Raw genomic sequence first — 922,746 nt, 5'->3', positions numbered from 1 at the left:
TAGATATTGTTTTAATAATAAAACTGTATTTTTCATTATTGGAACATGTCTTGTTTTTTCTCCCTTTCCAGTTAGAGTGATAATTGAAGGTGATTCAAGGCGAATATCTCTAATCTTAAGATTACATAGTTCACTAACCCTCGCTCCTGTATCATATAATACGGTCAATATTACAAGTTCTTTTCTTTCAGATAGAATTGAAGGGTTGGGAAGTGCTAATAAGGATTTCATTTCTTCTGGTGTTAAATATCCAACTACTGTTTTAGGGGTCCTTTTTTGTGGAATAGCAAGTATCTTCTGGCATAAAAATAGATGCTCGGGTACTTCAATTTGTAAATACCCGAAAAATGAATTTATGGCTGTCCTTCTATGGTTTCTTGAAGTAATACTGCAGCCTCTAGATTTTTCAAGCCAGTCATAATATTCTTTTAGGACTTCTGGTGATATTTTTGAAAGTGTTAATCTTTCAGGTACAATGTTTTTTTCTTCTTTGCAAAAGATTAGGAATAACTTAAATGCATCCCGATAACTTTTGATAGTATTGATGCTAGTGTAAAATAACTATAGGAAAAAATAAAGAGAATAGAACTCCATATGGTATGATTAATCTACGACAAAAAACCAATACATATGGAGGGGTCTATTCTCATGAACATTATACAACAATCCGTGGAATTAATCACCAAGAGTTATTACAACAATTTAGAGAAAGCCTTAACTGGAGATATCGACCTTGGAGCCTTGGTGTTATCAACAGAAGAAACAGTAATGGAGATAGGCAGGAACATAGTAAAGGAAGTACTGGAAACACTGGACAAAGAAATAAGAGAAAGTGAAGCAAGAAAGAAAGACTGGTATATAGAGCGTATAAAAGAAGAGCGAACACTAAACACACTGCTTGGAGAAATCTCCTATCAAAGGACCTACTATACTCATAAAGAGACAGGAGAGTACTCATTTTTAAGCGACAATCAGTTGGGAATTCGTCCACATGAGAGGATGGATAAAAGCCTAAAGGCAAGACTGGTAAAGAACGCAACAACAATGTCATATCAGAAGTCAATAGATCAGCTATCCCGCAGTGGTGTAAGATCGAGGATGAGTGTATTAAATGCAATTCGTGAAATGGAAACAGTACCAAATGAAGCAGTAGAGATCAAAAAGAAGGAAACGCCAGAGATAATATACATAGAAGCGGATGAAGATCATATATCGATGCAAAAAGGACCATCATCAATATCAAGAATAGCATACGTACACGAAGGCAGAGAACAGGTCAGTAAAGGAAGGCATAGGTTAAAAAACACCCGATATTTTACAGATACCAGCTCAAATCATGAAGACATGTGGCTAGATATAGCAACATATCTAGAGAATACATATGAGATGGAGAAAGTAAAAAAGATCTATCTGTCAGGCGATGGGGCATCCTGGATAAAATCAGGGTCAGCTTGGATAAATGGTTCCAAATACGTATTAGACAAATTTCATTTATCAAAAGCAATCAAGAAAGCAACATCAGACAAACCAGTTATGTCAGAGCCACTATGGAACTACATAAATCAAGGAATGAAGAAAGATACAAGTAATTTAATGGATATAATAGCACAAGCAGCAGAGACAGAGCAAAAGAGGAAAGAAGTAGAAGAAATCAAGCGATACATATTGAATAATTGGGCAGGCATACAGAGGCAGAAAGAAAAGGAGTACATAGGATGCAGTGCAGAAGGGCATGTAAGCCACATACTGTCTAGCAGGATGAGTTCAAGACCAATGGGATGGTCAAAGCAAGGTATGCGTCAAATGAGCAGTATGCTGGTATTTAATAGCAATGGTGGGGACTTCTCCGAATATATAAAAAAGAAAAATGATAGAGAACTTAAAGACACTAGGATTATGAAGCTAGATAAAAGAGTAGTAAAGAAAGCAGTAAACTCAATTGGAGGCACGATCCAAAACATAAGCTTACTTCCATTGGGTAAGAAGTCAGGGACATCAGTAATATTAAAAAGCCTAAGGGGAATAATATAGTGAATCAAATACCTATGGGTATGTACTTTATTTTTTTCCTACAGTAAGTTGACACTATCAGTATTGATACTTGCATTTCTTTGGCCAGACATATATGTTGTTAGAAAGTTGGTTAGATGGTAAGAAAAATCAGAAGCCTTCATATTCTGCACCTCCATAAGATGGTATAATATCCGGATAAGTCTTCTCTAAAGTCTCCCCTATCATTGGATATATTTCAGCTGTAATCTTTAGATAATAGGCTGTGTACCTAAATAATGTATGACCCATATATGCCTTTAAATAAGGATAACAAGTATTTAGATCCCTTCCTTCCAGTACCCAATTTCTAAGGCAATGAACAGCAAAAGTATGCCTAAAATCATGGATTCGTATTTGATGGTTTTTACCACCATGGGAAATTTCTGCATTTCTTAAAAATCTACGAAAGTTACCATAAATATTCATATATTTAATAGGATCATCTGTTTTAGAGGGGAAAAAGTATTTATGATGCTTGTTGCAATGGACTAATTCATAATATTTTTTAATTCTTTCATGAATATCCTTTGACAGGGGAACAAGTCTTTCACCATCATTTTTTGAATCCATAATCTTTAGTATACCACTTTCTAAATCAACATTATCAGTTAATAAATTAGTTGCTTCCGAAACTCTAAGACCACAGGAATATAATAATCTGAAAAATACTGGCATTATTAAATGTCTGTTTGGATTTTGGGGAGTAATATGACAATTATCTGTAACATTAAAGAACCTAATAAGTTCCTCTCTACTGTATATATGGGGTGTATATCCTTTCTCTGGAGGCAAAGTTTTAGTTGGAAATATATAGGCCTTTTCACCCTTGTCACACTGGTATTTTGCCAGATGGCTTATAGGGGTCATATTTAATCGTAAGGTTTTGGGAGTTAGATGTTTATCAACACCTAGCTTATACCATGCCATTACTATATCCTTAGATAAAATATCTTTGTTTTTAAAGTTCTCATAGCAGAAATTATCAAATGATTTTAAAACTATTGAGGGACTATAGTATATATTACCTAGCCCATGTTTCAATTTGATAAAAGCCTCAATATCACTTGCAAATCCACTTATAAATGTGAAGTCATTAAAATTTGCCATCTTGACCTACCTCCAAATTACTAACTTCAAGAGAGCAATCTCTAAGTCGGTTGATATCTACATTTAGATATACTGATGTAGAATCCAATGAAGCATGACCTAATATCCCAGATATATCACTTAAAGATATACTTTCTTCCATAAGAGTAGTTGCCAGGGAATGTCTAAGAGAATGCATACCATTTCTTTTTTTTGCACTTATAGGGAGTTTTGCTCTTATCATATACTTTTCTATGGTCTTAAAAAGATGGTTCCTTTCAGAAAGTTCAGTATAGGGTGGTAGATGTCTTAAAAACAAATAAGGGTTATCTACCTGTGGTCTGGCATTTTGAACATAATCGATAATTGCCCAGCCCACATCTCTTAAAAGGGGTAGTGTAAGAGGTTCGCCGGTTTTTGATTGAATAATAACTATTTGATTTTCCCTCCAGTGTAAATTTTCAAATTTCAATTTTTTGACATCACTACTTCTGAGCCCAAGCCTAGCTACAAGTAAAATCATAGCATAATCTCTTTTTTCATTTGGATTATTTTGATCTATTGCATTTAATAATTGTTCTACTTCATTTTTTGTCCAAAAAGATGGTAACTTTTGATGATAGGTTCCTCTTACACTACCAATATATTTTGATAAATCCTCATTTGTAAAACCCTCTAAATATAGGTATCGTAAAAATAGTCTTACTGAACCTGTCTTGTGTTTAATGGTGGCTTTTTTAAATTCTGCTAGAGTTTCAATGTATTTAAACATTATCTCTGCTGACCACATGTCCATGTCTAAGTATTCATTATCTTCTAAAAACCTCATAAAACCTACAATGTTGCTTAGATATCCTTCAATAGTACGACTAGAATACTCTCCTTCTAGCAGATATTTACCATAAGAATTTAAAATTTCAATATATTGAGGATTAGTCAATTTTGTTAAGGGGGTATAGCATCTTAATGGGATTTCACCGTATTTGTTATAATGATCTAAAATTAAAATCGCTCTTTTAATAAAATTTGTACTGCGTTTCTTAAGGCCCTCTTTACTGATTCTAATTTCAAGATACTCCATTGCAAGCTCGGGACTAAATTCATAAATATTTTGACTTTCAAAATATTTAATCATGCCATTCCAGAAGTATCTGAAATTGTCCCTTGTTAATTTACTGTAACCTGAATCCTCAAGTTCACCTAGAACTTCACCAGTTAATTCATCTAATTTCTTTTTCATAAAAACCTCCAAAATATTTAGTAGCTTTAAAAAGCCCTAGCTATATTTTAAAGGAAATAGATCTATTTACGAAAATAGGCTCTGTAAACTAAATATGAAAGATTAGCACAATGTTTTCATAGAATAGCTCGAAATTGCTTCGGATTTCGCCAGGAAGATGGTAAAGGATCATCCTAGTCCTGGTCAAGGGTAAAATGAACACGCTTACGCGCGCCCTTGACCATTCCAAGGCCGCTCCTTTAAGAGACAATTAGGCGAAATCACATATGAATCAAGCTATGAGAAAATACTTTTTCTTCTGCTTCTTAGTTAATTTTAGTCCAGCAACCTGAGCAGGTGTAAGTCCATCAAGGGATGAATGTGGTCTTACAAAGTTGTAGAAGAAGACAAACATGCTGATCAGATTATTGGCAGAGTCAAAAGATTTAAATCCTTGCTTAGTCTTGTACCAAGCCTTGAACTGATGATGAAAAGACTCAATAAGATTGTTGGAGATATCATCCTTAAAGCTTTCAACTCTAATATGTTTAACATAAGACCCAAGCACAGACTTAGCAGGTACCTTGTAAGCGCTGTAACGGTCACTGACAATGGAAGAAACCTTGCCTAGATGCTTAACAGCATTAAAAATAGTAAAGGCTTGAGCAGAGTCTCTATGAGGTGAAAGGTGAAATCCAAGAACAAATCGAGTTTCAGAATCAACAACAAACCAAATGTAGTACTTTTTACCAGAGATTTTAACCACAGTCTCATCAGCGTGCCATTCATCAGAATCAAAATTCATCATAGGAATAAGCTCCAAAGCAAGATTATTAAACATAGGAGCGAACTTCTTAGACCAATCGCTGATAGTAGTATGAGAAACTGAGATATTGTGCATTATACGAAGAATCAAAGAGATATTCCTGAAAGAATTCTTACCAAGGTAAAACATGGAAAGAGCCGAAATAATGATGTGAACAGGATATCTCATACGCTTAAAGTCGTTTTTACCAGCAAAAGTAGAAGCCGAAGAAGGTAAGATAGCAGCGGGTTTAACGACAAAGAAAGAGTGGTTGCATTTTTTATCACAGCACCTGAAATTGGAATAATGCTCGTGATCATGGTGAAGGAAAGTAGCCTTAGAGCACAAGGGACAGCTCGGATACTTACGAGAGGATCTCGAAGCAGGGTTATCAGGTGCAAATTGATGGTTACAATTACGGCAGAGATATTTTTGAAAGCCGAGAATATCTTTACCGTAACGATAGAAGGAATGATTATTGTTGCACTTTGGACAACTGATTGATACAATTTTTTGCATGAGGACTTCATCCTTTCTGGGAGGTATTTGTTTTCGGCAAAAAACATTGTACCACAGAGAGTTTGGGGTCCTCAATTTTCATTTAAGTTTACAAATCGCGAAAATAATATGGGAGGTAGTTTATGATAAATTTGTGCATTTACAGCATTTCCATAACTCTTGGTCCCATATTATTTCTAGGGACATAGCCATCAATATGTGACATGTCACATATCCATCAATATGTGACATGTCACATATCTCCAAATATGCACTAACAGAAATCTTAGTATGTGCCGAATGTGGACATCCATATCGTAGACAGACATGGTCAAAATACGGGCAGAAAAGTGCAGTATGGAGATGTGAAAATAGGCTAAAGAATGGAACAAAGGCATCTTGCAAGCACTCACCTACCTTAAAAGAAGAACCACTACATAATGCTATTATGACAGCCATTAATAATGTAGTAGAAAACAATGGAGATTTTATAGGAGCCTTCAGAGAAAATGTCATTAGAGTCATAGGAGGATACTCGACAAAAGACATACCTACAGAATATGATGAGCAGATCGAATCTTTTCAAAAGGAGATGTTAGCCTTAATCGAAGAAAACGCAAAACAAGGAGCTGTAGCAGAAGATTTTGATAATGAGTACAAAAGAATATCAGAGAAGATAAACGAGCTTAAACAGGCGAAATTAAAGCTCGTAGGGGAGAAGAAACAGGCTGAGAACTATAAACAGAAACTAACGGAAATGGACACCACCCTAATGACTGTAAGACCACAGGTAAGAGAGTTTGATGAGGACTTAGTCAGAAGATTAATAAACACCATCAAAGTGAATAAGGGAGAGAGACTGGAGATACAGTTTGAATCAGGCATAGTGATGGAGCAGATGGTAGATTTATACTTTGATTTATTTTAAGAGAAATGAGAACTATGTCTAGAATTTATACATATGGTATGCAACTAGAGAAGATGTAGATAAGAAGATATTAAAATAAGATATAACATAGGTAGGGTTATTTATAGTTTAAAATTTATTAATCAGATTCTCAATCAGATTTTGATAGAGAAATTTAAAAGAAAATAATAATTTCAAACAATCATATTGACAATTATCGATATTGTTGTTAAAATAATTTTAGAATATCGATAACATTCAATGTCATCGAAACATATAGATATACAAAGGAGGTAATTTCATGATTCAGTCATATGCAGAATATATTCCAGTATTTAAAGCAATATCGGATGAGACTCGTTTAAGGATAATTGACATGCTATCTTGTGGAGAAATGTGTGCCTGTGATATTTTAGAAGGCTTAAGTATATCACAATCCACACTTAGCTATCATATGAAGACCCTTACAGATAGTGGACTTGTGAATGCAGAGCGTGACGGAGCATGGATGAGATACACGCTTAATAAAGTGAGAGCAGATGAAGCTTTTAGTTTTATCACATCCATAGTTAGTGAAAAGGAAGACTGTATTTGCAAGAGATGTAAAAGTAATGATTCAAATAATTAATTTTAGGAGGAGATTGTAATGAAAAAAATGGTTATATTTGATCCAGCTATGTGCTGTTCAACAGGGGTTTGTGGACCATCTGTTGATAAAAATCTGTTAAGGGTGTCTACAGTCTTGAATCGATTAGAGAAAAAAGGTGTTACTATAGAAAGGCATAATCTTTCTAGTAATCCTCAAATATTTATAGACAATAAGGTAGTAAATAAATTATTAGTAGATGAAGGTACGGATATACTTCCTATTACGATGGTAGATGGAGAAGTTGTAAAGGTGAAAGAATATCCTACCAATGAAGAATTTGTATCGCTTCTTGAGATACCTAAAGAATATATTATGTCTGAGTTAAGAGCAAAGAAAGAAAATAATAGCTGTTGTGGTGGTAGTGGTTGTTGCTAAAAGGAGGGCATTATGTATAAAAATTTTGATTTAAAGGATATTAATCTAACCAAATATTTATTTTTTACAGGCAAAGGTGGAGTAGGAAAAACATCTACTGCTTGCGCTATAGCTGTTGCGTTGGCAGATAGGGAAAAAAAGATAATGCTTGTAAGTACTGACCCAGCTTCAAATCTTCAAGATGTATTTGATACAGAATTAAATAATAAGGGAATAAAAATAAAGGATGTCCCTAATCTTACAGTTGCAAATTTTGAACCAGAAGCTGCAGCTGCTGAATATAAAGAAAGTGTCATAGCACCATATAGAGGAAAGCTTCCTGATGCTGTTATACAAAATATGGAGGAACAACTATCAGGTTCATGTACTGTTGAAATTGCAGCATTTAATGAGTTTTCAGGCTTTATAACTGATAAGAAGGCAGCAGACGAATATGAACATATTATTTTTGATACAGCACCTACAGGACATACTTTAAGAATGTTACAACTACCATCAGCGTGGACTAACTTCATAAGTGAAAGTACCCATGGTGCATCCTGTTTAGGTCAGCTTTCAGGCCTAGAGGATAAAAAGGAAATATATAAAAATGCGGTAGAAAATTTAGCAGACGGACAAAAGACTACTTTAATCTTAATATCTCGTCCAGTATCATCAGCGTTAATAGAGGCTGAAAGAGCGTCTATTGAACTTCAAGACATTGGTGTAAAAAATCAGCTTTTAGTAGTTAATGGTGTTCTACAAAGTCATGATGATGATTTATCTAATGAAATCTATAATAAACAGCAAGAAACATTAAGTAATACTCCAGAAGGATTAAAAAATCTAAAAACCTTTGAAATTCCTTTAAGACCTTATAATATTACAGGAATAGAGAATGTTAGATCCTTTTTTAGTAGTGGGGATATTAAAAATATAGATGAAAAACTAGACATTAAAGACACTGTAAACTTAAGCAAAGTAGTAGATGATCTTTACAATTCAGATAAAAAAGTAATATTTACAATGGGTAAGGGTGGAGTTGGTAAGACTACTATTGCTGCCACAATAGCTATGGAGCTAGCTAAAAGAGGGAAAAAGGTGCATCTTACCACTACTGACCCTGCGGCTCATTTAAAGTTTGTCATAGATGAAAGCTTTGGAATTACCATAAGTAATATAGATGAAAAGAAGGAATTAGAAAAATATCGAGATGAAGTATTAAGTAAAGCCAGAGAATCAAATGCCTCTGAAGATGATATTGCTTATATAGAAGAGGATTTGAGAAGTCCTTGTACTCAGGAAATTGCAGTTTTTAGAGCCTTTGCTGAGATAGTAGAGCGCTCTAAGGATGAAGTAGTTGTAATTGACACTGCACCTACAGGTCATACTCTATTGTTGCTTGAATCAACACAAAGCTACAATAAGGAAATAGAACGAACACAGGGAGATGTACCAGAATCAGTGAAAGAGCTGTTGCCTAAGCTTAAGGATGATAAATTAACTGAAGTTTTAATAATTACATTGCCTGAAGCTACTCCTTATTATGAAGCAAAAAGACTTCAGGAGGATTTAGAAAGAGCTGGCATATTCAGTAAATGGTGGATAATAAACTCCAGCTTCTATGCTACAAGTACAACAAATGTAATATTAAAGGCCAAAGCAGCTAATGAGGTTGAATGGATAAATAAAATATCTGAGGTAGCAGGAGGAAATGCATCTTTGATTAAATGGACATCTGAGGATTTAAAAGGTGAAAAATTAAGTACATTATTAAATTAAATAGTCACGATTTTTTTAATGTAAATTATAGAAAGATATAAATAAAATAAGGGAGGTCTTTGGCCTCCCTAAAGAAAGGTGTCATTCTATCAACTTTTGCAAGTTGGGCAATCAAACCATTTCTTATGTTTGGATTGGCAACACTATTTTTCCAATATATATTTAAATCTTTAATACCAGCAGATTTAGCTAGTGATTTTGTAATAGGAGCAGTATTATTAGGAACAGCACCATGTACTGCTATGGTATTTGTTTGGAGTACTCTAACTAAAGGAGATCCTGCACAAACTTTGGTTCAGGTTTCAGTAAATGATTTGCTTATTTTGGTTTTATTTATTCCATTAGTACAACTACTTCTTGGTTTTAGTAATATAGTGCTCCCATTAGATATACTTATAATGTCAATAGTGCTATTTATTGTAGTTCCATTGGCAGGAGGTTTTCTTTCAAGAACACTTATAATAAAGAATAAGGGAGAAGAATATTTTAATGAAAAATTTGTAACTAAGTTTGATGGTGTAACTACTGTAGGTTTACTGTTGACCCTTATAATTATTTTTATTTTCCAAGGTGATATTCTTATAGAAAAACCACTTTACGTACTTTTAATAGCTGTTCCGCTTGTTCTTCAGAATACTATCTCATTTACTTTGACATATTTAGCGAGCAAAGCAATTAAACTGCCTCATGATATTGCTGCACCAGCATCACTAATTGCTGCTTCTGACTTTTTTGAATTATCGGTAGCCGTTGCAATAGCACTTTTTGGTGTAGATTCACCAGTAGTCCTTGCAGCTACTGTTGGGGTTCTTACAGAAGTACCAATTATGTTATTACTTGTTAAAATTGTTAATAAGACGAAACATTGGTTCCCTACTGCTAGTTATGAAGGATAAGGACATTAAAATATACACTATAGATTTTATAAATAATTGAAATAAACGGAGGCGAAATAATGAGAAAGAAAGTAGCATTTATCTGTGTACACAATTCCTGTCGTTCACAAATGGCAGAGGGATGGGCTAGGAAATTAGGAAGTGATGTATTAGAAGTTTATTCAGCTGGTACAGAAAAATATCCTGAGGTGAAACCTTTGGCTGTTCAAGTTATGGAAGAGGTTGGAGTTGATATGAGTGAACATACCCCGAAATTATTAACCGATATACCAACAGAAGTAGATATATTAATTACCATGGGTTGTAATGTTGTTTGCCCATTCATTCCAAATAGTCATAATGAAGACTGGGGGTTAGATGATCCATCAGGTGGCCCAATTGAAGACTATAGAGCGACAAGAGATTTGATTAAGAAAAAAGTAGAAGATTTGATAAATATAGTGAAAAAAGAAGAGTAGTATAATGTTATTTGTTAAGTAAATTTATCAAATTAAGCGAGGTGTTTCCAATGAAAGATAAGGACAGAATAAGGGAACTTATTAGCAAAAGTTATGCTGAGGTTGCAACGAAACAATCACAAGGAAATTGCTGCTCTGGTGGGTGTTGTGGTAATAGTTCATCACTTGATATTTTAGATACATCTGAGAAGATAGGTTATACATCAGAGGATATTTCAAATGTACCGATTGAATCAAATATGGGATTAGGTTGTGGTAATCCAATAGCTATAGCCTTGCTAAAAAAGGGAGAAGTGGTCCTTGATCTAGGTAGTGGAGGTGGATTTGATTGCTTTCTTGCGAGTAGACAGGTCGGAGAAACAGGATTTGTTATAGGTGTAGACATGACTCCTGATATGATTATGTTAGCAAGGAAAAATGCACGAGAGAACGGATACAACAATGTAGAATTCAGATTGGGAGAGATTGAGCACTTACCAGTAGCAGATGAGTCTGTTGATGTAATAATATCTAATTGTGTAATTAATTTATCTCTTGATAAAGAAATGGTATTTAAGGAATCATATAGAGTTCTTAAGGATGGTGGAAGATTATCTATTTCAGACGTTGTTGCTACTGCAGAATTACCTGAAGAAATAAGAAAAGATTTAACGATGATGACAGGTTGCATTGCTGGAGCTGAATATGTTGATAATATAAGGACAATGATTCATCAGGCAGGTTTTAGTAACATAAAACTTGTACCTAAAGATAATGGTAAAGAGATAGTTAAGTCATGGGTTCCAGATAGAAATATTGAGGACTATGTTACATCTTTTATAATAGAAGCAACTAAATAAACTAATCCAATTAGAAGAACTAAAAAGATTAGGAATAATATAAGACATTAAATTGTAATGAACAAAGCCCTCAAGTAAATAATTATTTGAGGGCTTTGTTGCTTACAATTTTGATACAAAAAGTATTGAATATCTTAGAAAGAATCAGGTATCAAATAATCAAGATACTTCTTGCTAAGATGTAGCAAGCAATGTATATTAGATATGAAAACCTTAAAGAATTCATGGAAGAAATGGTGGAAAATCAGAAAGATACCTCTCCGCCAAGGGGGTACCAGATGCTTACGACATCATTATTGTACTCTCAAGGCACGTAGAGGTTGTAGCCAATTTGATAAGTAAATAAGCAGCGGGGACGGTTCTTTTTGCTTTTTGCGATTAAAAGGCTCAAATAGTTCATTTAGTTTGTGAACTATTTGAGCCTTTATTATTGTTTGATTTATAATAACATGAAGCGGCGATTGATAAGTCAAGCTACTTCATAAGCTCCTGATAATTTATCTTAGTGATACTCTTTCCATAAATAATAAACCCAGGCTCAATATTGGTCCTGAAATAGGACATTGTAAAGTGAAGATGAGGACCAGTGGAAAAGCCTGTTGACCCAACTGTTCCAATAAACTGACCTCTTTTTACTAAATCTCCCTGAGCTACATTCATGCTTTCTAAATGGAAGTATACACTGAACAACCCTTCTCCATGATCTATAACAATACTATTTCCAGTTAAAATCAAAGGCATAGCAAGAGTAACCTTTCCACTGTTTGTTGCTGTTATTTTTGTGTTCAATGGTGCTGCGATATCTATGCCAGCATGTCTGTAGGATGTAGGTGCTCCGTTTACCGTGCGAGTTTCACCAAATTCAGTAGTTACCCTCCCTTTGACTGGCAGTATAAATGGCTCTGTATAATATTTTACAGGAGAAGAAATATCTCTTGAAGGATTAAAGTACTTTCTGTATTCAACATTTGCTTCTTCAGTTCTGGTACTTGCTTCAATATTTGGATCCACTTTCAGATGTTGAACTCTAAAATCCCGTGAAACAACCTCAACGTATATTGTGGATGTTTTTCCGGTTACTGAATCATTTAATTTCAGACTGTAAACCCCAGGCTTTGTATTGTAGTTGGTTGGAACATATCCTCTTAGGACATCCTTATCCTCATACCACACAAAGTCTGGATACAGGCTCTGGATTAATGAAACTCTATTAGCATTGTCAGCATGGTACGCAGTTAATCTTAGCAGATCCCCTTGTTGCAGCTTAGTCTTTGACAGAACGACATTAACTGGCAACTCGTTATCTTTAATGATTCCTTGCTTTAATAGCAGCCTATATGATACTACGGCGGCTTGTGCTCTGGTTGCATTTTTATTTGGACCAAACGTCCCATCAGGATATCCTGAAATATAGTCCAGTGCAACTGCTGTAATAGCATTCTCTCTATAGATAGGTGTTACTTTGTTTATATCTGTTAATCTTGAACCTGCTGCATTTATCGAGGCAGTATCAATACTGCCTCCTGATTTCAGATATGCATTGACTACGATGCTTGCCATTTCTTCTCTAGAAATAAACTTTTCCAAATTTGCTTCATTAGCAATCCCATATTCATTAGACCTTATAAAACCACTTTTTATAGCAGCCTCGATGTAAGGCTGTCCCCAGTATTCTCCAGGAGTCCTGTCTCTAACGCTTAAACCTTGTGAATTTACTATGATCGAAATAAATTCGATCCTTTTAATATTTTCCTCAGGCTTAAAGCTCCCATCTGGATATCCTGAAATTGCATTGAAATCTGAAACTAACTCAATGTATGATTTTGCCCAGTGATTATCAAGATCATTGAAAGATGAAGCATATGAGGGCACATTGAAAGAATTAACTATGCTTAAGATTAGAGCAAATGATAACATTACGCTTATTATTCTATTTCTTGGGTTATTAATCATTTATTGTCCTCCCTTCGTGCTTATGGCAGAAGCTATTAAGCAGTTATAGACATTATATATTATCAGCCGACCATTTTCACTAAACATACGAAAGTTATTCAGATTATGGGTAAATAAAAAGTGGATACAGCATAAATTTGAAAGTTAAAAGTAATATTGATTAAATGGCCAAGGAGCTCCCATGGGAGTTAAAAAGCTTCACTTAGAAATAATTGAAGAGCATGGTTCACTTTTCATTTTAAAAATCAGCGACTCATGTACTGACACGAGGATTAGCTTCGATACTCAGCTTAGGACCATGGAATTTTTGAATAAGGATGGGTTAGCAGATTTTTTGCGTGCAAATGAGTATCAGATCAGAAGTCTATTGTACAACAAACGAAGCGAAAGCTACTACAAGGGTTTTACACTTGACTTCTCAATCATTGACGGTAAGGATATGGAAGCATTTAATGACAGGAGTAATATAATAGTAAAATTGGATGAAGACGTATTTGTTGTACCTGAAAGTGAAAAGTCACTCATTACTGAGGTATATACAGACGCAAGCTTTGATGAAAGGCTTCAGGAGGGAGCATTTTGCGTACTTAGGAAGGCAGTGGATGGCAGCTATGAGTCTAAAGTGGGTAAATGTTTGGGCAAGGACTCGAATTCAGTCGAGCTTGAGGCGGTAGTGAGAGCCCTGGAAATATTTCCTGAAGACATTAGAATAATCACAGATTCTCAATACGTCAGAAAAGGAATAACCGAGTGGATAATACATTGGAAACTGAACGATTGGCACACCGCTAATGGAACTAAAGCCAAGAATATCGAGCAGTGGCTTCATCTTGAGAGGCTTTGCCAGGGACGGCGTGTCGAATTTGGTTATGTGAAGGCTCATAGTGATCATTTTGAGAATGAATACTGCGATATGATGGCAAGGATAAAAAGGGAGTCCAGGAAGGAGGAGTAGAGATGAGTTTTATTTTTCAAATCGTAGAAACAGAAAAGCAGCCGGCATTAGTAGTCAAAAAGACTGTTTCAGTGAAAGAAATGCCACAGGCAGTGGGAGCAGCGTATGGGATGATAGTAAATTATATTCTAGGTAGGGGTATAGAGCCGTTGGGGCCAGCTTTTATTGCCTATTACAACATGGACATGGAGCATCTTGAAGTAGAAATTGGCTTCCCCACAATGGAGGTGATCCAAGGCTCGGGGGAAGTAGTAGCTGTAATGATTCCGGCTGGTAAAAAGGCAGTTGGGTATCACAAAGGAGCTTATGGCGAAATAGCTCCAGTGTATGATAAGCTCGCTGCCTGGGCGGTAGATAAAGGTCATATACCATCAGGTATTGCATATGAACATTACTTCAACTCACCTGGTGAGATTCCTGAAAGTGAACTCTTGACGAGAGTTGAATTCTTACTTAAATAGAGTAGCATCAATATAATTTCCTCTTTTCGATGACAAATCCGCAAATAGGGTATCTATAATATTGAAATGGAGGGGAGTATATGACTGAAAAGGAATTAATAGATAAGCTTAAGGAAAGATTCGAATCCAATCCTGAAAGGCATAAAGAGGTCAAATGGGAAGTGGTTTTGAAAAGGTTTGATGCCGATCCAATGAAGCTTAAAGCTTTGATGGAGATGGAAATAACAGGAGGAGAACCCGATATTGTAGGTTTAGATCCTTCCAATGGAGAGATAATATTCATGGACTGTTCTCCCGAAACTCCATCGGGAAGGAGGAATTGCTGCTACGACCTTGAGGGGCAGCAAAAGAGAGAAAAAAAAGGTATCAACCCTGAAGGAAATGCAGTCTCGATGGCTGAAAGAATGGGTATCCAACTAATGACTGAAGAGGAATATTACAGTTTTCAGGAAATTTTTTCCTTTGATTTAAAAACATCCAGCTGGTTAAAAACACCGGAGCCAATAAGGAAGCTGGGAGGAGCTATCTTCGGTGACAAGAGGTTTGGCAGAACATTTATTTACCATAATGGCGCAGAGTCATTCTACTCCGCAAGAGGCTTTCGAGGTACACTGAGAATTTAGATATGATAAAAGGTATAAATAAGAAATACAACGATCCAGGCTCGTGCTATACGAGCTTGTTTTTTTGTAATACAAAGTTTTCAACATTTATCATTTAAAATAATGCTATAATCTTAATATGATTTATTTTAAGCTTCAAACTATGGAGGAAAAAATGAGCAATCGCGAGAATATATTGGAGATTTTAAGGAAAGCTAAATCAACTTCTTCAATCTCCCCGGACTTGGCTATAGAGATGAGCAAAGAGGCTTATCAAATGTCAAAGGAAGGCGGATTTAAAAGAGAGGAAGGATTTTCACTGCTCGGAGCTGCCTTTGGGTACAGGGTAAAATCAGATGTTGGAAATCTACTTGACATGAGTCTAGCTGCAAGGCAGATATTTGAGGAGATAGATGACCAAGAAGGTCTTATGAAATCCTTAAACCTTGCTGGGGTCGCTTACTTTTACAGCTCATTGTATGAGGAAGCAATGAGGAACTTTCTGAAAGCATTGGATTATTCAAACATAGTTAAGGATCCTTTCCTCGAGAGCAGCATTCTGAATAATATTGCTGAGGTTTATCGGGAGTCTCTCTCATATAATAAAGCTATAGAGTTCTATGAGAAAGCTGAAGAAATAAGCAGAGAAAATGGCTTAGAGCTTAACAGAGCTGTTATACTAGGCAATATCGGCGAGATCCATTTAAAGGAAAACAAACCTCAGGAAGCATTGGCTTACTTTGAATCAAGCAAGAACATACTTTCTGGTATGAACGACCCGATTAGCCTGGCTGAAATAGAAAGTCGCATAGGTCAGGTTTACCAGGCTATGGGAGGTAGATCTGAGGCTGAGGAGCAGTACAAGAAGTCCCTCGCTATGCTGGAGGCCTTGGAAAATAAATACTATTCGATAGATATACTTGCAAATCTTGCATCTCTTTGCGCAGAAGTAAGCTTGGATGAAGCGATGGATTTGCTTACCACTGCAGTCAATTATGCTGAGGAGATAGATGCGAAGAAGAAAATAAGTTCAGTTTACAGGCAAATAGCCTCTATCAACGAGGATTACGGCAATTATAGAGTTGCTCTGGATCACTTCAAATTATACTGCTCGTACAGCGAGAAACAACATAACTTGGCACTTGGTAATCGTTTGGAGATCCTGAATGTTGAACTTAAACATACAACGGATTTTGAACAATTGAGCAAGCTTAAAAACAGATTTGAACATGAACTTAAGCTGCAGAAGAAGGAAATAGAGAGAATGAACGAAATGAACCGCAGCTTAGAGAAAAAGATTTCCGAGGACGAGCTCACAGGAATTCTAAATAGAAGAGCAATAAACAAGAAGCTTCATGAGATTACTGAGACGGCTAAGAATGAAGACTTCTACTTAACGGTATACATGCTTGATATTGATAATTTCAAGATGTATAACGACTATTGGGGTCACTCTGACGGCGATAAATGTTTGATATCAATTGCCAAATGTATAAGCTCGATTGCATGGTCAAGATCGGATGTTTTTGGCCGCTACGGCGGTGAGGAATTTGTATACATTGCCAGGACAAGCGATTATGATGCCGCATTCAGGCTTGGTGAAGAGATAAGACAAGAGGTAGAGAAGCTGGGGTTACATTATGGCAATGGCCCTAGTAAGACACCAACTACTATTAGTATCGGTGGAGTCATTGGATATGGTGAAGAGATTTCCAGTGTATCCAGACTTCTGCAAATGGCAGACGATCAGTTATATATCTCGAAGAGAAGCGGTAAAAATAGAGTCAGGTTAGTAAATCTTAACGAAAAAACGGAGGCTTTGTAAAATTAAATGGCAAAAGAAAACACTTCACAAACCAGGATCGAGCTCATTTTATTCTTTATCCTAATTTCTTTAGCATCCTTAGGAAATGGACTAAGTGATAGCATCTATTCAAACTATTTCAAGGAAGTATATGGAGTAACAGCATTTCAAAGAGGTCTTATTGAATTTCCAAGAGAACTCCCTGGGATCCTCTGCACTGTAGTTATTGGAATGCTAGGGTTCATGGGAGATATAAGAGTTGCATTTATCGCTCAGGTGTTGTCCTTAATCGGAGTCACTATGCTCGGCCTTTTGACCCCATCATTTGGTATAATGCTAATATTCTTATTCATTAACTCCATGGGTATGCACCTTTTTATGCCGCTGCAGGATGCAATAGGCATGTCGTTGGCAGAGCATGACAGGATCGGAAGAAGAATGGGGCAATATTCCAGTGTCAGGGCAGCATTCAGTCTTGTAGCAGCCCTGATGGTGTTCTTTGGTTTCAGGACAGGGTTTTTCTCCTTTCAGGAGCCTGTAAAAATAGTATTCCTTATTTCAGGCGTGCTTTTCACAGCAGCAGCAGTAATTACTGCAATAATGTCCCGAAGAGTAAATATTGAGATCAAATCTAAAAAGAGGCGAAAACTGGTTTTCAGAAAGCAATATAAATACTTCTATTTTCTTACTGTTCTTAAAGGTGTTCAGAAGCAGATAGCGTATGTTTACGGTACCTGGATAATAGTCGACCTTTTGATGAAGAAGGCTGATACAATAGCGCTCCTAACGATAGCATTTACATTTGTGTCAATATTCTTTCTAAACAAGCTGGGACAATGGATGGACAGGTTTGGGATAAAAAGTATGATGTATTTTGACGCACTAACCTTCATAGTTGTATATCTAGTCTACGGTGGGATGGTATGGGGGATTGAAACCGGGGCTTTGCAGAGCCAGGGCTGGGCAGTCTGGACCATATACTTATTATACATAGCTGACAGATTGTCGATGCAGATTGGTATGGTCAATTCGATTTACCTTAGATCTATCGCAGTAGATAAAGAAGAGATAACATCGACTTTGTCCATGGGAGTCAGTCTTGACCATATTATTTCTATAATAGCTGCAATGATTGGAGGTTACATTTGGACTAAATGGGGAAGTCATTGGGTCTTTTTCCTTGCTGCAATGTTCTCAGTAGGCAATCTATATATTGCAGCAAAGGTCCAACCTGAGGAGGAGGCCGCAGCTGCGGAGCTTTTAAGGTCTGAAGCATGAATTGATATTTTTTCTTCAATTTGAGGATCGTAATAGTTTCAATATGATTCTAGGGGTATAAAGGCAGTATAGAATAGTATTGGAGCAGGCCATAAGCTGCACATATACAAACTACATAATACGGCTCACTCCAGGGTTGGTTTCATGAAAGGAGTGGTGACACATGTCGGAGCTAAACAAGAAATATGAGATTATCTTCAAGGACAAGAAACAGGAAACTTCTGACATTTTTTCCTTTGTTTTCACAAAGCCGAAAGACTTCAGTTGGGTACCTGGTCAGCATGGTATATTTCGATTTCACGACTATGACTTTAAATCAGATAAGGGCTATAGGATTTTTAGCTTCACATCAATACCTGATGATGATATATTGATGTTCACGTCCTGTACATACGACAGACCTGGTTCAGAGTTTAAGGAGCATCTCTTAAGGCTTGGAGAAGGTGACATTATGACCGTTGAGGATCCTCAAGGCAGGTTTATAGTCGATGATTATGAGAAACCTATTTGTATTCTTTCTAGAGGTATTGGGATCACACCTGTGCGAGCGATCCTGAGAAAATTGGATATCCTAGACCTAAGACCAACAAAGATGAAGATATATTATCTTGATGAGGGTGGAGAGTATGCTTTCGAGGAAAGCCTAAGGCACCTTGACAATAAGATTCCAGGCCTTGAAATAGAATTTATAAAGGAACTGGATACCTTACGAGACCGAGCTGAAGCATTTGCAAGGATCATCGGGAATGAAGGCCTTTACTACACCTCAGGGACTGCAGGAATCAATGGTATGCTGATCGAGACTCTACTGGCTCTCGATATTGATAAAACAAATATCAAGGCTGACAATTTCATAGGTTATTAGTATTCACTCTGATTCGTTTTTATATAGTTGGGTAATTTGTTTTTGAGATAAACTTGTAATAATACCAAATAAAAGGTATTATTAAGGTGAAACTATATTACACTAAAGGAGTGATTTTATGAATTTCGATGGTAAGCAAATTTTGTCAACATTCGTCAAAATGGAAGAAGAGGTTACAAAATACTACGCAGAGCTTGCGGAGAATGCACCGGATGAGAAATCTAAAGCACTGTTTGCGCGTATGTCCCAGGAGGAAGACAGACATAACAGAATGTACACAGCTCTGCTGGAAAAGCATGGCGCAGAAATGACCAGGGAATTCTCTGAAGAAGAAGTAGAGTACGTAAAATCACTGATCGAAGAGAATATCACTTCAAAGCATGAGTTCGATAAAAACATGAAGTACGCAGACTCATTGCTGCTAGCAGAAAAGATGGAAAAAGACGGTATACTTTTCGTTCACCAAATGATGGGAATGTATCCTGACATAGCTCAAAAGGAAATGAACATAATACTTAATGAAGAAAAGAAACACTTGATGATGGTAAGAGAAAGAATGCAGTTTGGCCCATTGAGATCACTGGGACTATAGTCTAGATCATAACTATTACTGAGGGAGCTATTTTTTAGCTCTCTTTTTGTTTAAGTCCCAATTGACCGAATAGATCAGGAATCCTCCTATCGCAACAGTTACAAGCTGTAAGGGAGAAATTACAGCTTCATCGCTTAGTGAGTTTATAAGAGGTGCAAAACTTAAATATCTGACTTCTCTTGTCACTTCAACAGATAAGTCGGCACCTCTTCGCTTTGTATAACCGGTATGCTGTAAGCCATCATCATCCACAAAGGTATATTCCACTGCCCATTCATACCTTTTGTCAGAAGGATAACTTGGATTTGATCCTCCAAATCTCCTTGTCGATACCTGGGCAGGGGCAGCCGTCCCAAACGCAAATAGGAAGATGTTGGACAAAGTGCTTAGAATAAGAAAAATGCCTACGAATGTTATCAGTATCCTCCAGAAAATTGCAGGCTTGTCTTTGACTTTGCTATTCATAATATCCTCCTAGCCGTTATTTGCTTATATGATACCACTTGATTGTCATTGAATTCAATTATATTCTAATTATTCTTAAATCTGTTGACTCTGCAGTTGCGTCTTTGATAAACTGTATATATAATTAGTTGGCAAGGTGGTTACATGGATACCGACTATAAAATCAAATCTAAGTTGAGGAAAAAATATACGTACATACCCGTACTTTTCGTAGGGGTAATTTTTGTGTTCTCAATTTTAATAATGACGGCAAACATCAGAAGCCATTACTACGAGCTGCTCCGAAATGAATCATCAAGGCTGTCGAAGAGTTATGCGCATAATTTGGAGATCGCAGCTGAGGCTCAGGAGATGGCGAATGAGATAATGGATCAAAGGTTGGTGGGTACAGGAGAGATGGTATACAGCCTTGAGGGGGAGTTTTCAGAGAACAAGCTGAAGGAGGTTTCTGAATCCCTGCAGGTGGATGATATCTATGTTTATGATGAAAGAGGAGTAATAATCTCCTCAAATAATGGGATGTATATAGGATGGGTCGCTGAGCCGGGTCACCCGGTACATGATTTTATGAAAAGCGGTAAAAGAAACCATATCGATCCGATCAGGCCGGATAGTGAAAGTGGTGAGCTATACAAGTATGGATACTACCGACTTGAAAATGGGTACTTCGTCCAATCGGGTATAAAAGCATTAAGAGTCCAGGAATTTTTAGGGTCCTTCGATACCCAGAAGCTATTAGACCAAATGCATTCAGACGGCTATGTATTAAAAGCATACTTCGCAAATACCAGTAATATAATAATTGGTTCAACAGATATTTCAGACTTTGGCAAAACATTTACTGACAACTCGACTGGTGCAGCAAAGGATGCGCACGAAGGTGCCTCCTGGATAGCAGATTATAAAGGCGAAGGTTCCTTTTATGTAACGGCTCCTGTAATCGTTGAAAACCAAACGATTGGGACACTAGGCTTTGTACATTCGCTTAAATCAACCGAGGAAGCCATAGAGAGCATAATACTCCTGGGGGGTGCTCTGCTGCTAGCTATCGCTGGGTTGATAGTAATATTCAACAGATCCGCATATAAGAACGATATCAAGCTTACTAGAATGGCTTTTATAGACTCACTGACGGGGATACCAAATCAGGCCTACCTTATGGATGAGCTAAAGGAGTGGTGTGGTAAGGGCAATTATGACAGAAATGCATTAATGCTAATAAATATAAGTAACTTCAAGGCATTGAATATGACGTTTGGATATGAATTTGGAGATTCAGTATTGAAAAAAGTTGCTGAACAGTTATTTAAAGCTTTTGACAAGAAATATGACATCTTCAGATTTGCTTCAGATAGGTTTGTGCTTTTAGTAAAAAGCTACAAAGACAGAAATGAGCTGAATCTTCTCGCTGAGCAGATTGTAGAGTCTGTCGACAAGGAAATCATCGCACATGGATATACTAAAGCTCTGAATCTAAATATAGGTATCGTTGAGGCGGGAGGACGATACAGAGACCCAAACGATATAATCAGGGACGCTTCAATAGCCTTGGATTATGTCGGCGTTGTAGAATCCGATCTGTATTCTTATTATGAAGAGTCAATGATGGAAGGTCTGAAGCGTGAGGAAGAGATAGAAGCTGAGATCATCAAGGCGATTTTGAATCCTGTAGAAGGAGGGTTACACTTGGTGTATCAGCCGATTTTCGACGCCAGGACAAATAAAGTATCCGCCTTTGAGGCTCTAGCAAGGCTAAATAGTCCTGTTCTCGGACCAATTTCTCCGATCGAATTTATAGCCATAGCTGAAAGAAGGAGGCTAATGGTGCAGCTAGGCAACTGGATAGTTGATACAGCACTCCTTTTCCTCAAGGACCTCGAGAATCAGGGGGTAGGTGGCGTAAAAATAAGCATCAATATTTCAACCGCTCAGCTGCAGGATAAAAGCTTTATCCCAAGACTGAGAAAGGTAATGGCTGAGACCAGGATAAAGCCTTCAAATGTTGAACTGGAGGTTACAGAGTCAATACTTCTGGACAATTATGAGGAGATCAACTCAAGTCTTGGCCAACTTAGGAAGGAAGGGGTAACTATAGCAGTTGATGACTTTGGGACTGGATACTCCTCATTCTCAAGACTGAATCATATGAATATCGACACAATAAAAATCGATAAGAGTTTCATCGACAGGATAACCAATACTCCTCATGAGATGCTTTTGACTGGGGATATAATTTCTCTGTGTCACAGACTTGATCTTACAGTAGTTGCTGAAGGAGTTGAGAATGATGTTCAAGCAGCTTATCTACTGGATCATGATTGTGACAAATTCCAGGGATATCTCTTCAGTAAACCACTTCAGTTCAGGGAAGCAATATACATATTGAAAGATCAGATTGCCAAGGATGCGTAAGCAGTCTAACCATGGGTATCCATTGGGTAGAAGCTAAGGAGATGTTAATATGGGTTTGGATCAGGATGTTAATATAACTGGCAAGTTGGTACTAATACTGGTACTTACGTTGATAAATGCTTTTTTTGCAGCTTCAGAGATGGCTATGGTGTCAGCTGACAAAATAAGATTGATGAACAAAGCTGAAGAGGGAGACAAGAAGGCTAAACTTCTTCTGGACATCCTGAAGGAGCCATCAAGGTTTTTATCGACGATTCAGGTAGGAATAACCTTTGCGGGGTTTTTCTCGTCAGCTTCTGCAGCTGTAAGCATATCGACAGCCCTTGGAGGTCAGCTGGAATCTCTGGGAGTACCCTTTGGCAAGGATATTGCCTTTATTGGAATAACCCTTTTACTTTCATATATCATGCTGGTCATAGGTGAGCTGGTACCAAAAAGGATAGCCTTAAACCATGCTGAGCGCTTTGCCATGCTGGCAGTAAGACCAATCAGTCTGGTAGCCAGGGTCATGCACCCATTCGTGACATTTCTCTCTATTTCTACAAATGCCATACTTAGACTGCTGGGGGTTAGTCAGGAGGGCGTAGAGGCTAAGGTAACGCTGGAAGAAATAAGCTCTATGGTCGAGGTGGGACACGAGCAAGGCTTCATTAACCCAGTCGAGAGAGAAATGATAAAAAGCGTAATTAGCTTCGATGACAAGCTTGCAGAGGAGATAATGACAGCTAGAACAGAGGTCTATATGATAGATGCTGATGATCGGATCGAGGATTACATAGATGATCTACTGTCCTTAAAATATTCGAGGATACCAGTCTACGAGGAGGATATCGACAATGTGATCGGTATACTTTATTTAAAAGATTACCTTCTCGAAGCTTACAAATCGGGATTTCTTAATGTCGACATAAAAAGTATCCTGAGGCCAGCATATTTTGTTCCGGAGAGAAAAAATATCAACGATCTGTTCCTTGAGCTTAAGAATACAAGAAAGCACATGGCAGTTTTGATAGATGAATATGGTGGTTTTTCAGGTATTGTTACCATGGAAGACCTTATAGAGGAGATCATGGGGGATATCGATGATGAATATGACCATGACGATCCGGATGTAAAGCTACTCGAAAGGGATACATACCTGGCACGGGGATCAGTTTCCATCAAGGAACTCAACAGCAGGCTGGATATTGAACTTGATGAAGAAACAGAGGACTACGATACATTGGGAGGATTTATAATCCATCACTTGGGTTATATCCCTGATGATGGAGACAGTCCGGAGCTTACTTTAGAAGACATTTCATTTAAAGTTGAGAGTGTAGAGGATAAAAGGATCGTTACAGTCAGGATATCAAGGCCAGATGCTCATGATAAGAAAGAAGATTAGAGTAATTGATAAGACCCCTGGACTTATTAGCCATATAGGCTGACCAGGGTTTTATATTTTGTATAGCTCTAAGCAATGAGCCTCTACTGGACTAAAAGGCATAATTACTGTAAAATTTAGATATTCACTGGATATTACGCAAGAAAAGGATGATTTGATTGAGAGATGCAGCAATTATTGACTTAGGTAATTCTCATGAGCTGGTTATTACAACCGATGGATGTACAGGGATAGGAAACCTTAAGGAAGATTTATTTCCGTTGGAAATAGAAGAAGTAGCCTGGACGGCATGCAAGGTAGCTTTAATGGAGCTAATTTCTCTTGGTGCAAGACCAGTTGGCTATGCATTTAACCACATAGCAGCTTTGGAGGACCACAATAAGACTGAAGCAGGTATTGAAAAGTGTCTTGGAGAGTTTGGATTTATAAACGTCCCCCACATATCCAGCAGTGAGAAGAATTTTAAGGTCCACCAGACGACCATTACTATAACTCTGACAGGTGTTAGGGAGAAAAGCAAAAAAAAAGTTTGTAATAATCCGGTATACTTACTTATTGGAGAACCTCTTGTAGGAATTGAGGTTCTTGAAAATCCGGATAAAATGATTTTGCCCGAAGAATTCATCAGACTGACTAAAGCAGAAGGCGTTTATGAAATAGTCCCTGTCGGATCCCATGGTGTTGAATGGGAATTGAGCCAATTCGGAGTAAAGCCAAAAGAGACACGAATAGATTTGAAAAAATCTGCAGGACCAGCTACTTGTGTAATTGTAAAGGCAAGCCATGATTCCATAGATGACCTTAGAGAATTATTTGGTAAGAAGCTTACGATACTAGGTTCAAAGTACGATCCTGTAAAGGAAGGTAAAGCTGATGCTTAGAGTACCTGAAATCAAGCTTTCACTTGCGCAAAGCGAAAGACAGCTTCCTGATGTTTTATCCAAAACACTTGGGATAAGACAGGAAGATATAAAAGGCTGGTCAATATATAAAAAATCTATCGATGCAAGGAAAAAAGAAATGATCAGCTTTGTCTATTCAATCGACTTTCAGGTTGATAATGAGGATAAAGTCCTGAAGAGGCTATCAAGAAAAGGCGTGACAATTGCAGAGGGCATAAGCTTTAAATATACTAAGACAGCTGAGAAGGATTCTATACGACCAATAGTAGTCGGCACAGGTCCTGCTGGACTGTTTGCAGGAATGGTGCTTTCAGAGCTTGGCTATAAACCTATTCTCCTTGAGAGAGGTAAAAGGGTTGATGAAAGGATCAAGGATGTTGAGGTATTTTGGGAAACGGGTGCACTTAATACAGAGTCGAATGTTCAATTCGGTGAAGGTGGAGCAGGAACCTTCTCAGATGGAAAACTCACGACATTGATCAAGGATCCACGCTGCAGAAAGGTACTGGAGTATTTTGTTGAAGCGGGGGCACCTGAGGATATCCTCTATGTAAATAAACCTCACATAGGCACGGACATATTAAGGACCGTAGTCTCGAACCTAAGGGAAAGGATCATCTCCCTGGGAGGTGAGGTCAGATTCCAGGCGAAAGTAACTGACCTTATTATAAGAGATGGAGCAATTGCTGGAGTGATAATCAATGGGACCGACGAATTGGAGACAGATAAAGTAGTCCTTGCATTAGGCCACAGTGCAAGAGATACCTTTGAGATGTTGTATACCTCTGGGATCAGTATCCAACAAAAAGCATTTTCCATCGGTGTTAGGATAGAGCACCCACAGGAAATGATAAGCAGGAGCCAATACGGAGAGCTGTATACACACCCCAGGCTTGGGGCTGCCGACTACAAGCTGTCTGGTCACTTTGACAATGGAAGATCAGCCTATACCTTCTGTATGTGTCCTGGTGGCATAGTAGTAGCTGCAGCTTCAGAGGAAGGAATGATAGTCACAAACGGTATGAGCGAAAGGGCAAGAGACAAAATTAACGCAAACGCTGCTCTTTTAGTCAATGTAACTCCCCAAGATTTTGGAAGCGAGCATCCGCTGGCAGGAGTGGAGTTTCAAAGATGCTGGGAAAGAAGTGCTTACGAAGCCTCAGGAGGTTCATACGCGGCACCGGCTCAGCTGGTAGGAGATTTTCTTATGGACAGACCATCAAAGGAATATAAGGGAATAGAGCCCAGTTACAAACCGGGCGTAGTTATGACAGATCTGAGGAAGTGCCTTCCTTCTTATGTTACAGAAACCATGAAGCTGGCAATAATTGAATTTGATAAGAAGCTTAAAGGGTTTGCCAGACCGGATGCAATCATGACAGGAGTCGAAACAAGGAGCTCATCACCTGTGAAAATAACAAGAAACGAGGACCTGCAGACCAATATTAAGGGCTTGTATCCGGTAGGAGAAGGCGCAGGCTACGCTGGAGGAATAATATCTGCGGCTGTAGATGGAATAAGAGTTGCTGAAAAGATCGGAAATTGGAAGGGAGGGAGATAAATTTGGATGATAAGAGATTTGCGGTTCTAATAGATGCTGACAATGTATCTGCGAAATATATCAAGTACATCCTGGATGAAACAGCCAATTACGGAACTGCCACCTATAAAAGGATCTACGGTGACTGGACTAAACCCGGTGCAGCAGCGTGGAAGGATGTATTGCTTGAAAACTCAGTAACCCCAGTTCAACAGTATAATTACACTGTTGGAAAGAATGCTACAGATTCAGCCATGATAATCGATGCCATGGATATTCTATACTCAGGCAACGTAGATGGTTACTGTATAGTATCAAGTGACAGCGACTTTACAAAGCTTTCTGCCAGGCTTAGAGAATCGGGGATGATGGTCATAGGCATGGGGGAGAGAAAAACTCCAAAGCCGTTCATTTCAGCCTGCAACCTTTTTAAGTATCTTGACGTCCTGGCTGAGTCGGAGAAAAAGGCAATGGGGCTTGATGAAGACAGAGACCAGGACAAGGATAGCAGAAATGGGACCTCGGGGAACGGAAAGAGTAAGACAACTATTGCTGAGGATCAGGAAAAGAGCATGACTGACCTGAGCGTTATTAAGCTTGCAATCAAAAAGATGCTTGCTGAGGCATCAGGAGAAGATCAAAGAATGAATATGGGCGAGATTGGCAATAGACTGGCTAAGAGATATCCTGACTTTGATGTCAGAAACTATGGAGATACCAAGCTCTCCAAATTCCTTAAGAAAATCGAGTTTCTGAAAATAGAGTCTGGAGGCGAGGGCGGCACGTCCCTTTGGGTTTCCCTTAGGTCCGAGGAGGAACCGCCAGAAGCGGAGCCTGTCCTTGAACAAAGGAAGAAACGCCCATATTATAGGAAGAGAAAGAAAACTTAGAGGAGATCAATAATGGAAAAGCCTATTGATACATTTCAACCGATTATTAAAGCCTTAATAAAAGTTGGGTTAGGACTTCTTGTTCTGCTTCTGATCATTATCTTCAATAATGTAATGCAGATCACATCCTTTATGACAGCGATCCACCCCTTGCTAGGACAGATAACTCTGGTTGTTTTACTACTTTTGCTTCTCTCTCTATTACTATTGCCTATTATCAGCTTCTTAAGCTTCAGAAAGGCCCTTCCAATTCCAGAGGATGAGAACTCTCCTGACTTCGCTCTATACCTTCAGGAAACTAGAAGAAGGCTTCAGAGAAACAAGTATCTTAAGGAGAATGACTACCGATTCTCCGATGAGTTTGATTTAAAAGAGCAGATCATTCGTGCAAATGAGATATTAGGTAAAAAGTCCAGAGAGCTTGTGAAAGGAAAAGCCACAGGAGTTTTCCTATCCACCGCGATTTCACAAAACGGAGTACTGGACAGCTTCTTTGTACTGGGAACGCTGACAAAAATGCTTTGGGAGATATCGAGGATCTATGAAGAACGGCCTTCAATGGCAAGGTTAGCTTCTCTTTATGGGAATGTTGCTGCAACAGTTCTTATGGCCAGAGGGATTGAAGACATGGACCTTTTGGATGAGCAAGTTGAACCTCTTATTGCATCTATACTGGGCGGAGGAATGGCGACGCTCATTCCTGGAGCAGTAATGGCCACAAATCTTGTGGTGAATTCAATAACCGAAGGTTCAGTAAATGCTCTCCTGACCCTTAGAGTAGGCTGTATTGCTCAAAGATATCTCAGTTCAATAACAACTCCGGAAAGAAAGGCTTTAAGGAGAAGTGCGACTATAGAAGCCTGTGGCATGTTGGGTGAAGTTATGAAGGACAATACGGTTCTTATTTTAAAAGCCTTTGCAAAGGGGGCTAAGAATGCTGCAAAAAATACCTTCAAATTTTAGAATAGTACCAGATCGTCCCATATGAGGACAGCAAGCAACGATATTTAGTGAACCGAAATTGACTGTCAAGCTATTCACAAACTTGTCTTAATAATCTGTAAATTCAGAGTAGACAAAAATCAAAGGATGTATTAATATATTCTATAGATGGGATGATTCCTATTATTCCAAAATTAAAGGAGGGAATTTAATGGAAAACAAAAGAGAGAATTGGGGTTCTAGGTTTGGATTCCTAATGGCAGCAGCAGGTTCCGCAGTAGGCCTTGGCAACATCTGGAGATTTCCGTACCTGGCAGGCGAGAATGGCGGTGGAGCATTTATTGTAATTTATTTGGTTATCGTCGCTTTGGTAGGAATGAGCATAATGCTGGCTGAGTTTACTGTTGGTAGAAAGACAGGACTTGCAGCAGTTGGTGCCTATAAGAAGCAAAACAGGAACTTCACCTTTGCCGGAGTTCTAGGAGTACTTAGCGGATTCTTTATAATGGGCTTCTACCCAGTAGTAGGCGGTTGGGCATCTGCTTATATGGTTAAATCAGCAACAGGTCTTTTAGCAGACCCAGCTACAATAGGGGACGCATTCGGTGCTTTTATAACCAATCCGGTTGAGCCATTGGTTTGGATGGTATTATACTTGATAGTAAATATCCTTATAGTAGCAAAGGGTGTTGCAGGCGGAATTGAAAAAGCAAGCAAGATCCTCATGCCAAGCTTATACGTTATGTTTATTGCAATAATCATCAGAAGCGTTACTCTTCCTGGAGCAGGTGCAGGTCTTGCATTCCTTTTCAAACCTGATTGGTCAGCAGTAACTGGCGCCACTGTACTTGCAGCATTAGGTCAAGTTTTCTTCTCACTAAGTCTTGGTATGGGCTGTATGATAACATACGGATCATATCTAAGCAAGAGCGAGCATCTCCCTTCAAGTGCATTGACAGTATCTTTAATGGATACGAGTGTTGCGTTGCTTGCAGGAATAGCGATGTTCCCAGCTATGGCTTCCTTCGGTATGGAAATGTCAGCTGGCCCTGGTCTGGTATTCGTAGTTATGCCTCAAATCTTTGCTCAAATGGGTGGAATTGGAACTATTCTATCAGTTGTTTTCTTCCTTGCTCTTGCAGTAGCAGCTTTGACTTCATCAGTATCACTTCTTGAGGTAGTTGTAGCATACCTCATGGATGAAAGAGGATGGGCTAGAAAGAAAGCAGTATACGTTTCATCAGCTATAATGGCAGTAATGTGTATTTTATCATCACTGTCACTGGGAGTAATGTCTGGAGTAACATTCCTTGGAGTAGGAGCATTCGACTTCTTCGATATCCTTACTGACAAGATATTCCTTGCGATCGGTGGTTTGATACTGGCAGTATTCGTAGGCTGGTTCATGGATAAGAACGAGCTGAAGGCTGAAATGACAAACAATGGAACTAAAGAGTTCAAGCTGTTTGAGGCTTGGTATTTCCTGATCAAGTTTGTAATACCAGTAGCGATCGGTATAATAGCAGTTACAGGTATCATGGGAATTGCTCAAAGAAGCTTGATGTTGTTTGGACTTGCAATAATAGCAGTTCTTGCAATATTCTCCAAGAAGCTATAACGATCAAAAAAGTGGAATTGCCACCCAATTGGGTGGCAATTTTTTTATGCTATTTGTGTTTTTTCGATCTCATCAAGAAATACTTCAAAGGGTTGGTTATCTACGAACTAATAACTATCGCTCAGCAGCAATCGCCTTCAGATTATATTGATCACTTATTGATTCAATGCTCTGAGAAGCTCTTTAAGCTTTGCAAGTACGATCTCCCTGTCATAAGCCTTTTGGTCGGCTTCCTTGATCTTTTCATTAATGTAATCAAAAAGACCCTTGTTGATGCCATTATACTTGAATGATATAGTGACAGGTCTGGGTTTGTATCTGGAGATGATAGAAAATGCATCTCTCCGGACCAATATTTTAATGCCCTTGAAAAGCTTTTTATCAAGCAATATCACGCTGTAATTCTCATAGGTCTCCAATAACGAGATCACGTTTATAAGATGCTGCTTATAATGCCCTAGCTCGTAAGGTAGGGGACCATCCGGGAAGAAGTGGCTGAGATCGATCATCACTTTTCCTGATTTAATATCCTCTACACTTGGCAAAGATAGAATCTCGATATATCTGTTATCTTTAAGGCATTCAAAGAAAAGCTCCTGTCTTTTTAGAAGGAATTTCTCAGCACTTTCCTCCATCCAGCCTGCACTTTCATGTACCTCGTTAATGACAGTAACTGGCATAGTTATCGAGCTGAGGCTTTGGCTGAATGCGCAGGTTTCAGAAAATATCGATTCAGCGTCAAGAAGCTCACTAAAGTATTCTGTTCTGTTCTTATCAGTAAATACCTTCAGTAATGGCTGGCACTTTTCAATAAGACCGTTAAAGGTTTCGATCAATGACTTTACCTTCGTTTTATCGGTAATGTAATAGTTCAGCTGTGAGTCGGATCTGTTGTCAAGCGAGGCAGACGTAAGTGCCAAAGATTCACCGGCGATCATTAACGTCTGTCTAAATGGACCCCAATTATCCGTAGGGTAGTAATATGACTCAAGATTTCCATGCATGTAGATTGGAAGCCACTTCTCTATTGCACCGAGAATATCCTCAAGCTCACCCTCAACAGAGTGGACCAGGGTAAACTTGTGGCCACGCTGTAGTACCTTATTAAGCAGCTGTGTCCAGGTAAAATAGAAGTTTACATCGTCGATAAGCCATGATAACGGCTCATCGCTATAGAGATAGATACTTGTAGGCTCCAGTAGGCTCGCTTCAAATAAGAATCTCTTTATTCCATCACGTTTTCCTTCAAGGCCGACATAATCCGAAGTTATAAGAAAGTCGTCCGGGTCAGCTGTTTCCATTAAATTCTGATCATCATGATCAATACCAAAGAACTCGATTTTCTCAATAAGATTTTTGATAAGACTGGCATTCTTGACAGGGGCTTCATCCTTTAGCCACTGGATCAGATGGTCTTTGATTGTAGTTGCATCTCCCTTAGCAGATGAAAGCGACAACCCAAGCTGCTCAATCAGGTCAATAAGCATTTCCTTTTCATAAGCTTTGTCTACTATAAGCTTGGAGATATCCTCCAGATGCCTGCTCCTTTCAGAAGGTAATCGATTACCTGTACGCCATCTGCTTATCAAAGAGACGTCCACCTGCAGTGCTTCTGCAAGCTGGTAATTAGTAATTCCAAACATGTTCAGCAATAAATTAAGCTTCTCAAAAAATTTCATCCTCTCACACTCCCTAAACAATTATAACCTGTGAGGTACTTTTACGCAATATTGCAATGATTTATTAACTGAATTTTTGATGATTTTGCGCTTTTCTGGATGAAATAAAAACGGAGCGCTATTTAGCACCCCGTATAAATATCATTTAGTTGAATAAGTTGTTTTTAACTGTGTATTTGCCCTTGACTTCGCTGTACCAGGTCTGATAAGCCTCAGTCATCTTTGTTTCCTTGAGGACCTCAGTTATTGCTTCTTTTGAACCATCAAGAGTAGCTTCCTCAGCAGCCTTCTTGTCAAAAATCTTTATTATGTGGAAGCCAAATGTCGTTTCAACGGGTTCACTTACTTCTCCTACAGCAAGCCTGAATGCAACTTCCTCAAATGGCTGTACCATGGCACCTTTTCCAAAATATCCTAGATCACCACCGTTGCCGGCATTGCTGGTATCCAAAGAAAACTCCTTTGCAAGGTCCTCAAAGCTTTCACCTGAGTTCAGTTTTTCGAGAATATCGTTGGCCTCTTCTTTAGTTGCAACAAGAATATGGCTAGCTTTGACTTGCTCTGAAACGTCAAAATCCTCTTTATTCTCAGCAAAATACAGTGCGATTTCCTCATCACTTACAGTTATCAAAGGCTCCATAAGCTTTTCTATGCTAAGATTCAGCTTCAGGTTTTTTCTTATGCTATCTTCTGTATAACCATACATTTGAAGTGTACTCTGAAGACCCTCTTCTCCACCATAAGCCTCTGCCATTTCAGCGTACTCAGCATCGATCTCTTCTTCAGTCACTTCGATGTTGTTAGCTTCTACTTCCAAATCCAACATCTTTTCTAAGATCAAAGCTTCCAGGACTTCTTCTCCATTTTGCTCAACAAGATAATCATAGAATTCATCCTTAGTGATCTTAACATCGTTCACCATAGCTACGACTTCTTCATCACCTGCGTTTGAACAAGCTCCTGCTAAAGCCCCAAAAATCAGCACTATAGCTATAAGTGCAGTCAATTTTCCTTTTTTGTTTAAAATGTTTTTCATTTATTCAGCTCTCCTCTCCTGTTAATACCTATACAGTATACCACAAAAAAAGAATTGATGGGGTTACAAAACAAATCTGAAAGATGAAAGTTTGGTGAAATCGATTGAACTGGTGCGGTTATCCTGGATAGCTTTATGGGTATAAACAGCAAAAGTGTGTTGTTAATGATTTGGAGGTTCAGCAATGGATTCAGCGATAAGTGCTTTTATATTGAATAAGGCATCCATAGGCTTTATGATACTGGAATCCCCTAGTACCAGTAACGATCCAGGAGACATGATTATAATAGATGCTAATGAAAGTATCAAGAAAGTACTTAGGATAGATATCCCAAGGGAAAGTACATTACTTAGCAATGTAATGGGTAGCTTTTTGCTTGAGCAGATTAAAATTATAATATCAAAGTCTGTACGAAACTCTTCTTCTTCAGAGAATTGGACTGGTATTTTAGGCTGCAGCTGCCAGGCAAAAGCTATTAAGCTGGATGAAGGAAAGTATGCCCTGGTTGTTGTAACCGGAACTGAAGATACCTCTAAATCTGAGAGAATGAAGCTCAGACTTTTGGAAAATATTCCAGGTATGGCTTATCGTTGCATATTAGACAGGGACTGGACCATGGAATATATTTCAGATGGCTGCAAAAGGCTTACCGGGTACGATCCTGAGGACTTGATACAAAACTCGATCATAACTTTTAACGAAATAATACAAGAAGAGTATCGGGATTATGTATGGGAGACTCTTAATCTTGCTGCAGGTGAGAATCGTCCATATAATCTTGAATACCAGATAAAGACAAAGGAAGGCAAACTAAAGTGGGTTTATGAGCAAGGACAGGCCAATTATGACATCGATGGTCAAATAGAGGCACTTGAAGGAATAATAGTCGATGTAACACATCAGAAAAAACGGGAGGAGCAGATCAATTTCCTGACCTATCATGATTCAATGACGGGGCTGTATAACAGACGTTATTTTTCTGAGATATCGTCTCAGCTGATCTTTGACGATGCGCTTCCGATCTCTGTTATAATCGGAGATATAAATGGCCTGAAAATGATAAATGACGCCTTTGGTCACGAACTGGGTGACTGCCTCATCAAGGAGACCGCAAATATTCTCAAAGAGTCAGTGAGGAGCACAGATATTGTCACAAGGATAGGCGGAGACGAATTTGCCATATTCCTCCCACACACTCCTAAGGAAACTGCGAGGACAGTCCTCGAGAGAATAGAGAAAGGCACCAGGGTATACAATGAGGACAATGGAGATACTCCTATAAAGATAAGCATTTCACTGGGACTTGATACTGTAAACACCAGAGAAGAAAGCCTGGACGAAGCCATAAGAAATGCTGAAGATATTATGTATAAAAATAAGTTATTTGAACACAGAAGCTCACACAACAGCATACTGGCATCCATCAGAGGTATGCTGACCAGAAGAGGCGAAATGAGAGAGGAAAATCTTTCTACTCTTCAGTGTATAGCTCAAAGATTAGGCGAAGAGCTTCATCTTGATGAGGAAATGGTCCAGCAGTTGATCATGCTGGCTTCCATACATGACCTTGGCAAGGTAACTATAGACTCAGAACTTCTAAGTAAGAAGGAGCCGCTTACCAACGAAGAGTGGGAAGTTCTGAGAAGACATCCTGAGATGGGCTACAGAATAGCAATGGCATCTATGGATCTTGCTGCAATTGCTGACTACATCCTTTCACACCACGAGAGATGGGATGGGAAAGGCTATCCATCAGGCCTTAAGGGAGAGGAAATACCTTTGCTATCGAGGATCATAGCCATAATAGATGCTTATGATGCAATGACAGGAGGCAGACCCTACAGAGAGAGACTTTCAAGAGAGGATGCAATTATTGAGATTATAGATAATTCAGGTACTCAATTTGATCCCAAAATTACTGAGATATTCGTAAGGCTTTTGGATAGTGGAGAAGCATTATGCTGATCATCTATTACGTAGATAAGAGTTGTGGTAATCTTATATAACATTAAATTGAACTTACATGGAGGAGCATTATGAACCCAAGCACAAGTCAGATATTATTCGCATTCGGGATAACCCTCTTCGCAGGATTATCAACAGGTATAGGAAGTGCACTGGCATTCTACACCAAACAGACAAATAAGAAGTTCCTTTCAGCAGCTCTTGGATTTTCAGCAGGAGTCATGATATATGTGTCCTTCGTCGAAATTTTTGCCAAGGCGAGGGAGTCGCTCGAGGGTATATACGGACCCACTATGGGACTGGCAGCAACTACCCTTGCATTCTTTGCAGGAATAGCTATTATTGCACTAATTGACAAATTCGTTCCCAGTGGCGAGAATCCACACGAAATGAGGGACGTCAGGGAGATGAGGATAGTGCCTGACGAAAGTCACGAGCTCATGAGAATGGGTTTGTTCTCTGCCCTTGCAATAGCCATCCACAACTTTCCAGAGGGGCTGGCAACCTTTATCAGTGCACTGCAGGATCCCTCTCTTGGTATATCCATTGCAGTGGCTATTGCTATCCATAATATCCCTGAAGGCATTGCAGTATCTGTCCCTATATACTTTGCGACTGGGAGTAAAAAGAAGGCCTTCAAGTATTCATTCTTGTCAGGCTTATCAGAGCCTCTTGGAGCAACAGCCGGCTATTTCCTGCTTATGAATTTTTTCAATGATTCAATGTTCGGCTACATTTTCGCCGCTGTCGCAGGTATAATGGTGTATATATCTCTTGATGAGCTATTGCCCACAGCTGAGAAATACGGTCAGCACCACATAGCTATATGGGGTATGATAGGAGGCATGGCACTTATGGCTACAAGCCTCATTCTTTTATAGCTGTAAACTATTCCCAACAAGTATTTCGTTTGATATAATTATTGCAATATTAGGTGATCGGGGTGTATTTATGCCGTCAATTGAAACTGACAGACTTAAGCTTAGAAGGTTCAAGCTAAGCGATATTGGAGATTTTTATGAGTATTCGAGCAATCCTCTCGTTGGTCCAAACGCCGGCTGGGATTATCATAGAGACAGAGAGGAAGCGCTTCTTCTTTTAAAGAACTTTTCAAACAACAATGAGATCTGGGCCTTGGAGCACAAGGAAGACTCCAAGGTCATAGGCTCTATCGGGGTACATAAGGATCGTAAACGTGACAACAAAGGAGCGAGAATGCTTGGCTATGTTCTAAACCCGGATTATTGGGGGAAAGGACTATGCACTGAGGCGACTCTTGCACTGGTGAAATATGCCTTTGAAGGGATGAAGGTATCCCTGTTGTCAGTCTATCATTATCCTGACAATGAGCGTTCCAGGAGAGTAATAGAAAAATGCGGATTTACCTATGAAGGAATATTGAGGAATGCAACCGTTACATATGACGGCAGGGTATGTGACGACCTGTGCTACTCAATGACGAAAGATGAGTATGTCAAAATATTTGGGAAAAAATAGAATAAGACAAACCAGGTCCGGAGCAGCTTAAGAAAGCTGTATCTGGACTTTTTATTTTTGAACTGCCTGAAGTAATCAAATTGTAACCTTAAATCAGACAGGGTCTTTGATATTGGGCGTCTATAAATGATATAATAGTCTTATATACCGAAGGAGGGTAATATGGATAAAATAAATCGGCTTATAACCTACATCAAAAGACTAAACTCCAAGGAGGACGGAAGGAGTCTGTATTTGGAGTACAAGGAGGATATTGATACTGTAACTCCTCAGGATGCATTCGAAATATTCCACGGATTGCTTCAAGATGGATTCAGGGAGAATGAGGTATTGGTATTCCTTGATAAGATAATCAATGTATTTTATGAAAGCCTTTCTAATTATAGATACCAAAGACCGAAGAACGACAACTTTCTCCTCGACCTGATTCTTGAAAACGAGGAAATGAAGAAAAAAATAGAAGGAATAAAGGTTGTAATAAGGGAGCCTGTATCATCCATAAGGAGACAAAAGCTGCTTCCACTGGTAGAAGAGCTTATGGAATTCTATCCCCATTACACTAAAAAGGAGAACATTCTTTTCCCATATCTCGAAAAGAGGATGGAGAAATTCGAAGGCCTTACAATAATGTGGGCTCTTCACGATGAGGTAAAAAGAGAGATCGAATACGCTATAAAGTTGATAAAGGATCCATCCAGCGATGACCACTCGATCAACGTAGCAATTGCTGAAATGTTTTTTGGAGTATTAGGCCTTGTAAGAAAAGAGGAACTTATTCTGTTTCCTTCAGCCAGTGAGGTATTGGAGGAGAACGAGTGGTACGATATGCACAAGCAAAGTCACGAATACGAGTTCCCGTATATACAGAAAACATGGGATCCGGAGCTTATAAAGGAGTCCATTGAAGTTGACGGCATATCGGGAACCTTTAAGACTGAAACAGGCGAACTGACTATGGAGCAGCTGGCATTGGTATTCAGTTCACTGCCTGTGGATATGACCTTTGTAGATGAAAACAATAAAGTCAGGTTCTTCACAAGACCAAAGGACAGGATATTCCCAAGATCCCCTGCCATAATAGGACGCGATGTCAAAAATTGTCATCCACCGGACAGCGTCCATATAGTTGAGGAGATAGTCAGCTCATTTAAAAGAGGAGAAAGGGACACGGCGACTTTCTGGATCAATATAAAAGGTAAAAAGATACTGATTCAGTACTTTGCCCTAAGGGACGATTCAGGAAGCTACAAGGGAGTAATTGAGGTAAGTCAGGATATAACGGAGATTTCGCAGCTGCAGGGCGAGAGAAGGCTGCTTCAGTGGGATTAAGGAGCATAATGACGGTGTAGCGAGCAGAAGCATTGGGAGGTGCAATAGCATTGAAGAAGATCAAATCGATAGTTTTACTAATGGTTATAGCAATAGCATCATTGATAACATCAGCAAAAGCATACGCAGCTGAACCGATAAGGCTTGTGGTAAATGGTAGAGATATTACCCATATGTCAGCACCAATACTCGACAACAACAGGACCCTCGTTCCCGTTCGATTTGTCGCAGAGGAACTGGGCGGCAAGGTAGGCTGGGATAACACTAACAGAGCCGTCTCAATCGAAAAAGACGGGAAGAAGATCGTACTCATAGTTGGAAGCAGGCTTATACAGCTTGATAACGGCGCAAGAGCAATGGTCTCAGACGTAGCACCAAAGATAATAAATGACAGGACCTACGTTCCTTTGAGAGTAATAAGCAACGCTCTGAATATCGGGATCGACTGGAAGAATGAAACTAGGACGGTATATGTTGATTCCTCAAAGAACTCGATCATGGAGCCATTTTTCAACATGAGTATCACAAGTCCTGCAGCAGGCATAGTCATCACCGGAACCACAGAGGTTTCCTATTCTATAGGAGCACAGGAGCTCTCAAAGGGTAATGAAGTAAGACTTATGCTGTTAGACAGGTCAAATGCAAAGGGCTTTGTAGTCGCCAGAGGCACCGGGTCTTCAGGGAAGGTCACATATATTCCAAAGGTAGAGGACAATGGCAGCAAGCTTCTTGCAGCAGCGCTATATGATTCAAACGGAGTTTTGATAGCATCTGATGTCATACCTGTTTCAGTTCAAGTGATGCCACAGGTTTCTATCGGCGGTATCTATGACAATATGACTGTAAGCAGCGCAGTCCAAATGACTCCTCAGCTGAACTTTGTTCCCCATTCGGTAACCTATACCATGACGAACTTAAACAATGGGAATGTTCTTAAATACAAGGAACTGGATCCTTATGGAACCTTCACCTGGGATCCATCATTTGAGCAGCAGGGTAGCTATAGCATCAAGCTGACTGCCTATGATATGTCTATGAAGGGCTATGACAGCAGGTCCATACAGCTGTCAGTCTCTGTGGATAAGAAGCTATCTCTTTCTGGCGTAACACAGGGGATGACTATAAATAAGCCGGTAACTTTAATAGCATCCAGAAACTTTAATGTAAAGGATACGACCTATGTCTTAAGGGACAAGGCGACAGGGGCAGAAATAGCCCTTGCCACCATACCATACGGAGGGTATACCTGGTTTCCTGGACCTCAATATTCAGGGGATAAGGAGCTTATGGTAAGAGTAACAGACACCCTTGGACAAAGCTGGACAAGCAATCCCATAAGTGTAAAGGTGGATGGAAGTCCCAGAATTCAATTCTTGGGTATCGGACCAAACGAGGTCATTACCGGAGCATCGAAGCTAAACTATAGAAGCAATGTTGATGTAACAAATATAAAGTATGTCTTAACGAATATCAAGACTGGCGAAAAGAGAACGATCCTTCCGTCTGCAGGTTTTGCAGAAACTCCATATGCTCCACTTCCAACCGATACAGGAGACTGGAGAATTCATGTCGAGGGCAGCTTTAACGGCAGCGCCTTAAGAAGCGAATCAGTTCAATTCAAAGTATATACCGGAAAGCTATACGGACCTTATAGCATAATAGAAAAGGACAAGTTCCTGGGCTTTGCATCTGGTATGGCTGTGGAAGCGATGAAAAAGACAGGAATGTCGGCTGCTATACAGACAGCTCAGGCAATTCTGGAGACCGGCTGGGGGCAGAGTGTACCAAGCGACAAATACACCGGAAAGAAGTCAAATAACCTGTTCGGCATTAAGCAAAAAGGAAACGAGGATTATGTAATTTCAAACACTTGGGAGGTATATAACGGAGTGACCTACAGGATCGATGCCAAGTTCAGGGCATATAAGGATCCTAAGGAAAGCTGGAATGACCACAAGGCCTTGCTTCTTAATGCAGCAAGATACCAGATATTCAGGGATGTTATGCACGACTATACCTCAGGAGCTTGGGCTATAAGGAGAGCAGGCTACGCAACAGATCCACAGTATCCACTAAAGCTCATAAGACTTGTTAACCAGTATAACCTTCAGGAGCTTGACAGAATAATATTTTAGCGAGGAATTACTATGAGAATAGGCTATGCATGCCTGACCAGGGGAATACCCTATACAGATATAAAAGGAACTGTACAAAAAAATGCCACCGAAGCAAGGTTGAGGGAATTGATAGCCCACAACCTTGCTTCACTTGACAGGATGCTTGATTATAACAGAGATTCCGGTATACATATGCTTAGGATAAGCTCTGATATCATACCCTTTGGTTCAAGTCCCATCAACACACTCCAGTGGGAAGGGGAATTTGAGGAGGAACTGGCTGCTTTAGGTCGTAAACTAAAAGCTTATGACATAAGGGTTTCCATGCATCCAGGTCAATACACTGTCCTCAATTCACCTAGAATAGAGGTCGTCGACCGAGCTATTCTTGACCTGGAATATCATGTTAGATTTTTAGGGGCACTGGGGACTGATGCAGCCCATAAGATCATTTTACATGTGGGAGGAGTTTATGGGGATAAACAGTCTGCCATGGATGTTTTTTCAGAGAACTGGGATAAGCTCCAGGATTCTATTAAGTCCAGGCTTGTTATTGAAAATGATGACAGGTCATACACTATAGAGGATGTACTTGAGCTTGGAACAAAGAACGGTATCCCGGTAGTATTTGACAACCTTCACCACCAGGTCAACGGCAATAGAGGATCTGACTTGTCATGGATCAAAGAAGCAAGCAAAACCTGGAAGCAAAAAGACGGGGTTCAAAAGATACATTATTCACAACAGGACGGCAATAAGAATCCTGGTGCACACTCAGGAACAATAGACGTCGCTGAATTCCTGAAGTATATTGAAGAAAACTCTGGAATAGACTTCGACATAATGCTGGAGGTAAAGGACAAGAACCTGTCAGCTGCAAAGGCGATAAATGCTCTTGATACAAAGAACATAATCCAGCTTGAGAAGGAATGGAGCAGATATAAGTACAATGTTCTGGAGAGCTCACCTAGGATTTACCAGGAAATAAGAGAGCTTCTTAAGGATAAGTCCTCATATCCGGTAATAGAGTTCTATAAGCTCTTAGACCAGGCACTGGAAACAGCCCCAACTTTGGGAACCTCGGTTAACGCACTTGAGCATGTATGGGGGTACTTCAAGGACATCGCTGATGATAAGGAAAGAACATGGTACGCAAAGACCATTGATTCCGCTTCAAATGACACTTTATCACTTAGTGCAGCCAAGAAAAAGCTGTGGTCTATGGTTGAAAAATATGATGAAAAGTATCTTCAAAAATCCTATTACTTTCATCTATAATAAATGCACCTATTTTATAAGTAAGGAGAGAGTGTTTTATGATAGAGTTTGTATGTAACAGCTGTGGTGAGAGGCTTCCAGAAAATACAAAGGTATACATATGTAAATGTGGCGGTCTTTTAGATCTAGTGTCAACCGATGCAGCTTTTGATTTTGGCAAACAATTAAATATTAAGGACCTTTCCCTATGGAGATACCAGGAGGTTTTGCCCTATGGGCTTGAAGAAGCCTCAGAGATAACAATGGGTGAAGGTCTCACACCTCTTGTCAAAGTGCAGGAGGGTTTGATGGGTAAGGCTGAATACTTTATGCCCACCTTATCCTTCAAGGACAGAGGAGCAGTAATGCTGGTGGTCCATGCAAAAAGGATGGGATTTAAAAGCCTTGCCATAGACAGCAGCGGAAATGCGGCCACAGCAGTGGCTGCCTACAGTGCTCGTGCAGGTATAAAATGCAGCGTGTTTGTACCAGAGGGAACCTCAGAAAAGAAGCTTGCCCAAATAAAGGCACATGGAGCTGAGATAAACCTCATAAAGGGACCAAGAGAAGCTTCAGGCGCTGCAGCAAGGGAGTATGTGGAGAATAACGATGCATTCTATGCCAGTCACATATATAATCCTTTGTTCTACCAGGGTACTAAAACTTATTTCTATGAGGTATTTGAACAGCTTGGAGGAAAATTCCCGGATGGCTTTATAATCCCCGTGGGCAATGGAACTCTTATACTGGGAGCTGAAAAAGCATTCTCAGAGCTTCAGAATGCCGGGCTTATAGATAAATGGCCTAGGATAATAGGCGTTCAAGCATCAGGTTGTGCTCCTATCTATAAGGCATTCAAGGATGGACTTGATGTGGTACCCATAATAGAGTCAACAGGTACTGTGGCAGAAGGTATCGCCATATCAGCTCCTGCCAGAGGAGAAGAGATACTTAAAGTAATCAGACGATATGGGGGAGATATGGTTGTAATCGAGGATGAGGAGACACTTAAGGCCCGCGCCACATTGGCAGCTAAAGGCATTTATGTGGAAATAACTTCGGCTGTAAACTACGCTGCCTACTTGAAGATAATGGCTGAAAATGGAGATAGGCTATGGGTCATGCCCTTCTGTGGTGCAGGCATAAAAAGTAGTTGACATATATTTTTAACGGTTGTATAATAAAATCAATCCAAAAGGATTAGCACTCAACACAAGAGAGTGCTAACAAAAACCAATAGAAAGGAGTTGTTGATCATGGCAAGCTTGATACCTTTTAACAAAAAAGGAAACAGGTTGATGGGTCCGGGCTTCGGTGATTTCTATGGTATGCTGGATGATTTCTTCAGCGACGATTTTATGCCTAGAAGAAGCCTGGTCAGGGACACCTTCAAGGTGGACGTGGTGGATAAGGAGAAGGAGTATGTTATCGAGGCTGAGCTTCCTGGCGTAAAAAAAGAAGAAATATCCCTCGATATACACGACGGTCAGCTCAGGATCTCAATTGAGAGAGAAGAGAAGGTAGACGAAGAGAAGAAAAATTACATCCACAAGGAAAGAAGGTACTGCTCAATGAGCAGATCCGTATACCTTGGAGATGCAGCACCGGATGCGATCAAAGCCAAGCTGGATAATGGTGTTCTTACTATAACAATACCAAAGGCTGAAAAGCTTGAAGTAAAAAGCAAAATCGAGATCGAATAACAAAAAAGCGGGGAAGCACAAACCCCCGCTTTTTTACGTCATCCCTTAAATCCATGAATTTCAGTCATTCTGAGCAGCAGCGAAGAATCTTAATCTTAACTCTTGGCTCTTAACTCTTAACTATCCTTTGACCCTGTCATCCCGACCACACTACCCCTGTCATTCCGACCGAAGTGGAGGAATCTCAGTATTTATCTTTATCTTTTTTAATAGCGAAGTTCAATAAGCTAATAACTTTCTCTTATAAAAACCAAATTCTGATTAGAAACTCTTATTTCAAGGTATATGTATAAAAACTAACTCCAAAGGAGGAAATACAATGAATGTAATAATCTATTCAACACCTACTTGACCATGGTGCACTAAGGTAAAGGATTACCTAAACCAAAAGAACATAAGCTTTACAGACTATGACGTTTCCAAGGACTACAACAAAGCAGTGGAAATGGTCCAAAAGTCAGGTCAAAGAGGAGTACCAGTAATAGACATCAATGGACAGATCATAGTAGGCTTCGACAAAGCTAGCATAGATCAAATATTAGGATTATAAATGAATTCACCCGAAAGGGTGAATTCTCATTTGTAGCTAATCGCATTAGGTTTACAGACGACCTCACACTTCATACAGGTCAGGCAGTCTTTCTTGCTTATGATATGATGTGTATCAGTTTTTTCAATAGACAGTGCAGGGCATACTCTGGCGCAGGCACCGCAGTTTATACATTTTTCTTCATCAATAGACATCCCTTTTTTAGCCATGCCGCTGCTTAAGCTTAGCAGGCTTCCGTAGGGACAGAGAAATCTGTGCCAAAGCTCTTCATGAAAGAAAAATGTTAAGCCTATGCCTGTGATGAAAAGGAAGGGCAAAACAGGAAGCTTTTTACCTGTCTTTACTGTGATAGCAAATACGCCGATAAAGGCAGCTATTAATGCCCATCGGACAAATGGCTTCTTGACAAATTCAGGGATATTCCTGTTTCTGATCCCATACTTCTTTTTAAATGCAGACACCCATTCCATAACAGTGTTGATCGAGCAGATCCACCCACAATAAAATCTTCCAAAAATAAATGAGGCTGCTATCCCGACAAGGAATAACGCCATCCAAAGCTGGACTCTGCCAGTAATGATTAGAAATACGAATAGAATTAATAGCACTGATTGTACGACTTTTCTCAGATGATGTTTCATTGAATCAGTCCTTCCTATAGTCATTTTATTGTATTATAATAGACATTGTTCTAAAAAAATGTTGCATATGCAACAGGAGGTATTAAGCTTGGATGATATTATTAAAGCTGTATTAAACACGGATCTTTTCAGGGACGTTGATCCATCAGCACTTAACACCTATTTCAAATTCTTAAATCCAGTGCGCAAGAATTACCATAAAGGATCTGTGATACATTTCCAAAATGAGAGGTGTAATGGAATTGACCTGATTGTCGAAGGTGAGGTTGAGATCATAAGAATAAACGAGGATGGGAGCTACCTGACGATGTCAAAGCTCTTCGCCAGAAATTCTTTGGGCGCAAATGCTTTTTTTTCAAGCTCAGGGTCATATCCATTCACAGCTGTTGCAGCCAGTAATGTAGAGATCATAAATATACCTGAGAAAATCATCAGAGATCTGTGTATTGAGGATTCAAGGTTTGTATTCAGACTTATTAGAATGATTTCTGACCGATCCGATTCTTTTACCGGCTGGATATCTGGAATATCAAGAAAAACAATTAAGCAAAATATTAAGGATTACTTGATATTACTAAGCGAGACTCAGAAGAATGATCAGGTAGTTCTTGACTGCTCAAAGACAGAGTTAGCTGCCAAATTTGGAGTAAATCGATCATCACTTGGAAGGATATTCACGCAGATGCAAAGAGAAGGATCGATCGAAATGGAAGGAAGAAGGATTAGGCTCATAAATTTAAAATGATTGTTATAATCTGATAAAAATTATCAATTATATAGCCACCTATTCTAATCCATGGTATAATGGTAGGGTATGGAGGTGAGACAATTGGCAAGACCAATGAAAGCAAGGAAGGTATGCTGTTTACCGGAAACAAATCTATTCGGACCACTCAACAGAAGACATGCAACCGGAGATGAGATAGTAATGTCTGTTGAGGAGTATGAAACAATAAGACTCATAGATCAGGAAGGCTTGATGCAGGAAGAATGCGCCGACAGAATGGATGTTGCTCGTACAACAGTACAGAGGATATACATTTCAGCGCGTAAGAAGCTTGCAGAGGCAATTGTTGAGGGAGTGACCCTTAAAATAGAGGGTGGATCATACAAGCTGTGTTCTGATGACGAGCAGGACCACTTCTTCTGCAGAAACTGCAAAATGTCACCTGGCAGACAAAGAAGAAGACACCAGGGGATGTATAGAAGTCAGGAATAATAATAGAAAGAAGGCTTAGCAATGAGTGAAACCTGTAACAGCAGCTGCAGCACCTGCAGTGTGGAGTGCAACGACAGAACAGCTGCGCACAACGAGTTTGCTGCAAAGATGAACGACGTAAGCAACGTAAAAAAAGTTATTGGAATTGTAAGCGGTAAGGGTGGAGTTGGAAAATCTCTTGTAACTTCAATGCTTGCAATAAACATGAACAGAAAAGGCTTCAAAACAGCAATAATGGATGCTGACATAACTGGACCTTCCATACCAAAATCCTTTGGGATCGACGGTAAGGCAGTCTCAAACGGCAAAAGCCTCATACCTAGAATAAGCGATAACGGAATAAAAATAATGTCAGTAAACCTCATACTTGAGAATGAGTCTGATCCTGTAATCTGGAGAGGGCCAATAGTTGCAGGTGTAGTAAAGCAATTCTGGACTGACGTGGAGTGGGGAGATATTGATTACATGTTCGTGGACATGCCTCCGGGAACTGGTGACGTTCCATTGACTGTATTCCAGTCGCTACCAATAGATGGTATCATCGTAGTTACATCACCTCAGGAACTGGTATCCATGATAGTTGCCAAGGCAGCTAAAATGGCAAGGATGATGAACATCCCGATAATTGGGTTGGTCGAGAATATGTCCTATCTTGAGTGCCCGGATTGTGGCAAGAAAATAAATGTATTTGGCGAAAGCAGAGTGGAGGAGGTTGCTGCAGAGCAGTGGATCCTAAACTATGCAAGAGTACCGATAAATCCGAATATTGCGGCAGCAGTCGATAATGGAGCAATAGAGCATATAGACGTAAGCGTTCTTGATGATCTTGCAGCTGCCTTATAATAGAATATAAAAAGAGACTGGTTTGCCAGTCTCTTTTCGAATAATGACAGGAGGAATCGATGAATACTAAAAAATTGGCTTTTTCAGCAATGTTTGTGGCACTGGGGATATTACTCCCAATGATATTTCACAGCTTCAACATGGGAGGACAAATATTCCTGCCCATGCATATACCGGTACTTATGGCAGGGCTTTTATTAGGACCTTTATCAGGTCTCTTAGTTGGGGTTCTTACGCCAATACTAAGCAGTCTATTAACAGGAATGCCCCCGATGTTCCCCATGCTTCCAATCATGATCTTCGAGCTTGGAGTATATGGACTTTCCTCAGGATATATCGGCAAGGTTCTAAACGGCAGAGTATATATTCCTCTTCTAGCAGGTATGATCGATGGAAGGGTAGCAGCAGGTATCGTCGTATTCATACTTTCAAAAGGCTTTGGTGCTCAGATGTCGCCAATCCCATTTCTAAAGGGTGCGATAATAACAGGTCTTCCAGGAATACTTATTCAGCTTGCTGTTATACCGCCCCTTGTAAAGCTATTGAGAAGACATGTAAAGCTCTAGAAAAATCATCACAAGGATTTCACAAAACCATCACTTGACTATCGGTGAGGGTTGAACTATACTTCACTTAATCGATACGTCTGTAAAATAAGGAGAAATTTATGAAAAAATTAAACAAACCCAAGAAACCGATAATGTACTACTATGTTATAGCCATGGCCATCGTCATCCTGTTGAACTCATATGTGTACCCCAGAATGATGAAGTCACAGTTCGAGCCCATCGACTACGGAACATTCCTACAGAAGCTCGAGAATGGCGAGATAGCCGTCGTAGAGATAAAAGATAAACAGATATACCTCCAGGGCAAGGGAGAGGATCCTGAGCTGTTTACGACAGGTACAATGGACGACCCTGAACTGGTGGATAGACTGTATTCAGCCGGAGTGACCTTCTCAAGAGTTGTAACCGATACAACACCAACCTTTGCCAGCCAAATGTTCTCATGGCTCATAACAATAGCCATATTTGTGGCGATCGGCCAGCTTTTCTCAAGATACATGCAAAAGAAGATGATGGGCGGCAACGACGTACTTTCCTTTGGAAAGAGCAATGCAAAGATATATGTCGAATCAAAGACCGGTAAGACCTTTGACGACGTGGCAGGGCAGGAGGAGGCGAAGGAAGCCCTTGAGGAGATCGTTGACTTCCTTCACAACCCCATGAAATATAAGGATATAGGTGCAAACCTTCCAAAAGGAGCACTCCTTGTGGGTCCTCCGGGAACAGGTAAGACTCTTCTTGCAAGAGCGGTTGCCGGGGAAGCTAAGGTACCGTTTTTCTCAATTTCAGGCTCAGAATTCGTGCAGATGTTCGTCGGTATGGGAGCAGCAAAGGTTAGAGATCTTTTCAAGCAGGCACAGGAAAAGGCTCCGTGTATAGTATTCATAGATGAGATCGACACCATAGGGAAAAAGAGAGATACCTCAGGATTTAACAGCAATGACGAAAGAGAACAGACCCTTAACCAGCTTTTAACAGAGATGGATGGCTTTGACGGCAAGGAGGGAGTGGTAATTCTTGCTGCTACCAATAGACCTGAATCCCTCGATAAAGCATTGTTAAGGCCAGGTCGATTTGACAGGCGAATCCCTGTTGAGCTGCCAGATTTGTTGGGCAGAGAGGCTATATTGAAGGTACACGCTAAAAAGGTCAAGGTCGAGCCAGATCTGGACTACAACGCAATAGCAAGGGCAACAGCAGGAGCATCCGGAGCAGAGCTTGCAAATATGGTAAACGAAGCAGCTATTAGAGCCGTAAAGATGGGAAGGGAAAAGATAAATCAGTTAGATCTGGAAGAATCAGTTGAGGTAGTATTGGCAGGTTACCAAAGAAAGCAAGCAGTCATATCAACCAAGGAGAAGAGGATAATTGCCTATCACGAGATCGGACATGCCTTGGTTGCTGCAAAGCAGACAGATTCAGATCCGGTACACAAGATCACAATAATCCCAAGGACATCAGGAGCACTTGGCTATACGATGCAGGTAGCGGAAGAGGAAAGTGTTCTTCTGAGCAAGGAGGAGCTTTTCAATAAGATCGTTACCTTAACCGGAGGAAGGGCAGCAGAGGAGATAGTATTCGGCTCCATAACATCAGGTGCTTCAAATGATATCGAGCAAGCTACAAAAATAGCTCGTGCGATGGTGACCCGCTTTGGAATGAGCGAAACCTTCGATATGATGGCGCTGGAAACACAGACCAGTCAGTATCTCGGAGGAGACACAGCACTCACCTGCTCAAGCGAGACATCATCAAGAGTAGATGCAGAGGTTCTGGCTATAATAAAAAATGCCCACCAAAGGGCAAAGGATATACTCACTGAAAACATAGACAAGCTTCGTGAGCTTTCAAATTATCTGCTTGAAATGGAAACCATCACCGGAGCACAGTTTATGGAAATCTTACAAAAGCAGTAGTTAGCAGATAGTAGTTAGTAGGTAGCGGAAGGGTGAGCATTGCTTGCCCTTATTGTCATCCTGAGTGAAACGAAGGATCTTGTTTTTATCTTTCATGTTCTTTCCCTGTCATTCCCTGTTTAGTAGGGGCAGACGACCCTGTCTGCCCGTTTTGTCATTCCGACCGAAGTGGAGGAATCTCATCTTTTTCTTATTTCTTGGCTCTTAGTTCTTAGCTATCTTTTAATTCTGTCATCCCGACCATTTTACCCTGTCATCCCGACCAACGTGGAGGGATCTGCCTTCCATTGTCAATTGTCCATTGTCAATTGTCAATTTCTTCTATAGCCTATTCACTCAAAAATTTTGCTCTCAAAATTTTTGCAGTCTCTTCCGGGTCCAAATTCTCAACCTCAAAAATATAATTCTTAGGATTGTGCTCATACATTGGATCATAATAATCCCTCATAAGCGCCTCGACGACCACAGGATAATTTCCAGCCTTAACCTCAGAAACATATCTATCGATTGCTTCATTCCCCACCCATTTTCTAAGATGATTCAAGGCTTCTATCAACTCATCGTCAGTTTCGTATATATAGTCAGCCATTATATTCTTTATTCTCGTCTCCATCGGAGCAGTTACCCTTACATGCTTCCCGGTTTTAATCTTCTCAAAAAGATATTCAGGGATAACAGACCTGCCGATCCTTTTGCTTTCACCCTCTGTAAAAACAAGATTCCCGTTTCTCTTTGACAGCTCCTCATATAGCAGTGATTCAAACATTTTTTGACTATTTGGCTCACCTAATCCTACAGCACCAAGAGTTGAACCCCTATGATTGGCACAGGCTTCAAGATCAAGCACATCAGCTCCCTGAGCTCTTAGTGCATCCAGAACCTGAGTTTTGCCTGTCCCAGTATTCCCATATAGCACCACCAACTCAACAAGCTCAGCTTCCTTTGGCAGGTTCTCGTTTATAAAGGCTCTGTAGGCCTTGTAGCCCCCATCAAGCTTTAAAGCACCTATCTTAAGGCTGCGCAGTAAAGATACGATGCTGGAGCTTCTGAAGCCTCCTCTTGCACAGAAGAAGACAAGGTGGGGATAGGTCTTGCTCAGTTTAAGGATCTCAGTAAACATTTCAGGCAGCCTTCTTGAAACTGCCTCTATCCCAAGGGTCTTCGCCTTGTCTACACTTTCCTGAGCATAGGCAGTACCTATCTCAGCCCTTTCCTCATTGGTGAAGATAGGGATATTTACTGCACCAGGAATAGTCTCCTCCTTGAACTCAAGGGGAGTTCTAACGTCTATTATAATGTAATCGCCTGAAGAGAGCTTGTCTCTCAGGTCTTCGTATTTGATATCAGTATACATAATCTACCTCTTGATCTTCAAATTTGCCACTATAATATTATATATCAAAAAAGCTATTAGTAAAGCAAATGAAAATGGGTGTTTTATAATGATATCATTTGTTGTAGAATGTATAGATAAGAACAAAGGAGTGAAGAAATGGACAATTTAAAATTAGCAAAGAAATATTTGTATGATAATGACCTTAAGCTTGTAGTAATGAAAAATGGAGAGCCCATGGCAACCTCTGTAGATAGAGGCATCAAGCCCATATATGACGTATATACTAAAGAGCTGCATCATCTTGACGGAGCCTATATAGCAGACAGAGTCACCGGAAAGGCAGCGGCCATGCTTCTTGCTGAAGGTGGAGTGAAGGGAGTCTACACAGATCTGATAAGCGATGCTGCAATTGAGGTCCTTGACCAGTTTCCCATCCTTGTTGAGTATGGTAAGCGAGTACCCTTTATACTGAATAGAGAAGGGGATGACATGTGTCCTATTGAAAAAATTTCCCGAGGGGTTCAGGATGTTGACGGCTTGATCGAGGGAATTGAAGAATTCTTCGTAAAGGTAGGCATGAAAAAGTAGAGGTGTGTCACTTTGAGCAGAGAAAAGAAAATTGCGATCCTTCAGATAGTTATCGCCGCAGTCCTTCTTAGCACGGGGGGAATAATTCTAAAATTCATCGACATGCCCTCAATGGCAATAGCGGGTTCAAGAGCTGTTTTTTCTGCTGCAGTTGTCTGGCTGTATGTCAAGAAACCTAAATTTACTTTTTCGAAGGCTCAGGTATCGGGAGCTATCTGCTATTCATCAATGGTAATACTTTTTATTGTTGCCAATAAGCTGACAACAGCAGCCAATGCAATAATACTGCAGTTTACTGCACCAATCTGGGTTGCAATACTTGGAGCCATGATACTCAAGGAAAAACCAAGATGGTACGACATAATAGCAATAATCTTCACGGGAGCAGGCATGCTCCTCTTCTTCCTTGATGATATGGGAGGAGGAAGTGTTGAAGGAAATTTTGTAGCGGTTATCAGCGGTATAGCTTTAGCTGGTGTGACCATATCACTAAGATTTCAAAAGGATGGATCTCCGGTTGAAACTACACTACTTGGTCATCTTATAACCATTGCAATTGGTGTGCCATTTATTGTAGGAGCGACATTTAATCTGCAAAATATTATAGGAATTTTTCTTCTTGGCACGTTTCAGCTTGGTCTCGCTTATATATTCTACTCTCTTGCGATCAAGCATCTTACTGCTATGGAAACTATATTGATAATGGTGCTGGAGCCCATTCTAAACCCCATCTGGGTATTTCTATACAACGGCGAAAAACCAGGATTTATGTCGTTTTTAGGGGGTATAATAGTAGTAGGAACGATTGTGTGGAGAGGGTTCGTATCAAGCCATTATTATCAAATCGAAAAAGATAAATCTGTAAAACATCAAATTTAAAGTCGTGACAAAACCGAAATAAAATTGAAAAAAAACCCAAATATAACCACATATCGGATTAAAGTGATATACTCGGGGTATATAAATCACAAATGAATAAGATTATACTGGGGGCTAGGAAGTATGAGGCGTAACCTGGACGTCTACCTCATATGGAGCCAATGACGTAACCGACCGCAGCTAATTTGATGTGGTCTTTTTTATACCCAATTACTTTAGTGGGGTGGTCGGATGAAGTGAACGATGGAGATGTGTTTATTGTAGGTTTGTTGGAACAAATTGAAAAGGAGGATAAGAAATGTTGAACTTATTACGTAGATTGTGGAAGGACGAGGAAGGGCAAGGATTGGTAGAGTATGGGTTGATTATAGCTCTGATTGCTCTCGCAGTGGTTGCACTTGGAGGATTTGATGCTATAGCTGGAGCAATAGATACTCTTTTTAACAATATTGCTGGTGAGTTGAACTAGTACTTGATTGTTAATTGTCGTTGCCCAGCAATGGGCATCGACAATTAATTCTAATTAGGAGTTGATTTAATGCTAGGTATCATTAAAAAGATTTATGAAAATATCAGTGGTCAGGGATTAGCAGAATATGGTTTAATTATATCCCTAATTTTATTCGCGGTTATCGGTGCATTAGAATTATTTGGTTTAGAAGTTGTCAATCTGTTTGACTTTATAAGTGATACTACAAATGAGGTTATGTAGGGGTAATGATAACTTATAAATATTTAATATATTTTGTTTTACTATATTTAATTATTTCCTCAAGCTATTTTGATTTTAAAAATAAAACAATTCCTAACTTTATCACAATACCGATTATTTTAGTTTATCCAGTTGTTAATTATTTGTTTAATGGATATGAACACTTATTAAATAGTTTAATTGGGGTATTATTTGGATTAATTATTTTTCTACTTCCATTTATATTCGGTGTACTCGGAGGTGGAGATGTAAAACTTGTGGCAGCTATTGGAGCATTAAAAGGATGGAGGTTTGTACTATTAACCACTTTATATTCAGGACTTGTTGGAGGAGTAATTATTATCATAATTCTGATCAAGCAAAAGAAGTTATTGATAACTCTTAAACGAGTATTTGCAATCATATTAAAACCAGTAATGTTTGTACTAACACTTACCTTTGAAAATAAAAAACTAAAGCAGTTCAATGACTGGCTTTTAGATTCACAGATAAATTGGGAGAAGCAGTATATCCCGTATGGAGTTGCAATTGGGATTGGAGCAATTATGGCACTTCTGATATGAGGTGGTTGATATGTTTAGAAAAATTCAATTTTTTTTAAAAAACAGAAAAGGACAGGCTTTGGTAGAGTTTGTCCTTGTTTTCCTTATACTAGTTATAATAGTTCTTGGAATCGCTCAATTCAGCATGATCCTGAGTGTTCAGATTGCTGTTACTAACGCAGCAAGAGAAGGAGCTAGAGCTGCTGCAGTCAAAACACCTATGACGGATGTTGAAACAATAGTATTAGATTCTATTGGTGGCCATGCGTTTAGAGATACTACTCTGACTCCTACGGTTACTATATCACCTTCCAGTTATACAGGGATGGATGCAGGAGATAGTATAACTGTAACTCTATCAAATGTACGAGTCAAAGCAATAGTTCCTGTGCCAAGTTTTGATAATTTTACACCAGGAGCAGCTGCAATAATAGAAAAGGACACACCGTTTGTACTACAGGGAACATCCACAATGAGATATGAGTATAGGCCTTGATTTCAGTAAATGGGGGCGATAAAAATGAGAAACAGATTATTTAGGTTTAGAAAGAATAATAAGGGTCAGGTTTTAGTTGTTGTTGCTGTTGGAATGGCTGTATTTTTGGGCTTTGCTGCTATATCAGTGGAGTATGGCTACGTTGCTGTACAAAAACGAAATATCCAGAATGCAGCTGATGCAGCCGCATTGGCAGGAGCGCAGGTGCTATATAACACAGCGCTTGCAGAAACAACCGCAGTTCAGGTAGCAAATAACAACAAGGGGAATTTAACTTTCGATTTATTTGACGTTGATCCAACAACACCGTATAATAGCGATCCTACTAAGATTGAGGTGGAAATAGATGCTACAGTTCCAGGTATTTTTTCAAGAATCTGGGGCAATGACAGTTCTGAGATATCTGCAAGAGCAGTTGCCAGACAATATTGGGATGGCCAAGCTCTTCCACTTGTAAATACTGGATATATCTATACGGAGGAAGATATGCTATTAAGGATAAACAAAACTCCAGGAGATAAATCACAGCTGTTCGACTTTTTTACATCTGAGGATGAGTATGGAGAAAAAGACTATGGGGTACTATATTCAGATGGTATAGTGCTTGACCAAGGTAATGGTAATACAAAGTCAGAGATTGATACATCTGAGTTAAAAACCATAATGGAGGACTTATTTAAACCTGCTCCAGCGGTTGGAACAACATACTATCTATTTAGCCTTGAAGAAAGCTTGATTGAAGGTTACTTAAACGAAAAAAATCCTATCCCAGTATTAGTAACTGATAAAAATGGGAATGAAAATGTGCCTAGATCAGCAAAAAATGGTGGCTTTAAAGAAGGGGACATATTAAGACCTCAAGATTTAGTTTTACTCAAGGTCTCGTTTCTAAGTGTAAAAAAATCCAACCAAACAGAACTAGAATTGCGGTTTATTGATGAATATGACTTAAGTGATATAACAAATTTGCCTAAAGACTTTATAAGCACAGGCAGTGGTTATGCAAACTTGGTTGAGTGAGTAAATTAACTAATATAGAAAGAGGTGCAGTCTATGAAGGTGAACAAAAAAATACTCCTTGTGGGAGTATTACTGGGAATCATCACAATATTTTTCCTCAACAGGTACATCAGCTCCCTGGAAAAAACTCCTGAGGAGATAGCTGCAACCTCCTATACCGAAGTGGTTGTGGCACTAACATCCATACCGGAGCATGTAAGGATCACTCAGGAAATGGTCCAGATGGCTTCAGTACCTTCTGAGGGCGTGCATCCGGATGCAGTTAAGGATATGGCATTAGTCGTAGGTGCTATATCTCGGACTGATATTATTAATGGAGAGCAGATTCTGGCCGGACGTATAGTAAACGAGGAATCAGAAGCAGGGCTTTCCTACTGGATACCTGAGAATATGAGAGCAGTTGCCATACCGGTAAGTGAGATTGTAGGTGTGGCAAACTATATCCAGGTTGGGGATAAGGTAGACATTCTGGCAACATATGAATTTGAGGTCGATGTTCCAGGCCAAGAGGAGGAAGAGACAGTCCAGATGACCTACACTCAGCTTCAAAACATTGAGGTTGTAGCAATAGGAGGGAGGAAGGCTCCAACTGAAGAAGAGACTGTCCAGCAGCCGGCTTCTATTACTATCCTTGTTAACCCAGAGCAGGCTGAGGTAGTTGCCTGGGCAACCCTTAATGGAAGCTTTCATCTGACACTTAGAAATCCTATCGACAATCAGCTCATCGAGCTGGATCATTATGGCAGCGACAACTTTGAATCCTTTAGAGTGAGGTGATGAACTTGGATAAGATAAAGGTATTGATGGTAGAAAAAAGCAGCGATGACAAGGCTTTGGTAGCCGAGACCCTTTCCAAGGTAGACTACATCACTCTTGTGGGTGAGGCATCAAACTCTGAGGAAGCCAATTATTATATCAACGAAAAGCTTCCGAATGTACTGTTATTAGGTATAAATGTAGACTTTGACCGCTATGAATATGCGGACTTTATTTCCAAGGAGTATCCAGAGATTGCAATAATCCTTATTGAGAATCAGCTCCTTGAGGATACAATGTACAAAGCCATATTCGTAGGTGCAAAGGATGTAATAATATCTCCCTTCAGCTCTTCTAAGCTTGTAGATTCTATCTATAGGGCCTACCAGCTTGTTAAGGAGAAGGAGACGGTCCACAGGGACACTCCGGCTCCTTCAAGAAGGAGAAGAGGGAGCAAGGGCAATGTAATAACTATATTCAGCACGAAGGGCGGAGTAGGAAAGACATTTATTTCCACTAATCTGGCGGTAGCATTAGCACAAAACAATGACAAGAGAGTGTGTCTTGTTGACCTGGATCTTGATTTTGGGAATACTGTTTTGGCGCTCAATTTGGTTCCAAGGTTTACAATACTGGATATAATAGACGATATAAGAAATATCGACCAGGATGTAATAGAATCATATCTAATACCTCACGAATCAGGTATAAAGGTTCTTCCGGCCAATGCAAAGCCACAGATAAATGAGTTCGTAAGCGCAGATCATATAGAGGTAATTTTGAGGGCACTTCAGGGAGCCTTCGATTATGTTGTAGTAGATATGCCGGCAAGGTTCTACGAGCCGGTCAACCCTGCATTCCAGGCAGCAGACCTTCTATTGATGGTCACAACTCCTGAAATTTCAACACTTCGAAATATCAAGGCTTCGATATTGACGCTTCATGAATTGAATTTTCCAAAGAACAAGATAAAGGTATTATTAAATAGGGCTGATTCTTCCAGTCAGATAAAGAACAAGGATGTTGAAAGTACCCTTGGACAGGATCTCTATGCGTCAATTGACGCTGATTACAAGCTGGCTACCTTGTCTTTAAACAGTGGAATTCCAATAGTAATATCCAAGCCAAGGAGCGCTGTAGGAAAATCCTTTGGAGCACTGGCTAAGAAGATAGTTTCTGAGTTTGGCACCAACGGCAGCAAATAAGGGGAGGTGAAACCATGGGAAATGGTTCCTTTAACTTTAAGAATTTGAAGCAGAACGAAGAGGCACAAAGGCAAACTCTTATCACTGGAGACGCCTCTGCTAGGAAGAAGCGTGAGCTGGACGAGATTACCAATGAGGCTCTGGCTAGGGTAATCGAGACCATATCTGCAACATCAGAAAGTCCGGACAAGCTTTATAAAAAGCAGGTACTTGAGGACACGAATAAAATAATCAACGATATACTTTTGGAAACCAAGAGAAATCTTTCCTTTGGTGACAAGCAAAGGGTTGCAGGCTATGTTATGGACGAGGTATTCGGATATGGCCCGATAACACCTTTGATTAATGACCCTACTGTAACTGAGGTAATGGTAAATTCGCCGGAGGCAGTGTTCATTGAGCGCGGAGGCAAGATCTACAAGACTGAGGTCAACTTCAGGGACGACAACCACATAATGCACACCATTGACAAGATAATTTCTCCTCTCGGAAGAAGGGTAGATGAAAGCTCACCTATGGTGGATGGTCGTCTTCCTGACGGCTCCCGTGTTAATGTAATTATTCCGCCATTGTCCATCAAGGGGCCAACTATAACTATTCGTAAGTTTGCAGTCGACCCTTATACCTTGGAAGACCTTATAGGCTTTGGAACGCTTAATCAGGATATAGCTAAAATGCTGAGGGCGTGTGTAAGGGGAAGGATAAACATAATCGTTGCAGGAGGTACAGGCAGTGGTAAAACCACGCTCCTTAACGTTATCTCAGACTTCATTCCAAACAACGAAAGGATAGTTACCATAGAGGATGCTGCAGAGCTTCAGCTGAAGCAGGAGCATGTAGTATCCCTTGAAAGCAGACCTCCTAACATTGAGGGCAAGGGTCATGTTGCAATAAGGGATCTTGTTATAAATTCACTTCGTATGAGACCGGACAGGATCATCGTAGGTGAGGTCAGAGGCGGCGAGGCCCTGGATATGCTTCAGGCAATGAATACCGGTCATGATGGTTCAATAACCACCATCCACGCCAATAATCCAAGAGATACTCTCGGAAGACTTGAGACCATGGTAATGATGTCAGGGATGGAGCTCCCCTCAAGAGCTATCAGAGAACAAATATCCTCAGCAATCAACCTGATAGTATTCTGTGCCCGTCTTACTGATGGTACCAGAAAGATAATGAAGGTTACGGAGATAGTAGGTATGGAGGCTGAAACCATAACCCTTCAGGATCTTTATATATTCAACCAGGAAGGCTTTGACGAGGGCGGCAATGTCGTTGGAAAGCATATGCCGACGGGTATAGTTCCTAAGTTTATGGATAAGCTCAAGGCATACGGTGAGACGATACCAGCATCTGTATTCCAGGCTGAAAGGAGGATGTGATATGCAATATCTAATTCTTTTATCAGCCTTTCTTACTATTCTATTTATATTTTTAGGGGTATATTCTGTAGCGTTTTCAAAGCGGTTATCTATAGCAGAGAGACTTGACCTTTATACTAAGGATGCCGAAATGGTCGTCGAAGAACCCTTGTCACTTAAGGAGTTTTTCCTCAGTATTATACGAGGAGTCAGCAACACTCTTTCAAGAAAAACATATCTTGAGGGAGTAAGGAAAAAGCTACTTCAGGCATATGTGTTTATGAGACCTGAGGAGTTCGTTGGGATGTCATTATTAGTAGGTATTGGATTGGGATTGCTGCTTTTCGTATCATCAAATATGTGGTTTCTTGGAATACTTGGATTTCTGATTGGCTTTAAGCTCCCCGATTTGGTAGTCAGCTCCATCAAGAAGAGGAGGATGAAGAAGCTAAACAGCCAGCTTCCAGATGCTCTTACAATAGTATCCAATGGACTTAGGGCAGGCTTTAGCTTTACCCAGGCTATGAATGTAGCGGCAACTGAGATGGATTCACCTATCAGGGATGAACTCTTAAAGATCATCAGGGATAACTCGATCGGTAAGACACTGGATGATGCCCTGATGGATTTTTCAGAGCGAACTGACGATGATGATATAGATATGTTCGTTACAGCACTTATCATCCAGCGAAAGGTTGGAGGAAACCTGGCAGAGATCCTCGATACAATTGCCGCGACAATAAGAGATAGAGCTAGGATAAGAGGAGAGGTTAAGACACTAACTTCTCAGAATATGTTTTCAGCAATAGTGATATCGTTGTTACCAATTGGAGTCACATTGACTATGCTTTTAACCAATCCGGATTATATATTGGAGTTATTCAATAATAGAATAGGTATATATGCTGTAATAGGAGCAGTATTAATGCAGATAGTTGGTGGATTCCTGATGTTAAGGATCGCCAATATCGAGATTTAGGCAGGTGAGGACATGAAATATTTAGTTTACCTTCTTGTTATAGTCTTTGTGGCTTATATTGTTTTGATATTATATGGTTTACTCTTCAGAAGAAGAGAGACAGTAAAAGAAAAGCTTGAGGATCTGAAAAAAGACTTTGTGGACCATCAAGACGAGTATGTCCTCGATGAGCCCTTTGCTGACAGAGTCATAAGACCTGCTTATCAGAAATTCACATCCTTCCTGGGCAAGGCTACTCCCCATGGAATCACTCAAGGATTGGAAAGGACAATAGCCTATGCAGGTTCACCCAATAGGATGACTGCTAACCGACTTATGGCAATCATGTTTATGGTAGCAATAATAGTTCCTGCTGTTTACTATATGCTTCAAAGTGTTGTTGGAAGCTATGTACAGCCAGGTATATTAGTGCTTCTGGCAATAGCTGGATTTATTCTACCCTGGTACTTTATGCTGATAAAAGCTAGAGCAAGGCAGACAAAGATACAGAAGAAGCTGCCTGACATGATGGATTTGATTTTTGTATCTGTTGAGGCGGGACTTGGATTTGATATGGCACTAAAGAGGACGACTGAGAAGATGCCCGGTCCTCTTTCGGATGAGATTAAAAGAGCACTGGATGAAATGAATAAGGGAAGGAGTAGAGAAGAAGCACTTAGGGGTATATATCATAGGACAGGAGTTGAGGATCTTTCCTCATTTATCACCGCAGTAATACAATCCGAGCAGCTGGGAAGCAATATCGCCAATATGCTCAGGGTGCAGTCCACATCCATGAGACAAAGAAGGAGACAAAGAGCGGAACAGGCAGCCATGAAGGTTCCTGTAAAGCTATTGTTCCCATTGGTATTCTTTATGATGCCTGCACTGTTTATTGTAATACTTGGACCTGCAGTTATACGTATAATCGATGCATTCTCAGACATGTTTTAGGCAGGAGTGGTGGACATGAAAAACAGCACAGCTAAATTTGTACCCTTATTAGTACTTTTACTTTTACTGAATTCTTCAATATTATTTGCCAGCCCTTTGGAGGAGTTGAATACTGACCGGCTGGCTATTTCACTTGTAATCGATACCTCTGGCAGTATGCTTAATACTGACCCGGATCTTTTAAGATCCCAGGTTGCTGATATTTTTATTGACCTCCTGAGTTCGGAGGATTACCTGGGGATCGTGACCTTCAACAGTCAGGTTGACCTTGTCGTGCCTATGACAAAGCTGGAGAGCCAGGTAGTTAGGGATGGCATGAAAGCTCAGTTGACTGGAAGACTCCAGGGAACGGGGGATACGGACTATACCTCTGCTCTTGCTGCTGCAAGTAAACAGCTTGAGGAGCTGTATGTTGCAAATATTAGAAAGCAGATCATATTTCTTACAGATGGCAGGCCTGATCCTGATCCAATCAATATTACCGCAAATCCAGTTAGGATGAATGAGTATATGACAGGCCTGTGGAATGAGGTAGCAGTGATATCTGAGAATGAATTTCCTGTATATTCAATTGGCTTTAGTGAAGGTATAGATGTTGAGGTGCTGAACAGACTGGCTGCAGATACTGGCGGAGACGTCAGGATATACAAAGATTCCGCAGAGCTGGATGCCAATTTGATCCAGGTCCTGAAATCCAGAGATCTCCTTATTAAAGAGCTACTGGCTCCTGCAATAATCCAGTCATCAAACCTTAAGCCTGTTCTAAACAATGAGTTTTGGCCAAAAACTGAGGGATATCGCCTTGGTGAGTTCGAAACAGCTGTTGCATCAATTATGATAGGCAATCAATCTGTTGCGCACGGGCTTTATCTTAAAGTAGAAAAGATAGAACTGGTAATTGAACGAGAGGGAGGTATCATTGAGGCTTTGGAGCTGTTTGACAATGGACTTCCTGCAAATGATGATGTACGTGCTGGGGATGGAAGATGGTCCAACAGGATTATATTTGCTGAGGAATTTAAGGGAAAGGCAACACTTCACGCCAAGCTGGAATACAAGGGAGAACCCTATGAACTGACTCGTGAGTTGGGAGATATTATGGTTGCAAAGCCAGGTTCAGTAGCCATATCTCAGAAAACAAGTAATATTTGGGTTAGAATGGGCGATACAGCAATATTTCCAGTTACTATAGAAAATCGTTCACCTTTTAAAGAGGTCGTTACAGTTGCTATATCAGATGGAGAGGGTTCTTTGAAATCAAATCAAATTGAAACTGCTCCCGGGTCAGTTCTAGATACTAATATACTGATAGATCTTCCTGAAGAAGCAGAAAAGGGAATATACGATTATTCCTTTAGCTTTGGGACACTTTATCCTGAAACTGATGTAATCAATGGATCAGCCTCGTATAAGCTAGAAGCGGTTGGTTTACTTGGCAGTCTTGTAAAAAGAGCTCAGGAGAACCTGTTGACGCTTGCTGTTTTAGGCTTGATATTTATTGTTTTTCCTTTATTTATTTATATTTTTGGATTGTTGCTGTATGGGATGTTGATATCTCCGTCATCAAAGCTTAGAGGTACTCTCCAGATATGGAGGGAGGATCAACCTGAGACTAAGAAGGAGTTGGGGCTTAGGAAGCTTAAAAGGGAGTCGATCATACTAAGCTTTGATAAGACAAGTAAGGCTCAGGAATACCTTGAGAGCGATAGGTTCAAATATGATATAGTCATCCAAAGAAAAATGCTTATTGAAGGCAAGAAATTCCTTCTCGGTTGGAAGAGGTTATTCTCCAAGAAAGCCATTGCTTATACTGTAGTTTCCTGTACAATGCCTGGGATAATTGAGAATAAGGGTGGAATATCGACAGAAATCAAGCTTTACGATGGTGATGAGTTTTCTTCTGGCGGTTATAGATTCCTTTACAGTGCAGATAAAAAGGGCAAAAGAAAAGAGGATGAGGCAGGAAGGGATATTCTGGAGGGGAGGACCAATGGAATATAGTCTTGTTGTAAATGGAGAGGTCATCCTTGACAAGCTGAAGCTTGCAGATAATTATGCTAAGAGATTGAGAGGCCTTCTTGGTATGAACTCGCTTTCTCAAGGAGAAGGGCTTATAATACGACCCTGTAATTCGATCCACACTTACAGGATGAAATTCGCCATCGATGTTTTGTATGTTGATAAGAAAAACATCGTGCTTAAGGTAGTTGACTCAATAAAGCCTGACAGACTTGGTCCTCTTATCCTGAAATCTGCCTATGTTATCGAAGCATCTGCAGGAGTATTTCGAGGTAAGGTTAAGGAAGGGGACAGGGTGCATGTTGTTCCGAATGAGTAGCGACCTGCGGTCGCAAGATAAGAGACAAGAACTAAGAGCTAAGAAAAAACCAGATCCTTTGTAGTACTCTGAATGGAGCTGCCATCCTGAGTGCAACGAAGGATCTGTTTTTCATTGTCAATTGTCAATTGTCAATTGTCCATTGTCAATTATTTAAATAGCCCTTTCGTGATCCCGCCAAGCAATCCTCTGGCGATCTTTCTGCCAATATCGCCAGTAACTGTATTCATGGTGGTTTTAGCAACCTTGCCGAGAGGATTATTCTTCCAGGCTTTTTCTTTTTCCTTTTCTTCAGCTATTTGTTTTTTCTCCTCTTCCTTACGAGCTTTTTCAGCAGCCTTTTCTTCAGCAAGTCTTTGCTTTTCCAGTTCCTTTTGTTCCTTCTCGAGGCGTTTTTGCTCCTCGGCTTCCTTTTCCTCAGCCATTCTTTGTTCGACCTTGCTTTGGAGAAGCTCATAGGCTGATTCTCTGTCAACCAGCTCAGAGTATTTTGTTCCCATAGGAGAGGAGAGTATCAGACTGCTTCTCTTTTCGGGGGTAATAGTACCCATAAGGCTCTTCGGAGGTGATATTAATGCTCTCTCGACGATGGAAGGTCTTCCTTCTGTATCAAGGAAGGATACAAGTGCTTCTCCGGTCTTAAGCTCAGTGATGACATCCTCGACTTTAAAGGCTGGATTTTGTCTGAAGGTGTCGGCTGCAGACTTAACTGCTCTTTCATCTCGAGGCGTGTAGGCTCTTAGAGCATGCTGGACTCTGTTGCCAAGCTGGCCGAGAACCTTATCAGGAATATCTATCGGATTTTGGGTTATAAAGAATACTCCGACGCCCTTGGAACGGATAAGCCTTACTACCTGCTCGATTTTTTCCATCAGTACTCTTGGAGCATTCTCGAACAAAAGATGAGCTTCGTCAAAGAAAAATACTATCTTAGGCTGAGGAAGATCTCCAACCTCGGGAAGCTCCTCAAACAGCTCAGAAAGCATCCAAAGAAGGAATGTGGAGTATAGAGTAGGTGAGTGGAACAACTTCTCAGCAGCAAGGATATTGATCATACCCTTACCTGTATGGTCAGTCATCATGAAGTCCCTTATATCAAGTGCAGGCTCTCCGAAAAAGATATTTCCTCCCTGATCCTCAAGCCTTAGAAGTGACCTTTGGATTGCTCCTATCGATTGTGCAGATACATTGCCATACTCCAAGGTAATATTCTTCGCGTTTTCTCCAACATACTGTAGCATGGATCTGAGGTCCTTAAGGTCTATAAGGAGCAGGCCCATATCGTCAGCAAGTCTGAAAACTATTGAAAGAACTCCTTCTTGCGTGTCATTAAGTCCAAGCAGTCTCGAAAGAAGTAGAGGTCCCATTTCACTTATTGTAGTTCTAACTGGATGACCTAGCTCACCAAATACATCCCACAATCTTACAGGGTAGGATTGATAAATGAAGTTATCCAGACCAATAAAATCGACTCTTTCCTTTAGCTTGGGGTTTTCAGTGCCTGGCTCTGCAAGGCTGGCCAAATCCCCCTTTACGTCAGCAAGAAATACAGGCACTCCAATAGAGCTGAAATGCTCAGCCATGACCTTTAGTGTTATGGTCTTACCTGTACCGGTGGCTCCGGCAATAAGACCGTGCCTGTTGCTCATTCTTGATAGAAGCTCGACCTTGTTTTCACCTTTTCCAATTACGAAGCTGTAGCCTTCTGTCATACGATCCCTCCTTAAACCCTTTTCTTAATTGTATTACAGCAATTGCCAATTATCAAATAAAAAGAAGCTACCTGAGGTAGCCTCTTGTTAGTGCTTGACGACCTTAGGCAGCGCCTTTGCTCTAAGTATCCAGTTTTCAACCTGCTTTTGAGCTGGTAATCCTCTTACAAGATTCTTTTCTGCATTAACTTCCTTCATCTTCTTAAGAAGAGTATCTGCTTTTCTTGTTGCAAGCTCTGGGACTGAATCTACTCCTGCTGCTTCGAGAACTTCAGCATACTGTGGTCCGATACCCTTGACTCTGTAAAGATCGCAATGGTTGACCCACGTAAGTATGAGCTTTTCACTTATGCCTGTTTCTTTGGCCAGCTTAGTTCTGCCTTTTTTATCTGCTGCAGCTTCCAGTAGCTGCTCCGTTTTCGCTATTCCCGCCTCGACAAGCTTTGCTGCATAAGCTGCTCCGATGCCTTGAATTGCCTCAATTTTTGCCATAATATACCCCCTTCGCCTATTTGTTACTCAATTTATACCACAAATTTGCAGTTTCTAACATTTAACCAAAATTATTGTCATTTCAGCTTAACATTTGTTATAATTCCCTTGGAGGGATAGATATGACGAAATTCACAAAGGAATTCCTGATTCCTTACTTTGATACCGATCCAAAGGGAATATTAAGGCCTGAAATAGTCCTTTCATATATGGCGGAGACATCGTCCTGGCATAGCGACAGCCTGGGGGTAGGGCACAAGCTCCTTAATGCAAATGGCTATGGCTGGATGCTGAACAGATGGGAGGCAGAATTCATTAAGCTTCCCCAAGCAAAGGAAAAAGTAATTATAAGGACCTGGACATCAAGTTTTGATAGGTTCTATGCTACAAGAGAATTCAACATGGAGGACGATGATGGGAACCTCCTGGCAAAGGCAAGCACCCAATGGATATTCCTCGATATGAAGAAAAAGAGACCCATAAGGATCCCCAAAGAGATCCAGGAGAAATACAGCTTCATTGAAGAGCATGGCTTTGATGGGTATACAGATCTTAAGCCTATGGATGCAATAGAAGGAAGGACTATCTCAACGAGAAAAAGCGATATCGACAACAACAATCACGTAAATAATATCAGGTACATCGAGTGGATGCTTGAGCAGGTCCCTGAGGACGTGTTGGGGAATAAGGACCTAAAGAGACTGGCAGTCAACTACAAAAAGGAGGTACTCCTTGGCGACACTGTAAGGAGCAGCTTGGCAGTTGATCCTGTTAATGGGGTCCGTTTCCTTCATCTGATCTCTGTAGACGGGGAGACAAATGCCCTTGGAATGACGGAGTGGAAGTAAAAAAGGACCATTATAGGTCCTTTTTCTGGATTTTTCCGCTTTCATCAAGCATCATTTCAGTGATTTTGTCTAGTACAGGTACGTTGTCGACCTTGATGCACTCAAGTGTGTGTATCCTTTTTCCGATACCCTTACCAGCCTTATAATTGGCCTTCATGACCTTCATAAGGGATACGGGATGCTCTGGCTCCTTAAGGGAGACAAAGGCAGTATTTTCAACTGCTATGGCATCACCGATGAGCTTTTCGAAGTCAAGTCCGTCTATGCCTGGGATAAGGAAGAATTCAGCCTCAGCCTGAAGGTCTTCAAAGCCCTTGACCTGAATGCTTGGAAAGGCTGCCTTTGCAACCGCCATAAGGGATGCCATCAAAGGTCTTATGCCGGCTGAACGATGACCTGATACAACTATTGATTCCTTTCTCATTATGGCGTCCTCGATATATTGTCCCTGTTCCTCTGTCATAAAGCCTTGGGATACGAACTTTGCAATCATTGGATTCATAATATCACTCCTCATATATGATTATGGATATATTGTATCACCATGGATTGAAATATTAAAGTACTTAAGGTACTTTACAAAAAATATTGTTTAGGCTTTTAACTGAAGATTGGAGGTAAGGTGATGGAAAATAAAGGTGCAAAGATGGAAAGAAGAAAGAAGATTGCTCTTATAGCTCATGATAACATGAAGAAGGAGCTTATACAGTGGGTTGGGGAGAGGAAGGACATTCTGGAAAAGCATCAGCTTATGGGAACCGGAACTACAGCAAGGCTTATTGAGGGAAAGACAGGACTGAGGGTTAAGGGCTATAAGTCGGGACCAATGGGTGGAGATCAACAAATAGGTGCCAGGATAGCAGAGGGAGAGATCGACTTTATGATATTCTTCTGGGATCCCTTGGAAGCGCAGCCTCATGATCCGGATGTAAAGGCTCTTTTAAGGATAGCTGTACTTTACGATATCCCTGTGGCAAACAACAGAGCTACTGCTGATTTTCTACTTTCATCACCTTTAATGGATGAGGAATACGAAAGAAGAGTATATGATTTCGAGGGTGCATTGAAGGACAGAGTAAAGCTTTTTGACAAATAACAAATTAATTAAATAATTAGTTAATTTACAAAATTACCCTTGCAAAATGGGTATTTTAGTGTTATTATTGACTTGAGCTTTAATTCAGTAGTGATAACACAGTAACAATATTTTGGTTGGCCTTATCGGATCATAACTCAAATTTATTGTTTTACGGTTACATGAATTAAAGAAATAAATTTTGGAGGTTATGAAATGAAGGGTACAGTAAAATGGTTCAACGCAGAAAAAGGATTTGGATTTATTACTACTGAACAAGGAAACGACGTTTTCGCACACTACTCACAAATCCGTAAAGATGGCTTTAAGACTCTTGAAGAAGGACAAGCTGTTGAGTTCAACGTAGTTGAAGGACAAAAAGGCTTGCAAGCTGAAGAAATAACAATACTTTAATTTAAGCCTCTAAACCTCCCGCAACAGGGAGGTTTTCTATTATGTGGAGAAAACTATGAATAAAGGAGAAATCGAATGAGTGAGCATTTAGCAGTAGCAGTGGTAAACGGCAAGGAAATAACAAGAGGGGATGTAATGAAGTTTCTAAACGAAATGGGTCCTCAAATGGCAATGCAGTTTCAATCACCTGAGGGTATAAATAGAGTCATAGATGAAATGGTTAACCAAGAGCTTCTTTACTTGGATGCAATTGAGAACGACTTTGAAAAGGAAGAGGAGTTTGATCAGGTGCTGCAGGCAACTAAGATAAGTCTTTTGAAGGGATATGCATTTAATAAGCTTATAACCGGAGTAACTGCTGAAGAAGAGGAGCTTAAAAATTATTTTGCTGAAAACAAACACCTTTTCAACCAGCCTGAGATGGTCAAGGCCAGCCATATCCTGGTAGCTGACGAGAACAGAGCGAAGGAGATAGTAGAGGAGCTAAAGGGCGGCATTAGCTTCGAGGATGCTGCAAAGAGCTACTCAAGCTGCCCTTCCAGTGAGGTTGGAGGAGCATTGGGCGAGTTCGGAAGAGGACAGATGGTTCCTGAGTTCGAGGAAGCTGCCTTCAATATGGAGCTTGGAGAAATTTCAGATCCTGTTAAGACCCAATTTGGATATCACATTATAAGGCTTGACGAGAGAAACGAAGCCAGAGATGCCTCATTCGAGGATTCTAGGGAAGAAGTAGAAAAGCAGGTCATCCTTAGAAAACAAGAAACGAGATATATGGAAAAGATCAATAGCCTTAAGGAAGTTTATAAGGTGGAGATTAAGTAATTCACAATTTTCAGTTCACATTTCACAATTTGTTGTCATCCCGACTGTAATGGAGGGATCTCATAGAAGTTGGAATGTTGGAAGAGTTGGAAAAAAAGTAGGGACGACCATAGGTCGACCCTACTTATTGAATTTCACTATTCACTATTCACTGCTAACTATTCACTATCATTTGTCATCTATATGCTCTAAAATACTGCTCCGGATATCTATATTTGATTCCCTGCTTATGAAGGTTGTTCAGGACCCAATTTGGATTTCTCAGGATCTCTCTGCCTAAGGCAACCAGATCAGCCTTTTCACTGCAAAGTATAAATTCTACCGTTTGAATATCCTCAATCAGTCCAACTGCGATGGTAGGAATGTTGCACTCCTTCTTTATCTTCTCAGCAAACTTTACCTGATACCCAGGGTAAAGCTCCATATCCGCAGGCACCAGGCCTCCTGAGCTGACATGGATCATATCCAGCCTGTCCTTTACAAGATCTACAATTTCACAGATCATATCACCGTCGATTCCGCCCTCTGCGTAGTCGGTAGCCGATACTCTGAGTATAAGCGGTTTTTCCTCAGGCCAGACCTCTTTTACTGCATCGATTATCTCTGACAGCAGTCTTACTCTGTTGCCTAGACTTCCACCATATCGATCTGTTCTCTTGTTGGTCAGAGGAGAGAGGAATTCATGGATAAGGTACCCGTGAGCACCATGGATCTCAAGAAGGTCGTATCCAGCCTTAAGAGCTCTTTCGGCTGCTTTTTTAAAGCCCGACACTACCTCTTTTATGTCCTCAGCGTTCATTTCCCTAGGCACAGCGTACTGGTCGTCATATGCAAAAGAGGAGGGACCTATTATATCCTCATCGCTGACAGCACATTTTCTGCCAGCGTGGGCCAGCTGTATGCCTGATCTGGCTCCGTGACTCCTTACGATATCGACAAGCTCCTTAAGCCCCTCGATATGCTCATCAGACCATATCCCAAGATCCTTATCCGATATCCTGCCTCTTGGCTCTACTGCAGTAGCTTCCTGTATAACAAGGGCAGTTCCGCCATAGGCTCGTGCCCCGTAGTGCATCCTGTGGAATTCCTTGACAATGCCTGTGTCATCCGATGAGTACATGCACATTGGCGGCATGACTATCCTGTTTCTAAGCTCCATATCCTTTATATTGAAGCCTTCAAATACTTTCATTTAATCACCTCGAATTTATTTATACCACAAAAATAATATCACTAACATCTATATGAGGGACCTATAGTCTATTGAATAAATAAGGTAAAATGTGGTATTAATAGTGTATGAGAATCATTACATAACATCAACGGAGGTGATCTTTTGTTTTCCGGTCTATTGGCAAAATATTTCACTAAGCAGAAAATGATGAGAACGGTCATCGTATCCCTCATCCCAATCATGGCAGCGGCTACATATTTCTTTGGTTTACGGGTATTATTGTTATTTCTTGTAGTGCATGCCTTCGGTATTGGCACAGAGTATATCTATGAGAAGAAAAACAAAAAGAAGATTTCAGAGGCTATTTTTGTGACCTGTATCCTCTACACCATGACTCTTCCGCCATCAACTCCTTTTTGGATTGCTGCGGTAGGGATTGTTTTTGGCGTATTCTTCGGCAAGATGGTATTTGGAGGCTTCGGGAAAAATATTTTCAACCCGGCTTTGGTAGGCAGGGCTTTTATTTATGTTTCCTTCCCGGAACCACTGACCATACATTGGACAAGTGTATCTACAGGCTTCCCCGGAGGATTTGGAACCTATCTCAACGAGACAGTGGAGATGGTATCTAGTGCTACTCCAATGCTGGCGTATAGGGACTCCGGCGCAATGGAGCCGATATTTAACCTCCTACTCGGGAATATATCAGGCTCGATTGGAGAAACCAGCGCCATTCTCATAATCCTTGCAGGAGCTTATCTGATCTACAAGAAGGTAGCTTCCTGGGAGACTATGGCAGGCTGTATTACCGGCTTCCTGGTGTTGAGCACTGCTCTTTTCATGGCAGGTATCCAGCAGGTTCCAAACCCAATGTTTGGCCTTTTGGCAGGTGGTCTATTGTTTGGAACTGTATTTATGGCAACAGATCCTGTTTCCTCACCTAAAACCAAGGAGGGTAGGTGGATATATGGGATACTGATAGGTGTTGTAACCGTCATAATAAGAGGCTTTGCACTTTTTGCAGGTGGAGTAATGTTTGCGATCCTTATTGGCAATACCTTTGCTCCAATAATCGATGAGGCAGTAAATGCATATAAGAAGAATAAGAAAGTGAAGGCAGCTGAAAAGAAAGAGGTGACAGCATGAAAAAGTCATTTCTTTACCCAATAGTATTCATGTCACTATTGACAGCGATTTTTACCTTTATTCTGGCTTTCATGGAGTTTGGGACAGCAGAAAGGGTCCAACAGAATATGGAGCTTGAGCTCCAAAGAAAGATACTGTATGTTTTCAATATTCCTGTTGTAGACAACAGCGCAGAGGTTGTAAACGCAGTATTCGAGGATAAGATAACCCAGGATGGAGATGTATTTATTTACAAAGAAGACGGACAGACCGTCGGGTATGCATTTCCTGCAGAGGGTCCCGGGTTATGGGGCGGCATAGAGACGTATGTGGGGATCTCTGAGGATTACAGTACGATCCTGGGGCTGGCAATAATAGCGCAAAATGAGACGCCAGGTCTTGGGGGTCGTATAGGAGAAGAGGAGTTCCTGGGGCAATTCAGGGATCTGGACGTGTCCAGTGCTTCAGAGGGTGGTTACATAACCTACAGACCGGTAGCAGGCGGCAATGTTGATGCTGTCGCTGGTGCAACATTGACATCAAAGTCAGTTTCAACATTTCTCAACGAAGATATCCATAACTTCCTGGCTGAGAGAAAGGGGGAATAGACCATGGCAAAGCAAACCGCAAAAAACATACTATCTATGGGGCTATGGGTCGATAACCCTGTATTCAGGCAGCTGATCGGAATCTGTTCAGCCTTGGCAGTAACAAACCTTATGCTGAATTCCCTTGTAATGGGGATAGGACTTACATTTGTAACGGCACTATCGTCCTTCACGATATCAGCAATAAGGCAGTTTACACCTAAGCATATCAGAATGATGGTCCAGGTACTTATAATCGCTGCTTACGTAATTATGGTTGACATCTACCTTAAGGCGTTCATGCCTGAGCTTAGCAAGGCACTTGGTCCATATGTAGGACTTATTATAACAAACTGTATCATTATGGGAAGAGCTGAAGCCTATGCTCAAAAGAACAAACCGATCCCCTCGTTCATTGATGGGATAGCAAATGGTCTTGGCTACACGGCTGTACTTCTATTCATTGCCTTCTTCAGGGAGCTTATGGGCTTTGGAACCTTATTTGGAATAAGAATTTTGGGAGACTGGTGGACATCATGGACGATCATGATAATGCCACCAAGTGCATTCTTCCTACTGGCAATAGTTATCTGGATCACTCACAACATTCAGGATAAGAAGAGCAAGGAGGTGGCTAAATCATGATAGATGTAAACCCAATAGTTATATTTATAGCGGCGATATTCACAAACAACATGATATTGTCCAATTTCCTGGGAATGTGCTCTTTCATTGCTGTTTCCAAGGAAATCAATACATCCCTTGGTCTTGGTCAGGCAGTAACTTTCGTTCTGGCTGGAACTACCGTTATCAACTATCTGGTATATGAATATATCCTTGTACCCTTTAATCTTGAGTTTCTAAGATTTATTGTGTTCATCATCAGTATAGCTGCCTTTGTACAGCTTATTGAAATGATCCTTGAGAGGTATATACCTAACCTTTACTATGCACTCGGTATATTCCTTCCATTGATAACAGTCAACTGTGCAATACTTGGAGTTTCTTTGTTCATGGTAATAAGACAGTATACTTTCCTGCAATCCTTCGGTTTTGCAGTTGGTTCAGGGATTGGGTGGACGATGGCTATCGTTGCTCTTGCAGGTATCAGGCAAAGACTAAAAAGATCGAGCGTCCCTAAGGGTCTTGAGGGACCTGGAATTACCCTGATAATAACCGGTATCATGGCTCTTGCCTTCATCGGATTCTCAGGGATAGTTCAGATATCATAAGGGGGGATCGATTTGGACAATATTTTGATCTCAACCGCGTTTATCACAGTTATAACTGCATTATTTGCTGTACTCCTTACAATTGCCGACAGGACAATAAATAACTATGGAATCGTAAAGCTTACAATCAACGATGAAAAAGAATACGACATTGAGGGTGGCTCTTCACTATTAGCATCTCTTACTGCTGAAAAGATCTTTATACCCTCTGCATGTGGTGGAAAAGCCACATGTGGATATTGCAAGGTTAAGATCCTCGATGGAGGAGGTCCTGTACTGGCAACCGAGTTGCCCTTTCTTTCAGAGGATGAGGTGACAGATCATGTAAGGCTTTCCTGCCAGTGCAAGGTGAAGCAGGACATAAAGATCGAAATACCTGAGGAGCTTTTCAACGTCAAGGAGTTTGAGACGACTGTCATTGACATCGTAGACCTTACGGATACTATCAAGAAGCTCAGGTTCCAGCTTCCCGAGGGAGAGGAGTTCAATTTCAAGCCAGGTCAGTACGTACAGCTTAAAGCTCCGTTGTATGAAGGAAATGATGAAGAGGTCTACAGAGCCTACTCGATCGCTTCCTCGCCTACAGAACAGGGGTACTTCGAGCTTGTCATCGGCTATGTTCCAGAGGGTATTGCAACGACCTATGTGCACCATCACCTTGAGGTAGGCAACAAGGTCCTAATAAATGGGCCTTTCGGAGAATTTTACTATCAGGATACCGATAGGGATATGGTTATGGTTGCTACAGGAACAGGGGTAGCTCCCATTCTTTCCATACTGAACTACATGCGGACAAACGACATCAAGCGAAAGGCTACATTCTATTTCGGTGCCAAGACTACCAGCGACCTCTTTATGTTGGATTATTTCAAGGAACTTGAGGAGACCTTGTATGACTTTACATTCGTTCCTACTCTGTCAAGAGTATCCGAGGGTGAGGTTTGGGAGGGCCAAAAGGGCAGGGTCAACAATGCTATCGATAAGCTGCTTGATACAGGTGAGAACAAAGAGGCTTACCTCTGTGGAAACGCTGCAATGATAGACAGTGTGGTAACATCTCTCATGAATAAGGGAATGCCTGAGGCGCTAATATTCTACGATAAATTCTAAAAGGGTCCCCCTAAAATCGGGGGACTTTATAATGCCTGGAATGCAGTGATATGATATAATCATCTTAGATCCTAAGGGGAGGGTAAAGATGAAACTGGAACTGTTTGATTTTATTGACAAGACCCTGGAGCTTATTGAAGGGAAATCTGAAGTACTCAACAGAGTTGCCGGTGAGCTGGAGAAATTCTTCAATGACAGTCTTTTTATTAAGGACCATTTTTTGAATGTAAACTACAGGATAAAATCTGCTGAAAGTCTTAAGGAAAAGATTCTGAGACACAACTTTTACATGAAGTATGATTCTCCTGAGAGCCTTGTTGAGGACCTGTCAGACCTTATCGGTTTTCGTATAGAGTGCCGGTTTATCGAGGATGAAGCTAAGATATATCAGGATATTCTAAGACTTTTCAGCCTTCAGCAGGAGGGAGGATATTACTCCAACCCACTTAATGAAAGCATATCCCTTAATCTAGAAGAGAAACAGCCGCAGATCCAGAAGAATGGATTTGAGATATACAAGATCGACGGCAGGTATGAGAAGGATGGGATAGTTGTAAACTTTGAGCTTCAGATAAAGTCCATGGTTAACGTATTTTGGGGAGACATCGACCACAGGGTATTGTACAAGAACTTTAACTATATGCTTACTGAGGACTTCTTCAGGGATATCATGTCGTCGATCAAAGATAATCTGACCATGATCGACAGGCAGCTTATGCTTATATACAATCATTTAAGCAGTATGGATGCCAGCTCTACTCCTACTAAGAAGGCGCAGCTAAAAAGCCTTCTTTCAAAGACGATCCACGACATATACATAGTAAAGGTACGTCAGGAGGTAGGTTTCGTACTTGATTTCAAGAAATCCAGCGACGTAATAGTCAACTTTATTTTTTCCAGGTCTGAGGACGGAAACGGCAGCTATTCCGAAAGCTTTCTGAGGATATTGAACAGGCTGAACGACATAGGAAAGCGGGCTATAGATTTCAACACCTATATAGATTTTGAACGTGAGATTTTTTATAATGATGATTTCACGAGAAAACTTGGAAGCAGGATCCTTCAGGTCATAAATCGGGACTTCAGATGGAATCTGTTTTTTAAGATAATTTTTGAAATAGAGGAAGGCACCAGAGCAGAAGATTTCGAGGGCTTTATGCACTATCTGAGATACAGCTTCCAGGATATCATAAGACGAGCTATGGAAGGTATGAGACTGAATGATGAAGAGAAACTTGAAATGGAAGCTCAGCTTATGGAATTTATCTATGAGGCATTTAAGGATGAGGCAAGCATCGACTTTATCAATCTGGTAACTATCCAGGGCTTGGGGAATCAGCTATTGCACCTGATTGGACCTATAAATGGATATGATGAATGGCTGGCAAAAAGAAAAGACGTTAAGAACCAGATATTAGCTTATCAATATCACTATTAAAAAAATAGAGTGAGTTTTATTGGAAATTGGGTAAAACAATATCAAATAAATCAAAAAGAGGTGTTTACATGTATAAGGAAGAGTTGGATGTAATAAAACAAGCCATTTTGAATGAGGTAGAAGGCTACGAATTCTACAAACTGGCTTCTGAAAAAGCAATTTCTGGAGGCAGTAAGGAAGCATTTCTGGAGCTTGCCAATGAGGAACTCAAGCATGTAGAGTATCTAAAGCAGCTATTCAATAAAATCAAGGAGAATCCTTCGGAGGATTTTGAATTGGCATTCAACACAGAGCTGCCTTCGCCGGGAATATATAAATGGGAAAAGATGGACGTAGATATGATTGCTCTGGCTATGTCAGTTTTCGGTATTGGGATGCAAATGGAGAAGGACTCTATTGAGTTCTACAGAAAAGCTAAAGAAAACACAAAATTCGAAGCTGCCGCGAATCTATACGATACATTGATCAAGTGGGAATACGTACACTTGAACCAATTCACTGAGCAATATGATATGTATAGGAAAGATTGGTGGGACGAGCAAAACTTTGCACCGTATTAACAGCAAGATAACAGGGGCTTCCCTGTTATTTCTTTGTATGAAAGGATTGACATGAAATGACAGAATTAAAACAACTGGGAATTATCCTGCTATTACTTTGGATTGGACAAACCCTGCAGGGTTTGTTTGGTCTTGCGCTTCCGGGAAATGTCCTTGGCATGATGCTATTACTAATTCTCCTCGTAACTGGTGTTTTGAAGCTTGAGAATGTTGAAAGGGTGACAGAAGTTCTTCTGGGGCATTTGTCATTCTTATTCGTTCCCTCAATAGTAGGAGTGATGACAGTAGCTTATCTATTTAAGGGCAATGTGATCAAGATATTTATAATTATTTTCGTAAGCCTAATAGTTGTAATGGTCACCTCAGGAAGGACAGTACAATGGATGCTTCAAAGAAATGAAAAAAAAGGCGGTGACCAGATATGATCCAATACCTGGGTACCCCCGTTTTTGGAGTTGGGGTATCGATTCTTGCCTATTCTTTAGGGCTTTTAGTTGCAAAGAGAACACGACTGGCGATAATGAATCCTCTCCTAGTGGCTATGGTGATAGTAATAACTATCCTTACACTCTTGGGTGTGGATTATCAAACCTATAATAAAGGCGGTGCAATGATAACATTCTTCCTTGGACCTGCCACTGTTGTTCTTGCAGTCCCACTATATAGACAATGGGAGCTTCTAAAGAGCAACCTGATGCCTATTCTTGCAGGGATTGCAGTTGGGTCAGTTGCTGGTGTGGCATCCATCATAATACTTGGAAGACTGTTAAATCTCGATGCAGTTCTAGTAGCTTCCATGGTTCCAAAGTCAACAACTACGCCTATTGCAATAGAGATATCAGCAGTACTGGGCGGCAATCCGTCACTGACTGCTACTTTTGTCTCGATTACAGGGATATCAGGCTTTATTGCCGGGATTAAAATAATCGATGCCTTTGGTATTAGAAACCCGATTGCCAAGGGTATAGCCATGGGGACCGCATCACATGCAGTAGGTACTGCGAAGGCAATGGAGGTAGGAGAGGTTGAGGGAGCGATGAGTTCCTTATCCATAGGGGTAGCAGGAATAATAACAGTTTTTCTGATACCGGTTATAATGTGGTTTCTTTAACATAAGGGGGTGTTCATTATGAAGGATATTTACCTTGCTGGAGGATGCTTTTGGGGTGTCCAGGAGTATTTTTCCAGGATAGAGGGCGTTGTTTATACTGAGACTGGCTACGCAAACGGAAAGACCAAAGAGCCTGACTACAGATCAGTATGCACAGGTACCACTGGGCATGCAGAGACTGTATTCGTAAGATATGATGAGGAGAAAGTAGCCTTGAAATATCTCCTCGAAAAATTTTTCAGAATAATAGATCCAACACTTATGAACAGACAGGGCAATGATATTGGAACCCAGTACAGGACAGGTATATACTATGTTGATGAAGAGGATGCAGTTGTTGCAAAAGAGGTATTGAAGGATGTCCAAATGAAGCATAAAAGTCCATTGATTACTGAGCTGGTGCCTTTGTCATATTACTATCCTGCAGAGGATTATCACCAGGATTATCTGAAGAAAAATCCATTTGGCTATTGTCATATAAATTTAAATGCATAGGAGTGATCATTTTGTTCAAGCTAGATCCAATCAAAAACATGAACGAAGAGGAAAGACTGAAGTATATGTTAATGCTTCTGAAGGGGCAGTTAAGCTCTGAAAAGGACGAGCTTGCCAACCTATCAAACGCATCTGCTATAATCGATGCGTGCGTTGACGAGCTGAACTGGTCGGGGTTCTACCTGATGAGGGGAGGTCAGCTTGTGTTGGGTCCCTTCCAGGGATTGCCGGCATGCAACAGGATCGACATTGGCAAGGGAGTATGCGGGACTGCAGCTGAAACGAAAGAAATCCAGCTTGTGCCTGACGTACATTTATTCCCCGGCCACATTGCCTGTGACTCTGCATCAAATTCTGAGCTTGTGGTGCCAATAATCAAGGACGGCAAGGTATTAGGGGTACTAGACATGGATAGTCCTAAGAAAGAGAGATTTACTAAGCTTCATGCTGAGTATTTTGAAAAATTTGTTGAACAGTTGAATCTATATATTGACTGGACGAAGGTCTGCTTCTAATCTTGCATCGAGGGGTGCGGTATTGAATAAATTTGAACTATTGGACAAGACAATAAAAGCTTCTGAAAACAAGGTGGACCAGCTGCTGAAAAGCAGGGTTGATTTTGGCTGGGAGTCTCTGATAAAGGGGGACGACCCCAGATCTATTTTATATTTCTGCGACAATGTTGAGGCAATGCTCCAATTATTGGATTCAGGAATGGAGGGTAGTATCGATTTAGTTTATATCGATCCGCCTTTTAAAACTCAATCAAGCTATAATAAGAAGCTTAAGCTGAAAAGTATGGCCCACGCTCTGGACATTTCCATTGAAACCTATAAGGATAGTTGGAAGGATCTCGGTGAATATCTTGAAATGATGACCATACGGCTTATGCTTATCTACAGGCTGTTATCTGAACGAGGAACTCTCTATCTTCACGTCGACCATAGGACCTCACATTATTTTAGACTGATACTTGACCATATTTTTGGCGAAAACAGATTCCTGAATGAGGTGATATGGTCATATAAGTCAGGGGGTACCGGAAAGAGAAGCTTTTCCAGGAAACACGACAATATACTTGTTTATACCAAAACTGATAAATATATATTCAACCCCCAAAAGGAAAAGTCCTATAACAGAGGTCTCGCTCCGTATCGTTTCAAGAATGTCGAGGAGTATAGGGACGATGTGGGCTGGCATACTCTGGTAAATCTGAAGGATGTCTGGAGCATCGATATGGTTGGTAGGACCTCAGGCGAAAGAGTAGGATATGAAACCCAGAAACCTTTGAGCCTATTGAGAAGAATAATCCAAACGTCTTCCAGTGAGGATTCCATAGTTGCAGATTTTTTTCTTGGAAGCGGCACTACTGCAAAGGCTGCACTTGAGCTTGGACGAAGCTTTATTGGATCAGACTCCAGTATGATAAGCTATGTTACGGTGAATAAGCGGCTTAAGGACAATAATGACGGGTCAAAAGTCTATATTAAATTAGATCAAAATTCAGCAGCCCCAGGAAAGCTCCTCTACGGAGTAAACAAGAACCGGGATGAAGCTATTTTAAGTTTGAAGGGCTACCTGCCATCTATGGAAGTACTGGATAGCGGCAAGGTAAATGTTGAGGAATCTGCTCTCCTGATGGAGGAGGCTCCGATGATATTTTTGGACTATATCGCCATCATTGGGGTAAATATTGAGAGGATGGTTCTTAGTGAATATTACATGCCAGATATTCCTTATGAGATAGTGATCCCAAATGGTTATAAAGAGGTCATGGTTCGTATGGTTGATGTATTTGGAGCAATTCAGGAGATTGCAATAGGAGGAGATAATATTGAACAAAACAGAAGGACTGAAGCCTGAAAGAGTTTTTTACTACTTTGAGGAGTTGACAAAAATTCCAAGGTGTTCCTTTGATGAGAAAAGGGTAAGTGATTACCTTAAATCCGTGGGCGAAGGACTTGGGCTTGAAACTATACAGGATGAGGCATTGAATATAATTATCAAAAAACCCGCATCAAAGGGGTATGAATCAAAGCCAACAGTCATAATACAAGGTCATATGGACATGGTCTGCGATAAGTCGGAGGGGTTTCACATTGACTTTACTAAGGATCCCATACCATTTGAGGTAAAGGATGGTTTGATCATAGCTCCTGATACAACCCTTGGTGCAGACAACGGGATCGCAGTTGCAATGGGGTTGGCTGTTCTTGAGGATAAATCGCTGGAGCATCCACCCTTGGAGGTCCTTATTACGACAAATGAAGAATCCGGGATGACTGGAGCTTCTCAACTGGACAAAGAAAGCCTCACTGGAAAGATACTCATAAACATTGATTCAGAGGAAGAGGGCAAGCTTTTGGTAAGCTGCGCTGGCGGCAAGAGATTCTCGATCGAAATACCTGTTGTCTATAAGGATACCATGAAACCATCCTATTTACTGAAGGTATCTGGTCTGAAGGGTGGACATTCAGGTATGGAGATAGATAAAGGAAGAGGTAATTCAAACAAGCTGCTGGCAAGAGCTTTGGATGGGTTGAGAGCTATAGATTATGATCTTTGCAACATTGAGGGAGGCTCAAAGTCGAATGTAATACCAAGACTTTCATTGGCTGTCATTGGTATCGAAGACGGCGATTTAGAAAGCGTAAAATCCATGGTGAAAGAGCTGGAAAAATGTTTTAAAGGGGAGCTTTCTACAAGTGACCCGGATGTTACCCTTACGCTTGAAAAAGCCGAGGATAGAAAGAAAGCCTTTGAAAATTCTGTAAAATCCAAGGTGATCGCAGCCCTTTTGTTGGTACCTAACGGCGTCAACTCAATGAGCATGGATATAGACGGGCTAGTTGAAAGCTCCAATAACATGGGAGTTATTTCTACCCTGGAGGACAAGGTGGTCATTGAAAATGCCATTAGAAGCTCAGTTAAGTCGTTGAAGGATATGTTATCCCGACAAATGGAGCTTATTGCTGAATCACTTGGTGCAAGCTGGTCAAGCTCTGGTGAATATCCCGCTTGGCAATATAGGAAGGATTCCTATATAAGAGACCTTTTCGCAAGCACCTACAAGGAGCTCTCCGGTAAGCAAATGGAAATAGAAGCGATACATGCAGGCCTGGAATGCGGATTGTTTTATGAGCTGCTGGGAGACATTGACATGGTTTCACTTGGACCGGATATGTGGGGAGTTCATGCTCCAGGAGAAAGATTGAGCATTGATTCTGTTGAGAGGACGTATAATATTCTAGTTGAAGTTTTACGTAAAATAAATTAATATATAGGATGTGCGACGGAACAATATGGGTAATATACCTATGGAAATAAAAACAAAGGAGAATGATGATGAGCGATAACAAACATGTACACGATGAGCACTGCAATCACGATCATGACCACGAGCATGAGGAAATGGAGATAATAACTCTGACTCTTGATGACGATTCTGATCTGGACTGTGCAGTACTAGGAATCTTTGAGGTTGAGGACAAGGAGTATATCGCATTGCTTCCATTGAGCGATGACGAAGAGGCAGAAGAAGAGGATGACGTTCTTCTATACAGATACATGGAGAAGAATGATGAAGAATTCGAGCTTGAGCTGATTGAAGATGAAGAGGAATTCGACCTTGTGTCAGAAGCCTTCTACGCTCTTTATACAGATGAGGACGAGTTCGAGGAAGACGAAGAAGACGGAGAAGACGAAGAATAATAGCTAAGAAAGTACTTTGCAAAGGCAAGGTACTTTCTTCATAATGAGGTGGGCATATTGATCAAGCTAATTGCTATAGATCTTGACGGTACTTTATTGGATAGTAAGAAGAGGATACCGGAGGAGAATGTAATCCTAATACGAAAACTTGTTGCAGCAGGATATCAGGTTGTAATAGCAACTGGAAGAAGGTATTATTCTGCTAAGAAAATGACGGAAGCCCTTGGCGGCCACTTCGTTATCCTTGCCAACAACGGAAACATAGTGAGGAGTACTGATGATGACAAGCTTATAATTTCAAAATTTCTGGATACAGAGGCTTATAAGGATCTTCTAACTGAGGCTGCGGACTCCGGATTAAAGGGTATTATACATGTCGATATGTTCACTCAAGGTATAGACATGGTATTGGAGAAGGATGATGAAAGCAGCGAGCATTTGAAGTATATCACCGAAGGAGACAAGAGGTATTTACTGATGCCTAAAAAGGAGCTATTGAAGCTGGATAGGGTATTGGCAGTGGTATATCCTGGCAAATCCAGTATACTTAAGGATTTTCGGTCCAGGATAGACCTTAAATATCCTGACAGGTATAACTCCCATGTTCTTGAGAATATAAATATTGCTGAAGCTATGTATGAGGCTATGAACCCGGGTGGGAGCAAATGGAAGACCTTGTTTGAGTATGCTCTCCTTAATGGTATAAACAGAGAAGAGATAATGGCTATTGGCGATGATAATAATGACGTAGAAATGATATTGAATGCCGGTATCGGCATAGCTATGAAGAACGGCAGCCAGCTGGCTAAGGATGCGGCTGATATAATAACAGATAGGGATAACGATGAAGCAGGATTGGCCTATACTCTGGCTGATGCATTGAAAATGTTATTTTAAGGTGGATTTAAATTGAGAAACGGAGTTTACAGGGCATATTCAGATTATTTGATTGAAAAATATGGGGAAAAGGTCTATAAGCTTCCAATAAAATTGCCCCTGACCTGTCCCAACAGAGATGGCAATATCAGCTGCGGAGGCTGTACTTTTTGTGGAGAGGAAGGAGGTTCCTTTGAAAACCTTCCTGAATCTATGGGTATAGCAGCCCAGCTTGAGGAGAATAAGGAACTGATACGAAAAAAATATAAGGCAGAAAAGTTTATAGCTTACTTTCAGAATTTTTCCAACACTTATATGGGATTTGAAGTCTTCAAGTCAGTGATAATGGAGGCACTACAGCCAGATATCGTTGGAATATCAATATCTACAAGACCTGATTGCATAAGGGATAATTATTTGCAATTTTTAAGTGATATCAAGTATAATAGGGGTATAGATATATCAATCGAATTGGGGCTGCAGACAGTAAACTACCATAGTTTGAGGAAAATAAACCGAGGGCATGGGTTGGCTGAATTCATCGATGCTGTATTAATGGCAAAGAGACATGGACTCAGAGTATGCGCTCACATGATCCTTAATCTTCCGTGGGACGACCTGGAGGATGTGGAGGAAGGAGCGAGGGTACTGTCGGCACTTGGAGTTGATGAGGTAAAGCTACACAGCCTGTATTTGATGGAAGGGACTGTGATTGCTGAACAATACACCAGGGGTCAGTTTCAGCTACATTCGAGAAATGAATACATCAAGAGGGCAATAGCCTTTTTGGAGCTGCTTGATCCGGAAATTGTGGTTCAGAGGATCATAGGAAGAGCTCCGGAGGAAGGCTCGGTATTCGTCAATTGGCAGGAATCCTGGTGGAAGATCAGGGATGAGATAATCCAAAGGATGAGGGAAGAAAATACACATCAAGGCAGCAGGTTTGATTACCTTGACGGTAAAGCCTTAAAAATCTTTAATCTTTAACCAAATTACACAAATATAAAGACAAAGAAAGGTAAGGTGGTTTATCATGGTTAAGTTCATTTTAGGTGCAAAAGGCTCAGGCAAAACAAAGTGGCTGATAGATAATGCCAATAAGGACATGCTTGAGGGGAATGGTAACATAGCTTTTGTTGACGTTGACGATAATCATATCTTCAGCTTGAATTATAATGTAAGACTAATTAATGCCATGGAATTCAATGTACTAAATGTACAGTCTTTCTATGGCTTTTTGTGTGGAATCATGGCTATGGACTACGATCTGGAAAAGATCTACGTAGACGGTATCTACAAGGTAATGAGTCTTGAGCTGAAGGATATTGTTTACTTAATAGATTCCTTGAACAAGATCGCATCAAAATATGAGGTTGAGTTCTATATCAACATCGATTACACAATGGATAAGATCCCTGAGAACTTGAGGTCATACTGCTACGAGATTGAAGAATAAACAGAGGGGAGCCCTAGGGCTCCCTGGATTTTTTAGGAGGATGATATGCCCATGAAGAAGGAACGCTTGGACAAATTATTGTCTAATATGGGCGCGGGAAGTAGAACACAGGTAAAGGACATGATCAAGGCTGGCTTTGTAACCGTAAATGGTATTTTGGCGAAATCTCCGGATATTAAGGTAGAGCCTGGAGTGGATAAGGTTATATTAAAGGGTCAGGAGGTCAAGTACAGAGAGTTTATTTACTTGATGCTCAATAAACCACAGGGCATGATCTCTTCTACGGATGATCCACGAGAGTCGGTTGTGCTCGAGCTCCTTGATGACTATTGGAAGGGGTTCAGACCGTTTCCGGTTGGAAGACTCGATAAAGATACGGAGGGTCTCCTGCTGATAACTAATGATGGTCAGCTTGCACACCTGCTGCTTTCACCAAGAAAGGGAGTCGATAAGACTTATTATGCCGAAATAGATGGCGTGGTGCTGCCTGAGCATGTGGAAAGCTTTAGAAAAGGGGTACTGCTAGAGGATGGGTACCTTACTTTACCTGCTGAGCTTGAAATAAATAAGTCAGATATTTTCTCTGAAGTCAATGTGACTATCCAGGAAGGGAAGTATCATCAAGTTAAACGGATGTTTGCAGCCCATGGTTTAAGAGTGGTCTACCTCAAAAGGGTAAGAATGGGTACACTTATGCTTGATGATGAGCTTGAACCAGGTGAATACAGGGAGTTGACGGAAGAGGAAATAGCAGTTTTGAAAACAGAGGTCGGTATGGTATAATATGGATGCAGGCTGATGTGTCTGCAAATTAGATCTTAGAATGGGTGTAAATATTGATTTATCACGGGAAAAAGGGTTTATTCGAGACCTTCTTTGACAACAGGTCTTCGCTTATACTGCAGCTACAAAATGGGGACATTTCTAAAAGAGAGTTTCTGGAAAATAATTATGATTTTGTTACAAGAATGAATGTAAAGCCTTTTATCAGAGTTGACAGCTATGAAAAGGGGATGTATAACTACCAGTATTATAACGTCCTTGCCAAGTACTTCAGAATGATGGCTATGGAGCTTAGAAACTCAAAGAAACACCAGAAATATTATATTGAGTACCTCAATAAGGGCTATAAATATTACCACGAGAAGGACAGAGCCGCTCTCGACGTGCTTAAAATAATCGATTTTCAAGGTGTCGAAGCATATTTCGTCAAATGTGAATCGAAAAATCTTAAGGATAAGCTGTACGAGATAGTTTTACTTGACTACAAGGAGGCTATTTTTCACTCCAAGGCTATATGGCTCCTGGAAATACTTCAAAAAGAAGGTGTTTTTCTGGAAGGGAGAAGGATGTCTCTCATAGATGAGTATATAAATGAAACCTATTAAAATAACGTCACCAGTGGTGACGTTATTTTGTAATGATCTTTACGACTTCTTCGATGGATAATCCCTTTTGAATGGTGAAGGTTCCTGATCTGAGCTTAGTATCAAGCTTCATTTCCACAACCTTTGCCAGAAAGTCCCTGCTGCTTGATACTACGCCATTTTCTTCAAGTATAAGGCCAATTTTCCCAGGAAGGCTTCCCTCCGGGATGATGACCTTTACTGATTGAGCTTGCGGAGAAGGTGGAGTTGGCGTTGGCTGAGGAGGATCCACCGGTTCTGACTGAGGATCCTCTTGTGAAGGATCTTCTCCAGGGTCATCCGGTGATTCTGTTGCGGGGTCTTCGGGCAGGTCTGAAGGTTCATCCCCAACATCCTGTGGTCTGTCTGAATTATCGACTATTACAGTCGATGGGGGCACCTCAAGAGCATCCTTGGCGAAGAGAACATCAAGTCTCCAGCCTATGACCAAGGCAACAACTACGACTATTGCTAGCATAAAAACGTAATCTATTGAATCATATAAAATATCCCTTAGCTTTTCAAAGCCCTTCATATATTCACCTCATGCCCCTCAAATTCAGTTTATTTCCTATTGAATGAGAAATTATAGTATAATTATAGCATAATAAAGAGGAAAAGGTGAGATAAACTTTGAGAGAGATAAGGGTTGAGAAAAATGACAGCAACCAAAGGCTTGACAGATTTCTTAAAAAATATATGGACGAAGCTGGAACCGGCTTTATCTATAAGATGCTGAGAAAGAAAAATATTAAGGTAAATGGGGCTAAAGCATCGCCTGAAATGATGATCGTAGAAGGAGATACTGTACAGCTTTACCTTTCTGATGAGACAATAGATAAATTTATGGGAATGAAGGAAACCAGGAAATCCAAGCTTACTCCTCGTATAATATATGAGGATGATAATCTGGTCCTGATAAATAAACCTGTAGGAATCTTATCTCATGGTGCTGGTGAAGAATTCGAGGAGAATATAGTAGATTCATTGGTTACATACCTAATACAAAAAGGTGATTTCGTCCCCAGGATTGAAAAAACATTCTCGCCGTCAATATGCAACCGACTGGATCGAAATACGTCGGGGATAATAATCGGCGCAAAGAACTACGAAGCTCTACGTCTTGTTAATAAAGCGATCAAGGATGGCAGCGTGAAGAAGTACTACAAGACAATAATTAAAGGGTCGATCAGGAAGGACTTTGAACATAAGGGATATCTGACAAAAGATGAGGACAGGAATCTAGTCGATATTTCAGAAGAACAGGGTGATGGCTCCAAGGAGATCCATACAAAATTCAAGGTTCTTAAGTCAAAGGGAGATTATACACTCCTTGAGGTTGAATTAGTTACCGGAAGGACCCACCAAATAAGGAGTACTTTGCAGGCAATGGGTTATCCGGTCATTGGAGATAGAAAGTATGGTAAGTCGCTGGTAAATGATGATTTTAGAAGAAATTATGGTCTTGAAAACCAGTGGCTACATGGATACAGGATATTGCTGAACGGTCTCGATGAGAAGCTTGATTACCTCAACGGCAGGGAGTTTATAGCAGAACCGGACCAGCTTTATGCTAAAATTGAGCAAGAGCTATTTCGATAAAGGAGGATAATATGCCAGATTTTATTAGGATAATCGTAGAAGGCTATGGTGAGCTTGATATCCAGAGAGGAGAGACACTTCAGGAGATTTCTAAAACAGTGTATGGAGAAGAGTTTAAGCGCTATCTTGGAACAAGAATAAATAATGAGATATGGCCGCTTTATAAAAGTCCTGAGGAAGGTATGGTCGTACAATTCATTGATAACCGTGATGTAGATGGTTACAGGATATATACCAAGACCATATCGGCAGTTTTTATTATAGCCTGCAGAGAGCTCTTTCCGGGAAATGATGCAATTATCCATCATTTTCTGGGACCTGGACTCTATGCGGAGCTGGATGACAAACACGGGATCTCCTTTAGTGAAACCAGAGCCCTTGAGGATAGAATGAGAGAGATTATAAATAGAGATACTCCAATTAGGCGTAGTGACTACCCCAGAGAAGAGGCAATCGAAATTTTCAGGAAAGAGGGTTATAAGGATAAAGTAAGACTTTTTTCAACGTTGGAAAAGGAAAAAGTCAGCGTTTATACGATTGGTGAGCATGTTGATTCATTCCATGGCTACCTGGCACCTTCAACGGGATATGCTGATGAATTTATGCTTAAATACTATTACCCTGGTGTAATCATACTGTTCCCAAGCAGAAAAAATCACTATAACATGAACAACTTCCATGATCAGAGAAATCTTGCGAAGATATTCAAGGAAGCTAATGACTGGCTTGAGATACTCGATCTGTCAAATATCGGATCTCTCAATGAGAAGATCTTAAATATGGAAATAGAGGAGATCATAAGGATATCCGAAGCTCTTCACGAGAAGAGGATAGCTGAAATCGCCGACAGGATAAGCAAGGACTCAGACATCACGATGATACTGATCGCAGGTCCTTCATCCTCTGGTAAGACTACATTTGCAGGAAGACTTTCGACACAACTTAGAGTTAATGGGAAGAGGCCTGTAGCAATATCCGTGGACGACTATTTTGTTGATAGAGAAAAAACTCCATTAAAAAAAGATGGTGAGCCAGATTTTGAGGCCCTCGAAGCCATAGATCTTGAATCCTTCAATATGGATTTAATAGCTCTTCTCGAGGGAGATACAATTGAGCTGCCTAAATTCAATTTTGTGACCGGGAAAAGGGAAAATTCAGGCAAATGGATAAAGGTAGACAAGGATCATCCGATCGTTATTGAAGGCATACATGCTCTAAATCCAAAGCTGACCACCGGGATCCCTGAGAAAAACAAGTTCAAGGTGTATATTTCGGCACTTACACAGCTTAACATAGATAACCACAACCGTATTGCCACAACCGACACCAGACTGATCAGAAGAATGGTTCGGGACGTTAAATACAGGGGCAATGGACCCTTAAGGACCTTCGAAATGTGGAATGGAGTAAGAGAAGGAGAGGAAAAACACATATTCCCATTCCAGGAGGAGGCTGATGCGATGTTTAATTCCTCACTGGTTTATGAAATGTCTGTGTTAAAGAAGTATATACTTCCATTGCTGGAGGAGATAGGTCCTGACAGCATTCACTTCAGTGAAGCTAAAAAGCTGATCAAATTCTTAAGATATTTCAGGTCGATAGAGAATGAGGGTCAAATACCTCCAAATTCATTGCTGAGAGAATTTATTGGAGACAGGTGCTGATACTATGAGAAGTACCGTAAAGCGCACGATACTGATCTTAATTTCAATTATGCTGGTACTTGGCTCTCTTGGGTGTTCTCAAAAAGTGGAGCAAAATCTACCTTTGATAGATGAGACTACAGAATCGTCGCAGGAACCTGTAATAGAGCCTGAGCCTACAGAGGAGGATATTTTAAAGGAGAAAATATCGGGAATGACACTGGAAGAAAAGCTTGGCCAACTGGTAATGATAGGAATTGAGGGCTTCATTGCCAGTGAAGAAGAGCTTAGTCTTATATCAGAGAAAAAAGTTGGAGGAGTGATCCTGTTTCAGAGAAATATAAAGGATGCGGCTCAGCTGGAGGAGTTGATTTCCAGCTTGTATGATGCTAATAAGGGCAACCCTCTGCCGCTTCTTATAGGGGTCGATGAGGAGGGTGGGAGAGTGTCAAGACTCTCTGCCATATTCAGCAATCTGCCACCAGCCTCTTATTTGGGGAAAGAGGATGATCTGGAATTGTCATATATGTACGGTAAAGTGCAGGCATCAAAGCTTAAGAACCTGGGTATAAACCTGAATTTCAGCCCTGTTCTTGATGTTGATTCAAATCCGTCAAACCCCGTTATCGGTAACAGGGCAATCAGCAGCGATCCCTACATTGCCTCAAAAAATGGGATAAGCTTGATGAAGGGCCTTATGGATGGGGGCATTGTGCCTGTAGGCAAGCACTTTCCGGGTCATGGTGATACTAAGTTGGATTCACATTTGGCTCTCCCAATAATAGCTAAGGATCTTGAAGATTTGTATGATTTAGAGCTGATACCATTTATTGAAGCCATTAAAGAGGGTATTCCTGCAATAATGGTTGGGCATCTTCTGGTGGAAGATCTAGCTGATCTTCCTGCAACGATTTCAGAAAAAGTAATCAAAGGTCTGCTGAGAAATCAGTTAGAGTTTAATGGTGTAGTATTTTCAGATGATATGACAATGGGCGCAATAGTTGAAAATTATACTATAGAGTCTGCTGTAGATCAATTTATAAAGGCTGGCGGTGATATTGCCCTCGTGTGCCATGGCATCCAACCTGTTGTTGAAGCTCTCCAAAGGCTTAGCAAAAGCTATTTTGAAGGCTCGCTGACTAATGAGGATATTAATGAGCATATATTGAGGATCATGCTGCTCAAAGCTGATATTGAGGATAATAAATACAGAGTACCTACTCCTGAGACCACAGAAGTTGAGGAACTTACTGAAAAGCTATTGGAGAAAATGGGGGATTGAAAATGAGGAAGGCGGTAGGCTTGGACCTTGGGGGGACAAAAATAAACGGTGCCTTGATTCTCGAGGATGGAAGTATACTTAAGAGAATTAGTACAAGGACTATGAATGAAGGTGATCCTTCAATCATCCTCAGACAGCTGGCTGAAATGATTGAAGAGCTCTCTCATGGCGAAGATATAATAGGTGCAGGCATTGGCTCACCAGGCTTCGTAGACTCAGAAAACGGAAAAATAATGGCTGTTGGAGGGAACATAGACGGCTGGGCATGGACAGACGTGAAAAAGGGATTAGGCAGCCTAACATCATTTCCTGTAGTAGTGGAGAATGATGCTAACTGCGCTGCAGCTTGTGAAGCCTGGCTTGGAGCAGGGAAGGGCTTCTCAAGCTTTGTCATGCTTACCATAGGAACGGGTCTTGGAGGGGCTATCATGCTTCCAAAGCTGGGCTTATGGAGAGGGTACAGCTTCAGGGCAGCTGAGCTTGGACACTCTATCTTGATTCCGGGAGGAAGAAAATGCACCTGCGGACAAAATGGATGCGTGGAAAGATACGCTTCAGGTACTGCAATAGAAGAAAACTATTTTGAGTTATCCGGGAATCGCATGGAAGGTACTTCAATAGTTGCTGCTTATGATACTGACGAGCTTGCAATGCTGTCTGTCGATCGATTTGCAACGGATCTTGGGGTATTCCTCGCCACACTAAGAAATATAATTGATCCTCAGGCTTTTATAATAGGCGGAGGTGTTACAGCTTCAAAAGCGATTTGGTGGGAAGTAATGATGAATGAGTTTAGGAGTCAAGTCAATGACCCTTCGTCTATAGATATATTGCCTGCTAAGTACGGAAATGATTCAGGCATGCTTGGTGCAGCCAAGTGTATGTTTGATAATACGGTGGATCGATAGGAGACATGCTATGGAAACGTTGAAGATGAGAGATGGTTACAGAATAAATTATAATTATGACAGGGCTTCAGCTCCAAGGGCAACAGTTATAATCTCTCATGGCTTTGCTGAGCACATGGGTAGATATGACTATTTAACAAGGGCTTTTGCTGATAATAGTCTTAATGTTGTCAGATATGACCTTAGAGGCCATGGGAAAAATGAGGATCGAGGATACTTGAGGGATTTCGTTGATTATGTAAACGACCTTAACGAAGTGAAGGCCTTTGTAAATAGCAATGATCCAGATCTCCCGATTTTCCTGCTTGGACACAGTATGGGTGGCTTGATAGCAGCCTTATACTGTGCTAGATTTAGCGATGGGATCAAAGGAGTAGTGCTTTCTGGACCTGCAACAGGAAGACTTCCATCTACAAAGGGCTACAATAAGAGCTTCATGAAATTAGTTAAGACTCTGGCGGGGAGAGCTTCTTTGAAAAACCCAATAGATGAAGGTATTTGTGGAGACCCACAAGTCTTTTTAGACTACGCAGCAGATGAATTGGTTCTACATAAGGCGACCGTCAGCCTATATTATGAATTCCTTTTTAATGGGACAGATGCTCTAAGCAAAAAGCTGACCAGCTTTTCATCACCTTGTCTGGTATGTCATGGCGAGAGGGACCCGATTGTACCATCAGAGCTTAGCAGATCATTCTATAAAAGCATAGCCTCAAAAGACAAATCGATCAGAATTTACGATGGGCTATATCATGAGATACTGAACGAGAAAAAAAAAGACCAGGTCATTGAAGACATGGTAAGTTGGATAAATGAAAGGATCTAAGCAGGAGATCTACTGAGCCTGAATAAAATCAACAGAGCTATTGAGGATGCAGCCAATCCGAGGGCAGTGGTAAATCTCAATCCTCCAAGGTCAAACAAGAAAGGCCCTATAACTGAATAAAGTGTTATAGTAAGCGCATTTACAGTATAAAAGAGGCTCAGAAAGGTGCCTCTTTTTTCTGGCTGTATTTCAGATGAAAAGGCCTGGTAGGATGTCCAAGCTCCGTCAAGTCCAAATGCAAATACTGCGGATAACGCTACTGCTGCTGTTGCGGCTGGCACATAGGCTATGGGGATAAGTGAAATAACCATAAGCCCGAAAAAGTATCTTGCAAATCTAAACTTTCCAAATTTGTCTGCAAAAAATGTTGCAACACCAATGCCTGCAATAGTGCCCAAAGCTATCAGGGAGTATGCTATTCCTATCTGCTGCTGAGTCATGCCAAACTCCTGAGAAAGGTATATAGAGAGAAAATTGTAAAGCATGGTAGGCGCAGTTATTATGAGAAATAATGAGGTCAACACCTTAATAGTCCTTGGATGCTTCAATATACCAATGAATTCTTCCATATCAAGCTTAGAGCCTTCGCTTTTTTCTGTCTCAGGAAGCCTCCATAGCATCAAGAGTGCTATCAGTGCGAGAACACTCAAGGGTAGATATATGCTTCTCAAACTATGGAATCTACCTGTAAGATACGAGGTATAAAGCGGACTGGCAAAAATCGCAAGGCCAAAAGCAGTTCTGAGTATTCCTGCCGCCATCCCTCTTTTTTTGTAATCAACGAATTCTGATATATATGACATGGTGGTTCCGCTTAGTGAGAAATAGCCCAATCCGATCAGTATCCTTCCCAGTGCGAATGAAATTGCTGTGCTGGAATAAGCACTTAAAAGGCTTCCAGAGAAAAAGAGGACTAGCGCGTAGGATATGAGCCTTTTGGTCCCATACCTGTCGGCCCATACTCCGAACAATGGCACCAATAAACCAACAGCTGAATACCCAAGATTAAAATACACTACCTGACTCTCTCTAATGCTGAAGTATTCTGCTAGAAAAGGAGCCAATGGACCAATGAAGTTCATCTCCATTGCTATTATAAACTGTATAATAAATGTGGTTAAGAATATCAATCCTTGTTTCATGGTTCCTCCTGGACTCTAATCCGTTGATCAGCGCTATCTAATACTAATAATATTCGTGTGGCTAAATAAATTGTCGGTCAATATATATTATCACACTTTATTGCGACTTTAAAGTAAGGATAATTTACTGTTATAAGCTCCATTGTTCTGGCATCGAGCTTTTGTAAACCTAATGTAACCATATATTAATACATTTGTAACTACAGCCAACTCAGGGTATAATAATATAAAATAAGAGCAGTGTATGGGGGTGAGGACTTTGCTTAGAAGGCTTATGGCTTTGACATTTTCAATAATTACTATTGCAGCTTTGATGTGGGCAAGTCCTGACCTTTATGACATTATTGGTGATAATTCAAGGGCAGCAGAAGCGTATGACAGCAGAAGGTTTATTGGATTTGCTTTGAAGGAGGATCCTGTCCGGGCTTCAATAGATGAAAGACTTAAGGAGTCAAGGAGAGACGATGCAAAGAAGCAGCAGAAAGAAATGATCGGCAGCTATCTAAGGGAGCTTGTTGCCAGCTATGAAGAGAGGGCCGCTGAAGAAGCGGTGGAGGAGGATAGGTACCCGACTCCTATAGAAGGTAAGGTAGCTTACCTTACCTTTGACGATGGGCCATCTCCAACAATTACACCACAGATACTTAAGGTACTTGAAGAATATGATATCAAGGCTACATTTTTTGTGGTGGGCAGTATGGCCGACAAATTTCCTGAAGAGTTGAAGTTGGTTTGGGACGGAGGACATTTGATAGGAAATCACACTTACTCCCATGTATACGACTATATATACAGAAGTACCACCAATTTTTTAAATGATCTTGAAAAGGCGGACATGACCTTAAAAAGGATACTTGGAGAAGATTTCAGTACTGAGATAATGAGATTCCCTGGAGGAACACATGCTCAATACAAACGACCATTCGTAAGAGCTGTTGAGGAAGCAGGTTATAGATGGTATGATTGGAACACAGTAAATGGAGATTCCGAGCTTAAGTATCCGTCAAAGGATTATATTATGGGAAGATTTTTAAAAACCTATGGGAAAAGAGATGTAATGGTGGTTCTGCTTCATGATGCTGAAGGAAAGCAACAGACAGTGGATACATTGCCCATGATTATTGAACACCTTAAACATGAGGGCTACAGCTTTGATACATTGGATAACTATAATCATTGAACAGGGGTGGAATGATGAAAAGGTCAGTAATGATAGTTGAGGATGAAGAGTCTATAAGAAAGTTTGTCAAAATAAATCTGGACAGAGCAGGTTATAACGTTCTGGAAGCAGGCAGCGGCGAAGAGGGTCTCGCTATTGCTTCAAGAGAAAAGCTTGATATAGTCGTCCTGGACGTTATGCTACCAGGAATAGACGGCTTTGAGGTATGTAAAAGACTAAGAGATGATCACCCGCACCTTGGAATCATAATGCTTACTGCAAAAAGTCAGGATATAGACAAAATAATGGGTCTGGAGTATGGAACTGACGATTATATGACAAAGCCCTTCAATCCTACTGAACTTGTTTTAAGGCTTAAATCCCTTGAGAGAAGACTGGAGCCAGAGAAGGAAGAAAATAGATCAACATTGGAGTTTAAACCTTTCCGTATCGATGCTTATTCCAGACAATTTTATAAAAATAATCTTGAGATAGAGCTGACCCCTACTGAGTTTTCCATAGCCAAGCTGTTTATTGAAAATCCAGGGAAAGCATTTAAGAGAGATGAGATACTGAATCATGTGTGGGGTGTTGATTTCGTAGGAGATTCAAAGATTGTTGACGTTAACATCAGAAGACTGAGATCCAAGATAGAGGAGGATTCAAGCCAACCCTCATTTATTGAAACTGTATGGGGAGTGGGCTACAGGTGGAAGTCGAAGGATTAGGAGAAAGATATGAAAAGAAGCATCAAATCAAGATTGATAAGAAGCTTCATGCTTATCATTCTCGTAACAGTAGTATTTCTTGAAATATTGCTGATAAATGGAATAAAGACTCATTATTATAACAATGTAGAGGATATTCTGACAAGTCAGATCGAATTCTCTACAACTTTTTATGCCCGTTATTTTGCAAATAGAAATCTCGAGGAAATACTAATTGATGATATCGATTTGTTCTGGCAGAACACCTCAGCTCAGGTACAGATTTTAAATACATCAGGTGAGGTAGTTTTGGACTCTCTTGGTATACCTGGCACTGATCCGCTTCAGACGATAGATGTAAGGGATGCACTTGAAAAAGGGAAGGGAGTATGGACAGGGAATGTCTCATATTCGGATGAACCTGTTATGGCTGTTTCTATGCCGTTGTTGTATAGAGATGAAACAGTAGGCCTGATCCGCTTTATATCAAGTCTTGAGGCTACAAACAACGTAATACAGGATATCTCCAGGTTCTTATTGATACTTGGCACTGTCGTAGTTGCGGTATCTGGTCTTATAAGCGTATTTATTGCCAACTCAATAATCAAGCCGCTTAAGGAAGTAACTGAGGTAGCTGAGAAGATGGCTGATGGTCAGTTCAAGGTAAGAAGTAAAGTGATGGTAGAGGATGAAATAGGCAGACTGTCTCATACATTGAATTACATGGCAGAGGAAATAGTAAGGAAGGAAACACTAAAGAATGATTTTATTTCATCGATTTCTCATGAACTTAGAACCCCATTGACATCAATAAAAGGCTGGGCTGTTACCCTTAAATCCGGTGAGATGCCTGACAAGGAGCTGCTTGAGGACGGTCTGGAGATAATCGAAACTGAAAGCGACAGACTTTCGCACATGGTAGAAGAACTGCTTGATTTTTCACGATTTACTTCAGGCAGGATAACTCTTTCAAAGGATACAGTAGACATAAAGGAAACCATTAAAATGGTTGTATACCAGATGATGCCTAGAGCAGTAAACAACAACATCAATTTCGAAGTGGATATTGACGATTCAATTCTGCCAATAATTGGAGATGAGAATCGGATAAAACAGGTGTTGATAAATATTTTGGACAATGCATTCAAATTTACTGGTGAGGGAGACGTTTCTCTTAGAGCTTATGAGGATAAAAGCAATATATGGATCGAGATAAAGGATGATGGTCCAGGTATCCCCGATGAGGAGCTTCCATACGTAAAGGATAAGTTTTACAAGGGGAAAAACAGCAAATCACACAGTGGGATAGGTCTCTCGATTTGTGACGAGATCATGAAGCTTCATGATGGGATTTTCAATATCGAGTCGGTATCTAATCAAGGAACAAAAGTAATTTTAGGTTTTCCAAAGGAGGTGAGGAGTCAATGAAGCTTCTGAAGATCATTGCGCTTATTATATCAGCGATACTCTTAACCTCCTGTGCTGACTCTCGAGGTCAAGTTCAGGATCTTATCGTAGCTCCCGATACAAAAGTATCCGCTATTGAAGGTAAATGGGAGGTAACCTCATTACTTTACAGGCTGGGAAGCAGCATAGTCGATGAAGAATCTGATTATATAGGTAAAGAGGCTTTATTCCACTCCGATGCAGTTGTCCTGGGAAGTGAGTATACAAAAGAGCCTTCATATAAAATTAAACGAGTAAAGACTTCTGACTACCTGATTTATAAGTATAAGACAAGTCCTTTGTCGCTTGGCCTTCAAAATGAGTATATAAATGTTATCACTGTTTTAAACCAGGAGCAGTATTTCTGTGAGCTGCTGCAAATGGATGATAAGACTGCCTTGATCTACAGAGATGACGGTTTTTTCAAGCTAGAGCGTAAAGTAGCCAAAGTAAGTCTTGAGGAGGTCCTGAGGTATATAGACGTAGAAGAAAGCGTACAGCAAAGTTTTGGGAGTATAGAGCCTGAAAATCTTAGCTCAGGAGTATTGCTAGGTTTCAAGATCCAATCCTTTGATGAGGATACCGAGCTTCCCAGATGGGATTATATTACCTATTGGATCCAGATGAAGAATCGGGAGTTGGGTGAGGTTTATAGGGTGCCTAATTTGCTCTTGCCAAGAAAGAATGGATTCTGGATAGTTGAACAGGAGCGAATCACTGAAAGCAACACAGTCAATGACGAGATATATGCGACGCCTTTATTTAATCTTCAGAAGCAGGATAAGTACATTGAGGACTTGACCTTCAACTTTGATGAGAAGTTAAATACATTTGAAGCAGCAATTGACAAAATGGAGCCTTCAATACTTAAAAATATCGTATTTGTAGGAAATGATTATATTTCTGTTGAAAGTATAGATAGAGACAGGGGAGATCGAAGAACCCTGCAGACTTATGCGGTGGACAATCTGGAGGATAAAAATCCGATTAAGCTATCTTACTTAATAGGAGAAATTGCTATAAACCTATTTAATGAAGGTGCAAGATCCGTAATAACCATAGACGATCAGGTGGTACCAAATGAAGAAAACTTTGCTTTGGCAAGAAGGAATGGATATTGGACATTGAAGGGAAGAATCAATTTCAAGGATAAGGATGAGGAGATGTTCAGGGAGTTCAATATAAAAGCAATTCCTCCAAGAGACATGGTTAGCTATGATGAATTGTCTATTCCATTTGACGCTGTCAGGTTGGCAATTTCAGACGTGCAGGATGTATTTTCATCTCCCAACAATGATTTTATAGTTGTAATTACAAGCTCTCATATTGTAATATATTCGATAGAGGGGTTTGACGTGAATAAAATCCCTCTTGCGAGAATCGAGCTGCCTTCAGATTCTACAGTCGTAATGTCCGAGTGGTCAACTGACAGATATCCGGATATTTGGAAAAATGAAATGCTGAAGCAAGGAGCCATTGTTGTAGCACTTGATTAGAATTGTTTCATCATAAAGGGGCTGTTTTAGTGGATAAGATCACAGCGTTAATAAATACACTTAAGAGGGTATTATTGGAGCTTGCAGAGTACTTTGACAATGCAGGCATGATGGTAGGTGTCACAGTTGGAGTTATGGCAATTACTCTAGTGACATATCTCTTGTTTAAAAGAATCAGGGTACTAAAATATCTTCCTGGATTCATCGTACTATTAATAGGCTTGTACAACCTGAACTCTGTTCTTGATGTACTTACTGCTGAAAGCAGTCTTCCTGTACTACTCCTGGCTGTAATAGGAGTAGTAGCCGGACTGGTAGGGATGCTATTTGCTTTGATCATCGGAATAATTGCAAAGCCGGTGAAGAAGAGAAAGCGAAATACTTCCAAGGCTAGTTCGAGCACTAACGGAGAGCCAAGAGAGACGACTACGGTACAAAAATAATCTAAGCCTGGATCAAAATGATCCAGGCTTTAATCCATCTATTAGTTTTATTTTTTCTGGTCTTTTTAAGGCCTTTATTTCACATTCCCTGCTCATGGCTTCACCCTTGGTTTGAAATTCTTCGAAGTAGACGATTTCAACCGGAAGCCTGGAACGAGTATATTTAGATGCCTTGCCAGAATTATGAAGTTTTAGTCTTTCCTTAAGGGAGTTAGTATAGCCAGTGTAAAGACTTCTATCTGAGCACTCCAGTATATATACAAAAAACATCCTATTCCTCCCCAGATCCAAGCTTATCAAGCACCTTTTTGATTACATCATAACCATAGCCCTTTCGTTGCAGGAATCCTCCAATCTTTCGCATTATTGTACTTTTATCTTCAGATAAACTGCCAGAATATTTTCTTCGCACAAGCTCAACCAGGTGTTCAATGTCAGGTTCCAAATTTGAGAGTGTATCACTGATCAGCTCTTCGTTTATTCCCTTTGCCCTAAGCTCAGCCTTCAATCTATAGGTCCCCAGACTATTAAGCTTCGTCTTGTCGTCTACGTAAGCCTTTGCAAAGCTCTCATCATTAAGGTAGCCCGTATCCAATAGAAGTTCTATGACTGCAGATATGCTTTGCTGCTCAAAACCCTTTCTTGAAAGGTGATCCATCACTTCACTTACAGATCTTTGCCTGAAGGATAAATACCTGTAAGCTGAGGATTTGGCTCTCTGAAACTCATCGTAGCACTTCAACTGATGTGCAGTCTCATGATCCAGTTCCATATCCTTCTTTAGCTTGAATTCAACTAAGGCTTCCACAGGAAGTCCTAGGTAGAATTCATCATCTACATAAAGATTTATCCTGGTGCTGTCTTTTTGGGCTGTGATCATTGTAATCTTCATAACCTTGACATCCCTAGCTATTTTTTTTATTTATCAGAATATAGACTCCAAGAACAATTAAAAGAGCCGGCCACAGATCAATGACTTTCTTTAGTGAATATGAGAACCAAGGGAAGAGTATCTTAGCCAGCATCAATCCTCCCACCAGAACTAAAGCAATGCCTATAAAAAGTCTTCCATTATCCTTAGAGTCAGCTGACTGCGTACCTGATTCAATATAACCTTCATCCTCAGGGATCACTATCCCACAAATCAAATATGCAAGCCCAAAAGTTCCGAAGGAGGTTATAGCTAAAATGAACCAAATAAGTCTTATTATTGTGGCATCAATATTCAGGTACTCACCAAGCCCTCCACATACACCCATAATATATCTGTTTGATCTCGATCTTTTTAGCTTTTTCATAAGGAACCCCCCAATTATTACTAATATAATAATAACAAAATACTGTGTCCAATAAAATAGACATCTAAAATATTTCCCTTGAATATGGCTTTATGGTAACATTAGGAGGGGTGAAAAATTATGTTTGATTTATTATCAATTGTGTTTAAATACATCTTTGTAATAATAATTTATATGTTTATATTCGTCATTATCAGGATGATCTATCTTGACATAAGGGCTATGGAGAACAATCCAGAGGATTCTGGCGCTTATCTAAAGCTCCTTAACAGACTTGATTCTCTACCTTACAGGGTCAGAGATTCCTATTCACTGGGAGATACCCTTAGTCTTGGAAGAAACAGCGAAAATGACGTTGTCATAAAAGATCCATTTGTATCAAAAAGGCATATGAGAATCGTCAAGGATGAAGAAGAATATTTTATTGAGGATCTTGGGAGCTCAAACGGAACTTTCGTCAACAAACAGCGACTAGTGGATGCTGCTAAGCTGAGTAATGGAGATATTATAAAAATCGGAGATTTGGAATTCATCTTCGTAAACAGGATATAGGAGATAGAGTATGAAAAATTTAATGGACGGCAGATTACCGCGAAGGCTTCTGCTTTTATTTGAAATTATGTCTATGTCACTTATTCTGATCTACAGAAGGGATAGTCTGGACGTAAAGACAGTAGCGCTGGCTGTTGGACTCCTGGTGGTAGTCTACGGAGCCAATTACATATTATCAAGACTTTCAGAAGGTGATCTGTACATCTTTTTGATAGTAAGCATGCTTATGTCGATTGGGATAATCATGATTTTCAGGATAAGCTCAGATTTGGGACTAAAACAGTTGATGTGGCTTGTCATAGGAATTGGAGCTTTTTTTGGCAGTTATTTAATGATTACAAGGCTAAGCTTCTGGGAATCTCTATTTCCCGTCTATATAGCTGCGGCGTATAGTTTTTTTGCCATAACGCTTCTTCTGGGTGATAGAAAGCATGGAGCTATTAACTGGATCAGCATTGGAGGTATAAGCTTTCAGCCTGCTGAGATGACTAAAATTATCCTTGTGTTCATTATGGCATGTTTTTATGCGAAGAGAGATATACTTGAAAAGTATAAGTACGCAGATTACTGGCTGATGGGAGTAGTTTATTCATTTATCGGTTTATTATTCATCCAAAGAGATCTGGGGACTGCTATGATTTTTCTCGGAATATTCACCGGGTTGCAATATATCTACTCAAATGATCGAAAGATAATACGAGTGAACCTTGGGTTATTTTCAATAGGTGGTCTTATGGCTTACATTCTTTTTGATCACGTTAAGGTAAGGATTATGACCTGGCTTGATCCCTGGCCGTATATAGATAACAAGGGGTACCAAATAACTCAATCATTATTTGCTATAGCTGAAGGGAGTTACTTTGGCACTGGCTTGGGGAGAGGCAATCCATCCTTCATCCCTCTTTCATACAATGACTTCATATTTTCCTCTATTACTGAAGAAATGGGTGTTTTTACCGGTATTGGAATTATTATGCTTTTTATGATCCTTGTTTACCGTGGATTTAAAATAGCACTAAGACAGGATTCCAAATTCTACAGGATATTAGCTCTTGGAATAACTCTTATGTTTGGAATACAATCATTTATAATAATTGGAGGGGTAACTAAAGTGATCCCGCTTACCGGATTGACTCTGCCATTTGTATCCTACGGAGGTACCTCAGTCCTATCAAGCTTTATTGCCCTTGGGATACTGCAGGGAGCATCGGAAAAGCTTATCAGGGAGGAAATCAAATGAATCTCGAAAAAAAGAGGATATTGATACTACTTGTATCCTTATGTGCTGGTTTTGCCCTGCTGATAGGCTACTTAAGCTACTTTCAAATTTTCAGAGCCGAAGCTGTACGGCAGAATTCATACAATAAAAGGCTATGGATCAATGAAGACAAGATACTCAGAGGTTCTGTTACTGACAGAGACGGTAACCTACTTGCATATTCTGAGGCATCAGATGGAATTGCCAGGAGGATATATAAGTACGACAGACTTTATAGTCATGTAATAGGATACAGCTTAAAGGAGTATGGGAAATCTGGACTGGAAAGGAGCTATAATTCATACCTTGTTGGTGCCAATGAGAAGACGGCAGTAAACGAGCTTATCAACCTTATTAATCCCACAGGAGTAGGCAATAATCTGAAACTAACCATAGATCACAGTCTTCAGGCAAAGGCCAGGGAGCTATTATCAGGTAAAAGAGGTAGCATTGTTGCTATGGATCCTAAAACAGGAGAGATACTGGCGATGGTTAGTTTGCCTGATTTCAACGTTAATACTCTTATTCAGGAATGGAGCACGGTATCTGAGGACACCAACAGTCCGCTTTTTAATAGAGCAACACAAGGACTTTACCCACCTGGTTCTGTATTCAAGATTGCAACAGCAATTGGTATTTTAAGAGCATCAAATCAAGATGATTTATATAACTGCACAGGAACTGTTGTCATCGACGGTAAGGAATTCAGTGACTTTGATAAAAAAGGTCATGGCGAGTTGAGCCTTGGTGAGGCTTTCGCAAAATCCTGTAACACCTATTTCGCCACAAGAGCATTGGAAATCGGGCATTCTGAATTGCTTAAGATAGCTGTTGAGCTGGGATTTAATGAAAAGATGGACATAGGACTGGAATCATCTTCACCTGTATTTCCAATGGATTCAAAGGGAGATACTGACTTGGCAGCATCGGGGATCGGTCAGGGTAGGATACTTGCAACACCCTTGAACATGCTTACCATTATTTCCGGAATCGCCAACGATGGATCAATGATGGAACCGTATATTGTGTCCGAAGTGACATCTCCTGAGGGCAAGCTTATTAAAAGTCATGAGAAAACTTTAATAAGAGAAATAGGAGACACTATGGAAATAACAAAGCTTAAGGATATGTTGAGAGAAGTTGTCAAAACTGGAACCGGTAGAAACGCCAGTATAAAAAATGTTGCAGTAGCAGGTAAGACGGGTACTGCTGAGAATCCATCTGGAATGAATCACGCCTGGTTTGCAGGCTTTGCCCCATTTGAGGACCCTAGAATTGCAGTTGTTGTGATCCTGGAGGAGGAAGGCTCTTCAGGCGGTAGATCAGCTGCACCAATAGCCAGGGATATTATGATCCATGCATTGAATAGCGTTAACTTTTATAGGTAAAGATCCTGCCCTCCGGGCAGGATCTTTATAGAAATTTACTTTTTAAATTATTCCAATACATATCCTTGCTGAAGTTTAGCTTATAGATACTGTTGGGCGACAGTGTGAGGTCAATTGATTCTATTCCTTCGTATTTGAACTCCATCCCGTCATTTACGACAAGAATCGAATTTTCGTATCTGTATTCCGGCTTGATCATTATGATCGATTCTCCAGGTACAATGGCACTATTTGGAAGACTCCGGTATGCGCTTGAATTGATGGGAGCCAGAGGCGTTATCTGAAGGGATGACAGACTAGGGTAGACAATACTTCCACCTGCTGAGAAACTATATCCGGTGCTGCCGGCAGGGGTTGATACTATCAGACCGTCTCCGCTGAATCTTTCCAGATGATTGTTATCAATATATACTTCAAGATGTACAATTTTTGACTTTACTCCCTTTATTACTATTTCATTTATCCCTGTAAGATAGAAGCATTTGCTCTTTGTACAGACCTTCGCATCGACGAGGAATATGTTTTCTGTCTTATAGTCTCCTTTGAGGTACCTGTCAATGAACAGGTCTATCTCTTTAGGGGAGATTTCCTGAAAAAAGCCCAAGTGTCCAGTGTTGATACCTACAAATGGTATCTGAGGGAAGGCATTCCGATGTATTGCTCGTAAGAAAGCCCCATCTCCGCCTATGCAGATATTGAGTTCAGCATCCTTATTATAGGATTCCGATGGGATCAAGCTCTTTTCTGCCAGCTTTCCTACAAGTAGGCGAGCAGTTTTTCTTGACTCATAATTTTTATTCGATATGATATTTATTATTCTGTCATTAGACATTATGCCTCACCCTTCAAAGGAATTTATAAAGCTGATATAATGATTTTAACACATCAAATGAACTATTAAAAGAAGATAAGGAGTTACTTGTATGGCTGGAGACCGAAATTATATCGAAATTACTAATAAGGATAGGTGTGATAACCTGGAAGAGCTAATGGGGATAAAGGGGATATCAGGCAGACTTATGCGAAGACTATTAAAATCCAAGCAGTTGCTGGTGAATGATAGTCCTGCGAATAGAAATCAAAAATTATGCTATGGAGATATTGTTAAGATAATGATTGAAGACGAGGATTATGATGTAGAACCTCAATTTATGGACATTGAGATACTTTACGAGGATAGGGATGTTCTGGTACTTAATAAGCCGCCTTTTTTAGTCGTTCACCCTACAAAGAATATTGCCGACATGACTCTATCTAATGGTGTTGCATATTACTTCAAGTCAATAGGACTAAGAAGAAAAATCAGATTAATAAGCAGACTGGATAGAGATACATCTGGAGTCATTGCTTTTGCTAAGAATTCATATGGACATCAGTACATGGCAAGACAAATGGAGAATGGGGTGCTAAAAAAGAACTATGTTGCCGTGGTTGAAGGATCAATTTCAAACAATTCAGGCATGATAGATCTACCTATAGGTGTAAGCGAGGATGGAATCAGGCAAGAGGTGAGGGGTGATGGTCTTCCTTCAATAACCAGCTTTGAGGTATTGGAAAGGCTTGATGGAGCTTCTTTGGTCAAGCTCGAGCTGCTGACAGGTAGAACACATCAGATTCGAGTTCACTTAGCATCTATTGGAAATCCAATAATCGGAGACCCTCTATATGGCTCTGTTTCAAACAAGATCCACAGGCAGGCACTGCACGCAACGAGTATTGAATTTGAATCATCGGAAACAGGTGAAAGGGTACAGGTTGATGCACCTCTTCCTACGGATATTATTGGGTTACTTTATCAGTTTAAATCGAACTAATATATGAAAATCATTGAAATCAGGGCTGTAAAGTAGTATAATAAAAACAAGAAGAAGATAAATAGTTTCTGCGGTGTGCGTTATTCTCATATAATTCAACCGACATGTTTTATACGGGAGTTCGTTGTTCGGGGGTCTATGACAAGCCTTTCAAGGAAGGTAGTCAGAAGCCTTTGACGGGACACCCACCTGCAATTATGCGGGTGTGAATTAGTTGAGAGGACGGCATTGCGGGAATACAAAAAAGAATAAAAACCCTTCGGGGTTTTTATTTTTATGGAAATTATTGAATTTGAATTGGGAACTTTTTTCTCCCTCTGAAAATATAAATATATTTGAATCCAAGGTCCCTTAAAGCTTTTTCAGTCTGCTTGTACTCGTACCCAATATGATGGATAGTGTGGGAATCTGAGCCGATGGTTATGATTTCTCCCCCCAAATCTCTATAAAGCTTTAATATCTGAGGTTTAGGGTGAAAGCTATCCAGATTATATCTTAAACCGCTAGTGTTGACTTCGATACCTTTACCTTTCTCAACAAGCTTCTTTAGTATCATCTCAATTTTATCCATGTAGACATCATATTTGATAGGCATTCCATCTGCAAAAAGATAACGATCAATATAGTCAAAATGACCAAGAACATCATAGTTATCGAAGGAATTGATGCAATCAAGAACGGAGTCATAATACCTGCTTATTATCTCTCCTTGAGATAGTTCCATTTTATCAAAATCAAGGAAAATGTCCTTGTTGTCAATTGCATGGATAGACATAATTACAAAGTCAAAGCCATGATCTGATATGAACTTAGCATACCTGTCAGCTAAGTGTGGCTGCATACCAATTTCAACTCCTGCCAACACTTCAATTTTATCCCTATATGTATATTTTACTCTGTTTATATCCCTAAAATAATCCAGTGGTCTGAACATCAGGTCGATTTTTTCCTTTGTGGCTTCGAAATCTACATGATCAGTAAAACATAAGGCACGTAGGTTTTTATCGATAGCAGTTTTAACTATCGACTCCATAGGAGTCTTTGAATCCAATGAAAAATCGCTGTGCACGTGAAAATCATACATAGTATTTTACATCCCCAGTCTTGTTAGATAGTATTATCAATTTTAACAGATATTCCAGGTATTTTCAATCCAATCGCAGCTGGGTGTGTACTTGCCAATTATACGAAAAGCTGATAATATGAACAATACTGATTATATGACTTCATTTGGGGTAAATGAAATGTATAGAAAACGCAAAGGGGAGATCTGCTTATGAAATTGAATAAGATTATCGAAGAAAAAAGAAAACAAATGGAAAAAGCTAAAAAAATTGAGACAGCAAAAAATGTGGCCGTTGGTACTGCAATAGGTACTGCTCTTGGAGCAGCTGCCGGTTTACTTTTTGCTCCTAAATCAGGTAAGGAGACCAGAGAGGATATCTCAAAGAAAACAAAAGAGGTCGCTGAAACTGTAAAGGAAAAAGTTGAAGAACAACTTGATGTAACGAAAGAACAGCTCGACAAGGTTAAGACTGAAGTGGAGAAGAACTGGGGAGATTTGAAGGAGAAAGTCAAGAAAGACAAGGAAGCTGCAGAAGAAATGGTTGAGGATGTAGCAGAGGCCGTAGAGGAATCTAACGAAGAACAGACAAAAGAATAGCTTACGCAAATCTAAGGGGGTATTGATATGGACGTAACCTTGACATTACAGGATTTGCTTAAGTTGATTTTGTTTTTGCTTGGTATCGGGGTCTTGGGTTATCTACTGCTGATACTGCGTAATGTTAATAAAACCATTGGCCAGGCTCAGAGCTTATTGGAGGAAAACACAAAGGAATTAGATTCTACTATAAAGCAGCTGCCTGAAATCACGGCCAACATAAACAAACTTACAAGTGAAACAACAAAATTAGTTTCAGAAATGTCACCAGACATTAGCGGCGTGGTCCATAATGTAAACGGTATAACCTCGAAAATCGACGATATTGCCAATATTGTTGACAAAACGGGACATACTGTTGAAGACACAGTAGGATTGCTGACTGATACCTTAGCTGAGACTGCTCTGGCATTTCAGTTCAATGCTAAAAATGTAACCAGCTATATTGAGATCATCAAGGAGATAATTGAGATCGTACGAGGCAGCCTCAAGAAGTATTAAAGAACCCGTAAGGGTTCTTTTTTTCAAGCATGATTGATATCTTTTCAATTGCTGGTATACTAATATTAAGGTGCTTTCAAAAATAGTGGAGAGCGCCTTTCTCAAAATGAAGAAGAGGATAGCTAATATGAAACGAATCAAATTTATTATAAACCCATCTTCTGGCAGGCAAGCGATGGAAAAGAAAATTGATACTCTTTGTAAGCTATTGCTGGATGATGGCTATATTCTTGCGAAGTATTTTACTAAGAACAAGTTTGATGCTATGTTGGAAGCGAGGCGTACCTGTAACGAGGACTTTGATCTTATAGTTGTGTGCGGTGGCGACGGAACCGTAAATGAAGTAGTTAAGGGTATAGTTACAGGAGGACGGAGAGTCCCTATAGCAATCCTTGCCAGCGGAACTGTAAACGATTTCGCGAATTATCTTGGAATCCCTCGAAACACCTATGAATTCTTTGATCTGATAAAGAGGGATAAAGTTATAGATGTTGATATTGGATGCGTTAATGAGGATTACTTTGTAAATGTCGCAGCTGGGGGGCTTCTTACTAATGTAGCTTATCAAGCTCAACCTGATGTCAAGGCTGTATTGGGAAGAATGGCATATTATCTTGAAGGTTTAAAGGAACTTGCAAATCAGGGGCTGGAGACTGTAAGGATAACCATTCAGAGTGAAGAGTTCACTTCTGAAGAGGACATATTATTATTTGTTATTTCAAACAGCTCGTCAATTGGAGGATTTACGAAGCTTGCACCTGATGCTGATGTAGTTGATGGACTTCTGGATGTCGTATTGATCAAAAAGGCAGATATTGCAGAACTGGCCAATATATTCATCAATGTTTTAACAGGTGAGCACATAAATCATCCCAAGGTGATATATTATAAAACCCAGAAGGTAGTCGTAAAATCTGACAGAAAAATAGTAGTTGATATAGATGGAGAATATGGGGGCAAGCTTCCAGCAGAATTCAGAGTAATTCCAAAGGGTTTGAGCATACTCGTTTAGGAGGGTGATGATGGATAACAACAGGGATAGAAACGTAGAGTCCATTGAGAAGCATCTGAGGAAGGTTGATTATATCATTAGAAAGAACGGCAGGATGATCCTAAGCGATTTTGGGATCACTGTGCCACAATTCACTGCTCTACAGACGTTAATCAATAATGGCGATATGACAATAGGTGAGCTAAGCCAACAGATGGATCTTGCATGCAGTACTATAACTGATTTGATAGACAGGATGGAAAAGAATGAGCTCGTTAAGAGAGAAAAGGATCAAAAGGACAAGAGAGTAGTTCGCGTTGTTGTTTTAACAAAGGGTCATGATATTTTGCAAAAGGTATTAGAAAGGCGGATCAGCTTTCTTGAGGTAAAACTGGAGGGTCTTTCAGTGACTGAGGTCGAGGGCTTAAAATCAGCTTTGGAAAAGCTCTATGTTGAAATGAACGAAGACTAATGGGGAAAAGGCAGGACGTTTGAATGAAGCTGATCAACAATGATTACAGGGTTCTCGATACTTATATTAAAAGTAAAAAAGAAGAGGCCTACCTGGTTGAAAAGGTTAATCAACCGGGACAGGTCTATTTTTTGAAAATTTTGGAGCCTCATAAACACAATAGCTGCATCCAGGATTTTATAGAAAGTTTCCAGGAGTATGAGAGCATCAAACACCGATATCTTCTCAACTCCTATGAGTTCGAGCTCATTAAAAGCCTCAATATTAAGCCAATAGGTGGCAGACTTTACTATGCTTTATCTGAGTATACAGAGATGTCTACTTTGGAGGACTTAAAAGGGAAGCTGAGTACCAGAGATATGGCAATAGTTATTGCGAAGCTCATGGAAGTTTTGGATTATCTACATTTCAAAGGGTTTGTATACAGAGCATTAAGTCCTGAAAAAGTATATATAGGTTCTGATGGGGATGTCAAATTACTAAATATTTCTACCTTGGTTGAGCATCTATATGAGATAGAGCGCATAAACTCTATCCAGGAATTTATCGCCCCTGAGATATTCAATAGAACCGTTTCGGTTGATCACAAGGCTGATTACTACTCATTGGGGATCCTAATAAAAAAGTATCTGTATCCCATTATCTCCTCTGATAGTGAAATACTCCATGCAATTGAGTCTATTATAGAAGATTATCTAAAAAGAGACCCTGGAAGCAGGAAAATGCAGCTTTCAGAGGCACGAAAAATCTTTGAGGAATTATTTGGTTTTTCGATTGGAACCGACTATTCAAAGGAAAGAGGTTACCTAAATTTAAGCTCAATAAAAGCAATAGGTCATGAATCTCAACTCCAGGAATTAGAACAGGTCGAGGATTTTATCAATTCAAACTCCAGCTTATATAATATTGCACTTATAGAAGGGAACATTGGTTCGGGAAAGACATACCTCTTGGAAGCATTTCTAAGGAAGGTCGCTCTCAGAGGAAGTTTAGCAGCTGAAGTAAGCATAGCGGGTGGAAAAACCATAGGCTTTGACATGTTCCGTGATTTTATTTTAGATGTAATGGGAGTAGCGGAAATCAAATATAAGCTTACGAAGCAAGGAGATGCCCTGAAGCTGGTCCATGAAGATAATGAACTCGAATTTTCATTGAATTTACCCGGAAACTTATACAAGCTTTATGATATCATTGCTGAAAATTTGATAAGAAGGTCTAAGACTGAAAGCATATTTATTGGGATAAATGACTTGGAGCTTTCCAGTATGACCATTTTGGAGATGCTCGACTTTCTACTTGCAAAATTCAAAGGCAATCGGATACTTATGATATGTACCTATAACCAAATGGGTGCTGCTGGAAAGAATTCTGAGAAGCTTTTGGAGGATTGGGCTAATCGAAATGGTGCTTTGAGGATAAAGACATCGAATCTCTCGTTAGAGTCGACTGGCAGATTAGTAAAATCCATTCTTGGAATAGCGTTCATACCAAAAAACTTTTCCCAGCTATTATACAAGGAATCCTTGGGAAATCCAAGATATTTGGTCCATTTGCTTCGCCATTTCTATGATACCGGCGAGTTGTATATGAGTAATGAGGGATTATGGAATATTCGAAAGGATAGATATGACGACCTCGATTTTCCCAAGAGCTTTTTAGGAGCTTTTAAGAAGAAAGTAGATTCGGTATCTCCAATGCAATTAAGTCTGCTTCAAATGGTATCTTGTTTTGAAGGCTTTGCAAAGAAAGCAATAATTAAGAAGCTTACAGGCTTTTCTGACATGGAGATCGATGAGGTCATAGCCAGCTTGGAGACCGAAGGACTTGTTTCAGAGGTCAAGACTGAATTTGGGCAGGAATTGGGGATTTACGAGGGAGAAATCAAGAAATATTTATACAGTATGTTGAACCAGCTTCAAAGAGAATCCAACCATAATTCTATCGCAGATGAGCTGATAAACAATAAAAAGCTTGGCAATGAATATAGTTTTGAGGAGCTGTTCTACCAATTGAGTTCATCTAAGCAATTTGATGAGCTAATTGATATTGCCTATGAAAGGATAGGCATAGAAAAAAACATGTTTACGGATTCCTCAATAGTTATTCTAGCACAGGTGTATGATATCCTTTCCTCATCAAGCCACCCTAAAGATATCGAGATACTTGATAAACTGTGTTATAGCTTGATAGTAAAAGGTGAAGCTGTGCAGTTGAAGGCTTATTTGGACAAGTTGATGTATGCTGCAGAATCAAGAGGCGATGACAGATTTCAAATCCGAGGGCTGCTTTATAAGCTGGAACTGTCTGTTAGAAGCAACGATATCAATAGATCTCAGGAGTTGGTACATGAGATAAGTAAAAGACTGGAAGGCAAGGAGTATACTGAAGAGAAAATTTATTATAGATTGCTCCAGGCAAAGCATTATCTTGATGTAGACAATCCGCATATGACAAAGTCAATGGCAGATGAAGGTATAATTTTATCAGAAGCCAATAACACATGGACTTATATTGGTGATCTTTTTAATATCAGAGGGATCGCTAAATATATGTGTGGGGATCCTGAAGCTGCTATCGGTGATTACAATATGGCGCTGGAGGGATATAAGAAATCTGATCGCCCATTTGATATGGTTAAACCAATCAATAACATTGGAAGTATTCAAAGTGAGTATTATGGATCTGAAAGACTTGCTCTTGATTATTACTGGCGAAGTGTTGAAATATCAGAGAACTATGGACTAACGTCACTTCAGACCACCTTTTTAAGTAATATTGGAGAGGTTTTCACAAATGTCAGGGAGTACAAAAATGCAGAAATATTCCTGGATCGTGCTATAGACCTTTCTAGAAGAATAAATGATAAAAAGAGTCTTTTTCTTTCGACAGTGCTTCAAGGGATCGTGTTTTTGAGAGTAGGCAGAATCAATAAGGCGCTTGAGATATACCTAAGCCTGAAGGAGATGAACAGATCTGGTTATATCCAGGACAAAGAGGTATTAATGCAGTATACGAATTTTCTTGGACAGTACTATTTTGAGTCTGGTGATTTTAGATTATCTAAGGAATTCAGCAAAACTTCAATGGAGAGATCCTTAGACATAAGCAATAAGGAGTATATGAAGGCTAAGACAAGGCTTATAAATATCGATTTCATAGAACGATTCAGGATAGATGAAAAAAAGATTTTTGAAGTTGTTGAGGAATACAGAAGTAAAGGGAGCAGCTATGATAGAGCTTATTTTCTAATGTTATATAGTTTGATTGCTCACTACTTTGGCAATGAGGAACTTAGCAAATCCTTGATTCATGAATTTGAGAGGCTGGAGAGCGCGGAGGTCATAGATAAATACCAGCTAGATCTTAAATTGATTGAGCTGATTGTTGAGGGAAGCAACTCATCTCTTCTATCTGCAATTGAATATTCAAAATCTGGCGGTCATAAAATATTGATACCTAGATTTTATACAAACATAGCATTAGCTGCCAAGCTCTTAGACAACAAACAATATCATGAAGCATTTCAGGTCATGATAACCAATCTGGACTACTATGAAACAGCGATGAGAATGCTTGGAGAGGTTAATATCGGTCCAGATTTCAGGAAATTCTACTTGCTGGATTTGATGATACCAATAATCGATAAAAGTTTATTCGCAATCACTGGTTTGAACAGGGATTTCGAACCAACCATAGAAAATTACCTCAGTAAGCTGGATGAGAGTCTGTTTCTAAGGATTTTTTCAGGTGATGAAGCATCCAAGTGTTGTATTGACACAACCAAACTTCTCTCTTCCATGGATAGCAACGCTAGCGATAATCTAAATAAAATACTTGAGTTTATTGCAATAAAATCCAATGCAGAGCAGGGATACATCGTTTTGTACAATTCTGACGGTAACGAGAACAGGATTATAAAATATGGAACGTCTGAAAGTTTTCCTCTGAATTTGATTATTGAAAATACCTTAAAAGACGGGGATTCTGTTTTGATCAGAAGGGATATTTCAAGCAAGCAATGCCACATACTGGAATCACATATCGAGGATGAGATTTCCGGGTTGATTGCTGTTCCGATACTGACTTCATCAGGACTTTCTGACAAAACAATGGACAGAAGACAATCTTATTTCAGAAACAAGGTATATGGCTATGTTTTGCTCTTAACAACTAGTAATGTAAACAGATTTGATACTATACGTTCTGATATGATCAAGGATCTCTCTTGGTTGATATATTTGAATTCAGAGAATGACAGGTTGTACAGGAGCTCCTTTTATGATAAGTTGACTGGAACATACAGAAGAAATATCGTCGAAAGAAGGCTTTCCGATGCTATCCAGCACTATTCGATCAACGACAGGGGATTTGCCTGCATGATGCTTGATATCGACAGATTCAAGTCCATTAACGATACCTATGGACACCAAATGGGAGATAGGGTCCTGACTGCAATAGGAGAGGTCATAAAAAGCTCCGTCAGGATCACCGATACAGCCGGTAGATACGGGGGCGAGGAATTTTTATTGATTATTGAAGACGTCGATTCCGAGTCTGCGGTAGCCGTTGCTGACAAGATCAGGTCATCTATCGAGTCAATGGTTGTTAAAGGCTTGAAGCAAAAAATAACTGCCAGTATCGGTATTGCTTTATACCCTGAGGATGGGCAGCTGCCAGAGGATCTAATCCTTAGAGCAGATCTGGCGATGTATCATGCCAAGGAGGTACTTGGCAGGAACAGCGTCGCTTTATGGAATGATGACATGGGATCGATTGCCAGCAAATTCAAATTGGAGCATGACCTTGTTGTAGGTGGATTTGAAAATGATTCTGATAGAATAGGTGCTTTATCGGACGCAGCACTACTCATTCAACGAGATATGAGCCTGGAGGATAAGCTTGAGCTATTTTTAGGATATTTGCTTGATTCAACTCAGGGAAGGAATGCTGCAATTTATACAGTCTCCAATAATCAGTTAAAATGTATTGCTGCTAGCTCCAAGGCAAAGAATTCTGCAGATATCCTTTTACCATCTGAGTACCTGTACAGGGTATCTGAGTCGAGAGAATCAGAAAGTTATATTTACTTAAGATCCGGGCTAGAAGGTGAGGATGAACCGGCAAATGAGTATGTTTCAGGGGCCATATGCCCAATTATTATCAATGGTGACATTTATGGGCTAATTCTAGTTGAGGTCCCTTTGTCCAGACGAGAGTTCAAACAAAAAGATTTGAAGTATATAGAAGTTTTGGGTAGTGTATTTTCCGCCAATTTAGTATAATTTATTCAGAACTGTGAATTGAAATATGATCACAGCGGGGAGGGGTATTATGACTGTTACTATCAAAGATGTTGCAAGAATGGCTGAGGTATCTATATCTACGGTATCAAGAGTAATCAATGATTCTAAACCTGTAAGTCCTGAAGCAAGGAGGCGGGTTCTTAAGGCCATCGAAGAGCTAGGCTATAAGCCTAATGAGGTTGCAAGAAGTCTTGTAACTAAAAAGTCAAACATAATAGGAATTATAGTAGATGATATTGGAAGCTCTTACGTTGCGCAAATAATCCGAGGTGTTGAGGAAGTTGGAAGAATGTACAATTATGATCTTCTACTTTGCAGCAGCTATGGAGATAAAGAGTCGGAGTTAAGGTTTTCTCAGTTGTTGATGCAGAAACAGGTAGCTGGGATTATAATCGTTTCTGAGATATTAAACAATGATGTCCTTTCTTTCCTGAACATGTCAAGGATACCTTTTGTTTATTTGAATAAATACTATAATGTTCTTGAGAGTCCTAATGTTTCTATAAATAACAAGGAAGCCAGCGACAAGGTCATGAGGTACTTAGCCGAAGAAGGACACAGAAGGATCGCATATGTTACTCAGGAAAAGGATGTCGAGCTTACTATTGAAAAGCATAAGCTTGAAGCTTACAGAGAATGGATGGGTAATCTTGGCGAGGATACAATAGTCTTTGAAGTGGATGGTCATGAGATCGAGAACGGATATGAACTGGGAAATCGGATAGTCGAGAGGCTGCTTGAGGGGAAAATCACAGCAGTATACTGTTGTGAAGATGAAATAGCGATAGGTTTGATCAACTACCTGTATGATCATAATATAAAGGTACCTGAAGACATCTCGGTAGTTGGATATGGTGACATAACGCTGGCATCTTACTTCAGACCGATGTTGACAACAATAAAGGAACCATACTATGACATAGGTGCGGTTTCGATCCGAAGGATACTTAAGGTATTACAGGGAGAAAAGGTTGAAGAGCAAACTATTGTGCTGCCGGTTCAACTCATCATAAGAGACAGCTGTACTTCTCCTTCTAAATAATTGTGGAACATAGTTTACCTGTATGATATAATACCTTCAAACAAATAAAAGTGGGGATAATATGACTAAAGTATTATTGCTTCACGAAAATTCAAAAAATCAAAACCACAGCCCTGCTGTGGTTTTTTTGCGCCGCTTCATCTTGTTAATATAATAATGTATTGGAGGTAGAAGAATGAATAAGGTGTACATAGACGGAAGCAATATGAACCTGAGAGATTTTATCCTCGTAGCTAGACATGGAATACAGGTGGAGCTGAATGATGATGCCAAAACTAGAATTAAAAGATCAAGAGATTTGGTGGATCGGTTTGTAGAAGAGGAACGTGTAGTTTATGGTATAACAACCGGTTTTGGAAAATTCAGCGATGTTGTAATAAGCTGTAAAGAAACAGTTGAATTGCAAAGGAACCTAATAATCAGCCATTCCTGCGGAGTAGGTGAGCCATTGCCTGAAGAATTTGTAAGAGGGATAATGCTTCTAAGAGCAAATGCCCTGTCAAAAGGACTTTCTGGAATAAGGCTTTCAGTAGTTGAGACTCTTATTGAAATGCTGAACAGAAAGGTACACCCAGTAATACCTGAGAAGGGATCACTCGGTGCCAGTGGAGATCTAGCACCCCTGGCGCACATGGTTCTTGTAATGATCGGCGAGGGAGAAGCCATTTATAATGGAGCCAGGATGAGCGGACGAGAAGCTATGGATATTGCAGGTATACCCGTTGTGACCCTTGTAGCAAAGGAAGGACTTGCTCTTATAAATGGAACTCAGGTAATGACTTCCATTGGTGCATTTGCACTTCATGATGCAATAAACCTTTCAAAGACATCAGACATAGCAGCCGCATTGACTATGGAGGCCCTTAACGGAATAACGGATGCAATGGATCCAAGAGTACACATTGCAAGGGGTCACATAGGCCAGATCAGCTCAGCAGCGAACCTGCTAAGACTGCTGGAAGGGAGCTCCATGACTTCAAAACAAGGCGAAATGAGAGTACAGGACCCATATTCCTTGAGATGTACCCCTCAAATACATGGGGCTACCAAAGACAGCCTGCTTTTCATAAAAGAAAAGATAGAGATCGAAATGAATGCAGCAACTGATAACCCCATCATATTTCCAGATGAGGAGGATGTGATATCAGGGGGAAACTTCCACGGACAGCCTATTGCTCTTCCGATGGACTTTCTAGGTATAGCAGTTTCTGAGCTGGCAAATATTTCTGAAAGAAGATTGGAAAGACTTGTAAATCCATCTCTAAGTAATGGTCTCCCTGCATTTTTGACTTCTAAGGGAGGGGTGAATTCAGGCTTTATGATAGTCCAATATTCCGCAGCATCTTTGGTTTCCGAAAATAAAGTATTGGCACATCCTGCAAGCGTCGACTCCATTCCATCCTCTGCAAACCAGGAAGATCATGTTTCCATGGGTACTATTGCTGCCAGAAAGGCAATGGAGATCCTGAAAAATGCCAGGAAGGTAGTCGCCATGGAGCTAATGGCAGCATGTCAGGCTATAGATCTCAGAGGGAAAGACAAGCTTGGTATAGGAACAGAAGTAGCCTATCAAACTTTAAGAAAAGAAATCCATGTTTTACATGAAGATAGGATAATGTATATGGATATAAATAAATCAGAAGATCTTATAAAGACTAATATGATTTTGGATGAGGTTGAAGCTGTTATTGGAAAATTGGAGTAGGAGGGCTGTCATGATCGGTAACGATATGATTTATGAAGGTATGGAGATTAAACTGCCAAAGACTCTTCCCCAAATACAGGAATTTATTCCTGGAATAAGGAGAGCCCCTAAAAGAGAGCTTACACTTTCCAGGCATGAGACGACTCTGGCGTTAAAAAATGCACTAAGGTATATACCTGAGGAGTTGCACGAGATTTTAGCTCCGGAATTTATGAACGAGCTCATCACTTATGGAAGGATCTATGGCTACAGATATAGACCAGAGGGTGAGATAAAAGGAAGGCCAATAGATGAATACAATGGGAATTGCATCGAAGCTAAAGCATTTCAGGTAATGATAGACAACAACCTTGATTTCGACGTTTCACTGTATCCTTATGAGTTGGTGACCTATGGTGAGACAGGCCAGGTTTTCCAAAACTGGATGCAGTATAGGCTGGTAAAACAATATCTCGAGATATTGAATGACAGTCAGACTCTAGTAATTATGTCAGGTCATCCATTGGGACTATTCAAATCGTCAAAGCAGAGCCCAAGGGTCATCATAACCAACTCTCTGATGATAGGGATGTTTGACAATCAGGAGCAATGGATAAAGGCTCAAGCGATGGGAGTGGCAAATTACGGACAGATGACTGCAGGAGGCTGGATGTATATAGGCCCACAGGGAATAGTACACGGAACATACAACTCAATATTAAATGCTGGCAGGATGAAGCTTGGGATAGATGAAAAGGCAGACCTGAGAGGTCATATTTTCGTCAGCTCCGGGTTGGGAGGTATGAGTGGAGCGCAGGGAAAAGCCACGAAAATTGCCAACGGGGTTGGAATAATAGCAGAGGTCGATCGTTCCAGGATAAAAACAAGACTTGATCAAGGGTGGATAGACGAATCCTTTGATGAATTAGATCAGCTGTTCCATAGAGCGCATAGTGCAGCTAAATCGGGGGAGGCCCTAGCATTGGCTTATCACGGAAACATTGTAGATCTACTGGAGTATGCGGTCGATAAGAATGTTCATATCGAGCTCCTATCAGATCAGACCTCATGCCATGCTCCATATGATGGCGGCTACTGTCCTCAAGGGTTGAGCTTTGAAGATAGAACCAGGATGCTTTCGGAGGATAAACGTGGCTTTATTGGTCTAGTAAATCAATCCTTGATCAAGCATTATCACTTGATCAAAGAACTGGTCAATAGAGGAACTTATTTCTTTGACTACGGCAACTCCTTCATGAAGGCTGTATTTGATGCAGGTGCAAAGGATATTTCAATGAATGGAGTTGATGAAACGGAAGGCTTTATCTTCCCGTCGTATGTTGAAGATATTATGGGACCTATGCTATTTGATTACGGCTATGGACCATTCAGGTGGGTATGTTTAAGTGGCAGGGAAGAGGATCTGGATAAAACTGATAAGGCTGCTATGGATTGTATTGACCCGGAAAGAAGGGGACAGGACAGGGATAACTATATATGGATAAGAGACGCTAAAAAGAATAAGCTAGTAGTGGGAACCAAAGCCAGGATACTCTATCAGGATGCATTGGGTAGGCTTAAGATCGCTCTGCGGTTCAACGAGATGGTAAGAAATGGAGAAATTGGTCCGGTTATGCTTGGACGAGACCATCATGATACCGGAGGAACAGATTCGCCATTCAGAGAGACATCTAACATTAAGGACGGCAGCAATGTAATGGCAGATATGGCAACGCAGTGTTTTGCAGGAAATGCAGCAAGGGGTATGAGCCTTATAGCACTCCATAACGGAGGTGGAGTAGGTATTGGGAAATCTATAAACGGTGGTTTCGGAATGGTTCTTGATGGCAGCGTAAGAGTAGATGATATATTAAAAACTGCTATGCCTTGGGATGTTATGGTAGGAGTCGCCCGACGAGCTTGGGCGACAAATGAAAACTCGATCGAAACTGTTTTAGAATACAACAAACAGTTTAAGGGAGAGGATCATCTCACCGTACCATTTGTGCCTGACCAGGATTTAATTGAGAGGACAATAAAGGACAAAATCTAAATTGGATTCGATGGAGGTATACGATGGAAGCTGATTTGATCATTAAGAATATAGGAATATTAGCAACATTAAAAGGCCCGCAAAGAGCTAGAGGGGGAAGCGACCAAGGCGAGATCGGTATTATAAAAGATGCAGTAGTAGCTGTAAATGGTGGCAGGATAATATACGTGGGCGAAGGTGACCTCCCTGAAGAGGTTGAAACTAATGAAAAAACTCTGATCATAGATGCTGGTGGCAAGATTGTTACTCCAGGCCTTATTGACTCACACACACATCTCGTCCATGGAGGCTCGAGAGAAAATGAGCTTTCTATGAAGCTTAAAGGAGCAAAATACATGGATATACTCCGTGCTGGGGGAGGGATCTACAGTACTATGAGTGCTACCAGGTCGATGTCAAGTGAGGAGCTTTATAAACAGGCCAGAAACAGTCTTGACAGGATGTTGTCATTTGGAGTTACGACTGTTGAAGGCAAATCAGGCTATGGTATCGAGGATATTGACACTGAGCTCAAACAGCTTGAGGTAGCGGAAAGGCTTAACAAGGAGCATGCTGTAGATGTTGTTTCCACATTCATGGGAGCACATGCTGTCCCGTTGACCTTCAAGGATGATCCAGAAGGATTTGTACAAAAGATAATCCAAGAGATGATTCCTACAGTTGCCAAGAAAAAGCTTGCTAGATTTTGTGATGTGTTTTGCGAACATGGAGTATTTACAATTGACCAATCAAGAAAGATACTCCTTGCAGGCAGATCATGGGGATTAGAGCCAAAAATACACGCAGACGAGATAGAATCTATTGGTGGTGCCGAACTTGCAGCTGAATTGAGATGCATCTCTGCAGACCACCTTGTCGGTGCCAGCGATGAAGGAATCAGAAAAATGGCTGGATCAGGAGTCGTTGCGAACCTGCTTCCAGGTACAAGCTTTAATCTTCAGAAAGGTAAGCACGCAAGAGCTAGATTCATGATAGATAACGGTTTGCCAGTAGCTGTGTCAACTGACTACAATCCGGGGAGCTGTCCTACGGAAAATATCCAGCTTGTTATGAGCTTTGCTTCCTTGATTTTAAGAATGACACCGGAGGAGGTTCTTACGGCTGTGACAATGAATGGAGCTGCTGCATTGGGTCTTGAGAGAGAAATTGGAAGTATTGAGGTTGGGAAAAAGGCTGATTTGGTAATATTCGATTCTACTAACCTGGAGTACATCATCTACCATTTTGGTATAAACCATACCGATATTGTCATAAAAGATGGAAGGGTGGCTTTTAATAAGAAGGATTGTTAATGCAAAACCCCTGATGTATAATCATAATGTTGGATGAGATACTAAAAGACTTTTGGCTGAGCCAAAGGTCTTTTTACAAGAGGAGATAAATATGCTGACAGAATTTACAAAAGCATTATCATTGATATTTATAGCAGAGATGGGAGACAAAACACAGATAATAGCTATGACATTTGCAACTCAGTTTACTGTAAGACAGGTTTTGGCGGGTGTAGCAATAGGAGTGATAGGAAATCATGGACTTGCGATAATCTTAGGCAGTCTTCTTGGTACTATGCTTCCATTGGATATAATTCAGCTGCTGGCAGGGGTCCTGTTTATCTTCTTCGGTTATAATTCTCTTAGGTCAGGTGGAGATGATGAACTGGATAATAAGAGGTCTGTGAACCCGGTTATGGCTGTTGCATTGGCATTTTTCATAGGGGAGTTGGGTGATAAAACACAACTTACAGCACTGGCACTTTCTGCAGAGGCGTTGTTTCCACTAGTTATACTACTAGGTACTACTGCAGGCATGATCGCTACCAGTGGAATTGGGATTTTCGTAGGAAGCAGACTAGGGAAACGGATTCCGGAAAATGCCCTAAAGGCGGCATCCTCAATAGTGTTTGTTGCTTTTGGTCTGCAAAAGATATTTGTCGGACTGCGCATCCAAGGTATAAGTGCTATAATGGCATCAACAGTCCTGGCTATTTTGGCTTTGGTCGAGCTTTATATGTTATTTTCCTTTAGAAAAATGGTCTTGTCAGGGCAAATTAAGCTGCCTTTGAAGGAAGCGGCTCAATTACTGTATGAAAAGACATCAAAGGTAAAGGAATCTGTAGACGACCTCTGCCTGGGTGAGGGAATTTGCGGATCATGTGTTGGTACAGGTTGTTTAATGGGGTATACAAAAGACATGTTAAACAAAGCTAAGGACCAAAAGAACTATTATCAGATAGAGGGAGTTGATCTGGAAGGTCTTTTAATACGTGACTATGATAAGACCAAGGTAGAAGGTGCATATATGATGACTCTTATGGAACTTGATGAACTTGGTTGGCCAACAGATGATAAATTTGTAATAAACAGGGCTAGAGAAGCTTTCGAGGTATTATTGTTCGGGAAAGCGCTTAAAATGGAAAAGGATATTATTGCACAGATGGAAGTAGTCAAAGGTCTGGAACCGGCTCTGTTTAAGAAATTGGATTATTATACGAAAAAGGAGGGCTTGAATGAGAGGTAGATCTATTAAAGTAATGCTTGCTGATTCTCAGCCTCTATGTTTACACGGGCTAAAAAATATAATTGAAACACAGGATAATATAAAAGTTGTAGCTCAAGCTTCAAATCATGAAGAGATAATCCTCTTAGGTGTGACCTCAAATGCTGATATCCTGATCATAGATCCTCAGCAGCGCGATTATAATGGCTTTGACAGTATAAGGATCATTAGAGAAAGAGGTTTCGCAGGCAAGGTTATTCTTCTAATGAGTGACATTTGCAGAGAAGTATATCAACAGGCAAACAAAACAAGAGTTGATGGATATCTATTAAAAACAGCATCTCCAGATAAGCTTATAAGATCGATAAACGATGTCTATAAAGGGAAAAATTATACAGATGATGATTTCACAAGGGTATTGTCGGAAACAGCAGAATGCAGCAACTCTGATAAAGTTGAAGGTGAAAGAGTAGAACAGCTATCTCAGAGGGAATATGAGATTTTGCGCCTTGTGGCATCGGGTAGAAACAATAAGACGATAGCAAACCAGTTATTCATTAGTGAAAAGACGGTGAAAAACCACCTGACCCAAATATTTAAAAAACTAGGAGTTTCTGATAGAGTACAGGCAACACTTTTTGCTGTGAAGCACAATATAAAATAGGTCTGAGTCAATGACTCAGACCAAGCTTTTTATTGAAGCCTTAAAGCTTTCACCAATAGGAGAAAGCTGCCTTGATTTATGGTGAACCAGATAGAATTTTCTTGAAAGATCCAGATCTTCCACTCTTAGTATCTTGTAGCGTCGTCCTTCTACTACATCTCCACAATCTAAATCTTTTTCGGATATGAAGCTCAACCCTACCCCAAGAGCTACCATCCTTTTAATTGCCTCCACATCCTCTATCCAGGCTACCGTTTTTAGCCTATCTAAATCGAAGCCTTTATTTTCCATTGACAATCTTACTGATTCTCTGGTTCCTGAGCCCTCTTCTCTGAAAATAAATGGGAGGTCAACAATCATTTCTAAAGTAACACTCATAAAATTCTCGTACTCAGGGAATAATTCCTCAGGCATGATCAGAACTAGGTTATCCTCCATAACAGGTATATAGGTTAAATTTCGTGTATCATAAAGAGCACCTACAAATCCAAAATCCGTGTCTCCACTTAGTATTTCCTCAATGACTTGTTTTGAATCCTTATCACTAATGGAAAAGGATACGTCCGGATATTTTTCAAGAAATTTGTGTATAAGAGAAGGCAGGAGGTGCTTTCTTGGTACGGAACTTGCACTTATCTCCAAATGACCTTCTATTTTACCTTTATAGCTGTCGAGTTGATATCTGGCCGTTTCATATGTATTGATCATATCTAAAGCATTTTGATAAAGCAGTTGCCCAGCATCTGTTAGAGTCAACCCCTTTGAAAGTCTATTAATAAGAATAGTATCAAATTCCTTTTCCAACGATTGTATGTGATTTGAAACCGTAGGCTGAGTTAAATATAGTGCTTCGGCTGCTTTTGAAAAACTCTTGACTCTAGCTACCTCGATAAAGGTCTTTAACTGTCTGATATCCATAAGATAACCTCCTGTTTACTATTGTCATTATTCTATCAGATTGGTAAGAAAATAGAAACATGAATTAGAATCCATTTATCTCAACAATTTTTGTCTGATTCTTATTGACAAGCTAATAGAAACCTTGTATAGTAATAACTTGTCAGGCCAAACCGTATAGAAAACTGTGACATAAAATGTTGATAAAAAGTCACATTAAAGTCTAAAAACCGATTGACAATGATACACGGCTTTGGTATACTGAATAAGTCACCTCAAGTAGGGGTGAGTGAACCTAGATAACTAAACAGTGTGAGAACTTTGAATGAAACCAAAGATTTCAATTTTTTAAGAACAAATAATATGAGCTAGTCAAACTATTAAATGAGAGTTTGATCCTGGCTCAGGACGAACGCTGGCGGCGTGCCTAACACATGCAAGTCGAGCGAAGTGATCCGGAGTGAAGTTTTCGGACTAAGCGAAGGATCATCTTAGCGGCGGACGGGTGAGTAACGCGTGAGAAACCTGCCTTTCACAAAGGGATAGCCTCGGGAAACTGGGATTAATACCTTATGATACTTATCACTCGCATGAGAGATAAGTCAAAGCGATTAAGCGGTGAAAGATGGTCTCGCGTCCTATTAGCTAGTTGGTGAGGTAACGGCTCACCAAGGCCTCGATAGGTAGCCGGCCTGAGAGGGTGAACGGCCACACTGGAACTGAGACACGGTCCAGACTCCTACGGGAGGCAGCAGTGGGGAATATTGCACAATGGAGGAAACTCTGATGCAGCGACGCCGCGTGAATGATGAAGGCCTTCGGGTTGTAAAGTTCTGTCCTTGGGGAAGATAATGACGGTACCCAAGGAGGAAGCCCCGGCTAACTACGTGCCAGCAGCCGCGGTAATACGTAGGGGGCGAGCGTTGTCCGGAATTATTGGGCGTAAAGGGTTCGCAGGCGGTCTGATAAGTCAGATGTGAAAGGCGTAGGCTCAACCTACGTAAGCATTTGAAACTGTCAGACTTGAGTTAAGGAGAGGAAAGTGGAATTCCTAGTGTAGCGGTGAAATGCGTAGATATTAGGAGGAATACCAGTGGCGAAGGCGACTTTCTGGACTTATACTGACGCTGAGGAACGAAAGCGTGGGGAGCAAACAGGATTAGATACCCTGGTAGTCCACGCCGTAAACGATGAGTGCTAGGTGTTGGGGGTCAAACCTCGGTGCCGCAGCTAACGCATTAAGCACTCCGCCTGGGGAGTACGTACGCAAGTATGAAACTCAAAGGAATTGACGGGGACCCGCACAAGCAGCGGAGCATGTGGTTTAATTCGAAGCAACGCGAAGAACCTTACCAGGGCTTGACATGCCACTGACCGGTCTAGAGATAGACCTTTATCCTTCGGGGTACAGCGGACACAGGTGGTGCATGGTTGTCGTCAGCTCGTGTCGTGAGATGTTGGGTTAAGTCCCGCAACGAGCGCAACCCTTGTCTTTAGTTGCCATCATTAAGTTGGGCACTCTAAAGAGACTGCCGATGACAAATCGGAGGAAGGTGGGGATGACGTCAAATCATCATGCCCTTTATGTCCTGGGCTACACACGTGCTACAATGGTCGGTACAACGAGAAGCAAGCCAGCGATGGCAAGCAAATCTCTAAAAGCCGATCCCAGTTCGGATTGCAGGCTGCAACTCGCCTGCATGAAGTCGGAGTTGCTAGTAATCGCGGATCAGAATGCCGCGGTGAATGCGTTCCCGGGTCTTGTACACACCGCCCGTCACACCATGGGAGTTGTCAATACCCGAAGCCAGTGAGCTAACCAGCAATGGAGGCAGCTGTCGAAGGTAGGGGCAATGACTGGGGTGAAGTCGTAACAAGGTAGCCGTATCGGAAGGTGCGGCTGGATCACCTCCTTTCTAAGGAAGATACATTCATAAGTATCTCACACTGTTTGTTATAAAATATCAATTGTGCACCGATCGAGGTGAAAGTCTTGATAGGTGCAAATGTATTTTGTACTTTGAAAACTAAATCTAATAAAAAGAACAAACATGAAATAGGTCAAGTTATTAAGAGCATAGGGCGAATGCCTTGGCACCAAGAGCCGAAGAAGGACGGGATAAGCACCGAAATGCTACGGGGAGTCGCAAATAGACGTCGATCCGTAGATATCCGAATGGGGGAACCCACTTGAGCAACCCTCAAGTACTCATGACCCAATAAAATAAGTCATGAGAGGTAGACCAGGGGAACTGAAACATCTAAGTACCCTGAGGAAGAGAAAGAAACATCGATTTTCAAAGTAGCGGCGAGCGAAATGGAAAGAGCCCAAACCTGATTTATCAGGGGTTGAGGACACAGCAAAAGATTGAGTGATCCATAGTCGAAGAAAGCTGGGAAGCTTTGCGAAACAAGGTGATAGCCCTGTAGACGAAATGGAATACTCACAGGCTGTGCTCCAGAGTACCACGGGACACGAGAAATCCCGTGGGAAGCAGGGAGGCCCACCTCCCAAGGCTAAATACTACTTGGTGACCGATAGTGAACAGTACCGTGAGGGAAAGGCGAAAAGAACCCCGGGAGGGGAGTGAAATAGAACCTGAAACCCTATGCTTACAAGCAGTGGAAGCACGTTAAAAGTGTGACCGCGTACTTTTTGTAGAACGGGCCAGCGAGTTATGATATGCAGCGAGGTTAAGTAATTAAGTTACGGAGCCGTAGGGAAACCGAGTCTTAACAGGGCGAATATAGTTGCATGTCATAGACCCGAAACCGGGTGACCTATCCATGGGCAGAGTGAAGTTTTAGTAAAATAAAATGGAGGCTCGAACCCGGTAGCGTTTAAAAGCTATGGGATGACCTGTGGATAGGGGTGAAAAGCCAATCGAACTCGGAGATAGCTGGTTCTCCTCGAAATAGCTTTAGGGCTAGCCTCAAGAGAGAATGAGATGGAGGTAGAGCACTGAATGGTCTAGGGGCACATAGTGTTACCAAAACCTATCAAACTCCGAATGCCATACTCATAAGCTTGGGAGTCAGACTGTGGGGGATAAGCTTCATAGTCAAAAGGGAAAGAGCCCAGATCACCAGCTAAGGTCCCAAAATTCTGATTAAGTGGTAAAGGATGTGAGGTTTCACAGACAACCAGGATGTTGGCTTAGAAGCAGCCATACATTTAAAGAGTGCGTAATAGCTCACTGGTCGAGAGACCTTGCGCCGAAGATTTCCGGGGCTAAAATCAGATACCGAAGCTGTGGGATGTATTAATACATCGGTAGAGGAGCATTGTGTAAGGGACGAAGGTGTACCGAAAGGAGCGCTGGACATTACACAAGAGAGAATGCTGGCATAAGTAGCGAAAGGTGAGTGAGAATCTCACCCGTCGAAAACCTAAGGTTTCCTGAGGAAGGCTCGTCCACTCAGGGTAAGTCGGGACCTAAGCCAAGGCTGAAAAGCGTAGGTGATGGACAACAGGTTATGATTCCTGTACTGGAGGTATTCGTTAATAGAGAAGTGGGGACGCAGGAGGATATGCAGAGCGTGCGATTGGAAGAGCACGTCTAAGCACGTAGGGAGAGAAGACAGGCAAATCCGTTTTCTTAGAAATCCTGAGGTGTGATGGGGATCGAAAAACAAGTAGAGAAGCTGCAGACTCCACACTGCCAAGAAAAGCCACTATCGAGAATATTTTCACCCGTACCGCAAACCGACACAGGTAGGTGAGGAGAGAATCCTAAGACGAGCGGAAGAACCTTTGTTAAGGAACTCGGCAAAATAGCCCCGTAACTTCGGGAGAAGGGGTGCCACTTGGAGTGGATATCATACGATATACAAGCTTTGGGTGGCCGCAGTGAAAAGGCCCAAGCGACTGTTTACCAAAAACACAACTCTCTGCTAAGTCGAAAGACGAAGTATAGGGGGTGACACCTGCCCGGTGCTGGAAGGTTAAGGGGAATGCTTAGAGGGAAACTTCGAAGGTGTGAACTTAAGCCCCAGTAAACGGCGGCCGTAACTATAACGGTCCTAAGGTAGCGAAATTCCTTGTCGGGTAAGTTCCGACCCGCACGAAAGGTGTAACGATTTGGGCACTGTCTCAACAAAGGATCCGGTGAAATTGTAGTACTCGTGAAGATGCGAGTTACCCGCGACAGGACGGAAAGACCCCGTGGAGCTTTACTGCAGGCTGACATTGGATTTTGGCATTGCATGTACAGGATAGGTGGGAGGCATAGAAGCAAGTGCGCCAGTATTTGTGGAGCCAACCTTGGGATACCACTCTTGTGATGCTGAAATTCTAACCTGGCACCGTGAACCCGGTGTGGGGACACTGTCAGTTGGGCAGTTTGACTGGGGCGGTCGCCTCCTAAAAAGTAACGGAGGCGCTCAAAGGTTTCCTCAGCACGGTCGGAAATCGTGCGAAGAGTGTAAAGGCAGAAGGAAGCTTGACTGCGACACCAACAAGTGGAGCAGGAACGAAAGTTGGACTTAGTGATCCGGTGGTACCGCGTGGAAGGGCCATCGCTCAACGGATAAAAGCTACCCCGGGGATAACAGGCTTATACCCCCCAAGAGTCCACATCGACGGGGGTGTTTGGCACCTCGATGTCGGCTCGTCTCATCCTGGGGCTGAAGTAGGTCCCAAGGGTTGGGCTGTTCGCCCATTAAAGAGGCACGCGAGCTGGGTTCAGAACGTCGTGAGACAGTTCGGTCCCTATCCGTCGTGGGCGCAGGAAATTTGAGAGGAGCTGTCCTTAGTACGAGAGGACCGGGATGGACAAACCTATGGTGAATCAGTTGTCTTGCCAAAGGCATGGCTGAGTAGCTAAGTTTGGACGGGATAAGTGCTGAAGGCATCTAAGCACGAAGCCCCCCTCAAGATGAGATTTCCCATCATGAAAGTGAGTAAGACACCAGGAAGACGACCTGGTAGATAGGTCTCAGGTGAAAGAGCAGCAATGCTTGAAGCTAAGAGATACTAATATGTCGAGGACTTGACCTAAGTCAGTGAACAGTGAATAGTGAACAGTGAATAGTGATTGTCATTCTGAGCGTAAGCGAAGAATCTTAACTGAGAACTGTGAATTGTAAATTGTGAATTGTAGTAAGTAGTGTTTGTTCTATAGTAGATTTAGTTTTCGTCTGGTGACGATAGCAAGAGGGAGACACCTGTACCCATACCGAACACAGAAGTTAAGCCTCTTAACGCCGATGGTACTTGGTTGGAAACGACCTGGGAGAGTAGGAAGTTGCCAGACTACAAAGGTAGCAAGGCTATCTTGGAGTATTCTTAGGTAGCTCAATGGCGGAGCAACCGGCTGTTAACCGGTAGGTTGTGGGTTCGAGTCCCACCCTGAGAGCCATATTAAAGTTGGGGTGGAACAACTGGCAAAAATATCGCGGGATGGAGCAGTCTGGTAGCTCGTCGGGCTCATAACCCGGAGGTCGTAGGTTCAAATCCTGCTCCCGCAACCATTACATATTTACTCCGCTCCACCACTCCAACAGTAATCAAGGCCCTATGGTCAAGCGGTTAAGACACCGCCCTTTCACGGCGGTAACCCGGGTTCGAATCCCGGTAGGGTCACCAAAAAAAGTGGGCGCATAGCTCAGTTGGGAGAGCACCTGCCTTACAAGCAGGGGGTCACAGGTTCGAGCCCTGTTGTGCCCACCACTAATTTCAAGTGAATAAGTAACAGTGAATAAGTAACAGTGAAAACAAAACTCTTAAGAGATAGACCCAGATCACTATTTACTATTCACTAATAGCTATTAACTATCATTGGCCTGGTAGTTCAGTTGGTTAGAATGCCAGCCTGTCACGCTGGAGGTCGAGGGTTCGAGTCCCTTCCAGGTCGCCACAATTCAACTAATAGTGAATAAGTAAGAGTGAATAACGAAAGACTCAAAAGATAGACCCATATAACTATTCACTGTTCACTGACAAGTTATTCACTGCATTATTGCTGGCGTAGCTCAATCGGCAGAGCAACTGACTTGTAATCAGTAGGTTGGGGGTTCAATTCCTCTCGCCAGCTCCAAAAGTGCTCCGCAGGACAAGAGAAAATGTCCTTTAGGGTTTGATACATAACAAGGGAATAGATATGGAGGAGTTCCCGAGTGGCCAAAGGGGACGGACTGTAAATCCGTTAGCTAAGCTTTCAGTGGTTCAAATCCACTCTCCTCCACCAATTAAACTTAATAAATATGCGGGAGTGGCTCAGTGGTAGAGCATCGCCTTGCCAAGGCGAGGGTCGCGAGTTCGAATCTCGTCTTCCGCTCCATAAGAACTTGAATGAAGAAAATTGTTTCTTCATTTTTTTAAAATGCGGGTGTAGCTCAGTGGTAGAGCCCCAGCCTTCCAAGCTGGTTGCGAGGGTTCGATTCCCTTCACCCGCTCCAATAACCTATGTACCCATAGCTCAGCTGGATAGAGTAACTGGCTACGAACCAGTAGGCCGGGGGTTCGAATCCCTCTGGGTACACCACTTTAAGCTCCATGATCGGGAGCTTATTTTTTATTTAAAATCTGAATTCAATGATTTTCAGATCGATGGAAAATGGTATAATCATAGTTAATATGATTTTGGAAAAGAGGAATGGTTAGAAATGGAAATAACAAGGGTTTCTATAGTTGGAATGGGTTCACTAGGCCTCATTTTCGGCAGTTTTCTTTATGATAAACTAGGTAGTGATAACGTTGAGTTTATTGTTGACAATAAGAGATCAGAAATATTTGATTATGGACACAGAGTTGTAAATGGAAAAAGCTATAACTTCAATGTGATCTCTGGAGAAAAAGCTGTAAATAAGTCTCAACTGATCATATTCGCTGTTAAGTCTACAAACCTGGAAAATGCCATAGAAACAGCTAGAGACTGTGTAGATGGATCTACTACAATAATTTCATTAATGAATGGAATATCGAGTGAGAAAATCTTAGGCCAAGCCTTTGGTATAGATAAAATCTTGTTTGCTACTGCTGAGGGAATGGATCCAATAAGAAGCAAACACACTCTAAGTTACACAAATATGGGCTATGTATGTATTGGAACCGACAGTGAGGACCAAAACAAGAAAAAACGATTGAAAGAACTCATAAAGCTTTTTGATAGAACAGACTTTCCATATAAACTTGAAAAAAATGTTATGCACAGATTATGGAGTAAATTCATGCTGAATGTGGGTGTTAATCAAGTGGTTATGATGCATGAGGGGACCTTTGATACTATACAAAAAGAAGGACCTGAAAGGACGATGATGATCGAGGCCATGAGAGAAGTAATCGAGCTTGCAGGCGAAGAAGGTATCTTGATTGGTGAAAAAGATCTTGAATTCTACGTTGGGCTTGTTGATTCCTTGAACCCCAACGGCATGCCTTCTATGAGACATGATGGTCTTCATAGGATTAAATCCGAGGTGGAGATGTTTGCAGGTACAGTGATCGAATATGGTAAAAAGCACAATATCCATACCCCAGTTAATCAAAAAATTTATGATACTATAAAGCTTATTGAGTCCAAATATTAAGAACTTGGTTTGTCTCTTTCAGTCAGCAATCCATATAGAGGTAAAATATAAAGATATACAGCATAAAGTATACTTGAAGTTGGTGCACCGACTGCTGCTAAGGGAAATGCCCCTGCAATACTCCAAGGAATAAGAGGAGCAATTACGATGGCCGTATTCTCAAGGTAGATGGCTAATTTGTATCTGTCGGGTACAAGATCGTCATTTAGCTCGAAAGTCAACATGGTTGAAAGAGTTTGATTGCAGCTTATAGCACTCATTAAGATTGATGAAAGAAAGATGGTAAAGAAGCTTGTAGTACGCAGTGACAGATTCCTGATCCATCTTTTTATTTCTGAAAGAAGATCTGTATTTCTGAAGATACCAAAATATGAAGAGGAAATACCGATTATTGATGCTGACCTTAGCATAGAAACTAAGCCACCTCCATTAATTACGGAACCAAGTGAAGGATCATTAGCTTTGTAACCCAATATTGCGATAGATATTATTTCTGGTATTGATTTATTTTGAGCATAAAAACAGACGAAAATACTTGCACAAATACTTATGATCATTATGCGCTTCACCTTGAACTTGAATAGAGATAAAATTATTACTAGAAGTGCAGGTATTGAGACCCACCAATACAGATTAAAGCTATTGCTATATATAGTGACGGATTCTGACGATACGATTGCGTTAGAATTTATATGACCTGTGACAGCATAAATTACTACAGCAATCAGAAAAGGGATTACAGATGTTTTCAACATATTCTTTATGTTTATGAAAAGATCTGTTTGAGTAAGCTCGCTTACCAGGAGTGCACTTGAGGACATAGCAGAGCATCTGTCACCAAAGTATACCCCAGAAAGGATAGCTCCGCCAGTTAAGAATGGATCTATTCCAAGGGCAAGGCCGATAGACATACACACAACTCCCATTGTGCTGGCTGTTCCAAAGGATGTGCCAGTTAGTACTGATACCATCGAACATAAAAGAAAAGCATATAAGACAAAGAAATCTGGGTCGATGAATCGGATGGAGTGATAAATCAGATAAGGGATTGTGCCTCCTGCTCTCCAAAGCGCAGTTAGCACGCCAATTAAACCGAATACGATAAGTATAGTCTTAGCGCTTTTTATTCCGTTAAGAATCATTGAACCGATTCTCTTGAGGCTGTTCCCTTTAGAAAATGCATATATTGCAAACAGGATCAATCCTAGCGATAACGCAATCAGTATTGACCTCCCGGTAGCAACAAATAAGGCTAGTATTAAAATAAAAGTTGATAATGTCAGAAATTCATACACAGCAATTACCTCGACCTTTTCTAATAGAAATATTGTAACATAAAACAATTCGGTATGCGATGATAAGAGACAATTTGAAATACGTTATTTAGTGGTTTATAATTGGAATTGGGTGCAGAAATGAGGAGGGATATAGTGGAGTTATATAATTTAAGCATAAGAATTAATCATGGAGATATTACTGAAGAGAAGACCGATGCAATAGTAAATGCCGCCAATAATTCGCTTCTTGGGGGAGGCGGTGTTGATGGTGCGATACATAGTAAAGGTGGAGCCGTTATCCTTGAGCAATGCAAAAAGCATGCTGGTTGCCCTACAGGCGAGGCTAGAATTACTACCGCTGGGAACTTACCCTGTAGATATATAATTCATACTGTAGGTCCAGTCTACGGAAGTGATCCTATTTTAGAAAAAAAGCTTCTATATAATGCATATTTCAATTCATTAAAATTGGCTGATGAATATAGAATTAAGACAATTGCATTTCCATCGATCTCAACAGGGGCTTTTGGGTATCCAATAGATGAAGCTGTTAAGGTTGCATTTGAAGCAGTGATTGATTTTTCAAAGTCAAATTCAACCATTGAGGAAATTGTATTTGTTCTTTTCAGTACGGAAGATTTTAGAGTATATGAAAAATATATCCAGTTAATACATTGAAAATCATAAATGTTACAGTAATAATATATTTGGACGATTGACTTTGGAGATTCATTGTTATATTATCAAGAAAGTTGAAATATTCTTGCAAGGGAGTGTTTGAAATATTCGCCGATACTCATAGAATCATTGCCTCCCAGGTATATGAAGATATATATAAAATTTATGATTTCAAACTGAATAAGGAAAAACTTTTATGGGGTTCAGTCGCACCTGATATTGTCCCAAAGTACAAATTGATAAGACATTACCAGGATGAAAGTCTTAACTATATCGCTTTAGAAATTATGAAGATAATTTTTATTAGCCGTTTTGTTGACCTTAGAAGGATAAAGGACCCAATTGCAGTGAATATTCTTAGCAAAAGCATTGGGATCATATCACATTATCTATCTGACTATGTTTGTTTACCTCACGCGAGAAGGTGGACTTTCGCAGATTCGATGATAAAGCACGTTAGATATGAATCTAAGCTAAATGACCTTGCATCCGGTCATAGCTTTAAGAAGAATGTCATCACTGTTGACGACTTGAATTTTAGTGATGAGAGCCTCCTGAATTTAAGGATAGCTATTAAAAACTATATAATGGATGTAGTAGATGAATACTCGATCAAAGCTGGAATGAAGAACGACCTAGATTTTGCGCTTTCCATGAACCTTAAGATTTCATATTTCATTCTCGATGCGATTCAAAATTATTCTGAGGATATTCATAAAGCTTTTGCATTAGAGTTTTAAAATATTTCTTGACAACACTAGTTATGCTTAATATAATTTGCATATATTAAATATTAGTACTGTGATGGGACGAGTACTTTAAGAACGTAGTCAAAGAGAACCGGGAATGGTGGGATCCTGGTACGAAAGCTTGAAGGAAGAACAGCCCTGAGTATCTGACCGAAAGTGTTATCTAGTAGGCTCAGACGGTATAGCCCGTTATCAGCTATGACGTATCGATTTAGGTCTGTACGGATATGAGAGAGCTTAATAGCTAATTAAGGTGGTACCGCGAATTTACCCTTCGTCCTTTTATAGGATGAAGGTTTTTTTAATTTAAAGAAGGAGTGAGTATAATGATGATGGTAAACGGTTTTACACCAAGAGAAGCACAAGTTGGTATCAAGCAGATCAAAGACTATTTTGAAAGAAAGCTGGCAGAGCAGTTAAATCTGACAAGAGTTTCAGCACCTCTATTCGTGAGACCTGAGACAGGGTTAAATGATAACTTGAATGGCGTCGAGAAGGCTGTTGCCTTCAGAATTACAAAGCATGACCTTGATGTTGAAATAGTACAGTCTCTTGCGAAGTGGAAGAGGATGGCACTAAAGTGGTATGAATTTAAGCCCGGAGAGGGGTTATATACGGACATGAATGCAATTAGACCTGATGAATACGTTGACAGCTTACATTCAATATACGTTGACCAATGGGATTGGGAAAGGATAATCCTCAAGGAGGATAGAACCTATGAAACACTTGTAAACACAGTTGAAAGGATATATGAGGCTTTTAAATCCACTGAGGATTTTATAAACGAACTTTATCCAACCAGACTATTCAAAAAGCTTCCAGATAAAATCACTTTTATCAGCAGCCAGGAGCTGGAGGACAGATACCCTGACGAGACGCCTAAGAGAAGAGAACACTTAATAGCAAAGGAGTTTGGGGCTGTATTCCTTAGCCAAATAGGTAAAAGACTAAGATCTGGACTTCCTCATGATAACAGGGCACCTGATTACGACGATTGGTCCTTAAATGGCGACATAATATTCTGGAACCCTGCCTTACAAGATTCCATTGAGCTTTCAAGCATGGGGATCAGAGTTGATGAACAAGCTTTGGAAAAGCAACTTAGGATTTCAGGTACCGAGGATAGAAGAGCTTTAGAGTACCACACTAAGCTACTTGCTGGAGAGCTGCCTTACACGGTAGGCGGAGGAATCGGTCAATCAAGGATCTGTATGTACTTCCTTCAAGCAAAGCATATAGGACAAGTTCAAGCATCAATTTGGTCAGAAGAAGAAATAAAAAGATGTGAAGATGAAGGGATATTCTTACTATAGATATACATGGGATCAGCTGTAGAGCTGATCCTTTTACTTGTTAAAATATTGTAACAAAATGGTTACAAACTAATATACAAATGGCCCAGGTTTTATAGTATAATGGTGATACACATCTTATAATGGAACAACAAAGGGGGGATTTGCTGTATGGCTTTGACTAACGACACATTTTGCGACCTCTACGAGGGGTTAAAGCATAACTTTCTCTTTAAGAATGACTTAAACAGCATACATATCCTTTTGAATCTTTACGATATTGAAGACAATATAAGAAATATTTTCCCCAAATATGTTTCCATTAAATTCTTGAAGAACAGTATCACCAGAATACTGAAGGAAAGAAGAGGAAATCAGCTTATAGCCTTAAATCTTGGAGAGCTCCTCCATGAAGATATTAACAGGCTTGAGCTGCTTCTTTATCTTGAGGGATATAAGAATGGTTTTATCAATATTAAAGAGGCGAATAAGCTTGAAGATTTGACAGTTAAGACCTATCCAATAAATGAATTGTACTATCAGAAATATTTGTTTCATTTTGAGAGCGGACCTGATCATGTCGAGACCTTCAAGGAAGAGGTATTCTCTGCTCTGGAACAACAGGAGGAGGCTAGTGGACATATCATCAATCTTATTGAGAGATACTGTGACAAGATAATACGAGGTAAGGTTTACAGTCTTAATAAGTACCTTGATAAACAGCTTACTATTAATTATAGCGATGAATATACTCATATTGCCGAGGATGATTCTCTCTTGACTACAGAAGAACTATCAAATATATATCTGGAAGTAGTAAAAATTATAAACAGAAATGGTATGAGACTATACAAGGATGCATACTGGAATGGATTAAATGACAGGGTGTTAAAAAGATATAGGTAATCATTCATAAATTATAACTTCAAAATGCCCTCTGGCTTTATCGTCAGAGGGTTTTAAAATGTATTTCAGATTCTTGGTCTGGATATGTTACAATATATAGGTCAAGGTATGCAAAAAGGAGAAGCTTATGATAATTATTGGTGTTGATCCAGGGATAGCTACTGTTGGGTATGGTATTATAGAATGCATAGGGAATAGCTATAAGGCTTTAGAGCATGGCATTATCGAAACCAGTCCAGATGTACTGTTTCCTTTTCGACTTCAGGCTGTTTACAAAGAGCTTTCAGAGATAATAAAATTTTTCAGACCTGAAGATATGGCAATTGAGGAGCTTTTCTTCAACAAAAATGTTAAGACAGCAATAAAAGTTGGACATGCAAGAGGAGTTGAAATATTGGCTGCAGTAGATCACGACATCGGAGTATATGAGTATACCCCTTTGCAGATCAAACAAGCTGTCGTAGGTTATGGCAGAGCTGAAAAACACCAGGTTCAAGAAATGGTTAAATTGCTTCTTAACCTGAGGGAGATACCAAAACCCGATGATGCTGCAGATGCTTTGGCAGTGGCCATATGTCATGGAAGCTCCCTTAAGTTCAAGGATTCATTTAAAATGAAATGATTGGGACAGGTGATTAAATGATCGATTATATAATTGGTAAAGTAGCACATATTGGAGAAGATTATTTGATTCTTGATAACAACGGTATAGGCTACAGAATAAACACATCAACCAATTCACTTCTAGATTCATCAAGAACCACTGACGCACAAAAGCTATATACAAGTCTTATAGTTAGAGAGGATGGAATGTTCCTCTTTGGATTTACTACCTCCGAAGAAATGGATGCTTTCAAGCTGCTTCTTACTGTTTCAAAAGTTGGTCCTAAGGTGGCTTGTGGGATCCTCTCTGCTCTTAAGCCAGGTCAGCTTCAAAGGGCGATACTTACTAAGGATTTGAATGCATTGTGTAAGGGACAGGGTGTGGGAAGAAAGACTGCAGAAAGAATAGTACTGGAGCTAAAGGACAAGATTGCTGGCAAGTCGTATGAGGACATAGATACTGTAGAACCCAAATTGACCAGTGAATATGAAGAGGCTGTTGAAGCCCTTATGTCTCTCGGTTATTCCAGATACGAAATCGAGAAGGTACTAAGGACCGTTGAAACTGACGATATGACCGTAGAGGATATCATCAAAGCCGGCTTGAGAAAACTTTCTTTTTAAGGAGAATGTGAAATGGATGACGTTCGTGATAGGATAGTGGCAAGACATATGAACATTGATGACATTGAAAATGAGGCTACATTAAGGCCAAAATGGCTAAATGAGTATATAGGACAGGAAAAGGCCAAGGAAAAACTGGGCATTTTTATCCAAGCTGCAAAAGGAAGAAGTGAATCTCTAGATCATGTATTGCTTTATGGTCCGCCAGGACTAGGGAAAACTACTCTTGCAAATATTATTGCGAACGAAATGGGTGTAAATATACGAGTTACTTCAGGACCAGCTATCGAAAGACCAGGTGACCTGGCTAGCATACTGACGAACCTTTCTGATGATGATGTTTTATTCATTGACGAGATACATAGGATAAACAGAACGGTAGAGGAGGTACTTTATCCTGCAATGGAGGATTTTGCCCTCGATATAATCATTGGGAAGGGTCCTTCTGCACGATCTGTTAGGCTGGATCTTTCAAAGTTTACTCTAATTGGTGCGACAACAAGGGCAGGCTTATTGACATCTCCATTGAGAGATAGATTTGGTGTAATGCTGAATCTCGACCTGTACGACATTGAGAGCTTGACAGAGATAGTTACAAGATCCTCCAGGATTTTAGGCATAGATATTGACCCAATGGGGGCATACGAGATTGCCAAACGGTCAAGAGGAACACCTCGAATTGCTAATAGATTGTTGAAAAGAGTCAGGGATTATGCACAGGTTGTAGAGGATGGAGTAATTACTGAGGAGATAGCCAAGCGTGGACTTGAAGTCTTAGAAGTGGATAAATTAGGACTGGACGCAGTCGACAGAAAATTGATTCTTTCAATGATCGATAATTTCAGGGGAGGCCCTGTTGGTATCGATACCATTTCAGCTTCAACTGGAGAGGAACGTGGAACTATTGAAGACGTATACGAACCATATCTTCTGCAAATCGGGTTTTTGATAAGGACGCCAAGGGGCAGGGTAGCCACTGAAAAGGCATATAATCACTTCAACAGGCCTTATACTAGAGACTTGGAAGGTTAATCCGGGAGGATATTTTATGAGAAGTATGATTTCTGCAACATTGTTGATAACTGCATTATTATTGGCAATTCCCAGCTCATATGCTTTAGCAGAAGACGTAGACTATATCGACGTTAGGGTAGGTAAAACCTACGCTATACTCGATCGGGTCTTGCTCAGTGCCAAAGAAGGATTTGAGCTTGTTAAAAAGGATGATAAGGTATATAGACTTATGAATATTGATTCGGATCGGATTTTCGTAAGCATTAACTTTACCGATTCCAAAAGCCTTGATATTTTTGATGCTTCCAACAGCTATATAACGACTATCCCGGCAGACGGCTCACTTGTTCTTGGAACAGAAGGGGAGTCTATCTCGGCAGCAGGGACTGCTTACAGAGGATACATAGGTTTTATTACCGGAGCATCTGGTTTGGTCTTAATTAATCATGTGGATGTGGAAAACTACCTTTATGGTGTTGTACCTAAGGAGATCCCGCCATTAAGTTCTCAGGAGGCATTGAAAGCCCAGGCTGTTGCAGCTAGAAGCTTTGTATACAACAGTTTGAAAAAACATGCTGCGGAAGGCTATAACCTATGCGACACGACCCACTGCCAAGCATATGGCGGCATAGGTTCTGAACACCTAAATACGAATACGTCAGTAGATGATACATTCGGTTTGGTAGCGACCTACAACGGATTACCAGCAAATACCGTATACCATTCATCATCAGGAGGTCATACTGAAAACAGTGAAAAGGTATGGGTTACTGCTATACCATATTTGAGAGCTGTTCCTGACCCTTTTTCTGCAAATGGTCCAAATTCATCATGGTCAACCGTATTATCATCTAATGAGATAGAAAATAAGCTGGAAGCCGCTGGCCATGACATCGGCAGGGTGGACGGAATCTCTATTAAAGAAAGGTCTGAGTCTGGTAGAGTGACATTAATGGAGGTCATTGGTTCAAAAGATACTATAGAGATTACAGGGGCTCAGTTCAGGACGATGATGGGGGCGATGGCTATAAAGAGCACTCTTTTTTATCTTGGGGATGAGACAGCTTCTGATTCAAGTGTTTTATATGCTGCAGATTCCAGAAGGACAACTGAACTTGAGGTTACAAGAGGGGGTTTTGCTGTTATAGGTAAAAACGGTGAAACAGTAAATATTTTCGAATTAACTGCTATTGGAACTTCTGGCCAAAAAACATACGGAATAAAGAATGTGCAAGTAGTTATGGATGATGAATACCTGATTTCCGGCAAAGGATTTGGTCACGGAGTTGGTATGAGTCAATACGGTGCAATTGAAATGGCAAAACAAGGATACACATTTGAAGAAATATTGAAATACTATTACAAGAACATTGAATTAACAATATTTTATAGATAGGAAGTAGAGAATGAAAACTAGCGATTTTTATTATGATCTTCCAAAGGAGCTGATTGCTCAGCATCCATTGGAAAGCAGGACATCCTCAAGATTATTGGTTTTGGACAGGGAAACCCGTGAAATGAAGCACAGGATATTTTCAGAGCTGCTGGATGAGCTCAATGCAGGCGATGTTCTGGTTATGAATGACTCGAGAGTCATTCCTGCAAGATTATTTGGAAACAGACAAGGGAAAGAAGAAAAAATTGAAACACTTCTCCTAAAAAGAGTATCGGGAAGTGTATGGGAGTGTCTGGTAAGGCCTGGAAAAAAAATGAAGCCCGGGGGAAGGATCGAATATGGCAATGGACTCCTCACTGGGATAGTAAAGGGTCTTGGAGATGATGGGACCAGACACATAGAATTCAAGTTTGACGGGATATTTGAGGAAGTACTCGATAAACTTGGCGAAATGCCACTACCGCCATATATCACTGAGAGATTGGAGGATTCCGAAAGATACCAAACTGTCTATTCAAAGAACAATGGGTCCGCAGCTGCACCTACCGCAGGTTTACACTTTGATGAAATGCTTCTTGACAAGATACGAAAGAAGGGTGTGCAAACTCTTTATTTGACATTGCATGTTGGATTAGGTACATTCAGACCTGTCAAGGTCGAAGATATCAATCAGCATATTATGCATTCAGAGTATTACGAAATCAGTGAAGTAACAGCAGAGGAGATAAATAGAGCTAAACAAAGAGGTTCTAAGGTGATTGCTGTAGGCACTACCAGTACTAGGACCCTTGAGACCGCTGCAGATGAAAATGGTTTGATAAAATCCTCCAGCGGCTGGACGGATATCTTTATATATCCGGGTTATAAATTTAAAGCCGTAGACGCCATGTTAACAAATTTTCACCTTCCTGAATCAACCTTACTCATGCTGGTAAGCGCATTTGGTTCAAAGGAATTAATGTTGTCTGCATACTACGAGGCAATAAAAGAGAGTTACAGATTTTTCAGCTTTGGCGATGCCATGCTGATAAAGTAATGGAGGATTCTGATGGCATTAAAATATGAACTGATAAAGGAATCAAAGGAAAGTAAGGCAAGGCTTGGTAAAATAGTTACTCCTCATGGGGAAATCGAGACGCCGGTTTTTATGCCTGTAGGAACGAGAGCTACCGTTAAAACAATGACTCCTGAGGAGCTCACGGATCTGGGTGCAAAGATAATATTGTCAAATACCTATCATCTATATCTTAAGCCAGGACATGATTTGGTTAAAGAAGCAGGAGGTCTCCATAGGTTTATGAACTGGCATGGACCTATTTTGACTGACAGTGGTGGTTTTCAGGTGTTTAGTCTTGGAGAACTTCGTAAGATCAAAGAAGAGGGTGTTGAGTTCAGATCACATATAGACGGTTCAAAACACTTTATAAGCCCTGAGACATCCATAGATATACAAAATGCACTAGGATCAGACATTATGATGTGTTTTGATGAATGCGTTCCTTACCCTGCTGACTATGAGTATGCTAGGCAGTCGATGGAGAGGACTACAAGGTGGGCGGAAAGATGCAAGGAACACCATAAGGATTTGGATAAGCAGGCTCTTTTTGGCATAGTACAGGGGGGAATGTATAGAGACCTGCGGGAGCAAAGCAGTAAAGATTTGGTTGAAATGGATTTTAGCGGCTATGCTGTAGGTGGACTAAGCGTAGGCGAGCCCATGGATATGATGTGTGAGGTATTGGATTATACTGTACCTTTACTGCCTAAGGACAAACCAAGGTATCTGATGGGTGTAGGAAGTCCTGATTATCTATTTGAAGCAGTTATAAGAGGCATCGATATGGCAGACTGCGTATTACCGACCAGGATTGCTCGAAATGGTACTGCTATGACGAGTCATGGAAAGGTTGTAATCAGGAATGGAAGGTATTCCCGTGATTTTGGGCCACTTGATCCAGAGTGTGACTGCTATACATGTAGGAATTATTCAAGAGCATATATAAGACACTTATTTAATGTAGATGAAATACTTGCCTTACGACTTACAACGATCCACAACCTATACTTTTTGATAAACCTTATGGAAAAGATCCGAGAGACTATCAAGGAAGACAGATTACTGGAATTTAAGGATGAGTTCTATAAAAAATATGGCTATACAGAATTATTGGAGTGATTTTTAACGCTTTTCATGTATAATATATTATAGAAAAGGAGTGATTTGTAGATGGAGCAATTGCAAGCATTTATTCTCCCAATAGGTTTGCTGGTGATTTTCTACTTTTTCGCAATTAGACCTCAGAGGAAGAAAGAAAAAGAGATTAAGGAAATGAGAAGCAGCCTGCGTGTTGGAGACGAAGTAATCACAATAGGCGGTATCATGGGTAAGATCATTAAGTTAAAAGATGATTATGTTACTCTTGAAATCGGATCTACCAAAACGAAGCTGGACATAACCAGATGGGCAGTTGGTTCTGTTGTAAAATCAAATGGATCAAAAATTACGAAGCAGGAAGAAGAGACTACAGAAGAATAATTAGAATGACTTCCAGAGATGGAAGTTCTTCTTTTTTAAGTGCTAAAAATTCCTTTATTATGCATCTAGTCTGTGGTATAATTGCTTCATTAAAGCACATTCTTTAAAACAGGAGGATACATATGAAGCATATCAAGACACTGACCAAAATCAGACTCAAGGATAGTCTTGTTTATGGCGGATGCGGAGAGTGCCAGACATCGTGCCAGTCAGCATGCAAAACGTCATGCACAGTAGGAAACCAGAAGTGCGAAAACAAGTAATGCAATAAGGGGTAGTGGTTTATCCACTGCTTTTTATTTGAGAAAAATTAAGGAGGCTTACAGTTGTCACAGCTTATACATAAGTTTTATTTAAACGAAAATTATATGGTTTTGGACGTTAACAGCGGTGCTGTGCATATAATTGACGAACTGGTCTACAATATACTAGATGAAAATTGTCTTCAAAGCAGAGACGCAGTCGTTGAAAATCTAGCTGGTAGATTTGAGACTGAAAGAATAATCGAAGCATATGAAGAAATCAGGTATCTAGTAGATAATGAGATCCTTTATTCAAAGGAATCCGATTTTGGAGGCTTGGAATATAACAAGGAAAATATTATAAAGGCGATGTGCCTGCATGTCGCTCATGACTGTAACCTAAAATGCAAGTATTGCTTTGCTTCCCAGGGCAATTTCAAAGGCGAAAGATCGATTATGAGTCTTGAGACGGGGAAAAAGGCACTCGAGTTCCTGGCAAAGAGTTCAGGTAAAAGAAGAAATCTTGAGGTTGATTTCTTTGGTGGTGAACCATTGATGAACTTTCAGGTTGTTAAGGATCTAGTTGCTTATGGCAGAGAACTTGAAGAAATCTATAATAAGAACTTCAGGTTTACAATAACCACCAACGGAGTCCTTCTTGACGAAGATAAGATGGATTTTATAAATAATAATATGGAAAATGTAGTATTAAGTCTTGATGGCAGAAAGCAAATAAATGATGAAATGAGGCTTACGGTCTCAGGTGATGGCAGCTATGACGTCATCCTGCCTAAAATCAAGCGTATGGTTGAATTGAGAGGAGACAAGGATTATTATGTCAGAGGAACCTTTACAAACAAGAATACTGATTTTGGAAAGGATGCCCTCGAGTTCTATAATGATGGTTTTAGAAAGATATCCATCGAGCCCGTCGTAGCACCAGATGAAATGGATTATGCTCTCAGAACTGAACACCTGGAGGAAGTCCTTAAGGAGTATGAGAGCTTTTCAAAACAGTATATAGAATTGAAGAGAAAAGATACTGATTTTATGTTTTTCCATTTCATGATAGATCTGGACCAAGGGCCCTGTGTAATCAAAAGAGCTGTTGGTTGTGGAGCTGGAAGTGAGTACATCGCCGTGACACCCGAAGGTGAGATTTATCCTTGCCATCAGTTTGTTGGCGAGAGGGAGTTTTTACTTGGAGAACTTGATTCAGGTATAACCAATACCAAACTTAGAGAGCGCTTCAAGAAGGTTAATGTGTATACTAAAAAGGAATGCAGAGAGTGCTGGGCTAGGTTCTATTGCAGCGGTGGATGCCATGCAAACGCCCACTATGCTCATGGGGATATTTTGAAGCCATATGAGATCGGCTGTGAAATGGAAAAGAAAAGAATAGAATGCGCGTTGTCGATCAAGGCAAGCCTCAGTGAGGAGGAATAGTATGAGGGCGAAGAGCATTTCAATCGTTGCTGCTATCATTATTATCGTAGTATTTGCAGGATATATTGGGATGAATGGTTTAGTCCTTGGTGACAAGACCATAAAAAGTGCAAAGGATTCCATAGAGTTGGGACTTGATCTAGCAGGAGGTGTTTATGTTGTACTCGAAGCCAATACAGATGCAACTGGTTCCGAGCTTGCAGCAATGATGGAGGAAACCAAAGCGATAATTGGAAAGCGTGTAGATGGCTTGGGAGTTTCTGAACCAAATATTGCAATTGAGGGTGAAAAGAGAATAAGGATAGAGCTTGCCGGAGTTCAGGATCCTGATGAAGCAATTGATCTTATCGGTAAAACCGCTTTGCTTGAATTTAAAAACCCGGATGGCGATACAGTGATCACAGGAAAGAATGTAATAAACTCACAAGTACTATTTCAGCCAAATGAATACGGAGTCAATGAACCAGTTGTTTCCCTGGAGCTGAATGAGGAAGGCAGGCGTCTGTTCTTTGAAGCCACTTCAATGCTTGCTTCAAAAACAGAAACTCTGGACAAAATCATTTATATAATATTAGATGGTGAAATGATTTCAAATCCTATGGTTCTAGAACCAATTAAAGACGGAAAGCCTGTAATAACGGGGATGTATACACTTGAGGAAGCTAATAATCTTTCCACATTGATAAGGGCTGGTGCTCTCCCCGTTGAGATGGTGGAGCTTCAAACCTCTATAATTGGTCCTACACTTGGATTAGAGGCATTTGAAGGGAGTATACTTGCGGGCGGGATTGCTTTAGCTATAATTATTGCATTTATGTTGCTGGTTTATCGGGTCCCGGGTTTTGTCGCTTCGATGGCCCTGACTATTTATGTGATATTAGTTGTAGGTGCTATGATATTGATCGGAGCAAAGCTTACTCTCCCAGGGATAGCTGGCCTAGTGCTATCGATTGGCATGGCTGTTGACGCAAATATATTGATATTTGAGAGGATAAGAGAAGAGATATCCGTAGGAAAGACTGTAAGAGTCTCTATTGACGCTGGCTTCAACAGGGCTTTAAGATCTATTCTTGACTCAAATATAACCACGTTGATTGCAGGAGCTGTTTTATATTTCTATGGAACAGGCCCAATCAAGGGCTTTGGGGTAACTTTAACAATTGGTATAGTTGCATCCATGATAACTGCAGTATTCTTTACTAAATATGTCCTTAGACTCATGGTAAAGATCACTGGCGGCAAGAATCTAAAACTTTACGGTGTATAAGGGGGATGCTCAGATGAATGTTATTAAAAACTATAAGTTATTCTATGCGATCTCTCTATCAGTTATTCTAGCTGGACTTATAATGTTTGCAATAAACGGCTTAAATTATGGAATCGACTTTACGGGTGGAACAATGCTCCAGCTTGATGTAGGTAAGTTTGTTTCAGTGGAGCAAGCAAGGGAAATCATGGATGAATATGATCAAAATGCAAGCATTATTCACTCAGGATCCGAAAGATCAGAGTTGCTAATCAGAAGTTCAAAGGATCTAGACAATAAGGATACAACAGATATCGTAAACAGCTTCGTTGAGGCTTATGGAATGGATAGAAGTAACTTTCAAACTCAAAAATTTGGACCTTTTATGGGCAAGGAAATCAGAGATAGGGCTGTTGTCTCAGTTATTATTGCTTCTGGATTGATGCTCGCTTATATATCCTTCAGATTTCAATTCAAATTTGGAGTTGCAGCAGTTATTGCTTTGATCCATGACGTATTGGTTACACTAGCAGTATACTCAGTTTTGAGACTTCCAGTAAACAGTTCATTCATTGCAGCAATGCTTACAATAGTGGGATATTCAATCAATGATACAATTGTAATATTTGACAGGATACGAGAAGAAACCAAAATATATCCAAAGCTTGGGTTTGGTGAAGTTATTAACAACAGTATAAAGCTGTCGATGAGAAGAACTCTCTTTACGACGCTGACTACTCTTATAGCAGTTATAACTCTTTATTTAGTAGGGGTTGAGGATGTAAAGGTATTGGCACTTCCATTGATAATTGGTATGGTTTCGGGGACATACTCCTCTCTATTTATAGCTACACCTATACTATATTCACTTAAGAGGTTGAAAACATCTAATTAATGGGTAAAAATAGGCATAAAGATTCAATGGAGGGATATTATGCAAAAGAATTTGATTTTTATCTTGATCCTGGCAATAATAATCGGTATCTTTGCTCTTAGTAATGGAGACGTTGTGGAAATCGACTTTCTATTCGCAAAGGTCCAGCTGTCACAGGCGATAGTAATATTTATCAGTGTATTGCTTGGTTCTGCGATTGCTGTACTATTCGGAATGGCCAGGGAGATAAGACATAAGAAAGAATTGAAGGATCTTAACAGACAGATAAATGTGCTAACCAGCGATAAGAATCAGCTGGAAACTCTTGTTAAAACAAAGGAAGATCAGCTCAAGCTGTTGTATTCAAGAGGAGAGAAGCTCTATGAAGGCAGCGGGCAAAACAATGATTTTTCTGGTAATTGACAGAATTTGATGATAGAATTTAGATAAAATTATCTAAATTCTTTCTTTATATGGAGTGGGAAAATGAGTAGATGGTTCATCAAGGGGATGCAAGCAGACGTTAATAAAATGGCAAGGGAAAACAATATTTCGAGGGAATTGGCCATTCTTCTTGCCAACCGTGGCATTATTGAGAAAAATGATATCGATCAATTTCTTGATCCTAAGCTTGATAGAATGCATAAGCCTGAATTGATGAAAGACGTAATAATTGCCGGAGATATTTTACAGGATTGTATCGAACACGGGAAGCGCATAAGAATCGTTGGGGATTATGATGTGGATGGAATTTCCTCAGTATACATCCTTTACAAAGCTTTGTATAGATCTGGTGCAGTTGTAGATTACGTTATACCAGACAGAATTCTGGATGGTTATGGAATCAACCAATTCCTAGTTCTTGAGGCTAAAGCACAGGGTGTCGACACAATAGTTACCGTTGATAATGGAATTTCTGCAGTCACCCAGACAAAGTTAGCGGTAGAAATGGGTATGCGGGTAATAATAACTGACCACCATGATATCCCAGAAGAAATTCCTCAAGCAGATGCGGTTATAAATCCCAAGCAGAATGATTGTATTTATCCAGAAAAGATGCTGTGTGGTGCAGGTGTTGCACTAAAGCTTTCGATTCACTTACTTGAAAGATTTGGCATTAAGGTTTTTGATGATGACTTGCTTGAAATTGCTGCATTAGCAACTATATGCGATGTAGTTGATCTGGTTGGTGAGAACAGAATAATCGCAGCCAGAGGTCTTGAACGACTAAACAATACCAAAAATATAGGGCTCAAGGCTCTATTAGCAGCAAGTGGCCTTACTGACAAAAAGCTCGGAGTCTATCACGTTGGCTTTATTTTAGGGCCAAGTCTCAATGCATCCGGTAGGCTTGACAGTGCCATTTTAGGTCTCGAGCTCCTCTTAAGTGAGAGAAGTGATGAAGCCATGGGTAAAGCGATCAGACTGAGAGAGCTTAACGAGGAAAGGCAGTCTCTGACCAGGGATGGCGTAGAGCGAGTAGTAAACATCATCGAGACTCAGCTTGGAATTCAGAATGTTATAGTTGCATTCGATCCTCTAATACATGAAAGCGTTGCTGGCATTGTTGCAGGCAGGGTGAAAGAGAAGTATAATAGACCTACAATAGTTCTGACTCAAGGCAAAGAGGGGATAAAAGGTTCCGCAAGGTCTATTGAAGGATATCATATTTTTGATGAACTCAATAAAGTAAGTCATCTTCTGGAAAGATTTGGAGGGCATCCAATGGCTGCCGGACTTAGTTTAAGGGATGCAAATATTGGACAATTAAGAGAAATGCTGAATAAAAACAGTAGATTGACTAAAGAAGACTTAAATCCCAAAATATACATTGAAATGCCCCTTGATCCTGGATTACTGGATTGGAATCTATTGAGAGAAATAGAAATGCTGGAACCATTTGGCAAAGGTAACCCTAAGCCATTATTTGGATTCAAAGGTCTTAAGGTTCATAAAGCTTCAATTCTTGGTAAAAATTCTAATGTGCTTAAGCTAATAATTGGTAAAGATTATACAGAAAAACTGGAAGGAATAATCTTCAGTGATCCAGAGCTTTGGGTGTCCAGTGCGAGGGGATTGTTTGGGCAGAAAGAGGTAGACAATGCTATGGCTGGGCTGAGAAACTCTATCAGCATGGACGTAGTTTATTATCCTTCCGTGAATGACTACATGGGAAGGACAAGCATACAATTTATTATCGACAGCTATCGGTTCATGGAATAGCGAGAAGGTGTTACTATGTTGGAGAATTTACTCCTAAGGATCGAGCAGTATAATCCAAATGCTGATATGCAGCTTATCATTAAAGCTTATAACTTTGCTGAGGCTGCTCATGAGAGCCAGGTTAGAAACTCGGGCGAAAAATATTTCGTCCATCCTTTCCGGGTAGCTCTTCTTCTTGCTGACTTGAACATGGATACAGCTACTATAATTGCAGGTTTGCTCCATGATGTAATTGAGGATACCAGTATCACTTATGACAAGATAAAGGAAGAGTTCGGAGAAGAAGTAGCTGATCTTGTAGATGGTGTAACTAAGCTGAAGAAACTTCAGTACAAGACTAAGCAGGAGAACCAGGCTGAAAATCTCAGAAAAATGGTTATCGCGATGGCAAAGGATATTCGAGTGATCATAGTAAAGCTTGCTGACAGGCTTCACAATATGAGGACACTGGAGTATATGACTGATGAGAAGAAGAAGGAAAAAGCTATTGAGACCCTTGAGATATATGCACCGATAGCTCATAGACTAGGTATTTCAAAAATCAAGTGGGAGCTGGAAGATCTGTCTTTGAGATATCTCGATCCCGAGAATTATTATAGCTTAGTTGAGAAGGTGTCTAAGAAAAGACTTGAAAGAGAAGCATTTATAAAACAGATCACTGATGAATTGTATGAGAAACTTGGTGAAATGAACATTAAATGTGAAATAAGCGGAAGACCGAAGAATTTCTACAGCATATACAAAAAGATGATGTACCAGGGGAAGGCATTTGAACAAATATATGATCTAACTGCCGTAAGGATCCTTGTTGACAATATCAAGGACTGCTATGGTGCATTAGGTATCGTTCATACGCTATGGAAGCCATTGCCCGGCCGTTTCAAGGATTACGTAGCAATGCCCAAGCCTAACATGTATCAGTCATTGCATACCACTGTAATAGGAAACAAGGGCGAGATATTTGAGGTTCAAATAAGAACCTATGAGATGCATAGAACAGCAGAATACGGTATTGCTGCTCACTGGAAATATAAGGAGGGTTACGCTAAGGGAAATAATTTTGATGATAAGCTAACTTGGTTAAGACAGCTTCTTGAGTGGCAAACAGACCTTAACGATCCTAAGGAATTTATGGAAACACTTAAAATCGATTTCTTTACTGACGAGGTATTCGTGTTCACGCCAAAGGGTGATGTCATAAATCTGCCTGATGGTTCAACGCCGATAGATTTTGCATACAGAGTCCACACCGATGTAGGCAATAAATGTGTTGGTGCAAAGGTTGATAACAGAATAGTGCCACTTAATTACAAGCTAAAGAATGGCAATATTGTTGAGGTAATAACAAGCGCAAACAGCAGCGGACCAAGCAGGGACTGGCTGAAGCTGGTAAAGAGCAATCAGGCAAAAACAAAGATCAAGCAATGGTTCAAGCTTAAGGAACGCGATCTCAATATAGCCAAGGGAAAGGATGCCCTTGAGAAAGAGATCAAGCGTTTAGGGTACCGCCCATCGGATATACTAGTTGACGAATGGCTTAGAAATGTAGCTGGGAAAGTAAGTATAAGCTCTATAGAGGACCTCTATGCTTCAATTGGTTATGGAAGTATAACAATAAACCAGGTAATAAGCAAGCTTAAGGAAATATACAGCGAGCATTTTAAGCCCAGTGAAAAAGAAATAGTTGAGTCAAAAATTCAAAAGTCACAAAACAAGTCAAAGCCACGGCCGACTCATGGAATAATCGTTAAAGATGTCGACAATGTTAAGATAAAGTTTTCAAAATGCTGCAATCCAGTTCCAGGTGATGACATAGTAGGCTTCATCACACGAGGCAGAGGAGTTTCGATTCACCGCACAGACTGTCCAAATCTATCAACTATCCTTGAAGGTCAGGAGGAAAGGTCGATAGAGGTAAGCTGGGACATAGAAAAGAAGTCATCATATAGTGCAGAAATCCAGATAAGGGCGACAGACAGGCCAGGTTTGCTTGCAGAGATAGCTTTAAGAGTAAACGATGCAGACGTTGGTTTATTGTCGCTTAATGCCAGAACTAACAAGGATAAATCCGTTATGATCAATATGACACTTGAGATACATGACAAGGAGCAGCTAAATGATCTTATGAAGAGGTTGAGAAGGATTGGAAACGTCTTTGACGTGTATAGAGTAACAGCATAAGGAGGACATTTATGCGGGCAGTGGTTCAAAGAGTAAGCAGTGCGGAGGTAAAAGTGAATGATAAGATTGTGGGTAGAGTTGGAAAGGGATTGTTGGTATATATTGGTGTAGGAAAGGAAGATTCACCAGATGATATCGAGTATATGGCTGAGAAGGTTGCAGGACTGAGAATTTTTGAAGACGAGAATGAAAAAATGAATCTTTCTGTTCAGGATATTGGAGGAGAGATCCTTGCGATATCACAGTTCACATTATACGGAGACGTCCGTAAGGGTAAAAGACCAAGCTTCACAGATTCCGCTGCTCCTGAAAAAGGTGAAGAATTTTACAATCAATTTATATATAAAATTCAGAATATGGGCATTGGCATAGATAAGGGAATTTTTGGAGCCCATATGATGGTTGATTATGTAAATGACGGGCCAGTGACTATACTTTTGGACAGTAAAAAGCAATTTTAGAGGGTGATTAAATGATAATTAAGAGATTGCAGGCTGGCATATATGCAGCTAACTGCTATATCGTTGCCTCCTCGGACAAGAGCGAGGCAATTGTTGTGGATCCGGGTGGAGATGTTGAGTATTTGCTATCTGAGATAAAGAAAATTGGAGCTGAGGTCAAGACAATAATTCTGACCCACGGCCATGGAGATCATATTGGAGGAGTCATGGCTTTGAAAAAAGCTTTGTCTGTTCCTGTTATGGTCCACAAAGCTGATCTTGAGATGGTAAAAAGCAGTGCACTGAATATGTCAAGTTCAATGGCAATGGGTGAAGTATACTTTGAACCTGACTTACTCCTTACAGATGGAGATGAAATTACTATTGGAGATGAGAAGCTTATAACAATCCATACCCCTGGACACACACTAGGTGGAATTTGTCTTTATGGTGGAGGAAATCTGATTACAGGAGATACACTCTTTAAAGGTTCAATAGGAAGAACGGACCTTTATGGTGGTGATTTCGACACTATAATAAGAAGCATCAAAAATAAACTCTTTAGGCTTCCAGATGATACTATTGTTTATCCAGGACATGGGCCTGAATCGTCAATAGGCCATGAGAGACTAAGAAATCCGTTTCTTAAGAAATAAGTAAGGAAAAAATAATGATAGGTATCGTAAATAGAACTGATAAAGTTAAATACAACGACCTCTTTGAGCTGGCAAGGGCATTTATGCCTGGTGAGCAATTTTTTGAAACAGTATCTGATGAAGCTGTTGCATCGCACATCTACCTTGAATATGAAAATGGGGGTTTTAAGGCTAGTATCAAGGGGCTTGAAGATAATCCTTTGATTTATACTGCCTCCGCAAAAGAGATAGACATACTGCGTAATCGTGAAGCGGTTGATAGAGTTGCAGCAAAAAGGGCGTATTATAAGCTTCTGAGCAGCTTGACCGAAAAATCACTTCCATGGGGTATACTAACGGGGATAAGGCCATTAAAGATTTCTTCAGCTTTGAGAGAGAGCGGAGCAACCAATGAAGTAATCAAAGAAATCCTTATGAAAGGGTACCTGATTGATAAAGATAAGGCAGAGCTTGCTGTAAAAATCAGCTCTATTCAAGCACCTTTAACTGACTCCTTCAAGGGTAAAACCTACAGTTTATACATCGGGATACCTTTTTGTCCCACAAGATGTATTTATTGCTCTTTTCCTTCTCTTTCTTCAGCAAAGTTCCGTAATCAAATGGATCCATACATTGATACTTTAATAAGAGAGATAAACAGCATCCATGAAATAATGGATGGTTGGAGACTTGATTCGGTATATTTTGGCGGTGGTACGCCAACTGCCCTACCTAAGTATTTAATGGAGAGGTTACTTAGTGAAGTCAGAAGTCTGTTTACTTCCTCATTTGAACTTACAGTTGAAGCTGGCAGACCTGACACAATTGATCATGATTACCTTAAGCTTTTTAAAAAATATGACGTCGATAGGATTAGTATCAATCCTCAGACGATGAACTATAATACCCTCAAGCTTATAGGAAGAGACCATACTCCAGATGATATTATTGTAGCTTACAATCTGGCTAAGGAGATGGGTATAAACGTAGTTAATATGGATTTGATTTTAGGCTTACCTGGTGAGGGGCCTGATGATGTACGTTTGACACTTGAGAAGCTTAAGGACTTAAAGCCTGATAACTTGACTGTCCATACCCTTTCCCTAAAGAAAGGCTCGAGTCTTATGGAGAAGGATGATGCTTATTTGGTGTACGAAGCAGAAAAGGTTGGAGAAATGCTCAAACTAACCAGCGAGTTTGCAGCCGAGGTTGGTCTGGCACCTTATTATCTCTATAGACAGAAACAGATACTAGGCAATTATGAAAATATTGGTTATAGCAGATCACAAAATATTTGTGTTTATAATGTGGCCATAATGGAGGAGAAACAAACTATAATCGCTGCTGGAATGGGTTCTGTGTCTAAGCTTTATAATGAGAGAACAGGAGCTATAATAAGGATCCCAAACCCCAAGGATCTAAATGGTTATATGGATAGGATCGATGAGATCCTTGCAAGGAGGAGCTCATTGATCAGTCAACTGATCAAACCCGTTGATTAACCTATTGACACTAATCCTCTTGATATCATATAATTAGAGCAATTACAGATAATGGCAAGGATAGGGACCAGTAATCAGATAAATAAGGTAAAGAGAGTCAGCGAATGGTGAGAGCTGACCCTTACATTTGGTGAAGACACCCTGGAGTCTGCGGATTTACCGCACGCGAGAAGCGTTATAAAAAAGAGTGAGGATAGCCTAATTAGGGTGGTACCGCGAGATTGCCTCTCGTCCCTGAAAATCAGAGATGAGGGGCTTATTTTATTTTTAGGAGGGAGAAATAATGGGAGAAAGAATGGGAAACATGAGAAGAAATATGATGTGCGGAGAGATCCGCATCAATGATGTTGGTAAGGAAGTCACTTTAATGGGTTGGGTTCAGAGGGAAAGGAACCTCGGAGGATTGTTGTTTATTGATCTCAGGGACACCACCGGGATCTCACAGATAGTGTTTGACGATAGCGTTCCGAAGGATTTGATTGAGAAAGCCGAAAATATAAGGACTGAATATGTAATAGCCGTAAAGGGTATCGTCAGAGAGAGGCAGTCAAAGAATCCAAATATGATCACAGGAGATGTTGAACTTCTTGCCTTTGAGCTAAAGATACTTGACGAAGCCGAAACTCCTCCGATCTACATTAAGGACGATGATAATGTAAGTGAATCCATGAGATTGAAATACAGATATCTTGACCTAAGAAAACCTGGTATGCAGAGCAATCTTAAGCTGAGAGCTAAGGTAGCGAAAACAGTTAGAGATTTCTTCTACGAAAATAGATTTGTTGAAGTGGAAACTCCTGTCCTTACTAAGCCTACTCCTGAAGGAGCAAGAGACTACCTAGTACCAAGCAGAGTAAATCCTGGCCAGTTTTATGCACTTCCTCAATCACCACAGCTTCTTAAACAGTTGTTGATGGTTTCGGGTATGGACAGATATTATCAAATAGTAAAATGCTTTAGAGACGAGGATCTAAGAGCAAACAGGCAACCGGAATTCACTCAGATAGACATAGAGATGAGCTTTGTTGATGTAGATGATGTACTTGCAATGAACGAAAAGCTTATGAAAAGACTATTCAAAGAGATAAAAGGCATCGATATTGAGCTGCCACTTAGAAGGATGTCTTATGAAGAAGCTATGAACAGATTTGGAGTGGATAAACCAGACTTAAGGTTTGGATTTGAGCTTAATGATATATCAGATATTGTATCCGGAGCAGGCTTCAAGGTATTTTCTGACGCAGTAGCCAATGGTGGGGCAGTTAAGGGTATCAACATCAATGGTCACGGTGAAAGCTTTACTAGAAAGGACATAGCTTCCCTGGAAGAATACGTTAAGACCTATGGTGCAAAAGGTTTAGCATGGATTAAGGTGACTAATGAAGGGATAACCTCCCCAATTGGTAAGTTCTTTAGTGAAGATGATATGAGTACACTTCTTTCTAGGTTGGATGCCAAGGAAGGAGATCTGATCCTTTTGGTTGCTGACAAGCTGTCCATTGTATCTGATAGTTTGGGCAACCTTAGGAATGAGATTGCTAAAAGGCTTGGGATACTCAAGGATGATCACTATGAAATGCTTTGGATCACTGAATTCCCTTTACTTGAATACGATGAAGAAGCTAAGAGATACGTTGCAAAACACCATCCATTTACTCACCCTGTGGAAGAGGATATTGAACTTCTGGAGAGCAATCCAGATAGGGTCAGGGCAAAGGCATATGACTTGGTAATAAACGGAGATGAAATGGGTGGAGGAAGCATAAGGATCAACAATTCAACACTTCAAAGCAGGATGTTCAAGGCTCTCGGACTTAGTGAGGAAGAAGCTCAGGATAAATTTGGATTCCTTCTGGAAGCCTTCAGATATGGAACTCCTCCCCATGGCGGTATTGCCTTCGGTTTGGATAGGCTTATAATGTTATTTTCTGGATCTTCAAATATAAGAGACGTAATTGCATTTCCAAAGACTCAGTCTGCAACATGCTTGATGACGGGTGCACCAACACATGTAACTGCTGAGCAGCTGACTGAAGCCCACATAAAGGTTGATGTGGATAATGAATAATGCTTTTATAAGATCATCCTATCTGCTGGGTGCTGATGGAATGGAAAGACTTGCCAACAGCAAGGTAGCGATATTTGGTATTGGAGGAGTAGGCTCCTATGCCGTAGAGGCGTTAGCCAGAACTGGGGTCGGCAGTCTGGTTCTAGTTGACTACGATACTATTGATTTAACAAATATAAACAGGCAGCTCCATGCGACATCAAAGACAGTTGGTTTGCCAAAGGTCAACGTGATGAGAGATAGACTTATGGAGATAAATCCTGGATTAACAGTAGAATCGGTACAGAAGCGGTATACAAAAGATACAAAACTGGAATTTCTTGATCCTTCATTTGACTATATAATTGACGCGATAGATATGATATCATCAAAGGTAGATTTGGTTACAAGCTCACTGGAAATGGGTATACCTATAATAAGCTCTATGGGTGCAGGCAATAAGCTTGATCCTACGGCTTTTGTGGTTAGCGATATATACAATACCAGGGTATGTCCGTTGGCAAGGGTCATGAGAAATGAGCTTAGAAAAAGAGGAGTCAAGGCTCTTAAGGTCGTTTATTCGCCAGAAGAGCCTATTGACGTGAATCTTGGGGATATCGACAGACGAAAAGCGATACCAGGCAGCGTTTCCTTTGTACCTTCTGTTGCAGGACTCATACTAGCTGGTGAAGTAATCAAGGATATTGCCTTAAGGGAGGAGGATATATAGAATGGAACAAATCGGATATGTGACGGGATTTGTGGGAGACAACAAGGTGCAGCTTGAAGTAAAGAGGACAGCTGGGTGAGGCAGTTGTAAAGGCTGCGCAAGTTCTTGCGAGGAAAAACCACACTATGTTGTGCTTAAAAATAATATTGATGCTAAGCCTGGAGATTTCGTAGAACTTCAGGCGATTCAAAAGAATATAATGAAGTATATAACTATTATTTATATGATCCCATTTGCATTTTTAATAATGGGGATCATCGTAGGAAACTTGATTTTCAAAGGTGCTGACACCGCTAACCATGAGCTTTTAAGCTTCGCAGTGGGAATCGCTTTTCTTGCTGTATCTTTCCTTGTTATTAGGATCATTGATAAAAGCTTTGCCAAGAAGGATGAAAGTGTCATTGTTATGACCAGAAAGCTATAGGAGGGATCTGATTTGACTGACAAGGATTCTTTGATTGTAAGACTTAGAAGAATAGAAGGCCAAATTAAGGGTATACAGAAAATGGTCGAGGAGGATAAATTCTGCGGAGATATCCTGATACAGATTTCTGCGTCAAGAAGCGCACTTAACAATGTGGGCGGACTTATCCTTGAGAATTATATGAAACATTGTTTGCTCGAATCACCTGATGGTAAAGAGCAGGATATGGACAAACTAATTGAGATTATGCTTAAGTATACCAAATAATAGGCTTGAGTAGTGTAAAGGCATAGAGGGTTAATCAAAATTGATTCGAGAGGAGTCGTGTTTATGGATTTTACCAATTTAGCAAAGTCAGATCCTAAAATGATGGAAATCGTACAGAGAGAAATCGACAGACAAAATAAGCACATTGAGCTTATTGCCTCTGAAAATTTTGTTTCAGAAGCGGTAATGGAGGCAATGGGCAGCCAGTTGACAAACAAATATGCAGAGGGATATCCAAATAAGAGATATTATGGTGGCTGCGAGATAGTTGACTTAGCTGAGGAATTAGCCATAGAAAGGTTAAAGCAGCTTTTTGGAGCTGATCACGCAAATGTTCAGCCTCATTCCGGATCAAACGCAAATCTAGGAGTTTATTTTGCATTTCTGAAACCTGGTGACAAGGTGCTTGGAATGAACCTTTCACAAGGAGGTCACTTGACTCATGGCAGTCCAGTAAACATTTCCGGTGTTTATTATAATTTCGTTGCATATGGCGTGGACCCAGTGACTGAGATGATAGACTACGATGCAGTTAGAGAAATTGCAATAAGAGAAAAACCTAAAATGATAGTTGCAGGAGCCAGTGCTTATCCCAGGGAGATAGATTTTTCAAAGTTTAAGGAAATCGCTGATGAAATTGGAGCTTACCTTATGGTCGATATGGCTCACATAGCAGGTCTTGTCGCTGCTGGACTTCACCAGAATCCAGTCCCTTATGCTGACTTTGTTACAACAACTACCCACAAGACCTTGAGAGGTCCTCGAGGTGGGGCTATTCTATGTAAAGCTGAATATGCAAAGATGATCGATAAAGCGATCTTCCCGGGTATCCAAGGAGGACCGTTGATGCATGTTATTGCGGCTAAAGCAGTGGCATTCGGAGAGGCATTACAGGATGACTTCAAGGTTTATCAAAGACAAATCATAACTAATACCAATGCATTGGCTGAAGGCTTAAAGGAATTCGGATTCAGATTGGTAAGTGGAGGTACTGACAACCACCTGATCCTGATCGACGTTAGAAATAAAGGCTTGACAGGCAAGGCCGCAGAGGCTATGCTAAACGAGGTAGGTATGGCAACCAATAAGAATACTATCCCTAATGATCCTGAAAGTCCATTTGTTACAAGCGGGGTAAGGATCGGAACGGCTGCCATGACGACAAGAGGTATGAAGGAAGTCGAAATGAAGGAAATTGCAGAGTTGATAAATCTTGCGTTAAGTCCGGAAAGTGACAAGGACATGGTCAAACAAAGAGTGTATGACCTTTGCGATAAGTTTCCTCTCTATTAGTCCAGGAATTTAGCCTACAGTCATCTGTAGGCTCTCTATTTTTTTATTCAGGTGGTAATTAAAATGGAAATTACAAATATCAGGGAATCAAGAAATATAATAGAGGACGTAGTCCTTGGAAGCATAGCTGATGAGCTGGGTATAGATCCCGGAGATATCCTCGTTAGTATAAATAAAATGCCCGTAAGAGACGTTATAGACTATAGGTATCTAATATCAGATGAAATTCTTGATATCGTTATTGAGAAAAAAGACGGAGAGCTTTGGGAATTCGAGATCGAGAAGGATTTTAATGAGGATATTGGCATAATATTCACCAATCCGCTGATCGATAAAGCAAAGACCTGCCAGAATAAATGTATGTTCTGTTTTATTGATCAATTACCACCAAACATGAGAGATACTCTATACTTTAAGGATGATGATTCTAGACTTTCATTTTTGCAGGGGAATTTTATCACCATGACAAATATGAAAGAAAACGACATTCAAAGGATAATTGACTATAAGCTAAGTCCTATCAATGTTTCAGTTCATACAACAAATCCTGAGCTAAGAATCAGAATGCTGAGAAACAAAAAAGCCGGTATGATTTTTGAAACTCTAAAGAGGTTCCATGAGGCTGGTCTGGAGATGAATTGTCAGATAGTTCTGGTTCCTGGCGTGAACGATGATGCAGAGCTAAAGAGAACCATATATGATCTCTCATCTTTGTATCCTTCAGTTAATTCTGTAGCAGTTGTTCCTGTTGGTATAACAAAATATAGGGATGGTTTGGACTCGCTTGGAATATATGATCTAGCTTCCGCTTCTACGCTTATAGAACAAATTGAAGAGATGCAGCATGTGTATTTGGATAGTATTGGTACAAGATTTGTATTTGCTTCCGACGAGTTTTATTGTGTTTCAGGAAAAGCCCTTCCAGATCATGACTTTTATGAGGGGTTTCCACAGTATGAGAATGGAGTGGGGTTGCTAAGATCCTTCTCTACTGAATTGACGGAGGCACTAGATGACACTGAAGCGTGTTTATCTGACAAAAGATTTCTTATAGCAACGGGAAAGCTCGCAGCGATTTTTATGAAGAGCATGTCAGATATGATCAGAGATAAGATATCGGGGCTGACGATCGATGTCATCCCAATCAAGAATAATTTCTTTGGTGAGACTATAACTGTTTCTGGCCTTATAACCGGAGGGGACCTCGTTGACCAAGTAAGAGCAAGTGGAGAATACGATGCAGTTTTTATCCCTAGATCAATGATGAAAAGAGATGAGGACATATTCCTGGATAATATGACATTTAGTCAAGCAAGTGAATTTCTTATGAACAGGCTTAGATTAGTGCCTGTGGATGGTAGAGAGTTTTTAGAATCGATTATGAAAGAGGTGAGGTCGTGAGCAGACCGATAGTTTGTATAGTAGGTCGTCCAAATGTTGGAAAATCAACTCTGTTCAACAAATTGGCTGGTAGAAGGATAGCAATAACTGAGGACGTACCAGGAGTAACAAGAGATAGGATATATGCTGAAGGTGAATGGCTGGGAAGACATTTTACAATAATAGACACAGGTGGCCTTGAACCAGAGAAGGACGACATTGTTATGCAGAACATCAAGAAGCAAGCAGAAATGGCTATTGAAACTGCTGATGCGATCCTTTTCGTAGTAGACGGACTTGAAGGCTTGACTACTACAGATAAAGAAATAGCTGAGATCCTTAGGAAGTCTGGAAGAAAAGTCATACTTGTGGCGAATAAAATTGATAACCGAAAAGTCCCGGATGAGCTATACGAGCTATATGAGCTTGGACTCGGACAACCTATGCCTGTTTCAGCAGAACAGTCATTGGGGTTAGGAGATCTATTGGATGAAGTTGTAAAATATTTTCCTGAGGACAGCGATACTAATAAAGACGATGAAAGCATAAGGGTAGCATTTATCGGCAGACCTAACGCTGGTAAGTCATCCCTGATCAATCATATCCTTGGAGAAGAAAGAGTTATAGTCACGGATATACCTGGGACCACCAGGGACTCAATAGACAGCTATTTTGAACACAGCGGAAACAAGTACATCTTTGTTGATACTGCTGGATTAAGAAGGAAGAGGTATATAACTGAGAAAGTTGAAAGATATTCTGTAGTAAGGACCCTAACCGCAGTTGACAGAGCTGATATCTGTGTTCTGGTAGTCGATGGGACACAGGGAGTAACTGAGCAGGATACAAAAATTGCTGGATATGCTCACGATAACGGAAAAGCCATCATAGTTGCTGTCAATAAATGGGATGTCGTGGATAAAGATGACAAAACTTATCTCAGCCATGAAAAAGAAATAAGGGAAACTCTGGGCTTCATAAATTATGCCCCCATAGTATTCATATCCGCAAAAACAGGGAAAAGAGTTGACAAGCTACTAGAGATGATCAATATTGTCAATAACAACTATAATATGAGGATAAGTACTGGGGTACTTAATGATATTTTAAACAGGGCTATTCTTATGAACCAACCTCCTTCCGATAAGGGCAAGAGAGCAAAAATCTATTATGGTACTCAAGTTTCTGTGAAACCACCAAGGTTTGTAATATTCGTTAATATTAAAGAACTGATGCATTTCTCTTATGTCAGATATCTTGAGAATCAAATAAGGAGCCACTTTGGATTTACTGGCACACCAATAATATTTGAGTTCAGAGAAAAAGGGGAGTAATATGAGGTTTGCAGTCATAGCAGCATTATCCTATCTGATAGGCAGCTTTTCGTCCGCATATTTCGTGGGAAAGCTGTTCATGAAAATTGATATTAGAAAACACGGTAGTGGTAACGCAGGTGCTACTAACGCTGTTAGGATCATGGGCAAAAAACTTGGAGTTTTAACATTTTTAATGGATTTTACAAAAGGTGTGGCAGCAGTTTTAATCGGAATTTATCTTCATAATGAATTCGGTGGATATATTTCAGCATTATTTGCAGTTATCGGACATAATTGGCCGATATTCCTTAATTTCAAGGGAGGAAAGGGTATAGCTACGACAATTGCAGCAATGGCAGTCCTGAGCTTCCCAACGACACTTTTAAGCGTGACCATTGGAATTCTGACTGCAATCATAACCAGGTATGTATCCTTGGGATCGATTGTGTTTCTGACTGTATTATTTTTGCTTACAGTCTTTGGAGTTTTTATAAAAGACCCATATATGACCGCACTGACACTTGTCTTGGCCATATTAGGATACTATAGGCATAGAGAAAATATTAAGCGTTTACTTGCTGGAAATGAAAATAGGATAGGCAGGTGATTAAATGTACGCCAAGATTGGGATCCTGGGAGGTGGCAGCTGGGGCACAGCATTGGCTATGATGCTAGCTCAGAAGGAATTTAATGTGCATATTTGGGTAAGAAGTGAATTGCAAGCTGAAGAGATCAATATCAGCAGGACGAACGCCAAGTATTTACCAGGTATCAGCATACCAGGAAATATTAAGGTATCAACTATAGCAAGGGATGTCGTTAAAGACAGTGAGATAATCTTGCTTGCCGTTCCAACAAACAGTATTCGTGAAGTTTTGAAGAGCATTGGTGATGCTGTGAAATCTGAGCAAATATTCGTTAACGTTGCAAAGGGAATTGAGATGAGATCTATGAAGAGGATCTCAGAGATCGTATCCGAATATTACCCGAACAACGGATTTGCTGTTTTGTCAGGGCCATCACATGCGGAGGAGGTATCCAGAGAAATCCCTACGACCGTAGTATCGGCCTCCAGGAGTAAAGAGGTTGCAGAACTGGTCCAGGATGTTTTTTCAAGCCCATCATTCAGGGTTTATACCAATCCAGATGTTTTAGGAGTAGAACTGGGAGGAGCACTAAAGAATATTATAGCTTTAGGTGCAGGTATCTCTGATGGACTGGGTTATGGTGACAATACAAAGGCCGCCCTAATGACTAGAGGGATATACGAGATGTCAAAACTGGGAGTTGCTTTAGGAGCTGAGGCTGATACGTTTTCCGGTCTTTCTGGAATTGGTGACCTTATAGTGACCTGTACGAGCATGCACAGTAGAAATAGAAGAGCTGGTATCCTGATTGGTAAGGGCTATACAATGACTCAGGCTGTTGAAGAGATTGGTATGGTAGTTGAAGGTATTAAAACCACAGAGGCTGCATACAATTTATCGAACAGCCTAGGTATTGATATGCCAATAACCAAAGAGATATATAATGTTTTATATAACGGAGCAGATGTCCGGAAATCGGTTCAGAAGCTTATGGGCAGAGAAAAGAAACACGAAATGGAGATAGTGGCTTCAATAAAGTCCTGGTAAGTACTTACCAGGACTTTATTATGCAAAAAAACAAATGCTGTCCTTATTAAGAACAGCATTTCTTCATGGTCGGAGTGATAGGATTTGAACCTACGGCCCCAAGTCCCCCAGTATTAGGAGCCCCTTTTTATAACTTGCGATAAGTTGCTCTAACCATTGATATTAAGCGTTTTATTGTTTTTGACTTTTCTTGACTTATCACCATTTTTTATCGTTTTTCATAACTTAGTGCGGTTTTTGTGCGGTTTTTGTGCGGTTTTTGTGCTTGAGTAAATGTTGAAATTTCAATAAAGTATTCAATAATAGTGCGGTTTCATGACTTGCAGTAAAAAATGACCCAACTAATCAGGTCATTTAACTCAATTCTCCATTGCTGAGTATGGGCAAATCGGGGATATAATACATTCAATGAGGGTTTACCCATCACAGTAAATTTGGATACTTAAAATCGATTCTAAAGGTTCATATAGATACGCATCAATAATTATTTTGCTACCTTCATTTTCCTCTTCCGGGTATTCTTATCTATTATCAATAGCTCCTCCAGTGCATTACTAGCCGTCCTATCCATCGTTTTAAGCCCATGAACATAAATATCCATAGTAGTACTAGTCTGAGCATGTCCAAGCCTAGCAGAAACGGTCCTGACGTCTGTATTTTTGCTTATGAGCAGAGTTGCTGAAGTATGTCTCAACTTATGGATGCTAAGGACCGGGAGAAGATGCTTGATCTTGTCATCCTGTTTTATATTGGGATCCCTCATTACTGAATCATTATGATCGCTGACAGTCTTCTTGAACCATTTGGATATAGTCTGAAGATACATTCCTTTTCCTTCTTGCTGCGTAAATAGCCATGAGGTATCGAACCATGCCTCGTCCCAAAGGTTACCCAGGATCTCGATTTCCTTTTCTTGATCCTTCTTATACTCAGCCAATACTTTGAGGACTGTATCCGGAACACTGATAGTTCTTATGGAGCTTCTTGTTTTAGGAGCTTTAGTTATCATGCCGTCTGCTTCGGTCCATGCTCTTACCTTGTTAACTCTCAAAGTCATATTATTGAAGTCTATATCATCCCAGGTTAACCCGAGAATCTCACCATTTCTTAGGCCACAAAATAAAGCAATATATATTGCAGCTTGAAACTTAAGAGGTTGCTTATTGATGAGCTGGATGAGCCTTATAGTTTGCTCCTCATCATAGAATTGAATAGAGTCATCTGAATAGCCTTTAATGGACTTCTTATTCTTTGGAGGCTTTATTTTATTGCAAGGGTTGTCAGTTACCAGTTGCCAATATACCGCCTGCTGCATGATAGAGCTTATTATTACATAGTTATTTTTGATCGTACGATCAGAGTATGACCCTGGTCTACCATCAAACCTGCACCCATCTTTTAATAGGCTATTAAGGAATGTCAAGACGTGGATCGGCGTTAGCTCTCCAAGTTTTACCTTCCCAAGCTTTGGAAGGATCTTGTTCTTTAGCTCTCTTTTGTAAAGATCTACAGTAGTAGCTTCGAGATTCATATTAGCGTACTCTTCAAGCCATTTCGTAACAAAGTCCTCGAATAAGATATCTGCATCTATATTGAAGTATTTTTTAAGCTCCTTCTCATACTCATCAGCTTGCTTCTTAGATTCTTTTTCCCATCGGCCTTGAGACATACCAGCTGGTCGAGTGATTCTTTTAAATTTCCTGATCTGATTCTCTTGAGAGTCTTTACCAAGGTAGACTGTTATTTCTACAGTATCATCGTTTATTTTTCTAGTACTGGCCATTATTCTCCGCCTCCTTAAAAATCATCAAAATCGGCTTGAGTTGCATCTCTAACTTCTGATTTTGTGAGATCAATATTATAGATATCAATAAGCATAGTTTTGAAAGTTTCTACGATTTCATTCAGAATAAATTTATATGCCGCAACGCTGCCAAACTCATTAACAAGAACTCTAGTTTTGTAAATCCCCATTTGTCTGTTCTTTACCCTCATTTTTTTATTTCTAGCAATCATTTCGACATAGGATAAAGACCTAATTAAATCGATGAGCTGTTTGAAATTTTTATGCATTATCAAGTTACTCAATTCGTTTGGAGGAATATTGCTTACGGCAGTCGTCACTACTACCCCCTCATCCTTTCTTGAATCTTTCAATTCACCCCAACTATATAGCTTGTTAATGGCTGCATCAGACAAACCTGACATCTTAGCAACTAATTGCACGTCTGGATCCTTAACCATAGCCGGTCCACCTACTAAATAATCTATTGAAACGTCGAGTATTTCAGCAATCGCCGCTATTTTATCATAGCCAGGCCATCTGGGTTTATACTTAGGATTCAATAAATCTGATAGTAAACTCTCAGTGATATCAAAGCCCCGTCTTTTTGATATGATGCAGACCTCCTTGTTTGTTAAACTCTTTTCTTCTAGGACAATTTTAAGTCTTTCTGAAAGTATTATCGCTAGATCTTCCTTAAATTCACTGTTTTTTTTTCTTGCCGCCATCTTTCAAAGCACCCCCAAAAATTATATAAATGGAATATAAATAAATTTTAACGCTGAAATTATAGAAAAATGAATTAAATTGAAGTTCTGAAATGACTTGATAAACTAATTATAGAACAACAACTGCAATAACAAATATAGAATTAATATAATCTTAAACTAAGTTATTGTTGTTGTCAACTATAAGAACGGAGGTGTCACTGTGAACATCAAAGAAAAGATCAGAGCCGAGAAAATCAGGCAATGGGAAATTGCAGAAAAGATTGGAGTCAACGAGTTTACGCTAAGCCGTTACCTCAGAAGACCTGAAAATCTTCCTCCTGAGGTAATTGTGAGAGTCGAAAATGCGATCGCAGAAATCAAGGGGAGGAAATAAGATGGGCAAAAAAGCGACATTGAAAGAAGCAGCCAGAATATTAGGCCCTCCATTTACAGAAACTGAACTTAGAAGAGGAGCACTTCAAGGCAAGTACCCTTTTATGAGAGTTGGAGGGCCGAGAGGGAAAATAATCTTTGATATGGAGCTCCTCGAAGATAGGATCCAAGATTTAATGAATGGCAATCTAAAAACAGAATATCCTCAAGAACCATCAAGTTTCTTGAGGAAAGTTAAATAATCTCGAGAAGGGACTTAATCGCTCTAAGGAGGCTTAATTAGCATGTTAACAGATAAGCAAACTAAACGAAATAATCGAAAAATGAAACGTGTAGCAGTTGCCAAAGCTAGGCAAAATGAAAAGGCCCTTGATTCTAAGAATGCTTTTGGAATCTCAGATCCAACTCCGAAGGCAGCTGTAGACAATATCCTATACGGATTGGATGAAAGGGGGTAGGAGCGATGTGGGCAAGGTCGATTTAGATAACGGATACACCAGGATAGCAAACGAATTATTAGAGGAAATACCAAAGTTGGGATTTAACGGGACCCAATTAAGCATCCTAATTGTAGTTATTAGATACACTTATGGTTTTCAAAGAAAAGAGCATAAGTTGTCGTTAACTTTTCTGGCTAAAGCCACAAAAAAGCACAAAATGCACATTCAAAAAGAACTCAAGAACTTAATAGAAATGAATGTTCTAACTGAACTTGCAGTACCTACTTTTAGTGGTAGTAGGATTGTAGGACTCAACAAAGACGTGAACAGTTGGGAGTTAGTTAAAACACTAACTGTTAGTGAAATAGATTCAGTTAGTCAAGATAGTAATACTACAGTTAGTGAACTGACTAACTCAACAGTTAGTGAATTGACTAACCAAGAAAGAAAGAAAGAAAACTTTAAAGAAACTGTGCCCGATTTTCATCCTCCGGCTGTTACCAAAAAACACTACGATGAATACTTTGAAAAAATATGGGCTGCTTATCCTAGCAAGAAAGGTAAGTCTTCAGTGTCAGCAAAGCAGAAACTAAAACTCTACAATGAAGTACCAGAGGAGCAAATGCTCCAAGCTATAGATAAGTATAAGCAAGAAACAAAAGGATTCGAGCTGCGGTTTATAAAACATGGATCAACTTTTTTCAATGGGGCTTATGAAGACTATATAGAGCCGGTAAAAGCTCCTCCAGGCCCTAAGAAAGAGCCAGTCTACAGAGATTATCATGAAAAGATGGCAGAGCTCGAAGCAGCTGAGCTGGAGAGGTTAATGACCAAGCCTAAAATTCAGATTGTACCATACGAAGAAGCGGAATCGAGGCGAGAAAAACATGATCACGATCAGAGAGCTTAAGGAAAGTATTGGCCAAGAGGCTGAATCGCTAATATCAGACGGTATGAATCTTGAAAAAGTAGGGACTAAATATAAATGTCCAAACAAGGCAGCACATAAGAACGGAGACAGAAACCCATCTATGAGCTGGGATCCAAAGGCTCTACAGTTTTACTGTTTTACATGTGGAGAAAAGATCGATATCTACAAACTCCATAGACAGCAAGGTCTGAACCATGCTGAGATACTCGAAAAATATGGATTATTGGATAATGCTGAGGCCGATTTTTCAGCTGAAAATGACTTTGAGTTTGAATTAGGAGATCTGACTCAATCACAAATTGATTATTTATTAGGTAGAGGCATATCTGAGGAAACGGCAGCATATTTTAATCTATCAAATCATGATGGAAATATTTTGATCCCCTACTTAAGCAGCAGAGGATCCTTGACAGGCGGGAAGGTAAAGAACCTTAAAAACCAGCAGCCGAAATATTTTTCAGTTAAAGGGTCAATGTTTGGGTTGTTTAATAAATCAAATTTATCAACAAAAGAGCCTCTTATAATAACTGAGGGTGAGTTCGATTGCATGATACTCCATCAGGTAGGCTTCGCTAATGTATCAAGCATTGGAACCGGCGCAAATAGCCTCGATAAGCTATTCAGGATGGAAGGAGAGTTCCTCAAGAAGTTCCCGGGGTTAATCGTAATAGCTGATAATGATTCAGCCGGTGAAGGTATGGAAAAGGCTTTTATCGATAGATTCAATATAAGCGTTAAGCTGCCGGACAAATCCAGCTTCAAAGGATTGAAAGATATTTCTGATGTATTTCTAAAGTATGGATCTAAACAAATAGAAGAGATAATCCGTTCAGCATCACAAAAGATAGAAGGCTTAAGAAATCTTGATACTGATCCATACGAAGGGTTAAACGAAACAGAAGGAAAGTATATACCTACTGGATTGACATCGATAGATTATGCGATCAATGATCTGGGTCCTGGAATCTTAACTCTTGTAACGGGTAGGAGCAACGGAGGAAAGTCAACTCTAATTAATCAGGTTTTAGCTTCAGCAATAAATACCGGTCATAAATGCTTATTAATTGCAGGAGAGGGATTACAGGAGATACTAATAAATAACTTATATAAGGCGGTAATAGGAAGAAATGAGCAGTATTTTGACTTTAAGAAGATCAACAGAAGATTCTATAAAGAACCAAAAAAGCCAGTACTCGAAGCTCTTAGAAAATGGCACGAAGGGAAGTTCACTATCTTTAATAAGGGAGATTCAAAGCTAAAGACTACTGAGGAGCTTCTGCAACTCATGGAGATGGAAATCAAAATAAACAGGCCTGATCTAGTAGTAGTCGATAATTTAATGAGCATACTCAGTATTGAAAAGTCTGCTGAGAAGTATGAAAAGCAAGGCGACTTTGCGCAAAGGTTATCGGACATGGCGAAAGCTTATAAGATTCATATAATATTAGTTCTTCATCCGAATAAAACCGTCGGGAAAGGCTCTGAAATGGATTTCGAACAGATTAGCGGCTCTAGTGATTTGTATAATAAGGCGGATGTGATCCTCTCTGTAAAAAGAAACTATGATGAGGAGAAGCTTGAGAAGGGGATAGATGGAAAGATATCGGTCCTAAAAAATAGATATTATCCTGATCTAATCAGTGTTGATACCCATTACGATCCTGAGACCGGTTTAATACTCGAAATTGACAATCTAACAGGGGAATACCTAGGGTATGGCTTCCGCTGGAAACAGTATCTCAGCGAGGACTTTGAGATATCTGATTTCGAGGTACCTGATGGATTCAAAGAAGTCCAGCAAGCAATTAATTGGAATGACATAGGATAGGGGGAAAACAATGAAAAAAATTAGAGAATACTCAATTATTCAAATAATACCGGCTCCATCTGATATGAAATCGGTATATGACTCCATACCAAAAATATATTGCAGAGTCGTAGCATTAGCTTTGGTTGAAGACAAAGATAGACCAGGGGAACGTTTTGTACGAGCAATCGATTGTATGGATGATGGAGAAATGGAATTTGCTGAAGATGTGGAGAACTTTGAGGGGTTTATATTCGATGAGAATTACCGAGAAACTCCGCATTACAACTTGGGAAGTGAAAAATACTTATAATACAAGCTGGTTTATAAGTAAGAGCGTTTGAAAAAAATGGACTTGGAAGGAATGCGAACAAAGGAGGTAGGAGATAATGAAAAACCTTGACATCAAGCAAGTACACTTCACTGAAAGGAAAATAAACGCAATTTTCAAGAATAAAGAATCCGAGGAAGCGTATCCAGTTGTCGGGATTGCTCTTTTACAGGATGATTGGGGGCACAAGACTATAAAACCCTTATATCTCGATAGTAAAGGGTCAATTGAGCCGGTTGATGAGAATTTAGAAAACTTCTTATGTTTAAGACCTGAGACAAACGGTAATTGCCAATGCAGAGGATCTAATATTTAGTAAAGGGCGTGAAAGGTGAATGAGAAATTACTAAACCAATTGAGCGATGATCATCAATTAGAGCTCCTCCGGCAGCATAGGGAATCAGGCAGCGCGGAAGCAAGGGAGCTTTTAATACTTCACAATCTAAAATTAGTGAGATACATGAGTAATCGATACCAAAGACCGGATTCACCAGGCAGAGAAGCTGAGGACCTATTCCAGGAAGGCTGTATTGGATTGATGAATGCTATTGATACATACAACGAAGAGAGGGGCAGCTTCTCGAGTTATGCAGCCATGCTTATAAAAGGAGCTATTTACAGATATCTCGCTAATAGGGAGAAGCTGATCAGGATCCCTGAGCATAGGAGAGCCGAAGTACTTAAGCTTATTAAGTCAAAGGAAAAGTTGCTGCATGATCTTGAAAGAGAGCCTACAGTAAGAGAAATCGCAATTGACTTAAACACAACTATCCAAAATGTCCAGGATCTATTACTAATAACCAGAGAAGTGGGGAGCCTTGATGTACTGATTGGGGAGGAAGAAGATACAATTCTGAGCGATCTTATAGAGGATCCAACGGCTTTATTTGAGGATGATGTTTGCGCCTCAATAGTCAATGATCAGGTTATAAGCTTAGCAAAAGAGGCTTTATCCCATGATCAGTATGTGACTCTTAGAATGAATATGGGGTTAGGGTGTGATTCCTATGATACTAAAGAGATCGCAGAGATACTAAGCAAACCCCTGGATGAAATTACAGCTTTGAAGCAGCAGGGATTAAGGATCCTAAGAAGGCCTAAGGTCTCAAAATCATTGGAGAGATATATTGATGAGTCAACGCCGTGGGTTAGATCTAATAGATTTGAAAATACAAAGGTAGACGGAGGTCAAAACAGTTCACCAGTTGAGCGGTTGGTTATATTAAGAGAAAGGATGTTCGATAGAATGACTAAGGAAGTGGTAGAAGATGAAGGCTAAGAAAACACGCAGTAAAACAAGGAAAGAGGAATTGCAGAGCATCATAACGGCCAATATGAAGGAGTGGCTTAAGGCTCAAGTTGTGATCAATGAAATGGTTGAGAGCTGGGATCCTGAGCCAGAAGAATATAATCTTTATGTTCATGAAGTAGTACGTTCTATCAACCTTACAAGAAATGTTATGAAGGCATACAACGAGCTCCTCCAGCTCAATGACTAATAAGGGGATGATATCTAGATGGAAAAAGAAGAAATGATAATTGGTGGGTATGCGATAGTATTCAATCAGCAAACCCTACTCTGGGAGCACGAAGGGAAAAAGTATTATGAGATTATATCTCCTCAGTCTCTTAAAGGTGTAGACCTAAGTGATGTAGTCCTAAGGTATAACCATAATGATAACGTTATGATCATGGCTGGGACAAAGAATAAATCGCTTGAGCTGACTGTTGATAGTATAGGCCTAAGGTTTAAGGCTAAGCTTGCCAATACTACAGCAGGAAGAGATCTCTTTGAGATGGTAAAGACAGGGCTAACAAATAAAATGTCTTTCGCATTCCATAGAGCTGAGGATAGAATCTATGTTCTAGGTAATGATACATTGATAGAGATTACTAAGTTCAAGAAGATCCTTGAAATATCATGTGTTGATTTCCCGGCTTATCCTACTACCTCATGCTTTATCATTGATCCTGCTGTAGAGGATCTAAGGCAAGAGTTAAAAAGAAAGGTGGAGCTAGAAAAAGAGAAGGAAACGCTTAGGAAGAAGCTCTCTGTTATAAAAGCAGAGGAGGAGATAAAAGAGGTAGAAAGGTTAAAAAGGGACATAGTTAGAATGGGGGTGACAAAATGACAACGGATATTAAACAAGGGATCTATATCGATTATGATTCAGTAGAGAAGGGGAAAGGCCGAGGTAGGGTCATCGACGTGATCGAAGTAGAAGGGAATCATAGACTAGTAATCGAACCTAACAGGAAACAGTCCGAAAGACAGGGAGACATCCTATTTGATATAGGGATCGATGAAGTCGTAAGTGTTTTAAGAAGGACTGGCAATGTTCAAGCTATAACTTATAGATAAGAGAGGATGATTATTAATGGCAAAGTTATTTGGCAATTCAGATCAGAAATATTCAATGGAGCTTCTTAAGGCAGTCAATGATCTCTTGAATTATAAAAGAGGTATTGAGCTTAGAAGGGATTCAGCAATAGCTAAGGTTGATAATCTTCAGGAGGAGCTTGAAGCAGTTAACCTGGAGTATGTATCAGCGCAGGATCCAGACAAACAAGCTGAGCTCTATGATAAAAGGAAAAGATTATTCTTTGAGATAGAGGATAGTAAATTAATCAGTAACATTGATATATCTAGAGCAATCGCACCTAGGATGGCGGTAGAGTCAGAAAAGTTTGAGGAACTGGTAAATAAAGCTGAGGCAGAGTACAAAGCATTTGCTGATGAGATTGAAGAGAAGATAAAGCTTATAGAGCAACAAGCAAGAAGAGAGGTCGAGAAACTGAGAGAGCTGAAGAGTCAACATGTTTCACTTGAAGCAAGGAGAAAGTATTACGATTTGCGGAGCGGCTTGAGATGATAAGGCCCACACAACCCCCCCCCACCACTGAGCTGCAGGGGTTTGTTCCCAGACTGGGAGCGGGCCCTTTCTGCATACACATCGATTTTTTGAGTTTCCGGCCTTAGAATTTCGAAATAAAAAGAAAACTATTGAGATCATCTGAGTTTATCTGAAATGAGGTGATATTATCAGCGATAAATTGACACAAAAACAAGAGAGATTTGTTCAGGAGCTAATCAAAGGTAAAAGCCAGAGAGAAGCTTATAAATCAGTGTATAAACCAAAATCTATGCTTGATAAATCTATAGATGAACAAGCGAGTAGACTCTTCAATCAAGTCAAGGTAAATGCAAGGTATAAGGAGCTGAAGCATAAGGTCCTAGAGGAGACTGAAAAGGAAGCGATCATCTCTGCAAAGGCTATAATTTCAGAGCTTGCAAGCATTGCTCTTGCAGACATCGGAGACTATTTGACATATAAGACCGTCAAGGTTGTAGCAGCTCACGATGAGGATGGAGATCCCGTTTTTGAGTATAGACCAGTGATTGAGTTTAAGGATAGCAAGGAAGTAAATACTAGCCTTATATCTGAGATATCTCTTACTAGTAAGGGACTGTTAAAGATCAAGATGCATGATAAGATTTCGGCTCTAAACAAACTAGCTGAGATCATGGGCCTTAATATGATTAGCCTCGAAAAACTTGATTTAAGCAGAGAGAGACTGGAAGAGGACAAGAAGAGAAATACTTATAAAAACTGGTAGCCTGGAGAGTGATAATGTTGGCAATAGTATACAAAAGAAAAGGAGAAAACATTGACCAGCTGATCGAGCGGTTTAATCTTCAAGTTGAAAAAGAAAAGATCCTTCCGCTTATAAAAAGAAAGATATATTTTATGACCAAAGCAGAGATTAGAAAATACAAAAGCGGTTGAAAGTAGGTGTATATAATGGATTTTGATGGTATCGAATATTTGAATAGAGTTTTAAAGGATAAGGACTATACTGACAAGCTTAAGATTTATACTCAGACATATTTAGACATCGAAAAAACTATACCATTTATCGTCAAAATAAGAGTAATGAAAAAGATTGCAAAGTTACTTGACCTTCAAAAACAATTGGTTTTGAGAGAAGTAGAGATTCGATTTATTGAAGGAAAAGAGAGGGGTGAAAATCATGGCATCCAACAACATTAAAGGTCTAACAATAGAAATTGGTGGCGATACCACTAACCTTGTCAAGTCCATGGGCGAAGTTAACAAGCATTCGAAGGATCTTACAAGTGAGCTCAAAGAAGTTGACAAGCTCTTGAAGCTTGACCCTAAGAATATTGAATTAGTTGATCAAAAACAAAAAATACTTGCTCAATCAGTAACCACTACCAAGGACAAGCTTGAGCAGTTGAAAGAAGCTGAGAAGCAAGTCCAGGAACAGGTTAAGAAGGGTGAAGCATCAGAGGAACAATACAGAGCTTTGCAAAGGGAAATAGTAAAGACTGAGCAGGAACTCAAGAAGGTAGAAAAGGCGGCTAAAGATTTTGGGGGATCTCTTACTCAAAACCTTAAGAATGCTGGTAAAGAAATGCAAGAGTTCGGAGGCAAAGTCGAAGGTGCGGGCAAAGCATTTGCGCCTATTTCGGCAGCTGCTGGAGGAGCTTTAGTAGGCTTGGTTGCAATGGGTGTTGAGGCTGGAGTTGCAGCTGATGACATTAATACACTTGCAAAGCAAACAGGGTTATCAACCGCCGAAATCCAGAAATTTATGTACGCATCCGATATGATTGATGTTCCACTTGAGACATTAACAGGCTCCATGGCAAAGTTGACAAGAAACATGGATGGTGCGAGAGAAGGAACGGGGGCTGCAGCTGACGCGTTTAAGGCATTGGGAGTAAGTGTTACCGATAATGTCACAGGTGAGCTGAGGAACAATCAGGATGTATTTGATGAGGTAATATCTAAGCTTGGAGACGTAGGCAACGAGACAGAAAGAGACGCCATCGCAATGGCTATATTTGGCAAGTCGGCGCAGGATTTGAATCCATTGATATTAGGAGGAGCTGACGCACTCTCTCAATTGGGAGCTGAAGCAGAGGCAGCTGGGTTGATACTATCCCAAGATGCGCTTGATAGTGCCAATGAGTTCAACGATGCAATCGACAAATTAAAAGCTACAGCTGCAGGAAGCTTTGCAAAGTTAGGAACTGAGATCGCTACCCTATTAACTCCTATGCTTGAAGGATTAGCTGAAACTATAGGCAAGGTCCTCGATTGGATAACAAATCTTGATCAGGCTACTCTTGCTATGATCATGACGGTTCTTGCAGTTGTGGCAGGATTGGCACCTTTACTAATAACAATTTCTCAATTAATCTTATCCGTTGGTATAATAACGGAAGCTTTACCAGGATTAGGGTTAGCCTTCAAGTCTCTTACTGGTCCCATAGGGTTGGCTATAGTAGCTATCTCACTTGCAATTGCCGCAGGTGTTTTTTTATACAAGAACTGGGACGAAATCAAAGCAGCTGCACAAAAGCTTTGGGAGAATATCAAACAAACATTCAACAATATAAAAGAAGCTATCACTAAGCCTATAGGGGAAGCTATCAATACCTTAAAGAACATCAACCTGATCGAGATAGGAAAAAATATCATCAGCGGGCTTATATCTGGAATATCTTCCATGATCAACAAAGTCAAGGAGGCTGTTGGTAATGTTGTATCGACTGTTACTGGTGGAATAAAAAGAGCTCTTAAGATTGAATCCCCATCAAAAGTTATGGAGGAGATGGGAGCTTATACCGGTGAAGGCTTCGCAGTCGGCATAAAGAGCAGCCTTAGAGAAGTCCAGAGGCAGACAAATGAAATGTCTAGGATTCCAACTCAAAGCGTAAATAGCCAGGTATCAGCTGCAGGAACTGCATCCACTGTCAATCACTCTGGAATCATCAGGGTTGAAGGTACTAACAACAAGGGAGAATTAACTGCGGTAGTTGATATAGTAATGGATCAGCTGAGAAGAGAGGTGAGGATGGCTTAAGCTTGTGGTTTCAATTGTTTCAATTTTTATTCCGAGAAAAGCGAGGCTCCAGAATCCAATCTGAGAGCCTTTATTTTTTTACAGGTATTAAGGTATGGCTATAATAGGGCCTCTAGTGTGTATTTTCAGAGCTCAAATATCAAAGCCAATACTTAGTATCACTTATCATTGAAGAACTAAAAATCGGTACGCTGGCGTATGGTTTGAGAGGTCAGAATCGATGTGAGTGATTTTCTTAGAAAATAATTATTGACATGGATGAAAATAAAAGATAATATATGAGTATGAAAGATAATATATGAGAACAAAAAGAGGTGGTTGTATGGGAATTGAAAATCTCCAGGACATTGTCACTATTAAAGAACTAGCTGATTTTTTGAAGGTAAGTGTTATCACGATCAGAAGAGCAATTGACTCAGGAGAACTAAAGGCCTTCAAAGTAGGGAAGTCCTGGAGAATTGAAAAGGAAGCTGTAATCGAATGGTTGAAAGAGGAGTAAACAGTAAAGGTATTCAGCAGCCGGGAAGCCTTGTCTGAATACCTTTAGAGAGCCCATCAGGAAGATGGTACCATTATAATTATATCATCCTTCTGATCTAAATCAAAGGAGGGAAATAGAATGATTAATACTGTAGAGATGAATGAGATATATAATGAGTTATACTCTGCGGAGATCCTAAAGGAACATAAGAGTGCGAGAGAGAACCAAATAACTAGACTGAAAGCACAAGGGATTGAACCCACTGAGGAGAACATTAAGGAACTTGCCCAAAAAGATAGAGAAATGGCTGAAGTATTACTTGCGGAGACTCATAAGAAGGAATTAGAGGATAGAATTAGGAGAAAGGAAGTAGAGAAAAGAACTTTTCAAGGTAAAATATATGAGACGATAGAAGAGGCAGAGTATCATCTAAAGGAATGGAGAGAAGCCGGGGCAATGGTTGATACACTCGAGAAAATTTATAATAACTGCTACCCTCATGAGCTTCCTCTATTAGTTATGAAGAGAATAGATGACTCAGTACGGCTCAAGAATGAACAACTTTCAGATGATTTTGAACGGACCTTAAAGTATTATTTATTGGGCAAGGTAGATGGTATCCGCTCTGAAAGGGAGAGAACCAAAAGAAGAAATAGCTGTAAGGAGGGATTCTAGATGCTGAGTCAAGAAAAGCTAAACCAAATAGTAGATCAAGCGTTAGTAATTATTGATAGCTACCCAGAGATTAAAGAGAGAATGTTGAGAGAAATAAAGCTTGATATCATAGATAAGATGTACTCTAGCTCACGGCTCAATGAGATACCCGGACCAGAAATCACAGGTATACTGAGAAGAGTAAGATTGAAGGGAGAGAAGAAGGCATTAGAAGAGTTCGAAATTTTCCTTAAGCTCTATCTCCTTGGTAAGATGGATGGTATCCGCTCTGAAAGAGCTAAGAAAATGAGTAGAGTTAGTTAGATAGAGGTACTAGTATTAAGAATTAGAACAAGGTCCGAAAGGGCCTTTTCTTATTGTAAAGGTAAATCAAATGACGGATTGCGACATTTGATCGAAAGACGGAATCCGACTTACGGTCAACTTCTTTAGATTAATCTGATCATACTTCACCTTAAAATGAAGAGGAGAAAGGCCAATATGGAGAAGTCGGATTCCGTCTTTTCTAGTTTTTCAACATAAAAATGAATTATTATAAAGAACCGTCTGAATCAACACATTTAAGCTATTGGCCCCAAATTTTTCAACCTTGTGCCTAAAACAAATGATTAAGTCATGTATTGCAGTCCAGGAGCCGATTTCAGAGAATAGTATATTTTACAAAAAATGCGGTTTTTGTGCGGTTTTTGTAAAATTAATCAAAAATGGAAGAAAATAAAAAACCTCTGTAATCGTTAGAATTACAAAGGTCCGTGTTGGTCGGAGTGATAGGATTTGAACCTACGGCCCCAAGTCCCCCAGACTTGTGCGCTACCAAGCTGCGCCACACCCCGTCACAAACGTAATTATAACTGATAAAATTGAATTTGTAAAGTGGTTTAAAATGCCGTGTAATTGTGATATACTGTCACTATCTAAGTTGTAGGAGGATGATTCATGTTCGATTTTTTAATATCCCTTGCATCGATACTTTTATTCGTAAGTGTACTGGGGTATTCTTTAACAGTGTTAAAGGAGAAGTATTATCTAAAAAATAACATAATTCTAATTGACAATAAGCATATCTCTCAGGACGAGATAGACGATATGGATATGCAGGAATTCTTTCTTGATGGCACAAGGCTTAAGGCTGGAGACGAAATAACTGTTGTCACAAAGACTAAGGAAAAATTCCGCGGGGTAGTATTGGGAGCAGTTCAGAAGGAGCAATCGATCAAGCTTGTGACTCACGCAAATGAAATCATAAAGCTAAAGATCGAAACCATCAAGCAGTTCAGGATCATGAGCAAATACGGAAAATTTTTCAGTTAGGTGTTGATCATATGGGTTCGGTAAAAGGATCGAATGCCAGGAAGGCTGTTACTCTATTATCTTTGGTATTTCTGGTCTTATTTCTGATAAATATACTCCCTGGACTGTTGATTGGCAAGGCTAGAACTGTGTTGCCAGTATCTGATGAATACAAAGAGATCATCAGAGGCCAAGGCTTGATGATGAGAGATGAAAAAATTTATGAGAATCCATACTCAGGAGATGTTTTTAGAGTTGCTCTTGAGGGCGAACGGGTACCTTTTGGTGCTGAAGTAGCGAATGTAATATCAGGAGTAGATTTGACTATTCAAAAAAATGAACTGGTGGAAATAGAAAAGAGTATTGATCTGCTACAATCAGGAAATGCAAATAATTCTTCGGATACACTCTCTAGACTCCAACTGGCGGTTTCAAACGATGACTTTAAGACAGCTCATAACCTAAAGAGTGATTTAGTGATGCAGCTTAATTTTTTAGAGGAAAATCAGCAAAGCAGCACTTATGATATCGAGCTTAGAATAAATGAGCTTAAGCAGAAGAGAGATAGCTTGAAGTCAACAATAGATAGAAACGTCAAGAGATTGTTTAGTTCTCATTCCGGAATTGTATCATTCGAGACAGATGGTTATGAGGAACTTCTAAATCCAAATGATTTTAATGAATTTAATACTGATCTTATGACTGGTCCCATTTCAGAAAGAAAAGCGGATGCTGCATTTAAGATCGTGGATGGATTTGAATGGGTGCTTGCAGTGAAAACTTCTGATAGCTCCCTCGAGGCAGGGAATACTTATGACGTCATTATTAAGGTCAATGAGGATGAAGTTTATTCATTAAGATCCACATTGATTGAAATCAAGGAGGATACTTCGGACACCATATATTTTTTCAGATCTAACATTCTTCTTAACGAATTATATGATGTAAGGCACGCTGAAGTAGAAATAGTAAAATATAAAGTAAGTTCTCTACGGATACCGAAGGGGATCGTTCAGTACAAAGAAGGGAAGATAGGAGTCCTAGTTAAAGAGTTCTATGGTGTAGTCCGATTCCGACCGATTAAGGTAGTTGGAGAAGATGAGGAATTTTTATTTGTAGAACATGGCGATTCATACGGTTATATTGAGGATGATGACGGCAAGAGATTTAAAACTATAAATATTTATACAGAAGTATTAATTGATACAGACAGCTATTCTGAGGGAGAAATAATTGATTAACGGGGGGGATACAAAATTAGCATCAAGGAGAATCTTAATTCAATTAATGAAAGAATTGCCGCAGCTGCCGCTAAAGCAGGCAGAAGCGACCACATACAGCTTATTGCAGTCACAAAAACAATAGACCTTGTGAGAATCACAGAGGCTATCGAGGCAGGAGTAACCGACATTGGCGAAAATAAGGTGCAAGAGCTTTTTGAAAAGATGGCCTCGCTTGGTAATAGTGCCAGGTATCACATGATTGGGCACCTTCAGACCAATAAAGTCAAATACATATCTGATAACGTTCATTTGATACATTCCCTTGATAGATTATCACTTGCAGAAGAAATCGATAAAAGAGGAAAAAAGGCCGGCAGGGTAATTGATGTTTTGATACAGGTCAACATTGCAGGAGAGGATACTAAATTTGGAATTTCTCCTGAAAATGCAATCCCATTCATTGAATCTGTCCTGAAGTATAACAATCTAAAGGTCAAGGGTTTGATGACTATAGCTCCTTTTGTAGAGGATGAGGTTGTATTGCGAAGAACATTCAGTGGTCTGTATGAGTTGGGAGAGAGGGTAAAGACAAACTCATATAAAGAGATCGATTTCCAGTATCTCTCTATGGGGATGACCAACGATTTTGAAATAGCTATCCAGGAAGGCTCTAACATGGTTAGAGTAGGCACGGGGATATTCGGGAAGAGAAATTACTAGGAGGGATTTGTGTGGGCAAGATAATGGATAAATTCAAGTACTTCATTGGCATCGATGACTATGAGGAGGAAGAGGAATACGTTCTTGAGGAGGAGACTCCTGAGGGCGAATCCTACGATGTTGCTGCTCCTAAGTCCAGGAAATATAACAATAAAGTCGTTAACATCCACACCAACAGCAATATGAAAATTTCAGTGCATGAACCTTTAAGCTATGAGGAAGCGCCTGCTATAATTGATGATCTCAAGCTTAGAAAGGCGATAGTCGTAAATTTTGAACAACTTGACACAACTGTAAAAAGACAGATATTTGATTTTATAAATGGTGGATTATATGCAGTAGAAGGAAAGATTCAAAAGGTGACTAAGGATATATTTATTTTAGCTCCAAGTAATATAGAAATCGACGGCCTTAAGGATGAGCTTAAAAACAGAGGGATTTTCCCCTGGTAAGGAGATTGAATGTATACAGTACTAAGATCCGTCAGGATATTATTTGATTTAATTGAGATCCTGATAATAATAAGAATTTTTATGTCCATTTTCAGGATATCTATGGATAACTTCTTCGGAAAGGTAATTTTGGAGCTGACAGAGCCAATTATGGCTCCTGCAAGGGCTCTTTTAGATAAACTTGGGTTAAGTAGAGGATTCATAGACTTTTCTCCCTGGATAGCAATATTATTTTTAAGACTTGCTTACACTCTGCTGCTGAATATTGCGGGGTGATTTATTGCTGGACAGAGAAAGGTTAACATCACATATAAAAAAGCCAGAGCTGCTACTTAAGATGAGGATACTTATCGATAAGGCAGAAATAGCTTTAAACCAACATATGGTAATAGACACTGATTTTCTTGATCCTTTTGAGAGAAAGACTGCAAAGGCAGTATTTAATGGGATACATGGCCTTGGCTATATAGAAGATGGAGGACCTGATTTTGCTGAGAGAAAGCATTTTCTTTTGTTTCCAGACTATATGGGAAATATGGATTTCAAGGATCACACTAGTTACTTAGAAATATCTGGTGACATAAGCTCATTGAACCATAGGGATTTCTTGGGAAGTCTTATGGGTATGGGCATAAAAAGGGAAAAGATAGGAGATATTTTTATTGGTGAGGACAGTGCTATAGTATCCTTGAAAAATGAGATCGGTGATTACCTATCGATGAACATTGAGAAGGTAGGAAAGATTAATGTAGAATGTTTAATAATCTCCAAAGACCAGATGGTAATCAAAGAGCAAGCTTACGAACGTAAAGATTTGTTCGTTGCATCAGAGAGGCTTGACGTAATTTTAGGTGCAGTTTTTAAGCTGTCTAGAAGTGAAAGCCAAACAAAGGTTGAAGCAGGAGATATAAAAGTAAACTGGGAGTTGGTTGAAAAGCCAAGCTATAAACTAGAGCCTGGGGATATGATCTCCGCCAAAGGATTAGGGAGAGCTCTTTATGAGACAAGGCAGGGACTAAGTAAGAAAGGTAGACTATGTATTGGTATAAAAATCTATAAATAACGGAGTGATGACATGATAACACCTCTTGATATTCAAAACAAGGTTTTTTCAAGGTCGTTCAGAGGCTACAGCCCTAAGGCCGTTAACTCATTCCTCAATGAGATACTCGAGGATTACGAAAAGATGTACAAGGAAAATATCGAGTATAAGGACAAAATCAATATGCTTTCGGACCAGATACGACAGTATAATACTATGGAGGAAACTTTAAAGAATACACTGATCATTGCACAAAAAACAGCTGAAGAGGTTGCTATGAATGCAAGAAGCAAAGCTGATGTAATTATAGGAAATGCTGAGGATGAGGGTAGAAAAATAGTTGAGAAAACCAAGGATGAGGTCAAGGATATCAAGGACGAGTATGACCAGCTAAGGAAGGAGATGTACATTTTTAAGACCAGATATGAGTCCTTCCTGCAATCTCAGCTCCTATCACTTAAGGATTATTACAAAGTAGCAGAGGAATTTTTAGGATCAGAAGTCAATTCTGTCAAGGAGGATCAGGGAGCATAGGCTCCTTTTTTATTCAAGGTTTACTATGGGGAGGAAATTCATTGGGACTTATATTGTCAATTTTTATAGTTTTTATTGATCAACTGGCAAAATCTGCTGCAACTCAATACCTAATGGGTCAAAGACCTATTGAAATAATAAGGAATTTTGTCGAACTTCATTACGTAAAAAACTTCGGAGCCGCGTTTGGGATACTCCAAAACCAAAGATGGTTTTTTATAATAATAACTTCGGTAGTCGTATTAGCTATGATAGTTTACATGGTTAAAAACAGTAATAGTCTTACTACATTAACGAAACTATCAATTTCAATGCTTTCAGGAGGTGCTGTCGGCAATTTGATCGATAGGATAAGGCTCGGATACGTCGTGGATTTCATAAAGCTGGATCTTAAGATATATAACTTCCCGGTCTTCAACATCGCAGATATGTTCATAGTAGCTGGTACAGCATTACTGGTCTATACAGTTTTGTTCGATAAGCTTGAAAAAAAGGCGGTCGATGGTTTATGAAGAAGATCGAGCTGTATGTAGGTGAAGATGACAATGAAAGACTTGACCATTATCTGGCGTTGGAGCTGGACGAAATGTCCCGTACCTACGTGCAAAAGCTTATAAAAGATGGGAACGTTACAGTAGATGGGAGAAATAGAAAACCGAGCTATTTAGTAAAGGAAGGGGAGTCTATACTCGCGATCGTACCTGAGGCTGAACCATTAAAGATCAAGGCAGAAAATTTACCAATAGATATAGTTTACCAGGATGAAAGCCTAGCTGTCATAAACAAAGCGCAGGGAATGGTAGTGCATCCTGCTCCGGGCAACTATGAAGGAACATTGGTAAACGGACTTTTGTATCACCTGAACAGTCTATCCTCGATCAATGGAGTGATCAGACCTGGAATAGTACATAGATTGGATAAGGACACTTCTGGACTGCTGGTCGTTGCAAAAACTGATATAGCACACAGGACCCTATCAAATGAGCTCAAGGATCATGAAATAGTCAGGGAGTACACAGCCCTGCTTCATGGCAGGCTTAAGGAAGATACTGGGACTATCGACGCTCCGATAGGTAGAGATCCTTCAAATAGAAAAAAAATGGCAGTGGTATATAAAAATAGTAAACCAGCCATAACTCATTTTCAGGCACTAAAATACTATGATAAGTATACACTGGTAAGGGTAAGGCTCGAAACTGGCAGGACACATCAGATAAGAGTTCATTTCTCAAATATCGGACATCCAGTTGTTGGTGATCCGGTGTATTCGAATTGCAAGAATGAATTTGGCATAGATGTCCAGCTTCTACATGCAGGAAGAATTGAATTTACTCATCCGATCTCAAGTATGAGGCTTGAGTTTGAGGCTTCACTTCCTGAGTTATTCAAAGGAATATTGTCAAAACTTGACAGAAGGGAGGGCTATCATGAAGATCAAAGCATCTATAATGGACCAAAAAGCAATACTTAGGGCCACAACAAGAATTGCTAACGAGATAGTTGAGCGTAACAAGGGCATAAAAGATCTGGTTCTGGTTGGAATTAAAACCAGGGGAGTCCCTTTTGCTAAGAGGATTGCTGAAAAAATAATGGAGATAGAGGAATCCTCAGTAGATGTGTATACTTTGGACATCAGTTTGTATAGGGATGATTTAAAGGAAATAGGTTATAAGCCTGTTGTAAATGAGGCTTTTTCAGGAGATATTGATGGGAAAAAGGTAGTTCTGGTGGATGATGTAATATACACAGGCAGAACAGTTAGAGCAGCTCTTGATGCATTGATCGATAATGGTAGACCTCAAAAGGTTCAATTGGCTGTTTTAGTAGACAGGGGCCATAGGGAATTCCCGATCAGACCAGATTATGTAGGTAAAAATGTTCCTACATCAAGCAATGAGGTAGTAAGTGTGAAATTTCTTGAATATGATGGAGAAGACGAAGTTCAGATATTAGAAAGGTAGAGGGTCATTCCTCTACCTTTCTGATTGAATTTATCACTGTGATATTTGGAGTAACGACTACAGTGCTTTGATTATCGTAATGGACGAATCCTGGCTTGCTGCTCTTTGGCTTCCACACATTCTTTCTCAGTGTATAATCTACCTCAATATTCGAACTGCTTCTGCCTTTGCTGTACCAAGCTGCGATGGTGGCAGCCTCTTCAAGGGTATTCTCAGTTACAGGGCGGCCTTCTGTGCGTATAATGACATGGCTTCCAGGTAAACCCTTGACATGGAGCCAAAAATCCTCTTTTTTCGATGTTTTCATTGTCAATATTTCATTTTGTCTATTGTTTCTGCCAACAAGAATGCTAAATCCATCCGATGAGACAAAGTGGAGAGGCTTCGAAACGATATCCTTATGCTTCTTTCCGGGCTTGGCGATAATGGAAATATAACCTTCGTTCGCTAGCTCATTCCTTATCTCCTCTAATTCATAGACTTCGTTTGAGTTATCAAGACTTACAATGACGTGCTCAAGATATGAAATCTCTTCTTCTGTTTCATTTATTTGAGTTTCCAATAACAGGCTAGCTGTTTTTAGCTTAGAATATTTTTTATAATATCTCTGTGCATTCTCCACTGCACCCAGTTTCTCATCCAGAGGAACAGATAGTTCTCCCATCTCAGGATCATAAAAATTTTGAAGCTGAGCTACTCTAGTACCCTTTTGGATCCTATATAGGTTAGATTGTATCAAATCTGCATATATCTTGTATTTTTCTCTTTCTGAGCTCTCAAGGAATTCCTCTCTTAACTTGGAAAGCTTGTGTTGAGCTTTTTCAAGTCGAGTTTGTACTATTTTTCTAAGAGAGGAGGATTTCTGACTGACCCTGTCGTAAATATCTTTTGACGAATATACTGAGTCTAGCATATCAGAAACTGAATCATAGAATTTGATACCTTTTGAACCAAAGTAGTCCAAAGGAAGGGAGTGGAAGCCATCAATAGCACTGGTATCTTCGTTCCTTGCTATCATTGGCCTGAAGCTGCCTTCTCTTACACGGCCAATCGTATTCTCGAACTCTTCGAATAGAGATAATAAAGCCTGCTCCTGAAGGCTAGCAATTGTTCTTTCTGGCTCCAGACCGGATCTTTGGCAAATAGCTCTGGCTATCAAAGGGCTTAAGCCTGTGAAGCTTTGATAGAGAAACTTATAAATTTGGGTATTACCACTTGATTTGACAATTAAATCTATGAATTCTTTATTGCTGACATTTAAAGGATCCAGCTTATCCTGGTTTTGGATTGGATGGTAATAAAGCCCTGGCAGGATCTGCCGTACTCGGGAAACATCTATTGGAACTCTTTTTATTGAGTCTATTATACGCTTGCTTGATTCTTCGATCAGAATTATGTTGCTGTGTTTACCCATAATTTCAACTACAAGCTCTCGATTCAATTGGTGCCCAAGCTCATCGGTGCCTGAAATTGTGATTGCTACAACCCTGTCTAAACCTTCCTGTCGAATGTCCAGTACATGTCCGCCGATAAGATATTTCCTTAAAAGCATGCAAAACATAGGAGGGGTATCCGGATTTTTGAAAGCAAGTCGTGTAAGGTATAGTCTTGGTGTGCTGCTGCTTGCCGAAACCAAGAGTTTTTGATTTATTCCCTTGCTATAAATTGTAATTGTAAGTTCATCCTTTTCATGCTGGTATATTTTATCGACCCTGCCACCAAGAAGTTTTTCTCTCAGCTCATTTACTATTGCACGGGTCACTATTCCATCATAAGACATAAAATCCTCCGTAAGCTTTTTAAATCAGTATAGCATATATATGATGTAGTTGTGAAATCTGACATTTTATACTCCAAATATTAATAATCCTTAATAATGTATGGTCTTTCCCAGAAATATAGCTATAATTAAAGCTTAATACTAAAGGAGGGGTAACATTGCTGAAGAGTATGACCGGTTATGGAAAAGGTGAAGCATCGAACAGCGGTTTCAGGATAAAAGCAGAGCTGAAGTCAGTTAATCACAGATATCTGGATATCACAGTCAAACTTCCAAGGTATTTGATATATTTGGAAGAGAGTATAAAGAAGCTTATTAAGGAGAAGCTTGGACGAGGAAAGGTTGATGTGTTTATCAACCTGGATTTTGAAAGTATCTCATCACTAGAGGTAAAAGTTGATATCCCACTTGCTATGAGCTTTAAAAATGCATTGTCCGATTTGAAGGATCAACTACAGATAGAAGATAATATAAGACTTGGGAATATCCTTTCGATACCTGACGTGATAAAGACCGAAAAAAGAGATCTTGATGAGGCATCAGTTTGGGAGACGTTGCGTTCTGCTGTTGATTCAGCTCTTTCACAGTTAGTAGTTATGAGGGAGTCAGAGGGTCAGCAATTGAAGCTTGATATGCTTGAAAAGCTTAGAACTATAGAAGATATTACTTCAGAAGTGAAAATCAGATCACCATTAGTTGTCGAAGAGTATAAAAGAAAGCTTAACGAAAGGATAGCATCATTGTTGGAGGAACCGACAATGATCGATCAGGACAGACTTGCTATGGAGGTAGCAATTTATGCTGATAAAAGTAGCATAGATGAGGAATTGACCAGGATGAACAGCCATATTGCCCAATTCAGGTCTATAATCGATGAAGATGGGGCAGTCGGAAGAAAATTGGATTTTCTGATCCAGGAGTTTAACAGAGAAGTAAATACAATAGGCAGCAAATCAAGCGATTCAATTATCGTCAACAAGGTCGTAGAATTGAAATCAGAGATTGAAAAAATCAGAGAGCAGGTACAGAACATCGAATAAGCGAGGTGAACAGGATGGTGTCATACTTTATTAACATAGGCTTTGGGAATGTTGTTGCATCCCACAGGATCGTTTCCGTTATTAGTCCGGAATCAGCACCTGTCAAAAGACTGATCCAAGAGTCAAAGGATCAGGGTAATCTTATTGACGCAACCTATGGAAGGAGGACCAGAGCTGTAATAGTAATGGACAGCGGACACTTGGTCCTTACACCCCTGCAGCCTGAGACAATAGCTCACAGGCTGCACACCAAAGAGGAAGGGCATGAATAATAATGAGGGTTGGTGGTTGAATATGGCAAAAGGATTTTTATTAGTACTTTCTGGACCTTCGGGCAGCGGAAAAGGTACTATCAGCAAGGCCTTACTGGATAAAAGAGATGATATTATATACTCTGTATCAGCTACAACGAGAAAGCCCAGAAATGGAGAAATAAACGGTGAAAACTACTTCTTCATGTCAGATGATGAGTTCAAGGAGATGGCTGAGCAAGGTGGATTTTTAGAGCATGCTTTCGTGCATTCCAACTATTACGGTACACCAAAGGATTTTGTTTTTAAGCAAATAGAAAAAGGGGAAATAGTATTTCTGGAGATTGATGTTCAGGGCGCTTTACAAATAAAGAAAAACTATAAGGAAGCAGTATTTATTTTTCTCCTTCCTCCCACAATGGATGAACTAAGATCAAGAATAGTAAAACGGGGAACAGAAACAGAGGAAGACATAAAAAGAAGATTTTCCAATGCTTTCAAAGAACTTGATTTTGTTGGAGAGTATGATTTCTTTGTAGTCAACGACAAGGTTGAGAATGCCGTAGCTGATATCGAGGCAATAATCCACTCAGAGAAACTTAGGGTCAAAAGACACAATGATATTAAAAAGCTCGTTACAATGCAAGGAGGAACAGTAAATGTCAAATAGGATAAAGGAACATAAACTAGAAGGCGAAAGCAGATACACTCTTGTTATGGTAGCAGCTAAGAGAGCTCGTCAATTGGTTGAAGGGGATGAGCCAAAGGTCGATACCAAAGCAAGTAAGCCCGTGACCATAGCTCTTGATGAAATAGCGGAAGGAAAGATAGATTATAAAACTCCTAACCTAAATAGTCTAAAGTAGGTGATGAAATGCTTAAGGGAAAAAACGTATTACTCGGAGTAACTGGTGGGATAGCCGTATACAAGTCTGCAGATCTAGTAAGCAGACTTATCAAGGAAGGTGCATCAGTAGATGTCATAATGACTGAATCCGCTCAAAGGTTTGTTACTCCCCTTACCTTTCAGACAATGGCTCAGAGTAAGGTCCACACTGATTTATTTGGGCTTTTGGACTATGTGGATGTTGAGCATATTTCATTGGCAAAAAAAGCGGATGTAATCGTCATAGCTCCGGCTACAGGCAATACTATAGCAAAAATAGCTAATGGAATTGCAGACAATATGCTTACTACAGTCGTTCTAGCATCAACTGCAAAAATAATATTTGCTCCAGCTATGAATACAAATATGTTTTTAAATCCAATAACCCAGGAGAACATAAAAAAACTTGAAACACTTGGCCACGAGTTTATTCCACCAGGTGAAGGGAGACTGGCATGTGGGGATATTGGACCAGGTAAGATGGCTGAGCCCTCTGATATTGTAGAGTTTATCGGTTGGAGCTTGACTGAGAAGGACATGACTGGGAAGAGGGTTATAGTAACTGCGGGACCAACCATTGAGCCACTGGATCCAGTAAGGTATATAACTAATCACTCCAGCGGTAAAATGGGATATGCAATAGCGAGGGAAGCAGCTTCAAGAGGTGCTGAAACCATTCTGATTTCAGGTCCTACAAGCATTGCTGAACCTAAGGGCGTTAAGGTCGTTAAAGTAGATACAACACTAAATATGCTTGATGCAATAGGGAAATATTTTGATACCTGTGATATTTTGATCAAGGCGGCCGCACCGTCTGACTTTAAACCAGAAAAAGTCAGTACAACTAAAATAAAAAAAATATCTGGTGATGATTCAGGCATGACTATTAAATTCGATAAGAATCCTGATATAGCGGCGTACTATGGAATGAAAAAGAGAAGTCAGATAATTGTAGGATTCGCTGCTGAAACCGACAATATGCTGGAATATGCCTCAAAAAAGCTTAAGGAAAAGAATCTCGACTTTATCGTAGCCAATGATGTCACGATGGAAGGGGCAGGGTTCAAGGGAGACACCAATATTGCTACTATAATAGAGAGTAACGGACAACAAACACATTATCCGCTCATGTCTAAGGATCAGTTGTCCAAGGAGATATTGAATAAAGCAATGGAGATTATTAGAAATAAGTAAATAGCTTTATTTGGAGGTAATGGTATGTCATATGCAGAAATCATCGTGAATCAAAAATCGGCTAAGGCTGATAGACCATATACCTATAAAATACCTGCGGAACTGGCGGAAATCGTAGAACCGGGCAAGAGGGTAGTAGTTCCATTCGGACGTTTTAATAAGCTTGAAATAGGCATGGTGGTATCGATAGAAGATTCGACATCAGGCGATTTCAAATTTAAATACATCATTGATGTACTTGATAAAACTCCGCTTGTTGATATGAAAATGATCCAACTTGCACATTGGATCAAGAAGGAGTACCTATGCAGCTTCTCAGAAGCAATACAGACTGTGCTTCCGCCTGGAGACTTTCGGGAGATAAAGACCTACGTCAAATCTTCAAAGCCGTTAGAAACAGAGGAGCTATCAAAACTACAACAACAAATACTGGAGCATTTGGAAGAGGAAAGGGCTGTTAATTTCGATGAACTGAAGGATAAACTGAACAAAGCCGGTCTGATGTCTGCAATCCAGGATCTTGAGGAAAAGCAGCTGATCGAACTTACCTTTGATATTGCTCAGCTTGGCAGGGGAAGGACACAGAAATTTGCAAAACCTATAATGCAATATAAGGAAGGCTTGGCCATAATAGGATCAAGAGCATCAAAGCAGCTGCTATTATGGAATGAGATTTGGGGTAGCTCTGAACTTCCCATAGCTGATTTATTACAGAGGTGCAATACCAGCTTAAGTGTCCTAAAAATACTGGAAGCTAGAAGCTTGATCGAGATCATTGAAAAAAATATATTGGAATCTCCTATTAGAAGAGATATTGCCAGGTATTCAAAAATTGAGTTAAACAGCTTTCAAAGAAAGGTTTACAGCTCAATTGAAGACCATCCCGGTGATACCTTCCTTATCCACGGCATAACAGGCAGCGGGAAAACCGAAATCTATTTGCAATTGGTGGAAGGAATGCTAGGAAAGGGGAAAGACTCAATTATTCTCGTTCCTGAAATATCACTCACTCCTCAGACGATAGATAGATTTGCAGGAAGATTTGGTGATAAGGTAGCAATACTTCACAGCGGACTTACCCAAGCAGAGAGATTTGACCAGTGGAAAAGAATAAAATCTGGTGAGTATAAGATAGTTGTTGGAGCAAGATCTGCAATCTTTGCTCCTTTCAAAAAACTTGGTCTTATAGTGATCGACGAAGAACACGAAAACACTTATAAATCCTCTAATAATCCAAAATACAGCACCTACGAGGTAGCAAAGAAGAGGTGTTCTCTGGAGGGGAGTACTCTTGTCCTTGGGACCGCTACACCCTCAGTAGAGACATATTATAAAACGCTTAAAGGCGAATTAAAGCTGCTGGAGATAAACACCAGAGCTACAGCCATGCAACTCCCCGATATACAGATCGTTGACATGAGAAAAGAGCTATCCGAAGGGAACAGGTCGATGGTCAGCAGGCTGCTTTACGAAGAAATGAAAATAGCTTTGGAAGACGGAAGACAGGTAATAGTATTCCTTAACCGAAGAGGTTACTCTGGCTCTGTAGTTTGTCGTTCATGTGGTTATGTTTCAAAATGTGATTCATGTGAAGTCAGCATGACGTACCACAAGAGCAACAACAGGCTGCGGTGTCACTATTGCGGGAATACAAAGCCTATCCCAGCATTATGTCCCATTTGTGGTAGCAGCTATATAAGGGGATTCGGTGTAGGAACTGAGAAAGTAGAGGAAATACTCCTCAGAATGTTCCCAGAAAAAAAAGTAGTTCGTATGGACAGTGATGCAGTAAGAAACAGAATCGATTATGAGCGTATACTAACATCAATGAAGCTGGGCGAGATAGACATACTCATAGGTACGCAAATGATATCAAAGGGTCTTGATTTTCCAAATGTAACAGTTGTTGGAATAATCGCTGCAGATATAACTCTTAATCTTCCAGATTTCAGATCTCCAGAGAGGACCTTTCAGCTATCGACTCAGGTAGCCGGAAGAGCTGGCAGAGGGGAATGGGGAGGGAAAGTAATATTGCAGACCTATAATCCTGAGCATTATAGCATACAATGCTCTAAGAATAGTGATTACAAGGGATTTTATGCGGAGGAAATAAAGCTTCGAAAAGCTTTGAAATACCCACCATTTGTAAGGTTAGGCGTGATAACTGTTTTTGGTAAGGACAATAATAATGTCAAATCTGCCGCAAATAAATGGCACCTGCTGCTAAAGAGGCTGATAGGTGATAATAATGAAGTTGAGATTTTAGGTCCTCATCCCGCTCCACTGGAGAAGATAAACGGAAATCATAGATACCAGATCGTGTTAAAGTTTGGTTACAATATTCAAAAACAGATAACTGATACCCTTGAGAGGGTATTCATAACAGATAAGGAAAGAATCAAGAAAAGTGATATAAAGGTCAGTATTGATATGGACCCTGTAAGTATTTTGTAGGAGGATAAGAATGGCACTTAGACAAATCAGAGTAGATGGGGATCCGATCCTTAGGAAAAGATCCAGAGAAGTAGAAAAGATTGATGATAGATTGCAGGAGCTGCTGAACGATATGGTAGAAACTATGCGTGCAGCAAATGGAATCGGATTAGCTGCACCTCAAGTGGGAGTATTAAAGCGAATCATAGTCATAGACGTGGGGGAGAAACCGCTTAAAGTAATCAACCCAATAATTTCAGAAAAAGAAGGAGCAATCAAGGATATAGAGGGTTGTCTTTCAGTTCCTCAAATGCGTGGGACCGTCGAAAGACCCGAAAAAATCAAAGTTACATTTATGAATGAGAACGGAGATAATCTTGTTATGGAGCCATCGGGATATCTGGCTCGAGTATTTTGTCATGAGATAGATCACTTAGATGGAGTATTATATACTGATATGGCCACAGACTTGTACAATGAAGCTCAAGAGGATGATGAGGAATGAAAATAGTATATATGGGCACTCCAGAATTCGCAGTTCCTGCCTTGAATGCGATTTTTAACAAGGAATTTCAAATACCTTTAGTAATTAGCCAGACAGACAAGCCTAGGGGCAGAGGGAACAAGCTTCAGCCCACACCTGTCAAGGAAACTGCGATAAATCTGGGACTCAGGGTCCACCAGCCTGAAAAGGTTAATGATGTAGAAACGATCGAGCTGATAAAGTCTGTTAAACCCGACTTCATCATTGTTGCTGCATACGGACAGATTCTCAAGGAGGAGCTGTTATCGATCCCTAAGTATGGATGTCTGAATATACATGCTTCCTTACTTCCGAAATATCGAGGGGCAGCCCCGATAAATTGGGCAATCATAAATGGTGATAGCATAACAGGTGTAACGATAATGAAAATGGAAAAGGGACTGGACTCCGGTCCAATGATTTTGAAGGTTGAAACTAAGATCGATGATGACGATACTGCTGAAGAGCTTCATGACAGGTTGTCCATCATGGGAGCGGAACTAATAATACAAGCTATAGACGATATAATGAATGGAAAAGCTTCGTTCATACCCCAGAATCATGGCGAAAGCAGTTATGCACCTATGTTGTATAAAAATTCAGGGAGGATTGACTGGAGTAAATCTTCAAATAAGATAAGAGATTTGATTAGAGGCTTGATACCATGGCCTAATGCATTTACCATCTACAAGGATGAAAGAGTTAGAATATTGAAAGCCGACTCGGTAAAGCAAAATCATAATATTCCACCTGGAACTATTGTCAAGGCAGATAAGGAAGGAATAAAAGTAGCAGCTGGAGATGGGTTTGTAATAATTAAGCAGTTACAGTTCCCAAACAAAAATCCAATGGAGGTCTCTGCATATTTATTAGGGAATAAAATCGAAAATGGCTATGTTTTATAGAGGAGATGGATGTTATGTATACAGGATTTTATGATAGCACCTGGTTTATGCTGGTTCTGCCAGCACTATTATTTTCGATGTTTGCACAGATGAAAATAAAAAGCACTTTTTCAAAATATCTTCAAGTACCGAGTCAGACAGGTCTTACAGGATCTCAAGTTGCTCGGTTTATCCTTGATAAGAATGGACTGCACAATGTAAGGATCGAACCTGTTGCAGGGAGTCTTACCGATCACTATGATCCAAGGACAGAGGTCGTAAGACTTTCTCAGAACGTATATGGTGGAAGCAGTATTGCAGCTGTCAGCGTTGCTGCCCACGAAGTTGGGCATGCTATACAGCACGCAAACAGCTACTTCCCTCTATCACTAAGGAGCGCTTTAGCCCCGATAGCTAGCTTTGGGTCAAGGCTTGTTTGGGTATTTATATTTATTGGAATGATCATAAGCCCTTTCTTTATTAATATTGGGATAGCTATGTTCCTTGGTGTTGTTTTGTTCCAGATAGTAACACTTCCTGTCGAGTTTAATGCAAGTAAGAGAGCACTTGAACAGCTTGAGGCGGGAATTATCGATGAAGAAAGTGCAAGGGGATCAAAAAGAGTTCTAAATGCGGCAGCATTAACATACGTTGCAGCTACAATAGTTGCTCTTGCTGAGCTGCTAAGGTTACTTGCAATTTTAAACAGAAGAAGATAAGAGGGAGGTCTTCCCTCTTTTTTAATGGAGGTGTCGATATGGAGTCAGGAAGAGAGCTTGCTTTAAAAATATTGAATAGAATCCAGAACGAAGGTGCTTATTCGACGCTTGCCGTTAAGAAAGCTTTAGATGATAAAAATGAAAGAAAGGATTCGGGTTTTATAAGGGAGCTAGTATATGGAGTTCTTGAGAATCAGAGGATGATAGATGAAATAATTAAAGAATCATCCAGTGTCAGAATCAGAAAAATCCATCCTATCATTCTCATTATCCTTAGAACTGCAATATATCAACTCCTGTTTATGGATACTGTACCTGAGAGCGCTGTAGTAAACGAAGCTGTAAATCTTGCCAAGAAGTACGGTCATAGAGGAACCATAGGATTTGTTAACGGTCTTCTTAGAGGGATTTCATCGAAAAAACCTTATTTTAAGGGCGATGACTTCATGTCTGGAGAAAATGAACTAGGAATTAGGTACTCGCACCCTGACTTTATTGTGGAATTGTGGAGGAACCAGTACGGGTTGGAATTTACAAAGGAATTGTTAAAAGCCAATAATTCTGTTCCACCATTCACGATAAGAACTAATACTCTAAAAACCAGTACCAATGATCTCATATCGATACTTCATGCTGAAGGATACGAGACAGAACCTGGAAAGTATTCAAAAGATTGTGTTATCATAAAGAATCCCAGGTCCATGACAAGGCTGGAAGCATATGATGAAGGTCTTTTCACGATCCAGGATGAAGCAAGCATGATGGTAACGGAAGTGCTGGATCCACAGCCAGATTCATTAATTTTGGATATGTGCAGTGCTCCCGGTGGTAAGGCAACACACATTGCCCAGTGGATTGGAGATAAAGGAAAGATCATAGCAAGGGATATTTACCCTCATAAGCTAAAGCTTGTCGAGGAGCTGACTAGAAGATTGGGGATAGGATCTATCAAACCAGAGCTATGGGATGCCATAGAACTTGATGACAAGCTAAAACATAGTGTAGACTATTGTCTTGTTGATGCACCTTGCTCAGGTCTTGGTCTGATAAGAAGGAAGCCTGATATCAAGTGGACTCGCACTAGAGAGGAGTTAATGGAGCTTTCAATACTCCAGGCAAGTATACTGAAAACAGCTTCAGACTATGTCAAACCCGGAGGGACACTTGTTTATAGCACATGTACAATCAATAGACAAGAAAACCTCGATGTAGTAATAGATTTTTTAGAGAAGAACGCAGATTTTCGATTTGAGCCCATAGAGCTTACAAATGGTGTGCAGATATCAGCAACGCAGGAAAATGGTTATTTGGAGCTTTATCCGAATATACATGGAACAGATGGATTCTTTATGGCTAAGCTGGTTAGAAAAATTTGATAATTATCTAAATTTTGGAGAGCAGGGATTTAAATGGAATTAAACTCAATGAGAATTGATGAAATAAAAGAATTGATGGACAAACTCGGTGAAAAAGGATATAGAGCGGAACAAGTATTTAGATTTCTCCATCAACAAAATGGTAGAGACATAACTGAGCTCAAGCAGATATCCTTAGATTTGAGAGAGAAACTAAAAGAAAGCTGTCGCATATCAGGAATGAAGGTTTATAAAAAGTTTAATTCTAACCAGGATTCTACTGTTAAGTTTCTATATTTGCTAGATGACGGCAATATAATCGAAAGTGTAGTTATGAAGTATGATCATGGCTACTCACTTTGTATTTCAACTCAAGTCGGCTGCAGGATGGGGTGTAGTTTTTGCGCCTCAACCAAGGAAGGGCTGGTTAGAAACCTAACAGCAGGTGAGCTATTGAATCAGCTGTATCTGGCGGAGGAGGATCTTGATATCAGGATTTCAAATATTGTCTTGATGGGCAGCGGAGAACCCCTCGACAACCTTTGCAATGTAGACAGGTTTTTTGATATAATCAATCATGATAAAGGCAGAAATATTAGTTTTAGAAACATAACACTTTCGACATGTGGAGTTGTACCAGGTATATACGATCTCGCGGCAAAAGACATACCAATAACCTTGTCAGTATCTCTTCATTCACCGTTCGATGAAAAAAGAGCAGAGATAATGCCAATAGCCAAAAGATACAAATTGGATGAGCTTTTCAAGGCTTTGAAGTATTACTCAGAAAAAATAGGCAGAAGAATAACCTTTGAATATACATTGATTGAAAATGAAAATGATAGGGAAGAGGATGCACGAGAGATGGCAAAACTTATGAAGGGGATGCTTTGCCACGTCAACCTCATACCATTGAATCCAATTAAGGAATACAATATGGGAAGACCAGAAAAAAAAGGTGTTTTGTCTTTCCAAAGAAAGCTTCTTGATTATGGTATACCTACTACTATCCGCAGAGAAATGGGAAGTGATATAAGTGCTTCATGCGGACAGTTGAGAAGAGGCTTCTTAGATCATAATAACTGATGAGGTGGTTAAATGTTTGTGGGCGCAGCATCTGATATTGGAGTAGTTAGAACGGCTAATCAAGATAGCTTGTTCATTTCAAATGAACCGTCATTAAAGCTTTATATTATTGCTGATGGAATGGGTGGACACAAAGCAGGTGAATTGGCCAGCAGAATGGCAGTAGAATCGATTGCAGCCTATTTTGGACGGGTGAAGCATACATTGACAAGTGAGGTTAAGGCTCAAAATGCTGTTGTTGAATCGATTTCCATTGCTAATGAAGCAATTTTCAACCGTTCCAGTGAAGATCCAGAGTGTTCAGGGATGGGAACTACAGTTACTATGGCTTTTGCGTTTAAAAACAAGCTGATTATTGGTCACGTAGGAGACAGCAGGGCATATATACTTAGAAATGGTGGTATTGCACAATTAACAGAGGATCATTCACTGGTCAATCAATTGATCCGCGGGGGTAAAATAACCAGGCAAGAGGCAATAAACCATCCTCAACGGAATGTCATAACCAGGGCGGTAGGTACTAGTGATGACATAGAGGTAGACACGCTGATACTAAAGCCTGCAGAAGATGATATTATCATTTTATGTAGTGACGGTCTGTCTAATATGGTTGGAGATATTGAACTTTTAAGTATTTTTGAAGATAGGGATGACCTTCAGAAAGCATGCTATATGGCAATTGAGCTTGCGAAGGATAATGGCGGAACTGATAATATCACCGTCATAGCCATAAGAATTTGATTGAGGTGAAAAGATGATAGGAATGATATTGGGAAACAGATACGAAATAGTTGAGAAGATTGGTTCTGGTGGTATGGCCATAGTCTATAAGGCAAAATGCCATCTGTTGGATAGATTCGTAGCTATAAAGGTATTGAAGGAAGAATTTAATAATGATGATGATTTTATTAGGAAGTTCAGAAGAGAATCTCAGGCAGCAGCTAGTCTTTCTCATCCAAATATTTTGAACATTTATGACGTTGGATCTGAGGAGTCTGGAAATGACAAGATCCATTACATTGTTATGGAGTACATCAAGGGCAAAACACTAAAAGAAGTAATAAATGAAAAGGGTAAGTTAACTACAGCAGAAACATTAAACTACTCTATTCAAATCGCAGAAGCAATTTCTCATGCACATAAGAACCACATTATCCATAGAGATATCAAACCGCACAACATAATGATCACCGAGGACAATAGAGTAAAGGTAACTGATTTTGGAATAGCAAGGGCGGTTACTTCCTCAACGATCACGACTACTTCAAGTGTTCTTGGATCAGTACATTACTTTTCACCTGAGCAGGCCAGGGGTGGCTACACTGACGAAAAATCGGATATTTATTCACTAGGTATAGTAATATATGAAATGCTCACTGGCAAAGTTCCCTTCGATGGTGATACACCCATAGGAGTGGCATTAAAGCACGTTCAGGAGGAAATGACACCCCCTATATCTTTAGATCCTGCAATCCCTGTAAGTTTGAATAATATTGTAATGAAGTGCTCAAATAAGAGACAAAGCGACAGGTATCAAAGTGTTGATGAAGTATTAAAAGCACTAAAGACAAATGGGTCCGATATGAGTAATTTGGGAGGAGCTTCAGATGATACTACAGAAATGACAAGAGTAATACCTGTGGTAGATACCGAAGATATTCCTAAGGAATCCAGCGAAACTTATAAACCGCGAAGAAATTCAAGAAAACAGGAAAAGAAAAATAGAATGATGGTTATTGCAGCTGCTGTACTTGCTGCGTTTATACTGGTAACATCCATTTTTGCCGGCTATACGAGGCTTAAGGAGGCATTGGGATCCTCCCAGGAATCACTTATGCCCAATCTAGTGGGGAGTACTGAGGATGAAGCCAAGGCAATTGCTATAGAATATGGTTTTCAACTTAATGTGATAAGCAGAGTAAGCAATTCACAGTATCCTGCCGGAGTAATCATAGACCAGAATGTAGATGAGGGAGTAAGAATCAAATCTGGCTATCCTGTCGGAGTTACAATAAGCAATGGAACCAGCCTTGCAACTGTACCGCTTCTTATGAATCGAACTTTGGTCGAAGCCGAAGAACTTGTAAATAAGGCAAATTTAAGGATCGATGTTTCATATGAATTTTCAGATGACATACCATTGGATGTGATTATTAGTCAAGAAATCGATGCTTTGACTGAGGTTGAGCCGAATACAAGGATAGGAGTCGTTGTAAGTAAAGGGCAGGAGACTACAGAGGTCATCATGATCCAGCTTAAGGGATTTAGTATCAGTCAGGCCATGAATGAAATAGTTGGCTTAGGGCTTGTGGTAGGAGAAGTGAAATACGAGGCTAATAATACAGTCCCTGCAAACGAGGTTTTTTGGCAGTCATATGAGCCGGGGACCACTCTAGAAACTAACACTGCAGTTGATATGTATGTCAGCTCAGGTCCAGATACGACAACGCCTGACCCTGCTGAAAATCCCGAAGATCCTGCTGCACCTCCAATTCAGGAGGAAACAAGTTTTTCATTCGTTCTAAGACCTTTTGAGGACAGAAATGAAACTAATGTAGTTATATATAGAAGGCAGGACGGGATCACGACCATGGTCTACTCAGATATCCACAAGCTGGAAGATGGGGCATTCCAGGTAACTGTCTCAGGGATTCCTGGAGCTGAATTTGATGTATATTATGACGATATTTATCAATACACAAGAGTAAAAGAGTCATAATCATGAGAGAGGGCAGAATCGTCAAAGGTATTGGTGGCTTTTATTACGTCATTTCTGATGGTGAAATAATTGAATGTAGAGCAAGAGGTCTTTTTCGTGAGCTTAATCTTACACCTTTGGTTGGAGACAGAGTAAAAATAAGGATCGATAGTGATTCTGGCTCTGGATACGTTGAGGAAATTTTAGAAAGGAGCTCTGAGCTTCTCAGACCCCCTGTAGCTAATGTTGATCAAACGATAATAGTGTTAAGCACAAGAGATCCTGAACCTAATCTATGGTTGGTGGACAAAATGGTCATCATGGCAGAGGAACAGGGCTTAAACATTGTATTTTGCATAAATAAATGTGATATAGATTTGGAGAGGGCACGTAAGCTAAAAGCAATATATGAGAATGCGGGATTTGTATCAATATTGACCAGTGCTAAGCTGGGAGATGGTATCGATGAGCTTAAAGAAAATCTTAAGGGACATACCAGCGTATTTGCCGGCGCTTCAGGCTCTGGGAAATCCTCGCTTTTAAATGCTATCGATCTCTCTTTTAGACTTCAGACCAGTCAAATCAGTAGAAAAACTGCAAGAGGCCGTCACACTACAAGACATGTTGAACTGCTGACTCTTGGTGACGATTCTTATGTTTTAGATACTCCAGGTTTCAGTTCATTGACTCTTGATTTCGTTGAGAGACCCGAGGATCTACGTGACTATTACAGGGAGTTCGAGAAATATGCAGCAAATTGCAGATTCTTAAGTTGCCTACACGACAGCGAGCCTGGTTGCGGTGTTAAGGAAGCAGTATCCAAGGGATTAATTGGAGATGATAGGTACAAAAATTACCTTGCTATACTTGACGAACTAAGAAAGAGGAGGAAATACTGATATGCCTTTGATTGCACCATCTATTCTGTCAGCTGATTTTTCAATGCTTGGGGACGAGATCAAAAGTGTCGAGAGGGGTGGAGCTGACTACATCCATCTTGATGTCATGGATGGGATCTACGTACCTAATATTACCTTTGGAGCACCCGTAGTATCGAAACTAAGAAAGACAACCAAGCTGCCATTTGATGTACACCTTATGGTAGACAGGCCGGAGAGGTTCATAGATGATTTCGTCGATGCAGGTTCTGATATTATTACTGTTCATGCGGAAGCAACTATACACTTGCATCGGACATTGCAGCAAATTCGAAATGCTGGCTTAAAAGCTGGTGTATCATTGAATCCTGCAACACCTCTTCAGATCCTAGATTACATTATGGAAGATATAGATCTCATACTGTTAATGTCTGTAAATCCTGGGTTTGGTGGACAAAGCTACATTAATGCTGTAACAGATAAAATAAAAAAGGTCAGAAGGATTATTGATAACTCTGGCAAAAAAATAATATTAGAAGTCGATGGAGGCATAAAGGTGGATAATGCCAAGCTTGTGATGCAGGCTGGAGCAGATTTGCTGGTAGTAGGCTCAGATATATTCTCTCATGGAGACCCTGAGAAAAGGACAAAACTATTCAAGGATCTGGAATTGTAATTGATTGTTTGAAATTGTCGAAAAGAGTGGTATAATGAGAGTACAAACAAAATATATCAACAGCACTGGGGGAGCGTTAGCTGAGAGTGGAGAAATCCCGACCCTTATGACCTGAACTAGGTAATTCTAGCGGAGGGAAGTGTATATAAAAAATATACTCATCACTCCAAGTGATGAGTTTTTTATATCTCTTTTGCTGTTGCAGAAAGGGAGGATAAAAGTGGACAAAAAGAGAAACAAAACCTTGATGCTGGCGGAAGGTGGCATGATGATAGCTCTTGCTGCATTATTAAGCTACGTTAAGATTTATCAGGCACCAAATGGAGGTAGCGTAACTGCGGGCAGCATGATACCTATTCTATTGTTTTCTATGAGATGGGGGATTTTGCCCGGACTGGCTGTAGGTGCATCCTATGGAATGCTGGACTTCATCCTAAAGCCATATTTTGTACATCCAATTCAGTTTTTGCTGGATTATCCACTGGCTTATGGTGCACTTGGGCTTGCTGGACTAGTTTATGTCATGAGTAGAGACAAAACGCAGATCACGTATCCCATTTTAGGTCTTGGAGTTTCAATAGCAATATTTGGAAGGATGTTGTCTCACGTATTATCAGGAGTAGTATACTTTGCAGAGTATGCAGGTGATCAGAATCCCTGGATATATTCAATAGGATACAATGCATCGTATTTAGTGCCCGAGTTATTGATATCGATCATAGTACTGATGATCATTTGGAAGCCGATCCAAAAATTGATGAGGTAGGTATTTTATATGAAAGGCATCATAATTGCCGGTGGCAATTGTATCAGTAGTGAAAAATTAAAAGAACTTATTCCTTATTATGATATACTTGTTGCTGCAGATAGCGGATTCAATCATCTTAGTGCAATAGGGAAATATCCAGACTATCTTGTCGGCGACTTTGATTCTATTGACATGTCATCGCTTACAGAGATAGATGCAAGCATCACCAAAGTTATACGCCATCCTATAGAAAAGGACAAGACAGATACTGAGCTGGCTATCGATGTTCTTTACGAGCTGAAGGTAGATAAAATAACGCTCTTGGGAGGCACAGGCTCTAGACTCGATCATACTTTGTCTAATATATTTAATCTGAGGTATATGTACGAGCTGGGCATAAATGGCACCATTATGGATGAGAACAATAGTGTGACCTATATGAGGGGATACAGTGTTGTGAGCATAAAGGAAACGGATACTTATATATCGATACTGCCTATTACAACCGATGGAGCAGAAATCAGTCTTAAGGGTTTCCATTACCCTCTTGATCATGAATGTTTGAATTTAGGGAGCAGTCTAGGTATAAGCAATTATCTAGAGAAGAATGAAGGGACTGTGATCTGCCATAAAGGAGAAGTACTTCTTATTAAAGCATGTGACTAAATAAAAAAAAAAGCTTACATTGCAGTCTTGCATTGTAAGCTTTTCATTCTTTTTTACTCAAACTAGATTGCTCTTTGAACATAACCTGATCTAAGACATCTAGTGCAGACATTGATTCTCTTTGTTGAACCATTAACGACTGCCTTAACTCTTCTTATGTTTGGAGCCCAGGACCTTGAACTCTTTTTATTTGAGAAGGTTACCTTATTTCCGAATGCTTTGCTTTTTCCACAAACCTCACATATCCTAGCCATGAAAACACCTCCTTAACACCCATAGAGAATATTGAATAATAATAATCATTTCTCTGCAACATATTACATTTTAACACATCTAGATATAGTATTGCAACCCAATTTTGGCACTCAATTGCTTAATTAGTTGAACTTTGTACTATTATATTGTAAAATAATGAAGATAGCAACTATTATCATTGGAGGGGATGAAAATGCCTGTAAGAACCAAGTCAGAATATGGCAGCTTAATCATAGATGACAGTGTGTTCGCTTCACTAGCCGGAATGTCTGCAATGGAAAGCTATGGCATCGTTGGCATGGCTGCAAAGAATGCAAAGGACGGCTTTTTTGAGCTACTCAAGACAGAGTCCCTTACAAAAGGAATAAAGGTATATATACGGGACAATCTTGTTACAGTAGATATGTATGTTATCCTGGAATATGGGATAAAAATATCTGTCGTATGCAAAAATATCATAGACAAGGTAAAATTCAACATCGAGAACTTTACTGGCCTTAAAGTAGACAAGGTAAATGTATACGTTCAAGGCATACGAATAGATAAGTAATCGGGGAGGTACAACACTTGAAAACAACATCAATAGATGGTAATTTGCTAAAGATCATGCTGGAAAGCGCAGCTCTGATGCTGGAAGAGAATAAGGAAGAGGTAAACTCCCTGAATGTCTTTCCGGTGCCGGATGGAGACACTGGCACAAATATGCTTTTAACAATTAAATCCGCTTTGAAGCAAGGCCTTAAAGTAGATGAAAATAATGCATCCAAGGTTGCTTTGGCTGCGAGTCAGGGTTCCTTAATGGGAGCCAGAGGTAACTCTGGGGTTATTTTATCACAGCTTTTTAGAGGCTTGGCAAGTGGTATCGGTGACAATAAAGAGATTAATTCCAAGATAATGGCAGAGGCATTAAAAAAAGCTGCTGACACTGCTTATAAGGCAGTTATGAAGCCCACTGAGGGGACTATTCTCACTGTAGCAAGAGAATGTGGTGAAAGAGCCATGGAGATATATCATCTCCACGAGAATTTGGCTGACCTTATGGAAGAAATCATAAAACACGGCAACGACGTTCTAAAGAAGACTCCGGACATGCTCCCTGTTCTTAAACAGGCAGGCGTTGTCGATGCTGGAGGAAAAGGACTGCTTTATATTTTTTCTGGTGCATTAAAAGCGCTGAGAGGAGAGGCAGTCGTAACAACACCCAGAATTGAATCAGCAACAGCAATCAAGGAAGCTCCTAGGAGAAGAGAATACATTGAGACTGATGACATAAAATTTGGTTATTGCACTGAGTTTATGATCAATACTGCCAAAGGTGACCCTGAGGCATTCAGGGATGAGCTAACGGTTTTTGGGGATTCTCTTCTGGTAGTTGGCGGAGATGGACTTATTAAAGTACATGTCCATACAAATAATCCTGGACAAGTTCTTGAAAAAGCTTTGCTCTTAGGTGAGCTAAGCGATATCAAGATAGACAATATGAGATACCAACATGAAGAGGTTTTACTGAAGGATGAGCTTAATCTTATAAGAGATAATCCAGAAGCTGATCATGTTAAGGAGAAGCAAAAGTATTCAGTAGTTGCAATATCAATTGGTGATGGTATTGATAAATTGTTTAAGGACCTCAATGTCGACGTACTAGTCTCAGGCGGACAGACCATGAACCCAAGCACAGAGGATATTATTTCTGCCATAGACAAGACAAATGGAGATCATGTGATAATCCTACCCAATAACGGCAATATTATTCTAGCAGCCCAGCAGGCAAAAACTCTTAGTGATAGAAGTATCATCGTGATACCTACTAAAACCATTCCTCAAGGTATAGCAGCTTTACTGGCAATGGATTCTGAAAAGGATCCGGAGTACAATGAAGCTATAATGTCTGAAGCGATTAAAAATGTGATTACCGGTCAGGTGACCTTTGCAGTAAGAGATACTGAATTTGGCGGTACAGAAATCTCCAAGGGGGATATAATCGGCCTGTCCGACAAGGAAATATTGTCTGCAGGAAGCGATATTAACGAAGTATCTAAAGAACTCATTGAAAAGCTAATGGATGACGATATGTCCATAATAACTGTAATGTATGGAGAGGATATAAGTGAGGAGACAGCGAATGAGTTGGCAGAAGTCCTAACCGAATCATATCCTGATATTGATATTGAAGTCATTCATGGAGGCCAGCCGCTGTACTATTACATTTTTGCAATCGAGTAACCCTGCCTTAAGGCAGGGTTCTTCATCTTACGGAAGAGGTGAGATTATGAATAAGCTCGAAACACAAATACAATATCTTAAGGGAGTAGGCCCCAAAAGAGCTTCAAAATTTCAAAGAATGGGGATTTTGACTTTAGGTGATTTACTTTTTCATATGCCAAGGGGGTATGAAGATCGAACCAAAACGACAAAGATCATAGAGGGTACGAACGGCGAGAAACATAGCTTTGTACTTGAAGTAACCGGTCGACCGACTGTCTCAAGGCCGAGAAGAGGCTTATCAATACTTCAGGTACCCGTAAAGGATAGTTCTAGTGAAGCGGTAATGGTATGGTTTAATCAAGACTATCTGAAAAATTCATTTTGCCCGGGTCAGATATATTTAGCTTATGGTAAGCTTTCAGCCAATCGATTTCAGATCCAAATCCAAAATCCTGAAATCAAGCCCTGGGATGAGGGATACGTAGGTTCAGTTACGCCTGTTTATCCTCTAACAGAGGGTATCAGTAATAATGAAATGAAGAGAATTGTTACTCAGGCTTTAAGTGAGATCGAGAATAATATCGAATCTTTCGTACCCTTGACATATAGTCTTAAAAGAAAATTACCTTTAAAATCAGAAGCTATAATTGGAGTACACTTTCCAAGGGATTTGAACCACGCAGAAGTATCCCGAAAGGCACTTGCTTATGAAGAGCTTCTATTGCTACAAATCGGTTTATTATGGTTAAAGAATAAGGGTGGAGCTGAGTTAGAAGGTATCGAGTTCAAGTCCATGGATGAGCTAAATAAATTTATAAATGGTCTGCCGTATGAACTTACATCTGCACAGTTAAGAGTACTCCAGGAAATTGTGAATGATATGACATCAAATAAACGAATGAATAGATTGGTGCAAGGAGATGTAGGCTCTGGTAAGACAGTTATCAGCGCTGCTGCAATGGTTTTGGCAGTCCTAAATGGATACCAGGCAGCGATGATGGCACCAACAGAGATATTGGCTGACCAGCACTATGAAACATTGACAGATTTATTTAAGGACATGCCTATAAGTATAGGTCTGTTAAAGGGAAGCATGAACTTGAAATCAAGAGAGTCGATTTTGAGCCAAATCTATAATGGAGAAGTGGATATCGTAATTGGGACACATGCTCTGATCCAGGATTCAGTTAAGTTTAATCGTCTGGGTCTTACAATAACTGATGAACAGCATAGATTTGGAGTCAGGCAAAGGATAGATCTTTCAGGTAAAGGGGATTTGCCTGATATGCTTGTAATGACTGCTACCCCGATACCCAGGACTCTTGCACTTATCTTATATGGAGATCTTGATATATCAATCATTGACGAGCTTCCACCTGGCAGAAAACAGATCGAAACTTATGCTGTTGGTTCTGACATGGAGGATAGGGTATATACCTTCATAAAAAAGCTAATACTAGAGGGTAGACAGGCTTATGTGGTCTGCCCGTTAATCGAAGAACAAGAGAAGCTGGATTTACTATCTGCTGAGAAGACCCACGAACGACTATCTTCAGATATATTCCCAGAATTCAACATTGGATTGATACACGGCAAGATGAGCCAGGCTGAAAAAGACATCGCAATGAGATCTTTTAAGACAGGTGAAATGAATATCCTTGTATCAACAACGGTTATTGAGGTGGGAGTCAACGTTCCAAATGCAAGCATAATGTTGATCCTGAATGCAGAAAGATTTGGACTGGCTCAGCTTCACCAGCTAAGAGGAAGAATAGGAAGAGGCGAATATAAATCCTACTGTATACTTATAAACGACAGCAATTCTTCAACTGCGCGTGAAAGGATGAGAATACTCCAATCTACCTCAGATGGGTTTAGAATATCAGAAAAGGACCTTGAACTTCGCGGTCCAGGTGAATTTTTTGGAACAAAGCAACATGGATTACCACAATTGAAAGCGGCCAATCTGTTCAGGGATATGGATATTCTTAAAGCAGCTCAGGAAGATGCTATGCAGATAATTGACCTGGATCCTGAGCTTCTGAGTGATGAAAACGCTGCAATTAAGGGATATGTTCAAGATATATTCAGAAAACTCCAGGAGGAAATTATCCTCAATTAGGTTTAAATAAGCAATTGACTATGATAATATAATCTAAAGGGCGTGTGAATTGATTTGAGAGTGATTTCGGGAGAAAGAAAAGGGCATAAACTTATTGCCCCAAAGGGAAGCGATGTCCGTCCGACTGAAGATAGGGTGAAAGAGTCACTTTTTAATATAATATCGCCAATATCCTCCAATTCTGTCGTCCTTGACTTGTTTGCAGGAACAGGAGGTATTGGTATAGAATTTTTAAGCAGAGGAGCTTCCTTTGCATATTTTGTTGACAAGGGTGCTGAAAGCATACCTTCAATTAAGAAGAACCTGGAGCATACAAGATACCTGGGGAAAAGTGAGGTAATCATACTAGATGCCAGGACGGCAATAAAGAGGTTCGCGACAAAAGGAATAAGCTTTGATTATATTTATATTGACCCTCCTTATGCTCAAGTAGATCTTTTCCATGAGGTGTTGCACTTGATATCTGATGCAGGATTATTAAAGAGTAATGGTCTAGCTATAGTGGAGCATGATAAAAAGCTAATACTTAAGGATATGTATGGCGATATAATAAAATTTGATGAAAGAAGCTATGGAAGCAAGCTGATGACATATTATAAACCGGAAGAGGTGCAACAATGAAGGTAATCTACCCTGGCAGCTTTGATCCAGTGACGAATGGTCATCTGGATATCATAACACGGTGCTCTGAGAAATTTGATGAGGTCATAATTTCTGTATTGAGCAACAACAAAAAAAATAGTATTTTTACGGTAGAAGAAAGAATAGAGCTGATAAAAGGTTCTACCAAGCATCTGCCTAATATCCAGGTTGACTCCTTCTCTGGCTTATTGACGGAATATGCCAAGAGAAAGGAATGCAGCACAATAGTCAGGGGTCTTCGGGCAGTATCTGATTTTGAATATGAGATGCAGATGGCTCTTGTAAATAGAAAACTCTATCCTAAGTTGGAAACGATATTCATGGTGTCTTCATCGAAGGTATCATTTCTAAGCTCAAGTGTAGTGAAGGAGATAGCTTCATTTGAAGGTGAGATATCCTGCTTTGTACCTGAAATAGTAGAAGCTGCATTGAGAGAAAAATTCAAAGGAGGTCCTCGTTAATGGATTTACTTAATTTGATCGACGAAATCGAAGACATTGTTGAAGCTGGAACATCCGTACCACTTACAAGCAGAGTTATGGTAAACCGCGATGAGCTATTGGATATAATCAAAGAAATCAGAATCAAGCTACCTGATGAGATAAAGCAAGCTTCATGGATCAAGGAAGAAAGACAAAGAATACTCGATGAGGCTCAAAAGAGTGCAAGCTCTATGCTAAACGAGGCAGAAACTAAGCTGGAAGAGCTTGTTGACAACGAAGAAATCGTAAGGCAGGCAAAGGAAAGGGCTGATGATATAATCCGCAGAGCAGAGCTTAGTGCTGAGGAAATAAGAAGCGGGGCTCTTGAATACGCTGATGAGCTTCTTTATGACGCTCAGGAAAAATTTAAAGAATTGATACATGTACTTAATGAGAACCGCAGAGAACTAAGGGTCAGGGAATAGCAGACAAAGCCTTATCCGGCTTTGTCTTTTCTTAATTAATAACAAGGAAAAATTGCAAGTCATTTCTATTTGCCAAATATATATGGGGATACAAGATAATCCTTTCCAAAGGCATGTGAGGACTCATTAAGCCCAAAATAGTACAAGTCTGTAGCTAATATCTCTTTTTCAAGCATAGCTTTGGAGGTATCTGATAACCCGCTAAAAGCGTCTGAGAATTTTGTTATAACCTTCAGAGCCGAGTTTTTTTTGATCTCATTTATAATCTCAAAGCCTATAGAGTTGCTAGCCAATACGCGAATATACTCCGGTTTTTGATATAGTGCGCGTTTTATAGAGTCCACTTTTAGATCGGTCAATATATGAACTAAAAGCCTCCTGATCCTTGTTCCAGGATATCTCCTGGTAACAGCTTTCTGCACTAAATTCTCTGCTGACCTAATCTCGGAGGATATTTTTTTAAGTCTGTTCTCCAGACCAGTTTCCATATCCATAAACAATGAAAGCTCTTCAGCTGACTTTTGTCTTAGAACATATCTTAAGATATCAGAATAGTTTTCCAGCGAGTTGAATGTCCCATACTTGTAAAAGAATTCCATTAGCAAGGTATAATTTGATTCTGGGAGCAGCTCTCGTACCGCAGAGAAATCGTCACTTAAAAGCAATCGTCTTATCGCTGTTGCAGAAGCAATCCCCAAGGTAGTTGAGGTATCCTTGTAGCCATGTCCTATCCTCTTGAATGTTATTGGCCTTATATCTGAATTCAATTTCACTAAAGCCTTCAGATACTCTATACCGAGTATATTATTTGGTTTGGAAATAGTCTCTTCTATTAACTTTGGATCATGTCCCGTCTTGCTCAACGCTTCTGAAACAGCAAAGCTTCTTGCTGCAGAATAAGATGAGCCGGAGGAAAGGCTCTTTTTTAAAGCAGAAGAAAAGTCCTCAGATTCTGATATCAGTAATCTTGCAATCGGCTCCAAAGCGTCAATTTTTCCTTCTTCACTACCAAATGCCAAATGACTAACTGAATTAGTTGCATCAAGAAGTCTGACGGCACCGTATGCAAACAATTCAGCAGATTGAGTTGAAAAGACAAATGGCAGCTCCAACACTAAATCCACACCAGAATCAATAGCCATTCTTGCTCTTGTCCACTTGTCGACTAAAGCAGGCTCACCTCTTTGAACGAAGGAACCACTCATCACACAAACGGATCTGTCTGCTCCACTAAGCTTGATAGATTCTCTAAGGTGAAGACTATGGCCCAGATGAAAGGGGTTATATTCAGTGATTAGTCCTACAGTTCTCATACTTGCCTCCTAAGTTTCTTATGTCAATATAATACCATCAATAAACTTCTTAATCAAATGGAGTATTATCAGATTCAGTTTTTACCGTATGACCATTTAATCTGTTGATTTTTTAACAGATATAATATAATATTGATATAGAAAAAACCTAAGGAGGTCACCAGATGAAAATTTTAGTAATCAATTGTGGCAGCTCTTCATTAAAATATCAATTGATAGATATGAATGGAGAATTAGTACTTGCTAAAGGTCTTGTTGAGAGGATAGGAATAGAGGGATCCAGAATAAAGCATGATACAACAGGCAAGGAGAGAGTAACCATAGAAGAGCCTATGAAGGATCATAAGAGAGCTCTCGAACTGGTTCTTGCAGCAATCGTTGACAAAAACCATGGAGCTGTAGGATCAATGGATGAGATCAGTGCTGTTGGACACAGGGTAGTTCACGGTGGAGAAGATTTTGCTTCCTCTGTAATTATCAATGATGCAGTAATGGATGCTTTAAATAGAAACATAGAGCTTGCACCACTCCATAATCCACCAAACATAATGGGTATTGAGGCTTGTAAGGAGCTTATGCCCAGCGTACCTATGGTAGGAGTGTTTGATACAGCATTCCACCAAACTATACCAGCTGAAAATTATATCTATGCTATACCCTACGAATACTATGAAAAATACAAGATTAGAAGATATGGCTTCCACGGAACCTCCCATAAATATGTTTCTATGAGAGCAGCAGAGATACTTGGAAGAGATATTAAGGATCTCAATATTGTAACATGCCATCTTGGTAATGGTTCCAGTGTGACCGCTGTTCAGGGAGGAAAATCGATCGATACCTCCATGGGCTTTACTCCTCTCGAAGGATTAGCCATGGGAACAAGGTCAGGAGATATTGACCCTGCCATTATTCCATTTATTATGGATAAGGAAGGTCTGTCATTTGAGGAAGTAAACGATATGCTGAACAAGAAATCAGGAGTTCTTGGAATATCCGGGATCAGCAGCGACTTCAGAGATCTTGAGATAGCAGCTGAAGAAGGGAATAAAAGAGCAGAACTTGCATTAAAAGTATTTACCAACAGAGTTACCAAATACATCGCTGCATACGCTGCTCAAATGTGCAGAATAGACGTTCTTGTATTCACAGCGGGAATAGGGGAAAATTCAGGCTTGATAAGAGAGATGGTTTGTGAAGGTCTTGAGTGTATGAATATAAGGATCGATAAAGTTCTTAACAACACAAGAGGCCAGGAAGCGATCGTCAGCAAGAACCTTGCAGGTGCTACGATAATGGTCATTCCAACGAATGAAGAGCTAATGATTGCAAGAGATACACTAGAGCTTGTAAGCAACAGATAATTGTTGACAAAGCCATTTCGCGTATATATAATAGTAGTGTTAGTCTAAGAGGTGACATTTATGCTTATTGATTTATCTAGTTTTCTTCATGGCGAGGAAGCAACACTTTCATTTTCTTTTGAACTTGATGAAAATGCTTTACCGAACAAATATGCTTACCCTGTAAAGTACCCAATAATTCTCAATCTAGATCTCTACAAGGTTGATGGTGAATATTTGTTCAATGTTGAAGGCAACTACAGTTATGAAGCAGAATGTGACCGCTGTCTGAAGCGCGTCAATAAAGTTATAGAGTTTAATGCATCAGGCAGGCTGACGGAAAAAAAGGGGAACACTGATGAGGGTGAGGATTCTGACGAGGAATTAAGTCTCGAGGATGATCAACTGGACCTCGAAGAGTACATTTGGAATCAAATAGTAAGTTCCCTGCCAATGAAATTTGTCTGCAGTGAAAGCTGCAAAGGGTTGTGTCCTAAGTGCGGAAAGGATCTCAATAAGGGCGACTGTGGCTGCGGAGGCAATACCGGAGATTTAAGATTTGAAAAGCTAAGGGAACTTTCGCTAAATGATTAAGGAGGTGTTTTAGATGGCAGTACCAAAAAGGAAAACTTCTAAGCAGAGGAGAGACAAAAGAAGAGCCTCTTCTTATAGACTAAATAAAACTACAGTTGTTGAATGTCCACAATGTCATGAGCCCAAACAACCCCATAGAGTTTGCAGAAGCTGTGGCTATTACAAGAGCAGAGAAGTTATTGTAGTCGAGTAAGAGGTAAAAGATAGTGATTAGCTTCACTATCTTTTTTTTATGTGCTAAAATATATCTAAGATTTCTACTTCTAAACAGCGGAGGGTATTATGAGGATTATAGTAGATGGGATGGGAGGAGATCAAGCTCCCATATCAACTGTAAAGGCTTCTGTGGAAGCTGTATCAAAATATGGGGTAAACATAACCATTACGGGACCAGCAGAAACATTGATTAAGGAATTGGATAAGTATGATTACCCAGCCGGTAGTATCGAGATACTAAATGCGGCGGACGTAATAACTAATGATGATGATCCTGCTATTGCTATTAGAAAAAAGAAGAATAGTTCGATGGTTGTCGGATTGAAGGCACTAGCGGATGGAGAGGGCGACGGTTTCATTTCTGCCGGGAATACTGGTGCTTTACTTGCAGGAGGCCTCTTTATTATCAAAAGGATAGAGGGTATAGACAGAGCTGCTCTGACGACACTTTACCCAACGCTGAAGGGAGTGTCTATACTTGTGGACGCTGGTGCAAATGTAGATTCAAAACCAGAGTATCTCAAACAGTTTGCAATCATGGGTTCAGCATACATGGAACAAGTTCTTAGGATACCGAATCCGAAGGTAGGCTTGATAAATGTCGGCACAGAAAGCACAAAGGGAAATCAGCTTACAAAGGAGACGTATCTGCTTCTTCAGAATACTGATCTGAACTTTATTGGGAATATTGAGGGCAGGGATATTCCTTATGGAGCAGCAGACGTCATGGTATGTGACGGATTTGTTGGGAATATAGCATTGAAGCTTACAGAAGGGATGGCCTCTTCTATTTTTCAGTTATTGAAAGATTCATTAACTGCAAATACTAAATCAAAGCTCGGAGCATTGCTCCTAAAGAGTGAACTTAAGGAAATGAAAAAGCGGCTAGATTATAGGGAATACGGAGGAGCACCATTATTAGGTACGAAAATGCCCGTGGTAAAGGCACACGGCAGCTCTGACTGGTATGCTTTCATGAATGGTATCGGACAATTGAAAAAGTTTATTGAAAATGATGTTATTACACTTATAGAAAATAATATTGTGAAAATGGAGGAGTAAAATGCTGACGGAGAGAATAATAAAACTTATAGCTGAGCAGTTTAATGTAGATGAGGAAAGTATAACTCTTGAGACCTCATTCAAGGATGACTTAAATGCTGATTCCCTTGATCTGGTAGAGCTTATTATGGCACTAGAGGATGAGTTTGGCTTAGAGGTTGAGGATGAGGAAGTAGAAAATATAAAAACAGTTGGAGATGCCAAGGATTATATAAAGAGAAACCTACAGTAATTTATGAGGTGATGGGGTATGGATGGAATTTTATCATCGAGGCTTAATAAGCTGCAAGAAAATCTTGAATACAGCTTCAAGGATCTGGAACTATTGGAAACAGCATTGACCCATAGTTCTTTTGCCAATGAGAACAACCTCCACCCCAGTAAAAGCAATCAAAGGCTTGAATTCCTAGGTGATACTGTAATCAATCTTGTTGTAAGTGAATATCTGTATAACAAATATCCTTTCTATCCGGAGGGGGAGTTGACTAAAATCAGAGCTAAGGTTGTATGTGAATCATCCTTGGCATTAGCAGCGAGAAAAATAAAATTGGGAGACTTCCTCATGTTGGGAAAGGGAGAAGAAGCAACTGGTGGACGTACGAGAGATTCAATACTGGCAGATGCTAGTGAAGCTATTGCAGGAGCAGTATTTCTAGACAGTGACTATGGCACAGCAAAGAGGTTCTTGGTTTCAAGATTTGAAAATGACATAGTTAGGGCTGTTGCAAAGGGAAATCTATTTATTGATTACAAGACACAACTCCAGGAAAAGCTTCAAAAAATAACTAAAGAAAGACTAAGCTATAATGTGATCAGGGAAGAGGGGCCGGATCACAATAAAATATTTTATGTGGATGTATTCCTGGGATCTGATGTCATAGGGTCAGGATTTGGAAGGAATAAGAAGGAGGCTGAGCAACTCTCTGCGAAAGAGGCTCTTATCCTGATGGGTGAAGATTATGATTAGGCATTACATAATACCAATATTCGTACCTCATTATGGATGCCCACATGACTGTGTCTTCTGTAATCAAAATAAAATTACCGGCCTGGAAACAGACGTCACAGAATCACAGGTTAAGGCTACAATTGACGAATACTTGGCAACCTTTCAAAAAGACTCTTTTATAGAGGTTGCATTCTATGGAGGCAGCTTTACAGCTATAGACTTAGAAACCCAAAGAAAACTCCTCTCTATACCCAGGAAGTATAAAGAAGAAGGAAAAATTAATGGGATAAGGCTATCCACAAGACCAGATGCAATTGATGATGTTATTCTTAATATGCTCAAGGATTGCCTCGTCGACACTATCGAGCTTGGTGTACAATCTCTGGATCCTCTAGTGCTAGAGCTGAGCGAAAGAGGGCATTCAAGTAAAGATGTCCTTATTTCATCAAGGATGATCAAAGAAATGGGGTTTAAGCTTGGCCTTCAGCTCATGACAGGATTGCCGGGGGATTCCTACGACAAGAGTCTTGAAAGTGCTAAGAAGATATTATCCTTAAAGCCTGATTTTATTAGAATATATCCGACTCTTGTAATAAAGGGGACAAGTCTGGAGAAAATGTATTCAGATGGCTCCTACAAACCACAAAGCTTAGAGGAAGCTGTCGAGACAGCATGTGATATTCTTATATTAGCTGAAGCAGCGGATACTAAGGTTATAAGGATAGGCTTGCAGCCTACTGACAATATTCAGGAGGGAAAGGATGTTATTGGAGGTCCTTTCCACCCATCGATTCGTCAACTGGTGGAATCCAGGCTTTTATACAAGCTATTGAGCAGATCTATAGAAACAGAGAAACTTCCCTCAGGTAAAGCATGGACTATATTTTGTCCAAAGGGTTATAGCTCAGTAGTATCAGGTCAAAAAGGCTCCAATAAAGTTGAGCTGGTTAAGCTGTTCCATGCAACCAGACTTAAGATCATTGAGGAAGATTTACCTGAAAACAGAATTAGACTAGAAACCGATGGATTTACTAAAGAGATAGATTTAAAAGCATTAAAGTTAGAAGAAGCTAGCAGTATAGGATAAGGTTTCCTTTTGGAGACCTTATTGTTTGGACTATATCCTCCAAAGAGGAATGAGGTGTTGGATTTGTATCTAAAGAAAGTTGATATCCAGGGATTTAAGTCCTTTGCGGAAAAAACTGAAGTTGAGTTTAACAGCAAAGTAACAGCTATTGTCGGACCAAATGGTAGTGGCAAGAGCAATATTGCTGATGCTATCAGATGGGTTTTGGGAGAGCAAAGCGTCAAGAGCCTAAGAGGTATCAAGATGGAGGATGTAATTTTTTCAGGTACTGAAAAAAGAAGGGCTCTTGGATTCTCTGAGGTAACTATAACCTTTGATAACAGTTCCAGAAGAATACCAGTAGAATACGGTGAGGTTGCTGTAACACGAAGGATGTTCAGATCCGGTGAAAGTGAATATTACATAAATAAAAACGCATGCCGTCTTAAGGATGTGCGGGAGCTTTTTATGGATACAGGTGTGGGTAAAGAAGGCTATTCGATTATAGGCCAGGGAAAAATCGACGAAATATTGTCCAATAAACCAGAGGACAGAAGGAATATATTTGAAGAAGCTGCAGGAATAATCAAGTTCAAGACTCGAAAACAAGAAGCACTGAGAAAGTTGGATAAAACTGAAGTCAATCTCACCAGGATCGGCGATCTTCTTCACGAGATCAAAAATCAAAAGGAACAGCTAAAAGATGAAGCTGAGAAAGCAAGCGAGTTTCAAAGACTTTTCGGCCAGCTGCGTGATCTTGACGTTGCCATGGCATCACGGGAAATAAAAAGAATGAGATCCGCATCTGAAAAACTGGATTCCAAGGAAGCTGAATTGCTTGAAGAAAAGAAACTTCTGGAAAACGAAATGGATTCGATTACAGCGGCCTTTGGAAACATTAAGGGAAATATCGATAGCGTTGAAAAGGCTATAGAGGAGAAAAGGTCACTTAAGCTTGAGAATTTTCAACGAAATGAAAGCATTAAAAACAACATTAAGCTTCTTCAGGAGAAGGAAATCTACCTGCAGAGGGAGATAGACAGGTATAATCGCGAAATTATTGATTTAGAAACATCTTTCGATGGGGGCGGAAGCTTTCTCGATGAGTCTAGCATCGAGCTGTTAAACCTTGAGAAGCAAATAAATCAACTTGAGGTTGAATGGAATACATCTGAGAATAAAAAATCAGAACTAATTAAAGAAATAGAGAAGCTGGATTCTTTATCTTCGAGTTTACGTAATGAAATAATGGATGACCAGTCAAAAGTTTTTTCACTAAAAAGTGAAGCGGGAACTATAACGTCTTTTACTGAGAGTATTAGAAAGAGGATGATTCAGCTTCAAGAAGAAACAGACGCTATCCAAAGTGACATCCATAATAAAACCGATTCAAAAAATAGGCTTGGATATGAACTTGATGGTTTGAAGCAGAAGTTGGAATATGGTATAGCTGAGCTGGTCGGAGAGGAAAAGGAGCTTTCATTACGTCATAAACTGATGAATGATCTAAGTGAAGATGTATCTAAGAAAGACAATATCCTGAATAATACAGCAGCGACCCTAAGACTTTATGAGAATCTGGAAAAGGATTTCGAAGGCTATTACGGAAGCGTCAAGGCTCTTGCTATCAAAGCAAAGGAAAGCAATGAATTTGCTAATGGCTATTTAGGATTGGTAGCAGATTTGTTTAAAGTTGAGGATCGATACCTTAAAGCGATTGAGATAGCTCTTGGAAGCAATATACAAAATATTGTGGTCGAAAATGAAGAAACTGCAAAAAGATATATTCGCTATTTGAAGGATTCCAATAAGGGAAGAGCTACGTTCCTGCCTGTCAGTACCATTAAGGGCAGCGAGTTGACACTTGATAAAAAAATGTCATCATCAAAAGGGTACCTAGGGGTTGCAAGCAGTATTATCGACTGCGACAGACACCTAAAGGAAATATTCAATCAACTGCTTGGCAGAACCTTGATATTCGACTGCATTGATAATGCAATTGAATATTCAAAGAGATACTCGTATAAGAACAGAATAGTTACTTTAGAAGGCGATGTAGTAAATCCAGGCGGTAGTTTGACAGGAGGAAGTACAAGCTCAAAAGGTACTTCGATTCTTAGCAGAAAGCAGGCAATTGAATCACTTAAGGTAGAATCCAAAGACTTGCTACTGGAATTGTCTTCCTTAAAAAATACACTTGAATCAGAAAGTGCAAATATTATTCAACTCAATAATAAAATCATAGGGATACAAGAAAAAAATAAACGGCAATATGATGAAATATTAGATAACGAGCGACGCTCCGCACTAATCGAGCTCGATATTGAACGGCTTAAGGCTGACTTAAATAAAAAGAGGATAGAGACCAATGCACTACAGGATGAGCTGAACCAGCTGACGATAAGTGCGGTTAAAATTGATAAAGAAGCATCAGAAATGGCATTGAGCCTTGAAAATAAGAGAAATCTTTCAAGATCCAACGAAGAAAAGCTGATTGTGCTACGAGACAGTCTGGGAGAATTAAATAATGAAATCACTGATTTAAGACTAAATGTAAGTATTCTCAGAAACAGGTTCTCTGCATTGGAATCTCAAATGAATCAATTCATTTTAAACGTAAAGGATACTCGGACTTCACTTGAAAATAAGAGGAAAGAATTACGATCAATTGATAACCTCATCACAGAAAACAGGTTCGAGGTAGAAAACCTGAAACTCATAATATCCAGTAGTCAGGAGGAGGAGTCCAAAGAGGCTGAAGATCTTAAGCAATTACTCCAATCCAAGGATAAGCTAATGGACTCTTTTTATGAGCTTCAGGAAAGAAACAGGATACTGGCTCAGAGACTTGCTAAAGTTGACCGGGAAATCGACAAGCTTGATATGGACAGGTCAAGATTTGATATTCAGATTGAGTCGATGGCTGAAAGAATGCAGACAGATTATGATCTGGACATCGATACAGTTTTGTCATTCAGCATTTCAGTCGAAAATGTACGCGAGGAGCAAAATTCAATAAAGGAGCTCAGATCCAGGATCAAGGAATTAGGAAACATAAACCTAGGGGCTATAGAAGATTATAAGAACTCTGTTGAAAGATTCCAATTTCTAACATCCCAATTGGATGACCTTATCTCAGCCCGTGAGGATATCCAAATGGTGATAAGAGACATGGAAAAGAAAATGAGGATCCAATTTAAAAAATCCTTTGACGAAATAAATGAAAAATTTCAGCATACCTTCTCAACTTTATTCAATGGGGGAAAGGCAAGGTTAGAATTAGAGGAGGGAGAAGATATACTAACCTCCGGTATCGAAATAATGGCTCAGCCTCCAGGTAAAAAGCTACAGAGCCTGATGCTGTTGTCAGGCGGAGAAAAATCGCTGACAGCTGTTGCTCTTTTGTTTGCGATTTTGAAGACCAAGCCATCACCTTTCTGTATACTCGATGAGATAGATGCTGCGCTGGATGAGGCAAATATTAGTCGGTATACCAATTATCTCAAAACCTTCGATGACGACACCCAATTTGTATTGATAACTCACAGAAAAACGACTATGGAGATAGCAGACATTCTATACGGTGTGACTATGGAGGAAGAAGGAGTAAGCAGACTTATTTCGCTTAGACTAAAGGATTACAGCGTGGCTGGATAGGAGGTTGCAATGTTTAATTGGTTTAAAAAGGAGAAAGAGATTGTAAGTGAGGATAAAACTCTAAATCCAGGATTTCTTGACAAGTTGAAGATAGGTCTATCAAAGACTCGGAAGGAAATGAGCAATAAACTGGAGGATATTTTCACTGGGTACAAGGGTATTGAGGATGGGCTTTTTGAGGACCTTGAGGATATTTTAGTATCTACCGATGCTGGCGTTGGGCCTTCAATGAAAATTATTGAAAGACTTAGAGTCAGAGTAAGAGAGGAAAAGGCTACAGAATCTGACCAGGTGAGGGAGTTGTTAAAGGATGAGATCAAGAAGCTGATGCTTGAATCTGTACAAGAAAATGCACTTAAACTTGAGCCCCATCCATCTGTGTTATTGGTGGTCGGGGTCAACGGAGTCGGTAAAACCACAACTATTGGTAAACTGGCTTACGGTTTCAAACAAAGTGGTAAGAAAGTTCTAATAGCAGCTGGTGATACATTCAGAGCAGCTGCAATCGAACAACTCGAGGAATGGAGCAATAGAGCAGGTGTTGAAATAGTAGCACACACGGAAGGATCAGATCCTGCAGCTGTTATTTTTGACGGCATACAGGCAGCTAAGGCTCGAAAAACTGATATCCTGATATGTGATACAGCTGGAAGGCTTCATAACAAATCAAATCTAATGAATGAACTTGGCAAGATTTTTAGGATAATTGAGAGGGAATATCCTGAGGCAACCAAAGAAGTACTGCTGGTCTTAGATGCAACTACTGGTCAGAATGCAATCAATCAGGCCAAAGTGTTCAAGGAGGTTGCTCAAATAACTGGCGTTGCACTCACAAAGCTCGATGGTACCGCTAAGGGTGGAGTAGCTATCGCACTTCAAACAGAGCTGGCGCTTCCAATCAAGCTAATTGGAGTGGGGGAGAGCCTTGAAGATCTTCAGCCATTCTCAGTCGATTCATTTGTTGAGGCTATGTTTGAATAGCTTAGAAAAACTTGACAAGTTTAAAGATATGAAATAATATAATACTGTCAAGGAAATTGCTTGACAGTATATTTGGTTGGTGATAAAATGGAGAAGTTGGTTAGAATCGGTATATTGCTTGATTTCTATGGTAAGCTACTCAGTGAGAAGCAATACCAGATAATGGAGCTACACTATCTCAACGATTTTTCACTTTCAGAGATCGGAGAGGAATTGGGGGTCAGCAGACAAAGTGTATTTGACACCTTAAAGCGCTCTGAAGATAAGCTTTTTTCCTTTGAAAATGAGCTTGGTCTTGTAGAAAAATTCTACTCTAGTCAGGACACTATACATGAAATAAGAAGAATTGCAGCTGAAATTTATGAAATAGGTAAAATTGGGGCAAATAAAGAAATCATGGATAAAGCCATAGGTATTGAGGAAAGGATATCAAAAATACTTTTCTAAAGAGTATCATCCTAGAAACATGTGGCAGGAGGGTTAAAATTGGTATTTGAAAGCTTATCTGAAAAGCTGCAAAATGCTCTTGGTAAGCTCAAGGGCAAGGGTAAGATAAATGAAAAGGATCTTGATGCTGCTCTTCGAGAGGTCAGATTGGCACTTCTTGAAGCTGATGTCAACTTTAAGGTAGTAAAGGACTTCATAAAGAGGATAAAGGATAGAGCTCTTGGTACAGAAGTAATGGAGAGCCTTACTCCCGGTCAACAAGTAGTCAAGATAGTTAATGACGAGCTGACAGCTCTTATGGGAGAAAAAGAGGCTAAGCTTGAATTTGCTTCATCTCCTCCAACTGTGATACTTATGTGTGGTCTGCAGGGAGCTGGGAAAACAACGACTACTGGAAAGCTTGCAGGTCTGCTCAAAAAGCAAGGCAAAAGACCATTGCTTGTTGCCTGCGACATTTATAGACCAGCTGCAATAAAACAGCTTGAAGTGGTTGGTGAAAAAGTAAATGTACCGGTTTTCTCGATGGGAGATAAACATAACCCTGTGGACATTGCCAAAGCAGCACTTGAACATGGCAGGAAGCATGGCAACGACGTAATAATCGTTGATACTGCTGGAAGGCTTCATATCGATGAGGAACTGATGGAAGAAATAATCAACATCAAGTCTGCAGTTAAGCCTAAGGAGATATTACTCGTTCTTGATGCCATGACGGGACAGGATGCAGTTAATGTTGCGGAGAGCTTTAATGAGAAGCTGGGGATAACTGGAGTCGTTCTCACTAAGCTTGATGGAGATGCCAGAGGTGGTGCAGCACTTTCAATAAGGGCTGTAACAGATAAGCCTATAAAATTCGTTGGTTTGGGGGAAAAAGCAGATCAACTTGAACCTTTCCACCCGGACAGAATGGCTTCTAGAATCTTAGGTATGGGTGACGTGCTAAGCTTGATCGAAAAGGCCCAGGCCGGTATCGACGAAAAGAAAGCAATGGAACTTGAGAAAAAGATGAGGACGGCTCAGTTCACCTTTGACGATTTTCTGGACCAGCTGGAGCAAATGAAAAAAATGGGGCCTTTGGATGAGCTTTTAGGAATGATACCAGGCATGAATTCCAAAGCTCTAAAGGGACTTGACCTTGATCCTAAGGATTTGGTAAAGACTGAGGCTATCATCAAGTCGATGAATCGAAGAGAAAGGGACAATCCGGATATAATTGACAGCAGCAGAAGAAAGAGAATAGCTGCCGGCAGTGGAACTACAGTCTCCGATGTAAACAAATTATTAAAGCAGTTCAAAGAAACAAAGAAAATGATGAAGAAATTCTCAGAAATGAGTAAAGGTCCGAAGAAAAAAGGGAAATTAGGATTCCCCTTTTTCTAAATAGATATCAAATTACAGGAGGTGAAATTAATGGCAGTTAAAATCAGACTTAAGAGAATGGGTGCAAAGAAGACTCCTTTCTATAGAATCGTAGTTGCAGATTCAAGATCACCAAGAGATGGAAGATTCATTGAGGAAATTGGTTACTACAACCCTCTTACAGAGCCAAAGACTATCAAGATTGACAGTGAGAAGGCAGAAAAGTGGCTTAAAAACGGCGCAAAACCAACTGAAACAGTTGAGAAGCTTTTCAAAAACAGTGGATTGTACAATAAAGCAGAAGAAGTTACTGAAGAATAATCCTGGAGGTGCACACTATGGGTGAATTGGTAGAGTTTATAGCAAGGTCACTGGTAGACAATCCTGACATGGTCAGCGTAAATGAAGTGGAAGGCTCTCAATCCATAATAATCGAGCTTAAGGTTGCACCTGAGGACATGGGTAAGATAATTGGTAAGCAGGGAAGAATCGCCAAAGCCATAAGAACTGTTGTCAAAGCTGCTGCCATCAAAGACAACAAAAGAGTTGTCGTTGAAATTCTACAGTAGTTAAGTCTTATCGGATAGGTGGAAAAATGGGATATACCGCCATTGGGAAAATAACGAATACTCACGGTGTAAAGGGAGATATGAAGATATTTCCTTTGACTGATGATCCGGATAGGTTTTTCAATCTGAGAAAGGCTTACATCGGTGAAATAAAGGAAGAAGTATTGCCTGAAGATCCAAGGATCCACAAGGGCATGGTTCTGCTTAAGTTTAAAGGCCTCGAGGATATAAACAAAATACTTCGATTCAAGGGACAGTATATCTATATTCTTGATGATGACAGAGTCAAATTACCTGAAGGAAGATACTATATATCTGATCTTTTAGGTTGTGAGGTTTTTGATATGTCCGAAAGGAAACTTGGGACGATAAAGGATGTTCTTCAGGGAGCAGCCAACGATGTTTATGTTATTGACGGGGGTAATGGCAAGGAATATCTTATACCTGCCGTGGAGAGGTTTATAGTATCGGTCAACATAACCGATAAAAGGATCCAGGTGGATCCGATAGAAGGAATGATTGAATGAAAATCGATGTTTTGACATTATTTCCGGAAGTATTCGATGTGTTGAGAAGCTACAGCATCGTTGGTAGAGCAATATCTGAAGAAATACTGGAAATTTCAGCCGTAAATATCAGAGATTTCTCTGAGGACAAGCACGGCAGGGTTGACGATTACCCTTATGGCGGAGGCAGGGGCATGGTTATGAAGCCAGAGCCTGTATACTCATCAATACTGTCAGTCAGAAAGCCAAATAGCAGGATCATATACCTATCTCCTCAAGGAGAGCCTTTAACACAGGAGAAGGTAGTTGAACTTTCATTAGAAAGCCATCTAATATTATTGGCTGGTCATTACGAAGGGATAGACAGTAGAGTAATTGAGAGTTTTGTTGATGAGGAGATATCTATAGGTGATTATGTTCTTACTGGTGGCGAATTGCCGGCTATGGTATTAATAGACTCGATAGCAAGACTACTTCCCGGAGTATTGGCCTCAGATGAATCATATGAGATTGAATCCCACTATAATGGATTATTGGAGTATCCTCAATACACACGTCCAAGGGTGTTCATGGGAATGAAGGTTCCAGAAGTATTGCTGAGTGGAGATCATGAAAAGATATCGTTGTGGAGAAAGCTCAGTTCATTCAAAACCACTATAAAGAAGAGACCTGATCTTATCAGCAGACTTAAGGACAGCAATTATGAGCTGGAAGAGCTTTGGATGCTGCTGGATAAGCTGGGTAAAAGATAGTTGTCTAAATCAGGACGCTATGCTATAATACAAAAGGTGTTTACTAAGAACGGTCCTCTGCAAAGGTTGCAAGAACGTTTAGATAGAAGGGAGGATACTAATAATGGATATAATCAAAATGCTGGAAGCTGAACAACTAAGAAATGATCTTCCTGAGTTTGCTGTAGGTGACAACGTACAGGTTCACTACAAGGTTGTTGAGGGAACAAGAGAAAGAATTCAGGTTTTTGAAGGAACTGTCATCAAAATCCAAGGAGGCAGTGCAAGAAAGACCTTTACTGTAAGAAGAATTTCCTACGGTGTAGGAGTTGAAAGAACTTTCCCTATGCATTCACCAAGAGTTGAAAAAATAGTCGTAGTCAGAAAGGGTAAAGTCAGAAGAGCTAAACTATACTACCTAAGAGACAGATTGGGTAAATCTGCTAAGGTCAAAGAGAAAAGATTTTATTAATGGGACTGTTTCAGTCCCAATTTTCATATTTAAGTGGGTGTAAAAAAATGGACATGAATATAAACTGGTATCCAGGCCACATGAAGAAAACCAGGGAATCAATACAGAAAAGTCTTGTCATGATCGATATTGTTTTTGAACTCCTGGATGCCAGGATCCCCTTCAGCAGTAGGAATCCAATAATAGATGAGCTTGTAGGCAGGAAGCCAAGAATAATTATCCTTAATAAGGCTGACCTTTCTTCTTCAGAGGGGAACAGATTATGGCAGTCGTACTTTGCGGATAGAGGTATCCCTTCTGTGCTGTTAAACTCTCTGAGTGGCAAAGGATTGGAACAGCTTGTTGATCTCGCAAGAACCATAATGGCAGAGAAGAGAGTTAACAATGCAGCAAAAGGCATCATAAACCAACCCATCCGGGCGATGATATTGGGTATTCCCAATGTAGGGAAATCAACGCTGATCAATAGTCTAGCAAAGAGAAAAGGTGCTAAAACAGGTAATCGACCAGGTATAACGAAGACAACCCAATGGATCAAAACTAAGGGAGGTATCGAGTTGCTGGATACTCCCGGAATACTTTGGCCAAAATTCGAGGATCCGGAGGTTGGACTGAATCTGGCATATACGGGAGCAATCAAGGACGAGATACTTGATACGGAAACCTTGGCTCTGAAGCTTCTAGATAAGCTTTGCAGGGAGCACCCAAGTTTAGTCCAGGAAAGATTTCAGGTTCCGGTTGAAGAAATTGAGGCATTGCAGGTCATGGATTCAATTGGTATGAGAAGGGGATGTATTATCAGAGGCGGAGGCATAGATTATGAAAAGACAAGCAGATTGATACTCGATGAGTTCAGAAAAGGCCTGCTTGGAAGAATAACTTTGGAAAAGCCTGAGGATGTGTTATAAGTGTTTGAAATTGAGAGAAGATTATATGATGAAGGACACCGTTTTGTAGCATGTATCGATGAAGTTGGCAGAGGATGTCTGTTTGGTGACGTAGTTGCCTGTGCACTAATTCTACCTCCAAGGTATATTATAGAAGGAGTCAGGGATTCCAAGAAACTTTCGCCTTCGAAAAGAGAGATGCTCTATGACTACATCTTAAATGACTCGATTGCGGTAGGAATAGGCAGGATAGAACCAGATGTCATCGATCGCATAAATATAAAGGAAGCTACAAGACTTGCGATGAAGCAGGCTCTTGACAATCTGGCCGGTAAGGATGGAAAACAAATAATACCCAGTCACATACTTATAGATGCTGAGAGGATACAAACTGGCATACCTCAATCAGGAATAATTGATGGCGACAATATAGTGCATGGTATATCGGCCGCTTCTATAGTAGCAAAGGTTTTCAGAGACAGACTTTGCATCTCATGGGACAAAGCCCATCCAGGTTATGATATCGCAGGTAACAAGGGCTATGGAACTGCCAGACACATCCAGGCATTGCTTGATTATGGCCCTTCTCAACTACACAGAAAAAGCTTCATATCAAAAATAATGGAAGGTAAGAAATGAATAGACATATAAATACAGGTCGGATGGGAGAATCCCTGGCCATTGAGTACTTGACTGACAAAGGATATGTAATTCTCGAAACCAACTATCGGAATAGGATCGGGGAAGTCGATATCATTGCCTATGACAAAGATGTCCTGGTTTTTGTAGAAGTAAAAACCAGACTTGGAAACAATTACGGCTATGCATTCGAATCAGTTGATTCCAGAAAGCAAAAAAAAATTGCCAACACATCTCTAATGTATCTTCAGAAAAGTAGAATGTCTGATGTGCAGGTAAGGTATGATGTTATAGAAGTTTATCCGATGGAGGAAGAAAAAGTCAACCATTTTGAGAATGCATTTTCCTTATAGCTTACAGCCAAAGGAGAGATGAATATGTATTCTAAAGTAAGCACTTGCGTATTACAGGGCCTTAATGGCCATCTGGTAGAGGTCGAGGCAGATCTGTCCAGAGGTCTACCCATGTTCAATATAGTAGGTCTACCCGATGCTGCCATCAAAGAATCAAAGGAAAGAGTTAGGACTGCAGTTAAGAACAGCGGATATGAGTTCCCATTGAGCAGGATCACCATAAATCTTGCTCCAGCTAGCCTTCGGAAGGATGGCTCGCAGATGGATCTGGCTATCGCAGTTGGGATCTTGCGGTCTGCTGCTTTTTTAAAGGATTTTGATTATGAAGGGACTATCTTCATCGGTGAACTGTCACTTGATGGGTCGCTTAACAGGATCGAAGGCGCACTGCCAATGGTGATATCGATGAGAGAAATGGGGTTTAAAAGATTTCTCGTTCCTTTTGCAAACAGAGAAGAGTGTTCAATAATCGAGGATGTAGATATAATGCCAGTTGAAAGTCTATGGGAAGCATGTGCCTACATAAATGGAGAGATCGAACTCAAGCCATATACAAGTGGAGAACTTGGCACCGCTTCATTGGTTGAACCAGAAAGTATTGACTTTGCTGACATTAAAGGTCAGGAAGGCTTGAAACGTGCTATGGAGGTTTCTGCTGCTGGGGCTCACAATCTACTGATAATTGGACCACCCGGCTCAGGTAAAACAATGGCAGCAAGAAGGCTGCCGACAATTCTGCCAGATTTGGGTCTTGAAGAAGCAATAGAAGTGACTAAAATTTATAGTGTTGCAGGTTACCTTACATCAGGCGGCCTCGTTAGAAAAAGGCCTTTTAGGGCTCCACATCATTCTGCATCCGGTGTATCAATAATTGGAGGTGGAAGAGTTCCAAAGCCGGGAGAGGTATCCCTGGCACATAATGGAGTTTTGTTCTTCGATGAGCTCCCGGAATTTCAGAAGAACGTCCTTGAAGTGCTCAGACAACCATTGGAGGATGGAACTGTTCAGATATCGCGAGTGAATGCTTCGCTATCATATCCATCCAGATTCATGTTCGTGGCAAGTATGAACCCATGCCCCTGTGGATACTTGGGTGACCCACTGCACAGCTGTAGCTGCAGCCAGGGGAGTATAGATCGTTACCTGGGTAAGATCAGCCATCCTTTGCTGGACAGGATCGATCTTCACATAGAGGTAATGCCTGTTAAATATGATGATCTAAACTTGGATATAAAAGCCAGATCTTCATTTGAAATGAAGACAGCAGTTGATAATGCTCGCAGGCTTCAAGCGGATAGATTTGTTGGAACGTCAATACTTTACAATGCAAATATGGGGAATAAAGAAATTAAAAGGTACTGCAAGCTTAATAGCTCATGTGAGGAGATCATGAGGGCTGCATTTGACAAATACAGGCTGAGTGGAAGATCCTACAATAGGATCCTTAAGGTAGCTAGAACAATTGCTGACCTGGATTCCTCCGATTCTATTAGAGAGAATCATCTTTTGGAAGCTATTAGCTACCGAGGTCTTGAAAAAAAATATTGGGGGTAGATTCCACATGGACGGAAGATCTACTTTAATTTGGTTAAATATGCTTCAGATCCCAAGTGACAAAATTTGTTCATTCATCAACTGTTATGGGGATATTACTGAGATAAACAAAATGAATGAAGTTGATTTGAAGTCATCCGGGATTTTTTCAGATTTACAAACAGCTAGAATTTTAGATAAAAATTCGATTAAGGATTTGACTCAGTACGAGAAAAAGGTTAGAATTAAAGGCGCTGAAATCCTGACAGATTTTGACGATGATTATCCTGAATCTTTGAGGTCGATCGACGATAGACCCATGGTACTCTACGTAAGAGGAAGTTTTGTGAAGGATGACGCTACTGCCATTGGTATCGTAGGCTCCAGAAAGTCGACTTCCTATGGAAAATGGGCTTGTGAAAAATTTGCTGGTGATTTGGCAGGTCTTGGTGTTACAATAGTCAGTGGTATGGCTTCTGGGATAGACACTCATGCCCATAGGGCAGCCATAGATTCTGGAGGTAGAACAATAGCGGTTTTAGGTTGCGGTATAGACGTGGTATATCCTCTGAAAAATAAATCGCTTTATGACGAGATCCCATCATCTGGTGCTGTCATCAGTGAATTTCCATTGGGAACTCAGCCGCTGCCTTATAACTTTCCAATGAGAAATAGGATCATCTCGGGGTTGAGCATGGGTATTGTGGTAATAGAGGCACAGGAGAAATCTGGTTCACTTATAACCGCAAGTTATGCTGCAAGCCAGGGGAAGGATGTATTTGCTGTACCTGGTAATATCAACAGCCTTTACAGCAGTGGGACAAACCTTCTTATAAAAGATGGCGCCAAACCACTTCTAAGTACTGAGGATATAATTGAGGAATTCCCTGAGTTAAGAATTATTTCAACCAGAACATTTGATAAAGAAATTGATGAGCTACCATTGAGTGAAACAGAGAAAAAGGTGTTGAGGCTCCTGAAGGAAGGGCCACTGCACTGTGATATCATAGCTCTTAAAACTGGCTTGGATATCTCTACAGTCCTTGGGACTTTAATGATATTGGAAATGAAGGAAACTATAAAGGAATTGAGCAGCAGGACTTTTACACTCCGCTAGTCTGCTCACATGGAGGTGCAGACAATGGCGAAAAATTTGGTGATAGTGGAATCTCCAGCCAAAGCAAAAACCATCAGCAAGATTTTAGGTAGAGGGTATAAGGTGGTTGCTTCTGTCGGTCATATCAGGGATCTGCCAAAAAGCAGACTGGGTGTGGATATTGATAACAACTTTGAACCTGACTATATAAATATAAGAGGTAAAGGATCATTGATCAAGGATCTTAAAAAAGAGGCCAAAGCCTCTGAGAAAGTATACCTTGCAACTGACCCCGACCGTGAAGGTGAAGCTATATCATGGCATTTGGCACATATCTTGGGCTTAGATCATGACGCACCTCTTAGAGTTGAATTTAACGAAATAACAAAGGAAAGAATAAAGCAAGCAATCAAGTCCCCCAGATCTCTGGATAAAAATCTAATCGATGCACAGCAGGCCAGACGGATACTTGATAGACTGGTTGGCTATAAGATAAGCCCATTGCTTTGGAAAAAAATCAAAAAAGGTTTAAGTGCAGGAAGGGTACAATCAGTATCAGTAAAATTGATATGTGACAGAGAATCAGAAATTGGAGAGTTCATACCCAAGGAATACTGGACAATTAATGCCATTCTTAAAAAGGACGATCAAGAGTTTGATGCAGCATTTTTTGGAGTTATGAAGGGCGGCAAGGATAAAAGGCTTGAGATTGGAACCGAAGAAGAAGCTAAGAAAATTGTTTCTATTCTTGAGAATGGAACATTCAAGGTAGCTTCGGTGAAGAAAAGCCAAAGAAAACGGAACCCTTATCCTCCGTACACAACAAGTACCCTACAGCAGGACGCTTCCAAGAAACTGGGCTTCACTACTAAGAAAACCATGATGATCGCTCAGCAGTTATACGAGGGAATCGACTTAAAGTCAGGAGGCGTTACAGGTCTTATAACTTATATGAGGACCGATTCGACCAGAGTATCAAATGAGGCAATCAGTGCTGCAAAGGATTATGTTACGAGCAATTTTGGCAAGGAATACTCTAATGGTGGGAAGAGCTATTCAAACAAGTCAAGAAAAGAGACACAGGACGCACACGAAGGTATCAGACCATCATATCCAGGATTGACACCAGACGAAATTGAGAGTAATCTTACCAAAGAGCAGCTAAAGCTATATAAACTCATATGGAACAGATTTATAGGTTCCCAGATGAAAGAAGCTATCTATGATTCAGTAAGTGCATCTATACAAAACGGAGATTACGTTCTTAAATCCAACGGATCAAAGCTCGTGTTCCCTGGGTTTTTAAAGGTTTATTCAACTGCTGATGAAGAAGTAAAGGATATGAAACTCCCTGAACTTATTGAGAATGACCTCCTTTCACTGGTAAAGCTTGATAGAAAACAAAACTTTACACAACCTCCATCAAGGTATACTGAAGCCACACTGATCAAGACTATGGAAGAGCTAGGGATTGGCAGGCCAAGTACCTATGCCCCTACAATAGCTACAATACTCTCAAGAGGATATGTAAGTCTTGAAAAGAAATATTTCTATCCTACTGAGCTAGGGATACTTGTCAATGAATTGTTGACAGAGTATTTCTCTCACGTCATGGACAAAGAATTTACTGCTGGTTTAGAAGAACACCTCGATGAAATAGCTTCAGGAGAAGTAGAGTGGAAAAAGGTAGTCAGTGATTTCTATTCGGAGTTCAGCAAGGAGCTGTCAGTCGCAGAGAAGGAAATCGCTAAAATTGAAATAATGGATGAAGTCAGTGATGTTATCTGTGAAAAGTGTGGAAGAAATATGGTAATCAAGAACGGAAGATTTGGGAAGTTTCTTGCCTGCCCAGGCTATCCTGAATGCAGAAATACTCTACCTATTGTAGAAAAAATCAACGTAAAATGTCCGGTATGCGGTGGGGAGATAGTTAAGAAAAGATCCAAGAAAGGCAGAATTTTTTATGGGTGTGACAAATATCCAGCCTGTGATTTTGTTTCCTGGGATGAGCCCGTTGAAGAAAAATGTCCACAATGTAACGGCCCAATGGTCATTAAGAGATTTAAAAATAAGGCCGTAATAAGATGCTTGAGCAAGGAATGTGGCTATAGTAGAAATATTTAAAAAAATCAAAAAAATGGCTGTACATTTCCTTCTGGATATAGTATGTTATAAATAAATGGTGAATATTCAGAATTGTTTATGTCATACATTAATAATAATGGAGGGATGTTATGGAGAGTTTATTAAAGAAAACCAGACGCTTGAACAAAACGCTTCAAAGCTATGGCTCACTTCCAGTATCTTTTATTGATCTCAGCAAGATATTATCAGATATTCTGGAGGCTAACGTCTATATTGCAAGCAAGAAGGGAAGAGTACTTGGATATGCATTATCAGCAGGCTTTGACTGCGATATAATCAATTCTGAGGTTGTTAAGGAACGTAGATTCCCAAAGAAATACAATGATGAATTGTTGAAGGTTACAGAAACAAGCGAGAACATCAAGGAAGTAACTGACTGTGTCTTTGACCAGGTTTCAGAATGCAATTATCCTGACAAAATCTCTACAATAGTTCCTATCAATAGCGGAGGCTCAAGACTTGGAACACTGGTTGTAGCTAGGTTTGGCAAGGAATTTGATGTTGAAGACCTTATTCTTTGCGAATATAGCGCAACTGTAGTCGGAATGGAGATCCTAAGGGCAACGACTGAGGAAATTGAGGAAGATGCAAGAAAGAAATCTGTTGTACAGATGGCCATCGGGACTTTATCATACTCAGAGAAAGAGGCTATGGAGCACATATTCAATGAACTCGATGGCATGGAAGGACTTTTGGTTGCTAGCAAGATTGCTGATAGAGTAGGTATAACAAGATCTGTAATAGTAAATGCGTTAAGAAAATTTGAAAGCGCTGGTGTTATTGAATCAAGATCACTTGGCATGAAGGGTACTCACATTAAAATACTTAATGAAAAGCTTATTGATGAGCTTAAGAGAAAATAGAAATAAATGATCTCCGGGTAATTGGTGAATCTTCTTTTACCCGGAGTCTCTGTTTTTGATAAACATAGAATAATTAAGTTGTAATCCTCTGGATGCTGTGCTATAATGTTTGTTGGTGATTACACACACTTGATCGATGTCTAAGGGGTTGCTCTAATGAGTCCACTGACAGATGAGACAGGTGGAGGAAAAAAACATGGAGGTGAAAGTATGTCAGTAGTATCAATGAAAAGTTTATTGGAAGCGGGCGTACATTTCGGGCACCAAACAAGAAGATGGAATCCGAAAATGGCGCAGTATATCTTCACTGAGAGAAACGGGATATACATTATTGACCTGCAAAAGACAGTTAAGAAGGTCGACGAAGCCTACAACGTTATGAAGGAAGTCGTTGAAAACGGCGGAGAGGTACTGTTTGTAGGAACTAAGAAGCAGGCACAAGAGGCTATCGAGAACGAGGCCAGAAGATGTGGTATGCACTACATCAACCAAAGATGGTTAGGTGGAATGCTTACTAACTACAAGACTATCAGAAAGAGAATCGACAGACTTCATGAACTTGAGAAAATGGAAGAGGACGGCACATTTGATGTCCTTCCAAAAAAAGAGGTTATCAAACTAAGACATGAAGCAGAAAGACTTGAGAAATTCCTTGGTGGAATAAAGACTATGGAAAGAATACCTAGCGCTTTGTTTGTTGTAGACCCAAGAAAAGAAAAGATTGCCGTTAAGGAAGCTCATATACTGGGAATACCGGTAATTGGCATAGTGGATACAAACTGCGACCCGGATGAGATCGATTATGTGATCCCTGGCAACGATGATGCAATTCGTGCTGTAAAGCTGTTAACAGAGACTATGGCCAATGCAGTTATCGAAGCTAAGCAAGGCGAGCAGACAGAAAAAACTGAGGCTTAAGAGGGATAAGGTAAGAGTGGTAGCTTAGCTACTTCTCTTACCATTTTAATAATTCAGGAGGGATATTATGAGCATTAGCGCATCCTTAGTTAAGGAACTTAGAGAAAAAACTGGAGCAGGAATGCTGGACTGCAAGAAAGCACTGGAGCAGACTAATGGAGATATAGATAAAGCAGTAGACTACCTAAGAGAGAAAGGTCTTGCATCAGCAGCTAAAAAATCAGGGAGAATAGCTTCTGAAGGATTAGTAGAGGCATATATCCATGGAGGAAGGATCGGGGTAATAATCGAAGTAAACTCTGAGACTGACTTTGTTGCAAAAAATGCTGAATTCAAGGAATTCGTTAAGGATATGGCAATGCAGGTTGCTGCGGCAAACCCACAGGTTGTTTCCAGAGAACAGCTTACTGAGCAGGAAATAGCTCATGAAAGAGAAATCCAGACTAATAAGGTGTTGAATGAAGGTAAGCCGGCTCACGTAGCTGAAAAAATAGTAGAGGGCAGGATGGAGAAATACTTTGAGCAGGCATGTTTGCTAGATCAAGCTTTCATTAAGGATCCAAGCGTCAAGATAAAAGATCTTCTAGCACAAAAAATATCAAAAATCGGCGAAAACCTTGTTATCAGAAGGTTTGTTAGATATGAGGTAGGAGAAGGTCTTCAGAAAAAAGAAGAAAATTTTGCAGAGGAAGTTGCAAAGCAAATCAATGCTTAATAAATAAGGAGAACACTTGTGTTCTCCTTTTATCGAATCCAGGGGAATATAAAATCTGAGGAGTGTAAATATGAAGCCCATTTACAAGAGAGTAGTTCTTAAGCTAAGCGGAGAAGCAATGGCAGGTGATAAAGGTACTGGCATCGATCAGGAAACTGTAAGCAGCATTGCTGAACAAGTCAAAAAACTTCAGTCCTTGGGGGTAGAGGTTGCAATCGTCGTAGGCGGTGGGAATTTCTGGAGGGGCAGGTCTTCAAAAGAGATGGACAGAGCCACTTCTGACTATATGGGTATGCTAGGCACCATGATGAATGCTCTTGCACTACAGGATGCTTTGGATCACATGGGAGTAGTAACAAGAGTCCAGTCCGCAATTGAGATGAGGCAGGTAGCAGAGCCTTACATCAGAAGAAGAGCTATTAGACACTTGGAAAAGGGAAGAGTAGTAATTTTCGGAGCTGGAACAGGAAATCCATATTTTTCAACAGACACGACCGCTGCACTGAGAGCTGCGGAAATAGAGGCTGAGGTAATACTTCTGGCAAAGAAAGGCGTAGATGGAGTCTACGACTCAGATCCAAAGTTTAACTGTGAAGCAAAAAGGTTTGACACTTTAAGATATATTGATATACTAAAGTTAGGGCTTGGAATAATGGATTCAACAGCTACATCGCTATGTATGGACAACAGGATACCATTGATTGTGTTCGGGATAGATCAGCCTGACAACATTGTTAACGTAGTATTAGGCGATAATATAGGAACACATGTAAAGGAGGAATAACTATGATATTGGAAGTGCACAAGGAATCCGAGTCAAAAATGGAAAAAACCATATCAGTCTACAAGGAAGAGCTTCATGCGATCCGTGCAGGCAGAGCCAATCCTGCTTTACTGGACAGAATTCATGTAGACTACTACGGTCAGGTTACACCACTTAAGCAGGTGGGCAGCGTTTCAGCTCCCGAACCCAGAATGCTTTTGATTCAGCCGTGGGACACAAAACTTATACCAGCGATCGAGAAGGAAATTCTCAAGTCGGATCTAGGCTTGAATCCTTCCAACGATGGAAAGGTAATAAGACTTCTCATTCCTCAATTGACCGAGGAGAGAAGGAAGGATCTTGCCAAGGTAGTAAAGAAAAATAGTGAGAATGCAAAAGTAGCCATCAGAAACACAAGAAGAGATGCAATTGAAAAAATAAAGAAGATGGAAAAAAGCAAGGAGATAACCGAGGACGACAGAAAGCTGGCCGAGGAGGAAATGCAAAAAATAACCGACAAGTTCATCGCAGAGATTGACGAGATCACAAAGAAAAAAGAAGAAGAACTTATGGAAATATAAAACTAACCCCTTCTCAAAAGAAGGGGTTTTCCTTGATGGGGGTATCCATGATAACTGAGAAAATAAATAAAACTGATATAGATATATCAAAATTGCCAGAGCATATAGCCATTATTATGGATGGTAATGGAAGATGGGCGAAAAAAAGAGGTCTTCCACGTCACTTCGGGCACCAGGAAGGGATGAATAGAGTCATCGATATAGTTGAAGCAGCTAAAGATATCGGTATCAAATATCTCACTCTATATGCCTTCTCAACCGAAAATTGGAAAAGACCTAAAGCAGAAGTTGATTCTCTGATGAACCTTCTCGTATTGTTCATCAGAAGGGAATTACAGCGCTTAGTCAGCAATGGTGTTAAGCTTAATATTATAGGCGACTGGTCAGTTCTACCTGAGCTCCCTCAAAAAGAAATCAGGAGAGCTCTCGAAACGACTAAAGACAAAAGCGACATGGTGCTTAATATAGCGCTGAATTATGGAGGCAGACAAGAAATCTCACGTGCAGTGAAATTGATTTTAGAAGATCATTTAAGGGGTAATATAAATGTAGGTGAAATAGATGAGGATACCATCAGGCTGTATATTTATACTAGTGGACAGCCTGATCCTGATCTTATAATTCGGCCAAGCGGAGAACTGAGATTGAGCAACTTCCTTACTTACCAATCGGCATATTCCGAATTATGGTTCTCTGATGTACTATGGCCTGATTTTGATAAGATGCAGCTTTTAAGAGCAATTTTAGACTATCAGAAAAGGGATCGCAGATTTGGGGGTATTTAAGTGAAAGATTTGGGAATTAGGGTTGCATCTGGAGCTGTTGGCCTGGTGCTGCTTATGTCAGTGCTTTTTATTGGCGGACCAGCTCTAGGGGTCGGACTACTTATAGTATCCACAATTGCGTTAAAAGAATTTTATAGTGCTCTAAAGAAGCTTGGCAGGAGGCCATTTGATTTAGCTGGGTATATTTCAGCTGTATTGCTCTTAGCTTCCTTTTATTATCATCTGGAAATTGCGGATTTGATAATATCTGCACTAATACTTTTATTGCTGTCAACGACAGTGCTTTCTAGACGACATGATATAATCGATGCTGCTGTAACTTTGACAGGGGTTATTTACATACCATACCTCTTGTATCATATATTACTAATGGATGGAAGGCCAATCATGCTGGTTGTATTTTTAATAGCATTTGGGACAGATACTTTCGCATACATTATTGGAAGTAAATTTGGGAAAAAAAGGCTTTGTCCGGAAATCAGTCCAAAAAAATCAGTTGAAGGGGCTATTGGCGGAATCATAGGCAGCATCCTTGTTACTCTGATATATGGTGCATTTTATGGAATAGGACCATTGTGGAGCCTTGGTATTCTTGCACTGGTCGGATCAGTTCTATCTCAATTAGGGGATTTGTCAGCATCCAGGATAAAGAGAATAACTGGGATCAAGGACTTTGGAAGCATTATGCCTGGTCATGGCGGCATGCTGGACAGGTTTGACAGCGTTATTTTTACTGCTCCTGTAGTATTTTACTATATGCAGTATTTTTTAAGATGAGAAATGAGGTGTATTTATAATGATCACAGCTTTAGCTGCGATATTTGTATTTTTATTGGTTGTACTCCTCCATGAGCTGGGACATTTTACAGTGGCAAAGCTAGTTGGTATAAAAGTCAATGAGTTCGCCATAGGAATGGGACCGAAAGTTTTCCAAAGGCAAAGTGGCGAAACTAATTATACTCTCAGGGCATTTCCTATTGGAGGTTTTGTCAGAATGGAGGGTGAGGAAGAGAATTCAGACGACCCGAGAAGCTTCGGCAAAGCATCGGTCATGTCGAGAATAGCAACTATAGCTGCTGGTGCTACTATGAATTTCGTACTTGCCATCATAGTTCTTTCAATTGTCGCTTTCAACGTTGGAGTCCCGACGACCACTTTATCGGGTACAATAGAGGGCAGCCCCGCGCAGGAGTATGGTATCCTTGCAGGAGATAGAGTAGTGGCAATAAACGAAACGGAGATAAATGAATGGCAGGACATTGTAGATGCCATTAATTACTACGGTATTGGAGGCGAGCTTTCGGTCAAGGTTGAAAGAAACGGCACTCTGGAAACGATTCAGGTTATTCCAGTTGAAGATGAGGGAAGAGTAGTCATCGGTATAACTCCGGAGTATGAGCAAAGCATTGGATCAGCCATTAAGGCTGGATTTCAGGACACTTGGTACTTCATAAAGCTTATGTTCCAATTCCTTGGCATGCTATTCCAGGGAAAGGTATCTACAAATGATTTAGCAGGGCCAATCGGTGTAATAAGCGAAGTAGGTAATGCAGCAAAGATGGGATTTGTGAGTCTTCTATATATACTTGGTTTTATTAGTGTGAACTTGGGCTTTTTCAACCTATTGCCGATACCCGCACTGGATGGCAGCAAAATAGTATTTCTTTTGATTGAGCTTGTCAGAGGTAAACCTATAGATCCTGAGAAGGAGGGCTTTATTCATCTTGTCGGATTTGTATTTCTTATTTCTCTGATGCTGATAGTCACTTATAAGGACCTTATTCGAATAAATCTATTTTAAGGTGGGTAAAGATGGGAAGGCAAAATACCAGAGTTATTAAAGTAGGTAATGTAATGATAGGGGGAAACAATCCTATCAGTGTCCAATCTATGACGAATACCCCAACCTCAGATGCCAATGCGACAATAACACAAATCAAAAGATTGGAACAGGCAGGGTGTGACATAGTAAGAGTTGCAGTATCCTCTAAGGAGGATGCTGAATCAATTAAGAGAGTTAAGGCTTCAACAACGATCCCTTTGATTGCCGATATCCAGTTTGACTATAAATTGGCTTTAATGGCAATATCCTCAGGTATTGATGGACTCAGGATAAACCCTGGGAATATTGGGAGTGAGTCACGGGTAAGAGAAGTTGTCAAAGCCTGCAAGTCTGAAGGCTTGTCAATAAGAATAGGAGTAAATTCAGGATCCATAAGCAAAGCAACATTGGATAAGTTTAACGGAGTCAATGAGGAGTCCATGGTTGAAAGTGCACTAGTTCAGATCAAACTTTTGGAATCAATGGATTTTCATGATATTAAAATTTCACTTAAAGCAAGCTCCGTACCCTTGACCATCAAATCCTATTTAAGGATGTCTGAACTTTGCCATTATCCACTCCATCTAGGTATAACAGAGGCGGGTACTCCCTGGCGAGGTACCATAAAGTCCTCTGTTGGTATAGGTGCTTTATTGGCTATGGGAGTAGGAGACACCGTAAGGGTATCTCTAACAGGCGATCCTGTGGAGGAAGTCAAGGTAGGCAAGGAAATACTCAAATCTCTCGGATTGTTGAATGAAGGCTTGGAACTGATCTCATGTCCAACCTGCAGCAGGACACACATTGATCTTATCAGTATAGCAGAAGAGGCAGAGAGGCGTCTTGAAGGTCACAAAAAGCCAATCAAGGTAGCAATAATGGGATGTGCTGTCAATGGCCCTGGGGAAGCACGGGAAGCTGATATTGGCATAGCTGGGGGCAATGGAGAGGGACTGATATTCAAGAAAGGCAAAATAATAAGGAAAGTACCGGAAAAGGATCTTCTGGAGGAATTGATGAGGGAGATAGAGCGAATATAGATATCCAAAGGAGCGTTACGGATGACAGAAAAGAAGACCAGTTTGCGAGAACTGCTGCCAAACAGCGACTTGGATGAGTCAATAAAATCCAATGTCAAACTTATACATGTTGAGTTGGATCGCGAAAATCTTGCAATGAGGATATTTTTGGAGAACTGTCTTACAATCGGTTCAGATGACAAAGAAATAATTCTCAACAAATTCAGCGAAAAATTCGAAAGCTTCGCTGTTTCTGTAGAATACAAAGAATCGCGATTAGCAACTACAGATGACATATTAATGGAGCTTGTTAAAAATAAAATAAGAAGACATATACCCTCCAGCCTATCTTGGCTGGGGGATATTGCTTTGTTTGTCGAAGATGATTACATTATCCAATTGCCTCATTACCTGGCTTACCAATCTGTAACAAGGAATGGGCTTAAAGCAGAATTATCGGAGTTGATAAAGAGAGAAAGAGATAAGGGACTCCAGATCAGATACGGTGAAATGGAAGCGACAGATGAATATTTGCTGGAGAAGGAGTTGGAAGAAAGAAAGATACTTAAGGAAATAATATCGAAGGCTCCTGAATCTAAGAAAATCGGTGTTTCTAAGAGTTTTTCCATTGGGAAGAAAATCAAGAAAGAAACCATAGATATAATTGATATTAATCTTCAAACCGGAAGTGCTGCGATACAAGGAACAGTATTCCAGTCAGAATTAAGGAAAATCAAGGATAATAGAGCTATTGGTATATTTTATGTTTCTGACGGAACTAATTCAATTCCTGTTAAGCTTTTTTTAAATGAGGATCAACTTGACGCTTTTGAAGCAAATATCAAACCTGATACTGACTTGATCATCGAAGGGGATGTGGTGTATGACAGCTACTCAAAAGAAACTATCCTCATGGCAAAATCAATGGAGATCAAGGAAAAAGAGATTATTAAGGATAAAGCTCAGAAGAAAAGGGTCGAGCTTCATCTTCACACTAACATGAGTTCAATGGATGGGATCACTCCAGTTAAAACTCTGATCAAGAGGGCAATCGAATGGGGTCATTCTGCCATAGCTATAACTGACCACGGGGTTGTACAGGCTTTTCCAGATGCTATGGAAATGGATAAGGATATCAAGATAATTTATGGGGTAGAAGCTTATCTAATAAATGACAGAAATGATATAGTGACTGGTTGGACTAAGGATATACCTCTGGACGACATAGTAGTATTTGACATTGAAACAACTGGACTATCTGCAAGAAATGATAGGATAACTGAGATAGGTGCCGTCAGACTGAAAAAAGGCGAGGTGGTGGATACTTTCAGCCAGCTTATCGACCCAGGAATTGAAATACCTGACAACATAGTCAAGCTGACGGGGATCGACAACAATATGGTAACAGGACAACCTAAGATCGGAGAGATTTTACCAAGCTTCATGGAATTTGTTGGAGATAGCATTCTATCAGCTCATAATGCATCTTTTGACGTCGGATTTATTAGAGAGAACCTGGGCGTTCTTGGATTGGAAGTAAAAAATCCTATTCTAGATACCTTGCAGCTTGCGAGGATTGTTTTTCCCAATTTAAAGAATCATAAGCTAAATACAGTTGCTAAACATCTTAAAGTAGAGTTATTGAACCATCATCGAGCAGTAGATGATGCAAAAGCCACTGCAGATATATTGGCATACATTCTGAAGCTGCTTGAGGAAAAAGATATCAATACCATATCTTCACTGAATGAAATGGCATATAGATCAGATTCTGCAAAGGGTGATATGTATCACGCAGTTATCCTAGCAAAAAATCATAGAGGCCTTAAGGAACTATACAAACTTATTACAGCCTCCCATGTAAACCATTTTCATCGTAAACCAAGAATGCCGAAATCATTGGTTGACAAACATAGGAGAGACCTGTTGATTGGCAGCGCCTGTGAAGCAGGTGAGCTATATCAGGCTATTCTATCAAGAAGGTCTGATAATGAAATCAATGAGATCGCCGATTTCTACGACTATCTTGAAGTACAACCTCTGGGAAACAACTCTCACCTCATAAGAGATGGAGTGGTAAAAGAAGACCAGGAGCTTATCGATATCATTAAAAGGATATACGATATCGGAAGGAAGCGGAACAAGCTTGTAGTAGCTACTGGCGACGTTCATTATTTAGATCCGGAAGATGAGGTTTACCGGAGAATCCTGATGTCGGGACAGAAGTTTCAGGATGCTGATTTCCAGGCACCGCTTTATCTTAAGACGACTCAGCAGATGCTTGAGGAGTTTGAATTTCTTGGAAAAAATATCGCTTATGAGATAGTTGTCGAAAATCCAAACAGGGTAAGTGAGATGATTGAAACGTGCAAGCCAATTCCAGATGGTACCTTTCCTCCGAGGATCGAAGGAGCAGACGAGGAACTAAAAACAATTACCTATACTAAAGCTATGGAAGTCTATGGCAGTCCTCTTCCTAATATTGTAAAAGCAAGACTGGAGCGCGAACTTGAGTCAATAATTAAAAACGGTTATGCAGTCATGTATATCATAGCCCAAAAACTTGTGTGGAAATCGCTTGAAGATGGATATCTCGTTGGATCAAGAGGATCCGTTGGATCTTCCTTCGCAGCGACAATGAGCGGCATAACTGAGGTCAATCCACTACCGCCCCACTATATATGCCCTTGCTGCAAGAATTCTGAGTTTGAGGTTGATAGCTCAGCCGCATCAGGGTTCGATTTACCTGATGCAAAATGTCCCGTATGCGGATGTGGATACATTAAGGATGGACAGGATATCCCCTTCGAGGTATTTATGGGCTTTGAGGGTGACAAGGAGCCTGATATCGACCTAAATTTTGCAGGAGAATACCAATCTAAAGCCCACAAATATACCGAAGAGCTTTTTGGAGAGGGCAAGGTTTTCCGTGCAGGAACTATCGGTACCATTGCAGATAAAACCGCATATGGATTTGTAAAAAAATACTTCGAGGAGAGGGATATTCCAGTCAATCAGGCTGAGGTAAACAGGCTTCTCAAAGGATGTACGGGGATTAAAAGGACATCAGGACAACATCCGGGTGGCGTTATGATAGTACCTGATTACAAGGACATCCATGATTTTACTCCAGTCCAATATCCAGCTGACGACAAGGAGTCGGGAGTTGTAACTACCCATTTTGATTACCATGCCATTAGCGGCAGAATACTTAAACTCGACATACTTGGACACGACGTACCAAGTATTATAAGAATGCTGGAGGATATAACCGGTGTCAATCCTATCAATATACCCTTGGATGATAGAGAGACCATGAGTCTTTTCACCAGTACTGATGCTCTGGGTGCTGGTCCTGATAAAATTAACTGCCCTGTAGGCACACTTGGCATCCCTGAATTTGGAACAAAGTTTGTAAGACAGATGCTTATAGAAACTCAACCTTCAACCTTTGCTGAGCTTGTCAGGATCAGCGGGCTATCACACGGAACGGATGTATGGATCAACAACGCCCAGGATCTTGTCAAAAATGGAGTCGCCCCTTTGTCAAAGGTTATCTCCACAAGAGAGGATATCATGCTATCTCTTATAAGCGCAGGTATGGAGAAAAAGCAAGCCTTTTTCATCATGGAAAAGGTAAGAAAGGGTAAGGGTCTTACATCAGAGGATGAAAGAGCTATGAGGGATTTGGGTATGCCAGACTGGTATATAGACTCTTGTAACAGGATCAAGTACATGTTCCCCAAGGCTCATGCCGCTGCATATGTAACAATGAGCTTCAGAATAGCATATTTTAAGGTTCATTATCCTGAGGCATTCTATGCGACTTACTTCACAACAAAGGCTGCTGATTTCGATGCAGATCTTATTACGAGGGGAGAAGGTGCCGTTAGATCTAGAATAATTGAGCTGGAGCAAAAAGGGAATGCAGCAACAGCGAAGGAAAAGAACCAACTGACAGTTCTTGAGGTTGCAATTGAGATGTTTGCGAGGGGCTTTGCCTTCGAGAAGGTTGATCTTTACAAATCTCACAGCGACAAATTTCTTCTTGGCGAATCAGGCATCATACCACCCCTGAAGGCTCTAGAAGGCGTAGGCGAAAACGCAGCCAGGAAGCTTGTAGAGGAAAGGGAGTTGTCTCCTTTTATTTCAGTCCAGGATCTGGTACAGAGAGGTAAGGCTACCAGACCTGTGATCGATGCACTTCAAAACCACGGATGCCTTGATTCTCTGCCTCAGGATAATCAAATTAGCTTATTTAATATTTGATTTATACTGTCCTCCGTGTTATAATGAATAGGACAAATATAGTGAATTTCGGCAAGAGTGGGTTTTCCCACTCTTCATTTGTGTCATGGACTGGTTTCAGGAGGTGGAACATGAGTAAAAAGGATATTCTATCAAATGTTAAAAGACTTGGAGAAGAACTGACCTCTCAGTTAGGGTATGAACTCGTCGATGTTGAGTACTTAAAGGAGCATGGTGATTATTTTCTTAGGATATACATCCATAAGCCGGGTGGCGTAAACCTGGATGACTGTCAGGCTATGAGTGAAAAATTGGGAGAAAAGCTTGACGAACTTGATCTTATAGATAAAGCATACTACCTAGAGGTATCTTCACCTGGTTTAGACAGACCTCTAAAAACAGATAAAGATCTTGAGAGAAATCTCGGCAAGGAGGTAGAGGTACATCTATATCAGGCTTTGGACGGGACAAAGAGGTATGAAGGAAATCTGGAAGCATATGATGATTCCGCAATATATATAAGAACTGCTGACAGAGAATATCGATTCCAAAGGGATGGAGTATCTCTGGTGCGCCTAACAATCAAATTTTAAGGAGGAAGAATGGGATGAATGTTGATTTTATCAACGCCCTGGAAGAAATAGAAAAAGAGAAGGGTATTACAAAGGATATAATATTTGATGCACTTGAGTCAGCACTAATATCCAGCTATAAGAAAAATTTCGGATCATCACAAAATGTTCTGGTAGAAATGAATAGAGATACAGGTGCAGTAAAGGTTTTTGCCACTAAGGATGTAGTTGCTGCAGACTCTATTGAGGATCCTCTGCTTCAGATATCATTGGATGATGCAAGACAGATAGACCCTGCCTATGAACTAGGTGAAGTAGTCAAGATGGAAATAACACCAAGAGACTTTGGAAGGATTGCAGCGCAAACAGCCAAGCAGGTCGTAATACAAAGAATCAAGGATGCAGAGAGAGATGTCATATTTGATGATTTTATCAATAGAGAAAATGAAATAATCACAGGACAGATACAGAGGATCTCTAAGAATAATGTGTACATCGACCTTGGCAAAACTGAAGGCATTCTGCCCCCTGCTGAACAAATCGAAGGAGAACAATACTCCCAGGGGCAAAGGCTTAAGCTTTTGATCCTGGAGGTCAAAAAGACCACGAAAGGACCACAGATAGTTCTTTCAAGGGCGAACACCGGATTGGTTAAGAGACTTTTTGAGCTGGAGGTCCCTGAGATAAGCGAAGGAATAGTAGAAATTTACTCAGTTTCACGAGAGGCGGGCTCAAGGACTAAAATTGCAGTTTACTCGAAGAATCCAGAAGTTGATCCCCTGGGAGCATGCGTCGGATTCAAAGGGGCAAGAGTGAAGGCAATCGTAGACGAATTAAGTGGAGAAAAAATTGATATTGTAATTTGGAGCAAAGACATAGGAGAGTTTATCGCAAATAGTCTAAGTCCTTCTAAGGTAGTTAAGGTAATCCCTAACGAAAAAGAAAAGTCAGCCCTTGTAGTTGTCCCTGACTACCAGCTTTCACTGGCAATAGGGAAGGAAGGACAAAATGCAAGACTTGCGGCAAAGCTTACAAATTGGAAGATAGATATTAAGTCTGAGGCCCAGTATGCTGAAATGGAGCGAGGAGTGATATCGTGAAAACGAAGAAGGTCCCGATGCGCAGATGCATCGCTTGTAACCAGATGAAGCCTAAGAAAGAGCTTATCAGAGTTGTGAAAAACAATGAAAATCAGGTAAGCGTTGACTTGACAGGAAAAGCTAACGGCAGGGGAGCTTATATATGTCCAACTCTGGAGTGCTTTGAAGAAGCTTACAAATCAAAGCGGTTCTCAAGAAATCTAGAAACCGAAATTACTGAGGAGATCTATATGAAGCTGAGGGAAGCAATTGAAAAGTAGAGGATCACCTTAATCAAACAGGAGGTGTCGTGTATGACAAAAGTTAGAGTATATGAGTTAGCCAAAGAACTTAATTTAAGCAGCAAAGAGCTGATGGAAAAAATTGAGGGATTAGACATTAAGATCAACAGCCATATGAGCTCAATAGAAGACGAAGAAGCTCAATTAATAAAAGAATTGCTTACAGAAGAAGAAAAGGCTCCTGAAGAGCCTATAAAGGAGATTGAAGAGGAAATCGAAGCTATAGATATAATAGAGGATGAAAAACCAGTAAAGAAAAAAGGTAAGAAAGACAACAAGGACAATAGAAAAAAGTTCCAATCACAACCTGAGATCCAAGCTCCTCCTGTGGAGCCAATTTCAAGGGAAATCAAAGCAATAGATATAGAGCCAGAGATCATAGTCAAGGACTTGGCAGAAAAGCTTGGAGTTAATCCTTCAAAGGTAATAACAAAGTTGATCGGTCTAGGAGTCATGGTAAACCAGAATCAGGCAGTAGATGGAGAGATAGCAGCACTGGTTGCAGATGAATTCGGCTTTGAGGCTAAGCTTCTGGAGCCTGTTGTTGAAAAAACCGAGGCTGAGCTTCTGGATTTTGAAGACGACCCGAAGAATCTTCAAACCAGACCTCCTGTCGTTACCGTAATGGGACACGTAGACCATGGTAAAACCTCGTTGCTTGATGCCATAAGGCATACTAACGTCACTGACAAGGAAGCTGGAGGCATAACTCAGCACATAGGTGCATATGCTGTAAATATTAACAACAGAAAAATAGTTTTCCTGGATACTCCAGGTCATGAGGCTTTTACATCTATGAGAGCCAGAGGAGCTAAGGTAACTGACGTAGCAATATTGGTAGTAGCTGCAGATGATGGCGTCATGCCTCAGACCATAGAAGCGATATCCCATGCAAAAGCAGCTGGAGTCCCAATAATCGTTGCTGTAAACAAAATCGACAAACCTGATGCCAATATGGATCGAGTAAAGCAGGAACTTGCCGACAACGGCCTTGTCCCTGAAGATTGGGGCGGAGATACGATAATTGCCCCTGTATCTGCTCTAAAGAAGCTTGGTATAGAGGAGTTACTGGAGATGATACTTCTTGTTGCTGATATGCAGGAGCTGAAGGCAAATCCCAATAGAAAAGCAGTCGGTACGATCATTGAAGCTCAGCTTGATAAAGGAATGGGACCTTTGGCAACTGTACTTGTTCAAAAGGGAACACTTGTTGTTGGAGACATGGTCGTTTCAGGAACAGCTAGCGGCAGGATCAGAGCTATGCTTGATGAAAAAGGCAGGAAGGTAAAGAAAGCTACGCCTTCTATTCCTGTTATGATACTTGGACTATCTGAGGTTCCTAATGCAGGCGATCAGCTCTTTGCAGTTGAATCCGAAAAAGAGGCAAGACATCTTGCCGATCTTAGAAAGAACGAACTTAGAGAAGTACAAATGAAACAATCCTCAAAGGTATCTCTTGATGACTTATTTGAAAGAATAAAAATGGGTGAGGTCAAGGATCTTAACCTTATAGTAAAGGGAGACGTCAGGGGATCTATTGAAGCACTTAACCAATCACTTAAAAAGCTGGACACAGAAGAGGTAAGAGTAAACTTGATCCATGGTGGAGTCGGCGGCATAACAGAAACTGACATAATGCTTGCTTCAGCATCAAATGCAATCGTAATCGGATTTAATGTCAGACCAAATCTTAATGCGATCGAGGTTGCCAAGAAAGAAAATGTAGATGTCAGGACCTATAGAATTATTTACGAAGCAATTGAGGATATCCAGGCAGCCGTAAAGGGTATGCATGCTCCAAAAATTGTAGAGGAGGTTCTGGGAAGAGCTCAGGTAAGAGCTACCTTCAGACTTCCAAATGGAAATACAATTGCTGGTATTTATGTAGTCAGTGGAAAGCTTACAAGGAATGCAAAAATTAGACTTCTCAGAGATGACGTCGTAATCTACGATGGATCGGTGTCATCCCTAAAGAGGTTCAAGGATGACGCCAGAGAAGTACTGACAGGCTTTGAAGCAGGGTTAGGTCTCGATAACTTCAACGATATCAAGGAAGGCGATAACCTTGAGGCCTATGTCATGAAGGAAGTAGAAATAGATTAGAGGTGTTATAAATGAACGACAAAAGGATCAATAGGATATCAGAGGAAGTTAGAAGGGTCGTTTCAGATCTTTTGCTAAGTGAGATTAAAGACCCCAGGATCAGCGGAATGCCCAGTGTAAATAAAGTGAATGTCACAAAGGATCTTAAGTTTGCAAAGATATATATATCTGTTTTAGGCAACGAAGAGGAAAAAGCCAATACAATAAAAGGGCTTGAAAGTGCCAAGGGTTTTATCAGAAAAGAAATTGGCAGGCGGATAGATCTCAGGCATGTCCCTGAACCATTGTTTTATCTGGATGAGACCATAGAGCAAGCTATCCATATGTCCAAGTTGATTGATGAGGTCAATAAAGATATACACGAAAGAGAAGCTGGTCATGATGAACAGTGAAAAATATGAGTTATTAAACGCAATTGAAAATAGCGATTCAATAGCAGTTGTTTCTCATATCAATCCCGACGGAGACAACCTAGGCTCATTATTGGGCTTGGGTATGTCTCTTGTCCAATTAGGAAAGGAAGTTGCTTTCATAAGAGCTGATATAGTTCCCGAGGACTATAAATTCCTCCCGGGAATCGAAAAACTTTCAGGGTACGGAACAATAATTGATGGTCTGGACTTACTGATCATTCTGGATTGCAGTGATCCAACCAGACTTGGCGAGAACCAAAGACTAATTGATGATGCCAAAATCGTCGTAAATATAGACCACCATATAAGCAATACAATGTTTGGAGATATCAAGCTCGTAGACCCAAAAGCATCATCTACAGGGGAGCTTGTTTTCGATATTATTCAGGAGCTTAAGCTGCCGGTAAATGAGGAAATTGCTACTTGCATTTATACAGCTATCACTACCGATACCGGTAGATTTTCATATCAAAGCGTTACTGCCAATACCCATAGGACAGCCGCAAGCCTATATGACATCGGGATCAATGGTTATGAAATAAATAAGAAACTATACCAGACAAGAAGTCTCAACCGTACAAGATTGTTTTCCAGAGCGATGGCAGAAATGGAGTTAATGTTTGAGGGTAGAGCAGCTGTTGTAAAGATTTCCAGGAAAATGCTCGAGGAAACTGGTTCTACAATGGAGGATACTGAGGGAATAGTTGAATTTCTAAGAGATACAGAATCAGTCGAAGCGGCATGTATTTTAAAGGAATTGGATGAAAACCAGATAAAGGCAAGTGTCAGGACTAAGGATCCGGTCGATGCCAATGAAATTTGCGGTGCATTTGGCGGCGGCGGCCATAACCGAGCCTCAGGATGTATTATATCAGGAACCTTGGAGGAAGCTGCAGCACAGATATCAGAAGAAATCAAAAGACACATAGAATGATAGGTGATCATTTGGACGGAGTTGTTAATTTCTTTAAACCTACAGGAATGTCATCTCATGATGCAGTATATTTTTTCAGGAGATTATTAGGGATCAAAAAAATCGGACACACCGGAACCCTTGATCCAATGGCCTCAGGAGTACTTCCAATTTGCATTGGTAAGGGTACTAGAATAGCAGAGTACCTGACCGACAGCCGTAAGGAATACATCGGGGAATTAACCTTAGGATCAAAGACAGATACCCTGGATTCAACTGGATCTATCTTGAACTCATCATCTCTACTGGCTGGAGAACCTGAAATCACCAAAGCATTTAATAACTATAAGGGTAAAATCAACCAGCTTCCTCCAATGTACTCTGCAAGGAAAGTAGAGGGGAAGAAGCTATATGAGCTAGCCAGACAGGGAATCGTATTGGATAGACAGGCAAGGGAAGTTGAGATATATGAAATGGAGATCCTTAAAATTCTTGAAAACCAAAGGATCATCTTCAGGACCAAGTGTTCAAAGGGGACGTATATTAGAACTATATGTGATGATATAGGCGATGCTTTAGGTACTTTTGGTCATATGAGTTTTCTATTGAGAACTCAAGTAGGAGGGTTTTTAATCAATAATTCACTGTGTATGGATACTCTAAAGAATTTCAATAAAGATGAATTAGAAAAAATTATAACTCCAATGGATAAGGCATTATCACACCTGCAAGCTGTAGAGCTTAATGTCGACAGGTACGAAAAACTAGTAAATGGTCTTTCAACGAGACTAGGTGCAATATATAACGATTACCCCAGGAACACTCCATTGAGAGTGTATTCGGGTAGTAGATTTGTTGGAATAGGAATACTCTCGGAAGATGGGAGCGATTTGTCCTTGAAAATGGAGAAGGTGCTTACAAGGTGACTACTATGAAAATAATCAATGTGGACAATACTAATGAAACCAGGTACAATACTGCTATTGCACTTGGAAACTTCGATGGAGTCCATATAGGACATCAAAAGCTGATCGAAACCATGCTGGAGCAGGCAAAGGAAAAGGAACTACTTCCTTCCATGCTAATTTTTGAGAATCACACCAAGTCTTTTGTATATGGCAATGGACCCAGGCTTTTAAGCACGAATTCTCAAAAAAATGAATTTTTAGAAAAACTAGGTGTACGTAATCTTTACACCATGAGGTTTGATGAACACATCATGACCCTTTCACCTGAGGACTTTGTGAAGGAGATATTGATAAACAAGCTAAGCTGCTCTCTAGTCGTTGTTGGGACTGACTACCGGTTTGGTCACAAGGCCTCGGGTAATGTGGGCATGCTAAAGGATATAGGCAAGAGACTGGGAATGCAGGTCAGGGTAGTTGAGCCTGTCTATTATAAGGAAGAAATAGTAAGCAGTACATTAATAAGGCATTTGCTCTCCGAGGGCAACATCAAGGATGCCAACAGACTTCTTGGCAGACCTTTTGGCATAGTGGGAGAGGTAGTAAACGGAAAAGGTCTTGGGAAGCGCCTCGGTGTTCCAACTGCCAACATGAGACCTGCCGGTAAGTATGTAGTACCAAGGAAGGGTGTATATAGAACGATTACCCGGGTCAACGGCAGATATTACCCTAGTGCTACAAATGTTGGAACAAATCCAACCTTCAGCGAACATGAGTTAAAGGTGGAGACATATATCCTCGATTTTGATCAATCGATCTATGGGCTGGAAATAGAAGTATTCTTCATGGAATATATAAGACCTGAAATAAAATTTGACAATACAGAGGATCTTAAACTCAAAATGGAGGAGGATATAGCTTATATCAGATCAAAATCCAATTTACAACTGATATGAGTTATGATATAATTTCTGTGTTAAGGAGTACCGTTGCTGAGCTTTTCGTACCTCGACGAGTGCGCGGCAATCGGTGGATAAATAATTTTGGAGGTGCAGTAAAATGTTAAACAAGATCGAAAAAGATCAAATCATCGAGCAGTATAAAATGCATGAAGGGGACACTGGTTCTCCAGAGGTTCAAATAGCTCTGCTGACACACAGAATCAACTCAGTCAATGAGCATTTGCAGTCCCACAAGAAAGATCATCACTCAAGAAGAGGTCTTCTAAAAATGGTAGGTCAAAGAAGAAATCTTCTTAGATACTTGCAGAACAAAGATATTGAGAGATATCGTTCATTAATTGAGAAGTTAGGTATCAGAGGTTAATTAGAGCGGGTTATCCCGCTCTATTAGTTTATTATGATAAGGTTGCCAAAGCAGGCTTCCAACAATATTGACACAAATACATTGACATATAGAAATCAAAAGGAGGTATTTTATGGAGAAAAAATTCCATTATATGCTTGCCGGAAAGGAATTGACAGTAACGATCGGGAAACTCGCTGAACAAGCCAGTGGTGCTTGTATGGTCCAGTATGGAGATACAGTTACTGTAGTTACGGCAACGCAGTCAAAAAAACCAAGAGAAGGTATTGACTTCTTTCCATTAAGCTGTGATTATGAAGAGAAGCTCTATGCTGTTGGAAAGATCCCAGGAGGATTCATCAAACGAGAAGGAAGACCAAGCGAAAAGGCGATCTTGTCTTCACGTTTAATAGACAGACCTATAAGACCATTGTTCCCTGATGGATTCAGAAATGACGTTCAGGTAGTTGCTACGGTAATGAGCGTAGACCAGGACACTAGCCCTGAAATTGTAGCAATGATAGGATCATCTATAGCATTGTCGATATCAGATATTCCTTTCCAGGGGCCCACGGGCTCAGTTTTGGTTGGAATAATCGAAGGAGAAATAGTTATCAACCCAAACAGCGAGCAAAGGGAGAAATCAGACCTACATTTGGTCGTCTCAGGCACCAAGGATGCTATCATGATGGTTGAAGCAGGTGCTCAGTTCATAACTGAGGAAACAATGCTTAAAGCCATACTGACAGGACATGAGGAAATAAAGAGGATTTGCCACTTTATTGATGAAATCGTCGCAGAATGTGGCAAGGAGAAGGTGCATTATCAGCTTTTCAATCCGGATGCAGAGGTTGAATCAAAGGTAAGAGAGCTTTCAACCGCAAAGCTGGCTGAGGCATTGAATACTGTTGATAAAGCTCAGAGAGACAATAAGGTTACTGCTGTTGAGGAAGAAACTACTGAAGCATTGCTTGAAATATTCCCTGACAAGCAGAAGGATATTGCTGATGTACTTGATAAGATAATTAAGGAACAGGTTAGAAAGCTAATTACCGAAGAAGGCAAGAGACCCGACAACAGAGGTCTGGATGAGATTAGACCAATCAGTTCGGAGATTGGGCTGCTACCAAGAACCCATGGGTCTGGCCTTTTCAATAGAGGACAGACACAAGTCCTTACAATAGCAACACTCGGAGCTTCAGGAGACGTTCAGATAATTGACGGTCTTGGCGAAGAGGAGTCAAAAAGATATATGCATCACTACAACTTCCCTGCATTTTCGGTGGGGGAAACAAGACCAATGAGGGGTCCTGGTAGAAGAGAAATTGGGCACGGGGCACTTGCTGAAAGAGCCCTTGAGCCAGTAATCCCTCCGGAAAGCGAGTTCCCTTATACTCTAAGACTAGTTTCAGAGGTGTTGAGCTCTAATGGTTCAACTTCTCAAGCCAGTGTTTGTGGAAGTACCTTGGCACTAATGGATGCCGGAGTACCAATAAAAGCACCAGTAGCTGGAATAGCAATGGGCCTAATAAAGAATGAGGATAAGGTAGCCATTCTAACCGACATTCAAGGCCTGGAGGACCATCTAGGAGACATGGACTTCAAGGTAGCAGGTACAAGAGGTGGCATAACTGCAATCCAAATGGACATCAAAATATCTGGGATAGATGAACCAATCCTTAAGGAAGCTCTTGAAAAAGCCAGGATAGGAAGGTTGTACATCCTCGATAAAATGGAAGAAACGATCAAGACCCCTAGGACTGAGCTATCTCCATACGCTCCAAGAATCCACACACTACAGATCAATCCTGATAAGATTAGAGACATTATAGGCCCTGGAGGAAAGGTAATCAACAGGATCATAGATGAGACCGGCGTCAAGATAGACATAGAAGACGACGGAAGAGTTGCTATAGTATCCAATGACGGAGAGGGAGCTAAGAAAGCAATCCAGATGATAATGGATATAGTCAAAGAAGTTGAAGCTGGTGAGATATACACAGGTAAGGTCACCAAGATTATGAACTTTGGAGCTTTTGTTGAGGTGCTGAATGGCAAGGAAGGACTTGTTCACATTTCGCAGCTGGCAAAGGAAAGAGTAAATAAAGTGGAGGACGTAGTCAAGGTTGGCGATGAGATCACCGTTAAAGTAATGGAGATCGATAGTCAGGGAAGAATAAACCTTTCAAGGAAAGTTCTTCTGAAAGATGAACCTCCAAAGGAAAATACTGAAGATAAGTAGAGATAAGACATGAACCGATTCGGTTCATGTTTATTTCTGTTTAAAACCAGCCACTAAACTGTTAAAATAGTGTTATAGACTAATTTTTCGGAGGAAAAGATGTTTAATATCAGAACTTTGGACAACGGAATAAGAACCATAATGCAAAGAGTGCCTTACTTAAATTCGATTACTCTAGGCATTATCATAGAAAGCGGATCTTTTTATGAAGATAAAAATAATAATGGTGTGTCTCATTTTATTGAGCATATGCTGTTTAAGGGAACCAAGAACCGCAGCGCAAGACAGATCGCTGAAGCAATAGATGATATAGGTGGACAGATCAATGCCTTCACTAGCAAAGAACACACATGCTATTATGCAAAGGTGCTTAGTGATCACCTGCCAATTGCTGTTGATGTACTAAGTGATATGCTGATCAACTCCACCTTCGATGAAAATGAAATAGAAAAGGAAAAGGGTGTAATAATCGAAGAAATAAACATGTACCAGGACTTTCCAGAGGATCTCGCATTCGAGCTCCTAAATGAGCTTCTTTATGACAAGATGAGCTTGGCAATGCCGATACTTGGAACTGAGAAAACTGTAAAATCCTTCACAAAGGATCAGATCTTGAATTATTTTTTTGAAAAGTACGATCCAAAAAGAATGGTAATCGCAGCAGCTGGAAACCTTGATGAAGAAGAAGCTCATAACTTGCTGAATGAGAGATTTGGTAGCTTCAATGCTGATCTTTCTCCTAAAAATAGCCCAGTTACACCTTCTTATGACTACGCTCCCTCATTAAAGCTTGACGGGTTTGTCAAGGATATTGAACAAATGAATATTTGCCTTGGCTTTACTGGACCCTCAACTTATTCAGACGATATATTCCCCTTGATGGTTGTAAATAACATACTAGGCGGAACAATGAGCTCAAGACTGTTTCAGGAAATAAGAGAGAACCTGGGACTTGTTTATAATATAGAATCGTCTATTACCTCATATAATGGTGCAGGGATGCTATCTATATACTTAGCTCTTAACAGCGATCAAGTATATAGAGTCGCAAAACTAATAAGAATTGAATTGGATAAAATAAAAACAGAGTATATCAGTGAAGTCGAGCTAAATAAATCAAAGGAGCACTTGAAAGGAAGCTATATATTGAGTCTTGAGAGCTCTTTTAATAAAATGTATGAAATGGGCAAGTGCCTTCTCCACGACAAAAAAATAGAGACTCCAGAGGATGTTATGAAGCATATAAACGAAGTCGATATGGATTCAGTCATCAGAGTTATCAATAAGTATATCGACTGGAAGCACTTAAATGTATCCTATGTAGGTAATGTTAAAAATAAAGTTGCTTTTGAGAAACAGCTAGCTTCAATTTTATTTGAAGGAGAGATGATCCAATGAAAGTAAAAATTGTCAATAAGGGAAGTCTACATTTGCCTGAGTATAAAACGCAAGGTGCATCGGGAGTAGATCTCATGGCAAATTTAAGCGAGCCTGTTCTCCTGAAGCCGCTTGAGAGATACCTGGTCCCCACTGGATTATTTGTTGAGATACCTGAGGGGTATGAGGCTCAAATAAGGGGAAGGAGCGGTCTTGCAATAAACAGTGGTATATCCCTTGCAAACGGTATTGGAACCATTGATAGTGATTACCGAGGAGAGATAAAGGTCATACTTATAAACCTTGGCACAGAACCCTTTGAGATAAAACACGGCGATAGAATTGCTCAAATGGTGCTCTGTAAATATGAAAAGATCGATTTTCAATTAGTAGAAGAGCTTAATGATACTGAGAGAGGAAATAATGGATTCGGCCATACAGGTCTATAGATGTTTATCCATTGTTGTGTAATACGAGTAAAGTTCTAATACTGTGATATAATTGAAATTAACAAACGTTGGGAGGATACAGAAATTGAGTTGGTTTGAAGCTATAGTTATGGGAATATTTCAGGGAGTGGCAGAGTTTTTGCCCATTAGCAGCTCTGGTCATCTTGCATTATTGCAATATCTGTTCGATATAAAGGAGGGTAATCTCTTTTTCACTGAGATGCTACATTTTGGCACTTTGATATCAATATTCATTGTTTATTTCAAGGACATTGCTAGAATAATTTATGAGTTTATAATGCTGATTGGATCGATAATGAAAAGGAAAAGAATCGGTAAACTGACAAAGCACCAGTGGTTTGGGTTGCTTATCATTATCGGCTCGATCCCTACTGCAGTAATAGGCTTGACCTTCAAGGATTTTTTTGAATCCCTTTACACTTCGATAATACCAATAGGTATTGCATTTATTGTAACAGGTTTTCTTTTATGGATCGCAGAAAAAAGAGGAAACGAAGGCAAGGATGTAAAAGATGTAAAATTGATCGATGCAATTCTCATAGGGATTTTTCAGGGAATTGCGATCATCCCGGGGATATCCAGATCTGGTTCAACTATTGTAGGCGGACTTTTCAGAGGATTGAAAAAGCCAGTAGCAACTGAATTTTCGTTTCTGCTTGCTTTGCCTGCAACATTTGGAGCATTCCTATTAGGGATGAAGGACGTAGTTAAAGGAGGAGAGGCTTTTATAAACGGACCACTGGTTCTTGGTGTAATCCTCTCAGCTATTACTGGCTTATTTGCAATTAAAGCACTGATAAAGCTCTTAAACAATAATAAGCTCAAATATTTCTCATACTATCTGTGGGCTCTTGGAACACTGACTATCGTTATGGGATTTGTAAACAATTAGAGGTGACGTAATGGGGAAAAAAGCAAAACCCAAGGATAATAACACGAAAATAAAGAAACCGGCAGTGGACAAGCTTGGCTTGGACATAATAGGTATACTCGTCATAGGAGTAGGGGTGGTCATGCTGTTTAGCCTGTTCAGTACAAGAATGGGAATTATAGGTGAAATAATAAATGGTACTACCTTTTCTTTGATGGGCTTTGGAGGTTATTTCCTGCCACTTTTCATAATTGGTTCGGGAATAATACTATTGTTGGAAAGATTTGACAGGATCCAACTTAGGATACTTATTGCCTTGATAATTATATACTTAAGCTTTCTCATCGTTTTGGACGGAATAAACATGGATTCTTCAAGCTTGATTGAAAGGATAAAATCAGGACTGGAGCTGTCTCGTGCCAATAGAGGCGGAGGAATTTTAGGGAGCTTCTTCGGATTTTTTTTCTATAAACTTTTTGGTTCAGTCGGAACTTATGTCGTTCTAGCCTTTTCAATAACAGCTAGCTTACTGATAATCACAAATCTTACTGTAAAGGAAGCGTTAAAGAAAGCCAGAAGCATAAGGGTCATAAAGCCTGTTGAGCCGGTCAAGGAGATTGAATCGAGAAGGCAAGCTCCTGCAAATCCGGAGCGATTTCTTGAGGAAAAGGCCGAGGTAATAAGAATCAGCGATTACACCAAAAGCCAACAGCACTCAGAGGTCGTTGAAAAAGAAAAGAAGGAATCATTACCTAAAATACCAAGGGAACAACTAGTTAAGGAAGCTCAGACTATAGACTCGGAAATCAAGGTAAAAAACGAAAAAGCTGTTAAGATATACTACAAGACTCCACCTATAAGCTTGCTTCAGTCACCAACAGCAAAGGCTGAAGGAAACAACAGGAAAGATATCCTCAATAATGCAAGAATAATCGAAGAAACCATGAGAAACTTCGGTATCGAGGCAACAGTCTCACACATCAACGTTGGACCTACAATTACCTGCTATGAGCTTTCGCCAGCACCCGGGATCAAGCTAAGCAGGATAGTATCACTATCGGATAATATATCTCTAAGCCTAGCTTCGTCTGATATCAGGATAGAAGCTCCTATACCTGGAAAGGCAGCAGTAGGCATTGAGGTTCCAAATAAAACAAAGGATATGGTTTTATTCAAGGAACTGATCCAATCGAAGGAATTCGCGGATTCTAAGTCGGACATTCCACTTGTCCTGGGAAAAGATATAACTGGAAATGTTGTAATTTCAACCATAGATAAAATGCCTCATCTTTTGATAGCTGGAGCTACTGGGTCCGGAAAAAGCGTTTGTATCAACTCAATAATTATGGGGCTACTATACAAAAGCTCTCCGGAGGATCTGAAAATGCTACTGATAGACCCAAAAGTCGTTGAGCTGAGCGTATACAACGGTATCCCACATTTGCTAATACCGGTAGTAACTGACGCCAAAAAGTCTGCATTTGCCCTAAACTGGGCAGTTGGAGAGATGGAGAGACGTTATAAGCTCTTTGCAAAGAGTAATGTAAGAGACATTCAATCCTATAATGAGAAGCATTCAACCGATGGAGATAAACTACCTAAAATATTGATAATAATTGATGAGCTTGCAGACCTAATGATGGTTGCGGCCCAGGAGATAGAGGATTATATAGCCCGTCTTGCCCAAATGGCCAGAGCTGCGGGTATGTATTTAATTGTAGCTACCCAGAGACCATCTGTAGATGTAATCACTGGAACGATCAAAGCTAACATACCGTCCAGAGTCAGTTTCGCTGTTTCCTCACAGGTTGACTCCCGAACTATACTCGATATGGCTGGAGCTGAAAAACTTCTTGGACAGGGAGATATGCTATTTTATCCATCAAGCTACTCCAAACCAGTAAGACTTCAAGGTGCGTTCATTTCGAACAACGAGGTGGAGAGAGTTGTCGGATACCTGCAGGAACAAAATATGTCCAACTATGATGAAGATATTATGGATGTAGTTCAAAATTCAAAGCAGTTAAGCTACGATGAAGGGGATGACCTTCTCCCAGAGGCTATTAAGCTTGTGGTTGCAGAGGGAGTGGCATCGATTTCGCTTTTACAAAGAAAGCTTAAGATAGGATATGCCAGAGCAGCTAGACTTATCGATGATATGGAGGAAAGAGGGGTAGTCGGAGGCTATGAGGGAAGCAAGCCCAGAAAAGTACTGATTACTGAAATAGAATTAGAAGATTGGGAGAGTGCAGATGAGTAGAAAGAAAGTAAATATAGTAACTCTTGGATGCTCAAAGAATGAGGTTGATTCAGAGCTGATGCAGGGAATACTCGATAAAGAAGTCTTTGAATATGTTGATGGACCAGAAGATGCAAATATCATAATCGTAAATACCTGTGGATTCATAGAGGCAGCAAAAGAGGAGTCAATAGATACCATTTTATCTATGGCGCAGTATAAAACTGAAGGCAGCTGTGAAGGACTGATCTTAGCAGGTTGTATGGCTCAACGTTATTCCAAGGAGCTTTTAGATGAGCTCCCTGAAGTAGATGCAGTAATAGGAACAGGGAATATTAAAAACATCAACATGGTTCTTGAAAGAATAAACAAGGGTGAAAAAATTATTTCAACGGATAATATTGACTCGGAATACCTCGAAAAAGTTGAGAGAGAAGTTACAAGTCCAGTGGCATACGTAAGGATATCAGAAGGCTGTGACAATTTATGTACCTACTGCATAATCCCACAGCTTCGTGGTAGACATAGGAGCAGAAAATTTGAAGACATCGTTGAGGAGGTCTCCGATTTAGCAGAAAAAGGTGTTCGAGAGATAATTCTAATCGCACAGAATACGTCTGATTATGGAATAGATATTTATAATGAGTATAAGCTGGGATATCTTTTGGATAAACTTAATTCTATCGAAGAAGTAGAACTTATTAGACTACTCTACGTTTATCCGGATAATATAAATGAAGAGCTGATCGATAGCATGAAAAGAAATGCTAAGGTCGCCAAATATCTTGATATTCCTCTTCAGCATGCAAGTGACAGGATACTTAAGCTTATGAACAGAAAGACAACTAGAAGAGAAATCACTGATACAATATTAAGGCTGAGGGATAAGTTACCGGGATTGATTCTGAGAACAACCTTTATTGTTGGCTTCCCAGGTGAAACAGATGAGGATTTCAACGAGCTATGTGATTTTGTAGAAGAAATCAAATTTGACAAGCTTGGAGTCTTTGCATACTCTCGTGAAGAGAACACGCCCGCATTCTCATTACCTGATCAGATAGACGAAAAGATAAAAGAACAACGCAAGGAGAGGATCATGGAGCTTCAGTTAAAAATATCAGAGGAGCTTATGAGCCGCAAAGTAGGAAATACTTATAATGTAATGATCGAGGAGCTCGCTGAAGAGGGACTTTACGTAGGAAGAAGCTATATGGACAGTCCGGAGATAGATGGGGTATTTTACGTAAAGAGCAGCAGAGAGCTGGAACTTGGAGAAATAGTCAAGGCAGAGGCTGTTGAATATTTAGAATATGATTTGATTGGGGAGCTTAGAGATGAATCTGGCCAATAAGATCACCCTTTTAAGGGTTTTGCTGGTACCTGTATTTGTTGTTGTCTTTTATCTTGATATACCCTTCAACAGCTATTTAGCAGCAGCTATATTTATAATAGCTTCATTGACGGATGCACTTGATGGCCATATAGCAAGGAGCAGAAATCTGATCACCAATTTCGGAAAGTTTGCAGATCCCCTTGCAGATAAGGTGCTGGCAGCTGCTGCTCTAATAGTCCTCGTAGGCGCTGGGAAGGCACCAGCCTGGATAGTTATAGTTATAATCGCCAGAGAGTTTGCTATCAGCGGATTTAGAATAATTGCAGCATCTGAGGGGATAACTATAGCAGCCAGCAAGTGGGGAAAGGCTAAGACGGTTTCGCAGCTTTCAGCTATCATACTGCTTCTGATGAATAACCTGCCCTTCAGTTATCTCAGGATCCCAATGGATATCATAATGCTCTATCTAGCACTTATACTGACAATAATATCCGGTGCTGACTACATTATAAAAAATCATCACATTCTTAGTTCAGGGGACAGGTAGGTGGATAAGCATGATAACTGAGATAATTGCCGTAGGAACGGAAATAACTCTAGGAAGCATAGTAAATACGAATGCGGTATACCTCGCAAAGCGTCTATCAGAGATGGGCTTTGAGGTTTGTTATCACACGTCAGTTGATGATGATCATGAAAGACTCTCCTGCGTTTTATCGAACGCTGTTGCCAGAGCAGATATGATCATCCTTACCGGGGGACTTGGGCCAACTGAGGATGACTTGACTAAAGAGACGGTTGCCAATGTGTTGGGACGTGAAATGATTTCGGATATATCTATCGAGGAGCAGATCAAGAATATTTTTACCTACTCCAACAGACCAATGCCAAATAATAATCTTAAACAAGCCAAGAAACCTGAAGGAGCAGAATTCATTCCTAATCTAAAGGGTACTGCACCTGGAATATTTATTAAACATAAAGGTAAAGTAATAGTACTCCTTCCAGGTCCACCACAAGAAATGATCCCGATGTTTGAGGACTATGTTACTCAATTGATCAAGGGCGACCTTCAAATATCAATACGCTCAATAAATACTATAGGCATGGGTGAATCTTCTCTGGAGGAGATCCTCAGAGAAATGGATTTCAATATTCCCGGGTTTACTGTAAATACCTATGCAAGTCTTGGTACAGTCGAAATAAAGATCGTTGGTAAGGGAAATGACAAGGAAGAATTGGAGCGAAATTCAAAAATCCTTTTAAAAAGAATAACCGAACGACTTGGAGATATTGTCTATGGATTTGACAACATAACAGTTGAAGAAGCTGTATTGAAGAGGCTTGAAGAAAATAATCTTATGCTGGCAGTCGCAGAGTCGGTAACTGGGGGCGAGATTTCAAGACGTATTACACGGATCCCAGGAGCCTCGAGGAATTTCGTCTCTGGCATAATCGCATATTCTGAAGCATCCAAGGTGAGAGAACTCAATGTAAGCAAAGAGACGCTCGAGAAATTTGGTGCTGTGAGCCCTGAGACAGCAGAGGAAATGGCTAGAAATCTACTAAATCGTGAGGGAGTTGACGTCGCAGTTTCTACTACAGGCTTTGCAGGACCTTCCTCTGGCGAAGGGAAACCGGTAGGGCTTGTGTATATATGTGTAGCTGACAAAACTAAAGTAGAGATTTTTGAGAGGATTTTTACAGGTGACAGAAATGCTATACAGGATAGGGCTGCGAGTCTTGCACTAGCTAATCTCCACAAATTTTTGAATAATCCGTTGACTAGATGTTGTCAATAGTGTAACATTAACATATAGAACTAATGTTCGAGAAACGGAAAGGGGTGAATCCAGTTTAACTGGAATTATTATGGCAGACATCAATGAAAGAAAGAAAGCTCTTGACCTGGCATTAAGCCAAATCGAAAAGCAATTTGGAAAAGGCTCTATAATGAAGCTTGGAGAAGGTACTCAAATGAACATGGAGTACATATCCACAGGATCTCTTGATCTGGATATCGCATTGGGTATTGGCGGTGTACCAAGAGGAAGAATAATTGAGATATACGGGCCTGAATCATCTGGTAAGACGACCATAGCCCTGCACGTTATTGCTGAGGCACAAAAAAATGGGGGTATAGCAGCTTTCATAGATGCTGAACATGCTCTTGATCCTGGGTATGCAAAAAAACTAGGGGTCGATATTGAGAATCTGGTCATCTCACAACCAGATACCGGTGAGCAGGCGCTCGAGATAACAGAGGCACTTGTAAGGAGCAGCGCAATAGATGTCGTTGTCATAGACTCTGTAGCAGCTCTTGTCCCGAGAGCTGAGATAGAAGGTGAAATGGGAGATTCACATGTCGGACTACAAGCCAGGCTTATGTCACAAGCCCTTAGGAAGCTAGCTGGAGCCATCAATAAATCTAATACGACTTGTATTTTCATAAATCAACTTAGGGAGAAGGTAGGGGTAATGTTTGGGAATCCTGAGACGACCTCAGGAGGAAGAGCATTAAAATTCTATGCAAGTGTTCGTCTTGATGTTAGAAGGATCGACTCTATCAAGCAAGGAGATGAGGTTGTCGGAAACAGAACCCGAGTAAAGGTTGTAAAAAATAAAGTAGCACCGCCATTTAAACAGGCTGAATTCGACATAATGTATGGTCAGGGGATTTCCAGAGAAGGCAGTCTTTTGGACACAGGAGTGATGGCTGGTATCATCCAAAAATCAGGTTCATGGTATAGCTATAATGACGAAAAACTAGGTCAGGGTCGTGAAAATGCAAAGGAATTTATACGAGAAAATCCAAGGCTTTATCAGGAAATCGACAAGCTAGTTAGACTGAAGTTTGGACTTATAAAGGATGCTGAAACTCCGGCCATTCAAGAATAGAAGATACAAACCTCCTTTAAAAGGAGGTTTTATGTTAGGAGATAGCTATGAGATTTATATATTTCACAGATACCCACATTAGAGGCTCAAATCCTAAGAATAGAACTGACGACTTCATCAGGACTCTGGAGGTCAAATTCACGGAGATCGCAAGACTGGTCAAAGAAAAGAATGTTGATTTTGTTATCCATGGGGGCGACCTCTTTGACAGGCCTGATATATCAATTTCCGTTGTAACAAGGTTTGCCGGAATACTTAAGTTAATCGAAAAACCTATCTTTATTGTTAGCGGAAACCACGACATTTTTGGTCATAACCCTGATACTCTGGACAGGACCATGCTCGGGTTGCTGAGAAGCTTTGATTTTCTCCAGGTGCTGGAAAAGGATTCTCCAATTATAGTAGAAAAGGATGGAATGGCCGTCCAACTCTCAGGAGTTCCTTATTCGTATGATGTTGACTCTGATCCAAGTTCATATATCCTGAAGAAAATCGATGACCGTGCAGCCTACTCCATTAACGTTGTTCACGGGATGCTATTGGACAAACCATTTGTAAAGGGTATACCATATACACTTATAGATGATATTATTGAGACCAAGGCTGATATTACTCTCTCGGGTCACTATCATGCAGGATATCAGACTATAATTAGAGACGGAAAATATTTCGTCAATCCTGGAAGTTTGGTGAGGGTGACCAATAGCTTAAAGGAAATTGAAAGAATGCCCAAGATCGTATTAATAGAGCTAAACAGCTCATCCATAGCAATTGAGGAATTATACCTTGAATCAGCTAAACCAGGACATGAGGTGTTGGATAGGACAGCGCTTGAAAATGGTGTTTTTAGAAGTGAGCGTATAGTTGAATTCAAACAATCCATAGATGCAGCCTTAGACTTTGAAAAGCTGGACATAAACGATCTCATCACAGAGGTAGCTTTAGCAGAGAATGTACCAAAGAGAATTCGCGAAGAAGCTCTAAAAAGACTGACTGATGTTCAAATGAAAAGCCTATAGGTAGGTGATCAAATGAGATATATCTCCAAAATCATAATTGAAAATTTCCAATCTCATAGTCATTCCGTATTCACCTTAAAACAGGGGCTGAATGTCATAGTCGGTCCTTCGGATTCAGGTAAATCTGCTGTGATCAGAGCCTTGAAATGGGTCCTCTATAATGAACCAGCTGGGGATTTTTTTATCAGAGAAGGTGAAAAGGAATGTAGTGTAACAGTAGAGTTCAACGATGGTACTACTCTTAAAAGGTACAGAAGCAAGAGTAGGAATGGTTACCTTTTGCTGAATTCAGATGATGAGGAAATGAGATTTGAAGGAATTGGATCCGGAGTTCCCAAGGAAATAGTCGATGCAACAGGTATTTCCAAGATAATCCTTGATCAGGATTCCAGCTCAGCTATAAACCTGGGTGAACAGCTCGAGGGTCCTTTCCTTTTGTCAGAGAAGCCATCCACACGTGCAAACGCAATTGGTAGGTTAGTTGGAGTAAATCTACTGGATGATGCGCTGAGAGAAGTTCTAAAGGATCTAAGAAACATAAACCTTAGAAAAAAGGAAACTGAAGAGGCTATAATTAGCTTGGATGAGGAATTAAAAAGTTACGATTACCTGGACGAGTTAAAAAATAAGAGCTTGATCTCCTCTGATCTCATAAAAAAAGCTGAGAATCTGCTTGAAGTAAAAGCCAGGCTTGAGCTTTTGTCTAAGTCACTTAACGTCCTGACCATCGATAAAAAGAGACAGGAGGAGACACTTGATAAGCTGAAAAACATTGAAAATACAAAACAAATTGCCGAGGACATAAACAACAAAATATTTAAATACGAAGTGCTGAAAGGTAAATCAATTAACATCACTGAGCTTCAGAAGGAAAAAAATTCATTGATCAAAGCCTCATATTTACTGGAACAAATAGATGATATACAAGAAATAGAGTCGGAGACATCCAAATTGACATCCAGATTAAAATCCCTGACTAAATTATACTTCGAATATTCAAATAACATAAGTGAAAAAAACGAGCTTGAGAAGAAGTTGAATATGCTTAAATCAATAGATAAAACAGGGCAAGACGTCAGCATCCTTGGGGAGCATCTGAGCAGATACAATAAACTAATAGTTTTATTTAATAAATATGGCGAAACAATAAACGGTATCGCAATTGGCAAAGAGTATATGGATAAGATTGAAGGCTTCCTAACTTCTGAAGACAATGTAAACCAATCCAAAATTCTTATAGAGAGACACAAAGCAATCAATGCTGTCAAGTGTAAGTATGATTATAATATGCAGCAAATTAACATCTCTGTTGCCGAATTGAGAAGCAATGATGAAAGGTATAGATCGTTGTTGGAGAAATATGGGGAAGTACTTATAGAGATAGGAAAATGTCCGTACTGTATGAGCGATATAAGTGAAGAAACTGTAGAACAACTTATCAAAAATCATCTGGGAGGTTAATGATATGGATTATGAAAGGGAATTAAGCAACCTAAAAGAGAGTCTTGACAAAGCAAAGACACTGAAATATAAAGCGGAAGCAAGGCTCGAACAGCTTAAAAACCAAGAAGATCAGATAATCAGAGAGTTAAAGACTCTAGGTGTTGAACCCTCTGATTTAGACAAAGAAATTGAATCGCTGAGGATAAAGATTGAGGAGTTACTTAATAAAGCAAATCAAATGCTTCCCAATGATCTGTTGAATAAGTAGGTGATCTAAATGACCCCAGATATCAAAGAATTGAAGGAACGATCAAAAAAATTGACGCTTCAAATAGAAAGACAGGAAGGTAAGAGGGACCAGCTTAAGAAAATCATAGATGAGAAAACACTGACCCTAAATGGTCTTATTGATGAACAGGATATTTTGGAAAAAGTAATGTCCTTATTTCAGATGACTTCTCAGTTTGCCAGAGATCAAGCAAAAAACCAAATTGAAGCGCTGGTAACTAAATGTCTCCAGTATATTTTTGATTCGTCAGTGGAATTTCAAATAGAGCTGGAAGAGCTTAGAAACAAAGCTAGCGCAGAATTTTATGTAGTCAACAACACGAAAGACTTTTTTCTTAAAACAAAGCCTGAGCAATCAAGAGGGGGAGGTGTGGTAGATATCGTATCACTCGCTCTTAGGATATCCTTCTTGCAAACACATAAGCCTCCAATTTCAGGTCCTTTGATGCTAGATGAGCCTGCAAAGCATGTAAGCGAGGAATATATCCACAACGTTGGCGACTTCTTGAAGCAAACGTCAGAGATATTCAATAGACAAGTAATAATGGTTACTCACAATACCCACCTGGCTGCATTGTCGGGCAGCTCTTATAGAGTTGAATATTCAGGAAATACAAGCATTGTAACTCCTATTGATGGAGTTTAATGCCTTGACAGGAAACAACAAAAGTAATAAAATTAAGTTGTATGTAACCATACGAAATATACGATTTTACCCATTCCTGTGAAGGGAATTTCATATCCATGGGTATAACTTGAGTAATTATCCATGGAGTGATAAGGCCATTCAGACATTTAATGGTCATTGCGATTAGGTATAATTGATATATGGAACTTGAAAACTTAATAAACTGGAGGTGTTTCCTATTGAATCTTTAATTTATGCAATTCCAGGCTTGATTATTGGAGTTTTCGTTGGATACTTCATTAGAAGATACATCGGCGAAGGAAAAATAAAAAATGCTGAAGAATTAGCTAAGAAAATCACTGAAGATGCTGTTAAAGATGGCGAAGCTCGGAAGAAGGAGCTTCTTTTAGAAGCCAAGGAAGAGATTCACAGATCAAGAAATGACATTGAGCGGGAAATCAGAGAAAGACGTAATGAGATCCAAAAGCTCGAAAGAAGGCTTCAAAACAAGGAAGAAGCCATCGACAGAAGAAATGAAGCTATTGAGAAAAAGGAAGAGAATCTCAATAAAAAATTAAGAAACCTTGAAGAAAAAGAAGAGGCAGTAGACGCACTTTACGAAAAACAGACACAGGAGCTGGAAAGATTGTCGGGATTGACATCCGATGAGGCTAAAGAGCTGCTTCTAAATGAAACAAGAAAAGAGATCATTCAGGAATCTGCGATGATGATCAAGGAAATGGAAGCTAAGGCTAAGGAAGAGGCTGATAAAAAGGCCAGAGAGATAATTTCGACAACAATTCAGAGAGTTGCAGCAGACCACGTTGCAGAGACAACAGTTACTGTAGTTGCTTTGCCAAATGACGAAATGAAGGGTCGTATCATCGGAAGAGAAGGAAGAAACATCAGAACTCTTGAGACGCTTACCGGAATCGACTTGATTATTGATGACACACCTGAGGCTGTAGTCCTTTCCGGATTTGATCCGATCAGGAGAGAAGTAGCCAGAATAGCTCTAGAGAAGCTTATAGTAGACGGAAGGATCCATCCAGCAAGAATTGAGGAAATGGTTGAAAAGGCTAGAAAAGAAGTAGATAATACCATTAGAGAAGCCGGAGAGCAGGCGGCATTTGATGCTGCTGTACACGGATTACACCCTGAAATCATAAAACTTTTGGGTAGACTTAAATACAGAACCAGCTATGGCCAAAATGTTCTTAAGCATGCAGTTGAGGTTTCTCAGCTTGCTGGAATAATTGCAGCCGAGATCGGTGCTGATGTCAAGATAGCCAGAAGAGGTGGATTACTGCATGACTTGGGCAAGGCTGTAGACCATGAGATAGAAGGTCCACACGTAGCAATCGGTGTCGATTTAGCAAGAAGATACAAGGAATCTAAGGATGTTCTTCACTGTATGGAAGCCCACCATGGTGACGTAGAGCCACAAACAGTTGAGGCCATATTGGTACAAGCTGCTGATGCGATTTCAGCTGCCAGACCTGGGGCCAGAAGAGAAACACTGGAGGCTTATATCAAGCGGCTTGAGAAGCTTGAAGAAATAGCAAATTCATTCCCAGGCGTCGAAAGGTCATTTGCAATCCAGGCTGGAAGAGAGATCAGAATAATGGTTAAGCCAGAGGATATTACAGAGGCTCAAATAATTCATACTGCTCGTGATATAGTGAAAAAGATTGAATCAGAATTAGATTATCCTGGTCAAATCAAGGTAAATGTCATAAGAGAGACCAGAGCTATAGAATACGCCAAATAGAAAACAAACCTGCCAATAAAGGCAGGTTTTTTCTATGTAAATTTAAAAATAAGGAGGTGAGTTGTTGAAACTATTCGATCTTCATACTCATACCAATTGCTCCGATGGGCTATTGACCCCTAAAGAGCTGGTTCAAAAATCTTCGGGATTGGGTCTTTCCGGGATTGCAATCACTGACCATGATAGCGTGGACGGAATCAGGGAAGCAATCATCGAATCAAGAACGATCAAGAACTTCAAAGTAATACCTGGTATCGAGCTGAGCTGTATTGAAGACGATGAGGAAATCCATATTCTCGGATACTTTATAGATCATGAAAGTCCTGCGTTAAGAGATGCCCTTATTCAAATCAAGAATGAGAGATGGCTCAGAGGAGAAAAAATACTCAAAAAACTCGAGCTTCTTGGAATAAAGCTTCCTATAGGATCCATAATTACTGAGGCGAAAATAAATGGCTTTATTGGAAGAGCTACCATCGCCAGAAATCTAATCGAGTATGGTTATGCTCATAGTATAACCGAAGCCTTCAACTTATTCCTGGATAAAGATAGACCCGCTTATGTAGAGAGATATGAGCTTAGAGTCAAGGATGCTATAGAGCTTATACACTCTATTGGCGGCATATCAGTTTTGGCTCACCCTGGTCTTCTACTTAAAAGGGAAACGGTGACATTTTGCATAGAAAAGGGTATAATGGGCATAGAGTGTTTTCATACTAAGCACTCGCGGGAAGATACAGAGTTCTTTTCAAAACTATGTATCCGTAATGGACTGCTCCAAACAGGTGGATCGGATTACCACGGAGATGAAGAAATCCTTGGGACGATAACAATAGACCTGGATCAGTTACCTAAACTCAAGGAGAGATTATTGTGAGCAATGGGGAAAGACAAAGACAATTCCCGACCACCATTAGCACCACTTCTTTCGTAAAGCTATATATACTTCATCTTTTGAATTCGAAAAGCTATTATGGCAATCGGCTTAAAGATGAAATCAGCAGAAGGCTAAATGGGAAATGGAGCCCAAGTCCCGGCATGGTATATCCTCTTTTGAACCAACTTGAAAGTGAAGGCTATATAATAGGGCACTGGGATGAACCAACTAAGCGAACTATTAGGATCTATAACATAACTGATAAGGGTAGAGAACACTACAATGTTATCAAGCAGATGAATAAATCTTCATTTGATGATTCACTGCTTATAATAAAGAATGTATTAAAAGATATCTACAACATCAAAATTTGATTAGGAGGAAGTTAAATGGAGTTCAATCTATCAAAAAAGGGTCTTTCAATCGAGCCGTCGGTTACGCTGGAGATAACCGCAAAGGCAGCTGCCATGAGAGCAGCTGGTGAAAAGGTAATAAGCTACAGCGTTGGAGAACCCGATTTCAATACCCCAGAAAACATTCAGGATGCCGGAGTAGAGGCTATTAGAAAAGGTATTACAAAATACACACCTGCATCAGGTACTCCGGATTTAAAAGCAGCAATATGTAAAAAATTAAAAGAAGACAATGGTCTGGAGTATAAGCCATCTGAGATAGTTGTATCAAATGGAGGTAAGCATTCACTTTACAATGCCCTTATGGCAATACTTAATCCTGGAGATGAGGTTATTTTTAGTGCCCCATATTGGGTAAGCTATCCTGAATTGGTTATGATCGCTGGTGGAGAGCCAGTAATACTTCCCACTACAGAGGAAAAAGAGTTTAAGTTCAGCTCGGCAGACCTTGATAAATACAAAACAGATAAGACAAAAGCAGTGATAATCAACAGCCCAAGTAATCCAACAGGGTCCGTTTATAGCAGGGACGAGCTTCAGGATATTGCTGACTGGGCAGTAAAAAACAACATATTTGTTATCTCGGACGAGTTATACGAAAAGCTTGTTTATGATGGTGAAGAGCATATTAGCATTGCTTCACTGAATGAGGAAATCAAAAGACTCACTATAGTAGTAAATGGTATGTCTAAGGCCTATGCAATGACAGGCTGGAGAATCGGATATACTGCAAGTCACGAGAAAATAACTAAGATCATGGCTAATATCCAAAGTCACACAACTTCAAATCCAAGCTCTGTATCACAATATGCAAGTGTTGAGGGTCTTTTGGGAGACCAGACAAGCATATTTCAAATGAGGGATGAATTTGATCGCAGAAGAAAAAGAATGGTCGAGCTTATTAATGGCATTAAGGATCTAAGCTGCCTTAATCCTAAGGGTGCATTCTACGTTATGTTAAATTCTTCACAATATTACGGGAGAGAAGTAGAGGGGATGAGAATAGATAACTCAGTGGACTTTACAAATCTTCTGCTGGATAAGTGCAAGATAGCAGTTGTACCAGGAATAGCTTTTGGTGACGACAACTATGTGAGATTGTCATACGCAACATCTATGGAAAATATTGAAAATGGTCTCGAGAGAGTCAAAAATTTACTTGGAGCAAAATAATAAAATTTGGTATTAGAAATATTCAGGCTATGGTTTGCATAATATATTTATGTAAACCATAGCCTTGTTTTTTTACATATGCTACAGAGAACACTAAAAATAATACCCCAAAGAAATCTTTGTACTTGTTAGTAGACATTTTCACTGAAAATATGTTCTTTAGATGGTCATATAATTATCTTGTAAAATTTCGAAGCCTCAGAATCGATTTTAAGGCCTCTAAAATATAAAAGCCATACAATGATATGCTTTGATTTATCTAAGGTATTAGTGAAGAGCCTAGAGCCACATATTTGAAGCCTGATCAGATAGCATGTAGAAAAAACATTTTTCATACGTATCAGCAATTATAAAGAGTTAATTATGGAACGACCGACAAACATTATACGGTCAAAAAGCTTGAAGTAATAATTTTTTTTATTGTTTTGAGTTATTAATAATTTATTCGGAAAGGCCTTGTAACTATTCTATAAAAATAGAACGTCAATAAAGATTATTAAATTCTTTAGCAGCAACAAAAATTTTTGCTTATAAATAGGAGTATGAAAAAATGTTGCATTTTCAATGCTTATATGGTATCATATTATTAGTCACAAAATAGTTATTTTGTGACTAATATACTAAAAAAAGAGGTAATTTCTATGAAAATGCCCCAGATCCTCGAGGACTATCTGGATTATATGGAGACGATCAAAGGAACCTCCTCCAATACGGTCAAAGAATACTATTTTGACCTAAGGACCTTCCTGAGATTTCTTAAGCTGCGATTCAAAATGGTCGACAGCTCAATTGAGTTTGACGATATTCCGATCGATGATATAGATATCGATCTTTTAAGAAAGGTATCTATCCAGGAACTTCATGCTTATATTTCCTATACCGACAAGAAGCGCTCCAACAGCAGCTCCACCAGAGCCCGCAAGGTAGCTTCCGTAAGGTCCTTCTTCAAATATCTAGCCAATCGTGTAAATCTGCTTGAGAAGAATCCTGCAGAGCAGCTGGAATTTCCTAAAACAGATGACAGGTATCCTGTATACTTGACTCTTGAGCAGGCGGAAACATTGCTAAATACAGTACTTTCAGTTGATAATGAGCTTTATCGGGCCAGAGATTATGCAATAATAATGCTGTTTCTAAATTGTGGCCTTCGTCTTTCAGAGCTTTCCAGCATCAATATAGACAAGATAAACGGTGGAGATAATCTGACTGTCATTGGTAAGGGAAACAAGGAAAGAACAATTTTCCTGAATGAGGCATGTGTGGATGCTATTTCAGACTACATAAGCTTACGTCCCCTATCTCCTGGCGAAAAAGCCCTGTTTCTTAGTAAAAGAAAGCAAAGACTCAGCAATCGTGCTATCCAACACATGATCGATAAATACCTTCAAAAATCGGGTCTTGACCCATCAGTCTATTCTACTCACAAATTAAGACATACTGCAGCTACCCTGATGTATAAGTACGGCAATGTTGACATAAGAGCTCTCCAGGAAATCCTTGGGCATGAGTCAGTTTCCACTACGCAGATATATACTCACTTGGACGATGAAAGACTTAGGGATGCTATTAAGTCCAATCCTCTTGCCAATAGAAAGAAAAAAAGCAACGATGATTAGTCATTGCTTGCGATCATTGGTATCAAAAGTCTTTCTCCCTCATAAATCATGCTTGTTTCCATGTTGTTGTGTTCCTTTATTTCATATATGAGTTTTCTTATGTCATAATCTTCAGGGGCATACTTTAGTGCGATCTCCCATAGACTGTCACCGGAGGCTACTAGATGCTCCTCATATTTTGTTTCCAGCTCGGATCCGTAAGCTCCCGACATGTTGATAAAGGTGAATAAGATCAGTGAAGCTACGGCAATGATCAGTGTTATGAATGTAAAGAATCTGGTTTGGTTTACAATGACATATCTTTTCGCTTTCAACATTAACACCTCACGTTTAGAGTACATGCGTTCGATTAATTTAATAATACACGAACGCATGTTCTGTGTCAATAGTTTTTCAAAAAATAATCGAACTCACGTTTGATTATTTTTATTCGCTGTGATATAATCAACGAAACAGGTGTTCTATCCAATAAGCGAGGTGGATTCTATGTACGAAGATCTAACTAAGAAACAGACTGACATATTGCTATACATCAAACGCGAGGCTGCAACAAAGGGTTATCCTCCAACTGTGAGGGAAATATGCGACGCTGTGAGGTTGCGCTCCCCATCATCCGTTCATGCCCATTTGAATACACTGGAAACAAAAGGCTACATTAAAAGAGATCCGACAAAACCAAGAGCAATTGAGATCGTTGGCGTTGATTCAGACATGAATTTTCGAAAGAGACAAACTGTAGACGTTCCAATCGTTGGTCGTGTCACTGCAGGAGCGCCTATTCTCGCCATTGAAAACATTGAGGATACCTTCCCCCTCCCTCTTGAGGATGTCGAAGGTCAGAATGTATTCATGCTGAAGGTTCAGGGTGAAAGTATGATCGATGCAGGTATCATGGACGGTGACCTTGTGCTGGTTAAAGAACAAAAAACTGCCCAGAATGGGGATATAGTAGTTGCCCTGTTGGGAGAAGAGGCTACTGTTAAGAGATTCTTTAAAGAAACAGACAGGATAAGACTGCAGCCTGAGAATCAATTTATGGAGCCTATATATTCAACTGATGTTGTAATACTTGGCAAGGTAAAGGGTCTGTTTAGAAAGTATTGATCTTCCAAACAATAGAAATAAGGTCTGAAGGAATATCAGTTCCCTCAGACCTATATTATTGCACAAAATTAATGTATAAAGCTTAATATCCTTAAAGAGATATTAAGCTTTTTGCATAAAGATTATTAAGTGATTTTAATACTCCCAGCTTGCAATGATCGTATGTCAGTCCTCCCTGAAAATAAGCGTAGTACGGCTCTCTCATAGGCCCGTCGGCACTTAATTCGATCGATGAGCCCTCAATAAATCCTCCAGCTGCCATTATGATTTTATCTGCATATCCTGGCATATCCCAGGCTTCAGGTACGACATAGGAATCAACAGTTGATGCAGCCTGTATTCCTTTACAGAACTCACTTACTCTCTCCTCTGTCTTAAGTTCAATACCTTGAATTATATCGCTTCTTATGTCATCCAGTTCAGGAACTATTTTAAATCCAAGGCTTTTATACACCTTTCCCATAAGAAGAGCTCCCTTAACCGCCTCCATTGTAATATGTGGTGCCAGGAACAAACCCTGCATGGTAGTCCTGCTGGTGCCAAAAGTCAAACCTGTTTCCTTTCCCAGACCCGGGGCAGTAAGCCTATTCGCAACTAAGTCGACAAGATCTTCTCTACCTACTACATAGCCTCCTGAAAGTGCAAGACCGCCGCCCGGATTTTTTATAAGTGAGCCTGCTATAATATCTGCTCCAATCTCTATTGGCTCTCTCTCCTCAAGAAATTCTCCATAACAGTTATCGACCATTATGACTTTATCAGGAAACTTCATTTTCACAGCAGTGATTGCTTCTCCCAGCTCCGATATAGTAAAAGCTCTTCTGTCACTGTAGCCTGTAGATCTTTGAAAAGCCACAATTTTTGTTGAGGCTTCAATTGAGTCATGAACAGCTTCAATATCTATCATATTATTCTTCAGAGAGACTTCCCTATAATTGACTCCATAGTCTATCAGAGATCCTCCCATGCTGCCCTTGGTTCCTATGACCTTTAAAAGCGTATCATATGGCTTACCTGTAGCATATAGTAATTGATCACCCGGTCTTAATATACCCGACAGTGTAAGATTCAGGGCATGAGTTCCCGAAGCAATCGCTGGTCTAACAAGGGCGCTTTCTCCTCTGAATACTCTGGCGAAGATACTTTCAACCTTTTCTCTTCCCACATCTCCGTAGCCATAGCCTGTGGTCCAGTAAAAATCTGTCGAGCTTAACCTGTTAAACTGCATAGCTTCGATTACCTTGAACTGATTAAATTCCCTGATTGCATCAAGCTCGCTGAAATACGACAGGATCTCCTTTTCCCGTACAGAAACATAATCAACCACAGCTTCATTGATCCCCATTTGTTTACATAAATATTTTCTGGTAAACTCATTCATTGTTTTGATCCTCCAATTACAAATTAAAAGTCTCTGTCATCAGAGACTTTTAATCCTAATATTCAAAGCTTATTACTTTGTTGGGTATTATTGTGGATATTGCATGCTTGTAGATCAGCTGCTGCTTTTCGTCAGCATCGAGAACGATCGTGTAGCTGTCAAAACCCTTTACATAGCCCTTTATTTGATAGCCGTTCACAAGAAAAACCGTGATCAAGATACCATCCTTCCTCGCGGTGTTCAAAAATTGGTCCTGCAGGTTCAGCCCTTGCTTCATCATAGACCCTCCTTGTCATTAAGCCCTTCTATATCATTTATAAGAAAGCTGTACAAATCAGCTTTATCATCGAAAGTGTCAACATCTACCCATTTAATTCTATTATCTCTTCTAAACCATGTCAATTGCCTTTTAGCATAATTTCTGGAGCCTTGCTTTATTATGTCGACAGCTTCATTGAGAGAACATTCACCGTATAGATATTGGCATATCTCTTTATACCCTATTCCCTGCATCGATTGCAGCTCTCTGTGATATCCTCTTTGAAGTAGACTATTGACTTCCTCGACTAGGCCACTGTCCATCATTATATCGACTCTATGATTGATTCTATCATAGAGCTTTTTCCGATCCATATTTAGACAGTAAAATGAAAGCTCGTATCTTTCTGTCTCTTTACGGAAGCTGCCACTCTGTACACTTAACGGCTCGCCAGTAGCCTTAAAAACCTCCAGAGCTCTTATGATCCTCTTTTTATCCTTAGGTCCAAACCTGGACGCAGATACATCATCTACCTTATTTAGCATATCCAGTAGGTACTGGCCTCCCTGTTCCTTGTCTATCATTTCTAACTCTGATCTGTAATCAGGTAAGGGCTGTATCCTTCCAAATTCCAAATCATATACCAATGAGTTTATATATAGACCGGTTCCACCTACGACTATGGGAAGTTTCCCTTTTTTATTTATGTCAGTTATAAGCTTTTTAGCTAGTTCACTGTACATAGCAACAGAAAAATCCTGGTCCGGGTCAAGAAAATCAATAAGGTGATGAGGTATATCCTTCATTTCTTCCCTCGATATCTTCGCCGTACCTATATCCATATACCGATATATCTGCATCGAGTCAGCAGATATTACTTCACCCTCCAAAGCCTTTGCAACGGCTATGGACGAATCAGTCTTACCAGTTGCTGTCGGTCCAGTCAGTACCACAAGTCTTTCCTTCATATAATCCACCTATATTATCCTTAGAAATTTCTTCTCAAGCTCCATTTTAGTCATCTTGACGACTGTAGGTCTTCCGTGAGGACATGTCAGGGGATTCTCGCAATCCATAAGCTGCCTTAATAAAGAGCCTATTTCTCTGTCATCCAGTTTATCGCCCGCCTTGACCGCCTTGGTACAAGCTATCTTCATGATCCTGTCGATTCTTGTTTCATATGGCAAGGCTGACCCATCCTCCAGACCGTCGAGTATATCGAGAAATAGTATCTTACCGTCCGGACTTCCAAATATCATTGGAACACCTCGAAGTACTACACTTCTGTCCCCAAATGCTTCTATCTCAAAGCCTAGTTTATTGAAATGCTCAAGATTGTCGATTGCCTTCCTGTAATCCCCAGGTGCCAGCTCCATTACTATAGGTGTAAGAAGCTGTTGAACAAATATCGACTCACTATGAAAATCAGCACTTAATCTTTCATACATTATTCTTTCATGTGCAGCATGCTGATCAATTATCCACATGGATCGACCCAGTCTGTCCTCTGCTATCACATAAGTGTCAAAGATGACTCCGATCGGGTTTAGTGCTTCAAAATCCATTTCTTCCTTCACTTTTGGTTCACTGTATATGTGGTCATGTTTAGGAATTTCATTTTCAGAGAGTACTGCTTTCTCATAATCCACTGCAGTGTAATCCTTGATTATCAGTGAAGAGTCTACAGTTGCCTCATCGATCTCACTTCCAGGTCTGTTCAGCTCCCACAGCTTCGGAGCATCCTTCCCATTTTTATTCTCCTTAACCTTCTCATACGTGACCTCAGGTATTTTTAACAGCTCTTTAAAGCTGTCCTTAAACCCGAGCTCAATGGATTCATATATCCTGCTGTCACTGGAGAATCGAATTTCCTGCTTTGTAGGATGGATATTTACATCAAGCTCGGCAGGATCCATCTGAAGGTATAGTACAAATAAAGGATACCTGTTTATCGGAATCATAGAGATGTACTGCTGCTCCACTATCCTGGATAGTCTGTAATCCACAACATATCTTCCATTCACAAATAGATACTGGTGGTTCCTATTGCCTCTGTATAGATTATTGTTTGATATAAAGCCATTTATTGATAATACTTCTGAACTAAGTGAAAACGGTACAAAGCCTCTTGCAACATCTCTTCCCAACAATTGAAATATAGCTGCAAAAGCATCGCCTTTCCCATTAGTACTGAATATTACTCTTGAGTCCTTTATATACTTAAAGGAGGTGTTAGGATTCCCTATGGCAAGTTTGACCATTATATCCCCTATTTGTCCATCCTCTGTGCTGTTGCTCTTAAGGAATCTTCTCCTGACTGGCACATTCTGAAACAGGTCCTTTACTATCATAGTTGTTCCAAGCGGTGTCCCTACTGGAGATATTCCTGTAACTGTACCACCTTCAACTATTGCCTGGATCCCAGAGCTTGAAAAGCCTGTTCTGGTCATGACCTCCATTTTAGATACGGCAGCGATACTTGATAGTGCTTCGCCTCTGAAGCCAAGGGTAGATATACTTTCCAGATCCTCAGCCGAGGATAGTTTTGAGGTGGTATGCCTCTCAAACGCAATAAGAAGATCCTCTTTGTCCATTCCTTCTCCATTGTCAGTGACCCTTATAAGAGACTTGCCTGCATCCTTGGTCTCAACTATTATCTGAGTTGCACCGGCATCAAGTGAATTCTCCACAAGCTCCTTAACTATGGAGGCTGGTCGTTCTATCACTTCGCCTGCAGCGATCTTTGAAATTGTAAGGTTGTCCAGAACCTTTATCTTGTTCATCCGGGTCACTCCTTGAGATTTCTGGCATCTTCAACAAGGCTGTTGAGAAGGTTCAAAGCCTCTATTGGTGTCAGCTGGTTTACTGCAACCTTTTTAACTCTGTCAATAAAGAAATCCTTCTTGTAGTCCATTAGGTCCAATTGCTTTTGGTTTGGTTTCATCACGGGCTTATGAAGATCAAAGGTATGGCTTCCCTCAATCATAGAAAGTATTTCATTTGCCCTAAGAATTATTTCCCTCTTTATACCTGCCAAACGAGCTACCTGTATCCCAAAGCTCTGACTCGTACTTCCTCTTACTACCTTCCTTAAGAATACTACGTCCTCTCCCCGCTCCTCTGCCAAAATAGTATAATTAACTATCCCCTTTGCCTTCGATTCCAACTGAGTGAGCTCGTGATAATGTGTAGCAAAGAGAGTCTTCGCTTTAATATGCTCGGCTATATGTTCGATTACTGACCATGCTATGCTAAGTCCGTCGTAGGTACTTGTACCTCTTCCTACCTCATCGAGTATCAGCAGACTGTTCTTAGTGGCATATCTTAGTATATTGGAAACCTCGGTCATTTCTACCATAAACGTACTTTCACCCTGAGACAGGTTATCAGAAGCACCTATTCTGGTAAATATCCGATCGACTATTCCGATGTCAGCTTCCCTTGCAGGCACAAAGGAGCCTATTTGAGCCAATAGAACGATTATAGCCGTTTGCCTCATAAAGGTAGATTTGCCGGCCATATTTGGACCTGTTATAATGTGGAGCATGTTGTCCCGATTGTCCATTTCAGTATCATTGGGAACAAACAGCTGGTGCTCAATAGAAGCTTCTACTACAGGGTGTCTTCCTTCCCTTATACTTATTGTTCCCCTGTTGTTTAGTTGCGGTCTTGTAAAGCCGTTTGCAGAAGCAACCCTTGCAAGACCCCCTATACAATCAAGAACTGCCAGAAGTCTCCCCGTTTTCTGCAATCTGTTAAGCTGCTTTTTAATGTAATCTCTCAGCTCCTGAAACAGCTCATACTCAAGCTGAACAGCTCTCTCTTCAGCTCCGACAACCTTTTCCTCCAGCCTCTTAAGCTCTTCAGTATAATATCTTTCAGAGTTGGCAAGAGTCTGCTTTCTAATATAATCCTCTGGCACTAATGAAAGATTTGTCTTGGTTATGTCGATATAATAGCCCATTACCCTGTTATATCCAACCTTCAGCGTCTTGATGCCTGTTCTTAGACGCTCTTTCTGCTCCAGCTGTGCAAGCCATTCCTTTCCCATCCTGCCGCTATTCCTCAGCTCGTCCAATTCCTGACTGCGGCCTTCCTTAATGAAGCCACCCTCTTTCACTGAAAGGGGAGGATTCTCGATAAGTGTATCATTAAGCAAGCTAAACAGATCCTTAAGAGGATCCATTTCGGATTGTAGTCTTTTGAGGTTCTCCTGCTCTGTGCCGCACAATATAGATTTTAGCTGAGGAAGCTGTGAGATAGACTGTCTCAATGCTGCCATATCCCTAGCGTTGCAGTTGCCTGTGGCAATTTTACTGCTTAGTCTTTCTATATCATACACTTCTTTTAATATTTCTCTTACCCCATCGAGGGTGATGGGATTTTCCACAAAATACTCGACCATGTCAAGTCTTGAATTTATCTGTACTTTGTCCAGCAATGGCTGCTCCAGCCACTTTTTAAGAAGCCTCCCACCCATTGCGGTCTGTGTTTTATCCAGGATACTTATCAAAGCTCCCTTGCGCTCCCTCGACCTCAAAGTCTCGTGGATCTCCAGATTTGTCCTTGTACTTATATCCATAAGCACAAACTGCTGTGGCTCATAGTACTGAAGCTCCATAATATGCTCCAGCTGGTTGAATTGAGTATCCTTAAGATAGCCAATTAATCTGGATGCAGAAATAGTGCTGTATACTTTACCCTCTAGTTGATTTACTTTATGGTCACCGTCTAAGAACTCCTCTATCAGCTTAAGACTGCTGTCTACATTCTCAGAAGCATCTTCTATAAGGTTGATATATGGATCTATCTTGGTCTTAATAGTAGACATAATTTTTTTATGGTCTACTAAACCTTTATTACATATTATTTCAGAGGGCATGATCTTACCAAGCTCGTCCAGAATGAATCTAGAGCTGTTCTCAGTTTCACCTATAAACTCGGTAGTAAACATTTCACCTGTTGAGTTGTCAACATATGAAATTCCTGCTCCATAATCATCAAAATAAACCGAGGCAAGAAAGTTGTTGGTCTTTTCGTCCAACGAACTTGGGTCTATGATTGTACCAGGAGTTACTATCCTTGTGACCTGCCTTTTTACAAGTCCTTTTGCAAGCGCTGGATCCTCCATCTGCTCACAAACAGCTACCTTGTATCCCTTATCAACAAGTCTGGATATATAAGTCTCTGCAACATGGTGCGGTACTCCACACATTGGGGCCTTTTCATCAAGACCACAATCTCTTCCGGTTAGTGCGATCTCCAGCTCTCTGGATGCGATTTTGGCATCCTCAAAAAACATTTCATAAAAATCGCCCATCCTGAAAAAAAGCAGAGAATCCTTATATTGATTTTTCATGGCCATATACTGCTGCATCATAGGCGTCAGCTGACTCATTTTATCCTCCCTCTATACCAGAACTCCCCCAAGAGTAAAGGTCTTTGCTTCTTTTATGTCAATATTAACGAGCTTACCGATCATATCCTCGGTTCCTCTGAAATGGACCAGCTTGCCGCCTTCGGTTCTCCCGCTGAGCATGGTCTCGTCATTCTTGCTTATCTCTTCAACCAAGACTTTCTGAACAGTACCTATAAGCTTTTTGTTAAGCTCAAGTCCGATAGGGTGAAGTGTATCAAGGAGCCTTTGGAATCTCTCGTGTTTTAGCTCATCAGGCACTTGTTCATCCATGGTTGCTGCCTTTGTGCCCTCCCTTACAGAATATAGGAAGGTAAAGGCAGAGTCAAAGCCGACCTCCTGACACAGTCTTAGCGTATCCATAAAGTCCTCCTCAGTCTCACCGGGGAATCCTACAATCAGGTCCGTAGTTATTGCAATATCAGGAACCAAAGCCTTGATCCATGATATTTTTTCGAGATAATCCTCTCTGGTATAGTTCCTGTTCATACTCCTCAGTAACTTGTTGCTGCCGGATTGAACTGGCAGGTGAAGGTGTGGTGAAAGCTTCTCAAGACTTGTATAAGCAAGGGCAAGCTCTCTGGAAAAATCCTTTGGATGTGAGGTCATAAATCGTATTCGCTCGATCCCATCTATCTTATTGACATCCTTCAGCAGGTCAACAAAGCTGTATTCCCTGTCGAGAGTTTTTCCATAGGAATTCACATTTTGTCCAAGCAGTGTTATTTCCTTGGTGCCATTTGCTGCGAGGTCCTTTATTTCATCGATGATCGACTCAGGATCTCGGCTCTTCTCCCTGCCTCTCGTGTAAGGCACGATACAGTAGGTACAAAAATTATTGCAGCCATACATGATGTTTACATATGCTTTATAGGAGTATTTTCTGTCAGCCTCAATTGATTCCTCTATCTCTCTTGTGTCCTCAACTATATCTACTACCAGCTTACCGCTTTCCTGGTGTCTATTTAACAGCTGCGGCAGCTTATGGATATTATTGGTTCCAAATACTATGTCAATATGCCTGTGTTTCTTAAGGAAAAAGCTCCTGATATCCTCTCTCTGCATCATGCATCCGCAAAGTGCCAAAATGGTCTCAGGCTTTCTCCTCTTAAGCTCCTTCAGCTCGCCAAGCTGTCCAAAGACTCTGTCCTCTGCACTTTTTCTAACTGCACAGGTATTGAAGATTATAATGTCAGCCTCTTCCTTATCCATGGTTGGACCATAGCCCATACCTTCCATTATCCAGGCGATCTTCTCAGAGTCGTGTTCGTTCATTTGGCACCCAAAAGTCGTTATTAAAACCTTTTTCATTAAATACTTCTCTCCTCGATGATAACTATATTAGTTTCTACACTCTTTCCTCCAGATATGCCTTCAGAAGGGCTATACAACTCGTTATATCCTCCTTTGATGCCATCTCTATTGTTGAGTGCACATACCTTGTTGGTATCGATATTACTCCTGATGGTACTCCTGTCTTATTCATGTGTATAGCTCCTGAATCCGTACCCCCGAAATCGAGTACCTCCATTTGATATTGGATCCCTTTTTCCTTGGCAAGATGAACAAGTCTTTCCCTTACAATTGGATGAGAAATCACAGAATTATCCTTGACCTTTATTGCAGCTCCCTTATGAAGACCAACTGCAAACCTCTTTGCCTTAGGAGTATCTCCATGGATAGTAACATCTACTGCAATACCGAAATCAGGATCGACTCCATATGCTGCAGTCTTAGCTCCCCTAAGACCTACCTCCTCCTGGACTGAGAAAACGAAGTACAGGTCATTCTCAGGCTCCTGGATGGACTTCAAAGCTTCAACGGCAACAAAGCAACCTGCTCTGTCGTCCAGATAAGGTGTAAATACTACATTGTCATTCTCAGAGAATTCGGCGTGATATACACAAATATCGCCTATGCTTACAATTTTCTCCGCCTCTTCCTTCGATTTAGCCCCTATATCGATGTACATGTCCTCAAGCTTAAGCTTGGAAAGATCGTCTATAGGCTCGGAGTATATCGCTCCAACCGTACCATTCTCAAACATGACCCTCTGACTGAAGGTAACTGCAGGTGAAATACCACCGATATTGCCAAATCTTAAAAAGCCGTCCTTATCAATGTCAGTTACTATTAAGCCTATCTGATCCATATGAGCAGATATCATCACCTTTTTACCAGGTCCCTTTTTATGTGCTATAAGGTTTCCAAGAGCATCAGTAAACATCTCGTCCACATGTTCTCTAATTTCATCTGAGATGACCTCTCTTATAAGATGCTCTCGACTAGATGGTCCGTAAACCGTAACTATTTTTTTTAGCAGCTCACTATTAAAAACCATTATAAAGCCTCCTTTTCCAAATCAGATACGACTGCCTTAACCAGTGCTAAGGTATTTTCATAATCATCCTTACTGATGACAGAAAGTGGACTGTGGATATATCTAGTGGGTACGGAAATAGCAGTAGTGATGCAGCCTGTTTTGGTCGTATGGATCCTTCCGGAATCATTACCACCCATTGCTGTTTTTCTGTATTGGCATTTTATGCCATTCATATCAGCGATCTTAAAGATCCTTTTTCTAAATTCGAAATCATATAATGTTGACCTGTCAACAAGAGATATAGCTGGTCCATTACCCATAACGGTCGGGATATGGTGAGTATCAAGATCGGGCATCTCATAGCAGATCGTTCCTTCAAGTATTATTGCAACATCAGGCTCGACAGTATACGCAGCAGGCCCTGCTCCAACCAGACCTACCTCCTCCATAACTGTAAACACTCCATAAATCTCCGTTTCGATCGAAGACTTCAGAAGCTCTACAAGCACTGCACATCCAACTCTGTTATCCAGAGCCTTGGCCTTGATCCTGCCATCTCCAAACTCCTCGTATTGAGTATCAAAGACAGCATAATCACCGATAGAAACAAGCTTCTCAGCATCTTCCTTTGATGATGCGCCTATATCTATATACAGCTCATTTACATCCAGTATCTTAGTCCATTCGTTTCTCTTCTGAAGATGTATCGGCTTAGAGCCTATTACTCCCTTTATCTTATCCTTGCCGACAACTACAGTTTTTGAAACCAGGACTCTTTTATCTATACCCCCTACTATCAGAAACCTCAGTAGACCTGTAGGATCTACTTCCTTGATCATAAGTCCTACCTCATCCATATGAGCAGTCACCATGATCCTTCCTGCAGCTGGAATTTTACCTTTCTTGTAAGCTATTAAATTCCCTAAGCTGTCAATACGGACAGAATCGACAAATGGTCTGATCTCATCAATTATTACATCCCTGACTTCCTTTTCATTTCCTGAAGCCCCTGACGCCTCGGTAAGTCTCTTTAAAAGCATAGCAATCCCTCCAGTTCTCCCTCTTTCACAGAGTTGGTGAATTGTGCCAGTAATCTGGCAGTATGATGGATATCCTCAAGGTCCAAAAGTTCAACAGAGGTATGCATATACCTTAATGGTATCGAGACGACAAGAGCAGGTATACCTTCCTTGGTTATTTGCATAGCTCTTGCATCTGTGCCGGTTGGACCCGGAGCTACCTCCTTTTGACAAGGGATACCATGAAGCTTTCCAATCTCAAACATTCTCTTCATAAGTGTTGGGTGTACGTTACCGCCTATAGTTATCCCAGGACCTTTTCCAAGCTCAAGGGAATCCGACTTATCAAGCTCTGGTGTCGTTCCAAAGCCCACATCAACAGCTATACCAATATCTGGTTGGATATGATAGGTCGAAGTGAAGGCTCCAGTCATCGATACCTCTTCCTGAACTGTAGCGACCATGTATACGTCTGGATAATGGTTCACATCCTGAAGCATTTTTAATGTCTCGAGAAGAGCTGCAACACCTGCTCTGTCATCCATCGCCTTTCCCGCAGCCTTTGTATTCAATAGCCTGACAGTATTTCTCTTTACAGTTATAGTATCACCAATGGATACTATCTCTTGAAGCTTTTCCTTGGAAAAGCCTGTGTCAATTATCATATCTTCAAGCTTTATGGCTTCATCCTGCTCCTTTGCATCCTGCAAATGCGGAGGCTTTGATCCAACTACACCCAATATGGTTTTCTCACCGTGTACCCAGACCTCCTGACCGACAGTAGTTCTTGGATCGATACCGCCTATGGTAGTAAACCTTATAAAGCCATTATCCTCGATGTATTTTACCATAAAGCCTATCTCATCAAGATGCGCAGCCATCATTATCTTGGCCGCACCATCACCAGATCCTTTTTTGTGTGCAATGACATTGCCCATCTTGTCGATCTTTACTGAATCGCACAACGGTGTAAAAGCGTCAATCACTGTCTTGCTTAAAGTATACTCAAACCCTGAGACTCCATGTCCATTAGTCAATAGCTCTAAAAATTCATATTTATCCAAGCCTCATCCCTCCTCATAAAAGAAAATGGGTTAAAAATTAATTTAACCCATTTGGAATGTTCGATCACGATTACTTAGTTTCCTCATCATCAGAGACAGCTGGCTCTTCTGCTATAGCTTCTTCAACAACTGCTTCCTCAACTATCGGTTCCTCAGAAGCTTCGACTGCTTCTTCTACCTCTGCTGGTTCTTCTGAGTCCTCCATTGCATCCTTGGCACTTAGACTGATCTTCTTGTCAGCTTCGTTTATCTCAGTTATCTTCACCATAAGCTTTTGACCAAGTTTTAACACGTCAGAAGGCTTTTCAACATGCTCCTTGGAAATTTGGGATACGTGAAGCAATCCGTCGACTCCCTTTATCACTCTTACGAATGCACCAAAGTCAAGAATGTTTACGATCTCTCCTTCTATAACGTCACCGACCTTATAGTCTCTTACGAACACTTCCCATGGCTCTTCAGTAGTTTGCTTCAAGCCTAGTGATATTCTGTTTTTATCCATATCGAAAGCCAGTACCTTTACCTCTACCTTATCGCCTTCTTTAAGGACATCTGATGGATGCTTAACTCTGAACCATGCAAGGTCAGAAATATGGATAAGTCCATCTATCCCGCCAAGATCTACAAAGGCTCCAAAGTCTGTAAGTCTTTGAACAGTACCTGCCAGAGTCTTGCCTACTTCTATAGTTTCCCAAAGAGCTTTTCTCTTTGCATCTGACTCAGTTTTTTCGATCGCTTTTCTGGATAGGATCATCCTTCTCTTCTGGATATCGAAATCAATTATTTTAGCCCTAAGAGTCTTACCCTTGAACTGATTCAAATCGGAAACGTAGTTCATTGATATCTGTGATGCTGGCATAAATCCGTTGACGCTGTTTACCATAACGGTCAGACCGCCCTTTACCGCGTTTATAACCTTAGCCTCTACGATTTCTTCATTTTTGAAGGATTCCTCGAGAACCTCCCAATCCTTAATAAAGCCTACCCTCTTAGCTGAAAGAACAACGTTCCCTTCACCATCGTCAAGCTTTACTACAAACACGTCTATTTCGTCGCCAACCTTGAATAGATCCTTCGGATTTACATCGCCATCCTTTGACAGCTCATCTCTTGTTATTATACCATCGCTTTTGTAATTGATATTGACCATTACCTCGTTGTTTGTTACGTAGAGCACAGTTCCTTTGAGGACCTCTCCCCTGTTGATTCTCTTAAACGAGCTCTCGATTGCTTCCATCATCTCATCTTTGTTGTAGTTCTCCATTACCTTAACAGCCTCCTTAATTATCCGATCAGGTGTTGAAGCACCTGCGGTTATTCCTATTGTATTAAAATTTTGTAGCTCTTGTAAAGCTAATTCTTCCACAGTTTCTATAAGATAAACATTATTGCAGTACTTCCTGCTGATTTCAGCAAGCTTGGTTGTGTTTGAGCTGGTTTTTCCACCAATCACTATCATGGCATCAACTCTTTGAGCCAGCTCTGCAGCTGAATCCTGCCTTGTTCTCGTGGCGTTGCAGATAGTATTGAATACCTCTGCTTCTTTAGATTTTTCTTTGATGATATGAGTTAAAAGCTGAAACTTTTCAAGTCTGTTAGTTGTCTGTGATACTACACATACTTTTTCAAATCTTGGCAGCTTCCTTGCTTCTTCCTCTGAATTTATTATGAATGCCTGGTCATTGCACCAACCATTAATTCCTATAACCTCTGGGTGTTCAGGATCTCCTACAATTACTATTTTGTAGCCATTATCATAGTAAGTCTTTACTCGCTTATGAACTGCCTTTACATAAGGGCAAGTACAATCGACTACTGCAAGACCCATCTGCTCTGCTTTCTTTTGCACTGCTTCTGGAACTCCATGTGATCTGAAAATGAGTCTCCCCTTCTCAAGATCTTCAAAGCTCTCAAGAGTGGTGAGGCCTTTTTCTTCAAGCTCTGTCACAGCCTGAGGATTATGGATCAAAGGTCCATAGGAGAATACCCTTTCGCCATCCTTTTCAAGTTCTTCGAGAGTCATTTTGACGGCTCGATCAACACCGAAGCAGAATCCAGCATTTGATGCTACAATTATTTCCAAAGTCTAACCTCCCAACGTATAAATCCTTGTCAGGATATCCTGACTTATTTCTGTATATTTTTCATTTTCAAGCTTTCCAGGATTGTTTGCTGCATAATCCTCCGGAGTGCCTATGATGATCTCAACAGGTTCAAATAGCTTATAGGTGCTTCTTATAAAGACCGGAAGCACCGGAGCCTTTGCCTTTATTGCCAATAGAGCCACTCCCGCTTTGGCATTATCAGGCATAAACTCCTTCACTCTTGTACCCTCAGGGAATATTCCAAGCACTCTTTCATCCTTTAATATTCTTAGAGCTGTTTTTACCGCAGATATGTCAGCAATCTGTCTGTCTACAGGAAATACGCCCAGCCAGGACAAAGGTTTTGCAAGGATTTTATTTTCGAAAAGCTCCTTTTTGCCCATCCAGGCAATTTTTCTCGGGAAAAAAGCTGCAAGGACAATGGGATCCCAGTTGCTCTTATGATTCGCACACAATACCAGTCTTCCTTCAGAAGGTACATTGGATGCTCCGGTCACCCTTACTCTGAAGACGATTTTAAATAGGACAAAGGCAATTGCTTTGACCAAAGTATAGAACAATCCAATTCTCCCCCCTTTACTCCAATTGGTTTTTTGACTCATCTACCATGTAGTTTTTATTGTTTACAATAGCAATTATATGCTCCACTGCCTCTTCTATGGTCATATGAGTCGTATCCACCAGATATGAATCCTCTGTTTTTGTTAAAGGGGACTCCTCTCTAGTGCTGTCGAATGTATCCCGTCTTTTGATATCCGCAATCGTGTCCTCAAGAGTGATCCCCTCAACGCCCTTTCCAATTAGCTCAAGGTATCTCCTTCTGCCTCTTTCCTCTGCGGTTGCAGTAACGAAAAACTTAAAATCTGCATCAGGAAGCACGACCGTAGTTATATCTCTTCCGTCCATCACAACAGACTTTCTGGTGCTCATGTCCTGCTGAAGTCTTACCATCTTCTCCCTTACAGCCTTGTAGCTTGCTATATAGGACACGTTTCTTGTGATCCTTCCCTCGCGGATCTCCTCATCAACAGGAGCTTCGTCGAGAAATATTCTGTTATCCCTGAAATCTATATTTGTAGATTCAAGAAGGGTCAATACCCTTCCCTCATCTGTGGGATCTATACCGCTATCCAATATTTTGAGAGTATACGCTCGATACATCGCTCCGGTATCTATATACTGGAAGCCTAGCTTTTCGGCTACTATCTTTGCTACCGTGCTTTTTCCTGCTCCAGCAGGACCGTCTATGGCTATTGAAACATGCTTCATTTCGGTGCCTCCTAAAAAGAAATAACCACCCTTGGGTGGTTTGTATCAAGTAGCTAAGTCAGGCCTGAGGCCTCTGGCATCTTTGAGATAGACATGACGGACGCTGACTTGTCCTTCATCGGAATCATATAAAATCATAATCCGAATGCATTTTTCAAGGCTGCCTTCCACAGCCATCTCAGCAAAACACATAAGTCCACAATTTACATATCCCATATCCCTGGCGGCTTTCGCAGGGTATGCCTTGTCCAAATCTCCGGTGGCAGAAAAAAACATGCTGACGACCCTGTCTCTTTGCAGATGGTTTTCTTCCTCAATCTTCCCCAATAGCTCCAAAGTTCCATCCAGGATAGCCTCCCGGGTGTTCTCCTCAACAGTAATAGCCCCTCGTATAGATACTACACTCATACAAACTCTCCTTTATAATTATATAATATCGTGCGTAGGTAAACAAGCTATTTATACATTAATTCCAGCCAAATAGCCGGTAGAATATGCGATTTGAAGATTATATCCGCCAGTTAGAGCATCGATGTCCATTATCTCACCGGCAAAGTACAACCCGGGAACTATCCTGGACTCCATGGTCGATGGGTTGATCTCCTGGACCTTGATGCCTCCCGACGTAACGATCGCTTCATCCAGCGGTCTGAATCCTTTGAACTGTAAGGGAAATGACTTCATGGCTGTAAGAAGTCTGCTTCGTTCTTCCCGAGTTATTTGATGAACAGTCTTTTCGGGATATATACCTGAAACCTCTATTACCAAAGGTATAAGTTTTTGAGGCAAAAGATCATTCAGGGCATTTTTTAACTGTTTATTAGTATATTCCTGAAAATCCCTCAATAGTCTGTTATCCAGTGTCTCATCATCAAGTGCAGGCTTCAGATCAAGAGTAAGCACAGGCTTATTTTTAAGTCTGTTGATATGATTGCTCATTGTAAGAACAATAGGCCCGGATATTCCGAAATGTGTAAATATCATTTCTCCAAACTCTTCATGAATAAGCTTATTACCATTGAAGGCTCTTAAAGTAACGTTCTTGAGTGATAATCCCATCAAATCCTTAAGCCACGGTTCCTCAAGCTCAATCGGGACCAGGGATGGCTTTAATGCAGTTACAGTATGCCCAAAAGCCCTTGCCAGCTTGTACCCGTCACCCTCGGATCCTGTAGCTGGATAACTGGCTCCTCCAGTTGCGATTACCAGCTTGTCAAACTGCATTTTTTCGCCGGTAGTCAATACTACCATGAAGGCATTATCCTCCATGTAGACATGACTGACCTTGGAATTCAGAAGTATATCCGCTCCCATATGCTCCAGATATCTTTGAAATGCCTTTATAACGTCACTGGATTTATCGCTCTCAGGAAAGACTCTATTCCCTCTTTCTACCTTCGTTTGCAATCCGTAGCTCTCCAGTAGCCTTATAATGGCCTCGTTATCGAATGTATAAAGACTGCTGTATAAGAATTCCTTGTTGCTAATTATGTTATCAAAAAACTCATCGATTGGAGCAGCATTTGTGATATTGCATCTCCCCTTGCCTGTTATGAAAAGCTTTTTGCCAAGCTGTTTGTTTTTCTCTATCAGGGTAACGTCATGTCCCCTCCCGGCTGCCGCTCCTGCTGCCATGATACCTGCAGGGCCTCCTCCGATAACGCCAACTCTTGTAGTCATATACCTTCCTCCTTATTAGGAATAGTATAACAAAAAATGAGCAGTAATGCTTATCATTTATGATATTATTAGATATGACTATAATCATAATATTTAAGCCTGCACTCTATAAATATGCAGGCTCTGGTAATTTTACTATTGATTGTTCTCGTCGTATATACTATATTTCTTCCAGACGTTCTCAAGCTCCTCGAAATATGGTGTGATATCCTCATCCTTTATGCTGGAAACTGCAATGATAAATGCATTGATCAAGCTCATCGGTGCCACAAGTGAATCCACAAACGACAGCATGTCACTCCTTGCTATCAGTGTAAGGTGCGCCTTGGATGCCGCCGGAGAAATAAGGCTGTCTGTAAAGCTTATGACCTTGCAGCCCTTCGTCATTGCATACTCCATAGCCTCAAGGGTTCTTTTTGAGTACCTTGGGTAGGTAATGCAGATTATGACATCATCCTTTCCCACCTTGGCCAGTTGCTCAAAGATGTCGTTAGCCCCCGGTTCTACCAGCCTTACGTTGTCAAAAATAAAGTTTAAGTAAAAGGCAAGGTATCCGGAGAGAAAGGATGAACTCCTTAACCCCATTATATATATCTTTCTGCTTGAAGCTACAAACTCCACAGCCTTGTGGAAATTTCCAAAGTCAATATCAGACAATGTCTTTTTAAGATTATCGATGTCCTTTTCAATTACTCTGGAGATTGAGTTTTCATTCTTTGTGAATTCATCGGACAGGCTAAGTCTTTGGACTGTGGTCAGCTTATTCCTGATAACCTCCTGAAGCTCCTTTTGAAGCTCCTTGTATCCATCATATCCAATAGCGTTGGCAAACCTTACTACCGTCGATTCACTAACTCCAAGGATTGCGCCAAGGGAAGCCGCTGTCATAAAGGCAGCCTTGTCATAATGGTTTATCATATACTCTGCAATGATTTTTTGTCCCTTGCTGAGTCTGGCATAGCTGTCCTGTATGATTTTAATAACGTTCTGACTGCTGATCATAGTCTAACAGCCCCTCTATGATACTAGATTATAGCCCTCAAAAAGGGCTTTTTTATTCAATTCCTCAGTTCCTTTAGGCACTCTTGAAAGAACTGCCTTCTCAAGTGCTTCCTCAGACACAAGACCTGTGATTTTATTTATAGCTCCAAGAGCAACTATATTTGCAACCATAGGCTTGCCCAGCTTTTCCTCAGCGGTTGAAAGTATTGGGATCCTGAATATTTTAATATCCTCTCTTCCAGGCATTTCAACAGTTGAATCGATGACGAGTATTCCACCGGGTTCAAGATTCTTTAGATATTTGTCACATGACAGTTGTGTCAGAGAAAGCATGAAGTTACATTCCTCAACCTTCGGGAAGGTTATCTCTGAATCGCTTATGATTACCTCTGCCTTACTGGCTCCGCCTCTGGCCTCAGGTCCGTAGGACTGTGACTGCAGCGCATTCTTGCCGTCAAGTATAGCTGCCTCTGCAAGAATGATTCCCCCTGTGATCAAACCCTGTCCTCCAGAGCCTGACAATCTCATTTCCCAACGCTTCATCCTAATCCACCTTCCTTACTCTATCTATAAGTCTATCATACTGCTCTGTATACTCAGGTCTTTCTATATGGTGCAGCTTTCCGACTACGAACTTTCCTTCCTTTTTCTCCTCAGGAAGCTTGTCCCATGCTGCCTTCATTATCGCATGGTCCTTAAGGTATTCAACCATATCTACTGCTGTACCCTTCTTATTCTTTCTGCCATAGTAGGTTGGGCAGGTAGACATTGCTTCCACAAAAGAAAAACCTTTGTTTTGTATGGCTTCTTGAATATTCTTCTCTAAAGCATTGGCTGCATATATGGTTCCCCTTGCTACGTAGGAAGCTCCGGCAGCCTGTGCCAGGTTGCAAAGATCGAAATTTGGATCGACGCTTCCATAGGGAGCCGTAGTTCCCTTGTCACCGGTTGGTGTTGTTGGAGAGAACTGCCCGCCAGTCATGCCGTAGGTATTGTTATTGAATACGATCGTAGTTATATCTATGTTTCTTCTACAGGCATGGATCAAATGGTTGCCTCCGATTGCAGATGAATCCCCGTCGCCTGTTATTACAATGACTGTTAGCTTAGGGTTTGCAAGTTTGACCCCGGTTGCAAAAGCCAGAGCCCTTCCATGAGTTGTGTGAAGGGTGTTGAAGTCAAGATATCCGGGAGCTCTGGAGGAGCAGCCTATTCCCGATACTATGCATACATCGTCTTTTTTCAATCCCAGAGCATCTATTGCCTTTACAATCGCCCTTGTTACGATTCCATTTCCACAGCCTGGACACCAAATATGGGCTAGATTTTGAGTTCTAAAATATTCTTTAACCAGTTCACTAGGCATTTTGGTCCTCCTTTATAAACGCGACGATCTCCTCAGGAGTGATTATATCGCCGTTGAATTTCCCATATTTCTCTATTCTGCATTTCTTACCTGCTATCCTGTCCACTTCGAGGAAGTATTGCCCTGCATTAAGCTCTACTACATACATACATGAAAGCTTCTCTGCAAGCTCAGAGAGCCGTTTCTCTGGTGACGGCCAGATAGTTACAGGTCTGAACAGTCCAACCTTGATCCCCTGCTCTCTCAGCGTGTCAATAGCCGCCATTGAGGATCTGGCAATTGCTCCAAAGGATACTATGCCGATCTCTGCATCCTCCATCATGTACTCGTCATAAGTAACTATATCATCTATGTTGTCCTCTATCTTGTCCATAAGACGATTAAGGAGTTTTTCTGCAACCTGCTCATTTCCTGAAGGGAATCCGGTTTCATCGTGGACAAGTCCTGTAACGTGGAATCTGTAACCTGTTCCAAATGGAGCCATTTCGGGGACTATTGCACCTTCAGGCACCTTATATGCTTTGTATTCATCTGGACCTACAGAAGGTTTCTTACGATCGTAGATCTCTACTGGATCGTTTTCAGGGATCTCGATTTTCTCTCTCATATGTCCAATAATTTCGTCAAGAAGAAGTATTACCGGTGTTCTATATTTCTCTGCCAGGTTGAACGCTCTTATGGTAGTATAATATATTTCTTTTACTGAGGATGGGTAAAGGGCAATTATTGAATGATCACCGTGAGTTCCCCATCTAGCCTGCATTATGTCTCCCTGTGCCGGGGATGTTGGGAGTCCTGTACTTGGCCCGCTTCTTTGAACGTTTACAATAACAAGGGGCGTCTCCGTAATGATCCCATATCCAATATTCTCCTGTTTCAGGCTGAATCCCGGTCCTGAGGTTGCCGTCATTGATTTAAGTCCTGCAAGAGATCCTCCCAACGCTGCAGCGATCCCTCCAATTTCATCCTCCATCTGTATAAACTTGCCGCCGACCTTTGGAAGCGCCTCTGCAGAAAGCTCCGCTATTTCAGTAGAGGGAGTTATCGGATAACCGGCGTAAAACTTCATTCCTGCCTTCAATGCTCCGGCAACGCATGCTTCATTTCCCTGCATCAATTTGATCGCCATAGCTATTTACCTCCCAAATAAATCGCATAATCAGGACATCTCAGTTCACACTGGCCGCACTGTATGCAAGCATCAATATTCTTTATCTCAACCTTACCATTTTCTATCGCAAGAACGCTTTTCGGGCAGAATGCGACGCAAATGCCGCAGCCCTTGCACCATTCCTTATCAACGGTTACGATCTTATCCTTCTTGTCTGACATGGTTTTCCCTCCCACAGATTACTCATTCCTTTCTAATCTTATGATATCAAACAGACAAAGTTTTTGCAAGATTTCTTTCATGTTCGTACATAATAAAAAATATTTGCAAGTATACTTGCAAACGATAGAAAATAACAACATTTGAGAGGTTTTCTTGACAAAAAAAAGACAAGGCTATAAAAAAACCTTGTCAAATTTATAATATTTTAAACTGGATGAGTCTTTTCTTCCTGGTTTAAAAGGTCAGTCTCGATCCTGTATTTCTCTGCAAGTCTTTGCTTGAAGAACGGTATGGCAACCTGAGGGAACAGCGCATAGCTCAGCACGTCCTCATCCTGCTCAAGGTATTCCTTTATCTCATTTCTGTAATTTTCAAGCTGCGGTTCCAAAAGATCAGCAGGCCTTCCCTCGAAAACCTCTTCGTCCCCGATTATCTTCTTCCTTATTTCCTCTGAGATAGGTGCTGCAGGCTTTCCGTACAGTCCTTTAACGTAGTTCTTTGATTCTGTGGGGACCATCTTATATCTTTCTCCAAGGATAACATTGAATACTGCAGTTGTCCCGACCATCTGACTCATCGGCGTCACAAGTGGCGGATACCCAAAATCCTCCCTGACTCTAGGTATTTCCTTTAATACCTCATCATACATATGCTCCTTGCCCTGCGCCTTAAGCTGAGACACAAGATTGGACAGCATGCCTCCCGGAACCTGATATTTAAGAGTGTTTACGTCTACATTAAGCATCTTAACGTCCAGCAATCCTTGGGCTAGGTATTTGTCCCTAAGCTCCCTGAAGTAATCTGATATCTCGAGAAGCAAATCCAGGTCCATATCCGGAGCATACTCTGTTCCTTGAAGAGATACTATCATTGGCTCAGTTGCAGGCTGGCTTGTTCCGTTCCCAAGCGGCGATATTGCTGTGTCGACTATATCTGCCCCGGCTTCGATCGCCTTCATATAGGTCTGATTGGCAACTCCGCTGGTAAAGTGGGAATGTATTTCAAGTGGCAGATCTACAGCTGCCTTTATGGATTTAGTAAGCTCGTATGCAGGATATGGAAGAAGTATCCCTGACATGTCCTTGATGCATATTGAGTCGACTCCCATATCAGCCAGGTCCTTTGCCAGCTGTACGTAGTACTCGTTGTTGTGTACAGGACTGACAGTATAGGAAATAGCTCCCTGAGCGTGTCCTCCATACTTCTTAGTAGCCTTTATGGATGTCTCAAGATTTCTCAGGTCATTCAGTGCATCGAAGACTCTGACTATGTCAATTCCATTCTCAATGGCTTTTTTGACAAACTCCTCCACCACATCGTCCGGATAATGCTTGTATCCTAAAAGATTCTGACCTCTAAGAAGCATCTGCAGCTTAGTATTCTTGAATGCCTTTCTAAGTTGTCTCAGCCTGTCCCAGGGGTCTTCGTTTAGGAACCTCAGACAGGAGTCAAAAGTGGCCCCTCCCCATACCTCAAGAGAATGGTATCCAACCCTGTCAAGCTTCTCGGCTATTGGGATCATATCCTTAGTACTCATTCTTGTGGCAATCAAGGACTGATGAGCATCCCTGAATGCAGTTTCCATTATTTTTACCTTTGCCATTATGCCACTCCCCTCATTTCAACGCCTATTACAACAGGCGGAGCATTTTTTTGGTTTAAAAATTCAAATCTAAAAGCATTGTATTTTATCTGGTCCAGCTGTGAAACAAACTCCATTACCGCCTTATACTCTTCCTCGCCGCCTTCATGACCTCTATAACAGGTTATAGCCATTAACCCTGCTGGTGTAAGCAAGGTCAGAGCCTGCTGCAAGCTTTCCAGAGTTGTTTCCTTGGTTGTGGAAAGAGATTTGTCCCCTCCGGGAAGATATCCCAGGTTATAAATTATAAAATCTGCTTCCTCACTGACATGCTCCATGATCCTTTCATGACTGTCATTTATAAGGACCACTCTTTCAAGAAGCCCTTTGGCTCCCAATCTGAATCGTGTAGCTTCGATAGCTTCTTCTTGAATGTCGAAGGCATATACCCTGCCTCCCTGCCCCACAGCTGTGGCCAGTATCTCAGTGTCGTTTCCGTTTCCGGCAGTTGCGTCGATACATACATTTCCTGCCTTAACATAGCTCTTGATTATAAGCTCAGTAAACTGGACGGCATTATTGAGCTTTTCACTCCTCATGAGCTTCACCTCCGCAGCAGCTGCAGCCACCGTTGAAAAGCCTTTTAAGGTCAAGTCTGTAGCCTTCGGGACAGTCCTTGAATCCTATCTTTTTCAGAAGATCACTTGTATCCTTACTGTATATATAGTCAATTTGATTAAGCTCTAGCTTATTGAACAGGGATCTAAGTATCGCTTCCTCCATACCTTGGTTGGAGTGATCCTTCAAAACATGGCAGTCTCCCAGAAAAACTCCTTCATCCGATAGATAAGCCTCACATACGCCAAATAACTTGTCATCCTCAAAACCGCCAAAATAGATACTGTCATGTAAAGCCTTTGGCTCCATTCCATTCTCCAAAAGGTATTTATTTAACTGTTCTTTGTCTTTTATATCCTTAAAAACCAGCATAAATATATCTCCTTATAGTGATCTTATGAATGCAAGCTCTTCATCATTGAGGTGTCTCCAGTTTCCAGATTCCAGCCCGCCCAGCTGAAGCTCCCCAAAAGCGACTCTCTTAAGCTTTTTAACAGGGTGATTTACTGCCTCGCACATCTTCTTGACCTGTCTGTTCCTTCCCTCAAATATCTCAATTTCAAGTATCGAATCCTCGCCGAAGTTCTTCAAAACCTTTACCTTGGCCTTAGAAGTGACCCGACCATCTATCTTTATGCCATTTCTAAGTCTCTCCAGCTCTCCCTTATTTGGAAGTCCCTCGACGATTGCTATATATTTCTTAAAAATCTTCTTGCTGGGATGCGTTAGCTTGAATGCCAGCTCACCGTCATTTGTCAACAAAAGCAGTCCGCTGGTGTCCGAGTCCAATCTCCCTACGGGATAGATCCTCTCATCCACTCCTTCTATGAGGTCGGTAACAACTGTTCTTCCCTTCTCATCCTTCAGGCTTGTAACTATCCCTACAGGCTTGTTAAGCATAATATATACCTTTTTCTTTTCAGGCTTTACAGTCTTACCATCGACGGAAATTCTGTCCTTATCTGGATCGATCACCGTACCCATCTCGAGGACGACCCTTCCGTTAACCTGAACCTGACCGTTCTTGATCAGTTCCTCTGAAGCCCTGCGGGAAGCAACGCCGCAAAGAGCCATGTATTTTTGAAGCCTTATTCCTTCCTTGCTCATGCAACTCTCCCCCTATTCTTCTATATACTCAGCACCAGTCAAGCCGTCCACAGGCGGCAGCTGATCCAATGATTCCAGCCCAAAATATTTTAAAAATTCATCTGTTGTTCCGTAAAGAATCGGCTTGCCGGGCTTATCCAGCCTTCCTGTTTCTCTTACAAGCCTTCTCATTGCTAGAGTTTCTATACTCCTGTCGCTTTTTACTCCCCTTATATGGTCTATCTCAGTCTTAGTCACCGGCTGTCTGTAGGCTATAATCGATAAAGTTTCCAGAGCGGCATTTGACAGCGACTTGGTATTCCTCTCAAGTACTATCGATTTGATCCATTGATAGTGTTCAGGCCTTGTTCCAAGCTGATAAGAATCGTTGAATTTAATCAGTCTGATGCCTCTTCTGTTGAAATCAAATTCATCCTTCATCTCCTTAAGCAGCCTTGTGACATCCTTGTGGGGCAGCTCCAGCACTCTGGCAAGCTCCTTGGATTCCAGTGGGTCTCCGAAGGTAAAAAGCAATCCTTCAATTATTGACTTCGCCTCTCTGTCGTCCATTGACGCTTCAACCCCTTTTCTCTATGATCAAGTCTGAATTCCTGATATCCTGCCTTACAAGTACTAGCCTCATCCTCATCATCTCAAGAAGCGATAGAAAATATGCTATGATCCTGGATCTGCTCTTACAAATGGTTGCCAATTCACTGAATTTAAGAGCTTTACGGGAGCTCAATCTCTCCCTTATATCTTCAGCACATTCCTCCATGCTGATTTCCTCTCTTTCCAGGTCGAATATCTGGTCTGATGGATTCTCATACCTGAAGCGCTGAAGTATCGATTCCAGGGTTTGGACCAGATCTCTTAGCTCTACACTGCTGAGCTCGTCAAAGGGATCCCTGTAGTCGCTTACATCCTCCTGAGGCTTATAATAGACTCTGCTGTAGATCGCCTCGCTGCGTTTAAGCTCCTCGGATATCTCCTTGAAAAGCTTATACTCGATAAGCCTTTTTACAAGCTCCTCTCTGGGGTCCACCTCGATCTCCTCCCCGTCAATGATGACTGAGTCCTTTGGAAGAAGCATCTTCGACTTTATCTCTAGGAGTGTTGCGGCCATGAGAATAAAGTCGCTGGCAACGTCCAGGTTCATTTCCTCCCACATCTGGATGTGAGCAATGAACTGTTCCGTTACCACATGAACAGGTATATCATAAATATCTATTTCATTCCTGTCTATCAGGCTTAGCAAGAGATCCAGCGGACCCTCGAAAGCCTCCATACTAACCTGGTATTTCAAGGCACGCCTCCTAAACCAATATCCTGATGATCAATGAATACGCAAAGTTTACCAACGGTCCCAATATTCTCTGGACCATATCCGTAGCGATCAGCCCTAGTAATATTATATAGAAGTATCTTTCATACTTATAAAAATAATACTCAAGCTTTATAGGCAAAAGGCTTGCCAAAACCTTTGACCCGTCAAGCGGCGGAAATGGCAAGAGATTAAACACACCCAGCATTATATTGTACCACATTCCTATGCCGAGGATATCCAGAACTGTTTCATTTGCAATGTTCCCATAGACCAATACGGTGCCGAGGATTATTGCCAGTATGAAGTTGACCGTGACTCCAGCTATTGAGACAAGGATCGTATCCAGCTTCCTGTTTCTGAAATTCATTGGATTTATTGGCACAGCCTTTGCCCATCCGAACCTGAACACAAGCATGAACAAAAATCCCACGGGATCTATGTGCTTGATTGGATTCAAAGTAAGCCTTCCTGCATTCTTAGCAGTAGGATCACCCAGCCAGTATGCTGTAAGGCCGTGTGCCAGCTCATGAAATATTATTGCAGTTAAAAGCCCCGGAAGGCTTATCAAATAGCTCATTAGTTACCTCTTTCCCGACTCATTATTCAATGACCGCAAATATATATGGAGCTTTCTCAGGTTCCGTCGAGGCAATGGTATAGGCTTCAATGGCCTTTTTTTCAGCCTCGTTTGTGTCGCCTGAATCAGTATGAAGGATGCAAAGCACATCACCTTTTTCGACTCTGTCCCCAAGCTTTTTCTTTAGTGATATTCCGGCTCCAAAATCTATTGAGTCCTCCTTGGTCCTTCTGCCCGCACCTAAAAGCATTGCTGTCACACCGATTTCTTCAGCATCTATGGCATTGACAAATCCGGACTCATAAGCCTTGATCTCAATGCTTCTCTTTGCATGGGGTAAAAGTGTAGTATTCTCCACGACATTTGGATCGCCGCCCTGTATCCTTATCAGTTCCTTAAGCTTTTCAACGGCTCTGCCTGAGTCAATAGTAGCCTTTAGAGAGCTGTAAGCCTCATCAAAGCTTTTATAAGCACCACCCAGTACGCACATATTAGCTGCTATAGTCAATGCTACCTGAGTCTCATCCTCAGCTCCCTTGCCTGAGAGGACCTTTATTGCCTCAATAACCTCATTACTGTTTCCAACCTCGTGACCAAGGGGCTGATCCATATTGGTTATTACAGCAATAGTCCTTCTGCCAAGGCTGTTGCCAATATCCACCATAGTCCTTGCCAACGATTTTGCCTCATCAAGGGACTTCATGAATGCTCCGGAGCCTACCTTTACGTCCAGCACAATTGCTTCAGCTCCGGAGGCTATTTTCTTGCTCATTATCGAGCTTGCAATGAGCGGTATGGAATCAACAGTTGAAGTTACATCCCTCAGTGCATAAATCTTTTTATCGGCAGGAGTCAGATTGGCAGTCTGGCCGACTATCGCCATTTTATAGTTATTCACGTTATTTACGAATTCATCAGGCGAAAGCTCTGTCCTGAAGCCCTGGATCGACTCCAGCTTATCTATGGTACCGCCTGTATGACCAAGACCTCTGCCGCTCATTTTTGCGACTGGAATACCCGCCAGGGCAACCAATGGTATTACTATAAGACTTATCTTATCGCCCACTCCGCCTGTGGAATGTTTATCCACCTTTATACCTTCGATCGCCGATAGGTCTACCTGATCTCCGGATTCTACGAAGCTCATAGTTAGGTTTGATGTTTCTGAAGGAGTCATACCCTTAAAATACACAGCCATAAGAAAGGCCGACATCTGATAATCAGGTATCTCACCCTTTGTATAGCCGTGTATGATATAGTAAATCTCATCCCTGGTGAGCTCCAGACCATGCTTTTTCTTTTCTATGATATCTACTGCTCTCATATTTACCTCCTTGCTTTCGTCAAGCTCAATAATTCGTCAATCTTGAGATGCTTCCGCAATCTCAGTCAAGACTCGTATGGAAAATGGGTCCAAATGACCAAGCAGCTGTCCAACTCTCTCAGGCTCCTCTCCATGGCTCAACATATGTACCGCAAACGAGTTTCTGATGCTCTGCGGAGTAGTATCACTCCCATAGCTCTTTATGATTTTCCAAAGACCCTGCCTTGTAAGTCTGCTGCCGTTTCTGTTTGTAAATAGGGGCTGCCCGGGTCCACTGTCGGCTCTGTACATCGTAATGTAAAAACTGATGCTGTCTCTTGGCTCAGATTCCATCGGTACTAACCTGTCTTTTATAGAGATGGCCTTACCCTTAAGGTCAATATCTCCGATCGACAATGATATGATCTCAGATACCCTAAGCCCAGTTCCGCACATAAGCTGAATTATAGCCCTGTCTCGTGCTCCCTTTTCGCTTTCTTCCGATGGCATTTCAACCAGTCTTACCATCTGGTTTTCAGTTAGAATAGACGGATTTCTGCGTTCTTTTCGGGGTGGCTTAAGGTTTCTGGTAGGGTCAGTCTTTATTATCCCCTCATCCCTCAAATACTGGAACATACAACGTATGCTTGAAAGATGTCGGGCTATAGTGGAAGGACTCTTCCCTGATCTTTGGAGATTAAGCATATACCTTATTATGAGTGTGCTGTTTACATCACCCGGCTCGTTCAGCTTAAGATCCATAAGATACTCCTGGAACCCTCTGATGTCGCTAAGGTATGCTTCAGCAGAGCTTCTCACAAGGCTCATTTCATTCGATATATAGTTTAGAAACCCACTGATCCATTTATCAAACATGGCCAACTCCAAACTCCTATTTCGCTCTGTTAATTACTATCTGTGCAGCAGTCTGTATACCTATTATGGTTTTACTGTCCATTATCTCTCCCCTGCTGATCATCCTGTTCAGTTCCTCAAGGGTATAGGACTCAATGTCAATAAATTCGCCGGCCTCAAGCTCCTGTTCTCCCGGAGTTAAGTCCTCTCCAAGGAAGAGGTATATCTTCTCTGTACTGAAGCCCGGAGATGTGAAGAATTCCAGAAGGTATTCAAGCTTGCCAGCAGAATATCCGGTCTCCTCCTTTAGCTCTCTGAGGGCGGTTTCCCTAGGTTCCTCATTGACTTCAAGCTTACCTGCCGGCAGCTCCAGAAGAACTGTCCCTGTTGCCTTCCTGTACTGCTTTACCAGCAGGACCTTGCCATTCTCATCAAATGCAACCACACCAACTCCTCCCGGATGCTCAACTATCTCTCGCTTGGAGTACTTCTTGTCAGGCAACTCAACTGTGTCTATTCTAAGGTTTACTATTTTGCCCTCATATATTCTGTCGCACTTCATGGTTTTTTCTTCGTAAGTCATTTTGACCCTCCCAACCATCGATTATCTTTATATTATACCACATAAAGTCGTTTAATTAACCTTGTTTGAATGCTCAAGCATCTCCCTTGCATGCTTCAGGGTCGTCTCAGTAGTACTGGCTCCGCTTATAAGCCTTGCAAGCTCCTGGATGCGCTCCTCTCTGGACAGCTTCCTAACAAGGGTTATGACCCCTTTGTCCCCTGAATCCTTGGTTATTGCAAAATGGGTATCTGCAAGAGCTGCAATTTGAGGAAGGTGGGATATGGAAATTACCTGATGACTAACTGCGATCCTTTTGATCTTCTCTCCCACTACTTGTGCGGTCCTTCCGCTGATCCCGGTGTCTATCTCATCAAATATAAGTACAGGTATGCCATCCCTGTCAGCGATTATGCCCTTGAAGGCTAGCATTATACGTGACATTTCACCGCCTGACACTATCCTCGACAGTGGCTTCAGTTCCTCGCCTGGGTTCGTGGATATAAGGAACTCAACATTGTCGATTCCATATTTGCCTACCTCCTCCTTCGAGGTGAATGAGGTCTTAAACAAGACGTTGCCCATACTAAGAGAATTGAGCTCTGACTCCATATTACGATCCAGACTCTCTGCTGCCTCTTTTCGCAGAATACTTAGCCTCTCCGCTTTTTTAAGCCTTTCAGCCTGGAGAGCATGGATACTTTGGTCAAGCTTAGAAAGCTCCTTGTCAAGGTTGAGAAGCTTTTCTCTTCTATCCTCTGTTTTATACTTGAACTGCATTATAAGGTCAACTGAATTACCATACTTCTTCTTAAGTGAGTTCACCTTATCCAGTCTCTCCCTCAAGGAGAAAAGCTTTTCCTCGTCAACCTCCTGTGATTCACAATAATGGGATAATTCCCTGCCTATATCTTCAAGCTCATATCTTAAGGAATCCAATTTATTGCTATACTGTAACAAATTTTCATCGAATTTCTTAATATCTCTCAAGGAGGCTATTGCTCTGTCTAAAAGGGCCAGAGCACCCTCCTGTCCGTACTCCCTGCTCCTAATGGCAACCTCTGTCAAAGCAGCTCCAGCGATTATATCCTTCAAATTGAAAAGTCTTTTAAATTCCAGCTCAAGCTTCTCGTCATCCTCTTGAGTGAGATTTGCTTCATCAATTTCCTTGATTTGAAACTCAAGAAGATCAAGCTCTCTTTCCCTTTCCTGAGAGGAAATAGACAACTCCTCGCGCTTCCTTAAAAGCTCTCTGTAGTTTTCATGATCCCTGGCAAGCTCTGCAATAATATTCCTTCCCTCGGTATCGAGGAGCATGTCGAGTATCCGGATATGGTTTGATATATCCAAAAGTGACTGGTGTTCATGCTGGCCGAATACATCCACCAGGCCCTTTGTTATCGAGGAAAGTGTAGATAATGTAACAGGCCTTCCGTTTATTCTCGATACGCTAGGAAATTTTTCGGAAAGCTCTCTTGTAAGTATCAGCCAGTCCTCAGCCTCGAATCCCTGTGATGAAAGCAAGTCCCTGGATTTTTCGTCCAGAGCGAACATAGCCTCTACAACTGCTTTATCACAGCCGCTTCGAATCATTTCACGGCTTCCTCTACCTCCAAGGACAAGCTCCAGAGCCTCGATAATTATAGATTTACCTGAGCCTGTCTCTCCGGTGAGGAGATTGAAGCCCTCCTCAAATTCAATCGTCAGATCTTCAATTATGGCAAAATTACTGATGTGGAGCTCCTTAAGCATAGCTTCCCTCCGTTATCCAAGATTATCGTGGGCCTCATCCAGTACCTTATCTATAATTGCTTCAGATAGTTCTTTCTCAGCCTTTGAAAGGCAAAGTAAAAACTCAATGTTCCCCGTAGTTCCGGTAATTGGTGAAAATGTAAGTCCTTCAGGGTATAAACCGTACTGCTCTCCATAACGGATCACAGCCTGGATTACCTCCTTGTGGACCGCTCTGTCCCTTACTATGCCCTTCTTCCCCACTTTGTCCCTGCCAGCTTCAAACTGGGGCTTTACAAGGGCTACTACCCTACCATCCTCCTTAAGGAACGATGAGGCAACAGGAAGGATATGCTTAAGACTTATAAAGCTTACGTCTATGGATACAAAGTCGAGACTATCCTCAATGGAATTCTTCTCCATATAACGGATATTGGTTCTTTCCATGACTACCACACGAGGGTCATTTCTAAGTCTCCAGTCAAGCTGACCATAGCCCACATCAACAGCATTGACCTTCAAGGCTCCGGATTGGAGCATACAATCAGTAAATCCTCCCGTTGAGGCACCCATATCCATGCACACCGATTTATCAAGGCTTATGCCGAACATGTCCATAGCTTTCTCTAGTTTTAATCCTCCCCTGCTTACATACTGGAGAGGGTTCGTCCTTACATGTATTTCAACAGTCTCATCCAGATATTCTCCCGGCTTGTCGACTCTTTTTTCTCCAACATAAACTGAGCCCTCCATGATGACTCTTTTACCTTTCTCCCTTGACTCAACAAGGCCTTTTTCATGAAGGATAATATCAGCTCTCTTCTTTACCATATCAGTTCTCCTTGTCCTTCATCATCTTCTCACGGACTGCTTTCTTTTTTGGAGGCATAAACTCAAGGCCTGAGAGTCTTTCGAAAAAACCTATTACCCTTGAAACGCTGTAGATTACCTCCTCATAGTGATAAGCGGCAACTGACTTGCCCACTCCCTTTCCCCCAACAGTAAGCGACGCAGTAATTGCCGTTAAAAGTATGGTCAAGAGTGTGCCGTCTACAAATCCTAGCCTGGTTATCAGCTTGTATATAATGCTGGTGGCAACAGCCCCTGAGATAATACCGCTTATGTCTCCAATGACGTCGTTGCAGAAGTTGCTTACCTGACTTGCATTACGAACAAGCTTGATCGCTGTTCTCGCCTCACTGATCTTATTTGAGGCCATTGCGTGAAACGGCCTTTCATCAGCAGTTGTGACGGAAATTCCTATTATGTCAAACAATATCCCAATGAATATAAAAAATAATAGTATCACAAAACCAAGTATAACATCCAGATTCTGGACCAGGCTTTCAGCAAATATCGATAAACTGACTGAAATAATGAAAGTCCAGAGGGTGATGAAAAGCACCCACTTCATATTATATTTCCGGTAAAAGCCTTCCTCGTCCTTCTTTGCCATTTCCTTCCTCCATAACCATAAGCAGTACTTTTGCTTCTGTGACTGCTTAGTATATAAATTTGATCCATTTATATGAAAAAGCTGATAGCGAAGCTATCAGCCTAACCTAGTGGTAGTAACCAGAGTAAATCTTACGGCTTTAGGTCCAGTATGATTTCCCACGAAGGAACTGCCCGTCGCCGGCGCAGCGGTTTCCCCTTAGTCCTCCATCTGTCCTGTTGCCAAAGACAGAACTGGATTGCCACTTAGTCCGCACTGTAATCCTCTTGTTACCTCATAGCTTGAACAGTCTAGGAGTTTTCCTCAACAGCCAGTCTATTCCCTAGCCTCTTTTGCAGATTAGGTTTCGATAACAGAATCTGATCAGAACTGGGCCCCCGTCTGGTCAAATTGAACTTATCATCCGCGCTACTCCACTCAAGGCAGGCTACTCTGCACATTTTATTAGATATTTTGTGTCTTGCAGGTTTATCACGATATAGTACTATTTATCACTATATCATGTCTCCACGAAGGCAGGGTCCACGCCCGCATGCCATTGCAGATCGCCCCATCCTTCTTACTCCTTATGAAAGCCCACGACTGGGCTTCGCAAGCCAAGCATAAAGAACTTCATCGATATGCCCTTTGACGGATTTTTAGCCCCGCCTTCAAGAATAGTTGTGCTGACTAGAATACTGTACCACATATTGCTAAGCTGATTATACCACAGTTTTGCCCATTTTGCAATGGATCAGACCTGCCTGCCCACAAGCTCCAGAGTCAGATCCTTAAAGAAGGACGTGTCTATTCCATCGAGAGATTCAAGTATTGAAACAGCTCTTTCGCTGAGCTCCTGTACCTTCTTCTCCGCTTCCTCCTTGGAATGGAAGGAAAGATAGGTACACTTTTCTATGCTCTCGTCCTTTTCGCCGTCAAGAAGATCGTCCTGTATCTGATAAGCCAATCCAATCCTCAGTCCAAAATTTCTTAGCTTTTCTATGTGCTCTTGGCTTGCGCCGCCAAGTATCGCACCAGATAGGATGCTTGCCTGTATAAGAGCTGCTGTTTTTCCCTTGTATATATATAAAAGGCTTTCCTCGTCCATTGACTCCAGCTCTGATCTAAGGTCTATTGCCTGACCTCCGATCATTCCCTTGCAGCCTGATGCCCTTGCGATCTCCTGCATAGCCTTTATGGATTCCATGTCGCAGCTTTCCTTGGCAGCAGATAGCATAGTCTCAAAGGCCAGATTTAAAAGTCCGTCTCCGGCCAATATAGCCATTGCCTCTCCAAAGACCTTGTGATTTGTAAGCTTTCCTCTTCTGAAGTCGTCATTATCCATTGCAGGCAGGTCGTCATGTATAAGTGAATAAGTATGTATCATCTCTATGGCCATTGCATATGGAAGCGCCTTATGTATGTAATCGTGATACATCTCATAAGCCTTTATCGTCATAAGCGGTCTTATTCTCTTCCCGCCTGTGAAAAGGCTGTACTCCATGGCCTGGGAAATTTCAAGCTCGTAAGGTGTCCTCGGCTTTATGACGTCCCTAAGACTCTCGTCAATTAGCCTCAGGTACTCATTTCTGTCATCAGTAGCTCTCATTGATACCCTCCTGAACGCGACCTGCAAAGTCCTCTTCCTGAAGGTTTCCGTCCTTTTCAAGCACCTGCTTGACCTCTCCCTCAGCCTTAGTCAACAGGTCTCTTAAATGCACGTATATGTCCATAGCCTCCTTGAACCTTTCCACAGATTCCTGAAGCTTCAGTTCCCCACCCTCAAGCTCTATTAGAAGCTCCTGGAGCTTTTCATACCCTTCCTCGTAGTTCATATCCTTAATTTTCATCCTTAGCCTCCTTGAAAACATCCTCAACCCTTGCCTTCAGGCTTCCATCCTTAAGTCTTACGGAAATAATATCCCTGGGAATGATCCCCTCTGTGCTCCTAATTATCCTTCCTTCAATATCGGTCACTATCCCATAGCCCTTTTGAAGTGGAAGTCCGGGATCGGAAAGCTTAAGTCTTGCATCAGATCCTGCAAGCCTTTCCCTGAATCCTGAGAAGCTTCTAAACATTGCGTGTTCAAGCTGTTTGAACACCCCGTCAAGCTCCATCTGCTTATCTGATAATGACCTGTATGGACTTGAGTAGGACAGTCGTTTCAAAATACCTTCAAGCTTATCGTCCTCCCTGGAAATCCTTCTCTCCATTTCTCCCAGGACCGATCTGCCTATTGAGTCTACTTCATCTAAGAGCGTCCTTCTGTCAGGGACTGCCAGCTCAGCTGCAGCAGATGGAGTAGCTGCCCTGACGTCTGCTACAAAATCAGCAATTGTGAAGTCAGTCTCATGGCCCACTGCAGAAATTACAGGTGTATTTAATTCGGCAATGCATCTGGCGAGTGTCTCGTCATTGAAGGCACCAAGCTCCTCAAAGGAGCCTCCTCCCCGACCTACTATTATGACATCTATATCGTCCCTCGAGTCGAGGTACTTAAGTGCTTTTACAATATCTCTGGGAGCTTCATCTCCCTGTACCAGAGCCGGATAGAGCAGCATATTAACAGCAGGGTAACGTCTCTTGAGTATGCTTGTAATATCTCGTATGGCGGCACCGGTCGAGGATGTGACAACCCCAATTTTTTTCGGTATCCTGGGCAAGGACACCTTACGATACTGGTCGAACAGACCTTCCTCAGACAGCTTCTTCTTAAGCTCCTCGAAGGCGCGGTACAGGTCTCCAAGGCCCTGCTTCTCCATCCTTCGGGCATATACCTGGTAACTTCCATCCTTCTCATAGACGGAAACCTGCCCTGATATTATGACTCTCATGCCATCCTTTGGCTTGAAGTCTATAGCCTCGTTATCGTTCTTGAACATTACGCACTTGATCCTGCTTTTATCGTCCTTTAGGCTAAAATACATATGTCCGCTGTAATGGTGGGTGAAGTTTGAGATTTCACCCTCGATCTGCAGATATGTAAGTAATATATCTCCTGCAAACAGCTTTTTTATATAGCCGTTAACCTCACTGACCATCAATGGTCTCATATGATCATTCCTTTCCTTCCTGAAGTCTCCTTGTAAGCCAGGCTATTCCAACTGCATTGTCAGAGGAAAGTCCAGGCTTTGTAAAGCTAAGAAGCCCCTGTGGATAAATCTCAGCAAGTCTTTCTCTTATGATGCTATTCTCCGCAACGCCTCCAACGACGATGATCCTTTCATAATCGTCAAGGGAAAGCCTGTAGTTGATAAGTTCCTCGCAAACTTTAGCTGCAGTTAAAAATAAAGTACGGCAAATATCCTCATGCTTTGAACCCTTATCTATTTCTTTGGAAAACTTGTTCTCAAGTCCTGAGAGGTTTATCCATCCATCCTTGAGAATGACCTTTGATTCATAAGCCAGAGATGAGCCATTCCTTGAAAGCATGTCCATCTCCATTCCGCAAGGAAACCCTAATCCAAGCTTTACTCCTATCCTGTCTATCAGCTGTCCCAGTGTAATATCGAGGGTCCCTCCAAGGATCCTTGTATAAAGGCCTTCAGATGAGTCAATAAGCTCTACCAATTCAGTGGTACCTCCGGATATGTGAAGCATAAGAGCCTTCTCTATGCCTTCATTGTCCATAAGAGCACATGCTCCGTGACCCTCCTGGTGACTGAGCCTTATTAATGTAACCTGCAGCATCCTTGCAAGGGCTCTGCCAAAGCTCTCTCCAGCAAGAAACACCGGCATATATGAGCCTTCTTCTACACGCGGTCTGGTACTTACTCCCACTGCCTTTATGTTTCTAGTATCGCAACTGAGCTCATCAAACAGCTCAGGAAGGTTCTTTACATGCTGAAAAAGGGCCTCCTGCTGCCTAAGACCCCTTTCTCCCTCTTTTACCTTCAGGAGCTTTCTCAGATCATGGACGATAACCCCATCCTGATCCACGACGGATATTGAAGTAGTATAATTGCTTGTGTCTATTCCCAGGTACAGCCTATTCATCCTTATCAAGGCCTCTGACCAGGCCTCCCAAGACTCCATTGACGTACTTGTAGGAATCATCCGAGCTGTATTTCTTTGTTATCTCTATGGCTTCATTTATGGACACCTCAACAGGGATGTCATCCCTGTACAGTATCTCGTAGGCAGCCAGCCTCAAGGTCGACAGATCGACCTTGGCAAGTCTTTCCAGTGACCAGCCCTCAAGATTATTTGCGATAAGGTGATCGATATGCTCCCTGTGGTCAAGCACTCCCTGGATCGCTTCCTCAATAAATTTTGCCTCGTTCCCTTCAAACTGGAAGTTCTCAAGGAAGGCTCCTACTACATCCTCCCCAAACTCGCCGTTACATTCGATTTGAAACAAAAGCTGCATTGCTCCCTCTCTTGCCTGCTTTCTACCCATATCCTGCTCCTATCCTTTTATCAAAGTTCTTACTCCTTTTGACTATTTTGTCTCAGGAGCTTCCTTGTCTGCCTTGGTCTTTCCGATTCCCTCAATAAATACATTTATTTCCCTGACGGTAAGGTCAGTCATGGACTCTATGGCTTCCTTGACCTTCTTCTGCACCTCAAGTCCAACCTCATTAAGCTTTGAGCCATAGCAAAGCATAAGGTGCATTTCAAGGTACACCTCGTCGTCCTTGATCTCTACCTTGATTCCCTTTGTCGGGTTCTTTTTGCCCAGAAGCTCAGTGATGCCCCCGGCCAGGTTGCTGCTCATCCCGACTACTCCCTCTACCTGGTTTGACGCCATCCCTGCTATGCCGGCGATCACTTCGTTGGATATTTTGATGCTTCCGTTCTCTATGTCCTCCATATGGATCTTTTCAGTCATAATAACACTCCTTAAATCATTATACAGGTATTATACCAAAGCTGAACTCTCATTACAATATAGGCTCTAGGCAGGAAAAAGGCCTAAAGCTAAGCTTTAGGCCAATTATTATTCTTCGTCGTCTTCGTCTTCGTCCTCGAAATATTCATCGATTCCAAATCCCTTGTGACAGCCGCAGCCTTCATCGTCACAGCAGTCAGTGTAATCGTCAAACTCAAAGTCGTCATCATCAAACTCATAGTCCTCTTCGTCTCCGTAAATGTCATCCTCTACGTCGGCCAGGTCCTCGTCGATGAAGTTTACGTACTCTTCAAGATCGATCTGATCCTCAACGATCTCCTCCATAACCTCTGCGAACTCTTCCAGCGTTTCGACGATAGTCAGGAGAAGCTTGCCCTCCTTAGTGGATTCGTCGATACCCAGCCCATCAGCCAGGCCCTTAAGGTATGCTACCTTCTGAAATAAGTATTCCATTTTACCCCTCCTTATAAAGTTCTCAATGGAGCTTCTTGCTGAATGCAAAAAGCACTCAAAGGCGATCAACGAGGCGGGAGATTCCTCCAGTGATTATACTCTGGACAGATACTCTCCGGTTCGCGTGTCGATTTTTATTCTGTCTCCAATGTTCACAAACAGCGGAACACTGATGGAAACTCCGGTTTCAACTACTGCCTGCTTTGTTGCTCCCTGAGCCGTGTCTCCCTTTACCCCGGGTTCAGTCTCAGTTACTTCAAGCTCAACAAAGTTTGGCGCCTGTACCTCGAAAGCCTTTCCCTGGAAGAATCTGATAACAGCTGTATCGTTCTCTCTCAGGTACTTTATGGCTTCCTCAACTGACTCATAGGACAGTGGAAGCTGCTCGTAGGTTGCAGTATCCATAAAGTGATAGAGCTCACCGTCTGAATACAGGTACTGCATTTCCTTTGTTTCTATTACAGCCTTCTCGAATCTCTCAGTTGGGTTGAAGGTGATTTCTTTTGCTCCCCCTGAAAGAACGTTTCTGATCTTAGCCCTTACAAAAGCTGCGCCCTTGCCTGGCTTAACATGTTGAAAATCGATTATTTGCCATACATCCCCGTCCATGACGAAGGTTATACCCTTTCTAAACTCCCCTGCTTGTATCAAGCTATTCCCTCCTGTTCATATCAAAGCGCATTACAATGATCGCAATACCCCTAATAACAACATTATATCAGTATTGCAATAACCTAACAAGTTAAAAGTTTGCGGTAGCTGTCCTTGATTTTTCGGGAAAATTCCCTTCGCGTCATGCCGTCAACATGTATGGCCATATGACAAGAGGAATAGTATAGTGCCTCCCTGCTCCTATAAAGCTGTTCTATCCTGTCCCTGAGCTCACCATCGCCTGCAAGTAGGGGCCTGGCGATGCTGCTGCTTTCAATGTTTGAGGCAATAGAGTCAATGGAACCATGTAAAAAAAATACGATCCCCCGTTCCTTGAAGAGTTTGACGTTCTCGGGATCCAGAATTATGCCGCCGCCTGTTGAGACGACCGTGTTTTCACCAGACATAGCAGATATTAGGATCTCCTTCTCCTTTTCGCGAAAGAAAGGTTCCCCATATTTTTCAAATATTTCCTCGATCGTCATTCCCAGTTCGTCTGAAATCATCTTATCCGTATCAAGAAATCTCCAGCCCATATTCTTTGCCAGATACTTTCCCTTCACAGACTTTCCGACGCCGCTCATACCTATCAATACAATATTTTTCATAATATTTCTCCATCAATATACTTTAATATATTCTATCACAGGTTTATAGAAGCCGGGTAGGTGAATTCCTACCTGTGCTACATTCTCCAATGCCTTGTAGGTCTGTACTCTCGTTGTATCAAACTCCTGGTCCGAGATTAGCTTTCCATTTACCACAAGACTTGCACCCTCTGCTACAGTAATACTTCCTCCCCTAATAATCATTATCCCGTTCAGTTTGAAGTTTGATTTTACTATTACATCTCCTTCAACATAGATTATACCCTTCATTCCTGTAACGTAGTTATCGGCTTCTATGTTTAAGGTAATGGTGTCGTATACCTCATGCTTTGACAATTGGATTATAGAATAAGTAGGCTGGATCGACCAATATTCCTTAGGAAATCCGTCACAAACGACCGATGCCTTATAATCCCGTAAGCCTGAGAGTTTCAATATCATTTCTATGGTACCCTCTTCAAGGATCAACATCCTGCTGTCCGGCAACCTCTCCTCTTCAGATATTCCTGGTAGAAGCTCTAGACTGCTGTTTAAAAGTTCAAGGCCTGTTTCATCAAGAGCAGATGGAAAAACCAGAGGACTTCCTTCATTGTATATAGGATTCATAACTGATCCCTGGATAGATACTGAAGGTGCTTCATCAAATTCAGAATCAGGATATTCAAGATTTATCGAAAGCTGGCCGCTTTTATACAGCACCTCACCTGTCAACCCGGCACTGCTCCCAAGGTCCTCAGGAGATAATTTGTAGACTTTACCTGGAAATTTAATAGCTTCAAGAATACACCACTTCAAGCTCTCAATAAGCTCGCCTTCTCCTGAGCTGTAGAGTATTTTGTTGATATCATTTTCTGCAATATGACGATCTTTTATTCTCTTCTCCAAAGCTATAGAAAGATGATTTTGAAAGGTCGTCATATATAAGCAATAGGCTGCCAACATAAATACGATTGCCATCGCTATAAGAGACATAATCATTATTGAGCCATTCCTATTTCGGGTCTTCAATCCATAACACGCCCCTTTACAGAAACAGCAGCTTTAAAGGTTTTGGTCGTAATATCATTGACTGGAACTTCAATTGTCAAATTTATTAGTTGATTTTCAATATCAAGGCATGTGTCATCGATGGAAGATATGCCTTCCGCTATTGCATTAAAGCCTGAAAATCTTGTATATCCCGGCATCTTCCTGACGATATTGTTATACGCAATTCTCTTAATGGTGCCGTCACCTAAATAATAGGTCTTATAGTTGTACCTGGTTACACCATTATTCTTAACTATCTCCATCAATATGAATCCAAAGTTATCAGGATAAAGCTCAGATAAACCTATGCAGGATTCTATCCTATGTATCTCATCCGCTCTTTTTATTTCATCTTTTATGTATTCCAGAGAGTACAATGCTGAAATAAAAGTTCTATCCTTTTCCTCAACGTTCTTTGTTGCAATTGTAGATAAATGCACAACAGATAGTATGCTGGAAACCACGATTGAAACAAGCCCAAGTCCTACAATTATCTCAATCAGTGAGAATCCCCCGGATTTGCCTGCTGACCTCAAGTCTGACCTCCATGTCGTCGTATTTGTTTGACTCCAGTATTACGTCAAATAATAAATAGTCACCTTCAAAGTGTTTTAGAGACAAATAACAGTCATAAGATCCTTCATCAATTTCATTACCATTATATTGAACAGCCTCTTTTTCTAATAGCTCTTTTAACAGTTCAGCTACTTCATCTCCATCTGTCTTAAGCTTTTGAGCAATATAGTCGCAGAGATAAAGCATACTTGTCCTTTCCACTGCTCTTTCCATGTTCCTATTGGAATTTATTATAACAGGCAGACTGGCTGCAGCAACTATTCCCAAAAATGTCAACCCGATCAAAATCTCAAGTAGTATAAATCCCTTTTTCATGTCAGTTGACCTTCTTTAATGTGATATTGGGAGCTGCCACTGGGATCGTTATTTGGTACCAATCGCCGCTTCTTGTTCTAAAGGTTATGGTTTGGGCGGTGTTCCCTGAGGTGCTTCCAATCGAATTAAATATCATATTTGGATTGATGCAGCCCTCCAGAATAACACCATTCTGAAGCTTTACATATTTTATTTCCTTGGTTCCTTCACTTATCCTGTAGCTGTTTTTAGCTAAATCAATGTCAAAATTGATGGTCTTTTTTTCAACAACGGCTTTATTTCTTGCATACAAAAGATCCTTGTGCAGGTACTTTATCTCTTGCTTCTCCCTAATGGCGTGGACAAAGGAGAACCTTGGAACAGCGATAAATAAGAACAAAGAAAGAAGGGCTACCACCATCAGCAGCTCGATGAGTGTGTAGCCCCTCTTGTTATTTCTCAGTAACGCCATTCATTCAACTTATAAAGCATATAAGCAACCTCAGCTCTTGTGATCTTTCTGTTGATATCTCCAAAGCTGGGTGATTTGTATGCTTCATCATACATCATCTGAGTCGCCACGCTGTTCCAGCGGAAGCTGTAATCTCTGAGAACTCGCCCCATGATAAGCTCCACCTCGTAATATGAAATTGGATTATGGGGTCTGAAGGTTCTGTCAGTATACCCCAGTATATAGCCGTTGTTCAGTCCATAGCTTATTATTCGGTCATAGGTGCTGAAGGTCAGATAGTCATTGAAATAAGACGCTCTGGCAACATAGTTTGGAAGCACCCAGTTTTCTATCCTGCTAAGCAGTATCAGGAACTCTGCTCTCGTTATATTCTGTGATGGTCTGAAGGTCCCATCAAGGGGTGTTGAGCCTGGATACCCAAGGATTATCCCTCTTCTGACCATTGTCTCTATTTCATCCTTCGCCCAGTGGCTGCGAACGTCGGTCAGCACTCTTATGCTGTCGTCCATAAATACAGCGTATACATTTTCTCCACTAAGGAGAGTGTCCGGCGATACACTGGCTTTTATTACTGTGCCATCTGCAGTTGAAGGCATATAGGTCCATCTGTCGTTTATCAGCTTATATATCCCGCCCTTATAGGAATCCCCATAATAAGGGAATGAAATCTCTACCCTCTTCGACTTATCGAAGGCACCTCCGGGACTGTCTATATAGACCTTGTATAGCTCGGAAGACCTTATTACAGGACCTTGCTTGAAAAAGCTTGCATTCATTGTGTCGATCCTAAGATATACAGGCATATAGAAAGTTCCCTGAGGAACAGTCACGTTTATTTTATTGTCAACCGTCAATGAGCCGCCTGCGGGATTTACGAGAATTCCCTTAGAGTTTAAGACTGCCTCGCTTTGTGATACCTTTCTGAAGGTCATATTGTAATTTATCTCGTAGGCTGATTTGAAGCCCTCAATAAAGGCATCTCTGTATTCTGCAGTTCCCAGCCTTAGTCTGTACTTCTCAATAATCTGACTGTCTGTCAAAAGATCTCTTTCGTAGTCCATTCTAAGCTTAAGGGTGTAATCCTTCTGGGCATTCATTTCACTTAAAACCTTACCTGCAGCCTGACCGTCTGTAAGGCCTTGGGACATGCTGGTCTTAGGAGGGTCTAGCAGTGCTTTTTCATAAGCCTCAGTATACCCGGTCTTAAAGCTCTGCTTAAAGGTTTTTATAAACTCATCCTCATAAGCTGAAGACATCCTGTCCAGATTGAACTGTCTTGATATTGTCCTGTCGCTTGGGAGAGCACCTGCCCAATCAGAATCCCTGCCACTGTAGAAGTCCTCAAGTGCAGCTATCTGACCCATGCTTTTTCCTATGGAGTCTGCGAAGTTTACCTTAACGTCGCCTCTCCTTGCATCGTAGTAGCCGTCCTTAAAGCCTCTGCTAAAGCTTGCTTCACTGATGACTTCCACTGGGAGGCCATATTCATCATTTCGTAAGAATTCAACATAAGCATCATCCTCATCCTCATATTCAGGAAACTCTGAATAGAAGCTCTGTCCGCTTGCGTATCCCAGAGTATAATCAGGGTCTGTGTTGGAAGTTGAAGTAGCAAATACCGAACCCGGCAGCACAAGGAGTGCAAATGCAAGTATTAAAACAAATATCCATTTAGCTTTCATTTTCACCCCTCCTATCTCTTAACAAGCACTAGTATCTTGCCGACTGTAAGAATGTCACCTGATTTTATTTCGTTGTTAGTCATTATTTCGCTCTTGTATTTCTCAGTACCATATATCTTTCTAGATATTCCAGTTATTGTGTCTCCAGGTTGTACCTCATAGAAAATGAAGTCAGAAGCCCTAATCTTCTCATCCTGGATCATTCCTTCAGTGTGGTTGCTAAAAAAAGCCTCCATCTTGTCGAATATAAGAACTCCAAAGTCATCCCTCTCCTTGCCCATCTCATAGTAGATGTGAGTTATCTTAAGAGGATATATGGAGGTATCACCCGGAAGCATAACGCTTAGGTTGCCCCAGCCAAGCCATGGTACTCCGATGGATATTACCTGCTCGACCTCCTCACCGCTTTGAGTGACTGCCCTAATACCTATATTCCCCGGTGAATAGTCAAATGAGTAGACCCACATCTTCAGTTCATTGGGAGGATATCTAAGCTCTATGTTCTGCTTTGATATATCTACATAAGCTCTGTTTTCATCACTTACACCAAGTATCTTATATTCCAGTCTCATTCCATACTTACCGTGCTGAGCAATAGTTGATGGAACTGCAGATCCTGCGATCAGCTCATGAGATGGTACGAAATCATAATTTCTCATTTCGAAGCTGTGAAGGATGTCACCCTTTAATTCTATAACTGGTTCAGTTCCTCCACCGCCTGCTGTGCCTCCTCCACCTGTGCTGCCTCCTCCTGAAGAGCCAGAAGAAGTTCCACCTGTAAATCCAGCAAAGCTACCGAATAGAGTACCTGTATTCGGATTGTCCGCAACCTCAACAGGTATTACATTTGGATCTGCTTCAGCCAGACCCTGAAGGCTGTATACCTTGATGTTCATAGTGCCGCCCAGTGAAGCATCATCTCTTCTGTCAAGAGAAAGAGTATCGACCATCATCCTTCTTGGGCTCATCTCGACTGCTCTTACCATGTTCATGATCCCTGCATAGCTTCCGCTGAAGGGTACAGATATGCCCATGTTATAAACGTCCATATCAGCAACCTTCTCAGCTCCCGGTCTAGTGAAGTTAAGGTCGACTATCTCAACCTGATCTTCAGGAAGCGTATCGTTTAACAGGTAAATGATCTGTGACTGGTCAAGGGTCGGGAAATAGTATGAAATAATCTGGTTTTTCTCCCTGTGAAGCTGCTCCCACTCCGCCTTAATGTCTGCTTCTCTTCTAAGAGTAGCATTCATTTCCATTATCTTAGTTTCCAGCTCGTATTTCTGTACTGTAAGCTCCTCCTGCTTCTGCTCCTGAGGTACCAGGATATACCTGTTTCCTAGCCATGCAATGCCCACAATGGCAAGCAATGTCAGAAGCACCTTTTCGCTGTTTGTAAGAGGTCTGGTCTTTATTTTACTTAAAAAGGATGGCTTTTTAGTTGGCATCCACCAGCACCTCCTTTAGTGTAAGATTCATAGAGTATCTATAGTAGCTTTCAATAGCAGATATATTTGATATGAATATGCTGTCAGCATAAGGCAACTGCTCCAGCCCCTTCCCAAACTCGGCTATTGAATACTTGTCTGTTGCAAAGCCGGTCATTTGAAGCTCTCTTCCCGCTACATTCAAATTGGTAAGAAATACTCCCTCCGGAAGCCTGGAGTTAATGTCCTCCAGAAGATTCTCACCAATGATATCTCTGGCTTGGATACTCTTATCAAGCTGGATGATCCTCTCCACCTCGGCCCTGAACTGAGCAGTTTCCTCCTCAAAGGCCTTTATCTCCTCGACCTTTTTAACAGTTGCGGGATTTTCAGCAACCTCTCTAAGACTGCTTACTTCTCTTTTAAGAGCATTAATCTGTATCTGGTTCAAGCCTCCCCAGATGCCAAGACCGACGATCACGGCTATAAGAAGGAAATAGAGGACCATGATTTTGTTGAACCTGAACTGCCTTTTGTCGAGAAACGGTTCAAAGAAGTTTAGATCTCTCATTTTTTCACCTCGCTGTAGCGTACAAGACCGCCTATTGCATTGGCATACCTGTTAAGATCGCCGTTTAGCTTAACCTTTTCCATTGATTTTAGGACTACAGTATCTATTCCAAAGAAGTCCCTGAACATCTTCTCAAGCCCTTTAACCTTTGAGAGACCTCCATAAAGCATTATAAGGTTTATTTCGTTGCTGACCTCCCGGGTTTTATAATATCTAAATATCATTTCGATTTTATCATACATCTCATAAAGACTGTCCCGAAGAGTTTCGATAGCAACCACTTCATCGCTGTCGCCTGCCGGCTTTCTATTTATATCGTCAAGCTGAGACAAAAGTTTGATTATTTCCTCTTCCTCATACATCGGTGCCTTTTTTTCTATTTCCTTGAAGAAGTAGTCTGATCCGGTATCAAGCTCCCTGGCTACCCTAATTATTCCATCCTCAACTATAGAAAGTGAGGTGGATTTTGCACCAAGGTCGATACAGGCAACAGTATTGTTTGGAGTATAGGTTTCATTTATCATCCCGCCATTTGCTATAAGCTTGGCGATTGAATTTCCATGATAGTCCATAACAGCAGGCTTTAGGTTCACGTTCTTCAATAGAGTAAGATGTGACTGTATCATGGTCCTGGGGATCCCAACAAGCATCAGGAGTAGCTTTTCAATACCCTCCTCGACCCTTGAGCCAAGGCTAATATACTTGACGATATAATCCTCTGCATTGATGGGAATATAATCCTCCAGCTGATAATTGATAATAGCTTCGACCTCCGCAGGAGATACCTTTGGAAGTGTGACCTCACGCATTACCACAGTGGACGAATTGACTACACAGTACGAATCGTCCTGCCCGATTCCGTATTCAGATAAGCCTGATTTTAAAAGATAGGTCATCTGATCCAGATCAGTTATCTCGCCGTCAGAATAAAGATCCTTTGGCAGCTCAATGGTAAAGCATTTGTCTACAAGCAAGCCTTTTTTGTTGTACCTTCCCTCGACGCCCTTGATGCTGTCAGAGCCAAAATCCAGGCTTACTATTTTGCCGTTCTTCAATATGCCCAATTGCCTTCCTCCTCTCTACCGATATATTTCTATCATAATCCTAAATGGAAGATTTTTCTACATTAAAATATCAAAATACCATGAAATTATGCCATTTCCCCAGAGGAGTGTTATAAAAAAGCCCAAAATTATAAAGGGTCCGAAGGGAATAGGGTCCTTTCTGGTCTTAAGTCCGGATGCTAATAGAAAAATGGAAATAATTGCTCCAAGAATAAATGAAAAGAAAATAGTTAAAAGAATACCTTTAACGCCAAGCACAAAGCCAAGAGCACCTATTAGAGTGACATCGCCTCCACCCATGCCACCTTTAGAGACAAGGACGATGAGCAGGAACAACCCTCCTGCAACAGCAAGTCCCAACATGCTGTCAACAAGCCCTGGGGATATATCATACATAAAATAATTCAAAGCCTTATGCAAAGCCTCGATAATAAGTATAGATATAACAAGGCTGTCCGGAATGATCTGCTCCTTTAGATCGATACCGGCTATTGCAATCAATACTGAAGCTATAAGAGCAAAAGCTACAAAATCAACACCCCAGCCAAAAAATATGTATAAACCGACATAAATTATCGCATTTAATGTCTCAATCAACGGATATTGAACACTTATCCTGGTCCCGCAGTACCTGCACTTACCACTTAGCATCAAATATGAAACCACAGGGATATTGTCATACCACCTCAGCTTATGATCGCAATCCGGGCAGTGTGAACCAGGAAATGCAATACTCTCCTCACGAGGTATACGGTAAATAAGGACATTAAGGAATGAGCCTATAAGAAGGCCGTAGATTGTTACTAGTATGATCATAGCTCACCTCGTAGGATTATGTGGTGATAGTAAACAAGGGAACGCAGGCGTTCCCTTGTTTGTAATCAAGTACTTATTAATCCTGGAATACTGTTGTAAAAATAGTATTTCCTGCATCATTCGTTATTGCAACTGATCCATTTGATCCTGGTGCATATTTAGCAGTAGTAATACCTGTTACAGTTGTTTGTAAAGTACCATCACCAGTTGTTGCATCAACAGTCCATGAATATGCAACTATTCCATCGATCGTATCCAATGAAGTGGTTGTTCCTTGCACGAAAGCATCTAAACTTGTCAGTCCAGTAGCAGGAAGAGTTCCACCTGTTTCAGTTTGCCCCAGTAATACAGCAGAAGCAAGAACTCGATGATTAGCCTCAGCTGTTCCGAGTTTAGCATTATCTGATACTGTAGCAAATCTTGGAATTGCCAGAGCTACCAGTAGTCCTAATATAGCTATTACAACAACTAACTCCACCAATGTAAAACCTTTTTTGTTCCTTTTTTTGTTAAACCACGCAATCATTTAAATTCCTCCTTGTGTTTTTTCTTTTCTTCGACTTGCCTTAATGTATATGAATTTTATTAAAGCCGGAAATTCGACTAAGAGGTAAGAGTGAAGAGCTAAGAGGTTTTCTTAGTTCTTAGTTCTTAGTTCTTAGTTCTTAGTTCTTAGCTAAGCTGAGATCCCTCCACTTCGGTCGGGATGACTGGGTGCGCTCGGTATGACAAATACTGAGATCCCTCCACTACACTCGGGATGACGTATTCATTGTCAATCGTCAATTGTCAATTGTCAATTCTATATAGTGTTAACCAAGTCAAACATTGGCAGGTACATCGCTATGACTATAAACCCTATAACCAATGCCATACCAACTATCATGATCGGTTCCAAGAGCGTCGTCATCTTGTGGAGCGCTACCTCAACCTCTTCATCGTAGAAGTCTGCTGTCTTTGATAGTATGTCGTCCAGTGAACCTGACTCCTCACCAATCTTGATCATTGAGTCAACCATTGGCGGGAATACTCCAACATCCTTGATTGCTCTTGAAAGCGGGATCCCCTTTCTTATCTGCTCGATGCTTGCTGTTATCCTGTCCTGAATAGTAAGGTTATTTACTACCTTTGAAACAACCTCCATCGACTTAATAAGCGGAATACCTGAGTCCATCAGCGTGGACAGGGTCCTCGTAAATCTCGAGGTTATTATCTTTGCTGTAACTCCCTTAATAACAGGAAGCCTAAGCTTCATATCGTCAAAAAATCTTGTTCCTTCCTCAGTCCTTTTGAAGGATATAAGTCCAAATACTATAAGTCCAACCACTCCTAGGTATATGTACCAGTATGTCTTCAGCGAATCGCTTAGATCCAGCAGGAATTTTGTAGGCCATGGAAGCGGAGTGTCGCTTCCCTCAAACATTGACGTAAAGGTTGGAAGTACGAACACCAGCATAAATATTACTACTGCTATACTAACAAACATCAAGGCTGCTGGATAAATTGCAGATCCCTTTATCTTGTTCTCGATTTTATTCTCTTTCTCAAAGTGCACTGCCATTCTTTCAAGTATAGCATCTAGGTTACCACTGACCTCCCCTGCCTCCACCATGTTGGTAAGGATTGTTGGGAATATCAGTGGGTGTTTCTTCATTGCCTCAGAAAGTGTAAGTCCAGTTTGAACGTCTTCATTTACACGACTTATGGTGCTTTGCAGAGTCTTGTTTTCTGTCTGTACCTCAAGTATATCAAGGCACTTAACTATTCCAAGTCCTGCATCTATCATTGTGAAGAACTGTCTGCAGAATACTGCCAGATCCTTTTTCTTCACCTTGGCCTTGAAGAGCTCGAACTTAGCCTCTTCACCTACGTCCCTTTCAACCTGAAGGGGCATATAGCTGTTGGCCTTTATCATGGAGATTACATCAGACTCGCTGGCTGCTTCGAAAACTCCTTCGACAGTCTGGCCGTTTTTTGCTATGGCTCGGTACTTGAACTTCATTTGCCTCACCTACACAATATATTTTTTGATCTCTTCTTGGTTTACGGCCTGGGTCAGTGCAATGTCTTTTCTTATAAGCCCTCTGTTGTAAAGGTCTACAAGGGATGCATCCATGGTCTGCATTCGGAACTTGCCGCCTGTCTGGATGCTGGTGTCTATCTGGTGTATCTTGTCCTCACGGATAAGGTTTCTAATTGCCGGAGTTGCTATCATTATTTCATGGGCTGCCACTCTTCCCTTTCCGTCTGCCTTTGGCAGAAGCTGCTGGGATATTACAGCCTGTATTACCGATGCCAGCTGTACCCGTACCTGCTGTTGCTGGTATGGTGGGAATACGTCTATGATACGGTCGATGGTCTTTGCAGCTCCAAGTGTATGGAGTGTTGAAAGTACAAGGTGACCTGTTTCTGCTGCAGTTATTGCTATTGATATGGTGTCAAGATCTCTCATCTCGCCGACCAGGATAACATCCGGGTCCTGTCTAAGGGCTCCTCTAAGAGCATTTGAAAAGCTTTGTGAGTCAGAACCGATCTCCCTTTGGTTTACTATTGATTTTTGATGTCTGTGCAAATACTCGATCGGATCCTCAAGAGTAAGGATATGTACGTTCCTTTCCCTGTTTATCTGGTCAATCATGGTTGCAAGAGTTGTGGACTTTCCGCTCCCCGTAGGTCCGGTCACCAGTATCAGACCTCTTGGAAGTCTGGTCAGGTCACTTATTACGGTTGGTAGTCCCAGCTGCTGCATAGTTGGTATCTCAAGGGGTATTATACGCAGAGCCATTCCAAAGCTTCCTCTTTGAAGGTAGGCATTGACTCTGAACCTGCCTTTTCCAGGGCTGGCATAGGAAAAGTCTATTTCACCCTTGTCCTTAAGTACCTCAAACTGCTTCTCGCTTAAAGAGGATCTTACAAGTCTTTCAGTGTCTGCTGGCGTTAAGGGCACATCACCTAAATGGACCAATAATCCGTTTACTCTAAGGTTTGGTGGAATTCCCACTGTTAAATGGATGTCAGACGCTACCCGCTTCAATCCTTCCTCTACTATTTGATCGATATTCAATGGTATCGCCTCCTATCCTAGGGTAAAGCCAACTCTCATTACCTCTTCGAAGCTTGTCTTTCCTTGCTCTGCCAAAGCTATAGCCGACTGGAACAAGGTTGTCATACCCTGCTTGAGGGCTTCTTCTCTTATTACGTCAGTAGTAGTACCTGAATCTATAAGCTTACGGATCTCCTCATTTACCGGCATGATCTCATGGACTGCTGCTCTTCCTGAATATCCGGCATTGCAGGCGTTGCAGCCTACAGGCTTATGAAGCACTAAGGTCTTATCCGTGTCCATCCCAAGCATCTTCAGCTCGCTATAGCTTGCCTCATAGGGCTGCTTGCATTTATTGCAAAGAGTTTTTACCAGACGCTGTGAAACGATCCCTATTACAGCTGATGAAACTATATATGGCTCGATGCCCATATCTATAAGTCTTGCTATGGTCGAGGGGCTGTCGTTGGTGTGAAGAGTTGAAAGCACAAGGTGTCCTGTTATAGCGGCTCTTACGGCTATTTGAGCTGTTTCACCGTCTCTTATCTCTCCAACCATTACTATGTCCGGGTCCTGACGGAGTATGGAACGAAGTCCGGATGCAAAGGTAAGGCCTGACTTGACATTTACCTGTACCTGGTTTATCCCTCCCAGCCTGTATTCAACAGGGTCCTCAACTGTTATTATATTTTTTTCGATTTGGTTAAGCTCTCGTAGAACTGTATAAAGTGTAGTGGTCTTACCGCTTCCTGTCGGTCCAGTTACAAGGATCATGCCGTAGGGCTGTCTCAAAATATTGTCGAACAGTCCCAGGTTGTGCTGGCTCAGACCAAGTCCCTCTTTGGTGAAATTGAAGCTGGTCTTGTCAAGAAGCCTGATAACGATCTTTTCGCCATAAACTGTGGGAAGGGTAGATATACGCATATCTATTTCTCTGTCGTTAAGCTTTGTCTCTACACGTCCATCCTGAGGTACCCTCTTCTCAGCTATGTTCATCTTGCCGATTATCTTGATACGTGTCACTATTGCGGAATGGTTTGATCTTGGAAGGTTCATTATCTCCCTTAGATCTCCGTCTATACGAAAACGAACCCTTATTTCATCAGCATAGGGCTCTATATGGATATCTGATGCCTTGCTCCTTGTCGCCTGTTCAAATAGAGAATTTATAAGCCTTACTATAGGTGCAGAGGCGACCTCTGCCTCTTCAACATCCTCGAAATCAGAGTCGTCAAAAACGGCTCCATCTGTGAATTCCTCAAGAACCTTCTTAGCACTGGCTCCGCTGTAAAAGCGGTCGATGACCTTGGTTATGTCTGCTGCAGTAGCCAGAACGCTTTCCATATCCATTTTGGTATAAAGCCTTACGTCGTCAACGGCAAAGAAATTTAACGGGTCTACCATTGCAACTATAAGCTTGCCATCCTTCTTGTCTATGGGGATCATTTTGTACTTTCTGACTATGCTTTCAGGAAGTATGGCAGCGACAGACTGGTTTATTTCGTATTTGTTAAGATCTATCCTCGGGAATCCCAATTGAAATTCAAGAACCTCAACTATATCCTCCTGGGACACAAATCCAAGGTCAACAAGGATATCTCCAAGTTTCCTGTTGGATCCATTTTGGGACTCAAGGGCTTGATTAAGTTGTTCAGAGGTGATTTTACCTGCATAAAGCAGCAATTCTCCGATTTTCAATGTTGATTTCTGCATCTTTTTCCCTTCTCCCGGTCTGCTCAAGAGCAGTATTTAACTTTGTTTGTCGTTATTTATATTAATATTTTTGAATATTTCCTATATTCTAGTCCGATGTCAACATTTTACATCGAAAACACTATAAAATCAATATTTATTTCCAGTTTTATTTCATTTCGTAAATATTTGTCACAAACATTTCCATTGTCACATTTTGTAGTCGAATGTGAATGAAACGTAACAATTTTAGGTCGAATCATTAATAATCCTGTTAGATATTTAATAAAATACCCAAAAATCAATTTTATATAAACAAATTTTAATCATTTACAAAAAAATAAAACTGCCAGACCGTTATCTCTGGCAGGTCAGTGTTTAATTATTTACTTTCCTGTTAACTATATCATTTACCTTAGTAACGATTATGTCGATAGCTACCTTGTTGTAGCCGCCCTCAGGAATTATTATGTCCGCATATCTTTTAGTAGGCTCAACGAACTGCATATGGGCCGGTCTTACGGTAGTCATGTATTGCTTAACTACTGAATCGAGAGTTCTCCCTCTGTCCTTTATATCCCTTAATATTCTCCTGATGACTCTTACGTCTGCATCGGTGTCGACGAAAAGCTTTATGTCCATAAGGTTTCTCAGGTCCTCGTCGTATAGAATAAGGATCCCTTCAAGGACGATTATATCCTTTGGTTCAACCAGCACAGTTTCCTTCTTTCTGTTGTGATTCTCAAAGTCGTATATGGGCTTTTGAATTGATTTACCGTTGAGAAGGTCCTTTAGGTGGCTAATAAGAAGCTCGTTGTCGAATGCAAAGGGGTGATCATAGTTGGTCTTTACTCTTTCCTCAAAGCTTATATTGCTCTGGTCCTTGTAATAGGAGTCCTGCTCAATAATGGCAACATTCTTATCAGTTATTGATTTGTATATCTCCCTGGTTACGGTTGACTTCCCAGAGCCTGTTCCTCCAGCTATACCTATGAGTATGGGACTTTTCACCTTTGATCAATCCTCCCTGGGCTTTCTTATAAGATCGAACCTTTCTACCGGCTGCTTGGTTTTAAGCTTCAGAATCTGCTGTGGATGGGGAGCAACGTTGATTGGATTATTTTCCTCGTCCCACATTTCCTCTATGGTCTGAACAAAGTAGTCCTTACCCGGACCGAATATTTCTATCTCCTCACCTGCAAACATCCTGTTTCTCTGTTCAACAGTTGCCATCCTTGATTCTTTATCATAATCCAGAACCATACCTACAAAGTCATAGCCCCTTAGGTAAGAGCTGGTACCATATACATGGTCTTCTGTACCAGGCTTATTGAAGAAAAAACCTGTGGTAAAGTCCCTATGACTCACCTTTTGGATCTCAGTCAGCCATGCCGGATCGTATTGATAATTTTCAGGATCTTTAAGGTATGCATCAATTGCCATACGATAGGATCTTATTACTGTTGCAACGTAGTAGGAGCTTTTTACTCTCCCCTCGATCTTGAGGCTGTGGATCCCTGCTTCTATGACCTCAGGTAGATGCTCCAGCATACAAAGGTCCTTTGAGTTAAACAGAAATGTTCCTTCCTCATGCTCCTCTATAGGAAAGTACTGGCCTGGTCTCTTTTCCTCTACTACATGATATTTATAGCGACAGGGCTGGGCACAGTCGCCCATGTTGGCGTCCCGTCCAGTCATATAGTTGCTTATAAGGCATCTGCCGGAGTAGCTCATGCACATCGCTCCATGGACGAAGCATTCTATGTCCATGTCCGCAGGAAGCTTTTTTGTGATATTCGTTATCTCTTCAAGGGACAGCTCTCTTGCAAGTACGATACGCCTTACTCCCAGACCGTGCCAGAACATTATTGTCTCGTAGTTTGTTACACTTGCCTGTGTGCTTATATGGATCTCCATATCAGGAGTTGTTCTCTTGATTACTGTAAACATTCCGGGGTCTGAGACTATGAAGGCATCTACTCCAACCTCCTCCAGCTCCCTGGCATATTCCCCAAGCCCTTCCATGTCCTTGTCGTGAGGGACGATGTTTAGGGTCACATAGACCTTCTTGCCTCTTTCATGAGCGAATTCCACGCCCTCTCTGATCTGATCCAGGGTAAAATTCTTTGAAGCCTTACGCATGCCAAAGGCCTCTCCGCCAAGGTATACAGCGTCAGCTCCATAAATGATTGCCATTTTCAGTTTTTCCAAATCGCCGGCTGGTGCCAGCAGCTCTACCTTCTTCAATAGTTTGCCTCCTTGCAGGTTATTGCGACTCCATCTCCTATTGGTATAACCGATGAGATGTAGCCTTCAAGGTTGTTTATCCTATCAAGATATTCCCTGAGTCTGTTTACGATGGTCCTTTTTCTTCTCTTTACAAGACTATCCTCAGCCACCATGCCCTTGTATAGCACGTTGTCTGAAATTATTATCCCTCCAGGACGTAGAAGCGAAGAGGCATAGTCAAAGAACTCCATATAGTGTCCCTTGGCAGCATCCAGGAATATTAAGTCATAGTTGCTGGTAAGATGCGGGAAGGTCTCAAGAGCATCTCCAGGGATTATTTTTATCCTATCCTCAAAGCCTGCTCTTTTAATATTTTCAAGTGCTGTTGGGATTATCTCCTGATTTCTTTCAAGGCTTGTAATGGTCCACTCACCAGTAAGACACTCACCCATAAGTATGGCTGAATAGCCTATGGCTGTTCCAACCTCAAGTATGGAGGCAGGCTTATTTATCCTTAAAAGAGTCCTTAAAAGCTGACCAACCTCAGGCTGTACTATGGGGACGTGGTGCTCCTCTGCGTAGCTCTCCAGCTCCTGTAATAGTTGTGAGCTATTTGGAGTCAGCTCTCTTATATAGCTTGTGATGTAGTCTTCATTGATATGGGTCATTTTACCATTCCCTGTATTTCGATGCTTTTTCATAGACATAGAGAATAATGCTTCCGAATATAGAGACGCTTACCAGCTCTCCTGCCGTTATTCCAAGCACTGTATAAAGATATGGGATCTTAGTGAAATAGGAAACCCATATGGAAACTATGATTCCATTTAAGATTATCGGCGGCAGCATACCGACGTATTTATTTTTGGCCTTGGAGGTAAGATATGCCGCGACAAGGGTGACAAGCGAGCCTCCGATAATGTCTACAAGCCCAAAGCCTGAATAGGGTGCCAACAGGAAGTTTGCCAAAAGCACTCCGATAAAAAGGCCTGGCACTGCAGCAGACTCTACCAGTGGGAGCAGCGTAAGCCCCTCTGCTATTCTTAATTGCACCGGGCCGAATGTCAGGTTCGCAACCGGAAATGGCAGCGCCTGTAAAAGTACCAGTACTAGGTATATGGCAGCTATAAGGCTTGCCTTTGTTAGGTATCTAATGTTCATGATATCATTCCTTCCCTGCTAAAGATTCAGTATCAACGGGACCAGCACAGGAACTGACGAGGTGCAAATTACTCCCGTTAAAAATGCTATTATTGCCGTTTCAGGATCAGTTGAGCGTGAAACGATTGGCAGCCCAGTGTCCATGGCTGTTGCACCTGCCGGTGCGATAGCTTCAAGAAAGCCCAGCTTTTTAGCTACCGTAGGTATAATGATAAAAGCTATAAGCTCTCTTGTAACGTTGGCAATAAATGCCATGGCTGAAAGCTGACTTGAATAGGTTGCAACAAGTATCGAGGACAGGGTATACCATCCAAGACCTGCACCTATTGCTCCCGCTTCGTTGAAGGGCATTCCAAGAACGATCCCCGCTACTGCTGAGCCTGCAATGCTGCCAATAATAATGGCTAAGGGTATATACAATATCCTGAATCCGATGGCCTTTATCCTTCCAAATACCGAGCGGTTAAGCCCAATATCTATGCCAACGAAAAATAATAGCAGCATAAGTCCGATGTCGATTATAAGGTCAGTGTATGCAAGCACGCCCTGAGGAAGGATGAACATTCCCGTAAGTGCTCCGAATATAACAGCTAAAAGTATCCTGAGCGTCATCTGGTTCCACCTCCAGTCACAAGTCTTTTTACCAGCATGACTGCCAGAATGCTGAAGCTGATGGTGAAGATGCTCATTACTACTGCTCTGTATCCGATCTGAAGGAAGGAATCTACTACCCCCTTATCCATACCTATCTTAATTCCCATTACCCCCAGCAACAAAAGAAGACAGGCAGTCTGGATGCTGCCCAGTCTTTTCTTCAACTGATCGCCAAGGCTTGCTTTGGCTCCTACCAAAGCTCCCAGCAGGATCACTGCCAGGTACATTAAAAGTCTTGTGCCCATTCATATTCTCCTTTTGTCTTAAACCTCCATGATGATAGGCAATATCATCGGATTTCTCTTTATTGTTGTATAGAGGAAGGTTCTAAGGTCATCTCTTATATTTGATTTTATCGCCGACCAATCCTTGATTTTCTTTGCTTCACAGGCTTCAAGTGTCTCCTTGACGACTCTTCTTGCCTCTACCATAAGATCCTCAGATTCTCTGACGTAGACGAAGCCTCTGGAAACCAGGTCCGGTCCAGCAGCAACAATGCCCTTTTCCTTGTCCATGGTTACTACGACGACTATGAGCCCGTCCTCTGAGAGATGCTTTCTGTCTCTTAGTACAATATTTCCAACATCCCCAACTCCAAGTCCGTCCACCAGGATATGTCCTGAAGGAACTGTCTGGCCAAGGCCTGCCTCGTTCTTTGAAAGCTCAAGGGTCTGCCCGTTCTCAAGTATAAATATATTTTCTCTTGGCGTTCCAAGGGACTCGCTTATGTCTGCATGCATCTTAAGGTGCTTGGTCTCTCCGTGTACAGGGATAAAGAACTTTGGCTTCACAAGGCTGTGCATCAGCTTAAGCTCCTCCTGGCAGGCGTGGCCTGATACGTGGATATCCTCGTAGGCCTCGAATACAACTTCGACATCCTTTTCAATAAGGTTGTTTATTACCTTGGATACGGTCTTCTCGTTTCCGGGTATGGGTGTTGCTGATATTATGACCAGGTCATCGTTCATAAGCTCGATTTGTCTGTGCTCGTTTGATGCGACCCTTGTCAGGGCGCTCATTGGCTCTCCCTGTGATCCTGTCATTATAAGGACGACCTCGTCCTTTCTGTATTTATTCATGTCTTTTATGTCTATTATCGTCCCCTCGTTGAAGCGAAGGTACCCGAGCTCAGCAGCTACTGTCGTCACGTTGACCATTGATCTTCCGGACATTATTACCTTACGGTCGTTAAGCTCTGCTGCGTCTATTATCTGCTGTACTCTGTGGACGTTTGATGCGAAGGTAGCGACGATTATCCTTCCCTTAGCCTTGTAAAAAAGGTTTCTGAAGGTCTCTCCGACTGTCCTTTCGCTCATTGAATAGCCTGGCCTTGTAACGTTTGTCGAGTCAGACAAAAGTGCCAGCACCCCTTTGTTTCCAAGCTCGGCGAATCTGTTCAGGTCTATAACATCTGAGGTTATAGGTGTGAAGTCCACCTTGAAGTCACCAGTCTGGATTACAGTTCCCACAGGGCTTGTCAATGCCAAGGCGGCACTATCCGGTATGCTGTGGGTGGTCCTTATGAATTCCACCTCAAAATGGCCCAGCTTTATCTTTTCGCCGTGAGCCACAACATTCAGCTGCGCATTGGGAAGGTTGTGCTCCTTAAGCTTATTATTCAGTAATCCCAAAGTAAGCTTAGTTCCGTAAATGGGTATATCAAGCTTCTTGAGAACATAGGGAATAGCCCCAATATGGTCCTCGTGACCATGGGTCAATACCAATCCCTTTATCTTCTCCTTGTTCTTGATCAGGTAGGAAATGTCCGGTATGACTATGTCTACTCCAAGCATTTCGTCCTCGGGAAAGGTCATGCCGCAGTCCACGATAACTATAGAATCCTTGTATTCGTGTACGGTAATGTTTTTCCCGATTTCTCCTAATCCACCCAGCGGGATAATTTTCAATTTATTTTGTTTTGCCACTTTACCACTCCTTGTTTTTCTCTAAAATTCGATCATCTTTCCTTACAATTTTTGCATATCCCGTAGAATTTGACGTTGTGATCCCGAATAAGAAACCCTTCCTCTTTTTCGATTTCATCCTCAAGGGCTTCGAGAAGATCCAGCTTCACCTCAGTCACGCTTCCACATTCCGTGCATATTAAATGATGATGGTGGTGATTCTCGTTGCCGAGATTAAGCTCGTAACGGCTCACTCCATCGTCAAAATTAATCCTGTATACTATCCCCAGCCTTTCAAAAAGCTGGAGCGTCCTGTAAACAGTGGCTATACCCACATCCTTGCTTTCACGGGCAACTATTCCGTGTACCTCTTCGCAGCTCAAATGAGACTCCTTGTGATCCAAAAGGATCCTCAGGACGTCCTCTCTCTGATTTGTGTATTTATATCCTCTCTTCTGCAGCTGCTCCATGTAGCCTTTGATCGTGGTTTCCACCGTTTTCACCTGCCTTATTGTAAATGCTCTTTACTAAGCTCTTCGTAGGCTGATTTTACCTCATCGAACTCTTCTTCGTCATCTATGGTAACAAATATGGGTTCTCCATTTTCATCCAACTCAAGCTTTAATAGATAGGTCATGGTGTCCAGCTGGTCGGCGTTTAAAAGCGCCACATAATCGGTATCGTCCAGGCTGAATTTTGCCTTGACGAGAAATTCTATCTCATTACCCAGTTCGTCATAAAATACATGTTTTTCAGTCATAATATCCTCCTTTACTTTGAATCGAGATAAGTTTGCAGGATATAGGATGCTGCCACCTTGTCGATAATGTTTTTTCTTTCCTCTCGCCTTATGTCACCCTCAATAAGTACTCTTTCGGCAGACACTGTGCTAAGCCTCTCATCTACATATATCAGCTCGATCTTAAATTTATTCTTTATTTTTTCCCCGACCATTTTTGCCATCTCTCCCGAAGGTCCCATTGACCCATTCATGTTGAGCGGCATACCAACTACGACCTTCCTGATCTGGTATTGATCAAGCAGGGCTTCGATAGCCTCAAGGTCTTTTTTCTTGCTTTCCCTCTCGATGGTCATGAGGGGCTGGGCAGTGATGCCCAATGGATCGCTTACTGCGACTCCTATTCTCTTTGTTCCAACGTCCAAGCCTAAAATTCTTTCCATACACTCTCCATTATATCATTATCAAATAACTTTTATACAAAATTCCGGACAAACTGTGGCACAATATCCACAAAGAATGCAATTATCGTTGGGGACTGCCATCCCATCGACGACTGTTATTCCTCCCTGCTGGCATCTGCTTTCACAGCTGCCGCAGCCCTGACAGTAATCCTGAACTATAAGCCTTCTATTTGTTCTGTTTATCTGTTCCTTAGTATTCTCTTCTATATACCCACTTTGAAGCAATTGAACAGCGGCGTCGACTTCCTGGGTTGACTGCAGGCCAATTGCTATGGAATGAAGCTCCTTTATGTCTCTTAAGAAGCCGAAGGCTTCCTCAGTCCGCTTTATAAGATGTCCTCCTCCAAGGGGCTTCATGCTGTAGATCCCTCGACCATCTCTATGGCATGCTTTGATCGCTTCTACCATATCGTCCCTGGTGCCGTCATGGATACCAATTCCGTCTATGTTTAGCAATGGGTGTATTATGTCCAGCTCCTTATACTTCAGGAAACCCTTGACCCCGGCTACCTTATGGGTAGATATCCCAACTGCTCTGACCTTTCCCTGGTCCTTGACCTTTAATAGGTACTCTATTGCAGGATAGTGGCCTCTTATTGTGTGCTCGCTTTCCTGCTCATGAAGTAAAAATATATCTATATAATCAGTCCGAAGTTCCCTTAGGGCTTTATGTAAGCTCGCCTCTGCCAGCCTTTCAGTATAGGCATAGGTTTTGGTGGCAATTACGTAATCGCTTCTTGATATGCCCTGGATCCCTCTTCTGATATATTCATAGTTGTCGTATATCTCAGCTGTATCTATGAAGTTTATACCTTTTTCATAGGCGTATCTGATGAGCCTTGCACCCTCTTCCAGACCAAGATCAGCCTGGAACGGCGTCATGGTAAGAGAGCCGAAGCAAAGTCCGGATACCTGGATTTCAGTATTGCCCAAACGTCTTCTTTCCACTGCAGTTTCCTTTCGTTTCTTTACATAAAGAGGATGGATAGCCCTATGCCATCCATCCATTCAAAGTCAGTCTTTAGTGCATTTCAAATATGCCCGAAGTATTTCCTCCAATAGCTCGTCCCGCTCGATTTTTCTTATGATTGTTCGGGCGTTGTTGTGGCTTGTAATATAGGTGGGGTCTCCTGAAAGGATATACCCAATGATTTGATTGATGGGATTGTATCCCTTTTCCTCCAATGAATTGAAAACAGAAATCAGTATTTCTCTGGGCTCTGTAGGTGTTTCCTTAGTGGCTTCGAATTTTACGGTTTCGTTCATTTTATCGTTCACAGTACCACCCCTTTAACCATTATAACACAATCAGTGAATAGTGAATAGTGAAAAACTAATAGTTTGAAGCTAAGAGTCAAGAGCTAAGAGCCAAGAGCCAAGAGCTAAGATTCTTCGGCAAGCCTTAGAATGACAGTCTGTTGAAGCTCAGAACGACAGTCTGTTGAAGCTCAGAATGACAGCATGTTTGTCATCCCGACCAACGTGGAGGGATCTCGCCTTTCATTGTCCATTGTTCATTATCTCTTCAATTGATCTCTTACCAAACTTTCAACACTATCCATTGCTTCCTTTAGTTTGGAGACGTCCTTGCCGCCGGCTTGTGCCATCTCCGGTCTTCCGCCGCCGCTGCCGCCTGTTGCCACTGCAACTGCCTTCACTATGTTTCCAGCGTGGATCCCCTTCTCAGTTACGTCCTTGGTTGCCATTGCAACAAGTGAAATCTTGCCGTCTATTGCTGTTGCAAGGACAACTACTCCTGAATGCAGCCTTGCCTTCAGCTCATCTCCTAGTGTCCTCAGGCTGTTCAAATCCATCTCCGGTGCTGTGTAGGCAATCAGCTTGACCCCTTCGATGTCCTTTGCGGTTGAAAGTATTTCATCTGCTATATTTGCAGAAAGCTTATCCTTAAGCCTTCCGATCTCTCTTTCCTTTTCCTTTAGCTCTTCCATGATCCCATGTGCTCTTTCCTTCAACGACTGCCTGTTGGTCTTCATGGAATGTGAAAGCTGCTCAAGCTCCTTTTCAAGGCTGTTCATATATTCGAAGGCATTAAGTCCTGTAAGTGCCTCGATCCTTCTAACACCTGCCGCTATACCTGCCTCTGATAATATCTTGAACAGTCCGATCTGGCCTGTATTTGAGACGTGGGTTCCACCACAGAGCTCCTGTGAGTAATCTCCCATGGATACGACTCTTACCTCATCCCCGTATTTGTCCTCAAATAGTCCTATTACGCCCTTTTCCTGTGCTTGTTTAAGAGTAGCGACCTCTGTCACTACAGGCATAGCCTTCAACAGGTTGTGGTTTACCTCGGACTCGATCTTTGCAAGATCCTCCTTGCTTACCGCTTCGAAATGAGTAAAGTCAAAGCGAAGTCTGTTTGGCATCACAAGGGAGCCCGCCTGGTTGACGTGTCCGCCTAGAACTGATTTCAGGGCTTTGTGCAGCAGGTGGGTAGCTGAGTGGTTTCTTCTGGTTGCATCTCTCAACTCGTCATCAACTACTGCCTCTGCCTTCATGTCTTCCTTCAGCTGACCTTCTTTTACTGATATAACATGAAGTGTAGCGCCATCCTTGGTAGGTCTTGCATCGGTTACCTCCGCATAGCCTCCTTCAAATAGCAGCTTGCCCTTGTCTCCTACCTGACCGCCCTGCTCTCCGTAGAAAGGAGTTTCTTTTAAGATCACAAGTCCTTCTTCTCCCTCACTAAGGTGGATGACTCTTTCGCCTTCCTTGAACAAAGCTTGTACTACAGATCCAGCCTTTGTAGTGTCATAGCCCAGGAATGTCGATTTGAAGCCCTTGGTAAGCTCCTCCTCTTCTTTGCCGCCCCAGCCGCCGTCTGTGCCTTCTCTTGCACTTCTTGCCCTTTGTCTCTGCTCCTCCATATTAGCCTTGAAGCCATCGATATCAAGCTTGATGCCCTTCTCATTCAATATCTCCTGAGTAAGCTCCAACGGGAAGCCATAGGTGTCGTAAAGCTTGAAAGCTTTGTCGCCTCCGAATACACTTGATCCGGCTGCCTTCATTTCTTCGATATATTCATCGAGGATATTAAGTCCCTGATTTATAGTCTCCTGGAACTTCTCCTCCTCCGCCCTTATAACCTTTTTGATTTGAGCCTCGTTATCCTTCAGTTCCTTGTACTCGACGCTCCAGGAATCGATAACAACTCCTGCCATTTGATCCAAAAAGCCCTTTTCTATTCCAAGGAGCTTGCCGTGTCTAGCAGCACGTCTGATAAGCCTTCTTAGAACGTAGCCTCTTCCTTCGTTACTGGGGATAACTCCGTCGCTTACAAGGAAGGTCATTGCTCTGGTGTGGTCTGTTATTAATCTTACTGATACGTCCTTCTCATATACTGAGCCGTATTCATAGCCGCTTATTTCCTCAACCTTGTGGAGTATGTCTCTTATGGCACCTATATCGAATATTGTGTCCACGTTCTCCATTATGCAGGTTATCCTTTCAAGACCCATACCGGTATCTATATTTGGATTAGGAAGTGGGTGGTAGACTCCCTGCTCATCCTTGTCAAACTGGGTGAATACCAGGTTCCAAACCTCCAGGAATCTGTCGCAGTCGCAGCCTGGTTTACAATCCTCGTGGCCGCAGCCGTACTCCAGTCCTCTGTCTATATATATCTCAGAGCATGGACCTGATGGTCCAACCTCAAGCTCCCAGAAGTTGTCCTCTTTTCCAAGTCTTACAATTTTCTCAACAGGTACACCGATGTCCTTGTTCCATATCTCATAAGCCTCGTCGTCCTCAAGATAGACGCTTACCCAAAGATCCTCCGGTTTTAGCTCCATTCTTTCTGTAAGGAATTCCCACGCCCATGCTATTGCTTCCTTTTTAAAGTAGTCCCCGAAGGAGAAATTTCCCAGCATCTCAAAGAAGGTAGCATGTCTTGCGGTCCTACCTACGTTTTCGATATCCCCGGTTCTGATACACTTTTGACAGGTGGCCATTCTATTGTGGGGAGGTGTCGCATCTCCTGTGAAGTATGGCTTAAGGGGTGCCATTCCCGCTCCAATAAGCAACAGAGATTTATCGTTTTTGGGCACCAGTGAAAAGCTTGATGCTACCAAATGGTCTTTTTCTTTGAAGAAATCAAGGTATTCTTTTCTTATCTCATGCAGTCCCAATTTTTTCATAATTACACCTCACCCTAAATATTAGAAAAATCCTCCCCTTCAGGGAGGTTAGCCTATCTATAATATTTTAATTCAAATAGGACTATATGTCAATTTGTTCCGGTTTCTGAATTGCCGGAAAGTCTTTCGTTGACCTTATCCTTGATGTATCTGTACAGTATAATACCAATGTTTACAGCAGGAACGGAAATGATCATACCCATGACCCCGAAAATGGTTCCCCCTGTTATAATGGATACCAGTACAGTCAATGGATGCATTCCAGTAGTTTTTCCAAGAACCTTCGGTCCAAGGATATTGTTCTCCATCCATTGGATCAGTATAAAGAACACTCCTACCCAAAGTGCCTTCGTAGGGCTTGATATGAATGCGAAGACTACAGCCGGCAGGAATCCTAAAAATGGTCCGATATAGGGGATAATGTCTGCAAGTCCGGTTATGAATCCTATTATTATAGCGAACTCTATTCCCATAAGGAAAAGGAAAATCGTGGTGGCAATACCAACTATAACTGCCATCAGAAGCCTGCCTCTGATAAACTGGGACATCGCCTCATCCGTCTCGCTTAGCAGCTTATATACCTCATCCTTGTATCTAGCAGGGATAAGTACGTCGAACTTTTTAAGGAAATGGTCCTTGTCCACAAGGAAATAGAAGGTCAAAACCGGTGTAAGCACGAGACTTACTATCCTTGAAAGGATACCTGCCAAACCTAGTATGAACGCCTCTGCTCCGTTTGCAAGGCTCTGTTGTATACGGTCGATATTCTGGGACACCACATTCTCGATCGATTGGAGTATCTCCGGCATCTCTCCAAGGGTGTCTGAATAGCTGGAGTAAATATTCTGGAACCATTTGGTGACTGAGGTTATGTACTGAGGCAGGTTTGTGCCAAGGCGCATGATCTCCCTTCCAGTCCTTGGAAGCACTGCAAGGAACAATATCACGATACCACCTAGTATTATAATGTATACAACTGCTGCAGCGAGTATCCTTTTCATTCCCTTTCTCTCAAAGTACGTAACGGAAGGATTTAAAAGATATGCAAGCAGCATCGATACCAGGATCGTAAAGAAGGTGTCCGATACCAGAGTGTATTTCCTGAATATCTGCACTACAAAATACAGGGCGAATAATGCGATTATCCCCCAAAGGATCAGCTTGGTGTTGTAGTGGATCACCTTTCTTGGTGCTACATACCTGTTTCCAATATTGATCAGGTAATAGATGATAAGGAAAAGAAGAATCGGTAAAAGGATCCATACCAGCTTTACTGACAGCACAGGAGCTGTGCTCAATCCCATAGATATCCCCCCAAAGCTACAAAAGACCTTGGCATGACGCCAATATCAGCTCCCGCCAAAGTCTTTCTTCTTAAAGTTTATTCTTCCTCAGCGTGGTCGTGAAGATGCTCGTCATCGAAGTCAACATCTTCCAATCCCTCAATTTTTACCCCGGATTTGTGGGAATAATCAAGGAGAGCCGATTTGATTGCCTGCTCTGCAAGCACGCTGCAGTGCATTTTTACAGGTGGAAGCCCGTCTAGTGCATCTGCCACAGCCTTGTTTGTAAGATCCATGGCTTCTCTTACCGTCTTGCCCTTGATGAGCTCAGTTGCCATGCTTGAGGATGCGATAGCAGAGCCACAGCCAAAGGTCTTGAATTTTACGTCAGTGATGATATCTCCATCGATCTTAAGGTACATCTTCATTATATCACCGCATTTGGCGTTTCCTACCTCGCCGACGCCATCTGCGTTTTCTATCTCTCCAACATTATGCGGATGCATAAAATGCTCCATTACCTTCTCTGAATACATTTATTTGTTACCCCCTTGAACTTTTTCATATAATGGTGACATCTTTCTCAATCTGTCAACTATCCCTTCGAGCTTTTCAATAGCATAATCTACCTGTTCTTCAGTATTTCCCGTACCCAGTGACAGCCTTAGTGAGCCGTGGGCTATCTCGTGAGGGAGACCTATTGCTAGAAGCACGTGGGATGGGTCAAGAGAGCCTGAGGTACATGCAGATCCGCTTGAGCCAGCGATCCCAACCATATCAAGGCTTAGAAGCAGAGCCTCGCCTTCGATAAATTGGAAGCAGAAGTTGACGTTTCCTGGAAGTCTTTTCTCAGGATGTCCATTTAATTTGACGTAAGGTATCCTTTCCTGGATGCACTTTATAAGTCTTTCCCTCAGTGAAATAAGGTAATTTGTGTTTTCTTCAAGATGCTCGTAGGCAAGCTCGATTGCCTTTCCAAGTCCTACAATGCCAGGAGTGTTCTCTGTTCCGGCTCTTTTGTTTTTTTCCTGTGCACCGCCTGAAATAAGCGGATCTATCTTAGTTCCCTGCTTGATGTAAAGAGCCCCTACGCCCTTCGGTCCGTATAGCTTGTGGGCTGACATGCTGAGCAGGTCGATGTTCATTTCCTTTACGTCGATTGGAAGGCTTCCAACAGCCTGAACGGCATCTGTATGGAACAGGACTCCATGCTTCTTCGCCAATTCTCCAATTTCCTTAACAGGCTGCACAGTTCCGATCTCATTATTGGCAAACATTATGGATATAAGTATTGTCTTTTCGGTTATTGCTTTTTCAAGCTCTTCAAGAGATATCATGCCGTATTCATCAACATCCAGATAAGTTACCTGAAAGCCTTGCTTCTCAAGATACTCACATGTATGGAGTATTGCGTGATGTTCGATTTTGGTAGTTATTATGTGGTTTCCCTTATCCTCGTTTTTATAGGCCACTCCCTTGAGTGCCCAGTTGTCCGCCTCAGAGCCGCCGCCAGTAAAGAATATCTCCGTTTTCTTGGCTCCTATCCCCTTGGCAACTCTTTCCCTTGCTTTGTCGATTGCCAGTCTTGAATGGTTGCTTAAAGCATATACGCTGGAGGGATTTCCATAAAACTCGCTGAAATATGGGAGCATTTCCTCAAGCACTTCTTTTTTTACCGGCGTGGTTGCCGAGTGATCCATGTATATCATTTTGTCCATTTTAGTTCCTCCCACTATAGTCCCGGCTGGCTGTCTCGGACCATATCCTCTAAGGTTATGGAGTCGATCACCCTGTCGATGCTATCCTTTATTTTTGCAAACACCAATCTGGTTGCACAGCTATCGTCTCTTACACAGTCAAAGCCATCCTCTGCTACGCATTCCGAGGGTGACATTTGCCCCTCCAGAGATCTCAAGACTTGTCCAACTGTTATTTCATGGGGCTTTCTTGAAAGCATATATCCACCATATGCTCCTCTTGTGCTTGTAAGAAGTCCCTCCTTCTTCAAGTTCGAGAACAGCTGTTCAAGGTAGTTTTCCGACAAGCCCTGCTTTTCAGCTACATATTTAAGAGAGATCGGCCCCTGGCCATAATCCTGAGCCAATTGGTACATCGCCATTAGTCCGTACCGTCCCTTGGTTGACAGTTTCATTCAATTCACCTCTTTAATCCCAACTGCTTTGGTTGGTTTTCCTTTTTCAGTATAGTATATCCGGGTAATCTTGTCAACATTATTACGGATAATAAAAATGCGTAATAATGTTGACAATGCACAATTCGCAGATCACAATTCACAATTAAAAGAATAAAGATCCTTCACTATCGTTCAGAATGACATTTTCTAGTTGTCATCCCTAGCTTAGTCGAAAGATCTCATCTTTTCTTTAGCTACCTACTAATAGCTATTTCTTTGTTAATTTGGTTATATTTTCAGGTTCAACTTTTTGCTCAATTTCTCCAGCATGTCCTTGGTCATGTCGTCCAGGAGGTATTTAGGTTCCCAGCCCCACTCTGCTCTTGCTGCGCTGTCGTCAAGTGAATTTGGCCAGGAATCTGCTATCGATTGTCTTACAGGGTCTACATCGTATTCAAGAACAAATTCAGGGATATACTTTCTTATTGATGCTCCGATCTCCTCTGGATCAAAGCTCATGGCGGCTATATTGAAGGCATTTCTGTGGATAAGCTTTGAGCTGTCTGCCTCCAGCAAGTTTAATATGGCATCCAGAGCATCAGGCATATACATCATATCCATCTTTGTACCCTTATTTATAAAGCTTGAGTATTTTCTATTCTTGAGCGCTTCATAATAAATGTGAACTGCATAGTCGGTGGTGCCTCCTCCCGGAAGTGTGTCATAGGAGATAAGGCCGGGGAATCTGACACCTCTCGTGTCAACTCCGAATTTATGGAAGTAATAGTCACATAGCAGCTCTCCTGCTACCTTAGTGACTCCATACATGGTACCGGGTCTCATTACCGTGTCCTGTGGAGTTAAATCCTTCGGGGTCGAATCCCCAAAGACTGCTATGGAGCTGGGTGTAAACACAGACAGCTTCTTCTCTCTTGCCAGCTCGAGCACATTGTAAAGTCCATTCATGTTTATGCTCCAGCAAAGGTCTGGTCTTGCTTCTCCGGTTGCCGAAAGTATGGCTGCAAGGTTTACGATGGTGTTTATTCCATACTTGTCGACCACCTCTGCCATTCGATTTTTATCCATAACATCTATTACTTCAAATGGTCCGTTTTCTATTAGCTCCTTATGGGAGTCCTTAGCCTTAAGATCACTGATGATAACGTTTGCATCACCGTAAACGCCTCTCATTCTTACTGCCAGCTCGGAACCTATTTGTCCAAGTGCTCCAGTAATAAGTATCTTTCTCATCTTCTGCACCTCCGTATTTTTGGAATTGCTCTATTGCTATTATAGCATATTTAAGTTAGGTTGATATAAAAATCTCATTAAGAAAACCCGGACAAGTCCGGGTCAGCTTAATAGCTCGATATTTTAGTAATACAGACAAAGCCCAAGGGTCTTTGGTCCAAGGTGTGATCCGATTACTGGTCCCAGCTCATCGATGGTTACTCTGGCATCTGGGAACCTTTCCTTGAGAGTGTTGGCAACCGTCAAAGCCTCTTCCAGATTAAGGATATGGCAGACGCTTATCCTTTTTACATTGGGCTCTACCAGTTCAATTATCCTTGATACGGCTTTATTTCTCCCCCTCGCCTTCTCTACAAGCTTTAGCTCACCATCCACCAGCCTTATGATAGGCTTGATACTTAAGAGATTGCCGATGCTTGATTGGATCGAGGACATCCTTCCGCCTCTACTAAGGTAATCAAGAGTTTCAGGAGTAACGTACACATCCAGCTTCTTCTTTTGCTCGTTCAGAAGCTCTGCTATCTCCTTTGCGGTTTTTCCTTCCTTCGCCAGCTTAACTGCATCCTCTACTAAAAATCCTAAGGCAGAGGCTGCTACATAGCTGTCGACAATAGTAACTTTTTTATCTTCTAACATTCCATTTGCAAGCATTGCACTTGTGTAAGTTCCACTGATCTTAGAGGATAAAACAATCGCTATTGCTTCCTCATAGTCCCTGAAGCCATCCAGATAAGCCACCTGGAAATCTCCTGCTGCAGGTTGCGAGGTCGTAGGAAACAGCTTTGTGGATTGGAGCTTATTATAGAATTCTCCAAATTCACCCGGAAAGCCTTCCTTGAATTCCTCTCCGTCAAACACGTAGTGAAGGGGCACAACAGTTACGTTCTCCCTTTCGATAAAATCCTTGTCCAAATAGCAGGTGCTGTCGGTTATAATTTTTACCGTCATAAACTACCTCCCATAATAATAAATCTGCCGCCATGTGGCGACAGATTTATTATTGCATAAATATCCTTATTTGACAACTATGTTGTATATCTTGCCTGGAACGTAGATTTCTTTTACGAGGGTTTTTCCATCCGTAAATTTCCTTACTCCATGTGATGAAAACACCTTTTCCTTGATGCTCTCCGCACTTTCATCAAGACTGACCTCTACGGTTCCTCTAACCTTGCCATTTACCTGAACCGGTAAGTCAAATACCTTGTCTATTGTCTTATCTTGATCGTATTCCGGCCATGAGGTCTGGAACAGATATCCCGGCAGTCCAGCGATCTCCCAAAGCTCCTCTGTAATATGAGGTGCTACCGGGTTCAGGAGTATAAGGAAGGTTTGAAAGTCCTTCTTGTTCAGCCTGCCGAAGTCGTTGAATTCATTTAGAAGACTCATCATTGCTGCAATTCCTGTATTGAACTTGAGATTTTCGAAGTCCTCAGAAACCTTCTTAATTGTCTTATGGATGCTGGATTCCAGTTCAGGCGTATAAGAACCGCCCTCTACAAGTATTTCCTGAAGTCTCCATACTCTGTCAAGGAACCTTCTGCACCCTTTCACACCGTTATCAGACCATGGAACGGCTTTTTCAAAATCACCGATGAACATCTCATAGGTTCTGAGCGTATCTGCCCCGTAATCTTTTACTATATCATCAGGGTTGACTACGTTGCCTCTTGATTTTGACATCTTTTCGTTATTGTCTCCCAGGATCATCCCGTGAGAGGTCCTCTTAGCATATGGCTCTGACATTGGAACTACGCCGATGTCATAGAGGAACTTGTGCCAGAATCTTGAGTACAAAAGGTGAAGAGTAGTATGCTCCATTCCACCGTTGTACCAGTCTATAGGTGACCAGTACTCAAGTGCTTCCTTGGAAGCCAGCTGGTCGTGATTGTCGGGATCCATGTATCTAAGGAAGTACCAGGATGACCCCGCCCATTGAGGCATTGTGTCAGTCTCTCTGTGAGCTGGTCCACCGCACTTTGGACAGGTGGTGTGTACCCAGTCATGGATCGCTGCAAGAGGTGATTCACCAGTATCAGTTGGCTCGTAGTTTTCTACCTCAGGAAGTCTAAGTGGAAGCTCAGACTCAGGGATCGGCACCCATCCGCATTCATCACATTGTACCAATGGAATCGGCTCACCCCAGTATCTTTGTCGTGAGAATACCCAGTCTCTCAGCTTGTAGTTTACCTTTCTCTCTCCAAGACCTTCCTTCTCGACCCAATCAAGCATCGTGCTTATTGCGTCCTTTACCTCCATGTCATTAATGAAGCCTGAGTTCACAAGGATTCCTGAGTTGGTATCCGTATAGGCCTCCTTTGTGATGTCACCGCCTTTTATAACCTCGATTATTGGAAGGTTGAACTTTGTTGCGAACTCCCAGTCTCTCTGGTCGTGGCCTGGAACTGCCATTATTGCTCCAGTTCCGTAGGTCATAAGAACGTAGTCTGATACCCACAGAGGTATCTCCTTACCGGTTGCTGGATTAATTGCAGACAAGCCCTTAAGCTCGACGCCGGTCTTTTCCTTTACAAGCTCTGTTCTTTCGAAGTCAGATTTCTTGGAAACATCTTCCCTGTAGGCTTCAACCTGGTCGATATTTTCTATTCTTTCTCTGTATTTTTCGATAAGTGGATGTTCAGGAGCTATTACCATATAGGTTGCGCCGTAAAGAGTGTCAGGTCTGGTTGTAAAAACTCTTAATACGTCATCTCCTCCGGAGATCCTGAAGTCCAGCTCAGCTCCCTCTGATCTACCTATCCAGTTTATTTGCTGGATCTTGACTCTCTCGATATAATCGACGGTGTCAAGGTCATTGATCAGTCTCTCGGCATACTCGGTTATCTTAAGCATCCACTGGTTTTTGACACGTCTGATGACTTCACTTCCACAACGCTCACATACTCCGCCTACTACCTCTTCGTTTGCAAGACCGACCTTACAAGAGGTGCAGAAATTTATTGGCATCTCCTGCTTATATGCAAGTCCTTTTTCAAATAGCTTAAGGAATATCCACTGGGTCCATTTGTAGTAATTTGGATCTGTCGTATTTACCTCTCTGGACCAGTCGAAGGAAAAGCCTATGGATTTAAGCTGTCCCTTGAATCTGGCTATATTTTGCTCTGTCACGATCCTGGGATGGATCTTGTTCTTAATTGCAAAGTTCTCGGTTGGAAGTCCGAAGGCGTCCCATCCCATTGGGAAAAGTACGTTATAACCCTGGTACCTTCTCTTTCTTGATACGATATCAAGTGCGGTGTATGGTCTTGGATGTCCAACGTGGAGTCCATTAGATGATGGATATGGAAACTCAACAAGGGCATAGAACTTTGGCTTTTCACTGTTGTTCTCAGCCTTGTAGCATTGGTGTTCATCCCAGATATCCTGCCATTTTTTTTCAATGGACTTTGGGGTGTAGTCTTTCATTTACATTACCTCCTCAATTTACAAAAAATAAAACCTCTCGCTCTGTTAGAGACGAAAGGTTAATTCCGCGGTACCACTCTTTTTGATAATCCCACTCAAAGCCTTTAACGAAGGCGATCCGTCCCCAGCTTTCACAGGGGATACTCCCGGACGAGTTCAGCAATTCTCTCTGCAGCCTTGCACCAGCCGGCTGCTCTCTAAAAGAGGCTCCTTGCCTAATATTTCCGCTCATCGATGTTGTAATTTAGGTAAAATTATAGCAAATGCCAGGCTTTTAAGCAAGACATATTTAACCTATTGATATCCTAGAACTCCGCAGAGTTGACCGTTCTTGGGAATGGGATCACGTCTCTTATATTTGACATCCCTGTGATGTACATTATTGCTCTCTCAAATCCAAGACCATAGCCTGCATGCTTTGTTCCGCCGTATTTTCTAAGCTCCAGATACCACCAGTAGTCCTCGGGATCCATTCCATGGTCGATGATTTTTTGCGTGAGGACATCTAATCTTTCCTCTCTTTGGCTTCCGCCTATGATCTCTCCGACTCCAGGTACCAGAAGGTCCATGGCAGCTACGGTCTTGTTATCGTCGTTTACCCTCATATAAAATGCTTTGATCTCCTTGGGATAGTTGATAACGAATACAGGCTTCTGGAATATTTTTTCGGTGATATATCTCTCATGTTCTGTCTGAAGGTCGATTCCCCACTCTACAGGGTATTGGAATTCTTCGCCTGATTTCTTAAGAAGCTCGACTGCTTCAGTATAGGTTACAACGCCAAATTCAGAGTTTACAATAGATTTCAGTCTTTCTATTATTCCCTTGCTGACGAAGCTGTCAAAAAACTCCATTTCCTCAGGAGCATTTTCAAGTACGTAGTTCACAATGTATTTGAACATATCCTCAGCTAGCTTCATGTTGTCTGTAAGGTCAGCAAAAGCTATCTCAGGCTCGATCATCCAGAACTCAGCAGCGTGTCTTGCTGTGTTTGAGTTTTCAGCACGGAAGGTGGGTCCAAAGGTATAGGTATTTTTGAAGGCAAGAGCAAACACCTCCGCTTCAAGCTGGCCGCTTACTGTAAGGTTGGTCTCCTTGCTGAAGAAATCCTTTGAAAAGTCTATCTTCCCTTCCTCAGTCTTTGGAGGGTTCAGCATATCAAGGGTGCTTACCCTGAACATCTCGCCAGCGCCTTCTGCATCTGAGGCGGTAATTATTGGAGTGTGGGCATATACGAAGCCTCTCTCCTGGAAGAATTTGTGGATTGCAAAGGCAAGAATCGATCGAACTCTGAAAACTGCGCTGTAGGTATTAGTCCTTGGCCTTAGGTGTGCTATGGTTCTTAGGTATTCAAGGGTATGTCGCTTCTTTTGTATGGGATACTCGCTGTCGCTCATCCCCTCAAGCTCTATTACAGATGCCTTGACCTCGAAGGGCTGCTTAGCCTCCGGAGTTTCCACAAGAGTCCCCACTATCCTGATAGCGGAGTATATGGGAAGCTTCTCAATATCCTTGAAATTTGTTAAGCTTTCGTCATAAACAATCTGCAGGTTCTTAAAAAATGTTCCATCGTTCAATTCTATGAAGCCAAAAGCCTTTGAAGACCTGGATGTCCTGATCCATCCCTCCAGAACGATCTCCTTGTCAAGGTAGTCCTTATAGCCTCTGTAAATGTCTTTTATGGATAAACTCATTGTACCCCTCCTAAGTAATTTGTGATAAGCCATTGGGGACGGTCCTTTTTGGCAGGAAATGTTTGTATATTTGAACAATTCCAGCCATTAGGGACCGTCCCCAATGGCTTTTGTTTATTCTTTTTCTAAGCCCTGACCTGAGGGCTTGTAGTATATTTTATCCTCGAAGCCTTCGGGCAGATAGGTCTGCTCCACGTAATGGCCAGGATAGTCATGGGGGTAAAGGTATCCCTTTCCATGTCCCAGCTTCTCAGCACCTCCGTAGTGCGCATCCCTAAGGTGTCCTGGCACTCTGCCGATCTCAAGGTTTCTTACATCATCCATTGCCTTGTCTATGGCTATGATCGCACTGTTGCTCTTTGGAGCATTGGCCACGTATATTGCAGCCTGCGAAAGGATTATCCTCCCCTCCGGCATCCCTATGGCGTGGACTGCCTGAAGAGCTGCTACCGCTACCTGGAGAGCCATGGGATCGGCATTCCCCACATCCTCTGATGCCGCTATCACGATCCTCCTTGCGATAAATATTGGGTCCTCACCTGCATTTATCATCTTGGCCAGGTAGTAGGATACAGCTTGAGGATCAGAGCCTCTCATGCTCTTAATAAACGCAGAGATAGTATCGTAGTGTTCGTCTCCGCCCTTGTCATATCTTGCGGATTTCACCTGGATAGAGTCCCGTATCCCTTCAATATCTATTACCCTAAGACCGTTTATGTCAGGCTCTGTGGACAGCACTCCGATTTCCAGTGAATTAAGAACGATTCTACCATCACCCTGGGCTATGGTCAATAGATAATCTTGCGCTTCATCCTCAAGATGGACCTTATAATCTCCAAGCCCTCTTTCCTTATCCTTAAGGGCTTTATCCACAAGAACCCTTAAATCTTCTCTCCCCAGTGAATTAAGAACTATGACCATGGCTCTTGAAAGCAGAGCTTTGTTGACCTCAAAGTAAGGATTCTCGGTGGTGGCGCCAATAAGTATGATTATACCCCGCTCGACAAAAGGAAGCAAAGCATCCTGCTGTGATTTGTTGAACCTGTGGATCTCATCCACAAATAGGATGGTCTTTTTACCGGACATTTTAAGACTTTCCTCAGCTCTTGCTACAACCTCACGAATATCCTTGACTCCTGCTGTTACAGCTGAGAGCTTTTCAAATCTCATTCGGGTCTGGTTGGCGATTATCATTGCAAGTGTAGTCTTGCCTGTACCTGGAGGTCCGAAGAAGATCATGGAATTTATTCTGTCAGCCTTTATAGCTCTCCGCAGGAACTTTCCCTCTCCAAGTACGTGGTCCTGGCCAACAAAATCATCGAGATCCTGAGGTCTCATCCTGTCTGCAAGCGGTGCTGATTTTTTTAGTTTTTCCTCCATCGATATTGAAAACAGATCCATTTGATCACCCTCATAGGTTGGTGCTATCATTATACCACATCAAAAGAAAGTCAAGAAGTCGTAGAATTACACAAAATACAAAAATTCCGGTCAAATTTTTGTTTGACCGGAAATCAATTTGTTAAATATAGTGCTTTCCAACGAACTCTGAGGTCATCAGACGAAGGATGCTGACGTAGTGCATATTGAACCTCACTACATCGCCTACCTTGTAATCTGTTTGGGAATCAGAGCCGTCTACTATGAGATGATCTGAGCTGCCACCAAGGACGATCAAACCCTTATCCTCCGGCTTTAGTGTGCCTATGTCTAGATCCTGCTTGCCAACGGCACATAGCAATCTTTTTCTAACTCCTCTGTCTACAAAGGTCGGAACCTGTCCGAAGGCATCTCTTCCAATTTCCTCAGTTGGAACTGAAGGCTTTTCCTTGACCTCTATTACCTCAGCCTCAAGTACGAAGGCTGTAGGATCTGTGCCTTCCATTTGATTGCCGTATGCAGATTCAGTTCCTAATACAAATACCTCTCCAAGCCTTAGATGGTTAACTCCTGTAGGAAACTCACCCTCCAGCATATATACTGAGCTGGAATTTCCACCTGATACAATTTCAAGGGCTAGATCGTAATCTTTTCTTATCTTGTCAGCGAGGTCGGTGAGTCTTTTCAATATTTTCGAGTTTGGTATTACGCCGCCGTAGCAGGTAAGGTTAACGCCAAGTCCGGCGATTTTTACCCACTTAAGCTTTAATATCTCCTCGATTGCCTGAAAGAGCTCTTCTTCTTTGAAATATCCTTCTCTAAGGTCACCTAGGTCAGCCATGATGATAATATTGTGTATCTTGTTGTTCTTTTCTGCGGCTCTATCAAGAGCTCTAACGGTCTCAAGCTCAGAGTTAAGAGAGTAGTCTGCGTATTTTACAAGCTCCTCGGCCTCTGAAATCATCGGCAGTCTCAGCATGATTTTTGGAAGTGAGAAATCCTTAAGCCTCTTAAGGTTTTGAAGCCTTGAGTCTGCCAGAAAATCAACGCCTCCAGCAACATATGCTTTGACAAGCTCAGGCTGTGCGCAAAATACCTTAGTTACTCCAGCCACAATGATGCCCCTTGATTTGGCAAGGGTTGTGATCCTTCTTACGTTATTTTCGACTTTTTTAGTGTCTATTACTATTCTTGGATAAGCCATCCTGACCTCCTATCTCAGACCCATGCTTTTAAGCATTAGGTCAAGGGCGATCTCAGGGTATTTCTTGCTCATTACACCCAGGGATGCCATGATATAGTGATTATCTATCAAAATTTCAGCCTCTGCATTGGGCAACAGGTCTGTACCGTTGTTTGAATGAGGTATATTTTTAAGGATCTGGAGTCTGCCAGGCAATCTGGTCAGAGCTCCTCCTGTGCCGACGATATATTTGACTCCGGTAAGATCCTTGCCTTCAGCTATTGTTTTCTTGCCGCTTGGTCCGTATAGATGCTTCAGCCTTCCGCCGTGTCTTTTCATCGCAGTAATGGTTGCATGCTCAGTCAGAACCTCAACGAAACGCTTTTCCAGCTCAGATACGGGTATCGGTTTATGGTGCTCAATAAGATTTTGAAGTGCTGGTTCGTCGAGATCCAGCTCCTTAATCAAAGCCTCCTCGCCTACCATAGATACAATGTTTCTCATATTGACATAGACGCCAAGGTCGCCCTCTACAGTTCTCTTTGCCTTGGGCTCAGGGCTTAGGATTATCCTTGCGATTTCCTCGCTGTCCTCTGTCACAGAGTGGACGTCTGTCGTTGCTCCGCCTACGTCTATGGTCACGAGGTCACCTATCTCACTATAAAGAAGCTGACTTGCCTCCATAACTGCACCTGGGGTTGGCATAATATTTCCAGTTACAAGCTCTCTTATATGCTCCATCCCTGGAGCATGGATTATGTGTCTTTCAAATACGTCCTGGATGACCCTTCTTGTTGGCTCGATATTAAGCTCATCGATCTTTGGATAAACGTTCTCTACAAGGTACAGCTCATCTCCGGACTCCTCGAAAATATCCTTTACGTCCTCCTGATTCTCGATGTTCCCAGCATATATCACAGGAATGCCTAGTCCAAGCTCAGCTATCAGTTCACTGTTGTGAAGGGCTGTTTCCCTTTCACCGTAGTCAACTCCTCCGGCAATGAGGATAATATTGGGATTGATTTCCTTTATCTTCCGAAGGTCTGATTTCCTTAATTTGCCTGCTGTTACGAACTTGATGTTGGCACCTGCACCAAGAGCTGCTTCTTTGGCTGCTCTTACAGTCATGTCGTAAACAAGACCGTGTACAGTCATCCTGAGGCCTCCTGCAGCAGAGCTGGTAGCTATAAGCTCACCATATTCTATAGATTCGGTTTTTAAGCTCTTGCAAAGGTCGTCTATTGCTTCCTTTAACCCGATGTTTACATCCCCTTGAAGAACAGAGGTTGCCCCCTGTCCCTGTCCAAGGAATTCCGGATTTGTAGCTATATTATGAAAAGCATTTACTACAGTTGTTGTGCTGCCGATCTCGGCAACAAGAAGATCAATCTTCATTGGTCATTTCACGTCTCTTCTTCACCAGGAATGTGGCTACGTGTGAGCCCTTGGTGCCTCTTCCGAAGCCGGCATCCATTCCATGAGCTACTGCAAGCTCATTGGATACCTGAGTTCCTCCGGAGATGAATATCATTTTGTCTCTTACGCCCTTTTCTATTGCGTAATCATGGAGCTTCTGCATGTTCTTGTAGTGGATGTCGTCATGGGAGATGATCGTTGATGTCAATATAGCATCAGCATCCATTTCTATGGCAGCATCAACAAGCTTCTCTACTGCAACTGAGGTACCAAGGATATGGCACTCTATGCCGTATTTCTCGATCCCGCCGTGCTTAATGTCTACGATCTCCCTGATACCAACTGAGTGCTCATCCTCTCCAACTGTTGCAGCAACTATCTTCATAGGCTTAGCTTCGATATCCTTTCTTAGCTCATCCTCTGAAAGCTCCTCTGGTTTAGGCGGAATTACAAGAGTAGTGGTATCGATAGTCATGTTGAGTCTTCCCTTGATCTCAACTCTCGTACCCTCTGATTCCTGCATGATCTCCTTATGGATGACCTCACAGTCAGTCAGGTTCATCTTCTTGGCAAACTCAAGTGCGCCAAATTCAGCGGTCCTTACGTCTGTAGGAAGGAACATGGTAAGGTGGATGATGCCGTCTCCTCTCCACTCCATTTCCGGTTTGATCTTGGTAGTTCCAACAAGCTCCTTGACCTCTTCAAGTCTTACATTCACATTGTCAGACTCATCAAGTTCATCGATATAGATTATTTTTGATGGATCCTCGAAGGTTCCACCACCTATAAGCTTAGAAGGCTCAGAAACAAATTCCTCACCATACTGCGCCACATTGTTGTATCCGAAGTGAGCAGTTACAGGAGCCATGTAGTCAGCATCTCTTTCGAATACTGTCCCCGCTCCAACACCTGCATCGATCTTTCTTACAATACCGTCGCCATTTCTCTCTGGGTATTGCCCGGAGTCGACGAAGAATCCTGCTTGTACTGCCTCAAAGTATCCGCCTATTTCAAGCATTTCTTCCATGAAGAGTACTGCTCTTTCTTTTAGCTCTCTTACCTTGCCGCCTAGCTCCTTGCTGTCTTTCTTAAGCTCCAGCATTGACATTAAGCCGTCCATTCCATTAAAAGCCTGCTTAGCTGTATCTATTGCTTCGATGTTGTATATATGCCAGGGCACGTTTCTTCCTTCATCAGGAGTTATTGTGGATTGGATGTCTGCTGATGTCAATTGTGATATCAAAAGATTCAGGACATGGGTTACAGTTGCTTCTCTTGTTGATGACTCCATGTACTTGGTGTTCATTTGTGCTCTCATTCTGTACTCTCTGAAGAAATCCCTCAAGGCTACTGCATATGGGAGGTCAAGTCTCATGCTTGGTGCAGGTGGAGCTGTTGGAGGTACAGTTGAAAGACAAATGTTACCCTTCTTCATTCCGACCTTAACTGAGAAAATCGAGTTGATGGCATGCTGAACCATAAGCTCAGGCATTACCTTCCAGGCCTCTCTTGCAGTTGCGTTTGCGTTGTGAGCTCCGTCGATCTGAGCTATATCTGCCCAGGTCATTACCTTCTTGGCTTCTGCAGCATCTACGAAGGACCGGATCATGTTTATGTTTCTGTAAAGGACGTTGTACTGTGGATCCTGATGTGCTCCATTTACGCCTTCCTCAGCGAACATAACAGCGATCTCAGGACCTGCTACCCCTGAAACGTATGAATGGTAGTTTATTGGCCTTCCTACTTCTTCTTCGATAAGATCAAGAGCTTTTCTCTGTGCCCTTACTTGCTTTCTGCTTATGGGGATACCGCCTACTCCTTGTGGAGTTCCCTCTATAAGGCTTTCAAAGTGTGACTGACCTGCTGTACGGATAACCATAATGTGGTCAGCTCCATGCCATGCCGCCATTCTCATTCTTCTGATGTCGTCCTCAAACCTTCCAGATGCGATCTCAGTTGTAATGACGGGCTGTGGTTGGGGGTCTATCGAGTCAAAGTATTTCGCTGCAGGCAGCGGTTGGCTTTGCTTTAGTGCCTCAGAGGAGTCATAGTACTCAAACTTTCCAATTTGTCTTTTTTCTCCAACACCTTCTCTCCAGTGCCAGCCCCTTCTCCTGGGCCTGTAGCTTTCCAGGTCTTTTAGCAGCTCTTTTATATCAAGTTTTTGATTTGGTTTTAATTCCATTATTTCGCACCTCCATTGAACAGTGGCTTGACCTCATCCCAGGAAGCTCCGTCAACAAGCATTAGTCCTGCTTCTCTGATCCCGATATTTTTAGCCTTTGCAAGCTTATAGACGATGTGTCCTGCACCTTTACCTATAAGTCCTCTGTCTATTGCATTATCGACAATGCCCTTTGCTTCTACGCTTGAAAAGCCCATTCTAAGAAGAACGCTTCTCTCGATCGATGGACTCGTATTTTTATATCCCAGCTCTATGATCGGATCAACAAGCTTTTCAGCCATCTCCCAGAATCTTGCCTCTAGCTGTTCGTCAGAGAGGTCAGCAAGATGTTTTCTTCTGTCCTGAAAATCGTCTGCTCTTTTCATTATTTAGCCTCCGTTTCAACTTCGATATTTAATTCTACCAATGCAGCTCTTACGAATTCCTCATTCGATTTGGTATCTGCAACAAGGAATGCAAGGTCATCAGCGGTTACCTTACTTACATTATTGTTGGTGATGCAGTTTCTTATATAGGATTTCTTGGTTTTCTCAAGATCCAGCTCCTCGATGCAAAGGTGTCCTGGGTCCTTTGGAAGAATGATGTTCTTCCCGGGGATCTCCTGGCTTGGATCTCCAATAAGGATCTCTATGCCGTTCTCCTTGGCAAATGTCAGCTGAGGAAGGATATGCTTTCCTGCTCCTGTATACTCAGTTTCCTGAACTACGACGATTTGGTCCTGATCAAGCTCCTGAGCTACCTTGAACGCTGCTGCCAGAGCAGTGTTACCTGCAGGCCCTCTTTCCAGTCCTTCTACCTGTGCCAGTAGCTCGGTCATGTAGAATACGGAGCCTTGGTTTACAGTAATGTATCTGTCGATATATCTCAATGGCCTTGCTGCTGATCTTGGAACGTCTGATCTGTCAGGCCAGGTTGCAAATGGTATACCAAAGCCTGTATGGCCTGTTGTAAAAGACTTTTTATTGAATTGAGTGTCGCTGGCCATATGAAGACCTGCAAGGCTTACTGAAGCTCCCACTATTTGTGCATCGAGCGCGCCTGCCTTAATCAGTCCACGAGCTGTACCAGTAAGGTTTCCGCCACCGGCGTTTGTGATGACTACAACATCAGGATCTCTACCTTCCTGCTCCCTGAATTGCATTGAAAGCTCGTATCCAAGAGTCTCAACTCCAGCTATTCCAAATGGTGTATAAAGAGAAGCGTTGAAATATCCTGTATCCTCAAGAAGCAGAAGGAAAGAATAGAAAAGCTCGGGTCCAACTGAAAGCTGAACTACCTCAGCACCATATGCCTCACATGCTCTTGCCTTTTCAATGATCTCAGGCTGTCCTACTCCTCTTGAGTCGTAGCACTCCTGAACTATGATGCACTTTAAGCCTCTCATGGCGGCCTGGGAAGCAACAGCTGCTCCGTAATTTCCTGAGGTCGCTGCAATTACTCCTTTATAACCAAGTCTTTGTGCATGATAAACTGCTGTTGCAGCTCTTCTTGCCTTAAAGCTTCCAGATGGGTTGCTTGCCTCATCCTTTATGAATATTCTTGCTCCCTTTCCAGGCTCTGCATATTTTCTTGCAAGCTTTGTTATGTTTCTAAGTTCATATAACGGAGTGTTTCCAACGGATGTTTGCTTTTGGATCTCCTCGATCTCCTTAAGGCTGTATCCTGTTTCCTTCATCATTCTTTCATAGTCGAAGGAAATTGAGCCTGACTCGAATAATTCGTAGTCGATTCCGACGGATTTCTTCATTATTTCCTGTTTTCTCGTCATAACGGCGCTGAAGCTTCTATCCTTATTCATTGTCTGCACCTTCTTCCAACAATTCTCTGGCCTGTCTGCCTATGAATAAAAGCTCGGGAACAGCTTTTCCATAGTCGTGATCCCAGTATGGATTTACCTCGATTAGAGTACCTTCAACCTTTCTCCCGATATAAGTCTCTATTTCAACTAGATCTCCCTTATTGGCTGTTTCGTTCATTAAAAAGCCTTTATCCCACATCTCCAGTGGTACGCTTTGTGTATCCTCAGGTATGTTTGGAGCTCTCTCGCCGACATACAGGATCGTCTTGTGGATCCTTACCCAGTCTCCTCTTTTTGCATCCATTAATATCATCCTTTCTATCTCATCTTTGCATTGAAGGATGAGTAGGTTAAAAACCTACTCATCACAGTTATCTTCTTTTTGTAATTAATCTTCGATCAGTGCTCTCATGTCTCCCATGATAGCTCTTGGTACTGGTAGATCGAGCATTGTCTTAAGGCCTGGCTTAGCGTTGATAATATGAGGGATCATATTTACGCACATGGCAATAGTTCCGATTCCTCCTGGTACCTCTGGTGAGTTAACCATATTGATGTTTGGAGTTCCCTTTATTATTACATAGTCGCCGGTCTGTACTCCAACTTGCTCAGGCTCGATTTGTTGTGGGTGGTCCATTTCTATCTTAAGCTCGCCATCGACATAACCAAATCCCTTCATTGCACAGCCTGCTACGTTTCCAGCCTTTGCAAATCCGTAAGGAGATTTTCTGTCTACGTCAGTCATTATTGGCTCCATTGATGTAGTTACCTTCTCAACATTCCAGCCGATAGCGTCCGCAACCATATGGATGGACTCGTGGAAGCCCACGTGACCTGAAAGATGGCCTGTTCTTACGCCTTCTTCAAACTCTTCTTTAGTAATACCAATACCTTGCTCTTCCATAACTGCAGGACCAAATGGTGAAAGACTGTTTACTCTTCTTGCCACGATGTGATCTACTTCCTCACAGCATCCTGTCATTGTTACTACCAATAGGTCCATAATAAGACCTGGGTTGATCCCTGTACCGAGAATGGATACTCCATTTGCCTTGGCTATCTCGTCAAGCTTCTTAGCTTCTTCAGGTGATTGTGCCATTGGATAGGCCATTTCTTCAGCTGAGGATACGACGTTTATTTTCTTCTCAAGTATAAATTTCAGTCTCTCAAAAGCTGTCTTTGTAAAGGAGTCAGTTGCTGCAAGAACGACGTCTGCTGCACCTTCCTTGATAACGTCTTCGGGAGTTCCAATTATTACGTCAGGTCTGTCTCCTCTTTCGGTTTTGATGAAATCATACATGCTCTTGCCAACCTTTGAGCCTCTTCCAACAGCACCTACTATTTCGACACCTTTCTTCTTAAGCAGCATGTCGGCCATTCCGCTTCCCATTGCTCCTAGTCCCCAAATTATTACCTTTACATTTTCTTTTCTCATAAGACACCTCCATAAGTATTTACAACTTCCAACGGTATATATTTATGCAAGTCCCGTGCCAACTATAGATCAGCGTCAAATTTCAACATTTAAGCATATATTTAACAATATAGTCGTCTGATTTGGTTAATAATAAAACAAATAACGCAAATTATTTTGCGTTTGAATGCATAATATTTTGCGTTTAATCTTTCCTCAGCTTATATTGTAGGGTTTGACGCTTTATTCCTAGATGTCTGGCTGTGTTTGAAATATTGTGGTCGTATCTCTTCATTATTTCCTGGATTATTGATTTTTCAACATCCTCAAGTATTTCAGGCAGGGTTTCCTCCGGAAGTCTGCCTGAAAGGTTTGCAGTGAGAGGTTTTCCTTTAGGTATAAAGCTTGATGTTATAAAATTCTCTCTGTTAAGGACCCTATCCCTTGAGGAAACCATATTCATGGCACCCTCTATAAAGTTTTCCAGCTCCCTTATATTGCCAGGCCAGCTGTAGTTTCTAAAATCCTCCAATACCTCCACCGAAACCTTATCAATGCTTTTATTCAGCATTTCATTGTATTTCTGGATAAAGAACTTGATAAGAAACTCAAGGTCATCCAGCCTGTCTCTAAGAGGGGGTATATGTATATTGATTACACTGAGTCTGTAGTACAGATCTCGCCTTAAAGTCCCGTTTTCAAGGCTTACCTTTGGGTCCTCATTTGTCGTCGCAATGATCCTTACATCTACCGGGATATCCTTAAGCCCGCCTATCCGTCGTATGTATCCCTCCTGAAGAACTCTCAGGAGCTTTGCCTGTAAGGGGAGACTCATGGAGTTTATTTCATCGAGAAGCAGCGTTCCACCATTAGCCTGTTCGAAAATTCCTTCTCTTTCAACCGCTCCGGTAAATCCACCCTTTTCGGTCCCAAAGAGGATACCTTCCAGCAGCGAATCAGGTATTGCGGCACAGTTTTGAGCTATGAAGGTGTTGCCTTTACGAACTCCATGGTTATGGATGCTTTGTGCAAACATCTCTTTTCCTGTGCCTGTTTCTCCAAAGATAAGTACACTTGACGGAGTTTCACTGGCTCTCTCAGCTATTTCCTTGGCTATTGAAAGGGTTCTGTTGTTTCCTATTATACTGCTGAAATTATATTTTCTTATCTGAGGCGTTTTTTTCGTTTCCTGCTTCGTTTGCTTCAGCTCCTGCTGAAGCTCTAAAAGCTGGTCAGACAGCTTTCTCAGATTTGTAACGTCCTGGGCGATCTCCATTGCACCTATGACATGACCATCGGATATCAAAGGCAGGGTGGAGCTGATCGTAGTGATCGAATGCCCCCTATAGTTGAAATATGTCTGAGTGCTGTTGATTATTGGCTCGCCTGAGTTCATTACCTTGATAAGAGTAGAGGTGTATTCGTTTAGGCTTGGGAAAATGTCCAGTATGTCCCTGTCAAGGACCTGAAATATCTCCAGGCCTTCAAGCTCGGCCATCGCTTCATTATAGACTACTGTTTTTCTTTCTTTATCTATAACATGGACTCCAATATTTCCATGCCGCAAAATATTTTGCACCAATAGCTCATTCAGGTCAGTTTTCTTCATTTAGGTCACCCCTATTTGCTTTCATCAAGTATCTTTTTCAACTCCTCCATAAAGGAGTTGACATCCTTGAACTGTCTGTAGACCGAAGCAAATCTTACATAAGCAACTTCATCTACATCCTTGAGCTTATTCATTACCATCTCGCCTATTTCAACAGAGGTAACCTCGTTCTCAAGAGAGTTGAACAGGTTTTTCTCTATATCGTCTACTATCCTTTCAATCGTTGACATGGATACCGGTCTTTTCTCGCAGGCCTTGATTATTCCGTTCATAAGCTTGTTTCTGTCATAGGTCTGTCTGTTTCCATCCTTCTTTACTACGATTATAGGAAGCTCCTCAATCTTTTCATAGGTTGTAAACCTTTTGCCACACCTCATACACTCTCTTCTCCTTCTGATGGCCTGTCCCTCATCGGTAGGTCTAGAATCGACTACCTTTGATTCAGGGAATTCACAGTAAGGACATTTCATGTTCAACCCTCCCTATTACAAAATGAACGTACCCTGAAGGATACGTTCTCTGTAATTTATCTCTTGTCTCGTTTTCTGAGGAATATTGGGATATCAAGGTCTTCTACCGGGACCTCTCTTCTCCTTTGCTCCTCAGGCTCAGAATCTTTCTTCGCACCGAAAATTCCTGTCTTTTGATTCATTGTAGATTTATTCTTGATCGGGCTGTCTTCAAACCCGGTTGCTATAACCGTTATCTTTATTTCATCAGACATTGATTCGTCGATTCCCGCACCAAATATAATGTTTGCTTCAGGATCTACCGACTGTCTAATTATATCTGCCGCCTCATTAACCTCGAATATTCCAAGGTCTCTTCCGCCTGTTATATTCAGAAGAACAGACTTTGCACCTTCAATGGAGGTTTCGAGCAGTGGGCTTGTTATTGCTTGCTTTGCGGCATCTACTGCCCTGTTGTCTCCCGATGCTATACCTATTCCCATATGTGCTATCCCTTTGTCAAACATGATGGTCTTTACGTCGGCAAAGTCAAGATTTATAAGGTTTGGGACAGAAATAAGGTCAGATATTCCTTGTATACCTTGCTTCAATACCTCATCGGCCATCATGAAAGCATCTGCCATAGTGGTTTTTTTGTCTGATATTTGAAGCAGTCTGTCATTGGGTATGGTAACTAGAGTATCTACCCTTGATTTAAGGTCTTCGATACCCTTTTCGGCATGCTGCTGTCTTTTCCTTCCTTCAAAGGTAAAAGGCTTAGTGACAATACCTACCGTAAGTATTCCCAGCTCCTTGGCTATCTCAGCAACTATCGGTGCAGCACCTGTTCCTGTACCTCCACCCATTCCTGCAGTTATAAAAACCATGTCGGCACCCTTCAGTGTCTCGAGGATCTCGTTTCTATTCTCCTCAGCAGCTCTGGCACCGATATCCGGATTAGCTCCTGCTCCAAGGCCTTTGGTTATTTTTTCTCCAAGCTGGACTTTTTGTTCTGCTCTTGAGGAATACAACGCCTGCTTGTCAGTGTTGAGTGCTATGAACTCTATCCCTCTGACGCCACATTCGATCATTCTGTTTACGGCATTGTTTCCACCGCCACCTACTCCAAAGACTTTAATTTTTGCAAATTGGTCAACATCAATGTCAAAATCAAACATTCCCATTCCTCCATTCTAGTGGTGCTGCTCTTCAATGTTATTTGGCTTGTCTTTTATTAACCATACCCTTCTGATTTTCGCGAAATTGTCAAATAGTCTGCTGCCGAAGGTGAATATGGCTGCGTAGTATAACGGGAAGCCAAGTCTGTCGCCTATATAGGCCAAAAATGCGGCCAGTATGGCATTCCCGAAGAAGCCGGAAATAAATATCCTCGTGTTGAATTTACCTTCAAGGTTCGCTCTTATCCCACCAAAGACCGAATCTAAACAAGCCAGTATAGCTACTGAAATGTAAAGGGTGTAGGCAGTATTATAGGTATATGGCAGTAGAAAACCGATTACTGCTCCGATTAAAATTCCGATCAATGCATAAAACATTTATTCACCCTCTTCCACTAATCCTGCATAGCTATATGCAAAGTCACCCTGGTATGCCGGGATGTTGATCTCATCTTCAGCATAAGGCTGAAGCCCAATTCCAAACACAGTCCTCAGGGTGTCTCCGTAGGTGCCCGGAGCATTAACTGCAGCCATCAATAGCTGCGGGTCTCCTATTGCATTGATTATAAATGGCGTACCAATGCTCTTCCCATTTATCCTTATAATTGGGCCGCCACATTTTATCTCAGAATAGGACATCACCCTCTGGTCATTTATACTGATTGCTTCCGCACCTGCAACCTTAAGGTCGTTTATTATATTGAGTATGTCCACATCATGAATGATATCATCATTGAAGCTAAAGGACAACTCCTCCAGATCCATATTGTCAAACATAACTATTTGTATCCCAGGTCCTTTAAGGTCCGTATAGCCTGCAGCCACTTTATTCTTGTATACGTCATCCTTCAGAATGTCAACTAAATTTGCTTCCCCTTCTCCGATGCTTTCCAGAAGCCTGAGCTCTTCCTCCTTGGCAGCTATCGTTTTCTCAAGGTCAACTATTTCATTTCGTACGGAATTAAGCTCATTTCTTGCTGCTATTATGGATTGTATAGTCACAGGGGTTATTTGATCTACATTCAGCTTCATCTGAGATGCTATAAGTATGCCCACGATGATGCTGAATATACCAAGGGTCAGCTTTGGACTGCTTATCCTCATAGCCATCCCCTCCCTATTGTAGCTTCTCTTCAACTGGACTAGCGTAAATGAATTCCTTTACTCTTCTATATTTCGGTATGATCACGTTTTTGTCCTGAGTAAGATTAACTATATAATCATAGTTCCGAAGCTGCCATACTATCCCCCACTTGATGCTTAATGCAGATTCCAGTGTATCTGCATTTCCTATGGCTTTTATGACAATAGGCGAACTGGTTGAAACACCGTTTATTTCAATGTGGTTCCCAGCTCTTACTATCTCCGTGAAGGCAGTATATCTTTGGTCATTTACGCTGATCGCCTCAGCATCTGCTGCATTCAAAACGCTTATAACCTGAAGTATCAGGTCAAGCTCGTCTACTATGCTGAAGCCCTCTCCATATTGGATATCGACTGGAGGATCATTAATCTCAAGTACGACTCCGGGACCCGACATGTCTGAATAACCGGCCAGCATTCTGTATTTCATAGCATCCTTATAAAGGTTCTCCGCGTATATGTCATCCTCGATGCCTCCCTTTTCATACTGCTCGATCTTGCCTTCCAGTTCCTGTATCAGCCTTAATTGGGACTCTTTTTCAGCCTGAGCCTTTCTCAGGTCGTTGGCAAGCTCTTGAGCTCTCTGAGTGGGCAATGCACCTCCCCCAATGGATTTATTTATTGTTTTGAACTGGATGGATAAAATTAGTCCGAGCAGAAGGGAAACAAAAATTAGAGCTGCTATTTCCTTCTTGTTTTTCATTTTATCCTCCTTGCAGTTATTATTACAATCCTTTCAACTCTGTGTCAGGAATGGGTTTGTAATCTATATGTCATCCCTTACCAGAATAGGATGCTCCCCTTTATTCATTAGGATCATCTTTGTAGGGATATTTTTCTTCTCTACATCTGCCAAGATTTCTTGCAGCACCTTTAGTTTATATTTTACATTATTCATTGGTCCAAATTCAACTGCGATACCATTAAATAAATTAAATTTAATATTACTGGAATCTCCAAGATCCAGCTCCTCGATTTTACTTACCATCGATGTTATATCCTGGTCGTTCAGAAGATCCATAACAGCTGTTCCCTGAGCCTTATCGATTATCGATCCTCCATTGGGTGTATACTCCCAACCGATCCCCTTTATTAATCCAACATCCTTGAGCTTCAGTATGCTATTTTCCAATAACACACCCTCTGAGTCTATTACAGCAAAGCTGTAACCATTCTCAAACTGGAGATATGGCTCTCTCTCAATTATTTCTATTACAACTGTGTCCGGAAGCTTCTTCCTTATGCTTGCAGATTTAACATATGGTATGGATTCAAGTCTCCCGACTATAGCTTTCTTCCTGATAAGAAGAATATTGTCATCATTAGAAATATCTGCGGCTTCAAGGAGCTCTTTCTCTGTTACAGAATCTCCCTCTGGGGCTTCTATTTCATCTATCTTAAAAAAGCTTGATCTGATTGCATATATAGCCATGGCTGCTATTATGAGAAAAATAAAAAGCAGCCTGACCATGATCATTCTTCTTCTTCGCTTTTTTTGTACTCTGGTTTCCTTTTTCAACAATACCACCCGATCATGTATTTAGAAGCTCAAGTATCTCCTCTGCAATTTTTTCAGAAGCATCAGGCTTGCCGAGAGCTTTGGAGCAGTCTGACATTTTCTTAAGCATTTCTCTGTCTTTTAGTATCACCAAAAGTTTTTCAGCAAGCATCTTTCCGTTAAGATCCTTTTCCAGTATCATGACCGATGCTCCTGAGCTTTCAAATGCTCGTGCATTGTACTCCTGGTGATTTTCAGCAGTATATGCCTTTGGGATAAGTATGGATGGTGCACCAACTGCAGATACCTCAGCAAGGGTTATAGCACCACCGCTTGTGATTACTAGATCAGCTGCATTTAAGGCAATTGGCATCTGATGAAAATATGGTTCGATTTTAATGCCTTCATCTTTATCGATACCATAGTTCTTAAGCTTTTCCATAAATCCTTCGTTATGTCTGGCGCCTGTAACATGTAGGAGCTGGATTTCATCTGTCAGCAGCCTATTGGTCAGAATATCCATGATAGCATTATTCAGGCTCTGTTGACCTCCACTTCCACCAAAGGAAAGTATGAACAGCTTTGAAGGATCGAAACCCAGAATCTTCTTTGCCTCTATTTTGCTTATACCGGTTATATCCCTTCTTATGGGATTTCCTGTAACCACAGTCCTTCCAGGGTGCTTGAAATATTTAGCAGATTCAGGATAGGTCAGAAGTACCTTGTCCGCCAGCCTCGACAGCAGCTTATTGGTGATGCCTGGAAACGCGTTTTGCTCATGGATAACCAAAGGGATTTTTGATAAGCCTGCAACAAAGGAGATTGGACCAGACACATAACCTCCGGTGCCAATGACCATATCCGGCCTTTCCTCACTTATCAATTTTTTTGAGTCAAGTATTCCCAAAAACAAGTTCCAGGCTGCTATAAGAGATCTCTTATCAAGCTTTCTGGGCATACCCTTGACTCTTATGGGTCTGAATCTTAAGCCTTCTTTTTTAGAGAGCTCTTCTTCCATACTTCCTGCTGTTCCTACGTATAGGATCTCTGTTTCCGGGATTTTTCTACTTAGTTCCTCAGCTATAGCCAAGGCAGGGTAGATATGTCCACCAGTGCCGCCACCGCTAATTATCAACTTCATCGGTTTTTCTCCCATCCTTATCTGTGAATCTTGTGATGTTTAAAAGTATCCCCATTCCGGCGAGGTATGTGACAAGCGAGGTGCCGCCGTAGCTTATTAGGGGTAGAGTTATGCCTGTTGCAGGTATGCTTGAGGTTACTACTCCAATGTTTATGAAGCTTTGGATCGCTAGCAGCGCGGTGATGCCAGTCGCCAGATAGCATCCGAAGGTATCTCTGGCTTTCATTGCAGCCAGAACTCCTCTCCATACTATCAATCCATATAGAGAAAGTACAAAGAGGGTGCCTATAAGTCCAATTTCTTCACCAATTATTGAAAAAATAAAGTCATTGTAGGATTCGGGGATATAGAAGAATTTTTGTCTGCTTTGTCCCAGCCCCACTCCCAAAAGTCCTCCTGAGCCAAGTGCATAGAGAGATTGGACTGTTTGCCAGCCATCTCCCAGCTTATCTGCGAAAGGATCCCGGAATGCCATTACTCTCCTCAGCCTGTACTCATTTCCCTCAGAGTTTATGGCGTACTGCCAGAAAAAATATGCTCCTAGGCCTGCTATTGCAATAACTGAGATATGCATCCCAGCCACAAAGAACATGCTGAAAAGGGTTCCAAGAAGGGTTATGGTGGTGCTTAGATCCTTTTGAAAATATATCAAGGCTGCTGTGAAGCCGATAATTCCAGCTGCTGGTATAAATCCCTGCACGAGGCTTGAAACCTTGTCTTTTTTTCTATCCAGAAAAGCTGCAAAGAAAATAATGCTTCCAAGCTTTATGGCATCCGATGGCATGAGCGTTGTAAAGCCTATATCTATCCAGCGTCTGCCTCCCTTCAATTCAAGACCCAGGGGTGTAAAGATAAGAAGTCCCAATATCACTGCAAGAATGTATATATGGAGCGAATACTTCTTCCATATCCTGTAATCTATGTTCATCATTACAAGCATACCACATATACCTACTACTGCCCACATAAGATGTCTCTTAGCATAATGAAATCCATCATCATATCTGACAGTTCCCTCAGGCCAGCTTGAGCTGTAAACCATTATTATCCCTATAAAAACCAGGGACACTACAGCCAGAAATATATAAAAGTCTACGGATTTCTTTTTGCTCTTCCTTGCCATATTATCACTCCATCAATGCTTTTACCAGTTCTCTGAAATGGTCTCCCCGTTCCTCATAATTTTTATACATATCCCAGCTTGCACAAGCCGGTGAAAGAAGTATATTATCTCCTTCCTCTGACAGCTGAAATGCCATGTCGACTGCAGCCTTCATATCTTTTACATGTACTATATGCCGAATGCCAAGCCTCTGAGCTGAATGACCAAGTCTCTCTGATGTGGCGCCCATTAATATCAGTGCTTTGCCCTTCGGGGAATAAACCTTGAGAAGATCATCGAAGTCGGATCCCTTATCATAACCACCCGCAATAAGAATTACCGGCGCATCAAGAGCATTCAGAGCCTTGATGCTTGAATCTGGGTTGGTTCCCTTCGAGTCGTTGTAGTACCTTGCGCCGTTAATCGTCCCGACAAGCTCTATTCGGTGGGAAACACCCTTGAAATCCTTTATGGATCTTCTTATAACGGGAACCTCCACTCCAAGGCAAAGTGACAGTCCCACAACAGCCATTATGTTCTCAATATTATGGACCCCGGGTATCCCAATTTCAGACAAAGGAATTATATCCTCCTGAGTATCCCATAATTTTGACTTGACCCATCCGTTTTCAATAAATATTCCAGACTCCAGGATTCTTTTGGAGCTAAACCAAATGGCCTTGGGTACCACATTTCCTTTTAGCCTACTCAATATTGGATCCTCGTAGTTTAATATTAGGAAATCCTCAGAATCCTGATTGGAAAAAATCTTATATTTAGCATTTATATATTGATCAAGGCTTCCATGCCAATCCAGATGGTCTGGAGTAATGTTCGTAATTACAGACACCTTAGGTCTGAAGGTCTCGGTATTTTCAAGCTGAAAGCTGCTTGCCTCGACGATGAAGACATCTCCTGCTGCTGAGTTTTCCATGGCCTGTAATATGCCGATACCTACATTCCCGACAACCTTTGCTCGAAGGCCCGCAGACATCAACACCTCTCCCGCCAGAATGGATGAGGTAGTCTTTCCGTTAGTTCCAGTGATAGCAACTATTGTTCTGCCTGGATATAACCTGTAGGCAAGCTCAATATCTGAGTATACCGGAATCTCTTTTATCCTTGCTTCAGCCAGAAGCTCATGATGGGGATATATTCCAGGGCTTTTGATTATGAGGTCTATTTGGTCCAGAACCACGTCCGGATTTCCTGTCCTTATCTCCAGGTGTTGAAGAGCTTTTTCAGACAGCTCTTTAATGATAATCTCCCGGGGCTTATCCTCAAATACAAAAAGCCCTGCGGTTTTTTCCTTCAGGGTTCTTGCAGCAGACTCTCCGGTTACTCCTAGTCCCATTATTAAAATTTTCATCCCTCGAAGCTCCATTTTAGCCTCCTGTTAAAACAGTATAAATCCAGTTATGGCAAACAGGATCGAAGCAGCCCAAAAGCTCCACACTACCCTTAATTCACTCCAGCCTTTTTGCTCGTAGTGATGGTGCAAAGGCGCCATCCTGAATAGTCTTTTTTTAGTGAGCTTGAAGTACCCTACCTGCAGCATAACAGAAATGGTCTCAACGAAGAAAATGCCTGCTACCAAGGGTATGAAGAGTGTAAGCTCTGATATTACTGCCAAAGCGGCCAGAGCTCCTCCAAGCGCGAGAGACCCGGTATCTCCCATAAATACCTTAGCCGGCTTGTAGTTGAAAAGAAGAAAGCCCAATAAAGCACCTACAAGTGCAGTTGATAGTATCGATAGATCCCATTTCCCTAAAATGCTTAGCATTATGCCAAAGGTAGAGAAAACGATAATTGATATTCCAGTTGCCAATCCATCCAATCCATCCGTAAGGTTAACAGCATTGACCGTTCCAAGGATCACTGTTAGAAAAAATGGGATGGTAAGAATCCCAAGCTGTAGGGTAGATTTACCCAGCAAAGGTATGTAGAATCCTTGTAGTCCTTCCTTAAAATACAACCCATAGCCTATTATAAGTGCAGAAGCCAGCAGCTGACCGAGTATTTTTTGATATGCTCTTAGCCCCAGGTTCCTCTTTTTTACAACCTTAATATAGTCATCCATGAATCCAACTGCACCGAAGGTAAGAGCTGAAGCAAGAACCAATAATACATCTGGCGTCAGCTTTCCCAGTAAGAGTATACTCGCTGTAAACGAAGTAAGAAATATTACTCCTCCCATGGTGGGTGTACCAGTTTTTGCAAGATGAGATCTGGGTCCATCTTCCCTGACTGTCTGGCCTATCTTAAGGCTTCTGAGCAATGGTATTATCCTGGGTCCCAGAAGAGTACTCAGGCTCGCGCTGATTAGAAATGCCAGCGCTATATTCAATGTATGATTCATCGAGAAATCCTCCTGATTTTTTATTACTTCTCTCGTGCATCATAATATTATAATAGAGTTTTACTATCATTACCACATAATTTTAGGTAGGACTGAAGGCAAAAAAATCTATTGGTCCTCTGTGACTTCCTCTGAGAGAGTTGGATTATTTGTTCCACTGGCCAGGTACAGGTCTATTATACCCCCTCTTAGAATCTCTTCTCCAGCCTTTGGATACTGGTCTACTACGACAGTATCGAGGCTGAAGTCCTCATATTCAGTGGTATATTTAAGATTAATTTCAGATATCAATTCGCCAGCTTCTGCAATAGTCAAGCCGGTCACCTGGGGAACTGGAACTGACTCCTGGATACTTTTTAGCTCTTCCTCAGTGTACGCTCTTGGAACCTCCATGTAGTTTAGGGTGTTCTCGATAACCATAGCTGCAAATGGTCCTGCAACCGTTCCACCGTAATAGATCCCTGTGGGTTCATCAACTATTACCAGAACTGCTATCCTGGGATCATTTATGGGAGCAACTCCTCCAAAGGAAGATATATATTTTTTGTCTACATATCTACCGTCAATTATTTTCTGAGCAGTACCAGTTTTTCCTCCTACCCTGTACCCTGGTACATATGCCTTTTTACCTGTCCCTTCAAGAACTGTCTTTTCAAGCATCTGAAGCAGCATGTCTGCAGTCTTCTCAGAAATGACCTGCCTCTTCATCTGTGGCTGGAATTGCTTGACCACCTTGCCTTGACTGTCAATAAGACTTCTCGTCATCATAGGAGTCATAAGTTTTCCATCATTAGCTACAGCCGCAATTGCATTTATCATTTGTATCGGTGTTACTGAGATTCCGTGACCATAGGAAAGAGTTGCAAGATTGACCTCCTTAATACTATCTAATCCGGAAGGGATCAACCCTCTTTGCTCTCCAAGGAGATCGATGCCAGTGGTTTGTCCAAATCCAAAGGCTTTGATGTATTCATAAAGCTTTTCCTTTCCAAGCTCTCTAGCCATATTTACAAATGCCACATTACAGGAATTGCTAAAGGACGTTGAAAAATCCTGATCCTCGTGTGGATCATACCAGCTTGAACATCTAAGCACCACACCTTTAATGTCTCGTATAAAACCATTACAATAATAGTGTGAATTTAGAGTTGCTGAACCCTCCTCGAGTGCTGCTGATGCAGTAACGATCTTAAAGGTTGAGCCTGGTTCATATAAGTCATTTATCGCGTAGTTTCTCCACATCTGAAACCATTTTTGCTGTTGTTCCTCTGGCGGCAGCATGCTCCACTCCTGACCTACAGCAGGGTCGATGGGTTGTCTGGGATTATTTGGATCATAATCCGGCTTGTTCGCCATGGCAAGAACTTCACCAGTTTCAGGATCCATAACTATTATCGATACGCTTTTAGCTTTGTTAGTTTCCAATGCTTTCTCTGCTGCATCTTCCGCGAAACCCTGTATGGTTTCATCCACAGAAAGAACCACCGAAAGTCCATCCTTTGCTTCATATATCTGCTCTCCATCATAGGGGAGCTGTCGGTTGGCAGCATCAGTGGCTTTCACCCAAATACCAGGCGTCCCAGCAAGGTATTCATCATATACCTTCTCTATGCCATATAGCCCTTTGTTGTCTATATCAGTAAACCCTAGTATATATGACCCAAAGCTTCCAAATGGATAGTATCTCTTGCTGTCGTCGACGATCGATATCCCTCTGATCCCCAGCTCGCGTATTTGATCTGCTTCTGAACGGGTCACCCATTGCTTGAGCTTCTCGACATTTGCCTCTGACGTTAGTTTTTTGTAAAGTTCTTCAGAGTTCTGGCCAAGTATCGGACCTAGCTGTAAAGCAGCGGCTTCAGGTTCGTCCATATCTGACGGTGTTGCCCATACAGTGTACGCTGTAGTGTTTACTGCGAGCTTCTTGCCCTTGCGATCATAGATCAACCCCCTGTCGGAAGTGATATCTATGGCCTTGGTCCACTGTTGAAGAGCGCCTTTTTTATACTCCTCTCCCTCGAGGAGCTGTATTTTAATCAGTCTGTATCCTAAAAAAAACACGATTAAGGTTGCGATTGTCAAGGCAATCCCTAATCGTAGTTTGGTTTTCTTTGATGGTTTTCTCAATGCTATTCCCCCTAAAACAGGCTGGAAAATATACTAAGGACGTTTCTCACCTTATCGGTAAAGGAAAACACTCGAGTATCCTCATAGGTGGAGTTATTGACTGCCACGTAAGATATCTGGCCTTCCTCAGGATAAATCATACCCAGATAGGCCCTTGCTTGCTCAGCTATTAAAGCAGTGTTTTTAAGCCCTTCCAGGTTGCCTTCAAGCTCCTGTCTGACTTTATATAGCTCTGACTTTTCCTTTTCAAGTCTGGTGATGTCCAACCTGACTGATGTTATTTTAGCATATCCCTGCAAAATAAACAAAGAGGTTATTAATATTGAAACAGCAAGAGCTAAATACATTTGTTTGTTCAGAGCGGAGCTCCTATGTACCTTCGGTTTTACTTTACTTTTGGGTTTGACTACTTCCTGAAACTCAGGATATTGGTAGTATTCAAGCTTTTCAGCTAACACGGTTCTCCCCCCTTGTATTTTGAGAGGTAATTACTTAAAGCCTCTCAGCAATCCTCAGCTTCGCAGATCTTGACCTAGGGTTATTCTCCAACTCCTCTTTGGAAGGAGTCAATGGTTTTCTGGTTATTATATCTATCTCTCTTCTTTTGTCACATACGCATTTTGGAAGCTCCGGTGGACAGATACAGTCTTTATACAACTCTTTAAAGGCTTCTTTTACTATTCTGTCTTCCAGAGAGTGAAACGTTATTATAGCAAGTCTTCCACCGGGCTTAAGGCACTCAACCAGCTCTGTTACGGCATCGGTCAGGACTTCCAGCTCTCTATTTACTTCTATTCTGATCGCTTGAAAAGTCTTCTTAGCAGGATGATGTCCTTCCATTCTTACCTTTTTGGGTATAGCTTTTTTGATTACACTAACCAGCTCGAAGGTTGTATCAATGCTTTTTTTCTCTCGTTCATTCACTATGAATTGTGCGATCCTTCTAGCCCATTTCTCTTCGCCATATTCAAGAAGTATCCTTTCCAGTTCTTCTTCGGTATATGAGTTGACTACATCCCATGCGGTGAAGCCTGTTGTAGTATCCATACGCATATCCAAAGGTGCATCCTTGTTATGGGAAAACCCTCTTGCCTCTGTATCAAGTTGATGAGACGAAACGCCAAGGTCCAATAGTATGCCATCGACCTTATCTATTCCCAGCTCTCGCAATACGCTCTTTATACCAATATAGTTACTATGGATAAGAATCACTTTATCCATGTGCTCGGACAAGACTTCTTTTGATTTCTCAAGAGCTGCCGGGTCCTGATCTATACCAATCAGCTTTCCGGATCCCAGTCTCTTCACTATTTCCAGTGAATGTCCCGCGCCTCCCAGAGTCCCGTCGACATATATTCCCTCAGGCTTTATTGCTAAGCCATCTAGAACTTCTTTTAATAATACGGAAACGTGATGGAATTCCATCTGATCACCTCATCATATGCCCAGCTCGGCCATTTTTTCTGCTATGCTGTCATAGCTAAGGCTGTCATCGTCTGTGTAGCTTTCCCATTCTTCCCTGCTCCAAATCTCTATTCTGGTTGAAACTCCAATAACAATCGCTTCCTTATCAAGCTTAGAATGCTCCCTTAGGTTTGCAGGTATGACCACTCTCCCCTGCTTATCCAGGATACACTCTGTAGCTCCTGAGAAAAAGAATCTTACGAAAGCTCTTGCATCCTTATTTGTCAGCGGAAGGCTCTTTAGCTTTTCTTCCAATACTTCCCATTCTCTCTTGGGATACACAAAGAGGCAATTGTCAAGACCTTTGGTCATTACAAACTCGTACCCAAGGGGATCCCTGAATTTTGAGGGCAGGATAAGCCTTCCCTTTTCATCTATGGTATGTTGATATTCACCTATAAACATGAGGGATCACTCTCCACCCGAGGTCTAAATCTACCACTTCACTCCACTTTCCACCACTTTGATTCCATTTTACCCCATAACTCTTCCAAATACCACCATTTCAGCGGAGTAAAGTATTTATTTGGGACTTTGGTCCTATTGTCTGCCAAGGCATAAAAAAACCCCGGGATTACCGGGGCGTCGAGTTTATTTTGCTTTGATTTTATTCTTTTTCCAGATGAGGTACACACCGCCTAGAATGATTATCGCAAGACTTATTAGTTGAGCTACTCTGAAAGGCCCAAGCATGAGGCTGTCTGTCCTTAGACCTTCGATAAAAAATCTGCCTACTGAATAAAGCATCAGGTAAAGAATGAATATTTCACCCTCAACTGTAGCCTTCTTTCTTCTATACCACAACAGAAATCCAAATACCAGGAGGTTCCATATCGATTCATAAAGAAAAGTAGGATGTACCCTTACACCATCTACCATTATACCCCATGGAAGATCGGTAGGACCACCGTGAGCCTCCTGATTTGCAAAATTGCCCCACCTGCCTATTGCCTGACCTAATATCAAGCTTGGAGCAACTATATCCGCAAGGTTCCAGAAGCTTTCCTTCCTGACCTTTGCAAATATGATGGCAACCAGTGCTCCTGCGATTATTACTCCGTGGATTGCAAGGCCGCCTCCTCTTATATTCAATATCTGAGAGGGATTTTTGCTGTAATAGTCCCACATGAATATGACGTAGTAAGCTCTTGCACCTATTATAGCTGCTGGAACCGCAAACAACAGCATGTCGATGAGAGTCTCTTCTTTGACTCCCTTCCTCTTTGCCTCCTTCAAGGCTAGTACAGTTCCTATTAGTACAGCTGATGCTATCAGTAATCCATACCATCTAATTTCTAGTCCAAAAATGCTGAATGCAACCGCCAACACATTATGACCACCTTTCAATTTGCTGCTTTTTATTTTATCATACCTTCTGGCCAGATTACAGACAGAACGCTCTCTCCGTTGGAAAAATGTCTCTCAAACCTCTCCAAAAGGTCATCATAGCTGGTTTCGGAGAGAAGATCGAGATAATCCATTAGATAGAATCCCTGAAAATAAAGGTCAGTCAGATTGTTTGCTATAAACTCCACTGAGTTAAGGCCCATCAGGAATCGGCCCATTTCCTTTTTCTTTGCACGCAGGAACGCATCATTACTGAGCGGTGACTTTTTATTGTTCATAAGCTCACCAACTAAATGATATACCTCTTTAGGGTCATCACTTTGTCCTACGATCATCGACTGTCCGTAATCTGACTTTCCTGAGTAATAGGCACCAAAGCTTGTATCTATAAGCCCTTTGGAATATAGCTCATGATAAAACTCTGAGCTTTCAGATAGCAAGACATCCAGAAGCATGTTGGTCACTATGTCTTTCTTGACTGAAGCCTTTCCTGATTGGACTGGATCTGTATCTTTATATCCAATATAAAATAAAGGCTTTGATGTTGACATGTGGTCTTCAATAAATTCTTTGCGTAAAGCTGCAGGCTCCTCTGGATAATACTTTTCAGGAATTCCGATGCCAAGCGGAAAACTTCGGGATACTTTATTGACTGCCTCAGCAATTCTTCCCAGCTCAAGGTCGCCAACTACAAATAGCACCATGTTCGACGGGTGGTAGAACCTATCATAAGCAAGCAGCAGATCTTCCTTGGATATTTCTCTTATGCTTTCTAAGGTTCCAGCTATATCTTCCTTGACTGGGTGGTTGTGATACATTGCACTCAGGCAGTTGAAGTATACCCTCCATCGCGGATTGTCCCTGTACATCTGTATTTCCTGACCTATTATCCCTTTTTCCTTCTCAACGTTTTCATCTGTAAGATATGGATTTTGAACAAATTCAACGAGAAGGGACAAGCTGTCATAAAAATTATCTGAGGTGCTGAACAGATAGGAGGTTTGATCGAAATTGGTGTACGCATTTACGTTTGCACCATATTTTGCAAACCTTTCGAATATATTTCTATCCGGGTCCTCAAAGAGCTTATGCTCAAGAAAATGTGCAGTACCATTCGGAAGCTTTGTAATCTTATTATTTGTTTTCTCTATGAATCTGGTATGGTTTGAGCCAAAGTTGGTTGAAAAAATAGCATACTTCTTTGTAAAGCCTTTTTTGGGATAGTAGTACAAATTGATGCCATTGTCCAACTGGAGATGGATCAGACCTTCATCAAGATTATTATTCCAGATTTTCTTCATCAGTCTCCCCCTCCTTGTCATTTAGAAAATATATTGTGTCAAGAGTTACGGTATTCATAGCAAGGACAACTTTATCTCTGTCAGTCTCTCCTAAGTCATTCAGAATCTCATCGAGAGTTCTTTCATCCTTGGAGATAATCTTCCCGAGGAAAAAATCTGATATCATTTGGTTGCTGTCAACTATTGATCTGCTTGAATTCTCAATAGATTTTTTTGCTATTTGAAGGTCTTCATCTGAGAAATCTCCCGCCTTTAATCTTGAAACCTGATCAAGTATAAGATCAAGAGCTTGCTTATAGTTAGAAAACTGGATGCCTGCATCAGCAAGTATTATAGACTTGTGTTTAATTAGGCTGGAGGATGCATAGTAGGCCAGACTTTTTTCTTCTCTTACTGTCTTGAACATATGAGAGTTGGGTCCACCTCCCAAAATCTCATTGCCTACCAGTAATCCATTATAAAGTTTGTCTTCATACGGTATAGACGATCTGAATCCCAAAACCAGCTTCCCTTGAGAAACAGACATGGTTTCTTCAACATTCCGTTTTGACAGGTTGTTCTCCGGAATGATTTCCCTTGGGACCTCCATGATTTCTCTTCTATTGTACAATTCAACCGGAATCAGCTGTTTAAGCTCCACTGCATCGAGATTCCCAACAAAAAAGATTTCGATCTGACTAGTCATTAGGATATTGCGATAATGCTTATAGAGCATTCTTCCGTCTATGGACTCAACATCCTCCTCGTATCCCAGGCTGTATATTCCAAATTTTTCTCCCTTACACATCTCCTCAATACAACGGCTTATGGCATAATTTCTCTTGTCGTTTATACGGCTTCTTATCCTTGATATAAGAATCCTCTTCTCTTGAGCTACGTATTCCTCTTCAAAGCTCTCCTCTACAGATACCGGGTCAAATATCAATCCTTTCAGGAGGTTTATTGCTTCTTTGCCTGATTCTTCATCACCAGTAAATTTTGGATCTGCCCACTCTATTGAAGCCTTTATAAGCTGTCTCTCTCCTCTTTTTGAGGATCCCAAGTCAAGGCTTGCGCCATACAGTTCCTCAAGCTTTCTCTCCAACAAGAGCTTTGTTGGAAAGCTTGCTGATCCTCTTTCCAGAACCATGGGCAACAATGCATTCAAAGTTACTTCCTCTCTGTCCAGAGGTCTTATGAAGTTCACCGTCAAAAGATTCGACTTGAATTTCTCGGTTTCTACAACATTAAGAAATATTCCATCGCTTATTGCTATCCTTTTTGATTTAAGCACTATTTAATCACTCCTTCCGGCATTCATTTGGAATGCGTACAGATGTTATGTACCCAAATTATGTGGATCTAAAATCAAAAAGAGGGCTTGATCAGCCCTCGATTATCTTTATTCCCGAACTTGTTCCTATCCTGGTTGCTCCAGCTTCTATCATCCGGAATGCAGTTTCCCTGTCTCTAACTCCACCTGAAGCTTTTACCTCAAGGTTGTCACCTACTACAGATTTCATCAGGGTAACATCTTCAACAGTGGCTCCGCCTGTGCTAAAGCCTGTAGACGTCTTGACAAAATGTGCACCTGCTGACATGGATAATTCACATGCTTTTCTCTTTTCATCATCTGTCAAAAGGCAGGTTTCAATTATTACCTTGACTATTGCTTGTCCACGGCATGCATCGACAACAGCTTTGATGTCATCCTCAACAAGCTTGTAGTCTCCTTCCTTCAAAGCTCCAATGTTGATCACCATGTCGATCTCATCTGCACCTTTAAGGACCGAGTCCTTAGTTTCAAACACCTTCGTTTCTGTAGTGTTCGCTCCCAGTGGAAAACCAACTACAGTAGCTACCTTTACCTCGGTATCCTTCAAGAGCTCCTTGCAGAGGACTACATGTGAAGGATTGACGCAAACTGCCTTGAAGCCGTACTCAGCAGCTTCATCACACAGCTTCTTTATTCCTGCCTTGCCGGCATCAGGTTTAAGAAGAGTGTGGTCGATCGCTTTGGATATATCCATCATTTGGATCACTCCTATTTTATTAATTCAACAAGATCCCCATTTCTAACTCCTGAAGCATTCCCTTCTTCAAGGTCAACATGCATTTCAAGGGCATAGGTTGGATGTACTCTTACAAGAACATTGTCAAACACAAGTCCTCTTGGTCCAGGTACTTTTATGCTTACAATGTCTTTGTCCTTAACGCCATATTCCTCACCATCTGAAGTATGCATATGGATGTGTCTGGCAGCTACTATTACTCCCTTTTCAAGCTCTACCTCTCCGTTGGGACCTATCACCTTTACCCCAGGGGTCTCGTTTAATTCGCCTGAGTTTCTTACTATAGGCTGTACTCCTAAAGTAAATGCATCGGCTATTGATACCTCGATCTGTGTATCTGGTCTTACCGGTCCAAGTATCCTAACGCCTTTAAGTGTTCCCTTGGGTCCAACTACATCTACCTTCTCATTACATGCATATTGTCCTGGTTGTGAAAGATCCTTCATCTTTGTAAGCTCGTAGCCCAAACCGAAAAGTATCTCCAGGTCTTTTTGGCTGACGTGGATATGTTTGTTCGATAATGCGATTGGCAATTTAGTTTTCATCGTAAACCTCCTTGTAATTCTTAATATAGTACAATTATAACTGTTTTTTGTGCTTAATACAAAGGCATTGTCAACATTTGGTCAATTTCTCTGAAAAACAGCCTCCGTCAGTTGGCGGAGGCGTAATTCTTAAGATATTTCAGAAGATATCTTATTATTAGAGAATGCAATGGTATGCTGATAAGTGCTGCGACTATCCTGGTCGGGAGGAGTATGAAAAAGCCCTTCCCATATAGATTTGAAAGCCAATAGGTGTTCAAACCAAGCGATATTATTGCTGCAGTCACAGCAACTGCCAAAATGATCTTTTTGAATGAAAACTTTGATTCATAGCTGCCGTTGTTTCCATACATTAACATAAACAATCCCGGTATTACTCCCCATAGTATTGAACTTAGTGTAAAGCCAGGGTGGTATGGTCCCTGGGGATTGATCAAAAACCCGATGATGTCTGCTGCTAGTCCTGTAAGGCCTCCTACCAAGGGGCCAAACATAAAACCGGACATCATAAGAGGCACGTCTCCAAAGCTGATACGCAATGCTGATACTCCCGCCAGAGGTACCATAATATAGGCGAATCTGGTCATAACGATGGAAATGGCAACAAGAAAACCCGCCTTCACCATTGTTCTTAAATTGATTTTGCCACCTTCTCTTTTCATTCTCTTCTCCTTTCTTTGTCGACAGTACTGCCAACTAAAGAAAGGTCCTTTAATTGTCAGCGGATGCGGTAAAGAATCGCAGAGTCATCTTTCGTCCAAAGGCAACTTCCCATCCCGTGGCACTTAACGCTCTTTACCTACTCTGTCTAACGGTTCACTTTTTTTCTTAAATACTGCTAGTTTCAACTGGTTTATTTATACCCAAATGTCAACTACATATGCTGCCACTTGAATTTACCAATTCCATAGGTTCCCTTTCGGAACAATATATATCCGATAATTTGACCAAAAGCCACATATTTGATAAAACTGAACCCGATTTTTATGGCTATATTTATAAAAAACGGTTCAGGTAGCATCTGGATCAGCAGATCTGTGCTTGGATCCAATATCCATAGGTCATTTGTGAAAAATATCTCGTGAAAATAAATGAAGTATCTAGTAAAGTCAGTCCTTGCCAGAACACCCACCATTGAAATGACCACATAATTCGCAAATAATCCCAATGCCAGCCATTTGCCCACGAATTTAGTGTCAAGCTTTATTATAAAATATGCTGCAGCTGTCAGAGCTGATATGAAGGAAACAAATTTGATAAGTCTAGCAAGATTGAAAAGAGCCAGAACATCCTCCATATGCTGTATCTCTTTCCGGTTAAAATGTGGATCTAATAGCGAGTCGCCTTTACCTTTAAGATATTCTATAATGTCATTTGATACCAGCAGCAGTTCTTCTTCGGATTTCCCTGTAGTATCATATACTCCATTTTTTTCAAATGATTCCCTGTAATATTCGATATCGTAAGTATTTTCCTCTATCGAAACCACTAAGGCCAGCAGAGATATTGATAATACAAGTATTACCACCAAGAATTTTCTAAGCATCCAAGTCCTCCTCCCGGTCAAGAAAACAGGGATAGATCAAACTCTATCCCAGGCATCCTAAATATCCCAGTTGTGATACACTTCCTGCACGTCGTCATTGTCCTCAAGCATATCTATCATTTTTTCCATATTCTTGATGGCTTCATCATCTTCCAAAGCAGTATAGGTTTGGGGTATAAATGTAAGCTCAGCAGCAGCGAAGCTGTAGCCAGCCTCCTCAAGACCGTCTCTCACTGCATTGAAACTGGCAGGACTGGTTATTATCTCAAATCCGTCCTCCTCTGAGGAGAAGTCCTCTGCTCCCAGCTCTATTGCCAGCAACGTCAGTTCATCCTCATCTATTTCATGAGTTTTCTCAATTGCAATCAACCCTTTACGGTCAAACATAAATGCAACTGATCCGCTTTGTCCCAAATTCCCTCCAAATTTATCGAAGGCATGTCTTACGTCAGATGCAGTCCTGTTTCTGTTGTCTGTCAAGCAGTTTACTATAACAGCAACTCCGGAAGGACCGTATCCCTCATATATTATTTCCTCGAAGGACTCGGAGCCCATTTCACCTGTTCCTTTTTTGATGGCTCGTTCGATGTTGTCATTAGGCATGTTTTCTGCCTTTGCCTTGTCGATAGCTGCCTTAAGTGATGGATTGTAATCAGGGTCTCCTCCGCCATCCTTTGCGGCAACCATTATATATCGGGCCAGCTTTGTGAAAACCTTGCCTCTTCTGGCATCTTCCTTGCCCTTTTTATGCTTAATAGTACTCCATTTGGAATGTCCTGACATAATTTCACCTCTCCTTTGATTTAACTTAAATATTTTAGCATAAGAGGGAAATTATTTCACTAATTATTTTCAAACTTAGGTGGGTAGGTTCTCTTATGTGCGCTGTTCCTGTTCATCCTTTGGATTTTCTCAACTATATCCTCAGGTCCCTCTCCGGTGAGAATGTAATTATCAAGAACATCATAGGAGAAGCCCATCTCTTTTTCATCGGTTTGATTTTCCCAAAGGCCAGCACTTGGTGCCTTAAGGATTACTTCAGACGGAACACCTAAAGCCCTGGCAAGATCCCTTACCTCATTCTTTACAAAGTCTGCAATCGGAAGCAGATCTACTCCACTGTCTCCATGCTTGGTAAAATATCCTACTTCAAGCTCTGATTTATTGCTCGTCCCACAAACCAAGTACCCCATTTCCTGTGCAAAGTAGTACAGAGTCATCATCCTAAGTCTGGGTTTGAGATTAGCCTTGGCAAGTATACTTTCTCCTTCAAATGGCAATGCTTTGAGAAATGAATGATAAACAGGTGCAAGATCTACTGTCGTAGTATCCAGCTCGAAGGCTGAAGCTACAAGCATAGCATCCTTCTCATCCTGAGGATTGCTGTTGATCGGCATGATAACCCCAAGACTTTCGCTTGGGAAGGCTTTCTTTGCCAATGCCGCTACAACAGCGGAATCAATTCCACCGCTAAGCCCGAAAACTATACCCTTTGCTCCAGCGTTCTGTACTTGTTCCTTTAACCACTCCACAATACTTTCAATGGTTTTATCCGTTTCCTTCACTAGCTGGTCCCCCTGTCATAAATGTGTGTTTTCCTTAGTGAGCTCCCTTTTTTAGGGTAGCATATACACAATCATCAGTAAGGAACTTAAGACCAAGCTCCTCTGCCTTTGCAACTATGTCATCATTGTACGTTCCCGGTTGAAAGAAAATATACTCTATCCCGTTTACCTTAGCTTCCTCGAGGATCGTGATGCTTAATCTAGGAGGAACAACCATGTCGATTATATCAACCTTCTCAGGCAGTTCTGACAGAGACTTGTATATTTTGTCTCCCTCAAGCTCCTCGTAATTAGGGCTGATTCCATAGGTTGTATAGCCGTGTTCCTTCAATGTTTTCCATATCTTGTAGCCAAATTTGTCCTTGTTGCCAGAAACTCCAACGACTGCCCACTTTTTCAGACTCATCATTTCTTCCTTTAGTTCTTTATTGAACATAATATCACCTCGCTTATTTATATACCCCTGCCAGGCATATATCTCACTCCATCTTTCACTGGCAGATATATTTCTCCAATATATTCTAATAGTACAGAACCACTGGTCATCTCATTGATATCTCCTATAAATCTGTCGACTTTTGTCTTTAGGATTGCTATTTTAAGCTTAACTACATCCTCAAACGACGACTCATCTGGTTCAATACCGCTCTCTCTGAAATAATTTTCGAGCTTTCCATACGCTGTATATCCAATCTGGATCTTCAGTATTTCAAAGGGAACCATTTCAACTATTACTGCACTGTCAAGAGCTATCTTGGCTCCTTTTGTATATGCTCTGACTAAGCCCCCGCCTCCAAGCTTGATACCACCAAAATATCTGGTGACTACAACTGCAACATTCCTTAGGTTTTCTTTCTTCACAACCTCCAGTATAGGTATCCCAGCCGTTCCTGAGGGCTCTCCGTCATCGCTGAAGCGTTGGATATTTCCACCTTCTCCCGTTATATAGGCATATACGTTATGAGTGGCGTTTCTATGCTCCTCCTTAATCGACTGAATAAATGAAATAGCCTGCTGTTCATCCTCAACTGCCGTGCTATAGCCGATGAATCTGGATTTGTTAACTATAAATTCATCATATCCGAAGCCTGCTACAGTTCTATAGCTGTCGTCCATAGTTCTTACCTTGCGCCAAGCTTTTCCCTGTATTCTCTGAACTCGTTGTATCGCTTGTAGGAAAGTGAAACCAGAGATTTGTCCTGGCTGTAGGTTATTTTATCCATAGCTTCCGCTATAGTCAAGAATCCTCCATCTGAAAAGCCCTCTTCTTTGTTTGGCTCAGCATCATGGTTTTCAGATTCCATTATATACCAGGTGATTTTGTTGCAAACAGGTGCGTTTCTCGTTATCGAGAAGAATTCGTATGCAGTTTCTCCGGCAGTGGAAACTATCTCTGCATCGATACCCGCTTCAAATTGAACTCTATGAAGTGCTGTTTCAGGTGGCAGCTGGCCGTCTCTTATCTTTCCCTTTGGGAGGACCCACTCATCCTTGTCATTTCTTAGAACGAGTACCTTATCATCCTTGAATACAACTCCACCTGCACAATTTCTTATTAGCATTTGATCAACCTCCGTTATATTATATATTCTTTGTATCTTTCATAATCAATGCTGTCAATCACCAGCCTAAGCCTGGTTCCTTCCTCGAGATAATCAAGCTCCTTGATTTCGTACTCCTTCATAAAATAGCTCACAAGGCTTTGGTTTGAGTAAGGTATCATCAGAGTTGCATCTCTGTACATCTGAGGCAGCATCTCCTGGATTTTAATTCGAAGCTGTTCAAGATTCGTTCCCAGCTTAGCCGAAATATCCATACTGTCCCCAATATCCCTTAGGTCATATCCTTTCTCAACTGATCCAGCTTTATCCATTTTATTGAATACTGTCAAAATGGGCTTATCCATTACTTCAAGTTCCGTTAAAAGCTTGATAGTGGTTTTGATTTGGATATCGAGATTTTTATTGGATGCGTCAACCACATGTATTAGAAGGTCAGCATGTTTCACCTCCTCAAGGGTACCCTTGAAGGCTTCCACCAGCTTAGTTGGCAGCTTGGATACAAAGCCTACAGTGTCTCCCAATAAAAAGCTTTGGCCGTTGGGCAGCTTTCCTAATCTATGAGAGGTATCAAGAGTAGCAAAGAGCATATCCTCAACGTATACGTGTTTGCTGTTTTCGTCAGCTTCATCATGATCCATTAACGCATTTATCAGTGTTGATTTACCTGCATTTGTGTAGCCCACAAGGGCTACCATCGGAAGCTGTGAAGAAAGTCTTTTTCTTCGCTTTACTTCTCTGACGCCTTCAGCTTCTTTCAGCTGTTTTTCAATACTGTGGATCTCCCGGAGGATGTGACGTCTGTCAGTTTCAAGTTTTTGCTCTCCCGGCCCTCTTGTTCCAATTCCAGCGCCTTCCCTTGAAAGGTAATCCCTGAAGCCAATAAGTCTTGGCAGCCTGTATTTTAGTTGTGCCAGCTTGACCTGCAGCTTCCCCTCCTTGGATGATGCTCTCAGGGCAAAAATATCAAGTATAAGGTTTGTTCTGTCAATTATCTTTCGGTCAATTATTTCCTCAAGGTTTCTTAGCTGCGCACCTGACAGTTCATCATTGAAGACGACAGTATCAACCTCAAGCTGCTCACAGTGCTCTCTGATTTCCTCTGCTTTGCCCTTTCCGATGAAGTATGCGGCATTTAGTCGATCCTTTCTTTGGATTATCCTTGCAACAACGGTGCCTCCTGCTGCCTCTACAAGCTCAGCAAGCTCATCCAGGGAATCCTCGATGTCGATTTGGTCACCATCCAGTTCTACTCCAGCTATCAATACTTTTTCATTTTTATTTTCCATATTATACACCTCGGTTTTATAGGTTATAGTATAGCATCTTTCAGCCTTTCTTTCCATATAATTAAAGGCTCTCAGTTTGTCACTGTATTGTAATCTGCTCAATATTAACAATAAAAGTCGATTGTGGTATAATATTCTAGACTTCTATAGTCGTCAATTCAAGGAGGATGATTATGACAACTGAAAATAGAAAGAAAAGAACTAAAAGGAGATTCACAATAGGTAAGTTAGTCAAAATACTTATAATTATGATCCTGATGGCCGGTATAATGGCCGGAGGTGCAATTGGAACGGCTGTTTTGGCAATAATGGAGGATGCTCCGGAGATAGATCCAACTACGATAATGTCCAACCTAGACCAGACATCAAGCATATACGACCTTAACGGAAATCTTATTGAAAAGATCCTTGCCGAGGAGCTTAGGACAATAGTCAGTATAAAGGAGATGCCCAAGCACCTTTTGGATGCTTTTATAGCCATCGAGGATGAGAGATTTGAGACCCATCCTGGCGTAGACATCGAAGGGATAGCCGGTGCGCTCCTTGATAACTTCAGATCAGGAGGTATGAGAGGAGCCAGTACGATAACACAGCAGCTGGTAAAAAATGTTTATCTGACAAACGAAGTTAAGCTAACGAGAAAGATAACTGAGGCATATCTTGCTCTAAAGATGGAGACCATCCTATCTAAGGACCAGATATTGGAGGCATATCTCAATAGGAATTACTTTGGGCAGAATGCATACGGCGTTCAGGAGGCATCAAGGACATATTTTTCAAAGGACGTTCAGGATCTCACTCTTGCTGAGTCAGCAATGCTTGCGGGTATAGTGAAAAGTACGACACAGTTTCAGCCTTATTATAGGGTAAAGCCTGAGGATTTTGATCCTGGCAAACACTTCGAGGTTGGGCAAATTGAAGTTCTCGGAGAGAAATTTATAGCCGTTTATAATGAGGATTCTGAAGCTAGACAAAAGCTTGTATTGAGCCAAATGCTTGCATTGGGGAAAATAACACAGCAGCAGTATGACCAAGCCCTGGCACAGGATATGAGATCTAGCCTGAAGCCTGAGCAAAAAAAACCTCAGGATATCACTTCTTACTTTGCAGATCTTGTTAAAACCCAGGCTGTCGAGGCTATGATGGATAAGCTTGGCTATACCAAAGCTCAGGCTGAAGCAGAGCTGTTTACAGGCGGGCTTTCCCTATATGCTACAATAGACATGAATATGCAAAAGCAGCTTGAGGAAATTTATGAGAATTTTGTACAGGTACTGGTTGGCAACACCGAGAACGTCAAGGGCCCTGTTCTAGTAGACTGGAGTCTGAACAAAGCTGGAAACGTTGTGGATGAAAAAGGCTCAATAGTATATTATTCAAAGGCAAACCTTATGACTGAAGACCATGATCTTGTTTTGACGCCCGAGGATTATAAGCATGATAATGGAGACCTTATTATTAAGACACCAAAAATTACGCCTTACCCCACTCACTTTGATGTGACGGACTTCTTTACAATCGACGAGAGAAAGAATCTTGTGGCTCACTCAGTAGGTTCAATCGTAGTTCCTGAGGGTCAGTTCAGTGTCGAAAACGGTGTGATTACAATAAAAAGTACCTACCTAAAGGATAATCCGGAGTTCTACTTACAGAATGGCGAAAATATAATTGTCAGCAACAGGTACTTCTATGTCCATGAGGATGGTATCGTCCAGCCTCAATCAGCTACTGTCATACTGGATTACAGAACTGGTCATATCAAGGCTATCGTCGGTGGAAGAGATGTAGACGGAACGAGGATACTAAACAGGGCAACTGATTCCCAAAGACAACCTGGATCAGCTATAAAACCAATTGCTGTTTACTGGCCTGCACTTAATAACGGCCAGACTGCCGCTACGTCTATCGACGATATACCATTCTATAACGGTGCTGGTGAGCTTTGGCCAAAGAACTGGTATAACTCATACAGAGGTCTTCACACTCTAAGAAGGTCTGTTGAGCAATCTGTAAATGTAAATTCAGTAAAAATGCTTCAAAAAATTGGTATCAATGCTTCAGTTGAGCATTTGAAGAAGATAGGGATCATCGACGTGGATCACCCAGAAAGAGACAGCTTCGTTACCAGTACTGAGAACAGGCAGGTAAACGACGAAAATCTATCTTCTCTTGGCCTTGGCGGTATGACTAAGGGTTTGACTCCGCTAGAAATAACAGCAGCCTATGGAGCAATAGCTAATAAAGGAATATACGTTGAACCAATAGCTTTTACTAAGATACTTGATAAGAATGGAAACTTACTGATAGACAATACTCCGAAGGAAACTATGGCCTCTTCTCCTCAGGTCGCATACCTTATGGGCGATATAATGAGGACGACAGTGGCGAACGGAATTGCCGGAAGAGCAAGAATGAACAACATGGTAGTTGCAGGTAAAACAGGTACGACTCAAAACCAGGCTGATATTTGGTTTGTAGGCTATACTCCTTACTATGTGTCCGGGACCTGGATAGGAAATGATTCTCCCAGAGTTACACTGTCGAGAAGCAGCAGCACAGCTGCTCAGCTATGGCAGCATATAAATACCACAATCCATGAAGGTCTTGAGGGCAAGACATCATTTGAAAGGCCAGACGGATTGGTATCTGCAAGCATCTGCACACAGTCTGGTCTTTTAGCAACGGATCTGTGCTCCAATGATCCAAGAGGCGTTGTCAAATCCGAGCTGTTTGTTAGTGGAACAGTTCCAAAAGCATATTGTGATATGCATGTAGAAGCTAAGATAGATAATACAAACGGCAAGCTGGCAAATGAATTCTGCCCGGTTGAGAATGTAGAAACAAGAGTATTTATACAAAGGACTCCTCCTTATGTTCCAGCGGATCATAAGGGGATCGAGCCTAGTGACTTTGCTTATCAGCTTCCAACAGAGGTATGTACAGATCACGATGAAACTACTGTAATCGAGAACCCGGTTCTTGATTGGCTTGAGCAGTGGTTTAATAACGGCAATAGTGGAACGCCTGATCCTAATTCAGGCAACAACAATGGAAATGGGAATGGTAATAACGGAAACTAATAAAAATAGAGCCTGGGCTTTTTCCGCCCAGGCTCTATTTTTATTGATCGCTTGTTGTTTATTTCTTTTTTAATTCCGCAAGAACGACCTGATTTAATAGTATTGTGGTTGTTACGCTTCCTACGCCTCCCGGAACAGGTGTGACCATAGATACCTTCTCCTCAACGTTTTCGTAGTCTACATCTCCACTTAGTTTTCCATCTTCGGTCATGCTTACTCCAACGTCAATGACAACTGAATCACTATTGAAATAATCCTCTGTGAAGAATTTTGCTTTTCCTAAGGCTGTAACCACTACATCAGCTTTAGAGCAGAGTTCTTTGAGGTTTTTAGTTCTCGAATGACATATTGTTACAGTGGCATTTTTTTCAAGAAGCATCATAACAAGCGGCTTCCCTACAACCATCGATCTGTTAACGACAACCACATTTCTACCCTCCAGAGGAACCTGATTGTGAATCAGGATCTCCATTGCAGCCTTCGGGGTACAGGGTGAAAAACCCTCCATTCTGCCCTCAAATATCTTTTCAAGGTTCAGTGGATGCATACAGTCGACGTCCTTATCCGGAGATACTGAGTTTCTGATCCTCTCTTCATCTATATGTTTCGGTAAGGGTCTGAATAGCAGGATCCCGGAGACTTTAGCATCAGCATTAAGATCCTGCATAAGCTTTTCCAGTTCTTCTGTAGTCATTGTAATATCACGTTCAACTACTCTTGATTCAATACCTGCCGACTCACATGCTTTGATTATACTTTTTTCGTAGGATACGTCACCTGCATTGTTTCCCAGTCTAACTATCGCCAATACTGGAGTTCTTCCTTCTATTTTCAGTTTCTCAATAGACAGTTTCATTTCAGCTTTTATCTTGTCTGCAACTTCTTTTCCCTTTAAAACCTTTGCCATGCTCTTAATCCTCCTTTATTCGTCTCTTGATATTTACCAGACTGCAAATGAAGGGCACCCTCCTGGGTGCCTTCTATTATTTAAATAAATTAATTGATTACTCTTACAGCAGTAACATACCTTGAATAATACCATCCTGAATTTATCGTGTCGATCCTTACCTGCCCTTTGGTTGAAGAAGCATGGATCATGTTGCCGTCGCCAATGTAAAGGCCAACATGGGATATCCTGCTTCCTGTTGTATTAAAGAATACAAGGTCGCCAGGTCTAAGCTCGGATTTGTCAACCTTTGTTCCTCCGCCCGGCTGTAGGTAGGAGCTTCTTGGCAATGCTATCCCCAGGTGAGTTTTGTAAAGATAGTAGGTCAAGCCTGAACAGTCAAAGGTATTTGGTCCAGCTGTTGCATAGACATACCGTTTGCCGATAAGCGAATATGCTCCTTTTATTAAGCTGGTAAGCTGCTTAGCGGAATTTCTGTCAGCCGCTCTTGTTACCTGTTCAAAATTGGTATATAGACTTATTGCAGCTTTATCAACCTGATATTTTTGTCCTGCATCATCCACCAATGTGTATTTTCCATCGGAGTAGTCGACTACACCGACAGTTTCCCCTTTTACAAGGACTATCATTGCAGTTTCATTTCTTACTATGGCAGATATATTGGACATTCCATAGGAAATGTTCTCAACCGTATTGCTTACGATTCTATCCATTCGCACATAGCCGATGCCAAAATCAGCAGATGCAACGAACCTTCCATAAGCCTGGTCGTATGATGCCATTATTAGCTCTTCACCAGGTACGAGCAATCTTACGACCTTTGAGTCTTTACGGGGTTCGGATAGTAGTTCTATTTCCTCAGAAACAGTGAATTTATCGCTCTTTCTTGTAGTCCTGATCATAGCATTCTTAGGAATCTGGAGGTATTCATCCTCCTTATATACGATGTATGAGTCGTTATTCTCTTTGGCGACCTCTACCTTCTCCTGCTCTTTAAATTCAATAGCTGCGCCGTTATTCAACAATGCAGTATAGTTCTGGACAAGAATTCCTGAATCCTTAAAACCTACTACCATCAATAAGCACAGCAATGCCAGCTTATGTAAATGTCGGTGTTTTATCCTCTGCATGAAAACACTCCCTTCTTTGTATAGCCTGCATGTGGATATTATATTATACTTGGAGTCATTAATCAATGAATTAATGACAAAACGGTTACAGCTAAGATTGCAAATCATTACCTAATTACTATTTAACAACGTTTAAGGTTTTATATTTTCTTTGCTAAAAGAGAATCCCAGGGTATTCCCCTGGGATTCTCATGATCGAGTAAGTCTATAAGCCGTGTTCTGTTTATATGGTCATCTATCTAGGCCAGTCGTCGCCGAAAGGCTCATGCGACCTACCTTTGGAGCGGCAGCGAGCAACCGCCTTTTTCTGCTCCCTTTTGGTCTTGCTCCAGATGGGGTTTACAGAGCCGTTTAGTCACCTAAACGCTGGTGAGCTCTTACCTCGCCTTTCCATCCTTGCCCTTTCGGGCGGTCTATTTCTGTTGCACTTTCCTTAGGGTTGCCCCCACTGGACGTTATCCAGCATCCTGCTCTATGGAGCACGGACTTTCCTCATGTCGAAGACATGCGACCACACAACTTACTCTATGATTATTATAACACATAGCTCAGTAAAATTGAATACCAGGATCACACAATTAATTCTTTGGGATCACATGGATCCTGCCACAGGTCTCGCAATAAAAAACATTCTTGCCCATTTTTATCCTGTCGATGATGGTTGTTGCGACCATCATATTGCAGCCCGAACAAATATTGTTTTCAACAATAGCCGTCCCAGTTCCTTTTTTTGCCCTTATACCATAGTAAATGGCTAGTATATCCTTATCTGCACTTCCTGTTATCTCCTCAGCTTCTTTTTTTAGGCGTATTATCTCATTTTTTATATTCGATGCTTCAAGGCGCACTTCACCTCTTCGGGTTGAAAACCTCTCTTTAATACTGGAAAGCTTCTCCTCCAAGTCTTCTTTCTGCTTTTTCAGCTCGTCAGAAGATTCCTGACACTGAAGTTCTTTCCACTCAAGTTCTTCCTTTTGGTTTTGTAGCGTGATCAGTTCTCTTTCCATATGCTCCATCTGCTTCAAATCCTTGATGGTACCATCATAGAGGGTTCTATTGACGTGGTCCAGCCTATTTGTACAAGCTTTTAGCCTATCTGAGGCGTCTGCAGACTCACTCTCAGTTTCTTTTTCTTTCTGGATTATGCTTACTAAAGCCTGTTGAACTCCGATTCTTTTATTATCAAGCTCAACCAGTAGGGGGTCTCTCTCGAGGGATTTGTATCTTTTCTCCAGTTCTGCAACTCCATTAAGATATTCGTCAAGCTTTACAAGCATATTGAGGTCGAACATTTTTCCACTCCTCACTTTAATAGTGTTTGACGGCGAATGTTGGTCCTTCATAAATCTCCAGGTTCACTTTTTCAATGATATTCTTTATCAATCTGTTTCTAACAGCATACAATGCAGGCTTTTCAGTATGATAGTGGGTAGCGTCGAGGATAATTATCCCGAGCTCTTTGGCAAGCTGTGCATCGTGATACTTGATATCTCCAGTTACATAAGCTTGTGCTTTTGAATATGCTGCATCTTCTATAAATTCTGCTCCACTTCCTCCACAGACCGCAAGCTTTGAAATCTGATCCTTACTGTCTCCATAGACCTTTAGTACTTCCACCCCAAGTCTATCCTTTACGAGCCTAGCTAGCTCCTCAAGTTTTAAGGGCTCAATATCGCCAATTCTTCCATATCCTATGCTTCCAGTTTGAGGACTTTTATCATGGATCCTCAAGGGCCTGCTACTAAATATTCCGAGTTTTTCCGCCAATACGTCGCTTACGCCACCAGGTGCAAGGTCCAGGCTTGTGTGCGCGCAGTATATCCCGATGTCATTTTTTATGATTTTATAAGCCATTCTTCCCTGGTGTGTGGAAAGACTCAGGTTCTTGATCCCATTAAATATCAGAGGGTGATGTGATATGACTAGGTTTGATCCTGAGCTGATCGCATATTCAAGTACTTCCTCAGTGACGTCCAGAGTTATAAGTATCCCTTTTACAGCTTGATCTTTTGACCCGTATTGGAGTCCGCAGTTGTCCCAGTCGTCCATGTAGCGTGGATCAGCCCATTCTTCAATGATTTTGATTATCTCTGAAATTTTCAAACTAAGAGTACCTCCCTGAATTTTCTTATTTTAGTGTTTAGTTCCTCCAATCTCTTCAGGCTTTTGTCGCTGTACTGGCCTTCCAGTCCACTCACAATGGCCTCAAGAGTCGAAATCTTCCACTGTAGGAATTCTCTCCATAAGGGATGCTCTTTCTCTAGCAGAATAGGACTTATCTCAAGGGATGTGTCCTCAGGAATAGGTTGGAGACCGTTTTCAGCTACTATTATTTCATAGTATCTCCCATCCTCTCGCACCAGCTCCTCGTCGACGATCTTAAATCCGTCTTCTATAAGATATCTTCTCAATTCATTGCTCCCTACCATAGGCTGGAGAATGAATCGAAGATAGGTTTCTGCTTTTTTTCTGCTCTCCCTCAATATCTCAGAGATAAGGACCCCACCCATGCCGGCTATTATAACAGTATCTACCTCAAATGGCTTTATGGGATCCAGTCCCGAACCAATTCTGGTTATTATCCAATCAGAAAGATTCTCCTCCTCTACATAGGCAGCTGTTTTTGATAATGATCCCTCACTTACATCGCTAGCGATCACAAGCTTCGATATTTCATTGTCGATCAGGTATTTAGGGACATAGCCGTGGTCAGTGCCAATATCTGCAACGATAGAATTTTTAGGTACCAAGTCTGCGATTTTGCGAAGTCTTTTGTCCAGCTTCAAATTTATTCCTCCTTTAAAAAATAAGATTCGCATAGCGAATCTTATCTATTCAAGAAAATCCTTTAATTTTTTACTTCTGCTTGGATGTCTCAGCTTTCTCAATGCTTTAGCTTCGATCTGTCTGATCCTCTCTCTTGTGACTTCAAATTCCTTACCTACTTCTTCAAGAGTTCTTGCCCTTCCATCGTCTAGACCGAATCTAAGCTTCAATACCTTTTGCTCCCTGGGTGTAAGGCTGTCAAGCACATCGATCAGCTGTTCCCTCAGCATTGTGAATGTAGCAGCCTCAGCTGGCGCCAATACGTCCTCATCGGGGATGAAGTCTCCCAAATGACTGTCTTCCTCTTCTCCGATAGGGGTCTCGAGGCTTACGGGCTCCTGCGCTATTTTCATTATTTCCCTTACTCTTTCAACGTCAAGACTCATCTCGTTGCCTATCTCTTCAGGTGATGGATCTCTTCCCAGCTCCTGTACGAGCTGTCTTTGAACCCTTACCAGCTTATTGATCGTCTCAACCATATGAACAGGTATTCTAATGGTCCTTGCCTGATCAGCAATAGCTCTCGTTATGGCCTGTCTTATCCACCAGGTGGCGTAGGTGCTGAACTTAAAGCCCTTTCTGTACTCGAACTTTTCTACTGCCTTCATCAAACCAAGGTTACCTTCCTGGATAAGGTCCAGGAACAGCATCCCCCTGCCCACATATCTTTTGGCAATACTAACTACAAGCCTGAGGTTGGCTTCTGCAAGCTTTTTCTTCGCCAGCTCATCGCCCTCCTCCATACGCATAGCAAGATCTATTTCTTCCTCACTGGACAACAAAGGTATCTTGCCTATTTCCTTCAAATACATCCTTACGGGATCGTCTACGCTTATACCTTTAGGTACTGAGAAATCCTCCTTGATTTCTTCCTCTTCCTCTTCGTCAACTTCTATATCGATTGCGCTGTCTATCTCGTCGTCTTCAGGGTCATCATTAATGATGGATTCTTCCTCTTCCTTATCTCCCATGATATCTAAACCGCTATCCTCAAGCTTCTGATAAATCTCATCGATCTCTTCAGGATCCAAATCGATTGCCTCAAGGGTATCTATTATTTCCTTATAGGTCAATAACCCACTCTTCTTGCCCTTAGACAAAAGTTTTTTCTCTGCAAGCTGCTTATTTGTAAGATTTTTTTCTTGGTCTTTCAAAATTTCGTCCAAACTCGTTTCCTCCCTACTTAGCTAATGAGACTTATTTTTTTATCTATCTCAATCAATATCCTCAGCAACTCAGACAGTCTTCCTCCGTCAGTTGTGCCGCCGTCCAGTTCTTTTATCTCCTGCCTTAATTCTCTTCTTTCAGCTTCCAGTCTATCCAGTCTTATGGTCCTTATTAGATCAGGTATGACCTTGCCAAGATCTGAGGGTGTGTACTCTGTATCCCTTGTTAACAAATGCTTAAGTCTCTCACTACCGGAAGCATCAAATTCCAGCTCTTTTAAAAGGGCTTCTTTGTTTAATTCGTCTTCCAAAGAGTAGCCTTCCTGAATTATTTTGTAGCAGAATCTGCAATCCGGATCTCCAAACTCATCCATTGAGATTTCATCAGTTATCCTGGAATAATTGTTTCTGCCAGATGCCATTATGCTTATCAGATCAGCCTCAGCCTTTCTTCTGGCAGGCTCAAGTACAACAGTTGATACTGGGTTTATATCAGGTGTCCTATGTTCTCTTATGCGTCTGGGCCCCTTCATTTCACTTGCTATAGCTTCTTTTGCTATGGCAAGCTCCGAAGACAGCTTTTCGATGTAGACATCCTGTTGTATTGGCGACTTCAGCTCCTTCAGCATCCTCGCAGCCTCCTGGGTGAATCGGATCTTACCCTCAGGATTTGTGAGGTCATGCTTCCCTTTTAGTATATATACCTTGAAATCAATATGATTTAACGATTCTGCAACTTTTTTTTCGAATGCAGCAAGACTGTTGACCTTAATAAAGTCATCTGGGTCCATTCCTTCAGGCAGCATTACTATCCTTGGCTCAATGTCCAGTCTCTGCATTACGTCAATGGCTTTTACTGTAGCTCTTATGCCCGCCTGGTCGCCATCATAGCAGATGTATATCTCGTCTCCATACCTTTTCAGGAGCTTGGCCTGAGTTTCCGTTAGGGCAGTTCCAAGGCTTGCAACCGCGTAATCTATACCGTTTGAATGCAATGAGATCACGTCCATGTAGCCTTCCACAAGCATGATCCTGCTACGATTTTTGTTTTTGTCGATTATATTCAATCCATATAGGTGGTTCCCTTTGTTAAAAACCACTGTGTCAGGTGAGTTAAGATATTTAGGAAGACTTTTATCAAGCACTCTTCCTCCGAAACCGATCACCCTTGATCTCGTGTCCACTATCGGGAAAATTAGACGATTTCTAAACTTATCATAAAAGCCTGTAACATTTTTTCTTATCCCGATCAACCCGGTTTTTTCTATATCAGCTTCAGAAAATCCCTTTTCCTTGAGAGAATTGAGCAGCTGCTCCCAGCTGTCCGATGCAAAGCCCAGCCCAAATTTTCTAGCAGTTTCATAGCCAATTCCCCTCGAATTAAGATATGTTGTAGCCTCCTTATGCTTCATCAGGTTTTGATGAAAAAATCTGGCAGCTTCCTTATTTATCTCATAAAAAACCCGCTTAAGCTCAGAGCTTTCCTGTGTTACAGACTCCTCCCAGGGAATGTTATATTTTTCAGCGAGAAATCTCAGCGCTTCGACAAAATCAAGGTTCTCTCTTCTCATAATAAAGGTTATGGCATCACCGCCGGCACCGCATCCAAAGCAGTGGAATATTTGCTTGGAATCCGAAACCGTGAAAGAAGGTGTTTTCTCACTATGGAATGGACATAACCCCATATGGTTTGAGCCTGATTTTTTCAATTGCACATACTGACCGATCAGCTCAACTATATCGAGTCTTTCCTTAATTCTTTCAAGCATATCATTTTTACCATCTACCATCTGATCACCACCTGAGCATACCAATCAATTATAATACAAATCACAAAAAGTTCAAAGCGTTTATTATAAAACCGTTAAATAATTGATTCGTTATTTCCACGGCTTTGGAACAAAAAGCTCCTGGAACAGGTTGACGATATATCTATCGGTCATTCCTGCTATATAATCGCAGATAATGTCTTCTAGTTCAGAGTCATCATCTCTATACAGTGCAAGATGATCTGAGGGCAATCTGTTGCTGTTATTTTTATAGTAGTTGAACAGTACAGTTATGACATGCTCAGCCTTCCCCTCCTCTGACTTGGCATTTTTATTGAAATAGACTTCATCAAACATAAAATCCCTGAGCTTATTGGTCATCTCACCTATTAGAGAACTCATATAAAGCTGATTCTTTCCATAATTTGTTTCAATCAGGTCCGAGATCATCGTGTTGATCCTCTTTCCATGGCTGTCCCCCAATACGTCAACGCAGTCGACAGGGAGATCTTTTTCGCTTATTATCCCAGCCCTGATTGCATCGTCGATATCGTGATTGATGTATGCGATCCTATCGGCATATTTTATAATTTGCCCCTCCAGTGTTTCTGAAACTCTTTCACCTGAGTGGTTCATTATCCCTTCTCTTACCTCATAAGTCAGATTCAAACCTTTTCTTCTCTCATGACTTTCAAGAAAATCTACTACCCTTAGGCTTTGATCTGTATGTGTGAAGCCCTTTGGATTAAGCTTATTTAAAATAGACTCGCCAGTATGTCCAAAAGGAGTGTGACCCAGGTCGTGTGCAAGCGCAATAGCCTCTACAAGATCCTCGTTGAGTCTCAAGGCACGTGCAAGGGTCCTGGCAAGCTGAGCTACTTCAAGTGTATGTGTAAGTCTTGTCCTGAAGTGATCTCCTTCAGGAGCGATGAATACCTGTGTCTTGTGCTTCAAACGCCTGAATGCTTTTGAATGTATTATCCGGTCCCTGTCCCTTTGAAAATCAGTTCTTATATTGCATTTTTCTTCAGAAACAAGTCTTCCCCTTGTGTTCATGCTTAGCATAGCAAAGGGGAATAACCTTGCAGCTTCATTCTTCTCCGCTTCAATCCTAATATCCATGTCTCAACCTCCATATACCGTTATATATATATTCGACATGAACCATTAAAATCCTTCTTTTCTTTTCAAAATCATAAGAAAAATTTAGTGCTCCTTGCAGAACACTAAAACATTTTATCGCCAAATTGCTTGGTCATATGCTCAATTATCAGAGCCGCAGTCTCCTCGATTGCCTTGGATGAAACATCGATGATCTCACAGCCTATCTGCCCCATTATGTCCATGGAGTATTCCAGCTCCTTTTGAATACGGTCGACGCTTGCATAGTTTGCTGAATCTCTCAAGCCTAGTGCTTTCAGCCTCTCCTGTCTTATTTCTATGAGCTTTTTAGGGTCGGCAACAAGGCCTATCACCCGTCTTCTATCCTTTTTGAAAAGCTCCTCAGGAGGATTTACTTCAGGGACCAAGGGTATGTTAACTACCTTAAAGTTTTTGTGGGCAAGGTACATGCCTAAAGGAGTTTTGGATGTTCTTGAAATTCCGATAAGGCAGATATCTGCCTTATCTATACCTCTTGGATCCTTGCCGTCGTCATATTTTACTGCAAATTCTACTGCCTCAACTTTCCTGAAATAGTTTTCGTCGATCCTCCTTATTAGACCAGCCTCGCGCTTCGGAGCATAGCCCAACAGCTTCTCAATAGCTAAAATCGGTGGCGACATAACGTCTATAGTTGGGATCCCTCTCTCATTGCCAAGAGTGTCTATAAGCTTTTTTATGTGCTCAAGTACGGTTGTATATATAACAAGGCTTTCACCTGGCTCTGCTTCCATCAACACCTGCCTGATATGTTCATCGTCGTTCATGTATGGGTACTTTCGGATCTCGTAATTCTCCGTAATAAACTGCTTTGCAGCAGCTCTTGCAATCAGCTCACCAGTTTCGCCGATGGAGTCTGACATAACATATAGAGTTAATTTGCTCATGGTTTTCCCCCTTATAGCTTTGTACCAAGCTCGACAAACAGTCTTGTTATGTTAGTCTTGGTCAGTCTGCCGACGACTTTGTAATGTCTACTCCCATCACCTGTCTTTTCAACTACCGGAAGGCTGTCTATTTCGTGTTCAATAAGCTTTATGGCAGCACTGATTGCAGTATCATTTGGCCCGGTCATGACCAGGTTTGGCATTCTGGTCATTATCATACCGACTGGTGTTGACTGAAGATCAAGCCCTCCAAGGGAAGCCTTGATCAGATCCTTTCTTGATACGACGCCAGTAAGCTTTTCCTCAGAGGTTATGAAAACTGAACCAACATCTTCTGTAAAAATATAAACTATCGAGTCGTAAATACTTCTGTCCTCATCGATCACAACAGGCAATGACATAATACTTTTGACATGAATAGAGCTGATGGAGTCTGAAAGAAAATCATCCGGTGTTCTGCCAGTAAGCAAATATCCAACCTTTGGTCTTGCGTCCAGTATACCCGTCATAGTTAGTATTGCGAGGTCCGGTCTTAAGGTCGCTCTCGTAAGATCAAGCTCATTGGCAATGTCATTGCTTGTAATTGGCTGCCTTCTTCTGACTATTTCTATGATCTTCTCCTGTCGTTTTGAAAGTTGGATAGGGATCACCTCTATCTTCCGACGATGTAGGTCAAATCACAAACTCTCATCATCGTATCGTAGATCTTTCTTAAAAGAGCTAGTCTATTGTTTCTAAGCTCCAAGTCATCGACCATTACCATTATCTTATCGAAAAACCCGTCAATTCTATATCTAAGTGTCCCAAGGACGACAAGAGCCTTATCATATTCCTTTTTCTGGATATGAGTATCAACCTTTTCTTCGATACCATTATAAGCGTCGAATAAAAGGATCTCTTCCTCGGTGAGAAGGTCCCTCTTGACTTCTGTTCTGTCGGTTTTTACAGCCAGGGAAGACAACCTCCCAAATGCAGCAAGAATATCAGAAACATCTTTTCCCTTTGCCCATGAATCAAGTTTTTCACATCTTATTCTCATGTCGTATATATTGTCAGTACCAGTATGGATAACTGAATCGATCACGTCGTAAGGTATTCCGCTATCAAGGAATAGGTTTCGTACCCTTCCAATGAAGAAATCCAATATTTCACCCCTTACCTTATTATAATCACAGGCAAGTCCGGTTTCCTCAACATAAATATAAAGAGAAAAGTCGATCAGTTCCAACAGAGAAACATTTAATTTTTTGTCGATTATTATATTTATTACACCCAAAGCGCTTCTTCTCAGTGCAAAGGGATCCTGTGACCCTGTCGGTTGGATACCAATTGCAAAAAGCCCGCAAATCGAGTCCAGCTTGTCAGCCATCGATAGTATGGAACCAGCAGTCGTAGACGGCAGCTTATCACCAGAGAACCTGGGAAGGTACTGCTCAAACAAAGCCAGGCTGACGATTTCATTTTCTCCAGCCTCCTGGGCGTATTCCATCCCTATCTTTCCCTGAAGCTCGGTAAATTCAGTTACCATTTTCGTTACCAGATCAGCCTTCGCTAAATGGCTTGCTCTTGAGACGTTCTTTTCTGTTTCTTCTCCAACCTCAAGATAATCAGAGATTTTCTTCACTAGCTTCTGCAGTCTTATTGTTTTGTCATGCATTGTTCCCAGTTTTTCCTGGAATGTAAGGGTTTTAAGTTTCTCAACGTAATATTCCAATGGATGTTTCATATCCTCTTTGTAAAAGAATTTTGCATCCTCCAGTCTCGCACCAAGCACTTTTTCATTTCCCTTAACAACAGTTTCAACATGGTTCCCATCACCGTTTCTTACAGTTATGAAATAAGGCAGAAGTCTTCCCTTGCCATCCAGAACAGGAAAATACCTCAGGTGTTCCTTCATAGGGGTAGTTACAACATCGAAAGGAAGCTTTAAATACTCATCCTTGATCCTGCCAATAATTGGAGTAGGATATTCCACCAGATTAGTTACCTCATCAAGCAGGCCTTCATCCTTTTGAATAGATCCACCCTTCTCTCGTGCTAATTTTTCCGCCCCGTAGCGAATCATATCTTTCCTCTCCGAGGGATCCACGATTACATAGTTTTTCTCCATCAAGCTCTTGTAGGAGTCTATGGTTTCAATGACTATATCCTGACTTCCCAGGAATCTATGTCCCTTTGTGATATTTGAGGCTGCTATACCCTCAAGCTCGAATGACAGAACCTTATCGTCAAGAATAGATACCAGCCACCTTATAGGTCTTGCAAACCTTAGATTCTTACCGCCCCATCTCATGGACTTAGGAAATCCGATCGCCTTGATCACTTCACCCAGGTTTTCCTCCAACACCTTTTCAACTGGCTTGCCTTCCTTTCGAACTGTTGCGTAAACATATTCATCTCCATTCAGCTCCTGGATGAAGACATCTTCCAGCGATACGCCTTGCCCTTTAATAAAGCCTAGCAAAGCCTTTGTTGGCTCTTCCGAGGCATCATATGCTATCCTTTTGGCAGGCCCTTTTACAACTGTTTCTTCGCTTCCTCCTGCATCGCCAAGTCCCTCTATGATACAGGTCAATCTACGTGGTGTTGATAGGATTTTTATGTTATCAAAGGCAAGTCTCTCATTTTTTAGAAGCTTTTCTATATTTTGATGGAGCTGGTTGCAGGCATCATCTATAAGCCTTGCCGGAAGCTCCTCCACACCAATTTCCAAGAGATACTTTCTAGACATATAATCCACCGTCCTTTTTAACCAATGGGAAACCCATTTCTTCTCTTTGCTGTATATAAAGATTTGCAATGCTTCTTGCGAGATTTCTCACTCTGCCAATGTAGGTAGTTCTTTCTGATACTGATATTGCACCCCTTGCATCAAGTACATTGAAGGTGTGGGAGCATTTTAATACATAGTCATAAGCCGGCAGCACCAGACCTTCTTCGATGGTCTTTCTGGCTTCATTCTCATATGTATTGAACAAGCCCTTCAAGACATCGATATCACCCTTCTCAAAGCTGTATACGGAATGCTCATACTCTGCTTTTTTAAATATATCTCCATAGGTGAAATCCTTATTCCACTTTATGTCAAAGACATTGTCAACGTCCTGCAGGTACATGGCTATTCTTTCGAGACCATAGGTTATTTCTCCGGATTCCAAGTCACAGTTGATTCCCCCGACTTGCTGAAAATATGTGAACTGAGTTATTTCCATTCCATCCAGCCATACTTCCCAACCAAGTCCCCATGCACCTAGAGTAGGAGCCTCCCAATTGTCCTCTACAAACCTTATGTCGTGCTTCAGGGGGTCAATACCTATAGCTCTCAAGCTGTCGAGGTACAGATCCTGAATATCAGCAGGTGATGGCTTCAGGATAACCTGGAGCTGGTGGTGCTGATATACTCTATTTGGGTTTTCTCCATATCTTGCATCTGCAGGTCTTCTAGACGGCTCAACATAAACCACCCTCCATGGTTCCGGACCAAGTGCCCTAAGGAAGGTGTGTGGACTCATTGTCCCTGCTCCCTTTTCTACATCGTATGGCTCAGCTATTATACATCCTTTTTCTCCCCAATAATTAAGCAATTTCAGCATGAGATCCTGAAAGTACATCTTAACCCTCCTCAATAATTTTGAATACAAAAAAACCTTGTCATCCCTATAGGGACGAAAGGTATCTTCCGCGGTTCCACCCTACTTAATACCGAAAGGTATTCTCTCAGTAAGCTTGCTCGGCAGTGCCTTTTGCGTACATTGAAGGTACCCGGTTTCCACCTGTTCCGGATTCTCTTTGTCCTTTCTCTGCAGCTACTTTCTGCGTCAATGCAACTGTTCAGCTTATAAACATTAATCTAGCAAATTATGGCGTTTGTGTCAAGACTGTGCTGTTCTATAACCTCTGCCCTCTTTGAAGCATTGTTTGGGATTTTAGCTCCTTCAGCTCCAAATTGAAGATAATGAACTGATATAAGATGCTGTGTATCCTTTTGAGAGTCTCGTTGCTCAAATTCAACTCATCCAGCTGTTCAAACCTTGACAAAAGAATATTCCCCATTGCCTCGAATAAAGTTTGATCAATAAGAATGCCCGAGCCTTTTCTGCAGCTGTCACAATATACTCCGCCTTCTGAGATACTGAAATCCCAAATCTGAGATACAGCTTTCCCACATGCCAAACAGGAAGATAGCTGTGGTCTATACCCGAGGATCGAGATCATTTTTAGCTCAAAGGCTACTGTCTGCAGGATCGGCCTATCCGACTTGGACATCTCTAATATGGCTTTGTCAAGCATACCGAATACCCTTGAGGATGATTCCCCTCCAGGCATTGATCTCTCCACTAGTTCAAGGATATAAAACCCATACGCCAACCTGTCTATATCCTGGCGGATAGTGAAGTTTGAGCTTTCTAGCTCTGCTGATTCAATATAGTAAAAGTTTTTTCCCTTCTTGAGCTCAAAATGGCTTTTACTGAAAACCTCTGTTGCTGCGAGAAGCTGTGATTTGGGCTTCAGGGCACCTTGTGCCATTATGCTTATCCTGCCGAGCTCCTCCGTGAATAGTGTTACAATTTTGCTGCTCTCCTTGTATTTGATCCAGGATAGCACTATACCAAAGGTTTTTGACATATTTTCATCCCTTACCTGCAATTACTTGTACCCAAAATATTTGACCTTGTTAGCTTTCTCACGCCAATTTTTTTCTACTTTTACCCATATCTGCAGGTTCACTTTAGTATCCATAAGCCGTTCAATGTCTTCTCTGGCCTGCTGTCCGATGGTTTTCAGCATTTTCCCTTGTTTACCGATAACCATACCCTTATGGGACTCCTTTTCACAATACAGGTTCGCAAATACGTCGAGAATAGCCTTATTCTCCCTCTCAATTATCTTATCTATTTCCACATAAATCCCATGGGGTATCTCATCTTCCAGATTTATCAATGCTTTTTCACGTATTATTTCAGATATTATAAATCGTTCAGGCTGGTCAGTTATCATATCCTCAGGGAAATATTGCGGACCCTCTGGAAGCATGTTTTTAAGAACCTGGATATACCTGTCAAGATTATCATTATTTAGAGCCGAAACTGGTATTATTTCCTTGAAAAGACCCATGGAATTATATTTCTCAATGAGCCTTGCCAGATCCTCCTTCGAAAGTTTATCTGTCTTGTTGATCAATAAGACTATGGGAGTGGATACAGCTCTCAACTCACCTAGAATATAGCTGTCCAGCTTGCCTGTTTCAAGACTATCGTCAACCATAAAGGTTACAATATCTACCTCTTCCAGTGTAGTTCTGGATATTTTAAGCATATAGTCCCCGAGGATATTTTTGGGCATCTGAATGCCTGGAGTATCCAGAAATACTATCTGGAATTCATCTCCGGTATAGACCATTTGTATTTTATTTCTTGTCGTTTGAGGTTTGTCGGAGATTATTGATATCTTCTCTCCGATTACCTGATTGAGCAGCGTCGATTTCCCAACGTTGGGTCTACCAATTACTGTTACAAAGCCGGATCTATACATTGTTTTCCTCCCCTATTTCAGGCAGAAGCTCCTCTGGACCGAAGCTGTGTGGAAGAAGTTCATCCAGGCTGTACTCCAGAAAATCATCCTCTGAATTGGCTATAAGGATCCTTGCATCCTTACCGAACTCCCTTATTACCTGTCTGCATACTCCACATGGATATGTGTGATTGGAATCCCCTACAACTGCAACCTTCCTGATCCTTTTATGCCCTTCAGAAACTGCCTTGAAAATAGCAGTCCTCTCTGCGCAGATAGTAGGTGAATATGATACTATTTCTATATTACAGCCTGTAAATACGCTTCCGTCCTCCATTTCTATAGCAGCCCCTACATGAAATCCTGAGTAGGGAACGTGTGCCATCTTCTTGGCTTCAATAGCCTTGTTGATTAGATTTTTATTATCCAAATCTCTCACCTCATTCAATTATTACAGAAGAATTTCCACCAATGATCTGGATCCAGGTTGCTCCGGGCTTCAGCTGTATCTCATTCCCTTCATCATCCAGATAGAAGGTTTTGCCGGATCTGCTTGACTTCTTCCAAGTTATATCCTCTGAAATGCCTCCTGATATGTATGTCCCACTGCCTTCGCCCTCAACTGTTATTCCTAATCTGCCCTCATTGTCCAATACCTTGATATTTGTCCTCTGAATTATTATATTGTCTGCTTTTAGCTGGCTTCCGTCCGATTCATCTACATGTGGTTTACCATCCTTGAATCTGAGATAGGTCTCTGATTCAGGATCATACTCAAATCTTGTATTGTTGCTTTTGTTGTAGGTTATATCAACCTTATTGGCAGGTGATCCTATCCTTTGGATGTCCTCTCCTGCGAAAATGAAGCCCTCAAATTCGCTTTTTTCTCTAAAGCCTTTATCCTCCTGTACCTGTCTCAATACATCCATGCTAGTATAAAGATTGTTTGGGGCTTTCTTGCTGCTATCTCTCCAGAAAACCTTGGGCGAGCTGGTAAGACCGTCAATCTCGGCTACCTTGAGATTTCTGGCATCTGTTTTCGCAGCTTCACTGCCACCTACGTGAACAAATATGGCATCAAACTCATATGCCTTTGTTACCAGATAAGGTCTTGCACTTCTTACAGGCCCGATCTGACTCTCCGGATGATTTAGTAAAAATAAACCAATATACCTTGTAAAGGTTCCTTCAACTGGATACTCATATACTACCTCAGCATCTTTCAAGCCCGATTGCCATCTGGCTGCGGGATGATTGTCAAAAACTATTGCCATTATCCTGCCGTTGACTACTTCCTCCGGACCATACAGTCCACTTAATGGAGATGGTATCCCTTCAGGGACAATTATTTCAGGTTCCTGTTCAGGAAGCGGTGCTGGCTGAGGCGTCTCTACCGGTATCTCAGCAACAGGGTCGGGTTCCTGTGCTTGTTCAGGTGCCTTTGCGCACCCTGACAGTAATGTCGTTATCAATATTAGAATTAATGCGAAATAGCACATTTTCTTCAAATTTAATGCCCTCCTAACCGATGATTTGGAATATTAAAATCCCTATCAATATCCCCAGAAGACCGCCTGCTATTACTTCAAGGGTACTGTGTATCTTCCCCTCAACTCTGCTTTCAGCCACCAAAAAGGCTAAACCGAAGGCCATTGATATTATCAGCAGATTGTCACTAAGTGTAGAAATAATAGTAGCTATGCAAAATGATATTGCTGAATGTCCGCTGACAACTCCCCCCTGGAAGTGAGTACCTTTTCCAGTATGAAATTTGGTTTTCAAACCTATAGTCACAAGTACTACTAGTATTACAGCTACAAATGTAAGGTGTATTGGGGAATTTTGTATCTTTGTTATTACCTGCTCCTTATATGGATTAAGTCTGTCGAAGAAAATTAAATATCCGACCACTACAGCATTTAGAGAGGCAATCAGCACCGCACCTGCTGAAACATCTTTTATGACCCTTGCGAGAGGATGGTACTCCCGGGTTATCATATCCACAGTCTTCTCCAAGGCTGTGTTTATCATTTCAAGAACAACTACAAGAACTACTGTCAGGAGAAGGATCATAAACTCCACTCTTGTTAAATTAAAAAAAGTACTAAGTAATATGACCGTTATAGCAGCTATGTAGTGGAACCGAAGGCTTTTCTCCATCTTCATGGCTGCCATGATGCCGGAAACCGCGTAGTTGAAGCTGTCTATGAATTCCTTTACCTTCATGGCCCAACCTCCTGATCCTTAAAGATTCCCAGCTCCTTCATAGCCTTTTTCTCTTTTGATCTCATTTCTTTTTTTTCATCAGCCTCAAGGTGGTCGTATCCCATAAGATGGAACATACTGTGTACAGCAAGATAGGATATTTCTCGTTGAAGGCTATGTCCAAGGTCCTTGGCTTGCTGAACAACCTTTTCTGTTGATATCACGATATCCCCAAGCATTCTTTCATCGAGCCCGAACTCATCCTCAAAGGGGAAGCTAAGAACGTCGGTTGGCTCATCCTTTCCCCTGTACTCCCTGTTAAGCTCCTGGATCTCATCGTTGGTGACAAAGGAGACGCTTATTTCCCAGTCAAGGTCATAGCCCTCAATATTCAAACAGACTTCTGCAATCCTTCTAAGGAGTTCCTCGGTCTTATCCCCAATTTCAATCTGGTTCTGTCTGTTATCTATATACAGCTCCATACTAATCCCCCTTGGTCACTGAATTGTTCAGGAATTTTTTTGCCCGTTATCCTCGGCTGCCTCATAAGCTTCATAGGCATTGATTATCCGCTGAACCAGCGGATGTCTAACTATGTCGGCGCTGGTCAGGTTTATGAACTCAATGCCTTTTACATCCTTTAATATTTTCATTACGGTCTTAAGACCTGACTGTCTGCCCTTCCCAAGATCGATTTGTGTTATATCTCCCGTCACACAAACCTTTGAGCCAAAGCCAAGCCTCGTTAAAAACATTTTCATCTGCTCGTTGGTTGAATTTTGAGCTTCATCTAATATTACATAGGCTGAATCAAGTGTTCGCCCTCTCATATATGCCAGTGGGGCTACTTCGATAAGTCCTTTTTCAAACAGTCTTAAATAGGAGTCCGCACCTAGTATATCAAAAAGAGCATCATAAATCGGGCGTAAATATGGATCAACTTTTTCCTGAAGATCCCCAGGAAGAAACCCCAGACTTTCACCTGCCTCTACTGCTGGTCTTGTGAGTATTATCCTGCTTACCTCCCTATTTTTGAATGCCTGCACCGCCATAGCCATTGCCAGATAAGTTTTCCCAGTACCGGCAGGGCCTATGCCAAATACGATGTCATGTCTTCGAAGTGCATCCACATATCTTTTTTGACCAAAAGTTTTAGGCTTGATTGTCTTACCAGAAGCAGCAATACAGACAACGTCATTGAGGAGTTCCCTAATATCAAAGTCTCCTCCTGCTTTTACCATATCCATCAGGTATTTTAGGTCCTGTGAGTCAAGTCTTCTTTGTCTTTCAATAACGTAGATGAGATTTCTTATTAAGCCATCTGCTAAGGTTACATCCCCTGAGTAGCCATAGAGATTAAGAACGTCATCCATTATTTTGACATCTACACTAAGCTCTTCCTTTATAAAGGATAGGTTTTCGTCCAAATTTCCCAGCAATTCCTTCATAACCTGATGATCTTTTATTAAAATAGGTCTTTCTTCCTTGTTTTGAACCAAGTGTTTACCTCCTGATCGTAATTGGTTAGCTACCTAAATAATAACACATAACAGGGTCCTTTTCCACAATTTGTGTCCCTAGCATACACAAGAGGAGCCATGTAAGGGCTCCTCAGCGATCCAATTAGAATTATTTGTTTGTTAAAGATTTTGGTTTATCTAGTATCTCTCTGTAGACTATAGCCTTCAGGATGTCTTTCTTGGGGTCAAGCTTTATTTTTGATGATATATACTCGGTTTGAGGATCTTCTTCGACATCCAATACTTGAAGTAATTTCTCCTCTTCCACTGGTTCTTTACCCTTAGCTGGTTCAGGAGCTCTTTGTTTTTGAGGCTGCGATACTTGAGAGGAAGCTGTCGTCATAGGTCTAGTTTGATTATTTTGAGCCTTCTTTTCAGGCTGACCTCCAAACTCTTTCTCAAGTTGTCTTCTGTATTCCTCAAGAGTTTTCCTGAAGTCCTGGCCTTGTTTTCCTATATTTTTCTTTTTACCAGTATCCTGATTAAAGGTTTGTTGCTGCTTTTTTTGTGCTTTCTTTTTATTTTTTGCATTCCCAATAATTAGGTTAACTAGAACCCAAAATATAAGAATTATAATAGGGCTATCCATTTCATCACTCCCTATTTCTGTTTCTTCTCTTCATCAGTCATCTTTGAGATCGAGGTTCTCATATCAGTATCCGCTAATACATTTTTCATATTATAGTAATCCATAACACCTAGATTGCCCTGCTTCAGAGCTTCTGCTAATGCCAATGGAACCTGTGCCTCTGCTTCAACAAGCTTAGCTCGCATAGCTTGTACTTCTGCAAGCATCTCCTGCTCCTTAGCTACAGCCATAGCCCTTCTTTCCTCAGCCCTAGCCTGAGCAATCTTTTTATCAGCCTCTGCTTGGTCCATTTGCAGTTTAGCACCTATGTTTCTCCCAACATCTACGTCTGCAATATCTATAGATAATATTTCAAACGCAGTACCTGAATCAAGACCCTTATCCAAGACCGTTCTTGAAATGCGATCAGGATTTTCCAAAACATCTGCATGTGAATCGGAGCTACCAACTGTAGTTACTATACCTTCTCCTACTCTGGCGATAATCGTCTCTTCACCAGCACCTCCGACCAGTCTGTCAATATTGGCTCTAACAGTAACCCTAGCCTTTGCAATCACCTCTATGCCATTTTTAGCTACTGCTGAAATATTTGGAGTCTCTATTACCTTGGGATTTACGCTTACTTGAACGGCTTCAAGTACGTTCCTTCCAGCCAGGTCGATTGCGGCAGCTCTTTCAAATACCAATGGAATGTTTGCCCTCTGTGCTGCTATCAGAGCATCTACCAGTGTGTTTACATTACCTCCTGCTAGATAGTGAGCCTCAAGTTCATCTATATTGATGTTGAGTCCTGCTTTTGTAGCCTTTATCATTGGGTTAACGATCCTGCTGGGGACTACCCTTCTAAGCCTCATACCTATCAATGTGGATATTTTTACTCTTACACCTGAAAACAACGCTGTGATCCATAGACCTACAGGGACAAAAGTAAAAAATAACATAACTAAAATAATGATACCTAATGCCAAGCCTAATGTGAAAATAAGTTCCATCCTATACCCTCCTAACAATAATTTTCGAACCTTCTACCTTGATGACCTTTACTGTTGCACCTTTGGATATAAATCCACCTTCTGACAGAACGTCGTGCTTTTCTCCATCTATGACAGCATATCCGGATGGACGGAGTTCTGTAAGGGCCTTACCCTCTTTTCCAAGCATGCCGTCACTTGCTTCGTTACTGAGATATCCCTTTTTACTTTCAAGCTTGTTGTTTAGGATTATCTTATTCAGCAGTTTGCTCTTAAAGCCCATTTTAATCATGAAAATAGTCACAACAGCCGTTATTATTATTGCTATACTCAAGGACAATACAGCCGCAGTCAGATCCTGCATAGCAAGAACTGTCCCGGCAATAACAAATATTAGCCCGCCAATTCCCGGAAGTCCAAATCCTGGCACCAACCCTTCGATAATTAGAAGGATAAGACCCACTACAAATAGTATGAGCGACGTCCAGTTTGAGTTCCCAGCCAGGATATTGCCCCCAAAGTAAAGAGCAAAGCCCATTATAGATATAGTCCCTCCCAATCCAAATCCTGGTGTCAGTATTTCGATCACTAATCCCACAAATCCTAAGGTAAGAAGCATGGTGCTAATATACGGGTTTGAAATATACTTGGCAAGCTTTACCTGCAGTCCTTCTTCAACTACCTCAATGTCTGAGGAATTGTATCCGAAGTGATCGAGCATTTCTCTGTAATCGTTGGTAAGGATATCAGCCACCCCATACTCTATAGCTTCCTGAGCTGTAAGATTGACCAGCTTATCAGAAGATACTAGCCCTGGTATCTCAATATCTTTATCTGCCATTGCCTCAATAACCAATGAATCTCTCCCGCGATATTGGGCAGTGTCTCTTAATACTCCTCGCCACATGGACAGTACTTTTTCAGTGTTTGGTATGGTTTCTGCTGAACCGATCACAGCGTTCTCAGCCATAACGACATGTTCACCTGCAATGGTTATGAGAACTCCTGCGGATGCTGCTTTGTTGTTAACAAAGGAGATCGTAGGGATATTTGTACCAATAATGACGTCCTTGATCTTGATTGCTTCGTCTACAAGTCCACCATAAGTGTCGATCTCAAAGATTATTGCCTCTGCTCCTTCTCGGTTCAAGTCGTCTACGACGTCTCTAACGAAGTTATGCGTGGCTCTATTGATTTCGCCTTTTATCGGTACTACATAGACCTTTCCGGGTGGTGCCTGGGCTGATACGTTAAGGCTCGAAGCAATAAATGCCACGATTGCCAAAAACAATACTATCCCAACTTTTCTGATTCTCAATACATTCACCTCCAATATGCACTACTTAGTTATGATACCCAAATCTTAGCTATAAATGCAAAAAAACCTGAGTTTTACTCAGGTTTTAGTTCAATATTTTCCTAACTGCTTGATTGATCATATTGCCATCGGCTCTGCCCTTGACCTTAGGCATTACAGTTTTCATTATCATCCCAATTTCCTTCAGAGAGGTCGCTCCAATTTCATCTATGGCTTCCCGAACTATTTGTTCAACCTCTTCCTCTGTAAGCTGTTTAGGCAGGTATTCCAGTAGTATGCTCATTTCTGCATCAGTAAGATCTACAAGGTCCTGTCGGTTTCCCTTTCGGAATTCCTCGATGGCCATCTTTTTTTCCTTAAGCTGCTTAGATATTATTTCAAGGACTTCCTCGTCACCAAGTTCAATCCTTTCATCAACCTCGCGCTGTTTGATTGCAGCCCTCACCATTGTTACAGTATTCTTTCTTATAGTATCTTTGCTCCTCATGGAGGATTTGAATTCTTCCATTAGTTTATCTTTGAGTGACATAGGTTCACCTTCTCGATTAGAACTTGGAATGCTTCTTTCTTCTTGCTGCCTCGGATTTTTTCTTCTTTTTTACGCTGGGTTTCTCATAGTGCTCACGCTTTCTGACTTCCCCAATAACTCCTGACCTTGCACAAGATCTTTTAAACCTTTTCAGGGCATTGTCCAGAGATTCGTTTTCACCAACTTTGATTTCCGTCATCGTTTCTTCCCTCCCCTCTCAACTACAAGAGTGCAACAATACTGACTTAGCTATTGGATGCATACTCAATAATTATACAATACATCCTTTTGCTTTTCAACTGTTTTTAACCGGGTGGCCACAACATTTCTCTACCGCCCAGGACATGGAAATGAATATGTCCCACAGTCTGGCCTCCATCGCTTCCGCAGTTGTTTACAACTCTGTAGCCGTTCTCAACTCCCTGTTCGGCTGCAAGCCTTGGGATAAGTCTCATGACATGAGCTATCAGCTTATCATTGGCTTCAATTATCTGGTCCAATGATTGAACGTGTAGCTTGGGAACTACAAGAAAATGCACGGGAGCCTGAGGATTAATATCCTTGAAGGCTACTACTAATTCATCCTCATATATCAACTGACTGGGTATATCCTTACTTGCAATGCTGCAAAACAAGCAATCCATATTTACACCCCCTTAAAGAAGACTTCCATTCATAGTTAAATCGTCACTTATATATGTCCTTGTACTAATAATATCACCTATAAGGTCTTCTTGTGAAGGGGTTTTTACTCTGATGTAATTAGTTGTGTAGCCTTCGTAAACCCCTTTACCACTATTCCCATCTTCATAAAGCACTGCCATCATTCTCCCATCGAATTCCTTGTTGAACTTGACCGTCAACTTCGCACCCAGATCGATCAGCTGCTCGCTTCTCTTGTTTTTTATCTCACCTTTCACTTGGTCTTTCATCGTTGCTGCAGGCGTCCCTTTTCTTGGTGAATACTTGAAAACGTGTATCCGAGAGAATCCAATTTCTTCCACAAAACTCATGGTTTCTGAAAACTCTTCCTCAGTTTCACCAGGAAATCCAACGATAATGTCAGTAGTCAAGCCAGCCCAAGGCATATAGCTTCTTATCAGTTCAACATTTTCCCTGAATTCTTTCGTATTATAACGTCTGTTCATTCTTTTGAGAACTGAATCAGAGCCGCTTTGTAATGACAGGTGAAAGTGATCACATACCTTTCCGCTTTCAATAATGCTTTCCATGAAAGCTTCATCGATCAGTCCAGGTTCTACAGAGCTTAACCGAATCCTCTCTATGCCATCGATTCTACTTATCTTCGAAATAACGTCACATAATGATTCCTTCTTCAGGTCTTTGCCATAGGAGGCCACATGGATCCCGGTAAGAACTACCTCCTTAAAGCCAGCCTCAGCGAGTCTTAAAGCCTCCTCCTCAATGTCTGAGTATTCTCTGCTTCTTATCGGTCCTCTGGCATATGGTATGATGCAGTAGCTGCAAAATTGATTACAACCATCCTGTATCTTCAGAAATGCCCTTGTTCTGGATTTTATATCCTCGATACGGATCTTTTCAAAGGATTTATACGTTTTAACAGGTCTTACGATATTGATTTTTTCTTGACTTTTCGATGCCCTTTCGCACAGCTCCACCACCATATCTCGTTCGCTTGTTCCGATAACTACATCAACACCTTCAATTTCTTGTACCTCGTCAGGAGAAACCTGCGAATAGCAGCCTACCACTGCCACCACTGAATCGGGGTTAAGCTTCTTGGATTTTCTTATGAATTGTCTTGATTTTCTGTCTGATAGGTTCGTAACTGTGCATGTGTTTATAACATAAACATCCGCTGATGAATCTTCTTCAACGATTTCATAACCATTCCTGCTGAACAATTCTTCCATCGCTTCGGTTTCATACTGATTGACCTTGCAGCCAAGTGTATGAAATGCTACTTTCTTCATTGAATCACTCCTAAGTCTCCCAACTCATATAGTAAAATGCTTGCAACAACCATACCTGCAGTTTCTGTTCTAAGTATTCTTCTTCCCAAGGTTACGGTATTTGCACCGGCTTTTTTCAACTCCGTGATCTCATCTTCCTCAAAGCCGCCTTCAGGTCCAATTATTATGCAAATCTCGTCACTTCCCTTTGCTTCTTCGATAAAGCCCCTGAGAGAATTTACTTTCTCCAGCTCATAGGGAACAAGGACCTTCTTGCCTTTGATGAAGCTTAGCATTTCGTTGAAGCTGAGAATTCCTCCCAGCGGTGGAATTGAATCCCTCTTTGACTGCTTTGAGGCTTCTTCTATGATCGAACTCCATCTCTCCAGCTTCCTCGACTCCTTAGCGACCTCTTTGATCTTAACTACACTTCTTCCCGTAGCCACCGGATAAAATGCACTTACGCCAACCTCAGTGCATTTTTGGAGTATAGTCTCCATCTTTGCTGCTTTTGGCAATCCCTGGAATAAGATCAGCTTTATTGGAGGTTCATTAAGCTTTTCCAGCTTTTCAACTATTCGCGCAGATACCCTATCTCTGGATACCTCTTCAAGAATACAAATCATTACCTGACTCTCAGTAACCAGCTGAAGCATATCTCCTTCCTTCAGCCTGATAACATCCCTGATATGTTTAACATCTGATCCCTGCATATTTACCTTATTTTCAATGATTTGTTCTTCAGTAATAAAAAATCTATGCATTCAGATCACCTCTTTGCAACAACAGCACACCAACCGTTAAGGCTCCTTGAATCCAGGATGGAATACCCGGACTGGACAAGGGAATCTTCGACCAGACGAAGCTTTTCATCGATTATCCCCGATGCTATTATAAGCCCCTCTTCTTTAAGAAAGTCTTTAAGCTCAGGTACAAGCCCTGCAACGATCTCAGCAATAATGTTTGCTACTATTATGTCCGCTTTTTCATCCACCATATCCAGCAGATTGCCCTGGATCACCTCAGCTTTGCCCTCAACTTCGTTTATCTTGAAGTTTTCTTTGCTTACCTTCACGCACATAGGGTCCAGATCGATTCCTAGAACTCTGTCTGCTCCAAGCTTAGCTGCAACTACCGACAATATCCCGCTGCCGCACCCTACATCAAAAACAGTTGTGCCAGGCTTTACATACTTCTCTAGAGCCTCCGTACACATGGCAGTGGTCTCGTGTGAACCTGTCCCAAAAGCCATACCAGGATCAAGGTGTATGACGATATCGTCTGCTTCTGGGTCAAATGTCTCCCAACTTGGCTTAATGACTATACTTTTGCCTATCCTTGTGGTCCTGTAATGGTTCTTCCAGTTCTCAGCCCAATCACTTTCATCTACCTCTGAGAGCAGGATCTCTCCCAGTCCTTCCGCCTCTATGAGCTCGCTTATTCTTCCCGTTATGGCATCGATATCTTCTTCCTCTGAAAAATAAGCCTTAAGTACTATCCCATCATCATCTACCTTTATAAGCTGAGGATCAATAAAATCCCAGTCCTCTTCTCGTTTAGATAGTTCTGTTATATCCCGTGGATCCTCTATTGCAAGTCCGTTTGCTCCATTTTCGTATAGGATATGACTTACTATATCCTCATTTTCCTGTTTTGTTTTGATTTTGACCTCTATCCAGTTCAAAAGATCACATCCTTTAATTTTTCTCAGACAATTATATATCATTATGGCGGAATTTTCTACAAAAGAAAAGCCTATCCGTCCTTAAGGGAAGGATAGGGCTTACTTTTATTGGAATACATCCTTTACCTTGTCGAAAAACTTCTTCTTAGGCGGGCTACTGTACTGCTCGCCCATCTCCTTTGAAAATTGGATCAATAGCTCTCTTTGCTTGTCGCTAAGCTCCCTTGGAATGGTAACGTCAACAGTCAGGAATAGGTCTCCCCTGCCCAGACCTCTTACGTTTGGCACTCCCTGGTTTTTAAGACTGAAGGTTGTTCCAGACTGAGTACCCTCGGGTATAGTATAATCCTGATACCCGTCCAGGATAGGAACTTTGATTTCTGTCCCCAGAGTTGCTTGAGTATAGGTTATTGGTATTGTTACAAAAACATTGTTGCCCTCTCGCTTGAATACCGGGTCCTCTTTTACTGTCACATAGATGTAAAGATCCCCTGGGGGACCTCCTTTTTCACCATGGTGTCCCTCACCACGAACTGATATTATTGAATCACTATCGACTCCCGCAGGTATCTTAACATTTATCCTTCTGGTTTTGATTTCCTTCCCGCTCCCATTGCAGGTTTCACAGGGTTCATCGATAATATGACCTGATCCGCCGCATTGATCACAGGTTCCTACCTGCATGAACTGCCCGAAAGGAGTCCTTTGGGCATACCTTACCTCTCCTGATCCATGGCATTTGCTGCAGGTCTTTTTTTCAGTCCCCGGTTTTGCCCCTGACCCTTCACAGGTCGAGCAGGTTTCATATCTTCTGGTCTGGATCTCCTTTTCAACTCCAAACACAGCCTCCTTAAACTCGATCACGACGCTTTGTTTTACGTCTCCACCTCTCACTGGACCTGATCTTCTTGATGATGGCCCTCTTGAAAATCCTCCGCCAAAAATGTCGAATATATCTTCAAAAATATCTCCAAAGCCTCCAAAGCCAGCTCCTCCCGATGCCTGAGGATCAACCCCTGCATGTCCAAACCTGTCATATCTGGATCTTTTTTCCTCATCACTTAGAATTTCATAAGCCGAATTTACTTCTTTAAATTTATGTTCAGCCTCCGGATCATTGGGATTGAGGTCAGGGTGATACTTCTTTGCAAGTCTTCTGTAGGCTTTTTTTATTTCATCTTGTCCTGCATCCTTGTTTACCTCAAGGATCTCGTAATAATCCCTCACTGTCTCACACCAGCCTCCATATCAATCGTTCAAAGCCAAGCCCAGGGCTTGGCTTTGTTATAATTATTCCTCGTCAACTACCTCATAATCAGCATCTACAACATCATCATTGGAATTGCTACTCTCAGATGACTGTGCCTGACCCTGTGCCTGCTCATAGAGCTTTTGTGAAATTGCATGGAATTCGTGAGTCAGCTCTTCTGTTTTGGTTTTGATCAGCTCGTAATCATCTCCCTCAAGCGCTTTCTTTAGTGAGTCCAGCTTATCAACCACCTTGCTTTTTTCAGAATCAGAAATCTTGCCCTCCAGGTCCTTTAATGTCTTTTCGGTCTGGTATACTATTGAATCTCCGTTATTTCTTATTTCAATGTTTTCCTTTTTCTTCTTATCTTCCTCAGCGTATCTCTCGGCTTCCTTGACCTTTTGATTTATCTCATCTTCAGATAGCTTAGTTGAAGCCGTAATGGTGATCCTTTGTTCCTTTCCTGTTCCAAGATCCTTGGCGCTGACGTTAACGATACCGTTGGCGTCTATATCAAAGGTTACTTCTATTTGAGGTATCCCTCTTGGTGCCGGCGGAATCCCTGTCAGCTGGAATTTACCCAAAGTAACGTTGTCGGCTGCCATTTGTCTTTCACCCTGAAGAACATGTATGTCTACTGATGTTTGACTGTCAGCTGCTGTAGTAAATACCTGCGATTTTTTCGTTGGTATCGTTGTGTTTCTCTCAATAAGTCTTGTTGTTACACCACCAAGTGTCTCGATTCCAAGTGATAACGGAGTAACATCCAGTAAAAGAAGATCCTTTACTTCACCACTTAGTACTCCTCCCTGGATAGCCGCTCCAATGGCAACACTCTCATCAGGATTTATGTCTTTTTGGGGATCCTTGCCTATAAGCTTTCTAACTGCATCCTGAACAGCAGGAACCCTTGTGGATCCACCAACAAGAAGAACCTTCTCGACATCTGATGCAGTAATGCCTGCATCCTGTAATGCCTGTTTCACCGGCTCAATGGTCTTATCGACCAGATCGGAAGTCAATTCGTCAAATTTAGCTCTCGTTATGTCCATATTAAGGTGCAGAGGTCCTGCACTAGTTGCAGTGATAAATGGAAGGTTGATATTTGATGACTTAGTAGTTGAAAGCTCCTTCTTAGCTTTTTCAGCAGCTTCCTTAAGTCTTTGCAGTGCCATTCTGTCAGTCTTCAGATCAACTCCGTTTTCTCTCTTGAACTGTTCTGCTATGTGATCGATCAGTCTGTCGTCGAAGTCATCTCCACCCAGGTGGTTGTTTCCTCGTGTTGCCAATACCTCAAATACACCATCTCCAAGCTCAAGTATGGATACGTCAAAGGTTCCTCCTCCAAGGTCGAAGACCATGATTTTATGCTGTCCATGTTCCTTGTCCAGTCCATAAGCAAGCGCTGCTGCAGTTGGCTCGTTGATTATCCTCTTGACATTTAAGCCGGCAATTTTACCTGCATCCTTAGTTGCCTGCCTTTGGCTGTCAGTAAAGTATGCGGGAACAGTGATCACGGCGTCTGTAACAGTCTCCCCTAAGTAGCTCTCTGCATCAGCCTTTATCTTTTGAAGGATCATGGCTGAAATCTCCTCAGGACTGTAGTTCTTTCCATCTATATTTACCTTGTGGTCGCTTCCCATATGCCTTTTGATTGACTGTATGGTTCTTTCCGGGTTTGTAATCGCTTGTCTTTTTGCTGTTTCTCCAACAAGCCTTTCTCCGTCCTTTGTAAAAGCTACTATGGAAGGTGTTGTCCTGTTCCCCTCCACATTAGGAATAATAACTGCCTCTCCACCCTCCATTACAGCAACTGCTGAGTTGGTGGTACCTAAGTCGATTCCTATTATTTTCCCCATTTTATTTCCTCCTTGTTATTTAGATACGATTACCATCGCTGGTCTTATTACCTTGTCCTTTAGCATATAGCCTTTCTGCAGTACCTCAAGCACTATCTCGGGCTCAATATCAGCTTCCATAACTGAGACTGCATGGTGAAGGTTTGGATCAAACTTTTCACCAACTGCAGGTATTTCTAGTACAGAATTGCTGGCTAGCAACTCTAAGAGCTGCTTTTCTATCATTTCAACTCCCTGGAAGAATCCATTGGATTTGTCTTCACATGTTGAAATTGCTCTTTGAAAGTTATCCACTACCGGCAGTAGTCCGACAATGACCGATTCAACTCCGTAGCTGACTGACTGCTCTCTTTCCCGGTCTGACCTCTTTTTATAGTTCTGAAAATCTGCTTGAAGTCTTGCAAGCTTATTTTCCAGGTCGGCAATGGCATTTTCCTTTGACTCAAGCAGTAGTTCAAAATCCTTCTTTTTCACTTCCTCCCCCATTTCTTCAATATATTCAGCTTGATCCTCTTCGGTTTTTACCTCATTGGATAGCTCTTTTTCATTAGTTTCCAGTTCTTTGTCCATCATCTATATCACCTCTTGCCCGTTGGGTTATGATTATTTATTATCTCAGAAATATTATCTGAAAATATCTTAAGTGTAGCTATAATCTTGGCATAATCCATTCGTGTAGGCCCAATGATGCCTATCCTCCCGATCGTCTCGCCGTTAAGCTTGTATGTCGTCGTTATGATGCTGCAATCCTTAAGTGGAGCATATATGTTTTCTTGCCCTATCCTCACGTCTATGTCACTTGACAATGCACCCTCCGCCATGATCTCGATAAGCTTATTCTTATCCTCTATCGTAGAAATTATAGACCTTACTTTGTCGATATCCTTATACTCAGGATAGTTCAACAGCTGAGTGAGACCATCTGAATATAGATCAGTTGTCTCTATATGATCAACAGATTTGCCGATGAATGGAAGCAATCCTTGAAGCTCCTCCTGATACTGTCTGAATCCATCAAATATCCCTATAGCGAGATCTCTGTTGATCGCATGAAAGGTCCTGTTCTTGAGCCTATCATTCAGGATATTTGAGATTTCGGTTATTTGGTGCTCCGGGATCCTCTTGTTCAGCTTAAAAACTGTATTCTTTACTACTCCCGACTCATTAACCAATATTAGTAGTATTTGAGTTTCATCGATCGGTAAAAGCTGGATATGCTTTATTTTGGTTTCCTTTAATTGTGGTGATATGGCCAAAGATGTGTACCTTGTGATCTTAGATAAAAGTCTGGCGGCATTTTGGATCAGCTGATCCAATTCCTTGCTCTCCTTTGCAAGAGCATTCCTTATTTCTGACTTCCACTTTTTATCAAGGTCAACTTCATTTTGCTGGATCAGGGAGTCAACATATAATCTATAGGCCTTATCAGAAGGAACTCTCCCTGAGGATGTGTGGGTTTTGTTAAGAAATCCAAGCTCTTCAAGGTCGCTCATCTCATTTCTGATGGTTGCCGGGCTCACCCCCAGATCATAGTATTTGGAAATCGTCCTGGAGCCTATTGGCTCAGCCGATGAGATATAGCTGTCAATTATAGCGTAAAGCACTTTAAATTTTCTTTCATCCAACATATAACTCACCCCTTGGTTTACTCTGGATGATTGTTAGCACTCATAGATGTCGAGTGCTAATCCTATTAATAAATTACCATCCCGGTCCAGCTTTGTCAATACTTTTTGTCTCACGGAAGAAAATCGACTTCCACTATATTGCTAAGATCCATCCCTCTTTGGGTAAGTCTGAGATGGGTTTTGGATTCAGTCAGGAGCCCTTCATTTTTGTGCTTATCTATGACCGCTTTGAACCTTTTCCTTGCATCAAATCCAAACCTGTTCTCAAATTCAAGATAATCAACCCCTTCATTCATCCTCAATCCCAGGATGATATACTCTGAAGCTCTTGTTTCAGGATCAAGGTTCTCCTCGCCGCCCATAGGTGCTTCAGACATTTCAATCTTTTTGAAGTACTCTGCAAAGCTTGAAGTATTCCAAAATCTCTTTGAACCAATATTTGAATGAGCTGACAGCCCCGCTCCTACATAGGGTTTAAGCCTCCAGTATCCAATATTGTGGCGGCACTCCATCCCATCTATAGATAGATTGGATATCTCATACTGGTGATACCTTCCCATAGAAAGCTGTTTTATCCCCTGGTGATACATTTCTCTTTCAAGGTCCTCTTCCGGTAATTTCACTTTACCGTCTTCCAACCACTTTTTCATCAAAGTTCCGTCCTCTACTATCAGACCATACATTGAAATGTGGGACAGGCCAATCTCTGCGGCTATACTTAAGTCATTAAGGAATGATTCCAGCGTCTGATCCGGTTGTCCAAATATAAAATCACCATTTATGTTATTGAAGCCAGCAGCCCTTAGAATCATTAAGGTATTTATTGCATCTTCTCCTTTATGGATCCTTCCAAGACCACTGAGTAAACTATCATCAAAGCTTTGTATTCCCATACTTATCCTATTTATTCCAAAGGATCTGTAGGATTCAGCCTTATTTTCATCCATTGTGCCCGGATTGACCTCCAAGGTTATTTCTGCATCCTTTGCTACCGAAAATCTATGATTTACGGTTCTTAGTATGTTTCCTATATACTCAGATCCTATAGCTGAGGGTGTCCCTCCGCCTATGAATATCGTGTCGATGTTATGATCTTTAAGAAGATGAGCTTTCATTTCAAGTTCTTTCATCAAGAAATAAATATATCTTTCCACCGTGTCATTCAACGGTACTGAAGCAAAATCGCAGTAGCTGCACTTGCTTATACAGAATGGGATGTGAATATAGATACCTGCATTTTCCATTGAAATCTCTCCAATCAAAAATGCACACGATGTGTGCATTTTTTGTCCATTACTTCTTTTCGTCGTATTTCAGCACGGTAAGAAAAGCCTCCTGAGGAACCTCAACAGACCCAATCTGCCGCATCCTCTTTTTACCTTCCTTTTGCTTTTCAAGAAGCTTTCTTTTTCTGGATATGTCCCCTCCATAGCATTTAGCCAATACATCCTTCCTAAGTGCTCTTATCGTCTCTCTGGCAATTATCTTAGCGCCTATTGCAGCTTGTATTGGTACCGCAAATTGATGCCTAGGGATCACATCTACAAGTCTCTCAGCTATGTTTCTTCCTCTTTCGTATGCTTTTTCCTCATGTACTATCAATGAAAAAGCATCAACCAGCTCACTGTTGATTAGAATATCCATTTTAACCAGTTCGCTCTGCTTATACCCTTTCAGCTCATAGTCGAAGGAAGCATAGCCTCTCGTTTTAGATTTAAGAGCATCGAAAAAGTCGTAAATCACCTCATTTAGTGGAAGCTCATAGTGCAGTACAACTCTCTTCTCTTCTAGATACTCCATATTCAGGTAGCTTCCCCTCTTATTTTGACACAGCTCCATGATTGCTCCTACATATTCAGTTGGAGTCATTATTGATGCACTGACTATAGGCTCTTCCATGTATTCTATCTCTGCAACAGGAGGAAGGTTTGATGGATTCTGAATCTCGAGAAAATCTCCATTTTTCTTGGTGACCCTATATATTACACTCGGAGCAGTCGTTATTATATTAAGGTCGAACTCTCTTTCAAGCCTTTCCTGAATTATCTCCATATGGAGCAGTCCGAGGAAACCGCATCTGAATCCAAAGCCCAAAGCTACAGATGTTTCCGGTTCAAACACCAGTGCGGCATCGTTTACCTGAAGCTTCTCAAGCGCATCTCTTACAGTGTTGAAGTCTTCTCCCTCCGCAGGATAAATACCGCAGTAGACCATTGGAATGACCTTCTTATAGCCTGGCAGCGGCTGAGAAGCCGGTTTTGCGTCATCAGTGATGGTATCACCTACTCTGGCTTCCTTTACGTTTTTTATGCTTGCAGTCAGATAGCCTACCTCTCCAGCTTGAAGGCTTTCCATTGGAATGTGTTTACTTGTGTTTATACCTACCTCAGTCACCTCAAAGGACTTTCCTGTGTTCATCATTCTTACCATCATACCCGGCTTAACTACACCATCGAATACACGAATGTAGCAAGTTACTCCCTTATAGCTGTCGTAGTAGCTGTCGAATATCAGGGCTTTCAACGGGGCATTTTCATCTCCTGAAGGTGAAGGTACCTTCTTGACTATTGCATTGAGAACCTGATCAATATTAAGGCCTTCCTTAGCTGAGATTTGAGGAGCATCATGCCCTTCTATTCCAATGATATCCTCAATTTCCTTGATGACCTCCTCAGGCCTTGCACTTGGCAAATCGATTTTATTGATTACAGGTACAATTTCCAGATCCTGCTCGATTGCAAGATATACATTGGCAAGAGTCTGAGCCTCCACTCCCTGGGTAGCATCTACTACTAGTATCGCACCTTCGCATGCAGCCAGAGATCTCGATACCTCATAATTGAAATCTACATGCCCTGGGGTGTCGATGAGGTTAAGTATGTACTCCTGACCATCATCAGCCTTATGGATCAGTCTGACTGCTTTTAGCTTGATCGTGATCCCTCTTTCCCTCTCCAGGTCCATTTTGTCCAGAACCTGGGATTGCATCTCCCTGGATGTAAGCATTCCTGTCATTTCTATAAGTCGATCCGCTAAAGTAGACTTGCCATGGTCGATGTGAGCAATGATGGAAAAATTCCTTATCTTCTCTTTTTTACTGTTCATTAACATTCCTCCTGAAGCTAGCGATAAAAATCCTCCCTGAAGAGGGAGGCTATTCAATCTTACCAAATCTGTCATCTATGGGATAATACCTGAAATCGGTTACCCCTTTGACTGTATCGAGTGATATCGTACCGAAGTACCTGCTGTCCTTACTTGCTCCCTCTTCCCTGTTGTCGCCCAGCACGAAAACCTCACCCTCAGAAACTACCCAAATGCTTTCATTGTATATGTGTGTGTATGGGTCTCCTTGAAGATAATCCTCGTGGAGCAGTTCTCCATTCAGATAGACCTTTCCCTCGTCTATCTCGATCGTATCACCTGAAATACCGACTACTCTTTTTATATAGTCTTTGTCAGGGCTGTCTGGAGCTTCCAATACTATTATATCCCCTCTGCTTGGTCCGTTGAAGTAAAGCGGCACCTTTAAGGCGAAAAGTCTGTCCCTTTCATGAAGCGTTGGGTACATTGAATTTCCCAGAACGTAAGTTGTATTAAACACAAAGGTTTTTATTGCTAAAGCTATTACAATGGCAGCAATAATGCTTCTGATCCATTCAACAGCCTCACTTTTCTTTTTAACTTCTTCTTCCATCATGATACTCCTTTCAGACTTGAAGTCTACAAGTCCTAACCAACGAATCTTAATTGCTACAGAAATATTATACCATTAAAAGCTCTTAAATCAATTAAAAGTATCTATTGATGACAAGGCAGTCATTTGTGTGGTATCATTACGGTAGAAACAGTTATACCTAAGCCCCGTGAAAATGCATTACTGAGTGGGTATTTACTATTATTTTCTATTGCATTTTAGATTTCTCCGTGGTACAATATCTTTTGTTAGATTAGAGGAGGTGAAATTGTGGCGAATATCAAATCTGCTGAGAAGAGAATCCTGGTAACTAAGAAGAGAACTGCACTTAATAAAAGTAGAAAATCAGAGATTAAGACATATATCAAGAAATTTGACAGCGCTGTAGCTAAGGGTGAGTTTGAAGAAGCAAGAGCACTGCTTAAGATCATCGACAAGAAGCTTAAGAAAGCGGCGCATAAAAACGTCATACACATGAATGCAGCATCAAGGAAAGTTAGTAGGCTTACTAAGGCTTTAAACAAAGCTATATAAATAAAACTTCGGGACTCGCCGAAGTTTTTTTATTTTTTGTCTGTAATCGAAACAAGAAGCATCTCTACCTCAAGCTTTGAGTCGATCGGAAGAGTCTTTAGTCTCCTGTCTGTTCTGAGTATCATCTCCAAGATTTCTTCCAGGTATTTTTCATTGAATTTCTGCGCCTGTGTACTTATCCTTGTAAATTCATAGGGTTTGATCTGCAGCTTACTTTGAATCTCTGATGCTGCATAACCTTTCTTCTTGTAGGCAGTATATCCAAGGATCAGTCTGAACTGTCTTGAAATCATGAATAATAGTCTCTGGACAGGCTCATTCATAAGCTGCATCTCATAAAACAACTCAAGGGCCTTACCTGTATCCTTCCTACCTACCGCTTCGAGAAGATCAAAAATATTTTTATCAAGACTTCGGATCATTACCCTATCGATATCATCCTTGTTTATCTGGTCTTTCGAAGTATATGCAGCTACCTTTTTGATCTCATTTTCAAGATCATACAAATTGGTAGTACTATTCCTTGTCAAGTAACCTGATTGCTGTAATAGATAGGATAAGTCCGATTGAGAAATATCCTTGCCTGCAGAGGCTATTGACTGTCTAGCCCATGATTGAAGCTGATTAGGATTCAGCTTTCCAAATTCCATGGTAAATCCCTTTTTTTCGAGTTGCTTATATATCCGTGTATTTTTTTTAAGCCCGTTTTCCGAGTCGACCAGAAGCAGCAGCTGATGATCTCCAAGTTTTAGAAGATAATTAAGTAATGTGTCATCCTTAGATTCTCTTTCAAGAAAGAATGACGGACTCTTTAGAACAGTGACTCTCTTTGCTGCTAGAAACGGAAGCGTTTCACATGAGGCTTCCAGAGCATCCAAGCCGGCTGTCTTCCCATCCAGGTAAGCCAGGTTAATGGTCTGCAGCTCAGTGGTAAGAAGACTGCTTACGATATCAGCAGCTGCCTTTTCCACAAGATAAATCTCTTCTCCAAAAATATAGCAAATAGGCTTATTCGCCGCTTCTCTTATCAAGTTATTGATACCTAAATTGTCCATTCCATTTCACCCTGTCCCCTTATGTAGTCTATGGTCAGATATCGAGCAGCCACTAAATATAAGGCCATAAAAATAACATCCAAGTAATATTCGCTAATCACTGCCGCAACTGAGGGCTTGCTTCTATCATAACCAAATGGTATCACTTCGATGTTATTTCTTGATATTACTACCTTTATCATTCCCATTTCATCTGTCCTGTATACCACAGAACCAATCTCTAGGAGTCTATTTATTATCTGGAGATTCGGGTGACCATACAGGTTGTTTCTTCCTACGGATATTATACTATATTCCGGATCTGCCTTCTCGAGGAATTGGTAGGAGCTTGAAGTCAAGCTTCCATGATGCGGGACTTTAAGCACATCCACATCTGAATCATATGATGAATAGATCTCTCTTTCAGCAGTTTCTTCAATATCACCCGTGAATAATACACGTTTTCCATAGTATTCCAGGGCTAGGACCATTGAATTGTCATTTTCATTTACATACCTGTATCCATTGTTATCAGGCCACAACACCTTAAGAAATGCGCCCTCCCCCAGCTCAGCCTGGATACCCTTGTGCAGCTCTAATATCGGTACGTCCCTTTGCTTCGCCTTCTCATATATCTCCTGATTAAATACTCCATTTGTGTACACTACTCCAATACTTAAATGGTCAATTACAGGAAGAAGCCCTCTGTAGTGATCCTCATGGCCATGCGATACAAATACTGCATCTATCTTTGATACTCCACTTTTCAACAGATAAGGGAGAGTTGTTCTTGAACCGATATCCTGGTCATCAAGTCTTGAACCTCCGCCATCGATCATGTAATTTCCAAAGGGCCCTTTTATTAGAGCACTGTCTCCCTGTCCGACGTCTATAAAATGGATCTCAATATCTTTATCTGTAATGGTTTCCAAGGATAGCGCTGCAGAAACCATAAGCATGCCTGCAAATATTGCCTTCTTGACACCTATATCAAGCCGTTCAAACTCACCCCAGTTAAAGAGAATTGTTAGAAATAACAGGTAAATCACAAATCCCTCGATACCAGGTGTAGGGAGTATGATGTGATCCAAAGGTATGCGTTGGATCAAAACGGCAGCTGATCTTTGAATGTCCAGCAACACTTCCAGAATCGGCAACAGCCAGCCTGCAATAAGCGATGCAATGCCCAGAACAAGGCCCATGGAAGCTAAAGGCACTATCACTATATTTGAGAGCAAAGTCAGCAGAGGAAAGCTATTGAACCAATATGCCTGTATTGGAATAATTCCAAGATTTACAGCTATCGTAGCAGAGATTGGGTCAACGATTTTACCCTTCAGTGGATACATCAAAGCTTTTATCCTGTCTGACAGCAGGATAAGAGAAGCAGTGGCACCAAAGGAAAGCTGAAATCCAGAATTAAATACCCAAAGTGGATTATACAATTGAAGTAAAAACATACATCCGGCAAGCAAATTTAATCTATCTACCGGCCTATTTAGGAGTTTTGAGAGATAAAGCATTGAAAACAAGGCAATACCCCTTGAGGCAGATGGAGGAAATCCTATTGAATAGCCATAGATGAATAGGATAACAACTGAAAAAAGTATGTTCAGCCACCTCTTCACCCCAAACCTGGAAATGATCCATATCAATGAACCTGCGATAATTCCGATGTGTAGTCCTGAGACTGCTAGCAAGTGCGAAATTCCTAGGTTTCTATACAAAGTTAGATCTTCTTCTTCAAGATAGGAGCTATTGCCAAGGATCATACCCTTCATTAATCTGGAGTTTTCTTCTCTCAGACCTGAATCGTAAACACTTGAAATATACTCAGTCACATTTCTTCTTATCAAGTATCCAACTGCTTCTGATTTCCCTTCAAGTGTGATCTTCGACTTGTCTCCATCAATAATATGACTGATTCCTTCCGAAAGAAGATGCAGCCTATAATCAAAGAAATTCGGATTGGTATTCGGCAGCGGTTCTTTTGCAATACCTCTTATCCTTAATCGGTCTCCGATCTCATGGAATTTATCTTCCTTGTAATACCTTAATAGGATCTTCCCGCTTTTAGGGATGCCTTCGATCTGTTCAAGATCAATAACGTATCTTGTGGAAGATGAGCCGGACGTTACCTCTTCAACAGTTCCAATGAACGTGTATGATCTTGCATCTGAGATTTCAATAAACTCTGAAAGCTTTTCATTTGTAACAAAAGCTCCTGTCACTGCCAGTAGTATAATAAGTCCTGAGATCCTAATTTTGTTATTAAGGAATCCCAATGCAATCCAAATAATCGAAGCCGTTCCTAACAGTAGAAGGAACCTGTGATCGAGATCAATATAATATGCAGAGACTATACCTGCCATCGATCCAATGGCGGGTATTATCATAGGTCGTTTCATCTGTGTCCTCTCTGTACTTTATATTTATCCTTTAATAGGATATAATGAAGATGTTAAAAATGATTGATCATTATATTTTATTATATCACAGACAATAGCTTTGATGAATGAGAATGTTGAATAATGAATGCTTGGGAGGAATCAAACTTGACCAGAAAATTGTATTGGGAGAATCCATATCTTTTTGAGACCGATGCCAAGGTAGAAAATATCCTTAATAATGAGGATGGCTTTAATATCATCCTGGACCGCACTATTTTGTACCCCGATATGTCCGGGGGGCAACCTGGAGACGATGGAACAATAAATGGAGTCAGGGTAACCAAGACTTATGAAGATGGCGACAAGCTGGTCCATGTCATCCAGGAGAGACTGTCTCCGGGGAAAGCTAAGCTTAGAATAAATGGTGATCGAAGGATCGATCTTATGCAGCAGCACTCTGGGCAGCACCTTTTATCAGGGGTTCTTTTCAGATTATTTGGAGCTGAAACCGTAGGATTTCACCTGGGTGAGGAGTACACAACTATAGATTTGAACGTTACAGATTTATCGGAGGATGAATATTTTAGAGCAGAACAATTATGCAATAAGATTATTCAATCAAACTTCAGAATCAAGTCCTACGTGGTTTCATCAGAGGAAGCCAAACTTCTTCCTGTGAGAAAAAATCCAAGTGTTGAGAAAAATATAAGAGTTGTTGAAATCGATGGATTTGATTATTCTCCCTGTGGTGGAACTCATGTTGCTGCAACAGGCGAATTAGGACTTATTAAGGTAATCAAAAAGGAAAAGTACAAGGGCAATACCAGGATTTATTTTTTAACTGGACAAAGAGCAGTTGATGATTACATAAGTAAGTTCAACACTGTGAGAGAGATAAGTTCGGTTTTATCAGCGGGCGATTCTCAAGTAGTGGAGAGATTCTACAATATTTACAATGAACGAAACTCGCTTTCGAAAGAGATGAAGGATCTGAAGGAGAGACTTTTATCTTTAGAGAGTGAGAATCTTCTGCGAGAGGCAAAGCTGCATGGCGAAGGAAGGATAATTTGCAAGTTGTTCGATAATAAGGATTTCAAAGAAATCAGCTATATGGGTAATTGGCTTACAAATACCAACGAAAGGCTCGTACTGATTTTTGGAATTGAAGGAAGCAGTATCAGCCAATTCTTAATCAGTAAAAGCAAGGATATAGAGCTTGATCTAAATGGTATCTACAAGGAGCTGTCTTCACACTATCAGGTTAAGGGCGGCGGAAACAGCAATACAGTTCAAGGGTCTACTGCCTCAAACCATCTCAGGGGTTTGCTGGAGCAATGTATCGGGTTAGTGATGAAAGCGTTGGACCAAAAAAAATAGCGCCTGGTTCAGCGCTTTTTTACTTTGGCGGGAGTATGTGGGAATCGAACCCACCCAAGAGGCTCCTAACCCCTCGCGCTGGTTTTGAAGACCAGAGAGCCCACCAGAACTCCTCTACCCCCATCGGCTACAAAAGCCATTATACAATATTCAGTTTCAAACTTCAACATCATTTTTCTCTGAAAAAGTAGCCGACTCCCCATTTTGTTATAATATATTCAGAGCTCTTTGGATCTTTTTCAAGTTTTTCCCGTATCCTTCTTATATGGACATCCACCGTCCTAAGATCACCATAATAGGCATAACCCCACACTCTCTCAAGGAGCTCTTCCCTTGTATATACCTTCCCCGGTGTTGAGGCAAGGACGTAAAGAAGGTCGAATTCTTTACCGGTAAGACTTATATTCTTATCCTTGCAAGTTACCTTTCTACCAACGGTATTTATCCTGATATCCCTAATCTCAATTAGATTGCCATCATTTTCCTGTAGTTTGTTGGAACATCTCCTAAGGACAGCTTTTATTCTTGCTTTAAGCTCGAGAATGTTAAAGGGCTTCACAAGGTAATCATCAGCTCCATACTCGAGTGCGAGGATCTTTTTAATATCCTCGTCAATATTTGTTATGAATATCAGAGGAACAGAAGAAATTGTTCTCAGATTCTGGCAAAACAGGAGTCCATTGCCATCGGGCAGCTCGATCTCAGTGAGTACCATATCATAGCTCCTCCTGTTCAATTGTTCCATTGCAGCAGTTGCAGTCCCTGCATGGTCTATTACATATTCATCCTGCTCGAGAGAATATCTCAAACCTTTGACGAAAGATTTATCCGTATCTACGATCAATACTCTTCCACTCATTATTTCACCCCTGGCTACTTAAACAGTACCCTGTTTTCTCCGGACCGTTTTGTTAACTTGATCTGGTCAAAATACTCCAGTAATCCGATTGCGACTTTACGATTTGTATTTAATATATCCCTGTAACCGCCGACAGTAATACTGCCTGATTTATTCATCAGATCATAAAGAGCCGTTTTTGACTTCTCCAAGCTTGATGGCAACAAATAAAGTTCATCAGACAATTTCACCAGCTCACCTGAGCCTATGAGATACATAAGCATTTCTTCAGTTTCTCCATTAGTACCCAAAGTAGGCTCTTGCAAATCCTCATACTTTGGAGGCACAAACGAAGCTTTTTCAAAGCTGTCCAATATCCATTTTTTCAGCGCCAGCTGTTTGTCGTCAAGCTTAGGTTCAAATCCAGTCAAAGCTATAAGATCCTTTATTTGCCGAATGTTACCACTGTCAATCAAATGATCAATTATCTCTTCTGCAAGCCTCGGCTTAGCTTTCGACAGAAATTTACTTCTAATCTCCTCTTTCGCCATACCGTTCCGTATAGGGTACTTTTTATGAAATTCCTCAAGTTCATTAATAATTCTATTTTCTAATGATTCTAACACCTTTCTATGAATAGGGTAAATGTCTTTGCTGAGTCTAAAAATTCCTACCTTACCACTTTCCTCAAGCTTCATTATCTCATCCTCGAGGTTCTCTTCAAGCATGGACGTCGTTTTGGATATTTCCTTCAATGAGTGGAAGCTCTTGCTGTTTTCCTCAACTATATGCTCCACGATTTCGCCGAAATCACCTTGATCCTTAATTGTCAATTCCTCCAGGCTTTCTTCATCGAACCTTTTCCTCTTTGAGGGGTTTGGTTCAAGGACTTCACCACCCCCAACTGTAAACATCGGCGAATAAAACCTGAGGATAAATCGGTCACCTCTTTTGGCTACAGTCTCCTCCTCAAGCCTTAGCTGAGCATAGGTCTCATCACCAGGCTCGAGCACTTCCCTATCTAAAAGCACTACCCTGCAGAGTATTTCATCCGTTCCCAGATAAAGCTTTAATCTTGTCCTATTCTCAATTCCCTTGCTTAAGGATCTAAGTAGCTTGATTTTAACGTCGAGCATCATTGTGGACCTCATTGAGTTGACTGGGGCAATTATATTTCCTCGGTCAATTTGAACTTTCTTAACACCTGCAAGGTTAAGCGCAGCTCTTTGTCCACCATATGCAACTACAGCATCCTGGTCATGTACTTGTATTGACCTTATCCTTGCTTTTGTATCACCAGGGTAGACCTGCACCTCATCCCCCACCTTCATACTACCAGCAAGAAGAGTACCTGTTACAACTGTACCGAATCCTGAAATTGTAAATACTCTGTCTACCGGAAGTCTAGGCATATCATCCAGACTTTTATCTTCAAGCGTTTCAGATATTTTTACGATTTCTTCAATTACATTGCTAATTCCTCTTTTTTCAGTTGATGATACCGGTACTATCGAAGCTCCCTCAAGAAAGGTACCCTTAACCTCATCCTTGACTTCCTCCTCCACCATCTGAAGCCATTCCTCATCGACCAAGTCAGATTTGGTTAAAACTACGAATCCGCTTTTCACACCGACCAGGTCAAGAATTGCCAAATGTTCAGCTGTTTGGGGCATAATACCCTCATCTGCTGCTACTACCAATAAAACTATATCGATTCCTATTACACCTGCAAGCATATTCCTTATGAATTTCTCATGACCAGGTACATCAATTATTCCTGCTCTCTGGCCGCTTGGAAGATCAAAGTAGGTGAATCCGAGCTCGATGGATATTCCCCTCTCCTGCTCCTCCTTAAGTCGGTCAGTATTTCTACCAGTCAGAGCTTTTATTAACGTTGTCTTGCCATGGTCTATATGACCGGCAGTACCTATGATCAAATGCTTCATTACCTACACTCCTTAAGCTTACTAGCTGCTGACAGGAGGGCACTTCGGATAATATCCATCTCATCCTCCTGGATAGTCCTTGGATCTAGATAAACTTTATCTTTGCTGATTCTTGAAATAACGGGCACTTCATAGCTTCTTAGTCCTTTTTCCAGGGTAGCAGCACTTCCAGCCAAAGGTTCCAAAACTACACACTTAGTTGGTATCCTTTCCATTGGCAAAGAACCACCGCCTACCTCCGAAAAGTCATCCTCCAGGCAAATGGCTACTGGAAGATCCTTTATAGATGAGCTCAATAAATCCATTAGTTTTTGAGCTTTCTCAGATATTTCAACATAACTCATCGAAAGCATCCTAAGAGTCGGTATCCTACTAATAGCAGTTTTCTCATCCAGATATAGTCGCATTGTAGCTTCAAGTGCAGATATAGTAAACTTGTCTACTCTCAGAGCACGGGTAAGAGGATTTTTCTGCATTTTTTCGATATACTCCTTCCTGCCGACAATTACTCCTGCCTGAGGGCCTCCCAATAGCTTGTCACCGCTGAAGGTCACTACGTCTACTCCTTTTTTGATGCATGATGATACTGTAGGTTCGTAAGAAAGTCCGAATTTGGATAGATCTACAAGTACACCGCTCCCCAGATCTTCGATCACAGGGATCCCATACTTCACTTTAAGCGGCAATAGCTCCTCACTGTCAACTGAGGAGGTAAAACCCATTATTCTGTAATTAGATGTATGTACCTTCAGGATAGCAGCAGTGTTCTCAGTTATAGCAGCTTCGTAGTCCCTTAGATGCGTTTTATTGGTAGTACCAACCTCTACAAGCTTTGCTCCGCTTTGTTCCATTACCTCAGGGATCCTGAAGGCTCCACCTATCTCTATGAGCTCACCACGGGAAACTATTACTTCCTTTCCTTTAGCCATAGTAGAAAGAACAAGCATTACGGCAGCAGCATTGTTATTGACAACCAGAGCGGCTTCGCCACCAACAGTTTTGGCGGCAACCTGCTCAAGATGATCATATCTTGAGCCTCTGGTGCCTTTATCAAGATCATATTCCAGGTTGGAGTATGATACTGCTGTCCTAAGGACCTGCTCCATTATTTGCTTATCGATAAGAGACCTGCCAAGGTTTGTGTGGATAACCACACCAGTTGCATTCACTACCGTTCTTAGGCTGTAGTGCAGTTTCATCTCTATTCTTGATAAAATCGATGATTCCAATCTATTCAACTGTTCCTCTATCCAGGATCTATTACTGCCATTCCTTATACCTTCTCTCAGTTGGTCAGTTTCCTCCCTTATAGCTTCAAGGACAACTGCTCGAGGAGAAGAGTTCAGTTGCTCTTTAATAATTTTATATTCAAGTATCTCATCGATTTTAGGAATCAATGTATATAGGTTGGTTTCCAATTATCACTCACCCCTTCTCTATTCTACTTTGAGATGTGTCCCCGTGAAATTCTCCACTCTGCCAATTACCCCATGTGAAATCTCAGAGCCCTTCAAATTATCCATAATGATCTCAGCTGTTCTTGGCGATGCTGAAATAAGTAATCCTCCTGAGGTTTGTGGATCGAAAAGGATATCCTCAAGATACTTGGGAACACTTTCAGCTATTGCTGCCTTGCTGCCGATGTGATTTCTATTATTATAAGCTCCGGCAGGAATAAGTCCCATCTCTGCGTAATCTCTGGCTTCTTCTATAAAAGGTACTTTATGGGATTCAATAATTATTGTCGTGTTGCTACCCTCAGCCATCTCAAGACAATGGCCCAGCAGCCCAAAGCCTGTTATATCAGTAACGCTATTCACTTCTGGCAAACCTCTGAATGCTTCCATACCTTCTCTATTGAGAGTTGTCATTACTTTGACGGCCTTATCATAAGCCTCCTGGCTTGCTAGTTCTCCCTTTATTGCTGTGTTTATTATCCCTAACCCTAAAGGTTTGGTTAACACGAGTAAATCACCCGGCTTTGAGGAGCTGTTTTTCTTGATGTTTTCAGGATGGACGAAGCCTGTAACAGATAGTCCATACTTTGGTTCATCATCTGAAACCGAGTGTCCCCCAACAAGTATCGCTCCTGATTCTATTACTTTGTCATATCCGCCCCTCAGTATTTCAGAAAGCACTGAAGGATCAAGGCAATCAGGAAAGCAAACTATATTCAAAGCCAATCTGGGATCTCCTCCCATTGCATAAACATCGCTCAAGGAGTTTGCAGCTGCTATTGATCCAAAGATATATGGATCATCGACCACTGGAGTGAAAAAGTCCAAGGTCTGGATCATTGCCAAATCGTCATTGATCTTATATACTGCTGCATCATCGGATGTATCGATCCCAACCAAAAGGTTCTCATCATTTGTTTTTGGTAAATTGCACAGGACCTGTGCAAGTATATCGGGCCCGATTTTGGCCGCTCACCCTGAGCTTTTCGTCAATCGGGTCAATTTTATTTCTTCCATAATTGTTCCTCCTAGTCGACAGTGATCAAGTCCTTGATATCGTTGAACTTTGCATCTCCAATCCCCGACACATTCCTTATATCTTCTATCCTATCAAATCGCTCACTTTTCCTGTACTCTAATATTCTATCAGCTATAACGGCTCCAATTCCAGGCAGGCTGTCCAGCTCTTCCTTACTGCAGGTATTAATGTTTATCAGGCCAGCATTACTTCCCGTATTTACGACTTCAATATCCTGCGATACTGTCTCGCCGATTGCTGGTATATATATCTTATCCTCATCATTAAGTTTTTTTGCTAGATTGATCCGATCAATATCAGCCGATTTTGTCAAACCACCTGCGAGATCGACTGCGTCCTTTACCCTATCACCGCTTACAAGCTCATATATCCCAGGATAGTATACCTGACCGCTTATATGTACCATTATCAATTGAGGCTTCTTAGATTCTTCTTTATCATCATATGCAACCGATACTTCAGGCTGAATCAAAGCTAGAGGTGGTGTTGGCTGGTTCTTTCTTATATACCCTCCAATCCCAAAATAAGCCAACAAAATGACGGCTATACTAAGTATAGCTATTTGCTCCTTTTTTGTAAAGAAATCCATGTTCGTCCTCCTGTCAAAATCTTTTGAAATTGATGATGCGAAATAGAATTATTTGTCCTGTCACCGTTAAGTTTTTATAAAAAATCTGATATAATCTATAATTGTAAAATATAAAAATCAACGGTGGTGTACATAATGAAAAAACTTATTCTCATGATTTTAGTATTGGCATCTCTCCTTAATACATATACAGTGTTCGCTGAAAACATAAACCTTTCTGCACCAAGCTCGATACTTATAGATTTTGATACTGGAGAGGTCTTATATGATAATAATAGCAGTATGAAGCTATATCCTGCAAGTACAACAAAGATGATGACAGCGATTCTTGCGGTTGAGAAGGGAAATCTGCAGGACATGGTAACGGTAGATCAGGAGGTCGTAAGCCTTACCAAAGGAAGTCATATAGCTCTGGAGCCAGGCGAGCAGCTTACTCTAGAACAGCTTCTTTATGCTATGATGCTCCCGTCTGCTAATGACGCGGCTCTTGCAATTGCGAAGCATATAGGTGGAAGTGTAGATAATTTCGTGAGAATGATGAACGACAGGGCAAGAGAGTTGGGAGCAACAGATACTAATTTCGTCAACCCAAACGGTCTTCATAATGATCAACATGTTTCAACAGCACATGATCTGGCATTGATTGGCAGAAGGGCTATGGAGCTTGAAACTATAAGAAGCATCGTCAGTACCGTCACATATGAGATTCCGCCTACAAATAAGAAGACTGAGACAAGATATATTAAATTAACTAACAAGCTCCTTTACAGCACCGATAAAATAGATGTAAATGGTGCATTTGTAAATGCAAAATACGAGGGAGCCTCCGGAATCAAGACCGGTTACACCTCTGAGGCTATGAATTGTCTTGTATCTTATGCTGAAAGAAATGATCAAAGGCTTGTAGTTGCTGTACTTAAGGCAGAAGGTAATGGCAGCTATTCAGATACACATAAGCTTTTGAACTACGGATTCTCGAATTTTCAAAATAAGTCTATAGCCAATTTAAATGAATACATAGACAACATTCCTGTATCAGAAGGTGTTCTCCCCTTCGTTGCAGGCATACTTGACAGAGATGTTGCCTACCCCATATCGGGAAGTGATGCTTTTATGGTTGAAAAAAGGATAAAGCCGGTAGAAGATCTTAAAGCTCCTGTTGAAAAGGGACAAATTATTGGTACAGTAGATTATGTATTAAATGGAAGGGTCATAGGCGGAGGGAATATTATAGCCACATCTGATGTGGAGCTTGATCCTATGACTAAACTCCACAATAGACTTCTGAGTAAATGGTATTTTTTTGTATTCGGTCTATTGATACTAGTTAGAGCTTATGTATTGAGCAGGAGAAAATCCAGAAAAAAATCCAGGAGAAGAACTCCTTCTACATTACGTTCCTAAAAAAAGATCACTTGAGAAGAATCTCTCAAGTGATCTTTTTCATTATGCTATTGCAGCAACTGCCTCAATTTCTATTACTCCATCCTTGGGAAGTCTGGCAACCTCTACAAGACTTCTTGCAGGTTTGTGGTTGGCGAAAAACTCAGCATAAACCTCATTAATCTTCCCGAAATCATTCATATCCTTTACAAATACGGTTACTTTTACCACATCCTCAAGGGTAGCACCTGATGCAGCCAAAACAGCTTTAACATTTTCCAAAGCAACTCTAGTTGCAGTTTGAATATCATCTTGTACCAACTGCCCTGTTTTTGGGTCCAGAGGAAGCTGACCTGATGTGAATACAAATTGACCTGCCTTTATACCTTGTGAATATGGACCTACTGCTGCTGGAGCTTTTTCTGTTGCCAAATACTCAATTTTCATTTGTTAATCCTCCTTAGGCTTTCTTGCAAACTCAGACCACAATCTTTCAAGATTATAGTACTCTCTTTCTTCTCTATGGAAAATGTGTACTACCACATCATCATAGTCCAAAACTATCCACCTGGCACTTCTATATCCTTCCTTAGTACTTAAGGTTTCAAATCCCTCCAATGACATTTTATCGTCTATTTCATCTGCAATAGACAGGACCTGATTTGAGGAATTGCCGCTGGCTATTACAAAATATTCAGCTATAGTCGTAAGCTTGCCTACCTCCAGAACTTCCAGGTCAAGACCTTTTTTGTCATCTACAGCCTTCTTGATTATGTCAAGCTTTTTGGTAATTTCTGTCATTATTCCACTCTCCTTTCATTAATAGTAATCTATTGATTCTTCGTATCGATCATACTCTGGATTATCTCAGCCGTTTTCTCCTCAGAATGGATGTAATAGGAAATCCCATCAATAGTCTTAGGAGAACCGGGCAAGGTCTCGCTGGTCAAATTGTCCAGGTCATATTTAAATAATGATATCCCGTAAATGGCAAGCTTAGTCAGTGGAATATCTGTGTTTACCCCACTACTGTATATCCTATAAAGACCTGGTATTTTTAGTATGATACCAGGCTTGATGGATTGGCCGATCAGTGCTTTAAGAAATGACTGTTGTGCCTCGATTCTTCCCAAATCCGCATTTTTATAGCCTTTTCTGTATCTTAAGTACTGAAGGGCTTTGTCACCGTCAAGAACCTGGTCTCCTGCCTTAAGATCGATTTTTAACGGAGGATCTGCCACCGGATCGGAATAGGACATATCCATGGGCACGTTGAACTCGACTCCTCCAATCAAATCAACATATTCTGACACTACCTGATAGTCAACTACCACATAATGATCTATATCGACTCCAAGAAGGTTTTCTACAGTCCTTACCGTCAGCTCCGGTCCACCGTATGCAAAGCTGTGATTGATCTTCTCCTTGTTTCTTCTGCCTTCTATAGGAGTTCTTGTATCCCTTGGTATGGATAATATGGATATTTCGCCTGTTCCCCTGTCGATATTAAAAAGCATGATAGTATCTGACCTTACGCCCTTGCTCTCAGCAAAGCTCTTTGAGTCGATGCCCATCATTAAAAATGTCATATTATTGTTCTTGCCCTCAGTGATTAAACCAACTGCAAAGAACAGTAGTGTAAATACTGCAAAAAATAATGCAAAATACTTTATAAAAAGCTTCATGTTTTGATTTTTCATCTATATCTCCAAATTTTTCTCACTAATAAGGTAATCTCTCGACTCAATCGTCGAATTGTGAATTTTTATTTTAGCTTGATTCAAATGCTCGATCGTACTCTCTAAGGCTGCCAGTACAGCTTCATCTAGGTCTACTGTAGACAGTCTTCTTATTTCATCCAAGCCTGGGAGGCTCCTGCCGGGTTCAATAAAGTCAGCAAGAAATATTACTTTTTCCAGCACAGTCATACCTGGTCGCCCAGTAGTATGATACCTGATGGCTGTAAGTATATCTGTATCGCTTAACCCGATTTCCTTCTCAGAAACTATGGCACCAATGGCTCCATGTAACAAATCAGCGCTTTCAAGAGTTTCATTGTCAAATATTATACCAGAATCTGCTGCTATCATCAACATACTGCTGTGATCCATTGGCTTAGCTAAATCGTGCAGTAGTGCTGCAATATAGGCCTTGTCACTGTCAGCACCGTAGCGAAGGGCAAGTTCTACAGCTTTTTCTGCCACTCCCAGAGTATGACGAAATCTTTTCTCTCCAAGTCTTGATTTCACAATGCCTTCAATGGAGTTCAAATCAAACTCCAACTCTATTGATATATTCCTAACATCCTCGATTATGCAATCAGGAACCATATACTTTATTGATTTCCTGAAGCCAAGCCTTTTTCTTATCTCAGTCGATGATATATCTATCATTGGACCCTTGCTCAAAATAAATGATAGTCCAAGCCTATCTTCAAGAGATTTGGTCTGACTTTCTACCTCTAGCTTATCGCCATCCCGATGATAGACTACAAAAACAACCCTGTCCTTGAGGAGCCATGGATCCTTCCAGCTTTTCAACTGGAACAGCGTATCAGTACCAATGATGTAAAAAAGCTTCTCTCCCGGGTATAATTTTTCAAGCTCGCAAACTGTGTCTACGGTGTAGGTTTTACCCTGCCTGTCTGTTTCAATTGACAGCACCTCGAAGGCTTTATTATCAGCAATAGCCTTTTTGACAAGCTCTAATCTTAGCCTGGCAGGTGTAATTCTGTCAGGCTTGTGAGGGGGGTCGCCTGTTGGGATAAATACGATTTTCGATAACCCAAGCTCTTCCCTGATGTATTCACTTATCAAAAGATGCCCGATGTGGATAGGGTCAAAGGTACCTCCCATTATCCCTATGGCCATTATAACCCTCCTCCCTTAAAAGGAGCTTACTCATTACTTTGGAAGAATTATTTCTGGTTTGTCCTCTGATTGTCTGTAGAGAACAAACTTTCTTCCAATACTTTGAACAAATTCAGCATTTAATTCATCAGCCAGCTGCGAAGCAACCTCAGTGGGATCCAGCACTGAATTTTTCAATACGTTAATTTTAACTATCTCTCTAACCTTTAATGCATCATCCACCTGACGGATGAAGTTTTCCGTCAATCCATTCTTACCCAGCTGAAATATCGGGTCGATGTTGTTGGCTATGCCTTTCAGGTAGCCTCTTTGTTTTCCTGTTATCATTGCTTCACTCCTCGTTTACTCATAAAATTCGAACTCATACCCGCATATGAATACTGATTCTCCTTCAGTTATGCCCAGAGCTTTAAGCTCATCTACAATTCCTTTTTTCCTCAGCATCTCCTGGAAGTATTTGAGAGATTCATTATCATCCATATAAGTCGACTGAAGCAGCCTTTCCATAAAGCCTCCCTCAACAATATAGTCTCCCTCTTCCTTGCAAACAATTATTTCATCATTGATATCTTCATATTCTTCCCCAAGTAACTCATCATAGGTCTCATAAACGATCTCCGTATTTTCAAGAAGATTCCAAACCGCATAAAGAAGCTCTTTAATTCCTGATTGTGATGCTGCAGAGATCTCATGGACTGCTATGCCCTTAGGTTCAAACTCCTCTTTGATCTTGGTTACCCACTCCTCAGCGCTTGGGATATCAGTTTTATTGGCAGCTATTATTTGAGGCTTGTCCATGAGTTTTTCATTGTACTGAGATAGCTCCTGATTTATTTTATAAAAATCCTCAATGGGATCTCTGCCCTCGCTTCCTGAAGCATCCAGAACATGAACAAGTACCCTTGTTCTTTCTATGTGCCTTAGGAAATCATGACCAAGCCCCGCACCTTTGGAGGCGCCCTCGATCAATCCAGGTATATCTGCAATAACAAAACTCTTTTCATCAGCTATCCTTACTACGCCCAGATTTGGCTTCAGGGTTGTGAAATGATAATTTGCGATTTTCGGCCTTGCTGCCGATACTATGGAAAGTATCGTAGACTTGCCAACATTTGGAAACCCGATAAGACCAACATCCGCCAATAACTTCAGCTCCAGGATTATATGTCTCTCCTGTCCCTTTCTGCCAGCTTCGGCAAAACCGGGAGCTTGTCTTGTAGCTGTTGCAAACCTGGCATTTCCTCTACCACCCTTGCCGCCTTTTGCAATAGCAAACTCCTGTCCAGGGTCCTTAAGGTCCACTATTACCTTCCCTGTCTCTTCATCCTTAACAAGAGTACCAACGGGGACCTTAAGGATTATATCCTCACCATCGGCTCCAAATTGCTTCTTTGCCCTTCCATCTTCTCCATTCTGACCAGTGTAAGACCTTTTATACCTGAAGTCCATAAGAGTCCTGATACCTTCATCAGCATAAAGAATTATTGAACCTCCTTTACCCCCGTCTCCACCATAAGGACCACCAGCAGGTTCATACTTTTCTCTTCTCCAAGCAACGACTCCGTTGCCTCCTTTTCCAGCCTTAACAAATATTTTAGCTACATCAATAAACATAGTCATCATCCTCATTCAACTTAGTTTTCCATTATAAACTGCTGCCTGCAAAAAATAAAGCTTACCTGACGGTAAGCTCAATTTCTACGCTAATTCTTCTTTAGGATAGACGCTGACTTGTTTTTTGTCGCGGCCTTTTCTTTCAAACTTGACGACTCCGTCGACGGTTGCGAAAAGAGTATCGTCTCCACCTATTCCGACATTATTGCCAGGATGGATTTTGGTACCTCTCTGTCTGACCAGGATATTTCCCGCTAGGACAAACTGTCCGTCTCCTCTTTTTACGCCAAGTCTTTTAGATTCACTATCTCTACCGTTTTTAGAACTACCTACTCCCTTTTTGGAAGCAAACAGCTGTAAATTCAATTTAAACACGAGTTCCACCTCCCCTATATTCGATGGTGATATATTTAGGGTAACTTTCTTTTATGGTTTCCAAGCCTATTGCCAGAGTGTTCAAAACTGTTTGCACATCTCTATTGGTTGGTTCTTCAATGACCTTTTTATCTACCAGCACCTTCATATAGCCTTTTTCATCGTCTATATCGATCTGGAGCTTTTGTATGTCGACTCCAGCAACCTCAGTGAGGCTGTTCAGTGCAGTATAACCCAGTATGGATACGGCAGCGCATATTATGTCTTCACCATGTGGAGCATAATCTGCATGTCCGTAGATTTCAAATCCTATCCTTTGGTTAAAGGGACTATTGAATATACTTGCCTTGATCATAATTAGCCTATGATCTTGTCGATTTGTACCTTAGTAAAAGGTTGACGATGTCCTTGCTTCTTTCTTATGTTTTTCTTGGCCTTATACTTGTATACAATGATCTTCTTCGCTTTTCCTTGGCCAAGAACTGTACCTTCAACTTTGGCTCCATCTACATATGGTTTTCCAGGAACCAAACCAGCATCTCCAGACATCAATAGAACTTTGTCAAAGCTTACTGCCTGACCTTCGTCAGCATTCAACTTTTCTACGTATACTATATCTCCTTCTTGAACCTTGTATTGTTTTCCGCCTGTTTCAATAATCGCGTACATTACTTGCTGCACCTCCTCTAACCTAGTCTCGCCAATGTCAGGTGACTATGCTTTGAACCCACATTGAGCGGCTTTACACCTGAATAGTTTAACAGATACCTATAACTATGTCAAGCTTCATTTTTCCTTATTTTCCCCTTGCCACCACAGGTCGGACAAGTTATTGATACCTTGTTGTCCAGAGTTGGTCGATTCTTCTTTCTAACCACCTCAACCAGACCCAGCTTCGTAACGTCCACTACTATAGGTTTATTTCTGTCACCCTTGAAGGCTGATATTAACTTCTCGACGACTATATCCATATCAGAATGACTCTTCATGTCTATGAAATCTATTACTATTATACCACCAATATCCCTAAGTCTCAACTGACGAGCTATCTCTGCAGATGCTTCGATATTAGTTCTTAAAACTGTGTCCTCGAGAGTAAAGCTTCCAACGTACTTACCTGTATTTACGTCTATAGCGGTAAGAGCTTCAGTCTCATCGATTACAATGAATCCACCACTCTTAAGCTGTACTCGTCTTGCAAGAGCTTCCTTCATGTCGATTTGAATGTTCATACTATAATCCACACTAAAATCAGGATCGAGCTTTATCTTGCCCCTCATGTCATATTGTGAAAGATCTTTGTTGTTGGATAACATGCTTTGGATATTCCTGTCGTTCACAACTATTTCAGTGTTTGGGTACTTGAAATAATCTCTAATAATCTGAGAAAGCAGATCCAGCTCGCTGTATATTAGCTTCGGAGTTGGTAGAAAATTCTTTTCCTGCTCAATGTTCTTATAAAGCTTAAATAGCTCCTCGTATTCCTCCCTTAAAAGCTCAGTCTCAGCTTTCTCGGATACAGTCCGGAAGATCATCCCCATATCGTCTTTCATTATCGTCTTTCCTAGCTCCTTAAGTCTTGAGCTTTCATTGGTGTCTCTTATTTTATTGGAAATATTTACCCTTGCTGAGTAAGGAGTAAGTACCATGTATCTACCAGGAATGCTGATATGTCGTGTTACCTTAGGCCCTTTATTACCCAGGGGCTCCTTGATTACTTGGACGATGATATCTTCACCTCTGGTGATTATATCGTCTATAGAAGGTTTATCACTTAAGCTCAAATGCTCCTTCTCGAGTGCATCCTTGATGTGCAGATATGCATTCTTCCCAATGCCTATATCTACAAATGCTGCCTCCATCCCCTGTAGTACATTTTCAACCCTGCCCCTATAGACATTCCCCAGTATTCCCTGGCTTTGGCTGTCATCCTTAAAATACTCCACTAGCCTTCCGTCCTCTACTATGCAAATTCTCAGAGAGACATCGGAGTTATCGATGTAAATGACGTTCATTTCCTCACTTCCTGACTAAATTGGTTTTTCGATCTTGCCATCCTTTTCTATGAAAGTATCCAGCCTTTTGATCTGCGTCATCTCAAGGTCAATACCAAGCTTAAGATGTGTCTCAAGTGCTTCAGCCAGCTCTGACGGCTTCAAATTTCCTTCCTCACCGGTTTTAAGCAAAGCACCTAATACTGCAAAGCCTTCCGTGTCAAAATATTTGAACTGAAGATTCCCAATTAGGGGTTTAATGTCCACCTGAACTGATATTTTGTTTTTCCCCTTTTTTTTCTTTTTATCGATGAATACACTGTCTAATTCATCCCAACCCTGGAGTTTGTCTACCAAGGCAGTTCTATCTGCTTCATTTTTTAGCCAAAGCCGGATCTCATAATGAGACCATCTTATAAGTGATGTAAGAGATGCTTTGCCGTCACTCTCGACTGTTTCTATAATTTTTATGCCTTCAGGTAAAACTTCGTTAAGCCTACTCATGATCATTTCTGGATTGATTTCCTCAGTAAACTCTATCTCCATGTATTCTGCTGTACTTTCAATCCCCAGCGACAGTGGATTCCCGATTGAGAATCTTGGGTGTGGATTAAAGCCTTCAGTAAACTTTACAGGAAGCTCAGCCTTTGAGAAAGACCTGGTAAAAAGCCTTACTAAATCCAGATGTGATAGAAACTTAAGGTACCCTGTCTTTGTGAACCTTACGCGGATTATCAATTGAACACCCCCCACATAGCGCAATCCGAAATACCGCAGCTCGTGCAGCCAAGCCTGCAGTCTCTGGTTGTGTCCCCTTCCAGTGCCTTCTTATACTCCCTTAAAAGGTATTTTTTGGAAGGTCCCGGACTTATGAAATCCCAAGGAAAAACCTCGTCAAGGCCTCTTTGCCTGTTTGCGTAGAAGCTGCCATCTATGCCAGCAGCCTTGAATGAATCAATCCAGGCATCGTACTTAAGATGCTCTGACCATCCGTCAAACCTGCAGCCATTCTCCCAGGCTTTTAGAATGGCATCGCTTACTTTCCTGTCTCCCCTTGCAACTACAGCTTCAAGATATGAGGTCTTTGGATCATGATAATTAAACGTCACTTTATTGTCTCTTATACTTTCCTTTACCAGCTTGATCCTGGATCTGAACTCCTCTTCTGTTGCCTGTCCGTGCCACTGAAATGGTGTAAAAGGCTTTGGTACAAAGCATGATGCACTTGCAGTCACCTGGAAGTTTCCAACTCGCTCTTCCTTTGGGCGATTGAAGAAAAGATCCTTTACCAAGTATGTTAGACTCTTTATTCCCATTACATCCTCATCAGTTTCTGTTGGAAGTCCAATCATGAAATAGAGCTTTACTCTAGACCAGCCTTCTTTGAATGCCATAGTGACTGCAGTCTCAAGATCCTCTTCACTTACCCCTTTGTTTATTACATCTCTAAGTCTTTGGCTCCCTGCTTCAGGTGCAAACGTAAGCCCTGATTTTCTTACCTTCTCTATTTCCTTTAACACTTCCATACTGATTGAATTTACCCGAAGTGACGGCAAGGACACGCCTACCTTCTTATCCATGTGCTTCTCAAGAAGACTGGTAACAAGCAACTGCAGCTGAGAATAATCACATGAGCTAAGAGATGAAAGTGAGATGGTTTCATAGCCAGTTGATTCTACAAGCTTTTCAGAAAGCTCTAACAAACGATCAACTGATTTCTCCCGAATCGGCCTATAAATCATTCCCGCCTGGCAAAATCTGCAGCCATGAGTACAGCCTCTGAATATCTCCATCGATATCCTGTCATGAACAGTTTCAAGATATGGAACTATCATACTCTCCGGCGAAAACATGCTATCCAGATCTCTTATCATCCGCTTCTCTATGATTTCCGGTATATTATCAACGAGCTTTTTTCTCCCTCTTACTGTACCATCAGGATTGTAGATTTCTGTATATAGAGAAGGCACATAAACACCCTGGATACTTCTTGCAGCATCCAGAAGAAAAGCTTTTCTTTCAAATCCCTCTTTTTTATGCGCTTTGTACAGATCCAATAATTCCAGGGTTATTTCCTCACCCTCTCCAATCACAAATATGTCGATGAACTGCCATAGTGGTTCGGGATTATACGCACAAGGACCACCTGCTATTACAATTGTATCATCATCCTTCCTGTCTTTTGAGAGTAAAGGTATACCTGAAAGATCCAGCATATTGAGGATATTTGTGTAGCTCATCTCGTATTGAAGAGTAAATCCAAGAAAATCAAAATTTCTTACCTCTTCCTTGCTTTCAAGAGTGAAAAGCGGCAGCTTTTCTGATCTCATCTGCTCTTCCATATCTACCCAGGGTGCAAAAACTCTCTCACAAACCATATCAGTTTCTTTATTGATAAGGTTGTAAAGTATATGCATGCCAAGATGGGACATCCCTACCTCATAGACATCCGGAAATGAAAAAACAAACTTCACGGAAGCCTCGTTCAGGTCTTTTTTTATGGAGTTTTGCTCCATTCCAATATACCTGGCAGGCTTCTCGACCTTCATTAAAATTTTATCCAGCTTATATTTGTCTATCATCTGATTCACCTCTCATTTAAATCTTCAATTTAATATTACCATTGCTTTGGTATATATCAAAGATATTCCTTTTTCCCTTCCGGCATAAAAAAGCTCTAACCAAGGTTAGAGCCAATTTCTACTACTTTTTCTCCTTAACTTTGACGATCGGGATGTTGGCCACCAACGCAGATACAGGTGATGAATTCCCATCCTTCTTCATTTTGGTCATCTTTATATCGATCTCCGCCTCATCTATTTCAGCATACTGGGAAATAACCTTGACTATATCAGTCTTGATCATTTCCAGAAATCTAGGAGACAAATCGGCTCGGTCGTGTACCAGCACAAGCTTCAATCTTTCTTTAGCGACATTTTTACTCTTTTCCTGTTTTTTGGTAAACATTCTGAAAAAATCCAAGCCAATCCCCCCTTATTTACCGAATATTAGTTTAAGTACCTTACTGAACTTGCTTTCGTCGTTTGCTTCCAGGTTCAGCAGTTCTACCTCTTCGCCAGTAATCCTTCTTACAATGTTCCTATACGCTTTACCTGAAAGGGCTTTATCATCCATAACAACTGGTTCGCCTTTATTGGTGGATATTACTATCGATTCGTCGTCAGGAACTATTCCTAAAAGGTCTATAGCAAGAATGTCCAATATGTCGTCGATGCTCATCATATCTCCGCGTTTTACCATATCGGTCCTTATCCTGTTAATTATCAGGGTTGGATCGTGAAGCTCCTTTGCCTCAAGTATTCCAATAACTCTGTCCGCGTCTCTGACTGCTGATATTTCAGGAGTTGTTACAATCACTGCTCTATCAGCACCAGCGATTGAGTATTGGAAGCCTTGTTCAATCCCTGCTGGCGAGTCGATAATTATATAGTCATAATTTCGCTTTAACTCATTTACTAACTCGACCATTTGCTCAGGGCTAACGGCAGTCTTGTCCTTTGTTTGCGCCGCAGGCAAGAGAAATAGCTTTTCATGCCTTTTATCCTTAATAAGAGCTTGCTTAAGTCTACAGTTTTTTTCGACTACATCTACTATGTCGTATACTATCCTGTTCTCAAGCCCCATTACTACGTCGAGGTTCCTAAGTCCAATGTCCGCATCAAGAACCACAACTGAATAACCCAACATTGCCAAACCTGTACCTAAGTTGGCACTGGTAGTAGTTTTCCCAACGCCTCCTTTTCCGGAAGTTACAACAATCGCTGTACCCATTTTTTCGTTGTCCATTTATTTTCCTCCCTTTTATTTGTTTGGCAAATAAGGCTCTATTACCACTTCACCATTAACAATCCTTGCAATCTCAGGATACTTATACTGAGTGTCATCCTCAGGTGGCCTTACTATAAGATCTGCTATCCTAAGCTGTGTAGGGAGCAAGCTATATGCAGCCACTACAGCATTCGCATTCCCACCTATACCTGCATGAGCCAGTCCTTTAAGAGATCCAAGAACAACTATGTTCCCCTTAGCTTTAAGCTGTGCTCCAGGATTGACATCTCCAATTACTACTATATTACCATTAAAGGCGATCTCCTGTCCTGATCTAAGAGTTCCATGAACAAATTTTGAAAGGCCTTCCTCTGCTTCAAAGACATTTGACTTAGTGGGCTCTATTTTTTCTTCCTCAGCTAAAGGTACAGAAAAACCCGGAATGTCTACTTTAAAATCGTACTTATACTTTAAAATAAGCATTAGCTCCAGCTTGTTTTCCTTAGAAAGCTCCTCTCCTCTAACCTCAATCAGCTTCCCTCCTCTGAAAAATTCACCAGCCTTCGATATTTTTTCATGAAGAGCTGAAGTCAAGGAGTCAAGCTCGTTTCCCTTTACTTCAACATAAATTCCATCTGCCATTCCCTTGATCGTAACTAGATCGTTCTTCATTTGTTCCCTCCGTCTAAACATCCTTGTCACTATTTTACTAGTTATTGTGTAAAAAATCTATAGCTGCTTCAATTATGTTTTAGTCTAGTATTAGTTTTCCTTCAACAGGCAGTGATGTCTGGACCTCAGGTGTATTTAATCCAAGATATTGTGCAATTATATCCCTGACCATTGGAGCAGCGTAGCCACCGCTTCCCCCTTGAAAAATGACTGCAGCCACTGCTATTTCAGGATCTTCAAACGGTGCAAACCCCACAAACCACGCAAAGTCATCATAGGTATCACCTGTCGATGGATTTATTCCGCTTCTTTCAGCAGTCCCGGTCTTTACGCCAACCTCAATAGGAAAACCTGAGAATACTCTCCTGGCAGTACCGTCCTCAGCTACCATTTGCATACCTTTTTTTACGTGGTTAAGATTTTCATAATTGTTAAGCTCTATAAGTGAACCCTCTGCTCTGTGCTCATAAAGTACAGCGGAATTGCTGTAATCTCTTATGGATTCAATAAGCGTTACCTTATTGAGATAACCTCCATTCGCTATTGTGGCGACATAGTTTGCCATTTGGATGGGCGTGTAGGCACTCTGACCCTGGCCTATAGTTACGTTTAAGGTGTCAGATATATTCCATCCCGCTTGATTTAAGTAGGTGTACTTTATTTTGTCAGCGAGTCCTTCCCGTTCTCCTGACAGCCTTAACTCAGGCTCAATGCCCATATCGGTCAACCTTCTGACGACCTCTCCCCTTGTAAGAGGAGTTTCCATATCAGTCCAGGATATGATATCATTTATGGCCGCCTCGATGTCTTCGACGGTCAAATCTTTTTCTGCCATTACATAGTCTGAAATCGTTCTTTGCAGCATTTGCTTTAATAAATATTTCGTGGTTATGATTTTTCTCTGTGGATCAGGTACTCCACCTGAGACCTCTGCAGGTACATTGATCTCTATCCCCGTCTTGTCATTTAAGCCAAGTTTCTTGGAAGTTTCTACTATATCTTCTATCTCAAGCTTTACCCCGATATTTTGACCGGTCCGCTGATTCCGACCTAATGCCAGGGTATAGAAATAATAGTTGCAGGAATCTCTTAATGCCTCATAAAAATTCTCATATCCATGAGTACCACCTGTTGATGTGTAGATAAGGCAATGAAAATTCTTATTTCCGACAGTAACATATCCCATATCTCTTATTCTAAGAAGTGGATTCAAGCCTTTTTCCAATGCAGCAAGACCAGTTACCATTTTGAATGTTGATCCTGGTTGGATCGCGGTTTGTGTTGCAATATTATAGAGAGGTCTGGGTGCAAGCGGATTCTCTGCGTCCTCGGGAAATAGACTCAACCAATCGGGATTACTTATTCCTGTAGAAAACAGATTTGGATCGTAAGCAGGATAACTCGCCATGGCTAAAGTTTCTCCAGTTTTTACGTCAATTACGACAACTGCCCCCGAAGTGGCATTTATATAAGGTCTCTTCTTTCTTTTTTGGATCCCGAATGTATAGTCTCCCCATTTACTAGGATATGTTCCGCCTTTACTCAACTGATCAAGGGTCTTCTCGAGAGCTTCCTCAGCTACCTGCTGAAGTTTAAGATCTAGTGTAAGGTAGAGAGTGTTTCCGGGTATAGGCTTGATCTCCTCCAATACATTAGTGGTGTTCCCAATTACGTCTACCTCGACTTTTTTAACGCCGCTCTGTCCGCGCAGATGAAGCTCAAAGCTTTCTTCAATTCCTGTTTTACCGATCAGTGTACCTGGTGAATAGCCTTCATTCCTTATATACTTCTCTATCTCATTAGGCTGACTTATTTTTCCTATATAACCCAAAACATGGGCGGCTGTGGATCCCTCTGGATAATATCTGACAGGTTCTATTGAAACCTTGATCCCGGGAGCTTGTGAAAGCTCTTCCTCGATTTTAGCAACTGTAGCATCTTTGATACCGTAAGCTACGTTTATGGGTTGATATGCCAGGTATCCCTGAATGGTCAATTGATTCAATAATCCCAGGACTGCTCTTGATTCATATTTACTAAGGCTTTCCGCGATATTGTTTCTTGATTTGAGATCCTCGAAAATATCCTCGATTCTCATTGTCTGGTCGGCTTTAACTCCGGAATACCAATTGTTCAGGTTATTGATATGGACGTATTCTATGTCTCCACTCACTGATATTCTGGGATTAACTCCATCTGATATCAGTTTTGATTGAGCATGATATACTATTTTAGGATCAGTAATGAACTTTTCGAGTACTCCACTTTCTGCTGCATCATTTATGAGAATCTGTACCGGTTGAAGGGATATTACTGAGCTCTCACCCGAAATACTGAACAGAACGTCTCCACGATCTTCATTTACTTGCAGCTTTACGTCTGAAGCTATACCTTGTGCATTCAGCATATCTATAAGGATTTGTCCAGGAATTAGTTTTTCATTGCCTTCGCCACCCGTGGTTATGATTTTCTGAAGAAATGACTCCAGAGAAACCTCAATAAATAAATTGACGAAGTCTTGCTTAGCAGTCGTATTCATCGTCACAAACGAAAATTGTTTCATGAGTGTTATTTTTTGGTCTAAATAATCAGTTTGATAAGACAATGAGTATGGTTCTAAAATAACTCCATCTTCTAAGCCTTTCTCCTCGAGTAATCTAAAAGCAAGCTCTCTGGCAACAGGGTGATCGATCATCTTTCTGACTAGATTTCTGTCATTTCCCAATATCTGTGCGGCCTTGGTCATAGATGCCTCTTCCGGAGAATCATAGCTTAGATCATCAAGTGAAATTCCTCTGTCTGCAATCGCATCAAGAGCTCTCTTATACATATTGAGCTGAAAATGCTCAGGATATGGCTTCTGCAGCTGCTTCCCCATCAGTTCAACTAAAAGACCATTATTTATCAGAGCAGTTATTACTGTATCCTCAGGTGTAAGCTCATTTGACAAATATTTGTCTATACTCTCATATTCGTAAATATTCAATTGAATAGGATAGTCATTGATATATGAAACCCCATCTTCCTCCAAAAACCGGATCAACCTTATTAGATAACTATTTCTAAGATCTTTGTCCTTGATGTTAAGTTCATCCTTGAGAAGCTGTACTGTAAAGCTGGGAACATTACCAGCAAGTAGTCTGCCATATCTGTCCCTTATCTCTCCTCTTGGAGCTGTAGTGAATACCTCCTTGACTCTCTTATTGTCACTCAAGTCACGATAGTAATCTCCCTGTGCCAGTGTCAAGGTGGCTAGCTTAAAGGTTAATGTCAGCATTATGACTGCCAGCAAGGATATCATTAAATTATATCGGTTGAATAGTTTCTCTTTAAGATTCATTTGATCACCTTTTATTAAATCTTATCTGTGGTCTGGAAAATATTTTCCTGAAAAGCAAATATACCAGTAATGCAGCCATGCTATTTAGGATAAGTTCGAAGGAAAGTATGCTTTTTACAGCATACTCAAGAGTAACATTTCTGGAGGTAAAATACATGAACATAGCAAACAGAGCATTGTAAAAAACAGTGCCCAGCAATGTAAATATAACCGGATTAACAGCATTTTCCTTTGCAAATGAATCTGCAGCAAATCCTGTAATATAACCAGTTATAAATAGTATCAAGGAACTTATTCCTAATGTCATTGAAAACATCACATCCATAATGAGCCCGGATATAAGTCCTACTATGCCCCCATATACCCTGCCTTTGGAAAGTGCTATTACTACAACTATCGCCAAAGCTGTATTCGGACTGGCTCCAAATACCTTAAAGCCAGGGAGAATAACGGACTGGAGTATTATATTCAGTAACAAGGTCATACCGACCAAAAATGTTGTCAATAGGATCCCTCTTCCTGATCATTTATTACGAATACATTGCTAAGCTTTTTAAAGTCAAGGGCAGGTTTTATTACAAGTCTTTTTGTCAGCTCCTCCTGATCCCCAATAATCTCAGACACCTCTCCGATATAAATGTCCCTGGAGTATATCCCTCCGAGTCCGGAGGTATAAAGCTGATCTCCCTCAATTACATCTGCAGTGTAATCGAACAGATAACCCTCAAGTATTCCATCGACACTTCCAGATACGATACCACCATCCTGGGTTCTGATCAACTTAAAAGATGTGCTGTTCAGTTCGTCTATCAGTGAAACTACCTTTGACCAATTGTCACCTGTATCGACTACCCTTCCTACAAGGCACTCGATGTATATATCCTTTTCAATCTCTATTCCCTGTACTACTGTATCTCCTTTTGATATCCCATCTCTGCTGCCTTTATCTATTACGAATTGATCAAACCAATTACCTGGCTCCTTTGCTATGACCCTGGCCTTGGTTAACTCATATGGTGAATTCTCAGTAAGCATCTGCTCGCGCTTTAAGTAGTCAGCCTTTCCTATGACATTCTGGAGATCCCTGTTCTCAATTTCCAGCTGCTTTATCCTTGCACGCAGGACCTCGTTCTCTTCCTTGGCGTCAAAAACATCCCCGATTGAAGCGAAAACTCCTCCTATTCTATTTTGAACACTTGAAGAAAAGCTTATTACTGGGCGTAAAAGCTTACCGATAAGGTTTTCCGGACTAGATATATTGAGTCTTTCTCTTCCTGTATATCCAATTATTATAATAAGAATGATAGCAACGACAGCCACTATCATTCTCTCTTTGTATTTTCTAAAGAAATACATTCCGAATCACTACCCTATCTGCGATATTTAGTCGAGGTTTTTTTCAATATCTCTATACTATCCAGAGCTTTGCCTGTTCCTAAGGCAACACAATCCAAAGGACTATCGGCAACTCTGACTGGAATTCCAGTTTCTATCGTCACTAGCTTATCCAGATTATGAAGCAAGGCTCCTCCACCTGTCAATACGATCCCAGTCTCCATAACGTCTGAGGATAACTCAGGAGGAGTTTTTTCCAACGTTGACTTTATTGCATCAATTATGTTGTTTACCGGTTCCTTGAGTGCTTCATTTATCTCTCTTGAAGATATCTGAATGGTTTTAGGAAGCCCACTCACCAGATCCCTTCCTCTTATATCCATAGAACCAAGCTCATTGCTGTCCATAGCTGATCCAATTTCAATTTTGACTCCCTCTGCAGTTCTCTCACCTATCATGAGACTATATTCCTTCTTAACGTAGTTCACGATATAATTATCAAGCTCATCTCCACCTACTCTTATCGACTTACTGGTAACGATCCCCCCTAGTGATATAACTGCAACCTCTGTTGTTCCCCCTCCAATATCCACTACCATACTACCGGTGGGTTCCTGGACTGGCAGTCCTGCTCCTATAGCAGCTGCCATAGGCTCTTCTATTAGAAATGCATCCTTAGCACCAGCTTGAATGGTAGCCTCCTCGACAGCTCTCTTTTCAACCTCGGTAACCCCACTTGGTACGCAGACAACCACTCTAGGCTGGAACAGAGATTTTTTCTGCGTAGCCTTTCTGATAAAATACTTCAGCATTTCCTGGGTAACATCGAAATCTGCTATTACACCATCCTTCAATGGTCTGATAGCAACTATATTCCCAGGTGTTCTGCCTATCATTTTTTTCGCTTCTTCTCCAACAGCTAGTACCTGCTTACTGAACTTGTCGATTGCAACTACTGATGGCTCTCTAATTATTATCCCTTTGCCTTTGATGAAGACCAAAGTGTTTGCTGTACCTAAATCTATTCCCATATCCTTTGTGAAAGCATTCGTTAATACCATTTCCGTCCTCCATGTCTACATTAGATTTTTCTCTTTCATGCTTAAGTAAGTTCCATTTCCAACTATCAAGTGGTCTAAAACCTTGATGCCCATAAGATTCCCACCCTCAACCAGTCTTTTTGTGATATTGATATCCTCACTGCTTGGTGTAGTGTCGCCGCTGGGATGATTATGTACAAGGATCACAGAGTTACCATTATTTTTTATTGCTGCTTTAAATACATCGCGTGGATGCACAATTGATGCGTTAAGGGTCCCTATAGATATATTCTCAATACAAATTATTTGATTTTTTGTATCCAGTATGACAGTCCTAAAATGCTCCTTGTGAAGACAACTCATTTCGTCCATCAAAACCTCAGCAACTACTTCAGGTGATGTCACCCTTACCTTATCATAATATCCAATGCGTTTTATCCTTTTGCCAAGTTCTATAGCTGCGATTATTTGTGCCGCCTTGCATTCCCCTATGCCTTTAATCTTTGTCAGATCATTGAAGGATGCATCAATCAGATGTCTTATACCCCTATTGTCCATTCCAAGAAGCCTTGTGGAAACTTCGATTGCAGTTTCTGAACCCGTTCCTGTCCTTATTATTACTGCTAAAAGCTCAGCATTTGATAGTGCATCTGGCCCATGTGCAAGTAATTTTTCTCTTGGTCTTTCACTTTTGGGTAGGTCTTTTATCGTGTATCCTTTTCCCCTTATGTCATTTTTCTGCATTTTTTCACATCATCCTTTACAAAAATTTTATGTCAAAATATTTTTCAAGACATGACTCAAGCTTCGTCAATGGCAGGCCAACTACATTGAAATAACAGCCCTCTATTTTCTCTACAAGAAGAGCTCCTTTGCCTTGGATGCCATAAGCACCTGCTTTATCCAGGACCTCACCACTTGAGATATATGATTCGATTCTGTCCTTATTAAGATTTCTAAAGGTAACGATCGTTTTCTCATAATCAACCACCTTAGAACCTTTTGAAGAATCTATTATAGCTATCCCGGTAATTACTTCGTGACTTCTTCCACTCAATGCTTTAAGCATCTCATAAGCATCCTCTTCACTTTTAGGTTTTCCCATGATCGATCCATCGAGAACAACGATAGTATCTGCTGCAATGATCAAGCTGTCGCCAAACAGATCAGAAGCACCTAAGGCTTTCTGAAGAGCTAGTGACATAGCAACGCTTTCAGGTTTTTCAGAAGTCGAGGTCCTTTCAGGTATATCGCTTGACCAAATTATTGGAATTATATCAAGTTGTGCAAATAGCTCTTTTCTTCTGGGGGATCCCGATGCGAGAACGATTTTCTTCATGTGTTCACCTGTTTCTGAAATAGTACTCTAAAATTCTTTCTTAGATTATCTACTATATAAATTGAAGATAAGCCTACAAAATACCCAGTAAAAAGGCTTATGATCAATAAGAACGGCAAATATGAGTATATCCTTGGGTTGCTTAGCATGATCACCGCTACAGTCACCTGAGCGAAGTTGTGAGAAGCTGCTCCTATTATACTTACACCGATCAAACTAAAAAATCGGGATAAATATCTGTGAAAAATGTACATCATCATACAGCTTAATATTGCACCTGATATGCTATAAATAAATGACGAAATACTACCGGTCACGAGCATGAGTACAGTACTCTTTAGCATTCCTACTTTAATCCCGTCCTTGAATCCAAATACTATCAAGGTAACCAACACGACCATATTTGACAGACCCAAACGAGCCCCAGGCATACTAATTGGTAAAGGTATAGCGGATTCAATTACACTGAGAGCAAGCCCAACTGATACCAGCAAGGATATGAATATCATCTTGTTTGTTTTCTTCATTTGAACCCCACTCTAGTAATTCATTATATCAATTTCATCTGAAGATGCCGTTCCTTTGATCTCAACTACGAGATGGTTTGGAAGGCACACTATTGTTTCGCCTATCCTGGAGATATACCCTTGTTTTACATCTATCTTGTCCGGGCAATCGGCTTCTATGACCCTCACTCGTTCATCACCTATTTCAATCAGGTTATTACCGTACTTAGTTTCGACTGGAATTGTGCTGCCAGCCAACTGTGGATCAAAAATAACTTTTTTAATTTCCTGGCCATCAACCTGGATGCTTACATACTTATCTCTGCCTGAGAAGGCATACCTGTTAATGTAGGCAAACGAGGAAATACTTATCAATATAATCAGCAATATAAGAAGCTTATCGCCCTTAGTCAAATCAATCATCCTTCATTTGTCTGGTCATAATATCACATAGTATAGTTTATCATTTATGATTTCTATTTACAAGTTGCCCGAAAATAAAAAGGAGCCCCCGAAGGGGCTATCGGAAGTTTGACACTTGCATATTGCAAAACCCATTCAAAAGCTCTAAATAGCTTATTTTTTTTCGCTTTTTTTCATTTTTATATAGCGCACTTTCTCGCACTGTGTTATAATAGTAGTAATAGGAGGTGTTGTGTATGAGACTTAAGGTTAGTAAATCAAAAAATTCTGCTTCGCTTTATGTAATAAAATCCATCTATAATAGTAAAACTCAATCTAATTCTTCTGTGATAGTTGAAAAGCTTGGTACAGAAGCTGAGCTAAGGGAAAAGTTGAATGGACAAGATCCTTACGAATGGGCTAAAACCTATATCGATGAGCTTAATGAAAAGGAGAAAGAAGATACCAGTAAGGTTATGGTCCCTTATTCTCCCACTAAGCTTATTGCCAAAGATAAAAAGCGTTCTTTTAATGGAGGTTACCTGTTTCTCCAAAAGATTTATCATGATCTTAAGCTACATGATATCTGCAAGGAAATTTCTAAACGCCATAAGTTCACCTTTAATTTAGATTCTATTCTTTCGAGACTCGTGTATGGGAGGATTATATTCCCATCATCTAAACTTGCTACATATGACCTATCTTCAAGATTCATCGAGCAACCTGACTTTGATATCCAGCATGTCTACAGGGCTCTTGATGTCATTTCTAAGGAAACTGATTTTATCCAGTCTGAACTATACAAAAATAGCCTAAAGCTTTCAAAGAGGAACACTGGGGTACTTTATTATGATTGCACCAATTATTTCTTTGAGATTGAGGAAGAGTCTGGTTTAAGAGAGTATGGACACTCTAAGGACCACAAACCCAATCCTATTGTTCAGATGGGTTTGTTTATGGATGGCGATGGAATTCCTCTTGCCTTTGATATACATAGTGGAAGAACAAATGAACAGAAGACCCTTAAGCCTTTGGAGAAGAGGATCATCTCGGATTACAAGCTTTCGAGGTTTGTGGTCTGCACCGATGCTGGTCTTTCATCAATTGAAAACAGGAAATTCAATGATATGAGCAACAGAGCATTTATTACAACTCAATCTGTTAAGATGCTTAAGGACCATCTCAAGGAATGGGCTCTAGACCCTAAGGGATGGATGTATGGAGATAGTGGGAAGACACATGACATTTCCAAACTGGATGAGGAGAAGGATTATTTAAAGACCTTTCATAAGGAAAGGTGGTTTAATGAGAATGGCCTGGAGCAAAGACTGATTGTCACCTACTCCCTGAAATACAGGAACTACAAAATGCAGATCAGAGAAAATCAAGTACAAAGGGCTGTGGATGTTATTGAAAAGAATCCTGCAAAGCTTAAGAAGTCGAGTTCTAATGACTACAAGAGGTTCATAGAGAAAATCAATGTGACTACAGATGGTGAAGTGGCTGAGAAGGAACTGCTTAGTATTGACAATACTCTGGTTTCCAAGGAAGCCATGTATGATGGCTTTTATGCGGTATGTACAAATCTGGAAGATGATGTCAGTGAAATAATCAGAGTAAACCACAGAAGATGGGAGATTGAGGAATGCTTCAGAATCATGAAGAGTGAATTCAAGTCAAGACCGGTGTACTTAAGTCGAGATGAAAGGATTCAAGCTCACTTTACAACATGTTTTTTGTCTTTGGTAGTGTATAGATACCTTGAGAAGTCTCTTGGCAACAAGTTTACAACCTGTGAAATTATCAAGGGTCTAAGGGATATGAACTTTTATGAGGTACCTGGTGAGGGATTGATCCCAACCTATGAGAGAAACGACTTCACCGACACATTGCACGATTCATTTGGCTTTAGGACTGACTATCAGATACTAAAAATGAAACAGGTCAAAAATATTTTAAAAATCACTAAGAACTAAAAAAAGTACGCACTTTTTGAGTAAAATGAAAAAGCTTAGAACATAGTTGTTGCAATGTGTTCCAAGCTTTTTTGTAATTTTAACTGTCAAACTCGGGATAGTATAGTTTATCATTTATGATTTCTATTTACAAGTTGCCCGAAAATAAAAAGGAGCCCCCGAAGGGGCTATCCTTAACTCGCAAATTTCTGTGCAAAATCCTCACTTACTATAGATACGTTATCAATGGCATTTGTAGGGCATTTCTCCACACAAACCATGCAATTGATGCATTTATCGTAATTTATCCTTGCAAGATTGTTCTCAAAGCTAAAAGCATCGGTAGGACAATTCTTTACGCAGATCTGACAACCTATGCAACCTACAGAACAGTAGCTTCTGACAAGCTTGCCAGGATCCTGGCTTTTGCATTTTACTACTGCATTGTTAGTATATGGTACCAACTCGATGATCTTCTTTGGACATATCTCAACGCACTTGTTACAGGCAGTACAATTTTCTTTATTTACAACTGCTATTCCATTTATCATCCTTATCGCGTTGAATTCACATACGTCAAAGCATGAACCACAACCTACGCAGCCGTAAGAGCATTCCTTTTTACCACCTGCTAATGTAGATTGTATCCTACAATCTTGCAGACCTTGGTACTGGTATTTATCTTTTGCTTTCTCGCAATCTCCTTGGCATAACACAACAGCTACTTTCTTCTCGAATGAAGCTGCATTTACACCAAGTATCTCTGCAACATGATTTGCAACTTTCTGACCACCAATGGAGCATGAATTCGTTGGAGCGCGGCCTTCAGCAAGAGCAGTTGCTAATCCTGCACACCCGGGAAAACCACAGGCTCCACAGTTTGCTCCTGGCAAAGCTCCTAAAAGCTCCTCAACTTTAGGGTCGACTTTAACTGCAAACATCTTCGAAGCTACGGCTAGAAGAACACCAAACAACAATCCTAAACCGCCAAGTACTATTATCGGATTTAATATCTCACTCATATCAGTCCCCTCCTAAACAAGTCCAGCAAAGCCGGCAAAGGCTATGGACATAAGGCCAGCTGCTATCAATGTGATTGGAAATCCTACTAATGCTTCAGGAATATCAGCAATTTCCATTTTTTCTCTTAATGAAGCAACAAGAACTAGAGCAAGGAAAAACCCAAGAGCAGCAGTAGCAGCACTGACTGCTGTTTGAAGTAAGTTGTAGCCTTCCTGGATATTCAGTATTGCTACTCCAAGTACAATACAGTTGGTGGTTATCAAAGGTAAGTACACGCCCATCGCACTGTAAAGTGTAGGACTCATTTTCTTAAGAGCAAGTTCAACGAATTGTACTAATGACGCAATAACTAGAATGAACACCAAAGTCTGCAGGTATGCAAGCCCTAGAGTATCCAATATAGTTTTTTGAATTATATAAGTAATTACGGCTGCGAAGGTAGTAACGAAGGTTACTGCCATACCCATACCTGTTGCCGTCTCCATCTTATTGGAAACACCGAGGAAAGGGCAGATACCTAGGAATCTTGCAAATACGTAGTTATTGACAAATATATTTGATATGATCAATGCAAATAGACCCAATTTTCTTCCCCCTTTCTATTCTGCAAATCTTTTTTTAATAAAAGTATTGAATAAGCCTATCAGAATACCTAGTAATATAAATGCTCCCGGAGGTGCTATAAAAATCGCGGCTGGCTGAAAGCTGTCTCCAAATAATTGAATACCCCAAATACTCCCTGCTCCAATAATTTCACGAATTGCGCCTAGTAGAGAAATAGCAAGTGAATAGCCTAAACCCATAGCAATACCGTCAACAAGAGATTTGAATACGCCATTCTTAGAAGCAAATGACTCAGCTCTAGCAAGTATTAAACAGTTTACGACTATAAGTGGAAGGAATATCCCCAGTGCTTGGTATAAAGGCTGTAAATAAGCCTTCATAAACATTTCAGTCATAGTTACAAATGTAGCAATTATTACAACAAATATTGGTATTCTGATTTTATCAGGAGTAAATTTCCTTGTTATTGAGATTACTATATTTGATAAAGTCAAAACTGCTATAACTGCAGCGGACATACCCACACTATTTTTAAATGAGCTAGATATAGCAAGTACTGAACACATACCAATCAACTGAACAAAAATCGTATTTTCTCTAATAATACCATTTCGAATTATCGTTGAAATTTTCAAAGTCTACACCTCCTCATCTAATTTGCCAAGAAGTTGTTGTAAGCTTCAATGGCTCCATTAACTCCTGCAAGTACTCCATTTGTGGAAACTGTAGCCCCTGATAGCGCCATTACTTCGTTATCGGCTGAAGGAGAACCTACAGCAGACAAACCGGATGCAAAGCTCTTACCCGCGAAAGAAGCTGCGAATGACGGATCGTCTACAATCCTTGATCCTAATCCAGGCGTTTCAGACTGCTGCATAACTTTAAGTCCTGCTAAAGTGCTGTCTAAGTTAACTCCCAGTTGGATGATGATATCGCCGCCATATCCACCGGTTTTAACCTTCATAGCATAACCAATTGTTTCTTCACCTTTTTTAGCTTCCATTACCTCAGTCACGAAACTATTGCTTGAGGTAATTTCTGCCAACAACGACTCGTCAATTGGCAAAAAGTCGTCTGCTTCTGTGAATATTTCAAGAAGTGCACCAAAGCTTTCCTGCCTTTCCCTCTCTGCAATTACCGGATAGGTAACCGAGTTTACACCAGCAAGAACTCCTCCTGCTACTGCTGTTACTATAAGTAAAACTAACCCTAGCTTAATAGTCTCATTCATTTATTTTACCTCCCCAAAAACCTTAGGTTTTGTATATTTCTCAATTAATGGAGCGGCAACGTTCATTATTAGTATAGAGTAGCTGACTCCCTCAGGAAGTCCTCCCTTTACCCTGATTAAAGCAGTAAGGAGTCCGCACCCAAAAGCAAAAATGATCCTACCCAAAGGTGTAACCGGTGATGATGAATAATCAGTAGCCATAAAAAAAGCACCAAGAATAAGCCCACCACCGAATATATGATAAGTAATATTCCCTGCATCCACTCCTAAAACCAATAACAAAGCGCATGTAGTACCTATAAAAATTAATGGGATCTTCCAGTCTATAACATTCCTGTAAATCAGGTATGCAGCACCTATTAATAATAATATTGCTGAAGTCTCGCCGATTACCCCACCAATATCTCCAAATATCATCCTTTGAATAGCAGGGAGATTCCCACTACCACTTTTTAATATTTGGAGTGGAGTTGCAGCACTTATCCCATCTGGTGTTATGTAAGCAGTCATTATGGCTGGCCAGGAAGCAACCAATGCTGCCCTAGCTCCTAGTGCTGGGTTCATAAAATTCTGACCGATACCACCAAAAAATTCCTTGATAATAATAATTGCAAAACCGGCTCCGAAAACAGCCACCCACCAAGGAGTACCAGCTGGAAGGTTAAGAGCCAAAAGTACGCCTGTGACAATTGCACTCATGTCTCCAATTCTCAATGGTTTCTTAAAAAGCTTTTGAATCAATGCTTCAAAACCAACAGAAGCAATTACGGTTACCAATATTAATTTAAGAGCATTGAAGCCAAAGAAGTACACACTACCTATCATGGCCGGCAACAATGCGATAAGTACATCCATCATGATCCGTTTTACTGACTCATCAGACCTAACATGAGGAGATTGTGACACTATCAACAGATCATCCAATATGACAGGATCGTTTTGAGTTGGACCCATTACTTTCTCATCCATTCATCTTCCCCCTAACCTATGATTTCTTTCTTTTGGCAATTATTTCTTTTTTAATGTTCTTGATCGATTCTGCTAAAGGTCTTTTAGCAGGACAGACAAATGAACACGCACCGCATTCAACGCAGGATAATGCTGCGTATTTATCGGACATTTCAGTATTATTTTTCAATGCATAAGCACTGATGAACAGGGGCTGAAGGCTGGAAGGGCATACCTCAATACACTTTCCACACTTAATGCATGGAAGTACCGGATCTTCTTTTACATCCTCTGCAGGAATAACCAATATTCCACCGGAGCCCTTTATAATCGGAGCATCAAGAGTAAACTGAGCAATTCCCATCATAGGTCCTCCGGAAATTATTTTCCCAGGCTTAGCTGTAAATCCTCCACATTGCCTTATAAGTTCACCAAATGGTGTCCCTATTCTTGCAAGAACGTTCTTTGGTTCTGCAATACCTTTACCTGTAACAGTTACTACTCTTTCATACAAAGGCTTGCCGTACAGGACTGCTTCTGCAATCGCCTTCGCAGTGGAAACGTTTGAAACAACGCATCCAACATCCATGGGAAGACCACCTGTCGGCACCTTTCTGCCTGTTACTGCATCGATTATCCTCTTCTCATCTCCTTGAGGATACTTTGTTTTTAGTGCTACCACTTGGATACCATCAGCCGGATCAACCGCCTTCTTCAAAGCTTCGATTGCATCCGGTTTGTTATCTTCTACTGCTATGTAAGCTTTTTCAACGCTTAGAGCTTTTTTTACTGCCTTAAGTCCCAAGACTACGAGTTCAGGCTGCTCCAGCATTACTCTGTGGTCGCTTGTGAGGTATGGTTCACATTCAGCGCCGTTTAGGATCAAAGTATCGATCGGTTTCTCCTTTGGAGGAGAGAACTTTACATGTGCCGGGAAGCTTGCACCACCCATGCCTGTAATGCCTTTGTCCTTGATGATCCCAATTATTTCCTGAGCTGTAAGCATATCAAGGCTTTTCTGTGTTCCAAAATCATCCATTTCTTCTGTGCCATCGTTTTCAATTACGACACATTTTACCTTCATACCAGTAGGAGTGTACATCATTTTTATCTCCTTGATGGTACCAGCTATACTGGCATGGATGCTTCCCGAAACAAAAGCGCTTGATTCCCCAATCTTCTGACCGATCTTTACCCTGTCACCAACATTTACTATTGGTTCGCAAGGTGCGCCGGTATGCTGATGCAATGGTATATAAGCGATTTGAGGGCTCTCAGCAACTATTATTGACTTTTTCTCGGTTAATTCCTTGAACTCGGGTACGTGAACTCCACCCTTGAAAGTCAACTTTCCTTGGCTCATTCCTATTCCACCTCTTTACTTGATATAATTTTAGCAATTTATGTCAAATTTTTGCACACAAATCACTGCTATGAACATTATAGCATTAATTAGTTTGAATGTATATAAATATGGGTATCTTAATTGTTCGAGATTTGGGAAAATAAATGAAAGGATTAGATGTTGGTGCGAGTGATGGGACTTGAACCCATACGCCAATACTGGCACATGCCCCTCAAACATGCCTGTCTGCCTATTCCAGCACACTCGCACAATATTTGCGGACTGATAAATCAGTCCGCAGAGGATTATTACTAGTTTATTATAATACTTTTCAGGTACATTTTCAACTTTAATCTGTTGAAAATGTAAGAAAACATTTCTCCAATCCATTATAAAGGTTATAGAAGTTTGGTTCCAACGGACCAGAAATCTGGTTGTCTACCATCAAGGATCTGTTAAGGAAAAACAAGCTTCCTACTGGGACCTCCTCGGCAAAAGCTCTTTGAAGTCTTGAAAAATCATCAAATTTATACGATTCATCCCATCGGTAATAGGTTGAATCGAGATAGCTTCCAAGTCCTTCTGCTTGGTCTTCGAGTGTTTTCATCCACCCAACTGCGTTCAATAAAGGCGATAGCTCAGGGACAGCTGACACACTGAATCCTACTAAAGCGAGTTTGTAATCTCCCTCTTGAAGCATCCTCAAAAATGCTTGATCCATTGTCTCGTTCTTAAGTGGTTGAGGGTGGACAATTTTAATGCCTATTCCCAAGCTTTCAAGATCTTCGCGTATCCTTTCAGCAGTGACCTTTCTTGTTTTGTTCTCTGGATTTACTAGTAGATCTAGCACCAGCTCCTCTTGATCAAAAATATCAGTAACTCGTCCAGTCTCCATATTGATTTCATATCGACCGGATTCTTCCAACTCTTGTCTCATTCTGTCAATGCTGAATCCAAGCTGTGCTGTGGATGGGTCAAAAAGATAAGACTGAGGATGTATCGGTGTATCAGATTGGGTACCGTGTTGCAATAGCACCTTATTGATAATATCCTGGCGGTCAATACCCAGCATTATGGCTCGCTTTAGATAATTACTTTCCTTTAGGTTAAATGGTTCAGCATTGTGATTGAATACCAATAGTTCAATTTCATCAGATACATACTCCAAAAATCTTATTCTTGAGATATGTTCATATTTATCCCAATCAGAGCCTATGCTTCTTGCCATACTAAGTTTTCCCGTCTCAAAGGCAGTTAAAATCAACTCCTCATCCTCGAATATTTTACCCGATATTCTTGAGATCTGGGGTTCTCCTCCCCAATAGTCAGCGAAAGAGTCAAGTATGACTTCCTTGTATTTAATATATTCTCTGAATTTGAAGGGACCGGTCCCTATAGGTTCATATCCGTCTCTCAGCAGCACAGAACTCCCCGTAGACACGGGGACTATGGGAAATGTCAGAAGGTCCTTCCAGTTTGACAAAGGCTCTTTAAATACAACTTCTACAGTTCTCTCAGAGAGCTTCCTTAGCTTCATGAAGTCCATATCCACAGGCCCACGGACAGTATTTTCCAGAAGTTTATATAGGTAACCCTCAGTATTTGCTGATATTAAAGCATTGTAAGTGTGAACTACATCATCTGCATTCAGGTATTCACCATTATGCCATTTTACACCTTCTCTAAGATATAGCTCAGCCTTCTTGCCGTCATCACTAAGCATATAGGTGGCTGCTAATCTTGGTATAGGCTGTATAGTACTGTCATACTCAAAAAGGCCTTCAAATGTAAGCTTACTGAAGTAGAAATAGTCTATATTATCAACTAGAAGTGGATTCAAGTCATTAAATCCAGTCAAAGGCAACCCGATCTCACCATTTTCAACGATAATGTACTCTACTTCAGTATTTTCAGTCGTTGGTGCCGGCTCTAAAATATCCAAACCACATCCTGACAATATTATGCTAAGGCAGGTAAACAGGGCCACATAAGTCATACTCAAATTAATACTTTTCATAATTACCTTCCTCTAGATCAGGATTCAGACCTTCAGAGGATCCTTTACTTGTGATCCTACCCGACATTTCGTTCAACAAGCTATAAATCTGAGCTTCAAGCTGCTCCTTTGAACCTATGTTATCTATAACCACATCAGACAAATCTTTTTTTAGTTCAATGTCCATTTGAGAATCAACTCTCTTGACAGCTTCCACTTCATTAATCAGGTTTCTCTTTCTTAATCTACCCAGCTGAATGTTTCTATTCGCATAAACAAGCCAAATCTCGTCGAAATAAACGCCTTCTTCCTCCATGTTTCCCTTTACCTCAAATAATAGAGGTATATCAATAAATACTACCTCCTGGTCACAATGGAGATTCAATCTTCTAACGATTTCTTCTGATATCAGGGGATGAAGCAATGAGTCAAGCTTATTCCTAAGCTTATCATCAGAGAATATGATATCGCCCAATGATTTTCTGTCTATCTCGCCGGAAACGTCAATAACCGTAGGAAACTCATGAGCTACAAGCAGGCTTCCGATTTTTCCTGGCTCAAGAATATGTCTAGCTATCTCGTCTGCATCGATTACGAGGTATCCAAATTTCCTTATGATTGCTGAGGCTGTGGATTTCCCGGTAGCAATACCTCCTGTCAAGCCAACAACATATGGCTTATTTCGTGTCATACCAGCTATCTCCTTCCATAACATCTACCTTCAATGGTACATTAAGTTCAATAGCATTCTCCATTATTTCTTTCATCATGCCCTTGACATATTCCAATTCTTCAACAGCTGCTTCAATAATAAGCTCGTCGTGTATTGTCAGTATTAACCTTGATTTAAGGCCTTCAGCTTTTAATCTGTCATAAACCTTAACCATTGCAAGCTTTATAATATCTGCAGCACTTCCCTGGATGGGCATATTCATAGCAACTCTTTCCCCAAAGGATCTGACGTTGAAATTGCTGGATTCGAGCTCAGGTATATACCTTCTTCTATTGAGCAATGTTTCCACATATCCTTTTTCTCTGCCCATTTCTACAGATCTGTCCATATATTCCTTTACAAGCTTATAATTGTCGAAATAGTTATCGATGTAAGTTCTTGCTTCTTTTCTTGTTGTCCCAAGGTCCCTCGACAGGCTGAAGTCCGATATCCCGTAAATAATGCTGAAGTTAACTGCCTTGGCTTTATATCGGAGTTCAGGTGTAATTTCTTCCAAGGGTATTTCGAATACCTCCGAGGCTGTCTTGGAGTGTATGTCCTCTTCATTAACAAAGGCTTCCTTCATCTTTGGATCATCTGAAATATGTGCGAGTAGTCTTAATTCTATTTGTGAATAGTCGCCGTCCAAGAGCTTGAATCCTGGTTTTTCAGCTATGAATGCCTTTCTAATCCGTCTGCCGTCCTCAGTTCTTATAGGTATGTTCTGAAGGTTTGGTTCGGTACTTGATATTCGCCCTGTGGATGTAACCGTCTGGTTGAATTTTGAATGGATTCTTCCAGTCTCTTTGCTTATCATAGGTTGCAGACCTTCAATATAGGTGCTTTTTAGCTTTACTATTTGCCTGTATCTAAGGATTTTAGATATAATTGGATGCTCCTTCTCAAGCGTTTCTAAAACCTCGACATCAGTTGAATAACCAGTCTTAGTTTTTTTGATTACCGGTAGTTTAAGCTCGTCAAACAGTATCTCTCCCAGTTGTTTTGGAGAATTAATATTAAAGCTTCTTCCAGCCAGTGAATAAATGCTTTCCTCAAGCTCTTTTATCTCGATAGCATACTCCTCGCCAAGTTTTAGCAATTGGTCTTTATCGACAGCAACTCCAGTATTCTCCATGCTTGCAAGAACTGTAACCAGTGGCATTTCCACCTCTTCAAAAAGCTGGACCATGTTCCTGTTGGAGATTATTTCTTTCATTGGAGCTTCAAGCTTTTCAACAGTGTCCAAAATGAATCCAAGGTATGATAAACTGTCTTCTATAGGCAAATCTCCAAAGGAGCCCTTGTTTTTCTTAATCTTTTCATCGAGGTCTGGTCCGTATGATCCAAAGTATTCGTAGCTTAGCTTATTTATTGAGAGATTACTTTGGCTTGGGTTTATTATATATTCTGCTATTGAAGCATCAAATACTATTCCCATAGGATCCCAGCCAAGAGAAAGCATATAGCAAATATCGGGCTTTACATCCCAGCTGGTTTTTTCGATTTCTTTATTCTCGAAAACCTCCTTTAATTCTGAAAACAGATCCATTGCATTTTCTTGTCTTAAATCAATGACCCATGCACCCGATCCCGAGATTGATAACCCAAATATTATTGGATCTCCATATAGATAATCCCCATTGAATAATGTTTTGAAGCAAAAACCTCCGTTAGCAATTACCTCTTGAATGATTTTCTTCAATTCAGATCTATTGGATAATGCTTCTGGATTCTTATAATCATGAACCTCTTGATTTTTTACTGCATCCGGAAGTTTTGAAAGAAGGCTTTTTAACTCAAGCTCTTCATATTTTTTTCTTAGCAGACCGGTGTCGACTTCTTTAACTAGAAGCTCATCTATTCCAAAGTCAAGCGGCACATTTACAATGATCTCCCCAAGTCTTTTGCTTAAAAATGCCTTCTCTTTGTTATCCAGCAGCTTCTCTTTAAGTTTTCCGCCGCTTATGTTTTCAATTGATTTATAAACATTTTCAAGGGTTCCAAATTCCGTCAATAGCTTTAACGCTGTCTTTTCTCCAATACCAGGTACCCCTGGAATATTATCCGACTTATCTCCCATCAAGCCCTTCATATCGATAAATGTTTCAGGCGAAATACCGTACTCCTCTCTTATCCTGCTCTTATCATATATATCCATTTCAGATATGCCTTTTTTTGTGATAAGGACCTTAGATTTGTCTGTTGCAAGTTGAAGGTAATCTCTGTCTCCTGTTACTAGGATGACATCCATCCCCAGATCCTCACCTTTTCTTGCAAGAGTCCCTGCTATATCATCAGCTTCAAATTCCTCCATATCATGGATTTTTAATCCCATAGCATTAAGTATATCCTTAATTAGCGGGAATTGCTGCGAAAGCTCATTTGGAGTTTTGTCTCTGGTTCCTTTGTATTCCGAATACTCATTGTGTCTAAATGTCTTAGCACTCCTGTCAAAGGCCACGCATATATGAGTTGGTGCATATTCTTCACGAACCTTATTGAGCATATTTAAAAATCCCAGAACTGCATTAGTATATATTCCACTTTTTGTGTTTAGTGGCGGCATTGCATAAAATGCTCTATACACAAGCGAGCTGCCATCTATTATCATTAATCTTCCTCTATCCATAGTAACGCCTCCTCATAGGAATAGTATACAATATTGCCCAGGATTGGTAAACCTGATAGATATGCTTAAAAACCTGTTGATTTTTAGCATCCTATGTGCTATTATAAGTTTCGTAGTCACTTGCCGAAGTGATGGAATTGGCAGACGTACTGGACTCAAAATCCAGCGGTGGCAACACCGTGCGGGTTCGACTCCCGCCTTCGGCACCATAAATTAACCCCTGTGAGACCTCACAGGGGTATTTTATTGCATTTGGATTTGCTTACATAGCAACTATTGAAAAATCCATATAAATCAGTGTCGCATCATCGTGGGTTTTTAATCTGCCAATAGATCTTTTTCCCAGATCTAATTCTTCGAGTCCTCTCAATTCCCTAATTACGTTACGAACTCCAACTACTCTTATTCGTTCAAGGAGATTATTTCTTGTGTATTTTATATTTAATGGAACAATGCCATCTGTCGATAAGAGGCATCTGACAATGTCCTTTATACAAAATTCCATATAGATCCCGTGGTCTATAGCATCTTCACTATGTCCCAGAATAAAATATCCACCAGCTGTATTCATTTTATTTCTGTTACGAATCAGGATACTTAACTCATCCTCAGTAAACCCCTTGAACACCAATTGTTTTTCTCTCTCAGGATTATTTTTCATGAGCTCAATTACCTCTGAATCAAAACCTTTTAAGGCTGGATCTGTAACAATAATGCACTTACTGTATTTATCTTCTACGGAAATTTCAACATCCCCAAGGACGAATGACTCCAGTATATCCCCATTCTTTCTAACTATTGCTATGCCCGCAGATAGTTGCTCATGTGGCAATAATGTTTTAATATCAACGAATTTCCCATAATCCGAATTAAATTTTCTAACCCCTAGCTTAAGTATAGATTGAATCGAGTTCGTAGTGTCGTCTATGTTCTTATACAAAAAATCCTTCCACCAATTGACCATCCAGCTGACATCATTGCACCCAGGTGTAAAGCTCCTGTCAGTCAGTGCTGATGCACCATCGATGACAAAAGCACTCATATTTGTCAGACCATATATATCTTCATTGTATTTTTTTACTGAGTCAGTATGAAATTCAATCTTCATATTACACCTTCCAATAGACATATTTTCTATCCTTATCTTAGTACTTACTGTTTGATAATAACACCAATGGAGTCATTTTATAAGAATTATAAAAATATAAAATAGGAAGAAATTATTCATAGTAAAATCTAATACAATTGGAGACAACCGGAATAATACTCGCTAGTAAATTACTATTAATCAATATTTCAAAATCCATCTATCTAAATTTGATATTATACAGTGTAATATTGTTGCTATATTGATATTATACTTACCTTTCTTCCCAAAGCTTCCAAAGCATCTTTTAACTCATTAATGAGAGACACCTTATACGTGTAGTTATAAGTAAATGCCCCTCCCTGGTGAGCTGGGTTTACTGCGTTCCCATGCCAAATTTTAATTTCTGTGGCTTCATTCAGTATGAGTTTTACGAGTCTTGATGCTGCATCTTCTTCACGCAGCCTATTAATCAGTTCAATACTTCGACTTCCTTGTACATACTCTTTCAATAAGAAAAGAACCTCACTTAGTGTTAATATCCCTTCTGTTACTAGATCTGCCCCTTCCATGTTAGCAATGGGCGGGAGCTTAGAATTGATGTCGCTTAGATCTACAATAAGTGGTACTTCCAAAAATGATGAGATTATATTTGCAGTTGTACCTCCTGACACTACCTTTAATCCAAATGCCTTTTTATATTCTTCAAAGTAGAGTCTATCCTGATTAGGATTTTTAGGAGGCCCTGTAAATAAATTGAGAGTTTGCTTTTCCTTTAGTGTTATAGAAAGTACGCTGGCATCATCTCCAGGTTTGAGGTCATATAGAATTTGTGTATGTCCGATCAACTCATGTGAAAGTATCCCTGCACCTTCCTTCTTAAGAGATAAACTCTTAATATATTCACTAATATTTTCCCACTGCCACCCTAAATTCAATAATCGTCCTACACCAGCATGGACAATCCCATCTGAAATAATAGTCAGATAATCCCCGGGAACCATATTAAATTTAGATTCATATAGCACTTTACCATGTATTTCTCGTTTTTTCTTAGTGGGTAGATTAATTTCACCACCTTTAAATAAAAAGAAGGAAGGATTGTCAAATTCGACTATACTAACTTCACCCTTCTCACTAATCTGAAGAATTGTGAATGTAGAATATGACAGTTTTCTAACGGAGCAAATTGGCAGGGTTGCTAATATGGTTTCCAAGGTATCTTCCAAAGTAGCTTCTTCCTTCAACATTGTAACAGCAATTTTCGAGGTTAACGTAGCTAAGATATTTGCCTTAACCCCGCTGCCTAGCCCATCAGATAAAACCATAATTTTCCCATTTTTTGTATCAAGGATTTCTATTTGATCACCACAAAGCTCCTCACCATATTTGTTAATAGACAGAGGGGCTACATCGATGAAGTATCCCATTGACTATATTTCCTCCTTAACTATCTCTTTTAATCTGTTTAAAGCAATTTTCGTTTCAGCAGTAGTTTCACCTAAAAGACTTGCTATTTCATGTGCAACTCGCATTTGCTTTTCTATAACCTTGTTTGTAATCTCTATCGTGTTTTCCTTCATTTTCTGATAGTCCTTTCTTCTTTGCTCTGATTCTGTTATGTCCGACATAATTACAAGAATCTGATTGTCTTTAGGCAAATGTAGAATACTTTGAATAACGACCAACTCATGTTTTTCGTAAAAGACTCTACGATTAAGTGAATTTTCTTTTGTTTCGCTGACCTCTTTAAAATAGAAATCATCCAATAAATAAGAAATAGGCAAGAATTTTAGCTCACTTGCTTTATGTCTAAAAGTAATTTCTGCAGATGGATTCATCTGTAAAATCGATAGATCCTCATCAAGAACAAAAATCATATTAGGTGAATTATAGAAAATCATATCACTCATGTGCTCTGCCCTTGTTCTCATAAAAGGCATGCACATTTCTACATCAGACATACCCTCAATAACAGCTGCTGCTTTTGCTCTGCAGTTATCATATCCACAGGCACTGCAGTCTAATTCGTCTTTCTTCTCAGTTTTACCCATCCTAGCTAACGTTCTGTTGATTTCTTCCTCAGAGTGGTATTGTTTTGAGATTGGGCTACTTAAATGGTTAAATCCCATGTTGATTTTATCATACGGAAGTATGTTGCTCTCATTACACCAACCCTTTGCTACATGTTGCTTGACTAACTGTTTTCTTAGAAACATACTATAACAATTCTTTGGAATACATGGGCCAGATATACAAGATTCGTAGCATGCATTAAGTTCTATGAATGCTTTTTCAATGTTCCCTTCTTCCAACTCTTTCAGAACTTCTTTAACTTGATTAATGCCTTCAACATGAAAAAAATCATACCCCTCGATGCTAAGCTTCTCATTAAATCCAGTCCCTATTTGCCCTTTGAGAGGATAGCTGTTTCCATTGATTCTTCCCCAAACAGATGGAAATACTCCAGGAAGGGAATCTATTGAAATATTTTCTTCATGAAATAGCTTATCAATCTCCTCAAATGTAATTACTGCGTCAATTATGCCTTCATTACGAACTGAATTGGACTCACATTTCTTACTCAAGCATGGTCCTATAAAAACTGTAAACTGATTATTGTCAGCCAGTTTTACTGCTTTTCCTGTTGCTATCATTGGTGAGACTACTGGTAGGAGGTATTTTGTCAAGTTACTATAATACCTCCTGATTAGAAGATTCACCGTTGGACAACAGCTGGTAATTGCATAAGTGGGGTGCTCTTTCATAATATAATCCATATAGGCTTTTGACACTTCTTCAGCTCCGCTAGAAACCTCGACAACCTCATTGAAACCTAGCATTTGCAACCCTTGTATGAATCCACCCTTGTTTTTGTAGAATCCAGCGAATGAAGGTGCAATTAGTGCTACAATTCTTTTCTTCTCTATCAATGCCTTTGATACTTTTTCTAAATCGCTCAGTATGTCTCTTGCATTTTGTGGACATGAAATAAAGCACTGCCCGCATGCAATGCACGATTCAGCGTTAATTATTGCTTGATTCTCGTGAAATCTTATAGCTTTAACAGGACAAGCGCGCACACATTTGTAGCAATTCCTGCAATTCGCTTCTTTAATGCTAATTATGTTCATTTTGAGACTCCTGCCATTTTTCTTCAAGAATTGATGCAACATTTTCCTTTGAAGCAGGAAAAATCGAGCCATTAATTTTAATACTAACACCTTCAGTGCAATGACCCATGCAAAAACTACCTCTAATCTCTACCAAACCTGAAATCCCTTTTTCCTCAAAAAATCTCTGCATCTCCTTCACAACGTCATAGGAACCTTTTATATGGCATGAGCTTCCAACACATACTTCGATTATCACTGATACACCTCCATCTTATTCTAAAATCTAAAGCACAAGTTAAATAATACATACAGTATATAGTTAAAATTTTAACAATTTATCGGTCACTTCGTCAAGTTCTATCATCCTAAATAAATTTCTATTTTATGTTAAACATTTAAACCCCTGCGAAATTTCGCAGGGATTTTGTTATTGCTGGATAGCTCTATACTTTTCTACGTTTCTAAGGTGCTCGTTATATGTCTTGGCAAATACATGCCCATTTTCGCCCATAACATAATAGAGATAATCATGCTCTTCAGGGTCAATAGCTGCCAATAAGGAATTCATACCGGGTGATGCTATAGGTCCAGGAGGCAGATCCCGATTCTTATACGTATTAAAGGGATTCTCCTTTTCCAGGTCAGAATAGAGAACCCTTGTCATGTGCTCTTTACCTTCGCCTATCCCGTATATCACTGTTGCATCTATTTGAAGATGCATTCCTTGCTCTAATCTGTTGTAGATCACACCACTTACGGTTTTTCTCTCTGCATCGTTGTATGCTTCCCTTTCGATAAGTGAAGCAATAGTGATGACCTGGTGTCTTGTCAACCCCAAATCTTCTCTTTTCAGCTCAACCTCTGGTGTCCAAAATTTATCCATCGTTCCTGTCAAGGTTTTTACTATTTCATTAAGGCTTTGTTTTTTTGAGAAATGGTATGTGTCCGGGAATAAATAACCCTCTAGTTTGAAATAAAGTTCTTCGGATGCTACTCCTTCGCTGTAGTTCTCTTCAAATATCAATTCTGTGGCTTCAATGAAATCATCAGCTGTGCCCAATCCAGACTCCTCAATTTTTTGTGCAAACTGGTATAATATAAAGCCCTCAGGGAAAGTAACCACCACAGGTATTTCCTGCTCTCCAAGCTGTATAAGTCTGTATATCTCATCTATGCCCTTTCCAGTCTCGAGTGTATAGGTTCCTGGTTTAATGTTCGTGGCAATCTCCTGGCCCTTGTACCTAAACCAAAGCCTGCTTTTTATTATACCTTTCTCATATATATCTTCAGCGATTGCCCCCAGATAATCTCCAGGTTCGACAACTATTTCGACTGGTCCTTGATTATAAGTTTTTGAAAGATATCCCGGTAGGAAAAAGAAACCTCCTATACCTGTCACAAGGACTATTAAAAGCAAAACTAAAAATAACTTTTTCATGTGATCCCTCACTATTAATCGATTTTTTTCGTATATATCCTATAGGTCTTGTAAATCTTACCACCATATTTTTCAATGTCAAGCTTCATCTGTTCATTATAATCCCAAATCGTAGAGCCTTCAACGTGGGTATACCCCTTTTCTACTGCGGCCTTGAAAATATGGTAATAGATGGCAGAGGAGACTCCTTTATTCCTATACTCAGGTATCACGAATAAAACAAAAAATCTCAACCCTTTGATTCTCTTACGGTAGAAGAGAAACTTAAAAATTCCTAAGGGAAAAAGACTGCCATTCATTTTAGACAAAACCTCATTATAATCCGGCAGAGCAATATTGAAGCCTATGGGTTCTCCCTTTAGATTTCTAGCAATATAAATAAGGTCTTCATCAGCATATGGTACCAGCTGCTTTGCTATGAGTTGTATCTCCTCATCATTTGGAGGAACAAAATCAAGCCACTCCTTTGGCATTGCCTTTTCAATTATCTTTTTTACATCCTCCATCTCCAGTTGAATTTCCTTCAATCGGATCTTATCAACTGTGAAATGATTTCTCTCCATTGCATATGGGACAAGCTTTTCATACCTTTTTATATTTTCATTTCTGCTGTCGCTTATATATGCAAATACATCATGATACTTCTCGAATCCGAAATTCTCGAACATCCTTGGGTAATAGCTTTTATTGTAGGTGTTCATGATCATAGTCGGATCATTGAAATTGTCCAAGAGAAATCCTCTGTTGTCATCTCCACCTGGAAGTGAGAATGGTCCCTTCATGTGGTCCATCCCCTTACTCTTCAACCATTCTTCAGCAAAACCAAGCAATTTAGATGATACTATTTCATCATCGACAGATTCAAATAATGATAAATACCCAGCCTTCAAACCTTTATCATGATTCAACTCATCATTGATGCCTACAAGAAGCCTGCCCACAACCTCGCCATTTCTTAGTGCCAATAGCTTAATGCTGGGCCCTGCCTGCTTTAAATAATTACCTACCCCATCAACATATTTTAGCTGTTCTGCTCTTAAAGGAGGTATCCAACCCGGATCGCCCCTGTAAAGTCTGTATTGAAGGTCTACAAACTGCTTTAAGTCGCTTTTAGTTTCAACACTCTTAATTAGAACTTCATCCCCGATGGCCAATTTTTCATCTCCCAGAATATTATTCAATTAAAAGCTCAATAAAATCGTTATTGTCTATGGCACCGAAGAAGTCCTGCAGAGCTATGGCTCCAAATAACTCCTCCAGACTTTTTCTTTCATACTTTGTTCCCTTGAGGGCATTTTCCAATTCTGCTATGTCCCTTGTTCCAAAGAAATCTCCAAAAATCCTGATATCATTGATCACACCCGACTTGACCTGAACCCTAACTTCTATACCTCCAACCGGGAATTTTCTGTAGTTCTTGACTCCAAAGTCAGGGGACTCTCCATAATTCCATTCCCAGGTACTGTACTTCTCCTTATATAGCGTGTTTATATCTTGAAGCTGTTCTTCTGACAACACATATTCAATCTTGTCCTCGCCGGAATACTCAAATATATACTCCAGGAGCATCTCCTTGAACTTTGATATGTCTACATTATCCTTCATATATGGCTTTATATTTGTCACTCTGGAGCGGACAGATTTTACACCCTTGGATTCATACTTGTCCGCCCTTACGTTTAATGCCTTTGACAGCACTGTTAAATCAGTATCAAATAGTATAGTCCCATGGTTTAGAATCCTGCCCTTCCATACCGACTGCGCGATACCTGAAACCTTCTTCTCATCGACTGTCAAATCGTTTCTGCCCGAAAGCTTGGCTTCGATACCGAATCGCTCAAGTGACTTCAAGATAGGTATATTTATTTGCCCGAAATCGATTCGCTCTTTACCCTCAGATTTTGTAAAGATCGAAAAGTTAAGATTGCCGAGGTCATGATATACAGCCCCACCTCCGGTTATTCTGCGGACTACCTTAATGTCATTCTCTCTTACAAATTCCTGGTTGATCTCCTCTATAGTGTTCTGATTTTTCCCAACTATGATTGCTGGACCATTTATCCAGAGAAAGACATAATCTTCACCCTCAGGAAGGTTTTTGAAGCAAAATTCTTCAAAAGCCAGATTATAATGCGGATCATTAGAAAGATTAGTAATATATTTCATTCCAGCCTCCTATTTCCCTATCATCATATTTAAATCCATAAGTTGTCCCTGTAGCTCAAGCAATTTATTCTTTAATAAATCAAAATCCTTTTCAAGCAGTTTTTCGTCAAATAATCCATTGGATCGGCTGATCAATGCATTGAACTGATTATACACACTTTCAAGCTCCTTGGATATTTGTTCCTTAAGTATCTCGGGTTCCATAGTGATTCCCTTTTCTACCTCAATGGCGTCGACTGCTACACTATAGGTGTTTCCGAGCTTAGGGATAATACAGTTGATCCCATAGGCCTTTTCGATTTCTTTAGCAAATATTTGAGAAACCTCTTTTTCACCATGGACAAGGAATATTTTTCTCGGTTTCTTCTTAAACTCACCCAGCCATTTCAAGAGGAAGGGCTGATCTGCATGGCCTGAAAATCCCTCTAGATTATGGATCTGAAGTGCAACGTTTAATTCCTCACCTAATATCTTGACTCTTTTTACTCCGTCAAGCAGTATCCTTCCAAGAGTTCCCTCAGCCTGATATCCAACAAATATCAGTGAATTTTTTGGATCCCAGATATTGTGCTTTAGATGGTGTCTTATTCGACCCGCATTAGCCATCCCGCTAGCGGAGATTATTACCTTTGGGTAAGAAGATTTATTCAGCGCCATAGACTCTTCCTGGCTTCTTACATAATGTAGATTATCAAAGGAGAATGGGTTATCCCCACTCAGGATCAGTTCCTGTGTTTCCTTGTTAAAGCTCCCAGAATTTCTTTGGAATATCTCGGTTGCATTTATAGCCATGGGACTGTCAATATAGATAGGTACCCTCATGTGCTGTTCAATATCGCCATATTCATAATAGTGGTTTAGCTCGTATATAAGCTCCTGTGTCCTCCCAACCGCAAATGATGGAATTAAGACTGTACCTCCCCTTTCAGCAGTTTCGTCTATGATCCTTATCATTTTCGCAGTACTTTCCTTAAATGGTGGATGGATCGTATCTCCATAGGTAGATTCCATTATCAGATAGTCAGCATCCTCTATAAACTCTGGGGTGTTAATGATAGGCCTTCCTGGCATTCCTATGTCTCCTGAGAATACCAGCTTTGTTAAAGATCCCTTTTCATTTATCCACAGCTCAAGGATTGAGGAACCAAGAATATGTCCTGCATCTCTAAATCTTAAGGAGATTTCTCCATTTATGTCCACTTTCTGTTCATATAGGTATGTTTCAAAGTACTTTAGGCTTTGCTCTGCATCTTCGCTTGTATACAATGGTTCGATCATTGGCAGACCGGCTCTTTGTCTCTTCCTATTGTCCCACTCAGCATCTGATTCTTGAATTTTAGCACTGTCCAACAACATAATGGTGCAAAGATCAAAGGTTGCCTTAGTAGCTATTATTCTTCCTCTAAAGCCTTCTTTGACAAGTTTGGGGATCCTGCCGCTATGGTCGATATGTGCATGAGTTAAGATCAAGATATCTACATCAGCAGGATTAAAAGGAAACTCTCTGAAATTCATCTTCTCTTTTTCCTGGTTCCCCTGAAACATTCCGCAGTCTATCAGAATATTATGGTGCTCTGTTGAAAGCATGTAATTTGAACCTGTTACCATTTCAGTCGCTCCAAAAAAACTAAGATTCATGCGATCCCCTCCTGTTTTGTCAGATGTAAAAGACTATCTACATATTATTATAGCACTAATGAAAAACAGATGGCTACCTCATAATTAGGCAGCCACCCTGAATTTATTGTGCACTCGTTATTTCGGTCCATATTCTGTCATATTCGGATAGAATATCCTGAGGGTCCTTGAAAATCTCTGTGTTCTCCAGTAGGTTATCTGCCGGATAAGCTACAGGACTGTTTTGTATCTCCTCTGGAAGCATTTCTACGGCTGCAGGGATTGGTGATGAATAACCAATATACTCAGCATTTATTGCTGCTATATCTGGTCTAGTCATGAAGTTTATAAATTTCTCTGCATCAGTTTGATTCTCTGCATTCTTTGGGATCACCATAGCATCAAACCAAAGGTTTGTTCCTTCTACAGGTAATACATACTCCAGATCCTCATTTTCCTGCATCATTGCTACGGCATCTCCCGACCATACCACTGCAATAGCTGCCTCTCCGCCTGTCATTACTCCCTTGACCTCGTCTCCCAGGTAAGCGTAAACCAAAGGCTTTTGAGCGATCAGCTCATCTCTGGCTTCTTCAAGCTCTTTGATATCTCTTGTATTCATTGAATAGCCTAATTTTTTGAGTGCAACTGCCAGAGTATCTCTCTGACTATTCAGCATTATGATTTGTCCGGAAAATTCATCATCCCATAAATCCGCCCAGCTTGTTAACGGCCTTGAAACCATAGATTTATTGTAGATTATTCCTACAGTACCCCACATATATGGGACTGAATACTCATTGGTTGGATCATAGTCGAGCCCCATGAATTTTTCATCCACATTGCTTAGCTGATCTATATTGCCCATATTGATTTTCGCAAGTAGATCTTCTTTTATCATTCTCTCTATCATGTAATCAGAAGGTATTATGACATCATAACTGCTGCCACCCTGTTTAAGTTTGATATATAGGTCCTCGTTTGTTGCATATGTGTCGTAAACTACCTTAACTCCATACTCCTCTTCAAACATGCTCAATACCTCTGGTTCTATATAGTCTCCCCAGTTGTAGACGTTAATTGAGGGCTTTTTACCCCCACACCCTGATATGATCACTGAAATTACCAGTGCCATTATCAAAATAAATCCAACTCTCCTTTTCATCTTACTACCTTCTTTCCTCAAAAGATTTTTCCTGCTTTTCTGTCCTATAGTTTATTATCATAAGCAATGATACCATAGTAATGAACATAAGCGTCGAAAGTGCATTTATAACAGGATTGATGCCTCTTCTTGCCATAGAGAAAATAGTTATGCTCAGATTTGATATCCCATGTCCTGTAGTAAAAAAGCTTATTACAAAATCATCTATAGACAACGTGAAAGCCAAAAGGGCTCCTGTTATTATACCAGGCATGATCTCAGGTATCACAACTTTCCTCAAAGCATAAAATGGTGTTGCGCCAAGGTCCATGGCCGCCTCAGCCAGGTGTTTATTCATCTGCTTAAGTTTCGGCAGGATCGAAAGTATAACATATGGGAGACAGAACGTAACGTGTGCCAGAAGCATTGTAAGAACGCCAAACTCCAGCTTAACGAATCTAAATAGCGTCATCAACGCAACGGCTGTTACTATATCCGGATTCAGGACCGGCAGATAGTTCAGGTTCAAAACCAACTTCTTCCCTAAGCCATTCATTCCATATATCCCTATTGCCGCAAAGGTTCCGATTATCGTTGAAATCAGCGATGATGTTATGGCTATAAAAATAGTGTAATATAATGCTCTGAGAACCTCTCTGTCCTTAAATAGCTCGAAATACCACCTCAAAGTGAAACCATTCCATACTCCCCTGGATTTTGAATCATTGAAGGAAAAAACAATCAGCACTAAAATAGGAGCATAGAGAAACAAAAAGATCATAAAGGTATAAAGTCGCTTGAGACTCTTTTCTACCATAAGCCCCCACCTCCTTCTCCTTCCTTCTCTTTATCGAATTTGGAGGTCAATGCCATTGAAAGGAGAATAAAGACCATCAGTATTATTGACATTGAGGATCCAAAGTGCCAGTCTCCTGTATATCTGAACTGTTGTTCAATAAGGTTCCCGATCAGAGTTGATTTATTCCCCCCCAAAAGACTTGATATTACAAAGGTACTCACTGCAGGTATAAAAACCATAGTTATCCCTGTTATTACACCTGGCAGACTTAAAGGAAAAATAACCTTAAGAAATGTCCTTCTCCTGTCTGCACCAAGGTCTTCAGCTGCTTCTATAAGATTTCTATCCATTTTTGACATTACAGAAAAAATTGGCAGCACCATAAATGGAAGGAAGTTATAAACCATCCCAAGCAGTACAGCAGTGTCATTATATAGTAGATCAAGACCTTGAAAACCCAATCTCCCTGCAATATAATTTATTATCCCATTTTTCCCTAGTAATGTCAGCCATGCATATGTCCTTAAGAGGAAGTTCATCCACATTGGTATTACCAGCATCAATACCATGACATTTCTTGTTTTTGGTCTTTCCTTACTGATTATAAATGCTATAGGATATCCCAGCACCAGACAGATTGCGGTTGAAACAACCGCCAGCCAAATCGATCGATAAAAAACATTCAGGTAGATGGGGGTTAAAAACCTCTTATAATTATCCAGGCTGAAAGTGAATTCGGATAATGTCTGGCTGTCTCCTGTTGTGAAGGCAAAGTACAATACAAGAAATAGAGGTACCACTATAAATATCCCAAGCCATATGAAATAAGGAAAGGCAGTATTTCTAATCCTCATCACCCACGCTCCTCTTCATGATGTGTATGTTTTCAGGGATGACCCTCATACCGATTTCTGTATCAACTTCCTTCATTATTGTAGAATGTATTGTCCAAATAAAGCTGCCGTTTTGTACCTCCATCTCATAATGAACTCCCTTGAAGGTAACACTTATTACCCTTCCAGTGATCTGGCCATCTTCAACAGGCACTATATCAAGGTCCTCAGGTCTTATTACAATATCTACAGGTTCTTCTTTTTCAAATCCTTTATCGACGCATGGAAATACCTTCCCTGCAAATTCTACCCTATAGTCCTCAAGCATTGTGCCTTCAATTATATTGCTTTCCCCGATAAATCTTGCTACAAACCTATTTTTTGGTTCATTGTATATATCGGTCGGGGTACCTATCTGCTGAATTCTACCCTTGTCCATTACTACTATGGTGTCAGACATTGTAAGAGCTTCCTCCTGGTCATGTGTTACATACACAAAGGTGATCCCTACACTTTTCTGTATTTTCTTAAGCTCCATCTGCATTTCTTTTCTTAGCTTAAGATCAAGGGCTCCAAGAGGTTCATCAAGCAACAAAACCTTTGGTTCATTTACAAGTGCTCTTGCTATTGCAATTCTTTGCTGTTGACCACCACTTAATGAGTCGATGTCTCTTTTCTCATAGCCTGTAAGGTTGACAAGCCTGAGCATCTCAGCAACTCTAGGAGCTATGTCAGCATTAGGTATTTTTTTTATCCGAAGTCCAAAAGCAATATTCTCAAATACATTTAGGTGAGGAAATAGAGCATATTTCTGAAATACGGTGTTGATTTGTCTCAGATACGGTGGCTGTTTAGTTATGTCCTTCCCTTCAAATATCACTTTGCCGGAAGAAGGGGCTTCAAAGCCTCCTATGATCCTCAAGGTTGTGGTTTTTCCGCACCCACTCGGTCCAAGCAGAGTAAGGAACTCATTTTGTCGAATATATAGACTTATATTCTCGAGAACTGTAGTGTCCCCAAAATCTTTTGATATATCAACCAAATCTATTGCATTTAATTTCGTCATTCTATCACTTCCTTACTAAAAATTAGGAGGAGTGCTCACCCATATGAATGTTGCCTCAGTTTTTCCAGCGTTTGATATCGAGTGATCACTATTAGTTCTGTAGTAGAAGCTTTCGCCCTTTTTGACTTTATGCTTCTCAGCTCCCAGGTTCACATGAATAGCACCTTGAAGTACGTATCCAAATTCCTCACCTTCATGTGGGTTGTCCTCCTTTGTTTTTCCTCCCGGCTGCAAGCTTAAAAGGATGGGCTCCATAAGGTTCTTCTGCGCATTTGGTATTATCCATCTTAAGGTATACTTTAACTCATCATTGGTTGTTTCAAAGGCATCTTCCTTGCGGAATACAATTTTTTCCTCAGTCGCTTCATTGAAAAAGTCTCTAAGATTAGTCCCCAGGCCTTCCAATATATCCATAAGCGTAGCTATTGACGGAGAGGTCAGGTCTCTTTCCAGCTGCGATATGAATCCCTTTGTCAACTCACATCTGTCTGCCAATTCCTCCTGAGTAAGATTCTTCTTGACCCGAAGTGCCTTTATTTTTTCTCCGATATTCATGACACACCCCCTTGGAAATCATATATCACTAAACAATTTGTTTATAATCACTAAACATTCACCATTTAATTATAGTGTAGGAAACAGTCAGTGTCAATAAAAATAATCACTGAAACAGTTTGTTCTGTGTTGTAAAACCTAATTACTGCTTCAATTGACTAAACTTAAAGTTTACCAATGCACTACAAAAAAAACAGAACCTTTCGGTTCTGTGAAATTTATATGCTTTATTCAATATTAACGATCTTAAGGTTTGATAAGGCATCCTCTATCAATCCCTCTACATCCAGATTGCTCTCCGAACTTAAAATATCAACAAGCTTTGGCTTCGTGACGGGATGCTTCGGAAGGAAAACTGAGCAGCAATCTTCAAATGGTTGTATTGAGGTCTCATATGTCTCAATGTCCTTTGACCACTTGATGATGTCGACCTTGTCCATGCCTATCAAAGGTCTTAGGATAGGCATGCCAGCTGATCTGTTTATAACATCCACACTTTGAATGGTTTGGCTGGCTACCTGGCCCAAATTCTCACCGGTTATCAATGCGTCATAACCTCTGGGGGTTGCCAGTTTTTCAGCTATTCTCATCATAAATCTTCTTGATATTATCGTCATTTCATCCTCAGGACAGCATCTTCCGATTTCCTTCTGGATACTTAAAAGATTGACGCTGAAAATTTTCAATGGTCCCGTATATCTTGCCATGATCCTGGCAAGATCATATATCTTTTCCTCAGCTCTTTCAGAGGTGAAAGGATATGAGTGAAAATGGATACAGTCAATATCAACTCCTCTTTTTGCCATCAAAAACCCTGCGACATGGCTGTCGATCCCGCCTGATAAAAGAAGCAGACCTCTACCGTTTGTCCCTACAGGCAATCCTCCAAAGGCTTTGTCTCTCTTTATATAAACATATCCTTTTTCCTTCACATCAACTCTCACAAGTATCTGAGGATTGTGTACATCTACGCTTAGATTTCCAGAATTTTTAAGGATATGACCGCCTATATCCCTCGATATATCAGGTGACTTGAGAGGATACCTTTTATCTGATCTGGTTACGTCAACTTTGAATGTAAACACTTTGTCCACTTGATCAGTGAACTCCTTGACCGCCAAAAGTGAAGCTTGCCTTATGTCCTCCATTTCTGTGGTTGTTCTAATGCAGGGGCTGATGTATACAAGACCAAATACCTTCTTAAGTCTATTTACTGCAATATCTTCGTTGCCTTCAAGTCCTTCGATATAAATCTTTCCCTGTTCCTTGTATATGGAAATATCACCAAGACCTTCCAGAGCTCGTCTGATATTTTTAATCAGCTTGTCCTCAAAATACTTCCTGTTCAACCCCTTAAGAACAACTTCTCCCAGGCTGACACTTAAAACCCTATCCAACTGATCATCTCCTCATTATACTTCTGATTTCAACTGCTGCATTTGATATCTCTCTGGCTGCGATCCTGATATCATCTTCCGTGTTCTCCATCGAAAAACTTATTCTCAATGTTCCTTCGATACATTTATCGTCCAGCCCAATTGCCTCGAGTACGTGGCTTCTACCTACTCCTTTTGACGAACATGCAGAAGTGGTTGATAAGTAAATATCTTTATCCTCCAGAGTATGAACCATCACCTCTCCTCTTGTTCCTGGTATAGAAACATTTAATATATAAGGGGAAAATAATCGATCCTCTGGAGAATTGATCCTTATTTCCGGTACAGCTTCAGTCAATAGATCTATCATCAAAGATTTAAGGTTCTTGACATGAGCCAACTCATGACTGCTGTCCTTAGAAACAAGTGACAAGGCTGTTGAAAGCCCTACTATACCTGGTACATTCTCAGTTCCTGATCTTAAGCCTTTTTCCTGGTTTCCTCCGAAGCACAAGGGTGGTATATGGATTTTGGAACTGAGATACAGCCCTCCGATTCCCTTTGGCCCATGAAGCTTATGACCACTAAATGCATAGCTGTCAACACCCCAAGCCTTTAGGGAAAGGGGTAGTTTCGCAAAGGATTGTACTCCATCCAGGTGAAAATGGGGCTTAGATTTTAAATTGCCAAGTACTTTACTAATTTCCTCAATATCCTGGATAATACCTACTTCGTTATTAACATGTATTAATGTAACCAGGATTGTGTCCTCTCTAAGTGATTCCTTCAGTTCATTGACGTCTATCCTTCCATAGCTATCATTCTTTAGCCAGGTTATGTCGAAGCCTTTCTTTTCCAGATGTTTCAATGTGTTCATAATAGCTGGGTGTTCTATTGATGTAGTTACTATATGCTTTCCTCTACCGGACCTAATACTTGCAACTCCCTGGACCACAATATTGTTGCTCTCAGTACCACCAGAAGTAAAGTATATTTCACTTTCATGAACCTTGAGAAAATCGGCAGTACGGATTCTTGCTTCCTTCACAAGCTTTTCTGCTCTTAGACCGAGTCTATGAAGAGAGGAAGGATTCCCAAACTCTTCTGCCATTGTCCTAGCCACTGCAGCGACCACCTCAGGTTTAGGACGGGTAGTTGCACAATTATCAAGATAAATCAAGCTCTCACCTCTTAGTAACCCAGTTCTTCATTGACCAGATAAATGACAATCTTACCAACACCACCAGGTTTTTTATTAATAACAGTCTCGATATTACAAATACGTTGCGGTGAATCACAGTCCCCGCATACACCGGTGTAAACACAGGGTGTAGTAAGATTAAGCCTCTTTGCATTCAAAGGTGCTGCAGTGTGTTCTATCCTGTAAATGGCATCCCCATAATTTCTTACCACTTTGTTTCTTCCTGCAACTATGTACACTCTTTCATGTCCATAGAACATTGATGATACCCTATTCCCAGTGCCATCTTTATTAACCAGCTTGCCATCCTCAGTAACTGCATTCGAACTTGTTATGTATACCTTTGAGCTCGCAGCATTTCTTAGTGCAGCACCTTTATCCTCAGCCTTCCAGTGCCAGTATACAGTGTTCCCTCTTTCAGTTAAATGACTGTAGATCCCCATATCCTGGAGAGTAATGGAACCTCCTAAGCCAACCGTTTCATCAATTTTGATATCCTCCATCAATGCAGATACAGCCTCTTCTTTTGTATCAAAAACTCTCACACCAAAACCATTCTTTTGCAATGCTCTGACAGCCTTATCCATGCTCTCTCTCCTTTCTTGTAACTAACTTCTAACATTATATCCAATATTTTCCCCATTTTAAACTGTTTTCTAGATTATTGATAATAAATATCAATATGTTCTTGCGTCTAAATATCATATTTGTTATAATCTATATGAGGTTATCCCCCTGGTAGCCTCAAGTAAGATCTCTATTCCCAATACCCCTTTTGAACGGTTTTGTTCCATCCTGTGTAAATGGGATGAAAGACTCCAAATACGGAGTCTTCTTTTTTTTCCTAGTTCGTGTTACTATTTTATTGAAGGGTTTGTAGGATAAGATTATCAAAATCACAAAATAACGTGGAGGGTATTATGAAGCATAAACTCGCTATGATTTTTACAGGTGGAACTATAGCTATGAAGATCGATCCGGATCTCCATGCTGCTATACCAGCACTGAATGCGGATGAGATCCTCGGGATGATAAAAAATGTCGAGGACTTGACTGATCTTGAGATAATCAATTTCTCAAATCTGCCCAGCCCTCACATTACTCCGGATATAATGATGGAGCTCTATAAAAAAACCAAGGTGCTTTCTGAGAACGAATCGATTACTGGTATAATAATAACCCATGGTACTGATACTCTTGAAGAAACAGCTTATCTTCTAGATCTTCTATTGGATACACCAAAGCCTGTTATCCTGGTAGGAGCAATGAGAAACTTTTCAGAACTGGGGTATGACGGTTCAAGCAACCTGGCGGCGGCAATATGTACCGCTCTTTCTCCCAAATCCAGGGATAAGGGTGTCCTTGTAGTGATGAATAATGAAGTAAATGCAGCAAGTCAAGTAACAAAGACAAATACCCTATCTCTGGATACTTTCAAATCACCGGAATTTGGACCGCTTGGTATCGTAGATAACGATGAAGTGATCTATTATAGGAGTATACCTGACAGACAAAGAATAGAAACCGACAGGCTTGAACAAAAGGTAGCCCTAATAAAGGCCGTCCCAGGGCTTGGGTCAGATATCTTCAGTTTTTATATTGAGTCTGGCTACAAAGGCATCGTGATCGAGGGTCTCGGGAGAGGCAATGTACCTCCACAGATGATCGGCGGTATAAAACAAGCAATATTTTCTGGCATCCCTGTCGTCCTTGTATCAAGATGCAATACAGGAAGGGTTTTATATACTTATGGTTATGAGGGTGGAGGAAAGCATTTAAGAGATATGGGAGTAATATTTGGAGGAAATCTGCCTGGACAAAAAGCAAGGATCAAGCTGATGCTTATACTTGGGATGACCAAGGATATGGATAGAATAAAAGATTTATTCGAAAAAACAATCTGAAATTTATTCATTTAAGTAATAACGCCTCAGATATTTGATCAGTCTGAGGCGTTATTACTATTTCTTATTTTTCGTTATTCAGGAACGCTGAGGCATCCTTTGACACCTGCAAAATTATCTCAATCCACTTAAGCTTATTTTCTTCAGTAAATCTGGTATGAGGTCCGGATATAGAAATACATGCTAAAACCTCACCGTTGGCTCCAAATACAGGAGCAGCTACACAAGATACATCATCGTCTCGTTCCTCTACGTCGAAGCCATAGCCCTTCTCCCGTATGACCTTCAGTTCACTAAAAAGCTGTTTCTTCGTGGTGATGGTATTCCTAGTGAATTTAGTCATTACATAATCCTTGAGGATTTCATCCCTCTTACTGTCATCCATATACGCAAGAAAAATCTTCCCCGATGCTGTGCAATGTAAAGGCGCAGTAGCTCCTGTCTTCGTGAACATTTTTATTAGCTTGTCACTTTCCTCCTGTGCAATGTAAACAATAGATTTTCTATCCAAAACTGTAAGATTGGCAGTCTCCCCTGTCTCCTTCTTAAGCTTCACGAGAAACTGTCTCAGAGCTGCGCCAAGATTATTTTGGCTAAATGCTTTCATGCCCAGCTGCCACAGCTTCAAGCTTAGCTGATATTTTTTGGTCCTCTCGTTCTGAGTGATAAAGTTTGACTCTTTAAGGGTATTTAGCAGGTGATAGGTTGCGCTTACACCATAGCCTAAGCCCTCGCTGATTTCAGTTGCACCCATTTCTTGTTCGCTTTCAGCAATATAATTAATTATCTCCACGGCCTTTATCACTGAACCTATGGTTTTCCGCTGTTTAGTCTCTATTTCCAAATCGGCTTCCTCCCAAATATATGATATAATTATTGTATACTATTTTTCCCATCAGTAAAAGCACTATTTGCAGTCTAAATGCATTAAGGAGCTGTGATTTATGGAAATTCTAAAAATACCTATCAGTCCCAGTCCTGGGGAATACACATTCGTAGATCTTAAGAAGCTTCTGATCCTGGACATTGAAACCACTGGACTTTCAAGAGAGTATAACTGGATATATCTTATAGGTCTTGCCTATTATGAATCCGAGAAAAAGAAATGGTTTATAGAGCAATTATTTGCTGAAAATTCTTCGGAGGAAAATGATATACTTTCAGCTCTTTTACCCTATCTCAATTCAAGAACTCTTGTCGTCACTTATAACGGGGATTCCTTCGATCTTCCCTTCATTAAGGCTAGAATGGATAAGCATTCTATTTCTATGACGCCCATAGAGTCATTGGATCTTTATAAGCTTCTTAAAAATAATAGTGATTTTTTCGCTTTTCCCAATCTTAAGCTTAAGACTGTTGAAGAGAGCTTAGGAATTTTGCGGGAAGATCAGTACTCTGGTAAAGAATGTATTGATTTCTATAAAGAATTTATTAAAACGGGCTCAGCTGCTTTGAGAGAAATCGTCTTAAAGCATAATCACGATGATCTTTGCTCTATGCCTGAATTGCTAAGGCTTATCCAAATAGTCGGCGATAGTAAAACAGTAAGGGTCGTTAACAATGGCCAAACCATAAATCTGTATATTAAGGAGCTTGGAATTATTGAAGAGATGTTGCTCATAAATGGGACCTATACTTCAGACAGCGATGTCCCTATACGCTATTATGCTCAAGGTTGGTCATTGGATCTAAGGGATGACAACACTTTCAACATAGCCTATGAGATAATCTATGCGATAAGCGAGAGTGATCTCAAGGTTGCCCTGATAGACGTTGTTAATCTCGGAATCTCAGAAGAGGGCTTCTCAAACATGGATATGAGAATCCCTAACGGATATATAATAGTATCGGCAGGAAGAAATCTGAATACTGATAATATCAAATCCTTGATAATAAGGCAGCTTTCAGAAATATTAGTTTAAAACAGTAAAACTCATCATAGCGATGAGTTTTTCTCTTTGGTGGGCCTTCAGGGACTCGAACCCCGGACCTACCGGTTATGAGCCGGGCGCTCTAACCGACTGAGCTAAAGGCCCATTTATCATTTAATGATAAATGGTGGTGGACCTGGGTGGACTCGAACCACCGACCTCACGCTTATCAGGCGTGCGCTCTAACCGCCTGAGCTACAAGTCCTTGCTAAATAAAAATGGCAGGGGCGGAAGGAATCGAACCCTCATCGACGGTTTTGGAGACCGCTGTTATACCGTTTAACTACGCCCCTGTATTAAAATAATTCACAATACAATCCATCAACGCATCATGGGATGCAATGAATAAATTGGAGATTGTGAATAGATGGGATGGTGCCCAGAGCCGGAATCGAACCAGCGACACGTGGATTTTCAGTCCACTGCTCTACCGACTGAGCTATCTGGGCAGGTAACTACATTTTATGTAGTTGGTGGGCCTTCAGGGACTCGAACCCCGGACCTACCGGTTATGAGCCGGGCGCTCTAACCGACTGAGCTAAAGGCCCCCATCTTATGGCGGAGAAGGAGGGATTTGAACCCTCGCGCCCCTTATCAGGACCTACTCCCTTAGCAGGGGAGCCTCTTCAGCCACTTGAGTACTTCTCCTTATGGCGGAGAGGGTGGGATTCGAACCCACGTGGGCCGCAAAGCCCTAACGGTTTTCAAGACCGCCCCGTTATGACCGCTTCGGTACCTCTCCAAATGGTGATCCATCCGCGACTCGAACGCGGGACACCCTGATTAAAAGTCAGGTGCTCTACCGACTGAGCTAATGGATCATATTATATTATTGGTAAAAAAATATACTGCATGCAGTATAAGTGAACTAGGTAAAAATGGCTGGGGTGACAGGACTCGAACCTGTGGAATGCTAGAGTCAAAGTCTAGTGCCTTACCGACTTGGCTACACCCCAACACTATGGTGCACCTAGGAGGATTCGAACCCCCGGCACACGGATTAGAAGTCCGTTGCTCTATCCTACTGAGCTATAGGTGCATGATTATAAGCTTTAAGAGTTTACTGGAGCGGGTGAAGGGAATCGAACCCTCGCAACCAGCTTGGAAGGCTGGGGCTCTACCACTGAGCTACACCCGCATATTTATTAAGTTTAATTGGTGGAGGAGAGTGGATTTGAACCACTGAAAGCTTAGCTAACGGATTTACAGTCCGTCCCCTTTGGCCACTCGGGAACTCCTCCATATCTATTCCCTTGTTATGTATCAAACCCTAAAGGACATTTTCTCTTGTCCTGCGGAGCACTTTTGGAGCTGGCGAGAGGAATTGAACCCCCAACCTACTGATTACAAGTCAGTTGCTCTGCCGATTGAGCTACGCCAGCAATATTGCAGTGAATAATTTATCAGTGAACAGTGAATAGTTATTCGGGTCTCTCTTTTGGGTCTTTCGTTATTCACTCTTACTTATTCACTATTAGTTGAATTGTGGCGACCTGGAAGGGACTCGAACCCTCGACCTCCAGCGTGACAGGCTGGCATTCTAACCAACTGAACTACCAGGCCAATGGTAGTTAAAATCACAGTTCACAATTCACAGTTAACAATTATTTGCGACTTACTTACGGGTCTTTTTAATTGTGCATTGTGCATTGTAAATTGTTCATTGATAAAAGTGGTGGGCACAACAGGGCTCGAACCTGTGACCCCCTGCTTGTAAGGCAGGTGCTCTCCCAACTGAGCTATGCGCCCACTTTTTTTGGTGACCCTACCGGGATTCGAACCCGGGTTACCGCCGTGAAAGGGCGGTGTCTTAACCGCTTGACCATAGGGCCTTGATTTAATTGAAAATTGGTAGCGGCGAACGGATTTGAACCGCTGACACTGCGGGTATGAACCGCATGCTCTAGCCAACTGAGCTACGCCGCCACGTTAGACATTATGTTTGCACCCTCCGGGTACACCAAAATGGGTGTCTCCGCTGTCGCTATGACAGATATAATGGTTGCGGGAGCAGGATTTGAACCTACGACCTCCGGGTTATGAGCCCGACGAGCTACCAGACTGCTCCATCCCGCGTCAATATTTTAACCCTTTTGTGCCATAGAGTTATGGTGCCGAGGACCGGAATCGAACCGGTACGACTTTAAGGGTCGCAGGATTTTAAGTCCTGTGCGTCTGCCAGTTCCGCCACCCCGGCATACTCTGGCTCTCAGGGTGGGACTCGAACCCACAACCTACCGGTTAACAGCCGGTTGCTCCGCCATTGAGCTACCTAAGAATAGAGTCGGCTGCGTTAGCCAAATCATAGATTTGGACTGCGCGACATCTGACCTACTAAAGCTCACTTTCGTTCGCTAAGTTAGGTCATTAGTCGGCTGCGTTAGCCAAATCATAGATCTGGACTGCGCGACATCTGACCTACTAAAGCTCACTTTCGTTCGCTAAGTTAGGTCATTAGACTGGCAACTTCCTACTCTCCCAGGTCGTTTCCAACCAAGTACCATCGGCGTTAAGAGGCTTAACTTCTGTGTTCGGTATGGGTACAGGTGTCTCCCTCTTGCTATCGTCACCAGACGAAAACTAAATCTACTATAGAACAAACACTACTTACTACAATTCACAATTTACAATTCACAGTTCTCAGCTAAGATTCTTCGCTTACGCTCAGAATGACAATCACTATTCACTGTTCACTATTCACTGTTCACTGACTTAGGTCAAGTCCTCGACATATTAGTATCTCTTAGCTTCAAGCATTGCTGCTCTTTCACCTGAGACCTATCTACCAGGTCGTCTTCCTGGTGTCTTACTCACTTTCATGATGGGAAATCTCATCTTGAGGGGGGCTTCGTGCTTAGATGCCTTCAGCACTTATCCCGTCCAAACTTAGCTACTCAGCCATGCCTTTGGCAAGACAACTGATTCACCATAGGTTTGTCCATCCCGGTCCTCTCGTACTAAGGACAGCTCCTCTCAAATTTCCTGCGCCCACGACGGATAGGGACCGAACTGTCTCACGACGTTCTGAACCCAGCTCGCGTGCCTCTTTAATGGGCGAACAGCCCAACCCTTGGGACCTACTTCAGCCCCAGGATGAGACGAGCCGACATCGAGGTGCCAAACACCCCCGTCGATGTGGACTCTTGGGGGGTATAAGCCTGTTATCCCCGGGGTAGCTTTTATCCGTTGAGCGATGGCCCTTCCACGCGGTACCACCGGATCACTAAGTCCAACTTTCGTTCCTGCTCCACTTGTTGGTGTCGCAGTCAAGCTTCCTTCTGCCTTTACACTCTTCGCACGATTTCCGACCGTGCTGAGGAAACCTTTGAGCGCCTCCGTTACTTTTTAGGAGGCGACCGCCCCAGTCAAACTGCCCAACTGACAGTGTCCCCACACCGGGTTCACGGTGCCAGGTTAGAATTTCAGCATCACAAGAGTGGTATCCCAAGGTTGGCTCCACAAATACTGGCGCACTTGCTTCTATGCCTCCCACCTATCCTGTACATGCAATGCCAAAATCCAATGTCAGCCTGCAGTAAAGCTCCACGGGGTCTTTCCGTCCTGTCGCGGGTAACTCGCATCTTCACGAGTACTACAATTTCACCGGATCCTTTGTTGAGACAGTGCCCAAATCGTTACACCTTTCGTGCGGGTCGGAACTTACCCGACAAGGAATTTCGCTACCTTAGGACCGTTATAGTTACGGCCGCCGTTTACTGGGGCTTAAGTTCACACCTTCGAAGTTTCCCTCTAAGCATTCCCCTTAACCTTCCAGCACCGGGCAGGTGTCACCCCCTATACTTCGTCTTTCGACTTAGCAGAGAGTTGTGTTTTTGGTAAACAGTCGCTTGGGCCTTTTCACTGCGGCCACCCAAAGCTTGTATATCGTATGATATCCACTCCAAGTGGCACCCCTTCTCCCGAAGTTACGGGGCTATTTTGCCGAGTTCCTTAACAAAGGTTCTTCCGCTCGTCTTAGGATTCTCTCCTCACCTACCTGTGTCGGTTTGCGGTACGGGTGAAAATATTCTCGATAGTGGCTTTTCTTGGCAGTGTGGAGTCTGCAGCTTCTCTACTTGTTTTTCGATCCCCATCACACCTCAGGATTTCTAAGAAAACGGATTTGCCTGTCTTCTCTCCCTACGTGCTTAGACGTGCTCTTCCAATCGCACGCTCTGCATATCCTCCTGCGTCCCCACTTCTCTATTAACGAATACCTCCAGTACAGGAATCATAACCTGTTGTCCATCACCTACGCTTTTCAGCCTTGGCTTAGGTCCCGACTTACCCTGAGTGGACGAGCCTTCCTCAGGAAACCTTAGGTTTTCGACGGGTGAGATTCTCACTCACCTTTCGCTACTTATGCCAGCATTCTCTCTTGTGTAATGTCCAGCGCTCCTTTCGGTACACCTTCGTCCCTTACACAATGCTCCTCTACCGATGTATTAATACATCCCACAGCTTCGGTATCTGATTTTAGCCCCGGAAATCTTCGGCGCAAGGTCTCTCGACCAGTGAGCTATTACGCACTCTTTAAATGTATGGCTGCTTCTAAGCCAACATCCTGGTTGTCTGTGAAACCTCACATCCTTTACCACTTAATCAGAATTTTGGGACCTTAGCTGGTGATCTGGGCTCTTTCCCTTTTGACTATGAAGCTTATCCCCCACAGTCTGACTCCCAAGCTTATGAGTATGGCATTCGGAGTTTGATAGGTTTTGGTAACACTATGTGCCCCTAGACCATTCAGTGCTCTACCTCCATCTCATTCTCTCTTGAGGCTAGCCCTAAAGCTATTTCGAGGAGAACCAGCTATCTCCGAGTTCGATTGGCTTTTCACCCCTATCCACAGGTCATCCCATAGCTTTTAAACGCTACCGGGTTCGAGCCTCCATTTTATTTTACTAAAACTTCACTCTGCCCATGGATAGGTCACCCGGTTTCGGGTCTATGACATGCAACTATATTCGCCCTGTTAAGACTCGGTTTCCCTACGGCTCCGTAACTTAATTACTTAACCTCGCTGCATATCATAACTCGCTGGCCCGTTCTACAAAAAGTACGCGGTCACACTTTTAACGTGCTTCCACTGCTTGTAAGCATAGGGTTTCAGGTTCTATTTCACTCCCCTCCCGGGGTTCTTTTCGCCTTTCCCTCACGGTACTGTTCACTATCGGTCACCAAGTAGTATTTAGCCTTGGGAGGTGGGCCTCCCTGCTTCCCACGGGATTTCTCGTGTCCCGTGGTACTCTGGAGCACAGCCTGTGAGTATTCCATTTCGTCTACAGGGCTATCACCTTGTTTCGCAAAGCTTCCCAGCTTTCTTCGACTATGGATCACTCAATCTTTTGCTGTGTCCTCAACCCCTGATAAATCAGGTTTGGGCTCTTTCCATTTCGCTCGCCGCTACTTTGAAAATCGATGTTTCTTTCTCTTCCTCAGGGTACTTAGATGTTTCAGTTCCCCTGGTCTACCTCTCATGACTTATTTTATTGGGTCATGAGTACTTGAGGGTTGCTCAAGTGGGTTCCCCCATTCGGATATCTACGGATCGACGTCTATTTGCGACTCCCCGTAGCATTTCGGTGCTTATCCCGTCCTTCTTCGGCTCTTGGTGCCAAGGCATTCGCCCTATGCTCTTAATAACTTGACCTATTTCATGTTTGTTCTTTTTATTAGATTTAGTTTTCAATGTTCAATTGATCCAACCTTAAGTTGGGTCGTGGTGGAGATGAGGAGGATCGAACTCCTGACCCCCTGCTTGCAAGGCAGGTGCTCTCCCAGCTGAGCTACACCCCCACAAATTCAGTTAATAGTGAATAGTTAATAGTGAATAGTTGTTATGAATGCCTCTTTGGCTTTTGCTTGCCTTTTAGCTATTCACTGTTCACTCTTACTTATTCACTGATATTTTATTCTCCGCAGTCTCGAATCACAATTTCTTCCACTTGATACTCTCGTGAGAAATTGGTTCTCGTTGCGTTTAACCTACCTACAGCTCCCTTACGATCGCTGGGTTAGGTTATAACAAACAGTGTGAGATACTTATGAATGTATCTTCCTTAGAAAGGAGGTGATCCAGCCGCACCTTCCGATACGGCTACCTTGTTACGACTTCACCCCAGTCATTGCCCCTACCTTCGACAGCTGCCTCCATTGCTGGTTAGCTCACTGGCTTCGGGTATTGACAACTCCCATGGTGTGACGGGCGGTGTGTACAAGACCCGGGAACGCATTCACCGCGGCATTCTGATCCGCGATTACTAGCAACTCCGACTTCATGCAGGCGAGTTGCAGCCTGCAATCCGAACTGGGATCGGCTTTTAGAGATTTGCTTGCCATCGCTGGCTTGCTTCTCGTTGTACCGACCATTGTAGCACGTGTGTAGCCCAGGACATAAAGGGCATGATGATTTGACGTCATCCCCACCTTCCTCCGATTTGTCATCGGCAGTCTCTTTAGAGTGCCCAACTTAATGATGGCAACTAAAGACAAGGGTTGCGCTCGTTGCGGGACTTAACCCAACATCTCACGACACGAGCTGACGACAACCATGCACCACCTGTGTCCGCTGTACCCCGAAGGATAAAGGTCTATCTCTAGACCGGTCAGTGGCATGTCAAGCCCTGGTAAGGTTCTTCGCGTTGCTTCGAATTAAACCACATGCTCCGCTGCTTGTGCGGGTCCCCGTCAATTCCTTTGAGTTTCATACTTGCGTACGTACTCCCCAGGCGGAGTGCTTAATGCGTTAGCTGCGGCACCGAGGTTTGACCCCCAACACCTAGCACTCATCGTTTACGGCGTGGACTACCAGGGTATCTAATCCTGTTTGCTCCCCACGCTTTCGTTCCTCAGCGTCAGTATAAGTCCAGAAAGTCGCCTTCGCCACTGGTATTCCTCCTAATATCTACGCATTTCACCGCTACACTAGGAATTCCACTTTCCTCTCCTTAACTCAAGTCTGACAGTTTCAAATGCTTACGTAGGTTGAGCCTACGCCTTTCACATCTGACTTATCAGACCGCCTGCGAACCCTTTACGCCCAATAATTCCGGACAACGCTCGCCCCCTACGTATTACCGCGGCTGCTGGCACGTAGTTAGCCGGGGCTTCCTCCTTGGGTACCGTCATTATCTTCCCCAAGGACAGAACTTTACAACCCGAAGGCCTTCATCATTCACGCGGCGTCGCTGCATCAGAGTTTCCTCCATTGTGCAATATTCCCCACTGCTGCCTCCCGTAGGAGTCTGGACCGTGTCTCAGTTCCAGTGTGGCCGTTCACCCTCTCAGGCCGGCTACCTATCGAGGCCTTGGTGAGCCGTTACCTCACCAACTAGCTAATAGGACGCGAGACCATCTTTCACCGCTTAATCGCTTTGACTTATCTCTCATGCGAGTGATAAGTATCATAAGGTATTAATCCCAGTTTCCCGAGGCTATCCCTTTGTGAAAGGCAGGTTTCTCACGCGTTACTCACCCGTCCGCCGCTAAGATGATCCTTCGCTTAGTCCGAAAACTTCACTCCGGATCACTTCGCTCGACTTGCATGTGTTAGGCACGCCGCCAGCGTTCGTCCTGAGCCAGGATCAAACTCTCATTTAATAGTTTGACTAGCTCATATTATTTGTTCTTAAAAAATTGAAATCTTTGGTTTCATTCAAAGTTCTCACACTGTTTAGTTATCTAGGTTCACTCACCCCTGCTCGAGGCGACTTGCTTAGTATAGCATCTATACTTAAGCGGTGTCAACAGGTTTTTTAAGGTTTTTTTATGCATCCTCAAATGTAGTGCTGACTTTATAAATATTACCACCTTTTACCCTCAAAGTCAACGGGTTTTTATAAATAATTAATGTCAAAATGGCCTGTAATTGTTATGGAAGATGACTCTATTTAGCCATTCCCTTTGAGTACTTAGCAATCATATTACCCAATGCAATTGAGTAAAGTTTAGTTTCCTTGTCATCTGATCTAGATACTAAAACTACAGGAACTTTTGCTCCCATGATTATGCCGGCTGATTTTCCACCTGCCAAATATGTTATAGTCTTGCCTATACCATTGCCCATTTCAATGTTTGGAACAAGCAACACATCCGCCTCACCAGCCACTTTCCCGGGAAATTTCTTGATCTGGACTGCTTCTTTTGACAACGCCAAGTCCAAGGCCATCGGTCCCTCAACTACCACATCATCTCCAAATCTGCCTTCCTTCCCCAGTCTTTCCAATTCTGCGGCATCAACTGTTGCCTGCATCTTCGGATTGACCTTTTCCTTAGCAGCTAATACAGCAACCCTTATCTCTTTATTACCCATAGCTCTCGCTACGGCCGTTGCATTGTCAATAATCTTAGCTTTATCCTCAACATCAGGGTATAGGTTCATTCCCCCATCAGTTAAATATAGCAGTTTAGGATAAGTGTTGACCTCATAAACCATTACATGGCTTATCAGGCTGTTTGTTCTTAGCCCCCATTCCTTATTTAACACTGCCTTTAGTAATATTGAAGTGTCTACCAAGCCCTTCATTATATAGTCTGCTTCTCCCGAGGATACAAGCCTTACCCCCATTTCAGCAGCCTCTTCAAGGCTGGATGTCTCTATGAACCTGAAGGCTGATATATCTAGTCCTAGCTTTTTTGCAAGGTCAAGGGTCTCCTCCTTTGATCCTATAAGAATTGGATCACTTATCCCCATCTCCGCACTTTCTATAACAGCTCCAAGTACATCTTCATCCTGGCAAGCAACTACAGCAAGCTTCATCCTGTTTCCCTTTAATTCCATTAATTCATCCAGTGAATTGATCATATTGATCCTCCCTTTTCCTTAATGTAGTTTTCCAATGAATTTAGCTGTGCTTTTACACCTTCATCATTGGGGTTAAGTCTATGAGCAGTCCTAATGTCAAGCAGGCCGTTATCAAGGTCTCCCAGATTGAGCCTTCCAAGCCCTCTATTGAAATATAACCTATAGTCCTCTTCGCATTTTACTAGCCCAGTAGTAAAAATATCTATGGCGGCATTGATATCTCCTTCGTTGAAATAGGATATACCCAGCTCATTATAGGTATCTGCCACGTCATCCTTTAACTCTAGTGAGATGTTTAAGAACTCTAATGCATTATCAAAATCTCCATAGCCTCTGTAAGCCAGGCCGATCAAATAATTCACATACCAATTCTTGGCTTCTGCAGGTAGAAGCTTTAGAAGATGATCAAGTGCCAGATCAAACTTCATATTATCCATATAGGAAAGTGCCATCTCGGTTCTATACTCAGGTTCTATGGACTCTAGCTGAAGTCTTATCTCTTCCTTTCTAAGGTCATCAAGATCAAGAATTAGCACCTTATCCCAGGTCAATTTTGCCTTTGCGAATTGGTTGTGGTATCTGTAGTGATACCCAAGCTTGTAATATGCAGGGTAATACTCCGAGTCTTTTTCAAGGATTTCCTCAAGGAGCAAGGTTGATTCATGTAGAAGCTTGACCCCCTTAGATTGGTCTCCTGAGTGAAGCATTCTCTCCGCAAGGAGTTCAAGCACAATTGCGTAATAGAAATCACCATCTTGTGAAGGTCTCAATTGATCAAGTGTACGAAGATACATCCCGCTTGAATCCAAATCCCCATTTTCAAGCTCTTCGAGTGCTTTTCTTAACAAAAGCTTATCAACATCAGTACTATAGTTTTTCAGGATCTTAATATAATCATTCTTGTGGGGGAAATTATCGTCAGCTCCCAAAGTATATGCTATCCCCTCGATTATCTGATCAAGAGATATCTCCTTATCCTCACCCGAATTGCTTAAGTCCTTGATGAGCTTCTCAGTAATTACAGGAAGAGGAAGATCAGGATCTAAGCCAATAAGTGTAAGTCTTTCACCACTTTTCCCTTTGAAGCTTACAAAACCTACATCCTTTGATTTACTTGAAAAATACTTGTCTGCTTCCTTCATTGCTACCTCCTAAAATTTTCGCATGAACTGCCTTTTTCTTCTAGTTGACCCATTAAGCAATACAAAAAGATGCCCTCTATATAACATTCCGACGGAAATAATAGCTCCTGAAGCGATAAGCATGATGAACCAACTGATCCCTCCTGATCCTCTTCCTAAAAATCCAGATCCAAAAATTTCATTTGTGAAAATATATATCAAAATCATAAAAATAATATTTGGAGTCAGCCAATTTAGCCAGTTCTCTTTCATGAATCCAAACGTAGACATAATCGTGTCCAGTGGATCTCGGTCTTTAATGTATATCGCTTCAGGTAGTGGATTAAGAATTACTAATACTATAAAAGGCAATACCCAGTATATTGTGTAAATCATCGGCCCTATGATACTTGCAAGGAGATCAAGCACCATACTTGATATATAAAATATGAAAAATATCCCATATACCTTCCACAGGTAATGAGTCAACCCATATCTGGCATCCTTCCACCTAAAACGATTATAAACTATTATATTCCCTAATAGGAAAAGGTAGCTTGATATAAGCGCACTCTGCAGTATCGCCATTATGATACCACCGAATATGCCTACTGGTCCTGAAAGTAGATAGCCCATCAAGAATGATGCCCCAAACCCAAATATTACATATGCAAACCCTACAAGCAAAACCTGGGGGTTCTTCTTGATATTTTCTGTCGTTTTTTTTAATACCTCTCCATTGACGTAAGCCATATCTTGTACAATATTCAATCCAATACCTCCCTGATGAATTTTGTTACATCAAATATCTTTTTATCTTCACTCTTTACCTGAGGACTGTATATCATGACAGCAGTTTCTTTTTCATAATATGAGTATGGCGGCTTTGTATTAATTATCTTGAAAATGTCTGATCTGAAATACTCAACTCTGATCCTTTTGATAAGATCTTTTGTTGATGTCTCAAGCTCCTCTGGGATATAAGTTTTAACTAACTCAGTCTTTCTCAGAATATCATGAAGCGTGGACCCTTTAAGGAAATTGGTTTTACCAAAAGCTCTTGGAGGCTTATTTGAATCATTGTTTATATAGTAGTCCAGTTTAATGAGATCACTTATAAGAGTCAAATCCTCAAGCTTTGTGCTTTTGCAGAAATCAAACAGGATATTGTATAAAGACTCCCTGCTTTGAGCTTGATCATACAACCTTGTCCTCCTCCAATATCCAGAAAAGACTTCGAAAAACTTAAATGCGGATTTGAAATATTTGCTGGATATATGAGTTATGCTGTACTTAAAAAGCCTTTCATTATAGTATCTTTCAACCAATTCCTCAATGTCTTTTAGTCTTATTAAATCATCGTAGCTCAGCCATTTGGTCTTTAAAACCTCATATGGAGCCTTGTCAAGGAATTCATAACCATGGAGTTCTGCCTCATTTCGAAGTCTCGAACCTTTAAGAAGCTTAAGGAATCCTAATTGTATCTTTTCAGGATTTATATCAAAGAGGTCATCAAAAGATTTACCAAATCTATGATAATCCTCAAATGGAAGTCCAGCAATGAGATCCAGGTGCTGGTGTATATTTCCGTAAGAAGCTATAGCCTCTGAAACCTTTCGCAATTTCATAAAATCCGTAGTTCTACCTATTGAGTCTATTGTATCCTGGTGAGTCGACTGAACGCCGATTTCAAATTGGAACAACCCTTTCCTAAGTCCTTTGAAAAACTCCAGCTGCTCCTGGTCTACAAGGTGGGCTGTAATTTCCGCATGAAAGCTTGTCATTTGCTTTGAATTTAGAGCTACATGCTCCATTATTTGCTGTGCAAAACTCTTGTCTGCATTAAATGTCCTATCGACAAATTTAATCTGTCTGGCACCAGAGCCTATCAAGAAGTCCAAATCTGTTTTCACTCTATCTATTGAGAACCTCCTTAATCCATGAATTGTTGAGGATAGGCAGAACGCACAATTGAATGGACAACCCCGTGATGCCTCATAATATACTATCTTATTTTCTAAATTGTCATCATTCGAGTATGGAAATGGTATGTCGTCGAGATGCTTTATAAGTTGTCTTTGAGGATTTATAAATACTTCATCCCCTTTTCTGTAAGCCAAACCATCGATTTCAACTACATTCTTTCCAGTGACCAATTCTCTGAAGGTTTCTTCACCTTCTCCATAAATCACCATATCTATAAATCTATTGTCCTTTAGTATCTTAGCCGGATCATATGATACCTCAGGGCCACCAAGGAGAATCCTGGTTCCTGGAGATACTATTTTGATGATTCTTGAAATATTTAAAACCTCTTCAATATTCCAAATGTAGGTGGAAAAACCCACTAGATCCGCTTTGATCCGAAATATTTCGGCGGCTATTGAGTCGATCCTCTGATTTATTGTGAACTCTTCGATCTTAATGTCACAAAATCCACCAGCATATGCCTTAAGATATCTAATGGCAAGGTTTGAGTGTATATATTTTGAATTTACAGCAACCAATAAAGTCTTCATATAATACCTTCCTTACAGTAATTTGACTGTAATCATATTCTATAACAAAAGCACCTGCGTGCCAATCGATTTTACCCTCAAGGTATTGAATCTTTAGCTTAAACATTATAGAATGAATAAAGAACATTTGAAAGGGGACAAAGAATGAAACACTTTGATTTCGACAGAATATCAATACAGGAAATGTCTAAGGATGACATGCTTTTGATCATTGAAGCCCTTGAGTATACAGGTAAATCAACTAATATTGATCAGTTCCTCCAGCTTAGGAGCAATATTCTCCAAGAACTGGCATCTCTTGCTGAGATGCCACAGGATAAATTTCTAGAATACTTAAAGGAAGAGACTCTGTCGATTTGACAGAGTCTCTTTTTACATTTTATTTGGTGCATCTATTCCAAGTAGTCCTAATCCGGTCCTTATGACGGTTTTTGTGGCAAAAGTCAAGGCAAGCCTTGTATTCTTGAGTGTTTCATCCTCAACTATGATCGAGGTACTGTTGTAGAATTTATTGAATGCCTTCGCCAGGTCGACGATATGTCTGGTGATAAAAAATGGCTCATTCTTCTCCATAGAATCGATTACTGTGTGTGGAAAGTCGTAAATAAGTCTGATGATATTGGTCTCGTCTTCACTGGTCAATAAACCATAATCGATTGCACCGTTCTCGTCAAATCCTCCCTTTTCCAAGAGTGAATTTGCCCTTGCGTGGGTATATTGCACATATGGTCCAGTTTCTCCTTCGAAGCTCAGTGTCCTGTCCCAGTTGAATACATAATCCTTTATCCTTTGGTTAAACAATTCCTGGAATAGGATCGCTCCAATGCCGATTTGCCTTGCAACCTCATCCTTATCAGCCAGACCTGGATTTCTCTCCTCGATTATCTTTCTTGTGTTTTCAATGGCTGTATTTAAAACATCCTCAAGAAATACAACTCTGCCCTTTCTTGTAGACAAAGTTCCTTCTTCCAAGCTGACCATCCCAAATGGAATGTGGATACAATCCTTTGCCCATTCGTGTCCCATCAACTCCACTATCTTCATCCATGCTTTGAAATGTAGATTCTGTTGGGAAGCGACAACATATAGATTTTTGTAAAAATCATAATGATTCTTTCTGTAGATAGCCGCTGCGATATCTCTTGTCGTATAAAGAGTCGATCCATCCTTCTTCATTATCAAAGCAGGAGGCATGCCATATGGCTCCAGATCAACTATCAGGGCTCCCTCTGATTCTTTTACTATACCCTTTGACTTCATCTCTTCTAAAACTTCAGGCATTTTATCAGAATAGAAGCTTTCACCTGCAAAGGAGTCAAAGCTTATTTTCAGCATATCATATACACGGTTAAACTCCTTAAGACTAATGTCTCTTATCCATTGCCAAAGCTCATAAGCTTCCTGGTTTCCATTCTCAAGCTCCTTAAACCAGTATCTTGCCTCGTCCTTAAGCTGTGGATCACTTTCAGCTTCTGTATTGAACCTTACATAAAGAGTCAGCAGCTCCTTAATTGGATTAGCTTCTATAACCTCTCTGTCTCCCCATTTTTTAAATGCTGATATGAGCATGCCAAATTGAGTACCGTAATCCCCAAGGTGATTGATCTTAATCGTATCGAATCCAAGGAAATTGTAAATCTTTGCAAGGGAATTGCCGATTACAGTCGTGCGTATGTGCCCAATGTGGAAGGGTTTTGCGATATTAGGTGATGAGAACTCAACTATAACCCTTTTCCCTTCTCCAATTTTTGAGGAACCATACTTTTCTTTTTTCTCTAGAACCTCAGAAATAGTCGTTTGTGCAAGTTTTTCCCTGCTTATGAAAAAGTTGACGTAAGGACCAGCTGCTTCAATTTTTTCAAAATTATCATCTTCCTTCAGTTTGTCTGCCAAATCTTGGGCTATAGCGTTCGGAGCTTTTCTCAACACTTTAGCCAGCCTGAAGGTGGGGAATGCATAATCTCCCATATCATATGACGGCGGGATCTCCATCAAGCTCTCCAGTTCTTCCCTTCCCAGATCTGTAAGGATCATAGAAAGCAGGTCCACTGCTTTGTCCTTGAATATTAACATCCAATCTCCTCCTAAAAATAAAATTAGCCCTCATCTCCTGCAAGAGACGAGAGCTATCCCGTGGTACCACTCTTATTGGCATTATGCCCGCTTGAGATCTTAACGCGATCAACGTACTCACGCAATCTCAGGGATCCTTTTCCTTTTGACTTCAATCGCCGGCTTACACCAGTCCCGGCTCGCTTTGATATCCATCGGAGTACTCTTCCCGTCTCAGACTCAATATTTATTAGTTAAATATACCCTATAATCACATTATTTTCAACATTATTTGATGATGATCCAAGAAATGTCAGAACTTCATCACTTAAGCTCTACAACAGTGACACCATCTCCACCCTCACCATACTTACCAGCTCTCATTGTCCTAACATGTCTATGGGTCTTCATATACTGTTTGATTCCCTCTCTTAATGCTCCCGTACCCTTCCCATGGATTATAAATACCTCCTTAAGCCCTGATACGTAAGCATCATCCAAATACTTATCCACTTCAAGGATCCCTTCCTCAATATTCTTTCCTCTAAGATCCAGCTCGGTCTTTATGGTCTTTGACTTAGCACCAAGAGGAGTCTTCCCTCCCTTTTGAATCATAGTGGACTGCTCCTCCTTGCACCTTCTCAATGTCGAAAGCTTAACAGTTACCTTCATGATACCTATCTGGACCTCGACATTCTCCTTATCGTCCGGAGGAGTTAGAACTATACCCTTTTGATTTAGTGTAAGTACCTCGACAGATTCTCCAGCCATAAGATTTTTTGGAGGTTTATTGGATACTACCTCTTTTATGCCATTACCAGCGGCACTTTCACGACTTTTAAGCTCCTCACGAATCATATCCTGTGCTTCCTGGAGTCTTCTAGCCTTTTCCTTATCCAACTCAGCAGCAAGCTCTCTTAACTCTCCTGCAAGAAGATCACTGCTTTCCTTTGCAGATCTTACTATATGAAGAGCTTCTTCCCTTGCTTTTTGAATAATCTTCTCTCTATTTTCTTCAAGTTTCTTTCGCTCTCTCTCCATCTCTGACCGCAGAGCTTCTATCTCTTTTTTGATTTTCTCGGCTTCAAGCTTGTTTTCCTCAGCCATCCTTCTGTCTCTGTCCATAGCCTGTAGAACATCCTCAAACTCAATGTTCTCTTGTGAAACAAGTTCTCTTGCCTGACTTATTATATGCTCAGGGAGCCCCAACCTCTTTGATATTTCAAAAGCATTTGATTTCCCGGGTACCCCAATGAGAAGCTTATAAGTCGGACTTAAAGTCTCAACATCAAATTCAACTGAAGCGTTTCTGACATCATCACTTGTTAAAGCATAAAGTTTTAGCTGGCTGTAATGTGTAGTAGCGAGTGTCCTTATCTGTCTGTTTTTTAGTTGATCGAGTATAGCCATTGCCAGTGCTGCACCCTCGACTGGGTCGGTTCCAGCACCCAGTTCATCAAATAATACTAGGCTATTAGTTGCAAGCTCTGAGAATATTTGAACTATATTAGTCATATGTGAGGAAAAAGTTGATAAGCTTTGCTCAATACTTTGTTCATCGCCTATGTCTGCAAACACCTGATCAAATACGGCTAGTTGTGAATTAAAGTCTGCAGGTATGTGAAGACCCGATTGACCCATTAACGTCAGCAATCCAACTGTTTTTAAGGTTACTGTCTTGCCTCCTGTATTCGGTCCGGTGATAATAAGGGTATTGAATTCCCCTCCAAGATAAACATCTATAGGAACAACTTTCCCTGTAAGTAAAGGATGTCTGGCTTTTTTGATACTGATCAGGCCCTTATCGTTTAGGATTGGCTGAGTTGCCTTCATATCCAAAGCCAGCTTCCCCTTAGCAAACGCAAAGTCGATCCTGGATAGGATCAGCTCATTTCCCCTGATCCCTTCAGCTTCCTCAGCCACAAATGCTGACAGTTCAAGAAGGATCCTCTCTATTTCTTCTCTTTCCTTTACTTCCAATTCTCTGAGTTCATTATTAAGCTCAACCACCGCCATTGGCTCTACGAATGCCGTAGCTCCACTCGAGGATACGTCATGCACCAAGCCTGGAACACTGCTCCGATTCTCCTGCTTGACCGGTATTACATACCTGCCGTCTCTCATAGTAATTATGCTATCCTGCAGGTATTTCTTATAAGTTGATGAGCTGATCATACTGTTTAGCTTTTCACGTATCCCATCATTCTTGCTTCTTATTTGTCTCCTTATATTTCTGAGAGTTGAACTGGCATTGTCAGAAATCTCATTTTCTCCTATAATAGCATTGCTTATAGATTCTTCAATATGCTTGTACACGCTGAGGGTATCAACAAGATCTCCCATAATGCCATAGCCATCTGTTTTGTCTTCCCTTGAATCACGCATATAGGTCTTCAATGCCCTTGAAACCCTTAAAGTTTCACCTATTTTAAGCAATGCTGAAGGACTTAGCATACCTCCCAGCTCAGCTCTTTTTACATCAGAGGAGATGGCATAAATCCCATAAAGAGGAGGAGCTCCTCTCTTCATAAGCAAGCTAAGTGCTTCTCCAGTTTCCTTCTGAAGATGCTCTATCTCAGAAATCGAGATTTGTGGGACAAGTGCTGATGCCATATCTCTTCCGAGTGAGGATTCCGTTCTCTCGGAAAGTCTTTCTCTTATTTTATAGAACTCAAGTACTTTCAAGCTTTTCAGGTTCAATCAAATCACCTCTCAAGAACTCCTCTGAAATAGTGGCCATTTGTTATTTCATTTCTGAGCTTATATACTTTCATAAAATCATCCACTTCACTTCGACTTATATTCCCATATAGGTGGTCGTAGTAAAGGCTTTGGATCTCTCTAATATCGTCCTCAATGGTAAAATCCAGTCTGAATAAGGTTACCCCTTTTTCTTTAATAGAGTTCAGACTCTCCGGAACCATCAGTGGAACTGAATTATAGATTGTAGTAAATCCTTCCCCTCTTTCCATTGCAAACTCCTTGCCCAACCTGTCTCTTAGCTTAAAACCATGAGCGAAACGGCAGTTTTTACATTCACTGTCATCTCTGCAGCCTTTAACTACTGCCATAGGACAGTTTCTTGCTACCATTGAAGGAAGGTACCCATATACGATCGCTTCTTTAACCCCACCTGCTTTTCTCAGTATCGTCCCGATCTGTCCGAGATTTAGCTCAACAGACATCGTCTGACTGTGTAGGCCATATCCTTCCAAATGGTGCGAAGTATATGAGTTGAAGGCATTAAGACCGAAATCACCATGGAGTTTTTTGCCAAAGCTTTTGAAATACATTATACTGCCTAAATTCGAAACTGAAATTCCATCAACCAGGTCGAAGTTATCCTTAAGAATCTTGCTTAATCTATCAAGATCCTTTTGATAAAGAATCCTGTCAGTCCAGAAATAAGTCTCAATTCCATGAGCTTTCAGAAGTCTTAGATTATTTTCGATGTTTTCATAAAATCCCAAATAAACCCTGTCTGCCTTATCTAGGTCCATTTGGTCAAGCTGTAGTTGTGTGCTCACTCTGATACTAAGACCAATTGATGCGTTGTTTTTTTTAGGCAGTTTCATTTCTTGCTTTTTCGCTGATGAGTATGCTTCTTCACTTAACTCCGAGCTTCTCTTAGAATGGAGAATTCCCTCCTGCATTTGAAGAACTGCTCTCCTTCGAAGCTCATTCAAATCCTTAACTGGCAGGAATGACCCTTCCTCCAGCTTTATACATATGCTTTCAGTATAAAAGGGAGTATCTCCCAATTTTGCAAGCTGTTCCTCAACCTTAGTCTCCGTCAATGGTGCCTTTGCTGCAGGCTGTACTAAGGCATCGCCCTTGACCTCTACTTGATGATCCTTTGAAGTAAGCTTTAATACCGGCGGTTCTCCTAAATATATCTTAGCTTCCATGGTAATCGGTGTTTTCTTATTATCAACACTATAGGTATCCTTCATATACTCCAATAGTTCAACACTGGAGGTTCTGTTAACATCTGATCCTACCCTTGCATCAAAAACTCTCTGAAGAAGTAATTTTTCATTTACTCCTATATCTTTTGGAGATTTCATGCCATTTGTTGACCCATCTCTGGACAACCACTCCAGACCATCACCCTTAGATATCTTACTCTTTAATAGTATTATCGTGCCTCTGTTCCCAGATTCTAAGACAGTTCCAACAAGGATCCCCCTGTTGTCTGGTCTATCCAGGGTTACGAAGTCTTTGCCAAAATCATCAAAGGTCAGACCCTTTGTGAATCCACGATTGAATATTTGCTTTATGTTTTCCTTATCCTTCACTGTTATTGCCTGGCTGCCTTCATCAATAGCCCTTCTATAGACAGCTGTTAAAGCAGCAACATATTCTGCTCTTTTCATCCTTCCTTCAATTTTAAAAGATTTTATCCCTAGATTGATGAGTTCACCAATCTGATCTATGGTATTTAAGTCCCTTGTGCTTAAAAAGTGACCCTTATCCCAATTGTTGAGCTGGTTTTCTCTCTCATCCACTATCGAATATTGCATCCTACATGGCTGGGCACAGGTTCCACGGTTTCCACTTCTTCCGCCGATCAAGCTGCTCATAAGGCATTGGCCAGAATATGAATAGCAAAGTGCACCATGCACGAACACCTCCAACTCAAGGCTGGAGTTTTCTGAGATACTCCTGATTTCCGTTGCTGGAACTTCTCTAGCAAGTACTGCTCTGGTAAATCCCATTTCTTGAAGCAGCTTTGCACCCTCAAGGTTGTTTATAGTCATTTGAGTGCTTCCGTGTAGCTCAAGGTTTGGGAGGGTTTTTCTAACCAAAGATGCAAACCCTATATCCTGTACTATTATAGCATCGACACCTATGTCATATAAGTATTTAGCATAGTCCAGTGCATCCTCCATCTCTGAATCATCAATAAGGATGTTTACTGTCACAAATACCTGTACTCCTCTTAAATGAGCATAAGAAACAGCCTCCTTCAGCTCTTCATCGCTGAAATTGGAGGCATAATGCCTGGCATTGAACAGCTTCCCACCTAAATATACCGCATCGGCACCATTTTGCACTGCGGCCACTAACGCTTCCCAGCTCCCGACCGGAGCTAGAAGCTCAACTTCTTTATTCAATAAGTTTCCTCCGTTCTACATTTCATCCAGAAGCTGCAGCGCTTGAGACAGCTGCTTTTTCAGCTCCACGATCTCCAATTGTGACTTAAAATGATTATCCTTGTGTTCTTTATCTATTTTCTCCAGATCAGCTATCCTAGCTTCGCTTTGGTCCAGCTTTTCCTTCAACTTATTGATTTCACCGAACAGTTCTTCCTTAGAAAGCTTAGTCTTTATCATTTCATCCTGAAAGCTAAGACTTCTGTTTTCCATTTCTCTGACCCTGCCATTAGCCTCCTCCAGTTCCTTCTTAAGGATATCATACCTTTCAAGAGGTTCCTTTGCACGCTTCTCAAGGTCTTTGTGTATCGACTGGAGCTTGAAGTATTCATCAGCAATATTTACGGCAGCCAACGTGGATGCCATCGTTGGACTAAGCTTTTCATTCTTGTTGGCAAGCTTCTTGATGCTGCTGTCTACGAAAGCGGCAAGTTCCCTTATGTATCTTTCATCATCTGAGCCCACTACTGTGAAGTTACGACCATCGATCAAAACATTTATCTTTCTCTTTTCTGTCATAACGTCCTCCTATATTTTTGACCTGCCAAGCCAGTTTTAGGGGTGGGACAAAGCCCACCTCCATCAGCTTCTTAATCTTGCTTTATGCCTGTTTTCAAGCGCTGTTACAGTATTACTTTGTATCCTGTTTATGATCTCCTCTGTGAGAGTTCCTTCATAGGATCTGTACACGATGGAGAAGGCAACACTCTTTTTATTCTCCTGCACCTGGTTTCCCCTATAAATGTCGAAAAGACTTATAGCTTCAACTAGACCTTCGCCATTCTCAACTATAGTATCTTCGAGCTCTCCAACAAGAACAGACTCATCTACTACAATTGCGATATCCCTTGTGACAGAGGGATACTTGGGAAGTGGCCTGTACTTAACTCCTGGGTCTGCGAGTCTTATTATTTGATCAAAATCAATGACACCTGCATATGTCTTGTTTTTGATTTCGTAGTTCTCAAGAACATCAGGATGCATCTCACCGAAATATCCAAGCCTTTCATCACCGGAATATACCTCTGCTGTTCTTCCCGGATGGAAGGATGGATGGGAGCTTAACGGCTTAAACCTCAAGTTCTTGATTCCCATTCTCTCAAATACTATTTGCAAAGATTCCTTTACAAAATAAAAATCTTTACTACCATACACTCCGATTGAAAGAACCTGTTTTTCATCAGGGAGCTCAGTCGCTGGAATCGATTTAGGGATAAAAACTGAGCCTATCTCGTATGCCAGAACTTGATCTATGCCTCTTTTTTCGTTTCTATACAAAAGCTCCATCATGTTTGACAATAGAGTTGTCCTCATTGTGCTGTAATCCTCGCCCAAAGGATTCATCAGCCTGATGTATTTTCTCTCAGGTGCCACCTCAGGCAGATTCAATTTATCATAGGCCTTTGGACTTATAAAGGAGTAGGTCATTACCTCATTGTATCCAAGACCTTGCATAACGTTCTTAACCTTCAGCTCCATTTGCTTGCTATATGGTCTTTCGCCCCTGGTCAAACGGCCTACGAGTGGTTTGCTCTCAATTCTATGAAAGCCATATATTCTCCCAACTTCCTCAATAAGGTCTGCCTCACCTTCGACATCATCTCTAAATGTCGGCACCTCAGCCTTTATAAGTTCATCCTCCAGTTCTGCCTTGAATTCAAGCCTAGTGAGATAACCAACCATTTCCTCATCGGCAATCTCTGTTCCTAGAAGGAGTCTTGCTCTATCAGGTCTTAAGGTCAAAACCCTTGGGGCTAAAGTTGATTGTTTTACATCTATTTCACCTTTGACTACAGTTCCTGCACCAATCTCCTCAATCAGCTGACAAGCTCTGTCAACAGCCATCTTGCATATATTTGGGTCAATGCCTTTCTCAAATCTTGAGGAAGCTTCTGTTCGGAGACCAAATTTCTTAGATGTCATACGAATGTGTCTGCTGCTAAAATTTGCGCCTTCCAGAAGGACAGTAGTAGTCCCTTGTGTGATTTCGCTGTCAAGACCTCCCATAACGCCAGCTATACCTATTGGCATACTTGCATCGGCGATGATTATATCATCCTCTCCCAAAGCCCTTTCTGTACCATCAAGAGTTGTCAATGCTTCACCGGCTCTGGCTTGTCGTACAACTATTTTTCTGCCCTGCAGCATGTCAAGGTCGAATGCATGGAGTGGCTCTCCCAGCTCCAACATAACGAAGTTAGTAACATCTACTATATTACTTATCGGTCTTATTCCTGCATTCATGAGTGTCGTCTGCAGCCATAGCGGAGATTGCCCAATTTTTACATCCTTGATCACTCTTGAATAATATCTTTTACAATTTGGTGTTTCTACGAAAATACCTTCTGTGTAATCGTCGATATCATCTACCTCATGCTCGATTGAAATCTTGGGATACTTTAGTTCCCAGCCAAACGTTGCTGAGGTTTCTCTTGCCATACCAAGCATACTTAAGCAGTCAGGTCTGTTTGGAGTTATCTCAAACTCTATTACATCCTCATCCAATTGAAGATATTTGGTTGCATCTTCTCCCAAAGGGTATTCCTTGTCAAATACAAAGATCCCATCCCTCACTTCTTTTGGTATTACATTATCCGGGTAACCGAGCTCCTGAAGTGAGCAAAGCATTCCGTTTGATTCAATGCCTCTGAACATTGTTGAGCCTATTGATACTCCGCCGGCAAGAAATGCTCCGTTCTTTGCTACAGGCACATAGTCTCCTTTTTTTAGGTTTACGGCACCTGTGACTATGGTCTCCAGCTTATCTCCCATATCGACCTTACACACAAATAGCTTGTCAGCATCAGGGTGTCTTTCTATCTCATTTATCCTTCCCACAACGACATTCCTGATCCCCTTGTCAAGGCGGGTTATGGATTCAACATGAGAGCCTGAGTAGGTAAGACCATCAGCAAGCTCCTTAGGAGAAATTTTAATATTTACATATTTTCCAAGCCATTTCAATGGTAATAGCATCCAATAATCCCCTCCTTAAAACTGATCAAGAAATCTCTTGTCATTGTCGAACAACATTCTAATGTCGTTAATCCCATATTTTACCATAGTGATCCTATCTATTCCCATTCCGAAAGCAAATCCTGTGTATTTCTCTGAGTCGATACCACAGTTCTCAAGAACCTTGGGATGCACCATCCCACATCCTAAAAGCTCCATGCTCCAACCGGTGAAATTACATGAAGAACAACCTTCTCCCCTGCATTTGATACATGTAACGTCAACCTCTGCACTGGGTTCCGTGAATGGGAAATAGTGTGGTCTGAATCTGGTTTTCATGTCATCTCCAAATAACTCTTTGACGAAGATATCCAAAGTGTGTATAAGATTCGCTAAGGAAATATTCTCATCGACGACCAGACCTTCTATCTGATGGAACATTGGCGAATGTGTGTCGTCAACATCATCGAATCTAAAAGTCCTTCCAGCTGAAACCATTCTCAGAGGGGCTCCATATTTTTTCATCGCCCTTATTTGAACAGGAGATGTTTGAGTTCTAAGTAGGATATGGTCATTTATATAGAAGGTATCGGACATATCTCTTGAAGGATGATTATCCGGGGTATTCAATGCATCAAAGTTATTCTCGACCGTCTCCACCTCGGGGCCGGTCACTACTCTGAAACCCATGCTTATGAAAAGGTCCTCCAGCTCCTCAGCCGTAGCTATCAGTGGATGTCTATGACCTCTTGCCAGCTTTTCTGTAGACACTGTTACATCTATGGTCTCATTAGCAAGTCTGGCTTCCTTCATCTTCTCCTTAAGAAGCTCCTTTGCCTCAGAAATTTTATCCTCAATCTCAGTTCGTACATCATTTGCCATTTGACCGACCACAGGGCGCATTTCTGCTGACAGCTTGCCCATGTCTCTAAGTATCGAAGTGATCTCACCCTTTTTCCCCAGGAATTTGACCCTTAGATCCTCCAGACCAGCCATATCTACTATGTTTTGCAGCTCCTTGAGAGCAGAATCCCTCAATTCTTCAAGTCTATCCTTCATAACGGACTCCTTTCAATGTGTAAATTAGATGATTTCTGATTATTTACTAAATTATAGCACCCCGGATACTAAAACTCAACCGACATTCTGGATTTAGCAGAGGCTTCATACATTATGAGAGAAGCAGCAACGCCCGCATTCAGGGATTCAGCTTTCCCTGGCATTGGTATAGATATCCTGTGGTTACTCAATTCAAGAATTTCCTTTGAGATACCCTTCCCTTCATTCCCTATTGCAACAATCTCCTTGTTTGTGAATTCATAATCTGGCAGCCTAATGCTGCCGTCCGATGCGGTTGATGCCAGACTAAATCCCTTAGACTTTAGAGCTTTAAGATCATCTGCTGCATGCAAAGAAAAATATATTGGAGTTCTTAAAATTGATCCCATTGATGCCTGTACAGATTTTGGGTTATAAGGATCTACACATCCAGGTCCAAAAATTACACCATCAAAATCAAAGGCATCTGTTGATCTAATAATTGTTCCACAATTACCAGGATCCTGTATTCCGTCAAGAAATAAATACTTGCCTGATTTATTTATTTCACAGGCATTGTAAGCTTGCATCCGGACCAAAGCTATTACGCCTTGCGGAGAATCCATACTTGATAGTTTTGAAAATAGCGAGTGGCTTAACTTCACTAAATCTATCTTAGAATCCATACTGGAAACCAGGGATATAACTTCCGGTGACTCGAAGATATCATCACTGAAAATCATTTTTTCTACTATACCCTTATGTTCTATAGCCTCTTTGACTATTTTAAGACCCTCGATTACATAAACACCTTTAGCCCACCTTCCCTTTCGGGTTTTAAGTGATTGGATCTCTCTGATCAAGGGGTTCTTCATTGAGGTAATTTCAAGCATTTAATCACCAGCCTTTTGTTCAAGCCTCATGATCTCATCTGTGCCACCTAACACAACTAGGATGTCTCCTTCTTCAATCAAGTCGTTTGGTCCTGGTGAAATGTTTACTTGGTCACTTCTCTTGATTGCCATTACATTTATTCCAAATTTGTTCCTTAATCTTAACTCCGAAAGAGTTTTTCCCCACCACTTCTCCAGCGATCTTATCTCAAGAATACTGTAGTCGGGAGATAGCTCAATATAATCTATGATACTTTTAGATGTAAGGTTATGCGCAACCCTGACTCCCATATCTCTTTCAGGATATATTACTTTGTCAGCACCTATTTTTTTAAGTACCTTACCGTGCAACTCCGACTGTGCTTTAGCGACTACCTGCTTTACTCCAAGTTCTTTGACGATCAAAGTCGCCATTATTGAAGCCTGCAGATCTGTCCCTATACTCACGATTACTACATCGAAATTGGTCAATCCCAGCTCCTTCATTACAGTATCATCCATAACATCCGCTTGAACCGCATGAGTAACCTCACTGGAAATGACTTCTACAACATCAGGATCTCCATCTATCGCAAGCACCTCATTACCAAGCGCATGTAGCGTCCTAGCAACTGACGATCCAAATCGTCCGCAACCAACAATAGCAAATGATTTCATTTTTCTTCCCCCTAACCTACACTTATATGGCCTTCAGAAAATCTATACCTCTTATGCAGCTTCTTATATCCAAATGCAAATGCCATTGTAAGCGGGCCTACTCTCCCAGCGTACATGGTCCCAATAATAATAAGCTTTCCAGCATTACTTAAATTCGGTGTCATGCCTCTTGTTAAACCAACAGTTGCAAATGCTGAGGTAGCCTCAAACATTGTGTCAAGAAAACTCCACTTTTCAGTAATCGTTAAAATGAATGATACTGTTATAATCAATATCATTCCTACAGTTACTATTGCCAGTGACTTTAATACAGTTTCCTGAGGTATCCTCTTTTTATAGATCTCTATATCCCGTTCTCCCTTGATTATGGATATGGTAGCCATAAATATAACTCCGATGGTCGAAGTCTTGATCCCCCCAGCCGTTGAGCCAGGTGAACCTCCAATGAACATAAGAATTATAGTTAAAAAAACTGTGGTTTGGTACATAGCAGCAACATCTATTGAGTTAAATCCTGCCGTTCTAGGTACAACAGCAGCAAACAGCGATGCTCTAAATTTATCTGCAATACTCATATCCTGCATAGTTGCTGGATTACCCCATTCAAGAAATAATATAACAAAAGTACCCAGAACAACGAGTATAGAAGTTATTATGATAACCAGACGAGTATGAAGTGATAAACGGCTCCAAATTCTATTCCTGATTACGTCTATAATTACCGAAAAACCTAAACCACCTAGTATGATCAGCATACATATAGTTAGTATCGGTAGAGTGTCGCCATTATAATCCATGAAGCTGTTCCCAGTAATGTCAAATCCAGCGTTACAGAATGCTGATATCGCATGAAAGAGAGAGAACCAAATCCCCTTACCTATTCCGAATTCTGGTATGAAAGTTACCGATAGTAGAGCAGCACCTAAGAGCTCGATACCCAAAGTAACTGCGATAACATATCTAGTAAGTTTTACAAGTCCTGAAAGCGACTCCTGGTTGAGCTGTTCTTTGATAACCAATCTTTCTCTTAAGGATATCTTTTTTCCTGATACCAGCGCGAAAATAGTAGCCATTGTCATGATTCCCAGACCGCCTATCTGGATAAGCATAAGTATCACAGACTGTCCAAAAAATGTCCAATGCTCAGCAGTGTTTACTACCACCAGTCCTGTTACACAAACTGCTGAGGCTGACGTAAATAGTGCGTCTATAAAGCCAATGCTCTTACCAGAAGCTGAAGCCATGGGAAGATTCAATAGTATTGCACCTAATAAAATTATTGTCATAAAACCCAATGCCAGTATCCGAGGCGGATTCATCTCCAGCCCATTTATTTTGTTCCTAATATAAGACATAATTTGCCTCCGGTTTATTCTTTAATGCAAAAAAAGTTCCTTAATGGAACTTTTGCATGATTAATTACCCTTTGCAATTTCTATGAGCTTTGCGAAGCCCTCTGAGTCATGGATAGCCATTTCTGAAAGCATTTTCCTGTTTACCTCTATGTTAGCTTTCTTAAGACCATTTATGAATCTGCTGTAACTCATTCCATTAAGTCTTGCAGCCGCATTTATTCTGGCGATCCAAAGCTTCCTAAAATCTCTCTTCCTTTGCTTTCTTCCAATGTAAGCATAGTTCAATGATTTCATAACTGCCTGGTTTGCAGGTCTGAACAGCTTACTCTTTGCTCCGAAGTAGCCTTTAGCTTGCTTTAGTATTTTTTTATGCTTCTTTTTTGCATTGATCGCTCTCTTTACTCTTGCCATTTTACAATCCTCCTATATATCAATCTGGAAACTATGGTAACATTGAATCGATTCTCTTTTGATCGCCCTTGCTCACCAAAGCTCCCTTTCTAAGATTTCTTACCCTCTTGGCTGATTTCTTACCTGTCTTATGGCTCTTATATGCCTTGAATCTCTTCAAAAGACCAGTTGCTGTTCTCTTGAACCTTTTGGCGGAGCCTCTGTGAGTTTTCATTTTTGCCATTGTCTATATCCTCCTAACCTTATTCTGGTTTCGGCATCAAAAACATAGTCATGTTTCTGCCTTCCAATTTTGCTTCTTTCTCGATTTTCCCTGCGTCGCCTATTAGCTTTGCAAATTCGTCCAAAACTTCCTTGCCCATTTCAGTATGGCCCATTTCTCTTCCTCTGAACCTTACAGATACTTTCACTTTGTCTCCGTCCTGAAGAAATTCAATGGCTCTGTTTGCCTTAACATTCAAGTCATGGGATTCGATATTGGGAGTCAATCTTATTTCCTTGATGTTTATGATCTTCTGGTTCTTTCTGGCTTCCTTTTCCTTCTTAGCCATTTCATACTTGTATTTCCCGTAATCCATGATCTTACATACAGGCGGCTTTGCCGTCGGTGCTACGTTTACAAGGTCTAGCCTTCTCTCTGTAGCCAGCTCAAGTGCTCTTTTTAAAGGAACCACGCCCAATTGACTTCCATCCACGTCAATAAGTCTAACCTCTTTTTCCCTTATCTCTTCATTGATTTGAAGTTCTTTAATAATCCTACACCTCCCGTGTTTAACAAATAAAAAAGCGGACATAGAAATGTCCGCAAATCGACCACAACAAATTAAGGGCACCTGGTGCCTTGTGGAAATATCTACCTTATGAGCCTCAGCTATAAGGTGAGAAGCGGAAACTTCTACTTTGATGAATATTCAATTCCTTAAACATTATATGCTACTGCCAAGTCTTTGTCAAATAAATTATTGTGAAGCCAATTGATAAATAGCTTTTGAGTATATCTCTGCAATATCAACCAAATGCTTTATAGCTATAAACTCATCCTTTTGATGTGCAATATCAGGCTGACCCGGGAACATGGGGCCGAATGCCACAGCATTTTTGGTAGCTCTTGCATAGGTTCCACCACCGATGGTTATTGGTTTTGTTTCCATATCACCTGTATGTTCCTGATATACCTTCATTAGAGTTTTTACTAGGAAGTTATCTACTGGAACATAAATTGGTTTGGAATCAGATTTTCCCTCGACCAGTTGGATAGGTGTATCCTTTATATTATCCCGAATTCCTGCATATACCTCTTGAGAGGTCGACTTTATAGGGTACCTGACGTTTATAGTAAGTATAATTTCGTTAGCCTTTAACTCTATCATACCAACATTAAGATTAAGCTTCCCCGAAACGTCATCCTCCAATCCGCAGCCAATTCCCTCACCGTAGTGCTTATTGGCAAGTCTTTCATTATATAGACGAATGAAGCTACACATCGAACAGCCCCCACTGTAGACCGTCCCAAGAAAATTCATTAGATATGTTATGGCATTTTCTCCCTTTTCAGGGGTGCTTCCATGAGCTGATATACCCTTAGCATATATTACAATATCATCTCCTGAGCTATCGAGGGTAATTGGCAAATTCTTTTCTGCTACAATTTTATCAAAGGATGCTTTGAACAAATCTCTGTCCTTCACACTTAGGATGGCTTTAGCACTGTCCGGAACCATATTTGGTGCTGCGCCTCCTTTTATCTCTTTTAGAAATACCTCACAGTCTTCTGATTGGTGTAGCTTGTATTTCAGGCTGAAAACAATTATCCCCTTTTCACCGTGGATTACTGGAAATTCCGCATCAGGAGTAAATGCCATATCAGGGTGCTCTATCTTTGAAAAGTAATGCTCCATGCATCTCCATCCTGATTCCTCATTTAAACCAAGGATAAGTCTGACCTTTCTTTTTAAGCTTATGCCACTGTCCTTGATTGCTTTCATTGCATAGAGGGCTGCCATAGCCGGACCTTTGTCGTCAGTAGTTCCTCTTCCATAAAGCTTATTTTCGTGTATCTCCCCTCCATAGGGTGGATAAGTCCATCCATCTCCTTCTGGAACCACATCAAGGTGTGCAAGTATTCCAACAGTCTGTTCGCCATCTCCCATTTCAAGGTGGCCGGCGTAGCCGTCAAGGTTTAAAGATTTAAAGCCCATACTCTCGCCAAGCTCCAGAAAATGGCTGAGAGCTTCGTGGTTTCCTTTGCCAAAGGGCATACCTGGCAGCCCTGTTTCTTCAACAGACTTTATCCTTATGGTTTCCTGGGTTGATTTAATCAAATCATCTCTAATGGCATCAATATATGGTTTGAAATCCATTCAATTCCTCCGCTTATATTATTTTCTTACTTACCTCTTCAGATAACTTGTCAACAAACGCCTCCATACTCATTTGGCCAAAGTCTCCATCGTCTCGCTTTCGTACCGATACTAAGCCTTCTTCAATTTCCTTTTCGCCAACTACCAGCATATATGGTATCTTCATCATTTGTGCTTCCCTTATTTTAAATCCAATCTTCTCGGCTCTGTCATCAGTTTCGACTCTAAAGCCCTTTTCTTCCATTGATTTTCTGATCTCATGTGCATAATCGTTGAACTTATCCGATATAGGAAGAACGATCGCCTGTACTGGAGCAAGCCAAACAGGGAATTTACCTGCAAAGTGCTCGATCAATATTCCCATGAATCTCTCCATGCTGCCAAGTATAGTTCTGTGTACCATTACTGGTCTTTTCTTCTCATTGTCCTTGTCAACGTAAGTCAGGTCAAATCTTTCAGGCATTTGAAAATCAAGCTGTATTGTGCCGCACTGCCATGTCCTTCCGATAGCGTCCTCTAGATGGAAATCTATCTTTGGTCCGTAGAATGCTCCGTCACCAGGATTTATCTTATATTCTATTCCCTTTTCGTCGAGCGCTTCCTGAAGACTTGTAGTTGCAAGCTCCCACTGTTCTTCAGAACCCATTGAATTTTCAGGTCTTGTTGATAACTCGATTCTGTACTTGAAACCAAATATGCTGTAAATATAATCAGCAAGGTCAATAGTCTTTTTAAGCTCCTCCTTAACTTGAGAAGGCAGCAGATATAGATGAGCATCATCCTGAGTAAAGCTTCTTACCCTCATCAGTCCATGAAGTGCTCCTGAAAGCTCATGTCTGTGAACTAATCCCAACTCACCCCATCTGAGAGGAAAATCCCTATAGCTGTACATTTTTGATTTATAAACAAGTATTGAGCCTGGACAATTCATAGGCTTGATTGCGAATGCACCTTCATCGATGGATGTAAAGTACATATTCTCCTTATAATGATCCCAGTGTCCTGATTGATGCCATAGATGCTCTGAAAGTATAAGTGGAGTTTTGATTTCTCCATAGCCTCTCTTGGTATGCTCATCTCTCCAAAAGCTTTCAAGGATATTCCTAATTATCATTCCCTTTGGATGGAAGAACGGGAAACCAGGTCCCTCATCCTGCATACTGAATAAATCAAGCTCTCTTCCCAGCTTCCTGTGATCTCTTTTCCTTGCTTCCTCAAGTCTGTTAAGGTACTCCTCAAGGTCCTTCTTCTTTTCATAGGTAGTACCGTATATCCTTTGGAGCATCTTGTTTTTCTCGTCACCTCTCCAATAGGCACCAGCAATACTCATAAGCTTGATAGCCTTCACTCTTTTTGTATCATAGAGGTGAGGTCCTGCGCAGAGATCTGTGAATTCTCCAAGCTTATAAAACGATATTATTTCCTCTGGAGGAAGGTTTTCAATCAGGTCTACCTTGTATACCTCTCCACTCTCCTTGAAAAACCTCAATGCCTCATCTCTTGACATTTCAAATCTTTCAAGCAAATAGCCTTCCTTTGCGATATTGTGCATCTCGTTCTCTATAAGCTCCAGGTCCTCTGGTGTAAATCTGTGTTCAGTGTCAAAATCATAATAGAATCCATTGTCAATTGCCGGGCCTATGGCAAATTTTACGCCAGGGAAAAGCTTTTGAACAGCATATGCCATGATATGGGCTGATGTATGCCAAAATATTTTTTTGCCTTCCGGATCCTCAAACTTAACTACTCTGAAACTTGAGTCCTCATAGATGCTTTCCTGCATGCCCCTTATTTTTTCATTTACTACAGCTCCTACAGCAACTCTTGCAAGACCTTCGGATATGTCAGCTGTTACGTCATATACCTTGATGCCTCTTTCATATTCCCTGACCGCTCCGTCAGGCAAAGTCAAACGTATCATTTTTATTCCTCCTTAAAAAAATAAGGCCCATCATCCCTGCTTAGTGCAGGGACGAAGGACCGTGGTTCCACCCTAATTATACTCATTTTAATTAACGCTTCTTGCGTATTTCCTTTCGGAATATGCTCCGGGGTGGTTTTCAAACGAATATCATGAGAAAGGCTCTCAGCCATGTCCTCTCTTCTCTTACATGTTTTTTCATTTTACTCGTCCCATCATAGCATTTCATATTTATGTTGTATCAATTTTACCAGCAAACCCTTATAGTGTCAAGACTTAGTTGTCTCCGGTGTACTGCTGCACTTATATCATTTGTTTTCTCTCAGCATTTGTATAACGCCTTCAATGGACATTCTTGTCTGCTCACCGGTCTTCATGTTTCTAAGAGTATACATACCGCTTGCTTTTTCTTCATCTCCGACCACTGCTACATAAGGTATCCCCAGCTTGTCAGCGTAGTTGAACTTTTTGCCAAGCTTCGCATCCTCTAGATAAATTTGAGCATATACATCCTCAGCTCTCAGTTTAGCAGCAAGCTTAATGCCTTCAGCCGAAAACCCTTCCATCGGTATTACAAGGACCTTTGAAAGGTGACAGCTTTCCGAGGATATTATGCCTGCTTCCTCCAACTGGTAAAATAGCCTGGTTAAGCCGATCGAAATCCCTACTCCAGGGAGCTTCTGATTCGTATAATGAGATGCAAGGTCATCATATCTGCCACCAGAGCATACACTTCCTATCTCAGGGTAATCATTAAGGATAGTTTCATAAACTGTTCCTGTATAATAGTCCAAGCCTCGTGCAATCGTAAGGTCCAGAGCATAATTTTTCTCTGGCACACCAAAGAGCTTAAGATATCCTACGACTGTTTCGATTTCTCTAACTCCTTCTAGAAACACCTCATGCTCTATTTTCAGAGAGTATAAACTGTTTATTATTACGTCTGGCGAGCCTTTTATACCAATAAACTCAATTATCGATGTAATCTTATCCTTATCAATACCATTAGCCAGCAGCTCTTCACTGACCTTATCCAGGCCAATCTTCTCCAACTTGTCAACAGCTCTCATAACTATGTGTGGATCTTCAACTCCAATCGAGGCGAAGAATCCAGTCAGTATTTTTCTGTTATTCATTCTTATGGTGAAATTGTCGAATCCAAGATCTTTAAAAGTTGAATATATTACACTTGGTATCTCAGCATCATTGACAATATCCAGGGAACCATTCCCTATTATATCAATATCTGCCTGATAAAATTCCCTGAACCTTCCCCTTTGGTTTCTTTCTCCCCTATATACCTTTGCTATGTGATATCTTCTGAAGGGGAAAGCCAGTTCGGAATAATGCTGAGCAACATATCTCGCCAATGGAACTGTAAGATCAAATCTCAAGGACATTTCCGTGCTTCCCTTGACTACCTGATATATCTGTTTCTCGGTCTCACCGCCACCTTTGGCCAGCAAAACCTCAGTTTTCTCGATTACAGGTGTGTCTATGGGCAAAAATCCAAACTTTTCATAATTCTTCCTTACAGTATCCATCATATTATTGAACAACATTTGCCCTGGTGGTGTCAGTTCCATGAATCCAGGTAATATGGATGGCTTTACAATGTTCTTGCTCATTCACTTTCCCCCTTACTAGAAGTATATACCCTTTATATTATCATTATTTTCTGCTTAATTGTACATCAAAATGTAAGAATAGTTCCTATATCTACTGCTTGCTGATCGCATAATTGGATTGGCCAGACATTGTAATTATTCAAAAATTCTTTTATCCTATCCCATGATGGATGATGAATAAGACTCCCTGCAATCAAAAGCTCTCTTTCAGACAACAATCCGACTGAACCGCCTATAAACCCGTAGTTTAGTCCTGGGAGGCCGATGTGGCCATGCTCTATCAAAAGTATATCATATCCGATTTCCATTAGACTTTTAGCTATTCCGATATCAGAGGTTATACCTTGTGCCTCACCAATGATCGCCAGGGAGCACTTGCTGTATCCCTGTCTTACGTTAAGTATTTCCAGATTTTTTGATCTTAACTCTGCCTCAGCGATTTTATCAAGGTGATGCTGGCTACAGATGACTTTGTTTCCGAGGATCGCTGCATTATATATTACATTGTCCGGGTACTTATGCCCAGGCTCACTGGATCCCTTTATGATAACAAAATCAAAAGGCTCCAGCTTATTCTTGTAGTATTCATATACAGACGGCGCAACAACAAGCTTTTTATAGCCAACAGGAAGCATGGCAATGTCCGGGTGGTTGGATATTGCTTTATAGACACTGTCAAGCGGTATGGTTTCAATAATATTCTCGATATGCTCTCTCAAACCGGCTTTAACTGCTTCAGGCGCGTCTTTGCTTATGATTGCCAGGCTCGCTCTAGACATAGGTATATACGGATTTCTCATTATATCCTCCAAAACACAAAACCCTTCTTAAATCATAAGAAGGGTTGACTTCATTCTGGAGGCGACACCCAGATTTGAACTGGGGGTGAAGGTTTTGCAGACCTCTGCCTTACCACTTGGCTATGCCGCCTCGTATGGAGCGGAAGACGAGATTCGAACTCGCGACCCTCGCCTTGGCAAGGCGATGCTCTACCACTGAGCCACTCCCGCATTTCCATTTGATGTACTATTGTGGTGCCCAGAGCCGGAATCGAACCAGCGACACGTGGATTTTCAGTCCACTGCTCTACCGACTGAGCTATCTGGGCCGGTTTAACCCTTCCGGGCTGATGTCACAATAGCAAGTATACATTATTCCCCTCTTATTGTCAACAAGATTTTCTCCAGTTCTTCCTTGTCAAATCTGTACTTGGTATTGCAAAAATGACAGACTACCTCACTTTCACCATCCTCTTCGATGATGTCCTGGATCTCCTTATCACCCAGGCTGACGAGTACATCCCTTATCCTTTCGACCGAGCAATCGCAATGATACTTTAACTCTAGAGTATCGGTTATTTCCATATCAAAGCCTGGCAAAAGAGAATTCATTATCTCCTCAGGTGTCATACCTTTATCGATCATAGTTGAAATGGGTTCTGCGCTTCTAACGGATTCCTCTATTTCGGCAATTTCATCCTCCGTAATAAATGGCAGGACTTGGATCATATAGCCCCCCGCAGCTTTACATGTTATATCCTTATCTATCAGTACTCCAAGGCCTACTGCCGTGGGAAACTGTTCAGAAACCATATAGAAATTTGCAATATCTTCAGCTATCTCCCCAGTTATAAGACTCGTTTGACCAATGTACGGCTCCCTTAGACCAAGATCCATAATGACAGTAACTGTCCCATCATTACCAACTATTCTTCCAACATCAAGCTTTTTGTCCGGAGTACTTGGTACATCCGTACCTGGATTGTCTACCAGGGCTTTCAGCTCCCCTTTATTATTACTGACAACTATTATTGAACCAAGAGGTCCTCCACCGGATATCTTTAAGGTCATCCTGTCCTTGTCGTTTTTCATAGTCGCAGCCATCATTGCAGCTGCAGTTATGGCTCTTCCAGCTGCAGCAGTAGCCGTTGGTGACGACTCGTGCAATCTTCTGAATTCTTCAACTATACCTGTTGTAGAAGCTGCGAACATTCTAAGCCTACCCAGCTTATCCATACTTCTTATTAAATAATCCTTCACTGTATCACCCTTTTCTGTAATATCCTATAATTTTGTTGCAACGAAATTTATCCTTTCAGATCTGTCGCTATAGTTTTCAAAGCCGAAGGCCTCATAAGCATCAATATGCTGGAAACCAACTTTTAAAAGCAGTTCTTTGATATCTTCAGTTTTATATGCCCGCTCTTTATGGATCTCATCGAATCTTTTGTAATTGACTCCGTCCTCTGTTACAAAAAACGTCAATATAAAATCTACTATTCCTGTTTCTTCATCAAGCTGGTTTTCCCAAGTGTAGAAAATATCCTCCCTATCCTCAAGAAATATATTGTTTCCTAGAATATTCTTTAACTTATACTCAGAGTTCAGGTCAAAAACAAATATTCCTCCTGGCTTTAAGTGTCTGTATGCATTTAAAAAGGTTGTTTCAAGATCTATTTCATTCAATATATAGTTTATACTATCACATGCAGCTACAACAGCATCATAGCTTCTATCCATTTTGAAGCTTCTCATGTCCATATTGAAAAGTCTCAGACCTTTCTGTTTCCTCAGCTTGTTCCCTGCAAGTGCCAACATCTCCTCGGATGAATCAAATCCATCTACGAAGTAACCCATTCCAAGGAGCTCCTTTGTAAGGTTTCCTGTTCCACATGCCATCTCAAGGATATCCTTACCATTTATGCTTTTTTTGACAATGATTTCTCTGATGTATGAACCCCAATTTTTATAGTCGATATCATCCATCAACTGATCATATAGAATTGAAAATTCACCGTAGCTATCCACTAAACATCCCCCTAACCAGCAAGAAAATACATATAGTTTACAATGGCAAATAGACCAATTGTTACAAATACCGGAATCCAATATACTCGCTTATTGTCATCCTGCACATATATAGCTTCCCTTGAGATTTCTTCTTCTGAAGAAGGCTCCTGAGACCTGGGAAAATACTTAAGTATTAGAAATAAGATTACCAGTGAAAACAAACCCCATCCTGCCAGCAGTATTAGTGCGGCTATAGCTTCAAAACCTGATGGGAGCTGTGGTGTGCCGGATACGACTTCTTCCAGTCTCTCCATCATACCAGAGGCGGCAAAACCAATCGAAAGAGCAATGCCATTATTAAGTGCATGACCCAGGATAGTTGCGTACAGACTTTTTGTCTTTATCATTATTACCCCAAGGATGAGTCCTAAAAATGCAGGCCCCATGAAGTTCATAAGATTAAAGTGAAACAATCCAAAAAGTAGTGATGAAAGGATCAATGCCTTCTTCTCTCCCAATCTGCCATAGGCAGACTGCATTGTACCCCTGAACATCACCTCTTCACATATTCCTGGTGTAATTGCGATTACAAAAAGTGCAAGCCAGTACTCAGGCCAGCTTGAAGGTATAGGTACACCTGTAGGAAGATTATCGCTTACGGAATTTAGCAATAACATCATAACGTAATTCAGAAATACCGCCATGGGATAAGCAAATACCATTGTAAGAACAGTAAATAATCCTTGTTTCATGGTTATTGGATTCAGCTTTAAGACATTCTTCAGAGAATATCCCCTGATCTTAAGAAAGAGAATGTTTGGAAGAAGTATAATTAGATATTCTGTTATCAAAATTCCAGTATAAAGCTCTTTTTTTTGTGCAAATCCCCCGACGATAAGGAAAGCAAGGCCAAGCGTAAGATATAAAATATTTACTCCGTTAGGAGATGGTAATTTGTTTGTTCTCACTAGATCACTTCCCCTGAATCAATAAATACACCTGCAGCTAGTGCAGGTGATGTATAATTACTCAAATGTAAAAATATAGGGTATATTTCTGTAGTAATCTCCATAGTTAAGTCCATAGCCAACTATGAAAACATCAGGTATCTCATACCCAACGTAGTCCGGTATAAGATCCACCTGCCTTCGGCTAGGTTTGTCAAGCATTACACAGATTTTGATTGAATCAGGTGCCTTTTCACCAAGATGCTCCATAACCTTTAATAAGGTATGACCAGAATCAATTATATCATCTACAATAAGAACGCTTTTACCCTTTATTTCACCTCTTATATCCTGCAGGATCTCAACTCTTCCAGATGATATTTCGGCGTGGCCGTAGCTTGCTGTAGTCATAAATTCAATTTCTACAGGAATGTCCATTTCTCTTGCAAGATCGGCAGTAAAAATAAAGCTGCCTCTTAGAAGAGACACTATGACGAGGTCTTTGCCATGATATTCCTTGCTGATCTCCTTGCCCATTTCCCTGACTCTGTTACTTATTTCCTCTCTGGAAAATAGAACCTTCTCTTTTTTGTCTTCAAACAAGTCAGTCTCTCCCTTCTACTTATTTTCTCCCCAATATCTGCTTTATTTCCCTTAACTCCCTTAAAATAAGGTTCAAGGTTAATTGAATACTGATAATAATTATAAATATTATAGCACCTACTATAAGGTTTGTATTCATAAAATACCATCCTTTATACTAAAAATCAAGCTTCTGGTTTTCTATATACCCAAAGGGTTGAATAACACCACATCCGGCTTGTTCGAATCATATGGATTATCTGCCAAATTCTGTGGTATAATCCTATCAAATATCATGAGGTGATAGAATATGTTCCAAAGCATGACAGATGACACAGCTATTCAAAGGCTTATACTATTAAAGTTAGCAGCTTCTTCTATGACTCGACTTACTAATACTAAAATATCAGAGACTGCGATCGAGAGCTTCGGCATGAACTTCTTCATGATTCAGCAACACCTATCTGAGCTTTCTGATAGCGGATTTCTTGCAATTTCAAAATTCAACAGCGAGGTCACCTATTCAATCACAAATACTGGTCTTTCTATTTTGGAGCTTTTTAAGGATAAGCTGTCGGATGAGATCAGCAGCCTGATAGAGTCATTATTTTTAAACTCTGAACAGCAACAAGGAGCTGATGCATCTTACCTCCTATCAGAAACCGGTGAATATTCCGTGAACCTTCATTTTATGGAGAAAGGCTTAAGTGTATTCAGACTTACCTTAAGCATACCTGATGAGAAACAGGCAAAAAAAATCTGTTCAGCCTGGAAGCTTGAGTCTTCAAATCTCTTTGGAAAAATCATGGCGATATTTGATCAAGCTTAAAAACCCTGCTATTTCAGCAGGGTTTTTGCAATTGTTCTAACATCTCCAATTAGATAAAGCGAACCTCCAAAGAGCACCATGTCTCCTGGGTCAGCCAGCTCAATAGCCTTTTTAACAGCTTTTTCTATCGATGGCTCAATATAAACTTTATCAGTATATTTTCTTATTTCTTCAGCCAGCAGATCGGCTTTCAGCTTTCTGGGCATGCTAACCTCTGTTACAACCACCTCATCAGCCAATGGTACCAGCTTTTCGATCATATGGGTATAATCCTTATCCTTAAGGACCCCAACGCCTAAAATTAGCCTCTTGAATTTAAATAAACCTACAGCCTTTGCAAGATTTTCGATACCTTGAAGGTTATGAGCTCCATCAATCAGGAATATCGGCTTGCGGCTTAGAACCTCAAGCCTGCCTTTCCATTTCGTTTCCTGTAAACCCTTACAAAGCTGTTCGTCAGTAAAGCTTACCAAGCCTCTTTCTCTCAATTCAAGAAGACATACTGCAGCTGTGGAAGCATTATATACCTGGTAATCTCCAAGCATCGAGATTCTGATTCCATTATGAGAAATACCCTTATAGTGCAGATCAAATAAGCTGCCTTCATCATTTTCAATTATTACTTTAATTTCATTTGGATCGATTTCTAAATAGTCTGCTCCCATCTCCTCAGATACTCGCTTGATAACCTCTCTTGATTCAGCTTTCTGAGGATAGGCTACTACCAATCCATCTTGTTTAATTATTCCAGCCTTTTGATAAGCAATTTCACCTAGCGTGGCCCCCAGAACATCCATATGATCATAATCTATGGTAGCAATAACTGAGGCTAATGACTTTTCAATAATATTTGTAGAGTCGAATCGACCTCCGAGACCGACCTCAAGTACGACGTAGTCTACTCCAGCCTCCTTAAAATAAAGGAATCCCAGAGCAGTTACTATCTCAAATGTTGTAGGGTGCTCCATTCCCTCGGAAACCATTTTATCAGCAGCAGTTCTAACCTCGTCAGTCAGCCTGCCAAGGGTTTCTTCAGGTATATCTTCGCCATTTATCTGGATCCTCTCTGTAAATCTCTCCAAATATGGAGATGTGTACAATCCAGTCCTATAGCCGGCAGTTTCGAGGCATTTCGCCAGATAGGCTGATATTGAGCCCTTTCCATTAGTGCCTCCAACGTGGATATATCTCATATCCCTATGTGGTTCACCAAGAAAGTGGAGCAGCCTCCCTACTGAATCCAGACCAAGTCTGGAGCCATATTTATCCTTATCATTGATATAAGCTAACGCTTCCTGATAGTTCATTCTATCCTCCCGCTATTTCTTTAAGGAATTTATCCTTTCCAGAACATTTTCAAGCATCTGCTTGTACTTAACTTGCTTTTCCTTTTCCTCATCCACGACCTTAGCTGGTGCCTTAGCTACAAACCCCTGATTAGAAAGCTTTGCATCAACGCGTTTGATTTCGTCCTCTAGCTTGGCTTTTTCTTTTTCAAGTCTCTCCAGCTCCTTGTCGAAATCGATTAAATCTGCAAGAGGAAGAAAAACCTCACATCCATCCAACACAACTGATACAAATCCCTCTCCAAAGCCACTTTTATCCGATGCAAAGGACATTGAATCAGCTGATGCCAATGTCCTGAACTTTTTCTCGCTTTGTGAAATGATCTCCTTTAAGGCTTGGTCCTCAGTAACAAATATCAGTCCTGCCTTTCTGGATGGAACGATGTTCATCTCTGCTCTAGCATTTCGAATACCTTTTATAGCTGATTTTATAAACTCTATGCTCTTTTCAGCTTCCTCAAACAATAACCCGGTTTCTGGTTTTGGCCAGGATTCCATTATAAGGGCATCAGACTTCCCAGGCAAATGCTGCCATATCTCTTCTGTAATAAATGGCATGAATGGATGTAGAAGCTTCAAAGTATCTCTTAGAACTGATACAAGAACCTGCTGTGCCGTTGTTCTTGAGGTCTTATTCTCGCCGTATAGTCTTGTCTTTGCCATTTCAATATACCAGTCGCAGTAATCCTCCCAAATGAAGTCGTATACCCTTTGGGCAGCTAGTCCAAGTTCATACTTGTCCAGGTTAGATTTAACGTCTCCCATAACTCTGGTCAATCTTGTCAATATCCATTTGTCCTCAGGCTCCAGGTCCTTAGGATCAATTGTATAATCCTCAGCACCATCATCCAGGTTCATCATCACAAACCTTGTGGCATTCCAAAGCTTATTGGCAAAATTCCTGCTTGCCTCTACCCTTTCAGTATAAAACCTCATGTCGTTACCGGGTGTGTTGCCTGTAACCAACGTGAATCTGAGAGCATCAGCTCCATATTCCTCGATAAGCTCAAGTGGATCAATTCCATTTCCAAGAGATTTGCTCATTTTCCTTCCCAATGAGTCTCTGACCAGACCTGTAAGGAAAACGTCCTTAAATGGCAGCTCTCCTGTCTGCTCAAGACTTGAAAAGACCATCCTTATTACCCAGAAAAATATTATATCGTAGCCTGTAACTAGCACATCTGTTGGGAAGAAGTAAGCCATATCCTCAGTATCTTCAGGCCATCCCAAAGTTGAGAACGGCCAGAGTGCTGATGAAAACCAGGTATCAAGAGTGTCAGTTTCCTGACGAATGTTCTTACTTTCACATTTGCTGCAGCTTACAGTTTTTTCTCTTGATACAATTATTTCTCCGCAATCATCGCAATAGTAGACCGGCAATCTGTGTCCCCACCACAACTGTCTCGAAATGCACCAATCTTTTATATTTTCAAGCCAATGTGTATATACCTTGCCGAATCTTTCAGGTATAAATCTTAGTTCACCTTTATGGTAAGCCTCCAATGACGGCTTAGCTAGCGGCTCCATTTTTACAAACCACTGCTTGGATATAAGGGGCTCGATAATTGTTTTGCATCTTTCACAATGACCTACAGCATTGTCATGATCCTTTACTGCATCCAGATAATCCATTTCCTCAAGGGCTTTTGCCACAGCCTTTCTGGCCTCGAATCTTTCAAGACCTTCAAAGCCAGCTGCGTTGAAATTCATGAACCCGTCTTCATTTATTACAACACACTGCCCAAGACCATGCCTTTCTCCTACTTCGAAATCATTAGGATCATGGGATGGCGTAATTTTTAGAGCGCCTGTCCCGAATTCCATCTCAACGTAAGGATCTGCTATAACAGGTATCTCTCTGTTGATGATTGGAACCAATGCAGTTTTTCCAACAAGGTGAGAGTAACGATCGTCGTCAGGATGAACTGCAACGGCAAGATCTCCCAGAATAGTCTCAGGCCTTGTTGTTGCGATCGTTATAAACTGATCGCTGTCTTTTATTGGATATTTAACATGCCACAAGTACCCGTGAGCATCCTCGTGGTCTACCTCAGCATCTGATATTGCCGTATGACAACTCGGACACCAATTGATGATCCTGTCTCCTCTGTATATCAGACCTTTGTCATAAAGCCTAACGAACACCTCTTCAACTGCATTGCTCAACATCTCGTCGAGGGTAAACCTGTCTCTGGTCCAGTCGCATGAAACTCCTAGCTTTTTCAGTTGGTTTTTAATAGTACCGCCGTATATGTCGGTCCAAGCCCAGGCTTCCTTTAAGAATCCCTCTCTACCAAGCTCTTCTTTGCTTCTTCCTTCAGATTTTATCTTCTCAACAACCTTAGCCTCCGTAGAAATACTGGCATGATCAGTTCCTGGAAGCCACAGTGCTGAATAGCCCTCCATCCTCTTCCATCTGATAAGGATATCCTGAATAGTATTATTCAGGGCATGTCCCATATGCAAGCTTCCAGTTACATTTGGCGGCGGCATCATAATTGTGTATGGCTTCTTGTTTTTGTCGATTTCAGGCGTAAAATACCCGTTTTCGTTCCAGAATTTGTAAAGTCTGTCCTCAAACTCCTTTGGGTCATAATTCTTTGGTAAATTTTCTAGCATAGATTCCCCTCCTTATAATAAAAAAGACCCCTCATCCGTGTAAGGACGAAGGGTTCGCGGTACCACCTTAATTCCACAGCTATAGCTGTGGCACTTATATGAAATAACGGTTCCCCGTGCAGACTTAGCTTAATCGGTCTGCAGGCTCAAAAGCGACCTTCATCAATTTCCTGCTGCGGCTCTTCCACCAGCGAGCCTGCTCTCTATTAGGGAATCTGATTACTCCTCTTTATCACAGCCATTGATATAATTGTCCTAATTATAAAATATAGGAAGCTATTTGTCAATCTCGCCTTTTTCAACAAACACAAGTCTTCTAAATATCTTTAGATAGTTAATGAATGCCAGGATATTTAGAGCAAGGGTCAATATAAGAAGAAATAAAGAAATGTTTAAGGGCACCTTTGTTATTATTGATAGGATCGAAGCATATAATGAAAAAGTTGCAACCTTTCCAAACTTATTGGAGGGTATCACTGATCTTTTGTGCTTCAAGTAAAGAACTCCTCCTCCAAGAATCATTACCATTTCCTTTATAAGCATTGGTATAAGAACCCATACAGGAATCAATCCTACAGAGGTAAAGGTGAACAGCACAGTAAAGCTCATCAACTTGTCCGCAAAAGGGTCCATCAAAGCTCCAAGCTTGCTTTCAAGATTATATCGCCGAGCAATATAGCCATCTGCTACATCGGATACCCCTGCAAGAATAAACACAAATCCTGATAGGAGCACCCTATTCTCAGTTCCAGAGTAGAATATGAACAAATAAATCGGGATCAGCAGTATTCTAAAAAAGGTGATCACATTAGGAAGTGTCATATTAGGCTCCTTTAGGGATTGTTAATAATTTTACATAGTATGATATTAACCAATGGTATATATTTTGTCAAACATAAATCACTTTTTTTTTGGATTTGACTCTTCGATCGATTTAAGCTTTCTCCATAATGTCGTTACACTAATACCCAATCTTTCTGCAGCAAGAGACCTGTTTCCCTCAGTCTCCTCTAAAACTTTCAGTATGGTGTCATTCTCTATTTGATGAAGCACGCCCTTGTCGTTTGACGAACTGCTTCCTTCTGAACTTTCTGCTCTTGCCCTTCCAAACTCCAGCATTCCATGACTTGCCTCAGCAGCAATAAGAGAGTCAATCATCTTTTTGTCCCCAGCCAAAACCACACATCTTTCAATAAAATTCTCCAACTGCCTTACATTACCAGGCCAGTCATATACTATCAGCTTGGCTAAGGCTTCGGCTGCGATACCCTCCACTCTTTGGTTGAGATATCTGCTCTTCTCTCTTACAAAGTAGCTTGCCAAATCAGAGATGTCTTCCTTTCTTTCCTTCAAAGGAGGAATCGAAAGCCTCAGGACGCTGAGCCTGTAAAATAAGTCCTCCCTGAATCCACCGTCATCTACTAGCTTAAATAAATCCCTGTTAGTTGCTGCGATGATCCTTACATCGACAGGGATGACCCTGTCATCTCCTATCCTGACTACTTCCTTCTCCTGGATAACTCTAAGAAATCTAGCCTGGAGATTTGGCGACATCTCACTTATCTCATCTAGAAATATTGTTCCACCATGAGCAAGCTCAAATAATCCAGTTTTCCCTCCTTTTCTGGCGCCGGTAAATGCACCTTCAACATATCCAAAGAGCTCACTCTCAAGAAGACTTTCGGGAAGTGCTGCACAATTAACTGCAACAAAGGGCTTGTCGATCCTAAGACTAGCATTGTGTATGCTTTGAGCAAATAACTCTTTGCCTGTTCCTGTCTCTCCCTGTATCAGTACAGTGCTGTCAACCTTTGCATAAAGCCGTGCTTTTTCCTTTACCTGAGTAATAGCTGTGCTTTTACCAATAATATTCTGGAATTTTGTTTTTGCTACATGTCCCTTGGCATGAAGCTTGGCTCTTATCTGAGTCTCCATCTTCTGAATTTTTTCAATTTCCTGGAATGTTGCTACAACACCTACTATTTTCTCGTCTACTATGATTGGTACCCTGTTAGTCAAGATGGAGATATCGCCAATTTTCTGTATTTCTCCAAGCTCTGGTTCACCCGTTCTCAAGACCTCCAACATCCTTGTATTCTCTACTACTTCCTCAACATTTCTCGAAATCGCATTTTCATATCTGATACCAGTTATTTTTTGTACAACTGGATTAAATACAGTTATCATACCATTTTTGTCGATTCCAAGTATTCCGTCATAAGCAAAGTCGATTATTGACTTTAGGATAGCCGCTTTCTCCTTTTCTATCTGTTGGACCTCAAGCAGCCTCTTTGCATGACCAATGGTTTCAGCGATTGCTTCCTTACCAGTCTCTATAAGCACGCCATTCATACGTCGACTATAGATAGCCTCCATTACTGTGTGGCCTCCGATAAATACCCTTGAACCATCATGGTGCAGCTCAGTTATAGCCTTGTCGATCTCTCGTACAGATTTAATGGTTATGATATCAATCTTTGCTGAGAAAGTTTTTTCCAAAACCTCGCTTACCCTTATATATGCTTTTGAAAGATCTTCAAAGCCCACAATTCCTATTCTAGTTGAGTATTGAACTGCCTTGCCTATGGACTCAATAACGTCGTAGCTGCTGAAATCAATATTTACAACAGGAATGTCGATGTTCTTTTTAATGAGGTTGCCTGTACCGCCTCTGCTTATTATTACGCTGGCTCCATCTTCGACAGCCTTTCTTGCCTTACCAAGACCTTCGCTGTAGGAACCTTCAAAAACCTCAATATTTTCTCCTAGATCATCTATGACCTGTTGAGCATATTCGGTAAATTTTTCATCAGGTGAAATTATCACTATCCTACCGTTCATACTGCCACCAACCCCTTGTTTTGTCTTGACTCTTACCATATATTATACTTCATTTCAGCTATGATTGACATCTGAATTTATCAGACTACTATAGCAAAGAAAACAGGCCTCCATGACGGCAGGCCTGCGGCGGGGGATGAAACTGAAGCTTCGTCCTTAGTCTTCTTTCTTTAGATGTGCTTCCAAAGGAGGACCATATGCCCAGACTATTTTAAATTGGGTATCTCCTGTGTTCATTATGGTATGGTCAACTCCCAATGGGGAGAAAATTGCAGTACCTGGATAAAGATCGTACTCTTCGTCGCCAACTATCAATTTGCCTGTTCCCTCGACTACAAACATCGCTTCCTCAGAATCTGTGTGCCTGTGTAAAGGGATCCTGCTGCCGGGCTCTGTTACATTAGTTCCCATTGATATTTTCGTGGCACCAACTGTATGCTCGCTTATTAATATCTTAGACACTCTGGGGTATGGCGTTTTAAGTTCTCCTGCTATATCAGCCTCTCTAACTATAACCTTTGGTTTATCCATTTGTCTGTCTCCTTTCAAACTGTATGTTCTTTATTCAACCACCCTCAAGGTGGGGGAATACTTCAATAACTGAGTATTCATCGATAATTACATCAACCGGATTTCTCCATCTACCATCAGCGACCACCATTCCTACCTCATCAGACCTGATGCCATAAATAGCCAGGAATCCCAGAAGATCCTTATCTAAACCCGGAACAACCTCGAATTCCTCTTTTCCAGTTCTTTCAACAAATGATAAGTGCAGCTTTATCTTGACCATTCTATCATCCCTAGATCAATGCCTTTTTCATTTCTTCCTCAGAAAGGTCAAACACTGCATTTGTTGGACTTAGTGGTTCATCATACAGGTATTCCGGGAGCTTATCGTAAGCAGGGCTCAGACCTGTATTTATATTGAACTCCCTTTCCAATTTAAGGGTTTCAACAGCCAGGTCCCAAATGGTATCTTTATCGTAGTTGCTACCACATTTTGTATTTACTATCTCTGCTAAAAGATGAGGTTCAGCAAACAACGGGCCTCTTGCAAACATACATAATCCTATGCAATCCAAAGTACCGATCTGAATTTGAAGAAGTTTTGAAAGCTCACCCTGTTTTTCTGTCCCAAGTGGGTCGACTGTTCCTCTTGATCCGAAACAGTTTCCTGCAGTATGGTCTCCGCCCATTGTAGACATGGAATAGGTAACCCCGTTTCCCTTTAGAGCTCTTGGATCATAACCTGCAAATCCCTGACCTTTCCCTGTTGGTATTCTCTCGCTTCCCAGCACCTCGCCTGTTATTTGAGCTCCATTTCCCAACATTCTTCCCATAGGTGTATCTCTCCATATCTCCTTGATCAGAGCCATACAGTCCGCTTCGCTTCCAAATCTCCCATAGCCCTGATCTAGAGCCACACCTATGGCGCATCCTGTCTCGATCGTGTCAAGGCCTAGATCGTTTATCTCGTAATTTAATCTTGCAACAGAATCCAGGTTGTCCATACCAAGGTTAGAGCCCAATAGCGCTATATTCTCATACTGCATTGTGGATACTATCTTCTTACCGTTTTCATCAGGATAAACTGTGCTGCATCTTATGGCGCATATATCCATACATGAAATTGCAAGTTTTCCCTCTCCACCACGTGCTTTGATCAGCTCATTCATCTTCTCACCGCTTAGATTCTCGACGTGCTCACTGGATCCGAATCTGAAGCTGTTTGTTGGCAGAGCTCCCATACCATTTACTGCTTTGACGATTGCTGTAGTGCCATAGTTGTGGTAAATGTCTTTAGTTTTCGGGTCTCCTGCCAGCTTTTTATTAAAATCCTTTGCTATTTGGATAAATCGATCCTTGTCATTATATTCAATTTGATCACAGTCAGAGTCATCGACCACTATCGCCTTCAGACCCTTAGATCCCATGACCGCTCCCAAGCCACCCCTTGCAGCAAACTTAAGCTCGCCATGAGGATCAGTGGAGGCAATGCAAGCTCCTCTGAGACCTCTTTCGCCAGCAGGCCCAACGCAGAGTATACCTACCTTTCCTCCAAACTTCTTATATAGTCTGGAAACTGTCTCATAGGTTCCCTTGCTTTTAAGCTCGCTCCACTCCTCAAGCCTCGGACCATCCTTATCGACTATTAGAACCCAGGTCCCTGAGGATGCTTTTCCCTCTATTACAATTGCCTGATAGCCACACTTAGATATTCTTGCTCCTGCAACTCCTCCGCAGTTAGCCTCCTTGATCCCCTTGGTAAGCGGGCTCTTAGCACCTACTGATATTCGACTGGCACTTGAAGCTATAGTGCCTGACAGTACTCCGGTAGCAAACACCAGTTTATTATTTTTACCCAACGGTTCGCAGTTTGCCTGTACCTCATCGTGTATTAGCTTTGATGATAAGGCTCTTCCACCCAGAAAGTCGTATTTCTCCTCCCGCTTAGAACCTGCCTCTGATGTTGACATATTGACTCTCAAGATTTTGCCCATAAATATCCCCCCTCTACTATTTACTCTCCTTCAGGCTTTACTGCAGACTTCATAGTGAAGCTCTGAAGAATGAAGGAACCAATTATCAACACAAGGATAATCAAAGCCAAAGGCCTTGTTACAAATGAAGTCATCAAAGGTACAAAACCCTTGGAGCTTATTAGAGCTTGCCTGAAGTTGGTTTCAATCATTGGACCCAGAATTATTCCAAGAACTATCGGTGAAACAGGATAATTGCTGCGTTCAAACAAGTATCCTACAAATCCAAAGAAAACCATTATTATTACATCGTTCATATTATTGTTTAGTGCATAGGAGCCGATTACACAAAGCAAAGATATTACGGGAACTATAGCCCACTTAGGGAATTTCAACATCTTAAGCATAAGGTTGGCACCAAACAATCCAAGGACATATGACATAATAGTCCCTATTGCAAGGAATATCAGAATATAGTAGAAATAGTTCTTATTTACTAACATAAAAGTAGGCCCTGGCATTAATCCATGCATATAGAAAGCTCCGATTATTACTGCTGTTACGGAATCACCAGGAATCCCAAGAGTCAACATCGTTGTCAATGCTCCTCCTATTGCAGCATCATTTGCCGTCTCAGGTGCTGCTACACCCTCGTATGCACCTTGGCCAAATGGTCTGCTTGGATTCTTTATTAAGCTTTTAGTTGTCCCATATGCTACCAAAGACCCAATATCACCGCCTGTTCCAGGCAAGAGACCTATTATCCAGCCTATAACGGCCGACCAGGTCATAGTGGGTATCAAGGTCTTTATTATCTTAAACTTGGGGAAAAGATCTTTTATACTGTAGGTTTCGTCTATCCTAAGAGTTTTTGATTTCTTAAGTTGAACAAATACTTCTTTCATTCCAAAGAGGCCTATCATTGCAGCTATGTAATTTACACCACCACTTAATACTCTGGTACCAAAAGTAAATCTCATTAGGCCAGTTATAGGGTCCATACCAATCATCCCTACGAATACTCCCAAAAATGCTGCCACCAGACCTTTACTCATTCTACCTTGGCTAAGTACTGCAACGAGAGTTATTCCCCACATAGTTATAAGAAAATACTCCTGCGGTCCAAACTTTAATGCTATTTTACCAAGCAGAGGGCCTACGAGAGCTAATACAAGCAATCCGAATATTCCACCTACTAAACTAACGAATAAAGAAATACCTAAAGCATTATTTGCTTCTCCCTTTAATTTAAGAGGATATCCATCAAATACAGTTGAAACAGCAGCTGCAGTACCAGGAATATTTAATGCAATTGCAGAAATCGATCCTCCTACTACACCCCCTGCAAATGCCCCTATTATAAATGCTAACGCAGGTATCATTTCCCAGCCGAAAGTCAAAGATACAACTAGAACAATTGTCATAGTAACTGTCAATCCAGGCAAGGCTCCCATTATCAAGCCAATTATAGCACCCACTAAAATATATAATGTGTAGATCATTTCATACTCGATCAATTATTGGAACCCCCTTTCTACGGTAGCATTACTTTGAAAATCTCATAAAAAACAAAATGCAAGACCGGTACCGTTACTGATGATATCACTACTGCTTTTAAAGCTTTCTTTCCTAAATTCAACTCCTCATAGTTCATTATCATCATTGTAATCACTAGAAATACGATTGTACCCATTATAAATCCTAATTTTGGCACTACAATAGAGTATATCAAGACACCACCTGCATAGACTGCTGCCATCAAAACGTCATGTGCAAGCTCGCCCTTGTGTTCTTTTGAAGTCTCCTCTTTACTTATGTTTCTAAGGTCGCTTATTATTGTCGCAACCAGGAAAATAAACATCGCAGCTCCTATAAGAAATGGGTAAATCAACGGCGAGGTAGTCTCAAAAATTTTTATTCCATCCTTGTTTACCCAATTGAAAATACTGCCTAGAATTGTCGTTACTACAGCTCCGATAAAAAGATATATAGTAAGATCAATTACTTTGATCTTCTTCACTTTTTAGTGCACCCCCTAATAAAGGTTTATCTGTGTTAGTCAGTAGGATCAGTAATGATTTTATGAAAATATCACAATCTTTTTGTAAGAGATAAACTATGAGATTTGACAGCCTTTTACCTTAGCAAAAGGCTGTCACTGATAAGTCAGATAAGTCTATTGTGGTTTTTCTATGCCAAAATCAGCAGGGGAATTTGGAGCAGCTCCTGTATCGTATAGCAACCATGCTGCCTTGGAGGTCCACTTTGTCAAATAGTCAATAGCTTCCTGTCCGCTATAGTCTATTCTAGTAAGGAATAATCTATCTGTATACTCAGTCCATCTTGGATCAGCCATTGCTTCTTCCATTTTTGCTTGGAGAAGATCAGTTATCTCTTTTGGCGTCCCCTTTGCTGCAAACAGTCCAAAATAAGGTCCGTATGGTACGAATGGAGCCATTTCAGGATATAGTTTTCCTATTGTAGGAATATCATCAAGACCGGGTATCGGGTCGTTAGTAAATGATGCTAATATCTTAAGATTTCCAGCTTTGTGTGCTTCTACCATGGATTGTACCATTTCTATCGTTGCATCTACTTGACTTCCCATAACAGCTGTTATAGCCGGGCCGCCTCCTTGGAATGGAACAAATGTAAACTTCGCTCCCAGGTATTGCTCAAGAAGCAAACCGCTTATATGAGGAACAGTTCCCGGCCCAGCGGTACCGATAGTCAATTCTCCAGGATTATCTATAGCATATTGAATCACCTCTTCAGCGCTGTTAAATGGTGAATCCGGTGGTACTGCCATAACTGGAGTCGCTTCGGCAACTAGCTTTATGGGAATAAAATCTCTTATTGGATTCATATCCATTGTACCCATTGTTTGCCATACGGACATGATCTCTGATCCGAAGAATAGAGTGTAACCGTCAGTCTTTGCATTAAGTACGAATGAAGCGGCAGTAGCACTGGCAGCACCAGGTGTATTGGTAATCGCTATACCTACTCCGACCTTTTCCTGCAATATTGGAACAATACCTCTTGCAATTACGTCAGTAGGTCCACCTGCTCCAAAACCAACAGTTGCGTTGATCGGTCTCTCTGGATAATTTGCGACTGCAGGGTCTACTGCTGGTTCTGCAGGTTCTGCTGGCTCTTCAGCAGGTGCTGGCTCTGGAGCTGGAGCGGGCGCTGGTTCCTGAGCACATCCTGCGAGTGCGACAGATACTACAATCAGCATCGCAAGCATTAAGTACATCAGCCTAAACTTTTTCATTCCTATACCTCCTAATTTGGATTTCTCTGCCTTCCTCTTTTATAACCCGACTTACCTGATTTCATTCCCCCTTAACTTTTTTTGTATATAAATGGAATATATACCTAGTCTCCTACTACGTCGGATGTACCTGCCTTAGCGCAGCTCAGACCGCAATAGCTACCATCCATATCTATAGGCATTAGTTCCGGAGCGAACCCATTTTCATGTTCTAGAGCGTTCATTATCATATTACCGATCGGGCAGCTCAATGGCTGCATTCCCCTGCTGTTAAATCCTTCTCTTATCCCCATTAGACAACAATTCTTGACCTTTGCCTTGAAAACAAATTCATCCTCAATGTACTCAATATCCTCGAAGAATCCCTTCTCTTTCATCCACTGCAAGAGAACGGCCTTCTCGTAGGCTTTTTCTCCAAGCTCAGACAAAATATATTCTACTCCTACTAATGTCAATCGATATCTTGCACCCTTGCCTCTCTCATCATAGAAGGCTTTTTGAACTTCATAAAGAAGTTGATCCTTCAATTTTCCGATATCACTCACTTTGCCAACCTCCTCTATGATTATTCCTCGTAATATGCTTCCCCGAAGGTTTCTTTGAAAACTAGCTCATTCAACGGAAGTCTCGGTCTTGGATTCTTCGTTTCTCCCGGGACTCCGACTGCAAGAATGGCATAAAGCTTATAGTCCTCCGGGACCTTGAAATATTCCTTCATCTTGAGCTCATCTCTTATATCAATGCAAGGAGCGACAAGCCAGCATGCTCCCAGTCCCAGACTTGCAGCAGTCAAAAGTATATTTTCAATTGCAGCAGAGGTGTCGAACGGTGCATCCCACACTTCCTTTTTCCCCAATACTAGAATATCGAAGGCTGCCTGATTAACGAAGGCAGAAACACTTCCAGATGTCAGCTTCTTAAAAGCCGCTCTTTTTTTATCTTCATCCTCCAAAGCTTCAAACCTGGTTTGCATATGCTTACTTAGATACTCACCTGTAAATCTTCTCCCGCTGCCTCCTTTACCGACAACCGAAAGGAAGTCCTTGCTAGTTTGGTCCTTGACTATTATGAATCTCCATGGCTGAGCATTCTCACCAGATGGAGCTTGTCTGGCGCTTTCCATGATAAGTCTGATGTCTTCCTCTGAAACTTGCTCATTAGTATATTTCCTGATACTTCGTCTATCCAATACGACTTGCCAAAACTCTTTGTTGATCTCCGTCATATCATGAACCTCCTTCTACAATAACCTACCTTCTATACCGGATGATGAATGGCGTAAATGCTTCTGCCACCATTTAATGGTCCTCTAATAACTTCCTCTACCAATTCCCGTGGCTTTTCAGATGCGGTTTCAATCGGTGGAAGTTTACCAACAGGATATTGTCTTTTTATTTCGTCGTGTAAAGCAACCATGAAATCAAATAATACCTCCAGACCTTCTTCAGCTTTTTTGGCATCAGCTAAGGATGGCTTCCCAATAACGGCCTCTGGATAAACCTTGACCTCAAGACCTCCAGCACCTATTTGTGCATGCCCAGGAATCGGTGACTGGTAGACGTCTCCTCCCTTGTCGATCCATCCTTTTGGCCATTTGCTGACAGGGTTGGAATCGACCATATCCGCCATACTGTTCATCTCGGGGAAAAGAGCTAATGAATATGATGCTTCAACCTCATCTGCATGTGCAAAAGGAGTTTCAAAAGGTCCTCCATGAGCTTTATCTTTTAAGTAGTTAGGAATAACCGTTGGCCAGTTTACAAACATTATAATAGCAGGCACCTGCCATATTTTCCCGAATTGATGTATAGCATTAGGTATTACATATTCCTGACCATGTCCATTCAGCAGTATCATTTTTCTGAAGCCAGCATTCCAGAAGCCAGCGAAAATACATCTTAAGTAGTTTGTAAAGGTTTCTTCAGGTATAACAATAGTTCCAGGCATACCCATATGTGCCCATGGATGGGATCCAAACCAAATCGGCTGGGAGACAGTGCAGCCTGTGACTTTTGCAACAGTTTCTGCCATCCTTGTTACGAGAAATGTATCCTCTCCAAAGCACTGACCATCTCCGTGAGCCTCAGTGCTGCCTATTGGGATGATAATAATATCGTTTTCCTTAAGCCTTTCTTTGACCTGTTTACCGGTCATGTTCTGGAAATAGACCTTATCAGCCTTATCCATTGAACCTTTTGATATTTCATATTTCACTTAAGACACCTCCTTGAAGTATTTAGCGATTTCTGTATTATAATATATGCAAGTCTAATGCCAACTTGATGCATTTGAGTAAAAGCCCAGCGATTTTGAAATTTTCAGATTAGTTAAATATCTATCAGGTCAATCAAATCGCTGGGTTTCAATTTGAAATGTTTATTGATTTAATGTGATAATAAACCGTTTTATTTTGAAATATCTAAAGTCTTACTGCATCATAATCAAGAGCAAGCTTGTTTAACTCAGCCACTACCTCAACATCTACCGGTATCCCCTCAGCAAGTCTTTTTTCCATGAGATTTTGCTCGATCTCACCTGCCATGAATATTTCATTATCCCCTTTTGGGGGAAGAGACTTGATCTTCGAAATGGCATCGTCTACCCTTTCCTTATACTCTTCTATCACCATAAAAGCGCCAATATTGATAACGATAAAAAGGTGGCTTGTCTTAGATGGTCCACTCATATCTGTTATATTCTTGACTTCTCCAAGAGAAGAGGTACCTGTTAATGCTCCAGTCAGTAAATCTATGATCAAAGAAAGTCCTGATCCTTTAACACCACCTATTGGGACAAGACTGCCTAAAAGAGCTTCTGATGGATCAGCTGTAGGATTGCCATCCTTATCTAATCCCCAATCAAGAGGCATCTCCTTATTTTGAAGCGCTGCCATTCTTATTTTTCCCCTGGCTACCGTGGACATGGACATATCCAATACTATGGGCTTCCCTTTCTTAGCTGGAACTGCGACAGTAAGAGGATTGGTTCCCAATAAGGGGGTCTTTGTCCCAAAGGGCGCAATAGCCGGCGATGCGTTTGTCATTACGAGTCCGATCATATCTTCCCTTGATGCCAGCATCGAAAAGTACGAGGCCACTCCAAAGTGATTGCTATTCTTAACTGCTACTAAGCCTACTCCATATATCCTTGCCATATCTATGGCTGCTTTCATAGCTTTATAGCCAGCTACCTGCCCCATGCCATTGTCGGCATCCAGTACAGAAACAGCTGCTGCTTTGTTCTCGAGAAATTTCATATCAGCGTTCTGATTTACAGCTGCATTCTCGAGTCTTTTGACGTAGGTTGGAAGTCTTACTATTCCATGGGATTTGATATTCCTAAGCTCAGCAAAAAGTAGAGTATCACTAATTATCTCTGCTTCCTCCAGCTTCACTCCTGCTTTTGTAAGAACATCTATGCAAAAATCATTTAAGGTATTCAAGTCATATAATATGGGTTGTTCCATATAGGACAACTCCTTTCTAATTATTTGGACTAGATCCTGGCTGCCCCGGTTTCCCTTGCAGCTTTAGCTACTGCCTCTGCAATAGCAGGTCTTACTCGCTTATCAAATGGATAAGGTATTATATAATCTTCTTTTAGTTCATCGTCAGCTATAAGTCCTGCCAAAGCGTCAGCTGCTGCTATCTTCATGGCCTCGTTGATCTCTTTTGCTCTCACGTCGAAGGTTCCTCTGAATACTCCCGGAAATGCAAGGACATTGTTTATTTGATTAGGATAATCAGATCTTCCAGTGCCAACAACTCTTGCACCCGCTTTCTTTGCAAGGTCAGGATCGATCTCTGGGACCGGATTCGCCATTGCAAATATTATCGCATCCTCATTCATAGTCTTTACCATTTCTTCAGTTACTATATTAGCCTGAGAAACTCCAATGAATACGTCGGATCCCTTCATCGCCTCGGCTAAATCTCCCATCTTCAGATCCTTATTGGTTACTTCTGCCATTTCATCTTTAGCCCAATTCATTCCATCTTTTCTACCCTTATATATTATCCCCTTGCTATCTACTAGAAGCATGTCCTTTACGCCAATGTTCAGAATTATCTTAGCTATAGCTACTCCTGCTGCGCCAACTCCATTTATTACTACAACTAGATCTTCCATCTTCTTGCCCGTTAATCTTAAAGCATTCTTCAGTCCGGCAAGAACTATGATAGCAGTACCGTGCTGGTCATCGTGGAATATAGGTATATCAAGTTTTTCCTTAAGCTTATTCTCTATTTCAAAGCATCTTGGAGCAGAGATATCCTCTAGGTTTATTCCTCCAAAGGCTGGCTCTATCATGCATACAAGGTTAACGATCTCATCCGGATCCTTTGTATTTACGCAAATTGGAAATGCATCCACTCCACCAAATTCCTTGAATAGAACAGCCTTGCCTTCCATGACTGGAAGAGCTGCGTGAGGACCTATATCTCCTAGTCCTAGAACTGCAGTTCCATCTGATACGACCGCAACCATGTTTCCTTTTGATGTATATTCATAGACGTCATTTATATTCTTATGTATCTCTTTGCAAGGTTCAGCAACTCCAGGTGTGTATGCTAGACTTAAGCTTTCTCTATCTGTGACCGGAACCTTGCTTTCCACGTTCAACTTGCCTTTATTGTCTCTATGAAGCTTCAATGCGTCGTCTCTTAGTGACATTTTCAACACCGTCCTATTTTTTATATTGTTCTCTACCTGACTTATATAAGTCGTTTCCTGCGCAGTCAATAATAACAGTTACCGGGAAATCTTCAACCCTAAGCTTATATATTGCTTCCGCGCCCAGGTCTGGGAATGCTATTACTTCAGCTTCCTTTATAGCCTCAGCCAACAATGCCCCAGCTCCTCCAATGGCAGCAAAATAGACTCCACTATGCTTTATTATGGAATCGACGACAGCTTTGTTTCTAAGTCCTTTACCTATCATACCCCTCAACCCTGCATCCATAAGCTGAGGAGTATAAGCATCCATCCTGCCACTTGTGGTTGGACCAGCCGATCCTATAGCCTGCCCGGGTTTTGCCGGGCATGGTCCAACATAGTAAATGGTCTGATCCTTTATATCCATTGGAAGCTCTTCACCTTTGTCAAGCATCTCAGCCAATCTTTTGTGTGCTGCATCTCTTCCTGTATAAATGATCCCATTGAGTAAGACCCTGTCACCAGCCCGCAAGGCTTTTGCTGTTTCCTCTGTCAATGGAGTATTTACAATTTTAGCCATTCCTATCACCTCCAACACTTAAATAACAGTTTCCTGATGTCTAGCAACATGACACTGGATATTAATTGCAACCGGCATACTTGCGATATGAGCTGGGAAGGTTTCTATGTGGACTGCTAATGCTGTGGTTCTTCCTCCGAAGCCTTGAGGTCCAATTCCCAGGTTATTGATTTCCTCAAGCAGTTCTTCCTCAACCTTTGCTACGATTGGATTTGGATGATGCTCCCCAACTGTCCTTAGCAGGGCTTCTTTTGCAATCAAGGTTGTTTTTTCTATAGTTCCACCAATACCGATACCTACTATGATTGGAGGACAAGGATTTGAGCCTGCTTTATCAACTGTATCAAGCACGAATTTTTTTATACCCTGAACGCCATCAGAAGGCTTAAGCATTGCCAATGCGCTCATATTTTCGCTCCCTCCACCTTTTGGTGCGAATATTATCCTGATGTTTTCCCCAGGAACGATCTTTGTATGGATTATAGCAGGAGTGTTATCCTTCGTGTTCTTTCTCTCAAAGAAAGGATCATCAACCGCTGACTTTCTTAGATAGCCATTCTCGTAACCTCTTCGCACTCCCTCATTTATAGCCTCATTAAGCTGACCTCCAACCAATCTTACATCCTGCCCGAGCTCCAAAAATACTACGGCAAGTCCACTATCCTGACATATTGGTACGTTTTTGGTCCTTGCAATTTCCTGGTTCTTAAGGATATCCTGAAGTGTGTCTCTCCCCAGAGGCGACTCCTCCTTCTCAAGAAAATCCTCAAGTGCCTTTTTGACGTCAAGAGGAAGGTAGTAATTGGATTCAATTGATAATCTTTCGATTTCATCTGTTATTTTTTGAACGTTTATTTCCCTCATCAAATCTCTTCCTTTCATATATAATTATCTCCCCTGCAAGACCGAGTCAAGCAGGAGAGATAATCGGTTGGGAATATGTTAGTCGGCTATTTGCGGCTCAGCCTCTCCAGCCTTCAATTGAATTGCCTCAGGATAATATCTGTGAACCATCTCAAGTACGATATGTGCTTGTCTTGCCATGTCTATACCATTTGAAGCAGTTGTCAGCTGGCCATGACCGGAAACGCAGGAGTTACCAGTCTTAAGAAATACAGGCGCACAGCATCTTACCATTTCAGGAGCTTCGTATACTCTTATGAATCCTCCTGATCCTGGTGGATTGTCGGTATGAAGATCCAAAGGAACGTCTACTGTTTGTCTGAGAGCTGCCAGCATTGGTATCGACAGGTCTCTGACAGGGTTGATAGAATCTGCACCAAGGTCCTGTAGAAGCTTAAAGCTTGCTGGATTTCCTTGACCATTGTGCGCTGAGTTCTTGAATTTCATTTCTGAAGGGAGTTCCCCCATCTTTCTAGCTTCATTAAGTACCCAAAGGAGTCCTTCGTCATATACTATAAGCCCTCTTATGCCAGCCTCAGCGATTCTCTTAGCATCCTCTATTGCTCTTGCTACTTGTTCCTGTCCTCTTAGTCTATATGCTATTACTCTGCCTTGCTCGCTAAGCCTGGTCGCTGATGTGTCATAAGCAGCTCTTGGTCCTATGGACATATTGAGACCGGCACCATGTGCTTTACATATTGCTGCATACTCCTTCAATTCGGTAAAGGTATGTCTGAATGCTCCGTAGGTTTCATCTACTCTGTTTATCTGGATACCAAGTCTTTCAGCTTCTTCGATAAGTGACTTACACGCTACTGCAGTGTTTATCGTTGGAACCTCGATCCCAAAATGTGCTCCACCTGGAAACCTTTTATCAGATGTTGGGCAGTTATCGGCATCGCCGGCAGGCAAACCGATTTTTACTAAGAACTCTCGGGTTTTCTCCATCATTTTGCAACAACCTCCATAAATTTTTTTGTAAAGATTTGCTGAGTGTTCAGCTGGCCGCGACAACCAAATCATGCCGAAACTTCAGATTTGGTTTATCATATTTTCACCATCATATATAGCAAGTACCATGCCAACATATTTCAATCAAATGAGTTTTTAATAATTATTTGTCAGTATTTATTGGTTAACGTTGGAATTACAACTTCTTCCGGATTATAAAAAATATATAGCAGATGCTGAGGGATTTGATCTATTGGAAACTGAATCTTAATTAAGAAAAAATCCAGCTTTTGATATTTTCATAATGAAAAGCTGAATTTTTCTATTTGAAACTATTTTTTTCAATTATATACGTGGTATGAATCCCATTTTTTTATATACTTTCCTGAGAGTCTTTGCAGCAAATGCTTCAGCCCGATCTGCACCCTCCCTATATATACTTTCAAGGAATACCTTGTCCTGCCTGTATTCTTTATATCTTTCCTGAATGGGTAATAAAGCCTTTGTAACTACTTCTGCCAAATCATCCTTAAATTCACCGTATCCCTTCCCATCATAGCTTGATACAATACTATCCACTGAGTTCCCTGATAAAACCGAGTAGATATTAAGAAGGTTTTTCAAGCCTGGCTGTTGATCGCTATAAGCAACTATTCCCAATGAATCAGTAACCGCTCTCTTTATTTTTCTCCTTATGGCATCCTTGTCATCCAGCATCAGGATAAATGCATTCTCATCCTTATCGGACTTGCTCATTTTTGATTCAGGGTCCTGAAGGCTCATTATCCTGGCCCCGAATTCCTTTATAAGTGGTTCGGGTACCACGAAGGTATCGCTGTACCTACTGTTGAACCTCTCAGCAAGATCTCTTGCGAGCTCCAGATGTTGTTTTTGATCCTCCCCCACAGGAACGAAGTCACTTTGATAAAGAAGAATATCTGCAGCCATCAATACAGGGTAAGTAAACAAACCAGCATTAAGGTTTTCATCGGACTTCTTAGACTTCTCCTTGAACTGAGTCATCCTATTAAGCTGCCCCATATAGGTTATAGTGTTTAATACCCAAGCAAGCTCTGCATGTGCAGGAACATGTGATTGGATAAAAAGAGTCGATTTTTTTGGATCCATACCAACAGCCAGGTATAATGACAGGACATCAAGAGAATGCGCTCTTAAATCCTTTGGAATTTGCGGAACAGTAACCGCATGCAGGTCAACTATACAATAATAACACTCATATTCATCCTGAAGCTCAACGAAATTTTTCAAAGCTCCGATATAATTTCCTATTGTCAGAGACCCTGATGGTTGAACTCCACTAAATACAACTTTTTTGTCCATTATCTTTCACTCCTTTTAAAATATAAAACCCTTCGTCCAATCAAGAGACGAAGGGTGATCCGCGGTGCCACTCTTTTTGCATTTCTGCCTGCTTTTATCCCTTAAGGCGAGATGATCCCTGTCCTATTTATTCAGACAACACTCCAGAGTCCATTCACAAAGGTCCTGCTGCCGTTTCCCACCAACCACGGCTCTCTTTTAGCTTTTCCTAAGTTACTATTCTCCATCACAGTATAATAAACTGATTATAACCTTTTAAACAATTGTTGTAAATAGGGTTGATATCAGTGGGTCTCATTAACCGATTACAGGGATTATTAGCTCCATGGCTCTCTCCAACGTTGATTTTTCAACCATTATGCTTGTACCGAAAGGGGATGATCCTGTAACTATCCTCATATATCCACCTGAACCTTTATTTTTAAGTATATATGGAATGCTATTATCATCCAGGATAGCTGTTACAATACCCAGCTCAAATTCATTATCAGATTCTATTAAGGTTACTAATTCCAGTTTGTCGTCCATTACAACTTCCTCCTTGATAAAACAAGTTAACTACAAAGGCTGTATACCCAAAGTGTACCCTCTACCAATCAAATGCGATTGACTTCCCTAAAGCAAGATACTCTCTGATCCAGGATGATATTTTTACGCTGGGAGGTACCTCTGAAGGAAGAACGTCTGCAGTAAAACCGATCCTTTCAGCCAAAAGCCTGGCTCTGTAAAGATGATATTTGCTGCTTACTATTAAGAATGAAGCCCCTTCTGCAGCTCCATTCACCTTGGCTTTCTCAAAGCTGAATTTCAGATTTTCTTTTGTATTCGTAGATTTGTCCTCAATGATAATCCTATTCGGAATAATACCTCTGTCCTCAAGATACCTTCTCATAGCTTCAGCCTCAGATACGGATTCTCCCTTCCCCTGCCCTCCTGAAACTATCGCTATAGTTCTGGGACTGGCTCGAAGGTATTCAATCGCCTTCTCCAGTCTTAAAATAAGTGATGGCGAAGGTATGTCATCATATAGTCTTGCCCCAAGGATTATCGCATAATCTGCATTATAATCTGGAATATTATCTATTTCACTGGATATAAGAATATGCATCGTCATAAAATAAATGAGGCCCAGAACCAAAAGGACCCCGGCGAAAATCTTTAGTTTTTTCATTTTGTTACCTCCTGCCCTCCAACAAAGCATCTACTGATACCTTATCGATAGGTTTGCTGAAATAATAACCCTGGGCTAGGTCACAGCCAGCATCCTTCAAAAAACTCAGTTGTTCCTCAGTCTCGACTCCCTCAGCCACGACCTTGATACCTAGTCTGTGTGCCAGGTCAATTACAGTCCTGACAATGTATGACTTGTCTTCGTCAATACCGATGGACCAGACAAATGACTTATCAAGCTTTATGATATCTATTGGTAGACTTTGCAGATACGTAAGAGAAGAATACCCTGTTCCGAAATCATCAAGAGCTATATGGATGCCCATTTCATGAAGAGTTTCTAATGCCTTAATGCTATCTTCCATATCACCAATAACTGCTGTTTCAGTGATTTCAAAGATGACTCTTCCATAATCAGTGCACCCTTCCAGATGTTGGCCTACTTTATTCATCCAGGAGCTTTTGCTGAGTGTATTCCCAGAAATATTAATTGATATCTTGAGATCGCCAAATCCAATGGACTTCCACTCAGATGTCTGTCTGCATGCGGTTTCAAGTACCCAGTCCTCGATTTTATCAATAAGGCCCGTCTCCTCTGCAAATGGGATGAAATCAAGAGGATATATTATACCCTTAAGAGGATGTAACCACCTGATGAGTGCTTCAAATCCAACCAGGCTTCCATCTAATAAATTGTATTGGGGCTGATAAACCAAGAAGAATTCACTTCTTTCCAATGCCATGCGCAAATCACTAGTCAATTGGATAAATGACCACGTCTTATCCTTCATAAAGTCATTATAAATCAAATATCTGCTCTTTCCTCCAGTCTTGGCATAGGACAATGCAGTATCGGCATTTTGCATCAGTATTTCAATTGTGTCTCCATGGTCCGGGTAAACTGCAACTCCTATGCTTGAAGATATCATGAAGTTGTGATCATTGTAGAGCCAGGGCCTTCTTATTACATCCATAAGCTCAGATAATCTCACTCTGAGCTCTTCATAGTCACTGAAACTTCCCAGCGTTACAACATATTCGTCTCCGCCAAACCTGTATACTCTGTCCTCGGGCTTGGCAAAGTTCAGTAAGTTCTCTGCAAACAACTTAATTAGAAGATCTCCAGCGTGATGTCCCATAGTATCGTTTACAAGTTTAAAATCGTCTATATCAATGTAGATGACTGCCATTTGCTTATTACTACTACAACCTAATACATAAGGTAGTTCTTCCCTTAGCTTAGCCATATTGGGGAGATCTGTCAGCCTATCCTTATACGCCAGTATCTCAAGTTTTTCCTCCATCGACTTTCTCTCGGTGATGTCAACACCTATAAATACCAGGCTTTCTATATAACCATCCTTCCAAACGTAGGTTTTGCTGAATAGCATGGTTTTTTCTGAACCATCCTTCGCCATTATCTTTATCTCAGTATTAGTTAAAGGTTCACCATTCATGAGTCCTGGAAGCATTTCAACTAATTCACTCTTTTGAGCATCATCACCAAGAAAATCAAATGCATTTTTCCCAACAAGTTCCTCCTGGGTATATCCGAATACTTTCTCAGAGTATAGATTGAACTTGGTAATAAGTCCATCCTTAGCACAGACGATTATAGAAATTGGAGCTTCCTTTAAGATGCCATTAACTAAGCCTTGCTCGAGCTTCAGGTTTTCCTGAAGCTGAAGCTGATGGGTGATGTCAGTATGTGAGCCCGCAAAGCTTTCAGCTTTACCAGCTCCATCCCTTACAGCTTTTCCTCTGCTTAAGATCCATCTGTAACTACCATCCTTAGCCTTGATCCTGAAGATATTCTCATATATCCCTTCACCATAATCAAGGTAGCTGTCAATCACCTTAACTCCGTAAACCAGATCCTCAGGATGAACAAAGGTCCTCCACTTTTCCATCGTATCAACTTCTGATTGCTCATTATCGGTATACCCAAATTCAGGCTTTGTAAGAGTAGATGTCTTATATGCACCCGTTGTGAGATCCCATGTCCAAAAACCATCATTTGCTCCTTCTACTGACAGATTGTACTGCAGCTGACTATCCTTGAGAGCTTTCTGGTAATATTCAAGCTGCTCAATTCTGTCTCTTAGCTCAGTCTGTGCTTTGCAAAGCTGGTCATGGGATTTATCAAGTTCAAGGTATCCTTGATATATCCTGTCAGTTGCAGCTTTAAACAGCTGGAGTCTGTTCCTGATCATAAAATAAAAGACAGACCCTGAAAGGAGGACATAAGCCCACCCCTTAATGGTCTGCATACTTTGGTAAGTCTCCGGATCAGCAATAAAAATGGAAAGCAATCTGTCTGAGAATAGTATCCAAGCTGCACCAATAGCTATATAGATAACTATTACTCTGAGGCTTTCTCGCCAGGGCACTATGCCATTCCTTAGCTCGTCAAAATGGTGGGACAAGCTTCCCCCATCATCTATAGTCTTATTTATTCTATCCAAATGCTTCTTATAAGACATGACTGCCTCCCGAATAATTCATTCTAGTTGTTAGAATATACCCATTTGTTTCATTCTATCACACTTTTGAAATCGATAGAATTATTTCGATGAATTTTTTTGCTGCAGGTGAGGGCTCTACCCCTTTAATTCTGCACAGACCGATGCTTCTTTCAGGAATATTTTCTGTTAGCTCCAGATGAAATAATCCCTCATTCTCAAGAAATTCTTCTGAATACTCTTTGACCACACAGGACACACCCAATCCTATCCTGGCAAATTGAAGCAAAAGATCATGGGATCCTAATTCTATCTCTGGATTAAGATCTACACCCTTTGATCTGAAAAAACTCTCAACGTACTGCCTTGACCTGGATGAGGAATCAAGCATGATCAGAGGAAGAGACGACACTTCAGGAAGACTTAGCTTACTCCCCTTAAGAACTGAATATCTTTCCCCTGCCACAAATATATCTCTTACCTTTTGTATCGGCTCGATTTCCAGTGAATTGTCCTCCAGAGGCAGATTAATAACTGCAAGGTCTATGTCACCCGACTTTACCAATTCACCAAGTTCCGAGGTAGTTCTGTTGATTATTTTCATTTTTATTGAAGGATAGCTCTTGTTGAAGCTTTCCAAATGCTGAAGAAGATAATATCTGGAAATTGTATCGCCAACCCCCAATCGGAGGTGCCCTTCTATAAGATCTTTACTATCCTGCACTCTTTTTTCTCCATTGACTATAAGATTTATCCCAGGGTTCACATGTTGGAACAAAAGCCTGCCTTCCTCAGTTAATACAACTCCTTTTCTTGTCCTTGTAAATAGTCGCACTCCAAGCTCCGACTCGATGGTTGCTATAGCCTGGCTCACAGCCGGCTGACTCATAAAAAGTGCGCTTGCAGCCTTTGAAAAACTACCATGAACTGCCACCTGATTGAATACTCTATACCCTTCAAGCTTACCCATAATATAAGCACCTCTTATTTCAACTATATTTAATATTTATTTTACTTATATCTTAGCATATTATATACTTTAATCAAAGGTCAATATCAAAGGAGAGATGATTGTGGAAAGAATCGTTGGTACCGTCTCAAGAGGTCTGAGAGCACCAATCTTAAAAGAGGGAGACGATATAGCTTCTATCGTAGTTGAAACAGTTTTACAAGCAGAACGTCAAGGTGAGTTCCAGGTCCAGGACAGAGATATAGTATGCGTAACTGAATCTGTAGTCGCAAGAGCTCAAGGAAACTATGCGACAACAAAAGATATTGCCAATGATGTCAGGTCAAAGTTTGGTGAAGAGACATTTGGTGTGGTTTTTCCTATATTGAGCAGAAACAGGTTCAGTATAATCCTTCGAGGCCTTGCTATGGGAGCCAGAAAAATAGTACTCATGCTCAGTTATCCTTCAGATGAGGTAGGTAATCATTTAGTAGATATGGATGTTCTCGACGTAAAGGGTATAAATCCATGGACTGATGTCCTGACTGAGGAGAAGTTCAGAGAGTACTTCGGCTACAACACTCACCCATTTACTGGCGTAGACTATATTGAATACTATAAGTCGATCATGGAGGACTGTGGTATTGATTTTGAAATAATCTTCTCAAACAATCCGCTTACCATACTGGAATATACCAAGAATGCCATTGCCTGTGATATCCATACCAGATCCAGAACCAAGTCTTTACTTAAGAAGTACGGTGGTCAAAAGATATTCGGTCTGGACGATATCCTCTCGGTACCTATGACTGGAAGCGGCTTTAATCAGGAATATGGATTGCTTGGATCAAACAAGTCTTCTGAGGACAGGATAAAGCTATTCCCAAGAAACAGCCAACCCATTGTTGAAAGGATCCAGAAAGAAATCCATGAAAAAACCGGAAAGATGGTAGAGGTAATGGTCTATGGCGATGGTGCCTTCAAGGATCCGGTCGGAAAGATCTGGGAATTGGCGGATCCTGTTGTATCTCCGGCATATACTAAGGGTCTAGATGGAACACCCTCCGAGATCAAGCTTAAATATCTCGCTGACAATCAATTCAATCATCTAAAGGGAGAGGAGCTAAAACGGGCAATATCTGACTATATCAGAAACAAAGACGAATCTCTCATTGGCAACATGGTGTCTCAGGGAACTACACCAAGAAGGCTTACAGACCTTATAGGTTCACTTGCTGACCTTACATCAGGAAGTGGAGATAAAGGTACTCCAATCATATATATCCAAGGTTATTTTGACAGCTATATCAAATAAAAAACGGCGCCCCAATAGAGGCGCCTATTTTACTACCAAAACCGATCTGCTTGCATAATTGAGCACCTTATTAGAGACGCTTCCAAGCAATGATCTTGCTGAAATGCTCATACCTCTCCGGCCCATGACGATAAGATCGATATCAAGCTCCTCTGCGGTATCTATTACTACTTCAGCTATATCACCATTTCTAAGAAGTGTATCAATCTCTCCGTCATAACCTACGCATAGCTCAAGAGCGTTACTAAGCACTCTCTTTCCATTCTCAATATTCCGCTGACTCACTTCAGAAGAATAATCCTGTTCAAGTATGTATGGATTGTCTCTCTGGCTGTTTACTACTGTTAGGATCGTAATGCGGCTCTTCTTTAATGAACCTATCTCCATTGCTTTTTCTAATGCCTTCATCGAATTATCTGAGCCGTCTACTGGTACTAGTATCCTGTCCATAAAGCACCCCCTGATTTTATCTAATCGTCTTCACAAATAATTTACCCTTGTTTGGATAATAATTACTCCTCTTCAAGAAATATTTTAACTGCCTCAACGATTTCTTCTTCGCCAATTATCAATAGGATGTCCCCTTCCTCCATTGTAGCATAAGGACCAGGAGAAAGTATCGTTTCATTGTTTCTTCTTATTCCAACTATGGTCGCGCCGGTATTTTGCCAGAAATTGACCTCTCCGATAGATTTTCCTATCATCCTGCATTCCTTTGATATTTCGAGCTCAAAGGGAGTCAGGGCTGTAGTATGGCTCAGGATACTGCTTCTTTCAATGATCCTGTCAATGGTCTCTAGAATCTCATCCTCAAGCCTTTGACGCTTCTCTATTTGCTCAGTCAACTTTATCCTGTATGATGTTACACTTTCTATGTTTTTAAATCTGTTGATATACTTGAAGGCCTTTTCCTTAGAAAGCACAGTAATGCCACTCCCCTTGGAGGATTCGACAACCCCTACATCCTCCAGGATCTTTACAGCTCGCCTTATTGTCTCCGGCGACACATTGTATGTGCCAGCCAAAGTAGATCTTCCATAAAGCTTCTCTCCCTCTTCATAGTTCCCTTTATAAATCGCATTTGCGATATCAAGGGCAATTTTTTCATATCTCGGACTGGAATAATTTTCTTCCATCTTCACACCTCGTCTGGTTATTTTTTTGCCTTCAAATTGTAGTAGCCTTGAATGATCTCTTCACCATTGATTGCCCTTCCGTCATATTTCCTTATGTTTCCAAATATCTGCAGGTTCGTATGCTCTCTTATGAGGCTATCAAGCTGGCCGGTGAAATTCTGTTCGACAGATATTATTCTTTCTGCTTTGCTGCCTAGTTTATTAAGAAGCTCTGTAGGAAATGGCCATATATCTCCATAAACCAGTGCACCCACTTTCTCACCGGCTTGGTTGAGATTTTTAACTGCCTCCTTCAACGCACCCCAGGTAGCTCCGAATGCAATCAATAACTCTTCGGGGTTCTCAGCTCCAAAGTACCAAGGCTCCTGTAGATCATCCTTAAGGTACTCCAGCTTTCTCATCCTCTTCTTCATCATATTCACTCTGGTCTCAATCGACTCATCTATGTTTCCGTATTCATTGTGCTCATGGCTGTCAACAAGGACTATCTTATCACCACATCTTCCTGGGATAAGCCTTGGCGAAACCCCTGAATCGGTATACATATACCTCTTATACCTTCCTCCCGGCAGTGAGACAGGGTCTGCAAGATGTCTGTCTATAGTCACCTTAGTAAAGTCAAAGGGTTTCAAGGTGATCATATAGTCGGTCAGGTATTCCTCTGTCATAAGTATGACCGGAATCTGATATTTTTCTGCAATATTAAACGCCCTTGCCGTCTGATAGAATGCGTCCTCGGGGTTTCTAAGGGTTATTACCATCTTTGGAAATTCTCCGTGACCTGCGTGTATTACGAACCGAAGATCTCCCTGTTCTGTTCTGGTGGAGAGACCTGTTGCAGGGCCTGGCCTTTGTGCATTTACAATAACCACAGGAGTCTCCAGGATCCCTGCCAAGCTCAGAGCCTCACACATCAAAGCAAAGCCTCCTCCTGAAGAGCCAGTCATCGCTCTGACACCAGCATAGGCAGCTCCCAATGCCATATTAAGAGCTCCTACCTCATCCTCTATCTGATCTACAACAATACACATCTCCGAAGCCTTCGAGGATATGTAGCTCATGACGCTTGTTGACGGAGTCATTGGATAACCGCAATAGTATTTTACACCAGCGGCTATGGCACCAAGGGCCAGGGCTTGGTTTCCGTTTATTATTATTCGCTCATCTTTTTTTCTTGGAAGCTTCTGCTTTTCATCAACCAAGGAATATCCCGCGTTAAGAGCGTTAAGATTGACCTCCAATATCTTCCCATTAAAGTTTTCTTTAACAACCTGATCTGCAATCTCTATATCCATTCCAAGCATTTTTACTATTGCTCCAAAACCTACAGTTGGAAATGTCTTCTGATTCCCGGAGTCTCTGGATGTCTTTGCAAGTGGAAGATGGTGGATGTCACTATCTGGATAAATCTCATCGTCTGCTATGATGACTCCATTCTCCTTAAGTCTGCCTCCATGGATATCAATTGTTTCCTCTGTAAGGGCAAATATCATGTCCAGCTTTGTCGAGTATGTATAGACAGGTTCGTCAGAAAACCTGACTTGCATAAAATTATGACCGCCTCTGACCATAGACATATAATTCTTATATGTGAATACCTCGTAGCCACTTCTTTTGATCGTTTTTTCAAGCATTAGAACTACGGTCTCTATTCCCTGTCCTGCTGCTCCACCAACTAAAATCGTATAGTCCATCTCTATCCCCCCTAAATAAAATCTGCCATCAACTTTTCGGCATCAATGGGGTCAAGCTTGGAATCAACCAAAGCTGGTCCATTTTTAACAAAGGAGAATCTATCTTCATAAGTCTCCCTTTCAACTTTGTATAATATGCCTGTAGGTATTATGTCGCCAAATTCCAATGCCTTCGTAAAAGCTGCCTCAAAGTCAGTGTAGTCGTGATCCTCGTTGAGCTTATAAACTCTGTCTTTATACCATTGGAACGTGTTGACCTTGTTCCAGACAACACATGGCTGTAAAATGTCCAAATGTGCATAGCCACGGTATTGGATAGCTTCCTTCATAAGTTTTACAAGCTGGGGAATATCACCTGAGAAGCCTCTCGCTACAAAACCAGCTCCCATAGTAAGTGATAGAGCCAACGGCTTGACAGGCTCTACCTTTACCCCTTCAAATTGCAGTGTAGTCACCTGACCCATTGCTGTCGTAGGAGAGCCTTGCCCCTTTGTAAGGCCGTAAATTTGATTGTCGTGTACAAAGTGGGCGATATCTATATTCCTTCGTATAGTATGTATGAAGTGATTGCCACCTTCTCCATAGGTGTCACCGTCGCCTGATTCGACAATAACAGTCAGCTCCTTATTGGATAGCTTGGCCCCAATCCCTGGTGGAAGAGCTCTGCCATGTAATCCATTGAATCCATTAGTATCAATATAATGCGGCATTTTAGCAGCTTGTCCTATCCCTGTAAAGATAACCGCTTTCTGAGGAGGTATCTCAAGCTCCTCCAATGCCATCTTTAATGCAGTTCGTATCATGTAATTACCACAACCTGGACACCAGGATGGGTCATAAAGCTTGTATTCACAGTTCATTGGGCAAACCTCCCTTTTTAGCTACTTAACAACATTATATAGCATAATTCATTTTTCATACAGTATTAATTGAATTTTGTATTTTTTCAATTCTTTTGGGATTTGGTATTGCAATGACTGATTTTCAGCTATATGATTAAGATGGCCGTCTAAACGGGAACAGATTAATAATCATCAGGAGGATCGTATGAATAAAAAATTAAGAGAATACGGAATCAATCTTGGTCATCTTCCAACCGGGAAGAACAATTTGATCACTGACGTAGCCGGAGTCAAGGTTGGTCATGTTACATTGGATTCGGGTAGTACAAAGACTGGTGTTACAGCTATTATCCCTCATGAGGGTAATGTCTTCAGAGAAAAGCTGGTTGCAGCGAGCCATATAATCAATGGCTTTGGGAAGACTCAAGGCCTTGTTCAGATCGATGAGTTGGGAACAATAGAGACTCCAATACTACTTACCAACACACTAAGTGTTGGAACAGCTCACAAGGCTGTGGTTGGCTACATGCTTGAAGGAAATGAGGATATTGGGGATACTACAGGAACAGTTAATCCAATAATTGGCGAGTGTAATGATGGAGTTCTTAACGAAATCAGAAAACCATCCGTTACTGAGAAGCATATTCTGGAGGCAATAAAATCTGCGGATATAATCTTCCAGCAAGGAAATGTAGGCGCTGGCACAGGGATGGTCTGTTACGATCTAAAAGGAGGAATTGGCTCTGCTTCAAGGTTAGTTCAACTTGGAGGTAAAGAGTATACTGTTGGAATACTTGTACTCTCCAATTTTGGCTCGATGGAGGACCTTATGATCAGAGGGAATCCTGTTGGAGAGAAAATAAAAGAGGATCTGTCCATAACGGAACCAGGAAAGGATAAAGGCTCTATTATGGTGATCCTTGCAACTGACATTCCACTAAGCTCACTTCAGTTAAAAAGACTCCTGAAGAGAACTCAGTCAGGAATTGCCAGAACCGGTGCGTACACTGGAAACGGATCTGGAGAAGTTGCAATAGGCTTCACAACAGCCAACAAAGTTAAACATTATGAAGAAAGTGCATTTGTTGATCAAAAAGTGATCCATGAAGACCTTCTGGACATAGTGTTTAAGGCTACTGTTGAAGCAACTGAAGAAGCCGTATTAAACTCCCTTATATGCTCAAACACAGCAGTTGGAAGAAATAATAGGAAGATATTCAGTCTAAGAGACTTTTCAAAATTTCTTTAAGATTGCTGCTTTATAGCAAAGACCTCCGCTTGGAGGCCTTTGCTATAAAGCGTAGATATGATGTTTTTCTTTCTTGTCGACTATTCTCGCAGGCGATCCTACAGCAGTAGCTCCTGCAGGAATATCCTTCAAAACTACTGAATTTGCACCTATCTTGGCGGCTGCGCCAATTGAAATTGGACCAAGTATCTTTGCTCCTGAGCCAATTACAACCCCATTTCCTACGGTAGGGTGTCTTCTGATCCCTCTGCTCCCTCCAATGCCGCCAAGCGTTACACCATGGTAAATGGTAACATCATCGCCCACCATAGCAGTTTCTCCAATAACCACTCCCATTCCATGATCGATGAAAAGTCTATTCCCTATTTTAGCACCAGGATGGATCTCGATCCCTGTAATCCTTCTGGAGTACTGGGATAACAATCCCGCAGCAAGATGATGACCATGCCCGTTAAGATAGTGAGCGATCCTATGCCAGAATAGTGCCTTTACGCCTGGATAAAGCAGAAGTATCTGAATCATACTCCTGGCAGCAGGGTCCTTCTTAAGAATATTTTTACTATCATCAATCAATTGTCTGAGAATCATAAGCTAACCCCAAATAAATCAGTAGATAGATATCTTTCACCTGTGTCAGGTAATACCGTTAGAACCTTTTTATCCCTGCCAAGCTCTCTTGCTATCCTTATCGCTGCAGCAAGATTGGCGCCAGAGCTTATCCCTGACAATATTCCAGCTTTCTCTGCAAGGTATCTTGCCCCCTGGAAGGCTTCCTCCTCACTCATGTCTATTATCCTGTCAACCAGCTCTATTGATAAAATTTCAGGGATAAAATTGGCTCCTATCCCTTGCAACCCATGCCCAGAGGGTGATCCTCCAGTAAGTACAGGTGATTTTTCAGGCTGAACAGCGGCAATAATTATACTTGGATCTCTTGATTTAAGAACTTTTGCAACACCTGTAACTGTGCCCCCCGAGCCCACACCTGCAACAAATGCATCCAAGCTGCCCTCAAAATCCTTCCATATCTCCTCACCAGTCGTCTTTATGTGTGCATTGATATTTGCGGGATTTGTAAACTGACCGGGCATATAGTAACCTCTCTCTGTTACCAGTTCCTTCGCCTTCTCTACTGATCCATTCATTCCCTTTGCACCTGGAGTAAGAATAAGTTCCGCTCCGTATGCAGAGATCAGCCTCCGCCTTTCCAGACTCATTGTTTCAGGCATCACAATGATGACTTTATATCCCTTTGATGCTCCGAGCATAGCAAGAGAAATCCCAGTATTCCCACTGGTAGCCTCAACTATTGTTTGCCCAGGATATAATAACCCCTTTTTTTCAGCATCCTCAAGCATGAATAGTGCAGCCCTGTCCTTTACACTTCCTCCGGGATTAAAGCTTTCAAGCTTGACATATATTTCTGCTATATCCTTCTCTATGTGGCCTAAATTGATAACTGGCGTCCTCCCAATCAATGCTCCAATATTCTTGTAGATCATAATTTATCATCCTTTCTTTTAAAAACAAAAAACCCTTGCCTCGTATATAAACATATACAGAGGCAAAGGCTATCTTCGCGGTCCCACTCTGTTTAGGATAAACATCCTATCTCCTTCAGGTACTTACATACCTTAGTTCTGTAACGGGAACACCCGTATAGGTCTACTGTCGATTTCGACCTAAGGCTCACTGGTGCACTTCAAGCAATCATGCTTAGGTATCTCTCACCTTCGATACCCTCTCTTTGAAGCAAAGCTTACTCTACTCTACCAGCTCAATGCAGGTTTATAATAAATATAATAGTATTATAACAGCTTACTTAAGAAAATCAATATTAATTTTCATATTTAATGTAAAACATGAAAATTAATGTTGATTTTACTCATGTCTTTATTCTTCCTAAACAAAATCCCAGAGGACCGGGTGTTGGTCCGCTGGGATTTGGAAAGTCCTAATTACTTCTTGTGTTCAATTGGTTTATTCTTAAAGAGGATGTTGTACCCCTCTATTGTAAGGATTATTGCTAAAATAAACAGTGCTACTGGAAATACTACAAGTAGATAATTCCCAGCAATGAAATTATTTCTTATCAAGAATACAAGAGCTGTTAATGTAACTGCTATCATGAAAATCATTGGCAGAGTTATCATGTGGTAATTCTTTCCTGTATTCTTCAACCAAACTGCCACAGCTAGCAGTGAAAGACCTGCCAGCAACTGGTTAGCTGAACCGAATATAGGCCAGATCCTAGCGAAACCTCCGACTGCAAGGTAAGCACCTATTACTACAGTGATTCCAGTTGAAAGATACATATTTGTCCAAATACTTTGCTTCTCAGCCCCTGGCTTATCAAAGAATTCCTGGAATATGAATCTAGCTAGTCTAGTTGCGGTATCGAGTGATGTCAAAGCAAATGCAGATACTGCTAAAGCAACGAAGGACTTACCTACATCAAAAGGCAAACCAAACTTTGACATAAAAGTACCTACTCCATTTGAGAATACATTTACTGGTCCACCTTTTAAAAGTTCAGCTAGCTCGCCTTGAGTTACATATGCCGCTGAGATGAGAGCTATTATTGCCAATACACCTTCTATTAGCATAGCTCCATAACCTATAATCTTAGCGTCTTTTTCATTGTCAAGCTGTTTTGAGGTAGTACCTGAACCTACTAATGAGTGGAATCCGGAAATAGCACCGCAAGCTACTGTAACAAACAACATTGGGAACATCCAGCTTCCATTTACGTTAAATGCTGTAACAGGTGCTAACTGGATCTCAGGTCTGAATATTAAAATACCTAGAACTGCTCCTGCTATCATAGCGTATAACAAGAATGAGTTCAAATAGTCTCTAGGCTGGAGTAATATCCATACTGGAGCGGTTGAAGCTATAAAAATGTAAATTGCCAGTATTATTATCCAGGTGTTCAAGCTTAATGATAATGGCATTACTGTACCTAACCATACCATAATAAACAGTACGACTACTCCTATGATGGTTCCTACTGGCAAACTTACTCCCTTTCTGTATACTAAATAACCAAATAACACAGCTTCTGCTATAAACATCATAGAAGTAGAAGCTGCAGCAGGTACGGAAACGAACGTGTTAGCGACAATGTTGGTAAATGCAGCTACGACAAGAAGCAAAGTCAACCAAGCAAAAAGTGAGAACAACTGCATGCCCTTGTGTCCCATATTGGCATTAATTACCTCGCCAATTGATTTACCCTTATGTCTAATTGATGCGTATAGTGAACCATAATCATGAACACCACCGAAAAAAATACTTCCTATGATGATCCATAATAGAACTGGTACCCATCCAAATATCGCTGCCTGGATTGGCCCGTTGATTGGTCCTGCCCCTGCGATAGATGCAAAGTGGTGTCCCAAAAGCACCGCTGGTTTTGTGGGAACATAGTCAACACCATCATTTATCTCATGAGCAGGGGTTTTTCGGCTTGGGTCAATACCCCATTGCTTGGCGAGCCATGAACCGTATGTAGCATAAGCTGCAATAAAAACAAAAATTCCAATAACTATCAACCAAAGTGCGTTCATAGATTCCCCTCCTTATGATTTTGGAAATAGAAAGTCACGATATTTTGTATACCTGTTCGACCTCCCTTCCCTTCTTATTTGATATTACAATTCCGTCCTTAAGGGACACTATCAGAATCCTGACGTCCACCCATCCCCTCAGACCGAATGAAAATCCTTTATGGTACTTGAAGCTGTTCACTGCATCAGAAATTTCTGGGTCAATCGAGTTTATGCCCTCATCTATTACTAAAACATAAGTTACAATACTTGACATATGCTCAGGATGTGGAATCACTATATCATCAATAATGTTTACAACATCATTTTTGAACTCAGTAAATATCGATCTGTTTAGAGCATCCGCTTTTTTGATCAAAATATGCTCATTATTCTCAATTCCAAATATCTTAGCTTTTTTAGTGAGAAGGTATCTTTCAGTTGTCATGTAAAATCTACCATATAAATCATATTTCTGATTGTTTATTGTATGATTTCTATATAGGTCAAAGCTGTTTCTAAGCTTATTTTCAAGATTCTCCAAATAATTCTCGTAATCCATGTCCGTCCTCACTTTTTACATTAGTAAAAGATATGCAGCCTATAGATATTTACAGCTTTATTGTACTACTAGTAATTTGTCATGTCAATTACTTAAGCCCAAAACATAGAAGAGGGTCCATGCATTGGAACCCTCTTAAATAAGCCATTTTTGAAGTTATTTTTGGCTCTTATGTCAAATACTGGTAATGTTTCATCGGATAATGTGTTAGTATTTACACATCTGGATTCTAAAAATCAGCATTATCAATCCTTTTATACTACATAATTGAATAGTCTCAATACCTCAATATAATCTCGTGACTTAAAGCTGATCGTATTTTCGTCCAATTTATTGACACCTGGATAGAATGACTTGCTATATGCGTCCTTATGGTTCTTATACCTGATGATGATATTGAATTCTTCAGGGAGCTGAATTTTCAAGCTTTCATAACTGCCTGATAGTGCTTCCCTGACTCCTTCCCTGATCTTTTCAGCAGCAAGCTCTGGGTGGATATTGATAGTAGAATTACCTCTACCCTCCTTAACTGCCACTGTCTTGATCCCTGGAACTACATCCTCTGCTTCTATGCAAAGCCCTTTGTCTCCCGATAGAAAAACAACCGGAACATCATGATATGCAGCTATGTATGAATGGATCAGGAATTCGCTTGCAATCTTGCCATTTATTGTTATTTTATCCAGCATTGTATTCATTGTATGAGATAATGGATTTGTGTCAGTTCCTGCTGCTGAATGATACCCAATGTATATCAAGGCTGAATAAGTAGAATCAAGCTCCTGTACCATGGAGTAAAGGCCACCAGCCCAGCTCCTGACAAGCTTAGTGTTTCTAGGTAGTGTCGTGTGATCAATATTTCTTCCACTGTCATGTGCATCCTTGATGACAATTTCCTCAGCACCTGCTTCGTTTGCACCAATACATGCAGCTTCTACTTCCCTGGTCATCTGTCTCGCAAATGTTTGATATGTTCCCTTATCCTTCTCAGTCTCATCCCATGTAGTGCAACCTGCAACTCCCTCAATATCAGCACTGATAAATACCTTCATACATTTCCCTCCCATAATTTTATCGGTCCACTTTATATCAATATACCATAATAGCCTCATTTTAGGTTATATTGTAAGTAAATATGTTGTAAATGATAATATTTATCATTTACAATCAGGTAATCATATGCTATAATTTTATTGGCTCAAAATTATCGCGGCAAATTTCTTTATGGAGTTGATAATTAATGGCTAAAATGATGGGTCCAAGATTTAAGCTGAGCAGGAGACTTGGTCTGAATATATTTGGACACCCCAAGGCTATGGACAGGGCTAAAAAGGGAACTTCCAGAGCAGACAAAAAACTGTCCGAATACGGTCAACAGCTATTGGAAAAACAAAGGCTGAGGGCATACTACGGAGTAATGGAAAAACAATTTGCAAAATATGTTGATAAGGCCAAGAAGAGCAAGGATCAGACTGGACCGGCTCTTATAAGGATCCTTGAATCAAGACTAGATAACCTTGTTTACAGGATCGGCTTTGCATCTTCTATCAGACAGGCAAGGCAGATGGTCGTCCATGGACACGTTCTAGTTAACGGGGAAAAAATTGATATCCCATCTTATCTTTGTACACCAGGTGATACTCTGGAATTAAGAGAAAAATCAAAGTCTGTGGAGCTATTCAAGGATAATTTCGAAAATGCATTTCTCAGCTCTCTTCCTTACATCACTAAAGATAAGGACAGGATAGCTGGAACTTTCATAAGATTTCCTGAAAGGGAAGAGGTCCCGATTGAAATACAGGACCAATTGATAGTTGAATATTACTCTTGATCAAAATGGGAGCTTATGGCTCCCATTTTATTTATTCCTCCATTTCAGAAAGCTGTCTCTCTATGAGACTATGGAGCAGTCTGTAGTCTATGGCAGACATTGCCAAGAATAGCAAGGGGATGCCCATAAGCAATGCAAAATCAGGTATATAGTCATGGGTCACATAGACCAAATACACAAGAGGTCCCAAAATAACCACTGACATCCCCATTCCAATGAGTACATTAAGGTTCTGCTTCATAGCCTGTTGTGGATTTGTCCAATCTCTCATTGGCCTCATAATATCAATGGTCATCCCTAATAATGACATCAAGATGCTGCCTATGGCCCCTGCCACTAGAATATAAGCAATAGAAAAAAGAGACAAAGGCAATATAAAGCAAAGACTTGCCAGTAAAAATATAGCCCCAAGTCCTTGTATAGACATTGATGCCACCAATCTACCCATAATCTGCTCTCTTGCCCTGATTGGCAGTGTCCTTTGGATCCATAGATTTTTACCCTCTCTTGAGAATGTAGTAACTCCTATAGAGTTCAACATACCAAGCAATGTAAGCATTCCAGCCCCGCCAAGGTCAAGGAAGAATTCGTTGCTTTGAAGCATACCTCTAAGAACCCCCAAATCGCTTCCACTCGTCACTAAGCTCATGACGAGCAGTATAGGAACAATCACCACCCCACCCACTGAGTTCATGAGGTAGATCGGAGTTTTGAATAGCATCATAAGCTCCTTATGTGCTATCGCCAACCATGGCTTGCGGATTTTGGAAATCTTTTCAAGCTTAACAGAATCCTTCGATTTGATTTTTGAGGGCGATTCGCTACTACCTAACAATCCATCCATATAAAGACGCTCTGATAGTACGACAGCTGCTACCGTTCCAAAAATGCTGGCTGCAGAATATCCAAAAATACTTAATATCCAACTTCCCTGTATGCCGCCTACCATTGAAGTCGCAGCCCACATAGCTGGAGGGTAGGCTCTTCCAAGCTTTTTCACCAATAATTGAGAATCTCTGGCAAGGTCAAATAAAAAACTTTCATTATCCATTAGCCCTTGTGAGACCAGTTGATTGAACTTCATCTGGAGGAACACGATAAGTATTACGAAAAGCAGACCTCCAACTGTTCTTACAAGATCCTTCCTCCCCTTAAGGTTAGTATACTTCATAAATACCATTATTATTATTGTTGCTGCTGCTAATGGGATCAAGGGCAATAGAAAAAGAACAATTGAAGAAATTATCCAATACAAAGGTCCTGCGAACTCACTTGTTCCAAAAATTACCACAAAAGGCAACGCAATAGGCAAAGAGACTATATATTCACTTACTACAAGAGTAGCAAATCTCGAGCCTAATATGACGGATGGCCTAATAGGCAGATGAAGGAGCTGTTCGATATCCCTTGAAAAATAGTACTTACTCATTGTATACAATAATCCCAAGAAAAATACTATAAACTGAGATATCATTATCCCCATCATAAGAAAATATGATTGCTGACCTATTTGTCTAAAAGCAGAGTACAAATGTTTCAATGCTTGAATCATCATAATATATGATGGAATCAATGAAAGCAATGCTACTGCTATGATCGCGTAGGTCCATCTTTTTTTCTTGTTCCTGAAGGAATACTTGAGTGAGGAAATTCCAAAGGTTATATTTAAATCGGTTTTTACCAAAGATATCAGTTTATTCATCCTCAGTCAGCTCCAGGAATATATTTTCTAATGACCCCTTCTCCTCTGCCTGAGCTCTGAGCTCATCCATAGTCCCCATTGCTATTATCCTGCCCTTGTTTATTATGGCAATTCTATCACAAAGCTTCTCAGCTACCTCCATTACGTGTGTAGAAAAAAACACTTTGCTCCCTTTATCACACATATCTTTCATTATCTCTTTCAAATTAAAGGCAGACCTTGGATCAAGGCCAACCATCGGCTCATCGAGGATGAATAGCTTAGGATCATTCAATAAAGCTGAAGCTAGAACAAGCTTTTGCTTCATACCATGTGAATATCCACCAATAAGGCCGTCTAAAGCATCCTTTATATTGAAAATGCTGCAGTAATTCTCGATCCTTTCTCTTCGTACATCAGTTGGGATACCGTACATATCACCTACAAAGTTCAAATATTCAATACCCTTAAGCCTATCGTAAATTTCGGGATTGTCAGGTACGTAACTGATAATTTGCTTCGCCTTGAGAGGCTCCTTCCATACGTCGATTCCATCAAGGACTACTCTGCCCTTATCCGGCTTCAGGAGACCCACTATCATCTTTATAGTAGTTGATTTGCCTGCACCGTTTGGACCTAGAAATCCGAATATTTCTCCAGGTCTTATCTCCAGGTCTATTCCATCTACTGCCTTTATCGATCCATTTCCATAGGATTTCTCCAGCCCTTCAAGCTTTAACATCTTTCCACTCCCCCTTACAGCAGTTTATGAACCCTACATGATTAATTCTACAACCATAGCGTTTCAAATGCAAACTAAAGAGGCAGGTTTCCCTGCCTCCACATTTTTATATTTCTTCCAATACCTTAGCAAACTCTTTCTCCACAAAGTCTGTTGAAATCCTTTTATCAAATAGCTTTCCTTCCGAGATGACCGCAAGTCTGGCTTTCCCATTCGGGAAGTTGAAGCCCTTAGTATAAAGGATCTCCGTTCCTCCGATAGGCCAATGTGTTGATCCACCAAGCTTGAACAGATCCTTGTATTCAGGCACGGCCTTGGATACTTCCTCAGTAAGCTCCTCAACTTTTTTGTATTTATTGACTCTGCCTAGGATATACATCATTTCATTTACAACCTGCCAGTTTGCATAGCCGGTAAGCGGTGGAATAGCTGTATTAGTCCACTGGATCCTTCTTTCGCTGTTGGTATAGGTACCCTTTGACTCAGCATAGCTTACTGCAGGTATCACAACATCAGCTTTTTCTCCAGAAGGTGTCAGATAAAGGTCCTGTACCCCAAAGAACTCAAGTCCTTCAAGATATTCAACCGGAATATCCTCGCCAAATGACATCAAACCTTTTATATTTCTCGTTCTTATACCATCTACAATATCCTTCCAAGGCTTATCTACTCCCAAATCTGCAAGACCCTGGCTGTTATTCTTTGGCTTAAGCTGGATGATGCCTCTTCTTGGTTTACCTATCTGGCCTGAAACAACAGCAATATTTGCCAGCATTTTAGCTGCCTCAGCAGTAAGGTAGTTCTGGTCAAATATTATAACAGGCTTCTTGGCCTCAAGATAAAGCTCTGCAATATCTATTGCCTCAGGCTTAGGCTGTACTCGTTCTAGTGATGCCTTAAGCTCTGCAAATCCCTCTGCATTCTTCGGTTCAAAGCCTTTATCTATGATCACCTTCAGTATGCCCTTTAGACAGGTAAGATCATTATCCGGACAATCAACAGCGCTTGACCATTCATTTATCTGGTCGTAACTGTTATTTATAACTACCATCCTGGCTCCTTTGTCGATTGCATGCTTGACCTTAAGAGCAGCTATGGTATGGTCCTTCATCATATCAGCTCCCATAACAAGAATGAAGTCTGACTGCTTGATCTCCTCAAAGGTATTTGATGATGCATCATAGCCTAGAACGTCCTTTATCCCACCATAGGTTCTGTTGAAACAGGTGATATTATCTGTCCCCAGGAATTCTGAAGCAAACTTCTTGGCAATGTATATTTCCTCGTTGGTAAGCTTATCGGAAATAGCCACTGCAACTGACTCAGGGCCGTACTGGAGTTTGAGAGATTGGAGCTTCTTAGCAGCTAGTCTCATTCCCTGATCCCAGGTACCTTCTATCAGCTTGCCGCCCATTCTAACCAAAGGCTTTGAAAGTCTTGTTTTTTGCTTTCCTTGATTATATCCAAATCTTCCCTTGACGCATAGAAGGCCTTCGTCAACCTTGCTGTCCTTATTGGGAACTGCCCTATAAAGCATTTCACCATTCGTCTCTATGTCGATATTACAGCCAACTGAACAGAAGGAGCAAATCGTCTTCGTCTTCCCAGTTTCAACGGGCACTGATTTATCTATCTGCAGTCTCTCCTGTATAGCACCTACTGGACAAACACTGACGCACTGTCCGCAGGATATACAGGATGTATCTGCCAGTCTGAGATCTAAGGCTGGTTTTACAATGGTATCAAAGCCTCTCTCAACCAATCCGAGTGCCCCATTATCCATTACCTGGTCGCATACCCTCACGCAAAGCCCGCAAAGGATACACTTGTCAGTATTTCTAACAATAAAGGGATGATCATCGTCCTGTTCCCTGAAATGTACCTCACCTTCAAATCTCTCAGGCTGCACATCATAGTCATTTGAATAATTGTACAGCTTGCACTCAAAGAAATCACCGCAGCCACACTCCAGACACCTCATGGCATCTTTTACTGCCTGCTCGGGAGTGAAACCGAGGTTTACCTCGTTAAAGTTGTTCTTCCTTTCTTCTGCTGACAGATGAGGCATCGGTGATCTAAACTCCTTAGATCTGTCCTTGTAGTGCTCGCTTGTGAGATGTGTCCTCTCTACGACATATGGTCTTCTGTATGGAATAACATGGCCTTCGAGGTAAGAATTTATTACTCCTACAGCTCGCTTAGCATCGCCTATAGCTTTTATAGCGATATTGGCTCCCTCGTTGATTACATCACCACCGGCGAATATTCCCTCAATATTTGTTTGATAGCTGTTTTCATCTACTGCAATCGTTCCTCTTTTTGTTTTCTCAAGTATCTCGAAACCGTCCAGAGCCGACTCCTGTCCGATTGCTCCTATGACAAGGTCGATATCCAGGTATTCAAAGGCTCCTTCAATAGGGACTGGCTTTCTTCTACCTGATGCATCTTCCTCGCCCAGCTCCATCTTTTGAAGTTTAACTCTAGCTGCTTTACCATTCTCTTCAATTATTTCCAGAGGAGAAACAAGGAACTTGAAGATAACACCCTCTTCTTTGGCCTCTTTTATCTCGATCAGCTCAGCAGGCATTTCCTCCTCGGTTCTTCTGTAAAGTACATAGACCTCTTTAGCTCCCAGTCTAATCGCGGTTCTACAGGCGTCCATAGCTGTATTTCCGCCACCTACTACAGCGACTCTTTCACCAATCATCATATGCTCATTGACTGTCGCTTTTCTCAGGAAGTCAATACCTCCGATAACTCCAGGGAGATCCTCGCCCTTTACTCTAAGGCTGGTACTCTTCCAAGCCCCAATAGATATATAGCATGCATCAAAGTTATTTCTTATGTAGGATAGATCAAGCTGTTCTCCAACTTTGACATTATTGACGAACCTGACATTCATTTTCCTAATTATATCGATCTCCTGATCGATTACATGTCCAGGAAGTCTATATTCCGGAATACCGTATCGCAGCATCCCGCCCATTTCAGGCATCTGTTCATAAATTGTTGCCTCATGACCTGCAACCCTTAGGAAATAGGCTGCTGAAAGCCCTCCAGGGCCGCCACCGATTATTGCTACCTTCTTACCAGTCGGTTCTCCAAGCTCCGGCATAAAAACGTCATCGCTGGCAAGATCTATATCAGCAAGGAATGACTTAAGATATGCTATGGATATCGGCTCTTCAACAAGCTGTCTTCTACATGCAGTCTCACATGGATGTGGACATACCCTTCCAATGCATGCAGGAAGCGGCAGTTGCTCCTTTATGAGCTTTAGCCCTTCTCTGTATTCCATGTTTGCAGCAAGGCCTACATATCCCTGACAGTCTGTATATCCTGGGCATGCCAGTACGCACGGCGGTCTGCAGTCTCCTACGTGATCTGACAGAAGAAGCTCCAGCGCTGTTTTTCTTGAACTTTTTACTCTGTCTGTATTTGTATTGATTATCATTCCATCGGATGCTACCGTTGCACAAGATCTTAACAGCTTAGGAATACCCTCAACCTCAACGACGCACAGTCCACAGGAGCCGTATATCTCTACCCTTTCATCAAAGCACATGGTAGGGATTTCAATTTTGTTTGCTCTGGCAATGTCAAGAATCGTCTGACCTGCATTACCCTTAACTTCTTTTCCATTGATATTCAAATTTATTACGGACATATTCACCCCCACCTTCCTAGCTTATTTCTATAGCATCAAATTTACAAACTTCATAGCACTTTCCACATTTGATACAAATGTCCTGATCTATCTTATGAATCATCTTAGGCTCACCGGCTATAGCACCAACTGGGCAATTTCTCTTACACATTCCGCAGCCTATGCAATTATCAAGAATGTCATATCTTATAAGCGCCTTGCAGGACTTAGAAGGACATTTCTTATCATGTATATGAGCTTCATACTCATCCCTGAAATATCTGATCGTACTTAAAACAGGGTTTGGAGCTGTCTGACCCAAGCCACACAGAGAACCGTCCTTGACCTCAACTGCAAGGCTCTCCAGAAGCTCAATATCACCGGGTCTTCCGTTGCCGTTAACTATTCTTTCAAGTATCTCAAGCATCCTCTTGGTTCCAAGCCTGCAATGTATGCACTTGCCGCATGATTCCTTACGTGTAAAGTCCAGGAAGAATTTTGCCATGGAAACCATGCAGGTTGAGTCATCCATTACTACCATACCGCCAGAGCCCATTATTGCCCCGACCTTTCCAAGTGATTCATAATCAACTGTAGTATCCTCAAGGTGTGCTGGAATACAACCACCCGATGGTCCTCCCATCTGAACCGCCTTAAACTTCTTGTCGTTTAGTATTCCACCGCCGATACCATAGATGATATCTTTGATTGGCATTCCCATCGGAACCTCTACAAGTCCACCTTTCTTTATCTTTCCTGTAAGGGCAAAAACCTTGGTTCCCTTCGATCTGTCCGTACCATAAGCTGCGAAGGCTGCTCCGCCTTTCCTGATTATCCATGGAACGTTGGCAAAGGTCTCTACGTTATTGATATTTGTAGGCTGTCCCCAATAGCCCTTTTGTGCCGGGAACGGAGGCTTGAGCCTAGGCATTCCTCTCTCTCCTTCAAGAGATGCTATCAAAGCAGTTTCCTCGCCGCATACGAAGGCCCCTGCACCAGCTTTTATTCTGATATCAAAGTTGAAGTTAGAACCAAATATCTTCTTACCAAGATAACCTGCGTCCCTGGCCTGATTGATCGCGATATCTAATCTCTTGATCGCAAGCGGATACTCTGCTCTTACATAAATAACGCCTTCTTCTGCACCAATAGCATAAGCACCTATAGCCATACCTTCCAAGAGTCTATGTGGATCCCCTTCGAGTATGGATCTATCCATAAATGCCCCTGGATCTCCCTCATCGGCGTTACAGACCATGAATTTTGGCGTTGATCTCTCTCTATATGCTGCATTCCATTTGAACCAGGTTGGGAATCCTGCACCGCCTCTACCACGGAGGCCTGATTCCTTCATTTCTTCAATAACTTGTTCCTGTGTCATTTCAGTTAGACACTTCTTAAGGGCTTCATAGCCCCCTCTTTCTATGTACTCTTCCAGTTTTTCAGGATTTATTATACCGCAGTTTTCTATCGCTATTCTTACTTGCTTTCCAAGTGCTTCCTCGTCAACAGCAGATATCTTATGAGAAGCTTCCTCTTCCTTTGCCATAGCTTTTTGAACAAGACCAAGGACATCCTCACCAGATACTCTTACATATCTTTCCAAATTATTACTCTCATCATAGATGTCTACTATTGGCTCGAGATGACACATTCCTACACAACCAGTTATCTCAAGGTCGATATCGAGCCTGTTGCTTTTGACCTCACTATCCAGGACATCGTATACTTTTCTTGCTCCAGCTGCTATCCCGCAGCTGCCAAGACCGACGACAACCTTCATTTAATTCCCCTCCCTTTGAGCCAAGGTAACCTTCCTGAGGCTCCTAAGAATATCCTTTGTCTTTTGAGGCGTCAAACTCCCATAAGTCTCTCCATTTATCATCATTACCGGAGAAAGGCTGCAGCAACCAAGACAGGCAACATTATTAAGTGTAAAAGCATTATCTTCTGTTGTTTCACCATTTTTGATGCCCAACTCTTCATTTATAGCTTCCTCGATGTTGTCTGCACCGTTTACATGACAGGCTGTACCTTTACAAAGCATAATCAGGTTTTCCCCAACTGGGTTTAGCCTGAACTGGGTGTAGAAGGTAGCTACACCATAGATTTGAGAGCTGTATATACCGGTCTCTTTAGATATGTACTCCAGCACTGACATTGGGAGGTAACCATAGGTTTCCTGTGCATATTGAAGAATAGTTATGAGACTTCCCTTTACCTCCTTGTACTTGGCTATGACTGAATCCATTTTTGAAAGGTCAACAGTCTCGTCCAGGAAGTGGGACTTAAGTTCCTTTGCTCCACAGCAGCCCACAATACCAACTCCTTTGCTTTTAGATATAGTTCAACAAATCTATTATATAATAAAGAATCTGAATAAACAATCTAAAGAGTCGTTATATAGATAACATTCAATTTCCATTAATTTGCATTAAATCCAAGCCCTGTATTGAGCCAATTCCAAGCTTTCTTGTAGGAAATTGAATGTCTATTCTGCAGGATTTGTCATAAAAAAATTCATCCGGTCTGGCCGGATGATTATCATATGCCCGATATCGAGATCTTATCTACTAATACACTTGGAGATCCAAAATGTCCATTTCCAGGAAGTATAAATCTAAGGTCAGAGCCTATGGCTTCAACGTTTGACAGCAGATCATAAAAACTCCCGGAAATCGTTATTCCATTAACAGGGTCCTCTTTCTTCCCCTTTTTTATCAAATATCCTTGAGCTTGTACTGAAAAATCTCCTGATACTGTGTCCAGACCTGAGTGGATACCTGCAACCATAGTGATCAGGATTCCCCCCTCAGCTCTCTCCATCAGTTCTTCCAGTTCAAACTCGCCTTGTTCCATGTAAAAGTTTGTTGGACTTACTCCAATTGCCGACTTATATGATACTCTAAACCCGTTCCCTGTTGATGCAGCCATATCCATTTCGGCAGTTCGGATATTGTGAAGATAAGATTTTAAAACTCCTCTATCCACAATCAACTTCCTTGAAGTAGGAGTGCCCTCATCATCAAAACCGGAGCCAGAGAAACCCTCTTTATGAAAAGGATCGTCGATTAGTGTTACTCCTGACGAGGCAATTTCCATTTCCAGCTTGCCCTTAAGGCCTGATAATCCCTTCTGAATATTATCGGCTGAAAATATTGGAGAAAAGGCTTCAAGCAGCTCTGCAAAAACATTATACCTTATAACTGCTGTATAAAACCCGCTTGCAACTGGTGATGCTCCAAGCATTGAAAGGGCTTCCTCCGCTGCTTCCTCAGACATTTTTTCGATATCTATTTTCTGAGGGTCTCTGAAGAGTCTATAGCTGGATCCAGTCTTGGTGTCAGTATCATTTCTTGAAACTACCGACACATATGCGAAGCCACCTTCATCAGCATGCTCCAGATCAAGCCCCTTGCTATTCCTTAGCACTTTCCGGGACTTAAATTCCTGGTACATACATTCCTGGACCGATTGTATTCTACTGTCCCGTGAGAGTGTCTTTTCTTCAAGCTGAAGCATAGTTTTTATCTTATCTTCTGTTGTCATCGAGTTAAGCTTCCTATCCAATTCAGGCATAGGGCTATATATCCCCCCTGCTTCTGGAAGCGTCAGCCTTGTGTCCGTCTCAACAGATTCTGCACTGGAAAGAGCTCCTTCAAGAAGTATATCAATCGACTTGTCGTCAATGGCTTCTGTATAGGAATAACCTGGCGAGCCATTTAGTATCCCTCTAAGAGAAACTCCTGACGTATTCGAGAATCCAAATTTATCAAGTTCTCCCTTAAATATTCCTATCTTAAGGTTTTCGTTTTCGACCTTGAAGACCTCTGATTCTTCAAAGATATTCTCGGATTTTTGAAATACTTTATTTGTAAAGGTATTAAAGTCCACTATACATCACCATTCCTTCCGCCTACAGTCAAGCTGCTAACCCTTATCATAGGCTGCCCTACGTTTGCTGGTATTGAACCACTTTCTGCACCGCACATCCCTTGGCCCAATGCCAGATTGTTTCCTACAGCATCAATAAGCTCAAGGACCTTGACTCCGTTACCTACCAGAGTTGCACCTCTTAAAGGCTTTGTGAGCCTTCCGTTTTTTATAAGGTAGCCCTCCATTACAGCAAAGTTGAAATCACCTGTAGCTGGATCTACACTTCCGCCTCCAAGACTTTTAGCATACAATCCATATTCTGTAGTTGAGATTATATCCATAGGATCCATATTCCCATTTGCAATAAAGGTATTATTCATCCTTGAGGTTGGAGAGAATCTATAAGACTGTCTTCTTGCAGAGCCAGTAGATTCCATACCCATTCTCTTGCCATTCAGCTTATCTACCAGGTAGGATTTAAGAACTCCATTTTCAATAAGGATATTTCGTCTGGTAGGTGTTCCTTCGTCGTCGATCCCGGTAGTACCCCAACCGTTTGCTATAGTACCGTCATCTATAGCTGTTACCAATGGTGATGCCACCATTTCACCAAGCTTACCACCAAAAGCGGACACACCCTTAGATACAAAGGAAGCTTCAAGCGCATGTCCACAGGCTTCGTGGAAAAGAACCCCACCAAATCCGTTGTCTATGACTACCGGCATCATCCCACTGGGAGAATATTCTCCATGTATCATTTCTACAGCAATCCTCGAGGCCTCTTCAGCTATCTTTTCGACGGGATTATTTGAATAGAACTCGAAGCCCATTGATGCTCCTGGTGCATTATAGCCCTGCTGCATTTCCCCATTCAGAGACGCGACTGATGCAACTGCAAAACGAGTTCGAACTCTTTTATCGCTGATCCACAAACCTTCAGAATTGGCAATAAAAATGTCCTGCTCCTCCTCCATATAGCTTGTCGTTACCTGAGTTATAAGGTTACTGTAGCCTTTAGCCGAAGAATAAGCTCTTTTCAGGAGCTCCAGCTTCTCCGCTCTTGGAGTGCTTGAAAGCAACTTTTCAACTATGTTATATTTGAGGGCTTCCTTCCTGTTGAACACCAGCTCCCTGGATGAGCCCTCCTTTATGGACTGTGCTGCCTTTGAAGCAAGCTTTACAAGGTTATCCTCTGAGAGATCATTGGAATAAGCATAAATACTCTTGAGACCATTTATTATTCTGATCCCTACACCGTAGTCTCTCCCTGACAGACTGTCCTCGACAAGTCCTGCTATAGTCTTGATATTCCCTGTAAGCTTATCCTCGGCAAAAATTTCAACAAATTCAGCACCTTTCATCATAGCAGCATTTATAGTATTGCTGACTGACCTTTCACTTAGCATCCTGTTCCTCCTTTAACCTATTCTGCAGCTCCACTATCGACAGCCTTGAGACATTCTCAGGCTCAATTCGAAGAGCCTCCAGGATTTCTGAAAGCTGCTTCTCGTCGCCAACCTCTATCTCCATATAGGGATTGGGGTAGGTTTCCTTATCCCAGACGTCTATATCAAGCCTTACTCCTTTAAGGGAATAAGACTTTCTATCCTTGAATCCAACAGTCACTTTATCGAATCCTAGCTCTCTCAAAATGTTAAGCATGGTCTTTTCATCGTCTATGGCTACGTTCAGCTCTACATTTTCCCTTAGAAAATCATTACGAAGATTTTTTTTAAGCGTAAGCTCTGAAAACTCATTTCCTGAAATTAGCTCCTGAGTATGTCTTATTCTTAGATATGCATCTAGGAAGGACTTTATAGGCCTTGATTCAGAATCTATTAGGGTATTTGTCTGCCTTTCCCTAGCCATAAGCTTCCCTCCCATGTCAATGATTTTTTGCTCCATTGCTTCAGGATCGATGTTAAGGATCTTAACTTCCAACTCATTGTTCATATAATAACACCAGCCATTATTCTTCTATCGACAATGGAGAAAGCTTCCTGGTCGCATATCAATGTAACATCAGGATGTAGTAATAAGAGCGAAGCTGGAAGCCAAGTTGTCACTTTACCTGAATTCAGTATTTGGCCGATGGCTTCAGCCTTACCCTCACCACTTGCTAATAGTAATATTTTCCTGGCTTTCATAATACTTCCCATTCCCATAGATACAGCCTCTGTGGGTACCCTTTCTTTTGACTCGAAAAATCTGGAGTTATCCTCGATGGTCTTTTTACTTAGCTTTACAAGATCCGTCCCAAGATTTAGCTCCTCTGCAGGTTCGTTAAATGCAATATGTCCGTTCGAGCCTATACCAAGGATCTGAAGGTCGATTCCTCCGGCATTTTCTATCATTCGGTCGTAAAGTCTGCCATATGTCTTAGGGTCATTTGTCATTCCATCTGGAACATGAGTGTTATCCTTATCGATATTAATATGGTCGAACAGATTGTCATTCATGAAATAATTGTAGCTATCATGGTTTGATGCACTAAGTCCAATGTATTCGTCCAGATTGAAGGTGATGACTTGAGTGAAATCCAGGTTATGCTCTTTATGTCTTTTTATCAGCTCTTTGTAGGTTCCGACAGGGGTCGATCCTGTGGCAAGACCTAAAACCGCATGACCTTTAACAGAAACCATTTCCTCGATGATATCTGCTGCTTTTTTGCTCAACTCATTATAATTGTCCGTTAGAATTATTTTCATTTCCTACCTCCGTAATTGGTTTAAGTTTAAACCCAAGATAATCACTGGATACAAGGTGAAGCATCAACCCTTCCAGATCTCCTTCGACTGAATACTTATGTCCTTCTGCATGAAGATGCCCGTAAATACATATATCTACATCGAATTTTCTCATGATATCAACAAATTCATTTGGCCTTAGCTTATTGTCAAATGGTGGATAATGAAGCATTACAATCTTAGTGGTGCAAGATTCGTCGATCGCCGAAATCGAAGCCTCCAATCTTGCCAACTCCCTCTTGTAAATCTTCTCATCACCCTCACTGAATCCTTCCGAGTCTCTGGACATCCAGCCGCGGGTACCTGCGATTCCTACATTATAGTGTTTTTCTGCAGAATTCCTCATGAATCGAATGGATTCTAAACCAAGCCCTTCAAGCTTTGACATACTCTCCCACCAATAGTCGTGGTTCCCCTTGATAATGAGTTTCTTCCCAGGCAATGAATCTATAAGTCTCAAGTCAGGAACAGCATCCTCAAGCCTAAGTCCCCATGATACATCTCCAGGTATAAGCACAAGATCGCCCTCTCTGACCTGTTCTTTCCAGTTCTCTACAATTTTTTTCTCATGGCCTATCCACCTATCACCAAATATATCCATAGGCTTTCGCCCTGAATGATCCAAGTGGAGATCTCCAATAGCAAATATCATCTCAGCACCTCTAAGTTAAATAAGTTCAATTAGATTATAACTTTTTCCAAGCTTATCAAGCAAATACATTTCTCTTTCATGACTTGTGAAGAGAAGTATCTGTCTCTCTCTGGCTTCCTCAATAATCAGAGATAATGAAGTCTCAAGTCTTACAGAGTCGTACTGCTGAAAGCATTCATCCAGGAATAATGGGACATTATGGGGGATCATGCCCTTAAGGACCCCTAGCCTTAAAGCCAGATAGAGTTGATCAGCAGTTCCTCCACTCAGATCTTCCAGGTTAAGAAGCCTTCCAGTTGAATCATCTAAAACCCTTGCACTAAGCATTTGGTCAATTTTTGCATTATTATAAGCCCCTGCAGTCAATACTCTTATAGCTTTACTGACTTCTTTGTTAAGAATGGGGGCAAAATCCCTGTGCAATTCAGCAGACAAGACTTTTATTCTGGAGGATGCAAGATCAATGGCTTTTTTCTCTATTTCCAGCTCAGCAAGCTTTCCTCTGCAAAGATCTCTTTCTTCCTCCAGCTCAATCTTATCACCCAAGCTCTCCTCATAAGCGTTTATTCTCCCATCAAGCTCCTTGATATCCATATGTAGGATTTTAAGCTCCTCATCAAGCTGAGATATCTCCTTCAGCATACTTTCCTCATCGTAGACCAAAGAAAGAACTTCATTGTAAGGATCGGATATTTCATCCCATTCTTTTGGAAGTATTTCTATTTCTCTCTCAAGAGCTTTAAGCTGTAACAATTTGTTGGAAATTTCATCCTTCATTTTGCTGTATAGCACCTTGTACCTTATGCCATTCTTAAACTCCGAGGTGTCTGCCATGCCATTTCTCGACAATATGTCTGAAAGCTGCCTCTCCAGGATCAATAATTCTGAAAGTTGCTGTTTTCGTCTTTCCTGGATTGCCAGCATCGATTGTTCCAATTCGAGCCTTCTTAGTCCATTTAGTTCTATGGATGCACTCTTAAGCTCAGCAACTTGTCGTAGCTTCTCGTTATGTCGTGCAATAGCTTTCGCTGATTTGTGAGTGGAATAATAAAAAATCAGGCTAGCAATAATCATTGGTTGGATAAATAGCAGTGAAGAAAAATTTCGGGTCATGAGCAGCACTCCACATCCAATGATGTAAATACTTCCTGCTGCTGCGCTGAGTATAGTTGTTACCCGTTTTTTTGCCTCAAGGTCCTTGATTTCTTTTTCTATTGCTTCCTTTGTAGAATACTCTGCAGCCGATTCAAGACTGCCAGCTCTGTATCCATCCTCGATGATCTGTTCAATCTCCGCTGTTCGTACTTTATTATCAAGCAGTCTAGTTAACTGATCCTGAAAAGCTCCCCATTGTTCGTCAAGCCCTGATATTCTGTCCTTTGATATCCTAATATCAGAATCCAGGCGATGACATTCCTCAAGATCCTCATCCCTGAGAACACTATATGGCTCTATATCTAAGCATTTAAGCTCCAGCTCCTTTATCTCCCCAGAAATTAAATTGATTTTTTCCTTTATGTCCCTTATCTTATTATCTCTAATATGGTACGACATCAATTTCAAGTAATTGTATCTATCAGCTTTAATATCCAGCTTAGTTGAAAGCCCCTGCCTCTGGATGGATGCTGAATCATATCGGTTCTTGATCTCGTTCAGCTCATTAAGTCGATCATCAATTTCATTGATTTTTCTGGAAAGCTGACCGTACCATGACCTTGAATTCCTGTTGGTCCCAATTTCAGCTGATTTTTTATCCAAGAACTTTAATGCTTTATCCACTGAAATGGTATCATCCCCTGATTCAGCTGCGTTGATCATTCTGTCCCTCATCTCTTCAGCAAGCCTTGAATTTGTATCGATTGCCCTTTGTCCAACATAAATCGTATTATTGAATATGCTGCTGCTAACTCCAATAAACTGATAGCCTGGTTGAGCTATTCTTCCAGAGGGTCCAAGCTTCATTTGTGAGGTTACATCCTCACCAGTTGCTTCATCGATTATCCGGGTCTCCTCTCTGCCCTTTACAAAGCTCCGTTCAATTATATACCCCACTCCATCCTTTATGAGAGTCAATCGGCCGCCGTACGCTTCGCCGAACCATGGAGTGTATTTTGAATGATCGGGATTATATATGGTCGACTTGACCCCTGGTTTCAAGAATCCATAAAGCATACCTCCAATGAAGCTATGGATGGTAGTCTTGCCGCTTTCATTCTTCCCATAGATAACGTTCAATCCATCCTTAAGGCTAATCTTTTTATTCCTGAGCTTCCCGAAGGCTATTATGTCAATCTCTTTTATCAGCATCAGGAGCTCCTCCTTCCAAGAGAGCTTCAAGGCCTATGTATAGAGCCCTTCTTCCTACAATGGTTGCAACATCCTCATCGGTGAAGGAGCTTATGAATGCACCGATTATATTTCCTTCGTTTATTTCCTGAAGCTCCTCAAGGTTTAAATCAGGACTTGATTTATCCTGGATCTCTATATGGTAACAATCTTTTTCAAGCTGTTCAATCAACGCATCAGCATTAAAATGCTTTGGCGAATATCCTGTCAGCAGGATGCGATGAAAGTCGTCCTTCCCTGCGCCAATAAATACGTCTTTTGCTGACTCGTATATCTCATTAAAGGTCATATCACCGCTTAATAGTACCTGATGTATATTAAAATTCCTTGTACTAAATGGAGAAAAAGTGAAGCTATTTGTACTCCCCAGCTCACCGCGGATGAAGCCTCTCCTTCCTGGCTCACCAAAGTCCAAACCCTCAAGTGAACCGCAATAGGCAATATTATCAGCTATGAACATAGGCTTATGTATATGTCCAAGTGCAATATAATCCATTTTCAAAGACTCAAGATTTTTCTTCTCAAGCACCATGTACTTGCTTGTACTTATAACATCACCGTGGAGCATGAGAATATTATGATAATCATCGACTCTCCTGATATTATTGATAATATCAAATGTATCCTTAGATTTGATCCAGCTTACGCCATGCACTGCAACTTTGATATCATCTAATTGTATTGTCTCTACATCAGTTCCCTTGAAAACTGTGACATTCTTGCTGAATCTCCAGTTGGATAGCATAGAGTCTGAAGACAACATATCATGGTTTCCTGCAATAATAAAAAATCTTACGCCTTCAGCTGAGCTTAGGATATCGGAAAGTCTTACCATATCTCTTTGTGTAAAATTGTCCTCCTCAAATAAATCACCGGAAATGAGAAATAACTCAATGTTTTCCTCAACAGCATATAAAACTAGCCTTTGGAATGCACTCCACAACTCTTCTCTTCTCCTTCTACCTTTTTCCGGACCAAAGGATGTATTGGTAAATCTCAACCCAAGGTGAATATCGCCAGTATGAATAAATCTAACCATGTGCTCCCCCGTCTTCATATATTTCTGAACGTCCTGACCTCCAGCTTATTCATAAGTCCCTTTATATCTGACATATCAACCTCTCCAGATCTTCGGAAGCAGTGGATAAGACTTGTTGCTGCACCAAGTTTGAAAATCGTCTCCTCGTCATAGCTTCTAATCATACCTAATGAAATCCCTGCAAGCAAATAGCCATAGTTGGAATTGCAATGCTCTCTTCCAATTGAGGGGATTTCTATTCTGTATCCCTTATCCTCAGAAAGTACCAGAGCTCCCTTCTCTCTGAGATCCACAAAAACATATTCAATGTCCTTATCAAGTAAATATCTGCAAGCCTTTATTATCTCAGAGTCATATTCAAGTTTAAGGTGTGTTATATTCTCAAGGCTCTCCAGATCAAGTGCCATGAGAAACGGAGAACCCTTCACTGCCTGAGCAGCATCTCTGCCCTTCAAAGCTGCTAAGGATCTTCTTCCAAACTGCTTGGACATTATGAGCATATCCTCCAGCATCCCTTCAGGCAGATTATTAGGTACAGACCCTGTAATGCATGTGATTTCACATGTATTCAGCTTTTCTTTATAATGTCTCATATAGGCAGCTGCCTCATCCTTTGATAATCTCGGCTTGATTTCAGAAATCAAAGTCTGGCCATCGCTATAGTGTATGAATAGCTGCTCACCTGTAGACTCCTTTATCTCAACTAAATCGTGTTCAATTCCAGATTCAGAAAGGAAATCTTTGACGCTCATTCCTGTGTGACCTCCGGAGATCCCGCAAACCAATGCCTCCTCATTCATTATTCTCAGCATCAGTGCAAGCTCTATTCCTTCACCTCCTGGGAATACATCTATTCTCTCAGGGGTCAAAGCTCCTGGATGGTCTTTTCTGAAGGGAACTTTAATTCTTTTCCTCAAAACGGGATTCAAATCCACAGATAATATCACACTACACACCTCCCATTAGCTTATTATACCCTTCATACCGACTCAATGGCAATCAGCATTGCCATTTCAGCATTGAAAACGCCTCCTTATAATTATATAATGAAGGTGACTTAAGGAGGGATCTGTATGTATGAGGAGTATGGCCTTTCAGGCCAATTATCTGCATTTGTACTTAAATATGCCGATCAAAAAGGGATCATTAGCAAAGTGAGCTACATTCTGGCTGCCCACGATGTAAATATTGCCAATATGAGAGTTGAAAGAACCGGCGATTCAGCAACTATGGTATGTGAGGTAGATGGCGTTTTAAGTGAGGAAACCTTAGCTGAGATAACAGGACTTGACGAAATAAACTGGTATTGGATATTCGAGCCTGATAAATATTAGGGGAAATAAATTCCGGACCTTGGGAGGCATTCTATGAATATTAGGGAGAAGCTGATTAAATTCATCAACGGGATTGGAACACTAGAAACAATTGGAAGTCCTGAAATAGGTTTAGGCAAGATAGCAATAGATTATATTTCAGCCCTTAAGGAATTCCTTGATGGTTATAAAGTTATGGACACTGAAGAGTGGGTCAGAACTTTATTTGACTATGCAGCTTCAAAATCGTATCCCCATAAAAAAACCTCTCGGATTGAGCCGGATCATATTGAGCTCTATGAAGCTGTACTATCAGGATTGAGGGAGTTGAATGGTACTTCACATTTTGACTATCCGCTCACAGATGTTACCTATGAGTTTGATACATTTAAGTCAGAATATAACAATCGCTTCATATTTGAGATGATGCAGCTTGACATGGCAGCAACAGGCCATAACACAATTGAGCACGTACTCGGTGTCAAGGATGTGGCCATGCATGTTGCACTCCAGCTGAAAAGCCTTGGACTCCCAATAGACCTGGGTATCGTGCTGGGGTCCAGTCTTGGTCATGATATAGGAAAATATGGAGTTACCCAGCATGAACAGCCGAGGGTACCTTATCTGCACTACTTTTATACAGAGCAATGGTTTAAAAATCTCGGACTAGACCGGATAGGTCACATTGCAACGAACCACTCCACCTGGGATCTTGAGCTTGAAACTCTGCCGTTGGAATCACTTGTTCTTATATACGCTGACTTCAGAGTAAAGAACAGATCTGTGGATGGAGGACTTGAGATGTATACCTTCACTCTGGAGGAATCCTTCCAGGTCATACTTGACAAGCTTGACAATGTAGACGAAGCTAAGGAGAAAAGGTATAGAAAAGTATACAACAAGCTTAAGGACTTCGAAGAGTATATCAAGGAGCTTGGTGTAGACACTACGCTTAGTGGCAGCATCAGACCCCGTGGACAGGTATATTGGAGTCTATTAAAGGGTGAAGATATTGTACGTTCAGTAAAATACAAGGCTATTGAAAATAATGTTTATCTGATGGCTAATCTTGTAAATCAGGACAGATTCCTGGAAATACTGGAGGAAGCCAGGAGCCAAGCTAATTGGCGAAGGTTAAGGCTATATATAGAGATCCTTAAGGAATATTCAACATACCTGACACAAAAACAAAAGATACTTGTCCTGCACTTCCTTAGTGACCTGATGCTACATAAAGAAGAGGACGTCCGTAAGGAGGCCTCTGAGCTTATAGGCAGGATTTTGTCAAATTATGACGAGGAATACAGAAAGGAGCTTCCAGATTCAGTGGTAATGAATCGTCCGGATGAAACCAGTGAGATGCTTCTTGAGAAACTTCTTACCGATCTTCTTTATCCCAGCTATAAGCTTGTCGATTCTCAAAATGAATGGCTTTATAATCTAAAACTCATAGTTAAATCTATTTTTGAATTCTGTCACAAGGACAAATATCCCATATACTTCGACAAGCTGAATTCATTTTATCAGGGATGTGACAGTCTCACACCAATTGCACAGTTTTATCTTGTGCAGACAATAAATTATCTGCCATTAAGCAGCTTAGATGATGACAGAAGGTCTCATCTGTATAAATATATCTTAAAAAAGATATCCTCTGCGAACACAAATATACGCCTTAGCGCTTTGGATAGAACATTTGAAATTATATCAAAGCTTTATGATGATAAGCTTTTTGCCCCGCTTAGGGATCACCTATCCAAAATGATGCAAAAATCAATGATCCCAGCGGAGAATTATCTTAGATACATCCTCTCTATAAAGCTTAGGATGGATGATGGAGCGATCGCTGTATTTAGGGCAAACTACTACTCTGATCAGGCAAATATATCTGAATTGTTCCTGGAAAATCTAAAGACCGCTACAGGCTGGACAAATAAAAAAATCAATATAGACATCCTTTACGATCAGGTCAGGAAAAATCCGCAGACGACTGGTATCCACACAGCTATACACCTTTGCAATCTTTTAAAGGTAAGTGCAGTTGAAAGGGTTAGAAACTACAGTGGTTATACATTACTGAACATAATACCGCTTCTATCACTTGAGCAAAGGAACGATGTCGCCATCGAGCTTTTAAGAGCTCTAGAGATGGACAGCTATCAGTTCACTAAGTTTATCCCTGAGTATCTGGGGCACTTGTTCCTGTTCCTTCCTCCAAAGGAACTTGACGAGATCATTGACGACCTCGAAGATAAAATAAGGGTCTCGAGGCCACAGACAGTTATTCTGCTGCTGAATACTATTGGTACAGCTATCGTTAACTACCCGATTTATAAGGATCTGTTCCCTGAGGATTTCAGCAGAAATATTACGAGGCTATACAGACTGCTGGGCTTACTTCTCGTCCCAATATCATCCTACAAGCTTGAGATAAAGACAGAAGCCTTAAGGGTCATTGCATCTACAGTCTTCAATTCCGAAAAGCTATCTCTTGAGGATAAATTTGTCGTATTCAGGAGAGTAGGCAAAAAACTGTTGACCTTGATCGAGGACGCCCGGGAGAATGCATTTGTATTTTATAACAATGCCGCGTCCTTAAACCATATATACAGGTTCATTTCGGAGTATGAATTTGAATTGGGTGACATGGATATAGAGTCTGAGGAGGATGTAGTTTTTTTCCCTGGCTCCTTTGATCCCTTCAGCCTAAGCCATCGAGAGATTGCAAAAGAGATCCGTAATCAAGGCTTTGAGATTTACCTTGCAGTTGACGAGTTTTCATGGTCTAAGCGAACAGAAGCCCATCAGTTCAGGAGAAATATCATCAATATGAGTATTGCTAAGGAGGATGGGATATATCTATTCCCAAGAGAAATACCTATAAATATCGGAAATGATCAGGATATGAAAAAGCTGAAATCAATTTTTGGCAAGAGAGAAGTCTACCTTGCCGTTGGTTCTGACGTCCTGGTAAATGCCTCTGCATATAGAGGTGACAGAGAAATACTGAAGTTTTCTCATGTAATATTCGACAGAAAGACAGATCAGAACCACATAAATGAGTCCGAGAGACTTGAATCTGCGATTTCAAGAATTAAGGGCAATGTAGTTAAGCTTACGCTTCCAACACAGTATGAAGACATCAGTTCGACAAAAATAAGGGAAAATATCGATAAGAATAGGGATATTTCAAAACTCATTGATCCGATGGCGGCTGATTATATTTACAATTTTGGTTTGTATCTTCGAGAGCCCCTATACAAGACACTCCTTGAAACTAAGACCATCGATATCGACGTTCATAGAAACTTAAGCAGTGAGCTGCTTGATTATCTTACAGAGCATTTTGGAGACAGCCTCGACACTGAAGGTCTTGTTGGAATCAGGGAAAAACTAAGCTACCGGATAATTCTTCTTATGGATACTGAGACAAATTCACCCCTTGGCTTTTCAGCCTTTTACTGGGTCCGCCACAGCATGCTGTTCGATGAATTCAAGGATCAGGAAACTACTGAGTTCATCAGAAATAATGCAAAGGGTCGAACTGCTTTCATTTCCTGCATGTTCGCCAAGGATGATGACGATAATCTAATGGACATGATCCTAAATGAGACTTTGTCTATCGCATTAAACAGAGATTATAACTATGCATTATACAGCAACACTATGGTCAAGGGGGGAAATGTGAAGGCTGAGGAATTCCTAATCCTTCAGGGCTTTGTAAAAACTCCCTATACCCACCGTGGATCCCCTATCCTTATGGTGGATATGAACAATCCTATCAGCTTGAACCTTGATCTTGAAAACACTCTCAAGGCCCCTTATGATGAGGATCCTAGAATACAGAGGGTTATATATGAGTCCAGAAAGAAGCTGAAAAAGGTGTTGGCAGACCTATATCCAGGGGAGTTGTTGATTTCCTTTAACAGGGATATGGTCTACTCAAAGCTTATCCAGAAGGTCTGCGACGAGAATGAGGTGCCCATACTTGATTCAGGGAAAAGACAGCTTGGGGGGAAGATGTGTGTTCCATTTGGAATCATACTGAACAACTCGATCATACCGAATACAGTTACGAAGACCCTTCATACTGAAAGGATCTTTGAACCGGACATCCAAAGCTTTACAGTTGGCCACTTCCCAAATTATCTGACATTGGAAGAGCAATGTAAAACCATAAAATCCTTCAACAGACCTGTGATCCTTCTGGATGACCTGCTCCACAAGGGCTACAGAATAAAAATTGTTGAACCTTTATTGAGAAAAGAGAACATTGAGATTTCTAAGCTTCTGGTAGGTATACTGTCTGGCAAGGGAAAAGAAATTGCTGAAATCAGAAACCTAAATATCGATTCTGCGTACTTCGTTCCTAATCTCAAGCTATGGTTCAACGAAAGCGGTCAATATCCATTTCTTGGAGGAGATATGGTCAGGAGTGACTACCTTGATAACAATCTGATACCAAGTATCAACTTCATCCTTCCCTATGTCTCGCCAAGGTTTATTAAGGTAAGAAGTCAGGACAGCATTTACAAGATGTCAGAGGTTTCACTGAGGAATACTATGGATATTTTCAAGGCGATAGAAAAATTATATCAGGAGATAAATGAAAAGAACTTGACTATAGCCTCTCTGGGTGAGGTCATCCATATCCCAAGATATCCTGATCTTGAGAGGAGTATTGGTGAGAAACGCCACATGAAGCCCTCCGCATCTATCGAGATGGATCTTGACTATCTGAAAAGGCTCGAGCACACTCTTAGAGGACATGTGAGGTGATTGAAATGTATTATTATAAAATTGATGAAAGCTTCTTATTCTCAAAGCATTTGCTTGATGATATTGAGACTTCTGATGAAGCCACTGTAAGTAACCATGAGGGAATCATATACTATCTTAAAAGTAATATGCCTCTACTATCAAGGAGGGGCTTCAAAGCGATGTCAACAAGACAACTGGACAGCAGTACTGAAGACTTGGAGCTCCTTGAATATAAAGGAGACAGCCTGGATCATCCGGATTGGATCAAAAAGAAAGTAGCAACAGGCGATATTAAGGTAATCAACCCAAACTATCCCAGCTGGAAAGATGAGCTCACTCCACTCCCGAGAAAATGGAGAGTAAATATCCTTGCATTGGGAGATGTGGGAAGTACTCTCGCAATTGGTCTGCGGCTTCTAGGTAAGGATATTTCGGTAATAGGGTTATACGACAGAAGCTCTGAAAAGCAAAAAAGGTGGGAATATGAGCTGGGCCAAATCAGAAAACCATTTGATGAAGGCCGTTTACCAAAAGTAATAAGCATACCTGAGGAGAACCTATTTGACTGTGACATGTTTGTATTTTGTGCATCAAAGGGTATACCGCCAGTGGGCTCCAATGTATCAGATGTCAGAATGGCTCAATTTGAAGGCAACAGAGAGATTATCCATAAATATGCAAGAATGGCAAGAAAAATGAATTTTAAGGGCTACTTTGCAGCAGTAAGCGATCCTGTCGATCCCTTGTGTAAGGCAGCATTTATTGAGAGTAACAAGGATGACAATGGAGCGATGGATTTCAATGGGATAGCTCCGAATAAGATCATCGGTTTCGGTTTGGGCGTAATGAATGCAAGGGCTTCCTTCTATGCTGAAAGAGATGAGTCTCTAAGTCAATATCTTGTGGAGGGTCAGGTCTTCGGACCTCATGGCAGCGGTCTTGTCGTTGCTGACAGTATGATCAATTATAATAATGAAAAGTCAATATATCTCACCGAACGAACAGTAAATGCAAACCTTGAAATAAGAGCACTGGGCTATAAGCCATATGTTGCACCGAGTCTTTCTTCGGGGAGTCTCTCAATAATAGCGGCAATACAGGGCGATTATTTTTACGGCTCTTCACTTATGGGGCATATCTATATGGGCTCAAAGATAAGATTGACAGACTCAGGGCTCGAGGTGCCCCAGTACAATCTTGACCCCTTGCTGAAAAAGAGGCTTGAGGAAACCTACAACGGATTAAGGAGCATAATATGAGACAACTAACTGTAATAGTACCCTCTGAGCCTGGTAGGTTGCTTAAAGAAATGATCAAGAGGGCAGTAGATGATAATCCTTACAGAGTAATCAGGAGCTCTCAGGAGCTTCCTGACATGACTGAAAACGATATCCTGTTTGCAGTTGAGCTTAATCCAATTGGTGTAAATCCTGAGATGAATCTGATTCTCGAAAAGCTCTGGTTGAGAGGCAAATCATCGCTCTCAGGCTCAAGAGGGAGTCTCCTTGTTCACAGCAATTATAACTCCTTCACAAAAACAGCTTCACAGGACATAATCTACCTGGCAAACCAGCTTGGTTGCTTGTTCCCTGGAAGACCAACGATTGAAGCCAATGAAAATCTGGATAATTTCCAGCCAATGGAGAAAATCTACAAGATGACTCTTGAGGAAATCTGTCTGCTAAAATGCGAGGAGCTTGGAAGGAGACTCATATCAACTCAGGAGTACTTCAGAAATAAGAGCATCGCTGTGCTTCACTCGTCCAATAAGGGTACATCAAATACTTTACAGTTATGGGACCTGGTAAGGAAAAACCTCCATAGCGTTGATATAACTGAGGTATATCTTGGAAACGGAAATATAACTGACTGCCGAGGCTGCAGCTACAAAACATGCAAATACTTTGGCAGGCAATCAAAGTGTTTTTACGGAGGCATCGTCGTTGAAGAGGTATATCCGGCAATAAGCAATTCTTCAACTTTGATAATGCTTTGCCCAAACTACAACGATATGCTAACCGCAAATATTGTTGCAACGATAAACAGACTTACTGCACTTTTCCGCAAAACAAAGTTCTATGATAAAAAGCTTTTCTCAGTTATCGTATCCGGTTATTCCGGGGGAGATGCGCTAGCAAAGCAGCTTATAAGCAGCTTGAACATGAATAAGACATTTGAACTTCCGCCAGCATTCTCTCTGCAGGCAACCGCAAATGACCCTGGCTCCATTCTCAAAATAGAGGATATCGAGGACAAAGCAAGAAAATTTGCAGAGCATATAATGAAAAATATATAGAAAACCGCCGGTATGATATCCGGCGGTTTTATTTATAACTGAAGTTCTATTTCCCCTTTACTTATCCTATTGGATAAATCTAAGATATTTTTCTCAATAATATCTATAACCTTGTAAAATTCAACATCTGGTTTACCAGAAGGATCATCAAGCCCCCAATCTTCCTCATATTGGCTCGGAAGGAATGGGCATATGACATTGCAGCCCATCTTTACGACAATATCTATCTCAGGCAACTCATCTAAAAGCTTTGAATGCTGGGTCTCTTCCATATCAATGGAGTACTTCTCCTTTATTATCCTCACTGCATCTTGGTTTATTTGTGGCTTAGTCTCGGTTCCTGCTGAATAGCTTTCAAAAACCCCTCCAGCAAAATGCTTCCCTAATGCCTCAGCCATTTGGCTTCTGCATGAATTATGAACACAAATGAATGCTACTCTTGGTATTCTCATGATCTAGGCCTCCTTTACACTTGTTGTTCCTTTACCAAACCAATGCCTAGTTCTGTTTGCAATTTTAACTAAAACCAACATTACAGGAACTTCAACTAATACCCCGACCACCGTTGTAACAGTAGCACCCGATGTCAGTCCAAATACAGATATTGCTACAGCAACTGCGAGCTCAAAGAAATTAGATGCTCCAATCATTCCTGCCGGTGCAGCCACATTATGAGGCAACTTCCATGCTTTAGCCCACAAATATGCTATGAAGAATATCAGAAAGGTCTGGATTATCAAAGGCACTGCAATCAAGAGAATATTATAAGGGTTATTGATTATAATTTGACCTTGAAACGAGAAAATAATAATCAGCGTCAGGAGAAGTCCTATTATTGTTACATTGCTGAACTTTGGTATATATACCTTTTCAAAATACTCAAGTCCCTTATTCTTTGATATAACATTTCTTGATATTACACCAGCTGCCAAAGGAATCACCACAAATAGAACCACTGAAAGAAATAGAGTATTCCATGGTACGAATATATTGCTTACTCCCAAAAGAAGGGCAACTATAGGCACAAATGCCACAAGTATTATCAGGTCATTAGTAGCAACCTGCACTAGGGTATATGCGGGATTACCTTTTGTAAGGTGGCTCCAGACGAATACCATCGCGGTACATGGTGCAGCTCCAAGAAGAACTGCTCCTGCCAAGTACTGCCTGGCTGTTTCACTATCTATAATGCCTCTATAAAATACATTAAAAAATACATAAGCTATGGCAAACATAGTAAAAGGTTTGATCAGCCAGTTTGTCACCCATGTAATGATTAATCCCTTGGGATTTTCCCCTACCTTTTTGACGCTCTTGAAGTCCACCTTAAGCATCATCGGGTAAATCATAAGCCAAATTAATATCGCTACCGGAACTGAAACCTTATAGTACTCAAATTGGCTTAAAAACTTTGGTATCTGAGGTATATAAACCCCGATGGCCACGCCAACGACCATGCAAATTGCAACCCAGATCGTAAGGTATTTCTCGAAAAAGCTAATCCCCTGTAGTTTATTATTTTTCATTTTCAGCCACCTCTGATAGTATTTGCTTTTCAAGCTCTCTTTTTAAGAATTTTAAAACTCTTTCTTTATCGCTGGTTATATCCTGACAACTAAGAGGACTATCGATGTATATTTTGCATTTTTTTAGTTCATTTACATATGATTCCTTACTAAAAACCTGTTCTCGTAAATATCTAAGTAAATCTGTACTACTATCCTTAAACTCGCTTCTCAGTCTGTAATGCATCCACTGACCATCCTTATAGGATGAAATTATATCTGAAGACTTCAACTTACCCAGATGTCTAGAGACATTAGATTGATTTAAATCAAGTAGAACTTCAATTTCACAAACACAAAGCTCATAGTCTGTTAACAGGTTCAGTATTCTAAGTCTGTTTTCATCTCCTAATGCTTTGAATATATCTTCCATTTTACCACCTCTATATATGATTATATTCGATTATACTCATATATTATCATCCAATAGATAAAATGTCAAAATAATATTCCGCCAAAGAGCTGGCGGAATATTACCTGATTGAAATATACTTCCATTTACTCGTCCCGAACCTGAGTGAAATAAATACCCACCTTACAAATTGGTCTATGAGTACTGAAAGCCAAGCTCCAAGAAGACCATAGCCTAATACTACTACAAACAACCAGGCTAGAGCAATACGCACTCCAATTATTCCTGCAAAGGTTGCTATTAGTGTCCAGACGGTATCTCCAGCTCCTCTTAATCCTCCTGCCACTATCAGCTGTGAGCCCTGGAATGGCATAATAAAAGCCATAAGCTTCAACACTTGTGAGGCTTCTCTTATAACCTCTGGGCTGTCAGTATAAAGCATCGCAACGTAAGGCCCCAGGAAGAAAAACATAAGACCCATGAGAGCAGATATCAATGAGCCTATACCTCTGCTTTCCTTTATGTACTGCTCAGCCAAATCAGGATCCTGAGCTCCCAGGCTCCTTCCAGTCAATGTTGAGGCTGCTGTTCCAAATGCTTGGCCTGGAGTGAATGATAGATTCATTATATTTATGCATATTTGGTGAGTCGCATACGCAATTGTCCCAAGGGTTGCTACCATTCTAGTAAAAATAAGTATGCCCGCCCTGAATGCAATCTGCTCCAGTGAAGCCGGCACCCCTATTTTCACAAGATTATATATTATGTCGTTATCGATCCTAAATTTATTTTTTAAGTTCAGTTTTATATAACCCTTGCTTTTCACCAGATATTTAATCAAAAGCACACTTGCGACAGCCTGAGAAACTGCTGTAGAAATTCCCGCTCCAGTGACTCCAAGCGCAGGAAATCCTAAAAGTCCAAATATCAAGATAGCATTACCGAAGACATTCAGCAAATTGACCTTAATATTTATACTCATGGGAGCTTTTGTATCTCCTGCTCCTCTCAAAGCTGCAAAAATAGAAAAGTTGAAGCCCTGGAATATAAAACCAAGGGTGACGATCCTGAAATAACCCATACCTAAAGAAATTGTGTCGCTTCCCGCTCCAAGTATCTCCATTACCCACAAGCTTTTCACCAAGCCAAGGTAAATAATCGGCAGTACTAAAAAAATCTGAGTCATAATAATAATGTGTTTCACAACAGATTCAATCTTGTCTGTTCTACCAGAGCCAATGTACCTAGCCACCATTGCTGTAGCCCCTACATTCAAGGCCTGTACCAGAGATAACCCTACGAAGATCAACTGATTGGTAATTCCAACTGCTGCAATCGATGCAGTTGTTATCTCAGTTGATCCTGATCTCCCAAGCATCATCATATCAACCATTCCAAAAAGTGTACCAAGTAGCAGTTCAACAAAAACTGGATTTGCGATCCTGGTTATGTCACCCCGGATTTTTTTCTTATCGTAAGTAATTTCCATACTTTCACCTTCATATATATTTAGACACTCTAAAGAGTATACCACCCCTGCGGGAAACTATCAATAATCAATGCATAGCATAGAGACCTTAAGGTTAGACTTGTTGTTAATCAGTTAATTAAATATGACATATTATAAATATTTTATTCACAATATAACGTTGATATTCATACTTATAAATGATAGAATCTATTCTGTGATTGACAATAAAATATCGATGATTGGAGGTTTTATTATGGGTTTTGGAAGAATTGGTTTCCCTGAACTTATTTTAATTTTGGCAATTGCTTTAGTAATATTTGGACCTTCAAAGCTGCCTGAAATTGGCAAATCGCTAGGAAAAGCATTAAATGAGTTCAAGTCTGGTGCATCAGGGGATAGTGATAAAAAGGAAGATTCTGAGAATGGTAACAAATAATCCACAAAAAGAAAAGAAGCTAACATTAACAGGCCATTTAGAAGAGCTACGAAAAAGAATAATCATTTCAGCTATTTTTTTTATTTTATCCGCTAGCTTATCTTTTACCTTTGCAGAGACAATAATTAGAGACATGATCGAAGTTGGTAAGGATATTGAATTTGTATTCATATCTCCATCTGAGCTACTAATGGTAAATGTGAGAATTGCTATAATAGGAGGATTTTTGCTGTCTTCTCCTTTTCTTATCACTCAGATTTGGATGTTTGTTAGCCCAGGGTTAACTAATAAGGAAAAGCGCTTAATTGCCTCAGCAATAGGGTTGGGGGGAATGTTTTTTGCTTTAGGCGTTTTGTTTTCTTATTTTATTGTAATACCAACTATGCTAATATTTTTCATGGGATTTCAACTAGATGTTGTGCAACCTATGATAAGTTTTAACAACTACCTGGGTTTTATAGTCAATACAGTAATTGCTTTTGGTATAATTTTTGAATTGCCAATTGTAATGATACTGCTTACTAAATTCGGTATCGTTAAAATCGAATTTATCAAAAAAAACCGTAAATACATAATCCTTGCAATATTTATTGTTGCTGCAATTATTACGCCCCCTGATGTTATATCACAACTTTTAATGGCACTGCCGATGATAGTACTCACCGAAATTGGTATATTATTATCAGTTCTTTTAAATAAAGGTAAGGCATAAAAAATCTCTCCTGAAAATCCAGGAGAGATTTTTTACTATTTGTCAGTTAGAGTATCAGATTCAACTTCTCCAACTACTTTATTAGCATGCCCCTTGAACTCGCCCAATGCCTTTCCTAAAGATCTTCCTATCTCAGGGAGCTTAGAGGGTCCAAAAATTACAAGAGCTATTGCAAGAATAAGTATTAATTCTGGTGCTCCTATTCTACCAAAACCCATTACGCTAATACCTCATTAAGCATTTCCACCATCTTTTTTGCAACATCGGCAGTTACTCCTGCACATCTGCTCTTTCTCAATGGATCGCCATACTCAACCTTTGATACCTCCATAAAGTTTCCGACAGACTCTTCACAAAGAGTGCTTTCGGCAATAGTAGTAGGCAGATTTAGATTTTCTGGTTGATACATTGGAAATTCAGCGGTTTTATACCACTTGCTAAGATCTCCAAATACTTTTTTAGATGTATCTACATCACAAACTGATCCAATACATACTGCCGCAACTCCAAGACATCCACAAAGACTTGCCTGCCCGTATCCACCTGCTGCAGAAGTGAAAGCCTCAGGTGGTATTTGATTGAATGGATAACCTACTTCATCAGCTAATGTACCGAAGAACCCTTCGGCGACACCAACACCTCAGCCACCTTTCTCTTTGTAGCCTGTAAATGCTCTAGCTTCAACAACTGAAGGGTCTAGCTTCTTATAGGGTAGCGGCCATGATACAGCTTGTGCAGTATCTACAGATGCTGCTGGCGCTGCACATCCTGCCAAAAGTCCACTTAGACCCCCTGTTACTGCTACTCCTGCTACTGTCATTCCTACACCCTTAATGAAATCTTTTCGGGTGATTTGTTTGTTCTCTGACATCGTAAGCCTCCTTGATATGTATTTTGTTAATTTTTTCTCATTAACCTGCAAAAAAATAGAAGGCTGATACTGCTGTCGAGTGATTAGAAATCCTTATCAGTTCTTCTATTTGATAAAATATTATCATAACTATATTGTGAAGTCAATAACATATGCTGATTTGTCAATATATAACATATGTTCACATTTAGTCATTTGTGTGGCATTTCAGGAATACTTCTCGAATCTTGATGATGAGATCCTTCCATTATCGGTCGAAATGAAATAGTGAATATCTACTCTACTGATTCCATTCTATGTCTTACCACTTTTTCTATAAGCTCTACCTTTTCTTTTGCATCCTTTTCTGATTTACCCTTAGAATAGATATAGAGCTTTATTTTAGGTTCTGTTCCTGAAGGTCTTATTGCATACCAGGAGCCATCATCCATGTAGTATTTCAGAACATTTGAACGCCCGGCATCAGTCTCGTCGCTCAAGTAGTCTACAGTCTTCTGAAGCATCATTTCGCCGATTGATTCAACTGGCATATGGCGGATGTCATCCATCATTCTCTTGATCCTCTGCTGTCCTTCGACTCCCTCCAGAATTATAGAAATTTGCTTCTCATTGTAGTAACCAAACTCATTGTATAGCTTATCCAAGACGTTTAGAAGGCTCAACCCCTGCATTTTATAGAAGCCTGCCATTTCAGCGATCATCATGGATGAGACAACTGCATCCTTATCTCTTACCAAATCCTGGTAGACATAGCCTATACTTTCCTCGTATCCAAATATAAAACTGAAGGCCTCAGTTATATCCCACTCATTAGCTTTTGCACAGATGTGCTTGAAGCCAGTAAGAGTATCAAAGGTAGTTACACCGTACTTCTTGGCTATTGCTTTACCCAAGTCCCCTGTTACGATACTCTTAACAATAGCTGGATTTTGGGGAAGTTTACCTTTTTCAAATCTCTGAGACAGAATATAATAAATAAGCAAAGCACCAGTTTGGTTACCATTCAGGTATGTGTAATCACTCTTGTCATTCATTACTCCAATCGCAACTCTGTCACAATCAGGATCTGTTGCCAGCAATACGTCCGCCTTAACCTTCAGTCCAAGATTTCTTGCATACTTAAATGCTTTAGTATCCTCTGGATTAGGATATCCAACCGTAGCAAAGGTCCAGTCAGGGTTCTCCTGTTCAGGTACTACGGTAATTTCTGTGAACCCTCTATCCTTTAACACTCGTCTAACAGGGATATTGCCTGTCCCGTTCAATGGAGTGTACACTATTCTGACAGACTTATTGATATCTTCATTTATAGCCATTTTAAGGAGCTTATCATTGTATTCGTCATCAATAGCCCCACCAATTATCTCTATCAAGCCCTTTGCTTTCGCTTCATCGAGATCCATTAGCTTAATGTCTCTGAAGTGGTCTATACTACCGATCTCATCAAGTATCTCATCTGCTATGTCGTCCAGTATCTGACTGCCCTCTTCCCAGTACACCTTGTAACCGTTGTATTCCTGTGGATTATGGCTGGCTGTGACTACGATACCTGACATAGTTCCCAGTCTTCTTACTGTATATGACAGCATCGGAGTAGGTCTTATATCATCAAATAAATAGACCTTAATTCCATTACCAGCAAGGACTCTTGCAGCTATTTCAGCAAATTTATCTGAGTATTGCCTCACATCATAGGCTATGGCAACTCCCCTTTTCATAGCCTCCTCACCATGATTTATAATAGTTTGAGCAAGACCCTGAGTAGCCAGGCTAACAGTATAACTGTTCATCCTATTGGTTCCTGCACCAATTTTCCCTCTAAGCCCTGCCGTACCGAATTCCAGATCCTGATAAAATCTGTCCTCAATTTCATCCTCGTCAGTTATTGCTCTAAGCTCAGTCTTGGTTGCTTCGTCGAAATATGGATCATCCAGCCAGGATTGATATTTTTCTCTATATCCCATTGTCACCCCTCCTTGGTTCTGTACTTGTTATCTTTGAGGATTTATACCCATAAATAACAAGCTTTCCCGCCTATTCTATATGTTTCTTCCAAAGCTCATTGTATCTAATTGCGTTTCTTCTTATGCCTTCAGCTTCTTCATCTGTCACCTGTCTTACTATCTTTCCAGGTATCCCGATAACCATTGAATTATCAGGAATTACTTTCCCCTCAGTGACTACAGTTCCAGCACCTATTATACAATTGTTTCCTATAACGGCTCTATTCAGGATAGTCGATCCCATCCCGATCAATGAGTTGTTTCCTATGGTACAGCCATGGATTATAGCATTATGTCCTATAACGGTGTAGTCCCCAATTCTTGTAGGGATATGAGTCTCTGTATGGACCGTAGCGTTATCCTGAATATTTGAGAATTTTCCTATCTTTATATTCTCGATATCTCCTCGTAATACAGCTCCATACCATATGCTTGAGCCTTCACCTATCTCTACGTCTCCAATGACATCTGCTGTTTCAGTAACGAATGCCTTTTCATGGATAATTGGTTTTACACCCTTCAAACTCTTTATCATTTCATCTCTCCTAATCTTTATATTGTCCTAATCATAGAATTTCCCCCGGTGCATGCACCAGGGGATAAGTATTATTCAAAGCGTTTTGCCTTTTCCAGCCTCTCCATGTCAATATCCCAATCCTTATATCCATCAATGAGGATCCTGTAGTAGCTGTCTGGCGGTGCTTGTTCCTTTTTGTCAACCATAGAGTATACATATGCCTCATAGAGGTTTCCATCCTCATCCTCGAGTTCAACCATAATCCTCTCATATAGGTCAGGATGACCTTCGAGTGCATCCAACTTCTCAAGATCCTGTTTAGAAATAAGGTATAAACCTCCAATAACATCTTCACCCTTGAATGGTATAATATCTGCCAACTCATTGAAAGTCAGTTTGTGGTCCTTAAGCCTTACCTTCTTCAGAGGGACAGCGTGTGGACACCTTCCAGCCATGTACTTCTTACTCAGGTTACTGGCGTAAGCGAAATAAAGCATAACGACACCTCCTTGTTTCCTATTTATGTTATTACCCCTAGGTGATGCTTTCTATTCTCAAAGACCCAAATTTTCAACCCATTTAGTCCAAATTTAGTTTATTTATAAGCTCCTTTAGTATCCTCATCTCTTCCTTGTTCAAAGTAACTCCCTTGCCCATTTTTTTATGGTCGGGATCCCACTCCCTGATATCATATTTTGAAGGATAATCATTCCAGGACACCAGATTCAACTCCTTGGTCCACCCTTTTGGTGATTCATTCAATACTCCAATCCTCTCGGTTATCTCAAATTTGATTTCTGCCATTTTGTCCTCCTTAATCGTTCTTTTTTTTAGTGAATATATATACTGCCAAACTATAGAATATCACTGCACTTATAATCAAAACAGCAATATGTGCGCTCTTGCTCATAAATGAGTCTCCCCACTTAAATGCTATTCCCATTGTGATCTTAAACGCATCTGAGGCTTCCTGAGGTGCACCAGCAAAAACACTACTGATAGGTGCCTCAGTATATATCTGTCTGAAAAGCACTGCTGCATGTGATATTGGAAATAGCTTGATAGCTGTCTGAACTGATTGAGGAAGTACTCCAACAGGAATATATATCCCTGTTAAAAACCCAATCATTGTTCCAATCACCGTACTGGCTGCGGAGAATGCATTTTGGCTTTTAAAGAAGCTGACTAACAATGCCACCATCGAGCTCCCTGACAACACAGATAAAAGCAGTACTCCTAAGGCTTTTAGCAAAGAGTCTATTGGGAGAATTTTCCCACCTCCTGATACTATATATAATTCACCAAGAATAAGAGCAATAATTGACATGATCATTCCAATGATGAAAGTACTCACAACATAGCCTCCAACTATGGAGGTTCTTTTTACTGGTGAACAGTAAAAATCCTTGTTTATCTTTTTTTGTCTGTCCTCAACCATTATACCAAAAGCTCCCATAGTAGTTGTTGTTGCAGTTACAGCAAGCAGTCCAGCCATTATCCAGCTATCCATTAGAAATCTTGCATCCTCTTTACCTTCGAGCTGGCCAGATGCCATGTCTCCGAGAAAAAGCACATATAGTCCGATAATTATAAATACAGCTAGAAGCGAGAAGAAAACAGAGCTTTTGTCTCTGAAGAATATCTTTAGGTTTCTAAGAATTATCTGACTCATTCTCTCATCTCCTTGCCAGTAATTGAAATGAATGCATCGTCCATTGTACCCTTAAGGACCTCAAAGCTGTCAATATAGTTACCGCAAAGCGCTACGATAGGGATCGCTTCGAAAGTTGATTCAAGTCTTACAAAGATATTATCAGCATTATTTCTGTATATTATGCCTTTTTGTCCAAGGATCTCCTGTGTTTTTACTCTATTATTGGTTGTTAATATCAACTTGTCAAAGGTGTACTGGTCCTTTAGTTGAGAAGGGGTTCCCTTAGCGGCAATCAATCCATGGTCAATTATAATTACATAGTCAGCATCTGCTGCCTCCTCCATATAGTGAGTCGTAAGAAAGACCGTCATGCCCTTTTCCTTCTGTATTTCTCTTATGGTATCCCATATGTTTTTTCTAGTTTGAGGATCTAGTCCTGTAGTAGGCTCATCTAAAAATAGTATTTCAGGAGTGTTTAATAATCCTCTTGCTATGTCACTCCTCCTTCGTTGTCCGCCTGATAATTTGCCATAAGGTCTATCTAAGAATTCTGTTACCCTGCAAATTTGTGCTGCTCTCTCAACAGCACCCTTCAACTCCTCTTTGTTCAAATGATAGAAGCTGCCCCTAAGTGTCAGATTCTCCCTTACCGTTAGCAAATTATCCATTATACTGTCTTGGAATACTGCGCCTATTATTCTTCTGATATAGTCATCATCTTTCCCAAGTTCATAACCTTTGATTTTTATATTACCCAAGTCCTTCTTGAGTAGTGTTGAAAGTATATCTATTGTTGTCGATTTTCCTGCTCCATTTGGGCCTAGGAATGCAAACAATTTTCCCTGTTCAACGTAAAAGTCTATGCCCTTAACTGCTTCAATTTCCCCATAAGATTTTTTCAATCCTTGTACCTCTATTATGTGCTCCACTTATTCCTCACCTCCTTATCCAAAATAAATATACCCAATTGTGAAGTTCATATCAATACTCTATAAACTTTAAAATGATGCAATATTCTGCTATACTAACATTATCAAATACAAACAGGATGGGTATTATGAATTCACTGCTACTTAAGCTTTTGGCGCTTACAACTATGATCATCGATCATTATGGAGCAATATTCCAGCCTAGCGACTTGACATTCAGGCTTATTGGAAGGTTGGCTTTCCCAATTTATTGCTTTCTTCTTGTTGAGGGATTTTTCCATACAAAAAATGTAAAAAAATATTCGATCAGACTTTTAGTATTTGCTCTTATATCGGAGCTGCCCTTTGACTATGCGTTTTTTGGAGGTATTTATTGGGGTCATCAAAATATATTTTTCACATTATTTATTGGGCTTATAGCTATGATATTACTTGACAAATATAGGGATGGAAACTATCCAACAAAACTCCTCATTGGACTAGGTGCTGCTTTTACAGCTACTATACTATCAACCGATTATGCCTACATTGGAATAATTTATATCCTTGCTTTTTACTACACCAATGGGATTCCTGTACTGAAGAGACTGGCGATAGTTGCTGCAATAATGTTTCTGACAAATATGATAGGATCCTCTGGATTACAACAGTACTCCTTACTTGCAATGATACCTTTGATGATGTATAACGGTAAGCCTGGGGTCAAAAATAAAGCTATACAAATATCGTTCTACGCAGCCTATCCCTTGCATTTATTAATATTTTCAATGTTTAGATAAAAATTCAACCGGTGAGTATTGAATACTCACCGGCTGAATTTTTATTTAACTAACTTCTAACCTCCACCCAATACCTGAAGTATTAGAAGTGTATCTCCGTCTTTTAATTCTACATCGAAACCAGCGGGCTCGTCGTTGAGCAAAAATGTGTATGTTTCAATATCAGAGCCCTCTAATGAAACAATTTCAACAGCACGCTTGATATTGCTGCCTTTTTCCAGTGTGATTTCAGAGGGCAGATCATAATTCATAATCCCAAGGTATTTTATACTGATTACCATAGCTGCACCCGCCTATATTTTTTTCTTTGATTATATATTATTTTTAGATAAGAATGAAGTATTGCGCCATAAGATACTATGCCTACTAATTGTCAAATATGTTATAATCTCATTATCACCCACCGGAGGAATAATCGATGGACAAGAAAAGATTAACAGCAGTTGTGTTTCTGATTGGATCAACGGTAATGTTCGGCTTATCATTTGTGAGTATAAAAATATCTATGGAGGTGTTCCCTCCTCTAAGCATGGCCTTTTACAGATTCCTTATAGCATGCTTCATTCTATTCCCTATGCTGAGAAAAATAAGTCCTGGAGAATCATTAAAGAAAGAGCATTTCTTACTTATGGCATTTTCAGGCATACTCGGTATAACGATCTACTTTTTCTTTGAGAATAATGGAGTTCTCAGGATCAGCTCAAATGATGCCTCTATAATACTCGCCACAATTCCTGTGGCCGCTGCAGTTGGCGAATGGATGTTCCTTAAGAAGAAACTTTCGCCGATCTCTTTAGTAGCGATCTTAGCATCTGTCCTTGGAATTTACATAATCATAGGAGGCAAGCTTGAAGGCGGCACAATATCCGGTTACCTATATATGGCTGGAGCTATAATATCCTTTACAATATTTATGATAATAACGAAGCCTCTTTTCAGCAGTTATTCCGGTATTGCAGTAACATTTTACCAGTCACTGTTTGGAACGATAGCTTTTATACCATTTTTATGGCTTGAGACTGTCAACTGGAGTCAGCTTAACGGAAATATACTCTTCCATTTTCTATTTCTAGCAATTGGATGCTCAGCAATAGCTAACTATATGTATATTTATGCTCTGAGTAATCTCAGCGTTGCAACAACAGCGATTTTTATGAATCTAATACCGGTCTTCACTTTTATCTTCAGCTACTTCATATTTGGGGATACACTGTCACTTCTCCAATTATTTGGTGCAGCAGTAGTTATTGTCTCTGTAACTGTAGTGACTCTACAGGACGCTCGGGCAAGGTAACATAAGTGGGATATCATAAGGCCAGTTTACCTGGCCTTTTTTGTATTGCTCCTATTATCGATCGATTATAGTGCTGTCTATTGCACTTTCAACTCTGTCCAGTGCCTCTGCCAAGGTAGCTCTAGTACATGCTGTATTGATCCTCATAAACTGCCCAAATTCCTTCCCAAATTCAAGACCATCGCTAAAGCCCACCTTCGCTTTATTTATAAGAAGTTCCCTAAGTCTTGTATCATCCAAACCAAGTCCAGAAAAATCAACCCACAAAAGATATGTACCCTCTGGTTTAGTAGTCATCAAACCTTTGATTGAATTGATCCTTTCCACCCCGTAATCAAGGTTCGCTTCTATATAGACAAGCAGATCATCCAACCATTTTTCGCACTCAGGATTGCTATAGACCTCTTCAACTGCAATTCTGCCAAAAACATTATCCAGTCTCATTTGATATGTCTTAAGTAGTGACAGGTATTGCTCCCTGATATTTGGGTTGGGAATTACTATGCTGGCTGTCAATAGTCCGCCTGTATTAAATGTTTTATTAGGCGAAAAACAAGTCGCGCTTATCTCAGCTATGTCTTTCGAAACAGACCCAAGTGGTATGTGATATGAATCTCCATAAGTAAAGTCACAGTGCACTTCATCTGATATTATAAATATGCCCCTATCCCTGCATATATCCCCAAGTCTAACCAAATCATCTTTTTTCCATACCATGCCAGTTGGATTATTTGGATTACAAAGTAATAGCACCTTCGTAGATCGATCGATCTTAGCATTTAGGTCTTTAAAGTCAACCTCATATCTACCATTTTTGAAAATAAGAGGATTCTCGATCATCCTTCTATTATTATCAATTATTGAATCTATCAAAGATGAATAATTTGGAGTCTGTATGATTATACCATCTCCTGGCTGGCTCAGAATATTGATAAGCATAGTTACAGCAGGCATTATTCCTGGTGGGCAATATAATAACCACTCTCTTTCCATTCGCCATCCATGTCTTCTTTCCATCCAGTTTATGATTGATTCGAAGTAACTCTCTGTTCGGGAGGTATATCCCAGAATTCCATGCTCTATCCTCTTTGAAAGAGCTTCCAGAAGTGGCTGAGGGCATTTAAAATCCATATCTGCTACCCACAAAGGCAATAGATCGCTTCTTCCAAAAACCTCCTCATTGCAGTCCCATTTGTAGGAATCTGTATTCCGCCTCTCAACTAAATAGTCAAAATCGTACATTATATCCTCCCCTTTTTATATACTTTTATACTTTATCTTGATTGTACAATAATTATCATAGAAATTACATACTATTAATATTTACATATACCCCTATTGGGTATATAATTGATTTAATAACCTAGGGAGGTACATAATTGAAAACTGAAAAAAAGGCAAAAAAAGGGAAAAAAGCATTTATTATGGAGTCAAAATGTGACAGGTCGCCATTCTGCCCTTCCAAGAGGGTTTGTCCTACAGGAGCGATCGAAAGAGCAGGTTTTTTTATGGGTAAGATAATCGTCAATGAAGAAATATGCATCGGATGTGGTAAATGTATACAGGTCTGCCCACACGGAGCAGTCACATTCAGGTAGCAGATAACAAGCTCCTCTTTAATGAGGAGCTTGTACTATTTTTCTTTGAGATAAATCGAATTCAATGACAGCCAGTAGGTTATCCTGTCATTTTTCGCATCAAGGCTTATCTCTGCAGTATTAAGAACGACTAGAACTTCTATCTTGTCATTCTCATATCTTTCACTCATGTCCTCCAGGCCTACAGTTCTAGGCTGATAAGAAGCTGGCGGATATTTCTCAGATATTCTGTCCACATAACTTTGCATAGCTTCATCTAGTATGACTTCATCATCAAGACTAATTCTCAACCTCGGAATGGTACTGTTGTTTTCCTCTAAGATCCATTCAACCACATATGCTCCATTACGCCCTGACAATTCAGCTGCGCCTTCACCTTTTTTTGAGAAATCCAGTAAATTGAATGCCCAGTCGTATCTGCTTACGTCTATAGCAACAGGTTCGAGGGTAAGGAATGTACTGGCATACTCTGATGGGGGAATATAATCATCATATTGAGGCCATGCCTGTTCAAAGCCGAAGGTGTCTTTAAAATCCCTGTAGTTGGCTAAATCTCTGTCAAACCACTCAGGCAGGTCAGCATCATGCTGATAAGCAAGGAATGATACGGAGTCAGTTATTTGTTCACGCAATGCTTTATCGAGGGATTCGCTTCCTGGAACTATAGCTCCTGCCTGGAGCATATTTGCACTTAATAAAAGCTTTTCAAGCCGTTGTAATTGGAGTCTCGCAGGTAGTGTATGGTATCCAGCAAATGGCAATACTGCTATCATTGCTGCCATTGCTGCCATCATTGATATTTTAATATAGGCTCTCTCTTTCTGTAAAATTATCAATAATACTGAAACCACAGCAACTACCCAGGTTATCAAGAAGAAATATTCAGTTGTCTTCATTCCAAACCTTCCAAGCTGCACAACTAATGCCCAAGCCTCAAAGGCAAGTATCAAAAGAGCGGCTATGGGGTATATACGTCTATAAAATTTTGCTAGACCGTTATCGTGCTCAGCAACCATTATATGAAGCCAAATTCCTCCCACGGCATAGCCAGTTGCTATGCTCGAGAGCCTCACAAAGCTTGAGCCTATGCCTTCCATTACTGTCCTTACAGTCCACAAAAGTAGAACAACCGTCAATGCCAAGGCGATTGGAACCATAATATACGAAAAGAGCACCTCCATAAATCTCGACTGAGTTTGTGCTGATTTTCTCTGCTCATCCTCTTCAGCATTGGAGAAATCAGGGAAATAGCCAGCGAAAATTGTAAAGGTCAAAAATCCAACTATCGTACCAAGATATTGATATACCTTATAGCTCATATCATTGTAGAGAAGGGCTTGGATAGCACCTGCAACAGCAGATGTTCCACCCATCATAACTCCGCCATAAATGGCTGCAGTTATAAATGCCTTTTGTGTCATGAAAATCGATCTGGTCATGTTTGGATTTTTTCTTGGCAATCCGGCAAATATTACGAATGCTACCACAGCCACAAATGAAAGTGCAGTCATCCTCGCGATTGAAATATCAGTGAGCCTCATATACCTAAAATAGTCATCTGGTAAAGGCTCTCTGCCCCCAAAGAAATAGAGCAGAAGAAAAATGAATATGATTACGGCTGCAGTAACCAGGTTTGCTAGAATAAAATCCTTCTTGTTGTTTTTTCTTGTTCTCACATAAGTGACAGCGGCTATCCCAAACGCCGCACCGAAACCAAATGCCCAATGCAGGCAATTGAAAATGAAATTATATTCTTCCTGCTGCGGCCAATCCAAGTGTATTCTTATAGCAGTGACTATTGAAAATGCTAGAGCACTTGCAATGGCTGCAGGGAATGTACCGAATGCATCCATCGCTCCTTTAGCGACTTTAATAATTGATTTTGAAAAAGTACCCATACTCTCACCTCCAGGTTTGATAACCAATTGTTATCACTATGATTATACCCGAATTTCAACGTCTTTTATTTACATATGGGTTACAATCGAATTATACTGACCAAAAAAAGATTGCGTCTTGTTTTAGCGCAATCTTTTAAATCATAGTTATATTGTATGTGGACCGTACCAAGAACTGAACTGATTTGAGTTATTAGATACCTCAATCAATGGATACAGAACTTCCCATATTCCATAATATGAGATTGTATCCTCGCTTAAATAGTTTTCTTCGAAGAATTTTGGATAATCATCATAAACTCCATAGTACACTACTTCTATACTAACATTTGTTCCAATTATTTCCTCGTAAAATACTGCATGTACCTTAAGGATTTTTGCAATATTTACGATACCAGTTTTCTCTGAAGCAAGAAACTTATCGAGGTTTGTGTCATCTATATACGCATAGATTTTTGTCAGCGTATCTGTTTTCTTAACGACATCATATCCATCAAAATTTATTACTACTCCATTCGCGTCTATGCTCTGCATATTATCAAAAAGGTGGTCAATTATCTCATAGTTGCTCATTTCCATGGGGTCATCCTCATATGATAAGTTAATCTCATCATTGAACTGCTTTATTGAGAGTGCTCTATCTTTACTCATAGACTTTAGCAAGTTTATTGGTATAGCAAATCCTAGATTATCGCCGTCAGAAATCCTTGCAAAGGTTATACCTATTACCCTTCCATATTCATCCAGCAAAGCTCCTCCACTGTTCCCCGGGTTTATAGCTGTAGTTACCTGTATCAAATCGCTCCTTACTGCACTCACCAGACCGTCTGACAAAGAATTTGTAAGTCCGACCGGACTTCCAATAGCATAGACTCTTTGTCCTTTTACTACAGATGATGAGTCTCCAAGCTTCAGAGGTGGTGTTGTAAGATCAGATACCATAAGAGTCGCCATGTCTATTTCCCTGTCATAGCCGGTTATAGCAAATCCGCCTGTATATTTAGTACCATCTTCATACTCCATTGTAATGGATTTTGCATTTTCAATCACGTGAAAATTTGTTGCAAGCCTGCCCTTATCATAGAAGAATGCACTGCCGGTATTGTAGGTCCCGTCATACTGTTCAATAAATATTTGTACTACACTATCCGATAGAGCCCCTATCTGTTCTGATGTAAGCTTATCTCCTGTTGTAATCAAGACATCCCCCGCAAACTGTTGGTAAGTCCTTACAGTAAGAGCTATCGCCATTTCCCGTGTTGTTAACCCAGTTGGCTCAAATTTGTTGCCTCCTACTCCCTTTATTACTCCTTTGGCAGTCATAAAAGCGACTTCCTTGGAAGCCCAACTACTTACCAATGACTTGTCAGCAAATCCCAAGGTGAAGGATCCTGAGACCAGTGTCGGATCTACAGCATAGAGAGTGCGATAATACATTGTTGCTATCTGCTCCCTGGTTATTCTCTCCTTCGGTGAAAAAATGCCCCCGCCTTTCCCTAGCACAATACCCAGATTGTTCGCCTTAAGCACCTCCAGGTTTGAAGTGTCAGTAAATGGATTCACCGAAGAGGAAACGGCAATCTTACCTGACAGCTCTTCATAGAGATTGATAACCATTTCTGAAAATTCCTCTCTGGTTATATCGGCTTGGTAGTTAGTTAACAGACTTCCGGGCACCAATCCAAGCTGTCTTGCTAAATCTACTTCTGTAGTAAACCACGTGCTGGGAGCAGCCGAAGCGGCTCCTGCTGTCATAACAATTGAAATTATGATAATAAAAGCTATTGTTTTTTTCATTTTTACACCTTCCACTCTTCCTTTATCTAGTATAATGTTATACCCAAGCTACATCTTTGTGAACCTAAGAAAAAATGGAGAATAACAGGATACATAAGCCTATTATACTCCATTTATAGTATTCATATCGGGTTTTCCTTATATTTTAACCACTTTGTAATAATTTTCTTTTTTAGACTCTAGTAAATCTCTTCATAGTTTTCCCGTCAACTTCAACCATTTCTTCAAACATACTCATTGGTCTGACCCAAATACCCCTGTCGCTATAAAGAGCCTGATAGACAACATAATCCTCAAGAGTTTCAGAATGCTTGGCAATATTCAATACCAGATAATCATTACCTTTAAAATGCCTGTACGTTACTCCAATCTCTACCATTCAAACCGTCTCCTATTGAAATACTACTTCAAATTCTTCAAAAACAACAAGCATATCCTCATTGAATACCATACCTGCGGATTCTGCATCCATCTCGAATATTCCTCTGTGAGCTCTTCTCCAATAATGGAGAGTTTTATCTCCCTCTCCTTCTCTGGCTGCATGCTCTTCAGTTATATCCCTAAATGGTAAAATGGAAACACTTTCATTTCTTATTATACACTTGGCATTTCCATCCCAGTCAGTCAGTATGCTGATATCTCCTGCTTGAGGTACTTTCTCCCCCTCAAGTTCATATAGCAAAAATAATGAAGCAGTTGCTCTCTTAGTACCGATCATAGAAAGCTCAACCAATTCATCTGCATCCTTCTTGTTATCACAGAAGTGCCATGAAGTATATCTTAATCGAGTGTCGCTCGGATTCTCACCAATTCTTTCAAGGTACATATCCCACATGATCTCAACACTATTCCCTGATGAATTCATACTTCGCCTCCGCTTAGCTATATTACTCTTCCCTTGCGCCTTGCATTATTGTCTGCTGCATACCCCATAGCAATACCAATAACAATTCCGGCAGGCAATCCAATCGCCTGGTTATTGAGTACTGTCAGCCCCAGAACTGCTCCGATAGCCATACCAATTGAAATGAATCCAGCCATATGTTGTCCTTTCTGGACTAATCTATGTTGTTTGATAAGGTGGACAACCAACTCTGTTCTTATATCCCGATGCCGTTTAAAATCCTCCTTGCTCACTACTCCATTTTTACTTTTAAGACTTTCAAAATATTTGTCCGTGTGCTCTAGAAACTCCGTACAAGTATTACAGTTTTCTTTAAAACTATCCAGTCTGATCACTATCCGTTCAAAAGTATCCAGATCCAGCCTCTTAGAAGACTGAGGACCGATCAATGCTCTTAGTTCGCTAATTTTCTGCAATATTTTCTCTGCTGTGCTCATAGTATCCCCCCTAAACATTTGCACTATACCTTTTGATTATACCATTAGAGCACCATGTTAACATCCTCAATTTGATTTTTGGTCTTTTTGGCCAACGATTCCAAACCCAATTTTTTTGGGTATAAAGTTAAGGTAGGTTTAATTACCACGAAAGGAAGGATATTATGAAAAAGTTCTATCTTATAATTGTATTCATAATGCTAATTGGTTTAATTTCAACGGGCTGCAGCTCAACTAGCCCATCTGCTCCTGAAACTCCTCAGGAAGCACCTGCATCAGAATCTCCTCCTGTTGAAGCACCCTCAGAACCTTCAGCTCCACAGGAGCTTGAGGAGAGGCTTTCCGAAACTTATGCCGAGATCATGAAAAGCAACAGCTACACAATGAAGTACAGGACTATCTCAAATATTGAAGGACAAATGGTAGAAGGCAGAATGACTATGGCTGTTGATGGTGAAGACTATGCAATGGTATTTGAATCAGATGATATTTCAACTGCTTCAGTTATGAAGGATAAAATGCTCTACCTCATAATGCATGAACAAAAAATGATCATGGTATTCCCGGCAGATACCGACCAAGCCACGGAAGCTGCTCCAGAAGGACCTGCCGGTGTGGAATTAGATGGAATGACTTATATCGGCAAAGGTGAGGATGAATTTATGGGGAATATAAGGCCTTATGAAGAGTACTCAGTAGAAGGCGGAAGCATAAGGTACTATTTTGAAGGCAACATGCTTGATGGAATCGTGATGACCTTTGATGGAAACAGCAATGTTTTAGACGTAGAGGAGTTGACAGACCAGGTAGATGAAACACTCTTTACCATACCTGAAGGATACCAGATGTTCCAGCCTTAATGGCCAATCCAATAAAATTGCTAACAGTAAGTGAAATCCCTGGATAAGCCATCCAGGGATTTTCAGTATACTTAAATTCTAATTTCAAATTAAGCTAGACTTCTATTCCTTTTTGCCTTGCATCAGAATCAAGCTTGCTTCCTATCGCAATTCCAATAATTGCTCCGAAGAAGCTTCCAACGAGAGCATAATCCATTACTACAAAACCAAATATTAATCCTGCAGCGATTCCAATTAAGGTCGACCTAGTTAAATATTGGCCTCTGGGCAGTAGATCATGATGTTCCTTTAAGTGTCTCGATAAATCTTTTCTGATGTCCTTCAACAGCCTCACTTGGCTCCTTTTTACTTTCCCCTGCGAGTGCTTAAGATCATCAAGTACTATCTTCAGATTATCGAGGTAATCCGAGCATTCATGAACCTCGCCAGAAAGATGCTGCATCCTTATGATTATATTCTCATACAAATCTATCCTGATTTTTCTCATAGACTCTATGTCAAGCTGTCTTTTCAGTAACCTAAAATCTCTCAAAATCTCTTCATGCAGGCTCATGGTATACCTCCTTTTTCCTTAATGGTCCTCGAGGTATTTATACCCATTCATATTCACGTATATCTATTTATTTTGACCATTCAACTATTTCTGGTTTCCTTAGCTGTTGATGTTTGAAAACTGGAACCTCATATACTTTTCCTAGCTCTCTCATTTTTTCTTTAAAAGCTCCTTTGAGACCATCATGCATTGCAATGCCATGGATACCTCCATTTATTGACTCAACGCAGGCTTTAAGTTTTTCCAATCCTCGATCTCCATCGTATCCGCCAGTTACAAGCCACTGGTTTGGTATAATATGTGATATCCCATAGGCTTTATCTTCCCAAGTCCTAAATATCTCACCAGAGAATGCTTTGTCGAAATGTGTCCCTCCAGTACAAAGAATATTTTTTAAGGATAGTCCATCGCCATCAAATATCTTAAAAAGAGAAGCAGCAAGTACCTTAGCAGCCTTTGCTTCTCTCCAGCTTTCCTCAGTGCTCCCGATCTCGATATCCATTATGGGCACTTCATAAAGTGAAATAAGCTCAGGTGATGCGTCTCCGTACATTACGCCAGACCAATGCGTTGCCTCAGTAGTAACAGAAAAATCATCAAGGCCCTCTCCCACCCTCTTTTTTTCCAGCCAGACCAATAGGTTATGCATATATTCTGGGGATGCTGGACCGAAGTTGCCTGTGTCAACATCTCCTGTGGTGTGCACCGAAAATACCTTATCCGGGGCATTTTCTCCCTCATGCCATGTTATAAGACCTGCAACGTCGAAATCTGAAAAGTATTCCAGCATAACCGGTAGGTATCTATTATAATCATGGCAAACTACCTTCTCAGTTCTTACGAACCAAAAAAGATTCCCATTATCATCTATGTATTCTAAAACAGGATATCCGTCAACTTTAATATTTCTCTCGGTTAAACTCAATATAGAATCAATATAGGAATAAACTGGAGCAGCCACATGGTCTACCCCCTCCTTGACTGCCATATAATAAACTGCTTTTCTTGACATACCATCATCTCCATTTTATATAAAGCCACCGGGTTTCCCCGGCGGCTTTTCCCTTTATTCTACTATGAAGGATATCTTAGCATCTACTCTATACCTGGTGATCAATCCATCGCTTACAACTGCCTGAAAATCCTTTACGTAAACACTCTGAATATTCTTTACTGTCCTTGATGCTTCAGTTACAGCTATTTGTGTAGCATCTTCCCAGCTTTTTGTTGATTCTGCAAGTATTTCTATCACCTTTACTACAGCCATAGGGATTCTCCTTTCAAGTTAACTACATCACCTTAAACACATTTATGTGATACCCTGCAGATAATCAAATAAACATCCCTTATCATCACTGATGGGTGATATAGTTACTCAGCGACTTCCTTATGCTTCTTCTTCTTATTCTGGTACATCCTAGAGTCGGCAATGCCCAGAAGCTCACTTATATTTTTAGCATCTTCAGGATAATTTGCATAACCTGTGCTCAAGCCAAGAAATTTTATACCTGATGGATCGTTCAGAAAACGGAGACTTTCAAACTCCATGCAAGCTTTTTTGCAAGAGCTGCCATCCTTCAGAACGACAAATTCGTCCCCTGATATCCTGTAAAATCTATCCTTTGTGTCCAAAAGCCTTCTGGCAGAGTTAGAAAAAGCTATCAAATAGTCGTCCCCAATACTATGGCCGTGATTGTCATTGATAGTTTTAAAGTTATCAAGGTCTATGAAAATCAAGCAAAAATGATGACCATTAAGGATCCTTCCGGATGCGTCTTCTATCATTGCTTCCCTATTTTTTAGCCTGGTAAGTGGGTCTGTCTTTGACTTTATTCCCAGCATCTCAACCGATTTACTAGCTTCCACAAAGGAGTATGCAAGCTGGAAGGTTATCGCAAAACATGCTCCCAAAAGCATAAATATACTGATTTCAACTAGCTCAGATGCATTATTCTCCATTGCGTACTTCATGGTATAGATGACAAGGATAACTGAAACAGTTAAGGATAGGAGTGAATTTAAAGTCTCTTCTTTTATATTTTGGATTGTAAAAGTCATTTTTTTCTTCATAAACTTCAATAAGACCGGAAGTGTTATTATGTAAGCTGCAGTCTGGATTGCCAGTGAATCAATAGATCTGCTGGTGATACATGCAACGCACGCAACCCTGTAGGATACTGCAAATATTATCAGAGAATATATCCAGAACGTATTAAAAATAACAACAGTATGTTTCAAAGGCTGTCTGGTAAGCATTACCAGCGGAATAAGGTAAATTGCACCTGCAAATGACAACAATCTGTAGCTGTCCTCAAAGGCCAGCTGAGCTATTTCAGGGATCAAAAAACTGATCAATGCGAATAATGCTACTGAAAACAACGTCAAGAATGACCATGTAATCAAGGCTGACTTTTTCTTGCTTGAGCATGAAAGAGTTGCATAAACACTTACCAGAAACATTTCTAAAATCATAGCTACATTAGGAATTATCAATATGCTCAGCCCCATTCTCAGAATAATGAAACAGGTTTAACATAATGATACTATAATCAGAGATTATTTACAAATACTTTGAGGCTGTTTTGTCAATTATTATTCCAGATCATTTTTTAGAGTAAATATTTTCTCGTGCATTTCTCTGAACAGCTTTCTGTCCTGATAATTAAGGCTCTTCAAAAAGTCTGACTTAATCTCAAGCAATCTATTAAGGTCAGTTAGATACTCAAACAAAGCGGCCTTGTTCCTAAATTCTTCCCTGGTTTGCGCATGTCCCCTATGAGAGAAAGCATCCAAATAGTCCTTCAGTTTATCGGCTGCCTCCTTTTCGATGCTCTGCTTCTTGAGCTGCTCCAGGATTTTGGCTGTGAAGTTGGATGCTATTTCACATTCTTCATCACATTCTGACAGAATTGTTACTTGTCGCTCCATATACTCTAATGTGTCCAAGTGATCTGTTTCCATCTTAAGATACCTGAGATAATAGTCCATGCTTCGATTAAAATTATCTCCATGCTCACTAGTTACCCTTTGATTTGCCAGCTTTATCCTTTCCCCAAGCTCTGAAAGCAAAGAACGAGTTTCACCAATTTTACCGCTTCTTCCAAGTATATTTCCCATATTGCCAAGTATACTGAATTTTAATTGTTTGATCCTCACGAGATCAGAGAGTATGTGGCTTTCAATCCCTGGTATATATAGATTAAGTATTAGAGCTATTGAAGCCCCGATGACCATTTGAGCAAATTCATTAAGCAGACTCGCCATTGCGACTGAATTGGAAGCAAGAAGGTGGCTTACGAGTACAGAGCTTGGAACCAAACCCTCATTAAGCCTAAATCTTACTACTACAGGAATAAATATCAGGAGGTAAACACCAAAGGCAGCAGGATTAAAGCCGACAACTGAAAAAACAGCCCAGGCTATGGCTAATGCTATTACTGATGAAGCTATTCTGACACCTGCAAGATTAAGAGACTTCCTTTTAGTGTTCTGCAGGCTCAGGATCACTACTATAGCTGTATTTACACCGTAATCCAACCCGAGCAACTGGGCAACGAAAATTGCCAACGCCGCGCCTATGGCAGTCTTTAGAGTTCTCATTCCTATGTATTTAGTTATTCTCTTCACGTCCAGCATCTCCTTAAATCAATGAGACTCCCAATCATGGGAGCCTCAAAAATACTACAGCAATCTGATTTTATCAGTTGCAGCAGCCATATTCAATACATTTACTATTCGATACTCATATTTATTTTTGGGTAGCTCTATTAAGTTCACAGCAATCCAATCTGCCAGTTCCAAATGATTCCCTACTCCCTTTAGAAAGCCACGTCAAAAATTTTAATATTTTAGATTTTATTTTATAATACATCTCTATTTCTACCCTACTTTCTCATTGTTGTAGATGATCGGCAAACTAAGAAAAAACTCTGTCCCTACACCCGTAGTCGAGCTTACAGTTACTTCTCCTCCAAGCAAGGTCATATTCCCCTTAACAATGTATAAGCCTATCCCATCACCTGATCCTGCTTGAGTCTTTCCTCTATAATATGCGTCAAAGATATGCTTCAACTCGTCCTTATCTATACCTGATCCGTTATCTGAAATGTTTATGTTTACCATCTCACTGGATCTTTTGTACGAAATCGATACCTGGCCGCCAGCATCAGTATATTTCCAAGAATTATTCAACAAGTTATAAAACACCTGACTCAGCTTAAACTTATCTGTTCTCATAACCACCTTGTCATCAGAGCTAAGTGTAAGCTTCAATCCTTTATTAGAAAATTGTGTATTTAAGCCACTAATTATCTGTCTTAGGAGCTTATTCAGCTCAAATTCCTCAATTATGATTTCATCCTGTACCACATCAGCTTCTATCATCCCGCTTAAACCTGTTATAAGAGAGGTTATTATCTCCACCTGATTCTTTAAAAGCTCTATTTCACCCTGGTCAGCTGCGATAACGCCATCTTCGATCCCTTCAAGGTGGGTTTTAATGATAGTCAAAGGAGTCCTGGTCTCATGTATTAGCTTATCAGTAAGCTCCTTTCTTCCTTTCTGCTTTAACCTTAGTTTTGTGCTGAGGTCATGAAGGCTGCTTCTTATACTTGTTATCTCTGAAACTATCGACCTTTCAACCTTTACTTGCTTCCCGGCTTGAATATCTGAAGCCAAAATTGCAGTTTCTTTTAGATCTTTACTCATGAGTCTGCTGATTATCAGTGCAATCGATGCAGAAATTGCCATAGCGATCATTACAGCCCTAACACTGTTAGATAGTAAAGACATTTTAAACAACCTTGCAACGAGAGAATTATCAGCTGAACTGTACCTTGTGATGTATATGGTTCCCCAGGTCCCTTCGTCGTCCTTTAAAATAAACTGATCAGTCTCTTCATCACCGTTTGATCTCATCCTTGCTAACCTTCCGTCCATCATCATCCCACGCATATGAAAATCAGATGAGACATCCTCCAAAAGTCTTCCTTCTGAATCAAAAAGTCTGATCCTGAATATCGGATCGACCAGGTGCGTCTCCAGATCTGCCTTAAGCTGATCTTTTGTAATAGCCTTCTCCTTTAACACATTAAGAGCATAGTCCATTATTTGTTCTATATGATTATTATAAACGTCATTTAAATAGCTTGAGAAGAATCTATCCGTTAAAGAACCCAAAATAGCAGCATTTACACCAACTGATATCAGAGCAACCAAAAGGAGTATGATCAGCAAAAATCTCTTGATACTCATTGCTGATCACCTCCAAAAACATAGCCCGCACCGTATTTAGTGACTAAATACCTGGGCTTTCCAGGATCATCCTCCAGCTTTGACCTGAGCCTTCTAATATAACTGTCAATGTTTCTATCTATACCTTCATAATCCACTCCAAAAGCTAGGTTGATTATCTGGTCCCTGCTTAAAACGATTCCTCTATTATCCACAAAAGCTTTAAGAAGTCTAAACTCAACTGCAGTAAGATCCACTGTTTGACCTCGTTTTTCCAGAGTCATGCTACCCAGATTCAATTTCAAATCTCCAAACTCAATAGTCTGCCCACTGCTCTCATTGTATACTCTCTTGAATAAGGACCTTATACGCCTCATAAGCTCCTTGGGACTAAAGGGCTTGATAACGTAATCATCTGCACCGAGATCAAAGCCCTTTATACGATCCGGCTCCAGTTCTCTGGCAGTAAGCATGATCACAGGCACATTAGAAACTTTCCTTATCTCACTGAGAACCTGGAAGCCATCTATTCCTGGCATCATAACATCAAGCAAAACAAGATGAAAGAAGTCATCAGAAAAAGTATCAAGAGCGGACAATCCATCCTCAGCCAATTGATAATCATATCCCTCATTTTCAAGATACTTGATTATAATACTACTGATTTCTCTCTGATCCTCTACTACTAATACTTTTCGATTCATTCCTTCACCTCATACTCAATTATTGCCAGCTTCTTCTCCCATTAAATCTACCCATATTTCCATGGCAATACTCCGGAAAAACTAGTCCACTGTCAATATCTGCAATCAATTTCAGCACTACCTCACCAGTAACTGGATCCAATAACTCAATTTCGAAGTATCCATCATCATCTCCGGATACATCCCCTACCACAAGATCAAGGGCATGAAACTTAACAAACTCTTCAGCTCTTTCCTTAGCAGAGTCCTCGTCGAGCTTTTCCCCTTCTTCAAGAGGCTCTTGCCAGCTTCCTCGTCCCATCATCCCTCTATAAACCTCATTGCTATCCGCATCATTCTGAGAGTATCTCCAGCCCATCATACCTCTCGGTCTGCCATATGATCCTACTTCATCCTGATAGGTTCTCCATCCTGGCATTACAGAATCCTCATATCCCGGAACATTTATGTCCCTGTTCTCAAAATAATTTGAATCCATCATCGCATTAACCGTTCCTATTCCACCAAGTACACCTGCCGTTATCAGGAAACCTGAAACTACAAGCATTGCAATTGCTGCTTTTTTCATCAAAATTACCTCCTAGTCAAAGTGTTCCTTTTATTTATATACTCTTCCTCAGAAATTTCGCCTCTAACATACCTCTCCTTTAGCATGGCCAAAAGATCATCATCGCTTCCTTCTGATTTATTTTTTTTCATCAGCATTATGACCACAGCTGCAATACCTATGATCAAACCTAATCCAATCATCATATGCCAAGGTCCAAAGAAGCTTCCGCCCAGGCATCTCCCAATCCCATAAGCACCTCTAGCAAACATCATAATAATACCCTCCCTTTACATCCCCTTATTTTTTGATTACTGACTTCATTTTCCTGAAGGTTTCTTCATCTATCTCACCGTTTACATAGCGCTCCTTCAGTATACTTTCTGCATTATCCTGGCTATTAATGGAGATACTTTTTTTGTCGCTAGTTAAAAGATAGTAAACAAGCACTATTAATAGTATTGGAACAAGCATCATTTTCACCAGCCTCCTTTCGTTTTCCTTGATTACATTATCTCTATGAATTATTGCACAAATATGACAAAATCTATGATTTTTTAAAAAAGAAAAACGGCTGGATCATCAGCCGAAAATATTCGAAGAAATATATTATTCTCTATTACTTTATGCCAGGCAATTTTCTAAAATTGTCCGCCTGTGAGATCAGCATCCCAGCCAACATCAGGGCTGCTCCCAAATATCCTTTTAAAGGCAGTCTCTCATGGAGCAGTATTGCCCCGCCGATAGCTGCAAATACAGCCTCCATACTTAATGCGATAGCTGCATGTGATGTTTTAGCATCTTTTTGAGCGATCGCCTGAATAGTATAAGCGACTCCTGCAGAAAATATGCCCCCATATAGAAGAGGTATCAACGCATCCTTGATCCCTTGCACCTGTATATCCTCAAATATAAAAGCAGCAGCTATTGCCCACGTACCAGTAACAACAAATTGAATCGCAGAGAATTTTATAGGATCTAGCTTCTTTGCAACTATACCCAATATGATTATGTGGGCAGCCCAGAAAAATGCACCGATCAGCTGCAATAGGTCTCCAAATTGAATGGTCAGATCCTCGTTAATGCTCAGCAGATACAGTCCAAAGGCTGCAATTATAGCTCCTATCCAGATAAATACGTTACTCCTTTGCTTCATAAACAAGCCCATAATTGGCACTATGACTATATAAAGACTTGTTATAAAGCCTGCCTTACCGGCTGTAGTATACTGGAGACCAACCTGCTGAAAGGTGGCCGCAATAAACAAAACAGTCCCTGCAATCATACCTGCCTTAACAATATCTATCATTTGATTTGTTGTATCTGCAGACTCTTCTCTACTACCAAAAATTTTGATTACCGGCAGCAGGGATATGCTGCCTAATAAAAACCTTATCCCAGTATATGTAAATGGTCCAATGTAATCCATTCCCTTTCTCTGAGCTACGAATGCGAAACCCCAAATTGCAGCTGTTAATAATAAAAGCAAGCTTGCCTTCAGTTCCCTGTTTTTCATGTCTCCTCCAAAATAGTCATATATTTGTCAACATAATAACATTATGCTTTGAAACTATATTAAATGTCAAGCTAGATGGGAATATCATAATTGTTTAGCTCAGGGTCATTGTAAATTGAATCTCTGGATGATAATCTTGTATGTTAATTTTTCTTAATAATATAAGTATAATTGCTATAGTTAAATCCTAAAATTTGTAATTTGTAATCTTTTGTAATTAGAACGGTATCTTTCTCTTTCAAAAACATTGTAATCAATCTGTAATTTGATTCGTTTTTTTGGGTATACAAAACATGAAATCAAATTTTGGTGTTGTAGATCAGGTGGATGTGAGTTGACTCTTACTCATCTGTGATTCAATATTATAACCGACCTCATAGGCTGTTTTCTTGATTTTATAGATGTATTTTTGGAGGCTTACAATAAAAGGGATTATCTGGACGCTTTCCCATTTATTTTGCCAATAGCGTAACCGACCAAAAAAGGTCGGTTGCTGTTTTTTTGAGACCAAATAATTTGTAATTAAAGTAAAAAATTAGGAATCCGGTGCGCCTGGACAGCTTTTCCGGATTCCTGCAACTCCCAAGCCTAGCATAGGTTTGTTCGTTGTTGTTTTTATTATACTGCATATTTTTCTCTAATTCAACGTGATATCAGAAACTTCCCAATTAAGACATCTCGGTAATACTATATAAATAATAGTTAATCAACCAATGATTCGAATTCTATTGGAGGTGATGCTGTGGTTGAAGTGATTTTAGCTAGATATTAATAGGAGGTGATTGATTATTGATGAAAATTAAATTTATTGCTCTTTACTTTTAGATAGATACTAAAGAAAGGAGAAATGAATATGGTATCACATAAAATTCTACTACTAAAATATAATAGAATTTTTTCTGTGTTGATGTCCATTGTTCTGATTTTGGGAACTTCCGTATCCTTCGCTGCGCTTCCCGAAAACACCTACGATTTATCATATCAGCCAGGGGATGACCCGGATACTTTCTATCACAATGCTGAATTCGACGGTGTCTTCTGGGAGGTCTATCGACCTGAAGGCTCAGCAGGAACAGGGGTTTTTGACTCGTTTTTAAGAATACAAGCAAATGGCATTGAAAAAGGATACAACACTAATGGTACTACTGAGTTTAACACTAAGACCGGTACTTGGACGAGTGCAATCACATTAAGCGAAATACCGTATGGGACTGCTACTGTAAATGAAGGCACCCCTCAAGAAAGAACTTATAGTGGCTTCGAGTTTTTAATCGACCTTAATGAGTCGACTCCAAAACCAGAAATGAATGTAGATGAATACCAATTCTGGTTAACTGGAAATCCACTTCTTACTGGATATGCACCTTCTGGAGGCCCCGGCCCTGGTTTGCAGTGGAGTGCAGGAAACTCAGAACCAGTTTGGATTGGAGAAATAGATTGGGATTTTGAAAATAATGAAGCAATAGATAGACAGTTGATAATGGACTACTTGGTAAATACAGGTAGTGGGGCTGCTGACTATAGAGTTTTAATCCCCGAACAATATTTCTTTGATGCATTAGATCAGTATAACTCAAGGCCAGGTGTTGATCTTACTCCTGAAACTGCTTATCTGGTCCTTTATGTTGAACACAGTGGAGCAGATGCAGGATTTGAAGAATGGGGAGTTAGAGTAGTAGAAAAAGGATCCTTAACAATAACCAAGAGCTTTGCTGGATATCCTCAAGGCTATACTCTTCCAGAGGTAATTGTTAATGTATCTAATGGTATGGGTTATAGCACGGATGTTCCACTAAATTCAGGCAATAATTGGACAGCAACTCTTGCAGGACTGATGCCTGGAATCTATACTGTAACCGAATATGATGTTGATGGGTGGACAACTAGTTATCCTGTCAGCAACTCTGTGAATATTGTAGCGAATCAAACTGCTAATATTGGATTAACGAATGCGTTTGACGAGGGTTACCTGAAGATCACCAAGGAATGGACCGGCTATCCTGATCACGAGGACTTTGTTCTTCCGACTTCCATTTCCGGCTCTATCTCAGGACCTTACGGTTTCTATCAAGAGTTCACGATTTCTGATACTGATGGATGGGAGAAAACCTTTGGTCCTATGCCTCCGGGAGAATATACCGTTGTTGAAGATGGTACTACTGGATGGACTACTACCATGGATCCATCTGATGGTATAGTTGATGTCGTTGCTGGCGAGATGGCTGAGGCTGTCAGTGTCAGTATAAGCAATGCGTTTGACGAGGGTTACCTGAAGATCACCAAGGAATGGACCGGCTATCCTGATCACGAGGACTTTGTTCTTCCGACTTCCATTTCCGGCTCTATCTCAGGACCTTACGGTTTCTATCAAGAGTTCACGATTTCTGATACTGATGGATGGGAGAAAACCTTTGGTCCTATGCCTCCGGGAGAATATACCGTTGTTGAAGATGGTACTACCGGATGGACTACTACCATGGATCCATCTGATGGTATAGTTGATGTCGTTGCTGGCGAGATGGCTGAGGCTGTCAGTGTCAGTATAAGCAATGCGTTTGACGAGGGTTACCTGAAGATCACCAAGGAATGGACCGGCTATCCTGATCACGAGGACTTTGTTCTTCCGACTTCCATTTCCGGCTCTATCTCAGGACCTTACGGTTTCTATCAAGAGTTCACGATTTCTGATACTGATGGATGGGAGAAAACCTTTGGTCCTATGCCTCCGGGAGAATATACCGTTGTTGAAGATGGTACTACCGGATGGACTACTACCATGGATCCATCTGATGGTATAGTTGATGTCGTTGCTGGCGAGATGGCTGAGGCTGTCAGTGTCAGTATAAGCAATGCGTTTGACGAGGGTTACCTGAAGATCACCAAGGAATGGACCGGCTATCCTGATCACGAGGACTTTGTTCTTCCGACTTCCATTTCCGGCTCTATCTCAGGACCTTACGGTTTCTATCAAGAGTTCACGATTTCTGATACTGATGGATGGGAGAAAACCTTTGGTCCTATGCCTCCGGGAGAATATACCGTTGTTGAAGATGGTACTACTGGATGGACTACTACCATGGATCCATCTGATGGTATAGTTGATGTCGTTGCTGGCGAGATGGCTGAGGCTGTCAGTGTCAGTATAAGCAATGCGTTTGACGAGGGTTACCTGAAGATCACCAAGGAATGGACCGGCTATCCTGATCACGAGGACTTTGTTCTTCCGACTTCCATTTCCGGCTCTATCTCAGGACCTTACGGTTTCTATCAAGAGTTCACGATTTCTGATACTGATGGATGGGAGAAAACCTTTGGTCCTATGCCTCCGGGAGAATATACCGTTGTTGAAGATGGTACTACCGGATGGACTACTACCATGGATCCATCTGATGGTATAGTTGATGTCGTTGCTGGCGAGATGGCTGAGGCTGTCAGTGTCAGTATAAGCAATGCGTTTGACGAGGGTTACCTGAAGATCACCAAGGAATGGACCGGCTATCCTGATCACGAGGACTTTGTTCTTCCGACTTCCATTTCCGGCTCTATCTCAGGACCTTACGGTTTCTATCAAGAGTTCACGATTTCTGATACTGATGGATGGGAGAAAACCTTTGGTCCTATGCCTCCGGGAGAATATACCGTTGTTGAAGATGGTACTACCGGATGGACTACTACCATGGATCCATCTGATGGTATAGTTGATGTCGTTGCTGGCGAGATGGCTGAGGCTGTCAGTGTCAGTATAAGCAATGCGTTTGACGAGGGTTACCTGAAGATCACCAAGGAATGGACCGGCTATCCTGATCACGAGGACTTTGTTCTTCCGACTTCCATTTCCGGCTCTATCTCAGGACCTTACGGTTTCTATCAAGAGTTCACGATTTCTGATACTGATGGATGGGAGAAAACCTTTGGTCCTATGCCTCCGGGAGAATATACCGTTGTTGAAGATGGTACTACCGGATGGACTACTACCATGGATCCATCTGATGGTATAGTTGATGTCGTTGCTGGCGAGATGGCTGAGGCTGTCAGTGTCAGTATAAGCAATGCGTTTGACGAGGGTTACCTGAAGATCACCAAGGAATGGACCGGCTATCCTGATCACGAGGACTTTGTTCTTCCGACTTCCATTTCCGGCTCTATCTCAGGACCTTACGGTTTCTATCAAGAGTTCACGATTTCTGATACTGATGGATGGGAGAAAACCTTTGGTCCTATGCCTCCGGGAGAATATACCGTTGTTGAAGATGGTACTACCGGATGGACTACTACCATGGATCCATCTGATGGTATAGTTGATGTCGTTGCTGGCGAGATGGCTGAGGCTGTCAGTGTCAGTATAAGCAATGCGTTTGACGAGGGTTACCTGAAGATCACCAAGGAATGGACCGGCTATCCTGATCACGAGGACTTTGTTCTTCCGACTTCCATTTCCGGCTCTATCTCAGGACCTTACGGTTTCTATCAAGAGTTCACGATTTCTGATACTGATGGATGGGAGAAAACCTTTGGTCCTATGCCTCCGGGAGAATATACCGTTGTTGAAGATGGTACTACCGGATGGACTACTACCATGGATCCATCTGATGGTATAGTTGATGTCGTTGCTGGCGAGATGGCTGAGGCTGTCAGTGTCAGTATAAGCAATGCGTTTGACGAGGGTTACCTGAAGATCACCAAGGAATGGACCGGCTATCCTGATCACGAGGACTTTGTTCTTCCGACTTCCATTTCCGGCTCTATCTCAGGACCTTACGGTTTCTATCAAGAGTTCACGATTTCTGATACTGATGGATGGGAGAAAACCTTTGGTCCTATGCCTCCGGGAGAATATACCGTTGTTGAAGATGGTACTACCGGATGGACTACTACCATGGATCCATCTGATGGTATAGTTGATGTCGTTGCTGGCGAGATGGCTGAGGCTGTCAGTGTCAGTATAAGCAATGCGTTTGACGAGGGTTACCTGAAGATCACCAAGGAATGGACCGGCTATCCTGATCACGAGGACTTTGTTCTTCCGACTTCCATTTCCGGCTCTATCTCAGGACCTTACGGTTTCTATCAAGAGTTCACGATTTCTGATACTGATGGATGGGAGAAAACCTTTGGTCCTATGCCTCCGGGAGAATATACCGTTGTTGAAGATGGTACTACCGGATGGACTACTACCATGGATCCATCTGATGGTATAGTTGATGTCGTTGCTGGCGAGATGGCTGAGGCTGTCAGTGTCAGTATAAGCAATGCGTTTGACGAGGGTTACCTGAAGATCACCAAGGAATGGACCGGCTATCCTGATCACGAGGACTTTGTTCTTCCGACTTCCATTTCCGGCTCTATCTCAGGACCTTACGGTTTCTATCAAGAGTTCACGATTTCTGATACTGATGGATGGGAGAAAACCTTTGGTCCTATGCCTCCGGGAGAATATACCGTTGTTGAAGATGGTACTACCGGATGGACTACTACCATGGATCCATCTGATGGTATAGTTGATGTCGTTGCTGGCGAGATGGCTGAGGCTGTCAGTGTCAGTATAAGCAATGCGTTTGACGAGGGTTACCTGAAGATCACCAAGGAATGGACCGGCTATCCTGATCACGAGGACTTTGTTCTTCCGACTTCCATTTCCGGCTCTATCTCAGGACCTTACGGTTTCTATCAAGAGTTCACGATTTCTGATACTGATGGATGGGAGAAAACCTTTGGTCCTATGCCTCCGGGAGAATATACCGTTGTTGAAGATGGTACTACCGGATGGACTACTACCATGGATCCATCTGATGGTATAGTTGATGTCGTTGCTGGCGAGATGGCTGAGGCTGTCAGTGTCAGTATAAGCAATGCGTTTGACGAGGGTTACCTGAAGATCACCAAGGAATGGACCGGCTATCCTGATCACGAGGACTTTGTTCTTCCGACTTCCATTTCCGGCTCTATCTCAGGACCTTACGGTTTCTATCAAGAGTTCACGATTTCTGATACTGATGGATGGGAGAAAACCTTTGGTCCTATGCCTCCGGGAGAATATACCGTTGTTGAAGATGGTACTACTGGATGGACTACTACCATGGATCCATCTGATGGTATAGTTGATGTCGTTGCTGGCGAGATGGCTGAGGCTGTCAGTGTCAGTATAAGCAATGCGTTTGACGAGGGTTACCTGAAGATCACCAAGGAATGGACCGGCTATCCTGATCACGAGGACTTTGTTCTTCCGACTTCCATTTCCGGCTCTATCTCAGGACCTTACGGTTTCTATCAAGAGTTCACGATTTCTGATACTGATGGATGGGAGAAAACCTTTGGTCCTATGCCTCCGGGAGAATATACCGTTGTTGAAGATGGTACTACTGGATGGACTACTACCATGGATCCATCTGATGGTATAGTTGATGTCGTTGCTGGCGAGATGGCTGAGGCTGTCAGTGTCAGTATAAGCAATGCGTTTGACGAGGGTTACCTGAGAATTGTCAAGACTTGGTCCGGAGAGCCTGAGGGCTTTGAGGATTTTCCGGCTTCAATCACTGGCACTATTACTGGCCCTTACGGATACAGTGACACATTTACACTGACTGGACCTGATTGGGAAGATACAATCGGCCCGCTGCCTCCAGGAATGTATACAGTTACAGAAGATGCTATTGATGGTTGGACAAGTACGCTTGTACCAGCTGATGGTATTGTGAATGTTGTGGCTGGATCTGAGGAAAATGCTGTTGAGGTTATGATAAACAATGATTTCGATCTGATGCTAATGTCTGAAACTGCATGGGGTTATAAGGATGATTCATTACCAATTTGGGATTTTGTCAAGACCAATAATTGGGGTTGGACAACTCAGATTACAGAAATTGGTGAGTATGAATTTGATCTTTACGCAGCAGCAGGACAGAACATCCTGTCTAATGGTTTCAAGGTTGGCGTTGTAGAGGTTGTTGTAACAGAAGGTTCTGCACAAGGCTTATTCGATGTTGATGTGACCTATATCATAAACGAAGGTTTGGACTATGATTATTGGATTGACGAAGCTCATGTTTGGATCGGTTCAACTCAACTGCCAACGAAGAATGGCAAGATGACAAACTCGCCTGGACAATTTAACTACAGTCCAGATATCTCATCAGATGGACTTGAGGCTCATGTATTTGTTGAAGATGTACAAGATCCATTCTGGATCGCACTTCACAGTGTTGTTCAATGGTGGGAATAAAATATTTGAACAAAAGAGTGTCTGGGCTGGCCAGACACTCTTTTTATTCTATTGAACCATAAATCTAAGTACTGTTCTAAGCTTATCTGGCTCACTCTTTCTTGGATCTGACAGATAAATTTCTCTATGTACCATAGTCTTAAGTCACAACCCATTACCAGCTATGTAGTCTTTCATTAGATCAAAGCTCTTTTTCTCATCGTCATAGCTTCCAACATGCAACATCTGTACTGATAGCCCATCCTCTATTACTTCCAGCTTCAGCTCATCAAGTAATTCTTGAGATACTTTCTTACTGGCAAACTCCAACGCCATATTTAAAACCTCTACAATCACAAACTCAGGCTGCCTTATCATAATTTTATAGATCAACTCAGATTTATCAAGACTTCTATTCTCACGCCCTGCTACGCTTAGATCCCATAAGCCTTCCAATGGGTAGACTGCATATTCAAAGTACCCATCTGGAGTAATCCCTTTCTTTGGCATCATCCTTATTGCGTATGAAACCGCGTATAACGCCTCCACCCTGTCACTGCAATCAGGTCCGTTCGGATCCCCCTCACCTTCTATCGTGACATAATTATGCTTAGGTATCACAATCGCCTCAGGTTCTCTGCCAGGTAAATATATTGATTTTTCAACCTTCCTTCACTCGTATTTCATAGACTCAGCTCCCCTTCAAAAATAATTAAATATTAATTATCTGTAATTTTTTTAAGCGAGTAATGAACAAAATAACTTCTAAATAAGTATTTTGTGTTATTTTTATCATGGAACAGGTAATTCCATTGAGAGTATAATTTTGTAATCAATCTGTAACCATGTTAATTATTTGGGTATACATAGCTGAAGTGATGTACTGTGGAAGCGAAGATCAGTTGGGCGTACTGTGGACGCTTGTCTCTTTGTGTTGCCAATAGCGTAACCGACCAGTAGTGGTCGGTTTTTTGTTTTAGTGGAATATTGTCTTAGTAATAAGTTCAAATAGGTAGGAATCCGGTGTGCCTGGACAGCTGTGCCGGATTCCTGCAACTCCCAAGCCTAACATAGGTTTGTTCGTTGTTGTTTAAATTATACTGCATAATGACCCATTGTTCAATCGGATTTAACTGTTCGAATGAGTATTTTACCTACTATAGTGATTGATACGGAGGTGGTTATTATTGATAGAGATTGAGCTTGAAAGGTTAACCACGTTTCCCAAAAAACGAGGCTGAAAACAGAGTAATTACCTCCAGAATTGTAAGTGGATGACTTTCGATCGACAAAGTAAGTCTTTTACAAGCTTTCTGCTCAGGACATGGGCAGATGATGTAAAAAGTAGGAATAGAAATGAAACCTAAAAAATGGTCTGTTGTTTTATTGGCATTGACCATGATTCTTACATTATTGCCAGCAACAGCTTTGGCGCAAATCGGGCCAGTTGAACCAAACTATGACTTTATACCAAACTCTGGTGATGCGAGTGTTTCTAAGGTTGAATTGGTAAGCATGACAGAAATTGCTAGATATTACACTGTAGCTCGAAATGAAACTGTTTACAATTACAGAACCAACAGGATTGTTATGGATGATGATGGTAATGCATGGGTTCTGAACACAGGCGCCGACGGATACTTACTACCAGCAGGTCAGCAAAATCTGCAGGGCTCAATTGTCAGGATTCAAGGGGATACTTCAGAATTGACGACTACCAACCATGATCCTACAGCCCCCCTCCCATTCGGAACTGACGAAGCTGTTACGGTCACTCCAATTGGTGAACCAGGAGATATGCCTATAGCAATCACAATTGACGGAAATGTTGATATTTGGGTAGGCTTCTATGGTAGTGGTGTATTGGCAAGATATGAAGTAGTTGGAAATAGTGTTGAGTTTGCAGAATCCTTTAATTCACCAGATCTTATGTATTATGAGATGAAGTTTGCACCTGAACCTGATGGAAAACTATATATCTCAAGCAGACTATCCACCCCTGGTGAAGATGGTAATCCTGGTGTCTGGAGCTTCAATCCATCAACAGGAGAATTTGCAGAAGCATGGGATGTAAGCTCCCCATATGCTATACTTATTAACCCAGTTACCGGTCAGGTATATGCTACAAGCTATGAAACAAACAACTATGGATTATGGGTACTGGTCCAGTAACAATTGGTGCTGGTCAACCAAGAGGCATGTCATTTGACAAGGACTTGGAGCACATCTGGATAGCTGATACATCTAATAACCAAGTGAGTAAATGTACCTTAGCAGGTGCTGTAGTTGATTCATATCCATTACCAGAAAGAATAACGACTCCGGTCGGTGTTGGAGTTGATGAAGCAGGTTTGATGTGGGCCATCTGCCGAAATGATGGACAATCAGAAGGATCTATCGTTGCATTTAATCCTGAAACTGGCGATTTCGAAGGCCAAATAGAGGTAGGTTACAGACCATACGCATATGGTGAATTTGTAATACCACCACCTCCACCAGAATATGGTTTCTGTGGCTTTAAGTTGGATGCAGAAACAGGATTTGGTCTACAAGGATGGATAATTGAATTGTATGATTCTCAAGGTAATTTTATCAAAGATACAACAACTGACGGCGATGGACGATATTGCTTTGAAGACTTACCAGCTGGAACCTACACAGTTAAAGAAGTTATGCAAGATGATTGGGAGGCAGTATTACCAACTGATGGAGAATTTGAAATTACATTACCTGCTGCTCTTAACCTGATTGTCAATGGTGACTTTGAGCAAGGAAATGGTATTGGGTTTACAAGTCAATATGATTATGTTGCTATGACTGGTAACATGATGATAGTCAACGTCGAAGAATTTGCTGCTGGTAAAATTGTATGGACTAGTTCTGTGGAAGTAGATCCATATATTGGATCTACTTTCTCATTCTGGGGAGCAACGAGTTTTCCTGCTGCTTACTCATCATTAGATGTATATATCAACAATGTGTTAATTGATACCTATCATGCTCCAAAATTCCTTGCAGAATGGACCAAGTATGAAACAGTATGGAACTCAGGAGATGCTACCGAAGCTGAAATTGAATTGATTTGCAACACGCTTGTTCATACAGGAAATGACTTTGCATTGGATGATATCGTGTTTACAGAACACAATACAAACTTCAGGAATAAAGAGGTCATGTACTATGACATCGCTGGTTACAAGCTCGATGAAGATGATCTTGAAAAAGGACTCGAAGGCTGGAAAATCATACTATCGAAATGGGATGAGAACGCTCAAGATTATGTTTATGATATAGATATGTTAACTGATGAGTATGGCAAATACTGCTTCAGTGGACTTGAAGCAGGTAAATACAAGGTTGAAGAGGAAATGGAAGATGGATGGATTCAACTTGAACCTGAGGATGATTTCTATCTAGTTACTCTACCAGAAGACGCAACAGATTGTGAAGAAGAAACTAATCTTTACAACTTTGTAAATGCTGAGCTGTTTGATCTTTGCAGTCGTAAATTTGGGGTTAACTGGCTTGATCTTGAAGCGATGGATAATCCTTTGGCTGGCTGGACAATCACACTGCTTGACGCAGATAAAGAGTGGGTAGATGATACTTCTACAGACGAAGATGGTATGTATTGCTTCCATAACCTGAGAAAAGGAACTTACTTTGTTGTTGAAAGTCATGGTGATATGAACGATGATGGATTCTGGGAAAATGAGCATTATTGGTGACACATTGATAGTGATGAAATAGTAGTTGAAATTCCAAGAGATGCAACACTAGGTGAAGAAGGACCGTTCACTGATTTCTTCAACCTATGCCATACTGATGAAACAGCAAGGATGTTTGGTAACCTGAGATTCATTGAGAATCTTGCACTTACCTCAAATAATTGGGGTTGGAGCCTTTCTGTAGGAAAACCAAGTGAATTAACTATAGGAACATCTTTCACTCAAGATATCTATGCAGGTGCTGCACAAGGTGACATCTCCAAGGGATACCTGATAGGTACAGTTGAAATTATTTGGAATGGCACAGATTTTGAATTTGACTATGACTTTGAAGATGGTGTTGTAGTAGTCGATCCGAAAGTTTGGGTTGGAAATACTGCATTACCAATGTTTAAAGGTGTAATGACAAATGCTCCCGGTAAACTAATACCACAAGACCCATTTGACCCATCTAAAGAAACATATATAGCAATCCACTTTGAGTCATATGTTCCCTGCATGTATCCGCATCCGATTGTAGAAGAATTACCTCAATAAGCTTCAAAGAGAGTCCGGAAATCCGGACTCTCTTCTATTTAACACTCAAAACCTTATCTATAAACACTTCTACCAGCTCAGGATCAAACTGTGTACCTGCATTGTTTCTAAGCTCCTGTTCAGCCGCTTCTACGCTCATCCTTCCTCTGTAGGGTCTGTCTGCAGTCATTGCCTCATAGGCATCAGCTATAGCAAGTATCCTGGATAATATTGGTATCCTGTCTCCTCTTGCACCCATAGGATAACCCATGCCGTCCCATCTCTCATGGTGGTAGAGAATAGCTCTTGAATGAAAGGAATAGCCTTCAACCCCTTTAAGGATCCTATAGCCTATTGCAGGGTGATGCTTTATTTCATCCCACTCAGCAAGTGTAAGCTTGTCCGGCTTATTTAGAATGCTTTCTGAAATTGATATCTTCCCAATATCGTGCATATATGCAGCCTCTTTGAAGCCTACGAGTCTGTCGTCGCTCAAACCCGCTTCCTTCGCCAAGGCAAAACTAAGCTGTGCGACTCTTTCAGCATGCAGCTTTTCATAGGGAGTCTTGGTGAATATGATACTAAGAAATTTATCTAAAGCTGCCTGTTTCCTCATTCTTGCGAACTGTACCTTGTCATGGTACATGGAGTTGTCAGCTTCTCTAATGATGTCTGCAATGTTCTGAGAAATTTCAGTCTTGATTGCTATTCCAACTGACAGCGACAGGACCATTGGCTCAACTCTGGCTTCAGAGGCCTCCCTTAAAATCCTTTCCTTCACCTTTTCAGCAGCCTCTCTACTGGCTCTTGGTAGGTAAATAGCAAACTCATCTCCACCTGCCCTTCCCAGAATGTCTTCGTCTCTGCAGCTTCTCCTTAGGACGTCTCCTACTTCTCTTAGGAGTTCATCGCCTCCCTGGTGACCAAATGCATCATTGGTAAGCTTAAGATCGTTTACGTCGATTGCCAATATAGCCAGGGGTAAGGCAGATGTGTTGTCCAGTCTCCTAAGCTCCTTCTCCAGATATCTTCTATTAAACAAACCAGTCAGGTGATCTACATAGCTTAGAGATTCCTTTTCCTTCATCTCCAGCTTTCTTTCGGTTATATCTCTTGTGAAGCACACCATCAGCTTCTTATCTCTATCCAGAAGTGTTACTGAAACCTCGACGTTATGATTGCTCCCATCCTTTCTCCTATGGATGGTGTCCAGCATCGTTGAGCCATCTTCAATTATTTGCCGTATATTGTTAGAAATACCTTCACTTCCAAACTTGTCATCAATGCTTCTGATATTCATACTTAAAAGTTCTTCTCTATCGTATCCTGTCATTTCGCAGAAGGCGTCATTTACTTCCACTATGTTCCCATTCATCTCAAGAATGCTAAAGCCTTCCTTTGTCGTTTCAAGAATAGTCGACAGGTAACGCTCGCGTTCTGCCAACCTTTGTTCCATAAGCTTCTGCTCAGTTATGTCTCTTCCAATTCCAAGTATCCCGACAATATTCCCCTTATTGTCATATTGAGCAGTTTTTATGGAATGCACATAAATCCTTCTTCCGTCAGGATACTGCACCCATTCTCCGAATTCAACCGGTATTCCTGTTACAGTAATGTTTCTGTCCATTTCAGTATAGAAATCTGCCTCTTCGGGGTAAAGCTGATAATCAGTTTTCCCCAGCACATCTTCCTTTGTCTTACCCCTAAGCTCAAGGTATTTTTTATTGCACTTCAAATAGACCCCCTCCGGACTTTTAAAGAAGACTATGTCCGGCAAGGAATCCAGAACGGAATCCAACGAGTTTAAAATGTGTTTATATCTTAGGATTTTAGGTGCCACAATATCAGCTCCAAGTGTTATTATGAATGCACGCCCCGGTTGTCGGATAATCGAAACGGACATGTGCGACATTATTATACATTATCAAAATGGATTTTGCAATAAACCAATTGTCACTAAATGCGTGATTTCCAATATGTAGCTGATTTCAGTATATTTGATGAAATTGATTTGCTACTTCAATTTTCCTGCAATTGTAAATATATTTATTATAAAAATAAAAAGCCCTGAATTCAGAGCTTTTTTGAGTATAAATCATTTACTTTTTAATGAAGGCATCTCTTTCTGCTCCAACAGAAACGTAGCTGATTTTGACTCCAATAGAATCTTCAATGAAATTGATATAATCCTTAGCTTCTTCTGGGAGGTCATTGAAGAACCTGCAATTACTTATATCCTTTCCCCAACCATTCATATACTCTATTACTGGTTTTGCCTTGTTCAATCTTTCTCCGGTTGGAAATTTGTGAGTTATCTCACCGTCTATGCTATAAGCGACACATACGGGGATCTTCTCCATGTAAGACATAACATCAAGCTTTGTGACAGCAATTTCATCGGCTCCCTGAACTATACAGCCATATTTAGTTGCAGGAACGTCAAATGCCCCTACTCTCCTGGGTCTTCCGGTAGCTGCACCATACTCGCTTCCAGCCTCTCTCAGCATTGAAGCCTCGTCTCCAGATAATTCAGAAACAAAGGGTCCTTCACCTACACATGATGAATATGCTTTTACGATACCTATGGTTTTGTCAATTTTCATGCCAGGTACTCCTGAACCTATTGGAGCATACGCGGACAGAGTTGATGAAGATGTTGTATAAGGGTATATACCAAAATCTATATCCCTTAGTGCTCCAAGCTGAGCCTCAAACATAATATTTTTTCCTTTTGCGAAGGCATCGAGTATTACATCACCCACATCGGATATGAATCCTTTGACGGGTCCACCATATTTTTTTAGCCATTGGAACATATCATTCCAATCTATTGCTTTCCTGCCATAACCCTTCTCTATAAGCATGTTTTCATATTCGACTACTTCCTTTACACGTTCAGCAAGGTATTCTTCATCGATAAGGTCACCCATTCGTATAGCTTTTTTTCTATACTTATCTGCATATACAGGAGCTATTCCTCGTTTAGTTGATCCGTATTTTCTTTCCTTAAGCCTTTCTTCCTCAAGCTTATCAAGCTCGACATGGTAGGGCATGCAGATAACTGCTTTATCGCTGATTTTCAAGTTATCAGGGGTGATGTATATCCCCTTTTCTCTTAGGCTTTCAATTTCATTGAATAGGTGCTCAAGATCTATTGCCATTCCATTGCCCATTATGTTAAGAACATTGGAGCGCAATATCCCTGATGGCATAAGATTCAAGATGAACTTCCCCTTCTCGTTCACTACAGTATGCCCTGCATTATTGCCGCCCTGATACCTGACAACAACATCCTGATCCTCAGACAGCAAGTCTACCATTCTTCCCTTTCCTTCATCTCCCCAGTTGATACCTACAATAGCAGTCAGCATGCTTTCACCCCTTTCTATACATTGATCTCAGCTTTCAAACCAATATCCGACCTATACCTTTCAAGTACAGGCTGTACTTCCAGTCTAATGAACTCCTCTACCTGACCGGGTGCTCTGCCTATGAAATTCTCAGGCTTTAAGGTATCCATGATCTCTTCCTTAGTCATTGGGATGGCTTCATCACCACTTAACCTTTCGATAAGATCGTTTGACTCTCCATGAAGCTTGATCCTCTCAGCTGCTGCAATTGAATGTCTTCTGATCGCTTCGTGCAGTTCCTGTCTGTCCCCACCTTTCTTCACACATTCCATAAGGATGTTTTCTGTAGCCATAAATGGAAGCTCATCCATTAAATGCTTCTCGATTATTTTTGGATATAATACGAGCCCTTCAGCAACATTCTTATATAGGCTAAGTATCCCATCCACTGCCAGGAAAGCTTCAGGAACGCTTAAGCGCTTATTGGCTGAGTCGTCCAGAGTCCTCTCCAGCCATTGGCCCGATGCAGTCAATGAAGCATTCATAGAATCCACAATGACATACCTGGATAATGAAGCAATTCTTTCGCTTCTCATTGGATTCCTCTTATAGGCCATGGCTGACGAACCCACCTGATTCGTCTCAAAGGGCTCCTCAATTTCTTTCAGATGTGCCAATAGTCTTATGTCATTGGAAAATTTATACGCACTTTGAGCAATCCCACTCAGAACATTTAGAACTATAGAATCTATTTTCCTTGAATATGTCTGTCCAGTTACGGGATAGCTTCCTTTAAAGCCCAGTTTTTCAGCTATCTTCAAATCCAGTCTTATGACCTTCTCAACATCTCCCTCAAAAAGCTCCATAAAGCTTGCCTGAGTTCCAGTTGTACCCTTCACACCTCTAAGCTTCAACTTAGAAAGGACGAACTCAAGCTGCTCCAGATCCAGAAGAAGATCATATATCCAGGTAGCTGCCCGCTTTCCAACAGTAGTAGGCTGGGCTGCTTGAAAGTGTGTAAATCCAAGTGTTGGAATATCTTTGTTATCTATGGCAAACCTGGATAGTACATCTATTGTACTTACAAGCCTTTTACGTACAAGCTCCAAGCCTTCCTTCATCAGGATTATATCCGTGTTGTCTCCGACGTAGCAGGAGGTAGCTCCAAGATGTATTATCCCCCTAGCTTTAGGACATTGCTCGCCGTAGGCATGGATGTGTGCCATAACATCGTGACGTAGCTCTTGCTCTTTTTTCTTGGCTGTCTCGTAGTTTATATCGTCAGCAAACAGATTTAGCTCATTGATCTGCTCATCAGTAATATTAAGACCCAGCTCCTTTTGGCTTTCCGCAAGGACTATCCAAAGCTTTCTCCAAGTGGTAAATTTTTTATCAGGCGAAAAAATGTGCTGCATTTCCCTGCTGGCATAACGTTCACTCAATGGGCTGATGTACTTGTCATTCATATTATCACTCCATTCCCGTGTCTATTTAAAATAGTTAACTCCGGCGTCGAACAACTTCTGTTCCTTATTTCCAGGTATGTTCCTATATATCCCCTCCGACCATCTTTCAGAATGTCCCATTTTTCCTAAAATACGTCCGTCCGGGCTTGAAAGTGACTCGACTGCGTACAATGATCCGTTTGCATTAAAGGTTCCGTCATAGGTTGCTTTCCCGTCCAGATCTACATATTGAGAAGCTATTTGGCCGTTATTGATCAAATCACTTAGAGTCTCATCGTCTGCGACAAATCTTCCCTCTCCGTGAGACAAAGGCAAGTAGTAAATATCTCCCACGGATGCATTTGCCAGCCATGGAGACAGCTTGGATGATATCCTTACACTTTGAAGCTGGGAAATATGTCTTCCTACTTTGTTGAAGGTCAGTGTAGGAGCATTCTCATCCAGCTCCTTTATCTCCCCGTATGGTAGCAGGCCAAGCTTTATCAAAGCCTGGAAGCCGTTACAGACTCCAAGCACAAGCCCGTCTCTATTCTTAACAAGATCCATGACAGCCTCTGAGAGATACGGATTCCTGAAAACTGCGGCTATGAATTTTCCCGATCCGTCAGGCTCATCTCCTGCACTGAAGCCGCCCGGAATCATCATGATCTGACTGTTCTTTATCTCCTTAGCCCATTCCTTGATCGTCTCCTGAATATCCTCAGAATTTCTGTTTCTGAATACACCTATGGTCCCAATAGCTCCGGCTCGTTGAAATGCCCTCAATGAATCGTATTCGCTGTTAGTACCTGGAAATGCCGGTATGAATACTCTAGGCCTTGCAATACTAATTCCTTTATAGGGTACTGCCTTGGCTTCACTGGTAAGAGTAGTTATTTCCCCATCTGAATCCAGTTTTAGCGGGAACACACCCTTAAGTGTGTCCTGCCATTCAGTAGAAAGCTCGGAAATACTAACCGTTTGCCCACACCAGCTTAAGCCGTCCTCTCTCAAAGTAACCCCCAATGGTCTTAGAATTTCCGGCACATCATAATTTTCGTCAATATCAAGTTCCAGTATGATGCTTGCTGTTTTCTTATGGAACATATCATCCAGACTGTATCCATCCTCGAAGGAGAATCCAATTCTATTTCCGAAGCTCATCTTCGCCACTGCGGCGGCTAACCCTCCATGAGAAACAGTTTTTGCCGCTAAAACCTTTCCTTCCAGGACAAGCTTACGAATAAAAGCATACATCTCCTTAAGCTTTTCAAAATCTGGAAGATCATTGGCATCTAATGATACATCGGCAAGGTATACACTTGAGCCTTGCTTTTTAAATTCAGGTGAGATAATATTTTTTGTTGAATCCGTTACTACTGCAAATGCAATTAGCGTCGGTGGTACCGATAGCTCACCGAAGGACCCTGACATGCTGTCCTTACCACCTATTGCAGCTATCCCCAGCTCAGCTTGAGCAGTATAAGCTCCTAATAGTGCGCTGAAGGGTTTGCCCCACTTGACCGGATCCTTTCCCAGCTTCTCGAAATATTCCTGCATGCTTAGCCTTATTTTCTTATAGTCACCGCCCATAGCTACGATTTTTGAAACTGCCTCAACAACTGAAAAAGCTCCCCCATGGAAGGTGCTCCATTGGCTTATATAAGGGTCAAATCCAAATGTCATGAGGCTGCAGGTATCAGTTTCTCCTTCGAGGACAGGTATCTTCGCGCACATACCCTCGATTGGCGTCATTCTGTACTTACCTCCGAATGGCATCAATACGGTTGATGCTCCAACAGTATTATCGAATATGTGGTTCATGCCCTGTTGGGAGCAGACGTTTAGATCCTGCATTGCTTCCAGCAAGCCATCTCTAAAGGTATAGAATTTTTCGGTAATTCTATTCCTATCAGCTGATTTCACAGTAACCTTGGCTTTTTGACCAGCTCCGTTTGTGTCAAGAAAACTCCTTTTGATATCTAGTATGTTCTTACCTCTCCACTCCATCACAAGTCTACCTGTATCGGTAACCTCTGCGACAACAGTTACCTCAAGGTTTTCCTGACTGCAATGAGCTTTGAAGCTCAGAAGATCCTCAGGCGAGATCACTACAGCCATTCTCTCCTGAGATTCTGATATAGCCAGTTCAGTACCGTCCAAGCCCTCGTATTTCTTCGGAATTACATCAAGCTTTATATGAAGGCTGTCAGCAAGCTCCCCGATTGCAACAGAAACACCGCCCGCTCCAAAGTCATTGCATTTCTTGATCAACCTTGACAACTCAGGATTCCTGAATAATCTCTGAAGCTTCCTTTCCTCAGGGGCATTACCCTTTTGGACCTCAGCTCCTGACTTAGCTAATGACTCCTCAGTGTGTGCTTTCGAAGAACCTGTTGCGCCACCAATACCATCCCTTCCTGTCCTTCCTCCTACAAGAAGAACAAGATCACCCTTTATTGGTTTAAGCCTTACTACATTATCTTTTGGAGCTGCTCCGATTACAGCACCTACCTCCATCCTTTTGGCAATATATCCTTGATGATATACCTCTGTTACCTGGCCAGTTGCAAGGCCAATTTGATTGCCATAGGAGCTGTAGCCTCTAGCTGCTTCTCTTGTGATTTTTCTCTGGGGGAGCTTTCCAGGTAAGGTCTCCTCCATAGACTGCCTTGGGTCTCCGCTTCCTGTTACCCGCATTGCCTGGTAAACATAGCTTCTTCCGGACAATGGGTCTCTTATTGCCCCACCGAGGCATGTGGCTGCTCCTCCGAAGGGCTCAACCTCTGTCGGATGGTTGTGTGTTTCATTTTTAAACATGAGAAGCCATTTCTCTGGTTTTCTATCTACATTTACCTCAATTTCAATACTGCAGGCATTTATTTCATCAGATAGCTCAAGATCGTCAAGGTTTCCCTTCAACCTTTCTTCCTTAGCATTTATAGTGGCCAGATCCATCAAGGTAATCGATTTAGTTCTTCCCACGTTTTCTCTTGATTTAAGATATCTCTCAAACGCACTTTCAATTGCTTCTTTGTATGGTCCTTCCTCGAATTTGATCTCTTCAAGCTCAGTGAAAAAGGTTGTATGTCTGCAATGATCAGACCAATATGTATCTATTACCTTTAATTCTGTGACTGAAGGATCTCTGCCCTCTTCATCCCTAAAATAGCTCCTGACCATCAAAATATCGTTATGACTCATGGCCAGTCCATTAACTGCTCTGAAGGCTTCTAACTTATCTTCACAAAAATTAATAAAACCCTCAAGGATCTCCACTTCATCGGGTTCACTTATCTCTTCTTCGAGTGAGACAGGCTGACCCATGGATGCTTCTCTGGAGTCGATGGGGTTGATACAATAGTTCCTTATTTTGTTGTAGTCTTCTTGGGTCAAGTCTCCTTCAAGCAACAGTACCTTGGCTGTCTTGACTTTTGCTTCCATATCTCCTATAAGGATTTGGATACACTGGACCGCAGAGTCCGCTCGTTGATCATACTGTCCGGGAAGGTATTCGATCGCTAAAACGCTTTCCTTTTTCTCCACCGGCAGTTTTTCATGGATAATGTCCACGTTGGGCTCTGATAATATCAGCTTAGTTATTTTCCCGTTCTCTTCATCATTCCTGCAGCTGAAATCGTATCTGTTGAGTATTCTAACCCCATTCAGATTTTTGAGGCCAAGTGCGTCCTTAAGCTCATGACACAGATGCTTGGCTTCAATGTCAAATCCATCTCTTTTTTCAATGTAAACTCTCTTAATGCTGGAAATTTGAATCATCTCCTTTCATCTTCACACAACAATATTATTTTATTAAGAGAAAAATATCAAGAAAAAATTATCCAAGAATAAATACCGTCAAAAAAAATAAATGTCAAAAAAGGGAGTCCCCCTGCTTCTGGAAAACCGTCCGCAAGGGGATGTATTGAGAGGTATTAGATGTTAGCTGTTTAATATTTATACCTATATTATACTATTGTTTTTAAGAAATGTAAGTACCATTTTTGCATGATTTTCAGATATTAGAGCATTTTTTCAAATTCAATTTCGATTTTTCGCTCAAAACTGGAAATGGTCTTCCATGAAATGAGATGTTTGCTCAATTTCTTGAGAGCCTCTAAATAATCTTTCCTGAGATAGGACTTAAGTCCATTTAAGTGATAAAACCATTTCCCATATAAGTCTTAATCAAATCTCCAGCACTGTACCTGCAGAGATATAATGGATCTTATCACCTAATATCCCCTTAAGCCAATTGAATTGGTCATAGCCTGTACAATGAGCTGTATACAACATGGCACCCGATTTATCAAGCTCGTCGGCAATTTTACTCAGAAACTCCAGATCAATCTGATCCTCCAGCTTCAAATCATAAAGGTGAAAGCCTCCTATCACATGTGTTATAGGAAGGTCTGAATTTTCTGCAGCTTGTCTGAGGATATTTGCAATCCCTCTATGTGAGCAGCCGGTAAAAAGTACCCTCTTCTTTCCGTCCTTTATTATTAGATTCTGTTCATGGTGAAAGTCGTCAGTCTGCCATTCCTCTCCCTTCTTCATAAGAAGGTGTGAGTTCCCTTCAGGTACAAGATAGTTCCCTTCGATCCTCGAAAACAAAATCAGATCGTCATCAAAGAAAATATCCTCATCTACTAAAGTAATCCTGTCCTGACTCTCCAACGAAGGTTCAACTCCCGCATCCTCTAGATCTCCATCCTTATTCGAAGCATGGGGTACAAAGGCCTCACGCTGCATATATATCCTTGCTTTATCATTTTTCTCCAGAAATGAAGCAATCCCTCCGGCATGATCATAATGCCCATGGGAAATTATTACAATATCCACATCACCAAGGTCTACATCCAATTTATCTGCATTTGAAAGAAACTTCTCAGTTTCTCCTGTGTCAAAAAGAAGCTTCCTAGTAACGGTTTCTATATAGAGGCTTAATCCATGCTCAGTTAAATATTCCTCAGATTTTCCTCTGTTTTCCATAAGAGCTTTTATGATCATCCTAATTCCTCCTAACTAGTGTTTCATTCGATGCATATATACCCTTTAATGCTGTGCTATAGCAATTGGTTGACTTTTATGTAAAAAAAAGGTACATTGTTTGATAAGAAAGGTGGGGATTTAATGAAAAACAACCTAAAGGAAAAGCTTGTCTCAGGCAGCAAAGCCATTGGCACCTTTTTTGAGGTGGGAGGAGAGACAGCTGTTGAAGGGCTTGGGTACACAGGCCTGGATTACATAATCATAGATACAGAGCATGGTCCTTTTGAGGTAGAGAGCACTATGGGTCTGATAAGAGCCGCTGAGCTTAAGGACCTTGTACCTCTTGTCAGAATCAGGGACATATCAAGACCTTCAGTTCTCAAGAATCTGGATATTGGTGCTATGGGATTGATCGTCCCATGTGTGGAAACAGTCGAGGAAGCCAAATCCCTTGTTGAGTGGGCTAAATATTACCCTGTTGGCAAAAGAGGGTTTTTTACGGCAAGAAAGGCAGGATTTGGGCACGAGGATTTCTCCAGGAACGTTATGGAGTACTTCCAAACCTGCAACAGGGAGACTTTGTTGATCCCACAGTGTGAAACTAAGGGATGTCTGGATAATATCGAGGCAATAGCTGCACTTGAAGGAGTCGACGGTATCTTTATTGGTCCATATGACCTGTCAGTAGGTCTTGGTATCCCAGCCCAATTCAATGAACCAATATTTAAGGAAGCTATTGCAAGGATACTTAAGGCCTGTAAGGACAACAGCAAGCTAAGTTTTATATTCACAGCTGATCCTGCTATGGCTATGGATTATTTCGATCAAGGCTTTGACAGTGTTACCATATCTACAGACATTGCATTTTATATTGCAGGTATCAAATCCATGGTAAGTGGAATTAAGAATCAGGAGGGATGGAAATGGTGAAGTTAGCGAATAGGATGACTAAATTTTCGGGCGACGATCTGGCGGATATACTGAGGTATTCTCTTGATCCATCGGTAATTTCCTTTAGTATGGGAAGCCCTGCAAGGGAGCTTTATCCCGTTGATGCTATCAGGAAAATTGTCGATGAGGTCCTTGTCAATGACTCGCAAAGATCACTGTCATATGGCGCGACAGATGGATGGCAGCCTCTTAAAAAAGCTTATTTGGAGCATGTTGCCAAGCCAAAGGGTGTTTTTGCTGCTGAGAATGAGGTGGTCGTAACTACAGGTTCTACCCAAGGGGTTGATCTTCTTGCACAAATCCTCATTGATCCGGGTGATTGCATACTGGTGGAGTCGCCTACATACCTTAATACTATATCTGTATTTAAAAAATATGAGGCCAAGCTGGTCTCGGTTAAAATGGATGATGAAGGGATAATAATCTCTGACCTTGAGGATAAGATCAAGCTTCATAAGCCTAAAATGCTCTATACCATACCAACCTTCCAGAATCCCTCCGGGAAAACACTGCTGGTCGAAAGAAGGAAGATGATTGCAGATCTTGCATCTAAATACGACATGGTAGTACTTGAGGATGATCCATATTGTGATCTAAGATACCGAGGGAATGCTGTACCACCTATCAAGACCTTCGATAAAACAGGCCACGTAGTTCTTGCCAATAGCTTTTCCAAGACTATAGCACCAGGCTTAAGGGTTGGAACCATGGTCGGGAGCAAAGAAATCATCGACGCAATAATCCTTGCTAAGGGCATAACAGATACAAATACTCCGATACTGGCACAAGCAATATGCTCCGGTTTTCTTGAGAAAGGACTTCTGCCTGCTCATCTTGAAAGTATGGTTCCATTGTATCTTGAAAGACTGGATGCTATGCTAGGAGGCATCAAAAAGTATTTCCCGGCGGAAATCAAATATACGGTTCCCGAAGGCGGCCTATTTGTTTGGGTAGACCTTCCTGATACTGTTAACACCAAGACTCTTTTAAAAAAGGCAGCTGAAGAATATAAAGTATCCTATGTTCCCGGTTCTGCATTTTGTGTTGATGAGGGTGATGGAATACATTCTATCAGACTGAATTTCTCAGCCAATAACGCCGAAAGAATAGATGAGGGTCTTAAACGACTTGGCGAGCTATTGACAAAGGAGCTTAATGGCTGATTTTTGATATTACCCAGTTGCTTAAGCCCTGCAGTAAGCTTACCAGTAGAATCAGGACAATAACCGTTGCCAAGGTCACGTCGGTCTGGTTTCTTTGATGGCCATATCTGATGGCAAAATCACCTAAGCCACCTCCACCAACTGCACCTGCCATAGCGGTAAGACCAATAAGGCTTATTGCAGTAATCGTTACAGCTCGAATGAGTCCTGGAAGGCTTTCCTTCAGGTAAACTCTTCTGATGATCTCGAAGGGGCTGCTCCCCATCGATAAGGCTGCCTCGATTAGACCTTTATCCAGCTCTGCCAGTGCAGTTTCTACCTGTCTTGCAAAGAATGGGACTGTGCCAAATATCAAGGGTACTATAGCACCCTTTGTGCCTATGGCAGTACCAGCAATCATCCTTGTGAGTGGGATCAAAAGCGCTAAAAGGATAATAAATGGTATAGTCCTGAAAATATTTACTATTTTGTCTAAAACTGAGGAAAGGACGGCATTCTCAAGAATGCCTCCTTTTTTTGTTACAGTAAGCGTGATTCCTATGAGTAGACCGAATACAAGTGATATTATACCTGAAAACCCAGTCATGAATAGAGTCTGAACGAAGCTTTCATAGAATTCAGGAAGCTTGTCCACAAGATTCGGGAATATGGTTTGAAAAATCTGCAAATCAATTACCTCCCTTGATCAACTCACTTACCAAGTCAATATGTTTCCTTATAACTTCACATGAGAATCGGAAATCCTCCAGTTCCTTATCATTCAGCTTCAGCTGGATTATCTCCTCAACTCCATTCTTTCCAATAACTGCGGGCACACTGGCATGTACTCCGAATACTCCATACTCTCCATCTAGCAGAGGAGAGACAGGAAGTATTCTCTTTTCGTCATGGAGGATCGCCCTAACAATATCAGTAGCTGCATTACTTATGCCAAATTCAGTTGAACCCTTACCAGTCAATACACTATAGCCTGCAAATCTTGTTTCCTTAAGAATGGCCTCAGGATCGAACACCCCCAGAGAATCAAGCCTTTCCTCAAAAAACTCATTAATAGGTTTATTCCCAACCGTTACCTGCGACCATGGAATCATCTGGGATCCACCATGTTCTCCCATACTGAATGCGTATATTGATTTTACGTCAATACCGGTGTCTCTAGACAGTATTCTTTTTAATCTTGCACTGTCCAACGATGTCCCTGTACTAAATACTCTATTCTTTGAAAAACCTGATGCTTTTCTTACATAGTCAGCAATTACATCTGCAGGATTTGATATACATAAAAATATCCCGTTAAAGCCTGCCTTAACTATGGAGGGAATCGTATCTCCAAAGGCATCCAGAGTTTCTCCAAGGGTATCCAGTCTATCCTGGTCTGGCCTTGGCAATGGCCCGGCTGCAACTATTACTATATCGCTGTCCTTGAAGTCATCAATGCTTCCAGCCCACACTCTCACTCTATGGGGAAGGAATGGAAGAGCGTCTCTTAGATCGAGAGCTTCCCCCTCAGCCTTTTCCTTCTTAATGTCTACAAATACTATTTCATCTGCTTCTCCCTGCAAAGCAAGTGCGAGCCCGCAATGTGAGCCTACATTCCCTGCACCCAGTATCCCTATCTTTCTTAAATTGTTTTTCATTTTCCCCTCCTAATTTTCAATCCATGCCGGCACGTATAAACCGTCATAAGTCTTGTTTATGACATCTGCAACATTGGGTTGATTGTACGCTTCCACTACCTTCAAGTATACTTCATTTTCAGCGTCTTCTGCTCTTGCTGCGATAATATTTATATATGGGTTGTCGCTTTCAATGGAGTCGATACTCTGGGAGTATATGGCATCCTCTGCAGGTTTTAATCCATGGTCGTGAGCATGATTCCCATTGATGACTGCAGCTGCGACATCTGGTAGAAGCGACGGAAGGTTTGAGGCCTCCACTTCAATTATTTCAAGCTGCAACGAATTCTCAGTGATATCTCCTACAGAGGGATTGTATCCTGCTGCTGGATCAACCTTTATAAGGCCAGCACTTTCAAGCACCTTCAGAGCTCTTCCTCCATTTGTAACATCATTTGGGATAGCTATCTTATCTCCTTCCTTTATCTGTTCTATGGATTCCAGCTTTGAGGAGTATACATTTAATGGAGCTATTATTGTATTTCCAATTGGAACAAGATCAAGGCCTTTTGCTTCTACTTCGTTGTACAGGAATGCATAATGCTGAAATGCGTTCAGATCGATTTCTCCATCTGCCAATGCCTGGTTAGGAAGGGTATAATCTGCAAACTTTACAAGCTCTATCTGGATTCCATCATCCTCAAGGTTTTCCTGGATTGGTACCCACATTTCAGCCATTTCTCCTACAAGACCAACCCTAACTATCGTCTTACCTTCATCAACAGCTACTTCTACTGAGTTTCCAGCACAACCTGATGCTGCTAATGACAATAACAGTGTTAATAGTAACAATAAACCTTTTCTTTTCATTTAATTTCTCTCCTTTTGATTTATAATTTCTATTTTAAGACCCTTGGTCCTGAAATATTCCAATCCATTGTTTATTGAATCGTCTACTCCGCTGAATAGCACTATGAGCTCACCAACTGGTGTTCTCCCTATAATGTCAAAGCTTCCATAAAGTACTGATATATCTATGCTGAATTTCCGTGAGGCTTGGGATAGAATAGCATCCTTTGCAGTCTCCCCGAAATACTGTACCTTTGCAAGCACGCCCTCTTTATTCTCTAGGAAGTCTTGGCCGTCTGAGAGTATGTCTTCCAGCCGGGAAAGATTTGAGGTAGTTTCAAGAAAATCTCTGGTGATCCTGGCCTTTGGATTTGAAAATATTCCTACAACATCATTCTCCTCTACTATACGACCGTCCTCCATTACTGAGACCTTATCGCATATCTCCTTTATTACCTCCATCTCATGAGTTATAAGAATTATCGTTAAACCCAGCTTTTCCTTTAGCTCCCTTAATAGCCTCAGTATGGACTTGGTGGTCTTAGGATCCAGTGCCGAGGTTGCCTCATCACAAAGCAATATATCCGGATCATTAGCCAAGGCTCTTGCAATGGCCACTCTCTGCTTTTGTCCACCGCTAAGCTGTGATGGGTATGAATTTTCTTTATCTCGAAGGCCAACAAGCTCAAGGAGGCCTATTATCTTTTCTCTTTTTTGCGTTTTGCTTAAATCTGAACCCTTCAAAGGATATTCTATATTTTTATATACAGTCCTTGAAGGCATCAGGTTGAAATGCTGGAAAATCATCGCAATCCTCTTTCTTCTTTGCCTAAGATCCTTTTCAGGTAATAAGGTAAGATCCTCTCCCTTAAAAAATACCTGCCCTTCCGTCGGCTTTTCAAGAAGATTCACACATCTGATCAGCGTACTCTTTCCAGCTCCTGAATAGCCTATTATTCCTCTTATCTCTCCCTCCTCAACCTTTATATTTACACCCTTCAAGGCATGGACATCACCAGTCCCCCCTTCAAACTTCTTGCTTACATCCCTTAGCTGGATCACTATACTTCACCCTCCTTAACTCAATAAAAAAAGCTCTCATCACTCTGCAGATATGCAAAGGGACGAAAGCTCGTGGTACCACCCTAGTTCGCCTGTTTCTCACGAAACAAGCCTTAAAAAGTACGCAGGAAGAATCCTTTAATACTCCGGCACTGTAACGTGTGCATCACGTGCCTGCCTAAATACCATAAGGTGTTTCGACAAGCATGCTCAGGGACCATATTCGGCTTGATATCCTCTACCCTCTTTCACCAAATGAGGGTTCTCTGTGAGAGTGTTCACATGCTTACTCTTCCCATCAAAGCTGTTTTTCAACTTGAATAAGACTATACCATCGTAATTTTTTATTGTCAACAATGTTTTTTCTATATTTTTTTATAAATATTGATGAAAACGATTATCTCAAAGTCTACGAACATGAAAAATTATTTTTCCAGATACCTTCTTATAGACTCCTGATCCTTCAATATAAGCCCTCTCTCCCCTGCAAGGGTCTCAAGATGGTGAGTAAACTCATGCAACAGTGTTTCCTCAAGTCTCTCTCTTATTTTTTGATGATCCATACCCTCCATGGTCCTTTTGAAGGAACCATAATAAATCCTTATATGACTTCCTGTAATGCTTTTTCTATACTCACCGAGTATATAGAGAGGCCTGGCTGCCCTGCTCTTGGGATGGTATCTGTGCTGAGGCAGCAGCACTACACCTTCATTTAATTTAATAAAAAACTCCTTTGGAATACTCTCAGAAATTTCCTCCAGCATTTGCTGGACCTGGTCGATATCCGGAAAGATCTCCATGATTTCTCCTCCTTAAAAAGGAGGAGGGCCATCCCTCCTCCTGCACTTTGCTTATAGGTTTGATCCACTGGATCCAAGTACATTCTTTATTTTATGCTTTACCATGCCCTTGATCGCCGTTCTTGCGGGTCCAAGGTACTTTCTCGGGTCAAACTCCGAAGGATTTTCAGCAAGAAATTGTCTTATTGCAGCCGTCATTGCAAGTCGCAGATCAGTGTCTATATTTATTTTTGCAACGTTCATACTGGCAGCTCTTCTAAGCATGTCCTCAGGAACTCCCTGAGCTCCTGGTATATTCCCTCCATATTTGTTGCAGAGTGCTACAAACTCAGGAAGCACTGTTGAAGCCCCATGAAGGACCAATGGAGTGTTTGGGAGTTTGTTTCCAATAATTTCAAGTCTTTCAAAATCCAGCTTAGGCTCACCCTTGAATTTATAGGCGCCATGACTGGTTCCTATAGCTATTGCAAGTGAATCTATCCCTGTTCTTTCAGCAAACTCAACAGCCTGGTCAGGATCTGTATAGGTAGCATCCTCTTTACTTACGCTTATGGCATCCTCAACTCCTGCAAGCCTTCCCAGCTCAGCCTCTACGACCACACCTCTTGCATGTGCATACTCCACTACTTCACGAGTAAGTCTTATATTTTCCTCGAAGGGATGATGAGAGGCATCAATCATTACCGAGGTGAAACCATCATCTATACATTTTTTTACTATATCAAAATCCTCACCATGATCCAGATGGAGGACTATATCAAGACCGCTGTCTTCAACGGCAGCTTCAACAAGCTTTTTAAGGTATATAGAGTTAGCATATTTCCTTGCACCTGCAGATACTTGCAAAATAAGAGCTGAATTCTCCTCCTTTGCTGCCTCGATTATTCCCTGGATGATTTCCATGTTGTTTACGTTGAAGGCCCCGATTGCATAACCCCCTGCCTGAGCTTTCCTAAACATTTCGGTTGATGTTACTAAAGCCATTTATATTCCCCCTTGACATAATTATTATCCTAGTTTGTCTTATACCCTGTTCCGGTCTAGTTTAAGAAACTATTTGGAGTACCTCTTAAGTTCTGACTCCATATCCCTTACATTGTACTCCAGTGCCAGTGCAGGCTCTATCCCATACCTTGATATAGCTGTCATTAGTTCATCTATTTCCTCATTGGTCGGTGCTTGGTGTACGTCAAATTTCCCATCATTTCCATGAACGTGTATATATGATATCCACCCTGCAAGAGAGCTTATCCATTCATCTAAGCTTGCCTTCCCAAGTCTAAGGTGCCCTATGTCAAGATTTACCCTTATTCTTTTATCGCTTATCTCCTCAATAAGCTCTGCAAGCATATCAGGAGTTTCCTCGAAGATATTCTCAAGCAGTATTATCCCCTCATATTTTGTATGCCTCAGAACCTCCTGCCAGTACTCCGCCGCCTGCTTTGCATTAAGCTTCCTTAGACTAGGCAGGTTCAAATAAGGATTGATCTGACTATGGAATATGACATAGTCGACCTTTAGAAATGCTGCAATATCCAAGGTCTCAGAATACCTCATCCTGCTTGCTTCCCTAATAAGCAGGTCCGGACTTGATGGTTTGAGATCCAAAAATGGACCATGCATAGCCTTTGGTCCTTTCAATAACGACAAATCCCTGCTGTAGATGGATATGAGTCTCTTCTTCTCTTCTACAGTTAGATTAGGCTCTACAAAATCCTGCAGCTCGATCCCGTAGCCCAATTTGTTGGCTTCCTCGACATTTAAGCTCTCATGAGTGCTGATACAGTTCAATATCCTGTAGCTCATCTTACCTCTCCTATCTATGGTTCAGCTGCCTTATATACTTATATCCGTCTACGATGGATATAACTGTAATGCTGCCATTCTCCGCCCTGAACCTGAAAAATGTCTCAGGGTCATCAATAACCCAGGAACACGCAAGTCTTATAATCCCCTCATGGGTCACTGCTAACACGTTCTCGGTGTTCTTACTAAGACCCTCAAGGAAATCCTTGACCCTGTCATAGGTCTTGAATATGCTTTCTCCATGAGGGATAGTATAGGTGAAGGGATCCTTGTTCCATTGAGCTGTTTCTACAGGGTATTTTTTGCTGTATTCATCATAGGTATAGCCTGTGAATATCCCCCAATTCATCTCCCTTATCCTATCCTCCAGCTTGCCTTCAAGTCCAAGTACCTCCATGGTCTGTATAGTTCTGTTAAGCGGACTGCAGTAAACAGTATCAAAGCTATAATCTTTTAGAATATCCCTGGTTCTTTTGATTTGATCTATTCCCGTAGGTGTCAGCCCTGTAAAGTCCCTGCTCATTCTTTTTCCCAGATTGTCCTTTGATTGTCCATGTCTTATTAAAATTAAATCCATAGGCTCACTCCCCAAAAAATCGCTAAGGCTGTCAGCTCTGAAAGCTCGATGCCTGCTCCGTAAACGTCACCTGTTAAGCCACTTATCTTTCTCATGGACCATTGACCGATAAATTGACCTGAAATTATTGATGCTAATAAAGATACTATACCCAATGGATAAAGTATTCCTACAAAGGCTGTCAATAGTACTGATATAACAATTATGCTTTTCCCCGGTTTGGAGCCTTTGAACATTGAGCCCAGACCCTCCTTGCGTGCAGGAGGAAATCTCCATATCATCCATGCAGCAGAAAGCCTTCCTCCAGCCATTGCTAAGGGTATCCCGATCCATCCATCAACACCTAACCCACTCAGAAACACAAATTTCAAAAGAATCACCAGAATAAGCCCTAAAGCACCAAAGGTGCCAAGTCTGCTGTCCTTCATTATCTCCATCGTCCTCTCCTTTTCCCTGCCTGACAGGAATCCATCCAGGGTGTCTGAAAGTCCGTCCAGGTGCAGTCCTCCTGATAAGACGACCATAGCGAGGATACACATACCGGCAGCGACTTTATCGTCATACACCGTAAAAGCTCTGAATATAAGCCCTGAGATCAAACCTAAGAACATCCCTATCAAAGGAAAAGCTGAGATAGCAGTTCTAAGATTCTTTTTGCTGAATTCTATCTCTCTTTTTATCGGGATCCTTGTCATAAATTGTACAGCCAGTAATACTCCATCTATCATTTTATCTTCACCGGTATGCCTGCACATACCAAATAAACCTCGTCAGCTTTATTGGCAAGCCTTTGATTTATTCTCCCCTGGATATCTCTGAATACCCTTGAAATATGATGCTCCGGTACCAAGGACATACCTACCTCATTTGTAACTATAACAAGGTCCAGGCCTTTTCCAATGACCACATCCATAAGCTCATCTATCACAGCAGCAACACGATCCTCTACCTGCTTGGAGAGCTTATCATCTATGTATTCTGAATCTCCGGTCAAATCGAACATTATATTCGATGTCAGAATGGTTATGCAGTCCAAAAGGTAGTGTTTTTCCTTACCTACGGCTCCTATAAGACCGTCAGCTCCTTCAAACGTCCTCCATGCAGACGGCCTTGATGCTTTGTGGTGCCTGATCCTCTCCTCCATTTCCAGATCATTTGCCTTTGCAGTAGCTATATATACAACATCATCAAATCCCATAAAAAGGCTTTCAGCAAATGTACTCTTGCCGCTTCTGGCCCCACCTATAACAAGTCTTATCATATAATCACATCCTTAAAGCTATTGGTTGAATTAATGTCAATCATAATATTATCACAGAAAGGGGACTTGGAAAAGACAAGCATCTATATTTTCAGCTTTTTAGGGATACGCGGGTCTTTTTTGGGTAAAATAGTGTTGAGTCTATTTATAGGAGGTTTTAATATGCACAAGAAGCTTTTTATCCCAGGACCGGTTGATGTTCGGGAAGATGTACTTCAAAAAATGGCAACGCCCCAAATTGGACACAGAACAAAGGATGCATCCAAGCTTCAAAGGGACATTTCTGAAAAAATGCAGAAGGTTTTCCGCACTGAAAACCAAATAGTATTGTCAACTTCATCCGGCAGCGGTCTTATGGAGGGTGCAATAAGATCCTTCACAAGGAAAAGAGCGGCTGTATTCTCCGTCGGAGCCTTTGGCGACAGATGGTATAAGATGGCAAAAACCAACAACGTACCGGCTGACATATTTAAATCGGAGCCAGGTTACCCAACAACTCCTGAGATGGTAGACGAAGCGCTGGCTACTGGAAAATACGATGTAATAACAGTTACTCATAATGAGACTTCAGCTGGTATAATGAATCCGGTCGATGAGATCGGTAAGCTACTGAAAGAAAAGTATCCGGACGTGCTGTTCCTTGTAGATACTGTAAGCTCTATGGCCGGAGTTCTCATAGACACTGATGCCTGGGGGATTGACGTCTGTATAACTTCAACTCAAAAGGCACTAGGCCTTCCAGCCGGTATGAGCATCTGCTCAGTTTCTGAAAGGGCTATCGAGGCTGGCAGGCAGGTTGAGTTCCGAGGCTTATATCTAGATATCGTAGACCTTTATGACACAGTCATGAAAAAAGATTATCAATACCCGTCTACTCCATCTTTATCACATATGTTTGCTATGGACTACCAGCTAGACAGAATACTTGAAGAAGGTCTTGAGAACCGCTATTCAAGACACCATGAGATGGCTGAGCTTGTAAGAGCATGGGCTAAGAAGCACTTTGAGCTATTTGTCAAGGAAGAGAAATATCTCTCCCAGACGCTTACAACTATAACTAATACGAAGGGTATTAGCGTCAGTGACCTCAATAAGAAGCTTGGAGAAAGAGGCTTTATGATCTCCAATGGCTATGGAGATTTAAAGGACGTTACTTTCAGAATCGCACATATGGCCGACTATTCTGTTGAAGAGGTCAAGGAACTTCTGGATAATATCAACGATATACTTGGATTGGAGTGATAAGAAATATGCTGAGGATACTTGCAACTGACGGAATAGACAAATCTGCCCGGGATGAGCTTGAATCCATGGGTCATGAAGTCACAGAGCAGTTTTTTGAGCCTGAAGAGCTGAAAAAAGCGCTCGCTGATTACGATGTAGTGATCGTAAGATCTGCCACTAAGGTCAAAGCTCCTATTATAGATGCCGCAGCAGAGTCTGGAAGACTTAAGATGATAATACGAGCAGGAGTTGGGGTTGACAATATCGATGTCGAGTACGCTGAGGCTAAGGGACTTAAGGTGAGAAACACTCCTAACTCAAGCAGTGCATCAGTCGCTGAGCTTGCTCTGGCACACATGTTCTCTCTCGCAAGATTCGTGGGTATATCAAATGTTACTATGAGAGAAGGGAAATGGAATAAAAAGAACTATACGGGAATCGAGCTTGCAGGAAAGACTCTTGGACTTATCGGTTTCGGCAGGATCTCCATCGAGTTGGCTAAAAAAGCAAATGCACTGGGTATGAAGGTATTATATACAAACAGGCGGGGTCCGAGAGAAGATTTCCCTGAATACGGTTACTCCACACTCGAGGAGCTGCTTAGGATATCAGATTTCGTATCCATCCATACTCCTTCACTAGAGGGAGGGAAAGCTTTGATTGGTAGGGATGAGCTTAAGATGATGAAAAATACTGCTTATCTTATAAACTGTGCAAGAGGCGGTGTTGTTGACGAGGAGGCTCTTCTTCAAGCTTTAGAGTCCGGAGATCTTGCAGGTGCAGGGATAGATGTCTTTGTCGAGGAGCCAACTAAGAATGCAGCTTTGATAAATCATCCGAACGTGTCCTCAACACCTCATATCGGAGGCTCTACAGCAGAGGCTCAGGAAAGGATAGGCGGAGAGATAGTAGAGATAGTAAAGACCAGTTTCTAAGGAGGTATGTAAATGGCTGTATTGAAACCCTTTAAAGCATACAGGCCGGCTCCTGAGCTGGCCAGCAAGGTGGCTGCGCTGCCATATGACGTAATGAACAGCGATGAAGCCAGGCATATGGTTACAGGAAATCCCTACTCCTTCCTCCATGTTGACAAGGCTGAGATCGATCTTGATCCTTCAGTGGATATCCATGATATACAGGTTTATGAAAAAGCCAGAGATAATCTGTATGGTATGATCAAGGATAAGATTTTTATAAAAGATCCAGAGGACAGTCTATATATCTACAAGCAAATCATGAATGGCAGGACTCAGGTAGGATTAGTTGGAACTACGTCGATCGACGATTATTTAAATAACATAATCAAAAAGCATGAGTTCACAAGGGCTGATAAGGAGCTTGACAGAATAAATCATGTAGATTATACTAACGCAAATACCGGTCCGATATTTTTGACTTATAGAAAACGAGATGACATATCTCAGCTTATAAATAACTGGATGGAGAACAAGGATCCTATCTATGACTTTATTTCCGATGATGGGATCACACATACTGTTTGGCACATAGATGACAGAGGGATCGTGGATGAGCTCGCAGCTAAATTCAGCGGAGTTGACTACCTTTATATAGCCGATGGCCACCACAGGGCTGCATCTGCCGTCAAGGTAGGACTAAAGAGAAGAGAGCAGCTACCTGACTTCGATGGTACTGAGGAATTTAATTATTTCCTTGCAGTCCTCTTTCCAGATGAGGATCTATATATAATGGACTATAATAGAGTCGTAAGGGATCTGAATGAATACTCTACAACTGAATTCATAGAGCTTTTGAAGCAAAGCTTCGAGGTAAAAGAATTTGAAGGCGAAGGTCAGTTCAAGCCCACTGAAAAACACACCTTTGGCATGTATCTCGACGATAAATGGTATTGCATGAAAGCCAAGGATGGTACCTTCGACGAGGATTCACCTGTTGACAGACTGGATGTTTCAATACTTCAGAAAAATGTCCTGACACCTCTTTTGGGGATCCAGGATCCAAGAGTGGACAACAGGATCGATTTTGTGGGAGGTATCAGAGGTTTAGCCGAGCTTGAGGATAGGGTCGATGAAGGCGGTATGAGGGTGGCATTTTCCATGTATCCAACGAGCATATCAGATCTTATGGCAATAGCGGATGCTGGTGAGGTAATGCCGCCAAAATCAACTTGGTTTGAGCCAAAGCTTAGAAGCGGACTTTTCATACACACACTTGAGTAATGATTTATGCCCGGGTCTTCCCGGGCATTTCTATGCCTTGTAATATTGACACAGGCACCACTCAAAGGGTATAAACATACTATGAGGTGATGGAAAATGAAGCAATATAATTTGCTTTTTTATTTTATAGTAGGTCTGCTAGTACTTTCACTGTCATATACCGGCTGGGCATCTACTCTTACCGAGACCTTTGAGGCTGAAGATGACCTTGAAAGGCTTCAGATCGAAGAGAAGGAAATTCTCGATGCTCTGTTTCTGCTATCCCAGGAGGTGAATGAGCTTCTACGCCAAGAACTAAGGCTCAAAGAGGATATCAAAGCTCTGGATATCAACATTAAAAGCCTTGATGAGAACATAAATATAAAGCAAAGGGATTATGACGATGGGTTGTCTGTTATGGAGGAGATCCTAAGGAACTATCAAAAAAAAGGACCTGTCTCTTATCTTCAGCTGATACTAAGCTCGGACAGTGTCGGGACATTGATTGACAGAATAAATGGGATCAGAGATATCTCGAGAGGTACCGAAAAGCTATTGGACAGGCTGCAAAGTGAGAAAGAAGCTCTTGTGATGGAAAAAATGAGGCTGGATGAATCGCTTGAGCAGTTAAACAGAAAACGAAATGAGCTTCAGAGCTCAATAACAGCTAAGGAGGAAGCTTCTCTCGAGCTTGAGAATAGACTATCCGCTCTGCAGGATGAAAGAGGAAAGTATGAAGAGTGGCTCGCTCAACTAGAGAGCTCACTTGTTGATATTAAGCCAGTTTTTACTGATACAATAGCCCAATTATCCAGTGATATAGAATCTGGCAACCTGTCACAGGATCTTATCACGATCAAGCTGGGGCTTGATGGTGTCAGTGGAACGATCTTGGATGAGTCACTGAATCGGGATCTTTCACTGAAGAACTATCCCACAAGGGTGAAGATTTTCTTTGTTAAGGATGTGATGACCCTTGAAATGCCAGACCTTCAGCTTACCATGAAGGGGAGCTTAGAACATCTCGACGAAAGAACGCTGGGATTTTCACTGGATGTAGGAGAATTCATGGGACTTACTTTAGAAAAGGCTGCCATGGAGGAGCTTTTTTCCGATGGCTTGCTTAAATTGAGATTTGATGCTCTTCTGGGAAATAATACGATACGATCGATCCGCCTTGAGGATGGATACCTGTATATGAATATCAAAACGACGTTATTTTAGGGGGAAGTTATGATAGAAGCCAATAAGTTGAGCCTACAATACAAGGATGGAACCTTCGGTTTAAAAGAAGCTACTCTTAAGATAACCGATGGAAAGCTGGTCTATATAACCGGAACAAGCGGTTCTGGTAAGACGAGCTTTATAAAAATGCTCTTAGGCATCGAAAAACCCACTGGTGGAGAGCTTAATGTACTAGGAATGGATATGAAATCTATCAGCCATGGTGAATTACGGAGCTTGAGGCAAAAGATCGGTCCTGTTTTTCAGGATTTTAAGCTCCTTGACGGCAGGACTGCTTGTGAGAATGTTATGACAGGTCTGAGATTTCTTAACCTTGAAAGAGAAGAAATGTACCAGCGAACTTTAGCAGCTCTTGAAAAGGTAGGTCTTTCTCATAAGGTACACAGCATTGTTGAAAACCTCTCCTATGGAGAAAGGCAAAGAGTTGCAATAGCAAGAGCAGTCGCACGCAAACCAGTATTGATAATTGCCGATGAGCCTACAGGTAACCTTGATAAGTCCAATTCAATAATAGTACTCGACCTACTTAAAACCTTTGTATCCCCTGAAACTACAGTGGTCATTACTACACATGCCACACATCTGTTGGACCGTGAAAAGGACTATATCCACATAACTGTAGAGGATGGAAGGATGTCGCTTGAGGAGGTGCATCATGAGTTTTAAGCTTTTCAATTTTCCTTATTTCCTAAGGGAAGCAGGCACCCTTGCCAGGAAGGATCTCTCTTCTTATATCCTTTCTACCTTGAGTCTTTCAATGATTTTTTTCATTTTATCTATGACCGCCTGTCTTGGATATTCAATGAGCTTCATGGCTGATTCTCTCAAGTCTGAGGCTGAAATCAGTGTTTATTATGACCTCGGTTTTGACCCAGGCAGTATTTCTAAAAAACTGCAAGAAATAGATGGGGTCGAAGAAATCGTACTTATACAGGCTGATGAAGCAAAAGACAGAATGATTGAGCTCCTTGGAGATGATTCCAAAATACTTGCCTTATTTGACTATAATCCCTTCAGCGAGTATTTAGAGGTCCATATCCGATTGGATATGGCTGAAGAGATATCAGTAACTGCAGGAAGCATTGAAGGAGTAAACTACGTTCGGGATAACAGAGAGGTATTGACCAAGCTTAAGGACATATCCTCTTTATTCAATCTTGCAGGATTACTGGTTATAGCGGCAGTTGGTGCTGCTACCGTCGTTCTGACCTCACACATTATAAGACAGGGAATCTATCTTAATCGAGATGCAATCGGTACACTTAAGCTCCTTGGAGCACCTGATGGATTCATATACCTTCCCTTCATTATCAATGGGGTCTTTCTAAGTATTTTATCCGGTATATTAAGCCTTTGTGTGACGATCACGGCCGTTTCACAAATATATAATGGTCTGATCGGTTCTCTATCCTTCTTGGTATTGCCGGATTATAACTTATTGCTGACGGGCTTGGTAATATTTACTCTTTCAACGGCACTACTGCTGGGTATAGCTGGATCATTGGTTGGAATAGGTTCAACAAAACCAAAAAAGTGAGGGTATCAGTCCTCACTTTTTTTACATCAATAATAGTATGGCTACGCCTGAGACTGAAATTACAGCTCCTAGTATCTCTCTAGGCTTGACCTTTTCTTTAAATAAAGCGATTGAAAAAGGGATTATCGTAACTGGAGTCATTGAGGTTATCGTCGATACTATTCCCGTGCTCGTATACTTCAAGGCAACAAGCGATAAATTTACTCCTATAAATGGCCCAAATATCGATCCCAGAAATGTATATTTCAAAGCGGTTTTGTCCTTGATCGCAGACCGTAGGTTCTTCCACTCATTCCTTACCGTAACGAATATAACAAAGCACAGGAATCCAGCAATTATCCTGATTTGTGTGGCTGCCATAGTATTATAATCACCAAGGCCAACCTTGCTGAATACCATCCCTGCTGCACTGCCAAAGGCTCCGATAAAAGCATAAGCAAGTCCCTTCATCGAGTACTTTACTCTCATTCTACCCTGTTCCTTGTCCTTGCTTAATATCACTAAAACGATACCGGACATAGTCATCAGCATCCCTAAGAGAGCAGTAGACGGTAATCTTTCCGATAAGAATATAAACCCCAATAATGCTGCCATTGGCGGGCTTGATGCCATCATAAGCATCGATATTCTAACACCCACCTCTATGTAGGCCTTGAGCATAAAATAATCTCCAAGGAAAAATCCAACGATTCCTGACATGGCCAGCCATATCCAATTTTTAAGTGTTGCATCTACGGGGAAGGCTACACCCCTTGTAAAGTAAGCAGTTATGCTTAACATGGTAAACCCAAAAATGAGTTTATAAAAATTGACTGATATGCTGCCTATCCTTATACTGGCCTGGCTGAAGAACAAGCCTACCAGAGTCCAGCTGAATGCAGTTGCTATTGCAGCCAGCTCGCCTATATTTCCCTGTGGCATCCTATCCAACTCCTTGATCGTCTGACTAAGCAGGGCTTGCTACAAGCAGGCCCATGATTGTGACCCTAATTAAATTCCTCATAAGCTCTTATGGTCAGCAAGGCAGCCTGTTCCCTGGTGGTATGGTCAAGTGGGTTCAACATCCCCTTGGCATCGCCCTTCATTATTCCATGATGTACTAGAAACATTACTGCATCATAAGCATATGGCTGGATCTGCTCACCTGTTTCTCTAGGTTGATAATAACCGTTGATTTCATGCATCATAAGCTTCAAGGTCCTGAATATGATCAAGGCAATATCCTGTCTTGAGATTGGATTATCAGGTCTAAATGATCCATCTTCATAACCAGTAATTATTCCTAAGCTTGCTGCCTTTGCAATTTGAATATTATCTGTGTCTGAAAATGGAAATCCTCCATATTGGACTTCAGTTCCAGTCCGCGACTCATAGAAGCTTACCATCATTTCACTGAATTCCTCGCGGGTTATGATATCCCGCATATTGGAGCTTATCCTCTGAGTTATAAAGCCATATTCCATCGCTTTATCCAGCTCCTCGATAGCCCAGCTGCTTGCATAATTATATGGGTAAACCAATCCAAGGCTGGCACTTGCACTAAATCCGTCAGCGAGATAATATGAGCCCAAAATATCCTTCCTCTCCTGAATATATCTGACTCTTGCACTATAAGATGTACTCATGAAGTCAATGCGGCTTTCAGCTATTCCAAGCTCCTCCAGGGATACAACCACTGATATCCTTGAATCAGGGTCGATTTGCAGCTGATCAAAGCTGTAGTAAATATCCTTGATATGAACCTCAGAGCCTTTCCTTGAATATAAATTTACGTGATAATACAATCCGTTTCCTGGGTATTCACTGTTTAAATATGTTCCAAGTGCAGGATCATTCATCCATGACAGCCTCAATCCCTGCTCACCACCTACTGGTAGTCCTATGCTTACAGCTCGTGGAGTTCCAGGATCAAAGCCAGCTCCATTTGCAGCAAAGGGTTGCAGGACCATAATAAGTGCTATTAGCACTGCTAATGCTTTCCTCATAAGCTTCCTCCTACTTGTTGGAGTCTTTCCAACTCCTATACTTTTCCAGTTCGTCCTTAACTCTGGACAGAATATATCCTAATACTGCTGCATCGTCTAAAAACCCTGCAAATAGGAAGTCGGGAATAATATCCATAGGATTTACAAGGTATATTATCCCGGCTACTATGGCAGCTATGCTTGCTTTTGATACATCATTATAATTCTTCTTCGTAAAGTCTCTTGCCAGGTTCAAAGCCAGGCCTATGTCGTCGATCATACCAGCGAGCTGATTGTTATCCTTTACCTTCACACTTGCAGAAGATAGAAGCTCTTTCATTCTTTCGGAGTCTCCCATATACTCCTTTGCCTTTCCCATCAGACTCTGAGTGATCCTTGCAGGATCAAATTTCTTTTTCTTCATCTCTAACCCTCCAGAGGGTTTGCCCTAGTGTGTTGAATAAGCTTCTCGTTTATGTATTCATAACCCCTATAACTATGTGGTATAAAGCAGCTGCTGCAATCCTTGATCCCATTTATTACTGAATAATTCCCACCGCAATCCTTAATCAGATATAAAGGGCAATAACAGAACATGCAATTGAATTCATCGATTTTTGTCCTATGACAGGGGTAGTATTGACAAGCTGTGTTTTTGTAGTATCTAAATGAATTTTCCATATAATCACTCTTCCTCAATTATGTTCATAGTATTATACCATAGTTGACGTGTATTTGTAAAAACCACTGCATTAAAAGTGGACCCTGAAACAAGGAAGGCCCGGTTTCCCGGGCCTTCCTTAGCTTTAAACTATTGGCCTATTTCATATTCTCTTCAGCTTTATCCCAATCAACAACATTGAACCATGCATCGATATAATCTGCTCTTAGATTTTGATACTTCAGATAGTATGCATGCTCCCAAACATCGATCCCAAGAATTGGCTTCAAACCATCTGAGATCGGGTTATCCTGATTCGGGGTAGATGTGACCTTAAGCTTCTCCCCATCCATCACAAGCCAAGCCCAGCCGCTTCCAAATCTACCCATTGCAGCTTTTTTAAACTCAGCTTTGAAGGCATCCAGGCTACCAAAATCTCTATCTATTAGCATCCCTAGCTCTCCCTTTGGCTCTCCTCCGCCTGATGGCGACATCAGCTCCCAAAACATCGAGTGGTTTAGGTGCCCTCCACCATTGTTCCTTACAGCTGTTCTAATATTCTCTGGAACTGCTTCCAGGTTGGAAATGATCTCTTCTATACTCTTACTACTTAAATCCTCATGTCCCTCAAGTGCTGCGTTCAGGTTGTTGATATACGCCTGGTGATGCTTTGTATGATGGATCTCCATTGTCCTTTCATCAATATTTGGTTCAAGCTGATCATACTTATAATTTAATTCTGGCAGTTTGAATGGCATTGTATCTCTCCTTTATCTATATTAAATACTAGTTATCCGTTACTCATATACCCCAAAGCATCAATTGATAAACGTTATCATTTGATGCTAAAAAAAAGTCCACACTTAGCGGACTTAGTTGCTGTTTATAAAGCTGATTATCTTATCCATCAATTGGGGATGAAGAGGAAGCTTTGGATCCTGATACGTCTTCATATTACCTTCGGGATCAGTTGGTGCTTCCTTTAGTATATGATTCATGCCTTCAATTATTACAGGATCCATACCGGCACCATCACCCAGCATCCTGGCATCCTCAACTGTTACCTGAAGATCATTGTCTCCTTGTATGATCAATATTGGTACATTTATATCCCCGTATACCTTTGCAGGATCATATTTGAACCAGGAAATAAGGTATGGTTGAATGCTGTCCCTGAATAGAGATTGGAGCATTTCAGGAACCTCCTTTACTGTTCTTCCTTCCTTTAACTCCATTATTATCGGTGTGGTAAGATCTGTTATCTCCTTAGGCTGCGAGGACAGCTGTCTGATCAAAGTATCATATGCAGGTTCACCAACCCCGGCCAGTGAAACAAAGCCTGAAACCTGGGATTTTGTGGCAGCTGCTGCCGATATAAGCGCACCTTCACTGTGCCCAATAAGATAAATATTACTAAACCTATCGTCAGATCCAGCCTTTTCGACCCAGAGAACCAGGTCATTTACGTAGTCCTCGAATACAAGCTCGCTTTCACTTTTTATTAGGCCCATCGACTCAGCTATACCTCTTTTGTCATATCTTATGGATGCGATCCCATTATTTGCAAGCTCCTGAGCTATCATTTTCAGTCCATTATTTGATCCAGCTATTGCACTGTTTCCGTCTCTGTCAGTAGGTCCAGATCCAGGATGTATTATGGCAACCTTAAATGGACCTTCACCCTCTGGGAGTGTCAGGGTACCATAAATGGACCCGCCTTCAACAGCCAAATCATAATCCTCTTCAACAATTCCTCCAGCTGAGCTGCAGCCTGAAAGGAACAACGCTGATGCCAGTAGCAAAATTAAATATTTACGTTTCATTAAACCACCTCCAATTAAGAAAGGCCTGATGTGATCAGGCCTTTTGATTACTTAAGCGGCTCAAGCTTAGCCGTAAAGTGTCTAAGCACCTTAGGCTCCCAGTTTACCCTGTAGCCCTTGAGAGTATCCTTTCTTTCTTTTATTGCCTTAAGTGCTTCAACGATAACATCAAGGTGTGACTGAGTGTAAACTCTCCTTGGTACTGCCAGTCTTGTAAACTCAAATTCTGATTCTATTTGCTCGCCAGTGTCGGGGTCGTTGCCCATCATATAGGAGCCTATATCGCAGCTTCTGATCCCTGCTTCGATATAAAGTTCAACAGCTAGTGCCTGAGCAGGGAACTCATAATATGGTATATGTGGCAAAAGCTTCTTGGCATCAAGAAACACAGCATGCCCTCCAACCGGAGATTGATAAGCTATGCCGGCTTCATCAAGCTTTCCTGCAAGGTACTCCATTTGACCTATTCTATATTTCAGAAAATCAAAGTCAGTACCTTCCTGTAGACCGATCGCCATAGCCTCGATATCTCTTCCTGATAGTCCACCATAGGATACAAAGCCCTCATAAGGAATAGTTCTTGCCTTAACCATTTCATAAAGCTCAGGATCGTTCTTGACTCCTACAAGTCCGCCCATATTGATTATGGCATCCTTCTTTGCACTCATCGTGAATACATCAGCATAGCTGAACATTTCTCTTGCAATGTCCTTTATTGACTTTTCTGCATAACCATCTTCCCTATTTTTTATAAAGTAAGCGTTTTCCGCATACCTGGCAGCGTCTATGCAAACAGGGATGTTGTAGGATTTTGCTATTTCACTAGTCTTTTTGATGTTATCCATAGATACTGGCTGTCCGCCTGCACTATTATTTGTAACTGTAATGATTATCATGCCAACATTCTCTGGTCCATGCTCTTCAATAAGCTTTTTAAGTCTTTCAATATCCATATTGCCCTTAAATGGATGGTAGTTGACTGTATCTAGAGCCTCAGGGATAACACAGTCTATAGCCCTTGCACCTGCCAGCTCCACGTGAGCACGTGTAGTATCAAAATGCATGTTAGATATGGCTACCTTGCCCTCATGAAGAAAAATAGGCATTACTACCTTCTCAGCTGCTCTTCCCTGGTGTACCGGCTGGAAATACTCATAACCGAATATATCCTTGGCAGATACCATAAGGTTTTTATAGCTTCTTGAGCCTGAATAAGCCTCATCCCCTACCATCACTCCAGCCCATTGATTGGCGCTCATAGCTCCGGTGCCACTGTCTGTCAAAAGATCGATATATACATCGTCAGAATCAAGATAGAAAACATTGTAATGAGCATTCTTGATTTTTTCGATCCTTTCCTCTCGAGTCAACATCTTAATGGGCTCAACCATCTTGATCTTGAAAGGTTCAGCATAGTATTTGGTCATGAAATCCCCTCCATTTTTTATATAGAAATGACTACAGGTCTCCCTTAAGTCCTATCTCCTCAGCAACCTTCCTCATTCCGAGGATAGTTTGGTTTATGACTTCCATCAGCTCCATACCCATCATAGCAACGCCTTCCTCTATTACCTCACGGTTGACGCCAGCTGCGAAGGACTTTTGGCCCCACTTTTTCTTCACAGATTTCGCTTCCATATCCATTATTGATTTGCTGGGTCTCATAAGAGCTGTAGCAGCAACCAGTCCTGTAAGCTCATCAATTGCATAAATTGTCTTCTCCATGAATTCTTTTGGCTCAATGTCTGTACAGAGCTTCCATCCATGGCTAAGTACTCCCCTGATGTAATCCTCCGGCCAACCCTCTTCTCTTAAAATCTGCTCAGTGATTTTACAGTGCTCATCAGGATATTTGTCGTAGTCAAGGTCATGGATAAGTCCAATCACGCTCCACTTATCTACATCTTCGCTGAATAGTTCTGCAAAATGCCTCATAGTGGCCTCTACCGCCAACGCGTGCTTGATCTGGCTGTCATTTTCAACATATTTCGTCAAAAGCCTGTAGGCTTCTTCTCTTGTAGGTCTTGTCAACAGGATCCCTTCTTTCTAGCTTTTAGTTAGATTTTACCGAAAATTTGCATCAATTACAATAGCAGCTCTCGCCTATTTTCTTAGGCTGAAGTAAAAGGTACTCCCTTCGCCTTCCTTGCTCCTTACTCCATATTCCCCATTGTGGGCTATTATGATTGATTTTACTAATGACAGACCGATCCCTGATCCGGTTTTTCTTCTGGAATGGCTCTTCCCTCCCCTGTAGTACCTATCCCAGATATGGTCAAGCTCATCAGCAGCTATCCCTGGTCCATGATCCTCTATGGTAAACCTGACTGAATTTTCATCTCCTTCTACAGTTATTTCAATCCGTCTGTCGTCATCTGTGTAGTTGACAGCGTTTCCAATTAGGTTATAGATTGCCTGAGAAAGCTTCCTCTTATCCCCCTGGACAATTGTGTCACCATTAGCTGTGAGTTTGAAGGTATAACCTTCGTTTTCCTGGAAGTAATTGAATCTATCCAGAACCTCCCTTGAAAGCTCTGACATATCCAGGATTTCAAGCTCCATATCTTTAAGTCCGGACTGAACCCGTGTGAGTTCCAGCATATCATCTACAAGTGATGACAGCTTGTCAGTCTCCTGAATTATAGTTTCTAGATGGGCCTCTCTTTTTTCCTTTGAATCACCTGATATGTCTCTTATCATTTCACTATATGATCTTATCACAGTTAATGGAGTTTTTAGGTCATGGGTAACATTCGCCATCAAATCCTTCCTTAATTCTTCCGCTCTTGAAAGCTCAATTGTCGTTGTATTAAGAGTGTCCGCAAGATTATCGATTTCTGTATAGGAACCCTTTTCAAAGCTTACTCCATAGTCTCCTTTGGCAAGAGCTCTTGCTGATCTGGTTATGTGTGTTATAGGCTCCGAGATCCATCTAGCCAGGACGAAGGATATACCAAGTGCCAGGAAGAGGGATATTCCGGTTATCCTTATAAGCTGACTTTTCAGAACATTTACGGTGGAATCTATAGGCTCCAGCATAGAGTTTATAAAGAGGAAGTAGTTCGGAGCATCCACATTCCTTAAGATTGCTCCATAGACCAGTATTGGATTTCTAACTCTATTGTCACTCCTCGTATATACTACATGATCAGTCTCAGATCCATATAATCTGGCAAGGAAATCTGAGAATGTCGCGTTGTTTAGTCTGGGTTGCCGGACTATGTCGAATATATCCAATGGGTATACGAGCTTACCTGTCTGATCCAGAATATTTATCGAAATACCTTCATTAAAGGAGGTCTCCACCAGGGCATTTTCAAAATCCAAAGATCCATACTTGGCAGCCAATTCATTTCCGATCCTGCTTATTTCCTTGGTTTTCATGGACTCATAGTAGCTGTTTAAAAATACAATCTGTAAAAGCCATAGCAATGCCATTATCGCTGCGGCAAAGGATACGAAATAAAGCCATAACTTGAAATTTAAGGACTTCTTGTCAAGCTTGGATATCATTTTACCTCATTTCCTTTCCTCAAATTTATAGCCTACCCCTCTGAGAGTAACTATATTCTCTCTGTAAGGCCCAATATTATTTCTCAGCATCTTTATATGAGTATCAATAGTCCTGTCATCCCCAAAAAAGTCATATCCCCATATCTCTTTAAGGAGCTGTTCTCTGGACAATGCCCTGTTTTTATTCGACGCAAGGTATACCAGTAGTTCAAATTCTTTTGGAGTAAGGTCAACCTTATCCCCGTCAACAAAAACATCCCTGGCCTCTACATCTATAACTAATCCATCGAATCTTAAGGCTGATTTTCTATTTCTTCCCTGATTTCTTCCAATTATCGCATTAATCCTTGCCATTACCTCTTTTGGCGAGAAGGGCTTTACCACATAGTCATCTGCTCCAAGCTCAAATCCGAACAGCTTATCATACTCCTCACCCCTCGCTGAAAGCATTAAGACAGGGATATTTTTTGCCTTCCGTATTTCTTTGACAGCTGAAAATCCATCCAGCTTTGGCATCATTATGTCCATTACTACTAAATCGAAATCATTATCTCTGCAAAGTCTGACCGCTTCCATCCCGTCTGAAGCTTCAGTGACACTATATCCTTCAAATTCAGCATACTCCCTCAAAACCTCTCTTATTTTGCTCTCATCGTCTACAATCAGCAGCCTATACATCATATCACCCCAATTTCATTCTATACTCATTTTGTGACAGCCACGTGAAATATATCTAAAGCTTTATGTTAAAAAACAATTAGTCTATTTTATTAAAACTACTGCTATACAAAATAATATCAGAATAATCGACTCCCAACAATATCTCCATAGATAACCGGGCATAAGTTATAAATGTAAAATACTAGAAACGGCTTGCAATATTTATTTACTATGTTAAAATATTAATTAATATAGGTAAACGTATTCCTATTTCGTTCTCTTGATCCCCAGAGGGCGTATATTTTTTTTATTATTGGTTAAATAATTATCAAACGGAGGTCTAAAATGATTAAACGGTCTTATGAAATGAAGGTTGATGTTCACAATGAGTTTCTTGGTGGAGAAGGAGTTCTTACTAATACTCATTTTCTTGACAAAGAAAATGCATCTGGAGCAGGCAGATTATTCTCCAGGAGTGTTCTAACGCCTGGCAGCTCAATTGGTTATCACACTCACAATGGTGACTTTGAGGTCTATTATATTCTCTCAGGCAAAGCTCAAGTCAACGACAATGGTGAGTTTCATGAGCTTGAAGCTGGAGATTCAATACTCACTAATGACAAAGGCTCGCACTCCATAAAAAATGTTGGTGACGAGGATTTAGAGTACATTGCACTAATCCTTTATAACAGGGAGAATAAATAAGTACTTGTATTAGGCTTGAGTCAGTAAGCTATAGCATTGTTAAAGAAAGGTAGTATAAGAAATTCTGAAAGGCAGCTTGAGTTAAAATAAATAATTTTAGGAGGATAATAATGGTTGCAGATTTTGGTTCTTTGGTTGTAATGATAGTAAGTATAATCGCACTTGTATTATTAATAATGAAGCTAAAGGTTCATCCGGTTTATGCACTGATTTTAGTAGCGGTTGTTGCAGCATTTGGATTCGGTTTCCCGATTTCTGAAATATTCCCTACGGTTACTGGCGGATTTGGAGGAACAATAGGAAATATTGGTATAGTTATAATTCTCGGTTGTGCTATAGGTGTAATACTAGAGGACACTGGTGGTGCAATGGTGCTTGCCAACACAATTCTAAAGTGGGTTGGAAGAAAAAACAGCAAGCTAGCGATGGCATTAACTGGTTATCTGGTTTCTATCCCAGTATTCAGTGATTCAGCAATAGTCATTATGTCGCCAGTCGCAAGAGCACTATCAGCAAGAGGTGGAATACCTCTGGTAGCACTCTTAGGAGCACTTAATGCAGGGATCATGGCAACTCATACCATGGTACCTCCAACTCCAGGACCTATTGCTGCGGCAGGTACTTTAGGAGCTGATTTAGGATTTATGATACTGTTAGGCTTAATATCCTCAGCAGCTTATACTATGGCAGGGAGTGCTTGGTGCAACAGCAGATACATGCTTAATAAATACCCTGCAGTTGCTTTTATGGAAAACGTTGAAGTAGCAACAGATAATGATTATGAGCTAAAGAGCACTAATGGGCGACCTCTCCCAAGTGCATTCATGGCTTTTGCAAGTATAATTGTACCAGTACTATTAATATGTATTAATTCATTTGGGTCCCTCTTTCTAGACAAAGAAGCTGCAATCAGACCAACTTTAGGATTCATAGGACACCCGATATTTGCACTGACAACAGGAGTAGTTATAGCATTGATGATGGATAAAGAGAGAAGAACTCTATCTCAGTGGTACTCGTGGCTAAATGACTCAGTTGAAAAATCTGGCTTCATAATCCTTGCAACTGGTGCTGCTGGTGCATTTGGAGCAGTTCTAAAATCCTCTGGAGTAGGAACCTACCTTGGAGATATGATAGCTACTACAGCTTTGCCCGCAGTATTTATACCTTATCTGATTGCTGTATTGTTGTCTGTAGCAAATGGCTCAGCTACAGTATCGCTGTTAACAGGATCTGCAATCGTTTTACCGCTGATGCCTTCGCTTGGACTATCACCAGTAATTGCAGCGTTATCCATAGCAGCAGGTTCATCATTCTTCTATCACGCAAACGCAAGCCACTTTTGGGTAGTTCTTAAATCTAACGGAGATCTTCCAATGCGTCAGGGTTATGATTTAGTATCAATACCAACTGCTCTAGGGAGCATGGCTGCAATGGTTGTCGTTTGGGCAATGTCGATCTTTATATAATTAAAACACCGTATTGGTATATTTCAACCAATACGGTGTTTTGTTATATTCTCCTTAAGCTCTTCAATTGTACTCGGTAGACTCTCGAGATCATTTAGGATATAGTCAGCTTTTGTATTCTTTTTAGTTCTTTCAATATCGATTATTACTCCTCCTAATAATACTTTAGGCGATTCCAGCTCCAACTGACCTTTTAAAGCTGATATCAGATAACTTGCACTGTTTAGGCCTTCAGTGGTCAAGGTGGACATGACAAGAACTTCTGGTTTTTCTTCCTTTATCAAATTTATTATGCTATCAAATGGTACATTTGTACCTAAAAATCTTGTTTTCCACCCGGCAGCTTTGAAAAATTCTGCTGCCATTTTTAGAGTTAAAACGTGATGCTCACCGCCTGGAGACATAAATACAGCAGATAGTCTCTGATATGGAACCGTTTCCTGGCTCTCTGACAGATAATCGATCAGTCTGTCTATAATGGCTGTTATATAATGCTCCTGAGCAACTGATATTTCGCCTAGTTGCCAGCCAATGCCTACTTTGCGGAGTATAGGTACAAAAATCTGTTGTATGATAGTTGTCAGCATTATTCCTTCTGAGTGAACTAGCTTGATCAATTCTTTAGCTTGTTCCTCTCTAAAATCTACCAGATGCTCTAAAAATTCATCTGCGATCTTAGAATAATTCTCGCTCTCCAATGACCGTGAAGCCTTATGTTTTACCTTTTCTTCAACTCCCAAAAGGTGATCCAGGCTGATGTTTAGAAAATCAGAGATTTCCCGGAGTGTGTCCAATCCGGGAAATCTGGTATTATTCTCATAATTTGCTATTGCTGATTGAGCGACTCCCAATACCCTGGCAAGCTCCTTCTGGGTAACTTTTTTGTTTTTTCTAGCTTTCTTAAGTCTGGATCCAAAATCGCTCATTCAAACACCTCTACTTAGTATTTCTTTCTTGATATAAGAAGGCCACCTAGTGCCATTATACCTAAGCCTATCAGCGGAGTCAATTGACCAGCTGATCCAGTGGCAGGAAGCACTGGGGCTGATGTTGTTTCTATTTCCATCATTGGCTGATAAAAAAAGTTTGAAGGAACCATTACTGTGTCAATTACGTGTATCACTCCGTTTGATGCTTCAATATCTGCTGTAACCACTGTGCTACCTGAAACCTTAACACCTGACTTGAGGTCAAATTCAAGCTCCTGACCATTAAGTGAAGGAGCCTTAAGTCCATCGCTTAAATCAGTACTCATTACTTTACCTGATACTACATGGTATAATAGTACCTTCGCCAGATCGGGTTGAGCCAGAAGATCCTCAGCAGAAATTCCAAGACCGTTCAATAGCTTTATGAATGCCTCATTAGTTGGTGCAAATACTGTGAAAGGACCTTCTCCTTGAAGCGCTCCTACCAACTCAGCCTTTTGTAGCGCTGCTACCAATATACTGAAATCCTCATTACCTACTGCTATATCTACTATACTTTGCTCTTCTGCATAAACTGCGGATGAAAATACCAACATCAATGCTAACAGCATGCTCATTATCTTTTTCATTTTTGTTCCTCCTTATTTTTATTATTATCACGGTTAGTTATATTCTTTAATCTAATAATATATCTTTACGTTATATTTGTCAACACTTTTTTTATAATTTTTTTATAAATATTTCTATCCGTGATTTTTATGATTGTAAATATTGGTATTCAGGCATTCATGTTTACAAAAAAAAAGAAGGCAGTAAATTAAACCGCCTCCTTTATATAGCTCTAGCCAAGTATTGTCCTTATTAATTTATCTACCATCTTTGGAGTTCTGTCATACAGATCCTGCATGAATACCCTCTCCATGTACTTGTGATAATCCTTGCCCCAAGGACCAAGGTTTATAACTGGCATAGAGAGCTCCTTCATAGTCTCAAGGGGTATATAATAGGTGTCCTTCCAAAGCATCATGTTATCTTCAATATAGCCGATGTTTTCCTTATCTACCTCAAACATTGCATAGGATAGGTCTGATATCCCCGTGAAATAATTTTGAGTGTAGCATTCCTGCCCCCAGTTATTCTTCGCCAATTCCTCAACAGCTTCCATACCCTTATCTATCCTCGGCTTCATATCAGGAAGCATAAGATTGTTGACGTTTGGATAGTATGGTGGTGCGAGGGCAATTACGACCATAGGTGACATGTCGCTGACAAACTCAAGTGTCTTTTCAATTATTCTATATGCTGCATTTATTGTTGTAAGTTTTTGATCCTGGATCTCTTGTTTGATCCCCTGCATCATTTCTTCCATTGCTTTTATGAATTCTTCACCTGAGTCTGCTATAGCCTGTTTATAAAGCTCCCCATAAAGCTTGACGTTTGTTTTCCAAGGCAGTTTGGCTTCCTCTTCTCCTTTTAGCTCAAGGTATTTAGCATAGCTTGAGTTAAGATCTTCAATGACCTTATCAAAGGATTCCTCTGAAATCCTTCTTATAGCCTCGAAAATATCCTTAGGAGGCTTAGCCAAGGTCAATATACTCATATATCCTGCAGCAGCCATTGGAAGGCTCACATCATAGACTTCCTTCCTGTCCTTTGAATAAAGCCATGTAGGAGGTGGTGTAACAGTGTTTCCCACTCTTTCCAGAAATTCAGGATTTACTTCAGTTCTTCTGACTATCTCCGCTAAAAGATTTACCGGGTTAAAGCCCTGGAATATATGTCCTACGTGAGTTAGCTTTCCTCTAACATAGACTACAGGCATAAGCTTTCCTACCGAACCATCATAGAAAGTCTGTACTTCAGGGTTGACTCTGTCGTGAGGTTCAACGTTAAGCATCAGTACAAAATCCAATCCGTGTTTTTCCTTTAGCTCCTTCAGTAGGGGGATAGCCCCTCTCATTCCAGCTGATAGATTTTCTTCATCAGGTACAGCTATAAAAAGAAGATTTCCTTTGAAGCCTTCTTCATCCATATACTCTTCAAGGAGTGACAGGTGGATCGCTGCTCCGCCCTTCATGTCGGCAACGCCTCTTCCAAAAAGCCACTCACCGCTATCCAGATCCTTCTTCGCATCCTCTGTCAGCTCTAGCTTTCCTTCTCTAAGCTTTTCCATCAGTTTTTCCGGGAAGTAGGCTAGATCCTTTAATGGTCCATAAACATCTGTATCGACTATGTCTGAGTGATGGATCAACACTATTGTGTCGCTTCCTTCCCCCTTAAGCAAGCACCATGGCACTGTTCTGTCCAGATGATCGTTTTCTATTGGATAGAATCCTGAGTGATCTGGGTTGTTCCTTAGGTATTCCTGCTCTCCAAACCATTTCTTGTAAAATACCTGGTTGTTATTCTCAAGCTTAGTACTGGTATGTGTAACCGTAGCAACATAATCCATCACATTTCTTTCAATTCTCTTTTGTCTGTTCAAGCCTCTCAACTCCTTTATAATTTAACTCCCCATCATATTCTACCAGTATTGCGTTAACACTTCAATTACGAAAAAAACCCCGAGATTATCGGGGCCGTCTAATCCATGTTGTCAGGTATCAACACCAGCCATTTACTTAACGATCAGCACTGATGTTTTGATGTGGTGGATAACTTTATCAGAAACGCTTCCCAGAAGTGTTCTAGAAAAAGCCCCCAAACCTCTGCTTCCCATGATCAGCAGGTCAAAGTCTCCTTCTTCAGCATACTTTACAATTTCATCAACAATATCGCCAGTCTTGTAAACTGTGGAGAATTTGCCGGGGAAGCCCTCGAATATCTCCTCAGCCTCCTTAAGTACATTCTGAGCATGGGAAATTGCAGTTTTACCAAGCTCTGTCTTTAATTCCCTGTTCTGAACATACACATTGTCCCAGATATTCGCCACGGTAATTACCACTACCTCACTATTTAGTGAGGTCGCCAGCTGTTTTGCCTTGAATATCGCCTTCTTAGAATACTTCGATCCATCTGCCGCAACCAAGATCCTATTCATTCGACTCCCTCCCCTACTACACATTTGTAGGACCGCCTTATGAATAATATAACTGTCACAATATAAATACCCTTATTGAGAAAAAAATCTCAAAACTCATCATTTATCCTGATAATTGGGCTTATAGCTACCGATTGCTCAAGCTCATATTGGTCTTCCCAGATCTGTTCTTAAGATTTCACCATTTCCAAACGCAATTTTACCATTTATTATCACATACTCGATACCTTGTGGTGGCTTTAGGGGATCCTCAAAATCAGCGGTATCAATTACTGATATTGGGTCAAATATCGTTATATCTGCATCACTTCCTACCGATAGATTCCCTTTAGCTATTCCAAGTCTAGCAGCAGGAAGTGCCGTCATTTTTTTAATTGCATCATAAAGAATCAAAGTACCTTGCTCCCTGACATATTTACCCAAAATCCTTGGAAAGGTTCCAGCAGCTCTTGGGTGACCATTCCCCTCATTTAGCATACCATCGCTTGCTATTATGACTCTGGGATGCTTCAGAGCAAGATCAATTTCGTGTGATTTCATAACGTGGGCGATGATAAGATACTCTGGATGATTATTCCTTATATCCAAAAAACTATTTTCATCAAGTGACTTGCCACGATATGTACCTTGAGTAGCCTGCAAAGCATCATACTCACATCCATATCTCTCCAAAAAACCATCGTCGAAGGTAGTCGAGCCTGCAAGTGTAGCAAATGCGTCGTAAGGATAGCAGTCTACCCCAATGTCGATTCCTGAAGCACAGAGACCGTCTATGAGCGTAAGGGCTTCCTCCATCTGTCCATAAGCTGCCATACTCCCGATATGTGATATTTGAAGCTTTACCCCTATTTTCTCCGATATGGATGAAAGTTCTTTAATAGATGGTATTACCTGCTTTGCATCATCTCGTACATGAGCCGCCAGAAGTTTCTTCTTTTCAGAAACAACTAATGAAAGCCTTTCAAGTTCAATATCATCTAATCCCGGAATATATCTCACACCGAAGGAAAGGCCTAGAGTACCTCCTTCAAGTTCCTTATTGAGCTTTTCAGACATCCTTTCAATAGTATCCTTGCCCACCTTCTCATATCTGTCAAATTCTCCAAATGCTGCTCTGAGATTACTATGTGATGAAAGCAGCCCTATATTTATCGGGTAACCTAGTCTATTTACCAGAGAGAGATACTCTATCGGGTCTGCTGGACCTAAGCCACAATTGCCGCCTATGGCAGTAGTAACTCCCATCCTCAGCATACTGAGGGAAATGCAATGTCTAAATCCCTCTCCTGAGCTTTCGATTGGATCCTCGTGCATGTGAATATCAATAAATCCAGGGGATACGATATAACTCGAGCAGTCTATGATATTTTTGCCAACCAAAGCATCAGCAGTTACAGCTGCAATTTTACCCTCAAGTACTCCTACATTCAGCTTGCTCATGACCTTATTTGCAGGGTCAATTACTAATCCATTTAACAGCACCAGATCAAGCACAATTATCACCTACCCTTCAATAGACAGATCATAGCAAAGCTTTGCAGTCTTTCTATAAAAATCCTCTGTCATCTGTACGTTGGTCCCATATGCTGCGAAGCATATAACATAGGGTTTTTCTGAGAATACCAGTGCGACATCGTTTGTTATACCATCGTCTTCGCCTGTTTTATGTGCTATTTTTATTCCTTTTGGTATAAAATAAGGGATCTTATGATTCAACTGCTGTTTTTTCATGATATCCAGCATAGCAATGCTGGCTTTTTCAGATATAAGTTGTCCATTATATAGTTTTTCAAGGAATATTCCCATTTCCTTTGGAGATATGTAGTTTTCTTTGCCTTTTTTTTGTTCCTCGGAATCAAAAAGTAATCTATTCAGTTTTGTAATATCGAATCCCAGCTCCTCTATGCTGGTATTTATAGCATCCATACCAAGCAGCCTTATCAGAATATTTGTTGCTGTATTGTCACTTTGAATTATCATGAGTACGCATAGATCCATAAGATTAACCCTTAAACCATCATGCATGTAAGTCAATGACCCGCAGCTAGGGAGCTTATCCTCTTTGTTTATTTCGATGATTTGGTCAAAACTGATTTTCCCTTGATTCTCCTGTTTAAAGGCCTCCAGAAGAACCAAAAGCTTGATGACACTAGCAGCCAAGTATGGCTCATCATCTCTTATACCGAAGCTTTTTCCGGTTGTAAGGTCCTTGTAATAAACTCCTACATTTCCTTGAAGCTCCTCCATCATTTTCATAACAAGCTCTTTCATCCCTCAATACCTCCCACTGATACATAATCAAAACTCTATCGACCTGTTCTCCTTATCTAAGACGAAGGTCCTGAACCTACCTCCAAAGCGGTTAATGATCAGCTCCTCAATCGAATTCAAAGCCCTGTCAAGTGAATGATCCCCATTTCCTCCAAAACCAACAAGCTGAAAAATTAGGTGATTGCTCTCAAGATCTGTCTTACCCAGCTCACTTTGCCTCCATAGCCACTTCCTGGTTTGTACCACACTGCCGCTGGTAAATACTATTTCTCCAGGCTCCACGACCTCATAATCAACTTCACCGAATGGAAGGAATGTATCCCCTTGCCTGCTGAACCTTACCTCCAGGTCCTCCTTAATATCGTCGAGATCATGTGCCCCTAAGGAAATCATCTCTTCTACGGCAACTGCATTGCACAGGTCTACTAATGCGTTTATAAGCGGCAGCTGGCCACCCTTGATTATCCTCTTATACATCGCTTCGACTGAAGCCATGTACTTGTTTGGATTGATGCCTGCCTTGGTCATTATATCCCTGTACAATGATACATTTCTCAGATCCCTGATTTCTTCAGCCTTTATGCTGGCCCTCATCTTTTCTTCAGCACTTCTTAGCCTGGCTTCATCCTCAGGAGTTGTCTCTGAGTTCTTGATCCCCTCTCCGATTATGATCCCAAACCTTAGGTCAGGATTGATTTCAAAGACTGTTTTATCAACCGTGTACTTCATTTGATCACTTCCTAATGTCATTTTCCTATGATTATAGCACAGCTTTAAATAAATATCACATGGAAGCAAACAAAAAGTTACACCTCGAATATTAGATTTTCTTCTAACATTCGAGGTGCACTAAATCCATGAACATATTTACCTTTGGGATTTATCGTATGGTATACCTTCAGCCTTTGGTGCTCTCGACCTCTTTGATGTGAAGGCAAGTACGATCATAGTAGCCAGATATGGTAGCATTTTGTAATAGGTTTGATTTATTCCAAGGTCTGCGAGGAAAGGAATGAGAGATACTGAATACGCAAGTGTTCTAAGAAAAGCAAAGAACATTGCGGCTAAGAAAATCCTTACTGGCTTCCATTGGCCAAAGATCATAACAGCAAGTGCCAGGAATCCAAAGCCCGCCACGCCGGAATGGCCGCTTACATTACCGTCCATTACGCCTACAGAGTAAAAGAATCCCCCTATTCCACCTAGTACTCCCGATATGCTGACTCCGGCATACCTCATCTTATAAACATTTATACCGACTGAATCTGCTGCATGCGGATGCTCTCCGCATGCCATAAGCCTTAGTCCAAACCTCGTTTTGTAAAGGAGTATGATAGCGATGATTAAAAAAACGAAGCCTATCATTACTGTCAGATACGTCCTTTGAAAAAACATTGGCCCAATTATTGGAAGCTTACCTAAGATTGGTATCTCCCTTATATAAAAGTTCATATTTGTTGTTATGCCATCACTATTAAAAAACATTTTTGAAAATAGAAGTATCACTGCAGGTATCAGCATGTTAAGCGATGTCCCTGTTATGACCTGGTTAGCCTTCATAGTAACAGATGCAAATGACAGCAGAAGCGAGTAGATAAGACCTGCTATTGCTGCAACAAGCATTCCAAGAAGCAGTATCGTTTGTGGTCCCATTCCTGATTTTTGAACAAAGTATACAAAGAGAGCGCCAAAGAATGCACCAAACAGCATAATTCCCTCAAGCGCAATATTTACGACTCCACTTCTTTCACTGAACATACCGCCAAGTGCTACAAGAAGCAGTGGAATCCCAACAGGAAGCATATTCTGAATCAAATAATATACGGTATCCATTATTCTGCCTCCTTCTCTTCAGAATCTGCATCCTCTTCTGACAAAATACTATTTTCAGTGGTTTTATCCCCTTTGCCAAGTCGTTTCTTAACGAATGATGCTGCTGCATGGTTCATTATCATTGCAAAGGCTGAGAAATATATTATTACTGCGATAACAATGTCAATTATCTCAGGCTTATAGCCTACAAGACTTGCCAGGGTACCCCCTCTTTGGATGTAAGATATGAACAATGCCGAAAAAATTGTCCCTATCGGGTGTGCACTTCCCAGCAAAGCAACCGCTATACCGTTGAAGCCGTTGGCAGCAATAATATTTACTGGTTCGTAGGTCATACTGCTGCCTGCGATGGCTGATGGTGCCAGAATTGCAAAGGCTCCGCCCAAACCAGCAAGGCCTCCGGCAATCGCCATTGTTATGATTATATTAGTTTTCCCCTTCATTCCGGCATATTCTGCAGCAAACTTGTTGAACCCTGTTGCCTTTAGCTCGTAGCCAAAGGTGGTCTTCTGAAGTACGATATATAGAACTATCCCGAAAACAATTGCAAATATTATCCCAAGATTAACGTTGGATCCAGGTATGCCCAATGAAGGGATCTGTACTTCCGAAGGCAAGTAATTGGTTCTGGTCTTTGTGGATATATACATTGCCGAGTTTCCCTGGATAAGCATATCTACAAGATACATCCCAATATAATTGAACATTATTGATGTTATTACCTCATTGACGTTCATCAGTGCTTTGAAAATGCCTGGGATAAGGCCCCAAAGCAAGCCTCCGAGCATACCGGCTATTATCGCTGCTATCCAGTGCGTAATTCCTGGCAGATCCCACATGAATCCGACGTAAAGAGCAAAGAACATACCCATGGTATACTGTCCAGAGGCACCTATGTTGAACAAGCCCATTTTAAAGGCAAATCCTACCGCCAGACCAGTCATAAGGATAGGCGTTGCAAAGTAGAACACATCCCCTATTCTTCCGAGGCCTCCCATCAATACATATCTGAATCCGGCGACAGCATTTGCAGGGGCTGCTGCCAGCATTACAAGAAACCCGAAAATAAGCCCCAAGACAATAGCCATCAGGGCAGAGGTAAAGGAACCAAAGCCTGGTAATCCGGTTATTTTCTTTATATCAAATTTTTGTTTTATGGATGAGTTGTTGTTATCCTGCATTCTTGATCTCCTTAGGTGTGTCTCGTTTTGCACCTGACATATAGAGCCCCAGCTCCTGAACAGTGGTGGACTTTGGATCCAGCTCCCCAACTATTTCGCCTTCATACATCACAAGGATCCTGTCGCTTACATTCATTACCTCTTCCAGCTCCAGAGATACCAGGAGAACTGCCTTACCTGAATCTCTTCGTTCGACAAGCTGTTTGTGGATATACTCTATTGCTCCTACATCAAGACCTCTCGTGGGCTGTACAGCGACGAGAAGCTCATGTTCCTTGTCTATTTCTCGGGCAATTATGGCCTTTTGCTGATTGCCCCCTGAAATGCTTCTTGCGGAAGTCACAGGTCCCTGCCCGCTTCTTACGTCAAATTTTTTGATCAGCTTTTCAGCATATTTTCTCATCTCATCGAACTTAATGAAGCCTTTTTTCTGAAATTGCGGCTGCCAATATCTCTGCAGGACAAGGTTTTCTTCAAGGCTATAATCCAACACCAAACCGTGTTTGTGTCTGTCCTCAGGTATATGGCTCATACCAGATACCGATCGTTCCCTAATTGAAGCTTTGCTTATATCCTTCCCACAAAGCATGATAGAACCTGAGACAAGCTTCTCCAGGCCTGTAAGTGCATGTACAAACTCGGTTTGGCCATTTCCGTCGATACCAGCCAGACATACTATCTCACCAGCCCGAACATCGAAGGACACTCCCCTGACAGAATTATTCTTATGAGTCTTGGAGGCTACAGTTACGTCTCTGACCGAAAGCACCACATCTCCTGGGGTACGAGCTTCCTTATCAACTGAAAAGCTAATGTCTCTTCCAACCATCATCCTGGAAAGCTCTTCTTTAGTGGTCTCCTTCACTTCAACTGTCCCTACGTACTTACCCTTTCTAAGGACTGTACACCTGTCGGCAACCTCCACGATCTCATTGAGCTTATGGGTAATAAATAGAATTGATTTTCCTTCTGCAGCAAAGCCCTTCATTATCTGAAGCAGCTCCTTGATCTCCTGAGGAGTCAGTACAGCAGTGGGCTCGTCAAAAATAAGGATCTCATTATCTCTGTAGAGCATTTTAAGTATTTCAACTCTTTGCTGCATACCAACAGTGATATCCTCGATTAAAGCATCAGGGTCTACCTTCAATCCATATTTCTGACTTAATGCTACTACCTTCTCCTTGGCTTCCTGTTTTTGAAGAAATCCCATTTTATTAGGTTCGACCCCAAGTATAATGTTTTCCAATACGGTGAATATTTCCACCAGTTTAAAGTGTTGGTGGACCATACCTATGCCTAGGGCGTTGGCATCATTTGGATTGTTTATCTTGACTGGCTGTCCGTTCATTCTGATTTCGCCCTTCTCGGGCTGGTAAAGGCCAAAAAGCACGCTCATAAGAGTAGACTTGCCCGCACCATTTTCACCAAGTAAGGCGTGTATTTCACCCTTCTTTAGTCGTAAGGTGATGTCGTCGTTGGCCACGATACCTGGAAATTCCTTTGTGATGTTAAGCATTTCAATAATATAATTTTCCACGTCGACCTCTTCTTATCCAATATATTTTTTGTAAGCTTACCTCCGCCAATAAGTGGCAGAAAACATATAAATATAGATTATGATACCCAAAACCTGACGTTTTGTAAACCACTCGCAATACATTCTCCCTTTAAGATATGTAAAAAGGGGGAAACTTTCGCCTCCCCCGTTTACTTCCTCCATAAGGCTTTGGCCAATATGGATATTTTCTGATATTAAATTATCTGGTTGTTACAGCTACCTTCGCAAGACCAAGACCTGAAGTAAGTTCATCCGCAGTTGCATATCCTGTTGCATCAGCAACGTCTATTGTACGGATAACTTCTACTTCACCTGCTGCAAGCTTTCCAAACAAATCGTCATAAGCTGCTTTATCAAAGCTTGAGAATCTGTCGAAAGCGTCAGCTCCCTCTTCGCCTATAACTTCAGTAGGAAGTCCAACTCCATTGTTAGCAGCATTGAAGTAGGTCGTCTTACCACCAAAGTCTGCCCAACTGTCAGTTTTATAAATTGACTCAAGTACGCTGATTACTGAAGGTGCAAGACCCTTTGTTGCTGAAGTTATGACTGTATCACTGTCGTATCTTTGGTCAACGTCAACGCCTATTACCTTAGCTCCAGCCTCTGATGCTGCTGACATAACGCTCTTGCCAACTGCTCCTCCGGCTGCAAATATAACCTCTACACCTTCCTGATACATAGTTCTCGCTGTAGCTTTATTAGTATCGTTTTCTTCAAAGTTTCCTGTGTAGTGATAAGTGGCTTTTATCGATCCATCTGCCAATCCCATCTCAGCAGCTGCATCCTCAGCTCCTTGGAGGAAACCATATCCAAATGCCTGTACTGCAGGAACTGCCATACCACCCATGAATCCTAGATCCTTCATGCCATCCATAACTGCAGCATAGCCAGCCAGATAGCCTGATTGCTCTTCAGCATACATGATACTTGCTACGTTTTCCTTTGTTTCAAAGGTTGCATAGTCAGCAGTGTGTGGTGCTCCATCAAGAAGTATGAACTTAACTTCCGGATATTTGGTTTGTGCTTCGTAAATTGGAACCTCAAAGAGGAATCCAGGAGTAACAACTACCTTTGCACCGCCTGTAACTGCCAGGTCAATTGCTGCCAGGTAACCTGCATCTGATGCTTCCTCAGGTTTGATGTAGGTGTGTGAGATGCCTTCTGCTTCCGCAAAGGCTACTACGCCTTCCCAAGCACCTTGGTTGAATGACTTGTCGTCGATGTTACCCTTATCGGTGATCAGAGCAATCTCTGCTCCAGTATCTGCAGCTGGTTGGCTGCATCCTGCCAAGCTCATAACCACCAACATGATTGCCATAGCAATCGCCAGTACTCTTTTCATTATTTTACCCCCCTAATCTGGTTCTTTGTATTGTGTCTCTGTGTAAATTATATCCCTAAACCGTCGATATTACAATACCTTCCAAAGGTATGACCCTCGAAATTTGGGATTGCAGAGCCACTTCAACATGTTAATGATACCCACAAAATCAATTTTTCAACAATCTACTTACTCCGGTAAACCAAAATAATGAAATAAATCGTCAATAAGTACACTATAGGTTTGTATTTCATTGAACTTTATTTTATTGAATCCATATTTTGTTAAATTCAGTAAAATTTGACTAGATTACTGGTATAATAATATACATGATATAGTAGGAATCATAACAGGAGGTGTAGAGATTGGATAAGGTAAAGGAGTACTTAACTTTTTTCAAGGATTTTTTTGGAGCAGCAACTGATTTTAACAGAAGGTCCAGGGAGATTATGGTAAAGGAAGCCCATGATGTAATGGACGAGTTTATTCTTCTCTGTTATGGGGACCTCTTGGGCATACCAATTCCTACCACCTATTATTCCCTTGAGATCCTGCCATTGATAGCAGAGGATCTTGAAGGCTGGCAATTCAGGATGATAAGCAAGATGTATATTTGGCAGCAAAAATGGGCTGACTACGGCTTTGATGCATAGGGAGGAACGATATGAATAAAATTGTATTTTTTGGAGGAAAAGGCGGAGTCGGAAAGACTACCTGCAGTGCATCCTATGCTCTTCATTCAGCAAAGAAAGGTTTTAAAACTTTATTGGTTTCCACTGACCCGGCTCATTCCACATCTGATATCTTTGGTAAACAGATAACTGAATCTATAAGCCAGCTATTGCCTAATCTGGACGCTATTGAGATCAGTGGAGAAAAAGAAAGCAATCTCTACATGAATCGGGTAAGAGAGAGTCTTAAAAATGTTGTAAGCCCGGTCATAGTTGCAGAGATAAACAAGCAGATAGATGCGGCTGCTATATCACCCGGTACTGAGGAAGCCGCCCTGTTCGACAAGATGATAGAGATAATAGTCCTGGAGAGCAATCATTACGACAGGATCATTTTTGATACCGCGCCTACCGGTCACACTGTAAGGCTGCTTACGCTTCCGGAGCTTTTAGGAGGATGGCTTGAGTCACTTATTGAAAAAAGAAAGAAGTCCATCTCAATAATGTCTATGGCTATGAATCAAGCAAAGAAAACAGAAGAAAATATTGGTAAGGATGGAGTGATAAAGATACTTCAGGCAAGATATGACAGGATCAGCCAGGCTAAGAAAATCATGATGGATGATAAGCTTCTATCCTTTATGTTTGTCATAAACGCTGAAAAGCTTCCTATCGACGAAACCAGAAAGGCTATCGAAATTCTGGAGAAGTATAATATCCTGGTTGATGGAGTTGTTGTAAACAAGATTCTCCCTGAGGATATGACTGATGAGTTCTGGATCAGCAAGAAAAAGGATGAGCAAATGTACCTAGAGATGATCAGGGAAACCTTCAAGGGCAAAAAAATATATACTCTCCCCATGTTGAAAAGTGATGTGAAGGCTGATAATATTGAGGTCATGGCAGAAAAATTCAGCGAGCTAGAGAAATAATATTTCTCAAGACCCTTGCTTTATTCCTATTTCTGTGATATGCTTAGCAAGAACTTAATCGGTACAAGGTAAACAGTAACTTTTTCAATACTTGCTATTCATAATAGTAACGAGTATCGGGAATTTGAAACTGAATTACTGAAGTCGTTTTAAGAAATATAATTTATGGAGGTACTCATTATGAATGGTACAGTAAAATGGTTTAACGCAGAAAAAGGATTTGGATTTATCACAGGAGAAGACGGAAAAGACGTTTTCGCTCACTTCTCACAAATCAAAAAAGACGGCTTCAAGACTCTTGAAGAAGGTCAAGCAGTTTCATTCGACGTTGTAGAAGGCCAAAAAGGTCTTCAAGCTGAGAATATAGTTACTCTTTAATCCAGAGACAAACTACCCCCGGAGATTACTCCGGGGGTTTCTGTTTTTTGTATTCCTTACATTCTGCTGGATGCATCCTGAGCTAAAGTCGATCTCAGACATTCATCCGGAAGCATTGTCAATTGAAAGCAAAGCTCGCTGCCCTTCATCTTTTCTGAAGCATAGCTCAGCCCGTTGGTTTTTTCATCCAGAAGAGGATGATCTATCTGCTGAGGATCTCCTAAAAGTACCACCTTCGTGCCTTTACCAACCCTTGTTATGATTCCCTTGACCTGCTTTGGAGTAAGGTTCTGTGCTTCATCGATAATTAAATATGTATTTGTTATTGAACGGCCTCTTATGAAGTTCATGGCCTCAGCTACAATGATCCCTCTATAGAAAAGCTCATCTATTTTATCCCTTAACTGTTTTTCATTCTTATATCTTTCGTTTTCATTCCTGTCGACAAGTATCTCAAGATTATCTATTACTGGTCTTAGGTAAGGGGCTATCTTCTCCTCCTCTGTACCGGGAAGAAAACCGATATCCTCATCAAATTGTACGTTTGGTCTCGTTATGAGTATCTTTCTGTAGCGCTTTGAAGACGGCTCATAGGTATGCTGGAGCCCGACTGCCAGTGAGTAGAAGGTTTTTGCTGTACCAGCTGTTCCCTTTATAATTACCAAGGGCGCAACGTCTGCATCCTGCATTAGAGCTTCCTGAAGGAATCTCTGTCCTACATTCTTTGGCTTTACTCCGAAGGGTTCCTCGTTGATACTCCTTAAAGGAACAATTTTAGAGCCGTCAAACCGTCCAAGGAGAGTTTTCTTTTCATTGGTTTCAGAGTGCAAAATGAAAAATTGATTAGGAATCGGTTCGACAGGAATCCTCTCAAATCCCTTTACGGTAAATATACTTTCAGGATTTATGCCTTTCTTCTTAAAGTCTGCCATTGCCCTATCACTGGTATAGGCATCCATTCTCCCTGTATATTGCTTTTCGAATACAGGCGATTGCTCTGTGGTAAAGTCCTCAGCAACAACACCCATCATCTGAGCCTTCAATCTTACAATAATATCCTTAGTTACAAGAATCAGGTTTTCGTCGTCATCCATAAGGCCTTTACATACCTTTAATATCCTGTTGTCGTTTGAATCATGGTGGAAGCCTTGAGGGATGTCTACGTTGGAGTAATTAGTTTCAATTTTGATAAGTCCTCCGTTTTCCAGAGGGACTCCTTCGTATAGGTTCCCCTTAAGCCGGAGATTTTCCAGATAACGAATCGCCTGGCGTGCATTTGCTCCACGTTCAGCATCGTCATTTTTAAGCTTATCAAGCTCTTCCAGAACGGCAACTGGTAAAACAACCTTATTATCCTCAAAAGAGGACAGAGCTAATGGAGACTGAATGATGACATTAGTGTCAAGAACGTAGGTTTTCTTCATCTTGCACCTCCATATTAGATTCACCACTATACCACTACTTATATTTTACACTAAAGCGGTCAACAAATAAATCGATTGGGTGTAAATTTTACCCAATCCATTCCTTGATGACGTGACAGTGATTGTAGTCCATATTTTTTGCCGAGGTCAATAGAGTGACATTAGAGCTTAATAGCTTTCCCTTGATAGTTTCCTTAATGTTTTCATTCGACGGATTATTTTCAAGCTCCATAAGGTATTTATCCCTGAAGCATGAAGCATCGCCTGAATTGTGGTATTCCTTTCTTAGTTCGTTGCTCGGTGCAATTTCCTTTGCCCACGTATCCAGCATCGCTTTCTCCTTCGTTATTCCTCTTGCCCAGAGCCTGTCGACCAGTATTCTGAAACCGTCATTTTCCTCAGGCTCATCATAAATCCGTTTGATTCTTATTTCGTACATAATGACCTCCTTTGGTCTAAGAACTTATCCCCCGGTTGCTCAAATATATCACAAACTGCTTCCCCATCAGTACCAGGCATCTCAATACCAAGTATTGCAGCAAGCGTTGGTGCGACATCTACCATATCCATTTCTCTGATGTCAAAATTCTTTCTTAAACCTGATCCAGATGCAACAAAGCAACAGCTATATCCAGGCTTCTTTGGCGAGTAGCCATGAGTTGCATGTCCTATTCCTGACTTACTTAAGTCCTCAACTATTTCGGAGCTGATAGAGTCTGCGAATTCATAACCCTCTTTTGCCTCTACCACCCAATTAACGCCTTCCCCGACCCTCATCGAGTCCAATGTATTTCTGTCTAATATCGCTTCAATACCAAGTTCCTCTTTTTCAAAAGCAATCCTAAGTACTTGCAACGCTTCCTCTTCTGCTGATTCTTCCCCTGGTTTTATATGCAAATAGGCACAGCCATCTGCAGATTGAAGATATGCTTTCCATTCGTAGTCTTCTCCACTTCTACTTATTAACCCGTTATCAAGCAACAGATTGTTAAGGTGAACCTTGTATTTTACATCAAGCTGTCCATGGTCACCCAGAATGATAATTGTGGTTTGATTTGTTAAACCTGCAGCTTCAATTGAATTTACTATCGATCCTATTCTCTTGTCCATTCTTCCGATAGCTTCCTTAGCCTCATCAGATTTAGCTCCAAACCGATGCTTGGTGTCATCAAGATCGATGAGATGCAAAAGCATTAAACCAGGTTTTTTTGTTTTTATAGTGTGACATGCACACATTGTAGAAAAGTCATCGAGCTCAGGTTGATTGACTCCATTCCTGTACTTGCCAAATCTCAACTCCATTTCAAGGCTGTAGAATGGATTCCCATTTCGAAGTATCTTTAGAATCTGGTTTTCCCCTCTTACAGCAGCAAGCTCTGGGAGATTGTATTTTATATCAGCCCTTCCGGTCACTGGCCATAGAATACCTGCAACTACAAAGCCATTCTTCCTAGCCAGCTCATATATAGTCGGAACCTTGATATCTTTTCTGTACCAGTGCCAGTATTGGTCCTTCTCTTCAACAAACGGCTGCAGCGGATTATTGTGGAATACTCCATGCCTGTCAGGCCAGCAGCCTGTAACTATTGTGGAATGGACCACATAGGTAAGGCTTGGGTATACGCTTCTGAGTCTGGTTGAATAAGAGCCATTATCAATCAACCTCTTCAGATTTGGCAGATTCCTTGCAAAGTCCCAATCAGATATTGAGAAAGAGTCATAGGATATAACGATCATGTGATCAATATTTCTCTTCGATTTCTGCATTATTTGCACCTCAGCTTCCTAGTATTCTATTCTGCCTTCGTCCTTGGGAAGCTTAAGAAACACCACTAATCCTCCAATGAATAGTGGTATTATAGAAAAGATACTGTACTGTGCATTTCCTGTTATATCTGTCGTCAAAGCCATAAGGGCTGGTCCAATTATTGCGGCAAACTTTCCAAAAATATTGTAGAAGCCAAAGAACTCGTTGGAGTTCTGCTTTGGTATGATCTTTGCGAAATAAGACCTGCTTAATGCCTGTATTCCGCCTTGAGCAGAGCCTATAAGCGCACCAAGGATGAATATATGCCAGACTGAGGAGATAAAGTAAGCTGCTATACATGCTATTATATAAGTCACTATTCCAACTATTATCATGGCTCTGGCTGAGTATTTCTTTGCCAGGTTGCCATAAAGGATCGCAAATGGAAAGGCTATGATTTGAATAACCAGAAGTATGCCAAGAAGAGTGAATGTGTCCAAGGCATTACTTCCGAGTACGCTGGTAGCATAAGGAACTACCATTTTGATTATGGTATCCACTCCGTCTATATATAAAAAATATGCTATCAGGAAAAGAAATACAGTTTTATGCTGTCTTATATTTCCGAATGTGGTCATAAGTCTTCTAAAGCTGTTTTTTACGGGATCCGGTTCCGGTTCAACATAATATACCTGCTTGACATTTTTCAATATCGGGATGGTGAGAATACCCCACCATAATGCTGTGATCACGAATCCAATCTGATATCCTGCTGGGTTATCCATTCCCATCAGCAATACTACCAGGAGGCTGATACCAAATGGGATCACGCTAAATATATATCCAAAGGCGTAACCTCTTGTTGATACCTTATCCATCCTTTCGTCCGCAGATACGTCAACGAGAAATGAATCATAGAAAATATTGGATCCGGCAAATCCAATTGATGTCATTATGTAGAATAGTGCCAACAGCTGCCACAGTCCACTTGCAGGAGGAATAAATGCCAGCGCCGCAGTGAAAAGTATTCCTATGGCAGCGAAAAATGCAAAAAATTTCTTTTTCATACCCTTATAATCAGCAATCGTACCCAATACCGGACTTATTACAGCCACGATCATACTGGCTATTGTGTTGAAATATCCCAGGTCCATACTGCTTTGGACATTTTTGAACATCCCAAACACTACAGGTAAAAGGGCTGTGGTTATAGCTATTGAGTATGCTGAGTTACCACAGTCGTAAAGTATCCATGATTTTTCTTCCTTGGTGAGCTTCATCTTAAACTCCTCCCAAAATATTATCGTTATAAACAGTGTAGCAGAAAAATTCAAATTATTCGACTATTGCAAAGGATACTTTGGATTAAATTTAAGTAAAATATTGGGTATCATATAGAAGAGGTGATATGTATGCACTTAAGTGATATCCTCGAGGGGCTTAGGGATACGGCTGACGAGGAGGTAAGACTTGAACTAATGGAAGAGTTATATTGGGCAGAGTATGGAGCTGAATCATCTGTGAATGTCCTGAATGCTTTGTCCGAGCTGCTACTAAGGTCAGAATCTATAGGGGAGTATGCAGCAGTTCAAAAGCTTTATTCAAATCCTGAAGGAGCTCTACTAGATTTTTATCAGGATCTAATAATAAAGCTATATAAAAAAGATCCCTTGAAATTTATAAAGGCTTCCACTGAATACCCGGACGAAGGTCTCAACGTCCTTTATATTTTCAGGAACAAGGGCTTTTTTGATGACTACAAGGCAGAGGAGAAGAGACTTTTAATGCTTGCTGATTCAGAAGATTCAAGAGGAATGATAACGAAGTTTTTCAGGATGTATGACAGTCTATGTCATACCTGAGTATAATTGTCTAAGGCGTGTCCTAAAAGAAGTGAGGTTGCCGACGCAACCTCACTTCTATATTTTATTAAGTCTGAAATTATCCATCATTTCTCCAGTCAGGCTTATTCCCAGCTCATTTGGAGGTATCTCCTCCCTTTCCATCCACACTGCCGTTTCCAGCTCATCCTCATCCAAAATTATTGTATCTTCTCCATCCAGTTCAGCGTAAAAGCCTGCCAGCAATGTATCGGTGAAGGGCCATGGCTGGCTTTTGTAAAAGCTCAGGTTCTTTACTTTAAGACCAACCTCCTCTATTACCTCTCTGTGAACTGTCTGCTCAAGGGATTCTCCGACCTCTGCGAAGCCAGCTATGAGAGCATATCTGGTGTAAGCTCTCCCGGCATATTTTGTAAGAAGCAGCTTACTGCCATTATGAACTGCAACTATGACACAAGGTGATATTGTAGGATAGACCGAAAATCCACAGCTATTGCAATGGAGCATCCTTTCTCTGTCAGAAGGCTCTAAAATGCTTCCGCATTTGCTGCAGTACCTATGATTCTCATACCATCTGTTCAATTGCCACCCAATAGCCCCTGCGAATGATCGCCAATACTTAGGCTCTGTCCTGAACCTTCCTGTGTTGGCATAGACCCAGCCTATATTCCCATCAAGCCCCTTATCCTCAACCAGAAAATAGTTGATTTCGTCTATTGAGAATAGGTACTGTGCTCTTTCCATCAAGGATGGGTCAAAGGATTTAAAGTCATCGAAGGAAGGATACCAGAGTTTCTCTTTGTCTTCCCTTACAAGCACAGAGTCTCCGTTATATGCTAAAAAAAGATCAAACAAGCCAGGCTTCTTTGGGTCATATTTATTATTAAATACTCTTGGTTCAATATCGTGTATCATGTCAACCTCCTTAAGACTATGCCCTAGCCAATGGTCTAGACTTAGCAAATGCCAGTATCAGACCAAGAGCTAGAGACAGGGACGCTGCAAAAAGTACCTTATACTCCGGTGGAAGCAAGAAGGTTATAGTATGAGCCGGGATCCAGAACAGTGGCAGCGTCTTCATAATTACGAAAGATAGGAATCCATTCCAATCTATAGCCTCTGCTATAGCAGCTATAGTTGGTCTTGTACCTTGATTTTTATAAATAAGGTCGATATATGTGTCCGTTATTTTGTGAGTACCCATAAGCATAGGGGCAAAAGTCGTGTTTAGGAGAGTACTTACCAGGAAGGCATACACCAGCCTTCCGCCATTTGGCAATAAACCCTTTGCCTGAGCCGAAGCTACACCGCTGCCATAGATCTCAAAAGCCAGGACTATAAGCATGCCAAGTAGTCCCCATATAATAGCTCGGTAGGGAATACCCTTTGGTAAACCTACCCAGTCTTTCTTCATGATTCTTACTGCCAGCAACTCCCCCATGGTAGCTAATATCGAGAATTTAATGAATCCTGAAATATAAGGAAGTTTTCCTGTAAATTCCATGAATAATTTATTTGTTGCAGGAGCTGCTATGAAACCGACTATGGCTATCATAATTACAGCCCATATAAAATCTCCTTTTTTCATCAACATTCCTCCAGTTTGCTATATTTTGAATGTTATATCTCTTAATATGATAGCCTTCCGGTATTTTATTGTCAACGGATCCAGATATTGCTTCGAGAAAAAGAAAAGGCACAGAAGCTCTCGCTCCTGCACCTGGATGATTGTTCATAGAATTATTAAATTGTACCCAGAGATCTTAGTTTCTCGAGTTCTTCCTCGCTATACCCCAGGAGTTCAGAGTATATCTCCTCATTATGCTCTCCCACAAGAGGAATTCTCTGCTTTCTATCTCCAGGTGTCTTGGACATTTTAAACACCGAACCACCAAGCTTTACTTTACCTGACAGAGGCTGCTCTACCTCCACTATCATTTCCCGATGAAGTATTTGAGGATCATTGGCCACTTGGTCAAATGTAGGAACATTTGAGCATGGCACCTTGAATTTTCTCAATTCCGAAACAGCCTCATCAACTGTTCTTTCCATTAGCCAATCGTTAAGGATACCCTCAACCTCCTCCATATGCTTGACTCTTAAAACTCGCGTCATGAACCTTTCATCGTTGCTAAGGTCATCTCTGCCCAAGGCCTTAAGTACATTTTGCCACTGGTCATCAGTTATTGTGCAAATAACTACATAACCATCCTTTGCCTTATATGAGCCAAAGGGAGTCGAGCTGCTAAGCTTATTCCCGAACCTTTTAGGCGTTGACAAAGTATCAAAGTAATTCGCTCGATCCGGGAAAACCATCGCCCAGATACCATCCTGCATTGAAATGTCTATTTGCTGACCTTCACCAGTCATCGTTCTGTAGTGAAGAGCAGCCAATATGGCTATCGATGCATTATAGCCCCCCATATAATCAGCTAATGATACTCCTACCTTCAAAGGCTCTCCATTCTCGTAACCAGTGACACTCATCAAGCCCCCCATAGCCTGACCTACCATGTCGTAGGTAACCTCATCTCGACGTGGTCCGGTCTGTCCAAATCCTGAGATGGAAGCATAGATAATCCCGGGATTTATAGTGCTGGCTGCTTCATATCCAAGCCCAAGCTTCTCCAGTACTCCAGGAGCAAAATTCTCAACTAAGATGTCACACTCAGCTACTAATTTTTTTGCTATTTCAAGTCCCTCAGGGTTCTTCATGTTCAAGGTTACGCTTTTCTTACCGCGATTATAAGCAAAAAACTGGTATGATTCTCCCTTGGGGGTCATAGGCGCTGCTTTCCTTTCAGGCTCTCCTGACCCTGGTCTCTCTACCTTCAAAATTTCAGCTCCCAACTCGCAAAGAACAGACGTACAGTGGGGTCCTGAAAGATACTGGGTAAAATCCAATACCTTAACACCCTCCAATGCCTTTTTCATATTGCATCTCTCCCTATTCAGGTTTTCTGGTCAGCACAAAAAAACGGCATGACCGTTATCAGGTGGAATGGGAAGGAATTCTCCCCAAATCGAAAATATGATAAGAAATCCTTAGAGTCAAGGCATGCAATGGTTGGCGGCCAAGTCAACCATTGATGTTAACACTGAACGTGTCCCTTCCCCTATATATTATCATTGATTTTTATGGATAACAATCCTTATTATGCAAATATTTGAAAAATTGTGTTTGTGAGATACTAAGCCCTCTTAACAAGTATTGAACTTATAACATACATACCGGTAATTATCGCCATGATCACCCAAACACCTGCAAAGCCAACCCATTGGACTGCCAAGCTTGAAATTAGAGAGGATACAATTAATCCTATTTGTATCACAAATGAGTAAAGAGATAAAATACTAGCTCTTATGCTAGATGGAGTAAGGCTGTTTATTATGGTCAGCTCAGCAATATTTCCTAAACCGAGGATCAAATAGAAAATTGTGTAGAATGATATATAGCCTACTTTTGATGTTTGGAGTGCAAATAATACCAGTGAAGCACCAAGCAAGCCTCTGCTGAGGATATGGATCCAGAGTTTCGTTTTATCTTGCCCTGCCAATATCCTTTGGGCAAGGAAATTACCTCCGGATACAGCTGAGAAACCTAAAAACATTATTATACCAAGCATCCAATTGCTCTCTTTACTCCCACTGACCCGAATGAACGCAGGCTGCCAGTAAGTTTCGACAGAAGACAATGCAAGGCCTACTATAAACCCTCCTGCTATAGCTATTGCAAATGCCCTGCTTGTTAAAACGATTTTAATGCCTTCTCTTATATGCTCCTTGAATGGCATTCTATTTTCACTGGTATGTGATATCTCCTCTATGGAAAGTGCTGCAAGGCCCATAACTAGAATAATTGATACCGTCCTGATTATTAGGTTTACGGAATATCCTTCGCCAAGGTGTGCCAGAAAACCTCCACATATACTCCCCAGAGATAAACCCACAGCCTCAAGTATTGATAACCTGGCAGTTATCCTTGGTAAGCCTTGATTACCATGTTTTACAACGGCTTGGTCTATTATTAAAGCATCCAGGCTTCCGGACGCAAATGCCCTACCCATGCCATAGAGTGCAATAGATAAAAATAACAAGATAATGCTTTCCTTGGCTAAGAATAGCAAAATAAAGGAAATTGTATTGAAAAAACCTGAAAGTACAAAAACTCGCTTTCTGCCGATCATATCTGCACAGATCCCGCTCGGGATTTCAAATAGAAGTATCACAGCTGCCATAACCATGTATAATAGAGGCAGAGTCTGATAGCTCGCTCCTCTATCAAGCAGCATAAGATTAAGGACTGGTGCCAGTAAGCCGGCTGAGAAATGATTCAAAAATATCAACAATTGGACTATCCATTTCATCGATTATTACTCCTGTAACTTGTATCATATAGTATCAATGCATATTCCCAAGGTGATTTTTCTTTGGAAGGAGTTGAATGATCATCAATATAATCCCTTATTATCGACATCAATTCTGCAGAATCCTCCTGGCTCAAATGAACAATACCTGTTAGTATATCTCCGTGTGCAGCTAATTTCTCTGTTATCACTGGATTTCCCTTCACGAATTCTTCCAAATGTGAATTAAATCTATCATATACCCCAGATATGCTTGCCTGCATTATCGCTTTTCTCTGAGGTGAAGTGCCGTCACTGGATTCAAGACCTATTTGGACAGTCACGTTCGATGCTCTATAGAACCTGGCATTTATACCATTTATGACCTCAGTGTGGGACAATTCTATCAGGTTCAAGCTCAAGAGCTTTTTAATATGATGCTGTACTCCTGAGGCTGATATACCAACTCTATCAGAGAGCGTTTTGGGAGTCATCGGATCGCTGCTAATGGATAATATTCTTAGGATTTCTTGTCTGGTCGGATTCATATAAATATTTAAGTCTTCTTTTGTTGATAGGATTATCTTTCTCATTTCAATCCTCCTCAAATCATTAATAACCCTTCGTTACATTTAATATATCATTACGCTTCATGTAACGTCAACTAAAAAATATCCCCCATTGTATGATTTCAATGAGGGCATGGCTCTATCTGCAAAATACAATTAGTGCATCTCTTAGAAATTCTGCTCCACCTTGTACTATAGAATCATAATGCCTTTTAAATCTTTCATCAACAACATACATTTCTGCAAGACCTATATGAGCATCCTTAGTATAATCAGCCCAGAAAAAGCCAAGCCAAGCTTTATGAAGTGTGCAAGCTTTTTGGGCAATTGGTCCGGATGGATCTCCAGCTTCAACAGCTTCTCTTAATGTGTTGTTAAACTCCTCGGTTAACAGGTTAAGCTCCTCGTAATCATCCTTAGACATTCCAGCAAGTGTTTCGTTGCTCCGGTCAACTACTTCATCTCCGTACTTTTCCCTCACTTCCTTGCCATGTTTTTTCTCATTCTCTACTATCAACTCCTTGGTAAATCCTTTGAATTTTTCCTTGTCGCTCATCTCTGTCTCTCCTTTCATTGCAGCTATTGCATTTTCAACATTTTTGATCAGGATTTCCACTCTGTCTTTCCTGGAATAAAGTTCCCTCAGATGGTTACTGAGGCTTAAAACTTGGTCAAAGTCATCAGATCCCAATAATGTTCTTATTTTCTCCAGAGGCACTTCTAATTCTCTAAAGAGTAATATCTGATGGAGCCTATCCACTTCATGCCTTCCGTATAATCTATATCCATTGTCATCGACATGCAGTGGTTTCAATAGGTCGATTCTGTCATAGTACCTCAAGGTTCTTGGAGTTACTCCCGCCAGATATGCAAGCTCACTTACTTTATATTCCATAAATACCACCTCTCAGTAATTTTTATAAGTATCATACTCATAATATAAACCTTTACGCAACGTCAATGTCAACATAAAAATAAAGTCGAAAAAAGCTGTTAACCTTTTCCGACCTTACTTTTATACTAATAAACTGAATTTTATTCTTAAATTTACTTATTGATCCTTGCAGCTATATCTATAGTTCTCTTAGCTTGGTGCTTAACAGCTGCTTCAACATCCTCAACCATTTTCCCGTCCTGGCCTATAGATACTGAAGTCCCGTAAGGATTGCCACCCGCTCCAAATAATACTGGATCAGTATATCCAGGAGCTGCCACTATTGCACCCCAGTGATACATCATTGTGTATAAGGACAGAATTGTTGCCTCTTGACCACCATGGGGGTTTTGTGCAGACGTCATTGCGCTTACTACCTTGTTAACTGTCTTACCTTGCGCCCAAAGTCCTCCCTGAGTGTCCAGGAATTGCTTCATTTGTGATGCCATTACTCCAAATCTTGTTGGAACGCTGAATATTATTGCATCAGCCCACTCTATATCTGCAGATGTTGCAGTTGGTACGTCCTTTGTTGCTTCTTGTGTAGCTTTCCAAACTGGGTTATTGTCTACAACTGATTGTGGTGCAAGCTCAGGAACCTTCAAAATTCTAACCTCTGCACCTGTCTCTTTCGCTCCCTCAGCAGCCCACTTGGCCAGCTGGTAATTTGATCCACCCATACTATAATATATCACTGCTAATTTAACGTTACTCATTTTACACTCTCCTCTTATTATTATTATTGTTTTATACTATTTAGTATATTACTAATTAGCTGTTTATTTGTAAAAATAATGGTGGTGCTATACTTCAACTCCACCTAATTTTTTCAATAATTTGACTAAGGTCTGCTTTTCCTCTGCTTCAAGAATTTCAAATATGCTGCTTATATTTTCAACATGCCTTGGAAATATATCTTCCATGATCTGCGCCCCTTTTTCAGTCAGACTGATCAAGCTAGCCCTTCTGTCCTCTGGGTCTGGATACCTTCTAACCAACCCATCTTTTGCAAGATTGTCAATAACTACGGTCATATTGCCTCCCGTTGACAAGGTACCTTCAATTATATCACATATCCTCAAATCACCTTTATGGTATAGAATCTCCAATACAGCGAATTGGGGCAGCGTCAAACCTCCTTCTCGAATCGTAGTTGTTTCCCTTTTCCTTACTGAGTGAAAGCATTTTGTCAATGCTATCAGTGTTTTCAAATTCAGGTCGTTTTTTTCACCGTATGATTTTTTTGTTTTCATGTTTATAATATACTACTAATTAGTACTAATGTCAATAGGTAAATTTATTATTTTTCTATTAGTTTCCTGATTATCTGTTTTCAGTATTCCCGATAGAATTAGCCAAAATTGTCTGGTATTGGTCAAATGTATTTAATAGGAATGATTGCTGTAAATTCGAAGGCTTATACATAACTCAATATAACAACTATTCAGAAAATACTTGATAGTATAATTTAGCTTTTGTATAATTACAGAGTACGATAATTGTTGTAATTTGAATATTTGTATACAGAACTATAACAGTGATTAATTCCGGAGGCATCTATGGATACTCTAAGAGCTAAGTATACCGAGAATATTAAGCTTTATGATAAGATTATTTTGATTTTGCTATTTTCCGTATCTCTCTATTTAATTGCCGGAATTTATAATAATCAGTTTATGAAGCTAATGTCTGTAGCTGATTATTTGACCTGGCACATGATTTTTGAATTTGCAAGCATATTGGTATCCTTTTCAATATTTACAGTTTCATATTTTGTGTTCGAAGAGTCTAAAAGGCTTAGCCTGATTGTTTTAGGTTGTTCATTCCTACTCATGGGTGCTCTTGATACCCTCCATACCTTTAGTTTTAAGGGTATGGCAGACTTCTTCATAGCGAATAGCTCAGCCAATCGAGCAACGACTCTATGGATCCTCTCAAGAACTTTGGGCAGCTTAGGGTTTTTAGCTGCAGTCTTAATACCTGGATCCCTGAAAAGCAGTATCAGAAAGGGTCTATTTTTTGCGGTTACTATTATATTCACGATTGCATTATTTTTGCTTGTTACATACTTCCCGACTGTGTTCCCACCTATGCTGATAGAAGAGTCCGGCCTCACGACAACTAAGATCGTTATGGAATATGTAATTATTTCAATCATGCTTTATACACTTGCTATTGTTCTTTCTGAATATAATAAAACTCAACATGTACGTGAGCAGCAGTTTATCATAGCATTGATTTTTATGATTTTTTCGGAATTTGCATTTACAAGCTATGGAAGTGTGTACGATGCGTTTAATTATATTGGACACATATTCAAGATCGTAGCTTCCATAGTTCTTTATAAGGCAATCTATATAGATAATATAAGTGAACCTTACCGAGAGGTAAAGAAGGCTAGAAATGAACTCCGGGAATATTCTGAGAACCTCAATTTGCTAGTCAAACAGAGGACCAAGGATCTTGAGGAAGCCAACTCGGCCCTACTTAAGGATATTGAATATGCTAAGGAAATGCAGCTAAGACTGATGCCAAGTAATATGCCTGAAGACTTATCCGTTAAATTCATTGCTGAATACTTGCCTGCGGAACGTCTAAGCGGAGATTTTTACAACGTGACCAAATTAGATGAAGAGAATATTGCTCTATACATTGGAGACGTATCGGGACATGGTGTCTCGGCTGCAATGCTCACTATCTTTGCTAAACAGAGCATAGTACCTCTAAAGAAAGATGAGTATGGTCTTAACCAAATAATCTCTCCTGCACTGGTTTTGGATTCCATTTACAAAGACTTCAATAATACAAACTTCAAGGATGAAACTTATATTCTAATGCTGTATGGATTATATAACAGAAAAACTAAAACACTTACATATGCATCTGCGGGCATGAATGCTTCGCCTTATATCATAAAGAACTCGGGAGAAGTCCTTGAACTTAACTCCAGGGGATTCTCAATATGTAAGCTTGGGGAATATATGGTCCCTACATATGAAAACAGAGTGGTTCAAATGGAATCAGGAGATAAGATAATGTTTTACTCAGATGGTCTGGTAGAAGCAAAAAATGCTAACAATAAAGTATATGGACAAGAAAAGTTGAAGAACTTCATATTAAACAACTATATGGCAAATTCCAAGGATCTAAAATATGGGTTAAAAAAGGATTTATTTATGCATATTGGAAATGCTGAAAGACTTACTGATGATGTTACATTATTGATTATGGAAGTAAACTAGATAACTGCTAGTTGAGCAAAAAGCAGCAGGAACCGTCCCTACTGCTTTTTGAGGAGCTTTAATAGATCCACTGGTTTATTTATTATAAAATCTGCGCCAAACTCTGAATAGTGATCCTCATGGAACAAGGTCCAGCTCACCAGGACAGATAAGACGCCGGCTTTTTTAGCTGCAGAAATGTCATTCAGACTATCGCCAACAAACAAGGCTTCCCCTGCCTCTACACCCAATTTAGCGAGAACTGCGAAAATTCCTTCGGGGTCTGGTTTCCCATTCGAAACATCATCTGCAGATATTGTAGCTTCAAAGTACTTGCCAATATCAAACTTATCAAATGCATGTTGTACACCCCTTGAGCCCTTATTAGTTACTGTAGCTACCTTTATATCCATTTTGGCCAAATCATCCAGGAGATCCTTTACTCCCTCGAATAAGTGAGTTCGTGCATCCATATGCTTTCGATAATATGATTTATAAGCCTCAACAAGCTGATGGCTTTCTTCTGCAGAAAAAAATTCCATTTGCTCGTTTAATGTCTTTCCATAAACGTGATTCAGCTCCTCTTCAGTAGGAGATCTCCCCAATAATTCATTTATGACATGATAGAAGGTGTCTATTATTAAATCATTGGTATCGATTAGAGTTCCATCAAGGTCAAATATAACTGCTTTGATCATTTCTGCACCATCCCGAATAATGTATTAAATACAAAATAAAAACATGAGAGGGACTGGTGTCACAGTCCCCCCAAAGACTCGTATTCTTGTTCAAAGATTTTCAATCATATGTCTTAGTCAAACCATTTCCCTTGGATCAAGTCTTTTGCATCACGGGTTAGAGGTATCAAATCTTTTCTATCTAAATAGGCTATATCGAATTTGCGGTTTAAGGCCGCAAAATGCTGAACTCCAAACGCTATTTTTTTCAGATAAGAAAATACGCCTATTGCGCCTGTAGAGAATTCATTAGCTTTCTTACCATACAAAGCCCTTAAATCAGCCAGGTCACCAAATATTTCCTCGACAGTGCTGCCGTATTTCTTGAAGTTTTTGGGTACTTCACCTTTTTTTATCTGATCTCCAATGTTTTTACCCATCATTGAAGCTGTCATAGCTGCACGGCAAATCCCAATGGCAGTTACTTTCCCTTCTCCATATGCAAGTGATTTGAATACCTGGTCCTCAGAAGCAAATCCACCTGTTATTGTAATTGCAGGAATCCAGCAGCCTTCCTCTTTCATTTTGTCTACTATTATGCATATTGATTCTTCCATAACCACAGGCGGCAGTCCCCACTCATTCATCATCTTAGTCGGGCTGTAGCCACTTCCCCCGCCAGCTCCATCGAACGTTATCATATCGACTTCCGCCTTGCTTCCGATTCGAAGCACTTTCTCCAAATCTTCAGGATCATATCCGGCCATCTTCAGATATATATTCTTTGCACCCATCTCTCTCAGTTCAGCAATTCTCGGAACCAGGTATTCTTCATCCCATAGTGGTAGTCTTGAATAGTAATAAAAGTTTGGACAAACACCTTCTTCATAAGCTTCTTTCATCCCCGGTCCGTTAGGATCTGGGTATACCAATGAGCCCGATGCTTGCTTAGCTAATGCTTCTTCACGGTTTTTTAAACGAAGTACAGGTTGTGTCCCCTTTGCACTCTGCCCGAACTTTAGTTCAATTGCCTCAGCTTTATGTACCTTGATTGCATACTCCGGCACACCATTCATATCATCCTCTACGTTGCATTGAAGGATGATTTGACCATATCCCCTATAGTACTTTCTAAAGGAATCCAATACTTTACCTAGCATAGGGAAATTTATTACTTCCCCTTTCTCCAGCTTCAATTCAGGATCCTTGTTCTTTGCATCTTCTCCTATAACACAGCATACTCCAGCCATGGCAGCACCGGCAAAATAATCTTCCCAGTTCATTTTTATGAGTGCTGGTAAAATAACAGGCATGGTCATCTTAACCTCGTTGAATTTCCCAAATACACGTTCAAGCTTCACATTGTAGATATTTGCTTCTTCAAAAGTCGGGTTAGCACCTATTGAACCGAAAACACGACCATTTATATTGAAGTGCGAAAAATCAATTGGATAGTCCTTTTCTGAAGCTACCTGGTTTGCGCCTGTGTTTGTTGGATACACAGCCTTCATACCCAAAACTGCAGCCAATGCTATTTCACATGTGCCACTGCATTCCTCTGTGCAGAGGGAACACATGCCTGATTGCGGCGAGATGAACGTGCTTCGATTCCATGTATCATTAAATGCTGATGAGGCCTTTGGTGTATATGTCATACAAATCCTCCTTTAGTTTATATAAGTATCACACTAAATCAGTAATATTTTATTTAATTGTATCGAGTTATCAGTATAATTGCAATAACGGGCATAAATTATTTTCATATTCTATGATGCTTTAAAACAGCCAATTCAATACAGCTTCATAATAACAGAAAATGCCAGAGAATTTTATCACTCTGGCATTCTTGATTCTTATCCGAAACTTATCAAGGACCTGTTATTTACTGCTCCAATGAAGCTTTTTCCTCTGGTCGTTTTTCTTGGAGGTATTTTTCTTTGGTTCATTCTCCCTTTTCTCTCTTCTGATTTTACCTGTCTTAGCATCCTTATGCTTAGCTCTTGGTACTTCAGATATTGATGATCTTGGAGACACATGACTCCTGTTTGACCTTTCCTTAGGCTTAATGGTGGTATCCACCAAAGGATACGGGTGATCTGATACGACTGCTATATTTTTTGATATTAGTTTCTGGATCGACTGCAGCAATGGTTTTTCTTCATGATCACAAAAGGATATAGCCTTGCCACCAAGGCCTGCTCGTCCAGTCCTGCCTATCCTGTGCACATAAGTCTCAGCGACTTCTGGCAGATCATAGTTTATAACATGAGACAACTCTTCAATATCTAAACCTCTTGCAGCAATGTCAGTTGCAATCAATATTCTTGTTTTTCTTTCCTTGAAATTATTCAATGCTAATTGCCTTGCATTCTGAGATTTATTGCCATGTATAGCTTCTGTTGTAAACCCTGCATTTTCAAGAGATTTCACTATTTTGTTTGCTCCATGTTTTGTTCTGGAAAATACTAAAGCAGAGTCTATGATGTTATTCTTCAAAATATGGATAAGAAGATTTGTTTTGTTGATTTTATCAGTAAAATAAACGCTTTGTTCTATAATATCAACCGTAGCGGATTCAGGTGTAATGTCTATTCTGACAGGATTATTTAATATAGAGTTAGCCAACTCTCCAATTTCGTTTGGCATAGTAGCTGAAAAAAACATAGTCTGCCTGACCGTTGGAATGTAGGTTATTATTTTTTTAACATCCTTCAGCATCCCCATATCTAGCATTAAGTCAGCTTCGTCCAGAACAAAGTACTTTATATTTTTTAAGCTGATAAACCTTTGATTTATTAAATCAAGCAGCCTGCCTGGGGTTGCTACCAAGATATCTACTCCTGCCCGCAGAGCTCTGGTTTGTGGATGCTGACTTACACCACCATTTATAACTAGAGTTTTTAATCCCAAATATCTTCCATATGCCTTGAAACTATCCGAAATTTGAATAGCCAGCTCTCTTGTAGGTGCGATTATCAATGCTTTTATTTGTCTGTTTTCTTCCGATGATTGTCGTTCCGCATATAACCTTTGAAGGATGGGTATAGCAAAAGCAGCCGTTTTCCCTGTTCCAGTTTGAGCACAACCCAATAAATCCTTCCCCTCTAAAAGAGCTGGTATCGCCTCTATTTGGATCGGTGTCGGCTCATCATATCCTTCTGCTCTCAATGCTTTTTGAATTGGTTCAATTAAATTCATTTCTTTAAACGTCAATATTTTATCTCCTTTTATGTGGTATCAAGACCTGTTCAATATATTGATCAATAAATTATTCAATTAATTTTGAATATATACATATCTAATAAGCGCTGAATGATTATATCTCATATTTGTATTAGATGCAAATTAATATTATTTGATGCTTTTCCAAGTTAAATCAGCCAGCATAAACTTATGGTATCGGATCAAAATTGGTACTTTTAAATAAAATAAGAAAACTCGTTATAATCAACGAGTTTTGCCTTTGAAACATTTTTATTTTGGTAAAAGTACAATAAATTGATACAATCCACACCTCCCAGCTAATGCTAAACGATTTAAATCAATGAGTGTGCATTTTTTGTTGTGTGCACTTGAATTGCAAATTCAACTAGAAATACTATCCACAATAACTATGAATAGGAAATAATATCTTGAATGTAGTTACTACACTATTACTCGGTTAACAATACTTGCAATTTCGTTTGACATCTATATTGTACTATAGTACAGCAAATATTTCGTATAATATTTAGCAATTGGTGAAAACTGTTCTTCTAGGGTAAAACACCCCCATCTTTAGAGTCAATACAACAAACCTTTCCAAACCCATCTGACGAGTTTACTCGTTTTATTAGTTTTACTCAGTCTGCTTGCCCTAAACGGAATCCGTTTATTTTATAGTTTTACAAACATACAGCCTAGTGAATATTATAAGGCTTGAAGGGCCTCCCAACTCAATTACTGCTTATCATAAGGAGAGCATCTATTTTGCAATTTTACGGATTACAATAATTGCAGTACTGAGCAGGTGCATGTTGTCCTTTTGGATATAATTCTTCCTGCTCATGTTTACACTTATGGCAACCGTAAATAAGTTTAAGTGTCATCTCGCCTGGTAACCCGCATAATTCACAAGGGAGTCCCTTAATCACTTGATTAACTATGAAGCCTGGGGCTTCACATTTAGGACAAAAGCTCATCAATTTTACTATTAAATTTTGGGTTGCTTTTTCAATATTTTTCATTCGGGTAGGATTGGCATGTGCTCTCATATCTGTTTCAATAAATACATTTCCCGATTTAGATTTCGTTAAACACCAATCGACAGTTTTTTTTAGCTTATCAACACTATCAATATCTTTGATAATATTCTTAGAAAACTCATCATCTGGTCGTAGTATTAAAAAATGCTCAGGAAATCCAATTTGTTCAGCAAATTTTAGTGCGCTATCAAAGTCATTTGTCTTTAAATGACCGAAATTAGTATCTGACCCTTCGTATACGCCGTAAATTTCCATATCTTCTTTTTTGTCGTATAACAATACAATCTCAACATTCCATGGAATAGGCATATAAGGATGCGAGCCAAAACTTCCTTCACTGGCAATGCCTATATCTGTTTTTGTAAGTTTCAATCCTTTCCTAATTTTCATTCTTGCGGTATCTAATTGCGATTTTGGTCGTTTTATTTCCCTTGAAAATGTTCCTAGCTTATCTGTATCAAATCTAGATTCTACAATCAGTTCACATCCTGTTTCTTTTTCTAAAGCTGATTTAATCGCTTCTTCTTTTTTGTGTTTTGTAAGTAGTACAACTTTTCTGTTCTCAAATATTTTCTTCATGGTTCTTTGCATTCTCCTATAAATTTCATTTTTCCCTTATTAGTTTCGAAGCCATTAAGATTCCGCTCCTTTCGGAACTGTCGCAACATGCCCCGTTCAAGAAAACATATCAAGCAAGATATCTAATGTTTAACGATTATCTTAAATGTCTAACGATTTACCTTAAAATGCACACCCTTGCCTAATGTCAAACGATTATTGCCCCTATACAAATCATTATATCCTATAAATATGGGAAAGTCTTGAATTTATGGTGCGTATATTCAATAACTCTGCTGTTAAAAAAGTAATCAAAACCCTGGTTTTTAGCCTTTTTAGGGCAAAATAAAACCACCTGCTGATAAAATTCTTTTTATCAATAGATGGTACTTCATTTGGTGGAGGCGGTGGGTGTCGAACCCACGTCCGAAAATCCTTCCACAAGAGCTTCTCCGAGTGCAGTCAGCAATTTTACATCCCCTCTACCAATCTCCTGCTGACAGGATATAGGCTTTAGTAGCTTCATAAGTTCCGTTTCAGGCTCAAAGCTTTGCCAGACTCGGTTCCCCACTTAGATGACGATTCTATCCAGGTCGTGGGATTCCCGGTAGAATCGAGCAGCTTACTAAGCTGCTAGTGCGTAATTATCGTTTGCGTTTAATTTAGTTGCCACTTTTAACGTTGCTTGGCGACAACGACTCGCTACTCCTGATTCCGTATCCCCGTCGAAACCAAGTTCGCCCCCGATACTTTTTGGTGCAATATAATTATAACATATGTTCGAGTGGTTGTCAATTTACCTCACTATTGGTACTTCTCGCTGGAGTGCTGTGCTATCCTTCTCTCCGCATCCTTTTTCGCAATAGTGTCACGCTTGTCATAAAGCTTTTTCCCTCTTGCCAGAGCTAGCTCCAACTTAACCTTGCCGTCCTTAAGATATATTGAAAGAGGAATCAGAGTGAATCCCTTTTGCTTCGTTTCACCGATCAGCTTACGGATTTCCCTTCTATGGAGGAGAAGCTTTCTTTTTCTCAAAGGATCCACATTGTAAATATTCCCCTGTTCATAGGGGCTTATATGCATACCATTTACATATACCTCGCCGTCGTCAATGGATGCATAGGACTCCTTGATATTGACCTTACCCTGCCTTATGGATTTTACCTCAGTACCGGTCAGAACTATACCTGCTTCGATTGTTTCCTCTATGAAAAATTCATGTCTTGCTTTTCTATTAGTTGCAATTACCTTAGTTCCAAGCTTTTTCATGCAATCACCCTTTGAAAGTTATCGAACTTCAGTGTAGCAAATTTACTCATCAGTGTCAATATTGGCAGAGGCTATGGCAAAATCAATATTCTTTTTACCAATATCTGCACCTATGACCTTTATCCTGACCTCATCGCCCAGTCTGTAGGTCCTCTTGGTTCTTTCACCGACTATCATGTAGTTTTCCTCATCGAAGAAATAGAAATCATCCTCCATGTTACTAAAGTGTACCAGTCCCTCTATCGTATTTTCAAGCTGAACGAACATCCCAAAAGATGTCACAGAGGACACAATGCCGTCGTATTCCTCTCCAATCCTTTCAGCCATATATTGAGCCTTCTTAAGGTCATCGACCTCTCTCTCGGCCTCCTCAGCCCTTCTCTCAGTCATTGATGTATGGTCGGCAACCTCCGGAAGCCATCCTTCAAGATACTCCAATCTTCTTTGGCTTAAGCTTCCTCTCAAGGTCTCCTTGATAATCCTGTGGATCTGAAGGTCAGGATACCTTCTTATCGGAGAAGTAAAATGAGAATAATATTGAGCAGCAAGACCAAAGTGTTTTCCTGGCTCTGAGCTGTATACAGCCTTTTGCATTGTTCTTAGGAGCAAGGTTGAAATTACGGGCTCTTCCCTTCTGCCTTTTATCTCATCTGTAAGTCTTTGAAAGTCCTTGGGGTGAAGCTCTTTGCCCCTTATGGAATAGCCAAAATTATGGATAAACCTAAGAAAATCAGCGACCTTTTCAGGGTTTGGGTCCTCGTGTATCCTGTATAGAAATGGGATTTGGGCCCAAAAATATCTTTCAGCCACAGTCTCGTTGCAAACCAGCATAAATTCCTCGATAAGTCTGTTTGCAACTCTTCTTTCAAGCTTCCTGACACCTATTGGCTTACCGTTTTCATCCAATTCGATATAGCTTTCAGGGAAATCAAAATCGATGCTTCCCCTTCGCTCCCTTCTAGCCCGCAAAATATCCATAAGCTCCTTCATTATAAAAAGTTCATCTGCGACAGCTGTCAGCTTTCCCTCGCTTGTAGTCCTGCCTTCTAGAAGGTCGGAAACGTCGTCATAGATAAGTCTTGCTTTGCTGTTTATTATTGACTCAAATATCTCATGTGCGTAAACCTTGCCCTTTTTATCAATATCCATTATAACAGACATGGTCAGCCTGTCCTCCTTGGGATTCAGAGAACAAATACCATTGCTTAGCTCATGTGGGAGCATTGGGATAACTCTGTCAAGCAAATAGACAGAGTTACCTCTGTTAAGTGCTTCCTTGTCCAGAGTCGAGCCATCCTTGACATAATGTGATACGTCAGCGATATGGACTCCTAGTCTGTATCCTCCATTATCAAGTCTTTCTATTGAAACAGCATCGTCCAGATCTTTGGCGTCCGCTCCATCTATTGTAAAAGATTTGAGCTGCCTGAGATCTCTCCTTCTTGAAATTTCTTCATCCGGGATCCTTGTTGGTACTTTTTGTGCTTCTTTAATGACATCAACGGGAAAGTTGCTGGGCAAATTAAACATCCTTACAATTGAAAGTATGTCTGTACCCTTCTCCCAAGGGTATCCAAGCACCTCAATTACATTTCCTTCGGGATTTCTCCTTGGTTCAGGCCATCTGGTCAGCTCTACAATTACCTTATGCCCATCCTTTGCATTCATTGATCCAGCTTTTGGGATAAAGATATCATATGAGAGTTTGTGATTATCTGGTATTACAAACCCGAAGTTCCCATTCCCCTCATAGGTTCCAATAACAGTTCCATTAGCCCTTTCAAGGATCCTTATTATTTCACCCTCCTGTTTTCTTGATGCCTCTCTACGCTTGAGAATATTGACGATTACCTTGTCTCCATGCATTGCTCCATTCATATTCTCAGCGGAGACAAAAACGTCCTCACCAGGTCTTTCCTTTGATATTACGAAGCCAAATCCCTTTTCATTTCCTTCCAATACTCCCAGTGCCAAATATTCATTATTCAACAGCCCAAATCTTTCGTTCCGAGCTTTAAGTATTACGCCTTCCTTTTCCATGCTTTCAAGAACCTTAAAAAAATCATTTTGTTCCTTTCTATCGATCTTAAAGGAAATCGCAAGCTCCTCTTTTAGCATAGGCTTATATTTTGGTTGTTTCATAAACTCAACGATTATTTCTCTCATTGACATATCCCTTCACTCCTTCCATCATAATCATTATGTACCCTTGTGGGCAAAAAAAATGTAAGACACTTAAAATATCTTACATTTTACCTGTTTTTGATCCGAACTGGGTCCTTGCAAACAAATTTGAATCAAAGGTATACATATTTTTATCTTTTTCCTTGTGGGTTGTAACTGCAATTTCAATCATCTTATCTATGAGAGTTTTAAAGTCGTATCCCTTACCCTCCCACAAATAGAATGCAAGTGATCCTGGAAGAGTGTTTATTTCATTGACATACACACTACCGTTTTCAGCTACAAGAAAGTCGATCCTTGCATTTCCTCTTCCGTCAATTGACATGAATGCTCTTTTGGCCAAGTCCTCGATTTGTTGTCTCATGTCGTCTGATATATTAGCAGGGATAGCCCTCTTGGAGTCTTTACCCTTCTCCGACTTACCCCCACGAACATATTTATCATCGAAGGATAATAGATCGGTCCAACCGATAGGTTCCTCGCATAGTGATGCCTCAACGTGGTCATCATAACCAAGCACGGCGCAATTTATCTCTCTCGGATTCTCAACAGCCTTCTCAATTATAAGCTTCCTGTCGTAGCTAGCTGCTATCTGGAGAGCAAGCTCCAGCATCTCCCTGTTTTTTGCCTTTGATATTCCTATGCTTGATCCAAGATTTGCTGGTTTTACAAATACAGGATATCCCAGTTTCTTTTCGATTTCCTCTATTACCTGTGGTTTTCCTGATACCCATTGTGATCTGTAGTACCATAGGAATTCCACAACAGGAAGGTTGTTTGCCTTATATACGTCCTTCATGACTATCTTGTCCATCCCCACCGCCGATGCCAAAACTCCCGCTCCTGCATATGGCAGATTCAACAACTCAAGAAGCCCCTGTGCGCTTCCATCCTCACCGTTAGTTCCATGGAATGCTGGAAAAAATATATCCACCTTATCAAGTACCTTCTTGCCGAATATGCCAGCTTCTTCAGGATGAAGATAAAGGTTACCATCCCCATGGATCCCAGAAAGCATGATCCTCTTCGTGTCCTTAAGATTGTTTTCCTTAAAGGATTTAAAGTTCATCAGGCTCTTTCCTGTGAGCCACCTTCCTTCTTTGTCTACGTATATAGGAATTGGTTCATAGTTGGTCTTGTCCATATTCTCAATTATCTGCATAGCAGTGATCACAGAAACCTCGTGTTCTACACTTCTGCCCCCAAACAATACTCCTACTTTTTTCATAGATAGACCCCCTTACTCACTATAATTATCCGGCAGGTCATTTTCAAATAAAACGACATCTCCGGGCTTAGAGATTTTTCCTAATTCAGCTGTTGCTTCATTTAAATTATTTACAACGATTATGTTGGCCAATTTGAAGTTGCTTTCCATTAAACCTTCAAATATTGGCTTTGTCCTTTTCTCACCAACCAGAATTACGTAATCACACACCTTGCCGATGTTTACTCCAAATTCTCTGTTGGCTTCTTCTTCCATGTCACCTAGCTCTATCATCCCTGGTGTAACGATGATCTTTTTACCATCCTTGAACTGCCCAAGGACTTCCAGAGCCGCCTTAGTGCCTATTGGATTGGAGTTGAAGGCATCGTCGATAATTATTACACCATTTGGGGCTTTAATTAAATTCAATCTATGCTCCACTGGCTCTACCTTTGATATACCCCGTGAAATCTCTTCAAAGCTAAGACCAAGTATTTTTGCAGCACAGGCACCCGCAAGCAGATTATAAATATTATGCTTACCTAAAAGCTTTGTCTTGCACCTTATGCTGTTGCCTTCCCTATCCTTCAGCGTGAAGGTTGATCCCTCTTCAGTAACCTGGATGTCCTCAGCATAAATATCAAGCTTTTCAGTGTTTTCAAATCCATAAAGAAGTTTCTCTTTAAAAGTTTTATCTGCAAGCTTTTTGATGTATTCATTGTCATAGTTGAAAACAGCTACTCCATCTGTAGGGAGCTCTTCAATGAGCTCATATTTGGTCTTCATTATGTTGTCTATATTTTTGAAGGTTTCAATATGGACTGGGCCTATCGATGTCAGGATACCTATCTTTGGCTGGGCAAGCTCAGCAAGCTCTCTGATCTCTCCTATCACCTTAGCACCCATCTCTGCTACGAAAACCTCATGCTCGTCCCTTAGGTCGTTATTGATGACCTTTGAAAGTCCCATAGGGGTATTGTATGATTCAGGAGTGTTAAGGACATTGAATCTTTCTGAAAGGATGGTTCCAACTATGAACTTGGTGCTTGTCTTGCCAAAGCTGCCAGTAATTCCAACCACTCTAAGATCTTCTCTCGATCTTATCTTATTTTGTGCCGAAGTGTAGAAGCCCATATTTATTTTGTTTTCAACCGGTTTCATCAATATGGTGGACCATGCTAGAATAATAGGCTGAAGGTAATAAACGACCCCCAGAGAAATCAAAGCTAAAGCAGCAGTGACTACAATATTACCTGCCACAGATCCCAATAATATAACCGGAACCGAATAGATAATGACTGACAACACAAGATTTGCCCTAAAAAGTCTTGTAGCTCTTTTAGTCATTACAAGGGGCTTTTTTATAGGCTGTGGTTCTTTTGAGAAGCTGTACGCCCTTTTTTTATTACTTCCCAGCCACTTGAGATAGTGCTCGGCATCATAGCCCTCAAGCTGCACCATATGGAGTGATTCCTTGGTTCGCTTTGCAGCGGTGAGCATAAATGCTGATCCTATCGCTACTATCACCAAAATAAGTTGAATTTCCATCATATTCCTCCAGAGTCAGTTTTACCCAGCTTACTTTTATCCTCTTTGAAAAAGGCTTTGAGCACTAAGGAAAACCTGTTATATTCATCTATATACGAGAAGTGACCTGCACCTTCAAATATCACAAGACCGCTGTCCTTTATTTCCCGCTCCATAGTTTTTGCCTGATATACCGGCGTAGCTTCGTCTTTTTCTCCCCATATCAGCAGCGTGGGAGCCTTTATATCCTTAAGTATGGGCTTAAGGTTTTCATTTACCACCCTGACAAGTATTTTCCTCATTATGCCTTGAGCATTCTGATAATCATCGGATCCAAACTTTTTATAGAGTCTTTCCATTCTGACAGGATCATCCTGCCAAAAGAACACCAATCTCCATAAGAGCTTCATTAACTTGAAGCCTCTGACCTTAAGATGATACCTGAGAGTTCTCCTAGGTATCAAGCCAGCACTGTCTATCAAAACAAGCTTGTCAACCAATTCAGGATGCCTTGCAGACAATATTATTGAAAGCTTTCCTCCAAAAGAATGCCCCACCAGTGATAACCTTTCGATTCCCAGACGGTCAATAAATATCTTAAGTATATCTGCATAATGGAAAGATCCGAATACCTCCTCTGGGGTACCAGATCTGCCAAAGCCAGGCAAGTCAAGAGCGATCACTTTATGTGTACCTGAAAGAGCATTTATGATGGGTCTGACCGAAGCGATGCTTGCTCCCCATCCATGCAGTATCAGTACTGGCTCCCCTAAGCCCTCAATGATATAATTTAATTCTATGCCTTCAATATTAATATTCAAGTAATATCCTACTCCTATCGGAACTTTTCATGCTACACCTTAGGATTATACCATATCAAGACTCTTTTATACAGTAGTTCCATTACATAAAAAATCCCTCTTACGAGGGATTTTCGTCTAGAACAGCTTGCCTCCGTAGGTAACGAATACCTGTGCGAATACAAGAGCTACAATAGTCATAAGCTTTATCAGGATATTCATCGATGGCCCTGAAGTATCCTTAAATGGATCTCCAACGGTATCTCCGGTTACAGCAGCCTTATGAGCCTCACTGCCCTTCCCACCGTGATTTCCTTCTTCAATGTACTTCTTGGCATTATCCCAAGCACCACCTGCATTTGACATAAATATCGCCATTAGAACACCAGTGACTAGTGAACCTGCCAGAAGTCCTCCAAGTGCCTCCGCTCCCAGTACCAATCCAATAGCAACCGGTACAACTACAGCAAGCAATCCTGGAATGACCATTTCCTTAAGTGCCGCCTTAGTACTTATATCTACACAGGTTGCATACTCAGGTGTAGTTGTTCCCTCCATGATCCCTGGTATTTCTCTGAACTGTCTTCTAACTTCTTCGATCATCTTAAATGCTGCTTTTCCAACAGCATCCATCGTCAATGCCCCAAACAGGAATGGAAGCATACCACCTATCAACAAGCCTGCGATTACAGTCGGCTTGGTTACGTCTATAGCTGTTAATTGAACTGCTTGAGTATATGATGCGAACAGTGCCAAAGCCGTAAGAGCTGCAGAGCCTATCGCAAAGCCTTTACCGATAGCTGCTGTTGTATTACCAACAGAGTCAAGTTTATCAGTGATTTTTCTAACATCTTTTGGTAGATGGCACATTTCTGCAATTCCACCAGCATTATCTGCTATTGGTCCATAAGCGTCAACTGCGATGGTCATACCTGCAGTTGAGAGCATTCCTACAGCTGCCAAAGCTATGCCATAAAGTCCCTTTGCAGGTTCAGCATTTCCGCCTGCAACATAGTATGCCACAAGAATACCGATTGCAATTACAACTATTGGAGCTGCTGTTGACATCATGCCAACTGAGAGACCACCAATAATGTTTGTAGATGCTCCGGTTTCTGATTCCTTTGCTATCCTTTTAACTGGGCTGTAATCAGAGGATGTGAACATCTCTGTTATCTTTGCTATCGCAAGGCCTACAACTAGCCCAGCCATAATTGCTACAAACGGTGCAAAAGCTCCCAATATGACCTGGCTTAAAAATGCAGCGGCAGCCATTGTTACTAATGAGCTCACCAATGTACCTTTATTGAGTGATTTTTGTGGATCTGCATCACCCTTAACGAAGAAAGCGCCTACTATTGAAGCCAAAATGCCCACTGCAGATAAAGCAAGTGCAAATAGGACTCCTTGCTCTCCATATGCTACCAATCCAAGTGTTATTGCTGAAATAATAGCTCCTACATAGGACTCAAAAAGATCTGCGCCCATTCCGGCTACGTCGCCTACGTTGTCTCCAACGTTGTCGGCAATAACTGCAGGGTTCCTTGGGTCATCCTCAGGGATCCCGGCTTCTACCTTACCTACAAGGTCAGCCCCTACGTCAGCAGCCTTAGTATATATACCTCCACCTACTCTTGCGAAAAGAGCAATTGAGGAAGCTCCCAGTCCAAAGCCTGTGATTATTGCAGGGTCTTTAAAAATTATATAGGAGATACCGACCCCAAGTATACCAAGTCCAACAACGCTCATCCCCATTACTGCACCACCTGAGAATGCAACGTTAAGTGCTTTTGTCATTCCGCTTTCCATTGCAGCATTAGCTGTTCTTACATTAGCCTTTGTTGCAACCTTCATTCCAAAGTATCCTGCAAGTATCGAGAATGCAGCTCCGAATACGAAGGTTATTGCCGTAGTAATATTGATCAATAATGCCAAAACAACGAATAATAATACAATAAAAATTGCCAACGACTTATATTGTCTTGACAGGAATGCCATGGCACCTTCCTGGATGTAGGTTGAAATTTCCTTCATTCGGTCGTTGCCTGGGCTTACTTTGTTTATTGTTGTTGCTTTGTAGAATGCAAACAACAAAGCAACCACTCCAGTCAATGGAGCGGCGATCAAAATAAAATTCATTTTACCTTCCTCCTTAAAATGCTGCCAATGCTATAGCAGAAATTATAAACACTATTGACGAAGCAATAGTTACCTTCCTCAACATGGCTTGTCTGCTGGTACCAATGCTCTTTCCGAACAATGAATCCGCAGATCCGCCACCCATGGCTCCAAGGCCCTCTGACTTGCTTTCCTGCATGACGATGCTGATTATCATGGTGATGCTGGCTACCAGCATTAAGATTGAAAACAAAGTTGACATTCCTACACCCCCTGTATCCCAAATAATTATTTATCCAAGTCTATAACATTAACATTTTAACATAGCCCAATAGTAAAAGCAACGGCAAAAGTCATTTGAGTTCAATCCCTTTTTGCTTTCTGACACTTTGGGCACACTCCCCTTATTTCGAGATTATGGCCAAGTATCTCATAACCGGTAGCTTTTCTTATCCTTGTTTCATAGTCCCCCAGAGGACAACCTTTTATAGGTATTATCTCATTACAAACTATACAAATGATATGATGCCTGTGCTCCCTGTGGTTCAGCTCATAGGTTGCTTTTCCCTCAAGGTTGAGATTTGTTTTTATAAGGATATCTTTTTGAGTAAAGGCATCCAGTATCCTATATACAGTTGACAGGTTGGCGGTTCCTTTTTCTCCTTCTGAAAGTTTAAGATATATATCTTCCGCTGTCAATGGTGAATTTGTTTCAGACAGCAGTTGTACTATTCCTACTCTTTGCTTAGTAACTTTAATGTTATTTGCCTTCAAAAGCAATACTATTTCATCCTGCTTCATCTTACGCCCTCCTAATTCCTAAGAATAGGCTTCAAAACAAAGAAAACAATGAACATCAGCGCATTTACCATTACTATTGTGGCACCTGATGGAAAATTTAAAACATAGGAAGTCAATACCCCTATTATGACTGCTGCCACTGATATCAATGCTGAAATCAATATTGTAGATTTAAAACTCCTCGAAATCTGAAGGGCAGTAACCGTTGGGAATACGATCATGCTGGATATAAGCATTGTACCTACAACTCTTATCCCAAGGACTATAGTTATTGATGCAAGAGTCGCTATAAGGTAGTTCATAAGCTTTGTTCTAACACCTATCACACTGGCAAATTCCTCATCATGAGTTACTGCAAAAAGATCGTTGTAGAAGAATACCACAAGTGCGATGACAAATCCAGCCAAAATAACAGACAAATACAAGTCTGAGTCTTTTATCGCCAAAATGCTTCCAAACAGGTAGCTGAAAAGGTCTATGTTGAATCCTCCTGCAACACTTGAAATCAAAACGCCTAAGGCTACTGAGAATGATGAGACCAACCCAATTGCTGCATCTCCGTGAAGTCCCGCTTTTTCATTTAGCTTCATTATAAATATCGATGCCAGAATAACGACAGGGATAGACACTAATAGCGGCGAAGTACCCAAAAACAGAGCTATCGCGACTGTTGCAAAACTTACGTGGGCAAGTCCGTCACCTATCATGGAATACTTCTTCAGTACCAGGAAAATACCAAGAAGTGCACTGCTGAGCGCAATAAAAACCCCAACTATTATTGCTCTCTGCATGAAGCTGTAGCTAAGAGCTTCCTTGATCAATTCAAATACTTCGGTCATATTGACACCTCTCAATGAATATGGTCATATTCCGGGAATTCCTCGGCAGGACCAAAATACTCGATTTCTCTATCCAGCAGCATAATCTTCCCAGCACATTTTCTAATGGAAGCAATATCATGTGATACCAAAAGGATACTGGTACCCTCATTTCTATTTATGTCCCTTATCAATTTGAAAAAATCACTTCTTACCTTTGGGTCCAGTGCACTAGTGGGCTCGTCCAGTATTAACAGCCTGGGGCTATTCACCATAGCTCTTGCCAAAAGAACTCTCTGTTGTTGTCCTCCTGAAAGGTCGCCGATCTTTTTATGCTTCAGGCTGTATATATCAAGCCTCTTCAATATATCGTCGATTTTTCTGTCGTCTTCCTTTCCTATCCTCTTTGGAAAGCTTTTTGAGCCAATCAGGCCTACAGCAATAACCTCATGTACCTCCGCTGGAAAAAGGGTATTGCCAGTTACAGCGACCTGTGGCAGATATCCAATGGTTCCCTTTACTCCATTAGCTGAATAAGCGACTACTTCTCCTGAATCAACCTCCATAAGACCGAGAAGAGCTTTGACCAATGTTGTTTTTCCTGATCCATTGGCGCCTACAAGCCCTATATAATCTCCCTCATTTATCTCGAAGGAGATATTTTTCAAAACCTCCTGCTGCCCATAACTGACACAGAGTTCCCTGACTTCTAAAATTTTATTCATAATATCCCAATCCTATCTTAAGGTTCTCAAGATTTTCGTACATAAAGTCGATGTATCCTTTCCCTGACTCAAGGTCTTCCATTGATACGTTGTGGACGCCATGTAAAAGGAGGATCTGAACACCCGTCTCCTCTGCGATCACTCTGGCCACCTTGGGATCAGCAAGCTCTTCATAAAATATTGCCTGAGCATCTGTAGAAGCAACTGTTTCCATAAGACTTGCTATGCTCTTGGGGCTTGGTTCAGCATTTGGTGAAAAACCTTCATAAGGCGACATATGCTCAAGGCCATATCTGTGAGCGAAGTATCCGAATGCGAAATGCCCACCTGATAAAATGGTATGTGACTTTGAATTGTCAACAACAGTTCGTATATCCTGATCCAGCTTGATCAGCTTTTCCTTAAGTGATTCAGTGTTTTCACTATAGTATGCGGCATTTTCAGGATCCGCTTCATAGAGAGCAGTATATATTCGTTCTGCCATTATGACAGCCATGTTAGGATCCGTCCAATAATGCGGGTCTACTCCGTGATTTCCATCCTCGTGTTCATCCTCATCATTATGGTCATCTACACTATCCTCCAGCTCAAGCATGGGAATATCCTCTGATAAATCGACTACTATTACTCCCTGAGACTTCAAATTTTCTACAATGTTTGCTGCCCAAGGCTCCATAGCTTGACCTGTATACAGTAGGATATCTGATTTGGATAGTGATACAATATCCTGTGGTGTAGGCTCAAAGGAGTGTGCTTCCATTCCCGGAGGCAATAATAGAGTAACCTCAACCCTTTCTCCTCCTATTTCCCTGGCAAAATCATACTGAGGGAAAAGCGTCGCTGTAATCGATATTTTTTTCTCTTCAGTTACCTGACTGGCCGGTTTTAGTCCCTTTTCAGCTGTATCTGTCGTGCATCCTGCTATTAATAGCAGGCTAAAAGCTGCAATTAAAAGAACAAGGAATTTTATTGATCTCATTATTTTACCCCCTTAGCGATTACTAGTAAAATATACCCCCTCAATAAAAAATAAAACGCAAATGCAAATTATTTGCATTTGCGTTTTATTTTACCTCTGTACTTAATAGTTGTCAAAGCTTATTTTTTTATGTTATAGAAGGTTTTGATGCCCTTGTATTTTGCCATTTCACCAAGTCCATCCTCTATCCTGAGCAACTGGTTATACTTAGCGACCCTGTCTGTTCTTGACGGAGCACCAGTTTTTATCTGACCTGCATTTGTAGCCACTGCCAAATCAGCAATAGTGGAATCCTCTGTTTCGCCTGATCTGTGGGAAATTACTGCAGTATAGCCATTTACCTTTGCCAGTTCAATTGCATCCAGGGTTTCTGTTATTGTACCTATCTGATTTAGCTTAATAAGAATCGAATTTGCAACACCCATTTCGATACCTTTTTGCAGTCTCTCGGTATTAGTAACGAAAAGATCGTCACCGACGATTTGGATTTTCTTACCAAGCTTGTCCGTCATAAGCTTCCAGCCATCCCAGTCATCCTCACCCAGTCCGTCCTCTATCGATACTATAGGATATTTTTCAACAAGCTCCTCGTAATAGCTGACCATCTCCTCAACAGACAATACTCTGCCTTCGCCTTTAAGATTATAGGTTTTACTCTCTTCATCATACATACCTGAGGCTGCGACATCCAGTGCAAGTACCAGATCTTTTCCTGGCTCATAGCCTGCCTTTTTTATCGCCTCAACTATTGTTGCAAGGGCTTCCTCATTACTGGACAGATTAGGTGCAAAACCTCCTTCGTCACCAACTGATGTACTAAGGCCCTTTGATTTCAAAACAGCCTTAAGGTTATGGAATACCTCTGTACCCATCCTCAGTCCTTCCTTAAAGCTTGTTGCACCTACCGGCATTACCATAAACTCTTGGATATCAATGTTATTGTCAGCATGCTCTCCACCGTTTAGGATGTTCATCATTGGAACCGGGAGAGTTTTCGCGTTTACTCCGCCTAGATATTGGTACAAAGGCACTCCCAATTCATTTGCTGCTGCCCTAGCTGCCGCCATGGACACTGCCAGAATAGCATTTGCACCAAGCTTTCCCTTATTATTGGTATCGTCCAGCTCTATCAGTATTTGGTCGATCAGAACCTGATCGAATACCTCAAGGCCAATTATCTCATCAGCAATTATATTGTTGACGTTATCAACCGCATTTTGTACACCTTTCCCCAGGTATCTAGACTTGTCCATATCTCTAAGCTCTACTGCTTCGTATATACCTGTTGATGCACCTGACGGCACTATTGCCCTTCCAAATGCCTCAAGCTCTGTCCAAACCTCGACCTCAACCGTAGGATTCCCTCTGGAATCAAGTACTTCCCTTGCGTATACATCTGTTATCAAGCTCATGTTATCACTCTCCTGTTTTATTTTATTATCAGGGACTCTCCCGTCATTTCAACTGGCTTATCAAGTCCTAAAAGTTCAAGGATCGTAGGTGCAAGATCTGCCAAAATACCAGGTCTTAACTTGACGTCTCTTTCTCCTACCAAAATCAGCGGTACCTCATTGGTCGTGTGAGCGGTAAACGCCCCACCGTTATCTGTATCGATCATCATTTCTGCGTTTCCATGATCCGAGGTGATTATTACCCTTCCATCGTATTTAAGCATCTGCTCAACTATCTCGCCCAAACAGATGTCAACTGTTTCGACTGCCTTTACTGCAGCCTCAACGACTCCTGTGTGGCCTACCATATCTGGATTTGCGAAGTTTAGGATGATCAAATCATATTTCCTTAATCTTATTCGCTTCAGTACCTCGTCTTTTACCTCATAGGCGCTCATTTCAGGCTTCAGGTCATAGGTAGAGACCTTTGGCGATGGTATGAGGGCCCTGTCCTCATTCTCAAAGGGAATCTCACGACCACCGTTAAAAAAGAAGGTTACATGAGCGTATTTCTCAGTTTCTGCTATTCTTAGCTGCGACATTCCTTTGTGAGCAATATACTCGCCAAGTGTATTCTCAAGTCCATCATTTTTGAAAGCAACATGGACGTTTTCAATCGTCTTGTCATACTCTGTCATGGAAACGAAGTATACTTTGACTCTTTTGTCTCTTTCAAAGCCAGTAAAATCCTTGTCCATTATAGCTCTGGTCATTTGCCTTGCTCTATCCGGTCTGAAATTAAAATATATTACGGAATCGCCGTCTTCAATAGTTGCTACTGGCTTAGTATCCTTGATGATAACAGTCGGCATCATGAATTCGTCGGTTTTTCCTGCCTCATAGGAAGTCTCTACTGCCTTCACCGGATCAGCTGCTGAGGGACCTAAACCTGATACTATAGCCTTGTATGCCAGCTCAGTCCGCTCCCACCGTTTATCTCTATCCATTGTGTAATATCTTCCAGACACGGTTGCAATTGAGCCAACGCCTATGTTCTTGATTTCTTTCTCCAACTCAGCAATATGTTTTACACCAATAGCTGGAGGGACATCCCTGCCATCAAGGATTGCATGTACAAACACCTTATCGATACCTTCATTTTTCATCAGCCTCAGCAGAGCATAAAGATGGGTGTTGTGGCTGTGGACTCCGCCATCTGATACAAGTCCCAAAAGGTGTATTGCGCTTTTGTTCTCCTTAGAGTTGTTTACAGCTCCAAGCAGAGCCTCATTCTTGTAAAATCCTCCATCTTCAATATCCTTGGAGATCCTTGTCAGCTCCTGATATACTATCCTTCCGGAGCCAATATTGAGGTGGCCAACCTCAGAGTTTCCCATCTGACCTTCGGGTAGACCTACAGACAGTCCGCTTGCCTTTAGCCTAGTGGATGGCCAGGTAGAAATGAGTCTGTCAAAGTTCGGTTTTTTTGCAAGCTTGACAGCATTCCCGGGACCATCGGGCCCTATTCCAAAGCCGTCTAATATCATAAGCATTACCGGTTTCTTAGACATTTGCTTCCTCCGTCTTATAGTTTACAAGTCTGCCGAAATCATTGGCCTTTAGGCTTGCTCCACCTACTAATGCACCATCTATGTCCCTCATAGACATAAGCTCCTTAATATTTTCGGGCTTGACGCTTCCGCCATACTGGATCCTTATAGCTGAAGCTACTTCTTTGTCATATATCTCTTCCAGAGTTTTTCTTATAAGACCGCACATCTCATTTGCTTGTTCGGATGTTGCTGTTTTGCCTGTACCTATGGCCCAAATAGGCTCATAAGCTACGACTGCCTTTTCGGCATCCTTTGATTTTATATCCTTAAACGCCTTTATTATCTGATCCTTTACAAGAGTCAGGTGAATGCCATCCTCTCTTTGTTCCAGTGTTTCACCCACGCAGACTATAGGCATGATAACCTCTTCTAATGCTGCTTTAAGCTTCAAATTAACAGTCTCGTCAGTTTCACAGAAATATTGTCTTCGCTCGGAATGACCTATTATTACATATTCAGTTCCAAGTTCCTTTAGCATTTCAGAGGAAATCTCTCCTGTATAAGCTCCTTTTTTCTCCCAGTGAAGGTTTTGAGCTCCTATCTTTATTCCAGTTTCTCTTGTAAGTCCTTTGGCAGTCTGTATCGACGTAAAAGGAACACAAAGTACAGCCTCTACGTCTTCACTTAGTTCTAGTTCTAGAATCTCCTTGATAAGATGCATTGTCTGTTCGATAGTATTGTTCATCTTCCAGTTTCCCGCTATTATTGGTTTCCTCAACCGAATTCCTCCTTATTCACTGATGGCATCTATACCGGGGAGTATTTTCCCTTCAAGAAGCTCAAGTGATGCTCCTCCTCCGGTTGAAACATGAGTCATCCTATCTGCAAGACCCGCTTTTTCAACAGCTGCAGCGGAATCTCCTCCGCCTACTATTGTAATAGCACCGGATTTTACCATAGCCTCAGCAATCGCATAGGTTCCCTTATTATAGCTGTCCATTTCAAAAACACCCATAGGTCCGTTCCAAATTATCGTCTTCGCCTCACTAATGACGCTCTCAAATAAAGCTATTGAATCAGGACCTATATCAAGCCCCATCATATCAGGTGGTATACTCTCGACAGGAACAGTAAAATGCTCAGCGTCGTTCTTGAATTCCTTTGCGACCACTACGTCTATGGGGAGTATCAGAGCAACACCATGCTTCCTTGCTTTATCCATCAGAGTATTTGCAAGCTCCAGTTTATCTTCCTCGAGAAGCGAGGTACCTATTTCAAGTCCCTTGGCTTTTAGGAACGTGAATGCCATCCCCCCGCCAATTACTATCGCATTGACCTTGGTTATAAGGTTCTCTATGACGCCTATCTTATCGGATACCTTTGCTCCGCCCAGTATAGCCACAAATGGTCTTTGCGGCTCATCAAGAGCCTTACCCATTATCCCAACTTCCTTCTCTACTAAAAACCCCAGGGCTGAGGGAAGATGTTTTGAAACTCCAACATTAGAAGCATGAGCACGGTGAGAGGTTCCAAAGGCGTCATTGATGTATAAATCTGCCAATGAAGCTAAGCTTTCGGCAAACTTCTCTCCGTTTTTCTCCTCTTCCTTTCTGAATCTTGTATTTTGAAGCATCATTATCTGCCCTGGCTTAAGGGACTCAGCCATTACTTTTACGTTGTCGCTTACAACCAGATCGTCGTCAGCAAATATGACCTCTCTGTCGAGAAGTTCAGAAAGCCTTTTAGCGACTGGTGCCAAAGAATATTTTGCTTCGGGTTCTCCCTTTGGTCTCCCTAAGTGCGACATAAGAACGACAGATGCCTCGTTGTCCAGAAGATACTTTATAGTGGGTAATGATGCCGTAATCCTTATATCGTCAGTTATGTTAAATTCCTCATCCATTGGTACATTATAATCTACTCTGACGAGTACTCTCTTCCCTGCAACATCCATATCCCTTATTGTCTTTTTATTCAACATGCTATCCACCTTCTTCACAATTTTGTGGTACCGCAAAACAGGTCGGGTCATTTGGACCCGACCCTAATCATCTTACATCTTTGAAGCTATAAGGCTTGCCAAGTCTACTACTCTTCTAGAATAACCCCACTCATTGTCATACCAGGAAACCACTTTGACCATATTGTCTATTACCATTGTGGATTCTGCATCTACAATTGAGGATCTATTGTCGCCAACGAAATCTCTTGATACCAAAGGCTCTTCACTGAATCCAAGGATCCCATTTAATTCTCCCTCGCTTGCTTCCTTGAGGAACGCATTTACCTCTTCTTTGGTGGTCGTTCTTTCAACTTCGAAAACAACGTCTACAAGAGATACTGTGGGCACAGGAACTCTTAATGCAAAGCCATTGAGCTTGCCTTTAAGCTCTGGGAGGACTAGAGAAACAGCCTTGGCTGCGCCTGTGGTAGTCGGTATTATGTTCTCAGCTGCTGCTCTGGCTCTTCTAAGGTCTTTATGTCTCTTGTCGTGGACCATTTGGTCATTAGTATATGCATGAACTGTTGTCATAAGTCCCTTCTTTACCCCTAGTTTATCGAGTATTACCTTTGCAACAGGAGCAAGACAGTTCGTAGTACAGGATGCATTCGATATTACAACGTGTTTCTCAGGGTCATACAAATGATCATTTACACCCATTACAATAGTTATGTCCTCGTCCTTCGCAGGAGCTGTTATCATAACCTTTTTAGCACCTGCTTCAATGTGTTTCATAAGGTCCTTTTTATCCTTGAAGGCACCAGTGGAGTCTATAGCAAGGTCTACTCCCAGTTCACCCCAAGGTATCTCTATTGGATCTCTGTAAGCAACCACTGGTATCTTCTTGCCATTTATAATAAAGCCCTTGTCATATGTCTCAATTGTTCCCTCGAACTTCCCGTATATGCTGTCATACTTGAAAAGATGAGCGAGATCAGGAATGCTGCCTGATGCGTTTATTGCAACTATCTCAAAATCCTCAACATTTTGCTCAGCCCAAACCCTGACCACATCTCTTCCAATCCTGCCAAACCCGCTTAATCCAACTCTTAAAGTCATAAAAATTCCTCCTCTTGATTAATTTGTAATTTCTAATATTCTATTTGCCACAGCTTCATCAATAACCAGTGTCATATCCTTTCTGATCGATGAAACAGCAATGATTGCCTCTGCTTTTTCTGTTCCGCCGGCAACACCAATAACCTCCGGAACTTTTAGATAGGTTTCCAGTGAAAGCCCAACAGTCTTATACTCCCACAGATCTTTCCCTTTAATATCAAAATAATGCCCGAATGCCTCTGCAACTGCATTATTACCCATAAGTTCATTAAACTTGCTATCGGGAAGCGTTCTCCTTTTTGCCATGGTATCCGCGCGGCCTATACCAAATAACAACACTCTCATGTGATCGATCATATCAAGTATCTCTTTTATCTCCTCGTTTCCCAGGGCAAGCCTTATTGCATCCTCACCCATGCTGTCAGGTAGATAAAGCAGCCTGTATTTCGCTCCTAAGGCTTGTCCGACCTTTGCAGCTATAGAATTTGACTGGGTGTAAATATCAGTTCCAAGACCTCCCCTGGCAGGTATAATGGTAACATCTGGGTATCTTTTCTCTGATGTTATTACGTCTGCAACAACAGCCATGGTACTACCGCCTGTTACGCCTACGATATCTCTCTCTTCCAGGTGTTTCTTTAGAATTTGTGTTGCTGACCGACCCATCTCTGCAAGAACCAGCTTACTTACTGAGGAATCTCCTGGTACTACCAATAAGCGCTTGACCCCGATTGCTTTTACGACCCTTTCTGTCAGTTCAGGTATCCCCTTGATAACATTATAGGCATCGTCCAGGCTTTCAATAAGCTCAAGACCGGAGTCTGTAACATACATACCCATATTGTTGGAGTTTAATAACCTGAGACCCTTCATAATGTCAAGCTCTGACCTGGCTACTCTTTCCGATAAGCCAAGCTCAGCAGCTAAGGTTCTCCTACCTACTGGCTGCCTGAATGCAATTGTTTTGAGGATAAGATACCGCCTTTCGAGGATTTCTATTGCCTCAGGTGCTATTAGTGATAATCGATTCAAGAATTCTATAATACCACCTCCAGGATAATGGACTATTTATGTCCCAGTGCTTATAATTTTGTCCCAGTAAGCTAAAAAAATATAACTCACCTCTATTATAGTACAGGACTGGCACATTTGCAAGGCCAGCCCCAATTAATATCTTCTTCTTAGTGTCGATGATGGTATATTCAACTCGTCCCTGTATTTTGCAACTGTCCTTCTGGATATCTCGACGCCTTTTTTTTCGAGTATCTCAGATATTTGCTGGTCACTTAGGGGTCTTTTAGGATCTTCCTCTACTACCATTGACCTTATCATCGATTTGACGCAAGTAGCCGAGACATCCCCGTCAGTTCCTGAAAGACCGGTGGTAAAGAAGTATTTAAGTTCAAAAACTCCTCTGGGTGTTTGCACATATTTCCCGTTAGTCGCCCGTGATATTGTAGACTCATGCATTTTAACATCCTCAGCGACTTCCTTTAGAGTCATTGGTACGAGAACCTTTTCTCCATGTCTGAAGAATTCCCTTTGTCTGATAAGGATAGATTCTATTACCTTATAAAGAGTTTGCCTTCTCTGCTCGATGCTCTTGATAATCCAGAGAGCTGAATTGAATTTTTCCTGGAGAAATTCAGAGGTTTTTTCATCGGTTGTATTTAATATTAGATTCTTGTAGTACTCATTTATGTTAAGTCTCGGTCCTGAGATGTCGTTTATAGTTATTATTAGCTCCCCATCGATCTCTTCAATGGATGCATCAGGCACAATATACCTTATGTCTTCTCCCTCGCTTCTGAAGGTCCTGCCTGGTTTAGGTTCTAGTGACTTTACCCAGTCTGCATATTCCTGAACATCTTCGATGGTTATCCCAAGATCCTTCGATATTTTAGCCAGCTTATTCGAAGCAATATCCTCCAGGTAATTCATAATAATATTCTTAAGTATCTGATCCTTATGATCCTTTACCTGTAAAAGCAGACATTCTTTAAGGTCCCTTGCACCAACTCCAGTTGGTTCAAAGCTTTGTATAACTGAAAGCATAAGCTCCACCTCTTCAACAGAGACGCAAAGCTGGGCAGCGATATCCTCGGCAGTTGAAGCAAAATAACCACTGCTGTTTATGTTGTTTATTATATAATCAGCTGTTCTGTATTCCCTTGATCCTATGCTGATCATATTAAGCTGCTCTATAAGATGATCCCTGAGAGTAGGGGAATAGCTGATGTAGTTGTCCATGGAATACTCGTTTCTGCTTCTGTCTATTTCACTTTTATAGCTTATATCATCGAAGCTTTCAAGGAACTCCTTTAAATCGACATCCTTGTCTTCCTTAAGGCTTTCTATGGTCTGGGAGTCCACGTCGCTTCTCTCCATTTCGAGCATAGGATTTTCCTCCAGTTCTTTCGCAAGATAATCACGAAGCTCCAGACTTGTATATTGGAGCAGCTGAATAGCCTGCCTGAGCTCTGGCGTCATTACCAGCTTCTGGCTTTGTTCTAGTGTCAAATCATAATTAAGTCTCATAATGCTCCCCCCGTCCTGAAAGACTACATGCATATTATATCAAATCAGGGTGGGGTAAACAATTATTTATGCAATTTTCATACCTATTTTAATGTAAATCGAAATAAAATTAAAAAATAATATCGGGAAATATGTGTTTTATGACATATCCCCGATATTATGAGTGTTTAACAGTCTTCTGCCTGTCCTACTGAATAACCTGCCTTTGAGAGTACTCCAAGTGCTTCATTGATCTTAGTTTCATTCACCATAACTATTGGTCCCGTACATCCCATTCCGGACTCAGCATAAATTCCACTAGACCATAGAACCTGTACTGCATCTTCCAATTCCATTATATCAATACCGTCAATGGTACCTGTTACAGGTTCTTTATCAGGAGCTTTTGCTTCAGCTTTAGATTCTTCTTTTTTCACATCCTTTGTAAGTGAGGAAAGAAGCTCTTTAAGACCAGCCTTATTGGCTGAATCAAACTCTGTTTTTGCTAAGCCTAAAACGTCTCCCTGTACCAGCTCGGCAGCATATGATATTGCATTTGCAATTACAGGTGCGCCTGATGCCCTTGACAGTATCATAATAAGTCTGTCGTAGTTTTCGCCTATACCAGGGCCATATCCGTAGCCTTGAGACTCATAGCTGCCACCGGTTGTAAAGGATGAAAAGACCTTCATCATAATATTACCAGTCAAGGTATCTGTTATCATTACATCCGGAGTTCCTGCGAGGAGGTCATTACCTCTCATTACTGCTCCTCCGTCTGCCCTTGAGGATTCAGTGAAGTTTACTAGATAACCTTTACCAGCAAGCTCCTTGAAAGCCCTTTCTACTTGTCTGGCGCCGTCAACATTTAGTATGCCTACAGTGGGGTTTTTTATGCCAATAGCTTTGGCTGTTATAACGCCGTAGATACCATTCTTTACCATAGCTTCAACTCTATGTGCAGAGGATGTCCCGGTAGTCGTTGCGATTATCATTTCCCGACCTTTACCTGGGGTTACCACTCTTCCGACAGTTGATACGCCTATCGGGAAGCTGTAGTGAAGAGTTACACATGCATCAAGCTCCTTTGAGTCAAGCATTTTCTCCATCTCTTTATAGCCTTGATCTTCATTTTCCACAACAACCTGAGTCAGGGCTGAAGCGACCTTATGCCCTATGAGCACTACTTCGATATGAGACGCTCTTTTTTGTGCCATTTCAGCACCCTTGATCATATTGTCAACACCTAGCTCACTGCCAAGGGTAGTCAAGCCAACACGGATCTTTCTGCCAAAGCTCCCTGTCTCCATCGCATCTGCTATCTCATTAAAGATGCTGCCTATCATTGTTTTTATATTATCTGTTGCCATATCGTCACCTCTATCCTTGCAGAAGGTGTGAAGCAAAATCTCTCATGGCTTCTGCCACAAGGCTTCTTACCTCATCCTGGGATATACCCTTGCTTTCCTCCACGATTCCCTGGTTTTTCTCCATTACTATAGAAACACCATCAAACAGATTGGTCATTCTGCCAAGGAAAAGACTTCCTTTACCAACTATCATAACTCTGTTGATTTTTCCCTTTTCCAGCTCTTCTTTTGCAAAGCCCACATAAGGAACTCCTGAGGGTATATGGCCTTGAGTTGGTGCCCAGCCTTCCATTCCGTGTTTGATTATAAAGTCATTTATATCATTCCTGTCAAGCTCGCCCCTCTTTACTCCCAGAGCAGCGATCATTTTATAGTTCGCACTTGGTACGTCTCCTGCTCCAGCTGGCTTTGTTACATCAGGGTTCTGCATTTCAACTGAGTACTTATCTATATCAGTTATCTTAAGATTTCCTCTGTCCAGCGGTTCAGTTACAAGTGAAGTGATGACCGCCTGTGGTGATGAGCCTGTACCAACTGTATGTCTTCCGACTAGATCTGTTCTTAAAACCGGGCTGACACCATCGTTCTCACTTACAAGAACTGCAAAGCCTCCAATTACATCCTCAAGCACTGGAAGACCTTTTTTTACATGGTCCTTACCGTTCATACCAAGCTTTGCTGTTGAGCCGCCAGATACTATTAGAACATTCTTGAAAGTCCCAGCCTTAACGAGGGATGCTGCAGATATCATTGCATGAGTTGGAGCTGCGCAAAAACCTCTAACGTCTGATCCTGAAGCATTTACAAGACCTGCAACCTCGGCTATGGCCTTCGCAAAATTTCCTCCTCCACGCTGATTCATATCCCCGCATGCTTCTTCAGAGCATTCCAGTACATACTCGATCTCAGCAGGATCTATCCCTGTGTTCTTTACAAGGTGAAGAGCAGCAAGAACTCCAGAAGCCTTAGATACAAGGTTTTCAAAGATAACATGTGCATTTAGATTCACATCGACATCATGAGCTCGCTTAACACAACCTATCAGCTTACCATCCAAATATATAGGCTCTGCTCCCTGTTCCTCAATAAGTTTTTCGATATCAGCAAGCTCATCTCCAGCCTTCATCCTTGAAACCAGCTCTTCACTTATCAAAGGATGATCCCCAAGCTGCTTCTTGACATTCGTAGTGAAGTCAGTGGTAAGCTTAACCAGATCGAAAGCATCGACGATTTTTATAAGGCCTATGAATTCGTCCTGAGGCAATATTTCACCATATTTACCGCTCCTTGACGCTCCCGGCACGTCCAGACCTACCCAAGGCTGTGGATTTGATCTTAGATCCTCCGGTGTATTGTTCCCGATATATACCTGATTTGGCAGGTAATTTACAGCCTCCTCATAGCTCCTGAGACTGTTGGGAAGGTTCTTAAGATACTCTGAATTTGGATTCAGGTGCTTCTCCGTCGTCTGAGTGGTACCATTATGAAGCACCATGTCAGGAGCATGCACCAGTATATAGCTTGTTCCTTTTACAACTGAATAACTCAAGTGAGTCACCTCCATATTATATTTCTGTATGGAAATGGGTGATTTGTCAATCACCCATTTCCACGAGATTATTTTTCGAATACTGTCTGTTCAGTTACTTCAACTGTCAAAGCGTTAAGAGCTTTCTCAACGATTTTTCTTCTAAGAGCCTTCTCTTCTGCCGGATCCATTGATGGATTACCTAGTGGATGAGGGATAGCGATCGCAGGTACGATCCTGTTTGCTCCTACTGTCAATGATATTGGAACTACAGTACAGATATGAACTACCGGTATCCCAGCTCTTTCTACTTCTTTTACCATCGTTGCACCGCAACGAGTACAGGTACCTCAGGTCGAGGTCAGGATAACTGCATCTACTCCATCAGCTACAAGCTCCTTGCTGAATTCAGCAGCAAATTTCTTGGAACTGGCAACTGCTGTACCATTACCTACTGTAGTATAGAAGTATCTATGAAGCTCTCCGATCTTGCCTTCCTTCTCCAAATCTCTCAATACGTCTACAGGAAGAACTCTGTCAGCGTCAAGATTTGCATAAACAGGGTCATAACCACCATGAGCGGTTGCATAGGTCTCGACTGTCAGGTCAAAGACTCCATCGATGTCATACTTGCCGTACTTGGAAGCTGATGACGATTCTATGTGATCCGGATTGCCCTTAGGCACTATACCACCTGAGGTAACAAGAGCGATCTTAGCTTTTGAAAGGTCCTTTACTGCAGGATTTGGCGCTACTCTGTCAAAGTCCGGCATTGGATATTCAGTCTCGAACTCCTCGCCCTTCAATTTCTTAAGAAGCATGTCAACAGCTCTCTCTGAGCCTCTTTTTTCTGTGAAATAGTTTTTCCTGACTCCTCTTGGGAGGTAGCCTTCCACTTCAGGAGCTCCCACCTCTTCCTTGCTGACAAGCTTCTTCGCCAGCGGAACCATAGCCGCAACTGCATCCTTCATTCCAACAGCACTATTCTTGGTGGATATTATATAAACTGACTTCTTATACATATCAGCACCTGGGTTTTCAATATACATACCAGTCAATGCCGGTATCCCTAATTCAGCTTGTACTGCTTCAGTTATCGCACCACAGGCAACTCCATATCTCCCTGCGTTGAACGCCGGACCTGCAATAAATAGATCCGGGGTATAACCCTTGACCATTTCAAGAACAGCAGCCTTAGCTTCCTCCATGTTCTCACCAAAATAACTGTCACCGCAGATTACGGTAGCCACAATTTCAGCTTCTCCTCCAAAGCCAGCCTGAATAGCCAGACCAGGACCAAGTGCGCCTTCTCTTACCTCTGGCTTATGATCAGCTTTTTCCTCCCCGCCTATGCCTGCGAAGAACTGATTAATATAATGAACAATTTTTAATTTCCCCATTTGGTTCCCTCCTCTCCTTATATTAGTGGAGTATCAATATTTAGTATGCTGATTTCTCATAGCACTGACTTCAGCAATGATTGCATCTACGTCAAGCACCATCTCCATCATGCCTATTTGATCATCATATACGCCTGCGTCTACTGCTTCCTTAAACTCAGGCTCTACTGCGTGGTATACTTTGAGTCCCAACGGAACTCCTGCCAATGGTCCTGCGAATGTAGGGTCTCCGGCTGTTACTGTCTCAGCAGCCAATCCTGCTGATTCAGCTTCTGCTCCACCGATCAATACGACTACGTTCTCTGCGCCGTACTTCTCTGCCATGTCCTTTACCCTCTTCTGATTCTCAAGATCCATCGCTCCTGCAGCCGTTCAGACAAAACACTCAGTTGCTGAAAATACTACCTCTGCAGGTGTGGTCTTTATGCATTCTTCCATAGCCGGCCCTGGTATGCCGTCTCTATCGCCAATGATTATTACCTTCGAATTTTCATTGAAGATTGACATTCTTCCACATCCTTTCATTTCGATTTAATTATTCAAGCTTCAATTATTAATATTTGGTGTGCTGATTTCTCATAGCACTGACTTCAGCAACGATTGCATCTACGTCAAGCACCATCTCCATCATGCCTATCTGATCATCATATACGCCTGCGTCTACTGCTTCCTTAAACTCAGGCTCTACTGCGTGGTATACTTTGAGTCCCAACGGAACTCCTGCTAATGGTCCTGCGAATGTAGGGTCTCCGGCTGTTACTGTCTCAGCAGCCAATCCTGCTGATTCAGCTTCTGCTCCACCGATCAATACGACTACGTTCTCTGCGCCGTACTTCTCTGCCATGTCCTTTACCCTCTTCTGATTCTCAAGATCCATCGCTCCTGCAGCCGTTCAGACAAAACACTCAGTTGCTGAAAATACTACCTCTGCAGGTGTGGTCTTTATGCATTCTTCCATAGCCGGCCCTGGTATGCCGTCTCTATCGCCAATGATTATTACCTTCGAATTTTCATTGAAGATTGACATTCTTCCACATCCTTTCGTTATATTTATGTCTCTGATATTAGAATCCTCTTGCTGACATCTTGTTGAAGCCTATTTCATTGGTAGCTCCGGTTATTGCCTGAATCTCAACTGTTATTGTGCCATCAGCTGCAAGACTTCCATCAAAGCCGCCTGCTATAATGTCTGTATAAGCAAGGGTCCCTATGACCTTGTCCATCTTTGGAAGTACGATAACCTCATTAGCATTTCCACCTGTGACAACAGCATCAGCTGCTTTGTCAGCGTCTGCCAACGACTGGCTTGCGCCGTCTCTTCCAGCATACTCATCAGTAATTATTACTGTCTTGATATTCTTTGCTTCAATCTTCTTACAGTTCATAATAAGGTCAGTATCCGGATTTCCAAAGCCTTCCTGGGAAATTATTACTCCGTCAAGGTTTAGGAATTCAGCAAGCTTAGCTGTCCAGTTTGATGATCTTTCCTTGTCTGCAAGATATACGTTTTCGTTTGTTATTATTACTCCGGCAAAGTTTATCTCCTTGCCATGTACCTTCATCATATCGTGAACAACTGGGTTGTTCAGGTGATGATAGGTTGTATTTTTGTCACAGGCCGATACACAGTTGCCGCTGACTATAGCGCCATCCATGATTTCTGTTGGGTACATTATAGTTGGAACGATCTGCTTAGCATCCACTCCATATACATAGGTGTCGTGGAGTAGTCCTTGTGTCTGAAGCATTTGAACATACCCTATCCTTGGAAGGTCAGGATATTTTTTCATTCCATCTACAAATGCATCTACCTCGAAAACCTCAACAGTGTCAGGTGCAACCTTTTTTGCTGTCTCGGCGAGGAAAGCTGCAGCTTTAAAGCCTGCAAATCTAACCGCCTTTTCATGATCATGCTGCTTCAAGCCTTCAACAGGCTCACAATTCATTACTACGTTGATCGTCTTGGAAAATGGTGTATATTCTGCTCCAGGGCCTGTCATATCGACGATACCTTCCTGGAACCCCACGATCTTACCTGTTGTCATTACTGCACAACCCTTAAGCACGTTAGTCTTACCTGAACCTACTACATCCACCTTCGAAAGTATTCCCGGGAATACTCCACCGGGGCCTTCCACCTTGACCCTTGGTTCAACAACGTCCTTTACAGGTGTTATCCTTACACTTTCACCTGGCTTTGCGATGTCGACGCTGACTGAAGCAATGTGCTCATCCTCCATGATCAAATTGATCAACTCTTCCTTATTTATGGTAAGCACTCCGTTCTCCAGCACTGTCGAATCACCGAATTTTACATCCTTAATTAGTACTTGGCCTAATTCAAGACGCATTGACTTCACCTCCTTAGATAATTGGTTGATATCGTATTATCCGGCACCCCGGATTTATAGCCACTATTAACAATACTTCTTGATCAATTCCTCGACAGATTTAGTTGTAGCCTCATCTCCAACAACTGCATCTACTCTTTCGCCATTTTTATATATAGCGATTACCGGAAGTCCAAGGACCTTTTGACCGATTGCAACTCTTCTTGCAACAGTAATATCAAGCGAAGTAAACTTTATCTTATCGCCATAAACTTCTTCATATTCATGTACGTGAGGCATAAGAGCCTTGCATGGTTCGCATGAAGGGCTCCAGAAATCAACCAGTACAGTACCTTCAGCATTCAAGACCTCAGCTTCAAAATTCTCCTTGTTTAATTCGATCATTTCACAACCTCCTATTAAAAGTGTTCTTCTATATACTTCTCAGCCTGTGTCGCTGCTATTGCCCCATCCGCAGTAGCAGTAACCACTTGTCTCAGTGACTTTACCCTGTTGTCCCCGGCGGCAAATACTCCAGGTATGTTTGTCTTCATATTGTCATCGGTTTTAATATACCCATTCTCCATGTCAATCACGCCTTCAAAAAGCTTAGTGGCAGGATCATATCCAACAAAAACGAATATCCCGAATGTACCATCGTCCTCATCAGCAAAATACTCGGATTCTTCACCTGTTTTAACATTCTTGACCGTCATTGACTGAAGGATCCCATCTCCCTTGACCTCTGTGATAACTGAATCCCACATAAAAGCCATCTTTTCATTCTTGAAGGCCTTTTCTTGAATAGATTTAGCAGCTCTTAGAGAATCTCTTCTGTGTACGATAGTAACTTTTCTTGCAAACTTGGTTAAATACATCGCTTCCTCGACAGCAGAATCTCCTCCGCCGACTACGAACACCTCAAGGTCTTCGAAGAAGGCTCCGTCGCAGGTTGCACAGTAGGAAATACCTCTTCCTGTCAGTTCTTTTTCTCCCGGGCAGCCTATGTGCTTTGGAACAGCTCCAGTCGCTATGATAACAGTCTTAGTCTTGTACTCGTTTTTCTCACACTTGACCGTCTTTATGTCCCCTTCAAAATCGACTGATACAACTGTATCCGAGACCTTTTCTGCACCGAATTCTTCAGCCTGCTGCACCATTCTTGCAACCAAGCTCGGTCCTGTTGCATGCTCGATCGAACCCGGATAGTTTGCAACCTCGTCTGTGGTTGCGATCTGACCGCCAGCTGCTTCCTTCTCAACGATCAGAGTTTTGAGTCTTGCTCTTGCCGCATAGAGTCCTGCTGAGAGCCCTGCTGGTCCAGCTCCGATAATAACAACATCGTAAACCATCCAATCTACCTCCTTTATAGTTTTGTACTATTCTGTTCTTAATTCAGCCCAAATTAAAAATAAACAGAATAAATAGACCTCCGCCTACTTACTCTGTTTATTAACCTGAGAGATTCTCCCAACTCCAAATGAAGGGATTGCTCCTTCGGTGAATGACGCCTTTCCAGAGTTCTGTCCTACTGCGGTCCTTTTGCCTGAGAGATTAGCAACAGAGGGGCTATCTCTGTCATTTACTCCTTCGGCGCCACCTTGTGGGCTCTCCCGCAATAATCATCCAAAATAATTCAGAATTTTCCATAAGATTTTGTTACATTTTTAACAACTCTGCAAGGTCATTATATCCTATCTCATTCAAGGTAGTCAATAGGATTATAGAAATATTTAATTGATAACATTAATCCTTAAATTTATCCAATACGTACATTGCAATATTGCTTGCATGATCAGAAACCCTTTCCAGGTTGCTTATAGCATCCAAAAATACTATCCCTGATCCTGTGCTGCAAAGCATCTTGTTCAACCTGTCGATATGGTTTGATCGATTCTGCTTTTCCAGTCTGTCGACTTCATCCTCAAGTACAAGAACTTGCCTTGCCATAGCCTCATCGGTGACCCGGTAAGCCTCGATAGACGTCTTAAACGCGTTATCACAAACGTCGAACATCTCGCCTAACTCCTCTATTGCCTGAGGAGTAAAGTACAGATTGTTATCAGACTTGTACTGAGCCAACTCTGTAATATTCTCTATATGGTCCCCAACTCTCTCAATATCCCCTATTACGTAAAACAGGGCATTGACATCCGCATGCTGTTCGTCAGACAAAGGTGCATTGGATAGCTGGACCAGGTAATCAGTAATCTCACGCTGTATCTTATTGATAGATTTTTCCCTTGCAAAGATAGCATCTACTCCCTCTATCCTATCTTCAAGCATTACGACTTTACAGGCTGCTAAATTTTCAAGAACAATGTTACCCATCCTGTTGGCCTCGCGCATAGCTTGGCCTAGTGCTATGGATGGCGTTTCTATGATACGTTTGTCCAAATATTTTGACTCAGTCATATCTGCTTCCTCAACGCCTGGTACTAATTTTTCTGCAGCTCTGACCAACATCATAGCAAATGGATATTGAATGATCACGTTAATAATATTGAAGGATGTGTGAGCATTGGCAATCTGTCTTTGGACATCCTCTGGAGAAATATAGGTTACAAACCACTCAATTGGATATCTAAGTATAGTCATAAATATAAGAGTACCTATAACGTTAAAAAGAAAGTGTATTATTGCAGCTCTCTTTGCTGTCTTGTTTGCACCAATGCTTGATATGATGGCAGTTGTAGTTGTACCAATGTTTTCTCCAAACAGGATTGGGAACGCTATATGCATAGTAACTAATCCTTGCCCTGCCAAAGCCTGTAAAAGTCCAATTGAAGCTGAACTTGATTGGACCAGGGTCGTTAATCCCAATCCGACTAACATTCCAAGAACTGGATTGTTTAGGCTGGTCATTATATTCTTGAAAGCTTGGATCTCAGCCAGTGGCTTTAAGCCATCGCCCATCATATCCATACCAATAAAAAGAATTCCCAGACCAATAAGTATTTCAGAGTAATTCTTCGCCTTTTTATTTTTTGCGGCGATCCACATAGCAACACCCACTGCAACTGCTAGCGGAGCATAGTCTGTCAACTTAAAAGCTATTAGCTGGGCAGTTATGGTCGTTCCGATATTCGCTCCCATTATAACACCAACAGCTTGAGGTAAAGTCATTATGCCAGCGTTTACAAATCCAACTACCATTACAGTAGTAGCACTACTGCTTTGAATGATCATTGTAACTAAAGTACCTACCAACACTCCTTTTAGTCTATTAGTGGTAAGTGCTTCGATCATCTTCCTAAGTCTTTTACCTGCTGACTTTTCCAACCCGGCACCCATAAGATTCATGCCGTATAAGAACAATCCAAGTCCTCCCAGTACCGGAAGTGCCCAATCCATAGCGTCATCCTCCTTTTGTCTGAATCACCCAAATATATTAACATACCTTAATGAACTTTGTATACCTATTTATCAACCTAGACCTGGAAATCCTAACTGTCTTAGAGCTTCAAAGATGACTATATTGGCTGAATTTGAAAGGTTCAGGGATCTTGCAATATTTTCTCTCATAGGTATTTTAATAGCTGTTTCAAGATTCCTTGCTATCAGTTCTGGAGGCAGTCCCCTTGTCTCCTTTCCAAACACGAAGAAGCTCCCATCCTCATAAGTAAATTCTGAGTATACTCTGCTTGCCTTTGTAGTTGCATAATAAAATTTGGATCCCGGGTTCTTCTCCATTACTTCATCAAGGCTGTCATAGTAGCTGATTTCCACAAGATGCCAATAATCAAGACCAGATCTTTTCAGATATTTGTCGCTGACTGAGAATCCTAGAGGTCTTACCAGATGAAGCCTTGTCCCAGTCAACGCACATGTCCTGGCTATACTGCCGGTATTGTGAGGGATTTCAGGTTCTACCAATACTATATTAAGAGCCATTGTATCCTCCGATCAAAATACATATTTTTCTATTGCAAGCGCTGCTCCATCTTCATCATTACTGCTTGTAACAAAGTCTGCCTGCTCCTTAACTATATCTTCAGCATTTCCCATTGCGACTCCTACGCCAGCAAATTTTATCATGGAAATGTCATTTTCATTGTCGCCTATAGCCATAACCTCATCAGCTTTTATACCAAGTCGTTCACACAGAAGTTTCACTGCTGATCCTTTAGACACTCCTTTATCCATTACCTCCAGATTGTCTCTCCAGCTCTTTGAAAGCTCTACAGACTTAAGCTTTTCCAAGGTTCTCCTCAGTTGGATCAGCTTGTCCTGGTCCTTATCTATGAAGAGGAACTTGTATATTTTAAGCTGTTCATCATTTATAATATCCTCCGGCGAATCATAAAGCTTTATATCTATTGATTGGCCTTTCAGCTTTTCAGTTGTGGGCGTATAATAATCAACGATCTCCTTGACATAAGTCTTAGTGAAGAAGGTATCCTCATTGTAAAAATGAAAATATATACCCATCTGATGTCCTGTTTCCATTACACTTTCGATATCTTTCCTGGAAATTGGACGGTCTATAACCTTATTTAGATCCTTATCGACCACCACAGCTCCGTTGCAGGCTGCTATATAGCTTTCAAGGCCCAGTTCTTTAGAGTAATGCACAGCCGACTTCAATACTCTGCCGGTTGCAATTATAACCTCTATCTTCTTTTTTTTCGCTAACTCAATTGCTTCTCTCGTTCTTTTAGTAAGCAGGTTTTGTTTATTTAACAGTGTTCCATCCATATCTATTGCGATTAGTTTTATGCTCATTTCAATCCTCCCAACAACTTAAATATAACATATCACCAGACAAAATAAAACAAAAAGACCGGCTTGCACCGGTCTATATTTTACGTATCTCTGTTATAACTGCTTCAGTGTCAGCAACCTCGATAAGTCCCATAAATCTCATTTCGTCAAGTATTTTGTTTGCCTCTCCGCCAGTAAAATCAAACTCTTCGTCAGATCGTGACAGTCTAATAACCTTAATTCCCTTTTCAAGAGCTGCCTTCGCCAGTTTAAGATTCAATAGATTTCCACTTCCCATAGGAGTAGGTGATATTACCACTGCATGAGAGTTCATTATTTGATCAAGAGCTTTCCTGAAAGCCCTTTCAGATATCCCAGAGAAGGGTTTTTCCTCAATCAATGTCAATCTAAGTGCTTTGCCGTGCTGCCAGTCAGTATCGCCGACATTGATCACACCCAGACTTAAATCATGTCCCTCCTGGTTTAGCCTGTGCATCAGTTCAAGACTTGTTCCCCCTCCGCCAATTATATGGATCCTTCTTTTTTCTGATCCCTTTAATCTTCTCTTGATCTCAATCGGCGTCACTGTGACATTCCCTGTATACCTGCTCGTTTCCACGGCTACCCTCATTCCATAGGTATTTTCTATATTTCCCGGTGTTATGACGGCTTCTGGGCTTCCCTGAGCAACTATCTCTCCGTCCTTCATAAGTAATATCCTGTCTGAATACCTAGAGGCGAGATTTATGTCATGGATAACCAGCACTATTGCCAGTTCCTTTTCAGAATTCAATCTTTTTAATAGCTCTAGTATTTCTATCTGATGGTTTATATCCAAATGTGAAGTAGGTTCGTCGAGAAGCATGATAGAAGTGTTCTGTGCTAGTGACTTAGCAATAAAAACCCGCTGTCTTTCTCCACCTGATATCTCAGTGATGAGTCTGTCCTTTATGTGTAATGTATTAGTTCTTTCCATGGCTTCATAAGCAAGATCCAGATCATTGGAATCTTCCTTTGCGAATCTCCCCAAAAAAGGGTGACGCCCCATCAGGACTACCTCTTCAACGGTAAACTCAAAATCCAGCGAAGTATCCTGAGGAACCATAGCTATTCTTTGTGCGATCTCCTTACGCTTATAGGTATCCAGTGATTTCCCCATGAGGATTATCTCTCCGCTGTCAGGAATGTAAACATGGCTCAGGGTTTTAAGCAATGTTGATTTACCTGAGCCATTTGGACCGATTATGCTCAGGAACTCACCCTTATTCACTTCAAGACTAACATCTTTAACAACAGGTTTTCTTGAATATGAATATACTATTCTACTTGCTTCTAATACAGTCATAGGTATACACCAGGCTTCCTATAATGATTTTTTCTTGTTTCTTAAAAGGAATATAAAAAATGGGCCTCCAAAAAGAGCTGTTATGATACCTACAGGGATCTCAACAGGCGATATTGCTGTCCTTGCAACAGTATCCGCAAATATCATGAATATTCCACCGCCTATTGCAGATACAGGCAATAATATCCTATGATCCGGGCCTGTAATAAGCCTTGCCATATGGGGGATTATGAGGCCTACAAAACCGATTATCCCACTTACGGATACTACCGTTGACGTTAGGAAGGTACCAATAAGCAACACATATAGCTTTGTTCTTTCTACGTTCACTCCAAGAGACTTAGCAGATTCCTCTCCCATAAGCATTATGTTTATATCCCGGGAAAAATATAAAAGGAGCAGCATGCTTAAAAAAACAGGAAATGCTAGAGCTGTTACAGGTGACCACCCTTTCCCTGCAAGACTTCCAAGAGTCCAATAAATTATCTTTGTCATATCCTTATTGAATATTACCATCAGGAAGGACATTACAGCAGTAAGAAACTGACCTACTGCTACTCCCGCAAGCAAAAGGGTCGTAACCGGCACCTGATTTTTGATCTTTCCTATGTTGTATACAAATGCTACAGCGATCAAAGCCCCAAGAAAGGCCGCCAAGGATATCCCAGAAAAACCTGCTAAGCTCATCTCAAGCTTAGTAATTATTGCTATGGTTGCTCCAAGTGCAGCCCCAGAAGAGATCCCTAGTATATAGGGATCTGCCATAGGATTTTTAAGAAGTCCCTGAAAGGCACCTCCGGAGATCGACAATGCCGACCCAACAAGAACACCTAAAATGACTCTGGGAAGCCTAACATTCCAGATAATTGAATTTGCTGCTGAGGATATGCCATCCAGATCTACAAAGTTATCGAGAACAGGTAATTTTGATCCTACAACTCTGAAGGCGTCAAATATGCTGATGTCAGCAGAGCCCAGGGCGCTTGCTGCTCCGACTGCAATAACTAGAACTGCAATCATAGCTGCTGTTACGATCCCGTAGGAGCTCCTCTTTATCTTACCTTTCATTCCACTCACAGCCTTTACTTAATTTCAGGATGGATAGCCTTCATCAATATTTCAAGGGCCTCAATTATTCTAGGTCCCGGCCTTGACATTATGTTGCCGTCCAATAGATATATCTGTCCGTTCTTTATTGCATCTATGTTTTCATACCCGGGTCTTTCCTTGATCGACTCTACAGTCTTTTCCGGCAGATCGTTTGCTGTCAGGTATACCTGTGGATTTCTTTCTATAAGCTGTTCAAGATCAAACTGAGGATATTCGCTTTCAGCATCCCCAGCCACATTGACTCCTCCTGCCAGCAATATAAGTTGATCGACGAAGGATCCAGGCCCTGCAGCCATCAACGGCTCATGCCAGATTTCGTAAAATACCTTCTTTGTTTCAAGTCCTTTTACTTTTTCAATAAGCTCAGCCTCTTTATCCAGCATTCCCTTTGAAAGTGCTTCTGCTTCAGCGCTGTTTCCTGTAAGTAATCCTATCCTTCCAATGGTTTCAATGATCTCTTCTATGCTCTCAGGTTCAAAGCCTGCAATCTGTATTCCTGCCTCTACAAGTCTTTGCGTTTCCTCTGTTATCCCTTCTCCATAATTGATGACCAGATCCGGCTCGAGCTCTATTATCCTCTCCAGGTTCATTCCGTTGAAATCACCTATCTTTTCAATTTGCAGCACTTCTTCAGGATAATCATCGAAGGTTGTAACTCCAATGACTCTATCACCAGCCCCTATTGCAAAGAGTATTTCAGTATTACTCGGAGCCAGCGATATTATCCTCTGAGCAGGTCCCTCCAATACAATCTCATTACCAAAATCATCCAATACCGAAATTCCTGCGGTTTCTGGAGCCTCTGCAGGTGTTTCCTGAGTAATCTCTCCTGTTTCTTCCTTTGGTGCACAGCCAGATAATAAGGTAACTGCCAGAACTATAGCGATCATAAGTATGATCCATCTTTTTTTCATTATTTCCCTCTCCCTTCAGTTATTAGAAAACAAAAAACCTGTCCGGAGACAGGCTGATAGCAATTAATTATATCCCTCCCTCCGAGGCAAAAACCAAAGGCTTTTGCATACACAGGCAGATATCCTGACTTACGGATCATCCTAATTTCAGCGCCTTCCCGGTTCCCCAGTGGCATAAAGCTGATTTCGTTCCCGTTCACAGTAGCGGGGGCTGTAGTGGATTTCAACCACTTTCCCTTTTAAATCTCATAGAGATACCCATGTGACATATTCAACTGTCGTAATCATATCAAAGTTCTGCTCCTATGGCAATACCTCAGGTAAAACTCCATCTTCAGGTAGTATGACCGGAATTGGGTCAAATGTAACTGGCGGTTCAACTACCAGCTCAATGACAGTTACAGGTCCTACTTTGTAAATAAAATCCTTTTCTCTGTAATAATCAGAGGATATTATCTCTCTGCTCACTACCTCGCCATTTTTGATTATCGACTTATAGGTGCTGACCTTGTAACCTGTTCTTCCCTCCTGAATCAGCTCTCTGGTTCCCGGTGTTAACGATGGATCCAGGTTTTCTTGTACCTTATATGGTATTGTTGAGAGAAGCTGTGTATCAATTTTTACTGTATAATCTCTTTCTTTAAGATCACCATAGATATAGAAGTAGACTCTGGAACCTATGACCTCTGAGTCGATATATACTGGATAATCAAAGTTGTTCTTGAATCTTAGATCCAGATACCCTGTGGCTACAGCTCCGTCTGTTCCCCTGGGTACGTATGCAGGAGGCATAGAGTGTGGGTGCCTTTCAATGATTTCAAGGTCTGCAAGAAGAAGAGCGTTATAAAGTGTAGTCGATGTCTGGCAAACTCCTCCGCCCATACCTGGAGTCAGTTCTCCGTTGAGTATAACTGGAGCTTCCTGGTAGCCTGCATCTGCTCTTCTGGGACCAGTGGTCTCATTGTAAGAAAGCTCATCTCCAGGCATCAAAAGGATACCCTTAAAAGCCTTGGCTGACAACCTTATATTGTTGACTCTTCCAGGAGCGCTGCCTTTAAAGCTTGTTGAGAATTCTGCTATCTTACCGTTTATCCTCTCGTAAAACTCAGTTTTTATTTCTGGCTCAACTATCCTTAATGGAAGCTCAACTCTTCCACCCTCAGGAATTGCAAGCTCTGCATCTTTTTTTAGGGTGTCCAGATCTACTGCCGTTCCATTTACATGCTTAGTGACTGACATTTCTCCAGCAGCAAAATCAAAGCCGGCATTTTTAGGGTCCCTCTTATATTTATCTGCTATGGCTTTCAACTCAAAATCCAGTCTTGCTTCACTGTAAAAAGCCTCAATATCTATATCGACTGGAGAATTCTCCAAATCTTGTATCCTCATGAACCTATCTATGATGTTTCCGCTTCTCCCCACTTTATATGCTTCATTTAGCGCAGTCTCATAATCATAGGTATATCCAAGCTTGGCATAGGAAATGAAGGTTTCTTCACCGGGGTGCTCATCAGATTCAACTATAATTCCTTTATTGTTAAAGCCAGCTTCAAGGCTCTGTCTCAATTTACTTTCCGCCTGTTTTCTTGTCAGGCTGCCTATTGGGATACCTGCTACCGATACGCCTTCATAATAACCATCTATATTGATTTTCCCATCAAGATAGGTATAACCTCCAAACAAGGCTCCTGACATGATAAGTAGAACGATTATTGCTGCAACTACTCTTTTATCCATTGTTGATCTCCCTTTCGTAGTAGAGACATTCAGTATTTATTGGGCAGATCTCACATCCCGGTTTTCGTGCTTTACAAATCCTCCTGCCATGAAAAATAAGAAGGTGATGCGCTTTTGTCCACATATCCTTTGGAATATTCTTCATCAGGTCTTCCTCTGTTTTTTCAACCGTCTTTGAATCTGCTAGTCCTATTCTGTTAGATACCCGAAAAACATGGGTATCAACCGCAATTGCAGGTACTCCAAATGCGTTGCTTGCAACAACGTTGGCTGTTTTTCTACCAACGCCGGGAAGAGTGATAAGCTCCTCTATAGTTTCGGGAACAGTACCACCGTACTTCTCATTGATGATTTGGCAGGTACTAACGATATTGCTGCTTTTAGAGTTTGAAAGGCCACAGGTCCTGATTCTTTTCTCAAGCTCAATCTGCCCAAGTGCTATGTAGTCCTCAGGTGCCTTAAGCTCAGCAAAAATTTCTGAAGTGACCTTATTTACTCTGACATCCGTGCATTGAGCTGACAAGATGGTCGCAATAAGGAGTTCAAAGGGTGTTGTGAAGTCCAGTTCCGGTCCTGCGTCAGGATACAGTTCAAGCAGCTTTTTTATAACCAATGCAATCTCTTTTTTTGTTAGCTTCTTTCTCATGGTCTCTCCTAAATTATCTCTATGCTTTGAAAAATGATTTCTACCCGACCATCGCCATCTATAAATCTGATTACGCTTTGGATCATCTTTCTTGCATGATCAGGCTCAGAGGATACACATGCAAATCCAATTTCAGCAGTCTGCCAGCTGTCGAACATGTCTACCTCGGCTACGGATATGTTGAACCTATGCTTTAGTCTTTCGATTATGCTTTTTAATACTTGTCTTTTTTCTTTTAAGGAACTAGCTTCAAATATTTCAAGTCTTATAGTACAAGCACCAATAAACATGATCCACCTCCATGGCTTACATATATTCATTCTACAATATATGAAAAGGAAAAAACAGGGTCAATTGTCACGGATACAAAAACCAGTGTATAAGGCATATCTGTTTAGGGCGATAATAATCTATGCAAAATATTAGAGATCCAGGACCACATGATCCTGGATCTCTAATATTTTCAGTATGATTCTACAAAAGCTTCATCTCTTCCCCAACCGCCTTAAATGCCTCAACAGCCTTGTCAAGCTGCTCCTTGCTGTGTCCGGCTGTAACCATGCATCTGAGTCTTCCTGTTCCCTTTGGTACAGTTGGGAATACTATTCCAGACACAAATACTCCCTTATCAAGAAGTCTTCTGCTGAACTCCATTGTCTTTGCCTCGTCTCCAATAATTACTGGAGTTATGGGTGTTTGACTGTTTCCTATATTAAAGCCTAATGTTCCCATCTTCTCTTTGAAGTATTTTGCGTTGTCCCAAAGCTTGTCGGTATATTCTGTTGACTCAGTAAGCATCTTCACAGCCTCGATAATTGCGCCAGCAGCTGCTGGAGGCATAGAGGTAGAGAATAGTACCGGTCTAGCTCTGTGGCTAAGCCATTCGTACATAGTGTTTGAACCTGCAACATATCCCCCAACTACTCCAATTGCCTTGGAAAGTGTTCCAATCGTAAAATCTACTCTTCCATGAAGTCCAAAGTGGTCAACGGTACCTCTTCCGCTTTCTCCAAGTACACCTGAGCCGTGAGCGTCATCAACATAGGTCATGGCTTCATATTTCTCAGCAAGCTGCACTATCTCAGGAAGTTTTGCAACGTCGCCATCCATGCTGAACACGCCGTCGGTGATAATAAGGATATTCCTGTATTTGTCTCTGGCATCCTTAAGAACTGCCTCAAGGCTGTCCATATCAGAGTGTTTATAGATCCCTTTGTCTGCTCTGGATAGTCTTGAACCGTCAATTATGGAAGCATGATTCAGTTCATCTGAGATGATTATATCTCCAGCCTCTGTAACTGCCTGAATAGTTCCTGCATTACAATTGAAGCCTGATTGATAGACGAAAGCAGCTTCTTCTCTTTTGAACTTTGAAAGAACCTCCTCCATCTCCTCATGTATGCTCATGTTGCCAATTATTGTCCTGACTGCACCGGAGCCTGCACCATACTTTTCTACAGCTGCAATCGCAGCTGCCTTAAGCCTAGGATGGTTTGCGAAGCCCAGATAGTTATTCGAGGATAGGTTGATTACGTTTTTGCCATTAAGCAGAACCTCGGGACCGCTGGCTCCTTGCAGTACAGGAAGCTTTCTGTACACTCCCTGGTCCTTTAGCTCCTGGATCTTATCCTTTAAAAATTGCAGCTCATGAATATTTGACAATTGGATCCCTCCCTGAAATTAATCGTTCTATTCGTTTAGATTATACCATAGCTTCAGTAAATTGAAAATTTAAGTATCCAGCGACCAGAATTATAAATATGGATTCCAAAGCTCGACCTCTTTTTTCTTAAGACCCTCGAGCTGCTCCTTATATTGAGACTCTCTCCCAATATTACTGATTGCGATAATTGCATTTCTTATAAGAACGCTCCTCCCCCTCCAGTTCCCAGCCATATCACCGTATTTTTTAATATATTCATTTTTGCTCATTTTCAACAGTTCTTCAATATCGACAAAGCCACCGGTTTTTACTGGCAGGAACTCTGTTATGTCTGAAAGGTTTACGCCTTTGTTCTTAGGGCAAACTGCCTGACAAGTGTCGCATCCATATATCTTAACACCCATCCTTCTTTGGAGCTCTGTTGGTATGATGTCCTTTGTTTGCGTCAGGTAAGATATGCACTTTTTAGGATTCAGAACTCCAGGCTTCTCCAATGCACCAGTGGGACAGGCATCGATACAAAGCCTGCAATCTCCACATTGACTTTCAATTGGCATAACCTCTGATGACAATTCAAGACTGGTGAGTATGTAGCCTATAAATACATAGGAACCATAGCCTGGAGTTATAATACAGCAATTTTTGCCGTAGTAACCAAGTCCGGACATATATGCTAGCTCTCTGTCCACCAATGGCCCAGTGTCCGCGAATGGCAGGTATTCGCCATCCAACTCAGATTTAAGCCTTCTTGAAAGCTCCCTTAGCAGGTCACCAACTACTTTATGATAGTCCCGACCCCAGGAGGATCTACTGAGGCTTCCCTTGATCGGAACCCTCGAGCTGATATCGTACCCGGTATTATAAGGAACTGCTATAGTTATTATCCCTTTACAACCCTTGAGAGTAATTGCAGGATCTATTCTCTCCTTAACAGACTTTGGCTCAAATTCAGTAACAAGTCCTTTACTCATTCTCAGTTCAAGAACTTCTTGAAGCCCGAATAGTGACTCATTCCCTGTGAATCCAATGATATCAATATTCAATTCCTTAGCAATACCTCTTATTTTATTATTCATACCTGATCTCCCTCTCAATTAATTATAGCAAATATGCTTGCGCATTCCCACTACTTCTAAACGATGTATTATGATATAATAACAACTGAAGTAAAGGAGTCGGTGAAATGTTCAATTTAAGGAAAAAGGCATTCAAAAAATTTGATTTTATATTGCTATCTTCGGTCATTATGCTTTGTATTTATGGTCTTATAATAATATATTCTGCAACCCTAAGCATGGAGAACCTAAGGTTTGTCAAAACCCAGGGTATTGCAACTCTCATAGGTTTCGCAGCGATATTGTTCTTTGTTTTCTTCGACTATCAGTTTCTGGGTAAGCTTTATATACCAATATATATAGTCTCAATAGGTCTTCTGTTTGCTGTCTTGTTCATGGGTGTGGGTGATGAGCAATGGGGGGCCCGTTCCTGGCTTTATATAGGGAGCTTCGGTTTTCAACCTGCAGAATTTGTTAAGGTTGGATTGATAATCTCACTTGCAAAGTATATGGATAAGCATAAGGAGGATATCAACTCGCCGTTTGTTTTGTTAAAGACTATTGCATTAGCATTTTCACCTGTAGTCTTGATACTTATGCAGCCTGATATGGGAACCGCCATGGTATTTGTTTTTATAATCGCTGCAATGTTATTTGCAGGCGGCATTAAATGGAAGTACATCGGGTTGGCATTTATTGTTGGTCTGATGAGCCTTCCTGTTATCTGGATGAGGCTTGATGACTTCCAGCGCGATAGAATATTTAACTTTCTGGACCCTGAAAGAGATACTACGAATACAGGATATCAGGCTTTACAGGGCAGGATTGCAATAGGAAGCGGAAAAATGTTTGGACGAGGATTGTTCAAGGGAACTCAGACTCAATTCAATTATATTCCCGAAAAGCAGACTGACTTTATATTTGCAGTTCTTGCAGAAGAACTTGGCTTTATCGGTGGAGCCGTACTGATACTGCTCTATTTTATATTATTATACAGGATAGTAAAGATAGCAAAAAACTCTACAGATACCTTCGGCTCGCTTATGTCCACTGGTCTTGCGGGGATGTTCCTGTTCCATATATGGGAGAATATTGGAATGACTCTTGGCTTGATGCCTATAACAGGTATCCCTCTCTCCTTCATGAGCTATGGGGGAACCTTCCAGCTAATCAACCTCGTATCTATAGGGATAATCCTTAGTGTAGGGCTTCACAGGGAGGGTTTAAGCTTTGAATGAGATCCTTCAAAGTCAGAGGTCAAGAGGCCTCTGACTTTTTTTACACAGTACCTTGCATTATAAGGTAGCGTGTGTTATATTATAGCTGTACCATGAAAGGAGTTGAATATAGTGAACATTCAATTCAAAAAAGGGGTTCTTGAGCTTTGTGTTCTTTCGCAGCTTTCTAAGAAGGATTTTTATGGGTATGAATTGGTTGAAAATATATCAAAGTACGTCCTGATTTCTGAGGGAACCATATATCCGCTGCTGAGGAGATTTCGAACCGACGGCTATGTTACGACCTATCTGGAGGAATCCCAGGAAGGACCCCCTAGAAAGTATTACTGCCTTACTGAAAATGGCAGGGATGTATTGGAGGAATTGGAAAGAGAATGGAACACCTTTGTAAACGGTGTGAATCATTTGCTAAGGAGTGAGGTAAATGAAAAGGAATGAGTATTTAAGCAGTTTAAGATCATACTTGAAGGGACTTCCCGAGGATGAGATAAGGGAAATTCTTCTGGATTATGAGGAACATTTTGCAATCGGAAGAGACAAAGGTAAAACGGATGAGGAAATCGTAGTTGAGCTGGGCGCTCCTAATGAGGTGGCTGACAGCATCAGACAAACCCTGGGCAAGGAACAGGATAATTCAGTCAAGCAGCCTCCATCCCCAGGAAATATGGATGGAACAAGGAAAATTTTGATACTGATACTATTGATTGGTCTTAATTTGGTATTTGTACTAGGTCCCTTCCTTGGCATAGTTGGATTTTTATTTGGTATTTTTGCAGCAGGTGTTGGCATTTCCATTGGAGGTGCTGCAATGCTGTTGGGCTTCCCTTTTACCTTCTTCATACCTGGATTCCAACCTGGAATCATAACGGTTATTGCTTTCGGAATTGGCTTAATAGCTCTTGGAGTTCTTATGGTAGTATTGGGAGTTGTCCTTACTAAGCTTCTATTCAAGCTTACATCAGCATATTTAGCCTGGAATAGAAGACTCGTCAATGGACAGGAGGTGTAATATATGGATTTTAAAAAAATTTCGCTGATCCTTATTGGAGTAGTCCTGGTTTCATTTGGGATAGGGTTCTATTCTCTTAGATATATCGATAATTTCAGATTTTCTGATTATGTAGGTGAAAATGCTATTGAGATAACAGATAATGGAGATGTGGTTAGAATTGGTGGAGATGGCATCCATGTTCTAGATGGAGATACCTCCGTTACGATTACCTGGAGGGGCATAGAAGTTATTGAGGGTGGAAAAAGGACAGTAATTGGAATCGACGGTCTGAGGTTTGGTGATGGATTCTTCAATGAGGTTGACCTTGTTAACAAGACAGTAGATAAGAGTATTGAAGAGGATATAACCAAAGACGGTATTCTAAGTGTAAAATCTACCTTTGCGGATGTTTCCATAGAGAAAGGAGGCACCGATAAAGTCGTCGCTACGCTTACAGGAAGTTATAAGGGGAATGTGGATCTTGATCTAACGGTAAGCAGTATCCCTGGAGGGCTTGAGTTGAAGGCAGTTCCTGATGGCAACAGCATCACTATATCAAGTTCAGGACTCAGGCTTACAGTACTTGTCCCTGAAGATTACGAAGGATCGGTGAATATAGAAACGTCCTCTGCACCAGTCAACGTTAAGGATCTGTCTCTTAAGAAATTGCAGATAGCAACAAGCTCGGGGTCTGTACAGCTGATAGACACTATTGCAGAAATCGGCTCTGTAACCACCTCATCCGGAGGCCAGATAATATATCCGGTAATCGGTGATTTCGACTTAAATTCAAGCTCAGGCAGCATCAAACTGAAGTTGGTCAAATCCTCGGGTAATATCTCTGCTGCAGCAAGCTCTGGTAGCATTGATGTCGAAATTGAGGATGAGCCTGACTACGACATTGAAGCTAGAACATCTTCCGGAAACCTTGACTACAGTGGTCCGGGAGCTGTCACAAAAAACAATGAAGATCAGATGATTGTAAAGATCGGAGATGGTTCTAAGTCACTTGATTTAGAAACCTCCTCTGGCAGTATATCTATCATTTCTGAACAATAAGAAAAAATAAAAATCTCGGGGCACACCCCGAGATTTTTATATAAAGGTGACCTGGTTTTTATTCACTATCGCATCCTCAAGCTTTTTCTCCTCTAAGTAGCAGCTTCTGCAAAGAGGTTCATACTCTCTTGAGGCTCCAATCACGACTCTTTCCCTGTCCTTAGTCTTTCTATGGCTTACCCATGCATCAGTACCGCATTTTACACATACTGCATGATGCTTCGTCAAATAATCAGCTATGGGCATCAGCTCCTTTACTATTTCAAAGGGCTGACCTGCAAAATCTATATCCAGTCCTGCTGCGATTACAGTAATGTCCTGGCCTAAAAGGCTGTTCACACCCTTTATTATTTCATCAAGGCCTCCTCCAAGAAACTGGACCTCGTCTATAGCTACGACCTCAGGTTTATTTAGGCTGCACTGCCTGAGGATCTCAGAAATATCTTCCACCAAGACCGCTTCAAGAATTGTATCATCGTGAGTCACGATTTCTGAGCTGGCATATCTTGTATCAACTGAAGGCTTGAAAGCCAGGGTCCTGTAGCCTGCGATCCTGAATCTTTTTACGTCCTTCTCCAGACTTGACGTTTTACCGGAAAACATAGAACCTGTGTGAATTATAAGCTTTCCTTTGTACTGATGCATAAATGCACCCCCTCATATATTTCCCTTTCTCTGATCCATGAAGGGATTTTTGTCATACTGACAGTGCCTCGGGATTTCCTGTAGAGCATGGCAATCCTGTCAAACATTTGCCACAGCATTGTGCCTCGCCAAGGTCTCCAAATCTGGTTGCATTCATCTTCAAGACTTCATTGCAGCCGAATCTGTCAAAGCCATCATCTAATGCACCAACCATACAGTTGTCAACGCATATCCCACAGCTGCCATCAAGCTTCTTCAGACAATATTCATGATCTGGCCTTTTTGTAGGTTCAATCTGAAGACTTGTCACTACGTTTCCTAATCTCCCACAACAGCCGTTTTCAGTTATAAGCATATTATTTATACCAAAGGTACCTAGACCTGCGATATATGATACATGTCTGTTGGACCATACACTTTTTAAGGTATCACGGTTTATATTAAGCTCCTTTGGAAGCTTTTCTGTCCTCCACCCCAAGTCAGTGAGAAACCTGATCAAGCCATCATTGATCTCTGCTATCAGCTTGTTGGTCTCAATGTATGCCATCGCCCATTCCCTCGAGCAATCAGTACCTCCTGTATTACTTTCAACTACCCAATCCTCGAATGGCAGGAAGTATGTTATAACTGATTTCGCAGCAGGATTTATATCAAACGGCTCATAATGATCCGTAGCGGCTACATGCTTTAGAATTTTAAACAACGGATCGGCTGCATCAGCATATGCAACCAGAGGCTTCTTCCATCTAGTCGATATATCCTCATGTTTTTCAAATTCCTTTACAGCATCACAGATGACCTTTTCAATACTCGATTTCACGTTATTCACTCTTCCATGGAATTATGGTAAGACTTTCTATCACAACAGGCTTGATGGGTTTATCGCCGCTTCCTACCGGAGTTTCAGCTATTTGATCGACTATTTCCAATCCCTCAAATACCTGACCAAATACAGTGTGCTTTCCGTCCAGCCAGAAGGTACCTCCCAGTTCTCTGTACGCATCGATTACATCCTGAGGATATCCTCTTTTTTCACCCAAATCCTCCATCTGTCCAAGTATATTTTTCTCAACACTGGTCTTTTGCACTATGAAAAACTGGCTTCCATTTGTATTTGGCCCAGAGTTTGCCATAGACAATGCACCTCTGAAATTTCTGTACATGCTGTTGAATTCGTCCTGAAAAGGCTTGCCCCAGATGCTTTTGCCGCCTCTGCCAGTACCTTCAGGGTCTCCCCCTTGTATCATAAAGTCATTTATTATTCTGTGAAATGTTATTCCATCATAATATCCTGACCTGGCATGGGTTGTGAAGTTCTCTACAGCCTTTGGTGCAACCTCCGGGAATAATCTAATTTTTATCTCACCAAAATTAGTTTTCATCACTGCTATTTCTTCATTGACCTCAGGTTTCATAAGCTGTTTTAACAAATCAGTTTCCTCCCTTTCTATTTCTCCAGTTTTCAATCCTTTGATCCTCAAAGTCAATTTCATCAATATCCCTGATATGGAATAGGCTGTCGTAAAGACCCTGCAGATTTAGATTGATGGGCTTCTTAACATAAAATTTTATCTCGATTTTACCCGGACCTTCTCCGTCGTCCTTTATATCATCGATGGTAACGTTACGAATAGAAATATTGTACTCGCCAAATACAGTTCCAATATCTCCAATTAATCCGGCCCTGTCAGTAGCAGTTACTCTGACCAGCTTGTTTGCTCCTCTAAGCACGTTCACCTCGACATTGCCCAATGCAACTAAGGATATAAGAACTATTGCGGCTGTAACTACACCACCCAGGTAAAACCCTGCTCCTATGGCAAGGCCAATCCCGGCGCATACCCAAAGGCTCGCAGCCGTTGTAAGGCCTTTGATATGATTACCGGTTCTTAAGATAGTTCCTGCCCCTAAAAATCCTATGCCGCTAACTACTTGGGCAGCAAGTCTCGCAGGGTCGGCACTCTCACCCATCCCATAGGCTGAAACCAGCATAATTAGAGTAGAGCCTACGCTAACAAGTATATGGGTTCTGAATCCGGCAGGCCTGTTGCTTGCTTCTCTTTCTATTCCTATAGCTCCGCCTATTACTGCCGATAGTATCAATCTTAACACTATTTCCAATTCACTTAGCATAGATTCACCTCGCTTTCCAACCTTAATTAAGATTTTACTAGATTATTGGACCAGTGGCAACTTGTATGCTATAATTTCAATCGAGGTGTTAATATTGAGTAATTTTAATGGTAAATGCAATATATGTTCAGTGGGATGCCTGCTTTCAATAGATGGGTCAGAAGCTGAGATCAAAGTAACCGGCAATAGTTGTGGCAGGGGAGTAGATTATGCACGAAAGCTGATTTCAGATGAGAGCAAAGTAATTACTGGTCGGTGCATTTTGATAAACGGTCCAATGGGCAGGCTGCCGGTTGTCTCCAGCATCCCTGTCCCAAAGGACATCTCAGATGTTGTTCTTGAGGAAATACGACGCCTTAGAGTAGAAGCACCAGTTGAAAAAGGACAGATATTGATCGAGAATATAATTGGGTCCGGGATAAACATCCTTGCCCAAAGAAGAGTAGGCAGGTCCTCTAGGTAACAGAGACCTGCCTTATATTTATCAAAACTACTTTGAACCAAAGGTATATTATCAAGCCCTTTAGAATACTGGATATTGAGATTGCCCACCATATCCCCATTAATCCGAGAGCCGTGGAAGACATTATTACTGCCAGCGGTATCCTTGATGCATTTAAGGTCATTCCAACCACAGTAGGTGGTAAGGTTTTTCCTAATCCGTTAAAAGCACCTGCTGTTCCTATTTCAATACTCATAAATAATTGTGACAATCCAAGGATCCTTAGATATTTGACCCCTTCCCTTATTGCTTCAGGGTCTCCAGGCGTAAATAATGAAAATAAGGACTCGGCTGCAAAAATAAGCATCAAGGATGCAAAAATACCAAATCCGCCAAGTATCCTTATGCCTTTTTGATAACCTTCTCTTATCCGATCAACCTTTCCAGCTCCGTAATTCTGTCCTACAAACGCTGATATTGCTGAAGCAAAACCCTCGGAGGTCATCCAGGAAATAGACTCGATCTGCGAACCTATGCTCTGGACCGCTATTGGTATTGAACCAAAGCCTGCTACCAGTCGAGTGATTATTATACTTACCACAGCATGTGTTCCCATCTGAACAAAGGGAGGTATCCCAAGCTCAGCGATCCTTGATATTCTATTATATACCGGTTTCTCAATTATCCTTACATGGGAATATAGAGTGCCGTTCCTGGTACCAATGTATAAGAAGATCATTGTTACTACTATCTGAGCCGTTACAGTAGCAATAGCTGCTCCTTCTACCTCAAGCCTTGGGAAGGGACCAATCCCGAAAATAAGCAACGGGTCAAGAACCATATTTACAATAAGTCCAATTGTGTTGGTCTTAAATGGTGTGACGCTGTTGCCCGAGCTGTTGAGAGTCGTTGAGAAAACTGGGTTCATGAAGAAAAAGATCATCCCTGTACTGATTATGGAAAGATAGCTTACAGCCATTTCTGCCACATTTGATTCTCGAATATTGAAGAAGCCAATTATCTGCTCCCTGAATAAATAAAGTGCCGCTCCATATGTCAATGAGATAGCTATGTTGAGCTGAAATCCTGAGGTTATATACCTTCTTGCCTCTTTTTTATCACCTCTTCCATAGTTCTGTGCGACACTTACACCTATCCCGACCTGAGAGATCATGACAAGAGATGCAGCCAGCCACAGGAAGAATCCTGCTGTACCCACAGCAGCGACTGAATCAGTACTAAGCCGCCCCAGCCACATAACATCCGTCAGATTGTATGCCATCTGGATAAAGGAGGTGCCCATGATCGGGAATGCCAGCCTGGTCAATGTACCTATTATTTTTCCTTCAGTTAGTTTCAATTCTCTTCCCATAAGCCGTCTCCTGTGATTGAGTTACCTTTCCATTCTAACTGACCTATCAAGTCTTTGCAACCATTAGTAAAGGCACCTATCCAATAAGGTGCCTTTGAGATCAAACTTCTAGCTGTGAAGCTTTATAAGCTCGAGTACCAGTTTTGCAGATGTGTTGATATCATCAATAAATATGTGTTCCTCCAGGGTGTGGGCATTTCTCTCTCCAATTGCTATATTAACTGCCTCGATTCCGTTCGAATTAAAATTATTTGTATCGCTTCCTCCACCTGAGCCAACAATTTCTGCGTTGATCCCAAGGTTATGGAATGCTTTTTCAATAGCTTTGACCACCGGGCTTTCATCAGGTACACTGAATGCGCCATATGCTCTTTCCACAATTATTTCTACTGAACCTCCGTATTTCTTTGCTGCAGTCTCCATAGCATCTGTCATATGCTTGGTCTGCTCAAGAAGCTTGTCTTCCTTCAAGCTTCTTGCCTCGGCCTGGATCGTAACACGAGAAGGGACTATGTTGGTCGCACCTCCGCCACCTATCGATCCGATGTTTGCAGTTGTCTCCTCATCGATTCTTAATAGCTTCATCACAGATATGGCGTCAGCAGCCATTTGGATGGCACTAATACCATCCTCCGGAGCAACCCCTGCATGGGCTTCCTTGCCTTTGAATACTGCAGTTATCTTGTTCTGGGCAGGTCCTCTTGTGATTATCCTTCCAGGATCTCCACTGCTATCCAGGACAAATGCCTTTTTAGATCTAATAAACGAGTAATCCAGATTTGCCGAGCCCTTAAGGCCACCTTCCTCAAATATTGTAAATACTACCTCTATGCCATTGTGAGGGAGTCCCTTTTCTGTGACTACCCTGATAGCCTCCATTATAGCAGCTATTCCAGCCTTGTCATCTCCACCCAGTATCGTGGTCCCGTCACTGTATATAGCACCATCTCTTATCTGAGGCTTAACTCCTCTGCATGGTGAAACTGTGTCCATATGAGCACTAAAAAGGATGGATTCACCTTCAGATCCTCCTTTAAGGATGCCAATCAGATTCCCTGTATTGCTTCCAGTTATGCCTCCTGCATCATCTGTCCTGACCTCAAGACCCAGCTGTTCCATTTCTTCCTTCAGCATTTGAGCAAGCTGCTTCTCCTCAGTGGTAGGGCTGTCGATCTGTACATAACGTAAGAAACTATCCAGTAGCCTGTTTTCATTTATCATATTGGTTCCTCCTTATAACAAAAGGCGATTTGTGGCCCTTCTGTTTGTTAAACATGAATGAATGCTCCCGGTCCTAATGGCCAGCCCATGAAATACCAGAACACCATCAATGCTGTCCAGCCAATAAGGAATACTATTGAGTATGGTATCATTGTAGCTATTATAGTTCCAATTCCACTTTCCTCATCGTATTTCTTCGCAAATACAACTATCATGGCAAAGTAGCTCATAAGTGGAGTAATGATGTTTGTAGATGAGTCTCCAATCCTAAAAGCAGCCTGTGTAAGTTCAGGGCTCAGTCCAAGTCTCATCATCATCGGAACGAATACAGGAGCCATTATTGCCCATTTAGCTGAAGCTGATCCCATGAATAGATTTATAAAGGCTGACACAAGGATGAATCCTATTACTAATGGTAATCCTGTAAATCCAATGCTTTCGAGGAATTCTGCTCCCTTGACTGAAAGGATGGTGCCAAGATTAGACTTCCCAAAATATGCAACAAACTGAGCTGCAAAGAAAGCAAGAACAAGGTATCCTCCCATGCTCTTCATCGCATCGGTCATTGATTCTATAAGGTCGTTGCTGTTTTTTATTTTACCAATTGTTTTTCCATATACTGCTCCAGGGATCATGAATATTAGAAGGATCATAAATATCAGACCCTTGCTAAGGAATTCATTCACCGTCAACGCTCCTGTTGCGTCAGCTGATCTTAAAAGCCCGTTTTCAGGTACTATAAGAGCCAGCATTATTGCTGAGAATAATAGAAGAGACAAGCCCGCATTTCTCAGACCTTTGTTCTCGATTTCAGTAACATGCTCCTTGTCAGGTCTATAACTTCCTTTATATTCTCCCAGGTTCTTCTCTATTATCTTTTCGGTTACAAAAGTTCCAAGGAATGTGAGAATAAAAGTTGAAACGAACATAAAATAATAGTTTGCTGTAGGTAGTATTGAATACTCTATTCCAGCACTTCTAAGGGCTTCATTGGTTATCCCCCCAAGCAGCGGATCAAGGGTTCCAATCAAAAGATTAGCTGAAAATCCGGCAGAAACTCCTGCGAAAGCGGCAGCCAGGCCAGCTATTGGGTGTCTTCCTGCACTTGCAAAAACAACTGCACCTAATGGAATTACTACTACATATCCAGCATCTGATGCTATGTTGGACATTATTCCAGCAAAGACAACAACTGCGGTAAGAAGTCTTGGATGAACGTTAGTTAAAAGCTTTTTAAGTGAAGTATTGATAAGTCCTGACCATTCAGCAACTCCAACTCCTAACATTGCTACCAGGACGGTTCCTAGTGGAGCAAAGCCGGTAAAGTTTGTGGTAGCGGTATTGAAAATATAGCGAAGTCCATCCGCTGAAAGAAGATTTGACGCTGTTACAGTGGCCTCTGCACCTGCTCTCGCATCATAATAAGTTACTGCGGTTCCAGCCATTGAAACCAGGTATGAAGCTAAAATTACCACTGCACTCAGTATTACAAATATGATAGCAGGGTGAGGAAGTGCATTTCCTACTCTCTCAATATTCTTCAAAATACCGTTTCTTGAGGCTTTAGGTTGACTTTTTTTAGCCATAATATTCCTCCTTTTTAGTGAATTCCAGAATATTATACCCAAATAAATATATTATGGTCAACCTGAACATATGTTTTAATTTACAATCAATAAACTCGAACGCCTTATATATCTCGTTTTATGATTTATATTATTTTATATTAATATTATTGTAACTTATTTTCTGTCATTTGCTACTTTAATATGGTCTGGAGTTAAAGCTGTTATTTCAGATAGATCATTATCCCCACGAAATGAAGCGCACTGGCAGCAAGCACGAATAAATGCCAAATACCATGATTATATGGTATCTTTTTGATGGCATAAAAAATCGTACCAAGTGAATAAAGCAATCCTCCTCCGAGTATGAATCCAAAAAAACCCCAGGAAGTAGACTGTATTATCATTTTTATCGGCAGGATCGCCAACCAACCCATACCAATGTAAATGGCAAGTGATACAGCTTTATATCTGTCAAATTTCCCATGGGTCATGATCTTAAAAATGACACCTGCCAGAGCAACTGTCCAGATAGCTGCCAGATAGATCCATTTCGATGATCCATTAAGTGCTAAAACCAAAACCGGAGTATATGTTCCAGCTATAAAGAGGAAAATAGAGGAATGATCCAATACTCTCAATATTGATTTTACTTTTGGTCCGGATACTGAGTGATAAAGAGTGGATGACAAATACATAATAATTATACATGCACCATACACGGCGAATGCTGCTATTTTTGAGGGATCTCCGCTCTTGACTGATACTATGAGCATAGCAAGAAGAGCACCTACTCCGAACAGGACTCCTGCTCCATGAGTTATACTGTTGATTATCTCTTCTCTTTTTGAGTATGTCTTGATCATTGCACTACCCCCTAATCTCTCGGCTCATTCTGGTCTGTCAGGATTATCGGCCCATCCTTTGTTATTGCTATCGTGTGCTCGTACTGGGCTGATAGTCTGCCGTCTATTGTTCTGGCAGTCCATTTGTTTTCATCCAGCTTCATGCCGTATTCTCCAGCATTTACCATAGGCTCGATTGTGAAAACCATGCCCTCTATTAATCTAACACCCCTCCCCGGTTTCCCATAATGAGGGACCTGAGGATCTTCATGCATGTCCTTTCCAATTCCGTGACCAACAAAATCTCTGACTACAGAAAACCCATTTGATTCAACATATTGTTGAATGGCACTTCCGATATCACCTAGTCTGTTCCCCGGAATGGCCTTCGCGATTCCCAGGTATAGCGACTTTCTGGTTACATCCAGGAGTTTTTGGGCTTCCTCAGAAACCTTTCCGACAGTGTAACTCCATGCAGAATCTGCCAACCAGCCATCAAGCCTTACCACCATATCGATTGCAAGGATATCTCCTTCCTTTAGCTTTTCATCCCTAGGAAAACCATGACAAATTTCATCATTCAGAGATGCACACGTAGCATAAGGGTATCCATGGTAGCCTTTTTGCTCAGGAACAGCTCCTCTTTCACCAAGGTAGTCCTCGACGAACCTATCTATCTCCATGGTAGTTATACCGGGCTTTATTAGCTTTGCGATCTCTTTGTGCAGGCCAGCCAGAAGCTCACCGGCCTTTTTCATTTTTTCGATTTCTTCCACTGTTTTTATTATGATCATCCAGTTATCTTCCTTTCTGTATTGCTTCCATAGCTTTTTCTAATATGTCCTTAAAAACTTGATCCTCTCTTAGAATCTCAAAATCCTTATCTCTCCTGATCCAAACTGCCAGATAAGGATTTAGCTTCGTTGCGGAATCCAGATCAAGCAGAGCCTCATCCTTCCTTCCCAATTTTGAAAGGCAGCATGCTCTATTATAGTACAGGTCATGTGCAGAAGGAGAATACAGTATCCCTTCTGTGAGTATATCAATTGCTTCATCGAGTCTGTTCTGCTCTATCCTTATGGCAGAAATATTAAGATACACATTACCGAAGTCAGGCTTTAGATCCTTAGCTTTTGTATACTCCTCAACTGATCTATCCATATCTCCTAAGGCCTTCAAAACAACGCCCATATTAAATCTTGAGAGATAGAATCCTGGATTTTCCTTTATACTTTTATCAAGAAAAGCTCTGGCAAGTTCATAGTTTCCTCTGGTTTCCTCCATAGCTCCCAAATTATTTAAAGTATACCAATGGTTTGGATCAAGCTCCAGTATTTCATGGTAAAGCCTCTCCATCTCCTCCGGACTTCCCAGTTTTTCATATACAAGAGCAAGGTTATACCTACTGTCTATATCATCAGGTTCCAGCTGTATAGCCTTGGAATAGTACTCTACCGACTCATCCAGCTTGCCTTCCTCTTCACTGATCACACCTAGCTGGTAGTATACATCTCTCGTCGTATTGCTCAATGAAAGTATTCTTTGATTAAATTCTTTGGCTTTATCAAGCTTGCCTTGCTCAAGATAAATTGCACCAAGATTGAATAGAATAAGACATTCATCCTCAACTGTACCTTGGAAGTCCAGAGCCTTTAAATACATACTAATAGCTTTATTCTGGTCACCTTCACGGTAGAATCCTTCTGCCAGAGTCATATAATTTTTTCTTTTTGTCTCCATTATCTCACTCTCTCGACGGTCTCTTCAGAAAAAAGGTAGAGGGTCCCCTCTACCTTAAAGCTTAAAGCTCCCGATATGTCTGTACTTTTTACCATCGACCTCGATATCATCAAGGCTTATCTCCCAGCCTGTACCGATCCCCTGCAGCTTAGCAAGCTCCTCACAGTAATACATTACTATCCCGGCATCCATGAGATTGTTGTCCCCGCCTTCCTCTACGACAAACAAATCAATTTGGGTATCATGAACAACAAACCTCCAGGGCTGCTTGTTGAATCTTGATGGTGCAAACCTTATATAGAACAAAAGGTCCCCAAGACTTCTCATTTCCAGCTCGTCCATAGTTATAGGATTATCAAGCTTTTCTTTGAATACAAGCTCTTCCACTCCAAGTCTCTCGCTGAATGGCTCATGAATAAAAGGATTTTTAGGTTTAGGATAACCGAATGCAAGAATTGCTTCGTAATCACTTGAGGTATCTCCAAAAATTGCTGTTTTACGTTCCTTTTCAACGCCATTCAAGCTAACCCAGCATGTGCCAAGACCCATGTTATTCAAGCCGGTTACAAGCTTTTCCATGTTATAGCCGCTGAATAGTAGAGTCTTTTCGTCCTTTGCAGAAAAATCAAATGCTATATAGTGAGGACTTTCGATCATTACGCCGGCATAGCCTCCAAGACCCCTGAGACTGTCATAAATATGTTGACCATACTCATAAAGCTTTACCTTCATGTTTATACCGGAAAGCTCTCCATTGATACTGCTGACGAGACCTTCAACCTTGGTTAAGTCGGCTTCAGTAATGGCTTTTTTCTTGAATTCCCTTGTTGATTTTCTTGTCTTTAAAAAGTTCATCATATTCATGTGCTACTCCTCCTTGATATAAAATGATATGTTAATTGATTCCGATAATTGAACCAAGCCTCCCCACAAAAGGAAGGAAATGCATGTGTACTGTTACACTTGCAGTTATACCCAAAATTATACCCGCAGCAACGTCAGTAGGATAATGAACTCCCAAATATATCCTGCTCATTCCGATTATGATCGCCATAAAAAGTACCAATATTGTAAATCGCGGCATGTTAAGAGCTATTGTCGTGGCAAGGGAAAAGCTGGCTGTCGTATGACCTGAAGGAAATGAATAATCACTAAGATCTATACCAAAGGTGTGAAGCTGTTCAAGGATCTTATATGGCCTCTCCCTGCTGAAAAGCTTCTTGAGTGATTGAACGAATATCTGTCCAAATGATAAAGCCACTATTGCTTCCAGGCCAATAAGCCTTACCTGTCTTGAACCAAAAACAACAAGTGCCATTGCGAATATAGTCGTAAACACCGCCCCTCCCAGATCTGTCACTCTGACCATGATCCTGTCCAGGTACTTGTTTTTGATCCTTGTATTTATTAGGTGTATAAAATGAGAGTCAAATCTTTTAAATATTTTCATCGCTTGGAACTCCTAGTTTTGATCTAAAACAATTATATTACATTTCTATCCGTTTATCAAAGATAATATAGTTTTGAAAGCTGGAAGCGAGGGGTGCTGCCTTAGTTTCTTAATACCAGGTCATGCATTTTAACTATATTCATATTAATATCCATAATCACTTGTTTTATGATAAAATTAATCTTGATTTCAGGAGGTGCATAATGAGATTCAGCAGAGAGCAAGAAGCAGCAATAAAGCATAAGGATGGACCAGCATTAGTCCTTGCTGTACCAGGTGCGGGCAAAACAACTGTACTGATCCATAGAACCTATGGATTGATACATGAGCTGGGCGTTGATCCTTCAAGCATATTGTCGATCACATTCAGTAGAGCCTCAGCCAGAGATATGTCTGCACGGTATAGGAGAAGCTTCCCTAATAGCTCCGTACCAGATTTCTCAACGATTCATGCCTTTTGTTTTGGTGTTGTAAGGGACTTTGCAAAGAACTCTGGCAAGAGCTTCCGGCTTATTGAAGACGAGAGCACAAGCTTTAATAAATTTAATATAGTCAAAAGTCTTTACCTTGAAAAAAATGGTTATCAAATAACCGAAGAAAAGCTGGAGGGTTTCTTTTCACATACCGGATATATAAAGAATATGATGCTGGAGCTAAGGAATTACGACTCTTCCAGGGCATCTGACATTGAGTGCTTCCCTGAGCTTTTCACAGCCTATGAGGATTTCAAGAAAAAAAACAGACTAATTGATTTTGACGATATGCTTGGTATATCCTATAGGCTATTTCTCAAGCATCCCATTCTTCTTGGGCACTACAGGTCAAAATATAAGTATATTCAGCTTGACGAAGGTCAGGATACTTCCAAGCTTCAGCTTGTTATACTTAAGTTGCTGTCAGAACCCATAAACAATCTTTTTATAGTTGCTGACGATGACCAATCGATATATGGATTCAGAGGTGCTCATCCAGAGGGCCTCCTTTCCTTTTCAGAGGATTTCCCTGAAGGAATATTGTATTTCATGGAGGATAATTACAGATCCAGTGCAAGCATTGTTTCAGTATCCGGGAAGTTTATATCTCAAAACAGCGGCAGGTATAGCAAGATGGTAAGGACGAATAATCACCAGCTTGAACCCGTTCAGGTATTGAGGTTTAAGGCAGCTGATGATCAATATAGTTATTTGATTGATGAGCTATCTAATGGTGCAGTTCCTTCTGAAACAGCCGTACTTTTCAGGAATAATCTTTCCTCCATAGGAATAGCAAATGCACTCCATGCTAATGGCATCCCCTTCTACACAAGAGACTCACGGCTGAGGTTCTTCAATCATTGGCTGATCAAGGATATAGAGAGTTTCCTAAAACTTGCTGAGGACCCAAAAGACATGGCAGCTTTTGAAAATATTTATTTCAAGTCTAAGGGTTATATATCAAAGAGGATGATGCAGCATGTAATGAATAAAGGACATAACGAAACCGTATGGAAAAGATTACTTTGTTTTCCGGGTCTCACAGAGTTTTACAGGCGTCAGATAAATGAGCTGGAGCTTGACTTCAGGAGATTGGCAAAGCTAAAGCCTGAGCCTGCAATAAGATTCATCGAGGATAAATTAAAATATGTTGAATATCTAAGAGAGAATTCTCAAAGGTCGGGGTATACCTTTGACTATCTCAAGGAAATGTTATACCACTTAAGCTGCATAGCAAGGAAGTCCCATAATAAAGACGATTTCAAGGATAGGATGAGAAAGCTCGAGGCAGCATTTTCAGATCAGGATCGCAGTAAAACAGGTGTTGCCTTGTCCACCATCCACGCATCAAAAGGGCTTGAGTACGATCATGTATATATAGTTGATCTTGTGGATGGCGAGTTTCCGTCTCAGTCCAGTATTGAAGGACTTAATAAAGGCTCATTTGAGCTTTATGAAGAGGAAAGAAGAATTTTTTATGTGGGCATGACGAGAGCGAGGAAAAAGCTTCATCTTATAAGCTATGACTCTATAAATGGAGAGGGTGTCAAAGTCTCAAGATTTCTCGAGGAGCTTCAACTCCAGCATAAAAAATAATAGACCAGCAGACTGGTCTACAGCACCTCCACATCGGGGGTGCATTTATATATCACGTTCTTTCTCTCCACTATTATGGTTATCTTGGTGGATAAAAGCCTGTCCTCCTTGATCTCTGTCAATAGCTCCTTATTTGGATTTATTGCTACAGGATTCCCAATCCTTCTTAACATAGAAAGGTCTCCAGTGGTGTCTCCATAAGCATAGCTTGAATCAAGATCGACATTATGAGCCGAAATGATCTCATCTACAGCCTTTTTCTTGCTCTCAGAGTCCCACATCCTCCTTATCACGCCTGTAAACCTATTATCATCATCTACGAAGTATTCAGTTCCCCGATATTCTGTTGCTCCATACTTTTCGGCCATCCTGGATACTAGGAAGTCAGGGCTTCCTGATATGAAGAAGACCTTATGCCCCATAGATTTGTGCCAGTCGATCTGACCTCTGGAATATTTATATACCATATCCCAGTTTGTCTCTATTACATGGTTTGCAACGTAATCCACATGGTCTCTTTTGATTCCCTTGAGTTCATCAAGATACACACCTGCAAGGATCTCAAGGTATTCCTCAAAGTCCCCGTATCTTCTTTCCCATTCATCATAAGCCTTCTTTACCTTGGTATACCAAACCTCTGGATCAATAATCTCAAAGCTTATCAGCTTTCTGAAATGCTCGATCATAAGAGAATTTCTAAAAATCGTTCCGTCTATGTCAAAAAATGCAGCAGTAGTACCCATCAAACTATCAACTCTCTCCCATAATTCTTTCTCAGTTAGCTATCTTCATCTTCAATGTAACTGCGTTATGATGGGAATTGGCAAAATCCCCATCCATAGTATAGATACCCTCAACGGATATGTTGTCAGAGATCAGAAATCCATCTACCACAGCCTTAAAAGTTATCCCTGACAAGTAAGGTTCTTTCAGTGATCTCTTTGTAGGAGTTTCCATGTCAATTGCCCAGGAAAAGCCCTCAGGAACAAAGTCTCCAGGCAGATCCTTAAGCCAGCCTGGCCATGCTTCCACAGCATAAAATCCCAATGGATCAGTACCTGGGAGATTGTGACTCCAATCACCGCCAACGATAACATAATTTCCCTCTGAATACTCGGAGCTTATGAAGCTGCTTAGCTCTCTGAGCTGCATTTCTCTGGTTATTTCCTTATCGTTATAGGGTGAAAGCTGAAGGTTTATAAGTACCAGTTCTCCACCATTACGTACCGGATGCCTGGTTTCAACAAAGCACCTGTCCATAAGAAACAAATCCATAGGCCAGCTGTCAGAATTATAAAGGTTGTGTCTTTCAGCTCTTGAGATATTGTACCGGGACATTGTCATCAATCCGCTTTTTACCTTTCCGACCGGCCTTAATATCGGAATCGGGATAAAGTCAGACTCGTGATTGATCCCGAACACGCTTCCAAAATGTGGATAGTTAATCCTAAAGTACTCCGATTGATCTACTTTATAACTTCTGGAGGAGTCAATATCTACCTCCTGGATAAAGAATATCTCCGAGTCTGTGGAGTCAAGACCGAGAACAAGTGAATCAAGGTTCTCCTGAATATCAACCTTTTCAGCTCTTTTCTCCGGTTTTCCTCCTTCAAAATAGGATGTCTGCCTCTGATCCAGTCCGCCATATCCAATGTTGAGAGTAGTTATGCCTATGGTTTCTCCTAAAGGGATTTCAGCAACCTGGTTATTGATCACAGAAAGAGGTATGGAACCTTCAAGATCAGAATCTATGATGGTTAGATATGCAAGAGTTCCTGAAAACAGCACAACAAAAGCTATCACAAAAACTAAAAATACCTTGATCCATCTCATAGTCTACCTCCAGATCATTCCAGACTTCTCTTTGAGTAAAATACACTTAATGTCCCTGGGCCTGTATGAGCGCCTATAACAGCTCCTATCAAGCCAATATAAAAGTCATTCACACCAAACTTCTCTGTTATCATTTCTTTGATCCTTTCAGCAGCCTCAGGGTCATCACCGTGGAAGATGAATACCTTCTTCTTGGACAGATTTTTATCAACTGCTCTTTCTTCCATAAGTTCAAGTATCCTTTTCAATGCCTTCTGCCTGCCTCTAACCTTGTCTACCGGTCCCAGCTTCCCTTCCTTGACCTCCAGCACAGGCTTAATGTTAAGCATTCCCCCCAGAAGTGCACTTGTTTTGGATATCCTGCCGCCTCTGTAAAGGTACTCGATGTCATCTACAGTAAAAATATGATCTACGCTTTCAATATAAAAATTAGCAGTTTTGAGCACCTCTTCCTTAGAAGCGCCTTCATTAGCCTTCTTCACAGTCTCATAGACGATCATCCCAAATCCTCCGGATGCTGCTTTAGTGTCTATAAGCTCTAAGTCAAATTCTGGATACTTTTCCAAAATACTGTTTCTTGCCATTCTTGCCGACTGAAACGTTGCAGAAAGCTCAGAGGAAAAGCCAAGATATATTGCTGATTTACCCTCCCTGGCGATTCTTTCAAAGGATTCCTCGAATACATGGGGCGGTACTTGAGATGTTCTATAGATCTTTCCTTCTCTCATTCCATCGTAAACACCCTTTGGAGTTATATCAAGTTGATCCCTGTACTCACTTTCTTCATTTATAACCAATAGCGGTAGAACCTCCAAGCCCAGCTCAGCAGCAAGCTCTGGTGGTAAATCACAACAGCTGTCGGTGATAATTTTAACGGTCATATTCTTACCTCCTTGCTCATTTTCCCTATATGTATGCCCATTATTATAGCATATTACAACATATTATTGCTAAAAATAACCACTTTTGAAATAACATGACTTAATTTATAATTATAATGTAGAATAGAACAAGGAGGGATCATATGGACAATATAATAGATAGGTTTTTTGAGTATGTAAGGATCGAAACCACTTCAGATGAAAGCTCAACGTCGGTTCCCAGTTCTGAGGGACAATTAACCCTTGGAAAATACATCGCTGTTGAATTGAGGTCACTGGGACTGGAGAAGGTCATTTTGGATGAGAATGGCTACGTAACAGCAACGCTTCCTGCTAACACCGATGCCGAGCTACCAATCATAGGTTTCATAGCCCACATGGATACCAGTCCGGATATGTCTGGGAAAAATGTTACTCCACGGTTGGTAGAGAACTACGATGGAGGTGACATACTGCTTGATCCAGCTGGGGAGATTATTTTGTCGCCAAAGGATTTCCCTGAATTAAGTCAGCTCATTGGAAAAACCATAGTTACTACTGACGGTTCTACTCTGCTTGGAGCAGATAACAAAGCCGGAATAGCCGAGATAGTTACTGCAGTTGAGTACCTTATAAATAACCCTGAAATCATACATGGCGAAATCAGGATAGCATTTACTCCTGATGAGGAAATCGGAAGGGGAGCTGACCACTTCAACGTTGAAGCATTTGGAGCGGATTGGGCTTATACTGTGGACGGCGGACCTGTTGGCGAGCTTGAGTATGAAAATTTTAATGCTGCTTCGGCAAAGATAACTATCAGCGGAAGAAATGTACACCCTGGAACAGCTAAAGACAAGATGTTAAACTCAATCCATATCGCTCATGAACTCGACAGCATGCTGCCTGCAAATCAAAGGCCTGAATATACTGAAGGCTATGAAGGATTTTTCCATCTAATGAGGATCGATGGTACAGTTGAAAAAACAGAGTTAAGCTATATCATCCGAGATCATTCCATGGAGGAGTTTATTAATAAGAAATCGATCCTTCAGGAAGCTGTAGAGTATATAAACAAGAAGTACGGTCCAGTTTCAGATCTGACATTAAAGGATTCGTACTACAATATGAAAGAAAAGATCGAACCGGTTTATAAAATAATCGAACTTGCTGAAAGAGCTATGGTGAGACTTGATATAGAGCCTAAGATAAAACCGATAAGAGGGGGAACGGATGGCTCCAGGTTATCCTTTATGGGACTTCCATGTCCCAATCTGTTCACCGGAGGATACAACTTCCATGGTAAATATGAGTTCATAACTGTAGAAGGGATGAAGCTGGCAGCGCTTACAATAGTGGAAATTGCAAGGCTAGCTGTAGAGAAATAATCAAAAATCAAAACCCTGGATCGATCATGATCGATCCAGGGTTTTGTATATCATTGCATCATAGGCATCAAGCAGTTTCTTTATAGCTGTGTTGTTTACAGAATCAAGCACGTATGCATCCACGTAAGTTATGGGAAGCACCCCAATGCTGGTTCCCGAAATGAACATCCCATCTACTGTTTCCATATCGTCAATATGGAGCTTTTTTTCCTCCACATTATATCCAATTTCCTGACACAATTTGATTATATGCTTCCTAGTGATTCCCAAGAGTACATCTTCACTTGGTGCAGTATACATTTTATCTTCGATGACATAAAACATGTTTGATCTGCTGCCCTCTAAAATGAAGCCGTCCTCATTCTTCAACAGCACCTCAAATGCACCAGCCTTATCCATCGCATCCTTTACCCTCTGCTTGTAGTCTCCATGCTGTACCTTGGCATTTGGATTATCACGTTGGTGGTCAAGCAAGGTTGTCTTGATTCCTTCTGCATAATAGCTCTTAGGTGGGTAAAAGCTCTCAACTGCCATTACAATGAACTGTTTTTCTCCGGAATCATTCTCAACGGCCAGAAGTTTGATGTTATTATTTTGAATACCATTCTCTTCGATACATAAACTGCAGTATCCTTTGACCTCATCCTTTGTAAAACCAATTTCATAGTCAATCAAGCTCCCGGAATTATACATCCTGTCCAGATGATCCTGAAGAAAGAGAGGTTTCCCGGCCACAACTCTAACCACCTCATAAATCGGCGGCTTTGATATACCTTCAAATACCGATGTATCCCCTGATACAACAATAAATCCATTAAGTATGTAGCTTCCCATTATCGCTTCTGATTTCATAGCTCCTCCTCCTTATAATATTGGTGAAAGAAGTCTGGATACCGACTCCTTCATTTTAATCAGTCTGGACCTCTTGATATACTCCCCAAGGGTTATCTCATGGCAGTTTTGAAGATCTCCAACAAACCTATCTGTCAGTGCTTTATTTATGCCGCTGTCATAAATAAACGCGTTTATCTCAAAGTTGAGCTTAAAGCTTCTAATGTCTAGATTTGCAGTGCCAACAGACGATACAAGGTCGTCCATTATCATTACCTTTGAGTGAAGAAAGCCCCGTTCATAGGTATAGAATCTTACTCCTGCTTCAAGAAGGTCTCCAATATAGCTTAATCCTGCCCAGTAAACAAATGGATGGTCTGGTTTGTTGGGGATCATGATCCTGACGTCCAAACCCGAAAGGCCTGCTATCTTCAAAGCTTCAAAGATACTGTCATCAGGAATGAAGTAAGGAGTTTCCAGATAGAGCTTCTTTTCAGCATTTGTAATCATCTTAAGATAACCATCCTTAATGCTGGGCCATTTAGAATCGGGACCGCTGCTAACTATCTGTACCCCAACCTTCTCCTCATTAAGCTCTGCACCGATATAGCTCTGACAGCCAGTCAGTTCCTTTCCTGTCGCAAATCTCCAGTCAAGGAAAAACTGCCATTGAAGAGAGCTTATAACTGAGCCCTTAAGCTTCAAGTGAGTATCTCTCCAATAGCCAAATTTTTTGGATAGGCCAAGGTATTCATCCCCTATGTTAAATCCTCCCATAAAAGCCACTTCACCATCTATGATACATATCTTCCTGTGGTTTCTGTAGTTGATCCTTACGTTTACGACCGGAATAAAAGGAGGGAAAAAGAATGCAGTACTACCTCCTGCGAGCCTTAATCTCTCCAAGGCTTTTTTAGATATCCTTCTGCCTCCCATTCCATCAATTAGAAGCTTTACCTCGACTCCCTGCTCCGCCTTTCTGATCAGCGCATCAAGTACCTTGCTTCCGATTTGATCGCTGTGGAATATATAGTATTCCATATGGATGTATTTCTTGGCGTTATCGATACTATCAAGAAGTACTGCAAATTTGTCCTCTCCGCTGAATAAAAGCTCAACGTCGTTGTCGACGGTGTATACAGCCTTGCTGCTCATCAAATTAAGTTTTACAATGTCATCATATTTCTTATACTCCGGGTTACTTTTAAGAAACTCACGTGTCGTGAGATTTTTCTCCTGGTCAGCTATAAGTATGTCAAAGCAGTCATCCTCTTCACTTTTAAGCTTAAACATCTTTTTCTTTGACATATCCTGGCCGATGAAAAGGTATAAGATAAATCCTATACCTGGCAGGAATAACAGCGCCATTAGCCATAGCCAGGTTGATGTTGGATTTCTCCTTTCAAAAAAAACCAAGGCTATGGCGAGAAGAATATTTATCCATATAAGGTTACTGAATACCCAGACATATGATGCGAGCAATGCTTCCAAATCTCTTCCCCCTTAGGGCGAGCTATTTCTTTGATTTATATCTCTTTCCTGCATCCAATATTTTCTTTCTTATCCGTATTGATTTCGGGGTGATCTCGATCAACTCGTCGTCCTCTATAAACTCCAATGCTTCCTCCAGCGACATCAGCTTAGGAGGAGATAGTCTAAGTGCATCATCTGAGCCAGCAGCACGAATATTGGACTGCTGTTTTTTTCTCGTAACGTTTACTTCAATATCCAGTCCCTTGGGATTAGAACCGACCACCATACCCTCATAAACCTGAGTTCCAGGCTCTATAAAGAGGATACCTCTTTCCTGAGCTGAATACAAGCCATAGCTTGTTGAATCTCCAGTTTCAAAGGCTATTATTGATCCGGTCTTCCTTCTTGGAATATCACCCTTGTAGGGCAGATATCCATCGAATATGGAATTCAGGACCCCATTCCCTTTTGTATCTGTAAGGAACTCCTGTCTGTACCCTATGAGTCCTCTAGCGGGGATAGAAAACAAGAGCCTTGCATATCCCCCATTTGACTCTGACATGCTCACCAGCTCACCTTTTCTCTGACCAAGCTTGTCTATGACGGCCCCGACAAATTCAGAGTTGACATCAACCGTCACCATCTCCATTGGCTCGTGGCGTTTGCCTTCAATCATTCTGTAAAGAACCTCCGGTTTAGATACCTGGAATTCGTAGCCTTCTCTTCTCATATTTTCAATTAGAACAGAAAGGTGAAGCTCACCTCTCCCCGAAACCTTGAAGGCATCAGTCGAATCGGTATCCTCGACTCTAAGGCTGACATCCGTCTGTACTTCTCTGTAAAGTCTGGTCCTAAGCTGTCTGGATGTTACAAATTCTCCCTCTCTTCCGGCAAAAGGGCTATTATTTACGGAAAATGTCATTGCTAGTGTAGGCTCAGATATTTTCACAAAATCAAGAGCTTGTGCAGCCTCAGTGTCGCATATAGTGTCACCTATTTCAATGTCCGACGGACCCGAAACAGCTATTATACTTCCCATTGCAGCATAGTCAACTTCTACTCTTGCAAGACCCTGGAACTCGTAAAGCTTTGCGATCTTAGCCTTCAGCTGTCTTTCAGGGTGAGCCTGGTTAACTATCACAACCTCCTGCCCGCTTCTTATAGTTCCTCTCTCAACCTTGCCTATACCTATCCTGCCAATATATTCATTGTAGTCAATTGTGGAAATAATAAGCTGAAGCGGCTCTTCTGGATCACCTTCAGGTGCAGGTATATACGTCAGGATGGTTTCAAATAAAGCTTCCATCGATTCCTCGTCTCCACCAGGTTCAAGTGCTGCCGTACCCTTTTTTGCCGATGTAAAGACGAATGGGCAATCAAGCTGACCGCTATTTGCTCCCAGTTCGATAAATAGGTCTAGTAACTCATCTATAACTTCCTCTGGACGCGCTTCCGGTCTGTCGATCTTATTTATGGACACTACGACAGGCAGCTGAAGATCCAGTGCCTTTTTAAGCACAAACTTTGTCTGAGGCATAGGTCCCTCGAAAGCATCAACTAGAAGAACCACTCCATTTACCATCTTTAGTACTCTTTCAACCTCTCCACCAAAGTCAGCATGCCCAGGAGTATCAACAATGTTTATCTTTACCCCTTTATAATTTACAGCTGTATTTTTTGCCAGGATAGTAATTCCCCTCTCCCGCTCTATATCATTGGAGTCCATTACTCTTTCATTGACCTGCTGATTCGCCCTGAATATTCCTGACTGCTTCAGCAGGCTGTCTACGAGTGTAGTTTTACCGTGATCGACGTGGGCGATTATTGCAATGTTTCTTATATCTTCTCTTATCATTTAATATTACAGATCCCTTCTATTATTTGATTGTTCTTCAACCCATTAATATTATCCCATTATCTCTATTTTGTAAAGTATTCGAAAAATGCATCAGCCAGCTCTTAGGAGCTGGCTGACATATTCGATAATTTGATCATGATCCATTGAACGCAAATTCAAATATTACCGATGCTGCATCCTCTCGTTTGAGGGTATAATTCGCCCTTATATAGCCTGAATTGTCTCCCTTCAGAATTCCAAGGCCATATGCCAGGGTGATATAACCCTTGTAATTTGAGTCAATGGTGGATGAATCTTTGAAAATATTTGCATATATGCCTTGTATCGAGGCAATTTTTGCCAGACCTTTTGCTCTAACCACAAACTTTGCAGCCTCAGCTTTTGTTACCGTTCCTTCCCTGTTGATCTCATCATCATTAATTATTCCACCTTGGGTAAGTTCCTGATATATTGTATCATCGGATACCTCTCTATCCAGCCTGTAGGAGTTCATCGCTCCCCATAGATATCTCATGAAATCCTTCTGTAGTATCAGTGTCTTTGGCATGAAATCTTCTCCAGGCAAAATTATACCGTATTCGGCAAGGAGGATTATTTTATCCCTAGCATAGGAGTTTCCCAGATCGTCATAGCTTATAACCTGCCTCATCCTATAAGGATTCCCGGAGTAATCAAGAGGTTCTCCTGAGAATGGATCTATATACGGCGCTCTTTGAGGACTAATCTGATACACCAGCCTTACTTGGTCAGACCATACGCCCTTATCTTCTACAGGGATTATACGATACCCAAGTCCAAAGCCTACGCTTTCCATAAGTGCTTCATAAGCTGTATCAAGGGTAATGACACCCTCAGATGAAGGCAGGCTTCCTGTGTACCAGGACTTATTGTAGGATGCAACAGTCTCATCATAGGCATCCACAACTACAGTAACAGAATCTCCTTCTATCTGGATATCATCAGCATATCTGTTGAATGTGAAATATTGAAGCCTTTCTGTTTCAACTATATTGTATTCGTTGGCACTCTTGATGGAGTCCTTAAGCTCCGGAATAGTTTTATTGATGTAGCTCACAGCAATTTTTCTGGCCATCTCCCTGTCAATTGTAGGCTTTTTACCTTCATTTTCTGAATTGTTGATGTAGAAGGATATGAGATCTCCAGATTTGGCATCTAAGGATACTTCAACAAATTCAGCGTTTTCTGCACCTCTGTTCTTTGAGAAGCTGGTGGACCAAATATACTCAGCCTTGTTCTTCCATGAGGAATAAAGACTCTGGCTTTCAATAATATAATCTTCACCAAGATCAAGATCATCTCTGCTAATCTCTTCTGCTGTAGTTGATGACAACAACCCCTTAAGCTTTTCTAGCTCCTCCTTCTCTATGGGTGTAATTCCACCTTGATCCATTTCTTCCGCCTTACCGCCACCCATACCATAAGGTCCATAACCTGAAATAACAGGTTCGCCAGTCCATGGATCAATCATGGTTATATTGTCCACTGGAGCATAAACCAGGTAATGTACAAGCTCCTGCCCTGAGGAATCCAAAGGTCTTGGATACCGATCGCTTATTTTATATACCAGCTGAATACCCGGAATTTCTTTATATGCATTCTTAGCATCTTCAATATCCATAATGCCTTCAAGTCCACTGAACTCAGCATCCTTTATCCAATTCAAATAAAGGTTGGTGATTTTACCTGAGCTCTTGGAAATGCTTATATTCAAATCATTATCGCTGAAAGGGATCCCGTTAACGATTCTGATGAATCTGAGATTATAATTTGGATCGCTTGCAGCTGCGTAATAGCTTGTATCGTCATATTTTATACTAGCTGAGATTCCATTTCCCAGCCTTTCAATGAATTTGACTGCAAGAGTTATAGCCTCATCCTTTGTTATTCTTGGCAATCTTTGCTCCTCGGGAGCCTTTGGATCATAGGTGCTGTAAGAGGTAACGAGACCTTGACTATCTATCGTCACATTGATCTCGTTAAGCTTTCCTGATGAGTCTTTCCAGTTAAAGTAATAATACGTTCTTCCTCCATAGGAGCTGACGCTTGAATTGAAGGTGTCGTAGTCGTTTGAGATCTCAAAAATTTGTTTTGCTCTTTCAGTCAGCTCTTCCAAATCATATCCCTGCTCCTCTCCGTACACAACAAATGGTATCATCACTCCTGCTAGCAGTGATAATACCATAAGAATAGCAATGCTCTTATTCATATTCATTCCCTCCTATACGATCCTTTTTACTGAAACTACTCTGTTCCTGTCAACGTAAAATTCGTCGGATAAACCATTGACCAGAACCAGGCCTCTGCCCCAGGATTTCAGATCGGAGGGATTATATTCCTTCAGATTATAATTGATGCCTCTTCCCTCATCCTCAACCTCTATCATGAGCTTATCTTCGCTCATCCTTAGGGTGAGGCTGACCGTCTTGGAGGACATGCATTCATTCCCATGAAGCGCTCCATTGACGATCAATTCGTTGAGAATTACCCTGATGTCAAACATCAGGTCCCGATCACTTATTATTCCGTTCAGTATTTGAACTGTCTTGTCTATAAAGGATTTTATGGTATCCAAATCGCTGCAGACAGATCCTTTATAAATATAATTCATTGCCATCACACCCGTCATGTTCTATTCTTAGGTATTTTACCCACTTTGAAACATATTAATCTATGTTATTATCGAGACTCCCAAAATCATAGTTTATTTTCAGAAAATATATGGTATAATTAGGTAACTCAACAAAATAACAAGCGAAAGGAGAATTTTATATGGACAAATGGGTTTGTGGACCATGTGGTTATGTTTATGATCCAGCTGAGGGAGATCCGGATGGAGGCATCGCTCCTGGAACTGCTTTTGAGGATCTGCCAGAGGATTGGGTTTGCCCAGTATGTGGCGCAACTAAGGATATGTTTGAAAAAGAATAATAAAATGTACTTAAAAAAGACCAGTGGGATCACTGGTCTTTTTCCTGCTTATTTATCGATAGTTGAAGGTATGCCTCAAGTAACTCCCACAGCTTATCCACATTGATTTTCTTTGATGAAGAAAATGGTATTATTGGAACTTCTCCAGATTTTACTTCCAAAGCTTCTCTAATTATCTTAAGGTGTCTTTCCCATTGTCCTCTGGCTATCTTATCTGCCTTTGTAGCAACAATTACCGGTTGTATATTAAAAGCTTTTATCCAATTGTACATATCTATGTCCTGAGGAGTCGGTTTATGCCTAATATCCAGGATCAGTGCAATGGCTTTTAGATTCGGTCTGTTCCTGAGGTATTTCTCAATGATCTCTCCCCATTTTTTTCTCTCGGTCTTGGATACCTGTGCATAACCATAGCCTGGAAGATCAACAAATCTGAAGTTTTCGTTAATCATATAAAAATTTATGGTTCGCGTCTTCCCCGGCTTGCCGCTGGTTCTTGCTAGATTTGTTCTGTTCAGCATAGCATTTATGAATGATGATTTCCCAACATTCGATCTCCCTGCAAAGGCAATCTCGGGCAATTCATCCTGTGGGTAGCCTGCTGGTGCAACTGCCATTGCCTGTAGGTCAGACTTATTTATTTTCATTTTCATCACCCTTGGTGGCCAATGCATGTACGAGAACCTCATCCAGACTCTTCACAAGCACGAATTCCATTTTCTTCTTGATTTTATCAGGTATCTCCTCAAGATCCTTTTCATTCTCAAAGGGGAGCAAAACCTTCTTAATTCCCATTCTATGGGCTGCAAGAAGCTTTTCTTTAATACCGCCTACAGGCAGCACTCTTCCTCTAAGAGTGATCTCCCCGGTCATGGCAACATCCTTATATACAGGTGTGTTGGAAAGGGCTGATATCAAGGCAGTCGCAATGGTGATTCCTGCAGAAGGACCATCCTTAGGAATTGCTCCTTCAGGAACATGGATATGGATATCCATATCCTTATGAAAATCTGAAGGAACCTTAAGTCTTTCCGCATTTGCTCTTATAAAGCTTATACCCGCCATAGCTGACTCCTTCATTACCTCTCCAAGCTTGCCTGTAAGCTGTGTTTTCCCTGTCCCCTGCATGGTAGTCACCTCAACAGAAAGAGTCTCACCTCCAACTGCTGTCCATGCAAGACCATTGGCAACACCTATCTGATCTTTTTCCTCCACCGTGTCGTATCTATATCGACCGGCACCCAGGTATCCTGAAAGATTACCGGAATTGATCCTAACAAGCTTTTTGTTCTTTTCCACTATTGCCTTAGCAGCCTTTCTGCAGATGCCGGCAATATTTCTTTCAAGGCTTCTGACACCGGCTTCCCTAGTATAATAGTTTATGATATCCCTTATAGCTCCCTCAGACATAGTCATTTGTGCTTCCTTAAGGCCGTGCTCCTTCATTTGTTTAGGCAGCAGGTATCGTTTTGCAATTTCCAGTTTTTCTTCCTCTGTATAGCCACTGATCCGAATTATCTCCATCCGGTCTAGTAGCGCAGGAGGAATGCTTGATGTCGTATTTGCGGTTGTTATAAAAAGAACCTTTGATAAGTCGAAGGGTGCATCCAGAAAATGGTCAGTAAATGTAGTGTTCTGTTCAGGATCTAATACCTCCAGGAGTGCACTTGCAGGATCGCCTCTGAAGTCATTGGCAAGCTTATCTATCTCATCGAATAGAAATACTGGATTCTTAGTTCCGGCCTTCTTTATCGAGCTGATTATCCTGCCTGGCATTGCCCCTACGTAAGTTCTCCTGTGTCCTCTTATCTCTGCCTCATCTCTAACTCCCCCAAGAGACATCCTTACGAAATTTCTGTTCAACGAAGATGCAATAGACTTTGCTATCGAGGTCTTTCCTACTCCCGGGGGACCAACTAAACATAATATAGGTCCCTTAATCGAGGTTGAAAGCTTCCTGATGGCTATGAATTCTAGTATTCTTTCTTTAACGTCCTTCAGTCCGTAATGGTCAGCGTCCAGTATTTCTCTGGCTTTTTTAATATCAATTTTTTCCTTTGTTTCCTTATCCCACGGGAGCTCTACTATCCAATCGAGATATGTCCTTATTACACCTACCTCAGCTGAATGAGAAGGTGTACGCGAAAGCCTCTCAACTTCCTTCATAGCCTTATCTTTGACTTCTTTAGGCATTTTTATTTTATTCAGCCTGGCTTCGTAATCCTCGATCTCTCCCGAGAGGTCATCGTCCTCTCCCAGCTCTTTTTGGATTGCCTTCAGCTGTTCCTTGAGATAATACTCCTTCTGGATTTTGTTGATTTGCTTTCTTACTCTCTGGTTGATTTTGTCCTCTATTCTTAAGAGTTCTATCTCCTCCTGAAGTATCTGGTGGAGAACCTCAAGCCTTTCATAGAGATCGAAAGCCTCCAGGATCCTCTGATCGTCTTCCTGTTTAAGGAATACGTAGGATGCTATTACATCAGCAAGTCTCCCTGGATCCTCAATATCTGAGATCGTAAAAAGAACCTCAGAGGACACCTTGGAATTCAAGGAGATGTATTCTTCAAGATCAACAATCACTAGTCTCATTGCAGCCTCAATATCCTGACTTTTCTCTATCTCTTCAGGATTATAGCTATACTCTTCAGCTTCAGCAAGAAAATAGGGTTCTGTCTGCACTACCTTTTTTACTTTACCTCTGTTCAATCCCTCTACCAATACTCTAATGCTTCCCCCAGGAAGCTTAAGCATCTGTTTGACCTTGGCGATAGTTCCTACATGATAAAAGTCATCAGTTGTAGGCTCCTCCAGCTTTGGATTTATTTGTGTACAAAGTAGTATAAGCGAATCATCCATCATGGATTTTTCCAGAGCCTGGACGGATTTCTCCCTTCCAACGTCAAAATGTATCACCATGTGTGGAAAAATCGAAATGCCTCTTAAGGGTATAAGGGGCAGTACTTTATCTTCTATTACATAGGGGTTTTTCATCATATCCCTCCTTCATTGGAAAAATAAAGGCTCACTGTTGTGAGCCTTTAGGATGCGGATTCCTTATTGCCTTTTTTTCTGGCCCTACTCTTCTTTTCCTGTGATAATACCAAAGTAGGCTCTCCGTCATTCTCTATTGTTTCTTTAGTTATGACGCATTTTTCAACATCTGTTCTATTTGGGATTTCATACATTATATCAAGCATTCTCTCCTCGATGATTCCTCTAAGGCCTCTTGCTCCAGTCTTTCTCTCGATTGATTTCTTCGCAATCACTCTAAGTGCAGATTCCTCAAAGTCAAGCTCAACATCATCCATGGCGAAAAGCTCTTTATACTGCTTGACAAGAGCATTTCTTGGCTCGGTCAATATTCTTACCAAGGCTTCCTCATCAAGCTCCTCAAGTGTTACTACCACTGGAAGTCTCCCAACAAATTCAGGGATAAGACCATACTTTATGAGGTCCTCAGGCTGGATCTGCTTAAGAAGCTCGCCCATATTTCTTCTTTGCGACTTTACATCTGCACCAAAACCCATGGATTTCTTGCCTACTCTCGACTGAATTATCTTATCAAGGCTGTCAAATGCTCCTCCGACGATAAACAGTATGTTTGTAGTATCTACCTGTATAAACTCCTGATGGGGATGCTTTCTGCCCCCCTGAGGAGGCACGTTTGCGACCGTACCTTCAAGGATCTTCAATAATGCCTGTTGAACGCCCTCTCCGCTTACGTCTCTTGTAATTGATGGATTCTCTGTCTTTCTCGCAATTTTATCTATCTCATCGATATAAACTATACCCTTTTCAGCCTTCTCTATATCATAGTCAGCTGCCTGGATCAGCTTCAGGATTATATTTTCTACATCCTCGCCAACATAACCTGCCTCAGTCAATGATGTTGCATCAGCTATCGCGAATGGAACGTTCAAAATTTTAGCCAGCGTCTGAGCCAAAAGAGTCTTACCTGAGCCTGTAGGTCCTATCATAAGGATATTGCTCTTTTGTAGCTCGACTGAATCGTTCTTTGAAGGCTTCCTGTGTATTCTCTTATAGTGGTTGTATACAGCAACTGCCAGACCCTTCTTAGCTCTTTCCTGCTGTATTACGTACTCATCAAGCGTTTCTCTTATTTCAGAGGGCTTTGGAACTTCCTCAAGTTCAAAATCATTCAAATAATCTACGAACTCCTCCTCGATTATCTCCTGACACAGCTCGATACATTCATTGCATATAAACACATTTGGACCTGCAATGAGCCTTTTGACCTGATCCTGTGGTTTTCCACAGAACGAGCATCTCAATTGCTTGTCGTCATTTTTTGCCATGGACTCACCTCTTATTTCTTTCTCTCCATTATGGCATCAATAATTCCATATTCCACAGCCTCTGAAGCGCTCATGTAATAGTCTCTGTCCGTATCCTTAGCTATCCTCTCCAGCGGCTGTCCTGTTCTTTCTGACAATATCCTGTTTATTCTCTCTCTTATCTCGATGATCTTTTCAGCCTGGATCCTTATATCCTCTGCTTGTCCCTGAGCCCCGCCAAGGGGTTGATGGATCATGATGTCTGAGTTTGGCAACGCAAATCTCTTGCCCTTTGTTCCTGCAGCCAGAAGGAATGCTCCCATAGATGCAGCCCTTCCCACGCATATGGTTGCAACGTCAGGCTTAATGTACTGGATCGTATCAAAAATAGCAAATCCTGCACTGACCGAACCACCCGGACTGTTGATATAGATCTGTATATCCTTCTCTGGGTCTTCTGCCTCAAGAAACAGAAGCTGTGCGACTACCAAGTCCGCGACAACATCGTTTATCTCAGATCCCAGCATTATGATCCTGTCCTTAAGCAATCTTGAATATATATCGTAGGACCTTTCCCCTCTGTTAGTTTGCTCAACAACTATAGGTACCAATGACATATTCATACCTCCTACTAATTAGATGAATTTGACCTTCTCATTCAACAGGTCTAAAACTTTACTGTTTGATATACCCGCTTTTAGGAAGCCTAAATCTCCTTTTTTCATGTCCTTTACAAACTTCTCCACGTTTTCTTGCTTGTACTGCTCAGCCAGCTTTTCTAGCTCCTTATCAATATCCTCTTCAGTTACCTCTACTCCTTCAGCCTTTGCTATGGCCTCCAGTACAAGGTCCGCTCTTACTCTTCTCTCAGCTACTGATCTGAAGTTGTTTCTAAGCTCCTCAACAGACATTCCCGTGAGCTCAAGATATCTTTCCATGTTGAATCCTTGCATGCCTACTCTATACTCAAAGTCCTTTATTTCGTTGTCGATTTGTGACTGTATCATGCCTTCAGGAACATCAAAGCTGGAAATTTCAACGACTTTCTCGACTATTTTATTCTCAGTCTCGATCTTTTCCTGATCCTTAAGCTGCTTTTCCAGTTCCTCTTTGATACTGTTCTTATAATCCTCAAGAGTATCGAACTCGCTGACATCCTTTGCAAATTCATCATCAAGCTCAGGAAGCTCTTTGACCTTTATTTCTTTTATATCGACCTTGAATACTGCCGGCTTGCCCTTAAGTGACTCCTCATGATACTCCTCCGGGAATGTTACCTCTACCTCGGTGGCCTCTCCCTTTTTCTTGCCGATAAGACCTTCTTCGAAGCCTGGGATGAATTGTCCCGAGCCAATTTCAAGAACATGATCCTCTGAAGCTCCTCCTTCGAAGGCTTCATCATCAACAAATCCTACAAAATCCATGGTTACAAAGTCGCCGTTAACAATTTCTCTATCTCCTGCATCGATCATCCTGGAGTTCAGGTTTCTCACTCTATCGATTTCTGCATCTATCATTGCATCGGTTGCTGAGTAGTCTACCTTTTCTAGCTCTATTGCATTGTAATCCCCGAGCTCGATCTCAGGCTTTACATCAACGCTGAATTTAACGTTTACAGGCTCTCCAAGGTTTATATCTTCGACATCTACCTCCGGACTGTCTACAGGTTCAAGCTTCAACTCTTCGATAGCATCTGAATAAGCCTCAGGTAAAAGCAGATTTATAGCATCTTCAAAGAATATGTCTGCTCCAAAGTTCATTTCAATTATTTTTCTTGGGACCTTACCCTTTCTAAATCCGGGTATGTTGAATTTTCCCCTATTCTTCAAGTAAGCTTTTTGCAAAGCTCCCTCAAAGTCGCCTGCAGGCAATTCGATATTAAAGTGTACCGTGTTTTTCTCCTTTTTTTCAAAAACAGCCTTCATCAATGAACCCCCTAATATATTTTTTATTGACACGAATTGTTGTTTCCATCGTAGTATTATACCATATCCGCGCATAATTGCATACATATGAAAAAACCAATGGCAGAACCACTGGTTTTTGCTGGTGCGGGAAAGAGGACTTGAACCCCCACGTCGTTGACACTAGATCCTAAGTCTAGCGCGTCTGCCAATTCCGCCATTCCCGCATGTAATGTTAGGTGCCTTAGCGCCTACTTTATCTATTATAGCATCCGGCGGCGATTTGTCAAATACTTTTTCGGATACTTTTTTAACCGCCGCCTAGATTTTTAGTAAGATACTATTATACCGCCATCATTTACATATACAGTACTCAAGCCCTTGGTCTCGACTATTATGACATCCTTGAAGTTAAGTCCTGCAAGATCTTCTTTTAGATCCAGGGCCTTTTGCAGGGCATTTGCATGAGATATGGCAAGTATCCTCTCCTCAAATTTAACCCCATTTTCTGCGATTATCTCTGCAAGCCTTTTAAAAGCCTTCTTGCTGCCTCTAATCTTCTCAACAGCTTCAATGTTGCCATCATCTGTAGCCTTCATGATTGGCTTGATATTAAGGACGTTGGCTATAAGACCCTGAGCCTTTGATATTCGACCATTTTTGATCAGGTTGCTCAAATCATCAGAAATGAAGAAGGTCTTCATGTCCTCGATGTATTGCTCAACCTTCTCCACAAGCTGCTCATTAGACATTCGTTTATCCAGACATTCCTTGATCTTGATTGCTGTCAGAGTCTCACCTACGCTAGCTGACCTTGAGTTGAAAACATGTATGAACTTATCTTTCATCTCCTCAAGTATCATTTCCTTTGCAAGAATTGCGCTATTGTAGGTACCTGACAATTCCTTCGATATCGTTACCACAAATACATTGTCTGCATCCATATATCTTTCTTTGAAATCTCCTGGCGAAGGACATGAGGATTTGATAGGATTGGGGCTGGTCTTCATTGTACTTACCAGATTATTCATGTCAATATTTTCATCATCGATAAAGGAAGAGTCGTCTATGTCTATTCTAAAGGGGACCAGACTAACATCCATTTTGCTCTCAAGCTCTTCATTCAGGTCACAGCTGCTATCAGCTACTATTTTATATTCCATATGACCGCTCCTTTTCTTATTTTATCCCTATCCTTGCCTCTATAAAATCCACAAGGTCCCTGGCTATGTCTGTTATGATTTCCTGATCCTTACCCTCGATCATGACCCTTACCAAGGGCTCAGTACCTGATGGTCTTATCAACACCCTTCCTTCTCCTTTGAACATCTCCTCTATCCTCATGATCTCTTCCTTGATCTCAGGTATCTCCATGTACCTTGTCTTATATGCATTATCAACCTTAGCATTAAGCAGGACCTGTGGGTAGTTTTTCATCAACCCGTTGAGTTCAGATGCTTTTTTATTTGTATCACTCATTACCTGCAATAGGTGCAAAGCAGTTGCCAGACCATCTCCAGTAGTGTTGTGCTGAAGGAATATGATATGTCCGGATTGTTCTCCACCCAGATTATAGCCCTCCTTAAGCATTTCCTCGAGTATGTATCTGTCCCCTACTGCAGTCTTAACTATCCCCATTCCATTCTCCCTCAGGTATTCGTCCAAGCCCATGTTGGTCATAACTGTTCCAACTAAAGTATCCCTCTTCAGTTCACCCTTATCCTTCAGATAGGAGCCGCATATTGCAAGGATATGGTCTCCATCAATGATCTCGCCTTTCTCATCTACAGCAATTATTCTGTCGGCATCCCCATCAAAGGCTACACCAAGGTCGGCACCCTTCTCAAGGACAAGTCTCTGGACCAGGGCTGGCTTTGTAGATCCGCAATCATGATTAATGTTCATGCCATTTGGCTCGATATTTATAGAAAATACTTCGCCGCCAAGTTCTTTGACAATCGATGGCCCGATCCTATACAAAGCACCATGGCCGCAGTCCATTGCTATTTTCACTCCAGTGAGATCAACCTTGATGGCACTCTTCAAGAACTCCTTATAATCCTCAGCTGCAGTCTCGTTTATATATACCCTGCCTACCAGGTCCTTAATAGGAGGTGCAGGCATCTCACGCTTGTTTAGGATTATATCCTCTATCTTGTCTTCCACAGCATCAGGAAGCTTAAGTCCTTCTCCATTGAAAAACTTGATACCATTGTATTCCCCTGGATTGTGGGATGCTGATATCATTACCCCTGCAACAGCTCCATATTCTCTCGCAAGAAAGGCGACTGCAGGTGTTGGAAGTACGCCGATCGACTCTACATCCAAACCCATAGAGCATATCCCTGCTGTAAGTGCAGCCTCAAGCATATCACCGGACGCTCTTGTATCCTTGCCTACTATGACCTTTCCTTTTTTTCCTTCTGATATGACGAATGCCCCAGCCCTTCCTATTTCAAAGGCTAGCTCTGGTGTCAGCTCCAGATTTGCAACGCCTCTGACTCCATCAGTACCAAATAGTTTTCCCATTTACATCCCTCCTAATAATAGGTGTTTATTCTATAAAGTCCGGAGGATAAATCTCGAGTACTATCCTCATAAGCTGCTCCTTGTTATTTATTTCCGGCTGTTCAAGCACACAATTCAACAGGTACTCAAGAAGCTTTCCAATAACCTTTCCCTCTTTGTATCCTGCAGCCTTCAAATCATTTCCATTTACCGCCAGATGACCCTTTTTGAAGGGTTCACCGGCATCAAGTATCTCACTAATAACTACTTTTTTTTCTAAAAGCTTAGTTATATCTTTTTTCCCCTTCTTGCTAAGCCTGTCTGCTATCTGAAGATCTATAAGGTGGTATATGTTTTCAGATCCTACCCTCTGAAGCTGCCTCTTCAAGCCTTTTTTCCTCAAATCCGGGTGATGGACCATATGCTCCTTCACCAGGTTCAACGTCTTTTCCATAAGCTCTGTTGAGCATTTAAGCCTTAGCATAAACTCCTTACCAATCCTTACACTCATCTTATCGTGTCCATAGAAGTGCCCTACCCCATATTCATCTACCGAGAATGTGTAGGGTTTCCCAATGTCATGTAGTAGTGCAGCCAGTCTTAAATGGAGAACTGGCGGAGTGTTGTCAAGTACTATCAAAGTATGCTGGAATACTGATCTGTCATGGTGAGGGTTCCTTTGATCGAAGCCTATTGCCGGAATCAGCTCAGGGATGACCTCTTTTAATATCCCCAGAGATCTCATTATGAGAAATCCCTTGGAAGGCTTGTCAGACAGCAATATTTTAAACAATTCCTCCCTGATCCTTTCAACGCTTACCTTGTCAAGTCCAGCGGAAAGCTTTGTGCAGGCGTCTGCGGTACTTATCTCAATTGAGAAATCCAGCTGTGAAGCAAATCTGACAGCTCTTAATATCCTCAGGTAATCCTCACTCAACCTTTCCAATGGATCTCCTACACATCTGATGAGCCTCATATCTATATCCTTACTGCCTCCAAACGGGTCTATGACACCAGTGGAATGGCTGTAGGCCATAGCATTGATCGTGAAATCCCTTCTCTTAAGATCCTCATTCAAGTTGGTCGTGAACTCAACCTTATCAGGTCTCCTGCCGTCTGAATATCCAATATCCTTTCTAAAGGCAGTAACCTCAACTATTCCTTCCTCCTGAACGACAGATATAGTCCCAAATACACGTCCCGGTTCAAAGGTCCTCCAGTTTCTGAACACTATCTCCATTTGAGCCGGATCAGCAGAGGTGGCTATGTCATAGTCAGCAGGCACCTTCCCCAGGATCGAATCCCTTACGCAGCCTCCAACAAGAAATGCCTTATACCCTGCGCTATTCAAAGCATCTATTATTCGATTTACATATTCAGGTATAGTGATCCTCATTTTTATCCTCCGCATTATACCTAAAGTATAGCATAATTCGATGTATATATATAGAAAAAACTGCCGGCTAGTGCCGGCAGTTATCAGTTATTCATACCTTTTCAGAAGTATAGATGCGTTATGCCCGCCAAATCCAAGTGAATTGGATAAGCCATAGCGAACGCTGCGCTTGACTGCATTATTTGGCGTATAATCCAAATCGCATTCTTCATCATTAGTTTCGTAGTTGATCGTAGGTGGAATTACCCCAGTGTAAATAGCCATTGCAGTAGCAATTGCCTCAACACCCCCTGCAGCACCTAGAAGATGTCCTGTCATTGATTTGGTGGAGCTTATGTTTATGTTTTTTGCATACTCTCCAAATAGTCTTTTGATCGCCAGAGTCTCCAGTTTGTCGTTAAAGTAGGTGCTGGTTCCATGCGCATTGATATAATCGATGTCACATGAGCTTGCTGCTCCCTCCTCCAAGGCTAGTGCCATAGCTCTCATGGCTCCCGTTGCTTCAGGATCGGGCTGAGTAATATGGAATGCGTCTGAGGTTGAGCCATAGCCAACGACCTCTGCATATATCCTGGCTCCTCTTTTCAATGCATGCTCCAGCTCCTCCAGTATAACGATACCTGAGCCTTCTCCCATTACAAATCCATCTCTGTTTCTATCGAAGGGTCTGCTGGCCTTCGCTGGTTCTTCATTCCTGGTTGAAAGAGCCTTCATAGATATAAACCCTGCCATTGAAAGAGGGGTAATAGAGCTCTCAGTGCCTCCTGAGACTGCTATGTCCAGGTATCCGGACTTGATCATCCTAAAGGCTTCACCTATGGCATGGGTTGCAGATGCACAAGCCGTGGTAATCGTCATAGATGAACCCTTCAAGCCGAAAGTCATGGATACCTGGCCGGCGGCCATATTTGCAATCATCATTGGTATAAAAAGCGGACTTATCCTTCCAGGACCTTTCTCATCCAGCTTTTCCTTTTCTGCTTCCAGAGTGGTTATCCCACCAATCCCGGAACCTATTATTGCTCCAGCTCTTTCAGTATTGATCTTCGATAAGTCGATCCCTGCATCATCCAGAGCCATTTTAGTACCTGCAACTGCATACTGAGCGAACAGATCCATCCTCTTCGCTTCCTTTTTCTCCATGAATGCAGTGGGGTCAAAGTCCTTTACCTCAGCTGCAATTTTTGTATCGTGCTCAGATGCATCAAATCTAGTGATATACCCTACTCCTGATTTTCCTTCCAGCAGAGCATCCCAAAATACATCCTTTCCGATCCCGAGAGGCGTTACTGCTCCAAAGCCTGTCAGTACAACTCTTTTCATATATCCACCTCTTTGAATTAGGCTAGTTTTGCTTCTACGTATTTTACAATGTCTCCGATATTCTTAAATCCTTCTGCATCCTCATCAGGAATCTCTATTCCAAATTCATCCTCAAGAGCCATCATTATTTCGACAGCGTCTAATGAATCTGCCTCAAGATCCTTCATCATGGATGTCTCCATTGTTATTCCTTCTGCCTCTACGTCAAGCTGCTCTTCAATTATCTTTTTTACCTTTTCAAATACCATTTTCATATTCCTCCTTTAATTATATGTGCATTCCGCCATCTATTTGAATTACCTGCCCAGTGATGTAATCTGAGTCCTCACTTGCAAGGAAATTCACCAAATTACTTATTTCCTTTGGCTCAGCAAGGTAGCCAAGCGGTATGGATTTAAGCATCTCTTGGATTACATCTTCCTTGAGCGCATCAGTCATATCTGTTTTTATAAAGCCCGGAGCAATTGCATTCACTCTTATTCCTCTGGAGGCTAATTCCTTTGCTGTTGACTTTGTAAGACCTATAAGTCCAGCCTTTGAGGCAGAATAATTTGCCTGCCCTGCATTACCCATGACTCCTACAACAGATGATATGTTGATGATCTTTCCATATCTGTTCTTCATCATTCCTCTGACAACTGCCTTTGTAGTAAGGAATGCTCCCTTAAGGTTGGTCTGCATTACCTGATCCCAGTCATCCTCATTCATTCTTATGAGAAGATTATCCCTTGTTATCCCTGCGTTATTGACAAGGATCTCTATCCTCCCAAGGCTTTCCTCGACCTGCTTCACCATTGTCTCGACCTGCTCCTGATTGCCGGTATCAGCCTTGACGGCAACGGCCTTAACTCCTAGCTCCGTGAGCTCATCAACTACTTTTTGAGCAACCTCTTCACTGCTGATATAGGTTATTGCTACATTGCATCCCCTGGTTGCAAGCCCTAAGGCAATCTCTCTTCCTATCCCTCTGCTGCCGCCTGTTACAAGCGCTGTTTTGCCCTTCATAAACTAAGCCCCCTTTGTAAGCTTCTCGACAGTTTCTTTGAAGCTTTCTACAGAGGATACGTTAAGTATCCTGACATCCTTACCCATTGCCTTGCTTATTCTCTTAGCAAAGCCGGAAAGTGACTTTCCAGGCCCAATCTCGATGAAGGTATCAACTCCCTCATTAAGCATATACTCAATTGACTGCTGCCACATTACTGAGCTTGAGACCTGGTCTACAAGCTTGCCTACAAGCTCTTCCCTGCAGCCTATTACTTTTCCGTCAACGTTTGAGACTACCTTTTTTTCAAGTTCTCCAAGGGATATCTTCCTCAGCTCCCCTTCGAGCCTAACTCCCGCAGGAGTTAACATCGAGGTGTGGAATGGTGCACTTACAGGAAGCTCCACAGCTTTTTTTGCACCAAGTTCCATAGCCTTGGCACACGCTATCGCTAAACCGTTCTTTTCCCCGGATATGACGATTTGGTCCGGACTGTTGTAGTTTGCAACCTCTACTATACCAAAATCCTTAGATGCCTCAAGGACTTGCGGCAACAGCTCTCTGTCCATCCCCAGCAAAGCAGCCATACCGCCTATTCCGTTTGGAACGGCCTCCTGCATGAACTTTCCTCTCTCTCTGACTATTTTAAGTGCATCTGAAAATCTCAATGCTTTGCTCATTACCAGCGAGCTGTATTCACCAAGACTCAAACCAGCTGTGTAATCACAGTCTATACCCTCTTTTTCAAGAGCCTTGAGCATCGCAATGCTGGCAGTCAGGATTGCTGGTTGTGTGTTCTCAGTCTTCTTGAGTTCCTCCTCAGATCCCTCGAATATCAAGCCTGACAGGTCCATTTGAAGGGCTTCGTCTGCCTCCTTGAACACCTCCTTGGACTCTCTTATCTGTTCAAAAAAGTCCCTTCCCATGCCTATATGCTGAGCTCCCTGTCCTGGGAACAAAAATGCTGTTTTAGCCATCAAGACCACCTCCTGATAATTGCTTGATTCTTTCATGGGAAGTCAAAGCTTCCTGAACCATTCCCTCAATTATGTCTTTGCAGCTTTTTATGTCCTTTATCATTCCTGCAATCTGCCCTGACATGACTGAGCCATTATCAATGTCTCCATCTACGACCGCAAGTCTTAATTTACCTGCACCGGCGGCTTCAAGCTCTTCAATTGCCGCTCCATTCTTTTCCATCTCCAAAAACTCACGGGTGAACTGATTCCTTATAACCCTTACAGGGTGACCGGTCGTTCTTCCAGTGACTATTGCATCTCTGTCCTTGGCATTTATCAGGGCATCCTTGTAGCTGGAGTGGACCTTTGCTTCAGTTGAGCATACAAACCTTGTCCCAACCTGGACTCCCTCGGCTCCGAGAGCCAGGGCAGCAATAAAACCTCTTCCGTCTGCGATCCCACCTGCTGCAATTACCGGAAGATCAACCGCATCACATACCTGTGGAACAAGAGCCATAGTAGTCAGCTCTCCTATATGACCTCCAGCCTCGGTTCCCTCAACTATCAAAGCATCTACACCTTGTTTTTGAAGTCTCTTAGCCAAGGCAACAGAAGGTACTACCGGAATGACCTTGATACCTTTTTCTCTGAATCGGTCAAGGTATTTCCCTGGATTTCCTGCTCCAGTGGTAACCACAGGAACTCCCTCCTGACAAACTATCTCCACAACCTCTTCAACAAAGGGTGAAAGAAGCATAATATTTACACCAAAGGGCTTATCAGTCTTACTCTTAAGAGCCCTTATTTCATTTCTTACAAAATCTCCAGGGGCATTACCTGCTGCAATTATTCCAAGACCTCCGGCTTCAGATACTGCTGCTGCTAAATCATGAGTGGCAACCCATGCCATACCGCCCTGTATTATTGGGTATCGGATACCTAATAGCTCGGTTACTCTTGTTCTAAACATCTCTGTCCCTCCTGTTCCAGCGCATGACAATAGAGGCCCAGGACAATCCTGCACCGAATGCGATCAGAAGCAAAACATCCCCTTCTTTGATCTTCCCTTCCCTGAAAGCCTCATCCAGGGCAACAGGAACTGAAGCAGCGGACATGTTGCCGTACTTATCGAGATTTATATGTGTTTTTTCTCTACCCAACTGCAGCTTTTTCATAGCTGCATCAATTATCCTCATGTTTGCCTGGTGGGGTATCAGGAAATCAAGCTGGTCCTGAGTGAGCCCTGCCTCTTCCAGAACTCTCATAGACGATTTTTCCATAACCCTTACAGCAAATTTGAAGACCTCTTTCCCATCCATTTTTATAGTGTGAAGCTTTTTTTCAACTGTATCTGCAGTTGCCGGATATCTTGAGCCGCCTGCAGGCAATATTAAAACGTCTCCGTTGAGACCATCTGACCCAAGCTCTGAAGCTAAAATTCCAAAACTTTCGTCACATGATTCCAATACACACGCTCCTGCACCGTCTCCAAACAATACACAAGTATTTCTGTCAGTCCAGTCCACTATTTTTGAGAGTGTTTCAGCACCAATAACCAAAACCTTCTTATACATCCCCGAAGTAATAAAGTTTGCTCCGGTTACCATGCCGTAGATAAATCCTGAACAGCCCACACTTAGGTCGAATGCTGCTGCCTTTGATGCTCCAATGCTTTTTTGCACAAGTGCAGCTGTCGATGGAAAGGCATGATCAGGCGTTGCGGTAGCTACGATGATAAGATCCAATTCATCAGCATCTATTCCTGCATCCTTTAAAGCAAGCTCTGCCGATTTAACCGCAAGATCAGATGTCGCAACATTCTCGTCTGCTACTCTTCTCTCCCTGATACCAGTTCGGGTTACTATCCAATCATCACTTGTATCCACAAGCTTTGAAATGTCATCGTTAGTTACGACCCTATCCGGTACATAGCTTCCAAGACCGGTTATTCCAACCGATATTCTTTTCAATTGTCCACCTCCTGATTGACCGTATCGTCTTTTATAAAGACAACACCTCCATTAATTAATAGTTTGCAAAAAACATCAATTTAAATTATCATTGAGTTTAGGTGAGTGCAAACATAAGGATAGTATAAAGCATATCGAAGGCTTTGGCAATATTTTTCTGGCCAAATGACCTAAAGCAGGAGGTTATATAATGAAGGAATACGGGATCAAGGATATAATGGAAATCATCCCACACAGGTACCCATTTCTCTTTATTGACAAGGTTGAGGTCAGCGAAGATGGTCTTAAGGGTACAGGTTATAAAAATGTAACAGTGAATGAAAACTACTTTACAGGACATTTCCCAAATAATCCTGTCATGCCTGGTGTCATCATAATCGAGACCATGGCACAAGCGGGTGCGGTGATTCTTTTGTCCCAAGAGCAATTCAAAGGTAAAACTGCCTATTTTGCGGGAATCAACAAGTTTAGGTTCAAAAGAAAGGTAGTACCTGGTGATAGCTTAATAATCGAGGTAGAGATTACGAGAGTTCGAGGCGGAATAGGAATTGGAGAGGGCAGGGCTTTCGTAGGCGGAGAACTTGCTGCAGAGGGAGAGTTCATGTTTGCAATCGAAAACTGATGGAGGGATCGACGATGGATAAATTAATAATTGGCAACAAGCTTGCCAGAGTACCGATAATCCAGGGTGGTATGGGAGTTGGAGTTTCTCTATCGGGACTAGCATCTGCAGTCGCCAATCAAGGCGGAATAGGAACAATATCAGGAGTCCAGATTGGCTTCAGAGAGCCTGATTTCATGACCAATACCAACGAGGCAAACATAAGAGGGTTAAGGAAGGAAATTCAAATTGCGCGTGAGAAGAGTCCTAATGGTATTCTTGCAGTTAATCTTATGGTTGCAATCGAAAACTATAGGGAAATGGTCAAAGCAGCAGTTGAGGAAGGCATTGACTTGATAATTTCTGGAGCCGGTTTACCCAGTGAACTTCCTGAGCTTGTGAAGGGCAGCGATACAAAAATCGCACCAATCGCATCCTCCGGTAAGGCGGCTGCAGTAATTACCAAGTTATGGACTAAGAGGCACAACTATTTACCGGATCTTATCGTGGTAGAGGGTCCAATGGCTGGAGGTCACCTGGGATTTTCTGAGGAGGTTCTGAAAAGCGGAAATCTTCCTGATATCCGTGATTTAGTTAAGGAGGTCCGGGAAGCTATAAAGCCTTATGAAGAAGCCTACAATAAGAAAATCCCAATTGCCGCTGCAGGTGGTATCTACTACAGCGAGGAGATAAAAGAGCTTCTTGAAACTGGAGCAGATGCTGTCCAACTGGGCAGCCGTTTCGTAGCAACAGAAGAATGTGATGCACACATAAATTTTAAGGAAGCTTATATCCAGATCAAAAAGGATGATATTGGCTATGTCAAAAGCCCGGTCGGAATGCCCGGTCAGGCGATCCTAAACGATTTCATCAAGAGGGTATCCATTGAAAGAGAGAAGGTAACCAAGTGCTATAACTGCCTTACACCCTGCAACCCGGCAACAACCCAGTACTGCATAACAAGTGCGCTTATAAGATCTGTAACAGGAGATGTGGACAACGGGCTGGTTTTCATCGGAAAAAGAGGTTATCTGATCGATAAGCTTACAACTGTAAAGGAACTGATGGAGGAGTTAACAAAAAGCTTGACGCTGGACTAATTGTCCAGCGTCTTATTTTATACGTTTGCAGTTTCTCTGACAGCCTTGGCTCCTCTTTCAAGAGCTTCTTTATTGATAGGAAGCAGGTGAGCTTTTGACTCCCCAAATACTTTTCCAAAGGCTTTTTCTATGGATCCAGATCCAACTGCCTTCGTTACTTCCAGGTATGCTCCAAGCATTACCATGTTAGCTATCCTAGGATTCCCAAGTTCATTTGCGATATCATTTGCAGGTACATAATAAACATCAACATCTTCTCTTTTTGATTTTCTAGTAATAAGAGAAGAATTTATGAATAGTTTCCCACCTGGCTCAACACTATCCTCAAACTTGTCTAAGGAAGGAAGATTGAGCACTATTGCAGTCGTAGCCTCAACTACAACAGGTGAGCCCACTGGGTCAGTAGATATAGTAACATTGCAGTTGGCTGTTCCTCCCCTCATTTCAGGTCCGTAGGATGGAAGCCACGATACATTTTTATTTTCGATCATCCCTGAGTATGTTAAAAGTTGGCCCATCGCCATTACACCCTGTCCTCCAAAGCCGGCGATAATCAATCTCTCATCCATATCTATTTAACCTCCTCTGGCTTTTTAAAGTTCCCAAGCGGATAATAAGGTATCATGTTGTCAGCAAGCCATTTCATCGACTCAACAGGAGTCAGTCCCCAGTTTGTAGGACACGTGGAAAGAACCTCCACTATTCCAAAGCCCTTGCCTTCAAGCTGGATCTTGAAGCACTCGAGGATTGCTTTTTTAGCCTTTCTTATATTAGCCGGAGTATTGACTGCTACTCTTTCAACAAAAGCTGCTCCATCTATAGTTGCTAAAAGCTCACTCATTCTGATTGGCCTACCTGCAGTAGCCTCATCTCTTCCATAGGGTGCCGTAGTTGCTTTTTGTCCTACAAGAGTAGTGGGTGCCATTTGTCCGCCAGTCATTCCGTAGATAGCATTATTGACGAATATCGTTGAAATCTTTTCCCCTCTGTGAGCAGCATGAACAATCTCTGCGGTTCCTATAGCAGCCAAGTCACCATCTCCCTGGTAGGTGAATACGAAATTGTTTGGGTGAACTCTCTTAATTCCAGTCGCCACAGCCGGAGCACGTCCATGAGCAGCCTCATGCATATCGCAGTTAAAGTAGTCATAAGCTAAAACCGAGCAGCCTACGGGTGCAACTCCGATGGCATTATCAAGAACTCCCAGTTCAACCAGTGCTTCAGCTACTAATCTGTGAATTACTCCGTGAGTACAGCCGGGACAATAGTGGAAGGTCTTGTCAGTCAATCCTTTAGTTTTTTCAAATATGACAGCCATTATTTGTCACCTCCAAGAATTTCCTTAACCTTATTGGCTATTTCCTCTGGAGTTGGTACCATTCCACCTGATCGTCCATAATAATAGGTTGGCATGGATCCGTTAAGTGATAGCCTTACATCGTCGATCATCTGTCCACCAGCACTCATCTCAACAGTAAGAACTCCCTTACATGCTGGGTTTATGTTCTCATAAGCTTCATTTGGGAAAGGATAAAGGCTGATCGGTCTTATCATACCTATCTTGTAGCCTTCCTTCTCCAGCTTGCTTATTGCAGTTTTTGCGATTCTTGAGGTGGTTCCATAAGCGCTTATTACAAGATCTGCATCCTCTATATTATATGTTTCTACTCTTTTCTCGTTTTCTCTGATCCTGGCAAATTTAGCTTGAAGATTATGGTTGTGCTTTTCGAGAAGCTCAGCATCCAGGAAAAGCGAGTTGATTATATTTGGCTTTCTCTTCCCACCAGTCCCTACTGTTGCCCAATCCTTAGGAGGAAGGTCCATTTTTGGTCTTTCTTTAAACTCTACAGGTTCCATCATCTGGCCTATCATACCATCGCCAAGAATCATTACCGGAGTTCTGTACAGGTCAGCAAGGTCAAAACCATCGATTATAAGATCTACCAACTCCTGCACATTAGCTGGTGCTAGTACTATGAGTCTGTAATCGCCATTTCCTCCGCCTCTAGTAGCTAGGAAGTAGTCGCCTTGTGCTGCCTGGATCGACCCTAAGCCTGGGCCTCCTCTTGCCATGTCAACGATAATACATGGCAGTTCTGCACCAGCAAGGTAGGATATTCCTTCCTGTTTAAGAGCTATCCCTGGGCTTGAGGATGATGTCATTACCCTTGCCCCAGAGCCTGAAGCTCCGTATACCATGTTTATTGCAGCTACCTCTGATTCAGCTTGAACGAACACTCCTCCGATTTTGGGGAGTTCTCTGGATAAATATTCGGGAACCTCGCTCTGAGGAGTTATTGGATATCCAAAAAAGTACTTGCAGCCTGCAGCTATTGCAGCGGCTCCTACAGCCTCGTTCCCTTTCATGAGAACCTTAGTCATATGTAACCCTCCTTTACAGTCTTTCAACAGTAATGACCAAATCAGGACAAACTGTCGCGCAATTGGTACATGCTATACATTTATCCATCTCTTCTATGGCAGCTGGGTAATACCCTTTTTTGTTTATCCTGCCGGTATCGAGTGAAATAATATTTACTGGACATACAGACACACAAAGACCGCAGCCCTTGCACAGGTCCTCTTCAAACGTCACGTTGCCTTTGACCTTTGCCATAATCTTATTCCTCCTTTTTCTTATATCATCCATTCTTCCCGCATAAATAGCTTGATCGGGAAGACATTGGTCATTATTTCATCTGGCAGCCCCTCGGTCAGGCTCTCCATACAGGAATTATACCTTAAAGGTATTCCCGCCGCTCGAGACACCTGCACTGCCAGTTCATATCCTCTGATAACATCCTCTGCAGAAGTAGCCTTCAGCATATGTGTATTATTTACTATACCAGTCACCTTCGCCCTTGCAGTTGCTTCAATTTTTGCGATGTACTCCACCGCCTTCTCTACTGTTTGCGTTTCCGGTCTGTTAGCATTTAGTACGAAGAACATGTCATATTCCCCATCCTTCAAAATTGGGAAATACCTCCCCAAAGTCCTTGCACCTGCAGGATCTCCTCCCACATCCAGGATCGCATCGTAGCTTGTATCCTGGAGAGGAGTAGCAGCCTCACCTGAGATTGCAGGTATATCCAGAGAATTTCCTTCCAGATTGCTGCCAATCACCCTTATCCCCAGACCAGACAAAAGTGCCGTTTTTTCCCTTGATCTGAAATAAGGATTGATCACATCAAGATCCACGAGTCCAACTTTTCTTCCTCTCTCTGCAAGCTTAACAGCATAATTTACGCTAAATTCCGTTTTGCCACTGCCATAGTGACCTATGACAATTCTTATTCTCTTGTCGTTAATCATCAGTTTCTCCTAACTATATACTCTTGGCTCCTCCTCACCGGTAAGGACTCTCAAGCCTCCCTCTGCAAGAGCTTTGAGCTCATCCTCTCCAGGATATACTGTTACTCCGGATATAAAGCCTATCATCTCTTCCAGCCAGCCGACGAACATTTTATCATAGGCAATTCCACCTGTAATTATTATTTGGTCAACATCACCCTTAAGAACAGCAGATGATGCGCCGACCTCCTTAGCTACCTGGTAAGCCATAGCCTGGTAAACTAGCTTGGCATATTCATCACCGTTCTCGATTTTTTTGACGACCTCACGAGCATCGTTGGTGCCAAGATATGATACTATTCCGCCGTTACCGACTATCATCTTTTTAAGGTCATCCTTTGTGTATTTCCCTGAGAAACAAAGTTCTACCAGATCCCAAATAGGCAGCCCTCCTGCCCTTTCAGGGGAGAATGGACCTTCACCGTTTAAGGCGTTGGGAACGTCTATTACTCTGCCCTTCTTATGAGCACCTACTGAAATACCACCACCCAGATGGACTACTATAAGGTTTAGTTCTTCGTATTTTCTGCCTATCGACAGGGCATATCTTCTGGCAACGGCTTTCTGATTAAGTGCGTGGAAAATACTCACTCTCTCGATTCCCTTCAGCCCGGAGATCCTTGCCACATCCTGTAGCTCGTCTACGACGACAGGATCTACTATAAACGCTCTGCCTCCTATTTCCCTGGCAATCTCGTGAGCAATAAGTCCTCCAAGGTTTGAAGCGTGCCAACCCCTTTCAGAGTTTCTAAGGTCTTTTAGCATCTCTTCATTTACCTCATAGGTTCCTCCCTCTATAGGCTTCAATAGTCCGCCTCTTCCCACTACTGCGGAAATCGTTTTCTTATCTATCGAATTCCTCCCAAGAGCATCCAGAATAATGTCTTTTCTAAAGTCCATTTGCTGGATGATACCCCCAAATTTTGAGAGAACGTCTACATCGTGTCTTAACGTTTCCTCGAATAACATAGTCTCACCATCATAGACGGCAATCTTTGTCGACGTACTCCCCGGGTTGATGATCAACATCCTATATTTTTTCATATTCACCTCTCCTTATGCCATCAAGGTGGCAAGAACTATCGAATTTAGCTTTGCTTCCTCACTGTCGGCCCTCGAGGTCAAAACGATCGGTTTACTTGTTCCAACTATCAAACCGGCTGACTTTGCATTTCCAAGAAAGCTCAGTGATTTATATAGTATGTTGCCTGCTTCAATATCCGGTGCAAGCAGAATATCTGCATCTCCCGCAACTACGCTGTCAATTCCCTTTATCCTTGCTGATTCCTTGCTTACTGCATTGTCCAGGGCTAGAGGCCCGTCGACGATACAGCCTTTTATCTCCCCAGCTTTATTCATATCAGCTAAGGCTTTTGCATGGACAGTTGCTTCCATCTTCTCGCTAACCTTTTCCTTAGCTGCAAGTACCGCAACCTTAGGTTCGGTAATATCAAGCGCATGAGCAAGCTGTACTGCGTTTTCAATTATCTGTTTCTTCTGTTCCAGATCAGGAGCAATTATCATCGCTGCATCTGTTACTATAAATACCTTGTGGTACGTAGGTATTTCGAATACGGCAACATGGCTAATGACATTTCCTGTCCTAAGGCCAATTTCAGGATCCAGAACTTGCTTCATTATAACGGATGTATCGATCAGGCCTTTCATTAGAACCTGAGCCTCTCCGCTGCTGACAAGAGTAGTTGCCTTTCTTGAAGCAAGTGTTCCGTCCTTTTCATCAATAATCTCGATCCCATTCAGATCAAATCCAATGTCAGAGGCTATTTTTTCAATGCTTTCTCTATCGCCAACCAAAATAGGGATGGCTATACCTTTCTCGTAAGCTTCCTTTATCGCTCCTAAAACGTCTTCATCCTGGGCTACAGCAACTGCAACCTTCTTTGGGCCCTTTTCCAGAGCAAGCTTGAAAAGTCCTTCAAAATTCTTTGCCATTATAACACCTCATCCTCATAGATCTTAAATCCTTCTTCGCCGTCCAGGACACGTCTTGCACCCTGGTTTAGAGCGATCATTTCATCCTCCCCGGGATAAATAGTCACAGGTGCCAGGAAAGATATCATCTCAGTTATCTTGTCCACCAGATAAGACGAGTATGCAAGGCCTCCAGTAAGGATTATTCCTGTCGCCTTGCCCTTCAGCACAGGACCGCAGGCTCCGATCTCTTTGCCTATTTGATATGCCATCGCATCATATATTAGCTTGGCATATTCATCTCCATCTTCTATTCTTTTGACAACCTCTCTGCCATCGAATGTACCAAGGTAGGAAACCAAGCCTCCCTTTCCTACGAGCATCTTCTTTATCTGCCCTTCGGTATATTCACCGGAAAAGCACATCTCGACTATATCCCAAACTGGAAGTCCGCCTGATCTTTCAGGAGAAAATGGACCCATATTATTAGCATTATTGGCATCCACAATTTTGCCTTTCTTTATTGGAGATACAGATATTCCCCCACCCATATGTGCAACTATAAGGTTCAACTCATCTACAGCAATATTATGCTCCCTGGAATACCTGTGGCAAACAGCTTTGATATTCAGTGCATGTACAAGACTTTTTCTCGGAAGCTCCTTTAATCCTGATAATCTAGCCACATCTTCGAATTCATCAACTGCAACCGGATCTGCAATAAATGACGGTACGCCTATCCTGTCTGCTATTCCCTTGGCAAGAAGACCTCCCAGATTCGAGGCATGCTGTCCCTGTACCCCAATTTTCAGGTCCTCGACCATTGCATCTGTCACTTTATATGTCCCACTGGGCATCGGCTTAAGAAGTCCACCTCTTCCCACAACTGCCTCAAGCTGATCGAGAGTTATCCCTTCCTCCCTAAGCCAGTCCATTATTATACCAAGTCTGTAGTCATATTGGTTTACTACTGAATTAAATCCCTCAAGGTCCTTTGCAAGATGATCGAGCTTTTTAGTCTTAAATTCTTCATCCCTTTCGAATAAGGATACCTTTGTTGAAGTTGAGCCAGGATTTATAGCTAAAACATATCTTTTCTCCATATTCTCCCCCTTACTCCTCAATAAGATTTACAACTGCAATATTGGGCACTACGGATTCAATATTAACATCAGATATAGACGAGAAGCTCAAACCTATCTCATGGCTTCCAGCCTCCAGGTTCTTAAGGTCTAATGCTGGTCTGAAAGCGTCAACAAAATCCATCTCCTCAATAATCGACCTGTATCCCCTAACCACTACTGTATAAACCACCCCATCATCCAGCTCGCCTAAACTCAACCCTTCAGGAAGATTTAATATCCTCACCTGATCCAATGTGAACTGCCTTGTTTCTTGAACAGTCTCCTCTACCTTGTAGGATACTGTTATTTTCTGATTTGGATCCAGCATCGTTATGCCACCTGGAAGATTCAACTGGACTTCTACTGAGCTATTGTCAAGCAATCCATTGACATCTATAGGCATGGTCTCTATCCTGTCAAGAAAATCTACACTCTCATCGCCTTTTAACATCACCTCTTCAGGTGAAATATTTATCTCTGTTAGAGATAACCCCTCAGGCAACTCGTTTACAGTTGTAAGCTGTACAGGCACCAGTGCAGTTTTGAATACCGGCAGGGTCATATCAATGATTCCAGGTTCTTTTTCGACTCCTCTTACCTCTTCTCCGGAATCTGTGACGGCCTTAATTGGTACTGAAAGATTGATAATATCTGTTTTACCTGATATATCAACAAGAGCAATCGCTGAGTCTACCTCATTGACCCATGTACGCGGGCCTCTTAGCAGTATGCTTTGTGGTCTTGCAAGAATATCCCCCAGAACATAGCCTTCAGGCAATTCCCCGGATGTAGTTATTGATATGGGGACCTCCTTGGTAATTATTCTGTCGAAGGTAAACAGTACTTCTTTTGGTTCATAACTTAATATGGATATACCTGAGGTCTGATCTAGTATACCCACTGTGACCGGTACCTTGACCTGTCCCTCGCTATAACCGCTCAAATCTACCTGTGCAAAAATATTTGAAGTCAGAAACTTATCCATGTCAGCTTTTTGGCCGCTAACTCTTACGTTTATCTTTACTTCCTCCGGTCCCATTATTACAAGTCCCTGCCTATCCAATGCTGCAGTGTTTGCATAAGCCACGGCGACATTTCTTACAGGTTTCTCTATTATGGGATTGGTATCACTCATGACATAGCTCCAGAGAAAAATGGCTATGACGAGAGTTAGAATTTTTGCCGTGATATCACTCTTCCTCTTCATCTTTTCGCCTCCATCTCATTATGAATGTCTGGTTGCTGTCCTTCGGCTTATACATGTCAAGCAGTATCTGCCTAAGGGTCTTAGCATCTAGATATCTAGAGATAGTACCATTTTCAGCAATAGATATTGCACCTGTTTCTTCAGAAACCACAATTGACAAGCTGTCTGATCTTTCTGATATACCAAGAGCTGCTCTATGACGCGTACCCAGCTCTTTACTCACAGTCGAGCTGTCGGTCAGCGGCAGGAAGCATGCAGCCGCCTTTATTACATCGTCTTTTATTATTACAGCCCCATCGTGCAGCGGAGTATTGGGAATAAATATATTTATGAGAAGGTCGCTGCTGACGTTCCCTCCTATCTTAGTTCCCGTATCTACCACCTCATTAAGGCCTGTCTGTCTTTCCAAAACCATAAGGGCTCCAATTTTTTGACGCGACAAAGAGGCTGTAGCTTCAACTATTTCATCCACAACCTTTGACATGTTTTCTCCCCTGATCTCAATCAAGGATTTTGAGAAGAACCGGCTTCTGCCTATGTACTCAAGACCTCTCCTTAGCTCCGGCTGGAATACAATTAGGATCGCTAATGTACCGACAGTCATTGCATTGTTTAGTATCCAATTGATCGTGTACAGCTGGAGCCAATCACTTACCTTGGTAAGTACAAGCAATACCCCGATCCCCTTGATCAACTGCTCCGCCCGAGTCTCCTTGATGAGCGTGAATAGCTTGTAGATGACCACAGCAACTATCAGGATGTCTACGATATCCCTTATTCTTATGTTTGCAAAAATGTCGGCCAGGTATTGCAATCAAATCACGCCTTTTCTCTGGGATCCTTCAATTCTATTATACATTAGTAGCGCTTCAATTTGTATATATAAATATATCCTTCAAATTCATGATAAAGCAGAATCATTCTGATCCATCGAGGGTGTCCATTGTATCTTCAAGGGATTTTTTGATCCTTCGAGTGGTTTCAGGAGAAAGCTCCAACCCAAGTTTTCCTGAGAGTACATCCTCTGCAGGAAGTATCCTGTAATTGTATTTGCCGCTGCCTGTACTCCATCTATTTACCCAGGTAGGAACAGGAATCAAAGTCTCTATCGAAACCTCTCCAGTATCCCACTTCTTAACGATCCTGATCGAAACCAACAGCCCATCCTCTGTATATGATACACCCATCGTCTCATACCTTTGATTGGATAATAGATTCCCCATGGAATAAACCACTGGTATTTCCTTACCTTTAGTACTGATTGATTCCATCTCCTGGACAACATGAGGATGGCTCCCAAGGATCACGTCAGCACCATTCTCTGAAAGAAATGCTGCTAATGAACGCTGCTCATCCGATGCCTGTCTATGGTACTCATGGCCCCAGTGGAGATAAACGATGATGACCTCTGCTCCATTCGATTTTGCTTCAGCTATGCTCATTGAGATTCTTTCCGCATCGATCAGATTGACCATATTCTGAAGTTCTTCCGAAGTCAACAGACTTTCCAGGCCGTTAAGACCAAATGTATAGGACAGAAAACCTATCTTGATTCCATTAACCTCTTTTATGATATAATCACGCTTTTCTCCCCTGCTTGTTCCTATATATTCCAGCTGTCTGTTTTCGAGCTCCTCTATAGTCTTTAATATCCCGTCTTTACCCCTGTCTGCAGAATGGTTATTTGCTGTCACGAGCATATCAAATCCCGCATCCTTGACTCCATCCAGGACCTCCTTGGGACTTCTGAACCTGGGGTAGCCCCTTGGGGTCTCACCATCACCCGCGATAACAGTCTCCAGATTAGCTATTGCAAGGTCCGCTCCCTGGACGTGATCCTTTATATATTCAAATGGAGATGAAAAGTCGTAGCCTCCATTCTCCGCCTTTGCACTGATTACCTGAGGATAGTGGAACATTATATCTCCGGCAGCAATCACTGTTACTATTGTATCCTCCAGAACGGGAGCAGACTCTTCAGGTATCGGAGCTTCAGCAACAGGAACATCAATATTCGGGATAACGTTTTCATTTTCGGTCGGAGCAATCCCTGTTATCTTTGCATTGACTATTTCGCCTACTATAAAGATACCTGCAGATAATAAGATAGCAGCAATTAAGAATGACAATTTTTTCATAGCATCATCAACTCCAACAAATACATTTTATCTCTTATTTCTCAGCTATGCAACGCTTTAGCTGAAATCATATATTTATGAATAATTAGAAAAATTCCAATTGATAGAATCAGGTCTCCAAGGCTTGCTGCCTTTGGTGTAATTACAGGTATTGGGATAACATCACATAGAAGGTACAGTTTGGTTGTTTCGTCTAAAAGCTGATGTACCGAGGTACCTCCTGCCTGAAGCACTGACAGTTGCTCAAACAAACCCAGCTTCTCAAGAGCTGTTGGGGAAACAGGCATCCTACCTCCATTAATAAAGGCTGCAATCATATTTAGAAGTATGCCAAAAGATGAAAGCACATATCCAGGTTCCATTGAAGATATCAAAAGACCGGCAATTATTGAAGCAATTGAGGCTATCTGAAACCATTTAAGGTTGATGAATACTATATTGGCAATATTCCCATCTGAAAGCCTTAAAATAGATATCTGAAGGAAATAAACTAAAATACCAGCGGTAATAAGAGGCCAGCCCTTAAGTGGTAGACCTTCGAGGTTAGAAAGCCTTCCTTTCCTAAGGTATCCAATGATAATCGCCAATAAAAGTGTCTCAAAAAGCATTCCCAACATCCTTCCTTTATCTCAAACAATGAAACAGACGCCGTATGGCGTCTGTCGTTTTAGTATGCAACAAAGACTGATTTTTTTGCGTTACAGATTGGACAGCTGTCCTCCTCACCTGTCAGGGAGATGTATCCGCATACAGGACAAAGCTCAATTGCCTTAGCTTCGAGATCCTTGCCAGCATCTACTGATGCCTTTGCCAGCTTATAGCAATCAGCATGGACCTGCTCAGCGGCAACTGCAAATTTCATAGCTTGTACTGCTGCTTTTTCTCCCTGCATTTCAGCAACTGATATGTAAGCTGGGTACATTTGAGTCACCTCGTGCATCTCGCCAGCGATTCCTCCTGCAAGATTTTCGGAGGTTGTTCCTAGTCCGAATTCTCCGCCTGATACTACTGTGAAACCACCATGGATATCCTTAAGTGCTTTGAAGTGTAGTGTTGCATGGACCTGCTCCGCATCTGAAGTAGCCATGAAAAGTCTTGCTACAGCTGGAAAACCATCCTTCTCAGCTTTCTCCGCCCATATTCTGTATCTCATGTGGGCCTGGCTCTCACCACCAAAAGCAGATCTTAAATTGTCTTGGGTCATAGCGTTCATAGTAATTCCTCCTTTTGTTTTCTCAAGTAGTTTTGTGTTTGGTAGATAATAGCTGTAATCATTTCAAAATTGATCACTATGGTTATTATACCCGATTACAAAGGTCTAGTCCATACCGTAATCGGAAGTAAAACCCAAATTGTATATACCCAAAAAATAGCAGTATTATCAAAAAAGACCAGATTATACACCTGGTCTTTCTCTAATCTTAAATAAATAGATTCATGTTTGAACCATCTGCTGCATCAAGCATTGTAGCTACTCCACCAATCTCAACTCCATCGATTAGCTCCTCTTGAGTTATACCCATCACATCCATAGACATCTGACAAGCAACCATCCTTATTCCTGATTTTATTCCCGTTTCAATCAGTTCTTCAAGAGATGATATGTTTTTATCGTTCATGACCTTTCTGATCATTTGTGGCCCCATACCTGCCATATTCATTTTTGATAAACCAAGTTTTTTACTTCCTCTTGGCATCATACTGCTGAACATTGAAGCCATGAAATCCTTTTTGACACTTACAGGTTCATGCTTTCTCAGTATATTCAATCCCCAAAAGGTGAAAAACATAGTTACTTTATTCCCCATTGCAGAAGCCCCGTTTGCTATTATAAAGGATGCTATAGCTTTATCAAGGTCACCACTAAAAACGATCATGGTTTTTTCTTTAGATGTTTGAACAGTAGGTCCAGTTTGTAAAGATACCTCTTTTTCAAGTCCTTTCTTGATCTGTACGACCCATTTGTTTGTCAGTTTCTCATCGCATACAAATGTATTGTCTGTGTTTCGGCACCATGCCCTTATGTCACTTAAAAATCCAGGGTCTGTAGCAGATACCTCCAATACATCTCCCTCATTCAAGGTCTTCATTTTGTCCGCAACCTGGATTATAGGCCCCGGACAGGAGAGTCCGCAAGCATTGAGCTTTACGGTCTCCCCTGCCGGGGTTACTGCTTTCCCACGGTCACATTTGAAACCCCCGAATCTGAAAATGACTTTGGTTCCTGAGGAGCAGCCTTATCACTTTGTCTGTACATGTTTTTATAAGTTGTAAAGCCTCCAGCAAGGTTAACGGCCTTGAAGCCTTTGTCCTTAAGAACTCTTTCTGCAATATATCCCCTTAAACCAACCGCACAAAGAGTTATATAAGTCTTTTCTTTGTCCAGCTCGCCCAGTCTGTCTCTCAACTCACCCAAAGGAATGTGGATCGAGCCTTCTATAGTCCCAATCTCACGTTCGATATCCTCGCGAATGTCAAGTACCTTATACTGGTCCATATCAAGGGTTTCCAGTTCTCTCCACAATACCTGCTCGGTCATTCCCTTTAACAGGTTGTCTGCAACAAAGCCAATCATATTGACAGGATCCTTTGCAGATCCATACGGGGGAGCGTATGCCAGTTCAAGGTCGATCAGATGCTCGATCTTACCACCAAATCTAATTGCAGTTGCAATTACGTCGATCCTCTTGTCCACTCCATCGTACCCAACTATTTGCGAGCCCAGGACCTTACCCTCCATGTCGAATAAAAGCTTCATGGTCATTGGAAGAGCTCCAGGATAATAACCGGCGTGTGAGTTCTGGTGGATCAAAGCTATGTTGTAATCCTTTTTATACTCCTTACCCATCCTTATCAAAGTCTTTTCGTTTACACCTGTGCTTGCAACCGCAAGGTCGAAAACCTTGGCAATACTAGTTCCCTGAGTTCCCTTATACTCTTCCCTGTAGCTTCCCAGGATATTATTCGCAACTATCCTTCCCTGCTTGTTAGCAGGACCAGCCAGAGGAACCATAGTCTGTACCTTATTTACATAATCCTCAACCTCAATTACGTCTCCTATGGCGTAGATAGAATCATCAGAGGTCTTCAGGTACTTATCTACCACTATTCCACCTCTTTGGTTCTGTGCAAGTCCTGCAGCCTTAGCAAGCTCGCCATTAGGTCTTATTCCGATCGATAGGATTATCATGTCCCCGGAAACCTGAGCACCTGATTGCAGCGTGATGGTAGTCGATCCATTGCTGTATTCAAATTTACTTACTCCATCCTTTAGATGAAGGTCTACTCCCTTTGCTTTTAAGTGTTCATGGACTATTTGAGCCATTTCGAAGTCGATTGGCGCCATTACCTGATCAAGCATCTCAACAATTGAAACCTTCAATCCCTGATCGTATAGATTTTCAGCCATCTCAAGACCAATGAAGCCCCCACCTACTACTACGGCACTCCTGGGTTTATTATCCTGAAGGTAGGATTTTATTGCATCTGTGTCAGGTATATTCCATAGGCTGAAAATATTCGGGGAGTCAATTCCCGGTATAGGTGGCTTTATGGGGCTTGAGCCTGTTGAAAGCAACAGATAGTCGTAGCTTTCTTTATATTGCTCTCCTGTTCGTATGTTCTTCACGTCAACAGTCTTCTCTTCCCTGTTGATCTGCGTGACCTCTGAAAGATTTCTAACATCTACGTTATATTTACTCATTATGGTTTCCGGTGTACTAACAAGAAGAGCATCTCGCTCCTCGATAGCCCCACCAATATAATATGGAAGACCACAGTTTGCAAAGGAGATATATTCTCCTCTTTCAAATAATACTATTTCTGCAGTCTCGTCAAGCCTTCTCAATCTGGCAAGTGCAGTTGCACCTCCAGCCACACCACCTACTATTACTACCTTTCTTGACAATTGGATTCCTCCTCTAAAAATAACTGGTTAATAATCGATTCTGCTTCCAAGCTTGAAACTGAATAATAAACCTCTGTTCCTCTTCTTTCATCCTTGACCAAACCACCAAGCCTCAGCTTGGAAAGATGCTGAGATATAGTAGATTGAGGGATGTCAAGGCACCCTTGCATATAGGTTACATTGTTTGCTCCCTCTCTTACTAATCCCCTAAGAATGCAAAGTCTTACAGGATGTGACATAAGCTTAAGCAATGCCGCCTTTTCCTCCAGCTTGCTAAGATCGTATTTCATCCTCAACCTCCAATCGTTGGATATTGTTAAATATTCTCATATCACAATATTAGAATATTAGAATATATAAGTCAATAGCTTTCAAAAAAATAAAAAGGCAACCCAAAGGGCTGCCCATTATTTTTAACTTATCTTGCTCCAAGCTCTTTGTCTATCATCATCAAACCATGGAAATGATGTTGAACTCCCTTAAGTTTGAAAATGATGTCCTTCATGTTGTTCTCTTCCTCTACCTGCTCTTCTACAAACCACTGAAGGAACTGTACTGCAGGATAGCATTTCTCTTCGGCTGCAATATCCAACAGGTTATAGATCCTGGATGTTACCAGCTTTTCGTGCTCCAGCGCAGCCTCAAAAACCTCCAGGAATGATCCGTAGTCGTTTTTAGGCTCTGTCATAGCCTTCATAGTTACTCTTCCATCCATATCATTGATAAATCCGTAGAATTTCATTGCATGCTCATATTCCTCTTTAGCTTGCTCAACCAGGAAATGGCTCATTCCTCTCATATTTTCTGATTCACAGTATGCTGCCATTGCAAGATAATAATAACCTGAAAGCATCTCGAAGTTAAATTGGTCGTTTAGTGCTGTAAGTAATTTTTCGTTCATTTTATCCTCCTGTAATAATTTTATTTGTTTTATTCACTCAAGGCTATATATACCCATTAAGGTCAGGTATAATCAGCCTTAGTCCCACATCAGGGTCTTGGATCGTAAATAGCATATACTGAATAAATCGAAAGATTGCTTTCTGTCATCAGCTTGACAATAATGGGAATTGATTGAGTTAAAATATTCAACTCTACACCATTGTATTTAAAAATGATATCTTCTTTCTCCACAAGCCTTGACAAATTAAGTACGCTGGTCAGGTTTTCTTCTACCTTTGGGAGGTTCATACCTCCAATTTGAAAAAATATCCTCTGCTTCTTGCCGCTATAATCCTTATGATCGATTCTGTTGATCAGCAAAATCTCATTCATCTTCTTACCCCTTTACCTCAAGCTATGTGAATATGATACCCAATACTTAAGCGTTGACTCTTATTTTCTTTGTAACATATTGGTTATTTGGGTATAATGATTCAGTATCGGTAAGGAGGTGGAAAATTTTATGGATTCATTGGAAAAATGTATTTTATTCACAGGTATTCGACTTGAAGAAGCTATCGAGCTGATCAATGGAACGAACTCCATAACAAAGACATATAATGCAGGCGACTATATTGCTTTGGAGGGTGAGCCATGTAATCACCTCTCTATAATACTCGAAGGCGAAATAGAGATCCACAAACCATTCTCTTCAGGAAAGGTTGTAACGATCAATCATTTCAGTGCTGGAGACGTTTTCGCAGAATCCTTGGTTTTCTCTCACAAGAAGGAGTACCCTGCTACGGTATTATCCACCACTGAAAGCAGTATCCTCATGATACCCAGGGATGAGCTTACTTCAATGCTTACAAAAAATGGAAATGTTCTGGAGAACTTTGCCGGAGTTCTCTCTAAAAGGATCCATATGCTCAACGACAGGATAACAGATCTGTCACTGGATACTGCCAGGAAAAAAATAGTAAACATTTTACTTCTGGAGTACAGCCGCCAGAAGTCCAGATATATTGCTCTCCCCTATAGCAGAAAAAAAATGGCAGAGCTGATAAATATCCCGAGGCCTTCACTCTCTAGGGAGCTTATAAGGATGAAGGAGGAGGGGCTGATAGATTTCTATAAGAATAGGTTCAAGATCATTGATCTTAAAGCTTTGGAGGCAATACTACAGCAATAAATATACTCCTTAAGCCGACGATATTCTGTTCTTAGAATATCACAAAAAAATAAATGTTGACATTTACTCATTTTAGTATAGAATAAAATTTGAGATAAAAGAAAGGAGGTCGTGAAGATGATAATCAGAATAAATGAAAGCGGCACTAATAAAATAATCATAGTTTTTGGTCACGACCTATGCTCTGGTATCAGGTAAATTAGTACTTTAGCCATAGGTGTGTGCCTATGGCCTTTTTTATCCTCGTTTTCTTTACTATGCTAAAGCAAATGATATGCCATAGGCCGATGACCTATGGCATTTTTATATTGGGAGGTTTTATTATGAAGGATGTGAAAAAAATACTGCCCTTTACCAGGGGCTATGCCGGGCTATACCTGCTGGGTGTGCTGGCTGTGGTAATATCTCAGCTGTTCAATACTCTGGGTCCGCTAATAATTGGAACTGCCGTCGATTCTGTAATTGGTGACAAGCCTGCTTCATCTGCAATAGCAGGAGGTGTTCTGCAATTGCTCGGAGGAAGAGAAGTATTAAGAAGCAGTCTGTGGATAATTGGAGCAATAATAGTTCTTAACACTGTATTAAGAGGAATTTTTCTATACCTAAAGGGTTACTTATCAGTTAAAAGCGCTGAGGACATCTCTATGAAGATCAGGAATTCACTTTATGATCACATACAGAAGCTGCCCTACAGCTATCATGTTAAGGCTGACACAGGAGATTTGATTCAAAGGTGTACCTCTGATGTGGAAACGATCAAAAGATTTCTGTCGGTACAACTGATTGAAGTCGCAGGGTCATTATTCATGCTGTTGTTTATACTGCAAATAATGCTTAGACTCAATATTGTCATGGCTCTTGTTTCAGTAGCTCTTCTTCCATTTACTTTTACATTTGCCCTGATTTTTTTCCGAAGAGTCCAAAGGGATTTCAAAGAAGCTGATGAGTCAGAGGCGAAGCTGACGACAACCTTACAGGAGAACCTTACAGGAATTAGGGTAGTTAAGGCTTTTGCCAGGGAAGCATACGAGCTTGGAAAATTCGATGTAAGAAACAGCGAGTACAGAGTTCTGGTAAATAAGCTTATTATGAACCTAGCAATGTACTGGTCAGTCTCTGATTTAATAAGTATGCTTCAGGTTGGACTGACAATAGTGGTCGGCACCTGGATGGTTGTACAGGGAAGTCTGACGCTGGGTGTGCTGATTTCTTTTATAAGCTATGTCAATATGATGGTTTGGCCTGTCAGACAGCTTGGAAGGACTCTCACTGATATGGGAAAGGCTACCGTTTCCATCAAGAGGATAGACGAGATCCTAGCTGCTCCAGTTGAAATACTCGTCGAGAACGGAGAGGAGCCCGACATCCAGGGAAATATTGAGTTCAGAAATGTAAGCTTCAGCTACGAGGAAGATAGGAAGGTTCTTGATAATATAAGCTTTTCTGTTGAGAAGGGTCAGACCCTGGCCATAATCGGTTCAACCGGATCAGGAAAGAGTTCATTAGTACATTTACTGCCAAGATTATACGATTATGATGACGGCTCAATTAAAATTGATGGAATGGAGCTTAAGTCGATCGACAGACAGTGGGTAAGAAAAAACGTCGGATTGGTTCTTCAGGAACCTTTCCTATACGCAAAGACTATCAAGGAAAATATTAGACTAACAGATCCTACAAAGGAGGATAAGACTGTTTTCGTAGCTGCAAAGACTGCATCTATCCACAATGATATTCAATCATTTGATAAGAAGTACGATACTCTTGTCGGGGAAAGAGGGGTCTCGCTTTCAGGTGGACAAAAGCAACGGATGTCGATAGCAAGGACAATAATCAGCGAAACTCCGATCGTGGTTTTTGACGATTCGCTATCTGCTGTTGATGCTGAAACAGATGTACAAATAAGAAGAGCTCTTTTAGCCAGAAGTAACAAATCTACGACAATAATAATATCTCATAGAATTTCTACAGTATCTGAAGCAGATATTATTTTAGTCATGGACAAAGGCAAAATAGTCCAGAAGGGTACTCATGAGGAGCTAATCAATACCGAGGGACTATATAAAAGAGTATATGAGATCCAATCCTCAATTGATGAGGATATGGAAGCAGTTTAGGAGGTGTTTCTATGGATGAAGTAAAAAACAAAGCTCCGAAGGTAGAGCTTAGGATATGGAGGGATTTCTTTACCTATCTAAAACCCTATAAAAAGGAATTTCTCAAACTCACTGGGATTATGGCTGCCTTAGGCGCTATGGACAGTACCTTTCCGCTATTATCAAAATATGCGGTTGATAATTTTATAGAAAAAAACTCTCTTGATGGACTTGGGAGCTTTATAGTTATTTATATTTTTGCTGTTGCACTACTATGCGGAATAATCTTTGTCTTCATAAAACTCGCAGGCAGACTTGAAACCTCAATGGCTCATGATATAAGAAGGATAGGATTTGTAAGGCTTCAGGAGCTTTCACTTTCCTATTATGACGATAAGGCCGTTGGGTGGCTGATGGCAAGAATGACCTCCGACATTAACAGACTGAGCGAGACTATAAGCTGGGGATTGGTCGATCTGGCCTGGGGCATGACAATGATGACAGGAGTAACAATATACATGTTTATACTCGATGCCAGGCTTGCAGCCATAACATTGTCAGTTATTCCAATACTCGCGGTTATCAGCGTCTACTTTCAGAGAAAGATATTAGTCGCCCAAAGAGAGGTTAGAAAGATAAATTCACAGATAACCGGTGCTTACAACGAAGATATACAGGGAGCTAAAACAACGAAAACTCTAGTTAGGGAGATATTGAACCTTAAGGAATTCTCTGGCTTGACTTCTTCTCTCAGAAACAGCTCAATAAAAGCTGCTGTCCTGTCATCAGTTTATCTTCCTCTTGTCATTGGGCTTGGCAGCGTTGGTACTGCCCTTGCCTTAAGCTTTGGAGGAGGGTATATTCTCACAGGCGCTATAACCTATGGTACTTTGGTTGCCTTTATATCATATACCTCTCAGTTCTTCGAACCTGTCAGGCAGATGGCGGCAATTTTCGCAGAAATACAAGGTGCTCAGGCGTCTGCAGAAAGAGTATTCTCTTTACTCCGTGAGGAGCCTGCCATCAAGGACAGTGAAGAAGTAATTAGAAAATATGGAGATATATTCAACCAGAAGAAAGAGCTTTGGCCAGGTATAAAGGGTAAGGTGGAATTTAAAAATGTGAGCTTTCATTATAATCCTGATGAGCCTGTCCTGACAGATTTTAACCTTTCTGTAGACCCAGGCCAAACGATTGCTCTTGTTGGTGAAACCGGGTCAGGGAAGTCAACTATAGTTAATCTATTCTGCAGGTTCTACGAGCCTGTTGAAGGTGAGATCCTAATAGATGGCTATGATTACAAGGAAATGCCCCTCAACTGGATCCACGACAACCTTGGTTACGTCCTTCAAGCACCACATCTTTTCAGCGGTACAATAAGAGATAACGTAAGATATGGCAAGCTTGATGCAACTGATGAGGAGATAGAGGAGGCTTGCAGGCTTGTCAATGCCCACAGCTTTATTTCTGAGATGAAGGATGGTTATGATACACAGGTAGGTGAAGGCGGGAATCTACTCTCAACAGGGCAAAAGCAGCTTGTATCCTTTGCCAGAGCAATAGTCAGAAATCCTCAGCTATTCGTCCTCGATGAAGCTACATCATCGATCGATACTGAAACGGAAAAAATAATTCAGGATGCGATCTCAAGGGTACTCGAGGGCAGAACAAGTTTTGTTATAGCCCATCGGCTGTCTACAATTAGAAACGCAAATAGAATACTTGTTATTAGGGATGGAAGAGTTATAGAGGATGGAACACACAGAGAGCTTATAAAGGCGAGAGGATATTACTACAGCCTTTACAGCAATCAGTTCATGGATGAAAGGAGCAAGGCGATCTTAGGTTAACTAAGAGCCTTGCTCCTTTTCTTGTTGGACAGATGATCGATCAATCTGGTGGATGCCAGGTAGTATAAATACCCACCTGCATATCCTCCCAGAATATCTGTTGGCCAGTGGACTCCCAGAGAAAGTCTGCTAAATCCCATTAAGCCAATATACAGGATAGCTGCTGCATATGGAAGTCTCGGATCGATTTTGCCCTCGTGCTTCCTTGATATAAGTAATGCAATTGTCAGAAACATGGACATTGATACCATGGAATGACCGCTAGGATAGCTTAAGCCTCCTTGTTGGACTTTAAAGAACTCCTCCGGTCTGGCCCTTTGGAATATCTGTTTGAGAGCATGATTTGTCAACCAGCTCCCTAATGATGCAAATAAAAGCATACAAGCAGAATAATTGTGCTTCCTAATCACCATATACACAATTGCAAGGCCGACAGCTGGAAAAAGAAACAGTTCCGAGCCCAGGAAGGAAATTATCTTCATAGATTCCAGCATTCCGGGGCTTTGATTTTCACTGATCCACAGCAGGAGCTTTTCATCAAAGAGTATACCCTTATTATCCCATCCTGCAAGGAAACCCAAATAGAGTAGTATAATGAAACTGGAGATGATCAATATCTTTTTGAGATGATTCATTTTTCAATAATTCCCTCTTTCTAAAAGAAGCAACGGGCAAGCCCGCTGCTTCTCAATCAACCTCTTCTTTTCTTCTTCGGCGCTATATGGACAGCAGCCTCATCCAAACCCAATGCTGCCTCAAAAAAGGCCTCTGACAGGGTGGGATGTGCGTGGATGGTACGCTTGATCGCAGATACATCCATGTTGTTAGATATCGCCAGTGCACCCTCGTGTATCAGGTCATTGGCATGAGGTCCAATAATGTGTACCCCCAATATCCTGTTATCGTCATTGGATGCCAGTATTTTGATTATACCGTCTGTCTCCCCTAAGGAAAGAGCTTTCCCATTGGCAGAGAACATGAACTTGCTCGATCTGTAGTCAATTCCCTTTTCCTTCAACTGTTCCTCTGTGAATCCAACCTGAGCAACCTCAGTCATTGTGAATACGCATGCAGGCCAATGTTCGTGGTTTATATCAGGCTTGTGACCCATAATGGTTTCCACAACATACTCACCCTGTGATGATGCAACATGAGCCAGCTGGATCCCTTTAGAATTTACGTCACCAATAGCGTATATCCCTGGTACAGTAGTCTCATAGCTGTCGTTGACTTTAATACCTCGTCCTGAGAATTCAATTCCGACTCCCTCAAGGTTTAGTCCTTCAACCAATGGTGCTCTTCCAGATGCTATCAGCACATAATCACCAATTACTTCAATTTCCTCGTCCTTTTCCTTGTAGCGCGCTACCACCTTCAAACGATCACCCTCTTTGGTGATCTCCTTTGCCCTGATGTCAACATACGTTTCGATTCCCTGCTTTTTCAACATAGGAGTCAGTCTCTTGGCTATCTCCTTATCTCCATCCTTCAATATCCTTGAAGCCAGAAGTATTACATGAGAACCCAACTCCTTGTAAATGCTTGCAAATTCAAGCCCTATTACTCCACCGCCTACAACTATAAGTGTTTCAGGTATATGGTCCAGTTCAAGAAGATCATCAGAAGTTATAACGCCTGGAAGGTCTATACCTTTAGTCTCGGTCATCTGGGGATATGAGCCTGTGGCAATAATTACACTGTCAGCCTCTACTTCCGTTTCACCGCCACCATTAAGCTGAACGTTAATGGTGTTTTTATCCTTAAAGGATGCCTTACCCTGTATCAACTCAATATTTGGGTAAGACCCGATCAGCTTTTCAATCCCGCTGACCAGGTCGTTTACTACTCTGTTTTTTCTTTCCAGCAATGCTCTTCCATCAAGACTGTAGCCGTCTACCTTAATGCCAAACTCATGTGAATTCTTTAGATCTGACAATATCTGAGCATTACGGAAATAGGTTTTTGTTGGTATGCAGCCTCTGTTGAGACAAGTTCCCCCTATCTCCCTGCTCTCTATCAGGTAAACCTGGGCCTCCAGCTGAGCAGCCTTTATTGCAGCGACGTAGCCTCCCGGCCCGGCACCGATTATAGCAATTCTTTTTGTCAAACGGTACACCTACCCTTCATATTTGACGATTATATCACGGGCAGCCTTTACTTCGTTTGGTCTTCTTACAACTGTGTTGTGAGGTGCTGACTTGACCATCTCAGGATCTTCTTCTGCTTCCTTTGCTATAGTGATCATAGCTTGGATAAACTCATCCAGAGTCTCCTTGCTCTCAGTTTCAGTAGGCTCTATCATAAGCGCCTGATTGATAATAAGCGGGAAGTAGATAGTTGGTGGATGGTATCCCATATCCAGCAATCTCTTAGCAATATCCAAAGTAGTTACCTCGCTTAGAGTATCCTTTAAGCCGCCAAGAACAAATTCATGTTTGTATATAGTATCAATAGGCAGATGATAGTGATCCTTAAGCTGGCTCATAATATAGTTTGCGTTAAGAACAGCCATTTCGGAGGCTTTCTTAAGGCCATCACCACCCAAAGTCAGGATATAAGTGAAGGCTCTTACAAGAATACCAAAGTGTCCGTAGAAATCCTTTACCTTACCTATGGTGTTTGGATAGTCATAGTCGAAGAAGTACCTTTCACCATCCTTCTCAACCATAGGAACAGGAAGAAATTCAACAAGCGAATTTTTAACGCCTACAGGCCCTGATCCAGGTCCACCGCCTCCATGAGGAGTGGAGAAGGTCTTATGAAGGTTGAAGTGTACTACGTCAAAGCCCATATCTCCAGGTCTTGCATGACCCATTATTGCATTTGCGTTTGCACCGTCGTAGTATAACAGTCCACCAGCATCATGGACTATCTTAGCAATTTCTAGAATACCTTTGTCAAATATACCAAGTGTATTTGGATTTGTAAGCATCAAGCCTGCAGTATCCTCACCTACAGCTGCTCTTAGTGCGTCAAGGTCAACTAATCCATCCTTAGTGGACTTGATCTCAACTATTTTATAGCCAGCCATAGCTGCTGTTGCCGGGTTAGTTCCATGAGCTGAGTCTGGAACGATGATCTTATTTCTTCCAAGGTCTCCTCTTTTCTCATGGTAAGCCTTAATAAGCATTATCCCTGTAAGCTCGCCATGTGCACCTGCTGCTGGCTGCAGAGTCATCCTGTCCATTCCTGCTACCTCACACAAATACTTTTCAAGCTCATACAGCATTTGAAGTGATCCCTGTATGCAGTCCTCAGACTGATGGGGGTGAAGATTTGCAAAGCCATCAAATCTTGCGGTATCCTCGTTTATTTTTGGATTATATTTCATGGTACAGGAGCCTAGCGGATAAAAACCTGTGTCGACTCCATAGTTCTTATTGGATAAATTAGTGTAATGTCTGATGACATCAACCTCGGTTAACTCAGGAAGCTTAAGCTCCTCCTTACTGACGAATTCATCTGGAATAAGGCTGTCAAGCTCCTTGTCCTCCACATCAAGCGGCGGAAGCATATAAGCTTTTCTTCCTGGTTTGGAAAGTTCGAATATCAATTTATCGTAGTTTCTCATTATATCCCCTCCAATACGCCAGTCAGCCTATCAATTTCTTCTTTCGTTCTTTTCTCAGTGACCGCATATAGGATACCGCCCTTCATTTCTGGATACTCTTTGCCCAGGTCATAGCCACCTATCATATTCTCTGCTCTGAGGGCCTTATTGATATCCATCGGATCCTTTTCTGAAACCACTGCAAACTCCTTGAAGAATGGTTTGTCGAACATTGGCTTATATTTTCCCGACTTCGTCAGTTGCTCAAAAGCATAATGAGCCTTCTTGGTTGACTGCATAGCTACATCTCTTAAGCCTTCCTTACCGAGGGTAACCATATAGATCGTAGCAGCCAGAGAGTTTAATCCCTGGTTGGAGCAGATATTTGATGTCGCCTTTTCTCTTCTGATATGCTGTTCCCTAGCTGTTAAAGTAAGAACGAAGGATCTCTTCCCGTCGAGATCCTCAGTTTGTCCGACGATCCTGCCTGGGAGCTTTCTAATATAATCATTTTTCACTGCCATGAATCCAAGGTATGGTCCACCAAAGCTTACAGGTATACCCAATGATTGCCCTTCACCAACTACAACGTCAACTCCCAGATCTCCGGGCTTCTTTAAAATCCCAAGGGATATTGGATCTACTGACGCCACAAATGTAGTTTTCTTTCCTTTGTGAGCAACTTCCCCAAGTGCCTTCAGATCTTCGATTATACCAAAGAAGTTTGGACTCTGTACTATAACTGCAGCTGTATTGTCATTTATCAAACCTTCCAATGCGTCGATATCAGTAACTCCATCCTTGATATCAGCTTCAATTACCTTCAAATTTTGAACATGCGCATATGTGTGAAGGATCTTTCTAGCATCAGGCTTAACTGACTTGGATATTATGATCTCATCCTTCTTAGAGTATGCTGCTGCCATAAGCGCCGCTTCAACCACTGCTGTACCACCGTCGTACAATGATGCATTTGCAACATCCATTCCAGTAAGGTTACAGATCAAGGTCTGAAACTCAAATATATACTGAAGAGTCCCTTGGCTGATTTCAGGCTGATATGGTGTATAGGAAGTATAATACTCACTTCTTGATATTATATGGTTCACGATCGATGGAATATAGTGATCATAAGCCCCTGCACCCAGAAAGCTTGTCAGCTTAGTCATAGAACAGTTTTTGTCAGCCAGGTTCTTAAGATATGATACTACCTCCAACTCGCTCTTGGATTTGGGAATGTTCAATTCCCTGTCCAAGTGGACTTCTTTTGGGATATCCTCAAATAGCTGGTCTACGCTTTCAAGGCCTATGGCCTTAAGCATTTCCTGGATATCCTCAGGTGTATTGGGTATATATGGGTGCATATTATACCTCCTCAGCTAGAAACTTTTCGTAATCCTCACTTGTCATTAGTTCATCAAGCTCAGTCTTGTCAGCAAGCTCGATTTTTATCATCCAATTCTCAAAAGCATCAGCGTTTAGAAGTGCAGGATCATCTACAAGCTCCTCATTTACCTCCACTACCTTACCTCCAACTGGAAGATAAACGTCAGAAGCAGCCTTTACTGATTCAACAGCAGCAAATGCCTCTCCCTTTTCAAATTCATCATCAACCTCTGGAAGCTCAACATAAACAATATCTCCAAGATGATGTTGTGCATAGTCAGAAATCCCTACGAAAGCAAGATCTCCCTCAACCTTTACCCATTCATGATCCTTAGTGTAATGATATCCCTTTGCAACTTTCATATTTTAACCCTCCTATTTTTTCTTACTTAAGAACTTTTTACTAATAACCTTAGCCTTTGTAAACTTATTCCTGATCTTAACATCAATTTCAGTACCAAGCTCTGTAAACTCAGGCTTTACAAGAGCATTTCCGATGATCTTTCCAAGGGTTGGACTCATATAACCTGTTGTAACGTGTCCGATCTTCTCGCCATCCTTGTATATCTCATAGCCTTCTCTGGCTATTCCTCTATCGACCATCTCAAAGCCTACGAGTTTTCGTTTAAGCCCCTCACTCCATTGCTTGTTCAAAGCTTCTTTTCCGATGAAATCTGATTTCTTATCCAGCTTTACAAAATACTTGAAGCCAGCCTCAAGTGGAGAAATAGTATCATCAAACTCATGTCCGTATAGTGGTAATGAAGCCTCGAATCTAAGAGTATCTCTGCAGCCAAGACCACAAGGCATGATCTCTTCTTCCTTTCCTGCCTCGAGGATAGCATTCCAGACCTTGACTATCCCTGCATTGTCTGCATAGATCTCAAAACCGTCCTCACCGGTGTAGCCAGTCCTGGAAACCATGCAGTCCACACCTGCAATAGATACGTTTCTCTGCAGGAAGAAGAACTTGATTTGTGAAAGATCAAAATCGGTCAACTTTTGGAGAACCTTTTGTGCCAGTGGTCCTTGAATAGCTACCTCACCTACGGTGTCGGAAATGTTTACGACCTCAACATTGAAGTCTCCCTTGTTGTCAAGGATCCATTTATAGTCCTTGTCGGTGTTTGAAGCATTGACTACCAGGTAGATATCTTCTTCGCCCAATCTGTATACCAGAAGGTCATCAACGACTCCCCCGTCAGGATTGCAAAAATGTGTATAGATGATTTGGTTGTCGACCAGCGTGGTCACATCGTTCGAAACCAGGTAATCTACAAAGGCCAGAGCGTCTTTGCCCTTGACAGTGATTTCTCCCATATGGGATACATCAAATAATCCTACAGCATTTCTAACAGCCTGGTGCTCAGGAACTAATCCTTTGTACTCTACCGGTAAAAACCACCCGGCATAATCGACAACATTCCCCCCCAACTTGATGTGTTCTTCATAAAGCGGGGTTTTTTTTGCGTCCATTCAATCACTCCTTCCCATTTGTTGTGGTATAATTTCAATATGCTACACTAATTCTACCCCTTAAGGTCTCCTCTAAACTGAGAAACCTAAAAGATAAGCTAATTCAGTACTGTTGAGGGTAGTATGATTTCATTATACATAAGGAGGTTTTTATATGCAATACCATGAGATTACCAGTGAAAAGTTAAATGTTTCACTATTAGGCTACGGTTGTATGCGCTTTCCCGTGGTGGAAGGAGATAATTCGAGGATAGATTTTGAGGAAGCTGAAAAGCTTCTAAAGTATGCGATTCAGAATGGTGTAAACTACATAGATACCGCCTACCCCTATCATGGCGGAAAATCAGAGGATTTTGTGGGTCAGGTCCTGTCCCGCGGGTTGAGGGATAAGGTATATCTTGCTACCAAAAATCCAGTTTGGCTCGTCAAAGAATATGGTGACTTCATGAAGTATCTGGATGAACAGCTCGTTAATTTGCGAACAAATTACTTGGATTTTTACCTTCTACACTCTCTTGATAAGGACACATGGAAAAAAATAGTTGAGCTTGGGGTATTCGATTTCATCCATGAAGCGAAGTCCTCCGGAAAAATCAAGAAAATTGGATTCTCATTTCACGACGAGCTGCCGGTTTTCAAGGAAATTATTGATTCCTATGATTGGGACTTCTGCCAGATACAGCTTAATTACATGGATGTAGGCTACCAAGCAGGGCTTGAGGGCTTGAAATATGCTAAGAACAAGGGAATAGATGTTGTCGTAATGGAACCCCTGAAGGGAGGAAAGCTGGCAAATATTCCTCAAAACTCAAAGGAAGCTATTGGAAGAATTGCCCCTGGAAGGACTGCTGCAGAACTAGCCCTTAAATGGTTACAGCAGCAGGATGGTGTTAAGGTAGTTCTCAGCGGAATGTCCAGTATGGACCAAGTAGCAGAAAACATCAATATTTATTCTGACTATACACCATTAAATAAAACTGAGCTTGAGGCAGTAGATTTTCTTAAATCCTTTTTCGAGAGCAGGATAGCCGTCGGATGTACAGGATGCGAATACTGCCAACCCTGTAAAGTAGGGGTGCGAATCCCTGGAATATTTGATCTGTATAATAATCTTACAGTATATGAGACTGTAGATCAGTCAAAAGCTTCATACAAAGGCTATTTAGATAAAGGATCCTCTTCACTTTCTTGTGTTGAATGTGGAGAATGTGAAGCGATCTGTCCACAGCAGCTGCCGATCATCCGTCTGCTTAAGGATGCTCATAAAGCCTTGATATAAGCTCTGCCCTGGCCGCATTTAAGGCCAGGGCATTTGTTTTCCCACATTATCCACATTATCCACAATCCACAGTGGATAAATATGAAACAATTTCAAATATGCTTCATAACCTAAAAAATAAAAGCACCGGTTTTCCGGTGCTTCAAAATTATCTCTTGCTGAATTGTGGACTTCTTCTTGCTTTTTTAAGTCCATATTTCTTTCTTTCCTTCATTCTAGGATCTCTTGTAAGGTGCCCAGCCTTCTTAAGTAAAGGTCTCAGCTCTCCATCCGCCTGTAGAAGGGCTCTTGCGATTCCATGTCTAATAGCTCCTGCTTGACCTGTAAACCCGCCTCCATGTACGGTGACCTTTACATCGTACTTGTCCACGGTATCACTTATTGTCAAGGGCTCTTTAGCTATAACCTTAAGAGTTTCATAGTTGAAAAATTCGTCGATATCTCTTCCATTTATAGTCATCTTCCCGTTTCCAGGAATCAATCTAACTCTGGCAACTGATGTTTTTCTTCTTCCTGTTCCGATAAATTGTATTGCAGCCATTTACAGTCCTCCCTTCCTACCAGATTAAAATTCGTATACTTCTGGCTTCTGAGCTTCGTGTCCATGCTCAGTACCTCTGTATACCTTCAATTTCCTGTACATGCTTCTTCCAAGGCTGTTCTTTGGCAACATACCCTTTACTGCAAGCTCGATGATCTTCTCTGGATTCTTGACCATCAGATTTCTGTATGGAACCTGTCTCAATCCTCCGGGATATCCTGTATGGTAAGTGTAATTTTTTTGATCAAGCTTCTTTCCTGTCAATTTAACCTTGTCGGCATTGACGACGATTACGAAGTCACCTGTATCGACATGAGGTGTGTATATTGGTTTATTCTTTCCTCTCAGAATTGTAGCAATCTCAGTGGCCAGTCTACCTAATACTTTATTTTCAGCGTCGATTATATACCATTTTCTTTCGATTTCATTGGCTTTTGCCATGTAGCTTTTCATCTGTTTCCCTCCTTACAACAACTTTTGTCAAGGTGTTAATAAGAAGTTTCCGGGCTTCTTCTTACACACTCTTATATATTCTATTACAACCAAATTAGGTTGTCAACAACCTATTTACTCATAATAAACTTTTTCTAAAAATAAACCCTTTGCAGGCGCCGTATGCCCTGCACAGTTTCTGTCTCTTTGCTCCAGGATCCATGGGATTGAATCCTTGTCTCTCTGACCATTTCCTATCTCCACCAAGGTGCCGACCATTATTCTTACCATGTTTCTCATAAAGCTGTCACCATCGATCCAGATATCTACTAATTCTCCCTTTTGCCTGATATCTATCATGTTTATTTTTCTCAAAGTTGTTTTGGTCACACTCCTTCTCCCCTTGAATGACTTGAAGTCGTGACTGCCTATGAAGTGCTCTGCTGCACACCTCATAACGTCTATATCCAGTGGGTACTTGAAGTGATAGCAGAAGTTTCTAAGAGTCGGTCTTTCTACCTCGCCGGTATAGATCCGATACCTATATCGCTTATGGGTAGCACTGAACCTTGAGTGAAAGTTAAAATCTACCTCCTGTGATTCTACGACCTTAATATCATCCGGAAGCTCGTTATTCAGAGCAAACTTAAATTTATCACCCGGTATCGTGGAACAAGTATGAAAATTAGCGACCTGACCCAGTGCGTGCACACCCGCATCAGTTCTTCCGGAGCCCTTTACAGACACACTCTCTCCTGTTACTACAAGGATCGCTTCCTCGACCCTCTGCTGCACCGAAATGCCATTCTCCTGATATTGCCACCCGTTATATGCCGTCCCATCATACTCCAGTACCAGCTTGATGTTTCTCATTCGATCACCCCAGATATCTGGTCGCTATTAGTATCCCAAAAAAAGCTGTCATACTGGTTAGGACCACATAATCCCTGTTTTTAAAGCTAAGCTCATTAAGTCTTGTTCTGCCATCTCCACCTCTGTAGCATCTTGCTTCCATTGCAGTAGCAAGATCATCTGCTCTTCTGAAGGCATTTATGAATAATGGGACCAGCAGTGGGACAAGGTTTTTGGCTCTATTAAGGATATTGCCCGATTCAAAGTCAGCACCTCTTGCCATTTGAGCCTTCATTATCTTGTCGGTTTCCTCCAGAAGGGTCGGTATAAACCTAAGTGCTATGGTCATCATCATGGCAAGCTCATGTGCAGGCAAGCCTATCCTCTTAAAGGGTGATAAAAGCCTCTCTATGCCATCTGTAAGGGCAATTGGGGACGTTGTCAAGGTCAACAATGACGTTCCTGTGATGAGGAAAACAAGTCTTAAGGCCATAAACACAGATTGTCTTAGTCCCTCCTTGGTTACAGCAAGCGGCCCAAGTTCGAAAAGTACCTCTCCCTTAGTCATAAACAGGTTTATAGCAAAGGTGATCAGTATTATGAACATCAATGGCTTCAACCCTTTTAAAATAAATTTAACAGGGAGTTTCGCTGTTTTTATGACTGCAGCAATGAATAGAACTATTAAAATATAAGGATAGAACTTGGATATGAAGAAAAGGGATGCAATAAAAAGTGCCGTCACCACTATCTTGACTCTGGGATCAAGCTTGTGTATCAGTGACGTACCCGGGAAATATTGACCTATAGTGATATCTTTAAGCATCCTTCTTACCTCGCAAATATTTCAATATCTCAGCCTTGGCTTCTTCAACAGTGAGCACATCATCCTTGACATCATGTCCGGATGCCTTGAATTTCTTCATGAATTTTGTTATCTGAGGTATTCCCAGGCCCATACCTTCAAGCTCGTCAGACCTTCCGAATATCTCCCTTGGCGATCCATCCATGGACAGCTTTCCCCTATGCATAACAAATATCCTGTTAACCAGTCTGGCAATATCTTCCATGCTGTGGGAAACCAGGATTATCGTGATATTTTCTTTCTCATACAATGTCCTGATCTCATCGAGGATGTCATCTCTCCCCTTAGGGTCCAGCCCTGCGGTAGGCTCATCCAGAACAAGTACTTTTGGTCTCATCGCAACTACTCCAGCGATTGCTACCCTCCTCTTCTGCCCGCCCGACAGTTCAAAGGGGGATCTATCCTTCAGCTCTTCGAAGTCAAGTCCTACAAGCTCCATCGCATGTCTGACTCTTTCATCCACTTCTTCCTGAGACAACCCAAGGTTCTTCGGTCCGAAGGCTATATCCTTGTATATCGTCTCCTCGAATAGCTGATGCTCCGGGTATTGAAATACCAAGCCAACCTTCTGTCTAATATTTTTTAATTTCGTGCTTTTATCAGAAAGTCTGTCTCCATCGATTACAATTTCACCGGATGTTGGCTTCATAAGACCGTTTAGATGCTGAACCAGAGTAGATTTGCCCGATCCGGTATGACCTATTAGACCAATGAATTCTCCCTCTTCAATTCCAAGGCTCACATCGTCAAGCGCTTTTTTCTCAAAGGGAGTACCTGGATTATACACATAGCTAAGGTTCTTTATTTCAATTATCATAATATGTCCACCAGCTCCTCGACCGAGAGAATGTCATCTCTGAAGTCATAACCTTCTTTGTTCAGCTCATATACCAGCTCGGTTACCTGAGGTACATCCAAGCCCAGTGACTTTAGCTGATCTACATTTCTGAATATATCGTTTGGAGTCCCAAGCATTACAGCCTCGCCCTCATTCAATACAAGTATCCTGTCGGCCTCCACTGCTTCATCCATAAAATGCGTTATCAGTATTATAGTCTTGTTTTTCTCCTTGTTGAGTTTCTTAACTGTGTCCAATACCTCCTGACGCCCAACCGGATCAAGCATTGCAGTTGGTTCATCAAAAATGATACATTCAGGTTCCATTGCAAGTATACCGGCTATTGCCACCCTTTGCTTCTGTCCACCGGAAAGAAGATGAGGGGCATGACTTTTATACTCTGACATTTCTACCACCTCAAGAGCATCGTCTACCCTCCTGCGGATTTCAGCAGGGGGTATGCCAAGGTTTTCAGGTCCAAAGGCTACATCCTCTTCAACGATAGTCGCTACTATCTGGTTGTCAGGATTCTGAAACACCATCCCTGCGGTAGATCTTATTTCCCATATCCGGTTTTCATCTCTCGTGTTGATGCCATTTACAAAGACATCTCCCTTCGAAGGCAGGATAAGTCCATTGATCATCTTGGCAAGAGTTGATTTACCTGAGCCGTTATGACCAAGCACTGCAAGAAATTCACCTCTCTTGACCTCCAGACTTAGGTCCCTGACTGCCAGCTGGATGCTTTCATCAATATAGGAGCTATATTCATAGCTAACATTTTCAATTTTTATCATTATATCTTCGTTCATGACGCTACCTCAATCGATTATTCTGTTCCTTGTCCAATATACCATATGGATACCCTTATTTCAATTTTGGATTCATTGATTGAAAAAAGATGGTGAAAGCTAAAGGGACTAAGCATTTCAACTTAATCCCCCACAATTTACACTAATTCCAATATTGCCAGCTCTGCTCCATCTCCGCGGCGTGGACCAGCTTTGATGACTCTTGTATATCCGCCTTTTCTCTCGGCATACTTGGGAGCAATTTCATCAAAAAGTTTCTTTACTACATCCTCATCATATATAAAGGCCAATGCTTGTCTTCTTGCATGAAGATCTCCTCTCTTTCCAAGAGTGATCATCTTTTCGGCCATTCGCTTCGTTTCCTTTGCTCTTGTAACTGTGGTTTCTATTCTCTCTTCCCTAAGCAATGAAGTAACCTGGTTTCTAAGCATTGCTTTTCTGTGGGCAGTGGGACGACCCAGCTTTCTTAAAGTTGTCACATTAATCCCTCCTTCTTGCTATGATTACTCATCACTGCTCTTAAGACTCAGACCCAACTCAGCAAGCTTTCTCTGGACTTCCTCAAGGGATTTCTTACCCAGATTCCTTACCTTCATCATGTCGTCCTCAGTTTTCTGTGTGAGCTCCTCAACAGTGTTAATTGCTGCTCTCTTAAGGCAGTTATAGCTCCTTACTGACAAATCAAGCTCTTCGACTGTCATTTCAAGAACCTTTTCCTTCTTATCCTCTTCTTTTTCCACCATGATCTCTACATCGCCTACATGTTCAGTAAGACCGATGAATAGGTTAAGGTGCTCAGTAAGAATTTTTGCTCCCAAAGAAGTGGCTTCATCAGCGCTCATAGTACCATTGGTCCATACCTCGAGGACAAGCTTATCGTAGTCTGTTATTTGACCCACTCTTGTATTTTCCACGTGATAATTTACCTTTGTTACCGGAGTGAAGGATGAATCTACTGGAATTACTCCAACAGGCTGGCCGTCCTTCTTGTTCTTTTCGGCTATGGAATAGCCTCTTCCTCTAATTAACTCCAGCTCGATATAAAGCCTTCCATCCTCATTGACGGTTGCAATGTATTGATCCTTGTTTACTATTTCAACATCCATTCCAGTAGCGATGTCACCTGCTGTAACTACCTGTGGTCCTTCAGCATCTATGGTCATCGTTACAGGCTCTTCTGTGTACATTTTAGCAGCAATTTCCTTGATGTTGAGTATGATCTCAGGAACATCCTCAAGCACTCCGGGTATTGTTGCAAATTCATGCAACACTCCCTGGAACTTAACTGATGACACAGCAGCTCCGGGGAGAGATGATAATAGTACTCTCCTCAGTGAGTTGCCAAGAGTTGTTCCGTAACCTCTTTCAAGAGGCTCTACAACAAATTTCCCGTAGCTTCCATCTTCGCTTAGTTCGATGATTTCAATTCTGGGCTTTTCAATTTCAATCATTAATCATAACCCTCCTTGGCTTTTGGTTTTCTTACGGACGAGGGCAACTGATATTGTCTATCTATTATTTCGAGTAAAGCTCGACAATCAAGTGCTCTTCCACTGGGAGGTCTATGTCTGCTCTTGTGGATTCAGCCACAATTGTACCTCTCATCTTCTCAAGGTCAACATTTATCCAGGGTACTGTATTGCCGTTGTGGTTCTCCACAAGAGCCTTGAATTTCTCGCTTCCCCTGCTTTTTTCCTTAACTTCGACAACATCTCCTGTTGTGGTCAACAGTGAGGGAATGTTTACCTTATTGCCGTTTAGTAGGAAGTGACCGTGAGTAACCAGCTGTCTTGCTTCAGCTCTTGAGGATGCAAAGCCCATTCTGAAAACTACGTTATCCATCCTTGACTCTAATATCTTAAATAGGTTCTCACCTGTTATACCTTTCATTTTGTCAGCCATATCGAAGTACTTGGCCATTTGTGATTCTGAGATCCCGTAGAATCTACGAACCTTTTGCTTCTCCCTTAGCTGCATGCCGTACTCGGTTACTTTCTTTCTGGACGTACCGTGTTGACCAGGAGCAAAGTTTCTCTTGTTCAAAGCACATCTGTCCGTATAGCATCTGTCTCCCTTAAGAAACAGTTTTGTACCCTCTCTTCGGCACAACCTGCATACTGGGCCAGTATATCTTGCCATATCTATCTACACCTCCTATTAAACTCTTCTTCTCTTCGGTGGTCTGCAACCGTTGTGTGGGATTGGGGTAACATCCTTGATCATGCTTACCTCAAGTCCTGATGCCTGAAGCGACCTTATTGCAGCTTCTCTTCCTGAACCAGGTCCCTTAACGAATACTTCAACGATTTTTAGTCCATGTTCCATAGCTTTTTTGGCTGCTTCCTCAGCTGCCTGTTGAGCGGCATACGGAGTGGATTTTCTTGACCCTCTGAAGCCTAGTTGACCAGCACTTGCCCAGGAAATAACATTTCCCTGCATGTCTGTCAAAGTTACCATTGTATTATTGAATGATGAAGAAATGTGAGCCTGACCTCTCTCTATGTTCTTACGCTCTCTTCTTCTCACACGAGTTGCTTTACCTTTTTTAGGTGCCATTTAATTCCCCTCCTTTACCTACTTTTTCTTGGAAACAATTCTTCTTGGGCCTTTTCTGGTCCTTGCATTAGTCTTGGTCCTTTGACCTCTTACCGGAAGACCTCTCTTATGCCTTAAGCCTCTGTAGCAGTTGATTTCCTTTAGACGCTTTATGTTCAGTGCGATATCTCTTCTAAGGTCACCCTCTACATGATAGGTGTCAATAATTGCTCTAAGGTTGGAAACCTCAGACTCAGTAAGATCCTTTACTCTAGTGTCAGGATTTACTCCGGCTTTCTTAAGGATCTCATTTGACCTTGTTCTGCCTATGCCGAAAATATATGTCAAGCCAACTTCAACGCGTTTGTCTCTTGGTAAGTCCACGCCTGCAATTCTAGCCATTAACTTCTACACCTCCTATAATCAATATCTTCCATTAGCCTTGCTTTTGCTTATGTTTAGGATTTTCACAGATAACCATTACTCGTCCTTTTCTTTTTATGATCTTGCATTTTTCACACATCTTTTTTACGGATGGTCTGATCTTCACAATAATCCCTCCTATGCTACTTGTTTCGCCAGGTTATTCTGCCCCTTGTCAAATCGTAGGGAGAAAGCTCCACGGTTACGGTGTCCCCAGGCAATATCCTGATGTAGTTCATTCTCAGTTTGCCGGAGATATGGGCTAAAATTTCATGACCATTTTCAAGCTTAACCTTGAATATGGCATTTGGCAGCGCATCCACCACAGTACCCTCAACCTCGATGACGTCTTCTTTTTTAGCCATTGGATTTCGAACCTCCTGTTCAGAACGTTTAGAAACTCTTATTGAAAGGTTCCAATATCTTTCTAATATATGAGTTGTTAATCTTAACGCTGTTTTCTATCTTTTCCTTGAATTCGGGCAGCACAGTGTTGAAAACTATCAAGTGCTTGATCTTCTTTTTCTTGGGACTGTCAAGCCTTCTGAGGTCTCCATCTACAATATAGACGTATTGCTCATCAACTACCCCATATACCAGGAAGATCCTTCCCTTGTCGCGGCCAGCTCTTGACTTTACCACCTGTCCGATGGATATGTCACTAGTTGAATCCATTGTATTCACCTCTTCTAGTTATCCAGTGCTTCAGTGATGAGTTCAAATACAGTACTAATCTCAAGTGTGCCATCAACGTCCAACAGAAGCCCCTTATCGCCATAGTAGTCTATAAGCGGTTGAGTTTGCTCCATGTAAACATTTATCCTGGTAGAGACGGTACTCTCGTTGTCATCATCTCTTTGATAGAGTTCTCCTCCATCCTTGTCGCATACACCTTCAACCTTGGGAGGATTGAACTTGATATGGTAGGTAGCTCCACACTCTCTGCATATTCTCCTTCCAACCGCTCTCTCAATCAGTATTTCAGCATTTGCGTTTATATTAATAACTCTGTCTAATTCGATACCCATTTTGCTAAGCTCGGAATCCAATGACTCTGCCTGATTTACCGTTCTTGGAAAACCATCGAGCAAAAATCCTTTTGCACAATCGTCCTTCAGCAACCTGTCCTTAACGATTGAAACAACCAGCTCGTCAGGAACAAGAAGTCCCTTGTCCATATAGGACTTGGCTTCCTTGCCAAGTGCTGTACCTTCTTTTATATTCGCTCTGAATATGTCCCCTGTAGAAATATGGGGTATTTTGTATTTTTCTACTATAGCTGATGCCTGAGTACCCTTACCTGCTCCTGGAGGACCTAGTAATACTAATCTCATCGAATCATCTCCTATAGTCTATTTCAAGAATCCTTTGTAATGTCTCATCAATAGCTGAGACTCGATCTGCTTCATAGTCTCCAGAGCAACACCGACTACGATTATAATTGCAGTTCCGCCAAAGTTGATATTCATATCAAACACCTTTGACATAACAGTCGGAAGTGTCGCCAGTATAGCCAGTGATATACCACCAATGAAAACAACTCTATTGACTACCTTATTTAGATAATCAGAGGTTGGTCTTCCCGGTCTGATCCCTGGAATGAAGCCACCATGCTGCTGCAGGTTCTTTGAGTATTCAACAGTATTGAACTGAACTGCTGTATAGAAATAAGTGAAGAACACTATCAACAGTATATTTAATATTGAGTATATCCAAATCCCGACATTTCCTGAAGGTGTCAGATACTTCTCGATCCACTGAGTTACTCCGCCTTGTGAGAATAGTGCCAGTGTTTGGGGAAGTGCCAGTAATGATGAAGAAAAGATTACAGGAATAACTCCAGCCATCAATACCTTTATAGGGATATGAGTGCTTTGTCCTCCGTACATTTTCCTTCCAACTACTCTTTTTGCATACTGGACCGGTATCCTTCTTTCACCCTCTTGCAATGCAACAACGAATACTATGATTGCAAGCAGAACAACTCCGAAAAGTATAAGAGTAATCGCGCTCATTTGTCCAATGCTGACCAATCTGACCCAATTGATGATATCAGATGGAAGTCTTGAAATTATTCCTATGAAAATCAAAAGTGAAATACCGTTTCCGATACCCTTCTCTGATATAAGCTCTCCGATCCACATAAGAAATGCAGTTCCAGCAACCATGGACAGTATGACAATTATTGTTTGCATCACATTTGAAGTTTCCAAAGCTTGTCGGAACAATCCAAACGTGTATCCACTTGCTTGAACAGCTGCCAATACTATGGCGCCATATCTAGTGTATCTATTGATCTTTTTCTTACCTTCCTCGCCTTCCTTAGCAATCTCTTCAAGCTTGGGAATTGCGATGGTTAAAAGCTGTATAATGATCGATGCTGTAATGTATGGATAGATGTTTGCAGCAAATATACTGTAGCTGCTGAAGGTTCCCCCTCCCATCATGTCCAGGAACTGAAGGATCCCACCTTGACTGCTGTTGAAAATGCTGCTGATTATATCCTTATTCATAAAAGGCACAGGTATCGCTGCTCCAAGTCTAACAACAAGAAGCATCAATACTGTGAATATCAGCTTTTTTCTTATGTCTGGCACTCTCCATGCATTCCTTAAGGTTGAAAGCATCTAAATCACCTCAACCTTTCCCCCCGCTGCTTCGATCTTCTCAGCGGCGGTTTTGCTGAATTTATGTGCCTGAACTGTCAATTTGACGCTTAATTCTCCATCTCCAAGGATCTTAACTCCGTCCTTAGCCTTTCCTGGCTTGACGATCCCTTCTGCAAACAGCAGTTCTGGAGTAACAACTGTATTTTCTTCAAATCTATTTAAATCTTCGAGATTAACGATCGCGTATTCAGTAGCGAAAATATTGGTAAAACCACGCTTTGGCATTCTTCTAAACAAAGGCATTTGGCCACCCTCAAAACCAGGTCTTACTCCACCGCCTGATCTTGCATTTTGGCCTTTGTGTCCCTTACCAGATGTTTTACCAAGTCCTGATCCAGTTCCACGTCCAAGTCTCTTTTTCGGTTTGGACCCACCACCGGCGTTTGGTCTTAAATCATTCAGTTTCAATTGGTACACCTCCTTTATTAGTCTATTACTTCAACCATGTAGTCTACTTGATGTATCATACCTCTGATTTGAGGGGTATCATTCTTTTCCACTACTTGACCGATCTTCCTTAATCCAAGGGCTTTGACTGTTTTTCTATGGATTTCAGGTCTCCCGATGAGACTCTTAACCAATTTGATTTTGATCATAGTCATTTCCTTCCCCCCTAACCTAGTATTTCTTCTACGGTTTTTCCTCTAAGTTTGGCAACTTCCTCGACCCTCTTCAATCCCTTAAGAGCTTCCAATGTTGCGTTAACTACGTTTCTCGGGTTATTTGAACCAAGCGACTTGGTCCTGATGTCTCTTATACCGACAAGCTCGCAAACAGCACGAACAGCTCCGCCTGCAATAACTCCCGTACCCTCTTTTGACGGCTTCAACAGAACTCTTCCTGCCCCGTAGATTCCAGTAATTTCGTGAGGGATAGTTGTTCCTACCAACGGTATCTCTATAACGTGCTTTTTAGCGTCCTGAATTGCTTTTCTGATTGCTTCAGGAACCTCCATGGCCTTAGCCATTCCGACTCCAACATGGCCGTTCTCGTCTCCAACTACGACCAATGCGCTGAATCTGAAGTTTCTACCGCCCTTAACAACCTTGGTTACACGGTTAATATTGACAACTCTTTCTTTCAAATCCAATTCACTTGCATCTATATACAAACGTTCCATTTATTCCCCTCCTTCTACTAAAATTTCAGTCCTGCTTCTCTTGCTCCATCTGCAAGCTCTTTTACTCTTCCATGGTACAGATAGCCGCCTCTGTCGAAAACAACCTCTTCAATGCCCTTCTCCAGAGCTCTTTTTGCGATTGTTTGTCCTACGACTTTTGCAGCTTCCTTGTTCTTGGTTGAGGCAAGGTCTAAAGTTTTGTCCAGGGTCGATGCAGCTGCCAAAGTGTGGCCTGCAACGTCATCAATGATCTGTGCATATATATGGCTTCCGCTTCTATATATATTCAGTCTTGGTTTCACAGGAGTGCCATAAACTTTTTGCCTTACTCTCGTATGTCTAACTTTTCTGGTCTTATTCTTATCAATTTTCTTAAGCAAATCTGTTCACTCCCTTCTACTTACCTGTTTTTCCAACCTTACGTCTGACAACCTCATCAGAGTACTTGACTCCCTTGCCCTTATATGGCTCAGGCTTTCTATAATCCCTGATCTTAGCCGCGTAGTTTCCAACCTGTTGCTTATTTATCCCTTTAACTATTATCTTGTTTTGTGCAGGAACCTCTACCTCTATCCCGCTTGGATCCTCAAGCTCTATAGGATGTGAATAGCCAAGTGTAAGAACCAGCTTGTTCCCATTCTTTGCAGCTCTATATCCTGTACCTACTATATCCAGTGTCTTTGAATAACCTTCAGTAACTCCAACGATCATGTTTGATATCAATGTCCTTGACAATCCATGAAGGGACTTGTGCTTCTTCGTCTCTGACGGTCTGGATACATTCAGTACGCCGTCTTCTATTGTAATAGCCATCTCAGGGCTTAATTGCTCAGATAACTGTCCTTTTGGACCCTTTACCTCAACGAAGTTTTCGTCGTTTATTTTGATTTCTACTCCGCTTGGCAGATTAATTGGCTTTAAACCTATTCTTGACATGAGTGCACCTCCTGTTCCAATAATCTAGTAATTATTACCAAACGTAACAAATTACTTCTCCACCCACATTTTCTTTTCTTGCCTGTTTGTCTGTCATTATACCTTTTGATGTTGATAATACAGCAATTCCAAGGCCGCCAAGCACTCTTGGGATCTCGTCGCTCTTGACATATACCTTAAGTCCTGGCTTTGATATCCTCTTGATTCCGCTTATTACCTTCTCACTGCTCTTACCATATTTCAAATCTATTCTAATAATACCTTGCTTACCGTCTTCGATAACGTCAAATCCTTTGATGAAGCCTTCGCTTAGAAGGATTTGGGCTATTTCTTTCTTTATATTGGAAGCAGGAACATCTACTGAGTCATGCTTAGCATTGTTGCTGTTTCTTATACGCGTTAACATATCCGCGATTGGATCTGTCATCATGTTTTGTTACCTCCTTTCATAACCTTAGAATTACCAGCTGGCTTTTCTCACTCCAGGGATTTGACCCTTATAAGCTAATTCTCTGAAGCAGATACGGCAAATGCCATATTTTCTTAATACAGCATGAGGTCTTCCGCATAGCTTGCATCTACTATATTCTTGTGAGCTAAACTTTTGCTTCCTTTGTTGTTTAGCGATCATCGATTTCTTTGCCAAGATTTTCCCCTCCTCTTTTACTTTCTAAAGGGCATTCCCATTTTCTCTAAGAATACTCTAGCCTCTTCATCAGTCTTAGCTGTAGTTACGATTACAATATCAAGTCCTCTGATTGAGTCAACCATATCGTATTCGATCTCAGGGAATATTAGCTGTTCTTTGATTCCAAGCGCATAGTTTCCTCTTCCGTCGAAGGATGTGTCATTGACACCTCTGAAGTCTCTAACTCTTGGAAGAGCAATGTTCATAAGCTTATCAAGGAATTCATACATTCTTTGACCTCTTAAAGTAACCTTAGCTCCTACCTTCATACCTTCTCTAAGCTTGAAGTTAGCTATGGATTTCTTTGCCTTAGTCACGATAGGCTTTTGGCCTGTTATGATTTCAAGCTCCTTAACTGCTGACTCAAGAACCTTTGGATTGTCCCTAGCTTCACCAAGTCCCATGTTGATGATGACCTTCTCAAGCTTTGGTACCTCCATGACATTCGTATAATTAAACCTTTCCATCAAGGCACTTATTACTTCATTTTGATATTTGTCTTTTAATCTGGAAGTCATTCCATTACCTCCTCTCTACATTGATTATTTGTCAAGTACTTCTCCGCACTTCTTACAGACTCTTACCTTAGTTCCATCCTTTTGGATCTGATGGCCAACACGCACTCCTGTTTTGTCCTTAGGGCAATATATCATTACCTTCGAGACGTTCAGAGGTGCCTCGAACTTCACGATCCCGCCCGGTTTTGTAGGTCCGGCAGTCTTCTTGTGCTTAGTTACCATGTTTACGCCTTCAACAACGACTCTATTTTCTTTAGGCATAGCCCTTAGTATCTTCCCAGTCTTGCCTTTATCTTTTCCTGATATTACCACAACGGTATCTCCGCTTTTAACGTGCATGCTCTACACCTCCTTCTATAGTACTTCCGGTGCCAATGATATGATCTTCATGTAGTTTCCTCTTCTGAGCTCTCTTGTAACAGGCCCAAATATACGAGTTCCTACCGGATTCTTATCTTCCTTTATAATAACAGCTGCGTTATCGTCAAATTTGATGTAAGTACCATCTTGTCTCCTTACTTCCTTCTTTGTTCTGACTACAACAGCCTTAACAACTTGTCCTTTTTTTACAACCCCGCCAGGTGTTGCGCTTTTGACCGTACAAACAACTATATCTCCAACGCTGGCATACTTTTTATTGGTTCCGCCAAGAACTCTGATAACTAAAAGCTCTTTCGCTCCTGAATTATCAGCGACTCTCATACGGCTTTCGGTTTGAATCATTTGAATACCTCCCTTCGCAATAAGTCCTATTTGGCTTTTTCAATAATCTCGACTACTCTCCATCTCTTATCCCTGCTAAGTGGTCTAGTCTCCATTATTTGAACCTTATCCCCGACAGCACATTCATTGTTCTCATCGTGGGCTTTGAATTTAGTCGTTCTCTTAACCTGCTTCTTGTACATCGGGTGAGTAACAAACGTCTCTATAGCAACGACAACTGTCTTATCCATCTTGTCACTTACAACTGTACCGATTTTGACTTTACGATTTCCTCTTTCCATTTAGAGATTAAACCTCCTTCCTTACGGATAATTCTCTTTCTCGTACGATGGTTTTCACACGAGCGATATCTTTTCTAACCGAACTTATTCTCATGGGGTTATCTAATTGACCTGTAGCCAATTGAAATCTCAAATTGAAAAGCTCTGACTTTAAATCCATTAGTTTTGTGTTTAGTTCCTGCTCTGACATTTGGCGAATTTCTTTAGCTTTCATTAGCTTCACCACCCTTATCTTGCGTTTCTTCACGTGTTACGAATTTTGTCTTAATAGGCAGTTTGTGAGCTGCAAGTCTCATAGCCTCCCTTGCATCTTCCTCTGTTACGCCACCCATTTCAAACAATATTCTGCCTGGCTTTACTACCGCTACCCAGTACTCTGGTGATCCTTTTCCGGAACCCATACGAGTCTCAGCTGGTTTCTCAGTAACAGGCTTGTCAGGGAACACCTTTATCCATATATTCCCGCCCCTCTTTACGTACCTAGTCATAGCACGTCTTGCTGACTCTATTTGATTGGAAGTGATCCATGCCGGCTCAAGTGCTTGAAGTCCGAACTCACCATAGGTGATGGTGTTTCCTCTCATTGCCTTGCCCTTCATTCTTCCTCTATGAACTCTTCGGTATTTAACTCTTTTAGGCATTAACATTTCAACTTTCCTCCTTCCTACGGCAATAATTATTCTTCGGTTGCTATCTCAACTGCATGCTTTTCTACTTTTTTAGTAGGAAGAACTTCTCCTTTATAAAGCCATACCTTGACTCCAAGCTTTCCGTAAGTTGTGTTGGCTTCTGCAAATCCATAATCAATGTCTGCTCTAAGTGTCTGCAAAGGAATAGTACCCTCGCTGTAGCCTTCTGTTCTTGCCATATCAGCTCCACCAAGTCTTCCTGCGACTGCAGTTTTGATTCCCTTTGCTCCGGATCTCATAGTTCTTTGGATAGCTTGCTTCATCGCTCTTCTGAAGGTTACCCTTCTCTCAAGCTGGGAAGCTATGTTCTCTGCTACCAATTGAGCGTCCAGCTCTGGAACTTTGATTTCCTCAACATTGACGACGACGCTCTTCTTTGTCATCTTCTCAACTGCGACTCTAAGCTCCTCAACTCCTGCTCCGCCTCTACCTATTACCATTCCAGGCTTAGCTGTAAATACGGTAACCTTGATCTTGTTGGCTGCTCTTTCTATTTCAATCTTGGATACGCCTGATATATAAAGCTTTTCCTTGATATATTCACGGATTTTAAAGTCTTCTACCAGATACTCATTGAAGGTCTTCTTGTCTGCATACCACTTTGAATCCCAATCTTTGATTATGCCGACTCTGAGACCGTGCGGGTTAACTTTTTGACCCATTAACTTTCCCTCCTTTTCTACTCGCGTTCTTTGACAACTACTCCAATGTGACTGCTTCTCTTTATGATCGGATATGCCATACCCTTTGCCTTAGGTCTGAATCTCTTCATTCTCGGTCCTTCGTTGGCATAAGCCTCTGAAACATAAAGATTCTCTCTATCCATGTTGAAGTTGTTTTCAGCGTTTGCAACAGCGGAATTCAATACCTTCTCTAGAGCCTTTGCACCTCTTTTAGGTGTAAACTTAAGGATCGAGAGAGCTTCGTCCACTTGCTTGCCTCTGATTTCTGCACATATGAAGTTTACCTTCAGCGGAGAAATCCTTACATATTTAGCTATAGCTTTAGCTTCCACTTTTCTAACCCCCTTCGATTTACCTTCTTACACCAGATGATTTTTCATTCTTGTCAACGTGACTTCTGAAAGTTCTGGTTGGTACAAATTCTCCCAGCTTGTGTCCTACCATATCCTCTGTTACGTATACGGGAACGTGTTTCCTCCCGTCATGTACTGCTATGGTATGTCCTACCATTTGTGGAAATATAGTTGAACGACGTGACCAGGTCTTTATAACTTTCTTATCATTAGTCTTGTTAAGCTCTTCTACTTTTTTAAGTAGATGTCCGTCGATAAATGGTCCTTTTTTAAGGGATCTGCCCATGTTTTTTCCTCCTTTCAGAAGTACTATTTCGTTCTTCTTCTTACGATATATTTATCTGAGCTCTTGTTCTTCTTCCTTGTCTTGTATCCAAGAGCAGGCTTGCCCCATGGAGTACTTGGTGCAGGCATACCGATAGGTGCTCTACCTTCTCCACCACCGTGTGGGTGATCAACCGGGTTCATGGCTGAACCTCTGACGGTTGGCCTGATTCCCATATGTCTGGATCTTCCGGCTTTACCTATTGTGATATTCTCATGATCGATATTTCCTACCTGACCAATAGTCGCACGGCATTCAACCGGTACCAGTCGGAATTCGCCTGAAGGAAGCTTTAGCTGTGCCATTCTGCCTTCTTTAGCCATCAGCTGAGCACTTGCTCCTGCTGATCTTACAAGCTGAGCACCTTTTCCAGGCTTAAGCTCTACATTGTGAACCGTTGTACCAACAGGGATGTCCTTGAGCTGAAGAGCGTTTCCAATCTTGATGTCTGCGTTTTCGCCGGACTCAATAACATCTCCAACCTTAATGTTGTGAGGAGCCAATATATATCTTTTCTCGCCGTCAACATAGTTGATCAAAGCAATATTAGCAGTTCTGTTTGGATCGTATTCTATAGCTGCTACCTTTCCAGGTATACCATCCTTGGATCTCTTAAAGTCTATTATTCTATATTTCTTCTTAGCACCGCCGCCTCTATGACGGATGGTGATTCTACCTTGTGAGTTTCTTCCACTGTTCTTATTTAGGCTTACCACTAATGATTTTTCAGGTTCTGTTTTAGTGATTTCCTCGAATGTTGACACGCTCATCTGTCTTCTGGCAGGGGAAGTAGGTTTGAATTTCCTAATACTCATTGGTTTTCCCTCCTTTTATCTCCTAATTATTCCATCCCTTCGAAGAACTCAATCTTCTTGGAGTCATCAGTAAGCTTCACAATTGCTTTTTTCCAGCTTGGTCTTCTTCCGCTGTGCATTCCTTGTCTCTTCATTTTCCCAAGCATGTTCATCGTGTTGACCTTTTCAACCTTTACTCCGAAAATCGTCTCTACTGCTTTCTTGATTTCAGATTTGTTGGCTTTCTTGTCAACTGCGAATGTATATTTGTTGAAGGACATATCCTCCATGCTCTTCTCGGTAATTATCGGTTTAATGATAATATCGTGTGGGATACGCATTATGCATACACCTCCTCGACTCTTTTAACAGCCTCTTTCGTTATTATGAATGAGTTGTACTTCAGTATGTCGTAAACGTTGATAGTATTAACAAGTGTAGTTGCAACATTCGGGATGTTGTTTGCTGATCTGATCACGTTGGCGTCTTTCTCTGCCATAACTATCAATGCCTTCTTGTCAGCCTTAAGGTTAGCAAGAACCTTTTTCATATCCTTAGTCTTTGGAGCGTCAAAGCTCAAATGGTCTACAACTATCATCTCATTGTTTTGAAGCTTGTCGGTAAGCACAGACTTAAGAGCCAGTCTTTTGACCTTCTTCGGTACGCTGTAGCTGTAGTCTCTTGGCTTCGGTGCGAAAACAACTCCGCCGCCCTTCCATTGTGGAGATCTGATGCTTCCTTGTCTTGCCCTGCCAGTGCCTTTTTGTCTCCATGGCTTTCTACCGCCACCTCTAACTTCAGCTCTCGTCTTGGCAGACTGTGTACCCTGTCTCTTATTCGCCAATTGATTCTTGACAACCTCATAGACAACGTGCTCGTTTATTTCAACGCCGAATATTTCTTCACTCAGCTCCATCTCTTCTACTAGTTCACCTTGCATGTTATATACATTAACTTTAGGCATTTTGCATCCTCCTTTCCGCCTGGATTATTACTTTTTAACGGTTGCCTTGATGGATACAAGACCCTTTCTTGGTCCGGGAACTGCTCCCTTTACAAGTATCAGGTTCTTCTCAGCGTCCACTCTTACAACCTCAAGATTTTGAACAGTAACTCTTTCGTTACCCATTCTACCCATCATTCTGTGTCCCTTGAATACTCTTCCGGGATAGGTACCTGCTGACATACCACCAGGCATTCTATGGAACTTGGAACCATGAGTCTCTCTACCTCTTCCAAAGCCATGTCTCTTGATTACGCCGGCTGTTCCTTTTCCCTTAGATGTTCCGGTCACATCAACCATGTCTCCCTCGGAAAAAACGTCTGCCTTTATCTCTTGTCCTATTTCAAACTCATCAGGATTCTCAACAGTGAATTCTCTAAGGAACTTTCTGTAAGCAACATTTGCTTTGTCAAAGTGTCCCTTAGCCGGCTTAGTCATTCTCTTTTCCTTGACGTCGCCGAATCCAACCTGAATCGCATTGTATCCGTCTTTCTCCACTGTCTTCTTTTGAACTACGAACAGCGGACCAGCTTCGATTACAGTAACGGGAACCAATGTTCCGTCTTCCTTGAAAATTTGAGTCATACCAACTTTTTTGCCTAACATATTTTTCATCGCTTTACACCTCCGACTTTATAGCGGATTGCCTCTTAGGCAATCATATAAATTATTATAGTTTTATCTCTATATCTACGCCTGCAGGCAGATTCAGCTTCATTAGCGAATCGACCGTCTTTTGATTCGGATTGAAGATATCGATAAGTCTCTTATGAGTCCTTTGCTCGAATTGCTCTCTGGAATCCTTGTACTTATGGACCGCTCTTAGAATAGTTATGATCTCCTTCTCTGTCGGCAATGGAACCGGACCTGATACGGAAGCTCCTGTTCTCTTAGCAGTCTCTACGATTCTCTGTGCCGATGAATCCAGCAGCTCATGATCGTAAGCCTTCAACCTGATTCTTATTTTTTGCTTGTTTGACATTTAATTTCCCTCCTTCTATCGCATGTTGATGCTCTACATGCGACTTGAGACACCGATACACCCTCCCGGGTGTTTTCTATTTTTTTTAAAATTTACGGATCTCAGTCGCCCGATTTATAACCGGACATTCTCAGCAAAAATTCCCTGCAAATGCAGCAACCTTTTGCCTCATCGCAATGTCTAAATCAAAACACTAGTACAGTTTACATCAAAACAAAGCAAAACACAAGTATTTTTTACTGTTTTGCCTTGAAAATTCGATGTCTTTTCATGAATCTAAACGACACCGAAAGAAGGAGTGAAACTCCTTCTTTCAAGTATCGCAAGTATGTTTATGTCTTATTCGTAAACCTTAGTTACAACGCCTGCTCCAACTGTTCTTCCGCCTTCTCTTATCGCGAATCTCAATCCCTCTTCCATCGCGATCGGTGTGATAAGCTCGATTGCAAATCTTGCGTTGTCTCCTGGCATTACCATCTCTACGCCTTCTTCAAGCTTGATGTCGCCTGTTACGTCTGTTGTCCTGAAGTAGAACTGTGGTCTGTAGCCATTGAAGAATGGGGTATGTCTTCCGCCCTCTTCCTTGCTCAGTACGAATACCTCTGAGTCAAACTTCGTGTGTGGCTTTATTGACTTCGGCTTTGCAAGTACCTGGCCTCTTTCGATCTCTGTTCTCTGTACTCCTCTTAGAAGCACTCCTATGTTGTCTCCTGCCTGTGCCTCATCAAGAAGCTTTCTGAACATCTCTACTCCGGTTACTACTACTGTTCTGGACTCTTCTGTAAGACCTACTATCTCTACGTTGTCTCCAGTTTTTACTACTCCTCTTTCTACTCTTCCTGTTGCTACTGTTCCTCTTCCTGTGATTGAGAATACGTCCTCTACTGGCATCAGGAATGGCTTGTCTATCTCTCTTTGTGGCTGTGGAATGTAGGAGTCTACTGCATCCATAAGCTTAACTATCTTGTCTCCCCATGGTCCCATTGGATCATCAAGCGCCTTCAATGCTGATCCTGCTACGATAGGGGTGTTGTCTCCGTCGAATTCATATTCTGTCAACAGCTCTCTTACTTCCATCTCTACAAGCTCGATAAGCTCTGGGTCGTCTACCATGTCTTCCTTGTTAAGGAATACTACTATCTTAGGTACACCTACCTGCCTTGACAGAAGGATGTGCTCTCTTGTTTGTGGCATTGGGCCGTCTGCTGCTGATACTACAAGGATAGCTCCGTCCATCTGTGCTGCTCCGGTGATCATGTTCTTTACATAGTCAGCATGGCCTGGGCAGTCTACGTGAGCGTAGTGTCTGTTTGCTGTCTCGTACTCAACGTGGGATGTTGATATAGTGATTCCTCTTTCTCTCTCCTCTGGTGCCTTGTCTATGTGTGCGTAGTCGATGAATTCACCTGTTCCGAATCTCTTGTTCAATACTAGCGTTATCGCTGCTGTCAGTGTGGTTTTACCGTGGTCAACGTGGCCTATTGTTCCTACGTTGACGTGGGGTTTCGTTCTTTCAAATTTTTGCTTACCCATTTCTTGATCCTCCCTTGATTGCTTTATTTATTTCCCAATACCTTTTCAGATATACTTGCAGGAACTGGCTCGTAATGGTCGAATTGCATTGAGTAAAGTCCTCTTCCCTGAGTGTTCGATCTAAGGTCAGTTGCATAGCCGAACATCTCTGACAGTGGTACAAATGCTCTTATTATCTGTGCCCCACTGACAAGCTCCATTCCTTCCATTCTACCTCTTCTTGAGTTGATGTCTCCGATTACGTCTCCCATATACTCCTCAGGAACAGTAACCTCTACCTTCATCATAGGCTCAAGCAGTGTAGGTCCAGCTTTTCTAAGGGCTTCTCTAACTCCCATAGAACCAGCTATCTTAAATGCCATCTCTGATGAGTCGACATCATGGTATGATCCGTCATACAGGGTAACCTTGACATCAAGAACTGGGTAGCCTCCCAATATACCTGACTCAAGTGCTTCCTGGATTCCGTTATTTATTGCATTAAAATATTCTCTGGGGATCGCTCCTCCAACAATAGCGTTTACAAACTCGTAGCCTTTTCCTGGCTCTTGTGGATCTACCTTCAGCTTGACGTGTCCGTACTGTCCTCTACCGCCTGACTGTCTTACATACTTACCTTCAGCGTCTGCTGGCTTGGAGATAGACTCCTTGTATGCAACCTGAGGGCTGCCTACATTTGCCTCAACCTTGAACTCCCTAAGAAGTCTGTCTACGATGATCTCAAGGTGAAGCTCTCCCATCCCGGCGATGATAGTCTGTCCAGTTTCTTCATCTGTATAGGTCCTGAAGGTCGGGTCCTCCTCCGCAAGCTTAGAAAGTGCGATGGACATCTTCTCCTGGCTGGCCTTTGTCTTTGGCTCTATGGCTACGTGGATAACAGGCTCAGGGAATTCCATGGTCTCGAGTACTATCGGGCTGGAATCTATGCTTAGTGTATCACCGGTAGTAGTATCCTTAAGACCTACTGCTGCAGCGATATCTCCTGCATAAACCTCTTCTACTTCTTCTCTCTTGTTGGCATGCATCAGCAGGATCCTGCCGATCCTCTCCTTCTTGCCCTTTGTTGAATTAGTTACGTAGCTTCCAGCTTTAAGAGAACCGGAATACACCCTGAAGTAAGCAAGCTTACCTACGAATGGGTCAGTAACTATCTTAAAGGCCAATGCTGAGAATGGCTCACTGTCGTCTGCGTGTCTTAGCTCTTCTGTATCAGTAGTTGGATTGATACCAACTACTGCCGGAATGTCAAGTGGTGAAGGAAGATAGTCCAAAATAGCATCCAAAAGAATCTGAACTCCCTTGTTCTTGTAGGATGATCCACAAAGAACAGGAGTCATTTTAACGTCTATTGTAGCCTTTCTTATTCCAGCCTTGATCTCTTCCTCATTTAGAGCTTCTCCTTCGAGGTACTTCATCATAAGCTCTTCATCATACTCAGAAATGGCTTCTATAAGCTTTTCTCTATATTCTTTGGATATTGCGGTCATATCCTGAGGAATGTCCGTGATCTCGATCTCCTGACCCAAATCGTCCTTGTATACTCTTGCCTTCATCGTTACAAGGTCAACCATTCCAACAAAGGTGTCTTCCTTGCCGATCGGTAGCTGAATAGGAACTGCATTGGCCTTAAGCCTGTCCTTCATCATATTAACCGCTCTGTAATAGTCAGCACCTGTAATATCCATTTTGTTTACGAAAGCCAGTCTGGGTACGCGGTATTTGTCCGCTTGTCTCCAAACAGTCTCCGACTGAGGCTCTACCCCACCCTTAGCACAAAATAAAGCAACAGCTCCATCAAGTACGCGCAGGGATCTTTCAACTTCAACAGTAAAATCAACATGCCCTGGTGTATCTATGACGTTGATCCTGTGATCCTTCCAGAAAGCTGTAGTTGCAGCAGAGGTGATCGTGATACCTCTTTCTTGTTCCTGCTCCATCCAGTCCATTTGGGCTCCACCCTCGTGGGTCTCGCCTACTTTGTGTATTTTACCTGTATAAAATAGAATTCTTTCTGTGGTGGTCGTTTTTCCTGCGTCGATGTGAGCCATTATGCCGATGTTTCTAGTTCTTTCAAGTGATACTTGTCTTGGCACAATTTTTCCTCCTTAATTACCTACTAATTAGTCCCATCCACACATTTATGCAATATGACACTTACTAGAATCTGTAGTGTGCGAAAGCCTTGTTGGCTTCAGCCATCTTATGTGTATCTTCTCTCTTCTTAACGCTTGAGCCAAGACCGTTTGCTGCATCCATCAATTCCTTTGCAAGCTTCTCAACCATGGTCTTCTCGCCTCTGTTTCTTGAGTAGGTAACCAACCACCTGAGTCCTAACGTTTGTCTTCTTTCAGCTCTAACCTCTATTGGAACCTGGTAGTTTGCACCACCGATCCTTCTTGCCTTTACCTCAAGCACAGGCATGATATTGTTCATTGCCTTGTAGAAAACCTCTAAAGGGTCATCTCCTGTCTTTTGGGCAATCATGTCGAACGCACCGTAAACGATGTTTTCTGCGATACCCTTCTTGCCGTCAAGCATAATTCCGTTAATAAGCTTTGTTACTACCACATCATTGTAGATTGGATCTGGCATAACCTCTCTCTTTGGTACATGTCCTTTTCTAGGCACTATTCTTCCCTCCTCAACTATATAGAGTAAATTCATTGGTACTCGGCCGTAGCCGTCGCGCCTCAAAATGCATCTATATTAAAGTAGTTAGCATTTCAAGCACTTTACTTCTTAACCTTCTTTGGTCTCTTGGCACCATACTTGGATCTAGATTGGAGTCTCTTGTCGACACCTGCAGTATCCAGCGTACCTCTGATGATGTGGTAACGAACACCTGGAAGGTCTTTAACTCTTCCACCTCTTATAAGAACAACACTGTGCTCCTGAAGATTGTGTCCGATTCCAGGAATGTAGGCAGCAACTTCTAGTCCGTTTGTAAGTCTTACTCTCGCAACCTTTCTCAAAGCTGAGTTAGGCTTCTTAGGGGTTACAGTTCTAACAGCTACGCAAACACCTCTTTTTTGTGGTGAGTTTGCTTCTGATTCCCTTTTCTTAAGAGTGTTCAATGACATTCCAAGCGCTGGGGACTTTGATTTGTAGACTACCTTTTCTCTTCCTTTTCTAACAAGCTGGTTAATAGTTGGCATTAAGGCACCTCCTTCTAATTTTTATTTAATAACGCAGCGACAGCTGCATTAATATCTATCCCACAAGCCTCTCCCAGTTCCTCCATCCTGTCGACGTAGGTAACGGGAACAGACCTTAAGCGACAAAGATCCTCGATCTCGCCTGTCACTTTCTTGTCGGCGTCGAGGGCTATAAAAACCATCTCAACACCAGTCTTTGCCAGGGCTCTTTTAACCTGCTTCGCCCCAACTATCTTGTCCTGTGTCCGTAACATTGAAAGCATTCTTTCTTCCTCCTTAGAACATGCCAAAGATTATGTGGCCATTTGGCCACATAATCTTTATGTCATCAAGAATCTTACAAGTTTGCACACTCAATTATTCTAACATTAGAGATTGGCACTGTCAACAAAATTTTCTTCCGCAGACTTTGGCAAAGAGTCCAGTATTTCGACGTTCTTATACCTCTTCATACCGGTTCCGGCAGGTATAAGCTTACCGATTATTACGTTCTCCTTTAGTCCAAGAAGGAAGTCTTCCTTTCCTTTTATCGCAGCTTCAGTCAAGACTCTTGTTGTCTCCTGGAATGAAGCGGCAGATAGGAATGAGTCGGTTGCAAGGGATGCCTTTGTGATACCCAAAAGTGTCATCCTTCCAACTGCCGGCATTCCGCCTTCTTCTGTTACCCTTTTGTTGGTCTCCTCAAACTCGAGTACATTTACAAGACTGCCTGGCAGCATTTCAGTGTCTCCTGAGCTCTCGATCTTGACCTTGCCCAGCATCTGCTTGACAATTATCTCGATATGCTTGTCGTTGATGTCTACACCCTGCAGCCTGTATACACGCTGAACTTCCTTAACGATATAATTCTGTACGCCCTTCACACCCTTTATCCTAAGAATGTCATGTGGGTTGACAGAACCCTCGGTAAGCTCGTCACCGGCCTCGATGATATCACCAGGCCTTACTTTGATCCTTGATCCATAAACTATACTATAGGTTGCCGTTTCTCCACTTTCGGAGGTAACGATAACTTCTTTTCTTCTCTTGTTCTCGTTGAGGCTCACCACCCCATCGATTTCCGAGATCACCGCAAGTCCCTTAGGCTTCCTTGCTTCAAAAAGCTCCTCGACTCTGGGAAGACCCTGGGTGATGTCGGCTGCTGCAGCAACTCCACCTGTATGGAAGGTTCTCATCGTAAGCTGTGTTCCAGGCTCTCCGATAGACTGAGCTGCGATTATACCAACTGCCTCTCCGATATTGACTTCCTTACCTGTAGCAAGGTTCCTGCCATAGCAGTGTGCGCACACCCCAAACTTAGCTTTGCAGCCCAGGACTGAACGTACCTTGACTTCCTTGATGCCAACCTTTTGTATTTTGTCAGCCATATCCTCGCTGATCATAGTATTTGCTTTAACCATGACCTCGCCGGTTTCAGGATGAACTATGTCATCAAAGGTGTATCTTCCGTCAATTCTGTCCTTTAATTCCTCCAGGATTTCCTTGCCGTCAGTAAATGCCTTGACCAGGAAGTACTGATCTGTACCACAGTCCACTTCTCTTACGATGACATCCTGACTGACATCGACAAGTCTTCTTGTAAGATATCCTGAGTCTGCTGTTCTAAGCGCAGTATCTGCAAGTCCTTTTCTGGAGCCGTGAGTTGAGATAAAGAACTCAAGTACAGAAAGTCCTTCACGGAAGTTAGACTTTATTGGGACCTCGACAGTACGGCCTGATGCACTCGCCATAAGTCCACGCATTCCAGCCAGCTGCCTGATCTGATTCTTGCTTCCTCTCGCTCCTGAAATTGCCATGATATATATGTTGTTCATAGGATCCAGACCCTTCATAAGGACATCCGTTACATCCTCAGTAGTCTGGTTCCAGATTTCAATTACCTTTTCATATCTCTCATCATCTGAGATCAATCCTCTTCTATAGGACTTCTCAAATTTATCTACTTCTTCCTCTGCCAGCTTGATCATTGCAGGTTTTTCGTCAGGTACGATGACGTCTCCCATGGAGATAGATATCGCACCGACTGTTGAATACTTGAAGCCCATCTCCTTGATGTGGTCCAGAATATCCGATGTGACTGCATTGCCATGCTTTCTGAAGCATTTATCGATTATCAAGCTTAAGAATTTTTTATCAACGACTCTGTCTACTTCAAGTGAATAAAGGTCGTTCTCCCTGTTGACGAATCCAAGATCCTGTGGAATATTCTCGTTGAAAATAAATCTTCCAACGGTGCTTTCTACAAGCTTGCCCTTGTCTACCTTATCCAGCTTGACTCTTACCTTGACCCTTGCGTGAATGCCTATATCTCCGTTTTGGTAAGCATGGAGCATTTCATCGAAGTCCTTGAAGAGCTTGCCTTCTCCTGCCTCTCCCTGTCTGTCCACCGTCAGGTAGTAGCTCCCCAAAACCATGTCCTGTGAAGGAGTCGTTATTGGTTTTCCATCCTTTGGTGCCAGGATGTTGTTGGTAGACAGCATCAAAAGTCTTGCTTCAGCCTGAGCTTCCGTTGACAATGGAACGTGAACGGCCATCTGGTCTCCATCAAAGTCAGCATTATACGCAGTACATACCAATGGATGCAGCTTAATTGCCTTTCCTTCTACAAGAACCGGCTCGAATGCCTGGATCCCAAGTCTGTGAAGCGTTGGCGCTCTGTTCAGAAGTACAGGGTGATCCTTTATTACGGACTCCAATACGTCCCAAACCTGAGGCTTGACCCTTTCAACCATTCTCTTAGCGCTTTTTATATTATGAGCATGTCCATCTTCGACAAGCTTTTTCATGACGAACGGCTTAAACAGCTCCAGAGCCATCTTCTTTGGAAGACCGCACTGGTAAAACTTAAGCTCAGGACCTACAACTATTACAGATCTTCCTGAGTAATCGACACGCTTTCCAAGCAGGTTTTGTCTGAATCTTCCCTGCTTGCCCTTAAGCATGTCTGAAAGGGACTTAAGCGGCCTGTTTCCAGGTCCCGTTACCGGTCTTCCCCTTCTGCCGTTGTCTATCAGTGCATCGACAGCTTCCTGAAGCATCCTCTTTTCGTTTCTTACTATTATATCCGGAGCACCCAGGTCGAGAAGCCTCTTCAACCTGTTGTTCCTGTTTATTACTCTTCTATAGAGGTCATTAAGGTCAGAGGTTGCGAATCTACCTCCATCCAGCTGCACCATCGGCCTTAGGTCCGGCGGTATTACAGGAACTACGTCAAGAATCATCCACTCAGGTCTGTTGCCGGACTGTCTGAATGCCTCAACAACCTCAAGTCTCCTGGTTATTCGGATCTTTTTCTGTCCGGTTGCATCCTTAAGCTGAGCCTTAAGCTCCTTTGAGTCAGCCTCAAGGTCGATCCTCTCCAGCAAGGTCTTAATAGCCTCTGCACCCATCATGGCTCTGAACTTGTTGTGATATTTATCCAGAGCGTCCCTGTACTCAGCCTCTGTAAGAAGCTGCTTTTCATACATTGAAGTATCTCCTGGATCTGTAACTATATATGAAGCAAAATAAAGCACCTTTTCAAGAGCTCTTGGGCTCATGTCAAGTATGAGTCCCATTCGGCTTGGTATACCCTTGAAATACCAGATATGAGATACAGGAGCAGCAAGCTCTATGTGTCCCAGCCTCTCTCTCCTTACCTTTGCCTTAGTTACCTCAACTCCACATCTGTCGCATACAACGCCCTTATATCTTACTCTTTTATACTTGCCGCAATGACATTCCCAGTCCTTTGTAGGTCCGAAAATCTTTTCGCAGAACAAGCCTTCCTTCTCTGGCTTTAACGTCCTGTAGTTTATAGTCTCCGGCTTTTTGACCTCACCCTTCGACCATTGTCTGATTTTCTCCGGTGAAGCAAGTCCGATCCTTATTGAATCAAAGGTAAATACCTTGTCGTTAGGACCTGCATCGGAGATATTCAGCTTATCAGGTGAATTTATGCTTGCATCCTCAATTTCCTGCTCTGGGGTAATGATTTTATCAGTTGCCAAGGAGCATTCTCTCCTTTCATAATATTATATGAAGCCTTCCTTAATCCAAATCCTCGTCGTCAAAGCCTGGGAAATCTTCCTCTTCGTCCTCTTCTATCAGGAATCCCTTCGGAAGCTCCACAGCTGGCTTTTTGGATTTTGTCTTCGATTTGGACCCTAAGTCAGCGTCCTCGTCCTCATCTTCCTCATCATCGAGGAACAATCTTCCTCTCGCTGAATCATCAGTCAACAGATCGAGCTCCGTCAAGTCATCATCAGTAGATTCCTTGATCGGGATCTCCTCCCTTTGTTCACCCATTACCTTGATATCAAGTGCCAAGCTTTGCAGCTCCTTGATCAGTACCTTGAAGGATTCAGGGATACCCGGTTCAGGAATATTCTCGCCTTTGACTATGGCTTCATACGTTTTGACTCTTCCTATTATATCGTCTGATTTTACAGTAAGGATCTCTTGCAGAGTATGGGATGCGCCGTATGCCTCAAGTGCCCAAACCTCCATCTCACCAAATCTCTGGCCCCCAAACTGCGCCTTTCCACCCAGCGGCTGCTGAGTTACCAATGAATAAGGTCCAGTCGATCTGGCATGGATCTTATCGTCTACAAGATGGTGAAGCTTAAGCATATACATGTAGCCAACTGTTACCGGATTTGCAAACTCTTCTCCCGAGCGGCCGTCTCTAAGCCTGATCTTGCCATTTTCAGGGTAATCTGCTTCCCTGAGGGCTGCCATTATGTCTTCTTCGTTTGCTCCGTCAAATACAGGCGTTGCAATGCTTATGCCCAGTTTTTTGGCTGCAAGTCCAAGGTGGACCTCCAATACCTGTCCCAGGTTCATACGGGATGGTACTCCAAGCGGATTCAATACGACATCCACAGGGGTCCCGTCCGGCATGTAAGGCATGTCCTCCTGAGGCATTATTCTGGAGATAACTCCCTTATTTCCATGTCTTCCGCACATTTTGTCGCCGACATTGATCTTTCTCTTAGTTGCTATATAGACCCTGACCATTTGATTTACGCCAGGAGGCAGCTCATCGCCGTTGTCTCTGGAATAGATCTTTACATCAACGATTATACCAGTTTCACCGTGAGGTACTCTCAACGAGGTATCTCTGACTTCTCTGGCCTTTTCACCGAAAATCGCCCTAAGAAGTCTTTCCTCAGCTGTAAGCTCGGTTTCTCCCTTAGGAGTTACCTTGCCAACTAAAATGTCCCCAGCCTTGACCTCTGCTCCGATCCTGATTATACCTTTTTCATTGAGGTCCTTAAGCATTTCCTCACCAACGTTAGGTATATCTCTGGTTATCTCCTCAGGCCCGAGCTTTGTGTCTCTTGCCTCTGATTCGTACTCCTCGATATGAACTGAGGTAAGAACGTCCTCTATAACGAGTCTTTCATTCAGTAGGATCGCGTCCTCGTAATTATAGCCCTCCCAGGTCATAAATGCGATAAGCAGATTCTTCCCAAGTGCTATTTCGCCCTGATCTGTACTTGGGCCGTCGGCAATTATCTGGTCTCTATCAATCTTTTCCCCAGCCTTAACGATCGGTCTCTGGTTGATCGTTGTACCCTGGTTTGATCTCTTGAACTTCAAAAGCTTATATCTGTCTATCTGATTGTCCGAATCTCTTCTGATCAATATCTCGTTGGAGGTTACCTTCTGCACGACTCCGGAATTTCTTGCAACCACTACGACGCCTGAATCCTTTGCCGCCTTGTACTCGATACCTGTCCCTATTATAGGAGCTTCAGTCACAAGCAACGGAACAGCCTGTCTTTGCATGTTCGCGCCCATCAATGCACGGTTGGCGTCGTCGTTCTCAAGGAATGGTATCATTGCAGTACCTACTGATACTATCTGTCTTGGCGAAACATCCATATAGTCGATGTCCTCAGGGCTAAATATGTCCGCAACCCCTGCCTTGCCTCGAGCAATGATCCTCTTGTTCTCAAACTCGCTGTCCTCAGTCAGTTTTTCATTTGCCTGAGCGATGATCAATTCATATTCTATATCTGCGGTAATATAATCTATATGACCTGTTACCTTGCCATTCTTGACTCTTCTATAAGGAGCTTCAATGAAGCCGTACTCATTTATCCTTGCATAGGTCGTTAGTGAGGTTATCAATCCAATGTTGGGGCCTTCAGGCGTCTCGATCGGACACATTCTACCATAGTGGGAGTTGTGAACGTCCCTCACCTCGAAGCCAGCTCTGTCTCTGCTCAAGCCACCAGGTCCAAGGGCTGACATCCTTCTCTTGTGAGTCAGCTCAGCAAGGGGATTAGTCTGATCCATGAACTGTGACAGCTGGCTGCTTCCAAAGAACTCCTTGATCGAAGCGACTACAGGTCTTATATTTATCAGCGCTTGCGGTATCGCCATCTCCACATCCTGGATGGTCATTCTTTCTCTGACAACTCTTTCCATTCTTGCAAGACCGATCCTGAACTGGTTCTGCAACAGCTCTCCAACGCTTCTGAGCCTTCTGTTGCCTAAATGGTCGATGTCGTCTGTATTTCCAATCCCGTAGAATAGGTTGAATTCATAGCTAATGCTAGCTACTATATCATCGATAATTATATGCTTAGGAGATAGCTCCTTTATTCTGTCCTTTATCGCTGACTTAAGCTCTTCCTCATCAGGATACAGCTCCACAAGCTCCTTCATAAGCGGAAAATATACCTTTTCTCTTAAACCAAGCTCCTTCAAGGAGAATGGAAGTCCAAAGGAATCTCCACTGACAAAATTATTGCTTAATACCTTTATTTCCTTCCCGTCGTCCAGTAGTACCTTTATAGTATTTATTCCAGTACTTTCGATCTCCATCGCCTTTTCTCTGGAAATCTTTTCTCCCTTTTCAAGCAATATCTCACCTGTAGATGGATCTATCACGTCATGGGCAGCTCTTTTGCCGGTTATCCTGCTGTAGAGGGCCAGTTTCTTGTTGAATTTGTATCTTCCTACCTTAGCCAGGTCATATCTTCTTGGATCAAAGAAAAGGTTGTTCAACAGACTCTTTGCACTGTCAACCGTTGGCGGCTCGCCCGGTCTCAGTCTTCTGTATATTTCAAGCAAAGCCTCCTCTTCTGTGGAGGTAGTGTCTTTTTCAAGAGTCGTCAATAGCTGCTCAGTTTCTCCAAGCAGTTCGACTATTTCGCTGTCCGATTGAATTTTTAAAGCTCTGAGAAGAGTCGTTATCGGAACCTTTCTGGTCCTGTCGATCCTGACATAGACGATGTCGTTTGAATCAGTCTCGTACTCCAGCCATGCCCCCCTGTTAGGGATCAGAGTCGATGAATAAAGCCGTTTACCGGATTTATCAATTTCTTCATTGTAGTATACACCTGGGGATCTGACCAACTGACTTACTACTACTCTCTCTGCTCCGTTGATTATGAAGGTTCCCTTATCGGTCATCAATGGCATTTCGCCCATGAATACCTCCTGCTCCTTCACCTCACCGGTCTCCTTGTTTATAAGCCTTACCTTGACCTTCAATGGTGCTGAGTAATTTGCGTCTCTTTCTCGGGCTTCATTCTCATCGTATTTGATGGATTCGCCAATATGGTAATCGACAAATTCCAAAATGAGATTGCCTGTGTAGTCCTGGATGGGGGAGATGTCTTCAAAAACCTCCTTCAATCCTTCCCTGAGAAACCAATCGTAGGAGGATTTCTGTACCTCAATCAGATCGGGCAGATCAAGTACCTCGTCGATGCGGGAGTAACTCATTCTGACCCGCTTTCCAAATGTTACAGGATGTACCATTAAAATTTCACCCCTCATTAAACTAAAATACCCAAAAGCACTCGCTTTTGGTGAAACTTTCTGCCGGTCGTCCAATATAATGGAGCATCTTTTATCGTATAGAATTCCCATTATAATCATTATTATGCAATATATTATATTATCATACAGATATCCTATTGTCAAACGCTATGGCAGCATTATTGAAAAAAAAAGAGACTTTCCTCGAAAGCCTCTTAAGTTAACTATTTTACTTCTACAACTGCTCCTACTTCTTCAAGCCGGAAGTTTGACACTTGCATATTGCAAAACCCATTCAAAAGCTCTAAATAGCTTATTTTTTTTCGCTTTTTTTCATTTTTATATAGCGCACTTTCTCGCACTGTGTTATAATAGTAGTAATAGGAGGTGTTGTGTATGAGACTTAAGGTTAGTAAATCAAAAAATTCTGCTTCGCTTTATGTAATAAAATCCATCTATAATAGTAAAACTCAATCTAATTCTTCTGTGATAGTTGAAAAGCTTGGTACAGAAGCTGAGCTAAGGGAAAAGTTGAATGGACAAGATCCTTACGAATGGGCTAAAACCTATATCGATGAGCTTAATGAAAAGGAGAAAGAAGATACCAGTAAGGTTATGGTCCCTTATTCTCCCACTAAGCTTATTGCCAAAGATAAAAAGCGTTCTTTTAATGGAGGTTACCTGTTTCTCCAAAAGATTTATCATGATCTTAAGCTACATGATATCTGCAAGGAAATTTCTAAACGCCATAAGTTCACCTTTAATTTAGATTCTATTCTTTCGAGACTCGTGTATGGGAGGATTATATTCCCATCATCTAAACTTGCTACATATGACCTATCTTCAAGATTCATCGAGCAACCTGACTTTGATATCCAGCATGTCTACAGGGCTCTTGATGTCATTTCTAAGGAAACTGATTTTATCCAGTCTGAACTATACAAAAATAGCCTAAAGCTTTCAAAGAGGAACACTGGGGTACTTTATTATGATTGCACCAATTATTTCTTTGAGATTGAGGAAGAGTCTGGTTTAAGAGAGTATGGACACTCTAAGGACCACAAACCCAATCCTATTGTTCAGATGGGTTTGTTTATGGATGGCGATGGAATTCCTCTTGCCTTTGATATACATAGTGGAAGAACAAATGAACAGAAGACCCTTAAGCCTTTGGAGAAGAGGATCATCTCGGATTACAAGCTTTCGAGGTTTGTGGTCTGCACCGATGCTGGTCTTTCATCAATTGAAAACAGGAAATTCAATGATATGAGCAACAGAGCATTTATTACAACTCAATCTGTTAAGATGCTTAAGGACCATCTCAAGGAATGGGCTCTAGACCCTAAGGGATGGATGTATGGAGATAGTGGGAAGACACATGACATTTCCAAACTGGATGAGGAGAAGGATTATTTAAAGACCTTTCATAAGGAAAGGTGGTTTAATGAGAATGGCCTGGAGCAAAGACTGATTGTCACCTACTCCCTGAAATACAGGAACTACAAAATGCAGATCAGAGAAAATCAAGTACAAAGGGCTGTGGATGTTATTGAAAAGAATCCTGCAAAGCTTAAGAAGTCGAGTTCTAATGACTACAAGAGGTTCATAGAGAAAATCAATGTGACTACAGATGGTGAAGTGGCTGAGAAGGAACTGCTTAGTATTGACAATACTCTGGTTTCCAAGGAAGCCATGTATGATGGCTTTTATGCGGTATGTACAAATCTGGAAGATGATGTCAGTGAAATAATCAGAGTAAACCACAGAAGATGGGAGATTGAGGAATGCTTCAGAATCATGAAGAGTGAATTCAAGTCAAGACCGGTGTACTTAAGTCGAGATGAAAGGATTCAAGCTCACTTTACAACATGTTTTTTGTCTTTGGTAGTGTATAGATACCTTGAGAAGTCTCTTGGCAACAAGTTTACAACCTGTGAAATTATCAAGGGTCTAAGGGATATGAACTTTTATGAGGTACCTGGTGAGGGATTGATCCCAACCTATGAGAGAAACGACTTCACCGACACATTGCACGATTCATTTGGCTTTAGGACTGACTATCAGATACTAAAAATGAAACAGGTCAAAAATATTTTAAAAGACTCATTGTAAAATCAAATTGAACTAATAAAAATCCATAGTGACCTTTTCTGTTGTAAAATAGTTTTACCACAAACAATTTTTAGACAGAGAGGCGATCACTATGGATAATACACAGTTTACACCAAATCCGCTAAAGAATAAACACCTTACTTTAACTGAACGAATAAAAATTGAGTTAATGTTGAAGGATGGTAAGACATCCTATGGTATCTCCAAGGCTCTAGAACGACCTATAAACACGATTCTAAACGAGATTAAGCGTGGCACAATAGCTCAGATCAAAGCCGGCAAAACTATTTCCGTCTACCTCGCTGATGCTGGTCAGGCAAGATATAAAGAAAATCGAAAGGCCTGCCGCAGAAAATATCAGATCATGGAATGCGAAGATTTTGTTAAACACATTGAAGTCACAATGCTTGAAAATTCATGGTCTGTAGATGCTGCCGTTGGTAAAGCTCGTATCGATGGTACTTTCAGTAAAACCCTCTGCACTAAAACCATCTACAACTACATTGACCTTGGACTCATGGGTATTACTAACTTTCAGCTACCCCTCAAGCTCAGACGAAAGACTAAAGGAAAAATCATTCGCAAGAACAAGAAAATCCTAGGAGAAAGCATCCGCAACCGTCCAGAGCATATTAATGACCGTAAAGAGTTTGGCCATTGGGAGATCGATACCGTTATTGGCTCCAAATCAAAGGAAGATGAAGCGCTTTTAACCTTGGTAGAGCGCAAAACCAGAAATTCACTGGTAAGGAAAATCCCAGGCAAGACGGCAGAAGCTGTAATGTCTGAAATAGAACGTTTGAAAGAAGATTTTGGTAGTGGGTTTTCCAGTGTATTCAAATCCATAACTTCAGACAATGGGTCCGAATTTTCGGGTCTTGCTATCCTTGAAGGTAGTGAGACGAAAATCTACTTCACACACCCCTATTCCTCCTTTGAGCGAGGCACTAACGAGCGTCACAATGGGTTGCTGCGACGATTCATCCCCAAAGGGAAACGGATCACTGATTACAGCCATGATGTCATTGGGCGACTGGAAGAATGGATCAATGGTCTCCCAAGAAAGATATTCGGATATAAGACACCCGAGGAACTCTTTGATGCTGAACTGGATCTAATTTATGCTATATGATTTCTACAACAGTTTTTGAGGTTCAAAGGATTAGTTCAACTTGTTATTGCAATTTAAGAAAATATTTTAAAAATCACTAAGAACTAAAAAAAGTACGCACTTTTTGAGTAAAATGAAAAAGCTTAGAACATAGTTGTTGCAATGTGTTCCAAGCTTTTTTGTAATTTTAACTGTCAAACTCGGGATTATATTATCATACAGATATCCTATTGTCAAACGCTATGGCAGCATTATTGAAAAAAAAAGAGACTTTCCTCGAAAGCCTCTTAAGTTAACTATTTTACTTCTACAACTGCTCCTACTTCTTCAAGCTTAGCCTTCATAGTTGCAGCTTCTTCTTTGCTTGCTGCTTCCTTAACTGGCTTTGGTGCTCCGTCTACAAGATCCTTAGCTTCCTTAAGTCCAAGGCCTGTAAGCTCTCTAACAACCTTGATAACCTTTATCTTCTCTGCACCAGCTGATGCAAGGATTACGTCGAACTCAGTCTTCTCTTCTTCAACAACAGCTGCTGCTGCTACAGGTGCTGCTGCTGCTGCCATTGGAGCTGCTGCGCTTACTCCGAACTCTTCTTCAAGAGCCTTTACTAGCTCTGAAAGCTCTAATACTGTAAGGTTTTTTACTTCTTCAATAAGGTTTAATACTTTTTCACTTGCCATTTTATTTATCCCTCCGATTTTTATTATGCTTACGCACTCTTTTTCTCTGCTATTGCGTTAAGAGCAATAGCCAAGCCTCTGATCGTTCCCTGAAGAACATTTGCGAATCCCTGGATCGGTGCATTGAAGCCGCCCAGTACCTGTGCAATAAGAACTTCTCTTGGTGGAAGCTCTGCAAGGTTCTTTACTCCCTCAGCACTGATTACCTTACCATCTACGATACCGGCCTTGATTTCAAGCTTATCATTTGTCTTAGCAAATTCTGTTGAAATCTTTGCCGCTGAAACTGGATCATTGATCCCGAAGGCAACTGCCGACGGTCCTTTGAGGTATTCATTAAATTCCTCTAATCCTAGCTCTTTGAATGCAAATCTCATCATCGTGTTTTTGTAAACCTTGTAGTCAACTCCAGCATCTCTGTATCTTTTTCTGAGTTCAGTCAGCTGAGCCACATTAAGGCCTCTGTAATCGACCAACACCATTGATTGAGATGAACTGATCTTTTCTTTGATTTCCTCAACTATTTGAGCTTTCGCTTGAAGGGTTTGTTCCTTCACTATTGTTCACCTCCTGATTTCTTCTAATAAATAAAGGTCTCACACGCAGACACGTAGAGACCCAAATAATCGAATTTGTATTATCTCACCTCGGCAGGATATTGAGCCATTGGCACCTGCTGTCTGCGGTTTTTTATTTAATTGACTTTTGAATTATACCAGATGTATTCTACCGTGTCAACTATTCGCTGAGTTTTCCTGGATTGATTTTTACCCCAGGGCCCATAGTGCTGGCAACGGTTACAGTTCTAAGGTATTTACCCTTTGCTGCTGAAGGCTTTGCCTTTATTAATGCCTCTACGATAGCCTGGAAGTTTTCTCTAAGCTTATCAGTTCCAAAGGAAACCTTCCCTATGGGAACGTGCACGATACTAGCCTTGTCAACTCTGTATTCTACCTTACCGGCTTTGATCTCATTAACAGCCTTTTCAATATCGAAGGTTACTGTTCCTGATTTTGGGTTAGGCATAAGGCCTTTAGGTCCGAGAACCCTACCAATTCTACCAACTACGCCCATCATGTCCGGAGTAGCAACTACTACATCGAAATCCAACCATCCTTCGTTTTGGATCCTTGCAACCATTTCGTCTCCACCGACGAAGTCAGCGCCTGCATCCTCTGCTTCCTTAACCTTCTCGCCCTTGGCGATAACAAGTACTTTTCTGGTCTTTCCAGTACCATGTGGAAGGACTACTGCTCCTCTTACCTGCTGGTCAGCATGTCTTGGATCTACTCCAAGCCTTACTGACAATTCTATAGTTTCATCAAATTTGGCTTTGGCTGTTTGTTGAACAAGCTCCAATGCCTCTAATGTATCATAGAGCTTTGTTCTATCAACAAGCTTCAAGCTTTCCTGATAGTTTTTTCCTCTCTTTGGCATAACTTAAAACCTCCTCGTGGTATTAGCGATCAAATCTCCCACATAATTATTGTTCTACTTCTACTCCCATGCTCCTGGCTGTTCCTGCTACCATACTCATCGCTGCCTCTACTGATCCAGCGTTAAGGTCAGGCATTTTTGTCTCAGCTATTTGTCTTACCTGAGCTTGGGTCAACTTAGCTACTTTTTTCTTGTTAGGCTCTTTTGAACCTGACTCGATTCCTGCAGCTTTCTTAATCAGAACCGGTACCGGCGGCGTCTTTGTTATAAAAGTAAAGGATCTGTCCTGATATACTGTCAGTACTATCGGAATGATCATGCCTACCTGGTCTGCTGTTCTAGCGTTGAACTCCTTCGTAAACTGCATTATGTTTACACCATGGGGTCCCAATGCTGTACCTACAGGTGGTGCTGGTGTTGCCTTACCTGCTGGGATTTGCAATTTTACTAGAGCCGTGACTTTTTTTGCCATAATTCCACCTCCTCATTTCATTGTGGTTTAGCGGGAAAATCCCTCCCACTGCACTTCCTATTTATAAAGCAATATTGCTTATAAACCGATTACATCTTTTCTATCTGGTCAAATTCAAGCTCCACCAAGGTCTCTCTCCCAAACATGGATACATAAACCTTCGCCTTGCGCTTCTCCATGCTTATGGTGTCGATGGTTCCGATAAAGTTTTCGAAAGGACCAGTGATAACCTTCACAACATCCTTGGACTTGAAGTCGACCAAAGGCATTACTACCTTCTCCTGAACTCCCAGTGCTCTTACTTCTGAATCGGATAGAGGTACGGGCTTTGACGAAGGTCCGACAAATCCGGTCACTCCCCTGGTGTTTCTTACTAGATACCAGGATTCGTCATTTATTATCATTTTGACGAGAACATAGCCTGGGAACATTTTTCTTTCCTTCAGCTTCTTCTTCCCAGACTTGGTTTCAATATACTCCTCCGTAGGCACAGCCACTTCGAATATATCATCCCTCATCCCTCTGTTTTCCACCATTTTTTCAAGGTTGGCCTTAACTTTGTTTTCATGACCAGAATAAGTGTGGACTACATACCATTTTGCCTGTTTGGCTCTTTCTTCCCTACTTAATTCTTTGTCCGTCATAATGCATAGGACCTATACAGGCCCTTCCCTCCCTTGTATTTAAGAAATAATAAGTGACAAAATACCGCCTATTGAAAGATCCAGAACATACACGACCACAGCTGTAAGGATACTGATAAATAAAACTACGCTTGTGTAGTTGATCAGTTCCTTTTTGTTTGGCCAAAGCACCTTCTTGAGCTCAGACTTCACCCCTCTGAAGTAAGTGGCTATTTTATCCTTGGATTTAACAGTTTCAGCTCCTGCTGCCATTGTTTCACATCCTTACTTTGAGTTATTATTTTGTTTCCTTGTGAGCAGTGTGTGTCTTGCAGAACTTGCAGTATTTTTTCAGCTCGATTCTTTCAGTCGTATTCTTCTTGTTTTTCTTAGTGATGTAATTTCTTTGCTTGCACTCAGTGCACGCCAATGTGACTCTGTCTCTCATTTATCACACCTCCTACCCTTTCCCGATTCCGAAATTCTATGTCAATAAAAGTATCAGGGCACAATATCCCATTATTTTTAAGACTACTAATATAACCTATCATAAATAAAAAATGCTGTCAATAAATTTATTGACCCATTTGAGCCTGCAGGAATCATTAAAAAGACCAGGTCAAAAGACCCAGTCTTTTATGTCTTATTCGTAAACCTTAGTTACAACGCCTGCTCCAACTGTTCTTCCGCCTTCTCTTATCGCGAATCTCAATCCCTCTTCCATCGCGATCGGTGTGATAAGCTCGATTGCAAATCTTGCGTTGTCTCCTGGCATTACCATCTCTACGCCTTCTTCAAGCTTGATGTCGCCTGTTACGTCTGTTGTCCTGAAGTAGAACTGTGGTCTGTAGCCATTGAAGAATGGGGTATGTCTTCCGCCCTCTTCCTTGCTCAGTACGAATACCTCTGAGTCAAACTTCGTGTGTGGCTTTATTGACTTCGGCTTTGCAAGTACCTGGCCTCTTTCGATCTCTGTTCTCTGTACTCCTCTTAGAAGCACTCCTATGTTGTCTCCTGCCTGTGCCTCATCAAGAAGCTTTCTGAACATCTCTACTCCGGTTACTACTACTGTTCTGGACTCTTCTGTAAGACCTACTATCTCTACGTTGTCTCCAGTTTTTACTACTCCTCTTTCTACTCTTCCTGTTGCTACTGTTCCTCTTCCTGTGATTGAGAATACGTCCTCTACTGGCATCAGGAATGGCTTGTCTATCTCTCTTTGTGGCTGTGGAATGTAGGAGTCTACTGCATCCATAAGCTTAACTATCTTGTCTCCCCATGGTCCCATTGGATCATCAAGCGCCTTCAATGCTGATCCTGCTACGATAGGGGTGTTGTCTCCGTCGAATTCATATTCTGTCAACAGCTCTCTTACTTCCATCTCTACAAGCTCGATAAGCTCTGGGTCGTCTACCATGTCTTCCTTGTTAAGGAATACTACTATCTTAGGTACACCTACCTGCCTTGACAGAAGGATGTGCTCTCTTGTTTGTGGCATTGGGCCGTCTGCTGCTGATACTACAAGGATAGCTCCGTCCATCTGTGCTGCTCCGGTGATCATGTTCTTTACATAGTCAGCATGGCCTGGGCAGTCTACGTGAGCGTAGTGTCTGTTTGCTGTCTCGTACTCAACGTGGGATGTTGATATAGTGATTCCTCTTTCTCTCTCCTCTGGTGCCTTGTCTATGTGTGCGTAGTCGATGAATTCACCTGTTCCGAATCTCTTGTTCAATACTAGCGTTATCGCTGCTGTCAGTGTGGTTTTACCGTGGTCAACGTGGCCTATTGTTCCTACGTTGACGTGGGGTTTCGTTCTTTCAAATTTTTGCTTACCCATTTCTTGATCCTCCCTTAATAATATTCTTCCTAAGAAAACTTATCCGGGTGTTTCTAATTTTATATGGAGCCCACGACCGGACTTGAACCGGTGACCTCTTGCTTACCATGCAAGTGCTCTACCTCCTGAGCTACGTGGGCTTACAATATGTTATTTTACTATTGAACTATAGCCTTGTCAATACTCATTCTCCAATTATAAGGTATCTTTCGATTTTCCTTTTTACCCTTTGCAGGGCGTTGTCAATGCTCTTCACTCTACGGTTCAAATCAGTCGCTATCTCCTCATAGCTTCTGCCCTCCACGTAGGATTGGAGGACCTCTCTTTCAAGCGAAGTCAAAAGTCCGGTCAGCTTCTGCTCAATGCTGTCCATCGATTCCTTTCCAATAATAAGCTCCATGGGATCGGTAGATCTACCTGAGCCCATCGTCTCCATCGCACTTGACCTCCCCTCTCCATAGGAAGGCTTGCTCAGGGAGACGTAGGAGTTCAAAGGTATATGTTTTTGTCTTGTCGCAGACTTGATCGCAGTGATCATTTGCCTGGTAATGCAAATGTCGGCAAAGCTTTTGAAGGATGATGCCTTACCGATGTCATAGGTCCTGATAGCCTTATAAAGTCCTATCATTCCCTCCTGCACGATATCATCTCTGTCGGCTCCTACTATATAGTAAGAGTGAGCTTTGATCTTAACAAAATCCTTATACTTGTATATAAGATGCTCAAGCGCAGGAATGCTGCCATCATTAGCCATGGCAACGATCTGTTCATCTGTCTTTGTATCCAGATTCTCCTGTGGTTCGGATACTGTTCTGTCAATACTCATTTCCACTCCTCCAGCAATCAAGTCATAAAATCCTACTTATCCCAGTCTTTCAGCTTGTGGTTGACTCTGTCAGCAAGTCTCCCCAGTTGGATATCATTCTTCATATTTATCTTTTTTCTTTTTCTTGCAACAAGACTCATCTCATCATTTATCTCTGCCTCCAGCTCCCTGGCAGAAAGTCTGGTTCCTCCCCTGGAAAGTATTATCTCCTGTTCAGTCCTGTCCGAGGTTGCAACTCTTATCCTTTTTATTCTTCCAAGCTCATCCAGCATTTTTTCAATATAGTGGTCTGCAAGCTCACTTTCCTTGGTATATACAACAGTTATACCCTTGTACTCCTCCTCCTTGCGAATGCTTCCCTTTACAAGATGGGCATCGAACACTACGATGGTTTCTATTCCTGAATAATGGTGATATTCAGACAGTATTTCCAAAAGCTCAAGTCTCGCATGTTCAAAGTCCACTGCTGCCACTTCTTTAAGTCTGTCCCAGGAATTTATGATATTGTAGCCGTCAACCACCAAGATCTCCTTGTTCTTGCTATTCCCTGCCATGAGATTGTCTCACTGCCTCATAGATCAAAATGGAAGCCGCATTGGATGCGTTCAGCGAAGATATCTTTCCCTTCATTGGAATGCTTACAAGAACATCGCACTTATCCTTTACCAATCTTGACAGACCCTTGCCTTCACCACCGATGACCAGGCCTATTGATCCGATCATCTCAGTATCTGAGTACAACTTCTCGGCCTCTGCATCTGCACCGAATAGCCATAGTCCCTTTGTCTTCAGCTCCTCCATGGCCTGGACGATATTGTTCACCTGAGCGATTTTCATGTGCTCAACTGCTCCAGCAGAGCTTTTATACACAGTCTGGTTCACCATAGCCGATCTTCTTTTAGGTATGATGACTCCATGAACTCCGGCACACTCAGCCGTTCTGATAATAGCTCCCAGATTATGCGTGTCCTCGATTCCATCTAGAACCACGACAAAGGGCTTTTCTCCTCTTGCCTTTGCATTTGCCAGGATCTCATCCACAGTCGAATATACAAATCCTGTGACCAGAGCCACAACCCCCTGGTGTGCATTCCCCTGAGCCATTGAATCCAATTTTGTCTTATCCACCTGCTGAACTACTATCTTCCTGTCCTTAGCGATGCCGATGATCTTTGTTATTGAGCCCTTAAGCTCTCCTTTAAGAACATAAAGCTTGTCTATCTGCTTCTCTGATTTTAACAGCTCGAGTACTGGATTCCTTCCTGCAACATACATTTCATTCATATATTATTCTCCTTCTTCCAAAAGGCTATCTCCGAGCCTCTCTATCCATATCTTCAAAAAACTCTCTTACTTCCACTATTTTCCCACAGGTCATGACTCCCTCAGGGCATGGGCCGTTCACACAGCCTGGGCCGGCATTCTTAAACAGGGTAGGATAAACCTTCTTTACCTCCCTCAGCATCTCGATCCCTAGCCTCCTTATTTCCCACTGCGCTCTGTTGCAGGTTCTTAATGCAAAGAAATTCAGCAGGCTCCTGGCATTCATAGTAACAACTATCTTTGTCTCGCAGGCATTAGGGAATACGTATCTCGCATCCTCGATAGCATCCTTTTCCGCTCTTTGCTTGGCGTCCTTTTCCTTTCTGCCCTGAGCAAGGTAAGCTTCGTAATGCTCTTTGAAGAGCATATCAACCAGCTTATCATATGCTGCCTGGTCAGCCTCCATTGTCTTTATGAACAGCTCCCTTGCCTCAGGATTTCTGTCTATGGATGGAGGGATGATGTACTCAAACTGGTCAAGTCTGACATATCTTTGTGATTGCTGAGAATAGCTGGCTATCCTGTGTCTTACCAGCTGATGGGTCAAAGTCCTGGAAACCCCCTCTATCCCAAATGTAAAGCTCACATGCTCTATTGGACTTTCGTGTCCCAGGTCCATCAAAAGGTCTAGAAATTTATGAACTCTTTCTTCATCCTGTCCCTGCTCTATCTCATCAATTCCGACCGGGGAGTAGCATAGCTTTGCAGCAGAGGCTACAAGCTTTTCGCCATCTGGAGTATATCTTAGCAATTGTACCTTCACGGGACCTCCTCCTATCCTTTGATCTTTTTAATGTCTTCAAACAGCTCCATCAGCCTCTCATCTCTTCCTGAAAGGTAAAGATAGCCCATAAGGCACTCGAAGCCTGTGGCATATTTATAATCGATCAACTCAGCATTTTTAGGCGAGGTGTTGGTCTTTGCATTTCTTCCCTTCCTGACCATCTCTCTCTCCCTGTCGTCCAGCCTATCATCGAGACTGTGGACCAACTCAGCCTGTGAGGCTGCACTGACGTAGCTTGTAGCTTTTTTATGGAGAAGCTTTGCATTTTGGTCCCTGTTAAGGATAACAGTTCTCACAAATAGCTCGTAGACCGCATCTCCAATGTACGCCAGCTGAAGGGGCGAAAGCATCTCTACATCCTCTCTGCTCAGTGACTGGTTCATTCGCCTGAAAATATTAAGCGCATCAAGCTCTATGCTCTTTTCCATTTTACACCATCTTTTGTATCCTCAAGTATGATACCTCTCTCCTTAAGGATATCCCTGATCTCATCCGATCTCTTAAAATCCTTGCTTGCTCTGGCTGCAGCTCTCTCATCAATAAGCTTGATGATCTCATCATCGGGCAGCTCGTCATGCTTTGACAGGATCCCAAGGACCTTTGCAAGCTCCATCAGGGTATTCAGAGCATACTCGATCTCCTTATAGCCTGTGGTCTCGTCGACCTCCGAATTTGTGAACTTAACAAGGTCAAACACTGAAGCAACAGCATCTGCTGTATTCAGGTCATCCTCCATGCTGGAAATAAAGCTGTCTCGGTATGAATCCACTCTTGCAGCGAACTCCTTATCAAGTTCCGAGTCTTTACTCCCTGCTCTTTCAAGGCAATATTCAAGGTGCTTCTTTGCGTTATAAAGCCTCTCAAGACCATTCTTGTTCTGATCCATAACCTCTCTGCTGAAGTTTATTGGAGACCTGTAGTGAGCTGAAAGCAGGAAGAATCTCAATACCTCCAGGTCATACTCCTGGTGGATCTCCTTTATAGTAAAGAAATTTCCAAGGGATTTGGACATCTTCTGGTTGTCTACAAAAAGCATCCCGTTGTGGAGCCAGTAATTGGCAAAGGGCTTACCTGAAAGCGTCTCCGACTGGGCAATCTCGTTCTCGTGATGTGGAAACTGAAGATCCTCCCCACCTGAGTGGATGTCGATAGTCTCGCCTAAAAGCACCTTGGCCATAACTGAGCACTCTATATGCCAGCCTGGTCTTCCCTTGCCCCATGGGCTGTCCCATGAAGGCTCACCTGGCTTTTCCTTTTTCCATAGAACAAAATCAAGAGGGTTCCTCTTGTCTTCATTAATCTCGATCCTGGCACCGCTTTGCAGCTCGTCGATATTTTTCTTGCTCAGCTTACCGTAGTCCTTAGCACTTTCAATGCTGAAGTATACGTTTCCGTCTACTGCATAGGCAGCACCCTTTTTCTCCAGCTCAGAGATAAATTGGACCATCTGCGAGATGTAGTCAGTGGCCTTTGGATGCACCGTATTGTAATCATAGATATTAAGTCCCTGCGCATCCTCCTTAAAGGCTGCTATATACCTATCCGCCACCTCCTTGACAGTTATATTCTCCTCATTAGCCTTATTGATGAGCTTGTCGTCGATATCCGTAAAGTTTACTACGAATTTCACGTCGTAGCCTCTGTATATGAAAAATCTTCGCAGTGTGTCGAATATGACCAATGGCCTTGCATTCCCAACATGGATGAAGTTATAGACAGTAGGTCCGCAATTGTACATCGATACCTGACCCTCTACCACAGGGACGAATTCTTCTTTTTTTCTGGTTAGTGAATTGTACAGCTTCATATGCTTACCTCCTGATCTTATTTAATGCAAAAATCGTCTCTAATGTCGGAGACGATTTTTAAATATTTGTTGTTAAAAGCATCTCCTGCTATCAAGTCCATTCTACACGATTGAGATGCTTATTTCAATAGGCGCCTACCTGTTGAGTACGGCGTCTGCTCTTGATATTATCCTGTCTTTCCCTAGAAGGTAAAGCACATTGACTAGCTCTGGACCATGAGCACTCCCCGTTAGAGCTACTCTCACAGGCATGAATAGGTTCTTGCCCTTAATGCCTGTCGCTGCTTGTATAATCTTCATAAAGCCCTTGGCGTATTCCATGTCGATCAGGTCAATCTTCTCAAGCTCTGACTTGATCGCCTGCATAAGGATCCTGGCATTTTCATCTTCAAGATACTCTGAATAAGCATCTTCCTCTATTTGAAGCTTATCCTTGAATATGAAATCTACCTTCTCAGGCAACTCAGATAGCGTAGACATCCCTTCCCTCACAGTGTCTATCAGGATGTTCAGCCACTGCCCATTTTCTTTAACAAAGGCATCGTCTATAAACCCGGCTTCAACAAGATATGGTACACTTAGGGCACTTATCTCCTCCACTGACTTACTCCTTATATAGTGGCCGTTTACCCAATCCAGCTTATCCTTGTCGAATATACCTCCGGTCTTTGATACTCTTTCGAAGGAAAATCTTTCGACCATATCCTCCATGGAAAGGATCTCTTCGTTATCCTCAGGGCTCCATCCGACCAGTGCAAGATAATTTACAAGACCTTCCGGCAGGTAGCCCTTCGCTCTGAAGTCATCCACAGAAACATCTCCATGTCTCTTCGACAGCTTCTTCCTTTCCTTGTTCAGTACAGTTGGCAGGTGAACATAAGTCGGCTTATCCCATCCGAAAGCTTCATAAAGATAAATATGCTTCGGAGTTGAAGGCAACCACTCCTCGCCCCTTACTATATGGGTTATTCCCATAAGCTGGTCATCGACTACTACAGCCATATGATAGGTCGGGTATCCATCTGATTTCAAAAGGACCTGATCATCTATGTCATTGGTGTTAATGATTATGTCGCCTCTCACTATGTCATGGAAGTGTATGTCTCTGTTGTAAGGGAGCTTTAATCTTACGACGTGCTCCTCACCAGCTGCCACTCTCTTCCTTGCATCCTCAAGGGAAATATTTCTGCAGAAGCCGTCGTACTTTGGCACCATGCCCTTGACCTTCTGCTCTTCCCTAACGGCCTCCAGCCTGTCCTTAGAGCAGAAGCAGTAATAGGCGTGTCCTTTTTCAAGAAGCTCCTCAACATATTTCCTGTAGATGGGAAGTCTTTTTGACTGGACATACGGTCCATATTCTCCTCTTTCCACAACATGGCCGTCCTCAATGAATACTCCCTCATCGTATTTGACTCCAGCCCACTCAAGAGACTGGATAAGATTCTCTATAGCACCTTCGACAAACCTGGTCTGGTCCGTATCCTCGATCCTCAATACAAACTTACCGCCATTTTTCCTGGCAAACAAATAATTGTAAAGAGCTGTCCTTAATCCACCGATATGAAGATATCCGGTAGGACTGGGGGCAAATCTTACTCTGATCTCACTCATTCATTGCACCTCCTGATAATCATAAATAAACCTATTCTTGATTTTATAACTTTAATCCTGCTTCTGCAAAAACACTTTCAATTCTTCCCTTTAAGACATCAACCCCGATTTCTTCCTTATTGTCACTGCATCTAAGGGAAAATTCGACGACTCCCTCTGCTGCCCTCTTTCCAACAGTTATTTGAACAGGCACTCCTATAAGATCCCTGTCGTTGAACTTGACTCCTACCCTTTCATTCCTGTCGTCGAGAAGAGTTTCCACACCAATCGATGTCAGCATTGAATAAAGCTTTTCTCCAAGCTCAGCTTGCTCCTCATTCTTAGAATTTACCACCGTTATGATCGCATGGTAAGGAGCAGCTACCAGCGGCCAATTGATACCTTTCTCGTCATGGTATTGCTCTACTATGGCGGCAACAGTCCTTGATACTCCAACTCCATAGCTCCCCATTACGAAAGGCTTTTCCTTGCCGTTCACATCAAGGAAGTTTGCCCCAAGACTTGTACTGTATTTGGTTCCCAATTGGAAAATATTCCCAACCTCGATCCCTCTTGCCATCTTAAGAGGTTCGCCACAGACAGGACAGCTGTCGCCTTCTACAACCATCAATAGATCTTCTGAAACTTCTCCTGTAAAATCTCTTCCAAAATTGACGTTCTTTATATGATAGTCAGTTTCATTGCCCCCGACAACAAGATTTGCAATTTCAGTTACTCTCTTGTCTATTATGAGCCTTGTGCCTTCCTTTAGTCCAACAGGACCAGTAAAGCCCTTGTTAGCTCCTGTTATCTCTATGATCATATCCTCTTCAGCCATTTCAAGCTCATGTCCTGCGACCCCGAGGAAATTGGCAAGCTTAGTTTCATTAAGCTCACGATCACCAGGTATTATTACAACAACTGGCTTGCCCTGCACCGAGTATACCAATGACTTGCCAAACACGTATTTTTCTGTTCCAAAGAATTCGACAAGGGCATCGATAGTCTTGACCTCAGGTGTTTTGACTCTTTCCATCTGAAGCTGATCCTTGCTATGAGCCGGAGCTGTGTACACCACTGCAGACTTTTCATCTGTTGCAGCAAAGTCGCAATGATCACAATAAACTACAACTCCCTCGCCAACATCACTCATAGCCATGAATTCATGGGATACCTTTCCTCCCATTGCACCCGTATCGCCCTGAACCACCTTGTAATCAAGTTTTAATCTTGTAAATATGGCATCATAGGCGTCCCACATCTTTTGGTATGCTTCTCTCATGCCGTCCTCATCGATGTCAAAGCTGTAAGCATCCTTCATAATGAACTCACGGCACCTCATAAGACCAAATCTAGGTCTTTTTTCATCTCTGTACTTGGTTTGTATCTGATACAGGTTCAAGGGAAGCTGCTTGTAGGATCTGACCTCATCCTTAACAAGATCAGTGAAATATTCCTCGTGTGTAGGCCCTAGACAGAATTCTCTGTCATTCCTGTCCTTCAGTCTCCACATCTCAGGTCCGAAATTCGCCCATCTTCCAGATGCTTCCCAAAGCTCTCTTGGCTGGATGGCCGACATAAGGAGCTCCTGGGAGCCTGCTCTGTCCATTTCCTCTCTTACGATCTGCTCTACCTTTCTGATCGTCCTATAGCCTAAAGGCAGGTAGGAATACACTCCGCTTACAAGCTTTCTTATCATACCTGCCCTAAGGAGAAGCTGATGACTTGGTATTTCGGCCTCTGAAGGCACCTCTCTCAGGGTTGGCATATACATCTTTGACATTCTCATTCAATTCACCTCGTTGGTATAGTTTTATGCTAACAAAAAACCCTTCATCTCAGCAAGAGACGAAGGGTCGGTTCCGCGGTACCACTCTTATAAACCACAAGGGTTCACTTTATGGCTATAACGCTGCCTTGCGTCTGGTGCTCCAGATACTCCGGGACGGGTTTGCGACACAGCGGGCCAGAGATCTTTCAGCCTTGGATCTCCTCTCTTGGACCATGAAAACCGCTACTATTCCCCTTCTTCGTTAATATTGATTAGTTTACACAAATGTGTCTTTGTTGTCAATCCATTTTTTCTATCAGGCACACTGCCTGTGCTGATATTCCTTCCTCTCTTCCCTCAAAGCCGAGCCACTCAGTGGTTGTGGCTTTGATCCCGATATTATCCGGGGATGTCTCAAGTATTTCAGCAATATTTTCCCTCATCCTATCTATATGCGGGGCAAGCTTTGGTCTTTGTGCAGCAACCACGCAGTCAGCATTCACCAGTCTATACCCTTTGGAATACATTAGAATCTTTACTCTTTCAAGGAGAATCAGGCTTGATATATCCTTATAGCTCTGGTCAGTATCAGGGAAATGCTTCCCTATGTCGCCCTCAGCCATCGCACCCAGCATGGCATCCATCAGACAATGTACCAAGACGTCTGCATCCGAGTGTCCCAGCAAGCCCTTCTCATGTTCGATTTCTACTCCGCCCAGTATAAGTTTTCTACCCTCAATAAGCTGATGTACGTCATAGCCTATGCCTATCCTCATATTATCCTCCTATAAGCCTTCGGAATTGATCGCTCCGGTATATTTACCGGCAGCTATAAGCTCTGCAACTATAAGGTCCTCAGGCGTGGTGATCTTGATATTATCATAGCTCCCCATAAGCATAGTAACAGGGTAGCCCTTTTTCTCCACCAGAGAGCTGTCGTCCGTTCCAAGAATTCTCTCTGAGATCGCATATTCATAGCCCTCTTTAAGGAGCTTTGCCTTAAAGCACTGTGGTGTCTGAGCCGCCCACAACAATGACCTGTTCGGAGTATGATGTACTATATCGCTGTCGTCTACGACCTTTATCGTATCCTTCAACGGAACGCCAATAACACACGCTCCAAGTTCAAAGGCACCTTTTATTCCCTTGATGATGGATTCCTGTCTAACAAAAGGCCGCGCCCCATCGTGAGTAAGTATTATATCTACCTTCTCATTAAGAGCCATGATCCCATTATAGACAGAATCCTGTCTTTCTCTGCCACCCTTTATGATGTTGGAGACCTTTTTAAATCCGTACTTCCTGACGATCTCCTTGCGGCAATAATCTACCTCATTTTCCTTTGTTACTACGATTATTTCATCGATATATCGGCACTGCTCAAACTTTTCGATCGTATGAGCAAGTATGGGTTTGTTGTCAATAACTATGAACTGCTTGTTTATCTTGCTTCCCATCCTGTTGCTCATGCCTGCAGCTGCTATTATTACCGATACGTAATTACTCTTATACATTCCTTCACCCCGTATACTGATATGGTAATAACCTTAGACCGCTTTATCGGACAAAGCCTTTGGCTTTGCAAAGATCATTCTGCCTGCAGAGGTTTGAAGTACCGATGTTACTATTACATCAATAGTTTCTCCAATATACCTTTTCCCGCTTTCTACGACGATCATCGTTCCATCGTCAAGATAAGCCAGACCCTGCCCTGATTCCTTACCGTCCTTTACAACCTGTACTACCATTTCTTCTCCGGGGAGTACCACAGGCTTTACTGCATTTGCAAGCTCGTTGATATTCAGGACCTCTATCCTCTGGACCTCAGCAACCTTATTAAGATTGTAGTCGTTGGTTATTATCTTACCCTTTAGCATTTGAGTAAGCTTCAGAAGCTTGGAGTCCACCTCTGCTATATCGTCAAATTTTTTATCGTGGATTATGATTTCAGTATCCAGCTCATTTTGTATCCTGTTTAGGATATCAAGGCCTCTTCTTCCTCTGTTTCTCTTCAGTCCGTCTGAAGAATCAGCAATATGCTGCAGCTCCTCCAGTACAAATTCAGGTATAACCAGCGGTCCTTCTATAAAGCCAGTTTTGACGATGTCTGCTATCCTGCCGTCGATTATTACACTTGTATCCAGTATCTTTGGACAGGACCTGCCAGCCTTAGTTTTTTCCTTCGCACTTTTTCTTCCGCCAGTAACATTACCTGCAAAATTCCCAAGAGAAGTAGTGATGTCATCTATATTCCTGGTCGGTATCTTTATTCCAAGGTAACCGAACAAACCATAAAGAACAATTGATGCTACAACTCCGACATATGGAATACTGATCCTGTAGAGGGGTTGACTAAGCAGATAAGCTATTATAAGCCCTATTATCAGTCCAATAGCTCCAAGAGCTATGTTCTGTATCGAGAATTTTTGAAGCTCAGCTTCGATCAATCTTGCTATATTCTGCCCTTTTTTCATGATCCAGGAAGAAAAAATAAAAAATATAATTCCAAAGGTAAAAATGAATAAGAGGATCACGGCAAACTCAGTTGCTCCAACAAGATTGAAAAGTTGAAATTCACGCATAAGGCTGTAAGCCAGATAACCTATCAGCATTCCAAACAATCCAATCAGTATTCTTAAAATTCTTTTGACCATATACTCACCTCCAATAAACAATACATAATATTATACTTCGTTTTTACTCTAATTACCATTTATATTTCTTCTTCAAGGTTCTCCGACTCCCTGATGGCATCAAGAACCAGCTTCTCGATTTCAGGCATAGTCTTCCCGGATGCAAGCACAAGCTCACTTAACAGCATCTGTCTTGCATTGCCCAGCATTTTTCTTTCACCTGTTGACAGCCCCTTCTCATCGTCAAGTATAGTCAGATTTCTAACTACTGCAGCGATCTCATCAATATCTCCAGTCTTGATCCTGTCCATATTCATCCTGTAGCGTCTGTTCCAATTCTGAGGCATAGTGCTCCTGCGTCCTCTCAGGATATCCATTACGTCTTCTATATATTCCTTACCAATGATGTACCTGACTCCTACATCATCAACATTAGAAACCGGTACCATCACCTTCATGTCACCAATTGGCATGCGAATTATGAAATACTCACGCTTTTCTCCAAGTATCTCCTTTATCTCGACATCTTCAATTACTCCAGCTCCATGCATTGGATACACTATCTTATCTCCGATATGAAACATGCAATCCCCCCCTAACATATCTTTACTCTTAAATTATAGCGCAAGGTGGCGATTATGTAAAGTTAATATATTATCACAGAACATTTCATAGTGTCAACACTATTTTTTCACCATTCGTTCACACATATATAGAGAGTTTATTCAGGCAGACTATTATGGGTTTGACAAGGCAAGGCATTGAAAAGTATAATTAAACTGAGGATGAAAAAAGAGGAGGTAGGATGGATATGGGTAACAACGAAGCAAGACTAATAACCGAATTGCAGGAGCAGGCAGCTGAAGTATTGGTCAGACACAGAAGCATACTGGACATCATGACCAAGCTGGACGAATATAATGCCAGGATCAACAGGGCAATCGCCAAATCCGTTACCTTCTGCGGCTGTATAGAGATCGATGCAAAAAAGCAGGATTTTAATTCGACCTCGCTTAATGATATGCTGGACAAGATGGACTCTCATATAGTTGGTGAGATCTGCCCAAACTGTAAGGAGATACTGGAGCAGGAAATAGGATCATATATGTTCTTCCTGGCTTCATTGGCCAACACTCTGGAATTTGATCTTTCAGGAACGATCGCCAAGGAGCTGGATAGAACCAAGACCCTGGGAATATACGGAATGAAATAACGCAAGAGGCTGAGCCTCTTGCGTTTTATTTTAGTGATCCATTAATTACATCCTTCAGATTTCTGACCCTCTTAACACTGAGATTTTCAAATTTGGATTTTATTGAGGCATCGAAGGGAACAAATGCAGTGGTCATACCCATTCTGTCAGCCTCCCTTAGTCTTGAATCCAGAGATGGTATCTTTTTTATCTCACCTGTAAGCCCGACATCAGCCAGAAATACTGTACCTGCTGGAATCGCCTGACCTTTGACCGATGATACGATACTCATTATTACTGCCAGGTTGGATGATTGTTCCTTCAGTTTTATCCCGCCTGTCGTCTTGATGACTACATTCTTATCGTAGAGAGGCATACTTCCTCTTTGCTCTAAAATCGATATAAGAGTATTCAGCTGTTCTCTCTTAAGCGCTTCGCCTATCCTGGAAGGATATGGAGTAAATGAGTGTGAAACAAGAGATTCAACCTCAAGTATTATTGGCCTGGTTCCCTCCTTTACAACCGTTAGGGCGCTTCCTGATACCTGGCTGCCCTCGCTTCTCCTGGTCATAAAGTACTCTGACGGATTGTCTATGGAAAGCAAGCCTTCCTCAGTCATGTTGAAAAACCCCATCTCTCCTGTCGACCCATACCTGTTCTTGGTAGAAAAAAGAGTCCTCAGCTCCTCACCGCTGTCTCCCTCGATCACAAGCACTGTATCTACTAGATGCTCCAATGCTCTTACGCCAGCCAGCTCATCCTCCTTTGTCATCTGCCCGACTACAAACACCATCCTGGGCTTACTGGAGCTTTTTGCAACCTTAACAAGCTCATAAGCACATTCCATCGTCTGTGTGGGAGACCCGGCTCTGGAGCCTGGAAATGAGTCCAGTACAAAGGTTTGTATACTGTCCACTATTACAAAGTCAGGATCGATCTGGTCAATGACCTCAAGTACTGAATCCATACTGTTGTCAGATACGATATACAGATCTTCACTGATGTTTTTCAATATCCTGTCAGCCCTTGCCTTTACCTGTGAGGTCGACTCCTCACCGGTTGCGTACAAAGCCCTTACACCCTTTGCTGCCAGATCATTTGCCACCTGAAGCAGCAGGGTCGATTTGCCCGCCCCGGGCTTCGCTGTCAGTATAGTGATGGAGTCCTTTACTATACCGCCACCCATGACCCTGTCAAACTCCTCCAGGGAGGTTTTCACCCGCTCGCTGTTGGAGGTCTTTATCTGCTTAAGTCTGGTTATATCAGTCCTTGGTCTTCGCTCTGAGGCTGCGCCTTCAGGTGACTTTGAAAGCTTCTCGAATGACCCAAAGGCCCCACACTCAGGACACTTCCCCATATACCCGACCATTTCATATCCACATATCTTGCATTTATTGATTCTTACGGCTTTAGCCAAAGGCATCCACTCTCCGATCAATGCTGTCTCTTTGTAAACTGAAGCTTCTCTCCATCATAGTCTACCACAATATCCTCATCTCTTGAAACACTACCCTTCAGGATCTCCTCAGCCAGTTGATCCTCGATCATCTTTCTGATCGTCCTCTCAAGAGGTCTAGCTCCAAATACTGAATCAAAGCCTTGCTTGGCAATAAACTTCTTCGTTTCGCCTGAAATAGAAATGTTTACCCCTACCTTGCTCATCCTGCTCTCCAGATCCCTCACCATTATGTCCACTATCTCCATTATCTGGTCTTCCTTCAGGCTGTGGAATACGATGACTTCATCCAGTCTGTTGAGAAACTCCGGCCTGAAGGTCCGCTTAAGCTCCTCGGTGATTATCTCCTTCATCCTCTCATATTCTTCCATCTCAACATCTGAGGAAGCTGCAAATCCAAGCACATTCTGCTTCTTGAGAGAGGTTGCTCCGGCATTGGAGGTCATTATTATGACGGTATTCTTGAAATCTACTGTTTTTCCCTTTGAATCAGTAAGTCTTCCTTCATCAAGTATCTGAAGCAGCATGTTGAATACGTCAGGATGTGCCTTTTCTATCTCGTCAAACAGTATCACGGAATATGGCTTTCTCCTGACAGCCTCAGTCAGCTGGCCTCCTTCTTCGTAGCCTACATATCCTGGTGGAGAGCCTACAAGCCTTGACACAGAGTGTTTCTCCATATACTCGCTCATATCTATTCTTACCATAGCATCCTCGTCTCCAAATAGAGCCTCGGCAAGTGCCTTGGCAAGATAAGTCTTTCCCACACCTGTAGGCCCAACGAAGATAAAGCTACCGATAGGCTTCTTTGGATCCTTAAGTCCAACCCTGGCTCTTCTGACCGCTGCCGAGATCGACCTTACAGCCTGCTCCTGACCAACGACCTTCTTGTGGAGCAGCTCCTCCAGTTTCAGCAGTCTCTCACTTTCCTCGGTCGTCATCCTGCTTACAGGCACTCCCGTCCAGTTTGAGACTATCTCTGCTACCTGATCATAACCGACTATAAGACTTGTCTCCTGCTTATGTCTTTGCCACTTCAGCTTGTTGCTCTCTATCTGCTCCTTGATAGTTTTCTCTTCATCCCTTATCCTTGCTGCCTTTTCAAAGTTCTGGGTGTTTATAGCCTCGTCCTTTTCGTGCTGCAGCTCTTCAAGCCTTTCTTCAAGCCTTTTAAGCTCGGTCGGTGCAACGTAGTTATTTACCCTCAGCTTTGAAGCAGCCTCGTCTATAAGATCTATTGCCTTGTCGGGAAGGAATCTGTCAGCGATATACCTGTGTGAAAGTTCTGCTGCCGCTTCAAGAGCATCATCAGTAATCTTGACTCCATGATGTGCCTCATACCTGTCTCTCAAGCCCTGAAGGATCTTTATGGTATCGCTTACTGAGGGCTCTTCAACAACTATGGGCTGAAGCCTTCTCTCCAGAGCTGAATCCTTTTCGATATGCTTTCTGTACTCATCGATGGTAGTTGCCCCTACTATTTGAAGCTCCCCTCTTGCAAGCGTAGGCTTCAGTATGTTGGATGCATCGATAGCTCCTTCAGCAGCCCCTGCTCCGACTATGGTATGCATCTCGTCGATAAAAAGGATGACGTCACCCTGATCCTTCAGCTCCTTCATAACCGACTTTAGCCTTTCCTCAAATTCGCCTCTGTACTTTGCTCCTGCTACCATCCCAGGAAGATCCAGTGTTACGATCCTCTTATCCTTAATAATCTCCGGCACGTCACCCTCTACGATCTTTTGAGCCAGGCCTTCAGCAATTGCAGTTTTACCTACTCCGGGCTCACCTATGAGCACAGGATTGTTTTTGGTTCTTCTGCTGAGTACCTGAATGACTCTTTCAATTTCCTTAGTTCTTCCAATAACCGGGTCGATCTCTCCATTCTGCGCCATCTTATTCAGATCTATGCTATATTTCTCCAGGCTGGTTGCCTGCTTTTTCTCATTATTTGGAACCTGCTGCTTTGCTGTCGCCTCGGTCATCTTCTTGGCTACCTCCTGGGCTAGCTTTGCAGGATCGACCCCAAGTCTCTTCAGTATAGCAGTAGCTATGCCCTCTCCCTCTGCAATAAGTCCCAGGAGTAGATGCTCCGTACTTACATAATTGTGACCAAAGTTTCTCGCCTCAGCGAACGCCAGCTCAAATATCTTCTTAGTTCTTGGAGTCATTCCTACAAGCTCAACACTTTCAGGACCCATTCCAACGATATCGTAAACCTCTTTCCTGGCGTTCTCAAGAGTCACTCCCATTTCCTTTAGAGTTACTGCTGCTATTCCCTGTTCTTCAGCCATAAGCCCTAAAAGCAGGTGCTCAGTTCCCACATAGCTGTGATTGAACTTTTTTGCTTCCTCCTGAGCCAACATAATTGATTTTTGAGCTCTTTCTGTAAACCTTCCAAACATTCCCATATGTTACCTCCGCTAATTAAAGTATTCTCTAAGCAGTTCCGCTCTGAGCATGTCCCTTTCAGCCTGGCTCATAGCTCGTCCGTAGCCGCTTTGTATGCTTCCTGCCTTTATCTCTATCATTTCCCTTATCAAATCACTGCCGTTATAATCCTCCAATAAGGATACGTCACACCCAAGCTTAATAACAGATATCAGCTCCATCGCCTCACGGGATGAGATGGTCCTTGCGTATCTAAGTGCACCAAGAGCTCTGTAAACTCTGTCCTGCAGCTCCAGGTTCTTTTTATCTAGCAGGAACAGCCTTGTATTTCTCTCTCTCCTTATCATCTGGTGGACTACCCGTTCAAGCTTCTCAAGTATCTCCTCTTCAGTCTCACCCAGGGTAAGCTGATTGGAAACCTGGTACAAATGACCTACCGCCTCGGTGCCCTCTCCGTATATTCCTCTAATAGTCAGACCGATCTTTTTAAGTGCATCTATTATTCCTCCTATATGTCCTGTTATAGACACAGCAGGCATGTGGAGCATGACCGACGCTCTCAAACCGGTTCCCGTATTTGTGGGACACGCAGTAAGATATCCGTATTCCCCGTCAAAGGCATAATCCAGTTTGTCCTCAAGAGCATCGTCCACCTGGGAGCAAAGTCCCCACCCCTCTGAAAGAGCCAAGCCCGGCAGAAGTGTCTGAAGCCTTATGTGATCCTCCTCATTGACCATGATAGTTACCTTTTCATCATCTCTTACAGAAAATCCGCTTTTCTCAGACTGCTCGACCAACACTGGACTGATCAGATGTTCCTCCATAAGTCTCATCCTCTCCCTCGGCTCCAGGGACGACATGTCGAAATGTTTGAAGCTTCCTTCCTCAAAGGAGCTGTCGATTGCATCTCTTACGATCTGAAGTACCTTTTTTGCCTCCTGCTGGTCGGCATATATTGGAAAAGGATGCTCCCTCAGGTTTCTCGCTACCCGAATTCTTGTGCTGACGACGACGTCGTTGTAATCAGTATCTGAAAGCCACTTAGTCATTGCCTTCACCTCTGTCCTTAAGCTCAAGCTGTTCCTTGACCCTTTTGATCTCGTCTCTTATGACAGCTGCTTTTTCATACTCCTCTGCTGCAATAGCCTGCTCCAGCTGTCGGGTCAGCTCCTCGATATCTTTTTTCAGCTTCAATCTTGGAAAGCCTCTTTTCGGCATTTTACCCCGGTGCTGAGTGTGCCCATGGATGCCCTTGATCACACCTTTAAGATCATCCCCGAATGCCTCGTAGCATTTTGAGCAACCAAGCTTGCCTGTTGCCTTGAACTTTTCATAGCTCAGTCCGCATTCGGGACATCTGGTATTTATGGTTAATCCCTCAAAAAGCTTGTGAAGAGGAAATTTCCCCCCAATATGGTCCTGGATCCCAGCTGCACATATTTCACAAAGATGATGCTCCTCTACCACTCCGTTTATTACTCCTGTGTAATGCACTCTTGCCTCTCTTTTTTTACACGATTCGCAAAGCATGACCATTCTCCTTATTTAGTCTATAAGCACCAGTAGGATGTTCCTTAAGACAGAGGCCCTAATGATATTCTTGCTCCTGGCATCGCAGTCGAATGCTCGATCGCTTACTGCAGCACGCACTATCTCAGCCTCTCTCCTATCTATAATACCTTCCTCATTCAGAGCTGTAATTATCTCATTAGCTTTGTTCTCAGTGACTGAATCTCCAAGGATATTCTTAAGTATGTTATTTATATTAAGATCATCCTGAAGGTTGACTTTTACTATTTTTATATACCCACCGCCGCCTCTTCTACTCTCGATATAGTACCCTTTATAGGGGCTGAATCTCGTACTGAGGACGTAATTGATCTGAGACGGTGCACAGTCAAAATAGCTGGCCAATTCATTCCTCTGGATCTCGATAATACCGTCAGCCTGCTCCAGAAGCTCCTTGATAAAGCTCTCAATGTGGTTGCTCAGTCCAGCCATATGATCAACTCCTTCTTGACTTTGACTTTCTTTGTCTTTTACCCTAAAAAATAACGCTTATTCAGCGTTATTTTAATACTCTTTGGTTTTTGTGTAATCAGCCGGGCAGTTATTAGTGGTTTTCTCTTTCAGCCTTGTAATCGTTTACTATCTTCTCTGCGATCATAGCAGGAACTTCCTCGTATCTGGTGAATTCCATGGTGAAGCTGCCTCTCGCCTGTGTCATAGCCCTCAGGTCAATTGCATACTCAAACATCTCTGAGTGAGGAGCTTCCGCAGTTATCTTTTGCGAACCATCAGCCTGCTGCTCCATTCCAAGGATCCTACCTCTTCTCTTGTTCATGTCGCCCATAACATCACCCATGTAGGTGTCCGGGATGACGATCTCAACCTTTACAATAGGCTCAAGAAGCACAGGCTTAGCTGCCTCCATACCCTTCTTGAATGCAAGCTGAGCAGCCAATTTGAACGCCATCTCGTTAGAGTCAACGTCATGATATGAACCGTCAAACAAAGTAGCCTTAACGTTCACTACAGGACACCCGGCAAGAATACCATGCTCAAGTGATTCCCTCAAGCCCTTCTCAACTGCAGGCCAGAAGTTTCTTGGGACTGAACCGCCAAAGATCTCTTCTGAGAATACAAATTCCTCTTCACATGGTTCAAATCTGACATGAACGTCTCCGTACTGACCGGCTCCGCCCGATTGCTTCTTATGCTTGCCCTGTACAGAAGCAGTTCCCTTAATAGTCTCTCTATATGCGATCTTGGGGCTCTTAAGAAGAACGTCTACTCCAAAGTTTTGCTTAAGCTTATCCACGATAACTGTTAACTGCATATTACCCTGTCCTCCGATAAGAAGCTGCTTGGTCTCAGTATTCCTGTCCACCACGAAGGTTGGATCCTCATCCATAAGCTTGTTTAGGGATGTGCCGATTTTTTCCTCGTCGCCCTTGTTCTTAGGCTCAACTGCCATGAAAAGAGTAGGCTGCGGATAGCTTATCGTATCGTAAAGGGTTTGATTGCCTTTATCACAAAGGGTATCCCCGGTTTGAGTATAATTAAGTTTTGACGTAGCTCCAATGTCCCCTGCCTGGATCTCAGCCACCTCAAGCTGGTTCTTTCCTCTCAAGAGGAACAGCCCTCCAAGCTTCTCTGTCTTATCCTTGGTTGAGTTGAATACCTCTGTGTCCTTGGTGATTTTGCCTGAAACTACCTTAAATAAGGTCAATTTGCCGACGAACGGGTCAACTATGGTTTTGAAAACCACCGCTGAGAACGGCTCGTTGACATCAACCTTTCTGATTACCTCTTTGTCATCCTTAGTTCCCTTAAAGGTCCCTACGTCTGCAGGAGATGGGATGTATTTCTGAATCATTTCAAGAAGGAAGTCTGCACCGATGGTTTTTTCAGCTGAGCCAACAACCAGTGGTGCCAGATCTCCGGATGCAACCGATGCCTTGATTCCCTTTTCTACTTCTTCAGGAGTAAACTCTTCTCCCTCAAAGTACTTCTCCATCAGCTCTTCGTCAGATTCAGCTATCTTTTCCATCAGATTTTCTCTGATCTCTTCTACAGCTGACTCCATATCGCCGGGGACTGGGATCTCCTTCCTAACTTTTCCGTTATATTCATATGCTTTTCCATCTATAACGCTAACGAAGCCCCTGAAATCATTTGATAAACCGATAGGAAGAGCAAAAGGTATGATCTTCTCTCCCAGCTCTGATTTCAGATCCTCCAGCAATTTTTCAAAGTTTATATTTTCCTTGTCCATCTTGTTAACGAAGACGATTCTTGGAGTTGAATACTTTTCAAGATTCTTCCATGCTTTCTCTGTACCTACCTCTATACCTGAGGATACGTCCACAAGAAGAATTGAGCCTTCACTCGCCCTCTTGGCGCCGTACATCTCGCCTACGAAGTCAAAATATCCAGGAGTATCAAGCAGGTTGAATTTGTAGTTGTCCCACTCTATTGGGATAACAGATGTACCGATGGAAACCTTTCTTGCAATCTCCTGTTTGTCGAAGTCAGATACTGTATTTCCGTCTGTTACCTTCCCTTGTCTTGTAGTTACACCTGTTGCAAAAAGTATTGCTTCAGTTAAAGTGGTTTTTCCGTTGCTACTGTGTCCAAGCAAAGCTACATTTCTGATTTTATCCGTAGGATAAGCTTTCAAGATACATTCCCCCTAACTAAATTTAAGTACAACGAGGCTAAAACATCCGCCAACTACACACGCTGCACAGACCATTTTCGTACCCTTTAAACCGGGACCCGACCATCTATTGTGGAAACGGTATGGTGCGATTGCTAATGTTGTTTCAAGATCATCTCAACCCTTTAAATTAAAGCAATTTTCAAACAAGTTGAAATACTACACCCATACATTATAACATGAAATCTTTTCATAATCAAAAAATAATTTACCGGCATACAGACTGCTCTGATGCCGGTTTCATGGCCTTTTTTGAGTTGATTTCTCCTATAAAACAATAGACTCCCAGTTATCCATCCCGGCCAGCTTCCAAAAATACAAGGATGCAACGGTACAGTAAGGTGCCAGCTTAGCCCTGAGCAATTCAAAGTCAGTCTTTGAAATCTCATTGAGTCCGTAGGCTCTCATGATACCTCTCCTTATCCCAAGGTCAAGGTAGCTGAATACATTTGGTCTCTGAAGGGAAAAAATCAACATCATTTCGGCTGTCCACACCCCCACTCCCTTTATAGATACAAGAGTATTTATAACCTCCTGGTCATCCATTGAATAAAGGGTGTCAAAGTCTACCTCCCCTTCTATTGATGCCCTTGCAGCACCAAGAATATACTCCGTCTTCCTTCCGCTAAGACCACATGTGCGCAGCTCCTCGAAGGACAACCGGGATATGCTTTCAGCAGATATATCTCCAGCCTTTTGCGACAGCCTTTCCTTTACTGTTTCAGCTGCCTTGGTCGAAATTTGCTGGCTAATTATACTCGATACAAGTGCCTTAAAAATATCAGGCTCTACCGCTCTATCTATGTGACCCAGGGAGCTTATGAGTCTTTCCATTGTCTTATCTGCATAGCGCAGATGGTTCTTCTCTTTTTCACCATATATAAATACTTCCATTGAATACCTCATCCGTTTTTTATTTTATTAACATATGCTATAATCTTATCAAAACCTCGAAAGGATAGATCATGTTGCCCACCCGTGAGAATGAACAGAAAAAGCTTAAGGAAAAAGAGATCGTCAGACGTATGATCTCCATTTACTGCAGAGGTAACGGTCATACCAAGAACGATTTATGTGATTCCTGCAGGACACTTGAGGAATATTCTCTAAAAAGGATCGAAAGCTGTCCCCATACAGATACTAAGACCTTTTGCTCAGCATGTAAGACCCACTGCTTTGCTCCTGTGGAAAGGGAAAAAATTCGGACCGTCATGAGATACTCCGGACCGAGAATACTCTTCTACCATCCAGTAATGCTTATTAAGCACCTTATCAAGGGCTGATCTGTCAGCTCTTATCTACAGAATAGCTCTCCGTTTCTATTGGCAACCCTTTTACGGCAAGCCTTCTTTCCACATTGTCCTTGACTATGGAATAAATAAATACAAACAGCGGAACTCCGAGCACAAGACCAATAAAACCGAGGAGTTTCCCTGCAACCAGAAGGGAAAACAATATCCAAAAAGCTGATATCCCAAGAGATTCACCAAGTATCTTTGGCCCCAGGAAATTACCGTCAAATTGCTGGATCAAAAGGATCTGCACCAGGAACCAAATTGCCTTTACAGGCGAGGCGGTCAGTATGATGAAGAATGAGGGGACCATGCCGATAAATGGACCAAAAAACGGTATGATATTTGTTACTCCTACAATGAAGGAAACCAGGACAGGATAGGGCATTTTGAAAAACACCATGAACCCGTAGTTTATAAGGGCAATTATGGCTGAATCAAGTATCTTGCCTCCCAGGAACCTTCCGAATATACGGTCGGCACGTCTGGTCAGCTCTATGATTCTGTTAGCTCTTGTATCAGAAAACAAACCATAGGTCATCTTTCTTGAAAGAGCTTTGAATCGCTCCTTGTCTGATAAAAGGTAAATCGATACAATAACCCCCAATACGATATTCCATACACTTGAAAGGATAACTGCAACTATTCCTCCAAGTACAGGGAGAAGCCCTGTCAGAAATCCCATCAAATTGTTCAGGAATTCGTTCCAGTATCCTACTACAAGGTCTAAGTATTCCTGCCTTATATTTATCCCCTCGACAAAGTCTACCACCCATCCCGTAATATTATCGAAGTTGGCTGTAATATCGTTTACTACCTTTATAATCGAAGCTATGATCTGAGGAAATATTATCGAAACGAAAAAGTAAAGAGATACAGAGATCATTGCATAGGTAATGGTAAGACTTAAAGGCCTAATCACCTTCAGCTTCGTCTTTTTCGGAAGGACGGGCTTAAGTAAATATCTCTCAACTGCCTCCATAACAAAATTCACAAGATAAGCCATTGAGGCTCCAATGAAAATAGGCTGCATACTCTTCATGAAGCCATGTACTGTTCCCTTGAAAGCTCCATAGTTTGAAGCTATCAAATAAAAGGCAATGCTTAGTGCAATTACCACGAAGCTGTATATAGCTATTGTAATGTACTTTACATTCCTTTCAACCTTCATATAAGGCTCCTTGCCTCCTCAGTCCAGCCAAAAAGTCCGCCGGTATGGATGAAGAGTATGTTTTTGTAGTTCCTGAGATTACCCTTTTTAAGCTCAGAATAAAGTCCATACATCGCCTTCCCGGTGTAAACTGGGTCCAGAATGATACCCTCCACCATGGAGAGGTGCCTTATAAAGTCAATTTCTTCCTTCCGGCTAATTGCATATCCAAGACCCGGATATCCATCTATTATTTTCATATACTCAGGCTTTAATCTAGACTTTACTCCTGTCATGTCCCCGATTTCACCCAAAAGATCCTTTACTATCTCCTTAAATCCCTCTGCCGTTCCTGCAATGTTAAATCCAATTATATCCTTATTGTTACTATTCATCTCGTTTCCATAAAGAAGTCCGGAGTAGGTTCCTCCAGAGCCGACTGCTGCAACTATAGCATCAAACTCCATACCCATGTCCTTCTCCTGCTGAAGTATCTCATTGAATGCATTTATATAGCCGAAGGATCCGATCCCGTTTGATGCACCCTCAGGAAGAATGTATGCCTTATGACCATCTTCTGCAAGCTTGCCAGCTTCCTCCTTCATGATATCTCCTCTTGATGATGAATATTCCTCGGGAGTTATGAATCGGATGCTTGCTCCAAGCATTTTATCGAGAAAGAGGTTCCCTTCAGCAACCTGGCGTTCAGTACCCCTTAAAACCAGTCTTGAGCCTAAACCCAGTCTTGCCGCAGCTGCAGCAGTAGCCCTTGCATGATTTGACTGTAATCCTCCGCAGGTTATAAGGTAGTCGCAGCCAGAATCCATGGCCTCTTTAACAGCGAATTCAAGCTTCCTGACCTTGTTTCCTGATATTTCGGACCCGGTCTGGTCATCTCTTTTGATCCAAAGATCGACACCAAGCTCTTCGCTGATCCTGTCGAGGCGATCGATCCTGGTAGGTAAATTGGCAAGCTTGATTTTCTGCGGCATCTTCATACTATCTCTCCTCCTATTATTGTACTGCCCCTGCCTTATCTAAAGGAAAGAACCTGTATACAACCTTTCCTTTAAGCTGGCTAAAGGGTATAAAACCAAGATTTCTGCTGTCAAGGCTATTTCCTCTGTTGTCACCCATTACAAAAACATTACCCTCAGGAACGACGTCCTCCTCCATGCCCAGCGCCACAGTGTAAGTTTCACCTTTGACATAATCCTCTGATAAGGCTTCACCGTTTATATAGACCTTACCATCAGCTATCAGAATCCTGTCCCCGGGGATCCCTATGACCCTTTTTATCAGGATATTTTTTTCAGCAGGTCTGCCTAATCTGTAGTTGATGCTGTTGGCTATTTCCTCCAGCTCATTTACCATATTGACAAAAATCCCGCTCTTTATAGAATTTTTGTTAAGGATAACTACGTCTCCTCTTTCAGGATTTGACAAAATATAGCCCAGCTTATATACGAAGACCCTGTCATTCTCCTGAAAGGTTGGCTCCATCGACTGCTCCTTTACCTGAGTAACAGTAGCGATATTCGATACTATAAAAAGAGCTACAAATATGGCAACAGCTAATGAAATAAACCAATCCGCCAATTCACTGCCCCTTCCTTTTTTTCCCTTCAAATATATCATCCCTTTTCCTTATTTCTTCATCGCTTCCTGAAAAATCCAAAAATGAAAACTATCATTATAAGAGAAAACAATCCAAGCATTATAAATGGCAGTATATTCATAAGCATACTCCCCTCAGCCTTATCATCATGATCCCCACAGTTTAGCTTCCGTACCTACAGATGATCAGCATCCGCAGTTCTTATCACCCTATAACCTTTTTCAGTAAGCTCAAGCTCTGTCAGTGAAGTCCCTAAAAATACAGGGGTTTTTGCAAACCCGCTCATCCCCTGACCGCTAATTATTGTCATAAGAGCACGGATGGTCACGCCATGGGTGACTACCAGAACGGTTTCCTCACCGCAGGACCCTATATGCTCCAGAGCTTTGGCTGCTCTATCAAAAAGCTGCTCTATGCTCTCGCCGCCCACTGAGATATACTTGTCCGGTTCAGTTTTATAAGTATTGTATTCCAGAGGATATTTATCCTCTATCTCTGAGATGGTCATGCCCTCCCAGATTCCGAAATTGAGCTCCCTAAGATTGCTCAAAACCTCAATAGGAATGCTCCTATCATTTTTAATGATCTCAGCAGTTGTCAGTGCTCTTCTTTGATCGCTTGTAAATATCTTATCCAGACTTATGCCCTGAAGCCTTTTTGCCAGTCTTCTCGCGCTTCTCAGTCCATTATCAGTAAGCGGTGAATCCTTCCAGCCCTGGAGCCGCTTTTCGACATTCCACACGGTTTCACCGTGTCTTACAAGATATATCCTCAATGAAGAACCTCCCTAAAACTCGCTGGCAAGCTTGGTAAGTGCGTCACCCGTGACTCTGTAAACTGTCCATTCATCCATAGGTATCGCACCGATGCTCTTATAGAAGTCGATCGACGGAGTATTCCAGTCAAGACACCACCATTCAAATCTTCCACAGCCTCTGTCAAGAGCAAGCTTCGCAAGATAAGAAAGCAACAGCTTCCCAATACCTTTTCCCCTTACCTCAGGTCTTACATAGAGGTCCTCCAAGTATAGACCCGGCCTGCCAAGGAAGGTAGAAAAATTGTGGAAAAACAAGGCGAATCCCACTGGTTCCCCATCCAACTCAGCTATTACTACCTCTGCAGCCCTTCTCTCAAATATTGTTTCCATCAGGATCTCTTCAGTTGCAACAACCTCGCTTAGAAGCTTCTCGTAATCTGCAAGCTCCTTTATGAATCTCAATACCAAACCTACATCCTTTTTTTCAGCAAGTCTGATACTAACTCCTTCGATTCTGGTTACGATTGACTCTCCCATATTATGCCCCCCTTAATATCATTGTATTAATTATATCACAAACTGCTGTGACTAGGTAAACAATAAGGGCTGGCCGCTTATATTTGGGTATAAATATATACGAAGTACATGAAAGGAGGAATCGATATGTCAGACCTTAGGGATAGGAAGTGTACCCCCTGTGAGGTAGGAGCGATCCCAATGCTGCCATTCGAGGTCGAGGAAAACCTTAGAAAGCTACACAAGGATTGGGAAAGCAAGGACGACAAGCATATAGAGAGAAAATTTACATTTAAGGACTTCAGTGGTGCCATGGAATTTGCAAACAAGATTGCGATGCTTGCAGAAGAGGAAGGCCATCATCCAACGCTTACAATTTCTTGGGGGATGGTCAGAGTCAAGCTATATACGAGCAAAATTGGCGGACTCCATGAAAATGATTTTATTCTTGCTTCAAAAATCGACAATATAGCAGAAAAAGGTAACTAAGAAAGCTTTAAAACATGCTAAAAAGGAGCTTCATTATGGGAAGATATGAAACGCCTGACTACTCGGTGGTATTAAGCGAGGACAGCTTTGAAATACGAGAGTACAGTGAATTCAACGTAGTAGAATACGACAATGATTCCGACCCTTATATTTCCAGAGGCTTCGGGACTCTGTTCAGCTACATCTCGGACAATAACAAGCAGAATCAAAAGATATCAATGACAGTACCTGTAATTGAGGAAATAAAACAGGATAAGATGAAGATGGCATTTGTAGTCTCCAAAAAGCTTAAGGATAATATCCCTGAGCCTAATGACGACAATCTAAAAATACGGAAGTTTGACTCAGGGGTCTTCGCTGTTGTCAAGTACAGCGGGTTCTCCAACAGGGACAAGGAGTCAAAGATGATCCAAAGGCTTGAAGAATGGTATACCGGTAAGGGATATTCAAGGATTTCCAATTATATGCTAGCTTTTTTCAATCCGCCCTTTACACCTCCCATGTTTCGAAGGAATGAGATAATGGTAAGGGTAGAAAAACAGTAACAAAAAAATCGGCAAGTAAAGCTCTTGCCGATTTTTTGTTTTGTCAAGTCCTACTCTCGCCGTAGGTTGCGGACTTCTTCTTCCTTTTAGTCAGCATAAGTCTCTCCAACCCTGACAGGGGTAGTACCAACGGCTCAATTTCGCCGCTTTGCGACTTATTTTGCCGGGTCCTACTCCCATTCGCGGTAGATCATGGAATCAAGCTTCGCTTATAAGCTTGCTTTCATCTCCTGATCCTCGCTGAAGGCCTACCATCAGCTCTGGATCCTATGATGATCCAATCGCTGTGGTAGACGTAAAAATATGACCTTTAGTCCAATTTTTACTCCCATTCGATAGTCCCAACCGGTTTTGGAGTGAGATCATAAAGAACTCTATTTACTCCCTTAACCTCATGGGTGATCCTGTGGGTTATTATCTCAAGTACGTCATAGGGTACTCGTTCAACCGTTGCAGTCATGGCGTCAACTGTATTTACGGCACGGATAACCACCGGCCATTCAAAGCTGCGCTTGTGATCTCTAACTCCAACCGACTTTACCTCTGGAACAAGCGTAAAGTATTGCCAAACCTTTCCCTCCAGACCAGCCATTGCAAACTCTTCCCTGAGTATTGCATCTGACTCCCTAACTGCTTCAAGTCTCTCTCTAGTTATAGCTCCGATACACCTTACTCCAAGACCAGGCCCCGGGAAGGGCTGTCTGAACACCATTGATCTTGGAAGTCCAAGAGCAAGGCCGCATTCTCTTACCTCATCCTTAAAAAGCATCTTAAGCGGCTCAACCAGCTCAAACTCAAGATCCTCCGGCAGTCCGCCTACATTATGATGGCTCTTCACTGCCTTCACTGTTTTTGTGCCGGATTCTATGATATCGGGATATATAGTGCCCTGGGCAAGGAACTTAACATCCTCCAGCTTTCTGGCTTCATCCTCAAACACCCTTATAAATTCAGAGCCTATGATCAAGCGCTTATCCTCAGGATCTGCGACCCCCTCAAGCTTATCCAGGAATCGATCCACAGCGTCAACATAGACAAGATTCGCTCCCATTTCTTCTCTGAATACTCTTATTACCTCCTCAGGCTCGCCCTTTCTGAGCAGTCCATGGTTTACATGAACACAGGTAAGTTGCTTTCCTATGGCCTTAATAAGGAGAGCTGCAACTACAGAGGAATCAACTCCTCCTGAAAGTGCCAACAGCACCTTACCATCTCCAACCTGCTCACGGATTAGTGTTACCTGCTCAGTTATAAAGTTCTCCATATTCCAGTTTGGCTCTGCCTTACATTTATCAAAGACGAATTCCTTCATCCTTTGGATCCTAAGGCCATCTTCCTTCGGCCAAGGTAAATTCCCATCAAAGTCGACTGAAAGTACAGGCATGCCAGCTTCCATAAGAGCTTCTGACGGTTTTATTTCAACTCCGTCTACTACTCTATTCTCGCCACCGTTGAGAATTATTCCTTTTACATTCGTGATTTTTGACAGTTCATCTGTAGAAATATCATGGGGATGGATTTCCGTATAAACACCAAGCTCACGTATTTCCCTGGCTATGTAGGTGTTTCTGGTACTACCAAGATCGATCACAAGTATTTTATCCTGTTTCATAGTCTACCTCCTCGATTAATGGACATATTGTAACACAACTACTTAAAACAATACAGAGGATAAATGTTAAATTTAGATACATTTTAATTTTTGTGTTGAGTATCAGAGATATGCCGTGTTAATATATTAAAGAAAAGATTAAGTCTAAAGAAAACCTCTGATTTCAATGGCTAAAAGCTGAAAACATTTTATATTGATATGAATACAAATAGATTCCATAATTTGAGGAGCTAGGAATGGTAAGAAATATCTTAAGTATTTATCTGTTCTCGAGTGTAATTTTTCTATCGATAATGTTTGTCTATTCTTATTCAAGGGGAAAATCCGCCTTTGCAAAGGCATTCGGTTTTCTTGCTCTGACCCTTGACATTTACCTTCTAGGCTATCTTCTGGAGGTAAATACGGATACCATTGAATCCATGATGTTTTGGAATCAAATACAGTACTTTGGAATTCCATTCTTCCCGGGATTCTGGCTTATGGTGAGCCTTCTTTACACCGGTCGAATCAAACATTTTTGGAGTAAGACTAGTATAATTGTCTTTATTATCCCGGTTATAACATTCTTTATGAGACTGACAAATGACCTTCACCACTTATTCTACTCCACAGTCGGAGTAAATGTATTGGGTGATATTACTTTCCTGGTTTTGGGCAAGGGACCCTGGTATTATGTTCAAATGCTGTACTCCCTGGTCGTCCTTATCCTCTGCACAGCTTTCTATTATCAAAAGCTAATTAAAACCACCAACCAGGAAAGAAAGCAATTTGAGCTTCTTTTCATAGCCTCGATCATTCCCTACGCAGCTCTTATACTCATTACCTTTGATCCGGCGAAACTGGGGATCGACTATACCGCAATAGTACTGCCGCCTTGCATTCTGCTCATCAACTATGCACTTTCCCGTTACAATTTCTTAGGACTGATGCAGCTCGCCAGAGAAAGAGTATTTGAGGAAAGCCATGAGGGCTTGATACTTATGGACAGACATTATGTAATAAGGGATTTCAATGCTTCCAGCATATTATACTTTTCTCTTTTTGGAGTGAAGCTTAAAAATGAGGATCTAGGTCTCATTTTGAAAGACCATGAAGAAATTCTTCACAGCATCTACTCTAGGAAGCCCTGCGTACACACAATAATATCAGATGATGAGCAATATTATATTGAATTTTCAACAAAGGATATAGGTAGAAAGGACGAACTGGCCGGTATACTTCTTACCATTGAGGACGTGACCACAAGTGAAAAGCTGGAGCTGCAGCTGAGAGAATTAGCTCAAACCGACGAGCTGACCGGGCTGAATAACCGCAGGTATTTTATGGAGGAGACTAGCAAAATACTTAACCATGCGTTAAGATACGATGAGAAATTAACTATGCTGATGATGGATATCGACCATTTCAAGGTAATAAACGATACATATGGGCATGCCTGCGGGGATCTTGTTCTTAGTACGCTTGCAAAGCTCATTAGGGCAACCTATCGTTCAACTGACATTGTTGGCCGTTTTGGTGGCGAGGAATTTGTTGTTGCCATGGTCAATACGTCTGCTGAAGAAGCATACGCCAGAGCAGAATCATTACGGACCAATATTGAAGACCTGAGGATCAGGTGCCAGGATAATGATATCCGAGTAACCATAAGCATTGGTATAGCTGAGCTAAATAGGGAACGTTTTGAAAAATTGGATGAGCTTTTAAATTGCGCGGACAGCGCAATGTATCAAGCGAAGGAGCGCGGTAGAAATCAGACTGTTATATACACTGCTCATTGAGTGGGAATAAAAAAAGGACTCTCAAGTCCTTTTTTTATTCCCACTCAATAGTTGCTGGGGGTTTATTTGTTATATCGTATACTACTCTGTTTATGTGTCTTACTTCGTTTACGATCCTGCTTGAGATGTGTCCCAGAATCGACCAGGGTATCTGTGCAAATTCTGCTGTCATGAAATCGATGGTAGTTACAGCTCTCAACGCCAAGGTAAAGTCGTAGGTCCTTCCATCTCCCATTACGCCGACGCTTTTTGTATTTGTCAGAACAGCAAAATACTGATTGATGTCTGTATCGAGAGCTGCCGCCGCAATTTCTTCCCTGAATATTGCATCAGCTGCCTGGAGTATTTTAACCTTCTCCTCTGTTACCTCTCCAATTATTCTTACAGCTAGTCCCGGTCCCGGGAATGGCTGCCTGAAGACCAGCTCCTTAGGTAGTCCAAGCTCTAATCCAACCTTACGTACCTCATCCTTGAAAAGATCCCTTAATGGCTCTATGATCTCCTTAAAGTCAACGTAATCGGGAAGCCCTCCAACGTTGTGATGGCTCTTTATAACTGCTGAATCTCCCAGACCGCTTTCGATGACATCAGGATAAATAGTGCCCTGTACTAGGAAGTCAACTGAACCGATCTTCTTTGCTTCCTCCTCGAATACACGGATGAATTCTTCTCCAATTATTTTTCTTTTGGTTTCAGGGTCTGTAGCTCCTGCGAGCTTGTCGTAGAATCTCTGCTGTGCATTGACTCTTATAAAGTTCAGGTCGTAATCCTTGGAGAATATCTCCTCAACCTGATCCCCTTCATCCTTACGCATCAAACCATGATCGACGAATATGCAGGTCAGCTGCTTTCCGATGGCCTTGCCAATAAGTACAGCTGCAACCGAGGAGTCGACCCCTCCGGAAAGTGCGCAAAGCACCTTTTTATCTCCTATTTTCTCCTGGAGCTTCTTTATTGACTCTCCTACAAACTCATCCATTCTCCAGTCGCCCTTGCATCCGACAACATTAAATACGAAGTTTGAAATTATCTTGTTGCCTTCCTCAGAATGAAGAACCTCAGGGTGGAACTGTACTCCATAAAGCTTCATTGGTTCGTTCTCGAAGGCTGCCGTGGGGCATGTCCCGGTAACTGCCGTAGCCTTGAAATGCTCAGGCATTTTCTGAACGTAGTCAGTATGGCTCATCCAGCAGGTCGATTCCTTTTTGACTCCAGTCATAAGCTTGGACTCAGGATCTATGACCTCCAGCCTGACCTTTCCGTATTCTCTTGCAGAAGCAGCCTCAACATTGCCTCCCAGTACATAGGACATGAGCTGGGCACCGTAGCAAATCCCAAGGATAGGTATCCCAGACTCCAGAAGCTCTCTGCTTACTGAAGGCGCTCCCTTTTCATAAACACTATTGGGACCCCCAGTAAATATTATTCCCTTCGGCTCCATGGCCTTTAACTTCTCTAGGCCTATGGTATAAGGATGGACCTCACAGTACACATTCATTTCCCTTACTCTTCTGGCAATCAGCTGATTATACTGACCTCCAAAATCGAGGACTATGATCGTTTCTCTCTCCATCAAAACCTTTCCTCCCCCTGTACTTTGAAATAATCTCCCATGTAATTCTCAATAAACAATTCCTCAAGACCCCAAGAACTCTTCAACTTCCTGTATTCAAGGACAGCCTCTGGCCTGTAAGCTTCATGCGTCTTTACGGCTCTGATCATGATGTTTTTTGGAGTATGCTCCATATCTACAAACTCCAATATCTGAACCTGGTAGCCTAATATTTCAAGTATACTCCCCCTGATACTGTCTGTCACCAGAGAACTTAATCTTTCTTTTATTATCCCATGCTTGAGCATTCCGTTTAGCTCTTCATTTTTTATCTTCGAAAAAAGCTCATGCTGACAACAAGGTACACTCATAATGACCCTTGCACCCCATTGTGCTGCCTTTGCCAAAGCTATGTCTGTAGCGATGTCGCAGGCATGTAATGTGACAACCATATCGATCTCTGATCCAGGCACATAGTCCGCAATATCTCCACATATAAACTCAAGATTTCCATAGTCCAGCTTTTCGGCGGTATCGTTGCAAAAGTCTATTACATCCTTCTTAAGGTCCATTCCTACGATATTTATATCCAATCCCCTGACTGATGACAGGTAGTGATAAAGTGCAAAGGTCAGATAGCTTTTCCCGCAACCGAAATCCACTATTTTGATCGTCCTGTTACCCTTCAGTGTATCCACGGTATCCTCGACAAGCTCTAGAAATCTGTTGATCTGTCTGAATTTATCATATTTTTTCTTGTACACGGCACCCTCGGGTGACATTACCCCAAGATGTACAAGATAGTCAACCGGCTCGCCATCCTGCAGGATATAGTTCTTTTTTCTGTCGTGGGTTAGCTCTACCAAATGTTTTTTAGAGGAAACCTCCCTTATCCTGGCAGCACCCTTTTTGCTAACCAGAACCTGATACTCCCCTTCAGCAGTCTTAAAATCTCCCTGCTTGAAATCCAGCAGCAAAAGCTGCATAATAAGCTCTGATGCATCACCAGGATCCAGGTTTTCATGGGTCACCTTGTTTTGGAAGTGTCTCTCAAATTGATACTTTGTCATACCCTTCTGATCAAAGGGCTTGATGGTTACTTTCAGGGGACCATCCTCCGACTTCCTTTTTCTGTTGCTTATAATTGCTTTGGACAGGCTCCCCTTTATAAAAAGCCTGTCCATCAGATCTCTCAACCCATTGTCTTCCATCCTTGAATCAACTCCTCCATTACTGTGCCAATAGGCTCTCTAAGAACAAAATCTGCTTTTCTGTCATAGCTGGTCTCGGTCTTATTTATCAAAACCAGGCAATCTCCCCTGTAGTAGTCCACCAAGCCTGCGGCCGGGTACACATTTAGAGATGTACCACCTATTATCAGTATCTCAGCCTTGCTGATATAATCAATGGCTTTGTCGAATACCTCCATATCTAGGCCTTCCTCATAGAGCACCACATCCGGCCTTACAACTCCGCCGCATTTCGAGCACCTGGGAACACCCTCAGACCCGAGAATATGCTCCAGACTGTAGGTTTCACCGCAGCTTACACAGTAATTTCTATGGATCGATCCGTGAAGCTCAAGCACGTTTCTTGATCCTGCCAGCTGATGGAGCCCATCGATATTCTGTGTTATGACAGCCTTGAGCTTTCCCATTTCCTCAAGCTTTGCAAGGGCTATGTGTGCCTTATTGGGAAGTGCATCCCTATAAATCAGATTGCTCTTATAAAAGCTGAAGAACTCTGCGGTATAGCTCCTGAAAAAGCTGTGGCTAAGCATCTGCTCGGGAGTGAAGCCTTTGTTTGACTGAGAGCTGTACAAGCCTTTGGCTGAGCGAAAGTCAGGTATCCCACTTTCTGTGGAAACTCCTGCCCCACCAAGAAAGACGATATTACTGCTATCACATATTCTTTTTTTCATGGTATTCAACTGGTCCATCATTATCTACTTTCTCCTATGATGTAGTCCTTGAGAGACCACCTTACACTATCAACGAAGTCACTGGACGCACCCCAGTCAAAATTGAAAACCAGCCCCTGGGAGCTTCCAGTAGATACCACTCTCAAGTCCGTCACCCCTTCAAGATTGTCTAAGATGACTATCAATGCAGCCCTGTTGCTGGATCTGAAAAAATATTTCTCAAAGATCAGGGTTCCCGTCAGCTTTCCATCGCCTATATCGAGTATCTCCTCGTGTACCAGCTCAGAGTTTTGGCCCTCTTTAATGAGCTCCATTGCCTGGATCAAAGGTAAACTTACCTTAAAGCCTGTTTTACTCATGTCCATCATCCCCCTTCTCCGTTTTGATCCTGAATATGAAATAGTAGTGCTTAAAAAGATCTATGGCTGCCAGCATAACCTTGAGCCACAGCTTGTCTACTGTGAAAATGCTGAGCCATATCATTGAGGATGACAGCGTTGAGATCATAAGCTTTGTCTTAAGAGTCATGGAGCGTTTTTTCTCAAAATCCTCAAGATTATTCTTATATAGCTTTGTCGATCTGAACCACATGCTGAACCTGTCTGAGCCCTTTGCAAGGAAAAAAGACCCCAGAAGAAGCAGTGGAGTAGTTGGAAGCACAGGTACAAAGGCACCTACTGCTCCTATTGAAATCGATAAAAAACCAAGTGAAATATAAACAAACTTCATTAGACCAATCCTTTATGCAAGTTTTTGTATAGTTATGAACTCAAGATTTATATGTCTGTTGTGCTCCGACAGCTCCCTAAGCGTTGCAACTACTGCCTTGCTGTAGGTTTCCTGATCAGCCTCGTCGTGGTCCTCCCAATTGTAGATGCACAGCCTGAGGTCTTCCTTAAGATGACTCATTGCATCCCACATTGCATCGAGATTATTTCCATGGTATTCAGGAATCTGAACCTTCCTTTTCATATATGGGTTGAACGTCTCTTTTTCGTGAAATTTTTTGAAATCCAACAAAATTGTCCTCATACCCATCCTCCTCAATACAGTTGATCAAAGGATTCGTAGTGATCCTCTGTGTAAAAAATCAGTCCGTCATTTGAATAAACAATCCTTTCGCTGCCCCTGTAGCCTCCCTCGTAGTTTATGTCGCATTCATAGTAGATTCTTCCATCCTCCTCAGGCAGCAGTTTTTCCCTGTTCCCGAATCTGTCTCCGCCTATGCTCATTTTATCCGTTACGTCCCAGAGATTCCCCTTCTGAGGATCCCAGCCCAGCTTTGAAGCTTCGGATTTAGTAATGTAATTGTCTGGAAGTCTGCCATAGGTGTGTAGGAAAAGTGCTACGTCATCAGCTGAGGTATAGTATCCGGCCTCGTCAATCTCTGAGGTCTCCTCAGGAGTCTCCACAGGCTCCTCAGACTCGCCAACTTCCTCCAGCTGGGGCATTTCCACCTCTATCTTTTCCGGTTCCTCTACGGCTGTACTGCATCCCACAAATGTAGCAAGTGCTATCAATAAAATCAATAAGAGCGAAAGCTTCCCTCTGTATTTATGCATCATCTGTATTCCTCCTGATATTAGTCTCTTTACTTCTTACCCTTATGAGACCACAATGAAAACCAACTTTATTATTCTGTTCCCAGCTTGAGATTTGTGGAATCCATATCTACGCTGTGGACTATGCTGTAAACAAAATCGTATAGGTATTCTGATTTGGTCTTAATGAAAAGCTTATATATCGGTGCTTCAATAAGCTCCTCTTTTATAGGATATACTGTCCCTTCAAACTGTCTGAGATTAAGGTCCTTGACCATCTGAGCCATTTCTTCGATCTCATCCTCAGTATACATTCCAAGAAGCTCAAGCTCCTCCCTGGCTATATTATATGGTCTTCTACCAAAGGTCTCCTTTGAGTAGCTCTTGAAATCAAGCAGATTGGGATCATCCTTTTTTTGCTCTCTTGCCCAAGTTTCCACATCTACCCTCTGCTTGCTGTATTCGAATCCTCCGTCAGCACTATATTCAAGAACTCCATACTGATGAGGATACACTATAAGGGCACTGTTAACTATGTCATAGACCTTAGGATCTTTGGGGTCGTCCCTCTTTATATCCTGGATATGGATATGCCCGCTGAAGTTGATTTCTATACCAAGCTCCCTGAACAGCTCTACTGCATCCATAGTATTGCTTAAATACGTACCATTTACATCCCGCGTGCTGTGCCTCATCAAAGGATGGTGCATAACAGAGATCAGCCTGGCACCCTTTGCATTTGCCATTTCAGAACAATTTCTTATCCATTGGGCCGTTTCCTCTGTTATATAGCCGTCTCCGGTAGGCATGCTGAAGTCCCCGAAATACTTGTTTGAGTCGAGCATAAGGAGCCACAGATCCTCAGAGGGTGCCGCCAGATAGCTCAACGTTTTCTCGTCAAAGGATATCCCTTCATCGTATCCAAACCCGGAGTAAATCTCCTTAAATTCCTCGTGAGTTATATTCTCAGCTGAATACGGAGCACCCTCCTTGTAGCCGTTTGCCCAGATGCTCAATACATCATGGTTGCCCGGGATGACATAAACCTTCGTACCAAGCTTCTCGATCTCTAAAAACCTCTTGGAAAGCTCCCTGTGATTCTCAGCCTCGCCATTATAGCTAAGGTCTCCGCTTAAGATCAGTATATCCGGTTTTTGAACCTTTATATCCTCATAAAAGGAATCCATTATCTCCTCTGAGTATAGAAGTTGCTTCCCGTCCCTTGTCACTGCAAAAGACTCAAAGCCCTCGCTAAAGTCTGTAAGGTTCTTGTCAAAATAGTGTAGATCAGTTGCTATAAAAATGCTGATATCGCTGCCGGACTCGATGACAGCCTCAGAATTGTCAACGTTAAAGCCAATAAAGGCTATGACCGCAGCCAAGCCTATCATTATGATAAATGAAAATTTCCTAAGTTTCATACAGTACCTCATTTTAATTTTTTGCTCATCATTTTATCTCATCGGTTGTCCGTGGATATAAATAGTGATAAGCTTAAGGATATTGTAGCACATGGAGGGCTGTTATGGATTATCAAAAGGTCGTTGAAGGTATATTTATAGAAAGACCAAATAGATTTATCGCAAGGATAATGCTTCCGGAGGGAGAAGCTATCGCTCATGTAAAAAATACGGGAAGGTGCAGGGAGCTCCTGATACCTGGTGCAAGGGTATATCTTGAGGACCATGGAGAAAATACGACTCGTAAGACAAGGTACTCACTTATTTCCGTCTGGAAGGGAGACATGCTAATAAACATGGATTCTCAGGTGCCAAATGCCGTCGCAGCTGAAGCTCTGAAAAAAGGCCTGATCACAGAGCTTCCAAGGGCAGACCTGATAAAAAGAGAGAAGACTTTTGGTGATTCCAGGTTCGACATATATTATGAAGGCGGAGGGCAGAAGGGCTTTCTTGAGGTCAAGGGGGTAACACTTGAGGAGGATGGGATCGCAAGGTTTCCAGATGCCCCCACCATAAGGGGAACAAAGCACATAATGGAGCTTATCAAAGCAAAGAAGGATGGCTATGAAGCCTCCATACTATTCCTGATCCAGATGAAGGGCCCAGCAAGCTTTGAACCAAACAGAAGCATGGACCCCAGCTTCGCAGATGCGGTAGAGCTTGCAAATAACAGCGGGGTCCGGATACTTGCCTATGATTCCATAGTAACCCCGAATACAATACACATTGGAAAAAGCCTTAAAAAATAACAGCCCGCAAAAATGCGGGCTGTATCCATTAGTTTTTCTCTAGAAGCATGCCTGTTTCCAGACCGTTTAAGTCTTGCTTCTCCATATCAGCATTGTCTGATGCGATGATTTCCGTCGCCAGAGTCTCAGACTTTATAAACTCCTCGTATTCCTTCACTGCTTCTCTGATAGGCTCTTCTCCATTGAAGAATATCTTTATCGTATCAAGTATCTCGTAACCGTTAGCCTTTCTCATCTGTTGAACCTTTGAAATGAACTCTCTTGCGTAGCCCTCATCCAAAAGCTCCTTGGTAAGAGTTGTGTCCAGGATCACGAAAAGGTTGTTTTCCATGACCACGTTGAAGCCTTCCTTGGAGGATATGGTCACCTGTACAAAATCCTTCACTATCTCGGTATCTGCTCCGTCAAGGTTCATCGTTACCTTACCTTCTCTTTCAAGAAGATCAGCAAGCTCCTTGGAGTCAGCCTCAGCCAATGCCTTTCCAAAGGACTTTATCTTAGAACCCAGAGTCGGCCCGGCTTCCTTGAAGTTCGGCTTAAGTGAGTAGTTCATAAACTGTGAAAGGTCCTTTTCAAATACGACCTTTTTCACGTTAAGCTCCTCCATCATAAGAGGTACCAGGTCACTGATAAGCTCTTCATATTTGCCATCTATAACTACCTCGTTAAGCGGCTGTCTTACCTTGATCCTTACATTCTCCCTCGAAGCTCTTCCAAGAGCCACAAGGTTTCTTACAAGATCCATTTTATCCTCAAGGTTCTTGTCCATAAGCTCAGCTCTTGCCTGAGGATAGTAGTCTATGTGGACTGATTCCCCGCCGGTAAGATTTCTGTATAGCTCCTCTGAAATGAATGGAACGAACGGTGCAATTATCTTGCAAAGGTCTACCATTATCTCATAGGTGGTGTTATAAACTGACTTCTTGTCGTCGTCAAGCTGAGTTGACCAGAATCTTCTCCTGTTTCTCCTTATATACCAGTTTGAAAGGTCCTCTATGACAAACTCCTGGATCGCCCTTACCGTTCTTGTAAGCTCAAATATGTCCATATTCTCCCTTGACTCGCTTAAAAGAGTATTGAACTTGGAAAGTATCCATCTGTCTATCTCAGGTCTCTCGTCATATGGCACAAAGAACTCTCTTGGGTCTATGTCGTCAGTGTTTGCATACATTGAGAAGAAATTGTATACGTTTCTTATACTTCTGAAGAACTTGGACTCAACCTCCTTCAGACCGTCTTCATCGAACTTGGTCGGAGTCCATGGAGGTGATACATAGATCAGGTACCATCTCAACACGTCAGCTCCGTATCTGTCGAACAGATCAAATGGATCTACCGTATTTCCTCTTGATTTGGACATTTTCTTTCCTTCCTTGTCCAATACAAGGTCATTTACCAGTACATTCTTATATGGCGACTGCCCCATTACAAAGGTTGATATCGCTATAAGTGAATAGAACCAGCCTCTTGTTTGGTCGATCCCCTCGCAGATAAAGTCAGCAGGGAACAGCGTGTCAAAGTCGTCCTTGTGCTCAAATGGGTAGTGCTGCTGAGCAAATGGCATTGCACCGCTGTCGAACCAGCAGTCGATTACATCCTTCTCCCTGGTCATTACTCCATCGCAATGAGGACAATTGAAGTGGATGTCGTCAACATATGGTCTGTGAAGATCTATATCAGGGCTTACTTCCTCTATTGCCCTGTCGATAAGCTCCCGTCTTGACCCTACGCTATCGGTATGCCCGCATTTGTCGCATCTCCATATTGGGAATGGCGTACCCCAATACCTGCTTCTGGATATTGCCCAGTCATTTACGTTCTCCAGCCAGTTTCCGAATCTCTTTTCGCCAACGAAGTCCGGGAACCAGTTGACGCTGTTGTTGTTCTCAACAAGCTTGTCCTTAAGCTTGGTCATCTCTATATACCAGGACGGCTTCGCATAATAGAGAAGCGGGGTCCTGCATCTCCAGCAGTGTGGATAGTTGTGGTCCATCTTTTCCTTCTTGAACAGCTTGCCGTTCTCCTTCAGCCATGCGATTATGTGCTTGTCTGCATCCATAACGAACATATCAGCCCATGGAGTGTCGGTGAATTTTCCCTCCTCTGATACAGGGTTAATAACGGGGAGTCCGTATCTCATCCCTGTATTGTAGTCATCCTCGCCAAAGGCCGGCGCAGTGTGGACTATACCTGTTCCATCCTCAGTCGTTACATAATCTGCAACTGTAACGTAGAAGGCCTTGCCAGGCACCTTCACAAATGGTATCAGCTGCTCGTACTCAAGGTGCTCAAGTGTGCTCCCCTTCATTTCCTCAAGGATCTCATAGCCCTCACCAAGAGTCTTATCGGCAAGAACCTTGGCTAATATATAAACCTCTCCATCCTTCCTTGCTCTTACGTATGTTTCCTCAGGTGAAACAGTTACGCACACGTTTGAAGGAAGAGTCCATGGAGTAGTAGTCCAGGCAAGAAGATATTCATCCTTGTCCTTTACCTTGAACTTGACTGTGACTGTCTCAGTCTTTATCTCCTCATATCCAAGGGCAACCTCGTGGGATGCAAGTCCTGTACCGCATCTTGAGCAGTATGGAAGTATCTTGTGTCCCTCATATATATAACCTTCTTTGTAGAACTTGTCCAGTATCCACCAAACTGACTCGATATAGTCATTGTCAAGGGTTACATATGGATTATCCATGTCGATAAGGTATGCCATTCTCTCTGTCATCTCTCTCCAGAGCTTCTCATACTTCCATACCGACTCTCTGCATTTCGCATTGAATTCCTCAAGCCCGAAGTTTTCAATGTCCTGCTTACTCTCAAGGCTAAGCTGCTTTTCAACCTCGATCTCTACCGGAAGGCCGTGGGTATCCCAGCCTGCCTTTCTCTTTACCTGGTACCCCTGCATAGTCTTGTACCTGCACGTAAGATCCTTAAGAGTCCTCGCCATTACGTGATGGATCCCCGGCTTGCCGTTGGCTGTCGGAGGTCCCTCATAGAAAATGTAGGTCTTCTCGGGGTCTCTAGATTCAACTGATCTGTGCAGAAGGTCGATCTGTTTCCAATACTTGGATATGCTGTCTTCCCTTGACTTTACAGGTTCGTTTGACAACTCATTAAACCTTTTCACCCTCATCTCTCCTTTTCATAAAAATAAGTCCCTAAGTCAAAGACTTAGGGACGAAATATCGCGGTACCACCCAAATTACAGGATCATCCTGTCACTCATTATTGTCTAACGTCTACACGCGGCACCCTACTCTTTTTCAGGTACCAAGCTCCGGGGTGATCTTCACCGAGTTCGACATAACAACCTTTCACCTAGCCTGGTCGCCTCTCTGAAATGCTTAAGCTCAACTACTGTCCCCTTCACAGCCCTATATTCGATTGTACGCTTGTGTAATAATATACCCGAAGGACTCTATTTTGTCAAGTCCTCAGCCATTTCTTCCTGAATCCTCCTAAGCCTGAATATCTCTGTGGTCTGATCCAGTTCGACCATATCGTAGGTCAGGAAGTCTCCTTTCTTTACGTCCACTTTCATCCTTGCGTTACCGTTAATAAGTCCTATTGGAACAAACTTTTCTTCCTTAGCCTTTCCGTACTCTTCGATGCTTCCAAACACTGTGTATTCACCGATTCCGTCAAGAAACTCCCCTGCCTTAAGGTCCTTCTTAGCCCGTGTTATTACCTCAGCCACCGGCAGGTCTCCCTTGGGAACTATTGAGCCCTCACCGTAAATTGCAGCCTTTGCTATTGAAATCGGGGTTTCAAGGCTTGTAAGGTGGTATGGCCTGAAAAGTACGTAGTTTGGACCATCCCCCATCTTAAGGAACCTCATCTCGCTGTGTACCTGCGGCTGATCTGTGGTGATAATAGCATATACTCCTGGTGCCACGCCAAAGGCAAAATCCACGATCCCGTAGCCGTTAAGTATCCCACCTTCCTCTTTGAGGGAATATATCCCTGGAAGCTGATCCACAGTGCCCGTGGGTCCGTGACCGCCTCTGATATCAGGTATAAAACCAGATGCATTTGCCATTGCAGCCATTTCGACCATGGTATTTGTTCCATCTATAAAGGATGCAAGCCTTAGCGGTTTTAGTCCAGATGACTTTGCCCTTTCCTCCACCTGATCAGGCGTCACATAAAAGTCCAGAGGGTTATTTTTCCCCTTTCCAAGGGCAAGAACCTTAAAGCCTGAAGCCACTGCAAAATCATACAGCTCCATTGCTGCACCCGGTTCGTCTCCAGCAGAGCCAGTATAAACGACCCCTGCCTTTTTAGCAAGCTTGCTTAGATACGGTCCTGCAACAACGTCAGACTCAACATTTAGCATTACAACATGCTTTCTGTTGTCGATAGAACCAATGGCAATCCTAGCTCCTGTTTCAGGTACTCCCGTGGCATCGACTACCACATCCACAAGATTTGCCTTCAAAGCCAGCTGGTAGTCATCAGTAACTACGAACCTGTTCTTCTCCATCCCTATATTTATATCTTCAGTGCTCTTTGCAATAACTATCTGTTCTCTTCCTATTCCTGCCAGCTGGAAGGCCTTCAAGGAATCCTCCAGCTTGTGGCTCACCACCACGGAGGGCTCCATTCCCCTGACTCTGAGCAGCTGGCTTACCAAGCCCTTGCCCATCATCCCAGCACCTACAAGACATACCTTGATAGGCTTATTCTGTGCTTCCAACTCCTCCAGCTTTTTCCTTAGTCCAAGCATAGCTTCCTCCTGAAATTTCGCTTAGGACGTTATAAAAACAATCCTATTCTATAATAAACCTGTTGTAGTAGCATTTCAACTAAAATTTGATGCTTGCACTGTTCCCTGCAATATAGCCGCTTGTCCAGGCCCACTGGAGATTATATCCTCCGCAGTCGCCGTCCACATCGAGAAGCTCCCCTGCAAAGTATAAGTCTTTAACAAGCTTAGATTCCATTTTCACAGGATCGATATCCTTGGTAAGCACTCCTCCTGCAGTAGTCTGTGCCTGACCCCAGCCATTGTGACCGATTACTTCAAAGCCCCAACAGGTCAGAATATGAGCAATGCTTCTTAGTTCATCTATGGAAATATCCTTTGCAATTTTATCCTTATCCATTCTCAATTCCTTGATCACAGGGATTATCAGCCTCTTATTGACCATTCCAATAAGAAAATCCTCAAGTCTTTTTTCAGGCATCCAACCTTTTCTCTTCTCCAGATAATCCAACAGCTCCTCCTCAGACTTGTTTAGGATGATAGAAACATCAAGCTTGACTTGCCTGGATCCTTCAAGGGCTATAACGGCTTCTCTACTAAGCTGAAGGATCGGTGGACCACTTATGCCGTAGTCTGTGAAGAGAATATCCCCATAGTCCTCCTTGACCAGCACTCCATTGATAAAAAGAGATGCCTTCCCAACTACTTTTGTGCCGTTGATTTGTTTAAGCTTGTCGCTTTTTAGCTTAAGCTGAACTAGAGATGGAGTGGCAGTAGCAACCTTATGCCCAAGTGACTTGGCGATAGGATACCCATTGCCGTCTGAGCCTGAAACAGGCATAGCCATACCACCGGTTGCAAGGATCACCTTGTCAGCAGATAGGCTTTCACCCGATTTAAGATATACCTTGAATTGACCATTCTTGACTATTTTGGATACGCTGCAGTTCACCCTTACCTCTACCCCAAGCCTGTCGGCCTCATATCTTAGAACATCGAGAACCGAGGAAGCCTGAAAGGAAAGCGGATATATCTTGCCATTGTCCTCTGACGCAGGAGCAATACCAAGATGCTCAAAAAATTCAATAACAGAGTCTCTTCCAAATATTGAAAGAGCCTTTTCAATAAACGCCTTATCGGAACCGTGAAAATGAACCAATCTTACATCCTCATTGGTGTAATTGCATCTTCCATTCCCTGTGGCAAGGAGCTTCTTGCCGACACGATCATTCTTTTCTAGGATAGTAACCACTGCACCATTTCTTGCAGCAGCTATGGCTGCCATAAGCCCGGAGGCCCCACCGCCAACTATTATTATTTTGTTCTTCATTGATATCACCTGACCTGTGTTAAAAGTAAAGGACTATGATATAGATTATATTAGAGTAGCCCCATAATAGCTATGGGACTACGGAAATTTTGTCTGTTAAATTAGTCGATTATTGGAGAAAAAGGCGTTCTTGAACTAAAGTATATATAGCTTAAAATGCTTATTTATCAACGCTTATCATAGATAAGCTCTCTCATATTGCCTTCCATTTACAGCAACATGTGTTCCAGCTCAAAATCCTTCGGAGACTAGCGAAGTGTTAAATAATAGTATCTTTTATCATCCTTTATCATCTCTATTGCATGCGCTACTGCACGCAAACCTATAGTTCAAGGATGTTGATTATTAGATGTTTTCGATTCATTGCTTCATCTCTGTTGCATTTAGATCTTTAATCCTCGAATGTATAGATTATAACACTGAATATGTGTGTGTATTTGCTTCGTGATTGTAGATAATAACCCCCGACCAACTGGGTCATTTAGAGCCGTTCTATAATATTCTAATTTATCATCAAATGTCTATTTTAAGACATTTCATCTCTTAAATGTACTGAGATATTCTGAATTATCCTGAGGGAGATGAGTTAATAGAGTTAAATATTTCCTGTCCAGATGCTTATTTTACAATATTTACACCTAATTTTAGTGCTTAATTTAACGGCTCCAAGGTATATTATTTCGTTGCCAAAACACATCAAAAACCAATGTCCTTTTGTGATTCTGCCTTGTGTTTATACAACTGAAATCATCTACCTCTACATACTTCGTGATGGAGTGATAATTCATTCCAGTCACTGCTCTCTTTTTTTTGTACTTTTTCCTTACATGAAATTAAATTCTCAGATATTATTGACTTGAGTAATTGTCAGCAAGTCCTTTCCTTCTTAGATAAGTGTGGTTACTTAATAGGGTATTATTTGAGGTATGTACTGGCAATTACTTTTTGTAATTTTGTCTGCCATTTAGTGGGTGCTACTAACAATTAGTATTCCCTTTCTAAGAAACAAAGTGGTAACCTTTTTCGTTGATATTCACACACATATAAGGAAGTAGACTAAAAATAATATATACCTTCAATTTTCAACTACTAGTTTATCATTCTCGATATATACTTTACCTTGACTGTTATTAATTGTTTGCCAATCAATTGTTCTTCGAGAGTTACCATTATCATAAGTAATAAAATATTTACTCTCAAATACAATAGGGTATTCCTTCCTCATTTTTTTCATTATGTCTATATAATCTTGCGCAGATTGCAGATAATCTTCAATGTCATAGTTATCGATGTATAAATCTTCAAAACGCATTTGCTTAAAATCAACGCTCTTCCGAACAAATTTAGATTCATTTAGGTCAAAATATAACCCTGCTTTTGATATATCCCTATTTATTTGGTAGATTAGTGGTTCATATTTAGTTTTGGCTTCAAAATATTCCATGACTTCTTCTTCCAAAATATCATTTCTTGAACGCATTTCTTCGAGCATAGTCAAGGCTTTATTCTGATTTTCTATAATTAAATCTCTATGTCTGTGCTCTGCCCTCTCTTTATCAAAAACTATAAATGTTGTTCTACCCGGATTTGGATAAAATTTATTTTCTACGTATAAGTTATAATAACTTCTAAAATAATCTCTTAGAACTGTTCCTCTATTAAAACCGTGAATAACTGTTATACTTGAATAATAATTCCTACAATAATCAACTATTTCATCAAAGGCTTTTCTTGATTTGCTTAGTGTAAGTCCATGGAAATCTACCTCCAAATCTAGTTCATATGGACAGTTGTCATAAAAATCCATTTTTTCACGCTTCTGATTTATATCTTGTTTAAGTGTGTTGAGTTGGAATTTTTCAACCTTTGAACTGTCCCATATAATTCTTACGCATGACAGTATTGATTTCCGTTTGTGGATAGTAATTCCTCTTGTGATTTTTCGTTCCAATAATTCATAGTTAACTATATTTTTTCTCTTATTCTTCCTATTTAATTCCTTATCAATCGGGTTTTCTAGAGTTTTTTCTACTTTCGATAGTGTATTATCATAACTTTCAGTTTTTACGTTTTCAACCTTTTTATCTATATCAATTTTGCTAGAAGTATCCAGAGTAACTTTTTTAAGATTCTCCTTCTTTCTATGCGGCTTAACTCCAGTAAAAGATTCAATTAAATAAAATAAGACAAAAATCGAAAAACCTATTAAAATAAAATATATATCATTCATAATTTCTTTTCTCCTATGTAAAATATCAAACTCTTGACAATCTAATACTGGAGATTTGCTATTTTACTCATTTATTCCTTATCTCAGCAAGTACTAGTTATAAGTTGTGTACTAATCCCTGTGGTGGTAAACATATAACATCAGATGTTTCACTGCCAATCAGAAATGATTGCTAAAGTGTGTGCAGAAGGGTCAATGACTATATAATTCTTGATTATTCATCATCCTGCCCATTCTTATTATTAAGCTGCCTATCAAGGGACTGTCTGATGAGTCTCATAACATAAGGGATCTCATCTATTTCAGATATAAATACCTCAACATCTCCATTACCCCATCTACCCATTCCAGTTACATCTCTACAAATTTCTTCAGGATCAACTAACTCTTTGAATGGCATATTTAGATTCAGTATTAATTTCTTAGCTTGGGATATAATATCAACAAAGTTTGTCTCAGCCTTGAAGGCAATATATTGCTTCAGGTATACCTCAGTTATCGCTGGGTCAAGGTCAAGTATCTTTTCTCTTAAAGCTGTGAAAAGCAAGCCCATTTTATCTACATAAGAGCTGCTACCCGGGTGCAAAAATGGATGGTCTTCCAAAGTGTAGCTGCTCTTCTCTTTGGGTTTATGTTTATACTTATTTAGAACGTCGTTTGGTATTTTAGGTGATACCCACACATCTAGTGCCATCTTGCTGAGTGATTCTGCTCTCTTAATTATAGACTCTTCATTCCAGTTTTCTACATCTCTCAACGATTGGTTTAGTTTAATTGGGCTGTCCTTATAACCATTATCCATGTCTCTCTTAGTTCTAAATGGTCTATTGCTGTATTCTGAGTTGTAACCTGTAAGCGTAAGGTTTCCCAATGTATGAAGCCATGTCTCGTGAACTCTTTCCCACTCAGGCCCAAGTTCCATTTTCCACTCATCTGTAATGTTTGGTGACTGAGGCATGATATGCTCTATAGTGTACTGTTGTACATCGACATACTCTTTTCTATTATAGTTTTCTAGCCTTCTGAGCCAATAGATCCTTCTTGGGTTATTGTATAAGTCGCGAACCATCATTTCTTTCATAAATTCCTGGTCATTAGGAAATCTCCTATATGAAGGCAGCAGTATGAACTGGGCTTTTATACTTTCAAGATAATTGTCTTTATCTATGGACTTCATAAAGTTTGCAAAGGTTGTATTCATTGAGTTGGTAGGGATCGCACAGATATTCCTCCTGAATGCATATGACTCAATAAGTCTTACGATCTGAACGAAATCTTCTTGCCCTAACTTGCCATTGTGATAATCGTCATAAAGCTCAAGCAACATTGGATAAGCTACGTCTACTTTTAATTCTTTTAGATCCATGAAGGCCACTCTTAATCTCTTATCCTTTTCGTGGTTAAGTGTCATATAACAATAGTACCTTGAGTACTCTCTAATGTCTCTTACTACTTCATCTATCTCAATACCATTGGTCTTGCAGTCTTTGTTATATTCCTTGAATGCATCATAGACTTCACCGATCTTTGGAATCTTACCTGTCTTCACCGTAAGAAAATGCCTCATGAAACTGTCGAAGTCAGATGTATAGGCTTCCTGTCCAAAATCGATCTCCATTGGACGCCAGTAATCCTCATAAAGTATTGTCTGATGGTTTATCTCGAGCCCCATTAGTATATAGTTACGAATAAGGTCAGCCTGAGTCAATTCCTTGCCAGTAGAGTTCATGCTTTCAAATATTAGCTGCGGATTATCCTGATCCCTGCTAAGTGCAATGTCTACTACGATAAGCTTTGCTATGCCCTTACAAAGAGATAACAGATCTCCATTCAACTCATCTACCCATTCTCTAAAGTAACTGTAGTTGTTCATTATCCTGATTGAATAATCCTTAGGAGCATCTTTGTCATTCACTACGGCTATAAGCGAATCCTTATCTGTCTTGGAAAGAATCAGCTTATACCTCCGGTCTCCTTCTTCCTCTGTGTTTAGAAGATAGTAGTTTCTTAGCTTTCTTGGCGAGAATCCATCAATTATCTCCCTCTTATCCTCAGGTAATTGTTCCAGCTTCTTTGCAAGAGCAGCTATTAGGAGCGAGATTGTTGTAAGTCTTTGTTGACCGTCGATTACCAAAAATGGTGTTTGATTTATAATTTGGTATATCCCTTTTTCTATGTATACGATTGAGCCTATGAAGTGAGCATTGATATTGTCATTCTCACCAGTTCTGATGATGTCATCCCAAAGTTGTCTACACTCTCTTTCAGACCACGAGTAAGTCCTTTGATAAATTGGGATCATGAATTGTGGTGACTTCTTCATAAACTCCAATAACTTTGCTTCAGATGCTTTCATATCTTGCCTCCTCTACCTAACCTTCTTAAAGTATAAGGTTTCATCCAATTTCCCTAAGACCGTGTCAATACCTTCCAATTCAAGAATTAATACATTTCCACTCACATTAATTTTATTAGATCTACCTGCAATTCCTGCTGTGGTTTCTCTTTTATGTGGTTCAAAGAGTAAAATGTCCTTAGTATTTGCAACTCCAAAACTGCTATCTGGACGATATATTTCTAAAACACCTTCTCCTTTTTTAAGGTTTAGTCCAATTTTTCTTGAATACAATATGGTTTCCCATTCACCGTCATGCGGATAATAAAATAAATTTAAGTACAGCACTAATAAGACAATTATAGTTGCTGAAACAATCAATATCTTTTTCCTATTACCCAATGTAATCTTATTGGCTGATTTGAGAGGTTGTTCTATATTGTTAGTATTATCATTCCAACTGATAAACTTATTATTTGCATTATCACTATGATCTTCAGAATCATTTTTATCCAATTTTTCTTGTGAGATAATACCTCTATCAACTTCTTTCGCTGTCGAAGAATCTATTGAGCTGGTTGTCAATCTCTCAGGAGATATTGTTGTTTCCTTGATGTTTTGATTTAATTTTCTTGACAGATTTGTCGCTATATCTTCTGTAGATACAGTTGCTATTTTTCTCTTCTCACCATATATTTTCACAAGAATGATAGCACCTATAGCTCCTGCACCCAATCCAAGAGAAGTTCCTAAAGTTCTTATACCTTCATGTTGTGCTTCAGAGTACTTAAAAATGCATGAAGCTCCACACGCTGCTAAAGCAAATCCTAGCGGTAGCAAATTTAACCTTTTTTTTGGTAAATAGCTGAACAATAAAAATAATAACAGGAATATTACTATTGCATAAATCGATCTATCGCCAACTTTTATAGCCCATTCATATGTTTGGCCTTCATACTGAGATAATACATAGCGGTCAATAACCCAAGAGCGAAAAACGAACACTGCAGTAAATGCAGCCCAGTAACTCAGTAGAGTAAATATAACATCTCTAATTTTCAAGTTATCACTCCTTCTACTTACGTCATTTAACTGTTACTTTCCTTATAATTAACCATTTCCTCGAATTGAATAAAGAAATCATAATTATCGTCATGGATTACATGTTATCTTATGTTTTCAAGTTAACCGACTTATTCTCTAGCTATTTAACATCAAACAAATCAAGTAGCAATATAATGCCCTCTTCATAACTGTACTAGTATTGAATTACAACTCTTCATCCGAATCTATCAATCTCAATAGAGCACCAATGTAATCGTTAGTAATTACACAATTCCCTGAACTCCAAGGATCAATGCAAACTCCTCCTATATCTGTATCGCTGAAAGACCTAGTCAGAATATCATATAATTTCATCAATACTGATACTTCATAGCCAGACCCATATAACTCCTCTGTATTAGTACAGATTATGTAGTAGTATTTATTATCAGATCCTTTCACCATACCATATACCATGGATTCTTCTAGCTTTGCTGCCTTATTGATTTCTACAGGTATATGTACTGCTTCATCATTCCTAGAATCTCTTACTAAAGCCAATAAAACATCATTGTACATTTTCTGAGTTGGTTCTTTAGAGAATATTTTCATAGCTTTCGTCAGATATGATACATTTGTCATTCTAAACCTCCTCTTCCTCTTCAGCTACCCAACCGTACGTGCTTTCAACTTCATCATAGAAGTTTCCAGCCATCTTCTCCGCTTGTCTCATTACAACGGTCATAGCCTGTATCCTCTTATCCGGTGGATAGTCATACTTCTTAAGTAGTCGCTTAATGACTCTTCGGATGTTAGCTCTGGCACTCTTACGGATGTTCCAATCCACTGTTGTATTGGTTCGGATGGCTTCAGTAAGCTCTTTTGCTATCTTTTTAAGGATCTCATCCTCCATAAGCTGTTTAACAAGATCGTCGGATGTAAGGGCATAGTAGAAAGCGATCTCATCCTCAGTAAGTCCAAGCTTCTTCTCCTCATCCTGGGTTGCTTTGATCTCGTGTGCCATCCTTATCAGTTCCTCAAGTACCTCAGCATTTGTGATAGCCTGGTTCCTGTATTTGATAAGTGCCTTTGTGAGCTTTTCTGAGAACTTCTCTGACTTGACGAGATTGGTCCTCTCTATGGTCTTGATCTTTCCTTCTAGTAGCTTCTTAAGCATTTCTACTGCAAGGTTCTTATGCTCCATATGCCTGATCTCGTCGAGGAACTCTTCTGATAGAATTGATATGTCCGGCCTGTCTAGGTTCATAGCTGCGAATACATCTATAACTTCCTCTGATATTATGCTCCTTTGAAGCATCTGGTTTATTCTTGCATCTATCTCTGCCTTGGATAGTCCCGGTGGTTTCCTGTCATTCAGCTTAACAAGACTTGCCTTGACTGCCTTGAAGTAGCTTACTTCGAGGTTCTTGTTCTTCCCTTCCTCTGTTGCAGCGCAAAGGGCGTGGGCTTTTGCAAGCTCAAGGGTGATCTTCTTGAATTCCTTCTGGTCCTCATCTGACTTGCCCAGTATATGGTTCATCCCTCCAGCTATTGCTCTTGCTCTTTCAAGCTGGGATTCACCCATGAATTTTGAGTAGTTGTAGCCATGCATCATGTTGTTGAGTATCTCAAGCTTTTCAAGCATGACTCTTACTGCTACGCTCGTATCTATACCAGTGTTGCCTCTGTCCTTGTTGGTGTATTGGTTAAGAGCATCCTTCAGGCTTTCCAGTATACCGATGTAGTCGACTACTACTCCTCCTGATTTCTCCTTGAAAACCCTGTTTACCCTTGCTATTGCCTGCATAAGGTTATGCCCTCTCATTGGCTTATCTACATACATAGTATGCATTGATGGTACATCAAAGCCAGTAAGCCACATATCCCTTACTATTACTAGCTTCAGTTCATCGTTGTTGTCCTTCATTCTTTTGGCAAGAAGGTCTCGTCGTTGCTTTCCTCCAACATGCTTCTGGATCTTCTCCTCATCTGCAGCGCTTCCCGTCATGACTACCTTTATCTTTCCTTTATCAATATCTTCATTGTGCCACTCTGGTCTTATGGCTGTTATCTCATCATAAAGCTCAGCACAAATACGCCTGCTCATGCAGACTATCATTGCCTTGCCGTCTATTGCCTTGGATTTCTCCTCATAGTGTTTAACTATGTCCTCCGCAAGCTTCTTGATCCTGTTTGGAGAACCTACTACAGCTTCAAGTCTTGACCATTTGGATCTGGTCTTGTCCCTTATGGATTCCTCCTGACCTTCGGTTATCTCTTCAAACTCTTGGTCGATGTTTTTCAATTCCTCGTCGTCTGTATCGAGCTTGATGATCCTGTTCTCATAGTAGATCCTTACAGTAGCTTCATCCTCTACTGCCTGGGTCATGTCGTATGTATCTATGGTATGTCCAAACACTGCTGTGGTGGACTTGTCTTCAAGGTCTATCGGTGTTCCTGTAAAGCCAATAAAGGATGCATTTGGAAGGGCATCCCTGACATATTTTGCATAGCCGTATGAGATCTCCCCTGTCTTGATGTCAGTTCTTGCTTTAAGACCGTACTGGCTTCTGTGGGCTTCATCGGCTATTACTATTACGTTTCTCCTGTCTGTAAGTACAGGCATATCTCCCTCTTCAGGGCTGAACTTCTGGATGGTTGTAAAGATTATACCTCCAGATTCCCTTTCATTTAGAAGGTCATATAGCCCGTTTATATCTGATCCATTGTTGGCTGATGCCTTTGCTCGTTTCTGAGCATCTGTAAGCCTTCTCACATCTGCCTGTACAGGGGTTTGTCTTAAAATCTCCTTGGATTTGCTGAATGTAGAATATAGCTGGTCATCGAGGTCGTTTCTATCAGTGATGACTATTATAGTAGGGTTGTTCAGATCCTTTATGAGATTTGCTGCATAGAAAACCATGGAAAAGCTCTTGCCTGACCCTTGGGTATGCCAGACTACTCCAATCTTTCTGTCTCCTTGTTCACTTATGGCTTCCTTGGTCTTCTGGACTGCTTTTTTGACTGCAAAGTACTGGTGGTACCCTGCAAGTATCTTTATGATAGATTTTACATCGCCAAGCTTCTTCCCATCGATGTCAAAGTCTGATTCCTTCGATTCCTGGAACAGTACGAAGCTTCTAATTATATCGATAAACCTGTGCTTCTCCAGCATGCCTTTGATTAGGACCTCGAATTGTGGTTTGTACAATGGTTCAATATTGATGCCGTCCTCTGTTCTCCAGTTCATGAACCATTCAAGATTGGATGTTATTGTGCCAACCTTTGCATTGACTCCATCTGTTAGGATCGAGAATGCATTGTAGTTGAACAGGGATGTTATGTCCTTCTTGTAGGTCTGTATCTGGTTGTATGCACTTTCTATACCTACATTCTCATCTACTGCCGACTTAAGCTCCATTACGACAAGAGGAATGCCGTTTACGAAGATAACTATGTCAGGTCTTCTCGACTCGTTTTCTATGACTGTAAGCTGGTTCACTGCAAGGAAGCTATTGATCTCTGGATGTTCATAGTCTATTATGTAGGCTCTCTTGGTCCTTATATGTCCCTTCTCATTGAAGGACACCTCAATTCCTTCCACCATAAGCTGATGGAAGTATCTGTTATTCTCTTCTAACATGGGGCTGTTAAAGGTTATAATTTGTCTGAAAGCTTCTTCAAGGGCTTCCTCTGGAAGATGCTTGTTGATCCTTCTTAGAGATTCCTTGACTCTACCTTGAAGGATTACTTCCTTGTAGTCCTTTCTCTCCTGCTTATCTCCACCTGGGGATATATCTGGACCAAATGCATACTGGTACCCCATTGACAGCAATAGCTCCAGTACTGATTCCTCAAGCATGCTTTCATTGAACATATCCATATCTTTACAGCCTCCTTTCTTGAAGATTATTCTTCGTTATCTATTGGTACTCTTATTTCTCCTGACATGAGCTTAGGTAGTAGGGCGTCACGGAGTTGCTTGAGACGTTCATTTTCCTTGATATTTTCTACCAATTTCCTGAATGAAGAATTAAGTAAGTCATTAAATATTTCAATTTTGTTGTCCAATGGAAATGGTATTTTTATGCTCTCAATTTGGCTTGGGCTAACATTGGGCTGTGCGCTACCACCACCAAGTGAAATTATTTCCTCATTTATTCTATTGTTTGTTAGTAGCACATAGGCAAAAGGAAGTTTCATGAATGGATCATCTCCTATAAAGAACTTCCCAACTCGCTGATTTACAAGAACAATATTGCTGAACTCGTATACTAACCCGATTTTACCAATGGTTGCTCCTGTCATTGCAATCAATATATCTCCAGATTTTACGATAAAATCCTTAGCCAAACTGACCTTATCTACTGAAACATATCCGACATCATTGTAATCAACGATGCCATTAGCTAAATTCTTTATTTTGACTACTGGTATACCTTCATCGGTCCACCACTGACTTTTAAATGCATATCCAGATTTAACCTTCATGTAATTTCCAATCTTCCCAACTTCCCATCCCTTTGGAATAGGTCCAAGCTCACTTTCAATCATATCTCCACCTGAGGACTTATATGGTTCTCCATCTTCATTGGGAAATTCAAAGTCCACAAACCAATGCTTGAATATTGCCTGAGCCATTTCTTCCAGCGTTTTGTTGATCTTGTTGTTAGTCTCGATTTTTTCATCCAGGGTTGATAGGATGTGAGCTATAGCTTTTTGTTCTTGAAGTGGTGGTAGATTTATCATATATGTCATAATATGATTCTTATCTCCACGTGGCATTTTTGTACCTTTTGCTCCTGACATTACGAAACTAAAGAAATCATCGTTTGCAAGAGCGTAGTATAAATACTCATTAATAACATTTTCTTTATTCCTAATTACCAGTACATCGTTCGATGCTCCGCCTTGGCTATCCGCAAACCAGATTTTCTTAAAATAAGGCCTAATGTTTGAAATAAGGACATCACCAACACCATATCTTTGTACTTTGTCAATCGATGGTAGTCCGCTTGATATCACTTTCCCCCCAAATTCAGGTATGAGGTTCTCAGTGGAAACATAATTAGTAATCCCAACCTCATTTATACTTATTTTGTCAGTACTATACTCCGATATTTCTGATAGATATACTTTCTTTTTATTGTGTTCATATGTCATACCCTATCCCCCCAAGGCTCTTCCTTATCTCTTCCTCAAGGTGTCTGGATTTAGCAAAAAGCTCAGCAAGCTCAGAAGTCATATTCTCCATCTTCTCATCGAAAGGTACTCCGTCATCCTCCAGTTCCTCTATACCTACATATCTTCCTGGAGTTAGAACATACTCGTGCCCTCTGATTTCATCAATGCTAGCTGCCTTGCAGAAACCTTTGATGTCCTCGTACATTCCATCAAGGTTTCTCCAGCTATGGTAAGTATCAGAAATCTTCTGTATGTCTTCCTCACTTAGTTCTCTATGCCTTCTGTCTATCATTTCTCCAAGCTTTCTGGCATCAATAAACAGAACCTCATGCTCTCTTGACCTGAAACTTGGGTTATCTTTTTTGTTTCTATTTAGTATCCATAGTGATACTGGTATTCCAGTTGAATAGAAAAGCTTGTCTGGAAGCGCAACTATTGCATCCACAAGGTCGTTTTCCAGTAGATTCTTCCTAATTTCACCCTCATTGGAGGTGTTGGAGCTAAGAGATCCGTTGGCTAATACTATTCCTGCAGTTCCATTTGGAGCAAGATGGAATATCATGTGCTGAAGCCATGCGTAGTTGGCATTTCCTGTCGGTGGTATTCCATATTTCCATCTGACGTCATCCTTAAGCCTATCTCCTCCCCAGTCGCTGATATTGAATGGAGGATTTGCCAGGATATAATCTGCCTTAAGTGTCTTGTGAAGGTCGTTGTGGAAGGTGTCCTCATGATATGGTCCCAGGTTGGCATCAAGCCCTCTTATTGCCAGGTTCATTTTGCACAGCTTCCAGGTGGTTGAGTTTAGCTCCTGACCATATATAGAAAGGTTTTCTACCTTGCCTTGATGATCCTCGACGAACTTTTCGCTTTGAACGAACATTCCACCTGATCCACAGCACGGGTCATAGACCCTTCCCTGATATGGTTCTATCATTTCTACAAGGGTCTTTACTATACTGGTAGGAGTGTAGAATTCACCGCCGCCTTTACCTTCTGCACTGGCGAACTGTCCAAGGAAGTACTCATACACTCTTCCAAGTAGATCCTTCTCTCCATTGTTATGTAGCTTTATTGTTGATATCAGGTCTATAAGCTCTCCAAGTCTTCTTTTGTCGATTTCCGGTCTTGCGTATCTCTTATCCAGAACTCCCTTAAGAGTAGGATTCTCCTTTTCTATAAGGATCATGGCATCGTCTACGAACTGTCCAATCTTTGGATCTTTTGCATTGTCCATGATGAATGACCATCTGGCTTCCTTTGGTACCCAGAAGATGTTCTCTGCAGCATACTCATCTCTGTCTTCCTCGAAACCTTCTCCTTCTTCGATTAGCTCATTAAATCTGGTTTCAAACTTATCTGATATGTATTTAAGGAATATAAGCCCTAGGACAACATGCTTGTACTCAGCTGCATCCATACTGCCTCTAAGCTTGTCCGCCGCCTTCCATAGGGTTTCTTCAAAGCCGATATTCCCTGTTTGTTCTGACATAAGTGAACCTCCTATGGTCAATATCTTCCTATATGTCTTATTTTACTTGTTTATTCTTACTAGGTCAAACAATTGTTCCAATTTTCTGGAGAATTAATCAACATTACCTATTTTCTCAAAAACCAAAAAATAAAAACTGGCTAAGGTTTCACCCTAACCAGTCGTATCAGTTCAATATTATATTTTTGTGCTTATTACGCTTTCTTAAGGTTCAGTACTGCGTTAAGTATGATACCTACCAGTGCAGCAAAGCTTAAACCTGTTATCTGAACTGTTTCATTTATTGGTATACCTATTGTGAAGCCCAGCATTGCGCTTAGCTGTGTGCTGAACATTCCAAGGATAAGAATAGTAGCCATTACAAGCAGGTTTTTAACATTCATTTCAACCTTGCTGTTCTTTATAGTCTTTACACCTATAAGAGCAATCATACTGAACAGCATTATACTTATTCCGCCCATAACTGCTGTAGGGATGCTTGACAGCACTGCACCTATTTTAGCTACAAAGGCTAGTATTACAGCAAAGATGGCAGCCATTCTTAATATTGACGGGTCATAATTCTTAGTTATTGCAAGTACACCTGTGTTCTCTCCGTAGGTTGTATTTGCAGGTCCTCCTATAAGAGCTGCAACTGTAGTGGCAAGTCCATCGCCAAGCAACGTTCTGTTAAGACCTGGGTCTTTTATGAAGTCTTTACCAACCACCTGACCGTTGGTAGTAATATCTCCCAGGTGCTCCATGAAAACTGCCAGTGTCACCGGTGCGATTATCGCTATTGCTCCTAAGTCAAACTTAGGAAGAGTGAAGGTCGGGATTGCAACAAGTTTTGCATTTGCCACTATGCTTGGATCTACAAGGCCCATAGCATAAGCTACGCTATATCCGACCACTACTGCTAATAATATGGAAAGTTGCTTTATGAAGCCTTTTCCAAGGAATGTTATCGCTAGTGCGATTCCAAGAGTCAGGGCTGCAATCATAAGATTTTGCGTAGCCATGCTGTAAGCAACAGGAACCAGGTTCAAACCTATTACGATTATCATGGGACCAATTACCTGAGGAGCAAGGAATTTTTGTATGTTTTCAACACCGATATACTTGATCAGGAAGGATATCAGGACATAAATTAATCCGGCTACAACAATACCCCCTTGGGCATAAGCCAGATCACCATTAAAAAGCTCTTTAACTGTTAGTATTACGGGAATAAATGCGAAGGATGAACCGAGGAAAACGGGTACCTTGCCCTTTGTGCAAGCGTGGAATATAAGTGTTCCGATTCCAGCGGATAGAAGTGCTATCGATGGGTTCATACCTGTGATTATTGGAACCAGTACTGTGGCACCAAACATTGCGATTAGATGCTGAAGTGCAAGAATCGTCTTTTTTGCATTGGCGGTAGTGATAGTTCCTGCGTCCAACGTTGTTTTTACAACATTCTCAGTCATATTCTATTCTCCTTTCCAGCCTCTCTGGACTGATTTAAAGTTTTTTCTTTCTTGAATATTGTACCACTGGTCTCTCGCCTTTACAATCATAATTTCAAGTTTTTTTAACATAACATATGACATAAAACATAACAGGATGACAGAGGGCTAGGATGAGATCCCTCGGCTTTCGCTCGGGATGACAGAGGGCTAGGATACATAAAAAAAAGACCCACTGCAATAAGCAGCGGATCTTCATTCAGAGACTGGCAACTTCCTACTCTCCCAGGTCGTTTCCAACCAAGTACCATCGGCGTTAAGAGGCTTAACTTCTGTGTTCGGTATGGGTACAGGTGTCTCCCTCTTGCTATCGTCACCAGACGAAAACTAAATCTACTATAGAACAAACACTACTTACTACAATTCACAATTTACAATTCACAGTTCTCAGCTAAGATTCTTCGCTTACGCTCAGAATGACAATCACTATTCACTGTTCACTATTCACTGTTCACTGACTTAGGTCAAGTCCTCGACATATTAGTATCTCTTAGCTTCAAGCATTGCTGCTCTTTCACCTGAGACCTATCTACCAGGTCGTCTTCCTGGTGTCTTACTCACTTTCATGATGGGAAATCTCATCTTGAGGGGGGCTTCGTGCTTAGATGCCTTCAGCACTTATCCCGTCCAAACTTAGCTACTCAGCCATGCCTTTGGCAAGACAACTGATTCACCATAGGTTTGTCCATCCCGGTCCTCTCGTACTAAGGACAGCTCCTCTCAAATTTCCTGCGCCCACGACGGATAGGGACCGAACTGTCTCACGACGTTCTGAACCCAGCTCGCGTGCCTCTTTAATGGGCGAACAGCCCAACCCTTGGGACCTACTTCAGCCCCAGGATGAGACGAGCCGACATCGAGGTGCCAAACACCCCCGTCGATGTGGACTCTTGGGGGGTATAAGCCTGTTATCCCCGGGGTAGCTTTTATCCGTTGAGCGATGGCCCTTCCACGCGGTACCACCGGATCACTAAGTCCAACTTTCGTTCCTGCTCCACTTGTTGGTGTCGCAGTCAAGCTTCCTTCTGCCTTTACACTCTTCGCACGATTTCCGACCGTGCTGAGGAAACCTTTGAGCGCCTCCGTTACTTTTTAGGAGGCGACCGCCCCAGTCAAACTGCCCAACTGACAGTGTCCCCACACCGGGTTCACGGTGCCAGGTTAGAATTTCAGCATCACAAGAGTGGTATCCCAAGGTTGGCTCCACAAATACTGGCGCACTTGCTTCTATGCCTCCCACCTATCCTGTACATGCAATGCCAAAATCCAATGTCAGCCTGCAGTAAAGCTCCACGGGGTCTTTCCGTCCTGTCGCGGGTAACTCGCATCTTCACGAGTACTACAATTTCACCGGATCCTTTGTTGAGACAGTGCCCAAATCGTTACACCTTTCGTGCGGGTCGGAACTTACCCGACAAGGAATTTCGCTACCTTAGGACCGTTATAGTTACGGCCGCCGTTTACTGGGGCTTAAGTTCACACCTTCGAAGTTTCCCTCTAAGCATTCCCCTTAACCTTCCAGCACCGGGCAGGTGTCACCCCCTATACTTCGTCTTTCGACTTAGCAGAGAGTTGTGTTTTTGGTAAACAGTCGCTTGGGCCTTTTCACTGCGGCCACCCAAAGCTTGTATATCGTATGATATCCACTCCAAGTGGCACCCCTTCTCCCGAAGTTACGGGGCTATTTTGCCGAGTTCCTTAACAAAGGTTCTTCCGCTCGTCTTAGGATTCTCTCCTCACCTACCTGTGTCGGTTTGCGGTACGGGTGAAAATATTCTCGATAGTGGCTTTTCTTGGCAGTGTGGAGTCTGCAGCTTCTCTACTTGTTTTTCGATCCCCATCACACCTCAGGATTTCTAAGAAAACGGATTTGCCTGTCTTCTCTCCCTACGTGCTTAGACGTGCTCTTCCAATCGCACGCTCTGCATATCCTCCTGCGTCCCCACTTCTCTATTAACGAATACCTCCAGTACAGGAATCATAACCTGTTGTCCATCACCTACGCTTTTCAGCCTTGGCTTAGGTCCCGACTTACCCTGAGTGGACGAGCCTTCCTCAGGAAACCTTAGGTTTTCGACGGGTGAGATTCTCACTCACCTTTCGCTACTTATGCCAGCATTCTCTCTTGTGTAATGTCCAGCGCTCCTTTCGGTACACCTTCGTCCCTTACACAATGCTCCTCTACCGATGTATTAATACATCCCACAGCTTCGGTATCTGATTTTAGCCCCGGAAATCTTCGGCGCAAGGTCTCTCGACCAGTGAGCTATTACGCACTCTTTAAATGTATGGCTGCTTCTAAGCCAACATCCTGGTTGTCTGTGAAACCTCACATCCTTTACCACTTAATCAGAATTTTGGGACCTTAGCTGGTGATCTGGGCTCTTTCCCTTTTGACTATGAAGCTTATCCCCCACAGTCTGACTCCCAAGCTTATGAGTATGGCATTCGGAGTTTGATAGGTTTTGGTAACACTATGTGCCCCTAGACCATTCAGTGCTCTACCTCCATCTCATTCTCTCTTGAGGCTAGCCCTAAAGCTATTTCGAGGAGAACCAGCTATCTCCGAGTTCGATTGGCTTTTCACCCCTATCCACAGGTCATCCCATAGCTTTTAAACGCTACCGGGTTCGAGCCTCCATTTTATTTTACTAAAACTTCACTCTGCCCATGGATAGGTCACCCGGTTTCGGGTCTATGACATGCAACTATATTCGCCCTGTTAAGACTCGGTTTCCCTACGGCTCCGTAACTTAATTACTTAACCTCGCTGCATATCATAACTCGCTGGCCCGTTCTACAAAAAGTACGCGGTCACACTTTTAACGTGCTTCCACTGCTTGTAAGCATAGGGTTTCAGGTTCTATTTCACTCCCCTCCCGGGGTTCTTTTCGCCTTTCCCTCACGGTACTGTTCACTATCGGTCACCAAGTAGTATTTAGCCTTGGGAGGTGGGCCTCCCTGCTTCCCACGGGATTTCTCGTGTCCCGTGGTACTCTGGAGCACAGCCTGTGAGTATTCCATTTCGTCTACAGGGCTATCACCTTGTTTCGCAAAGCTTCCCAGCTTTCTTCGACTATGGATCACTCAATCTTTTGCTGTGTCCTCAACCCCTGATAAATCAGGTTTGGGCTCTTTCCATTTCGCTCGCCGCTACTTTGAAAATCGATGTTTCTTTCTCTTCCTCAGGGTACTTAGATGTTTCAGTTCCCCTGGTCTACCTCTCATGACTTATTTTATTGGGTCATGAGTACTTGAGGGTTGCTCAAGTGGGTTCCCCCATTCGGATATCTACGGATCGACGTCTATTTGCGACTCCCCGTAGCATTTCGGTGCTTATCCCGTCCTTCTTCGGCTCTTGGTGCCAAGGCATTCGCCCTATGCTCTTAATAACTTGACCTATTTCATGTTTGTTCTTTTTATTAGATTTAGTTTTCAAAGTTCAGTTAGAATCAATTGGCAACAAATGATAAACAATCAGATCCTTCGCTTTCGCTCAGGATTACAACCAAATACGAGATCCCTCGACTTCGCTCGGGATGACAAACTTGATCATTCATTGTTCATTTTTCATTGTTCATTGCTTCCTGGTGGACCTGGGTGGACTCGAACCACCGACCTCACGCTTATCAGGCGTGCGCTCTAACCGCCTGAGCTACAAGTCCATAAATTCAGTTAATAGTGAATAGTTGTTAGTGAATAGTTGTTATGAATGCCTCTTTGGCTTTTGCTTGCCTTTTAGCTATTCACTGTTCACTCTTACTTATTCACTGATATTTTATTCTCCGCAGTCTCGAATCACAATTTCTTCCACTTGATACTCTCGTGAGAAATTGGTTCTCGTTGCGTTTAACCTACCTACAGCTCCCTTACGATCGCTGGGTTAGGTTATAACAAACAGTGTGAGATACTTATGAATGTATCTTCCTTAGAAAGGAGGTGATCCAGCCGCACCTTCCGATACGGCTACCTTGTTACGACTTCACCCCAGTCATTGCCCCTACCTTCGACAGCTGCCTCCATTGCTGGTTAGCTCACTGGCTTCGGGTATTGACAACTCCCATGGTGTGACGGGCGGTGTGTACAAGACCCGGGAACGCATTCACCGCGGCATTCTGATCCGCGATTACTAGCAACTCCGACTTCATGCAGGCGAGTTGCAGCCTGCAATCCGAACTGGGATCGGCTTTTAGAGATTTGCTTGCCATCGCTGGCTTGCTTCTCGTTGTACCGACCATTGTAGCACGTGTGTAGCCCAGGACATAAAGGGCATGATGATTTGACGTCATCCCCACCTTCCTCCGATTTGTCATCGGCAGTCTCTTTAGAGTGCCCAACTTAATGATGGCAACTAAAGACAAGGGTTGCGCTCGTTGCGGGACTTAACCCAACATCTCACGACACGAGCTGACGACAACCATGCACCACCTGTGTCCGCTGTACCCCGAAGGATAAAGGTCTATCTCTAGACCGGTCAGTGGCATGTCAAGCCCTGGTAAGGTTCTTCGCGTTGCTTCGAATTAAACCACATGCTCCGCTGCTTGTGCGGGTCCCCGTCAATTCCTTTGAGTTTCATACTTGCGTACGTACTCCCCAGGCGGAGTGCTTAATGCGTTAGCTGCGGCACCGAGGTTTGACCCCCAACACCTAGCACTCATCGTTTACGGCGTGGACTACCAGGGTATCTAATCCTGTTTGCTCCCCACGCTTTCGTTCCTCAGCGTCAGTATAAGTCCAGAAAGTCGCCTTCGCCACTGGTATTCCTCCTAATATCTACGCATTTCACCGCTACACTAGGAATTCCACTTTCCTCTCCTTAACTCAAGTCTGACAGTTTCAAATGCTTACGTAGGTTGAGCCTACGCCTTTCACATCTGACTTATCAGACCGCCTGCGAACCCTTTACGCCCAATAATTCCGGACAACGCTCGCCCCCTACGTATTACCGCGGCTGCTGGCACGTAGTTAGCCGGGGCTTCCTCCTTGGGTACCGTCATTATCTTCCCCAAGGACAGAACTTTACAACCCGAAGGCCTTCATCATTCACGCGGCGTCGCTGCATCAGAGTTTCCTCCATTGTGCAATATTCCCCACTGCTGCCTCCCGTAGGAGTCTGGACCGTGTCTCAGTTCCAGTGTGGCCGTTCACCCTCTCAGGCCGGCTACCTATCGAGGCCTTGGTGAGCCGTTACCTCACCAACTAGCTAATAGGACGCGAGACCATCTTTCACCGCTTAATCGCTTTGACTTATCTCTCATGCGAGTGATAAGTATCATAAGGTATTAATCCCAGTTTCCCGAGGCTATCCCTTTGTGAAAGGCAGGTTTCTCACGCGTTACTCACCCGTCCGCCGCTAAGATGATCCTTCGCTCAGTCCGAAAACTTCACTCCGGATCACTTCGCTCGACTTGCATGTGTTAGGCACGCCGCCAGCGTTCGTCCTGAGCCAGGATCAAACTCTCATTTAATAGTTTGACTAGCTCATATTATTTGTTCTTAAAAAATTGAAATCTTTGGTTTCATTCAAAGTTCTCACACTGTTTAGTTATCTAGGTTCACTCACCCCTGCTCGAGGCGACTTGCTTAGTATAGCATCTATACTTAAGCGGTGTCAACTGTTTTTTTAAGTTTTTTTGAAGATTATTTCGACAGTCGACCTTTTTAGTTTACCCTCTTTTGAAAGCGTTGTCAAGGCTAAAAATGTCCTTATTTCAAGAAATCATCTATCCTACTGAAGACTCCTTCCCACGACAAACTTTCAATTGCCTCCTTAAGAGGTGCAAAATCTATATACCCCTTATGGATACTTCTAATCTGTTTTTTTATGGCCAGCTTCAAATTGTCCTTAAATCCTTCGACACACTCTTCTAAAGGGATGTCTATTCCCTTCATCCTTGGTAGAGGAACAAACTCCACAAAACCAGAGCTTGAAAGCTCTTCTCCCATGTATTCTTTAAGTCCCCTTATCTCTGTGGTCACTGCCGGCAGACCGCATGCCATGGCTTCGAGCAGTACAAGCGGCAACCCCTCGTAATAGGAGGGCAGAACGAAAAGATCCGAGGCTCTGAATGCATCTGAAAGCTGATGCTGATTAAGTGCTCCCATAAGCTTCACTCCAAGGCTCTCTGCTCTTACCATGATCTCTGCCGCCTCGCTGCCAGTTCCAGTTCCTGCAAGGCTTAGCTTAATGGGAGTTTCCTTTTTGATCTCCTCATATGTGTCCAGCAGGGGCAGCAGACCCTTGGCATGACTCAGCTTTCCGGCGTAAATCAGTTCAGGCACAGTATTTCGATCTTTCCTTCCTAACGTATTGAATATGTCCGTATCAAAGCCCCCGCCTATGACTGTGATCCTGTCCTTAGGTATGGAATACAGGTTCGATATCTCTTCTTTTTGTATCTGGTTGAGGGAAAGTATCCTGCTAAGCTTACCGCAGCCCTCTCTTACATATTTTCTATAGCCGGGATTTTGCATATACTGCCTGAGATCGGTGCTGTGGCAGATCGCCATTGTTTTGTCTCCCAGCCCCAGCTCTGCAATAAGGGCAGAGCCTAACCATAAGTGATGGGACAATATCCTGTCAGGCTGGAACTCCTTAACAGCCCTTTGTATTGCAGCCTTGAAGCTAGTTTTCCAGATCGATACCTGCCGGATGGTCATGTCCTTGTATCTGGTGCTTTTATATGGCATTATATCGCTCATTCCCGGTATAGGATAGTATAGCTCGCCCTCCTCGAACCTCACTAAGTCGAGATAATCCAGTCTGTCATTTTCGTAATCAAGCTCGGGTCCTGATACAGCAAGAAGACCCTGTGTATAGCCTTTTTTTGAAGCCTCTTTTATTAGGTTGTTGACGTATATACCGCTTCCTGTCTTCCCGGGGTACTGAAAGAGGATATGGAGCAATTTCAAGGCGGTTTCCTCCTTATTTATGGATATATGTACAAAAGCGGCAGGTTACCCTGCCGCGCGTTTACTAATCTTCAATTGGCTTCATCGTTGGGAACAGCAATACGTCCCTGATGCTTGGCGTGTTGGTGTAAAGTATTATCATTCTGTCTATTCCTATTCCAAGTCCGCCTGTTGGAGGAAGACCTACCTCTATGGCGTTTATGAAGTCAGTGTCCATTGGATGGGCTTCGTCGTCTCCAAACTCCTTCTGCTTGACCTGATCCTCGAACCTTTCTCTTTGATCGATTGGATCATTAAGCTCTGAGAAGGCATTTGCAACCTCCCATGTGTTTACGAAGGCTTCGAATCTCTGAGTTATCCTTGGATCTTCTGGATTCCTCTTGGCAAGAGGAGATATTTCCACCGGATGTCCTGTTACGAAGGTTGGCTGCACCAAGTGCTTTTCGCAGTACTCCTCGAACATTTCGGAAATGATATGGCCTCTTGTCATACCCGGCTTGATCTCAATGCCTCTCTTCTTAGCTACAGCTATGGCTTCCTCGTCAGTGTTTATAAGCGAGAAGTCTACTCCTGTGTATTCCTTAACGGCCTCTGCCATGTCGATTCTTCTCCATGGAGGTGCTACGTTTATCTCCTTGCCCTGATAGTTCAGAGTAGTGGTACCCAAGGTCTTTTCTGCCACATAGGCAAACAGATTCTCAGTTAACCTCATCATCTCTTCGTAGTCTACATATGCCTGGTATAGCTCGATGCTTGTGAACTCAGGGTTATGTCTTGTGTCCATACCCTCATTCCTGAACATCCTGCCCATTTCGTAGACCTTTTCAAAGCCTCCGACTATTAGTCTCTTAAGGTACAGCTCGTTGGCTATCCTCAGGTACATATCCAGGTCAAGGGTGTTGTGATGGGTCACGAAGGGTCTTGCATTTGCTCCGCCGGCAATGGTGCTTAGAATCGGAGTATCTACCTCAAGGAATCCTCTGTCGTCCAGATATTCCTTAACTGCCTTTATCATCTTCGATCTGAGTATGAAGGTTTCCTTAACTTCAGGGTTGACTATCAGATCTACGTATCTTTGTCTGTATCTAAGGTCCTGATCCTTCAGGCCGTGGAACTTCTCAGGAAGTATTTGAAGTGACTTCGAAAGGATGATGAGCTTGTCAGCCTTGACTGAGATCTCTCCCATTTTGGTTTTGAATACTTCTCCTTCTGCTCCAATGATATCACCAAGGTCAAGAAGTGAAAGGTCGTTGTATTCCTCTTCCCCGATTGAATCCTGCTTTATGAATATCTGGATCCTTCCCTCGCTGTCCTGGATGTCTATGAAGCTGACCTTGCCATGGCCCCTACGGGACATTACTCTTCCTGCAACTGCTACTCTATGGCCTTCAAGCTCCTCGAAACGGTCCTTTATCTCAACGCTGTGATGAGTATAGTCAAACTTCTCTATCAAAAACGGATTCTTACCCTTTTCAATAAGCTTAGACAGCTTTTCCCTTCTGATTTGTAGCATTTCATTCAAGCTTTGCTCGTTGTTCTGCATAGTCTGACCTCCAATCCTTATCTTGCGATCCTTTGGACCTTATATTTAATGACTCCGTCAGGTACGTTCACGTCTACCACTGTTCCGGCCTTGCTGCCCAATAGAGCTTTTCCTACAGGTGATTCGTTTGATATCTTTCCTTCATAAGGATTGGCTTCAGCTGATCCAACAATGGTGTATTCTGATTCTTCATCATATTCAAGGTCGAGAACGGTGACCTTAGAACCCACGCCGACGACCTCTGTTGTGATTTCGTCCTCGTCGATGAGCTTGGCATTCCTAAGGATAGCCTCAAGCTTGGCGATTCTTTCTTCCAGCTTGCCTTGCTCGTTTTTAGCCTGGTCGTACTCCGAGTTTTCGCTGATATCACCGAAATCCAGTGCTTGTTTAATTCTCTCAGCGACTTCCTTTCGTTTCACAAGCTTAGCATCCTCAAGTTCCATTTCAAGCTTAGCCAGCCCCTCTGGGGTTAAAAATACGTCTTTTTCAGTCATCAAACTCTCTCCTTTAATGGCGTCAACTTTTCACGACACCGAGTATTTCTGTATTTTAAGCCATTTCTAAAAGTTTTTTCAGGATATTTCCCGATTGTATGTTCCATATTATAATCAAGCTGAGCTCCAATGTCAAGGATTATCCTAATTATCGAATATGGTGTGCTCCTTCAATGCTGTAAAATATTTCTCCAGCTCTTTTATGATCTCCTCAGGGCTTGTCATTGTGTTTATCCTGTTCTTTATCTCGTTGGAATTTCTAAGACCTTTAAGATACCAGGCAAGCTGCTTTCTCATTTCCCTTACTCCTACCCTTGGACCTTTAAGGTTTATCTCCAGCTTAAGGTGTCTTATGCTGACCTCGAGCATTTCATCAAGGGTCGGCTTTCGAGGTGTTTTGCCGTTTATAAGGTCAGTGGTTTCCCTGAATATCCAGGGGTTGCCCATGGCTCCCCTTCCTATCGCCACTCCGTCACAGCCAGTTCTGTCTATCATGGCAAGGGCATCCTCCGGAGTAAAAACGTCCCCGTTCCCGATCACCGGTATCGACACCGCATTTTTGACCTTCGCGATATAGCTCCAGTCAGCTTCGCCTGCATAAAACATATCTCTTGTCCTGGCATGTATAGTCAGTGCCGCTGCACCGTTGGCCTCAGCTATCCTTGCAAGCTCCTCCCCATTAAGGCTCCCGTGATCCCAACCCATCCTGAATTTTACAGTCACAGGCTTTCTGGAGGCTTTAACTACCGAGTCTATAACTGAGCCTGCAAGCCTAAGGTCCTTCATGAGGGCGCTGCCGTCCCCATTCTTGACTATCTTCGGTGCAGGACATCCCATATTTATGTCGATTATATCTATATCATCTCTGCTGCTTAAATTGTTCCTTGTTATCTCTGCCATTATATCGGGATCGGAACCGAATATCTGAAGAGCGACAGGTCGTTCATCTTCATGGCTATGGGTAAGGTCTGAGGTCTTTTCGTCGTTGTAGTAAAGTCCCTTTGCGCTTACCATCTCAGTTACCACAAGTCCGACTCCCATCTCCTTACACAGGGACCTGAAGGCAAAGTCAGTGACTCCTGCCATTGGAGCTAAGGCGAGATTATTCTTAAGTTCAATGTTTCCTATTTTCATGATGCACCCCACATAAAGAAAGTAAGTAGGCTGGCTACTTACTGGTTTCTCTCATAAATTATTCTCAAGCCCTCCAGCGTAAGGAACTTGTCGTTATGCTGGATATACTTGCTTTCACTGGCGATGAGCGTTGAAAAGCCTCCAGTTGCAACCACTGTTACCTCTTCCTTGGTAAGTCCCACTTCTGCGATCATTCTCTCTATGATGGAGTCTACCATACCAATGAAGCCATATACTATCCCAGACTGGATGCTGGTTATGGTGTTTCTGGCGATCACCTTCTCAGGCTTTAATATTTCAACCTTCGGCAGCTTTGCTGTTCTCATGAAAAGGGCATCAGCAGATATCCTTATACCTGGCGTTATTACTCCTCCAAGGTATTCGCCCTCCTTGTTTACAAAGCAGAAGGTATTTGCAGTACCAAAGTCTACTATTATGACAGGACCGCCGTATTTCTCATAGGCTGCAACTGCATTTACTATCCTGTCTGCTCCTACCTCGCGAGGGTTGTCATACTTGATGTTCATGCCTGTTTTTACCCCGGGACCAATTACTATAGGGTCCTTTTTGAAATATCTCTGGCTCATTGCAGGAAGGGTATGCATCAAGGTAGGCACTACTGATGAGATGATTATATCGTCGACCTGAGACCTGTCGATCCCATTGTATTTGAACATCTGATCGAACAGAATACCGTACTCGTCAGAGGTTTTTTCCTTGTCTGTAGCTATACGCCAGTCATATACGAGTTTTTTACCTTCGTAAGCACCAAAAACTATGTTAGTATTTCCAACATCGATTACAAGCAGCATTTTTTCACCTTTTTTCATTTTTTTCTTTTCTTGAGTGCTGTTACAACACTGGTCACTATGATTATCGCTATTATTGATTCCGGGATACCATTGGTTATGCCTATCCCCACGATCACTTTTCTGGCAGTGTCTATGTCCTGCCCGATGGCCTGGACGAACCTTTCTGCATAGAAGATGTAGATCATGGACAATACCCCGACCGTATTCGTCAGCGTACCTATTATTGTAGGTATTATGAGATCAAGAGCTTTGTCCTTCAGCGTCCTGGATGTGAGATATGCCATAAGAGCCGTCAGTATGAGGAGCCCTCCGTTCATGAGAAGGGGCCAGACAGTTGTGTAATCAACTACACTGCTGTATAATCCTCTTGCTAGGTATATCCCGATTGCCGCCCAGATGCCGTACAAAAGCCAGGTGGTTCTTTTATTGCCTATCCTGCTCAGCGCTTTGTATGCGTAGTAGGTTGTTATGCCTATCAGTATTCTAGGCAATACGGAAACTATCGGGTTCAAAAAAACAAAGCTGACAGGGGTAGGTGCAGTGATCGCCTGATAGATGCTGAATATCCCGAATATAAGACCTACCAGTCCCCCGACTACAGGTCCCTCCATAATTGCTCCAATGATTACAGGTATGTGCATTATGGTGGCTCTGGTGGGTCCGACGGGTATGAAGCCCAATGGGGTCATTCCAAGCACTATAGAGATCGCTCCCAATACTCCAACAACTGCCAGTCTTCTTACGTCTAACTTTTTACCATTTTTCATATTATCCCTCCGCTCTGATTCCTGTCGGATACCAGTCGTATTTTTTGTTTACTGCTGCTTTAGTCTGACTCACTCCTGATGTCAGCTTTATTCCTACACTATTATATATTCACTCTGGATCCTTTACAATACTTTTGTTGTCAGGTCCCTATGGGCTTTTAGTCCTGCTTTGCCCTCTGCTGAAAGGATTGCATTTATAACTGCCTTCTCGACGGCTTCCTGCGCCATTGCAGCTATGATATTCACATCTGCCTTGAGCTTGTTAGTCGCCATAGTGAATATAGTGTCGCCGTCTACCATGGTATGAACTGGGTTTATCGATCTTGCAAGTCCGTTATGTCCAGCTTGTGCGACCTTGTTTCCCTCTGCCTTAGTAAGGATACCGTTTGTTGCGACTACTCCGATGGTCGTATTGGTGTTTGCAAACCCAGGTGTAACCATGGAGCTCTTCATGAGCTCGTAGGTGTTCATCAAGCTGTCATTCCCATAATCGTATGCACCTGCGATCTGGGAGCCATCCTTAAAAATGTCTCCGAAGGCGTTTACGCAGATAAGGGCAGATACAACAAGATCACCAGAGATTACAGTTGCGCACCCTAACCCTGACTTCATTGCTCCTTTTGATCCAAGGATCTTTCCTACAGTCGCTCCCATTCCGCAACCGACATTGCCTTGCCTGTTTTCATCCTTTGAAGCAGATAATGATGCCTTATAGCCCATCTGCCAGTCAGGCCTTACCTTATAATCTCCAATAGCCAAATCGAAGATTACAGCTGAGGCTACTATAGGGACCCTGGTTAATCCGACATCAAAGCCTATACCCAGTTCCTCAAGATGATCCATGACTCCAGAGGCTGCTTCCAGCCCAAAGGCCGACCCCCCTGATAGTACTACAGCATGGACCTTATCCACCAGCTTCTCTGCCTTGAACAGATCGGTCTCTCTGGTTCCCGGTGCGGAGCCCCTCACATCTACCCCTCCTGTGGCACCTTCCGGACATATCACTGCGGTACACCCGGTGAGTGCATCCTCTGAATGGGCATGCCCTACGATTATCCCTTCAACATCTGTTATATATCCTGGAAACATCAGCTTCACTCCTTTTTATACAGTAGGTTTCTACCCAATTGGGGCAAAAGAAAACAGACTCCCAAAGGAGTCTGTAGGTGATTTTTATCCAAAGAACATAAGCAGCATACCTGCAGCTACTGCAGAGCCTATTACTCCGGCAACGTTTGGTCCCATGGCATGCATCAAAAGGAAGTTTCTTGGATTAGCCTCTTGACCAACCTTTTGAGATACTCTGGCGGCCATCGGAACCGCAGATACACCTGCAGAGCCGATGAGAGGATTAACTTTCCCACCTGTCATTTTGTACATCAGCTTTCCAAATAGTACGCCGCCTGCAGTTCCTATCGAGAATGCAACCAAGCCAAGTACTATTATGCTTACAGTTTGGAAATTAAAGAAATTCTCAGCACTTGCGGTTGCTCCGACTGTAGTTCCTAGAAATATGGTTACGATATTGATCAATTCATTCTGAGCCGTCTTTGACAATCTATCTGTCAAAAGGGTTTCTCTGAATAAATTACCAAGCATCAATAGGCCTATCAGAGGTGCTGCTGAAGGTAATATGAAGGAAACGACCAAAGTTACCATAATCGGGAATATTACCTTTTCCTTTTTTGAAACAGGTCTTAGCTGCTCCATTACTACCATTCTCTCTTCCTTGGTAGTGAGAGCCTTCATTATTGGAGGCTGTATTATTGGTACAAGCGCCATGTATGAATACGCAGCAACAGCTATAGGCCCGAGAAGATGAGGTGCCAGCTTGGCTGTAAGGTAAAGCGCCGTTGGTCCGTCTGCTCCTCCAATAATACCAATACTTGCTGCCTCCGGACCGGTAAAGCCCAGAAGGATAGCACCTATAAAGGTTGCGAAAATACCTAGTTGCGCCGCTGCTCCTAATAGTATTGACTTCGGATTTGCTATCAATGGTCCGAAATCAGTCATAGCTCCTACTCCAAGGAATATCAATGGAGGATATATCCCCAGCTTGACTCCCTGGTATAGGTAGTACAGCAGTCCTCCATATTCCTTTGTCTTGCTTACCAATTCTCCGGTTATCGGGTCTTTAAGTATTTGGACTATTGGTTCCTTCATCAGATCTGCACCCGGCAGGTTGGCAAGCAGCATTCCAAAGGCTATCGGGGTCAAAAGCAATGGCTCAAAACCCTTTGCGATCGCCAGATATAGCAGGATAAAGGATATTGCCAGCATTACATAGTGGCCAAATTCACCTAATCCAAATCCGGTGCTGGCCCAAAAGTCCGTCAATATTTCCATAAACATAGTTGTTCATCCTTTCTTGAAGGGTTTAGTCCATTATGACCAGCTTGTCTCCAGTATTAACGGCCGAACCCTCAGAGGTTGTTATGGATGCAACTTTTCCGTCTCTTGGGGCTAGAATCTCATTTTCCATCTTCATAGCTTCGAGGATCAGAAGAACGTCGCCGCTCTTTACCTCCTGGCCTTCCTTAACAAGTATCTTCCATATGTTTCCAGGCATCGGAGATTCGATTACTTCCTGTCCGGCGCTTGCTGTCACCGGTGCTGATGCAGGAGCTGCCTTTGGAGCAGCAGGTGCCGCAGCTGCTGCCTTAGGAGCAGGTCTTGATACAGGTGCGGAAGCTCCGCCTACCTCTTCAACTTCTACTTCGTAGCTGTTGCCGTTTACGTTTATTATAAACTTTCTCATTCTTTCTCCTCCAGATATATTATAGTTTGCTCAGCAGCTGTTCCTGCTTGCCCATTTCTCTCCAGGGTGTCGTCAGCTGTGGAACCTTTCTTATGCTGTTTATCCTGATCTCAGGGATGTCTCGTCCCAGGGATGCTGCTACTGCTGCAGCTATTACTGCAATAAGCTCTCCCTCGTCAAGCTCAGGGGTACTTTGCGCTTTTTCCTCCTGCTTTACGACCGCAGCACTGACTTGCTCAGGCTTTACATCAGCAGGCTTTTTCCCGATTGCAAAATTCTTCAGCAGTCCGATTATATAGGATATGAGAATCAGCACCAGGAATACTACTATCATACTAACGACGGTGACTATCAATGCCTCCGACATAGTTACTTCGTTGCCCATGGTAATCCCTCCTATACCGGCAGGTTGCCGTGCTTTTTGCCTGGTCTTGATTCTCTCTTGGTCTCGAGCATGTCAAAGGCGCTGATCAACCTTGGTCTTGTCTGGCTCGGTACCAATACGTCGTCTACGAAGCCTCTCTGTGCTGCAATGTATGGGTTAGCTACAGTATCTCTGTATTCAACAATCTTTTCTGCTCTCGTAGAAATCGGATCATCCGATGCAGCGATCTCGTTCTTGAAGATTATGTTCGCCGCTCCATCCGGTCCCATAACTGCTATTTCAGCATTAGGCCATGCGAATACCTGATCTGCTCCAAGGTCCTTTGAACACATTGCAAGGTAAGCTCCGCCGTATGCCTTTCTAACTATCAGGGTAACCTTAGGCACTGTCGCCTCTGAGTAGGCATAGAGCATCTTGGCTCCGTGTCTTATTATACCGCCGTATTCCTGGCTGGTTCCCGGGAGGAATCCCGGTACGTCTACAAGGTTCAATAGCGGTATGTTGAAAGCGTCACAGGTCCTTATGAATCTACCTGCCTTGTCAGATGCATTTATGTCAAGGCATCCAGCCAGTATCCTTGGCTGATTAGCTATTACGCCTATGCTTCTTCCGTTGAGTCTTATAAAGCCTGTGATGATGTTTTGAGCGTAAAGGGGCTGTACCTCGAAGAAGTGTCCTCCATCGGCAAGACTCTTTATTACTTCCTTCATATCGTAGGGCTTATTTGGATTCTCAGGAACTATTTCGTTTAGTCTTTCATCTATTCTGTTAAGATCATCCTCGAATTCATAAACAGGCGGCTGCTCCAGGTTGTTTGAAGGCAGATAGCTTAAAAGCTCCTTGATCCTGTCTATGGATTCAGCTTCTGAATTGTCTATGAAATGAGCAACTCCACTTATTTTGTTGTGGGTGTTTGCTCCGCCCAGCTGTTCCTGGGTAACATCTTCTCCGGTAACTGACTTGATTACCTGAGGTCCGGTTATGAACATCATGCTGGTCTTATCCGTCATAAAAATAAAATCCGTTATTGCAGGAGAGTATACTGCTCCGCCTGCACTAGGTCCCATTATGGCTGATATTTGTGGAATTACTCCAGAGGATATCGTGTTTCTGAAGAATATCTTGCCATAGCCTGAAAGTGCATCTACACCCTCCTGGATCCTGGCTCCGCCTGAATCATTGAAGCCTACTATTGGAGCTCCCATTTTAAGCGCCATATCCTGTACCTTTACTATCTTTGCTGCATGCATTTCTCCTAAGGATCCTCCGACTACTGTGAAGTCCTGGGCATATACGAAAACGAGTCTGCCGTCTACTGTTCCGTAGCCGGTAACGACTCCGTCTGCAGGCGCATCTACATCCGCCATGTCAAAATTAGTTGATCTGTGCTTTACAAATGCATCCAGCTCAACGAAGCTTGACTCGTCAAGAAGATACTCTATTCTCTCTCTGGCAGTCATTTTGCCTGAGCTGTGCTGCTTTTCAATTCTTTTCTCCCCGCCGCCAAGGGAGATCTTTCTCTTGGCTTCAAGAAGCTGCTGAATTTTATCGCTCATCTTTACCCTCCTAAATTCCTTAGTCTCTTTGACTTATTTCTATAAGCACTCCCGAGGTTGATTTTGGATGAAGGAAAGCTATTCTGGCGCCACCTGCACCATATCTCGGCTGTTCGTCGATCATCCTTACTCCCTTTTCCTCTAGCTCCTTGATCGCTTCTTCGATGTTATCAACTTTAAAAGCTATATGCTGGATTCCTTCTCCCTTTTTCTCGATGAATCTTGCTATAGGTCCATCTTCGGAGGTTGACTCCAGAAGCTCCACCTCAGTATCTCCAATAGGCAAAAATGCAACCTTTACCTTTTGTTCCTCCACTACTTCCTGACTTACGCACTTTATTCCCAGAACGTCTTCGTAGAATTTAAGCGTCTCTTCCAAATTCTTAACGGCAATTCCAATGTGGTCAATCTTGGTTACCATGGCTTCCTCCTTCATTATTCCTTTACGAGGGATACTATTGTTTCCTTGGCAGTATATGGATCCATCTCCCTCTTCTCTACCTTAACGGCCAGGTCATCGATCAAACCGCCTCTGTTTGTTCTATCCATTATCAGTCTTAGAAGCTCCTCTTCGGTGAGCTGTAGTATCTCCGCCTTAAGGTTTCTGATCCTTGTTTGATGCAGAAGACCTGTTGCCTTCTGGTAATTTTCGTGATCGAAGAGCTTACCCAGTAAAACGTCTATGTCCTCGTTTTTGATAGCGGATACCTTTACGACCGGAGGTCTATAGTCAGACTTTTCATTGAGGTCCAGGTTCATCTCGATCTCAAGCTTTGTTTTGTCTGCTCCGTCCAGATCGGATTTATTTATGGCAAATACGTCTGCGATCTCCATTATGCCGGCTTTTATCGCCTGGATGTCGTCTCCCATATTAGGTATCATAACCATCAGGACGGTATCGGCCATCTTTACGATATCTACCTCTGATTGTCCTACTCCTACGGTTTCTATGAATATGTAGTCACAGCCGTAGATATCCAGCACCTTGACGGCACCCCAGGTGGCCTTTGATATTCCGCCCAAAAACCCTCTGGTACCCATGCTTCTTATGAATACACCCTTGTCCAGAGCCAGATCGTTCATTCTGATCCTGTCACCAAGGATAGCGCCTCCGCTGAATGGGCTTGTCGGGTCGATTGCAAGTATGCCAACCTTTTTGCCCTGAGCTCTTAGCTGCTTGGTCAGACGGTCGGTCAGTGTAGACTTACCGCTTCCTGGAGGACCTGTGATCCCGATCACGTATGCATTGCCTGTCCTGTGGAAAAGCCTTTTTATGATGGAGACTGCTTCCTCGTCCCTATTTTCAAGCATAGATATCAGGCGTGCGCAGGCTCTTTTGTCACCTGCCAGCAGCCTCTCCTCGATATTCAAACCAAACACCGCCTATTTTCTTTTGACATTGTTATTTATAAATGCAATTACTTCCTTGGTCGGAGTCCCCGGTGTGAATATTGCTTCTATACCTGATTCTACAAGGAATGGTATGTCGTCCTCAGGTATTACTCCGCCACCCAGCACCAGAACGTCCTCAATGCCTTCCTCCTTCAAAAGCCTTACCACCTTTGGAAAAAGATGATTGTGTGCTCCTGATAGTATGCTCATTGCAACAACGTCTACGTCCTCCTGAACCGCTGCCGCAACTATCTGCTCTGGAGTTTGTCTTAGGCCGGTATATATTACCTCCATACCAGCATCTCTAAGGGACCTTGCTATTACCTTGGCTCCCCTGTCATGCCCGTCAAGACCGGGCTTTGCAACGAGAACTCTTATAGGTCTGTCCATTGTATTACCTCCCAAATTTCTATAGTATTACCGATTGCTCGTACTCTCCGAAAACTTCTCTCAAGACGCCGCAAATTTCTCCAAGAGTAGCATATGCCTTTACTGAGTCCAGGATATACGGCATCAGATTTTCATCCGTCTTAGCCTTTTCCTTTAACAGCATCAGGCTATTTTCAACCAATGACCCATCTCTGTCCTTCTTAAGCTTTTCGATTTTCTTTCTTTGAAGGATCTCAACATGAGGGTCTACCTTAAGAAGCTGCTTTTTCTCAGTCTCCTCTACCTTGAACTTGTTGACTCCAACTACTATCCTCTCCTGATCCTCTACCTGCATTTGATATTTATATGCTGAATTCTGGATCTCCTTCTGGATGTAGCCATTCTCGATGGCTTTAGTAGCGCCGCCAAGATTATCTATTCTGGTGATGTATTCCTCTGCTTCCTTCTCGATTGCACTTGTCAGACTTTCGATGTAGTATGAACCGGCAAGGGGATCTATAGTCTCTGTAACTCCTGACTCGTAAGCAACTATCTGCTGTGTTCTTAGTGCTATCATTACTGAATCCTCAGTAGGAAGTGCCAATGCCTCGTCTCTTGAGTTAGTATGCAGGGACTGTGTTCCTCCAAGAACTGCAGCAAGAGTCTGAATGGTAACTCTTATTATGTTGTTGTCCGGCTGCTGAGCAGTAAGTGTTGACCCTGCAGTCTGAGTATGGAACTTAAGCTGCATTGACTTGTCGCTCTTGGCGTTGAATCTTTCCTTCATAATCTTAGCCCAAAGTCTTCTCGCTGCTCTGTACTTAGCAACCTCTTCCAACAGGTCGTTGTGAGCATTGAAGAAGAAGGACAGTCTTGGCCCGAAATCGTCAACGTCAAGACCTGCCTTTATTGCAGCCTCTACGTATGCTATACCGTCTGCAAGAGTGAAGGCTACCTCCTGGGCTGCTGTAGAGCCTGCCTCTCTTATGTGATAGCCGCTTATGCTTATGGTGTTCCACTGCGGAACGCTGTTTGAGCAATACTCAAATATATTTGTTATAAGTCTCATTGACTGCTCTGGAGGGAAAATATAGGTTCCCCTGGCGATGTACTCCTTGAGGATATCATTCTGGATAGTGCCTCTTAGCTTGTCTGATGAAACTCCCTGTTTTTCAGCTACTGCGATATACATTGCCAACAATACGCTGGCAGGTGCATTTATAGTCATGGATGTACTGACCTTATCAAGCGGGATACCGTCAAACAGTATCTCCATATCCTTCAATGAGTCTATAGCAACGCCTACTTTTCCTACCTCCCCTTCTGAAAGGCTGTGGTCTGAGTCGTAGCCTATCTGAGTTGGGAGGTCAAAGGCTACGCTTAAGCCTGTCTGCCCCTGCTCCAGAAGATATTTATACCTTTTGTTGGACTCTTCAGCCGTAGCAAAGCCTGCATACTGTCTCATAGTCCAAAATCTGCCCCTGTACATAGTTGGCTGAACTCCCCTTGTAAATGGGTATTCTCCAGGATATCCCAGATCCCTATCGTAATCCAGATCCTCTATATGGGCAGGTGTGTATAATCTGTCGACCTCGGTGTCAGATCCAGTGGAAAATGTTTTCTTTCTCTCCGGAAACTTGGAAAGAAGCTTTTGGACCTTGTTTTCTTCCCAGTCTTTAAAGGAAGACTTTACTTGATCAAGTTTCTTGTCATCGTACATCCCTTTACCTCCTCATTATGGTACCTAATCTACCACTTATTATATTAAAAATTATGGCAATATTGCAACATAAATTTCAATTATTTTGATTCATGCAGGCAAAATTGCAAATTTTGTATTATTCCCTGCATGCGAAAAGCAGGTCCCCTTGGAGGGGCCTGCATCAGCTTCCTTGGAAAATCTCTTCGAACTCTCTGGCATCGATGGTCTCCTTTTCAAGAAGAGCATCAGCCAATCTGTGCAGAATTTCCATATTTTGTTTTATTAGAGCTTCAGCCCTGTGATATGCCGTGTCGATGAGCTTTCTCATCTCCTTGTCGATAGCAGCAGCGACTTCCTCACTGTAATTTCTGGATCTATTAAGGTCCCTTCCTACAAATACCTCTTCTTCGTCGGTACCGTAGGTCATTGGTCCAAGGATATCACTCATCCCGTAGTGGGTCACCATGGATCTTGCAAGCTTTGTTGCACGCTCGATATCATTTTGAGCACCGGTGCTGATGTCGTCAAGGACGAGAGCTTCTGTTACCCTGCCTCCAAGAAGTATGACAAGCTTGTCTTCCATTTGCTTTCGGGTCAGGTAATTCCTGTCCTCATCAGGTATATATGCTGTAAAGCCTCCAGCCATTCCTCTTGGAATTATGGTAACCATGTGAACTGGGTCTGTACCCGGTATCATTCTGGCTGTGAGAGCATGACCAGCTTCGTGATATGCTGTGAGCTTTCTTTCGTGAGGACTTATTACTCTGCTCTTCTTCTCAGGTCCTGCCTGTACTTTTATTGAAGCTTCTTCTATAAGATGCATAGGTATTGATTTCAAATTGAATCTTGCAGTGAGCAGTGCTGCCTCGTTGACCAGGTTCTCAAGGTCTGCCGGCGTAAAGCCAGGTGTCCTTTTAGCTACTACCTTAAGGTCTACGTCCTCTGCAAGTGGCTTGTTCCTGGTGTGGACCTGGAGTATTGCCTCCCTGCCCCTTATGTCGGGAAGTCCGACATAGATCGTCCTGTCGAATCTGCCCGGTCTTAACAGCGCCGGGTCAAGTATGTCAGCCCTGTTGGTAGCTGCCATGACTATAATGCCTTCATTTTTGGAGAATCCGTCCATCTCGACTAGAAGCTGATTGAGGGTCTGCTCTCTTTCATCGTGTCCGCCGCCAAGTCCTGCGCCTCTTCTTCTTCCAACGGCATCTATCTCGTCAATAAAGACTATACAAGGTGAATTTTTCTTCGCCTGCTCGAATAGATCCCTGACCCTGCTGGCACCTACTCCTACGAACATCTCAACGAAGTCTGAGCCTGAGATGGTAAAGAACGGTACCCCTGCTTCACCGGCAACAGCCTTGCTAAGGTATGTCTTTCCTGTACCAGGAGGGCCTACCATCAAGACTCCTGTAGGTATCCTTGCACCTATCTCAACATATTTCTTTGGATGGCTGAGGAAATCTACTATCTCCTTAAGCTCTTCCTTCTCCTCCTCAAGGCCTGCTACCTCGTTGAAGGTAACCAGCTTTCCTTCCTCCATCTTGTGCATCTTTGCCTTGCTCTTTCCGAAGGACATTACCCGGCCACCGCCGCCTCCACCCTGGGATTGCTGCATGAACACAAACCAGACGACTCCAAAAACTAACAGTATCATCAGAGTCGGCAGCATTTCTATATACCATGGGCTTACGGGAATCTGCTCCGCGCCGTATTTGATTGTCTCATTATCGACCATTCCCTTCACATAATCGTGATAAAAGGTTGGTCTTACTTCCTCGGGAAGTATCGCAGTGAATTTCGTACCGTCCTTAAGCTCACCCTCAACTGTATTCCCGATGGAGGTTATCCTCTCTATGCTTCCATCCTTAAGTCTGGACACCAGCTCCGTAAAATCCAACTCGGAGATCTGCTCTACCTCTGTGCCGAACATTCTGACGCTGAACATGATCAGCAGCACTATCAGCAGGTATATGCTGATGCCCTTAAAAAATCGTTTCAATCCTAGTCCTCCCTCCAATTCCCAATATTGGTGATATCGGTATATTATACCATAGCCGGGTTATCTAATCAATAAAACCTCAGTTGTAGACTTCTTCCTTAAGAGCTCCTACAAATGGATAGTTTCTGTACATTTCATTGAAGTCAAGCCCATAGCCTACAACAAATTCGTCCGGGATCTCAAATCCCAAAAAGTCGATTTTTACTCCGACTGTTCTCCTGTCAGGCTTGTCCAGAAGAGTACATATCCTTACGGAGCTTGCTCCCCTCTTTGTCAGTATGTCCTTAAGGTAGTTAAGAGTCAGTCCTGTGTCGATTATATCCTCTACTATAAGTACATCCTTGCCCTCAACGCTGAAGTCAAGATCCTTCATTATCCTAACCTCCCCAGTTGATATGCTGGATTTGCCATAGCTTGACACAGCCATGAAATCTATCAGCACAGGCATTTCGATAGCTCGGGTAAGATCAGCCAGGAATATGACAGCACCTTTAAGTATACCTACTACTATAAGGTCTTTTCCCTTATAGACTTCAGTTATCTGTTTACCCAGTTCCTTGACTCTGTTTTTGATTGCTTCCTCTTCAACTATTATCTTCTTGATTGGATCCTTCAAATCATATCCTCCCATCGGTTTAATTGATTTTATTTATTATCAGCCTTAAATGATTTTTCGTATTCTTTTCTACGGCAACTCGCTTATCAACAGAATGACCCGCCACCCATACTATGCCTTTTGAGTCTTCAATTATAGGTATGGAGTCCCTTTGATCTCTGGGTACCTTCCTGTCGATGAAATAATCCTTTAATTTCTTTGATCCTATTAGGCCTATGGGCGAGAACCTGTCTCCATCCCTTCTTTGTCTCAGGATCATTTTCCCCTCAAGCTTGTCTCCATCTATGGTTACTGAGAATTTATCCAGTACTTCAGCATGGGAATTATTTACACTCTCGATCTTTATGCTAAGCCCCCACTCGGGTATCAGGTTGCTCCCAAGGGTTATCTCAATCTGTGGAAGCTTTTCCCTTGAAGGTCTGGCTTTCTCGATTGAGAATTCATCGTAGGATACCCTGGCAACTATGCCCCCCGGAAGGTCAAGGGTGGAACCGGTTCGGCCGTTTTGGAAAAGCTCCAGAGCTGAGCCGATATGCTTTTCCTCTATACCATGAAGAGTTCCCCTAATACTCAGTACAGCCTTCCTTATCAGTCTTTTTCTAATAGGCTGTGGCTCCCTTATAAAGAGACTGCCAATAAAAATTATACTATTACGGTCTTTATTTTTCACTAATGAATTATCCTTTTTTTCAACAGTTTCTTCAATGATCATACTGTCGTCTGCAGCCAAAAGCGACATCCTGAAAAGTCCCTCTATGATGTTTGGATTAAAGTTCTCCATTATATAGGGCAATAGCTCAAGCCTGATCCGATTCCTGGTGTATACGGTCTCAAGATTTGTGTGATCTTCAACAGTCTCAATATCATGTTCTCTGATATAGCTCTCTATCTCTTCCCTTGTTATATTCAATAAGGGACGTATGATATCATCCTGGTTAAAGCTCATACCCTTTATTCCGTCGATACCGGTTCCTCTCATTATCCTGAAAAGAACCGTCTCAGCCTGATCGTTCATGTTGTGTGCCACGGCGATCCTGCCCTTGCCATAGCCTGCCAATACCTGTCTGAAGAAGTTGTAGCGTAGAAGTCTTCCTGCCTCCTCGGAGGATATACCCAGCTCCTTGCCATGAGCAACCATATCCACATTGATTGTGTGATATGGTATATGAAGTCTTCTGGCCGTCTCTTCCACGAACTGCTGGTCCCTGTCGGCAAGCTTTCCCCTTACTCCATGGTTCACATGGGCAATAACAAGCCTGCAGCCAAGTCTTTCCCTAAGGTCAACAAGACACATAAGCATTGCCATGGAATCCGGTCCGCCTGACACAGCTGCCAGTACAGTATCCCCGGACTCGACCATTTTATGGTCTATAATATTCTTCAACACCTTTTTCTCCATAAGGATCACCTAACCCAAGCTGTATGATAATATACCCAGAGTTTTTTTCTTCCACACAAATACAAAAAACCGGTTAAACCGGTTTTATCAATCGTAGCTGCTGTTTTTTTTGCCCCTCGCTCCAAAGCTCTTTCTGCCGTCTTTGGTTTTTATTTGGTCCATCTTCTCATTGCTGTCCTTGAGGTAGCTGTTCAGCATATCTTCAAAGGACATGCTTCTCTGTCTCTCTTCCTGCCTGCTCCAGTCTATTTCCACAGGCTTGCTGGTCTTTGGCTTTGCTTGTCTTACTGACAGACTTATCTTACCGTCTGCAGATACGGACAATACCTTTACCTTGACCTTTTGATCCTTTTTTAAGTAATCTGAGACCTTTTCTACATAGTCGTGAGATACCTCTGAGATATGTACAAGTCCACTCTTTCCTTCTGGCAACTGAATAAAGGCACCGAAATTAGTTATTCCGGTTACAGTACCCTCTACTATTTCTCCAACAGATACGGGCATAGACTAACTTTTCCTCCTTACAAATGATAATATATCATGAGTATATATCAGCCTTTGGGTTATGTCAATTATTTATCTTTGTCAAAAACACTGTCCATATTATACTCCGGACTGCTTTTATCTATGTAGATTATTTCCCTGGGCTTGACCATCCCTAGCTCATCCCGGGCAATTCTCTCCACAAATTCCAAAGTGCCGCTTTTTTCGATCTGATCGTTCAAATCCTCGATCTTGTCCTCCAATTGGACTATCTCGGACTCCAGTACCTCTCTTTTTTCCTCAAGTCTATTCATGAGCTGACGCTGATGATTCAGGACCGTAACGAGGTATATCACAAGAAATACTACAAAAACATGTGATATTCTCAAGCCTTTTTTTTGTATCTTTTTTTTACCGGACACAAAATCACCGCCTTTGAGACACGTTGTTATTCTTACGGTCAATTATCTCATGTTTTGTAATTATTTTCAAGTACTACCCTTGGCTAGAGTACCTTATACAGAGTGTCTGCCTGGTCCTTTCCTACAGATTCCTTAAGGTCCAGAACCTGCACCTTCATCTCGCCGCTTCCGAAGGACACGGCGATAACGTCCCCAACCTTTACCTCATCTCCAGGCTTTGCAGTCTTACCGTTTATTGATACCTTCCCCTGCTCACAGGCTTCCTTGGCTACTGTCCTTCTCTTTATGATCCTTGACGCCTTCAGATATTTATCTATTCTCATATTTACCTCCGAAAAAAAATCAGGTCATAGACCTGATTTTCTTATTTCTTCTTTCCTTTTTTAGTTACGTTTACGCTCTCCTTAAGTGCCTTGCCGGCTTTGAAAACAGGAGCTTTTGATGCTGGAATCTTAATAACTTCTTCAGGATTTCTAGGATTTCTTCCTTCTCTAGCTTTTCTTTCCCTTACCTCGAAGGTACCAAAGCCTACCAATTGAACCTTGTTTCCTGCTGCCAATGACTCCTCAACAGCTTTCATAAATGCGTTCAATGCTGCTTCTGCATCTTTCTTCGTAAGTTCGCTCTTTTCTGCTATGCTCGCGATCAATTCAGCTTTGTTCATTAATGATTCCTCCTTGTTTTTTATTTGCTAATTTATTCATACTTTTGAGTCCACAATCAGCAAACTTCACTCTTCAGATTTAGCCTTGTCCCATAGGGCATCCAACTCATTCAGACTCATTTCCTCCATTTGTATACCCATATTTTCAGCCATATACTCCATCTTTTCCATTCTTTTTGTGAATTTTCCAATGGTTTTATTGAGTGCTACCTCAGGATCCACCTTCAGAAACCTGGAAAGATTGACTACTGCGAAGAGAAGATCGCCGATTTCCTCTTCAGTATGGTTGTGGGAAGGCCCAAATTCAATTAAAGACTCCATTACCTCAGCAAGCTCCTCAGACACCTTATCTGATGGGCCGCTGACGTCGTCCCAGTCAAAGCCGACTTCAGCGGCTTTTTCCTGGACCTTGAAGCTCCTCATCAGGGCTGGAAGTCTTGGAATATTTTTCAATTTCTCTGAAAGGGTTGATATATTCCTATTTTCATACTTTATCTTATTCCAATTATATACTACTTCGCTGGAATTATCCACATTTTTTTCTAAAAAAACGTGCGGATGCCTTGAAATCAACTTGCTTGCGAGACCCGTCGTTACGTCAAATGGGTAAAATTCGCCATCTTCATACCCTATCTGAGTATGAAAAACCACCTGAAGCAGCAAATCTCCCAGCTCCTCAACTATATGCTCAGGGTCCTCGTCCTCAAGTGCTTCAACTAATTCATAGGCCTCCTCCAGGACAGCCTGTCTTATGGAAAGGTGATCCTGCTCCCTGTCCCACGGGCATCCATCCTCACTTCTAAGCCTTGTCATTATATCGACTATGTCCTCGAAGGAATATCTGGATTTACGGTCGCCGACAAGAGCAGGAACGAGAAGGCTGGTAAGGACATCAATATCCTGAGATCTGTCTATTTCAGAAAGCATAAGCCTCTCTACCTTCTGGTCGGACAGCCCCGCTCTGTGAATGAGGTAAACCTGGTGCTCATCCCCATATATTTCCGACAGGATAAGCTTTATGTCCGACATTATTCTTGGATTATAGACCTGAGTGATTATGATATTGCTTCGTATGCTGACATCCGTCGATTTCAATTGAACTCCATCCAGCACCTGGAGCCCGTCGACTGGATCGATCCCTGTCGCTTCAAGCATAGGCTCGATAAAGCTCATACCTGATACGAACACTAATTCTACGTCCTTAGTCCTATCCGCAAGGAGCTTTACGGTTCTCTCTGCAACCATAGGATTCCCTGGAACATAGTAATTTACAGTACCATGGATCTTAGTCTCTTCTATGAGTCTTTCAGTTATCGAGGAATAAACCTCCTCAAAGCTTTCTCCGGTATCATAATAGCTGTCAAAGGCTTGGTAAGATATCCCCCTGGTTTTAAAATATTCCACTGCAGGATGCTTTTCAGTCCGCAGAAAATGTGGTCCTTCTCCGTTGATCCTTTCCGCAGCCGCCAGAGTCAGGTTGTCAGGGCTTCCAGGTCCTAAGCCTATTACAAATATTTTATTCATAGAATAACTCCTTATGATTTATTATTTCTCGCTCTTGAGGAATCTGCCGAGCTTATTTGCTGCTCTTCCTCCCTTGGAAAACATAGCCAGGTCTTCCTTCGTTATCGTTCCGGTAACTATAAGAAGAAC

The 922,746-nt window shown here is 41.5% G+C and carries 903 protein-coding genes, 41 tRNA genes, 9 rRNA genes, 3 other RNA genes, 2 pseudogenes, 5 riboswitches and 10 other annotated features (2 of these 973 only partly in view); of the genes and pseudogenes, 320 read left to right on the top strand and 638 right to left on the bottom strand.

All coding sequences use genetic code 11. From position 1 onward, the window contains the following. On the bottom strand, positions 1-231 hold the 5' portion of the coding sequence (locus tag AC4PHB_RS05620) for a tyrosine-type recombinase/integrase (RefSeq protein WP_492137641.1). It extends 396 nt beyond the left edge of the window; only the first 231 of its 627 coding nucleotides appear in the window; it begins with the start codon at positions 229-231; its stop codon lies off the left edge, out of view. 438 nt (positions 232-669) lie between these two features. On the opposite strand from AC4PHB_RS05620, the gene AC4PHB_RS05615 reads away from it, so the two are divergent. Beyond that, complete coding sequence (locus tag AC4PHB_RS05615) at positions 670-2,031, top strand: ISLre2 family transposase (RefSeq protein WP_492137640.1); 1,362 nt, start codon at positions 670-672, stop codon at positions 2,029-2,031. 129 nt (positions 2,032-2,160) lie between these two features. On the opposite strand, the gene AC4PHB_RS05610 is transcribed toward AC4PHB_RS05615, so the two are convergent. From AC4PHB_RS05610 to AC4PHB_RS05600, 3 genes are all read right to left on the bottom strand, one after another. Further along, complete coding sequence (locus tag AC4PHB_RS05610) at positions 2,161-3,159, bottom strand: tyrosine-type recombinase/integrase (RefSeq protein ID WP_202708544.1); 999 nt, start codon at positions 3,157-3,159, stop codon at positions 2,161-2,163. Then, positions 3,146-4,378, bottom strand: coding sequence for a site-specific integrase (locus AC4PHB_RS05605; protein ID WP_202708543.1), 1,233 nt, complete (start codon positions 4,376-4,378; stop codon positions 3,146-3,148). The genes AC4PHB_RS05610 and AC4PHB_RS05605 overlap by 14 nt, the downstream gene beginning before the upstream one ends. Before the next feature lie 271 nt (positions 4,379-4,649). Then, positions 4,650-5,681 (bottom strand): IS6 family transposase, encoded by a 1,032-nt coding sequence (locus AC4PHB_RS05600; protein WP_492137639.1) that lies wholly within the window; start codon positions 5,679-5,681, stop codon positions 4,650-4,652. A gap of 229 nt (positions 5,682-5,910) precedes the next feature. Here AC4PHB_RS05600 and AC4PHB_RS05595 point away from each other — a divergent pair. The 8 genes and pseudogenes from AC4PHB_RS05595 to AC4PHB_RS05560 form a co-directional block, all read left to right on the top strand. Next, positions 5,911-6,063: pseudogene (locus tag AC4PHB_RS05595) on the top strand (recombinase zinc ribbon domain-containing protein); the annotation flags it as partial. 45 nt (positions 6,064-6,108) lie between these two features. Then, positions 6,109-6,588, top strand: coding sequence for a hypothetical protein (locus tag AC4PHB_RS05590; RefSeq protein ID WP_492137782.1), 480 nt, complete (start codon positions 6,109-6,111; stop codon positions 6,586-6,588). Between the two features lie 280 nt (positions 6,589-6,868). Continuing rightward, the gene (locus AC4PHB_RS05585) at positions 6,869-7,195 is read left to right on the top strand and encodes an ArsR/SmtB family transcription factor (protein WP_492137638.1); all 327 of its coding nucleotides are present in this window, start codon (positions 6,869-6,871) and stop codon (positions 7,193-7,195) included. A gap of 18 nt (positions 7,196-7,213) precedes the next feature. After that, positions 7,214-7,591, top strand: coding sequence for an arsenite efflux transporter metallochaperone ArsD (arsD, locus tag AC4PHB_RS05580; RefSeq protein ID WP_492137637.1), 378 nt, complete (start codon positions 7,214-7,216; stop codon positions 7,589-7,591). Between the two features lie 12 nt (positions 7,592-7,603). Then, positions 7,604-9,352, top strand: a complete 1,749-nt coding sequence (gene arsA / locus AC4PHB_RS05575; RefSeq protein ID WP_492137636.1) for an arsenical pump-driving ATPase — start codon at positions 7,604-7,606, stop codon at positions 9,350-9,352. Between the two features lie 59 nt (positions 9,353-9,411). Next, the gene (locus AC4PHB_RS05570) at positions 9,412-10,248 is read left to right on the top strand and encodes an arsenic resistance protein (protein WP_492137635.1); all 837 of its coding nucleotides are present in this window, start codon (positions 9,412-9,414) and stop codon (positions 10,246-10,248) included. Positions 10,249-10,307: 59 nt separating this feature from the next. Then, positions 10,308-10,706 carry an arsenate reductase ArsC gene (locus AC4PHB_RS05565; protein WP_492137634.1) on the top strand — a complete coding sequence of 133 codons (399 nt, stop codon included), beginning with the start codon at positions 10,308-10,310 and terminating at the stop codon, positions 10,704-10,706. A gap of 50 nt (positions 10,707-10,756) precedes the next feature. Further along, positions 10,757-11,545, top strand: a complete 789-nt coding sequence (locus tag AC4PHB_RS05560) for an arsenite methyltransferase (protein ID WP_492137633.1) — start codon at positions 10,757-10,759, stop codon at positions 11,543-11,545. 474 nt (positions 11,546-12,019) lie between these two features. Here AC4PHB_RS05560 and AC4PHB_RS05555 read toward each other — a convergent pair whose 3' ends face one another. Continuing rightward, on the bottom strand, positions 12,020-13,498 hold the full coding sequence (locus tag AC4PHB_RS05555) for a peptidoglycan DD-metalloendopeptidase family protein (RefSeq protein WP_492137632.1): 1,479 nt from the start codon (positions 13,496-13,498) through the stop codon (positions 12,020-12,022). 181 nt (positions 13,499-13,679) lie between these two features. On the opposite strand from AC4PHB_RS05555, the gene AC4PHB_RS05550 reads away from it, so the two are divergent. The 7 genes from AC4PHB_RS05550 to AC4PHB_RS05520 all read left to right on the top strand — a co-directional run bounded on the left by AC4PHB_RS05550 (position 13,680) and on the right by AC4PHB_RS05520 (position 20,055). Further along, positions 13,680-14,453, top strand: a complete 774-nt coding sequence (locus tag AC4PHB_RS05550) for a ribonuclease H family protein (protein ID WP_492137631.1) — start codon at positions 13,680-13,682, stop codon at positions 14,451-14,453. Positions 14,454-14,455: 2 nt separating this feature from the next. Continuing rightward, positions 14,456-14,914 carry a GyrI-like domain-containing protein gene (locus AC4PHB_RS05545; protein WP_492137630.1) on the top strand — a complete coding sequence of 153 codons (459 nt, stop codon included), beginning with the start codon at positions 14,456-14,458 and terminating at the stop codon, positions 14,912-14,914. An 80-nt stretch (positions 14,915-14,994) separates the two neighbouring features. After that, entirely contained in the window at positions 14,995-15,537 is a 543-nt protein-coding gene (locus AC4PHB_RS05540; protein ID WP_492137629.1) for a DUF4256 domain-containing protein, read from the top strand. 118 nt (positions 15,538-15,655) lie between these two features. Further along, complete coding sequence (locus AC4PHB_RS05535) at positions 15,656-17,341, top strand: GGDEF domain-containing protein (RefSeq protein ID WP_492137628.1); 1,686 nt, start codon at positions 15,656-15,658, stop codon at positions 17,339-17,341. A gap of 6 nt (positions 17,342-17,347) precedes the next feature. Further along, positions 17,348-18,598, top strand: coding sequence for an MFS transporter (locus AC4PHB_RS05530; RefSeq protein WP_492137627.1), 1,251 nt, complete (start codon positions 17,348-17,350; stop codon positions 18,596-18,598). Positions 18,599-18,761: 163 nt separating this feature from the next. After that, positions 18,762-19,463: an FAD-dependent oxidoreductase gene (locus AC4PHB_RS05525; RefSeq protein ID WP_492137626.1), complete on the top strand. Its 702-nt coding sequence runs from the start codon at positions 18,762-18,764 to the stop codon at positions 19,461-19,463. A gap of 118 nt (positions 19,464-19,581) precedes the next feature. After that, positions 19,582-20,055 carry a ferritin family protein gene (locus AC4PHB_RS05520; RefSeq protein WP_492137625.1) on the top strand — a complete coding sequence of 158 codons (474 nt, stop codon included), beginning with the start codon at positions 19,582-19,584 and terminating at the stop codon, positions 20,053-20,055. 27 nt (positions 20,056-20,082) lie between these two features. Here the strand turns inward: AC4PHB_RS05520 and AC4PHB_RS05515 are convergent, their stop codons facing one another. Continuing rightward, entirely contained in the window at positions 20,083-20,520 is a 438-nt protein-coding gene (locus AC4PHB_RS05515) for a hypothetical protein (protein ID WP_492137624.1), read from the bottom strand. A 243-nt stretch (positions 20,521-20,763) separates the two neighbouring features. Between AC4PHB_RS05515 and AC4PHB_RS05510 the strand changes: the two genes are divergently transcribed. The 7 genes from AC4PHB_RS05510 (at position 20,764) to AC4PHB_RS05480 (ending at position 30,211) form a co-directional block, all read left to right on the top strand. Continuing rightward, positions 20,764-22,932, top strand: coding sequence for a putative bifunctional diguanylate cyclase/phosphodiesterase (locus AC4PHB_RS05510; RefSeq protein WP_492137623.1), 2,169 nt, complete (start codon positions 20,764-20,766; stop codon positions 22,930-22,932). Positions 22,933-22,981: 49 nt separating this feature from the next. Then, positions 22,982-24,319, top strand: coding sequence for a hemolysin family protein (locus AC4PHB_RS05505; protein ID WP_492137622.1), 1,338 nt, complete (start codon positions 22,982-22,984; stop codon positions 24,317-24,319). 158 nt (positions 24,320-24,477) lie between these two features. After that, positions 24,478-25,200 carry an AIR synthase related protein gene (locus tag AC4PHB_RS05500; RefSeq protein ID WP_492137621.1) on the top strand — a complete coding sequence of 241 codons (723 nt, stop codon included), beginning with the start codon at positions 24,478-24,480 and terminating at the stop codon, positions 25,198-25,200. Beyond that, complete coding sequence (locus tag AC4PHB_RS05495) at positions 25,193-26,782, top strand: NAD(P)/FAD-dependent oxidoreductase (protein ID WP_492137620.1); 1,590 nt, start codon at positions 25,193-25,195, stop codon at positions 26,780-26,782. The genes AC4PHB_RS05500 and AC4PHB_RS05495 overlap by 8 nt, the downstream gene beginning before the upstream one ends. A 2-nt stretch (positions 26,783-26,784) precedes the next feature. Next, positions 26,785-27,651 (top strand): NYN domain-containing protein, encoded by an 867-nt coding sequence (locus tag AC4PHB_RS05490; RefSeq protein WP_492137619.1) that lies wholly within the window; start codon positions 26,785-26,787, stop codon positions 27,649-27,651. A gap of 12 nt (positions 27,652-27,663) precedes the next feature. Continuing rightward, positions 27,664-28,614 carry a DUF697 domain-containing protein gene (locus tag AC4PHB_RS05485; RefSeq protein ID WP_492137618.1) on the top strand — a complete coding sequence of 317 codons (951 nt, stop codon included), beginning with the start codon at positions 27,664-27,666 and terminating at the stop codon, positions 28,612-28,614. Between the two features lie 190 nt (positions 28,615-28,804). Then, positions 28,805-30,211 (top strand): sodium-dependent transporter, encoded by a 1,407-nt coding sequence (locus tag AC4PHB_RS05480; protein WP_492137617.1) that lies wholly within the window; start codon positions 28,805-28,807, stop codon positions 30,209-30,211. Positions 30,212-30,366: 155 nt separating this feature from the next. On the opposite strand, the gene AC4PHB_RS05475 is transcribed toward AC4PHB_RS05480, so the two are convergent. Together AC4PHB_RS05475 and AC4PHB_RS05470 are read right to left on the bottom strand one after the other, a co-directional pair. Beyond that, positions 30,367-31,890, bottom strand: a complete 1,524-nt coding sequence (locus AC4PHB_RS05475) for a helix-turn-helix domain-containing protein (RefSeq protein ID WP_492137616.1) — start codon at positions 31,888-31,890, stop codon at positions 30,367-30,369. Between the two features lie 145 nt (positions 31,891-32,035). Beyond that, positions 32,036-32,926 (bottom strand): foldase protein PrsA, encoded by an 891-nt coding sequence (locus AC4PHB_RS05470; RefSeq protein WP_492137615.1) that lies wholly within the window; start codon positions 32,924-32,926, stop codon positions 32,036-32,038. 184 nt (positions 32,927-33,110) lie between these two features. On the opposite strand from AC4PHB_RS05470, the gene AC4PHB_RS05465 reads away from it, so the two are divergent. The 9 genes from AC4PHB_RS05465 to AC4PHB_RS05425 all read left to right on the top strand — a co-directional run bounded on the left by AC4PHB_RS05465 (position 33,111) and on the right by AC4PHB_RS05425 (position 43,345). Continuing rightward, positions 33,111-34,892, top strand: a complete 1,782-nt coding sequence (locus AC4PHB_RS05465; RefSeq protein WP_492137614.1) for a diguanylate cyclase — start codon at positions 33,111-33,113, stop codon at positions 34,890-34,892. A gap of 71 nt (positions 34,893-34,963) precedes the next feature. Next, positions 34,964-35,773, top strand: a complete 810-nt coding sequence (zupT, locus tag AC4PHB_RS05460; RefSeq protein ID WP_492137613.1) for a zinc transporter ZupT — start codon at positions 34,964-34,966, stop codon at positions 35,771-35,773. A 70-nt stretch (positions 35,774-35,843) separates the two neighbouring features. Continuing rightward, positions 35,844-36,389 carry a GNAT family N-acetyltransferase gene (locus AC4PHB_RS05455; protein ID WP_492137612.1) on the top strand — a complete coding sequence of 182 codons (546 nt, stop codon included), beginning with the start codon at positions 35,844-35,846 and terminating at the stop codon, positions 36,387-36,389. 162 nt (positions 36,390-36,551) lie between these two features. Then, positions 36,552-37,718 (top strand): DUF438 domain-containing protein, encoded by a 1,167-nt coding sequence (locus tag AC4PHB_RS05450; protein ID WP_492137611.1) that lies wholly within the window; start codon positions 36,552-36,554, stop codon positions 37,716-37,718. Positions 37,719-37,768: 50 nt separating this feature from the next. Continuing rightward, complete coding sequence (locus tag AC4PHB_RS05445; protein ID WP_492137610.1) at positions 37,769-39,853, top strand: stalk domain-containing protein; 2,085 nt, start codon at positions 37,769-37,771, stop codon at positions 39,851-39,853. A gap of 12 nt (positions 39,854-39,865) precedes the next feature. Next, positions 39,866-41,113 (top strand): UV DNA damage repair endonuclease UvsE, encoded by a 1,248-nt coding sequence (gene uvsE / locus AC4PHB_RS05440; protein WP_492137609.1) that lies wholly within the window; start codon positions 39,866-39,868, stop codon positions 41,111-41,113. Between the two features lie 38 nt (positions 41,114-41,151). Beyond that, positions 41,152-42,249, top strand: a complete 1,098-nt coding sequence (locus tag AC4PHB_RS05435) for a threonine synthase (RefSeq protein WP_492137608.1) — start codon at positions 41,152-41,154, stop codon at positions 42,247-42,249. A gap of 99 nt (positions 42,250-42,348) precedes the next feature. Continuing rightward, complete coding sequence (locus AC4PHB_RS05430) at positions 42,349-42,795, top strand: Hsp20/alpha crystallin family protein (RefSeq protein WP_492137607.1); 447 nt, start codon at positions 42,349-42,351, stop codon at positions 42,793-42,795. A gap of 319 nt (positions 42,796-43,114) precedes the next feature. Next, the gene (locus AC4PHB_RS05425; protein ID WP_128425721.1) at positions 43,115-43,345 is read left to right on the top strand and encodes a glutaredoxin family protein; all 231 of its coding nucleotides are present in this window, start codon (positions 43,115-43,117) and stop codon (positions 43,343-43,345) included. A gap of 26 nt (positions 43,346-43,371) precedes the next feature. Here the strand turns inward: AC4PHB_RS05425 and AC4PHB_RS05420 are convergent, their stop codons facing one another. Next, positions 43,372-43,986 (bottom strand): 4Fe-4S binding protein, encoded by a 615-nt coding sequence (locus AC4PHB_RS05420; RefSeq protein WP_492137606.1) that lies wholly within the window; start codon positions 43,984-43,986, stop codon positions 43,372-43,374. Between the two features lie 88 nt (positions 43,987-44,074). Between AC4PHB_RS05420 and AC4PHB_RS05415 the strand changes: the two genes are divergently transcribed. From AC4PHB_RS05415 to ftsH (AC4PHB_RS05395), 5 genes are all read left to right on the top strand, one after another. After that, the gene (locus tag AC4PHB_RS05415) at positions 44,075-44,731 is read left to right on the top strand and encodes a Crp/Fnr family transcriptional regulator (protein WP_492137605.1); all 657 of its coding nucleotides are present in this window, start codon (positions 44,075-44,077) and stop codon (positions 44,729-44,731) included. An 84-nt stretch (positions 44,732-44,815) separates the two neighbouring features. Then, the gene (locus AC4PHB_RS05410; RefSeq protein ID WP_492137604.1) at positions 44,816-45,205 is read left to right on the top strand and encodes a DUF134 domain-containing protein; all 390 of its coding nucleotides are present in this window, start codon (positions 44,816-44,818) and stop codon (positions 45,203-45,205) included. Positions 45,206-45,226: 21 nt separating this feature from the next. Next, on the top strand, positions 45,227-46,048 hold the full coding sequence (locus AC4PHB_RS05405; protein WP_492137603.1) for a P-loop NTPase: 822 nt from the start codon (positions 45,227-45,229) through the stop codon (positions 46,046-46,048). Positions 46,049-46,107: 59 nt separating this feature from the next. Further along, the gene (locus AC4PHB_RS05400; protein ID WP_492137602.1) at positions 46,108-46,614 is read left to right on the top strand and encodes an ECF transporter S component; all 507 of its coding nucleotides are present in this window, start codon (positions 46,108-46,110) and stop codon (positions 46,612-46,614) included. 101 nt (positions 46,615-46,715) lie between these two features. Further along, positions 46,716-48,533, top strand: coding sequence for an ATP-dependent zinc metalloprotease FtsH (ftsH, locus tag AC4PHB_RS05395; RefSeq protein WP_492137601.1), 1,818 nt, complete (start codon positions 46,716-46,718; stop codon positions 48,531-48,533). Positions 48,534-48,861: 328 nt separating this feature from the next. Here ftsH (AC4PHB_RS05395) and mnmH read toward each other — a convergent pair whose 3' ends face one another. Continuing rightward, the gene (mnmH, locus tag AC4PHB_RS05390) at positions 48,862-49,887 is read right to left on the bottom strand and encodes a tRNA 2-selenouridine(34) synthase MnmH (protein ID WP_492137600.1); all 1,026 of its coding nucleotides are present in this window, start codon (positions 49,885-49,887) and stop codon (positions 48,862-48,864) included. 138 nt (positions 49,888-50,025) lie between these two features. Here mnmH and AC4PHB_RS05385 point away from each other — a divergent pair, with 138 nt between their 5' ends. The 14 genes from AC4PHB_RS05385 to AC4PHB_RS05320 all read left to right on the top strand — a co-directional run bounded on the left by AC4PHB_RS05385 (position 50,026) and on the right by AC4PHB_RS05320 (position 61,681). Continuing rightward, the gene (locus AC4PHB_RS05385; RefSeq protein ID WP_492137599.1) at positions 50,026-50,457 is read left to right on the top strand and encodes a DUF1893 domain-containing protein; all 432 of its coding nucleotides are present in this window, start codon (positions 50,026-50,028) and stop codon (positions 50,455-50,457) included. 12 nt (positions 50,458-50,469) lie between these two features. Beyond that, on the top strand, positions 50,470-51,336 hold the full coding sequence (locus AC4PHB_RS05380; protein ID WP_492137598.1) for a DMT family transporter: 867 nt from the start codon (positions 50,470-50,472) through the stop codon (positions 51,334-51,336). A gap of 298 nt (positions 51,337-51,634) precedes the next feature. Further along, positions 51,635-51,805, top strand: coding sequence for a Flp family type IVb pilin (locus tag AC4PHB_RS05375; RefSeq protein WP_492137597.1), 171 nt, complete (start codon positions 51,635-51,637; stop codon positions 51,803-51,805). 69 nt (positions 51,806-51,874) lie between these two features. Beyond that, positions 51,875-52,048: a Flp family type IVb pilin gene (locus tag AC4PHB_RS05370; RefSeq protein ID WP_492137596.1), complete on the top strand. Its 174-nt coding sequence runs from the start codon at positions 51,875-51,877 to the stop codon at positions 52,046-52,048. A 5-nt stretch (positions 52,049-52,053) separates the two neighbouring features. Further along, positions 52,054-52,611: an A24 family peptidase gene (locus AC4PHB_RS05365; protein WP_492137595.1), complete on the top strand. Its 558-nt coding sequence runs from the start codon at positions 52,054-52,056 to the stop codon at positions 52,609-52,611. A gap of 10 nt (positions 52,612-52,621) precedes the next feature. Further along, entirely contained in the window at positions 52,622-53,086 is a 465-nt protein-coding gene (locus AC4PHB_RS05360; RefSeq protein ID WP_492137594.1) for a TadE/TadG family type IV pilus assembly protein, read from the top strand. 24 nt (positions 53,087-53,110) lie between these two features. Further along, entirely contained in the window at positions 53,111-54,106 is a 996-nt protein-coding gene (locus AC4PHB_RS05355; RefSeq protein WP_492137593.1) for a pilus assembly protein TadG-related protein, read from the top strand. A 33-nt stretch (positions 54,107-54,139) separates the two neighbouring features. Next, positions 54,140-54,883, top strand: a complete 744-nt coding sequence (gene cpaB, locus AC4PHB_RS05350; RefSeq protein WP_492137592.1) for a Flp pilus assembly protein CpaB — start codon at positions 54,140-54,142, stop codon at positions 54,881-54,883. Between the two features lie 5 nt (positions 54,884-54,888). Then, positions 54,889-56,067 (top strand): CpaE/TadZ family protein, encoded by a 1,179-nt coding sequence (locus AC4PHB_RS05345; protein WP_492137591.1) that lies wholly within the window; start codon positions 54,889-54,891, stop codon positions 56,065-56,067. Between the two features lie 14 nt (positions 56,068-56,081). Then, complete coding sequence (locus AC4PHB_RS05340) at positions 56,082-57,452, top strand: TadA family conjugal transfer-associated ATPase (RefSeq protein ID WP_492137590.1); 1,371 nt, start codon at positions 56,082-56,084, stop codon at positions 57,450-57,452. A gap of 1 nt (position 57,453) precedes the next feature. Beyond that, on the top strand, positions 57,454-58,410 hold the full coding sequence (locus AC4PHB_RS05335; protein ID WP_492137589.1) for a type II secretion system F family protein: 957 nt from the start codon (positions 57,454-57,456) through the stop codon (positions 58,408-58,410). A 12-nt stretch (positions 58,411-58,422) separates the two neighbouring features. Further along, positions 58,423-59,343, top strand: coding sequence for a type II secretion system F family protein (locus AC4PHB_RS05330; RefSeq protein WP_492137588.1), 921 nt, complete (start codon positions 58,423-58,425; stop codon positions 59,341-59,343). Between the two features lie 15 nt (positions 59,344-59,358). Beyond that, the gene (locus AC4PHB_RS05325) at positions 59,359-61,344 is read left to right on the top strand and encodes a VWA domain-containing protein (protein ID WP_492137587.1); all 1,986 of its coding nucleotides are present in this window, start codon (positions 59,359-59,361) and stop codon (positions 61,342-61,344) included. Next, positions 61,334-61,681, top strand: coding sequence for a DUF192 domain-containing protein (locus tag AC4PHB_RS05320; RefSeq protein ID WP_492137586.1), 348 nt, complete (start codon positions 61,334-61,336; stop codon positions 61,679-61,681). The genes AC4PHB_RS05325 and AC4PHB_RS05320 overlap by 11 nt, the downstream gene beginning before the upstream one ends. A 149-nt stretch (positions 61,682-61,830) precedes the next feature. Here the strand turns inward: AC4PHB_RS05320 and AC4PHB_RS05315 are convergent, their stop codons facing one another. Continuing rightward, positions 61,831-63,393 (bottom strand): helicase HerA-like domain-containing protein, encoded by a 1,563-nt coding sequence (locus AC4PHB_RS05315; protein ID WP_492137585.1) that lies wholly within the window; start codon positions 63,391-63,393, stop codon positions 61,831-61,833. A gap of 87 nt (positions 63,394-63,480) precedes the next feature. Beyond that, positions 63,481-63,885 carry a DUF4332 domain-containing protein gene (locus AC4PHB_RS05310; RefSeq protein ID WP_492137584.1) on the bottom strand — a complete coding sequence of 135 codons (405 nt, stop codon included), beginning with the start codon at positions 63,883-63,885 and terminating at the stop codon, positions 63,481-63,483. 122 nt (positions 63,886-64,007) lie between these two features. On the opposite strand from AC4PHB_RS05310, the gene AC4PHB_RS05305 reads away from it, so the two are divergent. Beyond that, positions 64,008-64,733: an acyl-[acyl-carrier-protein] thioesterase gene (locus tag AC4PHB_RS05305; RefSeq protein WP_492137583.1), complete on the top strand. Its 726-nt coding sequence runs from the start codon at positions 64,008-64,010 to the stop codon at positions 64,731-64,733. Positions 64,734-64,743: 10 nt separating this feature from the next. Here the strand turns inward: AC4PHB_RS05305 and AC4PHB_RS05300 are convergent, their stop codons facing one another. Continuing rightward, positions 64,744-65,235 (bottom strand): hypothetical protein, encoded by a 492-nt coding sequence (locus tag AC4PHB_RS05300; RefSeq protein WP_492137582.1) that lies wholly within the window; start codon positions 65,233-65,235, stop codon positions 64,744-64,746. A gap of 123 nt (positions 65,236-65,358) precedes the next feature. Between AC4PHB_RS05300 and AC4PHB_RS05295 the strand changes: the two genes are divergently transcribed. From AC4PHB_RS05295 to AC4PHB_RS05285, 3 genes are all read left to right on the top strand, one after another. Further along, positions 65,359-65,829, top strand: a complete 471-nt coding sequence (locus tag AC4PHB_RS05295) for a methylglyoxal synthase (RefSeq protein ID WP_492137581.1) — start codon at positions 65,359-65,361, stop codon at positions 65,827-65,829. A 195-nt stretch (positions 65,830-66,024) separates the two neighbouring features. Next, a complete protein-coding gene (locus tag AC4PHB_RS05290) occupies positions 66,025-66,222 on the top strand; it encodes a cold-shock protein (protein WP_492137580.1) in 198 nt (65 codons plus the stop codon). A 75-nt stretch (positions 66,223-66,297) separates the two neighbouring features. Continuing rightward, positions 66,298-67,044, top strand: coding sequence for a peptidylprolyl isomerase (locus tag AC4PHB_RS05285; protein WP_492137579.1), 747 nt, complete (start codon positions 66,298-66,300; stop codon positions 67,042-67,044). Between the two features lie 175 nt (positions 67,045-67,219). On the opposite strand, the gene namA is transcribed toward AC4PHB_RS05285, so the two are convergent. Beyond that, positions 67,220-68,236, bottom strand: a complete 1,017-nt coding sequence (namA, locus tag AC4PHB_RS05280) for an NADPH dehydrogenase NamA (protein ID WP_492137578.1) — start codon at positions 68,234-68,236, stop codon at positions 67,220-67,222. A 159-nt stretch (positions 68,237-68,395) separates the two neighbouring features. Between namA and AC4PHB_RS05275 the strand changes: the two genes are divergently transcribed. The 19 genes from AC4PHB_RS05275 (at position 68,396) to AC4PHB_RS05185 (ending at position 83,307) form a co-directional block, all read left to right on the top strand. Then, positions 68,396-69,364 carry an RnfABCDGE type electron transport complex subunit D gene (locus tag AC4PHB_RS05275; protein ID WP_492137577.1) on the top strand — a complete coding sequence of 323 codons (969 nt, stop codon included), beginning with the start codon at positions 68,396-68,398 and terminating at the stop codon, positions 69,362-69,364. Next, the gene (locus AC4PHB_RS05270) at positions 69,361-69,951 is read left to right on the top strand and encodes an RnfABCDGE type electron transport complex subunit G (RefSeq protein ID WP_492137576.1); all 591 of its coding nucleotides are present in this window, start codon (positions 69,361-69,363) and stop codon (positions 69,949-69,951) included. Before AC4PHB_RS05275 ends, AC4PHB_RS05270 begins: the two co-directional genes overlap by 4 nt. Before the next feature lie 3 nt (positions 69,952-69,954). After that, positions 69,955-70,575, top strand: a complete 621-nt coding sequence (locus AC4PHB_RS05265; protein ID WP_333687805.1) for an NADH:ubiquinone reductase (Na(+)-transporting) subunit D — start codon at positions 69,955-69,957, stop codon at positions 70,573-70,575. Further along, entirely contained in the window at positions 70,572-71,162 is a 591-nt protein-coding gene (locus tag AC4PHB_RS05260) for an NADH:ubiquinone reductase (Na(+)-transporting) subunit E (RefSeq protein WP_492137575.1), read from the top strand. The genes AC4PHB_RS05265 and AC4PHB_RS05260 overlap by 4 nt, the downstream gene beginning before the upstream one ends. 12 nt (positions 71,163-71,174) lie before the next feature. Further along, positions 71,175-72,272 (top strand): NADH:ubiquinone reductase (Na(+)-transporting) subunit F, encoded by a 1,098-nt coding sequence (locus tag AC4PHB_RS05255; RefSeq protein WP_492137574.1) that lies wholly within the window; start codon positions 71,175-71,177, stop codon positions 72,270-72,272. 88 nt (positions 72,273-72,360) lie between these two features. Further along, complete coding sequence (locus tag AC4PHB_RS05250; RefSeq protein WP_492137573.1) at positions 72,361-73,710, top strand: GTP pyrophosphokinase; 1,350 nt, start codon at positions 72,361-72,363, stop codon at positions 73,708-73,710. Between the two features lie 68 nt (positions 73,711-73,778). Continuing rightward, on the top strand, positions 73,779-74,270 hold the full coding sequence (locus AC4PHB_RS05245) for a ferritin family protein (protein WP_492137572.1): 492 nt from the start codon (positions 73,779-73,781) through the stop codon (positions 74,268-74,270). A gap of 56 nt (positions 74,271-74,326) precedes the next feature. Beyond that, a complete protein-coding gene (locus tag AC4PHB_RS05240; RefSeq protein ID WP_492137571.1) occupies positions 74,327-74,695 on the top strand; it encodes a CidA/LrgA family protein in 369 nt (122 codons plus the stop codon). After that, complete coding sequence (locus AC4PHB_RS05235; protein WP_492137570.1) at positions 74,692-75,381, top strand: LrgB family protein; 690 nt, start codon at positions 74,692-74,694, stop codon at positions 75,379-75,381. The genes AC4PHB_RS05240 and AC4PHB_RS05235 overlap by 4 nt, the downstream gene beginning before the upstream one ends. Before the next feature lie 18 nt (positions 75,382-75,399). After that, positions 75,400-75,876, top strand: a complete 477-nt coding sequence (gene msrA / locus AC4PHB_RS05230) for a peptide-methionine (S)-S-oxide reductase MsrA (protein ID WP_492137569.1) — start codon at positions 75,400-75,402, stop codon at positions 75,874-75,876. 11 nt (positions 75,877-75,887) lie between these two features. After that, the gene (locus tag AC4PHB_RS05225; RefSeq protein WP_492137568.1) at positions 75,888-76,391 is read left to right on the top strand and encodes a GAF domain-containing protein; all 504 of its coding nucleotides are present in this window, start codon (positions 75,888-75,890) and stop codon (positions 76,389-76,391) included. A gap of 22 nt (positions 76,392-76,413) precedes the next feature. Further along, positions 76,414-77,739 (top strand): DNA-methyltransferase, encoded by a 1,326-nt coding sequence (locus AC4PHB_RS05220; protein ID WP_492137567.1) that lies wholly within the window; start codon positions 76,414-76,416, stop codon positions 77,737-77,739. After that, positions 77,711-79,153 carry an aminoacyl-histidine dipeptidase gene (locus tag AC4PHB_RS05215; protein ID WP_492137566.1) on the top strand — a complete coding sequence of 481 codons (1,443 nt, stop codon included), beginning with the start codon at positions 77,711-77,713 and terminating at the stop codon, positions 79,151-79,153. The genes AC4PHB_RS05220 and AC4PHB_RS05215 overlap by 29 nt, the downstream gene beginning before the upstream one ends. 68 nt (positions 79,154-79,221) lie before the next feature. Then, positions 79,222-79,587 (top strand): DUF1292 domain-containing protein, encoded by a 366-nt coding sequence (locus AC4PHB_RS05210; RefSeq protein ID WP_492137565.1) that lies wholly within the window; start codon positions 79,222-79,224, stop codon positions 79,585-79,587. A gap of 57 nt (positions 79,588-79,644) precedes the next feature. Continuing rightward, positions 79,645-80,484: an HAD family hydrolase gene (locus tag AC4PHB_RS05205; protein ID WP_492137564.1), complete on the top strand. Its 840-nt coding sequence runs from the start codon at positions 79,645-79,647 to the stop codon at positions 80,482-80,484. 12 nt (positions 80,485-80,496) lie between these two features. Next, on the top strand, positions 80,497-81,450 hold the full coding sequence (gene mnmL, locus AC4PHB_RS05200; RefSeq protein ID WP_492137563.1) for a tRNA modification radical SAM protein MnmL/YtqA: 954 nt from the start codon (positions 80,497-80,499) through the stop codon (positions 81,448-81,450). A gap of 46 nt (positions 81,451-81,496) precedes the next feature. Beyond that, positions 81,497-81,919: a hypothetical protein gene (locus AC4PHB_RS05195; RefSeq protein WP_333688544.1), complete on the top strand. Its 423-nt coding sequence runs from the start codon at positions 81,497-81,499 to the stop codon at positions 81,917-81,919. 51 nt (positions 81,920-81,970) lie between these two features. Beyond that, positions 81,971-82,702, top strand: a complete 732-nt coding sequence (locus tag AC4PHB_RS05190; RefSeq protein ID WP_492137562.1) for a pseudouridine synthase — start codon at positions 81,971-81,973, stop codon at positions 82,700-82,702. A gap of 53 nt (positions 82,703-82,755) precedes the next feature. Beyond that, positions 82,756-83,307 carry a DUF6648 family protein gene (locus AC4PHB_RS05185; protein WP_492137561.1) on the top strand — a complete coding sequence of 184 codons (552 nt, stop codon included), beginning with the start codon at positions 82,756-82,758 and terminating at the stop codon, positions 83,305-83,307. A 22-nt stretch (positions 83,308-83,329) separates the two neighbouring features. On the opposite strand, the gene AC4PHB_RS05180 is transcribed toward AC4PHB_RS05185, so the two are convergent. After that, positions 83,330-83,860 (bottom strand): hypothetical protein, encoded by a 531-nt coding sequence (locus AC4PHB_RS05180; RefSeq protein ID WP_492137560.1) that lies wholly within the window; start codon positions 83,858-83,860, stop codon positions 83,330-83,332. 98 nt (positions 83,861-83,958) lie between these two features. Here AC4PHB_RS05180 and AC4PHB_RS05175 point away from each other — a divergent pair, with 98 nt between their 5' ends. Genes AC4PHB_RS05175 through AC4PHB_RS05155 form a run of 5 tightly spaced genes read left to right on the top strand, consistent with a single transcriptional unit; the run spans position 83,959 to position 89,586 of the window. Then, on the top strand, positions 83,959-84,927 hold the full coding sequence (locus AC4PHB_RS05175; protein WP_492137559.1) for an RluA family pseudouridine synthase: 969 nt from the start codon (positions 83,959-83,961) through the stop codon (positions 84,925-84,927). A gap of 11 nt (positions 84,928-84,938) precedes the next feature. Then, on the top strand, positions 84,939-86,591 hold the full coding sequence (locus AC4PHB_RS05170; protein ID WP_492137558.1) for a uridine kinase family protein: 1,653 nt from the start codon (positions 84,939-84,941) through the stop codon (positions 86,589-86,591). A gap of 4 nt (positions 86,592-86,595) precedes the next feature. Further along, complete coding sequence (nagZ, locus tag AC4PHB_RS05165; protein WP_492137557.1) at positions 86,596-87,852, top strand: beta-N-acetylhexosaminidase; 1,257 nt, start codon at positions 86,596-86,598, stop codon at positions 87,850-87,852. Between the two features lie 2 nt (positions 87,853-87,854). Further along, positions 87,855-88,760 (top strand): ROK family protein, encoded by a 906-nt coding sequence (locus AC4PHB_RS05160; protein WP_492137556.1) that lies wholly within the window; start codon positions 87,855-87,857, stop codon positions 88,758-88,760. 10 nt (positions 88,761-88,770) lie between these two features. After that, a complete protein-coding gene (locus tag AC4PHB_RS05155) occupies positions 88,771-89,586 on the top strand; it encodes an alpha/beta hydrolase (RefSeq protein WP_492137555.1) in 816 nt (271 codons plus the stop codon). On the opposite strand, the gene AC4PHB_RS05150 is transcribed toward AC4PHB_RS05155, so the two are convergent. After that, the gene (locus AC4PHB_RS05150) at positions 89,583-90,728 is read right to left on the bottom strand and encodes an MFS transporter (protein ID WP_492137554.1); all 1,146 of its coding nucleotides are present in this window, start codon (positions 90,726-90,728) and stop codon (positions 89,583-89,585) included. The two genes, AC4PHB_RS05155 and AC4PHB_RS05150, sit on opposite strands and share 4 nt — an antisense overlap. 259 nt (positions 90,729-90,987) lie before the next feature. Between AC4PHB_RS05150 and AC4PHB_RS05145 the strand changes: the two genes are divergently transcribed. From AC4PHB_RS05145 to AC4PHB_RS05125, 5 genes are read left to right on the top strand one after another with little or no spacing between them, the layout of a single operon-like run. Continuing rightward, entirely contained in the window at positions 90,988-91,908 is a 921-nt protein-coding gene (locus tag AC4PHB_RS05145; RefSeq protein WP_492137553.1) for a polysaccharide deacetylase family protein, read from the top strand. 14 nt (positions 91,909-91,922) lie between these two features. Beyond that, positions 91,923-92,615 (top strand): response regulator transcription factor, encoded by a 693-nt coding sequence (locus tag AC4PHB_RS05140; RefSeq protein ID WP_492137552.1) that lies wholly within the window; start codon positions 91,923-91,925, stop codon positions 92,613-92,615. Positions 92,616-92,624: 9 nt separating this feature from the next. Beyond that, the gene (locus AC4PHB_RS05135) at positions 92,625-94,022 is read left to right on the top strand and encodes a sensor histidine kinase (RefSeq protein WP_492137551.1); all 1,398 of its coding nucleotides are present in this window, start codon (positions 92,625-92,627) and stop codon (positions 94,020-94,022) included. Beyond that, the gene (locus AC4PHB_RS05130; protein ID WP_492137550.1) at positions 94,019-95,536 is read left to right on the top strand and encodes a hypothetical protein; all 1,518 of its coding nucleotides are present in this window, start codon (positions 94,019-94,021) and stop codon (positions 95,534-95,536) included. The genes AC4PHB_RS05135 and AC4PHB_RS05130 overlap by 4 nt, the downstream gene beginning before the upstream one ends. Positions 95,537-95,565: 29 nt before the next feature. Then, complete coding sequence (locus tag AC4PHB_RS05125; protein ID WP_492137549.1) at positions 95,566-95,979, top strand: hypothetical protein; 414 nt, start codon at positions 95,566-95,568, stop codon at positions 95,977-95,979. A gap of 12 nt (positions 95,980-95,991) precedes the next feature. On the opposite strand, the gene AC4PHB_RS05120 is transcribed toward AC4PHB_RS05125, so the two are convergent. Genes AC4PHB_RS05120 through AC4PHB_RS05110 form a run of 3 tightly spaced genes read right to left on the bottom strand, consistent with a single transcriptional unit; the run spans position 95,992 to position 97,277 of the window. Further along, the gene (locus AC4PHB_RS05120) at positions 95,992-96,249 is read right to left on the bottom strand and encodes a GIY-YIG nuclease family protein (RefSeq protein ID WP_492137548.1); all 258 of its coding nucleotides are present in this window, start codon (positions 96,247-96,249) and stop codon (positions 95,992-95,994) included. Between the two features lies 1 nt (position 96,250). After that, a complete protein-coding gene (locus AC4PHB_RS05115) occupies positions 96,251-96,871 on the bottom strand; it encodes a regulatory protein RecX (protein ID WP_492137547.1) in 621 nt (206 codons plus the stop codon). Positions 96,872-96,884: 13 nt separating this feature from the next. Next, the gene (locus AC4PHB_RS05110) at positions 96,885-97,277 is read right to left on the bottom strand and encodes a PspC domain-containing protein (protein WP_492137546.1); all 393 of its coding nucleotides are present in this window, start codon (positions 97,275-97,277) and stop codon (positions 96,885-96,887) included. Positions 97,278-97,397: 120 nt separating this feature from the next. Here AC4PHB_RS05110 and AC4PHB_RS05105 point away from each other — a divergent pair, with 120 nt between their 5' ends. The 3 genes from AC4PHB_RS05105 to AC4PHB_RS05095 are packed head-to-tail and all read left to right on the top strand — an operon-like array spanning position 97,398 to position 100,475. After that, the gene (locus AC4PHB_RS05105; RefSeq protein ID WP_492137545.1) at positions 97,398-97,829 is read left to right on the top strand and encodes an FHA domain-containing protein; all 432 of its coding nucleotides are present in this window, start codon (positions 97,398-97,400) and stop codon (positions 97,827-97,829) included. A gap of 10 nt (positions 97,830-97,839) precedes the next feature. Next, the gene (locus tag AC4PHB_RS05100) at positions 97,840-99,069 is read left to right on the top strand and encodes an FtsW/RodA/SpoVE family cell cycle protein (RefSeq protein ID WP_492137544.1); all 1,230 of its coding nucleotides are present in this window, start codon (positions 97,840-97,842) and stop codon (positions 99,067-99,069) included. Next, positions 99,066-100,475 (top strand): peptidoglycan D,D-transpeptidase FtsI family protein, encoded by a 1,410-nt coding sequence (locus AC4PHB_RS05095; RefSeq protein WP_492137543.1) that lies wholly within the window; start codon positions 99,066-99,068, stop codon positions 100,473-100,475. Before AC4PHB_RS05100 ends, AC4PHB_RS05095 begins: the two co-directional genes overlap by 4 nt. 25 nt (positions 100,476-100,500) lie before the next feature. Here the strand turns inward: AC4PHB_RS05095 and AC4PHB_RS05090 are convergent, their stop codons facing one another. Further along, a complete protein-coding gene (locus AC4PHB_RS05090; RefSeq protein ID WP_492137542.1) occupies positions 100,501-101,307 on the bottom strand; it encodes an NAD(+)/NADH kinase in 807 nt (268 codons plus the stop codon). Positions 101,308-101,398: 91 nt separating this feature from the next. Between AC4PHB_RS05090 and AC4PHB_RS05085 the strand changes: the two genes are divergently transcribed. Together AC4PHB_RS05085 and ssrS are read left to right on the top strand one after the other, a co-directional pair. Next, positions 101,399-102,289 carry an RluA family pseudouridine synthase gene (locus AC4PHB_RS05085; protein WP_492137541.1) on the top strand — a complete coding sequence of 297 codons (891 nt, stop codon included), beginning with the start codon at positions 101,399-101,401 and terminating at the stop codon, positions 102,287-102,289. A 62-nt stretch (positions 102,290-102,351) separates the two neighbouring features. After that, a non-coding RNA gene (ssrS, locus tag AC4PHB_RS05080) (6S RNA) lies at positions 102,352-102,530 on the top strand. Positions 102,531-102,572: 42 nt separating this feature from the next. Here the strand turns inward: ssrS and AC4PHB_RS05075 are convergent. Then, a complete protein-coding gene (locus AC4PHB_RS05075; RefSeq protein WP_492137540.1) occupies positions 102,573-103,373 on the bottom strand; it encodes a histidinol-phosphatase HisJ family protein in 801 nt (266 codons plus the stop codon). 192 nt (positions 103,374-103,565) lie between these two features. Here AC4PHB_RS05075 and AC4PHB_RS05070 point away from each other — a divergent pair, with 192 nt between their 5' ends. From AC4PHB_RS05070 to AC4PHB_RS05020, 11 genes are all read left to right on the top strand, one after another. Further along, positions 103,566-103,952: a YtxH domain-containing protein gene (locus AC4PHB_RS05070; RefSeq protein WP_492137539.1), complete on the top strand. Its 387-nt coding sequence runs from the start codon at positions 103,566-103,568 to the stop codon at positions 103,950-103,952. A gap of 27 nt (positions 103,953-103,979) precedes the next feature. Next, entirely contained in the window at positions 103,980-104,453 is a 474-nt protein-coding gene (locus AC4PHB_RS05065) for a hypothetical protein (RefSeq protein WP_492137538.1), read from the top strand. 127 nt (positions 104,454-104,580) lie between these two features. Further along, entirely contained in the window at positions 104,581-105,465 is an 885-nt protein-coding gene (locus tag AC4PHB_RS05060; protein WP_492137537.1) for a diacylglycerol/lipid kinase family protein, read from the top strand. 10 nt (positions 105,466-105,475) lie between these two features. Then, complete coding sequence (locus AC4PHB_RS05055; protein WP_492137536.1) at positions 105,476-105,916, top strand: MarR family winged helix-turn-helix transcriptional regulator; 441 nt, start codon at positions 105,476-105,478, stop codon at positions 105,914-105,916. 23 nt (positions 105,917-105,939) lie between these two features. Continuing rightward, positions 105,940-111,198: a diguanylate cyclase gene (locus AC4PHB_RS05050; RefSeq protein WP_492137535.1), complete on the top strand. Its 5,259-nt coding sequence runs from the start codon at positions 105,940-105,942 to the stop codon at positions 111,196-111,198. 49 nt (positions 111,199-111,247) lie between these two features. Further along, positions 111,248-112,261, top strand: a complete 1,014-nt coding sequence (locus tag AC4PHB_RS05045; protein WP_492137534.1) for a LacI family DNA-binding transcriptional regulator — start codon at positions 111,248-111,250, stop codon at positions 112,259-112,261. Between the two features lie 175 nt (positions 112,262-112,436). Further along, positions 112,437-113,966: a histidine ammonia-lyase gene (hutH, locus tag AC4PHB_RS05040; protein WP_492137533.1), complete on the top strand. Its 1,530-nt coding sequence runs from the start codon at positions 112,437-112,439 to the stop codon at positions 113,964-113,966. A 10-nt stretch (positions 113,967-113,976) separates the two neighbouring features. Then, entirely contained in the window at positions 113,977-115,998 is a 2,022-nt protein-coding gene (gene hutU, locus AC4PHB_RS05035) for a urocanate hydratase (protein ID WP_492137532.1), read from the top strand. Between the two features lie 23 nt (positions 115,999-116,021). Further along, the gene (gene hutI / locus AC4PHB_RS05030; protein WP_492137531.1) at positions 116,022-117,290 is read left to right on the top strand and encodes an imidazolonepropionase; all 1,269 of its coding nucleotides are present in this window, start codon (positions 116,022-116,024) and stop codon (positions 117,288-117,290) included. A 91-nt stretch (positions 117,291-117,381) separates the two neighbouring features. Further along, the gene (locus AC4PHB_RS05025; RefSeq protein ID WP_492137530.1) at positions 117,382-118,515 is read left to right on the top strand and encodes a TMEM165/GDT1 family protein; all 1,134 of its coding nucleotides are present in this window, start codon (positions 117,382-117,384) and stop codon (positions 118,513-118,515) included. Then, positions 118,505-119,158: a LuxR C-terminal-related transcriptional regulator gene (locus AC4PHB_RS05020; RefSeq protein WP_492137529.1), complete on the top strand. Its 654-nt coding sequence runs from the start codon at positions 118,505-118,507 to the stop codon at positions 119,156-119,158. The genes AC4PHB_RS05025 and AC4PHB_RS05020 overlap by 11 nt, the downstream gene beginning before the upstream one ends. A gap of 15 nt (positions 119,159-119,173) precedes the next feature. On the opposite strand, the gene AC4PHB_RS05015 is transcribed toward AC4PHB_RS05020, so the two are convergent. Continuing rightward, positions 119,174-120,076: a selenium metabolism-associated LysR family transcriptional regulator gene (locus tag AC4PHB_RS05015; RefSeq protein ID WP_492137528.1), complete on the bottom strand. Its 903-nt coding sequence runs from the start codon at positions 120,074-120,076 to the stop codon at positions 119,174-119,176. A 359-nt stretch (positions 120,077-120,435) separates the two neighbouring features. Between AC4PHB_RS05015 and AC4PHB_RS05010 the strand changes: the two genes are divergently transcribed. The 14 genes from AC4PHB_RS05010 (at position 120,436) to AC4PHB_RS04945 (ending at position 127,582) form a co-directional block, all read left to right on the top strand. Then, positions 120,436-121,971 (top strand): 16S ribosomal RNA (locus AC4PHB_RS05010). Between the two features lie 143 nt (positions 121,972-122,114). After that, positions 122,115-125,054 (top strand): 23S ribosomal RNA (locus tag AC4PHB_RS05005). Positions 125,055-125,193: 139 nt separating this feature from the next. Then, positions 125,194-125,310: ribosomal RNA gene (gene rrf, locus AC4PHB_RS05000) — 5S ribosomal RNA — on the top strand. A 30-nt stretch (positions 125,311-125,340) separates the two neighbouring features. Beyond that, positions 125,341-125,415: transfer RNA gene (locus AC4PHB_RS04995), tRNA-Asn, on the top strand. A gap of 35 nt (positions 125,416-125,450) precedes the next feature. Beyond that, positions 125,451-125,527 (top strand) — tRNA-Met (locus AC4PHB_RS04990). 40 nt (positions 125,528-125,567) lie between these two features. Continuing rightward, positions 125,568-125,642 (top strand) — tRNA-Glu (locus AC4PHB_RS04985). A gap of 8 nt (positions 125,643-125,650) precedes the next feature. Beyond that, positions 125,651-125,726, top strand: a tRNA-Val gene (locus AC4PHB_RS04980). A gap of 110 nt (positions 125,727-125,836) precedes the next feature. After that, positions 125,837-125,913 (top strand) — tRNA-Asp (locus AC4PHB_RS04975). Between the two features lie 104 nt (positions 125,914-126,017). Beyond that, a tRNA-Thr gene (locus AC4PHB_RS04970) sits at positions 126,018-126,093 on the top strand. A gap of 65 nt (positions 126,094-126,158) precedes the next feature. Beyond that, a tRNA-Tyr gene (locus tag AC4PHB_RS04965) sits at positions 126,159-126,243 on the top strand. 18 nt (positions 126,244-126,261) lie between these two features. Next, positions 126,262-126,336: transfer RNA gene (locus AC4PHB_RS04960), tRNA-Gly, on the top strand. 44 nt (positions 126,337-126,380) lie between these two features. Next, positions 126,381-126,454 (top strand) — tRNA-Gly (locus AC4PHB_RS04955). 9 nt (positions 126,455-126,463) lie between these two features. Then, positions 126,464-126,540 (top strand) — tRNA-Arg (locus AC4PHB_RS04950). Positions 126,541-126,661: 121 nt separating this feature from the next. Further along, positions 126,662-127,582 carry a ketopantoate reductase family protein gene (locus tag AC4PHB_RS04945; protein ID WP_492137527.1) on the top strand — a complete coding sequence of 307 codons (921 nt, stop codon included), beginning with the start codon at positions 126,662-126,664 and terminating at the stop codon, positions 127,580-127,582. On the opposite strand, the gene AC4PHB_RS04940 is transcribed toward AC4PHB_RS04945, so the two are convergent. After that, positions 127,579-128,925, bottom strand: a complete 1,347-nt coding sequence (locus AC4PHB_RS04940; protein ID WP_492137526.1) for a Na+/H+ antiporter NhaC family protein — start codon at positions 128,923-128,925, stop codon at positions 127,579-127,581. The two genes, AC4PHB_RS04945 and AC4PHB_RS04940, sit on opposite strands and share 4 nt — an antisense overlap. A 54-nt stretch (positions 128,926-128,979) precedes the next feature. Between AC4PHB_RS04940 and AC4PHB_RS04935 the strand changes: the two genes are divergently transcribed. The 30 genes from AC4PHB_RS04935 (at position 128,980) to AC4PHB_RS04790 (ending at position 158,540) form a co-directional block, all read left to right on the top strand. Next, entirely contained in the window at positions 128,980-129,537 is a 558-nt protein-coding gene (locus AC4PHB_RS04935; protein WP_492137525.1) for an O-acetyl-ADP-ribose deacetylase, read from the top strand. A gap of 74 nt (positions 129,538-129,611) precedes the next feature. Next, entirely contained in the window at positions 129,612-130,277 is a 666-nt protein-coding gene (locus AC4PHB_RS04930; protein ID WP_492137524.1) for a zinc dependent phospholipase C family protein, read from the top strand. 52 nt (positions 130,278-130,329) lie between these two features. Then, positions 130,330-130,571: a binding site (T-box leader), on the top strand. 41 nt (positions 130,572-130,612) lie between these two features. After that, positions 130,613-131,602, top strand: a complete 990-nt coding sequence (gene asnA / locus AC4PHB_RS04925; RefSeq protein WP_492137523.1) for an aspartate--ammonia ligase — start codon at positions 130,613-130,615, stop codon at positions 131,600-131,602. A 150-nt stretch (positions 131,603-131,752) separates the two neighbouring features. Continuing rightward, positions 131,753-132,487, top strand: coding sequence for a hypothetical protein (locus AC4PHB_RS04920; RefSeq protein ID WP_492137522.1), 735 nt, complete (start codon positions 131,753-131,755; stop codon positions 132,485-132,487). 127 nt (positions 132,488-132,614) lie between these two features. Next, positions 132,615-133,109 carry a crossover junction endodeoxyribonuclease RuvC gene (gene ruvC, locus AC4PHB_RS04915; protein WP_492137521.1) on the top strand — a complete coding sequence of 165 codons (495 nt, stop codon included), beginning with the start codon at positions 132,615-132,617 and terminating at the stop codon, positions 133,107-133,109. A 17-nt stretch (positions 133,110-133,126) separates the two neighbouring features. After that, on the top strand, positions 133,127-133,714 hold the full coding sequence (ruvA, locus tag AC4PHB_RS04910) for a Holliday junction branch migration protein RuvA (RefSeq protein WP_492137520.1): 588 nt from the start codon (positions 133,127-133,129) through the stop codon (positions 133,712-133,714). 12 nt (positions 133,715-133,726) lie between these two features. Further along, positions 133,727-134,746 (top strand): Holliday junction branch migration DNA helicase RuvB, encoded by a 1,020-nt coding sequence (ruvB, locus tag AC4PHB_RS04905; RefSeq protein WP_492137519.1) that lies wholly within the window; start codon positions 133,727-133,729, stop codon positions 134,744-134,746. A gap of 16 nt (positions 134,747-134,762) precedes the next feature. Continuing rightward, positions 134,763-136,124 carry a SpoIID/LytB domain-containing protein gene (locus tag AC4PHB_RS04900; RefSeq protein ID WP_492137518.1) on the top strand — a complete coding sequence of 454 codons (1,362 nt, stop codon included), beginning with the start codon at positions 134,763-134,765 and terminating at the stop codon, positions 136,122-136,124. 10 nt (positions 136,125-136,134) lie between these two features. Beyond that, a complete protein-coding gene (queA, locus tag AC4PHB_RS04895) occupies positions 136,135-137,160 on the top strand; it encodes a tRNA preQ1(34) S-adenosylmethionine ribosyltransferase-isomerase QueA (protein ID WP_492137517.1) in 1,026 nt (341 codons plus the stop codon). A gap of 12 nt (positions 137,161-137,172) precedes the next feature. Beyond that, positions 137,173-138,300 (top strand): tRNA guanosine(34) transglycosylase Tgt, encoded by a 1,128-nt coding sequence (gene tgt / locus AC4PHB_RS04890; protein ID WP_492137516.1) that lies wholly within the window; start codon positions 137,173-137,175, stop codon positions 138,298-138,300. A gap of 51 nt (positions 138,301-138,351) precedes the next feature. Continuing rightward, the gene (gene yajC, locus AC4PHB_RS04885; protein WP_492137515.1) at positions 138,352-138,660 is read left to right on the top strand and encodes a preprotein translocase subunit YajC; all 309 of its coding nucleotides are present in this window, start codon (positions 138,352-138,354) and stop codon (positions 138,658-138,660) included. Between the two features lie 122 nt (positions 138,661-138,782). Next, entirely contained in the window at positions 138,783-138,923 is a 141-nt protein-coding gene (gene scfA / locus AC4PHB_RS04880; protein WP_492137514.1) for a six-cysteine ranthipeptide SCIFF, read from the top strand. 105 nt (positions 138,924-139,028) lie between these two features. Beyond that, positions 139,029-140,348 (top strand): thioether cross-link-forming SCIFF peptide maturase, encoded by a 1,320-nt coding sequence (gene scfB, locus AC4PHB_RS04875; RefSeq protein WP_492137746.1) that lies wholly within the window; start codon positions 139,029-139,031, stop codon positions 140,346-140,348. Between the two features lies 1 nt (position 140,349). Then, a complete protein-coding gene (gene secD / locus AC4PHB_RS04870; RefSeq protein WP_492137513.1) occupies positions 140,350-141,615 on the top strand; it encodes a protein translocase subunit SecD in 1,266 nt (421 codons plus the stop codon). A 13-nt stretch (positions 141,616-141,628) separates the two neighbouring features. Further along, the gene (gene secF / locus AC4PHB_RS04865) at positions 141,629-142,489 is read left to right on the top strand and encodes a protein translocase subunit SecF (RefSeq protein WP_492137512.1); all 861 of its coding nucleotides are present in this window, start codon (positions 141,629-141,631) and stop codon (positions 142,487-142,489) included. Positions 142,490-142,528: 39 nt separating this feature from the next. After that, the gene (locus tag AC4PHB_RS04860) at positions 142,529-142,891 is read left to right on the top strand and encodes a LapA family protein (RefSeq protein WP_492137511.1); all 363 of its coding nucleotides are present in this window, start codon (positions 142,529-142,531) and stop codon (positions 142,889-142,891) included. Positions 142,892-142,954: 63 nt separating this feature from the next. Next, entirely contained in the window at positions 142,955-144,691 is a 1,737-nt protein-coding gene (gene recJ / locus AC4PHB_RS04855; RefSeq protein ID WP_492137510.1) for a single-stranded-DNA-specific exonuclease RecJ, read from the top strand. 15 nt (positions 144,692-144,706) lie between these two features. Next, positions 144,707-146,872 carry a RelA/SpoT family protein gene (locus AC4PHB_RS04850; protein ID WP_492137509.1) on the top strand — a complete coding sequence of 722 codons (2,166 nt, stop codon included), beginning with the start codon at positions 144,707-144,709 and terminating at the stop codon, positions 146,870-146,872. Positions 146,873-146,883: 11 nt separating this feature from the next. Then, entirely contained in the window at positions 146,884-147,333 is a 450-nt protein-coding gene (gene dtd / locus AC4PHB_RS04845) for a D-aminoacyl-tRNA deacylase (RefSeq protein WP_492137508.1), read from the top strand. 11 nt (positions 147,334-147,344) lie between these two features. Next, positions 147,345-147,968 (top strand): MBL fold metallo-hydrolase, encoded by a 624-nt coding sequence (locus AC4PHB_RS04840; protein WP_492137507.1) that lies wholly within the window; start codon positions 147,345-147,347, stop codon positions 147,966-147,968. Between the two features lie 14 nt (positions 147,969-147,982). Next, a complete protein-coding gene (hemZ, locus tag AC4PHB_RS04835; protein WP_492137506.1) occupies positions 147,983-149,449 on the top strand; it encodes a coproporphyrinogen dehydrogenase HemZ in 1,467 nt (488 codons plus the stop codon). Positions 149,450-149,497: 48 nt separating this feature from the next. Beyond that, positions 149,498-149,688 (top strand) — a binding site (T-box leader). A 44-nt stretch (positions 149,689-149,732) separates the two neighbouring features. Next, positions 149,733-151,517 carry an aspartate--tRNA ligase gene (gene aspS / locus AC4PHB_RS04830; protein WP_492137505.1) on the top strand — a complete coding sequence of 595 codons (1,785 nt, stop codon included), beginning with the start codon at positions 149,733-149,735 and terminating at the stop codon, positions 151,515-151,517. After that, a complete protein-coding gene (locus AC4PHB_RS04825) occupies positions 151,510-152,226 on the top strand; it encodes a tRNA threonylcarbamoyladenosine dehydratase (RefSeq protein ID WP_492137504.1) in 717 nt (238 codons plus the stop codon). Before aspS ends, AC4PHB_RS04825 begins: the two co-directional genes overlap by 8 nt. Positions 152,227-152,356: 130 nt before the next feature. Next, complete coding sequence (locus AC4PHB_RS04820) at positions 152,357-152,650, top strand: SoxR reducing system RseC family protein (protein ID WP_492137503.1); 294 nt, start codon at positions 152,357-152,359, stop codon at positions 152,648-152,650. A 12-nt stretch (positions 152,651-152,662) separates the two neighbouring features. After that, the gene (locus AC4PHB_RS04815) at positions 152,663-152,917 is read left to right on the top strand and encodes a metal-sensitive transcriptional regulator (RefSeq protein WP_128425813.1); all 255 of its coding nucleotides are present in this window, start codon (positions 152,663-152,665) and stop codon (positions 152,915-152,917) included. A gap of 63 nt (positions 152,918-152,980) precedes the next feature. Further along, positions 152,981-154,210, top strand: coding sequence for a serine hydroxymethyltransferase (glyA, locus tag AC4PHB_RS04810; RefSeq protein WP_492137502.1), 1,230 nt, complete (start codon positions 152,981-152,983; stop codon positions 154,208-154,210). 63 nt (positions 154,211-154,273) lie between these two features. Further along, positions 154,274-155,611: a DUF512 domain-containing protein gene (locus AC4PHB_RS04805; RefSeq protein WP_492137501.1), complete on the top strand. Its 1,338-nt coding sequence runs from the start codon at positions 154,274-154,276 to the stop codon at positions 155,609-155,611. After that, positions 155,608-156,924 (top strand): ribosome biogenesis GTPase Der, encoded by a 1,317-nt coding sequence (gene der / locus AC4PHB_RS04800; protein ID WP_492137500.1) that lies wholly within the window; start codon positions 155,608-155,610, stop codon positions 156,922-156,924. Before AC4PHB_RS04805 ends, der begins: the two co-directional genes overlap by 4 nt. Before the next feature lies 1 nt (position 156,925). After that, the gene (gene plsY / locus AC4PHB_RS04795; RefSeq protein ID WP_492137499.1) at positions 156,926-157,513 is read left to right on the top strand and encodes a glycerol-3-phosphate 1-O-acyltransferase PlsY; all 588 of its coding nucleotides are present in this window, start codon (positions 156,926-156,928) and stop codon (positions 157,511-157,513) included. Positions 157,514-157,517: 4 nt separating this feature from the next. Continuing rightward, positions 157,518-158,540 carry an NAD(P)H-dependent glycerol-3-phosphate dehydrogenase gene (locus AC4PHB_RS04790; protein WP_492137498.1) on the top strand — a complete coding sequence of 341 codons (1,023 nt, stop codon included), beginning with the start codon at positions 157,518-157,520 and terminating at the stop codon, positions 158,538-158,540. A 484-nt stretch (positions 158,541-159,024) separates the two neighbouring features. Here AC4PHB_RS04790 and AC4PHB_RS04785 read toward each other — a convergent pair whose 3' ends face one another. Further along, entirely contained in the window at positions 159,025-160,323 is a 1,299-nt protein-coding gene (locus tag AC4PHB_RS04785) for a tyrosine-type recombinase/integrase (RefSeq protein WP_492137497.1), read from the bottom strand. 14 nt (positions 160,324-160,337) lie between these two features. Further along, positions 160,338-161,051: a hypothetical protein gene (locus tag AC4PHB_RS04780; RefSeq protein WP_492137496.1), complete on the bottom strand. Its 714-nt coding sequence runs from the start codon at positions 161,049-161,051 to the stop codon at positions 160,338-160,340. 202 nt (positions 161,052-161,253) lie between these two features. On the opposite strand from AC4PHB_RS04780, the gene AC4PHB_RS04775 reads away from it, so the two are divergent. The 19 genes from AC4PHB_RS04775 (at position 161,254) to AC4PHB_RS04685 (ending at position 172,289) form a co-directional block, all read left to right on the top strand. Then, positions 161,254-161,427 carry a hypothetical protein gene (locus AC4PHB_RS04775; RefSeq protein ID WP_492137495.1) on the top strand — a complete coding sequence of 58 codons (174 nt, stop codon included), beginning with the start codon at positions 161,254-161,256 and terminating at the stop codon, positions 161,425-161,427. Position 161,428: 1 nt separating this feature from the next. Then, positions 161,429-161,668: a hypothetical protein gene (locus AC4PHB_RS04770; RefSeq protein ID WP_492137494.1), complete on the top strand. Its 240-nt coding sequence runs from the start codon at positions 161,429-161,431 to the stop codon at positions 161,666-161,668. A gap of 42 nt (positions 161,669-161,710) precedes the next feature. Beyond that, positions 161,711-161,884, top strand: coding sequence for a hypothetical protein (locus tag AC4PHB_RS04765; RefSeq protein ID WP_492137493.1), 174 nt, complete (start codon positions 161,711-161,713; stop codon positions 161,882-161,884). Between the two features lie 7 nt (positions 161,885-161,891). Then, positions 161,892-162,776 carry a replication protein gene (locus AC4PHB_RS04760; RefSeq protein ID WP_492137492.1) on the top strand — a complete coding sequence of 295 codons (885 nt, stop codon included), beginning with the start codon at positions 161,892-161,894 and terminating at the stop codon, positions 162,774-162,776. Further along, on the top strand, positions 162,754-164,625 hold the full coding sequence (locus AC4PHB_RS04755; protein WP_492137491.1) for an AAA family ATPase: 1,872 nt from the start codon (positions 162,754-162,756) through the stop codon (positions 164,623-164,625). The genes AC4PHB_RS04760 and AC4PHB_RS04755 overlap by 23 nt, the downstream gene beginning before the upstream one ends. 10 nt (positions 164,626-164,635) lie before the next feature. Further along, positions 164,636-164,917 carry a hypothetical protein gene (locus AC4PHB_RS04750; protein ID WP_492137490.1) on the top strand — a complete coding sequence of 94 codons (282 nt, stop codon included), beginning with the start codon at positions 164,636-164,638 and terminating at the stop codon, positions 164,915-164,917. A gap of 76 nt (positions 164,918-164,993) precedes the next feature. Continuing rightward, the gene (locus AC4PHB_RS04745; protein ID WP_492137489.1) at positions 164,994-165,251 is read left to right on the top strand and encodes a hypothetical protein; all 258 of its coding nucleotides are present in this window, start codon (positions 164,994-164,996) and stop codon (positions 165,249-165,251) included. 15 nt (positions 165,252-165,266) lie between these two features. Next, positions 165,267-166,214: a sigma-70 family RNA polymerase sigma factor gene (locus AC4PHB_RS04740; protein WP_492137488.1), complete on the top strand. Its 948-nt coding sequence runs from the start codon at positions 165,267-165,269 to the stop codon at positions 166,212-166,214. Then, a complete protein-coding gene (locus tag AC4PHB_RS04735) occupies positions 166,204-166,434 on the top strand; it encodes a hypothetical protein (protein WP_492137487.1) in 231 nt (76 codons plus the stop codon). Before AC4PHB_RS04740 ends, AC4PHB_RS04735 begins: the two co-directional genes overlap by 11 nt. A gap of 18 nt (positions 166,435-166,452) precedes the next feature. Further along, positions 166,453-167,067 carry an HK97 family phage prohead protease gene (locus AC4PHB_RS04730; RefSeq protein WP_492137486.1) on the top strand — a complete coding sequence of 205 codons (615 nt, stop codon included), beginning with the start codon at positions 166,453-166,455 and terminating at the stop codon, positions 167,065-167,067. After that, on the top strand, positions 167,064-167,297 hold the full coding sequence (locus AC4PHB_RS04725) for a hypothetical protein (RefSeq protein WP_492137485.1): 234 nt from the start codon (positions 167,064-167,066) through the stop codon (positions 167,295-167,297). Before AC4PHB_RS04730 ends, AC4PHB_RS04725 begins: the two co-directional genes overlap by 4 nt. A 16-nt stretch (positions 167,298-167,313) precedes the next feature. Beyond that, the gene (locus AC4PHB_RS04720; protein WP_492137484.1) at positions 167,314-167,808 is read left to right on the top strand and encodes a hypothetical protein; all 495 of its coding nucleotides are present in this window, start codon (positions 167,314-167,316) and stop codon (positions 167,806-167,808) included. Between the two features lie 181 nt (positions 167,809-167,989). Further along, entirely contained in the window at positions 167,990-168,553 is a 564-nt protein-coding gene (locus AC4PHB_RS04715) for a terminase small subunit (protein ID WP_492137483.1), read from the top strand. A gap of 14 nt (positions 168,554-168,567) precedes the next feature. Next, positions 168,568-168,723 carry a 30S ribosomal protein S21 gene (gene rpsU, locus AC4PHB_RS04710; RefSeq protein WP_492137482.1) on the top strand — a complete coding sequence of 52 codons (156 nt, stop codon included), beginning with the start codon at positions 168,568-168,570 and terminating at the stop codon, positions 168,721-168,723. A gap of 15 nt (positions 168,724-168,738) precedes the next feature. Then, a complete protein-coding gene (locus tag AC4PHB_RS04705; RefSeq protein ID WP_492137481.1) occupies positions 168,739-168,987 on the top strand; it encodes a hypothetical protein in 249 nt (82 codons plus the stop codon). Continuing rightward, entirely contained in the window at positions 168,968-170,830 is a 1,863-nt protein-coding gene (locus AC4PHB_RS04700; RefSeq protein WP_492137480.1) for a phage tail tape measure protein, read from the top strand. Before AC4PHB_RS04705 ends, AC4PHB_RS04700 begins: the two co-directional genes overlap by 20 nt. 322 nt (positions 170,831-171,152) lie before the next feature. Then, positions 171,153-171,329: a helix-turn-helix domain-containing protein gene (locus AC4PHB_RS04695; protein ID WP_492137479.1), complete on the top strand. Its 177-nt coding sequence runs from the start codon at positions 171,153-171,155 to the stop codon at positions 171,327-171,329. 120 nt (positions 171,330-171,449) lie between these two features. Beyond that, positions 171,450-171,986, top strand: coding sequence for a hypothetical protein (locus tag AC4PHB_RS04690; protein ID WP_492137478.1), 537 nt, complete (start codon positions 171,450-171,452; stop codon positions 171,984-171,986). After that, the gene (locus tag AC4PHB_RS04685) at positions 171,987-172,289 is read left to right on the top strand and encodes a hypothetical protein (RefSeq protein ID WP_492137477.1); all 303 of its coding nucleotides are present in this window, start codon (positions 171,987-171,989) and stop codon (positions 172,287-172,289) included. It begins immediately after the preceding gene. 453 nt (positions 172,290-172,742) lie between these two features. On the opposite strand, the gene AC4PHB_RS04680 is transcribed toward AC4PHB_RS04685, so the two are convergent. Then, positions 172,743-172,819: transfer RNA gene (locus tag AC4PHB_RS04680), tRNA-Pro, on the bottom strand. A gap of 103 nt (positions 172,820-172,922) precedes the next feature. On the opposite strand from AC4PHB_RS04680, the gene AC4PHB_RS04675 reads away from it, so the two are divergent. Genes AC4PHB_RS04675 through pyrR form a run of 10 tightly spaced genes read left to right on the top strand, consistent with a single transcriptional unit; the run spans position 172,923 to position 179,208 of the window. Then, entirely contained in the window at positions 172,923-173,297 is a 375-nt protein-coding gene (locus tag AC4PHB_RS04675) for a hypothetical protein (protein WP_492137476.1), read from the top strand. An 11-nt stretch (positions 173,298-173,308) separates the two neighbouring features. Next, a complete protein-coding gene (locus AC4PHB_RS04670; RefSeq protein ID WP_492137475.1) occupies positions 173,309-174,517 on the top strand; it encodes a biotin/lipoyl attachment domain-containing protein in 1,209 nt (402 codons plus the stop codon). Between the two features lie 15 nt (positions 174,518-174,532). Continuing rightward, complete coding sequence (locus AC4PHB_RS04665) at positions 174,533-175,219, top strand: YggS family pyridoxal phosphate-dependent enzyme (protein ID WP_492137745.1); 687 nt, start codon at positions 174,533-174,535, stop codon at positions 175,217-175,219. Between the two features lie 11 nt (positions 175,220-175,230). Next, positions 175,231-175,671, top strand: a complete 441-nt coding sequence (locus tag AC4PHB_RS04660; RefSeq protein ID WP_492137474.1) for a cell division protein SepF — start codon at positions 175,231-175,233, stop codon at positions 175,669-175,671. A gap of 9 nt (positions 175,672-175,680) precedes the next feature. Beyond that, complete coding sequence (locus AC4PHB_RS04655) at positions 175,681-175,947, top strand: YggT family protein (protein ID WP_492137473.1); 267 nt, start codon at positions 175,681-175,683, stop codon at positions 175,945-175,947. Positions 175,948-175,951: 4 nt separating this feature from the next. Then, positions 175,952-176,734, top strand: coding sequence for a YlmH family RNA-binding protein (locus AC4PHB_RS04650; RefSeq protein WP_492137472.1), 783 nt, complete (start codon positions 175,952-175,954; stop codon positions 176,732-176,734). Between the two features lie 12 nt (positions 176,735-176,746). Further along, on the top strand, positions 176,747-177,247 hold the full coding sequence (locus AC4PHB_RS04645; protein WP_492137471.1) for a DivIVA domain-containing protein: 501 nt from the start codon (positions 176,747-176,749) through the stop codon (positions 177,245-177,247). A gap of 41 nt (positions 177,248-177,288) precedes the next feature. Then, the gene (gene lspA, locus AC4PHB_RS04640) at positions 177,289-177,759 is read left to right on the top strand and encodes a signal peptidase II (RefSeq protein ID WP_492137470.1); all 471 of its coding nucleotides are present in this window, start codon (positions 177,289-177,291) and stop codon (positions 177,757-177,759) included. Beyond that, complete coding sequence (locus AC4PHB_RS04635) at positions 177,756-178,718, top strand: RluA family pseudouridine synthase (RefSeq protein WP_492137469.1); 963 nt, start codon at positions 177,756-177,758, stop codon at positions 178,716-178,718. The genes lspA and AC4PHB_RS04635 overlap by 4 nt, the downstream gene beginning before the upstream one ends. Beyond that, entirely contained in the window at positions 178,675-179,208 is a 534-nt protein-coding gene (gene pyrR, locus AC4PHB_RS04630) for a bifunctional pyr operon transcriptional regulator/uracil phosphoribosyltransferase PyrR (protein ID WP_492137468.1), read from the top strand. The genes AC4PHB_RS04635 and pyrR overlap by 44 nt, the downstream gene beginning before the upstream one ends. 4 nt (positions 179,209-179,212) lie before the next feature. Here the strand turns inward: pyrR and AC4PHB_RS04625 are convergent, their stop codons facing one another. Next, a complete protein-coding gene (locus tag AC4PHB_RS04625; RefSeq protein WP_492137467.1) occupies positions 179,213-180,988 on the bottom strand; it encodes an Rqc2 family fibronectin-binding protein in 1,776 nt (591 codons plus the stop codon). Between the two features lie 158 nt (positions 180,989-181,146). Between AC4PHB_RS04625 and AC4PHB_RS04620 the strand changes: the two genes are divergently transcribed. The 17 genes from AC4PHB_RS04620 to AC4PHB_RS04540 all read left to right on the top strand — a co-directional run bounded on the left by AC4PHB_RS04620 (position 181,147) and on the right by AC4PHB_RS04540 (position 197,025). Then, positions 181,147-182,028: a YicC/YloC family endoribonuclease gene (locus AC4PHB_RS04620; RefSeq protein WP_492137466.1), complete on the top strand. Its 882-nt coding sequence runs from the start codon at positions 181,147-181,149 to the stop codon at positions 182,026-182,028. Positions 182,029-182,042: 14 nt separating this feature from the next. Further along, the gene (locus AC4PHB_RS04615) at positions 182,043-182,300 is read left to right on the top strand and encodes a DUF370 domain-containing protein (protein WP_333688356.1); all 258 of its coding nucleotides are present in this window, start codon (positions 182,043-182,045) and stop codon (positions 182,298-182,300) included. 22 nt (positions 182,301-182,322) lie between these two features. Further along, entirely contained in the window at positions 182,323-182,949 is a 627-nt protein-coding gene (gmk, locus tag AC4PHB_RS04610; protein ID WP_492137744.1) for a guanylate kinase, read from the top strand. Then, positions 182,939-183,145: a DNA-directed RNA polymerase subunit omega gene (gene rpoZ, locus AC4PHB_RS04605; RefSeq protein WP_492137465.1), complete on the top strand. Its 207-nt coding sequence runs from the start codon at positions 182,939-182,941 to the stop codon at positions 183,143-183,145. The genes gmk and rpoZ overlap by 11 nt, the downstream gene beginning before the upstream one ends. 8 nt (positions 183,146-183,153) lie before the next feature. Beyond that, positions 183,154-184,359: a bifunctional phosphopantothenoylcysteine decarboxylase/phosphopantothenate--cysteine ligase CoaBC gene (gene coaBC, locus AC4PHB_RS04600; protein ID WP_492137464.1), complete on the top strand. Its 1,206-nt coding sequence runs from the start codon at positions 183,154-183,156 to the stop codon at positions 184,357-184,359. Positions 184,360-184,383: 24 nt separating this feature from the next. Next, positions 184,384-186,813: a primosomal protein N' gene (gene priA / locus AC4PHB_RS04595; protein WP_492137463.1), complete on the top strand. Its 2,430-nt coding sequence runs from the start codon at positions 184,384-184,386 to the stop codon at positions 186,811-186,813. 10 nt (positions 186,814-186,823) lie between these two features. Next, a complete protein-coding gene (gene def / locus AC4PHB_RS04590; RefSeq protein WP_492137462.1) occupies positions 186,824-187,297 on the top strand; it encodes a peptide deformylase in 474 nt (157 codons plus the stop codon). After that, positions 187,294-188,220 (top strand): methionyl-tRNA formyltransferase, encoded by a 927-nt coding sequence (gene fmt / locus AC4PHB_RS04585; protein ID WP_492137461.1) that lies wholly within the window; start codon positions 187,294-187,296, stop codon positions 188,218-188,220. The genes def and fmt overlap by 4 nt, the downstream gene beginning before the upstream one ends. Positions 188,221-188,234: 14 nt before the next feature. Further along, a complete protein-coding gene (locus tag AC4PHB_RS04580; protein ID WP_492137460.1) occupies positions 188,235-188,918 on the top strand; it encodes a zinc metallopeptidase in 684 nt (227 codons plus the stop codon). A gap of 38 nt (positions 188,919-188,956) precedes the next feature. Next, the gene (rsmB, locus tag AC4PHB_RS04575) at positions 188,957-190,294 is read left to right on the top strand and encodes a 16S rRNA (cytosine(967)-C(5))-methyltransferase RsmB (protein ID WP_492137459.1); all 1,338 of its coding nucleotides are present in this window, start codon (positions 188,957-188,959) and stop codon (positions 190,292-190,294) included. A gap of 48 nt (positions 190,295-190,342) precedes the next feature. Then, entirely contained in the window at positions 190,343-191,359 is a 1,017-nt protein-coding gene (gene rlmN, locus AC4PHB_RS04570) for a dual-specificity RNA methyltransferase RlmN (RefSeq protein WP_492137458.1), read from the top strand. Positions 191,360-191,371: 12 nt separating this feature from the next. Beyond that, complete coding sequence (locus AC4PHB_RS04565; protein ID WP_492137457.1) at positions 191,372-192,100, top strand: Stp1/IreP family PP2C-type Ser/Thr phosphatase; 729 nt, start codon at positions 191,372-191,374, stop codon at positions 192,098-192,100. A 13-nt stretch (positions 192,101-192,113) separates the two neighbouring features. Continuing rightward, positions 192,114-194,078 (top strand): Stk1 family PASTA domain-containing Ser/Thr kinase, encoded by a 1,965-nt coding sequence (gene pknB / locus AC4PHB_RS04560; protein WP_492137456.1) that lies wholly within the window; start codon positions 192,114-192,116, stop codon positions 194,076-194,078. Between the two features lie 2 nt (positions 194,079-194,080). Then, on the top strand, positions 194,081-194,956 hold the full coding sequence (gene rsgA / locus AC4PHB_RS04555; protein WP_492137455.1) for a ribosome small subunit-dependent GTPase A: 876 nt from the start codon (positions 194,081-194,083) through the stop codon (positions 194,954-194,956). Position 194,957: 1 nt separating this feature from the next. After that, positions 194,958-195,611, top strand: coding sequence for a ribulose-phosphate 3-epimerase (rpe, locus tag AC4PHB_RS04550; RefSeq protein ID WP_492137454.1), 654 nt, complete (start codon positions 194,958-194,960; stop codon positions 195,609-195,611). 57 nt (positions 195,612-195,668) lie between these two features. After that, positions 195,669-195,766, top strand: a riboswitch (TPP riboswitch). Positions 195,767-195,831: 65 nt separating this feature from the next. Then, on the top strand, positions 195,832-196,377 hold the full coding sequence (thiT, locus tag AC4PHB_RS04545; RefSeq protein ID WP_492137453.1) for an energy-coupled thiamine transporter ThiT: 546 nt from the start codon (positions 195,832-195,834) through the stop codon (positions 196,375-196,377). 9 nt (positions 196,378-196,386) lie between these two features. Next, positions 196,387-197,025 (top strand): thiamine diphosphokinase, encoded by a 639-nt coding sequence (locus AC4PHB_RS04540; RefSeq protein WP_492137452.1) that lies wholly within the window; start codon positions 196,387-196,389, stop codon positions 197,023-197,025. Positions 197,026-197,087: 62 nt separating this feature from the next. Here AC4PHB_RS04540 and rpmB read toward each other — a convergent pair whose 3' ends face one another. After that, a complete protein-coding gene (gene rpmB / locus AC4PHB_RS04535) occupies positions 197,088-197,279 on the bottom strand; it encodes a 50S ribosomal protein L28 (RefSeq protein ID WP_128425845.1) in 192 nt (63 codons plus the stop codon). A 194-nt stretch (positions 197,280-197,473) separates the two neighbouring features. On the opposite strand from rpmB, the gene AC4PHB_RS04530 reads away from it, so the two are divergent. Genes AC4PHB_RS04530 through AC4PHB_RS04505 form a run of 6 tightly spaced genes read left to right on the top strand, consistent with a single transcriptional unit; the run spans position 197,474 to position 203,156 of the window. Further along, complete coding sequence (locus AC4PHB_RS04530) at positions 197,474-197,830, top strand: Asp23/Gls24 family envelope stress response protein (protein WP_492137451.1); 357 nt, start codon at positions 197,474-197,476, stop codon at positions 197,828-197,830. A gap of 17 nt (positions 197,831-197,847) precedes the next feature. Further along, positions 197,848-199,503, top strand: a complete 1,656-nt coding sequence (locus AC4PHB_RS04525) for a DAK2 domain-containing protein (protein WP_492137450.1) — start codon at positions 197,848-197,850, stop codon at positions 199,501-199,503. Positions 199,504-199,549: 46 nt separating this feature from the next. After that, positions 199,550-201,607 (top strand): ATP-dependent DNA helicase RecG, encoded by a 2,058-nt coding sequence (gene recG, locus AC4PHB_RS04520; RefSeq protein WP_492137449.1) that lies wholly within the window; start codon positions 199,550-199,552, stop codon positions 201,605-201,607. Positions 201,608-201,667: 60 nt separating this feature from the next. Continuing rightward, entirely contained in the window at positions 201,668-202,228 is a 561-nt protein-coding gene (rsmD, locus tag AC4PHB_RS04515; RefSeq protein WP_492137743.1) for a 16S rRNA (guanine(966)-N(2))-methyltransferase RsmD, read from the top strand. Next, positions 202,225-202,710, top strand: a complete 486-nt coding sequence (coaD, locus tag AC4PHB_RS04510; protein WP_492137448.1) for a pantetheine-phosphate adenylyltransferase — start codon at positions 202,225-202,227, stop codon at positions 202,708-202,710. Before rsmD ends, coaD begins: the two co-directional genes overlap by 4 nt. Next, entirely contained in the window at positions 202,710-203,156 is a 447-nt protein-coding gene (locus AC4PHB_RS04505) for an ATPase (RefSeq protein WP_492137447.1), read from the top strand. Before coaD ends, AC4PHB_RS04505 begins: the two co-directional genes overlap by 1 nt. Positions 203,157-203,221: 65 nt before the next feature. On the opposite strand, the gene AC4PHB_RS04500 is transcribed toward AC4PHB_RS04505, so the two are convergent. Then, positions 203,222-204,469, bottom strand: coding sequence for a nucleotidyltransferase (locus tag AC4PHB_RS04500; RefSeq protein WP_492137446.1), 1,248 nt, complete (start codon positions 204,467-204,469; stop codon positions 203,222-203,224). A 164-nt stretch (positions 204,470-204,633) separates the two neighbouring features. Between AC4PHB_RS04500 and AC4PHB_RS04495 the strand changes: the two genes are divergently transcribed. From AC4PHB_RS04495 to AC4PHB_RS04205, 59 genes are all read left to right on the top strand, one after another. Beyond that, the gene (locus AC4PHB_RS04495; protein ID WP_492137445.1) at positions 204,634-205,833 is read left to right on the top strand and encodes an acetate/propionate family kinase; all 1,200 of its coding nucleotides are present in this window, start codon (positions 204,634-204,636) and stop codon (positions 205,831-205,833) included. 60 nt (positions 205,834-205,893) lie between these two features. Then, entirely contained in the window at positions 205,894-206,406 is a 513-nt protein-coding gene (locus AC4PHB_RS04490; RefSeq protein ID WP_492137444.1) for a YceD family protein, read from the top strand. A gap of 13 nt (positions 206,407-206,419) precedes the next feature. Continuing rightward, positions 206,420-206,599: a 50S ribosomal protein L32 gene (rpmF, locus tag AC4PHB_RS04485; RefSeq protein WP_333687767.1), complete on the top strand. Its 180-nt coding sequence runs from the start codon at positions 206,420-206,422 to the stop codon at positions 206,597-206,599. Positions 206,600-206,688: 89 nt separating this feature from the next. Further along, complete coding sequence (plsX, locus tag AC4PHB_RS04480; RefSeq protein ID WP_492137443.1) at positions 206,689-207,684, top strand: phosphate acyltransferase PlsX; 996 nt, start codon at positions 206,689-206,691, stop codon at positions 207,682-207,684. A gap of 1 nt (position 207,685) precedes the next feature. Then, the gene (acpP, locus tag AC4PHB_RS04475; protein ID WP_492137442.1) at positions 207,686-207,916 is read left to right on the top strand and encodes an acyl carrier protein; all 231 of its coding nucleotides are present in this window, start codon (positions 207,686-207,688) and stop codon (positions 207,914-207,916) included. Positions 207,917-207,934: 18 nt separating this feature from the next. Continuing rightward, positions 207,935-208,651: a ribonuclease III gene (gene rnc / locus AC4PHB_RS04470; RefSeq protein ID WP_492137441.1), complete on the top strand. Its 717-nt coding sequence runs from the start codon at positions 207,935-207,937 to the stop codon at positions 208,649-208,651. Beyond that, positions 208,644-209,720, top strand: a complete 1,077-nt coding sequence (locus tag AC4PHB_RS04465) for an elongator complex protein 3 (RefSeq protein WP_492137440.1) — start codon at positions 208,644-208,646, stop codon at positions 209,718-209,720. The genes rnc and AC4PHB_RS04465 overlap by 8 nt, the downstream gene beginning before the upstream one ends. 63 nt (positions 209,721-209,783) lie before the next feature. Then, positions 209,784-213,356: a chromosome segregation protein SMC gene (gene smc / locus AC4PHB_RS04460; protein WP_492137439.1), complete on the top strand. Its 3,573-nt coding sequence runs from the start codon at positions 209,784-209,786 to the stop codon at positions 213,354-213,356. A 9-nt stretch (positions 213,357-213,365) separates the two neighbouring features. Continuing rightward, complete coding sequence (gene ftsY / locus AC4PHB_RS04455; RefSeq protein ID WP_492137438.1) at positions 213,366-214,337, top strand: signal recognition particle-docking protein FtsY; 972 nt, start codon at positions 213,366-213,368, stop codon at positions 214,335-214,337. Between the two features lie 87 nt (positions 214,338-214,424). Then, positions 214,425-214,784 (top strand): YlxM family DNA-binding protein, encoded by a 360-nt coding sequence (gene ylxM / locus AC4PHB_RS04450; RefSeq protein ID WP_492137437.1) that lies wholly within the window; start codon positions 214,425-214,427, stop codon positions 214,782-214,784. Between the two features lie 39 nt (positions 214,785-214,823). Then, a complete protein-coding gene (ffh, locus tag AC4PHB_RS04445; RefSeq protein ID WP_492137436.1) occupies positions 214,824-216,164 on the top strand; it encodes a signal recognition particle protein in 1,341 nt (446 codons plus the stop codon). A 30-nt stretch (positions 216,165-216,194) separates the two neighbouring features. Beyond that, positions 216,195-216,464 carry a 30S ribosomal protein S16 gene (gene rpsP, locus AC4PHB_RS04440; RefSeq protein ID WP_492137435.1) on the top strand — a complete coding sequence of 90 codons (270 nt, stop codon included), beginning with the start codon at positions 216,195-216,197 and terminating at the stop codon, positions 216,462-216,464. A 17-nt stretch (positions 216,465-216,481) separates the two neighbouring features. Continuing rightward, complete coding sequence (locus AC4PHB_RS04435; RefSeq protein ID WP_492137434.1) at positions 216,482-216,712, top strand: KH domain-containing protein; 231 nt, start codon at positions 216,482-216,484, stop codon at positions 216,710-216,712. 26 nt (positions 216,713-216,738) lie between these two features. After that, entirely contained in the window at positions 216,739-217,239 is a 501-nt protein-coding gene (gene rimM, locus AC4PHB_RS04430; RefSeq protein ID WP_492137433.1) for a ribosome maturation factor RimM, read from the top strand. After that, positions 217,236-217,970, top strand: coding sequence for a tRNA (guanosine(37)-N1)-methyltransferase TrmD (gene trmD, locus AC4PHB_RS04425; protein WP_492137432.1), 735 nt, complete (start codon positions 217,236-217,238; stop codon positions 217,968-217,970). Before rimM ends, trmD begins: the two co-directional genes overlap by 4 nt. A gap of 103 nt (positions 217,971-218,073) precedes the next feature. Continuing rightward, positions 218,074-218,421, top strand: a complete 348-nt coding sequence (gene rplS, locus AC4PHB_RS04420; RefSeq protein ID WP_333688951.1) for a 50S ribosomal protein L19 — start codon at positions 218,074-218,076, stop codon at positions 218,419-218,421. 53 nt (positions 218,422-218,474) lie between these two features. Continuing rightward, the gene (gene ylqF / locus AC4PHB_RS04415; RefSeq protein ID WP_492137742.1) at positions 218,475-219,329 is read left to right on the top strand and encodes a ribosome biogenesis GTPase YlqF; all 855 of its coding nucleotides are present in this window, start codon (positions 218,475-218,477) and stop codon (positions 219,327-219,329) included. Further along, on the top strand, positions 219,330-219,947 hold the full coding sequence (rnhB, locus tag AC4PHB_RS04410; RefSeq protein ID WP_492137431.1) for a ribonuclease HII: 618 nt from the start codon (positions 219,330-219,332) through the stop codon (positions 219,945-219,947). Further along, complete coding sequence (locus tag AC4PHB_RS04405) at positions 219,944-220,300, top strand: YraN family protein (RefSeq protein ID WP_492137430.1); 357 nt, start codon at positions 219,944-219,946, stop codon at positions 220,298-220,300. Before rnhB ends, AC4PHB_RS04405 begins: the two co-directional genes overlap by 4 nt. A 24-nt stretch (positions 220,301-220,324) precedes the next feature. Next, a complete protein-coding gene (locus tag AC4PHB_RS04400; protein ID WP_492137429.1) occupies positions 220,325-221,854 on the top strand; it encodes a YifB family Mg chelatase-like AAA ATPase in 1,530 nt (509 codons plus the stop codon). Further along, the gene (gene dprA, locus AC4PHB_RS04395) at positions 221,832-222,950 is read left to right on the top strand and encodes a DNA-processing protein DprA (protein ID WP_492137428.1); all 1,119 of its coding nucleotides are present in this window, start codon (positions 221,832-221,834) and stop codon (positions 222,948-222,950) included. The genes AC4PHB_RS04400 and dprA overlap by 23 nt, the downstream gene beginning before the upstream one ends. A gap of 24 nt (positions 222,951-222,974) precedes the next feature. After that, positions 222,975-225,053 (top strand): type I DNA topoisomerase, encoded by a 2,079-nt coding sequence (topA, locus tag AC4PHB_RS04390; RefSeq protein ID WP_492137427.1) that lies wholly within the window; start codon positions 222,975-222,977, stop codon positions 225,051-225,053. Positions 225,054-225,163: 110 nt separating this feature from the next. Continuing rightward, positions 225,164-225,937, top strand: a complete 774-nt coding sequence (codY, locus tag AC4PHB_RS04385; protein ID WP_492137426.1) for a GTP-sensing pleiotropic transcriptional regulator CodY — start codon at positions 225,164-225,166, stop codon at positions 225,935-225,937. Between the two features lie 210 nt (positions 225,938-226,147). Continuing rightward, positions 226,148-226,855 (top strand): 30S ribosomal protein S2, encoded by a 708-nt coding sequence (gene rpsB, locus AC4PHB_RS04380; protein WP_492137741.1) that lies wholly within the window; start codon positions 226,148-226,150, stop codon positions 226,853-226,855. Positions 226,856-226,922: 67 nt separating this feature from the next. Beyond that, entirely contained in the window at positions 226,923-227,570 is a 648-nt protein-coding gene (tsf, locus tag AC4PHB_RS04375) for a translation elongation factor Ts (protein WP_492137425.1), read from the top strand. A 70-nt stretch (positions 227,571-227,640) separates the two neighbouring features. Next, a complete protein-coding gene (pyrH, locus tag AC4PHB_RS04370; RefSeq protein ID WP_492137424.1) occupies positions 227,641-228,354 on the top strand; it encodes a UMP kinase in 714 nt (237 codons plus the stop codon). Between the two features lie 2 nt (positions 228,355-228,356). After that, positions 228,357-228,914 carry a ribosome recycling factor gene (frr, locus tag AC4PHB_RS04365; protein ID WP_492137423.1) on the top strand — a complete coding sequence of 186 codons (558 nt, stop codon included), beginning with the start codon at positions 228,357-228,359 and terminating at the stop codon, positions 228,912-228,914. A gap of 47 nt (positions 228,915-228,961) precedes the next feature. Beyond that, positions 228,962-229,699, top strand: a complete 738-nt coding sequence (gene uppS, locus AC4PHB_RS04360) for an undecaprenyl pyrophosphate synthase (protein WP_492137422.1) — start codon at positions 228,962-228,964, stop codon at positions 229,697-229,699. Then, on the top strand, positions 229,700-230,476 hold the full coding sequence (locus AC4PHB_RS04355) for a phosphatidate cytidylyltransferase (protein WP_492137421.1): 777 nt from the start codon (positions 229,700-229,702) through the stop codon (positions 230,474-230,476). It begins immediately after the preceding gene. A 19-nt stretch (positions 230,477-230,495) separates the two neighbouring features. After that, positions 230,496-231,500 (top strand): RIP metalloprotease RseP, encoded by a 1,005-nt coding sequence (rseP, locus tag AC4PHB_RS04350; RefSeq protein WP_492137420.1) that lies wholly within the window; start codon positions 230,496-230,498, stop codon positions 231,498-231,500. A gap of 11 nt (positions 231,501-231,511) precedes the next feature. Beyond that, complete coding sequence (ispG, locus tag AC4PHB_RS04345; protein ID WP_492137419.1) at positions 231,512-232,561, top strand: flavodoxin-dependent (E)-4-hydroxy-3-methylbut-2-enyl-diphosphate synthase; 1,050 nt, start codon at positions 231,512-231,514, stop codon at positions 232,559-232,561. Positions 232,562-232,582: 21 nt separating this feature from the next. After that, a complete protein-coding gene (locus AC4PHB_RS04340; protein ID WP_492137418.1) occupies positions 232,583-236,809 on the top strand; it encodes a PolC-type DNA polymerase III in 4,227 nt (1,408 codons plus the stop codon). A 110-nt stretch (positions 236,810-236,919) separates the two neighbouring features. Then, a complete protein-coding gene (gene rimP, locus AC4PHB_RS04335) occupies positions 236,920-237,381 on the top strand; it encodes a ribosome maturation factor RimP (protein WP_492137417.1) in 462 nt (153 codons plus the stop codon). A gap of 14 nt (positions 237,382-237,395) precedes the next feature. After that, the gene (gene nusA, locus AC4PHB_RS04330) at positions 237,396-238,460 is read left to right on the top strand and encodes a transcription termination factor NusA (protein ID WP_492137416.1); all 1,065 of its coding nucleotides are present in this window, start codon (positions 237,396-237,398) and stop codon (positions 238,458-238,460) included. Further along, positions 238,457-238,720 (top strand): RNase P modulator RnpM, encoded by a 264-nt coding sequence (gene rnpM, locus AC4PHB_RS04325; RefSeq protein ID WP_492137415.1) that lies wholly within the window; start codon positions 238,457-238,459, stop codon positions 238,718-238,720. The genes nusA and rnpM overlap by 4 nt, the downstream gene beginning before the upstream one ends. Positions 238,721-238,753: 33 nt before the next feature. Next, a complete protein-coding gene (gene infB, locus AC4PHB_RS04320; RefSeq protein ID WP_492137414.1) occupies positions 238,754-240,844 on the top strand; it encodes a translation initiation factor IF-2 in 2,091 nt (696 codons plus the stop codon). Positions 240,845-240,855: 11 nt separating this feature from the next. Continuing rightward, positions 240,856-241,236, top strand: a complete 381-nt coding sequence (gene rbfA, locus AC4PHB_RS04315; RefSeq protein ID WP_492137413.1) for a 30S ribosome-binding factor RbfA — start codon at positions 240,856-240,858, stop codon at positions 241,234-241,236. Continuing rightward, positions 241,223-242,191 carry a DHH family phosphoesterase gene (locus AC4PHB_RS04310; protein WP_492137412.1) on the top strand — a complete coding sequence of 323 codons (969 nt, stop codon included), beginning with the start codon at positions 241,223-241,225 and terminating at the stop codon, positions 242,189-242,191. The genes rbfA and AC4PHB_RS04310 overlap by 14 nt, the downstream gene beginning before the upstream one ends. Then, the gene (gene truB / locus AC4PHB_RS04305; protein WP_492137411.1) at positions 242,119-243,096 is read left to right on the top strand and encodes a tRNA pseudouridine(55) synthase TruB; all 978 of its coding nucleotides are present in this window, start codon (positions 242,119-242,121) and stop codon (positions 243,094-243,096) included. Before AC4PHB_RS04310 ends, truB begins: the two co-directional genes overlap by 73 nt. 5 nt (positions 243,097-243,101) lie before the next feature. Further along, positions 243,102-244,031 carry a bifunctional riboflavin kinase/FAD synthetase gene (locus tag AC4PHB_RS04300; RefSeq protein ID WP_492137410.1) on the top strand — a complete coding sequence of 310 codons (930 nt, stop codon included), beginning with the start codon at positions 243,102-243,104 and terminating at the stop codon, positions 244,029-244,031. A gap of 103 nt (positions 244,032-244,134) precedes the next feature. Next, positions 244,135-244,401 (top strand): 30S ribosomal protein S15, encoded by a 267-nt coding sequence (gene rpsO, locus AC4PHB_RS04295; protein ID WP_333687005.1) that lies wholly within the window; start codon positions 244,135-244,137, stop codon positions 244,399-244,401. Between the two features lie 112 nt (positions 244,402-244,513). Then, positions 244,514-246,622 (top strand): polyribonucleotide nucleotidyltransferase, encoded by a 2,109-nt coding sequence (locus tag AC4PHB_RS04290; RefSeq protein ID WP_492137409.1) that lies wholly within the window; start codon positions 244,514-244,516, stop codon positions 246,620-246,622. 99 nt (positions 246,623-246,721) lie between these two features. Beyond that, the gene (locus AC4PHB_RS04285; RefSeq protein WP_492137408.1) at positions 246,722-248,020 is read left to right on the top strand and encodes a M16 family metallopeptidase; all 1,299 of its coding nucleotides are present in this window, start codon (positions 246,722-246,724) and stop codon (positions 248,018-248,020) included. After that, positions 248,017-248,448, top strand: coding sequence for a dUTP diphosphatase (gene dut / locus AC4PHB_RS04280; protein WP_492137407.1), 432 nt, complete (start codon positions 248,017-248,019; stop codon positions 248,446-248,448). Before AC4PHB_RS04285 ends, dut begins: the two co-directional genes overlap by 4 nt. 85 nt (positions 248,449-248,533) lie before the next feature. Further along, entirely contained in the window at positions 248,534-249,361 is an 828-nt protein-coding gene (locus AC4PHB_RS04275; RefSeq protein WP_492137406.1) for an undecaprenyl-diphosphate phosphatase, read from the top strand. Between the two features lie 10 nt (positions 249,362-249,371). Continuing rightward, positions 249,372-251,600 (top strand): DNA translocase FtsK 4TM domain-containing protein, encoded by a 2,229-nt coding sequence (locus tag AC4PHB_RS04270; RefSeq protein WP_492137405.1) that lies wholly within the window; start codon positions 249,372-249,374, stop codon positions 251,598-251,600. After that, positions 251,593-252,930: a 30S ribosomal protein S12 methylthiotransferase RimO gene (rimO, locus tag AC4PHB_RS04265; RefSeq protein WP_492137404.1), complete on the top strand. Its 1,338-nt coding sequence runs from the start codon at positions 251,593-251,595 to the stop codon at positions 252,928-252,930. The genes AC4PHB_RS04270 and rimO overlap by 8 nt, the downstream gene beginning before the upstream one ends. After that, positions 252,914-253,459, top strand: coding sequence for a CDP-diacylglycerol--glycerol-3-phosphate 3-phosphatidyltransferase (gene pgsA / locus AC4PHB_RS04260; RefSeq protein WP_492137403.1), 546 nt, complete (start codon positions 252,914-252,916; stop codon positions 253,457-253,459). Before rimO ends, pgsA begins: the two co-directional genes overlap by 17 nt. Positions 253,460-253,469: 10 nt before the next feature. Next, positions 253,470-254,714 carry a competence/damage-inducible protein A gene (locus tag AC4PHB_RS04255; protein WP_492137402.1) on the top strand — a complete coding sequence of 415 codons (1,245 nt, stop codon included), beginning with the start codon at positions 253,470-253,472 and terminating at the stop codon, positions 254,712-254,714. A gap of 70 nt (positions 254,715-254,784) precedes the next feature. Then, complete coding sequence (gene recA / locus AC4PHB_RS04250; RefSeq protein WP_492137401.1) at positions 254,785-255,810, top strand: recombinase RecA; 1,026 nt, start codon at positions 254,785-254,787, stop codon at positions 255,808-255,810. Positions 255,811-255,857: 47 nt separating this feature from the next. Further along, complete coding sequence (locus AC4PHB_RS04245; protein ID WP_492137400.1) at positions 255,858-256,829, top strand: metallophosphoesterase family protein; 972 nt, start codon at positions 255,858-255,860, stop codon at positions 256,827-256,829. Positions 256,830-256,841: 12 nt separating this feature from the next. Then, a complete protein-coding gene (locus AC4PHB_RS04240) occupies positions 256,842-258,290 on the top strand; it encodes an AAA family ATPase (protein WP_492137399.1) in 1,449 nt (482 codons plus the stop codon). A 4-nt stretch (positions 258,291-258,294) separates the two neighbouring features. Then, entirely contained in the window at positions 258,295-258,540 is a 246-nt protein-coding gene (locus AC4PHB_RS04235; RefSeq protein ID WP_492137398.1) for a hypothetical protein, read from the top strand. A 9-nt stretch (positions 258,541-258,549) separates the two neighbouring features. After that, positions 258,550-259,206, top strand: coding sequence for an OLD family protein (locus AC4PHB_RS04230; RefSeq protein ID WP_492137397.1), 657 nt, complete (start codon positions 258,550-258,552; stop codon positions 259,204-259,206). A 250-nt stretch (positions 259,207-259,456) separates the two neighbouring features. Continuing rightward, a complete protein-coding gene (gene rny, locus AC4PHB_RS04225) occupies positions 259,457-260,959 on the top strand; it encodes a ribonuclease Y (RefSeq protein ID WP_492137396.1) in 1,503 nt (500 codons plus the stop codon). Between the two features lie 64 nt (positions 260,960-261,023). Beyond that, positions 261,024-261,836 carry a PHP domain-containing protein gene (locus tag AC4PHB_RS04220; RefSeq protein ID WP_492137395.1) on the top strand — a complete coding sequence of 271 codons (813 nt, stop codon included), beginning with the start codon at positions 261,024-261,026 and terminating at the stop codon, positions 261,834-261,836. Next, positions 261,833-262,210, top strand: coding sequence for a PadR family transcriptional regulator (locus AC4PHB_RS04215; RefSeq protein WP_492137394.1), 378 nt, complete (start codon positions 261,833-261,835; stop codon positions 262,208-262,210). Before AC4PHB_RS04220 ends, AC4PHB_RS04215 begins: the two co-directional genes overlap by 4 nt. A 15-nt stretch (positions 262,211-262,225) precedes the next feature. Continuing rightward, positions 262,226-263,422: a pyridoxal phosphate-dependent aminotransferase gene (locus AC4PHB_RS04210; protein ID WP_492137393.1), complete on the top strand. Its 1,197-nt coding sequence runs from the start codon at positions 262,226-262,228 to the stop codon at positions 263,420-263,422. A gap of 641 nt (positions 263,423-264,063) precedes the next feature. Further along, on the top strand, positions 264,064-265,038 hold the full coding sequence (locus tag AC4PHB_RS04205; RefSeq protein ID WP_492137392.1) for a tyrosine recombinase XerC: 975 nt from the start codon (positions 264,064-264,066) through the stop codon (positions 265,036-265,038). Here the strand turns inward: AC4PHB_RS04205 and yneA are convergent. Next, entirely contained in the window at positions 265,035-265,355 is a 321-nt protein-coding gene (yneA, locus tag AC4PHB_RS04200) for a cell division suppressor protein YneA (RefSeq protein ID WP_492137391.1), read from the bottom strand. The two genes, AC4PHB_RS04205 and yneA, sit on opposite strands and share 4 nt — an antisense overlap. Positions 265,356-265,524: 169 nt before the next feature. Here yneA and lexA point away from each other — a divergent pair, with 169 nt between their 5' ends. Beyond that, a complete protein-coding gene (gene lexA, locus AC4PHB_RS04195; RefSeq protein WP_492137390.1) occupies positions 265,525-266,142 on the top strand; it encodes a transcriptional repressor LexA in 618 nt (205 codons plus the stop codon). A gap of 91 nt (positions 266,143-266,233) precedes the next feature. Here the strand turns inward: lexA and AC4PHB_RS04190 are convergent, their stop codons facing one another. The 111 genes from AC4PHB_RS04190 to hflX all read right to left on the bottom strand — a co-directional run bounded on the left by AC4PHB_RS04190 (position 266,234) and on the right by hflX (position 372,513). Then, a complete protein-coding gene (locus AC4PHB_RS04190) occupies positions 266,234-267,523 on the bottom strand; it encodes a methionine gamma-lyase family protein (RefSeq protein WP_492137389.1) in 1,290 nt (429 codons plus the stop codon). Positions 267,524-267,578: 55 nt separating this feature from the next. Then, positions 267,579-267,800 (bottom strand): RNA chaperone Hfq, encoded by a 222-nt coding sequence (gene hfq / locus AC4PHB_RS04185; RefSeq protein ID WP_492137388.1) that lies wholly within the window; start codon positions 267,798-267,800, stop codon positions 267,579-267,581. Then, the gene (miaA, locus tag AC4PHB_RS04180; RefSeq protein ID WP_492137387.1) at positions 267,800-268,750 is read right to left on the bottom strand and encodes a tRNA (adenosine(37)-N6)-dimethylallyltransferase MiaA; all 951 of its coding nucleotides are present in this window, start codon (positions 268,748-268,750) and stop codon (positions 267,800-267,802) included. The genes hfq and miaA overlap by 1 nt, the downstream gene beginning before the upstream one ends. Positions 268,751-268,759: 9 nt before the next feature. Beyond that, positions 268,760-270,565, bottom strand: coding sequence for a DNA mismatch repair endonuclease MutL (gene mutL / locus AC4PHB_RS04175; protein WP_492137386.1), 1,806 nt, complete (start codon positions 270,563-270,565; stop codon positions 268,760-268,762). Between the two features lie 5 nt (positions 270,566-270,570). Further along, entirely contained in the window at positions 270,571-273,180 is a 2,610-nt protein-coding gene (gene mutS, locus AC4PHB_RS04170; RefSeq protein ID WP_492137385.1) for a DNA mismatch repair protein MutS, read from the bottom strand. 12 nt (positions 273,181-273,192) lie between these two features. Then, positions 273,193-274,509 (bottom strand): tRNA (N6-isopentenyl adenosine(37)-C2)-methylthiotransferase MiaB, encoded by a 1,317-nt coding sequence (gene miaB / locus AC4PHB_RS04165; protein ID WP_492137384.1) that lies wholly within the window; start codon positions 274,507-274,509, stop codon positions 273,193-273,195. Positions 274,510-274,546: 37 nt separating this feature from the next. Continuing rightward, positions 274,547-275,539, bottom strand: coding sequence for a M42 family metallopeptidase (locus AC4PHB_RS04160; RefSeq protein ID WP_492137383.1), 993 nt, complete (start codon positions 275,537-275,539; stop codon positions 274,547-274,549). Next, on the bottom strand, positions 275,539-276,561 hold the full coding sequence (locus AC4PHB_RS04155) for a M42 family metallopeptidase (protein WP_492137382.1): 1,023 nt from the start codon (positions 276,559-276,561) through the stop codon (positions 275,539-275,541). The genes AC4PHB_RS04160 and AC4PHB_RS04155 overlap by 1 nt, the downstream gene beginning before the upstream one ends. Beyond that, positions 276,552-277,604: a M42 family metallopeptidase gene (locus AC4PHB_RS04150; protein WP_492137381.1), complete on the bottom strand. Its 1,053-nt coding sequence runs from the start codon at positions 277,602-277,604 to the stop codon at positions 276,552-276,554. The genes AC4PHB_RS04155 and AC4PHB_RS04150 overlap by 10 nt, the downstream gene beginning before the upstream one ends. 70 nt (positions 277,605-277,674) lie before the next feature. Beyond that, positions 277,675-279,687, bottom strand: a complete 2,013-nt coding sequence (locus tag AC4PHB_RS04145) for a bifunctional 4-hydroxy-3-methylbut-2-enyl diphosphate reductase/30S ribosomal protein S1 (protein WP_492137380.1) — start codon at positions 279,685-279,687, stop codon at positions 277,675-277,677. A gap of 3 nt (positions 279,688-279,690) precedes the next feature. Continuing rightward, positions 279,691-280,269: a lysophospholipid acyltransferase family protein gene (locus AC4PHB_RS04140; protein WP_492137379.1), complete on the bottom strand. Its 579-nt coding sequence runs from the start codon at positions 280,267-280,269 to the stop codon at positions 279,691-279,693. Between the two features lie 16 nt (positions 280,270-280,285). Then, complete coding sequence (cmk, locus tag AC4PHB_RS04135; RefSeq protein WP_492137378.1) at positions 280,286-280,978, bottom strand: (d)CMP kinase; 693 nt, start codon at positions 280,976-280,978, stop codon at positions 280,286-280,288. Between the two features lie 45 nt (positions 280,979-281,023). Further along, positions 281,024-281,386, bottom strand: a complete 363-nt coding sequence (gene aroH / locus AC4PHB_RS04130; RefSeq protein WP_492137377.1) for a chorismate mutase — start codon at positions 281,384-281,386, stop codon at positions 281,024-281,026. 51 nt (positions 281,387-281,437) lie between these two features. Beyond that, the gene (locus tag AC4PHB_RS04125) at positions 281,438-282,658 is read right to left on the bottom strand and encodes a BaiN/RdsA family NAD(P)/FAD-dependent oxidoreductase (protein WP_492137376.1); all 1,221 of its coding nucleotides are present in this window, start codon (positions 282,656-282,658) and stop codon (positions 281,438-281,440) included. 135 nt (positions 282,659-282,793) lie between these two features. Next, on the bottom strand, positions 282,794-283,660 hold the full coding sequence (locus AC4PHB_RS04120; RefSeq protein ID WP_492137375.1) for a MurR/RpiR family transcriptional regulator: 867 nt from the start codon (positions 283,658-283,660) through the stop codon (positions 282,794-282,796). Positions 283,661-283,675: 15 nt separating this feature from the next. Further along, positions 283,676-284,203, bottom strand: a complete 528-nt coding sequence (locus AC4PHB_RS04115) for a 2-oxoacid:acceptor oxidoreductase family protein (RefSeq protein WP_492137374.1) — start codon at positions 284,201-284,203, stop codon at positions 283,676-283,678. Position 284,204: 1 nt separating this feature from the next. Next, positions 284,205-285,026 (bottom strand): 2-oxoacid:ferredoxin oxidoreductase subunit beta, encoded by an 822-nt coding sequence (locus AC4PHB_RS04110; protein WP_492137373.1) that lies wholly within the window; start codon positions 285,024-285,026, stop codon positions 284,205-284,207. After that, positions 285,019-286,155 (bottom strand): 2-oxoacid:acceptor oxidoreductase subunit alpha, encoded by a 1,137-nt coding sequence (locus AC4PHB_RS04105; protein ID WP_492137372.1) that lies wholly within the window; start codon positions 286,153-286,155, stop codon positions 285,019-285,021. Before AC4PHB_RS04105 ends, AC4PHB_RS04110 begins: the two co-directional genes overlap by 8 nt. Before the next feature lie 2 nt (positions 286,156-286,157). After that, positions 286,158-286,358: a 4Fe-4S binding protein gene (locus tag AC4PHB_RS04100; protein WP_128425928.1), complete on the bottom strand. Its 201-nt coding sequence runs from the start codon at positions 286,356-286,358 to the stop codon at positions 286,158-286,160. Between the two features lie 206 nt (positions 286,359-286,564). Then, positions 286,565-287,962, bottom strand: coding sequence for an oxaloacetate decarboxylase subunit alpha (locus AC4PHB_RS04095; RefSeq protein ID WP_492137371.1), 1,398 nt, complete (start codon positions 287,960-287,962; stop codon positions 286,565-286,567). Next, positions 287,962-288,540: a tRNA 5-(aminomethyl)-2-thiouridylate-methyltransferase MnmM gene (gene mnmM / locus AC4PHB_RS04090; RefSeq protein WP_492137370.1), complete on the bottom strand. Its 579-nt coding sequence runs from the start codon at positions 288,538-288,540 to the stop codon at positions 287,962-287,964. Before mnmM ends, AC4PHB_RS04095 begins: the two co-directional genes overlap by 1 nt. Continuing rightward, positions 288,530-288,931, bottom strand: coding sequence for a hypothetical protein (locus AC4PHB_RS04085; protein WP_492137369.1), 402 nt, complete (start codon positions 288,929-288,931; stop codon positions 288,530-288,532). The genes mnmM and AC4PHB_RS04085 overlap by 11 nt, the downstream gene beginning before the upstream one ends. A 12-nt stretch (positions 288,932-288,943) precedes the next feature. Continuing rightward, positions 288,944-289,651: a pseudouridine synthase gene (locus AC4PHB_RS04080; RefSeq protein WP_492137740.1), complete on the bottom strand. Its 708-nt coding sequence runs from the start codon at positions 289,649-289,651 to the stop codon at positions 288,944-288,946. A 27-nt stretch (positions 289,652-289,678) separates the two neighbouring features. After that, a complete protein-coding gene (gene scpB, locus AC4PHB_RS04075; RefSeq protein WP_492137368.1) occupies positions 289,679-290,215 on the bottom strand; it encodes an SMC-Scp complex subunit ScpB in 537 nt (178 codons plus the stop codon). A 7-nt stretch (positions 290,216-290,222) separates the two neighbouring features. After that, positions 290,223-290,951 (bottom strand): segregation and condensation protein A, encoded by a 729-nt coding sequence (locus AC4PHB_RS04070; RefSeq protein WP_492137367.1) that lies wholly within the window; start codon positions 290,949-290,951, stop codon positions 290,223-290,225. 10 nt (positions 290,952-290,961) lie between these two features. Then, positions 290,962-291,549: a site-2 protease family protein gene (locus tag AC4PHB_RS04065; protein ID WP_492137366.1), complete on the bottom strand. Its 588-nt coding sequence runs from the start codon at positions 291,547-291,549 to the stop codon at positions 290,962-290,964. 22 nt (positions 291,550-291,571) lie between these two features. Continuing rightward, a complete protein-coding gene (locus tag AC4PHB_RS04060; protein WP_492137365.1) occupies positions 291,572-292,873 on the bottom strand; it encodes a pyrimidine-nucleoside phosphorylase in 1,302 nt (433 codons plus the stop codon). Between the two features lie 36 nt (positions 292,874-292,909). After that, complete coding sequence (locus AC4PHB_RS04055; RefSeq protein WP_492137364.1) at positions 292,910-293,728, bottom strand: tyrosine-type recombinase/integrase; 819 nt, start codon at positions 293,726-293,728, stop codon at positions 292,910-292,912. A 16-nt stretch (positions 293,729-293,744) separates the two neighbouring features. Then, the gene (locus tag AC4PHB_RS04050; protein ID WP_492137363.1) at positions 293,745-294,290 is read right to left on the bottom strand and encodes an NUDIX hydrolase; all 546 of its coding nucleotides are present in this window, start codon (positions 294,288-294,290) and stop codon (positions 293,745-293,747) included. Between the two features lie 51 nt (positions 294,291-294,341). Continuing rightward, positions 294,342-296,021, bottom strand: coding sequence for a DNA repair protein RecN (gene recN, locus AC4PHB_RS04045; RefSeq protein WP_492137362.1), 1,680 nt, complete (start codon positions 296,019-296,021; stop codon positions 294,342-294,344). A 12-nt stretch (positions 296,022-296,033) separates the two neighbouring features. After that, positions 296,034-296,831 carry a TlyA family RNA methyltransferase gene (locus tag AC4PHB_RS04040; RefSeq protein WP_492137361.1) on the bottom strand — a complete coding sequence of 266 codons (798 nt, stop codon included), beginning with the start codon at positions 296,829-296,831 and terminating at the stop codon, positions 296,034-296,036. A 1-nt stretch (position 296,832) separates the two neighbouring features. Beyond that, positions 296,833-297,456: a hypothetical protein gene (locus tag AC4PHB_RS04035; RefSeq protein ID WP_492137360.1), complete on the bottom strand. Its 624-nt coding sequence runs from the start codon at positions 297,454-297,456 to the stop codon at positions 296,833-296,835. Between the two features lie 733 nt (positions 297,457-298,189). Further along, the gene (locus AC4PHB_RS04030; RefSeq protein ID WP_492137359.1) at positions 298,190-299,044 is read right to left on the bottom strand and encodes a polyprenyl synthetase family protein; all 855 of its coding nucleotides are present in this window, start codon (positions 299,042-299,044) and stop codon (positions 298,190-298,192) included. Then, complete coding sequence (gene xseB / locus AC4PHB_RS04025) at positions 299,031-299,285, bottom strand: exodeoxyribonuclease VII small subunit (RefSeq protein WP_492137358.1); 255 nt, start codon at positions 299,283-299,285, stop codon at positions 299,031-299,033. The genes AC4PHB_RS04030 and xseB overlap by 14 nt, the downstream gene beginning before the upstream one ends. Next, positions 299,275-300,489, bottom strand: coding sequence for an exodeoxyribonuclease VII large subunit (xseA, locus tag AC4PHB_RS04020; protein ID WP_492137357.1), 1,215 nt, complete (start codon positions 300,487-300,489; stop codon positions 299,275-299,277). The genes xseB and xseA overlap by 11 nt, the downstream gene beginning before the upstream one ends. 4 nt (positions 300,490-300,493) lie before the next feature. Beyond that, entirely contained in the window at positions 300,494-301,432 is a 939-nt protein-coding gene (locus tag AC4PHB_RS04015) for an anhydro-N-acetylmuramic acid kinase (RefSeq protein WP_492137356.1), read from the bottom strand. After that, positions 301,425-301,835: a transcription antitermination factor NusB gene (gene nusB / locus AC4PHB_RS04010; protein ID WP_492137355.1), complete on the bottom strand. Its 411-nt coding sequence runs from the start codon at positions 301,833-301,835 to the stop codon at positions 301,425-301,427. The genes AC4PHB_RS04015 and nusB overlap by 8 nt, the downstream gene beginning before the upstream one ends. Positions 301,836-301,877: 42 nt before the next feature. After that, a complete protein-coding gene (locus AC4PHB_RS04005) occupies positions 301,878-302,267 on the bottom strand; it encodes an Asp23/Gls24 family envelope stress response protein (protein ID WP_492137354.1) in 390 nt (129 codons plus the stop codon). A 108-nt stretch (positions 302,268-302,375) separates the two neighbouring features. Then, positions 302,376-302,741 carry a CD1247 N-terminal domain-containing protein gene (locus tag AC4PHB_RS04000; protein WP_492137353.1) on the bottom strand — a complete coding sequence of 122 codons (366 nt, stop codon included), beginning with the start codon at positions 302,739-302,741 and terminating at the stop codon, positions 302,376-302,378. Positions 302,742-302,834: 93 nt separating this feature from the next. Continuing rightward, positions 302,835-303,392, bottom strand: coding sequence for an elongation factor P (gene efp, locus AC4PHB_RS03995; RefSeq protein ID WP_492137352.1), 558 nt, complete (start codon positions 303,390-303,392; stop codon positions 302,835-302,837). 83 nt (positions 303,393-303,475) lie between these two features. Continuing rightward, entirely contained in the window at positions 303,476-304,000 is a 525-nt protein-coding gene (locus AC4PHB_RS03990; protein WP_492137351.1) for a shikimate kinase, read from the bottom strand. 12 nt (positions 304,001-304,012) lie between these two features. Beyond that, a complete protein-coding gene (locus AC4PHB_RS03985) occupies positions 304,013-304,957 on the bottom strand; it encodes a hypothetical protein (protein WP_492137350.1) in 945 nt (314 codons plus the stop codon). 47 nt (positions 304,958-305,004) lie between these two features. Further along, positions 305,005-305,565 (bottom strand): PilW family protein, encoded by a 561-nt coding sequence (locus tag AC4PHB_RS03980; RefSeq protein ID WP_492137349.1) that lies wholly within the window; start codon positions 305,563-305,565, stop codon positions 305,005-305,007. Next, a complete protein-coding gene (locus tag AC4PHB_RS03975) occupies positions 305,525-305,920 on the bottom strand; it encodes a type II secretion system protein (RefSeq protein WP_492137348.1) in 396 nt (131 codons plus the stop codon). The genes AC4PHB_RS03980 and AC4PHB_RS03975 overlap by 41 nt, the downstream gene beginning before the upstream one ends. 1 nt (position 305,921) lies before the next feature. Beyond that, positions 305,922-306,371 carry a pilus assembly FimT family protein gene (locus AC4PHB_RS03970; protein WP_492137347.1) on the bottom strand — a complete coding sequence of 150 codons (450 nt, stop codon included), beginning with the start codon at positions 306,369-306,371 and terminating at the stop codon, positions 305,922-305,924. Continuing rightward, on the bottom strand, positions 306,359-308,053 hold the full coding sequence (locus tag AC4PHB_RS03965) for an S-layer homology domain-containing protein (RefSeq protein WP_492137346.1): 1,695 nt from the start codon (positions 308,051-308,053) through the stop codon (positions 306,359-306,361). The genes AC4PHB_RS03970 and AC4PHB_RS03965 overlap by 13 nt, the downstream gene beginning before the upstream one ends. Positions 308,054-308,064: 11 nt before the next feature. After that, positions 308,065-309,501: a LysM peptidoglycan-binding domain-containing protein gene (locus tag AC4PHB_RS03960; protein WP_492137345.1), complete on the bottom strand. Its 1,437-nt coding sequence runs from the start codon at positions 309,499-309,501 to the stop codon at positions 308,065-308,067. Continuing rightward, the gene (locus AC4PHB_RS03955; protein ID WP_492137344.1) at positions 309,491-310,051 is read right to left on the bottom strand and encodes a PilN domain-containing protein; all 561 of its coding nucleotides are present in this window, start codon (positions 310,049-310,051) and stop codon (positions 309,491-309,493) included. The genes AC4PHB_RS03960 and AC4PHB_RS03955 overlap by 11 nt, the downstream gene beginning before the upstream one ends. After that, on the bottom strand, positions 310,048-311,115 hold the full coding sequence (pilM, locus tag AC4PHB_RS03950) for a pilus assembly protein PilM (RefSeq protein WP_492137343.1): 1,068 nt from the start codon (positions 311,113-311,115) through the stop codon (positions 310,048-310,050). Before pilM ends, AC4PHB_RS03955 begins: the two co-directional genes overlap by 4 nt. 57 nt (positions 311,116-311,172) lie before the next feature. Then, positions 311,173-311,931: a prepilin peptidase gene (locus tag AC4PHB_RS03945; RefSeq protein WP_492137342.1), complete on the bottom strand. Its 759-nt coding sequence runs from the start codon at positions 311,929-311,931 to the stop codon at positions 311,173-311,175. Positions 311,932-312,007: 76 nt separating this feature from the next. Beyond that, positions 312,008-312,457, bottom strand: coding sequence for a competence type IV pilus major pilin ComGC (locus AC4PHB_RS03940; protein ID WP_492137341.1), 450 nt, complete (start codon positions 312,455-312,457; stop codon positions 312,008-312,010). Positions 312,458-312,733: 276 nt separating this feature from the next. Beyond that, on the bottom strand, positions 312,734-313,933 hold the full coding sequence (locus AC4PHB_RS03935) for a type II secretion system F family protein (protein ID WP_492137340.1): 1,200 nt from the start codon (positions 313,931-313,933) through the stop codon (positions 312,734-312,736). Between the two features lie 9 nt (positions 313,934-313,942). Next, the gene (locus tag AC4PHB_RS03930; protein WP_492137339.1) at positions 313,943-314,995 is read right to left on the bottom strand and encodes a type IV pilus twitching motility protein PilT; all 1,053 of its coding nucleotides are present in this window, start codon (positions 314,993-314,995) and stop codon (positions 313,943-313,945) included. 12 nt (positions 314,996-315,007) lie between these two features. Then, a complete protein-coding gene (locus AC4PHB_RS03925; protein WP_492137338.1) occupies positions 315,008-316,687 on the bottom strand; it encodes a GspE/PulE family protein in 1,680 nt (559 codons plus the stop codon). A 357-nt stretch (positions 316,688-317,044) separates the two neighbouring features. Beyond that, positions 317,045-317,677: a uridine kinase gene (gene udk / locus AC4PHB_RS03920; protein ID WP_492137337.1), complete on the bottom strand. Its 633-nt coding sequence runs from the start codon at positions 317,675-317,677 to the stop codon at positions 317,045-317,047. A gap of 6 nt (positions 317,678-317,683) precedes the next feature. Continuing rightward, positions 317,684-318,913 (bottom strand): peptidase U32 family protein, encoded by a 1,230-nt coding sequence (locus AC4PHB_RS03915; protein WP_492137336.1) that lies wholly within the window; start codon positions 318,911-318,913, stop codon positions 317,684-317,686. Continuing rightward, positions 318,910-319,596, bottom strand: a complete 687-nt coding sequence (locus AC4PHB_RS03910; RefSeq protein WP_492137335.1) for an O-methyltransferase — start codon at positions 319,594-319,596, stop codon at positions 318,910-318,912. Before AC4PHB_RS03910 ends, AC4PHB_RS03915 begins: the two co-directional genes overlap by 4 nt. After that, positions 319,565-320,056 (bottom strand): QueT transporter family protein, encoded by a 492-nt coding sequence (locus AC4PHB_RS03905; protein WP_492137334.1) that lies wholly within the window; start codon positions 320,054-320,056, stop codon positions 319,565-319,567. Before AC4PHB_RS03905 ends, AC4PHB_RS03910 begins: the two co-directional genes overlap by 32 nt. 18 nt (positions 320,057-320,074) lie before the next feature. Continuing rightward, positions 320,075-320,668 (bottom strand): LysO family transporter, encoded by a 594-nt coding sequence (locus AC4PHB_RS03900; RefSeq protein WP_492137333.1) that lies wholly within the window; start codon positions 320,666-320,668, stop codon positions 320,075-320,077. Beyond that, positions 320,665-320,955 (bottom strand): hypothetical protein, encoded by a 291-nt coding sequence (locus AC4PHB_RS03895; protein ID WP_492137332.1) that lies wholly within the window; start codon positions 320,953-320,955, stop codon positions 320,665-320,667. The genes AC4PHB_RS03900 and AC4PHB_RS03895 overlap by 4 nt, the downstream gene beginning before the upstream one ends. Before the next feature lie 18 nt (positions 320,956-320,973). Continuing rightward, positions 320,974-322,635, bottom strand: a complete 1,662-nt coding sequence (locus AC4PHB_RS03890; protein WP_492137331.1) for a ribonuclease J — start codon at positions 322,633-322,635, stop codon at positions 320,974-320,976. A gap of 32 nt (positions 322,636-322,667) precedes the next feature. After that, entirely contained in the window at positions 322,668-323,117 is a 450-nt protein-coding gene (locus tag AC4PHB_RS03885; protein WP_492137330.1) for a Fur family transcriptional regulator, read from the bottom strand. Between the two features lie 5 nt (positions 323,118-323,122). Next, the gene (locus AC4PHB_RS03880; protein WP_492137329.1) at positions 323,123-323,374 is read right to left on the bottom strand and encodes a DUF1292 domain-containing protein; all 252 of its coding nucleotides are present in this window, start codon (positions 323,372-323,374) and stop codon (positions 323,123-323,125) included. A gap of 11 nt (positions 323,375-323,385) precedes the next feature. After that, entirely contained in the window at positions 323,386-323,796 is a 411-nt protein-coding gene (gene ruvX / locus AC4PHB_RS03875; RefSeq protein ID WP_492137328.1) for a Holliday junction resolvase RuvX, read from the bottom strand. A gap of 21 nt (positions 323,797-323,817) precedes the next feature. Continuing rightward, a complete protein-coding gene (locus AC4PHB_RS03870) occupies positions 323,818-324,825 on the bottom strand; it encodes an aldo/keto reductase (protein ID WP_492137327.1) in 1,008 nt (335 codons plus the stop codon). Between the two features lie 6 nt (positions 324,826-324,831). After that, positions 324,832-325,095 carry an IreB family regulatory phosphoprotein gene (locus AC4PHB_RS03865; protein WP_492137326.1) on the bottom strand — a complete coding sequence of 88 codons (264 nt, stop codon included), beginning with the start codon at positions 325,093-325,095 and terminating at the stop codon, positions 324,832-324,834. A gap of 239 nt (positions 325,096-325,334) precedes the next feature. Beyond that, positions 325,335-327,974: an alanine--tRNA ligase gene (gene alaS / locus AC4PHB_RS03860; protein WP_492137325.1), complete on the bottom strand. Its 2,640-nt coding sequence runs from the start codon at positions 327,972-327,974 to the stop codon at positions 325,335-325,337. 89 nt (positions 327,975-328,063) lie between these two features. Continuing rightward, the gene (locus AC4PHB_RS03855) at positions 328,064-329,278 is read right to left on the bottom strand and encodes an AI-2E family transporter (protein WP_492137324.1); all 1,215 of its coding nucleotides are present in this window, start codon (positions 329,276-329,278) and stop codon (positions 328,064-328,066) included. 77 nt (positions 329,279-329,355) lie between these two features. Next, the gene (gene nifU, locus AC4PHB_RS03850) at positions 329,356-329,793 is read right to left on the bottom strand and encodes a Fe-S cluster assembly scaffold protein NifU (RefSeq protein WP_492137323.1); all 438 of its coding nucleotides are present in this window, start codon (positions 329,791-329,793) and stop codon (positions 329,356-329,358) included. Then, positions 329,794-330,975 (bottom strand): cysteine desulfurase NifS, encoded by a 1,182-nt coding sequence (gene nifS / locus AC4PHB_RS03845; RefSeq protein WP_492137322.1) that lies wholly within the window; start codon positions 330,973-330,975, stop codon positions 329,794-329,796. Positions 330,976-330,989: 14 nt separating this feature from the next. Further along, positions 330,990-331,409 carry an RrF2 family transcriptional regulator gene (locus AC4PHB_RS03840; protein ID WP_492137321.1) on the bottom strand — a complete coding sequence of 140 codons (420 nt, stop codon included), beginning with the start codon at positions 331,407-331,409 and terminating at the stop codon, positions 330,990-330,992. Between the two features lie 270 nt (positions 331,410-331,679). Further along, entirely contained in the window at positions 331,680-332,642 is a 963-nt protein-coding gene (locus tag AC4PHB_RS03835; protein ID WP_492137320.1) for an L-threonine 3-dehydrogenase, read from the bottom strand. A gap of 123 nt (positions 332,643-332,765) precedes the next feature. Then, positions 332,766-333,590 (bottom strand): DegV family protein, encoded by an 825-nt coding sequence (locus tag AC4PHB_RS03830; RefSeq protein WP_492137319.1) that lies wholly within the window; start codon positions 333,588-333,590, stop codon positions 332,766-332,768. A 66-nt stretch (positions 333,591-333,656) separates the two neighbouring features. Then, positions 333,657-336,068, bottom strand: a complete 2,412-nt coding sequence (leuS, locus tag AC4PHB_RS03825; RefSeq protein ID WP_492137318.1) for a leucine--tRNA ligase — start codon at positions 336,066-336,068, stop codon at positions 333,657-333,659. A 44-nt stretch (positions 336,069-336,112) separates the two neighbouring features. After that, positions 336,113-336,309, bottom strand: a binding site (T-box leader). A 64-nt stretch (positions 336,310-336,373) separates the two neighbouring features. Then, positions 336,374-337,762, bottom strand: coding sequence for an asparagine--tRNA ligase (gene asnS / locus AC4PHB_RS03820; RefSeq protein WP_492137317.1), 1,389 nt, complete (start codon positions 337,760-337,762; stop codon positions 336,374-336,376). A gap of 114 nt (positions 337,763-337,876) precedes the next feature. Next, positions 337,877-339,163 carry a replication-associated recombination protein A gene (locus AC4PHB_RS03815; protein WP_492137316.1) on the bottom strand — a complete coding sequence of 429 codons (1,287 nt, stop codon included), beginning with the start codon at positions 339,161-339,163 and terminating at the stop codon, positions 337,877-337,879. A gap of 121 nt (positions 339,164-339,284) precedes the next feature. Beyond that, the gene (orr, locus tag AC4PHB_RS03810) at positions 339,285-340,346 is read right to left on the bottom strand and encodes an ornithine racemase Orr (protein WP_492137315.1); all 1,062 of its coding nucleotides are present in this window, start codon (positions 340,344-340,346) and stop codon (positions 339,285-339,287) included. Positions 340,347-340,355: 9 nt separating this feature from the next. Then, positions 340,356-341,720, bottom strand: coding sequence for a GlmL-related ornithine degradation protein (locus AC4PHB_RS03805; RefSeq protein WP_492137314.1), 1,365 nt, complete (start codon positions 341,718-341,720; stop codon positions 340,356-340,358). Next, positions 341,710-343,926 carry a D-ornithine 4,5-aminomutase subunit OraE gene (gene oraE, locus AC4PHB_RS03800; protein ID WP_492137313.1) on the bottom strand — a complete coding sequence of 739 codons (2,217 nt, stop codon included), beginning with the start codon at positions 343,924-343,926 and terminating at the stop codon, positions 341,710-341,712. Before oraE ends, AC4PHB_RS03805 begins: the two co-directional genes overlap by 11 nt. Next, complete coding sequence (locus AC4PHB_RS03795) at positions 343,926-344,291, bottom strand: ornithine aminomutase subunit alpha (RefSeq protein WP_492137312.1); 366 nt, start codon at positions 344,289-344,291, stop codon at positions 343,926-343,928. Before AC4PHB_RS03795 ends, oraE begins: the two co-directional genes overlap by 1 nt. After that, positions 344,291-345,724 carry a 2-amino-4-oxopentanoate thiolase subunit OrtB gene (gene ortB / locus AC4PHB_RS03790; RefSeq protein ID WP_492137311.1) on the bottom strand — a complete coding sequence of 478 codons (1,434 nt, stop codon included), beginning with the start codon at positions 345,722-345,724 and terminating at the stop codon, positions 344,291-344,293. Before ortB ends, AC4PHB_RS03795 begins: the two co-directional genes overlap by 1 nt. Continuing rightward, the gene (ortA, locus tag AC4PHB_RS03785) at positions 345,717-346,028 is read right to left on the bottom strand and encodes a 2-amino-4-oxopentanoate thiolase subunit OrtA (protein ID WP_492137310.1); all 312 of its coding nucleotides are present in this window, start codon (positions 346,026-346,028) and stop codon (positions 345,717-345,719) included. Before ortA ends, ortB begins: the two co-directional genes overlap by 8 nt. Positions 346,029-346,112: 84 nt before the next feature. Then, entirely contained in the window at positions 346,113-347,159 is a 1,047-nt protein-coding gene (gene ord / locus AC4PHB_RS03780; protein WP_492137309.1) for a 2,4-diaminopentanoate dehydrogenase, read from the bottom strand. Between the two features lie 184 nt (positions 347,160-347,343). Then, positions 347,344-348,747 (bottom strand): sigma-54 interaction domain-containing protein, encoded by a 1,404-nt coding sequence (locus AC4PHB_RS03775; RefSeq protein WP_492137308.1) that lies wholly within the window; start codon positions 348,745-348,747, stop codon positions 347,344-347,346. 11 nt (positions 348,748-348,758) lie between these two features. Continuing rightward, on the bottom strand, positions 348,759-349,217 hold the full coding sequence (nrdR, locus tag AC4PHB_RS03770) for a transcriptional regulator NrdR (protein ID WP_492137307.1): 459 nt from the start codon (positions 349,215-349,217) through the stop codon (positions 348,759-348,761). A 56-nt stretch (positions 349,218-349,273) separates the two neighbouring features. After that, complete coding sequence (gene ftsZ / locus AC4PHB_RS03765; protein WP_492137306.1) at positions 349,274-350,374, bottom strand: cell division protein FtsZ; 1,101 nt, start codon at positions 350,372-350,374, stop codon at positions 349,274-349,276. Between the two features lie 15 nt (positions 350,375-350,389). Beyond that, positions 350,390-350,752, bottom strand: coding sequence for a small basic family protein (locus AC4PHB_RS03760; protein WP_333687324.1), 363 nt, complete (start codon positions 350,750-350,752; stop codon positions 350,390-350,392). Then, complete coding sequence (locus tag AC4PHB_RS03755; RefSeq protein WP_492137305.1) at positions 350,753-351,478, bottom strand: DUF881 domain-containing protein; 726 nt, start codon at positions 351,476-351,478, stop codon at positions 350,753-350,755. A gap of 13 nt (positions 351,479-351,491) precedes the next feature. Beyond that, complete coding sequence (locus AC4PHB_RS03750) at positions 351,492-352,220, bottom strand: DUF881 domain-containing protein (protein ID WP_492137304.1); 729 nt, start codon at positions 352,218-352,220, stop codon at positions 351,492-351,494. Positions 352,221-352,283: 63 nt separating this feature from the next. Beyond that, positions 352,284-353,045, bottom strand: a complete 762-nt coding sequence (locus tag AC4PHB_RS03745) for a cell division protein FtsQ/DivIB (protein ID WP_492137303.1) — start codon at positions 353,043-353,045, stop codon at positions 352,284-352,286. A gap of 4 nt (positions 353,046-353,049) precedes the next feature. Continuing rightward, positions 353,050-354,156, bottom strand: coding sequence for an undecaprenyldiphospho-muramoylpentapeptide beta-N-acetylglucosaminyltransferase (gene murG / locus AC4PHB_RS03740; RefSeq protein ID WP_492137302.1), 1,107 nt, complete (start codon positions 354,154-354,156; stop codon positions 353,050-353,052). Next, positions 354,140-355,279, bottom strand: a complete 1,140-nt coding sequence (gene ftsW, locus AC4PHB_RS03735; RefSeq protein ID WP_492137301.1) for a putative lipid II flippase FtsW — start codon at positions 355,277-355,279, stop codon at positions 354,140-354,142. The genes murG and ftsW overlap by 17 nt, the downstream gene beginning before the upstream one ends. A gap of 4 nt (positions 355,280-355,283) precedes the next feature. Next, on the bottom strand, positions 355,284-356,642 hold the full coding sequence (murD, locus tag AC4PHB_RS03730; RefSeq protein ID WP_492137300.1) for a UDP-N-acetylmuramoyl-L-alanine--D-glutamate ligase: 1,359 nt from the start codon (positions 356,640-356,642) through the stop codon (positions 355,284-355,286). 12 nt (positions 356,643-356,654) lie between these two features. Next, positions 356,655-357,617, bottom strand: coding sequence for a phospho-N-acetylmuramoyl-pentapeptide-transferase (mraY, locus tag AC4PHB_RS03725; protein WP_492137299.1), 963 nt, complete (start codon positions 357,615-357,617; stop codon positions 356,655-356,657). 108 nt (positions 357,618-357,725) lie between these two features. Beyond that, positions 357,726-359,744, bottom strand: coding sequence for a peptidoglycan D,D-transpeptidase FtsI family protein (locus tag AC4PHB_RS03720; RefSeq protein WP_492137298.1), 2,019 nt, complete (start codon positions 359,742-359,744; stop codon positions 357,726-357,728). Positions 359,745-359,755: 11 nt separating this feature from the next. Next, positions 359,756-360,202: an FtsB family cell division protein gene (locus tag AC4PHB_RS03715; protein ID WP_492137297.1), complete on the bottom strand. Its 447-nt coding sequence runs from the start codon at positions 360,200-360,202 to the stop codon at positions 359,756-359,758. Between the two features lie 34 nt (positions 360,203-360,236). Then, positions 360,237-361,169 carry a 16S rRNA (cytosine(1402)-N(4))-methyltransferase RsmH gene (rsmH, locus tag AC4PHB_RS03710; protein WP_492137296.1) on the bottom strand — a complete coding sequence of 311 codons (933 nt, stop codon included), beginning with the start codon at positions 361,167-361,169 and terminating at the stop codon, positions 360,237-360,239. Positions 361,170-361,181: 12 nt separating this feature from the next. Then, complete coding sequence (gene mraZ, locus AC4PHB_RS03705) at positions 361,182-361,613, bottom strand: division/cell wall cluster transcriptional repressor MraZ (RefSeq protein ID WP_492137295.1); 432 nt, start codon at positions 361,611-361,613, stop codon at positions 361,182-361,184. A 186-nt stretch (positions 361,614-361,799) separates the two neighbouring features. Further along, a complete protein-coding gene (lgt, locus tag AC4PHB_RS03700) occupies positions 361,800-362,537 on the bottom strand; it encodes a prolipoprotein diacylglyceryl transferase (RefSeq protein ID WP_492137294.1) in 738 nt (245 codons plus the stop codon). A 29-nt stretch (positions 362,538-362,566) separates the two neighbouring features. Beyond that, on the bottom strand, positions 362,567-363,856 hold the full coding sequence (yfmH, locus tag AC4PHB_RS03695) for an EF-P 5-aminopentanol modification-associated protein YfmH (RefSeq protein WP_492137293.1): 1,290 nt from the start codon (positions 363,854-363,856) through the stop codon (positions 362,567-362,569). After that, complete coding sequence (gene yfmF, locus AC4PHB_RS03690; RefSeq protein WP_492137292.1) at positions 363,837-365,129, bottom strand: EF-P 5-aminopentanol modification-associated protein YfmF; 1,293 nt, start codon at positions 365,127-365,129, stop codon at positions 363,837-363,839. Before yfmF ends, yfmH begins: the two co-directional genes overlap by 20 nt. A gap of 91 nt (positions 365,130-365,220) precedes the next feature. Next, positions 365,221-365,865 (bottom strand): deoxyribose-phosphate aldolase, encoded by a 645-nt coding sequence (gene deoC / locus AC4PHB_RS03685; RefSeq protein ID WP_492137739.1) that lies wholly within the window; start codon positions 365,863-365,865, stop codon positions 365,221-365,223. A gap of 14 nt (positions 365,866-365,879) precedes the next feature. Next, complete coding sequence (gene pduL, locus AC4PHB_RS03680) at positions 365,880-366,452, bottom strand: phosphate propanoyltransferase (RefSeq protein ID WP_492137291.1); 573 nt, start codon at positions 366,450-366,452, stop codon at positions 365,880-365,882. A 107-nt stretch (positions 366,453-366,559) separates the two neighbouring features. Beyond that, positions 366,560-367,114: a folate family ECF transporter S component gene (locus tag AC4PHB_RS03675; protein WP_492137290.1), complete on the bottom strand. Its 555-nt coding sequence runs from the start codon at positions 367,112-367,114 to the stop codon at positions 366,560-366,562. A 55-nt stretch (positions 367,115-367,169) separates the two neighbouring features. Further along, positions 367,170-367,261: riboswitch (THF riboswitch) on the bottom strand. A 65-nt stretch (positions 367,262-367,326) separates the two neighbouring features. Further along, positions 367,327-367,998, bottom strand: a complete 672-nt coding sequence (locus tag AC4PHB_RS03670; RefSeq protein WP_492137289.1) for a TIGR01906 family membrane protein — start codon at positions 367,996-367,998, stop codon at positions 367,327-367,329. Positions 367,999-368,055: 57 nt separating this feature from the next. After that, positions 368,056-368,781, bottom strand: a complete 726-nt coding sequence (locus AC4PHB_RS03665) for a YebC/PmpR family DNA-binding transcriptional regulator (RefSeq protein WP_492137288.1) — start codon at positions 368,779-368,781, stop codon at positions 368,056-368,058. Between the two features lie 59 nt (positions 368,782-368,840). Continuing rightward, entirely contained in the window at positions 368,841-369,563 is a 723-nt protein-coding gene (nadE, locus tag AC4PHB_RS03660; protein WP_492137287.1) for an NAD(+) synthase, read from the bottom strand. Positions 369,564-369,597: 34 nt separating this feature from the next. Next, positions 369,598-369,999, bottom strand: a complete 402-nt coding sequence (locus AC4PHB_RS03655) for a CoA-binding protein (RefSeq protein ID WP_492137286.1) — start codon at positions 369,997-369,999, stop codon at positions 369,598-369,600. A 17-nt stretch (positions 370,000-370,016) separates the two neighbouring features. Beyond that, positions 370,017-370,679: a YigZ family protein gene (locus tag AC4PHB_RS03650; RefSeq protein ID WP_492137285.1), complete on the bottom strand. Its 663-nt coding sequence runs from the start codon at positions 370,677-370,679 to the stop codon at positions 370,017-370,019. Positions 370,680-370,684: 5 nt separating this feature from the next. Then, on the bottom strand, positions 370,685-371,125 hold the full coding sequence (locus tag AC4PHB_RS03645; RefSeq protein WP_492137284.1) for an NUDIX hydrolase: 441 nt from the start codon (positions 371,123-371,125) through the stop codon (positions 370,685-370,687). Between the two features lie 14 nt (positions 371,126-371,139). Then, entirely contained in the window at positions 371,140-372,513 is a 1,374-nt protein-coding gene (gene hflX / locus AC4PHB_RS03640) for a GTPase HflX (RefSeq protein WP_492137283.1), read from the bottom strand. A gap of 71 nt (positions 372,514-372,584) precedes the next feature. Here hflX and AC4PHB_RS03635 point away from each other — a divergent pair, with 71 nt between their 5' ends. Continuing rightward, positions 372,585-375,491, top strand: a complete 2,907-nt coding sequence (locus AC4PHB_RS03635; RefSeq protein WP_492137282.1) for a penicillin-binding protein 1A — start codon at positions 372,585-372,587, stop codon at positions 375,489-375,491. Between the two features lie 58 nt (positions 375,492-375,549). Here AC4PHB_RS03635 and AC4PHB_RS03630 read toward each other — a convergent pair whose 3' ends face one another. From AC4PHB_RS03630 to lepB (AC4PHB_RS03455), 36 genes are all read right to left on the bottom strand, one after another. After that, on the bottom strand, positions 375,550-376,398 hold the full coding sequence (locus AC4PHB_RS03630; RefSeq protein ID WP_492137281.1) for a bifunctional 5,10-methylenetetrahydrofolate dehydrogenase/5,10-methenyltetrahydrofolate cyclohydrolase: 849 nt from the start codon (positions 376,396-376,398) through the stop codon (positions 375,550-375,552). Between the two features lie 89 nt (positions 376,399-376,487). After that, the gene (locus AC4PHB_RS03625; protein WP_492137280.1) at positions 376,488-377,474 is read right to left on the bottom strand and encodes a C40 family peptidase; all 987 of its coding nucleotides are present in this window, start codon (positions 377,472-377,474) and stop codon (positions 376,488-376,490) included. 246 nt (positions 377,475-377,720) lie between these two features. Further along, positions 377,721-378,055, bottom strand: an RNA gene (rnpB, locus tag AC4PHB_RS03620) — RNase P RNA component class A. Between the two features lie 51 nt (positions 378,056-378,106). Further along, the gene (locus AC4PHB_RS03615; RefSeq protein ID WP_492137279.1) at positions 378,107-378,820 is read right to left on the bottom strand and encodes a zinc ribbon domain-containing protein; all 714 of its coding nucleotides are present in this window, start codon (positions 378,818-378,820) and stop codon (positions 378,107-378,109) included. 16 nt (positions 378,821-378,836) lie between these two features. After that, the gene (locus AC4PHB_RS03610; RefSeq protein ID WP_492137278.1) at positions 378,837-379,631 is read right to left on the bottom strand and encodes a Nif3-like dinuclear metal center hexameric protein; all 795 of its coding nucleotides are present in this window, start codon (positions 379,629-379,631) and stop codon (positions 378,837-378,839) included. Next, positions 379,628-380,314 carry a tRNA (adenine(22)-N(1))-methyltransferase gene (locus AC4PHB_RS03605; RefSeq protein ID WP_492137277.1) on the bottom strand — a complete coding sequence of 229 codons (687 nt, stop codon included), beginning with the start codon at positions 380,312-380,314 and terminating at the stop codon, positions 379,628-379,630. The genes AC4PHB_RS03610 and AC4PHB_RS03605 overlap by 4 nt, the downstream gene beginning before the upstream one ends. Before the next feature lie 45 nt (positions 380,315-380,359). Then, positions 380,360-381,511, bottom strand: coding sequence for an RNA polymerase sigma factor RpoD (gene rpoD, locus AC4PHB_RS03600; protein ID WP_492137738.1), 1,152 nt, complete (start codon positions 381,509-381,511; stop codon positions 380,360-380,362). 26 nt (positions 381,512-381,537) lie between these two features. Beyond that, complete coding sequence (gene dnaG, locus AC4PHB_RS03595) at positions 381,538-383,310, bottom strand: DNA primase (RefSeq protein WP_492137276.1); 1,773 nt, start codon at positions 383,308-383,310, stop codon at positions 381,538-381,540. Between the two features lie 90 nt (positions 383,311-383,400). Further along, positions 383,401-384,411, bottom strand: a complete 1,011-nt coding sequence (locus AC4PHB_RS03590) for a deoxyguanosinetriphosphate triphosphohydrolase (RefSeq protein WP_492137275.1) — start codon at positions 384,409-384,411, stop codon at positions 383,401-383,403. Positions 384,412-384,515: 104 nt separating this feature from the next. Continuing rightward, positions 384,516-385,337 (bottom strand): pyruvate, water dikinase regulatory protein, encoded by an 822-nt coding sequence (locus AC4PHB_RS03585; protein ID WP_492137274.1) that lies wholly within the window; start codon positions 385,335-385,337, stop codon positions 384,516-384,518. Between the two features lie 11 nt (positions 385,338-385,348). Continuing rightward, a complete protein-coding gene (gene ccpN, locus AC4PHB_RS03580; RefSeq protein WP_492137273.1) occupies positions 385,349-385,987 on the bottom strand; it encodes a transcriptional regulator CcpN in 639 nt (212 codons plus the stop codon). Between the two features lie 2 nt (positions 385,988-385,989). Further along, complete coding sequence (gene glyS, locus AC4PHB_RS03575) at positions 385,990-388,068, bottom strand: glycine--tRNA ligase subunit beta (RefSeq protein WP_492137272.1); 2,079 nt, start codon at positions 388,066-388,068, stop codon at positions 385,990-385,992. Next, a complete protein-coding gene (gene glyQ / locus AC4PHB_RS03570; protein WP_492137271.1) occupies positions 388,061-388,948 on the bottom strand; it encodes a glycine--tRNA ligase subunit alpha in 888 nt (295 codons plus the stop codon). The genes glyS and glyQ overlap by 8 nt, the downstream gene beginning before the upstream one ends. 277 nt (positions 388,949-389,225) lie before the next feature. Further along, positions 389,226-389,963, bottom strand: coding sequence for a DNA repair protein RecO (gene recO, locus AC4PHB_RS03565; protein WP_492137270.1), 738 nt, complete (start codon positions 389,961-389,963; stop codon positions 389,226-389,228). Between the two features lie 21 nt (positions 389,964-389,984). Continuing rightward, complete coding sequence (era, locus tag AC4PHB_RS03560; RefSeq protein WP_492137269.1) at positions 389,985-390,869, bottom strand: GTPase Era; 885 nt, start codon at positions 390,867-390,869, stop codon at positions 389,985-389,987. After that, entirely contained in the window at positions 390,862-391,278 is a 417-nt protein-coding gene (locus AC4PHB_RS03555; protein WP_492137268.1) for a cytidine deaminase, read from the bottom strand. The genes era and AC4PHB_RS03555 overlap by 8 nt, the downstream gene beginning before the upstream one ends. Before the next feature lie 10 nt (positions 391,279-391,288). Continuing rightward, positions 391,289-392,347 (bottom strand): DUF3048 domain-containing protein, encoded by a 1,059-nt coding sequence (locus AC4PHB_RS03550; RefSeq protein ID WP_492137737.1) that lies wholly within the window; start codon positions 392,345-392,347, stop codon positions 391,289-391,291. Positions 392,348-392,369: 22 nt separating this feature from the next. Then, complete coding sequence (locus tag AC4PHB_RS03545; protein WP_492137267.1) at positions 392,370-393,074, bottom strand: diacylglycerol kinase; 705 nt, start codon at positions 393,072-393,074, stop codon at positions 392,370-392,372. After that, positions 393,071-393,535 carry an rRNA maturation RNase YbeY gene (gene ybeY / locus AC4PHB_RS03540; protein WP_492137266.1) on the bottom strand — a complete coding sequence of 155 codons (465 nt, stop codon included), beginning with the start codon at positions 393,533-393,535 and terminating at the stop codon, positions 393,071-393,073. The genes AC4PHB_RS03545 and ybeY overlap by 4 nt, the downstream gene beginning before the upstream one ends. Positions 393,536-393,562: 27 nt before the next feature. Continuing rightward, on the bottom strand, positions 393,563-394,552 hold the full coding sequence (locus AC4PHB_RS03535) for a PhoH family protein (RefSeq protein WP_492137265.1): 990 nt from the start codon (positions 394,550-394,552) through the stop codon (positions 393,563-393,565). Positions 394,553-394,682: 130 nt separating this feature from the next. Next, positions 394,683-395,162: a hypothetical protein gene (locus tag AC4PHB_RS03530; RefSeq protein WP_492137264.1), complete on the bottom strand. Its 480-nt coding sequence runs from the start codon at positions 395,160-395,162 to the stop codon at positions 394,683-394,685. A gap of 11 nt (positions 395,163-395,173) precedes the next feature. Beyond that, a complete protein-coding gene (floA, locus tag AC4PHB_RS03525; RefSeq protein WP_492137263.1) occupies positions 395,174-396,154 on the bottom strand; it encodes a flotillin-like protein FloA in 981 nt (326 codons plus the stop codon). Position 396,155: 1 nt separating this feature from the next. Continuing rightward, the gene (locus AC4PHB_RS03520; protein ID WP_492137262.1) at positions 396,156-397,451 is read right to left on the bottom strand and encodes an NfeD family protein; all 1,296 of its coding nucleotides are present in this window, start codon (positions 397,449-397,451) and stop codon (positions 396,156-396,158) included. 85 nt (positions 397,452-397,536) lie between these two features. After that, a complete protein-coding gene (locus AC4PHB_RS03515) occupies positions 397,537-397,980 on the bottom strand; it encodes a GatB/YqeY domain-containing protein (RefSeq protein ID WP_492137261.1) in 444 nt (147 codons plus the stop codon). Positions 397,981-397,996: 16 nt separating this feature from the next. Beyond that, positions 397,997-398,179 (bottom strand): 30S ribosomal protein S21, encoded by a 183-nt coding sequence (rpsU, locus tag AC4PHB_RS03510; RefSeq protein ID WP_492137260.1) that lies wholly within the window; start codon positions 398,177-398,179, stop codon positions 397,997-397,999. Between the two features lie 106 nt (positions 398,180-398,285). Next, entirely contained in the window at positions 398,286-398,624 is a 339-nt protein-coding gene (locus tag AC4PHB_RS03505) for a histidine triad nucleotide-binding protein (protein ID WP_492137259.1), read from the bottom strand. 12 nt (positions 398,625-398,636) lie between these two features. Next, the gene (gene mtaB, locus AC4PHB_RS03500) at positions 398,637-399,935 is read right to left on the bottom strand and encodes a tRNA (N(6)-L-threonylcarbamoyladenosine(37)-C(2))-methylthiotransferase MtaB (RefSeq protein WP_492137258.1); all 1,299 of its coding nucleotides are present in this window, start codon (positions 399,933-399,935) and stop codon (positions 398,637-398,639) included. Further along, positions 399,932-400,678, bottom strand: coding sequence for an RsmE family RNA methyltransferase (locus AC4PHB_RS03495; RefSeq protein ID WP_492137257.1), 747 nt, complete (start codon positions 400,676-400,678; stop codon positions 399,932-399,934). The genes mtaB and AC4PHB_RS03495 overlap by 4 nt, the downstream gene beginning before the upstream one ends. A gap of 5 nt (positions 400,679-400,683) precedes the next feature. Then, entirely contained in the window at positions 400,684-401,598 is a 915-nt protein-coding gene (gene prmA, locus AC4PHB_RS03490) for a 50S ribosomal protein L11 methyltransferase (RefSeq protein ID WP_492137256.1), read from the bottom strand. A gap of 105 nt (positions 401,599-401,703) precedes the next feature. Continuing rightward, complete coding sequence (dnaJ, locus tag AC4PHB_RS03485; RefSeq protein WP_492137255.1) at positions 401,704-402,825, bottom strand: molecular chaperone DnaJ; 1,122 nt, start codon at positions 402,823-402,825, stop codon at positions 401,704-401,706. Between the two features lie 63 nt (positions 402,826-402,888). Then, the gene (gene dnaK / locus AC4PHB_RS03480) at positions 402,889-404,706 is read right to left on the bottom strand and encodes a molecular chaperone DnaK (protein WP_492137254.1); all 1,818 of its coding nucleotides are present in this window, start codon (positions 404,704-404,706) and stop codon (positions 402,889-402,891) included. 15 nt (positions 404,707-404,721) lie between these two features. Next, a complete protein-coding gene (gene grpE, locus AC4PHB_RS03475) occupies positions 404,722-405,279 on the bottom strand; it encodes a nucleotide exchange factor GrpE (protein ID WP_492137253.1) in 558 nt (185 codons plus the stop codon). Positions 405,280-405,284: 5 nt separating this feature from the next. Beyond that, entirely contained in the window at positions 405,285-406,334 is a 1,050-nt protein-coding gene (gene hrcA, locus AC4PHB_RS03470; RefSeq protein WP_492137252.1) for a heat-inducible transcriptional repressor HrcA, read from the bottom strand. Positions 406,335-406,444: 110 nt separating this feature from the next. After that, complete coding sequence (gene hemW, locus AC4PHB_RS03465) at positions 406,445-407,578, bottom strand: radical SAM family heme chaperone HemW (RefSeq protein ID WP_492137251.1); 1,134 nt, start codon at positions 407,576-407,578, stop codon at positions 406,445-406,447. A 49-nt stretch (positions 407,579-407,627) separates the two neighbouring features. Beyond that, the gene (lepA, locus tag AC4PHB_RS03460) at positions 407,628-409,439 is read right to left on the bottom strand and encodes a translation elongation factor 4 (protein WP_492137250.1); all 1,812 of its coding nucleotides are present in this window, start codon (positions 409,437-409,439) and stop codon (positions 407,628-407,630) included. 49 nt (positions 409,440-409,488) lie between these two features. Continuing rightward, positions 409,489-410,031 (bottom strand): signal peptidase I, encoded by a 543-nt coding sequence (lepB, locus tag AC4PHB_RS03455; RefSeq protein ID WP_492137249.1) that lies wholly within the window; start codon positions 410,029-410,031, stop codon positions 409,489-409,491. Between the two features lie 270 nt (positions 410,032-410,301). On the opposite strand from lepB (AC4PHB_RS03455), the gene rpsT reads away from it, so the two are divergent. Beyond that, entirely contained in the window at positions 410,302-410,565 is a 264-nt protein-coding gene (gene rpsT, locus AC4PHB_RS03450; protein ID WP_492137248.1) for a 30S ribosomal protein S20, read from the top strand. Positions 410,566-410,594: 29 nt separating this feature from the next. On the opposite strand, the gene holA is transcribed toward rpsT, so the two are convergent. Then, positions 410,595-411,620 carry a DNA polymerase III subunit delta gene (gene holA, locus AC4PHB_RS03445; protein ID WP_492137247.1) on the bottom strand — a complete coding sequence of 342 codons (1,026 nt, stop codon included), beginning with the start codon at positions 411,618-411,620 and terminating at the stop codon, positions 410,595-410,597. Continuing rightward, entirely contained in the window at positions 411,608-414,007 is a 2,400-nt protein-coding gene (locus AC4PHB_RS03440; protein WP_492137246.1) for a DNA internalization-related competence protein ComEC/Rec2, read from the bottom strand. The genes holA and AC4PHB_RS03440 overlap by 13 nt, the downstream gene beginning before the upstream one ends. Positions 414,008-414,154: 147 nt before the next feature. On the opposite strand from AC4PHB_RS03440, the gene AC4PHB_RS03435 reads away from it, so the two are divergent. After that, positions 414,155-415,366: an alanyl-tRNA editing protein gene (locus AC4PHB_RS03435; protein WP_492137245.1), complete on the top strand. Its 1,212-nt coding sequence runs from the start codon at positions 414,155-414,157 to the stop codon at positions 415,364-415,366. 25 nt (positions 415,367-415,391) lie between these two features. On the opposite strand, the gene AC4PHB_RS03430 is transcribed toward AC4PHB_RS03435, so the two are convergent. The 6 genes from AC4PHB_RS03430 to AC4PHB_RS03405 form a co-directional block, all read right to left on the bottom strand. Then, positions 415,392-415,488: transfer RNA gene (locus tag AC4PHB_RS03430), tRNA-Sec, on the bottom strand. A gap of 47 nt (positions 415,489-415,535) precedes the next feature. After that, a complete protein-coding gene (locus AC4PHB_RS03425; protein WP_492137244.1) occupies positions 415,536-416,225 on the bottom strand; it encodes a response regulator transcription factor in 690 nt (229 codons plus the stop codon). A 14-nt stretch (positions 416,226-416,239) separates the two neighbouring features. After that, positions 416,240-418,150: a selenocysteine-specific translation elongation factor gene (gene selB, locus AC4PHB_RS03420; protein WP_492137243.1), complete on the bottom strand. Its 1,911-nt coding sequence runs from the start codon at positions 418,148-418,150 to the stop codon at positions 416,240-416,242. After that, positions 418,150-419,568 (bottom strand): L-seryl-tRNA(Sec) selenium transferase, encoded by a 1,419-nt coding sequence (gene selA / locus AC4PHB_RS03415; RefSeq protein WP_492137242.1) that lies wholly within the window; start codon positions 419,566-419,568, stop codon positions 418,150-418,152. Before selA ends, selB begins: the two co-directional genes overlap by 1 nt. A gap of 18 nt (positions 419,569-419,586) precedes the next feature. Then, a complete protein-coding gene (gene selD, locus AC4PHB_RS03410; protein ID WP_492137241.1) occupies positions 419,587-420,624 on the bottom strand; it encodes a selenide, water dikinase SelD in 1,038 nt (345 codons plus the stop codon). Between the two features lie 11 nt (positions 420,625-420,635). Further along, positions 420,636-421,235: a helix-hairpin-helix domain-containing protein gene (locus tag AC4PHB_RS03405; RefSeq protein ID WP_492137240.1), complete on the bottom strand. Its 600-nt coding sequence runs from the start codon at positions 421,233-421,235 to the stop codon at positions 420,636-420,638. A gap of 135 nt (positions 421,236-421,370) precedes the next feature. Here AC4PHB_RS03405 and AC4PHB_RS03400 point away from each other — a divergent pair, with 135 nt between their 5' ends. Then, positions 421,371-422,639, top strand: coding sequence for a D-alanyl-D-alanine carboxypeptidase family protein (locus tag AC4PHB_RS03400; RefSeq protein WP_492137239.1), 1,269 nt, complete (start codon positions 421,371-421,373; stop codon positions 422,637-422,639). A 42-nt stretch (positions 422,640-422,681) separates the two neighbouring features. Here the strand turns inward: AC4PHB_RS03400 and AC4PHB_RS03395 are convergent, their stop codons facing one another. The 23 genes from AC4PHB_RS03395 to AC4PHB_RS03285 all read right to left on the bottom strand — a co-directional run bounded on the left by AC4PHB_RS03395 (position 422,682) and on the right by AC4PHB_RS03285 (position 441,915). Continuing rightward, positions 422,682-423,065 carry a RidA family protein gene (locus AC4PHB_RS03395; RefSeq protein WP_128426064.1) on the bottom strand — a complete coding sequence of 128 codons (384 nt, stop codon included), beginning with the start codon at positions 423,063-423,065 and terminating at the stop codon, positions 422,682-422,684. A 3-nt stretch (positions 423,066-423,068) separates the two neighbouring features. Then, on the bottom strand, positions 423,069-423,419 hold the full coding sequence (gene rsfS / locus AC4PHB_RS03390; protein ID WP_492137238.1) for a ribosome silencing factor: 351 nt from the start codon (positions 423,417-423,419) through the stop codon (positions 423,069-423,071). Between the two features lie 29 nt (positions 423,420-423,448). Further along, a complete protein-coding gene (locus AC4PHB_RS03385; RefSeq protein ID WP_492137237.1) occupies positions 423,449-424,303 on the bottom strand; it encodes an LCP family protein in 855 nt (284 codons plus the stop codon). Between the two features lie 15 nt (positions 424,304-424,318). Continuing rightward, positions 424,319-425,488: a nicotinate-nucleotide adenylyltransferase gene (nadD, locus tag AC4PHB_RS03380; RefSeq protein WP_492137236.1), complete on the bottom strand. Its 1,170-nt coding sequence runs from the start codon at positions 425,486-425,488 to the stop codon at positions 424,319-424,321. A 33-nt stretch (positions 425,489-425,521) separates the two neighbouring features. Further along, positions 425,522-425,815 carry a ribosome assembly RNA-binding protein YhbY gene (gene yhbY / locus AC4PHB_RS03375; protein ID WP_492137235.1) on the bottom strand — a complete coding sequence of 98 codons (294 nt, stop codon included), beginning with the start codon at positions 425,813-425,815 and terminating at the stop codon, positions 425,522-425,524. A 15-nt stretch (positions 425,816-425,830) separates the two neighbouring features. Continuing rightward, positions 425,831-427,102 (bottom strand): GTPase ObgE, encoded by a 1,272-nt coding sequence (obgE, locus tag AC4PHB_RS03370; RefSeq protein ID WP_492137234.1) that lies wholly within the window; start codon positions 427,100-427,102, stop codon positions 425,831-425,833. 84 nt (positions 427,103-427,186) lie between these two features. Next, positions 427,187-427,477, bottom strand: coding sequence for a 50S ribosomal protein L27 (gene rpmA, locus AC4PHB_RS03365; RefSeq protein ID WP_128426068.1), 291 nt, complete (start codon positions 427,475-427,477; stop codon positions 427,187-427,189). Further along, positions 427,470-427,832 (bottom strand): ribosomal-processing cysteine protease Prp, encoded by a 363-nt coding sequence (locus tag AC4PHB_RS03360; protein WP_492137233.1) that lies wholly within the window; start codon positions 427,830-427,832, stop codon positions 427,470-427,472. The genes rpmA and AC4PHB_RS03360 overlap by 8 nt, the downstream gene beginning before the upstream one ends. Before the next feature lie 2 nt (positions 427,833-427,834). Continuing rightward, entirely contained in the window at positions 427,835-428,146 is a 312-nt protein-coding gene (gene rplU, locus AC4PHB_RS03355) for a 50S ribosomal protein L21 (protein WP_492137232.1), read from the bottom strand. Between the two features lie 110 nt (positions 428,147-428,256). Continuing rightward, complete coding sequence (locus AC4PHB_RS03350; protein WP_492137231.1) at positions 428,257-429,492, bottom strand: Rne/Rng family ribonuclease; 1,236 nt, start codon at positions 429,490-429,492, stop codon at positions 428,257-428,259. A gap of 15 nt (positions 429,493-429,507) precedes the next feature. Next, positions 429,508-430,209 (bottom strand): TIGR03936 family radical SAM-associated protein, encoded by a 702-nt coding sequence (locus AC4PHB_RS03345; protein WP_492137230.1) that lies wholly within the window; start codon positions 430,207-430,209, stop codon positions 429,508-429,510. Further along, positions 430,206-432,053 (bottom strand): TIGR03960 family B12-binding radical SAM protein, encoded by a 1,848-nt coding sequence (locus AC4PHB_RS03340; RefSeq protein WP_492137229.1) that lies wholly within the window; start codon positions 432,051-432,053, stop codon positions 430,206-430,208. Before AC4PHB_RS03340 ends, AC4PHB_RS03345 begins: the two co-directional genes overlap by 4 nt. 121 nt (positions 432,054-432,174) lie before the next feature. After that, positions 432,175-432,453 carry a cell division topological specificity factor MinE gene (gene minE / locus AC4PHB_RS03335; protein ID WP_492137228.1) on the bottom strand — a complete coding sequence of 93 codons (279 nt, stop codon included), beginning with the start codon at positions 432,451-432,453 and terminating at the stop codon, positions 432,175-432,177. A gap of 12 nt (positions 432,454-432,465) precedes the next feature. Then, complete coding sequence (minD, locus tag AC4PHB_RS03330) at positions 432,466-433,278, bottom strand: septum site-determining protein MinD (RefSeq protein WP_492137227.1); 813 nt, start codon at positions 433,276-433,278, stop codon at positions 432,466-432,468. A gap of 15 nt (positions 433,279-433,293) precedes the next feature. After that, positions 433,294-433,932, bottom strand: coding sequence for a septum site-determining protein MinC (gene minC, locus AC4PHB_RS03325; RefSeq protein ID WP_492137226.1), 639 nt, complete (start codon positions 433,930-433,932; stop codon positions 433,294-433,296). Positions 433,933-434,011: 79 nt separating this feature from the next. Beyond that, a complete protein-coding gene (locus AC4PHB_RS03320) occupies positions 434,012-437,272 on the bottom strand; it encodes a penicillin-binding transpeptidase domain-containing protein (protein WP_492137225.1) in 3,261 nt (1,086 codons plus the stop codon). A 4-nt stretch (positions 437,273-437,276) separates the two neighbouring features. Then, positions 437,277-437,777, bottom strand: coding sequence for a rod shape-determining protein MreD (mreD, locus tag AC4PHB_RS03315; protein WP_492137224.1), 501 nt, complete (start codon positions 437,775-437,777; stop codon positions 437,277-437,279). Beyond that, complete coding sequence (gene mreC / locus AC4PHB_RS03310) at positions 437,774-438,628, bottom strand: rod shape-determining protein MreC (protein WP_492137223.1); 855 nt, start codon at positions 438,626-438,628, stop codon at positions 437,774-437,776. The genes mreD and mreC overlap by 4 nt, the downstream gene beginning before the upstream one ends. 14 nt (positions 438,629-438,642) lie before the next feature. Beyond that, on the bottom strand, positions 438,643-439,668 hold the full coding sequence (locus AC4PHB_RS03305) for a rod shape-determining protein (RefSeq protein ID WP_492137222.1): 1,026 nt from the start codon (positions 439,666-439,668) through the stop codon (positions 438,643-438,645). Between the two features lie 15 nt (positions 439,669-439,683). Next, positions 439,684-440,391 (bottom strand): RadC family protein, encoded by a 708-nt coding sequence (gene radC, locus AC4PHB_RS03300; protein ID WP_492137221.1) that lies wholly within the window; start codon positions 440,389-440,391, stop codon positions 439,684-439,686. Positions 440,392-440,407: 16 nt separating this feature from the next. Continuing rightward, complete coding sequence (locus tag AC4PHB_RS03295) at positions 440,408-440,986, bottom strand: Maf family protein (protein WP_492137220.1); 579 nt, start codon at positions 440,984-440,986, stop codon at positions 440,408-440,410. Next, a complete protein-coding gene (locus AC4PHB_RS03290) occupies positions 440,983-441,513 on the bottom strand; it encodes a Gx transporter family protein (protein ID WP_492137219.1) in 531 nt (176 codons plus the stop codon). Before AC4PHB_RS03290 ends, AC4PHB_RS03295 begins: the two co-directional genes overlap by 4 nt. A 12-nt stretch (positions 441,514-441,525) precedes the next feature. Beyond that, positions 441,526-441,915 carry a NusG domain II-containing protein gene (locus AC4PHB_RS03285; RefSeq protein ID WP_492137218.1) on the bottom strand — a complete coding sequence of 130 codons (390 nt, stop codon included), beginning with the start codon at positions 441,913-441,915 and terminating at the stop codon, positions 441,526-441,528. Between the two features lie 236 nt (positions 441,916-442,151). On the opposite strand from AC4PHB_RS03285, the gene AC4PHB_RS03280 reads away from it, so the two are divergent. Then, positions 442,152-443,870, top strand: coding sequence for an IS1634 family transposase (locus tag AC4PHB_RS03280; protein WP_492137217.1), 1,719 nt, complete (start codon positions 442,152-442,154; stop codon positions 443,868-443,870). A gap of 173 nt (positions 443,871-444,043) precedes the next feature. On the opposite strand, the gene AC4PHB_RS03275 is transcribed toward AC4PHB_RS03280, so the two are convergent. From AC4PHB_RS03275 to polA, 10 genes are all read right to left on the bottom strand, one after another. Then, positions 444,044-444,871: an RnfABCDGE type electron transport complex subunit B gene (locus tag AC4PHB_RS03275; protein WP_492137216.1), complete on the bottom strand. Its 828-nt coding sequence runs from the start codon at positions 444,869-444,871 to the stop codon at positions 444,044-444,046. Positions 444,872-444,883: 12 nt separating this feature from the next. After that, positions 444,884-445,456: an electron transport complex protein RnfA gene (locus tag AC4PHB_RS03270; RefSeq protein ID WP_492137215.1), complete on the bottom strand. Its 573-nt coding sequence runs from the start codon at positions 445,454-445,456 to the stop codon at positions 444,884-444,886. A 15-nt stretch (positions 445,457-445,471) separates the two neighbouring features. Further along, complete coding sequence (rsxE, locus tag AC4PHB_RS03265; protein WP_492137214.1) at positions 445,472-446,071, bottom strand: electron transport complex subunit RsxE; 600 nt, start codon at positions 446,069-446,071, stop codon at positions 445,472-445,474. Positions 446,072-446,088: 17 nt separating this feature from the next. After that, entirely contained in the window at positions 446,089-446,667 is a 579-nt protein-coding gene (locus AC4PHB_RS03260; RefSeq protein ID WP_492137213.1) for an RnfABCDGE type electron transport complex subunit G, read from the bottom strand. Continuing rightward, positions 446,668-447,621 (bottom strand): RnfABCDGE type electron transport complex subunit D, encoded by a 954-nt coding sequence (locus tag AC4PHB_RS03255; RefSeq protein ID WP_492137736.1) that lies wholly within the window; start codon positions 447,619-447,621, stop codon positions 446,668-446,670. Between the two features lie 31 nt (positions 447,622-447,652). Then, positions 447,653-448,978 (bottom strand): electron transport complex subunit RsxC, encoded by a 1,326-nt coding sequence (gene rsxC / locus AC4PHB_RS03250; protein WP_492137212.1) that lies wholly within the window; start codon positions 448,976-448,978, stop codon positions 447,653-447,655. A gap of 163 nt (positions 448,979-449,141) precedes the next feature. Further along, positions 449,142-449,228 (bottom strand) — tRNA-Leu (locus AC4PHB_RS03245). A gap of 81 nt (positions 449,229-449,309) precedes the next feature. Continuing rightward, a complete protein-coding gene (locus AC4PHB_RS03240; RefSeq protein ID WP_492137211.1) occupies positions 449,310-450,977 on the bottom strand; it encodes an ABC transporter substrate-binding protein in 1,668 nt (555 codons plus the stop codon). Beyond that, the gene (gene coaE, locus AC4PHB_RS03235; RefSeq protein ID WP_492137210.1) at positions 450,964-451,647 is read right to left on the bottom strand and encodes a dephospho-CoA kinase; all 684 of its coding nucleotides are present in this window, start codon (positions 451,645-451,647) and stop codon (positions 450,964-450,966) included. The genes AC4PHB_RS03240 and coaE overlap by 14 nt, the downstream gene beginning before the upstream one ends. Further along, positions 451,634-454,297, bottom strand: coding sequence for a DNA polymerase I (polA, locus tag AC4PHB_RS03230; protein ID WP_492137209.1), 2,664 nt, complete (start codon positions 454,295-454,297; stop codon positions 451,634-451,636). Before polA ends, coaE begins: the two co-directional genes overlap by 14 nt. Before the next feature lie 122 nt (positions 454,298-454,419). Between polA and AC4PHB_RS03225 the strand changes: the two genes are divergently transcribed. Beyond that, positions 454,420-454,506: transfer RNA gene (locus tag AC4PHB_RS03225), tRNA-Leu, on the top strand. A gap of 53 nt (positions 454,507-454,559) precedes the next feature. On the opposite strand, the gene AC4PHB_RS03220 is transcribed toward AC4PHB_RS03225, so the two are convergent. From AC4PHB_RS03220 to AC4PHB_RS03145, 16 genes are all read right to left on the bottom strand, one after another. Further along, entirely contained in the window at positions 454,560-455,405 is an 846-nt protein-coding gene (locus tag AC4PHB_RS03220) for a hypothetical protein (protein WP_492137208.1), read from the bottom strand. 236 nt (positions 455,406-455,641) lie between these two features. Continuing rightward, the gene (locus tag AC4PHB_RS03215; protein WP_492137207.1) at positions 455,642-456,814 is read right to left on the bottom strand and encodes a SpoIIE family protein phosphatase; all 1,173 of its coding nucleotides are present in this window, start codon (positions 456,812-456,814) and stop codon (positions 455,642-455,644) included. A gap of 3 nt (positions 456,815-456,817) precedes the next feature. Then, the gene (locus AC4PHB_RS03210) at positions 456,818-458,518 is read right to left on the bottom strand and encodes a [Fe-Fe] hydrogenase large subunit C-terminal domain-containing protein (RefSeq protein ID WP_492137206.1); all 1,701 of its coding nucleotides are present in this window, start codon (positions 458,516-458,518) and stop codon (positions 456,818-456,820) included. Beyond that, positions 458,505-458,756 carry a (2Fe-2S) ferredoxin domain-containing protein gene (locus tag AC4PHB_RS03205; protein ID WP_492137205.1) on the bottom strand — a complete coding sequence of 84 codons (252 nt, stop codon included), beginning with the start codon at positions 458,754-458,756 and terminating at the stop codon, positions 458,505-458,507. The genes AC4PHB_RS03210 and AC4PHB_RS03205 overlap by 14 nt, the downstream gene beginning before the upstream one ends. Positions 458,757-458,927: 171 nt before the next feature. Continuing rightward, a complete protein-coding gene (gene mltG, locus AC4PHB_RS03200) occupies positions 458,928-459,938 on the bottom strand; it encodes an endolytic transglycosylase MltG (protein ID WP_492137204.1) in 1,011 nt (336 codons plus the stop codon). A 14-nt stretch (positions 459,939-459,952) separates the two neighbouring features. Next, positions 459,953-461,119, bottom strand: a complete 1,167-nt coding sequence (locus AC4PHB_RS03195; protein ID WP_492137203.1) for a GNAT family N-acetyltransferase — start codon at positions 461,117-461,119, stop codon at positions 459,953-459,955. After that, a complete protein-coding gene (gene lplA / locus AC4PHB_RS03190) occupies positions 461,112-462,104 on the bottom strand; it encodes a lipoate--protein ligase (protein WP_492137202.1) in 993 nt (330 codons plus the stop codon). The genes AC4PHB_RS03195 and lplA overlap by 8 nt, the downstream gene beginning before the upstream one ends. Before the next feature lie 9 nt (positions 462,105-462,113). Beyond that, positions 462,114-463,742, bottom strand: coding sequence for an MBL fold metallo-hydrolase RNA specificity domain-containing protein (locus AC4PHB_RS03185; RefSeq protein WP_492137201.1), 1,629 nt, complete (start codon positions 463,740-463,742; stop codon positions 462,114-462,116). A gap of 103 nt (positions 463,743-463,845) precedes the next feature. After that, positions 463,846-464,886 carry an ABC transporter substrate-binding protein gene (locus AC4PHB_RS03180; RefSeq protein WP_492137200.1) on the bottom strand — a complete coding sequence of 347 codons (1,041 nt, stop codon included), beginning with the start codon at positions 464,884-464,886 and terminating at the stop codon, positions 463,846-463,848. Between the two features lie 4 nt (positions 464,887-464,890). Further along, a complete protein-coding gene (locus AC4PHB_RS03175) occupies positions 464,891-465,682 on the bottom strand; it encodes an ABC transporter permease (protein WP_492137199.1) in 792 nt (263 codons plus the stop codon). After that, entirely contained in the window at positions 465,676-466,518 is an 843-nt protein-coding gene (locus AC4PHB_RS03170; RefSeq protein ID WP_492137198.1) for an ABC transporter permease, read from the bottom strand. Before AC4PHB_RS03170 ends, AC4PHB_RS03175 begins: the two co-directional genes overlap by 7 nt. Beyond that, positions 466,508-467,563 (bottom strand): spermidine/putrescine ABC transporter ATP-binding protein, encoded by a 1,056-nt coding sequence (gene potA, locus AC4PHB_RS03165; RefSeq protein ID WP_492137197.1) that lies wholly within the window; start codon positions 467,561-467,563, stop codon positions 466,508-466,510. The genes AC4PHB_RS03170 and potA overlap by 11 nt, the downstream gene beginning before the upstream one ends. 15 nt (positions 467,564-467,578) lie before the next feature. After that, complete coding sequence (locus AC4PHB_RS03160; protein ID WP_492137196.1) at positions 467,579-468,118, bottom strand: helix-turn-helix domain-containing protein; 540 nt, start codon at positions 468,116-468,118, stop codon at positions 467,579-467,581. A 227-nt stretch (positions 468,119-468,345) separates the two neighbouring features. Then, positions 468,346-469,515, bottom strand: a complete 1,170-nt coding sequence (gene thiI / locus AC4PHB_RS03155) for a tRNA uracil 4-sulfurtransferase ThiI (protein WP_492137195.1) — start codon at positions 469,513-469,515, stop codon at positions 468,346-468,348. A 4-nt stretch (positions 469,516-469,519) separates the two neighbouring features. Then, positions 469,520-470,674: a cysteine desulfurase family protein gene (locus tag AC4PHB_RS03150; protein WP_492137194.1), complete on the bottom strand. Its 1,155-nt coding sequence runs from the start codon at positions 470,672-470,674 to the stop codon at positions 469,520-469,522. Positions 470,675-470,685: 11 nt separating this feature from the next. Then, positions 470,686-471,282: a lactate utilization protein gene (locus AC4PHB_RS03145; RefSeq protein ID WP_492137193.1), complete on the bottom strand. Its 597-nt coding sequence runs from the start codon at positions 471,280-471,282 to the stop codon at positions 470,686-470,688. Between the two features lie 333 nt (positions 471,283-471,615). Between AC4PHB_RS03145 and AC4PHB_RS03140 the strand changes: the two genes are divergently transcribed. Then, positions 471,616-472,599: an asparaginase gene (locus AC4PHB_RS03140; protein WP_492137192.1), complete on the top strand. Its 984-nt coding sequence runs from the start codon at positions 471,616-471,618 to the stop codon at positions 472,597-472,599. Positions 472,600-472,663: 64 nt separating this feature from the next. Here the strand turns inward: AC4PHB_RS03140 and AC4PHB_RS03135 are convergent, their stop codons facing one another. Continuing rightward, positions 472,664-473,443, bottom strand: coding sequence for an IclR family transcriptional regulator (locus tag AC4PHB_RS03135; protein ID WP_492137191.1), 780 nt, complete (start codon positions 473,441-473,443; stop codon positions 472,664-472,666). A 100-nt stretch (positions 473,444-473,543) separates the two neighbouring features. Between AC4PHB_RS03135 and AC4PHB_RS03130 the strand changes: the two genes are divergently transcribed. Then, positions 473,544-474,521 (top strand): ribonuclease H-like domain-containing protein, encoded by a 978-nt coding sequence (locus AC4PHB_RS03130; protein WP_492137190.1) that lies wholly within the window; start codon positions 473,544-473,546, stop codon positions 474,519-474,521. Between the two features lie 37 nt (positions 474,522-474,558). Here AC4PHB_RS03130 and AC4PHB_RS03125 read toward each other — a convergent pair. The 28 genes from AC4PHB_RS03125 to AC4PHB_RS02990 form a co-directional block, all read right to left on the bottom strand. After that, a tRNA-Ile gene (locus tag AC4PHB_RS03125) sits at positions 474,559-474,635 on the bottom strand. Between the two features lie 23 nt (positions 474,636-474,658). Next, positions 474,659-474,735 (bottom strand) — tRNA-Ile (locus AC4PHB_RS03120). Between the two features lie 14 nt (positions 474,736-474,749). Next, a tRNA-Trp gene (locus AC4PHB_RS03115) sits at positions 474,750-474,823 on the bottom strand. 80 nt (positions 474,824-474,903) lie between these two features. Continuing rightward, positions 474,904-474,979, bottom strand: a tRNA-Phe gene (locus AC4PHB_RS03110). Positions 474,980-475,001: 22 nt separating this feature from the next. Next, positions 475,002-475,078 (bottom strand) — tRNA-Ile (locus AC4PHB_RS03105). Positions 475,079-475,086: 8 nt separating this feature from the next. Continuing rightward, a tRNA-Ser gene (locus AC4PHB_RS03100) sits at positions 475,087-475,178 on the bottom strand. Positions 475,179-475,181: 3 nt separating this feature from the next. Beyond that, positions 475,182-475,272, bottom strand: a tRNA-Ser gene (locus AC4PHB_RS03095). A gap of 3 nt (positions 475,273-475,275) precedes the next feature. Beyond that, positions 475,276-475,351, bottom strand: a tRNA-Lys gene (locus AC4PHB_RS03090). Positions 475,352-475,409: 58 nt separating this feature from the next. Next, positions 475,410-475,486 (bottom strand) — tRNA-Gln (locus tag AC4PHB_RS03085). 6 nt (positions 475,487-475,492) lie between these two features. Beyond that, positions 475,493-475,569, bottom strand: a tRNA-Arg gene (locus tag AC4PHB_RS03080). A 25-nt stretch (positions 475,570-475,594) separates the two neighbouring features. Next, a tRNA-Gly gene (locus tag AC4PHB_RS03075) sits at positions 475,595-475,668 on the bottom strand. Positions 475,669-475,686: 18 nt separating this feature from the next. Continuing rightward, positions 475,687-475,771 (bottom strand) — tRNA-Tyr (locus AC4PHB_RS03070). A 65-nt stretch (positions 475,772-475,836) separates the two neighbouring features. Further along, positions 475,837-475,912: transfer RNA gene (locus tag AC4PHB_RS03065), tRNA-Thr, on the bottom strand. 104 nt (positions 475,913-476,016) lie between these two features. After that, a tRNA-Asp gene (locus tag AC4PHB_RS03060) sits at positions 476,017-476,093 on the bottom strand. A gap of 110 nt (positions 476,094-476,203) precedes the next feature. Then, a tRNA-Val gene (locus tag AC4PHB_RS03055) sits at positions 476,204-476,279 on the bottom strand. Between the two features lie 8 nt (positions 476,280-476,287). Continuing rightward, a tRNA-Glu gene (locus tag AC4PHB_RS03050) sits at positions 476,288-476,362 on the bottom strand. A gap of 17 nt (positions 476,363-476,379) precedes the next feature. After that, positions 476,380-476,456, bottom strand: a tRNA-Met gene (locus AC4PHB_RS03045). 73 nt (positions 476,457-476,529) lie between these two features. Then, positions 476,530-476,606 (bottom strand) — tRNA-Met (locus AC4PHB_RS03040). Between the two features lie 33 nt (positions 476,607-476,639). Beyond that, positions 476,640-476,727: transfer RNA gene (locus AC4PHB_RS03035), tRNA-Leu, on the bottom strand. A 6-nt stretch (positions 476,728-476,733) separates the two neighbouring features. After that, positions 476,734-476,808: transfer RNA gene (locus AC4PHB_RS03030), tRNA-Asn, on the bottom strand. Between the two features lie 179 nt (positions 476,809-476,987). Beyond that, positions 476,988-477,104, bottom strand: a 5S ribosomal RNA gene (rrf, locus tag AC4PHB_RS03025). A 139-nt stretch (positions 477,105-477,243) separates the two neighbouring features. Next, positions 477,244-480,183: ribosomal RNA gene (locus AC4PHB_RS03020) — 23S ribosomal RNA — on the bottom strand. A gap of 70 nt (positions 480,184-480,253) precedes the next feature. Continuing rightward, positions 480,254-480,329, bottom strand: a tRNA-Ala gene (locus tag AC4PHB_RS03015). A 267-nt stretch (positions 480,330-480,596) separates the two neighbouring features. Further along, a 16S ribosomal RNA gene (locus tag AC4PHB_RS03010) occupies positions 480,597-482,132 on the bottom strand. A gap of 286 nt (positions 482,133-482,418) precedes the next feature. Next, positions 482,419-483,336, bottom strand: a complete 918-nt coding sequence (locus AC4PHB_RS03005) for a bifunctional enoyl-CoA hydratase/phosphate acetyltransferase (RefSeq protein ID WP_492137189.1) — start codon at positions 483,334-483,336, stop codon at positions 482,419-482,421. Continuing rightward, entirely contained in the window at positions 483,333-484,478 is a 1,146-nt protein-coding gene (locus AC4PHB_RS03000) for a tetratricopeptide repeat protein (protein ID WP_492137188.1), read from the bottom strand. Before AC4PHB_RS03000 ends, AC4PHB_RS03005 begins: the two co-directional genes overlap by 4 nt. 9 nt (positions 484,479-484,487) lie before the next feature. Beyond that, positions 484,488-485,228: a hypothetical protein gene (locus AC4PHB_RS02995; RefSeq protein WP_492137187.1), complete on the bottom strand. Its 741-nt coding sequence runs from the start codon at positions 485,226-485,228 to the stop codon at positions 484,488-484,490. Further along, positions 485,225-486,976, bottom strand: a complete 1,752-nt coding sequence (locus AC4PHB_RS02990) for a B12-binding domain-containing radical SAM protein (RefSeq protein WP_492137186.1) — start codon at positions 486,974-486,976, stop codon at positions 485,225-485,227. The genes AC4PHB_RS02995 and AC4PHB_RS02990 overlap by 4 nt, the downstream gene beginning before the upstream one ends. 144 nt (positions 486,977-487,120) lie before the next feature. Here AC4PHB_RS02990 and AC4PHB_RS02985 point away from each other — a divergent pair, with 144 nt between their 5' ends. Further along, positions 487,121-487,336: a hypothetical protein gene (locus tag AC4PHB_RS02985; protein ID WP_492137185.1), complete on the top strand. Its 216-nt coding sequence runs from the start codon at positions 487,121-487,123 to the stop codon at positions 487,334-487,336. A gap of 12 nt (positions 487,337-487,348) precedes the next feature. On the opposite strand, the gene argS is transcribed toward AC4PHB_RS02985, so the two are convergent. The 23 genes from argS to hpt (AC4PHB_RS02870) all read right to left on the bottom strand — a co-directional run bounded on the left by argS (position 487,349) and on the right by hpt (AC4PHB_RS02870) (position 511,741). Next, positions 487,349-489,049: an arginine--tRNA ligase gene (argS, locus tag AC4PHB_RS02980; RefSeq protein ID WP_492137184.1), complete on the bottom strand. Its 1,701-nt coding sequence runs from the start codon at positions 489,047-489,049 to the stop codon at positions 487,349-487,351. Positions 489,050-489,352: 303 nt separating this feature from the next. Beyond that, entirely contained in the window at positions 489,353-491,728 is a 2,376-nt protein-coding gene (locus AC4PHB_RS02975) for an endonuclease MutS2 (protein WP_492137183.1), read from the bottom strand. Between the two features lie 5 nt (positions 491,729-491,733). Continuing rightward, positions 491,734-494,145, bottom strand: coding sequence for a U32 family peptidase (locus tag AC4PHB_RS02970; RefSeq protein WP_492137182.1), 2,412 nt, complete (start codon positions 494,143-494,145; stop codon positions 491,734-491,736). A 15-nt stretch (positions 494,146-494,160) separates the two neighbouring features. Beyond that, a complete protein-coding gene (locus AC4PHB_RS02965; RefSeq protein WP_492137181.1) occupies positions 494,161-494,703 on the bottom strand; it encodes a cell division protein ZapA in 543 nt (180 codons plus the stop codon). A gap of 63 nt (positions 494,704-494,766) precedes the next feature. After that, a complete protein-coding gene (gene pheT / locus AC4PHB_RS02960; RefSeq protein ID WP_492137180.1) occupies positions 494,767-497,160 on the bottom strand; it encodes a phenylalanine--tRNA ligase subunit beta in 2,394 nt (797 codons plus the stop codon). Between the two features lie 15 nt (positions 497,161-497,175). After that, a complete protein-coding gene (gene pheS / locus AC4PHB_RS02955) occupies positions 497,176-498,198 on the bottom strand; it encodes a phenylalanine--tRNA ligase subunit alpha (protein ID WP_492137179.1) in 1,023 nt (340 codons plus the stop codon). A gap of 68 nt (positions 498,199-498,266) precedes the next feature. Next, complete coding sequence (locus AC4PHB_RS02950; protein ID WP_492137178.1) at positions 498,267-499,070, bottom strand: TrmH family RNA methyltransferase; 804 nt, start codon at positions 499,068-499,070, stop codon at positions 498,267-498,269. Then, positions 499,071-499,727 carry a potassium channel family protein gene (locus AC4PHB_RS02945; RefSeq protein ID WP_492137177.1) on the bottom strand — a complete coding sequence of 219 codons (657 nt, stop codon included), beginning with the start codon at positions 499,725-499,727 and terminating at the stop codon, positions 499,071-499,073. It lies immediately after the preceding gene. A gap of 11 nt (positions 499,728-499,738) precedes the next feature. Beyond that, positions 499,739-501,082, bottom strand: a complete 1,344-nt coding sequence (locus AC4PHB_RS02940) for a TrkH family potassium uptake protein (RefSeq protein ID WP_492137176.1) — start codon at positions 501,080-501,082, stop codon at positions 499,739-499,741. Positions 501,083-501,142: 60 nt separating this feature from the next. Further along, complete coding sequence (gene rplT / locus AC4PHB_RS02935; protein WP_492137175.1) at positions 501,143-501,493, bottom strand: 50S ribosomal protein L20; 351 nt, start codon at positions 501,491-501,493, stop codon at positions 501,143-501,145. 31 nt (positions 501,494-501,524) lie between these two features. Continuing rightward, entirely contained in the window at positions 501,525-501,716 is a 192-nt protein-coding gene (gene rpmI / locus AC4PHB_RS02930; RefSeq protein ID WP_128426120.1) for a 50S ribosomal protein L35, read from the bottom strand. Positions 501,717-501,735: 19 nt separating this feature from the next. Next, positions 501,736-502,287 carry a translation initiation factor IF-3 gene (gene infC / locus AC4PHB_RS02925; protein ID WP_492137174.1) on the bottom strand — a complete coding sequence of 184 codons (552 nt, stop codon included), beginning with the start codon at positions 502,285-502,287 and terminating at the stop codon, positions 501,736-501,738. Further along, positions 502,266-502,400: a sequence feature (ribosomal protein L20 leader region), on the bottom strand. (Overlaps the previous gene by 22 nt.) 52 nt (positions 502,401-502,452) lie before the next feature. After that, positions 502,453-503,853 (bottom strand): dipeptidase PepV, encoded by a 1,401-nt coding sequence (pepV, locus tag AC4PHB_RS02920; RefSeq protein ID WP_492137173.1) that lies wholly within the window; start codon positions 503,851-503,853, stop codon positions 502,453-502,455. A gap of 13 nt (positions 503,854-503,866) precedes the next feature. Beyond that, positions 503,867-505,774, bottom strand: coding sequence for a threonine--tRNA ligase (thrS, locus tag AC4PHB_RS02915; protein WP_492137172.1), 1,908 nt, complete (start codon positions 505,772-505,774; stop codon positions 503,867-503,869). A 308-nt stretch (positions 505,775-506,082) separates the two neighbouring features. Continuing rightward, complete coding sequence (hisS, locus tag AC4PHB_RS02910) at positions 506,083-507,402, bottom strand: histidine--tRNA ligase (RefSeq protein ID WP_492137171.1); 1,320 nt, start codon at positions 507,400-507,402, stop codon at positions 506,083-506,085. A 65-nt stretch (positions 507,403-507,467) separates the two neighbouring features. Next, complete coding sequence (locus AC4PHB_RS02905) at positions 507,468-508,202, bottom strand: DUF6873 family GME fold protein (protein WP_492137170.1); 735 nt, start codon at positions 508,200-508,202, stop codon at positions 507,468-507,470. Between the two features lie 56 nt (positions 508,203-508,258). After that, positions 508,259-508,332: transfer RNA gene (locus AC4PHB_RS02900), tRNA-Cys, on the bottom strand. A 5-nt stretch (positions 508,333-508,337) separates the two neighbouring features. Next, positions 508,338-508,412, bottom strand: a tRNA-Gly gene (locus AC4PHB_RS02895). 22 nt (positions 508,413-508,434) lie between these two features. Then, positions 508,435-508,510 (bottom strand) — tRNA-Phe (locus AC4PHB_RS02890). A gap of 43 nt (positions 508,511-508,553) precedes the next feature. Continuing rightward, the gene (gene hslO / locus AC4PHB_RS02885) at positions 508,554-509,441 is read right to left on the bottom strand and encodes an Hsp33 family molecular chaperone HslO (RefSeq protein WP_492137169.1); all 888 of its coding nucleotides are present in this window, start codon (positions 509,439-509,441) and stop codon (positions 508,554-508,556) included. Positions 509,442-509,465: 24 nt separating this feature from the next. Then, a complete protein-coding gene (locus AC4PHB_RS02880; RefSeq protein WP_492137168.1) occupies positions 509,466-510,209 on the bottom strand; it encodes a class I SAM-dependent DNA methyltransferase in 744 nt (247 codons plus the stop codon). Between the two features lie 11 nt (positions 510,210-510,220). Continuing rightward, entirely contained in the window at positions 510,221-511,159 is a 939-nt protein-coding gene (locus AC4PHB_RS02875) for a CPBP family glutamic-type intramembrane protease (protein WP_492137167.1), read from the bottom strand. A gap of 57 nt (positions 511,160-511,216) precedes the next feature. Next, on the bottom strand, positions 511,217-511,741 hold the full coding sequence (gene hpt / locus AC4PHB_RS02870; RefSeq protein WP_492137166.1) for a hypoxanthine phosphoribosyltransferase: 525 nt from the start codon (positions 511,739-511,741) through the stop codon (positions 511,217-511,219). Positions 511,742-512,030: 289 nt separating this feature from the next. Between hpt (AC4PHB_RS02870) and AC4PHB_RS02865 the strand changes: the two genes are divergently transcribed. Next, positions 512,031-512,549 (top strand): DUF4364 family protein, encoded by a 519-nt coding sequence (locus AC4PHB_RS02865; protein ID WP_492137165.1) that lies wholly within the window; start codon positions 512,031-512,033, stop codon positions 512,547-512,549. An 8-nt stretch (positions 512,550-512,557) separates the two neighbouring features. Here the strand turns inward: AC4PHB_RS02865 and AC4PHB_RS02860 are convergent, their stop codons facing one another. The 23 genes from AC4PHB_RS02860 to AC4PHB_RS02750 form a co-directional block, all read right to left on the bottom strand. Further along, on the bottom strand, positions 512,558-513,856 hold the full coding sequence (locus tag AC4PHB_RS02860; RefSeq protein ID WP_492137164.1) for a bifunctional folylpolyglutamate synthase/dihydrofolate synthase: 1,299 nt from the start codon (positions 513,854-513,856) through the stop codon (positions 512,558-512,560). A 12-nt stretch (positions 513,857-513,868) separates the two neighbouring features. Next, the gene (locus tag AC4PHB_RS02855) at positions 513,869-516,514 is read right to left on the bottom strand and encodes a valine--tRNA ligase (protein ID WP_492137163.1); all 2,646 of its coding nucleotides are present in this window, start codon (positions 516,512-516,514) and stop codon (positions 513,869-513,871) included. 38 nt (positions 516,515-516,552) lie between these two features. Then, positions 516,553-516,759: a binding site (T-box leader), on the bottom strand. Between the two features lie 31 nt (positions 516,760-516,790). After that, entirely contained in the window at positions 516,791-517,336 is a 546-nt protein-coding gene (locus AC4PHB_RS02850; RefSeq protein ID WP_492137162.1) for a CDP-alcohol phosphatidyltransferase family protein, read from the bottom strand. A 78-nt stretch (positions 517,337-517,414) separates the two neighbouring features. Continuing rightward, complete coding sequence (locus AC4PHB_RS02845; protein ID WP_492137161.1) at positions 517,415-519,394, bottom strand: sigma 54-interacting transcriptional regulator; 1,980 nt, start codon at positions 519,392-519,394, stop codon at positions 517,415-517,417. Between the two features lie 117 nt (positions 519,395-519,511). After that, positions 519,512-519,886, bottom strand: a complete 375-nt coding sequence (locus AC4PHB_RS02840; RefSeq protein ID WP_492137160.1) for a cupin domain-containing protein — start codon at positions 519,884-519,886, stop codon at positions 519,512-519,514. A gap of 34 nt (positions 519,887-519,920) precedes the next feature. Continuing rightward, a complete protein-coding gene (locus AC4PHB_RS02835; protein ID WP_492137159.1) occupies positions 519,921-520,148 on the bottom strand; it encodes a hypothetical protein in 228 nt (75 codons plus the stop codon). Between the two features lie 10 nt (positions 520,149-520,158). Further along, positions 520,159-521,859, bottom strand: coding sequence for an aldehyde ferredoxin oxidoreductase N-terminal domain-containing protein (locus AC4PHB_RS02830; RefSeq protein ID WP_492137158.1), 1,701 nt, complete (start codon positions 521,857-521,859; stop codon positions 520,159-520,161). 20 nt (positions 521,860-521,879) lie between these two features. Continuing rightward, complete coding sequence (locus AC4PHB_RS02825) at positions 521,880-523,355, bottom strand: tripartite tricarboxylate transporter permease (RefSeq protein ID WP_492137157.1); 1,476 nt, start codon at positions 523,353-523,355, stop codon at positions 521,880-521,882. Positions 523,356-523,372: 17 nt separating this feature from the next. Next, the gene (locus AC4PHB_RS02820; RefSeq protein WP_492137156.1) at positions 523,373-523,858 is read right to left on the bottom strand and encodes a tripartite tricarboxylate transporter TctB family protein; all 486 of its coding nucleotides are present in this window, start codon (positions 523,856-523,858) and stop codon (positions 523,373-523,375) included. A gap of 156 nt (positions 523,859-524,014) precedes the next feature. Next, positions 524,015-525,115, bottom strand: a complete 1,101-nt coding sequence (locus AC4PHB_RS02815) for a Bug family tripartite tricarboxylate transporter substrate binding protein (protein ID WP_492137155.1) — start codon at positions 525,113-525,115, stop codon at positions 524,015-524,017. 104 nt (positions 525,116-525,219) lie between these two features. Beyond that, the gene (locus AC4PHB_RS02810) at positions 525,220-525,660 is read right to left on the bottom strand and encodes a hypothetical protein (RefSeq protein WP_492137154.1); all 441 of its coding nucleotides are present in this window, start codon (positions 525,658-525,660) and stop codon (positions 525,220-525,222) included. A gap of 20 nt (positions 525,661-525,680) precedes the next feature. Next, a complete protein-coding gene (locus AC4PHB_RS02805) occupies positions 525,681-526,340 on the bottom strand; it encodes a nitroreductase family protein (protein ID WP_492137153.1) in 660 nt (219 codons plus the stop codon). Between the two features lie 32 nt (positions 526,341-526,372). Next, complete coding sequence (gene iolN / locus AC4PHB_RS02800) at positions 526,373-527,329, bottom strand: 3-dehydro-scyllo-inosose hydrolase (RefSeq protein WP_492137152.1); 957 nt, start codon at positions 527,327-527,329, stop codon at positions 526,373-526,375. Positions 527,330-527,534: 205 nt separating this feature from the next. Then, positions 527,535-528,581: an Ldh family oxidoreductase gene (locus tag AC4PHB_RS02795; protein WP_492137151.1), complete on the bottom strand. Its 1,047-nt coding sequence runs from the start codon at positions 528,579-528,581 to the stop codon at positions 527,535-527,537. 29 nt (positions 528,582-528,610) lie between these two features. After that, positions 528,611-529,786, bottom strand: a complete 1,176-nt coding sequence (locus AC4PHB_RS02790; RefSeq protein WP_492137150.1) for an NAD(P)-dependent malic enzyme — start codon at positions 529,784-529,786, stop codon at positions 528,611-528,613. A 13-nt stretch (positions 529,787-529,799) separates the two neighbouring features. Beyond that, positions 529,800-530,348, bottom strand: coding sequence for a Fe-S-containing hydro-lyase (locus AC4PHB_RS02785; protein WP_492137149.1), 549 nt, complete (start codon positions 530,346-530,348; stop codon positions 529,800-529,802). A gap of 18 nt (positions 530,349-530,366) precedes the next feature. Beyond that, positions 530,367-531,230, bottom strand: a complete 864-nt coding sequence (locus AC4PHB_RS02780) for a fumarate hydratase (protein WP_492137148.1) — start codon at positions 531,228-531,230, stop codon at positions 530,367-530,369. Between the two features lie 60 nt (positions 531,231-531,290). Next, complete coding sequence (locus AC4PHB_RS02775; RefSeq protein WP_492137147.1) at positions 531,291-532,202, bottom strand: hypothetical protein; 912 nt, start codon at positions 532,200-532,202, stop codon at positions 531,291-531,293. A 345-nt stretch (positions 532,203-532,547) separates the two neighbouring features. Next, the gene (gene trpS, locus AC4PHB_RS02770; protein WP_492137146.1) at positions 532,548-533,543 is read right to left on the bottom strand and encodes a tryptophan--tRNA ligase; all 996 of its coding nucleotides are present in this window, start codon (positions 533,541-533,543) and stop codon (positions 532,548-532,550) included. A 40-nt stretch (positions 533,544-533,583) separates the two neighbouring features. Further along, positions 533,584-533,782 (bottom strand) — a binding site (T-box leader). 58 nt (positions 533,783-533,840) lie between these two features. Beyond that, a complete protein-coding gene (locus AC4PHB_RS02765; protein WP_492137145.1) occupies positions 533,841-534,071 on the bottom strand; it encodes a putative signal transducing protein in 231 nt (76 codons plus the stop codon). Between the two features lie 61 nt (positions 534,072-534,132). Continuing rightward, positions 534,133-534,714, bottom strand: a complete 582-nt coding sequence (locus tag AC4PHB_RS02760) for a YdcF family protein (protein WP_492137144.1) — start codon at positions 534,712-534,714, stop codon at positions 534,133-534,135. Between the two features lie 4 nt (positions 534,715-534,718). Further along, positions 534,719-537,196 carry a sensor domain-containing protein gene (locus AC4PHB_RS02755; RefSeq protein ID WP_492137143.1) on the bottom strand — a complete coding sequence of 826 codons (2,478 nt, stop codon included), beginning with the start codon at positions 537,194-537,196 and terminating at the stop codon, positions 534,719-534,721. 58 nt (positions 537,197-537,254) lie between these two features. Beyond that, complete coding sequence (locus AC4PHB_RS02750) at positions 537,255-538,145, bottom strand: LysR family transcriptional regulator (protein ID WP_492137142.1); 891 nt, start codon at positions 538,143-538,145, stop codon at positions 537,255-537,257. 103 nt (positions 538,146-538,248) lie between these two features. On the opposite strand from AC4PHB_RS02750, the gene AC4PHB_RS02745 reads away from it, so the two are divergent. Next, complete coding sequence (locus AC4PHB_RS02745) at positions 538,249-539,439, top strand: coenzyme F420-0:L-glutamate ligase (protein ID WP_492137141.1); 1,191 nt, start codon at positions 538,249-538,251, stop codon at positions 539,437-539,439. A 24-nt stretch (positions 539,440-539,463) separates the two neighbouring features. On the opposite strand, the gene AC4PHB_RS02740 is transcribed toward AC4PHB_RS02745, so the two are convergent. From AC4PHB_RS02740 to AC4PHB_RS02725, 4 genes are all read right to left on the bottom strand, one after another. Next, complete coding sequence (locus AC4PHB_RS02740) at positions 539,464-539,889, bottom strand: universal stress protein (protein WP_492137140.1); 426 nt, start codon at positions 539,887-539,889, stop codon at positions 539,464-539,466. A 62-nt stretch (positions 539,890-539,951) separates the two neighbouring features. Continuing rightward, the gene (locus AC4PHB_RS02735; RefSeq protein WP_492137139.1) at positions 539,952-540,575 is read right to left on the bottom strand and encodes a GntR family transcriptional regulator; all 624 of its coding nucleotides are present in this window, start codon (positions 540,573-540,575) and stop codon (positions 539,952-539,954) included. Between the two features lie 17 nt (positions 540,576-540,592). Then, entirely contained in the window at positions 540,593-542,269 is a 1,677-nt protein-coding gene (locus AC4PHB_RS02730) for a 2-oxoacid:acceptor oxidoreductase subunit alpha (protein WP_492137138.1), read from the bottom strand. Positions 542,270-542,280: 11 nt separating this feature from the next. Next, entirely contained in the window at positions 542,281-543,129 is an 849-nt protein-coding gene (locus AC4PHB_RS02725) for a 2-oxoacid:ferredoxin oxidoreductase subunit beta (protein ID WP_492137137.1), read from the bottom strand. 187 nt (positions 543,130-543,316) lie between these two features. On the opposite strand from AC4PHB_RS02725, the gene AC4PHB_RS02720 reads away from it, so the two are divergent. Then, positions 543,317-544,360, top strand: a complete 1,044-nt coding sequence (locus AC4PHB_RS02720; protein ID WP_492137136.1) for a DmpA family aminopeptidase — start codon at positions 543,317-543,319, stop codon at positions 544,358-544,360. A 42-nt stretch (positions 544,361-544,402) separates the two neighbouring features. Here AC4PHB_RS02720 and epsC read toward each other — a convergent pair whose 3' ends face one another. The 5 genes from epsC to AC4PHB_RS02695 form a co-directional block, all read right to left on the bottom strand. Beyond that, positions 544,403-544,948 (bottom strand): serine O-acetyltransferase EpsC, encoded by a 546-nt coding sequence (gene epsC, locus AC4PHB_RS02715; RefSeq protein ID WP_492137135.1) that lies wholly within the window; start codon positions 544,946-544,948, stop codon positions 544,403-544,405. Next, the gene (cysK, locus tag AC4PHB_RS02710; protein ID WP_492137134.1) at positions 544,945-545,862 is read right to left on the bottom strand and encodes a cysteine synthase A; all 918 of its coding nucleotides are present in this window, start codon (positions 545,860-545,862) and stop codon (positions 544,945-544,947) included. The genes epsC and cysK overlap by 4 nt, the downstream gene beginning before the upstream one ends. A gap of 55 nt (positions 545,863-545,917) precedes the next feature. Further along, positions 545,918-546,150: a binding site (T-box leader), on the bottom strand. Positions 546,151-546,318: 168 nt separating this feature from the next. Then, positions 546,319-547,929, bottom strand: a complete 1,611-nt coding sequence (locus AC4PHB_RS02705; protein ID WP_492137133.1) for a carbon starvation CstA family protein — start codon at positions 547,927-547,929, stop codon at positions 546,319-546,321. Positions 547,930-547,963: 34 nt separating this feature from the next. After that, positions 547,964-548,470, bottom strand: a complete 507-nt coding sequence (locus tag AC4PHB_RS02700; protein ID WP_492137132.1) for a DUF8052 family protein — start codon at positions 548,468-548,470, stop codon at positions 547,964-547,966. A 254-nt stretch (positions 548,471-548,724) separates the two neighbouring features. After that, a complete protein-coding gene (locus tag AC4PHB_RS02695) occupies positions 548,725-549,522 on the bottom strand; it encodes a M55 family metallopeptidase (RefSeq protein ID WP_492137131.1) in 798 nt (265 codons plus the stop codon). A gap of 188 nt (positions 549,523-549,710) precedes the next feature. On the opposite strand from AC4PHB_RS02695, the gene rpsD (AC4PHB_RS02690) reads away from it, so the two are divergent. After that, positions 549,711-550,301 carry a 30S ribosomal protein S4 gene (gene rpsD, locus AC4PHB_RS02690; protein WP_492137130.1) on the top strand — a complete coding sequence of 197 codons (591 nt, stop codon included), beginning with the start codon at positions 549,711-549,713 and terminating at the stop codon, positions 550,299-550,301. A 31-nt stretch (positions 550,302-550,332) separates the two neighbouring features. Here rpsD (AC4PHB_RS02690) and AC4PHB_RS02685 read toward each other — a convergent pair whose 3' ends face one another. From AC4PHB_RS02685 to AC4PHB_RS02625, 13 genes are all read right to left on the bottom strand, one after another. Next, complete coding sequence (locus AC4PHB_RS02685; RefSeq protein WP_492137129.1) at positions 550,333-552,003, bottom strand: putative ABC transporter permease subunit; 1,671 nt, start codon at positions 552,001-552,003, stop codon at positions 550,333-550,335. Continuing rightward, positions 551,996-552,724 carry an ABC transporter ATP-binding protein gene (locus tag AC4PHB_RS02680; protein ID WP_492137128.1) on the bottom strand — a complete coding sequence of 243 codons (729 nt, stop codon included), beginning with the start codon at positions 552,722-552,724 and terminating at the stop codon, positions 551,996-551,998. The genes AC4PHB_RS02685 and AC4PHB_RS02680 overlap by 8 nt, the downstream gene beginning before the upstream one ends. 106 nt (positions 552,725-552,830) lie before the next feature. Further along, on the bottom strand, positions 552,831-556,391 hold the full coding sequence (locus AC4PHB_RS02675; protein ID WP_492137127.1) for a molybdopterin-dependent oxidoreductase: 3,561 nt from the start codon (positions 556,389-556,391) through the stop codon (positions 552,831-552,833). Between the two features lie 16 nt (positions 556,392-556,407). Continuing rightward, entirely contained in the window at positions 556,408-558,153 is a 1,746-nt protein-coding gene (nuoF, locus tag AC4PHB_RS02670) for an NADH-quinone oxidoreductase subunit NuoF (protein WP_492137126.1), read from the bottom strand. Further along, positions 558,154-558,687: an NADH-quinone oxidoreductase subunit NuoE gene (gene nuoE, locus AC4PHB_RS02665; protein WP_492137125.1), complete on the bottom strand. Its 534-nt coding sequence runs from the start codon at positions 558,685-558,687 to the stop codon at positions 558,154-558,156. A 227-nt stretch (positions 558,688-558,914) separates the two neighbouring features. After that, complete coding sequence (locus tag AC4PHB_RS02660; RefSeq protein WP_492137124.1) at positions 558,915-560,264, bottom strand: TldD/PmbA family protein; 1,350 nt, start codon at positions 560,262-560,264, stop codon at positions 558,915-558,917. After that, positions 560,264-561,652, bottom strand: a complete 1,389-nt coding sequence (locus AC4PHB_RS02655; protein ID WP_492137123.1) for a TldD/PmbA family protein — start codon at positions 561,650-561,652, stop codon at positions 560,264-560,266. Before AC4PHB_RS02655 ends, AC4PHB_RS02660 begins: the two co-directional genes overlap by 1 nt. After that, positions 561,642-562,199 carry a class IV adenylate cyclase gene (locus tag AC4PHB_RS02650; RefSeq protein ID WP_492137122.1) on the bottom strand — a complete coding sequence of 186 codons (558 nt, stop codon included), beginning with the start codon at positions 562,197-562,199 and terminating at the stop codon, positions 561,642-561,644. Before AC4PHB_RS02650 ends, AC4PHB_RS02655 begins: the two co-directional genes overlap by 11 nt. Beyond that, positions 562,196-562,954 carry a glucosamine-6-phosphate deaminase gene (nagB, locus tag AC4PHB_RS02645; RefSeq protein ID WP_492137121.1) on the bottom strand — a complete coding sequence of 253 codons (759 nt, stop codon included), beginning with the start codon at positions 562,952-562,954 and terminating at the stop codon, positions 562,196-562,198. The genes AC4PHB_RS02650 and nagB overlap by 4 nt, the downstream gene beginning before the upstream one ends. After that, on the bottom strand, positions 562,926-563,645 hold the full coding sequence (locus AC4PHB_RS02640) for a metallophosphoesterase (protein WP_492137120.1): 720 nt from the start codon (positions 563,643-563,645) through the stop codon (positions 562,926-562,928). The genes nagB and AC4PHB_RS02640 overlap by 29 nt, the downstream gene beginning before the upstream one ends. A 15-nt stretch (positions 563,646-563,660) precedes the next feature. Further along, complete coding sequence (locus AC4PHB_RS02635) at positions 563,661-565,952, bottom strand: ATP-binding protein (RefSeq protein ID WP_492137119.1); 2,292 nt, start codon at positions 565,950-565,952, stop codon at positions 563,661-563,663. After that, positions 565,933-567,030: a metallophosphoesterase family protein gene (locus AC4PHB_RS02630; RefSeq protein ID WP_492137118.1), complete on the bottom strand. Its 1,098-nt coding sequence runs from the start codon at positions 567,028-567,030 to the stop codon at positions 565,933-565,935. Before AC4PHB_RS02630 ends, AC4PHB_RS02635 begins: the two co-directional genes overlap by 20 nt. A 14-nt stretch (positions 567,031-567,044) precedes the next feature. Beyond that, positions 567,045-567,977: a 1-phosphofructokinase family hexose kinase gene (locus AC4PHB_RS02625; RefSeq protein ID WP_492137117.1), complete on the bottom strand. Its 933-nt coding sequence runs from the start codon at positions 567,975-567,977 to the stop codon at positions 567,045-567,047. Between the two features lie 126 nt (positions 567,978-568,103). On the opposite strand from AC4PHB_RS02625, the gene AC4PHB_RS02620 reads away from it, so the two are divergent. The 4 genes from AC4PHB_RS02620 to AC4PHB_RS02605 are packed head-to-tail and all read left to right on the top strand — an operon-like array spanning position 568,104 to position 575,400. Next, a complete protein-coding gene (locus tag AC4PHB_RS02620; protein WP_492137116.1) occupies positions 568,104-568,364 on the top strand; it encodes an ACT domain-containing protein in 261 nt (86 codons plus the stop codon). Positions 568,365-568,397: 33 nt separating this feature from the next. Further along, on the top strand, positions 568,398-573,122 hold the full coding sequence (locus tag AC4PHB_RS02615) for a cytidyltransferase (RefSeq protein ID WP_492137115.1): 4,725 nt from the start codon (positions 568,398-568,400) through the stop codon (positions 573,120-573,122). A gap of 5 nt (positions 573,123-573,127) precedes the next feature. Further along, positions 573,128-574,363, top strand: coding sequence for a Rossmann-fold NAD(P)-binding domain-containing protein (locus AC4PHB_RS02610; protein WP_492137114.1), 1,236 nt, complete (start codon positions 573,128-573,130; stop codon positions 574,361-574,363). Next, complete coding sequence (locus AC4PHB_RS02605) at positions 574,360-575,400, top strand: flavodoxin family protein (protein ID WP_492137113.1); 1,041 nt, start codon at positions 574,360-574,362, stop codon at positions 575,398-575,400. Before AC4PHB_RS02610 ends, AC4PHB_RS02605 begins: the two co-directional genes overlap by 4 nt. A gap of 32 nt (positions 575,401-575,432) precedes the next feature. Here the strand turns inward: AC4PHB_RS02605 and AC4PHB_RS02600 are convergent, their stop codons facing one another. From AC4PHB_RS02600 to AC4PHB_RS02585, 4 genes are all read right to left on the bottom strand, one after another. Next, positions 575,433-575,852 carry an arsenate reductase ArsC gene (locus tag AC4PHB_RS02600; protein ID WP_492137112.1) on the bottom strand — a complete coding sequence of 140 codons (420 nt, stop codon included), beginning with the start codon at positions 575,850-575,852 and terminating at the stop codon, positions 575,433-575,435. Positions 575,853-575,855: 3 nt separating this feature from the next. After that, positions 575,856-576,926 carry an ACR3 family arsenite efflux transporter gene (gene arsB, locus AC4PHB_RS02595; protein WP_492137111.1) on the bottom strand — a complete coding sequence of 357 codons (1,071 nt, stop codon included), beginning with the start codon at positions 576,924-576,926 and terminating at the stop codon, positions 575,856-575,858. Further along, positions 576,916-577,338 (bottom strand): ArsR/SmtB family transcription factor, encoded by a 423-nt coding sequence (locus AC4PHB_RS02590; protein ID WP_492137110.1) that lies wholly within the window; start codon positions 577,336-577,338, stop codon positions 576,916-576,918. The genes arsB and AC4PHB_RS02590 overlap by 11 nt, the downstream gene beginning before the upstream one ends. A 100-nt stretch (positions 577,339-577,438) precedes the next feature. Beyond that, entirely contained in the window at positions 577,439-578,806 is a 1,368-nt protein-coding gene (locus AC4PHB_RS02585) for an MATE family efflux transporter (RefSeq protein ID WP_492137109.1), read from the bottom strand. A gap of 196 nt (positions 578,807-579,002) precedes the next feature. Here AC4PHB_RS02585 and AC4PHB_RS02580 point away from each other — a divergent pair, with 196 nt between their 5' ends. Together AC4PHB_RS02580 and tatC are read left to right on the top strand one after the other, a co-directional pair. Then, positions 579,003-579,224 carry a twin-arginine translocase TatA/TatE family subunit gene (locus AC4PHB_RS02580; RefSeq protein WP_492137108.1) on the top strand — a complete coding sequence of 74 codons (222 nt, stop codon included), beginning with the start codon at positions 579,003-579,005 and terminating at the stop codon, positions 579,222-579,224. Next, positions 579,211-579,936, top strand: a complete 726-nt coding sequence (gene tatC, locus AC4PHB_RS02575) for a twin-arginine translocase subunit TatC (RefSeq protein ID WP_492137107.1) — start codon at positions 579,211-579,213, stop codon at positions 579,934-579,936. Before AC4PHB_RS02580 ends, tatC begins: the two co-directional genes overlap by 14 nt. 35 nt (positions 579,937-579,971) lie before the next feature. On the opposite strand, the gene tatA is transcribed toward tatC, so the two are convergent. The 9 genes and pseudogenes from tatA to AC4PHB_RS02530 form a co-directional block, all read right to left on the bottom strand. Further along, a complete protein-coding gene (gene tatA, locus AC4PHB_RS02570) occupies positions 579,972-580,154 on the bottom strand; it encodes a twin-arginine translocase TatA/TatE family subunit (RefSeq protein WP_492137106.1) in 183 nt (60 codons plus the stop codon). Next, positions 580,154-580,552 (bottom strand): annotated as a pseudogene (locus AC4PHB_RS02565) (C-GCAxxG-C-C family (seleno)protein); the annotation flags it as partial. The pseudogene AC4PHB_RS02565 and the gene tatA, both read right to left, overlap by 1 nt. A 24-nt stretch (positions 580,553-580,576) precedes the next feature. Further along, entirely contained in the window at positions 580,577-580,807 is a 231-nt protein-coding gene (locus AC4PHB_RS02560; protein WP_492137105.1) for a hypothetical protein, read from the bottom strand. A 275-nt stretch (positions 580,808-581,082) separates the two neighbouring features. Next, positions 581,083-582,771: a phospho-sugar mutase gene (locus tag AC4PHB_RS02555; protein ID WP_492137104.1), complete on the bottom strand. Its 1,689-nt coding sequence runs from the start codon at positions 582,769-582,771 to the stop codon at positions 581,083-581,085. A gap of 70 nt (positions 582,772-582,841) precedes the next feature. Beyond that, positions 582,842-583,345: a gamma carbonic anhydrase family protein gene (locus AC4PHB_RS02550; RefSeq protein ID WP_492137103.1), complete on the bottom strand. Its 504-nt coding sequence runs from the start codon at positions 583,343-583,345 to the stop codon at positions 582,842-582,844. Positions 583,346-583,416: 71 nt separating this feature from the next. Next, positions 583,417-583,824, bottom strand: coding sequence for a gamma-glutamylcyclotransferase family protein (locus AC4PHB_RS02545; RefSeq protein ID WP_492137102.1), 408 nt, complete (start codon positions 583,822-583,824; stop codon positions 583,417-583,419). An 82-nt stretch (positions 583,825-583,906) separates the two neighbouring features. Next, a complete protein-coding gene (locus tag AC4PHB_RS02540) occupies positions 583,907-584,131 on the bottom strand; it encodes a YdbC family protein (RefSeq protein WP_492137101.1) in 225 nt (74 codons plus the stop codon). 10 nt (positions 584,132-584,141) lie between these two features. After that, the gene (locus AC4PHB_RS02535) at positions 584,142-584,999 is read right to left on the bottom strand and encodes an ABC transporter permease (RefSeq protein WP_492137100.1); all 858 of its coding nucleotides are present in this window, start codon (positions 584,997-584,999) and stop codon (positions 584,142-584,144) included. Next, positions 584,996-585,910, bottom strand: a complete 915-nt coding sequence (locus AC4PHB_RS02530; RefSeq protein ID WP_492137099.1) for an ABC transporter ATP-binding protein — start codon at positions 585,908-585,910, stop codon at positions 584,996-584,998. The genes AC4PHB_RS02535 and AC4PHB_RS02530 overlap by 4 nt, the downstream gene beginning before the upstream one ends. Before the next feature lie 128 nt (positions 585,911-586,038). Here AC4PHB_RS02530 and AC4PHB_RS02525 point away from each other — a divergent pair, with 128 nt between their 5' ends. Beyond that, a complete protein-coding gene (locus tag AC4PHB_RS02525; protein WP_492137098.1) occupies positions 586,039-586,689 on the top strand; it encodes a TraX family protein in 651 nt (216 codons plus the stop codon). Between the two features lie 56 nt (positions 586,690-586,745). On the opposite strand, the gene AC4PHB_RS02520 is transcribed toward AC4PHB_RS02525, so the two are convergent. Then, positions 586,746-586,970, bottom strand: coding sequence for a MoaD/ThiS family protein (locus tag AC4PHB_RS02520; protein ID WP_492137097.1), 225 nt, complete (start codon positions 586,968-586,970; stop codon positions 586,746-586,748). A 137-nt stretch (positions 586,971-587,107) separates the two neighbouring features. On the opposite strand from AC4PHB_RS02520, the gene AC4PHB_RS02515 reads away from it, so the two are divergent. Continuing rightward, positions 587,108-587,983: a DMT family transporter gene (locus AC4PHB_RS02515; RefSeq protein ID WP_492137096.1), complete on the top strand. Its 876-nt coding sequence runs from the start codon at positions 587,108-587,110 to the stop codon at positions 587,981-587,983. 54 nt (positions 587,984-588,037) lie between these two features. On the opposite strand, the gene AC4PHB_RS02510 is transcribed toward AC4PHB_RS02515, so the two are convergent. Beyond that, on the bottom strand, positions 588,038-589,225 hold the full coding sequence (locus AC4PHB_RS02510; protein WP_492137095.1) for a MalY/PatB family protein: 1,188 nt from the start codon (positions 589,223-589,225) through the stop codon (positions 588,038-588,040). Between the two features lie 137 nt (positions 589,226-589,362). Between AC4PHB_RS02510 and AC4PHB_RS02505 the strand changes: the two genes are divergently transcribed. After that, positions 589,363-589,581 (top strand): 4Fe-4S binding protein, encoded by a 219-nt coding sequence (locus AC4PHB_RS02505; protein WP_492137094.1) that lies wholly within the window; start codon positions 589,363-589,365, stop codon positions 589,579-589,581. 35 nt (positions 589,582-589,616) lie between these two features. Here AC4PHB_RS02505 and AC4PHB_RS02500 read toward each other — a convergent pair whose 3' ends face one another. The 5 genes from AC4PHB_RS02500 to AC4PHB_RS02480 form a co-directional block, all read right to left on the bottom strand. Continuing rightward, positions 589,617-591,479: a hypothetical protein gene (locus AC4PHB_RS02500; protein WP_492137093.1), complete on the bottom strand. Its 1,863-nt coding sequence runs from the start codon at positions 591,477-591,479 to the stop codon at positions 589,617-589,619. Between the two features lie 147 nt (positions 591,480-591,626). Beyond that, entirely contained in the window at positions 591,627-593,276 is a 1,650-nt protein-coding gene (locus AC4PHB_RS02495; protein ID WP_492137092.1) for a trypsin-like peptidase domain-containing protein, read from the bottom strand. A 172-nt stretch (positions 593,277-593,448) separates the two neighbouring features. Further along, the gene (locus AC4PHB_RS02490) at positions 593,449-593,655 is read right to left on the bottom strand and encodes a DUF1653 domain-containing protein (protein ID WP_492137091.1); all 207 of its coding nucleotides are present in this window, start codon (positions 593,653-593,655) and stop codon (positions 593,449-593,451) included. Between the two features lie 12 nt (positions 593,656-593,667). Next, complete coding sequence (locus tag AC4PHB_RS02485) at positions 593,668-594,141, bottom strand: ASCH domain-containing protein (RefSeq protein WP_492137090.1); 474 nt, start codon at positions 594,139-594,141, stop codon at positions 593,668-593,670. 17 nt (positions 594,142-594,158) lie between these two features. Continuing rightward, on the bottom strand, positions 594,159-594,617 hold the full coding sequence (locus AC4PHB_RS02480; protein ID WP_492137089.1) for a hypothetical protein: 459 nt from the start codon (positions 594,615-594,617) through the stop codon (positions 594,159-594,161). A gap of 164 nt (positions 594,618-594,781) precedes the next feature. Between AC4PHB_RS02480 and AC4PHB_RS02475 the strand changes: the two genes are divergently transcribed. Further along, the gene (locus AC4PHB_RS02475; protein ID WP_492137088.1) at positions 594,782-595,477 is read left to right on the top strand and encodes a hypothetical protein; all 696 of its coding nucleotides are present in this window, start codon (positions 594,782-594,784) and stop codon (positions 595,475-595,477) included. A 94-nt stretch (positions 595,478-595,571) separates the two neighbouring features. Here AC4PHB_RS02475 and AC4PHB_RS02470 read toward each other — a convergent pair whose 3' ends face one another. From AC4PHB_RS02470 to AC4PHB_RS02415, 12 genes are all read right to left on the bottom strand, one after another. Beyond that, positions 595,572-596,030 (bottom strand): hypothetical protein, encoded by a 459-nt coding sequence (locus AC4PHB_RS02470; protein ID WP_492137087.1) that lies wholly within the window; start codon positions 596,028-596,030, stop codon positions 595,572-595,574. 67 nt (positions 596,031-596,097) lie between these two features. Beyond that, positions 596,098-597,042 carry a D-aminoacyl-tRNA deacylase gene (locus AC4PHB_RS02465; protein WP_492137086.1) on the bottom strand — a complete coding sequence of 315 codons (945 nt, stop codon included), beginning with the start codon at positions 597,040-597,042 and terminating at the stop codon, positions 596,098-596,100. Positions 597,043-597,096: 54 nt separating this feature from the next. Continuing rightward, on the bottom strand, positions 597,097-597,297 hold the full coding sequence (locus tag AC4PHB_RS02460) for a dodecin family protein (protein WP_492137085.1): 201 nt from the start codon (positions 597,295-597,297) through the stop codon (positions 597,097-597,099). Between the two features lie 104 nt (positions 597,298-597,401). Then, positions 597,402-598,523, bottom strand: a complete 1,122-nt coding sequence (locus tag AC4PHB_RS02455; protein ID WP_492137084.1) for a GGDEF domain-containing protein — start codon at positions 598,521-598,523, stop codon at positions 597,402-597,404. A gap of 99 nt (positions 598,524-598,622) precedes the next feature. Continuing rightward, a complete protein-coding gene (locus AC4PHB_RS02450; protein WP_492137083.1) occupies positions 598,623-599,657 on the bottom strand; it encodes an aromatic acid exporter family protein in 1,035 nt (344 codons plus the stop codon). Between the two features lie 121 nt (positions 599,658-599,778). Next, a complete protein-coding gene (locus tag AC4PHB_RS02445) occupies positions 599,779-599,901 on the bottom strand; it encodes an LDCC motif putative metal-binding protein (RefSeq protein WP_492137082.1) in 123 nt (40 codons plus the stop codon). Between the two features lie 8 nt (positions 599,902-599,909). After that, positions 599,910-601,283: a sensor histidine kinase gene (locus AC4PHB_RS02440; RefSeq protein WP_492137081.1), complete on the bottom strand. Its 1,374-nt coding sequence runs from the start codon at positions 601,281-601,283 to the stop codon at positions 599,910-599,912. Continuing rightward, a complete protein-coding gene (locus AC4PHB_RS02435) occupies positions 601,280-601,966 on the bottom strand; it encodes a response regulator transcription factor (RefSeq protein ID WP_492137080.1) in 687 nt (228 codons plus the stop codon). Before AC4PHB_RS02435 ends, AC4PHB_RS02440 begins: the two co-directional genes overlap by 4 nt. A 19-nt stretch (positions 601,967-601,985) precedes the next feature. Next, positions 601,986-602,534 carry a hypothetical protein gene (locus AC4PHB_RS02430; protein ID WP_492137079.1) on the bottom strand — a complete coding sequence of 183 codons (549 nt, stop codon included), beginning with the start codon at positions 602,532-602,534 and terminating at the stop codon, positions 601,986-601,988. 5 nt (positions 602,535-602,539) lie between these two features. After that, the gene (locus AC4PHB_RS02425) at positions 602,540-602,788 is read right to left on the bottom strand and encodes an SHOCT domain-containing protein (RefSeq protein ID WP_492137078.1); all 249 of its coding nucleotides are present in this window, start codon (positions 602,786-602,788) and stop codon (positions 602,540-602,542) included. Positions 602,789-602,813: 25 nt separating this feature from the next. Continuing rightward, positions 602,814-602,990: an SHOCT domain-containing protein gene (locus tag AC4PHB_RS02420; protein WP_492137077.1), complete on the bottom strand. Its 177-nt coding sequence runs from the start codon at positions 602,988-602,990 to the stop codon at positions 602,814-602,816. A gap of 142 nt (positions 602,991-603,132) precedes the next feature. Continuing rightward, complete coding sequence (locus AC4PHB_RS02415) at positions 603,133-604,029, bottom strand: DMT family transporter (RefSeq protein WP_492137076.1); 897 nt, start codon at positions 604,027-604,029, stop codon at positions 603,133-603,135. A gap of 853 nt (positions 604,030-604,882) precedes the next feature. Between AC4PHB_RS02415 and AC4PHB_RS02410 the strand changes: the two genes are divergently transcribed. After that, on the top strand, positions 604,883-611,248 hold the full coding sequence (locus AC4PHB_RS02410) for an MSCRAMM family protein (protein ID WP_492137075.1): 6,366 nt from the start codon (positions 604,883-604,885) through the stop codon (positions 611,246-611,248). Positions 611,249-611,392: 144 nt separating this feature from the next. On the opposite strand, the gene AC4PHB_RS02405 is transcribed toward AC4PHB_RS02410, so the two are convergent. Continuing rightward, positions 611,393-611,740, bottom strand: coding sequence for a hypothetical protein (locus tag AC4PHB_RS02405; RefSeq protein WP_492137074.1), 348 nt, complete (start codon positions 611,738-611,740; stop codon positions 611,393-611,395). 843 nt (positions 611,741-612,583) lie between these two features. Here AC4PHB_RS02405 and AC4PHB_RS02400 point away from each other — a divergent pair. From AC4PHB_RS02400 to AC4PHB_RS02390, 3 genes are all read left to right on the top strand, one after another. Continuing rightward, positions 612,584-613,399 carry an NHL repeat-containing protein gene (locus AC4PHB_RS02400; protein ID WP_492137073.1) on the top strand — a complete coding sequence of 272 codons (816 nt, stop codon included), beginning with the start codon at positions 612,584-612,586 and terminating at the stop codon, positions 613,397-613,399. Next, positions 613,381-614,955: an MSCRAMM family protein gene (locus AC4PHB_RS02395; RefSeq protein ID WP_492137072.1), complete on the top strand. Its 1,575-nt coding sequence runs from the start codon at positions 613,381-613,383 to the stop codon at positions 614,953-614,955. The genes AC4PHB_RS02400 and AC4PHB_RS02395 overlap by 19 nt, the downstream gene beginning before the upstream one ends. Before the next feature lie 111 nt (positions 614,956-615,066). Further along, positions 615,067-615,492: a hypothetical protein gene (locus AC4PHB_RS02390; RefSeq protein WP_492137071.1), complete on the top strand. Its 426-nt coding sequence runs from the start codon at positions 615,067-615,069 to the stop codon at positions 615,490-615,492. A 34-nt stretch (positions 615,493-615,526) separates the two neighbouring features. Here the strand turns inward: AC4PHB_RS02390 and AC4PHB_RS02385 are convergent, their stop codons facing one another. From AC4PHB_RS02385 to AC4PHB_RS02365, 5 genes are all read right to left on the bottom strand, one after another. Then, complete coding sequence (locus AC4PHB_RS02385) at positions 615,527-617,374, bottom strand: PAS domain S-box protein (protein ID WP_492137070.1); 1,848 nt, start codon at positions 617,372-617,374, stop codon at positions 615,527-615,529. A 196-nt stretch (positions 617,375-617,570) separates the two neighbouring features. Continuing rightward, positions 617,571-618,842: an adenylosuccinate synthase gene (locus AC4PHB_RS02380; protein WP_492137069.1), complete on the bottom strand. Its 1,272-nt coding sequence runs from the start codon at positions 618,840-618,842 to the stop codon at positions 617,571-617,573. 14 nt (positions 618,843-618,856) lie between these two features. Then, complete coding sequence (purB, locus tag AC4PHB_RS02375; RefSeq protein ID WP_492137068.1) at positions 618,857-620,287, bottom strand: adenylosuccinate lyase; 1,431 nt, start codon at positions 620,285-620,287, stop codon at positions 618,857-618,859. A gap of 21 nt (positions 620,288-620,308) precedes the next feature. Next, a complete protein-coding gene (locus tag AC4PHB_RS02370) occupies positions 620,309-624,046 on the bottom strand; it encodes a phosphoribosylformylglycinamidine synthase (protein WP_492137067.1) in 3,738 nt (1,245 codons plus the stop codon). Between the two features lie 408 nt (positions 624,047-624,454). Then, a complete protein-coding gene (locus AC4PHB_RS02365; RefSeq protein ID WP_492137066.1) occupies positions 624,455-625,276 on the bottom strand; it encodes an MBL fold metallo-hydrolase in 822 nt (273 codons plus the stop codon). Positions 625,277-625,399: 123 nt separating this feature from the next. Here AC4PHB_RS02365 and AC4PHB_RS02360 point away from each other — a divergent pair, with 123 nt between their 5' ends. Both AC4PHB_RS02360 and AC4PHB_RS02355 read left to right on the top strand, forming a co-directional pair. Then, positions 625,400-626,188 carry an HpcH/HpaI aldolase family protein gene (locus AC4PHB_RS02360; RefSeq protein ID WP_492137065.1) on the top strand — a complete coding sequence of 263 codons (789 nt, stop codon included), beginning with the start codon at positions 625,400-625,402 and terminating at the stop codon, positions 626,186-626,188. Then, on the top strand, positions 626,182-627,372 hold the full coding sequence (locus AC4PHB_RS02355; RefSeq protein ID WP_492137064.1) for an aminotransferase-like domain-containing protein: 1,191 nt from the start codon (positions 626,182-626,184) through the stop codon (positions 627,370-627,372). Before AC4PHB_RS02360 ends, AC4PHB_RS02355 begins: the two co-directional genes overlap by 7 nt. Here the strand turns inward: AC4PHB_RS02355 and AC4PHB_RS02350 are convergent. The 10 genes from AC4PHB_RS02350 to cobU form a co-directional block, all read right to left on the bottom strand. Next, the gene (locus tag AC4PHB_RS02350; RefSeq protein ID WP_492137063.1) at positions 627,362-628,039 is read right to left on the bottom strand and encodes a methionine ABC transporter permease; all 678 of its coding nucleotides are present in this window, start codon (positions 628,037-628,039) and stop codon (positions 627,362-627,364) included. The genes AC4PHB_RS02355 and AC4PHB_RS02350 overlap by 11 nt on opposite strands. 1 nt (position 628,040) lies before the next feature. Continuing rightward, positions 628,041-629,009 (bottom strand): L-lactate dehydrogenase, encoded by a 969-nt coding sequence (locus tag AC4PHB_RS02345; RefSeq protein ID WP_492137062.1) that lies wholly within the window; start codon positions 629,007-629,009, stop codon positions 628,041-628,043. 9 nt (positions 629,010-629,018) lie between these two features. Then, positions 629,019-629,858, bottom strand: a complete 840-nt coding sequence (locus AC4PHB_RS02340; protein ID WP_492137061.1) for a MetQ/NlpA family ABC transporter substrate-binding protein — start codon at positions 629,856-629,858, stop codon at positions 629,019-629,021. After that, a complete protein-coding gene (locus AC4PHB_RS02335) occupies positions 629,859-630,899 on the bottom strand; it encodes a methionine ABC transporter ATP-binding protein (protein ID WP_492137060.1) in 1,041 nt (346 codons plus the stop codon). It abuts the gene before it with no gap. A 55-nt stretch (positions 630,900-630,954) separates the two neighbouring features. Beyond that, positions 630,955-631,210 (bottom strand) — a binding site (T-box leader). 114 nt (positions 631,211-631,324) lie between these two features. Continuing rightward, positions 631,325-631,699 (bottom strand): metallopeptidase family protein, encoded by a 375-nt coding sequence (locus AC4PHB_RS02330; RefSeq protein ID WP_492137059.1) that lies wholly within the window; start codon positions 631,697-631,699, stop codon positions 631,325-631,327. Between the two features lie 51 nt (positions 631,700-631,750). Further along, entirely contained in the window at positions 631,751-632,683 is a 933-nt protein-coding gene (gene fba / locus AC4PHB_RS02325) for a class II fructose-1,6-bisphosphate aldolase (protein WP_492137058.1), read from the bottom strand. A gap of 69 nt (positions 632,684-632,752) precedes the next feature. Beyond that, complete coding sequence (locus tag AC4PHB_RS02320; protein ID WP_492137057.1) at positions 632,753-633,505, bottom strand: sugar phosphate isomerase/epimerase family protein; 753 nt, start codon at positions 633,503-633,505, stop codon at positions 632,753-632,755. Positions 633,506-633,515: 10 nt separating this feature from the next. Then, positions 633,516-634,082: a histidine phosphatase family protein gene (locus AC4PHB_RS02315; protein ID WP_492137056.1), complete on the bottom strand. Its 567-nt coding sequence runs from the start codon at positions 634,080-634,082 to the stop codon at positions 633,516-633,518. Beyond that, on the bottom strand, positions 634,073-634,810 hold the full coding sequence (gene cobS, locus AC4PHB_RS02310; protein WP_492137055.1) for an adenosylcobinamide-GDP ribazoletransferase: 738 nt from the start codon (positions 634,808-634,810) through the stop codon (positions 634,073-634,075). Before cobS ends, AC4PHB_RS02315 begins: the two co-directional genes overlap by 10 nt. Then, positions 634,807-635,343 carry a bifunctional adenosylcobinamide kinase/adenosylcobinamide-phosphate guanylyltransferase gene (cobU, locus tag AC4PHB_RS02305; RefSeq protein ID WP_492137054.1) on the bottom strand — a complete coding sequence of 179 codons (537 nt, stop codon included), beginning with the start codon at positions 635,341-635,343 and terminating at the stop codon, positions 634,807-634,809. The genes cobS and cobU overlap by 4 nt, the downstream gene beginning before the upstream one ends. 162 nt (positions 635,344-635,505) lie before the next feature. On the opposite strand from cobU, the gene AC4PHB_RS02300 reads away from it, so the two are divergent. The 6 genes from AC4PHB_RS02300 (at position 635,506) to AC4PHB_RS02275 (ending at position 641,526) form a co-directional block, all read left to right on the top strand. Beyond that, positions 635,506-636,585: a pyridoxal-phosphate-dependent aminotransferase family protein gene (locus AC4PHB_RS02300; RefSeq protein WP_492137053.1), complete on the top strand. Its 1,080-nt coding sequence runs from the start codon at positions 635,506-635,508 to the stop codon at positions 636,583-636,585. An 8-nt stretch (positions 636,586-636,593) separates the two neighbouring features. Beyond that, complete coding sequence (locus AC4PHB_RS02295) at positions 636,594-637,502, top strand: D-2-hydroxyacid dehydrogenase (RefSeq protein ID WP_492137052.1); 909 nt, start codon at positions 636,594-636,596, stop codon at positions 637,500-637,502. 12 nt (positions 637,503-637,514) lie between these two features. Next, entirely contained in the window at positions 637,515-638,765 is a 1,251-nt protein-coding gene (locus tag AC4PHB_RS02290) for a DUF1015 domain-containing protein (protein WP_492137051.1), read from the top strand. Positions 638,766-638,861: 96 nt separating this feature from the next. After that, positions 638,862-639,968 (top strand): coiled-coil domain-containing protein, encoded by a 1,107-nt coding sequence (locus AC4PHB_RS02285; RefSeq protein WP_492137050.1) that lies wholly within the window; start codon positions 638,862-638,864, stop codon positions 639,966-639,968. A 9-nt stretch (positions 639,969-639,977) separates the two neighbouring features. Continuing rightward, complete coding sequence (locus AC4PHB_RS02280) at positions 639,978-640,655, top strand: cell division ATP-binding protein FtsE (RefSeq protein WP_492137049.1); 678 nt, start codon at positions 639,978-639,980, stop codon at positions 640,653-640,655. Then, complete coding sequence (locus AC4PHB_RS02275) at positions 640,645-641,526, top strand: cell division protein FtsX (protein ID WP_492137048.1); 882 nt, start codon at positions 640,645-640,647, stop codon at positions 641,524-641,526. The genes AC4PHB_RS02280 and AC4PHB_RS02275 overlap by 11 nt, the downstream gene beginning before the upstream one ends. 21 nt (positions 641,527-641,547) lie before the next feature. On the opposite strand, the gene AC4PHB_RS02270 is transcribed toward AC4PHB_RS02275, so the two are convergent. From AC4PHB_RS02270 to AC4PHB_RS02225, 10 genes are all read right to left on the bottom strand, one after another. After that, complete coding sequence (locus tag AC4PHB_RS02270; RefSeq protein ID WP_492137047.1) at positions 641,548-642,447, bottom strand: DMT family transporter; 900 nt, start codon at positions 642,445-642,447, stop codon at positions 641,548-641,550. Positions 642,448-642,512: 65 nt separating this feature from the next. Next, a complete protein-coding gene (locus AC4PHB_RS02265) occupies positions 642,513-643,511 on the bottom strand; it encodes an S-layer homology domain-containing protein (protein ID WP_492137046.1) in 999 nt (332 codons plus the stop codon). Positions 643,512-643,521: 10 nt separating this feature from the next. After that, positions 643,522-643,914: a YkvA family protein gene (locus AC4PHB_RS02260; protein ID WP_492137045.1), complete on the bottom strand. Its 393-nt coding sequence runs from the start codon at positions 643,912-643,914 to the stop codon at positions 643,522-643,524. 2 nt (positions 643,915-643,916) lie between these two features. Beyond that, on the bottom strand, positions 643,917-644,171 hold the full coding sequence (locus AC4PHB_RS02255; protein WP_492137044.1) for a cysteine-rich small domain-containing protein: 255 nt from the start codon (positions 644,169-644,171) through the stop codon (positions 643,917-643,919). A 138-nt stretch (positions 644,172-644,309) separates the two neighbouring features. Further along, the gene (locus tag AC4PHB_RS02250; RefSeq protein WP_492137043.1) at positions 644,310-644,909 is read right to left on the bottom strand and encodes a superoxide dismutase; all 600 of its coding nucleotides are present in this window, start codon (positions 644,907-644,909) and stop codon (positions 644,310-644,312) included. 114 nt (positions 644,910-645,023) lie between these two features. After that, on the bottom strand, positions 645,024-645,974 hold the full coding sequence (locus AC4PHB_RS02245; protein ID WP_492137042.1) for an alpha/beta hydrolase family protein: 951 nt from the start codon (positions 645,972-645,974) through the stop codon (positions 645,024-645,026). 47 nt (positions 645,975-646,021) lie between these two features. Next, positions 646,022-647,401 (bottom strand): tryptophanase, encoded by a 1,380-nt coding sequence (locus tag AC4PHB_RS02240; RefSeq protein WP_492137041.1) that lies wholly within the window; start codon positions 647,399-647,401, stop codon positions 646,022-646,024. A gap of 31 nt (positions 647,402-647,432) precedes the next feature. Further along, entirely contained in the window at positions 647,433-648,005 is a 573-nt protein-coding gene (locus AC4PHB_RS02235; protein WP_492137040.1) for an HD domain-containing protein, read from the bottom strand. A gap of 72 nt (positions 648,006-648,077) precedes the next feature. Then, positions 648,078-649,487 (bottom strand): sensor histidine kinase, encoded by a 1,410-nt coding sequence (locus AC4PHB_RS02230; protein WP_492137039.1) that lies wholly within the window; start codon positions 649,485-649,487, stop codon positions 648,078-648,080. A gap of 6 nt (positions 649,488-649,493) precedes the next feature. Next, entirely contained in the window at positions 649,494-650,165 is a 672-nt protein-coding gene (locus AC4PHB_RS02225; RefSeq protein ID WP_492137038.1) for a response regulator transcription factor, read from the bottom strand. A gap of 327 nt (positions 650,166-650,492) precedes the next feature. On the opposite strand from AC4PHB_RS02225, the gene AC4PHB_RS02220 reads away from it, so the two are divergent. Both AC4PHB_RS02220 and AC4PHB_RS02215 read left to right on the top strand, forming a co-directional pair. Then, positions 650,493-650,852, top strand: a complete 360-nt coding sequence (locus tag AC4PHB_RS02220; protein ID WP_492137037.1) for a cupin domain-containing protein — start codon at positions 650,493-650,495, stop codon at positions 650,850-650,852. A 110-nt stretch (positions 650,853-650,962) separates the two neighbouring features. Continuing rightward, complete coding sequence (locus AC4PHB_RS02215; protein WP_492137036.1) at positions 650,963-652,321, top strand: GntP family permease; 1,359 nt, start codon at positions 650,963-650,965, stop codon at positions 652,319-652,321. 23 nt (positions 652,322-652,344) lie between these two features. Here AC4PHB_RS02215 and AC4PHB_RS02210 read toward each other — a convergent pair whose 3' ends face one another. The 11 genes from AC4PHB_RS02210 to AC4PHB_RS02160 all read right to left on the bottom strand — a co-directional run bounded on the left by AC4PHB_RS02210 (position 652,345) and on the right by AC4PHB_RS02160 (position 664,475). Continuing rightward, positions 652,345-653,247, bottom strand: coding sequence for a helix-turn-helix domain-containing protein (locus AC4PHB_RS02210; protein ID WP_492137035.1), 903 nt, complete (start codon positions 653,245-653,247; stop codon positions 652,345-652,347). Positions 653,248-653,261: 14 nt separating this feature from the next. Further along, entirely contained in the window at positions 653,262-653,879 is a 618-nt protein-coding gene (locus tag AC4PHB_RS02205; protein ID WP_492137034.1) for a fasciclin domain-containing protein, read from the bottom strand. A 212-nt stretch (positions 653,880-654,091) separates the two neighbouring features. Continuing rightward, a complete protein-coding gene (locus AC4PHB_RS02200; RefSeq protein WP_492137033.1) occupies positions 654,092-655,735 on the bottom strand; it encodes a M20/M25/M40 family metallo-hydrolase in 1,644 nt (547 codons plus the stop codon). Between the two features lie 132 nt (positions 655,736-655,867). Next, positions 655,868-656,290, bottom strand: a complete 423-nt coding sequence (locus AC4PHB_RS02195) for a universal stress protein (protein ID WP_492137032.1) — start codon at positions 656,288-656,290, stop codon at positions 655,868-655,870. Between the two features lie 144 nt (positions 656,291-656,434). Then, complete coding sequence (locus AC4PHB_RS02190; RefSeq protein WP_492137031.1) at positions 656,435-657,793, bottom strand: amidohydrolase family protein; 1,359 nt, start codon at positions 657,791-657,793, stop codon at positions 656,435-656,437. Next, complete coding sequence (locus AC4PHB_RS02185; RefSeq protein ID WP_492137030.1) at positions 657,794-658,561, bottom strand: serine hydrolase; 768 nt, start codon at positions 658,559-658,561, stop codon at positions 657,794-657,796. A gap of 27 nt (positions 658,562-658,588) precedes the next feature. Continuing rightward, the gene (locus AC4PHB_RS02180; protein WP_492137029.1) at positions 658,589-659,290 is read right to left on the bottom strand and encodes a B3/B4 domain-containing protein; all 702 of its coding nucleotides are present in this window, start codon (positions 659,288-659,290) and stop codon (positions 658,589-658,591) included. Positions 659,291-659,428: 138 nt separating this feature from the next. Beyond that, complete coding sequence (locus tag AC4PHB_RS02175; RefSeq protein ID WP_492137028.1) at positions 659,429-660,394, bottom strand: ABC transporter permease; 966 nt, start codon at positions 660,392-660,394, stop codon at positions 659,429-659,431. After that, complete coding sequence (locus AC4PHB_RS02170; RefSeq protein WP_492137027.1) at positions 660,394-661,575, bottom strand: ABC transporter permease; 1,182 nt, start codon at positions 661,573-661,575, stop codon at positions 660,394-660,396. Before AC4PHB_RS02170 ends, AC4PHB_RS02175 begins: the two co-directional genes overlap by 1 nt. Then, positions 661,565-663,112, bottom strand: coding sequence for an ABC transporter ATP-binding protein (locus AC4PHB_RS02165; protein WP_492137026.1), 1,548 nt, complete (start codon positions 663,110-663,112; stop codon positions 661,565-661,567). The genes AC4PHB_RS02170 and AC4PHB_RS02165 overlap by 11 nt, the downstream gene beginning before the upstream one ends. 220 nt (positions 663,113-663,332) lie before the next feature. Further along, positions 663,333-664,475, bottom strand: a complete 1,143-nt coding sequence (locus tag AC4PHB_RS02160) for a BMP family lipoprotein (RefSeq protein ID WP_492137025.1) — start codon at positions 664,473-664,475, stop codon at positions 663,333-663,335. Positions 664,476-664,819: 344 nt separating this feature from the next. Between AC4PHB_RS02160 and AC4PHB_RS02155 the strand changes: the two genes are divergently transcribed. The 3 genes from AC4PHB_RS02155 to AC4PHB_RS02145 all read left to right on the top strand — a co-directional run bounded on the left by AC4PHB_RS02155 (position 664,820) and on the right by AC4PHB_RS02145 (position 666,435). Then, positions 664,820-665,107 carry a DUF7990 family protein gene (locus AC4PHB_RS02155; protein WP_492137024.1) on the top strand — a complete coding sequence of 96 codons (288 nt, stop codon included), beginning with the start codon at positions 664,820-664,822 and terminating at the stop codon, positions 665,105-665,107. A gap of 11 nt (positions 665,108-665,118) precedes the next feature. Then, positions 665,119-666,057 (top strand): ArsA family ATPase, encoded by a 939-nt coding sequence (locus AC4PHB_RS02150; protein WP_492137023.1) that lies wholly within the window; start codon positions 665,119-665,121, stop codon positions 666,055-666,057. A 180-nt stretch (positions 666,058-666,237) separates the two neighbouring features. Next, positions 666,238-666,435, top strand: a complete 198-nt coding sequence (locus tag AC4PHB_RS02145; protein WP_164906070.1) for a cold-shock protein — start codon at positions 666,238-666,240, stop codon at positions 666,433-666,435. A 56-nt stretch (positions 666,436-666,491) separates the two neighbouring features. Here the strand turns inward: AC4PHB_RS02145 and AC4PHB_RS02140 are convergent, their stop codons facing one another. The 4 genes from AC4PHB_RS02140 to AC4PHB_RS02125 form a co-directional block, all read right to left on the bottom strand. Then, entirely contained in the window at positions 666,492-667,859 is a 1,368-nt protein-coding gene (locus AC4PHB_RS02140) for a PhoH family protein (protein ID WP_492137022.1), read from the bottom strand. Positions 667,860-667,947: 88 nt separating this feature from the next. Beyond that, entirely contained in the window at positions 667,948-668,298 is a 351-nt protein-coding gene (locus AC4PHB_RS02135; RefSeq protein ID WP_492137021.1) for a DUF488 domain-containing protein, read from the bottom strand. Further along, complete coding sequence (locus AC4PHB_RS02130) at positions 668,286-669,626, bottom strand: alkaline phosphatase family protein (protein ID WP_492137020.1); 1,341 nt, start codon at positions 669,624-669,626, stop codon at positions 668,286-668,288. Before AC4PHB_RS02130 ends, AC4PHB_RS02135 begins: the two co-directional genes overlap by 13 nt. Before the next feature lie 18 nt (positions 669,627-669,644). Beyond that, positions 669,645-670,886 (bottom strand): MFS transporter, encoded by a 1,242-nt coding sequence (locus AC4PHB_RS02125; protein ID WP_492137019.1) that lies wholly within the window; start codon positions 670,884-670,886, stop codon positions 669,645-669,647. Positions 670,887-671,018: 132 nt separating this feature from the next. Here AC4PHB_RS02125 and AC4PHB_RS02120 point away from each other — a divergent pair, with 132 nt between their 5' ends. Then, the gene (locus AC4PHB_RS02120; RefSeq protein ID WP_492137018.1) at positions 671,019-671,468 is read left to right on the top strand and encodes a hypothetical protein; all 450 of its coding nucleotides are present in this window, start codon (positions 671,019-671,021) and stop codon (positions 671,466-671,468) included. A gap of 57 nt (positions 671,469-671,525) precedes the next feature. On the opposite strand, the gene nudC is transcribed toward AC4PHB_RS02120, so the two are convergent. From nudC to AC4PHB_RS02080, 8 genes are all read right to left on the bottom strand, one after another. Continuing rightward, complete coding sequence (gene nudC, locus AC4PHB_RS02115) at positions 671,526-672,362, bottom strand: NAD(+) diphosphatase (RefSeq protein WP_492137017.1); 837 nt, start codon at positions 672,360-672,362, stop codon at positions 671,526-671,528. 16 nt (positions 672,363-672,378) lie between these two features. Further along, positions 672,379-673,035 (bottom strand): hypothetical protein, encoded by a 657-nt coding sequence (locus AC4PHB_RS02110; protein ID WP_492137016.1) that lies wholly within the window; start codon positions 673,033-673,035, stop codon positions 672,379-672,381. Positions 673,036-673,190: 155 nt separating this feature from the next. Beyond that, positions 673,191-674,381 (bottom strand): CaiB/BaiF CoA transferase family protein, encoded by a 1,191-nt coding sequence (locus tag AC4PHB_RS02105; RefSeq protein ID WP_492137015.1) that lies wholly within the window; start codon positions 674,379-674,381, stop codon positions 673,191-673,193. A 257-nt stretch (positions 674,382-674,638) separates the two neighbouring features. Then, entirely contained in the window at positions 674,639-675,814 is a 1,176-nt protein-coding gene (locus tag AC4PHB_RS02100; RefSeq protein WP_492137014.1) for an MFS transporter, read from the bottom strand. Then, the gene (locus tag AC4PHB_RS02095) at positions 675,811-676,386 is read right to left on the bottom strand and encodes an ArsR/SmtB family transcription factor (protein ID WP_492137013.1); all 576 of its coding nucleotides are present in this window, start codon (positions 676,384-676,386) and stop codon (positions 675,811-675,813) included. Before AC4PHB_RS02095 ends, AC4PHB_RS02100 begins: the two co-directional genes overlap by 4 nt. Positions 676,387-676,501: 115 nt before the next feature. Continuing rightward, positions 676,502-677,257 (bottom strand): MerR family transcriptional regulator, encoded by a 756-nt coding sequence (locus AC4PHB_RS02090; RefSeq protein ID WP_492137012.1) that lies wholly within the window; start codon positions 677,255-677,257, stop codon positions 676,502-676,504. A 152-nt stretch (positions 677,258-677,409) separates the two neighbouring features. Further along, entirely contained in the window at positions 677,410-678,012 is a 603-nt protein-coding gene (wrbA, locus tag AC4PHB_RS02085; protein WP_492137011.1) for an NAD(P)H:quinone oxidoreductase, read from the bottom strand. An 87-nt stretch (positions 678,013-678,099) separates the two neighbouring features. Next, positions 678,100-678,549, bottom strand: coding sequence for a MarR family winged helix-turn-helix transcriptional regulator (locus tag AC4PHB_RS02080; protein ID WP_492137010.1), 450 nt, complete (start codon positions 678,547-678,549; stop codon positions 678,100-678,102). Positions 678,550-678,855: 306 nt separating this feature from the next. Between AC4PHB_RS02080 and AC4PHB_RS02075 the strand changes: the two genes are divergently transcribed. Continuing rightward, positions 678,856-680,538, top strand: coding sequence for an MASE3 domain-containing protein (locus AC4PHB_RS02075; RefSeq protein ID WP_492137009.1), 1,683 nt, complete (start codon positions 678,856-678,858; stop codon positions 680,536-680,538). Positions 680,539-680,576: 38 nt separating this feature from the next. Here the strand turns inward: AC4PHB_RS02075 and AC4PHB_RS02070 are convergent, their stop codons facing one another. From AC4PHB_RS02070 to queG, 42 genes are all read right to left on the bottom strand, one after another. Then, positions 680,577-681,215, bottom strand: coding sequence for an HAD family hydrolase (locus tag AC4PHB_RS02070; RefSeq protein ID WP_492137008.1), 639 nt, complete (start codon positions 681,213-681,215; stop codon positions 680,577-680,579). Positions 681,216-681,328: 113 nt separating this feature from the next. Next, positions 681,329-682,849: a glutamate synthase-related protein gene (locus AC4PHB_RS02065; protein WP_492137007.1), complete on the bottom strand. Its 1,521-nt coding sequence runs from the start codon at positions 682,847-682,849 to the stop codon at positions 681,329-681,331. Between the two features lie 223 nt (positions 682,850-683,072). Then, positions 683,073-684,407 (bottom strand): DEAD/DEAH box helicase, encoded by a 1,335-nt coding sequence (locus AC4PHB_RS02060; RefSeq protein WP_492137006.1) that lies wholly within the window; start codon positions 684,405-684,407, stop codon positions 683,073-683,075. A gap of 764 nt (positions 684,408-685,171) precedes the next feature. Then, positions 685,172-686,017: a DUF6671 family protein gene (locus tag AC4PHB_RS02055; protein ID WP_492137005.1), complete on the bottom strand. Its 846-nt coding sequence runs from the start codon at positions 686,015-686,017 to the stop codon at positions 685,172-685,174. A 375-nt stretch (positions 686,018-686,392) separates the two neighbouring features. Further along, positions 686,393-686,741: a transfer-messenger RNA gene (ssrA, locus tag AC4PHB_RS02050) on the bottom strand. Between the two features lie 59 nt (positions 686,742-686,800). After that, positions 686,801-687,265 carry an SsrA-binding protein SmpB gene (gene smpB / locus AC4PHB_RS02045; protein ID WP_492137004.1) on the bottom strand — a complete coding sequence of 155 codons (465 nt, stop codon included), beginning with the start codon at positions 687,263-687,265 and terminating at the stop codon, positions 686,801-686,803. Positions 687,266-687,307: 42 nt separating this feature from the next. Further along, the gene (gene rnr, locus AC4PHB_RS02040; protein ID WP_492137003.1) at positions 687,308-689,437 is read right to left on the bottom strand and encodes a ribonuclease R; all 2,130 of its coding nucleotides are present in this window, start codon (positions 689,435-689,437) and stop codon (positions 687,308-687,310) included. A gap of 73 nt (positions 689,438-689,510) precedes the next feature. Further along, entirely contained in the window at positions 689,511-690,677 is a 1,167-nt protein-coding gene (locus AC4PHB_RS02035) for a D-alanine--D-alanine ligase family protein (RefSeq protein ID WP_492137002.1), read from the bottom strand. Positions 690,678-690,689: 12 nt separating this feature from the next. Beyond that, positions 690,690-692,204, bottom strand: coding sequence for a UDP-N-acetylmuramoyl-tripeptide--D-alanyl-D-alanine ligase (locus tag AC4PHB_RS02030; protein WP_492137001.1), 1,515 nt, complete (start codon positions 692,202-692,204; stop codon positions 690,690-690,692). Further along, the gene (locus AC4PHB_RS02025) at positions 692,204-693,004 is read right to left on the bottom strand and encodes an alpha/beta fold hydrolase (RefSeq protein WP_492137000.1); all 801 of its coding nucleotides are present in this window, start codon (positions 693,002-693,004) and stop codon (positions 692,204-692,206) included. Before AC4PHB_RS02025 ends, AC4PHB_RS02030 begins: the two co-directional genes overlap by 1 nt. Before the next feature lie 117 nt (positions 693,005-693,121). Further along, the gene (locus tag AC4PHB_RS02020; protein ID WP_492136999.1) at positions 693,122-695,122 is read right to left on the bottom strand and encodes a sodium-translocating pyrophosphatase; all 2,001 of its coding nucleotides are present in this window, start codon (positions 695,120-695,122) and stop codon (positions 693,122-693,124) included. Positions 695,123-695,135: 13 nt separating this feature from the next. Continuing rightward, on the bottom strand, positions 695,136-695,363 hold the full coding sequence (gene secG, locus AC4PHB_RS02015; RefSeq protein ID WP_492136998.1) for a preprotein translocase subunit SecG: 228 nt from the start codon (positions 695,361-695,363) through the stop codon (positions 695,136-695,138). 101 nt (positions 695,364-695,464) lie between these two features. After that, positions 695,465-695,902 carry a Fur family transcriptional regulator gene (locus tag AC4PHB_RS02010; protein WP_492136997.1) on the bottom strand — a complete coding sequence of 146 codons (438 nt, stop codon included), beginning with the start codon at positions 695,900-695,902 and terminating at the stop codon, positions 695,465-695,467. 11 nt (positions 695,903-695,913) lie between these two features. Further along, on the bottom strand, positions 695,914-696,741 hold the full coding sequence (locus AC4PHB_RS02005) for a metal ABC transporter permease (protein ID WP_492136996.1): 828 nt from the start codon (positions 696,739-696,741) through the stop codon (positions 695,914-695,916). 11 nt (positions 696,742-696,752) lie between these two features. Beyond that, positions 696,753-697,445, bottom strand: a complete 693-nt coding sequence (locus AC4PHB_RS02000; protein ID WP_492136995.1) for a metal ABC transporter ATP-binding protein — start codon at positions 697,443-697,445, stop codon at positions 696,753-696,755. After that, positions 697,438-698,424 carry a metal ABC transporter solute-binding protein, Zn/Mn family gene (locus AC4PHB_RS01995; protein WP_492136994.1) on the bottom strand — a complete coding sequence of 329 codons (987 nt, stop codon included), beginning with the start codon at positions 698,422-698,424 and terminating at the stop codon, positions 697,438-697,440. The genes AC4PHB_RS02000 and AC4PHB_RS01995 overlap by 8 nt, the downstream gene beginning before the upstream one ends. A 119-nt stretch (positions 698,425-698,543) precedes the next feature. Continuing rightward, complete coding sequence (eno, locus tag AC4PHB_RS01990; RefSeq protein ID WP_492136993.1) at positions 698,544-699,836, bottom strand: phosphopyruvate hydratase; 1,293 nt, start codon at positions 699,834-699,836, stop codon at positions 698,544-698,546. A gap of 17 nt (positions 699,837-699,853) precedes the next feature. After that, positions 699,854-701,386: a 2,3-bisphosphoglycerate-independent phosphoglycerate mutase gene (gene gpmI / locus AC4PHB_RS01985; RefSeq protein WP_492136992.1), complete on the bottom strand. Its 1,533-nt coding sequence runs from the start codon at positions 701,384-701,386 to the stop codon at positions 699,854-699,856. Continuing rightward, the gene (tpiA, locus tag AC4PHB_RS01980) at positions 701,379-702,146 is read right to left on the bottom strand and encodes a triose-phosphate isomerase (RefSeq protein WP_492136991.1); all 768 of its coding nucleotides are present in this window, start codon (positions 702,144-702,146) and stop codon (positions 701,379-701,381) included. The genes gpmI and tpiA overlap by 8 nt, the downstream gene beginning before the upstream one ends. Before the next feature lie 12 nt (positions 702,147-702,158). Next, complete coding sequence (locus AC4PHB_RS01975) at positions 702,159-703,346, bottom strand: phosphoglycerate kinase (RefSeq protein ID WP_492137735.1); 1,188 nt, start codon at positions 703,344-703,346, stop codon at positions 702,159-702,161. Between the two features lie 75 nt (positions 703,347-703,421). Further along, complete coding sequence (gap, locus tag AC4PHB_RS01970; RefSeq protein WP_492136990.1) at positions 703,422-704,429, bottom strand: type I glyceraldehyde-3-phosphate dehydrogenase; 1,008 nt, start codon at positions 704,427-704,429, stop codon at positions 703,422-703,424. 18 nt (positions 704,430-704,447) lie between these two features. Continuing rightward, positions 704,448-705,461 (bottom strand): sugar-binding transcriptional regulator, encoded by a 1,014-nt coding sequence (locus AC4PHB_RS01965; protein ID WP_492136989.1) that lies wholly within the window; start codon positions 705,459-705,461, stop codon positions 704,448-704,450. 135 nt (positions 705,462-705,596) lie between these two features. Further along, complete coding sequence (gene rpoN, locus AC4PHB_RS01960) at positions 705,597-706,967, bottom strand: RNA polymerase factor sigma-54 (protein WP_492136988.1); 1,371 nt, start codon at positions 706,965-706,967, stop codon at positions 705,597-705,599. Positions 706,968-707,134: 167 nt separating this feature from the next. Beyond that, entirely contained in the window at positions 707,135-708,316 is a 1,182-nt protein-coding gene (gene grdD, locus AC4PHB_RS01955; protein ID WP_492136987.1) for a glycine/sarcosine/betaine reductase complex component C subunit alpha, read from the bottom strand. Positions 708,317-708,326: 10 nt separating this feature from the next. Continuing rightward, positions 708,327-709,865, bottom strand: a complete 1,539-nt coding sequence (gene grdC / locus AC4PHB_RS01950; protein ID WP_492136986.1) for a glycine/sarcosine/betaine reductase complex component C subunit beta — start codon at positions 709,863-709,865, stop codon at positions 708,327-708,329. Between the two features lie 68 nt (positions 709,866-709,933). After that, positions 709,934-711,244 carry a glycine reductase complex selenoprotein B gene (gene grdB, locus AC4PHB_RS01945; protein ID WP_492136985.1) on the bottom strand — a complete coding sequence of 437 codons (1,311 nt, stop codon included), beginning with the start codon at positions 711,242-711,244 and terminating at the stop codon, positions 709,934-709,936. A gap of 33 nt (positions 711,245-711,277) precedes the next feature. Then, complete coding sequence (grdA, locus tag AC4PHB_RS01940; RefSeq protein ID WP_492136984.1) at positions 711,278-711,751, bottom strand: glycine/sarcosine/betaine reductase complex selenoprotein A; 474 nt, start codon at positions 711,749-711,751, stop codon at positions 711,278-711,280. 46 nt (positions 711,752-711,797) lie between these two features. After that, positions 711,798-712,271 (bottom strand): glycine/sarcosine/betaine reductase complex selenoprotein A, encoded by a 474-nt coding sequence (gene grdA / locus AC4PHB_RS01935; protein ID WP_492136983.1) that lies wholly within the window; start codon positions 712,269-712,271, stop codon positions 711,798-711,800. A gap of 37 nt (positions 712,272-712,308) precedes the next feature. Continuing rightward, on the bottom strand, positions 712,309-713,595 hold the full coding sequence (locus AC4PHB_RS01930) for a glycine/sarcosine/betaine reductase component B subunit (RefSeq protein ID WP_492136982.1): 1,287 nt from the start codon (positions 713,593-713,595) through the stop codon (positions 712,309-712,311). 66 nt (positions 713,596-713,661) lie between these two features. Beyond that, a complete protein-coding gene (gene trxA / locus AC4PHB_RS01925; protein WP_333686855.1) occupies positions 713,662-713,979 on the bottom strand; it encodes a thioredoxin TrxA in 318 nt (105 codons plus the stop codon). A gap of 14 nt (positions 713,980-713,993) precedes the next feature. Then, complete coding sequence (gene trxB / locus AC4PHB_RS01920; protein WP_492136981.1) at positions 713,994-714,926, bottom strand: thioredoxin-disulfide reductase; 933 nt, start codon at positions 714,924-714,926, stop codon at positions 713,994-713,996. Between the two features lie 90 nt (positions 714,927-715,016). Beyond that, a riboswitch (glycine riboswitch) is annotated at positions 715,017-715,096 on the bottom strand. Positions 715,097-715,098: 2 nt separating this feature from the next. After that, positions 715,099-715,200, bottom strand: a riboswitch (glycine riboswitch). A gap of 120 nt (positions 715,201-715,320) precedes the next feature. Continuing rightward, positions 715,321-716,928 (bottom strand): Na/Pi cotransporter family protein, encoded by a 1,608-nt coding sequence (locus AC4PHB_RS01915; RefSeq protein ID WP_492136980.1) that lies wholly within the window; start codon positions 716,926-716,928, stop codon positions 715,321-715,323. 72 nt (positions 716,929-717,000) lie between these two features. Continuing rightward, positions 717,001-717,468, bottom strand: coding sequence for a tRNA (cytidine(34)-2'-O)-methyltransferase (locus AC4PHB_RS01910; RefSeq protein ID WP_492136979.1), 468 nt, complete (start codon positions 717,466-717,468; stop codon positions 717,001-717,003). A gap of 12 nt (positions 717,469-717,480) precedes the next feature. Next, the gene (locus AC4PHB_RS01905) at positions 717,481-718,299 is read right to left on the bottom strand and encodes a Cof-type HAD-IIB family hydrolase (protein ID WP_492136978.1); all 819 of its coding nucleotides are present in this window, start codon (positions 718,297-718,299) and stop codon (positions 717,481-717,483) included. 73 nt (positions 718,300-718,372) lie between these two features. Next, positions 718,373-719,623 carry a heme ABC transporter ATP-binding protein gene (locus AC4PHB_RS01900; protein WP_492136977.1) on the bottom strand — a complete coding sequence of 417 codons (1,251 nt, stop codon included), beginning with the start codon at positions 719,621-719,623 and terminating at the stop codon, positions 718,373-718,375. An 18-nt stretch (positions 719,624-719,641) separates the two neighbouring features. Continuing rightward, positions 719,642-720,691 carry a FecCD family ABC transporter permease gene (locus AC4PHB_RS01895; RefSeq protein WP_492136976.1) on the bottom strand — a complete coding sequence of 350 codons (1,050 nt, stop codon included), beginning with the start codon at positions 720,689-720,691 and terminating at the stop codon, positions 719,642-719,644. Positions 720,692-720,705: 14 nt separating this feature from the next. Beyond that, positions 720,706-721,647, bottom strand: coding sequence for an ABC transporter substrate-binding protein (locus tag AC4PHB_RS01890; RefSeq protein WP_492136975.1), 942 nt, complete (start codon positions 721,645-721,647; stop codon positions 720,706-720,708). Positions 721,648-721,744: 97 nt separating this feature from the next. Continuing rightward, positions 721,745-721,924, bottom strand: a riboswitch (cobalamin riboswitch). Positions 721,925-721,950: 26 nt separating this feature from the next. After that, positions 721,951-723,384 (bottom strand): VanW family protein, encoded by a 1,434-nt coding sequence (locus AC4PHB_RS01885; RefSeq protein ID WP_492136974.1) that lies wholly within the window; start codon positions 723,382-723,384, stop codon positions 721,951-721,953. Beyond that, entirely contained in the window at positions 723,377-724,030 is a 654-nt protein-coding gene (gene nth / locus AC4PHB_RS01880) for an endonuclease III (RefSeq protein ID WP_492136973.1), read from the bottom strand. Before nth ends, AC4PHB_RS01885 begins: the two co-directional genes overlap by 8 nt. Before the next feature lie 8 nt (positions 724,031-724,038). Then, entirely contained in the window at positions 724,039-724,320 is a 282-nt protein-coding gene (locus AC4PHB_RS01875) for a DUF503 domain-containing protein (protein ID WP_492136972.1), read from the bottom strand. 184 nt (positions 724,321-724,504) lie between these two features. Beyond that, complete coding sequence (locus tag AC4PHB_RS01870) at positions 724,505-725,692, bottom strand: glycine C-acetyltransferase (RefSeq protein ID WP_492136971.1); 1,188 nt, start codon at positions 725,690-725,692, stop codon at positions 724,505-724,507. A gap of 90 nt (positions 725,693-725,782) precedes the next feature. Next, a complete protein-coding gene (gene queG / locus AC4PHB_RS01865; protein ID WP_492136970.1) occupies positions 725,783-726,769 on the bottom strand; it encodes a tRNA epoxyqueuosine(34) reductase QueG in 987 nt (328 codons plus the stop codon). 107 nt (positions 726,770-726,876) lie between these two features. On the opposite strand from queG, the gene rodA reads away from it, so the two are divergent. From rodA to AC4PHB_RS01845, 4 genes are all read left to right on the top strand, one after another. Further along, on the top strand, positions 726,877-727,986 hold the full coding sequence (gene rodA / locus AC4PHB_RS01860) for a rod shape-determining protein RodA (RefSeq protein WP_492136969.1): 1,110 nt from the start codon (positions 726,877-726,879) through the stop codon (positions 727,984-727,986). A 111-nt stretch (positions 727,987-728,097) separates the two neighbouring features. Next, on the top strand, positions 728,098-728,424 hold the full coding sequence (locus AC4PHB_RS01855) for a PadR family transcriptional regulator (RefSeq protein ID WP_492136968.1): 327 nt from the start codon (positions 728,098-728,100) through the stop codon (positions 728,422-728,424). Further along, positions 728,411-728,995: a DUF1700 domain-containing protein gene (locus tag AC4PHB_RS01850; protein ID WP_492136967.1), complete on the top strand. Its 585-nt coding sequence runs from the start codon at positions 728,411-728,413 to the stop codon at positions 728,993-728,995. The genes AC4PHB_RS01855 and AC4PHB_RS01850 overlap by 14 nt, the downstream gene beginning before the upstream one ends. Before the next feature lie 3 nt (positions 728,996-728,998). Beyond that, positions 728,999-730,036 carry a DUF4097 family beta strand repeat-containing protein gene (locus AC4PHB_RS01845; RefSeq protein ID WP_492136966.1) on the top strand — a complete coding sequence of 346 codons (1,038 nt, stop codon included), beginning with the start codon at positions 728,999-729,001 and terminating at the stop codon, positions 730,034-730,036. Positions 730,037-730,072: 36 nt separating this feature from the next. Here the strand turns inward: AC4PHB_RS01845 and AC4PHB_RS01840 are convergent, their stop codons facing one another. From AC4PHB_RS01840 to AC4PHB_RS01825, 4 genes are read right to left on the bottom strand one after another with little or no spacing between them, the layout of a single operon-like run. Continuing rightward, a complete protein-coding gene (locus tag AC4PHB_RS01840; RefSeq protein ID WP_492136965.1) occupies positions 730,073-730,681 on the bottom strand; it encodes a thymidine kinase in 609 nt (202 codons plus the stop codon). A gap of 52 nt (positions 730,682-730,733) precedes the next feature. Then, a complete protein-coding gene (locus tag AC4PHB_RS01835; protein WP_492136964.1) occupies positions 730,734-731,501 on the bottom strand; it encodes a hypothetical protein in 768 nt (255 codons plus the stop codon). Between the two features lies 1 nt (position 731,502). Then, complete coding sequence (locus tag AC4PHB_RS01830; protein ID WP_492136963.1) at positions 731,503-732,111, bottom strand: peptidylprolyl isomerase; 609 nt, start codon at positions 732,109-732,111, stop codon at positions 731,503-731,505. Position 732,112: 1 nt separating this feature from the next. Next, complete coding sequence (locus AC4PHB_RS01825; protein ID WP_492136962.1) at positions 732,113-732,814, bottom strand: MgtC/SapB family protein; 702 nt, start codon at positions 732,812-732,814, stop codon at positions 732,113-732,115. 94 nt (positions 732,815-732,908) lie between these two features. Here AC4PHB_RS01825 and AC4PHB_RS01820 point away from each other — a divergent pair, with 94 nt between their 5' ends. Continuing rightward, a complete protein-coding gene (locus AC4PHB_RS01820) occupies positions 732,909-733,277 on the top strand; it encodes a DUF1667 domain-containing protein (RefSeq protein WP_492136961.1) in 369 nt (122 codons plus the stop codon). Here AC4PHB_RS01820 and AC4PHB_RS01815 read toward each other — a convergent pair. The 8 genes from AC4PHB_RS01815 to AC4PHB_RS01780 all read right to left on the bottom strand — a co-directional run bounded on the left by AC4PHB_RS01815 (position 733,270) and on the right by AC4PHB_RS01780 (position 741,449). Continuing rightward, a complete protein-coding gene (locus tag AC4PHB_RS01815; RefSeq protein ID WP_492136960.1) occupies positions 733,270-734,628 on the bottom strand; it encodes an MATE family efflux transporter in 1,359 nt (452 codons plus the stop codon). The two genes, AC4PHB_RS01820 and AC4PHB_RS01815, sit on opposite strands and share 8 nt — an antisense overlap. A gap of 108 nt (positions 734,629-734,736) precedes the next feature. Further along, entirely contained in the window at positions 734,737-735,849 is a 1,113-nt protein-coding gene (locus AC4PHB_RS01810) for a M20/M25/M40 family metallo-hydrolase (protein ID WP_492136959.1), read from the bottom strand. 47 nt (positions 735,850-735,896) lie between these two features. Continuing rightward, complete coding sequence (locus AC4PHB_RS01805; protein ID WP_492136958.1) at positions 735,897-737,435, bottom strand: AbgT family transporter; 1,539 nt, start codon at positions 737,433-737,435, stop codon at positions 735,897-735,899. A gap of 203 nt (positions 737,436-737,638) precedes the next feature. Further along, complete coding sequence (trhA, locus tag AC4PHB_RS01800; protein ID WP_492136957.1) at positions 737,639-738,280, bottom strand: PAQR family membrane homeostasis protein TrhA; 642 nt, start codon at positions 738,278-738,280, stop codon at positions 737,639-737,641. 11 nt (positions 738,281-738,291) lie between these two features. Then, positions 738,292-739,053 (bottom strand): type I methionyl aminopeptidase, encoded by a 762-nt coding sequence (gene map / locus AC4PHB_RS01795; protein WP_492136956.1) that lies wholly within the window; start codon positions 739,051-739,053, stop codon positions 738,292-738,294. 4 nt (positions 739,054-739,057) lie between these two features. Then, positions 739,058-739,999: a tetratricopeptide repeat protein gene (locus AC4PHB_RS01790; RefSeq protein ID WP_492136955.1), complete on the bottom strand. Its 942-nt coding sequence runs from the start codon at positions 739,997-739,999 to the stop codon at positions 739,058-739,060. Between the two features lie 54 nt (positions 740,000-740,053). Then, positions 740,054-740,863: a nitroreductase family protein gene (locus AC4PHB_RS01785; RefSeq protein ID WP_492136954.1), complete on the bottom strand. Its 810-nt coding sequence runs from the start codon at positions 740,861-740,863 to the stop codon at positions 740,054-740,056. 31 nt (positions 740,864-740,894) lie between these two features. Continuing rightward, positions 740,895-741,449, bottom strand: coding sequence for a phosphatase PAP2 family protein (locus AC4PHB_RS01780; RefSeq protein ID WP_492136953.1), 555 nt, complete (start codon positions 741,447-741,449; stop codon positions 740,895-740,897). Positions 741,450-741,652: 203 nt separating this feature from the next. Here AC4PHB_RS01780 and AC4PHB_RS01775 point away from each other — a divergent pair, with 203 nt between their 5' ends. Then, positions 741,653-743,518, top strand: coding sequence for an ATP-dependent helicase (locus AC4PHB_RS01775; RefSeq protein WP_492136952.1), 1,866 nt, complete (start codon positions 741,653-741,655; stop codon positions 743,516-743,518). Positions 743,519-743,535: 17 nt separating this feature from the next. Here the strand turns inward: AC4PHB_RS01775 and AC4PHB_RS01770 are convergent, their stop codons facing one another. Genes AC4PHB_RS01770 through AC4PHB_RS01760 form a run of 3 tightly spaced genes read right to left on the bottom strand, consistent with a single transcriptional unit; the run spans position 743,536 to position 746,232 of the window. Next, positions 743,536-744,261: an HAD family hydrolase gene (locus AC4PHB_RS01770; protein ID WP_492137734.1), complete on the bottom strand. Its 726-nt coding sequence runs from the start codon at positions 744,259-744,261 to the stop codon at positions 743,536-743,538. Positions 744,262-744,292: 31 nt separating this feature from the next. Further along, positions 744,293-745,351, bottom strand: a complete 1,059-nt coding sequence (locus AC4PHB_RS01765) for an endonuclease/exonuclease/phosphatase family protein (protein ID WP_492136951.1) — start codon at positions 745,349-745,351, stop codon at positions 744,293-744,295. A 14-nt stretch (positions 745,352-745,365) separates the two neighbouring features. Then, entirely contained in the window at positions 745,366-746,232 is an 867-nt protein-coding gene (locus tag AC4PHB_RS01760) for a DegV family protein (protein WP_492136950.1), read from the bottom strand. 143 nt (positions 746,233-746,375) lie between these two features. Between AC4PHB_RS01760 and pepT the strand changes: the two genes are divergently transcribed. Beyond that, entirely contained in the window at positions 746,376-747,599 is a 1,224-nt protein-coding gene (gene pepT / locus AC4PHB_RS01755; RefSeq protein ID WP_492136949.1) for a peptidase T, read from the top strand. Between the two features lie 24 nt (positions 747,600-747,623). Here pepT and AC4PHB_RS01750 read toward each other — a convergent pair whose 3' ends face one another. The 5 genes from AC4PHB_RS01750 to AC4PHB_RS01730 form a co-directional block, all read right to left on the bottom strand. Further along, positions 747,624-748,451, bottom strand: coding sequence for an aminotransferase class IV (locus tag AC4PHB_RS01750; protein WP_492136948.1), 828 nt, complete (start codon positions 748,449-748,451; stop codon positions 747,624-747,626). A 12-nt stretch (positions 748,452-748,463) separates the two neighbouring features. Then, positions 748,464-749,921, bottom strand: coding sequence for a cardiolipin synthase (cls, locus tag AC4PHB_RS01745; protein WP_492136947.1), 1,458 nt, complete (start codon positions 749,919-749,921; stop codon positions 748,464-748,466). 22 nt (positions 749,922-749,943) lie between these two features. Then, complete coding sequence (typA, locus tag AC4PHB_RS01740) at positions 749,944-751,758, bottom strand: translational GTPase TypA (RefSeq protein ID WP_492136946.1); 1,815 nt, start codon at positions 751,756-751,758, stop codon at positions 749,944-749,946. Between the two features lie 136 nt (positions 751,759-751,894). Then, positions 751,895-753,988, bottom strand: coding sequence for a YcdB/YcdC domain-containing protein (locus AC4PHB_RS01735; RefSeq protein WP_492136945.1), 2,094 nt, complete (start codon positions 753,986-753,988; stop codon positions 751,895-751,897). A 12-nt stretch (positions 753,989-754,000) separates the two neighbouring features. After that, positions 754,001-754,390, bottom strand: coding sequence for an ATP-binding protein (locus tag AC4PHB_RS01730; protein WP_492136944.1), 390 nt, complete (start codon positions 754,388-754,390; stop codon positions 754,001-754,003). 161 nt (positions 754,391-754,551) lie between these two features. Here AC4PHB_RS01730 and rd point away from each other — a divergent pair, with 161 nt between their 5' ends. After that, entirely contained in the window at positions 754,552-754,710 is a 159-nt protein-coding gene (gene rd / locus AC4PHB_RS01725) for a rubredoxin (RefSeq protein WP_128426380.1), read from the top strand. Between the two features lie 29 nt (positions 754,711-754,739). On the opposite strand, the gene yihA is transcribed toward rd, so the two are convergent. The 15 genes from yihA to AC4PHB_RS01650 form a co-directional block, all read right to left on the bottom strand. Then, positions 754,740-755,357, bottom strand: a complete 618-nt coding sequence (gene yihA, locus AC4PHB_RS01720) for a ribosome biogenesis GTP-binding protein YihA/YsxC (RefSeq protein ID WP_492136943.1) — start codon at positions 755,355-755,357, stop codon at positions 754,740-754,742. Beyond that, positions 755,344-757,704 (bottom strand): endopeptidase La, encoded by a 2,361-nt coding sequence (gene lon / locus AC4PHB_RS01715; protein ID WP_492136942.1) that lies wholly within the window; start codon positions 757,702-757,704, stop codon positions 755,344-755,346. Before lon ends, yihA begins: the two co-directional genes overlap by 14 nt. Positions 757,705-757,748: 44 nt before the next feature. Beyond that, positions 757,749-759,026 carry an ATP-dependent Clp protease ATP-binding subunit ClpX gene (gene clpX / locus AC4PHB_RS01710; RefSeq protein WP_492136941.1) on the bottom strand — a complete coding sequence of 426 codons (1,278 nt, stop codon included), beginning with the start codon at positions 759,024-759,026 and terminating at the stop codon, positions 757,749-757,751. Positions 759,027-759,037: 11 nt separating this feature from the next. Then, complete coding sequence (clpP, locus tag AC4PHB_RS01705; protein ID WP_128426384.1) at positions 759,038-759,622, bottom strand: ATP-dependent Clp endopeptidase proteolytic subunit ClpP; 585 nt, start codon at positions 759,620-759,622, stop codon at positions 759,038-759,040. A gap of 18 nt (positions 759,623-759,640) precedes the next feature. Next, positions 759,641-760,930 (bottom strand): trigger factor, encoded by a 1,290-nt coding sequence (tig, locus tag AC4PHB_RS01700; protein WP_492136940.1) that lies wholly within the window; start codon positions 760,928-760,930, stop codon positions 759,641-759,643. 122 nt (positions 760,931-761,052) lie between these two features. After that, positions 761,053-761,136 (bottom strand) — tRNA-Leu (locus tag AC4PHB_RS01695). Positions 761,137-761,238: 102 nt separating this feature from the next. Continuing rightward, the gene (locus tag AC4PHB_RS01690; protein WP_492136939.1) at positions 761,239-762,072 is read right to left on the bottom strand and encodes a DegV family protein; all 834 of its coding nucleotides are present in this window, start codon (positions 762,070-762,072) and stop codon (positions 761,239-761,241) included. Between the two features lie 16 nt (positions 762,073-762,088). Further along, complete coding sequence (glmM, locus tag AC4PHB_RS01685; RefSeq protein WP_492136938.1) at positions 762,089-763,438, bottom strand: phosphoglucosamine mutase; 1,350 nt, start codon at positions 763,436-763,438, stop codon at positions 762,089-762,091. Positions 763,439-763,463: 25 nt separating this feature from the next. Then, positions 763,464-764,813 carry a CCA tRNA nucleotidyltransferase gene (locus AC4PHB_RS01680; protein WP_492136937.1) on the bottom strand — a complete coding sequence of 450 codons (1,350 nt, stop codon included), beginning with the start codon at positions 764,811-764,813 and terminating at the stop codon, positions 763,464-763,466. 87 nt (positions 764,814-764,900) lie between these two features. Next, positions 764,901-766,136, bottom strand: coding sequence for a beta-ketoacyl-ACP synthase II (gene fabF, locus AC4PHB_RS01675; protein ID WP_492136936.1), 1,236 nt, complete (start codon positions 766,134-766,136; stop codon positions 764,901-764,903). Between the two features lie 17 nt (positions 766,137-766,153). Then, complete coding sequence (gene acpP / locus AC4PHB_RS01670; protein WP_492136935.1) at positions 766,154-766,384, bottom strand: acyl carrier protein; 231 nt, start codon at positions 766,382-766,384, stop codon at positions 766,154-766,156. A gap of 19 nt (positions 766,385-766,403) precedes the next feature. Next, positions 766,404-767,141, bottom strand: a complete 738-nt coding sequence (gene fabG / locus AC4PHB_RS01665) for a 3-oxoacyl-[acyl-carrier-protein] reductase (protein ID WP_492136934.1) — start codon at positions 767,139-767,141, stop codon at positions 766,404-766,406. 3 nt (positions 767,142-767,144) lie between these two features. After that, entirely contained in the window at positions 767,145-768,098 is a 954-nt protein-coding gene (fabD, locus tag AC4PHB_RS01660) for an ACP S-malonyltransferase (RefSeq protein WP_492136933.1), read from the bottom strand. Further along, a complete protein-coding gene (fabK, locus tag AC4PHB_RS01655; protein WP_492136932.1) occupies positions 768,091-769,050 on the bottom strand; it encodes an enoyl-[acyl-carrier-protein] reductase FabK in 960 nt (319 codons plus the stop codon). Before fabK ends, fabD begins: the two co-directional genes overlap by 8 nt. Next, a complete protein-coding gene (locus tag AC4PHB_RS01650) occupies positions 769,043-770,050 on the bottom strand; it encodes a beta-ketoacyl-ACP synthase III (RefSeq protein ID WP_492136931.1) in 1,008 nt (335 codons plus the stop codon). Before AC4PHB_RS01650 ends, fabK begins: the two co-directional genes overlap by 8 nt. Positions 770,051-770,240: 190 nt before the next feature. On the opposite strand from AC4PHB_RS01650, the gene fabZ reads away from it, so the two are divergent. Both fabZ and AC4PHB_RS01640 read left to right on the top strand, forming a co-directional pair. Further along, positions 770,241-770,672, top strand: coding sequence for a 3-hydroxyacyl-ACP dehydratase FabZ (gene fabZ, locus AC4PHB_RS01645; RefSeq protein ID WP_492136930.1), 432 nt, complete (start codon positions 770,241-770,243; stop codon positions 770,670-770,672). Positions 770,673-770,686: 14 nt separating this feature from the next. Then, positions 770,687-771,751: an NAD(P)H-dependent flavin oxidoreductase gene (locus AC4PHB_RS01640; RefSeq protein ID WP_492136929.1), complete on the top strand. Its 1,065-nt coding sequence runs from the start codon at positions 770,687-770,689 to the stop codon at positions 771,749-771,751. Positions 771,752-771,768: 17 nt separating this feature from the next. Here AC4PHB_RS01640 and AC4PHB_RS01635 read toward each other — a convergent pair whose 3' ends face one another. The 18 genes from AC4PHB_RS01635 to AC4PHB_RS01550 form a co-directional block, all read right to left on the bottom strand. Beyond that, the gene (locus AC4PHB_RS01635) at positions 771,769-772,320 is read right to left on the bottom strand and encodes a 2-oxoacid:ferredoxin oxidoreductase subunit gamma family protein (RefSeq protein WP_492136928.1); all 552 of its coding nucleotides are present in this window, start codon (positions 772,318-772,320) and stop codon (positions 771,769-771,771) included. A gap of 2 nt (positions 772,321-772,322) precedes the next feature. Next, a complete protein-coding gene (locus tag AC4PHB_RS01630; RefSeq protein ID WP_492136927.1) occupies positions 772,323-773,069 on the bottom strand; it encodes a thiamine pyrophosphate-dependent enzyme in 747 nt (248 codons plus the stop codon). Then, entirely contained in the window at positions 773,069-774,133 is a 1,065-nt protein-coding gene (locus AC4PHB_RS01625) for a 3-methyl-2-oxobutanoate dehydrogenase subunit VorB (protein ID WP_492136926.1), read from the bottom strand. The genes AC4PHB_RS01630 and AC4PHB_RS01625 overlap by 1 nt, the downstream gene beginning before the upstream one ends. A 13-nt stretch (positions 774,134-774,146) precedes the next feature. After that, positions 774,147-774,368, bottom strand: coding sequence for a 4Fe-4S binding protein (locus AC4PHB_RS01620; protein ID WP_492136925.1), 222 nt, complete (start codon positions 774,366-774,368; stop codon positions 774,147-774,149). A gap of 20 nt (positions 774,369-774,388) precedes the next feature. Beyond that, on the bottom strand, positions 774,389-775,063 hold the full coding sequence (locus tag AC4PHB_RS01615) for a nucleotide-binding protein (protein WP_492136924.1): 675 nt from the start codon (positions 775,061-775,063) through the stop codon (positions 774,389-774,391). Positions 775,064-775,072: 9 nt separating this feature from the next. Beyond that, on the bottom strand, positions 775,073-776,146 hold the full coding sequence (gene buk / locus AC4PHB_RS01610; protein ID WP_492136923.1) for a butyrate kinase: 1,074 nt from the start codon (positions 776,144-776,146) through the stop codon (positions 775,073-775,075). 12 nt (positions 776,147-776,158) lie between these two features. Next, a complete protein-coding gene (locus AC4PHB_RS01605; RefSeq protein ID WP_492136922.1) occupies positions 776,159-777,055 on the bottom strand; it encodes a phosphate butyryltransferase in 897 nt (298 codons plus the stop codon). Next, a complete protein-coding gene (gene buk / locus AC4PHB_RS01600) occupies positions 777,055-778,137 on the bottom strand; it encodes a butyrate kinase (RefSeq protein WP_492136921.1) in 1,083 nt (360 codons plus the stop codon). The genes AC4PHB_RS01605 and buk (AC4PHB_RS01600) overlap by 1 nt, the downstream gene beginning before the upstream one ends. Before the next feature lie 10 nt (positions 778,138-778,147). Next, positions 778,148-779,365 carry a CdaR family protein gene (locus tag AC4PHB_RS01595; protein ID WP_492136920.1) on the bottom strand — a complete coding sequence of 406 codons (1,218 nt, stop codon included), beginning with the start codon at positions 779,363-779,365 and terminating at the stop codon, positions 778,148-778,150. Next, positions 779,349-780,179, bottom strand: coding sequence for a diadenylate cyclase CdaA (cdaA, locus tag AC4PHB_RS01590; RefSeq protein ID WP_492136919.1), 831 nt, complete (start codon positions 780,177-780,179; stop codon positions 779,349-779,351). The genes AC4PHB_RS01595 and cdaA overlap by 17 nt, the downstream gene beginning before the upstream one ends. 103 nt (positions 780,180-780,282) lie before the next feature. Then, positions 780,283-781,494: a CapA family protein gene (locus AC4PHB_RS01585; protein WP_492136918.1), complete on the bottom strand. Its 1,212-nt coding sequence runs from the start codon at positions 781,492-781,494 to the stop codon at positions 780,283-780,285. A 50-nt stretch (positions 781,495-781,544) separates the two neighbouring features. Beyond that, complete coding sequence (locus AC4PHB_RS01580; RefSeq protein ID WP_492136917.1) at positions 781,545-782,111, bottom strand: DUF5317 family protein; 567 nt, start codon at positions 782,109-782,111, stop codon at positions 781,545-781,547. A 59-nt stretch (positions 782,112-782,170) separates the two neighbouring features. Then, on the bottom strand, positions 782,171-782,716 hold the full coding sequence (locus AC4PHB_RS01575) for a rubrerythrin family protein (RefSeq protein ID WP_492136916.1): 546 nt from the start codon (positions 782,714-782,716) through the stop codon (positions 782,171-782,173). A gap of 208 nt (positions 782,717-782,924) precedes the next feature. Beyond that, positions 782,925-783,593 (bottom strand): DsrE/DsrF/DrsH-like family protein, encoded by a 669-nt coding sequence (locus AC4PHB_RS01570; RefSeq protein WP_492136915.1) that lies wholly within the window; start codon positions 783,591-783,593, stop codon positions 782,925-782,927. A 77-nt stretch (positions 783,594-783,670) separates the two neighbouring features. Then, positions 783,671-785,410 (bottom strand): FAD-dependent oxidoreductase, encoded by a 1,740-nt coding sequence (locus AC4PHB_RS01565; protein WP_492136914.1) that lies wholly within the window; start codon positions 785,408-785,410, stop codon positions 783,671-783,673. Continuing rightward, the gene (locus tag AC4PHB_RS01560; RefSeq protein WP_492136913.1) at positions 785,395-785,700 is read right to left on the bottom strand and encodes an ArsR/SmtB family transcription factor; all 306 of its coding nucleotides are present in this window, start codon (positions 785,698-785,700) and stop codon (positions 785,395-785,397) included. Before AC4PHB_RS01560 ends, AC4PHB_RS01565 begins: the two co-directional genes overlap by 16 nt. Before the next feature lie 128 nt (positions 785,701-785,828). Next, entirely contained in the window at positions 785,829-786,311 is a 483-nt protein-coding gene (locus AC4PHB_RS01555; protein WP_492136912.1) for a ferritin, read from the bottom strand. Between the two features lie 89 nt (positions 786,312-786,400). Beyond that, positions 786,401-786,685, bottom strand: coding sequence for a hypothetical protein (locus AC4PHB_RS01550; RefSeq protein WP_492136911.1), 285 nt, complete (start codon positions 786,683-786,685; stop codon positions 786,401-786,403). Positions 786,686-786,815: 130 nt separating this feature from the next. Between AC4PHB_RS01550 and AC4PHB_RS01545 the strand changes: the two genes are divergently transcribed. The 3 genes from AC4PHB_RS01545 to AC4PHB_RS01535 all read left to right on the top strand — a co-directional run bounded on the left by AC4PHB_RS01545 (position 786,816) and on the right by AC4PHB_RS01535 (position 791,430). Next, positions 786,816-787,484 (top strand): Crp/Fnr family transcriptional regulator, encoded by a 669-nt coding sequence (locus tag AC4PHB_RS01545; protein ID WP_492136910.1) that lies wholly within the window; start codon positions 786,816-786,818, stop codon positions 787,482-787,484. A 323-nt stretch (positions 787,485-787,807) separates the two neighbouring features. Beyond that, complete coding sequence (locus AC4PHB_RS01540) at positions 787,808-789,601, top strand: ABC transporter ATP-binding protein (protein ID WP_492136909.1); 1,794 nt, start codon at positions 787,808-787,810, stop codon at positions 789,599-789,601. Between the two features lie 11 nt (positions 789,602-789,612). Next, complete coding sequence (locus AC4PHB_RS01535; protein ID WP_492136908.1) at positions 789,613-791,430, top strand: ABC transporter ATP-binding protein; 1,818 nt, start codon at positions 789,613-789,615, stop codon at positions 791,428-791,430. On the opposite strand, the gene AC4PHB_RS01530 is transcribed toward AC4PHB_RS01535, so the two are convergent. The 6 genes from AC4PHB_RS01530 to gcvT are packed head-to-tail and all read right to left on the bottom strand — an operon-like array spanning position 791,427 to position 797,842. Then, a complete protein-coding gene (locus AC4PHB_RS01530; RefSeq protein WP_492136907.1) occupies positions 791,427-792,065 on the bottom strand; it encodes a phosphatase PAP2 family protein in 639 nt (212 codons plus the stop codon). The two genes, AC4PHB_RS01535 and AC4PHB_RS01530, sit on opposite strands and share 4 nt — an antisense overlap. 56 nt (positions 792,066-792,121) lie before the next feature. Beyond that, positions 792,122-793,537 carry a dihydrolipoyl dehydrogenase gene (lpdA, locus tag AC4PHB_RS01525; protein WP_492136906.1) on the bottom strand — a complete coding sequence of 472 codons (1,416 nt, stop codon included), beginning with the start codon at positions 793,535-793,537 and terminating at the stop codon, positions 792,122-792,124. Positions 793,538-793,546: 9 nt separating this feature from the next. After that, positions 793,547-795,001 (bottom strand): aminomethyl-transferring glycine dehydrogenase subunit GcvPB, encoded by a 1,455-nt coding sequence (gene gcvPB, locus AC4PHB_RS01520; protein WP_492136905.1) that lies wholly within the window; start codon positions 794,999-795,001, stop codon positions 793,547-793,549. Then, positions 795,001-796,344: an aminomethyl-transferring glycine dehydrogenase subunit GcvPA gene (gcvPA, locus tag AC4PHB_RS01515; protein ID WP_492136904.1), complete on the bottom strand. Its 1,344-nt coding sequence runs from the start codon at positions 796,342-796,344 to the stop codon at positions 795,001-795,003. Before gcvPA ends, gcvPB begins: the two co-directional genes overlap by 1 nt. 1 nt (position 796,345) lies before the next feature. Then, positions 796,346-796,729: a glycine cleavage system protein GcvH gene (gene gcvH, locus AC4PHB_RS01510; RefSeq protein ID WP_492136903.1), complete on the bottom strand. Its 384-nt coding sequence runs from the start codon at positions 796,727-796,729 to the stop codon at positions 796,346-796,348. 12 nt (positions 796,730-796,741) lie between these two features. Further along, a complete protein-coding gene (gcvT, locus tag AC4PHB_RS01505) occupies positions 796,742-797,842 on the bottom strand; it encodes a glycine cleavage system aminomethyltransferase GcvT (RefSeq protein WP_492136902.1) in 1,101 nt (366 codons plus the stop codon). Positions 797,843-797,996: 154 nt separating this feature from the next. Between gcvT and AC4PHB_RS01500 the strand changes: the two genes are divergently transcribed. Continuing rightward, complete coding sequence (locus AC4PHB_RS01500) at positions 797,997-799,121, top strand: aldo/keto reductase (protein ID WP_492136901.1); 1,125 nt, start codon at positions 797,997-797,999, stop codon at positions 799,119-799,121. Positions 799,122-799,269: 148 nt separating this feature from the next. On the opposite strand, the gene rpsI is transcribed toward AC4PHB_RS01500, so the two are convergent. From rpsI to rpoB, 44 genes are all read right to left on the bottom strand, one after another. Beyond that, the gene (gene rpsI, locus AC4PHB_RS01495; RefSeq protein WP_333686582.1) at positions 799,270-799,662 is read right to left on the bottom strand and encodes a 30S ribosomal protein S9; all 393 of its coding nucleotides are present in this window, start codon (positions 799,660-799,662) and stop codon (positions 799,270-799,272) included. A gap of 24 nt (positions 799,663-799,686) precedes the next feature. Then, positions 799,687-800,115 (bottom strand): 50S ribosomal protein L13, encoded by a 429-nt coding sequence (gene rplM / locus AC4PHB_RS01490; protein WP_492136900.1) that lies wholly within the window; start codon positions 800,113-800,115, stop codon positions 799,687-799,689. A gap of 114 nt (positions 800,116-800,229) precedes the next feature. Beyond that, positions 800,230-800,967, bottom strand: a complete 738-nt coding sequence (truA, locus tag AC4PHB_RS01485; protein WP_492136899.1) for a tRNA pseudouridine(38-40) synthase TruA — start codon at positions 800,965-800,967, stop codon at positions 800,230-800,232. Between the two features lie 4 nt (positions 800,968-800,971). Next, positions 800,972-801,772: an energy-coupling factor transporter transmembrane component T family protein gene (locus AC4PHB_RS01480; RefSeq protein WP_492136898.1), complete on the bottom strand. Its 801-nt coding sequence runs from the start codon at positions 801,770-801,772 to the stop codon at positions 800,972-800,974. Then, on the bottom strand, positions 801,765-802,628 hold the full coding sequence (locus AC4PHB_RS01475; protein ID WP_492136897.1) for an energy-coupling factor transporter ATPase: 864 nt from the start codon (positions 802,626-802,628) through the stop codon (positions 801,765-801,767). Before AC4PHB_RS01475 ends, AC4PHB_RS01480 begins: the two co-directional genes overlap by 8 nt. Beyond that, complete coding sequence (locus tag AC4PHB_RS01470) at positions 802,625-803,446, bottom strand: energy-coupling factor transporter ATPase (protein ID WP_492137733.1); 822 nt, start codon at positions 803,444-803,446, stop codon at positions 802,625-802,627. Before AC4PHB_RS01470 ends, AC4PHB_RS01475 begins: the two co-directional genes overlap by 4 nt. Positions 803,447-803,598: 152 nt before the next feature. Then, on the bottom strand, positions 803,599-803,940 hold the full coding sequence (gene rplQ / locus AC4PHB_RS01465) for a 50S ribosomal protein L17 (RefSeq protein WP_128426429.1): 342 nt from the start codon (positions 803,938-803,940) through the stop codon (positions 803,599-803,601). A gap of 24 nt (positions 803,941-803,964) precedes the next feature. Continuing rightward, positions 803,965-804,912 (bottom strand): DNA-directed RNA polymerase subunit alpha, encoded by a 948-nt coding sequence (locus AC4PHB_RS01460; RefSeq protein WP_492136896.1) that lies wholly within the window; start codon positions 804,910-804,912, stop codon positions 803,965-803,967. Positions 804,913-804,976: 64 nt separating this feature from the next. After that, on the bottom strand, positions 804,977-805,600 hold the full coding sequence (rpsD, locus tag AC4PHB_RS01455; protein ID WP_492136895.1) for a 30S ribosomal protein S4: 624 nt from the start codon (positions 805,598-805,600) through the stop codon (positions 804,977-804,979). Between the two features lie 18 nt (positions 805,601-805,618). Next, a complete protein-coding gene (gene rpsK / locus AC4PHB_RS01450; RefSeq protein ID WP_128426432.1) occupies positions 805,619-806,017 on the bottom strand; it encodes a 30S ribosomal protein S11 in 399 nt (132 codons plus the stop codon). Between the two features lie 18 nt (positions 806,018-806,035). Beyond that, complete coding sequence (rpsM, locus tag AC4PHB_RS01445; RefSeq protein WP_320405352.1) at positions 806,036-806,398, bottom strand: 30S ribosomal protein S13; 363 nt, start codon at positions 806,396-806,398, stop codon at positions 806,036-806,038. 34 nt (positions 806,399-806,432) lie between these two features. Then, positions 806,433-806,546 (bottom strand): 50S ribosomal protein L36, encoded by a 114-nt coding sequence (gene rpmJ, locus AC4PHB_RS01440; RefSeq protein WP_128426434.1) that lies wholly within the window; start codon positions 806,544-806,546, stop codon positions 806,433-806,435. A gap of 16 nt (positions 806,547-806,562) precedes the next feature. Then, positions 806,563-806,784 carry a translation initiation factor IF-1 gene (gene infA / locus AC4PHB_RS01435; RefSeq protein WP_128426435.1) on the bottom strand — a complete coding sequence of 74 codons (222 nt, stop codon included), beginning with the start codon at positions 806,782-806,784 and terminating at the stop codon, positions 806,563-806,565. Positions 806,785-806,812: 28 nt separating this feature from the next. Next, positions 806,813-807,094 (bottom strand): KOW domain-containing RNA-binding protein, encoded by a 282-nt coding sequence (locus AC4PHB_RS01430; RefSeq protein WP_492136894.1) that lies wholly within the window; start codon positions 807,092-807,094, stop codon positions 806,813-806,815. A 14-nt stretch (positions 807,095-807,108) separates the two neighbouring features. Beyond that, positions 807,109-807,753 carry an adenylate kinase gene (locus AC4PHB_RS01425; protein WP_320405350.1) on the bottom strand — a complete coding sequence of 215 codons (645 nt, stop codon included), beginning with the start codon at positions 807,751-807,753 and terminating at the stop codon, positions 807,109-807,111. 18 nt (positions 807,754-807,771) lie between these two features. Beyond that, entirely contained in the window at positions 807,772-809,046 is a 1,275-nt protein-coding gene (gene secY, locus AC4PHB_RS01420) for a preprotein translocase subunit SecY (RefSeq protein WP_492136893.1), read from the bottom strand. Next, complete coding sequence (rplO, locus tag AC4PHB_RS01415; RefSeq protein WP_492136892.1) at positions 809,047-809,496, bottom strand: 50S ribosomal protein L15; 450 nt, start codon at positions 809,494-809,496, stop codon at positions 809,047-809,049. Positions 809,497-809,513: 17 nt separating this feature from the next. After that, complete coding sequence (gene rpmD / locus AC4PHB_RS01410; RefSeq protein ID WP_128426440.1) at positions 809,514-809,690, bottom strand: 50S ribosomal protein L30; 177 nt, start codon at positions 809,688-809,690, stop codon at positions 809,514-809,516. A gap of 11 nt (positions 809,691-809,701) precedes the next feature. After that, positions 809,702-810,208, bottom strand: coding sequence for a 30S ribosomal protein S5 (rpsE, locus tag AC4PHB_RS01405; protein ID WP_492136891.1), 507 nt, complete (start codon positions 810,206-810,208; stop codon positions 809,702-809,704). Positions 810,209-810,225: 17 nt separating this feature from the next. After that, positions 810,226-810,588 (bottom strand): 50S ribosomal protein L18, encoded by a 363-nt coding sequence (gene rplR, locus AC4PHB_RS01400; protein WP_128426442.1) that lies wholly within the window; start codon positions 810,586-810,588, stop codon positions 810,226-810,228. Between the two features lie 16 nt (positions 810,589-810,604). Next, positions 810,605-811,144: a 50S ribosomal protein L6 gene (rplF, locus tag AC4PHB_RS01395; RefSeq protein ID WP_492136890.1), complete on the bottom strand. Its 540-nt coding sequence runs from the start codon at positions 811,142-811,144 to the stop codon at positions 810,605-810,607. A 34-nt stretch (positions 811,145-811,178) separates the two neighbouring features. Beyond that, positions 811,179-811,574 (bottom strand): 30S ribosomal protein S8, encoded by a 396-nt coding sequence (gene rpsH / locus AC4PHB_RS01390; RefSeq protein ID WP_492136889.1) that lies wholly within the window; start codon positions 811,572-811,574, stop codon positions 811,179-811,181. 30 nt (positions 811,575-811,604) lie between these two features. Beyond that, the gene (locus tag AC4PHB_RS01385) at positions 811,605-811,790 is read right to left on the bottom strand and encodes a type Z 30S ribosomal protein S14 (protein ID WP_320405346.1); all 186 of its coding nucleotides are present in this window, start codon (positions 811,788-811,790) and stop codon (positions 811,605-811,607) included. A gap of 17 nt (positions 811,791-811,807) precedes the next feature. Beyond that, complete coding sequence (gene rplE / locus AC4PHB_RS01380) at positions 811,808-812,350, bottom strand: 50S ribosomal protein L5 (RefSeq protein ID WP_492136888.1); 543 nt, start codon at positions 812,348-812,350, stop codon at positions 811,808-811,810. 24 nt (positions 812,351-812,374) lie between these two features. Then, the gene (gene rplX / locus AC4PHB_RS01375) at positions 812,375-812,689 is read right to left on the bottom strand and encodes a 50S ribosomal protein L24 (RefSeq protein ID WP_492136887.1); all 315 of its coding nucleotides are present in this window, start codon (positions 812,687-812,689) and stop codon (positions 812,375-812,377) included. Positions 812,690-812,704: 15 nt separating this feature from the next. Beyond that, a complete protein-coding gene (rplN, locus tag AC4PHB_RS01370) occupies positions 812,705-813,073 on the bottom strand; it encodes a 50S ribosomal protein L14 (RefSeq protein WP_492136886.1) in 369 nt (122 codons plus the stop codon). A gap of 26 nt (positions 813,074-813,099) precedes the next feature. Further along, positions 813,100-813,354, bottom strand: coding sequence for a 30S ribosomal protein S17 (gene rpsQ / locus AC4PHB_RS01365; protein ID WP_492136885.1), 255 nt, complete (start codon positions 813,352-813,354; stop codon positions 813,100-813,102). 7 nt (positions 813,355-813,361) lie between these two features. Next, positions 813,362-813,568 (bottom strand): 50S ribosomal protein L29, encoded by a 207-nt coding sequence (gene rpmC, locus AC4PHB_RS01360; protein ID WP_128426450.1) that lies wholly within the window; start codon positions 813,566-813,568, stop codon positions 813,362-813,364. Beyond that, positions 813,558-814,001: a 50S ribosomal protein L16 gene (rplP, locus tag AC4PHB_RS01355; RefSeq protein ID WP_128426451.1), complete on the bottom strand. Its 444-nt coding sequence runs from the start codon at positions 813,999-814,001 to the stop codon at positions 813,558-813,560. Before rplP ends, rpmC begins: the two co-directional genes overlap by 11 nt. A 29-nt stretch (positions 814,002-814,030) precedes the next feature. Then, a complete protein-coding gene (gene rpsC / locus AC4PHB_RS01350) occupies positions 814,031-814,705 on the bottom strand; it encodes a 30S ribosomal protein S3 (RefSeq protein WP_492136884.1) in 675 nt (224 codons plus the stop codon). 17 nt (positions 814,706-814,722) lie between these two features. Next, positions 814,723-815,058: a 50S ribosomal protein L22 gene (rplV, locus tag AC4PHB_RS01345; RefSeq protein WP_128426453.1), complete on the bottom strand. Its 336-nt coding sequence runs from the start codon at positions 815,056-815,058 to the stop codon at positions 814,723-814,725. 19 nt (positions 815,059-815,077) lie between these two features. Continuing rightward, on the bottom strand, positions 815,078-815,365 hold the full coding sequence (gene rpsS, locus AC4PHB_RS01340) for a 30S ribosomal protein S19 (protein WP_128426454.1): 288 nt from the start codon (positions 815,363-815,365) through the stop codon (positions 815,078-815,080). Between the two features lie 23 nt (positions 815,366-815,388). Beyond that, positions 815,389-816,219, bottom strand: coding sequence for a 50S ribosomal protein L2 (gene rplB / locus AC4PHB_RS01335; RefSeq protein WP_492136883.1), 831 nt, complete (start codon positions 816,217-816,219; stop codon positions 815,389-815,391). A gap of 26 nt (positions 816,220-816,245) precedes the next feature. After that, positions 816,246-816,539, bottom strand: a complete 294-nt coding sequence (rplW, locus tag AC4PHB_RS01330) for a 50S ribosomal protein L23 (RefSeq protein WP_320405342.1) — start codon at positions 816,537-816,539, stop codon at positions 816,246-816,248. Further along, positions 816,539-817,162 carry a 50S ribosomal protein L4 gene (gene rplD / locus AC4PHB_RS01325; protein ID WP_492136882.1) on the bottom strand — a complete coding sequence of 208 codons (624 nt, stop codon included), beginning with the start codon at positions 817,160-817,162 and terminating at the stop codon, positions 816,539-816,541. The genes rplW and rplD overlap by 1 nt, the downstream gene beginning before the upstream one ends. A 27-nt stretch (positions 817,163-817,189) precedes the next feature. Further along, positions 817,190-817,816: a 50S ribosomal protein L3 gene (gene rplC / locus AC4PHB_RS01320; protein ID WP_492136881.1), complete on the bottom strand. Its 627-nt coding sequence runs from the start codon at positions 817,814-817,816 to the stop codon at positions 817,190-817,192. Between the two features lie 55 nt (positions 817,817-817,871). Next, positions 817,872-818,183 carry a 30S ribosomal protein S10 gene (rpsJ, locus tag AC4PHB_RS01315; protein ID WP_492136880.1) on the bottom strand — a complete coding sequence of 104 codons (312 nt, stop codon included), beginning with the start codon at positions 818,181-818,183 and terminating at the stop codon, positions 817,872-817,874. A gap of 339 nt (positions 818,184-818,522) precedes the next feature. After that, entirely contained in the window at positions 818,523-819,716 is a 1,194-nt protein-coding gene (gene tuf, locus AC4PHB_RS01310; RefSeq protein WP_492136868.1) for an elongation factor Tu, read from the bottom strand. Positions 819,717-819,739: 23 nt separating this feature from the next. After that, the gene (gene fusA / locus AC4PHB_RS01305; RefSeq protein ID WP_492136879.1) at positions 819,740-821,809 is read right to left on the bottom strand and encodes an elongation factor G; all 2,070 of its coding nucleotides are present in this window, start codon (positions 821,807-821,809) and stop codon (positions 819,740-819,742) included. A 64-nt stretch (positions 821,810-821,873) separates the two neighbouring features. Next, positions 821,874-822,344 carry a 30S ribosomal protein S7 gene (gene rpsG, locus AC4PHB_RS01300; RefSeq protein WP_128426462.1) on the bottom strand — a complete coding sequence of 157 codons (471 nt, stop codon included), beginning with the start codon at positions 822,342-822,344 and terminating at the stop codon, positions 821,874-821,876. Positions 822,345-822,448: 104 nt separating this feature from the next. Next, positions 822,449-822,871, bottom strand: coding sequence for a 30S ribosomal protein S12 (rpsL, locus tag AC4PHB_RS01295; protein ID WP_492136878.1), 423 nt, complete (start codon positions 822,869-822,871; stop codon positions 822,449-822,451). A 14-nt stretch (positions 822,872-822,885) separates the two neighbouring features. Beyond that, positions 822,886-823,134 (bottom strand): ribosomal L7Ae/L30e/S12e/Gadd45 family protein, encoded by a 249-nt coding sequence (locus AC4PHB_RS01290; protein WP_492136877.1) that lies wholly within the window; start codon positions 823,132-823,134, stop codon positions 822,886-822,888. A 105-nt stretch (positions 823,135-823,239) separates the two neighbouring features. Next, positions 823,240-826,785: a DNA-directed RNA polymerase subunit beta' gene (gene rpoC, locus AC4PHB_RS01285; protein WP_492137732.1), complete on the bottom strand. Its 3,546-nt coding sequence runs from the start codon at positions 826,783-826,785 to the stop codon at positions 823,240-823,242. A 115-nt stretch (positions 826,786-826,900) separates the two neighbouring features. Continuing rightward, complete coding sequence (gene rpoB / locus AC4PHB_RS01280) at positions 826,901-830,629, bottom strand: DNA-directed RNA polymerase subunit beta (protein WP_492136876.1); 3,729 nt, start codon at positions 830,627-830,629, stop codon at positions 826,901-826,903. A gap of 396 nt (positions 830,630-831,025) precedes the next feature. On the opposite strand from rpoB, the gene AC4PHB_RS01275 reads away from it, so the two are divergent. Both AC4PHB_RS01275 and AC4PHB_RS01270 read left to right on the top strand, forming a co-directional pair. Continuing rightward, positions 831,026-832,741, top strand: a complete 1,716-nt coding sequence (locus AC4PHB_RS01275; protein WP_492136875.1) for an IS1634 family transposase — start codon at positions 831,026-831,028, stop codon at positions 832,739-832,741. A 91-nt stretch (positions 832,742-832,832) separates the two neighbouring features. Continuing rightward, positions 832,833-833,873: an IS30 family transposase gene (locus tag AC4PHB_RS01270; protein WP_492136874.1), complete on the top strand. Its 1,041-nt coding sequence runs from the start codon at positions 832,833-832,835 to the stop codon at positions 833,871-833,873. A 275-nt stretch (positions 833,874-834,148) separates the two neighbouring features. Here AC4PHB_RS01270 and rplL read toward each other — a convergent pair whose 3' ends face one another. From rplL to AC4PHB_RS01165, 21 genes are all read right to left on the bottom strand, one after another. After that, a complete protein-coding gene (rplL, locus tag AC4PHB_RS01265) occupies positions 834,149-834,529 on the bottom strand; it encodes a 50S ribosomal protein L7/L12 (RefSeq protein ID WP_492136873.1) in 381 nt (126 codons plus the stop codon). A gap of 29 nt (positions 834,530-834,558) precedes the next feature. Then, positions 834,559-835,086, bottom strand: a complete 528-nt coding sequence (gene rplJ / locus AC4PHB_RS01260; RefSeq protein ID WP_492136872.1) for a 50S ribosomal protein L10 — start codon at positions 835,084-835,086, stop codon at positions 834,559-834,561. Between the two features lie 20 nt (positions 835,087-835,106). After that, positions 835,107-835,233 (bottom strand) — a sequence feature (ribosomal protein L10 leader region). 34 nt (positions 835,234-835,267) lie between these two features. Next, on the bottom strand, positions 835,268-835,966 hold the full coding sequence (rplA, locus tag AC4PHB_RS01255; protein WP_492136871.1) for a 50S ribosomal protein L1: 699 nt from the start codon (positions 835,964-835,966) through the stop codon (positions 835,268-835,270). A gap of 46 nt (positions 835,967-836,012) precedes the next feature. Next, complete coding sequence (gene rplK / locus AC4PHB_RS01250) at positions 836,013-836,438, bottom strand: 50S ribosomal protein L11 (protein ID WP_492136870.1); 426 nt, start codon at positions 836,436-836,438, stop codon at positions 836,013-836,015. 89 nt (positions 836,439-836,527) lie between these two features. Then, a complete protein-coding gene (gene nusG / locus AC4PHB_RS01245) occupies positions 836,528-837,082 on the bottom strand; it encodes a transcription termination/antitermination protein NusG (RefSeq protein WP_128426468.1) in 555 nt (184 codons plus the stop codon). Positions 837,083-837,121: 39 nt separating this feature from the next. Then, a complete protein-coding gene (secE, locus tag AC4PHB_RS01240) occupies positions 837,122-837,334 on the bottom strand; it encodes a preprotein translocase subunit SecE (protein WP_492136869.1) in 213 nt (70 codons plus the stop codon). A gap of 25 nt (positions 837,335-837,359) precedes the next feature. After that, a complete protein-coding gene (gene rpmG / locus AC4PHB_RS01235; RefSeq protein ID WP_128426470.1) occupies positions 837,360-837,509 on the bottom strand; it encodes a 50S ribosomal protein L33 in 150 nt (49 codons plus the stop codon). Positions 837,510-837,704: 195 nt separating this feature from the next. Then, on the bottom strand, positions 837,705-838,898 hold the full coding sequence (gene tuf, locus AC4PHB_RS01230; RefSeq protein WP_492136868.1) for an elongation factor Tu: 1,194 nt from the start codon (positions 838,896-838,898) through the stop codon (positions 837,705-837,707). Positions 838,899-838,962: 64 nt separating this feature from the next. Then, positions 838,963-839,038, bottom strand: a tRNA-Thr gene (locus AC4PHB_RS01225). A gap of 44 nt (positions 839,039-839,082) precedes the next feature. Further along, the gene (sigH, locus tag AC4PHB_RS01220) at positions 839,083-839,724 is read right to left on the bottom strand and encodes an RNA polymerase sporulation sigma factor SigH (protein WP_492136867.1); all 642 of its coding nucleotides are present in this window, start codon (positions 839,722-839,724) and stop codon (positions 839,083-839,085) included. Between the two features lie 32 nt (positions 839,725-839,756). After that, on the bottom strand, positions 839,757-840,278 hold the full coding sequence (locus AC4PHB_RS01215; protein WP_492136866.1) for an NYN domain-containing protein: 522 nt from the start codon (positions 840,276-840,278) through the stop codon (positions 839,757-839,759). After that, positions 840,265-841,008, bottom strand: a complete 744-nt coding sequence (rlmB, locus tag AC4PHB_RS01210; protein ID WP_492136865.1) for a 23S rRNA (guanosine(2251)-2'-O)-methyltransferase RlmB — start codon at positions 841,006-841,008, stop codon at positions 840,265-840,267. Before rlmB ends, AC4PHB_RS01215 begins: the two co-directional genes overlap by 14 nt. Positions 841,009-841,033: 25 nt before the next feature. Further along, complete coding sequence (thyX, locus tag AC4PHB_RS01205; RefSeq protein ID WP_492136864.1) at positions 841,034-841,810, bottom strand: FAD-dependent thymidylate synthase; 777 nt, start codon at positions 841,808-841,810, stop codon at positions 841,034-841,036. Positions 841,811-841,821: 11 nt separating this feature from the next. Then, positions 841,822-842,259: a Mini-ribonuclease 3 gene (locus tag AC4PHB_RS01200; protein ID WP_492136863.1), complete on the bottom strand. Its 438-nt coding sequence runs from the start codon at positions 842,257-842,259 to the stop codon at positions 841,822-841,824. Then, positions 842,244-843,638: a cysteine--tRNA ligase gene (gene cysS, locus AC4PHB_RS01195; protein ID WP_492136862.1), complete on the bottom strand. Its 1,395-nt coding sequence runs from the start codon at positions 843,636-843,638 to the stop codon at positions 842,244-842,246. The genes AC4PHB_RS01200 and cysS overlap by 16 nt, the downstream gene beginning before the upstream one ends. A 135-nt stretch (positions 843,639-843,773) precedes the next feature. Further along, entirely contained in the window at positions 843,774-845,249 is a 1,476-nt protein-coding gene (gene gltX / locus AC4PHB_RS01190) for a glutamate--tRNA ligase (RefSeq protein WP_492136861.1), read from the bottom strand. 43 nt (positions 845,250-845,292) lie between these two features. Beyond that, the gene (locus tag AC4PHB_RS01185) at positions 845,293-847,017 is read right to left on the bottom strand and encodes a proline--tRNA ligase (protein WP_492136860.1); all 1,725 of its coding nucleotides are present in this window, start codon (positions 847,015-847,017) and stop codon (positions 845,293-845,295) included. A 281-nt stretch (positions 847,018-847,298) separates the two neighbouring features. After that, complete coding sequence (gene ispF / locus AC4PHB_RS01180) at positions 847,299-847,775, bottom strand: 2-C-methyl-D-erythritol 2,4-cyclodiphosphate synthase (protein ID WP_492136859.1); 477 nt, start codon at positions 847,773-847,775, stop codon at positions 847,299-847,301. Between the two features lie 9 nt (positions 847,776-847,784). Next, complete coding sequence (gene ispD / locus AC4PHB_RS01175) at positions 847,785-848,513, bottom strand: 2-C-methyl-D-erythritol 4-phosphate cytidylyltransferase (protein ID WP_492136858.1); 729 nt, start codon at positions 848,511-848,513, stop codon at positions 847,785-847,787. Positions 848,514-848,546: 33 nt separating this feature from the next. Further along, on the bottom strand, positions 848,547-849,653 hold the full coding sequence (locus tag AC4PHB_RS01170; protein WP_492136857.1) for a PIN/TRAM domain-containing protein: 1,107 nt from the start codon (positions 849,651-849,653) through the stop codon (positions 848,547-848,549). A gap of 59 nt (positions 849,654-849,712) precedes the next feature. Continuing rightward, complete coding sequence (locus tag AC4PHB_RS01165) at positions 849,713-850,216, bottom strand: CarD family transcriptional regulator (protein ID WP_492136856.1); 504 nt, start codon at positions 850,214-850,216, stop codon at positions 849,713-849,715. Between the two features lie 227 nt (positions 850,217-850,443). Here AC4PHB_RS01165 and AC4PHB_RS01160 point away from each other — a divergent pair, with 227 nt between their 5' ends. Continuing rightward, positions 850,444-850,845, top strand: a complete 402-nt coding sequence (locus tag AC4PHB_RS01160) for a DUF1573 domain-containing protein (protein WP_492136855.1) — start codon at positions 850,444-850,446, stop codon at positions 850,843-850,845. Positions 850,846-850,870: 25 nt separating this feature from the next. Here AC4PHB_RS01160 and radA read toward each other — a convergent pair whose 3' ends face one another. The 7 genes from radA to AC4PHB_RS01125 form a co-directional block, all read right to left on the bottom strand. Next, positions 850,871-852,247 carry a DNA repair protein RadA gene (gene radA / locus AC4PHB_RS01155; protein ID WP_492136854.1) on the bottom strand — a complete coding sequence of 459 codons (1,377 nt, stop codon included), beginning with the start codon at positions 852,245-852,247 and terminating at the stop codon, positions 850,871-850,873. A gap of 11 nt (positions 852,248-852,258) precedes the next feature. Then, positions 852,259-854,691 carry an ATP-dependent Clp protease ATP-binding subunit gene (locus tag AC4PHB_RS01150; RefSeq protein WP_492136853.1) on the bottom strand — a complete coding sequence of 811 codons (2,433 nt, stop codon included), beginning with the start codon at positions 854,689-854,691 and terminating at the stop codon, positions 852,259-852,261. A 12-nt stretch (positions 854,692-854,703) separates the two neighbouring features. After that, on the bottom strand, positions 854,704-855,720 hold the full coding sequence (locus AC4PHB_RS01145; RefSeq protein ID WP_492136852.1) for a protein arginine kinase: 1,017 nt from the start codon (positions 855,718-855,720) through the stop codon (positions 854,704-854,706). Then, on the bottom strand, positions 855,713-856,201 hold the full coding sequence (locus tag AC4PHB_RS01140; protein WP_492136851.1) for a UvrB/UvrC motif-containing protein: 489 nt from the start codon (positions 856,199-856,201) through the stop codon (positions 855,713-855,715). Before AC4PHB_RS01140 ends, AC4PHB_RS01145 begins: the two co-directional genes overlap by 8 nt. Positions 856,202-856,216: 15 nt before the next feature. After that, positions 856,217-856,672, bottom strand: coding sequence for a CtsR family transcriptional regulator (locus tag AC4PHB_RS01135; RefSeq protein ID WP_492136850.1), 456 nt, complete (start codon positions 856,670-856,672; stop codon positions 856,217-856,219). A 112-nt stretch (positions 856,673-856,784) separates the two neighbouring features. Continuing rightward, on the bottom strand, positions 856,785-858,854 hold the full coding sequence (gene fusA / locus AC4PHB_RS01130; protein ID WP_492136849.1) for an elongation factor G: 2,070 nt from the start codon (positions 858,852-858,854) through the stop codon (positions 856,785-856,787). A gap of 306 nt (positions 858,855-859,160) precedes the next feature. Next, the gene (locus AC4PHB_RS01125; RefSeq protein WP_492136848.1) at positions 859,161-859,787 is read right to left on the bottom strand and encodes a DNA-3-methyladenine glycosylase family protein; all 627 of its coding nucleotides are present in this window, start codon (positions 859,785-859,787) and stop codon (positions 859,161-859,163) included. A 71-nt stretch (positions 859,788-859,858) separates the two neighbouring features. Here AC4PHB_RS01125 and AC4PHB_RS01120 point away from each other — a divergent pair, with 71 nt between their 5' ends. Beyond that, positions 859,859-860,176 carry a nitrous oxide-stimulated promoter family protein gene (locus AC4PHB_RS01120; RefSeq protein ID WP_492136847.1) on the top strand — a complete coding sequence of 106 codons (318 nt, stop codon included), beginning with the start codon at positions 859,859-859,861 and terminating at the stop codon, positions 860,174-860,176. A 4-nt stretch (positions 860,177-860,180) separates the two neighbouring features. On the opposite strand, the gene AC4PHB_RS01115 is transcribed toward AC4PHB_RS01120, so the two are convergent. The 5 genes from AC4PHB_RS01115 to AC4PHB_RS01095 form a co-directional block, all read right to left on the bottom strand. Further along, complete coding sequence (locus AC4PHB_RS01115; RefSeq protein ID WP_492136846.1) at positions 860,181-861,356, bottom strand: AI-2E family transporter; 1,176 nt, start codon at positions 861,354-861,356, stop codon at positions 860,181-860,183. Beyond that, positions 861,353-862,333 (bottom strand): 1-aminocyclopropane-1-carboxylate deaminase/D-cysteine desulfhydrase, encoded by a 981-nt coding sequence (locus AC4PHB_RS01110; protein WP_492136845.1) that lies wholly within the window; start codon positions 862,331-862,333, stop codon positions 861,353-861,355. Before AC4PHB_RS01110 ends, AC4PHB_RS01115 begins: the two co-directional genes overlap by 4 nt. A 16-nt stretch (positions 862,334-862,349) precedes the next feature. Continuing rightward, complete coding sequence (gene lepB / locus AC4PHB_RS01105; protein ID WP_492136844.1) at positions 862,350-862,964, bottom strand: signal peptidase I; 615 nt, start codon at positions 862,962-862,964, stop codon at positions 862,350-862,352. 164 nt (positions 862,965-863,128) lie between these two features. Beyond that, entirely contained in the window at positions 863,129-863,728 is a 600-nt protein-coding gene (locus AC4PHB_RS01100; protein ID WP_492136843.1) for a histidine phosphatase family protein, read from the bottom strand. Positions 863,729-863,740: 12 nt separating this feature from the next. Beyond that, positions 863,741-864,247 (bottom strand): GNAT family N-acetyltransferase, encoded by a 507-nt coding sequence (locus AC4PHB_RS01095; protein WP_492136842.1) that lies wholly within the window; start codon positions 864,245-864,247, stop codon positions 863,741-863,743. Positions 864,248-864,373: 126 nt separating this feature from the next. Here AC4PHB_RS01095 and AC4PHB_RS01090 point away from each other — a divergent pair, with 126 nt between their 5' ends. Both AC4PHB_RS01090 and AC4PHB_RS01085 read left to right on the top strand, forming a co-directional pair. Next, positions 864,374-864,715 carry a 4a-hydroxytetrahydrobiopterin dehydratase gene (locus tag AC4PHB_RS01090; RefSeq protein ID WP_492136841.1) on the top strand — a complete coding sequence of 114 codons (342 nt, stop codon included), beginning with the start codon at positions 864,374-864,376 and terminating at the stop codon, positions 864,713-864,715. A gap of 35 nt (positions 864,716-864,750) precedes the next feature. Further along, positions 864,751-865,260, top strand: coding sequence for an SOUL family heme-binding protein (locus AC4PHB_RS01085; protein WP_492136840.1), 510 nt, complete (start codon positions 864,751-864,753; stop codon positions 865,258-865,260). A 322-nt stretch (positions 865,261-865,582) separates the two neighbouring features. Here AC4PHB_RS01085 and guaA (AC4PHB_RS01080) read toward each other — a convergent pair whose 3' ends face one another. Beyond that, entirely contained in the window at positions 865,583-866,872 is a 1,290-nt protein-coding gene (guaA, locus tag AC4PHB_RS01080; protein ID WP_492136839.1) for a glutamine-hydrolyzing GMP synthase, read from the bottom strand. A 236-nt stretch (positions 866,873-867,108) separates the two neighbouring features. Between guaA (AC4PHB_RS01080) and AC4PHB_RS01075 the strand changes: the two genes are divergently transcribed. After that, complete coding sequence (locus AC4PHB_RS01075) at positions 867,109-868,650, top strand: histidine kinase N-terminal 7TM domain-containing diguanylate cyclase (RefSeq protein ID WP_492136838.1); 1,542 nt, start codon at positions 867,109-867,111, stop codon at positions 868,648-868,650. A gap of 34 nt (positions 868,651-868,684) precedes the next feature. On the opposite strand, the gene guaA (AC4PHB_RS01070) is transcribed toward AC4PHB_RS01075, so the two are convergent. From guaA (AC4PHB_RS01070) to AC4PHB_RS01035, 8 genes are all read right to left on the bottom strand, one after another. Continuing rightward, the gene (gene guaA / locus AC4PHB_RS01070; RefSeq protein ID WP_492137731.1) at positions 868,685-870,223 is read right to left on the bottom strand and encodes a glutamine-hydrolyzing GMP synthase; all 1,539 of its coding nucleotides are present in this window, start codon (positions 870,221-870,223) and stop codon (positions 868,685-868,687) included. Continuing rightward, positions 870,223-871,413, bottom strand: a complete 1,191-nt coding sequence (locus tag AC4PHB_RS01065; RefSeq protein WP_492136837.1) for a class I SAM-dependent methyltransferase — start codon at positions 871,411-871,413, stop codon at positions 870,223-870,225. The genes guaA (AC4PHB_RS01070) and AC4PHB_RS01065 overlap by 1 nt, the downstream gene beginning before the upstream one ends. Continuing rightward, positions 871,395-872,144, bottom strand: coding sequence for an NAD-dependent protein deacylase (locus tag AC4PHB_RS01060; RefSeq protein ID WP_492136836.1), 750 nt, complete (start codon positions 872,142-872,144; stop codon positions 871,395-871,397). Before AC4PHB_RS01060 ends, AC4PHB_RS01065 begins: the two co-directional genes overlap by 19 nt. After that, positions 872,144-872,482, bottom strand: a complete 339-nt coding sequence (locus tag AC4PHB_RS01055) for a DUF6054 family protein (protein WP_492136835.1) — start codon at positions 872,480-872,482, stop codon at positions 872,144-872,146. The genes AC4PHB_RS01060 and AC4PHB_RS01055 overlap by 1 nt, the downstream gene beginning before the upstream one ends. Further along, complete coding sequence (locus AC4PHB_RS01050) at positions 872,475-872,852, bottom strand: YbaN family protein (protein WP_492136834.1); 378 nt, start codon at positions 872,850-872,852, stop codon at positions 872,475-872,477. The genes AC4PHB_RS01055 and AC4PHB_RS01050 overlap by 8 nt, the downstream gene beginning before the upstream one ends. Before the next feature lie 12 nt (positions 872,853-872,864). Beyond that, the gene (locus AC4PHB_RS01045; protein ID WP_492136833.1) at positions 872,865-873,155 is read right to left on the bottom strand and encodes a barstar family protein; all 291 of its coding nucleotides are present in this window, start codon (positions 873,153-873,155) and stop codon (positions 872,865-872,867) included. An 11-nt stretch (positions 873,156-873,166) separates the two neighbouring features. After that, positions 873,167-873,688 carry a ribonuclease domain-containing protein gene (locus tag AC4PHB_RS01040; RefSeq protein ID WP_492136832.1) on the bottom strand — a complete coding sequence of 174 codons (522 nt, stop codon included), beginning with the start codon at positions 873,686-873,688 and terminating at the stop codon, positions 873,167-873,169. 68 nt (positions 873,689-873,756) lie between these two features. Further along, positions 873,757-875,085 carry a metallophosphoesterase gene (locus tag AC4PHB_RS01035; protein ID WP_492136831.1) on the bottom strand — a complete coding sequence of 443 codons (1,329 nt, stop codon included), beginning with the start codon at positions 875,083-875,085 and terminating at the stop codon, positions 873,757-873,759. Between the two features lie 104 nt (positions 875,086-875,189). On the opposite strand from AC4PHB_RS01035, the gene sfsA reads away from it, so the two are divergent. Beyond that, a complete protein-coding gene (gene sfsA / locus AC4PHB_RS01030) occupies positions 875,190-875,873 on the top strand; it encodes a DNA/RNA nuclease SfsA (RefSeq protein WP_492136830.1) in 684 nt (227 codons plus the stop codon). A gap of 28 nt (positions 875,874-875,901) precedes the next feature. On the opposite strand, the gene ileS is transcribed toward sfsA, so the two are convergent. From ileS to AC4PHB_RS00835, 39 genes are all read right to left on the bottom strand, one after another. Beyond that, positions 875,902-879,003, bottom strand: a complete 3,102-nt coding sequence (gene ileS, locus AC4PHB_RS01025; protein ID WP_492136829.1) for an isoleucine--tRNA ligase — start codon at positions 879,001-879,003, stop codon at positions 875,902-875,904. A gap of 43 nt (positions 879,004-879,046) precedes the next feature. Then, positions 879,047-879,255, bottom strand: a binding site (T-box leader). 39 nt (positions 879,256-879,294) lie between these two features. Next, positions 879,295-880,602, bottom strand: coding sequence for an NAD(P)H-dependent oxidoreductase (locus AC4PHB_RS01020; RefSeq protein WP_492136828.1), 1,308 nt, complete (start codon positions 880,600-880,602; stop codon positions 879,295-879,297). A 79-nt stretch (positions 880,603-880,681) separates the two neighbouring features. Then, on the bottom strand, positions 880,682-881,911 hold the full coding sequence (locus AC4PHB_RS01015; RefSeq protein ID WP_492136827.1) for a BaiN/RdsA family NAD(P)/FAD-dependent oxidoreductase: 1,230 nt from the start codon (positions 881,909-881,911) through the stop codon (positions 880,682-880,684). 1,075 nt (positions 881,912-882,986) lie between these two features. Further along, the gene (locus AC4PHB_RS01010; protein WP_492136826.1) at positions 882,987-884,141 is read right to left on the bottom strand and encodes a hypothetical protein; all 1,155 of its coding nucleotides are present in this window, start codon (positions 884,139-884,141) and stop codon (positions 882,987-882,989) included. Between the two features lie 214 nt (positions 884,142-884,355). Continuing rightward, positions 884,356-886,497, bottom strand: coding sequence for a GmrSD restriction endonuclease domain-containing protein (locus AC4PHB_RS01005; RefSeq protein WP_492136825.1), 2,142 nt, complete (start codon positions 886,495-886,497; stop codon positions 884,356-884,358). Between the two features lie 12 nt (positions 886,498-886,509). After that, positions 886,510-887,538 (bottom strand): hypothetical protein, encoded by a 1,029-nt coding sequence (locus tag AC4PHB_RS01000; RefSeq protein ID WP_492136824.1) that lies wholly within the window; start codon positions 887,536-887,538, stop codon positions 886,510-886,512. A gap of 207 nt (positions 887,539-887,745) precedes the next feature. After that, on the bottom strand, positions 887,746-888,162 hold the full coding sequence (locus AC4PHB_RS00995) for a hypothetical protein (RefSeq protein ID WP_492136823.1): 417 nt from the start codon (positions 888,160-888,162) through the stop codon (positions 887,746-887,748). Position 888,163: 1 nt separating this feature from the next. Then, entirely contained in the window at positions 888,164-891,403 is a 3,240-nt protein-coding gene (locus AC4PHB_RS00990) for a type I restriction endonuclease subunit R (RefSeq protein ID WP_492136822.1), read from the bottom strand. A 26-nt stretch (positions 891,404-891,429) separates the two neighbouring features. Next, positions 891,430-892,683, bottom strand: a complete 1,254-nt coding sequence (locus AC4PHB_RS00985) for a restriction endonuclease subunit S (RefSeq protein WP_492136821.1) — start codon at positions 892,681-892,683, stop codon at positions 891,430-891,432. Then, a complete protein-coding gene (locus tag AC4PHB_RS00980) occupies positions 892,673-894,196 on the bottom strand; it encodes a class I SAM-dependent DNA methyltransferase (RefSeq protein ID WP_492136820.1) in 1,524 nt (507 codons plus the stop codon). Before AC4PHB_RS00980 ends, AC4PHB_RS00985 begins: the two co-directional genes overlap by 11 nt. Positions 894,197-894,390: 194 nt before the next feature. Beyond that, positions 894,391-895,647, bottom strand: a complete 1,257-nt coding sequence (locus AC4PHB_RS00975) for a uracil-xanthine permease family protein (RefSeq protein WP_492136819.1) — start codon at positions 895,645-895,647, stop codon at positions 894,391-894,393. 243 nt (positions 895,648-895,890) lie between these two features. Beyond that, positions 895,891-896,007, bottom strand: a 5S ribosomal RNA gene (gene rrf / locus AC4PHB_RS00970). Positions 896,008-896,146: 139 nt separating this feature from the next. Further along, positions 896,147-899,086, bottom strand: a 23S ribosomal RNA gene (locus tag AC4PHB_RS00965). A gap of 188 nt (positions 899,087-899,274) precedes the next feature. Beyond that, positions 899,275-899,351: transfer RNA gene (locus AC4PHB_RS00960), tRNA-Ile, on the bottom strand. Between the two features lie 267 nt (positions 899,352-899,618). Next, positions 899,619-901,154, bottom strand: a 16S ribosomal RNA gene (locus tag AC4PHB_RS00955). Positions 901,155-901,392: 238 nt separating this feature from the next. Then, positions 901,393-902,598 (bottom strand): glycosyltransferase family 4 protein, encoded by a 1,206-nt coding sequence (locus AC4PHB_RS00950; RefSeq protein WP_492136818.1) that lies wholly within the window; start codon positions 902,596-902,598, stop codon positions 901,393-901,395. Positions 902,599-902,662: 64 nt separating this feature from the next. Further along, positions 902,663-904,141, bottom strand: a complete 1,479-nt coding sequence (gene lysS / locus AC4PHB_RS00945) for a lysine--tRNA ligase (protein ID WP_492136817.1) — start codon at positions 904,139-904,141, stop codon at positions 902,663-902,665. 17 nt (positions 904,142-904,158) lie between these two features. Next, positions 904,159-904,635 carry a transcription elongation factor GreA gene (greA, locus tag AC4PHB_RS00940; protein ID WP_492136816.1) on the bottom strand — a complete coding sequence of 159 codons (477 nt, stop codon included), beginning with the start codon at positions 904,633-904,635 and terminating at the stop codon, positions 904,159-904,161. 144 nt (positions 904,636-904,779) lie between these two features. Beyond that, positions 904,780-905,769 carry a tRNA dihydrouridine synthase DusB gene (gene dusB, locus AC4PHB_RS00935; RefSeq protein ID WP_492136815.1) on the bottom strand — a complete coding sequence of 330 codons (990 nt, stop codon included), beginning with the start codon at positions 905,767-905,769 and terminating at the stop codon, positions 904,780-904,782. A gap of 38 nt (positions 905,770-905,807) precedes the next feature. Beyond that, positions 905,808-906,581: a type III pantothenate kinase gene (locus AC4PHB_RS00930; protein WP_492137781.1), complete on the bottom strand. Its 774-nt coding sequence runs from the start codon at positions 906,579-906,581 to the stop codon at positions 905,808-905,810. Between the two features lie 14 nt (positions 906,582-906,595). Continuing rightward, on the bottom strand, positions 906,596-907,348 hold the full coding sequence (locus tag AC4PHB_RS00925; protein WP_492136814.1) for an ECF transporter S component: 753 nt from the start codon (positions 907,346-907,348) through the stop codon (positions 906,596-906,598). Positions 907,349-907,471: 123 nt separating this feature from the next. Continuing rightward, positions 907,472-908,437: a P1 family peptidase gene (locus tag AC4PHB_RS00920; protein WP_492136813.1), complete on the bottom strand. Its 966-nt coding sequence runs from the start codon at positions 908,435-908,437 to the stop codon at positions 907,472-907,474. 84 nt (positions 908,438-908,521) lie between these two features. Beyond that, on the bottom strand, positions 908,522-909,700 hold the full coding sequence (locus AC4PHB_RS00915) for a sodium ion-translocating decarboxylase subunit beta (protein WP_492136812.1): 1,179 nt from the start codon (positions 909,698-909,700) through the stop codon (positions 908,522-908,524). Between the two features lie 25 nt (positions 909,701-909,725). After that, positions 909,726-910,106, bottom strand: coding sequence for a biotin/lipoyl-containing protein (locus AC4PHB_RS00910; protein WP_492136811.1), 381 nt, complete (start codon positions 910,104-910,106; stop codon positions 909,726-909,728). 19 nt (positions 910,107-910,125) lie between these two features. Beyond that, a complete protein-coding gene (locus AC4PHB_RS00905) occupies positions 910,126-910,491 on the bottom strand; it encodes an OadG family protein (RefSeq protein ID WP_492136810.1) in 366 nt (121 codons plus the stop codon). An 11-nt stretch (positions 910,492-910,502) separates the two neighbouring features. Beyond that, positions 910,503-912,047 carry an acyl-CoA carboxylase subunit beta gene (locus AC4PHB_RS00900; protein ID WP_492136809.1) on the bottom strand — a complete coding sequence of 515 codons (1,545 nt, stop codon included), beginning with the start codon at positions 912,045-912,047 and terminating at the stop codon, positions 910,503-910,505. A 19-nt stretch (positions 912,048-912,066) separates the two neighbouring features. Then, positions 912,067-912,468, bottom strand: a complete 402-nt coding sequence (mce, locus tag AC4PHB_RS00895; protein ID WP_320404996.1) for a methylmalonyl-CoA epimerase — start codon at positions 912,466-912,468, stop codon at positions 912,067-912,069. Between the two features lie 14 nt (positions 912,469-912,482). Continuing rightward, positions 912,483-913,427: a methylmalonyl Co-A mutase-associated GTPase MeaB gene (gene meaB / locus AC4PHB_RS00890; protein ID WP_492136808.1), complete on the bottom strand. Its 945-nt coding sequence runs from the start codon at positions 913,425-913,427 to the stop codon at positions 912,483-912,485. Positions 913,428-913,430: 3 nt separating this feature from the next. Further along, complete coding sequence (locus tag AC4PHB_RS00885; protein WP_492136807.1) at positions 913,431-913,829, bottom strand: cobalamin B12-binding domain-containing protein; 399 nt, start codon at positions 913,827-913,829, stop codon at positions 913,431-913,433. A gap of 19 nt (positions 913,830-913,848) precedes the next feature. Then, a complete protein-coding gene (locus AC4PHB_RS00880; RefSeq protein ID WP_492136806.1) occupies positions 913,849-915,528 on the bottom strand; it encodes an acyl-CoA mutase large subunit family protein in 1,680 nt (559 codons plus the stop codon). A gap of 163 nt (positions 915,529-915,691) precedes the next feature. Next, the gene (gene ftsH, locus AC4PHB_RS00875; RefSeq protein WP_492136805.1) at positions 915,692-917,509 is read right to left on the bottom strand and encodes an ATP-dependent zinc metalloprotease FtsH; all 1,818 of its coding nucleotides are present in this window, start codon (positions 917,507-917,509) and stop codon (positions 915,692-915,694) included. A gap of 79 nt (positions 917,510-917,588) precedes the next feature. Continuing rightward, complete coding sequence (gene hpt / locus AC4PHB_RS00870; protein WP_492136804.1) at positions 917,589-918,125, bottom strand: hypoxanthine phosphoribosyltransferase; 537 nt, start codon at positions 918,123-918,125, stop codon at positions 917,589-917,591. Between the two features lie 19 nt (positions 918,126-918,144). Continuing rightward, positions 918,145-919,509 carry a tRNA lysidine(34) synthetase TilS gene (tilS, locus tag AC4PHB_RS00865; protein ID WP_492136803.1) on the bottom strand — a complete coding sequence of 455 codons (1,365 nt, stop codon included), beginning with the start codon at positions 919,507-919,509 and terminating at the stop codon, positions 918,145-918,147. A 102-nt stretch (positions 919,510-919,611) separates the two neighbouring features. Next, positions 919,612-920,028, bottom strand: coding sequence for a S1 RNA-binding domain-containing protein (locus AC4PHB_RS00860; protein WP_492136802.1), 417 nt, complete (start codon positions 920,026-920,028; stop codon positions 919,612-919,614). 68 nt (positions 920,029-920,096) lie between these two features. Beyond that, positions 920,097-920,429, bottom strand: a complete 333-nt coding sequence (locus AC4PHB_RS00855) for an FtsB family cell division protein (RefSeq protein ID WP_492136801.1) — start codon at positions 920,427-920,429, stop codon at positions 920,097-920,099. Between the two features lie 83 nt (positions 920,430-920,512). Continuing rightward, entirely contained in the window at positions 920,513-920,752 is a 240-nt protein-coding gene (locus AC4PHB_RS00850; protein WP_492136800.1) for an RNA-binding S4 domain-containing protein, read from the bottom strand. A gap of 41 nt (positions 920,753-920,793) precedes the next feature. Further along, complete coding sequence (locus AC4PHB_RS00845) at positions 920,794-921,093, bottom strand: HU family DNA-binding protein (RefSeq protein ID WP_320404987.1); 300 nt, start codon at positions 921,091-921,093, stop codon at positions 920,794-920,796. A 66-nt stretch (positions 921,094-921,159) separates the two neighbouring features. Beyond that, positions 921,160-922,617, bottom strand: a complete 1,458-nt coding sequence (yabN, locus tag AC4PHB_RS00840; protein WP_492136799.1) for a bifunctional methyltransferase/pyrophosphohydrolase YabN — start codon at positions 922,615-922,617, stop codon at positions 921,160-921,162. Positions 922,618-922,638: 21 nt separating this feature from the next. Continuing rightward, positions 922,639-922,746 carry the end of a putative polysaccharide biosynthesis protein gene (locus AC4PHB_RS00835; RefSeq protein ID WP_492136798.1) on the bottom strand. It continues 1,506 nt past the right edge of the window, so the window shows 108 of its 1,614 coding nt (coding positions 1,507-1,614); its start codon lies beyond the right edge, outside the window; its stop codon occupies positions 922,639-922,641.

It is taken from the genome of Gudongella sp. QWL-04, assembly GCF_058683975.1.
Note: the sequence above shows the minus strand (reverse complement) of the source record. Positions and strands in the feature narration are given on the sequence as shown.

Coding starts and splice junctions, on each gene's coding strand:
- AC4PHB_RS05325 (WP_492137587.1), top strand. CDS start 59,359: ATGAAAAACAGCACAGCTAAATTTGTACCCTTATTAGTACTTTTACTT.
- aspS (WP_492137505.1), top strand. CDS start 149,733: ATGGGAGAAAGAATGGGAAACATGAGAAGAAATATGATGTGCGGAGAG.
- AC4PHB_RS03960 (WP_492137345.1), bottom strand. CDS start 309,501: ATGCCAACTAAAAAGCCATCCTTTTTAAGTAAAATAAAGACCAGACCT.
- AC4PHB_RS02160 (WP_492137025.1), bottom strand. CDS start 664,475: ATGAAAAGAGTACTGGCGATTGCTATGGCAATCATGTTGGTGGTTATG.
- AC4PHB_RS04720 (WP_492137484.1), top strand. CDS start 167,314: ATGGCAAAGTTATTTGGCAATTCAGATCAGAAATATTCAATGGAGCTT.
- AC4PHB_RS04945 (WP_492137527.1), top strand. CDS start 126,662: ATGGAAATAACAAGGGTTTCTATAGTTGGAATGGGTTCACTAGGCCTC.
- purB (WP_492137068.1), bottom strand. CDS start 620,287: ATGAATGACAAGTACATCAGCCCATTGAGTGAACGTTATGCCAGCAGG.
- AC4PHB_RS02435 (WP_492137080.1), bottom strand. CDS start 601,966: ATGAATCGAAAAGTATTAGTAGTAGAGGATCAGAGAGAAATCAGTAGT.
- AC4PHB_RS05070 (WP_492137539.1), top strand. CDS start 103,566: ATGAAATTGAATAAGATTATCGAAGAAAAAAGAAAACAAATGGAAAAA.
- fba (WP_492137058.1), bottom strand. CDS start 632,683: ATGGCTTTAGTAACATCAACCGAAATGTTTAGGAAAGCTCAGGCAGGG.
- AC4PHB_RS03760 (WP_333687324.1), bottom strand. CDS start 350,752: ATGTTTTATGCATTGATCGGAATTTTAATCGGAGCAGTAATCGGTTTT.
- AC4PHB_RS05245 (WP_492137572.1), top strand. CDS start 73,779: ATGTATAAGGAAGAGTTGGATGTAATAAAACAAGCCATTTTGAATGAG.
- nth (WP_492136973.1), bottom strand. CDS start 724,030: ATGAGAAAGAAGCTAACAAAAAAAGAGATTGCATTGGTTATAAAAAAG.
- AC4PHB_RS03815 (WP_492137316.1), bottom strand. CDS start 339,163: ATGGATCTGTTTTCAATATCGATGGAGGAAAAACTAAAAAAATCAGCA.
- AC4PHB_RS02815 (WP_492137155.1), bottom strand. CDS start 525,115: ATGAAAAAGTTTAGGCTGATGTACTTAATGCTTGCGATGCTGATTGTA.
- AC4PHB_RS03775 (WP_492137308.1), bottom strand. CDS start 348,747: ATGAAGAAAACTGACCTGAATGAGCTATTGGTGCAAAATATTTTGCGG.
- AC4PHB_RS04465 (WP_492137440.1), top strand. CDS start 208,644: ATGATTAGGCATTACATAATACCAATATTCGTACCTCATTATGGATGC.
- murG (WP_492137302.1), bottom strand. CDS start 354,156: ATGAAGTTGATAATTAGCGGTGGCGGCACTGGTGGACATATCTACCCT.
- AC4PHB_RS03855 (WP_492137324.1), bottom strand. CDS start 329,278: ATGGGATTGAGCACAGCTCCTGTGCTGTCAGTAAAGCTGGTATGGATC.
- rpsD (WP_492137130.1), top strand. CDS start 549,711: ATGGCTAAAATGATGGGTCCAAGATTTAAGCTGAGCAGGAGACTTGGT.
- AC4PHB_RS04310 (WP_492137412.1), top strand. CDS start 241,223: ATGATGAACAGTGAAAAATATGAGTTATTAAACGCAATTGAAAATAGC.
- tsf (WP_492137425.1), top strand. CDS start 226,923: ATGAGCATTAGCGCATCCTTAGTTAAGGAACTTAGAGAAAAAACTGGA.
- hemZ (WP_492137506.1), top strand. CDS start 147,983: ATGATAGGTATCGTAAATAGAACTGATAAAGTTAAATACAACGACCTC.
- minC (WP_492137226.1), bottom strand. CDS start 433,932: ATGAAGAACGATCTAGTTACGATCAAGGGAATGGCAGATGGAATTTAT.
- truB (WP_492137411.1), top strand. CDS start 242,119: ATGTATTATATCAGGAACCTTGGAGGAAGCTGCAGCACAGATATCAGA.
- AC4PHB_RS05025 (WP_492137530.1), top strand. CDS start 117,382: ATGCTGACAGAATTTACAAAAGCATTATCATTGATATTTATAGCAGAG.
- AC4PHB_RS04705 (WP_492137481.1), top strand. CDS start 168,739: ATGGATTTTGATGGTATCGAATATTTGAATAGAGTTTTAAAGGATAAG.
- AC4PHB_RS05285 (WP_492137579.1), top strand. CDS start 66,298: ATGAGTGAGCATTTAGCAGTAGCAGTGGTAAACGGCAAGGAAATAACA.
- AC4PHB_RS03975 (WP_492137348.1), bottom strand. CDS start 305,920: ATGAAAAAGGGATTTATACTACTTGAGATTTTGATCGGGTTGACATTT.
- AC4PHB_RS04920 (WP_492137522.1), top strand. CDS start 131,753: ATGGCTTTGACTAACGACACATTTTGCGACCTCTACGAGGGGTTAAAG.
- rpsK (WP_128426432.1), bottom strand. CDS start 806,017: ATGGCACCTAAAAAAGGTAAAGCAACTCGTGTGAGAAGAAGAGAGCGT.
- AC4PHB_RS05110 (WP_492137546.1), bottom strand. CDS start 97,277: ATGAAAAAGCTAAAAAGATCGAGATCAAACAGATATATTATGGGTGTA.
- lplA (WP_492137202.1), bottom strand. CDS start 462,104: ATGAAATATATTACTAATCTTTCTAATGATCCGCATTATAATCTGGCT.
- AC4PHB_RS01170 (WP_492136857.1), bottom strand. CDS start 849,653: ATGGTCAAAAGAATTTTAAGAATACTGATTGGATTGTTTGGAATGCTG.
- secG (WP_492136998.1), bottom strand. CDS start 695,363: ATGTCAACTTTGTTTTCAATCTTAATGCTGGTAGCCAGCATCACCATG.
- rimP (WP_492137417.1), top strand. CDS start 236,920: ATGAGTAAAAAGGATATTCTATCAAATGTTAAAAGACTTGGAGAAGAA.
- rpsB (WP_492137741.1), top strand. CDS start 226,148: ATGTCAGTAGTATCAATGAAAAGTTTATTGGAAGCGGGCGTACATTTC.
- rplE (WP_492136888.1), bottom strand. CDS start 812,350: ATGACTTCCAGATTAAAAGACAAATATCAAAATGAAGTAATAAGTGCC.
- rsgA (WP_492137455.1), top strand. CDS start 194,081: ATGAGAGAGGGCAGAATCGTCAAAGGTATTGGTGGCTTTTATTACGTC.
- AC4PHB_RS01875 (WP_492136972.1), bottom strand. CDS start 724,320: ATGTTTATTGGTGCTTGTACTATAAGACTTGAAATATTTGAAGCTAGT.
- ruvX (WP_492137328.1), bottom strand. CDS start 323,796: ATGGAAAGAATTTTAGGCTTGGACGTTGGAACAAAGAGAATAGGAGTC.
- AC4PHB_RS01545 (WP_492136910.1), top strand. CDS start 786,816: ATGGATTCATTGGAAAAATGTATTTTATTCACAGGTATTCGACTTGAA.
- alaS (WP_492137325.1), bottom strand. CDS start 327,974: ATGAAAAAATTGGGACTGCATGAGATAAGAAAAGAATACCTTGATTTC.
- AC4PHB_RS02735 (WP_492137139.1), bottom strand. CDS start 540,575: ATGGAAGAAAATTATTCCAGTCCGAGATATGAAAAAATTGCCCTTGAT.
- AC4PHB_RS01890 (WP_492136975.1), bottom strand. CDS start 721,647: ATGAAAAAAAGATGGATCATACTTATGATCGCTATAGTTCTGGCAGTT.
- aroH (WP_492137377.1), bottom strand. CDS start 281,386: ATGAGTGTAGTATCTATACGAGGGGCTATTACTGTTGAGGAGAACACC.
- lepB (WP_492137249.1), bottom strand. CDS start 410,031: ATGGAAGAAGAAGTTAAAAAGAAAAGTGAGGCTGTTGAATGGATCAGA.
- holA (WP_492137247.1), bottom strand. CDS start 411,620: ATGGACAATTTAGGTATCAATAACTTGATAAGAGAAGCGGCGAATAAG.
- AC4PHB_RS05210 (WP_492137565.1), top strand. CDS start 79,222: ATGAGCGATAACAAACATGTACACGATGAGCACTGCAATCACGATCAT.
- AC4PHB_RS02290 (WP_492137051.1), top strand. CDS start 637,515: ATGGCTGTATTGAAACCCTTTAAAGCATACAGGCCGGCTCCTGAGCTG.
- AC4PHB_RS02545 (WP_492137102.1), bottom strand. CDS start 583,824: ATGCTTTATTTCGCTTACGCCAGTAACCTGAGTAAGAAGTACATGGCT.
- AC4PHB_RS02680 (WP_492137128.1), bottom strand. CDS start 552,724: ATGTTAAAGCTTGAAGGGCTGGAGAAATCCTATGGAAATGGATCGATA.
- AC4PHB_RS01730 (WP_492136944.1), bottom strand. CDS start 754,390: ATGAATTATATTTATAAAGGATCTGTCTGCAGCGATTTGGATACCATA.
- rlmN (WP_492137458.1), top strand. CDS start 190,343: ATGAGAATTGATGAAATAAAAGAATTGATGGACAAACTCGGTGAAAAA.
- polA (WP_492137209.1), bottom strand. CDS start 454,297: ATGGATAGAGGAAGATTAATGATAATAGATGGCAGCTCGCTTGTGTAT.
- AC4PHB_RS05190 (WP_492137562.1), top strand. CDS start 81,971: ATGAAGAAGGAACGCTTGGACAAATTATTGTCTAATATGGGCGCGGGA.
- nuoF (WP_492137126.1), bottom strand. CDS start 558,153: ATGAAGGTTGTCGTCGGTCTTGGCAGCTGCGGGATAGCAGCTGGAGCA.
- AC4PHB_RS02150 (WP_492137023.1), top strand. CDS start 665,119: ATGAATAAAATTGTATTTTTTGGAGGAAAAGGCGGAGTCGGAAAGACT.
- AC4PHB_RS02105 (WP_492137015.1), bottom strand. CDS start 674,381: ATGAAAAAGGCATTGGAGGGTGTTAAGGTATTGGATTTTACCCAGTAT.
- AC4PHB_RS03005 (WP_492137189.1), bottom strand. CDS start 483,336: ATGATCAATTCACTGGATGAATTAATGGAATTAAAGGGAAACAGGATG.
- truA (WP_492136899.1), bottom strand. CDS start 800,967: ATGAGAAACATCAAGCTGGTACTGGAGTATGATGGGACGGCATATAAC.
- AC4PHB_RS05075 (WP_492137540.1), bottom strand. CDS start 103,373: ATGTATGATTTTCACGTGCACAGCGATTTTTCATTGGATTCAAAGACT.
- AC4PHB_RS01680 (WP_492136937.1), bottom strand. CDS start 764,813: ATGAGGATCACTATACCTGAATATGTAAATCGAATAATAGATGCTTTG.
- AC4PHB_RS03515 (WP_492137261.1), bottom strand. CDS start 397,980: ATGTCACTCAAAGATAAACTAATGGAAGAATTCAAATCCTCCATGAGG.
- yhbY (WP_492137235.1), bottom strand. CDS start 425,815: ATGATAACAGGAAAACAAAGAGGCTACCTGAAAGGCATAGCCAACAAC.
- AC4PHB_RS05515 (WP_492137624.1), bottom strand. CDS start 20,520: ATGAATAGCAAAGTCAAAGACAAGCCTGCAATTTTCTGGAGGATACTG.
- AC4PHB_RS01785 (WP_492136954.1), bottom strand. CDS start 740,863: ATGAATATGATGAACTTTTTAAAGACAAGAAAATCAACAAGGGAATTC.
- AC4PHB_RS02140 (WP_492137022.1), bottom strand. CDS start 667,859: ATGAAGAAAACCTACGTTCTTGACACTAATGTCATCATTCAGTCTCCA.
- AC4PHB_RS02485 (WP_492137090.1), bottom strand. CDS start 594,141: ATGAATTCATCAGGGAATAGTGTTGAGATCATGTGGGATATGTACCTT.
- AC4PHB_RS02525 (WP_492137098.1), top strand. CDS start 586,039: ATGAATTCACTGCTACTTAAGCTTTTGGCGCTTACAACTATGATCATC.
- AC4PHB_RS02245 (WP_492137042.1), bottom strand. CDS start 645,974: ATGAAACGTAAATATTTAATTTTGCTACTGGCATCAGCGTTGTTCCTT.
- AC4PHB_RS04755 (WP_492137491.1), top strand. CDS start 162,754: ATGATCACGATCAGAGAGCTTAAGGAAAGTATTGGCCAAGAGGCTGAA.
- AC4PHB_RS05360 (WP_492137594.1), top strand. CDS start 52,622: ATGTTTAGAAAAATTCAATTTTTTTTAAAAAACAGAAAAGGACAGGCT.
- ylqF (WP_492137742.1), top strand. CDS start 218,475: ATGAATATAAACTGGTATCCAGGCCACATGAAGAAAACCAGGGAATCA.
- AC4PHB_RS05120 (WP_492137548.1), bottom strand. CDS start 96,249: ATGTTTTTTGTATATATACTGGAGTGCTCAGATAGAAGTCTTTACACT.
- AC4PHB_RS05565 (WP_492137634.1), top strand. CDS start 10,308: ATGAGAAAGAAAGTAGCATTTATCTGTGTACACAATTCCTGTCGTTCA.
- AC4PHB_RS01580 (WP_492136917.1), bottom strand. CDS start 782,111: ATGCTTTTTGAGACACTTTTATTGGCGATTATCATTGGATACCTTAGG.
- typA (WP_492136946.1), bottom strand. CDS start 751,758: ATGATAAGAGAAGATATAAGAAACATTGCAATAATCGCCCACGTCGAT.
- AC4PHB_RS02630 (WP_492137118.1), bottom strand. CDS start 567,030: ATGGTTAGATTTATTCATACTGGCGATATTCACCTTGGGTTGAGATTT.
- AC4PHB_RS05330 (WP_492137588.1), top strand. CDS start 58,423: ATGAAATATTTAGTTTACCTTCTTGTTATAGTCTTTGTGGCTTATATT.
- AC4PHB_RS02035 (WP_492137002.1), bottom strand. CDS start 690,677: ATGAAAAAAGTAGGAGTATTGTTTGGGGGCAGAAGTGTAGAACACGAG.
- AC4PHB_RS02170 (WP_492137027.1), bottom strand. CDS start 661,575: ATGCAGGATAACAACAACTCATCCATAAAACAAAAATTTGATATAAAG.
- xseA (WP_492137357.1), bottom strand. CDS start 300,489: ATGAGACCATTGATGGTCAGTGAGGTTAACGGCTATATAAAAAAGCTG.
- AC4PHB_RS02055 (WP_492137005.1), bottom strand. CDS start 686,017: ATGAAGAAAATATTTGAGAACAGAAAAGTTGTACTACTTACAAAACAC.
- pheT (WP_492137180.1), bottom strand. CDS start 497,160: ATGCTATTACCATTGAAATGGCTTGGAAAATATGTAAATATTAAAATT.
- AC4PHB_RS03940 (WP_492137341.1), bottom strand. CDS start 312,457: ATGATTGCGTGGTTTAACAAAAAAAGGAACAAAAAAGGTTTTACATTG.
- AC4PHB_RS04235 (WP_492137398.1), top strand. CDS start 258,295: ATGGATTATGAAAGGGAATTAAGCAACCTAAAAGAGAGTCTTGACAAA.
- AC4PHB_RS02675 (WP_492137127.1), bottom strand. CDS start 556,391: ATGTCCGTAATAAATTTGAATATCAATGGAAAAGAAGTTAAGGGTAAT.
- AC4PHB_RS02765 (WP_492137145.1), bottom strand. CDS start 534,071: ATGGACGACAAACTGGAATTAGTAACCTTAATAGAATCTGATAATGAA.
- mce (WP_320404996.1), bottom strand. CDS start 912,468: ATGGTAACCAAGATTGACCACATTGGAATTGCCGTTAAGAATTTGGAA.
- AC4PHB_RS05155 (WP_492137555.1), top strand. CDS start 88,771: ATGGAAACGTTGAAGATGAGAGATGGTTACAGAATAAATTATAATTAT.
- AC4PHB_RS01750 (WP_492136948.1), bottom strand. CDS start 748,451: ATGAAATCAGAAGCGATAATGGGAAGCTACATACTTAATGGATTTATT.
- lexA (WP_492137390.1), top strand. CDS start 265,525: ATGTACGAAGATCTAACTAAGAAACAGACTGACATATTGCTATACATC.
- dnaG (WP_492137276.1), bottom strand. CDS start 383,310: ATGGTAGATGGTAAAAATGATATGCTTGAAAGAATTAAGGAAAGACTC.
- AC4PHB_RS02755 (WP_492137143.1), bottom strand. CDS start 537,196: ATGTCTTATAAGAAGCATTTGGATAGAATAAATAAGACTATAGATGAT.
- AC4PHB_RS04725 (WP_492137485.1), top strand. CDS start 167,064: ATGACAACGGATATTAAACAAGGGATCTATATCGATTATGATTCAGTA.
- hutU (WP_492137532.1), top strand. CDS start 113,977: ATGATCGGTAACGATATGATTTATGAAGGTATGGAGATTAAACTGCCA.
- pyrH (WP_492137424.1), top strand. CDS start 227,641: ATGAAGCCCATTTACAAGAGAGTAGTTCTTAAGCTAAGCGGAGAAGCA.
- AC4PHB_RS05560 (WP_492137633.1), top strand. CDS start 10,757: ATGAAAGATAAGGACAGAATAAGGGAACTTATTAGCAAAAGTTATGCT.
- minD (WP_492137227.1), bottom strand. CDS start 433,278: ATGGACAACGAAAAAATGGGTACAGCGATTGTTGTAACTTCCGGAAAA.
- AC4PHB_RS05605 (WP_202708543.1), bottom strand. CDS start 4,378: ATGAAAAAGAAATTAGATGAATTAACTGGTGAAGTTCTAGGTGAACTT.
- argS (WP_492137184.1), bottom strand. CDS start 489,049: ATGTTAATATTCAAGGACAAAGCAGTGGACCTGCTTTCTATGATCCTT.
- AC4PHB_RS02065 (WP_492137007.1), bottom strand. CDS start 682,849: ATGACATATACACCAAAGGCCTCATCAGCATTTAATGATACATGGAAT.
- rplX (WP_492136887.1), bottom strand. CDS start 812,689: ATGCACGTTAAAAGCGGAGATACCGTTGTGGTAATATCAGGAAAAGAT.
- rpsL (WP_492136878.1), bottom strand. CDS start 822,871: ATGCCAACTATTAACCAGCTTGTTAGAAAAGGAAGAGAAAAGGTAGTC.
- rpsU (WP_492137482.1), top strand. CDS start 168,568: ATGTTGGCAATAGTATACAAAAGAAAAGGAGAAAACATTGACCAGCTG.
- AC4PHB_RS05250 (WP_492137573.1), top strand. CDS start 72,361: ATGAAACTGGAACTGTTTGATTTTATTGACAAGACCCTGGAGCTTATT.
- AC4PHB_RS02090 (WP_492137012.1), bottom strand. CDS start 677,257: ATGGAATATAAAGTAAGTGAGCTTGCATATCTGGCGGGAGTAACTCCA.
- AC4PHB_RS02010 (WP_492136997.1), bottom strand. CDS start 695,902: ATGAAGCAGGATGAAATAGTATTGCTTTTGAAGGCAAATAACATTAAA.
- tatC (WP_492137107.1), top strand. CDS start 579,211: ATGGTAACAAATAATCCACAAAAAGAAAAGAAGCTAACATTAACAGGC.
- mnmH (WP_492137600.1), bottom strand. CDS start 49,887: ATGTATACTGATATCAAATACGAAGACCTGAGAGACAAGCTCTCTTCA.
- scpB (WP_492137368.1), bottom strand. CDS start 290,215: ATGGACGACAGAGAGGCGAAGTCAATAATTGAAGGATTGCTTTTTACC.
- AC4PHB_RS01905 (WP_492136978.1), bottom strand. CDS start 718,299: ATGAGCATAAAACTAATCGCAATAGATATGGATGGAACACTGTTAAAT.
- hutH (WP_492137533.1), top strand. CDS start 112,437: ATGAATAAGGTGTACATAGACGGAAGCAATATGAACCTGAGAGATTTT.
- AC4PHB_RS05335 (WP_492137589.1), top strand. CDS start 57,454: ATGCAATATCTAATTCTTTTATCAGCCTTTCTTACTATTCTATTTATA.
- AC4PHB_RS05485 (WP_492137618.1), top strand. CDS start 27,664: ATGGAAAAGCCTATTGATACATTTCAACCGATTATTAAAGCCTTAATA.
- secF (WP_492137512.1), top strand. CDS start 141,629: ATGAATGTTATTAAAAACTATAAGTTATTCTATGCGATCTCTCTATCA.
- AC4PHB_RS04300 (WP_492137410.1), top strand. CDS start 243,102: ATGAAAATAATCAATGTGGACAATACTAATGAAACCAGGTACAATACT.
- gmk (WP_492137744.1), top strand. CDS start 182,323: ATGGCAAAAGGATTTTTATTAGTACTTTCTGGACCTTCGGGCAGCGGA.
- AC4PHB_RS01595 (WP_492136920.1), bottom strand. CDS start 779,365: ATGAAGAGGAAGAGTGATATCACGGCAAAAATTCTAACTCTCGTCATA.
- AC4PHB_RS05600 (WP_492137639.1), bottom strand. CDS start 5,681: ATGCAAAAAATTGTATCAATCAGTTGTCCAAAGTGCAACAATAATCAT.
- AC4PHB_RS02695 (WP_492137131.1), bottom strand. CDS start 549,522: ATGAAGGTATTTATCAGTGCTGATATTGAGGGAGTTGCAGGTTGCACT.
- rimO (WP_492137404.1), top strand. CDS start 251,593: ATGAGTAGAAAGAAAGTAAATATAGTAACTCTTGGATGCTCAAAGAAT.
- AC4PHB_RS05505 (WP_492137622.1), top strand. CDS start 22,982: ATGGGTTTGGATCAGGATGTTAATATAACTGGCAAGTTGGTACTAATA.
- AC4PHB_RS05180 (WP_492137560.1), bottom strand. CDS start 83,860: ATGAAGGGCTTTGAAAAGCTAAGGGATATTTTATATGATTCAATAGAT.
- acpP (WP_492136935.1), bottom strand. CDS start 766,384: ATGGTATTTGAAAAGGTAAAAAAGATAATTGAAGAGCAGCTTGACGTA.
- AC4PHB_RS01850 (WP_492136967.1), top strand. CDS start 728,411: ATGAAAAGGAATGAGTATTTAAGCAGTTTAAGATCATACTTGAAGGGA.
- AC4PHB_RS05455 (WP_492137612.1), top strand. CDS start 35,844: ATGCCGTCAATTGAAACTGACAGACTTAAGCTTAGAAGGTTCAAGCTA.
- rpsM (WP_320405352.1), bottom strand. CDS start 806,398: ATGGCTAGAATTGCAGGCGTGGACTTACCAAGAGACAAACGCGTTGAA.
- orr (WP_492137315.1), bottom strand. CDS start 340,346: ATGGCTTATCCAAGAATAGTAATAGACACTAAAAAAGTCGAAAATAAC.
- recG (WP_492137449.1), top strand. CDS start 199,550: ATGAATAAGCTCGAAACACAAATACAATATCTTAAGGGAGTAGGCCCC.
- AC4PHB_RS00910 (WP_492136811.1), bottom strand. CDS start 910,106: ATGAGAAAGTTTATAATAAACGTAAACGGCAACAGCTACGAAGTAGAA.
- dnaK (WP_492137254.1), bottom strand. CDS start 404,706: ATGGGGAAAATAATAGGAATCGACTTAGGTACCACCAACTCAGCAGTT.
- AC4PHB_RS01630 (WP_492136927.1), bottom strand. CDS start 773,069: ATGGCTGTCATATTTGAAAAAACTAAAGGATTGACTGACAAGACCTTC.
- AC4PHB_RS04000 (WP_492137353.1), bottom strand. CDS start 302,741: ATGGAATACTTATTTCAGAAGGTAGCATACCTTAAGGGCCTGGCTGAT.
- AC4PHB_RS03880 (WP_492137329.1), bottom strand. CDS start 323,374: ATGACTGAAAAACATGTATTTTATGACGAACTGGGTAATGAGATAGAA.
- AC4PHB_RS01900 (WP_492136977.1), bottom strand. CDS start 719,623: ATGACTGTATTAGAAGCAAGTAGAATAGTATATTCATATTCAAGAAAA.
- AC4PHB_RS02705 (WP_492137133.1), bottom strand. CDS start 547,929: ATGAACGCACTTTGGTTGATAGTTATTGGAATTTTTGTTTTTATTGCA.
- AC4PHB_RS03295 (WP_492137220.1), bottom strand. CDS start 440,986: ATGAAGAAAATCGTTCTCGCATCGGGATCCCCCAGAAGAAAAGAGCTA.
- AC4PHB_RS04785 (WP_492137497.1), bottom strand. CDS start 160,323: ATGGCCAGTACTAGAAAAATAAACGATGATACTGTAGAAATAACAGTC.
- gap (WP_492136990.1), bottom strand. CDS start 704,429: ATGACTTTAAGAGTTGGATTAAGCGGGTTTGGCAGGATTGGAAGAGAT.
- AC4PHB_RS02340 (WP_492137061.1), bottom strand. CDS start 629,858: ATGAAAAGAAAAGGTTTATTGTTACTATTAACACTGTTATTGTCATTA.
- AC4PHB_RS02740 (WP_492137140.1), bottom strand. CDS start 539,889: ATGGACAGGATACTAGTACCAGTAGACGGCTCAGATAATTCGATGAAG.
- AC4PHB_RS05510 (WP_492137623.1), top strand. CDS start 20,764: ATGACGGCAAACATCAGAAGCCATTACTACGAGCTGCTCCGAAATGAA.
- AC4PHB_RS05585 (WP_492137638.1), top strand. CDS start 6,869: ATGATTCAGTCATATGCAGAATATATTCCAGTATTTAAAGCAATATCG.
- AC4PHB_RS00995 (WP_492136823.1), bottom strand. CDS start 888,162: ATGACAAATGTATCATATCTGACGAAAGCTATGAAAATATTCTCTAAA.
- AC4PHB_RS01145 (WP_492136852.1), bottom strand. CDS start 855,720: ATGACTAAGTGGCTTTCAGATACTGATTACAACGACGTCGTCGTCAGC.
- AC4PHB_RS01995 (WP_492136994.1), bottom strand. CDS start 698,424: ATGAGATCAATAAAATTCCTTGTTCTTTTAATTGCAGCTTTTAGCCTG.
- arsA (WP_492137636.1), top strand. CDS start 7,604: ATGTATAAAAATTTTGATTTAAAGGATATTAATCTAACCAAATATTTA.
- ruvB (WP_492137519.1), top strand. CDS start 133,727: ATGGATGACGTTCGTGATAGGATAGTGGCAAGACATATGAACATTGAT.
- tgt (WP_492137516.1), top strand. CDS start 137,173: ATGGCATTAAAATATGAACTGATAAAGGAATCAAAGGAAAGTAAGGCA.
- infB (WP_492137414.1), top strand. CDS start 238,754: ATGACAAAAGTTAGAGTATATGAGTTAGCCAAAGAACTTAATTTAAGC.
- AC4PHB_RS03985 (WP_492137350.1), bottom strand. CDS start 304,957: ATGGCAATCGTATTTATGTTGGCAGCCTATTGCTTATATATGACGACC.
- pepT (WP_492136949.1), top strand. CDS start 746,376: ATGGACAATATAATAGATAGGTTTTTTGAGTATGTAAGGATCGAAACC.
- AC4PHB_RS02425 (WP_492137078.1), bottom strand. CDS start 602,788: ATGATGTTTGCTAGAGGTGCTTATGGGATTGGGAGATGCCTGGGCGGA.
- AC4PHB_RS04825 (WP_492137504.1), top strand. CDS start 151,510: ATGAATAATGCTTTTATAAGATCATCCTATCTGCTGGGTGCTGATGGA.
- trmD (WP_492137432.1), top strand. CDS start 217,236: ATGAAAATCGATGTTTTGACATTATTTCCGGAAGTATTCGATGTGTTG.
- gltX (WP_492136861.1), bottom strand. CDS start 845,249: ATGAGTGAGATCAGAGTAAGATTTGCCCCCAGTCCTACCGGATATCTT.
- AC4PHB_RS02030 (WP_492137001.1), bottom strand. CDS start 692,204: ATGGAAATTCAACTTATTTTGGTGATAGTAGCGATAGGATCAGCATTT.
- AC4PHB_RS04120 (WP_492137375.1), bottom strand. CDS start 283,660: ATGATCAGCAGTCAGAACGTTATTAAAATCATACAGGACAGCTATGCC.
- AC4PHB_RS04050 (WP_492137363.1), bottom strand. CDS start 294,290: ATGACTTACGAAGAAAAAACCATGAAGTGCGACAGAATATATGAGGGC.
- AC4PHB_RS01550 (WP_492136911.1), bottom strand. CDS start 786,685: ATGAATGAGATTTTGCTGATCAACAGAATCGATCATAAGGATTATAGC.
- AC4PHB_RS02795 (WP_492137151.1), bottom strand. CDS start 528,581: ATGGAACAACCCATATTATATGACTTGAATACCTTAAATGATTTTTGC.
- AC4PHB_RS00845 (WP_320404987.1), bottom strand. CDS start 921,093: ATGAACAAAGCTGAATTGATCGCGAGCATAGCAGAAAAGAGCGAACTT.
- AC4PHB_RS01460 (WP_492136896.1), bottom strand. CDS start 804,912: ATGATTGAAATTGAAAAGCCCAGAATTGAAATCATCGAACTAAGCGAA.
- AC4PHB_RS03395 (WP_128426064.1), bottom strand. CDS start 423,065: ATGAAAATTGAGTATTTGGCAACAGAAAAAGCTCCAGCAGCAGTAGGT.
- AC4PHB_RS05015 (WP_492137528.1), bottom strand. CDS start 120,076: ATGGATATCAGACAGTTAAAGACCTTTATCGAGGTAGCTAGAGTCAAG.
- rpsQ (WP_492136885.1), bottom strand. CDS start 813,354: ATGGAAAGAGGAAATCGTAAAGTCAAAATCGGTACAGTTGTAAGTGAC.
- AC4PHB_RS01805 (WP_492136958.1), bottom strand. CDS start 737,435: ATGGCTAAAAAAAGTCAACCTAAAGCCTCAAGAAACGGTATTTTGAAG.
- AC4PHB_RS05140 (WP_492137552.1), top strand. CDS start 91,923: ATGAAAAGGTCAGTAATGATAGTTGAGGATGAAGAGTCTATAAGAAAG.
- rplL (WP_492136873.1), bottom strand. CDS start 834,529: ATGGCAAGTGAAAAAGTATTAAACCTTATTGAAGAAGTAAAAAACCTT.
- AC4PHB_RS04405 (WP_492137430.1), top strand. CDS start 219,944: ATGAATAGACATATAAATACAGGTCGGATGGGAGAATCCCTGGCCATT.
- nusA (WP_492137416.1), top strand. CDS start 237,396: ATGAATGTTGATTTTATCAACGCCCTGGAAGAAATAGAAAAAGAGAAG.
- AC4PHB_RS03910 (WP_492137335.1), bottom strand. CDS start 319,596: ATGAAAAAGCATCGAAATACAGGGAATGGTAAAATGACCCATATCAAT.
- AC4PHB_RS05340 (WP_492137590.1), top strand. CDS start 56,082: ATGGGAAATGGTTCCTTTAACTTTAAGAATTTGAAGCAGAACGAAGAG.
- AC4PHB_RS03000 (WP_492137188.1), bottom strand. CDS start 484,478: ATGAAGGAAGCAGACAAGTATTTTTCAAGTAAATCAAAGGATGTAGGT.
- frr (WP_492137423.1), top strand. CDS start 228,357: ATGATATTGGAAGTGCACAAGGAATCCGAGTCAAAAATGGAAAAAACC.
- floA (WP_492137263.1), bottom strand. CDS start 396,154: ATGGAACTTATTTTCACATTAGGCTTGGCATTAGGTATCATTATTTTA.
- scfB (WP_492137746.1), top strand. CDS start 139,029: ATGGTTTTGGACGTTAACAGCGGTGCTGTGCATATAATTGACGAACTG.
- AC4PHB_RS02005 (WP_492136996.1), bottom strand. CDS start 696,741: ATGACCGAAGTATTTGAATTGATCAAGGAAGCTCTTAGCTACAGCTTC.
- AC4PHB_RS04490 (WP_492137444.1), top strand. CDS start 205,894: ATGCTTATTGATTTATCTAGTTTTCTTCATGGCGAGGAAGCAACACTT.
- AC4PHB_RS02100 (WP_492137014.1), bottom strand. CDS start 675,814: ATGAAATGGATAGTCCAATTGTTGATATTTTTGAATCATTTCTCAGCC.
- AC4PHB_RS04780 (WP_492137496.1), bottom strand. CDS start 161,051: ATGGCGGCAAGAAAAAAAAACAGTGAATTTAAGGAAGATCTAGCGATA.
- AC4PHB_RS02300 (WP_492137053.1), top strand. CDS start 635,506: ATGCACAAGAAGCTTTTTATCCCAGGACCGGTTGATGTTCGGGAAGAT.
- nudC (WP_492137017.1), bottom strand. CDS start 672,362: ATGATACACGATATTGAACCAAGAGTATTTAATAATAAATATGACCCA.
- AC4PHB_RS00925 (WP_492136814.1), bottom strand. CDS start 907,348: ATGAAAAATGGTAAAAAGTTAGACGTAAGAAGACTGGCAGTTGTTGGA.
- AC4PHB_RS02590 (WP_492137110.1), bottom strand. CDS start 577,338: ATGGAAGATATATTCAAAGCATTAGGAGATGAAAACAGACTTAGAATA.
- AC4PHB_RS00990 (WP_492136822.1), bottom strand. CDS start 891,403: ATGGATATGTTCAATGAAAGCATGCTTGAGGAATCAGTACTGGAGCTA.
- AC4PHB_RS02405 (WP_492137074.1), bottom strand. CDS start 611,740: ATGATGCCAAAGAAAGGGATTACTCCAGATGGGTACTTTGAATATGCA.
- AC4PHB_RS02225 (WP_492137038.1), bottom strand. CDS start 650,165: ATGTATAGGCTGCTGATTGTAGACGATGAGAGCAAAATAAGAGAGGTT.
- scfA (WP_492137514.1), top strand. CDS start 138,783: ATGAAGCATATCAAGACACTGACCAAAATCAGACTCAAGGATAGTCTT.
- hrcA (WP_492137252.1), bottom strand. CDS start 406,334: ATGTTGGATGAAAGAAAATTTAAAGTGCTTTACGCTATAATTGACAGC.
- AC4PHB_RS00915 (WP_492136812.1), bottom strand. CDS start 909,700: ATGTTTATGGAAATATTGACGGACTTTTGGGCCAGCACCGGATTTGGA.
- AC4PHB_RS04505 (WP_492137447.1), top strand. CDS start 202,710: ATGGATTTACTTAATTTGATCGACGAAATCGAAGACATTGTTGAAGCT.
- rsmB (WP_492137459.1), top strand. CDS start 188,957: ATGGAGTCAGGAAGAGAGCTTGCTTTAAAAATATTGAATAGAATCCAG.
- AC4PHB_RS00885 (WP_492136807.1), bottom strand. CDS start 913,829: ATGGACAGACCTATAAGAGTTCTCGTTGCAAAGCCCGGTCTTGACGGG.
- AC4PHB_RS01270 (WP_492136874.1), top strand. CDS start 832,833: ATGGATAATACACAGTTTACACCAAATCCGCTAAAGAATAAACACCTT.
- AC4PHB_RS04095 (WP_492137371.1), bottom strand. CDS start 287,962: ATGGCAAAGGTAAAAATAATGGAAACTGCATTCAGGGATGCTCATCAG.
- hemW (WP_492137251.1), bottom strand. CDS start 407,578: ATGGAAAATGCAGGTATCTATATTCACATCCCATTCTGTATAAGCAAG.
- AC4PHB_RS05150 (WP_492137554.1), bottom strand. CDS start 90,728: ATGAAACAAGGATTGATATTCTTAACCACATTTATTATACAGTTTATA.
- AC4PHB_RS02395 (WP_492137072.1), top strand. CDS start 613,381: ATGGGTACTGGTCCAGTAACAATTGGTGCTGGTCAACCAAGAGGCATG.
- trxB (WP_492136981.1), bottom strand. CDS start 714,926: ATGGTTTACGATGTTGTTATTATCGGAGCTGGACCAGCAGGGCTCTCA.
- AC4PHB_RS01055 (WP_492136835.1), bottom strand. CDS start 872,482: ATGAGTAAAACAGGCTTTAAGGTAAGTTTACCTTTGATCCAGGCAATG.
- AC4PHB_RS03615 (WP_492137279.1), bottom strand. CDS start 378,820: ATGTTCGACCTCAATATGCTTGTAAAGCTTGACGAATATCTTAATGGA.
- ybeY (WP_492137266.1), bottom strand. CDS start 393,535: ATGGAGCTGTATATAGATAACAGACAGAACCAGATTGAAATTGGGGAT.
- rimM (WP_492137433.1), top strand. CDS start 216,739: ATGGGATATACCGCCATTGGGAAAATAACGAATACTCACGGTGTAAAG.
- nifU (WP_492137323.1), bottom strand. CDS start 329,793: ATGTATTCAGAGAAGGTAATGGAGCATTTTATGCATCCGCATAATGTT.
- rpmI (WP_128426120.1), bottom strand. CDS start 501,716: ATGGCAAAAATGAAAACTCACAGAGGCTCCGCCAAAAGGTTCAAGAGA.
- tuf (WP_492136868.1), bottom strand. CDS start 838,898: ATGGGTAAGCAAAAATTTGAAAGAACGAAACCCCACGTCAACGTAGGA.
- AC4PHB_RS00920 (WP_492136813.1), bottom strand. CDS start 908,437: ATGTTTCCAGGATATATAACAGATGTTGAAGGGATAATCGTAGGGCAT.
- AC4PHB_RS03675 (WP_492137290.1), bottom strand. CDS start 367,114: ATGAAAAGAGAAGGTGGCAAAATCAATTTAAGAACAATGGTGAAGGCG.
- AC4PHB_RS00880 (WP_492136806.1), bottom strand. CDS start 915,528: ATGTACGATGACAAGAAACTTGATCAAGTAAAGTCTTCCTTTAAAGAC.
- AC4PHB_RS05305 (WP_492137583.1), top strand. CDS start 64,008: ATGACGAAATTCACAAAGGAATTCCTGATTCCTTACTTTGATACCGAT.
- rnr (WP_492137003.1), bottom strand. CDS start 689,437: ATGTCAATGAGAGAAATAATCGTTGAGTTTATGAAACAACCAAAATAT.
- AC4PHB_RS02385 (WP_492137070.1), bottom strand. CDS start 617,374: ATGTCCGTTTCGATTATCCGACAACCGGGGCGTGCATTCATAATAACA.
- AC4PHB_RS02180 (WP_492137029.1), bottom strand. CDS start 659,290: ATGAAGTACACGGTTGATAAAACAGTCTTTGAAATCAATCCTGACCTA.
- gpmI (WP_492136992.1), bottom strand. CDS start 701,386: ATGTCTAAGAAACCGGTAATGCTTATGATATTAGACGGCTTTGGAATA.
- AC4PHB_RS01075 (WP_492136838.1), top strand. CDS start 867,109: ATGGTAAGAAATATCTTAAGTATTTATCTGTTCTCGAGTGTAATTTTT.
- AC4PHB_RS02285 (WP_492137050.1), top strand. CDS start 638,862: ATGAAGCAATATAATTTGCTTTTTTATTTTATAGTAGGTCTGCTAGTA.
- coaD (WP_492137448.1), top strand. CDS start 202,225: ATGAAGGTAATCTACCCTGGCAGCTTTGATCCAGTGACGAATGGTCAT.
- AC4PHB_RS04900 (WP_492137518.1), top strand. CDS start 134,763: ATGAGAAGTATGATTTCTGCAACATTGTTGATAACTGCATTATTATTG.
- nadD (WP_492137236.1), bottom strand. CDS start 425,488: ATGGCCATAGGGATAATGGGAGGTACCTTTGACCCTATCCACATCGGG.
- AC4PHB_RS05530 (WP_492137627.1), top strand. CDS start 17,348: ATGGCAAAAGAAAACACTTCACAAACCAGGATCGAGCTCATTTTATTC.
- AC4PHB_RS02650 (WP_492137122.1), bottom strand. CDS start 562,199: ATGAACAATGAGTTGGAAGTTAAGATCCTTAACATCGATCCTGAAGCA.
- AC4PHB_RS04160 (WP_492137383.1), bottom strand. CDS start 275,539: ATGGTTTTTAATAGTGAGCTGCTAAAAAAAATAGTTACGGTTTACGGA.
- clpX (WP_492136941.1), bottom strand. CDS start 759,026: ATGGCAAAAAATGACGACAAGCAATTGAGATGCTCGTTCTGTGGAAAA.
- ortA (WP_492137310.1), bottom strand. CDS start 346,028: ATGGATGCAAAAAGAGGAGACTGGGTAAGGATCCACAAGACGATCCTG.
- gcvPB (WP_492136905.1), bottom strand. CDS start 795,001: ATGAGAAACTACGATAAATTGATATTCGAACTTTCCAAACCAGGAAGA.
- AC4PHB_RS03530 (WP_492137264.1), bottom strand. CDS start 395,162: ATGGATAGCCCTATTATAATTCTTATATTTTGGGTTCTAGTTAACCTA.
- AC4PHB_RS02020 (WP_492136999.1), bottom strand. CDS start 695,122: ATGAATTTTATTTTGATCGCCGCTCCATTGACTGGAGTGGTTGCTTTG.
- AC4PHB_RS01815 (WP_492136960.1), bottom strand. CDS start 734,628: ATGGGAAGAGAATTGAAACTAACTGAAGGAAAAATAATAGGTACATTG.
- AC4PHB_RS01780 (WP_492136953.1), bottom strand. CDS start 741,449: ATGAAAATATTTAAAAGATTTGACTCTCATTTTATACACCTAATAAAT.
- nagZ (WP_492137557.1), top strand. CDS start 86,596: ATGAGAAGTACCGTAAAGCGCACGATACTGATCTTAATTTCAATTATG.
- AC4PHB_RS02380 (WP_492137069.1), bottom strand. CDS start 618,842: ATGCTGACTGCTATTGTAGGTATCAACTGGGGAGATGAAGGAAAGGGA.
- AC4PHB_RS02520 (WP_492137097.1), bottom strand. CDS start 586,970: ATGGTAATCAGTATAAAATACCTTGGGATTATGAATTATGATCTGCCC.
- uvsE (WP_492137609.1), top strand. CDS start 39,866: ATGAGAATAGGCTATGCATGCCTGACCAGGGGAATACCCTATACAGAT.
- AC4PHB_RS04635 (WP_492137469.1), top strand. CDS start 177,756: ATGAAGAAGATCGAGCTGTATGTAGGTGAAGATGACAATGAAAGACTT.
- AC4PHB_RS03650 (WP_492137285.1), bottom strand. CDS start 370,679: ATGGACGACAGCTATAGAACTGTAGCAGGCTTCGGATATGATGAATTT.
- gcvT (WP_492136902.1), bottom strand. CDS start 797,842: ATGGACGCAAAAAAAACCCCGCTTTATGAAGAACACATCAAGTTGGGG.
- dut (WP_492137407.1), top strand. CDS start 248,017: ATGAAAGTAAAAATTGTCAATAAGGGAAGTCTACATTTGCCTGAGTAT.
- AC4PHB_RS03140 (WP_492137192.1), top strand. CDS start 471,616: ATGAAGCATAAACTCGCTATGATTTTTACAGGTGGAACTATAGCTATG.
- fabZ (WP_492136930.1), top strand. CDS start 770,241: ATGAAGGAATACGGGATCAAGGATATAATGGAAATCATCCCACACAGG.
- AC4PHB_RS01840 (WP_492136965.1), bottom strand. CDS start 730,681: ATGCATCAGTACAAAGGAAAGCTTATAATTCACACAGGTTCTATGTTT.
- AC4PHB_RS03175 (WP_492137199.1), bottom strand. CDS start 465,682: ATGGTAGAAAAGAGTCTCAAGCGACTTTATACCTTTATGATCTTTTTG.
- AC4PHB_RS04240 (WP_492137399.1), top strand. CDS start 256,842: ATGAGATATATCTCCAAAATCATAATTGAAAATTTCCAATCTCATAGT.
- AC4PHB_RS02790 (WP_492137150.1), bottom strand. CDS start 529,786: ATGTCACTAAGAGACGACGCATTGAAGCTTCATAGAGACAATAAAGGC.
- AC4PHB_RS05295 (WP_492137581.1), top strand. CDS start 65,359: ATGGAAAATAAAGGTGCAAAGATGGAAAGAAGAAAGAAGATTGCTCTT.
- AC4PHB_RS04030 (WP_492137359.1), bottom strand. CDS start 299,044: ATGAGAGCTACTGATGACAGAAATGAGTACCTGAGGCTAATTGACGAG.
- rpsO (WP_333687005.1), top strand. CDS start 244,135: ATGTTAAACAAGATCGAAAAAGATCAAATCATCGAGCAGTATAAAATG.
- AC4PHB_RS02720 (WP_492137136.1), top strand. CDS start 543,317: ATGAATAAAAAATTAAGAGAATACGGAATCAATCTTGGTCATCTTCCA.
- AC4PHB_RS04500 (WP_492137446.1), bottom strand. CDS start 204,469: ATGAGAACTGTAGGACTAATCACTGAATATAACCCCTTTCATCTGGGC.
- AC4PHB_RS03900 (WP_492137333.1), bottom strand. CDS start 320,668: ATGACGCTCAGGATACTTTTAGCTGTTATATTCGGAGCACTTACGGGA.
- fabD (WP_492136933.1), bottom strand. CDS start 768,098: ATGGCTAAAACAGCATTTTTGTTCCCAGGACAGGGAGCTCAGCATATA.
- AC4PHB_RS01125 (WP_492136848.1), bottom strand. CDS start 859,787: ATGGAAGTATTTATATATGGTGAAAAAGAGAAGAACCATCTGCGCTAT.
- AC4PHB_RS02480 (WP_492137089.1), bottom strand. CDS start 594,617: ATGAGCACAGCAGAGAAAATATTGCAGAAAATTAGCGAACTAAGAGCA.
- yfmH (WP_492137293.1), bottom strand. CDS start 363,856: ATGAAGAAAATCTGGAATAATAATCTTGATGAAGGTCTGATCCATCTC.
- AC4PHB_RS01845 (WP_492136966.1), top strand. CDS start 728,999: ATGGATTTTAAAAAAATTTCGCTGATCCTTATTGGAGTAGTCCTGGTT.
- AC4PHB_RS05435 (WP_492137608.1), top strand. CDS start 41,152: ATGATAGAGTTTGTATGTAACAGCTGTGGTGAGAGGCTTCCAGAAAAT.
- rpoN (WP_492136988.1), bottom strand. CDS start 706,967: ATGAGACTTAATTATGATTTGACACTAGAACAAAGCCAGAAGCTGGTA.
- rsxC (WP_492137212.1), bottom strand. CDS start 448,978: ATGAGCCAAGGAAAGTTGACTTTCAAGGGTGGAGTTCACGTACCCGAG.
- AC4PHB_RS01760 (WP_492136950.1), bottom strand. CDS start 746,232: ATGACCGTTAAAATTATCACCGACAGCTGTTGTGATTTACCACCAGAG.
- AC4PHB_RS04285 (WP_492137408.1), top strand. CDS start 246,722: ATGTTTAATATCAGAACTTTGGACAACGGAATAAGAACCATAATGCAA.
- AC4PHB_RS01555 (WP_492136912.1), bottom strand. CDS start 786,311: ATGAACGAAAAATTACTTACAGCACTAAACGACCAATTTAACTTCGAG.
- ruvA (WP_492137520.1), top strand. CDS start 133,127: ATGATCGATTATATAATTGGTAAAGTAGCACATATTGGAGAAGATTAT.
- AC4PHB_RS05315 (WP_492137585.1), bottom strand. CDS start 63,393: ATGACAGAAGGCTACAGCTTCGTAATTGGAAAAGGTGAAAACAAGGTC.
- AC4PHB_RS02110 (WP_492137016.1), bottom strand. CDS start 673,035: ATGAAAAAAGGAGATTTTATATGGGCTGTAATTATGATAGCCATAGTC.
- glyQ (WP_492137271.1), bottom strand. CDS start 388,948: ATGTACTTTCAGGATCTCATGCTGAAATTGCTTAATTATTGGGGAGAA.
- AC4PHB_RS03280 (WP_492137217.1), top strand. CDS start 442,152: ATGAGACTTAAGGTTAGTAAATCAAAAAATTCTGCTTCGCTTTATGTA.
- AC4PHB_RS05385 (WP_492137599.1), top strand. CDS start 50,026: ATGGACAATTTAAAATTAGCAAAGAAATATTTGTATGATAATGACCTT.
- AC4PHB_RS02750 (WP_492137142.1), bottom strand. CDS start 538,145: ATGGGTAAGCTTGAAGGGTATAGAGTATTCAATCAGGTGGCAGTTCAT.
- AC4PHB_RS03905 (WP_492137334.1), bottom strand. CDS start 320,056: ATGAACATTAGATACCTAACAAAGGCAAGCCTTATAGCTGCCATATAC.
- AC4PHB_RS03750 (WP_492137304.1), bottom strand. CDS start 352,220: ATGAAAAACAAGAAGGAAATAGCAGCTCTAATTTTTGTTTCCCTTCTG.
- AC4PHB_RS02230 (WP_492137039.1), bottom strand. CDS start 649,487: ATGATATCCAAGCTTGACAAGAAGTCCTTAAATTTCAAGTTATGGCTT.
- AC4PHB_RS01560 (WP_492136913.1), bottom strand. CDS start 785,700: ATGAAATACGATCTTAGCAAGCTGGAGGAAAAGGCGGCATTGCTTAAG.
- plsY (WP_492137499.1), top strand. CDS start 156,926: ATGAGGTTTGCAGTCATAGCAGCATTATCCTATCTGATAGGCAGCTTT.
- AC4PHB_RS05130 (WP_492137550.1), top strand. CDS start 94,019: ATGAAGCTTCTGAAGATCATTGCGCTTATTATATCAGCGATACTCTTA.
- AC4PHB_RS05420 (WP_492137606.1), bottom strand. CDS start 43,986: ATGAAACATCATCTGAGAAAAGTCGTACAATCAGTGCTATTAATTCTA.
- cpaB (WP_492137592.1), top strand. CDS start 54,140: ATGAAGGTGAACAAAAAAATACTCCTTGTGGGAGTATTACTGGGAATC.
- AC4PHB_RS03170 (WP_492137198.1), bottom strand. CDS start 466,518: ATGAGGATTAGAAATACTGCCTTTCCTTATTTCATATGGCTTGGGATA.
- AC4PHB_RS05135 (WP_492137551.1), top strand. CDS start 92,625: ATGAAAAGAAGCATCAAATCAAGATTGATAAGAAGCTTCATGCTTATC.
- AC4PHB_RS01140 (WP_492136851.1), bottom strand. CDS start 856,201: ATGCTTTGCGAATCGTGTAAAAAAAGAGAGGCAAGAGTGCATTACACA.
- AC4PHB_RS05055 (WP_492137536.1), top strand. CDS start 105,476: ATGGATAACAACAGGGATAGAAACGTAGAGTCCATTGAGAAGCATCTG.
- grpE (WP_492137253.1), bottom strand. CDS start 405,279: ATGATGGACAAAGAACTGGAAACTAATGAAAAAGAGCTATCCAATGAG.
- AC4PHB_RS04685 (WP_492137477.1), top strand. CDS start 171,987: ATGCTGAGTCAAGAAAAGCTAAACCAAATAGTAGATCAAGCGTTAGTA.
- AC4PHB_RS04860 (WP_492137511.1), top strand. CDS start 142,529: ATGCAAAAGAATTTGATTTTTATCTTGATCCTGGCAATAATAATCGGT.
- selB (WP_492137243.1), bottom strand. CDS start 418,150: ATGAAGCATTTGATCATAGGTACTGCCGGTCATATAGACCATGGCAAG.
- AC4PHB_RS01010 (WP_492136826.1), bottom strand. CDS start 884,141: ATGAATGATATATATTTTATTTTAATAGGTTTTTCGATTTTTGTCTTA.
- AC4PHB_RS02760 (WP_492137144.1), bottom strand. CDS start 534,714: ATGAAAAAACTAAAGATTTTCGCCGGGGTCCTTTTGGTTCTGGGCCTC.
- AC4PHB_RS02270 (WP_492137047.1), bottom strand. CDS start 642,447: ATGCCACAGGGAAATATAGGCGAGCTGGCTGCAATAGCAACTGCATTC.
- cmk (WP_492137378.1), bottom strand. CDS start 280,978: ATGAAGCATGTTTCAATAGCCATAGACGGTCCTGCTGGAGCAGGAAAA.
- mltG (WP_492137204.1), bottom strand. CDS start 459,938: ATGAAAAAGTTATTTTTAGTTTTGCTTTTAATAGTCCTTGTGACAGGT.
- tuf (WP_492136868.1), bottom strand. CDS start 819,716: ATGGGTAAGCAAAAATTTGAAAGAACGAAACCCCACGTCAACGTAGGA.
- pknB (WP_492137456.1), top strand. CDS start 192,114: ATGATAGGAATGATATTGGGAAACAGATACGAAATAGTTGAGAAGATT.
- AC4PHB_RS01770 (WP_492137734.1), bottom strand. CDS start 744,261: ATGGGTACTACTGCTGCATTTTTTGACATAGACGGAACGATTTTTAGA.
- AC4PHB_RS04850 (WP_492137509.1), top strand. CDS start 144,707: ATGTTGGAGAATTTACTCCTAAGGATCGAGCAGTATAATCCAAATGCT.
- secY (WP_492136893.1), bottom strand. CDS start 809,046: ATGCTTTCAACCTTAAGGAATGCATGGAGAGTGCCAGACATAAGAAAA.
- cobU (WP_492137054.1), bottom strand. CDS start 635,343: ATGATAAGACTTGTTATAGGTGGGGCCAGAAGCGGCAAGAGTACATTT.
- AC4PHB_RS02130 (WP_492137020.1), bottom strand. CDS start 669,626: ATGCAGAAATCGAAGAGAAATATTGATCACATGATCGTTATATCCTAT.
- murD (WP_492137300.1), bottom strand. CDS start 356,642: ATGGAGCTTCGAGGGATGAAAATTTTAATAATGGGACTAGGAGTAACC.
- yabN (WP_492136799.1), bottom strand. CDS start 922,617: ATGAATAAAATATTTGTAATAGGCTTAGGACCTGGAAGCCCTGACAAC.
- cysS (WP_492136862.1), bottom strand. CDS start 843,638: ATGAAGCTGTACAATTCACTAACCAGAAAAAAAGAAGAATTCGTCCCT.
- AC4PHB_RS05495 (WP_492137620.1), top strand. CDS start 25,193: ATGCTTAGAGTACCTGAAATCAAGCTTTCACTTGCGCAAAGCGAAAGA.
- rpsI (WP_333686582.1), bottom strand. CDS start 799,662: ATGGCTGCAATACAATTTATCGGAACAGGAAGAAGAAAAACATCAGTT.
- AC4PHB_RS02855 (WP_492137163.1), bottom strand. CDS start 516,514: ATGCTAGAAAATTTACCAAAGAATTATGACCCAAAGGAGTTTGAGGAC.
- AC4PHB_RS03795 (WP_492137312.1), bottom strand. CDS start 344,291: ATGAAAAGAGCAGACGATTTTCAGGACAGAAGAAAACATCTTGCTGAC.
- AC4PHB_RS02135 (WP_492137021.1), bottom strand. CDS start 668,298: ATGTACGAAATAAGAATCAAACGGATTTATGATGAGCCTGAGGAAAAT.
- AC4PHB_RS04110 (WP_492137373.1), bottom strand. CDS start 285,026: ATGCCTAGTGAACTGGTTAAAGAATATTTTAGAACTCAAAATCTAGCC.
- AC4PHB_RS05590 (WP_492137782.1), top strand. CDS start 6,109: ATGACAGCCATTAATAATGTAGTAGAAAACAATGGAGATTTTATAGGA.
- AC4PHB_RS02965 (WP_492137181.1), bottom strand. CDS start 494,703: ATGACAGAAAAGAGAAAGATAAATGTTTTGATCGATGGTCGTAACTTC.
- rplT (WP_492137175.1), bottom strand. CDS start 501,493: ATGGCAAGAGTAAAGAGAGCGATCAATGCAAAAAAGAAGCATAAAAAA.
- asnA (WP_492137523.1), top strand. CDS start 130,613: ATGATGATGGTAAACGGTTTTACACCAAGAGAAGCACAAGTTGGTATC.
- AC4PHB_RS02685 (WP_492137129.1), bottom strand. CDS start 552,003: ATGAATAAACTGATATCTTTGGTAAAAACCGATTTAAATATAACCTTT.
- AC4PHB_RS05170 (WP_492137558.1), top strand. CDS start 84,939: ATGCCAGATTTTATTAGGATAATCGTAGAAGGCTATGGTGAGCTTGAT.
- AC4PHB_RS05050 (WP_492137535.1), top strand. CDS start 105,940: ATGAAGCTGATCAACAATGATTACAGGGTTCTCGATACTTATATTAAA.
- AC4PHB_RS01475 (WP_492136897.1), bottom strand. CDS start 802,628: ATGATAATTGAAATAAAGAACCTTAGCTATGTGTATAATCCAGGTACT.
- potA (WP_492137197.1), bottom strand. CDS start 467,563: ATGACGAAATTAAATGCAATAGATTTGGTTGATATATCAAAAGATTTT.
- AC4PHB_RS02990 (WP_492137186.1), bottom strand. CDS start 486,976: ATGAAGACTTTATTGGTTGCTGTAAATTCAAAATATATACACTCAAAC.
- AC4PHB_RS02255 (WP_492137044.1), bottom strand. CDS start 644,171: ATGGAAAATTCATTTAGATACTACAAAAACACAGCTTGTCAATACTAC.
- rplM (WP_492136900.1), bottom strand. CDS start 800,115: ATGAAAAGCTACATGGCAAAAGCCAATGAAATCGAAAGAAAATGGTAT.
- guaA (WP_492137731.1), bottom strand. CDS start 870,223: ATGGAGAGAGAAACGATCATAGTCCTCGATTTTGGAGGTCAGTATAAT.
- AC4PHB_RS05115 (WP_492137547.1), bottom strand. CDS start 96,871: ATGAAGATTACAATGATCACAGCCCAAAAAGACAGCACCAGGATAAAT.
- AC4PHB_RS04015 (WP_492137356.1), bottom strand. CDS start 301,432: ATGAATAGGCTGTACCTGGGAATAGACACAAGCAATTATACTACTTCA.
- AC4PHB_RS02585 (WP_492137109.1), bottom strand. CDS start 578,806: ATGGAAATTACTTACGATAAGAAAAAAATCCGGGGTGACATAACCAGG.
- rpmF (WP_333687767.1), top strand. CDS start 206,420: ATGGCAGTACCAAAAAGGAAAACTTCTAAGCAGAGGAGAGACAAAAGA.
- secD (WP_492137513.1), top strand. CDS start 140,350: ATGAGGGCGAAGAGCATTTCAATCGTTGCTGCTATCATTATTATCGTA.
- AC4PHB_RS05265 (WP_333687805.1), top strand. CDS start 69,955: ATGGCAAAGCAAACCGCAAAAAACATACTATCTATGGGGCTATGGGTC.
- AC4PHB_RS04400 (WP_492137429.1), top strand. CDS start 220,325: ATGTATTCTAAAGTAAGCACTTGCGTATTACAGGGCCTTAATGGCCAT.
- AC4PHB_RS02120 (WP_492137018.1), top strand. CDS start 671,019: ATGCACTTAAGTGATATCCTCGAGGGGCTTAGGGATACGGCTGACGAG.
- AC4PHB_RS03220 (WP_492137208.1), bottom strand. CDS start 455,405: ATGAAGATTGAATTTCATACTGACTCAGTAAAAAAATACAATGAAGAT.
- sfsA (WP_492136830.1), top strand. CDS start 875,190: ATGGATTATCAAAAGGTCGTTGAAGGTATATTTATAGAAAGACCAAAT.
- trpS (WP_492137146.1), bottom strand. CDS start 533,543: ATGGACAAAAAAGTTGTATTTAGTGGAGTTCAACCATCAGGGTCTCTG.
- AC4PHB_RS02780 (WP_492137148.1), bottom strand. CDS start 531,230: ATGAAAGGAAGAGATTTGATGAGGGAAATAAACGTTCAAAAAATAACA.
- nifS (WP_492137322.1), bottom strand. CDS start 330,975: ATGGACAAAATGATATACATGGATCACTCGGCAACCACGCCGGTAAAA.
- rplU (WP_492137232.1), bottom strand. CDS start 428,146: ATGTACGCGATTATTGAAACAGGCGGAAAACAATACAAGGTTCAAGAA.
- obgE (WP_492137234.1), bottom strand. CDS start 427,102: ATGTTTATTGATGTAGCTAAAATATTTGTTAAGGCTGGAAAAGGAGGC.
- AC4PHB_RS05160 (WP_492137556.1), top strand. CDS start 87,855: ATGAGGAAGGCGGTAGGCTTGGACCTTGGGGGGACAAAAATAAACGGT.
- AC4PHB_RS04270 (WP_492137405.1), top strand. CDS start 249,372: ATGGGGAAAAAAGCAAAACCCAAGGATAATAACACGAAAATAAAGAAA.
- AC4PHB_RS00930 (WP_492137781.1), bottom strand. CDS start 906,581: ATGCTGCTTGTAATCGATGTTGGAAATACTAACATAGTTTTTGGTGCT.
- AC4PHB_RS05060 (WP_492137537.1), top strand. CDS start 104,581: ATGAAACGAATCAAATTTATTATAAACCCATCTTCTGGCAGGCAAGCG.
- AC4PHB_RS05520 (WP_492137625.1), top strand. CDS start 19,582: ATGAATTTCGATGGTAAGCAAATTTTGTCAACATTCGTCAAAATGGAA.
- AC4PHB_RS03670 (WP_492137289.1), bottom strand. CDS start 367,998: ATGCTTAGAAAATTCTTGGTGGTAATACTTGTATTATCAATATCTCTG.
- recJ (WP_492137510.1), top strand. CDS start 142,955: ATGAGTAGATGGTTCATCAAGGGGATGCAAGCAGACGTTAATAAAATG.
- AC4PHB_RS05195 (WP_333688544.1), top strand. CDS start 81,497: ATGGTTAAGTTCATTTTAGGTGCAAAAGGCTCAGGCAAAACAAAGTGG.
- AC4PHB_RS05320 (WP_492137586.1), top strand. CDS start 61,334: ATGGAATATAGTCTTGTTGTAAATGGAGAGGTCATCCTTGACAAGCTG.
- map (WP_492136956.1), bottom strand. CDS start 739,053: ATGATCATAATAAAAACAGTGGAAGAAATCGAAAAAATGAAAAAGGCC.
- rplN (WP_492136886.1), bottom strand. CDS start 813,073: ATGATTCAAACCGAAAGCCGTATGAGAGTCGCTGATAATTCAGGAGCG.
- AC4PHB_RS04205 (WP_492137392.1), top strand. CDS start 264,064: ATGAAAATGCCCCAGATCCTCGAGGACTATCTGGATTATATGGAGACG.
- AC4PHB_RS02510 (WP_492137095.1), bottom strand. CDS start 589,225: ATGTACGATTTTGACTATTTAGTTGAGAGGCGGAATACAGATTCCTAC.
- hutI (WP_492137531.1), top strand. CDS start 116,022: ATGGAAGCTGATTTGATCATTAAGAATATAGGAATATTAGCAACATTA.
- AC4PHB_RS04435 (WP_492137434.1), top strand. CDS start 216,482: ATGGGTGAATTGGTAGAGTTTATAGCAAGGTCACTGGTAGACAATCCT.
- AC4PHB_RS03505 (WP_492137259.1), bottom strand. CDS start 398,624: ATGGATTGCTTGTTTTGCAGCATTGCAAGTAAGGATATACCCAGTCAG.
- trxA (WP_333686855.1), bottom strand. CDS start 713,979: ATGATCGAATTAAACAAGGAGAATTTTGAAGCTGAGGTCTTGAATGCT.
- rplD (WP_492136882.1), bottom strand. CDS start 817,162: ATGCCTAAAGTTAATGTATATAACATGCAAGGTGAACTAGTAGAAGAG.
- AC4PHB_RS03145 (WP_492137193.1), bottom strand. CDS start 471,282: ATGGATAAGGCTGTCAGAGCATTGCAAAAGAATGGTTTTGGTGTGAGA.
- coaBC (WP_492137464.1), top strand. CDS start 183,154: ATGCTTAAGGGAAAAAACGTATTACTCGGAGTAACTGGTGGGATAGCC.
- AC4PHB_RS01570 (WP_492136915.1), bottom strand. CDS start 783,593: ATGAAGACCTTGAATGAGGGAGATGTATTGGAGGTATCTGCTACAGAC.
- grdD (WP_492136987.1), bottom strand. CDS start 708,316: ATGGCAACAGATAATATAAAAACAATGATAGGCAGCATCTTTAATGAG.
- AC4PHB_RS04530 (WP_492137451.1), top strand. CDS start 197,474: ATGCCTGTAAGAACCAAGTCAGAATATGGCAGCTTAATCATAGATGAC.
- AC4PHB_RS02555 (WP_492137104.1), bottom strand. CDS start 582,771: ATGGGATATAGAGAAAAATATCAATCCTGGCTGGATGATCCATATTTC.
- AC4PHB_RS02410 (WP_492137075.1), top strand. CDS start 604,883: ATGGTATCACATAAAATTCTACTACTAAAATATAATAGAATTTTTTCT.
- AC4PHB_RS03340 (WP_492137229.1), bottom strand. CDS start 432,053: ATGATAGACAAATATAAGCTGGATAAAATTTTAATGAAGGTCGAGAAG.
- rpsJ (WP_492136880.1), bottom strand. CDS start 818,183: ATGTCAAACAAGCAAAAAATAAGAATCAGGTTGAAGGCTTACGATCAT.
- AC4PHB_RS02260 (WP_492137045.1), bottom strand. CDS start 643,914: ATGAAGAAAAAGAAATTTGATCCTGCAAGGATCACTCAGAGTCTGATG.
- rpsC (WP_492136884.1), bottom strand. CDS start 814,705: ATGGGTCAAAAAGTTAACCCGCACGGTCTCAGAGTCGGCATAATCAAA.
- AC4PHB_RS02345 (WP_492137062.1), bottom strand. CDS start 629,009: ATGAAAAACAATTTAAGAAAGATAGGGATACTGGGTGCAGGGAATGTA.
- AC4PHB_RS02210 (WP_492137035.1), bottom strand. CDS start 653,247: ATGAGCGATTTTGGATCCAGACTTAAGAAAGCTAGAAAAAACAAAAAA.
- hisS (WP_492137171.1), bottom strand. CDS start 507,402: ATGAGCAAGAACATTGTAAAGCCATCCATATTACCTGGATTCATGGAA.
- mutS (WP_492137385.1), bottom strand. CDS start 273,180: ATGAGTCAGCTGACGCCTATGATGCAGCAGTATATGGCCATGAAAAAT.
- AC4PHB_RS01885 (WP_492136974.1), bottom strand. CDS start 723,384: ATGGATAAAAGAGTAGTTGCAGCAATAATCGTTCTACTTATCATGTCA.
- AC4PHB_RS01090 (WP_492136841.1), top strand. CDS start 864,374: ATGTCAGACCTTAGGGATAGGAAGTGTACCCCCTGTGAGGTAGGAGCG.
- AC4PHB_RS04005 (WP_492137354.1), bottom strand. CDS start 302,267: ATGACTGAAAAGATCCATATGGAGGACATAGAGAACGGAAGCATCAAA.
- AC4PHB_RS03495 (WP_492137257.1), bottom strand. CDS start 400,678: ATGCATAGATTTTTTATTACTGAAGAACAAATCATTGAAAATAAGGTA.
- AC4PHB_RS02400 (WP_492137073.1), top strand. CDS start 612,584: ATGAAACCTAAAAAATGGTCTGTTGTTTTATTGGCATTGACCATGATT.
- AC4PHB_RS02000 (WP_492136995.1), bottom strand. CDS start 697,445: ATGAATAAAATTTTAGAAGTCAGGGAACTCTGTGTCAGTTATGGGCAG.
- AC4PHB_RS01430 (WP_492136894.1), bottom strand. CDS start 807,094: ATGGATTCAACTAGTGACATATCCATCGGACAGGTGGTAAAGTCAAGA.
- AC4PHB_RS03240 (WP_492137211.1), bottom strand. CDS start 450,977: ATGAAAAGTATTAATTTGAGTATGACTTATGTGGCCCTGTTTACCTGC.
- AC4PHB_RS03870 (WP_492137327.1), bottom strand. CDS start 324,825: ATGGATGGATGGCATAGGGCTATCCATCCTCTTTATGTAAAGAAACGA.
- rpoZ (WP_492137465.1), top strand. CDS start 182,939: ATGTCAAATAGGATAAAGGAACATAAACTAGAAGGCGAAAGCAGATAC.
- rpsP (WP_492137435.1), top strand. CDS start 216,195: ATGGCAGTTAAAATCAGACTTAAGAGAATGGGTGCAAAGAAGACTCCT.
- dtd (WP_492137508.1), top strand. CDS start 146,884: ATGCGGGCAGTGGTTCAAAGAGTAAGCAGTGCGGAGGTAAAAGTGAAT.
- rpsE (WP_492136891.1), bottom strand. CDS start 810,208: ATGGAACGTTTGTATATAGATGCAAGTGAATTGGATTTGAAAGAAAGA.
- ftsW (WP_492137301.1), bottom strand. CDS start 355,279: ATGGCAAGGAAGAGCAAAAAGAAATCCGTAGACTTTTATATATTTCTG.
- AC4PHB_RS02070 (WP_492137008.1), bottom strand. CDS start 681,215: ATGATCAAAGCAGTTATATTTGACCTTGATGGAACTCTAATCGATACC.
- AC4PHB_RS02355 (WP_492137064.1), top strand. CDS start 626,182: ATGGTGAAGTTAGCGAATAGGATGACTAAATTTTCGGGCGACGATCTG.
- AC4PHB_RS02490 (WP_492137091.1), bottom strand. CDS start 593,655: ATGGTAGAGATTGGAGTAACGTACAGGCATTTTAAAGGTAATGATTAT.
- AC4PHB_RS03180 (WP_492137200.1), bottom strand. CDS start 464,886: ATGAAAAGGAGAGTTGGATTTATTTTGATAATGGCACTGGTAATTTCA.
- wrbA (WP_492137011.1), bottom strand. CDS start 678,012: ATGAGTAACGTTAAATTAGCAGTGATATATTATAGTATGGGTGGATCA.
- AC4PHB_RS05260 (WP_492137575.1), top strand. CDS start 70,572: ATGATAGATGTAAACCCAATAGTTATATTTATAGCGGCGATATTCACA.
- AC4PHB_RS01045 (WP_492136833.1), bottom strand. CDS start 873,155: ATGAGGACAATTTTGTTGGATTTCAAAAAATTTCACGAAAAAGAGACG.
- AC4PHB_RS02540 (WP_492137101.1), bottom strand. CDS start 584,131: ATGGCAGAAATCAAATTTGAGATAACCGAGAGGATTGGAGTATTGAAT.
- AC4PHB_RS01930 (WP_492136982.1), bottom strand. CDS start 713,595: ATGCGTCTTGAATTAGGCCAAGTACTAATTAAGGATGTAAAATTCGGT.
- AC4PHB_RS05045 (WP_492137534.1), top strand. CDS start 111,248: ATGACTGTTACTATCAAAGATGTTGCAAGAATGGCTGAGGTATCTATA.
- AC4PHB_RS03955 (WP_492137344.1), bottom strand. CDS start 310,051: ATGAGAGATCTAAACTTCTTTGAACCGTTTCTCGACAAAAGGCAGTTC.
- AC4PHB_RS01535 (WP_492136908.1), top strand. CDS start 789,613: ATGGATGAAGTAAAAAACAAAGCTCCGAAGGTAGAGCTTAGGATATGG.
- AC4PHB_RS05400 (WP_492137602.1), top strand. CDS start 46,108: ATGAATACTAAAAAATTGGCTTTTTCAGCAATGTTTGTGGCACTGGGG.
- AC4PHB_RS05535 (WP_492137628.1), top strand. CDS start 15,656: ATGATTTATTTTAAGCTTCAAACTATGGAGGAAAAAATGAGCAATCGC.
- AC4PHB_RS01085 (WP_492136840.1), top strand. CDS start 864,751: ATGGGAAGATATGAAACGCCTGACTACTCGGTGGTATTAAGCGAGGAC.
- AC4PHB_RS02495 (WP_492137092.1), bottom strand. CDS start 593,276: ATGAAAAAAACAATAGCTTTTATTATCATAATTTCAATTGTTATGACA.
- recO (WP_492137270.1), bottom strand. CDS start 389,963: ATGTCAAAAACCTTTGGTATAGTGCTATCCTGGATCAAATACAAGGAG.
- AC4PHB_RS02315 (WP_492137056.1), bottom strand. CDS start 634,082: ATGGATTTAATTTTAATAAGACATGGACAATCAAAGGACAATCTGGGA.
- ftsY (WP_492137438.1), top strand. CDS start 213,366: ATGTTTAATTGGTTTAAAAAGGAGAAAGAGATTGTAAGTGAGGATAAA.
- AC4PHB_RS03425 (WP_492137244.1), bottom strand. CDS start 416,225: ATGAGTGGAAGAGTATTGATCGTAGATACGGATAAATCTTTCGTCAAA.
- buk (WP_492136923.1), bottom strand. CDS start 776,146: ATGAAAAAATATAGGATGTTGATCATCAACCCGGGGAGTACGTCGACA.
- AC4PHB_RS05545 (WP_492137630.1), top strand. CDS start 14,456: ATGAGTTTTATTTTTCAAATCGTAGAAACAGAAAAGCAGCCGGCATTA.
- acpP (WP_492137442.1), top strand. CDS start 207,686: ATGCTGACGGAGAGAATAATAAAACTTATAGCTGAGCAGTTTAATGTA.
- AC4PHB_RS05065 (WP_492137538.1), top strand. CDS start 103,980: ATGGACGTAACCTTGACATTACAGGATTTGCTTAAGTTGATTTTGTTT.
- AC4PHB_RS05375 (WP_492137597.1), top strand. CDS start 51,635: ATGTTGAACTTATTACGTAGATTGTGGAAGGACGAGGAAGGGCAAGGA.
- AC4PHB_RS03625 (WP_492137280.1), bottom strand. CDS start 377,474: ATGGTAGTAGGTTTTAAGGATTCAGGAATTCTTGTCCAGAACTATACT.
- AC4PHB_RS01050 (WP_492136834.1), bottom strand. CDS start 872,852: ATGAAGTTTGTTTATATTTCACTTGGTTTTTTATCGATTTCAATAGGA.
- AC4PHB_RS01005 (WP_492136825.1), bottom strand. CDS start 886,497: ATGAAAGCATCTGAAGCAAAGTTATTGGAGTTTATGAAGAAGTCACCA.
- AC4PHB_RS01735 (WP_492136945.1), bottom strand. CDS start 753,988: ATGAATAAGAGCATTGCTATTCTTATGGTATTATCACTGCTAGCAGGA.
- rsmH (WP_492137296.1), bottom strand. CDS start 361,169: ATGGAATTCCATCACGTTTCCGTATTATTAAAAGAAGTTCTAGATGGC.
- ftsZ (WP_492137306.1), bottom strand. CDS start 350,374: ATGTTTGATTTTGACATTGATGTTGACCAATTTGCAAAAATTAAAGTC.
- lepA (WP_492137250.1), bottom strand. CDS start 409,439: ATGAACAGTAAAAAAGAGAAGATAAGGAATTTTTCCATCATTGCTCAC.
- glyS (WP_492137272.1), bottom strand. CDS start 388,068: ATGTCTAGAAAGTATCTCTTGGAAATTGGTGTGGAGGAGCTTCCGGCA.
- AC4PHB_RS04840 (WP_492137507.1), top strand. CDS start 147,345: ATGATAATTAAGAGATTGCAGGCTGGCATATATGCAGCTAACTGCTAT.
- AC4PHB_RS01185 (WP_492136860.1), bottom strand. CDS start 847,017: ATGAGAATGTCAAAGATGTATATGCCAACCCTGAGAGAGGTGCCTTCA.
- AC4PHB_RS05020 (WP_492137529.1), top strand. CDS start 118,505: ATGAGAGGTAGATCTATTAAAGTAATGCTTGCTGATTCTCAGCCTCTA.
- AC4PHB_RS04290 (WP_492137409.1), top strand. CDS start 244,514: ATGGAGAAAAAATTCCATTATATGCTTGCCGGAAAGGAATTGACAGTA.
- AC4PHB_RS05290 (WP_492137580.1), top strand. CDS start 66,025: ATGAAGGGTACAGTAAAATGGTTCAACGCAGAAAAAGGATTTGGATTT.
- AC4PHB_RS02415 (WP_492137076.1), bottom strand. CDS start 604,029: ATGAAAAACAGGGAACTGAAGGCAAGCTTGCTTTTATTATTAACAGCT.
- AC4PHB_RS04670 (WP_492137475.1), top strand. CDS start 173,309: ATGGGTTCGGTAAAAGGATCGAATGCCAGGAAGGCTGTTACTCTATTA.
- AC4PHB_RS05430 (WP_492137607.1), top strand. CDS start 42,349: ATGGCAAGCTTGATACCTTTTAACAAAAAAGGAAACAGGTTGATGGGT.
- AC4PHB_RS03895 (WP_492137332.1), bottom strand. CDS start 320,955: ATGGGCACAAGACTTTTAATGTACCTGGCAGTGATCCTGCTGGGAGCT.
- AC4PHB_RS00975 (WP_492136819.1), bottom strand. CDS start 895,647: ATGACTGAGAATGTTGTAAAAACAACGTTGGACGCAGGAACTATCACT.
- AC4PHB_RS01790 (WP_492136955.1), bottom strand. CDS start 739,999: ATGGAGACAAAAAGAAAAAATTATATGACTCTGGCAGAAGGATTCTAC.
- AC4PHB_RS05365 (WP_492137595.1), top strand. CDS start 52,054: ATGATAACTTATAAATATTTAATATATTTTGTTTTACTATATTTAATT.
- nagB (WP_492137121.1), bottom strand. CDS start 562,954: ATGAAAATAATTCTAACGGACAATTATAATGAGTTGAGCAAAAAAGCA.
- AC4PHB_RS04125 (WP_492137376.1), bottom strand. CDS start 282,658: ATGACTACAAGAGTTGGCGTTATCGGAGGAGGCCCTGCAGGTATCATG.
- radC (WP_492137221.1), bottom strand. CDS start 440,391: ATGCAGAAAAATGACATAAGGGGAAAAGGATACACGATAAAAGACCTA.
- rplP (WP_128426451.1), bottom strand. CDS start 814,001: ATGTTAATGCCTAAAAGAGTTAAATACCGAAGAGTTCATAGAGGAAGA.
- leuS (WP_492137318.1), bottom strand. CDS start 336,068: ATGAAAGACTACACCCCAAAGTCCATTGAAAAAAAATGGCAGGATATC.
- AC4PHB_RS04690 (WP_492137478.1), top strand. CDS start 171,450: ATGATTAATACTGTAGAGATGAATGAGATATATAATGAGTTATACTCT.
- AC4PHB_RS05610 (WP_202708544.1), bottom strand. CDS start 3,159: ATGGCAAATTTTAATGACTTCACATTTATAAGTGGATTTGCAAGTGAT.
- AC4PHB_RS03290 (WP_492137219.1), bottom strand. CDS start 441,513: ATGAAGAAAACAAACAAGATGATATTCATATCCTTGCTGGTATCAGTT.
- AC4PHB_RS04255 (WP_492137402.1), top strand. CDS start 253,470: ATGATAACTGAGATAATTGCCGTAGGAACGGAAATAACTCTAGGAAGC.
- AC4PHB_RS01095 (WP_492136842.1), bottom strand. CDS start 864,247: ATGGGAGAGTCAATCGTAACCAGAATCGAAGGAGTTAGTATCAGACTT.
- oraE (WP_492137313.1), bottom strand. CDS start 343,926: ATGGAATTAAAACCAAATCAAAAACTTGATATAAAAGAGCTGCTAAAA.
- secE (WP_492136869.1), bottom strand. CDS start 837,334: ATGGCAGCAGGAGCTGAAACTGTTAAATCCAAGGATAAAATAGCCACT.
- rodA (WP_492136969.1), top strand. CDS start 726,877: ATGTTCAATTTAAGGAAAAAGGCATTCAAAAAATTTGATTTTATATTG.
- AC4PHB_RS01640 (WP_492136929.1), top strand. CDS start 770,687: ATGGATAAATTAATAATTGGCAACAAGCTTGCCAGAGTACCGATAATC.
- ispG (WP_492137419.1), top strand. CDS start 231,512: ATGGGAAGGCAAAATACCAGAGTTATTAAAGTAGGTAATGTAATGATA.
- AC4PHB_RS05240 (WP_492137571.1), top strand. CDS start 74,327: ATGACAGAATTAAAACAACTGGGAATTATCCTGCTATTACTTTGGATT.
- gcvPA (WP_492136904.1), bottom strand. CDS start 796,344: ATGCACCCATATATACCCAATACACCTGAGGATATCCAGGAAATGCTT.
- miaB (WP_492137384.1), bottom strand. CDS start 274,509: ATGAAAAAGGTTTTAATAACGACTTTTGGGTGCCAAATGAACGAACAC.
- AC4PHB_RS00900 (WP_492136809.1), bottom strand. CDS start 912,047: ATGAGCGATAAAATTCAGCAGCTTCTTGAAGCCAAGAGAAAGATCTCC.
- guaA (WP_492136839.1), bottom strand. CDS start 866,872: ATGAAACAGGATAAAATACTTGTGATCGATCTTGGTAGTACCAGAAAC.
- thrS (WP_492137172.1), bottom strand. CDS start 505,774: ATGATACGTTTGACTTTGCCTGACGGAGCGGTCAGGGAATATGAAAGA.
- AC4PHB_RS01605 (WP_492136922.1), bottom strand. CDS start 777,055: ATGGCAAAGAATTTTGAAGGACTTTTCAAGCTTGCTCTGGAAAAGGGC.
- lon (WP_492136942.1), bottom strand. CDS start 757,704: ATGATGAAAAACCCCTATGTAATAGAAGATAAAGTACTGCCCCTTATA.
- AC4PHB_RS01825 (WP_492136962.1), bottom strand. CDS start 732,814: ATGCTAAGTGAATTGGAAATAGTGTTAAGATTGATACTATCGGCAGTA.
- yneA (WP_492137391.1), bottom strand. CDS start 265,355: ATGTTGAAAGCGAAAAGATATGTCATTGTAAACCAAACCAGATTCTTT.
- rpe (WP_492137454.1), top strand. CDS start 194,958: ATGCCTTTGATTGCACCATCTATTCTGTCAGCTGATTTTTCAATGCTT.
- AC4PHB_RS04745 (WP_492137489.1), top strand. CDS start 164,994: ATGAAAAACCTTGACATCAAGCAAGTACACTTCACTGAAAGGAAAATA.
- AC4PHB_RS01160 (WP_492136855.1), top strand. CDS start 850,444: ATGGGTAACAACGAAGCAAGACTAATAACCGAATTGCAGGAGCAGGCA.
- mreC (WP_492137223.1), bottom strand. CDS start 438,628: ATGTATTTCTTTAGAAAATACAAAGAGAGAATGATAGTGGCTGTCGTT.
- infA (WP_128426435.1), bottom strand. CDS start 806,784: ATGGCTAAAAAAGAAGACGTCATCGAGGTTGAGGGTACTGTGGTGGAT.
- AC4PHB_RS02785 (WP_492137149.1), bottom strand. CDS start 530,348: ATGGCTAAAATTGTAAATACTCCATTGACAGAGGAAACAGCAAAAGCC.
- AC4PHB_RS03945 (WP_492137342.1), bottom strand. CDS start 311,931: ATGATCATACTAGTAACAATCTACGGCCTTCTTATAGGCTCATTCCTT.
- AC4PHB_RS05095 (WP_492137543.1), top strand. CDS start 99,066: ATGAATCTCGAAAAAAAGAGGATATTGATACTACTTGTATCCTTATGT.
- AC4PHB_RS02840 (WP_492137160.1), bottom strand. CDS start 519,886: ATGGATAAACCAAAGGTTATAGTTAGAGAGGCTGATATAGCAGGAGAA.
- miaA (WP_492137387.1), bottom strand. CDS start 268,750: ATGAAGGAAAGACTTGTGGTACTGACTGGACCGACAGCAACTGGTAAG.
- AC4PHB_RS04085 (WP_492137369.1), bottom strand. CDS start 288,931: ATGCTGGTTTTTAAGGATATAAAAGACAAAGAACAGTTAAATAAATAC.
- AC4PHB_RS02725 (WP_492137137.1), bottom strand. CDS start 543,129: ATGAACTGTGAATACAAGCTTTATGACCCATCCTGGTGTCCAGGTTGT.
- trhA (WP_492136957.1), bottom strand. CDS start 738,280: ATGATCAAGACATACTCAAAAAGAGAAGAGATAATCAACAGTATAACT.
- AC4PHB_RS01110 (WP_492136845.1), bottom strand. CDS start 862,333: ATGAAGATGCCGCAGAAAATCAAGCTTGCCAATTTACCTACCAGGATC.
- AC4PHB_RS05235 (WP_492137570.1), top strand. CDS start 74,692: ATGATCCAATACCTGGGTACCCCCGTTTTTGGAGTTGGGGTATCGATT.
- ruvC (WP_492137521.1), top strand. CDS start 132,615: ATGATAATTATTGGTGTTGATCCAGGGATAGCTACTGTTGGGTATGGT.
- AC4PHB_RS02330 (WP_492137059.1), bottom strand. CDS start 631,699: ATGGAGATCTTTCCGGATATCGACCAGGTCCAGCAAATGCTGGAGGAA.
- sigH (WP_492136867.1), bottom strand. CDS start 839,724: ATGAGTATTGACAGAACAGTATCCGAACCACAGGAGAATCTGGATACA.
- AC4PHB_RS04100 (WP_128425928.1), bottom strand. CDS start 286,358: ATGTCAGACAAGAAGGATAAGATCGTAACCGTTGATAAGGAATGGTGC.
- AC4PHB_RS02360 (WP_492137065.1), top strand. CDS start 625,400: ATGAAAAACAACCTAAAGGAAAAGCTTGTCTCAGGCAGCAAAGCCATT.
- AC4PHB_RS02265 (WP_492137046.1), bottom strand. CDS start 643,511: ATGAGGAAAGCATTAGCAGTGCTAATAGCACTTATTATGGTCCTGCAA.
- AC4PHB_RS01470 (WP_492137733.1), bottom strand. CDS start 803,446: ATGATAAAAATTGAAAATGTTAGCTATGAATATAGCTCCTATATTGAT.
- AC4PHB_RS03255 (WP_492137736.1), bottom strand. CDS start 447,621: ATGGGTCCAACTCAAAACGATCCTGTCATATTGGATGATCTGTTGATA.
- AC4PHB_RS04105 (WP_492137372.1), bottom strand. CDS start 286,155: ATGGCGATCAAATTGATGCAGGGAAATGAAGCATGCGTTGCCGGAGCA.
- cysK (WP_492137134.1), bottom strand. CDS start 545,862: ATGATCTACAAGAATATTGGAGCATTGATTGGGAGGACGCCAGTTATC.
- ftsH (WP_492137601.1), top strand. CDS start 46,716: ATGAAAAAATTAAACAAACCCAAGAAACCGATAATGTACTACTATGTT.
- AC4PHB_RS03830 (WP_492137319.1), bottom strand. CDS start 333,590: ATGACGGTAAAAATTATAACCGACAGCACCTGCTATTTGGACAAGGAT.
- AC4PHB_RS02295 (WP_492137052.1), top strand. CDS start 636,594: ATGCTGAGGATACTTGCAACTGACGGAATAGACAAATCTGCCCGGGAT.
- AC4PHB_RS00905 (WP_492136810.1), bottom strand. CDS start 910,491: ATGGGCAACGAAGTAACTATGTCGGAGGCATTGATAGTCACCGTCGTT.
- AC4PHB_RS03655 (WP_492137286.1), bottom strand. CDS start 369,999: ATGTTCAATAAAGAACTAAAGGAAGAAATGATGAGTCTGAAAAAGTGG.
- AC4PHB_RS04035 (WP_492137360.1), bottom strand. CDS start 297,456: ATGGCAAAGAAGGACGAGGAAGGCTTTTACCGGAAATATAATATGAAG.
- rplK (WP_492136870.1), bottom strand. CDS start 836,438: ATGGCAAAAAAAGTCACGGCTCTAGTAAAATTGCAAATCCCAGCAGGT.
- AC4PHB_RS05100 (WP_492137544.1), top strand. CDS start 97,840: ATGAAAAATTTAATGGACGGCAGATTACCGCGAAGGCTTCTGCTTTTA.
- AC4PHB_RS03645 (WP_492137284.1), bottom strand. CDS start 371,125: ATGCTAATAAGAAATTGTGCAGGTGGAGTTGTATTCAAGGATGATAAG.
- AC4PHB_RS03545 (WP_492137267.1), bottom strand. CDS start 393,074: ATGAAGGTAAAGGAATTCATAGACAGCTTCAACTACGCGGTTTCCGGC.
- AC4PHB_RS02945 (WP_492137177.1), bottom strand. CDS start 499,727: ATGAAATCATTTGCTATTGTTGGTTGCGGACGATTTGGATCGTCAGTT.
- AC4PHB_RS02865 (WP_492137165.1), top strand. CDS start 512,031: ATGTTCCAAAGCATGACAGATGACACAGCTATTCAAAGGCTTATACTA.
- AC4PHB_RS04040 (WP_492137361.1), bottom strand. CDS start 296,831: ATGGTAAAGAAGAGAGCTGATATTATCCTTCATGAAAAAGGCCTTGTT.
- dusB (WP_492136815.1), bottom strand. CDS start 905,769: ATGAAAATAGGAAACATTGAACTTAAGAATAATCTCGCCTTAGCTCCA.
- AC4PHB_RS01480 (WP_492136898.1), bottom strand. CDS start 801,772: ATGCTTAAAGATATCACTATAGGTCAATATTTCCCGGGTACGTCACTG.
- AC4PHB_RS02420 (WP_492137077.1), bottom strand. CDS start 602,990: ATGATGCTTGTTCCAATACTATTAATAGTGCTTGTTTACTATCTTTTA.
- AC4PHB_RS02950 (WP_492137178.1), bottom strand. CDS start 499,070: ATGCTTGAAATTACCTCAATGAAGAACCCCTTGATCAGAGAGATCCAA.
- AC4PHB_RS00850 (WP_492136800.1), bottom strand. CDS start 920,752: ATGAGAATAGATAAATATCTGAAGGCGTCAAGGATCATAAAGAGAAGG.
- topA (WP_492137427.1), top strand. CDS start 222,975: ATGGCGAAAAATTTGGTGATAGTGGAATCTCCAGCCAAAGCAAAAACC.
- AC4PHB_RS02605 (WP_492137113.1), top strand. CDS start 574,360: ATGAGACAACTAACTGTAATAGTACCCTCTGAGCCTGGTAGGTTGCTT.
- AC4PHB_RS01500 (WP_492136901.1), top strand. CDS start 797,997: ATGCAATACCATGAGATTACCAGTGAAAAGTTAAATGTTTCACTATTA.
- AC4PHB_RS05555 (WP_492137632.1), bottom strand. CDS start 13,498: ATGATTAATAACCCAAGAAATAGAATAATAAGCGTAATGTTATCATTT.
- AC4PHB_RS05550 (WP_492137631.1), top strand. CDS start 13,680: ATGGGAGTTAAAAAGCTTCACTTAGAAATAATTGAAGAGCATGGTTCA.
- AC4PHB_RS03305 (WP_492137222.1), bottom strand. CDS start 439,668: ATGGTATTAACGAATGCTTTCACAAAGGATATGGGAATAGATTTAGGT.
- AC4PHB_RS02205 (WP_492137034.1), bottom strand. CDS start 653,879: ATGAAAAAGATAATGAGCATGCTGTTAGCATTGATGTTGGTATTTTCA.
- AC4PHB_RS02830 (WP_492137158.1), bottom strand. CDS start 521,859: ATGGGCAAAATCTTGAGAGTCAATATGTCAACATCAGAGGCAGGTTCT.
- AC4PHB_RS02640 (WP_492137120.1), bottom strand. CDS start 563,645: ATGATATTTGCTATTGGAGATCTCCACTTGGATCATTCAGGGCGAAAG.
- mutL (WP_492137386.1), bottom strand. CDS start 270,565: ATGAACAAGATAAAGGTTCTGGACAACCTTACAATTTCAAAGATCGCT.
- AC4PHB_RS04340 (WP_492137418.1), top strand. CDS start 232,583: ATGACAGAAAAGAAGACCAGTTTGCGAGAACTGCTGCCAAACAGCGAC.
- def (WP_492137462.1), top strand. CDS start 186,824: ATGGCACTTAGACAAATCAGAGTAGATGGGGATCCGATCCTTAGGAAA.
- rsfS (WP_492137238.1), bottom strand. CDS start 423,419: ATGACAGAAATTACCAAAAAGCTTGACATAATCAAGAAGGCTGTAGAT.
- mnmM (WP_492137370.1), bottom strand. CDS start 288,540: ATGAGGAGTGAAAAGCTCAATAATGCCGTCCAGTTTACTGAGCTTATA.
- AC4PHB_RS01575 (WP_492136916.1), bottom strand. CDS start 782,716: ATGAACGCTATGACCCAAGACAATTTAAGATCTGCTTTTGGTGGTGAG.
- AC4PHB_RS05475 (WP_492137616.1), bottom strand. CDS start 31,890: ATGAAATTTTTTGAGAAGCTTAATTTATTGCTGAACATGTTTGGAATT.
- greA (WP_492136816.1), bottom strand. CDS start 904,635: ATGACTGAAAAAGACGTATTTTTAACCCCAGAGGGGCTGGCTAAGCTT.
- AC4PHB_RS02835 (WP_492137159.1), bottom strand. CDS start 520,148: ATGGTCAAGATAAAGCTGCACTTATCATTTGTTGAAAGAACTGGAAAA.
- AC4PHB_RS03320 (WP_492137225.1), bottom strand. CDS start 437,272: ATGAATCTTAAAGAGAAACTATTCAACCGATATAATTTAATGATATCC.
- AC4PHB_RS02215 (WP_492137036.1), top strand. CDS start 650,963: ATGGTTGCAGATTTTGGTTCTTTGGTTGTAATGATAGTAAGTATAATC.
- infC (WP_492137174.1), bottom strand. CDS start 502,287: ATGTCCGCTTTTTTATTTGTTAAACACGGGAGGTGTAGGATTATTAAA.
- pgsA (WP_492137403.1), top strand. CDS start 252,914: ATGAATCTGGCCAATAAGATCACCCTTTTAAGGGTTTTGCTGGTACCT.
- AC4PHB_RS02185 (WP_492137030.1), bottom strand. CDS start 658,561: ATGAAAGAGCTTGTTATGAAAATGATGGAGGAGCTTCAAGGAAATGTA.
- AC4PHB_RS03360 (WP_492137233.1), bottom strand. CDS start 427,832: ATGATCAAGGCAAGTATATTCAATAGTCCCTTTAACCAAAGGATAGGA.
- rpsS (WP_128426454.1), bottom strand. CDS start 815,365: ATGGGCAGATCCCTTAAAAAAGGACCATTTATCGACGGACATCTACTT.
- yihA (WP_492136943.1), bottom strand. CDS start 755,357: ATGAAAATAAATAAGTCTGACCTACAGGCAATGGCAGTTGCACCAGCA.
- AC4PHB_RS03630 (WP_492137281.1), bottom strand. CDS start 376,398: ATGGCAAAGGTTTTAAAGGGAAAAGAAGTTGCAGACAAGATAAAAGCT.
- AC4PHB_RS05090 (WP_492137542.1), bottom strand. CDS start 101,307: ATGTCTAATGACAGAATAATAAATATCATATCGAATAAAAATTATGAG.
- rplC (WP_492136881.1), bottom strand. CDS start 817,816: ATGAAAAATATGTTAGGCAAAAAAGTTGGTATGACTCAAATTTTCAAG.
- AC4PHB_RS04790 (WP_492137498.1), top strand. CDS start 157,518: ATGTACGCCAAGATTGGGATCCTGGGAGGTGGCAGCTGGGGCACAGCA.
- AC4PHB_RS04615 (WP_333688356.1), top strand. CDS start 182,043: ATGGTGTCATACTTTATTAACATAGGCTTTGGGAATGTTGTTGCATCC.
- AC4PHB_RS02145 (WP_164906070.1), top strand. CDS start 666,238: ATGAATGGTACAGTAAAATGGTTTAACGCAGAAAAAGGATTTGGATTT.
- AC4PHB_RS03935 (WP_492137340.1), bottom strand. CDS start 313,933: ATGAAGTTCAAGTACCGAGCCATAGCAAAAAACGGCCAGACTGTCGAA.
- AC4PHB_RS05525 (WP_492137626.1), top strand. CDS start 18,762: ATGTCGGAGCTAAACAAGAAATATGAGATTATCTTCAAGGACAAGAAA.
- clpP (WP_128426384.1), bottom strand. CDS start 759,622: ATGTCATTGGTACCTATAGTTGTTGAGCAAACTAACAGAGGGGAAAGG.
- AC4PHB_RS02860 (WP_492137164.1), bottom strand. CDS start 513,856: ATGAACTATCAGGAAGCGTTAGCTTATATCAATGATAAGGATAAATAT.
- AC4PHB_RS04065 (WP_492137366.1), bottom strand. CDS start 291,549: ATGAGCTATTTGATAAGCCTTCCGGGGCTTTTAACTGCAATAATATTT.
- era (WP_492137269.1), bottom strand. CDS start 390,869: ATGTATAGATCCGGCTTTGTAACAGTAATTGGTAGACCCAACGTTGGG.
- AC4PHB_RS00860 (WP_492136802.1), bottom strand. CDS start 920,028: ATGCCCGTATCTGTTGGAGAAATAGTAGAGGGTACTGTAACCGGAATA.
- AC4PHB_RS02560 (WP_492137105.1), bottom strand. CDS start 580,807: ATGTCAGAGAACAAACAAATCACCCGAAAAGATTTCATTAAGGGTGTA.
- asnS (WP_492137317.1), bottom strand. CDS start 337,762: ATGAGTTTATCCATAAAAGACATTTACAGAGGCTATAAGGACTACCTT.
- rplW (WP_320405342.1), bottom strand. CDS start 816,539: ATGCGTATCCCACACGATATTATCATTAAACCGATAATTACCGAGAAG.
- AC4PHB_RS03440 (WP_492137246.1), bottom strand. CDS start 414,007: ATGAAACGACCTATGATAATACCCGCCATTGGATCGATGGCAGGTATA.
- AC4PHB_RS05480 (WP_492137617.1), top strand. CDS start 28,805: ATGGAAAACAAAAGAGAGAATTGGGGTTCTAGGTTTGGATTCCTAATG.
- AC4PHB_RS01765 (WP_492136951.1), bottom strand. CDS start 745,351: ATGAGATGGATCAAGGTATTTTTAGTTTTTGTGATAGCTTTTGTTGTG.
- epsC (WP_492137135.1), bottom strand. CDS start 544,948: ATGATTCTCAGACAATTGATTGATGATAGTAAAAATATTCTTAAGAAG.
- AC4PHB_RS01020 (WP_492136828.1), bottom strand. CDS start 880,602: ATGCTTGGACTAAGGAAAAAGCTGGAGGAGTTGGAAGCACAGAATAAG.
- codY (WP_492137426.1), top strand. CDS start 225,164: ATGGAGAGTTTATTAAAGAAAACCAGACGCTTGAACAAAACGCTTCAA.
- AC4PHB_RS03160 (WP_492137196.1), bottom strand. CDS start 468,118: ATGAATATCGGAGAAAAAATAAAGGCACTTCGGGTCAAGAAGAATCTT.
- AC4PHB_RS01165 (WP_492136856.1), bottom strand. CDS start 850,216: ATGTTTCATATCGGAGATAAGATAGTGTATCCAATGCATGGAGCTGGA.
- nusB (WP_492137355.1), bottom strand. CDS start 301,835: ATGGGTAGAAAGCAGGCAAGAGAGGGAGCAATGCAGCTTTTGTTTCAA.
- rpoB (WP_492136876.1), bottom strand. CDS start 830,629: ATGGTACATCCTGTAACATTTGGAAAGCGGGTCAGAATGAGTTACTCC.
- rpmC (WP_128426450.1), bottom strand. CDS start 813,568: ATGAAAGCTAAAGAAATTCGCCAAATGTCAGAGCAGGAACTAAACACA.
- AC4PHB_RS03285 (WP_492137218.1), bottom strand. CDS start 441,915: ATGATTGATTTGACTAAGGGCGATAAGCTTCTTATATTGCTGATTATA.
- AC4PHB_RS01690 (WP_492136939.1), bottom strand. CDS start 762,072: ATGGAATATAAAATAGTAGCTGATAGCAGCTGTGACCTGAATGAAGAG.
- pyrR (WP_492137468.1), top strand. CDS start 178,675: ATGAAGATCAAAGCATCTATAATGGACCAAAAAGCAATACTTAGGGCC.
- AC4PHB_RS04495 (WP_492137445.1), top strand. CDS start 204,634: ATGAAAATTTTAGTAATCAATTGTGGCAGCTCTTCATTAAAATATCAA.
- rpmB (WP_128425845.1), bottom strand. CDS start 197,279: ATGGCTAGGATATGTGAGGTTTGTGGAAAAAGCAAAGCATTCGGAAAT.
- AC4PHB_RS00985 (WP_492136821.1), bottom strand. CDS start 892,683: ATGACATATGAACACAATAAAAAGAAAGTATATCTATCAGAAATATCG.
- AC4PHB_RS02390 (WP_492137071.1), top strand. CDS start 615,067: ATGTTTGGTAACCTGAGATTCATTGAGAATCTTGCACTTACCTCAAAT.
- arsB (WP_492137111.1), bottom strand. CDS start 576,926: ATGAAAAATAATAAACTACAGGGGATTAGCTTTTTCGAGAAATACCTT.
- AC4PHB_RS02805 (WP_492137153.1), bottom strand. CDS start 526,340: ATGACGGAGATCAACAAAGAGTTTTGGCAAGTCGTATTGGATAGACGA.
- AC4PHB_RS05270 (WP_492137576.1), top strand. CDS start 69,361: ATGAAAAAGTCATTTCTTTACCCAATAGTATTCATGTCACTATTGACA.
- rpsH (WP_492136889.1), bottom strand. CDS start 811,574: ATGATGACAGATCCAATCGCGGATATGTTAACGCGTATAAGAAACAGC.
- AC4PHB_RS03990 (WP_492137351.1), bottom strand. CDS start 304,000: ATGAAAAATATTGTATTGATAGGTATGAGCGGCGTCGGAAAGTCTGTG.
- AC4PHB_RS03835 (WP_492137320.1), bottom strand. CDS start 332,642: ATGAGAAAGATACTTATTACTGGAGCACTTGGACAAATAGGTTCCGAG.
- AC4PHB_RS01040 (WP_492136832.1), bottom strand. CDS start 873,688: ATGATGCATAAATACAGAGGGAAGCTTTCGCTCTTATTGATTTTATTG.
- AC4PHB_RS04060 (WP_492137365.1), bottom strand. CDS start 292,873: ATGAGAGCAGTAGATATCATAGAAAAGAAAAAGCATGGTCTGGAGCTC.
- AC4PHB_RS04735 (WP_492137487.1), top strand. CDS start 166,204: ATGAAGGCTAAGAAAACACGCAGTAAAACAAGGAAAGAGGAATTGCAG.
- glyA (WP_492137502.1), top strand. CDS start 152,981: ATGGATTTTACCAATTTAGCAAAGTCAGATCCTAAAATGATGGAAATC.
- AC4PHB_RS03805 (WP_492137314.1), bottom strand. CDS start 341,720: ATGAAGATTGATCTTCTTGTTGCCGAGATCGGCAGCACAACAACTGTA.
- smpB (WP_492137004.1), bottom strand. CDS start 687,265: ATGAAAAAGCTTGGAACTAAGGTAATTGCAACTAATAGAAAAGCAAGA.
- pduL (WP_492137291.1), bottom strand. CDS start 366,452: ATGAAAACTAAATTGCCAATCGCATTATCGAACAAACATATCCACGTC.
- AC4PHB_RS01120 (WP_492136847.1), top strand. CDS start 859,859: ATGTTGCCCACCCGTGAGAATGAACAGAAAAAGCTTAAGGAAAAAGAG.
- rnc (WP_492137441.1), top strand. CDS start 207,935: ATGGATGGAATTTTATCATCGAGGCTTAATAAGCTGCAAGAAAATCTT.
- AC4PHB_RS04770 (WP_492137494.1), top strand. CDS start 161,429: ATGGGCAAAAAAGCGACATTGAAAGAAGCAGCCAGAATATTAGGCCCT.
- plsX (WP_492137443.1), top strand. CDS start 206,689: ATGAGGATTATAGTAGATGGGATGGGAGGAGATCAAGCTCCCATATCA.
- AC4PHB_RS01290 (WP_492136877.1), bottom strand. CDS start 823,134: ATGCTTTCAATGTTACGGACACAGGACAAGATAGTTGGGGCGAAGCAG.
- ispF (WP_492136859.1), bottom strand. CDS start 847,775: ATGAGGATAGGCATAGGCTATGACGTACATCAGCTTATTGAGGGTAGA.
- AC4PHB_RS02475 (WP_492137088.1), top strand. CDS start 594,782: ATGAAAAAGTTCTATCTTATAATTGTATTCATAATGCTAATTGGTTTA.
- mtaB (WP_492137258.1), bottom strand. CDS start 399,935: ATGAAGAAAGTAGCATTTCATACACTTGGCTGCAAGGTCAATCAGTAT.
- AC4PHB_RS02850 (WP_492137162.1), bottom strand. CDS start 517,336: ATGACACTTCCTAATGTGATCACCTTTTTTAGAATACTGCTGATCCCG.
- coaE (WP_492137210.1), bottom strand. CDS start 451,647: ATGACACGAAATAAGCCATATGTTGTTGGCTTGACAGGAGGTATTGCT.
- rpmG (WP_128426470.1), bottom strand. CDS start 837,509: ATGAGAGACAGAGTCACATTGGCGTGCACTGAGTGCAAGCAAAGAAAT.
- AC4PHB_RS02280 (WP_492137049.1), top strand. CDS start 639,978: ATGATAGAAGCCAATAAGTTGAGCCTACAATACAAGGATGGAACCTTC.
- ortB (WP_492137311.1), bottom strand. CDS start 345,724: ATGAATAAGGATAGAAGCTTCAGCGCCGTTATGACGAGAAAACAGGAA.
- AC4PHB_RS02440 (WP_492137081.1), bottom strand. CDS start 601,283: ATGAGTATCAAGAGATTTTTGCTGATCATACTCCTTTTGGTTGCTCTG.
- AC4PHB_RS05310 (WP_492137584.1), bottom strand. CDS start 63,885: ATGGCAAAAATTGAGGCAATTCAAGGCATCGGAGCAGCTTATGCAGCA.
- AC4PHB_RS01035 (WP_492136831.1), bottom strand. CDS start 875,085: ATGAAACTTAGGAAATTTTCATTTATCATAATGATAGGCTTGGCTGCG.
- AC4PHB_RS05540 (WP_492137629.1), top strand. CDS start 14,995: ATGACTGAAAAGGAATTAATAGATAAGCTTAAGGAAAGATTCGAATCC.
- rplS (WP_333688951.1), top strand. CDS start 218,074: ATGGATATAATCAAAATGCTGGAAGCTGAACAACTAAGAAATGATCTT.
- AC4PHB_RS04645 (WP_492137471.1), top strand. CDS start 176,747: ATGATAACACCTCTTGATATTCAAAACAAGGTTTTTTCAAGGTCGTTC.
- AC4PHB_RS01065 (WP_492136837.1), bottom strand. CDS start 871,413: ATGGAAGACAATGGGTTGAGAGATCTGATGGACAGGCTTTTTATAAAG.
- AC4PHB_RS01915 (WP_492136980.1), bottom strand. CDS start 716,928: ATGGATTGGGCACTTCCGGTACTGGGAGGACTTGGATTGTTCTTATAC.
- rbfA (WP_492137413.1), top strand. CDS start 240,856: ATGAACGACAAAAGGATCAATAGGATATCAGAGGAAGTTAGAAGGGTC.
- AC4PHB_RS04115 (WP_492137374.1), bottom strand. CDS start 284,203: ATGAAGCGTTGGGAAATGAGATTGTCAGGCTCTGGAGGACAGGGTTTG.
- pepV (WP_492137173.1), bottom strand. CDS start 503,853: ATGGATTTCAAACCATATATTGATGCCATTAGAGATGATTTGATTAAA.
- AC4PHB_RS00980 (WP_492136820.1), bottom strand. CDS start 894,196: ATGTCAGAACAAACAGGGAATATCGGCTTTGAAGAAACCCTATGGAAG.
- AC4PHB_RS03585 (WP_492137274.1), bottom strand. CDS start 385,337: ATGAGCAAATTAACTCTATATGTTATGTCAGACTCCATCGGCGAAACT.
- ylxM (WP_492137437.1), top strand. CDS start 214,425: ATGGAGAAGTTGGTTAGAATCGGTATATTGCTTGATTTCTATGGTAAG.
- rpmD (WP_128426440.1), bottom strand. CDS start 809,690: ATGACTATGATCAAAATCAAATTGGTTAAGAGTCTCATCGGGAGACCT.
- AC4PHB_RS01540 (WP_492136909.1), top strand. CDS start 787,808: ATGAAGGATGTGAAAAAAATACTGCCCTTTACCAGGGGCTATGCCGGG.
- AC4PHB_RS04765 (WP_492137493.1), top strand. CDS start 161,711: ATGTTAACAGATAAGCAAACTAAACGAAATAATCGAAAAATGAAACGT.
- AC4PHB_RS02470 (WP_492137087.1), bottom strand. CDS start 596,030: ATGAGCCTGCATGAAGAGATTTTGAGAGATTTTAGGTTACTGAAAAGA.
- AC4PHB_RS02600 (WP_492137112.1), bottom strand. CDS start 575,852: ATGAGAATACCAAGAGTAGCATTCATTTGTGTTCATAATTCATGCAGA.
- AC4PHB_RS03400 (WP_492137239.1), top strand. CDS start 421,371: ATGAAAAAACTTATTCTCATGATTTTAGTATTGGCATCTCTCCTTAAT.
- AC4PHB_RS04695 (WP_492137479.1), top strand. CDS start 171,153: ATGGGAATTGAAAATCTCCAGGACATTGTCACTATTAAAGAACTAGCT.
- fabG (WP_492136934.1), bottom strand. CDS start 767,141: ATGAAGGGCAAAACAGCGCTTGTAACAGGCGGCAGCAGAGGGATAGGA.
- AC4PHB_RS04540 (WP_492137452.1), top strand. CDS start 196,387: ATGAAAGGCATCATAATTGCCGGTGGCAATTGTATCAGTAGTGAAAAA.
- priA (WP_492137463.1), top strand. CDS start 184,384: ATGTCATATGCAGAAATCATCGTGAATCAAAAATCGGCTAAGGCTGAT.
- AC4PHB_RS05355 (WP_492137593.1), top strand. CDS start 53,111: ATGAGAAACAGATTATTTAGGTTTAGAAAGAATAATAAGGGTCAGGTT.
- zupT (WP_492137613.1), top strand. CDS start 34,964: ATGAACCCAAGCACAAGTCAGATATTATTCGCATTCGGGATAACCCTC.
- AC4PHB_RS02635 (WP_492137119.1), bottom strand. CDS start 565,952: ATGCTGATAAAAGAGATTGACATAATAGCCTTCGGGAAGCTCAGGAAT.
- msrA (WP_492137569.1), top strand. CDS start 75,400: ATGAAGGATATTTACCTTGCTGGAGGATGCTTTTGGGGTGTCCAGGAG.
- AC4PHB_RS03970 (WP_492137347.1), bottom strand. CDS start 306,371: ATGGCGTTACTGAGAAATAACAAGAGGGGCTACACACTCATCGAGCTG.
- pheS (WP_492137179.1), bottom strand. CDS start 498,198: ATGAAGGATAGACTTGAAGAATTGAGGGATTCTGCTCTCAAGGAGCTG.
- AC4PHB_RS01015 (WP_492136827.1), bottom strand. CDS start 881,911: ATGAAGAACAAAATAATAATAGTTGGCGGTGGGGCCTCCGGGCTTATG.
- AC4PHB_RS02275 (WP_492137048.1), top strand. CDS start 640,645: ATGAGTTTTAAGCTTTTCAATTTTCCTTATTTCCTAAGGGAAGCAGGC.
- arsD (WP_492137637.1), top strand. CDS start 7,214: ATGAAAAAAATGGTTATATTTGATCCAGCTATGTGCTGTTCAACAGGG.
- buk (WP_492136921.1), bottom strand. CDS start 778,137: ATGGAGAAAAGATATGTTTTAGCTATAAATCCTGGCTCAACTTCAACA.
- AC4PHB_RS01150 (WP_492136853.1), bottom strand. CDS start 854,691: ATGGGAATGTTTGGAAGGTTTACAGAAAGAGCTCAAAAATCAATTATG.
- AC4PHB_RS02905 (WP_492137170.1), bottom strand. CDS start 508,202: ATGAGAAATCCGTATATACCTATGTCTAGAGCGAGCCTGGCAATCATA.
- ord (WP_492137309.1), bottom strand. CDS start 347,159: ATGAGAAAAGAAAATGTAAAGGTAATAATTTGGGGACTAGGAGCAATG.
- AC4PHB_RS01135 (WP_492136850.1), bottom strand. CDS start 856,672: ATGGCTGGACTGAGCAACCACATTGAGAGCTTTATCAAGGAGCTTCTG.
- queA (WP_492137517.1), top strand. CDS start 136,135: ATGAAAACTAGCGATTTTTATTATGATCTTCCAAAGGAGCTGATTGCT.
- AC4PHB_RS02445 (WP_492137082.1), bottom strand. CDS start 599,901: ATGTATTATAAAATAAAATCTAAAATATTAAAATTTTTGACGTGGCTT.
- AC4PHB_RS04055 (WP_492137364.1), bottom strand. CDS start 293,728: ATGTTTGATAAATGGATCAGTGGGTTTCTAAACTATATATCGAATGAA.
- AC4PHB_RS04750 (WP_492137490.1), top strand. CDS start 164,636: ATGAAAAAAATTAGAGAATACTCAATTATTCAAATAATACCGGCTCCA.
- fabF (WP_492136936.1), bottom strand. CDS start 766,136: ATGAAAAGAGTTGTACTGACAGGCTTTGGAGCAGTAACGCCTCTCGGG.
- AC4PHB_RS05405 (WP_492137603.1), top strand. CDS start 45,227: ATGAGTGAAACCTGTAACAGCAGCTGCAGCACCTGCAGTGTGGAGTGC.
- AC4PHB_RS04245 (WP_492137400.1), top strand. CDS start 255,858: ATGAGATTTATATATTTCACAGATACCCACATTAGAGGCTCAAATCCT.
- AC4PHB_RS02730 (WP_492137138.1), bottom strand. CDS start 542,269: ATGGACTATACGATTTTAGTTGGTGGAGCAGCAGGACAGGGAATAGAG.
- AC4PHB_RS02985 (WP_492137185.1), top strand. CDS start 487,121: ATGAAACACTTTGATTTCGACAGAATATCAATACAGGAAATGTCTAAG.
- AC4PHB_RS02095 (WP_492137013.1), bottom strand. CDS start 676,386: ATGAGAAAGATAATCCTATCAACAAAAGAAGACTTAAATATTTATATG.
- AC4PHB_RS03590 (WP_492137275.1), bottom strand. CDS start 384,411: ATGGATATTAGGATTGAAGCGGAGAAGAATGAAGCTGCAAGGTTATTC.
- gcvH (WP_492136903.1), bottom strand. CDS start 796,729: ATGAAAGTTGCAAAGGGATATCATTACACTAAGGATCATGAATGGGTA.
- glmM (WP_492136938.1), bottom strand. CDS start 763,438: ATGGGAAAACTATTTGGTACTGATGGAGTCAGAGGCGTTGCAAATCTG.
- AC4PHB_RS01115 (WP_492136846.1), bottom strand. CDS start 861,356: ATGAAGGTTGAAAGGAATGTAAAGTACATTACAATAGCTATATACAGC.
- tig (WP_492136940.1), bottom strand. CDS start 760,930: ATGAAGGCTGTTTTTGAAAAAAAGGAGAAAAACACGGTACACTTTAAT.
- AC4PHB_RS02195 (WP_492137032.1), bottom strand. CDS start 656,290: ATGAATAGGATCTTGGTTGCGGCAGATGGATCGAAGTATTCTAAGAAG.
- AC4PHB_RS03635 (WP_492137282.1), top strand. CDS start 372,585: ATGACAACTGAAAATAGAAAGAAAAGAACTAAAAGGAGATTCACAATA.
- AC4PHB_RS03385 (WP_492137237.1), bottom strand. CDS start 424,303: ATGAAGCTTTTTATAAAGTATTTTGCATTATTTTTTGCAGTATTTACA.
- AC4PHB_RS02175 (WP_492137028.1), bottom strand. CDS start 660,394: ATGGATACCGTATATTATTTGATTCAGAATATGCTTCCTGTTGGGATT.
- AC4PHB_RS02620 (WP_492137116.1), top strand. CDS start 568,104: ATGTATGAGGAGTATGGCCTTTCAGGCCAATTATCTGCATTTGTACTT.
- rpsD (WP_492136895.1), bottom strand. CDS start 805,600: ATGGCAAGATATACTGGCCCAGTATGCAGGTTGTGCCGAAGAGAGGGT.
- tatA (WP_492137106.1), bottom strand. CDS start 580,154: ATGGGTTTTGGTAGAATAGGAGCACCAGAATTAATACTTATTCTTGCA.
- AC4PHB_RS02940 (WP_492137176.1), bottom strand. CDS start 501,082: ATGTCTTATATTAGGAACAAAATAAATGGGCTGGAGATGAATCCGCCT.
- AC4PHB_RS03260 (WP_492137213.1), bottom strand. CDS start 446,667: ATGAATGAGACTATTAAGCTAGGGTTAGTTTTACTTATAGTAACAGCA.
- AC4PHB_RS01775 (WP_492136952.1), top strand. CDS start 741,653: ATGAGATTCAGCAGAGAGCAAGAAGCAGCAATAAAGCATAAGGATGGA.
- AC4PHB_RS05470 (WP_492137615.1), bottom strand. CDS start 32,926: ATGAAAAACATTTTAAACAAAAAAGGAAAATTGACTGCACTTATAGCT.
- AC4PHB_RS04210 (WP_492137393.1), top strand. CDS start 262,226: ATGGAGTTCAATCTATCAAAAAAGGGTCTTTCAATCGAGCCGTCGGTT.
- AC4PHB_RS01620 (WP_492136925.1), bottom strand. CDS start 774,368: ATGGCAAAGGTCAAAGGCAACGTGACGTTTGAAGAGGACCTGTGCAAG.
- AC4PHB_RS01200 (WP_492136863.1), bottom strand. CDS start 842,259: ATGGAAAAGAGCATAGAGCTTGATGCGCTTAATATTTTCAGGCGAATG.
- AC4PHB_RS04700 (WP_492137480.1), top strand. CDS start 168,968: ATGGCATCCAACAACATTAAAGGTCTAACAATAGAAATTGGTGGCGAT.
- rseP (WP_492137420.1), top strand. CDS start 230,496: ATGATCACAGCTTTAGCTGCGATATTTGTATTTTTATTGGTTGTACTC.
- AC4PHB_RS04565 (WP_492137457.1), top strand. CDS start 191,372: ATGTTTGTGGGCGCAGCATCTGATATTGGAGTAGTTAGAACGGCTAAT.
- rplF (WP_492136890.1), bottom strand. CDS start 811,144: ATGTCAAGAATAGGTTTAAAGCCAATTAATCTGCCAAGCGGAGTAGAA.
- AC4PHB_RS03925 (WP_492137338.1), bottom strand. CDS start 316,687: ATGCAGAAATCAACATTGAAAATCGGAGAATTGCTGCTTTATGCAGGT.
- AC4PHB_RS02370 (WP_492137067.1), bottom strand. CDS start 624,046: ATGATTCAAATTTCCAGCATTAAGAGAGTTTACATTGAAAAAAGAGAT.
- AC4PHB_RS04190 (WP_492137389.1), bottom strand. CDS start 267,523: ATGAATGAGTTTACCAGAAAATATTTATGTAAACAAATGGGGATCAAT.
- AC4PHB_RS01275 (WP_492136875.1), top strand. CDS start 831,026: ATGAGACTTAAGGTTAGTAAATCAAAAAATTCTGCTTCGCTTTATGTA.
- AC4PHB_RS02075 (WP_492137009.1), top strand. CDS start 678,856: ATGGATACTCTAAGAGCTAAGTATACCGAGAATATTAAGCTTTATGAT.
- AC4PHB_RS01060 (WP_492136836.1), bottom strand. CDS start 872,144: ATGATGGACCAGTTGAATACCATGAAAAAAAGAATATGTGATAGCAGT.
- AC4PHB_RS02515 (WP_492137096.1), top strand. CDS start 587,108: ATGGACAAGAAAAGATTAACAGCAGTTGTGTTTCTGATTGGATCAACG.
- rlmB (WP_492136865.1), bottom strand. CDS start 841,008: ATGAATGAAATGTATGTTGCAGGAAGGAATCCAGTACTCGAGCTGTTA.
- AC4PHB_RS01910 (WP_492136979.1), bottom strand. CDS start 717,468: ATGGCTCTTAATATAGTATTGGTAGAACCTGAAATCCCTCACAATACC.
- ispD (WP_492136858.1), bottom strand. CDS start 848,513: ATGTATAAGAGTAATTACGTATCGGTAATAATAGCAGCTGCAGGCATG.
- AC4PHB_RS01810 (WP_492136959.1), bottom strand. CDS start 735,849: ATGATAAATGAAAACAGGCTACTGGATAGTTTCTTACGTTATGTACAG.
- yajC (WP_492137515.1), top strand. CDS start 138,352: ATGGAGCAATTGCAAGCATTTATTCTCCCAATAGGTTTGCTGGTGATT.
- AC4PHB_RS04155 (WP_492137382.1), bottom strand. CDS start 276,561: ATGCTTTTAAAGAGACTTACCGAGGCGTCAGGGGCTTCAGGAAATGAA.
- AC4PHB_RS04580 (WP_492137460.1), top strand. CDS start 188,235: ATGTATACAGGATTTTATGATAGCACCTGGTTTATGCTGGTTCTGCCA.
- AC4PHB_RS02460 (WP_492137085.1), bottom strand. CDS start 597,297: ATGGCTGTAGTAAAGGTGATAGAAATACTTGCAGAATCAACAAAAAGC.
- AC4PHB_RS02845 (WP_492137161.1), bottom strand. CDS start 519,394: ATGGTAAGAGTCAAGACAAAACAAGGGGTTGGTGGCAGTATGAACGGT.
- AC4PHB_RS03275 (WP_492137216.1), bottom strand. CDS start 444,871: ATGAGTGAGATATTAAATCCGATAATAGTACTTGGCGGTTTAGGATTG.
- AC4PHB_RS03965 (WP_492137346.1), bottom strand. CDS start 308,053: ATGAAAGCTAAATGGATATTTGTTTTAATACTTGCATTTGCACTCCTT.
- queG (WP_492136970.1), bottom strand. CDS start 726,769: ATGAATAATAAAATAAGAGGTATTGCTAAGGAATTGAATATTGATATC.
- AC4PHB_RS02535 (WP_492137100.1), bottom strand. CDS start 584,999: ATGAGTCAGATAATTCTTAGAAACCTAAAGATATTCTTCAGAGACAAA.
- AC4PHB_RS04655 (WP_492137473.1), top strand. CDS start 175,681: ATGTATACAGTACTAAGATCCGTCAGGATATTATTTGATTTAATTGAG.
- AC4PHB_RS02220 (WP_492137037.1), top strand. CDS start 650,493: ATGATTAAACGGTCTTATGAAATGAAGGTTGATGTTCACAATGAGTTT.
- rplA (WP_492136871.1), bottom strand. CDS start 835,966: ATGCCAAAGAGAGGAAAAAACTATCAGGAAAGCTTGAAGCTTGTTGAT.
- AC4PHB_RS02775 (WP_492137147.1), bottom strand. CDS start 532,202: ATGATGGAGAAAACCCGAGAGTTCTTAGTAAAAATCGGTTTGCCTGCC.
- hfq (WP_492137388.1), bottom strand. CDS start 267,800: ATGAAGCAAGGGCTGAACCTGCAGGACCAATTTTTGAACACCGCGAGG.
- AC4PHB_RS03755 (WP_492137305.1), bottom strand. CDS start 351,478: ATGAGGATAAGCAGTCCAAAGCTGACCCTTGGTATATTCAGCATCATC.
- AC4PHB_RS02700 (WP_492137132.1), bottom strand. CDS start 548,470: ATGGATTACGAGAATTATTTGGAGAATCTTGAAAATAAGCTTAGAAAC.
- AC4PHB_RS05465 (WP_492137614.1), top strand. CDS start 33,111: ATGGATTCAGCGATAAGTGCTTTTATATTGAATAAGGCATCCATAGGC.
- AC4PHB_RS02240 (WP_492137041.1), bottom strand. CDS start 647,401: ATGACCAAATACTATGCTGAACCTTTCAAGATCAAGATGGTTGAGCCC.
- fabK (WP_492136932.1), bottom strand. CDS start 769,050: ATGTTTAGAACAAGAGTAACCGAGCTATTAGGTATCCGATACCCAATA.
- AC4PHB_RS03665 (WP_492137288.1), bottom strand. CDS start 368,781: ATGTCAGGACATTCCAAATGGAGTACTATTAAGCATAAAAAGGGCAAG.
- AC4PHB_RS02430 (WP_492137079.1), bottom strand. CDS start 602,534: ATGAAAAAAGCAGCAATTGCAATGCTTGTAGTTTCAGGTTTCCTGATA.
- recN (WP_492137362.1), bottom strand. CDS start 296,021: ATGCTTAAGGAGCTCCACATCAGTAATTTTGCCATAATTGAAGATCTG.
- AC4PHB_RS03550 (WP_492137737.1), bottom strand. CDS start 392,347: ATGTGCTATTTCGCATTAATTCTAATATTGATAACGACATTACTGTCA.
- AC4PHB_RS01530 (WP_492136907.1), bottom strand. CDS start 792,065: ATGAATCATCTCAAAAAGATATTGATCATCTCCAGTTTCATTATACTA.
- AC4PHB_RS01215 (WP_492136866.1), bottom strand. CDS start 840,278: ATGGCAGGGAATAGCAAGAACAAGGAGATCTTGGTGGTTGACGGCTAC.
- AC4PHB_RS05450 (WP_492137611.1), top strand. CDS start 36,552: ATGGATAAAATAAATCGGCTTATAACCTACATCAAAAGACTAAACTCC.
- AC4PHB_RS04230 (WP_492137397.1), top strand. CDS start 258,550: ATGACCCCAGATATCAAAGAATTGAAGGAACGATCAAAAAAATTGACG.
- AC4PHB_RS02615 (WP_492137115.1), top strand. CDS start 568,398: ATGAATATTAGGGAGAAGCTGATTAAATTCATCAACGGGATTGGAACA.
- AC4PHB_RS02365 (WP_492137066.1), bottom strand. CDS start 625,276: ATGATCATAAAAGCTCTTATGGAAAACAGAGGAAAATCTGAGGAATAT.
- AC4PHB_RS02550 (WP_492137103.1), bottom strand. CDS start 583,345: ATGATAAAGAGTTTGAAGGGTGTAAAACCAATTATCCATGAAAAGGCA.
- rplB (WP_492136883.1), bottom strand. CDS start 816,219: ATGAGTATTAGGAAATTCAAACCTACTTCCCCTGCCAGAAGACAGATG.
- AC4PHB_RS03185 (WP_492137201.1), bottom strand. CDS start 463,742: ATGAATCTTAGTTTTTTTGGAGCGACTGAAATGGTAACAGGTTCAAAT.
- AC4PHB_RS04730 (WP_492137486.1), top strand. CDS start 166,453: ATGGAAAAAGAAGAAATGATAATTGGTGGGTATGCGATAGTATTCAAT.
- namA (WP_492137578.1), bottom strand. CDS start 68,236: ATGAAAGTATTTGAAGGCTTCAATATAAAGGATATGGAGCTTAGAAAC.
- rd (WP_128426380.1), top strand. CDS start 754,552: ATGGACAAATGGGTTTGTGGACCATGTGGTTATGTTTATGATCCAGCT.
- xseB (WP_492137358.1), bottom strand. CDS start 299,285: ATGAAAATTAAGGATATGAACTACGAGGAAGGGTATGAAAAGCTCCAG.
- nusG (WP_128426468.1), bottom strand. CDS start 837,082: ATGACGGACAAAGAATTAAGTAGGGAAGAAAGAGCCAAACAGGCAAAA.
- AC4PHB_RS02465 (WP_492137086.1), bottom strand. CDS start 597,042: ATGTCAAGAAAAGCAGTTTATTATATGGCAGTCAAGGAGGGGGTAGAC.
- cobS (WP_492137055.1), bottom strand. CDS start 634,810: ATGATAGATGGAGTATTACTGGCTGTACAATTTATGACAAGGATCCCG.
- AC4PHB_RS05300 (WP_492137582.1), bottom strand. CDS start 65,235: ATGAATCCAATGATTGCAAAGTTCGTATCCCAAGGCTTTATGACAGAG.
- AC4PHB_RS05370 (WP_492137596.1), top strand. CDS start 51,875: ATGCTAGGTATCATTAAAAAGATTTATGAAAATATCAGTGGTCAGGGA.
- AC4PHB_RS01425 (WP_320405350.1), bottom strand. CDS start 807,753: ATGAGATTAGTATTACTAGGTCCTCCAGGAGCAGGTAAGGGTACTCAG.
- rpsU (WP_492137260.1), bottom strand. CDS start 398,179: ATGACGGAAATCAAAGTTGGTGAAAACGAATCTCTGGACAATGCCCTG.
- fmt (WP_492137461.1), top strand. CDS start 187,294: ATGAAAATAGTATATATGGGCACTCCAGAATTCGCAGTTCCTGCCTTG.
- recA (WP_492137401.1), top strand. CDS start 254,785: ATGGCAGACATCAATGAAAGAAAGAAAGCTCTTGACCTGGCATTAAGC.
- AC4PHB_RS05085 (WP_492137541.1), top strand. CDS start 101,399: ATGGCTGGAGACCGAAATTATATCGAAATTACTAATAAGGATAGGTGT.
- eno (WP_492136993.1), bottom strand. CDS start 699,836: ATGAGCTTGATAACAGATGTATACGCAAGGGAAGTACTTGATTCCAGA.
- AC4PHB_RS02125 (WP_492137019.1), bottom strand. CDS start 670,886: ATGAAGCTCACCAAGGAAGAAAAATCATGGATACTTTACGACTGTGGT.
- mraY (WP_492137299.1), bottom strand. CDS start 357,617: ATGAATCATACATTGAATATAGCGCTGGCATTTCTAATCAGCGCGAGC.
- uppS (WP_492137422.1), top strand. CDS start 228,962: ATGATAACTGAGAAAATAAATAAAACTGATATAGATATATCAAAATTG.
- AC4PHB_RS02500 (WP_492137093.1), bottom strand. CDS start 591,479: ATGGGTACTTTTTCAAAATCAATTATTAAAGTCGCTAAAGGAGCGATG.
- AC4PHB_RS01615 (WP_492136924.1), bottom strand. CDS start 775,063: ATGATTAACGACAAGAGAATAAGAATTGTCATAGGTCACTATGGCAGT.
- radA (WP_492136854.1), bottom strand. CDS start 852,247: ATGCCTTTGGCTAAAGCCGTAAGAATCAATAAATGCAAGATATGTGGA.
- AC4PHB_RS01895 (WP_492136976.1), bottom strand. CDS start 720,691: ATGAAAGGTAAGATAAAGAGGAGCTCCTACGGGATCGTAACAGCAGCT.
- AC4PHB_RS02250 (WP_492137043.1), bottom strand. CDS start 644,909: ATGCCATTCAAACTGCCAGAATTAAATTATAAGTATGATCAGCTTGAA.
- AC4PHB_RS03840 (WP_492137321.1), bottom strand. CDS start 331,409: ATGAAACTGTCAACCAAGGGACGGTACGGACTAATGGCGATGTACCAA.
- AC4PHB_RS01635 (WP_492136928.1), bottom strand. CDS start 772,320: ATGGATGAGAGATTGATTATCGCCGGCTTTGGAGGACAGGGTGTAATG.
- AC4PHB_RS03405 (WP_492137240.1), bottom strand. CDS start 421,235: ATGGATTTCTTTACAAAAAAGGAGCAAATAGCTATACTTAGTATAGCC.
- AC4PHB_RS02080 (WP_492137010.1), bottom strand. CDS start 678,549: ATGAAAACAAAAAAATCATACGGTGAAAAAAACGACCTGAATTTGAAA.
- AC4PHB_RS03210 (WP_492137206.1), bottom strand. CDS start 458,518: ATGAACATAATTAGCATTAAAGAAGCGAATTGCAGGAATTGCTACAAA.
- AC4PHB_RS02655 (WP_492137123.1), bottom strand. CDS start 561,652: ATGCTAAGTGAAAGGTCAGTCAGCAATACTATAAATGCTGCTATGATG.
- nrdR (WP_492137307.1), bottom strand. CDS start 349,217: ATGAAATGTCCTTACTGTGAATTCCCTGAATCAAAGGTAGTCGATTCT.
- mraZ (WP_492137295.1), bottom strand. CDS start 361,613: ATGTTTATAGGTGAATATCAACATACCATAGATGAAAAGGGAAGGCTT.
- AC4PHB_RS03350 (WP_492137231.1), bottom strand. CDS start 429,492: ATGAACGTCATTTACATCGATAACTCCGATGTCTCTCTGAGAATTTGC.
- AC4PHB_RS03130 (WP_492137190.1), top strand. CDS start 473,544: ATGGAAATTCTAAAAATACCTATCAGTCCCAGTCCTGGGGAATACACA.
- deoC (WP_492137739.1), bottom strand. CDS start 365,865: ATGGATATATCCAAAGCGATCGACCACACTCTTCTTAAACCTGATGCC.
- lysS (WP_492136817.1), bottom strand. CDS start 904,141: ATGCAGAACAACGAGCAAAGCTTGAATGAAATGCTACAAATCAGAAGG.
- AC4PHB_RS05105 (WP_492137545.1), top strand. CDS start 97,398: ATGTTTGATTTATTATCAATTGTGTTTAAATACATCTTTGTAATAATA.
- AC4PHB_RS03215 (WP_492137207.1), bottom strand. CDS start 456,814: ATGGGATACTTCATCGATGTAGCCCCTCTGTCTATTAACAAATATGGT.
- AC4PHB_RS04675 (WP_492137476.1), top strand. CDS start 172,923: ATGTTCGATTTTTTAATATCCCTTGCATCGATACTTTTATTCGTAAGT.
- AC4PHB_RS02610 (WP_492137114.1), top strand. CDS start 573,128: ATGTATTATTATAAAATTGATGAAAGCTTCTTATTCTCAAAGCATTTG.
- AC4PHB_RS04625 (WP_492137467.1), bottom strand. CDS start 180,988: ATGTCTTATGATGGAATAGTGACCCGTGCAATAGTAAATGAGCTGAGA.
- AC4PHB_RS02320 (WP_492137057.1), bottom strand. CDS start 633,505: ATGAGCTACAGGATATTGAACTGTATCAGCACTCATGAGAGCTTAAAT.
- AC4PHB_RS04805 (WP_492137501.1), top strand. CDS start 154,274: ATGGAAATTACAAATATCAGGGAATCAAGAAATATAATAGAGGACGTA.
- AC4PHB_RS01625 (WP_492136926.1), bottom strand. CDS start 774,133: ATGACTAAGGTTCTCATGAAAGGGAACGAGGCTGTAGGAGCCGCTGCA.